The sequence below is a fragment of the Burkholderia crassaminum genome (assembly GCF_964265005.1).
In the GTDB taxonomy this organism is placed as follows: Bacteria; Pseudomonadota; Gammaproteobacteria; order Burkholderiales; family Burkholderiaceae; genus Burkholderia.
This window is the reverse complement of record NZ_OZ183799.1, coordinates 113395-1036140: the sequence shown is the minus strand read 5'-3', so window position 1 is coordinate 1036140 and position 922746 is coordinate 113395. Positions and strand designations below refer to the sequence as shown.

Here is a 922746-nt window from a genome sequence, read left to right as displayed (position 1 = left end):
GCAACAAGCTGATCATGCGCTGGCTCGCGCATCGCGGCGGCGCACTCGACTTCCGCGAATTCGCGCTGCAGAACCCCGGCAAGCCGTACCCGGTCGCGGTCGTGCTCGGCGCCGATCCGGCCACGACGCTCGGCGCGGTGACGCCCGTGCCCGATTCGCTGTCCGAGTACCAGTTCGCCGGCCTGCTGCGCGGCAGCCGCACGGAGCTCGCGAAGTGCCTGACGCCCGGCGTCGACACGCTGCAGGTGCCTGCGCGCGCGGAGATCGTGCTCGAAGGCTTCATTTATCCGCAGGAAGGCAGCCCCGCCCCCGCTCCGGCCGGCGCACCGCCGCGCCCGGCCGGCAACGCGTCCGCCACGTACGAGCATGCGCTCGAAGGCCCGTACGGCGACCACACCGGCTATTACAACGAGCAGGAGTGGTTCCCCGTGTTCACCGTCGAGCGCATCACGATGCGCCGCGACGCGATCTACCACTCGACCTACACGGGCAAGCCGCCCGACGAGCCCGCGGTGCTCGGCGTCGCGCTCAACGAGGTGTTCGTGCCGCTGCTGCAGAAACAGTTCACGGAGATCACCGACTTCTACCTGCCGCCAGAAGGCTGCAGCTACCGGATGGCCATCGTCCAGATGAAGAAGAGCTACGCGGGCCACGCGAAGCGCGTGATGTTCGGCGTGTGGAGCTTCCTGCGGCAGTTCATGTATACGAAGTTCATCGTGGTCGTCGACGAGGACGTGAACATCCGCGACTGGAAGGAAGTGATCTGGGCGATCACGACGCGCGTCGACCCCGTGCGCGACACGGTGATGGTCGACAGCACGCCGATCGATTATCTCGATTTCGCATCGCCGGTGGCCGGCCTCGGCTCGAAGATGGGGCTCGACGCGACCAACAAGTGGCCCGGCGAGACCAGCCGCGAATGGGGCCGCCCGATCGAGATGGATGCCGCCGTGAAGGCGCGCGTCGACCGGCTCTGGCAGGAGATCGGACTCTGATGCCATGCGGCCGGCGACCGCCGGCCCGTGGATTGCCCTCGCGACAAGAACAACGAAGATGACCTTTCCGCCCGCCTCCATGCTGTCCGACGGCTTCTTTCTGTCGCTGTCGCTCTGTCTCGACATCGGCCTCGTGAACGTCGCGATGCTGTCGCTGACGCTGTCGCACGGCTTCCGGCCAGGCTTCTGGCTCGGCATCGGATCGTGCGTCGGCGATCTCGTCTACGCGGCGCTCGCGCTCGCGGGGATGGCCGTCCTGCTGCAGTTCGAGCCGGTGCGCTGGATCGTGTGGATCGGCGGCGGCGCCGTGCTGCTGTTCCTCACGTGGAAGATGGCGCGGGAAGCGCTGGCGCCGGCCAGCGCGGCCGGCGACGATGCCGAGGATACGCCGCAGCCGCGCGCGAGCGCGCGGCGCAGTTTCCTGCGCGGCATGCTGCTCGCGATGTCGTCGCCGAGCGCGATCCTGTGGTTCGCGGCGGTCGGCGGCGCGCTGATCGCGAAAGCCGGCGCGACCACACCGGCCACCGCGTCGGTGTTCCTGTCAGGTTTTTTCCTCGGCGGCCTCGCGTGGACGCTCTTCATGTGCACGCTCGCGAGCCAGGGCCGCAAGCGCGCGGGCGCCGGGCTGATGCGCGCGTGCCACATCGCGTCGGCGCTGCTGTTCGCGTATTTCTCGTACAGCGTGATCGTCGGCGGCTACCGCGACCTGATCGTGCACGCGGTGTAGTCGAAGCCGGCCTGCACGGGCCGCTCACCGAGGTCGGGCGACGGCCCAAAAGAAAAACGGCGCAACGCCCCGCTCGGGACGTTGCGCCGTTTTGCCACGCGCGGTCAGGCCGCGCGGGACGAATCAGCGACGCCAGTAGCCGTGATGGCCCCAGCCGCCGTAACCATGGCGCCAGTACGGGCGACCGTAGTAGCCACCATAGCCGCCGACGACCACGGCGGGCGGCGGTGCGTAGTAGGCCGGCGCCGGCGCGTAATAGACGGGCGGAGGCGGCGGCGCGTAGTACACGGGCGGCGGCGGTGCATAGACGGGATACGCGGGCGCGACCGGGATACCGATGCCGACCCCGATCGACACGTGAGCCTGCGCAGCGCTTGCGGCACCCAGGCCCAGCGCGGCGGCGGCGATGAACGGAATGAGCTTTTTCACTTCGATTCTCCTGCTGGAGCGGTATTTTGTGCGCCCCTGTCGGCAACGGCGGGCATGCACGTCGCATGGAAGCAATGTAGCGAAAACCCGCCCCTCGCGTATCGCGCATTTGTTGCAAATTGCAATTGCACACGGCCGGAGCCGCCGTGCGGCGTGGCTCGCAGCGCCTGCGACGCCCCTTGCGGGCCGCGCGATTCCGTCCGACGAGTCGGGTCGCAACATCATGGCCGGTCAGTCTTACCGGATACGGCGCGCGTGGCGGGCACGCGACCGTAATCAACGATTACAAATTTGAGACAAGATGCCGACATTTCAAGCGGGATACGGGCGCGATATATTTCAGGGTCGGATTCCAGGATCGTGAATCGACCGCGATACCGCTCGCCGAACCACGCGTCGATCGCGCCGCCTACCGGTCGGCCAGGCACGTGTCCGAGCGGCCATTGCGCTGTCGCAGCCCCGTCGTCATTCCTGCGATACTGGCGATTGCTTCGTTTTCGCTTACGTCCGCTGCCATGTCCTTCCCCGACACACCCCGCCTCGGCTTCATCGGCGCCGGCCGTCTCGCACGCTGTGTCGCACAGCGCTTCGCGCAGGCCGGCTTTCCGGTCGTCGCGATCGCGAGCCGCACGCCCGCGTCGGCCGCGGCCCTCGCCGCACGCATCGACGGCTGCCACGCGGTCGACACGCCGCAGCAGGTCGCCGACGCCGCCGACCTGATCTTCCTGACGGTGCCCGACGACCATCTCGCGTCGACCGCCGCGGCGCTGCGCTTCGACGCCTCGCGCGCCGCTCGGCAGGCCGTCGTTCACTGCAGCGGCGCGTCGCCGGTCGCACTGCTCGATCCGGCGCAGCAGCAAGGCACGGCCACCGGCGGCTTCCATCCGCTCTACCTGTTCGGCGGCACCGACGCCGACCTCGCCCGCATCGACGGCTGCTCGGTCACGATCGAAGCCGACGGCGCGCTGCATGCGACGCTGATGCGACTTGCTGCCGCACTCGGCTGCCACCCGCTGTCGATTCCGGCCGGCGGCCGGATGCTCTATCACGCGGCTGCGCACTACGCGGCGAGCTTCGCACTGTGCGGGCTGGCGGAAGCGGTCGAGCTATGGCGCGGCCTCGGTTTCGACGAGGAAGCCGCGCTGCGCGCGCTGCTGCCGATGCTGGCAGGCACGATCGAGACCGCGCGCGACAAGGGGCTCGCGAACGCGCTCTCGGGCCCGGTGTCGCGCGGCGATACGGGCATCGTCGAACGCCAGTTGGCACTGCTTGAAACGCACGGCGGCGATCACGCGACGCTGTACGCGCTGCTGACGCGCCGCGCGGTCGCGCTCGCGGCGCAGCGCGTCACGCCGCCGGCATCGCTGCCGGCGCTCGCCGAAGCCGTCGAAACGTCACTCGCGCGCATGGCCGCGCACCCCTCCCCGTCGCAAGACGAGGCGTGATAAGGTGTCGGCCGATGCGCCGCCATCCGGCGTTGGCGGCCGCGCGCTACTGACTGTATAAAAAGGATGCCAACGATGTTCGGCGAGATCGCCCGTTTTCTGCTCAATACCGTCTTCACGCTGTTCGGCGCCGCGCTGATCCTGCGCGTCTGGATGCAGGCCGTCCGCGTGCCGCCGTACAACCCCGTCACGCAGGCCGTGCTGCAAGCGACCAACTGGCTCGTGCTGCCGCTGCGCCGCGTGATCCCGGGCGTACGCGGCATCGACTGGGCCAGCGTCGTCGCAGCCCTCCTCACCGCGCTCATCTACGTCGTGCTGATGGTCGTGATGGCCGGCTTCGACCCGGCCGCGGTGATCGCGACGCTCGTCGTGGTCGCGCTGCTCACCGTCCTGAAGTGGGCGCTCAATCTCGTGATCTGGATGACGATCCTGATGGCGCTGCTGTCGTGGCTCAACCCGCGCTCGCCGGCCATGCCGATCCTCTACCAGCTCACCGCGCCGTTCCTGAACCCGCTGCGCCGCATCATCCCGAACCTCGGCGGCATCGACCTGTCGCCGATCCTGCTGTTCGTGATCGTGCAGGTGCTGCTGATGGTCGTTACACGCGCCGCCGTGTCGCTGACGATGTTCGGCATCTGACGCCGTCGCACCCTACGCCGCCGGCCCCTGTGCCGGCGCTGCGCCGAGCGTGTCGATCACGCCGAAGCGCGCCGGCATCATCGCGTAGCACACGCGCACCTTTTCCTGCGACAGCCGATCGAGCAAGCGCTGCGCCTCGTCCTCGGTGACGATGAATTCGACCTCGATCGCGAGCGACCCCTGCAGTTCGAAGAAGCGGTCCTCGTGCAGCACGCGATGCTGGCCGAAACCCGCCATCGCGCGAAACGCGGAACCGCCGGCGACGCCCATCCGGCTCGCCTCCTCCAGCAGCCATTCCCACAGCGGCTTCCAGTGCAGCCGATGCTGCTCGTGCACATAGAAGCGCAAGAAGATCCTGTCCATCGCTCCCTCCGATGGCGGCACGCTCAGGCCGCCGCGAGCCACGCGCGCGCGGTCCACATGCCGAGCGCCGTCAGCGCGAACGATCCAGTCAAGTGTAGGGCAGCCACCGCAAACGCCCATCCGAATTCGCCCTGCAGCGCATGCGTCATCACTTCGGCCGAATAGGTCGAGAACGTCGTGAGGCCGCCGAGAAAGCCCGTGATCACGAACAGCCGCCACTCGGGCGGCAACCCGACGCGGGTCGTGAACACGACGGCGGCGATGCCGATCACGTAGCCGCCGATCAGGTTCGCGGCGAGCGTGCCGAGCGGCACGGCGGGAAAGAATTCGTTGAGCGCGAGACTCAGGAACCAGCGCAGCAACGCGCCGAGCCCGGCGCCGACGAAGATCGCGACGATCGAATAGAACAAGGGCGCTCCCGGTCGATGAGGCGGCTGGATTCAGCCGCCGGCCCCGGTCGCCCGGGGCGAAGTCCGTTGCCGCATGCGTGCGGCGCGTGTGCGGTCGGCACTGGCTGAACTGTATGCGGATTCGCCTCGCGCCTGCAACGGCGACCGCCGGCGGATGCCCGCCCGTTCACGTGGCGGGTACCCGCACGTTCACGCACGTTCACGCGCTTCGCCAGGCTGCGTCGAGCGCGCTCAGCGCCGCCAGCGCGCCGCCCTTCAAGCCGATCACGTCCGCACGACGCGCATGCGCCTCGCGCGCGTTGATGCGGATCACGTCGGCACCGAGCCGTTCACTCAGCATGCGCACGGTCGGGATCGCGGTGCCCGCGCCGATCTCGACCACGGCGACGCGCCCGGCCCGCGCAATCCAGTCTTCCAGCGCGCGTTCCTGCGCGTCGTAGCGCGCACCGAGCCAGCCGGTGTCGCCGAACATCAGGATGTTCGGCCGTGCGAGGCCGCCGCAGCGCGGGCAACGCGGCATTTCGCCGACGAGGCGACAGGTGGCTTCGTCGACGTCCGGCACGAACGACGCCGCATCCCAGGTGTCGTCCGAGCAGGGGCGCAGGCACTGCATTGCGTGAATCGAACCGTGGATCTCGACGATCCGCGCCGGATCGAAGCCGGCTTTCTGGAACTGGCCGTCGACGTTGCTCGTCAGCACGAAGCCGCCGTTCGGCATCGCGTCGATCCAGCGGCGCAGGATCGCGAAGCCCGCATGCGGCACCGTCGCACGGTAGAGCGCGAGACGGTGCCCGTAAAAGCCCCACGCGAGCTGAGTGTGTGCGCGGAACGCCTGTGGCGATGCGATCTCGTGGAATTCGAAACGCTCGTGGCGCAGCGCCGGGTACGCGCGCCAGAAGCCGTCCGTGCCGCGAAAATCGGGCAGCCCGGAATCGACGCCGATACCGGCGCCGGCCGTCACGAGCAATGCGTCGGCGCGCGCGAGCGCAGCAACGGCGGACGCGACAAGTTCGGCGGGCAGTTGCGCGGCGGTAGCAGCGGCAGTGAAATCGGCGGAATCGGAGAACGGCATGACGGGGCGGCGGTTGCGTCGGGCGATGCGCGGGTGGCGTCGCGATCATACGCCGGTTCGCGCGCAGCGCGGCATGCGCGATGCAACGGCATGACGTGATGCTCGCCCGGCCGCGGGCGGTTCGGGCGGTTCGGGCGGTTCGGACGGTTCGGGCAGTTCGGGCAGTTCGGGCGGTTCGGGCGGTTCGGGCGGTTCGGGCGGTTCGGGCGGTTCGGGCGGTTCGGGCGGTTCGGGCGGTTCGGGCAGTTCGGGCAGTTCGGGCGGTTCGGGCGGTTCGGGCAGTTCGGGCAGTTCGGGCGGTTCGGGCGGTTCGGGCGGTGCGGGCGGTGCGGGCGGTTCGGGCATTCGGGCATTCGGGCATTCGGGCATTCGGGCATTCGGGCATTCGGGCATTCGGGCATTCGGGCATTCGGGCATTCGGGCGTTCGGGCGTTCGGGCGTTCGGGCGTTCGGCCGGTGCAGGCGAGCAGTGCATGCAAGCGTGCGATGCGGGAAGCCACCCGCACCGCCATGACCGGGCCCCTCCCCGCCTGTTCAGCTATCCGAATCGTCCTGCGCGACCGGAATGTCGTCGACCGAGAAATAGACGGCCTTGCCGAGCTGCCGCGCGAGGGCGACATCCGCGTCGGCCCCGCGCGACGCACCGTCGATCCGCCATACCGCATCGCAGCGACGCAGCAGCCGGTGTGCGGCCGGATACAGGAACGCCTCGCTGATCGCGTCGCCGACCTGTCGCGACCCGGCCGCGACGGCGAGCGGCAGCGACACCCACTCGCCGATCATCGGCACGTGCCCGCGGCGATACACGGCGAGCGCGGCCTCCTCCAGCCGGTGCAGGTTCGCGGCGATGCGCGCGGGGTCGCCGTCCGTGCCGCTGCGATAAGGGCCGGCGACCAGCACGAGCAGCGGCGTCATGCCGTGCGCGCGCCGGCGGTTTCCCGCAGCGCGACGTACTGGAGCAGCATGATCGTCTTCCCGTCGACGATCTCGCCGCGTTCGATCGCGTCCAGCGCCGCCTGCAGCGGCATCTCGACGACCTCCAGATCCTCGCCCTCTTCCGCGACGCCGCCGCCGTCGCCCGTGCGCAGCGACGCATCGTATTCACCGACGAAGAAATGCAGCTTCTCCGTCACCGAGCCCGGGCTCATGAATGCCTCGAACACCTTGCGCACGCCGCGCACGCGATAGCCGGTCTCCTCCTCGGCCTCCGCGCGGATACGCGCTTCGGGCGTCGCGTCGTCGAGCAGGCCCGCAGCAGCCTCGAGCAGCATGCCGTCGTGCCCACTGACGAAGGCCGGCATCCGGAACTGCCGCGTCAGCAGCACGTCGCCGGTATCGGCATTGCGCAGCAAAATGGTCGCGCCGTTGCCGCGATCGTAGGTCTCGCGGCTCAGGCGCTGCCACGTTCCGTCGCGGCGCAGGAAATCGAACGTCACCTTCTTCAGCACATACCAGTCATCGGACAGCACCGTCGTATCGACGATGCGGACACGGTCCCGTGTTGCAGCCATCCCAGCCTCCGGTTCGACAAAAGACGGCGCTCATGGTAACGTGCATATTCGTGCAATTTCAAGAAAATTCGTGCAAACGCAATGCTGACGACACAACGCAAGAAAGCGATCCTCGACGCACTCGCGCGCGACGGCCAAGTGCTGGCGGTCGAGCTGAGTGCGCAATTCGGCGTATCCGAAGACACCGTCCGCCGCGACCTGCGCGAGCTCGCGGCCGAGGGCCTGCTGCAGCGCGTGCATGGCGGTGCGCTGCCTGCATCGCCGGCCGTTGCGCCGTTCGCGCAGCGCGAAGCGCTCGAGACGGCGGAAAAGCGGCGCATCGCGCGGTGCGCCGCCCAGATGATCGCGCCCGGGCAGGTCGCGATCGTCGACGGCGGCACGACCTCGGCGCTGCTCGTCAGCCAGTTGCCGACCGACCTGCGCGCGACGATCGTCACGCACAGCCCGAGTGTCGCGGTTGCGCTCGCCGCGCATCCGTCGATCGACGTGATCCTGATCGGCGGGCGGCTCTACAAGCATTCGATCGTCGCCGTCGGCGCGGCGGCAATGGAGGGCATTGCGCGCATCCATGCGGACCTTTACTTCATGGGCGTGACGGGCGTGCACCCGGTTGCGGGGCTCAGCACCGGCGATTTCGAGGAAGCGGCGATCAAGCGCGCGCTGGCCGAACGCGCGGCCGAGACGGTCGTGCTCGCGTCGCAGTCGAAGCTGCGCGCGGCCTCACAGTTCGTGATCGGCGAGCTCACGCTGGCGCACACGGTGGTGGTCGAAAAGGAAACCGATGCCGCGTTGACGAAGCCGATCGAAGCGGCGGGCGTGACGGTCGTGCGCGCGTAGCGTTGGTTGCAGCCGCGCGGGATGTGCCGGATGCGCCGCATGCGCCGGATGTACCGGATGTACCGGATGTACCGGATGTGCCGGATGTGCCGGATGTGCCGGATGTGCCGGATGTGCCGGATGCGCCGGATGTGCCGGATGTGCCGGATGTGCCGGATGTGCCGGATGTGCCGGATGTGCCGGATGTGCCGGATGTGCCGGATGTGCCGGATGTGCCGGATGCGCCGCATGCGCCGCATGCGCCGCATGCGCCGGATGTCCCCGTCGAACCGGCTTCGTGCTTTCACCGCGTCAACACCAAACCAATGTCAGCGTGCTGACAGCGTCCGCTTGCTAACATGGGCGCCCGCCCAATCGCCACGCGCCGCCCGCCCGATGCCCCCGCCCTCCGCCACCACCACGCCGGCACCGCCTGCTGGCGATGCGCCGCCGCCCGGCGTCCTCGCACTGTTCATTGCGTTCTCGCAGATCGGCCTGACCAGCTTCGGCGGCGGGCTCAGCGGCCGGATGATGCGCGACTTCGTGTACGAGCGCCGCTGGCTCGACGAGGAGGCGTTCCTCAACGGCCTCGCGCTGTCGCAGGCGCTGCCGGGCGTCAACGTGAAGAACCTCGCGATCTGGATCGGCTACCGGCTCGCCGGATGGCGCGGCGCCGTGGCCGGCTTCACCGGCATCATCGCGCCGCCGGCCGTGCTGATCGTGCTGTTCGGCATCGCGTTCTCGACCCTCACGCGCTTTCCGCTCACGCATGTCGCGCTCGCCGGCGCGGCGGCTGCGGCGATCGGGCTGTCGATCTCGATGGCGATCACCGCCGTGCGCCGCCTGCCGCGTCGCGCGCTGCCGTTCGCGGTGATGGCGCTCACCTTCGTGTCGGTTGCGGTGCTGCACTGGCCGCTCGTGTGGACCGTGCTGGTCGGCGGCACGCTGAGCGTCGCGCTCGAATACCGCCGCGCGGCCGCCCCCCCGGGCCGGGGTGACACACAATGACCGCACCGCAACGCTACGCCGCGCTGTTCGGTGTGTTCGCGCCGCTGTCGATCGCGACGATCGGCGGCGGGCAGGCGATCATCGCCGACATCCAGCGGCAGGTGGTCGACGTGCATCACTGGATGACCGCCACGCAATTCGTGAACGATTTCGCGATCGCACGGATGGCACCGGGCCCCGGCTCGCTGCTGGCGACGCTGATCGGCTGGCAGGTGGCCGGCTTCTGGGGCGCGGTGATCGCGACGCTCGCGCTGTTCGGCCCGACGGCGTTCCTGATCTACGGCGTCGCGCATCTGTGGCGGCGGCACCAGGGCGCGCGCTGGCAGATCGCGCTCGAGGCCGGCCTGCGCCCGGTCGCGGCCGGCATGATCCTCGCGTCGGTGTGGGTCCTGCTGCAGGTGCTCGACGGCGGCTGGGCCGCGCGCGCGATCGCGATCGCGTCGACGCTGTGCGTGATGTATACACGCGTCCATGCGCTGCTGCTGATCGCAATCGGCGCGCTGTTGCTCGTCGGCGTGCACGCGCTCGGCATGTGATGCGCGGCGACGCGGCAGGCGATGGTGGCCGCGAACGACGCAACCGATACCCGCGCAGCGACGCGAACGCGTCCGCGCGCTTTTCGCCGCTTGCGCCCCGCTCGCACCACACATCACCTAGACACCGCGAAACACCGGCGCGCGCCGCTCCGAGAACGCGCGCAGCCCTTCGTCGAAATCGCCTCCCTCGCAAGCCTGCCGGCGCAACTCGGCAATCCGCTCGAACGCGTCGGCCGGCAACGGCCGCGCGTCCTGCAGCACGCGCAACTGTTCCTTCACCGCGTGCACCGCGAGCGGCGCCTTCGCGGCGATCGTGCGTGCGACGTCGAGCGCCGCATCGTCGACCCCGCCCGCGTCGGCCAGCCGGTTCACGAGCCCGTGATGCGCGGCACGTTCCGCATCGAGCGGCTGCGCGCAGAAAAACATTTCCTTCAGCACGTGGATCGGCAGGTTGTCGTAGAAGCGCAGCAGGCCGCTCGTCGAATACGGCAGGCCGATGTTCGCGGGCGTCATCGCAAAACGCGCATCGCGTGCCGCGACCACCAGGTCGCAGCTCATCACGAGATCGACCGCCCCGCCCCACGCCGAACCCGACACCGCCGCGATCACCGCGCCCGGATAAGTCCGCACGCGCCGCAGCGCCCGTTCGAGCGGCTTGCCGTACGCAAGCGGATCGCGATCGTCGGCAAGTTCGCGCAGGTCGTGCCCCGCGCTCCACACGTCGCCGCTGCCGTCGTTCGACAGGATCACGACGGGTGGTGGACGGTGTTCGTCCAGCGCATCGAGGCGCGCGACGAGCGCATCGAGCAACGGCGCGTCGAGCGCATGCCGTCGCGCCGGATTCGCGAACCGCACGCGCGCGATCCGCTCGCCGACCATGTCGACCGTCACGCTCGACGCGCTATCGTGTTTCGTCGTGTCGCTCATTGCACGGCCTCCGCTACCGCGTCCGCCTGGAAGACCGCGCGCCCGGCCAGCAGCGCGTCGATCGCGTCGTCGCCGTAGCCCGCTTCGCGCAGCACGTCGACCGTATGCTCGCCGAGCAGCGGCGGCGCATGGCGAGTACGCGGCGCCGGCACCTCGTCGCCCATCCCGCCGAGCGGCGTGACGACCTGGCGCAGCGTGCCGAGCGTCGGATGCGCGACCGGCTCGACCAGCCCGCAATGCGCGAGCTGCGGATCGGCGAACACTTCGTCGAGCGTGTTGATCGGCCCGGCCGGCAGCCCGGCGTCGACAAAACGCTGCGTCCATTCGCGCTTGCCGCGCGTGCGCAACCGGCTTTCGAGCAACGCCTTCAGTTCGTCGCGGTGCGCGACACGCGCATCGTTGGTCGCGAAGCGCGGATCGCTCGGCAGGTCGGGCAGATCCAGCAACTGGCACAGCCGTAGCCACATGTCGGTCGTGATCGGCGCGAGGTTGAGCGGCCCGTCAGCCGTCTCGAACACACCGTACGGCGCGATCACCGCATGCGCGTTGCCGGTGCGGCGCGGCACGTCGCCAAGGCTCAGGTAGCGTTGCCCGTGCACGCTCAGCAGCGACACGAGGCTTTCGAGCAGCGACGTGCCGACATGCTGCCCGCGCCCCGTGCGCTCGCGCTCGAACAGCGCGGCCATCACGCCGGTCGCGACCCACATCCCCGAGCTGAGATCGCCGATCGCGGTGCCCGTGCGGGTCGGCTCGCCGTCCGGGAAGCCGGTGAGGCTCATCAGCCCCGCATAGCCCTGCGCGATCTGGTCGAAGCCCGGCCAGTCGCGCAACGGGCCGCGCGGGCCGAACGCGGTGACGCTGCCCATCACGAGCCGCGGATCGCGCGCGCTCAGCACGTCGTAGCCGAGCCCCATCGCGTCCATCGTGCCGGCCTTGAAATTCTCGATCACGACGTCGGCCTGCGCGATCAGCCCGCGCACGACGTCGAGGCCGGCCGGCTGCCGGAAATCCACGCAGATGCCGCGCTTGTTGCGGTTGCAGGACAGGTAGTACGTGCTCACGCCGCGATCGAACGGCCCCCATGCGCGGCTCATGTCGCCGTGCGGCCCCGACTCGACCTTGATCACGTCGGCGCCGAGATCGGCGAGCACCATCGAGCAGAACGGCCCCGACAGCGCGCGGCTCAGATCGACGACCCTGATTCCTTGTAATGCCTGCATTCCGGACTCCTGATATTGATGACTGGGTGTGGCTTGTTGCCGAACGATCGCGGCGCACCGCTCATTCGGGCAGCGTCTGGTGGCGTGTTTCAACCGCGAACGGCAGGATCAGGATGCCGAGCCCGAACACGGCCGCGGTCCATGCGACCGGCACGCCGAGCGATCCGTAGCCGTGAATCGCGGCGCCGAGCAGGAAGTTCACGCCTGCGCCGATGAAGCGGCCGACCGACGCGTTGAACGCGAACGCGGTGGCCCGCACACGTGTCGGGTACTGCTCGGGCAGCCACAACGAGAAGATCGCGAAATTGCCGCCGAAGAAACCGAGGAACGCGAGCGACACCATGAACGCCGCGAGCCCGTTCGGCTGATAGAACGCCCAGCCGAACGCGAACACGATCGATGCGGCCATGCCGGCGAAATACACGCCGAGCGCCGTGCGCCGGCCGAGCCGCTCCGAGAGCCACGGCGCAACCAGGCAGCCGGCGATCGTCGCGCACGACAGGATCGCCGCGCCGACCGACGCGAGCCGCAGCGCACCGATGTGGTCGATGCCCGCGCGCGCCGCCAGCGTGGTGACCGCGCTTGCCTCGTAGACGGAGCCGGCCCACAGCCCGACGATCGCGACGCCGACGAGGCTCGCGCTCGTCAGCGTGCGGCGCAGGAAGGCCGGCGCGAAGATTTCGCGCAGCGGATGCGCGCGCCGCGCGTCGGCCGCGTCGCCGTCGCGTGCGTCATGCCGGCGCCACTGGCCGGGCTCCTTCACGCGCATCACGGTGAACACCGCGAGCAGCGCGGGCGCGAGCCCGCACAGGAACATCGCGCGCCACCCGTAGGTCGCGCCGATCGTGTAGTTCAGGCACGCCGCGATGAAGAAACCGAAGTAGTAGCCCGTCTGCAGGTAGCCGGCGCCCATCTTGCGGCGGTCTTCCGGCCAGCTCTCGGCCACATAGGTGCCCGCGAGCGCCCATTCGCCGCCGACGCCGATCCCGGCAATCAGCCGGCACGCGGCCAGTGCCCACACGTCGTGCACGAACGCGGCCGCGCCTGTGAATACGGAATAGATCAGGATGCTCGCGGCGAGCGTACGGACGCGGCCGAAGCGGTCGGCGAGCGGCCCCCAGATGAACGACAGCCCCCAGCCGATCAGGAACAGCGCGAACAGGATCGAGCCGTACATGCCGAGATTCGCGGGCGTCGCCGCGATGCCGGACGCCGGCAGCAGTTCGGTCAGCGCGGGAATCAGCACGAGCGCGTAGATCACCGAATCCACGCCGTCGAGCACCCAGCCCGCATACACGGCCCAGAAGCCCTTGACCTGCTCGCGCGTGAGCAGCGTGCGCCGCGGCTTCGCGCCGGCCGCCGACGCGTCGATCGCCTTGAACATCTTCGTCTCCTTGCCGGCGGGGCCGGCGCTTTTGCCGCGTCCGGTCCGGGATGGCCGGCAGGCTGGCTCTTTTGTGTGACGAGTATAGAAACCCCAACGATCGGAGAAAAATATGATATTCATCTTGCTCGATCGGATTAGCTTATGGCTCGAATCGGGAGACGACGGCGATGGACTTGAGGCAGTTGCGCTATTTCGTGAAGGTCGTCGAATGCGGCAACGTCACGCACGCGAGCGAGGCGCTGCATGTCGCGCAGCCCGCGGTGAGCCAGCAGATGCGCAATCTCGAACAGGATCTCGGGATGCAGTTGCTGGAACGCAGCGTGCGCGGCGTCGCGCCGACCGCCGCCGGCCGCACGCTGTACGGGCATGCGCTCGAACTGCTGCGCCAGGCCGACGGCACGCGCGACCTGCTGCGCCGCGACGCAGAAACACCGCAGGGCCGCGTGACGGTCGGGATGCCGTCGAGCACCGCGCGCGTGCTGGCGATTCCGCTCGCCCGCGCGGTGCGCGACCGCTATCCGGGCATCATGCTGGAGCTGATCGAGGCGCCGAGCGCCGATCTCGACACGTTGCTCGAACGCGCGCGGCTCGATCTCGCGATCGTCGTCGACGCGGTCGACACGCGCGGCATCGCGATCCACCGGCTGCTGACCGAAACGCTGTACCTGATCACTTGGCCCGGGTTCGCGGTGCCGGACGATCCCGTGCCGCTCGACGCGATCGCGCGGATGCCGCTCGTGCTGCCGAGCGCGCCGAACACGATCCGCAACCGCGTCGACTGGGCGATGCGCGAGGCCGGGCTGTCGTACGAGATCAGCTTCGAGGCGAGTTCGACCGGGCTGCTGTTCGCGGCCGTGATGGCGCAGCTCGGCGTGACGATCCTGCCGTGGACGGCCGCGCACGTCGAGATCGAGGAGCGCAAGCTCAAGCTGTCGACGGTCGCGCACCGGCTGTTCGCGCGCGACCTGTCGCTGTGCTGGCACGATACGGCGCTCGTCAGCAACGCGGTGCAGAAGGTGAAAGCCGAGATCGTCCGGCTGCTCGACACGCTCGGGCAGCGGCCCGAATGGGCGGCCGGGCAGGCCGGCCAGGCGTGACGGGCGTGACGGGCGTGACGGGCGTGACGGGCGCGCAGCATGCCTTGTGCTGCCGCGCCACGCGGACTAAGCTCCTTTCATCCTGGGTACCGCTGACACCTCCTCTTCTCCTCGCCGCTCGGTATAAGCGTCGGGGGAAGGAGGCCGTTCGTGTCCCCGCTCCAGTCTGCCTGGCTTCTGCTGGGCGTCAGTGTCCTCGCCGAAGTACTCGGCTCCGTCGGCCTGAAATACTCGGCCGGCTTTTCCCGCCCGCTCCCGTCCGCGCTCACCGTCGTCTGTTATGCATGCGCCGTCTGGCTGATGGCGCTCGCGACGAAGCGGCTCGAAATGGGGCTCGCGTATGCGAGCTGGGCCGCCGCCAGCACCGCGGCCACGGCCGTGATCGGCATCGTCTGCTTCGACGAATCGGTGTCGTCGCTGAAGCTCGCCGGCATCGCGCTGACCGTCTGCGCGCTCGTCGCGCTCAACCTCGGCGAGGCGGCAACACGCTGAGCGCGGCCGGAACGGCCGGCGGCACGCGGGCGCCAGGCGGGGCATTGACAACGCCCCCCGGCGCCCCTTAACGTTTCGTTCATCGTAACCATCACCGGTTCAGCTTAAGAGGTTGTCGGCCCACTCGTGCTCGACACCTCTGCCTTCGTCGAAGGCCTGCTGCTTGGCGCCGCCCTGTTCACGTCGGTCGGCCCCAAGGACGCGTTCGTCATCAAGCGCTCGATCTCGAGCCCCCACCTGCTCTCCATTGCCCTCGTCTGCGCAGGCAGCGACGCGCTGCTGATCGTGCTCGGCGCGCACGGGTTGTCCGCGCTGCTGTCGCGGCATCCGGACGTGGTGTCGGCCGCGCTGTGGGCCGGCATCGCGTATCTCGCCGGGTATGGCCTGCTCGCGCTGCGCTCGGCGATCCGGCGGCGGCAGCCGGAGCACATCGGCGACTCACACGCGCGCCACGCACCCGCGTTGTCGCGCACGCTGCTCGCGACGGCCGCCGTGTCGCTGCTCAATCCGTATGCGTGGATCGACACCGTATTGCTGCTCGGCACCGTGATCGTGAGCCACCCGCCCGCCGCACGCGCGCCGTTCGCGCTCGGCGCGATGACGGCGTCGCTCGTGTGGTTCCTGACGCTTGCCTACGGCGCACGCGCGTGCCGCGCATGGTTCGCGCACACGCTCGCGTGGCGGGTGCTCGATTTTTTCGTCGCGGCGATGATGCTCGGCTTCGCGGTGCGTTTCGCGATCGACGCGCTTTGACGCGTCGGATGTCAGCGGCCCGCTAATGCACGAAACACGCGATGCGCGCCGGCATGCCGCTCGAAACCGATGCCCGGTGCCTGCGGCGTGCGTGCGAAGCCCGCGTCGACGGTTTCGCCATCGGCGAGCCCGCTGAACGGATCGAATGCGAACGGATTGACTTCCGCGCCGCCGAGCCCGAGCGCCGCGACGACGTGCAGCGAGAACAGGTGGCCGCCATGCGGCCAGAACGCGTCGCGCCGCCAGCCGCGCGATGCGAAGTGCTCGACGATCTGCAGGTAACCCGGCAGCCCGTAGCAATGCACCGGGTCGAATACGAGCACGTCGCGATCGGGACGCAGGCCGCCGTAGCGGTCGAGCAGCTTTGCTTCCGCGAGCGAGAACAGCGCTTCGCCGGCTGCGATCGGCGGGGCGTAGCGCGTGGCGATGTCCGCCTGAAGCGGCAGGTCGAGCGGATCGCAGATGTCCTCGAACCACCAGAGACCGAACGGCTCGAGCATCGCCGCGGCAACGTCGACGGTCGTCGCGTCGTACGTGTTCATCGCGTCGACCGCGAGATGCGAACTGTCGGCGAGGCACGCGGCGGCGGCTTCGATGCGCCGCCGGTCTCCGTCGAGATCCGCACCGCCGATCTTGATCTTCGCGTGCGTGTAGCCGAGATCGGCGATGCGGCGCATCTCGTCCGACAGGCGCGCGAGATCGTCGTGCGGATAGCGGTAGCCGCCGCCCGCGTACACACGGACGCGCGATGCCGGCGTGCGGGCGAGCCGGTCGGCAAGCAAGCGGTGAAGCGGCAGGTCCGCGATCTTCGCGGCGGCGTCCCAGATCGCCATGTCGAGCGTGCCGATCGCGACGCAACGTTCGCCGTGTCCGCCGGGCTTTTCGCCGGCCATCATCGCGCGCCAGGCGCGCAACGGGTCGAGGTTCGTGCCGGCTTCGTCGGAGAGCGTGTCGGCAGCGGCCAGCAGGCGCGGCGCGAACCGTTCGCGGATCAGGCCGCCCTGCGCGAAACGGCCGACCGATGCGTAGCCGTAGCCCGTCACCGGACGGCCGTCGCGCACGACGTCGGTGACCACCGCGACGACACTCGTCGTCAGGCCACCGGAGGGAATGGCCGGGTCGGCGTAGCGGGAAACGGGAATCGCCTGTTCATGGATCGCGGTGATGCGCATGGCCCAGCTCCTGGCAGCCCGCCCGGCACGACGGGCAAGCGGACAATCGGAAGAAACGGCCGCCCCACCGGCAGCGGCCGCACACGCGCTGCATCATAGACGCTCGAACGGGATTGCGCCGGCGGCCGCGACCGGCACGGCTTCGCGCAGCCTCGCCGGCGCCGCATCGCCATTCGGTCGATCGCAAGCTTCACGGTAAGCCAATGGAAATCGGCCGCGTGTAGAGTGGTCGACGACCCGACGATCCGATCCCCCCACGCTCGCCGACGTGCAACCGCCGTCCGCTCGCAACCGGATCACGGGAATCGTGCCTGCCGCCTCGACATCAGGCATGCGGAACCGCACCGCCCGGCGCGTCATATCAAGCGGAACACAGGGGAGATCCCGATGGATCTGTCGACCGAGCGCTACGAAGACATCATTCATCTGCTTTATGACGCCGTCGCCGACCCGTCCGGCTGGTCCGGCTTCTTTACCGCGCTCGGCAAGGCCATCGACGCGAGCGCCGTCCACATGCTGGCCATCGACAAGAAACAAGGCTCGCTTTCCTACAGCGACGGCTTCAACCTGCCCGTCGACGGCGAACTCGCGTATATCCAGAAATACGGCAGCATCGATCCGCGCATGGCTCTCATGCAGCAACGCGCGCCGGGAGAATGGATCCATTGCCACGAGTTGTTCGACGACGACTTCGTCGCGCGCGACCCGTTCTACCAGGAGTTCCTGATTCCGGTCGGCCGACGTTATGTGTCGGGCTGCAAGCTGGTCGACGACGAGAACGTGTGCGTGATCTTTTCCGCGCTGCGTGCCGTCGGCGAACAGCCGCTCGGGCCCGACGAGGTCCGCTTTCTCGACCGGCTCATTCCGCACCTGATACGTGCCGTGCGAATGCAGCTGCAGAACTACACGTTCTCGACCAAGGCGCTGGTCGGACACGCGCTCGTCAACAAGCTGAGGCAGCCCGTGATGCTGCTGACCACCGATGGCGGCGTCGTGCTCGCGAACGAAGCGGCGACGCGCCTGCTTGCATCGACGTCGCTCGTCGGTCTCGCCGACGGCAAGCTGCAACTGCCGGCGGGCTATCGCGAGTCGTTTCGCGCGGAGTGCGAACGGCTCGAAGGCCTGACGCGCGGCGGCGACGTGCCGGCCGAAGAAGTCTCCGCCTACCGTTCGCTGCCGATCACCGCGCCGGCCGCGCCGGGCCTCGTCGGCGAAACGCTGTACGCGTTCTTCACGCTGCTCGTGCCGCCGCGCGTGAGCGGTGCGTTCGGGCTGCGGCCGCTCGTGATGCTGCTGTTCTATCACCCCGATTCCGCGCCGCCCGTCGATTCGGACCTGCTCGGCGCGGCATTCAATCTGACGCCCGCTGAAGTGCGTGCGTGCCAGTTGCTCGGCGAAGGGCTGTCGACCAAGGAAATCGCGTCGCGCGCCGGCATCCAGCACGACACCGTGCGCAAGCAGCTGCAGGCGATCTACCGGAAAACGGCGACCAATCGCCAGTCCGAGCTGATGCGCCTGATGCTGAACCTGCCGCTGAACGCGTTCGACTGAACGCGTGCGCGGTGCACGCCGCGATGCACCGCCCGTACACAGCAAGCTCGATGAAACATCGTTGAGCCGTGCGCTCATACCCCCCGTTTGTGGAATGGACCGCCCTGGCGACGCTCGCTATATTTTGCTCGCACGTCGCATCCGGCGGCTGCGTCGTCCATTCTCACAAGATGAAGTTCGGGGGTTATTCCATGAAAAAGCATCTCGGCTATGCCGCCTCCTGCGCGTGCGGCCTCTCGGTCCTGCTCGCCGCCTGCGGCGGCGACGATTCATCGGGCCCATCCAGCGGCTCGAGCGGCTCGCCGTCGTCGTCGAGCCCGACGTCGACGCTCAGCGCCGACCAGACGACCTACGAAAGCTTCGCGCTCGCGCCGAACCTGTCGTTCCGCACGTCGATCGACCTGCCCGCATCGGGCGTGCCGGCCACCGGCACGAACTACTTCATCGCGGGCTCGTCATCGCTTGCCGCGTCGCCGTCCACCGGCACCCAGAAGACGACGATGTCCGCCCCGGCGTCGATCGCGAGCACGCTGGCGATCACGACCGCGTCGACCGCGCCGACCCGCTACCTCGTTGCGGGCAAGATCGTCGTCGACTCCGGGCCGCAGTTCATCACGAACATCAGCTACCAGGGCAGCGGCGTGCGCGCGGACACGCTCGCGACGGACGGCGTCACGATCGTCCAGAGCACGCTGCGCTCGAATTTCTCGAACGTGCCGCTGACGGGCACGGTGGCCGGCGCACCGACCGATCTCGCGCAGTGGTTCAATGCGCTGTACTACAACCCGAAGCTGCTGAACGGCACCGCGACGTGGTCTTCTGGCGCGGCCTATCTTAAGTACACCGAAACTGAAATCGGCGACGTGTACCAGGTGACCGACAACAAGACGCTGACAACCGGCACGTCGCCCGACCCGACCGCGACCGGCACGACGATCGCGGCGCTGATGGCCGCGGGCGGCATCCAGTCGAGCAGCGACCAGACGACCTATACGCTGAGCAACGGTGCGATGACGCAGGTGGGCGGCATCACGACCTACGTCGCGAACGCGCTGCGGCCGAACCGCACGACGCCGATGTATCACACCTATTACGAGATCAACGGCAACGTGTACACCGGCAACCTGATCAAGGACGGCACCGTCATCGGCGGCAGTGCATACCCGGTCGCGGCACCGGGCACGACGAACGGCTATACGGTGAACTACACGCAGAACTTCCAGGTGCGCGTGAATGCGGCGGCCATCGACAGCCTGAAGGCGGCGGTGACGTTCTGAAGCTCGTGCGAAACCGGGGCGCGCGGCGGGCGGGCTCCGGTTTCGCGACATGCCACCGGTCTGCTGGTTGCCGAGACCTGAAACGCCGGGCCGCACCGATGCGCAGTGCGTCGGCGCGGTTCGCCCGATCACGCCCTTTCGCTTTTGCGCGAATGCGTGCGTTCGTGCGTGCGAATTGAACCTGAAAGCGCACCTTTGCCTGAACCCGAAATCGCGGAAAACCACCGTTCCTGCGACTAGAATCGTCTGAACGACAATCGACGGGATTGAGTTCCATGAGACCACCTATCATCGCGGCCATGATGACCGTGCTCTGCCTGTCGGCCACCACGGCCCGGGGGCAGGATGCCGCATCCCGGACCGTAGCGGGCGGTCAGCCCTGCGCGGCGGCAGTCGGGCATCCCGTCCGCATCGTCGCATTCGGCGGAAGCAACACCTACGGCAAGAACCTGGCGCGCAGCGATGCCTATCCGGCACAGCTCGAAAAATTGCTCATTGCCGATGGTTATACGGTGACCGTGAAGAACGAAGGCGTAAACGGCATCACGACACGCGAGGAACTGGACAAGCTGGACAGTGCGGTTCCGAACGGCACCGATATCGTCATTTTCCAGCCGGGCGGCAACGATGCGAATTCGACACGCCGTCACTTCGCGCTGAGCCCCGAGGAGACGGAGAAGAACATCGGCGGAATCGTTCAGCGGCTGCAAGCCCGCAAGATCGGTGTCGTGCTGAGCGCGGGCGAGGAGAAGCGGGAGGCGCTGGCGCAACTCGACGTGCCGATGATCGACGAATGGAACCACCTGGTTCCGCCGGACGAACACCAGCCCGACGGGCAACACCTGACGCCTGCCGGATATGGCCGGGTTGCGCAGGCGGTGCGTCCGATGGTCGAACAGCTGATTTGCAAGCGTCTTGCCGCGAATTGATCGCGGATTCGATGCGCGCGGCAGGAAACGATCCCGCGTCGAAAGCAAAACCCCCGCTTCTTCATCCGGCGACGCCGGTTTTGCCGTTCTCGAAACCGCCCGCTTGCCACATCCCGGCAAATCCCTGTAGAATCACGCGTTCTGCGGGCGTCGTATAATGGCCATTACCTCAGCTTCCCAAGCTGATGACGTGGGTTCGATTCCCATCGCCCGCTCCACTTTCCGGCTGCATCGCAGCCTGCGCAAAAGCCGCCTCGTCGAAGGCGGCTTTTTTGTACCATGTGCCGGTTCACCCGGCGCACTGCTGCGCGCAACGGGCCCTCGCCCGCAACCGAGCCTTTCTCTGTACCGATGATGCACGACGATCCGAACGAAGCCGGCCTGCCGCCGCACGACGACGCCATTCCCGACGAAGCCGCCGAAGGCGCCGACGCAGTCAATCCGCTGCACCACCGCCGTATCCGCAGCTTCGTGACGCGTGCCGGCCGCGTGTCGACCGGCCAGCGCCGTGCGCTCGACGAATTCGGCCCGCGCTTCGTGGTGCCGTATGCGCCGGAGCTGCCCGACTGGAACGCGGTGTTCGGCCGCAGCGCGCCGCGCATCCTCGAGATCGGCTTCGGGATGGGCGCGTCGACCGCGGAAATCGCCGCGCACCGCCCCGGCGACGACTTCCTCGGCGTCGAAGTGCACGAGCCGGGCGTCGGCGCGCTGCTGAAACTGATCGGCGAGCAGGATCTGCCGAACATCCGCATCATCCAGCACGACGCGGTCGAGGTGCTCGAGCACATGCTCGCGCCGGAAAGTCTCGACGGCGTGCACATCTTCTTCCCCGACCCGTGGCACAAGGCGCGCCACCACAAGCGCCGGCTGATCCAGCCGCCGCTCGTCGCGCATCTCGCGTCGCGCCTGAAGCCCGGCGCATACATTCACTGCGCGACCGACTGGCAGAACTACGCGGAACAGATGCTGGAAGTGCTCGGCGCGGAGCCGACGCTCGAAAACACGGCCGCCGACTACGCGCCGCGCCCCGACTACCGCCCGGTGACGAAGTTCGAACGGCGCGGGCTGCGGCTCGGCCACGGCGTGTGGGACCTGGTGTTCCGCAAGCGCGCAGGCTGAACGACTCCCCCTGCCCCGAATGGAAAAAGGCCCGACCGGCATCTACCGAGCGGGCCTTTTTTATCGGTGGCGCATCGGCCGCCGTATCGGCATCACGCCCAGTTCAGCCAGCCGCTGTACCCGACCAGCAGCACGAACAGCCCGAACGCGATCCGGTACCACGCGAACACCGTGAAATCGTGCGTCGCAACGTAGCGCAGCAGCCAGCGCACGCACACGAACGCACTGACGAACGCCGCGACGAGGCCGAGCGCGAACAGGCCGAGCGAATCGACGGTGAACGCCTGCCAGTCCTTGACGGTTTCATAGAGCGTCGCGCCGAAGATGATCGGAATCGCGAGGAAGAACGAGAATTCGGTGGCCACGCGCCGGTCGAGACCGAACAGCATCCCGCCGATGATCGTCGAGCCCGAGCGCGACATGCCGGGCACCAGCGCGAAGCACTGCGCGATCCCGACCTTCAGCGCATCGAGCGGCGTCAGCGCATCGACCGACACCACGCGCGGCGGCTCGCTGCGTTCGCGCTGGCGCGCCTCAGCCCACAGGATGATCGCACCGCCCACGACGAGCGCGAACGCGACGGGCACCGGCGAGAACAGCACGGCCTTGATCTTCTTCTCGAACAGGAGGCCGAGCGCAACCGCGGGAATGGTCGCGATCACGACGTTCAACGTGAAGCGCCGCGCTTCAGGCCGGCTCGGCAGCCCGGACACGATGGACGCGATCCGCTGCCGGTATTCCCAGCAGACCGCGAGGATCGCGCCGAACTGGATCACGACGTCGAAGGTCTTCGCGTGCGAATCGTTGAAATTCAGGAAGCTGCCCGCGACGATCAGGTGCCCGGTACTCGACACCGGCAGGAATTCCGTCAGCCCCTCGACGACGCCGAGGATCAAAGCCTTGCAGATCAGGATCCAGTCCATCCGTGGCCCAACTCCGAAATGGTCGAATGAATGGGCCACTCTTCCACGCGCGGCCCCCCTCCGGCCGAGCGCGGTTCGTCGTCATTTTTCGACGATCGCCACGCGTATGCCGTTTGTAAGAATCGTAATTGTACCGGGTTCGTAGTTCACCCCGGCAAATTGCAGTTGTTCGGGCTTGAACGTGTAGATCGGATAGTTGGTCAGCAACTGCGTCGCGAGCAGGCCGGCGGCCGCGCCGACCTGCTGCGCGTACATCTGCGCGTCGCCGTCGAGCGCGAGGCTGTCGACGGCCGGCGACTTCAGCACGACCGAGCGGCTCGGCGCGTCGTAAGCAAGCTGGCCCGACACGGTGAACTTGCCGCTGACGGGCGCGCGCAGGAACGGGCTCGTGAAATGCGCGTCGAGCTGCACGGCGACGCGGTTCTGGTCGGGCAGCAGGTTGACGGCCGGGTTCGCGAGCGACACGTCGACGACCTGCGCGACCGTCTTCTGGTACGGGAACTTGCGCGCGACGGCTTTCTGCACGTCGCCGCGCGAGAACGTGTAGTGATCGGGGATGAACGGGAACGTCGACGCGCACGCGGCGAGCGACACGATCACGCCGACGGCGCCGACGCATGCGGCGAGAAAACTGCGCCGGCCGGGCGCGCGGGTTGCGGTCATGCTGAACAATCTCCTGTATCGGGCGCGGCGGCGCCGGCCCATGCCGGGCAATCGATCGAGGTTAGTGCGTCCACGCGCGCGGCGGGTTCCGTGCGCGGTCTGCGCATCGAGCGCAGCGGGCAGCCCGCTATCGCCGTGCGCCGCGCCGCGGTGACGGCTGCGTCGCGACTTCCAGGCGCGTGAGCCACGCGAGCGCGTCGTCGCGCGATGCGCCGCACATCTCCGCGGACGGCTGCAACCCGGAACAGCACGCGGGGCGCTCGGGCCGGCCGAAGATCCTGCATCGAAGATCGTCGCCGAGCTGCACGCAGCGCACGCCGGCCGGCTTGCCGTCGGGCATGCCCGGAATCGGGCTGGAAATCGACGGCGCGATGCAGCACGCGCCGCAGCCTTCGCGGCACGCATGCGGCGGCAGGACATCGGCAGGCGCCGGGCGGACAGGCATTTCGACGGACACTCGGCTCTCTCGAACGAACAACAAAAAACGGTGCGGCAACCGGACGCGGTGCCGGCAGCCGCACCCCGCATTGTGCCATCGCCGGCTGCGACGTTATTACACAATGCAGCTCAATCGCGCGTTTATATACTCGAAAGCATCTAAAAAGCGCGAGATCATCATGCGTTCCGGTTCTGCCGACACAGTGTTCCGTCCCGATTTGCTCGCGAAATACGGCGCGAACGGGCCGCGCTATACGTCGTACCCCACCGCGCTGCAATTCCGCGACGATTTCGACCCGGCCGACTATGTGCGCGCGGCGAGCGACCCGGGCGCCTCGTCGAGCGAGCTGTCGCTGTACTTCCACATCCCGTTCTGCAACACCGCGTGCTTCTACTGCGGCTGCAACAAGATCGCGACCAACAACCACCGCCGCGCACGCCCGTATCTCGACCAACTCAAGCGCGAGATGACGCTGCAGGCCGCCTTGTTCGATCCCGCGCGCCCGGTCACGCAGCTGCACTGGGGTGGCGGCACGCCCACCTTCCTGTCCGACGACGAAACGGCCGAGCTGATGGCGGCCACCCGCGAGCACTTTGCACTCGCGCCGGATGCCGACGCCGAATTCTCGATCGAGATCGACCCGCGCACGGTCACGCCCGCGACGCTCGTCCACCTGCGCACGATCGGCTTCAACCGGCTGAGCCTCGGCGTGCAGGACTTCGATCCGGTCGTGCAGCAGGCGATCAACCGCATCCAGCCGCTTGCGATGACGGCCGACCTGCTCTCCGCCGCGCGCACGACGGGCTTTCATTCGGTGAGCGTCGACCTGATCTACGGGCTGCCGCACCAGACCGTTTCCGTCTTCGCGCGCACACTGGAAACGATCATCGAACTCGCGCCCGACCGGCTGTCGGTGTTCGGCTACGCGCACATGCCGCACCTGTTCAAGATGCAGCGGCAGATCGACGATGCGACGCTGCCGCCGCCGGAAACGCGCATCGCGCTGCTCGGCCTCGCGATCGACATGCTGACGTCGGCCGGCTACGTGTACATCGGGATGGACCACTTCGCGCGGCCGTCCGACGAGCTCGTGCGCGCGCAGAAGAACGGCACGCTGCAGCGCAATTTCCAGGGCTACAGCACGCGCGCGGATACCGACCTCGTCGGCTTCGGCGTGTCATCGATCGGCAAGGTCGGCGATGTCTACGCGCAGAACGCGAAGGACCTGCCCGCCTACGGCGCCGCGCTCGACGCGGGCCGCCTGCCGATCGCGCGCGGCGTGCGGCTCACGCCCGACGACCGGCTGCGCCGCGACGTGATCACGCAACTGATGTGCAACCTCGACCTGCCGTTCTCGCATGTCGAGGCCGCACACGGCATCCGCTTCGCCGATCATTTCGCGCGCGAGCTCGACACGCTGCGCCCGTTCGAGCGCGACGGGCTGCTGACGATCGCGAGCGACCGCCTGACGATCCATCCGGCCGGCCGGATGGTCGTGCGCAACATCGCGATGGCATTCGACGCGTATCTCGGCCAGACCCAGCAGCAGCGCTATTCGCGCACGGTCTGAGCTCGACGGCCCCGGCCGGCCGCACGCGGGCGGCCGGTTTGATACAGTGTGGGGCTTACGCTCCGCCAGAATCCGCACGATGCGCACCACCAAAGCGACCCACGCGGTCGAACGCCTGAAGACCCGCTCCGGCAACCCGCAATTCGCGGCCGTCGCGATGGCGGGCGGCCTGTTCTATCTCGTCGACCGCTCGGGCGGCACCGCCGAGAAGCGCTGCGAGCCGCTGCCGCTCGACGAGTTCGTCAAGTTCGTCGACGAATTCGGCCCCCAAAAGCCGCGCAAGGCGAGCAAGCTCGACCTTGCATTCGAGGCGCAGATCAAGAAGAGCAAGGGGTAAAGGTCTGTTGCAGGCCGCCTGAAGGCTTCGCGGCCGCCCCGTTTGGTACAATCACGAAGTTTCTCTATCCCCGCTGATGGCCGACCAGGCTGCGTGACCACACCATGAATATCGAAAACGCGCGTTTCAACATGATCGAACAACAGATCCGGCCGTGGGACGTGCTGGATCTCGACGTCCTGGGCCTGCTGTCGATCGTCAAGCGTGAAAACTACGTTCCGGCCGCATACCGTGATCTCGCGTTCGCCGACCTCGAACTGCCGCTGCCCGGCGGCAACAGCAAGATGCTGTTCCCGCGCGTCGAAGCGCGCGTGCTGCAGGAGCTGACGGTCAAGAAGCACGAGAACGTGCTCATCATCGGCGCCGGCTCGGGCTACCTCGCCGCACTGTTCGCGCACCGTGCACAGCACGTGACGGCCGTCGAGATCGATCCGACCAACGCGAAATTCGCGGAAGACAACCTCCGCAACGACGGCGTGACCAACGCGGAAGTCGTCCTCGGCGACGGTTCGCGCGGCTGGGCCGGCAAGGCGCCGTATGACGTGATCTGCGTCGCGGGCGGCCTGCCCGTCGTGCCGCAGGAAATGCTCGAGCAGCTGAAGGTCGGCGGCCGCCTCGCGGCATTCGTCGGCGGCCGTCCGGTGATGAAGGCGCAGATCATCACGCGCATCGACGACAAGCAGTACCGCGTCGCCGACGTGTTCGAAACGTACATCGACCACCTCGTCAACGCGATCGAGCCGTCGCGCTTCAAGTTCTGAGCGGCGGAGCCTCCATGCAGATCCTGACCGCCGCGATGCTCGCGGCATGGCTCGGCGACAAGGCGCGCCCCGCGCCGGTCGTGCTCGACGTGCGCGAACCGTGGGAAATCGCGACCGCGCACATCGCCGGCAGCGTGTCGATTCCGATGCAGCAGATTCCCGCGCGCAGCGAAGAGCTCGACGACGAAGCGGAAATCGTCTGCGTATGCCATCACGGGATGCGCAGCGCGCAGGTCGCGATGTTCCTCGAATCGCGCGGCTTCACGAAGCTGTACAACCTGCAAGGCGGGATCGACGCGTGGTCGCGCGACGTCGATCCGTCCGTGCCGCGCTACTGATCCTGCCGGTGGCGCATCACGCGCCGCCGCACCGGCCGCCGGCACCCTGCCGCCGGTCACACTGATTCGCCGAACGGGCGCGCATGGCGCGCCCGTTTCTCTTTCCCGCTCCGGTTTGTTTCGGCGTCGTCTGACCTGCGGCACCGCGCTGCGCCCGCGCCGTGCGCGCGTGGTGCGAAGTCCTGGTGCGCGGCCGTTCCCGCACCGCGTGCAGGCGCCGGAACGGGGAACCCCGACCGTGCACCATTTGCGCCCGTGAACCTGCACCGCGACGGACCGCGCATGCTGCACGACGCGTCATGCGCACCGTCCCGACGCCACGCACCGCCCCGCGCAGGCACGCCGGACGTGCATCCGCACGACTGGCACATGCCTTGCGTTACCCCTTGGCCGACGCCGTCACGGCGCACGCATATCCAACACGTCAAGGGGAACCCGATGAAACGTCGCAGTCTGTTGAAGTTCGGTTCGATGGCCGGCGCACTCGCGCTCGCGGGCAAGAGCCCGTTCGCGCACGCGGCCGATGCGGGCACCGGCCCGATCAAGGTCGGCATCCTGCATTCGCTGTCGGGCACGATGGCGATCTCGGAGACGTCGCTGAAGGACACCGCGCTGATGACGATCGCCGACATCAACAAGAGCGGTGGCGTGATGGGCCGCAAGCTCGAGCCCGTGGTGGTCGATCCCGCGTCGAACTGGCCGCTGTTCGCCGAGAAGGCGCGTCAGCTGCTCACGCAGGACAAGGTCGCCTGCGTGTTCGGCTGCTGGACATCGGTGTCGCGCAAGTCGGTGCTGCCGGTGTTCGAGGAGCTGAACGGGCTGCTCTACTACCCGGTTCAGTACGAAGGCGAGGAAATGTCGCGCAACGTGTTCTATACGGGCGCAGCGCCGAACCAGCAGGCGATCCCGGCCGTCGAGTACCTGATGGGCGCGGAAGGCGGCGGCGCGAAGCGCTTCTTCCTGCTCGGCACCGACTACGTGTATCCGCGCACGACCAACAAGATCCTGCGCGCGTTCCTGAAATCGAAGGGCGTGAAGGACGCCGACATTCAGGAGGTCTACACGCCGTTCGGCCACAGCGATTACCAGACCATCGTCGCGAACATCAAGAACTTCTCGCAAGGCGGCAAGACGACCGTGATCTCGACGATCAACGGCGACTCGAACGTGCCGTTCTACAAGGAGCTCGGCAACCAGGGGATCAAGGCGACCGACGTGCCGGTCGTCGCGTTCTCGGTCGGCGAGGAAGAACTGCGCGGGATCGACACGAAGCCGCTCGTCGGCCACCTTGCCGCGTGGAATTACTTCATGTCGGTGAAGAACCCGACCAACACGAAGTTCAAGGACCAGTTCGCCGCGTGGGTGAAGGCGAACAACCTGCCGGGCGGCGCGAAGCGCGTGACCAACGATCCGATGGAGGCGACCTACGTCGGCATCCACATGTGGAAGCAGGCCGTCGAAAAGGCGAAGAGCACCGACGTCGACAAGGTGCGCGTCGCGATGATCGGCCAGACCGTGGCCGCGCCGTCGGGCTTCACGCTCGCGATGGACGGCAACCATCACCTGCACAAGCCGGTGATGATCGGCGAGATTCGCGGCGACGGGCAGTTCAACGTCGTGTGGAAGACCAAGACCGCAGTGCGCGCGCAACCGTGGAGCCCGTTCATCGCGGGCAACCAGGGCAAGCCGGACATCGTCACGTCGATCCCGGCGTTCCTGCGCCGGCAGCGCGCGGCGCTCGCCTGACGCGACGCGGGGCGTCGCGCTCCGGCGCGCTTGCCGACGCACCGCAAGCGCCCGCGCATCGCCGCCTGCATCCGCTTCCCCACGCCCGACAGGATTTCCCGATGCCTACACGCTTTCGCCGAGCCGCCGTCGCGATCGTCGCGTGCGCCGCCCTCGCGGGCGGGCTGCCGCGCGCCGCGTTCGCGCTGACGGCCACCGATACCGCCGCGCTCGCCGGCGACGACTTCGACGCGAAGACGGCCGCAATCGAACGGCTCGCCGCCGATCCCGACCCGCGCGCCGTCACGCTGCTCAACGCGCTGTCGAGCGGCGACGCGCTCGCGACCGGCGACGGCCGCCTGCTGATCCAGACCGGCGACACCGCTCACGATGCGCTCACGCAGGCCGCGACGCCGGCTGGCGACGCGCAGCCCGTGATGCTGAACAACCTGCTGCGCACGAAGATCGCGGGCGCGCTGTCGGGGCTCGCGCTCGCGTCGCCCGATGTCGCCGCGCGCCGCGACGCGATCGATGCGTTGCTGAAATCGCCCGATCCGGCGCTCAAGCCGATGATCGACCGCGCCCGTGCAAAGGAAACCGATCCCGCGCTGAAGCGCCGCCTCGATGCATTGTGGGCGATCGCCGCGCTGCACGACGCCGACCCGTCGAAGCGTCTCGAAGCCGTGCAGGTGGTGGCCGCGCGCCACGATCTCGACATGATCGAACAGTTGCGCCCGCTCGTCGCGAAGAACGCCGACGGCAGCTACGCGGAGCCCGATGCGCGCGTGCGTGACGCCGCGCAGCAGGGGCTCGACGCACTGCATTCGCTGCAGCGCCGCGGCGAGATCGTCGGCACGCTGTTCGCCGGCCTGTCGCTCGGCAGCGTGCTGCTGCTCGCCGCACTCGGCCTCGCGATCACGTACGGGCTGATCGGCGTGATCAACATGGCGCACGGCGAATTCCTGATGATCGGTGCGTACGCAACCTATGTCGTGCAGACGCTGATCCAGCGCTACGCGCCCGGCGCGTTCGACTGGTATCCGCTCGCCGCCGTGCCGGTGTCGTTCGTGACGGCCGCGCTCGTCGGCATCGTGCTCGAACGGCTCGTGCTGCGGCACCTGTACGGCCGCCCGCTGGAGACGCTGCTCGCGACCTTCGGCGTGAGCCTGATCCTGATCCAGGCGACGCGCATGCTGTTCGGCGCGCAGAACGTGCAGGTCGTGAACCCGTCGTGGATGAGCGGCGGCGTGAGCGTGATGCAGAACCTGATCCTGCCGTACAACCGGCTCGCGATCCTCGCGTTCGCGCTCGCGGTGGTATTCGTTGCGTGGGCCGTGCTGACGAAGACGCGGCTCGGCCTGTTCGTGCGCGCGGTCACGCAGAACCGCCGGATGGCCGCGTGCGTCGGCGTGAAGACCGCGCGTGTCGACGCGTACGCATTCGCGTTCGGCGCGGGCATCGCGGGCCTCGGCGGCTGCGCACTGTCGCAGATCGGCAACGTGGGCCCCGACCTCGGCCAGAACTACATCATCGATTCGTTCATGGCGGTCGTGCTCGGCGGTGTCGGGCAGATCGCCGGCACCGTGCTCGGCGGCTTCGGGCTCGGCCTCGCGAGCAAGGCGATCGAACCGTTCTGGGGCGCCGTGCTCGCGAAGATCGCGGTGCTCGTGATGATCGTGCTGTTCATCCAGAAACGTCCGCAGGGCATGTTCGCCCCGAAGGGCCGCAGTGCGGAGGCTTGACGTGACTTCATTCACCCATTCGCTGTCCAACCCGGTCGCCGATGCGCCGCAGCCGGCTGCCGACGCACGCGCGGCAGACGGTTTCGCGCTTGGCCTGCCGCCCCGCCCCGCGCTGCTGTCGCGACGCGCGTGGCTCGCGCTGATCGCGCTGTGCATCGCGATCGGCATCGGCGTGCCGCTCGCCTCGCTCGTCGTGCCCGAGTCGAGCGCGCTCCATCTGTCCGCCTACACGATGACGCTCGCCGGCAAGCTTATGTGCTACGCGATCGCCGCGCTCGCGCTCGATCTCGTGTGGGGCTACTGCGGCATCCTGAGCCTCGGCCACGGCCTCTTCTTCGCGCTCGGCGGCTATGCGATCGGCATGTACCTGATGCGCGAGATCGGCCGTGACGGCAAGTACGGCAGCGACCTGCCCGATTTCATGGTGTTTCTCGACTGGCATCAGTTGCCCTGGTACTGGAGCGGCACGCAGCACCTCGCGTGGGCGCTCGCGCTCGTCGTGCTCGTGCCGGCCGTGCTCGCCTGGGTGTTCGGCTTCTTCACGTTCCGCTCGCGCGTGAAAGGCGTGTACCTGTCGATCATCACGCAGGCGCTGACGTTCGCCGCGATGCTGCTGTTCTATCGCAACGAAACCGGCTTCGGCGGCAACAACGGCTTCACCGACTTCAAGCGCATCGCGGGCTTCGCGGTCACGTCGCCCGGCACGCGCACGGTGCTGTTGCTGCTCACGTTCGCGACACTCGTGCTCGCGTTCATCGCCGCGCGCGCGATCGTCACGAGCAAGCTCGGGCGCGTCGTCACCGCGGTGCGCGACGGCGAGACGCGGCTGATGTTCCTCGGCTACAGCCCGCTCGCGTACAAGCTGTTCGTGTGGACCGTATCCGCCGTGCTGTGCGGCATCGCGGGCGCGTTGTACGTGCCGCAGGTCGGCATCATCAACCCCGGCGAGATGTCGCCCGGCAACTCGATCGAGATGGCGATCTGGGTCGCGGTAGGCGGGCGCGGCACGCTGATCGGGCCGATCATCGGCGCGTTCGCGGTGAACGGCGCGAAGAGCTTCTTTACCGCTTACTTCGCCGAATACTGGCTGTTCTTCCTCGGCCTGATCTTCGTGCTCGTGCCGCTGCTGCTGCCGCGCGGGATCATGGGCCTCGTCGAAGCCGTGCTCGCAAAAGGAAAACGCGCATGAACGGAACGGCCCTCTATCAATTCACGCCACCGCCCGAGGACGAACTGCTGGCCGTCAGCGGCACCGCGTCGATGGGGCGCGTGGTGCCGCCCGGCATCGACACGTCGCACGGCACGATCCTCTACCTCGAGGATATCGAGGTGAGCTTCGACGGCTTCCGCGCCCTGAAGAAGCTGTCGCTCGCGATCGACGCGGGCGAGCTGCGCTGCGTGATCGGCCCGAACGGTGCGGGCAAGACGACGATGATGGACGTGATCACCGGCAAGACGCGCCCCGATGCGGGCAAGGTGTTTCTCGGCCAGACCATCGACCTCGCGCGCATGAACGAGCCGGAAATCGCGCGCGCGGGGATCGGTCGCAAGTTCCAGAAGCCGACCGTGTTCGAACAGCATCCGGTGTGGGAGAACCTCGAGCTCGCGATGCAGACCGACAAGGGCTGGCTCGCGTCGCTTCGCGCGCGGCTCGACCGCACCGCGCAGGCGAAGATCGAGGAGACGCTCGCGCTGATCGGCCTCGAAAGCGACGCGTATCGCGCGGCGGGCGAGCTGTCGCACGGGCAGAAGCAGCGGCTCGAGATCGGCATGCTGCTGATGCAGCGCCCTGCCCTCTTGCTGCTCGACGAGCCGGCGGCCGGGATGACCGATCACGAGACGATGGAACTCGCCGAACTGCTGAACACGCTGCGCGGCACCTGCTCGATGATGGTCGTCGAGCACGACATGGAATTCGTCGCGGCACTCGCGGGCGACACGGGCCGCGTGACGGTGATGGCCGAAGGCGCGGTGCTCGCGCAAGGCACGCTCGACCAGGTCAAGCGCGACGACGCGGTGATCGAGTCTTACCTCGGACGATGATGCGATGCTGAAGATCGATGCACTGAACCAGTACTACGGCGGCAGCCATATCCTGCGCAACGTGAGCCTCGCCGCCGACGACGGCAAGCTCACCGTGCTGCTGGGCCGCAACGGCGTCGGCAAGAGCACGTTGCTGCGCTGCCTGATGGGGGTCGTCGCCGCGAAAAGCGGCAGCGTGTCGTGGCGCGGCACGGCGCTCGGCGCACTGCCGCCGTATGCGCGCGTCGCCGCCGGGCTCGCGTACGTGCCGCAGGGCCGCGACATCTTTCCGCGGCTGACCGTCGAGGAAAACCTGCTGGTCGGCGCGGCAAGCCGGAAAGCGCCGTCGAAGGTGCCCGACCGCATCTACCACCTGTTCCCGGTGCTGAAAGACATGCGCGCGCGGCGCGGCGGCGACCTGTCGGGCGGCCAGCAGCAGCAGCTCGCGATCGGCCGCGCGCTGATGAGCGAGCCGCAGCTGCTGATCCTCGACGAGCCGACCGAAGGCATCCAGCCGTCGATCATCCAGGACATCGGCCGCACGCTGCGCCAGCTCGTCGACGAATCGAGGATGACCGTGCTGCTCGTCGAACAGTATTACGACTTCGCGCAATCGATCGCGGACAGCTACTGGGTGATGAGCCGCGGCGAGATCGTCGCGGGCGGCGACGCGCGGGACATGGAAGCGAACGGCGTGCGCGAGCTGATCGCGGTGTGACGCGCGGCACGGCGGTAGGCACGGCGGCAGGCACCGCGGTAGGCACGGCAACGGGTACCGGCGGCCGGTTCGCGACGCGCCCGCACGCGGCGCTTTCAACGAACGCGGCATCTGCATTATTGTTCCGGTAGTATCCACGTTCTTCGCGCCCGTTTCCTTCGTTTCCCGTTCGCTGCCGATGTCCGCCCCCGATTCGCACGCCCCGCTGTCCCGCCCCGCCGTCGCCAAGTCGTGGCGCGGCCGCCTCGAACTCGGCTTCGAGCGGCACGGCGCGCGCACGACGCTCGCGCACCGGCTGCACGACGGCCCGCTGCGCGTACAGCGGCCGCTGTACCCGGAAGGCGACGCGATCTGCCATGCGGTGATCGTCCATCCGCCGGGCGGCGTCGCGGGCGGCGACCGGCTCGACATCGACATCGCGCTCGGCGACGGCACGCATGCGGTTTTGACGACACCCGGCGCGACCAAGTGGTACAAGTCGAACGGCCTCGACGCGACGCAGCGCATCGGCATCACGGTCGGCCGTGACGCGAAGCTCGACTGGCTGCCGCAGAACAACCTGTTCTTCGACGCAGCGCATGCGTCGCTCGATTTCACGGTGACGCTCGGCACGGGCGCGAGCGCGATCGGCTGGGACGCGACGCAGCTCGGCCGGCAGGCGGCCGGCGAAACCTGGTCGGCAGGACGCATCGCGTCGACCTCGGCGCTCGTCGATGCCGACGGCCGGCCGCTGTGGACCGAACGCGCGCTGCTCGACGCACGCGATCCGCTGCGCGGCGCACTGCAGGGCCTCGCCGGTTTTCCCGCATACGGCACGCTGTGGGCCGCCGGCGCCGCGTGCGACGCCGCGCTGGCCGAATCGCTCGCAGCCCGGATGCCGTTCGACGACACGCTGCGCGCGGGCGCGACCTGCGTGACACCCGGCGTGGTGCTCGTGCGCGCGCTGTCGACATCGATGGAAGCGCTGCAACGCCACTTCACCGACTGCTGGCTGCATCTGCGGCCGATCGTGCACGGCGTCGACGCTCGGCCGCTGCGCCTCTGGCAAACCTGAGCGCGTTCGCGCCGCGCACCGTTTCAGCGCAACGCCTCATCAGGCGCTGCACGTTACCCATGCACGACGCACCACGAACGCGCATCGCGCACCATGCGACAGGCATGGCACGCGCCTTGCTCCTTACATAACCGATACGCAACGCACGCAAAACAGCGCGGTGCTACGATGACCCGCGCGTTCGCTCCGTTGCGCACGCACCGATAAAAATTACGTTTTCCTGAACGTTTGCCTTCATGAAACTGACTCCCCGAGAGAAGGACAAGCTGCTGATCTTCACGGCAGCGCTGCTGGCCGAGCGCCGTCGCGCGCGCGGCCTGAAGCTCAACTATCCGGAGGCGGTCGCCTTCATCACCGCCGCGCTGATGGAAGCCGCGCGCGACGGCAAGACGGTCGCCGAGGTGATGCATTACGGCACGACGCTGCTCACGCGCGACGACGTGATGGACGGCGTGCCGGAGATGATTCCCGACATCCAGGTCGAAGCGACCTTCCCCGACGGCACGAAGCTCGTGACCGTCCACCACCCGATTCCGTGAGGCCCCGCATGATCCCCGGCGAAATCCTCACCGACGACGGCGACCACGAACTGAACGTGGGCCGCGAAACGCTCACGCTCGTCGTCGCGAACACCGGCGACCGCCCGGTGCAGGTCGGCTCGCACTACCACTTCTTCGAAGTCAACGACGCGCTGTCGTTCGATCGCGCGGCCGCGCGCGGCTTTCGCCTGAACATCGCGGCCGGCACCGCCGTGCGTTTCGAGCCGGGCCAGACGCGCACGGTCGAGCTGGTCGCACTCGCGGGCGATCGCGCCGTCTACGGTTTTCAGGGCAAGGTGATGGGGCCGCTGTAAGCCGCGCCCCGCTCTTCAGGAACAGCACGACATGACACTACGCTTGAGCCGCCGCGCGTACGCGGAAATGTTCGGGCCGACGACGGGCGACCGCGTCCGGCTCGCCGATACCGAACTGCTGATCGAGATCGAACGCGATTACACGACCTACGGCGAGGAAGTGAAATTCGGCGGCGGGAAAGTAATCCGCGACGGGATGGGCCAGTCGCAGCGCGTGGCGGCCGACGTGCCCGACACGATCATCACGAACGCGGTGATCCTCGATCACTGGGGCATCGTGAAAGCCGACATCGCGATCAAGCACGGCCGCATCGCCGCGATCGGCAAGGCCGGCAATCCCGACATCCAGCCGGGCGTGACGATCGCGATCGGCGCGGCGACCGAAGTGATCGCCGGCGAAGGGTTGATCGTGACGGCCGGCGGCATCGACACGCACATCCACTTCATCAGCCCGCAGCAGATCGACGAGGCGCTCGCATCGGGCGTCACGACGATGGTCGGCGGCGGCACGGGGCCGGCCACCGGCACCAACGCGACGACCTGCACGCCGGGCCCGTGGCACATGGAGCGGATGCTGCAGGCCGCCGACGGCTGGCCGATCAACCTCGGCTTCCTCGGCAAGGGCAACGCGAGCCTGCCGGAACCGCTCGTCGAGCAGATCGCGGCCGGCGCAATCGGGCTGAAGCTGCACGAGGACTGGGGCACGACGCCCGCCGCCATCGACAACTGCCTGTCGGTCGCCGACGACACCGACACGCAGGTCGCGATCCACACCGACACGCTGAACGAAGGCGGTTTCGTCGAATCGACGGTCGCCGCGTTCAAGGGCCGCACGATCCACACGTACCACACCGAAGGCGCGGGCGGCGGCCATGCGCCCGACATCCTGAAGGTGTGCGGCGAGGCGAACGTGCTGCCGTCGTCGACCAACCCGACGCGCCCGTACACGATCAACACGCTCGACGAGCATCTCGACATGCTGATGGTGTGCCATCACCTCGATCCGTCGATCGCCGAGGATCTCGCGTTCGCCGAATCGCGGATCCGCCGCGAGACGATCGCGGCCGAGGACATCCTGCACGATCTCGGCGCGCTGTCGATGCTGTCGTCCGATTCGCAGGCGATGGGCCGCGTCGGTGAAGTGATCATCCGCACGTGGCAGACCGCGCACAAGATGAAGGTGCAGCGCGGCGCGCTGCCGGAGGACACCACACGCAACGACAACTTCCGCGCGAAGCGCTACGTCGCGAAGTACACGATCAACCCGGCGCTCACGCACGGCATCGCGCACGAAGTCGGCTCGATCGAACCCGGCAAGTGGGCCGACCTCGTGCTGTGGGAACCGGCGTTCTTCGGGATCAAGCCGTCGATGATCCTGAAGGGCGGGATGATCGCGATGGCGCAGATGGGCGACCCGAACGCATCGATCCCCACGCCGCAGCCGGTCCACTATCGCGAGATGTTCGCGACGCGCGGCGGTGCGCTCGCGCGCACGTCGCTGACCTTCGTGTCGCAGATGGCGGCCGATGCGGGCATCGCGGAACGCTACGGCCTCGCGAAGCGGATCGTGCCCGTGCGCAACTGCCGCAACGTGACGAAGGCCGACATGATCCACAACGCGTGGCGCCCGTCGATCAGCGTCGATCCCGAAACCTACGACGTGATCGCCGACGGCCAGTTGCTCACCTGCGAGCCGGCGACGGTGCTGCCGATGGCGCAGCGCTATTTCCTGTTCTGATTTCCGGTTCCCCGTTTCATGCGCACTCTCGACAAACGCATTGCCCCGAACGTGAAACTCGCCGCGTCGCTCGTCGCGCGCGCGCCGACGCTCACGCTCGCCTATGACGCCCGCTGCAAGAGCCGCCTCGCGGCGACGCTCGACACCGGCGAGGACGTCGCCGTCCTGCTGCCGCGCGGCACGATCCTGCGCGACGGTGACGTGCTCGTCGCCGACGACGGCGCGCTCGTGCGCATCGCCGCGGCGCCCGAAACCGTGCTGCGCGTGCGCGCGGCCGACCCGCTCACGCTGATGCGCGCCGCCTACCACCTCGGCAACCGTCACACGCCGGTCGAGATCGGCGACGGTTACCTGAAGCTCGAAGCCGACCCGGTACTCGCCGACATGCTGCGCCGGCTCGGCACGCAGGTCGAGGAGACACTCGCGCCGTTCCAGCCGGAAGCCGGCGCGTACGGCGGCGGCCACAAGCACGGGCATGACGCGACGTTCGCCGAGGACTACGCGCTTGCGCAGCAGGTGTTCGACGAACATCACGGGCACTCGCATTCGCACGATCACGATCACGATCACGATCACGATCACGATCACGATCACGATCACGATCATCAGCATGGTCCAGGCTGCACGCATGGCCATCACGGTCATGACCACCACTGAACTCGTCACGCTGCTGCACCTCGCGTCGCCGGCGCTGCCGATCGGCGCGTTCAGCTATTCGCAGGGGCTTGAAGCGGCGCTCGACGCAAACCTGATCCACGACGCGGATACCGCGCGCGACTGGATTGCGAGCGGCCTGACCGACGTGCTCGCGCACGGCGAGCTGCCGTTCCTCGCACACCAGCTCGCGCGCTGGCATGCGCACGACGCGGCGGCGCTCGTCGCCGAGAATGCGTGGTTCATCGCGAGCCGCGAATCGGCGGAACTGCGCCGCGAGACCGAACAGATGGGCTGGTCGCTCGCGCAATTGTGCGCGTCGCTCGAATGGGGCGATGCCGCACGCCGCGCGACGCTCGCGTCGATTTCGCCGATCGCGCTACCGACCGCGTTCGCATACGCAGCCGCCGCGCACGACGCGAGCGCCGACGCCGTACTCGCCGCGTACGCATTCAGCTGGGTCGAGAACCAGACGTCCGCCGCGCTGAAGGCCGTGCCGCTCGGCCAGCTCGCCGGACAACGCATCATCGTCGCGCTGCGCGGCGCGGTCGACGCGGCCGTACGCCGCGCGCTCGCAACGCCGCCCGACGCCGTCAACACGTTCGCGCCGCAGCTCGGCATCCTGTCCGCGCGGCACGAAACCCAGTATTCGCGGTTGTTCCGCTCCTGAACACACGACACACGCCATGAACGCACCCGCTCCCTCCTCCGCCCGCCGCACGAAGAAACTGCCGCCGCTGCGCGTCGGCATCGGCGGCCCCGTCGGCTCCGGCAAGACCACCCTGCTCGAAATGCTGTGCAAGGCGATGCGCGAGCGCTACGACCTCGTCGCGATCACCAACGACATCTATACGAAGGAAGACCAGCGGCTGCTGACGGTCGCGGGCGCGCTGCCCGAGGAGCGCATCATGGGCGTCGAGACGGGCGGCTGCCCGCACACGGCGATCCGCGAGGATGCGTCGATCAATCTCGAGGCCGTCGACCGGATGCTGTCGCGCTTTCCCGACGCCGACATCGTGTTCATCGAATCGGGCGGCGACAATCTCGCGGCAACCTTCAGCCCCGAGCTGTCGGACCTGACGATCTACGTGATCGACGTCGCGGGCGGCGAGAAGATTCCGCGCAAGGGCGGCCCCGGCATCACGAAGTCCGACCTGCTCGTGATCAACAAGACCGATCTCGCGCCGCTGGTCGGCGCGAACCTCGACGTGATGGCGTCCGACACGAAGAAGATGCGCGGCGAGCGGCCTTACGTGATGACGAACCTGAAGGCGCTCGAAGGCGTCGCGGACGTGATCGCATTCATCGAGAAGAAGGGCTTGCTGACGGTCTGAGCGGCGCGGCGGCGCCACACGGTGCCGCCACGCATGCACCCGGCGGCATTGCACCGCCTTCGCCTAGTCGTCGGACGTGTCCTGCGCGTCCTGCAGCGCGCGCGCGCCGCGTTCGGCGGGCGGCAACAGTGCCGCGAGCACGTCGACCGTGCGCGCGGTCGCGCCGCGGTGACGCGCCGCGAAGGCCGCGCCGGCCGCACCCATCGCGATGCGCCGCGCCTTGTCGGCAAACAGCGCGTCGAGCACGTGCGCGAGATCGAGCGGATCCTCGACCTGCAGCGCCGCGCCCGCCGCGACCGCGTCGGCAGTCGCCTGCGTGAAGTTGAATACGTGCTTCCCGATCAGCACCGGCACGCCGACCGCGCACGCTTCGATCAGGTTCTGGCCGCCGAGCGGCAGCAGGCTGCCGCCGATGAACGCGACGTCGGCGGCCGCGTAATACGCGCCGAGCTCGCCCATCGAATCGCCGAGCAGCACCGTCACGTCGTCCGGCAGCGGTTCGGCAGCCGGCCGGCCGGCTGCGAGCGCCGCCGCGTCGGCCACCCATGCGGAGCGTCGCACGCACTTGAGCCCGTTGCGCTCGACGAGCGCCTCGACCTCGGCGAAACGCTGCGGATGACGCGGCACGAGCACCAGCAGCGCGCCGGGCGTACGCATCGCGGCGAACGCCTGCAGCACCAGCGCCTCCTCGTTCTCGCGCGTGCTCGCGGCGACCCACACGGGCCGCGCGCCGATCGCGTCGCGCCACGCATGGCCGCGCGCCGCGAGTTCCGGCGGCGTCGTCATGTCGAACTTCAGGTTGCCGAGCACGGTCACGTTGCGCGCGCCGAGCGACGTCAGCCGCTCCGCATCGGCCGGGCTCTGCGCGAGCACACGCGAGAAGCCGCCGAACACGTCGTGCGTCGCCGCGCCGAATTTCCCCGCGCGACGGAACGAACGCGCGGACATGCGCGCATTGGTCAGCACCAGCGGCACGTCCGCGCGGCGGCATTCGTCGATCAGCGTGGGCCACACCTCGGTTTCCATCACGAGGCCGAGCGTCGGGCGCCATGCGTGCAGGAAACGCCGCACCGCACCGGGCATGTCGTACGGCAGGTAGCAGCGCAGCACGCGATCGCCGAAGATCTGTTCGCCGGTCGCACGGCCGCTCGGCGTCATGTGCGTGAGCAGGATGCGTGCATCGGGGCGCACGCGCATCAGCGCGTCGATCAGCGGCTGCGCCGCGCGCGTCTCGCCGACCGATACCGCATGCACCCAGATCAGCGGCGCGCGTTCGTCACGCGAGCGGCCCGTCACGTAGCCGAAACGTTCGCCGATGTGCTCGCGATAGCCACGCTCCTTGCGCGAGCGCACGTAGAGCCGGATGACAGCGACAGGAGCGACGAGCCACCACAGCGCGCGATAGATCGCCCTCAGCATGCGGCAGCCCTCGTATTGAATCGAAGCAGGTGTGCGCTCAAACCAGCGCCCTGCCCTGCAGGCGTTCGAGAATGCCGAGCGGCGCGCATTCGCGGCGAACCATCGCGTCGACCGGCAGGAAGAAGGTCTGCTCGAGCATGAACTGGCCGGACATCACAGCGTGCGAAGTCTGATCCGAGAAACATATCCACACGCAGCCCGGCGGAAACGGCATCGTCTCCTGCGGGCTCGTCTTCTGGTAGTCGAGATCGGCCTTCATGCTGTCGTGGAGGTTCAGCATCAGGTGGTCGTACGCGCTGCGCGGCGACTTCGTCACGTGCAGCAGGTTCAGCAGCCACGCAGCGCCCGGCAGTTGCGGCTTGATCGACGGCAGGAAGCGCTTCGCGACGTCCTCGAACGGCTCGCCGACGCGCCACACGCGCGGCACGCCGGCCGGGTTCACGTTCGTGAACACGCGCAGGATGCGCTCGCCGTAGTTGGGCCGCGACGGGAACGCGTCGACGTGCAGCCGGCTGTCGTCCTTGCGCCACGATGTCTGGCGCGTCTCGACCTGCATCAGCCGCAGGCTCGTCGGCGCGACGCGCAGCTTGCCGCGGTATTCGGGAAACAGGCCGTCGACGAGCGTGCCGGCCTGCTGCTGGAAGCGCGCGACGAGCGCGCGCACGGCCGACTGCGTGACGCTGTCGCCGAGCACGCCGGCGAGCGCGCCGCCGTTCGGCGCGAGGCTGATGTTCTTGCGTTTCGGGTCGGCGAGCGCCGGATCGAGCAGCGCTTCCTCGCCGCCTTCGATCGCGAAGCGCAGATGCGGGAAATACAGCACCTTGCCTTCCTCGACGGCGGCCAGCAGTTGCTCGCGCGGCGCCGACAGGTTGTGTCCGCTCCAGTCGGCGGACGGGACTTCGATGATCTGGGATTCGCTCATGATCGGTTCGCGTGGGTTCGTGCGTATGGCAGGCGTTACAGGAGGCCGAAGCCCGCGAGCGCCGACTTCACCTGCGCGATCGACGGGGGCTGCCCCGCCGTGCCGAGATTGACGACGTTCGGCGACCAGTAGCCGCCGGTCCGCCAGGCCGTCGCGAAATTGTACAGTTCGACCGTCGGACGCTTCAGCGCCGCCGCGATGTGAACCAGACCTGTATCAACCCCGACGGTGGCGGCCGCGCCGTCGATCAGGCCGACCACGGCCGGCAGCGACAGCCGCGGCGGCACGATCGCCGCCGCGCCGAACTCCTTCGCGAGCCGCTCGCTGGTCGCGCGTTCCGCGTCGTTGCCCCACGGCAGCACGAGCGACGCGCCGCGCCGCACGAGCGCCTGGCCGAGCTCGATCCACGCGGCGTCCGGCCACTGCTTGTCGGCGCGCGACGTCGCATGGACGAACACCACGTACGGCACCGGCAGGTTCAGGCCGAGCGCGGCCACCGCGAGTGCCGCCGCGCGCGTATCGAGGCCGAAGTCGACCGGATCGGCCGGCGTCGGCGCCGGGTCGCCCAGCGCGGCCGCGACGAGTTGCCGCGAGCGCTCGACGACGTGCGTGCGCGGTGCGATCGGCACGCGCTTGCGGTAGAAGAAACGCACGGGCCATTCGTAGCCGGCGCCGTCGGTACGGTTGCCGAGCCCGACGAGCGGGCCGCGCGCCCAGCTCGCGACCCAGGCCGTCTTGATGAGGCCCTGGCAGTCGATCACGAGGTCGTACTGCTCGGCCGCGAGGCGCTGGCGGAAGGCACGGATCTCGCGCCACGTGGCGCCCGAGAACGGCTTCTTGCGCCAGCGGCGCAGCGAGAACGGCAGCACGTCGCGCACGCCGTCGACGAGCTTCACGAGGTCGACGAAGCTTTCCTCGACGAGCCAGTCGATCTGCGCATCGGGGTGGCGGCGCCGGATATCGGCGATCACCGGCATGTTGTGCACGACGTCGCCCAGCGACGACACGCGCACGATCAGGATCTTTTGCACGCTGAAAAAACGCCGGCTGGCAGCCGGCGACAAGCATAAAGGGGGGATTTTATCGCGCCCGGGGGGCCAGACAGACAAAAAGCGGCCGCACGCCTTTGGCGTGCGCCGCTTTTCGGGGATGGCGCGACGATTGGACCCACCCTCGCGCCGTTGGCGGCCCGCCGGCCGCCGATGCTCAGAACGGCAGCTTGACGTCCGGCTTCGCGGCCGTCAGCACGCGGCGGAAGTCCTCCTGGATGCGCTCGAGCCCTTCCTGCGTCTCGGCTTCGAAGCGCATCACGACGACCGGCGTCGTGTTCGACGAACGCGCGAGGCCGAAGCCGTCCGGGTACTCGACACGCAGGCCGTCGATCGTCACGACTTCCTCGGCGCCGTCGAACTTCGCTTCTTTCTGCAGCTTGTCGATCAGGCGGAAGTTCTCGCCTTCGTCGAGCCAGAGCTGCAGTTCGGGCGTGCTCATCGCGTCCGGCAGCCCGTTCAGCAGCGCGCTCGGGTCGGCCGTCTTCGTGAGGATCTCGAGCAGGCGCGCGCCCGTGTAGAGACCGTCGTCGAAGCCGTACCAGCGATCCTTGAAGAACACGTGGCCGCTCATTTCACCGGCGAGCGGCGCACCCGTCTCGCGCAGCTTCGCCTTCACGAGCGAGTGGCCCGTCTTCCACATCAGCGGTTCGCCGCCCTTCGACTTGATCCACTGCGCGAGGTGACGCGTGCACTTCACGTCGTAGATGATCTGCGCGCCCGGGTTGCGCGACAGCACTTCTTCCGCGAACAGCATCAGCTGGCGGTCCGGATAGATGATCTGGCCGTCCTTCGTGACGACGCCGAGGCGGTCGCCGTCGCCGTCGAACGCGAAGCCGATTTCGGCGTCGGTGTCCTTCAGCGCCTGGATCACGTCCTGCAGGTTTTCCGGGTGGGCGGGATCGGGGTGGTGGTTCGGGAACGTGCCGTCGATGTCGGTGAAGCGCTCGACGAGTTCGCAGCCGAGCGCCTTGAACAGGCGCGTCGCAAGCGGGCCGGCCACGCCGTTGCCGGCGTCGACGACGAGCTTCATCGGGCGGGCCGGCTTGATGTCGCCGACGATGCGCGCGATGTATTGGTCGGCCACGTCGAACTGTTCGTACGAGCCGCTGCCCGTCTCGAAGCGCTCGTCGACGATGCGGCGGTACAGCGCCTGGATCTGCTCGCCGTAGATCGCGCCACCGCGCAGCACCATCTTGAAGCCGTTGTAGTCGGGCGGGTTGTGGCTGCCCGTGACGACGATGCACGAATCGACGCGGCGCTCGCCGCCCTTCAGCGCGAGCGGCACGTTCGCCGCGAAATAGCCGACCGGCGTTGGCACCATGCCGACGTCGACGACGTCGACGCCCGCCGCACGCAGGCCGTCGGCAAGCGCGCCGACGAGGTCCGGCCCGGACAGGCGGCCGTCGCGCGCGACGACGACCGCATCGCCGCCCTGCGCACGCACTTCGCTGCCGAATGCCCGGCCGATCGCGCGCGCGGTGTCGGTGTCGAGCGTCTTGCCGACCACGCCACGAATGTCATATGCCTTGAAGATGGATTGGGAGATCATCGATTCTCTTCTCTCAGTTGCGTGCATGGAAAATTGTCTGGCTTGCCTGGCCGCCGCTCGCCGGTGCCGCGCATGATACATGCTGGCCCGGCGCGGAGCGCAACCACTGGCGCGCAACGGCGGGAGCGACCCCGATCCCACTTATAATCGCGGGTTTTGATGACGCGCATGCCGCCCATTTTAATGCCTAGCCGTCCCGCCGCCGCCAACCCGCAGCCTCCGGGCGCCCTGCCGGCCGCCTTGCGCGTGCCCGGTCGCTCCGCATGCTGAAGCGCTTCGGCAACCCGGATGTCGCGAAGGCCGTCGCGAATCTCGTCTGGCTGGGGCTCGAACGGCTCACGCAGATCGGCGTCGCGATCGCGATCAGCGGCCTGCTGGCCCGTTATTTCGGGCCGGATGTGTTCGGCAAATGGCAGTATGCGAATACGCTCCTCCTGGTACTGGCGCCGCTCACCTGGGTGTGCGGCGCGGAAATCCTCGTCCCGACCATCGTCCAGCGCCCGCCCGCCCAGCTCGGCGCGGTACTCGGCAGCGCGTTCGCGCTGCGCATCGCCGTCTCCGCCGCCGCACTCGTCGCGACCTGGATCGCGATCGCCGCGGGCGCCTTCGATCCGCTGGTCGGCGCGATGCTCGCGGGCCTGACGGTCACGATGGTGTTCCGCGAGCCGTTCGTCGGCCTGATCAACGCGTGGCTGCAGAGCATGACCTACAGCAAGCCGCAGCTCGTCACCAGCATGGTCACCGCGCTGGCGAAGGCACTGCTCGTCTGGCTGCTGGTCCGCGCGGCCGCGGGCCCCGCCCGCTTCGCGTGGCTGTGGGCGCTCGAGGCCGCCGCAATCGGCTTCGCGCTGCTGCTGTACTACCGGCATCGTAACGGCGACGCGCTCGGCTGGACGTTCGACAAACCGCTGTTCAGGCACTTTGCGACAGCCGGCACCGTGTTCTGGCTCGGCCTCATCTGCATGTACCTGTTCCTGAAGCTCGACCGCCTGATGCTCGAGCGCCACGTGTCGTTCGCCGATCTCGGCCGTTACTCGGCCGCGCAGCAGCTCAACGAGAACTGGATCACACTCGCGCTGATGCTCGCGCAGACGATCGCGCCCGCCTTCGTCTACCGCGTGCAGGACGTCGCGCGGCTGCGCCGCAACATCGTCCGGCTGATCGCGATGACGGCCGGCCTGATGACGGCCGGCGCACTCGTGCTCGACGCCGCCGCCCCGCTGATCGTCGGCAAGGTGTTCGGCCACGGCTACGAGGCCTCGGTCGACATCTTCCGCTGGGCGGTCTGGCTGTCGGTGCCGGCCGGCATCGAGGCGATAGGCAATCTTATCGTTCTCAAATATCAAGCAAAATTCGTCTTGCTGGCGAAATGGCTGCTCGCGCTCGCGATCGCCGCGCTCGTCAACCTGTTCGCGATCCCGCGCCTCGGCCTGTACGGCGCGCTCGTCGGGCTGGCGGCCGGCTATCTGGCCGCCACCGCCGTCAATTTTTATTACATCCGTTTCAAGCTGCGACCATGACGTCCCCTGATTGCCCGCCCCCGCTCGACGACGTGGCCGTGCTGATGCCGGCCTACAACGGGCACGACGACGTCGTTCGGACCCTCGCGTCGTTTCGCGAGGACACGCCCGTGCACGTGCTGATCGTCGATGACGGCAGCACGCCGCCGATCGTCGCACCCGACCTGCCCGGCCTCACGATCGACGTGCTGCGCATGCCGGAGAACGGCGGCATCGAGCGCGCGCTCGCAGCCGGCATCGACGCGCTCGCCGCGCGCGGCTTCCGCTTTGCGGCGCGCATCGACGCGGGCGATCTCGCCGCGCCGCAGCGCCTCGCGAAGGAGCGCGCGTATCTCGGCGCCCACCCGCGCGTGGCCTGCGTCGGCATGTGGACGCAGGTCGTGTCGCGCGCCGGCGAACCCCGCTTCATGCTGACGCCGCCCGCCGATCCGCGCACGCTGCGCCGCACGCGCTTTCTGCGCTCGCCGCTCGTGCACCCGTCGGTCATGCTGCGCATCGACGCCGTGCGTGAAGTGGGGAACTATCGCGCCAAGTACCGTGCGGCCGAGGATCTCGATCTTTTTTTACGGTTAATGCAACGTTACGATTGCGCGAACCTGCCGGAACTCGGTCTCTATTACGAACTGAACGAGGGCGGGATCAGTGCGACCAAGCGCCGGCGCCAGCTGGTGTCGACGCTCACGCTGCTGCTGAGCCACTTCAACGCGCTGAACCCGTACGACTGGGCCGGCCTCGCCAAGAACCTGCTGCATTTCGTGACGCCGTACCGTACGTTGCAGCGGATCAAGCAGACGCTGTTCGCCGCCCGGCCGTCCGCCTGACGCGGATCCGGCGTTTTCGGCCATTTCGACGCTTTATTTTTTCTTTTTTTCATGTCCGCCACCTCCCCGCTGCGCATCGCGCTCGTCTGCAACACGGCCTGGGCGATCTACACGTATCGCCACGGGCTGATCCGCGCGCTCGTCGCGCGCGGCGCCGAGGTCGTCGTGATTGCGCCGCACGACCGCACGGTGCCCTTGCTCGAGCAGATGGGCTGCCGCTACGTGGCGCTCGCGGTCGCGTCGAAAGGCACGAGCCCGCGCGAGGATCTCGGCACGCTTGCCGCGCTGGTGCGTCACTACCGCGCGCTGCAGCCCGATCTCGTGTTCCACTACACGATCAAGCCGAACATCTACGGCTCGGTCGCCGCGTGGCTCGCGCGCGTGCCGTCGATCGCGGTGACGACGGGGCTCGGCTACGTCTTCATCCAGAAGAGCCGCGCGGCAAGCGTCGCGAAGCGCCTGTACCGGTTCGCGTTCCGCTTCCCGCGTGAAGTCTGGTTCCTGAACCGCGACGATCTCGCCACCTTCACCGACGAGCAGTTGCTCGCGCATCCCGACCGCGCACGGCTGCTGCACGGCGAAGGCGTCGACCTCGAACAGTTCGCGCCCGTGCCGCTGCCTGCCGGCGACGCCCCCGTCTTCATCCTGATCGGCCGCCTGCTGTGGGACAAGGGTGTGCGCGAGTACGTGGAGGCCGCGCGCATCGTGCGCGAAAGCTTCCCGAACGCGCGATTCCAGCTGCTCGGGCCGCTCGGCGTCGACAATCCGAGCGCGATCGGCCGCGCGGATGTCGATGCGTGGGTCGGCGAAGGCGTCGTCGAGTATCTCGGCGAAGCGCACGACGTACGCCCGCATATCGCGGCGGCCGACTGCGTCGTACTGCCGTCGTACCGCGAAGGCGTGCCGCGCACGCTGATGGAAGCGTCGGCGATGGGCCGCCCGATCGTCGCGACCGACGTGCCGGGCTGCCGCGACGTCGTCGCCGACGGCGAAACGGGTTTCCTGTGCCGCGTGCGCGACGGTGCGAGCCTCGCGGAGCAAATGATTCGCATGATCGCGCTCGGACCGGAAGGCCGGTCGGCGATGGGCGCCCGCGGCCGGCACAAGGTCGCGGCGGAGTTCGACGAGCAGCAGGTCGTCGAACGCTACCGGCGTACCATCCATTCGTTAACCGGTATCACCCTCTAAAGGAGCGCATCAGCAATGACCGCTAAAGGCACCATCCTCGTCACCGGCGGAGCGGGCTATATCGGCTCGCATACCGCCGTCGAGCTGCTCGGCAACGGCTACGACGTCGTGATCGTCGACAACCTCGTCAACAGCAAGTCCGAGTCTGTGCGCCGCATCGAGCGGATCACGGGCAAGACGCCCGCGTTTCATCAGGTCGACGTGTGCGACGAAGCCGCACTCGCCAAGGTGTTCGACGCGCATCCGATCACCGGCACGATCCATTTCGCGGCGCTCAAGGCCGTCGGCGAATCGGTCGAGAAGCCGCTCGAGTACTACCAGAACAACATCGGCGGCCTGCTCGCCGTGCTCAAGGTCATGCGCGAGCGCAACGTCAAGCAGTTCGTGTTCAGCTCGTCCGCGACCGTGTACGGCGTGCCCGAGCGCTCGCCGATCGACGAATCGTTCCCGCTGTCCGCGACGAACCCGTACGGCCAGTCGAAGCTGATCGCCGAGCAGATCCTGCGCGATCTCGAGGTGTCGGACCCGGCGTGGCGCATCGCGACGCTGCGCTACTTCAACCCGGTCGGCGCGCATGCGAGCGGGCTGATCGGCGAGGATCCGGCCGGCATCCCGAACAACCTGATGCCGTATGTCGCGCAGGTCGCGGTCGGCAAGCTGGAAAAGCTGCGCGTGTTCGGCTCCGACTACCCGACGCCGGACGGCACGGGCGTGCGCGACTACATCCACGTCGTCGATCTCGCGAAGGGGCACATCGCCGCGCTCGACGCGCTGGCGAAGCGCGACGCGAGCTTCGTCGTGAACCTCGGCACGGGCCAGGGCTACAGCGTGCTGGAAGTCGTGCGCGCGTTTGAAAAGGCGTCGGGCCGCCCGGTGCCGTACGAACTCGTCGCACGCCGCCCGGGCGACATCGCCGAGTGCTACGCGAACCCGCAGGCCGCGGCCGACATCATCGGCTGGCGCGCGACGCTCGGTATCGAAGAAATGTGTGCCGATCACTGGCGATGGCAGGAGGGGAACCCGCGCGGTTTTGTATAATCCGCTGTCTATTTTTCGAGCGATCCCATGCTCAGCTTCGCGTCCGGCTTCATCGTCTCCCTGCTCGTCACGCTGTTCATCGTGCGTTACGCGCACCTTCACGAGAGATTCTCGGTCGACAGCGACCTGGCCGGCGTGCAGAAATTCCACGTGCGGCCCGTGCCGCGGGTCGGGGGCATCGGGATCCTCGCGGGCGTCGTCGCGTCGGCGCTGATCCTGCTCGGGCGCTACCCGACGATCGCCGGCAGCATTCTCGGCATCGTCGCCTGCGGGCTGCCGGCCTTCCTGTCCGGCCTCGTCGAGGACCTGACCAAGCGCGTGTCGCCGCGCGCGCGGCTGCTGTGCACGATGGGCGCGGCCGCGCTCGCATTCTGGCTGATGAACATCGCGGTCACGCGCATCAGCGTGCCGCCGCTCGACTTCCTGCTCGGCTACGTTGCCATTTCGGCATTCGTCACGGTGCTCGCGGTCGCGGCGCTCGCGAACGCGGTCAACATCATCGACGGCTTCAACGGGCTCGCGTCGATGGTCAGTTTCATGATGTTCGCGTCTCTCGCATACGTGGCATTCCAGGTCGGCGACCCGGTCGTCATGTCCGCGTCGATCATCATGATGGGCGCCGTGCTCGGCTTCTTCCTGTGGAATTTCCCCGCCGGGCTGATCTTTCTCGGCGACGGCGGCGCGTATTTCATCGGCTTCATGCTCGCAGAGCTCGCGATCATGCTCGTGATGCGCAACCGCGAGGTATCCGCGTGGTACCCGGTGCTGCTGTTCATGTACCCGATCTTCGAAACCTGCTTCTCGATCTACCGGAAGAAATTCATCCGCGGCATGTCGCCCGGCATCCCGGACGGCGTGCACCTGCACATGCTCGTGTACAAGCGGCTGATGCGCTGGGCCGTCGGCACGAAGCACGCGCACGACCTCACGCGCCGCAATTCGCTGACGTCACCGTACCTGTGGCTGCTGTGCCTCGTCGCGGTGATACCGGCGACGCTGTTCTGGCGGCACACGGTGCACCTGTTCGTGTTCGTCGTGCTGTTCGCGCTAACTTATGTGTGGCTGTATCTCAGCATCGTGCGGTTCCGCGTGCCGCGGTGGATGGTGGTGAGGAAGACGCGGCATCGCTGATCATCCGTACTGCGACGCATCTGCGAATGGTGGATTTCCACAATCCCACAAATCCCTGACATCGTCTAACATGCAGTCCCACTGACACGACGCCCGAGGGCGCGGAGACACTATCGGGATGGATAGACGAGTAGACGCATTGCGCGTGGCTGCCTGCTTTCTGGTCGTGCTGTTGCACGTGTCCAGCGAAAGCTTCGTGAAATACAGCGCCGCGTGGAGTGCATCGAACTGCTACGAATCGCTGTCACGCGCGTGCGTGCCGATTTTCTTCATGATTTCCGGCGCCAACTTGTTGCGGAAATCCGAACCGCTCGGCATGTTCCTGTCGAAGCGGTTACTGCGCGTGATTCCCCCGCTCGTGTTCTGGTCCACGTTCTATCTATGGTGGCTCAGCTTCAACAACGTGCACACCGGGAACTGGATTCGCGCGATCGTCACCGGCCCGACGATGTTTCACCTGTGGTTCTTCTACGTGATCCTCGGCATCTACCTGGTCGTGCCGGCCGTGCGCCGCTTCTATCAGAACGCATCGCCATCCGAGCGACTGTGGCTGCTGGCCGTATGGTTCCTGACCGCATCGCTCTACCCGACCCTGCAGGCGCTGTTCGCCGGGCGTGAGAACGACCTGATCGCCAGGTGGGGGAGCGCGAGCGTATACGATGCGTCGCGCTACGGGATGTATGCAGGCTTCCTGGTTCTCGGTGCGTATCTTGCGGACCTGAAGGGGAATGTTGTCGTGGGCCTGTCGGTCTTCGCCGCCGCCGTGGTGGCCACCGTATTTGCCACTATCTGGGAATCACGCATCCACGGGGTACCCAACCCCTTCTTCCAGCTTTATCTGTCGCCGCTCGTCGTCGCCGCCGCATGCGGCCTGTTCCATGCGTTCATGGGCATGCCAGCGGGCCAGTCGTCGCCACTGCTGAATACCGTCTCCGGATGCACGCTCGGCATCTACGGTCTGCATCCGTTCCTGATCGATCCGATCGCAAAACGCTTCGGACTGCTCCAGTTGACCGGATGGCCGTTGATCGATCCGATGCTGGCCACGCTGCTGATCTTCGGCGCGGCGCTCGCGATCATTGCGCTCCTGCGCTGGATTCCGCCGCTCCGCCGGCCGCTTCGCGCCGTGATCTGAGCGCGCGCCGCCGCGGGCACCCGCAAAAGAAAAACGCGACCTGCACCGCGTTGCGTGCAGGTCGCGTCGTCATGTGCGATACGTGTTCGACAATGCGCCGCTGTCGGCGCGACACGACTTATCCGGTCGCTCGCCCATCAACCACGCGACATGGCACGCGTGGGTACGCTGTGCAGGAGCGGCGCGCTGGACGACTGGTATTCGGCCACCCATCGCCGCAAATCGCGCCGCACTTCGTCGTCGCTCAGCACACGATGCTGCATCAGCCATGGCAGCAGTTCGTCGAGCAGGTTGTCCGGCACCTCGCGCGCACGCGCGATCCGCAGCTTCGGATGCGGCGTGCGGGTGGTCGTCTCGTCGTCCGCGAGCAGTTCCTCGTAGAGCTTTTCGCCGGGGCGCAGTCCGGTAAACTCGATGCGGATCTGCTCTTCAGAGAAACCGTACAGGCGAATCAGGTCGCGGGCGAGATCCACGATCTTCACCGGCTGCCCCATGTCGAGGATGAAGATCTCGCCACCGCGCCCCATGCTCGATGCCTGCAGCACGAGTTGCGACGCCTCCGGGATCGTCATGAAGAATCGCGTGATCTCCGGGTGCGTGACCGTCACCGGGCCGCCCTTCGAGATCTGCTGCTGGAACTTCGGAATCACGCTGCCCGCGCTGCCGAGCACGTTGCCGAACCGCACGGTTTCGAACTGCGTGCGCTGGCTCGTCTGCTGAAGGGCCTGGCAGGCCATCTCGGCCAGACGCTTGCTTGCGCCCATCACGTTGGTCGGATTGACGGCCTTGTCCGTCGAGATCAGCACGAAGTGGCGCACGTCGTGGCGAATCGCCGCGCGCGCGACGCGATACGTGCCGAGCACGTTGTTGCGCAGCGCCTGCCACGCGTTGTACTCCTCCATCAGCGGCACGTGCTTGTACGCGGCCGCATGGAACACAATATGCGGCGCATGGCGCGACATCAACTGGTCAAGGAGCAGCGAATCCTTCGCATCGCCGATGATCGGCACGACCTGCTGATCGGGGAAGCGCTCGCGCAACTCCTCCGTCAGCCGGTACATCGCGTACTCGGACAGGTCGAATGCAATCAGTTGCGCGGGCGAGAAACGCAGGATCTGCCTGCACAGTTCCGAGCCGATCGAGCCACCGGCCCCCGTCACCATCACGACCCTGCCGTGCAGCAGCGCCTCGACGTGCGGCGTATCGATCGTCACCGCATCGCGGCCGAGCAAGTCTTCGAGATCGATGTTCCGGACCTGCGACAGAAAGCCTTGCCCCGGCATCAGTGCGGTCAGCGCCGGAAGCACCATCGCCTTCACGCCGGCGCGCACGCACTGCGTCGCAACCCGGCGCTGCACCTCGACCGGTGTGGAAGGCAGCGCGATGATCGCGTGCTCCGCCTTGGTGAACTGCGCCCAGTGATTCAATTCATCGATCGCGCCAAGCACCTTGTAGCCGTAGATTTCGCGGCCGCGCTTGGCCGGGTCGTCATCGAGCAGACCGACCAGCCGCCACTCGCCAGAGCGCGACAGTTCGCGCGCGAGGCTGGCACCGGCCGTCCCGGCGCCCAGCACGAGCACCGGCTTGCCTTTGCCGACGAGCCCGCCGTACAGGTAGAACTCCTTGCTCGCGCGATACAGTGCACGCGCGCCGCCCATGGCCAGGAACAGCAGCACAGGCGACAGCACGAGCGCGGAACGCGGAATGATGGGCGTCGGCTGCAGCATCACGGCGCCGATCATGACGATCAGGCCGCCGCCGATCACGGCTTTCGAAATGCGCAGGAGGTCCGGCAGGCTCGCGAATACCCACAGCCCGCGATACAGGCCGAAACAATGGAACATCAGCCCATAGATCGGCAGCACCCACGCGAGTGCGTCGAACGCACCCGTGAGAAAGTCGGTGGGGACGATTCCGTTGAATCGAACTACGTAAGCAGTCAGCCAAGCGCCTGCAACCGCAATCAGGTCGAACAGAAAAGCGCTCAACGACTGCCACGACGCCTTGAAACGAAACATCGACGAGACCTCGAAGAAATTTTGCGGCACTGCCTCGCCGACGCACGGGCCGCTCGGGCCCACGAGGTCGAACAGTGCCGAACAAATACCGGTCGATCGAAAAACCGCGCGCTACGCCAGCATGGCGGGCACGCCGAGGTGGTCACACGGCGACCATTATGCCGTCAACGACCCGGCACTCCAAGACACCGCCCCATACCACGGTACCGACCGAACCGCGCCTCGGCGCAAAACGCGACGAGACGCTTGAAACGCAATACGGGGCAGCATGTCGCGGCGCAATATTGCGCCGTCATACACGTTGCCCGGCATGGACACCGGCCCGCGGGAAGCACACGCAGGCGACGCCCGGAACGCAAACTCAAACGATCATCAGCTTCGAATCACTTCATGCAACGGTCGCTTCGACAGCAAACGCTTGACCGCACGTTTCATCCGGTGCGGGACCAACCGGGAGACCGCTTGCGTGCGCGGATCCGTATAAATGCCCCACAGTACCCGCAGGACACGCTCGCGCACGCCCTGGACGACAATTTCCTGCGCGGCCAGCAGCGCATCGAGTGCCGCGACCAGCTCCGTGCGATCCGCCTGCCCTCTGGCCGGTCCCGCGTCGTGCACGTACCGCTGCTCGTAGTGGTCCGCAGACGGCAGCTCACCGTCAAACCCCGGCGCGCGCGACGGCCCGCCTTGCTCGAGCGTGGTCAGCAGCGACTCGACGGCCGCCAAGAATGCGTCGGCCGTCGGCGGATGCGGAAACAGCGCCGTCTGCTCGCGCCCGGCCACGCGCTCGGGAAACGCGCCGATGCAGGGTGCGACGATCGGCAGCCCGCTGGCCAGCGCGGAGCTGAGCGTATAGCTGTAAGTCTCGGGCCACTGTGCCGGGAACGCGATCAGGTCGCACGACTCGCCGTCGATCAACTCGCCGATGCGCGCGCTGTCGTAGGGCCCGGTGGTCTTGACGCCCTGGAGCGGACGATACGCATAGCCGATCAACGTGAACGCGGCCTTCGACCGTCGGGACGCCGCCAGCGCGGCTGCGGCTTCGAGCAGATCGGCCCCCTTCTCGCGGCTCAGCGCGCCCAGCACCCCGATCGTGTACTTTTCCTTGCGGACGAAGGGCCGCTGCGGCCGGTCTTGCGGCGCCAGGTCCTCGGGATGGTAGGCCAGCAGCGGCTGGCGGACCTCGAAGAAGCGCCCGAACAGCGCGAACGTCGAATGCGACGGAAAGATCACCCGTTCGCACGCGGCCAGGAAGCCGCGATACCGGTCGCGCCACGCGTCGTGGGTGATGCCCTTCGGTAGCGGATACAGCGGGTTGTGCGCCTTGTCCAGTTCGGCGGGATCGAACATGCCACGCTCGTCCGTCAGCGTCGGATTGCCGTTGACCAGATAGAAGTCGTGCACCGTGAAAATCTGGCGGGCACCCAGCGACGCGCCGAGCGACAGGTAGTCGCCGGACAAGCCGAGTACATGGTGGTAATGAACCAGATCAACCCCGACCGCCTTCAGGAACGGCACCAGCAAGGCGAAACCCTGCTGCGCGTCGACGGAGATGCGCATCGACGAATCGGCATCCCACGCGCCAATCGAAACGAGCCGCCCGCCATCTTCCGGCCGGAGCACGAGCGACACGAGGCGCCCTTCGCTGCGCTGCGCCAGGTCCTTGATATGCTGCTCGACGCCGCCGCCCAGACCATGCGACACGTGCAGCACGACCGGGAGCCCCCGGACGCGCATCAGGTCGACGTAGCGTTGCAGCCGTGCGCCACGCAGTTCGTCCTTCGCCACGAAGGTCTGAACGTCGGCGTGGTAGTTCGGATAACGGCGATCGAGCGTCTGATCCGCATGGCGGATGCGCTCCGTGCGCTGATCGCCGAAACTGACGCCGCCGCGATGGTGAACGTAGAGATTCGGCGAGATATAGCTTTTCCAGCCCTTGCGCAGCGCGCGCTGGCAAAAGTCGTTCTCTTCGCCGTAGCCGGTGCCGAATGACTGCTCGTCCAGCTCGCCGACCTCATCCAGGCACCGGCGTTTGATGTACATGCAGAATCCGACGCCGGTCGGTGCGTCGACAGGGGTCAGGCGTTTGGTCCGGAAGGCTTCGTCGATGCCTTCGAGATCGAGCTGCAACGGGCTCGTATTGTCGGAGACAAAATTGGGGAACGACGAGATCGTCGTGTTGTTCGACAGCGGCGTCACGGTGCCCGCGTCGGTGAGCGCCTGCGCGTCCTCGACAATCCGCTCGAGCCACTGATCCGGCAGAATCACATCGTTGTTCAGCAGGATGACGTCTGCCCGGTCATCGTGACGAATGCCGCGATTGGCCGTCTTCACGAAACCCAGGTTGACTTCGTTACGCAGCACCACGAGTTTCTCGCCCCACCGCCGCGCCTCGCTCGCCAGCGTGTCGTCCATGTCGACGTCCGGCGATGCGTCGTTGATGGCGACAAGCCGGGCATCGGGATGGCGCATCACGGCCGGCATCGCGGAGGCCAGACACGCTCGCGTCAATTCACAATCCCGGTACACGGGCACGACGACCACGACCGCGGCCGACTGGGGTGCGGCATTTCGGGCCACAGGCGAGGTAGAAAGCGTGTCAGTCACGATTGGTAAGGCGTTCCAAGCTTGTAGTTCAGGCGCATCCCGGGCCGATGCTCGATCGGGCGCATGTGTCGTCGGCCAGCGGCCCCGTCATGGGTGCCGCGACGACGGCTCGGGAACGCAATGGTTGGCCTGTCGGGCCTCGACCCGCCCCGATTGCGCTGGGCGGTACGGCCGCCGGCAAGTTGGTGCGCGACCGCGTATTGCGACACGTATCGCAAAACGGAAGTCTCTCATCATTGGCGCCCCCCGGATGCTACAAAATGCAACACCGCGTGGGCACCGCAGTATAGGGGATAGCACCCCAATTTAAAACGCCGGCCGGCGCGTCATCACGCACGGTGTCGCAGCGGGCCAACACGTTGAAGAACGGTGTTCGCCCCCCGATTCAGGTCCCGCTGCCGCGCGCGGCACACCGCTTCGTCAAACGATATCCGGTGTGCGGCGCGGATCGTTGATCAGGATCAGGACCAGCCGTTGCGGTGGCGCTGCAGCACGACCTCTGCCGACGCGCCGACCGCGACGACATTGTCGAAACGGCGCAGGTAGTTTTCGAGCGCACCGAAGTTGATGATCGAGTTGCGCAGGATCTCGGGCGGCGTCAGGCTTTCTTCGGCGATCAGTTGAAGCGGCACGACGATCATGTTGCGCTTGGGCACGTAATTGATCTTCCAGCTCAGCTCCGAGAACATCACGTCCGCGATGATGACGTCACCATCCTGAAACTCGAAGTCGTTCGGCGCGCCGTCGGAAATCAGCACGAGCCGGGGTTGCCGCTCCACCGACGCATCGATGATCGAGTAGAACGCGCCGTACACCTTCGAACCCGACGAGTGATAGTTCTCGCACACCACATGCATCGCGTTGTCGAACTCGTGCGGCTCCCAGCCCGACCGGTGATTCTGCAGCTCCGAATGCGGAACGCCCTCCCACGACACGGATTCCGTGTAGTGCTGCGGCATGAAGCCCAGCGGCGTGAATATCACGACCTGCTTGCGCGCCACCCGCAGCGCCTGGTCCAGCAGTTTCTGGCCGTCTTCCTTTTCCAGGTGCTCGATCACGTCGAGCATGAAGACCGTGTCAGTGCTGTTGTCGAGCACGCCCTTGAAGTATTCGAGACCGTCGACGCAATACACGACCTTGTCGGGGTAGCTGGCAACGAGCTTCTCGGCATACGGGCGATGCGGTTCGACGAGCACGTGGACCGCGCAGTCGAGCATCCGTTGCGGGCGCACGCCCGGCCCGATGTCGAGGCAGACGTCCGCCGGCTTCAGCAGGCTGGTCGCCACGCGATGCAGCGCGTCATGACTGCAATGGAGCGTCTGCCCGTATTCGACATCGTTCACCGTCCGGACGTCGATCCGCGAGCCACCGAGGAAGTATCGAAGCTGGTTGGCCTGATTCTTCAGGATCTTGTTTTCTACAACCAGGGATTCCAGGGTCATGTTGCTCATACGTGTTGCACCAGAAAGTCACGAAATGGAACGAGTTCGGATGAATACGAGAACTGCTCGCCGAGGATCTTCCGCGCCGCTTCATGGCGCTGCCGCCGGTGCGCGGGCGTGGCCTCCATGATCGACCGGATGAAGGCGTCGGTCCCTTCCGCGACCGAGCCGTTGTGATAATGCGCGCCGTAATGCTCACGATAGAACACGTCCGGCGAAGCGCCTTCCCGGGCCCACGACATCATCGGCAGGCCGGCCGCGAGGTAGACGCGCGACTTCGACGGAAACGACAGCGTGGACGTCTCGATGAAGCGCTCTTCCGTCGGATACGGCAGCAACGCGAGATCCCATTTCGCGATTCGCGTGACGAGTTCGTCGCGCGGCAACGCGCCATGCGCGATCAGCTGATAGCCCGGATTCGTCGCGGACGGATTGCCGTAGCCGAAATAATGCAGCACCAGCGACTTGCCCATCGCGAGCAACGTGCGCGACAGCACGTTCAGCAACGCATCCAGTTCCGCGTTCGAATAGAACTGGCCGACGAATACCGCGTGGACCGCCTTCGGATCGGACAGCAGGACGAGATCCTGCGTGTCGTCGACGGGATCGTCGAAGAAGTTGTCGATACGGATGCTGTGCTTGCCTTCGCTAGTGAGCCGCGCTTTCCACGCGTCGCTCGGCACCAGGTTCAGGATTGCGCGCCGCTCGAGCCGATCCAGCAACCGGCGCATCAGGCCGTGAAGCTGCCGTGGATGGCCGCGGTGCGTCATCCACCACGCGAGCGGATCCCACTGGTGAACGATGAATTGCTTGCCGGACACCCACGCGGCGACCGTGTAGCACAGCACGGTCTTTTCGCCCTGCACGACGAACCACACCACGCGCGACGGCGAATTGCGGAGATTGAGGCCGAGCCGCACGCCGATCAGCGCCGTCTTGGTCATCCACATCATCATGCGCACGACGAGCCCGAGACGGTGCAGCAACGCCGAACGCTCGCCGATCCGCTTCGTCAGGCGGGCGATCCGCAGCCAGATGCCGCCCAGCTGAAAGCCGAACACGCGGGCGATCATGCAATTCTCCGGAAGCGCCATGTGCCCCGGAAGACCAGAGTGATTGACCCAGAAGAATTCGAATCGGGCGTCGGGTATCGACGACATGATCCGGTGCAGCACCTGCCCAGCCGTATAGCTGGAATCAGGAGGTACGTCGGACACTATGGGAATACTCAACTTCTTCATCGTAAATTCCGGAGAGTTCTTTGCAGAAAACATCCATGCTGTAATGGTCCCGCGCAAACTGCTGGCGGGCCGCACGTCCTTCGGCATTGCGATCCGCGCGAAGAACGGCTGTCTCGACGACATCCGCATACGCATCGTCCGAATGCTCGCTGCACAGGCCGTAGATCGGCGCACCAACCAGCGCAGGCAGCGCGGTGCCGACCGTCACGATCGGCGTCGCACCGGCAGCCATCGCCTCGATGGCCATCAGGCCGAACGCTTCCGCCTTCGACGGCATGAAGAAGTAGTCCATCGCGCTGTAATACGTGGCGATTTCCGCGTCCTTGATCCAGCCCGTGTCGATGATCTGATAACGGCTGGACAGGCCGCGACAACAGCCCGTCTCCTGGAAAGCAATGATTGTGATCGGCAAGCCCGGATAACGCGCCGACAACCGGCGCAGCGCGGCAAGGATCAGCGTCATCCCCTTGTATTCCGAATACACCGCCCGGAACCCGACCACGATATTGCCTTCCGGAATGCCCAACGCCCGCTTGGCGTCGGCCTGGCTGAGCCCCGAGCCCATTTCGACACCGAACGGCACCACGCGAACGCGGATCTGGTTTTCGTATACCGAGCGTGCTACCAGTTCGCGCATGTATTCCGAAGCCAGGATCACCATCGGATCGAGCTTCTTCACTGCCGCGAGCTTTTCCTCGAGATTGCGCGCGCTGCGGTCCCGCTTGATCGGGAAATGATAATTGAGATTCGGGCAGCGGATACAGCCGGATTCGAAGCCGTTGCAATCCAGTGAATAAATGCAGTGACCGCTTAACATATACGGGTCATGCCACGTCCAGACCAGCGGCTTGTCGGCAGCGATCTCGACCCAGTCGCGCACCGACAGGAATTCCTCGTGGACGATATGAAAGTGCAGCAGATCGGCCTCTCGATAGAAATCGAGATTCGTGATCGACGATGCGTTGCGGTAATAGCCGTTCAGGTTACCGGTTCGACGCCCCAGCTTCGACAGCAGCGGCGTCATGTTGCGGGTCAAGCTCGAACCTGCCTGCTGAACATATTCCTCTGACTCCGTGCGAGGGGTCCAGCAGGCAAACTTCGCGTCCCAATCATGCGCAAGAAAGCCCGGACGGGCATCCAGATTGTTGAATCTCCGTCCGGTTGCGTCATGTTTGGAAATGTTCAGAACAGTGCGCATGGATCAGGTGAAGTTGCGCGTCTTGTTACCGCGCTTGTCCAGGAGGTTCCGCTTCTTCCACAGCGCGCTGTGCGGCTCGTCCACGACGACCTGGCCGTCAGGGCGCGGTTCCATCGTGTAGTAATAGAGAATGATCGACCGGCGCGGCTCGTGCTCCGGGAAGTTGACCGGATCGGGCAGCCCGTGGAAGCTCTTGTCGTGCGAGTCGAAAATCACCAGGCGGTTGTACAGCGGCGCGACCTTCTTCACGCATACCTCGCCTTCGGCGTCGTACACGCCGAACTCGCCGCCCCACTCTTCCTGCCACGTCGGATTCAGATAGACGAGCGCATTCAGGCGCCGGTTCAACCCGGTTGCGTCGTGGTAGTTGCCGTCGACGTGCACGTCGAGCAGGCCGCCGCGCAGCGTGACGTTGAGGCCGCCGCCCGTGAAGTACGGATCCGGAATGATCTTCTGGATGCCCATCACCTTCGACATCGCCTGCAGGAACGGCGCGCTGTTCAGCACGCGCACGGACGGCAGCATGCCGTCCGGAATGTCGAATTCCGATTTCCAGTCAGTCCGGTATTTCACTTCGATATCCGGATCGTTCGAGTGCTCCCAGATCGGATCGGTGATGGCCGGAAACGCGTCGAGGCACGCTTTCGCGAAGTCGTCAGGGAAAAAGTTGTCGATGACGACGTGCTTGAAGGGCTCGTTGAAAAGCTCGACACCTTCCCGGGCAGCAAGCAGGCGAGCGCAGGAATATTCGGCAACCGACTTGAGTTGCGCTTGAGTAAATTGCGTCATTTCTCGACCCATGTGTCTAGAATTGGAACCACACGCGCTGATTGACGAATCGCGTGTAGCTCAGAACGATGCGAAGAATCTTTTGCGAGACGTTCTCGGCGACGTAGTCAGCGGGCGGCCGGTACGTATCGCCCGCTTCTGCCCACTGCGCCGTCACGATACCGACTGCATCGAGCACGTAGTCCGCCTGCAGCCCGCACATCACGAGCGTGCCCTGATCCATGCCTTCGGGCCGCTCGTGCGAATTCCGGATCGTGACCGCCGGGAAGTTCAGCAGCGCCGACTCCTCGGTGATCGTTCCGCTGTCCGACAGCACGCAGGTTGCCTTCTGCTGGAGCTTGACGTAATCGAAGAATCCGAACGGCTTCAGATACCGGACCAGCGGCGACGCCGGCTTCAGGTCGAGCGCCGCCATCCGCTTCTGCGTGCGCGGATGCGTCGACACGATGACCGGGAAGCCGTACTTGGCGGCCAGCGCATCAAGCGTCGCGACGAGGCTGCGCAGGTTCTCCTCGGAATCGACGTTCTCCTCGCGGTGCGCGCTGACCACGAAGTATTTGCGCTCCTCGAGCCCCAGCTTTTCCAGCGCGGTCGCCGCTTCGATTTCGTGCTTGAAGTGCTCGAGCACCTCGGCCATGTGCGACCCGGACTTGATGATCCGGTCCTGCGGAATGCCCTCCGCGATCAGGTAGCGTCGCGCATGTTCGGTCAGCACCAGGTTGATGTCGCTGAGGTGGTCGAGCACCTTCCGGTTCAGTTCCTCGGGCACACGCTGGTCAAAACAGCGATTCCCGGCTTCCATGTGGAACACCGGGATCTTGCGGCGCTTCGCCGAGATGACCGCGAGGCACGAATTCGTGTCGCCGTAGAGCAGCACCGCATCGGGCTTCTCCTGCTCCATCACCTTGTCCGACTTCTCGATCACGCGCGCAATCGTCTGCGCCGCGTTTTCGCCGACTGCCTCGAGGAAGTAGTCGGGCTTGCGAATGCCGAGCTCGTCGAAGAAGATCTGGTTCAGCTCGAAGTCGAAGTTCTGGCCGGTATGCACCAGCACGTGATTGGTATGCTTGTCGAACTCGGCAATCACCCGGGCCATCTTGATCAGCTCGGGACGCGTGCCGACGATCGTCATGACCTTAAGCATCGAGTTGCTCCCGGATGAAATCGAGCTTCATCAGCAGCGACTTGACGCCTTCGCGGTCGAGCCGCTCGGTGTTGTGGGACGTGTAGTCCTCGAAGGTCGAAATCTTCGCTTCGCCTTCGACGAAGAACTTCGCGTAGTTCAGGTCGCGCGCATCCGCCGGGATCCGGTAGTAGCCGCCGAGATCGTCGGCTCGCGCGAGTTCTTCGCGGCTCACGAGCGACTCGTACAGCTTCTCGCCGTGCCGCGTGCCGATCGCCTTGATCTCGTTGCCTGCCTTGAACAGGTCCCTCAGGGCTTCGGCAAGATCCTGGATCGTCGACGCGGGCGCCTTCTGCACGAAGATGTCACCCTGGTTGCCGTGCTCGAACGCGTACAGCACCAGATCGACCGAATCGTCGAGCGACATCAGGAAACGTGTCATCTCCGGATCGGTGATGGTCAGCGGCTTGCCTTCCTGGATCTGCGATACGAACAGCGGAATGACCGACCCACGGCTCGCCATCACGTTACCGTAACGCGTCGCGCAGAGAATCGTCTCGCCTTCGCGCCGCATCCGCGACTTGGCCACCATCAGCTTTTCCATCATCGCCTTCGACAACCCCATCGCGTTGATCGGGTAGACGGCCTTGTCGGTGCTCAGCACGATGACACGCTCGACACCTTCGTGAATCGCTGCCGCCATCACGTTTTCCGCGCCGATGATGTTGGTCTGGACAGCCTCCATCGGGTAGAACTCGCACGACGGCACCTGCTTGAGCGCCGCCGCATGGAACACGTAGTCCACACCGTGCATCGCCTGCCGCACGCTGTCGTAATCGCGAACGTCACCGATATAGAAACGCAGCTTCGGATTGTTGAACGCAATCCGCATGTCTTCCTGTTTCTTCTCGTCGCGGCTGAAAATCCGGATCTCGGAGATGTCGGTGTCGAGGAAGCGCTTGAGAACGGCGTTGCCGAAGGAGCCGGTGCCGCCCGTAATCATCAGGGTTTTGTTTGCAAACATTGCCGTACGTCTAACCTTTATCGTTCAGTCATTTGAAATCGCGCATGCGGCGGACGAGTTCCGGCCACGCAGGTGGCTGGTAACCCGTCTCGGCCCGGAAGCGCGTCGAATCGAGGGAGCGATCGATGACAAGTTCGTCCGACGGATCAATGCGGATATCCTTGCCATAGGCATCGGCCACGAGCCGCAACAATTCGTACTTGTCGATCGGGGCGGCAGATACGTGGTAAAGGCCGCGCATCTGCGGACGCGGAACCACGTAGTCTTTCATGACCGTCGCGAGCTCGACGGTCGGAAGGCCCGAGAAAACAGCCTTGGTGAAACCCTTCACCGACCCTTGCTGCGCCAGGAACCAGCCGACCAGGCTGCGGCTGCCTTCGAGCTCGTGGCCGATGATCGACGTGCGAAGCGTGATCGCGTTCGGGTAGTCGACTTCGCCGAGCAGCTTCGAGCGGCCGTAAATGTCGTAGGCATCGGGAAAATCGCTTTCCAGGTACCCGCCCTTCGCGCCGGAGAAAACGCAATCGGTACTGACCTGGATCAGACGCGCACCCGCCGCTTCGCAGAGCACGGCGAGACGGTGCGGAAGAATCGTATTGAGCGGGACGGCATCGAGGATCTGGTTGGCCGCGGACAATTGCTTGACCAGGCCAATACAGTTGACGACCACGTCCGGCTTGGTCGCGGCGAACAACCGCATCAACGCATCGGGGCTTTCCACGTCGAAGCCGACCAGAATGCGCTTCGCGAGACTCTCGTCGAAATGCCGCAACGCTGAGGCGCTACGTGCTGCGCCGAAAACTTCGAAGGCCGAATCGCCCGCAAATACTCGAAAGACTGCGTTTCCCAGCATGCCGGAAACGCCGAGGACCAATATGCGCATAAAGTTACCTTCTATCCGGCTTCATCGAGAAGATACCCGTCTGCCCGCCAGATCGTGGCGACAAACGGCTGTCGTCGTGACCGGGCCTGGCTAACATTCTCGAACCCAAGCCTTTCAAGAACTTGGACCATACCGCCCCAGAGATCACTCTCGTTAGGACGCCAACCCACCCACTGCACGGCAGGCACATGACGCTCTCGTTGGACGTCACGATCCCGGCAGCAGATGCGAATTACTTGTATTGAGACTCGCTCGCCCGCTCAGGGTATGCCTTGTATATCCGTAGCGGATTATATCCCACCCGTCTTTGCACACCCCGGCCTCGGCCAGGGGTGCGCTTGACGAATGTTATGAACTACGCACTAACCACGAGATCCGACATCGGCTTGTCCATCGGCACCTCGGTCAGCGTCCCTTTGTCGATGACGATCTTCCGGTTGCACACGCGCTCCACGAGTTGCGGCGAATGCGATGCCATCACGAGGATCGACGATCGCTCGACCAGCGAATTCAACCGGTCCGACGCTTTCTTGTTGAACGACTCGTCGCCGACCGACAGCCACTCGTCCATCAGCAGAATGTCCGGGTGGACAGCCGTCGAAACCGCGAACGCGAGCCGCAGCGCCATCCCGCTCGAATAGGTGCGGGTCGGCATGTTCAGGTAGTCGCCCAGTTCGCTGAACTCGGCGATCTCGTCGATCTTCGCTTCGATCTCGCTCGGCCGCAGCCCCATCACGACGCCGCGCAAAAAGATGTTTTCGTAGCCGGTCGCTTCCGGATCCATCCCGAGCGAGATGTCCAGCAGCGAGCCGATGCGCCCTTTCACGTCGAGCCGCCCCGAGACCGGCGCATACACGCCCGACAGCACGCGCAGCAGCGTGGTCTTGCCGGCGCCGTTGTGGCCGACCAGCGCAACGCGATCGCCCGGCTTGAACTCGAACGTCGCTTCGCTCACAGCGCGCACGACGACGTGCTTGCCGGCATCGTGTGCGACGCGCCCGCCGGTCGTGGCGCGCAACACCGCCTTCTTCAGCGAGCGGTGCGACGCGTTGAAAATCGGAAACTCGACGGTGATGCGTTCAGCACGAATATGCACAGATTCCATACAGCCACTCTCGATCAAAGCCAATACGCAACACGGTGGCGATACCGCGACAACATCAGCGATGCCACCCCGCCAGTTACTACAGTAATGCCGATTACCCAGGCCCACGATGCGAGCGACGGCATCTGCCCCAGCAGCGGGCTGCGCACGACGTCGAGCAGATGTGCGGCCGGGTTGAGGGCGACCATCCACTCGAACTTCGAGCCGAGCGTCTTCGGTTGCCACAGGATCGGCGTCAGGTAGAAGCCGATCATCGTCAGGTTCTGCACGACGGGCAGCAGGTCACGGAAACGGGTGCACGGAATGGCCACGCACAGCGAAATGAAGAAGATCGCGACCGATGCGAGCATCAGCCCCGGCACCGCCAGCAACGCGTACCACGACCAGCCGGGACCGATGAACGTGATGACCAGTGCGACCACCACGAAGTTGTGCGCGAAGATGATCAGATTTCGGACCACCAGCCGGAGCACGAACGACGGCAGCGGCAGACGCGTCTGCTTCATCAGCCCTTCGAACTGGGAAAACGCCGTGCACGACTCGTTGACCTGCGTTGAATAGAACGACCAGACGACCTGACCGATCGCGTAGAACGGCAGGTACTCGTGAATCTGCATCTTGAAGATCATCGACCAGACGACACCCAGCGTCGCGATCATGATCCCGGTGCTCAGCGTCATCCAGAACGGCCCCAGCACCGAGCGACGGTAGCGCTGCTTGATGTCGTACCACGCGAGCAAGCCCCACAGTTGCGGCGCCTTGACCGTGTCGAACAGCTCGTTCCTTCGGTAATCGATTTGACTCATACGTATCAGTTGTCCAGCTCCAATTTACCTTCGCACCCGCGTCGCCATCCGTCGACGCGGCTGCACGCTTCCCTCGGCCGCTCGACGCAGGGTGACGTCGAGACGACCAGCCGCTTCCGCGTCAGGCGGATTCCTGGCGCTCGAAGCGCTTCCAGGCCGCATCCAGCCTGTAGCACGCGACAAGCAACCCTAGATACCACAACACCACGATCGCGTACTGGGCGAACGCTGACAATTGCAGCATCCCGATGCCCAGCAGCGCCGCGGCCGCCATCAGGCCGTACCAGACCGCGGCAATCGGCCGATGCCCCATGCCCATCCGGACCAGACGCTGATAGTAATGCTCACGGTGCGCCTCCCAGATCTTCTCCTTCCGGATGATGCGCTTCGCGAGCGTCAGCGACGCATCCGCGATGAACGGCGAAAAGACAATCGCCGGATACCAGAGCGGCCAGGCCTCGTGCCGCCAGCCGTACAGTCCGAGCGCACCGGCCATGAAGCCCAGAGGAATCGAGCCGACGTCGCCGAGAAAGATCTTCGCCGGGTGAAAATTGAATACAAGAAAACCCAGCGCGGCGCCGGCCAGCGCCGCGGCAATGACGGCCAGTTCCGGTGCGTGGCCGGCGGCCGCCCACGCATAGGCCGCGAACCCGAACAGCGCCATGCCGCCGGCAAGCCCGTCGAGGCCGTCCATGAAGTTGTACAGGTTGGTCATCCAGACGATCGCCACGCCCAGCCCGATCATCACCCACAGGCCGTTGCCGCCCCCGAGCGACCAGACGAACAGCCCGGCCACGATGAAGTGGACGGCAAACCGGATGCTGGCCGGCAGCCCGCGCCGGTCGTCAATGAACGAGAGTACCGCCAACGCCACCATGCCTGCCAGCGCGTAGCCGATCCGCGACACGGCACCAAGCGACAGCGCTACCACCGCGGCCGCGGGCACGACGCCCCAGCCGCCGACGCGCGGCACGGGTATCGTATGAAGTGACCGCCAGTTGGGCGTATCGATCGCGAGCCGCCACGCAAGCCGCGTCTTCAGCAGCCCGGCCAGCACCGCCACGCACAGGACCGCGGCAAAGGCCGCGGCCACAGCGATTGAAGGAAGATCCTGCATGTTCAGCGCGCCTCCCCGCGAAGTTCACGACGCCCGCGGGCGGTTTGCGCCAGGCCCTCTTCACAGCTGAAGGGCGGCTGCCAGCCGAGATCCTGCCGGATTGCGGCGGTATCGAGCCGCAGCGGATCGACGAGCCGGCGCACCGTCTCGGTCCGCCCGGTCACGCGCGCCGCCAGTTGCAGCAGGCCGACGGGAACGTCGATGAGGCGCGCCGGCTGCCCGAGATGACGCCCCAGCGCCTCGATCAGCTCGCGCACGGTCAGGGTTTCGCGATCCGCCACGTGATAGACGGACCGGCATGCGCCCGTGTGTTCCGCCAGCGCCAGCAACGCATCGGCGAGGTTGCCGACGTAGACCAGGCTGCGCGGCGCAGATGCCCGTCCGAGCGGCAGCGGCGTACGACGCGCGACCGCCGACATCAGGCGTTCGAAGTTGCCTGCGACACCGGGGCCGTAGACGAGCGGGCAGCGCACGGACACGCCCTCCCGCTGATAAGAGGCGGCGAGCGCCGCCAGCGCCTCCTCGGTCTCGCGCTTCGACACGCCGTATGCATCGAGCGGCCGGGGCGTGTCGCTCTCGCACAGGGGCCGGCCGGCATCGCGCTCGGCCAGCGCCTTCACGCTGCTCATGCTCACGAACCGGCGGCAGCCGTGCCGATAGGCCGCCTCGGCCAGCCGCAGCGTGCCGTCGACGTTGGTGCGGCGATACGCGTCGAGCAGTTGCGCCTCGTGGCGCCCGAACTGATGCACGCGCGCCGCCGTGTGCACGACGGCATCGATCTCGCCGGCGGCCCATGCGTCACCGACCGATACGAAATCGGGCTCGGGCGACACCCATTCGCGCACGCCGGGCAGGCCGAGGCCCGCACGGCGGACGAGTGCCGTCACGTCATGACCGCGCGCCACCGCCGCGGCGCACACCACGCGCCCGACAAATCCATTCGCACCGGAAACCAGAATGCGCATCAGATCCACCGCCAGCCAAAACGGTTGTAGAACTGGATCGCCGACGCGACGAACAGCCGGATATGCAACCATCCCTTCCTGGCCGCCCCGCCTCCGAAATGAACGATCCGGACGCGCGGCGAATAGACGATCCGCGCCACCTCGGCCGTCCGGAGGCTGAGGTCGTAGTCCTCGAAGTAGAGAAAATAGCGCGGGTCGAAGCCGGCAAGCTTCCGCAACACGCTGCTTCGATAAAACATGAAGCAGCCGCTCACGATGGCGGGCCCCCAGACATCTTCGGCCGTGCCGCACTCTTCGCGCATTTCATAGCGCTCCAGGCGCCCCTTGAACAGGCGGCGGATCGATTGCGGCGCAAAGCCGCGCAACAACAGGTCAAGGACTTTCGGATAACGGCGGCACAGGTACTGGATCGACCCGTCCTCGCCGCGAACCTCGGGAACGACCAGGCCGATTTCCGGATGCGCGGCCATCAATTCGATCGCAGCCGTCAGCGTATCGCGCTGGCACAGCACGTCCGGGTTCAGGACGAGATGGAAAACACTGTCGCTGCGCTCGATGGCGAGATTGTGCCCCCGGCCGTAACCCACGTTTCCGTGACCGCGCAGCACTTCGAAGTCGACGCCGGCCTGCTCGAGGCGCTCCCGCCATGCTTGCGAAACCTCGCTGTCACCGTTGTCGACGAGATAGAACCTCGCCAGCCGCTCGCACTCAGCCGCCTGCGGGGTGTCACGCAACGCCAGCAGCGAATCGAGCAGGGTCGACAGCGTACGCTCGAGCAGCACCCGATCCGGTCGATACGCGACAACGGAAATCGAGAGCAGATAGCTGAGCGACGAAGATCGAGTCATTGAGCAGATTGTGGTTTCGCTGTTTACACCTTACTGCCACCACCTGTCATGCGAATCCGCTCGGGAAGACCTCGCCAGGTCACAGCAACTGAGAGATGGTACTGAAGGTGGGCAGGGAAATATTATCAAGTTGTAAAAATTGCCCGCGCCGCCGCCAACCAGGATGAACGCAACGGTCAGCCCCTTGCGGACGCGCTCGCCGGAGGAAAACCGGCACACCCGCGCGCAACCTTGGCCATGCCGCCTTTGCCGTGACAATCAGGCCCGGGCGCCGACTCGCCAGCGCAGCATTATAAATGAGCAGGCCTGTTACAGATTGTTGCGGCGGAACATATTGTGTCATCTGTATGATGCCACCCTGTTTCGGACAATAGCGGGTGGGCGCCGGTCAGGCGAAGCCGGGTTCCTGCAAGCAGCGCGCCAGCGAATCCTCCCACGACGGCGCGCGCAATCCGAACACGCGGGACAGCTTGTCGCCCGACAATCGCGAGTTGCGGGGACGCGCCGCAGGCGTCGGATATTGATCGCTCGTGATCGGATGCACGGCGACGCGGTCCAGGCCCGCGCGGGCGAAAATGGCCTTGGCAAAGCCATGCCACGACGTTTCGCCGCCATTCGTCAAATGATAGATCCCGGCGTGCTCGTGCCACCAGTCGCGCTGGCCGCCACGATCGGCGCAGTAGCGGGCCAGGACATGGCCGGTCAGTGCGGCAATCGTGCCACTCCACGTCGGCGCGCCGATCTGGTCCGCGACGACGTTCAGTTCGTCGCGTTCGCGCCCTAGCCTGAGCATCGTCCCGAGAAAATTCTTTCCCGTTGCCCCGTACACCCAGCTCGTGCGGAATACCAGGTGATCGCCGCCGACGGCCGCAATTGCCTGCTCGCCAGCAAGCTTGGTGCGGCCATAGACATTCAGCGGGCCGGTCGGGTCGTCCTCGCGGAACGGCTGATCGCCGTGCCCGTCGAACACGTAATCCGTCGAGTAATGAACCAGCAGCGCACCGGCACGCGCAGCCTCCTCGGCCAGTATGCCAGGCGCGTCGCCATTGATTTGCCGCGCCGCCGCTTCGTCGCTTTCCGCGCGGTCGACTGCGGTGTACGCCGCCGCGTTGACGATGACGGCTGGGCCGATGTCGCGCACGACGCGACGAATCTGGTCCGGATCGGCAAGATCGAGGCCGCTGCGGCCGAGCGCGACAACCGGCGCCAGCCCTTGCAGCGATCGCGTCAACTCGAAGCCGACCTGTCCATTGGCGCCGGTCACGAGAATCGGCTGCGTTACACGAAACGAATCATTCATGGCATTCAGAATTGAGTGGCGCCCCGGCGGGTGCACGTTGCCCGATCCGGCCGGCGAATCGGACTGCCGCCGCGGCAACCGGCCCCTGCACGCTCACGCGTAGACTTCCGCATCGGCGAGCCGCCGGCCCGCCGCGTCTTTCGCGGCGAGAACCGGCTCGCCGTCGAACGGCCATTCGATCCCGATGTCCGGATCGTTCCAGACAATGCTGCGCTCGTGCTCGGGAAACCAATAATCGGTCGTCTTGTAGAGGAACTGCGCGGACTCGGACACCACAAGGAAGCCATGCGCGAACCCCGGCGGCACCCAGAGCTGCCGATGATTGTCGGCGGACAGCGTCACGCCGACCCACTTGCCGAAGTTCGGCGAGCTGCGGCGCACGTCGACCGCGACGTCGAACACCTCGCCTTCGACCACGCGCACGAGCTTCCCCTGCGCATGCTGGAGCTGATAGTGCAGCCCGCGCAGCACCCCGCGCACCGAACGCGAGTGATTGTCCTGCACGAACTCGATGCCCGGTCCGACCTGTTCGGCGAACTCCTGGGCATTGAAGCTCTCGTAGAAGTAACCGCGTGCGTCGCCGAACACCTTCGGCTCGACGATCTTGACTTCCGGCAGTGCCGTTGCTGTTACCTGGATGGCCATGCGACTTGATCGGAAAGAATGTGTTGGAGATATCGCCCGTAGCTGTTTTTCGACAGCGGTGCGGCGAGCTTGCCCAGTTGCTCGGCGTCGATCCACTTCTTGCGGTAGGCGATCTCTTCCGGGCAGGCGACGACGAGGCCCTGGCGCTTCTGCAGCGTCGCGATGAACATCGCCGCATCGATCAGTGAGTCGTGCGTGCCGGTGTCGAGCCACGCATAGCCGCGCCCCATGATCTCGACGTCGAGTGCGCCGTCGGCGAGATAGCGCGAGTTCACGTCGGTGATCTCGAGCTCGCCGCGCGGCGACGGCTTGATCTCCGACGCAATATCGCACACGCGATTGTCGTAGAAGTACAGGCCCGTGACCGCGTAGTTCGAGCGCGGCTTGGCCGGCTTTTCCTCGATCGACAACGCGCGGAAATCCCGGTCGAATTCGACGACACCGTAACGCTCGGGATCCTGGACGTGATACGCGAACACCGTTGCGCCGTTCGTGTTTTCGTCGGCCCGCTCGAGCTGCTTCGCGAGATCGTGCCCGTAGAAGATGTTGTCGCCAAGGATCAGTGCCGACGGATCGTTGCCGATGAACGACTTGCCGATGATGAACGCCTGCGCGAGCCCGTCCGGCGACGGCTGCACCGCGAACTGGATATTCATCCCCCATTGACTGCCGTCGCCCAGCATCGCTTCGAAGCGCGGCGTATCGTGCGGCGTCGAGATGATCAGGACATCGCGGATACCCGCCACCATCAGCGTCGACAGCGGGTAGTAGATCATCGGCTTGTCGTACACCGGAAGGAGCTGTTTCGATACGACATGCGTAATCGGATACAGCCGCGTGCCCGAGCCGCCGGCGAGAATAATGCCTTTACGTGCCATCGATCAGACCCTCACGTGCGTTGCGCGTAATTGGTTTCGACCCACTTGCGGTAATCACCCGACGCGACTTCGTCCACCCATGCCTGGTTGTCGAGATACCAGCGCACGGTCTTCGCGAGCCCCGTCTCGAACGTTTCGGCAGGCTTCCACCCGAGCTCGCGCTCGAGCTTGCGTGCATCGATCGCATAGCGGCGGTCGTGACCCGGGCGATCCGTCACGTACGTGATCAGATCGCGGTACGAGCCCGTCGCCTTCGGCCGCTCCGCATCGAGCAGGTCGCACAGCGTATGTACGACGTCGAGGTTCTTCTTCTCGTTCCAGCCGCCGATGTTGTACGTCTCACCCGGCACGCCGCGCGCGAGCACTTCGCGGATCGCGCTGCAGTGGTCGCCGACGTACAGCCAGTCGCGCACGTTCTGGCCATCGCCGTAGACCGGCAGCGGCTTGCCCGCGAGCGCATTCGCGATCATCAGCGGAATCAGCTTCTCCGGGAACTGGTACGGTCCGTAGTTGTTCGAGCAGTTCGTCGTGAGTGTCGGCAGGCCGTACGTATGGTGATACGCACGCACCAGATGATCGGAGCCGGCCTTCGTCGCCGAATAGGGGCTGTTCGGCGCGTACGGCGTCGTCTCCGAGAATTGCGGATCGGTCGCGGACAGCGAGCCGAATACCTCGTCGGTCGACACGTGCAGGAAGCGGAATGCTGCCTTGTCGGCATTGTTCAGGCCGTTCCAGTGCGTACGTGCCGCTTCGAGCAGCGTAAACGTGCCGACGACGTTGGTTTGCACGAAATCGGCCGGCCCGTGAATCGAGCGGTCGACGTGGCTTTCGGCGGCAAAGTGGATCACGGCCCGCGGCTTGTGCTCGGCGAACAGCGCATCGAGGGCCGCGCGATCGCAGATGTCGACCCGGGCGAACACATGATCCGGATTCCCGTCCAGCGGTGCCAGCGTACGCAGGTTGCCCGCATAGGTCAGCTTGTCGATGTTGAGCACCGCCTCGCCCGAAGCGTCCATCCAGTCGAGTACGAAATTGGCACCGATAAAACCCGCGCCGCCGGTAACCAGGATCATGAAACTTCCTCTAGTAATAATGTGCGGTGCGCCTGGCAGACGCTCATCGCACTTCTTGTCATGTCACAGTGGCCAAGTCTCGGCCGATCAGGCCCGGCATTTTAACCGGTCGCCATGACCGGCAAAGTCACGTGATGTTAATTTCGGAGCGAAAATGTCAATTATAGGAATCCAGCCGGCGCCAACTCCATGCCGCTAACAACTTGATACAGCGACCGGGCCCCTTGCGCGGCGGCTCATCGGCGGTCCGGTGCCCAGCCCGATGCGGAACAATGATTGCGCCGCACCGGTGTCCAGCGGCCTTTCTCCCTTTTCACCCCGATTCGTCACGATCCGACCCTCATGCTTCCGACCCCCATCGCCATCGGCGACATCCAGGGCTGTCATTCCGCTTTCCAGGCGCTGATCAATAAGCTTTCAGCGCCTGCCGACACTCCACTGTGGATCGCCGGCGACGTCGTCAACCGCGGCCCGGACTCCCTTGCCGCACTGCGTGCGCTCGTCGACCTCGGCCCGCGCGCAACCGCCGTGCTCGGCAATCACGACCTCCACCTGCTCGCGGTCTCCGCCGGCCTGCGCACCGAACGCCCGGGCGACACCATCGGCGAGATCCTCGACGCACCCGACGCCGATGCCCTCCTCGACTGGGTCCGCCATCGTCCGTTCGTTCATGCGGAAAACGGGATGCTGCTCGTGCATGCGGGCGTGCTGCCGCAGTGGGATGCCGCGCTCGTGCTCGAACTCGCCGACGAACTCCAGCGCGCGCTGCGCGCGCCCGACTGGCGCGACACGCTGCAGAAGCTGTACGGCAACGAGCCGAATCAATGGAGCCCGGACCTGAAGAAACGCGACCGGATGCGTGTCGCGTTCAACGCATTCACGCGCGTGCGCTTCTGCACGCCCGACGGTGCGATGGAATTCAAGGCAAACGGCGGCCCCGACAGCGCGCCGCCCGGCTACCTGCCGTGGTTCGACGTACCGGGGCGCCGCACGGAGGACGTGACGGTCGTGTTCGGGCACTGGGCCGCGCTCGGCCTGATGCTGCGCGATAACGTGATCGCGCTCGATTCGGGATGTGTATGGGGTAACCAGCTGTCAGCCGTGCGGCTGACGGCCGATCCGGCGCAGCGCACGGTCACGCAGGTGCAGTGCGAAGCGTGCCGCGCGCCGGGCGGAGAGTGATGAGAGGCTGATTCGCGGGGCCGGGAGGTGCGTCGGCCCCAAACGCGTCAGCCCTCGCGCCCCGGCACGGGCTGGTCGGCCGCCCCGTCGCCTGCCGCACCGGCGCCGATTTCGGTCGCCGGATACGCATGCCTGGCCAGTTCCGCGAGCGATTCGGCCGTCGGCTTGTCGACATTTGCCTGCAGCGTCGCGAGCGCGGCCGCGATCGCGTCGCGCGCCGCGGCGGACGTCGTCCGCCGGTCGCCGCCCGGCGCGATCGGCTCGCACACGTAGAGATGCGCGACGATCGGGCCACCACGCAACACCATGTCGAGCGACTTGCCGAGCGCCAGCTCGCCCGTGTAGGCGGGCGCGACCGACTGCCGCCGCTGCGCGTCCTCGTACATCAGGCAGATCGGCTGCACCGCGCAGCCGGCCGATACCGCGGCCTGGAACAGGTTCGCATGGAACGGCAGCAGTTCCTGCCCGTCGGTCGTCGTGCCTTCCGGAAACACGCACATCAACCCGCCGTTGCGCAGGCGCTCGGCCATCTCGTGCATGACCCGCATTGCCTCGGTGCGCTTCTCGCGCTGCAGGAACACGGTGTCGAGCTTCTCGGCAAGCCAGCCGACGACCGGCCATTGTCGCACCTCGGCCTTCGACACGAACGGCGTCGGCCGCCACGCGTAGATCGTGTAGATGTCGAGCCAGGACACGTGATTGCCGACCACGAGCGCGCTCGCGTCGAGCCGCGCGTCGTCGTTATGGACGACGAGGCGCATCCCGCAGATCCGCAGCAGCTTGAGCGACCAGCGGCGCGTCATCTCGGCACGCCGCGCGGGCGTGACGTGCGAAAAACGCAGCGCGACGATCGCCATGCCGCGCAACAGGTGAAAGACGAGACGCAGCTTGCGAAGGGCAATCATGGCGAAGGTCCGGCGTGGTTCAGGGGCGCTCGAACGCGATCTGCCCGGCGACGAGCGTCGTGCGCACGCAGGCGGGCAGTTCGTAGCCGAGGAACGGCGAGTTGTGGCCCTGGCTCTTCAGCGCACGCGGCTCGACACGCCAATGCGCGCGCGGGTCGAACACGCACAGGTCGGCCGCGCCGCCTTCGGCGAGGCGACCGGCCGGCAGCTTCAGCACGTCGGCCGGCGCGGACGTGATGCGGCGCAGTGCCTGCGCCAGCGGCGTACGCGTCTCGTCCGCCCACTTCAGCGTGAGCGACAGCAGCAGTTCAAGCCCCGTCGCGCCCGGCGTCGCTTCGCCGAACGGCAGCAGCTTCTCGTCGTCGTCGACCGGCGTGTGGTCGGAGCAGATCGCGTCGATCGTGCCGTCGGCGAGCGCCGCGCGAATCGCTTCGCGATCGCGCTCGCTGCGCAGCGGCGGATCGAGCCGGAACTGCGAATCGAAGTAGCCGATGTCGACGTCGATCAGGTGCACGTGATTCACACCGACGTCGCAGGTCACGGGCAGCCCCTCGGCCTTCGCTTCGCGCACGAGCGCGAGGCCGGCAGCAGACGACAGCCGCGCGAGGTGCACGCGTGCGCCGGTCACGCGCATCAACTCGAAGATCGTGTGCAGCGCGATCGTCTCGGCCGCGACCGGTACGCCCGACAGCCCGAGCCGCGACGCGAGCGGGCCGCTCGCGGCGACGCCGCCGCGGCCGATGAACGCGTCGAGCGGGCGCAGCCACGTGGTGTAGTCGTAGGTGCTCGCGTACTGCAGCGCGCGCAGCAGTACCTGCGTGTCGCGCACCGGCACGTTGGCATGCGTGAAGCCGACGCAGCCGGACTCGGTCAGCGCGACCATCTCGGTGATCACCTCACCCTTGAGGCCGACCGTCAGCGCGCCGAGCGGATGCACGTTCGCCTGGTGCAGGTTGCGCACGCGGTACTTGAGCATCTCGACGAGGCCCGGCTCGTCGAGCACGGGATCGGTGTCCGGCGGGCACACGAGGGTCGTGACGCCGCCCGCGACAGCCGCGGCCATCTCGGACGCGAGCGTCGCCTTGTGCTCGTAGCCGGGCTCGCGCAGCCGCGCGCACAGGTCGACGAGGCCGGGCGCGACGATCTGGCCCGCTGCGTCGATGGTCTTCTCCGCGTTGAAACCGGCCGGCGCGGTGCCGAGCGCGGCGATCTTGCCCGCCGCAACGAAAACGTCGGCCTGCCGCTCGGTGCCGGCGACCGGGTCGATCAGCGTGCCGCCTTTGATATGAATCTTCATGCGCTGTCTGTGAATGCGTTGATTGCGTGAATAAGGATGCGCGAAAGCGGGCTCAGTCGCTGTTGCCGGCGACGATGCCCATCACCGCCATCCGCACGGCGATGCCGAACGTGACCTGGTTGAGGATCACCGACTGCGGGCCGTCGGCGACCTGCGAATCGATCTCGACGCCGCGGTTCATCGGGCCCGGGTGCATCACGATCGCGTCGGGCGCGGCGAGCGCGAGGCGCTCGGGCGTCAGGCCCCAGGTCTTGAAGTATTCCTGCGCCGACGGCAGCAGCGCGCCGCTCATCCGCTCGTTCTGCAAGCGCAGCATGATGATCACATCGACGCCCTTCAACCCTTCGTCGAGGTTGTGGAACACCTTCACGCCCATCTGCTCGAGACCGCCCGGCAGCAGCGTGCGCGGGCCGATCGCACGCACTTCCGGCACACCGAGCGTGGTGAGCGCGTGGATGTCGGAGCGCGCGACGCGCGAATGCAGGATGTCGCCGACGATCGCCACGCGCAGCTTCGTGAAGTCGCGCTTGTAGTGACGGATCGTGTACATGTCGAGCAGGCCCTGCGTCGGGTGCGCATGGCGGCCGTCGCCGGCGTTGATCACGTGCACGTGCGGTGCGCAGTGCTCGGCGATCAGGTACGGCGCGCCGCTCGACGCGTGGCGCACGACGAACAGGTCGGCATGCATCGCCGACAGGTTGTTGATCGTGTCGAGCAGCGATTCGCCCTTGCTCGTCGACGACGCATTGATGTTCAGGTTCAGCACGTCGGCCGACAGGCGCGTCGCGGCGATCTCGAAGGTCGTGCGCGTGCGCGTCGAGTTCTCGAAGAACAGGTTGAACACGGACTTGCCGCGCAGCAGCGGCACCTTCTTCACTTCACGGTCCGTCACGCTGACGAACTGCTCGGCCGTATCGAGGATGTGGTTGACGATCGAGCGCGGCAGGCCCTCGATCGACAGCAGGTGCTTCAGCTCGCCGTTTTTCGTGAGCTGCGGGTTGCCCTTCAGGAAGCCGTAGCGGAACCGGTCGGGGCTCGCGGCCGCAGCGGGATTGCCGGTGCGGCCAGTGGTGTCGGTGGTCATGGTATGCGTGATTCCAACTATGCAAACGGGCCGCGGTGCAAACCAGCGGCCCGGGATACGGTTCGCGTGTCGTTCAGGCGCCGTGCGCCTCGACGCGCAGCGTGAACTGCGCATCGTCGCGCGCGAGCACGAGCGTCGCGCCAGCCGGCACGTCGAGCGCGCCGCCCGCGAAGCGCGCGGCGACCGGCAGCTCGCGGCCGCCGCGATCGGCGAGCACCGCGAGTTCGACTGCAGCCGGACGGCCGTAGTCGAACAGCTCGTTGAGCGCCGCGCGCACGGTGCGCCCGGTGTACAGCACGTCGTCGACGAGCACGATGCGCGCGCTGTCGATCTCGAACGGCAGCGACGTCGGGCTGGCCTGGCTGTGCAGCCCCTTTTTCGCGTAATCGTCGCGGTGCAGCGCGACGTTCACGACGCCGAACGCCGGCGCACCGAGATCGCGCGCGAGGCGCTCGGCCAGCCATGCGCCGCCGCTGTGAATGCCGGCGAGCCGCGGGCCGCCCGGTTCGGCGAAAGCCGTGCCGTACGCGGCGCGAATCTGGTCGAGCAGGACGCGGTAAAGCGCCTCGGCGTCAATGGTGCTCATGGTCGGACAATTGATCGAGATACTGTTGAAGAATGACGCGTGCCGCCTCGGCATCGAGCATCTCGGCCCGTGCACGGCCACGCACGTTGCGCTCGCGCAGCCCGGCCTCGGCCTCGACCGACGAATAGCGCTCGTCGACCCACGTGACGGGCAGCCCGAAGCGGCCGTTCAGCTGGTTGCCGAAGCGCTTCGCCTGCTGAGTCATGTCATGCGGCGTGCCGTCCGGATGCATCGGCAGGCCGACGACGAGCGCGTCCGGCCGCCATTCGGCCAGCAGGTCGCCGACCGCCTTGAAACGGTGTTCGCGGTTCAGGTTCTGGATCACGACGAGCGCACGGGCCGAGCGCGTCAGCGCATTGCCGATCGCGACGCCGATACGTTTTTCGCCGTAGTCGAACGCGAGCAGTGTCGCATCGCGCACGCTCGTGCCACTCATGCGTGCCCTGCTTCGCCGGACAGCATCGACGAGCTGACGCCGAGCAGGCCGAGTGCGGCTTCGAAGCGCTCTTCGGCCGGCGTGTCGAACACGATGCGCGGATCGGCGGCCACGGTCAGCCAGCCGTTGCGGGAAATTTCTTCCTCGAGCTGCCCTGCCCCCCAGCCCGCATGGCCGAGCGTCAGCAGGAAGCGTTTCGGGCCGGTGCCCGTCGCGACCGCCTCGAGCACGTCCTTCGACGTGGTCATCTCCAGCCCGCCCTCGACGGACATCGACGAGTTGTAGCTCGCGCCCTCCACCGGTTCGTGCAGCACAAAACCGCGCTCGGTCTGGACCGGGCCGCCGAAGTACACGGGAATGTGCAGCAGCGGCTCGATGTCGAGCTTCAGGTCGATGCGGTTGAACAGCGATTCGAGGTCGATGTCGGTAGGACGATTGATGACGAGGCCGAGCGCACCGCGCTCGCTGTGATCGCAAAGATAGACCACCGTTCCCGAGAACGTCGGATCGGCCATGTTCGGCATGGCGATCAGGAACTGGTTGGTGAGATTGATGCGATCGGAAGGCTTTGACATGGTTTGAATTTTAGCAAAGACGCCGCGACCTGACCGGGCCGCGATCAACAAGCAACGCCGCGCCACGCTGGCAACGGCGCGCGCGGATCACACGGCACTCTAACACGCGCGCGGGCGCTGTCGAGAGCGTGTTGCAGGCCCGCGCGACAAGGGCCGCCGCCGCATGTTCGCCCCCTCGTTCGTCAGGCCCGGCCGAGCGCCGCGCCGAGCGCCCCGGACGCCGCGGTGAGGTCCGGCGGCGCCACGCCGGCCGCAATCTTCAGCAACGCCGCGCGCAGCATGTCGGACGCGTGGCCGTGCGCATCGAGGCCGCCGTCGCCGAGCGGCACGCCGTGCGCCGCACGCCGCCACGCCAGGCCCAGCGTGTCGGCCAGGAGCGCCGCATGACCGAGCCCGAGCGCGCACGCGGCCGTACCGACCCGGTAGGCGGCACCGGACGCATGCCATGCGGCCCCCGCGTCGGCCGCGGCCGGATCGGCCGCGAGGTCGGCCATCGACGCATCGGCCGTCTGCAGGAAATCCTCATAGGCATGCGCATTGACCGTCACGACGCCGAGCGCGCGGGTCGGCGCGGCGGAAACCGCTTCGTGCTCGGCCCGGGCGGCATCGGCCTCCCACAGCGCTTCGGATGCGGGCGTGCCGGCGACGTGCCAGTCGACCGTCAGCCCGTAGTCGTGCAGCACGTCGACGAGCGCGACATCCTCGGCCGCGGCGCCGAACAGCGCGAAATCGCGCCACAGCAGCGCCACCGTCTCGCGCACGAGTTCGGGCGGCGCACTGCGCCGGCCCTGCGCGTGCTCGCCGAGCAGCAGGTTCGTCCGCGCGAGAAAGCGCTTCAGCTCCGGCGCGCCGCTCGCACGCAGCGCGCGCACACACGCGGCCGCGAGCCGCCAGAAATCGTAAGGATCGTCGTCGGTGAGCGCGGCCAGCATCGCATCGAGTTCATCGAGTGCCGCATCGGGCGCGCCGCGTTCCGCGCGCAGTACGCCAAGCAGCGCCTGTTCGTAGCGGGCACGGATCCGGGTCGCGAACGCATCGGGCAGCGCGCGCAGCGTGGCCGGCGGCACCGCCCGGCCGACAAGCGCAAGCGCGTCGAACGGCGCACTCGCGCGCAGGTCGGCAGCGCTTTGTGCACGCAACGCACGGAAATGCCCGAGGAGAACGGGCGAGCAGGCGAGCTCGCGCAGGTTGTGGCGGCCGACGGCTGCACGGAAATCGTGCAGCGCGGCACGCCAGCCGGCCGAAGTCGGCTCGACGGCGACGAGCGGCACGGCGGCCGACAACTGCCCCGCGAAACGCGCGGCCGGCAGCCAGCCGGCTTCCGCCAGCACGGCCGCCGCAGCGGACAGCGGCGCGGCTGCGTCGTCGCGACGGCCGAACGCGTCGGCGGCCGCCGCAAGCCATGCGTCGGCCGCGCGCACGGCCCCGCCGCGCGGGTTGGGCAGTGCGTCAGGGTGGGGAACGTTCGCCGGTTCGGGCCTCATGGACACGCGCGCCTGTCATCGTCAAGTCGCTCGCGCAAGCCTCGACGCGCGAGCGCCGGGCCGGTGCGAGGCCTGAGCGGTGTGTCCGTGGGCCGACGGTCCGGTCAGATCTGGACCATCTCGAAGTCTTCCTTGCGGGCGCCGCATTCAGGGCACGTCCAGTTGATCGGGACGTCTTCCCAGCGCGTGCCCGGGGCAATGCCCTCTTCCGGCAGCCCGGCTTCTTCGTCGTAAATCCAGCCACAAATCAGGCACATCCAGCTCTTGTATTCCATCTTAAGCCGCGTCGGGAAAGTCGGTAAATTCGGGAGCCATGATGGTACCGTGTCGGGGCCGGACTGCCTAGCAATCGCGCTGGAGTAAGGCAACTACGTTGCGCTGCGCTAAAAAATCCGTCGTGCGGGCCGGATTCCGCCGCATAATGGCTGAAAAGTGCGGCCTGCCGGGCAACACAGGGCCGAAAACGCCCATTTCGCCTCGCCGCCCGCACGTCCGTCGCTTTTCCGTTTTTCTCTTGCCCCATTTTTACATGTCCAGCAACGCCCCTCCGATCGTCCTCACCTTCGGCCTGTCCGATCCCACCGGCGGCTCCGGCCTCCAAGCCGATCTGATGACCCTGGCGAGCATGGGCTGTCACGGCGTGTCCGTCCTGACGGGCTACACCGTGCGCGACTCGGCCGCCTGCGACGAAGTGACCGGCCTCGATCCCGACGTGGTCGCCGCCCAGGCGCGCATGCTGCTCGAAGACATGCCGGTTGCGGCGTTCAAGATCGGCGCGGCAACGCGCGCGGAAGTCGTGAGCGCGATCGCCGAGGTCGTCGCCGACTACGACGGCGTGCCGCTCGTGCTCGCGCCGGACTTCACGCTCGACGACGAACACGTGCTTGCAGCCGACGACCTGCGCGAATCGATCGCCGACCTGCTCGCGCCGCAAACCACGCTGCTGGTCGCCGACTACGCAACGCTGATCGCACTCGCGCAGCCGGACGGCGACGCCGAGGCGCCGAATCTCGACGCAGCCGTGTCGCACCTGCTGTCGCAGGGCTGCGAGTACATCCTGTCGTCCGAGGCGGGCTCGCACCGGCTCGTCAACACGCTGTACGGCGAGGAAGGCCAGCTCCGCGAAGATATGTGGGATCGCTCGCCGCACCGGCTGATGGGCATCACCGATACGCTGGGCGCGGCCATCGCGGCACTGCTCGCGAACGGCCAGGAACCGCCCGAAGCGGTTCGTGAGGCGCAGGAATATCTGTACCAGGCCGTGCGGGACGCGTTCCGGCCCGGCATGGGTGCGTACCTGCCCGACCGGTTCTTCTGGGCGCGCAGCAACGAGGACTCGGACACGCCGCCGGCAGTGAAGGCCGACCCGGTGCCGAGGACGTCGCACCGGCATTGAGTCACCTGGAGCGCGTCGGCGCTTGAGCATTTGAGCGCTCGAACGCCGGCCGCCCTTCTTGTCATCTCGGCAGTACACGTCCCGCATCGGCGAATCGACGCTGACGCACGCAACACACCGACAACGACCGTCGGCTCGCCCCCTCGCCTCCCAATCTTCGGTTTCCCGTGCGGCCCGAGAGCCGATCCATCGGCCCGCGCAATCCCGCCCAGTCAGTCGCCGCTGCCGAATCCGCGTTCGCGCCAGCCCGACTCGTATCGATTCTCGGCTGACCAATGAATTAACGTCGTACTTTTCAACGTCCAGGCTCGCCGAAAATCGAACTGATCCAATAGATTGGCCGCCACGCGCAATGCTAGGGTTCATTTCATTCAAAGTGACCGATGCAAAGGAGCAAGCGATGGCGCAGGACATTTTCCTGAAACTGACCGGCATCAGAGGCGAATCTCGAGACGCCACTCATCCAGACGAGATCGAGATATTGGCGTGGGATTGGTCGGCCGACCAACCACTTACCGCACGCTCGGGTACAGGCAACACTGGAGGCAAGTGCACGGCCAACGATCTGACCATCGAGCATTATGTCGATCGCGCATCGCCGATCCTCATGCTGCATTGCCTGAAAGGGAATCACATCGAGAACGCCGTGCTGATAGCGCGCAAGGCCGGCGGCATGCCGCTCGAATACCTGAAGATCACGCTGGATGACGTCCTGATCACGCGAATCCATTCGGTTGCCAATTTGAACATGGCTCGACCACGAGAAGAGATCCAACTCTCATTCGCCCGCATCCGGCAAGAGTATGTCGCTCAGAGCGCCCAAGGCGGCAACGGCGGAACGGTCACTGCGGGATACGACATCAAAACCGGCAACGCAGCCTGAGTATCGGAGGTAGTCATGCTTTTCGTTTCGAAGCAAGGCCATGTCGATGCCGAACGCGTGATTCTCAAAATATATTCATCCATCGAACGAGGGCCGATGGAGCACGTGAATGGAATCGTCGTCCATCAAACTGGAGGCGCCACCGCGTCGAGTACTTTCAATAGCTACGGCAACACCGCACATGTACCGAACGGCGCCCATTTCCTGATCGACAAGGATGGAACGATCTATCAAACCGCCTCCCTGAACAGAATCACCAATCACGTCGGCAAATTGCAGTCACGTTGCATCACCACCCTCAAGTGCTCTGCTGCGGACCTCAGGGCGGCAAGGCGCGCGTATCAGACCGGCCCCGCCGCATCCCATCGCCACGAATCCCGTAAAGCGTTTCCGGACCGCTATCCATCCAACTCGGACGCAATCGGAATCGAGCTTGTCGGCATGTACTATCCAGATGAAAAAACCGCAGAACCTGTCTACGAAAGCGTCACAACCGAACAAAATGCATCGCTCAAATGGCTGGTTCGTGAATTGTCCGAGACGCTGAAAGTCGAGATGAGAGAGGTCTATCGGCACCCGGAAGTCGGGCGCAAGAACGCGACCGAAGCAAGTACCGCACGGTGGGAGTGACGCCATGGATCTAGCGAGATGCGTCTTCGCCGTTGCGTTGTGCGCCCCGATCGCCATCAGCCAGGCCCGAGGGGTAAGCACCGTGACAGTCGAGCAATCCGGCCAGACGTCAGCCCCGGACGATCGACTGACCAGGGACGCATGCAGGAACTTCACGCCAACCGTCGACCAGTTGAAGCGGTTCTTTTCCAGAGCGGCGCCGATTGACGGCAAGTTTGTTGCCGAAGATTACTACTCGCCCTGCCATTCGAGCGGCACCGTATCGTTCCCGGACGGCAGTTCGGCGAGATGGCGCGTTTATTCCAGCGGCACCGCGTCACTGACATGGGCATCGAATGGCGCCACGGCCTATCTCTACAACGGCCGCCACAACGGCTGGCACGACCCATTCGCGTGCAGTTACGGTCTTCACGATGAAGACGACGACGCTTCGTGCTACCTGCCGGGCTTCTGATTCCGATCGCCCGGCGCACGCATAAAAAAAGACCCGCATCGCTGCGGGTCTTTTCTTTTGGCTGGAACGCGCATCGCTGCGCGCTCCGGACACCATCGACCGAAGTCGATTACATGTCCATGCCCATGCCGCCCATGCCGCCCGGCATGCCGCCAGCCATCGGTGCATCTTCCTTCGGCAGTTCTGCAACGGCTGCGTCCGTCGTCAGCAGCAGGCCTGCAACCGAAGCTGCGTTCTGCAGTGCGGTGCGCGTGACCTTGGTCGGGTCGACGACGCCGGCTTCGACCATGTCGACGTACTCGCCCGTCGCTGCGTTGTAGCCGTAGTTGCCCTTGCCTGCAGCAACTGCCGCCACCACGACGCTGGCTTCTTCGCCGCCGTTCGTGACGATCTGACGCAGCGGCTCTTCCATTGCACGCAGCACGATCTTGATGCCGGCGTTCTGGTCGGCGTTCAGGCCGGTCAGGCCTGCGATCGCGGTGCGAGCGCGGATCAGCGCAACGCCGCCGCCTGCCACGATGCCTTCTTCCACAGCTGCGCGCGTTGCGTGCAGTGCGTCTTCGACACGTGCCTTCTTTTCCTTCATTTCGACTTCGGTCGCAGCACCGACCTTGATCACTGCTACGCCGCCGGCCAGCTTGGCCACGCGCTCTTGCAGCTTTTCACGGTCGTAGTCCGACGTCGCTTCTTCGATTTGCGCGCGCACTTGCTTCACGCGTGCTTCGATGTTCACGGCTTCGCCTGCGCCGTCGATGATCGTCGTGTTTTCCTTGCCCACTTCGATGCGCTTCGCCTGGCCCAGTTCTGCCAGCGTTGCCTTCTCGAGCGTCAGGCCGGTTTCTTCCGCGACGACTTGACCGCCGGTCAGGATCGCGATGTCTTCCAGCATCGCCTTGCGACGATCGCCGAAGCCCGGTGCCTTGACCGCGACGGTCTTCAGGATGCCACGGATGTTGTTGACGACCAGCGTCGCGAGCGCTTCGCCTTCGACGTCTTCAGCGATGATCAGCAGCGGACGGCCAGCCTTTGCGACTTGCTCGAGTACCGGCAGCAGGTCACGGATGTTCGACACCTTCTTGTCGTGCAGCAGCACGAACGGGTTGTCGAGGACGGCGACTTGCTTGTCCGGGTTGTTGATGAAGTACGGCGACAGGTAGCCGCGGTCGAATTGCATGCCTTCGACGACGTCGAGTTCGTCAGCCAGCGACTTGCCGTCTTCGACGGTGATCACGCCTTCCTTGCCGACCTTGTCCATCGCTTCAGCGATGCGATCGCCGATCGACGAATCGCTGTTCGCCGAGATCGAGCCGACCTGTGCGATTTCCTTGTTCGTCGTGCACGGCTTGCTGATCTTCTTCAGCTCTTCGACAGCCGCTGCGACTGCCTTGTCGATGCCGCGCTTCAGGTCCATCGGGTTCATGCCCGATGCGACGTACTTCATGCCTTCGCGAACGATCGATTGCGCGAGGACGGTTGCCGTCGTCGTGCCGTCGCCTGCGTTGTCGCTGGTCTTGGAAGCAACTTCCTTGACCATTTGCGCGCCCATGTTCTGGAGCTTGTCCTTCAGCTCGATTTCCTTCGCGACCGACACACCGTCCTTGGTGACCGTCGGGCCGCCGAAGCTGCGCTCGAGCACCACGTTGCGGCCCTTCGGACCCAGCGTGACCTTGACTGCGTTGGCGAGAATGTTCACGCCTTCGACCATCTTCGAACGGGCGGAATCGCCGAATACGACGTCTTTAGCTGCCATCTTCTAACTCCTTGAATTCTTGGGAATATGTACCGTCGAGGAACGCTTAGTTAGCGTTGACCACGGCCATGATGTCTTCTTCGCGCATGACCAGCAGTTCCTGGCCGTCGACCTTCACGGTCTGGCCTGCGTACTTGCCGAACAGGACGCGATCGCCGACCTTCACGTCGAGCGCGATCGGTGCACCCTTGTCGTCACGCTTGCCCGGGCCAACCGCGAGGATCTCGCCTTGATCCGGCTTTTCAGCAGCGGCTTCGGGGATCACGATGCCCGAGGCGGTCTTGGTTTCCTGATCCAGGCGCTTGACGATCACGCGATCGTGCAAAGGACGAAGGTTCATATTCACTCCTCTCTTGACTGAGATTGAAGAACGCTTAGGGAATCTGCCCGGCAAATCGCCCGGCAGAGAATTGTTAGCACTCTCGTGCAGCGAGTGCTAATTATATGGACGGGTTTTGACAAATTCAAGAAGGGGCGCCGGAGGAATTTTCGGGGCGGCGAGGGGCGCCCGGCGCTGAGCTTCGATCGCTTGAAATTGAACGTGACGCGACGCGGAAGAGGCAGGATGCGCGAAAATATATCACGCAAAAACAATGACTTAGAAAAAACACGTGCGCCGGCGGCGGTATTCAGGAGGATACCGAGAGTCGCCTGTTCGGTCCGTCGCCGTGGCTATGCAGCACCGGCCGCGACACCTCGGGGATTCCCGTACATCCCCAGCGAGCCCTGTCAGAACAAATGGGGCGCAAGCGTGTGACGACGATCAAGGCGCGGAAGCTCGTCACGACGCCCTCGACGGAGGATTGGAGCAGTTTGTCGTCTTGTCACGCCGCAATCGACGGTTGACGGGCAGCCTTGTACTGCCCCATCGACCACACGTAGTCGGAAGGACGAGTGTCACCTCCCGAGCGACGTCGGCCGGTCAACCATGAGAAAGCCCCCCAAAAACCACCTGTAGGCAAGATGGTCAAAATGCGCTGCCGTGCGAGAGCCGTGCACCGGACCGGGTCGTGACATCGGGCACCTCCAACCGATCGCGCTCCGATTCGAACGTCCCGCGCCGACGCACGTCGCCCCCCTTTCATTTCGCCGAGCTTGCTGCGTCCACGATCAAACTTCTGCCCCGCAACATCGGGGCGCTCGCACCGATCCTTCGCCAGCCCGCCCCGAATCTTGGCGCCGTGCAAGATCCGAACGATCCGGTCGTCGACAGATCAACCATCAAGTTCGTCTTGTCGCAGGGTCAAGTCACGAGGATGTCGCTCGTCAAATCGTCACAAGGAGCCTCTCGAATCACTTTCACTCCCCCCCATTAGCCGGACGAATCACGCGGCATTTTTGAAGCAACTCGGAAGCGGCTCCTGCAGTTCAGCCATCGCACCCCGTGCGACCTGCCCAGGGGCCATGAAATTCCCCGCCATCGAGAAATCGTCGACCATATCGAGCCGATAACCGTGCGTATACACCGCGCTCAATTGAAAGCCGTTTTCCGGACGAAGCGCCAATTTCTGACGAAGTCGATAGATATGCGTGTCAAGGCTCCGCGACGTGCCATCCAGTGCCCGCCCCCATGCCAGCGTCGACAAGAAATCTCGGGAAACCACGCTTCCGAGATTATTGAACAGGCAATTCGCCAAGGAAAATTCCTTCGCAGTCAAATCAATGTTTTTACCGTGCAGGGTTATCGTGCGCATCAGCGGATTCACAACATACGCCCCAACCTCGACTCTATTATCGGCCTTTTTATTGCGACCATTTCGACGCAGCAGCGCATTGATTCGAGCTACCAACTCGATCTCACGAAATGGCTTACCTATGTACTCATCGGCCCCGGCATCCAGCGCAGCGGCAATATCCGCCTCAAGTGTTCTCGCCGCCAGAAATAACACGACGGGCGCGTCCCCAAGATTAGCTCGAATCCAGTGCAACAAATTCAGACCACTGGCATCCGGGATTCGCCAGTCAAGCACCACGAGCTCCACCATTTTCCTTCTCAGAAACTGAACGGCTCGCGCACTATCGCACGCCACTGAAATTTCCTGATTTGACCCTCGCAGCGCCTGTTCAAATGCTGACGCCTGACCTGGATCTCCTTCCACTAACAAGATGCTCATAAAACCCCCAGCCTTCATCGACACGATTAATTTTCAGACCACTCCAATCGATCGCCCGAATACACAAACACAAATATAATATTTTTTAACAACTGCCGAGCGATTGAAATCCTCCTCACTCAAACCTCAACATCAATTCAACTTACAACAAAACCAATTCAGCGCGACACAACAATACCCGAGCAGGCACCTGCACATTGTTGCGTGCATTCTCATATCGATAAAATCAAATCCGGCGCTCTTCGCTCTTTATTTCAAACAGCACGTGCTCGGCAACGAGCGCGGAAGTCTTCCTGCACCCATTGAAATTCTCCACGAGCAGATAGCCGGTCTTTTCGTCCCTATTTCGCGCATGATGCCGACTTTGCCCGTCGACAATTCCCCCGGAGCCCTGCGGCTGCAATCACGCAGGCGAACACCCATTCGCGAATGTTGCATGCGATTCCGATGAAGCAGCACTCACCAGTGCCAGCAGATGATCACGAGAATGCCAGGCACTCTGGCACTTATGTCAGCGACGCCCATGCCGACCTCGGTCACGGTCAGCGAGCCCGGCAGATCTATCGGCATCTGGCACGACGCCGCCTTGTCTTCAACCCCACTCATCCAGCAAGCATGTCACTCAGATGTTACTAACATATCAGTAGGATATCGACACGACTGCCGAAGGTCAAAACGGGTAAACCCGCTCGCCAACCTTGACCCCTTTAGCAGCGAGTTGAAAACGGGGGGTGACCGGACTAATATGTTAGTAATATTTTTTGCTGGATCACCGGACACATGAACGGACTGACGGGTAGCACCCTTGCCGAACAGGCTCATCAAAAACTCGAAGAACTCATCGTGACGCTGGAGCTTGCGCCCGGCAGTGTCTGGTCGGAGGCATCGCTCGCGGAGAAGCTGAATACTGGAAGAACGCCGGTTCGCGAGGCCGCACAACGATTGGCTGCTTCGCATCTGCTTCAAATCGTGCCGCGTCACGGCATCATGATCACTGTTCCGAACATTCATGATCAGTTGCTCGTGCTCGAAACGCGCCGTGAACTCGAGCGGCTTATCGCACGGCGCGCTGCACGGCGTGCATCGCCCGAGGAGCGCGAGCAGATCCGCAGCGTCGTTGAAAAACTCGACGCGGCAGGTGAATCACAAGACGTTGTCGCCTATTTGAGAAGCGTATATACGGCCAATCAGCTTATCGCGCAGTGTTCGCGAAATCGGTTCGCCGCCGAGGCTATCGCACCGTTACATGCGCTGTCCCGGCGCTTTTACTTCATGTATCACAAACGGTTGAATGATTTGCCGTCGGCAAGTCTGCAGCACACGAGGGTCGCGCGTGCAGTAGCTGATGGTGACGAGCGGGAAGCCGAACTCGCGTCAGACATGATGATGGACTACATTGATGCATTTACGCGGGACTGCTTTACCCTTGATTTTGAACCGCATCATTCGCGAGTTGCGGTCTGACATGCCTTCGATGAATTGAGCACACCCGCAGCCGGCTATATATCTTGCAAACTCGGTCGCGCGCGTAGCGATGTCGGCGCAACACCGTCAATCTCGATAAGACATCGTGGAAATCCTCTGGTCGTCGGTCCGCAGCGCCGAGCAAGACGCCGACAACCACGCCTCGTTCAACACGGAATGCCATGCTGCTCAATCAGCCCGTCTATCTGCTCCTCGCGGACTGGCTCGGATATGTAATATCCCTGGCATTCGATTTGCGTCATTTCCTTCAACCACGCGAACTGAGCCTCGGTTTCGACACCTTCGATCACGACACGCTTCTTCAAGCGGTGCCCGAGTTCAACGAGCATTTCCACCATAGCCCGTGATTCGATGTTCTCGTGAATATCGAGCATAAAGGATCGATCCAGCTTGAGCGTGTCTACTGCCAGGCGATGCAATTTTGTCAGTGACCAACACCCTGAACCAAAGTCGTCGATTGCAACACTCACCCCCATGTTCCGGATCGAGGTTATGGCCGTTGCCAGTGTCTCGATTGGACCTGGATCGATTGATTCCGTAAGCTCAATTTGAAAATTCTCGGCTCGAACCGCATAAGAATCGAGAATAAAAGACAAACTTTTTCCCACTCCCGGCCGCGTGATTTCACGAGCAGGCAAATTGACAGACAGCGACAAACCACCGTATCCGAGAGCCGCCCAACTAGCAAGCACCCGCGCAGACTCCGTCATGACGTAATCAGTGAACTGGCTCGTCAGGTACGACGCTTCGACAAGATCAATGAATACCGATGGCATCAACACGCCATGTTCCGGATGATGCCAGCGTATCAAGGACTCGAACCCGGACAGCAATCCGGTCTCAAGGCGGAGCTTTGGCTGATAAACAAAGAAGAACTCTTTCCGGGCCAGCCCAAGCTCCGCGTCGTCGACAAGATCATCATAGTTGCGGTGCATTGCCGTATTGTCCAAAGCGATCTCCAATGCACGCACATCAGATTTTCCAGTGCCTGCTGACACAACCGTCCTGTCGCCCGGGCTTTCCATCCGCCGGTGCAGGAACGCGCGACTACTTCCACTGATACAGCATGCCGGCACCGATCACCCTCTGGCCGCCGCTGAAGCCGCCGTTGATCGACGCCTTCAGGTTGTCGGTGATGCGCGCCTGCATGTTGACCGCCATCGCCTTCTGGCCGAGGAAGGTCGACGTGCCCACCCCCATCCCAAAGTTGGAATCGCGGTCGAGCTGCGGGATCGACGCCATCGCGCCGACAGCCGCGATACCCTGCTTCGCCATCTGGTCGGTCTGCTGCAGTTGCGAACCCAGCGAGTTGATCTGCGCCTGCTGGCCTGACAGCGCCGTCGACAGCGTCGACTGCACCGCATTGAGCTGGTTCACGTTGACCGCGTCGGTGCCCTGCGTACCGGGCGCCACGTTGATGATCTGGCGCTGCTGCGTGTCGCTGCCGACCGACACCACGTTCTGGCGGCCACCGTCCGTCGAATTCGCGCCGATCGCCACCGAGTTCGAGCCGGCGGTGACGGTCGGCTTGTCGGAGCCGGTGCCGTTCATGTCGGCGGCGACGCCGGCGGTGTTCGTCGTGTTCGTCGTCATCAACGTGGAAAGCTGACTCAACTGGTTGTTGATGTTCGTCACGCCGGTCGACAGCGAGGCCACGTTGTTGTTCGTCGTACTCAGGCCGGTGGACAGGGAACCGATGCCGGCCGCCGTCGATGTCGACAGCGCGTTGATCGCGGTCGACGTCGATGTGGACAGCGCAGACACGTTGCTGTTGGTCGAGCTCAGGCCCGTCGACAGCGAGTTGATACCCGTCGACAGCGATGCAACGTTCGTCGCGGTCGATGTCGACAGGTTGTTGACCGCCTGGTTCGTCGCGTTCAACTGGCTGCCATTGATCGCGTCCGTGCTGGTGGCCGAGACCTGACCGGCAGCGACGTTCGTGATCTGGCGTTCCGCGCCCGGCGAACCGATGCTCAGGACGCCCACGGGATTGGTGCCGGCGACCGAGTAAGCGACGCCGCCGACCGTGACGCTCGACACCCCGACCGCGTTGCCGGTAATCGAGTTCGCGCCGAGCGCGATCGAGTTGGCGACGTTCGCGGTGGCGTTCGAACCGAACGCGAGCGCGTTGGTGGCGCTGGCCGTGGCGCCTGAGCCGTAGGCCTGCGCACCGACAGCGCTGGCCGTGGCCTGGTTGCCGAGTGCGATCGTGTTGTCCGCGGTGGCCTGGCTCGAGCTGCCGAGTGCGAGCGCGCCGTTGCCGGTTGCCGTGTTCGCGTTGCCGAGCGCCACTGCGCCGGTGCCGGTTGCCGTGTCGTCCGCCCCCATCGCGACTGCGCCGGTGCCCGTCGCGACGCTCGGGTCGCCGATCGCGACCGCGCCGTCGCCGCTCGCGGTATTGCCGGAGCCGATCGACACGGCCTTGCCGCCTGTTGCCGATGCGTTCTGGCCGATTGCGACCGCGCCGGTCGACTGGCTGTTCGAGCCATCGCCGATCGCGACGCCGCTCGCGCCCGCCGCGCTCGCGTTGACGCCCACTGCGAGCGCGTTGACGCCCGTCGCGCCGTTATTGGCGTAGTTCCCCGCTTGCGTACCGCCGTCGTTGACGCTGAAGTAGTGCGTCTTCGCCGCGTCGATCGCGGTCGAGGTCGACGTGGACAGCGACGTGATCGAACTGTTGGTCGAGCTGAGGCCCGTGGACAGAGAGCCGATACCGGTCGACGTCGAGGTGGACAGCGACAGGATCGTGCTGTTGGTTGCGCTCAGGCCGGTGGACAGCGAGTTGATGCCGGTCGAGGTCGACGTGGACAGCGAGGAGATCGAGCTGTTCGCCGACGATAACCCGGTCGACGTCGACGTCGACAGCGACGACACCGTGCTATTGGTCGAGCTCAAGCCGGTCGACAGCGAGCTGATGCCCGTTGAAGTCGAGGTGGACAGTGACGAGATCGCGCTGTTGGCCGACGACAATCCAGTCGACGTCGACGTCGACAGCGACGACACCGAGCTATCGGTCGAGCTGAGGCCGGTCGACAACGAGCTGATGCCCGTCGAAGTCGAGGTGGACAGCGACGTGATCGAACTGTTCGCCGACGACAGGCCGGTCGAGGTGGAAGTCGACAGCGACGCCACCGAGCTATCGGTCGAACTCAGACCGGTCGACAGCGAGCTGAGGCCGGTCGAGGTCGACGTGGACAGCGACGTGATCGAACTGTTCGCCGACGATAAGCCAGTCGAAGTCGACGTGGACAGCGACGAGATCGAGCTGTTGGCCGACGACAGACCGGTCGAAGTCGAAGTCGACAGCGACGTGATCGAGCTGTTCGCCGACGAGAGACCGGTCGAGGTCGAGGTCGACAGCGACGTGATCGAGCTGTTCGCCGACGACAGACCGGTCGAAGTCGAAGTCGACAGCGACGTGATCGAGCTGTTCGCCGACGACAGGGCGGTCGAGGTCGACGTGGACAGCGAATCGATCGAGCTATTCGCCGACGAGAGGCCCGTCGAGGTCGACGTCGACAGCGACGTGATCGAGCTATTCGCCGACGACAGGCCGGTCGAGGTCGACGTGGACAGCGAATCGATCGAGCTATTCGCCGACGAGAGGCCCGTCGAAGTCGACGTCGACAGCGACGTGATGGAGCTATTCGCCGACGACAGACCGGTCGACGTCGACGTGGACAGCGAACCGATCGAGCTATTCGCCGATGACAGACCGGTCGACGTCGAAGTCGACAGCGACGTAATCGAGCTGCTGGCCGACGACAGCCCCGTCGACGTGGACGTCGACAGCGATGCCACCGAACTGACGGTCGAACTCAAGCCGGTCGACAGCGATGAAATCGCGCTCGATGACGACGCAACCGTCGTCGACAACGAATTGAGCGCGGTGTTGGTTGCATACAGCTGAGAACCATTGATCGCGTCGGTACTGGATGCGGAGATCCGACCGGCGGCAACATTAGTAATCTGCCGTTCGGCGCCCGACGCACCAACACTGACGACGCTTTGCGGATTCGTTCCCGCAAACGAATAGGTCGTTCCGCCGATCACGGCGCTCGGTGTCGGATTGGGCGCGGCAGTGACCGATCCGGCGCCGAGCGCGACGTCGCCAGCCGATGCGCCGGCCTGCGCATTCAGGCCCAAGGCAATCGCGGTACTCTGCGTTGCCGACGCCGAATTGCCCAGGGCAATCGTATCGCTCGCAGTGGTACCGCTACCCGCCTTTCGGCCGATGGCGATGTTATTGCTGCCGGTCACGCCCTGTCCGGCCTGAAAACCCAGCGCAACGTTGTTCGCGCCGATCACATTGGTTCCTGCCGTGCTCCCGGCGGCGAAATTGTTGTCGCCGCCCGAGACATTGGAGCCGCTGCTGTCCCCGATGGCAACGTTGTGATTGCTCGTTACATTGTTGCCCGCGCTCGTACCAACCGCCGTGTTGTAACTGGCCGTTGTGGTCGCACTACCTACGCTGTCGCCTGCACCCGCTCCAAGGGCACTATTGTTCTGCCCATAGACGTTGTTGCCCGCGTTGAAGCCGTATGCCGCGTTGATCGTGCCGGTCACATTCTGGCCGGCAAGCGTGCCGACCGCGGTATTGCCCGAGTTACCGGCCGCCGCGCCGCTTCCCGCACTCTGCCCCACGGCCACGCTGCCCGCACCAACAGCTTGCGCGCCACTTCCGGCCGCTATGCTGCCCGCCCCGCTGGCGGTGGCAGACTGGCCCAGCGCAAGCGATGCACCGCCGCTTGCCGTAGCGCCGTAGCCCACCGCGGTATCGCTGCTTCCTGTCGCCGACGCATTGATGCCGGCCGCGAGCGAGTTGACCCCGGTGGCGCCGTCGTTGTTGTAGTTGCCCTGTGGCGTACCGTTGTCGTTGACACTGTAATAGTGTGTCTTGGCCGCCTGAATAGCAGTCGAAGTCGACGTGGACAGCGACGTCACCGAACTGTTGGTCGCGCTCAAGCCCGTGGACAGCGAGCCGATGCCGGTCGAGGTCGAGGTGGACAGCGACAGGATCGCGCTGTTGGTTGAACTCAGGCCAGTGGACAACGAGCTGATGCCCGTCGACGTCGACGTGGACAGCGAAGAAATCGAGCTGTTGGCGGACGATAAACCGGTCGATGTGGAAGTCGACAGCGAGGAGATCGAGCTGCTGGCCGACGACAGGCCCGTCGAGGTCGAGGTCGACAGCGACGTGATCGAGCTATTAGCAGACGACAAGCCCGTCGACGTGGAAGTCGACAGCGACGTGATCGAGCTGTTCGCGGACGACAAGCCCGTCGAAGTCGACGTGGACAGCGAGGAAATCGAGCTGTTAGCCGACGACAAACCGGTCGACGTCGAAGTCGACAGCGACGTGATCGAGCTGTTCGCGGCCGACAGACCGGTCGAGGTCGACGTGGACAGCGAGGAAATCGAACTGTTGGCCGACGACAAGCCGGTCGACGTGGAGGTCGACAGCGACGTAATCGAGCTGTTCGCGGACGACAGGCCCGTCGAGGTCGACGTGGACAACGAGGAAATCGAGCTGTTGGCCGACGACAAACCGGTCGAAGTCGAAGTCGACAGCGACGACACCGAGCTATCGGTCGAGCTCAGGCCGGTCGACAGTGAGCTGATACCCGTAGAAGTTGACGTGGACAGCGAGGAAATCGAACTGTTGGCCGACGACAAGCCGGTCGACGTGGAAGTCGACAGCGACGTAATCGAGCTGTTCGCGGACGACAGGCCCGTCGAGGTCGACGTGGACAGCGAGGAAATCGAGCTGTTGGCCGACGACAAACCGGTCGAAGTCGAAGTCGACAGCGAAGACACCGAGCTGTCGGTCGAGCTCAGGCCGGTCGACAGCGAACTGATGCCCGTCGAAGTCGACGTGGACAGCGAGGAGATCGAGCTGTTAGCCGACGACAGGCCGGTCGATGTGGAAGTCGAAAGCGAAGTGATCGAGCTATTCGCAGACGACAAGCCGGTCGACGTGGAGGTCGACAGCGACGTAATCGAGCTGTTCGCGGACGACAGGCCCGTCGAGGTCGACGTGGACAACGAGGAAATCGAGCTGTTGGCCGACGACAAACCGGTCGAAGTCGAAGTCGACAGCGACGACACCGAGCTATCGGTCGAGCTCAGGCCGGTCGACAGTGAGCTGATACCCGTAGAAGTTGACGTGGACAGCGAGGAAATCGAACTGTTGGCCGACGACAAGCCGGTCGACGTGGAAGTCGACAGCGACGTAATCGAGCTGTTCGCGGACGACAGGCCCGTCGAGGTCGACGTGGACAGCGAGGAAATCGAACTGTTGGCCGACGACAAGCCGGTCGACGTGGAGGTCGACAGCGACGTAATCGAGCTATTCGCAGACGACAGCCCCGTCGACGTCGAAGTCGACAGCGACGACACCGAGCTATCGGTCGAACTCAGGCCGGTCGACAGTGAGCTGATGCCCGTCGAGGTCGACGTGGACAGCGAAGAGATCGAGCTGGTCGCCGACGACAAGCCCGTCGAGCTCGACGTAGACAACGAGGAGATCGAACTGTTGGCCGACGACAGACCAGTCGAGGTCGAGGTCGACAACGACGCGATCGAGCTGGTAGCCGACGAAAGGCCCGTCGAGGTCGAAGTCGACAGCGACGTGATCGAACTGGTCGCCGACGAGAGGCCCGTCGAGGTCGAAGTCGACAACGACGTGATCGAGCTGGTGGCCGACGACAGGCCCGTCGAGCTCGACGTAGACAACGAGGAGATCGAACTGTTGGCCGACGACAGACCAGTCGAGGTCGAGGTCGACAACGACGCGATCGAGCTGGTAGCCGACGACAGGCCCGTCGAGGTCGACGTGGACAGCGAAGAGATCGAGCTGGTCGCCGACGACAGGCCCGTCGAGGTTGAGGTCGACAACGACGTGATCGAACTATTCGCCGACGACAAGCCCGTCGAGGTCGACGTGGACAACGACGTGATCGAACTATTCGCCGACGAAAGACCAGTCGAGGTCGAAGTCGACAACGACGTGATCGAACTATTCGCCGACGACAGCCCCGTCGACGTCGAAGTCGACAGTGAAGTGATCGAACTATTAGCCGACGACAGGCCGGTCGAAGCCGAGGTCGACAGGCTCGTGATGCTCGACGTCGTGGTGCTTGCAACCGAATAGAGCTGACTGCCGTTGATGGCATCGGTGCTGGTCGCGCTGACGAGGCCCGCCGCGACGTTCTGGATGCGGCGTTCCGATCCCGGTTGGCCGACACTGACGACACCACCTGCCGATCCGGCGCCGGCGAAGTTACCGAACGTCAGGCCGCCAATCGACGTGGGGTTGACCGTGGTGGTACCCGCACTCGATGCTGACAACGCACTGGTCGTCACCGAACCGTTGCCGAGTGCGACCGAGTTCGTGACATTTGCCGTCGACGTCGCTCCTATCGCTACGGCGTTGCCGACAGAAGCAATGGCACCGCTCCCGAGAGCGACGCTAGTATTACCGCTAGCAGTGGAGCTCTGTCCTACTGCGGTAGCGCCTGTACCAGTGGCATTGGCCGCCCATCCGAGCGCAGTAGCGGAACTCCCGGTAGCAAGACTATATCCGCCAAGCGCCACTGAATATGTGTTGCCGGCAGTAGCGTAACCACCAATCGCGATTGCCCATTGCTGACCCGCCGACGCAGTTCCCCCCCCGGCGCTACCGATAGCGATCGCCGCGCCTTGTGTCGTAGCTGAGTTAGCATTTGCAGCGTACTGCGCATGAGCATCATGCACCTGCGCGCCCAAAGCCAATACCGCCACGGCGGCGGCCCGAGCCACTTTTGATTTCTTCGGCTTACCTCGGGCGGAGGCCAGCTCCGATACAGCAACCCAGGTTCCCAGTGATTCATTCCAGATCGAACGATACGCCCTATTCATCGCTCACTCCCCGCCCGATTTACTCACCCGGTCACTCATGAATTTCATGACCCGGCTCAATTGGTCAAATTTTGTTTAAATAAAAAGGAATGCGAATTAAATAATTCATCTCGCAATCCACTACGAAATTATTTTCCGGAAGATTTAATTCCAAACAGCCATGACTCTCACCAAGAGTCTATCGGTCGCCCGGGCCCACATTGCGAACCTTTGTGACACGACTCGACCTTTGGCATATCCCTCAAGCCATCGCAGCCCAATCTGTCTGACGACGACAAGAAAGAGGAAGCACACTCGCGCAGCCGAGACGCAAACCATTCGTCGACGAGCCCCCGGATATCCGGAATCTGCGCATTGGGAATGAAATGAAACGGAATCGAGTCAATTCGTCGAAATCGTTCTACTCTCGGCTCAAGAACTGGAAATCTCACTTCGGCCGGGAATATATCGACGCGTCAGCGTCGTTGCACACCACTCCGGTCACGAAGACGCGCTCCAACATAGCGAGTGACCGAGGCACCAGGTTCGCAACTGTACTCACGGACCCGCTCGTTCAGGATCCAGGGCGCACCTCTAAAAAAAGAGCCGTCAATAACTGCGCCCAGCCAGATACCGCTTACGACACCAATGACACGCCCGTGACCATCGCACTCGCATCTCCATCCTGCATGAACACGCTACGTCGCGACCGCAAGACCGTCTTCGGTAACACCGGCTTGCGCAAAAACCGCGTGATTCTCCGTGTCGATCCCAACAGCGATGCAAACACCTGGAGGCGCGGAATCCCCGACTTTCACTTCACTGCAAGAATCAAACGCCTCAATCCCCGCGATCAAAACTGGATATCTCGAACTGCTTGCGATCTTTGTCGCGAATCCACTCGGGCGCACGCCCTACCCCAGACCATGTCGCTCCGCTGACAGGATCAAAGTAGCGCGGCCGCCGCTTGGTCGCGTGACGCAGGACATCGACAGTAAAAATATCCTCCGGAGCAAAACCAAACTCTCGAACGCAATACTTGATCTCGAGCAGAATCGCTTCCATGGCAATTCGCCGCTCCTCGGCAATCCGAGACTCCAGCTTCGATTTTGTATCCAGATACTGTCGATACGACTCCAGTTTGCTCATTTAGATAATTACAAACCGCCATTCGTCATCAAAAAAGATGTCGATCGAATCGACAACCCGAAAACATCACGCAACCCACTCAATTTTTTCCTACTTGCCGCAGCCGAATCGCAACACTGGCGACCGCCAATGATTATTCGCGGCGCTGCCTACGCACAATCTCTGCCACAAGCACATCCGGAGCGGCCCCTACACCTGCTTCAACAATCCGTATGACGCATCGTATATCCGCGACGAGCAGCGATTGACAACATTTGTCACATATCAATCGCACCCCAATTGGTCGAATTCGTTCATAAAAGTTGACAAAAAGACTATCGATAAATGCCACTCTATTACGTAAATCAGACCTGCCTCCCGGCCACGAGGAAATCAATCGGATTATTGCAATCCCCTTTCAATTCATTTGAAAAAGTCAACCAGCTCCAATGCAAGCAGGCATGCGCGGATTCGAGCAACACGATGAAAAATAGTGCCAATGAAAATTCTTGCCGTTGACGACGAACCAGCGCAGGCGGCGCTTCTTCGCGACACATTGACCGCCGAGGGATTCGATGTCCGGAGCGCCACCGCGGGCGCAGAGGCCATCCGTTTCCTCGAAACCGACATCGTCGATCTGGTCGTGCTTGACTGGAACCTGCCGGATATTTCCGGACTGGAAGTCCTCGCCTGGATTCGCACACGCATCGGCAGAGATCTCCCCGTGCTGTTCCTGACGAATCGAGTGCGCGAGGACCAGCTTGTCGTCGCACTCGAGGCAGGTGCCGACGACTACATGGTCAAACCCATCCGTCGCCATGAATTGATCGCACGAGTGCGTGCTCTTCTGCGACGGGCCTATCCGATCAATTCAAAGCCGGCATCGATCAATATCGGTCGTTACCGTCTGGATCTCGCAACCGAGACCGCGTTCTTGAGCGACGAGCCGATCAAGCTGACCTCCAGAGAATTCACCGTTGCCGTCGCACTATTTCAAAATTGCGGTCGCGCAATGCCGCGAGATGCGCTGATCAAGTCGATATGGGGACGCCATAGCGACCACATTTCCCGGACGCTCGACACGCATATCTATCGCGTGCGGTCCAAGCTGCGTATCGGCCCCGAAAACGGTGTTCGACTTCGCGCTGTCTACAATCACGGCTACCGCCTGGAACTGGTCGATTCAATTCACACGAACGACGCCGAATAGCCGGATCGCCGCACTGTGCGGCATGCGATCGTGCAGCAGGCTGCCATCGCCCGGAACCGACCGCCACGCAAACCAGGCGCCGGTCGCACGATGCCGCGCTCGGCCTTGTCGTCTTCGCCTCCGGCGCGCCGTCGCAGGACCGGTTGGTCCAAAGCCGCAACGACAAGCCGCGCGACACGTTTATCGTGGCGAACCTTTGTCCGCGCATTCGTCAACCATGCGTGTGTGAACCCGTCTTTCAGATCCCGCATCCACGCGAGCGCGACCAACACCACAAGGTGCACGAACCGCGCGTTACCGCACCGGCTCGCGCTGCGGCCCGGCGATCGGCTTCATCGAGCGCTGAATCAGTCGAGCGGCAAGCGGCACGGGCTGGCCATGCATGGGCCGATCGGCAAGCCAGGCCACGCAGATGGTCAGTGCGATCGCACTCCCCCACAGCGTCAACAAAACACGCATCGTCACTTCACCTTCGTCGGTTTTGCCGCGACGGGTGTAGCCCTTTCCTGCGGTGTCGGTGTGGTTTCCAGAACTACCACCAGCGTCACAACGAGTCCGCCGATCAGCAGACCGAACATGCTCAACATCGCTTTATTCATTTCGGAGTCGCCACGACGTCGTCAGCCAGAGTGCGCCGATCGATCCACTTCGACGAGGAGGTACCCACTGGCAGGAGAAGGATGCCTGGAAAACCCGAGGCAACTGAATCGCTGAATAGCCGGCTACCGCACGCGTATTTGTCACTGCCGCGTCGAGCCCGGCTGCCGCCGATCGCAAGCACGTTGCCTCGGACACCGCATGACCGACCAGTCGCGAACCCTTTCGTGTCTCGATCGCACGCCATATCGATCTGTATTCCTTAAGGATGTGCGTGGTTTTCTCACTCGTTTCAAGAAAAAAAAGCCAGGTGCGAGCCTGGCGTCAAATCCGAGGGGATGTGCTCTACTGAAGGAGCAACGCGATGGTACCCGTCCAAATGGAACAGGATTTGAACGATTGTCACTTTTCGGGAATATCGCAAATTGCCGACTTTCGACATCCGTGAATTGACGCAACCTCCGTGAATTGACGCAACCTCCGTGGCCGCGATTCGTCGCACGAATGCGCAGGTTGGTCTTCCCCGCGTCCTTCCGGACACATCGGCCGAGCCGATGTCATTCATCAAGGACGAAATGAACGGAACAGCGACGCACATCGCCCCAGGGTCATATCGGAAAAATACGCGACAAGAGCTCCGCGCCCAGCGAGCCACTGTTCGCCGAAACGCTACAACCCTATCGCGCAGCGTTATGCACAAGCGACTTTCGACAACGCTGAGTACCCAAAAGTCACAAGAAATGCTTTCAACGCACGTCTCCATGAATTCTGACCCGGTGCGGCCGAGGGACCGGCGGCACCCATGGGAATCCTCTCGTTCGAATACCGGGTAAGCACCCAATTCCCGCCACACGCCATTGCGTGAAAATGCCTGCAAAGGAGTCGATTCCGCGTACCTGAAGCAGGCAAGTCAGCCACGTGCCACCCGACCCGGCGAGCGCATCGGCGCACATCGAATCATTCATTTTCATTACAGCAATATTTACGGTTATCTCCTTCGCTGAATACGTGCGAAGCCAGATCCGTAAGGTATTTCATTACATTCAGTAATTTAATGCGAATCATTCTCGTTTACATTGACTTTCCCATTTGAGGCTCCTACGATGCGCCGCGTTGCGCTTTTCTTCGCGCCCTGGCCAATCGGTGCCGAGTGTCCGGACAGCGACCGACAAGCAGGACTCCACACTAATTAGAACCAGGGATTTGATATGAAGTTTGCGTCGTTCCAGGGAGACAGCGTCCGCGCCCGGATGCGCCCCGCCGCCTGCGCGGCCGTCCTCGCATGCGCATCGTTCGCGAGCGGCGCCGCTTTCGCCGACGTGCCAGTCGACGCACAACCCGAAGCGCCCGAGGCCGACCTGGCGATCCAGGCGAAGCCGACCAACATGTGGACCGGTATCTGGACTCGCCAGAACCTGCTCGGCGACATGGGCGGCATCCGCCCGTGGCTCGGCAAGTACGGCGCGACGCTGCAGATCACCGAAACCAGCGAATACCTCGCGAACCTGCGCGGCGGCCTGAACCGCGGCGGCGCCTACGACGGGCTGACGACGGCCACGTTGACGGTCGACACGCAGAAGGCGATCGGCCTGCCAGGCGGCACGTTCAACGTCAGCGCGCTGCAGATCCACGGCACCAACCTGAGCGCGCGCAACCTCGGCACGCTCAACACCGCGAGCGGCATCGAGGCGCAGGGCACCACGCGCTTGTGGGAGCTGTGGTACCAGCAGTCGTTCCTCGACAAGCGCGTCGACGTGAAGATCGGCCAGCAGAGCCTGGACCAGGAATTCATGGTCAGCACGTATGCGAACACGTTCGTCAACACGATGTTCGGCTGGCCCGCGCTGCCTTCGTACGACATGCCCAACGGCGGCCCCGCCTATCCGCTCGCCGGCCTCGGCGTGCGCGTGCGCGCGCAGATCACGCCGAAGCTCACCGCACTCGCGGGCGTGTTCGACGGCGATCCGCTCGGCAATAACCCGAACAACCTCAGCGGCACCAACTTCAACCTGCACAACGGCGCGCTCTATATCGGCGAACTGCAGTACGCGCTGAACCAGCCGTCCGACGGCGAAATGGACACCGGTCGCTCGAACGGACTGCCGGGCACCTACAAGATCGGCGTCTGGTATCACAACGGCCGCTTCGCGGACCAGAACGTGGGCACCGACGGGCTGTCGCTCTCCGACCCCGCGTCGAACGGCACCGCGCAGCAGCACCACGGCGACTACAGCTTCTACGCGGTGGCCGACCAGATGATCTGGCGTCCCGATCCGACCGGCCCGCGCAGCCTCGGCGTGTTCGCACGCGTGATGGGCGCACCGGGCGACCGCAACCTGGTGAGCTTCTCCGCCAACGCGGGGATCGTGCTGAAGGCGCCGTTCGAAGGCCGCGACAACGACAGCGTCGGCCTCGGTGTCACGTATATCCAGGTCGGCAGCCACGTGAACGATCTCGACCAGACCGCGCAGTCGTTCGCGACCGGCCCGTACGGTGTGCGCACGCGCGAGACGACACTCGAAGCGACCTACCAGTACCAGGTCAACCCGTGGTGGATCGTCCAGGCCGACGCGCAATACACGTTCAATGCCGGCGCCGGCCAGAACCCGAGCGACGCGACCCAGCCGCTGCGCAACACGTTCGTGCTCGGCGCGCGTACGACCATCACGTTCTGATCGCCACGCCCACGCTACCCGTTTTTCGCGTGCCGCCCCGGCGGCACGCCCCCCAGGAGAGACCGAAATGATTCCATCCACCCCGCTTCGCCGCCTCGCGACGGGCGCGCTGGCCGCCGCCGCGCTGACGGCCGCCGCCGGCGCACTCGCCGAGCCGCAAGGTTTCCTCGAGACGCTGCATCGCCACACGACGCTCGTCAACACGGTGCCGGACAACGGCGACCAGAACCCGTACGCGATCGCGGTCGCGCCGGTGTCGGCCGGCACGATCCAGGCGGGCGACGTGCTCGTCGACAACTTCAACAACGCGGCGAACCTGCAGGGCACCGGCAGCACGATCGTCAACTACCGCCCGTCGACGAAGCAGATGAGCCTGTTCGCGTCGATCCCGCGCGACCTGAAGGCGTGCCCGGGCGGCGTCGGCCTGTCGACGGCGATGACGATGCTGAAATCCGGCTGGGTGATCGTCGGCAGCACGCCGAGCAACGACGGCACGACCAACACCAAGGGCGCCGGCTGCATGATCGTGCTCGATCCGCAGGGCAAGATCGCATCGACGTGGTCGACCCCGAACATCAACGACCCGTGGGGCAACATGGCCGTGGTCGACCGCGGCGACAGCGCGACGCTGTTCATCAGCATGGCCGGCTTCGGCGTGGGCGGCGCGGACGGCAACCCGCCCGTCTACAAGCAGGCGACGGTGCTGCGTCTCGACCTCGACGTGCCGGCCGGCAAGCCGCCGGTCATCAAGCAGGAAACGGTCGTCGCGAGCGGCCTCGGCGCGCAGGCCGACAAGGGCGTATTCCTGGTCGGGCCGACCGGCCTCGCGCTGTCCGGCGACCAGAAGAAGCTGTACGTGTCGGACGCGATCGGCAACCGGATCGTCGAGATCGACGACCCGCTCACGCGCGACACCAGCGCGGGCGTCGGCCGCCAGATCACCGCCGACGGCTTCCTGCGCCGCCCGCTCGCGCTCGCAACCGCACCGAACGGCCACCTGCTCGCGACCAACGCGCAGAACGGCCAGGTCGTCGAGATCGACCCGGTCGCCGGCAAGCAGATCTACGCGCGCTGGATCAATACCGACAAGGCGCAGACGCCCCCCGGCAACGGCAACCTGTTCGGCATCGCGATGACGCCTGAGGGCGACGGCTTCTACTACGTCGCGGACGACGTCAACACGCTGTTGCTCGCGAAGTAACGGAACCGACCATGGCAGACGATCACAACCAGCCACCGCGCCCCGCGCGGCGCGGCTTCCTGAAGGCGGGCGGTGCCGCGGTGGCCGCCGGCCTCGCGGCGGCGTCGATACCGGCCGCGAAGGCGGCGGATGCACCCGCCGCCGCCGCTTCCACGCACGACGGCGTCGAGCCGTTCTACGGCCAGCACCAGAGCGGCATCGCGACGCCGCAGCAGCGCCATGCGTATTTCGCGGCGCTCGACCTGACGACGGCGCAGCGCGCGGACGTCATCGCGCTGCTGAAGACCTGGACCGACGCCGCCGCGCGGATGACGCGCGGCGACACCGCGCAACCGCTCGCCGCGACGGGCAGCGACGAAGTCGCGCCGGCCGACGGGGGCGACGCGCTCGGCCTCGGCCCCGCGCGCCTGACGATCACGTTCGGCTTCGGGCCCGGCCTGTTCGCGCTCGCGGGCAAGGACCGCTACGGCCTCGCGAAGCATCGCCCCGCCGCGCTCGTCGACCTGCCGCGTTTCAACGGCGACCAGTTGCTGCCCGAGAAGACCGGCGGCGACCTGTTCATCCAGGCGTGCGCGGACGACGCACAGGTCGCGTTCCACGCCGTGCGCCAGCTCGTGCGCCTCGGCGCGAAGGCGACGCAGATGCGCTGGGGCCAGGCCGGCTTCACGTCGGGCAAGCCCGGCGAGACGCCGCGCAACCTGATGGGCTTCAAGGACGGCACGATGAATCCGCCGATGTCCGATCCGGCCGCGATGAATGAGTTCGTGTGGGCCGGCAGCGAAGGCCCGGCATGGATGAACGGCGGCACCTATACGGTCGTGCGCCGGATCCGCATCACGCTCGAGCACTGGGACAACACGGAGCTCGGCTTCCAGGAGCAGGTGGTCGGCCGCCAGAAATACAGCGGCGCGCCGCTCGGCCAGAAGCACGAGTTCGAGGCGCTCGACCTCGACGCGGCCGACAAGGACGGCAACCCGGTGATCCCCGACAACGCGCACGCGCGCCTCGCATCGCCGCAGCTCAACAACGGCGCGCAGATCCTGCGCCGCGCCTACTCGTACAACGACAGCACGAGCTTCTACATCGAGCGCTGGCCGCCGTGGCGCCAGCAGACCGAGTACGACGCGGGGCTGATGTTCGTCGCGCACCAGCGCGACCCGCGCAAGGGATTCATCCCGATCAACGAGAAGCTCTCGAAGCTGGACATCATGAACCAGTTCACCACGCACGTCGGCAGCGCGATCTTCGCGTGCCCGCCGGGCGCGCAACCTGGTTCGTACATCGGCGCCGCGCTGTTCGAGGCATGACGGCGCGCCACGCAAGCCAAGGCACTCCTTCCCGGCCCGGCCGGATGCAACCTGCTAAAAACGACATGAACACTTCACCCGTTAGCCGCCCGCTGCGGCACCTGATTTCCGCGGCGGCTGCCGCACTGATGCTGACCGGCGCGCTGCACGCCGCGCGCGCGCATGCCGCGACGCTCACGCTGTACAACGCGCAGCACGAGCAAGTCGTCAACCAGCTCGTCAAGGACTTCGAAGCGCAGAGCGGCATCACCGTGAAGGTGCGCTCGGGCGAGGGCCCCGCGCTCGCCGCGCAGATCGTCGCGGAAGGCGACCGCACGCCGGCCGACGTGTACTTCACCGAAAACTCGCCGGAGCTCGTGCTGCTCGACCGCAAGGGCCTGTTCGCGAAGACCGACGGCGCCACGCTGCAGTCGGTGCCGGCGCGCTTCAACCCGGCCGATGGCAACTGGGTCGGCGTGCTCGCGCGCGAGAACGTGCTCGTCTACAACACCGCGAAAATCCAGCCGCAGCAACTGCCCGCTTCGCTGCTCGATCTCGCGAAGCCCGAATGGAAGGGCAAGGTCGGCGTCGCGCCGAGCGACGCGGACTTCCTGCCGCTCGTGAGCGCGGTGCTCGCACTGCACGGCGAAGCCGCAACGCTGCAATGGCTGAAGGGCCTGAAGGCCAACGCGCAGATCTTCGACGACGACGAAGGCGTGACGGCGGCCGTCAACCGCGGCGGCGTGCTGACCGGCATCATCAACAACTATTACTGGGACCGCCTGCACGCCGAACTCGGCGACAAGTCGACCCGCAGCGCGATCCACCACTTCGGCCACGGCGACGTCGGCGGTGCCGTCAACGTGTCCGGCGCCGCGGTGCTGAAAGCATCGAAGCACCAGCCGGAAGCGCAGAAGTTCGTCGCGTATCTCGTCAGCGAGCGAGCGCAGAAGCTGATGGCGGGTGGCCATATCAGCTTCGAGTATCCGCTGCATCCGGGCGTCGCCCCCGATCCGATCCTGAAGCCGTTCAACGAACTGAGCCCGCCGGCACTGACGTTCGAACAGCTCGGCGACGACAGCCAGGCCGGCAAGCTGCTGCGCCAGGCCGGTCTCCTCTGACCATGAGCGACGCCGTGTCCCGCACGGCGCGCACCGCGCGCGACGGCGAGCGCACCGCGACACGGCGGCGCCCGTCGCGCGCGCTCGTCGCCGCGGCCGCGTGCGGGCCGCTCGCGATCCTGCTGCCGCTCGGCTTCACGCTGTACCGCGCGGCCACCTTCGGCGTCGACGATGCGATCGAGCTGCTGTGGCGACCGCTCGTCGGCGAACTGCTGGTCAACACGCTGTCGATCACGCTCGCCGCAACCCTCGCGTGTGCGCTGCTCGGCACGGCGCTCGCGTGGTTCATCGAGCGCACCGACCTGCCGGCCCGGCCGCTGTGGACCGCGCTGGCGGCCGCGCCGCTCGCGGTGCCGCCGTTCATCACGAGCTACGCGTGGGTGTCGCTGAGCCTCGACCTGCAGGATTTCCTCGGCGCGCTGATCGTGCTGACCTCCGCGTACTTCCCGCTCGTCTACCTGCCGGTGGCCGCCGCACTGCGCGAGCTCGACCCCGCGCTGGAGGAAAGCGCGCGCACGCTCGGCTGCTCGCCGTGGCATACCTTCTTCCGCGTTGTGCTGCCGCAGTTGCGCCCCGCGCTGTGCGGCGGGATGCTGCTCGTCGCGCTCGGCGTGCTGTCCGAGTTCGGCGCATTCCAGTTGCTGCGCTTTCGTACGTTCACGACCGAGATCTATGCGGAATACCGCACCGCGTTCGACGGCGGCGGCGCCTCGCTGCTCGGCTGCGTGCTGATCGCGCTATGCCTGCTGTGCCTCGCGATCGAGGCACGCGCACGCGGCCATGCGCGCTACGGTCATACGCACCGCGCCGCGCGCCGCGTCGCGATGCGTTATCCGCTCGGCTACCTGCGCGGCCCCGTCACCGTCGCATTCGCCGCAATCGCGGCCGCGACGCTCGGCGTGCCGCTCGCGATGATCGGCTACTGGCTCACGCAACAGGGCGCGGCCGCCGTCACGCCGGCCGACGTGTCGCCCGAGCTGCTGTGGCAGGCCACCCTCGCGTCGTCCGGCTACGGCCTGATGGCGGCGGCCGTCACGACGCTGCTCGCGCTGCCGCTCGCGTTCCTGCTGGTCCGTTTTCCGGGCCGCGTCGCCACCCTCCTCGAGCGCACGGCGATGACCGTGCAGGGCGTGCCCGGCATCGTCGTCGCGCTGGCGATCGTGTCGATCACGGTGCGGCTGCTGCAGCCGCTCTACCAGAGCGCACCGGCGCTCGTCGCCGCGTACGCGATCCTGTTCCTGCCGCTCGCGGTCGTCAGCGTGCGTGCCGCGCTGTCGCACGTGCAGGTCCGGCTCGAGGAAACCGCGCGCTCGCTCGGTCTCGGCTGGCGCGCGACGCTCACGCGCGTGGTGCTGCCGCTCGCGGCACCCGGCCTCGGCGCGGCCGCGACGATGGTGTTCATTTCGGTCGTAACGGAACTCAACGCGACGCTGCTGCTGTCGCCTATCGGCACCCGCACGCTCGCGACGCAGGTGTGGAGCGATACGGCAACGCTCGCGTTCGCCGCCGCGGCGCCCTATGCGGCGCTGCTCGTCGCGCTGTCGCTCGGCGCATCGGGACTGCTGTTCCTGCTGCTCGGCCGCGCGTCGGTGCGCGACTGAGCGCCGCCCTTTCTCCCCGGAACCGCCCATGAGCGAACTACGCATCCACGGCCTGTCCAAATCGTTCGGATCGCATACCGTCCTGCACGACATCGACCTGACGGTGCGGCGCGGCTCGCGCCTCGCGCTGCTCGGCCCGTCCGGCAGCGGCAAGACCACCCTGCTGCGCGTGCTGTGCGGCTTCGAGCGCGCCGAGCGCGGCACCGTCGAAATCGACGGGCGCCGCGTGGCCGCGCCCGACGTGCACCTGCCGCCCGAGGCGCGCCGGATCGGCTACGTGCCGCAGGAAGGCGCGCTGTTTCCGCATCTGTCGGTGGCCGACAACATCGCATTCGGGCTGCCGCGCGCGGCGCGGCGGCGCCATCATCGCGTCGACGAACTGCTCGAGATGGTCGGGCTGCCCGCGTCGTATGCGAGCCGCGCACCGCAGCAACTGTCCGGCGGGCAGCAGCAGCGCGTCGCGCTCGCACGCGCGCTCGCGCCGGAACCGTCGCTCGTGATCCTCGACGAACCGTTCTCCGCGCTCGACACGTCGCTGCGCCACGAAACGCGCAGCGCGGTCGCGGATGCGCTCGCCGCGGCGGGCGCGACATCGGTGCTCGTCACGCACGACCAGCCCGAGGCGATGACGCTCGGCGACGAAGTGGCGGTGATGTGGCACGGCCGGCTCGTCCAGACGGCCGCGCCGCAGATGCTGTACCGGCAGCCGGTCACGCGCGACGTCGCGTCGTTCGTCGGGCAGGCCGTGTTGCTCGCCGGCCGCGTGCGCAACATGCGCATCGCCTGCGCGCTCGGCGAACTGCCGCTCGTCGCGCCGCTGCCCGACGGGCCGGCCGACGCGATGCTGCGTCCCGAGCAGATCGGCATCGTGCCGGTCACGCAGGCTGACGCCGCGCGCGGCCATACGGCGCGCGTCGAAGCCGCGCAGTTCGCGGGCCAGGACGCCGATGTGGTCGTGCGCCTCGATGCCGATCCCGACGTGCTCGTGCGCGCACGCGTGCCGGGACACCGGTGTCCGGCCGTCGGCGAACGCGTCGCACTGGTGGTGGATGGCGCGGTGATGGCGTACGCGCGCTGAGCGGCGCGGCGGTTGGCGGTTGGCGGTTGGCGGTTGGCGGTTGGCGGTTGGCGGTTGGCGGTTGGCGGTCGGCGGTCGGCGGTCGGCGGTCGGCGGTCGGCGGTCGGCGGCCGGCGGCCGGCGGCCGGCGCTTTTACACGCGTTCACGCGCCTTCAGGCATCGGCGCAGTCCGCATCCGGCAGCGGCCGGAAAGTCCGGCCCTCCGTCTCGACGGCCGCGCCCAGCAGCCGAGCGAGCCCCTTCGCCCCTTCGCGCATCACGACGTCGTGATTCCATCGGAACAGCGGCCGACCGAGCGGCTCCAGCCGGTTCATCCAGCGCACGTGTGTGCGGATGTGCCAGTCGTAGCGCACGATCGTGCGGGCACCGTCGGCGGCGAACGACCAGCATCCGTCGCCTTCGATCGCGCCGCTCGCGCGGCCTTCGAGCGCATGCGGCGGCTCGACGCGTCGCACGCGCATGTCGAAGGTCAGCCGGTACGGCAGCGCACCCTTCCACGTATACCGGTGCAGCGCGCCGACACCGCGTGCGTCGCCCGGCTCGATCTCGACGGTGCGCACGGCGCCCTTCCACCAGTCGGGCCAGCGGTCGACCTGGTAGATCGCGTCCCACACTGCCGCGAGCGGCGCGTCCACGCGCCAGGTCGTCGAGAACCGGTATTCCGCCATGCAGCCTCCGGCATGCCCGTCGGGGGCATGAGTCAGCGCACCGCTCAGGGCGCGAAGAAGCGTTCGGGAAATGCGACGTCGATCTCGACGTCGTCGAGCGTCACGGTTTCGAGCGGCACGTCGTCATCGTCCGCGAAGCTGACGACCTTCAGCGGAAAACCGTCCTCGGTATCCAGCCACAGCCGGTAGCGATGCACACCGTCGACCGCGTGCGCGGGTGCGCCCGTGACCGACACGCGCAGCGCGGTGCGGCCACCGACGGCCTCCTCGCCTTCGGTCACCGTCGCACCGCCCTCCTGCAGCGCATGAACGTTGCGCAGCAGTTCGCCGACGTCCGACCGGTCGACCCGGTGGCCGCTGCGGTCGCGCACGAGCGGATTGGACGGGGACAGCGTCAGCGCGGGCAGCGCATGCGCGCCGAACGGGCGCAGCCGCACCTTGCCGTCGCCGGGATCGTACGCGAGCACCGCGCCGTGATGGGGCGACACGAAATCCATCCGGACGAAGCCCGGTTTCAGGTACGCGTAGCGGATTTCCGTACGTTCGCCGCTGCGCGCGGACGAGCGGATCGTCGCGCGGTACGAGCGGACATGGTCGAAGTGCGCCTGCGCGACAGTCACGGGATCGGCGGTCATGCTCGCTCCTATCAGGCTCGCGGCCAGCAACGCGGCGATCACGGCGCCGCCTCGACATCGAGCACGCCTTCCATCCCGCGCTCGCGATGGCTCCTGAAAAACAGCAGCCGATGCGTGCAATAGTAGGCGAACCGGCCCGGCTGCGCCGGCGTGAAGCGAAACGTCCTCGGCGTCGTGCCGAGCTCGGTGTGCACCGCGATGCCGGCCTGCGGCGCATCGATTTCGAAGCTGTGCGGCACCAGGCCGGGCTCGGCCGACACGGTCAGCTCGACCGGCACGTGTGCCCGCACGATCACGTGGTTCGGTCGGAAGAAATAACTGCCGCCGACGATCGCGACCCGCTGCACGCCGTCGGCGTCGACGGGCACGCGCACGGGTGCGTCACCCTCGGCCCGCGCAAGTGCGGCGCCCACGGCGAGCGCCGCCAGCAACGGTATCAGCACGAACCCCTTCATCGGCGTCATCTTCATCGCGTGCTCCGTCGCGGCGCCGCGCGCGTCATCCCTTCCACGCGTCGGTCTGGCCGCCGAGCTCGCCGCACGCTTCGATCGCGAGTTCGCGCAAGCGCCGTTCATCGCCCTGGCCGGACAAGGCGTAGCCCATCCCGCGATCCGACCAGAAATACGTGTAGCGGTCGCCCGCCGACATCGCCCGAGGCGCGAGGCGCCGTGCATCGTAGGCCGTCATGTACAGCGTCACGCGCTCGCCGTCCGCGCGCTGGTACATGAGTTGCGCGGCCGGCCCTGCCTCGCCGGGGAGCAGCCGGCCGCCGAGCAGCGCGTAGCCGTATTCGTCGAGCGACGGCGCACGCACGGGCCGCCCGAGGCGCTTGGACAACCACCCGACCAGCCGTTCCGGGTTGCCCGCACCGACTTCGACCGGATGTTCGCGGTCGGCCACGTACGTCGCGTACGCGATATCCGCGCGCGCGGCGAACACCGGTTCGCTGTCGAGCGCTACCCAGCCCGCATGCAGCGCGACGCCGATCAGCAGCCCGGCCGCGAGCCCCGCGAGCGCATAGGCGATCCCGCGCCGACGCGGCGCGCGGCGCTGCACGAACAGCGCGGGCGCGGCACCCGGCAGCGGGAACAGCGCCTGCAGTGCGTCACGCTGCGCACGGTAATGCGCGAATCGTTCGGCTTCCTCCGGATCGGCCTGCACGCGCTCGAGCACCTCGTTTCGCTCGTGCCCGGACAGCTCGCCGTCCAGCAACGCGGACAGCAGTTGCGCCGACGCATCGTCGTCCCGCTCGTTCGAAGGCTTGCGCGATTCATCCATCATGTCTTCCCGATTACCCGTAACGCGGCCGTGCCGTGCGCCGACGGCTCGTCCGACAGCAGCGCGCGCATCTGCCCGCGCGCCCGTGCGAGCCGCGACATCACCGTTCCCACCGGGACGCCGAGCACCTGTGCGGCATCGCGATAGCTCAACTCCTCGAGCGCGACCAGCAGCAGCACCTCGCGCTGTTCGACCGGCAGCCGGTACAGCGCACGCTGCACGTCGCGCAGCACCAGCCCGCCGATTTCGCCGGCCGGCGCGGCCATCGTCTGCCACGGTGCCGTCGCGTCGTCGACCGCGATCTCGTGCCGCGCGCGCAACTGGTCGATGAAGCGGTGCCGCAGCAGCGTCAGCAGCCACGCGCGCAGGTTGCCGCCATCGCGCGGCGGGCGGTTCAGCGCACGCTCGAGCGTGTCCTGCACGAGATCGTCCGCCCAGGCCCGGTCGCCCGTCAGCGCACGCGCATAGCGCGTGAGATGCGGCAACCACACCAGCAGATCCGATTCGTAGCTCATCAGGATGCCTCGTACACCCCCGTGCGGTCACGGACGCGCAACGTGCCACATGCCGCCGATCCCGTCGCCGCCCGCGTCGCCGGGCTTGCGATCCTGCTTCCAGCGATACAGCGGGCGCCCGCGATACGCCCATTGCTTGCGGCCGTCGTCGCGCGCGACGAGACTCAGCGCGCCGGCGGCCTTGTCGTACGCATCGGCGAGCGCGGGCGGCCAGTTGGCCGCACACGCGCTGTCGCACGCGCTCTTGCCGGGCGCATCGCGATCGAACACGTACAGCGTCATGCGATCTTCATCGACCAGTTTTCCGTCGCCGGCCCGGGGCGGTTCCGCGCCGGCCGGCCGCACGATTGCCGCCGTCAGCGCGGCGGCGACGAGTATCCGTTTCATGCCCTTTCTCCTTGGCACGGCATCGCGACACGGCGGAACCGGCCGGGACGATCGGCTTCGTCGCGACCATTATCCCGCCGGCCGGCGCTGCCGGGATTCGGTATGTAAACGGACGAAAGCGGCCGGTTATTCCACGCCGGCCGACGCGCGCCGGCAGCGGCCATTCATGCGACGAAAGAAAGCGGGCCCCAAAAGACAACGCGGCATGACATCCCTGTCATGCCGCGTTGCGCGACCCGTTGCGCACGGCGGCCGATCCGGCGGCGCCGTGCGTGTCCGGCCGGTTACTTCGGCAGTGCGCCCGTCAGCGACTGGAGCAGCGACGTCACCGGTGCGAGCGGGTTGCCCGGCGCGCTGTTGCCCGAATGCGGCGTGACCGACAGGCCCGGCGCGGAGCCGAGTGCCGTGCCCACCGTCGTGCCGACCGCATTGACGACCGTCGCCGTCGCGTTGGCGCCCGTCGTCAGCAGCGAGCCCACTGCACCCGCCGTGCCGCCGGCCGCGTTCGCGCCCGAACCAAGCAGGCTGCCGCCCGCCGCTGCCGTCGAACCGGCCGCGCCCGACAGCGCGCCGGCCGCCTGCCCGAGGGCCACCGGACCGTTCGCGAGTGCGCCCGTCACCGAACCGAGCGCACCGGTCAGTGCGCCGGCCGGGTTGCTGCCGCCCGTCAGGCCGCTCACGAGGTTCGTGATCGGTGCGATCGGGTTGTTGCCCGCCGCGCCCGACAACGTGCCGACGACCTGATTGACCACGCCTTGCACCGGTGCCAGCGGGTTCGAACCGCCGAGGTTGCCGAGCGTACCGACCATCTGGTTCACGACACCCTGCACCGGCGCCAGCGGGCTCGTGCCGCCGAGGTTGCCGAGTGCGCCCACGACGGAGCCGACCGCGTTACCCAGTGCATTCGTGGCCGTGCCGACCGCATTGCTGTTGCCCAGCGTGCCGACGACCTGGTTCACGACGCCCTGCACCGGTGCCAGCGGGTTCGAGCCGCCGAGGTTGCCGAGGCTGCCGAGCGCGCCCGTTACCGAGCCGAGCGCGCCGGTCAGCGCACCGGCCGCGTTGCCGCCCGTCGGCAGCGCGTTCTGCAGGCCGTTGACGAGGTTCGTGATCGGCGTGATCGGGCTGCCGCCACCGGCGCCAGACAGCGTGCCGACGACCTGGTTCACGACACCTTGCACCGGCGCCAGCGGATTCGAGCCGCCGAGCGCACCCGTCACCGAGTTCAGCGCGTTCGTCAGCCCACCGGCCGGATCGTTGCCGAGCGTGCCCGCGAGTTGCGTGACGACGCCTTGCACCGGCGCCAGCGGGCTCCCCGCGCCGCCAACGTTGCCGAGCGTGCCCGTGATCGTGTTGACCGCGTTGCCCAGCGCGCCGGCCGGGTTGCCGCTGCCGAGCGTACCCGTGACCTGGTCGACGACGCTCTGGATCGGTGCCAGCGGGTTCGAACCGCCGCCGATGCCGCCCAGTGCGCCCGTGACCGTGCCGAGGGCACCGGTCAGTGCGCCTGCCGGGTTGCCGCCGCCGAGCGCGCCTGTCACCTGATTCACCACGCCTTGGACCGGTGCCAGCGGGTTCGAGCCGCCGCCGATGCCGCCCAGTGCGCCCGTTACCGTGCCGAGGGCACCGGTCAGCGCGCCTGCGGGATTGCCGCCGCCGAGTGCGCCCGTGACCTGATTGACCACGCCTTGCACCGGTGCCAGCAGGTTCGAGCCGCCACCGATACCACCCAGTGCCCCCGTGACCGTGCCGAGGGCACCGGTCAGTGCGCCTGCCGGGTTGCCACTGCTCAGCGCCCCCGTCACCTGATTGACGACACCTTGAACCGGCGCCAGCGGGCTCGAGCCGCCACCGATACCGCCCAGCGCGCCCGTTGCGGTACCGAGTGCGTTGCTCAGCGTCCCGGTCGCCGTGTTCAGCGCGCCAGTCAGTGCACCTGCCGGATTGCCGCCGCTCAGGGCGCCCGTCACTTGATTCACGACGCCCTGGACCGGCGCCAGCGGATCCGCGCCGCCGCCGATAGCGCCCAATGCACCCAGTGCCCCCGTCACGTTGCCGATCGCACCAGTCACCGTGCCTGCCGGATTGCCAGCACCGAGCTCACCCGCCACCGTACCGAGTGCACCAGTCAATGCACTAGCCGGATTGCCGTTATTGAGCGCCGTCGTGACTTGATTGACGACACCTTGAACCGCCCCCAACGGGTACGAACCGCCGCCGACATTACCCAGCGCACCGGTCACCGTACCGAGGGCTCCCGTCAACGCGCCAGCCGGGTTGCCGCCACCGAGTGCGCCCGTCACTTGATTGACGACACCTTGAACAGGCGCCAGCGGATTCGACCCGCCGCCGACATTGCCCAGCGCACCGGTCACCGTGCCGAGTGCACCCGTCAACGCGCCAGCCGGGTTGCCACCACCGAGCGCACCCGTCACTTGATTGACGACGCCTTGAACCGGCGCCAGCGGATTCGACCCGCCGCCGACGTTACCCAGCGCACCGGTCACGGTACCGAGTGCCCCCGTCAACGCACCAGCCGGGTTGCCACCACCGAGCGCACCCGTCACTTGATTGACGACGCCTTGAACCGGCGCCAGCGGATTCGACCCGCCGCCGACATTGCCCAGCGCACCGGTCACCGTGCCGAGTGCACCGGTCAACGCGCCGGCCGGGTTGCCACCACCGAGCGCGCCCGTCACTTGATTAACGACACCTTGAACCGGCGCCAGCGGATTCGCGCCGCCGCCGACGTTACCCAGCGCACCGGTCACGGTACCGAGGGCTCCCGTCAACGCACCAGCCGGGTTGCCACCACCGAGCGCGCCCGTCACTTGATTGACGACGCCTTGAACCGGCGCCAGCGGATTCGACCCGCCGCCGACGTTACCCAGCGCACCGGTCACCGTGCCGAGTGCACCGGTCAACGCGCCGGCCGGGTTGCCACCACCGAGCGCGCCCGTCACTTGATTAACGACGCCTTGAACCGGCGCCAGCGGGTTCGACCCACCGCCGACATTGCCCAGTGCCCCCGTTACCGTGCCAACCGCATTGCTCAACGCACCCGTCGCCGTATTCAGCGCACCCGTCAGCGCACCAGCCGGGTTGCCGCCGCTCAGCGCGCCCGTCACCTGATTCACCACACCCTGGACCGGCGCGAGCGGCTGCACCGTGCCGCCGCCACCACCGAGTGCGCCCGTCACCGCCCCCACGGCGCCCGACAGCACCTGACCGGGATCGCCAAGGGACGTCTGGATCGCGCCCGCCCCGCCCGCCGCCACGGTGACCGAGCCCAGCGGCGACGTCCCCGTCGCGACCAGCCCGACCGAGACGCTGTTCGTCGGCGGGTTGACGATCACTTGCGGGATCGGCAGCACATCGAGGGCCCCCGCCACCGCGGAACCCGAAGCCAGTACCCCGAACACCGTCGCGACCGACAGCGCCACACCCGTCAATTTAAGATTGTGTCCCATCTTTGTTTTTCCCCATCTCGGTTGGCACAACGTTGATAAAGCATGGGGACGGATTGCACGAAGTGTGCCAATTCAAAGAACCAGATTGATTCGTCTGCCTATTGACTTGCAATAACGCTTTTTTAATCGATTTCCGACGAAATTCACGGCCCCGGCGCCGCAATCATCCGACGAAAAAGGTCGACGGAACACGGATGTAACGTAACGTTTGCGAGCCCCGTGGTAACGTGTTCCGGTACATTCCACGTAACACCGGAACATACCGTCGTGACCGGCTGCCGATTACGCATTTCAGAAAAATGAAAATGCATTGGTAAATCGCCGATTTGCTTATTTTCTTTATTTCGCGATTATCTTTCTTGCTGATTACGCAGATCATTTCCGATCGCGCGATCTCCGATAATTCGGATAGCAGAATGAAACATTGTAAAGGCCGCGTCGCAACCGGCGCGCGCGAGGCAGCGCGCGCCGCCGGATCAGCCGAAGCGCGCGGGCCGGTACGGATGGGGATCGATATAGGTCGGCGCGCCGGTCATCATTTCGGCGAGCAGGCGCCCGGTCGCGGGGCCGAGCGTGAGCCCGTGGTGACAATGGCCGAACGCGAACCACAGATGACGATGGCGCGGCGCGGGCCCGATCACCGGGCGCATGTCGGGCGTGCACGGCCGCATCCCGAGCCACGGCTCGGGATCGAGCCGCTCGCCGACGCCGAACGCGTCGCGCGCCAGCGGCTCCGCACGCGCGAGCTGCACGCCGGTCGGCGGTGCGCCGCGCAGCGCGATCTCGACGCCGGTCGTGAGCCGCAGGCGGCCCCCTTCCATCGGCGCGACGACGAAACCTTCCTCCGTATCGCACACGGGCACGTTCAACGGCGCGCGCGTCGGCCGGTAGTGCATGTGGTAGCCGCGCTTCGCGCGCAGCGGAATCCGGTAGCCGAGCGGCGCGAACACGTGATCGGACCACGGCCCGAGCGCGACCACGGCCGAGCGTGCCGAGATCGGCCCGTGTTCGGTGTCGACCTGCCAGCCGTCACCCACCTGCACGAGCGTCCTTGCATCGCCAAGCGCGAACGTGCCGCCGTCGCGCTCGAACAACCGTGCGTAGGCCTTGGTCAGCCCGCCCGGGCTCGACACGGTCTTCGGGTCCTGCCAATGGAATGCGCCGCAGAACGCGTCGCTGACGCCCGGCTCCCTCGCGCGCAACGCCCGTGCGTCGAGCACGGTCATCCGCAGCCCGTGCGCGTCGGCTACGCGCTGCTGCGCGCGCGTTTCCGCGTCGAACAGCGCGGGCGAACGGAACGCTTCGATCCATCCGCCGTCGTGCACGAGCGGCTGTGCATCGGTACGCGCGAGCAGCGCGTCATGCTCGACCACACTCGCCGCGACGAGCGGCAGCAGGTCGCGCGCGGCGGCCACGAGCCGCTGCGGCGACGATTCGCGCCAGAAGCGCGCGAGCCAGCCCGCGTAAGCGGGCAGCGCGCGGTAGTCCCAGTAGAGATCGACCGAGCGGTTGCGCGCATAACGCAGCAGCGTGCCGAGCCGGCGCGGAAATGCGTACGGCACGACCGACGAGCGTTCGATCAGCCCCGCATTGCCGTGGCTCGTTTCCTCGCCGGGCGCGCGCCGGTCGACGAGCGCAACGCGCAACCCGCGATCCTGCAGATGCAGCGCCGACGACACGCCGACGATGCCGGCCCCCAGAACGATGACGTCGAAATCCATGGTTCCCCGTACTGCGTCGAGATTCGATGCGACACGCGCCGGCCCGGTGGCCGGCGCACGACGAGATAGTTACTTCGCGACGATGTCGCGCTTGAAGTACTTCTGCGACAGCGCGCCGAGCGTGCCGTCCTTCTTCAGCGCGTCGAGCGCGCCGACGATCTTCGCCTGCAGCGCCTTGTCGTTCTTGCGCATCCCGAAGCCCGTGCCTTCGCCGAGCGTCGCAGGATCCTTCAGCGGCTCGCCGACGATCTGGTAGTCGCGGCCGGCCGGCTTGTCGAGGAAACCGTCCTGGGCGGTCTGCGCTTCCTGAACGGCCGCGTCGAGACGACCCGCGACGAGATCGGCGTAGATCTGGTCCTGATCCTGGTACGACACGACGGCCACGCCCGCATTGGCCCAGTGCGCCTTCAGGAAATCCTCCTGCGACGAGCCCTGCAGCACGCCGACGTGCTTGCCGCGCAGGCTCGCGACGTCAGGCCGCAACGGCGAGCCGTGCTTCGCGACCATCACGATCGGCACCACGTAGATCGCCGGCGTGAAATCGATGCTCTGCCGGCGCTTCGCGGTGATGTTCATTGCCGAGTTGATCGCGTCGAACTTGCGCGCCTGCAGCGCCGGGATCAGACCGTCGAACGAATTCTCGACCCACACGCATTTCATGTTCAGCTTCGCGCACACCGCGTTGCCGATGTCGACGTCGAAACCCTGCAACTGACCGGCCGGCGTCTTGCTCTCGAACGGCGGATAGGCGGCTTCGATCCCGAAGCGCAACGTGGTCTGTTCCGCGTGGGCCGTGACGGCCACGCAGGCGAGCGCCGCAGCGGCGCAAAGGGAAAGCTTCCAGTTCATGACGGTCCTTCCGTTCTGGATTGAGGCGATGAGGATCAGTACACGACGGCGCTCGGCCAGGCGCCGGATCGGCACTCGAAGCAGGCGGCCGCCACGCGGCGACACGTCGTGTCCTGCACGCGAAATATAGACTCAAAGTCTACTATAGACTATAGGGGATACGAGAATCGCGCCTCGAGACACGGCATCGAAAATTCGTCGACGATCCGGAATGCCTTTGATTTACCGATGTTTTTTCCGAACCAAGCCACGACACAAAGTCTCGAAAAGAAAAATTCTCCAGATTTTGTTTGTCTATATTAGACTTTTCGTCCATCACGAACACTGCCGGACACCGTCGATCGAGACCGTCCTGTCCGGCCCAGACCGGAGATGTCCCCATGACGCAAACCGCCCCGACCCTGCCGCTGACCGTCGACGAAGCCGCGGTGCGCGCGGCCCTGCCGTCGCTCGACGTGCTCGGCACGCTGCGCAGCATGTTCGCGTCGCTCGCCGCGGCGCGCGCGGTGCAGCCGCCGCAAACGCTCACGCTGTTTCCCGACCAGGCCGGCGACTTCATCACGTATCTCGGCGCGCTCGCCGACGCGCAGGTGTTCGGTGCGAAGCTGTCACCGTATGTCGTGACGGGCGGCAAGCCCATCGTCACCGCATGGACCGCGCTGATGTCGATGCGCACGGGCCAGCCGCTGATGTGGTGCGACGCGGGCCTGTTGACGGTCGAGCGCACGGCCGGCACGACCGCGCTCGCGGTCGACTGCCTCGCGCCGCGCGACGCGCGCCATCTCGCGATCGTCGGTGCGGGCGCGGTCGGCCTCGCGCACCTGCGGCACACGGCGGGCTTGCGCGACTGGCAGACGATCCGCGTGTACTCGCCCGCGCTCGCCGGCGACGCGGCGCAGCAGGCGGCGCTCGCGCAGCTCGATCCGCGCGCACGCGCCGCTGCGAGCGTCGAAGCCTGCGTGCGCGACGCGGACGTCGTGATGCTGTGCACGTCGTCGGGCACGCCCGTGCTCGGCGACGGGATGCTCACGCGCCCCGCGCTCGTCACGTCGATCAGCACGAACGTCGCGCGCGCGCACGAGATCCCGCCCGCCTGGCTGCCCGACATGGACGTGTACTGCGACTACCGGCATACGACGCCCGCGAGCGCGGGCGAGATGCAGATCGCGACGCCCGAGCACGGCTGGGAAGCCGCGCGGATCGTCGGCGACCTGTCCGCGCTCGTCGCCGGCACCTGCCCGGCACCGTCGTACACCCGTCACGCATTCTTCCGCTCGATCGGTCTCGGGCTCGAGGACATCGCGATCGCGCATGCGCTGTACACGCACCTGACGCACGCATGAGCGGCACGCGAGCGCGGGGCCGATACAATGGCGCAACCGCCGCGGCGGCCGCGCGCGGGCGCACGGGCATGCCGGCCAGCGGCGCGCCGCCACGCCGGCCCGATGGGCCGCCCGGCCCCCGCCCACCCGAGATGGCACCGATGCGCAAGAAGAAATCCCCCGTCAAAGAGTTGCTGCTCACCCGCTATGCGCCGATCGCCGACGGTGTCGCCGCGCTGTTCTTCCCGTACGCGGAAGTCGTGATCCACGACCTGCACGACCAGACCGTGCTGTATCTCGCGAACAACCTGTCGAAGCGCGAGGTCGGCGACGATTCCGCGCTCGAGGAAATCGACCATTCCGCGCGCGAGCGCGTGATCGGCCCGTACGAGAAGCTGAACTGGGACGGCCGGCGGATGCGCTGCGTGAGCAACGTGCTGTTCGACGACGAAGGCCACCCGGCCGGGATGATGTGCATCAACTTCAACATCGCGGTGTTCGACGAGGTGCGCGCGACGCTTGACCTGTTCATCAAGGGTGCGGGCGTCGTCGCGCAACCGGACGAGCTGTTCCGCGACGACTGGCAGGAGCGCATCAACACGTTCCTGCACGGCTGGCTGCGCGAGCGGCAGGTCGGGCTGAACGGGCTCACGCGCGAGCACCGGCGCGAGCTCGTCGAAGCGCTTTACGCGGAAGGTGCGTTCCGTGGCAAAAGCGCGGCGAACTACGTTGCGAATGTGCTCGGGATGGGCCGCGCGACGGTCTACAAGCACCTCAAGCACCTGAAGGAAACGCAGGGCGACGCGTAAGCAAATAAGCGAAACGCGCCGCGGGGCGGTTTGCCGGTTTGCCGGTTTGCCGGTTTGCCGGTTTGCCGGTTTGCCGGTTTGCCGCTTTGCCGATTTGCCGGGACGCCGAGACACCAGTTCGCCCGGACGCGCGGCGGCGACCGGTATCGGCAATCGCTATCGGTGCGCCGGTTCCGTGTCTATGCTTCGTGATACGCCGGGCGAGCGTTTCACACGGCCGCCCGGCCAAGACGAAGCGTCGAAGCACAAAATGATATAGTCCCGGTTACACTTTTTTGCTGCCCGGAACCGCCCATGACGACCGCTCCCGCCCTGACTGCCCGCCCGACCCTGACCGTCGAAATCTGGTCCGACCTGATCTGCCCGTGGTGCTGGATCGGCAAGCGCCGCTTCGACGAGGCGCTCGCCGCATTCGCGCACGCCGACCGCGTCGACGTCGCGCTGCGCGCGTACCGGCTGATGCCCGGCCAGCCCGTGGAGCCGGTCGAGGCGATGCTCGCCGGCAAGTACCGGATGTCGCCCGCACAGGTCGACCAGATGCTGCGCCAGGTGACCGATGCGGCCGCGAGCGTCGGGCTGCGCTACGACCTGCCCGGCACGCTCGTCGGCGACACGCTCGACGGCCACCGGCTCGTGAAGCTCGCGGAAGCGACGGGCCGCGCGCACGCGCTGACCGAGCGGCTGTACCGCGCGTATTTCTGCGAGCACGGCTCGCTGTTCGATCACGCGGAACTGGCCGAATTCGCGGTCGAAGCGGGGCTCGAGCGCGCGGCCGTCGAAGACGTGCTGCGCAGCGACCTGTACCGCGACGAAGTCGAAGCCGACATCGCACGCGCCGCGCAGATCGGCGGGCGCGGCGTGCCGCTGTTCGTGTTCGGCGGCCGCTACGCGGTGTCGGGCGCGCAGCCGGCCGACGCGTTCGCGCAGGCGCTCGACCAGGCCTGGCGCGACGGCATCGTCGAACTCGACGGCAACGACGCGGCCGCATGCGGCCCCGACGGCTGCGAACTGCCGGCGCGCTCGTAACGCCCGGCACGTCCGTCGCATCCGTCACGCGCGTCCCGCCCGGACGCGCGACTACGCATCGCTCCTGCCACAAACCGGCAGGAAGCCCGCGCCGATGGGGTCTAGAATGCATCCTTTCAAATAACTATCAGAAGGCTGCAGGCCCATGACCCACGGGATCCACGGCGAGAAGCGCTGGTACGCGCTGATCGTTCTCTGCCTCGGCGTGCTGATGATCGTGCTCGACAGCACGATCGTGAACGTTGCACTGCCGTCGATCAGCACCGACCTCCATTTCACCGAGACGGCCCTCGTGTGGGTCGTCAACGCGTACCTGCTGACGTTCGGCGGCTGCCTGCTGCTCGGCGGCCGGCTCGGCGACCTGTACGGCCAGCGGCGCATGTTCCTCGCCGGCCTCGTCGTCTTCACGCTCGCGTCGCTCGCGTGCGGTCTCGCCCAATCGCAGACGATGCTGATCGCCGCGCGTGCGGTGCAGGGGCTCGGCGGCGCGGTCGTGTCGGCCGTCTCGCTGTCGCTGATCATGAATCTCTTCACCGAGCCCGGCGAACGCGCGCGCGCGATGGGCGTGTACGGCTTCGTCTGCGCGGGCGGCGGCAGCATCGGCGTGCTGCTCGGCGGATTGCTGACGAGTTCGCTGTCGTGGCACTGGATCTTCCTCGTCAACCTGCCGATCGGCATCGCGGTCTATGCAATGTGCGCCACGCTGCTGCCGCGCCTGCGCGCGCCGGCCGGCACCGCGCGGCTCGACGTCGCGGGCGCGGTCACCGTGACCGCGTCGCTGATGCTGGCCGTCTACGGGATCGTCGGCGGCAACGAAGCCGGCTGGCTGTCGACGCAGACCGTCGTGCTGATCGGCGCGGCCGTCGCGCTGCTCGCGCTGTTCATCGCGATCGAGGCGCGCGCCGCGCATCCGCTGATGCCGCTCACGCTGTTCGCCGCGCGCAACGTCGCGCTCGCGAACGTGATCGGCGTGCTGTGGGCGGCCGCGATGTTCGCATGGTTCTTCCTGTCCGCGCTGTACATGCAGCGTGTGCTCGGCTACGGGCCGCTGCAGGTCGGTCTCGCGTTCCTGCCGGCGAACCTGATCATGGCCGCGTTCTCGCTCGGGCTGTCCGCGCGCATCGTGATGCGCTTCGGGATCCGCGGCCCGATCGCGGCCGGCCTGCTGATCGCGGCCTGCGGCCTTGCGCTGTTCTCGCGCGCGCCGGTGGACGGCGGTTTCGTCTGGCACGTGCTGCCCGGCATGACGCTGCTCGGCATCGGCGCGGGCGTCGCGTTCAACCCGATGCTGCTCGCCGCGATGAACGACGTCGATCCGGCCGATTCCGGGCTCGCGTCGGGGATCGTCAACACCGCGTTCATGATGGGCGGCGCACTCGGCCTCGCCGTGCTCGCGAGCCTCGCGGCCGCCCGCACCGACGCGCTCGCGGCCGCGAACGCCGCGCCGCTCGACGCACTGAACGGCGGCTATCACGCGGCATTCGCATTCGGCGCGGCGTTCGCCGCCGCGGCCGCGCTGATCGGCCTCGCGCTGCGCATCCGGCCGCAGAACGGCGTCGAAGGCGTCGGCCCCGCGATGCACTGACGGCTGCCGGACGAAGCCGGTTGCCGGCATCGAACCCGGGCGCGCATCGTCGCGCCTTTTTTTATGTGTGCCGGGTTCTGCGTACCGGGCACGGCACGCGCTTCGGGTTCGTCGTACCTTTGGGCCGATCGACGCCACCGGCCCCGCCCTCGTTCAAACACGCGTTTCGCACCCGCCCGCCCCACCTCCGCACGGCCCCTCCCGGCCGATTTTTAACGCAGTCGTACATTGACCGGCCACTTTTGCGACAATGGCGGACTTTGACGCGCGCGCCGCAGCCACGCGCCGCCGCCGAACGCCGCATAACCGCCTGCTTCCGATGTCGCTTCCCCATATCGATCTGCTGTACTCGTTGTCCGGCCTGTTCGTCGGCATCCTCGTCGGCCTGACGGGCGTCGGCGGCGGTTCACTGATGACGCCGATCCTCGTGCTGCTGTTCGGCGTCCATCCTGCGACGGCGGTCGGCACCGACCTGCTGTACGCGGCCGCCACCAAGGCGACCGGCACACTGGTCCACGGCATGAAGGGTTCGATCGACTGGCGCATTACGGGCCGGCTCGCGGCAGGCAGCGTGCCGGCCGCGGCGCTCACGCTGTGGTGGCTGCACACGCACGGGATGAATACGCCGGGCACCGCGCGGATGATTCAGCTCGTGCTCGGCGTCGCGCTGCTGCTCACGTCGCTCGCGCTGATCTTCCGTCCGCAGCTCACGGCGTTCGCCGCACGCAACCCGCTCGCGCCGAGCCCCGCGCGCACGCTGTGGTCGACCGTGCTGACGGGCGCCGTGCTCGGCGTGCTGGTGTCGATGACGTCGGTCGGCGCCGGCGCGATCGGCGTGACCGTGCTCCTGCTGCTGTATCCGATGCTCGCGACGACCCGCATCGTCGGCTCCGACATCGCGCACGCGGTGCCGCTCACGCTGGTCGCCGGCATGGGCCACTGGCTGCTCGGCTCGGTCGACTGGTCAATGCTGCTGTCGCTGCTGCTCGGCTCGCTGCCGGGCATCGTGCTCGGCAGCCTGCTGTCGGCACGCGCGCCCGAGCGGCTGCTGCGCAACCTGCTCGCCGCGACGCTCGTCGCGGTCGGCGTGCGGCTCGTGCTCGCGTAGGCGGCGCGACTGCCGCCCGCTACGGCAGGCATCGGCATCTTCCCGCCCCTGACGAGTGAGATCGGCTCGATTTGTCGGCGGGATTTTCTGGCAAATCCTCAATACAGGGACATGCATCCCCCTTTCGAGGATCAAGCCGCTGAGAATCTCACGCGGGCACGACAATGCCCCGTCAGTCGACGACTCACGGGCACCGTGGAAGATGACAGCATCGCGATCCGCATGCGCGACGTGATGCACGACCGGCCGGCGCACGATGCGCCGGCTTGCCCCACCGCAAAAAAAACAGCCCGACCGGCCTGCGCCGATCGGGCTGTCGTCCATCCGGGGCGGCGCAAGCCGCCCGCGGCGCTTACTGCCCCTGCTGCTGCAGTTTCTGCTGCTTGAGCTGCTGCGTGCGCGCCTGCAGCTTCAGCACCCGCTGCAGTGCGGTGCGGTTCGCGAGGATGCCGTCGTAGAAGTTGGCGAGATCGCCCTTCAGCGCGGTCCGCGACGCGTCGTTCAGGTAGATCATGTGGCCCGACGGGTAGTTCTTGATCGTCAGGTTCTGCGCCTTGATCGTCGGGTCGAGCGGCATCTGCGCGAGCGTCAGCTCCGTCTGGTGGAACGGCGTGACGGCGTCGAAATAGCCGTTTGCCGACAGCACCTTCAGGTCCGGGTTCACGCTCATCGTCGACGCCAGGTCGCCGGCGGTGTACAGCGTATTGCCGCCGCCCTTGTTCGCGCCGGTCGGGTCCGTGTGGCTGAAGTCCCAGTTGTTGAAGACCTGGTCGTTCAGGTCCACGAACGACGACGTCGACGTGTACTTGAGGTCGGTGTTGATGTAGCTGTTCCACAGCACCGTGTACGCGCCGCCGACGTTCGTGATCGACGGATCGTTGCTGCCCGAGTTCGGCAGGATGTACGGCGCGATGCCCTTGCCCGTGAAGTTCGCGCGACCGTCGTACTGGCCGATCTGCGTGCCCGGCACGAGCGTCAGGAAGAACGTGTACGGCGGGTTGTCGTCCGACGACGGCACGTTGCCGAGCGCGGCCGGGTTGCCGAACGTCTGGATCAGCGACGTCGGATCCGTGCCGATGTACGAGCCCATCTGCTGCGCGGTCTGCAGGTTCAGGTTCAGACGCACGTTCACGAAGCCGCCGTCCTGCGGGTTCGGCTTCTGCACCAGCGGCGAGAGCGTGTTGTCCGCGTAGTTGCGGGCCTGGACCATGTACGCGTCGAGATCGGTCGGCGTCGGGTTGAGCGTCGTCTTCTTCCAGTAGAACGCGTCGGCCGCGAGCGTCGGGAAGATGCCCGGCGCGGACAGCGCGTTCGCGTAGTCGAGGATCGACGACTGCAGCGTGATCCCGTTCAGGTCGATGCCGTCCTCATGCAGCACCCACGACACGACCGCGCTGCGGGCCGTGCCGTACGACTCGCCGTACAGGAACTTCGGCGAATTCCAGCGCGAGTACTTGGTCAGGTAGCGCTGGATGAAGCGGTCGATCGAGCGCGCGTCCTGGTCGGTGCCCCAGAAGTCCTTGTTCTTCGCCGGGGCGATCGCCGTCGAGTAACCGGTGCCGACCGGGTTGATGAACACGACGTCGGTGCGGTCGAGCAGGCTGTCCGGGTTGTCGAGCAGCTTGTACGGCGCGGGCGGCGTGAAGTTCGGGAACGACGACTGCAGGCGCTTCGGCCCGTACGAGCCGAGCAGCAGGTAGACCGACGACGAGCCGGGGCCGCCGTTGTAGAAGAACGTGACCGGGCGCGGCTTCGACGGGTCCGGGTTGTCCTGCGTGTACGCGACGTAGAACATCTTCGCGTTCGGCGCCGACGTGGTCGGGTCGATCGTCGTCAGGTGGCCGGTGGTGGCCGTGTACTTGATGGTCTTGCCGCCGATCGTGATCTGGCGGTGCACGACGGCCGCGCCTTCCGTCGAATCCGTGACCGCGTCGTTTGGCCCGGTGCCGTACACGTCGGTGTCGACGTACGGCTGGTCGGCCGCGGCGGCTGTTGCGTTGGTGTTGGCCGACGTGCTGGCACCGGCCGACGTCGCGGCCGCAGCGGCAGCCGAAGCAGCCGGGCTCGACCCGTCGTCGCCGCCGCACCCCGTGACGAGCAGCGCTGCAGCCGCGGCTGCGGCGAGCGGCACGCTCAGTGTCGTTCCGAATAGCGCGAAACTGTCTTTCAAGGACTTCCGTGTCGTCATTATTGCCTCTCGAACAGAACGATAAATACCGCCGGTCGCAAAGGATCATTTGCGCCGGCGCTCCGCACCGGGAATGCATTCGTTATGCGACGCACTCCGAGTTTTTTACCGGATCGGCAAATACCGACCGGCATGATTTACCCCACCCATATTTTTGCGACTGCACAATGGAATCAATTCCATTGCGAACGACAATTCAATAATCCGCAGCAATGCGAATTCATTTCACGATTTTTCGCATGCACAAAATCGACGGCAAAAACATACCCCGCCAGGCCCGCCCAACAAGGGCGCCTCGCTTCGAACAGACGAACAATCCCCCTCGGCGAGATGCCGATTAATCGCCGAACGGCGATCAATCACAACTCGAGCCGATTTAATAAAATCGAAAGGATCGATTAACTAAACGGAAAGAAATGTCTCGTATCTGGAATTTATTAAATTAAGTGAAAATACCGGCGCATATTAGGGTTCTGATTTACCGCCGTAAAGTAAGAATTTGTTACAGAGCTCGTCATTCGGACAAAAGCCAATCCGGGACCGATTCCATTCGACTCAAAAGAAAAAGCCGGACGGGTGTCCGGCTTCATGCGGGCGGTGCGGCGGGCGCCGTCAGAGCGGCACGTCAATCGTGCCGGCACCCGTCGTGATCGCGTTCGCACCCGGCGCGGCCGAGATCGGCGGCAGGTTCGCGCTCGTCAGCGCGGGCGCGGCGCCCGGCGTGCCGCCGCGCGGCACCGTGCGGATCACCTGCGACGGCGGCAGCGGCGCGCCGTTCTTCAGGTGCCGCCACATCAGGTTCAGCGCCTGCAGGTTGTAGTAGTGAACCGGCACGAAACGCGTGTCGAAGCCCGGCACCGGCAGGAACGCGTCGAAGTGCTGGCCGTTCGTCACCTCGTAGAACACCAGCTGGCTGCGCCCGCCTTCGCTGATGCCGTTCTGCGCGACGTACGCGCGCGAGGCGTGGTTCACCGGCACGAGCGCATCGCTACGGCCCTGCACGATGATCGCCGGCTTGCCCTGCAGGTTCGCGTTCACCCGCACGGCGTCGACGTTCGCGGGCATTCCGAGCATCCCGTTCGTCCAGAGCTGGCGCAGGCACAGCGCGCCCGCGAAGCTCGCATCGGGTGTCGCGAGCCGGTGGTCGACACCCGCGCCGTTGTTGAACACGAGGTCGATGCCGGCCGTCGGCGGCACGCCGTTGCCGACGCCGAACACGGCCGGCATCGGCGACGTGGCGGGCGCGGCGACGGCACCCGTCGCCGGGTTCGTCGTCGCAAAGCTGAAGTTGCACAGGTTGTCGGTGACGCGCGAGCGCGTGTACGCGTTCGCATACGTAACCGCGATCGCCGGAATCGCCTGCGAATCCCACATCGGTGCTTGCAGCAGGTCGGAATCGGCGAGGTAGCCGGCCGCATGGAGCTGCGCGAGCGCGTCGGCGGCCTGGCTTTGCGTATCGGCACCCGACACGAGCCCGGCCGCGGCGAGCGTCGCGCAGCGCTGCGTGCGGATCGACTGCGTGGTCGCCACCGGCAGCGCGCTCAGGTACGGCGCACCGGCGAGCGACGCCGACGCGGCCGCGCACGGCTGAAGCAGGTTCGCGAGTGTCGCGTAGTCGGCCAGCGGCCGGCCGAACGACGGCACGGGCTGGCCGCCCGAGCGCACGACCGCGTTCGGCGCCATCCGCACGTTGACCTGCGGTTCGCCGACCACGACCGCGGTGATCCAGCCGCGGCTGTCCTGCTCGGCCGCCGCGAGCGACGCGCCGCCGCCGTTGCTGACCGACGCGGCGATCGTCGTGATGTCGCCCGCGCGATAGCGCACGCCGTGATGCGAGCTGTCGATCAGCGGTCCGAACTGCTCGTTGAGCGCCCAGTACGCGAACTCGACCGACTGCAGCGTCACGCGCCCCCAGTCCTGCTCGGGATTCTGCTGCGAATGCGCGTGCTTGAACGCATAGCGGTTCGGGAAGCGGGAGTTGAACGTGGCGAGATCGCCGCTCGTCACGTTCGCGGTGAACAGGCTCGCGGTGCCGGCCAGCACCGCGTTGGCGAGCGTGCCGTCGATCAGCGTGACGGTATCCGACATGAGTTCGTGCGCGCCGTTGCCGCCGCCCTTGTCGTTGTAGGCCACCGCGCAGCCGCGCTTGAGCGCCCATTCGCCGGCCGCGGAAATCGCGCCGTACACGCCGCGCGAGCCCGACGACGTCGCGGTGACGATGCACGGCTGCGCGGGATTGAAGCTGGCGGGCACCTGCACGAGCAGCGTCACGTTCTTGCTGCCGCTGCCGTCGTCGGAGTACGCGAGATATTCGGTGCCGGGGATCTTGCCTTCGCCGAGCGTATCGTTGCCGTCGAGGTCGACGTTCGGCCCCCAGAAGCGGCCGTAGCCGCCGTTCGCGCTCATGTCGACGAGCGCGCGGTAGTTCGACCAGATCGCGAGGCGGCGCAGCTCGGCGCTCGTCGGCCGGGCGGCATTCGCAAAGCCGGGGGCGGTTGCCGAGCCCAGGCCCGTCTTGCCGAGGCCGGCTGTCAGCAGGTCGTCGCTCGCGCCGTCATAGGCCGTCGTGCGCACGCTGCCGGACACGAAACCGGGCAACCGGTTGCGCTCGGCCGAATCGTCGCCGTTGCAGGCGCCGAGTATCGCGACCGCGGCCAGCGCCGCGCCGAAAACCATCCGCCTGCCCCACCCGAGCCTCGTCATCGCCGCCCTCTCGATTTCGTTATCGGTCCGCCGCCGCGTCGCGCGCGGCTTGCGGCCTCTGAAGCGCAAACGGGCCCCGGCATGCCGGGGCCCGCCTGGAAACGGGCGCACGCGGCGCTCGCGCGCCGCCGCCCGGCATCACTGCTGCTGAACCGTCAGCTTGTTCGTGACCGACGTCACGCCCTTCACGCCCTTCGCCGCGGCTTCAGCCTTGTCGATCTGGTCCTGGGCCGGCATCGTGCCTTCCAGCGTGATCGCGCCGCCCTTCGAGCGCACGACGAGGTTCGACACGTTCTCGCCCGATTCCTTCGAAATCGCCTTGCGCACCGCGTAGCCGAGCTTGCGGTTCGCCTTCTTCGCGGTTTTCGCGGCGGCCTTCGGCGCGCTGGTCGCGGCCGCGGGCGCTTCCGTTGCCGCTGCGTCGCTCGACTGCGCATACACGCTGCCCGACAGACAGGCCGCCACGGCGGCGACGCCCAACGCTCTCAACACGATCGACTTCATGCTATCTCCTTATCACTCCGGAACGGCCGTGCACAGTACGGCCGGATACCCCCAAAAACAGCCGGCCCACGCGCGAACGGGCGGGACAGCCGGTGTTTTCCACGGCGATACGAGAGAGGCGAGACGGGCTGGCGGCCGGCGCACGCGAAAAGCGGGCCGGCCGGGCCGGACAGCCGCCGGCCGGACGCGCCCGGTCTGATTGCGTGCCGGGTCGCGCGCGAATCGGGCGCGGCTGCGTCGCACAATGTAATCCAGCGCCCGCGGAAGCGCAAAGCTTTTGACGCGGCGGCCCCCGCCGCTGTCGCCGCGCAGCCGCGCCCCACTCGCGCACGCACGACGAAACCGGGTACCATCGCCGCGAGCATCCACATCGTCCGCGCCGATACGTCACCGATACGTCACGCCAGCGTCATCCACCGCCCCCATGAAGCCAGACCGCCCTCGCCCGCCTCGCCGCATCCTCGCCCGCTTTGTCGCGGTGTCGTGGCGCGACCTCGCGCTGTCGATCGGCCCCACGGTGCTGCTCGCCGCCGCGGCCGTCTGGTTCGCGGTCAAGCTGATCCAGCCGGCCCCGCCGTCCACGCTCGTGATCTCGTCCGGGCCGCCCGGCAGCACGTACTGGAACGCCGCGCAGAAATACAAGACGATCCTCGCGAAGAACGGCGTCACGCTCGACGTCCAGTCGTCCGAAGGGTCCGCCCAGAACCTCGCGCGGCTGTCGAACCCGGACGCGCCGGTCGACGTCGGCTTCGTGCAGAGCGGCATCGGCCCGAAGGAGCGCGACGAACACCTCGTGTCGCTCGGCAGCATCGGCTACGTGCCGCTCGCGATCATGTATCGCGGCCCGGTCGTCGCGCGCCTGTCCGACTTCAAGGGCAAGCGGCTCGCGCTCGGCGCGGAAGGCAGCGGCGCACGCGAACTGAGCCTCGCGTTGCTGAAGATGAACGGCATCGTGCCGGGCGGTTCGACCGAGCTGCTGCCGACCGCCGGCGAGGATGCGGCCACCGCGCTGCTCGACGGCAAGATCGACGCGGCCTTCCTGTCCGGCGACTCGACGCAGATTCCGGTGATGGCGAAACTGTTCCGCGCACCGGGCGTGCACGTGTATTCGTTCACGCAGGCCGAGGCGTACGCGCGGCGCTTCCCGTACCTGACCGCAATCACGCTGCCGATGGGCGTCTACGATCTCGGCCAGAACCTGCCGCCCGCCGACATCCACACCGTCGCGCCGACCATCGAGCTGGTTGCACGCGACTCGCTGCACCCCGCGCTGTCCGACCTGCTGATCGAGGCCGCGCGCGAGGTGCACGGCCACGCGACGATCCTGCAGCACGCGGGCGAATTCCCGTCGCCCGTCACGCGCGGGTTCCAGCTGTCCGACGACGCCGCGCGCTACTACAAGTCGGGCAAGACCTTCCTGTACCGGCGGCTGCCGTTCTGGGTCGCGAGCCTGGTCGACCGGCTGCTCGTCGTGGTCGTGCCGCTGATCGTCGTGCTGATCCCCGGGCTGCGGCTCGTGCCGTCGCTGTACGGCTGGCGCGTGCGCTCGCGCATCTACCGCTGGTACGGCGCGCTGATCGCGCTCGAGCGCAGCGCGCTCGGCGAGCACACGGCCGAGGAGCGCGTGCAGTTGCTCGACGAACTCGACGACATCGAGGAAGCCGTGAACCGGATGAAGATGCCGCTCGCCTATGCCGGGCAGTTCTACGTGCTGCGCGAGCACATCGGCTTCGTGCGCGAACGGCTCACCGCGCACGACCAGGACACGCCGGCCAGCCCGCCGGGCGCCGGCGGCCCGCCGCAGGCACGTGCCGAAGCCGCGCCGCCGGCCGGCACGCCCCCTCGGGCGACTCCCGGTTCCGCGTAAGCGGACGATCCGCGATCATTGCTGCACGCGCGTGCCGCCGCGTAACATGGAGGCCGCCGCCAGGCGCCGCACGCCCCACCCTCTGGAGAACGACATGACAACCGGCCTCGATACCGCCCAGCCTGCCTGGTTCTTCGACTTCGTGTCGCCGTTCTCGTATCTGCTGCTCGAACAGCACGACAAATGGCCGGACGTGCCGTTCGAACCCGTCGCCGTGTCGCTGCTCGACCTGCAGCGCCACTGGGGGCAGCGCCCGAGCGCCGACGTGCCTGCCAAGCGCGTGTTCACGTACCGTCACGCGCTGTTCCGCGCCGAACAGCTCGGCATTCGCTTCAAGATGCCGCCCGCGCACCCATTCGAGTCCGACAAGGTGCTGCGCCTCGCGATCGCGCTGCGCGCCGATATCGCGACCGTGCTGGAAATGTTCCGCTTCATCTGGCGCGACGGCAACGATCCGTCGACGCCGGAAGGTTTCGCCGCGCTGTGCGAGCGTGTCGGCGTCGGTCACGGCGACGAGCTGATCGAATTCGAGGAGACCACCGCGCAACTGGCCCGCAACAACGCCGACGCGATCGCGCTCGGTGTGTTCGGCGTGCCGACGTTCTGGATGAACCAGCAGCTGTTCTGGGGCGAGGATGCGCTGCCGATGGTGCTGTACTGCGCGCGCACGCCGAACTGGCTCGAATCGCGCGAGGTCAAGCGGATCAGCGCGCTGTCGAAGGGCCGTGCGTGATGGCCGGTATCACGCACGCCAACGCGCGATTACGGTAACGTTACGCGTCACCCGAATCACCCCCCACCGATGGAAGACGACGACCGTACCGCCTCGCTCGATATCTGGCTCGTGCGCGTGCTGCGCACGCTGCTGCTCGAGCGCAGCGTCACGCAGGCCGCGCTGCGGCTGAACCAGACCCAGCCCGCGATCAGCACCGCGCTGCGCAAGCTGCGCGAGACGCTGAACGACCCGATCCTCGTGCGCGGCAAATCCGGCATGGTGCCGACCGAATACGGCGCATCGCTGCTCGAAGCCGCGCAGCGCGCGCTGCGCGAGGTCGACTTCATCGCGACGCCGCACGGCGACTTCGATCCGTCGTCCGCACGGCGTACGTTCCGCGTCGCCGCGCCCGATTACCTGAACGATTTCTTCATGCCGACGCTGATCGAGCGCTTTCGCGACGCGGCGCCGCATGCGCACCTGGAAATCGATTCGTTGAATCCCGCGCTCGATCACGCGGGTGCGCTCGAATCGGGCGCACTCGATCTCGTGATCGGCAACTGGCCGAAGCCCGACCCGCAGTTCGCGCGCCAGGACCTGTTCTCCGACACGATCGTGTGCCTGATGCGCGAGGCGCACCCGCTCGCGCGCGTGCCGCTCACGCGCGAAGCGTACGCGTCGGCCGCGCACGTCGCGCCGACGCCGTACACCGGCGACAAACGCAATGCGATCGAGATCGGCCTTGCCCGCGCACGCCTCACGCGGCGCATCGTGACGACGCTGCCTTACTTCGGAATCGTGCCGCAGGTGCTGCTGCAGTCGGACCTGATCTTCACGACGACGCGCCGCTTCGCGACGCACTATGCGCAGTTGCTGCCGCTCGTCGTCGTCACGCCGCCCGTGCCGTTCCCGCGCATCAAGAGCTACCTGCTCACGCATCCGCAGCCCGACCGCCCGACCGACATCGCGTGGCTGTGCGCGCTGATGCAGAGCGTGTCCGACGAGCTGACGGTGGCCCGCGGCCGCAAGCGCTGAGCCGCGGCGCAGCCGCTCAAATCGCTCAAGCCGCTCAAGCCGCTCAAGCCGCTCAAGCCGCTCAAGCCGCTCAAGCCGTGCAGAAAGTTTCCTGCAGATGGGTCCAGCGCACGACGCCCGCCGCGTCGCGTTCGAACACGGCGGTCGCGCGTCGCGCGGGCAGCTCGCCCGAGGCCGCGTGCTGCGCTTCGAGATAGGTGAGCGTCGCATGCGACGCGTCGGCCGTGAGCACGCGGGTTTCCGACAGCGTGATGCGCAGCCCCGGCTTCGCGCCGGCGAGCTTCGCGAACAGCGCGCGCGTACCGTCGTGGTCGACCTCGCGGCCGTCGGTCAGGATCATCGTGAAATCGGTGGAGAACGATGCGAGCAGCGCGTCGAGCGCCTCGGGCCCGGTATCGGCGCCGGACAGCCAGCGCTCGATGGCGACGAGGCTCGCCGCGAGCGTGTCGAGATAAACCTGGTGATCGGACATGGTGCGTGCACGGTAAGGCGCGGCCCGATGCCGCGCGTCGTCGTGCAGTGTATGCAAAAACGCGCGGCCATGCGCTGGCCGCGCGGTGCTACCGCGTGCAGGACACGTCGTCGCGCGCACGCCCCGATGCGGCTGCCTTCGCGTCGGCCACCGGCATGCCCGAGCGCGCCTGCAGCAGCTCCGCGCACACGGCCACCGCAATCGCGCCCGGCGCCTTGTCGACGATGCCCGCGACGCCGATCGGGCACACCATCTCCACGAGCCGTGCCGGATCGACGCCGCGTGCGGCAAGCCGGCGCTCGAACTTCACGCGCTTGGTGCGCGAGCCGATCATCCCGAAGTACGCATAGTCGCGCCGCCGCATGATCTGCGCGGCGAGCGAGAAGTCGAGCGCGTGGTTGTGCGTCATCACGAGGAAGTACGCGCCGGGCGGCGCCGCGTCGACGACGGCCTCCGGCGTGTCGGTCGGCTCCGGCTGCACGTTCGGCGGACATTCGTCCGGGAACAGCTCGTCGCGCGTGTCGACCCACTGCACGACGCACGGCAGCGCGCCGAGCAGCGTGACGAGCGCGTGGCCGACGTGCCCGGCGCCGAACAGCACGATGTGCATCGTCGGCGCCGGCGTGCCGGTCGCGCGATTGCGCTGGCCGGTGCCCTGCGCGAACGCCGGGGTCGACGCGGTGCGAAGCGAGCGTGCGGGCCCGTTCATGTCAGCCTCCGCCGGGCCGCCCCAAGGAGGCTGACCACCCCCACGGGGGGCAGCGAACGAAGCGAGCGTGGGGGTCGTTTCATGTCAGCCTCCACCGGATCGCCACCGGGAGCAGCGAACGAAGTGAGCGCGGGAGCCGTTTCATCTCAGCCTGCCTGACCGGCGCGGGCCGCACGCACCGCGCTCACCGCACGCAGGATCGACTCGCCGGTGGCCGGCGCGTCGAGCGGCGGGTTCACCTGGTAATCGCCCACTGCCGCGACTGCGTCGCGCACCGCGAAGAACACCGAGAACGGCAGCAACAGCGGCGGCTCGCCGACGGCCTTCGAACGGTGAATGCTGTCCTCGACGTTGCGGTTCTTGAACAGCTGCACGTTGAATTCGGGCGGCGTGTCGTTCACCGTCGGGATCTTGTACGTCGACGGCGCATGCGTCATCAGCTTGCCGCCCTTGTTCCACCACAGCTCCTCGGTCGTGAGCCAGCCCATCCCCTGGATGAACGCGCCTTCGACCTGGCCGATGTCGAGCGCCGGGTTCAGCGACGCGCCCACGTCGTGCAACGCATCGACGCGCAGCGTGCGCATCTCGCCCGTCAGCGTGTCGATCACGACTTCCGACACGGCCGCGCCGTACGAGTAGTAGTAGAACGGCCGGCCCTGCAGCTTCGACTGATCCCAGTACAGCTTCGGCGTCGCGTAGAAACCGTCGGACCACAACTGCACGCGCGCGAGGTACGCCTTCGCGATCACTTCGCCGAACGGCACGCCATTGCCGCCGACCCACACGAAGTCGTTGCCGAACTTCACGTCGGCCGCATCGACCTTGCCGTCGCCGTACTGTTTCGCCGCGAACACCGCGAGCCGCTCGCGCAGCTGGCGCGCCGCATCCTGCGCGGCCTTGCCGTTCAGGTCGGAGCCGGTCGACGCAGCCGTCGCGGACGTGTTCGCGACCTTGCTGGTGTCGGTCGCCGTCACGCGGATCCGGCCGAAGCGGATGCCGAGCTCGTGCGCGACGACCTGCGCGACCTTCGTGTTGAGCCCCTGCCCCATCTCCGTGCCGCCGTGGTTCACGAGCACCGAACCGTCGGTATAGATGTGCACCAGCGCGCCGGCCTGGTTGAAGTGCGTGACGTTGAACGCAATGCCGAACTTCACCGGCGTGATCGCGATGCCCTTCTTCAGCACCGTGTTGCGCGCGTTGAATTCGCGCACGCCCGCGCGCCGGGCGCGGTAGTCGCTCGTCGCCTCGAGTTCGCCGAGCAGTTCCTGCAGCACGTTGTCCTCGACGGTCTGCCCGTACGGCGTCACGTTGCGTTCGGTCTTGCCGTACAGGTTCGCGTAGCGGACGTCGAGCGGATCGCGGTCAAGCGAACGCGCGACGTCGTCGAGGATGTACTCGATCGCGAACGCGCCCTGCGGGCCGCCGAAGCCGCGGAACGCCGTGTTCGACTGCGTGTTGGTCTTGCCGCAGTAGCCGGCGATGTCGACGTCGCCGAGCCAATACGCGTTGTCGAAGTGGCACACCGCGCGCGTCATCACCGGGCCCGACAGGTCGGCCGAGAAACCGCAGCGCGACGTCATGTCGAGCGCCACGCCATCGATGCGGCCGTCATCGTCGTAGCCGACGTCGAAGCGGTAATGGAAGTCGTGCCGCTTGCCGGTGATCATCATGTCGTCGTCACGGTCCGGACGCAGCTTCACCGGGCACAGCAGCTTCCATGCGGCGAGCGCCGCGCAGCACGCGAACAGGCCCGACTGCGATTCCTTGCCGCCGAACCCGCCGCCCATCCGGCGGCATTCGACGAGCACGTTGTGCGACGCGACGCCGAGCACGTGCGCGACGAGGTGCTGCATCTCGCTCGGGTGCTGCGTCGAGCAGTACACGTGCATCCCGTCGTCGTCCTTCGGCACCGCGTACGAAATCTGTCCTTCGAGGTAGAACTGCTCCTGGCCGCCGAGCAGCATTTCGCCCGACTCGCGGTGCGGCGCGACGGCGAGCCGTGCGGCCGCGTCGCCGCGCGCAAGCTTCAGCGGCGGGATCACGTAGGTTTCGGCCGCACGCGCTTCCTGCGCGGTGAGGATCGCCGGCAATTCCTCGTAGTCGACCTGTGCGCGGCGCGCGGCGAGCCGCGCGGTTTCGTGCGACGTCGCGACGACGATGAACATCGGCTGGCCGACGAACTGCACGATGCCCTTCGCGAGCACCGGGTCGTCGTGGATGATCGGGCCGCAATCGTTGACGCCCGGGATGTCGTCGGCCGTGAACACGGCGACCACGCCCGGCGTCGCGCGCACCGCGTCGAAGTTCATCGACACGATCCTCGCGTGCGGCTTCGCCGACAGGCCGAGCGCCGCGTGCAGCGTGCCCGCGACGATCGGGATGTCGTCGGTGTAGGTGGCACGCCCGCTGACGTGCAGGTGCGCGGATTCGTGCGCGCGCGATACGTGGACCTGCGCGGCGTCGGCTTGCGGGTCGAGGGTGCTCAGGAACGGTTCTGCTTGCTGGTTCATGTTCGGGGTTCTCCGTCTTCAGACGCGCGCCGCGTCGGTGCCGAGTTCGGCGGCCACTTCACGCACATTCAGGGCTTGCGGCGGCAGCGGGTCGTGCGGGCGCGTCTCCAGCCAGAATCGGTACATCAGGTTCTTCGCGGTATCGAGGCGGTACGTACTCGTCGCGCGCATGTCGGACAGCGGCTGGTAGTCGCGCTCGAGTGCCTGCATCGCGGCCTGCGCGGTGGCTTCGTGCCACGTCGCGCCGTCGAGCACGGCTTCCGTCTGCGTCGCGCGCTTCGGTGTCGCGGCCATCCCGCCGAACGCGATGCGCGGCTCACGGATCGTGTCGCCGTCCGCGATGAACGCGAACGCCGCGCACACGGCCGAGATGTCGGAGTCGAACCGCTTCGACAGCTTGTACGTGCGGAACTGCAGCTTTTCGCGCGCGCCGGTGCGGGTCGGCACCTTCACGCCGACGACGAATTCGTGCGGCGCCATGTCCTTCTGCTGGTAGCCCGTGTACAGCGCCTCGAGCGGCAGCTCGCGCACCGTGTCACCGCCGCGCAGCACCACGCGTGCGCCGAGCGCGATCAGGCCCGGCATCGAATCGCCGATCGGCGAGCCGTTCGCGACGTTGCCGCCGATCGTGCCGGCGTTGCGGATCGGCAGCGACGCGAAACGCTTCCACATTTCGGTCAGTTCCGGATACGTGCCGGCCAGCGCCGCATACGCCTTCTCGACCGTCACGCCCGCACCGATCTCGATCCAGTCGCCGCGCTCGGCGAGGCGCTGCAGTTCGGCGATCTGGCCGACGTAGATCAGGTCGTCGAGACGGCGCATCTGCTTGGTGACCCACAGGCCGATGTCGGTGCTGCCAGCCAGAATGCGCGCGTCGGGCCGCTCGACCTTCAGCGCGGCCAGCGCGTCGAGCGTGCGCGGCGCCGCGAAGCGCGCGCCGTTGATCGTCGCGTAGTCGAATGTATCGTCGCGCTTGAGCGACGCGAGCGTGCGGGCCAGCGCGGCGGTGTCGACCGGTGCGGAAGGCGCCGGCGCATCGAACATCTGCACGGCCGCATCGACAATCGGACGATAACCGGTGCAGCGGCACAGGTTGCCCGTCAGCGCATCGGCGATCTCGGTACGCGTCGGCACGTCCTTCGCCTTCGCGCACGCGCTGCCGCAACCTTCGTGGCCGTGCTTCTCGTACAGCGCCCACATCGACATCACGAAGCCCGGCGTGCAGAACCCGCATTGCGAACCGTGGCAGTCGACCATCGCCTGCTGCACCGGGTGCAGCGCGCCGTCCGGCTGACGCAGGTCCTCGACCGTCAGCAGCGCCTTGCCGTCGAGCGTCGGCAGGAACTGGATGCATGCGTTGACGGCCTTGAACTCGACCGCGCCGGCGTCGGTCAGCTCGCCGACGACGACCGTGCACGCGCCACAGTCGCCTTCCGCGCAGCCTTCCTTGGTGCCGGTGCAATGCGCGTCCTCGCGCAGGTACTGCAGCACGGTGCGGGTAACGTCCGCGCCGCTGACTTCGCGGATCGCGTGACGATGGTAGAAGCGGATCGGCTCACTCATGTCTCGATGATTCTTCAAATGGGGGGCAAGGCGGCCTGCGCAGTGCGCTCGACCGACGTTTTTCTGACAGTTTGCACGCTATCACCATCAAATTCCGCAACCCATAGCCCATCACGCATGGGGCCCATATAACTGCCGCGATATGAGCGCCGGGGCCGCCCGGCGGCCTTTCCACACGGCGCCCCCCGGGCCCTACCGTGCGCCCCGCCATCGTTCGTCATCCTCGAAAACGGGTCGCGATTAACTAAATGGTACCTGCGTGAAAACCGGTTCCATGGGAAAATCCCGATTCCGTTTTTCGCCGTCGTCCGTTCCGTAACGTTCCGCTCTTTCGTTCCGACCCCATGTCCACCGATTCCGCCACACCGCCGCGCAGCGGGTTCGCGGTCACGCTGCAAATCGTGTCCGTCGTCTGCTTCACGTTCATCTGCTACCTGACCATCGGCCTGCCGCTCGCGGTGCTGCCGGGTTTCGTCCATGACGACCTCGGCTTTTCCGCGATCGTCGCGGGCGGCGCGATCAGCGTCCAGTATTTCGCGACGCTCGCGTCACGGCCGCTCGCCGGGCGCTTCGCCGATACGCTCGGGCCGAAGCAGACGGTGCTGCGCGGGCTGGTCGGCTGCGGGGTGTCGGGCGTGCTGCTGCTCGTCGCGCTGCTGCTCGCGCACTGGCCGGTCGCGAGCCTCGTGCTGCTGGTCGCGAGCCGGCTCGTGCTCGGCGTCGGTGAGAGCCTGTGCGGCACCGGCGCGATCCTGTGGGGTATCGGCAAGGTCGGCGTCACGCACAACGCGAAGGTGATCTCGTGGAACGGCATCGCAACCTACGGCGCGCTCGCGCTCGGCGCGCCGGTCGGCGTCGCGATCGCGCATACGCTGAATCCGGCGCTGATCGGCGTGATCGTGATCGCACTCGCCGCGACCGGCTTCTATCTCGCGCGCCTGATCGATTCCGTGCCGCTCGTGCACGGCGAACGGATGTCGTATGCGAGCGTGTTCACGCGCGTGCTGCCGCACGGCCTCGGCCTCGCGCTCGGCTCCGCCGGCTTCGGTTCGATCGCGACCTTCGTCACGCTGTACTACGCGGCGCGCCACTGGCCGAACGCCGCACTGTCGCTGACCGTGTTCGGCACGCTGTTCATCGGCGCGCGCCTGCTGTTCGCGAACACGATCAAGACCTACGGCGGCTTCCGCGTCGCGATCGTGTCGTTCGCGTTCGAATGCTCGGGCCTCGTGCTGCTGTGGCTCGCGCCCGTGCCGCACGTCGCGCTCGTCGGCGCCGCGCTGACGGGGTTCGGCTTCGCGCTGATCTTCCCGGCGCTCGGCGTCGAGGCCGTCGCGCTCGTGCCGCCCGCGAGCCGCGGCGCGGCGCTGTCCGCGTACTCGGTGTTCCTCGACCTGTCACTCGGCATCACGGGCCCGCTCGCCGGCTATGTCGCGGGTGCGTTCGGCTATCCGCAGGTGTTCCTGTTCGCGGCGGTGGCGGCCGCCGCGGGCGTCGCGCTGTCGATGGTGCTGTATCAGCGGCAGGCGCGGGTTGCGGGGAGCGGCGCGGCGGCCTGAACGCCCGGGCCGCGAGGAATCGTGCGTGCCCACTCTTCCGTCGGAGGGCCGCCCGTCGGGCGGCCGGCGCTACGCGGCTTAACGCGGCAAGATGTTGAAGTCCCGCAGCACGCGGGCAGCCTCGGCGTGGCGCCGAAACGGAACGGCGCGCTCGAGCTTGAGTTTGGGTTCGGCACGATCGAAGAGTACGAGCGCTTCCGACGTGTTGAGATGACGTGACATATACAGAAAACCGTCCACCCGACGACCATGTCCGTGCACGGCAAGCGACCATTGCTGCGGGATATCGTACGGTACGACGGTCGACAGCGCCCCGTCGCCGCCGAGGTTTTTCAGCGGCAGGCCGTGCAGGACGGCCACCGTCAGCGGCGAGCCGGTGAACGAAAGCACGAAGCGCTCAAGCTCGGTCGTCACGAGCGGGAAGCCACCGACAGCGAGATCCGCAACTTCGTCGTGCAGCACAGTCTCGGCGAACGCGCAGTGCAGGTCGAAACCGAAATAGCAGGTGCCGTACCGGCGCCGCTTGTGCGGGTCGTCGAAACGGTTGCCGCCCGACTTGCCGAAGTATGGCTCGCCCGTCTCGTATCGGGAAACGCGCACCAGCACCGCCGGCGAAATTTCCCGCGTGATCAGCGTCGCATTCGCGAAGTGTTTGCTCGGCTGCCTCAATGTCAAGCGCCCCTCCTAGCGTTCGGCGAACGCCGCTGCGGCACGCTCCACGTCTTCGAGCCGTCCTTGCGACAGCGCTTTCAGCGGCGTGACGTTGCCAAGGGACGCCTTGGGCGCCGTGAAGAATTGCCATTTGCTCCACCCCGGCAAACCACCGAGGCGTTGCGTCACCTTTCCCAGCGTCTTGCGATCGATATCGCCCGTCAGATAAAAGGCCGGGTAGTACTGCACCGCCCCCACGTCGACCGTGAAGATGCGCCCCGACACGACCGCCTTGCTGAGCGCCTGCCGCGTCATGCCGAGCCCTGACCAGAGCGCCGCAGCCGGCAGCAGCGCGCCCTCCGCGACGAGCGTCCGCCGTTCGGCCAGCGCGCGCCGTTCGAAGTCAGCGGCCGCGGCGTCCGCGCGTGGCGCCGGCTTCGGATGCTGCTTCGTGCGGCCGGAAGGTTGCCTGTCGCGGGTGGCAGCGGCGGCGATGCCGAACGTGATCGTGCCCGCCAGATCAACGATCTGGGCGATTCCGACCTTGAACAGATGCCCCAGTTGTTCGTCCGACAACCTCAGCAGCGCGCGGGCCCGCTCGGGGCCGAGCATGGTCGCAGCGCCGACGGCGCTGCGCAGCGCCTCTTCGGTCTCGACATCGAGAATTGCAGCCGCGCTTTCGAGCGCGTGAGCCCGCCTGATCATCATCGCCTCCTTGCACGACCGGAAGGCCAAGGGTAGACCCCATTCGAAACCGAGTCAACCATGACAACCATTTCTGTCAACCGGGCCGGCGGCACCGCACGGCCGTCCGTGCACCCGTCACGCCGTCCGGAGAAACAGCTTCCGCGTCAGGTCGAACGCGACCAGATTCCCGGCCACCACCAGCAGCAGCCCGATCACCGCGAGCGGCGACCACTGGTAGCCCTCGAACACCGTCGACACCGCCAGCGCGACGATCGGGAACAGCACCGTGCAGTACGCGGCACGCTCCGGCCCGATCCGGCCGACGAGGGTCAGGTAGGCGGTAAAAGCGATCACCGAGCCCGGCACGGCCAGGTAGACGAGCGCACCGAGATAGCGCGGGCTCGTGTCGAGCGTGAACGGCAATCCGGCCACTGCGCTGCCGACGGTCAGGATCGTCGCGCCGATCAGCATCGCCCAGCCGTTGGTCGCGAGCGGATGCAGCCCCATCGACTGCATCCGGCTCGACAGCAGGTTGCCGATCGAAAAGCACATCGTGCCCGCGAACGCGATCGCGAGCCCTGTCCAGGTCGCGTGGTCGTCGAGATGGCCGGCCATCTGCTGCCAGAACAGGCACGCGATGCCGGTCAGGCCGAGCAGCGCACCGGCGATCGCCGACGGCCGCAGCGGACGGCCCATGAACAGCCGGCCGTTGATCGAGTTCAACAGCGGCGCGGTCGAGAAGATCACCGCGACAAGGCCGCTCGGCACGACCTGCTCCGCGTAGTAGAAGCACAGGAAGTTCAGGCAGAACAGCGCGAAGCCCTGCGCCAGGAGAAAGCGCCACGCTTCGCGCGGCGGGCGCACCGGCCGGCGCATCACGCGCAGCAGCGCGAACAGCACGGCGGCCGCGAGCCAGAAACGCCATGCGATCGACACGGGCGGCGGCACCGAGCCGAGCTGCCACTTGATCGCGATCCAGGTGGTGCCCCAAATCAGCACGGTGACGAAATAAAGCGACAGGTTCATGGCGGCAACGATCCGGAAAAGCGGGTGAAACGGGATCCCGACTATGCCGCCGTCCGGCGCGCGCCGATTGTCCGGAATTGCGGTCTTTTTCGGGCCGCCGCACGCGGCGCCGCGCCCCCGCTTATACTCGGCCCATCATGAGCCTCTCCCTTTCCGCTCCCCCCGTCGACCACCCCGCCGCCCTGGCCGGAGGCGACCTGCCGTTCGGCCTGCAGTCGGTCTGCCGCACGCTCGCCGACGCGAACGCGACGCTCGAGCGCTTCGCGTGGCTCGGCGACCATCTCGCAATCGCCGAATGGACGCGGATCACCGACGAAAGCGAGACGGTCTACGAGCAGCCGGGCCACCACACGCTGTCGTGCTACCTCGACGGCGGCTACCGGACGGAGCGCCAGCGCGTGCCGCGCTACGGCGCGCCGAGCCTGCTGTGCGCGCTGCCCGGCGACCATGAATCGCGCTGGTGGGTGCGCGGCGAGATGCACTTCATCCACCTGTATTTCCTGCCCGAGCACTTCACGCAGCGCGCGATCCGCGAACTCGACCGCGAGCCGCGCGAGCTGAAGCTCGCCGATCGCACTTACTTCGAGGATGCGCGCGTCGCCTCACTGCTGCGCTCGCTCGCACTGGACGGCTGGGACGATGCCGACGAGCGGCTGCGCGTGAACGAGACCGCACACGAGGTGCTGAGCCTGCTGCTGCGCGGGCAGAGCACGACCCGCACCGACACGTCGTTCCGCGGCGGGCTCGCGCCGGCCGTGCGCCGCCGCGTGCGCGACTACATCGACACGTACCTGACACAGCCGCTGACGCTCGGCGAGCTTGCCGACGTCGCCGCGCTGTCGGAATACCACTTCTCGCGGATGTTCCGGCTGTCGTTCGGCCGGGCGCCGCACGCGTGGGTGGCCGAGCAGCGGCTTGCGCGGGCGCGCGAGCTGCTGCGCACGACGGCGCTGCCGCTCGCGCAGATTGCAGCCGACTGCGGCTACGCGAACGCCGGCCACTTCAGCCATCGCTTTCGCGACGCGCACGGCACGACGCCGAATACGTACCGGCGCGCGATGCAGGGCCGCTGAGCGCGGCCCCTTTCCTCGCTTTCCCGCTTACGCGCCGCGCCGCGACAGCTCCTGTTCAAGCGCCGCGACACCGGCCGGCAGGTCGACCGGCACCTTCAGGTCGACCATCGTGCGGCCGAACGCATGCAGCGTGCGGAACAGGTTGTGTTCGCGGCACTGCTCGCCCATCTGCCCGATCCGCACGATCGGTAACCCGAATGAGCCCGAGATCTCGACCTGGTACTGCTTCGAGATATGTCCGCAGACCATGCCGGGCGTCAGCCCTTCCGGCGTCTCGATCCCGACCACCGAATTCAGCCGGCAGTCTTTCGGCGCATAGAGCTTGAGCCCCATCGACTCGACGCCCGCCTGCAGCGCAAGGGAACAGCGCAGATGGCGCGCGAAGCGGCTTTCGAGCGTCTCCGCGCAGACGAGCCGCAGCGCCTCGTGCAGCGCGAGCACGCCCGACACCGGCGCCGTGTAGTGATAGCCCGCGTTGTGCCAGAAGTTTTCCGCCAGCGCCATATCGAGGCACCAGTGCGTGTTCGGTTCGGCGCGATGCTTCATCCGCTCCCACGCGGCGTCGGAGAACGCGATCAGCGACACGCCCGGGATCGACGACAGCCCCTTCTGGCCACCGGTGATCACCGCGTCGATGCCCCACGCGTCCATCTCGAGCGGCATCGTCGACAGCGTGCACACCGCGTCGACGACGACCAGCGCACCGGCCGCCTTCGCGAGCGCCGCGATGTCGCGCAAATCGCGGTTCCACACCGTGTTCGACGTCTCGCCCTGCACGATCGTGACGATCTCGGGACGCTCGCGCGCGATCGCGTCCGCGATCTCGTCGAGACTCGCGACCGCGCGGTCGGCGACTTCGAGCGTCGCGACGTCGGCGCCGACACGCGTGGCCATCTCGGCCATCCGCGCGCTGAAGAAGCCATTGCGGATCGACAGCACGCGCGTACCGCGCCACGCGAGGTTCGAGATCGCCATTTCCATCGCGGCCGAACCGGGGCCCGCGACGCCGAGCACCCACTTCGTGCGGGTCTGGAACACGTAGCGCGCCATCTCCTTCACCTGCTCGATGATCTTCGCCATCGTCGCGCCGAGGTGGTTGATCACGATCGTGTTCGCCTTCGCGACGGCGGCCGGGATCGGAACCGGGCCGGCCCCCATCATCAGCAGCGGTTCTTCGGGCAGGATCGCGTCGAGCGGCACGACGACGGGACAGGGAATCGGCGAGTAATCGATGGACATGGCTGGTAAAAGGTGAGGAAAGGAGGTGCACGGACGCCCGCCGCGCTGCATGGCGAACTGATCGATCATTCCGCGTTCCGCCGCCTCGCGCAAGAGGCACGCGCGGCCGGACAGCGCAACGGTGGCCCGGTCGCCTGACCGGGCCAGCCAGCGGTGCGCGGGCCGCACGCCAGTCATCCGGATTGGAAAACGATTGCGGTCCAGGTTGTGAAACGGTTCCATTCGTGCGTCAAGCGCACGATTTTCTCCGTCAATAACACCGCGATTCGTCGACACCGCCGGTTCAACCCGGCTTCTGCATCGAACGAAATAGACCGGATCGGCGATATAAATCACGGCATGGAATCCGGCACGCAATATTCGCGCGCCGTCAAAAAAACATCCATTATTTTTGCATGTATTAGGGTACGCTTCCTGCAAATACCGGAACAGGCTCGCTCGAATAGCTAACAACCTATTGATTAGTATAGGAAATACTCAAATCCACCATACTTGCCAGAATACCCTGCCGTCTTTGAACGGCAGGCATGCGAGACAACGTAGCGTTTAACGCGTTACTCCCGATTTCGATTTTCCGCAACCCGCCCCTTTTCTCAGGTTGACGGATATCGCTTCTGTATTGAACAATCATCTGCGGAATCGAAAAAAACGAATTTTCGATACGAGGGAAAACTGGGTGCCGCGTGATGCGCTTTCGGTGTTGCGCGGCGAAAAAACACAACCATAATCAATCAACCGGGCCAGAAATACGCAAGCCATGAACCAGATTCAGACCATGCGTGTATTCGTCTGCGTCGCCGAGCAGCAGAGCTTCCGGCGCGCGGCGCACCATCTCGGCGTGTCCAATGCACTCGTCACGCGTTCGATCGCGATGCTCGAGGGCCACCTGAACACACGGCTGATCCACCGCACCACGCGCAACCTGTCGCTCACCGAGGCCGGCGTACGCTACCTCGACGGGTGTCGCGCGCTGCTCGAGGAATTCGACCACCTCGAATCGTCCGTCGCGCATGCCGTGCGCGAACCGGCCGGCACACTGCGCGTCGTCGCGTCGGGCCTGCTGTCGCCGCTTGCGCTGACGCCGCTCGTCAGCAGCTTCCGGCACCGCTACCCCGAGTTGCGCGTGCAGCTGACCGTCGCCGAGGGGCCGATCGACGTGCTCGATTCCGGTTACGACGTCGGCATCGTCACGGGCAACCGGCTCGACGGCAACCCGGCACTGATCGGCCACGCGCTCGCGCCGAACCCGTTCGTCGCGTGCGCGGCGCCGGCCTATCTCGAGCGACGCGGCGAGCCGCGCGAGCCCGACGACCTGCCGGGCCACGACTGGGTCACGCTCGCCCCACACCAGCATGCGCCCGCGTGGCAACTGGTCGGCCACGACGGCGTCGCGCATTCCGTCACGGTGCGCCCGGCCTGCACGGTCAACCAGCTCGCGCTCGTCCAGGCGGCCGCCGTCTCCGGCGCCGGCATCGCGGTGCTGCCCGAGCCGTGCGTCGCCGACGCGCTCGCCCGAGGCACGCTCGTACGGCTGATGGCCGGCTACCGGATCGACGATTCCGACACGCAACTGTCGCTCGTCTACCCGAATCGCCAGTACGTGCCGGCCCGGACGCGCAGCTTCGTCGAGCACGCCCTCGACCACTTCAGTGCGCAGCCGGCCCGCGAACGGACCGACTACGGCTTCCTGCGGCCGTCGCGCGGGCCCGACCGCTCCGACATCGTCACGGGCCTGCAGTAAACTGCGCGCGTCAGCCTTCGGAGGTGCAGCGTGCGCGTGATCCTGTTCAGCAGCCGGCAGTACGACGACGATTCGTTTGCAGCCGCCAACCGGCAGTTCGGCTATCGGCTGCACTTCCAGCCATCGCACCTCGACGCGGAAACCGCGATCCTCGCGCATGGCTATGACGTCGTCTGCCCGTTCGTCAACGACACCGTCGATGCGGCGGTGCTCGAACGGCTGGCTGACGGCGGTACGCGCCTGATCGCGCTGCGCTCGGCGGGCTTCAACCACGTCGACCTCGCCGCCGCCGAACGGCTCGGCATCACGGTCGTGCGCGTGCCCGCGTATTCGCCGCACGCGGTCGCCGAGCACGCGGTCGCACTGATCCTCGCGCTCAATCGCCGGCTGCCGCGCGCCGTCGCGCGCACCCGCGAAGGCGACTTCTCGCTGAACGGCCTGCTCGGCTTCGACCTGCACGGCAAGACCGTCGGCGTGATCGGCACCGGCATCATCGGCAGCGTGTTCGCGAAGATCATGATGGGCTTCGGGATGCATGTGCTCGCGCACTCGCTGCCGCCGCACAACGACGAGCTGATCGCGTTCGGCGCACGCTATGTCGAGCTGGACGAGCTGCTGCACCACGCCGACATCGTCAGCCTGCACTGCCCGCTGCTGCCGTCGACGCACCATCTGATCAACGAACGGACGCTCGCGCGGATGAAGCACGGCGCGATGCTGATCAACACCGGGCGCGGCGGCCTCGTCGATGCGCAGGCGCTGGTCGATGCGCTCAAGAGCGGCCAGCTCGGCCATCTCGGGCTCGACGTGTACGAAGAGGAAAGCGGGCTCTTCTTCGAGGATCACTCCGACCTGCCGCTGCAGGACGACGTGCTCGCGCGCCTGCTGACGTTCCCGAACGTGATCGTCACGTCGCACCAGGCGTTCTTCACGCGCGAAGCGCTGGCCGAGATCGCGCACACGACGCTGCTGAACATCGAGGCATGGCATGCGGGCGCACCGCAGAACGTCGTGACGGCGAATCGCTGAAAAATCGACGAAAACGGCTCATTTGACGGTTTCCGACGCGACCGCAATCGTTTGCTTTTGGTGATCGCTGCCATTCGAGTCCGTTTAATCAACAATTTCGTTCTTTGTTTCGACTGATGTAACGATTCCCGCGCGCCGTCTGCTATCGTTGCGCCGACGTTACCCCGCCCCCTTCCGTTCATGCGTTTCGACGACTCCGACATCGCCGCCGTCTACCGTGCCATTTTCGAACGGCGCGACATGCGCCACTTCACGCCGGCGCCCGTCGATCCTGCCGTGCTCGCGCGCCTGCTGCGCGCGGCGCATCACGCGCCGAGCGTCGGCTTCATGCAGCCGTGGCGCTTCATCCGCATCACCGATCCCGCGCTGCGCACCGCGATCCACGCGCTGGTCGAGGCGGAGCGCCGCGCAACCGCCGACGCGCTTGGCGAGCGCCAGGACGAATTCATGCGGCTGAAGGTCGAAGGCGTACGCGAATGCGGTGAACTGCTGGTCGTGGCGCTCGCCGACGGCCGCGAGCGCCACGTGTTCGGCCGCCGCACGCTGCCGGAAATGGATCTCGCGTCCGCCGCGTGCGCGATCCAGAACATGTGGCTCGCGGCCCGCGCGGAAGGGCTCGGGATGGGCTGGGTATCGTTGTTCGACGTCGATGCGCTGCGCACGCTGCTGCGGATGCCCGACGGCGCGAAGCCGATCGCCGTGCTGTGCGTCGGGCACGTCGACGCGTTCTATGCGAAGCCGATGCTGGAGCAGGAGCGCTGGGCCGCGCGGATGCCGATCGAGGCATGCCTGTCCGAGAACGGCTGGGACGATCCGGCTTCGATCGATGCCGCCGGCGCGCCTTCGTCGCGCGCGGACGCGGCAGCGGACACCGGCGCTGATGCCGACGCGGCAAGCACGTCGACCACCGGCGTCGACGGCTCCCCCGAACGCATCGCCTGACGCTCACGCCGTCGCCGGCATCGTTCCGGCCCCGGTGAATTCACCCGCGCAAACCCCGCCGAATCCCACACTGTGAGCTTCACGCGCGCTGCCCCGTCGCACGCCGGCAACATCCGTTTTGGCCCCAAGCATAGGGGTTTTCACTGAAGTAGAATCGCGGCTGTCGTTCGCCTTACCGTCCGCCCGTCCCGCGCATCCTGCGCCAGCCCGAGCGGCGGCTTTTCCCGAGCCTACCGCGATGCCCTTACCTCTTTTCGCCCTCGCCGTCGCCGCATTTGGAATCGGTACCACCGAATTCGTGATCATGGGGCTGCTGCCCAATGTCGCGCGCGATCTCGGCGTGTCGATCCCGGCCGCCGGGATGCTCGTGTCGGGCTACGCGCTCGGCGTGACGATCGGTGCACCGATCCTCGCGATCGTCACCGCGAAGATGCCGCGCAAGCGCGCGCTGATGGGCCTGATCGGGTTGTTCATCGCGGGCAACCTGTTCTGCGCGATCGCACCGGGTTATGCGGTGCTGATGGCCGCGCGCGTCGTCACCGCGTTCTGCCACGGCGCGTTCTTCGGGATCGGCTCGGTGGTCGCGAGCAATCTCGTCGCGCCGAACCGTCGCGCGCAGGCGATCGCACTGATGTTCACCGGCCTCACCCTCGCGAATGTGCTCGGCGTACCGCTCGGCACCGCGCTCGGCCAGGCGTTCGGCTGGCGCGCGACGTTCTGGGCCGTCACCGGCATCGGCATCGCCGCGGCCGCCGCGCTCGCCGTCTGCCTGCCGAAGAATCTCGCGATGCCCGACACCAGCATCACGCGCGAATTCAGCGTGCTGAAGCACCCGCAGGTGCTGATGGTGCTCGGCATCAGCGTGCTCGCATCGGCCAGCCTGTTCAGCGTGTTCACGTACATCACGCCGATCCTCGAGGACGTAACCGGTTTCTCGCCGCGCCAGGTCACCTACGTGCTGCTGCTGTTCGGCCTCGGGCTGACGGTCGGCGGCACGCTCGGCGGCAAGCTCGCCGACTGGCGCCGGATGCCGTCGCTGATCGCGACGCTCGCGCTGATCGGCGTGGTCCTCGCGCTGTTCGCGGGCACGATGCACCTGCCGTTCGCCGCGCTCGCCACGATCTTCGTGTGGGGCATCCTCGCGTTCGCGATCGTGCCGCCGCTGCAGATCCTGATCGTCGACCGCGCAAGCGACGCGCCGAACCTCGCCTCGACGCTGAACCAGGGCGCGTTCAACCTCGGCAACGCGACCGGTGCGTGGCTCGGCGGGATGGCGATCGGCTCCGGCGTGTCGCTCGTGAACCTGCCGTGGGTCGGCGTCGCGATGGCCGTCGCAGCGCTCGCGCTCACGCTGTGGTCCGCGGCACTCGAACGCCGCCCGGTGGCCGCGCCGACCGAGTACGTGTAACGCCACCCCGCGCGCATTCGTTGCGCGCGCAACTCGAGCAACCCCACTCGGACCTGATGGCCTTCATGGACCTTTCAAGGTCCGCGGTGTAGCATCCCGGCCGATGAAAGCCATTCTCAATCGTGATTTCCTTGCGCTGATCCTGAGCGTCGCGGTCGTCGGCCTAGGCACCGGCGCCACGCTGCCGCTCACCGCGCTCGCGCTGACCGAGGCCGGCCACGGCACCAACGTCGTCGGCATGCTGACGGCCGCACAAGCCCTCGGCGGCCTCGCGATCGTCCCGTTCGTCACTGCGCTCGCGCGCCACATCGGCTCGCGCCGCGCGATCGTCGTATCGGTCGTGCTGCTCGCGGCGGCCACCGCACTGATGCAGTTCACGTCGAACCTGATCCTGTGGGGCGTGCTGCGCGTGCTGTGCGGCGCCGCGCTGATGCTGCTGTTCACGATCGGCGAGGCGTGGGTCAACCAGCTCGCCGACGATTCGACCCGCGGCCGCGTGGTCGCGATCTACGCGACCAATTTCACGCTGTTCCAGATGGCGGGGCCCGTGCTCGTGAGCCAGATCGCCGGTGCGACGAGCATCCGCTTCGCGCTGTGCGGCGCGTTGTTCCTGCTCGCGCTGCCGACGCTCGCGACGATCCGGCGCGCGCCGCTCGCCGGCGACGACGCGCATCACGAAGCGCACGGCCGCTGGCTCGATATCCTGCCGCGCATGCCTGCGCTGATCATCGGCACCGGATTCTTCGCGCTGTTCGATACGCTCGCGCTGTCGCTGCTGCCGCTCTACGCGATGGATCACGGCGTCGCGAGCGCGACCGCCGTGCTGCTCGCGTCGATCATGCTGTTCGGCGATACCGCGATGCAGTTCCCGATCGGCTGGCTCGCGGACAAGCTCGGCCGCGAACGCGTGCACCTCGGCGCGGGCTGGATCGTGCTGGCCGGCCTGCCGCTGCTGCCGTTCGTGATCGCGAACCCGTGGTTGTGCTGGCCGCTGCTGTTCGTGCTCGGCGCGGCGGCCGGCAGCATCTACACGCTGTCGCTCGTCGCGTGCGGCGAACGCTTCCGCGGTGCGGCGCTCGTCACCGCGAGCTCGCTCGTGTCGGCGTCGTGGAGCGCCGCGAGCTTCGGCGGCCCGCTGGTCGCCGGTGCGTTGATGGAGCAACTGGGCAGCAACGCGCTGGTCGGCGTGCTGGTCGTCTGTGTCGCCGCGTTCGTCGCGGCCGCGCTGTGGGAACGACGCGCCGCGTTGCAACGCGCGGTCTGACATCGACGCTGTCGATGTCGATGTCGATGTCGATGTCGATGTCGATGTCGATGTCGATGTCGATGTCGATGTCGATGTCGATGGCGATGGCGATGGCGATGGCGATAGCGATAGCGATAGCGCAGACGCAGTCGCAGTCGCAGACGCAGTCGCAGACGCAGTCGCAGTCGCAGACGCAGACGCAGACGCAGACGCAGACGCAGACGCAGACGCAGACATTAAAAATCGTACACCGCGTCACACATCTGCACACCCGCGCTGCCGCCCCCGGCCGGCCAAACAAAAACGGCCTGCGCAATGCGGGCCGCCCAGTCCTTCCAGACCACGTGTTACGCGTCGCGCTGCAATCCGTCACGCGCTCCGCGCCGGCAGGATCTTGCCGGCACACGCGCCGAAGCCGACACGATAGCCGTCGCCCTGGCACCAGCCCGCGAGGGTGAGCTCATCGCCGTCCTCGATGAACGTGCGGCTGCCGCCACCATTCAGCGCAACCGGTTCCTTGCCGTTCCACGTCAGTTCGAGCAGGCTGCCGAACGAATCCTTCGTCGGCCCGCTGATCGTGCCCGAACCCATCAGGTCGCCCACGCGCGTATTGCACCCGGCAACCGTGTGATGCGCGAGCTGCTGCGCCATCGTCCAGTACATGTGCTTGAAATTCGTGCGGCAGATCGACGTCGCCTGCTCCGCCCCTTCCTCGCGCAGCGTCACTTCGAGCGCGATGTCGAACGCATGCTTGCCCGCATGCTGCAGATACGCGAGCGGCTGCGGCGATTGCTCGGGCTGCGCGGTGCGGAACGGTTCGAGCGCGTCGAGCGTGACGATCCACGGCGAGATCGTCGTCGCGAAGGTCTTCGCGTTGAACGGGCCGAGCGGCACGTATTCCCACTGCTGGATGTCGCGCGCGCTCCAGTCGTTCAGCAGCACCATCCCGAAGATGTGCGCTTCGGCATCTTCGCACGCGATCGGCTCGCCGAGCGCGTTGCCGCGGCCGACGATGAAGCCCGTCTCCAGTTCGATGTCGAGCTTGCGGCACGCGCCGAACACCGGACGCTCCTGGTCGGGCAGCTTCAACTGGCCGTTCGGGCGCCGCACCGGCGTGCCGCTCACGACCACCGACGACGCGCGGCCGTTGTAGCCGATCGGCATCTCCGACCAGTTCGGCAGCAGTGCATTCTTCGGATCACGGAACATCGAACCGACGTTGGTCGCATGCTCCTTCGACGAATAGAAATCGGTGTAGCCGGGAATCTCGACCGGCAGGTGCAGCGTTGCGTCGCGCTGCGCGACGAGCACTTGCGCGCGCAGCGCCGCGTCATCGCGCAACCGTGCGTTGTCGCCCGAGAACAGGTTCGACAGCTGCACACGCACACTGCGCCATGCGTCGCGGCCGAGCTCGATGAACACGTTGAGCGTCGGCGCGGCGAACACGTCGGCGCCCGCCGGCAGCGTCACGAGGCCCGCGCGCGCGAGCGCCGCGAGATCGACGATCTGGTCGCCGAGCGCCACGCCTGCGCGGTGCGCCGTCTGCTTCGCATCGCTGAAGATCCCGAACGGCAGGTTCTGGATCGGGAAATCGCAGGCGGGATCGTTTGCCGTCTCGACCCAGCTCTTGCGGGCCGGGTCGAGCGTCGCGCGCCAGTCTTGGATGTCGCTCATTTTTGCTCCGGATTGAAGTGTTTCTTGATGCCTTGCCAGCATTCGAAGTAGTCCGCCTGCAGCTGCGCGGTGTCGAGCGCGTAGCGCGTCGGCCGGATCAGCGTGCGGGTTTCGAACATGAATGCCATCGTCGCGTCGACCTTGTGCGGCTTCGTCGTGTCGCTCGCGGACGCCTTCTCGAACGTGTCCGCGTCGGGCCCGTGGCCCGACATGCAGTTGTGCAGGCTCGCGCCGCCCGGCACGAAGCCTTCGGCCTTCGCGTCGTACGCGCCGTGCACGAGCCCCATGAACTCGCTCGCGACGTTACGGTGGAACCAGGGCGGGCGGAACGTGTCTTCGGCCGCGAGCCAGCGCGGCGGGAAGATCACGAAGTCGATCGTGTCGACGCCCGGCGTGTCGCTCTGCGACTGCAGCACGAGGAAAATCGACGGATCGGGATGGTCGTAGCTGATCGAGCCGATCGTGTTGAACAGGCGCAGGTCGTATTTGTACGGTGCGTAGTTGCCATGCCACGCGACGACGTCGAGCGGCGAATGGCCGATGTCCGCGCGCCACAGCCGGCCGTTCAGCTTCGCGATCAGCTCGAACGCGCCTTCGCGGTCTTCGTATGCGGCCTGAGGCGTCAGGAAGTCGCGCGGGTTCGCGAGACCGTTCGAGCCGATCGGGCCGAGATCCGGCAGGCGCAGCTGCGCGCCGAAGTTTTCGCAGATGTAGCCGCGCGCGTCGCCGTCCGGCAGCGCGACGGAAAAACGCACGCCGCGCGGGATTACCGCGATCTCGAACGGCTCGACGTCGAGCCGACCGAATTCGGTCGCGATGAACAGGCGCCCCTGCTGCGGCACGATCAGCAGTTCGCCGTCCGCGCTGTAGAAGAAGCGGTCCTGCATCGAGCGGTTCGCTGCGTACAGGTGGATCGCGCAGCCGTTCATCGCGGCGGCCGAGCCGTTGCCGGCCATCGTCACCAGCCCGTCGACGAAATCGGTCGGCTCGACCGGCATCGGCAGCGGATCCCAGCGCAACTGGTTCGGCGGCGTCGGCGGCACGTCGGCCGAGTCGCCGAATTCCGACACGAGCCGCTGCGGGCCCGCGTACGGTTCGAACGGCCGGTGCACCGCCGCCGGGCGGATGCGATACAGCCACGAGCGGCGGTTGTGGCCACGCGGTGCGGTAAACGCGGTGCCCGACAGTTGCTCCGCATACAGCCCGTACGGTGCGCGCTGTGGCGAGTTGCGACCGTGCGGCAGCGCGCCGGGCAGTGCCTCGGTCGCGAATTCGTTCGCGAAACCGCTCAGGTAGCCGGCGGTTGCCGGTTTCGACAGGTCAAGCGTCATCGTTTCCTTTCTCCATCAATTCAAGGCGGCGTTCGGCGCCTGCGCGCCGCTGCGTCGCGTTACGCCCGCCAGACCAAGGACGAACAGCGCCGAGCACAGCACCGGCACCGCGGCCGCGTGGAACAGCGCGCCGTTCGACCAGTTGAGCGCAATCAGCTGCCCGCCGACGAGCGGCCCGAGCACCGAGCCGATCCGGCCGATGCCGAGGCTCCAGCCGATGCCCGTCGAGCGCAGCGACGTCGGGTAATACTGGCCCGCCAGCGCGTTCACGGCCGGCTGCCCGCCGACCACGCAGAACCCGCCCGCGAACACGACCACCAGCAGCCACGGCAGCGCATGCGCAACCGAGCCGATCAGCCCCACCGACACGGCTGCGCACGCGAAGCACACGAACAGCACGCGCACGAAGCCGTAACGTTCGATGAACCAGCCGAGCGACAGCGTGCCGATCACGCCGCCCGTCTGCAGCACGGTGCCGACAATCACCGCCGTGCCAGGCGAATAGCCGGCATCGCGCATCACGGTCGGCAGCCAGTTCGACAGGAAGTACAGATCGATCAGGTTCATGAAGCTGATCGCCCACAGCAGCAGCGTGACCGGCAGGCGGCCATGGCTGAACAGCTCGGCGACCGGCGCGCCGGTCGCGGCCCGTTCGCGCACGACGAGCCGCGTGTTCGCATCGATGCCCGCCTGCGGCGCGAAGCGCACGAGCCAGTCGCGAGCCTGCGCGACGCGCCCTTTCAGCACCAGGAACTGCAGCGATTCGGGCAGCCGCGCGACCATCGCGATCGTGAGCACAAGCGGCACCGCGCCGCCGACGAAGAACACCGAACGCCAGCCGAGCGCCGGAATCAGCGCGGCACTGATGAAGCCGCCGAGCGCCGCGCCGAGCGTGAAGCCGCACGACACGATCATCATCCGCTTCACGCGATGCGTGGCCGGGCTGAACTCGCCGACCAGCGCCATCGCGTTCGGCATGATGCAGCCGAGGCCGAGGCCCGTGACGAAGCGCAGCGCCATCAGCACCGGGATCGAACCCGCGAACGGCGTCGCGAGCATCGTTACCGCGAAGAACAGCGTCGAGCCGATCAGCACCGGGCGCCGCCCGATCCGGTCGGCCAGCACCGACAGCCCGAGCGCGCCGAGCAGCATCCCGAACAGGCTCGCGCTGAACACCGGGCCGAGCGCCTGCTTCGGCACGCCCCATTCCGCGATCACGCTCGGCGCGACATAGCCCATCGCCTGCGCATCGAACCCGTCGATCACGAGGCACAGCCCGCACAACACGAGCAGCATCCAGTGAAAGCCCGGGTTGCGGGTCTCGTCGATCACGCGCTCGACTTCGAGCACGCGCGCGTCGGCCGGCGCCGCGCTCATTGCGCGCCCCCGGTGGCCGGATGCACGGGCGGCGTCACGCCCTGGCGCGCGAGCGCCATCGCGTCGCGCAGCACGTCGGCGTCGCCGATCTGGTTCGCGAGCAGCAGGATCAGCTTCGCGTTGACGAGCTGGCTGTCGGCGTCGGACAGGTCGCGATGCATGTCGATCAGCGCTTCGTAGAACGCGTCCGGGTCAGCCAGGCGCGGGCGGGTGTCGAGTGAGGGCATGACGGGGTCTCCGGTGTCTTTATCGTATTCAGCGTGCGCAGGTCGCGCGCGCCAGTGCATCGGCAAGCACCTGACGCTCGAGCGTGCGCGTGCGGGCGCAGACATGCTGGTCGGGGCGCAGCAGGTAGAACGTGCCGGGCTTCGCGTCGTAGCGTTGCGCGGCGAAGCCGTCGACGTCCTCCACGACGTCGACACCCGCGACCGGCTGCGCGTGCCCGGCCGGCACGACGAGCACGGGCCGCACCGGCAGCGCGAGGCCGTCGAGCGCCTGCGCGAGCGCGCCCGCATCGCCCGGCAGCCCGAACAGCACGCCGGTGAAGCCGCTGCCCAGATGCTGCAGCAGCCAGCCCGACGCGCCTTGCGCACGCACCGGCGCATCGGCCGCCGCGGCACCCGGGCGCATCGCGCCCGCGAATGCGTCGCCGTTGCGATCCGGCGTGTTCAGCGGCGAATCGGCCAGCACCGCCGGCACCGACAGGCGGCCACTATTCACGAGCTTGCGCGCGAACTCGCAGTCGCGCGCAAGCTTCAGCGTCGCGTCGCGGAACACGCGCGACACCGGGCTCTTCGGCGTGATGAAGTCGGTCGAGCGCGTCGAGTTGCGGATGTTCTCGTCGGCCGCGAACTCGCGCTCGCTCGCATACGTATCGAGCAGGCTGTCGGCCGAACGGCCGTCGAGCACGAGCTTCAGCTTCCATGCGAGGTTGTCGGCGTCCTGCACGCCGCTGTTCGCGCCGCGCGCGCCGAACGGCGACACGCCGTGCGCGGAGTCACCCGCGAACAGCACGCGGCCGTGACGGAACGACTCCATCCGCTGGCAGCGGAACGTATAGACGCTCACCCATTCGAGCTCGAACTCGACGTCCGGCCCGAGCAGCGCGCGCACGCGCGGGATCACGCGCTCCGGCTGCTTCTCGGCGACCGGATCGGCATCCCAGCCGAGCTGGAAGTCGATACGCCACACGTTGTCGGGCTGGCGATGCAGCAGCACCGACTGATTGGGGTGGAACGGCGGATCGAACCAGAACCAGCGCTCGGTCGGAAACTCCGCCTTCATCTTCACGTCGGCGATCAGGAAACGGTCCTTGAACGTCCGGCCGTGGCTTTCGAGGCCCATCATCGTGCGCATCGGGCTGCGCGAGCCGTCGGCTGCGACCACGTACTGCGCGCGCAGCGTCGCGATGCCTTCCGGCGTCTCGATCGTCAGCGCCGCGTGCTCGGCCGCCTGCTCGATGCCCGTCACCTTGTGCTTCCAGCGGATGTCGATGTTCGGCAGCTCGAGCGCGCGGTCGGCCAGATAGCCTTCGACGTAGTACTGCTGCAGGTTGATGAACGCCGGGCGCGCATGGCCTTCCTCGGGCAGCAGGTCGAATGCGTAGAGCTGCTCGTCCTGCAGGAACACCTTGCCGACGTGCCAGCTCACGCCCTTGTCGACGAAGCGCTCACCGCAGCCGAGCCGGTCGAAGATCTCGAGCGTGCGCTTCGCGAAGCAGATCGCGCGCGAGCCGGTCGACAGCGTGTCGTCGTCGTCGAGCAGCACGACGGGCACGCCCTGTTGCGCGAGGTCGATCGCGGCCGCGAGGCCCACCGGGCCCGCGCCGACGACGATCACCGGATGAACGGTCGCGTCCTGCGCACGCGGACGGTATTCGAACTTCAGCGTCTGGTAATCGATGCTCATGGTCGCCATCCGCCCCTCAATCCTGCCGGGCGCGCGCCGGCACGCCCGTCATCCCGCCCGTCGCCTGCCGGCGCGGCGCGCCGCTGTCCCGCGTGCAATGCCTGTCAACCGCCACGTCTCGCTCCTTGCTTCCTGTTGATTCGTGAACGGCGCCGTTTCGCGGCGCCCGCCTGCCGCATTTCTTGATCGGCGACAAATCCTGGATTTACGAATAGTAAAACCAATTACGAATAGTGAAATAAACGTAAACCCTAGGCGAAGCTGCGAGGACGGGATAAACATATGAGTGAAACGCCAAGCCGAGCTTGGCCGGCGCTGCTAATATCAAGCTACGAGGCGGCCCGTTCGGCCGCCGTTTTTCCTTCTTACGCCGATGATTCCGCCCACCATTCCCGAGCTGGTCGCCCGTGCCGGGCAACTGCCGTATCTGCGGGATCACCTCGCGCTTGCCGAAGGCGGCGTCGCGAGCGCGAATCTGCCGGAGCGCACGCTCGGCAGCGCCTACGAACCGATCTACGACGTGACGATGCCCGGCGCGCCGCAATCGACGTCGTTCGCCGATACGATCGAGCGCTACGGCGACGAACTCGGCTTCCAGGCCGTCACGCTCGTTACCGGTGCGGCGCACGATCCGGTCGACTCCGCCGTCGACGACCAGACGCTCGTCGCGATCGACCGCCTGTCGCGCGCGCTGCACGCGATCAACTTCTTCGGCGCACAGCGCCACGGGCTGTTGTTCCTGCGCGTGCACGAACGCCTGCTGAAGAGCGTGAAGTACGACCACGGCAAGCATTTCTCATCGGTGCTGCAGCGCTTCGGGCTGCCGACCGAGCGGATCGTGATCGAGCTGCCGGCGGTCGCGGTCGCGCACAAGACCTTCCTCGGCTACCTGACGCGCAGTTACCAGCATCACGGCTTCAAGGTCGCGGACAAGCTGCCCGACCCGGGCCGCATCCTCGCGGTCGAATCGGAGATGGCGCGCCCCGACTACATCAAGATGGATGCAGGCATCGCGTTGCGCGACGGGATGGTCAAGGCGCTGGTCGCGTATGCGCAGCGCGTGCGCATTCCGCTGATCTTCGACGGCGTCGTCGACGAAACGCAGTGCGAGCTGCTGCGCCAGCACGACGTGCGGTTCATGCAGGGGCCGGTGTTCGCGAAGGTCGTGACGGCCTGAGCGGATGAGAAAACCTTCGCGCGCGGGGTGGCGGGTGCCGGTCGCGGGTCTTTTGGTGCTTATGGGATGTGGGAGTCGGGTCGCCAGGCGTGACCCGCTGCTCGACACCTGCCCGTCAGTGCCGATGGTTACCGCTTATGCCCTTCCGCCTTCGTCATACTTGGGCAGCTCGTCGCCGATCTCGACGCCCGGGAAACGATCCCCGTACCAGACGTGCCACGCCGAACGTAGTCGCGACGGCTCGTCGAGCGTCGCGCTATTGATCTCGACCGTCTTCGGCGCGTCGATCAGCCGGTATTCGAGCTGCGCGCCGCAACGGCCGCAGAAGCGCCGCTCGCCCCACGCGCTCGACGCGTAGACGGTCGGCTCGCCCCGCAGGTATTCGAACGCGTCGATCGGCACCGATGCCGACGCGACGACCGCCGCGCCGGTCGTGCGCTGGCAGAGCCGGCAGTGGCAGAAACCGGCGTCGATCGGAACGTGGGCGATACGGTAGCGAATCGCGCCGCACGCGCATCCGCCTTCCATCGGCTCCGGATGAGACATCGCAAACCTCTTCGTTGTCGGGAAGCTGGCGAACGATGATGAGCGCGGTTCGCTCCGGTTGCAACAGACGACGGCGGCAACTCGCGCTCCTGTTCCCGTGAACGCCGGCGCCACACGGTCACAGCGGCGACCATTGCCGCGCGCCGTCTTGTTCAGGCCGTCTGCCCGAGCCGCTGCGCGAGCGCCTTCAGCTTCGGCCCGACCTGCATTCGGAACACGTCCTCGTCCATCGACGAGGCAGGACCGCTGCAGCTCAGGATCAGCCAGCGCCCCTCGCGCGGCTCGCGAAACGGCACGGCCGCCGCGTTCACGTCCATGTGCCACGCGCGGAACGAATAGCAGCAACCGCCGGCCGAGAACTCGGCCACCGCTTGCTGCGCGGCGGCGACGAGCGCATCGGCGTCGGCCGCACCGCCGGCCGCGCGATGCAGCTCCGCATAGAGCGCGCGGCGCACGTCCTCCGGCTGCACGGCCAGGTACGCGCGCCCCATCGAGCTCGTCAGCATCGACAGCCGCGAACCGGGCGCGAGCCCGAGCGTCAGCGCCGTCTCGCTGCGGATCGTCTCCAGATAGATCATGTCGAGCCCGTCGCGGCAACCGAGCGATACGGCCGCGCCGATCTCGCGCGCGAGCGCCTGCATGTGCGGCCGCGCGAGGTCGATCGTGCCCGATCCCGACAGCAGCGCGTAGCCGAGCGACAGCACGCCGGCGTCGAGCGCATACTTTCCGAGCGTCTCGTCGTAGCGCAGGTAGCCGAGCACGGTCAGCGTGTACGCGAGCCGGTTCACGGTCGCCTTCGGCAGCCCCGTGCGCTCCGCGAAGTCACGGTTACCGAGCATCGTCTCGCCGGGCCGGAACGCGCGCAGCAGGTCGAGCCCGCGCGCGAGCGCGACGACGAACTTGCGCTCGTCGATCGTGGTTTCGTCGATGGTTGAAAGTGTCATCTGGTGCTACACTGGGTTCGATTTGCAAAACATTGTTCCGCACAGCGGAACTTCAGTCAAGCAAACTTTTGGCATGGGGCCCGGCTGGAAGACCGGACCAACCGCAAAGCATGGGGCCAGAGTAAGCGCTGAAGCGCCAACTCTGCCCGACAGGAGATGAGACGATGAGTGCTGCAACTTTTCATTGGGACGATCCGCTGCTGCTCGACCAGCAACTGACCGAAGAAGAGCGGATGGTGCGCGACGCAGCGCAGGCGTACGCGCAGGACAAGCTCGCACCGCGCGTCACCGAGGCGTTCCGCCACGAGCGCACCGACGCCGAGATCTTCCGCGAGATGGGCGAAGTCGGCCTGCTCGGCCCGACGATTCCCGAGGAATACGGCGGCCCCGGCCTTAATTACGTGAGCTACGGGTTGATCGCGCGCGAAGTCGAACGCGTCGATTCGGGCTACCGGTCGATGATGTCCGTACAGTCGTCGCTCGTGATGGTGCCGATTTACGAGTTCGGCTCCGACGCGCAGAAGCAGAAATACCTGCCGAAGCTCGCAACCGGCGAATGGATCGGCTGCTTCGGGCTGACCGAGCCGAACCACGGCTCCGACCCGGGCAGCATGGTCACCCGTGCGAAGAAAGTGCCCGGCGGCTACTCGCTGTCCGGCGCGAAGATGTGGATCACGAACTCGCCGATCGCCGACGTGTTCGTCGTGTGGGCAAAGCTCGAGGAGAACGGCAAGGACGCGATCCGCGGCTTCATCCTCGAGAAGGGCTGGAAGGGCCTGTCGGCGCCCGCGATCCACGGCAAGGTCGGGCTGCGCGCATCGATCACCGGCGAGATCGTGCTCGACGAGGTGTTCGTTCCGGAAGAGAACCTGATGCCCAACGTGAGCGGCCTGCGCGGCCCGTTCACGTGCCTGAACTCGGCCCGCTACGGGATCGCGTGGGGTGCGCTCGGCGCCGCCGAATCGTGCTGGCACACCGCGCGCCAGTACGTGCTCGACCGCCAGCAGTTCGGCCGGCCGCTCGCCGCGAACCAGCTGATCCAGAAGAAGCTCGCCGACATGCAGACCGAAATCACGCTCGGCCTGCAAGGCGTGCTGCGCCTCGGCCGGATGAAGGATGAAGGCACGGCGGCCGTCGAGATCACGTCGATCATGAAGCGCAACTCGTGCGGCAAGGCGCTCGACATCGCCCGGCTCGCGCGCGACATGCTCGGCGGCAACGGCATCTCCGACGAATTCGGCGTCGCGCGCCACCTCGTGAACCTCGAAGTGGTCAACACGTACGAAGGCACGCACGACATCCACGCGCTGATCCTCGGTCGCGCGCAGACGGGCATCCAGGCGTTCTTCTGATCGTCCGGATGCGGCGCGCCCGGCAGCCACGCCGCACCGCGCACGCGCAAAAGACACGGCCCGCCCGGCATCACTGCCGGGCGGGCCGTTTTTCATCGGATCCGCGCTCCGGGCCGGCGGCCCGGTATTGCGTTCATGTGCCGCCGATGCTTACTTGTTCGGCTGCGGCGTGAGACGCAGATACGGACGCACTGCGTTGAAGCCCTTCGGGAAGCGCTTCTTCAGCTCTTCCGGATCCTGCAGCGACGGCACGATCACGACGTCGTCGCCATCCTTCCAGTTACCGGGCGTCGCGACCTTGTAGTTGTCGGTCAGTTGCAGCGAGTCGATCACGCGCAGCACTTCGTCGAAGTTGCGCCCCGTGCTGGCCGGGTACGTGATGGTGAGCCGCACCTTCTTGTTCGGGTCGATCACGAACAGCGAACGCACCGTCAGCGTTTCGTTCGCGTTCGGGTGGATCATGTCGTACAGCTGCGAAACCTTGCGGTCCGCATCGGCGATGATCGGGAAGCCGACGACCGTCGACTGCGTGTCGTTGATGTCGTTGATCCAGCCCTTGTGCGATTCGACACCGTCGACCGACAGCGCGATCACCTTCACGTTGCGCTTCTCGAATTCGCCCTTCAGCTTCGAGGTCAGCCCGAGTTCGGTCGTGCACACCGGCGTGTAGTCGGCCGGATGGGAGAACAGGACCCCCCAGCTGTCGCCCAGCCACTCGTGAAACTTGATCGGGCCCAGGCTCGATTCCTGCTCGAAATCCGGTGCGATGTCGCCAAGACGCAGACTCATGATGTTCCCTCCTCGAACGATGCTGGTTGAAACCGCGCCCGGGTCGGCGCGGGAAAGTCTGTCAGCTTACGGGAAGCAATGGGGCGTGCGAACGATTATTCCGTTTGATATTCATACTTTTTTGTCATTTTTGCCTGGTGTCGATGCAGCGCGGGCGGCCGCCCGGGAAACTTTTCACCCTGTTTGCCGCTCTGTTGATGATTACAAGTCGTTTACCATGCGGTCTTGCACTACCGTCGTGTGTCTTCCCGGCTCGCCAGCAGGCAGGCGTTTCGCTACGATGTGAACCTGCAGCATGACAGCATGAAGGGAGTTGCAATGTCGGAAATCAACAAGGAGAAACTGATGTCGGATATCAAAACCGTTCTGTCGGACGCCGAAGACCTGCTCAAGCAAGCTGCGAGCAGCACGGGCGACCGTGCGGCCGAGCTGCGCGAAAAAGCCATGTCGCGTCTGAAGCAGGCCAAGGAAAAGGCAGCCGACGTCCAGGTCGTGGTGGTCGAGAAGGGCAAGAAGGCCGCACGCGCAACCGACGATTACGTGCACGAGCATCCGTGGACGTCGATCGGCGTCGCCGCCGGCGTCGGCGTGCTGATCGGCCTGCTGATCAACCGCAAGTAACGCGCTCTGCGCCGTTTCGTCCCGTCGGCCGCGTCGCGCGGCCTGCGGGCGTCGAAGCCAGCCGGCGGTTTCCGCCGGCCGGCTTTGTTCTAGCTGCACACTGCACGCGCACGCACCTCACCCATGACGACAGACACCACCTCGCAGCCGTCCGGCCAAGGACCGCTGCGCCGCCTCGTCGGCTCCGCGATCGGCCTGCTGCAAACGCGCCTCGAACTCGTGAGCATCGAGCTTGCCGAGGAGAAGGAGCGCCTGATGGGCGTGCTGTTCCTCGGGCTCGCCGCGATGATGCTTGCGACGATGGCACTCATCAGCCTGACCGTACTCGTCGCGATCGCGTTCTGGGATACCTACCGCTGGCAGTCGCTCGCGGCGATCACCGCCCTGTATGCCGCAGGCGGGATCGTGTGCGCACTGAAGGCCCGCTCGGGCCTGCGAGACGCGCCGACCGTATTCGAGGCGACGCTCGCCGAACTCGAGAAAGACCGCGAACTGTTCCGCGGCAAGCCGTGAACGCAGTCGCGCTCACCCCTCCCACCTACTTCGCCGACGCGCCATGAGCCAGAACGTCACGGGCAATTCACCCCGCTCCCATTCGTCGCGATCGAACTGGAGCGCGTCGCAGCATCGCGCGCTCCGCAAGGAACTGCTGATCCTGCGATCCGAAGTCGAGCGGCTCGAACTCGCGGAAGCCGCCGGCGAAATGCGCCAGGCCGTCACGCGCTTCAGCTGGCTCAAGGTATTCGTCCCCGGCCTGTCCAGCAACAAGTTCAGCCAGTCCGCCAAGAACCTGAACGCGAGCCTCGGCAATCTCGTCAACCAGTATCCGATGCTGAGTTCGCTCGCCTCGCTCGTGCTCGCAAAGCCCGTTCGCTCGCTGCTGCGCGCGAGCGCGGGGCCCGCGCTGAAGTGGGGCACCCTCGGTTTCGCGGCATGGGAGGTCTACCGGATCTGGAAGCAGTCCCGCAACGAGCGCGGGCTCGACACGCACGACGACTGACCGTCGGCATCCTGCGCGCACGGCCATGCGCCGTGGCGCGCCTTCGATCCGAACTCAACGCACACCCCAGCACGCCGCGACCTGCCCGTCGGCGGCATCGCTTCGCACATTGCCTTTCGTCCCGTCCGAGCGCAGCGTGAATGCGCCGCATGCATCGTCATGCATCGGGCCCGTGTCGAGCGGGATTGCTTCCAGTTCATAGCTCACCGGTGAATCGTCGCCGTCCGGCCGCCTGAGCGCCAGTCGATAGACCGCGCGCCCGTCCGGCGGCGCTTGCGTGAGCGCCGTCGGCAATGCCGAAGGCGGCACACCCTCCAGCGTTTCGAGATATTGGGCCGCCCGGTACAGCGCAGCGACCGCCGACGCGCGATGAACGCGCACAACATGCTCGCGATATGAAGGGACGCCCCATCCGGCCAGCACCGCGACGATCGCGAGCACGATCATCAGCTCGATCAGCGTGAATCCCGCCGAGCGGTACATGGACGTGCGACCGTTCATCGAAGCACCGTCGCGACGCGACGCCAGCGCAAGGAGACGATGTGTCCGTCGCGGATCGCGACCTGATGCTGCAGCCAGACGGCGCTCGATGCATGCGCACCGACACCACGCGCGGTGACGACGTAAGCGCGACCGCCGGCCGGCCCTGCCCCGCGCCACGCTTCGATCAGGCATCGCGGCGGTTGCACGGCCATCGGCCATCCGGCGAACGGCGCAAAAGCTTCGGCAACCGCCAGTGCCGGCATGCGCCGCCACGCGTCGGGCTCCGCGTGCGACTCCCCTTCGCTCACATAGGGCGCCGAGCCCCGGCGCAATCGCGTCGTGCACGCAACAAGCGCAGCATCGGCCGCGTGGAATGCGACCAGCCGATCGGACAACGCGCGCGTGCGGCGCGATTCCGTCAGCGCAGCGTCGAACCACGTGCCTGTCAGCGCTGCAACCGCCGCGCCAACCGCGATCACCGCGGGCAATGCAACGCCCGCTTCGCGATGCCAATCGCGGCTGGCTGACCGCAAGCGTATGTACGGCGCTCGCCGGCCCGTTGCCAGGGCCTCCGCGCCTGCAGCCTGCCGCGGATCTTCGCCGCTTGTCGCGATACGCTCGTGCGTGTTGCCTGCCGCGACGCATCGTGAGCTCTCCGGCGCGTACGGCCCCGCTCCGTTCATCGCAGCACCTCGCGCTCGTTCGTTGCATCGCGCGACGTATCGTCGAATGCGCCCGCGGAATTCCTCAACGCGACGATGCGATCGAGCGTCATACGCGCGCGGCCGTCTTGCGCAACGACCGTGCGGCCGTCGCAGTCGACGTGCCGCGCCGGCTCGCCCGACGGTTCACCGCGCGCCCGCACGCAGACATGCACCGCCACGACATCGCGCCAGTCGTCGACGCGCATTGCATCGGCATCGACGAACTGCGTGCCGCCGCGCCGCAGATAGCGCACCCGCAACTGATCGATTCCCGACACGACCGGCTGTGGCGTGCCCGGACGGCCGTTTCCTTCGCAATACAGTTCGGGCTCGCCCGTCGACGGACTGACATGCACATCGAAGCGGTTCTCCAGCGGCGCACGTTCGCCGGACACGCCGACACCCTGCCCGAGGCAATCCGACACCTGGCCGCTCACGGTGGACCACGTCGACACGGCATCGCCGACATAACGAATCAGCAACGCGTCCGACGCAGCGCGCACGGGCTCGCACCGTACTTGCGCGCCATTTCCCCTCACGCGTGCCATCGAACAGCCGAACACGGGCGGCAACGACGACACGCCTTGCACATCGAGCGGCCGGAATCCTGCCATCTGGATCTGCTGGCCGATCAGCATCAGTGCGGTACCGGCCGCATCGCGCATCCGGAACCCGTCGTCCGCACGCCGCTGTGCAACGCGCTGCGCGTGGTACAGCGCACCGGCCGCCGCGAGCACGAGCAGACCGACGGTCATCGCGATCAACACTTCAAGCAACGTATGCGCGCGCATGCGGCGATCAGCGTTCATCGGCGTCAGTCTCCCGATACGGAATCCGGACGCACGACGGCGGCTGCGCCGACCTCCCCGCCGCTTCGCATCGCGGCCCGGTAGCCGCATTGCCGCCCCGCCAGCCGACAACCGCGTAGCGGACGCCACCCGGCCCGTCACCACGCGTCAGCGCGCCGCCAGGCAGCGACGCCGCGGCCCGCGCCGCGAGGCCATCGTCAGCCGCCGTGGCTACGTGCACGCGCTCGATACGTGCATCGGCCAGCCACAGCGCGCGCTCACGCCAGATCGTCGCGCGCTGTGCACGCGCCATCGCAAGCTGGCTGCCCGCCACAGCCAGCATCACGGCCGCGAGCAGCGCGACGGCCAGCATCGCTTCGATCAGCGACGTGCCGCGCATTGCGTTGCGCACCGCGCTCACGCCGCATCGCAGCGGCCGGCGACAACCCGCGCCCGGCCGCCTGCCGCGATCAGCACGCAACGCGATGCACGCGCGTCGTCAGCCCCCGACGCGACGCGTCGCGGACGCAATTCGAAACGCCGGATGCCACCGATTGCCTGACCGACCGGCGGTGCAAACGCGAGATCGTGCGCGGCACCCGCGACAGCCACTTCGGCATCGCGCGGATAGCGCCTCAGCACGCGTGACTGCCCGTCGACCTGCCCGCTGACGATCCAGTCGCACGACCATTCGGCCGGATCGCACCGCTCACCGGCACGCAAACAGGTGCTGCCGCTGCCTGCCCTGCACAGCGTGACGCGCACGCCGAGACGCGTCGCCTCGGACCGTGCAAACGACAGTGCGCCGAGCAACGCGCGCGAGCGTGCATCCACACGTTCGCGCGTGCGCCACTGGTCGAACGCGGGCGCCGCGTGGAGCGCGAGCCCGGCCGCCAGCGAGATGGCGACCATCAGCTCGACGAGCGTGAACCCGCCGGAGCGTCGCAACACATTATTCAGGGGTTGAGCGTGCAGTCCCATCGCAGCCGTCCTTCGCCAAGGTGATGCGACGACTGTAGCGACGCGTGCGGACGCGCGCCATTTGCCGAATGGCCGACTGGCGGCATGCGATAGCGGCCGACACAATCGGCACGAACTGACCCAACGGAGAAGACGATGAACGGACGCAGCGCGTCAGCGCTTACGCGGAGTCTTGGCGGGAGAGGCGCGACGGAACTCTTCGATCACGTCGGCAAATTCGGAAACGTCCTCGAACCGGCGATACACCGATGCGAAGCGGACATAAGCGATCGTATCGAGGCCGCGCAACTCGTTCATCACGAGTTCGCCGAGCTTCTCGCTACGCACTTCGCGCTCGCCTGTCGCGAGCAGTTGATACTCGATGCGGGCGACCGCCGCGTCGATCGCGTCGGCAGCAACCGGCCGCTTGCGCAGCGCGAGTTGCATGCTGGCGACGATCTTGCGACGGTCGAATTCCGTGCGGCTGCCGTCCTTCTTCACGACGAACGGCAGGGACAGCTCGACCCGCTCGTACGTCGTGAAGCGCTTGTCGCAAGCCGAGCAGCGACGGCGCCGCCGGATCGCGGCGCCATCTTCGGACACGCGCGAGTCCACGACCTGCGTGTCGTCATGCCGGCAGAACGGGCAGCGCATCGTCGATCAGCGATAGACCGGGAAACGCTTGGTCAGCTCGGCGACCTGCGCGCGCACGCGCTCGATCGTCGCCGCATCTTCCGGGTTGTCCAGCACGTCCGCGATCAGGTTGCCCACCTGTTCCGCTTCCGCCGGACCGAACCCACGCGTCGTCATCGCCGGCGAGCCCAGGCGCACGCCGCTCGTCACGAACGGCTTTTCCGGGTCGTTCGGGATCGCGTTCTTGTTCACCGTGATGTGCGCCGCGCCCAGCGCCGCTTCCGCTGCCTTGCCCGTGATGTTCTTCGCGCGCAGGTCCACCAGCATCACGTGGCTTTCCGTACGACCCGACACGATCCGCAGCCCGCGCTTCACCAGCGTTTCAGCCAGTACGCGTGCGTTCTCGACCACCTTCTCCTGGTACGACTTGAACTCCGGCGACAGCGCTTCCTTGAACGCCACCGCCTTGCCGGCGATCACGTGCATCAGCGGGCCGCCCTGGATCCCCGGGAAGATCGCCGAGTTGATCGGCTTCTCGTACTCTGCCTTCATCAGGATCACGCCGCCGCGCGGGCCGCGCAGGCTCTTGTGCGTCGTCGTCGTCACGAAGTCCGCGTGCGGCACCGGGTTCGGGTACACGCCCGCCGCGATCAGGCCCGCGTAGTGCGCCATGTCGACCATCAGGTACGCGCCCACCGACTTCGCGATCTTCGCCAGACGTTCGAAATCGATCTTCAGCGAGAACGCCGATGCGCCCGCGACGATCAGCTTCGGCTTGTGTTCCTGCGCGAGCTTCTCGGCCGCTTCGTAGTCGATGTCTTCGTTCTCGTTCAGGCCGTAGCTCACCACGTTGAACCACTTGCCCGACATGTTCACCGGCGAACCGTGCGTCAGGTGGCCGCCGTGCGCGAGGCTCATGCCCATGATCGTGTCGCCCGGCTTGAGCATCGCGAAGAACACGCCCTGGTTCGCCTGCGAACCCGAGTTCGGCTGCACGTTCGCGGCTTCCGCGCCGAACAGCTGCTTCACGCGGTCGATCGCCAGCTGCTCCACCACGTCCACGTATTCGCAGCCGCCGTAGTAGCGCTTGCCCGGATAACCTTCCGCGTACTTGTTCGTGAGCTGCGAGCCCTGCGCGGCCATCACGGCCGGGCTCGTGTAGTTTTCCGACGCGATCAGCTCGATGTGATCTTCCTGGCGGCGGTTTTCCTGCTCGATCGCGGCAAAGATTTCGGGATCGACGTTCGCAATGGTGCTTTGGGCTCTGTCAAACATACGGTTTCCGTTAAGTGTGTACAGGTTGACCGGAGCGGCCGAGTACGGTGCGCTGCTGGCGGGACCAGCTCGACGTGGCGGAAGAATCCGTATGACGCGAGGCAGGACAGCCACCGGCGATGCACGCGACGGCGCACAACGGCTGCCCAGGCGAACGGCAAAAACGGCGCCCCGCGCTTCACGGTGGGATGCTCCACCTTGAACCCGAAGGGTTCTATCGCCAGTCACGCAGGGGTGATGAGCGCGTTAGTGTATTGGATGCGTCATGAATAGGCAACCGCACGGCGGTGCGCCGGAAGCAATTGGGGCCAGACTCTACGCGCCCGTGCCGGAACGCTTTGCCGCCTTGCCGCGGTGCGGCAATCTCAGTAGGCTTGCGGGATACCACCCGCTATTTTGTCATCGACCAGGAGCAGCAATGATCGTGTTCGTCACAGGCGCGTCCGCCGGCTTCGGCGCCGCCATCGCCCGTGCCTTCGTCAACGGAGGCCACCGCGTCGTCGCGACCGCGCGCCGCAAGGATCGTCTCGATGCGCTCGCCGCCGAACTCGGCGACGCCCTTCTGCCGCTCGAACTCGACGTACGCGATCGCGCGGCCGTCGAGGCCGTACCGGCCGCCCTTCCCGCCGAATTCGCGGCACTCGACGTGCTCGTCAACAACGCCGGCCTCGCGCTCGGCGTCGAGCCGGCCCAAAAGGCCAGCCTCGACGAATGGCACACGATGATCGACACGAACTGCACGGGCCTCGTCACGGTCACTCACGCGCTGCTGCCCGGCATGATCGCGCGCGGCCGCGGCCATGTCTTCAATCTTGGCTCGGTCGCCGGTTCGTACCCTTATGCGGGCGGCAACGTCTACGGCGCAACCAAGGCTTTCGTCAGACAATTCAGCCTGAACCTGCGCGCTGACCTGCTCGGCACGCCGTTGCGCGTCACCGACATCGAGCCGGGCCTGTGCGGCGGCACCGAATTCTCGAACGTCCGCTATCGTGGCGACGACGCAAAGGCGGCGAACGTCTATAACAATGTCCAGCCGCTCATGCCCGAGGACATCGCCGACGCGATCTACTGGATCGCGACGCGCCCTGCGCATGTCAACGTCAACACGATCGAGCTGATGCCGATCGCGCAAGCACCCGGCGGCCCGACCGTCCACCGCGGCTGAAGCCCTGCGGGCCCGGCCCTTCCGGGCCGGCCCGCAGTGTGCTACGGCATACTACATTCCGTTACGAATCGGTTACGAATCAGGCTTCTGCCTTCCGGTAGAATGCGCGCCATGACCCAGCCTACCCGCTCCCCGGAAGCGCCCTCCGGCTTCATCTGGCCGGTGCGCGTGTACTACGAGGATACCGACGCAGGCGGCATCGTCTTCTATGCCAACTACCTGAAGTTCTTCGAACGCGCCCGCACCGAGTGGCTGCGCGCATGCGGCATCGACCAGCGTGGGCTCGCCGACGATACCGGCGCGATCTTCGTGGTCCGCAGCACGTCGCTCGACTACCGCGCGCCGGCGCGACTCGACGACACGCTGGCGATCACGAGCCGGCCAGGACGCATCGGTCGCGCATCGGTGGAATTCGCGCAGGAAGCCTGGTGTGGAGACACGCTGCTCGTGGCCGGACACATCCGTCTCGGCTGCGTCGACCGTACCGGCATCCGGCCCGCGGCCATCCCGCCGGCGGTGCTCGAAGCGCTGCAGCGCGGGCCCGTCATCGACGACGAGCAGACTGCACTGTCAACGAAGCTCGCATGAGCGCCGTTTAGACAAAGCCTATGAACTTGCCTTTCTGATTCGATACTAAGCAAGGTTCGGCGCCAGGCATGGCCGGCGCGCCGCGCCGCACGCATACCGGGCGCCCCGAAGGGACGTTACTCAAACCTCTATGAACACTTCTCAAGACCTGTCGATCATTTCCCTCGTCCTCAACGCGAGCGTGCTGGCCCAGGCCGTGATGGGGCTGCTGTTGCTGCTGTCGCTGATGTCGTGGACCTTCATCTTCCGCAAGTGGTTCGCGATCCGCCGCGCACGCGCGCAAACAGAACGCTTCGAGAAGGATTTCTGGTCGGGCGGCGACCTGCAGGCGCTGTACCAGAGCGCGGCCAACAACCGCCACACGATCGGCGCGCTCGAGCGGATCTTCGAATCGGGCATGCGCGAGTTCCTGAAGGCGAAGGAAAAGCGCATCAGCGATCCGGGCCTCGTGCTCGACGGTGCACGCCGCGCGATGCGCGCGTCGTTCCAGCGTGAAATGGACGTGCTCGAAGCGAACCTCGCGTTCCTCGCGTCGGTCGGCTCGGTCAGCCCGTACATCGGCCTGTTCGGCACGGTCTGGGGGATCATGAACTCGTTCCGCGGCCTCGCGAACGTGCAGCAGGCCACGCTCGCGAACGTCGCGCCAGGCATCGCCGAGGCGCTCGTCGCGACCGCGATCGGCCTGTTCGCCGCGATTCCGGCGGTGGTCGCGTACAACCGCTACGCGCACGACATCGACCGGCTCGCGATCCGCTTCGAGACCTTCATCGAAGAGTTCTCGAACATCCTGCAGCGTCAGGCCCAGTAAGGAGCGCGCCATGGCAGGAAGTCCCATCCGATCCAGCATGCGCGGCGGCCGTTCGCGCCGTGCGATGGCCGACATCAACGTCGTGCCGTACATCGACGTGATGCTGGTGCTGCTCGTGATCTTCATGGTCACCGCACCGCTCGTCGCCCCGTCGATCATCAACCTGCCGACCGTCGGCAATGCCGCGCCGCAGGAGCAGACGCCACCCGTCGTCGTCAACATCAAGGCCGACCGCACGATGAGCGTCAAGTACAAGGGCGACTCGGGCGCGACCCAGGAAGACACGATGACGAAGGCCGAGCTCGACAGCTTCATCGCGGCCCGGCAGGCCGATCACCCTGACCAGCCGGTCGTGATCGCGGCCGACAAGACCGTGCAGTACGATGCAGTCATGACCGTGATGTCCGATCTGAAGGCGCGCGGCGTCAAGCGCGTCGGTCTCCTCGTCAAATCGCAATGAACCCGCAGCAATCCACGCGCAGCACCGGCTACCCGCCTCAGCCTCCCCGCGAGCGCGGTACCTGGCGCGCATTCGCGCTCGCCGCGCTGATGCACGTGCTGCTCGCGCTGTTCCTCTATCACGGCGTACAGTGGCAGAACAGCACGCCGGCCGGCGCCGAAGCCGAGCTGTGGACCGAGGTGCCCGACGTGCCCGCGCCGCGGCCCGTCGTCACGCCCACGCCGCCCGTGAAGGTCGCGCCGCCCCCTCCCCCGGTACGCGATGAGCAGGCCGACATCGCGCTGCAGCAAAAGAAGCGGCAGCAGGAAGCGGCCGCGCGTGATGCGCTGCTCGAGCAGCAGCGCCGCGCGCAGCAACTGAAGGCCCAGCAGGAAGACGAAGCCCGGCGCGCCCAGCTTGCGGCGCAGCAGGCAGCCGCACTCGCTGCGCAAAAGGCCGCGGAACGCGACCGGCAGAAGCAGGCCGACAAACTCAAGCAACAGCAGCTCGCCGAGCAGCAGAAGCTCGAACAGCAGAAAATCCAGGAGCAGAAGCAGGCGCAGCTCGAAGCGCAGCAGGCGGCGAAAGCGAAGGCCGACGAGGCCGCGAAGGCAAAGGCGGAAGCCCAGGCCAAGGCGAAGGCCGAAGCCACGGCACGCGCAAAGGCCAATGCGGCAGCGAACGCGAAGCTCGACCGCGAGCGCAGCGCGCGTCTCGCGCAGATGCAGGGCCTGTCCGGCGCCGGTGAAGGCGGCGGCGAAGGCCTCGCGAAAAGCGGCACGGGCACGGGTTCCGGCGGCAATGCCGCGACGCCCGGCTATGCCGACAAGGTGCGCCGCCGCGTCAAACCGAACATCGTTTGGGGCGGCGAACGAGCAGGCCTGACCACCGTCGTCAAGATTCGGTGCACGCCGTCCGGTGACGTATTGAGCGCATCGGTCTCCCGCTCCAGCGGGAATTCGGGGTGGGATCAAGCCGTGGTCAATGCGATCCACGCATCGGTCCCGTTGCCGCCCGATTCTAACGGTCGTACCCCGTCGGACATTACGATTACCTTCAAGGCGGCGGAGTGAAAGGAAATACGCTTACACTCCGTGCGTCGCGATCAGACGGGAACGAATCGGGTATTTTTACTGTCTCTCTGCGGTTGCGCAGCGATCCAAGTCATACGGGAAGCAAGAAGCATGAGTTTGATGACAAAGCTAGGTTTCAGGGCACTCGTGGCCTCGTGTCTGATCACGGCGGGCAGCGCCGCTAACGCTCAGGTCAACGTGCTGATCACCGGTGTCGGGTCGACCCAGTTCCCCATCGCCACCGCGAATTTCGCGAACGAGGCGAACCTGCCGCAGCAGGTCACGTCGATCGTCCGCGCCGACCTCGCCCGCAGCGGCAAATTCACCAACATCGACGCAGGCAGCACGCCCGTGCCGGAGACCGCATCGGTCGATCTCGGCGCATGGAAGGCCAAGGGCGCCAATGCGTTCGTCGCCGGCAGCGTGAACCGCGAGGCGAACGGCCAGTACAAGGTCAACTTCATCCTGTACGACACCGTGAAGCAGCAAAGCCTCGGCGGCCTGTCGCTGACGGCCACCGACACCACGCTGCGCACGGCCGGCCACAAGATCGCCGACTACATCTACCAGAAGCTGCTCGGCGTGCGCGGCGTGTTCGCCACGCGCCTGTCGTACGTGATCAAGACCGGTAACCGCTACCAGTTGCAGATCTCGGATTCGGACGGCCAGAACGCGCGCATCGCGCTGTCGAGCACCGAGCCGATCATCTCGCCGTCGTGGTCGCCGAGCGGCACGAAGGTCGCGTACGTCTCGTTCGAGCGCAAGAAGCCGATCGTCTACATCCACGACCTGCCGACCGGCCGCCGCTACATCGTCTCCGACCAGAAGGGCAACAACAGCGCACCGGCATGGTCGCCGGACAGCAACACGCTGGCCGTCGCGCTGTCGCTGACGGGCAATACGCAAATCTATACGGTCAACTCGACGGGTGGCGGCCTGCGCCGCCTCACGCAGAGCAGCTCGATCGACACCGAGCCGTTCTACTCGCCGGATGGCCGCTGGATCTACTTCACGAGCGATCGCGGCGGTGCGCCGCAGATCTACCGGATGCCCGCACAGGGCGAAAGCGCCGGTGCCGCGCAGCGCGTGACCTTCACCGGCAGCTACAACACGAGCCCGCGTATCAGCCCGGACGGCAAGCTGCTCGCTTACATCTCCCGCACGGGTGGGGGCTTCAAGCTGTACGTTCAGGATCTGCAATCGGGCGCGGCGAACGCCATCACGAATACGAACCGCGACGAATCGCCGAGCTTCGCGGCAAACGGCCAGTACCTTCTGTACGCTACCCAGTCGGGTGGTCGCAATGTTCTGGCAGCAGTGCCCTCCGACGGCAGCGCGCCGCCGCAAATCCTGTCCGTCCAGGGCGGCTCCGTACGTGAGCCGTCGTGGGGGCCCTTCATGCAATGACCACAAGGAGAGTAACCATGATGTCGAATAAAGCTCGTCTGGCCCTGGCCGTGATGATGATCAGCGCGCTCGCAGCGTGCAAGTCGGGCGTGAAGCTCGACGACAAGGCCAACAACGCGGGTGCCGTCAGCACGCAGCCGAGCGCCGACAACGTCGCGCAAGTGAACGTCGATCCGCTGAACGACCCGAACAGCCCGCTCGCGAAGCGCAGCATCTACTTCGACTTCGACAGCTATTCGGTGAAGGACGACTACCAGTCGCTGATGCAGCAACACGCCCAGTACCTGAAGAGCCACCCGCAGCGCCACGTGCTGATCCAAGGCAACACCGACGAACGCGGCACGAGCGAGTACAACCTCGCGCTGGGCCAGAAGCGTGCGGAAGCCGTCCGCCGTGCGATGGCACTGCTCGGCGTGAACGATTCGCAAATGGAAGCCGTGAGCCTCGGCAAGGAAAAGCCGCAGGCGACGGGTCACGACGAAGCATCGTGGGCGCAGAACCGTCGCGCCGACCTCGTCTACCAACAGTAAGTAACGGAAGAATCGCCGTATGACGCACCGTGTATCCCTGCTGCGCGTTGCCGCAGCATTCTGCGTCGCGGGCGCGGCGTGGTCGGCCGCGCCGGCGCACGCCGGCGTGTTCGACGACAACGAAGCGCGCCGCGCTGTGCTCGACCTGCGCAGCAAGACCGACAACCTGGCCAGCCAGTTGTCGGCCGCCCAGCGTACGATCCTCGATCAATCCGGCCGTCTCGACCAGCTGAACCAGCAGGTCGCGACGCTGCGCGGCGAGAACGAGGATCTGACGAACCGGCTGACGACGCTCGAACGGCAGCAGAAGGAGTACTACCAGGACCTCGACACGCGGCTCAAGAAGTTCGAGCCGCAGCAGGCGACGATCGACGGCGTGGAAGGCACCGTGCAGCCGGGTGAAACGGATGCGCTCAGCGCGGCGCAGCAGCAGTTCCGCAACGGCAACTTCAAGGCGGCGGCGGCTTCGTTCCGCGCGTTCATCGCGAAGTATCCGCAGAGCCCCTACCAGCCGACCGCACAGTACTGGTACGGCAATGCGCAATACGCGCTGCGCGACTACCGCGGTTCGACTGCAACGTGGCAAGGGATCGTCAGCAAGTTCCCGCAGCACCCGCGCGCCGCCGACGCCCTCGTGGCAATCGGCACGAACCAGCTCGAGCAAGGCCAGAAGGCGGCCGCGAAGAAGACGTTCGAGCAGGTCGTTTCGCAGTACGCCGGTTCGAATGCTGCGCAGACGGCGCAGGGCAAGCTTGAAACGATCAAATAATTATCGCGGCGAGTTGTTGACAGCCTAACAAGCCGTCGCTATAATCTTTTGCTCTTTGGGTCGCTGCAGAAGTTGTTGAAGCAACGAACCAACAGGTTTCAAGAACGTGGGGTGGTAACTCAGTTGGTTAGAGTATCTGACTTTTAATCAGAGAGTCGAGGGTTCGAGTCCCTCCCACCCTACCAACTATCTTTGATAGTGCAATTAAAGCCTCCCCAGCGGAGGCTTTTTTGCGTCTGGCGCATCCGTGTCGAGCCCGGCATCCCGATGATGCCCGCCACACGCTCAGCCACGCCCTCCCCCTGACTTCGACAGAAGCGACTCCCCCGTCAAGCCCGCGTAAAGAAACGCAATCGTGAAAGCGATCGGGATGATCGAATCGAGCCACATGTTCGTGAACGTGTCGACTGTTGCGCTGGCTAGCGGCCTGGCCGGGTCATAGCGAACCGGCACCTTGTCGCCGACCTCCACCGTCACGAAGCTCCCCGGAAACGATACGCGCTCGCCGCTTTTCGTCGCGAACTCGATCAGCGGGTGATGCGCGCCGTGGGTCAACCGGACGACCGTTCCCTGCACGGCAACGGACGATCCGATAAAAGCGAGCCGTTCGTCGATCGTTTCCGCACTCCACACCGCCAGGATCGCGCCGAACACCAGCGCCACGTAATTGAACCTCGGAGTCTTGTCGGCCATCATGTTTTCCGGTGTCGATCCGTTCACGACTCCCGCACCGGACGGGGCAGGCAATACCCCGCCCGCGCGTCAGCGCACACTGACGTCGCGCAGCACGCCACCATATCCCGCGTACAAATTGCCGTCCGGCAGCAACTGCCGCTGCGCGAGCTGCCGATGCACGACCGGCAGGCTATGAAACGGCATCCGCGTAAACAGGTGATGTTCGATATGAAAATGAATCGCGTGCGGGCCGAACAGGAACGTCTGCCACGAACGCCTGACGATCGTGCGCGCGTTGCGGCTCTGGTCGGCACCTGCCGGCAGGCCCGCGTGTTCGAAGATCGCGCGCACCTGTCCGGCGAGCGGTAGCAGCGTGACGGACGGCACGATCCACAACGTGACGTACAGCAGCGGATGTCCGGCCCATGCGAGCGCGCCGAACAGCACACCGTTGGCAGCCAGCATCGACACGACTTCCCACGCGGCATACGCGCGCGACTTCCCGACCTTCGGCAACGCATGCGCAAACTCTCCGCGGGCGAGCTTCACGACACTCGTCACGTAGCCGATCCCGCACGCGTACGCGAGCAGACGGCCGATCAGCCGCCCGCGCGTCACCGGATAGTCGTGCACGCCGAACAGCAGCGCGACGGGATCGTCCGACTGCATCGGTGCGCGATGATGCTTCAGATGGCCTGCACGATACGTACGCAGCGACAGCCACAGCGGGCCGGCCGCGAACAGCTGGCCCAGCACGTCGTTGACGCGCCGGTTCCGCGCCAGCAATCCGTGCGCGCCTTCGTGCATCATGACCGCGAGCGCAAGCTGGCTGCGCGCGATCACGATCGCGGCCAACACGTACACGAGCGGATGCGCAAACGCGATCGCAACGGCGAACGCAGCGACGATCATCAGCCAGTCGCCTGCCAGCGCTGCACCGACGCGCGACGCACTCACGCGAAACAACGCGGGATCGGGCACGAACCGCGCAAGCTCGGCATTCGGCCCGGCAGGGTGAACACGGGCATCCGTCACGCGAGCCTCCTGCGCAGCGAACGCCGCTCGACCCACAGTGCACTGACCGTCGCGAGCACCACGCCGCCGAGCACATCGGCAACCGTATGCTGCTTGAGCGTCAGCGTCGACGTGCAGATCAGCAGGCCGACCACTACGGCCACGAGCCGCCGCCGGTCCGCCAGCATCCGGCAGGCAAGACACGTCACCGCGACATGCAGGCTCGGAAAGCCGTTGGCCGCGAGATCGAGCTGCCACATGCGCGCGAGACGGTGGCGCACGAATGTGTTGCCGATCTCCGCCACGTCGGGCCGCGGCACGGCTTCCGGAAACAGCAGGAAGCACACGACACCGAGCACGAACGCGATCAGCACGGCCTCCTTGAACGCGTCGAACGCGGATGGCCGCGCATACGCGGCAAGCGCAATCACGAACGGAAAGAAACCGACATAGACGAACCACGACCACGCGATGAACGGAATCCGCGCATCGATCGCGGTGGCAAACACGTAGCGCGGCGTGACGCTGCGCTCCAGCAGAAAGAAGATCGCGAGGCCGGCCACCATGCCGAACGTCGCGGCGAGCATCTGCCGGATCTCGGGCCGGCGAGCGTCACGAAACGACAGCGAATTCATCGTGGCGCCGGTGCCTCGCATCGCGTATCCGCATCAGCCACCTGCGCATGCGGACGCAGCGCGAGGAGGCGCGACGTCCATGCATCGACGCGCGCACGCGCTTGCTCGCGGCCGGCGATCGTCCCTGCCTGCGTGCCGGGATTGCGCATCAGCTCGGCTGCAGCCTGCCCGACTTCGCGCCGGAAGGCGACCGCATCGCCGCGCCAAGTGACGACGCGGTGCACGAGTTGCAGCCGTGCGGCGCGCGCGGCGTTGCTCGCCTGCTCGGGCTGATCCGACTGCACGAGCAGGATCGGGCGGCGATACACACGCGCGATCGACAGCGCGGCCATACCGGGCGCCGACACGATCAGCGGCGCATGGGCGGCGCGAGTCGCCCAGTCGGCGTCGACGCCGGTCCAGCCGTTGTGCCCGGCATAGCCCTCGCCCACACGGTGTGCGGCGAGCCCCGCGTCGCGCATGCCGGCCGACAACGCATCGGCGAGCGCGATATCGCGGAAATGCGGATTCAGATAGACGGCTGCGGCAGCTGGTTCCGAAGCCGGCCGTTCGGCGACGATCGGCACCGGCGTCGGCAGCCGGCAATGCGTACGCGATCGCCGGACTTCATCGGCGACATCGTATGCAAAATCGTGTTCGATGCAGCACCGCGCCGAATCGATCTGCCAGTCGACGATCCGTGCGAAAGCACGCGCCAGCACGCGCGGCAACCGCGCATCGAAATTCGCGGTCAACGCACGGCGCAGGCTGCCGCCGTACACGTGGACGACGCGGCGCCGCCAGCCCGGCACCGCGCCCATGAACAGCAGCGCGGGATGAAACGAATCGTTGATCACGAGATCGGCATCGCTGCCGATCGCACGCAGCCGCGCGATATCGCGCAGCATGCGCGTCGGCCGGAACACGTAGTGCGCGACATTGCGATCGGTCGCATCGCGCAGCATGTTCTGCCGTTCGTCGAACTGCACCGCGTAGTGGCGGGACAGCACGGCCGCGTCGATGTCGAACGCAGCCAGGAATGCCTGCCCCGCATCGGACGTCGTCAACACGTCGACCTGCGCGCCGGCCGCACGCAACGCATGCACGAGCAGTTGCGCCCGCATCAGGTGGCCGCGCGCGTCGGCCGTCGCGAGATAGACGATCCGCGGCATCATGCGCGTGGACGAAGCGACTGGAGCCAGCCGACCGCGACCATCGCCAGCGCGCCCGTCACGCCGAAACCGGCTTCGATCGCTCGGATCTCGTCCAGCAACGCGGCGAGCGGCGCGGCCTCGGACGGCGCGACGAGACGGCGCAGCGTGTCCGCGCAGAGCCGGACGTGCCGCGTCTCGTCCGAGAGCACGCGCGAGAGCAACGGATACAGCGGATGCGCAGCGCCGATCGTCGCGCAGTGGCGCGCGAGGACGCGCATCGCCATCTGTTCCGCGCACAGACCCGTCGCATAGGCCGGCACGAGCACCCCTTGCGCGAAATGCGGCGCATGGCGCTGCGCGAGCCGGCGCCATCGCATGATCTTGCGCCGGCTCAGCCAGTCGGGCTCGTACGGCGCGGCCGATGGCGCGACGCCGCGTGCGCGCAGCGCATCGGCAAACGCGGCCGCGTGGCGACGCTCGTCCGCGAGATGCTGCTCGATCCGCGGCGCGAGCCAGTCCGGCGGCTGCCCGGTCCAGTCCTCGTGCAACGCGCACTCGGTCGCTTCCTCGCCGATCAGGTACATGCGCAGCACCCAGCGCTCGCCATGCGTGCTGCGATGAAGCTGCCGGATCGCCGCCCGCTTGATGCGATCGACGAGGTACGCGCGCACCCGCGCCGCACCGCGCGGCACAGGCGCTTCGAGACAGTCGAAGCGTGCATCGTGCGCTGCCAGCGGTGGCGCCGGCAGCTCGCCTGCCGCGTTCATGCCGGCACGCCCCGTGCGGACGCGGATTTCGTCGCGGATGCCGCAGCGGCGGCCGGATCGCGACGCCATCCGAGGATCAGGCCGATGAAGCTTTCCTGCATGAACGCATGCGCGGACGCGGTCGCACCCGCAAACGCCTCCTCGCGGCCGTTCACGCGCAGATAGCCGCTGCCGTCGCGCGCGCCGAATTCGATCCGGTCGTTTTTCCGGAAACCGCGCTCGCGCACGTCTTTCAGCAGCGCGCTGCCGTCGAGGCCGAACAGGAACAACTCGCGCTGCGCGACCCACACCGGAATGTGATTGCTCAACGCATCGAAACGGATCGACCACGTGCCCGACGCCAGTGCACGATCGACGTCCGCATCGTGCGGTGCGCTCGACGTGAAGCTCGCACGCGCGACCGACTTCGTCAGGCCGCCAACACCGAGCGCGATCGTGATGTCGTCCGCGGACGGCTGCTTCGGATCGGTCGCGCTCACCTTCACGAGATGCCGTGCGAGCCGCGACGCCAGCGACGGATGCGCGAACAGCGCCAGCGTTTCGTCCGGCGTGAGCACGTCGCGCTCGCTATCGCCCTCCTTCACGCGCACGCGATACGGATCGATCCGGACCTCGGTGAACGTGCCGTGCACGGGCGCATGGACATACACGTCACGGTCCCATTTCGCGCCGTCGCGACGCAGCAGCACGTGCACGCTCAACGGCACGCGCTGGCCCTCGCCGTCGACGCCCGTGCCCTGCAGCAGCACGTCGCCGAGCACGTCCTTCGTGCGGCGCGTCGCATCGCTCGAGAAGACGATCGCGTGCGCATCGGTATCGATGCTCGCGTGAACGTCGGGCGCATCCAGCGCGACGCGATTGCAGTCCGCGGCGGCCGCGTTCGCGAACGGACAGCCGCTTTGCGACGCGAAGTGGTAGATTCCGCGCCCCGCGTGATCGACCGGCGCGGCATGGGCGCCGGCGCTGGCGGCAAACAGGGCGAGGCAGGCAACACGGGTGGCGAGAGAGGGCATGGTCGTTGTCGGTATGGATGCAGGATGTCGGCGTGTCGTGGCCGCGCGCGATGCACGGCGCCGGTTCAATGACGGTGATAAGACAGCGCGTCGAGATCGCGCCGGGCCGATGCGCGTCCGGCAAGACCGAAACCGCGCGCGAGCGCACCGAGCGTATCGACGGCGGACGCCGCGATCGTGACGCCGACGGCCGCGAGATAGCGGACCGCGCCAAGCTGCGGCAACTGCTGGCGATTGAGTGCGCGCAGGCTGTAGCCGAGTCGCATCGCCATCACGCAGAACGGGCCGAGCGGGCCGCTGCGTCCGAGCCACTGCCATCCGCGCGGGAGGTACGCGTTCACGAGATACGGCGTCAGCCCGACGCTGTCCTCGCCGCGCATCCAGCGCAGCTTCAGCGATTCGCGATGCGTGTCCGGCAGCCGATGTTCGGTGTGCGCGGCCGGCGCGAACTCGACGGCCACGCCGGCCGCCTGCATCCGCAGCCCCATCACCTGGCAATGCGCGCGATAGACGCCGTCGAGCGGCTCGTAGCGAAATTGCGCGAACACGTCGCGCCGGAACGCGACGTTGTTCGCGTAGAAATTGCGCGTCGCGCCATCGCGTAGCGGGCTCGGGAAATACATGAAATCGATCGACGTCAGCGCGATGCCGAGCACGTTCGGCGCATAGCTGGTGCGCCCCGCCACCGCGACGGGCGTATCGCCGGCTTCGCGCGCGAACGGTGCGAGCAGGTGCTCGAGCCAGTCGTCGGCCGGCCGGCAATCGGCATCGCCGAACACGACGATGTCGCAGCGGGCCGCGTCGACGCGATCGAACCCGTCGTTCTTCGCATCGTAGTAGCCGGTGCTCGCACCGATCTCGACGAAGTCGATCGGGCGGCCGGCCAGCGCGGCGATCTCCGCACACGCATCGGCCGGCAGGCCGTCGTGCGTGATGATCCATTGCGCGAGTGCTGCGGGCGGCACGGTCTGCTTCGACAGCGCCGATACGAGGCGCTTCAGGCTATCGACGGCCTGAGCGAGGCCGGCGCCGCCGCGCAGGTTGTTCGTCTCCAGCACGAGCGCGGCCTTCGCCGCCACGGCATGCGCCGCCGTGCGCGTGCGCGGTGAGGTTTCTGTAAGGTCTGGCATCCTGAATGTCTCCATCCTCATGCGCGACGGCATGGATGAAACGAACGGGCGGCAAGCCCGCGGCGCATCGGCGCGTCGATGAATGCACGGGTCGCCCGCGCCCGTCGTCGCGAGACGGGCGGCCCGGAAGGCGCCCGCGTCGCGTGCCGTCACTCCTGGACGGACGGCGCCGATTCGGCGTCGGTATAGCGCGGCTTCGCGTTCTGCAGGTCACGCGTGTTCTTCTGCACGGCCACCGCACCGAACAGCGCGAGCACGAACGACATCGCGTAGAAGCCCTTCTCGCTCAGTTGCAGCGTCGCGTTGAAAAGGCCGACGACCAGCAGCGCGATCGACAGCAGCAGCGCGATCCAGCTGAGGCCGTAGTAGATGCCGGTGACAGGAATGCCTTCCGCGCGGTCGCGCACGCTCTTCTGCAGCGAGATCGCCGCATAGAGGCCGAACACCAGCACGGTGAAGTAGTAGCCCTTCTCGTTGAGCTGCATGCCGGCGTTCCAGAGCCCGATCAGGAAGGCCGCGAAACCGGCGAGCAGCGCGGCCCACGACGCGGCCACGAACGCGAACGACGGCTGCTGGATGGTGGTCTGGTTCATTGCTTTGCCCTCTCTTTCTTCTTGTGCGAAATCGTTTTCGTTGAACTGCGTTTCGCGCATGGTAGCAGCTTTGGCACGCGGCAAGACGGCTTGCTTGCAGTCTTACAATTCGCGCTGCGCCCGTCGCCAGCGCCCCGGCGTCGTACCGAGCACCGCGCGAAACGCCTTGCCGAAGGCGGCCTCGGACTGGTAACCGACCGCCTGCCCGATCTCCGCCTGCCCGCGTTGCGTGTCCTGCAGCAGCGCGCACGCATGCATCATCCGGATCTGCGCGACGAACGCGCCGACACTCATTCCGGCCCGCTCGCGGAAATGCCGGGCGTACGTCGCACGCGACATCGCGGATGCGTCGCCGAGCGCCTCGACCGTCCACGGTTTCTCCGGCGCCTGCAGGACGGCCTGCACCGACGGGCCGAGCCGCGCATCCGCAGCCAGCGCAAGCCAGCCTGAAGGCACGCGCGCACCACGACCGTATGCGCGCAACGCATACGCGAGCAACGCCTGACCGAGCGCGTTCACGATCGCGCCGGCGCCCGGCTGCCCATTCGACGCCTCGGTACGCAGCACGCTCGTGAGCAGTTGCAGCGGCGCGAACCCCGATGCTTCGCGCAACCCGACATGGAGCACGGGCGGCAGCGTGCGCATCAGCAGTTCGCCCGCGTCGCGCGCATAGACGAACCGTCCGCACAGCAGGTCCACGCTCGCGCTACCCGGTTCGGCCGGATCGAGATTCGATTTGACCGGCAGCACCGCGCCGCCGCCGGCGCCCTGTTCGCGCAGCACCGCAACCGGCCCCGACCGGCCGGCCCCAGCGTCGAGCAGGTCGTGCGCGCCGCCCGCGGGCAGCAGCACGAAATCGCCGTCGGCGAGCTGCAGCGAGCGCCCGTCCGCGGTACGCAGCCGGCACGTTCCGGCCAGCACCAGGTGAAACGCCGCCTCGCCGCGCGGCAGCGGGTCGTGCGGCATCGCGAACGGCCCGTCGAGCAGGCAGCGCACGTCGAGCTCGACATGGCTGCGGCCCAGCGACAGCAGTTGACTCAGAGCATCCATGAGACGATTGCGCTAAAAATTGACACTCTAGCGTATCGAAACCCTCAGCGCGAACGATCAGAATAGCTCTGCATCGCCCGAGATCGCGGCGCCCGCCGCCCTCCTCACCTCTTCTCGAAAGGACGCATCATGCTGAACTGGAACGAATACCGGAAGGAACTCTCGACGCGCATCGGCGAGATCGCCAAGCTGTCGCCCGATACGCTGGCCGGCTACAAGGCACTGTCCGGCGCCGGCGCCAAGACGGGCCATCTCGACGCAAAGACGCGCGAGCTGATCGCGCTCGCGGTCGCGGTCACGACGCGCTGCGACGGTTGTATCGCCGTGCACACCGCGGAAGCCGCCAAGCATGGCGCGACGAAGGAGGAAGTGGCGGAAGCGCTCGGCGTCGCGGTTGCGCTGAACGCGGGTGCGGCGCTCGTCTATTCGGCGCGCGTGATGGACGCGCTCGGCGACTGAACCTGACGGCCGCGGCGCTGCCGTCGCATGGCGGCGCCCGGCCGCGTGGCCGCGTGGCCGCGTGGCCGCGTGGCCGCGTGGCCGCGTGGCCGCGTGGCTGCATGGCTGCATGCCCGCCCGGTTGAGCATCGCGCATCCGGGCCAAGCGAGGTATGAAGATTAGCCAGCGTACCTGCCTGAATGGCCGGCCGGGCGCACACGGGCACGGATGCGCCGCGAAGTCGGCTACCATGCGCAAACGATCCATCGTGAAGGAGCGCTCCATGTGCCGCTGGCTCGCCTATACGGGTAATCCGCTTCATCTCGAGACCGTACTGTTCCGCGCGAAGCATTCGCTGATCGACCAGAGCCTGCATTCGGAGCTGGGGGCGACGACCACCAACGGCGACGGTTTCGGTATCGGCTGGTACGGGCGCCCCGACGAACTCCCGTTCCGCTACCGCTCCGTGCATCCCGCGTGGAACGACCGCAACCTGCGTGAAGCCGCGCGCGCGATCCGCTCGCGGATGTTCATCGCGCATATCCGCGCGGCGACCGACACGCCGGTGCAGGAAACCAACTGCCACCCGTTCCGCCACGGCCGCTGGCTGTTCGCGCACAACGGGCTGATCCGCGACTTCCACAAGCTGCGCCGCGACCTGACGATGAAGGTCGATCCCGCGCTGTTCCCGACGCTCGAAGGCTCGACCGACTCCGAACTGATGTTCCGCCTCGCACTGACCTACGGCCTCGAGCAGATGCCGCTGCCCGCGCTCGAGCGGATGGTCGGCGTGGTCGAGGAAACCGCCGCGCGGCATCGCGTGGCCGAACCGCTCAACATGACGATCTGCGCGACCGACGGCGAACGGATCATCGCGGTACGTTATTCGAGCGAACGGCAATCGCGTTCGCTGTTCCACAGCACGTCGTTCAAGCACCTGCACGAGTTGTATCCGCACAACCCGCGCATCGCCGAAGCCGGCGACGACGCGTTCATGGTCGTGTCCGAGCCGCTCGTCGACCTGCGGGGCGCGTGGGAGGAAGTGCCGGAGAGCATGGCGATCGTCGCGCAGGGTGCCGATGTGCAGCAGCGACCGTTCAGCCCGCGGCGGAAGTAGCACATTGACACCGTTGACCGCATCGCGATGGTGGCGCCAAACGTATGCGGACGAAATAATTCGTTAAAAGAGGATGGGATTACATACTTTCCAGCGCGTTACAATTCGCCGCAGGAGTAAACGAAACTCAAACAAAACAACTGCACGATCGTCGCACCTCATATTGGACATGCCTGAAAATTTCAAGAATTTGCCACCCGCCACGTCGACGGATTGTCAATCCGCACGCCCTGGCGCGAAACAGGATCGAGCCTTCGTGGTGTGGCTGACCGGTATCTCCGGCGCAGGCAAGTCGACGCTGGCGACTCTGCTGCAGGAACAACTCGATGCCCGCGGACTGCGTACCTATCTGCTGGATGCCGACCGCCTGCGCGAAGGGCTGAACCGGGATCTCGGATTCAGCGATGCCGATCGCCATGAAAATATCCGGCGAACCGCCGAGGTGGCCAGGCTGCTGGTGGATGCCGGTTTCGTCGTCATCGCTGCGCTGATCTCGCCCTTTCAGGAGGCGCGCACCAAGGCACGCGCGCGCTTCACGGCCGGGACGTTTATCGAGGTCTTTGTCGACGCTGCCCTGGAAGTGGCCGAGGCACGCGATCCGAAGGGACTCTACGCGCTGGCGAGGCAAGGCAAGATTCGCCAATTTACCGGCATCGATTCCGTCTATGAGCGACCGCAGTCCCCTGACGTTCACGTCAGGACGGCCGAGACGAGTCCCTTGGAGTGTGTGGACGCGATCATCCGGAAACTGCCGCTGGACGGTTGACGTCGTCGTGATCGAACGTCATCCCGCGCGCGTCGGTACGCCACTCGCGCGAACGGCAAACGCGTTCACGCGATGCGCCGACGCGCAGCAGCGGCCGTTCAGCCCGCGGCGGAAGTAGCGCAGCAGGCTGCCATACGCGCCATCAGGCGCGGCGCGAAAAACGCATCCGGATCGAATCGAGTTCGGCGGGCAGCCGGCGCGAACGGGCGCGCGGCCGCGGCAGTGCGGTGAACCCGAGCCGTTCGTACAGCGCGCGCGCCCGCACATTACGGGTCAGCACGTCGAGGACGACGTCGCGGTTGCCGTCGGCGGGCAATGCGCCGGTGTCCAGCGCGTCACGGAACAGCGCGCTGAAGATGCCCGTGCCGCGCTGTCGCTCGTCCGTTGCGCAATGCGCGACGAGAATCTGCGAACGTTTCGGCGCCGGAATTTCCGTCTCGAGGATCAGCCCGCGCAACAACTGGCCGATCGTGTGGCGCACGCCGAAGAAGCGCGCCAGCGCCCACACGACATGCACGTCGTCGAACAGCGTCTGCTGCCCGTCGTGAATCGCCATCACGGCGAGCACCGCACCGTCGTCGGCGACCGCGACGCGATGCCGGCGCCACGAGAAGCGCCCATGACGCGACCGGAACGCCTGCTGCAGGAAGGCGATGCAGCGCGTGTCGTTTTCGCCGAGAAAGAACCCGAATTCAGCGACGCCCGACGCAAACACAAGCGGCGCGCACGCCGCCGCGTCACCCGCATCGGCCGCACGAAACCGCACATGCTCGCCGGCACGCGGAACCGCTTGCGCGAACGCACCGGTCAGCGTCATGCGCTGCGCCCAGCGAGTCGGGACAACACGGCGACCGTCCGGCTGATCTGCTCCGGCTCGTGCGTCGAGCAGATGAAGAAGCGCAGGCGCGCAGCCTTTTCTTCGACGGCCGGATAGAAGATCGGCTGCACGTTGATCCCTTCGTCGAACATCGCATTCGCCCACTGCGCGGCCTTCAGCGAACTCCCGGTAATCACCGGCACGACCGCATAACCCGCACTCGTGCCCGTATTCAGCCCGGCAGCACGCGCTTCGTTCAGGAACTGCCGCCCGCGCGCCTGCAATTGCGCGACGCGCGCCGGCTCGGCCTGCAGGCGCTCGAGCGCGGCCAGCGACGCTTCGGCGAGCGTCGGCGCCAGCCCGACGCTGTACAGGAAGCCCGGCGCCAGATGGCGCAGCATGTCGACCAGCGGCTGGCAACCGGCGATGAAGCCGCCGCAGCCGGCCAGCGTCTTGCTCATCGTGCCCATCCACATGTCGACCTGGTCGGACGCGACACCGCAATGCTCGCGGATGCCTTTGCCGGTCGCACCGAGCACGCCGAGCGAATGGGCCTCGTCGACCAGCAGGAATGCACCATGGCGGGTCTTCACGTCGACGAAGCGCTGCAGGTCGGGGAAATCGCCGTCCATGCTGTACAGCCCTTCGATCGCGATCAACACGTGCCGGTATTCGCGACGCACGCGCGACAGCAGCTCGTCGAGCGCCTGCCAGTCGTTGTGCGCGAAACTCAGCCGCTTCGCGCCGCTCAGCTGCGCGCCCTGCACGATGCTGTTGTGCGCGAGCGCATCGTGGACGATCAGGTCGCCCGGGCCGAACAGCGCGCCGATCACGGTCACGTTGGTCGCATGGCCGCTCACGAACGCGACGCAGTCGTCGGTTTCGTAGAACGTGGCCAGCGCGCGTTCGAGATCGCGCTGCACCGGGCGTTCGCCCGCGACCATCCGGCTCGCCGATGCCGACGTGCCGTACCGGTCGATCGCGGCTTTCGCGCGCGCGGACACGGCCGGATCGCCTGCCAGGCCGAGGTAGTTGTAGTTCGCGAAGTTCAGGTATTCGCGCCCGCCGATCTGCGTCGTCGCACCGGCGACGCCGTCGTGCACACGGAAAAACGGCGAGTCGACGCGCAGCTTCTCGCCCATCTCGCGCATGATCCGAACCTGCTGATACTGCGGCATCGATTCGAAGCGGCTGCGCGCCGATGCGGTCTGCGCTGCCGGCGTGCCAGGCACGCCCGGTGCTGCGGCAGCATCAGTCGCGCGCTCCAGTTGCCGTTTCAGCGCTTTCGCCGCCAGTTGCTGGCGAAGATGCTCTCCCAGTGCCATTGCTTCCTTCGCTGTATCTCGAAAAGGCGCTATGTTACGCCGCGAATTTTTAAAATGCTTGGTGTCACGCGTCGGAAAACTCGGCCCACTGCCACGCGTCGGGCGCGGCCAGCAGCGCTTCGACCAGCCGGAAATTCATCTCGTGGCTCGGCCGCAACGCGCTCACGCGCGCCAGCAGCGGCGCGCCGGCCAGCGCGAGATCGCCGACCAGGTCGAGCACGCGGTGCCGGACAAATTCCTCCGGCATGCGCATCCCGCCCAGCACGCGGCTGCCGACGATGGACGCGGTGCACGACGGCCGCGCGCCGCGCAGGATCGGTACCCCGCGCAGGTAGCCGGCGACGATCGCCGGTACAGCCCACTTCACGCGCCCGTACGAGCGCGACGGCGCGATTTCGGTAGCGAATGCGGCCGGCGTCAGCGTACCGTCCCAATGCATGTCGCCGAAGCCGCGCAGGTCGTTGCGCACGCTCAGTTCGTAACGCGGCGCCGGCTCGATCCGCATTTCGCGCCGCTGGTCGCCCTCGCCGTCCGCGACGACGACAGGCCGCAGCACGCGGATGAAGCGTTTCGGCGCATCGAGCGCGACGCGGCCGCACGCGCGGATGGCGTCCACCCACGGCGCGGCACTGCCGTCGAGAATCGGCACTTCCTCGGCGTCGATCTCGACGATCGCATGATCGATCTCGCATGCGATCAGCGACGCGAGCAGATGCTCGATCGTACGAACGCCGACGCCGTCGGCATTGCGCAGCATCGTGCACAGCGGCTGGGCGCGGCGCAACGCGGGATCGACCGGCAGCGTCGCGAGCGTGCGCCCCTGCGCGACGCGACGGAACACGATACCCGTCACGCCGTCCTCCGGACGCGCGGGCAGGATCCGCACGCCCACCCGGCGCCCCGTGTGCAGCCCGTGACCGTCGATCGCCAGCGGACCTGCCAGCGTGCCCTGACTCGTCGCCCAGCCGGACGGCGCACTCATCGCGCGACCTCCAGCGTCGGCGACGCCTGGCCCGCCACGGGCGCCGGCCGCGTATCGAGCATCGCACGCGCTTCGCCTTCGATCGCGTGCTTCGCGGCAAGCGCCGCGACGGCTTCCTGTGCGGCATCGGTCGCAGTATCGGAGTCGGCCTCGGCCGATGCGCCGATCGAATCGACAATGCGTCCGGCCAGCGTCGTCACGGACGCGCCCTCGGCGATCGCCATCACCGACAGCTTGACCTCGAACGCTTCCTCGACCGCAAGGCCGAGTTCCATCCCCATCAGCGAATCCATGCCCATGTCGAGCACCGACTTGTCGAGCGCGATGCGATCCGGTGTCATGTGCAGGATCCGCGCGATCTGCGCCTGCAGCGTCCGGGCAACCAGCGCGATCGCTTCGTCGCGCGGCAATGCCAGCACTTCTTCCCTCAGTTGCGTGCCGCCGTCGCGTGCATCGCCGCCTTTCGCATGCGATTGGAGCAGCGAATACCGACGTGCCTTTGCCGCAGGCATCCCGCGCGCCACGGCATGCCAGTCGAGTCGGACCACGGCTTCGCCTGCCGCGCCCGCAACCAGCGCGCGCTCGAGCGCGACCATCGCCTCGTCGGACGTGATCGATGCCCCGCCGATCCGCGACTGCAGCGCCTCGCGCGTATCCGCGTGGCGCGCGAGGAAACCGACGTCCTCGAGCGGGCCCCACGCCATGAACGTGCCGGGCAACCCGGCCGCGCGGCGATGTTCGACGAGCGCCTCGAGGAAGCTGTTGGCCGCGACGTAATTCGATTGCCCCGGGTTGCCGAGATAGGTCGTCGCCGACGAATAGACGACGAACAGGTCGAGCGGCAGCGCGCGTGTCGCACGATGCAGGTTCCACGCGCCGGCCACCTTCGGTGCGAGCACCGCGGCCATGCGCGCATCGTCGAGATTGCGCACGAGGCCATCGTCGATCGACATCGCGGAATGCAGCACACCCTTGAGCGGGCTGTCGCGCCGCACGATCGCGGCAATCATCGCATCGACCGCCGCCGCATCGGTCACATCACATGAGACGACATCGACCGTGACGCCGAGCGTCGCGCGCCAGCGCTCGACCTCCTCGCGCGCCGCATCGGCAAGCTCGCCGGAGCGGCTCGCCAGCGTCAGCCGGCGGGCGCCGCGCTCGACCATCCAGCGCGCGCTCGCGAACCCGAGCCCGCCCGTGCCGCCGACCACCAGGTACGTGCCATGCGGATCGAGCGCGAGCGAACCCGCGCGCACGACGCCGCGCGTCGGGGCCGGCGTGCCGGACGGATAGGTCACGAGTACCTTGCCGATCTGGCGCGCCTGCTGCATGTAGCGGAACGCATCCTCGGCCCGTTCGGCGGGAAACGCGCGATACGGCAGCGGGTGCAGCACGCCTGCGGCGAACAGCGTCATCACTTCGCCGAACAGGCGTTCGGTCAGATCCGGCAAGGCACCCATCAGCTGGTCGGCGTCGATGCCGAAATAGCTGATGTTGTTGCGGAACGGCCGCAGCCCGATATGGCTGTTTTCGTAGAAATCGCGCTTGCCGAGTTCGAGGAAACGACCGAACGGACGCAGCGTGTCGATGCTGCGCACCATGGCTTCGCCGGCCAGCGAGTTCAGCACGATGTCGATGCCCTGCCCGCCCGTCAGTGCGCGAATTTCGTCCGCGAACGCAAGGCTGCGCGAATCGAGCACGTGGTCGGCGCCGAGCAGGCGCACGAACTCGCGCTTCTCGTCGCTGCCGGCCGTCGCGAACACTTCCGCGCCGAAATGGCGCGCGAGCTGGATCGCGGCGATCCCGACACCGCCCGCGCCGCCATGCACCAGCACGCGCTCGCCGCGACGCAGCCGCGCGAGTTCGACGAGCGCGTAATACGCGGTGAAGAACGTGGTCGGCACGGTCGCCGCTTCCTCGAACGACAGGCGTTCGGGCTTCAGCGCGATCGCTTGCGCACGCGTCCTGACGCGCGTCGCGAACGAGGCCGGCGCGAAGCCAAGAATCGCATCGCCCGGCGCGAATTCCGTCACGGCGCCGCCCACCCGGACGACGCGGCCGGACAACTCCATGCCGATCGTCGCGCCCGCGAAGCCGGTCTCGACCGCTTCATCGGACAAGAGCCCCATCGCATACATCACGTCGCGGAAATTGAGGCCGGTTGCAACCGGCTCGATCTCCACCTCGTCCGCGCCCAGCGTGCTTTCCGGCAACGCGAACCATTCGAGATTGCGCAACGAGCCCGGCGCATCGAACGCGAGCACGGCCGCACGCGCAATCGCGCCATCGCTGCGGACCGCGGCCTGTGCGGCTGTCAGCATGCGCGGCACCAACCGCCCATGCGCCCCAAGGACGACTTCTTCCTCGACCGCCGAGCCGGTCAACTCGCGAATCAGCGCATCGGGAATCCCGTCCGCCGCGCGATCGATGTCGATCAGGCGGCACGCGAGTTCGGGATGCTCGTTCGCCAGCACGCGACCGAGGCCCCACAGCGTTGCCTGTTCCGGATGCGCGTTCGCGGTCCCGGCGAACGGCGCGCCGCCGCGCGTAACGACGGTCAATCGTGTGGCCGCGTTCGGCTGCGCGCCGAGCGCGCGGACGAGTGCCGCCAGCGCGATCGCGCCGTGACGCTGCGCGGCCATCAGGCCATCCCCCGTCGCCGATTCGGCGAGCGGTGCTTCCGGCGCGCAGAACACGACATGCGCCGGCTGCCCGGCCGGCAACGACGCGATCGCGTCGGCCGCATGCGTGATGTCGACGATATCGGCCGGATAGCCCGCGCGTGCCAGCGCATCGGCCAGCCGCCCGCCGAAACTGCTGGCGGCATCCGGTGCGTGCATCACGAGCCATTGCTCGCTGCGCGCCAGCGTATCGAGATCGCTCGGTTCCTCGCTGCGTTGCGCGGCAACGGCGCTCGCGGGGTTGCGCGCGATGACGAACGTCGGCGTACCGTCCAGATCGAGCGATTGCTCGACATGCCGCACGACGTCGACGTAGCCCGCGCGTTCGAGTGCCGCATCGAGATCCGCCGGCGCCAGCGGCACGGGCGCGTTGGCTTCCGTCGACGAAGCCTGCGCGCCGAACACGATGTCGGAGAAGCGGCCGCCGCGCGACTCGGCCAGCAGCAGCAATCCGCCCGGCGCCAGCCATGATCGCATCGCGTTCAGCGCGTCGGCCACATCGTGACGGCCGCTCAACGCGCGGTTCGCGACGATCAGGTCGTAAGGCCCGGCTTCGTCGGCCGCCAGCGACAACCGCTCGCCCGACTGCAGTGCAACCGTGCGCACCGCCGCTTCCGCATCCGTGTCGAATCCGGCCAGCTGGCCGGCCGTCGCCGCGATCGCGTGATCGCAGCGCGCGGCCGCGAGATGCATGCCGAGCGTCTGCAGCACGTCGCCGTCCGTCGCGCCCAGTTCGAGCACGCGCAATCGGCGCGCCGTTTGCCATCCGTCGACCGCCTGCTCGACGCTTGCGGTCAGCAACGCGTGCACGTGCTGCCACGTCGGCGATGCGGCAAGGAGCTGTTCAACCAGGCTGTGCCCGGTCGGAGACAGCAAGCGTGCGCCATCCTTCGCGCCGCCCAGCACGGCGGGCAACGCCGCGCCGCAATGCGCGAGCAGCGTCAGTTCTGCCACGTGCCCCGGCGATTCGGCCAGCAGCCCGCGCCACAGCTCGTCGAGTGGCGGAAGCGCCGCACACGCCGCGTCGTCGCGCACGAGCAGCGCGCCATCGCGATGAGCGAGACCATCCTCGACCAGCATGTCGGCGAGACGCGCGGCCAGCGCCGCACGCCCGGCCGCCGGCTGCCACGTGCCGGCGAATGCGCCGAGCGCATCGAACGCACGCAGCGCGTAGAGGCTCGCCAGCACGTCGAGCAGCGGCAGGATTTCGGTCAGATGCTGCGTCCGGCGGCCGTCGTGCCCGGTCGCATCGAGCCGCGCGACGGCCTGTGCGAGCAGCGCGTCGGGGGGCGGCAAACCGGCCGAGTCGACGTCGCCCGGCAGCGGCACTTCTTCAAGGCGGTAGACGAAGCGCGCGGGCAGGTTCTGCCGACGGCCGACGAGATCGACGCGCCGGAACCGGCAAGCGCCGAGCCGCGCGACGATCGCGCCCCGCGCGTCGAGGAATTCGAAATGCGCGACGATCGAATGCGGGCTGTGCCGGTCGATCTTCACGAGTACCCGCTCGACCGTGTCGCCGCGCAGATAGTCGACCCGGCCGATCTGCACCGGCACGTAAGCCGGATGCTCGCCTTCGCGCGCGTGCGCCGCCAACAATGCGAACAGCGGATGAAACCCGCTGTCCATCAGCGCCGGATGCAGCAGATAGGTGGACAATGCCTGCGCATCGCCACATGCGGCCGGCGCGGCGACGTCCGCCAGCGCCGCGCCGTCGCCCGCGGCGACCCGCACGGTGCGGACCCAGCGGAACGCCGGCCCGTAGCCGAGGCCGATGGCCGCCGTGTTTGCGTACAGCGTGTCGCCGTCGGCTGCGGGCAGCGCGAGCAGGCGCTCGAGCGCGTCGGACGGCACGACGCTCGTATCGCCGAGCGCATTGCCGCTTTCCAGCATCCGGCCCGTCACGTTCAGCGACCATGCGCTGTCGGACATCCGGTCGCGCGTCTCGATCGTGAAGGTCGCGGTGCGCGGCTCGATCACGAGCCGGAACAGTTTCGCCTGCTGCGGCTGGAATACGACCGGCGTGCGGATCTCGACGTTTTCGAGCGCCGCATCCGGCGTTTCGAAGAAGGTGCGTGCCGCGGCGAGGGCCATTTCAACGTAACCCGCGCCCGGGAACGCCACGCCGCCGTCGACGACGTGATCGGCCAGCATCGGCAGCTTCGCCGGATCGAGCTGGTTTTCCCACGCGAATGCGTGCTCGTGCAGGCGATAGCCGAGCAGCGGATGCACGCGGCGGCGATTGACGAGGCCGTAGCCTTCGACAGTCGGAGTCAGCCAGAAGCGGTCGCGCTGCCACGGATAGGACGGCAATGCAGCACGCGATTCGCCCGGCGCGAAGCGGTCGGGATCGACACTCGCTCCGTGCGCGATCGAAGCGAGAATCGCCTGCTGCAGCGTCGCCGCGCTGCCGTGATCGCGCTTGAGCGTCGGCAGCGCCACGCCGGTGGCGCCGGCGGCCGCGAGTGCCTGTTTCACGTACGTACGCAGAATCGAATGCGGCGAGACCTCGACGAACAGGCGGACGCCCTGCTCGACCAAGTGCGCGATGCCGTCGCCGAAGCGCACGGGCTCGCGAATATTGCGCCACCAGTAGCGCGCGTCGAGCTCGGTGCCGGCAAGCGCGCCGCCGGTCACGGTCGACACGAACGCGCCATTGCCCGGCTGCGGCCGCAGGCTCGCCAGTTCGGCCAGCACGACCGGCTCGATGCGGTCCATGTGACTGCTGTGAAACGCGTAGTCGAGATCCAGCATCTGGAAAAACTTGCCGCTGCCGCGCAGCGCCGCCTCCAGTGCCTGCAACCCCTGCAGCTCGCCCGCGAGCGTCACCGCATCGGGGCTGTTGATGCCGGCGATCTCGACACGGCGCGCCAGCCCGTGGCGTGCGATCAGTTCGCGTGCCGCCGCGTCGCCGATGCCGACGGCCGCCATCCGGCCGCTGCCGCGCGTCATCGCCTGCGCACGGCTGCGGATCTTGATCACGCGCACCGCGTCGGCGAGCGACAGCGCGCCTGTCACCCACGCCGCGGCAATTTCGCCGACGCTATGGCCGATCGCTGCGTCGTAACGCATCCCGCGTGCATCGATCACGCGGATCATGCCGACCTGGATCGCGAACAGCAGAGGCTGCGCGTTCTCCGTCGCGGCGAGCCATTCGGCACCCGCGCCGGCCAGCCATTCCGCGCTCGGGCCGCCGCGCATCACGTCGACCAGCGACGAACTGCCGTCGGCGCACCACAGTGCGTCGACTTCGTCGAGCGCGGCACGGAAGACGGCGTTCTCGGCATAGAGCTCGTTGCCCATCCCGACCCACTGGCAGCCGTTGCCCGAGAAGACGAGCGCGGTGCGTGGCGTGTCGGCCGGGGCGTGGCCGGTCGCCACGCATGCGGGCAACCCTTCCGGCGCCGCCTGGGCCAGCGCTGCAAGAGCCGTACGCCCTTCGGCCACGTCGGCCGGCGCGACGATTGCGCGATGCTCGAGCCATTGGCGGCGACGGGCGCCCGCCGCGGCAAGCGCCTGCCAGTCGCCGCCATTGTCGAGCGCCGCAAGATATCGACCCGCGAGCGCGCCGAGCGCGTTCGCGCTGCGCGCGCTCAGGACGAGCGGGGACAGCTGCGCGTGAACAGGCTCAGGCGCGGCCGGGAACGCCTCGTTTGCAGTCGGCGCCTCGGTCAATATGACGTGTGCGTTCGTTCCGCCGAAGCCGAACGAGTTGACACCGACTGACAGCGGCGCGCCGCCTGTGTCGAGCGGCATGTAGCGATCGACGACGCGCAGGCGCCCGCCGTCGAAATCGATGCCGGGATTGGGCGTGACGAAATGCAGCGAGCGCGGCACAGCGCGATGCTTCAGGCACAGCACGGCCTTCAGCAGCCCGGCCATGCCGGATGCCGTTTCGAGGTGGCCGATGTTGGTTTTTACCGAACCGATGAGCAGCGGACGATCCGCCGGGCGCTCGCCCGACACGACGTCGATCAGCGCACGCGCCTCGATCGGATCGCCGACCGCCGTGCCGGTGCCGTGCGCCTCGAGATACGCCAGGGACTGCGGATCGATGCCCGCGCGCGCGTAGACGCTGCGCAGCAGCGATGCCTGTGCGGCCGCGCCCGGCACGCTGATGCCGCCCGGTGAGTGGCCGACCGAGTTCACGCCGGAGCCGGCGATCACCGCATGGATCGTGTCGCCGTCGGCGAGCGCGCGATCGAGCGGCTTGAGCAGCACGAACGCGCCGCCTTCCGAGCGGACATAACCGTCGCCGGTCGCATCGAACGCGCGGCAACGGCCGCGCGGCGACAACATCGACGCCTTGGAGAAGCTGACGAAACCGAACGGGTGCAGCAGCAGGTTGACGCCGCCCGCTAGCGCCACGTCGGCTTCGCCGGACTGCAGTGCCTTGACGGCCTGGTGAAGCGCGACGAGCGACGACGAGCAGGCCGTGTCGACGGACATGCTCGGGCCGCGCAGGTCGAACAGGTAGGAGACGCGGTTCGACGCGATACTCAGTGTGTTGCCGGTCGCCGAATACGGATCGATCACGTTCAGATCGTCCATGTTGCGGTTACCGTAGTCCATGCTGGCGGCGCCGACGAAGACACCGCAGTTGCTGCCGCGCATGTCGGCCGGGCGCACGCCCGCGTCCTCGAACGCTTCCCACGCGAGTTCGAGAAGCAGACGCTGCTGGGGGTCCATCTGGGCCGCTTCGCGCGGGGAAATGCCGAAGAACGCGGCATCGAAGCCGGCGACGTTGTCGAGCACGCCGGCCGAGAACGTGTAGCTCTTGCCCGGTTCGCGCTTGGACGGGTGCTGGTAGAAATCGGTGCCGAAACGGTCGGCCGGGATTTCGGTCACTGCGTCGCGTTCGTCGCGCAGCAGCTGCCAGAAGTCGCCAAGATTGTTAGCGCTCCCGGGAAACCGACAAGCCACCCCAATTATTGCAATCTTACTGTTCATCTCTTATGTCGCTTTCTCGGATGCGCACGGCTGTTCCGTACGATTTCCGTCGTCTTGTACCACATGCAGCAGTGCCTCCCCCAGCCCTTCGGCGGCCAAATGCCGGCATTCGGGAGCAACTGTGCCGTAATTTCGCCAAATGAAGTAGTCGCTTTGCTGCGGAGAAACGCCCAGCTTCTGGAACACATGGGGCAAAGCGGGAACGTGGTCGCCGTAGAAACAAACGACCGTTTCACGATCGCTGGCGCGCAAATGATCGAGCAAGCGCCCGATCATTGCGTCCGCATTTTCGATATGCCGCAAGTAAGCTGTCAGGTCGCGCCAGGACGCGTCTTCGCCGAGAGTATGCCTTGAAGACGATTCGCCGGGTAAAACCTGCTCGAGGTGCAGCGGGCCGTGGTTCTCCATTGTCATCGCGAAGATGAACTGCGGGCGGTCACGGTCCGCCGCGCCTAGCTTCGAAACGATTGCCTCGGAAACAGCTGCATCCGCCACGTACGGGCCGGCACGCGATGCGGAGGCAAAATGCCCGATATCGAGGAATTGTGCAAAGCCGAGCAACGGAAATACCCGGTTGCGCCCGAAGAAATCCGCGTAATAGGGATGTATTGCAGTTGTATCGTAACCGCCACATCCCAGCCAGGATGCGAGTGACGCGACTCGACGTCTTACAAAGGCATACGGATAAAAGCGCGCATAGCCAAGCGCAAAAGATTCCGTGCCGGTCAGCACGGCAAATTCCGTGCGCATGGTATTCGCGCCCCAGGCAGGAACGGTCATCTCGCCATGCCAGACGGCCTCGCGACGCGCCTCGTCGAAGCGCCTGAAGAGGCCGGGCTCAATCGTGTCGCCAAGCCGGCGCGCGTCGAAGAATGATTCACTCTGGATCACGATCACGTCAGGACGCCGCCGCGGCTCGCCAATGGTGAACGGTCCGGCCGCCACAACTTCACGGAACCGCCGAAATGTCGCAGGACGCAGGCCATTGAGCAGATAGGCGACAAACACGGCAAAGAAACCGTGGCGCCGTTGGTCGACGTTCGGATCAAGCGTGAGCGGCAGGCGTGCGGAGACGGATACGGCAAGCGCGAACGGCAATACCACCGCAAGCCAGGTCATTGCGGGAGAACCTGACGATACGGGCCGCTCGACGACGAAGCCTGTGATCACAAGTACGATGCCTACTCCGATCGCGGCGACTTTGCCCACGCTCAAGAACGGCAGGTAGAGACGGGGATGCGAAAACAACTGGCTGAAGAGACTGAGATCGGTAAATACGAACGGCTCACGCAACGACTCGTACTTGGCATTGCTGACTGCAGCGACAAGACCGACGAGCGCGAGCGCCGCGCAGGCCGAAAATAGCGACCGTGACGTGATGGCGATCAGCAGGTCGAATAAAAAGAGTACAGAAAGAATGTGAAGTGCAGACGACAGCAACGGTCGCCGCAACGGCGCGCGGGGAATGGCGATCGCATCGAACGCGAACGACAATGCAACGGTGACTGCAGGCACCCACGTATGGCCCCCGCTCAATTGGCCCGGCCCTTCGACGGCAAGTAGGACAAGCGGCCGAGAATCGCATCGGCCAGCGCAGCGGGCAAAAACGACAGCAGGCGCATGCCGAGCGCGAGCAAGCCCGGGAATGCGATCTCGCTGCGCCCCGCGTCGAGCCGGCGGCGAATATAGGCCGCCGCACGCTCGGCACTCCACAGGAAAGGCTTGTCGCCGGGGAACACGTCGCTCATCGCCGTCTTCACGAAGCCGGGAAGGATCACCGTAACACCCACCCCGCGGCGGGCCAGCAGCGGCCGCACCGAGTCTCCATAGGCCTTGATGGCAGATTTGCTTGCGCAATAGGCAGGCGAGATCGCCATGCCGCGCAACGCGGCGAGCGAACTGACCATTGCAACGCGACCACGCCCGCGTGAGCCCATGCGTTCAATGACCGGCAAGACCGTGTTGAGCATGCCGTAAAGGTTGGTATCGATCACGTGCGCGGTGCGCTCCAACCCCTCCCAATCCGAGGCTGATGCGATCGTACTGGCGACACCGGCATTCGCGATTAACAGGTCGATTGGATGACGGGCGTCGAAATCGTCGAGCCAGGCCGCCACCGCCGTCGCTACACGCACGTCTATGACGCCGGTTTCAACCGTGGCACCGCGCGCACGGCATGCCTCAGCGGTCGCATCGATCCGCTCGCGATCGCGACCGATGAGACCGAGCACGGCCCCGGGCTGCGCGTAGGCAAATGCAATGGCTTGACCGAGGCCGGCACTGGCCCCGGTAACGACGACGTGGGCCGGCCCGTGACTACGCATTCGCGCGATCCAGGCGGTCGACCGATCCCTGCACCGCCATCTCAATGCCGGTACGCGTGTAGAAATCGCCGTTGATCTGCGTGTAATGCATGATGTAATCCAGGAAGGCCTGATAAAGATCCATGTCCGGCTCGCTCCCCTGCCCCCAGAATTCGTCCAGCGTTCCCTGCCAGGTCAACCCGGGAATTGCGTAGATGGCATCGCCTAGCGCGATCAGCGGCCGCCGATGATGTAGCGCCGACAAGCCCACGGTGCTGTTCACCACGACCACGCCCCTGGCATGATCGAGAAGCGTCGGCAAATGCCCGGCGTCGATAAAGCGAACCCTGTCGGCCACGCGCAACTCGTGAGCCAGCCTTTCGGAATAACGCCGGTATTCGATCAATCCCGTATCCAGAGGGTGATTCTTAATTACCAGCAATGAATCCGGTTGAGAGTATGCCGCAAACGATTGCATTACACGGTCGATTGCGTCACGGATCCCGTCAAATGGGGAATGGACGATAATTTGTGCGTCCGAATTCAATTGCAACGGGAAAACATAAAAATCCCGGCCTTTCGCCAGAAGTTCGGCGGTCACGCGCTCGGCTTCGCCCTGGTGAAGCCGCTGCAGCAGCGCCCGCGAAGTCAGCCCCGCGTATTCGAACAGGCCATTCTTCGGCCGGTGACTCCGATAGTGCGGGAACCGGACGCTGAGGAGCGCATTGGCTGCACGGTAGCGGATGTCATGAAATGTGCGCTCATACAGGTTATACCCCGTTGGGCGGCCAACCCCGGCGGCGGGCGTCGCCCCGCGCGCCGCGTAGTAAACAGCAGGATCCTTCGGCAGCGACGACCGGCCATTCACGCCGCCGCACTCGAGCGTCAGCCAATGAGGACGAACGTATCCCTCCTCGAACACATGGACCCGGAGGCCGCTCGCCTCGGCAATTGGATGGACGGGGCGATGAATTTCCCTACAATCGCCAAACATGACGATATCAGTAAAATTACCCGACTTTACAATGTCGCCATACCACTCCACCAAATGCTCAACCGGGTGCGAGTAGTTCCAGCTTCCCTTCGAGCCCGAGTAAATCAGATCCCCGCCACAAAAATTGACCCTACGAACCCAGTGCCCGCGCTCACGAAGCGCGGCAGCCAGCCTGCCAAAAAAAGGGGAAGCCGTACCCTGCAGGACAAGAAAGGAGCGTTGCATGTGAAAGCATCAAGGCCGCGCGAACCAGCCGAAGGACCCCCCCACGGCCAGGCCAGCAGCAGTTTTAAGCAGTAGTTTTAATAAGCAGACTGGTGCTCCAGAACCGGCGAAGAATACAGTACCTTTGTGAAAATATAAACATCAGCGATCTCGCAACATGCGCGCTCTCACAGCGAGCGATAGCGCGAGTCACTCCACGTAGCTATAATCGGCGGCTCGTTTTAAAAACCTACTGCGTGCGCCGCCGCGCTCACGCGAAAGCTGTCGTGGACGGCGCACGCCAGATGCGGCAGGCAACGCCTCCGACGTTTGCCGGCCGAGATGGGATGCACCGCCGCATCGGTCGTCGCGCTTCCCTGCCCCCGCTCGTCGGAATTCGCAAGCCCGTTGCTACGGGATGGGAAAAATATTTAGTCTGGGAATTGCGTTGGAAACCACATCTAGCAACGAAACGACCGTACCACCCAACAACGGCAAGAAGCCCCTGATGGAACGCATCAAGGGAATCAACCGCCTCTTCGCGTTCACCGTGATCGTCCCGACCACGATCGCGGTCGCCTACTTCGGTCTTGTCGCATCCGACGTTTACGTCTCGGAATCGCGCTTCGTTGTACGCAGCCCACAGCGGCAGATGCAAACGAGCGTCGTGGGCGCGTTGCTGCAAGGCTCCGGCTTCTCGCGCGCGCAGGACGACACCTACGCGGTAGTCGACTATATCCAGTCCCGTGATGCGCTAAGGGAGTTGAACAAGGCGGAGTACATTGCCAACGCTTACGGCGATCACGGCGACTTCGTCAGCCGGTTCTCGAAGTCGTTCGACAACAGCTTTGAAGCCCTGCTGAAATACTATCGCAAGCATGTTGTCTCGGTTGATTTCGACTCTGCATCCGCCATCACGACCCTGCAGATCCGCGCCTACTCCGCGCAGGACGCCGAAAAGATCAACGAATCGCTGCTCGAACTGAGCGAGCGCCTCGTCAATCGCATGAATGATCGTGCCGCGAACGATACCGTCCAATTCGCCCAGAAGCAGGTCGACCAGGCAACCACAAAGGCGAAGGATGCAGCCGCAGCGCTGGCCGCATACCGGAACACGCACACGGTTTTTGATCCCGACAAGCAATCCGCACTGGAACTGCAGCAAGTCAGCAGCCTGCAATCGCAGTTGCTGACAGCACAGAGCCAACTGATCCAGTTGCAGTCCACCGCGCCGGCAAACCCGCAGGTCGCGACGCTGAAAACGAACATTTCCACTCTTCAGCGTCAAATCGAGGCAGCCACCGGCGGTGTCGCCGGCCGATCCGGCTCCCTGTCGGACAAGGCCGCGCAATACGCACGCCTGCAACTGGAATCGCAGTTTGCTGACAAGCAGCTGGCTTCTGCGATGACCGGTATGGAAAATGCGCGTGCAGAATTGCAGCGCAAGCAGCTCTATCTCGAGCGTCTTGTTGAGCCCAACACCCCGGACATCGCGATCGAACCGCGACGCCTGAAATCAATTTTCGAGACTTTCGCGTTGAGCATGATCGTCTGGGGCATCTTGAGCCTGTTGCTGGCCGGCGTCCGAGAGCACTATGACTAATCGGCACGCCGTGCATCACGACACGCCCTTCTTTCGCTCGTTGCGCATTCAGATCCGCGTCGTCGGCGCGCTGCTGATGCGTGAAATCATCACGCGCTATGGCCGCCACAATGTGGGCTTCCTGTGGATCATGTGCGAACCGATGATGTTCACGCTCGGCGTCACGGCCCTATGGACCGTCACCAAGGCGACTCACGGCTCGACACTGCCGATCACGGCATTTGCCGTCACCGGCTATTCGACAGTGCTGCTGTGGCGCAATTGCGCAGGTCGGTGCTCGCTTGCCATTCAGCCGAATCAGAGTCTGCTCTACCATCGCAATGTCAGGGTGATTGATCTTCTGATGGCACGCCTGGTGCTCGAGATATCGGGCGCAACAATGTCGTTTTTCGTCCTGAGCGTGCTTTTCATCGGGATAGGCATGATGGCGCCACCGCACAACATCGCTCTGATCCTCGGCGGATGGATTCATATTGCAACGCTCGCTTGCGGCCTCGGATTCACACTTGGCGCGCTGAGCGAACGCAGCGAAACCGTCGAGCGGGTCTGGCACACGATCGCCTATCTGCTGTTTCCGCTGTCTGGCGCGGTATTCATGGTGGATTGGATGCCCCAGTATGCGCAGAAATTCGTTTTGCTTCTGCCAATGGTGCATGGCGTGGAAATGATCCGGTCCGGCTATTTTGGCCCTCTCGTCAAGGCACATTACGACATCGGTTACATGGTGACCTTCGACCTGGTTCTTCTACTCATCGGTCTGTGCCTTGTCCGGGAGGCCAGCAAGCACGTGGAGCCGGAATGATCTCTCTCAAAAACCTGAGCAAGGCTTATCACACACGGACTGGCCGGCGTACGGTACTCGATGACATTTCGTTGACCGTGAATAAAGGCGAACGTGTCGGCATTCTCGGACGGAACGGTGCCGGGAAATCGACCTTGATCCGGATGATCAGCGGCGCAGAACCTCCGACCGCCGGGCGAATTTCGCGCGACATGAGCGTCTCCTGGCCACTCGCCTTCGGCGGCGCCTTCCAGGGCAGCCTGACCGGAATGGACAACCTGCGCTTCGTATGCCGGGTGTACGGTGCGGATGCAAAGCGCGCGGAGCCGTTCGTGCAAGAGTTTTCAGAGCTGGGCAGCTACCTTCGGGAACCGGTAAAGACGTATTCTTCCGGCATGCGGGCACGGTTGGCATTCGCAATTTCGATGGCGATCGAATTCGATTGCTTCCTGATTGACGAGATTATCGCGGTTGGCGACAGTCGATTTCACGCGAAATGCCATCACGAGCTTTTCGAAAAACGACGGGATCGAGCACTCATTATCGTCAGCCACGATGTCGCCTATGTTCGTCAGCACTGTGACCGCGCAGCCGTGCTGGTGCAGGGAAAACTTCATAATTTCGCGGACGTAGGCCAAGCGTACGATTTTTATCAGGCCAGCACCGCTTGAGTCCGTATCGCCATGCGGCGCAGGCGAATAGTCCGATGTAAAGATACTCCGGAAAATCGGGCCGGAACTCGATCGGCCATCCAATTCAACTGGTCGATTATCAACAGAATAGAGCGACGCGCGTGAGCGCAAAGGTATTTGAGTGGCAACTTACCGTCAGAAACTGATCGTCGTTCTTGCGATGCATCGCAGCGGCTCAAGTGCGATCACCAATATGCTCCCCGTACTGGGCGTGCAGCTAGGTGACGCATTACTTCCCGGTATTGAAGGAAACAACGCAAAAGGGTTCTTCGAAGACGGTGACCTCAATGCGCTCAACATCGCCATGCTCGATGCCTTGGGAAATGATTGGCATCATCTGACGTCGCTCGAAGAAATCGATTTTGAAACATTGCGTCACAAGGGCTTTTTCGGACAAGCAGTCGATCTGCTGCAAAAAAAAATCCACGATGCGGATGTATTCGGATTCAAGGATCCGCGGGTATCCAAATTACTTCCCTTCTGGCAGCAGGTCTTCGCGCATTGCCAAGTCGAGACGCATTATTTGATCACCCTGCGCAATCCGGTCAGCGTCGCTCGTTCACTCAAGGAGCGCAACGGATTCATCCCCGGGAAAAGTTACCTCCTGTGGCTTCAGCACGTCTTGCCAGGACTCATTCAGACCGACGGCACATCCAGATGCATCGTAGATTACGATACCTTTCTGGAAACTCCTCAGCCCTATATTGATTTGTGCGCAACTCGCTTCGGCCTGACGATCGACCCCCGACGTTTGGCAGCTTACGAAACCGAGTTTCTGGACCATTCGCTACGGCACACGGTTTTCTCGAGCGCGGACTTCGATCACGAACCCATGTGTCCGACCATGGTTCGGGATGCATACATGTCACTCAGGGCATGCGCACTCCAGGAGCACGATCTCGACGATCCCGAATTGCGGCAGCGATGCGTCGAGTGGAGCAATGCCCTCATAGGCATGCAACCCACCCTCCGGTTGATTGACGCGCTTTCGACCCAGGTCGACCTCTATTACCAGACTGCGATGCAGCATGGCGGGGAACTCGTTCGCCAACGGGATCTGTGCCGTATACTCGAGGACAAAATTCCGGAGCTGGAACGGCAGTCGAGTGCGGATGCGCATACTGCAACGCTCCGAATCGACGAATTGTCGCAGGCGCTCCAATTGAGTGAAGCCGCCATGAAGCGCGCCACTGCCGAGCATGTCGCAAGCGAATTGGCATGGAACCAGGAAGCGCTGGTTCGCGAAACCACCCACAATCAGTTGGTACGGACGCTTGAAGCGGAATCTTCCCGTGAGCGAGAATCACTGATCGCAGCGATCGAAACCGCACAGCAAAATCTCAGTAGCCTGGTCGTCGAGAAGCACATCTCCGTCGAGGCTGACGCACGTCGAGAAATTCAGTGGCAAGAAGCGCTCAAGGAACAACGCGACGGACATCGCCTGCAATTGACCTGTCTTCAGGAAAAATCGGAAGCCGCCCTGGCTGCGGCCCTGCTGAAGACCCAGACGCTCACCGACCAGTTGGACGAGTCGCAAGCAGCGCTGCGTGGCGCCGATGACAGGCGCGTCGCGCGCGAAGCGCAGTTTCGCGATGACGTGAAAGCGCTTCAGACGGATGTTGAAGAGGCGCGACGCGAACTGCAGACTCGCGATCGGCAGCATCAGGCCGAAGCAACGGAATACAAGGCGCAGTCGAGCGCAACCGGCGCTCGGGTACACATGCTCGAACAGGACCTGCAAGCAACCCGCGACGAGCTGGAGCGGCTCAAGGCGAGTGCCTCATGGAAATTCACTTCGCCCTTACGACGAATTGGACGCTGGATCAGCCCTGCGAGATAGCAAGGCACGATGAATTGACTGAATGACAGGCGGCGGGAGAGCGCCAAGATTCCCTGTCACACCACCGAAGCAAAATACATCGCAAGAAAAATTGAGGTAGGTTTACCAATGACTGTCAGTTCCCCCCCTTATTCGCACAACGTTCCTCCGGCTACATTGGACGAGTTGCTCGGTCTGGATGACGAAGCATTCGTCCTTGCTGCATATCGAACAGTATTGGGCAGGGAAGCCGATCAGGAGGGCCAAGCATATTATCTGCGCCGTATCCGCAACGGCATCGGAAAGCTTCATATTCTCGGGCAGCTGAGAAACTCAAAGGAAGCCCGCGCACGCTCGGTCGACATGAGCGGACTGGACCGCGCCATCCGTGCGACCAGGCTCAAGCGAATTTTCAGCTTCACGGCGCCGTGGACGCGTCATCGCAAAGATCAGGACCGGAAGCTAAATGATCTGGAGAATTCGCTGCATGCGCTCGCGCGCGTCGCGGCGTCGACCAACGAGCAAGTCTCGAGCCTGCATGCGTCGCTGACCAGGCTGCCTCACGCCCTTGGCGAACATCACCTGCCCGTCGTGCGTGCGACGGCACATGCAGATACCCCGCTCTTTTCCGTGATCACGCCGATCTACAAGACGTCGGCCTATTACCTGGAACGGTTGGCGACGTCACTCTGGGCCGTACGTGATTCAATCGAATGGGTCATCGTCAACGACTCCCCGGCCGTCCCTCACGTCGAGTCGTTCATCGACAGGATGCAATCGTGCTTTCCGAACATCAGGTATGTCAGGCACGACGTCAACAAGGGGATCTTTGCGTCCTACACCAGCGGCATCAACGCCGCCACCACGCCGTACGTCGCCATTCTCGACCATGACGACGAGGTGGACCTTGCGCCGATCGTCGCGCACCTGAACGCGGACGGGGAGCGTCACGACCTCATCTATACCGACGAAGTCCGATTCGGGCAGGAGGTCAATGTCCATTTTGCCAAGCCGACATTCGATCCGCTGAGTTCGATGCATTACTTCTACATGCATCACATCACGCTGTTCCGCACGTCGATTTGCAAGGCACTGATCGAGAAGGAACCGGATGCCGTCAAAAAGTATCGCAGTTGCTTCGACATCTGGTTGGCGCTCGGTTACATCCGGCATTTCGGATCGCAACAGATTTCAAGCAAATACATGCCCTATCCCAGCTATGGCTGGCGGGTTCATGATGACAGTACTGCCAAGAGTCTGGGCCAGAAGCCGCTTGCTGACGGTGAACGGATAGAGATCGCCAAGAGCCTCTACCGCGACCTGGATCCGCTGGTGAACATCGAGCTCGACGACGAAGCACGCTATCTCGTTCGATACCGGTATCCCACTGCGTCCGCGCAAGACCGGAAGCAACTGGCAAAGCTGATTTGCTCGCGCTTCGACGTCTATACGCACCGCATGACCGTCATTTCGGAACATCAGATGGGTCGGGGAGACCATCCGTTACTTGATGCGTTGTCCAACGTCCCTCTGGCTTACCTGGACGACTTCATCACCGGAAAATGTCTCGTCGTGCCGAGACAAAAGCTTCCTCGCGACAGTCGGATCTACGACAGCGTCTCGCGACACCTGAACAACGTTCCGGTGCTGGAAACGATCGACGACAGACTCAGTCCAGCTGATTTCGCCAAGCTGACGGCGCAGAACATCGGCGTCCTGAGCTCCAAGCGAGCACCGAAAATGAACAAGAGCCGCTCGGCATCACATCTGCTGGTCGTTTGATGGAAACACGCTACAAATGAACAAGAAAAGTTCCAATCCGACAGTCAGCATCCTCTTGCCGGTCTATAACGGACAGGCCTACCTGCAGGAAATGCTGGAGTCCATTGCATCGCAGAACCTGACCGATTTCGAACTGATCATTGTCGACGACGGGTCGACCGACGGAAGCTGGGATCTATTGACGTCCTGGATGAGCAGCCACACCCTCTCCGTTCGGCGTTTGCGCAAGCCGGTCAATCTGGGGGTATGCGCCGCACTCGTTGACGCATCGCGGCTCGCACGTGGACGCTATATTGCGCAAATCGGCCAGGATGACGTCTGGTCGCCTGATCACCTGTCTGAGCTTTGCGCCGCGCTGGACAACAATCCGGACGCGAGCGCCGCCTTCGCCGGCGTCACCTATATCGATGCGCAAAGCAAGCCGATGGTCGCCACCGTGTTCAATCACGGCCGCATCGACGAAGATGGCTATGAGACGCTGCTCGCAAAACTGACGGCAGGGAATTTCCTCTGCGCACCCGCGTCCATGTTCCGCCGCGATTTCTTCGACATCTCGTACTGGGGCGCGTCGAACGAGCGGCTGCAGGATTACGAGCTATGGCTCAATTTGCTGTTGCACGGCCGTTTTGTGTCCACCAAGCAGATCACTTGCTCGTATCGATTGCACAACAACAATCTGAGCTCGGGCTCGCAGATGCGGCTGCAGAGCGAGTACGAGTTGCTCATGACGCTGATGCGGGTACTGATGAGCGGTCGTTTCGAGCACTTCTATGCAGGCCTGAACAACGATTCGGACCGGCGTATCGAGTTCGTTCGCGCGCTCGACCACAGCCTGACAACGGTCACGGCTTACTGTTCCGGCATCGCACTACTGCACGCTGCGGTCCTCGAGCGTATCAGCATGTGGGAAACAGAGCGTTTGCAAGAAGTCAACGCAATGCGGATCAAGACCGTACGGGCGCTCGGCCTGCTACGCAAGGGACTTGCATTGAGAAAGGTCAGTTCGGCCCATCTACTGCAAGACAACAGCGGCGTCCCGTATCTCGTCCCGGCTCATGACTCAATGTCGCCTCTCGTCACGGCACTGATCGAAGAGGGCTGCTTCCAGGACGGCGCGCATATCGACTTCTCGTCCGTCGATTTGCCCTACCTGTATGCGTGCTCGGAAACTCAGATTGAACAATTGAAGTCCTATGATTCATTCCTGTCCGCGACTCACGAACATCGAGTCGTGGTATTCGACACGGAAAAGACCGGCGACCATCCGTGCGGATTCGGCATTGCAGCCGATCAACACCTGGATCATGGCCTGATGGACAAATTGTTCAAGTTCATGGAAGAGAAGCATCGGTCGTTCTATCAAGCACGTCCGATGATTGGGTGAAGCGTTGTGAACGCAAAAGTCGATATGCCTACCAATATTCAGAAGTGCGTCCTTGTCACTGCCGCTGGTACCGCCACGGCAGTCAATGTCATCAAGAGCCTGTCGCAAACTCCCGGCGTCAGGGTCGTGACGACGGACAGCAACGAGCGCCACATGATTGCGGCCCCCGCTCGCTGGAACACCACGCACTATCAAGTACCGCTCGCGAGCGATACCGATGCCTTCGTCTCGGCGTTGGTGGCAATCTGCGAAAAGGAAGGCGTTGATGCGATCTATCCGATCCACGATGCTGAAATTCTTGCCGTCACCGCACATCGAGCCCGATTTCCGGCGCGTGTGCGGCTGCCGGCCCTGTCGGCCGACAGCGTGCGAAATTCAAACGACAAGCTGCTGAATTTCGAAATCTGTCGCGAGGCGGGCCTCCCCGTTCCCGATACGATTCCCGGGTCGAAGCTGCAGTCGAGCGATATCGAGCACTACCATGCATTGATTCGCAAGCCGCGATCAGGCGTAGGAAGCGTCGGCGTTCGCCGGGTGACGAACTTCGACGGGCTGGATCGTCAGGCGGACTTGACCGATTCCATCGTGTATCAACAGCCGTGCACCGGCGACGAATACACGATCGATGTTCTTCGTGTCGGCTCCGACCTGATTTCCGTCGCACGCGAACGTCTCGAAACCAAGGCTGGCGTATGCACGAAGGCGCGCGTCTTCGTGCACCCGAACACCGACGCGCTCGCGCGCCGCATTGCGGATGTGTTCGAACTCCAGGGCCTGTTTTGTTTCCAGGTAATCGGCGACATCGAAAGCGGTGACCTGAAGATCATCGACATCAATCCCCGTTGCGGTGGTGGTACGGCGCTTTCCGTCGCAGCAGGATTTCCGCTGCTTCAGTGGCATTTCGCCGCGCTCCTGGATCTCCAGGAAGCATCCGAATTCAAAAGCGCATGCCTGCGCCGGCTGGCACAGGGTGGTGAAGCGATCGTCTGCCGCCATTACGAAGAAATTGTGACCTTCTCGTCATGAAGCCACATCGCCCGCTAGTAGCCCTCGATTTCGACGGCACGCTCGTTTCGTGCAAAGAGAAACAGTTGTATGCGCTCGACGAGGCGTCGAAGCTGCATCACGTCACTTACGACGCCTTCGACACGTTCTGGAACCTGAAACGCAATGGATCTTCCACGCTCAAGGCGCTGATGGCGACGGGTGTGGATGAAGTGCCGGCGAGCAAGATCGCGACGACCTGGATCGACATCGTCGAGAGCGAACAGGCCAGCGAGCACGACAGACTGCTGCCGGACGTTGCCGACGCGCTACGCGGTCTGGCAGCATCGGCCGATCTGATGCTGCTGTCCGCGCGCCGCAACGCCGCTCTGCTCGAACGGCAACTCGTGTCGCTGGATCTACTGAAGTTCTTTCCGATCTGGGAAACGGTCTCGCCACTGGGCGGGGTCGGCAATTCCAAAGCACAGCGCCTCGTACATCACGGCGCCTGCTGCTACGTCGGCGACACCGAGAGTGACTGGTCGGCATCCGTAGCGGCAGCGCTGCCTTTTTACCTGCTTTCTACCGGGCAGCGCAGCAATTCTTTTTTTGAGACGCATTTTCGAGATCTTGAAAATGCACCGCCGGTCATCTACGGCAATTTTCAACACGTCGCCGACGCCATCAAACATGACCTACTCAGTTGACATGTGTCGATTCATCGACCTTCCGCAGTTCTCGGATCGCCGCGGGAACCTGTCGTTCATTGAAAATGGAGGCGCGCTGCCGTTCGACGTCAAGCGATTCTACTTTCTGTACGATGTGCCGTTCGGCGTCGAACGCGCGGGGCACGCGCACAAGAATCTGCATCAAGTGTTTTTCGCGTTCGCCGGCTGTTACGAGCTGCACCTCGACGACGGCACGAACAAGCGGACGGTCTTGATCAATCAACCGAACAAGCCATTCTACGTCTGCCCTCACATCTGGCGCGTCGTCGACAGTTTCACGTCCGGCGCCGTATGTGCCGTGCTCGCAAGTGAGCAATATAGCGAGTCGGACTATCTGAGAAACTATGACGACTTTCATCAATATCTCAAAACTGTCAAATCGCCGCGGGAGAACGTGCTGTGAATGTACCTTTTTTGGATCTGGGTCGCCTGAATGCGCCTTACAAGGCGGATTTTCTCGGCGCCGCATCGAAGCTTTTCGACGACGGCACGTTCATCGGCGGTGGACTCGTTAGCCAATTCGAACGGGAATTCGCTGAATATTGCGGCACCGAGCATTGCGTCGGAGTCGGCAACGGGCTCGACGCCATCACGCTGGCACTGAAGGCGCTCGGCATCGCGTCGGGTGACGAAGTCATCGTTCCGGCGCAGACGTTCGTTGCGACATGGCTTGCCGTGACGCACGTCGGCGCGATCAATGTCCCTGTCGATGTCGAGCCTCGAACGGCCAACCTCGATCCGGACCTGATCGAAGCTGCGATTACGCCGCGTACCAAGGCGATCATCGTCGTCCATCTGTATGGTGCGACCGCCGACATGGAGCGCATCAACGAGATCGCCAAGCGACACGGCCTGTACGTCATCGAGGATGCGGCACAGGCTCACGGCGATATCCGTTTCGACCGCAAGGTAGGAACGTTCGGTGACATTGCGACGTTCAGCTTCTACCCTTCCAAGAACCTCGGTGCAGTCGGGGATGCCGGATGCGTGGTAACCAACTCCAGCGCACTCGCACAGCGCGTGCGCGAGCTTGGCAACTACGGCAGCTCGGTCAAATATCGTCACGATTCCATCGGCTTCAACAGCCGCCTCGATCCGATCCAGGCCGCTTTCCTGTCCCTGAAGATCAAGGATCTGGATCGCATCATCGAAAGGCGACGCGCTATCGCCGCTCGCTACGATCAGGCCATCGGCAACGTCGACGAGTCCGCTCCGGTCTTCCGGTTGCTCGACTTCGGGCTGCAATCGGTTTGGCACAACTACGTCATCGTGTGCCGGGATCGCGACACCGTTCAGCGCCAACTGACGGAGGCCGGGGTAGGCGTCGGCATCCATTACCCGACGATTCCTACCGAGCAAACCTGCTACGCGGACATGCAGCACTACAGCCAGGCAACGCCCGTCGCGCACCGCCTCAGTCAATCCGTTCTGAGCTTGCCGATGGGTGAATACCTGAGCAACGCCGAAGTCGATCACGTCTGCGACGCGCTGCAGAAACTGGCGTAACCGACGTTTCATCGACGCAACCGGCATTACAGGACGCGATTCGATCTTCTGCTCCCTTCGCGAGATCGCTCCGCGTCTGTCGCGTCATGACGGGGACACATCGTCCCCGTCATGTGCATGCAGGACCCGAAATACGAGCCTGTCATCGATTCGGCAATCTGCCTTCCGTCATGACGTAGCGCATCACTTTGCCATTTATGATCGATCTGGAGTTCTTTCGCTTGAGCTGGAACATGTCGCACTTGCGGCGTCTTCCGGACGACACCGATCAGCCGAAGAACTCGCGGCCGTGCAAATCCTATGCGGTACGTGCTCGCGTGAAGGCGGGGTGGTACATGCTGGAGCTCCGGGCCAGTGCCGCCGCCCCCAGCGTCACGGTTCGTGTCGTCGCCGTCCTGGAAAGTGGCGAAATCGAATCGTTCTCGGTAACGACGAGCACGAGACACGTCAGCAAACGGCTCATTCGCCTGTCTTCGCCCGGAAGCGTCAGTTTGCAGATGGAATCTGCGCACCCGAGTGACGAGGTCACGCAATTCAGGTTGGCTCGCGTGACAGGCCGATTCGCACGCTCGCGCATGCATCGAAAGCTGAGCGCGCTGCATCCGATGTACAAACTCGAAACATCCGGCGCGTCATCGACTCGGCAAGCGAGCGCCGGGCCTGAACGAGATATGTGGCGCGACTACTGCCAGCTCTTCGAAAACCCGGATGCTCTCGTCGATTATTCGGACTGGGTCGAGTGTTTCGACACGCCGAACAGCGATGCACTTACCCGGATGAGCCGTCACATCGGTTCATTCCGTGATCGCCCCACCGTCGCACTGGCGATGGCGCTGTCCAGGCCGAATGCCGCCTGGCTGAACGCAACCATTCAGCATGTGAAGGCGCAGATCTACCCATACTGGGAGCTTCATATCGTCGCTCCCGACATGGTTGATCCAGAGATTCTGCGCTTGCTGGAACATCACGCACTGAGCGACAGCCGCGTGAAAATTCTGCCGATCGCCGATCACGCGACTCGCCGAGACGAGCTGACCCACGCCTTGATTCGATCCGGATCGTGGATCGCAATTCTTGGCCAGCACGATCTGCTGCCCCAGCACGCGCTGTTTGCCATTTGCGAGACCGTCGATGCAGTGCCGTACGCGGAGCTGATTTATTCCGACGAGGATCGCATTGATGAAGACGGATCACGCAAGGACCCGCACTTCAAATGCGACTGGAACGAAGATCTGTTCCTGGCTCGCGGCACGATCTCCCATTTGAGCGCCTCCCATTCTCGCCTGTTCGAAGCCGCGGGCGGCTGGGATCCGCGCCCGGGTTTCGCTTCGAATTACGATCTGGCGCTGCGGTGCATCGGAACAGCCCGACCGAATGGCATCGTGCATATTCCGAGAATCCTCTACCACATTCGCGCCGGCGCCCAGGATCAGTTCGATACGGCCACCGATGCTGACAAGCACGCTGGATACCTGGCACTCATGCACCATCTGCAGCGGACCGGAATCGCAGCGGATGCGAGCATGACGGCTCACGGCTACAGGGTCCGTTACCGGCTACCTGAGCCGGGCCCGATGGTAAGCATCATTATTCCCACCAGGAACGGGCTCTCGCTCCTGCGCCAATGCATCGAATCGATCCTGCACCGAACGACCTACTCGAACTACGAGATCATAGTGGTCGACAACGGCTCCGACGAGCGCGAGATGCTGGATTACCTCGCCACGCTGTCAACGCATGAACGCATCGAGATAGTTCGCGACGACCGGCCGTTCAACTATTCCGCGCTCAACAACCGCGCTTGCGCGCGGGCGCGCGGTGACTATATTGCTCTCGTCAACAACGACATTGAGGTCATCAGCCCGGACTGGCTGGAAGAAATGCTGGGGCAGGCAACGCGCCCCGAAGTCGGCGCAGTCGGCGCAAAACTCCTGTATTCGGACGACACCGTGCAGCACGCCGGTGTCATTCTCGGTCTCAGCGGCGCCGCGGATCATCTCCACCGGGGGCTGCGAAGGCACGATCCGGGCTATCAGGCTCGAGCTGCAGTCGTTCAATCCCTTTCTGCCGTCACGGCTGCCTGCCTCGTCGTCAGAAAATCGCTTTATGTCGAAATCGGCGGCCTCAACGAAGCGTCCCTGCCTGTTGCTTTCAACGACATCGACTTTTGCTTACGCATCAAGAGCGCAGGATATCGAATCATCTGGACACCGTTCGCTGAACTCTATCATCACGAATCGGCAACCCGCGGTGAAGACGATACGCCGGAAAAAAAACGGCGCTCCGACGGCGAGGTTGCGTACATGCGGCAACATTGGGCAGACTTCATGGCGGATGATCCGGCCTATAGCCGGAATCTGACGCTGGATCGAGCCCAGTGCCAGATCGCATGGCCGCCGAGAGCAGGTCTGGGCGCTACCAGGATGGCCCGCTCCGCATCGGAACATCCGCGTGCGATATTCGAAGATCGACCGTCTGCCGATCCGGTTGGCTACTCGAACAGAGAAGAAACCTGATCCCGTCATGACAAACAACCGAACTTTTAGCGTCCTTCTGGAAATGCGGCCCGCCCTCGATGGCCATGCCGGCATTCCGCAGGAAACGAGATTGCTGTTTCGAGGCTTGTGCGAGTGCCCGTCGATCGAGGTCGAAGGCCTGCTTCAGGCCTCACTCGCGTTTCTTGCGCCTGGCGCTGATGACAACTCGGCTCGCGAACCGGACATGACGCTTGCCGCCGTGCGTGAACGTACGCGGGTTGTCGTATCGATGGACAAACCGCGCGCCAAAGGCGTTTGGGCGACGGTTCGCACCTATGTCCGCTCTCGCCGAACCGCATACGCGCTGGCGCTGTTCGCGCTGTTGCGTCCCGCGCGTGCTCACGTGCGACTCACTCGCTTCACGCCTCACGGCTTCGAGGAATTCGTCTGGCGCCGCCTGTTCGAGAAGACCCTGCCGGCAGACGATTTCAAGATCGTCACTGCGCGCGATCTACGCGTCTGCACGGTTCCCTGGAACGTGTTGCAGAGTGCAGGACTTCTAACCTTGAAATTCGGGCGTGAGGCAATCTATCCGCGCCTCGCGCTGGATCGAGCCGGCGTGTTCATTGCACAGACTCCGTACCCCGGCAGAATCCCCGGTGATGTTGCGTTCGTCGTGCGCTATCACGACGCCTTTCCGATCATGATGCCCGACACGATCGCCAACAAGGTCCGCCATCAAGCCACGCACATGCATGCGTTGATCAGCAATGCAAAATCCGGTGCGTATTTTGCGTGCGTATCCGAAACGACACGACAGGGCCTGATCGCGTTGCTTCCCGAGCTGCGCGATCGCTCAGTCACGATTCACAACATGATCTCGACCGATTTCCGCGAAACCACCGCGCCTGCCGATCGGGTCAAGCAGATCGTAAGGCTTCACATCACCCCGGTCGGCCCGCTGAATCCTACCTTTTCAACGACCGAGTCGAGGGAGCGCTTTTACGCCAACGCGCTGGATCGGCAACCGTTCAAGTATCTATTGATGGTTTCCACGATCGAGCCCCGCAAGAATCACGCTCGGCTATTGGCAGCATGGTCGACGCTCATGACGGATCGCGATCCATCGATCAAGCTCGTTTTCGTCGGAAGCGCTGGCTGGGGGAGCGAGGTGCTGACCCAGGAAATGCGCGCGTGGATCGATACCGGAGCCTTGTTCGTCCTGTCCGGGGTTCCCGCTGCAGATTTGTGTACGTTGTATCGGCACGCCGTCGCGACCGTCTGCCCGAGCCTCGCGGAGGGCTTTGACTATTCCGGCCTGGAATCCATGGCCAGCGGCGGGATCGTGGTGTCATCCGACATCGCGGTCCACCGTGAAGTCTACGGCGACGCAACCGAGTACTTTGATCCACACTGCACGCGCAGCCTGGCGGATGCGATTGGTCGCGTTGCCTATGACGACGGCGCTGAAATGCGACGTTCCGAATTGAAAGCATTGGGACACGAAATGGCAACCCGGTATCAGCCAAAGAACATCCTGCCTCAGTGGGAACGCTTTCTCGGTGCGATATCAGCCGGGACGGCCGGAGTCGCGCGATAGATCCAGTCGCTCCGACCGCGCCGGATCAATGCGCATTTTCGAGTACGGTATTGTTTAAAATGGTGCCTGTTGAATTTCCGGCAAGCACTGATGTTTTTCGAACCAAACCGGGCATATTGAATGGCTCATCCTGCTACATGTCGCAATTCGCATGCGACGCAAAACCGGCCGCCCCCCCGCCGAACGCGGGCGCTTTGCAGTCGGCCCGGGCCGTCAGGCATGTACCCGGTCCTCGCGCCTCGTCCGACGCAGGTCGACTGGATACAACCCTCGAAACCGAAATACATCGCCGCCCTTTTTCCGTGACCGCTGCTGGTCTACCCAGAAGCAGCGATCTCAAACGATCAGCCTAAAATTTAAGATACTCGTAACATGCGTCGCATACACTCCCTGACCTATACGCTGCCGCTACTGTGCGGAATGGCCCTCACGGCCTGCTCGACAATCCCGACGTCCGGACCGAGCGCGTCGGCCGTCACGCAGGCACCCGCCAATCCGAGCTCGATCGGCATTCAGGTGGTCGACGTCAACGACGACGTCGCCCGGCGCCTGCTCTCCCTGCAAATGGCCGGCGACTTTTCCAAAACGCTCGGCGAACGCGCGACGACCTCACAGCAATTGGGCGCCGGCGACGTCATCGAGGTGTCGATTTGGGAGGCCCCGCCTGCTTTGCTGTTTGGCACGTCTTCGACGGACGGGCGGCCCAACACCACCTCCAATGCGCGCGTAACGGTGCTGCCGGATCAGACGATCGACAGCTACGGCAATGTGCGTATCCCGTTCGTCGGGCCGGTCAAGGCCGCCGGACGTACGCCCGAGGAACTCGGAGTGGCGATCACCGAGAGACTGAAGGGCAAGGCCAATCAGCCCCAGACGTTGGTCAGGCTGGTGCAGAACACGACCTCCTACGTCACGATCGTCGGCGACGTCAATTCCAGCAAACGCATGCCGCTGACGCCTAGCGGCGAGCGCATCCTCGACGCACTCGCCAGCGCGGGCGGCGTGCGGCAGCCGATCGAAAAAATGACGCTGCAGGTTACACGCGGCAAAACCGTACAGTCGCTGCCGCTGGAAACGATCATCCGGGATCCGCGCCAGAACGTTCCACTTCAGCCCGGCGACGTCGTTACGGCGCTGTATCAGCCGAATAGCTTCACGGCGCTCGGTGCGACCGGCAAAAACGAGGAAATCAACTTCGAAGCGCAGGGCATTACGCTGGCCCAGGCACTCGGTCGCATGGGCGGCCTGAACGACTCGCGCTCCGACGCACAGGGCGTCTTCATCTTCCGGTTCGAGAAGGCAAATGCGCTCCAATGGCCGCTTCAACCAGTCAAAACGGCACCCAACGGCCTGGTTCCGGTCGTTTATCGAATCAACTTGAAGGATCCCAACAGTTTCTTCGTTGCGCAAAGCTTCATGATGGACAACAAGGATGTGGTCTACGTATCAAATGCGCCAATTGCGGAACTGCAAAAATTCCTCAATGTGATCTTCTCCGTGGCTTACCCCGTCATGACAACAGTTACGACTTTCCGGTAATCCACACGTAAATATCCCGCCGCACGATTCGATTCGTGCGGCAAATCCTTCAATGTGCTTCGCCGCGGTAGAGCGGAAATCGAGTATGCGCCCCGACGCCTTTCCGATTTACGAAAGCGCATATGGGTATCGAATACCCAATTTCGTCGAAGCACACTGCCCAATTTACTCATATTTATTGTCGATACCATTATGTTGCTAATCACCGGCGGTGCGGGTTTCATTGGCGCAAACTTCGTTCTGGACTGGATTGCCAGCTCCGACGAGCCTGTCATCAACCTGGACAAACTGACCTATGCAGGCAATCTCGACACGCTTGCGTCACTTGCCGACAACCCTCGACACACGTTCGTCCGCGGTGACATCGGTGACCGAGAGCTGGTCGCCGATCTTCTGAAACAGCATCGCCCGCGCGCGGTCATCAATTTCGCCGCTGAATCCCATGTTGACCGGTCCATTTCCGGCCCGGGCGATTTCATTCAAACCAACGTGGTCGGTACCTTCAACCTGCTCGAATCCGTGCGAGGCTACTGGAGCGGGCTTCCGGACGAGAAGCGTGACGCTTTCCGCTTTCTTCACGTGTCGACCGACGAAGTCTACGGCACGCTCGGCCCCAACGATCCGGCCTTCGCGGAAACAAAGCGCTACGAGCCCAACAGCCCCTATTCCGCAAGCAAAGCTGCGTCGGATCATCTCGTCCGCGCGTGGCACCACACTTACGGCATGCCGGTACTGACCACCAACTGTTCCAACAACTACGGTCCCTACCATTTCCCGGAAAAGCTCATTCCGCTCGTCATTCTGAACGCGCTGGCAGGCAAGCCCCTGCCGATCTACGGCGACGGCCAGCAAGTCCGGGACTGGCTCTACGTGAAGGATCATTGCTCGGCCATTCGACGTGTTCTGCAACAAGGGAGCGTCGGCGAAACCTATAACGTGGGCGGCTGGAACGAATGCACGAATCTCGAAGTCGTTCGAACGATCTGCTCGATTCTTGACGAGCTTCAGCCTCGCAGCGACAAGCAGTCGTACGCAACCCAGATCAGTTTCGTTCAGGATCGCCCCGGGCATGATCGCCGATACGCAATCGATGCTCGCAAGCTGGAGCGGGAGCTGAACTGGAAACCCGAAGAGACGTTCGAAGGCGGCATCCGGAAAACGGTGCGCTGGTACCTCGACAACCAGGCGTGGGTACAGAACGTCACGTCCGGCAGCTATCGCGACTGGATCGACCTGCAATATGGAGCCGATGCATGCAGCGCATCCTGATCACGGGCTCCAGCGGCCAGATCGGCTTCGAACTCGAACGTGCATTGGCACCGCTCGGCGAACTGCTTGTGCCGAAACGCAAAGACCTGGATCTTTCCGACATCGGCACGCTTGCGGAGCGGCTCACCGCATTGCAACCGGATGTCATTGTCAATCCGGCCGCCTATACGGCAGTGGACCTCGCGGAAAGCCAGGCCGCGTTGGCACATGCGATCAACGCCGATGCTCCCGGCGTCATAGCCTCATGGGCGGCAAGCAGGAACGTCCCGTTCATTCACTACTCGACGGATTACGTATTCGACGGCACGAAAGCCGAACCGTATCTCGAAGACGACCCCACGCATCCTTTGTCGGTCTACGGGCAGAGCAAGCTGGCAGGTGAAGCTGCAGTTCGCGCAGCATGCAGCCGTCATTTGATTTTGCGTACAAGCTGGGTTGTCGGCGCACACGGGAAGAATTTTCTCAAGACGATTCTGAGGCTGGCACAAGAGCGTGAGCAGCTCAACGTCGTCGCCGATCAAGTCGGTGCGCCGACCACGGCCGCCTTCATCGCCGACGTGACCGCCCACGTGCTCGCCCGCGTGCTTTCCCCGTCGTTCAGCGACTGGGGCACGTATCACCTGGCCGCCGCAGGCGAAACGACGTGGTATGACTACGCGCGTCGTGTCGTTCACCTCGCCGAAGAATCCGGCATCGCATTGAAACTGAAGCAAGACGCCATTCAGGCCGTCCCCACCAGTGCATATCCGACAGCCGCGACACGCCCCGCGAATTCACGGCTGAATTGCAGCAAGCTCGCCAATACATTCGATCTGCACATGCAACCCTGGCAGTACGGCATCGATCATGTATTCGCCCAACTACAACATTGAAACCGAGAGAAGACCAACATCATGAAACGAAAGGGCATTATCCTCGCGGGTGGTTCGGGAACCCGTCTGTATCCTGCAACGCAGGCGGTGAGCAAGCAATTGCTGCCGATCTACGACAAGCCGATGATCTACTACCCGCTCAGCACGTTGATGTTGGCAGGCATCCGCGACATTCTGATCATCTCGACGCCTCAGGATACGCCGCGCTTCGAACAGTTGCTCGGTGATGGTCATCAGTGGGGCCTCAACCTTCAATACACGGTTCAACCGAGCCCCGACGGACTGGCTCAAGCGTTCATCCTTGCCGAATCGTTCCTCGCGGGAGATCGCTCCGCACTCGTGCTCGGCGACAATATTTTCCACGGCCATGAATTTGTGTCGCTCCTGCACGAGGCCGCGCGCAAGGAAACAGGCGCCAGCGTGTTTGCCTATCGCGTCAACGACCCTGAACGATATGGGGTAGTCGAATTCGATCAGGACGGCCGTGCGATCAGCATCGAGGAAAAACCTGCTCAACCGAAATCGCACTACGCGGTTACCGGTCTCTATTTCTACGACAGTATGGTCGTCGACATTGCCAAATCGATCAAACCGTCGGATCGCGGCGAACTCGAGATTACCGATGTCAATGCAACCTACCTGCGCGAAGGCCTGCTTGACGTCAAGACGATGGGACGCGGCTACGCGTGGCTCGATACCGGCACCCACGATTCGATGCTCGAGGCCAGCCACTTCATCGCCACGATGGAGCATCGCCAAGGATTGAAAGTGGCCTGCATCGAAGAAATTGCCTATCGCTTGGGCTACATCGATTCCGAGCAATTGCTCCGCCTTGCTGCACCGCTCAGCAAGAACGGCTACGGCCAGTACCTTAAAAATATTCTGAAAGAGCAAATCCGCTAGCCGGGATCCGCTGCAACCCCGGTGGCCATGCACCACAATTGTGCCACCCGGGGTATACGTCGCGTTTTTCTTTCGATTGCACGGAAGCCGATCCGGCTAAGATACCAACATTGTCGCCGGGTGCCGATCGTTGCAGCATGAGTGGAATCCGGCAGATTGCACACAATGGCGATCGTGCGGCCGAGGCCTCGATCGCTGATAACGACCGGCTAACTCTTCGAGGCAATATGCGCGTAGCCATCATTGGCGGATCCAATTCAGTCATCGCCAACGGATACATCGGCAGGTTCGCCAGCCACCTTTCTGCCATTTCGGGCAACGAGGTAACGCTCGACAACATTTCTGTAGGCGGCACCACGTCGCTCACTTCCATCGGCCGCCTTCAGGAAATTACCGAGGTACCCGATGTCGTCGTCCTCGAATATTCACTGAACGATACGGGGCACCTCAATCACCGCCCCGACGGAGCGGAACTGAAGCGTCTGTTCCTGGAGATTTTCTTCAACGCCGCTGCGGAGCGTTTCCCGAACGCGACCATCGTGCCGCTCATCCTGTCCGCCCAGCCGTTCTACAGGACTGACATTCACAACCAGATCTACGATGCCGAAATTGCATGGTATCGGGATCGCGAGATTTCGTTCGTCGACACTCGCTCGTGGTTCTTCGATACGTTCGGCTGGCCGATTCCGTCGTTCGTCTACTCGGACGAGGCGCACTACCACCGCGGCTGTACGGTCGCAATGATCGGCACGTTGTTGGCCGAACGCGTCAATGCACTATGGCAACGGGGCCCGAGGCTGGGTGAACTGGCTCGCCCCATTTCTCTCCCCGGCACGCAAGCGCGCCTGAAGCCCCGCTTTGCTTCCGCGAAAGAAATTGCGGCGCAAACCGGTACTGAAAGCAAGCTCGGGCGTATCGAGAATCGGCATGTAAAAGCGGATTGTCTGACGCTGATGACCGAGGAACGGCTCGCCATCCCCGTTTCCGGTATTCCGATCGCAGTGTCACTCGCATCGACCAACGCTCATTGGTACGCCGAACTGGAGCACGATGCGCAACGTGTCTCACTCTCGACCCGATATCAAGACATTCCTGACGGAAAATTCATCTACTCGAGCATCCCGCTTCTGATGGAGAACAATCCCAGTCGGCTGACCGCAATACCCGGAACGGGAACCATTGCGCTACAAACCAGGCTGACGCCTCCGTCCGGGCAGATTTTCACGTTCGACGGATTCCATGACGCATCTCGCGAATCACGCCTTGAAAACAGGCTCGATCTTACCGGCGTTCTGGTTCTGGAAGCCGCTCAATAACTGCACGCGGCGCAAAAAGCGGAGTGGCGCAGCACACAATCGTTCGTCGCCACTCCTTTGCCCCGGAAGACCGGGGCATGACCGGCCTTCAGAACAGATCGGCCGTTGCGAACGGAACGCCTTGCTGATCCTTGGCGGAAACGACGGGAGTGTCGCCCAGCGGCCAGTCGATATTCAGTTGCGGATCATTCCAAAGGATCGTCTTTTCGTACTCGGGATACCAGTAGTCCGTCGTTTTGTACAAGAATTCCGCCGAGCTGGAGGTCACCACGAATCCGTGGGCAAACCCCTCCGGAATCCAAAGCTGCCGATTATTTTCGGCAGAGAGCGTCACCCCCACCCATTGACCGAACGTAGGCGATGAACGCCGCAAATCGACTGCGACGTCGAATACCTCACCGGAAACCACACGAACGAGCTTTGCCTGAGTATGTTGTATCTGGTAGTGAAGGCCGCGCAACACATTCTTTGCCGATTTGGAATGGTTGTCTTGCACGAATGTCGCATCGCGACCAATTGCCTCGACAAATTTATTTTGATTGAAGCTCTCAAAGAAAAAACCACGCTCGTCACCGAAAACTCTTGGTTCGATAATCTTCAAGTCCGGAATATTCGTCTCAACGATATTCACTCGTTCTCCCCAGCTCAAATTCAAAGATCAGCATCGCGGCCAATCGCCGGATGTATATTCCACCGCCCTGACGCGGCACCGCTGTACGCTCGGGCCGCGCCAATCGGCCTTGCCCCGTCGCTTGGTGCAGCAACTAAGCCTTTGCAAGAATCGTTGCTCCCATCCGAAGACGGTCGTGGAGGCAGCCCCTCGCCCGAAGATAACAGCCGACGAGAATGCATCCTGTTCCACGACGTCCGCACATTCAAAATTTCACAGCACCGGCGAATCCGCAGCTTCGATTATCGCATGCAACGGTTAGAATATGAGGCCGCCCCGACACGGGCTCCAAGCGAATATTCCCGATCATCGAGCTGACCTGTGCAAAGAATATTATTAGACGTGACGCGTTTGCAGACCCGCCTCTGCAAACGCATGCTCCCTACCGGAGTGGACCGCGTCGGCCTCGAATACATTCGCCGCTACGCGCCACGAGCGCGTGCCGTACTGAGCGAACAGGGTTTTCACGCCGTGTTGTCGGAAAGCGATTCTGCCGTCGTGTTCCAGACCTTACTGGAGCAAGACTTCAGTAGAGCCGCCGCGATGCGGATGCTCGCTGCCAAGGCGCTCCTGACTGCGTGGAGAAAAACACCGCTTCCCGGAAGCATCCTGTTGCACACCAGTCACTCGGGAATGGAGTTCGCGCGATACCCGAAGGCAATGCGCAGACTCGGTGTCCGCACCGTCTTCATGGTGCATGACCTGATTCCCCTGACTCATGCCGAATATTGTCGAGAAGGGGTCCGTGAAACGCATCGACGACGCATCCATACCGTATTTGAGCATGCGTCTGGTGTCATAGCCAATTCCGGCTTCACACTGGATTCCCTTACCGAGGAGGCGCATCGCGCCGGCATGACGCTACCGCCCACCGTTGTCGCCCGGCTGGCTCCCGGAATCGATCGACCGGTGACGGATTCTCGCGCCCCGATCGATACGCCTTATTTCGTCATGCTTGGCACCATAGAACCGCGCAAGAATCATTGGTTCATGTTGCACGTGTGGCGTCGAATCGTCGAGGAGTCCGGCAACAATGCGCCAAAGCTCGTCGTCATCGGTCGGCGCGGCTGGGAATGCGAGAACGTCGTCGACATGCTCGAGCGGTGCGAGAACCTGAAGGGCGCAGTGGTGGAACAACCCAATTGCTCCGATCGCGATTTGCAGGTGTGGCTGCAACACGCGCGCGCCCTTTTGTTTCCCTCGTTCGTGGAAGGTTACGGTATGCCGCTCGTCGAAGCGCTGACGATGCAGGTTCCCGTCATCGCCAGCGACCTCGGTGTATTCCGGGAGGTGGCGGGTGACGTTCCCGACTACCTGGACCCGCTCGATGGCCCAGGCTGGATGGCCCGAATTCGCGCCTATTCACAGGCGTCAAGCCCCGAGCGTGATAACCAGCTGGTCCGAATCTCGCAGTTTCGCGCGCCCACTTGGGCCGAACATTTCGCCCGGGTCGACCGCTTTCTGGAAGAACTGGGTTGAATGTCCGCGCCACGATGAGCGATTCACCTCGAGAATCCGAACACCCCTGGACCTTGAAGCTGCATGAAATCATTCCAGGACAACGCACGCTGAGCTGGTTGCTCGGCAAGTCACCCTATCTGTGGGTCGACCGCAAAGGGGCCGGGCGGCCGGTGCAACGTCTGGCTCACACATTCTGGCCGGAAACCATGGCGGCATGGCCGGGCCCGATTGCATCCTGTCGAGACTGGGGCATTCCGCAACTCTCATGGTTTGCCGTTCCACTCACGGCGCACGATGCAATGCGGTCGCTGATCGAGAGCATGAACGACATGCTCACCGCGAAATCCGATTGCCATACGCCCGACATCCTGTCGCTGATGCAACGCGTACTCGAAACCGATGCATTGCACCCGGCGAATCGAATGACGGTCGCGCAACAGATCTTCGAATCTCGCCCACCTCGTTCACGTATCGTCCTCGTCGACGAACGATCGTATTCCGCAACCAATCCCGGCTCGTCTGTACGTGCTCGACGTCGCGAATTTCGCACCATGCTGCAAAATGCAAGGTCGGCCCATCCCGACGCCGAGTTCTGGCTCGCGCGCTCCAGCGACCCCGGTAGCGGCGCCTGGCTTTCGTCCGATATGGAGCTGCCCGGCGACATTCGCCGGCTTCACGAGCCGTATTCACTTAGACAGATACTAAGTGCAGCCAGTCATCTGTATGTCGTCGGCGCGTCGGAAGGCGTCGGCGGGCTGTTGGCCGATGTACCTACGCATGTGTTCGGCAAGCCGTACTACGCTGGATGGGGCCTCACGCACGATGCGCTCGAATTTCCGGAACGAACGGCCCGCCCGACACTTGCCGCATTTTTTGAGTCAGTGTTCCTTCGCCACGTCCGGTATCTGGATCCCGCAACGCATCAACCCGGGACACTGGCGTCAGTACTGGAAAGCGTGGAACTGCAACGATCCGTGGCCTCGCGCTATGCGTGGCTCAAATGCGTTGCCGCCGTGCGTTTCCAATGGTGGAAGCGGCCATTCGCCACCCCGTATGTAACAGCAGGCGGCGGCACATTGCGCTGGACCGATCAGCCCCGACTACTGCGATCGGACGAACAGGCCGTCGTATGGGGAGGGCGTGACGCAACAGAGGTTCCACCCGGTGTTCGAGTCGTCAGGATCGAGGACGGCTTTCTCCATTCGATCGGTCTCGGGTCCGACATGATTGCGCCGTGCAGTCAGGTAATCGATCAACAAGGCCTGTATTTCGATGCAAGTCGTCCGAACGATCTAACCGCAATACTGAACAAGACGACGTTTGATGCGGCTGAACTAACACGCGCAGCCGCGTTGCGCTCCCTCATCGCGGAACTCGGCCTCACGAAGTACAACCTTGGCCGCCGTGCACCGGCATGGCCGGTTCCGAGCAACAAGCGAGTCGTCCTCGTGCCGGGTCAAGTGGCCGACGACGCGTCCATCCGCCTCGGTACCCGGGCAATCAACACGGCCGAGATGCTGCTGCAGGAAGTTCGGCGGCTTCGGCCCGACGCCTTCATCGTATACAAGCCGCATCCCGATGTCCTGTCGGGCAATCGGAACGGCCTCATCGATGCAGCACGATTCGCCGACATTGTCGACGCCGATGCCGATCTGATTTCGCTGATCGAACGCGCCGACGAAGTCCATACGTTGTCGTCCCTGTCCGGCTTCGACGCACTCTTGCGTGGCAAGGCGGTATTTACTTACGGTCTGCCGTTCTACGCCGGCTGGGGACTCACGCATGACGCGCTCGCACCGGTGCCGTGGCGCGAGCGCACCTTGTCTCTTGACATGCTGACGGCCGGCGCGCTGTTGCGCTATCCGCTGTATTGGGATTGGCGCCTGCTCCGCTTCACGACTCCAGAGGCCATTTGCGGACAGATCGCCAGGGCAGCGGGCCGCCCGCTGGAACAGGTTCGAGGCAACCGCATACGCCCGTTACTCAAGGCGATTCGCTGGACCCGCAATGCACTGGTTCATTTCCACTGGCGCTGCCGACAACATTTCCACCGCATGTAGGGCGAAGACAGAGCAGTCGTCGCTTGGCGATCGCAATGCATCGACGCCGTATCGGATCCGCGAGATTCCTTCACCGGTGCGGCCGATAACACATCGATAGTCCCAAGTCCGATACATCCCGTGCGAATCGAATCGTGTGCCCCCTATGGATCTCCACGACAGACCGTACGTACACGCGTCCTGCCCGTTTTTCACTAGGGTAAGCTGCTTGCGTCAGAAATCTTGGGCCCAAGCAAGTATTAGTACTTCGGCGGCTTGAGCTCGGTCGTCTCGGACGACATCCCGCGCTAAGCTCGCCTGCTTTTCCGCCTGGAAACGCAGGCGCCTGTCAATGAAGTTGCCCTTCGGACCTGGAAGATCCTGCTCCGTCTCCAGTGGCGATATCGTTGTACTCCGTTTAGCGTTTCTTACGTCACACTCGTGGGCGAGCAAGCCAACACTTCACGTCATCCCGCTTTGCTAAAATGACTCGCCCTCTCGAATCGAACTGGCACCCAATCGCCCCGACCCAGGCATTCCCCCATGAGTATCCACCCGATCATCCTGTGCGGCGGTAACGGCAGTCGTCTGTGGCCGATGTCCCGCAGCAACTACCCGAAGCAATTTCTAAAGCTGGCGGGCGAACAGACCCTTATCCAGCAAACGGTCCTGCGCGCCAGCAAAATATCGGGAATCGCCTCTCCGGTCATTGTCGCGAATCACGCACATCGCTTCATGGTTGCCGAGCAACTTCAGCATACCGGTATCAAACCACGGGCCATCGTGCTGGAACCGCTCGGCCGGAACACCGCACCAGCGATTACCGTTGCAGCACATCTCGCATTACGCGATGATCCGGATGCCTTGCTTCTCGTGCTGCCGTCCGACCACGTTGTGCAAAATTTGCCGGCGTTTATTACGGCCGTCGACACCGCGGTCGCAGTCGCAAAGCAAGGACACCTCGTCACATTCGGGATTCCGCCGACCGAGCCCCACACCGGTTATGGGTACATTCGCCGCGGTGAAGCGATTGAGACCGGCATTGGCGCCCACGCTGTCGATGCATTCGTCGAAAAGCCCAACCGTGAGCGTGCTGCGGAATTCGTCCAGGACGACCGCTACTACTGGAACAGCGGCATGTTTCTGTTGAACGCGGCAGCTTATCTCGACGATATCGCACAACATTCACCCGATATCAGTCGACAAGCAGCAATGGCGCTTGAACACGCTCAGCAGGACTACGATTTTCTCCGCCTCGACAACGAAGCATTCGCCGCGTGTCCAGACGTCTCCATTGACTACGCTGTCATGGAGAAGACCGAGCGTGCAGCCGTGGTCGCGGCAGCTCAACTCGGCTGGAGCGATATCGGTTCGTGGAGCGCGCTAGCTGATATCTCTGCACGCGACGATCACGGCAATATAGTGTCTGGTGACGTCTATACGGACACGGTCGCAAACTCATACATCCGTGCGGAACACCGAATGGTCGCGGCGATCGGCGTCCAGGATGTCGTCATAGTCGAAACCGCAGATGCTGTCCTCGTCTCGCATCGCGACCATGTCCAGGACGTAAAGAAGGTCGTCGAAAGACTCAACGTGTCGGGACGGCTCGAATCAGTCACGCATCGCCGTGTCCCTCGCCCTTGGGGATCCTACGAAAGCATTGATGCCGGCGATCGCTTCCAAGTCAAACGGATCATTGTCGCACCCGGAGCGCAACTGAGCCTGCAGATGCATCACCACCGCGCCGAGCACTGGATCGTCGTAAAGGGCACCGCACTTGTGACGAACGGGGACGCGGAAATCATTCTTACCGAAAATCAATCCACATATATTCCCCTTGGCACCCCACATCGACTCAAAAACCCGGGGAAGATCCCGCTCGAGTTGATCGAAGTCCAGTCGGGCTCGTATCTCGGCGAGGACGACATCGTCCGCTTCGAAGACACTTACGGCCGTGCAGCGTCGTAAACACAGCAACTTCCTGGTCGTGCGCCGCAACCGGCGTCGATCCGATGCACCAGACGGGCAGTACGCACACGCGTCCTGCCCGTCTTTCATTTCGTCAAGCAACGTAAGACCGGTTGCCCGCCCCTCCCAGCTCAGGTTATAAAAGCGCCACCCACCCCGGTGCATGCGCCGCCCTTTTCACCCTTGACTTCGGAGAACGCATGATCGATCTCGCCACAGCCCAGCAATTCCTGATGACCCGCGGCCTCGACTTCGGCCTCAACCTTCTCGCCGCGATCGTCTTGTGGTTCGTCGGCCGCTGGGCGATCCGCATCGCCACGCGCCTGCTCGGCAAGGTCGTCCGCCGCAGCGGCAAGGTCGACCCGACGCTCACCGACTACCTGACCTCCGTCGTCGGCGTGCTGCTGACGATCCTGCTGATCCTCGCGATCCTGCAGATCTTCGGCGTGCAGACCACCTCGTTCGCCGCCCTGCTCGCCGGCCTCGGCCTCGCGATCGGCACGGCCTGGGGCGGCCTGCTCGCGCACTTCGCCGCCGGCGTGTTCATGCAGGTGCTGCGTCCGTTCAAGATCGGCGACGTGATCAACGCGGGTGGCGTCACCGGCACGGTGAAAGAACTCGGCCTGTTCGGCACGACGATCGTCACGCCCGACAACATCGTGACGATCGTCGGCAACAACAAGATCTTCTCGGACAACATCGCCAACTACAGCGCAACGTCGTATCGTCGCGTCGACCTGACCGCGAAGATCGCGAACGGCGTCGATGCGGTCGACGCGATCAACCGCCTGAAGACGTCGCTCCAGCAGATCCCGAACGTGCTGACCAACCCGGCGCCGGACGTCGGCGTGCTGCAGTTCACGCCGGAAGGCCCGCTACTGTTCGTGCGCCCGTCGACGGCACCGGAAAATTACTGGCAGGTGTACTGCGACACCAACCGCGTGATCCTCGAGACGTTCCGCGACGCGCAATACCCGACGCCCGAAACCCCGATCTCGCATCGCAACGCGTAACGGCGGCACCGGACGAAAAAAAAGCGTGGCACCCGCCACGCTTTTTTATTGACTGAAGACAAAGCCCCCGCCTCAACGCCCGCCCGTCTTCTGCGCGTTATCCGACTGCTTCCCGCGCACCAGCTTCCACACCGCACCAAGCGCGACCGGCACGATCGCCGCACCGATCCCGACCAGCACGATCACGTTCAGGTACTGGCGGATGAACGGAATATTGCCGAAGAAATACCCGAGCAGCACGAGCAGCAGCACCCACACCAGCGCACCGATCACGTTGAAGAGCTGAAAGCGCCCGACGCTCATCGACGACGCGCCCGCGACGAACGGCGCGAACGTACGCACGACCGGGATGAAGCGCGCGAGCACGATCGTCTTGCCGCCGTGCTTGTCGTAGAACGAGTGGGTCTTCTGCAGCGCTGCGCGATCGAGGAAGCGCTCGAGCACCGGGATATGGGTATTGAACACCTTCGGGCCGACCCAGCGGCCGATCAGGTAGTTCACGGTGTTGCCGGAGATCGCCGCGACGAGCAGCAGCACGATCAGCACGCCGACGTTCATTTCACCCGTCGCCGCGAACGCGCCGCCGATGAACAGCAGCGAATCGCCCGGCAGGAACGGGAACACGACGAGCCCCGTCTCGCAGAACACGATCAGGAACAGCACGAGATAGACCCACGCGCCATACTGCCGGATGAAATCGCCGAGGAAAGCGTCGATATGCAGGACAAGGTTGACGAAATGAAGCAGCGTATCCAAATGCGATTCCTCGAAGGCGATAGGGCCGGAACGGCCGAAACAGGCCAGGCATGGCGGAGGCGCCCGCCAGCCAAGGCGGCGCGCGGAACGGAGTCATGATACCGAAACTACCTTAAGGCTCCGTGAAAAAACGTAACGCTTGGCCGCCCCGGCACGCATTCGCCGCCTCGCTATAATTCGGCCATGTCCGATATCACCGAAACGGCCGCGGGCGACACGCCCGCCCCTGCTCCGCGCCCGCTGCGCGCGATCCAGCCCCTGCCCGACCAGCTGATCAGCCAGATCGCCGCCGGCGAGGTCGTCGAACGCCCGGCGTCGGTCGTCAAGGAGCTGCTCGAGAACGCGATGGACGCGGGCGCCAAAACGCTGCGCATCGTGCTGGAAGAAGGCGGCGTCAAGCGCATCTCGATCACCGACGACGGCTGCGGGATTCCGCCGGACGAGCTCGCGCTCGCGCTGATGCGCCACGCCACCAGCAAGATCCGCTCGCTCGAGGAGCTCGAGGCGGTCGCAACGCTCGGGTTCCGCGGCGAAGCGCTCGCGTCGATCGCGTCGGTCGCCGAGATGTCGATCACGAGCCGCACGGCCGATGCCGCGCACGCGATGAAGATCGATGCGCAGACGGGCGTGCTGTCGCCCGCCGCCGGTGCGACCGGCACGACGATCGAGGTCCGCGAGCTGTACTTCAACACGCCCGCACGACGCAAGTTCCTGAAGAGCGAGCAGACCGAGTTCGGCCACTGCCTGGAAATGATCCGCCGCGCGGCGCTCGCGCGGCCGGACGTCGCGATCTCGGTGCTGCACAACGGCAAGGCGGTCGAGCACTGGAATGCGACCGAGCCTGCGCAGCGCGTCGCGAAGATCCTCGGCGACAGCTTCGCGACCGCACACCTGCCGCTCGACGAACAGGCCGGCCCGCTGGCCGTCTACGGCTGCGCCGGGTTGCCGACCGCAAGCCGCGGGCGTGCCGACCAGCAGTATTTCTTCGTTAACGGCCGCTTCGTGCGCGACAAGCTGCTGACGCACGCGGTGCGCGCGGCCTACGAGGACGTGCTGCACGGCGACCGCTACCCGTCGTACGTGCTGTTTCTCGACTTGCCACCGGAAGCCGTCGACGTGAACGTGCATCCGTCGAAGATCGAGGTGCGCTTCCGCGATTCGCGCTCGATCCACCAGTACGTGTTCCATGCGGTCCAGCGCTCGCTGGCGCGCCATGCGGGTGCCTCTCCGGAAACCACGGCGGGCGGCCATGCCGCGCATATCGAACCGGCGCCGCGCGGGCCGTCGTCGTTCCTGGACACGCCGCTCGGGCAAAGCCCGGGCCACGCGACCGGCGGCATGGGTGGCATCGGCGGCGGCGGCTTCTCGTCGCCGTCGTCCTCGTCGACGGGCAACACCTGGATGCGCCAGGCGCGGATGACGCAGGGCACGCTGCCCGTCGCGCAGCCGCTCGCGCTCTACGACGCCATGTTCGGCCGCAAGGATAACGGCGCCGGCACGCCAGACGGCACGACCACCATCGCACGCGATTCGGCCGACACGCCGGTCGTGCCGCCGCCCGGCTTCACCGTATCGCCGATCGCCGCTACCGCATACGACGAGCAGCCGCTCGGCTTCGCGCTGGGCCAGATCCACGGCATCTACGTGCTCGCGCAGAACGCGCACGGACTCGTGATCGTCGACATGCACGCGGCACACGAACGGATCCTGTACGAACAGTTCAAGAACGCGCTCGCCGACCGCTCGGTCGCCGTGCAGGCGCTGCTGCTGCCGGTATCGATGACGGCCACGCCGATCGAGATCGGCACGGTCGAGGAGGAACGCGACACGCTCGAATCGCTCGGTTTCGACCTGGCGGTGCTGTCGCCGACGACGCTTGCGATCCGCGCGGTACCGGCGCTGCTGAAGGATGCCGACCTGCAGTCGCTCGCGCGCGCGGTGCTTGCCGACCTTCACGCGTTCGGCGGCTCGCGTGTGCTCACCGAGCGTCAACACGAACTGCTCGGTACGCTCGCCTGCCACCATGCGGTGCGCGCGAACCGGCGCCTGACGCTCGACGAGATGAACGCACTGCTGCGGCAGATGGAGGCCACCGAGCGCGCGGACCAATGCAATCACGGCCGGCCGACGTGGTATCAGCTCACGCTGAACGATCTCGACCGCCTCTTCATGCGCGGCCAATGAGCGCGGCACCGCAGTCCTCTCCGACGACGATCGCCTGCCTGCTCGGCCCCACCGCATCGGGCAAGACGGCCGCGGCGCTGGCGCTCGCCGCGCGCCGCCCGATCGAGATCGTCAGCGTCGATTCGGCGCTCGTCTACCGCGACATGGATATCGGCACCGCGAAGCCGTCGCGCGACGAGCGCGCGAGCGTGCCGCATCACCTGATCGACATCATCGATCCGGCCGACGCGTATTCGGCCGCGAGTTTCCGCGCGGACACGCTGCGCCTGATCGGCGAGATCGCCGCGCGCGGCTGCACGCCGCTGCTCGCGGGCGGCACGATGCTGTACTACAAGGCACTGACGCAGGGGCTCAACGACCTGCCCGGCGCCGATCCGGACGTGCGTGCGACGCTCGATGCCGAAGCCGCGCGCGATGGCTGGCCCGCGCTGCACGCGCGACTCGCGCAAGTCGATCCCGTTACGGCCGCGCGGCTCGCGCCGAACGATTCGCAACGGATCCAGCGGGCGCTCGAAGTGTTCATGCTGAGCGGGCAGCCGATGTCGGTGCTGCTCGCCGCCCCGCGACGCAGTGACGATGCCGCCGCCGCTTACCGCTTCGTGCCGGTCGCGCTCGAACCGTCCGATCGCGCGGTACTGCACGCACGGATCGCGCAGCGCTTCGATGCGATGCTCGACGCGGGTTTCATCGACGAAGTCGAGCGGCTGCGCCGTCGCGAGGACCTCCATCCCGACCTGCCGTCGATGCGCTGCGTCGGCTACCGGCAGGCGTGGGAATTCCTCGACGGCGACACCGACTACCGGACGATGCGCGACAAGGGCATCTTCGCGACGCGCCAGCTCTGCAAGCGCCAGATCACCTGGCTGCGCGCGATGCCGGAGCGGATCGTCGTCGACTGCATTGCGCCGGACGCCACGGCCCGCGCACTCGACGCACTGGAACGCGTGCTCGACGGCAGCACACCGGCCTGAGCGCGTCAGCCGCGCTCGCGCGCTGCCAGGTGCGCGCGGGCGCCGTCGACGATCAACGCGACGCCGCGCTCGAACGCTTCGTCGCCGCCGCGCGCGCGCAGCGCGGCCCAGCCCTTCGCGAGCAGCGGATACTCGGCCGCGTCCGGCAGCGACGCATCGGCCTCGCCGTCGGGTTCCGCCTGCTCCTCCAGCACCCATCCCACCACGAAGCGGCCAAGTGCATACATCACGTCGACCGCCTCGTCCGGCGCGAAACCCGCGTCGCCGAGCAACGCGACCTTGCGCTCGATCGAGCTGAAATGCAGCGTGCGCGGCCGCGTACCGGCATGCAGGCGCGCGCCGTCGCGATAGGCCAGCAGTGCGCGACGGAAACTGCGCGCGTTGTCGAAAAGCCACGCATCCCACGCCTCACCCGGCCGCGGCAGCGACGCATCGTGGCGCTCGAGCATGATCGCCTCGGCCATTGCGTCGAGCAGTTCGGCCTTGTTCCGGAAATGCCAGTAAAGCGTCGGCGACTGCACGCCGAGCCGCTCGGCAAGCCGCCGCGTCGACAACCCGTCGATGCCGACTTCATCGAGCAGTTCGAGCGCCGCGCGCAGTACCGTGTCGCGCGTCAGCCGCGCCCCTGTGTCCTTCATCTCTATCACCGATAGGGAGAGCTGTGGAATAATCACCACTCTATCACCGATAGAGTTACCCTCTTGAATCCGTCCCTGATTGCCATCCTGGCCACGGTCCTGCTCGACGCGATCGGCGTCGGGATCGTGATGCCGATCCTGCCCGGGCTCCTGCGCTCGCTCGCCAGCGCGAACAGCACCGACACCCACTACGGGATACTGCTCGCGCTGTACGCGTTCGCGCAGTTCCTGTGCGCACCGCTGCTCGGCGCGCTGAGCGACCGCTTCGGCCGCCGGCCCGTACTGCTCGTGTCGCTCGCGGGCGCCGCGCTCGACTACCTGCTGATGGCACTCGCGCCGACGCTCGCCTGGCTCTACGTCGGGCGGCTGATCGCGGGCATCACCGGCGCGAACGTCGCGGTCGCGACTGCGTACGTCACCGACGTCACGGCCGAACCCGACCGCGCACGACGCTTCGGCCAGCTCGGCGCGATGATGGGCATCGGCTTCATCGCGGGCCCGTTGATCGGCGGCCTGCTCGGCGCGCTGCATGTGCGCGCGCCGTTCGTTGCGGCCGCCGTGCTCAACGCGCTCAATCTCGTGCTCGTCTGGCGCGCACTGCCGGAGTCGCGGCCGCGTTCGGCCCGCGAAGGCCATACGGTCGGCGCGCTCAACCCGTTCGCCAGCCTGCGCCGACTGAGCGGCTCACCGGCGCTCGTGCCGCTGATCGGTATTTACGTGATCGTGGCGCTGGTGTCGCAGGCGCCCGCCACGCTGTGGATCCTGTACGGCCAGGAACATTTCGGGTGGTCGACACCGATCGCGGGGCTGTCGCTGGCGGGCTACGGCGCGTGTCACGCCCTCGCGCAGGCATTCGCGATCGGGCCGCTGATCGCACGGCTCGGCGAGCGCCGCGCGCTCGCACTGGGCCTCGCGGGCGATGCGCTCGGGCTCGCGGCGATTGCGTTCGCGACCGCCGCGTGGGTGCCGTTCGCGCTGCTGCCGCTGTTCGCAGCGGGCGGCATGACGCTGCCGGCACTGCAGGCGATGCTCGCGCGGCAGGTCGACGATGCGCGCCAGGGTGAACTGCAAGGCGCGCTCGCGAGCGTGGCGAGCCTGATCGGCGTCGCGGGGCCACTGGTCGTCACCACAACCTATGCGGCGACGCGCGCGACGTGGCCGGGGCTCGTGTGGGCCGTGGCTGCCCTGCTCTACCTGCTCGTGCCACCGTTGCTGGCCGGCGCGCGTCCGGCTAGCGCGCCGCGGCAGTCCGCATGAGCATCTGCGGGCGGGGGCGACGGCGCCCGCGCCACCGCGCTCAGTGCACGAGCGTCACGAGATTGGCGTCGCGCACGAGCTGCCAGCGGCCGTCGGTCTTGCGGAAGATCGTCAGCGTATGGCCCGAACGACGGATCGTGTCGCCGCCCGGCGGCGTCGCTTCGATTTCGAGGAAATTGCGCATGTACGCCCAGTCGCCCAACACGCGCAGTTCGTCGATCCGGTAGCGGCCGTCGATCGTCGGCGCGGGCCCGCCCCCGGCATTCGCGTCACGCGACGCGGCCGCAAACGCCGCCTTGTCGAACGGAGGCTTGCCCGCCACCATGAAGATCGCGTCGTCGGCGATCAGGTCGAGCACGGTCGCCAGGTCGCCGCGGCGGCTCGACACGAACCAGTTGTCCACGAGCGTGCGGATCGCATGTTCGTCTTCGGTCATCGTCGTCCCTCCTTCATCGGCGCGCGTCCGTACGCCACGCGGCGCCCGAAAAAAAGCCGCCCGGATCGACTCCGGGCGGCTTTCCTTGCTGCATCTGCTGCGGCAGTGCGTCAGACCACGACGGTCTGCGCCTCGCCTTCGCGGGTCGCACGCACGGTGCCGATCTTCCACACCTGTTCGCCGGCGGCGGTCAGGTCGGCGATCGCTGTGTCGGCATCGGCCGCCGAAACGATCACGGCCATGCCGATGCCGCAGTTGAACACGCGGTGCATTTCCGCATCGGCGACGCCGCCGTGCTCCTGCAGCCACTTGAACAGCGGCGGCAGCGGCCACGCGTTCTGGTCGAGCTCGGCGGTGAGGCCTTCGCGCAGCACGCGCGGAATGTTCTCGACGAGACCGCCGCCCGTGATGTGCGCCATGCCCTTCACCGACAGCTTCTGCATCAGCGCGAGCAGCGGCTTCACGTAGATGCGCGTGGGTGCCATCAGCGCGTCGGCGAGTGAGCGGCCATGGAAATCGGCGGAAAGGTCGGGGTTCGCGCGCTCGATGATCTTGCGCACGAGCGAGAAGCCGTTCGAGTGAATGCCGCTCGATGCGAGGCCCAGCACCACGTCGCCTTCGGCGATCGTGCTGCCGTCGATGATCTTGCTCTTCTCGACCGCGCCGACCGCGAAGCCGGCCAGGTCGTATTCGCCGTCCGGGTACATGCCCGGCATTTCGGCCGTTTCACCGCCGATCAGCGCGCAGCCCGACAGCTCGCAGCCCTGCGCGATGCCCTTGACGACCGTTGCGGCGGTATCGACGTCGAGCTTGCCGCACGCGAAGTAGTCGAGGAAGAACAGCGGCTCGGCGCCCTGCACGAGGATGTCGTTCACGCTCATCGCGACGAGATCCTGGCCGACCGTGTCGTGTTTGTTCAGATGAAACGCCAGCTTGAGCTTGGTGCCCACGCCGTCGGTGCCCGACACGAGCACGGGCTCGTTGTACTTCTTCGGCACTTCGAACAGCGCGCCGAACCCGCCGATGCCGCCGAGCACGCCGTCGCGCAGGGTTTTCTTCGCAAAAGGCTTGATCTTGTCGATGAGCGCGTCGCCCGCGTCGATGTCGACGCCTGCGTCGCGATAGGACAGACCCTGAGCGTCAGGAGCGGATTTCGGAGGATTCATGGGGGAATGCGAGAAGGTCGGTAAAATGCGATTTTACCCGAAGCCGGCCCGTTGGCCGGAATTCCCAGCACCGAATCGTCAGGGATTGCATCTTGGTCAACACGTCCCCGTTTTCATCGCCGAGCGAACCGCGCCGAAACCGGCGTGGCGCCGTGCGTGCGGTCGCGCGTGAAGCCCACGAAGGCGCAGCTCCCGGCGCGTGCCCGGCGTACGGCGCGCGTATTTTCAACCGACCCGCATTGTGACTGTTGTGTCCCGTCAACTGACGCTCGATCTCGGCACGCCGCCGCCCGCCACGTTCGACAACTTCATCATGAACGAGGAGAACGACGAGCTCATCTCGCGCCTGCAGAAGCTCGACCTCGCGCTCGCGGCGGGCCCCGTGCCGGACCGGTCGTTCTACATCTGGGGCGAGCCCGGCAGCGGCCGCACCCATCTGCTGCAGGCGCTCGTGAGCGATGCGTCGTACGGCTATGCGCGTTATCTCACACCGCAAAGCCCGCTCGGCGCGTTCACGTTCGACCCACGTATCGGCATCTACGCGATCGACGACTGCGACCGGATGAGCGACCCGCAGCAGGTCGCGCTGTTCAACCTGTTCAACGAAGTGCGCGCGCACCCGTCGAGCGCATTCGTCGCGGCGGGCCCCGCGGCGCCGCTCGCACTCGACGTGCGCGAGGATCTCCGCACGCGCCTCGGCTGGGGGCTCGTGTTCCACCTGTCGCCGCCGTCCGATGCCGGCAAGATCGCCGTGCTCAAGCTCGCGGCGAAGGAGCGCGGGATCGCGCTCACCGACGACATCGCCGCCTACCTGCTGACCCATTTCCGCCGCGACATGCCGAGCCTGATGGCGCTGCTCGACGCGCTCGACCGCTTCTCGCTCGAGCAAAAACGCGCCGTCACGCTGCCGTTGCTGCGTCGCATGCTGGCGCGTCCCGGCGACGACATCACACCTCCGGGCACCGGCCCGAACCGCTTCGAGTAAAATGCGCTTCCATGACTAATCTGGCACTCTTTGACCTCGATCACACGCTGATCACGACCGATAGCGACCACGAATGGGGCCGCTTCATGGTGAAGCTCGGCATCGTCGACGCAGAAAGCTTCTCGCGTCAGAACGATCAGTTCTTCGCCGACTACAAGGCCGGCAAGCTCGACATCCACGCGTACCTCACGGCGATGCTCACGCCGCTCGCGAAGTATTCGCGCGCGCAGCTCGCGCAATGGCACGAGCAGTACATGCACGAGGTGATCCGGCCCGCAATGACGCCCGCCGCGCTCGAGCTCGTGCGCAAGCACCTCGATGCGGGCGACCTGTGCTGCGTCGTGACGGCGACCAACGAATTCATCACGCGCCCGATCGCAACCGCGTTCGGCGTCGACACGCTGATCGCCTGCGAGGTCGAAACGACCGACGGGCATCCCGATTCGCCGTACACGGGCCGGCCGACCGGCACGCCGAGCTATCGCGAAGGCAAGATCGTGCGGACCGAAGCGTGGCTCGCGTCGCTCGGCAAGCAATGGAGCGACTTCACGCACACCTACTTCTACAGCGACTCGCACAACGACATCCCGTTGCTCGAGAAAGTCACCGACCCGATCGCGACCAACCCTGACGACACGCTGCGTGCGCATGCAAGCAACCGCGGCTGGCGCATCCTCGAGCTCTCCTGAACGTCGTGATCAAAAAATTCATCCGCAAGCTGCTCGGCCAGGACGAAACCGAGCAAACATCTCCCGCAGCGGCCCCGGCCGACGAAGCGGCCCCTGCTACCCCGCGTGCCCCGAAGGGCGCCCGCGGCAGCGCGAAGAAACCACGCAGCAACCATGAGCCGACCGTTGTGCCGGCCAGCGTGCACGGCATCAACCCGGCGCTGATCTCGAAGAATGCCGTGCGCGTGACCGACACGCTGCAGCAGGCGGGCTTCCGTGCCTTCATCGTCGGCGGCGCGGTACGCGACCTGCTGCTCGGCATCGCGCCGAAGGACTTCGACGTCGCGACCGATGCGACACCGACCGAGGTGCAGCGCCTGTTCCGCCGCGCGCGGCTGATCGGCCGTCGCTTCCAGATCGTCCACGTGCAGTTCGGCCAGGAACTGATCGAGGTGTCGACGTTCCGCGCGCTGGTCGATGCGCCGCCCGAGGCGGCCGCTGCCGAGCCGCCGAAGCGCCTGAAGCGCGACGAACTCGATCGCCGCACCCACGCGGTCGACGCGAGCGGCCGCGTGCTGCGCGACAACGTGTGGGGCGAGCAGCACGAAGACGCCGCACGCCGCGACTTCACGATCAACGCGATGTACTACGACCCGTCGACGCAGACGGTGCTCGACTACCACGACGGGATGGCCGACATGCGCGCCCGCCTGTTGCGGATGATCGGCGATCCGGCCACGCGCTTCCGCGAGGATCCGGTGCGGATGCTGCGCGTCGTGCGTTTCGCGGCGAAGCTCGGCTTCGAGATCGAGCCGCACACGCGCGAACCGATCAACGCGCTCGCCGACCTGATCAACAACGTGCCGGCCGCGCGCCTGTTCGACGAAATGCTGAAGCTGCTGCTGTCGGGCCACGCACTCGCGTGTCTGACGCGGTTGCGCAAGGAAGGCCTGCACCACGGGCTGCTGCCGCTCCTCGACGTCGTGCTCGAACAGCCGCAGGGCGAGAAGTTCATCACGCTCGCGCTGAACAACACCGACGCGCGCGTGCGGGCCGGCAAGCCGGTTTCCCCGGGCTTCCTGTTCGCGACACTCCTGTGGCACGACATGCGCCAGCGCTTCGAGCAATACACGGCCGAAGGCGAAATCCCGGTGCCGGCGCTCCATCGCGCGATGGACGACGTGCTCGACATGCAGACCGAGAAACTCGCGATCCACAAGCGTTATTCGGCCGACATGCGCGAAATCTGGGGCCTGCAGCTGCGCCTCGAGAAACGCTCGGGCCGCAGCGCGATGCGGCTGCTGGAACACCAAAGGTTTAGAGCGGGGTATGATTTCCTCCTGTTACGCTGCGAATCCGGCGAGCTCGATGCCGAAGTCGGACAGTGGTGGACGGATTTCATCGAAGGCGACGCGGCCGCTCGCGAGGCATTGCTCACGCAGGGCGGCTCGAAGGAAAAATCGCCCCGCAAGCGGCGCCGCCGCGGCGGTGCGCGAAACCGCAATCCGGGTGAAGGTGCCGCCGAGCAGGCACCGGATACCTCGGGCGGGTCCGACGACTGACGCGCTCGCCGGCGAACGACGTAGGAAGTGATGCCATGACGGTTGCATATATCGGACTGGGGGCGAATCTCGGCGATGCGCGCCAGACCCTGAAGGACGCGGTGGTGTGCCTCGCGCAGCAGCGCACCATCTCGATCCTCGGCAAATCGAGCCTGTATCGCACGGCGCCCTTCGAAGCGGGCGGCGACGACTACTACAACTGCGTCGTCAAGCTCGACACGACGCTGTCGGCCCGTGAGCTGCTCGCCCTCTGCCAGAAGATCGAACATCACTTCGGCCGTGAGCGCCCGTATCGCAACGCGCCGCGCACGCTCGATCTCGACATCCTGCTGTTCGGCGCCGACTCGATCGACGAACCCGACCTGATCGTCCCGCACCCTCGCCTCACCGACCGTGCGTTCGCACTTGTGCCGCTCGTCGAAATCGACCCGGCACTCGACATTCCCGCACGCGGCCGTGCCGATGCCTTCCTCGCCGCCGTCGCCAACCAGCGTGTCGAGAAGGTGCAGACCTGCCAGTGCCTGATGCAGAAGGCGCTCGCTGCCAGCGAAGACGCCGACAAGAACCGCTGCCGATGACCCCGACTCCCCTCACCGTCACTGCGCCCGACCTGCGCGCCCCGTACCGCTATCTCGTGATCGAAGGCCCGATCGGCGTCGGCAAGACGACGCTCGCGCGCCTGCTCGCCGAGCGCTGGTCGATGCAGACGCTGCTCGAGCGCCCGCAGGACAACCCGTTCCTCGAACGCTTCTATCGCGATACGGCGCGCTACGCGCTGCCCGTGCAGCTGTCGTTCGCGCTGCAGCGCGCGCAGCAGGCACGCGAGCTGATCGGTGCGCTCGAAACGGGCCGCCCGGTCATCGCCGATTTCATGCCGCAGAAGAACGACATTTTCGCGCGACTGAATCTGCCGGAAGACGAATGGCAGCTCTACCGCTCGGTCGCGACACACGTGGACGTGCCGCAGGCGCCGTCGCCCGACCTCGTCGTCTACCTGCAGGCGAGCCCCGAAGTGCTGTTCTCGCGCATCCAGAAGCGCGGACTGCCGATGGAGCTGCAGATCAGCGATGCGTACCTGCGCTCGCTCGTCGACGCGTACAACGAATTCTTCTACCACTACGACCGCACGCCGGTGCTGACGGTTGCCGCGGAACACCTGAATCCGCAGGATTCCCCCGAAGATCTCGCCCTGCTGATCGAGCGCATCGAGACGATGCGCGGCCGCAAGGAATTCTTCGTCAAGGGCGAGACGACGCGCTAAAGCGTCCTCGCCTGTCGTTCCTCACCCATTCGAACCGGATTTCCCATGACCTATCTCCAGGAATCGAGCCGGCCTGCCGTCACGGTGCCCAAGCTGCAGGCAATGCGCGACGCCGGCGAGAAGATCGCGATGCTCACCTGCTACGACGCGAGCTTTTCCGCATTGCTCGACCGTTCGGGCGTCGACGTGCTGCTGATCGGCGATTCGCTCGGCAACGTGCTGCAGGGCCACACGACCACGCTGCCCGTATCGCTCGACGACATCGCGTATCACACCGCCTGCGTCGCCCGCGCGCAGCCGCGAGCGCTGGTCGTCGCCGATCTGCCGTTCGGCACGTACGGTACGCCGGCCGAAGCATTCGCGAGTGCCGTCAAGCTGATGCGCGCGGGTGCGCAGATGGTCAAGCTCGAAGGCGGCGAATGGCTCGCCGAGACGATCCGGTTCCTCGTCGAGCGCGCGGTGCCCGTGTGCGCGCATGTGGGCCTCACGCCGCAATCGGTACACGCGTTCGGTGGCTTCAAGGTGCAAGGCAAGACCGAGGCCGGGGCCGCGCAGTTGCTGCGCGACGCGCGCGCGGTCGAGGATGCGGGCGCGCAGCTCGTCGTGCTCGAAGCGGTGCCGACGCTCGTTGCCTCCGAAGTCACGCACATGCTGAAGATCCCGACGATCGGCATCGGCGCCGGCGTCGACTGCTCGGGACAGGTGCTCGTGCTACACGACATGCTCGGCGTGTTCCCCGGCAAACGGCCGCGCTTCGTCAAGGATTTCATGCAGGGGCAGCCGAACATCCAGACGGCCGTCGAAGCCTATGTGGGTGCGGTAAAGGACGGTTCGTTCCCCGGCCCCGAGCATTCGTTCTGACATCCGTGACGGGGCCGGCGATGCGTTCCGCCGGTGCCTCGATAAAAAAGCGCGGCGCCCTTTGCAGGGCGTCGCGCTTTTTCTTTCATACGCTGCCGGCAGTGGTTGATGATCTGCCGGTTACTTCAATACCGCGTCGAGCGCACCGCGCAGCGCGTTGGTCAGCAGCAGCGCCTCCGCGCGCGCGAGATCATCGCGGGTCACGACCCGCTCCGTCGCGCCGAACGCGCGATCATCGAGCATCACGCCGCGCATCACGCCCGGCAGCACGCCTGACTCGAGCGGCGGCGTCACCCACTGGCCGTCGAGCTTCACGAACAGGTTCGAGCGCCCGCCCTCCGTCACCTCGCCGCGCTCGTTGACGAACAGCATGTCGAAACTCCCAAGCGCCTCCGCCGCCTGCCACGCGCGATCGTATTCGGCGCGGCGTGTCGTCTTGTGCAGCAGCAGCGCATCGCTCGCGAGGGTCGGTGCGAAGCCGTGCGCGGACGCCAGCAGCACGCCGACCGGCCCCGCCGGCAGCGGCTTGAGCGGCGCTGCGACGATCTCGATCGTGCCGTCCTTCGCGAGCGCGAGCTTCATCCGGTAAGCACCGTCGCCGTCGAGCGCCGCGCAGCGCGCGTCGATCTCGCGACGTATTGCATCGATGTCGACGCGGAAGCCGAGCGCGTCCGCGCTACGCTGCAGCCGCGCGAGATGGCGATCGAGATGCCGGATGCCGTCCGCACGTGTGGCGGCGGTCGTTTCGAACAGCTGGAAGCCGGGATCGGCGTCCGTCAGGAATCGCGCTTTCAATTCGCACTCCGCATATTCGTCGGCCGCGACGCTGTCGAGCACGATGCCCGCGCCGACACCCATCGTGCCGCGGCGCCGGCCGGCGATTGCCGTTGCCGGATTGCGTGCTGTGGCACCGGCTGCACCTTCGCGGCCAGCGCCTTCGCCGGTAGCGTCGAGCGTCAGCGTACGGATCGCGACCGACAGGCAAAAATCGCCGCAACCGGCTAGGCGCTCACCCGGCGCGTCGGAATCGGCACCTTGCTTCGCAGCGTCAAGCCAGCCGATCGCGCCCGTATAGAGTCCGCGCGGCGTCGACTCGATCGCATCGATCAACTGCATCGTCTTGTGCTTGGGCGCGCCCGTGATCGATCCGCACGGAAACAGCGCACGCAGCATCTGCGCGAACGTCGTCCCTTCGCGCCAGCCGGCCTCGACCGTCGACGTCATCTGCCACACCGACGCATATGGCTCGACGGAGAACAGCGCCGGCACGCGGACCGTCCCGGTGCGTGCGATCCGCGATACGTCGTTGCGCAGCAGGTCGACGATCATCACGTTTTCCGCACGGTTCTTCGGATCGTTCGCGAGGAACGCAGCAGCAGCCGCATCGTCGCGAGGGTCGGCCGAACGTGGCGCCGTGCCCTTCATCGGCCGCGCGCGCAGCACGTCGCCGCGCTTCTCGACGAACAGCTCGGGCGAACACGACGCGACCCACGTACCGTCGGGCAATGCGACCAGCGCGCCGTAACGCACGGGCTGGCGCGCACGCAGCCGCCGGTACAGCGCGAGCGGCGTACCGAACACGTCGAAGTTCAGGCGGTACGTGTAGTTGACCTGATATGAATCGCCCGCGCGCAGCGCGTCGTGCACCGCGGCGATCGCCGCGTCGAACGCGTCGCGCGACACGCTCTTCTCGACATGCGCGACGCCCGCGATCGACGGCGTGCCGCCGCCGTCCTGTTGCGCGAGCCACGCGTCGACTTCGTCGCGCGACAGGCGCTCGCAGCGCGCATACAGCAAAAAGCGCAGCGGGGCATGGCCGGGCTGCGCTCGTTGCAGGTTGCGTCCGAATTCGTAATCGCCGACGACGACCGCATGCAGCCCGTCGCGCAGATCCTGTGCGACCGCTGCATCGATTTCGTCGAGCCGCGCCGGATCCGTGCACACGCGTTCGCGCACGAATCCCGAATACAAACGACTCGACCGCGCGGACGCGGTCGAGTCGCAATCGTCCAAGAGCGCGAACGACGCGCTCTCGTTGCCTTCAGTCATGCTGTTACTCGAGTTACTCGAAGAAGCTCTTCACACGATCGAACCAGCTCTTGCTCTGCGGGCTGTGACGCGCGCCGCCCTCGGCCAGCGATTTCTCGAACTGCTTGAGCAGGTCGCGCTGGTTGTCGGTCAGCTTCACGGGCGTCTCGACCTGCACGTGGACGTACAGATCGCCCGCAATGCTCGAACGCAGCCCCTTGATGCCCTTGCCGCGCAGGCGGAACGTCTTGCCCGACTGCGTGCCTTCCGGCACCGGGAACGATGCACGGCCGGCCAGCGTCGGCACCTCGATCTCGCCGCCGAGCGCGGCGGTCGTGAACGGGATCGGCATCTGGCAGTGGAGATCGTCGCCGTCGCGCTCGAACACCGAGTGCGGCTTGATGTGGATCTCGACGTACAGGTCGCCCGGCGGCCCGCCGTTGATGCCCGGCTCGCCGTTGCCGGCCGAGCGGATCCGCATCCCGTCGTCGATCCCGGCCGGGATCTTCACTTCGAGCGTCTTGGTTTCCTTCACCTTGCCCGACCCGTGGCAATGCACGCACGGCTCCGGGATGTAGGTGCCCGTGCCGTGGCACTTCGGGCAGGTCTGCTGGATGCTGAAGAAGCCCTGCGACATGCGCACCGTGCCCTGGCCATGACAGGTCGGGCAGGTTTCCGGCTTCGTGCCGGGCTTCGCACCCGACCCGTGGCAGACCTCGCACGACACCCAGCTCGGCACGCGGATCTGCGTGTCGTAGCCGTGCGCGGCCTGCTCGAGCGTGATTTCCATGCTGTAGCGCAGGTCGGCACCGCGATACACCTGCGGGCCGCCGCGGCCACCGCGCGCGGCGCCGCCCGCGGCCTGGCCGAAGATGTCGCCGAAGATGTCGCCGAACGCATCCGCGAAGCCGCCGAAGCCCTGTGCACCCGCACCGCCCATGTTCGGATCGACGCCCGCGTGGCCGTACTGGTCGTACGCTGCCCGCTTCTGGCCATCCGACAGCATTTCATAGGCTTCCTTCACCTCCTTGAAATGCTCTTCCGCATCCTTGCTGTCCGGATTGCGGTCAGGGTGATACTTCATCGCAAGCTTGCGATATGCCTTCTTGATTTCGTCGTCGCCCGCATTCTTCGCGACGCCCAGAACCTCGTAGTAATCCCGTTTCGCCATATCGATTCACTGTGCCGCCACGCATCGCGCACGCGGCGGCTCCTTTCGCCTGCAGTAAAGTCTCTCGACTCGTCTGGCGCTGCACCGTCCGCGGACGGCTCGCGCAGCACCCGCCAAAAAACAAATGTGCCCGGAGGGCCGCGAAGCCCGCCAGGCGTGGAGTCGATCCGGCCATCCGGAAGGAAAGACAGACCGCTTTTCAGCCGCTGGTCAGTCGCGCCGCGCGCGTTTCCACGCGCGGCGTGCGGTGCCATTGCAACCCGGCTTAGTCCTTCTTCACTTCCTTGAACTCGGCGTCGACGACGTCGTCGGCAGCCTGCTGTGCGCCACCTGCGTGGGCCGCGCCTTCAGCTGCACCGGCCGCGCCGGCTGCACCTGCCTGCTGGGCCTGCATGTCGGCGTACATCTTTTCGCCGAGCTTCTGCGACACCTTGCCGAGTTCCTCGACCTTCGCGTCGATCGCAGCCTTGTCGGCCGACGTGTCCTTCAACACTTCCTCGAGCGACTTCAGCGACGCTTCGATCGCTTCCTTCTCGCCCGCGTCCAGCTTGTCGCCGTACTCGGTGAGCGCCTTCTTCGTGCTGTGGACCAGCGCGTCGCCCTGGTTGCGCGAATCGGCCAGCTCGCGCAGCTTGTGGTCTTCCGCTGCGTTCGCTTCCGCGTCCTTGATCATCTGGTCGATTTCAGCCTCGGACAGACCCGAGTTGGCCTTGATCGTGATCCTGTTTTCCTTGCCGGTCGCCTTGTCCTTCGCGCCGACGTGCAGGATGCCGTTCGCGTCGATGTCGAAGCTCACTTCGATCTGCGGCACGCCGCGCGGTGCGGGCGGGATGCCTTCCAGGTTGAACTCGCCGAGCAGCTTGTTGCCGGCCGCCATTTCGCGTTCGCCCTGGAACACCTTGATCGTCACGGCGCCCTGGTTGTCGTCGGCCGTCGAGTACACCTGCGCGTGCTTCGTCGGGATCGTCGTGTTCTTGCTGATCATCTTCGTCATCACGCCGCCGAGCGTCTCGATACCGAGCGACAGCGGGGTCACGTCGAGCAGCAGCACGTCCTTGCGGTCGCCCGACAGGACCTGGCCCTGGATCGCCGCGCCGACTGCGACGGCTTCGTCCGGGTTCACGTCACGACGCGGATCCTTGCCGAAGAACTCCTTCACCTTTTCCAGCACCTTCGGCATGCGCGTCTGGCCGCCGACCAGGATCACGTCGTCGATGTCCGACACCTTGACGCCTGCGTCCTTGATCGCGATGCGGCACGGTTCGATCGTGCGCTCGACGAGGTCTTCCACCAGCGCTTCCAGCTTCGCGCGGGTGATCTTCAGGTTCAAGTGCTTCGGGCCCGACGCGTCTGCCGTGATGTACGGCAGGTTGATTTCGGTCTGCTGGCTCGACGACAGCTCGATCTTCGCCTTTTCAGCGGCTTCCTTCAGGCGCTGCAGCGCGAGCACGTCCTTCGACAGGTCGACGCCCTGCTCCTTCTTGAACTCGCCGATGATGTAATCGATGATGCGCTGGTCGAAGTCCTCGCCGCCGAGGAACGTGTCGCCGTTGGTCGACAGCACTTCGAACTGCATTTCGCCGTCGACGTCCGCGATTTCGATGATCGACACGTCGAACGTGCCGCCGCCGAGGTCATACACGGCGATCTTGCGGTCGCCCTTCTCGACCTTGTCGAGGCCGAACGCGAGCGCGGCTGCGGTCGGCTCGTTGATGATCCGCTTGACTTCGAGGCCCGCGATGCGGCCGGCGTCCTTGGTCGCCTGACGCTGGCTGTCGTTGAAGTACGCCGGCACCGTGATCACGGCTTCCGTGACCGGCTCGCCGAGGTAGTCTTCGGCCGTCTTCTTCATCTTGCGCAGCACTTCCGCCGAAACCTGCGGCGGTGCGAGCTTTTCGCCGTGCGCTTCGACCCATGCATCGCCGTTGTCGGCCTTGACGATGCTGTACGGCATCAGGCCGATGTCCTTCTGGACTTCCTTCTCTTCGAAGCGGCGGCCGATCAGGCGCTTCACTGCGAACAGCGTGTTCTTCGGGTTGGTCACCGACTGCCGCTTGGCCGGCGCGCCGACCAGCACTTCGTTGTCGTCCATGTAGGCGATGATCGACGGCGTGGTGCGCGTGCCTTCCGAGTTCTCGATGACCTTGACCTGGTTGCCTTCCATGATGGCGACGCACGAGTTCGTGGTGCCGAGGTCAATACCGATGATCTTTCCCATTTTTTCCTAATCTCCAGAAATGCTTGTTTGCTGCGCAAAACCCCACGTTTTGGGGCAGTTTCGCGCGCCAGAATTCAACGCTGTTCCCGAAATGCGTCCGTCCGGTCCGTTTTCAAGACCCGACGAGCGATGCGGATATTAAATTTTTTCAATCGCCGCCGGCTAGCGGATCGCCCACCGCCGGCGCACGACCGGCCGCCGCCGCGATCTTCGCGCGCGCCGCCGACACGGCCGCCCCGAACTGCACGAGGCCATGCCAGCCGGTCGCCCGGCCGAGACGCTTGCCGCGGTGGAAAAAGAACCACGTCGGCACGCCATGAAGGCCGAAGCGGCGCCCCAGCTCGGCGTGTTCGTAAACGTTGCAATGGAACCACTTCAGATCCAGCGCGCGAATCGCGTCCGGCTGGGCGAGCATCGCCTTCTTCGCGATCTCGCAGTTGAAGCAGTCGACGCCCCAGAAGAACACCACCGCGAGCGCATCCCCCGCGCCGTCGATCGCCGCGTCGAACGTGCCGGCGTCCAGCGCCTGCATGTCGAACGCGTCAAACGCGGCCGGATCGACGCCGACGGGCACCATCCTGATCGCCTTACTTCGGCTGCGCGACGGTGACGAGCGCCGGACGCAGCACACGGTCGGCGATCGTATAGCCCTTCTGCAGCACGGTGACGACGGTGTTCGGCTCCTGCTCGGCCGGCACCATCGAAATCGCCTGGTGCTGGTGCGGATCGAACTTCTCGCCAACCGGGTTCAGCGCGACGACGCGGCCCTTTTCGAGTGCGCTCGTCAGCTGGCGCAGCGTCAGTTCGACGCCTTCGCGCACCTTCGCGATGTCGCCGGACGTGTCGCTGACAGCGGCTTCCAGGCTGTCCAGCACGGGCAGCAGGTGTTCCGCGAAGCCTTCGATCGCGAACTTGTGCGCCTTCGAGACGTCGTCCTGCGCGCGACGGCGGACGTTCTCGGTCTCGGCCTTCGCTCGCAGGTAGCTTTCCTGCAGCTCGGCGACCTTGGCTTGAGCCTCCGCGAGCGCCGCGTCGGCTGCTTCGGCGGCGGGAGCAGCGCCTTGCGCCGCCTGCTTCTCGCTGCCGATATCTTCGGCCGATTGGGTAGCCGGGTTCTCTTGCGTGTTTTCCATGTCGCTGAAAGTCGATTAGAGGTTGAAGCCAAATCGGCAACCGCCGGACCGTATACCCGGCGGTACCGCACATTGCTGGTGCAAATAAGGGTGAAAACTACGATTTCAAGAGGGTTATTCGCCGGCATTCTCCAATGCGGCGAAACAACCGCGCGTCGCCCCGGTGCATCGCCCGCATAGTCGGCCAGAGCGGGCGAAACGGGCTGTAACAACGCTTACCTGGCAAGTACTAGCTTGGCACAGTCCCGCTGCACTACACTCCACTCAAGCGTCGGAAAAGCGTGTTTACCCTTAGCTGACCGACGCCTTACAACCACCACCTGTCGCCGTCTTCACCCGTCTTCTCGAGGGGAGTACCGTGAAACTGACCTTTGCGATTTCGGTGGTCGCGCTGGTACTCATCGCCGGCACCACCACCATCTGCCTGTCGGGAGCCGTCACCGACCGCACGACCGAATACGGAAGCGCGCGGGCGACGTTCGACCAGATGTTCAGCTCCCACCAGAAAATCTGTCGATGATGCGCCGGTCGCGTTTCGTCGGCCGGCCGTGCAATTCGGCCGCCGGCTCGCGATACGTACGGCGCCGCTCCAGTTCGGCGAGCCGTGCGGCCCGCCCCGCTTCCGTTTCCTCGTAAAGCGTCTGCGCAACGCTCGCCGGCCCGCGCACGTCGCACACGCCGAGCACGGCAATGTGCCAGACGATGCCGTCGATCGCAATCTCGACCTCGTCGCCAACGCGCACATCCTTCGCCGGCTTGACCGCCGCGCCGCCGATCTTCACGTGCCCTTTGTCGACCGCATCGGTCGCGAGCGAGCGCGTCTTGAAGAACCGGGCCGCCCACAGCCATTTGTCGATGCGCAGCTTCGCGCCCGGTTCGGTCGAAATCTTGTAATTCATCGCACTTAACTCACCGTTTCGGGCTGCGCGGCCCTGACCGGCCAGCCCTGCAGATTCTCGGCCACGATCTCGCCGAGCGCGCCGATCCACGCCGGTGCGCCGTTCAGGCACGGAATGCGGTGGAATGCCTTGCCGCCACCGGCGAGGAACTCGTCGCGCACTTCCATGCCGATCTCCTCGATCGTCTCCAGGCAGTCGGCCGTGAAACCGGGACAGAACACGTCGGCCCGCCGTACGCCGGCCTCGCCGAACTCGCGCAGCGTCGGCGCGGTATAAGGCTGCAGCCATTCGGCCTTGCCGAAACGCGACTGGAACGTGACGCGACATTCGGTCGTCGACAGCCCGAGCGCGGCCATCAGCAGCGCGCCCGTCTGCTGGCACTGGTCGTGATAGGGATCGCCGAGGTCGAGCGTGCGCTTCGGCACGCCGTGAAAGCTCAGCACGAGCTTGTCGCCGGCCGCGAAGTCCGGCCGGCCGTGCTGCGCCCAATACTGGCGCACCTGCTCGGCCAGCGCGTGGATATAGGCCGGATGGTCGGCGTAGTGCCGCACCGTGCGCACTTCCGGCTGGTTGCGCATGCGCGCGAGCGCGTCGAATGCAGCGTCGAATGCGGTGGCCGTGGTCGACGCCGAGTATTGCGGATACATCGGCATCAGCAGCACGCGCTCGACGCCGGCGCGCTTGAACTGCGCGAGCGCGTGCGCAATGTTCGGACTGCCGTAGCGCATCGCGTAGTCGACCTGCACTTGATAACCGTTCGACGCGAGCAGGTACCGCACGCTGTCGGTCTGGCGCTCGGTGTGCACGCGCAGCGGCGAGCCCTCGGGCATCCAGACGGCCGCGTATTTTTTCGCGGACGCGCGGCCGCGCAGCGGCAGGATCAGCGTGCGCAGCAGCACCTGCCAGACGGCCTGTGGAATCTCGACGACCCGCGGATCCGACAGGAATTCGGCCAAATAGCGCCGCACGGCGCGCGGCGTGGGCGCGTCGGGCGTGCCGAGATTGATCAGCAGCACGCCGATGCGATGGGCGGCCGCGGTGGTCGAAGGCGGCTCAAGATCGAAACGCATGGGCAAGAACGTGCTCGGGGCACGGGACCGGACGGCTCTCAATTATAGCGGGCCGCCTCGCGCCGGTCGGCTGGCCGTTCGGCCGACTGTCGGCTCACGCGGTGCCGCGGCACGATGACGGGGCGGGATCGGGCTGGCGATTGCGGGCTACTGCTGGCTCAGCGTGAGCGACAGCAGGCGCGCGGTGATGTCGACGATCGGTATCACGCGGTTGTACGCCATGCGTGTCGGGCCGATCACGCCGAGCGTGCCGACGATCTGCCCGTTCACCTCGTAAGGCGCGGTAACCACGCTCATTTCCTCGATCGGCACGAGCGTCGATTCTCCGCCGATGAAGATCTGCACGCCCTGGGCGTGGCTCGACACGTCGAGCAGTTGCAGGAGGCCCGTCTTTTGGTCGAATACGTCGAACAGCTTGCGCAGCCGGGCCATGTCGGACGAGAGATCCGCCACCTCGAGCAGGTTGCGCTCGCCGGAAATCAGCACGGTGTCCTCGGTGTCAGGCACCTCGGTGCTGGCCGTCACCGCCAGATGCATCAGCGCGGTCATGTCGCCGCGCAACTGGTCGATCTCGTCGCGCAGGCGGCGGCGCACCTCGTCGAACGACAGGCCGGCGAAATGCGCGTTGATGTAGTTGGACGCCTCGGTCAGTTGCGACGGCGAGTAATCGCGCGGCGTCGCGAGCATCCGGTTCTGCACGTCGCCCTCGGGCGTGACGATGATCAGCAGGATGCGCTTGTCCGACAGGCGCATGAACTCGATCTGCTTGAACACGTGGCTGCGGCGCGGCGTCAGCACGACGCCCGCGAACTGCGACAGGTTCGACAGCACGCTCGCGGCGGCCGCCACGACCCGCTGCTGCGGCTCGCCGGCCTGCAGCGTGTTCTGCACCTGCCGCGCGACGGCCTCGGCGTCGATCGGCGTCTCGACCGTCAGCATCGTGTCGACGAACAGCCGGTAGCCGCGCGGCGTCGGCACGCGGCCGGCCGACGTGTGCGGGCTCGACACGAGGCCGAGCTCCTCCAGGTCGGACATCACGTTGCGGATCGTCGCCGGGCTCAGCTCGAGCCCGGAGTAACGGGACAACGTGCGCGATCCGACTGGCTGACCGTCGGCGATATACCGTTCGATCAGGGTTTTCAGGAGGGTTCGTGCGCGAGGATCTAGCATGGTGGAAAATTTTAGCGCAACCGCGCGACCGCGGCGAGTGGCGTCGGCCACCGATGCGCGGGCCGGCCCGATCCGGCCCCGCCAGCGCACAGCCGGTTCTTTTCGTCAACGAGCTATGGTGTAATGCCGGCATGAAAACCGGTAATCAGTTCAACACTGTCGCGCTCGTCGGCCGGAGCAACACGCCCAACATCGTCGAGCCGCTCGCCACGCTGGCCGCCTGCATCGCCAAGCGGGGCTTCGAGGTCGTCTTCGAAGCCGAGACCGCGCGCGAGATCGGCATCACCGGCTACCCGGCGCTGACACCGGCCGAAATCGGGGCGCGCGCCGACGTGGCGGTCGTGCTGGGCGGCGACGGGACAATGCTCGGCATCGGCCGTCAGCTCGCGCCGTACAAGACACCGCTGATCGGGATCAACCACGGGCGGCTCGGCTTCATCACCGATATCGCGGCGGCCGACATGCAGGCGCTCGTCCCGGTGATCCTGTCGGGCAAGTTCGAGCGCGAGGAGCGCTCGCTGCTCGAGGCCCGGATCATGCGCGACGGCGAACCGATCTACCACGCGCTCGCGTTCAACGACGTCGTCGTGAACCGCAGCGGCTTCTCCGGGATGGTCGAGCTGCGCGCATCGGTCGACGGCCGGTACATGTACAACCAGCGTTCGGACGGCCTGATCGTCGCCACGCCGACCGGCTCGACCGCCTACGCGCTGTCGTCGGCCGGCCCGATCCTCCATCCGCAGCTGCAGGGTATCGTGCTCGTGCCGATCGCGCCGCACGCGCTGTCGAACCGGCCGATCGTGCTGCCCGACGATTCGAAAATCGCGATCCAGATCGTCGGCGGGCGCGACGTCAACGTGAATTTCGACATGCAGTCGTTCACCGCACTCGAGCTGAACGACACGATCGAGGTGCGCCGCTCGAAGCACACGGTGCCGTTCCTGCACCCGGTCGGCTACAGCTATTTCTCGACGCTGCGCAAGAAGCTGCACTGGAACGAACACGCCTCGAACGAAGACGACAAGGCGTCCTGACGCCACTCCGCCCGACACCATGCTCCGCCACCTCTCGATCCGCGACTTCGTCATCGTCGCCGCGCTCGATCTCGAATTCGACAGCGGCTTTTCCGTCTTTTCCGGCGAAACCGGCGCCGGGAAATCGATCCTGATCGACGCCCTCGCCCTCGCCCTCGGCGAACGTTCCGACGCGAGCGTCGTGCGCACCGGCTGCGGCCGCGCCGACATCACCGCCGAATTCACGCCGCACGACCGTGTCGCGCGCTGGCTCGACGAACACGCGTTCGACACCGAGGACACCGTGATGCTGCGCCGCGTGATCGATGCGAACGGCCGGTCGCGCGCGTTCATCAACGGCACCAGCGCGACGCTCGCGCAGCTGCGTGAGCTCGGCGAAATGCTCGTCGACATCCACGGCCAGCACGCGCACCAGCTGCTGATGCGGCCCGACGCGCAGCGCGAGCTGTTCGACACGCACGCGGGGCTCGTCGCCGATGCGGCGAACGTCGCGCGCGCGTGGCGCGTGTGGCGCGACGCGACGCAGGCGATCGAGGCCGCGAAGGCGCACGAGCGCGAGCTGCAGCTCGAACGCGAAAAGCTCGCCTGGCAGCTCGCCGAGCTCGACAAGCTCGCGCCGCAGCCCGGCGAATGGGACGAAGTCAGCAACGAGCACAAGCGCCTGTCGCATTCGGCGAACCTGATCGAAGGCGTGCGTGGTGCACTCAACGCGTTGTCCGAGGCCGATGACGCGATGCTCGCGCAGCTCGGCGCGATCGTGTCGAAGCTGCGCAGCCTCGCCGACTACGACACCACGCTCGGCGACGCGCTCGCGTCGCTCGAACCGGCCGAGATCCAGTTGCAGGAAGCCGTCTACTCGCTGTCGCACTATGCGCAGCGCGTCGATCTCGACCCCGAGCGGCTCGCACAGGTCGAAACGCGCCTCGACGCGCTGCACTCGACCGCCCGCAAGTTCCGCTTGCCGCCCGACACGCTGCACGAAGAACACGCGGCACGCCGCGCGCAGCTCGCCGAGCTCGATGCGGCCGCCGATCTCGGCGCGCTCGAGGCGACGCAGGCCAAGGCGCGGGAAACCTATCTCGCCGACGCCAGGCATCTGTCGAAGGCGCGCACGCAGGCCGCCAAGGCGCTCGGCACGGCCGTCACGGCCGGCATGCAGGAACTGTCGATGGCGGGCGGAAGCTTCGAAGTCGCGCTCGTCCCGCTCGCCGACGGCGGCCCGCACGGGCTCGAGCAGGTCGAATTCCGGGTCGCCGGGCACACCGGCGTGCCGTTGCGGCCGCTCGCGAAGGTTGCGTCGGGCGGCGAGCTCGCGCGGATCAGCCTCGCGCTCGCGGTGATCGCCAGCGCGGCCAGCCCGACGCCAACGCTGATCTTCGACGAAGTCGATACGGGGATCGGCGGCGGCGTCGCCGAAGTGGTCGGCCGCCTGCTGCACCAGCTCGGGCGCGATCGCCAGGTGCTGTGCGTGACGCACCTGCCGCAGGTTGCCGCGCGTGGCGACCACCACTTCCAGGTTGCGAAGGGCGCCGACGACCGCGGCGGCACGGTGTCGACGGTCGTCGCGCTCGACCGCGCCAACCGGATCGAGGAAGTCGCGCGGATGCTCGGCGGGCTCGAGATCACGGCCACGACGCGCAAGCACGCGAAGGAAATGCTGGCGGCCTGACGCGGCTGCCCGTTACCCGTTTGTCGAATGCAAAAAGACCGGCGCGTGCGCCGGTCTTTTTTTCGCAGGAAGCGGTCACTTGCGCCCGCCGGCCCCGCCCCGTCGAATCGGATGTCCGATTCGAATGCCGGATCCGAACAGCGGATTCAAACGACAGATTCAAACGTCCGCTTCAACCGCCCCGAACACGCGCGTCCACAGCGCCGTCACGGCTGCCCGCTCGTCGGCCACCACGGCCGGATCGACCCGCGCCTTCTCCATCCCGTCGAGCCGCAGCTTGTGCTGCAGCTTCCGGTACTTCCGGTATGCCGCGCCGACGCGCTCGGCCTCGTCCTCGCCCATCAGCCCGAAGCGCGCGACCTCGCGCAGCAGCGCGATGTTGCCCGTGTTGCGGATCAGCTCGGCGTCGCTCGACGCGTGCAGCAGCACCCAGTACTGGACGATGAACTCGATGTCGACCATCCCGCCGCGATCGTGCTTCAGGTCGAACAGCTCGGTCTGGTTCGGATGGCCGGCAAACACCTTGCCACGCATGTCGACGATCTCCTTCGCGAGCACGCCGCCGTCGCGCGGCGTCGTCAGCACCTGCTGGCGGATCGCCTCGAAATCCTCGCCGATCTGCGCATCGCCCGCGCTGTAGCGGGCACGCGTCAGCGCCTGGTGCTCCCACACCCACGCCGTGTTCGCGGCATCGCCCTCACGCAGCTGGTAGCGACGGAACGCATCGAGATCGGTGACGAGCAGCCCGGCCTCGCCGTTCGGCCGCAGTCGCAGATCGATGTCAAACAGCGCGCCGGCACCGGTCGCCGTGGTGAGCCACGTGATGAGCCGCCGCGTGAAGGTCGTGTAGACGTCCGCCGAGCGCTCGTCGGGGTCGTCGTACAGGAAGATCAGGTCGAGATCCGACGCGTAGCCGAGCTCCTTGCCGCCCAGCTTGCCGTATGCGATCACCGCGAACTTCGGCACGTCGCGATGGCGCTTCGCAAGCTGCGACCAGACGACCTCGATCGTCACGTCGAGCACCGCGTCGGCCAGCTCGGACAGCCGGTCGCTCACATGCTCGACCGACAGTTGCCCGGCGAGGTCGATCAGCAGGATCCGGAACACCTCCGCGTGCTGTGCATGGCGCAGCAGGTCCATCTGCTGCTCGGGGCCGTCGGCTGCCGCTAGGCGCGCGCGCAGCGCGTCCTTGAACGCGGGCCAGTCGAACGGGCTCGCGATCGCCTCGTCGTCGAGCAGCTCGTCGAGCAGTTGCGGGTGGCGGATCAGGTAGCCGCCGCCCCAGCGCGTCGCGCCGAGCACCGACAGCACGCGGTCGAGCGCGGCCGGATATTCGGTCAGCAGCGCGAGATAGACGCCGCGCCGGCTGACCGTCTCGAGCAGGTCGAACAGGCGCACGATCGTGTCGTCGCGGCGCGCGGCATCGATCTTCGGCGCGGCGTCGAGCGCCCGCTGCGCGACGCTGTCGAAGCGCTGCCGGCTCTTTTCCGGCAGCCCCGTGTAGCGCGACGATTGCCAGATCGCGCGCAGCCGCGCGAGCACGGTGGCCGGATCGGCAAAGCCCAGGCCGTCGAGACGCGCGACCAGCGCGTCGTCCTCGCCGTCGTCGGCCAGCGCGCCGCTCCAGATCCACGCGGCTGCCGTGTCGTCGCCGGCCGCACACGGGGCACCGCTCACCTTGTCGGCGAAAATCTGGTGGAACTGCGCCTCGACGAAGGTCCGGTGGCCGTCCAGCACCGTCATCAGCGCCGCATAGTCGGCAAAACCGAGCGACGCAGCCAGCGCCGCGCGTTCATCCGGTTCGACCGGCATCGCGTGCGTCTGCGCGTCGTTGCGGTACTGCAGCCGGTGCTCGAGCGTGCGCAGGAAGTTGTAAGCATCGGACAGGCGTGCACGCACGTCCTCGCCGATCAGCCCGCGCGCCTGCGCATGGCGCAGCACCGCGAGCGTCGGCCGCACGCGGAATTCCGCATCCTGGCCGCCGCGGATCAGCTGGAATACCTGCGCGCTGAACTCGATCTCGCGAATCCCGCCGCGCCCGAGCTTGATGTCGTCGGCCTTGTCGGGGCGCATCGACGCGCGGCGCGCGGCTTCCTGCCGGATCTGCTGGTGCAACGAGCGGATCGCACCGATCACGCCGAAGTCGAGATAGCGGCGATACACGAACGGCTTGACGATCGACTCGAGCTCCGACTCCAGCCGTCGCGCCGCATCGCTGTCGCCTTCCGACACGAGCCGCCCCTTGATCCACGCATAGCGCTCCCACTCGCGCCCCTGCACGTAGAAATACTCCTCGAGCATCCCGAGGCTGCAGACGAGCGGCCCCGAATCGCCGTTCGGGCGCAGCCGCATGTCGACGCGAAACACGTAGCCGTCGGCCGTGACCTCGGACAGCACGCCGATCAGGCGCCGGCCGAGCCGCGTGAAGTATTCCTGCGTCGACAGCGGCGCGCGGGTGCCGCCGGTCGTCTCGCCGTCGTCCTCGTAGACGAAGATCAGGTCGATGTCCGACGACACGTTCAACTCGCGGCCGCCGAGCTTGCCCATCCCGACCACGCCGAGCACGACGCGCTGGCCGTCGGCACCGCGCGGCTCGCCGTACAGCGCCTCGAGCTCGGCCGACAACAGCGCGAGCGAGCGCTGCACGGCCACTTCGGCAAGATCGGTCATCGCGCCTGTCACCTCGGCGACGTCGGCCAGCCCGCGCAGGTCGCGCTCCGCGACCGCGCCGAACGCCTCGGCCCGCAGTTGCCGCAACGCGCGCTTCAGTTGCTCCTCGGTCGGCGCGGCCGTGCCGGCCGGCGTCGCGAGCAGTTCAGTGAGGCGCGCGTCGAGCTGCGCGCGACCGAGCGGCGCGGCAGCCCACGCGGCCACCTGGTCGGCGAGCGCGGGTCGCGCGGCGGCCGCTCGGGCCAGGTAACGGGAATAGGACGTGCAGATCAGGGCGGAAGCGTCGGTCATCGAGAAGCGGGCCTGGCGGAAAGGCCGGCCGGCGCGGGCCGGCGCGTGCGCGCCCCGCTGCCGACCGGCCTCATGAACTCGGCGCGGCATCGCGGGACGCACGTGCGTCCGTCGCGAAACCGCGCGCCGGAAAGCCCGTGCCGCGCTGCCGCAACGGCCGCCGGCACGAACCCGTGTGATACATTTCAACGTCAGTCTGCAAAACTACCATATCGCCGCCCGTCCGCCGCATGTCCGACCGTCAGGAATCCGCCGTAGCTGCGCCCGAAGCGGGACCTCCGAAGCACGATCATCCGGTCCTGCGTCGCGTGTTCAGGGTGACGCTGGCAGTCGGGATCGGCACCTACTTTGTCGCGTCCGGCGCGTTCCTCGGGCTGCGCTACGTACTGCTGCCCCGCATCGACGAATTCCGCCCGCGCATCGAGCGCGCGGTGTCCGACAAGCTCCACGCGCAGCTTTCGATCGGCAAGCTTTCCCCGAACTGGTCCGGCATGCAGCCGGGCGTCGAACTCACGAACCTGACGATCCGCGGCCGCGACGGCAAGGTCGCGCTGTCGGTGCCGCATGCGACCGCCGCGCTGTCGTGGATGTCGCTGCTGCGGCTGGCGCCCGCGCTGTCGAGCCTGGTCGTCGACCAGCCCGACCTCGTCGTCGCGCGCGCGGCCGACGGCTCGCTGAGCATCGCGGGCGTCGGCGTGGCAACCACCCACGGCGGCAACGATACGTTCGGCACGTGGCTGCTGAAGCAGGAAGCGATCGTGCTGCGCGGCGGCACGCTGCGCTGGCGCGACGCGCAGCACGACGCACCGGAGCTCGTGCTGTCGGGCATCCGGCTCGCGGTGCTCAACGACGGCCGCGTGCACAAGGCCGCTCTGCAGGCGCCCGCGAACGGCACGCTGCTGCTCGGCCCGCTCGATTTCCGCGCGCGCTTCACGCACAAGCCGCTCGCACCGGTCGGCAAGCCGTCGAACTGGACGGGCGACGCATACCTGTCGACGGGCCCGGTCGACCTGCAGACGCTGGGGCGCTACCTCGACATGCCGCTCACGATCCACGCGGGACGGATCGACAACGCGATCTGGGCAACCTTCAGCGACGGCCACCTGCATTCGGCGGGCGGTGACCTGCAGGGCGCGGACGTCGCGCTGCGCGTGCGCCCGACGCAGCCGCGGCTCGACGTGCCGACGGTCGGCTTCGGCTGGGACATGCAGCTCGATGCCGGCCACGACTACACGCTGCACCTGACGCGCTTCAACGCGGAGCTCGGCCAGCCGCCGCTACCCGACGGCACACCGCTCGCCCGCTCGCTCGCGCTATCGACGCTGACGGCCCGCTACCGTGTACCGACCGCCAGCCAGGGGCAGCTGTTGAGCATCGTCGGCGACCGCGTCGACCTCGGCATCCTCAGCGAGTTCATTCGCGGGCTGCCGCTGCCGGCGCGCCTGCGCAACGAGCTGATCAAGATCGACCCGCGCGGGATGGTGTCGAACTATCACATCGAGGTCGAACGCGCGAAGCCTGCGCGGGCCGAACTCGCCGACGAGGAGCGGCGCACGGGCGCCGCGCCGATCGTCCGCTACCGTTTCCTCGCCGATCTGCAGGGCATCAGCTTCGCCGCGCAGGAGCCGCCGCCCGGCCTGTCGCCGCGCGGCCACCCGCGGGCCGGCTGGCCGGGTGTCGAGAACCTGTGGGGCCGCGTCGATGCGAGCGAGACGGGCGGCAGCGCGCATTTCGACACGGTCAACGCGGCCGTCACGGTGCCCGGCGAGTTCGACGAGCCGCGCCTGACGTTCGACCGGCTGCGCGGCAACGTCAAATGGGCGATCACGCCCGCGCCCGGCGACAAGCACGCGCGCGTCGACGTGACGCTGCCCGACCTGCTCGTCTCGAACCCCGATGCCGAAATCGCGGTGTCCGGCTCGTACACGAACCCCGGCCACGGCCGCGGCACGCTCGACCTGCGCGCCGATTTCGCCCGCGCGTCGGTGGCACGCATTCCGCGCTACCTGCCGACCGGGATGTCCGAACACCTGCGCGACTATCTCGGCCACGCGCTGCAGGACGGCCAGGTGACCAAGGGCGCGTCGATCGTCGCCCACGGCCCGCTCGAGAAATTCCCGTTCGAACACGAGCCGGACGCCGGCGTGTTCCACATCGTCGCGCCGTTCACCGGCGGCCGCTTCGAACCGACGCCGTATCCGCCGCGCAAGCTCGCGAACGGCACGCCGAGCGTCTGGCCGGCGCTCGACGGAATCGACGGCGTGTTCGAGCTCACGCAGAACAAGCTGCGCTTCGACATCGACCGCGCGCACTACAAACGCGTCGCGCTGACGAAGGTCGCGGGCCGCATCGACGATCTCGGCAACCCGACCCACTCACCGCTCATCATCGACGGCCATGCACAGGGCCCGCTGGCCGACCTGATCGACTACGCGGACAACAGCTCGCTCGGCACGATGAGCGGGCATATCGGCCAGCGGATCGATGCGCAGGGGCCCGCGTCGCTCGCGCTCAAGATCACGATTCCGCAGCACGTCGCGCATCCGCACACGCACATCGAAGGCGCGCTCGCGTTCGGCGGCAACACGCTGACGACCAGCGGCGTGCCGCCGCTGTCCGCGCTGCGCGGCAGTGTCCGGTTCACCGAGGCCGGCGCGTCGCTGCACGATCTGTCGGGACGCTTCCTCGGCGGCCCGGTGCGCGCGAACGGCAACTTCCAGTCGCACGGCCCGTACACGGTGAACGTCGACGGCCGGCTCGCGCTCGACGCCGCGCGCGGCCTGAATCTGCACGGCCCGGCGGCCGCGCTGCTCGAGCACGTGGTCGGCGACGCCCCGTACAAGGTCGACGTGCGCGGCGCGCCGGGCCGCCTGCCCGATATCAGCGCGCATTCCGACCTGACCGGTGTCGCGCTGCACTTCCCCGCACCGTTCGCGAAGGCGGCCGGCACGCCGATGCCGTTCAGCTTCACGCTGCAGCCTGCGCCGCAGGCGGACGGCAAGCGCCTCGAGCACGCCGACCTGACGCTCGGCCCCGTATCCGCGACCTACCTGCTCGACGCCACGCGCGGCCAGCCGCTGCGCGCGGTGCGCGGCGCGATCGGCGTCCACCGGATGCCCGACATGCCGCAGGACGGCGTGAGCGCAGCCGTCGACGTCAACGAACTGGACGCCGATGCGTGGCTCGCGCTTGCCCATACGCTGAAACCGGACACGCCGCGCGCGCAGGAGCCGCAGGCCGCGCCGCGCGTCGATGTCGCGAGCTTCGCGCCGAAGCGCTTCGCGTTCCATTTCGGCACGCTGAAGCTGCTCAAGCGCAACTGGGAAAACGTGATCGTCGGCGCGTCGCACGTCGACGAGCTCTGGCAGGCGAACATCGCGTCGAACCAGGTGTCGGGCTACCTGTCGTGGGCGCCGGGTGGCGGCCACAATGGTGCGGGCGTGCTGAACGCGCGCCTCGCGAAGCTCGTGATTCCGGACAGCGCGCAGCACGACCTCGTCGGCCGCGCGATGAACCTGCCGACGCCGACCGACCGCCCGATGCCGTCGATCGACCTGATCGTCGACCAGGTCGTCGCACGCAACCACGACATCGGCCGCCTCGTCGTCAACGCGCGCAATATCGACGAAGCCGGCACGCCGGTCTGGCAGCTCGACAAGCTGGAGCTGTCGAACCCGGCCGCGAAGCTGACGGCGACCGGCAACTGGCGCACGTCGCGCCGTGCGCTCGCCCGCGGCACCGATGAAAACGATGCGCCGCGCCGCACCGTGTTCGACTTCAAGCTCGACATTGACAACGCGGGCGCACTGCTCGACCGTGTCGGCCTGCCGCGCACGCTCGCGGACGGCCACGGCACGGTCACCGGCAAGGTCGGCTGGCGCGGCGGCCCGACCGCGCTCGACTTCCCGTCGCTCGGCGGCCAGATCGCGCTCGACCTCGAACACGGCCAGATCCTGAAGGTCGATCCGGGCGCGGCGAAACTCCTCGGCGTGCTGAGCCTGCAGAGCCTCGCACGCTTCCTGACGCTGAATTTCCGCGACGTGATCGGCAAGGGGCTGCCGTTCGACAAGATCACGGGCACCGGCCAGATCTCGAACGGGATCGCCCGCACCGACGACTTCTCGATGATGACGGGGCCGGCGAACGTCACCGTGCGCGGCGCGGTCGATCTCGGCACCGAGACGCAGGACCTGCATGCACACGTCGCGCCGAAAATCAGCGCCGGCGCAGCCGCGATCGGGGCGGCCATCATCAACCCGCTGCTCGGCGTCGGCGTGCTGGCCGCGAACTACGCGCTGTCGGAGACGCTGTCGCGCGCGTTCGCGCTCGACTACACGATCACCGGCTCGTGGGCGCACCCGCACATCGAGCGGGTGCGGGGCGATCAGGGTAAGATGAATCACGGTCCGGCCGATGCGGCGAACCCGAATCATTGAGCCGCGCATGGCGCCGGGCCGCACCCCATTTATGATGCAACCGATCCCGCGATGACCGACCACACCCGTTCCGCCACACCCTTCCGGGTCGCCGCGCTGCAGATGGTGAGCACGCCGGACGTCACACGCAATCTCGCCGAAGCGCGCCGCCTGATCGCGGAAGCCGCCGGCGAAGGCGCACAGCTCGTGCTGCTGCCCGAGTATTTCTGCTTCATGGGCCATCGCGACACCGACAAGCTCGCGCTCGCCGAGCCGTATCAGGACGGCCCGATCCAGCGCTTCCTCGCGGACGCCGCGCGCCGCCACGGCATCTGGGTGATCGGCGGCACGCTGCCGCTGAAGGCGCCCGAGCCCGATCGCGTGCTGAACACGACGCTCGTGTTCGATCCGTCCGGCAACGAAGCCGCGCGCTACGACAAGATCCACCTGTTCAACTTCGAGAAAGGCGACGAGTCGTTCGACGAGGCGCGCACGATCCGCGCGGGCGAGTCGGTCGTCGCGTTCGACGCGCCGTTCGGGCGGGTCGGCCTGTCGGTCTGTTACGATCTGCGCTTTCCGGAGCTGTATCGCAGGATGGGCGACTGCGCGCTGATCGTCGTACCGTCAGCGTTTACGTATACGACGGGCCGCGCGCATTGGGAAATGCTGCTGCGCGCGCGGGCCGTCGAGAACCAGTGCTACGTGCTCGCGGCCGCGCAAGGCGGCAAGCACGAGAACGGCCGGCGCACCTGGGGCCACAGCATGCTGATCGACCCGTGGGGCGAGATCGTCGCGGTTCGCGACGTGGGCGCAAGCGTCGTGCTCGGCGCGATCGATCCGCAGCGCATCGCCGACGTTCGCCAGAGCCTGCCCGCGTGGCGGCACCGCGTGCTGACCTGAATTCGCCGCGCCGCTTGAAACGCCGCGCGGCCAACCCATCTGCCCAGAAGCACCCGACAACTTTTTGAGAAACCCCGATATCCGCATGAACATCATCGAACCCGGCATCCGCAACCTCGCGCTGGCGAAGGACATCCTGCTCACGCCGTACGGCCTCGACGAAAGCCTGCTCACGCGCACGATCGCCGACATCTTCACGCATCGCGTCGACTACGCGGACCTGTACTTCCAGGCGACCCGCAGCGAAGCGTGGAGCCTCGAGGAAGGCATCGTCAAATCGGGCAGCTTCAGCATCGACCAGGGCGTCGGCGTGCGTGCGGTCGCGGGCGACCGCACCGCGTTCGCGTACTCGGACGACCTGTCCCCGGAAGCGATCGCGCAGGCGGCCGCGGCCACCAAGGCGATCGCGGCGGCCGGCGGCGGCCGCCAGAAGATCAAGGCGGCCACGACGCTGAAGGGCATCTCGGGCCGCGACCTGTACCTGCCGTCCGATCCGCTCGCGTCGCTCGACGCGACGGCCAAGGTCAAGCTGCTCGAGCGCATCGAACAGATGGCGCGCGGCCGCGACCCGCGCGTCACGCAAGTGATGGCGGGCCTCGCCGGCGAATACGACGTCGTGCTGGTCGCGCGCAGCGACGGTGCGCTCGCGGCCGACATCCGCCCGCTCGTGCGCGTATCGGTCACGGTGATCGCCGAGCAGAACGGCCGCCGCGAGATCGGCTCCGGCGGCGGTGGCGGCCGCTTCGACTACGGCTACTTCACCGACGAAGTGCTGTCGCGCTACGTCGACGACGCCGTGCATGCGGCGCTCGTGAACCTCGACGCACGCCCCGCGCCGGCCGGTGCGATGACGGTCGTGCTCGGGCCGGGCTGGCCGGGCGTGCTGCTGCACGAGGCGATCGGCCACGGGCTCGAAGGCGACTTCAACCGCAAGGGTTCGTCCGCATTCGCGGGCCGGATCGGTGAGCGGGTTGCCGCGAAGGGCGTGACCGTCGTCGACGACGGCACGCTGCCGAACCGCCGCGGCTCGCTGAACATCGACGACGAAGGCAACCCGACGCAGTGCACGACGCTGATCGAGGACGGCATCCTGAAGGGCTACATCCAGGACACGCTGAACGCACGCCTGATGAAGATGCCGGTCACCGGCAACGCGCGGCGCGAGTCGTATGCGGCGCTGCCGATGCCGCGCATGACGAACACGTACATGCTGAACGGCGACAAGGATCCGCAGGAAATCATCGCGTCGGTGAAGAACGGCCTGTACGCGGTGAACTTCGGCGGCGGCCAGGTCGACATCACGAACGGCAAGTTCGTGTTCTCGGCATCCGAGGCGTACATGATCGAGAACGGCAAGATCACCTACCCGGTCAAGGGTGCGACGCTGATCGGCAGCGGTCCCGAATCGCTGAAATACGTGAGCATGATCGGCAACGACATGTCGCTCGACACGGGCGTCGGCGTGTGCGGCAAGGAAGGCCAGAGCGTGCCGGTCGGCGTCGGCCAGCCGACCCTTCGGATCGACAAGATGACGGTCGGCGGTACGGCATAACCGCATCGCAACGCAGACATTTCGCGCATTTTGAAGAAAACGCGCGGAATGTCCGCATTTTCGACGTTTCCCGGTTGCCAGCCGCCCGGCGACGGGGTATAAATTCCGAATCAACTTTTTTGACGAACCGAATCTCCGTCATGTCCGCCAAGTTTTATTTTTACTTTTTTTGGTATCTCAGACCGCTGGCGGATCGAGAGGGTTGATGGCGCGTAAAGCGCAACCGAAATTCCCGAAAAAACCGCCGGCGAACCCGGCGGTTTTTTTTCGCCCTTCGCCACCCGGTTGCCGCCGCAGCGGTCCCGCGGCCCCGACCGAAACCACTGAATCGCTTGAATTGATGAATCTGCCGCACGCCCACTGATCGAACGGCGCCCGGAACTCTAGGAGAAACAGCATGCCCCCGCACAACACCGACGACGTCCGCATTCGCGAACTCAAGGAACTGACGCCGCCCGCCCACCTGATCCGTGAATTCGCGTGCTCCGAAGCCGCGTCCGAGCTGATCTACAACTCGCGCCAGTCGATGCACCGCATCCTGCACGGGATGGACGACCGGCTGATCGTCGTCGTCGGGCCGTGCTCGATCCATGACACGAAGGCGGCGATCGAGTACGCGGGCCGGCTCGCGAAGGAGCGCGAGCGCTTCAAGGGCGAACTGGAAATCGTGATGCGCGTGTACTTCGAGAAGCCGCGCACGACGGTCGGCTGGAAGGGCCTCATCAACGATCCGCACCTCGACAACAGCTTCAAGATCAACGAAGGGCTGCGCACCGCGCGCGAGCTGCTGCTGCAGATCAACGAGATGGGGCTGCCGGCCGCGACCGAATACCTCGACATGATCAGCCCGCAATACATCGCCGACCTGATCTCGTGGGGCGCGATCGGCGCGCGCACGACGGAATCGCAGGTGCACCGCGAGCTCGCATCGGGGCTGTCGTGCCCGGTCGGCTTCAAGAACGGCACCGACGGCAACGTGAAGATCGCGGTCGACGCGATCAAGGCCGCGTCGCAGCCGCACCATTTCCTGTCGGTGACGAAGGGCGGCCATTCGGCGATCGTGTCGACGGCCGGCAACGAGGACTGCCACGTGATCCTGCGCGGCGGCAAGGCGCCGAACTACGACGCGGACAGCGTGAACGCCGCCTGCGCGGACATCGGCAAGGCCGGCCTCGCCGCACGCCTGATGATCGACGCGAGCCACGCGAACAGCTCGAAGAAGCACGAGAACCAGATCCCCGTCTGTGCCGACATCGGCCGCCAGATCGCGGCTGGTGACGCCCGCATCGTCGGCGTGATGATCGAGTCGCACCTCGTCGAGGGGCGCCAGGACCTGAAGGAAGGCTGCGAACTGACCTACGGCCAGAGCATCACCGACGCGTGCATCGCGTGGGACGACAGCGTGAAGGTGCTCGAAGGCCTCGCGGAATCGGTGAAGGCGCGCCGCGTCACGCGCGGCAGCGGCAACTGACGAACGCGAACCGGCTGGCCACATGGCCCCGCCCGGCGACGGGTTGGCCATGCGGCCAGCCTGCGGTCGTCGCGCCGCTCTGCTGGACTAGCTAACGTTACCTAGCTAACCAAGGGAACGCCCATGCCGACCGTCAACATGCACGATGCCAAGTCGCGGCTCTCAAGCCTCGTCGAAGCGCTTGAATTGGGGCGCGAATCCGAAGTCGTCATCGCCCGCAACGGTCATCCGGTCGCCCGGATCGTTCCTTATGCCGCGCCGAAGCGGATCGGTGCAGCCCGTCAGTTGCTTGCCGGGTTGAACATCCCCACGACCGTCGAGGCATTCAATGCCGGCGATGAATCGATCGCCGCCGACTTCGATGCCAGCTCGGAACAGGGACTCGCCCCGTGAAGCTGCTGCTCGACACGCACATCGCACTATGGGCGGCTGAAGGCGCGCCTCAACTTTCTGCGACTGCGGCCGCGTTAATCGAACATCCCGAAAGCACGCTGTACGTCAGCGCCGCGTCCATCTGGGAAATTACGATCAAATACCGCAAAGGCGATCTGCCGGTCCATCCGCGCGATGCACGTTCGGCATTCCGACTCGCAGGCTTTGCGGAGTTGCCGATCAGCAGCGATCACGTCGAAGGCGTCGCCGCACTGCCGGATTTTCCGGATCATGCCGATCCGTTCGACCGCGTGATGGTCGCTCAGGCACTCCATGAAGGCATGCCGCTCATCAGCGCCGATGCCAAAATATGGCGCTACCACGCCACGCTGATGCTGCGCGCATGACGCTCTGTGCGAAACAAAACCAAAGCCCGGCTCGCGCCGGGCTCTTTCATGAATCGCACGTCTTGCGTGCGGGCATCACTCGAGCGCGCCCGAACCGAAGATCTCGGTGTTGATGCGTTCCGGCGCGACGCCGAGCGCGGCCAGCGCATCGCGCTGTGCCTTCATGAACGCGATCGGACCGCAGACGTAGTAGTCGGCGTCCGGCACCAGCGCGTAGTGCTGCATGCGTTCCGACGTGAGGCGCCCTTCCAGGTCGTGGTCGATGCCGACGCGATCGTTCGGGCCGACCAGCTCGTACAGCACCGTCCGCTTGACGTTCGCATGCGTGCGCACCGTGTCGTTCAGCCAGTCGCGGAACGCATGCACCGCGCCCGAACGGCATGCATGGACGAACCGCACTTCACGCGGGCTGCCTTCCTCGACCAGCGTCGACGCCATCGACACCATCGGCGTCAGGCCAACGCCGCCGGAGATCAGCACGACCGGCGTCCCGACGCCACGCTTCAGCGAGAATTCGCCCATCGGCGCAGTCACCTCGACGATCGCGCCCTCTTCCACGCCGTCGTGCATCAGCGTCGACACCTTGCCGGCCGGAATGACTTCCGGCTTGCCGGCTTCGCGCTTCACCGAGATGCGCAGCCACTTGCCGTGCGGCGCATCGGACAGGCTGTACTGGCGCGGCTGGTCAACACCGAGATCGCCGACGAAACGCTTTACCGTGACGTACTGGCCCGGCTCGAAGGTCGGCGCCGCACCGCCGTCGGCGGGCGTCAGGTAGAACGACGTGATCTCGTCGCTCTCGCGCACCTTGCGCGCGACCTTGAACGGACGGAACCCGCTCCAGGCGGCGCCCGCGTACAGGTCGGCCTCGGCGCCGATCAGGATCTGCGCGAGCTGGCCGTACGCCACGCGCCATGCCTCGAGCGTGTCGGCGTCGACCGCGTCGCCAAGCACTTCGACGATCGATGCGAGCAGGTTCTCGCCGACGATCGGGTAATGCTCGGGGCGGATGTTCAGACTCGCGTGCTTGTGCGCGATGTGCGACACCGCCCCGCCCAGCGCACCGAGATTGTCGATGTTCGCCGCATACGCATAAACGGCCTTCGCGAGCGTTTCCGGCTGGCTGCCGGTCTTCTGGTGTGTCTGGTTGAACAGGTTCTTCAGTTCCGGATGGCGCGCGAACATGCGCTGGTAGAAGTGCTTCGTGATCGTCGCGCCGTGCACGGCGAGGACAGGGGCAGTGGCCTTCACGCGAGCCATCTGGTCAGCGGTGATGTGGGTCATGTTCGTTCTCCGTTAAACATGCACATACGATACATCTTTAAAAAATCGATGGCCCTCGGGCAAATTGTCGCAGTGCGATAAAGGGGGCGAAGCGTCAGCGGATACGGCCGCGTTCCCACAGCACGTCCGATCCGCCGTCGGTGCGGTTCAGCACGCGCGCCAGCACGAACAGCAGGTCCGACAGCCGGTTCACGTAGCGTCGCGGCGCATCATTGAGCGTTTCGGTGCGCCCGAGCGCGACGATCGAACGCTCGGCACGGCGGCACACGGTTCGACAGACGTGCGCGAGCGACGCCGCGCGCGAGCCGGCCGGCAGGATGAATTCCTTCAGCGGCGGCAGCGTCGCGTTGTAGTCGGCGAGCCAGCGGTCGAGACGCGCGAGATGCGTGTCGTCGAGCACGGTATGGCCGGGAATGCACAATTCGCCGCCGAGATCGAACAGGTCATGCTGGATCGTCACGAGCGCCGTGCGGATATCGTCCGCCAGCGTTTCGGCGAGCAGCACGCCGAGATTCGAGTTCAGCTCGTCGACGTCGCCGATCGCGGCAATCCGCGTATCGTCCTTGCCGATGCGCCGGCCGTCGCCGAGGCCAGTGGTGCCGTCGTCGCCCGTGCGTGTGGCGATCTTGCTCAAGCGGTTGCCCATGCGGATGTCCTCTCGTGCGCGGCCGCGACGCGGCCCGGTTGCGTTCGAACGCGATTATCGCAGCCCGCGGCGGCGGGCGCAGCGGGCGTTACAGCGTAGAATGGGCCGAAACCCTGCAGCACGGGAGCCGGGTGGGCGCCGACGCGCTCACCCGGATCGACAAGGAGACGTTCGTGAATCACCCAGCCGCGCCGGCCGCCACGCGCCGCCCCCTTCCACCCGCCATGCTCGATGCGCTGCGCGCCGCCTTCGGCGAGCGCGTGTCGACCGCCGACGCCGTCCGCGCGCACCACGGCCGCGACGAATCGCCGTTCGACCCGCAACTGCCCGACGCCGTCGTGTTCGCGCACAGCGCGGACGACGTGCGCGAGGTCGTGTCGCTGTGCTCGCTGTACAGCGTCCCGCTGATCCCGTACGGCGCCGGCTCGTCGCTCGAAGGCCACCTGCTCGCGGTGCGCGGCGGTGTATCGCTCGACCTGTCGGAAATGAACCGCGTACTGTCGATCAACGCCGAAGACCTGACCGTGACGGTCGAGCCGGGCATCACGCGCAAGGCGCTCAACGAAGCGCTGCGCGACACCGGCCTGTTCTTCCCGATCGACCCGGGCGCCGACGCGAGCATCGGCGGGATGACCGCCACACGCGCGTCGGGCACCAACGCCGTGCGCTACGGCACGATGCGCGAGAACGTGCTCGGCCTGACCGCCGTGCTCGCCGACGGCCGCGTGGTGAAAACCGGCTCGCGCGCCCGCAAGTCGTCGGCCGGCTACGACCTCACGCGCCTGTTCGTCGGCTCCGAAGGCACGCTCGGCGTGATCACCGAGATCACGCTGCGCCTGCATCCGCTACCCGAAGCCGTATCGGCCGCGATCTGCACGTTCCCGTCGATGGGCGACGCGGTGCGCACCGTGATCGAGACGATCCAGATCGGCGTGCCGATCGCGCGCGTCGAATTCGTCGATGCGCTCGCCGTGCGCTCGATCAACCGCCATTCGAACCTGACGCTCACCGAAGCGCCGACGCTGTTCTTCGAATTCCACGGCACCGAGGCCGGCGTGAAGGAACAGGCCGAACTCGTGCAGGCGCTCGCCGGCCAGAACAATGGCCAGGGCTTCGAATGGGCGACCCGGCCCGAAGACCGCACGCGCCTCTGGGCCGCGCGCCACAACGCGTATTTCGCGATGCTGCAGTTGAAACCCGGCTGCCGCGCGGTGACAACCGACGTCTGCGTGCCGATCTCGCAGCTCGCCGCGTGCGTCGAGGAAACCGAAGTCGACCTGCGCGCATCGTCGCTGCCCTGCCCGATCGTCGGCCACGTCGGCGACGGCAATTTCCACGTCGCGATCCTGATCGACCCCGACAAGCCCGAGGAAATCGCCGAAGCGGAACACATCAACGACCGGATCGTCGAGCGCGCGCTGCGCCTCGGCGGCACCTGCACGGGCGAGCACGGCGTCGGACTGCACAAGATGCGCTTCCTGCCGAAGGAGCACGGCGACAATGCGATCGACACGATGCGGGCGATCAAGCTCGCGCTCGATCCGCGCAACCTGATGAATCCGGGCAAGATTTTCACGTGCTGAGACGGCGGCGCGATGCCGCGCCGCCTGCTGCAGGAGACCCAATGAACGCTCCCGTCGAACTGTCGAGCGCGGCACGCGCGCAGCGCCAGCGTGAAGTCGTGCAGGCGCTGATGGCCGTGCTGCCGACGCACTGCTTGCTGTACCGCGACGAAGACACGGCGCCGTACGAATGCGACGGCCTGTCCGCGTACCGCCGCCTGCCGCTCGCGGTCGCGCTTCCCGAAACGGAATCGCAGGTGCAGCGGATCGTGCAGATCTGCCGCCGCATGGAGGTGCCGATCGTGCCGCGCGGCGCGGGCACGAGCCTGTCGGGCGGCGCGTTGCCGATCGCGCTCGGCGTCGTGCTGTCGCTTGCCCGCTTCACGCGCATCGTCGAAGTCGATCCTTACGCGCGCACGGCAACCGTGCAGCCCGGCGTGCGCAACCTCGCGATCTCGGAGGCCGCCGCGCCGTACGGCCTGTATTACGCGCCCGATCCGTCGTCACAGATCGCGTGCACGATCGGCGGCAACGTCGCGGAGAATTCCGGCGGCGTCCACTGCCTGAAATACGGGCTGACCGTGCACAACGTGATGCGCGTGCGCGCGGTGACGATCGACGGCGAAATCGTCGAGTTCGGCTCGCTCGCACTCGACATGCCGGGCCTCGACCTGCTCGCCGTGATGATCGGCAGCGAAGGGATGTTCGCGATCGTCACCGAGGTCACGGTGAAGCTGATCCCGAAGCCGCAAACGGCCCAGCTCGTGATGGCGAGCTTCGACGACGTCGTCAAGGGCGGCGAGGCCGTGGCGGCGATCATCGCGTCGGGCATCATCCCGGCCGGACTCGAAATGATGGACAAGCCGGCCACGCAGGCCGTCGAGGCGTTCACGCACGCGGGCTACGACCTCGATGCGAAAGCGATCCTGCTGTGCGAATCGGACGGTACGCCGGAAGAGGTCGCGGAAGAGATCGTGCGGATGACGGCCGTGCTGCGCGAGCATGGCGCGACGCGCATCCAGGTATCGCGCAACGAACACGAGCGGCTGCGCTTCTGGTCGGGCCGCAAGAATGCGTTCCCGGCCGCCGGCCGCATTTCGGCCGACTACTACTGCATGGACGGCACCGTGCCGCGCCGCGCGATCGGCCCGCTGCTCGCGCGCATCGAGCAGCTCGAGACGCGCTACGGGCTGCGCTGCATCAACGTGTTCCACGCGGGCGACGGCAACATGCATCCGCTGATCCTCTACAACGCGAACGATCCGGACGAACTGCACCGCGCCGAGCAGTTCGGCGCGGAAATCCTCGAATGCTGCGTGGAATTCGGCGGCAGTGTGACGGGCGAGCACGGCGTCGGCATCGAGAAGCTCAATTCGATGTGCGTACAGTTCTCGCCGCAGGAGCGCGATGCATTCTTCGCGGTCAAGCGCGCATTCGATCCGGCAGGGCTGCTGAACCCGGACAAGGGCATCCCGACCCGCGCGCGCTGCGCCGAGTACGGTCGCCAGCACGTGCGCGGCGGGCTGCTGCCGCACCCCGACCTCCCGCGCTTCTGAGCGCTGCGCGCGGTACCGCGGCCCGTGCCGGCAGCGGGCACGCGGCGGACGAACGCGCCCGCGCGCCCGTTCGTGCGGCGGCGCAGGCATGCGGCCTGCAATACTGGGCTTAGGGATAGTCGCGATGTGGAATCGCGCCACCCCGGTACAATCGACCGAACAACAAGTCGAGGCAGCAACACAACATGGAAGAGGACGACATCGTCGCCGGATGGGCCGAGCGCATCCGCGCCGCCAGTGCCGACGGCCACCCGCTGCGGATTCGCGGCGGCGGCACCAAGGACTGGTACGGCCAGGCGCTCGAGGGCGAAATTCTCGACACACGCGCGTTTCAGGGCGTCGTGTCGTACGACCCGGCCGAACTCGTCGTCACGGTCCGCGCGGGCACGCCGCTCGCGCAGCTTGAAACCGTCCTCGCCGAGTGCGGCCAGATGCTGCCGTTCGAGCCGCCGCACTTCGGCCGCGCGGCCACCGTCGGCGGCTGTGTCGCGGCCGGCCTCGCGGGCCCGCGGCGTGCCACCTGCGGTGCACCGCGCGATTTCATGCTCGGCGTCACGCTGATGAACGGCCGCGGCGAAATGCTGCGCTTTGGCGGCCAGGTCGTGAAGAACGTCGCCGGCTACGACGTGTCGCGGCTGATGGCCGGCGCGCTCGGCACGCTCGGGCTGATGCTCGACCTGTCGATCAAGGTGCTGCCGATGCCGGTGGCCGAAGTCACGCTGAAGTTCGAGATGACCGCGACCGACGCGGTGCGCAAGCTCAACGAATGGGGCGGCCATCCGCTGCCGGTCAGCGCGAGCGCGTGGCGCAACGGCACGCTCGTGCTGCGCCTGTCGGGCGCCGAAGCGGCCGTGAAATCCGCGAAGACGCTGCTCGGCGGCGAAGTCGTCGACGCGGTCGAGGCCGAGCGCTTCTGGGCCGGCCTGCGCGAGCATACCGACCCGTTCTTCCACGGTATCCCGCCCGGCTATGCGCTGTGGCGCCTCGCGCTGCCGTCGATCACCGAACCGATGCACCTGCCCGGCACCCAGTTGATGGAATGGGGCGGCGCGCAGCGCTGGTGGATCACCGACGCCGATGCGCAAACCGTGCGGATGAGCGCCAAGCAGGCCGGCGGCCACGCGACGCTGTTCCGTGCGGGCGACGCGTACGACCGCAGCGCGGGCGTGTTCACGCCGCTCCCCGCCCCGATGATGAAAATCCACCGCGGGTTGAAAGCCGCGTTCGATCCCGCGCGCATCTTCAACCGCGGCCGGCTCTACCCCGATCTCTGAGGGCTCGATGCAAACGAACCTCGCCGATTTCATCCGCAATACGCCCGACGGCGACGAGGCCGACGCGATCTTGCGCAAGTGCGTGCATTGCGGGTTCTGCACCGCGACCTGCCCGACCTACCAGTTGCTCGGCGACGAACTCGACGGCCCGCGCGGCCGCATCTACCTGATCAAGCAAATGGTCGAAGGCGCGCCCGTCACGCGCAGCACGCAGCAGCACCTCGACCGCTGCCTCACGTGCCGCAGCTGCGAGACGACCTGCCCGTCCGGCGTCCAGTACGGCCGGCTCGTCGAGATCGGCCGCAAGCACGTCGAGGCGCAGGTGAAGCGCCCCGTGCAGCAGCGTCTCGTGCGCCGCGTGCTCGCGAGCCTTGTGCCGAACGCCGCGCTGTTCTCGCCCGTGATGCGGCTCGGCCAGCACGTGCGTCCGCTGCTGCCGAAGCGGCTGCGCGACAAGGTGCCGCCGCGCACGCGGCTGCTCGAATGGCCGCACCTCACGCATACGCGCAAGATGCTGATGCTCGGCGGCTGCGTGCAGCCGTCGATGCTGCCGAACATCAACATCGCGACCGCGCGCGTGCTCGACGCGCTCGGCATCGAGACCGTCGTCGCACCCGATGCGGGCTGCTGCGGCGCGATCCGCCTGCACCTGAACTATCACGACGAAGCGCTCGACGACGCGCGCCGCAACATCGACGCGTGGTGGCCCCATGTCGAACAGGGCGTCGAGGCGATCGTGATGAACGCATCGGGCTGCGGCGCGACGGTGCTCGAATACGCGCACCTGCTGCGCGACGACCCGGCCTACGCGGAAAAGGCGCAGCGCATCGTGTCGCTGACGCGCGACATCTCCGACGTGCTGCTTGCGTTCGAGGCCGAGCTCGCGACGCTTGCGCGGCGCCGTGCGATCCATACGGTCGCGTACCACCCGCCATGCACGCTGCAGCACGGCCAGCAGTCGCGCGGCAAGGTCGAACGCCTGCTCGAGACGCTCGGCATCGACGTGCGGCTGCCGGCCGACAGCCATCTGTGCTGCGGCTCGGCCGGCACCTATTCGCTGACGCAGCCGTCGCTGTCGTACCGGTTGCGCAAGCAGAAGCTGCTGAAGCTGCAGGCGCTCGAACCCCAGATGATCGTCTCCGGCAACGTCGGCTGCATCGCGCACCTGCAGAGCGGCACGCAGATTCCGGTGGCCCACTGGATCCAGCTCGTCGAGCATCTGCTGTATGGCTAGGGCCTGTTCGCGCGAATGACGGGCGGGCCCCGGGTCTCGCGCGCGGCGTCCGTATAATGAGCGGATCGATGCGCCGCGTATCGCGGCGCATCGGCTTCATGCCTGCTTCCGTGCCTGCTTTCGTGCCCGTCATGTCCGATCTCGCCGCCCGCCTCGAATCCGTTCATCGCCGCATCGCCGACGCCGCCCGCGCGGCCGGCCGCGATCCCGCCACCGTATCGCTGCTCGCCGTCTCGAAGACGTTTCCCGCCACCGACGTGCGCGCCGCGCATGCGGCCGGGCAGCGTGCCTTCGGCGAAAACTACGTGCAGGAATCGATCGACAAGATCGACACGCTCGCCGACCTGCGCGCGGACCTCGAATGGCATTTCATCGGGCCGCTGCAATCGAACAAGACACGCCCCGTCGCCGAACGCTTCGACTGGGTCCATTCGGTCGACCGGCTGAAGATCGCGCAGCGCCTGTCGGAACAGCGCCCAGCGCACCTGCCGCCGCTCAACGTGTGCGTGCAGGTGAACATCAGCGGCGAGGCGTCGAAGAGCGGCGTCGCGCCGGCCGACGTGGCCGAGGTCGCGCGCGCGATCGCCGCGCTGCCGTCGCTGCGGCTGCGCGGCCTGATGGCGATTCCCGAACCGGCCGGCGACACCGAAGCGCAACGCACGCCGCATCGCGCACTGCGCGCGCTGTTCGACACGTTGCGCGCCGACGGCCTGCCGCTCGACACGCTGTCGATGGGCATGTCCGCCGATCTCGACGCCGCCGTGCTCGAAGGCGCGACGATCGTGCGCGTCGGCACCGCGATCTTCGGCGCGCGCGATTACTCGCACTGAACGCCGCGCCCTTTTCCGCCCTTTTCCGACTTCCCGTTCACTCACTTGCTCATTCGGACACCATGAAAATCGCATTCATCGGCGGCGGCAACATGGCCGCGGCCCTGATCGGCGGCCTGATCAAGCGCGGCGTCGCCGCTGACGGCCTGTATGCCATCGACGTCAACGAAGAGGTGCGCGCGCGCGCCGCGCAGCAGTTCGGCATCCGCACCGGCGCGGCCGTCGACGCGACGCTCGCCGACTACGACGCGGTCGTGCTCGCGGTGAAGCCGCAAGTGCTGAAGGACGTCGCACAGGCGCTCGCGCCGCACCTGAAGTCGCAGCTCGTGATCAGCATCGCGGCCGGCATCCGCGGCAGCGATCTCGCGCGCTGGCTCGGCGATTACGCACGCATCGTGCGCACGATGCCGAACACGCCCGCGCTGGTCGGCATGGGCGTGACGGGCCTCGCCGCGCTGCCGGGTGTCGATGCGGCGGGCCGCGAACTCGCGTCGAACGTGCTCGGCGCGGTCGGCGAGATCGTGTGGTTCGACGACGAGTCGAAGCTCGATGCCGTCACGGCCATTTCGGGCAGCGGCCCCGCGTACGTGTTCTATTTCATCGAAGCACTGCAGGAAGCCGCGCGCCAGCTCGGCATGAACGACGAACAGGGCCGCGCGCTCGCGGTCGCGACGTTCACGGGCGCCGCGCAACTCGCCGCGCAATCGGGCGAGCCGGCGAGCGTGCTGCGCGAGCGCGTGACGTCGAAAGGCGGCACGACGGCCGCCGCGCTCGCATCGTTCGACGCGCAAGGCGTGAAGGATGCGATCGTGCGCGGCGCGCTCGCAGCCGAAGCGCGTGCGAAGGAAATGGGCGACGAGCTCGGACGCGCGTAAGCGCCGCGACCGCCCGGGTTTCCCTTCCGGCACCGGCAACAAAAAAGCGGCCGAGGCCGCTTTTTTTTGGTTCATCGCAGGAAACCGTGGAGCCTTGGAGAGCGATTGCGTAACCTGATGCCTGACTTTATGGAGGTCAGGAGGAAGAATTGCTCGATCGCAAGGCACTTCAGGCACTGGGTTGCTGGACAGGCTATCGGCTGGAGCGGGTGGAGTGGCCGGCGGGTGAAAAGCGCACGCTGTCGCTGTACTTGAAGCCGGTCAGCAAGGTCATGTACTGCGAGCAATGCGGAGCGCGTTGCCAGCAGATTCATGAAACGACGGTGCGGCGCGTGCGCGATCTGCCGCTGTTCGAGTATCGGGTGGTACTGCATGTCCCCCGTCGCCGAGTCTGGTGCGAACGCTGCGGCGGGCCGAGGCTGGAGAAGCTGGACTGGCTGGGCCGCTACCAGCGAGTGACTGAGCGATTCGCCAAGGCCTGCGAGAAGCTGCTGCAAGCGGCCAGCGTGCAGGCGGTAGCCGCCTTCTACGACCTGGGCTGGCATACAGTCAAATCGATCGACAAGATGCGCTTGCGCGCACGCGTGGCCGAGCCGGACTGGTCGACGATCCGCTATCTGGCGATGGACGAGTTCGCGCTACATAAAGGCCATCGCTACGCCACGGTGGTGGTCGATCCGATCGGCCGGCAAGTGCTCTGGATCGGACAGGGGCGCTCTCGCGAGACGGCCAGGGCCTTCTTCGAACAACTTCCCGCGGGCGTCGCCGAGCGCATCGAAGCGGTCGCGATCGACATGACCACGGCCTACGAGTTGGAGATCAAGGCGCAGTGTCCACAAGCCGAGGTGGTCTACGACCTGTTCCACGTCGTCGCCAAGTACGGGCGCGAGGTCATCGATCGGGTGCGCGTTGATCAGGCCAATCAGTTGCGCCACGACCGGCCGGCCCGGAAGGTTCTGAAGTCCAGTCGCTGGCTGCTGCTGCGCAACCGCCGCAACCTGAAGCAGGAACAGGCCGTGCATCTGAAGGAACTGCTGGCCGCCAATCAGCCGTTGCTGTGCGTCTACGTGCTACGCGACGAACTCAAGCGGCTCTGGTTCTACCAGAAGCCAGCTTGGGCGCAAAAAGCCTGGGAGCAATGGATCGAGCAAGCCCGGCAAAGCGGGATTGCCGCGCTGCAACTGTTTGCGCAGCGTCTGCAGAGTTACTGGCACGGAATCCTCGCCCGCTGCCGCCATCCGCTCAATACCAGCGTCGTCGAAGGCATCAACAACACCATCAAGGTCATCAAACGCAGGGCCTACGGGTACCGCGACGAGGAATACTTCTTCCTTAAGATCCGCGCCGCGTTCCCCGGTAATCCTCGATGAACCTTTTTTTTGGGCATCGCGCGCCGGCGCGCGGGCGCTTCAGTTGCCCGCCAGCCCCGCCAGCAGGTAATGCGCGGCGATCCCCGCGAACAGCACGCCGCCGAGCCAGTTGTTGTGCCGGAACGCGGCGAAGCACGGCATCCGCTCGCGGCCCTTGATCAGCGTGTAGTGATACAGCGCGCAGCCGACCGCCGCCGCCCAGCCGGCCCAGTACGCGAGGCCGAAGCCGAGCGTCACGCCGATCCACACGTAGATGCCGAGCGTCGCCGCATAGCACGCCATCACGGCCGTGACGTCGAAGCGGCCGAACGTCAGCGCGGACGTGCGGATCCCGATCTTGATGTCGTCGTCGCGATCGACCATCGCGTATTCGGTGTCGTACGCGACCGACCAGAAAATGTTCGCGACCAGCATCACCCACGCGATCGTCGGTACCGTGTCCTGCACGGCCGCGAACGCCATCGGGATGCCGAAGCCGAACGCGATGCCGAGATACGCCTGCGGAATCGCGAAGAACCGCTTCATGAACGGATACGAGCCCGCGACGAACAGCGCGACGACGGACAGCTCCTTCGTCAGCGTGTTGAGCGGCAGGATCAGCAGGAACGAGATGAATGCGAGCCCGACCGCGATCGCAACGGCCTCCCACGCACGGATCTTGCCCGACGTCAGCGGCCGGTCGGCCGTGCGCTTCACGTGGCGGTCGAAATCGCGGTCGGCGTAGTCGTTCATCGCGCAGCCGGCCGAGCGCATCAGCAGCGTGCCGAGCGAGAAGATCACGAGCAGCGGCCAGCGCGGATGGCCGTCGGACGCGATCCACAGCGCGTTGAGCGTCGGCCACAGCAGCAGCAGGCTGCCGATCGGCTTGTCCATCCGGACGAGCCGCAGATACAGGGGAAAGCGGGCAAGCATGGCGAAGCACCGGGAAGATAACCCCGGCATTTTAGAGCCGAGCGGTGCTTCGCGTCATGTCGGGGCGGCCCATGGCCGGCGGCTGCCTGACGCCAGCGTGCCGCCAGCGCCCGCCACACCTGGCCGAGCCGCACCACACATCAATCAAGGGACAGAGCCAGCGCACCGGCCTCGTCACGGCCCGATGCGTGCGGATCAATCAGGGCCGGAGCGGTGTGCGCGGGCTTCCGCCAGCCAGTCGCGCGTTGCATGCCTACGCGAGCAGCGACCGCAACATCCACGCGGTTTTTTCATGAATTTGCAGGCGCTGCGTCAGCAGATCAGCGGTCGGCTCGTCGCTCGCCGCATCGGCAAGCGGAAAGATCGCGCGTGCGGTACGCACGACGGCCTCGTGCCCTTCGACGAGCTGGTGGATCATGTCTTCGGCCGCCGGCACGCCATTCGCTTCCGGCACCGACGACAGTTTCGCGAAATCGCCGAAGGTACCCGGCGCGACGACGCCGAGCGTACGAATGCGTTCGGCAACCGAATCGACCGCGAGCCACAATTCGTTGTACTGCGCCTCGAACATCAGGTGCAGCGATGTTGAACATCGGGCCCGTGACGTTCCAGTGGAAATTGTGGGTCTTCAGGTACAGCGTGAACGTGTCGGCGAGCAGGTGCGACAGGCCTTCAGCGATCTTCTTGCGGTCCTTGTCGCTGATGCCGATGTTGATCCGGGCAGCGTGATTCTTCCTGACCATGTTCCGGACTCCTTATTCAACGAATCAGAGCAACGAAAGCGAATCGGATTACCTGCCTATTGATACCGTACTACCGACACTGCACCACCCGCATGCATGGCTCGCCACTGCAACGTGGCGCGTGAAACGCCGCGCTCAGGCGGCCGCGATCGCGTGCAGCGCCTGCGACACCAGTTCGGCCGCACCGCCGATGACGATCGCGGATCCGACGACGTATCGCGCGATCTCGGCCGGCGCCCGCACCTTCGGCGCCAGTGCAGCGCGCATGTTCTGCATCATTTGCGTCATGATCACCACTCCTTCAACAAAACTCAGAATCTGAAAAAAACGGCCGGTCGGACGACCGGCCGTTTCCCGTTACTGCGTCGCCGCACTACTGCACGGCGATGCTCACGCGAGGTCGAAGCGGTCGAGGTTCATCACCTTGTTCCAGGCCGCGACGAAGTCGCGTGCGAACTTCTCCTTCGCGTCCCCGCTGCCGTACACCTCGGCCAGCGCACGCAGTTGCGCATGCGAGCCGAAGATCAGGTCGACACGCGTGCCCGTCCACTTGACCTTGCCCGTCGCACGATCGCGTCCTTCGAACACGTCGTTCGCGGCCGACACCGGCTTCCATTCCGTGCCCATGTCGAGCAGGTTCACGAAGAAGTCGTTCGTCAGCGCTTCCGGACGATCGGTGAACACGCCGTGCTTCGCGTCGCCCGCATTCGCACCGAGCACGCGCAGGCCACCGACCAGCACCGTCATCTCGGGCGCGCTCAGCGTCAGCAGTTGCGCCTTGTCGACCAGCAGCGCCTCGGCCGGCGTCTTGTACGCGTGCTTCAGGAAGTTGCGGAAGCCATCCGCGACCGGTTCGAGCACGGCCATCGCTTCGATATCAGTCTCTTCCTGCGTCGCATCCGCGCGGCCTGGTGCAAACGGCACCGTCACCGCGACGCCCGCGTTCTTCGCAGCCTGCTCGACGCCGGCCGCACCGGCCAGCACGATCAGGTCGGCGAGCGACACCTTCTTGCCGCCCGTCTGCGCGTCGTTGAACGCCTTCTGCACGCCTTCGAGCGTCGCGAGCACCTTCGCGAGTTCAGCCGGACGGTTCACTTCCCAGTCCTTCTGCGGGGCCAGGCGGATACGCGCACCGTTCGCGCCACCGCGCTTGTCCGAGCCGCGGAACGTTGCAGCCGACGCCCATGCGGTCGACACGAGCTGCGACACCGACAGGCCCGATGCGAGCACCTTCGCCTTCAGCGAGGTGATGTCGGCATCGTCGATCAGCTTGTGGTCGACGGCCGGGATCGGGTCCTGCCACAGCAGATGCTCGGCCGGCACTTCCGGGCCCAGATAGCGGGCACGCGGGCCCATGTCGCGGTGCGTGAGCTTGAACCATGCACGCGCGAACGCGTCTGCGAACTCGGCCGGGTTCTCGTAGAAGCGGCGCGAAATCTTCTCGTAGGCCGGATCGAAGCGCAGCGACAGGTCCGTCGTCAGCATCGTCGGGCGATGCTTCTTCGACGCGTCGAACGCATCCGGGATCACGTCGCCGGCATCCTTCGCGACCCACTGGTGCGCGCCGGCCGGGCTCTTCGTGAGCTCCCACTCGTAGCTGAACAGGTGCTTGAAGAAGTCGTTGCTCCACTGCGTCGGCGTCGACGTCCACGTGACTTCGAGGCCGCTCGTGATCGCATCCTTGCCCTTGCCCGTGCCGAACGTGCTCTTCCAGCCGAGACCCTGCTCTTCGAGGCCCGCGGCTTCCGGCTCGGCGCCGACGTTCGAGGCCGGACCGGCGCCGTGCGTCTTGCCGAACGTGTGGCCGCCCGCGATCAGCGCGACCGTTTCTTCGTCGTTCATCGCCATCCGCGCGAACGTCTCGCGGATGTCGTGCGCGGCGGCGACCGGGTCGGGGTTGCCGTCCGGGCCTTCCGGGTTCACGTAGATGAGGCCCATCTGCACGGCGGCGAGCGGGCTTTCGAGGTCGCGCTTGCCCGAGTAGCGGCTGTTCGGGCCGCCGCTCAGTTCCAGCCAGATCTTTTCCGAACCCCAGTAGACGTCGTCCGGTTCCCACGTATCGACGCGGCCGCCGGCATAACCGAAGGTCTTGAAGCCCATCGATTCGAGCGCGACGTTGCCGGTCAGGATCAGCAGGTCGGCCCACGAGATGTTGCGGCCGTACTTCTGCTTGATCGGCCACAGCAGCCGGCGTGCCTTGTCGAGGCTCACGTTGTCAGGCCAGCTGTTGAGCGGCGCGAAGCGCTGCTGCCCGCCGCCCGCGCCGCCGCGGCCGTCGGCCGTGCGGTACGTGCCGGCGCTGTGCCAGGCCATGCGAATGAACAGGCCGCCGTAATGGCCGAAGTCGGCCGGCCACCAGTCCTGCGACGTCGTCATCAGCGCGTGCAGGTCCTTCTTCACCGCCGCGAGGTCCAGCTTCCCGAACGCTTCCGCGTAGTCGAAATCCTTGTCCATCGGATCGGACAGCGCCGAATGCCGGTGGAGGATGTTCAGGTTCAGCTGATTCGGCCACCAGTCCTTGTTCGTCGTGCCGCCACCAGCGGTATGGTTGAACGGGCACTTCGTTTCGTTCGACATGCGATTTCTCCTTGGCTTGCTCGTATGACTCCACCGGTTCGCTCCGGCGGCATGCCGGGCGCGGCGGGTGGAGTGTCATTGCGGGGATGGGAAACGGAACAGGTTGGTCCTCCTGTCGTACTACGGGATGTCGTGCGTGGCCTGTAACGCGCGCTCCCGCTGCGGTGCGCCGCAGGCGGGACGCTCGGGGAACCGGCTGCCGGCAGGCGTCGTGCCGGCGCTGCGGGCGGTATTCCAGCTTTCGGACATGCGATGCTCCCTCATGGCTTGACGGCGGGTGAATCGGGGGAACACTGAACCGGCGCGCGGTGGCGTTCAGCCACCATACACACGATCCGCCAGGTACGCGAACGCAATCGGACGCAGGCTGCGAACCGCCGCCCTGGCGCGATGTACGACCGCGTCGCGCGACGGGATGTTCCGCTGCGCGTGCTGCAATACCGATCGCATCATGACATCCTCCCTTGGCGCTTGCACTCAACGTGCGGATCAGTCGTCGGCATGACGCCGACCCATGTAGAGGATTCTATATACGTCTATTGATTAATTGAATTTGATTAATTTCATCTATGCGATAGAGAAAAATAAACGGGGTCGCAAGACCCCGTTCATCGTGCTGCCACACGCGCATGCGCCAGCGTGCTCAGTTCATCGTCGCCGGCATGTCGAGCTTCGCGACGCCCGGCAGCACGCACGCGGAAATCGCGTCGCTGATCGCGTCGATCGCGGGCATCCGCGTGAAGCTCTTGCGCCACACGAGCACCACGCGGCGGTCGGGCACCGGCTCGTTGAACGGCACGTACGACAGCAGCTCGGCATCGGGGCCGTTCGCGCGCGGGCCGACTTCGGCGACCGACATCCGCGGCAGCACCGTGATGCCGACACCGCTCGCGACCATGTGGCGGATCGTCTCGAGCGACGAGCCCTCGAAGGTCTTCTGGATGCCGTCGGCCGTCTGCGAGAAGCGCATCAGCTCCGGGCACACGCCGAGCACGTGATCGCGGAAGCAGTGGCCGTTGCCGAGCAGCAGCATGGTTTCCTGCTTCAGGTCCTCGGCGTCGATCTCGTCGCGCTTCTCCCACGGATGGCCGGCCGGCAGCGCGACGACGAACGGTTCGTCGTACAGCGGGCGCACCATCAGGCCGGTTTCCGGAAACGGCAGCGCCATGATCGCGGCGTCGATCTCACCCTGCTTCAGCAGTTCGAGCAGCTTGAGCGTGTAGTTTTCCTGCAGCATCAGCGGCATCTGCGGGACACGCTGGATCATCTGCTTGACGAGCGTCGGCAGCAGGTACGGCCCGATCGTGTAGATCACGCCAAGGCGGAACGGACCGACCAGCGGATCCTTGCCCTGCTTCGCGATCTCCTTGATCGCGAAGGTCTGCTCGAGCACGCGCTGTGCCTGCGTGACGATCTGGTCACCGATCGGCGTTACGCTCACTTCGCTCGCGCCGCGCTCGAAAATCTGCACGTTGAGCTCGTCTTCGAGCTTCTTGATCGCCACCGACAGCGTCGGCTGGCTCACGAAGCATGCTTCGGCCGCGCGGCCGAAATGCCGTTCGCGCGCGACCGCGACGATGTATTTCAATTCAGTCAGCGTCATTGTGGGTCAATCAGAGATATACAGGCGATAGGTTTAATTTATACACCCTGTGGCACCGGTTCGCCAAGTTTCTCTGCATCGGAATGCGTCGAACGGCGGTTTTAAATCCGGCCCCAACCCGCGGATCAGGCCTTCAGATACTGCTCTCGCGCACCGAGCCAGCGCGCGAGATGCTGCGTAACGATCTCGGGATACGCGGCAATCAGCCGCGTCGCGGCGTCGCGGGCCGGGTCGATCAGCCAGCCGTCGGTCTCGAGGTTCGCAAAGCGCAGCATAGCCGCGCCCGACTGGCGTGCGCCGAGGAATTCGCCGGGGCCGCGGATCTCGAGGTCGCGCCGCGCGATCTCGAAGCCGTCGGTCGTCTCGCGCATCGTCTTCAGCCGCTCGCGGCCAGTCAGCGACAGCGGCCCCGTGTACAGCAGCACGCACACCGACGCGGCGGTGCCGCGCCCGACGCGGCCGCGCAGCTGGTGCAGCTGCGCGAGGCCGAAACGCTCCGCGTGCTCGATCACCATCAGCGACGCGTTCGGCACGTCGACGCCGACTTCGATCACGGTCGTCGCGACGAGCAGCTGCACGTCGTTGCGCGTGAACGCCTCCATCACGGCGGCCTTGTCGGCCGGCGACAGCCGGCCGTGCACGAGCCCGACTTTCAGCTCGGGCAGCGCGGTGGCCAGCGTCTCGTAGGTCTCGACGGCCGTCTGCAGTTGCAGCGTCTCGCTCTCCTCGATCAGCGGGCATACCCAATACACCTGACGCCCGGTCAGCGCGGCCTCGCGCACGCGGGCGATCACCTCCTCGCGCCGAGCATCGCCGACGAGGCGCGTCAGCACGGGCGTGCGGCCCGGCGGCAGCTCGTCGATCGTCGAGACCTCGAGATCCGCGTAATACGTCATCGCGAGCGTGCGCGGAATCGGCGTGGCCGACATCATCAACTGGTGCGGCTGGAAGTCGCGCGCGCCGTTGGCCGCGTTCGCAGCCTTCGCGCGCAGCGCGAGACGCTGCTCGACGCCGAAACGGTGCTGCTCGTCGACGATCACGAGGCCGAGCCGCGCGAATTCGACCGTGTCCTGGATGATCGCGTGCGTGCCAATCACGAGCTGCGCGGTGCCGAGCGCGGCCGCCTCGATCGCCGCGCGCTTCTCCTTCGCCTTCAGGCTGCCCGCGAGCCACGCCACCGTGACGCCGAGCGGCTCGAGCCATGCGCGCAGCTTGCGCGCGTGCTGTTCCGCGAGGATTTCGGTCGGCGCCATCAGCGCGGCCTGGTAGCCGGCGTCGATCGCCTGCGTGGCGGCCAGCGCCGCGACGACCGTCTTGCCGCTGCCGACGTCGCCCTGCAGCAGGCGCTGCATCGGGTGCGCGAGCGTGAGGTCGTGCGCGATCTCGTCGACGACGCGCGCCTGCGCGCCCGTCAGCGTGAACGGCAGCGCGGCATAGAGCCGGGTCGTCAGCGCATCGGCATCGCTCGCGGTGCGGCGCGGCATCGCGGGCGCCGCGCGCGTGCGGCGCTCCTCGTGCGCGCGCTTGAGCGACAGCTGCTGCGCGAGCAGCTCTTCGAACTTGATGCGCGTCCACGCCGGATGCGAGCCGTCCATCAGCGCGGCTTCGTCGGAATCGACGCGCGGGTGGTGCAGGATGCGCACGGCCTGCTCGAGCGTCGGCACGTCGAGCGGCTTCAGGTAATCACGCTGGATCTCGGGCGGCAGCAGCTCGGGCAGCGGCGTGCGCTCCACCGCGTTCTCGATCGCCTTGCGCAAGTACGCCTGCGACACGCCGGCCGTGCTCGGATAGACGGGCGTGAGCACCTGCGGCAGCGGCGCATCCGCTTCGACGACGCGCACCGCCGGATGCACCATCTCCATCCCGAAGAAGCCGCCGCGCACGTCGCCGCGCACGCGCAGCCGCTGGCCGACGGCCATCTGCTTGACCTGCGACCCGTAGAAATTCAGGAAGCGCAGCACGAGATGCTCGCCGTCGTCGTCCTGGATCTTCACGACCAGCTGGCGGCGCGGCCGGAATGCGACCTCGTTGTCGAACACGACGCCTTCGGCCTGCGCGATGCCGCCCGGCAGCAGCTCGCCGATCGGCGTGAGCGTGGTTTCGTCCTCGTAGCGCATCGGCAAATGCAGCACGAGATCGATCGAGCGCGTGAGGCCGAGTTTCGCGAGCTTGTCGACGGTCTTCACCGGCTTGTCGGCGGCAGGCTTCTTCTTGCGCTTCGCGCTGGCTGCACCGGCCGCGCCCGCTTCATCGCTCACCGCGGCGCCATCGGCATCGGCATCGGCATCGGGCGCGGCGGCCGCCGGCTGCGCGAGCCGGCCGTCGGCGCCGCGCTTCGGGCCGGCACGGCGCGGCACGGCGCGCGGCGCCGCATCTTGCACGGGCGGCGCGGCATCCTCCGCGTCGAACGGATCGGCGGAATCGGCAACGGCGGCGGGGGAACGGCGTGGTGACACAGGCATCGGATCGTCTGGGTGCTTCGCAAGGCAAGTACAATAGCGGCTTTCACGTCGTCCGAACGAACGACGCCGGCCAGGCCGCGCATCCCGTCATCATAGCGGCTCGCGCGCCCCATTTACGCGTTTCCGCCCTGCCGGCGACGCCCGCCGGCCGCTTCGAACCAGCCCGCATGTTCACGCTTTCCGATTTCGATTTCAATCTGCCGCCCGAGCTGATTGCACAAACCGCGCTGCCCGATCGCACCGCGAGCCGCCTGCTCGAGGTCGACGGCACCGTCGCGCCCGCGCGCCTCGTCGACCGCCATTTCGCCGAGCTGCCGTCGTGCATCGCGGCCGGCGACCTGCTCGTCTTCAACGATACCAAGGTGCTGAAGGCGCGTTTCTTCGGCCAGAAGGCCAGCGGCGGCAAGATCGAGGTGCTGATCGAGCGCGTGACCGGCACGCACACGGCGCTCGCGCAGATCCGCGCGAGCAAGTCGCCCGGTGCCGGCACGAAGCTGCGTCTCGCCGATGCGTTCGACGTGACCGTCGGCGAGCGCGTCGAACCGTTCTTCACGCTGAACTTCCCCGCGCCGTGCCTCGAGCTGATCGAGCAGTTCGGCCGCCTGCCGCTGCCGCCCTATATCGAGCACGATCCCGATTCGACCGACGAGACGCGCTACCAGACCGTCTACGCGAGCAATCCGGGTGCGGTCGCCGCGCCCACGGCCGGGCTGCACTTCGACCAGCCGATGCTCGACCGGCTCGACGCGATGGGTGTCGAACGCGCGACGCTGACGCTGCACGTCGGCGCCGGCACGTTCCAGCCGGTGCGCGTCGACAACATCGCCGAGCACAAGATGCACAGCGAGTGGTACGACCTGCCGCAGTCGCTCGTCGACAAGATCGCCGCGACCCGCGCGCGCGGCGGCAACGTGATCGCGGTCGGCACGACGTCGATGCGCGCGCTCGAAGCCGCCGCGCGCGCGGCCGACGAAGCGGGCCGCCCGCTCGCGGCCACGCAGGCCGAGACCGACATCTTCATCACGCCCGGCTATCGTTTCCGCGTGGTCGACCGGCTCGTCACGAACTTCCACCTGCCGAAGTCCACGCTGCTGATGCTCGTGTCCGCATTCGCGGGCGTCGAGACGATCCGCGCCGCGTACCGGCACGCGATCGAGCAACGCTACCGCTTCTTCAGCTACGGCGACGCGATGCTGCTCACGCGGCGCGACACGCCGGAGACGCCGCCCGCGTAAGCGCGGCAGGCGCGACGGCCCGCATGCAACGGGGCCGCCGTTCGTCCGTCGCGCGCTACGATGGCGCGTCCCCTTTTTCCCCGTCGCCGGACTGCCGGCGGCGTTTCCAACATGCGCCGGACTGTTTTCCGGTAGCGAGGAGAATAACGCGATGACCGAAGGTTCATCCCACGATACGCACGATACGCACGCCCCCGTGCAGGACCGCCCGGCCAACGGGCTCGAATTCGAACTGCTGACGACCGACGGCCATGCGCGCCGCGGCCGCGTGAAGCTCAACCACGGCGTGGTCGAAACGCCGATCTTCATGCCGGTCGGCACGTACGGCACCGTGAAGGCGATCCAGCCGCGCGAGCTGCACGAGATCAAGGCCCAGATCATCCTCGGCAACACGTTCCACCTGTGGCTGCGCCCGGGCCTCGACACGATCGACGCGCACGGCGGGCTGCACGCCTTCATGGGCTGGAACAAGCCGATCCTGACCGACTCGGGCGGCTTCCAGGTGTTCTCGCTCGGCGACCTGCGCAAGATCACCGAGGACGGCGTCACGTTCGCGTCGCCGATCAACGGCGACAAGCTGTTCCTGTCGCCGGAAGTGTCGATGCAGATCCAGAAGGTGCTGAACTCCGACGTCGTGATGCAGTTCGACGAATGCACGCCGTACGCAACCGACGGCGTGCCGACCACGCACAAGGAAGCGGCCGACTCGATGCGCATGTCGCTGCGCTGGGCGAAGCGCTCGCTCGACGAGTTCAACCGGCTCGGCAACCCGAACGCGCTGTTCGGGATCGTCCAGGGCGGGATGTTCGAGGACCTGCGCGACGAATCGCTCGCCGGCCTCGCGGAACTCGGCTTCCACGGCCTCGCGATCGGCGGGCTGTCGGTCGGCGAGCCGAAGGAAGACATGATGCGCGTGCTGCGCCACGTGGGCCCGAAGCTGCCGGCCAACAAGCCGCACTACCTGATGGGCGTCGGCACGCCGGAGGACCTGGTCGAGGGCGTCGCGAACGGCGTCGACATGTTCGACTGCGTGATGCCGACCCGCAATGCGCGCAACGGCTGGCTGTTCACGCGCTTCGGCGACGTGAAGATCCGCAACGCGACGCACAAGAACTCGCTGAAACCGCTCGACGCGAGCTGCACGTGCTACACGTGCCAGAACTTCTCGCGCGGCTACCTGCATCACCTGCACCGCGTCGGCGAAATTCTCGGCGCGCAGCTCAACACGATCCACAACCTGCACTACTACCTGCAACTGATGAGCGAGATCCGCGAGGCGATCGAGACGCACACGTTCGACGCGTTCCGCCAGCGCTTCGCGGAGGATCGCGCGAGAGGCGTCGACTGACGGGCCGGCCGCCCGCGCCGCGGCCCGTCACATGGGACGTGTACTAAATAATGCGTCCCAACTGTCGAATCCGACCGCCAAATATTACAATTGCCTTTCCAAACGAGTCGCAACGGTACCGGTTCGCGCTTTAACAGCTTGATCCGAAAGCGCATTTGCCAAGCCGTTTGCACATGGGGCCGGTGGTAGAATAACCGGCTTATTTTTCGATCTTCCCCTACGGAGAGACCAACGTGCCGTTCATTTCCAATGCCTTCGCGCAAGGTGCCGGTGGCGCCGAATCGAGCCTGATGAGCTTCCTGCCGCTCATTCTGATGTTCGCCGTGCTCTACTTCATCATGATCCGTCCGCAGATGAAGCGTCAGAAGGAGCACCGCAACATGCTCTCGGCCATGGCCAAGGGCGACGAAGTCGTCACGAGCGGCGGCCTCGTCGGCAAGGTGACGAAGGTCACCGAAGGCTACATCGGCGTCGAGATCGCCGAAGGCACCGAAATCACCGTGCAGAAGGCTGCGGTCACGACCATTCTGCCGAAGGGCACGATCAAGTCGCTGTAAGCCCTTCACCGAGCGTCCGGCTCCCCGCGCCGTGCCCGCCTGAGAGAGCGGGCCGCCGCGGCGCCGGACGCGACGCTTTCACGCCAACCACCCGTTCGGCTCCCTCATGAATCGTTATCCACTCTGGAAATATGTCGTGATGGTCGTGGCGCTCGCCATCGGCCTTCTGTACACATTGCCCAACTTCTTCGGCGAAGCGCCGGCGGTGCAGGTGTCGAGCGGCAAGGCCACGGTCAAGCTCGACTCGACCACGCTGACCCAGGTCGAATCGGCGCTCGCGTCCGCGCAGATCACGCCGGACGACGTCACCTTCGAGAACACGGCGACCAACGCGAACATCCGCGTGCGCCTGAAGGACACCGATACGCAGCTGCGCGTCAAGGACCTGCTGCAGAAGTCGCTGAATGCCGACCCGAACGATCCGCAGTACGTCGTCGCGCTGAACCTGCAGAGCGCGTCGCCGCGCTGGCTGACCTCGCTGCACGCGCTGCCGATGTATCTCGGCCTCGATCTGCGTGGCGGCGTCCACTTCCTGCTCCAGGTCGACATGACGGGCGCGCTCACGAAGAAGCTCGATTCCGACGCGTCCGACGCGCGCACGCTGCTGCGCGACAAGAACATCCGCGACGGCGGCGTGAGCCGCGTCGACCAGTCCGTGGTCGTCAATTTCAGCGATGCGCAGACGGCGGAAGACGCCCGCAAGGTGCTCGCGCTGTCGATCACCGAACTGCAATGGGCGACCCAGCCCGGCGGCGGCGGCACCCAGGTCGTCGGCACGTTTACGCCGGCCGTGCAGAAGTCCGTCGAGGACGCCGCGCTCAAGCAGAACCTGACGACGCTCCACAACCGCGTGAACGAACTCGGCGTGTCCGAGCCGATCCTCCAGCAGCAAGGTAGCGACCGCATCGTTGTCGAGCTGCCGGGCGTGCAGGACACCGCGAAGGCGAAGGACATCATCGGCCGCACCGCGACGCTCGAGGCGCGCCTCGCCGATCCGATCAACACGCACCCGAACCCGAACGACCCCGTTCCGCCGGGCGAGGAGCTGTTCACGCAGGGCATCCAGGCGCCCGTGCTGCTGAAGAAGGACGTGATCTTCACCGGCGACCGCATCATCGATGCATCGGCCGGCTTCGACGAACACCAGCGTCCGTCGGTCAACATCCGCCTCGATTCGGCGGGTGGCCGCTCGGTGCGTGCGGTGTCGCGCGAGAACATCGGCAAGCCGATGGCGATGGTGCTGTTCGAGAAGGGCAAGGGCGAAGTGCTGACGGTCGCGACGATCCAGTCGGAACTCGGCGACCGCTTCCAGATCACGGGCCAGCCGACGCCGCAGGCCGCAGCCGACCTCGCGCTGCTGCTGCGCGCCGGTTCGCTCGCCGCGCCGATGGACATCATCGAGGAACGCACGATCGGCCCGAGCCTCGGCGCCGACAACATCAAGATGGGCGTCCACTCGGTGATCTGGGGCTTCTGCGCGATCGCCGTGTTCATGATCGCGTACTACATGCTGTTCGGCGTGGTGTCGGTGATCGGCCTGTCGGTGAACCTGCTGCTGCTCGTCGCCGTGCTGTCGCTGATGCAGGCCACGCTGACGCTGCCCGGTATCGCCGCTATCGCGCTCGCGCTCGGTATGGCGATCGACTCGAACGTGCTGATCAACGAGCGCGTGCGTGAAGAACTGCGCGCCGGCCAGCCGCCGCAGACCGCGATCCAGGCCGGCTACGCGCATGCATGGGCGACGATTCTCGACTCGAACGTCACGACGCTGATCGCCGGCCTCGCGCTGCTCGCGTTCGGCTCGGGCCCGGTTCGCGCGTTCGCGATCGTGCACTGCCTCGGTATCCTGACGTCGATGTTCTCCGCGGTGTTCTTCTCGCGCGGGATCGTCAACCTCTGGTACGGCGGCCGCAAGAAGCTGAAGTCGCTCGCGATCGGCCAGGTGTGGAAGCCGGAAGGCGCCGCTGCCGCCGCATCGTTCACCGATGCGGACGATTCCACCGACACCGCGCGTGCCGCGAAGCTCGCCGCGCCCGCGAAGGGCAACGCGCCGCGCACCGGCAAGCCGCAGCTGCGCAACCGCGCGCAGCAAGGCGTGTCGCCGAAGAAACCGGGCTCGACCCAATAAGGCCCCGGAGAAGACCATGGAATTTTTCCGCATCCGTAAAGACATTCCGTTCATGCGGCACGCGCTGGTGTTCAACGTGATCTCGCTGGTCACGTTCCTCGCCGCCGTGTTCTTCCTGTTCCACCGCGGGCTGCACCTGTCCGTCGAATTCACCGGTGGTACGGTGATCGAGGTGCAGTACCAGCAGGCCGCCGAACTCGAACCCGTGCGCGCGACGCTCGGCAAGCTCGGTTACGCCGACGCGCAGGTGCAGAACTTCGGCACGTCGCGCAACGTGCTGATCCGCCTACAGCTGAAGGAAGGCCTCACGTCCGCGCAGCAGAGCGACCAGGTGATGGGCGCGCTGAAGGCACAGAGCCCGGATGTCACGCTGCAACGCGTCGAGTTCGTCGGCCCGCAGGTCGGCCGCGAGCTCGCGACCGACGGCCTGCTCGCGCTCGCGTGCGTCGTGATCGGCATCGTGATCTACCTGTCGTTCCGCTTCGAGTGGAAGTACGCAGTGGCGGGCATCATCGCCAACCTGCACGACGTCGTGATCATTCTCGGCTTCTTCGCGTTCTTCCAGTGGGAGTTCTCGCTGGCGGTGCTCGCGGCGATCCTCGCGGTGCTCGGCTACTCGGTCAACGAGTCGGTCGTCATCTTCGACCGGATCCGCGAAACGTTCCGCCGCGAACGCAAGATGAGCGTGCAGGAAGTGATCAACCACGCGATCACGACCACGATGTCGCGTACGATCATCACGCACACGTCGACCGAAATGATGGTGCTGTCGATGTTCTTCTTCGGCGGCCCGACGCTGCACTACTTCGCACTCGCGCTGACGGTCGGCATCATGTTCGGCATCTACTCGTCGGTGTTCGTCGCGGGTTCGCTCGCGATGTGGCTCGGCATCAAGCGCGAAGACCTGATCAAGGAAAAGAAGTCCGCGCACGATCCGGACGATCCCAACGCTGGCGCGCAGGTTTAAGCGCTACGCTGCTTCGGCACAGACGAAAAGCCGGCCCGGTTGGGCCGGCTTTTTTTTGCCCGCGCCGCCGGCGCGCATCGCGCAGCTCGCTCGCCCTGCCCCGTCACGCGCGTCGGCTACAATCGTGACCGTCCCGCCGCGCCGCACGCCGGCCGCGCGTCGGCGGGACAGCACCTTCGCCCTCCGTTCCAACGTGCGGTCCCGATGATGCCTCCCACGCGTGTCGTTGTTCGCCTTGCCGTTTGCGCAGCCGTCACGGCCGCGCTCCTGCCATGCGCGTCACCCGTCGGTGCGCAACAGCCGGCATCCGCCCCGCCCGCTTCCGCACCCGCCGCCTCATCCGCCTCATCCGCCTCATCCGCCTCGTCCGCCTCGTCCGCCTCGTCCGCCTCGCCCGCCACCGCCCGGCCGCCTTCGCCCTGCCCGCCCGACTGGGAGCCGCAGATCTGCGAGCTCAAGGCGGCGGTGGAAGTCCTGAAGCGGCAGCACCTGACCGACGTCGACATCGGCGCGCTGCTCGACGCAACGACCCACGCGGGAATCAAGACGCTGCCGTACGCGCGGTTCTTCGATACGAAAGAGGAGCAGGAGCGGCGAGAAGACGAACGGCGCGCGCGCGACGGCACGCCCGGCATCGGCATCGTCTTCGAGACGCGGCCCGACGGGCTGCACATCGTCGACGTAATTCCCGACGCGCCCGCGGAAAAGGCCGGCTTGCGCCCCGACGATCTCGTCGTCTCGATGAACGATACGAGCGTCGTCGGCATCGACGCCGGCGATCTGACCCGACTCGCCAAGGGCGACGCGGGTGTGCCGCTGAAACTCACGGTACAGCGCGGCCCGTCACACGCGATGCTGAGCTTCGCGCCCGTGCGGGCGATCATCAAGCCGCATCCGGCGACCGCGAAGCGGCTCGGCGGCGACATCCTGTACACGCGGCTGTCGAGCTTTCCGGAACCGGCGGTCGGCGACTACATCGACGCGGTGCAGGCCGCCCGCCGCGCGGGGCCGCCAGTGAACGGCCTGATTCTCGACCTGCGCATCAACGGCGGCGGTGCGCTCAACGCAGCGATCGGCATCACCGCGCTGTTCGCCGGCCGCGATCGCACCGCGATGGTGACGGTCGAGCGCGGCGACACACATCGCCGTCGCTATACGACCAACTGGCCCGACTATGAACTGCCCGTCATGCACGGGCAGGATCCGCTCGCGCCGCTGCAGGCCGACGACTGGTGGCGCACCGTGCCGCTCGTCGTGCTCGTCGACGGACAAAGCGCGTCGGCCGCCGAAGCGACCGCGGCCGCGCTGAAGGATCTCGGCCGCGCGAAGCTGCTCGGCATGCCGACCTACGGAAAGGGGCTCGCGCAGACGGGCGTCGACCTGATCGACGGCACGCGCCTGAATTTCACGTTCGCGCGCAACCTGCGGCCGAACGGTTGCCCGATGGACGGCTACGGCGTCGTGCCGGACTGGCTCGTGCCGCCGCGCCGCGACTCGGACGTCGATGGCGTGCTGCTGTGGTACCGGGAAGCCGATCTCGCCCGCGCGCCGTATGCGGACCGGCTGGCGCCCGATCCGTTCGCGAAGGTGCGCAAGGAGCGGCAGAAGCTGCGCGAGCAGCGCGCGCTTGCGAAGATCGATACGGCGAAGAGCGCGGCGCTGCCGCAGCGCGAGTTCGGTACGGCAACCGACTGGCAGCTCGAGCAGGCGCTTGCCGCGCTCGCGGGGCGGACGGTGCGCACCGTCGACGCGCCGACACGGCTGATGCCCGCGCAGCCCGTGTGCGAGCGCGCCGGCAGCTGACGCGCGCCGCCGGTCCTCTTACCGGAAACCGAACCGCCGGCGCAGCACGAACAGCGCCGCGAGGCTCAACACGGCCGCGAACATCAGGTAGAAGCTCGGCGCCGTCTTCATCCCGGTCGCCGTGATCAGCCACGCGATGATGAACGGCCCGAAGCCGCCGAAGATCGTCACCGCGACGTTATACGCGAGCGACATCCCGGTCGTGCGCGTCTGCACCGGAAACACCTCGGACAACAAGCCTGGCAGCGCCGCGAAGTAACCCGTCATCAGGAACGCGAGCAGCACCTGCAGGGCGATCAGCGTGCCGAAGCCCGGATGGGCGACCAGGTACGCGAATGCCGGATAGATCAGCACGAGGAAGCCGACGGCCGGCGCGATCATCACGCGCACGCGGCCGTAAGTGTCCGACCAGTGGCCGACGAGCGGTGAGAACACCATCTGGATCACGCCGACGACGAGGATCGCCGCGAACGCGGCCGACGGCGCGAGGCCGAGCTGCTTCACGCCGTAGGTCGGCATGAACAGCACGAGATAGGTGGCGACAGTGCCGAGCACGACCACGCCCATCGCGGCGACGAGACGCGCCTTGTGCGACGTGAACGTGTCGCGCAGCGGGTTCGCGGTGCCTTCCGCCGCGAGGAATTCGGGCGTCTCGTCGACCTTCGTGCGGATGTAGTACGCGACCGGCCCGAGCAGCAGGCCGAAGAAGAACGGCACGCGCCAGCCCCACGACGCCATCTGCGCGGCCGAGAGCTGCGCGTTCAGCACGGTGCCAAAGCCGGCGGCGAGCAGCGTCGTGAGCCCCTGGCTCGCGACCTGCCAGCTCGCGAAGAAGCCGCGCCGGCCCGGCACGTGTTCGGCGAGGAACGCAGTCGCGCTGCCGAACTCGCCGCCGGCCGAGAAACCCTGCATCAGCCGCGCGGCGACCAGGATCACCGGCGCCGCGACGCCGATCGTCCCGTAGGTCGGCAGCACCGCGATGATCAGCGTGCCGGCCATCATCAGCAGGATCGACAGCGTGAGCGCGGCCTTTCGCCCCACGCGGTCGGCATACGCGCCGAGCACGATCGCGCCGAGCGGGCGCATGAAAAACGACACGCCGAACGTGCCGAGCGTGAGCAGCAGCGACACGGTGTCGTTGCCGGCCGGGAAGAACAGCTTCGAGATCGTCACCGCGAAGAAGCCGTAGACGACGAGATCGAACCACTCGAGCGCATTGCCGATCGACGCGGCGACCACCGCGCGCCACACGCGCGGCGACGAGGCAATGGAACGGGACTGCGTGACGGCATGCATCGGCGATCTCCTTGTCGTTGTACGTTCTGTTCGAGGCGGCCGCGCGCGCCGTCGGCCTGCCCGGCGCCGCGCACGGCGCTCGGGCGATTATAGGCGCGCAAAAAAAACCGCCGCGCCCGTGGAACGGGAACGCGGCGGTTGGCGCGCGACGGGCCGGCGCGGCGGCCGGCCCGGCCGGCGGCGTTACTGCTGCTTGACGGCTTCGGCCGTGATCAGCAGCTTCGTCTTCATCTTGAAGCCGTACTGCTTGCCGTAGTCGAGGCCGAAATCGTCGCGGCTGAATTCGCCGACCGCGTCGACGCCGCACACTTCACGCTTGAGCATCGGATGCGGCATGCACTTGAACGAGTCGATCTTCAGCGTCACCGGCTTCGTGACGCCATGCAGCGTCAGGTTGCCGACCACCGACACCGGCTTGTCGCCGTCGAACTTGATCGTGCCCTTGTAGTTCGCTTGCGGGAACTTCGCGACGTCGAAGAATTCGTTCGTCTGCAGGTGCTCGTCGAGCTTCGCGCTGCCGGTGTGGATCGACGCGATGTCGGTCGTCACGTCGACCGTACCCGTCTTTGCCGCGCGGTCGAGCGTCACGGTGCCGCTCGACTTGTCGAACTTGCCGCGCCAGACCGACAGGCCGCCGAAGTGGTCGGCCTCGAAGCTCGGGTACGTGTGGGACGGATCGAACTGGTAGGTTGCGCTGTCGGCGAATGCCGAGAACGACAGCGTGGCAGCCAGTGCGCCCGCGGCGATCATCAGATGCTTTTTCAACTCTTTCTCCTTGGAACGGCGCCGCGCCCTCGCGCGGCATTCGGGTGATGCGATGGTCCGCCGCTTACTTCGTGGCGACGAGATGGAACTTGATCTGTACTTCGTCCGCGACGACCGACGTGTCCTTCCACTCGCCGGTGCCGACGCTGAACGTCGAACGCTTGATCGGCAGCACGCCGTCGAAGGTCTGCGTCGCGCCGCTCTGCGTGACCGTGACGGGCACCGTGACGGTTTCGGCCTTGCCCTTGATCGTCAGCTTGCCGGTCACGTTGTACTTGTTGCCGCCGGCCGGCGCGATCGCCGACGACACGAACGTCGCCTGCGGGTAAGTCTTCGCGTCGAACCAGTCCTTGCCGGCGACCTGGTCGTTGTACATCTTGTCGCCGAGGTCATAGCTCGCGACGTCGATCGTCATTTGCGCGCTGCCCTGCGCGGCTTTCGCCGGATCGAACTTCACCTGCGCGGAAAACTTCTTGAACGCGCCTTCGGTCGGCACATTCATCTGCTTCGACACGGCGGACACCTTGCTCTTCGCGAGATCGACATCGGCGAGCGCCGCGCCCGACGCGACAAGTGACACCGCGGCGAAGGCGGTCAGCATGGAGCGGGAGAAAGACACTTTCATGGGATCCTTCATTTGGCAAAGGGAAGCATCCGCGACAGCAGGCCGTCGCGGTCCAACAACTGGTGCTTGAGCGCCGCGACCACGTGCAGCGAGACGAGCGCAAGCAGAATGTAATTCAATGACACGTGAAGTGTCTTGAAGGTTTCTTTCAGCACCGGATCGGGGTCGATCAGGCGCGGGAGCGGCACGATGCCCAGGTAGACGACCGGGATGTTCGACGCCGAGCTGTACAGGTAGCCCGTCACCGGAATCACGATCATCAGCACGTACAGCAGGATGTGCACGCCGTGCGACGCCGCACGCTGCCACGCCGGCGTACCGCCCGGCAGCGCCGGCGGCACGTGGGTCGCACGCCACAGCACGCGCACGACGACCAGCGCGAATATCGTCACGCCCATCCACTTGTGCCACGAGAAGTACTTCAGCTTGGTCGGCGTGAAGCCGGGGATGTCGGTCATCACCCAGCCCATCGCGAACGCACAGACGATCAGCAGCGCGATCAGCCAGTGCAGCGCGATCGCCGTCTGCGTATAGCGTACCGGCTTGGCCGGCAGCGATTTCGATGCCATCTTGGATTCCTCAGTTCAGCGAACGGCCGCGCCGGAAGTTCGTCCGACGCTTGTCAAGGGCGCCATGCTACCGCAACCTTTTGACGCGCGCGGACTCTGAAGACAGGCACGCCAGCCGGCTGACGGTTTCCTGTCATGTTACCGACCAGTCACCGAATAAGCGATCGTTGACACGCCGAAAAAGGCCTTTTGGTAAGATTGGCGCGGGTTCCGGCCCCGTCGACGCGTCTCCCCAGCCGTCGCACAACTGCCTTTTCCATGCAACGAAACGACCTGATTGCCTGTCACGAGTGCGACGCACTGTTGCACAAACCGCGCCTGAGCGGACGTGAATCCGCGCGCTGTCCGCGCTGCGATGCGCTGCTCTATCGCAACAGCGCAGCGCAGATCGAGCGGATCTGCGCGCTCGCGCTCGCGGCGCTGATCACGTTCACGATCGCGCAAGTGTTCCCGATTCTCGAAATGGACGTGAACGGCAATCGCGTGCAAACGACGCTGATCGGCGCGATCGACTCGCTGTGGCATCAGGACATGGCGATCGTCGGCGTGATGGTGTTCTGTTCGACCGTGCTGTTCCCGCTCGTCGAGATGGCCGCGCTGCTGTACCTGCTGCTGCCGATACGGCGCGGCGTCGTGCCGCCCGGCTTCAACCTGGTGCTGCGCGCGATCGAGCTCGTGCGGCCCTGGGGGATGATCGAGGTATTCATGCTCGGGATCCTCGTCACGATCGTGAAGATGGTGAGCCTCGCGCGCGTCGTGCCCGACGCCGCGCTGTTCGCGTTCGCCGCGCTCACGCTGATGATCGCCGTCGTGCTGATGTTCGATCCGCGCACGCTGTGGGACATCGCCGACGACCTGCGCGCCGGGCGCTCGCCCGAGCAACCCGACGCCGCCCCGTTGCCGGAAGCCGTCCGCCGATGACGATCCCGACCGCCGCCCGCGAGGGCTACGCCAGCTGTCACACGTGCGGGCTCGTGCAGACGCTCGACCATCCGCACGCGCATTGCGCGCGCTGCGGCAGCGCGCTCCATTTCCGCACGCCGAACAGCCTGATGCGCACGTGGGCGCTGCTGCTCGCGGCCGCGATCCTGTACATTCCGGCGAACCTGCTGCCGATCATGCGCACCGCGTCGATCGTCGGCTCGCAGGAAGACACGATCATGAGCGGTGTGATCTATTTCTGGATATCGGGCGACTGGCCGCTCGCCGTCGTCGTGTTCGTCGCGAGCATCCTCGTGCCGATGCTCAAGCTCGGCGTGCTGCTGATCCTCGTGATCAGCGCGCAGCGCCGCACCGCCTGGCGGCCGCTGCAGCGCACGCGCCTGTTCCGGATCGTCGAGCGCATCGGCCGCTGGTCGATGCTCGACATCTTCGTCGTGACGCTGACCGTCGCGCTCGTCCATTTTCGTTCGCTCGCCACCATCACGGCCGGCCCCGGCGCGCTCGCGTTCGGTTCCGTCGTGATCCTGACGATGCTCGCGTCGATGCAGTTCGATCCCCGCCTGATCTGGGATCCAGTCGAAACCTCAGGGAATCACAATGAATAGTCCACAAGGCCCGCAGCACGACGCGCCCCGGCCGCCCGATCCGACGATCTCGACGAAAAGCGGCTGGCTGCCGTCGCTCGTCTGGCTCGTGCCGCTGATCGCCGCGCTGATCGGCATCGGCCTCGTGATCAAGTCCGTGCGCGAGCGCGGCCCGGAAATCGCGATCAGCTTCCACAGCGCCGAAGGGCTCGAGCCCGGCAAGACCCAGGTCAAGTACAAGGACGTCGAGATCGGCATGGTCAAGACGATCAAGCTGTCGAAAGACCTGTCACGCGTGCTCGTCCAGGTGCAGCTCAAGAAGGAAGCCGAGAACTTCGCGGTCAAGGGCTCGCGCTTCTGGATCGTGCGGCCGCGCGTCGGCGCGACCGGCGTGTCGGGGCTCGGCACGCTGCTGTCGGGCGCGTACATCGGCGTCGACGCCGGGCGCTCGGACGATACGCTGACCGATTTCACGGGCCTCGAGACGCCACCGGCCGTCACGGGCGACCAGAAGGGTACGCAATACGTGCTGCGCGGCGATTCGCTCGGCTCGGTCGACATCGGCTCGCCGGTGTACTACCGCCGCGTGCAGGTCGGCCAGGTGGTCGGCTTCTCGCTCGACAAGGACGGCACGGGCGTCACGTTCAACGTGTTCGTCAATGCACCGTACGACCAGTACGTCGGCGTGAACTCGCGCTGGTGGCAAGCAAGCGGCGTCGACCTGCGGCTGGACTCGAGCGGCCTGAAGCTGAACACGCAGTCGCTCGCGACGGTCATCCTCGGCGGCATCGCGTTCCAGACGCCGCCGAACCAGGGCTCCGGCACGACGGCGCCGAACAACACGACGTTCCGCCTCGCGTCCGACGAGGGCGACGCGATGCGCGACCCGGACGGCCAGCCGCTGCAGGTCGTGATGAACTTCAACCAGTCACTGCGCGGGCTCGCCGTCGGCGCGACGGTCGACTTCCGCGGCATCGTGCTCGGCGAAGTCACCAACATCGGCATCGACTTCGATCCGAAGACGAAGAACTTCCTGATGCCGGTGACGATGAACGTGTATCCGGAACGCCTCGGCCGGCGCTTCCGCGAAACGATCGAGAGCAAGGGCGAACCGGCCCGCCGCGAGATCGTCGAGCGGCTCGTCCAGCACGGGCTGCGCGGCCAGTTGCGCACCGGCAACCTGCTGACGAGCCAGCTGTACGTCGCGCTCGACTTCTTCCCGAAGGCCCCGGTCGTGAAAATCGACACCACGCGCCAGCCGCTCGAGCTGCCGACCGTGCCGAACACGCTCGACGAGCTGCAGCTGCAGGTCGCCGACATCGCGAAGAAGCTCGACAAGGTGCCGTTCGACCAGATCGGCGCGAACCTGAACAGCGCGCTGTCGAACGCCGACAAGCTGTTCAAGCAGCTCGACACGCAGGTTGCGCCGGAAGCGCGCGACACGCTGTCGGCCGCGAAGCAGACCTTCTCGACCGCCGAGGCGACGCTGCAGCAGGATTCGCCGCTGCAGTCCGACGTGCGCGGCGCGCTGAAGGAGCTCACGCGTACGCTGCAATCGCTGAACGCGCTCGCCGACTACCTCGAGCGTCACCCCGAATCGCTGCTCAAGGGCAAGCCAGGAGATCAACAATGACGACACGCGTGAACGGTTTCGCGAGCGGCGCGGCGGCGGCTGTCGCCGCCCTCGCGCTCGCCGCGTGCAGCTCGCCGCCCGCGCGGTTCTACACGCTCAGTCCGGCCGACGCCGCAACGCCGCTGCGCACCGCGCCGGCCAACCCGGCATTCCTGATCGAGGTGCCGTCCGTCGGCGTGCCCGAGCAGGTCGCGAAGAACCAGCTGGTCGTGCAGAAGAACGCCGCGCAGGTCGACGTGCTCGAGCAGGAACGCTGGGCGTCGCCGCCCGCCGACGAGATCCGCCGCGCGCTGTCGGACGATCTCGCCACGCGGCTCGGCACGATCGACGTCGCGAATTCCGCCTATCCGCCCGGCGTGCCCGTGTATCGCATCAGCGTGAACGTGCAGCGCTTCGAGTCGTGGCCGGCCAAGCGCGCGGCGATCGACGCCGTCTGGAGCGTGCGCTCGCTCGCCACGCAGGCCGTGATGACCTGCCGCACGAGCGTCGCGGAGCCGGTCGCCGACGGCTACGATGCGCTCGTCGCCGGCCACCGGCGCGCGCTCGACGTGATCGCCGCGCAAGCCGCGGCCGGCGTGCGCGCGATGGCCGCGCGCCGCGGCGCACCGGCTGCCACGGCGCCCGCGGCCGGCGCCAAGACGGCCGCCGCGACGGTCGTGCCGTGCCCGGCCAATCCGGCGCCGGGCGGCGACGCCGGCGCGACGGGCAAGTCCGGCGCGTAAGCGTGCGGCGCGCAGGCGAACGCTCCAGGGCGTGCCCGCTTGCGCGGCTTCGTCGGGCGCGGCGCGTCCGCTAGCGCGCGCCGGCCACCGCTGGCGTTGTCCTGCCGCAGCCGGCCTCGCATCGCGCGCCCCGGCCGAACGGCTATTTGCATTGTTTGTCAAAATCGGCCGGAACCGGCTTCGTGCAACGCGGTCGGCTTGCGTTTTCCGGCCCGATTGACGATCCTACGCACTTTCAGGCTCGCGCCGCTCGTCGTGCGCGCCAGCCAGCGGCGCCGGGCCGCGTTCGGCCCGACCGCCGTGCCTCCCGGCGCCCGCACGCATTCGGCGTGCACCGCAGCGGGGCAGCCGCATCGCGGGTCGCCGCGCATCGTCCGGCAAGCGGCCCCGTCTCACCCGTTCTCCCCGGCGCCGCGCCGTTTCCCCGGCCGGCATCCCGAACCCGCCCGCCGAGGGCTTTCGCTATTCCGTTTATGTTTCGTTCCCTGACGACCCTGATCAAGAAGTGGCGCGCGTCGCGCAATGCCGGTCACCAGCTCGATGCGCTGCTCGCGCACGCCGACGCCGATGCGTCATACGCCGAGCGCAGCGAATGGCTGATCGAGCTCGCGCACTGGCTGCGCCGCACCGGCACGATGCAGGCCGCGCAGGACACCCCTGCCGATCGAGACGCCGATGCGCGCGCGTATCCGGCCCATGCGCGGTTGCGCTACCTGTTCCACGTGCTCGATCGCAACCCCGCATGGAAAGCGCACGCCGCGCGCATCCTGCGCGGCATCCTGCGCGAGTGCGACGGCATCTCGCTCTTGTGCGACGCCGGCATGCCCGTGCACTCGGGCTTCTTCGGCGCGCTGTTCGAGCGGATCGACTCGTCGCTGATCCCGCCGGCGCCGAACCGCCGCGAGCTGTCGGCGCTCTTCACGCTGATGTTCCCGACTCCGGAAGACGCGCAATGGATCGACACGCTGCCCGACGATCTGCTCGCGCGCCTCGCCGACCTGTTCTCGTTCGACATCACCGACGAAGAGCGCCACGAGCCGGGCTCGTTCTCGCGCGACCTGCTGGCCGCGCTGCACAACCTGACCTGCCAGATCAGCTCGACCGGCCTGTCGCAGACGGTGCGCAGCCGGCTCTCCGACGACGATGCCCGCAAGCCGCTCGAAACGCAGCCGTTCTACCGCCTCACGCGCGCGATGCTCGCGGTCGAGACCGCGCACGCTGCCGTCGAGGACGGCGGCGACCCGAGCAAGCTGCTGCACGAGGTGAACTACCTGCGCGTGCTGCTCGACGAATGCCGGATCGCCGTCGACGAAGTGTTCTCGCACCTGTACCGCAACGGCGTGTCGGTCGACATCGTGTTCCAGGTCGAGCGGATGCGCATGCGCATCCTGCGCGCCGAGATGCTGCTCAACGCGTGGATGGCGCGCGACGACCTGCACGGGATGGCGCACCTGACGGCCGAGCTCATCGACGCGAACCACAACAGCCAGAGCGTGTCGCACCTCGTGCGCAGCAACTTCTCGCTGTTCGCGCGCAAGCTCGTCGAAACCAACGCGGACACCGGCGAGCACTACATCTCGCGCGGCCGAGCCGAGTACCTGAAGATGCTGCGAATGGCCGCGGGCGGCGGCCTCGTCACCGTCGTGACGGTGTGCGTGAAGTTCGCGATCACGGGCGCGCACCTGCAGTCGATGCTCGAAGGGCTGCTCGCGGGCGTCAACTACGCGGCCAGCTTCATGCTGATGCACTTCCTGCATTTCACGCTCGCGACCAAGCAGCCTGCGATGACCGCGCCGACGCTCGCGCGCGAGCTCGACGACACGGGCCACGAGGAAGGCGTGAAGGCGTTCGTTTCATCGGTGATCGCACTGATCCGCACGCAGGCCGCCGCGATTTCCGGCAACGTGCTCGTCGTGCTGCCCGTGTGCCTGCTGGTGCAGCTGTTCGCGGGCAACGTGCTGCATGCGAACCTGATCTCGCCGGAGAAGGCGCACGCGACGCTGCACTCGTTCTCGCTGCTCGGCCCGACACCGTTCTACGCGGCGCTGACCGGCGTGCTGCTGTGGGCATCGAGCCTGCTTGCGGGCTGGGCCGACAACTGGTTCGTGCTGCACCGGGTCGGCGACGCGCTCACGTACAACCGCCGGCTGCGCCTCACGCTCGGCGCGGCCGGCGCCGCGAAGCTTGCGCATTTCTGCCGATCGAACGTGGCCGGCGTGGTCGCGAACGTCGGCCTCGGCCTGATGCTCGGCCTCATTCCGGCGATCGTCACCGTGTTCATGTTCCCGTTCGAGGTCCGGCACGTGACGCTGTCGGCCGGCTCGATCGGGATCGCGCTCGGCGTGCTGGGCAAGGACGCGCTCGGCACGCCCGAACTGTGGTGGGCCGGCGCCGGCGTGCTCAGCATGGCGATCCTCAACGTGCTCGTGAGCTTCGCGCTCGCGTTCACGATGGCCGTGCGCTCGCGCAGCCTGCGCCCGACCAAGGTGCGCGCGCTCGTCGCCGCGATCGTCCGCACGGTGCTGTCGAACCCGCTCGCGCTATTCTGGCCGGGCAGCGGCCAGGCCGCGCGCGCCGGCCAGCCGGGCTCGCACTGAGCCCGCGGCGGCTTGGCGGTGCCCGCCCGGGCGCCGCCAAGCCGGCCTCCCGGCACGCACGCGCGGCGTCCGGGCCCGCCCCACGGCACCGAAACACGACGCAACGCCGGCCCCGGCCGCCCGCGCCGCGTACAATAGTGGACTTTTGCACGTCCTCCCCCGCCTTATGTCCTCGCCCACCCTGTACGAATTCTTCGCCCCCTGCCCGCGCGGCCTCGAAGCGGCGCTTGCCGCCGAGCTGGCCGAAATCGCCGGCCGCCACCTGAACGGCGCGCCGTTCACCGCGGGCGCGCAGGTGCCGGGCGGCGTCCACTTCAGCGGCGGCTGGGCCGCCGGCATGGCCGCGAACCTTCATTCGCGGATCGCGAGCCGGGTCCTGCTGAAGATCGCGCACCGCGCCTACCGCACCGAGCAGGACGTCTACGCACTCGCGCTCGAGCAGCCGTGGGAGCGCTGGTTCGCGGCCACGCAGACGCTGCGCGTCGACATCACCGCGATCAAGTCGCCGCTGAAGAGCCTCGAATTCGCGACGTTGCGCGTGAAGGACGCGATCTGCGACCGGATGCGCGACAAGACCGGCGCGCGCCCGAGCATCGATACCGGTGCGCCGGACGTACGCGTGTTCGCCTTCCTGACGGCCAACGAGTGCACGCTGTACCTCGACACGTCGGGCGAGCCGCTGTTCAAGCGCGGCTGGCGTCTCGACAAGGGCGCGGCACCGCTGCGCGAGAACCTCGCGGCCGGCATCCTGCGCCTGACGGGCTGGACGCCCGGCACGGCGCTGTACGACCCGATGTGCGGCAGCGGCACGTTTCTCGCGGAAGCCGCGCAGATCGCGCTCGGCGTGGCACCCGGCGTCGAGCGCCGGTTCGGCTTCGAGAAACTCAAGCAATACGACATCACCGCATGGCAGGGGCTGAAGGTCCCGGCGCTGGACGCGAAGCGCGCGGCGCGCGGCAAACGCGGTGAAGCGCTCGGCGTGTACGGCAGCGACATCTCCGGCGACATGCTCGAGAAGGCGCGCGCGAACCTCGAGCGCGCGGGCGTGCCGTCGGTATGGCTAAAGCAGGTCGACGCGCGCGGGATGACGCCGCCGTGCGACGGCCCGGGCATCATCCTCGCGAACCCGCCGTACGGCGAGCGGATCGAGGTGCGCGGCCGCAGCGCGCGCGGCGAGGTGCGCGAGACGGGCCGCAACCGCGGCAACGACGACGCCTTCCGCCGCACCCACACCGACGCACCGGACAGCGAGTTCTTCAACGCGCTCGGCGATGCGCTGAAGCAGCGCTTCACGGGCTGGCAAGCGTTCCTGCTGACGTCCGACCGTTCACTGCCGGGCCAGCTGCGGCTGCGCGAATCGGCGAAGACGCCGCTGTTCAACGGCGCGCTCGAATGCCGGCTGTTCCGCTTCGACCTGATCGCCGGCAGCGTGAAGGCGCGACCGGCCACGCCGGAAGGCGACGCGTAATTCGCATCATGGCCGCGCAGGGGCCGCCGATACGGCCGCTGCGCGGCAACCGGAACGCCGCCGTTACCGCACCCGCGGCAACGGCGGCGTTTCGTTTCAGTGCTTCGAGCACTCCCAGCGCCCCATCGTGAACGGCAGCGCCTGCCCCGTCTCGAGCAGCGTCTTGAGGCTCGACAGCACGACCGGCCACCCGCCGCGAATCCCGCGATCCATCTCCGAGCCCGGCACCAGCCCGTCGTGCGTGACGGTCAGCTTCACGACGCCCTCGTGCGGCTCGACGACGTAGGTCACGCGCGATTCCCCGCTCTCCCCCGACGGCGAGCGCCACGTGACGACCAGCCGATGCGGTGGATCGTTCTCCACCACTTCGCCGACGATGTCGACCCGCGACGGATCGTCGTAGTCCTGATGTTCCCAGCGCGAGCCCGGCCGCCAGTCGGGCGACGCGTTGCGGTGCCGCACCCAGTAGTCCTTCGTCAGCTCGGCGTTGGTCAGCGCGTCGAACACGCGCTCGGGCGTCGATGCAATGAACGTCACGTACACAAAGGCGGGATTACTCATCGTCGTCTCCAGAATCGCGGGCCGCTTCCAGCCCGCGCTTGAGATCCGCCAGCGCCTGCAGGCGCTGACGCTCGAACTTGCCGATCCAGCGTTCCGCGATGTCGTGGATCGGCACCGGATTCAGGTAATGCAGCTTCTCCCTGCCACGCCACGTCGTCGCGACGAGATTCGCGGCCTCGAGCAGCGCGAGATGCTTGCTCGCGGCCTGCCGGCTCATCGCGAGCCCGTCGCACAGCTCGGAGAGCGTCTGTCCGCTTTTCGCACGCAGCAGGTCGAGCAACTGACGGCGCGTGGCATCGGCCAGCGCCTTGAAAACGAGATCCATGCCGCTCCCGGGTCAATGGCCTTATTATGCAACCAAACAGTTGCATGTCAAGGGTGACAACTCTACTGACAATACGGTGTCAGCAGGCCGCGATCACACTGCAATCCCGGCGCAATGCAAGGCTGGTTTCCGCACCGAACCCGAACAACAACGCAACAAGGAGCTCGTCATGACGTCCGCAACTGCCACTGCCACCCTGGAGCGCGCGATCGCGTGGTTCGACATTCCGTCCCTCGATTTCGACCGGGCGATCCGCTTTTACGAAACCGTGCTGCAAACGACACTGCAGCGCGAAGTCATCGGCGGCGTGCCGATGGCCACGTTCGACCGCGACGCATCGAGCACGGGCGGCAGCATCGTGTTCGATCCTCAGCAGATCAAGCCGAGCGCGAACGGCGTGCTCGTCTACCTGAACGCCGGCGAATCGGTCGTCGCGGCGCTCGAACGCGCGAAGCGCGCGGGCGGCGTCGTGCAGGGCTCGGTCGTCGAGCTGCCGAACAACTACGGCTACGTCGGCTACCTGATCGACACCGAAGGCAACCGCGTCGGCCTGCACGCGCCGAAATGCCACTGAGCGCAGCGGCCATCGGACTCGCGCGGCGCTATCATCGCGAAGTCCCCACTGCCGTTGGAGCCGAGGTGCCGTCATGACGCGCCGTGCCGACCGCCTGTTCCAGATCGCCGAGCTCTTGCGCGGGCGTCGTCTCACGACCGCGCAGCAGCTGGCCGACTGGCTGTCGGTGTCGCCGCGCACGGTCTATCGCGACGTGCGCGACCTGCAACTGTCAGGGGTGCCGATCGAAGGCGAAGCCGGCATCGGCTACCGGCTGAACCGCAACGCGAGCCTGCCGCCGCTCACGTTTACGGCCGAGGAGCTCGCGGCGCTCGCCACCGGCGCGCGCATGCTCGAAACCTGGGGCGGTGCGCGCTTCGCGAGCGGCGTACGCTCGGCGCTCGCGAAGATCGCGTCGGCCATGCCGGCCGACAAGCGCGCCGCGCTCGACCGCCTGCCCGTGTTCGCGCCGTCGTTCCACATCGACGAGACGTTTTGCGCGAAGGTCGATGCGATCCACCAGGCCATCGACACGCGCCACGTCGTCAGCTTCGACTACCGCGACCGGCTCGGCGCGCATTCGCAACGCCGCGTGTGGCCGCTCGGGCTCGTCTACTGGGGCGGGCGCTGGACGATCGGCGCGTGGTGCGAGCTGCGCGGCGATTTCCGTACCTTCGACATCGCGCGGATGGGCGACATCATCGTGCACGAACAGTTTCCGGACATGGAAGGACGGCGGATCGCCGATTACATGCGGATCGCGGAAGCACCGATGCGCTGACGCGGTACGACGGCACGCGCACCGCGCGCGGCACGCCGTCGCCGATCACGTTCCGGGCCGCCGTGCGGCGCCCGGCCCTGCCTTTCCCTACGCGCCGAACACCACCGTCCGCTTCGGCCGCTCGTCGACGTGCAGCGAGAACACGTCGGGTCGCGCGTAATGCCCGACCACGTCGAAGTCGTAGCGCGCCCGCACGAGTTCGTCGGTATCGATACGCGCGGTCACGAGCCCGGCCGTGCCGATCAGCGGCTCCGTCAGCAGGTCGCCGAGCGGCCCGACGATCACGCTGCCGCCACGGATCAGCGGCCGCTCCGGATCCCAGCCCGGCACCTCGATGCCGAGCGCGCGCGGCGACGGCTGAACCTGGCACGCGCTGACGACGAAGCAGCGCCCCTCGTGCGCGATATGCCGCATCGAACTCTGCCAGACATCGCGCTCGTCGACGGTCGGCGCGCACCAGATCTGCACGCCCTTCGCGTACATCGCGCAACGCAGCAGCGGCATGTGATTCTCCCAGCAGATCGCGGCACCCGCGCGGCCCGCGGCCGTATCGACGACAGGCAGCGTCGAGCCGTCACCCTGGCCCCAGATCAGCCGCTCGGTGCCGGTCGGCATCAGCTTGCGGTGCTTCGCGACGAGCCCGTCGCGTGGATCGAAGAACAGCGCCGTGCAGTACAGCGTGCTGCCGCCGCGCTCGATCACGCCGACCACGAGGCTCGCGCCCGTGCGCTGCGACAGCGCGGCCAGCTCGTCGGTTTCCGGCCCCGGCACGTCGATCGCCTGCGCGGCGTAGCGCGCATACGCGTCGCGCCCTTCGGGCAGCCGGTAGCCGAGCCGCGTGCCGAAGATCTCGCCTTTCGGATAGCCGCCGAGCACGGCCTCGGGCAGCACGACGAGCGACGCGCCGCTGTCGCGGATCGCGGTTTCGTAGCCGAGGATCGTGTCGAGCGTGGCGCGCGTGCCGGCGGGCGATGCGCCGATCTGCAGCGCGGCGATGACTGACGTGGACATGAAGGCGTCTCCGGTGAATGGGGTAACGCCATCTTTATCGATATGATGTCATCGATCAAATCGATAGAACGATAAGTGTCATGAATGCGGATGATATCGCCAGCCTCGACCTGAACCTGCTGAAAGTGTTCGAGGCGCTGTACGAGGAAGGCGGCGCGAGCCGGGCGGCGCTGCGGCTCGGCCTCACGCAGTCGGCGGTGAGCGCGGCGCTCGCGCGGCTGCGCGTGATCTATGCCGATCCGCTGTTCGTGCGCACCGGCCGCGGGCTCGCGCCGACGCCGCGTGCGGACGAACTGAAACCGATCCTGTCCGACGCGCTCGACCGTTGCCGCGAAAGCCTCGCGATCGCGGCCGACGGCGGCGACCGCATCGGCCGCACGATCTCGATCGGGCTGTCGGACGACTTCGAGATCGCGCTCGGCCGCGCGCTGATCGACGCCGTCGCGCGGGAGGCCGCCGGCATCCGGCTGATCTTCCGGCAGACCCACAGCGGCATCGCCGGCGACGCGCTGCTGCGCCACGGCGTCGACCTTGCGATCGCATCGGGCGGCTTCTCGGCGAACGGACTCAGCCGGCGCGCAATTGCGACGGGCGGCTATGCGTGCCTGATCGACCCGGCCGCACGCCCACGGCCGCCGCGCACGCTCACGCTCGCCGATTTCCTGCGGCGCGACCACCTGCTCGTGTCGTCGGGCGGCGTGATCGGGATCGTCGACGAGGCGCTGGCCACGCTCGGCCACAAGCGGCGCGTCGCGGCGTCGACCACGCATTTCGCCGCGTTGCCGTACCTGCTCGCCGGCTCCGACGCGGTGGCGACGATTCCCGCGCACGCGGCGCGCGCGATCGCGCACTCCACCCCGCTGCGCGCGCTCGCCTGCCCGGTCGACTTGCCGCACTACCCGGTCGAAATCGGCTGGCGCACGAGCACGCAGCGCGACCCGGCGATCGTGCGCGTGCGCGACACGATCGCCGCGTGCATCGCGAACCTCGTCGCGCCATGAAAATGGCCCGGCCGGCTTGCGCCGGTCGGGCCTGCGCGGTAAGGCTGCCCGCGATTCGAAACAGGCAGCCACGTAGCCGGCGCGTGCGTCAGTCGACCGCCTTCACCATGTCCTCGATGACCTTCTTCGCATCGCCGAACACCATCATCGTCTTGTCCATGTAGAACAGGTCGTTGTCGAGGCCCGCGTAGCCGGCCGCCATCGAGCGCTTGTTGACGATCACCGTGCGCGCCTTGTACGCCTCGATGATCGGCATCCCCGCGATCGGCGATGCCGGGTCGTTCTTCGCGGCCGGGTTCACGACATCGTTCGCACCGAGCACGAGCACGACGTCGACCTGGCCGAATGCGCCGTTGATGTCGTCCATCTCGAATACGATCTCGTAGGGCACTTCCGCTTCCGCGAGCAGCACGTTCATGTGGCCCGGCATCCGCCCCGCGACAGGATGGATCGCATACTTCACGTCGATGCCCTTTTCGAGCAGCTTGTCGGTCAACTCCTTCAGCGCGTGCTGCGCACGGGCGACGGCCAACCCATAACCCGGCACGATCACGACCGTTTCCGCGTTGCCGAGCATGAACGCCGCGTCTTCGGCCGAGCCCGATTTCACCGGCCGCTGCTCCTTCGCACCTGCTGCGCCGCCCGCCGCCGCCTCGCCGCCGAAGCCGCCGAGGATCACGTTGAAGAACGAACGGTTCATCGCGTGGCACATGATGTACGACAGGATCGCGCCCGACGAGCCGACCAGCGAGCCCGCGATGATCAGCATCGCGTTGTTCAGCGAGAAGCCGATGCCGGCCGCTGCCCACCCCGAGTACGAGTTCAGCATCGATACGACCACCGGCATGTCCGCGCCGCCGATCGGGATGATGATCAGCACACCGAGCGCGAACGCGATCGCCGTCATGACGATGAACGGCAGCCACGACTGCGTGATGAAGAACAGGATGCCGAAGCCGAGCATCGCGAGCGCGAGCATCAGGTTGAGCAGGTGCTGGCCCGCATACACCACCGGGGCGCCCTGGAACAGCCGGAACGTGTACTTGCCCGACAGCTTGCCGAACGCGATCACCGAACCGGAGAACGTGATCGCACCGACGAACGTGCCGATGAACAGCTCGACGCGGTTGCCGTACGGGATGAAGTTCGCCGCGACGGCATCCTGCGGCACGAGCCCGAACGCTTCCGGCTCCGATACCACCGCGTACGCGATGCACACGGCCGCGAGACCGATCAGCGAGTGCATCGCCGCGACGAGCTCCGGCATCTTCGTCATCTCGACGCGCGCGGCGACGAACGCCCCTACGCCGCCGCCGACGATCAGCGCACCGAGCACCAGCGCGAGGCCGAGCGGCAGGTTCGCGTCGAGCCACGCCGCCTGCTTGACGATCAGCGCGATCGTCGTGAGGATCGCGATGGCCATCCCGGCCATCCCGAACAGGTTGCCGCGCCGCGCGTTCTTCGGGTTCGACAGGCCCTTCAGCGCCTGGATGAAGCACACCGACGCGACGAGGTACAGCAGCGTGACGACGTTCATGCTCATCGCGCGCCCTCCTTCGCCGGCTTCGGCGCCTTCTTGCGAAACATCTCGAGCATGCGCCTCGTCACGAGGAAGCCGCCGAACACGTTGACGGCCGCGAGCGCGACCGCGAGCGTCCCGAACACCTTGCCGGCCGTGCCGACGGTAAGCGCCGCCGCGAGCATCGCGCCGACGATCACGATCGCCGAGATCGCGTTGGTTACGGCCATCAGCGGCGTATGCAGCGCCGGCGTGACGTTCCACACCACGTGGTAACCGACGTACACCGCCAGCACGAAGATGATCACGTCGATCACCGTGTGATTGATGACTTCCATGGTCGCCTCCTCCCCCGGTTACTTGCGCGCGACTTCGCCGTCGCGGCACAAGAGCGTCGCGGCGACGATGTCGTCGGTCAGGTCGATGTTCAGCGTGCCTTCCTTCGTGACGATCAGCTTCATGAAGTCGAGCAGGTTGCGCGCATACAGCGCCGACGCGTCCGACGCGACCATCGCCGCGAGATTCGTGTAGCCGGCGATCGTCACGCCGTGGTGCACGATCACCTGGTCAGCGACCGTCAGCGGGCAGTTGCCGCTCTTGCGACCGTCGAATTCCGGGCCGCGTCCGGCCGCGAGATCGACCAGCACCGAGCCCGGCTTCATCGATTGCACGGTTTCGACCGAGATCAACGTCGGCGCCGGACGCCCGGGAATCAGCGCGGTGGTGATCACGATGTCGGCCTGCCTCGCGCGCTCGTGCACGAGCGCGGCCTGGCGGCCGAGCCACGACGGCGGCATCGGGCGCGCGTAACCGCCGACACCCTGCGCAGCCTCGCGCTCTGCGTCGGTTTCGTACGGGACGTCGAGGAATTTCGCGCCGAGCGACTCGATCTGCTCCTTCACGGCCGGCCGCACGTCGGACGCCTCGATCACCGCACCGAGGCGCTTCGCGGTCGCGATCGCCTGCAGGCCCGCGACGCCCGCGCCGAGAATCAGCACGCGCGCGGCCTTCACGGTGCCCGCGGCCGTCATCAGCATCGGAAAGAAGCGCGGATACAGCGCCGCGGCAACCAGCACGGCCTTGTAGCCCGCGATGTTCGCCTGCGACGACAGCACGTCGAGACTCTGCGCGCGCGTCGTGCGCGGCACGGCTTCGAGCGCGAAACCGGTCACGCCGGCCGTGGCGAGCTTCGCCGCCTGCTCGCCGTTGAACGGGTCGAGCATGCCGACCAGCACGGCGCCGCGCTTGAGCAACGGCAGCTCGGCGTCGGTGGGCGCCTGGACCTTCAGCACGATGTCGACGTCGAAAGCGGCCGACTGGCCGGTCAGTTCGGCACCGGCGGCCGCATAGGCTTCGTCGGGATAACTGGCTGCGATGCCGGCCCCTTTCGCGATACTGACCCGATGCCCGGCCGCCGCGTATTTCTTCACGGTTTCCGGCGTCGCGGCCACACGCGCCTCGTTCGCCCGCGTTTCGGCAGGCACGCCAATGTGCATCGCCAGTCCCTCCAGTCGTCGCCGGTATGTCGTTTCTTGCGATTTCTGCTGCGCAACGAGCCGGGCAGGCAGACGACCGGCTCACGAGCAACGGCATTCACGTTTCACTTTAGGCGAAAGCGACGGTCGCGCCAGCCTTTGCGCACGATCGTGCGAGATCGAGGCGTCAGCCCGGCCGGCGTTGCCGCGCATCGGCGGGACGGACGATTACGAGGGTCGGATTCGTCTGACCGAACGCCCGGCAGCGTTCGGGCGCAACCGGTAAAATGCCGAACCATGAAACCCGAAATCTGGACCCCGCATGTGACGGTCGCGGCGCTCGTCGAGCATGCCGGCCGCTTTCTCGTGATCGAGGAAGAAACCTCGTCGGGCCTGCGCATCAACCAGCCGGCAGGCCATCTCGAAGCCGGCGAAACGCTGGCCGACGCCGTGATTCGAGAGACGCTCGAGGAAACCGCGCACCCGTTCACGCCCGACGCGCTGGTCGGCGTCTATCTGGCGCACTACGACCGTCCCGGCACCGCCGGCGCGACCTACCTGCGCTTCACGTTCTGCGGCACGGCCGGCGAGCCGATCGCGGGCCACGCGCTCGACGACGGCATCGTCCGCACGCTGTGGATGACCGCCGACGAACTGCGCGCGTGCAGCGAGCGCCATCGCTCGCCCGCGGTGATGCGCTGCGTCGACGATTACCTCGCCGGGCGGCGCATTCCGCTCGATTTCGTGCACACGCATTCGGTCGCGCCGCGCCCCGAAGCACTCGAACGTCAGGCGGTCAACAAATGAGCAAGCGCCGTGTAGTGGTAGGCATGTCGGGCGGCGTCGATTCGTCGGTGACCGCGTGGCTGCTGAAGGAACAGGGTTACGACGTGGTCGGCCTGTTCATGAAGAACTGGGAAGACGACGACGACGGCGAGTACTGCTCGACGCGCCAGGACTGGATCGACGTCGTGTCGGTGGCCGACCTGATCGGCATCGACGTGGAAGCCGTCAACTTCGCCGCGGAATACAAGGATCGCGTGTTCGCCGAATTCCTGCGCGAATACTCGGCCGGCCGCACGCCGAACCCCGACGTGCTGTGCAACGCCGAAATCAAGTTCAAGGCGTTCCTCGATCACGCGATGTCGCTCGACGCGGAAATGATCGCGACGGGCCACTATGCGCGCGTGCGCGAGCGTGACGGACGTTTCGAGCTGCTGAAGGCCTTCGATCATACGAAAGACCAGTCGTATTTCCTGCACCGGCTGAACCAGGCGCAACTGTCGAAGACGATGTTCCCGCTCGGCGAGATCCCGAAGACCAAGGTGCGCGAGATCGCCGCGCAGATCGGGCTGCCGAACGCGAAGAAGAAGGATTCGACCGGCATCTGCTTCATCGGTGAACGGCCGTTCCGCGATTTCCTGAACCGCTATCTGCCGACCAAACCCGGCCCGATGAAGACGCCGGACGGCAAAGTCGTCGGCGAGCACATCGGCCTCGCGTTCTACACGTTCGGCCAGCGCAAGGGCATCGGCCTCGGCGGCAGCAAGAGCGGCAGCGGCGAGCCGTGGTTCGTCGCCGCGAAGGACATCGCGTCGAACACGCTGTACGTCGTGCAGGGCCACGATCATCCGTGGCTGCTGGCGCGCGAGCTCGTCGCCGGCAACGTGAGCTGGGTCGCCGGCGAGCCGCCGGCCGAAGGCTTCGCGTGCGGCGCGAAGACGCGCTACCGGCAGGCCGACGCCGCATGCGCATTCGGTGCCGCCTCACCCGGCCCGGCAGGCGAAGCGCGCTTCTCGCTCGCGTTCGACGACGCGCAGTGGGCGGTCACGCCCGGCCAGTCGGCCGTGCTGTACGACGGCGAGATCTGTCTCGGCGGCGGCATCATCGAAAGCGCGACGACCGGCGACCGGCAGGCGCTCGACGTGCCGGCGCTCGCGGCCGCACGCTAACGCGCTGCCGGTGCCGCGCGAGCGGCGCCGGCCGAAAGCGGCCGCGCCCGCGGCCGCCCGCCTTTTCAACGCATCTGCTGCACGGCCGCATCGTAGCGCTCGCGCGCCGCGTCGAGCACGGGGAAATGCCGCTCGGCCCACCGATCGAGCGCCACGAGCGTGTCCACCAGCGATTCCGCCACCGGCGTCAGCCGGTACTCGACATGCGCGCGCCGCGCGACGATCGCGATGCGCTCGATCAGCCCGTTGCGCTCCAGCTCGCGCAGTGTCTGCGTGAGCACCTTCTGCGAAATGCCGCCGATGCGCCGCAGCAGCTCGCCGTTGCGCAGCGGCCGCCCGGCCAGCGCCGGCAGGATCAGCAGCGTCCATTTGCCGGCGATCAGCGCGAGCGCGTCGCGCGCCGAACAGTCCGCCGCGTAGACGTCGCCGGGAAAAGCCATGGTTACCTCCGGGTGCGTGATTGCGCGGCCCCGCTGCCGCCGGCCATCATCGTCGCATACTCACGGAGCCCGCCATGCATGCGCTGATCGTCGTCGCCCATCCCGAACCGCAGTCGTTCAACGCAGCACTCTCCCATGCGGCGGCCGACGCATGGGAGAGTGCCGGCCATACCGCAACCATCGCGGACCTTTACGCCGACGCGTTCGACCCGAGCGAGGCGCCGCGCCATTACGCAGACCGGCTCGACACGACGCGTTTCGACGCGCAACGCGAGCAGCGCCACCACTGGGAACGCGGCACGCTCGCACCGGAGGTCGGGCATCACGTCGGGCTGCTGCAGCGGGCCGACGCGCTGATCCTGCAGTTCCCGCTGTGGTGGTTCGGCGCGCCGGCGATCCTGAAGGGCTGGATGGATCGCGTGTTCGTCTACGGCGGCCTCTACAGCAGCCGCCGGCGCCATGACAGCGGCGTGCTGCACGGGCGCCGCGCGCTGCTGAGCGTGACGACCGGATCGTCGGCTGACGCCTGCGCGCCCAACGGCCGCGAGGGCGACACGCGCCTGCTGCTGTGGCCGCTCATGTACGCGCTGCGCTACGTCGGCTTCGACGTGCTCGAACCGCACCTGATCCACGAGGTCCGTGGCGATCTGGCCGGCGACGCCGCACGGCACCGCGATGCGCGCCTCGCGCAAGCGCTCGCGGACTACCGCGCGCGACTGCGCGCCTGGCACACGTGGCCGCGGGTGCCGTTCAACCGCGACACGGACTTCGAAGCCGGCGTCACGCTGAAGCCCGACGCGCCCGCGTACGGCCCGTTCATCCGCCACGCCGGCACCGGACACTGAGCGCAAACTCGGCAACGCGAGCTTCACTGGACCCGTAGTAGACTCTCGACCATCGTGGGCGCCGGCGGCGGCCAGGCACGGCTCGGGCACCCCGCCCGCCGGCCCGGCGCGACGTAGCGGGCGCCGACCTGCCGGCCGCCGCGCGACCGCTCGCGAGCGGTGGCCATCCAGATAATTACGACGGAGTCCCCATGTTTTCCCGACGCTATCTCGCGATGTGGTGCGCGGTCGTGCTGTTCGTGGCCGTCGCGGCGCTCGCCGCGCGGCACACGATCGCGTGGCTGTGGATCCTGATTCCCGCCGCCCTCGTCGCACTCGGCCTGTACGACCTGAAGCAGGACCGCCACGCAATCCTGCGCAACTACCCGCTCTGGGGCCACTTCCGCTTCCTGTTCGAATTCATCCGACCTGAAATCCGCCAGTATTTCGTCGAGGACGACACCGACGAGAAGCCGTTCTCGCGCGCACAGCGCAGCCTCGTTTACCAGCGCGCGAAGAACGTCGCGGACAACCGCCCGTACGGCACCGAGCTGAACGTGAAGGCCGTCGCGCACGAATGGATCAGCCACTCGCTCGCGCCGACGAAGCTGCCGAACCACGATTTCCGCGTTCGCGTCGGCGCGAATCGCGCGCAACCGTACGACATTTCGATCTTCAACATCTCGGCGATGAGCTTCGGTTCACTGTCCGCGAACGCGATCCGCTCGCTGAACCTCGGTGCGAAGAAAGGCGGTTTCGCGCACGACACGGGCGAAGGCTCGCTGTCGAAGTACCACCGCGAGAACGGCGGCGACATCATCTGGGAAATCGCGTCCGGCTACTTCGGCTGCCGCAACGACGACGGTACCTTCAACCCCGACAAGTTCGCGAAGCAGGCCGCCGATCCTCAGGTCAAGATGATCGAGGTCAAGCTGTCGCAGGGGGCGAAGCCCGGCCACGGCGGCGTGCTGCCGGCCGCGAAGATCACGCCGGAAATCGCCGAGACGCGCGGTGTGCCGATGGGCAAGGATTGCATCTCGCCCGCGACGCACTCGGAATTCTCGACCCCGCGCGGGCTGCTCGAATTCGTCGAACGGCTGCGCACGCTGTCGGGCGGCAAGCCGACCGGCTTCAAGCTGTGCGTCGGCCATCCGTGGGAATTCTTTGGGATCGCGAAGGCGATGCTCGAGACCGGCATCGTGCCGGACTTCATCGTCGTCGACGGCGCGGAAGGCGGCACGGGCGCCGCGCCGCTCGAATTCACCGACCACGTCGGCGTGCCGCTGCAGGAAGGACTGCTGCTCGTGCACAACACGCTCGTGGGAATCGGCGTGCGCGATCGCGTGAAGATCGGCGCGAGCGGCAAGATCATCACCGCGTTCGACGTCGCCCGCACGCTCGCGATCGGCGCGGACTGGGTGAACTCGGCGCGCGGCTTCATGTTCGCGGTCGGCTGCATCCAGGCGCAGACCTGCCACACGGGCCGCTGCCCGACCGGCGTCGCGACGCAGGACCCGGTGCGCCAGCGCGCGCTCGTCGTGCCCGACAAGGCCGACCGCGTGTACAACTTCCACCGCAACACGCTGCACGCGCTGCAGGAGCTCGTGCAGGCGGCCGGCCTCGCGCATCCGTCGGAGCTGCGCGCGCATCACATCGTGCAGCGCATCGCGCCGCACGAGGTCCGGCTGATGTCGCAGTTGCTGAAGTACCTGAAGCCCGGCGCGCTGCTCGACGGCAACACCTGCGGCTTTACGCTGTACGACAAGTGGTGGCCGATTGCGCGCAGCGATTCGTTCACGCTGGGCGAGGCCGTGTACGCGTCGATCGAATGAAGCGAGCGCCCCCGCCGCGGGGCGGCCCGGCAAAAAGAAAAGCGCCCCGCGGGGCGCTTTTCTTTTGTCTGCCGAATGCGTAAATGCGTGTATGCGGCGTGGTGCGGCTCAGTTCTGCGGCAGCGTGTCGGCAAACGACGGCCGCTGCAGCAGCTTCACGAAGTGCTTGTCGAGGTTCGGGTGACGATCGCGCCAGTTGAGCTCGGGCATCCGGAAGTCGAGATAGCCGAGCGCGCAGCCGAGTGCGATGTCGGCGAGCGTGTAATGATTACCGACGCACCACGTCTTGCCGCCGAGCCCCTGCGACATCGCGACGAGAGCGTCGTCGATCTTGCGCTGCTGGCGCGCGATCCAGCTCGCGCTGCGCTGCGCTTCGTCACGCAGTGTGTATTCGAGACGAATCGCCACGGCCGCGTCGAGCACGCCGTCGCCCAGCGCTTCCCAGCAGCGTACTTCGACGCGCTCGCGCCCCGACGGCGGAATCAGTTTGCCGACCGGCGACAGCGTATCGACGTATTCACAGATCACGCGGGAATCGAACACCGCGGCACCATCCTCCATCACGAGGCACGGGACCTTGCCGAGCGGATTCGATGCATGAATATCCGTCTCCGGCGCCCACACGTTCTCGAGCTCCAGCTTGTAGTCGATCTTCTTTTCAGCAAGCACGATCCGCGCCTTGCGGACGTACGGGCTGCCGAGCGAACCGATTAATTTCATCATCTGCCTTTTTTGGGGAACCGCCGAGAGTATACGTTGTCGCCGATCATAACCGGCCAGCATCGCGTGATAGAAAATCGCCCGGCCGGCCTGTGGATGGTTTGCAACAGCCTCCGCGTGGGCCTCCCGGCGCGGCTTCCCGCCCCTCTCTCACGCGCGGCGTCCCGCGGCGCTACAATCGCACGAATGAACGCGCCCCTCGATACCGCCATCGCCGTCGACGTCTACCGCCAGCGCCGTGAACGCGTGCTTGCCGCACTGCGTGCCGCGGGCGGCGGCGTCGCCATCGTTCCCACCGCGCCGGAACTGCTGCGCAACCGCGATACGACGTACCCGTACCGGTTCGACAGCTACTTCCACTACCTGACGGGCTTCACCGAGCCGGATGCCGTGCTCGTGCTGAACGCGGCCGCGCCGCACGGCGCGCCGGAGTCGATCCTGTTCTGCCGCGGCAAGAATGCCGACCGCGAGATCTGGGAAGGCTTCCATTACGGGCCCGAAGCCGCGCGCGACGCGTTCGGCTTCGACGCGGCATTCGCGGTCGACGTGATCGATACCGAGATGCCGCGCCTGCTCGCCGACTCCGGCACCGTGCACTACCGGTTCGGCGCATCGGCCGACTTCGAGCGCCAGCTCGCGGGCTGGATCGACGCGGTGCGCGCGCTGGCGCGCACGGGCGTCGCCGCGCCGGACGCGATGCTCGACCTCACGCCGCTCGTCGACGACATGCGGCTCGTGAAGGACGAGCACGAACTGGCGATCATGATGCGCGCCGCGCACATTTCCGCGCTCGCACACCGCCGCGCGATGCAGGCGTGCCGCCCCGGCATCCGCGAATACGAACTCGAGGCCGAGCTGCTGTATGTATTCCGCAAGCACGGCGCGCAATCGCCCGCGTACGGCTCGATCGTCGCGGCCGGCGCGAATGCGTGCGTGCTGCACTACCCGGCCGGCAACGCAACCGCGAAGGACGGCGACCTGATCCTGATCGACGCCGCGTGCGAACTCGACGGCTACGCGTCGGACATCACGCGCACGTTCCCGGCCAACGGGCGCTTCTCGCCCGCGCAGCGCACGCTGTACGACATCGTGCTCGCCGCCCAGCAGGCCGCGATCGATGCGACGCGCGCCGGCGTGCCGTTCGAGGCGCCGCACGACGCCGCCGTGCGCGTGCTCGCGCAGGGGCTGCTCGACACCGGCATCATCCCGAAAACGCGCTTCTCGAACGTCGACGACGTGATCGCCGAGCGTGCGTACACGCGCTTCTACATGCACCGTACCGGCCACTGGATCGGCATGGACGTGCACGATTGCGGCGACTACCGCGAACGGCTCGCCGAGCGCGACGGCAACGGCGCGCTGCCGTGGCGCACGCTGAAGGCCGGCATGACGCTGACGGTCGAACCCGGCCTGTATGTGCGCGCAGCCGACGACGTGCCGCCCGAGTACTGGAACATCGGCATACGTATCGAGGACGACGCGATCGTGCGCGAGCAGGGCTGCGAGCTGATCACGCGCGGCGTGCCCGTCGCGGCCGACGAGATCGAAGCGCTGATGCGCTCGCTCGCATGACCGGCTGCCGCCGACCGTTACCTCCGTTTCACGAATCAAGATGACGACCGCTTCCTCCCCGGCCACGCCGGACTACGACCTCGCCATCGTCGGCGCGGGCCCCGTCGGGCTCGCGATCGCCGGCTGGCTCGCGCGCCGCAGCGCCACGCAACACGCATCGATCGCGCTGATCGATGCGTGTGAACCGGCCGCGAGCGCAAACGATCCGCGTGCGATCGCCGTATCGCACGGCAGCCGCGTGTTGCTCGACACACTCGCGTGGCCCGCCGACGCGACACCGATCGAACATATCCACGTATCGCAGCGCGGCCATTTCGGCCGCACACTGATCGACCGCGACGAGCACGACGTCGCCGCGCTCGGCTATGTCGTCCGCTACGGCTCGCTCGTGCAGGCGCTCGCGGGCGCCGTGCGCGGCACCCGCGTCGACTGGCTCACGTCGACCACCTCGCGCGCGCCGCAGCAGGATGCCGACGGCGTCACGCTGACACTCGATGGTCCGCAAGGCGAACGCACGCTGCGCGCACGCGTCGTCATCAATGCCGAAGGCGGGCTGTTCCACGAACAGCAGGACGATGCGGCCAAGCATCGCCGCGACTACGGACAGACCGCGCTCGTCGGCACGGTCACGGTATCGGCGCCTCGCCCGAACGTCGCATGGGAACGCTTCACGCACGAAGGCCCGCTCGCACTGCTGCCGCTCGGCGGGCCGCGCCAGGCCGAGTACGCGCTCGTCTGGTGCTGCACGCCCGACGAAGCGGCGCGCCGCGCCGCGCTGCCGGACGACGCGTTCCTGCGCGAGCTCGGCAGCGCGTTCGGCGAACGCATGGGCGACTTCGTCGCGATCGCGGGCCGCGCGTCTTTCCCGCTCGGCCTGAATGCCGCGCAGACGCTCGTCAACGGTCGCGTCGCGATCGTCGGCAATGCCGCGCAAACCCTGCACCCCGTCGCGGGCCAGGGGCTCAACCTCGGGCTGCGCGATGCGCACACGCTCGTCGACACGCTGTCCGCGCAAGGCTTCGAAGCGACCGCGCTCGCCACCTTCAACGCGCGCCGCGCACTCGACCGGCGCTTCACGATCGGCGCGACCGACACGCTGGCACGCCTCTTCACGATCGACTCGGGCCCGCTCCCGCTGCTGCGCGGCGCCGCGCTCACCGCGCTCGAGTTCGTTCCACCGCTCAAGAAGGCGATCGCGCGCCAGATGATGTTCGGCCAGCGCAACTGACGCGCGGCGCGCACAGTCGCGCCGCTCAAACCGGGTCAAATCGGCGGGGCATGGGAATACGGTAAAATGCGCGTTTCCGTCTGCCCTTTCCCTGCCCGCGCCCGTCGCGGGCGGTGCCATTGCGATGCCCGTTATCGGCCCTCACGTATTGCGTAACAACCTGTTCGTCGCCCCGATGGCCGGCGTGACGGATCGACCGTTCCGCCAGCTCTGCAAGCGGATGGGGGCCGGTTACGCCGTGTCCGAGATGGTCGCGTCCAACGCGCAGCTGTGGAAAAGCGCGAAGACGATGCGGCGCGCGAACCACGAAGGCGAGGTGGAGCCGATCGCGGTCCAGATCGCGGGCGCCGATCCGGCGATGATGGCCGAAGCGGCCCGCTACAACGTCGACAACGGCGCGCAGATCATCGACATCAACATGGGCTGCCCGGCGAAGAAGGTCTGCAACGTCGCGGCCGGCTCCGCGCTGCTGCAGAACGAGCCGCTCGTGCAGCGCATCGTCGAGGCGGTGGTCGCGGCGGTCGGCACGGGGCCCGATGCGGTGCCCGTCACGCTGAAGATCCGCACGGGCTGGGATCGCGAGCACAAGAACGCGATCACGGTCGCGCGCCTGGCCGAAGCCGCCGGCATTTCGATGCTCACCGTGCACGGCCGCACGCGCGCCGACCTGTACCGCGGCGACGCCGAATACGAAACCATCGCGGCCGTGAAGGCGGCGGTGCGGATTCCGGTGGTCGCGAACGGCGACATCACGTCGCCCGCGAAGGCGAAGGCCGTGCTCGACGCAACCGGCGCCGATGCACTGATGATCGGTCGTGCCGCGCAAGGTCGGCCGTGGCTGTTCCGCGAAATCGATCATTTCCTGCAAACCGGCGAGCTGCTGCCCCCGCCGTTGATCGACGAGATCCAGCACGTGATGAACGAACACCTGGAAGACCACTACGCCTTCTATGGTGAATTCACGGGAGTCCGTACTGCGCGCAAGCACATCGGCTGGTACACTCGCGGCCTTTCCGGTGCCAACGGGTTCCGGCACAGGATGAACACGCTCGATTCCTCCCGCGAGCAGCTCGCCGCCGTCAATGCATTCTTCGAGGCGCAAAAGGCGCTGTCGGACCACCTCGTCTACGTCGATGACGAAGAGGAAAACGGCCAGGGCGAGTCGGACGACCATAACCAGTTAGCAGCATGAGCAAGCACAACATCGAACAATGTGTCCGCGAGAGCCTGGACGTGTATTTCCGGGATCTAGACGGCTCCAATCCGCACGACGTCTATGAAATGGTGATGTCCTGCGTCGAAAAGCCGATGCTCGAGGTCGTGCTCGTACAGGCAGGCGGCAACCAGTCGCTCGCCGCGGAGTACCTCGGCATCAATCGCAATACGCTGCGCAAGAAGCTGCAGCAGCACGGCCTGCTGTAGGCGGCCGTCCCGTCCCCGTTTCCCTGGCTATTGGTGGTTCCATCATGATCAAGCAAGCGCTCATTTCCGTTTCCGACAAGACCGGCATCGTCGACTTCGCGAAGTCGCTGTCCGACCTCGGCGTCAAGCTGCTGTCGACGGGCGGCACCGCGAAACTGCTCGCCGACGCCGGCCTGCCCGTTACCGAAGTGGCCGATTACACGGGCTTCCCGGAAATGCTCGATGGGCGCGTGAAGACGCTCCACCCGAAGGTGCACGGCGGCATCCTGGCCCGCCGCGACCTGCCCGAGCACATGCAGGCGCTGGAACAGCACGGCATCCCGACGATCGACCTGCTCGTCGTGAACCTGTACCCGTTCGTCGCGACGATCGCGAAGGACGACTGCACGCTCGCCGACGCGATCGAGAACATCGACATCGGCGGCCCAACGATGCTGCGCTCGGCCGCGAAGAACCACCGCGACGTGACGGTGGTCGTCGATCCGGCCGACTACGCGGTCGTGCTCGATGAAATGAAGGCGAACGGCAATGCGGTGGGTTACGCGACCAACTTCCGCCTCGCGACGAAGGTGTTCGCACACACCGCGCAATACGACGGCGCGATCACGAACTACCTGACGAGCCTGACCGACGAGCTGAAGCACGCATCGCGCAGCGCGTACCCGGCCACGCTGAACATGGCGTTCGACAAGGTGCAGGACCTGCGCTACGGCGAGAACCCGCACCAGAGCGCTGCGTTCTACCGCGACCTCGCGACGCCGGCCGGCGCGCTGGCGAACTACCGCCAGCTGCAGGGCAAGGAACTGTCGTACAACAACATCGCGGATTCCGACGCGGCATGGGAATGCGTGAAGACGTTCGACGCCCCGGCCTGCGTGATCATCAAGCATGCGAACCCGTGCGGTGTCGCGGTCGGCAACGATTCGGCCGACGCGTACGCGAAGGCGTTCCAGACGGATCCGACGTCGGCCTTCGGCGGCATCATCGCGTTCAACCGCGAAGTCGACGAAGCGGCCGCGCAAGCGGTGGCGAAGCAGTTCGTCGAAGTGCTGATCGCACCGTCGTTCTCCGACGCCGCGAAGCAGGTGTTCGCCGCGAAGCAGAACGTGCGCCTGCTCGAGATCGCACTGGGCGACGGCCATAACGCATTCGACCTGAAGCGCGTGGGCGGCGGCCTGCTCGTGCAATCGCTCGATTCGAAGAACGTGCAGCCGAGCGAGCTGCGCGTCGTCACGAAGCGCCAGCCGACCGCGAAGGAAATGGACGACCTGCTGTTCGCGTGGCGCGTCGCGAAGTACGTGAAGTCGAACGCGATCGTGTTCTGCGGCAACGGCATGACGCTCGGCGTCGGCGCAGGCCAGATGAGCCGCGTCGATTCCGCGCGCATCGCGAGCATCAAGGCGCAGAACGCGGGCCTCACGCTGGCCGGTTCGGCCGTCGCGTCGGATGCGTTCTTCCCGTTCCGTGACGGCCTCGACGTCGTCGTGGCAGCCGGCGCGACCTGCGTGATCCATCCGGGCGGCTCGATGCGCGACGACGAAGTGATCGCGGCAGCCGACGAGCACGGCATCGCGATGATCCTGACGGGCGTGCGCCACTTCCGTCACTGATCGCATGCGGCCCGCGCGGCCGCGGCACGACAACCCGGCGGCGTCGCACCCGCCGGGTTTTTTATTGCGCGACGCCCTCGTACGCGACCGTGCGGCCGGCGCACCGCACCATTCGTTGTAGTATCGCTGCATCAGGTTTCTCTCCTCACTCATGCGAATTCTCGGCATCGACCCCGGCCTGCGCGTCACCGGCTTCGGCATCATCGACGTCAGCGGCCACCGGCTCGCCTATGTCGCGAGCGGCGTGATCCGCACGCCGACCGCCGACCTGGCCACCCGGCTCGGCACGATCTTCCAGGGCGTCTCGACCATCGTGCGCGAGCACGCACCCGATCAGGCCGCGATCGAAAAGGTATTCGTCAACGTGAACCCGCAGTCGACGCTGCTGCTCGGCCAGGCGCGCGGCGCCGCGATCTGCGGCCTCGTCGCGGGCGGCCTGCCCGTCGCCGAATACACGGCGCTGCAGCTCAAGCAGGCGGTGGTCGGCTACGGCCGCGCGACCAAGACGCAGATGCAGGAAATGGTCACGCGGCTGCTCAATCTCTCCGGCCAACCGGGCTCCGACGCGGCGGACGCGCTCGGCATGGCGATCTGCCACGCGCACGGCGGCAACACGCTCAGCACGCTCGGCGGCCTCGCGCCCGCGCTCGCGAAGAAAGGGCTGCGCGTGCGGCGCGGGCGGCTGGTCGGCTGACACCGCGCGTGCCGGTGTGCGGTGCACCGCATCGGGCGTGTTGACCGATTCGACCGCACGCGGCATACCCACCACACCCATTGCCCCGGCCTGACGGCCGATCCCGTCGGCATTGCGCCGCACGTGCGCTACACTCGCGCTTTATTCCTCGCATCCCGTCCTCCATGATCGGTCGCATCGCCGGCATCCTGCTCGAAAAGAACCCGCCTCACCTGCTCGTCGACTGCAACGGCGTCGGCTACGAAATCGACGTGCCGATGAGCACCTTCTACAACCTGCCGCAAACGGGTGAACGCGTCGTGCTGCTCACGCAGCAGATCGTCCGCGAGGACGCGCACCTGCTGTACGGCTTCCTCACGCCGCAGGAGCGCACGACCTTCCGCGAGCTGCTGAAGATCACCGGCATCGGTGCGCGCATGGCGCTCGCCGTGCTGTCCGGCATGAGCGTGCAGGAACTCGCGCAGGCCGTGACGATGCAGGACGCCGCGCGCCTCACGCGCCTGCCCGGCATCGGCAAGAAGACAGCCGAACGCCTGCTGCTCGAACTGAAGGGCAAACTCGGCGCCGATCTCGGTGCGCTCGCCGGCGCCGCGTCGCCGTCCGACCACGCGACCGACATCCTCAACGCGCTGCTTGCGCTCGGCTATTCCGAAAAGGAAGGCCTTGCCGCGATCAAGAACGTGCCGGCCGGCACCGGTGTATCCGAAGGCATCAAGCTCGCGCTGAAGGCGTTGTCGAAGGTGTAACGCGCGTTCAATCCGGCTGTTGAAACCAGTGTCGCGCGGCGCCGCACCGCGCGCCAGTCGGCCGTTCGGCCAGGTGGGCCGGAACGCGTCGCGCGGTACAATGGCCGCATGATTGAAACCGACAAACTCGCCACCGAGCAGCGGATCATCGCCGCCACGCCCACCTCGTCGCACGAGGAGGTGTTCGAACGTGCGCTGCGGCCGCGCCAGCTCGACGACTACGTCGGCCAGGAAAAGGTGCGCGGCCAGCTCGAGATCTTCATCGAAGCCGCCAAGCGCCGCTCCGAACCGCTCGACCACGTGCTGCTGTTCGGGCCGCCGGGCCTCGGCAAGACGACACTCGCGCACATCATCGCGCGGGAGATGGGCGTGAACCTGCGCCAGACGTCGGGCCCCGTGCTCGAGCGCGCGGGCGATCTCGCCGCGCTGCTGACGAACCTCGAGGCGAACGACGTGCTGTTCATCGACGAAATTCATCGGCTGTCGCCGGTCGTCGAGGAAATCCTGTATCCGGCACTCGAGGATTACCAGATCGACATCATGATCGGCGAAGGCCCGGCCGCGCGCAGCGTGAAGCTCGACCTGCAGCCGTTCACGCTGGTCGGCGCCACCACCCGCGCCGGGATGCTGACCAACCCGCTGCGCGATCGTTTCGGGATCGTCGCGCGCCTGGAGTTCTACGACGCCGAGCAGTTGTCGCGCATCGTGCGGCGCTCGGCGTCGTTGCTGAACGCGCAGATCGATCCGAACGGTGCGCTGGAAATCGCGAAGCGCGCGCGCGGCACGCCGCGGATTGCAAACCGGCTGCTGCGCCGCGTGCGCGACTTCGCGGAAGTGAAGGCCGATGGCCAGATCACCGCGGCCGTCGCCGATGCCGCGCTCGCGATGCTCGACGTCGATCCGGTCGGCTTCGACCTGATGGACCGCAAGCTGCTCGAGGCGATCCTGTACAAGTTCGACGGCGGCCCGGTCGGTATCGACAACCTCGCGGCGGCGATCGGCGAAGAGCGCGACACGATCGAGGACGTACTCGAACCGTACCTGATCCAGCAGGGCTTCCTGCAGCGCACGCCGCGCGGGCGCGTCGCGACGCTGCTCACGTATCGCCACTTCGGGCTTTCCGTGCCCGACACCGGCCGCCCCGAACGCGGCGAGTGGGATACCCCCGACGGGAAGTAACCCGTCGCCCGAGCCGCACCCGCCATGACGACGCCGCCCAGCCGCCACCCCGCCGCACCCGCACCGGGCCCGCGCTGGGCCGAGCCGATCCGCAAGCGGCTCGTGGCCGGCGTCACGCACCTGACGGCCGGCGGCGGCGGCCCGTCGCTCGACCTCTCCTCTCCGCCGGGAGACCCGGGGCTGTTCGGCCCCGACGCCGTCTGCTGGCGCGTGCATGCCGACTTCACGTCGATGATGACGGGCGGCATCGCCGCGCTGCTGCTGCAGGCGCTCCATCCGCTCGCCCTCGCGGGCGTCTGGGATCACTCGTCGTTTCGCACCGACATCCTGGGCCGCTTGCGGCGCACCGCCACGTTCATCACCGGTACGACGTTCGGTAGTCGCGCGGACGCGCTCGCGCTGATCGAGCGCGTGAAATCGATCCACGCGCACATATCGGGCACCGCGCCGGACGGCCGGCCGTACCGCGCCGACGATCCGGCGTTGCTGACCTGGGTGCATGTCGCGGAAGTGTCGAGTTTCCTCGCCGCGCATCTGCGCTACGTGAATCCGGCCCTGCCGGGCGAGTTGCAGGACCGCTACTACGCCGAAACGGCACTGGTCGCCGAACTGCTCGGCGCACACGAGGTTCCCCGTTCGCGTGCCGAGGTGGCCGCGTATCTCGCGCGCATGCAGCCCGAACTCGAGGCCGGGCCGCGTACGTTCGACGTGATGTCCATCCTGCTGAACGTGCCGGTCGCGAAGCCCGCGCTGCGGCCGGCCGCGTCGCTGGTGATGCATGCCGGGATCGACCTGCTGCCCCCGTGGGCGCAGCGCATGCTCGGCGTGTCGGCGTTCGCGCCGCTGCGACGCGCGGTGGTCCGGCCCGGAATATGGGTCGTCGCACCCGTGCTGCGCTGGGCGCTCGTAAACGGCGCGTCAAAGCGTGCGCGCCGCCGCGCCACGGCGACACCACCCGACGGCACCCCGCCAGCCTGACGATCCGCTTCCTCTTATCATTTCAATTTACTGTCAAATACCTGTGACAAGCTGACGGGCTTGCACCCGCGCACGGTCGCATGCGCCGTACGTCCCGCCTGCCCGTGACCCGCGCGGTGTCCCGCCAACCCGACCGACACCCGATGCCCGCGATGCCACGCCTGCCGATCCGTTTTGCCCTTGCCGCCAGCCTGTCCGCCGTCTTCGCCCTCAGCGCCTGCGGAGGCGACGATGTCGCCGCCGTCGCGCGTTCGGACGCGCAAACGCCGTCCGGCGGCACCCCGACCACGCCTGCCCCGACGCCGCCCGCCACCGTCACGCCGCAACCGGGCAAGTGGAAGGCCGCCCGTGCGGGCGACCTGATCGACGTGACGCTCGGCGACCTCCATCCGACGCAAGGTGCAATCGGCTATGACCAGATCTACTACAAGCTCGGCCGCTACGAACTGCAGCCCGACAAGAAATTCGACGACTTCTGCGCGGACGAAGGCCTGGGCGGCGTCGCGTCGGGCGGTTACACGGCCAAGTCGGTGCTGCGCGAGCCCGCGAGCTACGCGTGCACGACGACCGACGCGAACGCCCGCGACCGCTCGGTGCTGAACCCGGTCGTGATCGGCCCGAACGGCGATGCGCTGTACCTGACCGACGGCCACCACGGCCTGTCGACCTACTACGAGACCCCCGACGGCGGCCCGGCGCTGCACGTGCACGTCGTCGTCAAGGACAACCTCAGCGACTACTCGGGCGACGCGTTCTGGCAACAGATGCAGAACCGCGGTTATCTGCGCCTCAAGAACGGTGAAGGCAAGCCGATCACGAGCGCCCAACTGCCGACCGGGCTCGGCCTGAAACTCGGGATGACGAACGACCGCTACCGCTCGCTCGTCTATTTCACGCGTGACATCGCCTACAGCAAGCCCGCACAAGCCACCGACTACCTCGAGTTCTACTGGGCCGACTGGCTGCGCGCGCAACCGGGCACGTTCTCGCTGGCCGGCTATGACCTGACGCGCGCCGGCGCAACCGACCCCGATCCGGCGAAGGCCGACACGGGCTATCTGAATGCGGTCTGGAACGCATCGACGCGCATGGTCGCGGCCACGGACCCCGTGATCGACGGCAAGACGGGCGCCGACCTCGGGCGCGCGGACGCGATCAACGGCGGGAAGAAATACAACAAGGGGGAATTCGACAAGCTGCGCCAGCCGATCGCGGCGGACAAGCCCGGCAAGATCGCGTACGCGCTCGACTACAAGACGCGCCACGCGCTGCCGCAGTAAGCAGCCAGCACCGCACCGGAACGCAGGAAGGGAGCCCGGCCGGCCATGCCGGACGGGGCCCGCTGGCTCAGAGCACCTTTCGGTACCCGTCGTCGTCGCTTGCGGCATCCAGGTGCGACACGTCGGCCCACTGCACGACCTGCGCGCGGCCATCCACGTAGTCGACGACGTTGATGCTCGTGTTGAGCAGTTGATAATTGCGCGGCGCCGAGAGTTCGATGCCGTTCGCAAACCGGTACACGCTGTCGAGCACGCCGCCGTGCGCGACACACGCGATCCGGCCGCCCGGGTGCGCGGCCACGATCGGCTCGAGCGCATGCAGCACGCGATGATAGAACTCACGCTGAGACTCGCCGCCTTCCGGCGCGAAGCCCGGATCGCGCGTCTGCCACACCGCGTATGCGTCCGGAAACAGCGCCTCGATCTCGGTGCTGTCGTGCCCCTGGAATGCGCCGTACGAGCGTTCGCGCAGCCCTTCCCGCAGCAGCAGCGGCAACCCGAGCGCATCGGCGAAGGGCTGCGCGGTCTGTTGCGCGCGCATCAGGTCGCTCGAATAGACCGCGTCGATCCGCGCACCGTCACGCGCGTCGCGTACGAGCCGCGCAGCCAGCTTTTGCGCCTGCGCGAGCCCCGTGTCGGCCAGCGGAATGTCGATATGACCCTGGATGCGCTTGATGCGATTCCAGGCCGTCTCGCCATGGCGGATGAAAAGAATCTGCGTGGCGGCCATCGCGGCGCGTCTCCGGGGAAGAATCAGGGCCGCACTTGCAGCCAGAATGTCACGGGGCCGTCGTTGACGAGCGACACCTGCATGTCGGCGCCGAACTCGCCCGTCTCGACGACCGGATGGCGCGCACGCGCTGCCGCGACAAAATAGTCGAACAGCCGCGCGCCTTCGTCGGGCGGCGCGGCCGGCGTGAAGCTCGGACGCAGCCCGCTGTTGGTATCGGCCGCCAGCGTGAACTGCGACACGAGCAGCAGGCCGCCTGCGCGGCCTTCACCGTCGATATTCGACACCGGCAGGTTCATCTTGCCGGCGGCGTCGCTGAACACGCGGTAGCCGAGCATTTTCGCGACCAGTTTGTCGGCCGCCGCGTCGGTGTCGCCGCGCTCCGCGCAGACGAGCGCGAGCAGGCCCGCGCCGATCTCGCCCGTCGTGCGGTCGCCGACGCGCACGTCGGCGCGCTTCACACGCTGGATCAGCGCGATCATGCGGTCAGCGTGACGCGCGCGAAGCGGCGCTTGCCGACCTGCACGACGAACTCGCCGGCCTCGACCTTCAGGCCCTTGTCCGACACGATCGCACCATCGATCTTCACGCCGCCCTGCTCGATGTTGCGCAGCGCTTCGCTCGTCGACGGCACGAGGCCGGCCTGCTTCAGCAGCTGGCCGATCGCGAGCGGCGCGCCCGCGAGCGTGACCGACGGAATGTCGTCCGGCACGCCGCCCTTCGCTCGGTGGTTGAAATCCTCGAGCGCGCGCTCGGCGTCGGCCTGCGAGTGGAACCGCGCGACGATTTCCTGCGCGAGCAGCACCTTGAAGTCGCGCGGGTTGCGGCCGCCGTCGGCCTCGCGCTTGAAGCCGGCGATCTCGTCCATGCTGCGGAACGACAGCAACTCGAAGTAACGCCACATCAGCGTGTCCGAGATGCTCATCAGCTTGCCGAACATGTCGGTCGGCTGCTCGCTGATGCCGACGTAGTTGCCCTTCGACTTCGACATCTTCTCGACGCCGTCGAGGCCTTCGAGCAGCGGCATCGTGAGAATGCACTGCTGTTCCTGGCCGTACTGCTTCTGCAGTTCGCGGCCGACCAGCAGGTTGAACTTCTGGTCGGTGCCGCCGAGCTCGAGGTCGGCGTTCAGCGCGACCGAATCGTAGCCCTGCATCAGCGGGTACAGGAATTCGTGGATCGAGATCGGCACGCCGCCCTGGAAGCGCTTCGTGAAATCCTCGCGTTCGAGGATCCGCGCGACCGTGTAGCGCGACGCGAGCTTGATCATCCCGTCCGCGCCGAGCGGCATCGACCATTCGCTGTTGTAGCGGATTTCGGTCTTGTCGCGGTCGAGCACGAGCGCGGCCTGTTCGAAGTAGGTCTTCGCGTTCGACTCGATCTGCTCGCGCGTGAGCGGCGGGCGCGTCGCGTTGCGGCCCGACGGGTCGCCGATCAGCGACGTGAAATCGCCGATCAGGAAGATCACCGTGTGGCCAAGGTCCTGAAGCTGACGCATCTTGTTCAGCACGACCGTATGGCCGATGTGGATGTCGGGTGCGGTCGGGTCGAGGCCGAGCTTGATGCGAAGCGGCGTGCCCGTCGCCGCGCTGCGCGCGAGCTTCTGCGCGAACTCTTCCTCGACCAGCAGCTCGTCGACGCCGCGCTTCGTGACGGCGAGCGCATGCCGGACTTCGTCAGTGATCGGGAAAACGGGCTTGGAACTGGGTTCGGTGCTCATCGGTGCCAGGAAGAATGTCGCAAAAACAGGGATTTTCCCATAACTTGCGCGCCCATCGCTTAACGGCGCGTCGCGTTGCGCGGATAATCGGGCGCAAGGCGCGCGGCACCGGCCCGCGCCGCACGATCCAGGAGAACCCAACGTGCCGCAACGACAGCCGCAAAACGCCCATCCGGCCGACGGCATCTACTTCGGGCTGATGTCGGGAACCAGCATGGACGGCGTCGATGGCGTCGCCGTGCGTTTCGAGGCCGGCAAGGCGCCGGTCGTGCTCGCGGAAGCGTTCGTCGGCTTCGCACAATCACTGCGCGACGCATTGTTCGCGCTGCAACAGCCCGGTGACGACGAGATCGACCGCGAATCGCTCGCCGCGAACGCGCTGGTCGCGCGCTATGCGGTGTGCTGCCACGAATTGCAGCGCACGGCCGGGCTGTCGCGCGACGAGATTCGCGCGATCGGCGTGCACGGCCAGACCGTACGCCATCGCCCCGAGCGCGGCTATACGCGGCAGCTCAACAACCCGGCGCTGCTCGCCGAGCTGACCCAGGTCGACGTGATCGCCGATTTTCGCAGCCGCGATGTCGCGGCAGGCGGCCACGGGGCACCGCTCGCGCCGGCCTTCCACGCAACGGTGTTCGGCGCACCGGGCGAGACGCGCGTCGTCTGCAATCTCGGCGGGATCAGCAACATCACGATCCTGCCCGGCGAAGGCGGTGACGTGCGCGGCTTCGACTGCGGCCCCGCGAACGCGCTGCTCGACGAATGGGCGACCCGCCATCTGGGCAAGCCGTACGACGACGGCGGCAAGTTCGCCGCGCGCGGCACCGTCCACGCACCGCTGCTCGACGCGCTGCTCGACGAGCCGTATTTCGCCGCACTGCCGCCGAAAAGCACCGGGCGCGACCTGTTCAATCCCGCCTGGCTCGACGCGAAGCTCACGACGTTTGCACAAGTCGCGCCGCAGGATGTGCAGGCGACCCTCACCGCGCTCACCGCCGTTTCGGTCGCGCGCGAGATCGCACGACACGCAGCGGGCTGCAAGGCCGTGTTTGTATGCGGCGGCGGCGCCCGCAATCCGGTGCTGCTCGACGCGCTCCGGCACGCGCTGGCCGAGGCTGGCGTGCCGGCCACGGTCGATACGACAGCTGCGCTTGGCGTGCCGCCTCAGCAGGTCGAGGCACTCGCGTTCGCGTGGCTCGCGTACCGCTTCACCGCGCGCCAGCCCGGCAATCTCGCGACGGTCACCGGTGCGGCCGGCAACCGCGTGCTCGGCGCGCTCTATCCACGCTGACGCGATACCTGCCGCGCGGCGGGCGCCGCATCGCAAACGGGCATAAAAAACGGGGCATGAAGCCCCGTTTTTCTTTCCGGCGAACCGGTGTGGACCTGTCGTGCGCTCAGACCGAGAACGACGAGCCGCACCCGCAGGTGGTGCTCGCGTTCGGGTTCTTGATCACGAACTGGGCGCCGTTGAGGTCGTCCTTATAGTCGATCTCGGCGCCGACCAGGTACTGGTAGCTCATCGAGTCGATCAGGAGCTGGACACCGTTCTTGTTCATCACGGTGTCGTCCTCGTTGACTTCCTCGTCGAACGTGAAGCCGTACTGGAAGCCGGAGCAGCCGCCGCCCTGCACGAACACGCGCAGCTTCAGGTCGGGATTGCCCTCTTCGTCGATCAGTTGCTTGACCTTGTCGGCCGCGGCGTCGGTGAAGACGAACGGAACCGGCATTTCGGCCGTCGTTGCTGCGGATTCGGTAACAGCGTTCATTGCGAACTCTCCAAAAAGCTTTAGCCGCTATTGTAGGGCCGATCAGAAGATCGTGCTGAAGTCCATGAAATCAATAGGTTCTTGTCGAATTCATCAAGCACGCACGCGCGGGCCGCGGCAGCACGCGCCTGGAAACGGACATAAAAAAACCGCCAGCGCGAAAGCTGGCGGTTTTTCCGGCGGACGCCGCCCGGGAGCGGCGAGGCCATGAAGCGAAATTAACGCTTCGAGAACTGCTTTGCGCGACGTGCCTTGCGCAGACCAACCTTCTTACGCTCGACTTCACGCGCATCGCGCGTGACGAAACCAGCGCTCGACAGCGACGGCTTCAGCGTTGCGTCGTAGTCGATCAGTGCACGGGTGATGCCGTGGCGCACTGCGCCTGCCTGGCCCGTTTCACCGCCGCCATTGACGTTCACCTTGATGTCGAACGTCTGGCCGTGGTTCGTGAGTTCCAGCGGTTGACGCACGATCATCAGCGACGTTTCGCGCGAGAAGTAGTCAGCGATGGGCTTGCCGTTGACGATGATATCGCCCTTGCCAGCCTTGATGAAGACACGTGCGACTGCGCTCTTGCGGCGGCCCGTACCGTAGTTCCAGTTACCGATCATGTGGGTCCCCTTAGATCTCGAGCGCCTTCGGCTGTTGAGCCGAGTGCGGATGCGTCGCTTCTGCGTAGACCTTCAGCTTCTTGATCATCGCGTAGCCGAGCGGGCCCTTCGGCAGCATGCCCTTGACCGCCTTCTCGAGCGCACGGCCCGGGAAGCGTTCTTGCATCTTGCCGAACGTCGTTTCATAGATACCGCCCGGGTAGCCCGAGTGACGGTAGTACTTCTTGTCCAGCGTCTTGTTGCCCGTGACTTTCAACTTGCTCGCGTTGACGATGATGATGAAATCACCGGTGTCGACGTGCGGAGTGAACTCAGGCTTGTGCTTGCCGCGCAGACGGCGTGCCACTTCGCTGGCAACACGGCCGAGAACCTTATCCGTCGCGTCAATCACGTACCATTCGCGCGTCACCTCATGGGCTTTTGCGGAAAACGTCTTCATGATCGATCCAAAAAAAATGCTTTGCCCGAAGTATTCGTCCTGCTTGTCTATGTGCGCTTCGAGGCGCGGTGCAGGCTCTCCCTGTTCTTTTTCCGTGGGCATGAATGCGGAAAAGCCCTGAATTATAAAGGAAATACGGCAACGCGGTCAAAGGGAATCCACTTCCCCTGCGCACGGCGGCCGAAATGGGCCAAAATCCGGTCGTGCCCCGACAAGCCAGGCGAACCGAGCGCCCGGGGAGGCACCCATCGACGCGCGGCACGTGACCTTGCCGCGCCAGACCGGCCGAATACGGAAAACAACAAACTAGCATGATGAATCAACGACTTACGCCCATCCTTGCGGCCGCATTGCTGGCCGCCGCGGCGCCTGCCGTCGCCGCCCGCGCCGACTGCGAAGCCAAGCTCGACGCACTCGATACACGCCTTGCCGAAGCCCGCGCCGCCCATGCCGAGGATCGCGTCGCCCGCCTGCGCGCGGTGCGCGAACGCGTCCGCCACTTCTGCGCACGCGGGCACGGCCATGCGTCGGCCGTCCACGCGCCGGCGCCTGACGCGCGCTCGCGCGGCACACCGCTCGACGCGGCATCGCAGCCGGCCGCCAGGCAGCCCGCGTGACCCTGTCGGGGCGCGCAAACCGCGCGCCGATGTTTGCATGGGACGAAAAAAAGCCCGAACGGCTGGTTCGGGCTTAATCCACCATAGGAGGAGGTGGAGGAGACATTCGGAGGTTGCCGCAGCGCGACAACCAATGAGGCTCATTATACGAACGCGTCGCCGACTTCACAAGAAAATTTGCATTACGAAATCAAACACCATTATGTGAAATTTATGGTGGCGCGTTTGAATAGTCGGTTTTCTCTTTGAAATCAAGCACCTGATCCCGGCAAGCGCGATCGGGAACCGCCCTCGTCTAGAGTAAAACCCCTAAGTCCGGAGGGAAATTGGCCGTCCGGCGCGCCGCCCGGACGGCGCCTGCATTGCGCGTCGTGCACCGCATCAGCCGACCGTTGCGCTGCGGGCTACAATGCCGGATCGAATCCGAATCAGGCAACGCGGGAGTGCAAGCATGGAATGCAAAGTAAGCTGGATGGGTCAGGACGGCATGGCGTTTTCGGCCGAGACCGGCAGCGGCCACCTCGTCACGATGGATGGTGCGCCCGAAGGCGGCGGCCACAACCTCGCGCCGCGCCCGATGGAGATGGTGCTGCTCGGCACCGGCGGCTGCACGGCGTATGACGTCGTGCTGATCCTGAAGAAGAGCCGCCAGGAAGTCAGCGGCTGCTCGGTCACGCTGAAGGCCGAACGCGCGAGCGAAGACCCGAAGGTGTTCACGAAAGTGCACTTCCACTTCACCGTCACCGGCCGCAACCTGAACCCGGCCACCGTCGAGCGCGCGATCAACCTGTCGCACGACAAGTATTGCTCCGCGTCGATCATGATCGCGAAGACGGCCGAACTCACGCATTCGTTCGACATCGTCGCCGGCTGAACGCGCGGCAAGTGCACATGAAAAAAGGGCCGGCGCTCCGTTGGGAGCCGCCGGCCCTTTCGTATTCGTACCGCAAAGCAGGCCGATAAGCCGGATTCTGTGCACACTGCGCGCCGAAGCCCGCAACGCGTGGCAGCCATTCCTCTAGGCGCGCCATTGCTGACGCGCTCAAGCTTCCTACCCGCAGACGAGACGGGGGCCCCGTCCTGCATCCGAAAATGCGCGCCTGCCTACTTGGAATTGCTCCGGGTGGAGGTTACCGTGCCGGCGAACGTCGCCGTCGCCGCGGTGCGCTCTTACCGCACCGTTTCACCCTTACCTGATCCCGGCTTGCGCCGGGCCATCGGCGGTTTGCTTTCTGTTGCCCTGTTCCGCGTGTCGCCACGGATGGCCGTTAGCCATCACCCTGCCCTGTGGAGTCCGGACTTTCCTCGCCCCCGCGCGCCCGAAGGCGGCGAGGCCGCGACTGCCTAGCCTGCTTTGCGACGCGCATTCTAGCACTGCGCGCCGCTGTCGGCAGCACGCGAGCGGCGGCCGCTGCGAAACACGGCCGGATCGTCATAGAACGCGGCCTCGGCATTCGCATCGCACCAGCCCGGCACGCCGAGCACCGGGAGCGGCGCGAAATCGCGGCTCGTCAGCGCGCGCGTCGCGAGTTCCGCGGCCACACGTGCGTCGACATGCGCGGTGCGTTGCACGTCGGGCCATGAAAAATAGTCCGCGCTCACTTCGACGATCCACGTGTGCGCGGTGCAGGACTTGTAGGGCGCGACGAGCTTCTCGAGCAGCGCATGGCCGACGAGCCGCGCCTCGCAGCGCGTGCCCCACGCATCGCGCGCGGCGACCAGCAGCCGCGGCCAGTCGAATCGGCGCAGCGCGGCGGCGAGCACGCGGTCGGCCGTCACGAACAGCGCGGCGTTCTCGTCGAACAGCGTGAGCGCATCGCGCAACGTGCCGCGTACGGGGCCGACACCGCCCGCCTCGTCGATCGCCGCGGCCTGGCGCGCATTCAGTGCGCCCTTGATGCGCGGATACGCGAACCAGACGAGCGCGTTGAAGAAATCGTGCAGATTGTGGCGGGTCGGGACGCCGCCCGTCTCCGCGATATGGGTCTCGTACGCCACGCCGGGCGGCAACTCGGCCTGCGGCTCGAATCGCAGCGGCCGGCCGCGGCCGCTGATGTGCGGGCCGTCGGGCCCGGTGTCGCTCAACGCGCCGTTCAGCGCGCCAAGCAGCGCGGCCTCGCCCGCCCTTGCCGCCGCCTGTGCAACGCGGCCGGGCTCCGCGTAGGGCGCGAGCCACGGCACGGACCAGTCGATCCGCGCAAAATCCGCCGCCCCGCTGCCGGCCATATGGCCGGGTTCGCGAGGCGGCACGAAGGTCACGCCAGTTTCCAGCCGATCGTCTCGCCGCCGCGCAGCGGCACGACAGGCGTATCGCCCGCGAAGATCTCGCGCGGCAGCTCCCATGCCTCGCGACGCAGCGTGACCGTCTCGGCGCTGCGCGGCAGCCCGTAGAAATCGGCGCCGAAGAAGCTCGCGAAGCCTTCCAGCTTGTCGAGCGCACCGGCCGTGTCGAACGCTTCCGCGTACAGTTCGAGCGCGTGCAGCGCCGTGTAGCAGCCTGCGCAGCCGCACGCGGTTTCCTTCGCGTCGCGCGCATGCGGCGCGCTGTCGGTGCCGAGGAAGAAGCGCGGATTGCCCGACGTCGCAGCCTCGACCAGCGCCACGCGATGCGTCTCGCGCTTCAGCACGGGCAGGCAGTAGTAATGCGGGCGAATCCCGCCGACGAACAGCGCATTGCGGTTGTACAGCAGGTGATGCGCGGTGATGGTCGCGCCGAGCAGGCCGGGCGCCGCATCGGCTTCGCGCACGTAGTCGGCCGCGTCCTTCGTCGTGATGTGTTCGAACACGACCTTCAGGCCCGGGAAATCGCGGCGCAGCGGCGTCATCACGCGGTCGATGAAGACCTTCTCGCGGTCGAACAGGTCGATCGACGCATCGGTCACCTCGCCGTGCACGAGCAGCGGCATGCCGGTTTCCTGCATCGCCTCGAGCGTCTTCGCGCACTTCGCGAGATCGGTGACGCCGTGGTCGGAATTCGTCGTAGCGCCTGCCGGATACAGCTTCACGCCGTGCACGAAGCCGCTTTCGAGCGCGCGGCGGATCTCGTCGGGCGGCGTGTTGTCGGTCAGGTACAGCGTCATCAGCGGCTCGAACGTCATCCCGGCCGGCAGCGCGGCGAGGATCCGCTCGCGATAGGCCTGCGCCTGCGCGGTGGTCGTCACCGGCGGCTTCAGGTTCGGCATGACGATCGCGCGGCCGAACTGGCGCGCGGTGTGCGGCAGCACGGCGGCCAGCATGTCGCCGTCTCGCAGGTGCAGGTGCCAGTCGTCGGGACGGGCGAGCGAGAGCGTCGCCGGGGAGGAAGCGTTCGAGGCAGTCATAGGAGGCGTCGTGAGGAACGTGCTTGCCGTCGGCGGGGCCGGAACACGCGTGCGCGGGCCGACTGACGGCAAACCGCAACACGGGACCTTTGGCCAGCGGAATCCGCTTTTTACCGCTCAGGGCTCGGTGATATGCTAGAAGCCGCATTGTACCGGGGTTCGCCCGGTTCGTTACCCCCCGCTTCAGCCTGCCGCCCCAAGTAAAATGTGCCAACTCTTAGGAATGAACTGCGCCGCGCCGACGGACGTCACATTCTCCTTCACAGGTTTCGCGGCCCGGGGTGGGCTCACCGATCACCATGCCGACGGCTGGGGCATCGCGTTCTTCGAAGACAAGGCCTGCCGCCTGTTCATCGATCACCAGGCATCGGCCACGTCGCCGATCGCCGAAATGGTGAAGCGCTACCCGATCAAGTCCAAGAACACGATCGCGCACATCCGCAAGGCGACGCAAGGCCACATCCTGCTCGAGAACAGCCATCCGTTCATGCGCGAGCTGTGGGGCCGGCACTGGATCTTCGCGCATAACGGCGACCTCCAGGACTACGCACCGGACATGGACGGCAGTGTCTACCATCCGGTCGGCACGACCGACAGCGAACAGGCGTTCTGCGTGCTGATGCAGGGGCTGCGCGAAGCGTTCCCCGGCGCGCAGCCGCCGTTGCCCGAACTGTTCGAGCGCGTCGGCGAGTTGACGCGCGGCATCACCGATCACGGCGTATTCAACTTCCTGATGTCGAACGGCCAGGCGCTCTTCGCGCATTGCTCGACGCGGCTGCACTATCTCGTGCGGCGCTGGCCGTTCTCGACCGCACATCTCGTCGACGAAGACCTGTCGATCGATTTCGCGAAATATACGACGCCTGAAGATCGCGTCGCGGTGATCGCGACGCAACCGCTCACCGACAACGAAGTCTGGACCGCGTTCGAGCCGGGCGAACTGATCATGTTCCAGTGCGGCGACGTCGCTGCGCGGATGCGGATCCCGGTGCCTGAACGCGTGCTCGAGAAGCTGCGCAATCCGGCGCTCGACGCATCGGCGTCGGCGCCGCGCGACGCACGCGAGGCGCTTGCCGCCGCCGACGTCGATTCAGACGACGCGCTCGACTTCTGAGCCCACGCGCGCCAGCACCTGCTCCTCTCCGCTGCCAGTCACTGTTCGGCAGGCATGCCGCTGGCTCGCCACGCCCGGTCGCGGCGGGCTGTTTCGCGCACACGATACTGTGACGCTTGCCGCCGGGCCATATCGTTCGCCCCGTGCCAACCCAGTTTCATCCGGCCACATTCCGGTATATCGAAGCGACGCCTCTCAATACTCGCCCGACTCAATTCATTTCCAATGGAAAATGATTGAAACGAGAAGCGAATAAATCGCTCAATCAAAATGCAGACATTCCGGAAACCACATTCTAAAGCACCGGCCTGACGTAAACCGTGCGCCACCCCACCGATCCGGCGATCACGAGATCACACGCAAAAATCGACCAAACCCTTATCCACAAAGGTTTTCAGTTCGATTCATCGCACAATCATAAAATACCAAATGAAAGCGGCACTATTGCCGCATTTGTAAGCTTCCCGACAATCGATCCCCTTCCCGGTCAGTAGAGTCCGCTCATCCTCGGTGTAACGAATCGCGATTGGCGGAGAAACGGCCACGGCCGCCGCACACCCATTCACGCCATTCCCTCACCGCGGATCGAGATTTCACTGCACCGCGGTGAAAGCCACGTCAAAACAAATGAGAGGGGCTTGTCGTGAATCATTCATTTCGATCGATATGGAGCGAGACCACCGGCTGCTGGGTCGCTGCTGCGGAAACGGCGCGGGCGCGCGGCAAGCGTGCGGGCAGCCCGTCCGGCGCAGGCCGCTGTGCCGCACACGTGGCAGTGTGTGGAGCACCGCTTCGCGTCGCGGCACTCGGCGCCGCGCTGGCCGTGCTGTCGGCCGGCACCGCGTATGCATCGACGTGCGGCAACGGCGCGGCCGTCGCGAGCGGCGGCACCTGTGCGCTCGGCAGCTTCAGCCCGACCGTCAATGACGACCTCGCCGGCGCCACGACCGTGTCGGGCGGCGACCGGGTCAGCCTGACGGGCGCCTGGACCGGTGCGACCGGCGACATGGGCTACACGCCGATGCCGCTCGGCAACACGTCCATCATTTCGGGCAACCCGAATCAGCCGTTGGTGACGCTCGGCGGCAAGACGCAAAGTGTCGGCACCCCGGACTCGATCACGGGCGGCCGCACGTCGGTCGCCACCTACGATTCGTCCGCGTTCGTCTCGTCGAACGCAGGCTCGACTGTCGTGCAGGTCTACCACGACGTGAACGGTAACCAGTACGTGAACACGCGGATCGGTACGGTCGCGAACTCGGGTGGCACGCTCGACGTATCGATCGGCAACCCGGCGAACGCGCCCGCGGCGGCCGGCAATGTGATCACGATCGCGGCCAAGCAGACCGACCTCACCTACGCGGACGGCACCGGCTCGGCACCGAGCGTCATCAACTGGAATTCGCGCAACCAGATCTGGTTCATCACCGGCGACTATCTCGCGAGCGGCGGCCCCGTCGGCAGCGTCGAGCTCGACGTGCCGACCTACGCGGGCACCTTCACCGCGTTCGACGGCAGCAGGTGGACCGTCACCGACGCCGCGTCGCTGGCCGCGTACAACAACTTTCTCGTGCATTCGGTCCAGAACGGCGCACTCGGCTCGCAGGCAGCCTACGACAATGCGTTCGGCCAGGCCGTGACGTTCGCCACGCAAACCTTCGAGTATGCGAACAACGTGTCGCCGGACGACAAGAACGCGCTGCCCAGGAACTACCCGACCGCGATGCACGGCACGGGCGCAAACGCGACGCTGCACATCGGCAAGGACGGCCAGATCGACTTCCGCGGCTCCAACACGATCGACGCGAGCGCTGCCGTCGTCGCGGAGAACGGTGCGCACTTCATCAACGACGGGCGCCTGTCGGGCGACTTTACGCTGGTGCGCCTGCTGAGCGGCGCGAGCGGCGTCAACAACGGCGCGATTTCATCCGGCTATACGTCCGGCGACAACGTCAACACGAGCACCGCGCAGCCCGACAACTTCGGGCTCGACACGGTCGTCGAAGGCAGTGGCGTGTACGCAAACGGCGCAGGCACCACGTTCGTCAACAACGGCGTGATGAACGTCGGCGCGTGGGATCTCATCCGCAACCGGCTCGACCTGCAGAACTACGCGGTGGCCGCGACCGACGGCGCGAGCGCATCGAACGCCGGCACGATCAACGTCGGCGTCAACGCGACGACGCTCGACAGCCAGGTGATCGGCGGCCTCGTCGCCGGCGGCAGCTTCACGAACGAAGCCGGCGGCACGATCTACCTCGGCCGCGCGGCCCAGTACGATGCCGGCGCACCGGAAGCCGCGAACGACGTCGCGCTGTCCGCGCACGCGTACGGCATCCTGCTCGGCGCATCGGGCACCGCGAGCAACCTCGGCACGATCGTGATCGGCTCGCAGACGCAGAACGGCGCCGCGTTGGCGAGCATCGGCTCGTCGTCCGGCACGCTGACCAACGCGGGCGCGATCGTCGTCAACGGCGCGGCGTCCGGCACGCCGCTTGCCAACGTCGGCATGCTCGCGGCCAACTCGGCCGCGACCGTGACCAACACCGGCACCATCACGCTGAACGGCGTCAACGGCATCGGCATCATGGTCGTCGGGACCGGCACGACCGCGACGGCCGCGACCTCGACCGGCACGATCAACGTCGCCGGCGGCCTCGATCCTGCATCGGGCACGCGCAACTACGGCGTGTGGGCCGAGGGGCCGCTCGCGAAAGCCACCCTCGACGGCGCGCTCAACCTGACGGGCACCGGCGCGATCGGCGTGCACGCGCGCTCGGGCGCGACGATCGACGTCGGCGCCAATGCCGTGCCCGCCTTCATGTCGGGCACCAACCAGATCGGCTTCTACGCATATGGCGCGGGCTCGAAGATCAACGTCGCCGCGCAGCACCTCAGCGTCGACACCGACGAATCGACGCTGTTCCGAGTCGCAGGCGGCGCGACGTACACGGGCGCGTCGGCGGCCGGCACCCTGACGACCGACGTCAACGGCCAGCGCGCGCACGGCGTGCTCGCGACCGACACCGGCACCGTGCTGTCGACCGGCAACGCGATCTACAACGTCAACGGCGCGAACGGCATCGCGATCGCGGTCGAAGGCGGCGCGCAAGGCACGATCGACGCGGGCGCGACGATCAACCTGAACGCGGCCGGCGCGATCGCGGGTGTCGTCGACGGCCAGGCGCACGACCTCACCGGCGCGAATGCCGGCGTACCGGTCGCGACGACGCTCACCAACAACGCCGCCGTTACGTCATCGACTGGCGGCGTGACGGGCTTCGTCGCGCAAAACCTCGGCACGCTCGAGAACCGCGACACGGTGCTGCTGACGGGCGCCGGCTCGACAGGCGTCGTGGTCGGCACGCTCGGCACGGTGAACAACGCGTCGACGATCCGCGTATCCGACGGCACCGGCGCGCTCGTCCAGGGCGCGTCGGCAACGCTCGCCAACACGGGTTCGATCGAAGCCGACGACGGCATCGCGGGCGTCCACCTGACGGGCGCCGGCGCATCGGTCGCACTGTCGGGCACCGGCACCGTGATCGCGAACGGCAGCGCCGACGGTGTGCTGATCGACTCGACCGTGACGGGCGGCAGACTCGCGGCTGGTGCAACTTCTATCGCGGTCGGTGGCTCGGGCAAGGGGATCGACAACCAGGGGACGAACGCGACGATCGCACTGTCCGGCACGCAGATCGGCACGACCGGCGGCGGCGCCGACGGCCTGTCGTCGACGGGCGCCGGCGCGATGATCGGGATGGACGCGGCGACGACCATCCGGACAGCCGGCAGCAACGCGCGCGGCGTGTTCGTCTCCGGCACGGGCTCGACCTTGACGGCCAACGGCACGACCATCGCGACGAGCGGCGCGGGTTCGGCCGCGATCGTGACGAGCGGCGGTGCGACCGCGCTGCTGTCGGGCGCGAAGATCACCGCGGCCGGCGCAGCAGCCGACGGCCTCGTCGCTCAGAACGGCGGCCGCATCGGCGATACGGGCTCGACGATCGCCAGCGCCGCCGGCAACGGCGCAACCGCCGACAGCGGCAGCGTGCTCGCGTTGACCGGCACGATGCTCAAGGGCGCGACGGCCGGCGTGCTGACCTCCGATACGCTCGCAAACGGCGCGACGAGTTCGGTGCTCGTCGATGGCGGCAGCGTCACGTCCGCCACCGGCCCGGCCTTCGCCGCGCGCGGCGGCACGGCCGACATCGCCGTGCGCAACGGCACGGTCGTGACGGCCGGCAACGGCACGCTGCTCGACCTGTCGAACGGCAGCAACACCACCTTCACCGCATCGGCCGTGAACCTGGCCGGCGACATCGTCTCCGACGCATCGAGCACCGGCAACGTGCTCCTCGCGAACGGCACGACACTGACCGGCAAGATCGACCCGGTCGCACTGACCGTCGACCCCACCAGCACGTGGCGCATGACGGGCAGCTCCGTGCTGAGCAGCCTGAACAACGCGGGCCTGGTCGCATTCGCCGCACCGACCGGTTCGCCGACGCTCACGGGCAGCTACAAGACGCTCACGACCGGCAGCTACGTCGGCAACGGCGGCACGATCGCGCTCAACACGTTCCTCGGCGCCGACGCATCGCCGACCGATCGGGTGATCGTGAACGGCGGCACCGCGAGCGGCACGACGGGCCTGAAGATCGCCAACACGGCCGGCACCGGCGCGCAGACGAAGGGCGACGGGATTCCGGTGGTCGTCACGACCAACGGCGGCACGACCACCGCATCGGCGTTCCAGCTCGCGGGGCCCGTGCAGGCGGGCGCATACGAATACCGGCTCTATCGCGGCGGGCAAGGCGACGCGAACAGCTGGTACCTGCGCTCGCAACTCGATCCGTCGGACCCCGGCGACCCGATCCACCCGTCCGGTGGCGGCGACGGCGGCGGGAACGGCAACGGCAACGGCGGCACGCTCGCGTATCGCCCCGGTGTCGCCGGCTACACGCTCACGCCGCTGTTGAACGCCGACTACGGCTTCTCGACGCTCGGCAAGCTGCACGAGCGCGTCGGCGACATCTACAACGTCGAGAAGCAGCAGCCCGGCAATCGCGACGGCGTGTGGGGGCGCATCGGCGGGCAGAGCCTCGATGCAAACGCGGGCCGCTTCGCCGCCGACGAGCGCACCTTCTTCGCGCAGTTCGGCAAGGACTGGACGCTCGACCAGGCGCCGAACGGCGGCGGCAGCACGCATGCGGGCGTGACGGCCAGCATCGGCGTGTCGAACGCGAGCTTCAGCGACATGGCACGCGCCGATACGGCCAACCTGTCGACGTCGACGGGCTCGGTCGAGATGCACGCGCAGAGCGTCGGCGGCTACTGGACGAAGTACCTGTCCGACGGCACGTACTTCGACAGCGTCGGGCAGGTCACGCACTACGGCAACCGCTATCGCGACAGCTACGGCAACGAGGCATCGCAGAACGGCTTCGGTATCGCGCTGTCGCAGGAAGCCGGCAAGCCCTTCGCGATCGGCAGCCTGCCGGTCGCGGTCGAGCCGCAGGCGCAGCTGATGTATCAGTACCTGAAGCTGAACGGGTTCAACGACAACGTGTCGGCCGTATCGGGTACGACGACGAACGCGCTGCGCGGCCGCGTCGGCGTGCGCATCTTCCGGCCGAACCTCCAGTCGGATTCGGGCGGCGGTGCTGCCACGCCGTACTTCACGGCCGACGTGCTGCACGACTTCCTGTCGCCGGGCCAGACCGTCGTCGGCGGCACGCCGTTCGCGACGCATCTCGGCCGCACGTGGTACGAGCTCGGCGTCGGCGTGACCGCGGGTTTCGGCAAGTCGGGCGAGCTGTACGCGAACGCGAAGATCGCGCGCAACATCGGCGGCGACTATCGGCGCGGCATCGTCGGGCAGGTCGGCTACCGCTACAGCTGGTAACGTCCGCGGCCAACGGACGAAAAAAACCGCCCGGCGCTCGGCCGGGCGGTTTTTGCATCGACGCGCGTGAAACGCGCGAACGCTCAGTGCAGGATCTTCGCGAGGAAGTCCTTCGCGCGTTCCGATTTCGGATTCGAAAAGAAATCGTCCTTGCGGTCGTCCTCGACGATTGCGCCCTTGTCCATGAAGATCACGCGATGGGCCACCTTCTTCGCGAAGCCCATCTCGTGCGTGACGACCATCATCGTCATCCCTTCCTGCGCGAGCTCGACCATCACGTCGAGCACTTCGTTGATCATCTCGGGATCGAGCGCGGACGTCGGTTCGTCGAACAGCATCGCGATCGGGTCCATCGACAGCGCGCGCGCGATCGCGACACGCTGCTGCTGGCCGCCCGACAACTGGCCCGGGAACTTGTGCGCATGCGCCTTCAGGCCGACGCGGTCGAGCAGCTTCATGCCCTTCTCGTTCGCCTCGTCCTTGCCGCGGCCAAGCACCTTGACCTGCGCGAGCGTAAGGTTCTCGGTGATCGACAGGTGCGGGAACAGCTCAAAATGCTGGAACACCATCCCGACCTTCGAGCGCAGCTTCGACAGGTTCGTCTTCTTGTCGCCGACCGACTGGCCGTTCACGAGGATCTCGCCCTGCTGGAACGGCTCGAGGCCGTTCACGGTCTTGATCAGCGTCGACTTGCCCGAGCCCGACGGGCCGCACACGACGACCACTTCACCTTTCTTGACCTCGGTCGTGCAGTCGGTGAGGACCTGAAACTGGCCGTACCACTTCGAAACGTTCTTGATGGAAATCATCTTGTGACCTTTTTCTGGAGACCCTTGACGAGAGCAGACGCCAACGTGCAAATCACGAAATAGCATGCGCCGGCGAACAGGACCATCTCGACGGTCGTGCCGTCGCGATCGCCGATGTTGGCCGCCGTGCGGAAGAAGTCCGCGAGACTGATCACGTACACGAGCGACGTATCCTGGAACAGGACGATCGCCTGCGTGAGCAGCAGCGGCACCATCGCGCGGAACGCCTGCGGCAGGATCACGAGGCGCATCGCCTGCGCGTAGTTCATGCCGAGTGCGAACGCGGCATTCGCCTGCCCGCGCGGCACCGCCTGGATGCCGGCGCGGATGATCTCGGAATAATACGCGGCTTCGAACAGCGAGAACGCGACCATCGCCGACGCGAGACGAATGTCGATCGTCGGCGACAGACCGAGCACGCCCTGCAGCAACTGCGGCACGATCAGGAAGAACCACAGCAGCACCATCACGAGCGGGATCGAGCGGAACACCGTCACGTAGCCCTGCGCGAACCACGCGAGCGGCTTGACGCCCGACAGCCGCATCAGCGCCAGCAGCGTGCCCCAGACGATCCCGACCACGATCGCGATCAGCGTGATCTGGAACGTGACGACCGCCCCCGTCCACAGCGTCGGCAGCGCGCCGGGAATACTACTCCAGTCGAACTGATGCATCACTTGCCTCCGATATAGCCGGGCAGCCGCGTACGGCCTTCGATCCAGCGCATGAACGACATCACGACAAGGTTGATGATCACGTATGCGAGCGTGACCGCGATGAACGATTCATACGTCTGCGCGGTGTAGTCGACGAGCTGGCGCGCTTGCGCGGACAGGTCGAGCAGGCCGATCGTCGACGCGACGGCGGAGTTCTTGAAGATGTTCAGGAATTCCGACGTGAGCGGCGGCACGATGATCCGGTACGCGACGGGCAGCAGCACGTAGCGATACGTCTGCCATTGCGTGAAGCCCATCGCGAGACCGGCGGCGCGCTGACCCTTCGGCAGCGCGTTGATCCCCGAGCGCACCTGTTCGCACACGCGCGCGCCCGTGAACAGGCCGAGACAGATGATCGACGCGGTAAAGAACTGCGTAGTGGGCGGCAACTGCTTGATCCAGGTGCCGATCGATGCGGGCAGCAGCTCGGGTATCACGAGATACCAGACGAAGAACTGCACGATCAGCGGAATGTTCCGGAAGATCGACACGTACAGGGTGCCGATCGCGGACAGCCATTTGTTCGGCACGGTGCGCAGCACGCCGAACAGCGAACCGACGATCAGCGCGATGACCCAGGCGACGAGCGACACTTCGATCGTCACCCAGAAGCCGGACATCAGCCATCCGAAATAAGTCGTCGGCTCGCCGGTCGACACGGGGCTCAGGAAGATGCCCCAGTTCCAGTGGTAAGACATGGGCAAGACTCCAGCAAAAAGAGACGGAAGAAGCGTGGCCTCTTCCGTCTCATTAGCGTCATTTCTGCATCAACGGCCGTGCGGTCAGTCGAGCGCCTTGTCGTTCGGGTTCGCGTACAGCTTCTTCATCGAATCGGACAGCGGGAAGTTCAGGTTCAGCCCCTTCGGCGGGATCGGGTTCTCGAACCACTTCGCATAGATCTTCGCGGCTTCGCCCGACTTCTCGACTTGCGACACCGCGTCGTCGACGACCTTCTTGAAGTCCGCATCGCCCTTGCGCATCATGCAGCCGTACGCTTCTTCCGATTGCGGCGTGCCGACGATCACCCAGTCGCCCGGCTTCTTCGCCTTCGCGCGCTCGCCCGCGAGCAGCGCATCATCCATCATGAACGCGACCGCGCGGCCCGATTCCAGCGTATTGAACGAATCGCCGTGATCCTTCGCGCTGATGATGTTCATGCCCATCTGCTTTTCGTTGTTCATCTTGCGCAGCAGGCGCTCGGACGTCGTGCCGGCAGTGGTCACGACCGTCTTGCCCTTCAGGTCGGCGAAATCCTTGATGCCCGAATCGTTCTTCGTCATCAGGCGCGTGCCGATCACGAAGATCGTGTCGGAGAACGCGGCCTGCTGCTGGCGCTCGGCGTTGTTGGTCGTCGAGCCGCACTCGATGTCGACCGTGCCGTTCTGCACCAGTGGAATGCGGTTCTGCGACGTGACCGGGATGTTCTTCACCTGCAGGTTCGGCAGGTTCAGCTTCTTCTTCACCGCGTCGACCACCTTCATCTGGAATTCGCGCGAATAGCCGACCACCTGCTGCTTTTCGTCATAGTAGGAGAACGGAATCGACGATTCGCGGTGTCCCAGCGAGATCACGCCCGTGTCCTTGATCTTCTTCAGCGTGCCCGTCTCCTGAGCATGCGCGCCGCTTGCGAACGCGCAAAGCGCCGCGAACATCAGGACTGCCTTTTGGTATTTCATTTTGGTCATCTCCTTGGCTAAAACCCGCGCCAGTGTATCAAAGTAATATTTTTGAAAGTACTGTTGTTTACCGCACGTCGCAGCGCCTTCCGCGAAGCCTTCCTCCCGGCTCCAGGCGCCCCGAATGCGCGCGCGGGCGGTGCCGGATCCGGCACCGCCCGCGAGGGGTTCATATCCGCAATCGGGTGGATTGCGTCATGAATTGATCATAGTCAACGATCAGGGGTAGAGGCCACGCATTTCGCGCGCCATCAGGATGCGCTTGCACGCAACGATGAACGCTGCCGTACGCACCGTGACCTTGTGCTCTTCCGCGACTGCCCACACGCCGGAGAACGCTTCGCGCATCACGCGCTCGAGACGGTGGTTGATCTCGTCTTCCGTCCAGAAGAAGCTCGAGAAATCCTGCACCCACTCGAAGTACGACACGGTCACGCCACCTGCATTCGCGATCACGTCGGGGATCACGAGCACACCGTTTGCGCTCAGGATGTCGTCCGCTGCCGTCGTCGTCGGGCCGTTCGCGCCTTCGACGATGATCTTCGTACGGATCTTCGCTGCGTTCTTCTCGGTGATCTGGTTTTCCAGTGCCGCCGGGATCAGGATGTCGGTTTCGACCGTCCAGAACTCGTCGTTCGGCATCGGCTCCGCGCCTTCGAAGCCCGCGACGCCACCCGTGCGTGCGACGTGGTCGAGCAGCTTGTTCGAATCGAGGCCGGCCGGCTGGTAGATCGTGCCGGTGTGATCCTGCACCGCGATCACCTTCGAACCCGCTTCCTGGAACAGCTTCGCCGCGATGCCGCCGACGTTGCCGAAGCCCTGCACCGCGATGCGTGCACCTTCGATCTCGAGGCCCTTCTTCTTCGCCGCTTCGCAGCCGACGACGAACACGCCGCGGCCCGTTGCTTCCTTGCGGCCGAGCGAACCGCCGAGCGCGATCGGCTTGCCGGTCACGACGCCGGTCGACGTCTGGCCCTGGTTCATCGAGTAGGTGTCCATCATCCACGCCATCACCTGTTCGTTGGTGTTGACGTCCGGCGCCGGAATGTCGGTGTTCGGGCCGATGATGATGCCGATTTCGCTGGTGTAGCGGCGCGTCACGCGCTCGAGCTCACCGCGCGACAGCTTGCGCGGGTCGACGCGGATACCGCCCTTCGCACCGCCGTACGGCACGTTCACGGCCGCGTTCTTCACCGACATCCATGCGGACAGTGCCATCACTTCCGACAGCGTCACGTCCTGGTGGTAGCGCACGCCGCCCTTGCCCGGGCCGCGCGACACGTTGTGCTGCACACGATAGCCTTCGAAGTGCGCGACGGTGCCGTTGTCGAGCTCGATGGGGCAGTCGACGATCAGGATGCGCTTCGGACGCTTCAGCGTCTCGAGCCAGCGCGACAGCGAGCCGAGGTACGGCGCGACGCGATCGACTTGCTGAAGGTAGTTGCCCCACGGGCCGAGATCGTCGGCGTGCAGGTAGGACGGGATGGACTGCAATTGCGAAGACATGGATGCTCCAACGGTCAACAGGTGCGCACATTGTCGAAAAACCCGTTTTTTTTATCCAATGCCGTTTGCTTATTCGATTATGCGTTTCTTGCATGATCGCGATTTTTCGCAAATCTGCGGTCGATTTGCGCAAGAACGCACGCGATCGATCGTGCATCGCGTGCGTGAAAAATCGTGTTCCCCGGGCGCGGGCCGGCCGCCGGACAGGCGCCCGACAGGCGTCGCAAGCTCGACGACAGCCGGTCGGGCCGGCCGACGGTTAACCGCCCACGGTTAACCTGCGGGTTCGCGCAGTTCGTCGCGCACGACGTCCCACAGCCCACGCACGAGTTTCTGTCGCGGATCGTCGCCCTGCAGCGCGAGCTTGTCGCAGTACAGCCGGATTTCCATCGTCAGCGTGAACGGATGCGCACCGCCACGCACCGACCGGTCGAGCCGGATCAGGCGGCCGCCCGCAACCGCATCCTCGACCGCGCTGTGCGGCAGGAACGCGATGCCGTGGCCCGCGAGTGCCATCGCCTTCAGCCCTTCGGCCATGTCGGTTTCATAGACGCGATCGAGGAACAGCGGTGTCGACGCATTCGCGATGATGACCTCCGTCATCCGGCCGAGATACGCGTTCGGCGTATATGACAGGTACGGCACGCGCGCATCGGCCGTGCCGGGCAGCGTGTAGCGCGGCCGCCCTGCGCGGCCCGGCGCCGAGAACGGGCTGATCGGCTCGCTGCCGAGGATCAGCATGTCGTAACGCGCCGGATCGAGCGCGACGGGATGGCTCGGGTGGTGGTAGCCCATCACGAGATCGCAGCCGCCCTCGACGAGCGACAGCACCGCGTCGTGCACGTTCAGCGCGCGCAGCCGCGTGTGGACCTGGCCCATCTTCGCCTCGATCCGCTGCAGCCAGCGCGGGAAATACGTGAGCGACAGCGTGTGCGGCACCGCGAACTCGATCGTCGGCACCGGCGCGCCGACGTGGCCGCGCAGCAGCGTGCGCGCCTCGTGCGCCTGCGACAGCATCGTCAGCGCCTGCTCGTAGAAGATCTGCCCGGCCTGCGTGAGCCGCGTCGGATAGACCGAACGATCGATCAGTTCCGTCGCGAGCCATGCCTCGAGCGCCTGGATGCGCCGCGAAAATGCCGGTTGGGACACGTGCCGCAGTTCCGCGGACCGGCTAAAGCTGCGCGTTTCCGCGAGCGAGACGAAGTCTTCGAGCCATTTCAGTTCCATGCAGGCGGGCGCGGCGGGCGGCGGTCGGGAAGAAGCCTGCATTCTACCGGCGGGCGGGCCCGGCCGGCGGCGCGGCGAGCGGCCCGGCGCCCCGCCGGGAACGGGCGCCGGCTCGACATCCGCACGCGGTGGTGCCCGCCCGCCGCGCGCGACCGGGATCGTCCCGCGCCGATGGTAAAATGCCGGATTCTCCTTCCCCTCGCTCGACCCGGCCCCAAGGCCCGCCCGATCATGTCCGACACTCGTCCCGATACGCTTTTCGCCCTCACCGCGCTTTCGCCCATCGACGGCCGCTACGCCAGCAAGACCGAAGCGCTGCGCGACTGGCTCTCCGAAGCCGCCTTCATGCGCCACCGCGTCACCGTCGAGGTGCACTGGCTGATCGCGCTGTCGCGCGCCGGCTTCGCGGAAGTCCCGCGCTTCTCCGATGCGTCCGAACAATTCCTGCTGCAGCTCGCCGAGCGCTTCACCGCGCACGACGCCGCCCGCATCAAGGAAATCGAGCGCGTGACGAACCACGACGTGAAGGCCGTCGAATACTGGCTGAAGGAATCGGTGAAGGGCCAGGAAGAACTCGAAAAGGCCAGCGAATTCATCCACTTCGCGTGCACGTCGGAAGACATCAACAACACGTCGCACGGGATGATGCTCGCCGGCGCGCGCGAACACGTGATCCTGCCAGCGCTGCGCACCGTCTACCAGCGCCTCGTCGCGCTCTCGCACGCGCATGCCGAACAGCCGATGCTGTCGCGCACGCACGGCCAGCCGGCCAGCCCGACGACGCTCGGCAAGGAACTCGCGAACGTCGCCGCGCGTCTCGCCCGTGCGATCACCCGCATCGAGAAGGTCGAGATCCTCGGCAAGATGAACGGCGCGGTCGGCAACTTCAACGCCCACCTGTCCGCGTATCCGGAATTCGACTGGGAAGCGTTCTCGCGCGACGTGATCGAAACCCGCCTGAAGCTCACGTTCAACCCGTACACGATCCAGATCGAGCCGCACGACTACATGGCCGAGCTGTTCGACGCCGTGGCGCGCGCGAACACGATCCTGCTCGACCTCGACCGCGACGTGTGGGGCTACATCTCGGTCGGCTACTTCAAGCAGAAGACGAAGGCCGGTGAAATCGGCTCGTCGACGATGCCGCACAAGGTCAACCCGATCGACTTCGAGAACTCGGAAGGCAACCTCGGCCTCGCGAACGCGACGCTGCGCCACCTCGCCGACAAGCTGCCGGTGTCGCGCTGGCAGCGCGACCTGACCGACTCGACGGTGCTGCGCAACATGGGCGTCGCACTCGGCTACTCGCTGCTCGCGTACGACTCGCTGATCCGCGGCCTCGACAAGCTCGAAGTTAACCCGCAGCGCCTGAACGAAGACCTCGACAACTGCTGGGAAGTGCTGGCCGAGCCGGTGCAGACGGTGATGCGCCGCTACGGCATCGAGAACCCGTACGAGCAGCTGAAGGAATTGACGCGCGGCAAGGGCATCACGCGCGAAGCGCTGCAGCAGTTCGTCGGCACGCTCGCGATCCCGCAGGACGCGAAGGATCGCCTGCTCGCGATGACGCCTGCGTCGTACATCGGCAAGGCCGTCGAACTCGCGAAACGGATCGCGTAAGCACCGCCGTCGCCGGACGAAAAAAAAGCCCGATGCGAGTAATCGCATCGGGCTTTTTCATTGCGTGCCGCAATCCGCTCAGAACGAAATCATCCGCCCGGGGTTGAGCGCGCTCATCACGCTCATCGCGGCCTTCGCGGCCGGGATCGCGATCGGCGACAACTGGCGGCCAAGCGGAATCGCGCGATGGTCGATGCCGGTCAGCATCGAGAAATCGTCGTTGCGTCCGACGAAATCGTCGCAGATCGCCTTGCCGATTCTCACCGTCTGCGCGACGCCGTGGCCGCTCCAGCCCTGCACCATGTACATCGGCACGCGGCCGTCGGTCTTGCGGCTGTCGGTCGCGCCGTTCAGCGTGAAGTCGCTGACGCCGCTCCAGCAGTAGTCGAGCGCGAAGCTGCCGTCGACCTGCGGGAACACCGTGTTCAGCCGCGTCAGCAGATACGCATTGACGTCAGGCTGCGCCCAGCACGTGCCGGTGCCCTGCCCGCCGAACAGCAGGCGGTTGCCGCGTACCGGCCGGTAGTAGTCGATCTGAAACTGCGTGTCGTACACGGGCATGCCGGCCGGCATCAGCGTCGCGACGTCGACATCCAGCGGCTGCGTGACGCTCACGTACGTGAAGAACGGCACGGTCGTCGCCGCACCGTCGTCGAGCAGCCGGAACGTCGTGTTGTGCAGCGCAAGTACGACGCCCTTGCGCGCCGTGATCGTGCCGCCCGGCGTCGTCGCGACGACGCCTTCCGGCGTCTCGTCGAGCTCGAGCACCTCGGTACCCTCGAACAGCACGCCGCCGTTCAGCTGGAAGCCGTGCGCGAGGCCGCGCACGAGCGCGAGCGGATGGATCTGCCCGCCAACCGCATCGATCGCCGCGCCGTGGTACAGCCCCGAGCGCACGTATTCGTCATGCAGCTGATGACGGCCGACGAGCGTCACGCCGGCGTCGCCGAGATGGCGGCGCGCATCTGCGCCGTCCAGCAGCGCGCTCATGTGGCCGGGGTGGACGGCCGCCGTGATGTGGCCGCGCTTGCGGTCGAGTTCGAGCGCGTAACGCGCGCCGATCGCATCGATCAGGTCCATCGACTCGGCCGACGCGAAGCGCCACAGCCGCTTCGCGTCGTCGTGTGACAGGTGGTCGATCATGTCGGCGGCTTCCCAGCGCGCGAGGCCGGGCGTGAGCTGCCCGCCGTTGCGGCCCGACGCGGCCGAGCCGACGTGATGCTTGTCGACGAGGATCGTATCGACGCCCGCTTCCGCGAGATGCAGCGCGGCCGATGCGCCGAGCAGGCCCGCGCCGATCACGAGCACGTCGCATACGACGTCGTGCGCAAGCGGCGCGCCGTTCGCGTGGCGCGACAGCGATGCCTCGTACCAGTTCGCCGGGCGCTCGCCGTCGTAGCGGGCCGGGTCGCACCAGTTCCAGTTGTCTTTTTCGATGTTCAGTTGCGTTTGCTCGAAACGCGATTCGCCCTGGATCAGGGGTTGGCTGTTGAAAGTCATGATTGCACTTGCATGGTCTTGGGCCGCCTGTCGAAGAGCCTTCTGGCTTCGCGGGTGGGGCAGCCGGTTCCACATGGGTGTCAACGAAGAAAGGGGCGCGATGGCCCGTGTTGACGGCGGGCACGCTCGTGCCGCCTGAATCCCGGACTGTGCGAAAGCACGTATTGAAAGGTGCCGGGACACCCAATTTCTACACCGCAGAAATAATTCTACAGTGTAGAATTTACTTTCGTCAAGTTTACAGCCGGTACCGCACCGGCACGCCAGCCCGTATCGATGAAAGACAAACCCGCCCAGGGCCCGCGCGGCCTCGACAAGGATGCAATCGTCGCAGCCGCGCTCGCGCTGCTCGAAGACGTCGGCGAAGCCGCGTTCAGCGTGCGCAAGCTCGCGCAGTCGGTCGGCTGCGATCCGATGAGCGTGCTGTACCACTTCAAGTCGAAGGAGGGCCTGAGCCGCGCGATCGCGAACGCGCTGTCGCGCTCGCTCGTGCCGGTCGACGCCACACTGCCGTGGCGCGAACGGCTGCGCGACCTCGCGCGCCAGTACCGCTCGCTCGCGCTGCGCTATCCGGCCGCGTTCGCACTCCTGCAGCGGCACATGAGTACCGGGCCGGCCGATCTCGCGCACATCGAAGCCGTGCATCGCGCGCTGGCCGACGCCGGCATCCCGCGCGCGGCGCTGCCATCGGTATGCGTTGGCTGGTATGCGAGCGTGATCGGGCTTGCCGCCGCGGAGGCCGGCGGCCTCACGCGCGCCGCGAACGACGTTGAGCTGGCGGAAATGGAAGCGCTGTCGGACGCCGAGCATCCGCTCGTCAAAGCGGCCGCCCCGCTCTATGCGCAGCTCGATCCGGCAGCCGTGCACGACACGATGCTGGACGTGCTGCTCGACGGCATCGCGCTACGAGCACGCGGCACCCCTGTCGGTGGCAATAAGTAATCCACGCACGCGTGATGCCGATTGCGCGTGCAGGACCCGTCTTAAGGGAGGATTAGCTATTTCAGAATAGGCATACTTGATAAAGCGCACCGCCAACCTCCTAGATAAGCATTATCTTATCAGGCATGCCACCCAAAAATTAAATAAAAATACAGACAATCCCAATCTGAATTCGGCATTTCAACAATTTTTAACGCATTAACACTTCACAACAATCCCCTCATCAACAATAGGCATCTCAATAAAATTCATGGCAGTCTATACGCAATGATTTCCAGGATATTTCATGAGACGCCATTTCATTCGAATCGATGACAAAACAACAGCCGGCGGAACGGTAATACAGGGAGAAAATTCATTTAAGCATCACGGCAAAGCCGTTGCCTACGATGGCGCAGAAATCTATTGCAATGCATGCAAATCGGTAGGCCGAATTGCAAATGTTCAACCTTATCGCACCATGCTGCTGATGGGTAAACAGATTGCGCTCGAAAATGACATCTGCATCTGCAAGTGCGCCCCACCTCCAAGGCTGATTGCCTCGCAATCCACGGGTTCCATGTCGTTCGAAGGTCATGAGTTGGCGCAACTTGGTTTTCGTGCAGATCAGAACCTCACATCTCCGATCGGTTCAGCATGCTTCGACGACCGATTCAAGCTTTTTAATGCCACTTCGGGCATGCCACTGATAAATACGGAATACGCAATCTTGCGTGCAAACGGCAAGATTGAGCACGGTGTTACAGATGGCGACGGTCATACGCACTTGCTTTCGTCGACAGTCGATTCCGAAGACGTACATATTTACATTTAAAAAATGGATACGATCATATCAAGGACTGGCAAGCTGCTCATCAAGGCGGCGATGAAGACAACCACGCCCACCACAAACACCGGTGCAAAAGAGGTGTTCGCGCATACGAGCCGCGAAACCGTCGAAATCATCGTCAGCGATTCTCGGCTAATTTCCAGAGGATCACAGTTCGGTCATACGGCAATCATCGTAGATGGCCGAGAATATGGGCGCGCTCCGGCACGATGGGACATCGACACGAAGGAGCATTACTTGCACCGCCAGCAGGTTGACATGCAACGGGACTCATGGGGATATGTACTGAAGGTAACCGCCGCGGAAAAGCAAAAAATTCTTGCCGAGATTCACAAACGAATCGCCGCCAACGAGCCATATTCTTTGCTTGAAAACAGTTGCTCTTCAAATATTGCCGAGATACTTGAATCCGCAGGTATACAGGCATACGATCGTCGCTGGTCATTCGCGGACACCATTTCCCCTGCCGATCTCATGACAGGATTAAAGCACTCACGACGACTCGTTGCCGAGCATGTTTATCCGAAGAAATAGCATCATCCCGTTGCTGGCGACTCTAATGATCGGCTGTACCGCGCACCCTGATGAAACCTGGATTGCGGAAGATCGCATTCCTGTTTATGACAGTATCGACGGAAAGATCGCCTTTTTCCTTCAACCGTCAGATGGCTGTGAGCCCGGCATGGACATGGCTGGCAAAGTCGACATGTACACCAAGGTCAAGTGCCAGGCTGGCGAAGGTTGGGTGACGGGTGGGAAATTCAAAAAACTTCCCCGCAACAAAAACTGATTCTGCAGCGGGTAACGCGACGCGTCCGAGCCGTCACCCGCAGGAACGCACATCACCAAATGAAAAGGGCTGAGGCCCTGTAACACAGGACTCAGCCCTTGGGCTCGCAGTCTCTGAATCCCAATTCAATTGCAGGATCAGTTCATCGACGCCCTTGCTTGTCGGACTCCCGCGACCCGCGCTCAGTGCTGCTGCGCGATGCCGATCTTCAGCATGACCTGATCGACGATCTGTTCGGGCGTCAGCTCGATGCTGACCTCGATCGCTTCGTCCGGGCCCGGCTCCTCGAGCGTATCGAGCTGGCTCTTCAGCAGCGACGGATCGAAGAAATGGCCGGTGCGGCTCTTCAGGCGCTCGTGCAACACCTCGAACGAACCCTTCAGATACACGAACCGCACGTCGGTGTCGGTGCCGCGCAGCACGTCACGGTACGAGCGCTTCAGCGACGAGCACGTGAACACGGCCGTCTCGCCCGCGCGCTGCTTTTCCTCGATGGCCTCGCGGATCGTACGCAGCCACGGCCAGCGGTCGTCGTCGGTCAGCGGAATGCCCTGGTGCATCTTTTCCTTGTTCGCCGCGCTGTGAAACGCGTCGCCGTCGGTATAGGTGCACGACAGGCGTTCCGCCAGCATTTCGCCGATTCGCGACTTGCCCGCGCCCGACACGCCCATTGCGATCAGAATCATTGACTACCCCTTGTTACAGAACCATGCTCAGCAGCAACGTGAAACTGAGACCGAGCACCGAGATGATGGTTTCGAGCAACGACCAGGTCTTGAACGTCTGACCGACCGTCATCCCGAAGTATTCCTTGATCAGCCAGAAGCCGCCGTCGTTCACGTGCGAGAAGATCAGCGAGCCCGAGCCCGTGGCGAGCACCAGCAGCTCCGGGCTGACCGTCGTGCCGGCCGCCGCCGCGATCGGCGCGACGATGCCGCAGGCGGTCGTCATCGCGACCGTCGCCGAACCCGTCGCGAGACGCATCAGCGCCGCGACGAACCAGCCGAGCAGCAACGGCGACAGGTGCGCGTGCTTCGCGGTCTCGACGATCTGCTGCGAGATCCCGCTGTCACGCAGGACGCCGCCGAAGCCGCCGCCTGCGCCGACGATCAGCGTGATGCCGGCGATCGGTGCCAGGCACTCGCTGCAGAACTTCTGGATCTGGTCGCGGTTGAAGCCCTGCAGCTTGCCGAACGTGAAAAAGCTCACGAGCACGGCGATCAGCAGCGCGACGTCCGAGTTGCCGGCGAAGCGCAGCAGGTTGTTCGGCAGCGACTTCGGCGTGAACAGCAGGTCGGCCCAGCTGCCGACGAGCATCAGCACGACGGGCAGCAGGATCGTGAACAGCGTGATGCCGAAGCTCGGCAGTTCGCGCTTGCTGCCATCCGTGCGCGAATCGACGAATTGCGCGGCAAGCGGGTTGTTTTCCGGCAGCTTCACGAACTTCGAGATCGTCAGCGCGAACAGCGGGCCCGCGATGATCGCGGTCGGCACGCCGACGAGCAGGCCGAACGCGATCGTCTTGCCGATATCGGCGCCGTATTGCTGAACGGCCAGCAGCGCGGCCGGGTGCGGCGGGATCAGCCCGTGCACGACGGACAGGCCGGCCACCATCGGCAGGCCGACGACGAGCAGCGACTTGCCGGTGCGCTTCGCGACGTTGAACGCGATCGGGATCAGCAGCACGAAGCCGACTTCGAAGAACACCGGCAGGCCGACGATGATCGCGACGAACATCATCGCCCAGTGGATGTTCTTTTCACCGAACCAGTCGATCAGCGTGGTCGCGATCCGTTCGGCGCCGCCCGATTCGGCCATCATCTTGCCGAGCATCGTGCCGAGGCCGACGACGATCGCAATGTGGCCGAGCGTGCCGCCGGTGCCCGCCTCGAACGACTTGACGATCTTGTCCATCGGCATGCCGACGACGAGACCAAGGCCGAGCGAAACGATGATCAGCACCAGGAACGGGTAGATCTTGTAGCGCGCGATCATCAGGATCAGCGCGGCAATCGCGATCAGCGTGAATACGAGCAGCATGCTGCCTTGGACAGCCCCCATGTGGCACTCCTCCTAGAATTGTTCGAACCGGGCGAGTTGTTGCGAGTATGCCCGGCTATGCAGGTCTCCGGAACACGGGGGGTACCCACCCCGTCAGGACGCTGAATTTTACTTATCTTTACGGCCCGCGGATAGAACCGGTTCCATCAGCAAAAACCCTCGGTAAAACAAGCACTAAGCGCCTGATTTCCGAGGGTCAAATCGTCATTTCGTACAAGTCTTAACGGGGCAGCTGGCTCGCGGCTTGCGCGAGGCGCGTGACTTCGGCCCAGTCCTGCGCAGCGAGCGCGGCTTTCGGCGTGAGCCACGAGCCGCCGACGCACACGACGTTCGGCAGTTTCAGGAAATTCGGCGCAGTGTCGACCGTGATGCCGCCGGTCGGGCAGAACTTCAGCGCCGGGAACGGGCCGTGGAACGCCTGTAGCATCGGCACGCCGCCCGCTTGCTGGGCGGGGAAGAACTTCACGATCTCGTAGCCGAATTCGAGCGCCTGGATGATGTCGCTCGGCGTCATCACGCCCGGCAGCAGCGGCAGGCCCGCATCGAGCGACGCGAGGTGCAGCTCTTTCGTCAGGCCCGGCGACACACCGAACTTCGCGCCCGCGCGCTTCGCCTGCTCGCAATGCTCGGGCTTCGTGATCGTACCGACGCCGACGACGATGTCGTCCGCGAGTTGGCTCGCGCGCTGGATCGCTTCCAGGCCGGCCGGCGTGCGCAGCGTGATCTCGAGCACCTTCACGCCGCCCGCGTGCAACGCGCGCGACACGTGTTCGCCCTGCTCGACCGAGTCGAATGCGAGCACCGGGATGACCGGGCCCAGCTTCACGATTTCAGCAATCGTCTTCATTGAATTGGCTCCTTGAAATTCATGCGGCGACGTGGGCGGCCGTTTCGCCGACCAGCGTGCCGAAAACCGATGCGCCCTGCTCGGCCGGCGCGGCGGCCGCGCGGAACACGCCGAACAGTTCACGCCCGAAACCGACCTCGTTCTCGGCCTGGTGCAGCGGCTGCGCGACCGGACGCGCCTGCCACTCGGCGGCGTCGACCTCGATGTCGAGCACGCCGGCTTCCGCGTCGATCACGAGCGTATCGCCCGTCTTCACCTTGCCGAGCGGGCCGGCCAGCAGCGCTTCCGGCGACACGTGGATCACGGCCGGCACCTTGCCCGACGCGCCCGACATGCGGCCGTCGGTGACGAGCGCGACATGGAAGCCCTGATCCTGCAGCACGCCGAGCAGCGGCGTCAAACGGTGCAGCTCGGGCATCCCGTTCGCGCGCGCGCCCTGGAAGCGTACGACCGCGACGAAATCGCGCTTCAGCTCGCCGCGATCGAACGCTGCCTGCACGGCCTCCTGCGAATCGAACACGATCGCGGGTGCCGTCACCTTGCGGTGCTCGGGCGCGACCGCCGAAATCTTGATCACGCCGCGGCCGAGCCGGCCCTGCATCAGGCGCAGGCCGCCGTCCGGCTGGAACGGGTCGCGGATGCCGCGCAGCACCTTCGTGTCGTGGCTCTCGGCCGTGCCGTCGACCCACGTCAGCTTGCCGTCGATCAGCTTCGGTTCCTTCGTGTAGTGCGACAGCCCCTTGCCCGCGACCGTCGTCACGTCCTCGTGCAGCAGCCCGCCTTCGAGCAGGTTGCGCACCAGGAAGGCCACGCCGCCCGCCGCGTGGAAGTGGTTCACGTCGGCCTTGCCGTTCGGGTAGATCTTCGCGAGCAGCGGCACGACGGCCGACAGTTCGTCGAAGTCGTTCCAGTCGATCAGGATGCCGGCCGCGCGCGCGATCGCGACGAGGTGCAGCGTGTGGTTGGTCGAGCCGCCCGTCGCGAGCAGCGCGACGATCCCGTTGACGATCGCCTTCTCGTCGATCACATGGCCGATCGGCGTGTAGTGACCGCGCTCGACGGTCAGGTCGAGCACGCGGCGCGCGGCCTCGGCCGTCAGCGCGGTGCGCAGCGGTGTGTGCGGATGGACGAATGCCGAACCCGGCAGGTGCAGCCCCATCAGCTCCATCAGCATCTGGTTGCTGTTGGCGGTGCCGTAGAACGTGCAGGTGCCGTGGCCGTGATACGCGGCCGATTCGGCTTCGAGCAACGCGTCACGGCCGACCTGGCCGGTCGCGAATTGCTGGCGGATCTTCGCCTTGTCGTCGTTCGACAGGCCGCTCGTCATCGGGCCGGCCGGCACGAAGATCGTCGGCAGGTGGCCGAACTGCAGCGCGCCGATCAGGAGGCCCGGCACGATCTTGTCGCAGATGCCGAGGCAAAGCGCGGCGTCGAACATGTTGTGCGTGAGCGCGATTGCCGTGCCCATCGCGATCGCCTCGCGCGAGAACAGCGACAGCTCCATCCCCGGGTTGCCCTGCGTGACGCCGTCGCACATCGCCGGCACGCCGCCCGCGAACTGCGCGACACCGCCGTTCTCGCGCGCGGCCGCCTTGATGATCTCGGGGAAATCCTTGTACGGCGCATGCGCGGACAGCATCTCGTTGTACGAGGACACGATGCCGATGTTCGGCTCGCGGATCGCCTTGATCGAGAACTTGTCGTTGCCCTCGAGGCCCGCGAAGCCGTGCGCGAGGTTCGCGCACGACAGCGCCCCACGTGCCGGGAACTTGCCCTGCGCGCCGTCGATGCGCTGCAGATAGGCGGAACGGGTCGATTGGCTGCGGGCGATCACGCGTTCGGTGACCTTCGCCAGAGTGGGGTGCAGCGACGTCATGCTGGGCGCTCCTGTATGCCGGCCGACACCGGCGGTTGGAATCGTGGGGACGATCGAATGCGTCGAACGAACGAAGCCAGTCTAGTAGAAAAACTACACGCATGCAATGTCGAACAGCATGCGCGCAACCCTAATTCCCGCCACCAGTAAGGCTTTACCTAGTGAAAACCCTAATCACCGATACCCCGATCACCATGAATCGTCGATAATGAAGCTAGTAATTTCATGTAGATTTTCTACAATTCGATTGCGATACACTCGCTCATCCGAACCCGATTCCTGCCTGCCGTCCCATGCTGCCCCGCATTGAAGCGATCCGCGCCGAGTTGCGCCCGTCCGAGCGCAAGCTCGCCGACTACATCCTCGCCGCGCCGCGCGAGGTGCTCGACCTCGCGATGACCGAGTTGTCGACGCGCGCGGGCGTCAGCCAGCCGACGATTGCGCGCTTCTGCCAGGCGCTCGGCTGCAGCGGCTTTCGCGAGTTCAAGATCCGGCTCGCGCAGAGCGTCGCGCCGGGCGTGTCGTCGGTGTATCGCGACGTCGAGCCCGACGAGCCCGCGCCCGGCATTATCGGCAAGGTATTCGACCGCACGATCGGCGCGCTGATCGAGGTGCGCAACAGCCTGTCGGCCGGCAGCGTCGCCGATGCGATCGCACTGCTGTCGAACGCATCGCGGATCGAGTTCTACGGCGCCGGCGGCTCCGGCATCGCCGCGCAGGACATCCAGCACAAGTTCTTCCGGCTCGGCGTGCCGAGCGTCGCGTATTCGGATCCGCACACGTTCTCGATGTCGTCCGCGCTGCTTGGGCCCCACGACGTCGTCGTCGCGATCTCGAACACCGGCCGCACGCGCGACATCGTCGACGCCGCGCGCTCCGCGCTCGCGTGCGGCGCGAAAGTCGTCGCGATCACGCAGAGCCATTCGCCGCTCGCGAAGCTCGCGACGGTGAGTCTCGCGTCGAATGTTGCGGAGGAAACGGACGTGTTCTCGCCGATGACGTCGCGGATGTCGCATCTCGCGATCGGCGACATCCTAGCGGTCGGCGTCGCGCTGTCGCGCGGCCCCGCGCTGATGGAACGGGTCGGGCGCGCGAAGGAAGCAATCACGCGCCGCCGGATCGACGACGGCGCGAAGGATTGAGCAGGCACCGCGCGAAACGAAACAACGAAACAGCACGTAAACGAACAACGGCGCCCCGCGGGGCGCCGTTTTGCATGATTCCAACCGGTACGTGCCCGCCGGCCGCACCTGGCCGGCCGCGTCGCTCAAAACGGCTTGATCACGACCAGCGCGACCGCCGCGAGCATGCCGAGCACCGGCAGCTCGTTGAACACGCGATACCACTTGTCGGTGCGCTTGTTCTCGCCGCGCTCGAACACCCGCAGCAGGTGCCCGCAATACGCGTGATAGACGATGAGCAGCAGCACGACCGTCACCTTCGCATGGATCCAGCCCTGCCCCTGCCCGATGCCGATCGAGAGCCAGAGCCACAGCCCGCAGGCCAGCGCCGGCACCGCGATCATCGTCATGAAGCGGAACAGCTTGCGCGCCATCAGCAACAGGCGCCGCACGGCAGCCGGATCGGTTTCCATCGCCAGGTTCACGTAGATACGCGGCAGGTAGAACAGCCCCGCGAACCACGCGGCGATCAGAACGATATGGAACGTCTTGACCCAGAGCATCGCCATCGGTTGTGTGCCTCGCTTTTTACTGGCGGCCTTCGCCGTGTCCGAGCACGACGTACTTCAGCGACGTCAGCCCTTCCAGGCCGACGGGGCCGCGTGCGTGCAGCTTGTCGTTCGAGATGCCGATTTCCGCGCCGAGGCCGAATTCGAAACCGTCTGCAAAACGCGTCGACGCGTTGACCATCACGCTCGCCGAATCGACCTCGCGCAGGAACCGCATCGCGCGGTCGTGATCCTCGGTGACGATCGCGTCCGTGTGGTGCGAGCCGTAGTGGTTGATGTGCTCGATCGCGGCGTCGAGGCCGTCGACGACCTTGATCGCGAGCACCGGCGCGAGATACTCGGTGTGCCAGTCTTCCTCGGTTGCATCGACGAGCGGGCCGACGCCCGCGTCGGCGAGCACCGCGCGCGCGGCTGCGTCGACACGCAGTTCGACCTGCTTGTCGCGATACAGCTTGCCGAGCGGCGGCAGCAGCTTCGCCGCGACACCGCTCGCGACGAGCAGCGTCTCCATCGTGTTGCAGGTGCCGTAGCGGTGCGTCTTCGCGTTGTCGCAGACGGTCAGCGCCTTGGTGAGACCGGCGCGATCGTCGACGTACACGTGGCAGATGCCGTCGAGGTGCTTGATCATCGGCACGCGCGCCTCGTTGATCAGGCGCTCGATCAGGCTCTTGCCGCCGCGCGGCACGATCACGTCGACGTATTCGGTCATCGTGATCAGCTTGCCGACCGCCGCGCGATCGGCGGTTGCGACGACCTGCACCGCGTCCTGCGGCAGGCCGGCTGCCTCGAGCCCTTCGCCGATCAGCTTCGCAAGCGCCGCGTTCGATTCGAGCGCTTCGGAGCCGCCGCGCAGGATCGTCGCGTTGCCCGACTTCAGGCACAGCGCAGCCGCGTCGATCGTCACGTTCGGGCGCGATTCGTAGATGATGCCGATCACGCCGAGCGGCACACGCATCTGGCCCACCTGGATTCCGCTCGGGCGGTACTTGAGGTTGCTGATCTCGCCGATCGGATCGGCCAGCGACGCGACCTGGCGCAAGCCCTCGACCATCGTCTGCAGCGCCTTGTCCGACAGCGTCAGGCGATCGACGAACGCCGCATCGAGCCCCTTTTCACGGGCACGGGCGACATCGCGGGCATTCGCGTCCTTCAGCGCCTGCGCGTCGCGTTCGATTGCGCGCGCCACGGCGTCGAGCGCCGCGTTCTTCGCGGCCGTGCTGGCGCGCGCCATCGCGCGGGAGGCGTGCCGGGCGCGGCGGCCCAGGTCGGTCATGTACTGATCGATATCCATCGTGTGACTCGAGAAGCGCGCCGCGCTCGGCGGCATGAATTCGTGGGGAAGCGTGGGCGGCGGACGAAGCGCCGCGCCAGCGATCGAAATATTGTAAGCGGGTTGCGCAGCGCGCGCTGAAGGCCCGGACGGGACTTAGCGTCGCACGCGACCCGCGGTCGGCGGTCGCTCGCCACGGGCACCGGCCACCGTCATCGCGAGCTGGAACAGCCCGTCCCACGGATCGGGCGGCGGTTCGTCCTGCGTGCGGCGGCCGGGCACGACGGCCGTGAGCCCCTTGACCTGCCGGTCGAGCTTCGCGGCAAACGCCAGCGCCTTCTCGAGCACGGGTTCCGACACGCGGTTCAGCGCAGGGCCGATCAGCCGCTCGCGCGCCCCCCACACACGGTTCTCGCGCAGCAGCGTCGCCAGCGGCTTGCCGGCCGTCGTGCCGCGCTTGATCCGCAGCAGCGTGCGCAACTCCTCGACGACGGCCCACATCACGAGCACGATCGCCTCGCCCTCGCCCTTCAGCCCGTCGATCATCCGTGCGAGCCGCGCGGCGTCGCCGGCGAGCATCGCTTCGTTCAGCTTGAAGACGTCGTAACGCGCGACGTTCAGCACCGCGTCGTGCACCTGCTCGAACGACAGCGCGCCCTGCGGATACAGCAGCCCGAGCTTCTGGATTTCCTGGTGCGCGGCGAGCAGGTTGCCTTCGACGCGCTCGGCGATGAACTGCAGCGCGCGCCGCCCGTCCTCGCCGGGCGCGGCGCGCTGGCCCTGCATCGCGAGGCGCTGGCCGATCCAGTTCGGCAGCTGCGCGCGGTCGACCGGATCGATCTTCAGCGCGACGCCGCCGTTCTGCAGCGCGGTAAACCACGCGGATTTCTGCGTGGCCGCGTCGAGGCGCGGCAACGTGACGAGCATCAGCGCGTCGGGGTTGGGTGTGGCCGCGAGCGTCTTCAGTGCATCGGCGCCTTCCTTGCCGGGCTTGCCCGACGGAATGCGCAGCTCGATCAGCTGGCGCTCGCCGAACAGCGACATCGCCTGGGTCGCGCCGAGCAGCACACTCCAGTCGAAGCCCCGCTCGACCGTATGCACCGAACGCTCGGTGAAGCCGGCCGCACGAGCGGCCGCACGAATGCGGTCGCACGCTTCCTGCGCGAGCAGCGGCTCGTCGCCGTAGACGGTATAGAGCCCGGCCAACCCCTTCGCGAGGTGCGGCTCCAGCGCATCAAGTCGCAATTGCATCGGTGCGTGCGCCGTCGATCAGAGCGGCGGCGGCGGCAGCGGCGCGCGCGGCGCAACGCCCGGCACCACGTCTTCCGGCGCCGGCGTCAGCGAGTGGACGATCGCGAGACGCCGCATCAGCTGGTCGACCGCGTCGCTCTGCATGTCGGCGTACAGGAGGTCGGCTTCCTGCGCCTTCGCGTTCGTGTACTGATCGCTATACGTCATCGCGCGGTTCAGCGCGATCACGCTCGGCGGAATCAGCACGGTGCCGTCCTTGCTCGTCAGCGTGTAGTTCAGCGTGTAGAACAGTGCGTATTCCTGTGCCGAGCCATACTTGTTGAGCGTCAGCGTGTTCTGCCCGCGCGACTCCCACATGCGCAGCACGGCGTCGGCGTCGTCCGCCGACTTGACGATCTTCGTGTCGCTGCCGGCCTCGACGAGGCGCACGAACCGCGCCTCGACCGGCGCCGGCGCGCCGACGATCAGCAGGTGCTTGAACGCGTAGTCCTGCTGGCCGCGCAACTGGAAGCCGCATGCCGACAGCGCGACTGCGCTGCCGACGGCGAGCATCAAAAACGATCTGCGGATCACCTTCGCTCCTTCTGGGTACGTCCGACGGCCAGCGGCCGTCAAACGACGATGTTCACGAGGCGGCCCGGCACGACGACGATCTTCTTCGCCGGCTTGCCGTCGCTGAACTTCGCGAACGCGTCGTCGGCCACCGCCGCAGCTTCGATCGCCTCGCGGCTCGCGTCCTTCGCGACCTTCAGCGCGCCGCGCACCTTGCCGTTCACCTGCAGCACGAGTTCGATCTCGGCCTGCTCGAGCGCGGCCTCGTCGACCTTCGGCCACGGCGCGTCGAGCAGCGGGCCGAATTCGTCCGCATAGCCGAGCGCCTTCCACAGCTCGAACGTGACGTGCGGCACGACCGGGTACAGCACGCGCAGCAGCACGCCGTACGTCTCGCGCAGCACGCCGGGCGTCGCGCCCTTCGCGCCGTCGATCGCGTTCAGCATCTTCATCGCGGCCGACACGACCGTGTTGTACTGCAGGCGCTGGTAATCGAAATCGGCCTGCTTCAGCACGCTGTAGATCTCGCGGCGCAGCGTCTTGTCGGCTTCGCCGAGCGCGGCCGCATCGAAGCCCGCGCGCGCGGCGAGCGCTTCGCGGTTGGTCGCGCCGAAGCTCCACACGCGGCGCAGGAAGCGGCTCGCGCCCTCGACGCCCGCACCCGACCACTCGAGCTGCTGCTCGGGCGGCGCGGCGAACATCGTGAACAGGCGCGCGGTGTCCGCACCGTACTGGTCGATCAGCACTTGCGGATCGACGCCGTTGTTCTTCGACTTCGACATCTTCTCGATGCCGCCGAGCACGACCGGCTGGGCGTCCGTGTTCAGCGTCGCACCGACCGGGCGGCCCTTGTCGTCGAACGCGACGGTCACGTCGGCCGGGTTGTACCAGGTCTTCTTGCCGGAAGCGTCTTCACGGTAGAACGTCTCGTTCAGCACCATCCCCTGCGTGAGCAGGTTCTTCGCCGGCTCGCCGAACTTCACGAGGCCGAGGTCGCGCATCACCTTGGTCCAGAAGCGCGAATACAGCAGGTGCAGGATCGCGTGCTCGATGCCGCCGATGTATTGATCCATCGGCATCCAGTAATCGGTGCGCGCGTCGACCATCGTGTCGGCGTCCGGCGCCGTGTAGCGCGAGAAGTACCACGACGAATCGACGAAGGTGTCCATCGTGTCGGTTTCGCGCTTCGCGGCAGCGCCGCACTTCGGGCACGCGCAGTTCAGGAACGCTTCCGACTTCGCGAGCGGGTTGCCCGAGCCGTCCGGCACGAGGTCTTCCGGCAGCACGACGGGCAGATCCTGCTCGGGCACCGGAACGTCGCCGCACGACGGGCAGTGGATGATCGGGATCGGCGTGCCCCAGTAGCGCTGGCGCGACACGCCCCAGTCGCGCAGGCGCCACGTGACCTGCTTGTCGCCGAAGCCGCCGGCGTTCAGGTCGGCCGCGACCGCGTCGACGGCTTCCGCATAGCGCAGGCCGTCGTACTTGCCGCTGTTAACACAGACCGCGGTTTCCTTGTCGCCGTACCACTCCTGCCATGCGTCGAGCGAGTACGTCTGGCCTTCGGCCGAGATCACCTGCTTGATCGGCAGGTCGTATTTCTTCGCGAACGCGAAATCGCGCTCGTCATGTCCCGGCACGCCCATCACCGCGCCTTCGCCATAGCTCATCAGCACGTAGTTGCCGATCCACACCTCGACCGGCTCGCCGGTCAGCGGATGCGCGACCGAGAAGCCCGTCGCGACGCCCTTCTTCTCCATCGTCGCAACGTCGGCCTCGGCGACACCGCCGCGCTTGCATTCGTCGATAAACGTGAGCAGCTCGGGCTTGTCCTGCGCAAGGCGCGTGGCCAGCGGATGCTCGGCCGCGATCGCACAGAACGTGACGCCCATGATGGTGTCGGCACGCGTCGTGAACACGCGCAGCAGCTTCTTCTCGCCGTCGAGTTCGTACGGGAAGCCGAAGTTCACGCCAAAGCTCTTGCCGATCCAGTTCTGCTGCATGATCTTCACGCGCTCGGGCCAGCCGAGGCCGTCGAGGTCGTTCAGCAGCTCATCCGCGTACTGCGTGATGCGCAGGTAGTACATCGGGATCTCGCGCTTCTCGACGAGCGCGCCCGAACGCCAGCCGCGGCCGTCGATCACCTGCTCGTTCGCGAGCACGGTCTGGTCGACCGGATCCCAGTTCACGGTGCCCGTCTTCTTGTACGCGATGCCCTTCTCGAGCATCTTCAGGAACAGCCACTGGTTCCATTTGTAGTAATCGGGCTTGCACGTCGCGATTTCGCGCGACCAGTCGATCGCGAGGCCCATCGACTGCATCTGGCGCTTCATGTAGTCGATGTTGTCGTAAGTCCACTTCGCGGGCGGCACGCCGTTCGCCATCGCGGCGTTCTCGGCCGGCATCCCGAACGCGTCCCAGCCCATCGGCATCAGCGTGTTGTAGCCATTCATCCGCAGATAGCGGTACATCACGTCGTTGATCGTGTAGTTGCGCACGTGACCCATGTGCAGCTTGCCGGACGGGTACGGCAGCATCGACACGCAGTAGAACTTCGGCTTCTGCGAATCTTCCTTCGTCTTGTAGGCATCGGCTGCGCGCCAGTCGCCCTGGGCGGCGGCTTCGACGTCGGCGGGTACGTATCTCTCGTGCATGGTGTGGTTCGGACTAGGCTTTAAGCGGCGCGACGGCGCGCGCGCAGGAGTGGATCGAAAATCGTGCTTGCCCGGCGGACCTGCAGGTTCGCTGTTGCCGGACCTGTTCACGGTTTCCGGGAATTTTCCGGGTAACCCGCAGCATGCCCGGGTAGCCTGGAAAATTCCGGGTTACCTGAAAAAAGCCTGCCAACCGGGAAAAACGTTGATTATACCGCCCGCGCCGGCCCATTCGGCCGGTCTTGCGGCGTGCGGCCCGATCCCGTGGCAGGGGCGGGCCCGCCGGATCCGCTCAGCGGTTGGCCGGCACGGCAGGCGCCGCCGCGGAACCGCCCGCCTGCGGCGGCACGTCGGTCACGAAGCCGATCCGCGTGAGTCCGGCGGCCTGCGCGGCGCCCATCACCTGCGCAATCACGTCGTAACGGGTGGCGCGCGATGCGCGCAGCCGCAGCTCGGGCGGCGCGCCGCCCGCGGCGGCGGCCCGGAAGCGCGCGGGCAGCGCGTCGAGCGCCACCGGCGCGTCGTCCCAGTACAGCTTGCCCGCGTCGTCGATCGACAAGGTGACGGATTGCGGCGTGTCGCGCGCGACGCTGGCCGCGACCTTCGGCAGGTCGAGCCGGATCGCGTGCGTCATCAGCGGCGCGGTGATGATGAAGATGACGAGCAGTACCAGCATCACGTCGATCAGCGGCGTCATGTTGATCTCCGCCATCGGCGCGGACGTCTTGTGGTGCTCGAGTCCGCCGAATGCCATGGTCGCTCCTCCGGAATGGGCGCGTCAGGCTTCCTGCGCGCACACGAACACGTGCAGATCGCGCGCGAAGCCGTCGAGCTCCTCGGCGAGCTGCCGCACGAGCCGCCCGAGGATGTTGTAGGCCAGCACCGCGGGAATCGCGACCACGAGCCCGAACGCGGTCATGATCAGCGCCTCGCCAACCGGCCCCGCGACGTTCTCGATCTGCGCCTGCCCGCTCGCGGCGATGCTGCCGAGCGCGTGATAGATGCCCCACACGGTGCCGAGCAGCCCGACAAACGGCGCGGTGCTGCCGATCGACGCGAGCAGCACCTGGCCGAATTCGAGACGCCGCTGCGAACGCAGCATCGCGTGCCGCAACGCACGCAGCACGCGTTCGCTGCGCTCGACGCGCGCGGCCAGTGCGGCCGGGTCGTGGTCGTCGGCCGCATCGCGCGCGGCTTCAGCGAGCGGCACGAACACGCGCTCGCGATCGGCGCCGGCGAGCGCGGCAATGCCCGCGTCGAGCGACGGCGCGCGCCAGAACGCGGCGAGCGCGCGCGGCCCCTGCCGCTTCGCGCGGACCAGCAGCCAGGCTTTCATGAGGAGGAAGCACCAGCTGGCGACGGACATCGCCAGCAGTACATAAGCGACGGCATGCGTGATCGCATCGCCGCTTTCGAGGTAGTGGACAACGCCGGTGGGTATCGCCATCGGAGTTTCCCCGTGGTGTCAGCGCAGGCCGAGCACGTCCTGCATGTCGAACAGGCCGGCGCCGCGCGCCGACAGGAAGCGGACCGCGCGCAGCGCGCCCTGCGCATACGACACGCGGCTCGACGACTTGTGCGTGATCTCGATGCGCTCGCCGATCCCGGCGAACAGCACGGTGTGATCGCCGACGATGTCGCCGCCGCGCACCGCGGCGAAACCGATCGACGACGGATCGCGTTCGCCCGTCACGCCGTGGCGGCCGTACACCGCGCAATCGTCGAGCGAGCGCCCGAGCGCACCGGCGACGGCTTCGCCCATCATCAGCGCGGTGCCCGAAGGCGCGTCGACCTTGTGGCGGTGATGCGCCTCGATGATCTCGATGTCGTAGCCGTGCGAGAAATGCTTCGCCGCGAATTCGAGCAGCTTCAGCGTGACGTTCACGCCGACGCTCATGTTCGCCGCGAACACGATGCCGGTCTTGCCCGCCGCGGCCTGCAGCTCCGCCTTCTGCTCGGCGGTGAAGCCGGTCGTGCCGATCACGAGCTTCACGTCGTGGCGCAGCGCGGCCTCGATATGGGCCATCGTGCCTTCCGGGCGCGTGAAGTCGATCAGGTAGTCGGCCTGCGCGAACACGGCGTCGAGATCGGCGGTCAGCTTGACCCCGGTTTCCTTGCCGAGGAACGCGCCGGCGTCCTGGCCGAGGAACGGCGAATCGGCACGGTCGAGCGCGCCGACGAGCTGCGCGTCGGAATCGTTGAGAACGGCTTCGATCAGCATCCGGCCCATACGGCCCGATGCGCCGGCAATCGCAATCTTCATGGCTTTCTACACGACAGGTCTAAAGGCGGGCGGCGCATGCCGCCCTGTTTCCGCGCCCGAGCTTACTGCGCCGGCGCGGTGAGCGGCTGGTTCTGCAGGTTGTCCGAGCCTTGCGGTCCGACCGGCGGCGACGCCTCGTTCGACGCGTTCGGCGGCGGCGGACGATGGAACTGGAACTGCGGCTGGATCGCCGGCGCGGCGCCCGGCGGCTGGCCGCCCGGTACCGGCGCGCCGCCCGAAGCCTGCGCGGACGGCGTGAAACGGCGTGCGGCCGAACCCTGCCCCGACACCTGGTTGGTCGCGCGGTTCGCCGCGCGGGCAGCCTGCGCGTTCGCATCCTGGTCGACCACCGCGCCGGACTCCGGCACGGCGGACGGGGTGGCGACAGCCTCCGGCGCGCTCGCCGCTTGCGCGGCGGCGGCAGCCTCGGCGGCCTTCTTCGCCGCTGCGGCCGCCTTCGCCTTCTTGCCGCCACGGTCGCCGTCGATGTCGGCCAGCAGGTCGAGTTCCGAAGGCAGGTTGTCCGCCCCCGTCCAGCCCGCCAGGCGATCGCCCGAGAACGTCACGACGAGATCGCGCTGCTGGACGACTGCAGTCGAGCCGCGCTTGAAGTAGAAGAGGTAATCCCAGCGGTCGGCGTGGAACATGTCCGCCAGCAGCGGCGTGCCGAGCAGCGCGCGCACCTGCTCGCGCGACATGCCGATCTGCAGCTGCGCGGCCTTCTCCTGCGACACGAAGTTGCCTTGCACGACGGTAATCCGGTAGGGGGTGATGCTCTGCGCGATGCGCTGCGTCACGCTGTCGTACGACGAACAACCAGCCAGCGCGGCAACGGCGGCGGCAGCGATGATGACACTCCGCATGCGGCTCCTCTGAAAGTGCGAAAGAGATTCTGGAATCATTTCCCTCACCGTGCAGGCCCGCGTTGCAGGCCGCGCGTGTTTCTGGAACGGCGAAAAGCCGGTAACATTGAAGCCCTGCATTGTACTCTAGGGATGCCTAGCCATGACCAATCCGACGGATCTCAAGAATATCGGGCTAAAGGCCACCCTACCGCGCCTCAAGATTCTCGAGATCTTCCAGCAAAGCCCGGTGCGCCACCTGACCGCAGAAGACGTCTACCGGAACCTGCTCAACGAGCAGCTCGACATCGGGCTTGCCACCGTCTACCGCGTGCTGACGCAGTTCGAGCAGGCCGGCCTGCTGTCGCGCAGCAACTTCGAATCCGGCAAGGCCGTGTTCGAACTGAACGAAGGCTCGCACCACGATCACCTCGTGTGCCTCGATTGCGGCCGCGTCGAGGAATTCTTCGACGCCGAGATCGAAGGCCGCCAGCAGGCGATCGCGAAGGAGCGCGGCTTCCGGCTCCAGGAGCACTCGCTCGCGATGTACGGTTCCTGCACGACCGAGAACTGCCCGCACCGCAAGCACTGAAATCAATCCGCGCGCGGCGCATGCAAGACGGCCCGGACGGCGATTCGCCTTCCGGGCCGTATTCTTTTCGAGATACGAAAGAGACACCCGCCGGGGGAAACCGGCGGCGCACCGCCCCCGCACGGGCCGGCCCGCCCAGGCTTTCGAAAACCCTTCGCGTTGCCTGCCCGGGCGGCCCCGGGTGACCCCGGGTGACATCAGGCAGCCGGGGCGACCAGCCTGCCCGCCTTCGTCATGCCGCGCCCACGCAGGCCGGCTCGAACTCGAGCGCCCATGCCCGCTCGAGCGGGATCTCGTCGCAGTTCGGCTGCGGGCCACCGCGATCGACGATCACGAAATCACTGACCGCATCGAGTGCGAGCAGCGGATGGTGCCAGACGCCCTTCGCATAGTTCACGCCCTGCCAGCCTTCCGCGAGGAACGCGCGCATCGCGTCGGGCCGGAAATCACCGGCCGGCGCGACGACGATCGCGTAACGCGACACCGCCGCAAGCGGGATGAACGCCTGACTGCCGTGTGGATGGCGCTCCATCAGCGTGACCGCGACCGGCAGCGCACGCGGCTGCGCGCGGAACACGCTGACGAGCGGGCGGCCGCCGTCCGCGCACACGTCGATCGTCGCGAGATCGTGGAAGCGCTCGGTCGTGCCGCCGTTGATCGGGAAATGCCGCGCGCCCTCGAGCGCGATCACGTCGCCGAACGGCGCGAACGCTTCGCGGGTCAGGCGCTCGACGCGCAGGATGGGGGATCCGCTCATGTTGTCGCCCTCCTTCAAGCCGGCTCGCCCCACAGACGCAGGCGCGACACGCCGCCGTCCGGGAAGATGTTGAAACGCACGTGCGTGACGGGGCCGAGCGCGGCAAGCTGGTCGAACGTGTGGACGTGGTCCATCGACAGCGTCTGCTCGCCGAGCAGTTCGGCCCAGAACATCGCCTGCGTGACGAGCGAATCGTCGGTGCCGCCCGCGACCCGCGCAGCCTGCAGCGAGCAGCGGTCGGGGAAATTGCCCTTGAAGAATGCGGTATCGACCTCGACGCGCCGGATGATGCCCGGCCGCGCAAGCGCGACGATCGCCCAGTCGTTGCCGGGCTCGCGGCGGCGCCGCGTTTCCCAGCCGTCGCCCATGTTCACGCCGCGCCCCGGCATCAGCATCTGCGATGCCGGGCCGAAATGCTGGTTGTTCGCGGCCACCAGGTAGCCGCCGTTCTCGATCGCCGCGAGATCGACGAGCTCGCCGGCCGGCACCTGGCGCCAGTCGCGCTGCGGCTGGCCGTACACACGCAGCCGCGCGAGGCCGCCGTCCGGGTACAGGTTCACGCGCAGGTGCGTATAGGGTTGCGCATCGTCGACGCTCACGTAGTGATGCGAATTGCCCTGCAGCGTCGCCGCCGGGACGATCGGGCGCCATTCGGCGTTGTCGGGCGGCGTGTCGCCCTCGGCGACGCACGCGTCGATCGACGCGGCCGGCGGGAAGTTGCCGGTGAAATGGCTCGTGTCGAGGTCGACGCCGTGGATCACGCCCGGCCGCGCGAGCCGCACCACGCAGAAGTCGTGGCCGGTCGTGCGCTTGCGGCGCGTTTCCCAGCCGTCCATCCACTTGCCGTGGTCGTCGTACTTGCCGGGGATGAACACGGCCGGCTCGGGATTCAGCATGCGCTCCTTCGGCGCGAAGAACTCGTCGCTGGCGAAGAGCGCTTGCGCCCCGAGGCGCGGGTCGGCGAGGTTCATGTAACGCCGGGTAAACGCCGGCGCGTTCGGATCGAGGATGGGGGCTGCCATGTCGTCTCCTGAGGTTCGATGAAGTGCCGGCGCATCGAGGCGCCGGCCACATGATTCCAAGTGCGCGGGGCTTCCTGGGGCAAAGCCGCCGCGCGCGGGGTTGTGCTCAGAGCGCGTGAGCCTGGTCGCCGGCGACCGGCGCCGTGCGGTCTTCCTCTTCGGCCGGCACGTAGCGAAGCTCGCGGTTCAGCACGCGCTTCGCGCGGGCCCGGTCGATGTCGTTCTCCCATACCGCGACGACCACCGTCGCAACGCAGTTGCCGATCAGGTTGGTCAGCGCGCGGGCGATCCCGACGAACCAGTCGACCGGCAGGATCAGCACGAGGCCGAGCACCGGAATCGCGGGGATCGCCGACAGCGTCGCCGCGAGGATCACGATCGCCGAGCCCGGGATCCCGTGCGCGCCCTTCGACGTGACGAGCGATACGAGCAGCACGACGATCAGGTCATGCGTCGACAGCGGCGTGTTGGTGGCCTGCGCGATGAACAGCACCGCGAGCGTCAGGTAGATCGAGAAGCCGTCGAGGTTGAACGAATAACCGGTCGGGATCACGAGGCCGACCGTCGAGTCCTTGATGCCCATGTATTCGAGCTTGCTCATCACCTGCGGCAGCACCGCGTCCGACGAAGCCGTGCCGAGCACGATCGACAGCTCCTCGCGCAGGTAGCGGATCAGCTTGAATACCGAGAAGCCCGCGAGCCGCATCACCGTGCCGAGCACGACCGTGACGAACACGAAGCAGCTCAGGTAGAACACCGCGACCAGATAGCCGAGCTGCTTGAGCGACGCGACGCCGTACTTGCCGGTCGTGAACGCGATCGCGCCGAGCACGCCGAGCGGTGCGAGCTTGATGATGAAACCGATGATCCGGAAGAACACGTGCGACAGTTCCTCGATCAGCGAGTTGACGCGCTGCGCCTTGTCGCCGAGCAGCGACAGCGCGGAACCGAACAGCACCGCGAACACGAGGATCTGCAGGATGTCGCCCTTCGCGAACGCGTCGATCGCGGTCTCCGGGATGATCTTCATCAGGTAGCCGGCCGTGTCCTTCAGGCTTTCGGCGTTCTTCGCGTACGACGCGAGCGACGACGCATCGAGCGAGCGCAGGTCGATGTTCATCCCGACGCCCGGGCGCGTGAGCCACGCGAGCACGAGGCCGATGCCGAGCGCGAGTGTGGTCATGATCTCGAAGTAGACGACGGCCTTCAGGCCGACCCGGCCGACCTTCTTCAGGTCGCCCGCGTTCGCCATCCCGCTGACCACGACGCAGAACACGATCGGCCCGATCACCATCTTGATGAGCTTCAGGAAGCCGTCTCCGAGCGGTCGCAACGACTCGGCGAAATGCGGGAAGAACGCGCCTAGCGCGATCCCCAGGATCAATGCGACGACTACCCGGCCAAACAGCGAATTGAGGAATTTCGACACGGCGCTCTCCCGATCCAACGGTTGCAGTTTCGTCTGTTCATACTGGTAAGACCAGTGATGTTATGGTGGATAGTAGGAAGCCGATATAGTGGCGTCAAGGACGGACGAAATAGGGATTTCCCGCCCCTGCCCGCCCGGTTTCGATGCACCGGACAGGGGCAGATCGTGGCTTTCCCGTAGGCCGGCCATGCACCGCCTGCGTGCGGATTACAATGCCGGTCAGACCGGCCAAAGTTCACATCATGAAAAACGTTCCGCATACCGTGACCGACGCCGCCATCGCGACGATCCGCGAACGGATCGAGGCAGGCGTGTATCCGGTCGGCAGCCTGCTGCCGGCCCAGCGCCAGCTCTCCGAGGAGCTGGAGATCAGCCGCGCGTCGCTGCGCGAGGCGCTGTCGACGCTCGAGGCGCTCGGGATGCTGCGCATCCGCGCCGGCAAGGGCGTGTACGTCGAAAGCGCGCAGGCCACGGCTGCGCACGCGTGGCGGTTCGCCGAGCAGTCGTCACCGCCCGACACGTACCAGATGCGCTATGCGCTCGAAGGGTTCGCCGCGCGGATGGCCGCGCACGTCGTCACCGACGACGACATCGCGTGGTTCGAGGACAACCTCGCCCACCTGCACGTCGCGCTCACCGAAAGCGCGCTCGACGAGGCATCGCAGCTCGACTTCGACTTCCACATGCGGATCATCCATCTCGCCGGCAACGCGGCGATCGAATCGATCCTGCGCAGCAGCGCCGACATCATGAAGGAAAGCCAGCGCATGCCGTTCTACCGGCGCGAGCTGCTGCTGTCGACGTGGCATGAGCACCGCGCGATCGTCGACGCGCTGATCGCGCGCGATGCAGCTGCCGCCGGCACCGCGATCGAAACGCACATCGCGAACGCCGCGCAGCGCGCGGGCATCTTCTTCCCGACACCGCGCACCTGACGGCCCGGGCGGCCACCCGCCGCGCGCGCCGCCCGGTCGTACCGGTCAACCTCCCGACGGATCGCGATACGCGAGCGCGCGCTCGATGAACGCACGCGCCGCGACGCTGCGGTACGCGCCCTTGCGTGTCAGCAGCGCCGCCGTGCGCGCGGGCAGCGGCGGATCGATCTCCAGCGCGCACAGGTCGGCACTCTCGCGCGCGACCGCGTCGGGCAGCACCGTCGCGAGCCGGCCGCACCGCACGAGCTCCAGCACCGCGCTGACCGTATTCGTCTCGATCGCGATCTTCGGCTGCGCGTCGTGCTCGATGAAATACCGGTCGATGCTCTCGCGCGTCGCGAACGCGCGGCTCAGCAGCACCAGCGGCTCGCCGCCGAGCTCGGCCGGCGTCAGCGCGCGTCGGCGCCGCGCGAGACGGTGCGTGCGGCCCGTCACGAGCGCGAGCGGCTCGTCCCACAGCGGCAGTGCGTCGATGTCCGGCGCGCGCGGCGGCATGAACGCGAAGCCCGCGTCGAGCCGGTCGTCGGCGAGCAGCGCCTCGATGCGCTCCTGCGGCATCGCGTCGATCGTCAGCGCGACGTTCGGATGGTCGGCATGGAACGCGTCGATCAGCGAGCCGCTCAGGTAGGCCGCGAAGGTCGGCATCATCGCGAGCCGCAACGACCCGCTACCGAGACCGGCGACGTCGTGCAGCGCGCGCTGCCCCGTATCGAGCTCGTGCAGCGCGGCGCGCGCATGGCGCGCATAGACCTCGCCGAACTCGGTGAGCTGCACCGTGCGGCCCGAGCGGTCGAACAACTGCACGCCGAGCGTGTCCTCGAGCTGGCGGATCTGCTGCGACAGCGTCGGCTGCGATACGTGCAGCGCATCGGCCGCACGCGTGAAACTGCGCTGCTCGGCGACGGCCAGGAAATAGCGGATGTGGCGGAGTAGCATGGCGGCCAACGTATTGGTTTTACCAATGAGGACCATAACGATCCAGTCTTGGACGCTATGATTCAATTCCCGCATCATACGCACATCCGTTCCCGTGCATCGCACCTGTTCTCCGCACCGGAACGGCCCGCCCGGGCCCGCCCTGCCTGCGCCCGCCGCACGACGATCCGCCGCCCGCCCGATCCGGGCCCGGCTGCGATCCGCCCGGCGCGCATCGGTTCACCGCCGATCCGTTGACGCCGGCCCCGATTTCCGTCACCCCGCGCAGCCGACAGCCCCGTGCCGCCGGCCGGCGCCGCTGTTTTTCGCGACCATGGAACCGCATCACGACACCCATCCTCCCCTGACCCGCGGCATGACGCTGCTGTTCGCCTGCGCGTGCGGCATCGTCATCGGCAACATCTATTACGCGCAGCCGCTGCTCGCCGCGATCGCGCGCAGCTTCGGCCGCGCGCCGACCGAACTCGGCTATCTCGTCACGCTGACGCAGCTCGGTTATGCGGCGAGCCTGCTGCTGATCGTCCCGCTCGGCGACGCGGTCAACCGCCACACGCTGATCGTGCGGCTGCTGATGCTCAACGTCGTCGCGCTGGTCGCGGTCACGTTCAGCACGAACTTCACGATGTTCGTCATCGCGAACATCGCGGTCGGCTTCGTTACCTGTTCGACGCAGCTGCTGGTGCCGTTCGCGGCGTCGCTCGCCGACGCGCGCTCGCGCGGCCGCGCGGTCGGCACCGTGATGAGCGGGCTGCTGCTCGGCATCCTGCTCGCGCGCGTCGCGGCCGGTGCGATCGCCGACGGGTTCGGCTGGCGTGCGGTGTACGGCATCGCCGCGGTGATGGTGGCGGCGCTGACCGGCGTGCTCGCCGTGAAGCTGCCGAAGGATCGCCGCGACGCGCGCCTCGACTATGCGGCGCTGATGAAGTCGCTCGTCGCGCTGGTGCGCGCGCAACCGCTGATCGCGCTGCGCTCCATCTACGGCGCGCTCGTGTTCGCATGCTTCAGCCTGCTGTGGACGGGCCTCACGTTCCTGCTGAGCCAGCCGCCGTACAGCTATTCCGAGGGGCAGATCGGCCTGTTCGGAATCGTCGGCGCGGTGGGCGCGCTCGCGGCGACGTCGGCCGGCCGGCTGGTCGATCGCGGACACGGCAATGCGGCGACGGGACTGTTCGCGGCGGCCGTACTCGCGTCGTTTGCGCTGATCGCGACCGGCGCACACTCGCTCGCGGCGCTGATCGCGGGCATCCTGCTGCTCGACGTCGGCGTGCAGGGCATGCACATCTCGAACCAGAGCGTGATCTATGCGCTGGCCGGCAACGCGCGCAGCCGCGTGACGACGATCTACCTGACCAGCTACTTCATCGGCGGCGCCCTCGGCTCGTTAGCGGCGAGCGTCGCGTACGGCATCGACGGCTGGCGCGGCGTGTGCATCGCGGGCGCGGCGCTCGCGGGCGTGCTGATCGCGTTGTGGCTCGCGTCGCAGCGCGTCGGCGTGCGGCAGCTCACGCAGTAATGCTGCCAGTCATTTCCTCGTCACCATGAAAAAAGCACGCTCCGCGAACCGCGGGCGTGCCCTTTTCCTGATGGCGTCGAGACCGTCGCGCGTCAGCGCGTGACCGTTACGCCGCCTCGCTGGCGAAATCGATCAGCACCTTCATCGCGCGCTGCCGGTCGCCGGCCAGTTCGAACGCGAGGTTCGCGTCGCGCATCGGAAACACGCGCGTGACGGCCGGCCGCAGGTCGACCCGCCCCGCATTGATGAGCTGCACCGCGAGCGCGAATTCCGCGTGAAAGCGGAACGATCCGCAGATCGACAACTCCTTCGCGACCACGACGTTCTGCGGCAGGCTGACGTCGCCGCCCAGCCCGAGCTGCACGACGACCCCGCGCGGACGCATCACGTCCAGCCCGTCGCGCAGCGCACGTGCATTGCCCGAACACTCGATCATCACGTCGAACGTGCCCTTGTCCGCGCTGTAACGCTCGACCCATCCAGCATCGGCCGCCGCATTGATCGTGCGGTCGGCGCCGAGCGCGCTCGCCACTTCCAGCGGCGCCTCGACGACGTCGGTCGCGACGATCTCCGCGGCGCCGTGCACGCGCGCCGCCGCGACGGCCAGCACGCCGATCGGCCCGCAGCCCGACACGAGCACGCGCTTGCCGATCAGCGGGCCCGCGCGCGACACCGCATGCAGCCCGACCGCGAACGGTTCGGCGAGCGCCGCGAGCGACAGCGGTACGTGATCGGCGACCTTCACACACTGCACCGCGTCGCACACGAGCGCGTTGCGGAACGCGCCCTGCACGTGCGGCATGCGCATCGCGCTGCCGTAGAAGCGCATGTCGAGGCACTGGTTCGGCAGCCCTTCGAGGCAGTAGCGGCACGCACCGCACGGCCGGCTCGGATTGACCGCGACGCGATCGCCGACCTTCACCGACGTCACGTCCGGCGCGACTTCCGCGACCGTGCCAGCGACCTCGTGGCCGAGCACCATCGGCTGCTGCAGCCGGATCGCACCAAAGCCGCCGTGCCGGAAGTAATGAAGATCGGAGCCGCAGATGCCGCCCATCGCGACATCGACGCGCACCTGGCCCGGGCCGATCTCGCCCGCGTCCTGCTCTTCCACCCGCAGGTCGTTCGGCCCGTGGATCACGACACACATGCAACGCATACGCATGACAGCCTCCTCAGACGACCGGCGTGACCAGCGGCGTGCCGGCGAAGTGCGCGGCAAGGTTGTCGCGCACCAGCCAGCCCATCGCCTGGCGCGTCTCGATCGTGCCGCTCGCATGGTGTGGCTGCAGCAGCACGTTCGGCAACGCGAGGAAACGCGGATCGATATGCGGCTCGTTCCAGAACACGTCGAGTGCCGCGCCGGCGATCGCACCGCGCTCGAGCGCGTCGAGCAGCGCCGGTTCGTCGACGGTCGTGCCGCGCGACACGTTCACCAGATAGCCTTGCGGCCCGAGTGCGTCGAGCACGGCGGCGCCGACGAGGTGACGCGTCGCCGGCCCGCCCGCGAGCGTGACGATCAGCAGGTCGCACCAGCCGGCCAGCTCGGCGAGGTCGCCGAAGAAGCGGTGCGGGCTGTCCGCGCGCGGCGCGACGTCGAAATAGCCGAGCTCGACGTCGAAGCCGGACAGCCGGCGCGCGAGCGTCGAGCCGATCCGGCCGAAGCCGACCACGCCGACACGCTTGCCATAGAGCCGGGTGACGAGCGGCATGTCGCCGTCGCGCCAGGCGCCGGAGCGCACGTACGCGTCGCCGGCGCCGATGCGGCGCATCATCGCGAGCGCGAGCCCGACGCCGAGGTCGGCCACGTCGCCGGTCAGCACGTCGGGCGTGTTCGTCACGCGGATGCCGCGCTCGCGCGCGGCGGCGAGATCGATCGCATCGGTACCGACGCCGTAGCACGCGATGATCTCGAGCTTCGGCAGCGCGGCGATCAGTTCGGCGTTCGCGCCGAGATCGCCGCGTGTCGCGATCGCGCGCACGCCGTCGCCGTGTTCGGCGAGGAACGCCGCGCGGTCGGCGGCCTCCCACAGCCGGTGGACGTCATAGCCTGCCGACAGCCATGCGTCGTCCCACGGCTGGTAAGGGCCCATCATCAGCAGTTCGGGCCGCTGGGTCGATTCGTGCGCCATCTGCGCTTGCTCCTGTCGAGATAAGTGGAATACGAAAGCATGCCGGGCCGCATCGGCCGCCCGGCTCGCTCATGCGTGCCGCGCGAGCGCATCGGCGTCCGGCGCCGGTGCGGCCTGTGCGGCGTCGAGCGGATCGTCGAGATCGCGGTTCAGCGTTTCGGGCATCCGCGACGTCGTGAACAGCGTGATCAGCGTCAGCAGCACCAGGTACGCGGCGATCGGCACCCACGCGCGCACGCCGGCCGTGTGGTCGCCGCCGTGCAGCGCGATCACGGTCGCGATGATCGTTGCGCCGACGAGCGGCGCAATCCCGCCCGCGAGCACGGCCGACACTTCGCGCGAGAACGACACACCCATGTAGCGATGGCGCGCGCCGAACAGTTCGGGCAGCAGCGCGGCCTGCGCGCCGAGCATCCCCCAGTTCGCGAAGCCCTGCGCGACCGAGATCGCGATCACGCTCGCGACCACGTTCCCCTGGCTGAAGATCCACCACACCGGGAACGCGAGCGCGAGTTGCAGCCACGCGAACGTGCGGTACACGCGCACGCGTCCGAAACGGTCGCTGAGCCGGCCCGCCAGCGGCACCGTACACGCGCCGACGGTCGCCGCGCACACCAGCGCGAGCGCGCCGATCGGCCCCTTCATCCCGATCACGCCCGCGAGATAGCTGACGGCGAGCGCCTGGTAGATCGACGAGCCGCCGTTCTCGGCCATCCGCAGGCCGATGCCGATCAGCAACGAGCGCTTCGAATGCTGCACGGCGCTCTTCAGCGGATTCGCCAGCACCTGCGCGCGCTTCTCGAGCCGCACGAAGGTCGGCGACTCGTGCAACCGCACGCGCATGTAGATCCCGACCGCGACGATCACCGCGCTGAACAGGAACGGCACGCGCCAGCCCCAGCCGTCAGTCACGCGGTCGAGGTTCGCGAGCAGCAGGAAATAGACGGCGGCCGCGAGCACCGTGCCGAGCTGGATGCCGAGAAACGGCAGCGACGCATAGAAGCCGCGCTTGCCCGGCGGCGCGTATTCGGTCATCAGCACCGCGGCGCCGGCCTGCTCCGCGCCGGCGCCGAGGCCCTGCAGGATGCGCAGCAGGATCAGCAGCGCCGGGGCCCAGTAGCCTGCGGTTTCGAAGGTCGGCAGCACGCCGATCAGCGTGCTCGCGACGCCCATCAGCAGCACCGTCGCCGTCAGCACGAACTTGCGGCCGATCCGGTCGCCGAGCACGCCGAACACGACGCCGCCGAGCGGGCGCACCGCGAAGCCGACGAAGTAGGTGCCGAAGCTCGCGATCATCCGCATCTCGGCGGTCTGCGCGGGAAAGAACAGTGGCCCGAAGACCAGCGCCGAAGCGAGCGTGTACAACGCGAAATCGTAGTATTCGAGCGCGCTGCCGAGCGAGCAGGTCCATGCCGCTCGGTTGAGCTGCTTCGTGTCGACGCCGCGGCGCTCGACGGTCTCGCCCGGCGCACCGGACCCTGCATCGTGCCGCGCGGGCGGCGGGGAAATGCGATCCATCGTTGTCTCCTGTCTCCTGCCTTCCGTTCCGGAACCCGGCTGCGACTCGCGCGACCGGGACATCGGCCCGCTCGTGCGGCGGGCTCTTCTGGGAATTCGGATGCCGGCCGCAGCCGGCGCAACGGCGCGCTCGCGCCGCCGCTCAGACGGCGCTGGTCAGGCCGCCGTCGACGAACAGCGTCTGGCCGTTCACGAAATCGGACGCGGCCGACGCGAGGAAGATCGCCGCGCCGCACAGCTCGTCGACGCGCCCCCAGCGGCCGGCCGGCGTGCGCTTGCACAGCCAGTCCGAGAACGCTGCGTCGTCGACCAGCGCGCGGTTGAGTTCGGTTTCGAAATAGCCGGGCGCGAGGCCGTTCGCCTGGATGCCGTGGCGTGCCCAGTCGGCGCACATCCCTTTCGTCAGCATCCGCACCGCGCCCTTGGTCGCCGCATACGGCGCGATCGTCGGCCGCGCGAGCTCGCTCTGCACCGAGCAGATGTTGATGATCTTCCCGCGGCCGCGCGCGATCATGTGCCGCGCGACGGCCTGCGCGACGTTGAACACGCCGTCGAGGTTTACGCGCATCAGCGCCTGCCAGTCGTCCGGTTCGAATGTGTCGAGCGGCGCGCGGCGCTGGATGCCCGCGTTGTTCACGAGGATGTCGATCGCGCCGACGCGCGCCTCGAAATCGTCGATCGCCGCGCGCACCTGCGCGTGCTCGGCGACGTCGAATACCGCGTAGTCGGCTGTGAAACCTTCCTCGCGCAGGTGCCGCACGAGTGTCGCGGCCTTCTCCTCATTGCGATCGTTGATGACGATCGCCGCCCCGGCCTCGGCCAGCCCGCGGGCGAGCGTCAGCCCGATCCCGCGTCCGGAACCGGTAATCAGTGCGCGGCGGCCGTCGAGGCGGAACCGTTCAAGCGCGTTGGTCATGGATGTCTCCTCGTGCCAGTCGAGCCGGCGGCCCATCGCGGCCGGTCTCGCGTTGACGGTATCTTCGGCCGCCGGCCGGGCCCCACGCCAATGGTCTTTTTTGATCCGGTTATCATGAAACCTGATTACCGCCCACGGGTGCCCGCCGACCATGGAACTCAAGCAATTGCGCGCCTTCGTCACGCTCGCGGAAGAGCTGCATTTCGGGCGCGCCGCCCAGCGCCTGTTCATCGTGCAGCCCGCGCTGAGCATGCAGATCAAGGCGCTCGAGGAAGAACTCGGTGCGCGCCTGTTCGAGCGCGACCGGCACAAGGTCGAACTGAGCGATACGGGGCGCGTGTTCCTGCCCGAGGCACGCGCCACGCTGCAGCAGGCCGCGCGCGCGGAGCAGATGGCGCGGCTGTCGAGCCGCGGCGAGATCGGCACGCTGCGGATTGCGTTCGTGTCGTCGGTGCTGCCCGTGCTGCTGCCGGCCGTGCTGCGCACGATGCGCGAGCGCTATCCGCTGATCACGCTCGAACTGAAGGACATGCCGACGCCCGACCAGATCGCCGCGCTGCGCGACCGGCGAATCGATTTCGGGATGATCCGGCTGCCGGCCGCGTATGCGGGTATCGACACGCGCGTGGTGCTCGAGGAAGGCTTCGTCGTCGCGCTGCCGCTCGACCATCCGCTGGCCGCGCACGACGCAATTTCACCGGCCGCGCTGCGCGGCCAGCCGGCGTTCGTGCTCGCGCGCCGCTACGCGCCGGGCTTTCACGACGACATGCTGCTCGCGCTGAGCCGCGCGGGCACGACGCTCGAGATTGCGCAGGAGTTCGGGGAATTCACGACGATGCTCGCGCTCGTCGCGGCGGGAATGGGGATCGGGCTGATTCCGGCGGAAGCCGCGAGCGCGTTGCCGCCGAACGTGCTCGCGCGGCCGCTCGACCTGGCCGGGCACCGCACCGGCATCGGCCTCGCGTGGACCGATCTCGACAGCCCGCTGAAGCGCGCATTCGTCGCCGCGCTCGAACAGGTGACGGCAGCGTCAATGCAATAACAACAGGCAACAAAAAAGCCCGGCCGAAAAAACCGGCCGGGCTCGTTCGCTGCGCACGCCGCCTTGCGGCGGCCGCGCAACGTGCGGGATTACTTCGCGTTCGCGAATGCGACAGCCGTATCCAGCATGCGGTTCGAGAAACCCCACTCGTTGTCGTACCAGCTCGACACCTTCACGAGGCGGCCCGACACCTTGGTCAGCGTTGCGTCGAACGTCGACGAAGCCGGGTTGTGGTTGAAGTCGATCGACACCAGCGGTGCTTCGTTGTAGCCGAGGATGCCCTTCAGCGCGCCTTCCGATGCTTCCTTCATGATCGCGTTGACTTCCTCGACCGTCGTGTCGCGCTTGGCGATGAACGACAGGTCGACGATCGACACGTTGATCGTCGGGACGCGGATCGCGTAACCGTCGAGCTTGCCGTTCAGTTCCGGCAGCACGAGGCCGACGGCGGAAGCCGCGCCCGTCTTCGTCGGGATCTGGCTGTGCGTGGCCGAACGCGCGCGGCGCAGGTCTTCGTGATAGACGTCCGTCAGCACCTGGTCGTTCGTGTACGCGTGGATCGTCGTCATCAGGCCGGTTTCGAGGCCGATCTTGTCGTTCAGCGGCTTGACGAGCGGCGCGAGGCAGTTCGTCGTGCACGATGCGTTCGAGATGACGGTGTGCTCGGCCTTCAGCACGTCGTGGTTCACGCCGTAGACGATCGTCGCGTCGACGTCCTTGCCGCCCGGTGCCGAGATGATGACCTTCTTCGCGCCACCCTTCAGGTGCGCGCTCGCCTTTTCCTTCGTCGTGAAGAAGCCCGTGCATTCCATCACGACGTCGACGCCCAGCTCGCCCCACGGCAGTTCTGCCGGGTTGCGGTTCGCCAGCACGCGGATCTTGTCGCCGTTCACGACGAGGTAATCGCCGTCGACCGACACTTCGCCCGGGAACTTGCCGTGCGCGGTGTCGTACTGGGTCAGGTGCGCGTTGGTCTTCGCATCGCCCAGGTCGTTGATCGCGACGATCTCGAGATCGTGCTTCTTGCCGTTTTCATAAAACGCGCGCAGCGTGTTGCGGCCGATACGGCCGTAGCCGTTGATTGCGACGCGAATCGTCATGGTCTATCTCCTGATGGCTGAAAAAATTCGTTTCGTGCAGCTTCACGGTGCGACGCGCGCGAGGGGTGGCGCGCGTCGCGAATGCTTTTAGGCCAGCACGGCCTTGGCGGTCTCGACGACGTGCTCGACGGTGAAACCGAAGTACTTGAACAGCACGCCGGCCGGTGCCGATTCGCCGAACGTGTCGATCCCGACGACGCCGCCTTCGAGGCCGACGTACTTGTGCCAGAACGCGGTCACGCCCGCTTCGATCGCGACGCGGCGCACACCATGCGGCAGCACGCGTTCACGGTATTCGGCGTCCTGGCGGTCGAACACGTTGGTCGACGGCATCGACACGACGCGTGCCGCGATGCCTTGCTGCGCGAGCGGCTCGACGGCCTTCATCGCGAGTTCGACTTCCGAGCCCGTCGCGATCAGGATGATCTTGCGCGCGACGATCTCTTCGTCCCAGTCCTTCAGCACGTAACCGCCCTTCTCGATGTTCGCGATCTGCGAGTCGGTACGCGGGTTGAACGCGAGGTTCTGGCGGCTGAAGATCAGGCTCGACGGACGGTCGGCTGCGATCGCGTGGGTCCACGCGACGGCCGTCTCGACCGTATCGGCCGGACGCCACACGTCGTGGTTCGGGATCAGGCGCAGGCTCGACACGTGCTCGATCGACTGGTGCGTCGGACCGTCTTCGCCGAGGCCGATCGAATCGTGCGTGAACACGAAGATCGACGGCACCTTCATCAGCGCGGCCACGCGCAGCGCGTTGCGGCTGTAGTCGGAGAACGTCAGGAACGTGCCGCCGAACGGCTTGTGGCCACCGTGCAGCGCGAGGCCGTTGATCGCGGCGCTCATGCCGAATTCGCGCACGCCGTAGTTGATATGGTTGCCCAGCTGGACGCCCGGGCCTTCCGGATTCGCACGGACGGCCTTCGATGCCTTCCAGTTGGTCAGGTTCGAGCCGGTCAGGTCGGCCGAGCCGCCGAGCAGTTCCGGCAGTGCAGCGGCCAGGCCTTCGATCGCCTGCTGCGATGCCTTGCGGGTCGCCACCGTCTCGCCGCGCTCGTTCGCGCCGGCGATGATCGCCGCCGCCTTCTGCGCCCAGTCGGCCGGCAGCTGGTTAGCCATCCGGCGCTCGAATTCGTCGGCTTCTGCCGGGAACTTCGCGCGATATGCGGCGAACGTCGCGTCCCATTCGGTCTCGGCGCGCTTGCCCGCTTCCTTCGCATCCCATGCCGCGTAGACTTCCTGCGGAATCACGAACGGCGCCCAGGTCCAGCCGAGCGCTTCGCGCGTCTTCGCGATTTCTTCCGCGCCGAGCGCCGCGCCGTGCACGTCGTGGCCGCCGGCCTTGGTCGCCGCGCCCTGGCCGATCACCGTCTTGCAGCAGATCATCGTCGGCTTGTCCGACAGCTTCGCCTTCGCGATGGCCGCGTCGACCGCGTCGACGTCATGGCCGTTCACGTTCGGGATCACGTTCCAGCCGTAGGCTTCGAAACGCTTCGGGGTATCGTCGTGGAACCAGTTCACGACGTCGCCGTCGATCGAGATGCCGTTGTCGTCGTACAGCGCGATCAGCTTGTTCAGCTTCAGCGTGCCGGCGAGCGAGCAGGCTTCGTGCGAGATGCCTTCCATCAGGCAGCCGTCGCCGAGGAACACGTACGTGTGGTGATCGACGATCTTCGCGCCGTCACGGTTGAACTCGTCGGCCATCAGCGCTTCGCCGAGCGCCATGCCGACCGCGTTCGCGAGACCCTGGCCGAGCGGGCCGGTGGTCGTCTCGACGCCCGGCGTGATGCCGTATTCCGGGTGACCCGGCGTCTTCGAGTGCAGCTGGCGGAAGTTCTTCAGCTCTTCGATCGGCAGGTCGTAGCCGGTCAGGTGCAGCAGCGAGTACAGCAGCATCGAGCCATGGCCGTTCGACAGCACGAAGCGGTCGCGGTCTGCCCAGCGCGGGTTCGTCGGGTTGTGCTTCAGGTGGCGCGACCAGAGCGCGACGCCGATTTCGGCCATGCCCATCGGCATGCCGGGGTGGCCGGAGTTCGCTTGCTGGACGGCGTCCATTGCGAGCGCACGGATCGCGTTGGCCATCAGGGTGGTGGAGGCGGGAGACGAAGTCGTCATGTCGAGTCCGAAGAACGAGTCGAGGAAACGGGAGCACGGCGGCATCCGGAAGCTCGAGCGTCAATCGTTCCCGGCGCGCGGTGCGGCGCCTGACGGACGCGAAGCGGACGGAGCCTACGGACGGGGCTGCAAAGCTCGTCATTTTAACAGATGGGCTGACATTTCCCTTGTCGGCGAGTAGTGTTCCGGCACGGTTTTCCGTCAAACCGCCCGCCTCCTATAATTCAGACGTCGGAACTGCCAGCCCTGAGCGGCCCGCCCGTGAGCACAACACTTCTCTTTCACCCTACGCCCGACGCCGCCTACGGCTTCCCGAACGCCCGGCGGCTCGCGCGCGTCGCGTCCCCGCACCAGCAGATCGAAGTCTGGGAGACCCCGCAGCTCGGCCGCCTGTTCACGCTGGACGGCCGGCCGATGACGTCGGTCGGCGACGAGTACGTCTATCACGAGTGCATGACGCACCCGGCCGCGCTCGCGCACCCGTCGCCGAAGAAGGCGCTCGTGCTCGGCGGCGGCGACGGCGGCGCGGCACGCCAGTTGCTCAAGCACGCGTGCATCGAGCGGATCGTGATCGCGGAACTCGACGACGAAGTGGTCGGGATGGCGCGCCGCTATCTCGACGACGTGCATCAGGGCGCGCTCGACGATCCGCGCGTCGAGGTCGTGATCGGCGACGCCGCGCATTTCGTCGAGTCGACCGTCGAGCATTTCGACCTCGTCGTGTTCGACCTCACGCCGCCCGATTCGCCGGCGGCCGGCCTCTATACGCGTGCGTTCTACGCGCGGCTCAAGCGCATTCTCACGCCGTGCGGCGCAATCTCGATGCATCTCGGTTCGCCGGTGTTCCACTCGTCGCGCATCGCCGCGCTACTCGACGACCTGCGCGCGAGCTTCGCAGTCGTCGATCCGTTGTCCGCGCACGTGCCGCTGTACGGCTCGCAGTGGCTGATGGCAATCGCGAGCGACACGCTCGACGCGGCCGCGCTGTTCGCGCACGACATCGACGAACGGCTCGAGGCCCGCCGCGTCCACGGCCTGCGCTACTACGATGCGCGGCTGCATGCGTCCCTCTTTGCCCTGCCGTGCGCGCTGCGCGATACACTGGGCGTTCGCCGCTGAGCGTCAGGGCGGCCGCATCGCTCCGTTTTTCCATCGCGTCTTCGCAGGATTCGTGATGCGCAGCACCGGGGCGATACGCCCCGGACGCCGTACCCCCCCTGAATCAACGCCGAAGCATGGAATCAGCGCAAGCGCCGAAGCGCCAACACAGGAGATTTTCATGACCGATCCACGTCCGGCCAACGTGCCTTGGTTGACGCCCTACCTGGCCGTACGCAACGCGCGCACGACCATCGATTTCTTCAAGGCCGCATTCGGCTTCGAGCTGCGCGACGTGCACGACGAGGACGGCGCGATCATGCACGTCGAGATGGCCTACCGCGGCCAGCTGATCGTGATGTTCGCGCCCGAGGGCGCGTTCGGCTCGACCGCGCTCACGCCGAAGCGGGCGAACGCCACCGCGCCGCAATCGTTCTACCTGTATGTCGACGACGTCGACGCCACCTGGCAGCGCGCGCTCGACGCGGGCGCGAAATCGCTGAGCCCGCCGCAGGATCAGTTCTGGGGCGACCGGTTCGCGCAGATCGAGGATCTCGACGGCTACCGATGGGCGCTCGGGCGCCGCCTCGACGCATGACCCCAACCGCTACACGCATGAACGAAGCCACCACCACCGCGGCCGTGCCGCGCTTTTTCGTCGACGCGGCACTGCGCGCCGACGCCACCCTCGCGTTGCCGGCCGATGTCGCGCGCCACGTGCAGGTGCTGCGCCTGCAGCCCGGCGACGTGCTCGCGCTGTTCGACGGCACCGGCGGCCAGTACCGCGCGCGGCTCGTCGAGATCGACAAGCGCAGCGCGCTCGCGCAGATCGACACGTTCGAACCGGCCGAGGCCGAGCCGCCCTATCGCGTGACGCTCACGCAAGGCATCGCCGGCGGCGACAAGATGGACTGGGTGATCGAGAAGGCCGTCGAGCTCGGCGTTGCGGCGGTCGTGCCGCTGTCGACCGCGCGCGGCGTCGTGAAGCTGTCCGGCGAGCGCGCGGACAAGCGCGTCGCGCACTGGCGCGGCGTCGTGCGCGCGTCGTGCGAGCAATGCGGGCGCAACCGCGTGCCCGACGTCGCACCGGTAGCCGGCTTCAACGCGTGGCTCGATACGCTGCCGGCCGCACCGGCCGACGGCGAGCTGCGGCTGCTGCTGTCGCCGCGCGCGAGCATCCCGTTCGCGTCGCTGCCCGACGCGCCGCCGGCTGCCACCGTCACGCTGCTGATCGGGCCGGAAGGCGGGCTGTCGCCCGACGAGGAAAACGCGGCCCGCGCACGCGGGTTCACCGCGCTGTCGCTCGGGCCCCGCGTGCTGCGCACCGAGACAGCCGGCGCGGCCGTGCTCGCCGCGCTTGCGGCGCGCTGGGGCGGGTGGTGATCGCGATGCGCGGCCGGGCACGCGCCGCGGATTGACGTCGGCGCACGGCGACGCGTATCAGCGCGCCGCGTTCAACGGCTCGATGTCGATGACGGGGGAAGTCTGGAGCGCCGATGCCAGCGCGTCGAGGTTGTCCGCGTCGAGTGCGAGCGCCGGCGCGGAGATCCGCAGCTTCCGGGCCGGCGGCGTCGCCCGGATCGCCTTGATCAGCGGACCGCGATAGCGCAGGTTCATCATCATCTCCACCGCCTGCACGATGCTGATCGGCCGGCCGTCGTGCTGAAACGTGGCCGCGTCCACCGTGTCGTTCCAGCCCTGGATGAAGCCGCCGGCGTCGATCCGCGTGTTCAGGTCGATCCATCGCTGCTTCTTCGCGTCCGCGCTGTCGTCCGACGCCCGTAGCGCGTCGGACGCGCGGCTCACGTCGGCATCGTGCTTCGCGCGCCATGCCATGTAGCCGAGCGCGAACACCATGTTGTCCGGCAGGATGTCGTCTTCCTGAACGTCGTCGAACAGCCGTCGCGGCGCCTGGTTCGCGACGAACGCCGGCGTCAGGATCCACACGCTCCCGTTGCGCAACGCGCCGGTCGTCCTGCCGAGCGCGGGCTCGCCGCTATCGACCGCCACGCGCGTCAACAGACCGGCGTCGACCAGCTCGTCCAGTTGCGCCGCCAGCGCCGGCGACGTGTGAATCGCGCCGGCCACGGCTGCATACTGGCCTGGCGTCGAGCGCGTGCGCAGATCGGCCAGCAGCCGCTCGACGGCCGCTTGCGCGGCCGGCGAACCCGGCAGCGGAGTCGGTTCGGCGGCGCTCGCCCCCGCCACGGCCGCGCCGCACACCGAAACAACCACCGCGGCAACCCGCATCCCTCGTGTGAGGATCCTCATCGTTCACTCCCCGTTCGGATGCGCGGCACGCCGGCCAGGTGCAGCGGCCGCGATCGAGTCGCTTACTTGTCGGCTTCGCCGTCCGCCGAGCCAATCGGACCCAGCAGTGCGTCAACCAGCGGCGACAGCACATCACCCGGAGAACCCGTGAGCCAGCCCTTCTCGTTCGTGCCGTAAAGGTCGACCTGCCCCGTCACGGTGCGGCCCATCGGGGCCTCGTCGTAGACGCGCGCCATACCCGAGAGAAATGCGGCGAGGAAGGCCGTGCGGGCCTTGTCGGTCTTGAGGCTCGGGTTGCCCAGCTTCTCCTTCAGTGCCTTCACGCCGGGCTCCACGTCCACGACACGGCACGAAAAATCGACCGTCGCGATGGATTCGCCCTCCACATACTCGTTCGGCTTCTGCGTCGAACCGGTCGCCTTGCATTCGGAACGGGCCAGCACATGCTGATACGACGTGATCGACGCGCTGACCGGTGCGCGCAACGTCGCACGAGACCTGGCCGGCATCTTCGACAGCAGCGCAGCGATCATGTTGTCGCGCATCGTGTCGCCGAGCTTGGGGATGGCCGCCACGTCGAGCGCGTCCTTGCCCTCGTAGCGCGTGCGCATTGCGTCGTTGAACTGCACCGCCTTGGCGACGTCGCCGTTGACGAAGGTACCGAGATACAGATCGGTGGTCTGCTCGGGCGTCAGCACCGCCGCGTGCGCGGCACCGGCCGCGACGAGCACGGACAGCACGGCCGCACGCGTGGCGCGGAGCAACGGGAAACGCGCGCTGCCGCGCGCAGGAAGGGAAACGTTCATCGGTCGGGTCATGTCGGTGTCGAATCGATCGGGCCGGCGCGGCGGCCTCATTGCTGGCTGGCGGCGATCGCCGCGACAACCGGGCCGGACAGCGCGTCGACGACGAGCTTCATCAGGCTTTCGGGGTTGTCGGTCGTCCAGCCCTTGCTGTCCGAACCGACCATCTCCACCTGCCCCGTGATGCGCCGGCTGACCGGTGCGTCGTTGAACGCGCGCGCCAGGCCCGTGAACATCGTTTTGGCCGCCGCGAAGCGCTGCGGGTCGGTTTTCGCGGCCGCGCGCGCTTTCATGGCCTCGTCGCCCGGCGGCGTGACGTCGGCCACCTTGCACTCGAAACTGACCGTGGCGCGTTCCTGCCCCTTCCCGCCTGCGCCCGGCGTGCGCTTTACACCGGTGGCATTGCATTGCGAGCGCCGCAACGCGCCCGTGTACGCGACCAGCATCGAGTCGAGCGACGGCGCCAGCGCCTCGCGCCCGGATTCCGACATCGACGCCATCACCTGCCCGAGCATCTGTTCACGCATGTCGCCGTACATGTCGGCCGGCAGCATCATGTTCCCGGCATCCTTCGGATCGGCGGTCGCCCGCACCGAGTCGTTGAATTGCTCGACCTTGCCCGCGTCGTTGTTGACGATGGCGCCCAGATAAATGTCGACGGTCTGTTCGGGTGTGAGCGACGCGGCCTGCACGGCCAGCGGGATGCCGAACGACAGGGCGCACGTGGCCAGCGCGTGCACGAGCGGACGGCGCGCACGGGCGGGCGCCGCGAATCGGGTATCGGTCATGGGATTACGGCCCTCTCTCGAATGATTGGTGTTGTGCGCCCGGGGCGGCGGGCTGCGGCCGGGCTGACCGATTGTCGCGGAAAAAGGTGCGCGATGAAAGGCTTATGTCGGGCCGGACGCAGCGCGCGCATCGAGCGCGGACGCAAAAAAGCCCGCTTGAAGCGGGCTTTTGACGGGTGTTCGCCGGATCGGCCGCTGGCCGACGCGCGCTTACGCGAACGAGTAGAACACGCGGAACGCGACCTTGCGCTCGGCCCAGAACTCGGCCGCCTCGCGGAACACGTCGAGCAGCGTCTCGCGCCCTTCCTTGTCGAACTTCTGCGCGATCGGCAGCCCTTCGAGGACGATCACGAAACCGGGCTGCGCACCGGCCTTCGCGACGAGGTCGGTCAGGGAGTCGTACAGCGCATCGTAGTTCTTCCCGAAATGCTTCGGGAACAGAAACGACGTCGCGATCGTTTCCATCACTTCCTGCTTCGACTGCGCGGCGCCGCAATAGGCGTACAGGAAATGCTGGCCGAGCCGGCCGGCTTCGTCGGCAAGATCCTGCACGCGGAACGCGCGGATCGACTGCACGAGATTGGGTCGCACGGTCGTGAAAAGGCTCATAGGCTCCTCGTTCGATGAAAGCCCGGGCTCGGCTTCCTGTTGCACCGGCGCGCCGACAGCCTGCGCCGCCGCGTGAAGCTGGATCACGCGCTGAAACAGATTGCCGTCGCCGGCTGCGAACAGTTCCGCCGCCGCCGTTTCGTGCGCGTAGATGGAGTCGCTCATGCCATTCGTCCCGAAGTCATTCAACAATACGTTTAAAACTGTTGTAGTGGTCGCCCGTGTAATAACAGTTGTCGATCCGGCGCAATGGCCCGCCACAGACGATCCGGCGCGCGCCGCGATTGCGGGCACGCGGCGTCGGTACCGTGTACTCATGGTAGTAGCCGCGCTTCGCTTTTGGCAGGATCCGCTCGCGGTTGCCAAACACGACGCCGTCTTTCTCGTACGGGTAGGGGCCGCCGGCGCCGATCAGGCCCAGCGTGGTCACGGCCTCGCGCGGAAGACTGGCGGTCGGAATCGTATCGAGCCCGCTCGCCGCGACGTCGGCCGGAACGGCCTCCCGTGCGTAAGCGGCGGAAACCAGACTGCCCGTCGGCGTGCCGACGATACCCATCGCGAACATCGCGAAGACGGACGCGAGCGCGCCGTTGCGGAGCCACTTGCGTGCCATGAACCAGGGTTCCCGCTGTTAAATCAAGTAGTTGACGACCAACAAAGGCGTTAGCGTAGCGTTATTGGCCGCGCGAATCAATGTCCGTTTGGGAATCGAAAGCCCGACGATACGCGAATTTGCGTATTTCTTACCGAATTCACACTACATTTATCTTACATAGGATAAAATGCGAGCGGCATCTTTCGTATGGCAAGACCCTGCCTCCTTGCCACACTCGCTACTGGGAGTGGAAAGATGCTGCTGTTGCTTTGAGGGAAGCGCGTTTGCGCCCTGCCCGCGGCGTGCCCATGGCGGGCACGCCTCTTTTTGCTTTTGTTTACAATTTCGCCCGACGCGCCACGCCGGTTCGACCGGCCTGGCGCGTTCGTTTTGGCTCAGCGCGTGGCGTTCACGTCGGCGACCAGCAGCGCCGCCATGTTGACGATGCGGCGAACGGTCGCCGATTCGGTCAGCACGTGCACCGGCTGCGCAGCGCCCAGCAGGATCGGCCCGATCGCGATGTTGTTGCCCGCGGCCGTCTTCAGCAGGTTGTACGCGATGTTGGCGGCGTCGATGTTCGGCAGGATCAGCAGGTTCGCTTCGCCTTCCAGCGTCGATTCCGGCAGGATTTCCTTGCGCAGCGCCGCGTCGAGCGCGACATCGCCGTGCATCTCGCCGTCGACCTTCAGCTCCGGCGCGCGTTCCTGCAGGATCGTGAGCGTATCGCGCATCTTCTTCGCCGAAGGTGCGTTGCTCGTGCCGAAATTCGAGTGCGACAGCAGCGCGACCTTCGGCTCGATGCCGAAGCGGCGCACTTCTTCCGCCGCCATGATCGTGATCTCGGCCAGCTCCTCCGGGGTCGGATCGACGTTCACGTGCGTGTCGACGAGGAAAATCTGGCGGCCCGGCAGCACGAGGCCGTTCATCGCCGCGTACACGCTGCAGCCCGGGCGCTTGCCGATCACCTGGTCGATGAAGTGCAGGTGGCGGTGCGTGGTGCTGATCGTGCCGCAGATCATCCCGTCCGCTTCGCCCTTCTTCACCAGCATCGCGCCGATCAGCGTGGTGCGGCGGCGCATCTCGACGCGCGCGAGCTGTTCGCTGATGCCCTTGCGCGCCATCAGCTTGTAGTACGTCTGCCAGAAGTCGCGGTAGCGCTCGTCGTGCTCGGTGTTGACGACCGTGAAGTCGACACCCGGATTCAGGCGCAGGCCGTAGCGCTGGATACGGTGCTCGATCACCGACGGGCGGCCGATCAGGATCGGCGTCGCGAGTTTTTCGTCGACGATGATCTGAACGGCACGCAACACGCGCTCTTCTTCGCCTTCCGCGAATACCACGCGCTTCTTCTCTTCCGGCGCGGCGCGCGCGATCTGGAAGATCGGCTTCATCGTCGTGCCGCTGTGGTACACGAACTGCTGCAGGTGGACGCGGTACGCCTCCATGTCCTCGATCGGGCGCGTCGCGACGCCGCCGTCCATCGCGGCCTGCGCGACGGCCGGCGCGATCTTCACGATCAGGCGCGGATCGAACGGCTTCGGAATCAGGTATTCGGGCCCGAACGACAGGTCCTGGATGCCGTATGCGGTCGCGACGATGTCGCTCTGCTCGTGCTGCGCGAGCTCGGCGATCGCGTTGACGGCCGCGATCTCCATTTCACGCGTGATCGTGGTCGCGCCGACGTCGAGCGCGCCGCGGAAGATGAACGGGAAGCACAGGACGTTATTGACCTGGTTCGGGTAGTCGGTGCGGCCGGTCGCGAGAATCGCGTCGGGGCGCACTTCGAGTGCCGCTTCCGGCAGGATTTCCGGCGTCGGGTTCGCAAGCGCGAGGATCAGCGGGCGCTCGGCCATGCCCTTCACCATCTCCGGCTTCAGCACGCCGGCAGCCGACAGGCCGAGGAAGATGTCCGCGCCGTCGATCACTTCGGCCAGCGTGCGGGCTTCGGTTTCGCGGGCGAAACGCTCCTTGTCCGGATCCATCAGCTCGGTGCGGCCCTTGTAGACCACGCCAGCCAGGTCGGTCACCGTGATGTTCTCGAGCGGCAGGCCGATGTCGACCAGCAGGTCCAGGCACGCGAGCGCGGCAGCACCTGCGCCGGACGCCACGAGCTTGACCTTCTTGATGTCCTTGTTGACGACCTTCAGCCCGTTCGTGACGGCTGCGGCCACCACGATCGCGGTGCCGTGCTGGTCGTCGTGGAACACCGGAATCTTCATCCGCTTGCGGCACTCGCGCTCGACGATGAAGCAATCGGGCGCCTTGATGTCTTCCAGGTTGATCCCGCCGAAGGTCGGCTCCAGCGCGGCGATCACGTCGACGAGCTTGTGCGGGTCCGACTCGTTCAGCTCGATGTCGAACACGTCGATGCCCGCGAACTTCTTGAACAGCACGGCCTTGCCTTCCATCACCGGCTTCGACGCGAGCGGGCCGATGTTGCCGAGACCGAGCACCGCCGTGCCGTTCGTGACGACGCCGACCAGGTTGCTGCGCGCGGTGAAGCGCGCCGCGTTGAGCGGATTCTCGACGATCTCCTCGCACGCGTACGCCACACCCGGCGAATACGCGAGCGCGAGGTCGCGCTGGTTGATCATCTGCTTGGTCGGGGCGATCGCGATTTTCCCGGGGGTCGGGAATTCGTGATAGTCGAGCGCGGCTTCGCGGAGCTTGGCTTTGGAGGAGGCTTGAGTAGACATGTGTCTCGTGGCGGGCGGATTAGAATAACTCTTCGACGGCATTGTAGCGCCAATCATCGGCCGCCAGACCGGCGATTCGGGTGCAACAGCCGCGACAAAAATGGGCCGAACGGTGCAGGAACGCAGCCGCTCGCCTCGTACAATGCCGTTCCTTCAATCGTTTCGGATTACCCGCCGTGCCAGCCGCCCTTTCCGAGTTTTCGCTGATCGAACGCTTCTTCACGCGCCGTGCCGCGCAGGGCGCCCGCGCGTCGACACTCGGCATCGGCGACGATTGCGCGCTGATCACGCCTCGAACCGGGAAATTGCTGGCCATTTCGACGGACATGCTGGTGGAAGGCCGCCACTTCTTCCCCGATGTCGCGCCCGACGCGCTCGGCCACAAGACGCTCGCGGTCAATCTGTCCGACCTCGCGGCAATGGGCGCCGAGCCGCGCGCATTCACGCTCGCGTGCGCGCTGCCGCGCGCCGACGCGGCGTGGCTCGAGGCCTTCAGCAACGGCCTGTTCGCGCTCGCCGAGCGCTACGGTTGCGAGCTGATCGGCGGCGACACGACGAGCGGCCCGCTGAACCTGTGCGTGACCGTATTCGGCGAAGTCGCGCCCGACGCGGCGCTGCGCCGCGACGCCGCGCGCGACGGCGACGACGTGTGGGTGTCCGGCACGCTCGGCGATGCGCGCGCGGGCCTCGGCGTCGCGCGCGGCGAATGGGCGGCCGGCGCGGACGAAGCGGCCGCGTTCCGGCGTGCGCTCGAGCGGCCCGAACCGCGCATCGCGCTCGGCCTGGCGCTTGCCGGCGTCGCGCACGCGGCGCTCGACCTTTCCGACGGTCTCGCCGGAGATCTGCAGCACATCCTGACGCGCTCGAACGTGCGCGCCGAAATCGACGCCGACGCGGTGCCGCGCTCGGCCGCGCTCGCGACGCTGCCGCCCGACGTGCAGCGCCGCTGCACACTGGCGGGCGGCGACGACTACGAACTGTGCTTCACCGCGCCGGCCGTGGCCCGCGCGGCGGTCGAAGCGGCCGGCGCGACGGCCGGGGTGCCGGTCACGCGAATCGGTACAATACGCGCGTTGTCCGCGCCGTCGGCGCAACCCGCGATCACGTGGCGCGACGCCGCCGGCGCGCCCCTCGCTCTCACGTTGCACGGCTTCGACCACTTCCATGCAGACTGACCCGACGCCCGCGCACGCCGCGGCCGAGACCGGCGCCGCACACGATGCGCGGCAGCGCGCGACCGCGCGCTTCATGCTGTCGCACCCGGCGCATATCGTGTCGCTCGGCTTCGGCAGCGGGCTCGCGCCGATCATGCCCGGCACGTTCGGCTCACTGTTCGGCTGGCTCAGTTTCGTCTTGCTCAACCGCTACCTGACGGTGCCCGAATGGTGGGCGCTGATCGCCGTCGGCTTCGTGGCGGGCACGTGGATCACCGGTTTCACCGCGAAGAAGATGGGCACGTCCGATCCGGGCGCCGTCGTCTGGGACGAGATCGTCGCGATCTGGCTCGTGATGCTGTTCGTCACGCCCGCGACCTTCATCGGCCAGCTGTGGGCGTTCGTCGCGTTCCGCTGCTTCGACATGCTCAAGCCGCCGCCGATCCGCTATGTCGAGCGCCGCCTCAAAGGCGGGCTCGGCATCATGGTCGACGACCTGGTCGCCGCGTTCATGACGCTGCTCGTGATCGCCCTGTGGCGCTCCGTCGTCGGCTGACCGATTTCCCGACTCCCGTTTCCCGACGCGCATGCCAACCGATTCCGTCGTCCATCAGCTTGCGATCCGCGCAGGCAACAAGCTGCGTGACGAGCACCTCACGCTTGCCACCGCCGAATCCTGCACCGGCGGCATGATCGCCGCCGCGATCACCGACATTTCCGGCAGCAGCCAGTGGTTCGAGCGCGGCTTCGTCACGTACTCGAACCAGGCCAAGATCGAGATGATCGGCGTGCCGCCCGACCTGATCGACAAGCACGGCGCCGTCAGCGAGCCAGTCGCGCGCGCGATGGCCGAAGGCGCGCTGCGCAACAGCCGCGCGCAGGTCGCGCTGTCCGTCACGGGCATCGCGGGCCCGGCCGGCGGCAGCGAGAAGAAGCCGGTCGGCACCGTGTCGTTCGGCTGGAGCAACCGGCTGCATACCGACGTCGAGACGCTCGTGTTCAAGGGCGACCGCGACCAGATCCGCACGCAGGCAGCCGCGCATGCGCTGCGCGGGCTGCTGAAGCTGCTCGACGAACGCGAGGGCTGATCGGGCCGGGGCGCGTCACGCGCCCCGCTTACCCGCTTACTGAATCGCGTCGGGCTTCACGACGATCCAGTTCTTGTCCGCCGTCACCGGCAGGCCGAGCGACTTCTGCTGCGCGGCCGATTCATCCGACCACGCGCGGATCTGCGCCATCTGCTTGTCCTTCTTGTTCACCCACACGCGCACGCCGCCGCGCGCGACGTCGGTCGCGTTCAGCAGCATGTAGCCGTCGGACGTCGGCGTGTCACCCGCGACGAGCACCGGCTTCTTCCACTGGTCGATCCAGCCGACGATCGAGCCGAGCTTGCCTTCGTACCACGTCATCGGATTCATCAGGAACGGCGTGATCACCAGGCTGCGGTTCGCGGCCTCGTCGTACTTGCCGGCCTTGATCTGCAACCGGGACGTCGTCAGCGCGCCGGTGGCCGGGTTGCGCAGAAGCGTCGTCACGCCGATCACGTTCTGCGGCTTCACGTTGTAGCCGTACTTCGGGTCGGACAGCACGAGCCGCGCGAGCTCCTCGTGCGCGGCCGTCATCACGTAGACCTCGATGCCGTTCTCGCGCAGCGCGTTGTACAGCTCCTGCATCCCGCGGAAGAAGCGCGGCGGGTTCACCGTGCCGTCGACCACCTTGTCGCCCTGCCAGTAGCGGATCGGGATCGGCTTGCCGTCGGCGAGCATCGCGTCGACGTGGCGCTTCAGGTCGGCCAACGACTGCCCGGCGAACGCCTGCGCGATCCACGGGTAGCAGACCAGGTCGTCGATCTCGCACAGCCGGTAGTAATAGCTCGTCAGCGATTCCTTGTAGTCGGCGGAATCCTTGAACGGGATCAGCTTCAGCGACGGGTCGAGCGTGTCGCGCGTCAGCACGCCGCGGTTCTCGAGGTACGGCAGCAGCGACTCCTCGAGGTCGTAGCGGTAGGTCGTGTTGTCGGCGTCGAACACCGCGTATTCGCCGCGGTACGCATGCGCGGCGATCATCGCGTTCAGCGCCTTCGCGCTGTCCGCCGGCCAGTGCGAGAGGTCCGCCGCATGGGCGAAGCTCATGCACAGCGATGCGGCAAGCGCGCTCAGAAAACGTCGGGAAAGCTTGGGCATGGCGTCACTCCCTTTCTTGACAGTTTCGTTACAGATCGATGACAAGCGGGAGCATCGCGCGATTGGCGCGCGGGCATGCAGTACGGAAACGACGGGAAGTTGCCCGTGCGCGTCAGTGCGGCGAGGGAAACGGAGGGGGTAAAGCGGAGAAAGCGGCACCGGCCCGCGAACGCGGGCCTGCCGGAACCGGCCGCCCGCGCGGGCAGCCGTTACCAACCGCGATCAGCGATGCGCGTTGATCGTGTCGCGGGTCTTCTGCGCGGCGAGCGCCGCGGCTTCGGCGAAATCCTCGCCCTTGCTCGCGTACAGGATCGCGCGCGACGAGTTGATCATCATGCCGGTGCCGTCGGCCGTGCGGCCTGCGTTGACGGTCGCCTGCACGTCGCCGCCCTGCGCGCCGATGCCGGGAATCAGCAGCGGCATGTCGCCGACGATCCCGCGCACGATCTCGATTTCCTTCGGGAACGTCGCGCCGACCACGAGGCCGAGCTGGCCGTTCTTCGCGTTCCACTTGTTCGCCGCGAGGTCGGCGACGACCTGGTACAGCGGCCGGCCGTTCGTATCGAGGAACTGCAGGTCGGAACCGCCGGGGTTCGACGTGCGGCACAGCACGATCACGCCCTTGCCTTCGTGCTCGAAGTACGGCTCGACCGAGTCGTAACCCATGTACGGGTTCACCGTGACGGCGTCCGCGCGATAGCGCTCGAACGCTTCGCGCGCGTATTGCTCGGCCGTGCTGCCGATGTCGCCGCGCTTCGCGTCGAGGATCACGGGCAGGCCCGGATGCTGGAGGTGGATGTGCGCGATCAGCCGCTCGAGCTGGTCTTCCGCGCGATGCGCGGCGAAGTAGGCGATCTGCGGCTTGAACGCGCTCGCGTATTGCGCGGTCGCGTCGACGATCTGCCGGCAGAATTCGAAGATCGCGTCGGGCTGGCCGTCGAACTGCACGGGAAAGCGCGACGGCTCGGGATCGAGGCCGACGCACAGCAGCGAATTCGTGCGCTGCCACGCGGCGCGCAGCGATTCGATGAAAGTAAGCGGGGAAGACATGGCGGGTACTCGCGGCAAACCGTTGGTAGACCGCGTATTTTACCCGCGTCGCCGGCGCTCCTCGCGTGTCGCGGCATTGCTGCGCGCATCGGCGCGCTCGACGGTGAACGCGAAACGCCGCGTGAGCCGCTCGCCGGGCGCGAGCAGCGTCATCCCGTGCGCGGCCGCGCCGCCCGGCAGGTTCACCGCATTGATCGGATGATCGACCGGCTCGAAGCAGAAAAAATCCTCGCCGGGCGGTGTATAGAGCACGTACGCGTCGGCGTCGGCCGCCACCGTCAGCGACAGCCCGCGGCGCGGCCAGCTCACCGTCGCGTGCCCGCCCCAGCCGGTGAACGCGTGATTGACGAGCGCGGCCGGCAGCGGATACGCGACGCCGAACTGCCAGGCCGGCGGCACGCTCACGTGCCGCACCGGCAGGAAATCGGTGCCCGACAACCACAGCCCGCCGGCGGCCGCGGCCAGCTCGGTCGCGGCATCGCGCACGAGGAACGGATGTACGCCAAGCCCGAACGGCAGCCGCGCGCGCCCCGCGTTCTCGATCGTCAGCGCGATCGACAGCGTCGCATCGCCGAGTTCGAACGACTGGATCGCGCGGAACGCATACGGCGCGCCGGCGGTGCGATCGAGCGACAGTTGCAGCGACGTGCCGGTCGCATCATCCACCTGCCATGGCGCGAGCCAGCCGTCGCCGTGGATCGGCAGCGGCTCGTCGCGGCGGTTGCGCGGCACCGCGACGCTGCGCCCGTCGCATTCGAAGCGCGCGCCGCCGATCCGGTTCGAGTACGGCAGCAGCGGATAACACGCGAGCTCGTTCGGGTCCGTCGCCGTCTCCGGGTGTTCGCAGCGGCGGAACACCGGCATCAATGCCCCGTTGTCGCCGCGCCAGTCGAAGCGCGCGATGCCGCCGCCGAGATGCGGCAGCACGTCGAGCCGCAACGACGCGTTCGACAGCGTGACGGCCGCCGCATGCGCGGCGCCGACGCCCTGCGCGAACGCGGCCGTCTGCGGGCCGGGGCTGACCGGCTGCGCGGCGGCGGCCAGGCGCGCGCGGCGCGACTGGCTGGTGGACGATGATGCGCGCGAGGACGTGGCGGTCATGGTGAGCTCCTTTCCTTCGTCGAAGAAACGATGCGGGTCGTGCGAACGGTCAGGCCCAACCGCCGTCGACGATCACGTCCTGCGCGGTGATCATCCGGCTGTCGTCGGCCGCGAGGAACAACGCCATCCGCGCGAGATCGGCGGGCAGCAATTCGGCGTCGAGGCACTGGCCGGCCTTGATCGCCGCGCGGCCCGCGTCGTCGAGCCACAGCCGGCGCTGCTTGTCGGTCATCACCCAGCCGGGCACCAGCGAATTCACGCGGATGCCGAACGGACCGAGATCGCGCGCGAGGCCGCGCGTCAGGCCCTGCACGGCCGCCTTCGCCATCACGTAGACGGGATAGCCGCCGTTCTTCAGCATCCAGCTGATCGAGCCGAGATTGATGATCGCGCCGCCGCCGTTCTGCTTCATGTCGTCGATCACCGCCTGCGCGGCAAAGAACTGGTGGCGCAGGTTCACCGCGATGCCCGCGTCGAACGATTCCGGCGTCACGTCGCCGATCGCGTGGCGCGTATCGTTCGCCGCGTTGTTCACGAGCACCGCGATCGCGCCGATGCGCGCGCGGATCGCGTCGATCGCATGGCGCAGCGCGTCGATGTCGGTCAGGTCGCACTGGATGAACAGCGGCGCATGGCGCACGTGCGCGAGGCTGTCCGCCAGCGCGGCGCCAGCGGCCGCGTCGAGGTCAACGAACGCGACGCGCGCGCCCTGCGCGGCGAAGTGCTCGACGAACGCCGCGCCGATGCCGGTCGCGCCGCCCGTGATCAGCACCGCGCGATCCTCGAGGCTCGGATACCGTGCATAGCGCGCGTGGCTCGTGGTGTGCGCGTCGTGCGCGGAAGTGTCGATGGTCATGCGGTTCGTCTCCGTCAGAGCAGGCCGGGTCAGTCGCGGACGCCGCGGTTCTTCAACTGGTCGAGCAACACGGCCGCGAGCAGGATCGCGCCGCGCACGAGGTACTGGTAGAACGCGTCGATGTTCAGCAGGTTCATCACGTTCTCGACGGTGCCCATGATCAGCACGCCGATCACGACGCCCGAGATCGTCGCGCGACCGCCCATCAGCGACACGCCGCCGAGCACGCATGCGGAGATCACGTTCAGCTCGAAGCCCTGCGCGGCGTTCGGCTGGCCCGACGTGATGCGCGATGCGAGGATCACGCCCGCGAGCGCCGTCACCGCACCCTGGATCAGGAAGATGTACACGCGCGTGCGTTCGACGTTGATCCCCGCGAGTCGCGATGCCTCGGGATTGCCGCCGATCGCGAGCGTGTTGCGACCGTACACGGTCTGGTTCAGCAGCACGCCGAACGCGATGAAGCACAGCAGCGTGACCCAGATCGGCAGCGACACACCGAACATCGACAACCCGCCGAGCGCGATGAAAGTATCCGACGACACGCCGACCGCCTGCCCCTTCGACACGATGAAGCCGAGCCCGCGCACGATCTCCATCGTCGCGAGCGTCGTGATCAGCGCGTTGATGCGCAGGTACGCGATCACCGCACCGTTCACGAAGCCGATCGCGGCGCCGGCCGCGACCGCCGCGATGATCGCGACGAACGTGTTGTCGGTCGCGTTCAGCACCATCGCGCACAACACGCCGGAGAACGCGACGGTCGAGCCGATCGACAGGTCGAAGTCGCGCGACGCGAGACAGAACATCATCGTGCACGCGACCATGCCGATCTGCGAGATCGACAGCGCGAGTCCGAGCATGTTGTCGATCGAGAAGAAGTGATCGACGGTCAGCGACATCGTGATGAACATCACCGCGAAGATCGCGATCAGGCTGTATTCGGTCAGATGCTGCCACCACTTCTGGCGGTCGCTCTGCTGCGGAACCAGCGCGTCGGCCGTGGGCTTCACGGCGGCGCCGGCAAGATTTTCGTTGACTTGCATGATGGTGTCTCCTGCTCCTGCATCGCGCGGCCCGCGCCGCGCGTGTTCGATTCGAATGTCGTGTATCGCGTCAGGCCGCCTCGACCGCGCTCGTCTGCGGCAGCGCGAGGCTCAGCACCGCGTGTTCGTTCGCCTGCTCGCGCGGCAGCTCGCCCGCGATCCGGCCTTCACGCATCACGACGATGCGGTCGGACACGCCGAGCACTTCCGGCAGCTCCGACGACACCATCACGATCGCGCAGCCGCGCTCCGCGAGCCGGTAGATCACGTCGTAGATCTCGTGCTTCGCGCCGACGTCGATCCCGCGCGTCGGCTCGTCGAGAATCACGACCTTCAGGTCGGGCTCCGCCAGCCAGCGCGACAGGATCGCCTTCTGCTGGTTGCCGCCCGACAGGAAGCGGATCTTCTGGCGCCGGTTCGGCGTCTTGATCTTCAGCCGCTGGATGAAGCGGTCGGCCGTTTCGCTTTCGGTCTTGCGGTTGATGAACAGCCCCGCGCGCAGCGAATGGCGGCGGCAGCTGATGTTGATGTTCTCCGCGACCGACGCGATCGCGATGATCCCTTCTTCCTTGCGGTCCTCCGGGCACAGCACGATGCCGTGGCGGATCGCGTCGCCGGTGCGCTTCACGTCGATGCGCGCGCCGTCGAGCGTCAGTACGCCCGCGCGCCGGCGGTCCGCGCCGTACACGAGCCGCATCAGCTCGCTGCGGCCCGCGCCGACCAGCCCGAAGAAGCCGACGATCTCGCCCGCGCGCACCGAGAAGCTCGCCGGCTCGCGCAGGGCATGGCCGTCGACGCCTTCGGCGGAGAACCGCACGTCGCCGAGCGCACGCGGCGCGTAATGGTAGATGTCCGAAATCTCGCGCCCGACCATCTCGGCGACGAGCCGTTCGCGCGGCACGTCGGCGAGCGATTCGTGCGACGCGATCTTGCGCCCGTCGCGGAAAATCGTGCACGCATTGCAGAGCCGGTAGATCTCGTCCATCCGGTGCGAGATGTAGATCAGCGCACGGCCTTGCGCGCGCAGGTCGTCGACGAGCTTGAACAGCACCTCGGTCTCGCGATGCGACAGCGAGCTCGTCGGTTCGTCGAGCGCGATCACGCGCGCATTGCGCATCAGCGCCTTGCAGATCTCGACCATCTGCCGCTGCGCGATCGACAGCCGCCCGAGCTTCGCGTCGGGATCGAGATCGACGCCCATCGCGGCGAGCCGCTCGCGCACGTGGCGCTTCGCCTCGCGTTTCCTCACCCAGCCGAACGCGTTCGGCAGGCGGCCGAGCAGCAGGTTTTCCGCGACCGTCAGGTCGGGCACGTACTGCAGCTCCTGGTGAATCACCGCGATGCCGGCCGCGATCGACGCGGCCGCACTCGCGAACTGCACGGGCTGGCCGTCGACCAGCACGCTGCCCGCATCGGGCTGGTATTCGCCGCCGAGAATCTTCAGCAGCGTCGACTTGCCCGCGCCGTTCTCGCCCATCAGGCCATGCACCTCGCCCGCATGCACGTCGAACGAGATGCCGTCGAGTGCGCGCACGCCGGGAAAGACCTTGCCGATATTGTCAAAACGCAGTGCCGCTGACACGTCGCCTCTCCACTTCCGGAATCGATCGACCGCCGGCCGCCGCATCGCCGCGGCAGCCGGCGGGCCGCTTACTTCGACGCGAGGCCCATCTCGTCGCGCACCTTCGACACGTTGTCGCGCGTCGCGAGCATGCCCGTCGTCAGCGTCAGTGCCGGCGGTGCCTTGCCCTGCGTGATCCACGCGTACATCAGGTCCGACGTTTCCTCGCCGTGGCGCTTCGGGCTGATGATCACGGTGCCGTAGAAGCCCGTCGGCTGCGGCTTCTTGAACTCGTTCAGTGCCGAATCGGAGCCGCCGATGCCGATGCCGATCATGTTGTCCGCCTTGAAGCCGCGCCCTTCGGCTGCGCGCACCGCGCCGAGCACGGCCTCGTCGTTCAGGCCGTACGCGACCCAGTGCTTGAACTGCGGATTCTTCGTGAGTGCAATGTTGGCCGCGTTGAATGCGTTTTCCGTGTCGGTCTTCGCCTGCGGCGCCGCGATCACGTTCGCCTTCGGGAAGCCGGCGGCCACCAGCGCGTCGGTCGCGCCGCTCGTGCGGTCATGCGCGGTCGGCAGCTGCTCGTAGGTGATGTCGATCGCGCCGACATCCTTCATGTCCCAGCCGCGCTTCTTGATCTCGGCCGCGATGCCGTCGCCGACCTGCTTGCCGATGTTGTACGCGGAGATCCCCATGTGCGGCACCGACTCGATCGGCTTGCCTGCGCCGTCGACGAGGCGGTCGTCGACCGTCATCATCTTCAGGTTGTGCGACTTCGCCTTCGCGACGATGCCCGGCCCGAGCTTCACATCGGGCGTGCAGATGATGAAGCCCTGCGCCTTCTGCGCGGACAGGTTGTCGATCGCGCTCATCACTTTTTCACCGGACGGGGCGCCGATCTTCACGAGCGTGAAGCCTTTTTCTTTCGCCGCCATCTCGGCGAACTTCCACTCGTCCTGGAACCACGGCTCTTCCGGCTGCTTCACCAGGAAGCCGATCTTGACCGGGTCGGCCGCGTGCACGACCGGGCTCCCGATCACCACCGCGGCCGCGGCCGCCAGCGTTACGAACGTTCTGCGTTTCATCTCCAGTGTCTCCTTGTCTTCATCGAACAGGATGCAGCCGCTTGTTGGTTTCGACGCAGCGTGCGCGCGGCCGTCGCACGTGCGGTCTTTCGAATCGTTGCGTCAGTCGTGGTACAGCGCCGCACGCCCGCCGTCGACGGTGATGCACGCGGCATTGATGAACGGCGCCTCGTCGGACGCCAGGAACACAGCCGTCATCGCGACCTCCTCCGGCCGGCCGATCCGCTTCATCGGCTGCAGCGCGAGCGTTTCCGCGCGTGCGGCAGCAGGGTCGGGTTGCGCGTCCCACCAGTCGCGCGTGAGCTGGGTCTCGATGTAGCCGGGCGCGATCGCGTTCACGCGCACGTTGCGCGCCGCGTATTCGATGCCGAGGGCGCGCGTGAGACCGAGCACGCCGTGCTTCGCGACCGGGTACGGAAAGCAGCCCGGGATGATCCTGAATGCATGCGTCGACGCGATGTTCACGATGCTGCCGCGACCGCGTTCGACCATCCCTTCCAGCGCCGCGCGGCACCCGTGCCACACGCCGTCGAGATCGACCGCGAAGCAGCGGCGCCAGTCGTCGTCGGTCATCGTCAGCGGATCGGCGAACACGTTGATGCCCGCGTTGTTCACGAGCACGTCGAGCGGGCCGAATGCCGCCTCGGTCTGCGCCAGTGCATCGCGCACCGCATCCTGGCGCGCAACATCCGCCTGCAGCGGCAGTACGCGCGCGCCGGTGATCTCGTGCGCAATCCCGGCGGCCGTGCGCTGCGCCTGCGGGAAGTCGAGATCGACGAGCGCGACGGCCGCGCCCTCGCGAACGAACGCGCGGGCGATCGCGGCGCCGATGCCCCGGCCCGCGCCCGTCACCATCGCGACCTTGTCCGCGAGGCGGCCCATCATGCGGCTCCGCCGCGCGCCGCGCGCAAGCCGGCCTGGAACGCGCGCGCGTTCGCCGCGGTCGCGTCGGCCGGCTGGCCGGGCCGGTACAGCGCCGAGCCGAGCCCGAAGCCGTTCGCGCCGGCGGTGAGGAACGGCTGCATGTTGTCGGGCGAAATGCCGCCGACCGGAATCAGCGGCACCGCACGGTCGATCACCGCGCGCCACGCCTTTACGACGACCACGCCCAGTTGCTCGGCCGGGAACATCTTCAGGACGTCCGCGCCGTTCGCGAGCGCCGCGAACGCTTCGGTCGGCGTCGCGACGCCCGGTGCGCTCGCGAGGCCGCGCTCGCGTGCGCGCCGGATCACGGCCGCGTCGCTGTGCGGCATCACGATCAGTGAGCCGCCCGCGTCCTGCACGCGATCGACATACTCGGCGCGCAGCACGGTGCCCGCGCCGACGATCGCGTCGTCAGGCAGTGCGCGCCGCAGCGCCGCGATGCTGCCGAACGGATCCGGCGAATTGAGCGGCACCTCGACGATCCGGAAGCCGGCTTCGTAAAGCGCATGGCCGTGGTCGGCCGCTTCGGCGGGTGTGATCCCGCGCATGATCGCGATCAGCGGGCACGCGTCGAACGCGCGCATCAGCGCGGCGTGGGGCGCGTATGGCGCGGGCAATGTCAGGTCGGACGGCATCGAAGATTCCTCTGCAAACAGTTCATTGGTCGGCGCAGGCGGGCTCGCCATCCGCGCGCACGAGCCCGGCGCGCGATGCGATCCGCCACAGGCCGCGCTCGGTCGCATGCGCGACGATTCGTGCGTTCGGGTGGCCGAATTCCTGGAGCGCGTCGGCGTAGCGCGCACACAGGCCGTCGTCGCCGATCAACAGCAGCGGCTGGTCCGCGAGCGCGATGCCGCGCTCCGCGAGCATCGCGTCGAGCGCGTTGAGCTCATGGCCGATCAGCAGGCCGGACAGGTAGTCGCCCTGCGCATCGGGCGCGAGCCGGTCGGTCAGGCCGAGCGTGCGCGTGCTGAAGATCGTCGCGAGCAGCCCCGTGTGCTGCGCGCCGCGCGCGACCGATACGCCGCGCACGAACGCCGCGCGATCGGGCGACGCGCCGGCGCGCATCGTGCGGCCGAGGATCGTGTGGTCGCGCAGCACCGCGAACAGTTCGCCGGTCATGAAGGTCTGGAAGCGCTCGATCAGCCCGTCCCTCACCCACGCCCATTTCGCATGCGTGCCCGGCAAGCCGATCAGTACCCCTGAACGATCGGTGCCAAGCATGGGATCGCTCGCGAGTGCACCGACTATCTGCGTTTCTTCACCGCGCATCACGTCGGGCAATTCGCCCGTCGCAATCACGCCCGGCACGATCGAGATCGTCGCACCACGCGAGGTCGTCACCGTGATGAGGCCCGCGACGAGCGCGTCGGCACCGGCCGGCACCGCGACGTACGGCGCCTCGCGCCAGCCCTGCGCGCTGCCGACCATCCCGGCGGCGAGCACCGGCAGGCCCGGCGTGCGGTCGAGCCAGTCGCCGCAGGCTTCCTCGAACACCGCGTCGAACGCACGCGCGCCGCCGCCCGGCACCTGCATGACGCCCGCCGGGCGGCTGCGCGTGTCGATGAGCGCGCCGTGCGCGTCGTACAGATAGGCGCGCAGCGACGTCGTGCCCCAGTCGAGCGCGATCAGCGACGGAGTGGAGGAGCTGGCATCCGGAACGGGCCGGGTCGAAATCGTCATCGTTTGATCCTGCGGGTACCCTGCGGCGGGCTCCAGCCCAGTTCCGCGGAAATGGCTCGCGCTTCGCGCTGCACGAGCGGAATCAGTTCGTCCATCCGGTCGTGCGGCATGTACGGAATCGTGCTCGCCACCGACACCGCCGCGACGACCGCGCCCGATGCGTCACGGATCGGCGCGGCCACGCAGCGGATCGACGCCTCGTTCTCCTCGAGGTCGAACGTATAGCCGCCGGCCGCGTAATGGGCCATGCGCTGCAGGAACGCGCTCGTCTCGGGCCGGTTGTCGGGCTTGAAATTGACGCCGGCCAGCGCGCGCCGGGCGGCCTCGAACAGCGAGCGCCACAGGTCGGGATCGAGGTCGAGCATCATCGCCTTGCCGATGCCGGTCGACGCGAGCGGCATCCGGTGGCCGACGCGCGAGCGCATCTCGAGGCCGCGCGTACCGGGAATCTTGTCGATGTACAGCACGTCGTCGCCGTCGCGCACGCCGAGGTGGATCGTGTCGAGCGTCGCTTCCGCGAGCGCTTCGAGGTGCGGGCGCGCCACCGCGGTGAGCGGCATCTGCTCGAGCGCGATCGTGCCGAGTTCGATCAGCTTCGGGCCGAGCAGGTAACCGCCCTGCACCTGGCGCAGGTAGCGCGCCTGCACGAGGCTGCTGACGAGCCGGTGCGTCGTGCTGCGCGTTGTGCCGAGCGCGGCGCCGATCGCACGCATGTCGCGCGCGCCGTTCGCGATCGCCTCGAGGATCGCGAGACCGCGCAGCAGCGTCTGCGTACCGGCCTGCTGGGCCGCGAGATCGAGCGGCGTGCTGGTCGCGCCGATGCTGTCGGTCAGCGACGCATCGTCCGGCGTCGCGCGCCGGACGTCGAGGGCTAGGGATTCGGGCATCTTGGTCATGGGGCGGGCTTCTTCAACGGAACCGGTGAAGCCGTTCGCACGACACTGGAACTGGGTCCGGCATCGCGGCGAGGCGGCGGTCGATGCACCGAATAAAGCGCCCGGCGAACTTCATGGAAGGTGTCTCCGTGTGCGTCGGGCGCCGCGCGATGCGTGGGTCCGAAGCTGTCGATGTGCTTCGGATTGTAGGAGCGCACGCACTCGCCTCCAATATTTGAATGCGTTGCCCAGATAATGAGAATTCAGACGAAATCGGCCGCCCGCGCAACAAAACGGGCGCGCCATGCGCAAGGGGGCGGAACCCGCCGCTCAGCAGGTTCCGCCCCCGTTTGTTCATGCGCGCCGCGCTTACTGCTGGCTGGTGCTTCGCGCCTGCATGTAGCGCTGCACGTCGCCGAACGACACGCGCCCGTTGCCGGTCGAGTCGATCTGCCGGAAGTTGTTCGCGACGTAGCCGAGACCGGCCGCGCGTGCCTGCGCTTCGGTGATCGAACCCGTGTTCTGCGTATCGGCCGCGCTGAACTGCCGCGCGAGCTTGCGCACCACCTGCGCGTGCAGCGCGGCGCCCGTGGTCTGCGTGCCGGCGGTCGGCTTGCGTGCGGCCGGCGGCACGTATGGATCGCCGAGCTGCGCCTGGCGCGCGCGCACCGGTGCGGCGGCGGCGTCGCTCGCCTGCGCGTATGCGGATACGGATGCTGCGGCGCCGGCGCATGCGAGCGCCGCGGCAACGACGATGAAACGATTCTTCATATCGGGCTCCAGTCTGGAATGAGGTCGTCGACGGCCGGCGAGGCGGCGCCCTGGGCGCGCGTCGCCGGCCTCGCTCATGTCGTCAATGCGCGACCGCGTTGTAGAAGGTCACGAGGTCGGCTTTCTCCTGCGGACGCGACGTATCGTCGAGATAGACCATGTGTCCGCCCTGGTAGTCCTTGATCGTCAGGTTCGGTTGCGTCCCGAGCCGCGCGAGATCGAGCTCGGTCTGGTAGAACGGCGTCGCGATGTCGTGATACCCGTTCAGCGACAGCACCTTCAACTGCGGATTGAGCGTCAGCGCCGCGGACAGATCGGGGATCGTGTCCGGCATCGCGAGGCCGTCGTGCGTCCAGTCCCACGTGTTGATCGCATTGCTGCTCAGCGAATACGCCGACTGCGCGGTGTACTTCAGCTCGTTCGGCAGGTACTTGCCGATCGTGTCGGTGAACGGCTGCGTGATGTACGTGCTCGACGGGTCGCCGCCGGATGCAAGCGGGCTCGACACCGGCACGTTCACGCGCGCGTCGTAGCGGCCGATCAGCGTGCCCGGGATCAGCGACAGCTGGTAGCTGTTGTCGAAGAAGGTCGGGATCACGTTGAAGTTCGCATTCCACAGCGACTGCTTCACGCCAGTCGAATTCACCATCGTCGTGACGAGGGTCGGCGGCGGCGGCGTGTGGCTTGCCAGGTACGCGTTCACGGCAGGCGCATAGCTGCCGGCCGTCAGCAGGCGCATCTGGTCCGCATACTGCGGCAGGCTCGACGGGTTCGGGTTGTCGAGCTGGTAGTACGCGCCGACGGTGCCATAGGACGGCACGAAACCCGCGCAACTCACCGGGCTGGACCCGTTGTTCGAGTTGCCGATGTAGTCGCTCGCCATGTCGCAGTTCGTGTTGTAGTTAAGGATCGACGACTGCAACACGATGCCGTCGAGCTTCACGCCGGCCGTTTCGAGCAGGTTCGCGAGCACGTCGGTGCGCGGCGTGCCGTACGATTCGCCGAACAGGTATTTCGGCGAAGCACTGCGCTGGTTCACGGCCAGGTAGCGCGTCACGAAATCGCGGAACGCGCCGCCGTCCTGGTCGACGCCCCAGAACGTCTGGTTCGTGTTCGGTGCGATCGCTTCGGAGAAGCCGGTGCCGATCGCATCGACGAACACGAGGTCGGTCGTGTCGAGCAGGCTTTCCTGGTTGTCGACAAACGGGAACGTCGACGTGTTCGCGTTCGGGTCGCCCGTCTGGATCCGGCGCGGGCCGAACGAGCCGAGATGCAGCCACACCGACGCCGAGCCGGGGCCGCCGTTGTACAGGAACGTGACGGGCCGCTTCGCTGCGGGCTGGTTGTCGGCCGTATAGGCGACATAGAAGAACGATGCTTCGGGCGCGCCGGTCTGCGGATTGCGCGCGACGAGGTGGCCGGCTGTGGCGGTGTAGCGGATCGTCTTGCCGTTCAGCGTGATCTGGTGGTGCGTGACGGCGGCCTTTTCAACCGCGGCGGATGCGTCGAGCGACGCGTTCGCGCTCGACGAATAACTGTTCGGATCGTTGTACGCCCTGTCCACCTGACTGGCGGGATCGGCTGAACTGTCGGCGCTGCTGGCAGCGGACGATGTCACGTCGTCGTTGCAGGCCGTCAGAATCAGCGAAGAAAACACCACTCCCAACAACAGCTTCGCTTTGCTCGCTGGCATCGTTGCTTTCCTTCTCTCGGATGTTTTTTGTATCGAGCAGCCGGATAAGCCGCCCCCCGCCTCGATCGCGGCCGATAAGCCGAGGCGCTGGCCAATATACGCGAGCCCGTCAGCTTTGAAAAATTTTGAAATATTTGGCCGGCGGCCGGTGCGGCGCACACCTTTCAGGAATGCTTCGATTCGTGAAACGTTGCATTTCACGCGCCTTTCATGGGCTTTCGCGTTTACACGGGGATACTAAAAATCCCGGGATTTTCGTGCCATATCAGCTAACAAAATCGCATGATCGCAAGCATTGCTCAGCAAAGCGAAATAGACGAATTCGTCTAATGGATGTGACCCGAAATGCGCGCGACACGAATGCGCTGCAGCGCACAAACGACTCGCGGGCGGCGCACCAGTGGCGATACGGTCAATGCGACGGCGCGCTCGCGCCGGTCACTCCGATTGCGGCAGCGCGGCCGCACCCATCCGGCGGGCAATGACCGCCGCGCGCTGCGCCTGGTAGGCCGAGCCGCGGTGCGCGTCGAACCAGCGCGGCTTCGGCAGCATCACCGCTAGCCGCGCCGACTGCCACGCGCCGAGCCGGCTCGCGGGAATCCTGTAGTAATAGCGTGCGGCCGCCTCGGCGCCGTACACGCCGCGTCCCCACTCGACGGAATTCAGGTAGATCTCGAAGATCCGCTCCTTGTCGAGCACGGTTTCGAGCATCCACGTGATGATGAGCTCCTGCCCCTTGCGGATATAGCTCTTCTCGCGCGACAGGAACAGGTTGCGCGCGAGTTGCTGCGTGATCGTCGAGCCGCCCGCGACGATCTTGCCGCGCGCCTTGTTCTTCTCCCACGCCTGCAGGATCGCGTCGACGTCGTAGCCGTTGTTGGTTGCGAAGGTCGAGTCTTCCGACGCGATCAGTGCGCGCTTCAAGTTGCGCGAGATCTGGTCGTACGGCACCCACTGGTGCTGGATCTGCGCGGGCGGCTTGTCGCGCGACAACCACCACGCATCCGTGCGCATGAACGCGGTCGAGCCCGGGTTCACGAACGACCACAGCGCGATCTGCGCGAGATAGAACAGTTGCGTCGCGAGCCACGCACCCGCGAACACCGATCCCGCATAGACGATCCAGCGCGTCGGGCTCACCGTCCGCGTGTGCTGCGTGCCGCTCACCGCCGCCACGTGCCGCGCTCCGTTCAGCTCGCCGCGAGCGCCTGGCGCAGCGCGGCCAGCACCGGCGCGCCGTCCGGCCGCACGCCGCGCCAGATGAAGAACGATTCGGCCGCCTGCTCGACGAGCATCCCGAGCCCGTCGGCGGTGCGCGCGCCGAGCGACGCCGCATGCTGCATGAACACCGTCGGCTGCGCGCCGTACATCATGTCGTACGCGAGCGTGCCCGCGCCGAATGCGGCCGCGTCGCACTCCGGCAGCGCCGCATCGAGGCTGCCGGCTGTCGCGTTGATCACCACGTCGTACGACTCCGCGCGCACGACGTCCGGGCCGCCGCCCGCGAGCGTGCAGCCCGCATCGTGTGCGGCCTGCATGAACTGGCCGACGAGCGCCTCGGCCTTGCTCGCGGTGCGATTCACGATCGTGATCGACAGCGGCGCGCGGTCGAGCAGCGGCAGCACGACACCGCGCGCCGCCCCACCCGCGCCGAGCAACAGGATGCGCGCGCCCGCGAGCGACACGCCGAGATTCGCTTCGATGTCGCGCACGAGGCCGACACCGTCGGTGTTGTCGCCGTGGATCCGGCCGTCGGCGTCGATGCGCAGCGTATTCACCGCGCCTGCCGCCGCCGCGCGCGGCGACAGCGTGTCGGCGAGCGCATGCGCTTCGAGCTTGAACGGCACCGTCACGTTCGCGCCGCGACCGCCTTCGGCGACGAATGCCCGCACGGCCGCGTCGAAACCGTCGACCGGCGCGAGCCGGTGCGTGTATTCGACCGGCTCGCCCGTCTGCGCGGCGAACTGCGCATGGATGAACGGCGACTTGCTGTGCGCCACCGGGTTGCCGAACACGACATAGCGGTCGGCGCCGCTCGTCGACGCAGCCGTGGTCATGATGTGCGCCCCTCTTCTTCGACGTTGCCGCTCGCGGCTTCGCCGCCTTCACCGGCCGCTGCGCCGTCCGCTTCCGCCAGCGCTTCCGCCTCGGTTTCGGCCGTCGCGTCTTCGGCGTCGATCAGCGTGTCGTCGCCGCCTTCGGCGTCATCCTCTTCCTCGGCCGCGTCGCCGCTCGTCACGGTCGGCGCGTCGAGCACGTTCAGCAATCGCACCGACGCTTCGATCGTCAGCTCGTCGAGCGCCATCACGTCGAGCAGCACGCGCGTGCCGCGCGCATGCACGCCGAGGCCCGGCACGTGCAGCAGCAGCGGAATTTCCTCGAGGCGCACGAGATCACCCTTCACGACGCTCGCGACGACGTGCTTCTTCTGCTCCTGCGCGAGCCAGCGCAGGCACCAGAAGTACTCCATCCGGCGCTGGTAGTCGGCATAGGCCGTGTAGGTGTCGTCGAAGCCCTGCACGACCGCGTACAGGTCGGCGTCCTTCGGCTTGAACGGTGCGGCGAGCTTCGCGGTGACGCCATGCTGCACGCACGCGAGCAACTGCCACTGGTTCACGAGGTCGACGTAGCGGCGCAGCGGCGACGTGCTCCACGCGTACTGCGCGACACCGAGGCCTTCGTGCGGCGCGGCCGAAGTCTGCATCCGGGTGCGCTTCGGGCCCGGCGCGCCGAAGCCGCGCTGCGAGCGGTAGATGCCCGGTACCGTGTGGTCGTGCAGGAACGCGCCCCAGGTCGAGTTCGCGAGGATCGCGAGCTCGGACACGATCAGGTCGAGCGGCGACCCGCGGCGGCGCGGCGTGATCGACACGTGCTCGCCGTCGACGTAGAAGTTGTAGTCGGTGTTGCGCTGCACCTCGCGCTTCAGGCCGTAGCCCGCGCGCGCGACCTGGCGCTTCTCGAACAGCGCCTGCGCGAGCGGCCACAGCACGCCGATGTCGTCCTTGTGCGGATAGTCGCCGGTGCCGGCCGCGAGCGTCTCTTCGTTGACGAGCTCGTCGAGGTGGTTGTGTCGCAGGTTGCTCTTCACGAACACGAGCTCGGCGCGCGTCTCGTTCGCGACGATCTCCTGCGTTTCGCGGTTGACGATGATGTACAGCGACAGCGCCGGGCGGTAATCGCCCTCTTTCAGCGTGAACACGTCGACGACGTCGTCGGGCAGCATCGTGATCTTGTCGCCCGGCATGTAGACGGTCGACAGGCGCGTGCGCGCGATCGCGTCGACCGCGTCGCCGCGCACGATGCCGAGCGCCGGTGCCGCAATGTGCACGCCGATGCGCACACGGCCGTCGGACAGATGCTCGACCGAGAACGCGTCGTCGATTTCGGTCGTCGTGATGTCGTCGATCGAGAACGCCTCGACGTCCGCGCGCGGCAGGTCGTCCGGCAGCGCGCCGACCGTGACGGCCGGAAAGCCCGTGCCGTGCGGGAAGAATTCCGCGAGGAAGCGCGCCTCGTGCAGCGCACGCGGCGACGCGATGCCGCCGCAGTCAAGCATCAGCCGCGCCGGCGACACGCCGCGCGCACCGGCCGCCGCTTCCATCGCCTTGTATTCGATCGCGTTCTTGTCCGGCCGCGTCAGCAGCCCGAGCACCTTGCCCGCGAACGCTTCCGGCAGCTTGCCCGCCTTCAGCTCCTCTTCATACTGCGCCTGGACGAGCGCCTGCTGGCGCTTGCGCTCGAGCGACGCGAGCGCCATCTTGAGCTGCTCTTCCGGCGCGCGCTGGTACTGGCCGCGCCCCTTGCGGCGGAAGTAGACGGGCGATCCGTGCAGCCGCAACACCAGCGCCGCACGCTCCACCGGGCCATACGTCGCGCCGAAGTATTCCGCGGCCAGCGCGGTATACGCGAACTCGTCGGCCGGCGCGCATTCCCACAGGAAATCCAGGTCGATCTGCTGCGCGGCCGTGTCGGCTTCCTGCATCAGTTCGCCCGCGGCCGGCTTGTCGAATTCGATCAGTACGTCTTTCGCGCGCACCTTGGCACGCCGCCCGCCGGGCAACTCGACCTGAAATGCGTCGCCCTGGCGCGACAGCACGCTGCCCGCCTTGAAACTGCCCGATTCCTCGAAGAAAACGTTCACTCAGTACTCTCGTTCAGACTGCCGGGCGCCGCGTCGGCGGCGCCGCATGATGATGGGAATTCGATCGGCACAGGGCCGGTTTAAGACGTCTTTCCGTCGCAAAACGCGAGAACGTCGTCGACATAGTCGGCAAATTCACTGATCCCGTGATCGCTGCCTTCGATCACGCGCGTCTTCGCGCCCGGGTAATGCGCGAGCATCTCGCGATAATCGAGCACTTCGTCACCGGTCGCCGCGAACAGATAGTAGCGTTCGGCTCGCGTGATCGCCGGCACGCGCAGCGCATCGAGCTCATGCAGGTGACGGCGTTCGACGACGATCGTGCCGCCGCCGTGGTACAGCGGCTGTTCGCCCAGATGCTGCTCGAGATCGCGCTGCGGCACGATGGCCGGATTCAGCAGCACGGCCTTCCAGCCGTGCTTCTCGGCCAGCCAGGTGGCGTAATAGCCGCCGAGCGAGCTGCCGATGACGGTCACGTCGCGCGCGCCGGCCACCTCGGCTTCCGCGACCGCGATCGCTTCGAGCGGCGACACCGATAGCGACGGGCACCGCCACTCGTCGGTACGGCCGAGCTCGGCCATGCGCGCCGCGAGCTGGCGCGACTTCTGCGATTCCGGCGACGACCGGAAGCCGTGCAGATACAGGATCACGTGCGGCTCCCGAGCGCGTCGAGCAGCTTCTGGTGCACGCCGCCGAAGCCGCCGTTGCTCATCACGAGCACGTGGTCGCCCGGGCGGGCCGCCGCAACGACAGACTTCACCAGCAGGTGCAGATCGTCGAACGCGTGCGCGGTGTCGCCGAGCGGCGCCAGCGCCTCGGCCAGATTCCAGCCGAGCGCATCGCGCCCGGTCGGCGCGCCGTAACCGAACACGAGATCGGCTTCGGCCAGGCTCGCCGGCAATTGCGACTTCATCACGCCGAGCTTCATCGTGTTCGAGCGCGGCTCGAGCACGGCGAGGATACGGGCATTCTGGCGGCCGATGCGTGCACGAAGGCCGGCGATCGTGGTTTCGATCGCGGTCGGATGGTGCGCAAAGTCGTCGTAGACGGTCACGCCGTCCACGCTGCCGCGCACTTCCATGCGCCGCTTCACGTTGCGGAACGACGCGAGGGAGGCGGCGGCCTGCGCGGGCGGCACGCCGACGTGGCGCGCGGCCGCGATCGCCGCGAGCGCATTCATCCGGTTGTGATCGCCCTGCACCTGCCATGCGACTTCGCCGACGCGTTCCGCGTGCGAGTACACCGCGAAGCGCTCGTCGACCGGCACGCCGTCCTCGGCCGGCAGCGCCTGCCAGCCGCCGTCGACGCCGAACCGCTCGACCTCGCTCCAGCAACCGCGCGACAGCGCGCGCTCGAGCGCGTCCGAGCGGCCGTTCGTGACGATCCTGCCGACACCGGGCACGGTACGCACGAGATGGTGGAATTGCGTTTCGATCGCGGCGAGATCCGGGAAGATGTCGGCGTGATCGAATTCGAGGTTATTCAGCACCGCGGTACGCGGCCGGTAGTGGACGAACTTCGAGCGCTTGTCGAAGAACGCCGTATCGTATTCGTCGGCCTCGATCACGAAGAAGCTCGAATCGGTGAGCCGCGCCGACACGCCGAAGTTCAGCGGCACGCCGCCGATCAGGAAGCCCGGGTTCAGCCCCGAGTCTTCCAGCAGCCACGCGAGCATCGACGACGTGGTCGTCTTGCCGTGCGTGCCCGCGACCGCGAGCACCCATTTGCCGGCCAGCACGTGCTCGCCGAGCCATTGCGGGCCCGACACGTACGGCAGGCCGCGATCGAGGATCGCCTCCATCAGCGGATTGCCGCGCGTGACGACGTTGCCGATCACGAACAGGTCCGGCTTCAGGTCGATCTGCTCGGCGCCGTAGCCCTCGGTCAGCGTGATGCCCTGCGCCTCGAGCTGCGTGCTCATCGGCGGATAGACGCCCGCGTCGCAACCCGTCACCGTGTGGCCCGCCTCGCGCGCGAGTACGGCGAGACCGCCCATGAAGGTGCCGCAGATGCCAAGAATGTGGATGTGCATAGATGAATGCTTTCGCGCCGCCGGGCGCCGTCGATTCGGAAAGGATGCGTGTGCGGCGCGGCGGACGGGCCGTGCGGCCGGCGCCCGGCCAACGGCTTTTGCCGCGACACAAAGGACACTATTGTAACTGACGGCCTGCCGTGCCCGGCGGCCCGAACGATGTGCGCGAACGCCGCCGGCACACGGCGCGGCAGGCCACCGCACCCGCGCTCGGGCGCTGCGGCGATCGAGTATGATTGCCGGATCATGTCTCGCAAACCTCTTGTCGACCCGCGGCGCGTCCGCGAGGAAATTGCCCAGTCCGCCGCCCGCCTGATCGCGGAGGACGGCCTGGACTATGCCGGCGCGAAACGCAAGGCCGCGCGCCAGTTGCTGGGCGACTCGCGCGTTGCCGGCGAATGGCTGCCCGATAACGACCAGATCGAGGAAGAACTGCGCGAGTACCTCGCGCTGTTCCAGAGCGACACGCAGCCGGACGAACTGCGCCGCCTGCGTGAAATCGCGCTCGACTGGATGCACCGGCTCGCCGAGTTCCATCCTTATGTGACGGGTGCCGTGCTGAACGGCACCGCGAACGCACATTCGGATATCCATTTGCAGGCATTCACCGACAACCCGAAGGACGTCGCGATCTACCTGCTGAACCAGAACGTCCAGTACGACGTATCCGAGACACGGCACTTCGCGGGCCGCGCCGACGTCGAGACGCTCAGTTTCCTGTGGCGCCCGCGGCGCGACGTGGACGCGATCGGCATCCACCTCGCGCTCTATGCGAGCGACGACCTGCGCGGCGCGGTGAAGGCCGACGCGCGCGGCCGGGTCGCCCGTGCGGATGCCGCCGCGCTACGCGCGCTCGTCGAAGCAGGCAAGGCCCCTTCCGAACCGGAATGATTCAACGATGATGATGAAACGCATGTTGCCGCTCGCGGTCGTCGCGGCCGCCGCCGTTGCCGGCGGGCTCGCCGCCGGCCATTGGTTCCGCGGCACCGCCGATGACGGCGTCGCCGTCGCCGCGCCCGCCGCCCAGGGCAGCCCGGTCGAACAATTGTGGGCGGCATCGCTGACGGGCGTCGACGGCAAGCCGGCCACGCTATCCGCTTTCAAGGGCCACAAGGTCGTCGTCAATTTCTGGGCGTCATGGTGCGGCCCGTGCGTCGAGGAGATGCCGGAGCTCGTCGCGCTGTCGCACCAGTACAAACAGAAGGGCATCCGTTTCGTCGGGATCGGCGTCGATTCCGAACAGAACGTGAAGAACTTTCTGCAGAAAGTGAAGGTCGACTATCCGGTCTTCGTCAGCGGATATGCGGGCGCCGATCTGGCCCGTAATTTCGGGAATACCGCCGGCGCGTTGCCGTTTACGGTCGTCATCGACGAAACCGGCAAGATTCGCGAGACAAAATTGGGACAAATCCAACCGGCCGAGCTGAAAAAGACCCTCGACGCGCTGTAACCTGCCGGAACGGCGGCCCGCACGTTGGCGGCGATTTGCCTGTCGATCGCCGCAATTTCGCGTGAATTCGCCGATACTTTGCATGCACGCCGGTAATTCTTGCAGGTCGGGCGCACTCGACCGTTCGGCAAAACTAGACAAATTTCTCTAAATAGCGCTAAAGTTCGCGCAATTCCGCAGAAATAGAAGCGACCATGACACGATTGCTGGTGCTGCACGGCCCCAACCTGAACCTTCTCGGCACCCGGGAACCGGAGGTGTACGGCCACGTCACGCTGGCGCAGATCGATCAGGCGCTTGCCGCGCGCGCCCGGGAAGCCGGCGCCGAACTGTCGTCGTTCCAGAGCAACCATGAAGGCGCGCTGGTCGACCGCATCCAGGCCGCGCGGGAGGAACAGACCGATTTCATCCTGATCAATCCGGCCGCGTACACGCACACGAGCGTCGCGATCCGGGACGCGATCGCCGGCGTTGGCATCCCGTTCGTCGAGGTTCACTTGTCGAACGTGCATCGCCGCGAAGCGTTCAGGCACCACTCCTACTTTTCCGACCAGGCCGAAGGCGTGATCTGCGGGCTCGGCTGGAAAGGTTATCTGTACGCGCTCGAGTACGCGCTCGACAAGCTGCAAGGCACGTCGCGCGGCTGATTTCGCGATCTAGATTCAGCGCCGGCTCCTAACCGGCGCTTTCACGTATTGAAAGGGGAATTCCCGATGGATCTTCGTAAGCTGAAAACTCTGATCGACCTCGTTTCCGAATCCGGCATCTCCGAGCTGGAAGTGACGGAAGGCGAAGGCAAGGTGCGCATCGTCAAGAACGCACCGCCGGTCTACGTACAGCCGACGGCTGGGTATGCCCCGCAATTCAGCGCGCCCGCTCCGTCGGCCGCGCTGCCGACCGAAGGTGCTGCCGCGCCGGCCGCAGGCGGCGCAGCCGCACCGGCTGTCCCGCAGGGCCACGTCGTGACGTCGCCGATGGTCGGCACGTTCTACCGCGCGCCGTCGCCGGGCTCGGATCCGTTCGTCCAGGTGGGCGACACGGTCAAGGAAGGCCAGACGATCTGCATCATCGAAGCGATGAAGCTGCTCAACGAGATCGAGTCGGACAAGGCCGGCGTGATCAAGGAAATCCTCGTCGAGAACGGCCAGGCCGTCGAATACGGCCAGCCGCTTTTCGTGATCGGCTAAGTCCGCCGCGCGGCCTGCGGGCCGCGCGCCGCCGATGCCCGCCAGGCGCCGTTCGCGCGCCCCTCGAAGAGACGAATACTCGCTATGTTTGAAAAAATCCTCATTGCCAACCGCGGTGAAATCGCGCTGCGCATCCAGCGTGCGTGCCGCGAGCTCGGCGTCAAGACGGTGGTCGTCTACTCGGAAGCCGACAAGGAAGCCAAGTACGTGCGCCTCGCGGACGAAGCCGTCTGTATCGGCCCGGCCCCGTCGAACCTGAGCTACCTGAACATGCCGGCGCTGATCAGCGCCGCGGAAGTCACCGACGCCGAGGCGATCCACCCCGGCTACGGCTTCCTGTCGGAGAACGCCGATTTCGCGGAACGCGTCGAGCAGTCGGGCTTCACGTTCATCGGCCCGCGCCCGGAAACGATCCGCATGATGGGTGACAAGGTCACCGCCAAGCAGACGATGATCAAGACCGGCGTGCCGTGCGTGCCGGGCTCGGAAGGCGCGTTGCCGGACGATCCGAAGGAGATCGTCAAGATTGCGCGCACGATCGGCTATCCGGTCATCATCAAGGCAGCCGGCGGCGGTGGCGGGCGCGGAATGCGCGTCGTGCACACCGAGGCCGCGCTCGTCAACGCGGTCAACATGACCCGCGAGGAAGCCGGCCGTGCGTTCGGCAACCCGCAGGTGTACATGGAGAAGTTCCTCGAGAACCCGCGCCACATCGAAATCCAGGTGCTGTCCGACGCGTACAAGAACGCGATCTGGCTCGGCGAGCGCGATTGCTCGATGCAGCGCCGCCACCAGAAGGTGATCGAGGAAGCACCGGCACCCGGTATTCCGCGCCGCCTGATCGACCGCATCGGCGACCGCTGCGCGGACGCCTGCAAGAAGATGGGCTATCTCGGCGCGGGCACGTTCGAATTCCTGTACGAAAACGGCGAGTTCTACTTCATCGAGATGAACACGCGCGTGCAGGTGGAGCACCCGGTATCGGAGCTGATCACGGGCGTCGACATCGTGCAGGAACAGATCCGCATCGCGGCCGGCGAGAAGCTCGCGCTGCGCCAGCGCGACATCCAGTTCCGCGGACATGCGATCGAATGCCGGATCAACGCCGAAGATCCGTTCAAGTTCACGCCGTCGCCGGGCCGGATCACGTCGTGGCATACGCCGGGCGGCCCTGGCGTGCGCGTCGATTCGCATGCCTACAATGGCTATTTCGTGCCGCCGAACTATGATTCGATGATCGGCAAGCTGATCACCTACGGCGCAACGCGCGAGCAGGCGATCAGCCGGATGCGCATCGCGCTGTCCGAAATGGTGGTCGAAGGCATCCAGACCAACATCCCGCTGCACCGCGAGCTGATGATCGATTCGAAGTTCGTCGAAGGCGGCACCAGCATCCATTACCTCGAAAACCGGCTCGCCCAGAAGCAGCAGGTCGCACCGGAAGAAGCGTAAGCATGAGCTATCGCGAACTCGTCGTCGAACTGGCCCGTGAGCATGCGGAGGCGCTGTCCGACGCGCTGCTCGAACTCGGTGCGCTGTCGGTGTCCGTGGAAGACGCCGACGCCGACACGCCCGACGAACAGCCGCTCTTCGGCGAGCCGGGCCTCGTGCCCGATCGCACCGCGTGGCAGCACTCGCGCGTGGTTGCGCTGCTCGCAGCCGATCACGAGCCGGCCGTGCTGCTCGCGGCAGCCGCGAACGAGATCGGCGTCGCCGAGACGCCGGCCTTCACCGTCCGCGAAGTCGAGGAACAGGACTGGGTGCGGCTCACGCAATCGCAGTTCGAGCCGATCCCGATCGGCGAGCGGATCTGGGTCGTGCCGTCGTGGCACGATGCGCCCGATCCCGATGCGCTCGTCCTCGAACTCGATCCGGGCCTCGCATTCGGCACCGGCAGCCACCCGACCACGCGCCTGTGCATGGAATGGCTCGAGCAATCGGTGAAGCCCGGCCAATCGGTGCTCGACTACGGCTGCGGCTCGGGCATTCTCGCGATCCTCGCGAAGAAATGCGGGGCGAACCCCGTCATCGGCATCGACATCGATCCGCAGGCGGTTGAATCGGCGCGCCAGAACAGCGAACGCAACCGTGCGGAAGTCACGTACGGGCTGCCCGATGCGTGCCCGGACGGCGAATTCGACATCGTCGTCGCGAACATCCTGTCGAATCCGCTGAAGCTGATGGCGTCGATGCTCGCATCGAAGGTCAAGCCGGGCGGGCGCATCGCGCTGTCGGGCGTGCTCGCGCGCCAGGCGGACGAAGTCGCGGCCGTCTACGCACGCTATGTCGACATCTCGGTCTGGCGCGAACACGAAGGTTGGGTATGCCTCGCCGGAACCCGGCGCGAAAGCCATTAGAATAGCGCTGTCCTTCACTCTGGCCAGCAGGCCGCCCGGCTCGACATGCTTCTTGCGACGCGCTGCCCTCATTGCGAAACCGTCTTCCGGCTGCAGCAGGAACAGCTCTCGCTGCATCAAGGGCTCGTGCGCTGCGGGCACTGCCACGAAGTCTTCAACGCATCCGAGTCGCTCGTCCCCGAGCACGCGCAGCAGCCCGAGCCGGTCCTGACCGAACCGGCTGCCGCGCCGGACGACGGCAACGCGCACCATCAGGCCCCGCCTGCCCGGCTGTTCACTGCCGAAGCGCCGGCCGGGTCACCTTCCGACACCGATTACAAGCCTGAAGGTTGGGACATGTGGGCGCCGTGGCTCGATGCCGGCGTCGACCCGTCGCTGCAACACAGCGTGCAGACCGTGCGCACCGAGCCGCTGATACCGCTCGCACTTCCGTCCACCGAAGCCGGCGTCGTTCACCTGTCGGGTACGCCCGCACCGTTCGCGCCCTCCCCGGCCGAGCTGGACACCGCCGCAGCCGTCGCGCAACCAGCCGAATCGCTGCAGACGCAGACGCCGCAGGATACCGAATCACCGGCCGCGCCCGTCGAGCACGACCCGCGTGAGCCCCGCTTCGTCGCCCACCTTCCATCGGACGCAGATACCGCTCGCGATGCCGCCGAACCCGTCGGCACCGCGCACTTCGCCGTGCCGGACGACGACCGCGCGCCGCGCGAACCGCGTTTTGCGTTCGCACCGGCGCCGGCCATCGCAGCAGCAACCTCCGAGCACGACACCGACACGGGCACCACACCGCACGACGAAACGCCAGGCGCGGCCACCGGCACGCCAGCCGCACCGTTCCCCGCTGCGCTGACCGACGACGATCGCCCGCACTTCGCCGTCACGCGCGAGACACGCGCGCCGCAGCAGCGCGGAATGCTCGGCGGGTTCTTCGGCGGCCTCGTCGCCGCGGTGCTGGCGGTGCTCCTCGTCGCGCAACTCGCGTGGTGGCAACGCGAACCGCTGATGATCTACTGGCCCGTCACGCAAGGCTGGTTCCGGCAGGCCTGCGCGCCGCTCGGCTGCAAGGTCGCGCCGCCGCGCGCGATCGACGGCCTGCGGCTCGACGCGACCGACCTGCGCCAGCTCGACGGCCCGCGCGAGCTCGAGCTGAAGGTGCCGCTGACGAACCGCTACCGTGTCGCGCTCGCTTACCCGTCGCTCGAGCTGACGCTGCTCGACGACACCAATCACGTGACCGTGCGCCGCGTGCTCGCGCCGCGTGACTATGTGCGCCCAGGCACGCCGATCGACGCCGGGTTGCCGCCCGGCACGACGCAGACGATGGTCGTCCGCGTCGAAACGAACGGCACGCCTGCCTCGAATTTCCGCGTCCAGATCTTCTATCCGTGACGCGCCGCGGCGCGCGCATGCGCGCCCGTCTCAACCCGCGCGCCCGAGCGGCGCGCTATTTCGGAGCACGAACATGAGCAAAGTTACGCTGGGTGGCAACCCGATCGATCTCGCCGGCACGTTCCCGGCCGTCGGCGCGCAAGGCGCCGATTTCAAGCTGGTCGGCAAGGATCTCGCCGACCTGTCGCTCGCCAGTTTCGCCGGCAAGCGCAAGGTGCTGAACATCGTACCGAGCCTCGACACGCCGACCTGCGCGACGTCGACCCGCAAGTTCAACGAAGCCGCATCGTCGCTCGACAACACGGTGGTCGTTGTCGTGTCCGCCGACCTGCCGTTCGCCGCTACGCGCTTCTGCACGACCGAAGGCCTCGAGAATGTCGTGACGGCTTCGACGTTCCGCACCGGCCGCGCGTTCGCGAACGCGTACGGTGTCGACGTGACGAGCGGCCCGCTGAACGGCCTGACCGCACGTGCGGTTGTCGTGCTCGACGCGCAGGACAAGGTGATCCACGCGGAACTCGTCGGCGAAATCAAGGACGAGCCGAACTACGATGCAGCGCTCGCCGCACTGAAGTAAGCTTTCTTTCGCACTCCCCTGCCGCGCCGCGCCTTTCGCGCGGCGTTGTCGCGCAGGGTCCCTCATTTCTACAGGAACGCACACCTTGGCTACGTTGATTTGCGGCTCGATCGCCTACGACTCCATCATGACTTTCGAAGGGCGGTTCCGCGAGCACATCCTGCCCGACCAGGTGCACCTCATCAACCTGAGCTTCCTCGTGCCGACGATGCGCCGCGAATTCGGCGGCTGCGCGGGCAACATCGCGTACGCGCTGCACCTGCTCGGCGGCGATGCACGCATGATGGGAACGATGGGCGCGCTCGACGCGCAGCCGTATCTCGACCGGCTCGACCAGCTCGGCCTGCGTCGCGACCACGTTCTCGTGCTGCCCGACACGTATACGGCGCAGGCGATGATCACGACCGATCTCGACAACAACCAGATCGCGGCGTTCCACCCGGGCGCGATGATGCAATCGCACTTGAACCATGCGGGCGACGCGCCGGACATCAAGCTCGCGATCGTCGGCCCTGACGGCTTCGGAGGGATGGTGCAGCACGTGGAAGAGCTCGCCAGGGCCGGTGTGCCGTTCGTGTTCGATCCGGGCCAGGGCTTGCCGCTGTTCGACGGTGCGACGCTGCGCCGCAGCATTGAACTTGCGACCTATGTGGCGGTCAACGACTACGAGGCCAAGCTGGTGAGCGACAAGACGGGATGGTCCGAAGATGAAATCGCCAGCCGGGTCGACGCCCTCGTCATTACACGTGGCGAGCACGGCGCGACCATCCGCCACAAGCAGGGCACGGAGCAGATTCCTGTCGTACCGGCCGAGCGCATCGCCGATCCGACCGGCTGCGGCGACGCCTTCCGGGGCGGCCTGCTGTACGGCATCGAGCATGGCCTCGACTGGGCAACCACGGGCCGCCTCGCGAGCCTGATGGGCTCGCTCAAGATCGCCCATCAGGGGCCCCAGACTTACGTACTGACGCGCGCCGAGATCGACGCGCGCTTCGAGACTGCATTCGGTTACAGTCTCAAATGAATATTGTGGGAGAGCAAAGATGTTGACGAAAAAGACCCTCACGCTAGCAGCCATGCTGACGGCCTCGCTGACGCTCACCGGTTGCTTCACCGCACCTGGCTCGGCGGATGTCTATAGCGTCGGCCAGGCGCAGCGCGAACAGACGGTCCGCATGGGCACGGTCGAAAGCGTCCGTGCAGTGCGCATCCAGTCCGACGGTGCCGGCAGTGCGATCGGCACGCTCGGCGGCGGCGCACTCGGTGCAGTGGCAGGCAGCGCGATCGGCGGCGGCAAGGGGTCGATCCTGACCGCGATCGCCGGCGGTCTCGTCGGCGCGGTCGCGGGCAACGCGGTCGGCGAAAACCTCAGCACGGCGAACGGTGTCGAAATCACCGTGCGCCTCGACAACGGCGATCTGCGCTCGATCACGCAGGCAGCAAGCGGCGAAGCGTTCCGCGCCGGCGAGCGCGTGCGACTGCTGTCGAGCGGCGGCGTCACGCGCGTCACGCACTAACAGGTACCTCAGCTCGCGGCGCAAGCCGCGGTCGAACGCATGTGCGAAGCTGCACATGCGTTTTTTTTCGTCCGTATTCGCCGCATCCGGGCATCCGGCACACCGACAACGACGGACGAAAAAAATCCCGCCACCTGAGCCAGATGGCGGGACTGATTGAGTAGCGCTACTCAACCCACGGACACCACGTGAGTGTCCGGGTGGTGCAGGTCAGCCTCGATTACGGACGGCTGCCGGTCGGGAACGGCCATGCCGCTGCCGGGTTGAGCGCGGTCTTCACGCCCGATGCCGGCGCAACCGATGCGGTCGACGCGGTCGTTGCCGGTGCAGCCTTCTTCACGACGGCCTTCTTCGGAGCAGCAGCCTTCTTCGGAGCCGCAGCCTTCTTGGCCGGAGCGGCAGCCTTCGTCGCAGCAGGTGCGGCGGCCTTCTTCGCAGGGGCAGCCTTCTTCGCAGCAGGCGCAGCCTTCTTCGCGGCAGCCTTCTTGGCAGGCGCAGCCTTCTTAGCAGCAGCCTTCTTCGCCGGCGCAGCCTTCTTGGCAGCAGCCTTCTTCGCCGGTGCGGCCTTCTTGGCAGCAGCCTTCTTCGCCGGTGCGGCCTTCTTCGCAGCAACCTTCTTCACTGCGACTTTCTTGACTGCAACCTTCTTCGCTGCGGCCTTCTTCGCCGGTGCTGCCTTCTTCGCAGCAACCTTCTTCACTGCGACCTTCTTGGCTGCAACCTTCTTCGCTGCGGCCTTCTTCGCCGGCGCTGCCTTCTTCGCGGCAACCTTCTTCACCGCGACCTTCTTGGCAGCAACCTTCTTCACTGCAGCGGCCTTCTTCGCCGGAGCAGCAGCCTTCTTCGCAACGGTCTTCTTGGCAGCAACCTTCTTAGCAGCCGGTTTCTTCTTGGCGGTAGCCATGTTGTTCTCCTTCAGGTTCAGATGAGAGTCAGTTCAAACTACACCCTTCGTCAAAACCCGCTTCCCGCGGACGCTGTTCAGGACGTGCGCTTCGAAGCGGGCTATTCATCGGCGTACGCGGATACCACGCGCTTACGCTAATGAATACGGTATGGCGCGCGTGACCACCCGGCCTCGCGCGCCAAATCAAGTCGGTAGCCGGCGCACCTCGCGCCGCTACCCCTAATCGCTTGATCAAGCGGACCGCCACACGGCCGTCCGCTTTATCCGGAGGGAAGTTTGCCCATCCCACTGAAGGGTTCGCAAAGTGCCTGTCGTATCGTTGGGCCGTTAAGGCACCGGGCATGCTTTGCATCAGGCGTTCTTGCTCCTAAACCTTGGACCGGGGCCGAGAGGCCGCCGGCTGCTCACATCATGTGACGGGTTCGCTGCTGCGGGTTATTCCCAGGACAGCGCGCCCCCCGTCTGATACTCGATCACACGCGTCTCGAAGAAGTTGCGTTCCTTCTTCAGGTCGATCATCTCGCTCATCCACGGGAACGGGTTTTCCTCGTTCGGGTACAGCGGATCGAGGCCGATCTGCTGGCAACGGCGGTTGCTGATGAAGCGCAGATAGCTCTTGAACATCGACGCGTTCAAACCCAGCACGCCGCGCGGCATCGTGTCTTCGGCGTAGCGGTATTCGAGTTCGACAGCCTGCTTGAACAGCTCACGGATCTCGGCGCGGAATTCCGCGGTCCAGAGATGCGGATTCTCGAGCTTGATCTGGTTGATCAGGTCGATGCCGAAGTTGCAGTGCATCGACTCGTCGCGCAGGATGTACTGATATTGCTCTGCAGCACCCGTCATCTTGTTCTGGCGGCCGAGCGCGAGGATCTGCGTGAACCCGACATAGAAGAACAGCCCTTCCATGATGCAGGCGAACACGATCAGCGACTTCAGCAGCTTCTGATCCGCTTCGAGCGTGCCGGTCTTGAAGGCCGGATCCGTCAGCGTATGGATGAACGGGATCAGGAATTCGTCCTTCGCGCGGATCGACGAGACCTCGTGGTACGCGTTGAAGATCTCGCCTTCGTCGAGACCGAGCGATTCGACAATGTATTGGTACGCGTGCGTGTGGATCGCTTCCTCGAACGCCTGGCGCAGCAGGAACTGCCGGCACTCGGGCGCCGTGATGTGGCGGTACGTGCCGAGCACGATGTTGTTCGCCGCGAGCGAATCGGCCGTCACGAAGAAGCCGAGGTTGCGCTTCACGATGCGGCGCTCGTCCTCGGTCAGACCGTTCGGGTCCTTCCACAGTGCGATGTCGCGGGACATGTTGATTTCCTGCGGCATCCAGTGGTTCGCGCAACCGGCCAGATACTTTTCCCACGCCCACTTGTACTTGAACGGCACCAGCTGATTCACGTCAGTCTGGCCGTTGATGATGCGCTTGTCGGCGACATTGACCCGCGCTTCCGAACCGCCGGCGGGAACAGCCGATGCTTGCGGCGGCACCGCAAGATCGCCTTCGAAAATGTCACGGACCTGATGGGCGGCAGGCGTTGCAGCCTGCATTCCGACAGCCATCCCGGCGGAGGTGCGCATCGCGTTTTGCTGCGCTCCGCTCGCGGGGGTTACGGCAGTCTTCTCGTCATCCCAGTTGAGCATAAATTCTCACCATCAATTTAGAACGGTTTGTACCATCTTTTCCTGAGCGATAAAAGGGTTCGCTCACGAAAAATCCTTTTTTCGATTCGCGTTGCGACCTCGATACAACACTTTGAGCAACGCATCGTCGTTCATGCAGCGCGCGATGTGAGTCGCGCGTGTATCGCGAGGTGCGCTCGACGCATCGAACGCTGATCGAAACACGACGTCGTCGGGGATGTTTCGATCGCTTGTCACTGCCTGCAACGCAGGTGGTGCGTTACAGATTCCTTATCATTTTTTTAGTTGAGAGCGGCCCACACTTCAACCTCGATCGGTCGTCGTGTGCGCCGCCCTTGCCTGCTTCTCAGGTCAGGCGCACTGCGTTACTGGCACGCTTCGCACTCGTCGAAGCCAGGATCGCCCGGACGCATCGTGCACACCGGACCATCTGCCTCGACCGGCGCGAGTGCCGGCGCTGCGTCGACTGCGCCCGACGACGATGCTGCGTCGCCTGCCGCACCGAAGCCGCCCGCTGCGCCTTGCGCGCCGCCGCTGCTCGAACCGCCGCCCGTCGGCACGGCGTTCAGGGCGCCGTGTGCGACCGTCGATTTCTCGACGTGCGTCGCCGCCATCGTGCGGAGGTAGTAGGTCGTCTTCAGGCCGCGCAGCCATGCGAGCTTGTAGACCTCGTCGAGCTTCTTGCCCGACGCGCCGCCCATGTAGATGTTCAGCGACTGCGCCTGGTCGATCCACTTCTGGCGACGCGATGCCGCTTCGACCAGCCACGTCGGGTCCACTTCGAACGCGGTCGCGTAGATCGCACGCAGGTCGGCCGGGATGCGGTCGATGCGCGACAGCATGCCGTCGAAGTACTTCAGGTCGGCGACCATCACTTCGTCCCACAGGCCGCGTTCCTTCAGGTCGCGCACCAGGTACTCGTTCACCACCGTGAATTCGCCCGACAGGTTCGACTTCACGTACAGGTTCTGGAACGTCGGCTCGATACAGGCCGACACGCCGATGATGTTCGAGATCGTCGCCGTCGGTGCGATCGCGACGCAGTTCGAGTTGCGCATGCCGTGCGTGGCGATCCGCGAACGCAGCGTCGTCCAGTCGAGCGACTCCGACGTGTCGACCTCGACGTAGCCGCCGCGCGCTTCGGCCAGCAGCTTCAGCGTGTCCTGCGGGAGGATGCCGCGATCCCACAGCGAGCCGCGGTAGCTCGAGTAGCGGCCGCGCTCCTCGGCCAGCTCGGTCGACGCGTGGTACGCGTAGTAGCAGACCGCTTCCATCGAACGATCGGCGAACTCGACCGCTTCGGTCGACGCGTACGGCGTGCGCAGCAGGTGCAGGCAGTCCTGGAAGCCCATGATGCCCATGCCGACCGGACGGTGCTTCAGGTTCGAGTTACGCGCCTTCGGCACCGCGTAGTAGTTGATGTCGATCACGTTGTCGAGCATGCGCATCGCGACGCTGATCGTGCGCTTCAGCTTGTCGTGGTCGAGCGCGTAGCTGCCGTCGGCCTGCTTCACCAGGTGGGCGACGAGGTTTACCGAGCCGAGGTTGCACACCGCGATTTCGGTGTCGCTCGTGTTCAGCGTGATTTCCGTGCACAGGTTCGACGAGTGGACGACGCCGACGTGCTGCTGCGGCGAACGCACGTTGCACGGATCCTTGAACGTGATCCACGGGTGGCCCGTCTCGAACAGCATGCCGAGCATCTTGCGCCAGAGCTGCGCCGCCGGGATCTTCTTGAACAGCTTGATCTCGCCGCGCGCGACCTTCTCTTCGTAAGCCGTGTAAGCCTTCTCGAAATCGGCGCCGAACTTGTCGTGCAGGTCCGGGCAGGTCGACGGCGAGAACAGCGTCCAGTCGGCGCCTTCCATCACGCGCTTCATGAACAGGTCGGGGATCCAGTTCGCCGTGTTCATGTCGTGCGTGCGGCGGCGGTCGTCGCCGGTGTTCTTGCGCAGCTCCAGGAACTCCTCGATGTCGAGGTGCCACGATTCGAGGTACGCGCAGACCGCGCCCTTGCGCTTGCCGCCCTGGTTCACCGCGACGGCCGTGTCGTTGACGACCTTCAGGAACGGGACCACGCCTTGCGACTTGCCGTTCGTGCCCTTGATATGCGAGCCGAGTGCACGCACGCGCGTCCAGTCGTTGCCGAGGCCGCCGGCGAACTTCGACAGCAGCGCGTTTTCCTTCAGCGCTTCATAGATGCCGTCGAGATCATCCGCGACCGTCGTCAGGTAGCACGACGACAGCTGCGAGCGGTGCGTGCCCGAGTTGAACAGCGTCGGCGTCGAGCTCATGAAGTCGAAGCTCGACAGCACGTTATAGAACTCGATCGCGCGCGTTTCGCGATCGATCTCGTTCAGCGACAGGCCCATCGCGACGCGCATGAAGAATGCCTGCGGCATTTCGATGCGGCTGCCTTCGACGTGCAGGAAGTAGCGGTCGTACAGCGTCTGCAGGCCGAGGTAGCCGAACTGCAGGTCGCGGTTCGCGTCGAGCGCTTCGCCGAGACGCTTCAGGTCGAACTGCAGCAGCTTGTCGTCGAGCAGGCCGGCGTCGACGCCGCGCTTCAGGAACTGCGGGAAGTATTCCGCGTAGCGGGCCGACATCTCGGACTGCACCACTTCCTCGCCGAGGATCTCGCGACGGATCGTGTGCAGCAGGATGCGGGCCGTGACCTGGCTGTATGCCGGATCCTTCTCGATCATCGTGCGCGCTGCGAGGATCGCCGAGTCGTAGACCTGGCTCATCGGCACGCCGTCGTACAGGTTCTTCACCGTTTCGGCGACGATCGGGTCAGGGTTAACCGCAGCGCCGAGGCCGTCGCACGACGACACGATCAGCGCGCGCAGTGCGTTCAGGTCGAGCGGGCGCGTGACGCCGTTGTCGACGACGTTGATGCCGGTGCTCGACTCGCCGCCCGCTGCCGCCGCTTCCTCGCCCGCATGCTGGCGCTCGAGGTGACGCTTCTCGCGATACAGCACGTACGCACGCGCGACGTTGTGCTCGCCGCCGCGCATCAGCGCGAGTTCGACCTGGTCCTGGATGTCTTCGATATGGAACGTACCGCCGTTCGGGCGGCTGCGCACGAGCGCGCGCACGACGTTGTGCGTCAGTTGCTCGACCTGCTCGCGCACGCGCGCCGATGCCGCGCCCTGCCCGCCGTTGACGGCCAGGAAAGCCTTGGTCACCGCGATCGCGATCTTCGAAGGTTCGAACGACACTACGCTGCCGTTGCGGCGGATCACCTTGTAGTCGGCGAACGTGGCCTGCGGCGCGAGCGCCGTCGCGCCCCGTTCGGTCCCGCCGAGCGGACGGCTCGAGGCGCTCTCGTACTGGGACGTCGCGTTGTCGGTGGTTTGCATGTGCAAAGCTCCTGGTGTTGGGTGGTGCGGAGAGAACCGCGGATTAAAACGAACGCTGCGCAACGCGGTGCGCGAGCGGTAAGAGGCGAGCGATGCGCCGGGGAAGCCGGTTCGGTCGATGCGCGACAACCGATCCGGTCGTGTGCTTCGTCATGTGTACCCTGCCCCGCCGAAGTTCGCTGCGCTGATCGCGACGCCCGGACCGCCCGGCCTGACGCGCCGCCCTGAGAACCCTGTCCGCCGGCGTTGCCCGCCGGCCGGCGCCGCTCGGGTTTCCCCTGCGACACACACTATATCTAGTGCAGAATTGCTCAACTGGCACCAAGTATAGTGGACATTCGGACGAGGTCAAAACGGATAATTTGCGCTGAAGGTATTGACATCACCCCCGCCTCCCGGAGGGGTAGACGTGACAAGGCATTGGTCGGAAAAAAAAATTTCGCCGGTTCAAAAACCCTGCGCTCAGTGCTGACGGAAAGGAAAGTATTCGGCGGAAAAGCCGGCATCGCCTGCGAAGCGTTGCCAATCGAAGTGCGGGCCCGGGTCGGTCTTGCGGCCCGGCGCGACGTCCGAGTGCCCCGCGAATGCGTCGACCGGATAGCGCTCGGCGAGCGCGCGGGAGAGCGCGGCCAGGACCGCGTATTGCGCATCGTCGAACGGCACGTCGTCCGCGCCTTCGAGCTCGATGCCGATCGAGAAGTCGTTGCAGCGCACCCGGCCGAAGAACTCGGACGAGCCCGCGTGCCACGCGCGCTCGTCGCACGACACGAACTGCACCAGTTCGCCGCCGCGGCGGATCAGGAAGTGCGCGGACACGCGCACGCCGCGCAGGTGGCTCTGGTAATAGGGGTGCGCATCGCAGTCGAGGCGATTCAGGAACAGCGACTCGATCGCGTCGCCGCCGAACTCACCGGGCGGCAGGCTGATGTTGTGGACGATCACGAGCGTCGGCACCGCGCCCGCGGGCCGCGCCTCGAAGTTCGGCGACGGCGCATGGCGCGCTTCGCGCACCCAGCCGTTCGCGTCGACCGACAACAGCGGCGCGTCGCTCATCGCGCGTCGTGACCGCTCGTACGCGCGGCGTGGCGCTGGGCGTGCTCGGCACTGCAGAAGTAGTCGCCACCCGCCGCAATCGCATCGCCTTTCGGCGCATGCACGCCGCATTCGGCGCAGCGCACCATCGGCTCGGGCAGCGACCGCGCGTCGCCGTTCGGGCGCGCAGCGCCGGCGCCGCCGGCACCGGACGCGCCGTCGTAACCCGCGCCGCGGCCGGTGCGGGCCTGCGCTTGCTCCTGGGCCTGGCGCAGCTTGCGCGCAAGCCACGAACCCGCGAAGAAGAGAAGAATCAGGAGAAGAATCTGTCGCATCGGAAACCTGCGGTCAAACCACGGAACGGTGCAGCAGCACCTCGAAAACGAACCGGCTGCCGACATACGCGAGCAGCAGCGCGGCGAACGACACGAGCACCCAGCGCGCAGCACCACGGCCACGCCAGCCCGACGTCTTGCGGGCGACCAGCAGACCGCCGAACATCAGCCACGACAGGATCGCGAATACGGTCTTGTGGTCGAGCCGCAGCGCGCGCGCGTCGACCTGCTCGCTGAACAGGATGCCAGACGCGAGCGTCAGCGTGAGCAGCACGAAGCCGGCGCCGATCAGGCGAAACAGCAGCTTCTCGAGCGTGAGCAGCGGCGGCAACGTCTCGAGCCAGCTCGCGATCCAGCCCGTCGAGCCGTCGCGCCCGCCGCTTCTCAGCGACTGCAGGCGCCGCTCGACCATCAGCATCAGGATCGCGTGCAGCGCGGCGATCGCGAACAGCCCGTACGCGATGTTCGCGATCAGGAAATGCAGCTTGAACAGCGGCGCTGCGGCATAAGGAAGCACCCGCACGCCGCCGAACACGAGCGGCAGCAGCGATGCGCCGCACGCGAGCGGGAGCACGAGCAGCCGCAGGCTGTCGAGCGGGAAGAAGAAGCTCTCGATCCAGTAGATGCCGGCGCCGAGCCAGAACATCGCGGACAGCGCGAACGCGAAGCCGAACACCATCGCGTCGTTCGGGAAGATGGTCGTGTGGAGCAGCACGCCGTGCGCGACGAGCGCGGCAAACAGCAGCGCGCGGCCGGCCCCGCTCATCCCGGACGCGGCAGACGCGGGAACCGGCACGGCCGGCACGCTCGCGACGAGCGGCGTCGCGCCCTGACGGTGCGTGCGCCAGCCTGCGACGGCGAGGCCGCCGTACAGGAATGCGGTGAGGGCATACAGTACAATATCCATGTTCGAAGTTTACACTAGGCCCCCTTCCCGCGACGGCTCCCTTTGTTCGGTTCCGCCGCGCCTTCGGGCCCCACTGTCCATCGCTCCCCATGCTCGACAATCTCACTCAACGGATGGCGCGCGTCGTCAAGACGCTGCGCGGCGAGGCCCGGCTTACCGAGGCGAACACCCAGGAGATGCTCCGCGAGGTGCGTCTCGCGCTGCTGGAGGCCGACGTCTCGCTGCCCGTCGTCCGCGAATTCATCGCCAAGGTCAAGGAAAAGGCGCTCGGCGAAGAAGTGATCAGCAGCCTGTCGCCAGGCCAGGCGCTCGTCGGCGTGGTCCAGAAGGAACTGACCGCCGTGATCGGCGGCGACTACGAAGGCAAGGCCGCCGAGCTGAACCTCGCGGTCACGCCGCCCGCGGTGATCCTGATGGCCGGCCTGCAGGGCGCGGGCAAGACCACGACCGCCGGCAAGCTCGCGAAGCTGCTGCGCGAGAAGTACAAGAAGAAAGTGCTGACCGTGTCGTGCGACGTGTATCGCCCGGCCGCAATCATGCAGCTGAAAACGGTGAGCGAACAGGTCGGCGCCGACTTCTTCCCGTCCACACCGGACCAGAAGCCCGTCGACATCGCCATCGCGGCCGTCGACTGGGCGAAGCGCCACTATCATGACGTGCTGATCGTCGATACGGCCGGCCGCCTCGGCATCGACGAGGCGATGATGCAGGAAATCGCCGCGCTGCACGACACGCTGAAACCGGCCGAAACGCTGTTCGTTGTCGACGCGATGCTCGGCCAGGACGCGGTCAACACCGCGAAGGCGTTCAACGACACGCTGCCGCTCACCGGCGTCGTGCTGACCAAGCTCGACGGCGATTCGCGCGGCGGCGCGGCGCTGTCGGTGCGTCACGTCACGGGCAAGCCGATCAAGTTCGTCGGTGTCGCCGAGAAGCTCGACGGCCTCGAGGTGTTCCACCCCGACCGGATGGCGAACCGGATCCTCGGCATGGGCGACATCCTCGCGCTCGTCGAGGAGGCGCAGCGCGGCGTCGACGTGCAGGCCGCGCAGAAGCTCGCCGACAAGGTCAAGAAAGGCGGCGACTTCGACCTGAACGATTTCCGCGCGCAGATCTCGCAGATGAAGAACATGGGCGGCCTGTCGTCGCTGATGGATAAACTCCCCGCGCAATTCCAGCAGGCAGCCGCAGGCGCCGACATGGGCCAGGCCGAGAAGTCGATCCGCCGGATGGAAGGCATCATCAGCTCGATGACGCCCGCGGAGCGCGCGAAACCCGAGATCATCAAGGCGACGCGCAAGCGCCGCATTGCAGCCGGCGCGGGCGTGCCGGTGCAGGAAGTCAACCGGATGCTGAACCAGTACGACCAGATGCGTACGATGATGAAGAAGCTGAAGGGCGGCAACATGCAGAAGATGATGCGCGGCCTGAAGGGCATGATGCCCGGCATGCGCTGATTCCGCCCGTCGGCCGGCGCGCGGGTTTTTGCTGTAGCGCGCGCCCGCCGTTCTGCTTCATTCTTATTTGTATACCGACTGCCCGCCAGAACACATGAACCGCGAAGAAGCCCTCCACATTTTCAACCACTCCGAAGAGATCGTCTCGGCCGATGCCGTCAATGCGTCGATCTCCAAGATGGCCGACGCGATCCGCGCCGAGATCGGCGACGCGTTCCCGCTCGTTCTCTCGGTGATGGGCGGCGCCGCGGTGTTTACCGGGATGCTGCTGCCGCATCTCGATTTCCCGCTCGAATTCGACTACATCCACCTGACCCGCTACCGCAACACGACGCAGGGCAGCCCGGAAATGCACTGGCGCGTCGCGCCGCGCGAATCGGTGAAGGACCGGATCGTGCTCGTGCTCGACGACATCCTCGACGAAGGCGAGACGATGGCCGCGATCCGCGACCGCATCCTCGACATGGGCGCGCAACGTTTCATGTCGGCCGTGCTGTGCGAGAAGACGCTCGCGAAGGCGAAGCCGCTGCACCCCGACTTCTGCGGCTTTGCGGTGCCGGATCGCTACGTGTTCGGCTGCGGGATGGACGCCAAGGGCTACTGGCGCAACCTGCCGACGATCCGCGCGCTGACCACGAACGTCTGAACGCCCCGCTGCGCACTATATAAATGGAAAGCGGCGCTCCGGTCTCCCGGAGCGCCGCTTTTTTGTGGGCGCGCGCCGCTCGGCCCTACAGCTGGTGCACGAACGCGCGGATGCCGCCCAACATCATCTCGACCGAAATCGCGACGAGCACGAGGCCCATCAGCCGCTCGAACGCCGCGACGGTCCGTTCGCCGATCCATTGCTGGATCCGCTCGGCCAGCACCAGCGTCACCGCGCAGACGATCATCGTGACCGTCAGCGCGCCGACCCACTCGAGCATCTTGCCGGGCCCCTGCGACGTCAGCAGCATCACCGTCGCAAGCGCGGACGGCCCGGCGAGCGCCGGAATTGCGAGCGGCACGATGAACGGCTCGCCGCCCGCGCGCGGATCGCTGCCGAGTGCGCCGTCCGGATGCGGGAAGATCATCCGCAGCGCGATCAGGAACAGCACGATCCCGCCGCCGAGCCGCAGCGACAGGTCGGTGAGGCTCATCATCCGCAGGAAGCGGTCGCCGACCAGCATGAAGAACAGCAGGATCACGAACGCAATCCCTACTTCACGCAGGATCAGCTTCACGCGCCGCTCACGCGGCACATCCCGCATGGCCGAAATGAACAGCGGGATGTTGCCGAGCGGATCGGTGATCAGCACCAGGAGCACGGTGGCCGACAGGAAGGTGTATTCCACCGCGTTCCCCGGTCGGTGCGCTTAGCGCGCGAGCGCGGCGCGGATCTTCTCCGCGACCGTCGCCGCAGCCGCGTCGGCCGGCAGCAGCGTCGCCTCGGCGTCGCGGCGGCCCTGATACTCGATCTTGCCTTCCTTCAGGCCGCGCTCGCCGATCACGAGACGATGCGGCACGCCGATCAGCTCCCAGTCGGCGAACATCACGCCCGGGCGCTCGCCACGGTCGTCGAGGATCACGTCGATGCCGGCCGCGGCGAGTTCCGCGTACAGCTTGTCGGCGGTCTCGCGCACCATGTCGCTGCGGTCATAGCCCATCGGGCACAGCACGACTTCGAACGGCGCGATCGACTCGGGCCAGATGATGCCGCGCTCGTCGAAGTTCTGTTCGATCGCCGCGCCGAGAATGCGCGTGACGCCGACGCCGTAACAGCCCATCAGCATCGGCTGCGGCTTGCCCGACTCGTCGAGGAACGTCGCGCCCATCGCTTCCGAGTACTTGGTGCCGAGCTGGAACACGTGGCCGACTTCGATGCCGCGGCAGATGTCGATCACACCCTTGCCGTCCGGCGACGCGTCGCCCTTCTTCACGTTGCGCACGTCGGCGACGTCCGGTTCCGGCAGGTCGCGGCCCCAGTTCACGCCGGCGATGTGATAGTCGACCTCGTTCGCGCCGACGACGAAATCGCTCATGTTCGCGACCGTGCGGTCCGCGATGACCTTCACCGGCTTCTTCGTGCCGACCGGGCCGAGGTAGCCCGGCGGCGTGCCGAACCACTCGACGATTTCCTGCTCGGTCGCAAAGCGGTGGTTCTTCAGGCCCGGCAGCTTCGACACCTTGATCTCGTTCAGGTCGTGGTCGCCGCGCAGCATCACGAGCCAGATGGTCGGCTCGGCGCCTTCGTTGTCGGTCGCGAGCACGATCGACTTGATCGTGCGCTCGAGCGGGATCGCCAGCAATTCGGCGACGGCTTCGCACTTCGCCTTGCCCGGCGTCGCGACCTTCGCCATCGCCTCGGCCGGCGCCGCGCGTTCGGCGATCAGCGGCAGCGCTTCGGCCGCCTCGATGTTCGCCGCGAACTCGGACGTCGGGCAGTACGCGATCGCGTCCTCACCGGTGTCGGCAATCACGTGGAATTCGTGCGAGAAGTTGCCGCCGATCGAGCCGCTGTCGGCCGCGACCGCCCGGAACTCGAGGCCGAGGCGCGTGAAGATGCGCACGTACGCGTCGTACATCTTGCGATACGACTCGTTCAGGCCAGCCGCATCCTTGTCGAACGAGTACGCGTCCTTCATGATGAATTCGCGGCCGCGCATCACGCCGAAACGCGGACGGATCTCGTCGCGGAACTTCGTCTGGATCTGGTAGAAGTTCACCGGCATCTGCCGGTAGCTCTTGATCTGGTTGCGCGCGATGTCGGTGATGACCTCCTCGTGCGTCGGCCCGATCACGAAGTCGTTGTCCTTGCGATCCTTGAAGCGCAGCAGCTCGGGGCCGTACTGTTCCCAGCGGCCCGATTCCTGCCACAGTTCGGCTGGTTGCACGGCCGGCATCAGCAGCTCGATGGCGCCCGCCCGGTTCATTTCCTCGCGCACGATCGCCTCGACCTTGCGAATCGAACGCAGGCCGACCGGCAGGTAGTTATAGATGCCGCCGGCGACGCGACGGATCATGCCGGCGCGCACCATCAGCTTGTGGCTGACGATCTCTGCGTCGGCGGGTGCTTCTTTCAGGGTGCCGATAAAGAAACGGGAAGCTTTCATGCGGACGGTTCCAAAAACGGCGCCCCCAGGCGGGGCGCCCGAAAAAGTTTCAAGGTGAAAGAGCTGCGCGCGGCGAACAACAATGGACGACGATGGCGCAGACGACGTAGCAGACTAATCAGGGACAATTCAGCCGGTGTACCCCGCGCGGATTCGCTCCGTCACGGTGCGCAGCGCCCGTTATCTGTTTATAATCAAAGCAATTTTAAAGGATTCGAAGGTGGTTGTATGCTGGATCGTGAAGGCTTTCGCCCGAACGTCGGCATCATCCTCTTGAACGCGCGCAACGAGGTGTTTTGGGGCAAGCGGCTCCGCGAGCATTCCTGGCAGTTTCCTCAAGGTGGGATCAAGTACGGCGAGACCCCCATGCAGGCAATGTACCGGGAACTGCACGAGGAAACGGGCCTGCATCCGGAACACGTCAAGATAATCGGCCGCACTCGCGACTGGTTGCGTTACGAGGTGCCTGACAAGTTCATCAAACGCGAAGTACGCGGTCATTACCGCGGCCAGAAGCAGATCTGGTTCCTGCTGCGGATGGTTGGACGCGATTGCGACATTTGCTTGCGCGCGACCGACCACCCGGAGTTCGATGCGTGGCGCTGGAACGAGTACTGGGTGCCGCTCGATGCGGTGATCGAGTTCAAGCGGGATGTCTATCAGTTGGCGCTGACGGAACTGTCGCGCTTCCTGCGCCGCCCGGCGCAGCGAGCCGAGAAGCCGCGTGGGCCGCGTCTGTCGCGCTATCCGCGCGTCATTGGCGTACAGGCCCAGCAGACGCTGACGATTGTCGACACATCGGTAGTCTGTTCGGAGATCGAAGTGGAAGCGAGCATACTCGACGAGATGCCGCCCCACGTGATCGTCGGCAAATGACGAATCGAACTGCATGACCGGGCGCGACCTAGGTGTCGCGCCCTTTTTTTACGAGGAATGCATATTGAAAGCGATTGCTCTCGCGCTCGCATCGATTGCCGCGGCGGCCACGCTGGCAGGTTGCGCGAATTCGAAGACGCCGACCAACAAGGATGACAGCGAGTTCGTGTATCTGCTGGACCGCCAGGGCACCTGGAAGGAAAATGCGGTCGACTCGTTGCCGCCACTGCCACAGACGGGCGACCTGCTGCCGTTCAACGTATCGCAGAACACGCCGCTCAAGTTCTTCGTCGATGCGAAGTCGCTCGCGGTCGGCACCGACGGCGTCGTGCGCTACGCAGTCGTCGTCACGAGCCCGGCCGGCGCACGCAACGTGAACTACGAAGGCATCCGCTGCGACACCTACGAATGGCGCCAGTATGCCGGCCTGAATTCGGATCACGACGGCTGGGATCGCACGGTCGAGAACGATTGGCAGCGCATCGAGAATGGCGAGCTGAATGCCTACCACTCGGCGCTCTATCAGGACTACTTCTGCGCGAACAAGATGCCGCAGGGCTCGACCAAGCAGATCCTGGAGAACATCCGGTTTCACCGCACCGCGATGAGCCAGTTGCGCTGACGGCGCGCGGCACTTGCCGCCGGCCCGGTCCGTCAAATGAAAAAGCCCGCATCACGCGGGCTTTTTCATTTGACGGCCGGGCCGGCAACGCGAATGGTCACACCAGCACCAGGTTGTCGCGATGGATCAGCTCGGGCTCCAGCATATAGCCGAGCACCGATTCGATCTCGCCGCTCGGCTTGCGGTGAATCAGTTTCGTCTCAGCACTGCTGTAGTTCGTGAGCCCACGCGCTATTTCGCGCCCGTCGGGGCCAACACACGCGATGACTTCGCCACGCGCGAACGCGCCCTGCACGTCGATCACGCCAATCGGCAGCAGGCTCTTGCCGCCGGCCGTCAGTTTCTCGACCGCGCCCGCATCGATCACGACATGGCCGCGCACCTGCAGATGGTCGGCCATCCACTGCTTGCGCGCCGCCATCCGCGCGGTACGGGCGATCAGTTGCGTGCCGATCGCCTCGCCGGCCGCCAGACGCACGAGCACGTCGGACTCCCGGCCGCTCGCGATCACCGTATTCGCGCCGCTGTGCGCCGCGCGCTTCGCCGCGAGGATCTTCGTCAGCATCCCGCCGCGGCCGAGGCTCGAGCCCGCACCGCCCGCCATCGCCTCGAGTTCCGGCGCGCCCGCATTGGCTTCCGCAACGAGCGTCGCGTTCGGGTCCTTGCGCGGATCGGCCGTGAACAGGCCCGACTGGTCGGTCAGGATGATCAGCGCATCGCCTTCGATCAGGTTTGCAACGAGCGCGCCGAGCGTGTCGTTGTCGCCGAACTTGATTTCGTCGGTAACGACCGTGTCGTTCTCGTTGATGATCGGCACGACGCCAAGCCGCAACAGCGTCAGAAGCGTCGATCGCGCATTCAGGTAGCGCTCGCGGTCCGCCAGGTCGGCATGCGTCAGCAGGATCTGCGCAGTGCGGATGTCGTGCTCGGTGAAGCGGCTCTCGTAGACCTGCGCGAGCCCCATCTGGCCGACAGCGGCAGCGGCCTGCAGCTCGTCGATTTCGCGCGGCCGCTTGCTCCAGCCGAGCCGCTGCATCCCTTCGGCAATCGCGCCCGAGCTGACGAGCACGACTTCCTTGCCCTGGGCGCGCAGCGCGGCGATCTGAGCCGCCCAGCGGCCGATTGCAGCATGATCGAGCCCCTTGCCGTCGTTGGTCACGAGGCTAGAGCCCACCTTCACCACCAATCGCTTCGAATCCGCGATGATCGAACGCATCCTGCACTGTCTCCTGTATCTGATGCCTGCCCGGCCGGACGCGATTGAACGCGGACGCCGGGCAGCACGCCCGGCGCGTTCCGGAACAACTCAGGCGTCGTCGCCCGGCGCCGCGTCGCCCTTGGCAGGCGGTGCGTCGCGGAAACGCACGTCCGCCGCGAGATCTTCCGCCTCCGCCGCGCGATGCGCATCCGAATGTTCGGAGAGGTAGTCGTAGATCGCGTAGCACAGCGCTTCACAGCCCTGGCCCGTCAGTGCCGAGATCTCGAACACGGGGCCATTCCACTCGAAGCGCTCGATGAAATCCGCGACGCGCGCCTTGCGCTCGTCTTCCGGCACCATGTCGAGTTTGTTGAGCACGAGCCAGCGCGGCTTCTCGTAGAGTGCCTCGTCGTACTTGCGCAGTTCGCCGACGATCGCCGTCGCTTCCGCAACCGGATCGACGCTTTCGTCGAACGGCGCGAGATCGACGAGATGCAGCAGCACGCCAGTGCGCTGCAGGTGGCGCAGGAACTGATGGCCGAGGCCCGCGCCTTCGGCCGCGCCCTCGATCAGCCCGGGGATGTCGGCGATCACGAAGCTCTTGCTCGGGCCGACGCGCACCACGCCGAGATTCGGCGCAAGCGTCGTGAACGGGTAGTCGGCGATCTTCGGCCTCGCATTCGACACCGACGAAATGAACGTCGACTTGCCTGCGTTCGGCATGCCGAGCAGGCCGACATCCGCCAGCACCTTCAGCTCGAGCCTCAGCATGCGACGCTCACCGGGCTTGCCGTCCGTCTTCTGGCGCGGCGCACGGTTCGTGCTCGACTTGAAATGCAGGTTGCCGAGCCCGCCGGAGCCGCCCTGCGCAAGCATCACCTGCTGGTCGTGCTCGGTCAGGTCGGCGATCAACTCGCCGGTATCCATGTCGCTGATGATCGTACCGACCGGCATGCGCAGCGTGACGTCGTCGCCGCCCTTGCCGTAGCAATCCGAGCCGCGCCCGTTTTCGCCGTTGCGCGCCAGATGCTTTTTCGCGTAACGGTAGTCGATCAGCGTGTTGATGTTGCGGTCGGCGATCGCGTACACGCTACCGCCCCGGCCGCCATCGCCGCCGTCCGGCCCGCCGAACGGGACGAATTTCTCGCGGCGCATCGACGCACTGCCATCGCCTCCGTCACCGGCGATAACTTCGATTCGTGCTTCGTCAATGAACTTCATTCGTCACTCCGCCCAGTATTTCCGCTATTGTGCCGCGCGCCGGCGCGCTTGAACAATCTGCCGTTCGGCCGATCGTACGCCGGTCGCGCAACGGTCGCCGGGGCGCACATGCGCCCGGCGACCAAATAAAAAAGGCCCCGCGTAGACTGCGGGGCCTTTCGGCTACGAAGCCCTTGGGTGCCTGAACTTAGGCAGCCGCCGGGACAACGATGACCAGATGCTTCTTGTCCGCGCCCTTCGTCGCGAACTTGACGTGACCGTCGACCAGCGCGAACAGGGTGTGATCCTTGCCCATGCCGACGTTCTCGCCTGCGTGCATGCGCGTACCGCGCTGACGCACGATGATGCCGCCGGCATTGATTGCCTGACCGCCGTACACTTTCACGCCGAGACGTTTCGACTCGGAGTCGCGGCCGTTCCGGGAAGAGCCGCCTGCCTTTTTGTGTGCCATCTGATTGCTCCTTTACCGAGGCGCTTACGCGTTGATCGCGTCGATGCGCAGCTCAGTGTAGTTCTGGCGGTGGCCGCCGTGCTTTTGGTAGTGCTTCCGGCGACGCATCTTGAAGATGGTGACCTTGGCATGACGACCGTGCGACACAACGGTGGCCTTGACGGAAGCCCCACTGACCAGCGGCGTACCGAACTTAATCGATTCGCCTTCGCCCACTGCGAGAACCTGGTCGAGCGTGATTTCAGCGTCAATGTCAGCCGGTATCTGTTCTACTTTGAGTTTTTCGCCAACGGCAACCTTGTACTGCTTGCCGCCGGTTTTTATGACCGCGTACATTGAGAACCTCACTCTGGATCCAAATTTTCCGCACACCACGCGCGGAAAACACGTGATTATACATGGGGTTAGCACCGAAGTCAAAACCGATCGACGATTGCCGCGCGCGGGCCTCTGCCGAACGGCCAAATTCGCGGCCGCGGCACGTGTGACAGACCGGGATATCTTGGATTCGACTTATAATCCGGCGCATCACCCAATTCCATCATCATGTCGTCGTCCACCGCCTCCCCCACCCTCAGCGCCGCCCACCTGCTCGCTCCGATCACGAGTGACATGGAGCAGGTGAATCGCGTTATCCGGCAAAGCCTCGCGTCCGACGTGCTGTTGATCAACCAGATCGCCGAGTACATCATCGGCGCGGGCGGCAAGCGGCTGCGTCCGGCGTTGCTGCTGCTCGTCGCCGGCGCACTCGGCGAGACGTCGCACCAGCGGCACGTGCTGGCCGCCGTCGTCGAGTTCATCCACACGGCCACGCTGCTGCATGACGACGTCGTCGACGAATCCGAGCTGCGCCGCGGCCGCCAGACCGCCAATGCGCTGTTCGGCAACGCGGCGAGCGTGCTGGTAGGCGATTACCTCTATTCGCGCTCGTTCGAGATGATGGTCGGCGTCGGCAAGATGCGCGTGATGGAGATCCTGTCCGAAGCGACGACGATCATTTCCGAAGGCGAGGTGCTGCAGCTCCTCAACATGCACGACGCGGACGTCGACGAAACGCGCTATATGCAGGTGATCCGCTACAAGACGGCGAAACTGTTCGAGGCGTCGGCACGCCTGGGCGCAGTGCTCGCGGGCGCCGATGCCCCGACCGAGGCCGCGGCCGCCGAATACGGCCGCCGGATCGGCACCGCATTCCAGATCATGGACGACTGGCTCGACTACGCGGGCACCGTGGAGGCAATGGGCAAGAATGCCGGCGACGACCTCCGCGAAGGCAAGCCGACGCTGCCGCTCATCTATCTGATCGAACGCGGCACGCCCGAACAGGCAGCGCTGGCACGCGAGGCAATCGAACAGGGCGGCACCGATCGCTTCGACACGATTTTCGAAGCGATCACACGCTCGGGCGCACTGGATCACACGCTCGAATGCGCACGCCAGGAAGCGCAGGCGGCAGCGGCGGCAATCGCCGCGTTCCCCGATTCAATCTACAAGGAGAGCCTGCTCGCGTTGTGCTCTTACTCGACGTCGCGGCAGTCCTGATTGCATGTCGTGCGTCGCCGCCACGGCTGCGACGCACGTTCGACACGGGAAAATCACCTGTCTCGAAAAATTTTTTCTCCAAGGGCTTCCCTTCTTGAAGAAACGTCGTTATAGTTACGTTCTTGCTTGACGACGCAGCGGTCTTGAAGAAGACTGCGAAATCGGAAGAGTATAAATCGGGGTGTAGCTTAGCCTGGTAGAGCGCTACGTTCGGGACGTAGAGGCCGGAGGTTCGAATCCTCTCACCCCGACCAGATTTTGAAAAAACCGTGCACCATGTGCACGGTTTTTTTTCGTCCGTCCGCCGTGGGCCCCTCATGTCGCGCACGACACATCACGGTCGCCGGCCTCTGCTATATTCCCTCCATCCCTGTCCTTCACTGCCCCTTCCAACGCGTGGACCAAATTCCCCTATGGGCGCAAATCGGCGCCGTCTTCCTGCTTCTCCTCTGTTCCAGCTTCTTTTCCATTTCCGAGACCGCGATGATGGCGCTCAACCGCCATCGGCTGAAGCATCTCGCCGGCCAGGGCGCACTCGGCGCGAAAACGACGCAGGGGCTGCTGACGCGCACTGACCTGCTGCTCAGCGTGATCCTGATCGGCAACAACCTGTTCAACACGATCATCCCGGTCCTGACGACTTCGCTCGCGCTGCATACGTTCGGCCGCAACAATCTCGCGCTGTCGATCGCGACCGGCCTTGTCGCGTTCCTGATCATCGTGTTCGCCGAAATCGCGCCGAAGATCGTCGGCGCGACCTTCCCCGAACGCATCGCGCTGCCCGCGAGCCTCGTGATCGCGCCGCTGATGCGCGTGTTCAAGCCGCTCGTCTGGTTCGTCAACGCGCTCGCGAACGGCGTGCTGTGGGTGCTGCGTATCAACACGAAGAAGGGTCGCGACCAGCGAATGTCGGCTGATGAGCTGCGGGCCATCGTGCTCGAGTCCAGCAGTTTCATGCCGACCAAGCACCGCAGCATCCTGCTCAACCTGTTCGACCTCGAGAACATCACGGTCGACGACGTGATGGTGCCGCGCCGCCAGATCGAGTCGCTCAACTTCTACGCGCCGCTCGACGACGTCCTGCACCAGCTCGAAACCTGCTATCACAACCGGCTTGTCGTCTACGAAGGCGACATCGACAAGGTGCTCGGCGTGCTGCACGTACGCAAGACGCTGACCGCGCTGCACAACCAGGAATTCGACCGCGAGACGCTGCGCACGCTGCTCGCCGAACCGTACTACGTGCCGTCGGGCACGCCGGTGGTTCAGCAGCTCCAGTTTTTCCAGGAAACACGGCAGCGGACCGCGCTCGTCGTCAACGAATACGGCGAGCTCGAAGGGCTCGTCACGCCCGAAGACATCATCGAGGAGCTGATCGGCGAGTTCACGACATCGATGCCGCGCAGCGAACGCGCGGGCGGCTGGGACGAGAACGGCGAATGCATCGTCTCGGCGAGCATGCCGCTGCGCGAGCTGAATCGCTGGCTGCACCTGAAGCTGCCGACCGACGGGCCGAAGACGCTGAACGGACTGGTTCTCGAAATCCTCGAGGAAATTCCGGAAGACGACGTGTGCCTGAAAATCGGTGACGTGATGCTCGAGGTGATGCGCAGCGACGATCAGGCCGTGCGCACCGTCAAGCTCTTCAAGCCGCGCGGCTCGCGAGTCGCACGCGCCACCGCGCGCTAGCCGAACGGCCGACTGCCGGCGCCGCCCGCGACGCGCGACCATCTGCTGGTCACGGTCAACTGGCGGCCAGCGTGCCGGCTCACATGCAATTCATTCCTCCCGGGGCGCCGTTGCGCACGCAGCCGCCGCCCGCTCACTCCGATGCGTCGCCCGCCACCGCACCGCGCGCGCTCGACGCGGCCCAGCTCGACGATGCGCCCGCTGTGCGGCTGCTGACGGACACTCTTCACGCAGCACGCGTGCGCGACGCGTCCGACATCCACGTCGAACCGTTCGAAGCGGGCTGGCGCATCCGCCTGCGCATCGACGGCGTGCTGCACGAACATGCGCGGCCGCCCCTTCATCTGCGCGACGCGCTCGTCACACGGATCAAGGTGCTCGCGCGCATGGACATCGCCGAGCGGCGGCTCCCGCAGGATGGCAGGCTGCGCATCGCGATCGACGGCGGCACGCGCGGTGACTACCGGGTCAGTTCGCTGCCGACGTTGTTCGGCGAAAAGCTCGTGCTGCGGCGCCTCGAAACCCTGCCGACCGACCTCACGCTCGCCCGCCTCGGCTTCGACGCGCAACAGGCGGCCGCGATGGAGGCCGCGATACGCGCACCGCATGGCCTCGTGCTCGTCACGGGCCCGACCGGCAGCGGCAAGACGCTGTCGCTCTACTGCGCACTGCAGATGCTCGATCGCGACGCGCACAATGTCTGCACGGTGGAGGATCCCGCCGAGATCCAGCTCGACGGCATCAGCCAGGTCGGTGTCGCCGAAAAAGCGGGGCTCACGTTCGCGACTGCACTGCGCGCGCTGCTGCGGCAGGATCCGGACATCATCATGGTCGGCGAGATTCGCGATGCAGAGACGGCCGACGTCGCGATCAAGGCAGCGCAGACCGGCCATCTCGTGCTGTCGACGCTACACACGAACGATGCACCGGCCGCCGTCGCGCGGCTGCTCGACATCGGCGTCGCACCGTACAACCTCGCGGCCGCGCTGCACCTCGTCACCGCGCAGCGCCTCGTCCGGCGGCTGTGCACCGCCTGCCGCATGCACTCGGATGCACCGGTGCCCGTATTGCACGAAGCGGGCTGCGACCCGGCTGCGCTCGCCGCAGGATGGCGGCCGTTCGTCGCGCGCGGATGTTCGGCCTGTCACGGCATCGGCTATCGCGGCCGTGTCGGCCTGCATCAGACGATGCCGGTATCGCCCGGGCTGGCGGAACGCATCGTCGCCCGGTCGAGCGTCGGCGAACTCGCGCGGTGCGCGGCGGCCGAAGGCGTGCGCAGTCTGCGCGATGCGGCGTTCGCGCGCGTCCGGGACGGCACGACGAGCATTGCGGAAGCCATCGCTGCGACACCAGCGGCATGAGCATACGCACACCGCCGCGCGAAACCCGCTTCGCGTGGCGCGGCCGCCGCCGCGACGGCACGCCGCGCAGCGGGATCGTCATCGCGTTCGACGCTGCAAGTGCACGCGCCGCGCTCGCACGAGACGGCATCGCCGTGCTGTCGCTCGACGTCCGCGGTCCCGCTCGGCCGCCAACGGCCAGCGCGCGGGACATCACGCGCTTCACGCGCCAGCTCGCGAGCCTGCTGCAGGCCGGGTTGCCGCTCGCGCCGTCGCTTGAGATGCTCGCGCGTACGCGGCCATGCGACGGCCTGCCGCGCATCGCCGCGGGTCTCGCCCGCGAGATCGTCGGCGGCCGTCGCTTCGCCGATGCACTCGCACGCTATCCAGCGCAGTTCGGCACGCTGTATCGCCAGCTGATCGAGGTCGGCGAAGCGTCCGGCTCGCTCGGCGTCGTGCTGACACGGGTCGCGGAGCACCGCGAGCGCGCCGACGCGCAGTGGCGCAAGCTGCGGGCCGCGCTCGCCTATCCGGCGGCCGTCATCCTGTTCGGGCTCGCGATCTCGGCCGCGCTGATGGTGTGGGTGGTACCGACGTTCCGCCAGATCTTCGACGGCTTTGGCGCCGCACTGCCGGCCCCGACCCGGGCGCTGCTCGCGCTGTCCTCGGCGCTGTCGGCATGGGGCGGTGTGCTGGTTGCCGGTGCGGCGACAATCGGGCTGGCCGCACATCACGCGCTGCGGCGATCGGCACCGCTGCGCCACGCGGTCGCGCGGCGCCTGCTGCACGTCCCGCTCGCAGGGAGCGCGATGAGCCGGTTCGCGGCCGCACGCTGGTGCCGCTCGCTTGCGACGCTGCTCGGCGCCGGCGTGCCGCTCGCCGACGCCTTCGCCACGCTCGAGCGCACGGCCGGCCATCCTGTGTTCGAACACGCCACCGCGCACATCGCAGCCCACGTGCTGCGCGGCGCGCGCCTCGCCGACGCGATGCAGTCGGCCGGCTGCTTTCCGGACGACGTCGTGCAGCCGATCGCCGTCGCCGAGGAGACCGGGGCACTCGACACCATGCTCGCCGACATCGCCGCGCTGTGCGAGCACCAGCTGGACGCGCGTCTCGAAGCACTCGCCGCGCTCGGCGAACCGCTGATCGTGATCGTACTGGGCGCACTCGTCGGCGGCCTCGTGATCGCGATGTACCTGCCCATCCTTCAGCTCGGCAACGTGGTGTAGCATCGCAACCGATTCTGTCGCCTTTTAGTCCGAACCTAGAGCCTCATGACGCCAGCGCCCCTGTACGCCATTACCGATTCGCCCGAGAGCACGCTGCTCGCGCTGGCGATGCTGCCGCCCGCGATGCAGTATGCGTTCGCAGTCGTCATCGGCCTGTGCGTCGGCAGCTTCCTGAACGTGGTCGTGCATCGGCTGCCCGTGATGATGCAGCGCGCGTGGCAGGCCGAGATCGATGAAGCGACCGGCAACGCGAGCGCCGCCCCCGACGACGGCTACCCGCCGCGCTACGATCTGTGGCGCCCGCGCAGCGCCTGCCCGCATTGCGGCCACGTGCTGCGCGCATGGGAAAACATCCCGCTCGTCAGCTACCTGATACTGCGCGGGCGCTGCCGGCGCTGCGGCCACGCGATCGGCATCCGTTATCCGCTCGTCGAGCTCGCATGCGCGCTGCTCGCCGCCGGCTCGCTCGCGACATTCGGCCCGACCGTCGCCGCACTTGCCGCATTCGCGCTGTGCGCCGCGCTGCTCGCGATGAGCGCGATCGATATCCGGACCGGCTACCTGCCCGACTCGATGACGCTGCCGCTCCTCTGGGCGGGGCTCGTGCTGAACCTCGGCGGCACGTTCACGTCGCTGCGCTCAGCCGTGATCGGGGCGATGGCCGGCTACCTGTTCCTGTGGTCGATCTACTGGCTGTTCAAATGGCTGCGCGGCATCGAGGGCATCGGTTTCGGCGACTTGAAGCTACTCGCCGCGCTCGGCGCATGGATGGGCTGGGCCGCCCTGCCGCAGGTCGTGCTGTTCGCCGCGGTGACGGGAGCGATCGTCGGGCTCATCGCGACCTGGCGCGGCCGCATGCGCTTCGAGGAGCCGATTCCGTTCGGCCCGTTCCTCGCGGCAGGCGGCGTCGCGACGCTGTTTTTCGGCACCCCTTTCTATGCGGCGCTCGGAGGCTGACATGTTCTCAATTGGACTCACCGGCGGCATCGGCAGCGGCAAGACGACCGTCGCCGACCTGTTCGCCGCCCGAGGCGCGTCGCTGGTCGATACCGACCTGATCGCCCATCGCATCACCGCGCCGGGCGGCCTCGCGATGCCCGCGATCGAACAGGCATTCGGCCGCGGTTTCGTTGCCGCCGACGGCTCGCTCGACCGCGCGCAGATGCGCGCACTGATCTTCAGCGACGACGCCGCACGCCGGCGCCTCGAAGCGATCACGCACCCGCTGATCCGGGCGGAGACCGATCGCGAGGCACGCGAAGCGCAGGGCTCGTACGTGATGTTCGTGGTGCCGCTGCTCGTCGAATCCGGCAATTGGAAGGCGCGCAGCGATCGCGTGCTCGTCGTCGACTGCCCGGTCGAAACGCAGATCGCACGCGTGATGCGGCGCAACGGCTTCACGCGCGAGCAGGTCGAAGCGATCATCGCGCGGCAGGCGACGCGCGAGGCCCGTCTCGCGGCAGCCGACGATGTCATCGTCAACGACGCGGCGACGGCCGATGCGCTCGCCGCGCAGGTCGATGCACTGCACCAACGCTATCTCGGGTTTGCGGCCGCCGCGCGCTGAGTCGCGCGCGTAATCGTGATGGTGTACGAAATTGGCGCGTTGCTAGGGTAGAGAGTGGGCATTAGAATGTCCTGCATTGTTTCAATCCCTACCCAAGAGGCGAGCGCGCTTGATTCTTTACGAGTATCCGTTCAACGAGCGAATTCGCACGCTGTTGCGCCTCGAAGATCTCTTCGAGCGCTTCGCGTTCTTTTTGGCTCAGGAGGACCCGCGTGAACACCACGTCGCGCTGACGACGCTGTTCGAAATCGCCGAGGTAACGGGCCGCGCGGACCTGAAATCGGATCTGATGAAGGAGCTCGAACGTCAGCGCCAGACGCTCGCCCCCTTTCGCGGCAATCCGGGCATCGAGCAGAACGCGCTCGAAGCCGTGCTCGGTGAAATCGAGCAGACGCTCGCGAATCTCGCGCAGATGCAGGGCAAGACCGGGCAGCACCTCGTCGACAACGAGTGGCTCGCCAGCATCCGCAGCCGTGCGGTGATTCCCGGCGGCACGTGCAAGTTCGACCTGCCGTCGTACTACGCATGGCAGCAGTGGCCCGCCGAGCAGCGGCGCCAGGACATCACGAAATGGATCCTGCCGATGCTGCCGCTGCGCGACGCCGTGACGATCGTGCTGCGGCTCGCGCGCGAATCGGGTCAGGCATCGAAGGTCATGGCGATGCAGGGCAGCTACCAGCAGATGCTGTCCGGTCGCACCTACCAGTTGATGCAGGTGCGCGTGCCGCCGGAGCTGCGCGTGATTCCCGAAGCGAGCGCCAACAAATACATGCTGTGGGTACGGTTCACCATGCAGGACGGCGATGTGCGGCCGCGCGCGGTGGACATCGACGTGCCATTCCATCTGACACTGTGCAATCTGTAACGGCCGCGTGCCGGATCGCTTTCGTATGACTACCGTTGTGAAATGCCCGTCGTGCAGCGCTGAAGTGCGCTGGACGCCCGAAAATCAGTTCCGTCCGTTCTGCTCGGCCCGCTGCAAGCAGCTCGACCTCGGCGCCTGGGCCGCCGAAAAGTACCGGATCGGTGGATCCTCCGACGAGGGCCCCTCGTCGGAAGAAGACGGCACGGACGGCCGCCGCGACAGCTGAGCGGCGCACCGCCTGCTAGTGATATGGCCCGCCTTTCCGGCAGGCCATCGTGGCGTCAGTTCGACGCGGCTTCCTTCTCGAGCAGTTCGAGCACCGGCAGCGCTGCCGGCAGCAATGGCGCGACCTCGACCGGCAGTTGCTGCCACACGAATGCCTGCCCTTCCTTGCTGTGCGGCTCGCCGGTCCAGCCCGTCACCTTGCAGAAATAAAGCCGCACATAGGCATGCGGATAATCGTGCTCGAGCGTGTGCCAGCGCTGGCTGGCCGTGACTTCGATGCCGAGTTCCTCGTGCAGTTCGCGCGCAAGCGCGTCCTCGACGCTTTCGCCGGCCTCCAGCTTGCCGCCTGGAAATTCCCAGTAGCCTTCGTACGGCTTGCCTTGCAGGCGCTGCGCGAGCAGATAGCTGCCATCCGGCTGCACCATCACGCCAACCGCGACTTCCGTCACCTTCCGGCCATCGGGCGCGCGTACGGCGCCTTGTGCAACTTCCGCGCTCATGCCTGCTCCTTGCGTCCCGACCAGTCACGCGCAAACTGCCACGCGACGCGCCCCGACCGCGAGCCGCGCTCGAGCGCCCACACGAGCGCGTCGCCGCGTGCGGACTCGATCTCCGCATCCGGGCAGCCGAAATGACGCAGCCAGTGCCCGACGATGTCGAGGTAGTCGTCCTGCTTGAACGGATAGAAGCTGACCCACAGACCGAAACGCTCCGACAGCGAGATCTTCTCCTCGACGACTTCGCCGGGGTGAATCTCGCCATCCGGGAGATGCTTGTACGTCTCGTTGTCGCTCATGTACTCGGGCAGCAGATGGCGGCGGTTCGACGTCGCGTAGATCAGCACGTTGTCCGACTGCGCGGCGATCGAGCCGTCGAGCGCGACCTTCAGCGCCTTGTAGCCCGACTCGCCTTCCTCGAACGACAGGTCGTCGCAGAACACGATGAAGCGCTCGGGGCGCTGCGAGATCAGGTCGACGATGTCGCCGAGATCGTGCAGGTCGTCCTTGTCGACTTCGATCAGACGCAGCCCGTCCTTCGCATGCGCGTTCAGGCACGCCTTGATCAGCGACGACTTGCCGGTACCGCGCGCGCCGGTCAGCAGCACGTTGTTGGCCGGCTTCTGCTGTACGAACTGCCGCGTGTTCTGTTCGATCAGCCCTTTCTGGCGATCGATGTTGTGCAGGTCGTCGAGCGTGATCGACGACACAGCCGGCACCGGCTGCAGATAGCCGCGCCCCTGGCGCTTGCGCCAGCGGAACGCATGTGCGGCATTCCAGTCGATCGCTGCCGGCGCGGGCGGCAGCATCCCTTCGAGACGGCCGAGCAGCGCTTCCGCGCGCGTCAGAAACTGTTCAAGTTTATCCATGTCGTTCGGCCACTCCCGATCAGGAGCGGTAATCCGCGTTGATGCTCACGTAGTCGTGCGACAGGTCGCACGTCCAGATAGTGGCCTGCGCGTCGCCTCGGCCAAGCAGCACGCGAATCGTGATTTCGCTCTGCTTCATCACGCGCTGGCCGTCCTCTTCCTGGTAAGCCGGGTTGCGGCCGCCCGCCTTCGCGACGAGCACATCGTCGAGATAGAGGTCGATCTTGCCGACGTCGAGATCCGCGACGCCCGCGTAACCGATCGCCGCGAGAATCCGGCCAAGGTTGGGGTCGGATGCGTAGAAGGCCGTCTTCACGAGCGGCGAATGGCCGATCGCGTAGGCGATCTGGCGGCATTCGGCGACGTTCTTGCCACCCTCGACCTGCACCGTCATGAATTTCGTCGCGCCTTCGCCGTCGCGCACGATCAGTTGCGACAGCACCTGCGCGACCTCAGTCACCGCATCGCGCAGCGCCACATAGGCCGGCGAATCGGTCGACGTGATGGCCGGCAGCGTGCTCTTGCCCGATGCGATCAGGATGAACGAGTCGTTCGTCGACGTGTCGCCGTCGATCGTGATGCAGTTGAACGAGCGATCAGCGACTTCCTTCACGAGCGTGTCGAGCACCGGCTGCGCGACGTTCGCGTCGAACGCGAGGAAACCGAGCATCGTCGCCATGTTCGGCTTGATCATGCCCGCGCCCTTGCTGATGCCCGTCAGCGTGACCGTGTGACCGTCGATCGCCACCTGGCGCGACGTGGCCTTCGGCAGCGTGTCGGTCGTCATGATCGCCTGCGCGGCGTCGAACCAGTTCGCGGCCTTCCGGTTCGCGAGCGCGGCCGGCAGCCCGGCCTTCAGGCGGTCGATCGGCAGCGGCTCGAGGATCACGCCGGTCGAGAACGGCAGCACCTGCGCCGGCTCGATGCCCGCGAGGCGCGCAAGTTCCGTGCAGGTTTCGCGCGCGTTCACGAGGCCCGGCTCGCCGGTGCCGGCGTTCGCATTGCCCGTATTCACGACGAGCGCGCGAATGCCCGCGCCGCCCGCGCGCACCTTCGCCAGATGCTCGCGGCAAACGGTGACCGGCGCCGCGCAGAAACGGTTTTCGGTGAACACGCCCGCGACCGTCGCGCCTTCGTCGACGGAGATGACCAGCACGTCCTTGCGATTCGGCTTGCGGATGTTCGCTTCCGCCCAGCCGAGCGTGACGCCGGCGACGGGATGCAGTTGGGCGGGATCGATCGACGGAAAATTGACAGCCATGGGGCACACCTGCCGGATGGAAAATGCCGGCATGCGCCGGCATCGATTGGAAGAACCGGCGGCCGCACGCGCGGGCCGCCGCAACTCATATCACTCACTCGAAGCTGCGAACGAAGCGGCACGCGTGATGCGCGCCGCCGTCGATCATGACAGCTTCCCGTGACATTGCTTGTACTTCTTGCCGCTGCCGCACGGGCACGGGTCGTTGCGGCCGACCTTCGGCATTTCGCCGCCGGGGCCGCTGTGCGTCATCGCGCTGCCGACCATGTCGGCCGTCGCCGTGGCCGCCGCGGCAGCCGCGACGTTCGCCACCGGCGCACCGGCTTCCGCGTAATCGGCGTGCTGGTACTCGACGTTCTCGAGATGACCGCCGCGCTCCTCGATCTGCTCGGCGGCTTGCTCGAGCTGCTCCGGCGACTGGATCTGCACGTTCATCACGACGCGCGTGACTTCCTGCTTGATCGCCTCGAGCATCGCGGCAAACAGTTCGAACGCTTCGCGCTTGTATTCCTGCTTCGGATTCTTCTGCGCATAGCCGCGCAGGTGGATGCCCTGGCGCAGGTGGTCGAGCGCTGCGAGGTGTTCGCGCCACAGGCGGTCGACCGTTTGCAGCATCACCGAGCGTTCGAACGCGCTGAACGATTCGCGGCCGACCATCGCAACCTTGCTCTCGTACTGCTCGTCGGCGGCCGTCGTCACGGCGTCGAGAATTTCCTCGGCCGTGATCGACGACGACTCGTTCACCATTTCCTGAATCGCGAGGTCGAGCTGCCAGTCGTTGCGCAGCGCTTCCTCGAGCTCGGGCACGTCCCACTGCTCTTCGATGCTGCCTTCCGGCACGAACTGGCGGACGACTTCGGTGATCACGCCGTGACGCATCGCGGAGATCGTCTCGGTGATGTCGTGCGCTTCGAGCAGCTCGTTGCGCTGCTGGTAGATGACCTTGCGCTGGTCGTTCGACACGTCGTCGTATTCGAGCAGCTGCTTGCGAATGTCGAAGTTGCGCGCTTCGACCTTGCGCTGCGCGGACTCGATCGAGCGCGTGACGATCCCGGCCTCGATCGCCTCGCCTTCCGGCATCTTCAGGCGATCCATGATCGAACGCACGCGGTCACCCGCGAAGATGCGCAGCAGCGGATCGTCGAGCGACAGGTAGAAGCGCGACGAACCCGGATCGCCCTGGCGGCCCGCACGGCCGCGCAGCTGGTTGTCGATCCGGCGCGATTCGTGGCGCTCGGTGCCGATGATGTGCAGGCCGCCCGCGGCCTTCACCTGCTCGTGCAGCGTTTCCCACTCGTCGTGCAGCTGCTTGATACGGCGTGCCTTTTCGTCGGCCGGAATCGCTTCGTCGGCCTCGATGAACGCGGCCTGCTTCTCGGCATTGCCGCCGAGCACGATGTCGGTACCGCGGCCGGCCATGTTGGTCGCGATCGTGACGCGCTTCGGACGGCCGGCTTCCGCGACGATCGCGGCTTCACGCTCGTGCTGCTTCGCGTTCAGCACCTCGTGCGGCAGCCCGGCCTGCTTCAGCAGGTGCGACAGCAGTTCGGAGTTCTCGATCGACGTCGTGCCGACCAGCACCGGCTGACCGCGCTCGTAGCAGTCGCGGATATCGCGGATCACCGCGTCGTAGCGCTCCTTGGCCGTCTTGTAGATCTGGTCCTGCTTGTCGATCCGCTTCGGCGGGCGGTTGGTCGGGATCACGACCGTCTCGAGGCCGTAGATCTCGTTGAATTCGTACGCTTCGGTGTCCGCGGTACCGGTCATGCCGGCCAGCTTCGCGTACATCCGGAAGTAGTTCTGGAACGTGATCGATGCGAGCGTCTGGTTCTCGCTCTGGATCTTCACATGTTCCTTCGCCTCGACCGCCTGGTGCAGGCCGTCGGACCAGCGGCGGCCTGCCATCAGGCGGCCCGTGAATTCGTCGACGATGACCACTTCACCGTTCTGCACGACGTAGTGCTGATCCTTGTGGAACAGCGTGTGGCCGCGCAGCGCCGCGTACACGTGGTGCATCAGCGTGATGTTCTGCGGCGCGTACAGGCTCTCGCCCTCGCCGATCAGGCCCCATTCGGCGAGCAGGCGCTCGGCCTTCTCGTGGCCCGATTCCGTCAGGAACACCTGGCGGGCCTTCTCGTCGAGCGTGTAGTCGCCCGGCTTCTCGACACCCGTGCCGTCGGCCTTCTCTTCGCCGATCTGGCGCTCGAGCAGCGGCGGCAGCGCGTTCATCCGCACGTACAGCTCGGTGTGATCCTCGGCCTGGCCCGAAATGATCAGCGGCGTACGCGCTTCGTCGATCAGGATCGAGTCCACTTCGTCGACGACCGCGAAGTTCAGGGCCCGCTGCACACGCGCGTCGGTCTCATAGACCATGTTGTCGCGCAGGTAGTCGAAGCCGAACTCGTTGTTCGTGCCGTACGTGATGTCCGCCGCGTAAGCCTGCTGCTTCTGGTCGTGCTCCATGCCGGACAGGTTGATGCCGACCGACAGACCGAGGAAGTTGTAGAGGCGCGCCATCCATTCGGCGTCGCGCTGCGCGAGGTAATCGTTGACGGTCACCACGTGCACGCCGCGGCCGGCCAGCGCGTTCAGGTACACGGGCAGCGTCGCGACGAGCGTCTTGCCCTCGCCGGTGCGCATTTCCGCAATCTTGCCGTAGTGGAGCACCATGCCGCCGATCATCTGCACGTCGAAGTGCCGCATCTTCAGCACGCGACGGCTGGCCTCGCGACAGACCGCGAACGCCTCGGGCAGCAGCTTGTCGAGCGACTCGCCCGCCGCGACCCGCTGGCGGAATTCGTCCGTCTTGCCGCGCAACTGGTCGTCCGTCAGCTTCTCGATCTGCGTTTCGAGCGCATTGATCGTCGTGACGGTCTTTTGGTATTGCTTGACGAGCCGCTGGTTGCGGCTGCCAAAAATTTTCTGGAGAAAACCGGTTGTCATCGGATCGGATCCTGCGTCGCAGCACCGGCGCCCGGCGCGTGTTGCGCGCCCCGACGCCCGAGCCTCGGCGGCTTAGCGAATTAGTGGACTCAAACGGTGAATTTTAGCACGCGCGAACGCGTGCGCCCGTGTCTCGGCCGGACGGGCACTGCACGCCGACGGCCGGGCCGACGGGGCGAAAGCCGCCCGTGCACGGGCCCGCGCGGGTACAATCGGCGTCAACGTCCGCGCGCGTGCGCGCCCGAAGAATGTCTCGATGAACCGATTTTCCAAGCGTTTCGGCCCGCTCGCCGCATATCGCCCGCAACCCGTGTCCGAAGTGCTCGGCCGCACCGACGCGTTCGCGGCGCTGCGTGCCGGCGTCGAGCAAATCGCGTCGCTGCAGCGCGATCTTGCCGCGCTCCTGCCCGACTACCTGGCGAACCACGTCGAACCCGGCTTCGTGAAGGACGGCACCCTGACCCTCTTTGCAGCACACAATGCGCTGGCCGCGCGGCTGCGACAAGTCGAGCCGCGGCTGCTCGGCGATCTGCAAAAGCGCGGCTGGCCGGTCTCGACGCTGCGCGTGCGCGTGCGCCCGAAGGATGCACCGGAGCCGCCACACGTGAAGCAGGCGCGGATGACGTCGGTCGGCGCGGCCGCGTTGCGCGATCTGGCCAACCATCTCGAACCGTCGCCGCTGCAGGTCGCGCTCGCGCGGATGGCGGCCCGGCATGGGGCGAAGCCGCGCTGACGGCATGCGCCGCCGGCATCGCCCCGGCCAATAAAAAAGCAGCCCGAAGGCTGCTTTTTTATTGCTTGCGCCGGACGCAGGTCAGGCGAAGGCCGTCTGCGCGTCGAACGCGAAGCCCTTCGGCGCGGCTTGCGGATCGTCGAACGTGACGATCTCGTACGCATCTTCGTTCGCGAGCAGTTCGCGCAGCAGCGCGTTGTTCAGCCCGTGGCCCGATTTGTACGCCGTGTACGACGCCAGCAGCGGATGGCCGATCACGTACAGGTCGCCGATCGCGTCGAGCATCTTGTGCTTCACGAACTCGTCGTCGTAGCGAAGCCCGTCGTTGTTCAGGATGCGGTACTCGTCGAGCACGATCGCATTTTCCATGCTGCCGCCGCGGGCGAGGCCCATCTCGCGCAACATCTCGGCCTCATGCGCGAAGCCGAACGTGCGCGCGCGCGCGATCTCGCGCACATACGACGTATTCGCGAAATCGACCTCGAGCTCCTGGCCGGTCTTGTCGACGGCCGGGTGACGGAAGTCGATCGAGAATTTCAGCTTGAAGCCGAAGTACGGATCGAGACGCGCGAACTTGTCGCCATCGCGGATTTCGACCGTCTTCTTCACCTTGACGAAGCGCTTCGGCGCGTTCTGCTCCTCGATCCCGGCGGACTGGATCAGGAACACGAAGGTCGCCGCGCTGCCGTCCATAATCGGGATTTCCTCGGCCGTCACGTCGACATAGAGGTTGTCGATACCGAGGCCCGCACACGCCGACATCAGGTGCTCGACGGTCGACACGCGCACGCCATCCTTCTGCAGCACCGACGCGAGCCGCGTATCGCCGATCGACGTTGCCGCGGCGGGAATGTCGACGGGCGTGGGAAGGTCGACGCGGGAGAACACGATGCCCGTGCCCGGTGCGGCGGGACGGAGCGTCAGCTCGATCTTGCGGCCCGAGTGGACACCGATACCCACGGTCTTCACGATGGATTTGATGGTGCGCTGCTTCAGCATGATGTTCTTCGTCGTGATTGAAGATATCAATCAGGAGTTATATTCAATAGGGGAGATTATAGCGTAATTCCCTATTCAACGCAGTTTGAAACTGCGTATCAATCTGTTTCGACAGTTTACCCGCGCCGATACGGGACGGGCCGATGCCCGGAACGGAGGCGTTTCCGGTCATCAGCCCGTGTTACAACTGCCCTGAGGCCGGTGAGCAGCGTTGCCCGCAGGCAACGGCACACCGCACGATCAGGACGTCAACGTCGCGAGAACACTCGCCGCATCGCTCACTTCGAATTTGCCCGGCGCCTCGACGGCCAGCGTCTTGACCACACCGCCGTCAATCACCATCGCGTAACGCAGGGAACGAATCCCCATGCCACGCGCGGACAAATCCTGCGTCAGCCCCAGCGCATGAGTGAAAGCCGCGCTGCCGTCCGCCATCATGCGCACCTTGCCCGCGGTGTGCAGATCACGTCCCCATGCGCCCATCACGAATGCGTCGTTGACGGACACGCACCAGATCTCGTCGATACCCGCCGCGCGCAGTTGCTCGGCGTGTTCGACGTAGCCCGGCACATGCTGTGCCGAGCAGGTCGGCGTGAAAGCGCCCGGCAATCCGAAGATCACCACCCGCTTTCCCGCAACCTGGTCGCGCACGCTGCAGGCGTTCGGCCCCAGCGTGCACCCTTCGCGCGCGTCGTCGATGTACTCGAACAATTGCGCGTCGGGCAGCGCGTCGCCCACTTGAATCATGGCTGGTCCCTCATAGCGATACGGTTTTTCAGCGTGTCACGGACGGCACGGCCCATCCCGCCCCGCTTGTGCGGAGAGGGCACGTTTCCCGGCCCGGCGTCGCAGTCGACGCGGCCTGTCGTGGTCCGTAGCATCCGTCACGCCGGCGATACCGCGGCAGTTTCGCCGCGGCTTCGCCTGTGTTTGCGTCAGTCAGCCTGCTTGCGCAGGAAAGCCGGGATGTCGTACGTGTCGACACCCTTCTCCTGCAGCGCCTGCACGTGCGATGCCGCGGTTTCGCGCGAATTGCGCCACACTGCCGGCGTATCCAGCGCGCCGTAGTCTGCCGTGCTGACGTGATGGGCCGGTGCATAGCCGTGCGACACCGCGCTGACCGGCTGGTTGTCCGTACCCGTGCGCAGCAGCGTCATCGGTGCCGATTGCTGCTTCTTCGCCGCACGGCCCAGACCCGTTGCCACGACCGTCACGCGCAGTGCATCGCCCATTGCGTCGTCGTACACCGCACCGAAGATCACCGTCGCATCTTCCGCCGCGTAGCTCTTGATCGTGTTCATCACTTCGCGCGTTTCCGACAGGCGCAGCGAACGGCTCGACGTGATGTTGACCAGCACGCCGCGCGCGCCCGACAGATCGACGCCTTCGAGCAGCGGGCTCGCCACGGCCTGTTCCGCCGCGAGGCGCGCGCGATCGACGCCGGCGACCGTCGCCGTGCCCATCATCGCCTTGCCCTGCTCGCCCATCACCGTCTTCACGTCTTCGAAGTCGACGTTCACGAGGCCATCGACATTGATGATTTCAGCGATGCCTGCGACCGCGTTGTTCAACACGTCGTCCGCGCACTGGAAGCACTTGTCCATCTCGGCGTCGTCGCCCATCACGTCGAACAGCTTGTCGTTCAGCACGACGATCAGCGAGTCGACGTGATCCTCCAGTTGCTGCGAACCTGCTTCGGCGACGCGCATGCGCTTGCCGCCTTCGAACTCGAACGGCTTGCTGACGACACCAACCGTCAGAATGCCCATCTCCTTCGCGATCTGCGCGACCACCGGTGCCGCGCCCGTGCCCGTACCGCCGCCCATGCCGGCCGTAATGAACACCATGTGCGCGCCGCGCAGTGCGTCGGCGATGCGCTCACGCGCTTCTTCCGCTGCCGCACGGCCCATTTCCGGCTTCGCACCGGCGCCGAGGCCCGTGTTGCCGAGCTGGATCACCGACGATGCGCGCGAACGCGACAGCGCCTGTGCATCCGTGTTCATCACGATGAAGTCGACGCCTTGCACGCCGCGGTTGATCATGTGCTGGACGGCATTGCCGCCAGCGCCGCCAACGCCGACCACCTTGATGATGGTGCCGTTGGTCTCGGTTTCCAGCATTTCGAATTCCATGTTGCCTCCGTCAAGAGAATGACTGCTAATCGGCCGTTATTCGGCAGGAGATCGGGCAACCCCCTGTCGCGCGCCAGCCGCCGGCACCAGCGCGAATTTCGATTCAGTTCGTCAAAAGTTGCTCAGGAACCATTCCTTCATCCGCGAGAACACCTGCCCCGCGTTGCCGGACTGCACGGCGACCTTGCGGCCGCGCATGCGCTGAGCGCTGCCTTCGACGAGCAGCCCCATCGCCGTCGAGTAGCGCGGATTGCGCACGACGTCGGACAGGCCGCCTGCATACTCCGGCGCGCCGATGCGCACCGGTTTCAGGAAAATGTCTTCACCGAGCTCGACCATGCCGGGCATCATCGACGCACCGCCGGTAATGACCACGCCGGAGCTCAACAGTTCTTCGTAACCCGATTCGCGCACGACCTGCTGCACGAGCGAGAACAGTTCCTCGACGCGCGGCTCGATCACGGCCGCGAGCGCCTGGCGCGACAGCGTGCGCGGGCCGCGCTCGCCGAGGCCCGGCACTTCCACCATTTCGTCCGGATCAGCGAGCGCCTGCTTCGCGATCCCGTAGCCGACCTTGATGTCTTCCGCATCCGGCGTCGGCGTGCGCAGCGCCATCGCGATGTCGCTCGTGATCTGGTCGCCGGCGATCGGAATCACGGCCGTGTGGCGGATCGCGCCTTCGGCGAAGATCGCGATGTCCGTCGTGCCGCCGCCGATGTCGACCAGCACCACACCGAGATCCTTCTCGTCTTCCGTCAGCACGGCCAGCGACGATGCAAGCGGCTGCAGGATCAGGTCGTTCACTTCGAGCCCGCAGCGGCGCACGCACTTGACGATGTTCTGCGCGGCACTCACCGCGCCCGTCACGATGTGCACCTTCACCTCGAGGCGGATGCCGCTCATCCCGATCGGCTCGCGCACGTCTTCCTGGCCGTCGATGATGAATTCCTGCGTGAGGATATGCAGCACCTGCTGGTCGGTCGGGATGTTGATCGCCTTCGCGGTCTCGATCACGCGCGCGACATCCGTCTGCGTGACTTCCTTGTCCTTGATCGCGACCATCCCGCTCGAATTGAAGCTGCGGATGTGGCTGCCGGCGATCCCCGTGAACACGTTGGTGATCTTGCAGTCGGCCATCAGCTCGGCTTCCTCGAGCGCGCGCTGGATCGACTGCACAGTGGCCTCGATGTTGACCACCACACCTTTCTTCAGACCCTTCGACTCGCTCTGGCCGAGGCCGATCACCTCGTAGTGACCTTCGCCCTTCAGCTCGGCGACGATGGCCACCACCTTCGACGTGCCGATGTCGAGGGAAACCAGCAGATCCTTGTAGTCTTTGCTCATAAAGTGCTCTTGCGTGTGATCTCTCGTTACTTCTTGCGCTTGTCGGTATCGGTCAGGAACCGCATGCCTGCCGCGCGAATCGCGAATCCGTTCGGATAGCGCAGGTCCGCGTACTCGATGTCGTTGCCCCAGCGCTCCGTGACCGCCGGCCAGGCGGCAACCAGGCGCTGGCTCCGGTCATGCAGCGATTCGCTGTTGCGCTCCTTGCCCAGCTCGACCTGCATGCCGTTCGACAGCTTCACCGTCCACGCGTACCGCGCCGACAGCGTCACTTCTTCCGGCGCCGCCTTCAGCGGCGCAAACCATTTCCCGAAGTCGCGATACCGCGTGACGACTTCCTTCGCACTGCCCTCCGGGCCGTCGAACGCCGGCAGTTCCTGTTCCAGCTCGCCCTGGTTCGCGGTGAACAGCTCGCCGTCGACGCTCACGAGCTGGTCGCTGCCCCAGGTTCCGAGCGGTTTGTACTCCTCGAGCGTGACAGCCAGCGCATTCGGCCACACCCGGCGCACGCTCGCATGGCGCACCCAGGGCATCTGCTCGAACGCGGCGCGCGCTGCGTCGAGATCGACCGTGAAGAAATTGCCCTTCAGCCGGCCGACCACGCCTGCGCGTACCGTCGGCGAATTGATGTGCTCGGTGTCGCCATCGATCCGGATTTCCCGCAGCGCGAACGTCGGGCGCTGGATCAGCCAGTAGCAACCGGCCGCCGCCAACACGAGCAGCAGCAGCGCGTACAGCGCGCTGGCGGCAAGGTTGAGTTGGCGAACGTTGTTCCACATACGTCGTTCCGTTCCTGCGTCAGTCGTTGAGCGTGAGCGACAGCACCTTCACGACCAGCTCCGAATAGCTGATGCCGACCGCGCGCGCGGCCTTCGGCGGCAGCGAGTGGTCGGTCATGCCCGGCGCGGTGTTCACTTCCAGGAAGTACGCGTTGCCATCGGCGTCGAGCATGAAGTCGGCGCGGCCCCAGTCGGTGCAGCCGAGCACGTCGAACGCTCGGCGCGCGACGCGCTTGAGCTCCGCTTCCTTGTCGGCGGGCAACCCGCACGGAATCAGGTATTGCGTGTCGTTGGCGATGTACTTTGCGTGATAGTCGTAGAACTCGCCGGCCGGCACGATCTTGATCACCGGCAGGTCGAGATCGCCGGCGATGCATGCGGTGTATTCACCGCCGCCCTCGATGCTCTTCTCGACGATCACGATCGGGTCATGCTTCGCGGCTTCCTCGAGCGCAGCCGGCAGCGCATCGGCTGTCTTCACCTTCAGCACCGCGACGCTCGAGCCCTCGCTCGCCGGCTTCACGAACAGCGGCAGGCCGAGCTTCGCGACGATGTCCGTCGCGCGCGCCGCGAGGTCGTCGCCGCGCAGCACCGTCTCGAACGGCGGCGTCGGCACGCCCGTCTGCTGCCAGACGAGCTTCGTGCGGAACTTGTCGAGGCCGAGCGCCGACCCGAGCACGCCGCTGCCCGTGTAGCGGATCCCGTAGAAATCGAGCGCGCCCTGGATCTGGCCGTTCTCGCCGTAACCGCCGTGCAGCGCGTTGAACGCGCGCACGAACCCTTCATCCTTCAGCGCCGCCAGCGGGCGCTCGGCCGGGTCGAACAGGTGGGCGTCGATGCCCGCGTCGCGCAGGCCCTGCAGCACCAGCTGGCCAGACGTAAGCGATACCTCGCGCTCCGAGGACTCGCCGCCGAACAACACCGCCACCTTGCCGAAACGTTTCGGATCAATCCCGCTCATGTCATGCCTTCTGTTGAGTGTGCTGCGTGACCTTCGTCGGCACGCCGCCGATCGAACCCGCGCCCATCGTGATCACCACATCGCCGTTCTGCGCGACCTTCGCCAATGCGTCCGGCACGTCGTCGACCGTCGCGACGAACACCGGGTCAACCTTCCCGACCGCGCGCAACGCGCGCGACAGCGCTTCGCCATTAGCGGTCGAGATCGCAGCCTCGCCGGCCGCGTAGACTTCCGTCAGCACCAGCGCATCGACCGTCGACAGCACGTTGACGAAATCGTCGAAGCAATCGCGCGTACGCGTGTAGCGGTGCGGCTGGAACGCCAACACGAGGCGACGCCCCGGGAACGCACCGCGCGCGGCCGCGATCGTCGCGGCCATCTCGACCGGGTGATGGCCGTAGTCGTCGATCAGCGTGTACTGGCCGCCGTCTGCGGTCGGCACCTCGCCGTAACGCTGGAAACGCCGGCCGACGCCGTTGAATTCCGCCAGCGCCAGCTGGATCGCGTCATCCGTCACGCCGAGGTCGGTGGCAATCGCGATCGCCGCGAGTGCGTTCTGCACGTTGTGCAGGCCCGGCATGTTCAGTACGACCGAGAGCGGCGCGCGCCCTTCGCGGATCACCGTGAAATGCATGCGGCCATCGCGCGCGTCGATGTTCTCGGCACGCACCTGCGCGTCCGGCGACAGGCCGTAGCGCACGACCGGCTTCGAGATAAACGGGATGATCTGCCGCACGTTCGGATCGTCGACGCACACGACCGCGCTGCCGTAGAACGGCAGACGCTGCGTGAATTCGATGAACGCGTGCTTGAGCCGCGCGAAATCGTGGCCGTAGGTGTCCATGTGGTCGGCGTCGATGTTCGTGATGACTTCGATCACCGGGTACAGATTCAGGAACGACGCGTCCGACTCGTCGGCCTCGGCGACGATGAAGTCGCCCGTGCCGAGCCGCGCGTTCGCGCCAGCGCTGATCAGCCGCCCGCCGATCACGAAGGTCGGGTCCAGCCCGCCCGCCGCGAGCACGCTCGCGACGAGGCTCGTCGTCGTGGTCTTGCCGTGCGTGCCGGCAATCGCGATCCCCTGCTTCAGGCGCATCAGCTCCGCCAGCATCACCGCGCGCTGCACGATCGGCACGCGCTTCGCACGCGCGGCCAGCACTTCCGGGTTGTCCGAGCGCACGGCCGTCGATACGACGACCGCGTTCGCGCCCTCGATGTTCGCCGCGTCGTGGCCGATCGCGATCCGTGCGCCGAGCGCCTCCAGGCGATCGGTCACCGCGTTGCGCGACAGGTCCGAGCCGCTGACTTCGTAGCCGAGGTTGACGAGCACTTCAGCGATGCCGCTCATGCCCGCGCCGCCGATCCCGACGAAATGAATGTGTTTGACGATGTGTTTCATTGCAGTATTTCCAGGTTCGCGCCGGCCGCCTTCGCGCACACGCGCGCGACTTCCTCGGTGGCCTCGGGCTTCGCCAATGCACGCGAACGTTCCGCCATGTCGGCAAGCGATGCCCGCGACTGGCCGCGCAGCCAGTCGGCGAGCAGATCCGCCGACAGGTCGCGTTGTTGCACCAGTACGGCCGCGCCCGCATCGGCGAGGAACGCGGCGTTGGTCGTCTGGTGATCGTCGACCGCGTACGGGAACGGCACGAACAGCGCCGCCACGCCCACCGCCGCGATCTCCGACACCGTCATCGCACCCGACCGGCAGATCACAAGATCCGCCGCCGCATACGCGGCCGCCATGTCGTCGATGAACGGCACGAGCCGCACGTCTTCGCCGGCCGAGAAACCGGCCGCTTCGTAATTCGTCTTCAATGCTTCGATGTGCTTCACACCGGCCTGGTGCACGACGCGCGGGCGTTCGCCCGGCGTCAGCAGCGCCAGCGCGCGCGGCACGACTTCGTTCAGCGCGGTCGCACCAAGGCTGCCGCCGACGACCAGCACGTTCAGCGGGCCGCTGCGCGATGCATAGCGTGCTTTGGGCGCTTCCGTGCCGGCAAGTTCCGCGCGAATCGGGTTACCCGTCCATTCCGCGTGCGGCAGCGCGCCGGGGAATGCGACGAGCACGCGCTTCGCGAGTTTCGCAAGCACCTTGTTAGTCAGGCCCGCGATCGAATTCTGTTCATGCAGCACGAGCGGACGCCCCGACAGCGCGGCCATCACGCCCGCCGGGAACGTGATGTAGCCGCCCATCCCGAGCACGACGTCCGGCCGCACGCGGCGCAGCGCGCCGAGGCTCTGCCAGCATGCGCGCAGCAGGTTGACCGGCAGCGTCAGCTTGGTCTTCAGGCCCTTGCCGCGCAGCCCGCCGAACCGCACGTACTCCATCGGAATGCCGTGCTTCGGCACGAGCGTCGCTTCCATCCCGGCCGGATTGCCGAGCCACACGACGCGCCAGCCCGCCGCTTCCATCCGGTGCGCGACCGCGAGCCCCGGGAACACGTGGCCCCCGGTGCCGCCTGCCATCACCATCAGCGTGCGTTGCGACGCGGTCATACCTTCCCTCCGCGCATCAGCACCCGGTTTTCATAGTCGACCCGCAGCAGCACCGCGATCGCCACGCAGTTCAGCAGAATGCCGGAGCCGCCGTAGCTCACGAGCGGCAGCGTCAGGCCCTTGGTCGGCAGCAGCCCGAGGTTCACGCCCATGTTGATGAAGGTCTGCGCACCGAACCAGATGCCGATACCTTTGGCCATCAGGCCCGCGAACGTGCGATCGAGCGCGAGCGCCTGGCGGCCGATCTCGAACGCACGGCGCACGATCCAGTAGAACAACAGGATCACGACCAGCACGCCGACGAAGCCGAGTTCCTCGCCGATCACCGCGAGGATGAAGTCGGTATGGGCTTCCGGCAGGTAGTTCAGCTTCTCGACGCTGCCGCCGAGGCCGACCCCGAACCACTCGCCACGTCCGAACGCGATCAGCGAGTGCGTGAGCTGGTACGCCTTGCCCTGCGCGTAGCGCTCGTCCCACGGATCGAGGTACGCGAAGATCCGCTCGCGACGCCACGGCGACAGCCACACCAGCATCGTGAACGTGCCGACCGCCGTCGCGACGAGGCCGCCGAACAGCTTGCCGTTCACGCCGCCGAGGAACAGCACACCCATCGCGATCGCCGCGACCACCATGAACGCGCCCATGTCAGGCTCGAGCAGCAGCAGCGCACCGACCAGCCCGACCGCGAATGCCATCGGCAGGAAGCCCTTCGCGAAGCTCTGCATGTATTCCTGCTTGCGCACCGTGTAGTTCGCCGCGTAGATCGTCACCGCGAGCTTCATGATTTCCGACGGCTGCATGTTCGTGATGCCGAGCGGAATCCAGCGGCGGGCACCGTTCACGCCCTTGCCGACGTGCGGGATCAGCACGATCACGAGGCCGACGAGCGCGATCAGGAAGAGATGCGGCGCGTACTTGTCCCATGTCGACACCGGCACCCGGAACGCGATCACCGCCGCGATGAACGCGACGACGAGCGAGATGCAGTGGCGCATCAGGAACGCGTAATCGTGATACGACGCGTATTTCGGCGAATCGGGCATCGCGATCGACGCCGAGTACACCATCACGACGCCCAGCCCGAGCAGCGCGATCGCGACCCACAGCAGCGAGTAGTCGAAGTCGAGCATCCTCGAACGGCTCGGGCGCACGCCGTTGACGACGCTCGCGAGGCCGCCCGTCGCGGCGCGCGTGGCCGACGCGACGCGGCCGCCCGCGGCATTGCCGCCGGTGTCGCGCCGATCGTTGAAACGGGAGACGATGCGATCGGACCAGCTCATGGCGTCGCTCCTTTGTCGATGGCGATTTCGTCGACCGCCGCGCGGAACACATCCGCGCGATGGGCATAGTTCCTGAACATGTCGAGGCTCGCGCATGCGGGCGACAGCAGCACCGCATCGCCCGGTTCGGCGAGGTCGGCCGCCGCGTGCACCGCGCCTTCGAGCGTCGCGTGATCGGCAAGCGGTACGCCCGTTTCGGCGAGCGTGTCGCGGATCGCCGGCGCGTCACGGCCGATCAGCATCACCGCGCGGCACCAGCGCGCAACCGGCGCAACCAGCGGCGCGAAATCCTGACCCTTGCCGTCGCCGCCCGCGATCAGCACGATCTTCTGGGCGAGCCCGTCGAGCGCGGCAACCGTCGCACCGACGTTCGTGCCCTTGCTGTCGTCGACGTAGTCCACGTCGTCGATCGTCGCGATCACTTCGACGCGATGCGCTTCGCCGCGGTACTCGCGCAGCGCGTGCAGCAGTGGTGCGGCCGGCAGGTCGATCGCGCGTGCGAGCGCGAACGCAGCCAGCGCGTTCGCCGCGTTGTGCAGCCCGCGAATACGCAGTGCGTCGGCCGGCATCAAGCGCTTCTGCGCGATGTCGGGCGTATGCACGGCATCGCGCTTGCGCCGGCGGCTCGTCGTCGCCGCTTCGTCGGGTGCATCGCGATCGACGGCTTCCACCAGCCACGCGATGCCGTTGTCGCGCGACAGCCCGTAGTCGCCGTCCTGTACCGGCTCGTTCAGGCCGAACGTGACCGTACGCGGCGAGTCGGCCGCGCCGGCTGCCGGCGCGAACTTCATCACGGCCGCATCGTCGCGGTTCAGCACGCGCGTCGTCGTCGCGCCGAAGATCCGGCCCTTTGCCTGTGTGTACGCGTCGAAGCTGCCGTGCCAGTCGAGGTGGTCCTGCGTGATGTTGAGGATCGCGGCCGCATCGGGCGAGAACGTGCGCGCGGTCTCGAGCTGGAAGCTCGACAGTTCGAGCACCCATACATCGGGCAGCGCGGTTTCGTCGATCGCACCGGCGAGCCGGTCGAGCATCGCGGGGCTGATGTTGCCCGCGACGGCGACCTTCTTGCCCGAGCGCTGGCACAGCAGGCCCGTGAGGCTCGTCGTCGTGGTCTTGCCGTTGGTGCCCGTGATCGCGAGCACCTTCGGCTGGTAGCCGCTCGTGCCGAGCGCACGCAGCGCCTGCGCGAAGAATTCCAGCTCGCCCCACACCGCGACGCCGCGCTCGTTCGCGGCCGCAACCAACGCCGCGAGTGCCGGTTCGAGCGGCGACAGCCCGGGGCTCAGCCCGACGATCTCGACGCCGCCGTCGAGCAGCGCGGGCGTGAACGCCCCGCCGACGAATTCCGCATCGATGCCTTCGGCCTGCAGCGCGGCAAGGTTCGGCGGCGCCTCGCGGGTATCGGCAATACGCAGCCGGCACCCGTGCCTCGCGCACCATCGCGCGATCGCGAGACCCGATTCCCCGAGCCCCAGTACGAGCACCATCGGCCGTTGCCGATCTCCAAACATCTCGCCAGACATCCTTGTTACCTTTCCTTTACCGCAGCTTGAGGGTGGTCAGACCGAACAGGCACAGCATCAGCGTGATGATCCAGAAACGCACGACCACCTGCGTTTCTTTCCAGCCGGACAACTCGAAATGGTGATGCAGCGGCGCCATCTTGAGCAGGCGCCGCCCTTCGCCGTAACGCTTTTTCGTGTACTTGAACCATGAAACCTGCAGCATCACCGACAGCGTTTCCGCGACGAAGATGCCGCCCATGATGAACAGCACGATTTCCTGGCGCACGATCACCGCGACCGTGCCGAGCGCGCCGCCGAGCGCCAGCGCGCCGACGTCGCCCATGAACACCTGCGCGGGGTGCGTGTTGTACCAGAGGAACGCGAGCCCTGCCCCGCCCATCGCGGAACAGAAGATCAGCAGTTCGCCCGCGCCCGGAATGTGCGGAAACAGCAGGTATTTTGAATAGACCGCGCTGCCCATCACGTACGCGAACACACCCAGCGACGCACCGACCAGCACGACCGGCATGATCACGAGGCCGTCGAGGCCGTCGGTCAGGTTCACTGCGTTGCTCGCACCGACGATCACGAAGTACGTCAGCACGATGAAGCCCCAGACGCCGAGCGGATAGCTGATCGACTTCAGGAACGGCAGCATCAGGTCGGCGCGTGCCGGCAGCCCCATCGACAGGCCGCTCCTCACCCAAGCCATGAACAGGTCGAACACGCGCACGTTGTTCGCCTCGGACACGCTGAAAGCGAGATAGACGGCCGCAAACAGCCCGATCACCGATTGCCAGAAATACTTCTCGCGCGACGACATCCCGCGCGGATCCTTGTGGACGACCTTGCGGTAGTCGTCGACCCAGCCGATCACGCCGAAACCGAACGTGACAAGCATCACGATCCAGATGAAACGGTTCGTCAGGTCGCCCCACAACAGCGTCGCGACCGCGATGCCGATCAGGATCAGCACGCCGCCCATCGTCGGCGTGCCGGACTTGACGAGGTGGGTCTGCGGGCCGTCCTTGCGCACGGCCTGCCCGACCTTCATTTGCGTCAGCTTGCGGATCACCCACGGTCCGCACACGAGCCCGATCCCGAGCGCGGTGATGGTGGCCATCACCGCACGGAATGTGAGGTACGTGAACAAGCGCAAAAAGCTTGCGTCTCCTTGCAGCCATTGCGCCAGCGCCAGCAGCATGCTTCCTTCCTTCTACTCAGTGTGCAGCGGGCGCCGTGCCCGCCGCGGGTTGGTTCGTCAGCGCGTCGACCACGCGCTCCATCTTCATGTACCGCGAGCCCTTCACGAGCAGCGTCGCCTGCGCGCCGTAGCCCGCCGCGAGCAGCGCGTCGACCAGCGCGCCGACGTCGCCGAAATGGCGGGCCGTGTCGCCGTACGCCGCGCAGGCATCGCGCGATGCGTCGCCGAGCGCGAACAGCGCGTCGATCCCGCGCTCGCGCGCGTATGCACCGACCTCCCGGTGGAACGCTGGCCCTTCGTCGCCGACCTCGCCCATGTCACCGATCACCAGCACGCGCGGCGCCGGTTGCGTGGCGAGCACGTCGATCGCGGCACGCATCGAATCGGGATTCGCGTTGTACGTATCGTCGACGACCGTTGCACCCGCGAGGCTGCCTGCGATCGCCTGCTTCACCTGCAGCCGGCCCTTGACCGGCTCGAATGATTCGAGGCCCTGCTTGATCGCCGACAGCGCGACGCCGGCGCCCAGTGCCGCGGCCGTCGCGGCCAGCGCGTTGCGCGCGTTGTGCTCGCCGAGCGCGCGCAGCCGCACCGTGACGGCGCCCGCGGGCGTGTCGATCGCGAGTTCGCCGCCGTGCAGGCGGCCGATGACCTGCGCATCGTTCTGCCGTTCGGCATCGTGCAGCGCGAAATCGAGGATCCGGTTGCCGGTCGCCGCGACGCGCCAGATGCCCGCATACGCATCGTCGGCCGGGAACACCGCAACGCCGTCCGGCGGCAGCGCGTGAATCACGGCCGCGTGTTCGAGCGCGACAGCTTCCACCGTCGCCATGAATTCCTGGTGCTCGCGCTGCGCGTTGTTGACGAGCGCGACCGTCGGCGCCGTGAGGCGCGCGAGGACTTCGGTCTCGCCCGGGTGGTTCATCCCGATCTCGATCACCGCGAGACGATGCTGGGCCGACAGGCGCAGCAGCGTCAGCGGCAGGCCGACGTCGTTGTTCAGGTTGCCGGCCGTCGCGAGCCGCGCATTGGCGCCGACCGCCGCCGCGAAGATCGACGCGATCATTTCCTTGACGGTCGTCTTGCCGTTACTGCCCGTCACCGCGACGAGCGGCAACGCGAATCGTTTGCGCCAGCCATGCGCAAGTGTGCCGAGCGCGGCGCGTGTTTCGCCGCCTTCGATTGCCGGCATCGTGACGCCCGTCGGCACGTGCGCGACGAGCGCCGCGGCAGCACCGCGCGCAGCGACATCGCCAAGGAAGTCGTGCGCGTCGAAGCGCTCGCCTTTCAGTGCAACGAACAGGTCGCCGGGGCCGACCGTGCGGCTGTCCGTCGACACGCGATCGAACGTGACGCCCGCATCGCCGTGGACGGTTGCACCGGGAATCAGGCGGGCGGCTTCGCCGAGGCTCAGCATCGTCATTCGGCGCCTCCCTTGCCGTGCGTCGCGCGCGCTGCCAGCGCGAGCCGGGCGTGATCCTGGTCGGAGAACGTACGCTTCTTGCCCATGATTTCCTGCGTGGCCTCGTGGCCCTTGCCGGCCAGCACGACGACATCCTCGCGTGCGGCGCCGCGCACCGCCTGCAGGATCGCGCTCGCGCGATCCTCGATACGGCGTGCGCGATCGGGCGTGGTCATGCCTGCGACGATCTGGTCGATGATGCGCTGCGGATCCTCGCTGCGCGGGTTGTCGCTCGTGACGACGGTTTCATCGGCGAGCCGCTCCGCGATCGCGCCCATCAACGGGCGCTTCGTCGCATCGCGATCACCGCCGCAGCCGAACATGCAGACGAGCCGGCCGCCGCGCGCCGCGGCGATCGGGCGCAGCGCGTCGAGCGTCTTTTCGAGCGCGTCGGGCGTGTGTGCGTAGTCGATCACGACGAGCGGTTCGTCGTTCTGCAACCGGCCGCCGAGCCGCTGCATCCGGCCGTTGACGGACTCGAGCCGTGCGATCTCGGCGAGTGCGGCGTCGAACGGCACGTCGGCTGCGAGCAGCGAGCCAAGCACCGCGAGCAGGTTGCTGACGTTGAACGTGCCGAGCGTGCCGACCTCGACGTCCGCGTCGCCCCACGACGAGCGCAGGCGGAACGCCGTGCCGGTTGCAGTGGCGCGCACGTCGATCGCGACCAGTTCGCGATCGGCGTCGGGCGCCGGTGCGTCGCCGATCCCGTACGCGATCGTGCGCACGCGGCCGGCGAGCTTCTCGAGCAGGCGCCGGCCGGCTGCGTCGTCGCGGTTGACGACCGCCGCGCGCAGGCCGCGCCACGCGAACAGTTTCGCCTTCGCGGCTTCATACGCATCGAACGTGCCGTGATAGTCGAGGTGATCCTGCGTGAGGTTCGTAAATACCGCGATGTCGAAGGCCGTGCCGTTCACGCGCCCCTGGTGCAGCGCGTGCGACGACACTTCCATCGCCACGGCCTTCGCGCCCGCGTCGCGCAACTGCGCGAGACTGCGCTGCAGTTGCGGCGCGTCGGGGGTCGTGAAACCCGTCGGCACGAGCTGGCCGGGCATCCCGCTGCCGAGCGTGCCGATCACCGCGCACGGCTGGTGCAGCGCCGTCAGCGCGGCGGCGATCCATTGCGTGCACGAAGTTTTGCCGTTCGTGCCGGTTACGCCCACCGCGAGCAAGCTGTCGCTCGGATCGTCGTACCAGCCGCTGGCGATCTCGCCGGCGAGCTGATCGAGCGCCGGCACGGCCAGTGCAACAGGCACCGCCGGTGCCGCGGCCAGCCCTTCCGGCTGATACAGCACAGCGGCCGCACCGCGCGCGACGGCATCGACAACGAAAGCGCGGTTGTCGGCCCCGTCGACCGCATACGCAAGAAACACGTCGCCGGCCTTGAGGCTGCGCGTGTCGGCATGCAGTTGCGCTGCGGGGGCCACATGCTGACGCAGCCACGCAAGCGCGGCTGCGATCTGCTGATGCGCCGGATGGGAACTGCGAGCGGCGCTCATCGAACAACTCCTGGTGAATTACGCGTCGTGCTGGACACGATCATATGCTTCGCACCGCCACCCGCGGCCAGCTTTTGCGGCCCCGTTGCGGAAGGTGCTGCCGGCGAATCGTCAGACACGACAAGCTGCTTGATCGGCATGTTCGGCGGCACGTTCAGTGCACGCATCGTATCGCCGGCGATCGCCGAGAATACGGGGCCGGACACCTGTCCGCCGAAGTGGCTGCCGGCGGTCGGCTCGTCGACCGACACCGCGACGACGATGCGCGGATTCGGCATCGGCGCCATCCCGACGAACGACGCGCGGTACTTGCGCGTGTAGCCGTGACCTTCATGCTTGTACGCGGTACCGCTCTTGCCGCCGACGCGATAGCCCGGCACGGCCGCATCGGGCGACGTGCCGCCCGGCGCCACCACCGTTTCGAGCATCGCGCGCACTTCGCGCGCGGTGGTCGGGTTGAACACCTGCGTGCCCACGACCGGCTGGTTGGGGTCGGTCTTGAAAATGGTCACGGGCATCAGCTCGCCGTCATGCGCGATCGCCGTGTAAGCGCGTGCGAGCTGGAACAGCGACACCGACAGGCCGTAGCCGTACGACATCGTCGCCTGCTCGATGCGACGCCAGCTCTTCCACGGACGCAGGCGGCCGGCCACCGCGCCCGGGAACCCGACCTTCGGCGCCTGGCCGAGGCCGATGCTCGTATACATATTCCACATTTCCTCGGGCCGCATCGTCATCGCGATCTTCGTCGCGCCGATGTTGCTCGACTTCTGGATCACGCCGCCAACCGTCAGCGTGCCGAAACCCGCGTCGTCGGTGATCGGCGCGCCGTCGAGCACGAAATGCCCGTTGCCCGTTTCGACGAGCGTGTTCGGCGTCACGCGGTGCAGGTCGAGCGCGAGCGATACCGTGAACGGCTTCATGATCGAGCCCGGCTCGAACACGTCGGTCATGATCCGGTTGCGCAACTGCTCGCCCGTCATGCGCGAGCGGTCGTTCGGGTTGTACGTCGGGTAGTTGACGAGCGCGAGCACCTCGCCGGTACGCACATCGACGACCATCGCCGCGCCGGCCTTCGCCTTGAACTTCTCGACGGCGGCCTTCAGGTTCGCGTACGCGATGTACTGGATCTTGCTGTCGATCGACAGGTCGACGTCGGTCCCGTTGTGCGGCGGGATCTGCTCGGCGACGTCCTCGACGATGTGTCCCATCCGGTCCTTGATCACGCGACGCACGCCCGACGTGCCGGACAGCATCTTCTGGTCGCCGAGTTCGACGCCTTCCTGCCCTTCGTCCTCGACGTTCGTGAAGCCGATCAGGTGAGCGGTGATCTCGCCTTCCGGATAGAAGCGCTTGTATTCGTTGCGCTGGTAGATGCCGGGAATGTCGAGCGCGGCGACCTTGTCCGCAACGTCGAGCGGCACCTGGCGCTTCACGTAGACGAACCCCTTGTCTTCCGACAGCTTCACGCGCAGTTCCTTCGGCGTCATGCCGAGGAGCTTGCCGAGCTGGTTGACCTTGTCGGCATCGAGATCGTCCGGCACCGCGTCGGGAATCGCCCAGATCGCGCGCACGGGCAGGCTCGTCGCGAGCACGAGCCCGTTACGGTCGAGAATCTTGCCGCGCGTCGCCGGCAGCTCGAGTGTGCGCTGGTAGCGGCTTTCGCCCTGCTTCTGGTAGAACGCGTTGCCGGGCCCCTGGATCCAGAACGCGCGCGCGGCCAGCGCGACGAACGCCATGAACAGCAGGAACACGACGAGCTTCGAGCGCCACATCGGCAGATGCACGCCCAGCACCGGGCTGGACGAGAACTTCACGTTCTGGCGCTTCTGGGACGGCTTCATCGCGCGCCTCCCTTGCCCTTGCCTGCCGTGTCGGCCGAAGCCGGGATCGGCGCGTCGATCGCCTTCGCGGCGCCCGGCGGCAGCGTCAGGTATTGCGTGCGGCCGGTCGAGATCGGCTGCATCTTCAGCGAATCGTTCGCGAGCTGCTCGATGCGCGATGTCTTCGACAGCGCGCTCTGCTGATATTGAAGCTGCGCGTAGTCCTGCTGGAGCTGACGCTCCTGCGATTGCGCGCGCTGCAGCTGGATGAAGATCTGCCGCTGCTGGTTCGTCGAATTGACGACCGACAGCGCGCAACCCATCACGATGATCAGCAGGAAGATATTGAAGCGGCTCATGGCGTGACGCGCTCCGCAATGCGCATCACGGCCGAGCGGGCACGCGGATTCGCAGCGACTTCCGCTTCACTCGGAAACTGGCGGCTGATGATCTTGAGCGGCGGGCTCGGGAGGTCGACGGCACGGATCGGCAGGCGACGATCGACCGCAGGCGCACTCGCGTGCGCCTGCATGAATCGCTTGACGATCCGGTCCTCGAGTGAATGAAAGCTGATGACCACCAGCCGCCCCCCTTGCTCCAGCAACGACAGTGCCGCGTCTAGTACGACTTGCAGGTCCGCAAGCTCTTGATTGACGTGAATCCGTATAGCCTGAAAGGTGCGGGTTGCCGGATCCTTGCCCTTCTCACGGGTTTTGACGACGTGACCCACGATTTGGGCAAGCTCGCCCGTGGTGTCGAGAGGCCCAAGACGGTCGGACTCTGCCCGGCGAGCAACAAGCGCCTTTGCAATCTGAAAAGCAAACCGTTCTTCCCCATAATCTCGTATCACCTCCGTCAATTCCTGCACCGTTGCCCGTGCGAGCCATTCCGCCGCCGACTCGCCGCGCGTCGGATCCATTCGCATATCCAGCGGACCATCCGCGCGGAAACTGAAGCCGCGCGCCGGATCGTCCACCTGCGGCGAGGACACGCCCAGGTCAAGCAACACACCCGACACCTTCTCGATACCGCGCGCCGCAAGCGCGTCGCGCATCGATGCAAAGCTGTCATGCACGATCGAGAAGCGCGCATCCTCGATGCCCTGCGCCGTCTCGATCGCTCGCGGATCCTTGTCGAACGCGATCAGCCGCCCGGCCGTCGCCAGCCGCGCGAGCACCGCGCGGCTATGGCCGCCGCGCCCGAACGTGCCGTCGACATAAACGCCGTCCGGCCGCGTCACGAGCGACTCGACCGCTTCATCCAACAGCACCGTCCGATGCCGCAATTCGTTTCCCATCGCGGGAGTCTCCGTCACCGCAATCAGAACGTGAAATTCTTCAGCGCGTCGGGCATGCCCTGCGCCATCGCCGCCTGCTCCTTCGCGTTGTAGGTCTGCGAATCCCACAGCTCGAAGTGACTACCCATTCCCAACAACATGACTTCCTTTTCCAGCCCGGCTGCCATGCGCAGCTCGGGCGATACAAGAATCCGGCCTGCGCTGTCGAGATCGACATCCATCGCATTGCCGAGAAAAATGCGCCGCCACCAGTGCGCGTCCATCGGCAGCGCGGCGATCTTGGCGCGGAATACCTCCCATTCGGGGCGCGGAAACAGCAACAGGCAGCCGTCCGGGTGCTTGGTTACAGTCACCCGTCCTTCTGCCTGTCCTTGCAGCGCTTCGCGATAGCGAGCCGGCACCGACATCCGCCCTTTCGCATCGAGCGTCAGCGCCGACGCCCCTTGGAACACTTTCCGCTCTCCCGTTCAGGGCACCGAAGCACCCGCTCAATGCTCAGAATTTAGCCGGAATAGCCCGCCAAATCACACAAAAATACACTTTCTCACACTGTCTCCCACTTTAGAGGAAGGGTGTGACACGGTCAAGGGAGCGGCCCGCTTTTTTGACGAATTTTGTTAGTTAGAACAAGGACTTACGCGCACATGCTCATGCGACCCCTCATTCCAAAAACCGTTATAAATGAATGAGCTAGTGCAACTTGTGAAGGTGATACGTGAGAAAGACGGGCCAGACGGGTGTGCGGACGGGGCTTTCGGGGGCGGGAAAACGAGGAATAAACGGGCGGTATCAGCGGCGGGGAACCGGGGCGACGTCACGCATCGCCCCGGTGTGAATCTCACAGATAGTACGCAGTGCTCGTCATGACTTTCGACGCGGCGCGCATCAGCATCCGTGCGGGCAGCGGCAGTTCGATCCCGCCTGCATCGGCCGCGGCCTTGCCGTGCTTCACTTCGTCGATACGCATCTGGTCGACGATCGCGCGCGATGCGGTATCGGCCGCCGGCAACTCCGACATATGGCCTTCGAGATGACTCTCGACCTGCCGTTCGGTCTCGGCCATGAAGCCGAGGCTGACCTTGTCGCCGAGCGCGCCAGCCGCCACGCCGATCACGAGCGAACCCGCATACCAGAGCGGGTTCAACAGGCTCGGGCGCGAGTCGAGCTCTTTCAGGCGATGCGCGGTCCACGCGAGGTGGTCCTCCTCCTCGCGCGCGGCTTCCTCGAACATCGCCTTCGCGGATGCCGTGCGCGCAGTGAGTTTCTGCGCCTGGTACAGCGCCTGGGCGCAGACCTCGCCGACGTGGTTCACGCGCATCAGCCCTGCGGCATGCGTACGCTCCGCGGGTGTCAGTTCGACGGCCGGCGCCTCGGCCGGTGCGGGCACCGGCCGGCTCATCCGGCTAATGCCCGTCAGTGATCGCAGGCCGCGATCGAATTCGCTGATCAGTTCATCAAACACCATCTGTTCTCCTGGCTGCATGTGCTGCCGCGAGCGGCAAGGGCACGAGTCCGCTGCGTAACCGACTTGATTATTCAGCGGAAATTGCGGTTAACCCGTGATTTTAACCATTGTTGCATAAAGGAAACATGGCGACCTTGAGCTGCGGCATTTCGCTTTGTGGCAAAAAACGGTTTTGCTACATTACGTGCGACTTCTTGCGAAGTTGATGGGGCCCGTCAACAGAACATAACTATCCGCCCCGCCAGAAAAATTCAGTGATTTTTGGAGATCCGTTAATGAAAAAGTCGCTTCTCGCGCTCGTCGCGCTGGGCGCGTTCGCTGGCGCTGCCCATGCGCAAAGCAGCGTGACGCTTTACGGCATCATCGATGAAGGCCTGCTCTTCAACAACAACGCGGGCGGCAAGCACCTGTACAGCATGGCCAGCGGCGTGATGCAAGGCAGCCGCTTCGGCCTGCGCGGCACCGAAGACCTCGGTGGCGGCCTGAAGGCGATCTTCACCCTCGAAAACGGTTTCGACGTGAACAGCGGCAAGCTCGGCCAGGGCGGCCTGATGTTCGGTCGTCAAGCTTACGTCGGCCTGTCGAGCCAGTACGGTACGGTCACGCTGGGTCGTCAATACGACTCCGTCGTCGACTTCGTCGGCCCGCTCGAAGCAGGCGACCAGTGGGGCGGCTACATCGCCGCTCACCCGGGCGACCTCGACAACTTCAACAACGCCTATCGCGTGAACAACGCGGTCAAGTTCACGAGCAACACCTACGGTGGCTTCTCGTTCGGCGGCCTGTACAGCTTCGGCGGTCAGGCAGGCCAGTTCTCGAAGAACCAGGTCTGGTCGCTGGGCGCAGGCTACAACAACGGCCCGTTGGTCTTGGGCGTCGGCTACTTGAACGCACGCACGCCGAACCAGTTCGGTGGCATGTTCAACAACGGCTCCGCGTCCGCATCGGTCTCGTCGCCGGTCTACGGCACGTACGCGAACAATGCGAACACGTACCAGGTCATCGGTGCAGGCGGCGCATACACGTTCGGTGCAGCAACGATCGGCGCGACGTACTCGAACACGAAGTTCAAGGGCTTCTCGGCCGGTCCGTTCGTGAACCAGAGCGCGACGTTCAACAACGGCGAACTCAACTTCAAGTATCAGTTGACCCCGGCGCTGATTCTCGGCGCAGCGTACGACTACACGCAAGGCAGCAAGATCAACGGCAGCTCGGCAGCCAAGTACCACCAGGGCTCGCTGGGCGTCGACTACTTCCTGTCGAAGCGCACCGACGTCTACGCGATCGGCGTGTACCAGCACGCATCGGGCAGCGTGCTCGACGCGAACGGCAACGTCATTCAGGCAACTGCAGCGATCAACGGTCTCGCAGGTTCGAGCACCAGCAACCAGGTCGCAGCACGCGTCGGTATCCGTCACAAGTTCTAATCAGCTTGCCTGACAAGCCGCAGCATATTGAAGGCGCCTTCGGGCGCCTTTTTCTTTTCCGCCGCGGCGGCAGAGCCTGAGCGCAGCGCATTGCACCGGCCGTGACGCGCCTGTCGCTGGGCCTCATGCCGCCTGCTTCCGCCGCATCGAAACGCACGGCCCACCGCCGCAAGCCCATTCCGGAAGCAGCCCCGTTCGGAAACAGCCTCTTCGGGGGCCCAGCGCAAACAAAAAAAGCCCGGCACGAGCCGGGCTTTTCCATTCGATCGACCGCGCCGTTACGCGCGTCCGTCGCGCAGTTCGCGCCGCAGGATCTTGCCGACGTTCGTTTTCGGCAGCTCCGTACGGAACTCGACCAGCTTCGGCCGCTTGTAGCCAGTGAGCCGCTCCTTGCAGTAGGCGAGGATGTCCTTGTCGGTGAGCGCCGGGTCCTTCTTCACGACGAACAGCTTCACGGCTTCGCCGGAATGCTCGTCGGGCACGCCGACGGCCGCCACCTCGAACACGCCCGGATGCGACGCCACCACGTCCTCGACTTCGTTCGGATACACGTTGAAGCCCGATACGAGAATCATGTCCTTCTTCCGGTCGACGATCTTCACGTAACCTCGCGCATCCATCACGCCGACGTCGCCCGTCTTGAAGAAGCCGTCCGCGAACATGACCTTTGCGGTCTCGTCCGGCCGGTTCCAGTAGCCGGCCATCACCTGCGGCCCGCGGATGCAGATCTCGCCGGGTTCACCGAGCGCGACGTCGTTGCCCGCATCGTCGCGAATCGCCACTTCGGTCGACGGCAGCGGCAAGCCGATCGTGCCGCTGTATTCGGTCGCCGTCACGGGGTTGCAGGTCGCCACCGGCGACGTTTCGGACAGCCCGTATCCTTCGATGATCGCGGTATGGGTCTTTTCATACCAGCGTTTCGCGACGCCCTCCTGGATCGCCATGCCGCCGCCGTTGGCGATCACGAGCTTCGACAGGTCGAGCTGATTGAATTCGGGGTGGTTCAGCAGTGCGTTGTACAACGTGTTGACCGCCGGGATCGTCGAGATCTGGTAGCCCTTCAGCTCCTTGATCATGCCGGCGATGTCGCGCGGGTTCGGGATCAGGATGCCCATGCCCCCGGTACGCATCGTCAGGAAACCGCAGACGGTCAACGCGAACACGTGATACAGCGGCAGCGCGACGACCGTCACGAACTGTTTCACCTCCGGGAACTTCTCATGCGCCGGATGGTGCCAGGCGCCCGCCTGCAGCACGTTCGACACGATGTTCCGGTGCAGCAGCGTCGCCCCCTTCGCCACGCCCGTCGTACCGCCCGTGTATTGCAGGAACGCGACGTCATCGGGGCCGATCTTCTGCGCCTTGAATGCCTGCCGCGCGCCCTCGGACAGCGCGGCCTTGAAGCGCGTGAACGACGGCAGTTGCCAGGCGGGCACCATCTTCTTCACGTTGCGCACGACGTAGTTGACGAGCCATCCCTTGATGCCCAGCAAATCGCCCATCGATGCGACGACGACGTGCTTGACGCTCGTATTCGCGATGACAGCCTGCAGCGTCGACGCGAAATTCTCGAGGATGACGATCGCCTCCGCGCCGCTGTCTTTCAGCTGATGTTCGAGCTCGCGCGGCGTATAGAGCGGATTGACGTTGACGACGGTGTAGCCCGCGCGCAGTACCGCGGCGATCGCCACGGGATACTGCAGCACGTTCGGCATCATGATCGCAACGCGCGCCCCACGCGCAAGCCCACGCGATTGCAGCCAGGCGCCGAACTGGCGCGACAGCTTGTCGAGTTCGCCGTACGTGATGCCCTTGCCCATGCAGACGAACGCCGTGCGGTCGCGGTACTGCCGGAAGCTTTCGTCGAGCAGGTCTGGAACAGAGGGATAAGGAGACGCGTCAATTTCGGCTGGAACGCCGGGTGGGTACGATTTCAGCCAAATTTTGTCCATACTGCGCGTCTCCTCACAGATTTTCGAATGGTCGTGCTAAAACGCATCGTAACGGCTCGCCCGTCTCGAGACAACAGGGTTAGATGTCCACTTCGAACTTCCGTGGAAATTCGTCCGATCATACGGTGATATCCGATCAAATGCGTTCAACTTCCACAAGGCAATCGTAAAACGTCGCCGAATTGCCAAGATCGGTGAGCGCCTGGCTCGTCACCTCGTTTGCGTTCCTGCCGTCCGGTGACAGCTTCTTCCACCAGATCGACAGCCCGACGACGAGCCCTGCACGTGCGCGATCGGTAATTCTCGCGAGCGCCTGCATCGATCCGCGGTCGTTGAAGATGCGAACGAGGTCGCCTTCCGCGATGCCCCGTGCGTCGGCGTCTGACGGGTGAATGTCGAGATGCGGCTCGCCTTCGGTATGACGCAGGCTGTCGACATTCACGAACGTGCTGTTCAGGAAGTGGCGGGCCGGCGGCGAAATCATCGCGAGCGGATAGCGCGCGGCGAGCTCCGGCGCAGCCTCGGCCGATTCGAACGGCGGCAGGTAGTCGGGCACCGGGTCCAAGCCCATCTGCTCGAGCCGCGGGCTATAGAACTCGCACTTGCCGGACGGCGTACGGAAACCGCCGTTCGCGAACGGCGCCTCCGGAAGCTTGAGCTTCAGCCAGCCGGCATGCTTCAGCGTGTCCCAGTCGCTGTCGAGCGCCGGATCGTCCCAGCGGAGCGCCGCGCGCGCGACCTCTTCGTCGCTGTGATAGAGCGCGGGCTCGTCGAGCCCCATGCTGCGCGCGATACCGCGGAAGATCTCCGTATTCGGCCGCGCGTCTCCCACCGGAGGAATCGACGGCAAGTTCGCCATCACGTAGGTGTGGCCGTACGATTTGTGGATGTCCAGATGCTCGAGCTGCGTGGTTGCCGGCAATACAATGTCGGCAAAATCGACGGTATCTGTCTTGAAATGCTCGAGAACGACCGTGAACAGGTCGTCACGCGCGAACCCCGCGGCGACTTTCGAAGAATCCGGCGCAACGGCCACCGGATTCGAGTTGTACACGATCACCGCTTCGACCTTCGGCCCGAAGGTTGCATCGCCCGGGTGCAAGAGCGCGTCGCCGATCGCGTTCATGTTGATGATGCGCGGCAGCTTGTGCGGCCAACCCGGCATCAAGTCCGGGCGCAGCAGCGCCGCCTGGTTGACCGGTGCGGATTCCGACGACGAGAGCAACAGCCCGCCGGCCCGATCCCGCCATGCTCCCGTCAGCGCCGGCAGACTTGCGATCGCGCGTACGGCGTTACCACCGCCGCGAACACGCTGCATGCCGTAGTTGAGGCGGATCGATGCCTTGCGGGTAGCGCCGTAACGACGCGCAAGGTCGATCAGTTCCGACGCGTCGATACCGCAGATCTGCGCGACGCGTTCCGGCGGATAGGATATTGCCCGTTCCTTGAGTGCGTCGAAGCCGAGCGTATGGCTGGCGATGTAGTCGTGATCGAGCAGGTCTTCAGTGATCAGCACGTGCATCATGCCGAGTGCGAACGCGCCATCGGTACCTGGTTTCAACGCGATATGCTGATGACACTTCTCGGCTGTCAGCGAACGGTACGGATCGATGGCGACAAGACGAGCGCCTCGGCGCTTCGCTTCCTGCGCACGCGTCCAGAAGTGCAGGCTCGACGCGATCGGGTTCGCTCCCCAAATCAGAATCAGCTCGCTTTCCTCGAAATGCTCGAGGTGCATGCCGAGACTGCCACCATAGGTGTACCGCAACCCCGCTGCACCGGCCGCCGCGCAGATCGTGCGCTCGAGCCGCGAGGCGCCGAGCTTGTGGAAGAACCGCTGGGCGATGCCCTCCCCTTGCACGAGCCCCATCGTCCCCGCATAGCTGTACGGCACGATCGCTTCCGGTGCGCGCGCCGCGATTTCACCGAGACGACGGCCGATCTCATCGAACGCCTCGTCCCAGCTGATCGGTACGAAACGCCCTTCCCCTTTGGCGCCGATCCGCTTGAGCGGTACGGTGAGACGGTCGGGGTGATGAACGCGATCGGCGTATCGGCTGACTTTCGTGCACAGCACGCCTTGTGTCGGCGGATGGTCGGGATCGCCCGTGACCTTGATCGCCTTGCCGTTTTCGACAGTCACACGCATTGCACACGTGTCCGGACAATCATGCGGGCAGACGGCCCGGGCTACCTGAATGGCGGCGTTCATCGTTTCGAGTGCAGAGATGGGGATTCGCAAATTTTACGTGGACACGCTGAATAAAGCGTTCATTTCATACGGATTCTGCGGTATCTGACTGAAAAGCGATTGATGGAAGCGGTGGAGCTTCGATTGTTCGGTACGTCTTCTGCGGAGAGAGACTTGCATGGCCAACCCGACATTCGTTGTCGACGATGGAAAGCAGATCGCGCATGACGTCGCCAATCGATACGCGGAGCGGAAGGAATTACAGCTTTGATCGAAGATACGATCAGTAGACCAAGAAATCGCGAATGATATTGGCCATTTCGGAACACTGGGAGTTGCGATTGGTTGTACTTGGGAGGAGTGATGTGGAAACTCCAGCCAGGCCGCCCATCCCGATCTCCCGCGTATTTCCGTCGCCGAAATGCAAAAACCCCCGCCTTTCGGGCGGGGGTTTCTGGCTTAGGGAGCCTGACGATTACCTACTTTCACACGGGAATCCGCACTATCATCGGCGTAGAGTCGTTTCACGGTCCTGTTCGGGATGGGAAGGGGTGGGACCGACTCGCTATGGTCATCAGGCAAAGAGGGTTGTTGCGCTGCTTCGCAGCACAACCAATCTTGGAAGAAGCAGTAATTTAGGTTGTGTGTATCACACACGAGAATCCAACTTGTCGCTCTGGATCTTGCGGCCGGTGCTGTCGCACGGCGCCGATCTACAAGGCAGACTTGTTATAGGATCAAGCCTTACGGGCAATTAGTATCAGTTAGCTGAACGCATTACTGCGCTTACACACCTGACCTATCAACGTCCTGGTCTCGAACGACCCTTCAAGGGGATCTAGTCCCCAGGGATATCTCATCTTAAGGCGAGTTTCCCGCTTAGATGCTTTCAGCGGTTATCTCTTCCGAACATAGCTACCCGGCGATGCCACTGGCGTGACAACCGGTACACCAGAGGTTCGTCCACTCCGGTCCTCTCGTACTAGGAGCAGCCCCCTTCAAATATCCAACGCCCACGGCAGATAGGGACCAAACTGTCTCACGACGTTTTAAACCCAGCTCACGTACCTCTTTAAATGGCGAACAGCCATACCCTTGGGACCGGCTACAGCCCCAGGATGAGATGAGCCGACATCGAGGTGCCAAACACCGCCGTCGATATGAACTCTTGGGCGGTATCAGCCTGTTATCCCCAGAGTACCTTTTATCCGTTGAGCGATGGCCCTTCCATACAGAACCACCGGATCACTATGACCTGCTTTCGCACCTGCTCGACTTGTCGGTCTCGCAGTTAAGCACGCTTATGCCATTGCACTATCAGCACGATTTCCGACCGTACCTAGCGTACCTTCGTACTCCTCCGTTACGCTTTGGGAGGAGACCGCCCCAGTCAAACTGCCTACCATGCACTGTCCCCGACCCGGATCACGGGCCAAGGTTAGAACCTCAAACAAACCAGGGTGGTATTTCAAGGACGGCTCCACCGAAACTAGCGTTCCGGTTTCATAGCCTCCCACCTATCCTACACAGATCGGTTCAAAGTCCAATGCAAAGCTACAGTAAAGGTTCATGGGGTCTTTCCGTCTAGCCGCGGGTAGATTGCATCATCACAAACACTTCAACTTCGCTGAGTCTCGGGAGGAGACAGTGTGGCCATCGTTACGCCATTCGTGCAGGTCGGAACTTACCCGACAAGGAATTTCGCTACCTTAGGACCGTTATAGTTACGGCCGCCGTTTACCGGGACTTCAATCAAGAGCTTGCACCCCATCATTTAATCTTCCGGCACCGGGCAGGCGTCACACCCTATACGTCCACTTTCGTGTTTGCAGAGTGCTGTGTTTTTATTAAACAGTCGCAGCCACCAGTTTATTGCAACCCCTTCACCCTTTGCCCGCAGGGGCATCAAGCTACAAGGGCGTACCTTATCCCGAAGTTACGGTACCAATTTGCCGAGTTCCTTCTCCCGAGTTCTCTCAAGCGCCTTAGAATACTCATCTCGCCCACCTGTGTCGGTTTGCGGTACGGTCATCGTTAGACTGAAGCTTAGAGGCTTTTCTTGGAACCACTTCCAATTGCTTCGCTCCCTAAGGAGCTCGCGCCACACCCTTGAATTACGCACCCGGATTTGCCTAAGTGCCTTCTCCAATGCAGCGACCGGGACTTCCAACACCCGGACAACCTTCCGCGATCCGTCCCCCCATCGCATCTAACAATGGTGCAGGAATATTGACCTGCTTCCCATCAGCTACGCATTTCTGCCTCGCCTTAGGGGCCGACTCACCCTACGCCGATGAACGTTGCGTAGGAAACCTTGGGCTTACGGCGAGGGGGCCTTTCACCCCCTTTATCGCTACTCATGTCAGCATTCGCACTTCTGATACCTCCAGCATCCCTTCCGAGACACCTTCGCAGGCTTACAGAACGCTCTCCTACCATGCGTGCAAAGCACGCATCCGCAGCTTCGGTATATAGCTTAGCCCCGTTACATCTTCCGCGCAGGACGACTCGATCAGTGAGCTATTACGCTTTCTTTAAAGGGTGGCTGCTTCTAAGCCAACCTCCTGACTGTTTTAGCCTTCCCACTTCGTTTCCCACTTAGCTATATTTGGGGACCTTAGCTGGCGGTCTGGGTTGTTTCCCTCTTGACACCGGACGTTAGCACCCGATGTCTGTCTCCCGTGATTGCACTCTTCGGTATTCGGAGTTTGCTATGGCGGGGTAATCTGCAATAGACCCCCCAACCATGACAGTGCTCTACCCCCGAAGGTGAGACACGAGGCACTACCTAAATAGTTTTCGGAGAGAACCAGCTATTTCCAAGTTTGTTTAGCCTTTCACCCCTATCCACAGCTCATCCCCTAACTTTTCAACGTTAGTGGGTTCGGACCTCCAGTACGTGTTACCGCACCTTCATCCTGGCCATGGATAGATCACTTGGTTTCGGGTCTACGCCCAGCAACTGAACGCCCTATTCGGACTCGCTTTCGCTACGCCTGCCCTATACGGTTAAGCTTGCTACTGAACGTAAGTCGCTGACCCATTATACAAAAGGTACGCCGTCACCCCTTACGAGGCTCCGACTGTTTGTATGCATGCGGTTTCAGGATCTATTTCACTCCCCTCCCGGGGTTCTTTTCGCCTTTCCCTCACGGTACTGGTTCACTATCGGTCGATCACGAGTATTTAGCCTTGGAGGATGGTCCCCCCATCTTCAGACAGGATTTCACGTGTCCCGCCCTACTTGTCGTACACTTAGTTCTTTCATACTGTTTTCGCCTACGGGGCTATCACCCGCTATGGCCGCACTTTCCAGAGCGTTCGGCTAACAATACAAATAAAGAGTACAAGGCTCATCCCATTTCGCTCGCCACTACTTTGGGAATCTCGGTTGATTTCTTTTCCTGCGGTTACTTAGATGTTTCAGTTCACCGCGTTCGCTTCGCATGGCCTATGTATTCAGCCATGGATACTCCAAAAGGAGTGGGTTTCCCCATTCGGACATCTACGGATCAAAGCTTGTTTGCCAGCTCCCCGTAGCTTTTCGCAGGCTACCGCGTCCTTCATCGCCTGTGATCGCCAAGGCATCCACCACATGCACTTGTTCGCTTGACCCTATAACGAGTCTGTCTCATGTCGGTCATCGTTAGCGCTTTAGCGCTTACGAGGACCCCATCCCCGAGGGGACGACAGTCGCTACAGGTTGAGTTCTCGCGTTGTGCCGTATTCCAATTGAGTCAAACATAGAGTTCGAATCATCTTGAGATACATCGATACAATCACAACCCGGATAGTTTTCACGTCCATCTCAAGACGCTTCCGCTATCCAAATTACTTACTTCTTCCAGATTGTTAAAGAACGACAGCCGATATGGTGTTACTCATATCACTCTGACTGGCTCAATCGCCAATGCAAAATTCTCGGTTCATCGTATGAACCAAGCCCTTAGCGTTGGTGATTGGTGGAGGCAGACGGGATCGAACCGACGACCCCCTGCTTGCAAAGCAGGTGCTCTCCCAGCTGAGCTATGCCCCCATGTACAGAATATCCTCAGGTGTTAGCCGGTCGGCTTGAGGTACTCGTAAGCGCTAAAGCGCTAACGATCACCGACACGTCAGACAATGGTGGGTCTGGTTGGATTCGAACCAACGACCCCCGCCTTATCAAGACGGTGCTCTAACCGACTGAGCTACAGACCCCTGAGTCTGTCTTTAATTTACAGCCGATAAGCGTGAGCGCTCAATTTTGCGAGAAGCTCTGGAAAGGAGGTGATCCAGCCGCACCTTCCGATACGGCTACCTTGTTACGACTTCACCCCAGTCATGAATCCTACCGTGGTGACCGTCCTCCTTGCGGTTAGACTAGCCACTTCTGGTAAAACCCACTCCCATGGTGTGACGGGCGGTGTGTACAAGACCCGGGAACGTATTCACCGCGGCATGCTGATCCGCGATTACTAGCGATTCCAGCTTCATGCACTCGAGTTGCAGAGTGCAATCCGGACTACGATCGGTTTTCTGGGATTAGCTCCCCCTCGCGGGTTGGCAACCCTCTGTTCCGACCATTGTATGACGTGTGAAGCCCTACCCATAAGGGCCATGAGGACTTGACGTCATCCCCACCTTCCTCCGGTTTGTCACCGGCAGTCTCCTTAGAGTGCTCTTGCGTAGCAACTAAGGACAAGGGTTGCGCTCGTTGCGGGACTTAACCCAACATCTCACGACACGAGCTGACGACAGCCATGCAGCACCTGTGCGCCGGTTCTCTTTCGAGCACTCCCACCTCTCAGCAGGATTCCGACCATGTCAAGGGTAGGTAAGGTTTTTCGCGTTGCATCGAATTAATCCACATCATCCACCGCTTGTGCGGGTCCCCGTCAATTCCTTTGAGTTTTAATCTTGCGACCGTACTCCCCAGGCGGTCAACTTCACGCGTTAGCTACGTTACTAAGGAAATGAATCCCCAACAACTAGTTGACATCGTTTAGGGCGTGGACTACCAGGGTATCTAATCCTGTTTGCTCCCCACGCTTTCGTGCATGAGCGTCAGTATTGGCCCAGGGGGCTGCCTTCGCCATCGGTATTCCTCCACATCTCTACGCATTTCACTGCTACACGTGGAATTCTACCCCCCTCTGCCATACTCTAGCCTGCCAGTCACCAATGCAGTTCCCAGGTTGAGCCCGGGGATTTCACATCGGTCTTAGCAAACCGCCTGCGCACGCTTTACGCCCAGTAATTCCGATTAACGCTCGCACCCTACGTATTACCGCGGCTGCTGGCACGTAGTTAGCCGGTGCTTATTCTTCCGGTACCGTCATCCCCCGGCTGTATTAGAGCCAAGGATTTCTTTCCGGACAAAAGTGCTTTACAACCCGAAGGCCTTCTTCACACACGCGGCATTGCTGGATCAGGCTTTCGCCCATTGTCCAAAATTCCCCACTGCTGCCTCCCGTAGGAGTCTGGGCCGTGTCTCAGTCCCAGTGTGGCTGGTCGTCCTCTCAGACCAGCTACTGATCGTCGCCTTGGTAGGCCTTTACCCCACCAACTAGCTAATCAGCCATCGGCCAACCCTATAGCGCGAGGCCCGAAGGTCCCCCGCTTTCATCCGTAGATCGTATGCGGTATTAATCCGGCTTTCGCCGGGCTATCCCCCACTACAGGACATGTTCCGATGTATTACTCACCCGTTCGCCACTCGCCACCAGGTGCAAGCACCCGTGCTGCCGTTCGACTTGCATGTGTAAGGCATGCCGCCAGCGTTCAATCTGAGCCAGGATCAAACTCTTCAGTTTAAACCTGTTACTGTTTTCGGTTCAGTTAAGAACCGGTCGCTCACTCAAAGCTGACAGGAATATGAATCACTTCATAAACCTGACTTACTTTAGTGTGAGACTCTTGATACTTTCGCTATCTGATCCGAAGATCAGCTCGCTGCCATCAAGCGCCCACACTTATCGGCTGTTAATTTTTAAAGAACATTTCTGCGAGAAACTTCGTGTTTCTCAGCAGCACTGCGTTTTCAGCAGCAGAGAAGCGAGATTATGAACCGTGTTTCGCAGCTCGTCAACAACTTTTTGAACTACTTCGTTGCGACTGCGGGGCTCAACTTCCTGCACCACCGAGGCCCGTACCACTTGCCCCAACAGCACCGCTTCCCTTCTCTCCCGCGCCGTGTTTCCGTTAGCGCGAAAGAGGCGTGATTCTAAGCACCCGCCCTCATCTGCGCAAGCCCCTTTGTGAAAATATTTTGAAAAAACCCCCGTGCGCTCACGCGCACGGGGGCTTCGGGCTCGACGGGCAAGGCTGTCACACCGACAACCGATACCGACCTGGCACTAGCCGCCTACCCAGGGCAGTGCAATCAGCGGTGCTTGAACACCGGCTTCCGCTTTTCGACGAATGCCGCCATCCCCTCCTTCTGGTCTTCGGTCGCGAACAGCGAATGGAACAGCCGACGCTCGAAGTGGACGCCCTCGGCCAGCGTCGTCTCGTACGCACGGTTCACCGACTCCTTGACCATCATGACCGCCGGCAGAGAAAACTCGGCGATCGTCGCCGCGGCGGCAATCGCCTCGTCGAGCAGCGTATCGGCCGGCAGCACGCGCGACACGAGGCCCGCGCGCTCCGCTTCGGCAGCATCCATGAAGCGGGCCGTCAGGCACATGTCCATCGCCTTCGCCTTCGACACCGCGCGCGGCAAACGCTGCGTGCCGCCCGCACCCGGCATGACGCCCAGCTTGATTTCCGGCTGGCCGAACTTGGCCGTGTCCGCCGCGAAGATGATGTCGCACATCATGGCCAGCTCGCAGCCGCCGCCCAGCGCAAAGCCCGACACCGCTGCAATGATCGGCTTGCGGATTTCGCGAACCGTCTCCCAGTTGCGCGTGATGTAGTCGCCCCGATAGACATCCATATAGGAATAGGTCGCCATCATTCCGATGTCCGCGCCGGCCGCAAATGCCTTCTCGCTCCCGGTCACGACGATCGCGCCGATGCCATCGTCCGCATCGAACGCCTTCAGTGCGTCACCCAGCTCATCCATCAGCGCATCGTTCAGCGCATTCAGCGCCTTCGGACGGTTCAGCGTAACCAGCCCGACACGCCCCCGGGTCTCCACCAGGATGTTCTCGTAAGCCATCTATTTCTCCTCGATCAATGAAATGAGAAACGCCTCGCACATGCGAATAGTTTGATGCTACCATTCTCCGACCAACCGGTCGGTTAATTAATCGATCCAACCCCTCTCACCGTCCATCAGGCTGCCGCCATGACCCATGCACTGTTCACGAAGCACGAAGACACGCTGAAGCACGCACTCGCCGCCATCGAGAGCCGCGGGTACTGGAGCCCGTTCGCCGAAATGCCGAGCCCCAAAGTGTACGGGGAAAGCGCGAACGCAGATGGCGAGGCCGCGTTCAAGTCGCACCTCGACAAGACGTTCGCGCTCGACCAGCCGGCGTCTGGAGAAACGGTCGGCGCAGAGCGGTCGCCGTACGGCATTGCACTGGGCATCCGGTACCCGAAGTCGACGCCCGACGAACTGATCGCCGCCGCTGCTGCCGCGCAACGCTCATGGCGCGAAGCCGGCCCGAGCGCCTGGATCGGCGTCAGCCTCGAAATCCTCGCGCGCCTGAATCGTGCGAGCTTCGAGATCGCCTACAGCGTTATGCACACCACGGGGCAGGCATTCATGATGGCGTTCCAGGCCGGCGGCCCGCACGCGCAAGATCGCGCGCTCGAGGCAGTTGCCTATGCGTGGGACGAACTGCGCCGCATCCCGGCCGATGCGCACTGGGAAAAGCCGCAAGGCAAGAACCCGCCCCTCGCGATGCACAAGCGCTACACGATCGTCCCCCGCGGCACCGGGCTCGTCCTCGGCTGCTGCACGTTCCCGACCTGGAACGGCTATCCCGGCCTGTTCGCCGATCTGGCAACCGGCAACACCGTGATCGTCAAACCGCATCCGGGCGCGATCCTGCCCCTCGCAATCACCGTCCGGATCGCTCGTGACGTGCTGCGCGACGCCGGTTTCGATCCGAACGTCATTACGCTCCTCGCCACCGAACCCAACGACGGCGCGCTCGTTCAGGATCTCGCGCTGCGCCCCGAGATCAAGCTGATCGACTTCACCGGCAGCACGCAAAACGGCACGTGGCTCGAACGCCATGCCCACCAGGCACAGGTCTATACCGAGAAGGCCGGCGTCAACCAGATCGTGATCGACTCGACCGACGACCTGAAGGCCGCCGCCAAGAACATCGCGTTCTCGCTGGCGCTGTACTCCGGCCAGATGTGCACGGCACCGCAGAACATCTACGTGCCGCGCGACGGCATCCGGACGGCGGACGGCCATGCGAGCTTCGACGAAGTCGCACAGGCTGTCGCCGTTGCCGTACAAAAACTCACCGGCGACCCGGCACGCTCAGTCGAACTGATCGGCGCAATCCAGAACGAAGGCGTGGCCGCACGCATCGACGACGCCCGCCAGCTCGGCCGTGTGCTCGCGGACAGCCTTACCCTCCAGCACCCCGCGTTCCCCGATGCCCGCGTGCGCACGCCGCTCGTGCTGCAGCTCGACGTGGCCGATCGCGAGAAATTCACGCAGGAGTGGTTTGGCCCGATCTCGTTCGTGATCGCGACCGACTCGACCGCGCAGTCGCTCGATCTCGCCGGTGAAATCGCCGCGGAACATGGTGCGCTGACGCTCTCCGTCTACAGTACCGACGATGCCATCGTCGACGCCGCACACGACGCGGCGGTGCGCGGTGGCGTCGCGCTGTCGATCAACCTGACGGGCGGCGTATTCGTGAACCAGTCGGCAGCGTTCTCGGATTTCCACGGCACGGGCGCGAACCCGGCAGCCAACGCGGCGCTGGCCGACCCGGCATTCGTCGCCAACCGGTTTCGCGTGGTGCAAAGCCGCGTCCATGTTGCGCCGAAAGCGGCACCCGCGGAAGCCGGCCAACCTGCATAACCCGAATGGTCGACGTGCAAACGCAGCCACGTTCTCTACCATGAACGAATCCGCCACCCGGCGGGTTCGTTGTTCATCGATACGCCCATGACAGACGCCTATATCTGCGACGCGATTCGCACCCCCATCGGCCGCTACGGCGGCGCCCTGAAAGATGTCCGCGCCGACGACCTCGGCGCGGTACCGCTCAAGGCGCTCATCGAGCGCAACCGCGACGTCGACTGGACGGCGATCGACGACGTGATCTACGGCTGCGCGAACCAGGCCGGCGAGGACAACCGCAACGTCGCACGCATGTCGGCGCTGCTCGCGGGCCTGCCGACCGACGTGCCCGGCACGACGCTGAACCGCCTGTGCGGCTCCGGGATGGACGCGGTCGGCACTGCTGCGCGCGCAATCAAGGCGGGTGAGGCGCGCCTGATGATCGCGGGCGGCGTCGAGAGCATGACGCGCGCGCCGTTCGTGATGGGCAAGGCCACAAGCGCGTTCGCGCGCCAGGCCGACATCTACGATACGACGATCGGCTGGCGCTTCATCAATCCGCTGATGAAACAGCTGTACGGCGTCGATTCGATGCCGGAGACGGCCGAGAACGTCGCGGTCGACTACGACATCAGCCGCGCCGACCAGGACCTGTTCGCGCTGCGCAGCCAGCAAAAGGCCGCGCGCGCCCAGCAGGACGGCACGCTCGCCGACGAAATCGTCGCCGTCACGATTCCGCAGAAGAAAGGCGATCCGGTGGTCGTGTCGCGCGACGAGCATCCGCGCGAAACGTCGCTCGAAGCGCTCTCGAAGCTGAAAGGCGTCGTGCGCCCGGACGGCTCGGTGACCGCCGGCAATGCATCCGGCGTCAACGACGGTGCATGCGCACTGCTGCTCGCCAATGCACAGGCAGCCGACCAGTACGGCCTGCGCCGCCGCGCACGCGTCATCGGCATGGCGACAGCCGGCGTCGCGCCGCGCGTGATGGGCATCGGCCCGGCGCCGGCCACGCAGAAACTGCTGCGCCAGCTCGGCATGACCATCGACCAATTCGACGTGATCGAGCTGAACGAGGCGTTTGCGTCGCAAGGTCTCGCGGTCCTGCGCATGCTCGGTGTCGCCGACGACGATCCGCGCGTGAATCCGAACGGCGGCGCGATCGCACTGGGCCATCCGCTCGGCGCATCGGGCGCCCGGCTCGTGACCACGGCGCTCCACCAACTCGAGCGTACGGGCGGCCGCTTTGCGCTCTGTACGATGTGCATCGGCGTCGGCCAGGGTATCGCGCTCGCGATCGAACGCGTGTAAGCAACGCACCGCGCGCCTATAACGAAGTCATGAAGGAGACACTGCATGTCCTATCAGGCGATTCAGCTGGATATCGATCACGCGTCGAACGTGGCCACGATTACCCTCAACCGCCCCGACAAGCTGAACAGCTTTACGCGGGCAATGCATCGCGAGCTGCAGTCGGCACTCGATGATGTCGAGGCGGCCGGCGCGCGCGCGCTGATCCTGACAGGCGCGGGGCGCGGCTTCTGCGCGGGGCAGGATCTGGCCGATCTCGACTTCACGCCGGGCGCGTCCACCGACCTCGGCTCCCTGATCGACGAGCACTTCAATCCGCTGATCCGCCGCCTGCAGCGTCTGCCGATTCCGGTAATCGCCGCCGTCAACGGCACAGCCGCCGGCGCCGGCGCGAACCTCGCGCTCGCATGCGATCTCGTGTTCGCCGCCCGCTCGAGCAGTTTCATCCAGGCCTTCGTCAAGATCGGGCTCGTACCCGATTCGGGCGGCACATGGTTCCTGCCGCAACGCGTCGGCATGGCGCGCGCGCTGGGGCTCGCGCTGACCGGCGACAAGCTCGGCGCCGAACAGGCAGAGCAATGGGGCTTGATCTGGCGAGCGGTCGACGACGACGCACTCGCTGCGTCAGTCCGTCAGCTCGCCACCCAGCTCGCGCAGCAGCCGACGCTCGCGATCGCATCGATCAAGCAATCGATGCGCGACAGCGTCACGAATACCCTCGACCAGCAACTCGACCAGGAACGCGACCTGCAGCACAAGCTCGGCCAGTCGCACGACTATGCGGAAGGCGTGAAGGCATTCATCGAGAAGCGCGCACCGCGCTTCGAGGGGCGTTGACATGACCAACGCCACTGCCACGCTAGACCCCGATTCGCTCGCCCGTGCCACCGCGCGGGCCATGTACGACGCCGACGCATGCAGCCGTGCGTTCGGGATGGAAATCGCCGAAGTGCGCGCCGGCTACGCGCGCCTGCAAATGCGCGTGCGGCCCGAATTCCTGAACGGGCATCAAACCTGCCATGGCGGGATCATCTTCACGCTGGCCGATTCGACGTTCGCGTTCGCGTGCAACTCGTACAACGTGAACGCAGTCGCGGCCGGCTGCTCGATCGAATTCCTGCGCCCCGTGCACGGCGACGACGTGCTGACGGCCGAGGCGATCGAACAGGCGCGCGCCGGCCGCCAAGGCATCTACGACATCCGCGTCACGAACCAGACCGGCGAAACCGTCGCGATGTTTCGCGGCAAATCCGCCCAGATCAAGGGCACGGTCATCCCGGAAGACCGCTGACGTCGACGGCTCGCACATAACAAACACTGGAGACATGCATGACTACCCCGCTACCGCTCGAGCCGATCGAGACCGCCTCACGCGACGAGCTGACCGCGCTGCAGCTCGAACGCCTCAAGTGGTCGCTCCGGCATGCGTATGATCACTCCCCCGTCTATCGTCGCAAATTCGACGACGCGGGCGTCCATCCCGACGACCTGAAGACGCTCGCCGACCTGTCGCGCTTCCCGTTCACGACGAAGAGCGACCTGCGCGACAGTTACCCGTTCGGGATGTTCGCGGTGCCGCAGGACCAGATCTCGCGCATTCATGCGTCGTCGGGCACGACCGGCAAGCCGACGGTCGTCGGCTATACGGCCGGCGACATCGACACATGGGCGAATCTCGTCGCGCGCTCGATCCGCGCCGCCGGCGCGCGCCGCGGCGACAAGGTGCACGTCAGCTACGGCTACGGCTTGTTCACGGGCGGGCTCGGCGCGCACTACGGTGCCGAGCGCGCGGGGTTGACCGTGATCCCGTTCGGCGGCGGCCAGACCGAAAAGCAGGTGCAGCTGATCCAGGATTTCCGGCCCGACATCATCATGGTGACGCCGAGCTACATGCTGTCGATCGCCGACGAAATCGAGCGCCAGGGTCTCGATCCCGTGCAGAGTTCGCTGCGCATCGGCATCTTCGGCGCGGAACCCTGGACCAACGACATGCGTGTCGCGATCGAGCAGCGGATGGGCATCGACGCGGTCGACATTTACGGCCTGTCCGAAGTGATGGGCCCCGGCGTCGCGTCCGAATGCGTCGAGACGAAGGACGGCCCGACCATCTGGGAAGACCACTTCTATCCGGAAATCATCGATCCTGAAACCGGCGAAGTGCTTCCGGATGGCGAACTCGGCGAGCTCGTGTTCACGTCGCTGACGAAGGAGGCACTGCCGATCGTCCGCTACCGGACCCGCGACCTCACGCGGCTGTTGCCCGGCACTGCCCGCACGATGCGCCGGATGGAGAAGATCACGGGGCGTTCGGACGACATGATGATCGTGCGCGGCGTCAACGTGTTCCCGACGCAAATCGAGGAGCAGCTGCTCAAGCAGCGCGCGCTCGCTCCGCACTATCAGATCGTACTGACGAAGGAAGGCCCGCTCGACGTGCTGACGCTCAATGTCGAGCCCTGTCCGGAGACTGCGCCCGATACCGCGGCGATCCATGCGGCAAAACAGGCGCTCGCGTACGACATCAAGTCACTGATCGGCGTGACGGCCGTGATCAACGTGCTGCCCGTGAACGGAATCGAGCGTTCGGTCGGCAAGGCACGACGCGTCGTCGACAAGCGCAAGGGCTGACGGCAATCGCTGCCCGTGCATGACGCGCGGTGAATCCGCCGCCGCAAATGAAACAGCCCGATCGGCCAACGCCGATCGGGCTGTTTCATTCCGGGACGCCGTTGGGGCACCCGTCGGCGCGACAGGCGCATCACGAAAACCGACACCGCACTGGCGCCCTCGCGATCAGAGCGACGCACCCCACGCACGCCGTCGCGCCCACGAATACCGCGCCTGATGCATCGGCGGCGATCCGGGCAGCCCGTACCGCCTCAAGTCACGAATTCGGGAACAGCAGCCACATCCGGCCGACCTGCTTCATCCGACCGGCCTGATCGCCTGCGTCGTCGCCGAGCCCCCAGAAATAGTCGGCCCGCACGCCGCCCTTGATCGCGGACCCCGTATCCTGCGCGAACACGAGCCGGTTCATCGGCGTATTCGACAGCGGGCGCGTGGTCTGCAGGAATACGGGGGTGCCGAGCGGGATCGACGACGGGTCGACGGCGATCGAGCGCTCCGGCGTCAGCGGCACGCCCAGCGCGCCGATCGGGCCGTCCGCGCCGCCGTGCGGCGCATCTTCCTTGGTCGGCATGTCGCGGAAGAACACGAACCGCGGGTTCGTGTCGAGCAGCGCGTCGACGCGGTTCGGGTTCGCCTTCGCCCACGCCTTGATGCCCTGCATCGTCGCCTGAGCGGGTGTCAGTTCGCCGCGGTCGAGCAGCCACTTGCCGATCGAGCGGTACGGCTGGTTGTTGGTGCCGCCGAAGCCGACCCGCATCACCGAACCATCGTCGAGCAGCACGCGCCCCGAGCCCTGCACCTGCAGGAAGAACGCTTCGATCGGGTCATCGACCCACACGAGTTCATTGCCGTTCAGGATGCCCGCGCGTTCGAGCTGCGCGCGTACCGGCAACGCAGCGCCCGCGCGATAACCGGCCGGCCAGCGGTAGAGCGCGTACTGATACGGGCCGCGGCGCACACGCGAACCATGCAGCAGCGGCTCGTAATAGCCGGTCACCAGCCCGTCGAGCGTACCGTCGGTGTTCGCGAGCTGGAACGGCGTGAAATACGTTTCGAAGAACGCACGTGCACTGCTGACGTCAAGCTCGTCGAGCCGGTCGGCAGCCGCACAAGCACGTTGCCAGGCTGGCTGGCGAGCGAGCCGCACGCAGTTCTGCCGCAGCGCGGCCGTCGCGCCGATCAGCGAATCGTCCTGCCAGCCCGGCACCTGCTGCCATGCCACCGGCGTGAGCCGCTTCGCGGCGACCTGCCCAGGCACGATCGCCGCACCGGTCGGCGGCTTCAGCGACGACGTCCGCGTCGGTGCGCTGCCGCACGCGGCAAGCAGCGCCGCAGCAGCAGCCGCTGCCGCCCACCCGGCCAACCGGGGCCCAAACCACATACAATGTCCGTTCTTGATGGAAACCGCCATGTCAGATTTTCTCGACCAATATCCGATGCTCATCTTCGCGCTCGAAGCCTTCGTAGCGCTTGCCCTGCTGATCTTCATCGTCGTGTGGACGTCGTCGGGCAGAAAAAAGCACGCCCGCGGCAACAACGACCGCCAGCCGCGCTGACGCGCTTCGCACGCTCAATGCAGCGTGCGCGGCATGTGCAGTGCAAACTCGTCGACCGGCGCCTCGAAACGCTCGCCGTCTTCCGCCACGCAGAAGTACGCGCCCCGCATCGTGCCGACCGGCGTCGCGATCACGGCCCAGCTCGTGTATTCGAAGTGCTCGCCCGGCTGCAGCAGCGGCTGGTGCCCGACGACGCCGAGCCCCTTCACTTCCTGCACGTGGTTCTCGCTGTCCGTGATGATCCAGTGACGCGCGATCAGCTGCGCCGCGACCTGTCCCGTGTTGCGGATCGTCAGCGTGTACGCGAATGCGTATTGACGGCGATCGGGGTCGGATTGTTCCGGCAAGTAGCTGGTTTTCACCGAAACGGTGAACTGATACTGACTCATGGTGTTTCCGCTGGAAGATGACTGTCCGTGCCGGCATGGGCAACGGGGCCGCGGGCGCGCCGCATTGGTTCGGCATTCTATGCGCAATCGGGCCTCGGCCGCACGGCCCGCCGCCGCGCACCGGGTCGCCGGACGGTAGAATGGCGGTTTTGCGCCGCAACGTCCCCGCTCCCCTGCCATGACCCAATTCCGTATCGCTCCCAGCATCCTGTCGGCCGATTTCGCGCGGCTCGGCGAAGAAGTCCGCAACGTCGTCGCCGCCGGCGCCGACTGGATCCACTTCGACGTGATGGACAACCATTATGTGCCGAACCTGACCATCGGCCCGCTCGTGTGCGAAGCGATCCGCCCGCACGTGCAGGTGCCGATCGACGTGCACCTGATGGTGCGCCCGGTCGACCGGATCGTGCCCGATTTTGCGAAGGCCGGTGCAAACCTGATCAGCTTCCACCCGGAAGGCTCCGATCACATCGACCGCACGCTGTCGCTGATCCGTGACCACGGCTGCAAGGCCGGCCTCGTGTTCAATCCGGCCACGCCGCTGAACTACCTCGACCACGTGATGGATCGCCTCGACTTCGTGCTGCTGATGTCGGTCAACCCGGGCTTCGGCGGCCAGTCGTTCATTCCGGAAACGCTGAACAAGCTGCGCGAAGCACGCGCACGCATCGACGCGTACACCGAGCGCACCGGCCGGGAGATCCTGCTCGAAGTCGACGGCGGCGTGAAGACCGACAACATCGCGGAAATCGCGGCGGCAGGCGCCGACACGTTTGTCGCAGGCTCGGCGATCTTCGGCAAGCCCGACTACCGCAAGGTGATCGACGAGATGCGCGCCGCGCTCGCCACCGTCGAACGGAGCTGACGCCATGACCGAATCGTCGCTCGCCGGGCACGCACCGGCCGGGGCTGCAACGAACAACGCCCCGATCCGCTTCGCCGCGCCGCGCATCGACGCGGCGCTGATCGATCTCGACGGCACGATGGTCGACACGGCCGACGATTTCACGGCCGGCCTGAACGGGATGCTTGCTCAGCTCGACGCGCCGGCCACGTCGCGCGCCGAGGTGATCGGCTACATCGGCAAGGGCTCCGAACACCTGATCCAGAGCGTGCTGAAGCCGCGCTTCACGGTCGATGAAGCGCATGCACGCTTCGACGATGCGGTGGCGATCTACCAGACCGAATACGCGAAGATCAACGGCCGCAACACGCGCCTCTATCCGGACGTGGCGGCCGGTCTCGACGCGCTGCGCGCGGCCGGCATCCGGCTTGCGTGCGTGACGAACAAGCCGCATCGCTTCGCGGTCGAACTGCTCGAGCAATACGGGTTGGCCGATCGCTTCGGCATCGTGCTCGGCGGCGACAGCGTCGCGCGCAAGAAACCCGATCCGCTGCCGATGCTGACGGCCTGCAACGCGCTCGGCGTCGCACCGGACGCGGCGGTCGCGATCGGCGACTCGGAAAACGATGCGCTGGCAGGCCGCGCGGCCGGGATGGCGACGCTGACAGTGCCGTACGGCTACAACCACGGCAAAGCTATACAAACGATAAATTCGGATGGTATAGTCGATTCGTTGCTGGTCGCAGCTCGCGCAATCACCGCGCACAACACCGGCCGGCCAACCATCTGATTATTTCTTCCATCTGCATGTTTCTGAATAAAAAACGGAGTCTGAGCAGCATCGACCGGGGAGCCTGGCCCTGGCGTCGCTGGTCGCGCTAACCTCTTCGATGAGGTACGCTGAAGCACGTCTTCAGCGCCGTTTTTTATCTCGCTGCGCATCCGCGCGCCGATCGTCGCACCACCTCGAGTTCCACCGTGTCCGAACGCTTGCGTTCAGGATCGGCCGCAGGCTCGCGACGTTCACGCCCGGAGTGCCGGCCGGCAACAGGCACTTCTCGATCGACCGCCCTTTCGCCGACGGCAACCCGCGCAGCGTCAAGTGATCCCTGGCGCACGCGCCGCTCGTCCCGAACAGGACCGGAACATGACCGAACTCGAATTCCAATCGCTCGCGAACGAAGGCTACAACCGCATCCCGCTGATCGCGGAAGCCCTCGCCGATCTCGAAACGCCGCTGTCCCTCTACCTGAAGCTGGCCCAGCCCGAACGCTCGGGCGCCAACTCGTTTCTGCTCGAATCGGTGGTCGGCGGCGAACGTTTCGGCCGCTATTCGTTCATCGGCCTGCCTGCCCGCACGCTCGTGCGCACCCGCAACGGCGTGTCGGAAGTCGTGCGCGACGGCCAGGTCGTCGAAACGCACGACGGCGACCCGTTCCAGTTCATCGAATCGTTCCAGGCGCGCTTCAAGGTCGCGCAGCGCCCGGGCCTGCCGCGCTTCTGCGGTGGTCTCGCCGGCTACTTCGGCTACGACGCGGTGCGCTACATCGAGAAGAAGCTCGCGAACACCGCGCCGCACGACGATCTCGGCCTGCCCGACATCCAGTTGCTGCTGACCGAGGAAGTCGCGGTCATCGACAACCTCGCCGGCAAGCTGTACCTGATCATCTACGCGGACCCGAGCCAGGCCGAAGCCTACACGAAGGCGAAACAGCGCCTGCGCGAACTGAAGCAGCGCCTGCGCACGACCGTGCAGCCGCCCGTCACGTCGGCGAGCGTGCGTACCGAAACGTTCCGCGAGTTCAAGAAGGACGACTATCTGGCCGCCGTGCGCCAGGCGAAGGAATACATCGCGGCCGGCGAGCTGATGCAGATCCAGGTCGGCCAGCGCCTGACGAAACCGTACCGCGACAATCCGCTGTCGCTGTATCGCGCACTGCGTTCGCTGAACCCGTCGCCGTACATGTATTACTACAACTTCGGCGATTTCCACGTGGTCGGCGCGTCGCCGGAAATCCTCGTGCGCCAGGAAAAGCGCGGCGAAGACCAGATCGTCACGATCCGACCGCTCGCCGGCACGCGCCCGCGCGGCAACACGCCCGAGCGCGACGCGGAACTCGCGACCGAGCTGCTCAACGATCCGAAGGAGATCGCCGAGCACGTGATGCTGATCGACCTCGCGCGCAACGACGTGGGCCGCATCGCGGAGATCGGCTCGGTGCAGGTGACCGACAAGATGGTCATCGAGAAATATTCGCACGTGCAGCACATCGTCAGCTCGGTCGAAGGCAAGCTGAAGCCCGGCATGACGAACTACGACGTGCTGCGCGCGACGTTCCCGGCCGGCACGCTGTCCGGCGCGCCGAAGGTACGTGCGATGGAACTGATCGACGAGCTCGAGCCGGTCAAGCGCGGGCTGTACGGCGGCGCCGTCGGCTACCTGTCGTTCTCGGGCGAGATGGATCTCGCGATCGCGATCCGTACCGGCCTGATCCACAACGGCAACCTGTATGTGCAAGCGGCGGCCGGCGTCGTCGCGGATTCGGTGCCCGAATCCGAATGGCAAGAGACCGAGAACAAGGCGCGCGCGGTGCTGCGTGCGGCCGAACAGGTCCAGGACGGCCTCGATAGCGACTTCTGACCGGAGACTGACCATGCTGCTCATGATCGACAACTACGACTCGTTTACCTACAACCTGGTCCAGTACTTCGGTGAACTCGGCGAGGACGTGCGAACCTACCGCAACGACGAAATCACGCTCGACGAGATCGCGCAACTGAACCCCGACGCGATCTGCCTGTCGCCCGGCCCGAGCAATCCGCAGCACGCAGGCATCACGCTCGACGTGCTGCGCGAATTCACGGGCAAGAAGCCGATCCTCGGCGTCTGCCTCGGCCATCAGGCGATCGGCGAGGCATTCGGCGGCCGCGTCGTGCGCGCGAAGACCATCATGCACGGCAAGGTGAGCAAGATCGAAACCGACTGCCGCGGCGTGTTCGCCGACCTGCCGAAGCACTTCGAAGTCACGCGCTATCACTCGCTCGCGATCGAGCGCGAATCGCTGCCCGATTGCCTCGAGGTGTCCGCCTGGACCGACGACGGCGAAATCATGGGCGTGCGCCACAAGACGCTGCCGATCGAAGGCGTGCAGTTCCACCCGGAATCGATCCTGTCCGAGCATGGGCATGCGCTGCTCGAGAATTTCCTGAAACAGGCACGCGCCGCAACCGCGCAAGCCGCCTGACGGGAGCCTCACGATGACGATTACCCCGCAGGAAGCGCTGCAGCGCACGATCGAACACCGCGAGATCTTCCACGACGAGATGCTGCACCTGATGCGGCTCATCATGCGCGGCGACATGTCGCCCGTGATGGCGGCCGCGATCATCACCGGCCTGCGCGTGAAGAAGGAGACGATCGGCGAGATCGCCGCCGCCGCGACCGTGATGCGCGAATTCGCCAACCACGTCGAAGTGCAGGACAACTCGAACTTCGTCGATATCGTCGGCACCGGCGGCGACGGCTCGCACACGTTCAACATCTCGACCGCATCGATGTTCGTCACGGCCGCGGCCGGCGCGAAAGTCGCGAAGCATGGCAACCGCGGCGTATCGAGCAAGTCCGGCAGCGCCGACGTGCTCGAGGCGCTCGGCGTGAACATCGACCTGCAGTCCGACCAGGTGGCCGCGTCGATCGCCGAAACGGGCATGGGCTTCATGTTCGCGCCGAACCATCACCCGGCGATGAAGAACATCGCGGCCGTGCGCCGCGAGCTCGGCGTGCGCACGATCTTCAACATCCTCGGCCCGCTGACCAATCCGGCCGGCGCGCCGAACCAGTTGATGGGCGTATTCCACCCCGACCTCGTCGGCATCCAGGTGCGCGTGATGCAGCGTCTCGGCGCGCAGCACGTGCTCGTCGTGTACGGCAAGGACGGGATGGACGAGGTATCGCTCGGCGCGGCGACGCTCGTCGGCGAGTTGCGCGACGGCAAGGTGCACGAATACGAGATCCATCCGGAAGATTTCGGCCTGCAGATGGTGTCGAACCGCACGCTGAAGGTGGAAAATGCCGACGAATCGCGCACGATGCTGCTCGGCGCGCTGGACAACCAGCCGGGCGTCGCGCGCGAGATCGTCACGCTGAACGCGGGCACCGCGCTTTACGCGGCGAACGTCGCCGAATCGATCGCGGACGGCATCCAGCTCGCCCGCGAAGCGATCTCGAGCGGCAAGGCCCGCGCGAAGGTCGATGAACTCGTGCGCTTCACGCAGCAGTTCAAGCGCTGACTCCCCTTACGAATCAAGCAGGAATCCACATGAGCGACATTCTCGACCGAATCATCGCCGTCAAGCGCGAAGAAGTCGCGGCGGCCATGCGCAGCGCGCCGCTCGAGGCACTGAAACTGGAAGCATCCGCGCGCGACCTGCGCGACTTCGTCGGCGCACTGCGCGCGAAGCATACGGCCGGCCACGCGGCCGTGATTTCCGAAATCAAGAAGGCGAGCCCGTCGAAGGGCGTGCTGCGCGAGCATTTCGTGCCGGCCGACATCGCGCGTTCGTATGCGGAGCATGGCGCTGCGTGCCTGTCGGTGCTGACCGACGAGCAGTTCTTCCAGGGCAGCGTCCGCTATCTCGAGGAAGCGCGTGCGGCCTGCACGCTGCCGGTGCTGCGCAAGGACTTCATCGTCGACGCGTACCAGATCATCGAAGCGCGCGCGATGGGCGCGGACGCGATCCTGCTGATTGCCGCCGCGCTCGACACTCCGCTGATGCAGGATCTCGAAGCGTATGCACACTCGCTCGGCCTCGCGGTGCTGGTCGAAGTACACGACCGTAACGAGATGGAACAGGCGCTGACACTCAAGACGCCGCTGCTCGGCATCAACAACCGCAACCTGCGCACGTTCGAGACGTCGATCCAGACCACGCTCGACATGCTCGACATGATTCCGGCGGACCGGATCGTCGTGACCGAATCGGGCATCCTGTCGCGCACCGACGTCGACACGATGCGCGCGGCGAACGTGAACACGTTCCTCGTCGGCGAGGCGTTCATGCGCGCCGACCAGCCGGGCGAAGAGCTCGCACGGATGTTCTTCTGATGGCGATCGAAAAGGAAATCAAGCTCGCGCTGCCGGCCGGCCAGGCCGACGCCGCGCGGCACTTCTTCGAGACGCTGACCGGTGAACCCGGTCACGACATTACGCTCGCGAACGTCTATTACGACACGCCCGACCTCGCACTGGCCCGCTCGAAGAGCGCGGTGCGCGTGCGCCGTGCGCCGCACGGCTGGCTGCAGACGTTCAAGACGGTCGGCAGCGCGGAAGGCGGCCTGCATCGCCGCCACGAATGGGAACTGCCGGTCGCCGGCGACGCACTCGAGATCGATGCGCTCGTCGCGGCCTGCGACGTACCGGAAGCCGCTGCCGCGCTGAATGACGCGGCCGGCACACTGTCCGCGCTGTTCCGCACGGATTTTTCGCGTACGCTGTGGCGCATCGCAATCGGCGGCGCAACCGTCGAAGCCGCGGTGGACCTCGGCGAGATCGTCGTCCAGGCGGAACACGAAACGCGCCGCGAACCGATCAGCGAAATCGAACTCGAACTGATCGACGGCCCGGAAGCGGCGCTCGCAACGCTCGCCGCCGAACTGCAGCAAGCGCTGCCGGGCCTCGCTCCCGACAACATCAGCAAGGCGCAGCGCGGCTACCGGCTGCGCGCACAATAACACGCATCACGCATGGCAACCCGCAAGACTTCCCGCGCGCCGCAACAGGCGTCGCTGTTCGACGATCCCGTGCCGGAAACGGCACCGGCCGATATTCCGTCCGCGGCTTCCGAGCCGCCCGCGGCCGGGCGCAAACCCGCGAAGAAAACCGCTGCACCGGCTCCGGCACCGGCACCGGCACCGGCGGCACCGCAGCCTGTCGCCGCCAACGTTCCGCACCTCGCCGCGCAATTCGACGCGCTGCCGACTGTCTGGCGCGACGTGCTGAAACCGTTCACCGACAGCGACGCGTACGCGCCGCTGTGCCGCTTCGTCGACGACGAGCGCGCAGCCGGCAAGGCGGTCTATCCGACCGACGTGTTCCGCGCGCTGCGCCTGACGAGCCCGGACGACGTAAAAGTCGTGATCCTCGGCCAGGATCCGTATCACGGCGACGATCGCGGCACGCCGCAGGCGCACGGGCTCGCATTCTCGGTGCCGCCCGCCGTGCGCACGCCGCCGTCGCTGCGCAACATCTTCAAGGAAATCGCCGCGAACTTCGGTCATGACACGCCGCGCCACGGCTGCCTCGACACCTGGGCGCGTCAGGGCGTTCTGCTGCTCAACACGGTGCTGACGGTCGAGCGCGGTGCGGCCGCGAGCCATGCGAAGCGCGGCTGGGAGCAGTGCACGGACACGCTGATCCGCGAGCTCGCCGGCCGCCATCGCGGGCTCGTCTTCATGCTGTGGGGTGCACACGCGCAGGCGAAGCGCGCCCTGTTCGACGCAAGCGCGCATTGCGTGCTCGAGGCACCGCATCCGTCGCCACTGTCCGCGCACCGCGGCTTCCTCGGTTGCCGCCATTTCGCGCTCGCGAACGACTATCTGGTCGATGCAGGCCGCGAACCGATCGACTGGCGCCTGCCGGAAGTGGCAGAAACGCTCGCGTAATCGCGTTCCGCTTCCCGCTTTCGTCCTCACCACGCAAAAACGCCGCGCCCCTTTCGGGGACGCGGCGTTTTTTCGGGCGATGCAGCAGGTGCGTCGCACCCGCCCCGACCTTCCTTACGCTGCAGCGATCGCTTCGCGTGCGCCGGCCAGCGCGGCGCTCTGCGCATCCGGCCCGAGGTTCAGGCCTTCAGCATGGATGAAGTTCACGTCGGTCAAGCCGATGAAGCCGAGGAACGAGCGCAGGTACGGCGTATGGCTGTCGTTCGGCGTACCCAGGTACTTGCCGCCGCGGGCCGTCACCACGTGAACCTTCTTGCCCTTGATCAGGCCTTCCGGACCGTTTTCGGTGTAGCGGAACGTGACGCCTGCGCGGGCGATCCAGTCGAAATACGTCTTCAGTTGCGACGAGACGCCGAAGTTGTACATCGGTGCGCCGATCACGATGATGTCGGCGGCTTGCAGTTCAGCGATCAGTGCATCGCTCTTCGCGACGATCGCATTCTGTTCCGCGGTGCGGTTGTCGGCCGGCGTGAAGAACGCGCCGAGCACAGATTCGTCGAGGTGCGGCAGCGCATCGGCCAGCAGGTCGCGAACCACGACCTTCGCGCCGGGGTTCGATTGTTGCAGCTTTGCCGTCAGTTCGTTGGCCAGCAGCGTGGATTGCGCACCTTGCGAACGCGCCGCGGAATTGATTTGCAGAATGGTCGTCATGTCAGGCTCCAGTAGGGTTGCGCTTCGGTAGCGCGAGTGACGCCATTGTGCGTGGCCGCATGACTGCGAAAAAGCGGGTTCAAAGCGACGGATTGTTGCAACAACAGAACAATCCTAGATCGCGCCCCGATACCCGCCTTCGTACGATCAACCCTTCAGCCAGGCCTCCCGGGCCTTCGATACGGCAGCCGGCTTCGCGGCCGCCGTCAGCCGGTAGCGCGTGACTTCGGGGCCGTCGAGCTTCAGTTTCGCGGTGCGCAGTTCGTCGCGGCGGAATGCGTGAACCTCGACCTTGTCACCTGGCCGGTAGCGCGCAAGCAGCGCGTCGAGGTTGGTGCCCGTGACACGCAGCCCGTCGACCGCGATCAGCGTGTCGCCCGCCGACAGCCCCGCGCGATGTGCGGCGCCGCCTTCGTAGACAGCCGCGAACGTACAATCCGCGCCGCCGCGCAGGCGCGCACCGACCGTCGGCTTCGCGGCCGCGCCGTTCGCGACATCCGGCGTGAGCGTCACGCCGAACGGTGCGAGCAACTCGGCGAGCGGCAGGTCGCGCGTGCCGTTCACGGCATCGGCGAACAAACGGCCGAGTGCGACGCCCGTCGCCTCTTCGATCAGTGCCTCGACTTCGTTTTCCTCGACGCCCGCCTGCTTGCCGCGGTAGAAGTCGCGACCGTAGCGTTGCCACAGCAGGCGCATCACGTCGTCGAGCGACTTCCGGTTGCGCGTCTGCGCGCGGATCGCGAGATCGAAGGCGAGCGCGACGAGCGAACCCTTCGTGTAGTAGCTGACGATCGCGTTGGTCGCGTTCTCGTCCTGGCGGTAGTACTTGATCCACGCGTCGAACGAGCTTTCCGCGACGCTTTGCTTGAGCCGGCCCGTGCCGCGCAGCACACCGCCGACCGTGCGGCCGAGCGCCGCGAAATATTCGTCCTGCGACATCAACCCGCTGCGCACCAGCATCAGGTCGTCGTAATACGACGTGAAGCCCTCGAACAGCCACAGCAGCGACGTGTAGTTCTCGCGCGTCAGGTCGTACGGCACGAACGCCGCCGGCTTGATGCGCTTCACGTTCCACGTGTGGAAGTACTCGTGGCTGCAGAGACCGAGGTACGTGCGATAGCCTTCCGTCGTTTCGGGCCGCCCCTTCACCGGCAGGTCGGTGCGGTTGCAGATCAGCGCGGTCGACGCGCGATGCTCGAGGCCGCCGTAGCCGTCGCTGACCGCGAGCGTCATGAACACGTAGCGGTCCATCGGCGCTTTCTTCGACTTCGGCTCGAACAGCGCGATCTGCGCTTCGCATACGCGCTTCAAGTCGGTACGCAGCCGCTCCATGTCGAGCTGCGTCACGCGTCCCGCGATCACGATGTCGTGCGGCACGCCGTGCGCGTCGAACGTCGCAAGCGCGAATTCGCCGATCGTCACCGGATGGTCGGAGAGCTCGTCGTAGTTCGACGCGCGGTACGCGCCGAACCCGTAGCGCTTCGTGCCGCGCGCCTCGGGCAACGCGGTGCCGACGCGCCATGTGCGGAATGCCGTGCCGGCCGGCTTCACGATGTCGACTTCACACGGCGCGTCCTCGCGGCCGGCGACGCTCAGGAACACGGCCGTCGCGTTGAAGAAGCCGCCCGAGTCGTCGAGATACGCGGAGCGTACCGACAGGTCCCATGCATACACGTCGTAGCGCAGCGTCAGCGTGCCGTTCACGGGCGCGGCCTGCCACGTGTGCTTGTCCGTCTTCGCGATCCGTACCTTGCGGCCCGCGTCGTTGAACGCACCGAGCGTCACGATGTTGCGCGCGAACTCGCGCACGAGGTAGCTGCCCGGAATCCACACCGGCAGCGAGAAGCGCTGGCCTTCGGGGTCGGGATCGGTGACCGTCACCGACACTTCGAACAGGTGCGCGGCAAGATCTTTCGGGACAATCGAATAGCGGATCGGCTGGGTCATCGTGGCAATCGGTCGGTCGAATACGGCGGCGAAAACGAAGAGAGGCGCCGGCAGATCATGCGGGCGCCCCTCGCTGGCCGGGCCATGTGCCCGGCGTGTGGTCGGTTACTTGCTCGAGGCGAGCGCCTGGTTGAGCTGGTCGGCCGACACTGCGCCCGGCAGGCGACGGCCGTCCGGCAGGAAGATCGTCGGCGTGCCCGTCACGTTCATCCCGCGGCCGAGCGCGAGGTTCTTGTCGAGCGCGGTGGTATCGCAGGTGCCGGCGCCGGACGGTGCGCGATGGTCGAGCATCCAGCCCTCCCACGTTTTCGCGCGGTCGGTCGCACACCAGATCGCCTTCGACTTCGCGGTCGAATCCGGCGACAGCACCGGGTACAGGAACGTGTAGACGGTCACGTTGTCGACCGACTGCAGCGTCGTCTCGAGCTTCTTGCAGTACGGGCAGTTCGGATCGGAGAACACCGCGATCTTGCGGGCGCCGTTGCCCTTGACGACCTTGATCGCATTCGCGAACGGCAGGCTCGCGAAGTCGATCTTGTTGATTTCGGACAGGCGGGCGTCGGTCAGGTTCTTGTGCGTCTTGGTGTCGACGAGATCGCCGAGCAGTACGTAGTCGCCCGCCGCATCGCTATAGATGATCTGCGTGCCGAGGTTCACTTCGTAAAGACCCGCGACAGGCGATTTCGACACGCTCTTGATCGGCGCGTCGTTGCCGAGGCGGGCCTGCAGCGTGGCTTTCAGCTTGTCGGTGGTCTGGTCGGCCTGCGCGGTGCAGCCAAGCGTCGCCATCGTGACGGCCAGCGCCAGCGACGCGATGCGGATCGTTTTTTTCATCGAAATCTTCCTTCAGCTCAATCGGTGTGCACGGCACAGTGTACGCCGTAACGGAACCGTGTCCGACCGGTGAAGCGGCCGAAGGTTCGATCAGCCGAGCGCGGCCGACACGAGCCAGCGCTTCACGAGCGGCTGCGCGCCGACGAAGGCCATGCCCGCGTTGCGCACGGCCTTCGCGAGCGAGCCCGGCACGGCGAACAGCCGCTGCAGCCCATCGGTCGCGACCATCAGCGCGCGGATGTCCTCGCGGCGCGAACGCTCGTAGCGGCGCAGCAGCACCGTATCGCCGAGATTGCGGAAGCCTTCCTTGCCTGCGATCGCGTCGGCAAGCGCCGCCACATCGCGCAGCCCGAGGTTCATCCCCTGCCCCGCGAGCGGGTGGATCAGGTGCGCGGCATCGCCGACGAGCGCGACGCGCGGCGCAATCAGCTTGTCGACCGTCTGCAGCGCCAGCGGGAAGCCGGCGGCCGGCGTCACGCAGTCGAGCGTGCCGACCTGGCCATGAGACACGCGCTCGACCTCGGCCGCGAGCTGCGCCGGATCGAGTGCGAGCAATTCGTCCGCATGCGCGGTGTGCGCGGACCAGACAAGCGACACATGGCCGTCCGGCAGCGGCAGCAGCGCGACGATCTCGCCTTCGTGGAACCACTGGTAGGCGGTCTCGCGATGCGGCAGCGATGCCTTGAAGTTCGCGACGACACCGGTTTGCCGGTAATCGCGCCGTTCGACCTTGGCCCCCATTTGCGAGCGCACCCACGAATGCGCACCGTCCGCGCCGACGACGAGATCAGCTTCCAGCACCTGCCCCGACGACAGCGTGAGCACGGCCGCGTCGTCGCGCACGTCGAAGCCCTGCGCGCGCGCGTCGAACCACGTGAGGTTCGGCTGGAACCGCAGCGCGGCGTCGAGCGACGCCTCGACCAGCGACGACTCGGCGATCCACGCGAGCTGCGGCACGGATGCCTGGTACGCGGAGAAATGCAGTTCCGCGTGCGCATCGCCGTACACGCGCATGTCGTAGACCGGTGCGAGGCGGCCATGGTCGAGCGCCTGCCAGACCCGCAGCCGCTCGAGCAAGGCCTGCGAACTGGAGGACAGCGCGTACACGCGCGTGTCGAACGCGAGATCGGTGGGGCGCGGCGTGGCCGGCTGGGCGAGCAAGGCTGTCTTGTAGCCGGACTGGGTCAGCGCGAGCGCGGCAGTCTTGCCGACGAGCCCGCCGCCGACCACGGCGACGTCGAAGGAGTGGTGGGCAGTCATGCGGGGCATTATAGCCGCGGGGCCAAACCCTTACGCGGCCGGACTTTGCGGGAAATCAGCAGAATCGCAGGCCGATGCGGCGGCGCGGCGGCCCGCCGCATCGACCGTTCGGCGCCGGCCCGGAATCCAGGGCGTCGGCACGGTACAATAGCGCCTTTGACCGTCGGCCCGCCGCGTCCCAAGCGCCGGCCGCCCTTTTTTTCCCGCGCCGCCGTGCCCTGTCCGGCCGCGCCGCCTTACCCGTCCGAAGGATTCCATGAGTCTCAAATGCGGCATCGTCGGCTTGCCCAACGTCGGCAAGTCCACCCTGTTCAATGCGCTGACCAAGGCCGGCATCGCCGCCGAGAACTACCCGTTCTAACAGCGCGGCTCACTTCTTCCTTCGAATCAATCGGTTAGGCAACCGAGCAAAAAACCAGAGACAAAACTAGTACAAAATCTGGACGCACCTACCGCCCTCTGAGCGGCCTCCTGATGATAGCGAATTGAGATGCTTTCGGAGTCGGTGCGGGTTGAATTTTTTGGCTTCGCGGGTGGGCAGGAGCATCGAATCCTAAGTGTTCCACTAGAGGATTGCTGCCCTGTTACAAGCGGTTTTTCACTATACCCCAGGGGCTTATGCAAGGCCCCCACTCGTTGCTACCCTGAGCCTCTTACAGTCCATCGAAGAGGCACCGGTGCCGAGCATTCGACAACTCCCGAGCGGGCGATTTCAAGCCCGGCTATGGCTATCCGATGGGAAGTCAAAGTCAACGACCTTTGATACCCGCGAAGAAGCTGAACAATGGGCGCAAGGCCACCGCCAAGAGAGGCAAGCAACGGATGAGCGCTTGAGGCTCGCGTCTCCCCCATTCGAAGGGAACGAGAATGATGACCGCGATAAAGCGGCAGTACGAAACTTGATCAGCACCGCCATTGCCGTACTTCGGCTGGCAATTAAGCGATCATCCCATGCAGCTCTGCAAGAACTAGTTCAGGCCAGCGAGGACCCTGCGTACATCAGTGATGTCTTGCGGTTCTACTTGCACTCAAACCCAAACCGCTATAACCGGCGCTTTCGATACCACGCGACGCGATCATTCGATTACCTCATTGCCGTCGTGGGAGATATACCGGTCGGCCGCTTAAGACGCAGCGATGCCCGGACCTTCATTGAACGACTGGCCAAGGCCGGACTTCGGACCTCAAGTATCAGGCGTGTGCTGAATCAGATCACAGCGGCAATGTCACTCTACTTCACGGAGCATGAAATGGACCGCTCCAATCCGTTCCGCAAGGTGCGTATCCCAAACGAGGGGGAGGACACGAAGCAGCGCGAGCCCTTCACACCAGCAGAGCTGAGAAAACTGCTGTCACTCTGCCAAGCTGCGGACGATGACATCCGGTGGATTGTCGCATTGCTGGCGGATACGGGAGCGCGGCTTGCTGAGGTCGCGGGGCTGGCTTTGGACGACATCGTGCTCGATGCGGATGTCCCGCATATTGCCATTCGCCATCGGGATTGGCGTTCGGTAAAGGGCGGCGCGAAGGGAAACAGTCCGCGAGATGTCCCTCTCGTGGGATTCGCCCTGTGGGCAGCAAAACGCGTCAAGGAATCCGCTCAATCGGAACAGCGATTCGCCTTCCCCCGATACACATCGGCCCTCAAGTGCAACGCCAATGCAGCATCCGCCGCAATCGGGAAATGGATGCGTGATAGCGGCCTCAATCATTCGGCCCATGAACTCAGGCACACAATGGCCGACCGCCTACGGGAAGCCCGCTGTCCAGACGAGATCATCAAAGCGATTGGGGGCTGGTCGGCGGTCGGACAAGCCGCGAGCTACGGCAGGGGGCACTCGCTCAGCGTAACGCAGGAATGGCTCGACAAGGCCGCGTGCCCTTACGCCCCCTACTAAGGTGGCTGAGGGTGAACTATTGATATATAGACCAAGGGATGGTGACTGATGGTGGTGTCTGGATGCTGGTATATCTCCCCCACCTCATTCCACAACCTTACGGCTTGCCGTCAAGCAATGCTGACAGCCCCCTCCACGCCGGTATGCCGGTGGAACTCTTCCAGCATGATGGCCTTGGCGGTCTCAACCGCGCCAGCCGCCACGATAGCCGCATCATGGACCGGCAATGCAACAACGCCGGCAGCCATCATCCGGAGCAACGACGAGACCATGATCTGACTCTCCCGGAACATGACCGCTAAGCCTTCCTGCCGATGGAAGTGGCCTTCGATTGCAGCGTGATGTTTCAGGATGGCACCGCACACCTCCCCGGCCTTGGTCCCCTTGGGGAATAACTCCTTGGTCTTTTCCGGGAACCTTTCCAACGGCGCTCCAGCGTTCGTCATGGCCGCAAACATTTTCTTGATGCCGTCCCTGTTGCCTTCGAATCCGCGCACTGCATACGCATCACGGTCTAGCGTGACGCCAGCCAGTCCATAAAGAATGCGAGGACCCGCTTGGCTGAAGTCCAGTTCCACAGCCGGCTCCCCATCGATGAGCAAGTCCTTACGGCCCGCCTTACTCATGTCCTGCCAGAAGCCACCGAATAGTCGCCCTCCGCGATCAAACCTGCCAGCATTGAAGTAGCGTTTTAACTGCCGATTGCCGAGGTCAACATCCAGCCACGATGAGCGACTCCGCTCGATGTCCGCCCCGCGCAGCCACGCGTTAATCGCCTGCATCTGTTCGCGATACTTGATGGTCTCATCCGTGTCCTCATACTCAATCCGCTCCGGGTCGCTCCAGTGGTCCTCGCGCGGCTCTTTGAGGACAATGACTTCCCCGCCCTCCCGGCGGTCAAAATCATCCCAGCTCATGCTTAACCGGGACGCCTGCGCAAGCAGCTTGTCCGACGCTCTGAAGGTGGTCTGGGGACTTCGCGCGTGTTTTGACGGCGCGCCCTTACATTGTTCTAGCAGGCCCACTGAGGGGCTTGAGAGGCCGTCTAGAACATCTCGAATGCTCTCCCGCATGACCGGCGAACGATAACGGCTCTTCTTCCCGAGCTTACCCTTGGCTCGCGGGATGGTAGTCCACTGTTCCGGACATCCCCGCTCACGGTGAATGGCTTCGCAGACAAGCGACTCCACCTGCGCCTCGAACATCTGCTGATCCACTGCCTTTCGCGCACGCTGACGCTTCGGCATCGCTGCATCAACCTCGCTCGTGATTGCCTGCACAAGCTCACGCATCGGCCCACTTCCGGACACCATGAAGCCGCTAAAGTGTCGGTCTCTTGTCTCCGGCTCATCAAACAGTACGTCTGCCATACGTCTCGCCTCAAAAATGCAAAAGCCCCCACCGAAGTGAGGGCCAGAATCAAATTGATGCCATTCGTTGCGAATGCAACTTTCAGCGATTTTTGCTCAAATCATGACTGGCCTGCCGGTGCAGCCCCTTCGCAGCCGAAAACCGCCGCTCGCGAGCGGCAACGCGCCGCTCAATACATCCATCAATGGTCTGGTCAAGCTTGGCTAGGACAGCCGGCCGACTCATCGCCTGCGCCACCTTCTGCGCTTCTCGCTTCTCCCTAGCCACCTTCCGAGCCTTCTCCCGTTCCCTCTTCTGCCGGGGCGTGAGTGGTTGCTTAGTCAGCGCCTTGGTCAGCCTCCCGTCTTTCTTGAGTTGCTTGATGAGGTCCTGTCCATCAGGCGTGACGTACACCGCATGCCCCCGCCCCACCTTGACGCTACGGAACCACTCCACATCGCCAGTCTTGCGGGAGCGCTGCTGATATCGGCCAGTGCGGTGAACCATCAGGTCAGCGGCTACAAGGTCCTTGAAAATGGCCACGCTGTTGATCCCGCCGAGGGTGCGGACGAATGCGCCGATTTCCGGGAGGTCAGGCAGCACATGTACGCCGTTCGTTTCCCGTTGGTTACTGCTTGCGGGCTCGTGAGGCTCCCACTCGGGCCGCATTGCTGTCTCTACCGGCCGGCCACCGTTTGCGATGCACGCGAGTTGAGCGGCAAGCGCCTCAGCCTTCGCATCCTTCAGCTTGTCCTCACCCTCCCAAGGAAGCAGTCCGTCGATATTCACGCTTCCTCCTTCACGAGGCCACCGTGTTTTACGAAAGCGACATGCCCAAGGCCCTCAAGCAGTGCCAAAAGTCGCGCCATCTCTTCCCGGGCGAAACCTGCCAGCGCCAAGAATTCATCAGAGATACCCGCAGCCCCAGAAAAGCCCGACATCAATAGGGCGTCCTGATGCTTCTGCCAGCCGGGGAATCCCCACCCCCACTGAACATGCCCCTCGCGCTTCGCGATTGCCACGGGCTGACCGCTGCGAATCTTTAATGCGAGTTCAAATGGGCTTTGCGCCTGGATAGCTTTGCCGTCGTTGTAGAAGGCTACCGCTCCATCAGTGGCCGTAGCCACCACCGCCAGCAGCGGCGCCAGTGCCCCATCGAGAGCCAAAAGGGTTTCGTTACGTTGATTCATAGGGTTCTTGAAATAGAAAAAAGAAAAGCCGCCCTCACCATCACTGGCGGGGCGGCTCGGACAATCTCTTCGAATCTGACTGCTTCAGCGGACTGATCGGTACGCTTCCAGCAAGCCCTGATTCCAAGCAGAAATGCCATTGATCATTAGGGCTCGGAGGTTGTTTCGGCGTGTGTCCTCCCTACGGTTTCCGTCCTTGTCCAGGTAGGTCACTTTGAGAGCGTCTTGGAAACCCACCATATCCTCCCGCGCGAGTGCACCGAGGGCGCGGTGGAACTGAGCGACGTCGCCCACCTGATAGGCCACATCGGTGAGTGCAGCTCGCTGGGCCTTGTTAATCATCCACCAAAGGCGTGGCTTCACTGACTCCGCGGCTACCCGCGCTCGCTCTTCATATCGGGGGATGCTCAGCTCAAGCAACCTCGCAGCCTGCTCAGGGGTAATCTGAACCTTGCCGCTCTTGATGCCTTCGAGCGAGTCAGCAGGAATGCCTGCACGGCGGAAGTCTTCACCGATGGTCGCTGCGTTAGCGTTGAGGTTGTAGCCGTAGCCGATGTTCAGGCCAGCTTTCGGATTCGGATCAGGAGTCGCCTTTAGGACCAGCCCCTCGCCCATTGCAATGAGTGATGCCGTCCAGTTTGCCGAGCCGAGAAACTTCTCCGCTTGGGTGACCTGTAGCTTCGACCCAAGGCCGGTCAGGCGGGAGCCCGAGAGGCCAGCGAAGCTTGGGGTGGATACCGGAAGGTTGAATACGTTGCTCAGGGCACCATTGAACGCATCCTCGCGGACCTTAGCAATCTGGCCACGAGTGGCATCATTGATTTGCCCAAGATTCATTGCCTTCGCCAACACCTGATCGTTGTTGATAATGTCTTGCGAAGTTGCCGAGCCCGCGTTCAGTTTCCCCTTAAGGGCTGCCAGAGCTGACCGCTCATCCTGAGACAGAATCTTCGTCTCCGCCGTCTCTTTGATGATCTGACTGAACGTCACGTCAGCCAGCTTATGAATCGGCGCGCCGTTGATGAACGCAGAGAGGGAGTACTTGCCATCCCTGCCCCAGATGAGGCCGGGGTTCATATCCTCGCCATGCTTCAGCCGGGCTTTCTCAATGTAATTTCGAATAGCCTCCTGAGTCAGTTCGTTGGCTTGGTTTGGCGGAACCTGCACATCAATCTTGTTCACCTCGTCATAAACGAAGTTGCTCCGCACCTGCTGCTGAATCCACTCTGTGGCTTGGTCCGAACTCGCAGTCGGATTGCGTAAGTAATAGTCCCTTAGCTGGAGCCGAGCCCACGCGCTGGTTGCCTCTTCGTTTTGAGGTGTGCCACCGAAGAACCTCCCGACAATCCACATCCGCTGAAGCAGCCCCGTGGTCAGCCCAGCTACTTCCTTGGAGACCTTAGCCTTCCATTCCGGATTGCTGGTGAGTTCCTTGGCGAGCTTCTGGGACTCCGGGGAAATGGAGCGATAGGCCGAGTGGTACGCCTCACTGTCGTCTACGCCAGCGCCGCGCTGCTGCGTATAGGAGCCGAATACCGTGGAGGCTGTTTCGTCAAAGTACAGGGCGCGAATCTGGTCAGGAAGGCCAGCATAAAGCGCTGCCGCCAACTTAAACTGACTCGAAGCCTGCCCGTCTTTCGGGGGTACTGCATTCACTGTTCCGTCGATGAGGGCCTTCAGTCGGCTGTTCGCGATGTCGCTGCGTCCTGAGCGGCCCGTGATGTCCACGATGGACTTGAGCGCCTGTTGCACTTCCGGCATCTGCGAGGCGTCCCCGCTGACCTTGCCGGACGCAACCTGCATGAGGACATCCACATCGCGAGCCTGAGCGACATCAAGCGCTGCCTGAGCGTCCTTCTTGTCGAGTGCCCATGCGGTGCCGTTACCGACTGCCTGAACGGCCAGCACGCTCTGTTTCGCGGAGTCGGCCATGTTCTGGAGCCGACGGTACTCGCTCAGCGCTGCGGTGGATGTTTTGAACTGGTTCAGCGGGCCGATGCGGTTCACGAAGTCATTGATGTCCGGCTGTACGCCCTGACTCACAGCTTCCTCGTCGGCCACGCTGCGTTTGAAGAAGTCGGTCTGCTGCTCCTGCACGATGCGCTGGTTCTGGTCATTGACCGCACGCTCACGAGCACGCGTGACTTCCGCCTCAATCTTCGGGTTCATCTGCTGGAGCGTCAGGCCCGTGTGCGGGTCCTTGAACTGCGTGAACAGGTCGAACAGCTCCGGCCGGCCGCTGGCCTGCACGGAGATGGTGTTGAGCTTGTCCAGCAGCATGCTGGCCATCTCCGGCCGCGTCATCATGCCCATCTGCGAGCGCATCGGCTCCAGCGTCTCCTGAATCCCGTCCCACATCTGGTCGAGGTTCTTGTACGGGTCGATGACCCCATCCGCTGCGGCGGAGAAGTTGCCGAACGCGGTTTCCTTGAGGCGCTGGAACTGGACCTGAGCGAAGTCCTTGCGAACTTGGTCAGCCGTAGCGGCCACGCTCTTTGACACCTGCTGGACAATCACGGGGTCCGTGAGGCCAGCCGTGTGCTCCGCAACCTGCTCATGCAGGAAGCGTTCGGAATCGAAGTCGTCGGTGTTCTTGTTCTGCTGGTACGCGCTCAGGATGTCGTTCTGCACCTGATTGGCAATCTTCAGGCCGACCGAGTTGCGGTAGCCTTCAGCGAACGTTGCGTTGAACGCGGGTTCCACCTTCAGGTCATTCGGCATCGGCGGGACTTTGATGCCCCCGGTCTGCGCGTCGATCAGGCTCGCGTCCGCCAGCTCGCCAGCAGAGGTGCCCGCCTTGTGGGCCGTGAAAGCATCCTGCTGGTTCTGGAAGTCCGTGTACTGCTGGAGGGCGGGGTTGAACGCTTGGAGCCCCGTGATGAGGCCCTGAAGGTCCGCATCGCCCGATTGCGAGGGGGCGTGGTAGGTGTCCACCGGCCGCTCCTGCGGGGTGTAGAAGACCTGACGACCAGTTACGGGGACTTCAGGGCGGCTCGTGATGAGCTGAGGTGAATTGGGTGCTGGCATAGTTCATCGTCAATACGGGCAGTGGATAGGCGCACCCATGCCTACCCGAACGGGCATGGAAGCGGAAGAACAGGAGGTGGGAAAGGGCTCGCACGCAGAACACGCCGAACTCCAAAAAACAGGTGTGCTCACGCACACGCTAATGCGGTCATCGAAGGCAACGCTGGGGAGGGTTTAGATGCTCTGAATCTCTCTCCCGCTTATTGCACAAGGCGTTGCGAGGCGGCGCTTAGAGCGAGAGTGAGGGGATAGACGGCCGCAGCGGCGCGAGAGTCTTGCCCAGCTTGCCATCCAGCCGAATGGAAACAAAAAAGCGCCAGCCGTTTCCGGGAGGCGCTTCTGTGAGAACTGCTGGCTGACCTATCAGCCGCGTTTAGGATGCTCAGGCCGGGGAACTGGAGACCAGCCAACGGCGCATCACCAACGCCTCCCAGCTACGGGCCTCAGTGTCGCGGAAGGTTTCCAACAGACGGGGCTTACGGTTGCGCTCTACGTAGTCACGGAGCAGCAGGAATTCGCGGGAGCCGATGCGGAGGGACGTGGCGTGCTGGTCGATGCTGAGGGAGAAACGGCGAGTGTTGATGGTGATCCGGAACATGTTTAGACCTTGTCAGGTAACGGGGCTTGCTGGATTGCTCGCCACACGGGAATCGATTCTAATAACCCATTGGGTTACACGTCAATCAGTTTCTTGGTCGGATGCTTGCCCAGCTTGAGCAAAAGCAATTCCCAAGCCGCCAGCGGAATCCCCCGGTGGTTCTGGTTCTCCGCCGGTAAGACCCACTTGTGAATGGTCAGCTTCGAAACGTGGGCCAGCTCTGCAAATTGCTCGCGGCTCAGCCCTGACTCATCAAGGAGCTGCCGGACATCTGCGGGCGTCGGTTGTGTGATTTCGGTCATGGCGTTTCTATGGTCCGCGATATGGAACCGAAAGTTTACGCGCTGGGGTAAACCGGTGTCACGCTACATCACTGCTTCTGGCTGTCGAAATATTCGCGATACCGCTCAAGCACCTTGCAGAATGCGTCACGCAGCCATACTTCCTCATCCCCGATGTCTAAGATAAGGTGCTCATCGCCTAGTGAGTCCCCCGCCCTGGACACCCCAGCGAACGCCCCGACTCTCCGCTTCTTCGCGTAGGCAGGTCTGTAACTACCGTCAAGCTCCCGATGCTTTGCGTTATTTGCCGCGCTCACAACGGCGCGAAACTCAGGTAACTCATGAATCGCCAATACGGTGATCTCCTCCGACGTCCGGCCGCCCAGTTCCTTAGCCTCTATTGAGGTTTTCGCTCTGTGTGTTGTGCCGTCTTTAACTAGCCAGTCAAGCAGATGAAACAGCGTAACCGACACCAGATAAGCGTTGACTGTGGACTGGTCGCGATAAAAGCTCTCGTATTGACCGCACGCGAGCCTGAACAGGTCCGATGCGGTCAGGTCGAAGAATCCCTCTTTGGGAAACTGCTGTTCCATACTCAGCTCACCTCCGACGTGATCATCTTCTCACGCAGCCGCATGATGGTCTGACGGCTGGTCTTAAAGTCTCTCGCCAAGGCGGCCACTGCCTCACCCTGAGCCAGCCTCCGCGCAACCTCCACCTGCTGCTCATCAGTCAATGCAGCCGGCCTGCCGAATTGCTTGCCCTCCGTGCGAGCCCGCTGGATGCCTGCGTTGGTTCGCTCAATGAGTAGGTCCCTCTCAAACTCCGCCACGGCAGACAGCACCTGCATGGTCATCTTCCCTGCTGCGCTGGTCAGGTCCACCCCACCCAAAGCAAGGCAATGGACTTTCACCCCCAGACCCGCCAGCGCCTCCACGGTGGACCGCACGTCCATCGCATTGCGGCCCAGCCGGTCCATCTTGGTCACCACCAGTACATCACCTGACTCCATGCGGTCCATCAAGCGAGTAAAGCCGGGGCGCTCAGAGGCCGCCACGGAGCCGCTGATGAATTCCTCCACGATGCGCCGGCCGTCAATGGCGAACCCTGCCCGCTCAATCTCTAAGCGTTGGTTCTCAGTGGACTGGTCCAGAGTGGACACACGGCAGTAAGCAAAGACACGGGACATTGCGGACACCTGTACGAAATAGATGTCCGAATCATAAGGCATGTCCGAATAGTTTACAAGCATACTTTCGGACACCCCTATCAGCCCATGTCCGAAAGGGAACGGTTTTGGCCGTGATGCGTCCGTCAGAGTCGCTAGACGCGCGCGACCTGTTCGGCCAGAATCAAAATCCCATAACTCAGAAAAAACCGCGATGGCGACCTCCACATGTCCAAAGTGCGATAGCACTTCCTTTGAATCCAAAACCCTCTCACCATCTGGCTCTACTTTTAAAGTCGTTACGGTACAGTGCCGCTCATGCGGCGCGGTTGTCGGAGTGATGGACTTCTACAACACGGCACAATTGCTTGAGAAACTCGCGAAGAAATTGGGTATTTCCAACTTCCTTTGAGTCTGGTGCTCCTTATAGGTCGGAAGCTCTTTCACCATCACGGGCCACACGGCCCGTTCTCATTTCTATCCTCACGAATCGTGAGCCTCGACACCTGGGAGTGTGCCGCGCTGGCACCCCAACAGACCATCCCGCTGGAGAAACGCGCGCCCACGCGTCAGGAATCGCGCGCGTTACCCTGATGCACACCTGATGGCACGCTCGCGAGAATCGGGAGGGCCACCGGGGGGGAATTTCGCGGCTGACTGTCATCAGATACCCTCTCGGAAATTTCCGGAATTTTATTTGGCCCTTCCATAATCCATAGGGCAGCCCTTACCCCTGAGCTCTCGACAAAAAATCTTCGTGAGCTCTGTCCACAACCTCAATACGGCCCCATAGGTCGTCAAGAGCATCTATGACACCATCTGCACTGTCCCCCACCAGGTGCTCCAGATAGGCCGAGAGGGTCACCAAACTGACCTTAACAAGGGCCAGCAGAAGCTGAGGCTTAGGCATGTGCCACGTGAGCTCTGGGGAAAAACCTCCTTCATCATCATCTAGAAGGTGATATTCAAGGAGGTCATGCCACGAACCGTGAACATTATGTGAAAGCCCACCGAACATAGCTAAATAACTGTCTCCCCATCCTACCGAGCTTGATCGTTGGAACAGGTCTACATCGCTCCAAGGCTTCGCGGCCTGCTTCGTAACCTCATCAGGCTTCACACCCGATGTGTCAAATGCCCGCTTGATTGAATCCAGCATCCTGCCTTCAATAGGGAGCATCAGGCCACTTCGTTCGTTGATATTTGATTCGATGCGCTCCTTGAGTCTCTTCTCGTGCTTCAGAGAGTTAATAACGAAAGCTTGATACAGCTCAGCGGAATCCTCAGCCACGAGATACTGAACATTAATGAGGCTTTCGAAGAGAAGCCGCCCCAAGATGAAGGTAGTCTCGCGCCTATGCTGGCATGTCTGATCCAGCAGCGAGGACATGAGTTTGTAGGCCCTCACGATCAACCCGCCAAGAATGGCCTGATCACGGCTCCATTTACCTGTTTCGCCAGGAAGTAGGCTAGCCGCAATACAAGTCCAAGACCCGCACTCAATCATCAGTTCCACCGACAGCCCTACGAAGTCCTGTTCATCTGAGAGCTTCGATAAGGACTCTGGCGTTACTTCCACCCGCTTTACTTCCGGCAGCGCCTGCCCAGCAGATGCATTAGCCACTGTATCCCCGGTTGCTATCTTCCTGCACTCGATTGCTAGGGTGCCGGTCTAGCTGGCCGGCACGGCTTATCAGTTTGCTCTCAGTACTGCCTCAACAAATATTAAGACTTGCTTAGTGGCCCACTCTTCCGTGATCTGCTCAGGCTTGAAATCGGTCCCGTTCTGTGAACCACTGTAGCCCTCCCACGTGCTACCTGAGCGCGCAGTACTGATTTCCTTGCCCACATTAACTGCACCACCATCTCGGTGCATAAATGTGATCTTGGACGCGCCGATGTAGCCGCTGTAATGCTGCGGCGAAGTCTTCGGTACAGGAGTAAATTTCAGAATAATATGTGGATACGCGTAGCTTCCCTTTGTGTGGTCGAGTAGTTCAGCCTTGTGGCCTTTTTCGTTTATATCCCCGGAAAACTTTTGAACCACCGGCAGAATTACTGAGCTCAGCAACTCGCCGGAAGCAACGCGTTCCGCGCGTTCTCTCTCCTGCTTCTCTTCAGCGGCCTTTACTTCAGCCGCCTTCTTGTCCGCATATTCACCAAAAATATCATCCAGACTTTTCATCCTTGCCCCTTACGCGTACCCATTTGAAAAAAAACATCATACCAGCGCCTTTTGAATTCGCGTAAGGTCGCTGGCAGCGTCCACTTCTGATAGCTCCACATAATGCTTATTCAGTACGTCTCCGCGTTTGGGAGCGTGGCCCAATATCCGTCTTAGAACTGCATCTCCTATCCCCATCCGCGCCCCAACGCTTGCAACTAGCTTCCGTAGGTCATGCAACGTAAAGGCTGGCGCTCCAGCTCGTTCCGCCATCTCCGTCACATGGTCCACAGACACACCCTCAAACAGCCTTGAGCTCGACTCCAGCCCCTTGCAGCGCCTCTCCAGTATCTCCCGCATCATCTCCGTTATTGGCAACGTATGCGGCTTCCTGCCTTTGGTCTCTGGGATTGTGATGACCATTTGCTTCAGGTCCACATCCGCGCGCTTAATCTCTCCCCCCTCATTCTTGCGAAGCCCGGTCAGCAGAATTAGTTTCAGGTAGTCCCGCTGGAGTTCTGGCAGCGTACCGACCGCCCGACGCCAAGCAGGTAGATCACCCTCGGTCAACTTCCGCGCCCTCGCCTCCGGACGCCCTGGCAATAGCCCAGCGGCCCCAAGTCTGACAAACGGGCTCTCAATGGACACTCCATAAACCGCTCCGAGGTAGTTGGTGATTGACCCGACAACGGCCCGCCCAAGGTCCACCAGCGCCGCCCCCTTGCTCTGAGCGAACTTGTAGCAGTGATCCCCGAAGGCCGACTCACGGAGAGCTGAGACCGGCCTATCAAGCCATTCCAGGAAGTGGGTTTTAAGCAGCGACTCATATCGGGTCAAACTGGACGGCTTTACCCTCTTGGCCTTCGCGTATTCCCCCAGCGCGTGCCGTAGGGTCGGCAATTCGGCCCGCACCGTGGCCACCGAGTACTCGCCAGCACGGCACTTGCGAAGAATCGGAAGGGCCAACTCACGGGCCTGAGCAACGGAAATCAACGGCCACCGCCCCAGCGTCACCCTGACTTGCTTTCCGCGAACACTAGACGCCACGCAGAAGGTCTGCACGCGCCTCCCGATTCGAACACATAGGCCGCACAAAACCTTGTCCCTCAAGATGGTCCCCGGCTTACCCGCCCGCTTGCTTAGAAGCACGTCCGAAAGCGTTACAATTGGCATTTTCGTGGACAAAACTCGTACAAAATCGTTGGTCTAACGCCCCGATTTCTGTCCTTTGTCCCGTCCCCGGATTCGTCCAGCGGTTGCTGCGCATGCCCCTATCGGAGCGCTTGAGACAACTCACAGGACAGCCGTAACCTATTGAATTTCCGAAGGATTCCATGAGTCTCAAATGCGGCATCGTCGGCTTGCCCAACGTCGGCAAGTCCACCCTGTTCAATGCGCTGACCAAGGCCGGCATCGCCGCCGAGAACTACCCGTTCTGCACGATCGAGCCGAACGTCGGCATCGTCGAAGTGCCCGACACGCGCCTGAAGGCACTGACCGAAATCGTGAAGCCCGAGCGCGTCGTGCCGGCCGTCGTCGAATTCGTCGACATCGCGGGCCTCGTCGCGGGCGCGAGCAAGGGTGAAGGCCTCGGCAACCAGTTCCTCGCGAACATTCGCGAAACCGATGCGATCACGCACGTCGTGCGCTGCTTCGAGGACGAGAACGTCATTCACGTCGCCGGCAAGGTCAGCCCGATCGACGACATCGAAGTGATCAATACCGAACTCGCGCTCGCCGACCTCGGCACTGTCGAGAAGGCGCTCACGCGCTATTCGAAGGCTGCGAAGTCGGGTAACGACAAGGAAGCGGCGAAGCTCGTCGCGGTGCTCGAGAAGGTGCGCGCGCAGCTCGACCAGGGCAAGGCCGTGCGCGGCCTCGCGCTGTCGGACGACGAAGAGGCGCTGCTCAAGCCGTTCTGCCTGATCACTGCGAAGCCGGCGATGTACGTCGCCAACGTGAAGGACGACGGCTTCGAGAACAACCCGCACCTCGACGCGGTGCGCAAATACGCGGAAAGCGAGAATGCGCCGGTCGTTGCCGTGTGCGCGGCGATCGAGGCCGAAATCGCCGATCTCGACGATGCGGACAAGGAAGCGTTCCTCGCCGACATGGGCATGGAAGAGCCGGGCCTCGACCGCGTGATCCGCGCAGGCTTCAAGCTGCTCGGCCTGCAGACCTACTTCACCGCGGGTGTGAAGGAAGTGCGCGCGTGGACGATCCATATCGGCGACACGGCGCCGCAGGCTGCCGGCGTGATCCACACCGACTTCGAGCGCGGCTTCATCCGCGCGCAGACGATCGCCTTCGACGACTTCGTCTCGTACAAGGGCGAGCAAGGCGCGAAGGAAGCCGGCAAGATGCGCGCAGAAGGCAAGGAATATGTCGTGCACGACGGCGACGTAATGAACTTCCTGTTCAACGTCTGAGCGTTGTTACCGACGACCTTTCGTCCAGTCGTCCGATCCCCGGAAAACCGCGCAGTGAACTGAACCCCAAGAGTCGGACATGGATCCGACCCTTGGGGTTTTTCACGTTGATGCACGGCGAGCCGCTCCGCTGTATTCGAACATGCGCCAATCATGCGCCCGATACCGGCGGCCAGCGTGATTCACAACGCTCTGCATACGGGCCGGAGGCGTCTACGGTTCCTGGGGCACTCCGCCCACGGATCGGCGTACGCTGTCAGCCTTGCTCCAGCCCGACAGCACGAGTACGAGGCTTGCCGCCGCCATGAGGGCGCCGGCGACGGGTACCGCCGCATAACCAAGGCCGTGGCCGATGACGGCACCGCCAAGGACCGCGCCAAACGCGTTGCCGAGATTGAACGCGCCGGCGTTGATCGACGAGGCGAGACCGGGTGCCTCGGCGGCCGCCTGCATCACCCGCGTCTGCATCGGCGGTACGATCGCGAAGCTCGTCATGCCAAAGGCAAGAAATCCGGCAAGCGCGCCGACTTGACTCGTCAGTAAAAGAGGCATCATCGCCAGAACGAGGACAAGCGCGAGCAGGATGATGCGTGTTGCGCCAACGAGCGTCCGGTCCGCCAGCCGACCGCCGATGCCGTTGCCAAGGGTGAAGCCCAAGCCAACCACCACGAGAACGATAACGACGAAGTCTTGAGATGCGTCCGTCAGGTGTTCCAGCACTGGCGCCACGTAGGTATAGAGCGTGAACATGGCGGCCGAACCGATCGCGGACGTGGCGATCGAGACAAGCACGGCTGGCCTGGCCAACACACGCAGTTCCTGCCGTACGTTCAGCGCTTTGCCGACTTCGCCCGCAGGCAGGGCCAGTCGCAACGCCATCATCGCGACAACCCCCAGCGCTGCCATGCCGGCAAATGCCGCGCGCCAGTTGACGACTTGTCCTATCCAGGTCGCCGCCGGCACGCCGCCGATGTTGGCGACGGTGAGCCCCATGAACATGGCTGCGATGGCACGCGCCTTTCGCTCCTCCGATACCACGCTTGCCGCAACGATCGCCCCGAGCCCGATAAAGGCGCCATGGTTGAGACTGGTGACGACGCGGGCGACAAGCAACGTTTCGTAGTTCGGCGACAACGCTGACAGTAGATTGCCGAGAACGAACAGACTCATTGCCACGAGCAACGCGCTGCGCATCCGCAAACGAGCCAGAACCAGCGTCATGATCGGCGCGCTGAACACGACGCCGGCAGCGTAGGCGCTGACGATCTGGCCGGCTTTCGGAATCGATACGTGTACGCCATGTGCGATATCCGGTAGAAAACCCATCGGCCCGAACTCGGTCGAGCCGATGGCGAAAGTGCCGACGGCGAGCGCCAGTAGCGGCCAATTGGTCGTCGAAGCGGGTCTTGCTCGTATCTGCGTATTCACGGCGGTCGAATCCATCGGTTGTGTAGTCCGTTCGGTCAGGCAACCGAGGCGGCCGTCCGCATGCGAGGCGGAACGCCAGTGTGCGATTGTCCACACTGGTGAACAAGCCCAGAAAATCGAATATATTGTTCCCATGCACGAACGCTCACCGATTACCGATCTCAATCAGTTACGCGTATTCGCGGAAGTCGCCCGGACGTCCAGCATCACGGCCGCGGCGCACCGGCTGGACAAACCGAAATCGACCGTCAGCCGCGATGTCGCGCGGCTGGAGCAAAGCCTCGGAACAGCCCTGCTGTCCCGCAATGGCCGGCGTTTGGTCCTGACCGAGGCGGGCGCGCTGTTTGCGGAGCATGCAAGCCGCATCTTGGCGGGGATCGAGGAGGCGACCGATGCGGTCGCGGCGACAACCCCGATTGCGCGCGGCGTGCTCACGGTACAGGCAACTTATTGGCTGGGCCACGCGCTGCTCGTGCCGCACCTGCCGTTGTTCATGGAACGCTTTCCGCAAATCAACGTCGTGCTCGAGCTGAAGGATTTCGCCAATCTCTCGACCCACGACTGGGACGTGCAGCTCACGGCAGGGACGCTGGCCGACTCAAGCCATGCGGCACGGCGCATCACCGAGATATCGCTGCGCCTTTACGCCAGCACCGGGTATGTGTCCCGTCACGGCATACCAACGAAATTCGGCGATCTCGAGCAGCACCCTATCGTCGACAAGCATTGGGCAAACGGAACGTCACCATGGCCTGACGAAGCAGGCATTCGACCGGCGGGGATCAAACCCAGGCTGGTGGTGAACGACATGATCGCGATCGCCGAAGCGATCCGCGCAGGCGCCGGTATCGGCTGGATGCCTTCCTTCCTCGCCGAACGAACACTGCAGACCGACGCGCTCATGCACGTGCTGCCCGATCTCGAGCCGGCGCCCATGCCGGTATTCGCGATCTTTCCGCGCCGCCGCGCCGCAAGCCCGAAGATACGGGCCTTCGTCGATTTTCTGGCCGAAGCGTTCAAAGGCTGAGACAAGGGCCTGCGATTCGTGTTTCCGCCAGCCCCTTCAAGTCGGACCAGGCGTCATACACGCTGAGGAAAGCCGGACGGCGAAGCGCCGGTGCGCACGACCTGGCCGGGATCGGACTCTCGGCGGTCGCCGGACCCCGCCGCGGAAAGGAATACTCCGGCGATCGAACGTGAAATTCCGCGGATGCGGCTATGCGTGTTCGTCAATGAAAACGGCCCGACCGGTGAACGCCGATCGGGCCCAAACTCGTCCGGACTGGCCCCGGACCGCGACGGCGAGGGCAACCGCGCCGCTCACGTGCGTCAAGTCGCCGACACCCGCCGCCCCGCACTCGCCTGCGCATCGCGACCGCGCTTGTTCAGCCACGACGCAAACAGCACGATCAACGCCAGCACAGCCGTCGCACCCACTTCCATCCGGTGATCCTCGCTGACGAACATCACGGTCAGCGTGCCGCAGATGAACACGATCACCGCCCACGTGAGCCACGGGAACAGCCACATCCGCAGCGTCAGGTCCGCGCCGGTCGATTCGAGCGTCTTGCGCATCCGCAGCTGCGAGATCGCGATCACGAGATACACGAGCAGCGCGATCGCCCCCGACGTCGCCAGCAGGAAGCCAAACACCTGCTCCGGCATCAGGTAGTTCGCGATCACGGTCAGGAAGCCGAACGCGGTCGATGCGAGCACGGCCGCGCGCGGCGTGCCGGTCGAATCGGTGCGATGCAGGAATGCCGGTGCATCCTTGCGCCTGGACAGCGAGAACAGCATCCGTGACGCGGTGTACAACGCCGAATTCAGGCAGCTCGCGACCGACACGAGCACGATCACGTCGATGATCGCCTTCGCGTTCGGGATGCCGATCAGCTCCATCGCGCGCTGATACGAACCATGCTTCGGCAGCAGCGGATCGTTCCAAGGCACGATCGCCGCGACGACGAGAATCGAGCCGAGATAGAACAGCGTGATGCGCCAGATCACCGAGTTGGTCGCGCGCACGATCTGGCGTTGCGGGTTGTCCGATTCGGCGGCCGCGATCGTCACGATCTCGGTGCCGAGGAACGAGAACATCGTCGTCAGCATCGCCGCGAGCACCGCACCGGCGCCGTGCGGCATGAAGCCGTCATGCACGAACAGGTTCGATACGCCGGACACGGCGGGGGCAGGAATGATGCCGACGATCGCCGCGCCGCCGATGCACAGGAACACGACGATCGCGACGACCTTGATCAGCGCGAACCAGAATTCGAATTCGCCGTAGTTCTTGACGGAGAAGAGGTTGGTCACCGTCAGCACCAGCGTGATGCCGAGCGCGAAGACCCAGGTCGCAACGCCGGGGAACCATGCATTGAGGATGGTCGCGGCGGCGGTCGCCTCGATCGGGATCACGAGCACCCAGAACCACCAGTACAGCCAGCCGATCGAGAAACCGGCCCAGTGGCCGATCGCGCGATCGGCATAGGTGGAGAACGAACCGCTGTCCGGATGCGCGACGGCCATCTCGCCGAGCATGCGCATCACCAGCACGACCAGCACGCCCGCGATCGCATACGCGAGAATCGACGCCGGGCCGGCTTCCGCGATGGCGTGGCCGGAGCCGACGAACAGGCCCGCGCCGATCACGCCGGCAATCGACATCATCGTCACGTGCCGCTGCTTCAGGCCCGTACCGAGGCCTGTGTTGCTTCCACTCATCTGTCTCTCTCCAAAAAACGGTTCCGGTATGGCCGGGTGTCGCGTGAAGGCGGCGCGGGGAGTTGTCGTTCTTGAATCCGGCTGCGACCGCGCGTGCATCGCACGCGGGCATGGGGCCGGAGGGGCCGTTCGGATCGACGCGCCGCGCAGTCTGCGAAGCTGCGGTGCGATGCGGCGCGCAGCGCGCCGACGCATCGCGTGCGCCCTTTCCGTCGGCTTTCGTCAGCCGCCTTCGAAGCGAAGGAGTGTAAGCATCAAACGGTTCTTCACTAAGAACCAATTGAAGAATTTCGATGGAACCACTTGTTGCATCGACAGCGATCGATGCAACGCTTGTACCCGTTTGCGGCGGCTCGCGGGCGAGCCGAAAGCGCCCGGCGAGGCCAGGCAGCGAGCCACAACCGGCGCGTCAGCGCGGGCCGCGGGCCATCTCGTCGCGCCATTTCGCGGGGACGATGGCCTGCCATTCTCGCAGAAGCAGGTTTTTCACGGCGTCCGGACGCGCCGCCGACAGCCGCACCAGCACGATCGGCCAGCCGACGTAGTGATCCGTCACGTAATACACGTCGGGTTCCGATTCGATCAGCCACGCGCGCTCGTCGGGGCCGACACCCTTCACGACGAGCGTGTCGCCGTCCTCGCGCAGCCGCGCGAGCATCTTGCCCTTCACCTTGAGCGCGGGCGTGCCGTACGACGTACCTTCCTCGACACCGCGCCATGCGAGCGCGATCTGCCGGACTTCGTCGAATGTCATGAGGCCCCCCCCGACTGCACGTCTTCGGTTCGCGATCCGGCCACCCTAGCGGAATTCGCGAAGGCGCGCCGTGGGAAGTGCACCTATCCGCGCGCCGCACGTGTGGCCGTCGACGCACGCCCCGTCGTCGCGACGATGGCGAAGGCGATCGCATTCGCGGCGGCGCTGGCCAGGATCGGCACGAGATAGCCGCCGCCCGCATCGTAGATGAAGCCGGCCGCGGTAGGCCCGATCAGCGTGCCGAATGCGACGCTCGTATAAAGCACGCCGATGATCCCGCTCACGTTGCGGCCACCGAAGTAGTCCATCACGACCGCCGGCAGCACGGCAACCCAGCCGCCGTAGAACACGCCGAACACGAGTGCGAACGCAGCAAGCGTCGCGACAGTGCCGGCACCGGCCCACGCAACGAGCGCGACGGCCATGCCCGCGTACATCGCGAGCAGCGATGTGCGGCGGCCGAAGCGGTCGGCGAGGCCGCCGAGGAAGAAGCGGCCGGCCGTGCTGCCGACGCCGATCGCCCCAAGCAACAGCACGGCCGTCGAAGACGCGACGCCATGGTCGAGCGCGTACGGCACGAGGTGAACGAACGGGACGAACACGCCGAACGAGCAAAAGAGGCATGCCGCGTAGAGGCTCGCGAACGGACGCGACGTGACGGCTTCGCGCACCGTCGCGCCGGCAGGCGCCGACGCGGCGACCGGCTGGCGACCCGCGGCGGCGCCGGGCGCCGAAGCCCCCGCATCGTGGCCGGTGACTTTCGCTCCGCCGCCGGGCTCATGCGCAGCCTCCCCGTCCGGCAGCAGCCCGCGCCCGCGCGGATCGTTCTCGATCAGCAGCGACATCCCCGCGCCGATCACGACCGCGGTCACGGCCAGCGTGAAATACGCACCGCGCCAGCCGATGTGCGCAATCAGCGCGGACGCGAGCGGCGGCATCACCAGCGTGCCGACACCGATCCCCGCGACCGCGAGCCCCGACGCGAAGCCGCGCCGCCGCACGAACCAGCGCTGCACGGCGCCGACGGCCGGCACGTACGCGCAGCCGACGCCGAGACCGACGCCAAGCCCGTACGCGATATAGACCTGCAGCAGCGTGTGCGCGGCGCCGGCGGCCGCGAGCCCGGCGCCCGTCAGCAGCATGCCGACGACCGCGAGCCGCCGGGAGCCGAAGCGATCGGCCAACGGCCCGCTGACGATCCCGAAGCCGAAATACAGGAAGCCGGCGAGCGAGAACACGAGCGAGATCTGCCCGCGCGAGGCGGCGAAGTCCCGCTGCAGCGACTCGACGAACGCACTGAACGTATAGGCGCTGCCGAACCCGACGAACGTGACGGCGAACGCGGCCGCGACCACGTACCAGCCATAGAAAAGACGCGACGCGCCCGGGCGGTTCATGACGATGCTCCTCTCAGGTCCCGCCGGACGCCGCACGGTGTCCGGTTTGCCTCGTGGATATAGTTGATCTATGTTGATCGCATTGGCCGCTGCAACGCAGCCGCGAAGCATGCGATCGAATGCGACAACGGTACTCGCGCCCATGTACCGCCTCAAACGATATTTCATCGATCATTCGCTTTAGAAAAACTAATGAATCGTTCCCGCCTGCCGCCACTCAACGCGCTGCGTGCATTCGAAGCAGCCGCCCGCCACCTGTCGGTGAAGTCGGCGGCCGAGGAGCTGTCGGTCACGCCCGGCGCGGTGAGCCAGATGATCCGCACGCTCGAGACGCATCTCGGCGTGCAACTGTTCGAGCGCGTCAACCGCGGCATCCTGCTGACGGCCGCCGGCCGCGACTACCTGCCGCCTGTGCGCAACGCGTTCCGGCAGATTGCCGATGCGTCGCAGCGCGTGTCGGGCGCCGCCGACAGCGGCGTGCTGACGGTGAGCGTCACGCCGTTCTTCGCGTCCGCGTGGCTCGTACCGCGCCTCGCCCAGTTCCGGGCGGCTTGCCCGGACGTCGACCTGCAGGTCGTCACGAGCCACGCACTCGCGGATTTTTCGCGCGACGGAGTCGACGTCGCGATCCGTCATGGCCTCGGGCGCTACATCGGGCTGTGCAGCGAGCGCCTGCTGACGGTGGAAATCGTCGCGCTCGCGTCGCCCGAGCTCGTCGCACGGCTCGGCATGCCGGCGACGCCAGCCGACCTCGTCGGCTGGCCGCAGTTGCACGACGCCGAGCGCAAGGGCTGGCACATCTGGTTCGGCGCGCAGCGGATCGACGATTTCGGCCCGCCGCGCGGCCCCGCGTTCGACGACTCGGGCCTGTTGCTGCAGGCGATCGTCGCCGGACAGGGCGCCGGGCTGCTGCCGGCCGCAATGGTGCGCGGCGAGCTGGCAAGCGGCCGCCTCGTGCAGCTCGCCGACGTCGCGTGGCTCGACGATTTCGCGTACTACCTCGTCTATCCGCCGCATCACGCGGAACGGCCGAAGGTCGCCGCCTTTCGCCGGTGGATCCTCGACGCCGCGCAGGCCGACGGCGCGGCGTCGATGTCGGGCGCGGCGTAGCGTCGCTCCCCTGCGCGGCGCCGGCCCCCTGCCGATCGGCTAACATGCGGCCCGGCACCGATAACAACAGACCGAGAGAGACCATGCCTGACCTGCTCCGCCGCGCAACGCGCATCGCGACCCTGTCCGCCGCGTTCTTCGTCGCGTGCGCCGCGCTGCCCCATCCGGCGCACGCGTACCGCGCACCGCCCGGCTACGGCAACGAAGCCGATCTCGACCGTCACGACACGTATCGCAACCGCGACGGTGAAACCGTGCACGCACCCGCGCATTCGAAATCGGGCCGCGTACCCGACGGCGCGAGTGCACGCTGCCGCGACGGCACGTACAGCTTCAGCCGTCACCGGCGCGGCACGTGCTCGGGGCACGGCGGCGTCGCCGCGTGGCTGTGAGCACGGCCCTGGCCAAAAGGCATGCGTCGCGCCAGCGGCAGCCGGCGGCGAAGTACAATAGCCGCTCGCGCCGCGGACTCGCGGCGACGCCGCCGCGCCATGCGCGGCACGCTCCGTACCGAATCACCCGACGCCGCCACGCCCGCGCGCCGCGCGGCAGTCTCAACCACTTCTGACTTTCACACCCAAATGGCCCAATACGTTTTCACGATGAACCGGGTCGGCAAGATCGTGCCGCCCAAGCGCCAGATCCTGAAGGACATCTCGCTGTCGTTCTTTCCCGGCGCGAAGATCGGCGTGCTCGGCCTGAACGGCTCGGGCAAGTCGACGCTGATCCGCATCATGGCGGGCGTCGACAAGGACATCGAAGGCGAGGCAACGCCGATGCCGAACCTGAACATCGGCTACCTGCCGCAGGAACCGCAGCTCGACCCGACGAAGACGGTGCGCGAAGCCGTCGAGGACGGTCTCGGTGACCTGTTCCAGGCCAACAAGAAGCTCGAGGAAATCTACGCGGCGTACGCGGAGCCGGATGCCGATTTCGACGCGCTCGCGGCCGAGCAGGCGAAGTACGAGGCGATCCTCGCGTCGAGCGACGGCGGCAGCCCTGAGCAGCAGCTCGAAGTGGCGGCCGACGCACTGCGCCTGCCGCCGTGGGACGCAAAGATCGAACACCTGTCGGGCGGTGAAAAGCGCCGCGTCGCACTGTGCAAGCTGCTGCTCGAAAAACCCGACATGCTGCTGCTCGACGAACCGACCAACCACCTCGACGCGGAATCGGTCGACTGGCTCGAGCAGTTCCTGGTGCGCTTCCCGGGCACCGTCGTCGCGGTCACCCACGATCGCTACTTCCTCGACAACGCAGCCGAGTGGATTCTCGAACTCGACCGCGGCCACGGCATTCCGTGGAAGGGCAACTACAGCAGCTGGCTCGACCAGAAGGAAGAGCGCCTGAAGCAGGAAGAAGCGTCGGAGTCGGCACGCCAGAAGGCGATCAAGAAGGAACTGGAGTGGGTGCGCCAGAACCCGAAGGGCCGCCAGGCGAAGTCGAAGGCACGTATCGCGCGCTTCGAGGAGCTGAACAGCCAGGAATACCAGAAGCGCAACGAGACGCAGGAAATCTTCATCCCGGTCGGCGACCGCCTCGGCAATGAAGTGATCGAGTTCAAGAACGTCAGCAAGGCGTTCGGCGATCGCCTGCTGATCGACAACCTGAACCTGAAGATCCCGGCCGGTGCGATCGTCGGCATCATCGGCCCGAACGGCGCCGGCAAGTCGACGCTGTTCCGGATGCTGACGGGCAAGGAACAGCCGGATTCGGGCGAAGTCGTGATGGGGCCGACGGTGAAGCTCGCATACGTCGACCAGAGCCGCGACGCGCTCGACGGCACGAAGACGGTGTTCGAGGAAATCTCGGGCGGCGCCGACGTGCTGACGGTGGGCAAGTACGAAACGCCGTCGCGCGCGTACATCGGCCGCTTCAACTTCAAGGGCGGCGATCAGCAGAAGATCGTCGGCAACCTGTCCGGCGGTGAACGCGGCCGCCTGCACCTCGCGAAGACGCTGATCTCGGGCGGCAACGTGCTGCTGCTCGACGAACCGTCGAACGACCTCGACGTCGAAACGCTGCGCGCGCTGGAAGACGCGCTGCTCGAATTCGCAGGCTCGGTGATGGTGATCTCGCACGATCGCTGGTTCCTCGACCGGATCGCGACGCACATCCTCGCGTTCGAAGGCGATTCGCAGGTCACGTTCTTCGACGGCAACTACCAGGAGTACGAAGCCGACAAGCGTGCGCGCCTCGGCGAAGAAGCCGCGAAGCCGAAACGCCTGCGCTACAAGCCGATCAGCCGCTGACCGGCGCGGCCCGGATGTCCGGCACCGCGGTAACGCAAGGCCGGACACCGAGCGTGATCGCTTCAGGCGCAGCACAACAAAAAGCGGGCCACTGGCCCGCTTTTTTTATCTGACGGTTGGCTGCTTGCTCGCCGCTTACGCAAGCGCGCCCAGTTCGCGCAGCCGCGCCTCGGTCGCCGCCGCACTCGTGTGATGAATGCCGTGCCAGCCGAGCGCCGTCGCGGCCGCGGCGTTCTTCGCGTTGTCGTCGATGAACACGAGTTCGTGCGGTGCGATGCCCGGCAAGTGCGGCTCGATCCGCGCATGCATCTCGCGGTAGATCGCCGGATCGGGTTTCACGAGCTTCACACGGCCCGACACGACGATGTCCTTGAAACGCCGCAGGACCGGGAAGTTGTCCCACGCATACGGGAACGTCTCCGCTGACCAGTTCGTCAGCCCGAACAGCGGCATCCCCTGCGCGTCGAGCCGGTCGACGAGCGCGGCGCCTTCGTCGAGCACGCCGCCGATCATCTCGTGCCAGCGTGTGTAGAACGCACGGATCAGCGCCTCGTGCTCCGGAAATTTCGCGACGAGTTCGGCCGTGCCTTCCTCGATCGTCTGCCCGCCGTCCTGGCGAACCACCCAGTCCATCGCGCACACATGCGTGAAGAACCAGCGGCGCTCCGCGTCGTCGGGAATCAGTTCCCTGTAGAGGTACTCGGGGCTCCAGTCGATCAGCACGCCGCCGAAATCGAACACCACGGCCTTGATCGTCATGCGAACTCCGTTGTCAGCACGTCGGCGAGCGGACGCGGCGTGACCGCGTTGCCCGACAGCGAATTGTTTGACCAGATGAAGAGGTGATGCGCGACGATCTGCGCGGCCGACAGGTGCGCGCGCTCGTTCGTCGTGTGCAGGTCGGACACGACGGTCGTCCGGTAGCCGAGCAGCGCCGCGCGGCGCGCGGCCGAATCGACACAGAACTCGGTCGCATAACCGCAGATCAGCACCGAACGGATGCCATGGCGGTCGAGCTGCGCCGCGAGCGGCGTGTCGTGGAACGAATCGCTCATCTGCTTGCGCACGCGCCAGTCGTCGCTGCCGACGACCAGCCCCGCATGCAGCTCCCAGCCCGGCGTGCCGGGCACGATGTCGTCGTCCGCATCGCCGTCATGCTGCACGAAGCACACGGGCGCGTTCGCCGCACGCGCCGCCGCCGTCAACCGGTTGATGCCCGACACGACGTCGTCGAGCCGGTAAGCGGGCTGCGCCCGCTCCACCAGCCCGCGCTGCATGTCAATCACGATCACTGCTGTGTCCGCCATTGCTTGCCCTCGGTTTTGTCGTTCGGCCGTTGTCCGGCCGTTATCGCATGTTGTTGCGTCAGATCGGCTGCGTGCGTGCGTCGAGCCATGCCTTCGCATCGCCGCTCAGGTGCCGGCCGACGCGCTCGCGCACCGTCGCGTGATACGTGTTCAGCCACGCGCGCTCTTCGTCATGCAGCATCTCGATCAGCACGCAGCGCGTGTCGATCGGGCACAGCGTCAGCGTCTCGAACGCGAGGAAATCGCCGAACTCGGTCTGCCCGGCTGCGCGGTTCACGACCAGGTTCTCGATCCGGATGCCCCACTGGCCGGGGCGATACACGCCCGGCTCGATGGACGTGATCATGCCCTCTTCCATCGCCGTGTGCGGCTCGGCCGGCGCGTAGTGCGAGATCACCTGCGGGCCTTCGTGCACGTTCAGGAAGTAGCCGACGCCATGCCCCGTGCCGTGGCCGTAATCGAGTCCGGCCGCCCACATCGGCGCGCGCGCGATCGCGTCGAGCATCGGCGAGCGGATGCCGCGCGGGAAACGGGCGCGCGACAGCGCCATCATCGATTTCAGCACGATCGTGAAATCGCGCCGCTGCAGGTCGCTGACCGTGCCGACCGGCACGACGCGTGTGATGTCGGTCGTGCCCGTCACGTACTGGCCGCCCGAATCGATCAGCAGCAGCCCGTCGCCGGCGATCGTCGCGTGCGACTCCGGCGTCGCGCGGTAATGCGGCATCGCGCCGTTCGCGTTGAAGCCCGCGATCGTCGCGAAGCTCCGCGACACATAGCCGGGGCGCCGCGCGCGCGCGGCGGTGAGTTTCTCGTCGATCGTCAGCTCGGTGATCGTCTCGCGGCTCAAGGCCTGTTCGAGCCAGGTGAAGAATTCCGCGAGCGCGGCACCGTCGTGCTCCATCGTCACGCGCACGTGCTCGATCTCGGTGGACGTCTTGCGCGACTTCGCGAACGTCGACGGATTCACGGCCTCGACGAGCTTCACGCCGGCCGGCACGGCCTCGAGCGTGCCGAACGTCACGCGGCGCGGGTCGATCAGCAGCGTCGCGCCGTCGGGCAGCGCCGCGAGCGCGGCGCGCGCGGCGTCGTAGGCACGGACGTCGACGCCGTCCTGTGCGAGCGACGCGGCCAATGCCGGCGACACCTTGCCGTCGGCGACGAACAGCGTCGCGCGATCGGCGCCGATCATTGCGTGCGCAACGAATACGGGATTGAAGTTGACGTCGGCACCGCGAAGGTTGAACAGCCATGCGAGATCGTCGAGCGTCGAGACGAAATGCCACTGCGCGCCCAGCGCACGCATCGAGCGGCGCACTTCGGCCAGCTTGCTCGCGCGCGTCGTGTCGGCCTGCGGCGCCGCGTGCTCGAACACCGCGTCGCCGGGCAGCCCCGGCCGCTCGGGCCAGATCGCGTCGAGCAGGTCGAGGTCGGTGCGCAGCGCGATGCCGCGCGCGTTCAGTGCGCCCGTCAGCCCGCGTGCGGCCGCGACGCCGAGCACGGCGCCGTCGACGCCGACCGTCGCACCCGCCGCCACGTTCTGCGCGAGCCAGTCGACGTGCGGCGCGCTCTGCTGCCCGCCCGTCATCTTCATCAGTTGTACGCCCGTGCCGGCCAGTTCGGCGTCTGCCTGCACCCAGTAGCGGCTGTCGACCCACAACCCCGCGAAATCCGCGGTCACGACCAGCGTACCGACCGAGCCCGTGAAGCCGGACAGCCAGCGGCGGGCCTGCCAGCGCTCCGGCAGATACTCGGACAGATGGGGATCGGCGGACGGCACGAGATAGGCGGCCAGGTTCTCGCGGGCCATGGCACCACGCAGCAGCGCGAGGCGGGCCGGCACCGGCGAGACTTCGGGAAGACGGGCATTCATGATTTCACCTGAGAGCATTCAGCGACGGGCCGACAGCGCAACCGTCACGGCTACGGCGAGGAACGCGACGCCGGTGCAGACCGGCCATTCGAGCGTCTCGCCATCGTAAAACAGTCCTGAAAGATTGCCGGCCATGCGGGCCGCGGACGCGCCGACGATGCCGGCAAACACCGCGATCCACCATGCCGGCCGGCCCGTGCGCCGCATCGGATGCAGCCATCGGCCGAACAGCCCGACGGCCGCTCCCAGGACAAGGATTCCAAACCAGTTCATCCAACGCCTTCCATAAATTCGGATTCGTCCCATAGGCGTGAACGTTGCCAGCGGCTAGCATCGATTCATCCATCGAACCCGAGACCAGCCGGGTGCCGCGAACATTCGAGTGTAGGGGCCGACTCAACGTTATGGCAAGCGCACACCGGTTGCCGTATTGAAGAAATTCTCATGCGAATCGCTCTGATCGATCCGGACGCGCGCCATGCCGCGCTCCTGAACCGCCTGCTCTTTGCAGGCGGCCACGTGTGCCACGCGTTTCCGTCCAGTACGGCGTTCTTCGCGTGGCTCGCTACCGACACCTGCGACATGCTGATCACCGGCCACTGGGCCGGCGACCAGCCGGCCGAGGAAATCATTCCGCGTGCGCAGACGGTCCTGCCCGGGCTGCCGGCCATCGTCGTGATGCAATTGCCGCGCGAGAGCGAAATCGTATCGTGCCTGCACGCGGGCGCCGACGATTGCCTCGTGCGCCCGGTGAGCGGGCCCGAGCTGCTCGCGCGCGTCAACGCGCTGAGCCGGCGCGCCGGCGTGCGCCGGCCACCGACACGATCGCGCGAAAAGTATGGCGAATACGCGTTCGACGCCACGCACTGCCTCGTTCGCTTCGGCGGCGCAATCGTTTCACTCACGCCGAAGGAGTTCCGTTTCGCGCAGTTGCTGTTCGCGAACCTGTCGCGGCCCGTGTCGCGCGCCCATATCCTCGAAACGGTGTGGGCACGCCGCCGCGACATGAAGTCGCGCACGCTCGATACCCACGCGTCCCGGCTGCGCAGCAAGCTGCAGCTGCTTCCGGAGCGCGGCTACCGGCTGCTGCCGCTCTACGGCTACGGCTATCAGCTCGACCGCGTGCCGATCGAGCCCCCAAATTCGCGGCCCCGCCACGCTGATGCCCGGTATGCGGCGAGTGAGGAAATCGCTGAAACGCTATAATATGGGGCTAAACGATAGCCCTCGATATGCAACTCCTCACGATCGGAATCAATCACCACACTGCGCCTGTCGCCCTGCGCGAACGCGTGGCGTTTCCGCTCGAGCAGATCAAGCCGGCTCTCGTCACGTTCAAGAACCTGCTTCTCGGGCCCCAGGCGCCCAACACACCCGAAGCAGCGATCCTCTCCACCTGCAACCGCACCGAACTGTATTGCGCGACAGATGATCGCGCAGCACGCGAAGGCGCGGTCCGCTGGCTGTCGGAGTATCACCGGATTCCGGTCGACGAACTCGCCCCGCACGTCTATGCGCTGCCGCAGTCGGAAGCGGTTCGGCACGCGTTTCGCGTCGCATCCGGCCTCGATTCGATGGTGCTTGGCGAAACACAGATTCTGGGCCAGATGAAGGATGCCGTCCGAACCGCGACGGAAGCCGGCGCGCTCGGCACCTATCTGAACCAGCTGTTCCAGCGCACGTTTGCAGTGGCGAAGGAAGTGCGCGGCACGACCGAGATCGGCACGCAATCGGTGTCGATGGCCGCCGCCGCGGTTCGCCTCGCGCAACGGATCTTCGAGAAAGTGTCCGATCAGCGCGTGCTGTTCATCGGCGCCGGCGAGATGATCGAACTGTGCGCGACGCACTTCGCCGCACAAGGCCCGCGCGAACTCGTCGTTGCGAACCGCACGGCCGAACGCGGCCAGCGGCTCGCCGAACGCTTCAGCGGCCGCGCGATGCCGCTCGCGGATCTGCCGACCCGCATGCACGAATTCGACATCATCGTGTCGTGCACGGCGTCGACGCTGCCGATCATCGGCCTCGGCGCAGTCGAACGCGCGGTGAAGGCACGCCGTCACCGGCCGATCTTCATGGTCGACCTCGCGGTGCCGCGCGACATCGAGCCCGAAGTCGGCAAGCTGAAGGACGTGTTCCTCTACACCGTCGACGATCTCGGCGCAATCGTGCGCGAAGGCAATGCATCGCGCCAGGCGGCAGTCGCGCAGGCCGAAGCGATCATCGAGACGCGCGTGCAGAATTTCATGCAATGGCTCGACACGCGCAGCGTCGTGCCGGTGATCCGTCACATGCATACGCAGGCCGACGCGCTGCGCCGGGCCGAAGTCGACAAGGCGCAGAAGCTGCTCGCGCGCGGCGACGATCCGGCCGCCGTGCTCGAAGCGCTGTCGCAGGCGCTGACCAACAAGCTGATCCACGGCCCGACGAGCGCGCTCAACCGCGTGAACGGCGCCGATCGCGATTCGCTGATCGACCTGATGCGCGGCTTCTACCAGCACGCACCGCGCTCGAACGACCAGTCCGGCCACTAGCGCCGGCCGATCGCCCTGCCGCCGGCCGCACGCCGGCCTATCCTTTCCGAATACCCCTTTGCCCGGGAGCGCCGCTCCACACCATGAAGACGAGCATGCAACGCAAGCTCGACCAGCTGTCCACACGGCTGGCCGAACTGAACGACCTGCTGAGCCGCGAAAACGTCACGGCCGACCTCGACCAGTACCGCAAGCTGACGCGTGAACATGCGGAACTCGGCCCGGTGGTCGAACAGTACGCGCTGTGGCGCCAGTCGCGCAGCGACGAAACGGCCGCGCAGGAGCTGCTCGGCGATCTGTCGATGCGCGACTTCGCAGAAGACGAAATCCGCAGCGCGCGCGAGAGCATGACCCGCCTCGAGACCGAGCTGCAGAAGATGCTGCTGCCGAAGGATCCGAACGACGACCGCAACATCTTCCTCGAAATCCGTGCGGGCACGGGCGGCGACGAATCGGCGCTGTTTGCAGGCGACCTGCTGCGCATGTACCTGCGCTTCGCCGAGCGCCAGCGCTGGCAGGTCGAAATGATGTCGGAAAGCGCGTCGGATCTCGGCGGCTACAAGGAAGTGATCGTGCGGATCGCGGGCCAGGGCGCGTATTCGCGCCTGAAGTTCGAATCGGGCGGCCATCGCGTGCAGCGCGTGCCGGCAACCGAGACGCAGGGGCGCATCCACACTTCCGCGTGCACGGTCGCGGTGATGCCGGAAGCCGACGAAATCGGCGAGGTCGAGATCAATCCGGCCGACCTGCGGATCGACACGTTCCGTGCGTCCGGCGCGGGCGGCCAGCACATCAACAAGACCGATTCGGCGGTGCGTGTCACGCACATCCCGAGCGGGATCGTCGTCGAGTGCCAGGACGACCGTTCGCAGCACAAGAACAAGGATCGCGCGCTGAAGGTGCTCGCCGCGCGCATCAAGGACAAGCAGTATCACGAGCAGCACGCGAAGGAAGCAGCGACGCGCAAGAGCCTGATCGGCTCCGGCGACCGCTCGGAACGGATCCGCACGTACAACTTCCCGCAGGGCCGGATGACCGACCACCGGATCAACCTGACGCTGTACCGGCTCGAGGCGATCATGGACGGCGACCTCGACGAACTGATCGGCGTGCTGGCCAGCGAGCACCAGGCCGAACTGCTCGCGTCGCTCGGCGACACCGACTGAGGTCGCGATGCCCGACACTACCGCCGACGAACTGCTGCGCGCGTCTGCACTCGACGCGGTCGATGCACGGGTGCTGCTCGCGCACGCACTCGGCTGGACCCGCACGCAACTGATCACGCGCGGCGACGCGCCGCTCGACGCGGCCGCGGTCGAACGCTACCGCACGCTCGAGGCGCGCCGCATGGCCGGCGAGCCGGTCGCGCAGCTCGTCGGGATGCGCGAATTCTTCGGCCGGCCGTTCGACGTGACGCCGGACGTGCTGATCCCGCGCCCTGAGACCGAACTGCTCGTCGAAGCCGCACTCGATGCGATCGACGGGCTGCCGCATGCGGCCGTGCTCGATCTCGGCACCGGCAGCGGCGCGATTGCCGTGTCGATCGCCGCCGAGCGGCCCGATGCGCGCGTGTGGGCGCTCGACCGTTCGCCGGCCGCACTCGCGGTTGCGCAGCGCAATGCAGGCAAGCTGCTCGAGGCACACCGCCCCGGCGGCCCGCTGCACTGGTTGCAGAGCGACTGGTACGCGGCGCTCGACCCGGCGCTCGCATTCGACACGATCGTCAGCAATCCGCCGTACATCGCGCAGCACGATCCGCACCTCACGCAGGGCGACCTGCGTTTCGAGCCGCGCGGCGCACTCACCGACGATGCCGACGGCCTCAGCGCGATCCGCACGATCGTCGCGGGCGCCGGCACCTACCTGAAACCGGGCGGCACGCTCTGGATCGAGCACGGCTACGACCAGGCCGAGGCCGTGCGCGCGGTGCTCGCATCGCACGGCTTCGTCGCGGTCGAATCGCTCGCCGATCTGGCCGCGATCGAACGCACGACAGGCGGCCGCCTGCCGGGCTGATGCCCGGCCCACCCGGTCGAAATCCGCTATCATTTCGATCTAACGCCCCGCAAACGCAAGGTCAGTCATGGACACCCAACAACGTATCAAGCAAATCGTCGACGAAAACCAGGTCGTGCTCTTCATGAAGGGCAACGCACAATTCCCGATGTGCGGCTTTTCGGGCCGCGCCATCCAGGTGCTGAAGGCCTGCGGCGTCGACCAGATCAAGACGGTCAACGTGCTCGAAGACGACGAGATCCGCCAGGGGATCAAGGAATTCTCGAACTGGCCAACCATCCCGCAGCTCTACGTGAAGGGTGAATTCATCGGTGGCTCGGACATCATGATGGAGATGTACCAGTCGGGTGAACTGCAACAACTGTTCGCCGCCGCGTAATACGCCCCGCCCCCTTTCGATGGCATCTCCCAGCGCGCCGCCACGCCGGCTGATCGTCGCGATCACCGGCGCCACCGGCGCGATCTACGGCGTCCGGCTGCTCGACCTGCTGCGCGCCGCCGGCGGCGTCGAAACGCACCTGCTGATTTCGAACGCCGGCTGGCTCAACATCCAGCACGAACTGAAGCTGTCGAAGGCCGATGTCGAAAGCCGTGCGGACGTCGTGCATTCGGTGCGCGACGTCGGCGCGACGATCGCGTCGGGGTCGTTCGCGACCGACGGGATGGTGATCGCGCCATGCTCGATGAAGACGCTCGCGAGCGTCGCACACGGGCTGTCCGACAACCTGATCACGCGCGCAGCCGACGTCACGTTGAAGGAGCGCCGCCGCCTCGTGCTGATGGTGCGCGAAACGCCGTTCAACCTCGCGCATCTGCGCAACATGACGGCCGTCACCGAAATGGGCGGCATCGTCTTTCCGCCGCTGCCCGCGTTCTACGCGATGCCGAAGACGATCGAGGAACTCGTCGACCAGACCGTCACGCGCGTGCTCGACCTGTTCGCGCTCAGCGCACCGCAGACGACACCGTGGGCCGGCATCCGGCACGCTCAGTAAGCGCACCTCCGCAGATTCGTTCTGCGCGCATCTTCGCCGATTTCGGCGGAAATTCGTTCGATTTCACGAATACCGTGCCCACCTGCCGCGGAACGCGCGCCACCGCCCCGATTAACAACAAAAGAGCGTCAATCAAATTCCAAAACGCGGATTTATCAATACCCGGTGCACGCCTATAGTCACAGGCAAATCCCTTTGCAGGCCACCGCCATGAACCGCTTGCCTTCGCTCTACCTGTCCCACGGCGCCCCGACGCTGCCGATCGACCCGACGCTGCCGTCCGGCGCGTTCACCCACCTTGGCGCCGAATTGCCGCGTCCGCGCGCGGTGCTGATGCTGTCCGCGCACTGGGGCACGCAGCAGCCCGTCGCCAGCATCGCCGCGCATCCGGAAACGATCCACGACTTCTACGGCTTTCCACAGGCGCTGTACGACATCCGCTACCCGGCGCCCGGCGCGCCCGACGTCGCCGAGCGCGCGGCCGGGCTGCTGAACGCGGCCGGCATCGCGACCGCGATGACCGAGCACGGCCTCGACCACGGCGCATGGGTGCCGATGCTGCTGATGTTCCCGGAAGCCGACGTGCCGGTGGCGCAGTTGTCGATCCAGCCGCGTGCGGACGCAGCGCACCACTTCGCACTCGGCCGCGCGCTGCGGCCGCTGCGCGACGAAGGCGTGATGGTGATCGGCTCCGGCCAGATCACGCACAACCTGCGCGCCGCCGATTTCGGAGCGGCGCCGGAGGATGCGGACCCGCGCGTCGCGGAATTCACCGACTGGTTCGAGTCGAAGCTGGCCGCACGCGACGTCGACGCGCTGCTCGACTACCGCCGGCAGGCGCCGCATGCCGCGCTGATGCACCCGACCGACGAGCATCTGCTGCCGGTATTCACGGCGCTCGGCGCGGCGGACGACGACTACCAACTCGGCATCCAGTCGCTCGGCACGTACCAGCGCGTGCTCGCGATGACAAACTACGTGTTCGCGAGCACGGCCGCCTGAGCGTCACGCGACAACCGGCCAACAAAAAGCCCGCCCGAGCATCGCTCGGGCGGGCTTTTTCCGCTGCTTGCTGCCGCCGCCGAATCCGGCGACAGGTCACGCGTCAGGCACCGATCCCTTCGAGGATCTCGTCGTGCGATTCACGCTCGTCGAGATACTTGGTCCGGTAGCCGGTATTCACGCCCCAGAAGTAGAACACCAGCGCGATTGCCGCGACGACCAGCATGTCCCAGCCGTACGGCAGCACGCCGTGGCCGCCGAATTCCTTGCTGCCGATCAGCGACAGCACGGCCATCGTCGGCAGGTACGCGACCAGCCACCATGCGGCCTTCAGGTCGTCACCCCAGCCGGTCCAGCCCGACTTCGCCTGGAAGAAGAAGTACACCGGCAGCGCGACGATCATCAGCAGGATGATCTCGCCCGTCAGCGGCCACTTCGCCCAGTACAGGATCAGCGACGCGCAGACGAACGCGAACGGGGCGATCAGCTTCATCAGCGGAATCGACAGCGGACGCTCGATGTCGGTCGCCGCGCGGCGCAGCGCCATCAGGCTGATCGGGCCGGTCAGGTACGAAATCACCGTCGCGACCGAGATCACCGCCGCGAGCGAGCTCCAGCCGCGGAAGAAGAACAGGAAGATGAACGAAACCAGCAGGTTGAACCACATCGCCTGACGCGGCACGCCGTAGAGCGGGTGCACGTTGCCGAACATCTTCGGCATCGTGTTGTTGCGCTCCATCGCGTAGATCATGCGGGTGGTGGTCGCCATGTACGTCGTGCCGGTGCCGCTCGGGCTGATGAACGCATCGACATACAGCAGGATCGCCAGCCAGTTCAGGTTCAGCGCGATCGCCAGTTCGGCGAACGGCGACTTGAAGTTGAAGTGCGACCAGCCCTGCGCGACGTCAGCCGGATTCACCGAACCGATATACGCCATCTGCAGCAGCACGTAGATCACGAGCGCGATCAGGATCGACGTGATCACCGCGAACGGCACGCTGCGCGACGGGTTGCGCGCTTCGCCCGCAAGGTTCACCGGGCTCTGGAAGCCGTTGAACGCGAACACGATGCCGCTCGTCGCGACCGCGGTCAGCACCGCCGACCAGCCGTACGGCGCAAAGCTTGCATTGGATGCGGTGCCGAGGTTTTCCGGATGGTAGCTCGTCAGCATCAGGCCGAGGATCGTGAGGCCGGGGATCAGGAACTTGAAGATCGTGATCGTGGTGTTCGCACGGGCAAACGCCTTCACGCCCCAGTAGTTCAGCAAGAAGTAGATGACGACCAGCACGGCCGACAGCAGCAGGCCGGGTACCGTCAGCTCGCCGTTCACGAACAGCGCATGCGCCCACGGATACGGCCACGTGCTCATGTACTGAATCGACGCCTCAGCCTCGATCGGGATCACGGATACGATCGCGATCCAGTTCGCCCACGCGCTGATGAAGCCGACCAGCGAGCCATGCGAGTAGCGCGCGTAGCGCACCATGCCGCCCGACTCGGGGAACATCGCACCCAGTTCCGCGTACGTCAGGGCAATCGCGAGAATCACGACCGCGCCGATGATCCATGCGCAGATCGCCGCCGGACCAGCGATCTTCGCGGCCTTCCAGGCACCGAACAGCCAGCCCGAGCCGATAATCGAACCCAGCCCCGTCAGCATCAATGCAAACGGGCCGATGTTCCGTTGAATAGAACTCTTCACATCCTCTCCTGTGTCTCAAAAAGCATGGTCGGCCTGCGGTCCGGGATCGGCTCGGACTGCACCGCGCACGCATTCTTGGGGGGACGCGCCACCCGATCAGGGCAACCCGTCCACGCGGCGCGTAGTTTAACGGTTGCACCTGAACCGTGGCGCCAAAATCGTTCGGCCCCTACAAAAAATTCGCACCGTTTGCAAGCTTTGTAAACCTGATCTACGCAATAACCCTGAGTCCATGGAAATACGGTTGACCACTCGGTTGATTAGCCGTATAAAGGACTTCGCAGGATTTCAAGTGGCGAGTGAATTGGTTCTTTCGTAGTTCGCCCATCAACGGTACTCCGGTTGGTCCTATTACCCCTTCCTTGATTTTCCGCACCCCATGGGCCTCGGCCCCGTTTTATCTTTTTAGGAACAAGTAACATGGCAACCGGTACCGTCAAGTGGTTCAATGACGCAAAGGGCTTCGGCTTCATCACCCCGGAAGGCGGCGGCGACGATCTGTTCGCGCACTTCTCCGAAATCCGCGTCGAAGGCTTCAAGACGCTGCAAGAAAACCAGAAGGTTGAATTCGAAGTGAAGACGGGCCCGAAGGGTCTGCAAGCTGCGAACATCCGTCCGGTCTAAGCTTGGCGCGATAATTCGTGAAAAAAAGCCCCGCTTCGGCGGGGCTTTTTGTTATTCGGCGCCGGTCGTCCGGCATGGCGGCCTTTAAGCCGCCCGCATTCAACCGAACAATCGCTGCGCGTGAATGCCGAGACCCGTCGCGACACTCGCGAGGCGATCGCCGAACACCGGTTGCGCATCCGGGAACGCACCCGCGAGCGCGCCCGACAGGAACGCGAGCCCCGTCGAGCCGCCGGTGAAATACAGCGCGCCGACATCGCGCGGCGCAACACCCGCGAGCCGCACCGTCTCGCGCGCGGCGTCGACGATGCGCGCGGTGTCGTCGTGGCTCGCATCGACGAGGCGCTCGGCATCGAATGCGATCTGCAGATCCTCTTCCACGTCGTTCAGGTCGATCATCGTCTCCCCGCCCGCCGCGACGCCGATCTTCGCCTCCTCCGCGCGCGCCATCAGCCCGTGCCCGAGCCGCTGCTCGACCACGCTCGTGAGCCGGTCGTACTGCTGCACGTCGCGGTACAGGTGCTTCATCAGCTTCAGTTCGCCGAGCCGCTTCGGCGTATAGACCGTGTTGATCAGGTGCCAGGTCGCGAGATCGAAGTAGACCTTGTTCGGCAGCTCGCGCCCTTCGGGGTCGAGCGAACGGTAGCCGAATGCAGGCAGGATCGCTGCCAGCTCGACACGCCGGTCATAGTCGGTGCCCGCGACGTGCACGCCATGGTGGGCCAGCACGTCGTCCTTGCGCTCGAGCCGCGCCATCCGGTCGGGCCCCACACGTACCAGCGAGAAGTCGGACGTACCGCCGCCGATGTCGGCGACGAGCACGAGGCGCTCCGCCTGCTGGCGCGATTCGTAGTCGAACGCGGCTGCGATCGGTTCGTACTGAAAGTGAACGTCCGTGAAACCGACCGATCGCGCGGCAGCCTCGAGCTGGTCTTGGGCGAGGCGGTCGGCGCGCGGATCGTCGTCGACGAAGAACACGGGCCGGCCGAGCACTGCACGACCGATCGGTGCACCCGCGCGGGCTTCGGCCTTGCGCTTCAGGTGCGTCAGGAAGCGCGCGATGATTTCGGTGTACGCGATCGCGCTGCCATCGCCGAGATCGGTCGTCGTTTCCGCGAGCGGTGAGCCGAGGATGCTCTTCATCGAGCGCATCAGCCGCCCGTCGAAACCGTCGATGTAGGAAGCCAGCGCCGCACGGCCGTATTCGACCGTCTCTTCGTCGTTGTTGAAGAAGATCGCGGTGGGCAGCGTCAGGTGGTCGCCCTCGACGGGCGCGAGGCGCATGCCGTCGCCGTCGGGCAGCGCCACGGCGGAATTGGACGTGCCGAAATCGATCGCGCAGTAAGTCATGGGAAGTTGCCGCAGCAGGGCCGGCGCGAAAACGGAAAGGACGGGCTTTTTAACATGAAGCCCGCGGGATCACAACCGGGGCCGGCCACCAGTGCCGCGCAACGGGCCCCGGTGGCGACGGCGCGCAGGCTGGCGCGCCGGGGAAACAGGCGGGCGGGTGCGCGACGCAGCCCGCCCGCCAGGCAGGTCAGGCGGCCACGTCGAAGCCCTTCTTCCACGCGCCCGCATAGACGACCTCGCCGATCGCATGACGCGTGCGCGGCGCCTTCTCGCGATCGCGCAGCACGGGATCGAGCTTGTCGACGTTGCCGTAGTGACCGAGCGAGATGATCGCCGGAATCGCGACGTCGGCCGGAATCGCAAACGCGTCGCGAAACGCCTTCGCGTCGAAGCCGCTCATCTGGTGGGCGGCCAGGCCCAGCGCGTGCGCCTCCAGCACCAGCGACATCGCGGCGGCGCCCGCGTCGTACAGCGCGGTCGGCGCCGGTTCTCCCTTCGACGTGAGCGTGTGCGCGGTCACCGCGATCAGCACGGGCGCCGGCGCATTCCAGCCCTGGTTGAACGGCACCAGCGTCGCGAACGCGCGCTTGAATGCGTCTTCGTCCTGCGTGCGGTCGAATACGATGAAGCGCCACGGCTGCGCGTTGTAGGCAGACGGCGCCCAGCGGGCAGCTTCGAACACCGCATGCAGATCGCCAGCGCTGACGGGTTCATCCGAATACGCGCGCGGGCTCCAGCGGCCCGCGATCAGATCGTGAATCGAAACAGTGGTGGGAGCAGGTTTGACGGACATGCGGATCCTCGCTGACATCGATGAAGGGGCGCGAACGCGTGGCGAACTGCAAGCATACTCGCTTGAGCCGATGCGCGCCCGATCCTCCCGCGCTATGCAAATCTCCGTGGGTGCATTGGCCGGCCGCCTGCCGCGCGGCCGGCCGGACTGCCGGACTGCCGGACTGCCGGACTGCCGCGCTCAGGCCGCCTGCGCAGCCGCGCGCGACGGGCCGCGGTTGATCCGCAGCACGATCAGCGCGCCGACGATGCACAGCCCGCCCGAGATCATCGACGCGATCGTGTAGGTGCCGAGGCTCGCACGCAGCAGCCCCGCGCCGAGCGCCGCGAACGCCGCGCCAAGCTGGTGGCCGGCGACGATCCAGCCGAATACGACCGGCGCCGCGGCCTTGCCGAACACGTCGGTCGCGAGGCGCACGGTCGGCGGCACGGTCGCGATCCAGTCGAGCCCGTAGAACATCGCGAACAGCGGCAGCCCGAAGAAATCGATCCCGAACGCGTGCGGCAGGTAGATCAGCGACAGCCCGCGTAGCCCGTAGTACCAGAACAGCAGCACGCGATTGTCGTAGCGGTCGGACAGCCAGCCCGACAGCGTCGTGCCGAACAGGTCGAACACGCCCATCGCCGCGAGCAGCGATGCGCCCTGCACTTCCGTCATCCCGTAGTCACTGCACATCGCGATCAGGTGCGTGCCGACGTAACCGTTGGTGCTCGCGCCGCAAATGAAGAAGCTGAAGAACAGCAGCCAGAAATCGCGCGAACGGCTGGCCGTCAGCAGCGTGCGGAACGCGACCGCGAGCGGGTTCTCCTTCGTCGTGTCGGGCGCGGGCGGCGCATCCGCCGGCTCGCCGTACGGGCGCAGCTTCACGTCGGCCGGCCGTTCGGGCAACAGGAACGCGACCAGCGGAATCACGATCGCGGCCGCTATCGCGACGACCAGCACGACCGGCCGCCAGCCATGGTGCTGCGCGATCGCCGCAAGCATCGGCAGGAACACGAGCTGACCCGTGGCGGTGCTCGCGGTCAGGATACCCATGATCAGGCCGCGCCGCGCATGGAACCAGCGCGTGACGAAGGTCGCGGACAGCGTCAGCGCGACGACGCCCGACGAGCAGCCGACCATCAGGCCCCAGATCAGCACCATCTGCCAGCTATGCGTCATCATCGACGACAGCGCGACGCCCGCGCTCATCGTCACGAGCGCGGTGAGAATGGTCGGGCGCAGCCCGAAGCGCTGCATCGCGGCGGCCGCGAACGGGCCCGTCAGGCCGTACAACGCGATGTTCACCGAGATCGCCAGCGAAATCGTCGCGCGGCTCCAGCCGAGTTCGCGCTCGAGCGGCACCATCAGCACGCTCGGCGTCGCACGCGTGCCGGCTGCCGCCAGCAGGATCAGGAATACCACCGCCGCCGCGAGCCATCCGTAATGGAAGCGCCCGCCGATTCGTGTCACCGCCCAGTTCATCTTCGCGTTCTCCAGTTGGCGGCTCCGGCACCTCCGCGCCCGCTCCGCCCCACCCAGCCAGGCCACCTCCGCCGCACGCTGCATCGGCTGACCCGGGCCGACGCTTGGCATTTGTCTGTTGATCCGATCGGCGTTGTTACCGACCGGTCACAAGTGTGTTGCGATCGTAGTGACCAATCGGTAACATGTCAAGCAATCCAATATGCAGTCGAGGGTCATCATGTCGGGCATCGAGATCGCCAAACCGCCTGCGCGGCGCACGCGTCGACCGATCGACGGCGCCACCGCGCAGGAGCACCTGCTGCGCGCGGCCGAGGAGCTGTTTTACAAGGAAGGCGTTCGTACGGTGGGCGTCGAGGCGGTCGTGGAGCGTGCGGGCGTCAACAAGATGAGCCTGTATCGGCAGTTCTCGTCGAAGGACGAGCTGATCCTCGCGTATCTGGAGCGGATGGATGCGTGTTTCTTCGAGCGTCTCGATACAAGCGCCGCGAAGCATCCGGGCCAGCCGAAGGCCCAACTGATCCAGTATTTCGTCGATCTCGCCGAGCGCGCGACGCAGAAGGATTACCGCGGCTGCCCGTTCGTCAACGTCGCGGCGGAGTTTCCGGATGCGTCGCACCCGGCGCGCGAGCGCGTCGCGCAGAACAAGGAACAGCTGATGAAGCGGCTCGTCGCGCTATGCGAAGGTGCCGGCGCGCGGCAACCGAAGGCGCTCGCCGATGCACTCGCGCTGGTGGTCGAAGGTATCTACGCGGCCAGCCAGACCTATCGGCACGGCGAAACGCCGATCGGCACCGCGCCCGCGCTCGTCACGCAATTGATCGAAGCCGCGTGCGCGTGACGGGCCGCGCGCGTCCGCGCCCTGCGGGCCCGCTACAATGCGGCCCTCGCCGCCCTTCCGCCCGACTGGTATCACGATGACCGACACCCGCCCCGAATCGCACGACGACATCCTCGCCGCCACGCGGCACTGGCTCGCGCGCGCGGTGATCGGGCTCAATCTGTGCCCGTTCGCAAAAAGCGTCTACGTGAAGGAACAGGTGCGCTATGCGATCAGCGAAGCGACGACGCTCGAAGACGCGCTCGCCGAACTCGAGACGGAGCTGCGCGCGCTCGACGCGGCCGATCCGCAGCAGGTCGACACGACGCTCGTGATCTTCCCGCATGCGTTCGCCGATTTCATCGACTACAACGATGCGCTGTTCTTTGCCGACCGCCTGGTGCGGCAACTGCGGCTCGACGGTGTGCTGCAGATCGCGAGCTTCCATCCGCACTACCGGTTCGAAGGCAGCGAGCCCGACGACATCGAGAACTACACGAACCGCGCGCCGTATCCGATCCTGCACCTGCTGCGCGAGGACAGCATCGCGCGCGCGGTCGACGCGTTCCCGGACGCGTCCGCGATCTACGAAAGGAATCAGGAAATGCTGCGCCGCCTCGGCCACGACGGCTGGCGCGAATGGATGCGCCGGCCGGGCGACGACGTCTGACGCGGCGTACAACGTGCGGCGCGCGGCGCGCCGTCCGTCCGCGCATCAGCCTTCGGTCGGCTCCGCGACCTCGCCGCCCGCCGCCGCGGCTTCCGGCACGAAGAACCGCGCGTTCAGTTCGGCAAGCCCGAACATCCCCAGAATCTCGTTCAACCGCTCGCCGGGCCGCCGGCGCGGCAGGTTCTTGTATTGCGCGATGATCAGCTCGTTCTTCATCGAATGCTCCCAGCCGACCAGCTCGGTCACGCTGACCTGGTAGCCGTGCGCTTCGAGCTGCAGGCAGCGCAGCACGTTGGTGATCTGGCTGCCGAATTCGCGCGTATGCAGCGGATGCCGCCACACTTCCGTCAGCGCGCTCGCGAGCGACTTGCCCTTGTTCTTGCGCAGCACGCCCGCGACTTCCGCCTGGCAGCACGGCACGAGCACGATGTGCTGCGCGCGCTTCGCGAGCGCGAAGCGGATCGCGTCGTCGGTCGCCGTGTCGCACGCGTGCAGCGCGGTGACGACGTCGACCGTTTCAGGCAGTTTCGGCGACGTGATCGAATCGGCGACCGACAGGTTCAGGAACGACATGCCGCCGAACCCGAGCCGCGCGGCGAGCTCGGCTGAACGCGTGACCAGCTCCTCGCGGGTCTCGATCCCGTACACGTGCGACGCAAATGCCGGCGTGCCGTGCCCCGGCTGCTGCTTGAAGAACAGGTCGTACAGGATGAAGCCGAGATACGACTTGCCGGCGCCGTGATCGACGAGCGTCACGTTGCTTTTGTCGGCCTGCACGCCGGCGAGCAGCGGCTCGATGAACTGGAACAGGTGATAGACCTGCTTCAGCTTGCGGCGGCTGTCCTGGTTCAGCTTCCCGTCGCGGGTGAGGATGTGCAGTTCCTTCAGCAGCTCGACGGACTGCTCCGGGCGGATTTCGTGGGTCTTGTTCGACATCGTGATGCGGCGCCGGCCACGGTCGGTCGACCACGGCCCGGCGGCGGGAATTCGTGAGGAATGGCGACAGTTTACCGAAAATGCGCGGTCAGGCGCGTGCGCCGAGCCGCCAGAGCGACGTGACCTCGGCACTGCGTGCCGCGTGCAGCGGATCGTCGGCGTCCGTCGACTTCGGGTGCGCGGGGCGGATGTCGTCGCGGCCGAGCACGACGAGGCCCGCCTCGTCGATCCATTGCAGCAGCGTGTCGCGCGGCCGCAGGCCAAGATGCTCGGCGAAATCGGACAGGATCAGCCAGCCTTCGCCGCCCGGCTCGAGGTGCGCGGCGAGCCCCGCGAGGAAGCCGCGCAGCATGCGGCTGTCGGGATCGTAGACCGCGTATTCGATCGGTGCGCTCGGCCGGGCCGGCACCCACGGCGGGTTGCAGACGACGAGCGGCGCACGGCCGGCCGGAAACAGGTCGGCTTCGACGACGTCGACCTGGCTCGCATGACCGAGCCGCGCGATGTTCTCGTGCGCGCAGGCCAGTGCACGCGGATCCTGGTCGGTCGCGACGACGCGCGCGACGCCGCGCGACGCAAGCACGGCCGCCAGCACGCCGGTGCCGGTGCCGATGTCGAACGCGAGCGACGTCGCCGGCAGCGGCGCGCGCGCGACGAGTTCGACGTATTCGCCGCGCACCGGCGAGAACACGCCGTAGTGCGGGTGAATCGGCGCGCCGCCGAGTGCCGGGATCGGCACGCCCTTCTTGCGCCATTCATGCGCGCCGACGAGGCCGAGCAGTTCACGTAGCGACACGACCGACGGCGCACCGCCGGGGCCGTACGCCTCCTCGCATGCGGCTCGCACGTCGGGCGCGCGGCGCAGCGGGATCGTGTAGTCGGCATCGAGCGGGATCAGCAGCATCCCGAGCGTACGGGCGCGCTGCGACTGTGCGAGACGATGCAGGTTGAACGCGTCGACGCCGGCCGCGGCTTTCGCCTTCTTCGGCTTGCGCTCGACACGGCGCGCCATCGCCTGCACGAGCTGGCGCGCATTCTGGAAGTCGCCCTGCCAGACGAGCGCGGTGCCCTCGCAGGCGAGGCGGTAGGCCGCGTCGGCGGTGAGACGGTCGTCGACGGGCACCGCGCGCTTCGGCGGTTGCACGCCGGCTTCGGAGCGCCAGCGCACGGCATGATCGGCGCCATCGGCGTCGGTCCAGTGGAAAACAGGGAAATCGGTCACGCGAACTCGGTTACGGTTGGCTTCAACGGGCGGCGCGACTGTAATGCGGGCGCCGCGCGGCTCACACCATACCGCGCTTTGCCCGCGCGGCAAAGCGCGGGGGGCGGCCCGCGCCGCGCATTGCCACGGGCGCCGGGTTCAACCGCCCCACCCCGGCATCGCGGGCAGGCGCAGCGTGCCGGCGTCGTTGAAGTGCACGGTACCGAGCACGCCGCCCGCGAGCCGGCCGCGCAGCGCATACGGCAGCTCGCCGTTCGCGGCCGCGCCGGGCAGGTTCCACGCCTGCCGCGCGGCGGCGAAGGCCGACACGGAAACCGGCACGTCGAGCACGGCCTCGCCGAAGCGCGGCACGGTGCCCGAGCGATCGCTGACGCCGCTCGCGAACGGCGTGCCGTTCAGGTCGAGCGACACCGAGATGCCGTCGTATTCGATCGGCGCGTCGTTCGGGTTCTGCACGCGCAGCTTCAGGTTGAAACGCATCTCGAGACCCTGGCCGACCAGCGGATCGAGCCCGGCGACCGACACGCGCACGGAATCGCGCGTCAGTCCCGCGCAACCGCCGAGCAGGAATACGGCGGCGAACAGCAGCAGCAAGGTGCGCAGCGGCGCGATACGGAACAGGGCTCGTGGCATGGGAGGGCCTCCTCGCGGCAATCGGTGGGCAGAGCGTCGCTGCATTGTACCGAGCGCGCCCCGTACGCCGGGTTTCGTAGTTTTCGCAGCCGCGCCAGATCGTTAATAGATTAAAACTACGAAAATACCAGCCAAGCGGAAAGCGCATTAATGCTTTCCAGCATTCAATGAAGCACCGTGAATTCAATAGATGCAATTTCTAAATTTTTCGTTTCCTTTACCTAAAACCATCAAGTATATTTACGCATCCTTCGAGCAAGCCGACAAACCTTGAAGCCGCATGACGGTGATTTTACGGAATGGCGACACGCCTTCCTGCCATCCTGCGGCCCGGCCCGGCCAGCCCCGTAGGTCGTCGGTTCAAGGGGATTGCGCGCCCGCGCAGGGCGTGCGGCTCCGTGTCGTGCGCGCGAAATCAATTCAGTACAACACGCGCCCGGCCATTTTGAACCGGCAAGTTAACCGACATCCGGAAATCCAGAGGGGGCAGTAAACCATGATTACCTTCACGTAGTCGGCCACCGTCTTTTCGAATAATCCGTCACTGGCATTTTCATCGCTGTTGATTAACGGCGAGGGGATTGTTTTTGCCGGCGTTTTCGCAGCACTGAACGATTCTTTCAACAATCGAGGTTTCAGTCATGTCGATCGATATTCGCAAGATGCGTTATCTGCCGCTCGTCGCCGCGCTCGCACTCGCCGGGTGCGGCGGTGACGACGGCGGTGCAGGCTCCGCTTCCGCGCTCAGCTCCGCCGGCGCGCCGCACTCGGGCTCGTCGCCCACCGTCGCCGCGCCGCCGAGCGCATCCAACGTCGACAAGAGCGTGTCGCCTGTCGAGTTGCCGGACACCGTGGTACCCGTGAACTACCGGCTGTGGTTCCGCCCGAACGAAGCGCTGAACGCGTTCGACGGCCGCGCCGATGTCGAGATCAAGGTGCTGAAGCCGGTCAACAACATCGTGATCGCCGGCCACAGGATCAAGTTCACGAACGGCCGCATCACGCTGCAGCCGGGCAACATCCAGCTGATCGCGACGCCGCAGGACAAGGGCGACTACTACCAGCTGCGCCCCGTGAGCGGCTCGATCTCGCCGGGCAACTATTCGCTGCACATGGAATGGTCGGGCATCATCAACTTCAAGTCGTATGACGATCCGGTCGCGAAGACCGGCGGCAGCTGCGGCGACGATCCGTATCCGGGCTGCTCGGCCGCGGAGGGCATCTTCCGCGTCGACCTGAAGGGCACCGACGGCAAGACGAGCGGCGCGATCCTCACGCAAGGCGAAACCAACCTGTCGCGCCAGTGGTTCCCCGGCTGGGACGAGCCGGCGTTCCGCCCGACCTATGAAGTGACGGCCGAAGTGCCGCAGAGCTGGCGTGTCGTGTCGAACGCGGCCGAGAAGCCGTCGACCAACGTCGGCGGCGGCTACAAGCTCGTGCAGTTCGACAAGACTCCGCCGATGCCGTCGTACCTGCTGTTCTTCGGCGGCGGCCTGTTCGACACCTACGAGGACGACTTCACGAGCCCGCTGCCGGGCGGCAAGGGCGGCCTGCACCTGCGCGTGTTCACGCCGCCGGGCATGAGCGACTGGGCGAAGCCGGCGATGGACCGCACCAAGCAGGCGCTCGACTTCTACTACCGCTACACCGGCATTGCCCTGCCGCTCACGAAGTTCGACACGGTGGCCGCGAACGACGCGTTCAAGGCGCAGAAGGACCTGAACTTCGGCGGGATGGAGAACTGGGGGTCGATCCTCGAGTTCGCCGACGACATCCTGCCGCAGCCGGGCCAGCCGATGTCGCACTACGGCAACGAGGTGCTGACGCACGAAGTCGCGCACCAGTGGTTCGGCGATCTCGTCACGACCGACTGGTGGGACAACGTGTGGCTCAACGAGTCGTTCGCGACGTTCTTCGAGACGAAGACGACGATCCAGTTCTTCCCCAACGAGTTCAGCTGGCTCGACCAGGTGAAGAACAAGTACCGCGTGATCAATCGTGACATCGGCCCGAACGCGTTCCCGGTCGCGCCGAACTTCAACGGCTGGGCCTCGAACGACTTCGTGCTGAGCGCCAGCGCGTTCACGTACGACAAGGGCGGCCACGTGCTGAAGACGCTCGAGAACTATCTCGGCGAACAGACGCTGCGCAAGGGTCTGCAGCAATACCTGGTCGACTACTCGTTCGGCAACGGCACGCCGAAGCGCCTGTGGGATGCATTGTCGAAGGAAAGCGGCCAGGCGATCGGCGCGATCGGCGACAGCTACGTCCGCCAGACCGGCGTGCCGCTGATCTCGCTCGACACGCAGTGCGACCTGACCAAGAACCAGACGGTCATCACGCTGAAACAGCAGCCGTTCCCGAACAAGAACGCGTATCCGGGCCTGCAGTGGACGGTGCCGATCACGCTCGCGTACGGCCAGGGTCTCGCGAAACGCACGACGCTCGCGCTGAAGGATACGCAGACGCAAACGCGGATCGACGGCTGCACGGGCGTGGTGGCCGACCCGAGCGGGCTCGACTACTACGTCGTGAACTACAGCGACGCGGCCTGGAGCGGGCTGCTCACGCAGGTCAACGGCTCGACCGATCCGGTGCTGCTGGCGAACCTGAAGAGCGAGGCCGCGCTGCTCGTCGCGAACAACCTCGCGCCGGCGTCGCGCTCGACGTCGATCGGCTCGGTTGCCTCGCCGGCTGCAATGAAGCTGCGCCAGACGCCGACCTTCGACGGCATCGAGCCGGTGACGAAGGAACGCCCGGCACTGCAATACCAGGGCATCTTCAAGCCGCGCAAGGTAGTGACGCAGTAACGGTGCGCGCCCGGCCGGTGCCGCGCAGCCTGCGGCGACCGGCCGGCGTACCGGCTTCTCCGACCTTTGACGGGCCTCGCGAGCGAGGCCCTTTTTCATGCCCGGCGCTCGGCCGGCCCCGCCGCGCGGCGCCCGCCGTCGCCCGCCATCGTCATCACGCCCACGCGGCATCCCACGCCGGCTGCACGAACCAGGTCGCGAGGAACGCGACGAGCCGCGACGCGCGTGCGGTGCCGCGCGCCTGTTGGCGCAACACGTGGATCGTCGCCGGCTCGGGCGCGGCCGCGAACTGCGGCAGCACCGCGCGCAAGCGTCCGTCGCGTAGCGCGTCCCCCGCGAGCCAGGTCGGCAGGTGCGCGAGCCCGAGCCCGTCGATCGCGGCCTCGAGCAACGCTTCCGAATGATTGCTGCGAAACCGCGGCTGCGCCGGCACGTGGCGGCGCTCGCCGAAGCGCCACGCGCCCGGCGGCGGCGCACCGTGCCAGGCGAGGCAGTCGTGTCCGGCGAGCGCGTCGGGCGACTCGGGTTCGCCGCGCCGCGCGAGATACGCCGCGCTCGCGCACAGCACGCGCCGCTGCGGCGCCAGCACGGTCGCGACGAAGCGTGTGTCCTCGAGCGGGCCGATGCGCACCGCGAGATCGACGTCGGCGCCGAGCCGCGTGCCCTGCAGATCGACCATGCTGTCGGTTAGCACCAAGTCGACCTGCAGCGCCGGATGACGCTGCATGAACGCGGCCAGTGCGGCCATCAGGTGCCGCCGGCCGAACGGCGCCGGACAGTCGACGCGCAGCAGCCCGCTCGGCTCGTCGTGCTGACTGTGCAGGTCTTCCTGCAGGCCGCGCAGCTCGGCCAGCATCCGCGTCGCGCGTCCATACAGCAACTGCCCGGCTTCGGTCGGCCGCAGCGCATGCGTGGTGCGATGCAGGAGGCGGATGCCGAGCTGCGTCTCGAGCCGGTCGATGCGCCGCGTGACCGACGACGCGGCGACACCCAACTGGCGTGCGGCTGCCGAGAAGCTCTGCTGGTCGACCACGTCGACGAACAGCGCCAGGTGCGGGGAAAGAAAGTCGTCCATTCGGGGCCTTCGGATTTGGCTATGCGTTTATCGCAAAGCAATCATCCACCTTTGCATGTTTCCGCGTCAAACCGGGCCGACTAGACTGCGTTCATCCTTTTCACCCGCTGCACGCACCGCCCCACCGGGCCGCAGGGCAGCCAACCGCCACGGAGATCATCATGCGCAGCATCCGCTTCGACGCCCCCGCCGCCGACATCGAGTCACTCGACGCACAGGTCAGGGAAATCGACACGCCCGTACCGGCCGACGGCCAGATGCTGATCGAGGTGCGCGCGGCCGGCGTGAACCCGAGCGACGTGAAGGCCGCGCTCGGCCGCATGCCGCACGCGGTGTGGCCGCGCACGCCCGGGCGTGACTGGGCCGGCATCGTGCGCAGCGGCCCGGAAGGCTGGGTCGGCGCGCCGGTGTGGGGCTCGGGTGGTGATCTCGGCGTCGGGCGTAACGGCTCGCACGCGCAATGGCTCGTGCTCGACGCGGCGCAGGTGCGCCGCAAGCCCGCCGTGCTGACGCTCGACGAAGCGGCCGGCGTCGGTGTGCCGTTCGTCACCGCATACGAGGGCCTGCGCCGCGCCGGCATGCCGACAGCCGGTGACGTCGTGCTCGTGTTCGGTGCGAACGGCAAGGTCGGCCAGGCCGCGATCCAGCTCGCGACCGCGCACGGCGCAACCGTGATCGGCGTCGAGCGCAGCGCCGGCGGTTATCGCGGCCACGCATCGGGCGACGTGCACATGATCGACGCGTCGCAAGAATCGGTGGCCGACGCGGTGCGCGCGGCGACCGGCGGCCACGGCGCGGACATCGTCTACAACACGGTCGGCAGCCCGTACTTCGAAGCGGCGAACGCGTCGATGGCGATCGGTGCGCGGCAGATCTTCATCTCGACGATCGAGCGCAGCGTGCCGTTCGACATCTTCGCGTTCTATCGCGGCCAGCACACGTTCGTGGGCGTCGATTCACTGCAGCTCGGTGGCACCGCAGTCGCGCAGATCCTCGACACGCTCGCGCCCGGCTTCGGCAACGGCACGCTGCGCCCGTTCCCGATCGGCGACGATTACGTGTACCCGCTCGAGCGCGCCCACGACGCGTATCGCGCGGTGCTGGCGGGTGCGCGCGAGCGCGTCATCCTCAAACCCTGACGCCGGATCGAACGGGAGACCGCCATGACGGATTACGTGACTTCGCTCGCGGTGGGCCTCGGCGTCGGCGTGCTGTACGCGCTGCTGCACGTGCGCTCGCCGGCCCCGCCGCTCGTCGCGCTGGTCGGGCTACTCGGGATGGTGATCGGTGAACGCGCGATCGCGCTGCTGCGCTGACGAGCCGATGCGGCGCAGGTGGTGCCAGGGCCGGTTCCCGCTAATCACGGGCTTGCGCTGGCCCCCACGAATGAATTTTCCCAAACAGGGGAACGTGCCCTAGCGGTCGCCCCGCCGGCGAAATGCCCACCAGGCGGCGAGCGCCGTGAAGCCCGCCACGAGCAGCACCATCATCCAGAAGCCGTGCTTGTTCTCCGAGAACGGCACGCCGCCGACGTTCATCCCGAAGAAGCCGGCGACGATGTTGATCGGCAACGCGATCACGGTCACGAGCGTCAGCGTGAACAGCGTCCGGTTGTTCTGCTCGTCAAGACGCGAACCGATCTCTTCCTGAAGCAGCTTGATCCGCTCGCTGAGCCCGGCCAGATCGGCGAGCACCAGCGAGAACTCCTCGGTCGACTCGCGCAGTTCCTGCACGTCTTCCACGTGCAGCCAGGCGGGCGGTTTCGCGAGCAGCCGGAAGATCGACCCGGGCTCGGGCGCGAGCATGCGCTGCAGGCGCGTCAGCGTGCGGCGCATCGCGCCGAGCTCGATGCGGCTCGACGTGAGCCGCTGCGACAGGAAGCGATCCTCGATGCGATCGACGTCGACGCTCGTGCGCCGCATGATCTGGATCAGCAGGTCGGCCTGGTCGCGCAGCAGGTGCACGAGCAGCTCCGCCGGCGACCTGAACTGCTCGCCGTCGCGCACGCACGCGCGCAGCGTGTCGACCGAGCGCAGCGGCTTGAGCCGCGCGGTGACCATAATGCGCCGCTCGACGTGGACGAACAGCGTCGCGATCTCCGACGGCGTCAGTTCGAGGTTGAACATCACGTCGTTGACGATCGCGCGCAACGCACCGTCTTCCTGTTCGATGCGCGTCGAGCGCGACCCTTCGTGGAGGAATTCGAAGAAGCTGTCGGGCAATCCGAGGTGCGTGCGCATCCAGCGCTCGCTCGCGCCGTGTGCGAGATTGAAGTGCAGCCAGACGAAATCGTCCGACGCGGCATCGTGCTCGCGGCACGTGCGCAACCACGCGCCGGCCGCGTCCGCATCGAGCATCGTGCCGGATCCGCCCGGAACGAAGCGGAATCCACACACCATGCCGGACGTATCGGCGCCGTAAGTCTGTACGATCAGGTCCATCGTGTCGAAGGTCGTGCGGCGCGCGGCGCGCCACGCATAGCGGGTCGCGCGCCCGCGCCGGAAAAGGAAAGGAGACGTATGCCCGACGGGCGTGACGCGCCGGTGACAGCGTCACGCCGCATCATACCGGCCGTTTCCGCGCCCCAAAAACAACGCGCCGCCCAGTGGGCGGCGCAGGTGCGGCAGGCCGGCATGCGCAAGACGCGTTATTGCCGCGTCTCCGACTGCGCGGCGCTCGGGCACGCGGGATCCTTGCCCCAGTGACCCTCGCAGACGCGCCAGCGGCACAATTGATCCTCGAAGAAACCGCGCTCCGAACACTCCTTCACACGCGACGCCAGCGAGCCGGTCGTCGCGGCTGTCTTGGTCGGCACGGCCTGCGCCTTCTGCGCGGCGAGTTTCTTGTCGGCCGGCTTCGTGCGCGCAACGAGCGCCGCGAGCAGATCCGCATCCGGATCGTCCTTCCCGCCCGCCTTCGCGGTACGGGTCGACGTCGCATCGCGGCGCTTCTTGGCCTGCGCGAGCTCCGCCTCTTGTTCCTTGCGATGCTTGCGGGCCTCGGCCTTTGCATCGGCCTTCGTGTCGGCCTTGCCATGCGCCGCGACCTTCGTGCTCTTCGCTGCGTCAGCCTTCGCGGTCTTGGTCGTCGCGGCGGCGGCGGCCGTGGCGGCTGCGGCTGCACCCGATGCATCGTCGGCGCCATTGGCGAGCGCACGCGACAGGCGGCTGTTGTCCGCGGCGGACGCGGCCGATGCGGATGCAACGGTCTGGGAAGTCGAAGTGTCGTTGACGATCGTGGCCGGCTGGACGGCGGACGCAGCGGATGCACCATTCTGCGCGACGGCGGCATTGCTGGCCGGTGCGGCCTTGGCCGGCGCGGCTGCCGCGGGCTCGGCGGCGGCCGTTACAGCGGCGACCTGCTCACCCGAATGCTGCTGCATGCGCCATGCGCCCCAGCCACCGACAGCAACCACCAGGGCCACGACGGCGGCGATCGGCGCCTTCAGCGAACGGCGCGGCGGTTCGGCCGGCGGCGTGACACGTCCTTCCAGATTCGCGAGAATGCGCGACTGCTGAGCTCTTCCGTCGCCTGCCGGTTGGGTGTCGGACAGCAGGCTGGGCGGAGATTTCGAATTTGAATTTTCCGGCGCACTCATTCAGCGTCTCATTGAATCCTGGTTTAATTCACCGCGATAATATAGCCCGGCCTCTCGAAGCAGCCTGATTCTAAGAGCAAGCATTGCAAAACACAATCAATTCCAATTTCCGGGGATTTCTTTGATTGCCGTCGCACTCGTCGCCTATTTCGCCCTTGCCGTAGCAGTTGCGGCACTGTTGCTTTTACCGGGTATCCGCGCGACCGTTTTCGAATCCGTCGCCCAGTTTCACGGCCGTCTTACGCGCCGTGCGAACGATCGCGCCGCGCGTACGCGGAGTCAGATTGTTAAATCGGCAAGCGTTACGCGCGGCGCTTTAAACGACGTGCAAAATTTACTGATTCGGCGGCGCTTGATGATTATGGTATCGGCAGGTATTCTTGCGACGCCGCCATTGGTCGCCATTGCGTTACGCGGCCGGCAATTGTTCCAGTACGACGACACGGCGCGCGTGCCCGACGAGAAGATCGCCGCGCTGCTGCAGGGCGAACAACTCGTGCCGCCCCCGCCGCTGCCGCCGGAAGTCTTCGCCACCAAGGAAGTCGAACAGGTACGCCCGGCGCTGAAGGATGCGAGCCGCGACTGGAACCTGCTGGATCCGGATTTCCGTACGCGTTTGCTGCTGGTCTACAAGATCATGCACGAACAATATGGTTATGAAATGGCGTTGCTGGAAGGTTATCGGAGCCCGGAACGGCAGAACCGGCTGGCGGCGATGGGCGGCAACGTGACCAACGCGGCGGCCTTCCAGAGTTATCACCAATTCGGGCTGGCGGCCGACAACGCATTCCTGCGCGACGGCAAGCTGGTCATTTCCGAGAAAGATCCGTGGGCGATGCGCGGCTACCAGTTGTATGGCCAGGTCGCCGAACAGGTCGGCCTGACCTGGGGGGGCCGCTGGAAAATGATGGATCTTGGGCACGTGGAATACCATAAACCCGGTTTTAAACTGGGACGCGGCAGCTAGCCAGGGCTGCCGGACAGGAAATAATGAGGGCGGCATGGGGCTTTTTAATATCCCGGCAGGAAACGATACGGGCGATACAGGCGGCGCAAAAAATCATGCATTCCGGTGCGCGATTTTTTCCGGCCGCCGCTTCCGTTTTAAATCTCACAGCGTCCTTTCATTAATGCGCGCGCCTTCCCCGATGCCGCGGGCGCATTGATGCCAGCCCCCTTCATCCCGTTTGACAGCATGGCGACACATCGCGGCGCCACCCTTGCCGCTCGGCGCGCCTGCGTCGCCTCACCGAATCGCACCGGAACCTGAACGTCCTATGCAACGCATCCTCAACGTGCTGACTCATCCGCGTACGCTCTCGATCGTCGGGATCGTCGCGCTAGCGGCCATCCTCTTCATCGTCGCCGACATGCTGCAGCTGCCGCTCCTGTGGGCGGCGATCGCGTTCGCGGCGATCCTCGCGCTGTGGCTCGTCGTCGCGCTGTGGCGCCGCTGGCGCGTGAAGCGCGCGAACCAGGCGCTCGGCCAGGTGCTGGAAGAGCAGGCGGAAACCGGCAAGATCGCCGCGCCCGCCGCCGCCGCGCTCGCCCCCGACTCGAAGACGGCCGACCTCGACGTGCTGCGCACGCGCCTGTCGGACGCGGTGAAGACGATCAAGACGTCGAAGATCGGCCAGGTGTCAGGCGGCTCCGCGCTGTACGAACTGCCGTGGTACATCGTCATCGGCAACCCGGCCGCGGGCAAGAGCAGCGCCGTGCTCAATTCCGGCCTGCAGTTCCCGTTCGCGGACAAGAACAGCGCCGTGATCCACGGCATCGGCGGTACGCGTAACTGCGACTGGTTCTTCACCACCGAAGGGATCCTGCTCGACACGGCCGGCCGCTATTCGGTGCACGAGGAAGACCGCAGCGAATGGCTCGGCTTCCTCGGCCTGCTCAAGCGCTATCGCCCGAAGGCGCCGATCAACGGCATCATCGTCACCGCGAGCATCGCCGAACTCACCGGCAACCGCCCCGAATTTGCGATCAACCTCGCGAAAAACCTTCGTCAGCGCGTTCAGGAGCTGACGGAGAAGCTCGAAGTGTTCGCCCCGGTTTACGTGATGTTCACGAAGGCCGACCTGATCACCGGCTTCACCGAATTCTTCAGCAGCAACGACAAGCACGAGTACGACCGCGTGTGGGGCGCCACCCTGCCCTACGAGCCCGACGACAAACGCGACGTGGTCGCGCAGTTCGACACGCACTTCGAGCAACTCTACGAAGGGCTGAAGGAGATCAGCGTCGCGCAGCTGTCGCTGTCGCGCGGCAACCAGCTGTCGCCGGGCCAGTTGAGCTTCCCGCTCGAATTCTCGACGATCAAGCCGTCGCTGCGCGCGTTCCTCGCGACGCTGTTCGAGAACAACCCGTTCCAGTACAAGCCGATCTTCCGCGGCTTCTACTTCACCAGCGCGCTGCAGGAAGGCGAAACCAACAGCACGGCCGCGCAGCGCATCGCGCATCGCTTCGGCCTCGACGGCAACGCGCTGCCGAAGCCGCACAGTGCCTTCTCGAAGAACGGCTTCTTCCTGCGCGACCTGTTCTCGAAAGTGATCTTCGCGGACCGCCAGACGGTGCGGCAGTTCGCGAGCCCGACCAAGACACGGTTGCGCTACGCGACCTTCTTCGGCTTCGTCGCGGCGCTCGCGATCGCGCTGGGCGGCTGGACCTGGTCGACGATCGGCAACCAGCAGCTCGTCTCGAACGTACAGGCCGACCTCGACAACGTCACGCGCCTGCAGCAGGGCCGCAACGACCTGCAGTCGCGCCTGCAGGCGATGGACATCCTCGAAGACCGGATCGAGCAGCTCGAGCAGTTCCGCCGCGACAAGCCGCTGTCGGTGTCGCTCGGCCTGTACCAGGGCGACCGTCTCGAGCAGCACCTGCTGACCGAGTACTACAACGGCGTGCGCCAGATCCTGCTGGCCCCCGTGTCGCAGAACCTCGCGTCGTTCATGAAGGACGTGAACGCGCACCCCGAACAGCTCGTACCGATGACGCGCCCGCCCGAATCGGGCGCCGTGCAGGGTGGCGCGATGCCGGTCTCGACGAACGCGGCAGGCGCCGCGCCGCAGGCCGGTGCCGCACTGGCCGCGTCCGGCACCGCGCCGGCTGCAGCAGCGCAACAGCCGGCCGCACCGCAGGGCGGCCTCTACAGCGACGCGTCGCCGACCAACGTGCAGGACGCGTACAACGCGCTGAAGACGTACCTGATGCTGTCCGACAAGCGGCACGTCGAGCAGGCGCACCTGACCGACCAGCTCGCCCGCTTCTGGCGCGGCTGGCTCGAGACGAATCGCGGCAACATGCCGCGTGACGAGATGATCAAGAGCGCGGAGCGCATGATCTCGTTCTACCTGTCGCGCGTGAACGACGACGACTGGCCGATGATCGACGCGAACCTCGCGCTCGTCGACCAGACCCGCGAGAACCTGCGCCACGTCGTGCGCGGGATGCCGGCCCGCCAGCGCGTGTACGAGGAAATCAAGGCACGCGCGTCGACCCGCTTCGCGCCGATGACCATCGCGCGCATCGTCGGCGACGGCAACCAGGGGCTCGTGGCAGGCAGCTACGCGATTCCGGGCACGTTCACGCGCGAAGCGTGGTTCGACTACGTGCAGCCGGCGATCCGCGACGCGGCGACCAAGGAGTTGCAGGCGAAGGACTGGGTGCTGAACACGTCGACGCAGGACGACCTGACGCTCGAGGGCAGCCCCGAGCAGATCCAGAAGACGCTCGTCGGCATGTACAAGACCGAGTACGCGCAGCACTGGCAGAAGTTCATGCAGGGCATCGCGGTGCAGGGCTTCAGCAGCTTCGGCCAGGCCGTCGACGGGATGAACCGCCTCGGCGACCCGCAGGATTCGCCGATCCGCAAGATCCTCGAGACCGCGTACGACCAGACGTCGTGGGACAACCCGTCGCTCGCGAACGTGACGATCAAGAAGGCGCAGACCGGCGTCGTGAACTGGGTCAAGCAACTGTTCTCGCGCTCGCAGGCCGGCCAGGTGGCGGCCGCCAACATCGACATCAACGGCAATCCGGCCGAGGTGCCGATGGGTCCGATCGGCCAGGAGTTCATCGGGCTCGCGCGGATCGTCGCGACGCATGACGGTACGTCGATGCTCAAGGGCTACATGGATTCGCTGTCGAAGGTCCGCACGCGCTTCAACGTGATCAAGAACCAGGGCGACCCGGGTCCGGGCGCGCGCCAGCTGATGCAGCAGACGCTCGACGGCAACGGTTCGGAACTCGCCGATTCGCTGAAGCTCGTCGACGAGCAGATGCTGACGGGCCTCACCGATTCGCAACGCAAGTCGCTGCGTCCGCTGCTCGTGCGGCCGCTGATGCAGGCGTTCGCGGTCGTGATCCAGCCGGCCAGCGCCGAAGTCAACAAGGTGTGGAACGCGCAGGTCTACCAGCCGTTCCAGAACTCGCTCGCGACGAAGTACCCGTTCGCGGCGAGCGCGAAGGTCGAGGCCGGCGCCGGTGAAATCGCGCAGGTGTTCGGTCCGGACGGCTCGATCGCGAAGTTCGTCGGCACGACGCTCGGGCCGCTCGCGGTGCGCCGCGGCGACACCCTCGCCGCCCGCACGTGGGGCGACATGGGCATCGGCCTCACGCCGGACTTCACGAACGGCTTCGCGCGCTGGGTCGCGCCGCTCGCGGGCGGTGCGGCAGGCAGCGCAGCCGCGTCGTCCGAGCCGCAGACCGTGTTCCAGATCCTGCCGCAGCCGAGCACGGGCACGACGGAATACACGATCGCGATCGACGGCCAGCAGCTGCGCTACCGCAACACGCCGCCGCAGTGGACCAACTTCGTGTGGCCGAACCCGCAAGGTTCGCCGGGCGCGACGCTGTCCGCGACGACCTTCGACGGCCGCACAGTGCAGCTCGTCAACGAGCCGGGCCGCTACGGTCTCGAGAAGCTGATCAATTCGGCGCAACGCAAGCGCCGTCCGGACGGCACCTTCGACCTGACGTGGGCACAGGGCAGCGTGAACGTGTCGGTGACGATGCGCATCATCAGCACGTCGCAACCGTCCGGCGGTGGCGGCAGCGACCAGCCGCAGCAGCAGAGCCTGCGCGGCCTGCAGCTGCCGTCGTCGGTCGCCGACGCGAGCGCGGGCGCCGCGCAGAACGCGACGCAGTCCGGCACGGGCACGCCGGGCGCAGCGCCGGCCGTCGCGGCCGCCAACGCAACGAATGCACAGGGGGCGCAATGACGCAAACCGTACAGGCGCAGATCGCCTACTTCGGCAAGATTCCGTCGCGCGGCGACTTCGTAAAGAGCCAGCACAATCCGCAGTTGCTGCAGACGCTCGACCGCTGGATCGCGCAAGCGCTCGAACTGCTCGCGGAAGATCCGCGCTGGAAGCTCGTCTACGAGGATGCGAAGCCGATGCATTTCGCGTTCCTCGGCTCGCGCAGCAAGCTCGCGATCGCAGGCCACATGGTCGCGAGCCACGACGTGTCGATGCGCCGCTTCCCGTTCCTCGGCGCAACGGCGCTCGAGGTCGACCGGCCGCTCGCGTTCCTCGCGCGCAGCCCGCTCGCGTTCGCGCGGCTGTGGTCGCGCGTCGCCACGCAGATCCCGCCGCTGCTCGGCAAGGACGAGCCGCCCGGCGCGCTGCAGGCGCTCGGCGACACGCAGGTGCCGATCGACGTCGGCGGCCCCGGCACGTCGCATGACGGCACCTTCAACGATTTCGTCGAACACCAGTCGCTGTACGGCCTCCAGGAGATGCTGCTCGACAGTGGTCATCCCGTGCGGCTGCGCGGCGCGATGCTCGCGCTCGGCTCGCTGCTGCGGCCGGTGATGCAGAGCGGCTCGTCGCACATCGAGCGCGGCCTCACGCTGCCGCTGCCGGTCGATCCGTTCTACCGCAGCCTCGTCGCCGCGTTCTGGCTCGAACTGATCGCACCGTTCGTCGCGCAGGCCGACTTCGAGCTCGCGATCTTCATCGGCACGATCGCCGAGCGCGAACGGCTCATCATCGGCTTCAACGGCGCGTCGGCCAAGACGCTGCTGAGCGTCGTCGACCCGCAGACCTACGCCGCCCACAACATCGATATCGACGATCCCGAGTGGATCGACGCCCATGCGCAAAACGATCACCAGATCAGCAAGCTCGTCAGCTACCTCGACCAACCGCAACTCTCGCTGCGCGTCGCCATCGACGCGTTCCGCGAAGCGTTCATCGGAGGCTGACGGGATGCATCGCATGAATCACGCTCGGCGCGCGCGCTTTTCGGCCGCCCTCTCGCCGGCCGTCGCCGCCCTCCTCGCTGCCGGTCTCTTCGCCAGCGGCGCGGCGTTCGCGCAGAACACCGGCGCGACCGTCACGCCGGTCGGCAACGGCACGGTCGCGACGACCACGCTGCCCGCAAACACCGGCGCCGCGCCGGGGACAGCGTCCGGCGCCGTCGTGCACGGCACGGCCGGCACCGCGAATACCATCACACCGCCGCCCGCGACCGCGACTCCCGGCCAGGTGGTCGTCGGCGGCAAGGTGCCCGACGAGGCGACCAAGGCCGCCGTGCTGCAGAAGCTGCGCGATACCTACGGCGCGACGAACGTCGTCGACCAGATCGAGGTTGGTGACGTTGCAACGCCGCCGAACTGGAGCGCGAACGTGCAGAAGCTGCTCGGCGCGCAGCTCAAGCAGATCAGCAAGGGGCAGTTGAAGATCAACGGTACGCAGATCGAGATGAAGGGCGAGGTGCACAACGAAGCGCAGCGCCAGCAGCTCGCAAGCGACATGGCGAACACGCTGAACCCGACGTACACGATCAGGAACGGGCTGCGCGTGTCGGCGTCCGAACAGGGCGTGCTCGACCAGACGCTCGCGAACCGGACGATCGAGTTCGAGACGGGCAGCGCGACGCTCACGCCGCAGGGCAAGCTGATCCTCGACCAGATGGCGGCCGCGCTCTCGAAGATGCAGAACCGCACGGTCGACATCATCGGCCACACCGACAACTCGGGGAACCGGACGTCGAACATCGCGCTGAGCCAGGCGCGCGCGGATGCGGTGAAGGGCTACCTGATCACGAAGAGCATCCCGCCGCAGCAGATGACGACGACGGGCGTCGGGCCGGATCAGCCGATCGCGCCGAACGATACGGCGGATGGGCGGGCGAGGAATCGACGGATCGAGTTCCGGGTGGGGCAGTAAGCGGCGCGCGTTGCCGCTGCGCGGGGCGGTGCTCGCATCGCTTCGGCGAATGCGGTTCGCGCGGGGCTGTCGGCAGGCAGGCCCTCTATGCGCTCGCTGGCGGCCGTCGAATTGCGGCCGGCTGCCAGTCTCGCTGTTTCAATCGTCCATCAGCGTGACCGGCTTCCCGCGAATGCGTTCCAGCCGACGGGGCGTGACGATCATCAACAGGATGCCCTTGACGGCAAGTCCTGCAAAAAACAGCGAGCACGGGGTCAGCAACACCGTCGAGAACAACAACAAATCCGCTGACGCCGGCAAAGGTGCCCGTATCCGCACCGCCAGGATCACGGCCGGCGTGGCGAACAGGACGAGCCCCTGACCGATCCGGGCGATCGGGCCGCGATGGTTCGAAGACGTGCTCAACTGCTGCATTGCAGACAGGCTGTACTGAATCTCGCTGCCAGTATCTCTGAAGGCCTGCGCGATGAACCCGGGTTTCCCGAGAACGGCGGATACCTGGCGGGCCGTCATGACCATCCAGAGAAGGGCCCCCGTCACGGCCACAGCGATGCACATGGCGCGAAGCGTCGACGGCATCTGCACGGATGAAACATAGAGCATCCACGAGATACCCGCGATCCACACATAGACCGCCCCGATTGCGAGAACCGCAGCCACGCCGTACAGCCACAGGCGCCCTCGCCCGTCGTCGACTCGCCATGCGGCGGCCTGGCCGATGCTGGTGGCCAGCGCCACGCCAGCGGCGATCTTCCAGAGCAGCGAATCGTCGAGAAACAGCCGCGATCCGATCACATACGCACATCCGATCAGGAATGCGCTAGCGAGCAGATTCACTTTGAAAATTGCGAGATATCGATCGTGGATGGTGCTGGGTTCCATTGTTTTGAGTGGTTTAAGTGGGTTGAATGCCGTCATTTACTGTCACGACGTGCAAGCGACACGGATCTGGCATTGGCCTCACCAACCGCACCATGCATCGAAGTGGTTGAACACATCGGTGGTGAGTTGTTGCGCACCAGATCAACCCAATCGCCCCACTGCAATCAATCGTGCAATCACGCAACGAGAAGAACTTTTTTCCCAGTCTTTTTCTCAAGCTTCAGCGGTAAATACACTCTAAAAAAAATCGATCGCACACACGCGTTCCCAACAAGCCAAACGGACATCGGAAACCCAAGAACCGACAAGACAACACACGCCACATGAGGGCCGATGTTTTCCCCAAAAATATGATTCCCACTCATTCCGAATGCCGCAGCAAAAGGCATCAAATACCCAATCCCCGAAAGAAGCGACCCCTTTAACGGATTTCTCGACGTCAATTTATCGATATAGCCGATAAGCGAATTTCTGAAAATCAAATTCGAACCATCGTCATAATAAATTGTATTCACAACCGCATCCTTCCCGGCGGCCCGACGAAAGTCCGACAGAACCATGAAAGAGTGCCATCCGATTATCAAAAAACAAACAATAATCACCGACACCTTCAAATTACCCGACATCGGAATACTGGATATATAAAACAGCCACACAAACGCAATCATCGCCCATGGGGCCAATGCCAAAATAGAAACAACACCTTCAACCCAAAGCCTACGCGACCGCCGATTCATTACATAATGAAAATATATAACAATCGACACAAAAATCTGAGCCAATAATACTGATTTCCACAATGAGGCAGCCATCACACCCATTTTAGAAAGCACATAATACATGACAACCACGATCATGGAGACAGCCAATTCGAGCACGGCCAACTTTCCGTGCATATCTATCGGAGAACCATCACCCACGGAGTCATCGTCAACATTAGATTCCATCATTCTCGACTCTAAATTCCCAACGAAACCAAAAACAAATTCTCACGGAAGAAGCATCCATTGCGACCCAGAATAATAGCCATCGTAATCTTTCGGCAACTTCTCCTCGAGCACCTTTCCTGTCTTCCGCACCATAGCTTCAATTTCATCGACTATAGCCTTGGGATTGTGCAGCAACAATTTTACAAATTTCTTCCCACTTGCATCGAATAAATAGTCCACAACCCAACCAACACTAAAAACAAGAAAAAACCCGCCTATTGCCAGCGCACCAACCGTCACCCCTGTCATCGCCGCCAATGCCACGACAAGAGCATTAACAAGACTTATTGCCGCCCCGACCAGTGCCGCCTTGAATGCATCCACCAATAATATGGCAATCAAATCTCGAAAATCCTGATTTGGATCTGCAAACCAGACAAAAGTATCTATGCCAGCCCCAATAAAGAATGCGACTAGTGCATTTCCAGAAAAGGATCCCTTGGCTGCGTTCCACGCAGCCGCCCCTACAGATGACCATGACCCCGCCCCTCCGGCTATCATCGCAACCTTAGTGCCGGCCTGCACTTCACGCGCATAGCCGGACAGTAGGAGGCCTACGGCCTTCCAGTCTTCCGGTCCCGTGGAGAACATGAGCACCGTCTCACGACCACGCTTGGCAAGATGAAATGATCTATCCCAGAACTTTCGTGCCCACGCCTCTTTTCCCCAAAAAGCCTCTTTGCCATACATAAACTCATTACCCACCTGCATCAAGAGCCAATTTCTCGAAAGTATATCGCCCGGATTGGGAATAAACTTGAAAGGCTTATCACCTTCCTTAAAAAATTGAAGCACCCAATTTGGCTCTTCCAGCCCGGGATGCCGCTTTACACTAAACATGTGGACGGCGTGACTTATCTCTTTTCCATCTTTAGAAAAATTTAACGCTTCATTCGTATAAATATCTGGCGCCGCCACTGGCATTTTTCTGGATTGAAACGGACTAGCGCTCAACTGGCCGGACGAGCCGTTAGATTGCGCTTGACGCGCACGATCCAGAGCCGACATTAGAATTGGCGACGGAGGCATATCGTCTAGCACTCCGGCATCCGAAATCCGGACTAAATCCTTCGCCCATTCCTTGTCGTTGTGGAGTGTCACCAGAACGGGCGCCGGCTTGTCCTTCGGATCGTCCGAACAACCCTTCGTACAATCCATCTTGCTGATCGGGTAACGCCCCAGCACCTTTTGGCCCTGCTTGAGAATCAGGCTCCCCTCGAAATTGCGGCCGATCCAGATGTGACACGACTCCCCATCCTTGAACGTCGTCTCACCGGTATTCACCTTCCGCTTCGTGTCATAAAAGCGCCCGTTGGGTTGATCAGGATGCGTCGTCGTGACGGTATACGTCGCGCCGGCATGAAGCTTGATGTCGAACACCACGTCCCGATGCTTGCGCAACAGCACCGTCAGTTCCGTCTCGGCCCGGCAGCTAACTGCCTCCCCCGGCAAATCAATACAAACATTATGCTGAACAAGCGGCCTGCCCATTTCACTCTCCCGTCCGTTTGACCTGGCTGGCCACGAACTCGTCAAAATCGATGTTCTTCAATTCCGCCTTGCCTTCCGCGTCGAGCGCAACGCTATGCTCGGTTCCGTCCTCGGTCGCGAACTTGATCGGCTCCCCGTGCGGCACGTTCCCGTCGGCGTCGACATAGCGAATCCGCATGTCCGCCTTGCGGCCTTCCGTCTTGAACGTCTTGTGCATGCTCGTCGGCCCGCTGAACGCGTGCTGCCCGCCCTTCACGTCGATCTGGCCCGGTGCGTGGATCTCGATGTTGCCGTCCTTGATCCGGACATACGCGCCGCCCGACGTCAGCAGGATCTCCTGCTTCGCGACACCCTCGATCGAGGCCGTCGCCGACAACACCTTGATCGCCTTCTGCGCAATCATCTCGACGCTGTCGTTGTGGGCCTGTATCTCGACCGGCCCCTTGCCGGCAAAGAGCTTCATGCCCGCGTTCTGCACGAACAGGCTGAGCTTGTCCTTGACGCTCGCCACCAGCGACTTCCCGCTCGCGAGATGCGTGCTCTGACCGCTGACGAGGTTCACATGCCGGTCCGCTGCCACGTGCGCGCTTTGCTGCGACGACACCCCGATCCCCGCCGGGCTCGCAAACAGCATCACCGGCTCCTTGAACACATTCGCATCGCCTGTCCCGCCGCCCGACGTCCTGCCGCCCGACGACGCACCGGCCACGCTGTTCTTCGTCGCATCGGCGAACTGCTTCAGCGCGTCGTGACCGGCGCCGAGACTTTCGGCCTGATGCATTTCACTGGCCTGCGACATCGATTCGAGCAGCCCGTCGGCATCCGTGAGCTGCTGCCGCGCTTCGCTCGCATCGAGCGGCTGGCTGTTCGCCTCTTTCGGATGCGTCGTCATGTACAGCCCCTGCCCGGCACGCACGGCGCCATACGCATCCGTGCGCAGGTCGAAGCCCGAGCCGAGATAGGCGCCGCGCGTGTTGCCGTTCTGTTCGATCAAGTAGCCAAGATGCAGCAGCGAATTCGCGCTGCTGCTGAACAGGCGCGCACGGTTCTGCCCGGTCGCGTCGTCGAGCACCATCTCGTTGTGACCCGATCCTGCATACTCCTTCGACCGGAAGCCCGACAGGATCCCGTCGCTATGCCATTGGGGCTTGGTGGCCCCGTTGTAGACGCAATGCATCACGATCGGCCGGTCGCAGTCTCCGCCGATGTAGCCAATCAGCACTTCCTCGCCGATCCGCGGAATATGCACGCCGCCGTAGCCGCCGCCGGTATCCGACTGCATGACGCGCACCCAGCACGACGCGGTTTCGCGTCCGTCGCTCTGCCGGTCCCAGACGAACATGACCTTGATCCGGTTCAGTGCGTCCGTATAGACCTCCTCGCCCTTCGGCCCGACGACGACGGCCGTTTCGAGCTGCATCGCGGGCTTCCGGTGCTCGAACGGGCTGCGATACGGCACCGCCGCGCGTTGCGCTTCGACTTCGACGAGATAGAACCCGGCCGAACCGTCGTCATGCCCGACTTCGAACGCAGCCGCCGTACCGTGACCGGCCCTCGCCTGCGCCAGCTGCGCCTGCAGGCTATGCGGGAAGTTCGCTTCGTGGTCCGAGATCGGCAGGTTGTTCTCGATGTACCGCGACACCTTCAACGCCGCGAATTCCCGGTCTGGCGCCGAATCACGGTCGTGCTCGGGATGATCCGTCAGCGTGAAGCGCCGCCCGGCGTCGATCCCGCGCACACCGCCCACGCCGAAGAAGCGCTTCGCGCGCGACTCCCATTGCTCCAGGCGAATCTTCGACAGATGTTCGCCGCGATCCTGCCCCGCGTACGTGTATGCGCCGGTGTATTCGTAGATTTCCGTCTGGCCCGGCAGATCGCCCTGGCCGCCCTTCGTGGGCAACGTCGTGCCGTTCGGATTGCCGGCCGTCGACGGCGACTTGTAATCGAACGTGCGTGTGGTGTGCAGCGAACTCTGCAAGGTCCGCGACGCGGCCCATTGCGTGAAACCGGCGGTTTCGCCTCCCGTTCCCGAGCGGTCGAACCGCACGGTTTTCGGCGACAGTTCGTCGACCGCGTGCAGGTCGTCGGTGATGACGAGCGTGTGCGCGCTGCCGTCCTCCGCATGCCGCCAGAAGCCGAACAGCCCTTCGTCCTCCATCAGGCGATGCACGAAGTTCCAGTCGGTTTCGCTCTGGCGACAGTAGGACCGCGACGGCAGCGGCTTCGACAGCGCGAACTGATAGCGCCCCTTTGCCTGCGGATGCGTATCGAACACGTCGGCCAGGATCGCGTCCACCGGCTTGTCCTGCCAGTACCGCATGTCGCTGCGGAACTTGAGGAAGTGCATCCACGACGCGAAGGTCAGCTGGTAGCCCGACAGGCTGCCGTCCGTGCCGAGCCTGCGAGCCGTATGGACATGGCCGTTGATCGGGAGATACGACCGGTCCGCCTGCTGGATCCACAACGTCATCGGCTTCGCGATCAGCGTCTTGAGCTCGATGTCGCTGGCGGTCGACACGATGTCGAGCACCACGCTGAAGTCGCGACCCAGCTCGGAACAGATCACGGCCCGGCGCGGCACCAGCGCGTTGTTCGGCAGCGACGGGATGTCCGTCTTCAGCAGGCGATCCTGCTGAATCAGGCCACCGCGAATCGCCTGTGCCAGTTCGGTCAGGTTCATGCGTCAATCCACGTTCTTGTCTGCCACGGGCCCGCCGGGCCCGCGCTCTCAGGAAAAAGCCCTGCTCTCAGGTCGCGACGGCATCCCGGACCCGCATCGGATGTGCTGCGCCGGCACCGCCGTCACGACTGCTCGTCGGGCCTCACGCCCAGCAGCTCGCGAATGTGCGACAGCGAGCCGTCGTCCTTCACGACGCTCTCGAGCCACTTGTGCAGCGGCATGTCGGCCCATTCGGCGGCCTTGTCGGCGAGATACGCAACCGGGCTGTGCGGCTCGGTCTGGCGGAAATAGCGGGCGACCGCGCGCAACTGGTCGACGGCCTGCGCACGGTTCTGGATGCCGGCGATCATCTGCGTCACCGGGGCGCGCGGAACGGGCTGTGGCTGCACGTGGGTCTCCTCGGTCTGGATCGGATTGCCGAACACCGGCTCGATGCGCTCGGGTTGCGCCTGCGGTGCCGACTGTGTGTGCGGCGCGCTGCCGGTATAACCCTGCTCGCGCGCAAAGCGCTCGGCGAGCCGGTACACGGTCTCGAACGCGTCGCGCGCCTGCCGAAAGCTCGGCGCCGAATCGCCCGCACGCTCGACGAGCCGCTCCTCGAACGCATCGAGCGCGAATTCGAACGCCTTCAGGTTCGCGAGCAGCGCCGTGTAGAACGCGATCGACGTCACGCGCCGCGACGAATCGATCTGCTCGATCGACGGCTTGCCGCGTGCGATGTCGTCGGCGTGTTCGGGGTCGCGCTTGATGGCCTGCGCGACGTGCTGCGCCACTTCCCAGTCGAGCGTGCTGAACGCGTTCGACGCGCCGTCCGTCATCGGTACCGCACGCAGCAGCTCGGCCGTGCGGCCGGACAGCCACGCGACGTTGCCGAGCCGGTGCTCGGTGTCGTCGTCTTCGGGCAGCGGGTGCACGGTGTCCCAGAACTCGCGGCACAGGCCCTCGAGCAGCGCATAACCTTCGGTGAGGCCGGTGATGCCGTCCTCGAGCGCGAGCGCCTCGGTCAGCCACACGGCGAGCCGCAGGTCCTTCGTACGCGTGCGCAGCAGCTCGCCCGCGTGATCGACGACGAAGCCCCAGTCGGCCTCCTTGATCTCGGTCACCCATTCGCCCTGGTCGAGGGTCGGATCGTCGTAGCGCCGCGCGTCCTGGATCGCGTCGAATTCGTTCGAAAACAGCAGGTCGTCGCCGCTGGGCGACGCATCGCTGATCGGCGTCAGCAGCTCGGGGAGATTGATCGGCATGGTTCGGTCAGTTCATCAATGCGGGGTGTTGCACGGCCGCGCTCATTCGACGGTGTACGTGAATTCGCCGGCCTCGTCCGCGCGCACCGCGATGCGCGCGATGGCCTCGCCGTCGGCGATCCGGCCAAGCACGTGGCCCGCGATCTCCGGCAGCAGCGTGCCGTTCAGGATATGGTCGACGTTGCGGGCGCCCGAATCGACCTCGGTGCAGCGCGCGAGCACCGCATCGACGAGCGACTCGTCCCATTCGAACGCCGCCTTGTGGTTCGCCTCGATCCGGCGGCGGATGCGCTCGAGCTTCAGCTCGATGATCTCGGCCAGCACGTCGTCGGAAATCGGGTAGTACGGCACGACCTTCATGCGCCCGAGGAACGCGGGCTTGAACGTCTTGTACAGCTGCGGGCGCAGCGTCTCGGCGAGCGCGTCCGGATCGGGCAGTTCCTCGGCCGGCTTGTTCAGGCACGCCTGCATCACCGCGGTCGACCCGACGTTCGACGTCAGGATGATCAGCGTGTTGCGGAAGTCGATCTCGCGCCCTTCCGCATCGTCCATCGCGCCCTTGTCGAACACCTGGAAGAACATCTCGAGCACGTCGGGATGCGCCTTCTCGACCTCGTCGAGCAGCACGACGGAATACGGGTTGCGGCGCACGGCCTCGGTCAGCACGCCGCCTTCACCGTAGCCGACGTAGCCCGGCGGCGAGCCCTTCAGGCCCGACACGCTGTGCGCTTCCTGGTACTCGCTCATGTTGATCGTGACCATCTTGCGCTCGCCGCCGTACAGGATGTCGGCCAGCGCGAGCGCCGTCTCGGTCTTGCCGACGCCCGACGGCCCGACGAACATGAACACGCCGCGCGGCTTGTTCGGATCCTCGAGGTTCGCGGTCGCGGTGCGCACGCGCTGCGCGATCGCGTCGAGCGCGTGGTCCTGGCCGATCACGCGCGCGGCGAGCAGCGGCTGCAGGTTCAGCACGGTGTCGATCTCGTCCTTCACCATCCGGCCGAGCGGAATGCCCGTCCACGCGGCGACGATCTCGGCAACCACGTGGCCGTCGACCTGCAGCGGCACCATCGGCTCGCCGCCCTGCAGCGCATGCAGTGCCGCCACGCGTTCGGCGAGCTTGTCGCGGGTGGCCTGCACGTCGACCGGCTGGCCGTCTTCCGACGGGCCGCGCGCCTTGTCGAGCGTGTCGCGCAGTTCGGTGATCTCGGCGACGATCACGCGCTCGGCTTCGTAACGTGCTTCGTCCTTCGCGAGTTGTTCAAGCGCCGCGTCGCGCGCACCGCGCAGCTCGCCGAGCCGCTCGTCGTGCGCCGCGCCGCCGGCCGCCTCGCGCTCCAGCGACGCGATTTCCGCGTCGATCCGCTCGATGCGCTTCTTCGTATCGTCGATCGCCGCGGGCGTCGCGCTGTGCGCGAGCGCGACCTTCGCGCACGCGGTGTCGAGCACGCTGATCGCCTTGTCCGGCAGCTGGCGGCCGCTGATGTAGCGGTGCGACAGGCGCACAGCCTCGGTGATCGCATCGTCGAGGATCCGCACGTTGAAGTGCTTTTCCATCAGGCCGGACATGCCGCGCAGCATCGCGGCCGCGAGCGGCTCGCTCGGCTCCTCGACCTTCACGACCTGGAAGCGCCGCGCAAGCGCCGCGTCCTTCTCGAAGTACTTCTTGTATTCGCTCCACGTCGTCGCGGCGATCGTGCGCAGCTCGCCGCGCGCGAGCGCCGGCTTCAACAGGTTCGCCGCGTCGTTCTGGCCGGCCTGGCCGCCCGCGCCGATGATCGTGTGCGCCTCGTCGATAAACAGGATGATCGGATGCGCGCTCTTCTTCACCTCGTCGATCACGCTCTTCAGGCGATTCTCGAACTCGCCCTTCACGCTCGCGCCTGCCTGCAGCAGCCCCATGTCGAGCACGTGCAGCGCGACGCCGCGCAACGGCGGCGGCACGTCGTCGGCCGCGATGCGCAGCGCGAGGCCCTCGACAACGGCCGTTTTACCGACACCGGCCTCGCCGGTCATGATCGGGTTGTTCTGGCGGCGGCGCATCAGGATGTCGATCGCCTGGCGGATCTCGGCTTCGCGGCCGATCACCGGGTCGATCTTGCCGTCGCGTGCGCGTTGCGTGAGGTTGGTCGTGTACGTGTCGAGTGCGGGCGTCTTCGACGGGCCGGCCGCGGGTGCCGCGCCGTCGGCTGCCGGTGCCAGGCCGCCGTCGTCCGTATCGGCCTGGCGCGGCTCGGCCTCGCTCGACCCGGCCGTGATTTCGTCGAACTTGTGCTTCAGGTCCGTCACGTTCATTTCCGCGAACTGCGACGACATCCGCTGCGCGAACTGCGCGAGATCCGGCGCGGTCAGCAGCGCGAGCAGCAGGTGCCCGGAACGGATGCGGCCGAGCTGCGAATCGAGCGACGCGATCAGCCACGCCTGTTCGAACAGCGCGATCAGGTGCACGGAAAACACCGGCGTGCGCGTGTTGCCGGTCTTCAGGCGTGTCAGCTCGCGCTCCAGGTCGGCGCGCAGCGCATGCGGATCGACACGGCTCGCGCGCAGCGCGAGCGGCAGGTCACCCGCCGGCTCCTCGAGCAACGCGAGGAACAGGTGCTCCAGATCGACCTCGTAATGGCCGCGCGCCAGGCACGCGCTCGCCGCACGCTCGGTCGCGTGGCGGCACAGCGGGTTCAGTTTCGTGATCAGGGTCTTCAGAGGCGTGCTCATGGCGTCGATCTCAGGTTCGATTGCGTGTTGTTGTCGTTCGTAATCAATGAATCACGTGCAGTTCGTAGCGTGCGTCGGAGCGGTCCTCGATCGCGTCGCGCGTGCACAGGAACGCGTCCCAGCCGAGCCGCGAGCCGGCGCCGAGCACGCTCGCACCGACCTCGGTGCGCTTGAGCACGAGCTTCACCTCGTATTCGAGCGTGACGCCCGCGAGCAGCGTCAGCATCCGCTCCAGCGCGACGGCCTGCGCGCCGCCGGGCAGGAAGGCCTCGTAGTCGCGCTTGGACAGCGGACCGACGATGATCCGCGCACGCATGTCACGCTGCCATACCCGTTCGCCGACGAGCGCCGTCGCGCCGAGCACCGCGTTGACCTCGCCGAGCACGCTCAGCTGGTCGGGCGGCACGTCGTACCACTTGCCGACGAACTGGTCGATCTTCACCGGCACGCGGAAATAGTCGGACAGCGTGCGCTGCAGGTACGCGGCCGACATCGGCCGGTGCCGCGCGGCCAGCGCATAGCCGGCAACGGCCTCGTCGAGCACGCCACCCACGCCGGCCGCGAGGCTGTCGCGCACTTCGTCGCTCGGCACGCCCGCGATCGCGAGCAGCAGCGGTAGATAGCGCTCGTCGCGATCGAGCTCGTAATGGAACGGCAGCCGGTATTTCTTCCACGCGGCATAGAACAGCGCGGTCGCGCGGTTCGAGAACACGTCGAAGAATGCACGCGCCGCATGGTCGCGCTTCAGGTGCTCGCGCGCGACGATCTGCTCGGTGTAATGCAGCGGCAGCGCGCCCTGCCCGCCCAGCAGCCCGAAGAACGCGGGCGTCAGCTCGACGTGGCCGAGCTCGCCGGCCGCGAGTGCGGCGCCGCGCTGCTCGCCCGTCTTCAGTTGCGTGCCGTCTTCGTCGAACGAGCGCGCGCCTTCGATCTCGCTCGGCGGAAAGCCGAGCGACAGCGTGTTGCGGAATTCGATGCGCTGCGCGACGACGTCGCCCTGCCGCCATGCGCCGGGCGCATCCGACGCCTGCCGCGCGAACAGCCCTTCGAGCACGCGCACGGCCTGGAAGAACTCGAAGCGGTGCGGTTCGTCGAGCAGCGCGTCGACTACGCCAGGATCGATTCGCCGGTCCGGGGCTTGCATCGGATGATCTCCTCGCCGGTGCGCTTCGACACGACGACTAGTTGAACGAAACTGTTGAGGTGGACATACAGCCCGAAGAAGCTGTCGAGCACGCGCACGAACGAGGCAAGGCTCGCGCCGACGAAGTGCTCCTCGTCGATCGTCAGCCGGATCTCGATGCCGCGCACGAAGGTCGCGAACGGCTTGCCGGGCAGCCACTGCACGGCGCCGCGCTGCTCGACGCCGACGAGGCCATCGATCTGGCGCATCGACACCGCGGTGCGCCGCAGGTCGTACAGCGTCAGCATTTCCTTCAGCGGCGCGAGGCCGTGCGCGACCAGCGACACGTGATTGAGCGCGAGGTGCGACACGAGCCGCCAGTGCGCGGCGCGGCCGCGCTCGAAGCGCACGCTCTGCGTCGGGCGGCGCAGCAGCGAAATGCCGCTGGTTTGCGCGCCGCCTTCCTGGAACAGGTCGCCGCCTTCGAGCCCGAACGCGAGCATGGCCGGCAGGTCGCGGTTCGTGCAGGTGAGGTCAAGGCTCAGCGTGTCGGTCTGCGGCGACGTCGGCTCGAAGTCGATGTCGACGATCGAGATTTCGGTTTCATAGCCGGGGCTCTTCTGCGCGACCCAGTCGTTGCGGCGCGCGAACCAGTAGTGACCGATCCGCGCGGATTCGCCGTGATGCAGCGAATAGAACGGCCGGAACTCGATCACCGATTCCTCGTGCGCCTGCTGCCTGACGAGCTTCACCGAATCGATCGAGTACACCTCGTACGCGAACGCGCGCCGCGCCTCGGCGATCACCGGGTAGGACACTGCGCGATGCGTGATGCGGATCGGCTCGCCGTGCTGGCGGAACAGGTTGACGATCGGCGTGCAGAACAGCCGGAAGTGGCTTGCCGTCAGCAGTTCGAGCAGCCGCGCGACGTGCGAATCGCTGCGCACGTCCTGCAGCACGAGATGCAGCGTCGCGCGCTGGCAGCGGCCCGTCGCGCGCGCGATCGCCGCGATGTCGAAGTCGACGAAATCGAACTTGTCGGGGAACGCGAAGTATTCGGTGAGCAGGCGATACGCGGGATGCGATTTCGCCGGGTAGTCGATCAGCGCGTCGTCCTCGTCGAAGCCGGCGTGCGCGATCGGCAGCTTGCGCAGTGCGGTCCAGCGGCCGTCGCGTTCGGGCTCGACATACGCGCCGAGCACGTTGACGAACAGGCAATCGGTCAGCGCGGCGACGAACGACTGCTCGCCGTGCAGGTGCGCGCGCAGCGTCGGCAGCTTCAGCGCGCCGAGATCGAGCTGCGCGGCGAGCGATTCGAACGTGATCGAGATCACGCCCGTCGCGTTCGACGGCAGCACCGTCGCGCTCGGCGCGAGCGCGACCGGCGTGTAGCGTGCTTCCGAGATGCGGATCGGCGCGAGCGTCACGTCATAGGCGGTGCGGAACCGGCACTGCACGCCGCGGATCGGGCGGCTCTTCAGCTCGGTACCGCGACCGATCACGACCGGCTCGGTCTGCTGGCCGGGCGACGCCGGCGTGAACTGCGCGATCGAGCACGACGGAAACGGCCGCAGGTAGTGCGGATACAGCACTTCCAGCAGCGCTTCGGTGAATTCGGGGTAATCGTCGTCGAGCTTCTTGTTGATACGCGCGCCGAGCAGCGCGAACGACTCGATCATCCGCTCGACGTGCGGATCCTCGCAATGCTCGCCGGACAACGCGAGCCGCGCCGCGATCTTCGGATAACGTTCGGCGAAATCTCGCGAATAGCGCCGCAAAAACGATAATTCGCGCTCGTAATACGGCAGCAATTCTTCCATCGACGACCCCGAACCTCAATATTTCCTGCCGGACCCTGAACCATCACCGGGCGGTCCGGCCCGCTCGGCGGCTTGATTTACTGCATTCTTGCGGCGCGTGCGCGCGTGACCGAATACTGCAGCGTCGACGGTTGCAGCATCGCGTCGAAACTCACCGGCTCCTCGGCCGGGTGCACGACGAGCAGCGCCTGGATCGCGAAATAGAGCGCGTTGGTGGCCTGCTCGTTCAGCTCGAACGTCACCTGGACCTGCTGCAGGCGCGGCTCATGGCGCGCGATGGCCTGCTGGATCGACTTGCAGATGAACGCGCGATCGTAGTGGCTCGCGAGGCTCAGCCCCGCGAAATCGTTCAGCCCGTAGGTCAGCACCGACTTCTGGCACTCCGGCAACGCGGCCAGTTCGTTCTCGGTGTGGGCGATACGGGTGTTGAGGATCGCCTCGACGTCGCGGGCGACCGTGTTCTTGAGCTCGTCCAGCGACAATTGCCGCATCGCTGCCGAGGCCGGCAGGTGCGGTTCGTCGTCGAACAGCTTGTCGAGAAAACTGGGTTCGAATCGTTTCATAAGGGCCTGTTTCCGCTAATAACGGGCTTGCGAACGTGTGTTGCCGGTCGTAGTGCAAGGAGTGAGGAGCGCCGTTTGGCCGAGCCAAACGAGCGACGAACGACGCCGCAATACGGCCGGCAACGCACGTTCCCCTGTTTGGAAAAAATCATTCGTGGGGCTGGCCCCCAGAAGGGCCGATCGCCGCGTCACGCTCCTCGCGAATACGTCGAGTATTCGCTTCGTCGCAATCCTTGCGCTCGGCCCTTCTGGGGGCCAGCGCAAGCCCGTTATTAGCGGAAACAGGCCCTGATGCACAGCGAAAACGGCAACGGGACGCCGTGCGCCCCGTTGCCGCAACCGACCTTAGACCGCGTAGGTCTTGTCGTTCTTCGTCAGACTCCAGGCGCCTTGCGTGTTGCCGCCCTGGTTGCCGCCGATCTTCTGCTGGGTTTGCTTCCACTGCACAGCTGCGTACTTCAGCGAGAACGTCTCGAGCGGCAGACCTTCCTCGCGAACGCTCGGGGCGATGCTCGAGATGATCACGTACTTGAGCTTGACTTCCAGATACTGCACGCGCTTGCCTTCACCGTCAGCGCGCGAGAAATGGACCGTCACCTCGTCGAACGTGGTACCGCCCGAAGCGTGTTGGTACAGCAGCGGGCTCGACGAATCGATTTCCTTCGTGAAAATCATGTCGCCGTGCTCGCAACGCGTCATCGTGTGACCGCCAGCGGTCGATGCGGTTGCCGAACGCGGCTGAACGATCGAGTGATCCCATGATTTCAGTTCGATCCAGCCCTGGTGGTCCTTGTCCGCGGACTCGCCCTTCACCGCGGGACTACCAAACTGCAAGTGCATATGTAACATGGCCCTTCGACTCCCCAAAGAGGTGGTTTTAACGTCCTACCCAGGCGGCCCGCCCGGGCGATCTACTCGCTTATGAATTTGCCGGTTTGGGCAGATCAGCGACAAGTCGCAGAGAAATCGAGAGTTCGTCGAGCTGGAAGTGCGGGCGCAGGAACGCGACCGAACGATACGAGCCCGGCTTGCCCGGAATCTCCGACACTTGTATGGATGCCTCGCGCAGCGGGAATTGCGCCTTCTGTTCCTGCGACGCGTTGTCGTCGAGCAGGACGTACTGCGAAATCCACCGGTTGAGGAAAGTCTCCACGTTCTGCGCCGATGCAAAGCTGCCGATCTTGTCCCGCATCATCGCCTTCAGGTAGTGCGCGACGCGCGATACCGAGAAGATGTACTGAAGCTGGGCGGACAGGACGGCGTTCGCATTCGCGCTATCGGTGCTGTATTTTTTCGGTTTCTGCACCGATTGCGCGGCGAAAAACGCAGCGTAATCCGAGTTCTTGCAATGAACGAGCGGGATGAAGCCGAGGTCGCTCAGCTCCTTCTCGCGGCGATCGGTGATCGCGATTTCGGTCGGGCACTTCAGCGCGACTTCACCGTCGTCGGTCTTGAACGTGTGGGTCGGCAGGTCCTCGACTAGGCCGCCGCCTTCGACGCCGCGGATCGCCGCGCACCAGCCGAAGTCGTCGAATGCGGCCGTCAGGCGCGCAGCGAACGCCCACGCGGCATTGCACCACAGGTACTTGTCGTGGTCGGTGCCGTCGACGTCTTCGACGAAGTTGAAGTTCTCCGCGGTCTGGCCGTCCTTCGGATTGAACGGCAGGCGACCGAGGAAGCGCGGCAGCGTCAGGCCGACGTAGCGCGAATCTTCGGCGTCGCGGAACGACTTCCACTTCGCATATTCGACCGTATCGAACACCTTGCCGAGGTCACGCGGCTTGCCGAGGTCGGAGAACGACTCGAGGCCGAGCAGCTCGGGCGACGCCGACGCGATGAACGGCGCATGCGCGGCCGCCGCGACGTGCGACATCTGCTCGATGAAGTACATGTCTTCGGGCTGGCGCGAGATCTCGTAATCGCCGATCAGCGCACCGAACGGCGAGCCGCCGAACGTGCCGAATTCCTCTTCGTAGACCTTCTTGAACAGCGCGCTCTGGTCGAACTCGCTCGCGCCCTTGAAATCGCGCACGAGGTCGCGCTTCGGTGCGTGCAGCGCCTTGATCTTGATCGTCTGGCCGGTGTTGCTTTCCTTGACCAGATAGTCCATCCCGCGCCACGTGCTTTCGAGGCGCTGGAATTCCGGCGCGTGCATCACCGCGGAAAGCTGCGTGGAGATCAGGCGGTCGAGTTCCGCGACGCGCGCGTCGATCGTGGCCGACAGGTTGTCCGACACGATCACCGTGCCGTCGAGCACCTGGTGCACGAGTTCGCCGATCAGGTCCTTCGCACGCGCATGCTCGGAATCGGATTTCGCGACCTTGCTCTTCTCGACGATGTCGTCGAGCAGCGAGGTTCCCGCGGCGTATTCCGCGCCGCTCGCTTGGGCCGCAGCCGTTTGCTGGTTCATCTCAACACTCCGTCGTCATTCGCCGTCTTTGTCGCCGCCGGTGCCCTTTGCGAGCTCCTGCAGCTGCTGCGTGTTCTTCAGCACCTCGGACAGCAGATCCTCGAGCTTGTCGTTGCCGGCAAGCTTGTTGCGCAGGTCGGCGAGCTTCGAGCGCGCCTCGAGCAGGCGGCGCAGCGGCTCGACCTGTTCGACGACTTCGTCCGGGCTGAAATCCGACAGCGAGCGGAACTTCAGGTCGACCGCGAACTTGCCGCCGCCCTCGCTCAGGCGGTTTTCCACCTGGAACGCGGCACGCGGCTCGATCGCCTTCATCACGTCGTCGAAATTGTCGCGATCGATGTTGACGAATTTGCGGTCGCGCAGCTTCGGCTGCTCGATTTCGGACTGGCCCGCCAGATCGCCGACGACCCCGACGACGAACGGCAGTTCCTTCACCTCGATCGCATCGCCCTTCTCGACCTCGTAGGTCAGTTGGACGCGCGGCGGCCGTATTTTCTGCAAGCTTTTCTGAATGCTTTCTTTCTTGGCCATCTCGACGGCTCCCAGGTTAGTTGTGGTTATCGCGTCAGTTGCGCTCAGTTGCGGTCAGTTACGCAGTGCGCCGAACGGATCGCCGCCCTTCGGCGCGCCGCCCGACGACGTGTTCGGCGGCGGCACCGTGGCGGTGGTTTCAGCGGTCGGCGTCGTGACCTTCTTGTGCACGACCGTGCGGGTCTTCTTGATCCGGCCACCGGTGCGGGTAGTCGTCTCCGGCGGGAACAGCGCCGATTCGCCCAGCGTGTCGCGCAGTTGCTTCGCGAGCGCCTGTGCATCGGACTTCGCGTCGCCCGCGAGCGACGAATCCTGGCGCAGCTCGCCGAGCGACTGCGTCGCGATCCGCAGGCCGGCCACGGCCAGCACGCTCTTCGCCTGACGGTCGGTCGCGTCGCGCTGCAGTGCTTCCTGCGCGGCAACGATTGCCTGACCGTAGTGGTTCTGTGCGAACTGGATTTGCGCGATGCGCGACCACGGTTCCTCGCGCGTCGGATCCGACTTCGCGAGCTGCTGATACAGGCCGAGGGCCTTGTCCTGGTCCCCCGCCTTCGCAACTGCGTCCGCGTCAGCCAGCGACTTGTTGAATACCTCTGCAGTCGGCGGCGCGGGAGGCTGGCTCGCACAACCGGCGATTACGCCGCAAGCCACTACTACCCCAGACAGTTTTGCGAAGAGACGGTCTTTCATCGTTATATCCACCGGCGCGTGAGTTTTAAATCGTTGAGAATCTGGTTCTTTTGCTTTGCAAGAAGCGCGCGGGTATAGTACCGATCAATTTTTCATAATTCAATCGTCGTGTGAAGAGTAATTCCTTTTAAAACCGGGCGCTACCCCCTCCAATGGCCGCTCGCTGCAGGCTCGCAGCGATTTTTCTTTCGGCCGGAATGGGCAAGTTTTACTGGTTGCACGACGCACCGCCCGGATGGCGGAAAAATTTTCCGGACGCTTGCCACGACGCGAGCGTGCTTAATAGTTGAACAGTGCAATGCCGGGGATACGCAGCGAACGCGGAAATACCCGGCAGATTTGACAGGGATAAAGGCGGCACGCCGGAAATACGATGAGATCGTTGATGATTCGCTACGCGCTGCCACTGGTTGCCTGCGCCCTTCTGGCCGGATGCGCGGCCGCCCCGCTGCTCGGCTCGGCCGCGAGCGCCGTGATGTCCGCGGCCGGCATCGGCAAGCCCGAGTTGCCCGACGCGCAGAAGCCGCCGCGCAACCTCGGCATCACGCTCGCCGCGGCGCCGAACCTGAATGCCGCGACCGACAACAAGCCGCTCGCGCTCGTCGTGCGGCTCTATACGCTGAAGGACCCGACGTCGTTCCAGCAGGCGCCGTTCGACGCATTTACGGATCCGACCAAGGAAAAGGCCGCGCTGGGCGCGGACCTGCTGAACGTGCGTGAAATCACGCTGATTCCGGGCCAGCGCTATACGGCGACCGAGAAGGTTTCGCGCGAAGCGCAAGCGTTCGGCATCGTCGCGCTGTTCCGCGATCCCGCACTACAACGATGGAAACTGACGTTCGATCCGGTGAAGTCGGAGAAATCCGGCATAATCATCGGCCTGCATAATTGCGCGATGACGGTCACCGATGGCACGGTCATTGCACCGCAACAGGGTGCGCCTTCGCAACCGCTGAATTTGCTTTCTTCGGTCTCCTGCGGTTAAGCATGACGCACGAATGTCAATTAACAAGAGTTAACAATTGGCGATTTAATTCGGGCACGAACAAATCGATTACATCGCAACGCGACATTAACCGGATTTGACATGAGTTATTCGGCCAAGGTGCTGTGGGGGGAAGGGCTGTTCCTCCGGCCTCAACACTTTCAGCGACAGGACGCGTACCACGAAGCGCGCCTGTTCGAATCGATCCAGGCGATCCAGCCGTACAACTGGGGGGTGCGCTCGGTGCGCATCGACCGCGATGCACTCGGCAGCAACGTGCTGCGGGTGGCCGAGCTCGCGCTCGTGTTCCCGGACGGCGCGCTGTATGCCGCGCCGCAGGCCGACGACCTGCCGCCGCCGATCGCGCTGGACACGCTGCCTGACGGCATCAATGAATTCGTGTTCTATCTCGCGCTGCACCCGCAGCGCGAGAACGGCACCAACTACAGCGACGATCCGGCCGCCGGCTTCATGACGCGTTTCGTCAGCGAGCAGACGAGCGTCGCCGACAACTTCACCGACGCGGCCGAAGCCGACATCACGTTCCTGAAGACGCAGGTCAAGCTGATCGCGCACAGCGAACCGCGCGACCAGCTGCTGTCCGTGCCGCTCGTGCGCGTGCGCCGCACCGCGACCTCGGGTTTCGAGCTCGACGACAGCTTCGTGCCGCCATGCCTCGCGATCGACGCATCGCCGATCCTGCACCAGCGGCTGCGCCAGCTCGTCGATGCGCTGCAGGCGAAGGTGAACGCGCTGTATGGCTTTCACCGCGAGCCGTCGAAGAACATCATCGAATTCCGCTCGGGCGACATCGCATCGTTCTGGCTGCTGCACACCGCGAACGCCGCGTTCGCGACGCTCGCGCACCTGCACCAGCATTCGGCGCTGCATCCCGAGCGGCTGTTCCAGGAGCTGTTGCGCCTCGCGGGCCAGCTGATGACGTTCTCGAAGGGCTATACGCTCGCCGACCTGCCGGTGTACCGCCACGACGATCCGGGCCCGAGCTTTGCGCGTCTCGACCTGATGCTGCGCGAGCTGCTCGACACGGTGATCTCGACGCGCTACTTCGCGATCACGCTCGACGAAGTGCGCCCGTCGTTCCACCTTGGCCGCCTCGATTCCGGCAAGATCGACGACAAGACCGAGTTCTACCTCGCGGTGTCCGCGGACATGCCGAGCGTCGAGCTCGTCGATGCGGTGCCGGCCCGCTTCAAGGTCGGCGCGCCCGACGACGTCGACAAGCTCGTGCTGTCGGCCATGCCCGGCGTGCGGCTGTCGTACACGCCGCAGGTGCCGCCCGCGATTCCGGTGCGCCCCGGCGCCTGCTACTTCGCGCTCGATTCGCGCGGCGCGCTGTACGAGCGCATGCTGCAGGCCCAGTCCGCGATGATCTACGCGCCGACTGGCATCAATGACCTGAAGTTCGAACTGATCGCGGTCACATCATGAGCTACGCGCCTTCCCTGTTCGGCGACAACGCGCCGCCCCCCCTGCATACCCCGTCGTCGACGGACGCCTCGTTCCAGGCCCGTTCGCTGCTCGACCTGCTGTACGACGGGTTCTTCATGCTGTTCCTGCTCAAGAACGGGCGGGAGCCGGATAGCGCGAGCGAGTTCAGCACGCGGATCCAGGAATTTCTGTCGGACTTCGAGCGTGGCGCGAAGAAGCTGAATATCGCCGCTGAAGATGTGTACAGCGCGAAGTTCGCGTTCTGCGCGGCCATCGACGAAATGGTGCTGTCGTCGCAGTTCAAGATCCGCACGGACTGGGAACGCCGGCCGTTGCAGCTCGTGCTGTTCGGCGAGCAGTTGGCGGGCGAGAAGTTCTTCCAGTATCTCGAGGAGTGCCGCGCGCAGGGTGCGGCGCGGCTGCAATCGCTCGAGGTGTTTCATATGTGCCTGCTGCTCGGGTTCCAGGGCAAGTATCTGCTCGAAGGGCCGGAGAAGCTCGCTTACCTCACTGCGCGGCTGGGGGACGAGATCGCGCATATGAAGGGCAAGCGCGCGCCGTTCGCACCGCATTGGCCGCTGCCGGATCAGATCGCGCACCGGTTGAAGCGTGAAGTGCCGGTGTGGGCGATCGGGGCGGTGTTCGCGCTGGTGGCGCTGCTCGGGTATATCGGGCTCAACACGTATCTGAAGGACAAGACGCTGCAGGCGCTGGCGCCTTATTCGCAGGTCATCAAAGTCGGGCCGGAGTCGGCTAATTTGACGATTTCGTTGCCTTGAAGGGTGGAAGTTTCTCGAGCCTCGCCTCACGATGAAAAAGGACCGCCCCGGCGGTCCTTTTTTGTTGCGACGTACTATTCGTCGTGCTCGCGACTACTCGCCGTTCGAATCCAGATCGAGGAAGTCGTCGTGGCGATCGAAGTGGTTGAGGCAGCGGACGACGTCCTCGATCGATGCATCGTGTTTCTGACGATACGCCAGATCGACGACGTCCTGGAAGTGCTCGCACGAGTAGCGAAATACGTAACCGAGCTCGGTGACGCGTTCGGGGTAGCTCTCGCGATCCTCGTCGTCGACCTGTACCTTGTCGCCGATATAGATCGTCTGCCGCGGATACCAGTCTGCATCGCCGTCATTTCCGTACACATCGTATCGCCACGCCGGATCGTAGCCCTCCGGCCGTTCAGCCTTCGCTCGCACAACTGCGATGAAGTCGGCAAGCGCGAACGTCCTGTTCTTGAAATCTTCCGGGCCGCGAATCTGCAATCCGATCCGCTCGCATTCGATACGCGCCAGCAATTGTTCGGCCCTGTCGCGCTCGAACGCCAGCAGGCCGGCATCGGTGTCTCGTGCCGCCGCAAGCGCCCGCTCCAGGAACGGACGCGCCGATCCACTGCGTGACGTCTCACACATCAGATCGCCCAGCGCGACGAGCGACTGGGCGAGTGCAACGCGATCGCCCTCCTGCTCGGCCTCGGTCAGCGCAAGATGCAGCACGGCTTCGCCTCGATCCGTCATGCCATGATCGAGCAGCATCAGCGCCTTGCGAAAGGTCTGCCGCGCACTCACTGCGACACCTCGTTGCCGGGCAGATCCATCCAGACGTCTTCGTAGCCGGTGTCGTCGATGATGAAACGCGCGCCGGGCGGCAGCATCAGATAGGGCAAGACCAGCGGCAGGTAGGTGGGCAGATGTGTGGCGTGCAGCGGCTGGTAGAAATCGAGCGCGTCCGAATATTCGCCGCAGTGGAAAAACCAGCCGACATCATCGCCTTCCGACAGCGCGATGCGCGTGCCATAGACTGGCATCCGCCCGAGCGTCGATATCGCGACCGCAACCTTGTGCTCCGGTTCGGCAGCTCGCAGAGCGTATCGCGCACACACGGCCTCCTGGCGTGCACGCAACTCGGCCGGATCATCCGTCAGGTTCATTTCCCGCCACCCTCCCTGCAGCCCCGCATCGACAGAAAAGCCATGAAACTGTCGGCTACCGGCGTCGTCTCGCCCGTCTCGTGCGACCAAAGGACGACGGCCGGCTCGCACGATGCCCCTGTCCGGTCGTAGTCAAAGCAGTAGTAATCACCTGTCCCGAACTCGGCAAACGGCAACAAGTGCGAGAAATCGGCATCCGTATCGTCGAAATTGTCTCGCCACGCTCGCCAGCCCTCGCTGTAGTGCCGAACGATCGAATTCCAGGTCTTGCGCGGATTACGCGCATCGAAGACGGGGAACACGGACAATCCGCCAAGCGACCTGCCGTTGTTGAGCAGCAGCCATGTCGCGAACGAATGCGGCAACGCGCGGCCGAGTAATGCTTCGGCTGCTTCGATTTCGGTTACGGTCGTGCCGATGGTCGGTGTGCGGGTCATCGGTTGATCTTCCTGTCGGTATCTCCGACATACACGTGTTCGATTTTGCGCGTCACGGCTCGATCCACCAGTCGAGCAGCGTTTCGTCGTCCGGATCCTCGAAGTTCCGGTAGATGTTCGCGTAGTACCAGGCAAGGCCGGTTCTTGCCGTGAAGTCGTCGAAGACAGTACGGATTCGCTCGCCTCCAGCGCCGGACGGCACCGATAGCGCGAGCGAGCCGCCGTAACGGCCGTCGAGCGTACCGTTCAGTTCGGATTCGACCTCATCCGCAAGCCGGTCGATGTCGCGATCCGGAATCGCGTCGCCATAGATCTGGATGCAGTAGTTTCCGCCGCGCTTCAGCACCGTGGCCGGACGATCGGGATCGTCCATGCGGACAAGATCGCCTTTCGCGAGATTCAGCGCGAGGCCAGGCGATGCCAGCAGTTCATAGATGCCCGGCTCGACCGGACGCGCGGGAAGTTCTTCGTGAACCGGTGCATCTCCGGAGCTACCGGCGTAGACGTAGATCAGCTCGTAATCTTGGTCGGGGTCATGCATTTCGTTCTCGCCGCACGTAAGACCGTGTTCCAGTCAATAACTTGTGTCACCCGGGCTGCCGGCGTATTGGCCTCCACCTTGCTTGAGACCGCGCGCCTGCTCTCACCCACCAACCATCTCCATGAACACCGCCGCTTCCGGATCCGGCAGCGCATCGCCTATCCGCGAACGGACTTCAGCCAGGAATGCCGGCCGGATTTCATATGTATCGTCGAAGATATCGCGTGCGTACTTTCCGACGTACAGATCGCACCAGATACACAGTGCGTGGGCGAAGTGCGTAGGGGATGACGCAACGCGCAATGGTGCCCAGGAGCCCGCGCCGTGACGGTCGAACAGCACATCGCCTGCCGGCACGACGATAACCGGATCGCCGCCCATCTGACCCAGCACGATCCAGTCGTCGTGCCATCCGGACAGACGCCGGCCCGATGCGTCGACGCGATAGCCGGTCTGGCCGATCGCGAGACTCGCCGGGTTGCCGTACAACAGGAGATCGTCGGCAATCCAGGGAATCGACAGATCGACATCGTCGAGCGCGTTGAACCATGCGGCAATTTCAGCGCTCACGGAGAGGGATCCCGTGTGTGTTGCATGATCGGGCGCAGGTGCGCCGATGCTTGCGTGCGCGTCCACCATGTCGCGAATTGCGACGATGAACGGCTTCAGATCCCGATTGTGCATCGTGCCTCCCGGCGACATGGCGCCTTGTCGAATCGCTTGCGAACGATACCGGGCTCGCGCATCTCTGTCAGCCGCATGCCGACGCTTGAGTGAATCCTGAGTCTCGGAGATCGTGGATGCTGTCAGTCGAATTTCATGTGTCCGTCAAGCCACTTCTCGACCTCGCCCCGGCCGAGATCAGACGCGCATTTCTTCAAATGAAGAATCTCATCGCGGCTCACTTCAATCCCGCTGAGTAACAACAAATTCAGCCCTGATATCGCAGCGACTTCCCCGTCAAGACAATATGTCGCCTGCAGGATCGGCGTGAGACCGTTCGTCGCCATCGTCGACATATCGGCGCCGACGTCGATCAGCTTCTCCGCTCGCTCTATCAATCCAAATTTCAATGCTGCCGATAGTGCCGTGATACCACTGTGGCCCGACTCCTCGAGCAGATTCCGTGTCGCATACCACGCAACCACTTTCTCGAAGAGCGCCGAATCACGATCCAAAGTCGCACAATGCAGAAACGTATCTCCGGTGCGCTCGTCCCTCTGCAGGAAGTTCACATCGCGGCTGCCCAGGAAATCGAAGATCGCTCGACTTCTCGCGACCTGGAAGAGAATGGGGATTCCCTCAAGCACTTCTTGTCTTTCGATTTTAGGCAGCAGCCGTTGAATCGGCGCCAGGTCGCCTTTCGAGAACGCGTCAGCCGCCTCGAAAATATCAACAATGATTTCTGCGTTCATGCTCGGTCACCCCATGGCCCTCGCCCCGCGTGACATCGTATTCCAGTCGATGGTTGGCGTAGGTAGGGGCTCAGGCGCACTACATCGCATGACTGAATACCTGCCCTCAACCGCAGACCATCCCTATGACAACCGCGCCCTTCTAAATGAAGGGCCGCCGAGTGATCCCTTGTTGTTACCGATTGCGTTCGGGCTGCAGGCCTCTCCCGCTCCGGCTAGGCATTCGAAAAGACGACCAACCTCCCCTCGGGATGCCGACCATCCCAGCCACAAGGGAAACCACCGTCGAGATAAACATGCAGAATGCTGTTCCAGATCGGCGGGAAGCAATCATTGGCGTAACACTGTAACAGGATGCCGATATCCCTGATCATCAACTCGATCAGCGGACACGACACCGCATTCGTCCACTTGAGATCGGCCCCGTTGAAGTGCTTGCCTTCGATGCCCCAATGCCGATTCTTCCTCAACTGGTATTCAACCTGGTGGCTCCATTCGAAACCAGCGGGAAACACACCGTCACCGTCACTTACCGACTCCCATTCGTCGAAGTCGTCGAAGGAGTCATCGGTCGCGAAACGACGCGCGACCGCCGCATCCCGGACAACGTGATGCGCCGCTGGATCACCGAGATAGGCGGTGCCGAAAAATGCATCCTGCTCGAGAAACCGGACGAGCGGATTGGCTGCAATCAGGATGTCATGCCAAGATTTCATGCCGACTTGTGACAGGCCACGTCGTCAGAACAGGATGAATTCATCGTTCTCTACGTAAAAGACGAACGCATCGAGCAACTGCGCAACGCTCGGTTCGTCGACTTGGTCGTGAGCGTTGATCACGATGTCCTCGATCGTCGCACTGTTCAGGGTGACTTGCCATCCGGGCTGGATTGCGATCGCGGGTATCGCGTCGTCCGCGCCCTTGATGTAGTCGGAGAATACGCCCTCTGTATCGGGCATCCAAGGCACCGGTGGAAGATGAAGCCACCCGGAGAAATCGCCAGGATGCTCGAGGATGTGTTTCAGCGACACTGCGGTCACGAGGGTTGTCGACATGGATATTGCGGTTGTAACCAAGGTGATACATCGCGGCGGAGATGAGATCGCAGTACCTAGCACTATTCTCCGCCGCTGACTGCATAACAGTTGCACACGTGCTGGTTTGCTTTGGTGCTCGTGTGGGCGAACTGCAATTATGCCAATTCTGCGTCCACAAGATCGACCCGCAGTGGTTGTCGCCGATCTGCACGACGAGCATCAACCCAAACGCAGTTGGGTCGATCGGCCCGCAAAATTTTCATCCGCGCAGCCTCGAGGCATTCGAACCGGTCTGTCACACGCACGTAGACCGTCCATGCTTAAAGCGTGAGCGCACCGTAAACGCGGACTTCATCTCCCCCCTCTCGCTTGTGAGCGTGCAAAATCAGAGTCAAGTCGCTCTCAACACCATCGATTATCAAATTAATTTGAATTCGCTTATCACGATCCGATGGTGAACTTGGATTTATTTCATACACAATCGAATGATTCCGGACATAATTTTCATCCGGGACTCCGATTCGCACCAAGTCACTCTCGCGCGGAAAATCTCCTCCCAGGTACTCCAAAACCCCGGCCCTGATCTCGGATGGCGTGCTCACTTCGAAGTTTCCCTCTGCCTCCAAACGTACAAAATCATTCCTTGAAATCAGATCGCATATCCTGATGATTTGATGAATCATCGCCAGCGTAATCCATCCGTTCACGCTACCACCTCCTTGTCGAACTGTTTCGATTTCCCGGCATTCGGGTCGGCGTATCGCCGGTCACGCCCAAGTCGGCAAAGTGCGCATCGCTCCGCATGATATGGCAACGCGTTTCGCTCTCCGACAAACCTGCTCGCCGAAGAGCCCTGTATGCGACGCGACGCTCTGCTGCGTAATTCCCACCAACCCCTCTCTGGCGTTGCGACTGAGTAGCAATATAATGCTCGGTCCCAACCTTGTTTGGCGGGCCTTCCAATTGGACTGCAGGTGCGGCCTGCTCGTTGTAATCCGACACGGATCCCTTCATGGCAGCGTTCTGTATGACGTGATGCGAGTCCGCATCAACCTTGTCATATCTGCCGTAACCTCGACCGGCTTCCGCCAAAATCTTTTCGCAATCCTCGGGACACGGACGGCACTTTGCCAATCCGAGAGGATCAATCCATTCCGTTGGTGCAGGCACATACTGATACACATTTATCCCACCGGCCAACCCGATCGGATCCTTCGCGATGAATCGCCCGGAATACGGATCGTAATATCGATGCCGGTTGTAATGTAGCCCCGTCTCCTCATCAACCTGCTGCCCTTGAAACCGGAGCGAATTCCTCGATGCGATTCCTGCCGCTGTCGATACCCGCGCAATGATCTCTCGCACTTCGCCCCACGCCTTATACGACGCCTCCCACACGACCTCGCCGTTGTCATCCGTCAGCAACTGAGGCGTCCCGATCCGGTCGCAATGGTAATAGAACAGTACCGCGTCGCGTCGCCGCTCTGGCATCTTCTGCAGCGGATCTTCCTCTGGTACATAGCGGTCGGTACTCTTCCACTCCGGCGTTTCGATTCCCTCGACCGGTTCCGTCACATACTGCACTAGCGGCACAAACGTCCCCGGTTCGTAGATATAGTGCGTGCCGCGCGCGCCATCGCTCTCATACGCCAGCATATCGCCATCCCACCCGAATACCGTGCGCTCGCCGTTCACCTCCTTCGCGATTCGGCGGCCGAATGCGTCGTAGAAATACCGTGACTTACTGTGCCGCGACATCTCCGCAACCCGCGCCGACAACAAGCGATTGAACTCGTCCCACTCGTACGCGTGCTCACCCGCCGGCGTACGCTTACGCGCAAGATTCCCGCGTGCGTCGTATTCGAAGTGCATTCCCGCATACGTCTTCAACAGGTTACCCAGCACCTTCGGCACGTCGACCGGCAACGTGCTTTCCGGCCGCACTGGGCTCGGACGGGATGCAAGCGCCTCTGTAGATCGCACCGGATCAATAATGTTGCTCGCCGGATCGAACGCAAACCGCTCCTTCGCGACCGGACTGATCGCCTCAATCAATCGCCCGACCGGATCGTATCGATAATCGGTCGCGCCCTTGCGGCTGTCCTCGATCCGCGACAATTGCCCCGCCGCGTCATAGCGATACCGCCGTTCGGCAAGCGGCGCGGGCGATGTCGACCGCTGGACCGTCTGCTGCAGCACACGTCCCGCCGGATCGTAGTGCGTACGCTGCCCGACCTTGCTCGACAACATGCGTACCGTCTCGCGATGAAGATCATCACGCTCGAATTGCACGCGCTCCTCACCATCGAACTGCATCCCGTGCACATGCCCGGAGCCGTACATCAACCAGTCGACCACGTGGCCGTCCGGCCGCACGGTACGTCGCCGATTGCCGAGCTCGTCGTATTCGTGATGCCACAGGTAGCTGCGCCGTTCGCCGAACAGATTGTAGGCGTGATGTTCGCGCACGAGATTGCCAACCGGATCGAAGAAAAACTGCACGCGGCTGTATCGGTTCACCGCGTCGATCAACCTGCCGCTCGGGTCGTAGGCAAACCGTTCCTCGCTTCCCCCCGCGACACGCTTCATCATACGGCCCGCCACATCGACATCAATCGACGTCACGTGCCCCGCTTCGTCAACCGAAACAAGGTTGCCGCTTTCCTTGTCGTACTCGTAACGCGTCGACTTGCCGTCAAAACCGATTTCCTCGATCAGCCGCCCCGCCGGATCGTAGTGAAACTGGTACGTCGCAAAGTTCGCGTCGGTCAGCGTAGTCAAGCGACCGAGGCGGTCGTAGCGATACGCAAGCGTCCGATCGAGCGCATCCGCGCGGCTAGCAATACGACCAACCGCGTCATAGCCGTATCGCATCGATCGATTGAGTTGATCGATATGCCGCAACAAGCGGCCTTCTGCGTCGTATTGCATGTGCACGACACCCGCCGGCGAACGAATCGCCGTCAATTGGCCGTTCGTGCCGTAGTCGTATGCGACCACGCCACCCGATGCGTCCTTTGTCTCGATCACACGCCCCATATCGTCGTAGCGCCACTGCGTCTTCTTTCCGGAGCAGTCCGTGTAGCTTGCAAGCTGCCCTGCATCGTTGTATTCGAGCGCTTTCGAACCACCCTTCGCATCGGTAATCCGCGTCGGCAATCCCTTGTCGTTGTAACCGTACTTCGTTGCGTGCTCAAGCGGATCGATTTCCTCGACGAGGTTGCCCGCATCGTCGTACTTGCGCTGCCAGACTTGCCCGGTTGGATCGACGAGCCGGATCATCTGATCCTTGTCGTCGTACGCCATCTCGACGACGCTGCCGTCCGCCCGCTCCTGCTGAACCAGATTGCCACGTGCATCGTATTCACTCCGTTCGATGCTCCCGTCCCGCCGGATATGCAATACCAAATTGTGATGGGCATCACGCCGGAACCACTCCTGGTTACCGTCCGGATACACGATCCGGTACACATAACCATGGATGTTGAAGTAGTACCGTGTCATCTGACCGAGCGCATCGGTCACGTAGGTCAGACGGATATTCGGATTCCACGCGAGCCGGAGATCGAGGCTGCCGTCATCTGCATATTCGCGGATGCATTTCGCGTCCGCGTTGTCATCGGCATCCGCGCCGTCCCATTCGAGCGTCATCCCGCGTCCAGTGCGATCGGTATAGCGCGTCACGAGATGGCGACGATATTGATACGTCCGTGCGTTGCCATGACGATCGACCGCGCGCACGAGATCGCCTTCCGCATCGTATTCGTAGCTCGCCAACATGCGGCGCTCGCCATCCTTGAGCACGTGCTCGATCTGTACGATTCGGCCATGCCTGTCGTGCTCAAACCCAAGCACATTGCCGCTCGCATCGATCAGGCGTACAAGGCGATCAAGCGCATCGTAGTCGAGCGTGATCGTGTTCCCGGCGCGATCTTTCTGCATCGCGAGCCGGAAGGCATCTCCACGGCGCTCGTACACATGCAGCACGTCATGGCCGTAGGCGATCGTTACCCACGTTTCGTCAAGCCGCGACAGCGTCAGGTTCTCCGACAGATCGTCGTGCACCGCGCCGGCCGCGAGTGCCGGGTAGTCGATGCTGCGCCCCTCTGCATCGCGATAGATCCACTGACTATTCTTGATATCGATTCGCGTCGTATATGGCGTAATCCATCGCGCACCCAGCTCGCCGTTATCATACGCGGACAGTCGGGAGCGGTACGTACGCTCCCAAGCGAGCGGCAGCGCGCCCGGCAGGTCGAAATCCACATGCGAGAACGTCTCGTCACCGAACGCGAAATCGATCGATGCCGACGATGCCCCAAACCCGCATGCCTTGCAAACGCTCCTTCCCGGCCCCTCGGCCGGCGCCTGCTCTTCGATTTTCTCGAGCCCCTCCTGCTCCCGCGTCTTCTTCGCCTGACTCTTACCGCCTGCCTTGACGTCCGTACTCTGCTCATGAAGCTTCGCGCGTGCCTTGACGCGCCCGACAGCCTCGATCAGTTGCAAGACCAGCCACATCATCTTGCCTTCTTCGCTGCCGGCAAGCGAACGGATCGCAGTCGCAATCTTCGGCGCTTCGGTCCGAAGGAATGTCACCGCGCCGCGAAACGGCTCGAGCCAAGCATCGGGCGCGAGCTTCGCCATGGTGCCCGCCGTCTTGTTGGCAGCCTTCTTTCCGAGTGCCTTGGTGCCTTCGTACGCGAACTGGATGCCGTCACCGACCCGACTCGGGCTGTACCACGGCCGATCGTCCGCCATCTTCTTCGCGAGTTGTTGCTGGCGTTTCAGATTGGCGTTGGCATCGAAGAGCTGCCCGTGCAGCGCCTTGTCCATGCCAGTCGCCAGCGCAATCATGAGCTCCTCGGATTTCGCCGCGCATCCGTTGAGCAGTTCGACGAGGCCAGCCTTCAGCTTGTTGAGAAAATCCTCGATCTCGGTCGCGCAGGTAGCGTTGATATGCGTGACCAGCACGGAGATAATCGCCGCGCCGAGATTGTTGCGCGTCATCATCAGTTCGTGACGAACGAGGGCGAGCAGCGGGCGCGCCGACATCCGGAATGGCGCAAGCGTCGGCGGAATCGGAATGATGCCGAGCAGGTTGATCGCGAGGCTCATGTAATCGAGCACTTGACCACCGCGCTTTTCGACGATTTCGGCAATGTCGCCAAGCGCGTCGACCATCGCCATGATGTTACCGACGATCGGCACGGCACCGGCAAACGTCTTCACGTCCTCGAACGTGATGTGGTTGCCGCTGATCCGGCGCAACCATGCATCGAAGCGGTTACCAACTGCGACGACGTCCTTGGGGGAAACATCACTGAGCCAAGTAACCGCCTGTTCCTTCTCTGCGCCCGGTGGAAGTTGTTGTGCCATGTCGTTCTTCGTTCAAATCGCGATTTGTTGTTCTAGACGGCCGACAAGCCGCCCTCTCAGGATTTCAGCGGTCCGCCGAAGCCGCTCGTCGGCAGCTTCACGCCGGTCGCATCGGCAGCCGACGCCACCGTCGTAGCGCCCTTGCCAGCGATACCGGCAACACGCGGCAGTGCGCTCTGCAACGCCCCGGATGCCGCGTTCGCAACCGGTGCCACCATCGCCGCGAGCCCGCCTTGCCGTGCAGCCTGCACCATCCCGGCCACCTGCTTCGCGGCACCGCTCAGGCTCGAAGCCGTCTGCAATGATGAGGCCACGCCCGCACCACCAAGCGCACTCGCTGCAGCCGGCAACGCGGGACTCGCGAGCCCGCTCAACGCAGCGCCTGCGTTACCGCCGCTCGCCGGCCCCATTGCAGCCGTTGCCGCGGCAGGCGCCATCCCTTTCAATTGGCTGACAAGCTGCCCGGTCGCCGCCGACTGCGCGGCTTCCGGCGACGGCTCGACCGGCTCGGCCGGCCATTTCGCCTGCTTGAAATAGTTCGCCGGCTGATCCGACTCGCGCGGATCCTTCCCGAACTCGACACGCACCGCGCCGGGCGGCAACCCGCTCACAACGGTATAGCCGCTATTGTCGAGCGCCCCCTTCTTCAGCACGGCACCGTTCACGTCTCTCACCGTAAACAACCCGCCCTTCACCGCCTCGCCATTCACATACTTGTGAAACAACTCCAGCTGCCCCGGCTGATCCGGCCGCGGGCTTGGCAGCGGATACCCCATGCTCGCCGGCCCGTTAAACGTATGCGACGCACCCTTCACGTCCACCGCACCCGGCGTATGAATCTCGATGTTCCCGCCTTGAATGCGGACATACCCGCCGCCGCTCGTCAGCAGGATCCCCTGATCGGCCGCGATCTCGATCTGCCCCGTCGCCGACACCACCTTCACCGCCTTCTGCGCGGTCACTTCGATGTTGTCCGCCTGCGCCTGGATCTCCACCTTGCCCTTGCCCGCGAACAGCTTCATCCCCGCGTTCTGCGCGAACAGGCTCAGCTTCTGCCCGATACTCCCGATCAGCGACTTGCCCGCGACAACATGCACGCTCTGCCCGCTCGCCACGTTCACGTGATCGTTCGCGACCATGTGCACCGACTGCTGCGTCGACATCCCGATCCCCGACGGGCTGCCGAACAGCATCACCGGTTCCTTGAACGCGTTCGCGTTACCCGTGCCACCGCCGGCCGTACGCCCACCGGACGCGCTGCCCGGTGCACTGTCCTGCGTCGCATCGGTAAACGCGCGCATCGTGTCCTGCGCGTCGTTCAGGCTTTCCGCCTGATGCTGTTCGCTCGCACTCGACATCGCCTCGACGAGGCTCTCTCCTGACACGAGCTGCTGCTGCGCTTCCTTCACGTCGAGCGGCTGGCTGTTCGCCGCCTTCGGGTGCGTCGTCACGTACAGGCCCTGGCTGGCCCGCACCGCGCCATACGCATCGGAACGCAGGTCGAAGCCGCTGCCGAGATACGACCCGCGCGAATTGGCGTTGTGGTCGATGATGTAGCCGAGATGCAGCAGGCTGTTCGCGCTGCTGCTCATCAGCTGAACGCGGTTCTGCCCGGTTGCATCGTCCATCACGAGCTGGTTGTAGCCGCTGCCCGAATACTCTTTCGACCGATAGCCCGACAGGATCCCGTCGGTATGCCACTGCGGCTGGTTCGCGCCGTTGTACACGCGCCCGACCACGAGCGGCCGGTCGCAGTCGCCACCGACGTAGTCGATCAGCACTTCCTCACCGATGCGCGGCACATGCACGCCGCCGTAACCGCCACCGCTATCCGACTGCACGACGCGCACCCAGCACGATGCATTCTCGTTACCCGAATTGATCCGGTCCCACACGAACTGCACGCGAATCCGGTTCAGCGCGTCGGTATAGACCTCTTCGCCTTGCGGCCCGACGACGATCGCCGTCTCGAGGTGTATTTCCGGCTTGTGATGCTCGAACGGGCTGCGATACGGCACGTTCACGCGCTGCGTCTCGACTTCGACGAGATAGAAACCGACCGAACCGTCCTCGTGTGGCACGCGAAACGCGGGATCGGCGCCGTAGCCGTCCTGTGCCTGCGCCAACGCTTCGCGCAGACTGTATGGAAAGTCCGCGCTGTCGGCCGCGACGGGCAGGTTGTTCTCGATCCACCACGCGACCTCGATCGCGGCGAACTCGCGCTGTTCGGCGGGATCGCGAACGTGCTCGGGATGATCGGCCAGCGTGAAGCGCCGGCCCGCATCGATCGCGCGCACGCCGCCCGCCGCATGGAACCGCTTCGCCCGCGACTCCCACTCCTCCATCCTGACCTTCGTCAGATGGTCGCCGCGCGTCTGGTCGAGATACGTGTAGGCGCCCGTGTACTCGTAGACTTCGAGCTGATCCGGCAACTCGCCCTGGCCGCCCATCGTCGGCAGCGATGTGCCTTTCGGGTTCTCCGGCTGCGCAGGATTCTTGTAGTCGAACGTGCGCGTCGTGCGCGTGACGCTCTGCAGCGTGCGCGTGCCCGACCATTGCGTGAACGCGTCGGCTTCGCTGGCCGCGCCACCGCGATAAAAGCGCACGGTTTCCGGCGACAGCGGCGCGAACGCCTGCAGGTTGTCGGTGATGACGAGCGTATGCGACTTGCCGTCGTCGGCCTGCTGCCAGGCGCAGTAAAGCCCTTCGCTCTCCATCAACCGATGCACGAAATGCCAGTCGGTGTCGTGCTGGCGTGTGTACGAGCGGTTCGGCAGCGGCTTCGTCAGCGCAAAGCGGAAATGGCCCTGCGCCTGCGGATGCTGGTTCAGCACGTCGCTGATGATCTGGTCGACCGTCGTGTCGTTCCAGAACCGCTGATTGCGACGGAACTTCAGGAAGTGGGTGAAATCGGCGAACGCGAGCTGATAGGACGTGAGCCCGCCGTCGGCGCCCAGCCGGCGCGCGGTATGGACGTATCCGTTGATCGGCCGGTAGCCGAGATCGCCCTGCTGGATCCACAACGTCACGGGCTGGGCGATCAGCTTTTTAAGCTCCAGATCGCTCTCGGTCGACAGCACGTCGAGCGTGAACGTGTACGCGCGCCCGATACGCGAGCGGCCGACTGCCCGCTGGACAGTCAGGACGTTGGCCCCCAATGGCGTATCGAGCTTCAGCAACCGGTCCTGCTGAAGCAATCCGCCGCGCAATGCGGCAATTGTGTTCTGCATGTTCATGAACGGCCTTTTCTTCTTTTGGCGCGCCCTCGGATGGCGCGAGCGATCAACTTCGCCCGCGGGATTTTACAGACAAAATTTCGCGCGCTCCTGAACCTGACCTGATTTAAAAGAGCGTGATCCGATTGGTCCGCGAGCCGTGCATGGAAACGCCAATCACGCCGGCCGGCCGCCTCCCGCCCCGATGAAATCGATTGCAATCAGGGCCAATTCGACTTCCGGCACGGCGCGGTTGCGAGTAGTGTCTACGAGCCCGTATTGCGGTCCGCCGCGCCCGGCGCTCACCACACACGACACTGAACACTGGAGATCTGCGATGAAACGTTCGAAGTTCCTGCTGTCGGGCCTGCTGCTCGCGTCGGCCCTCGGCTTCACGGCGGTCGCCGCGCACGCGGACGACCTGCTCGACTCGGTCAAGAAGGCCGGCGTGTTGCGCGTCGGCCTCGAAGGTACCTACCCACCGTTCAACTCGCGCGGCACGTCCGGCCAGCTCGAGGGTTTCGACGTCGACGTCGCGAACGCGGTCGCCGGCAAGCTCGGCGTGAAGACGCAATTCGTGCCGACCGAATGGAGCGGCATCATCGCCGGCCTGCAGGCCGGCAAGTTCGACGTGATCGTCAACCAGGTCACGATCACGCCGCAGCGCAAGGAAGCGCTCGACTTCAGCGAGCCGTACACGTACTCTGCCGCGCAGCTGATCCAGCGCAAGGACGACACGCGCAACTTCAAGTCGCTCGACGATTTCAAGGGCAAGAAGCTCGGTGTGACGCTCGGCACCAACTACGACCAGATGGCGCGCACCGTGCCCGGCATCGAGGTGCAGACGTATCCCGGCGCGCCGGAGAAACTGCGCGACCTCGCCGCGGGCCGGATCGAAGCGACGCTCGACGATCGCCTGATGCTGCCGTACATGATCAAGACGTCGAACCTGCCGCTGCGCGCGGGCGCGATCGTGAACGGCGGCAAGCAGGAAATGGCGATCCCGTTCCGCAAGGGCAACCCGAAATTCGAGAAGGCGATCAACGACGCGCTCGATTCACTGCACAAGGACGGCACGCTGAAGAAGATCTCGATGCACTGGTTCGGCACCGACGTGACGGTGCCGGTCGCGCAATAAGCGGCACGTCGTTCAACGCGTCATGCGCTTCGTGTCGACGAACGCGTGACGCTTTCCCTCAAGCCGCTTCGTCGAAGCGCGCCAGCAGCAGCTGGCCGATCGGTGTCAGCGCCGGGCGCGCGGCCACGGCGTTGATGCGCATCTGCGTATCGTCGACCAGCCGCTTCTCCACCAGCACGGCGAAGGCCGGATTCGACGGATCGACGCTGTCCGGCGCACGTGCAACGCGCAACAGCATCGAGAATTCATGCGGACTCAGCATGGTCCCTGTCTCCTGATCGTCCGCGATCCGGTTCGAACCGGCGTCGATCGTATTTTCGAATGAAATGGCGCGATGGATGACCGCCGCGCCGCCGGGAGCGAGATCCCGGCAGGCCTGCCTGCGACGCGGGCACGTCGTCGCGAGCGGGTTGCGCACGTCCCGGATCCGGCGATGTCGCCGCGACGGGAACGTGCAACGTTATGGGCGCACCATGACGTGACCGTGACAGGAAAACGGGGCGCAAAACCGTGCTCGTTACATGCCGCTTCGATTCGATGCCGATCCAGTTGACGACAGCGGGCCGCGTCACATGCGTGGCCGTCGGTTACCTGCTCGCCGGCTGTCTCGCGCCCTTCATCGCGGATCGACCGAATACGGGAACCCGCCGCGCGCCGATCCGTTCGCATGGCGCATGCAGCGCACGACCACGTTCACCGCGCGCCCGAGCGTCATCCCGATGAGCACGCCCCATACCGCGAACGACAGCATCACGAAGCCGCTCGTCGCCGCCCACGGCGCGCGCACGGCGACCGCGTAATGGATGCCGGTTTCGGCGACGAACGTCAGCATCAGCGTGACGAGCAGGCTCGCGTCGCCGGGCAGGCGCACACGCAGGCCCGACGCGGCCGGACGGTACTCGAGCCGCCACCGGCTCGCGTGCAGCCAGCCCAGCGCCACACCGCCCAGGACAGCCGCCAGCGCAATCGCGTTCGCGTCGATGCCGGCACGCGGAAAAAGCCCGTTCAGGCTGACGATGCCGAGCATCCCGAACGCGATAGGCGAGATCAGCGGACGCGCCGCCGGCACCTCGCGCGGGAAACAGCGCTTGACGCCGATATAGAGCAGCACGCAGAACATTACGTACACGTAAGGCTTCAGATGAAGGAGCGTAGACATGGTCGGAGTCGCCTGATCGGAGTGAACACGACAACACCGTACTGCCCGATCCTGTCAGGCGGCGCAGCTTGCGACGGGAGGCGGGAATTCGCGGACGAGTTGCGCGTCGCGGCGATGATCGTCTGGCGAATCGGGACGACTGACGCGCCATCGAATCCGGCGGCCGGCGACATCAGAACCAGTCCGTGCTTCGTGCTCGACGCGCAACCGGCAACGCCCCGTGTCCTTCCGCAGCGCCTTCCACTACACTCGTGACGGAAACCGGCCAACCGTCGGCAGCCGCAGCGCTTCGTCGAAGCCGCGCGCCATTCGTCGCAACTCGCGCGCAATCGGCCCCTCCGGCAGTAAGGTCTAGCCATCAGCGCAACGCGCGCCCACCTTCACCCGACACCATGCGAGCCACATCCGACCCGTCGCCGATTCCGCAGCCACCCGCCGACGCCCCGCCGCGGCCGCTGCGCGATCCGGCCGCGCTGCTCGCGTTCGCGTGCTTCAACTCGGTCGTCGGCCTCGGTTTCTGGGCCCTTCATTTCAACGAACCGCTGCTGCCCTACCTCGTCGTCGCCAACGTGATCGGGTTCTGCGCGCTGCTGTTCAGCCATGCCGCCGACCGGCTGCTGCCGCGCAAGCCGGGGCTCGCGCTGAAGACCGTCGTGATCGCGCCGGCCAGCGTGCTCATCGGTTTCGAGATCTCGGCGACGATCGTCCGCGGGAATGTGCCGCACGTGTTCGGGCGCGCCCGCCTCGGCACGTGGGACAACTACGGGCCGTCGTTTCTCATCTCGGCGATCCTGTTCGTGTGCGTATCGCTGTTCCTGCAATCCATGCGCATGCGTGCGACGCTCGAGACCGAACGACGCGAAGCCGCCGAAGCGCGCCAGGCCGAGACGGCCGCGCGCCTCGCGCTGTTGCAGGCGCAGATCGAGCCGCACTTCCTGTTCAATACGCTCGCGAACGTGCAGAGCCTGATCGAGCGCGATCCGGCTCGCGCATCGACGATGCTCGACAGCCTGAACCGCTACCTGCGCGCGAGCCTGCGGCGCACGCGCGATGCGACGTCGACGCTCGGCGAGGAGCTCGAACTCGTCGAAGCATTGCTGAAGATCGCGTCGATCCGGCTCGCCGAGCGGCTTTCCTATACGATCGACGTGCCGGCGGATCTGCACGCGCTGCCATTCTCGCCGCTGCTGCTGCAACCGCTCGTCGAGAATGCACTGCTGCACGGGATCGAGCCGTCGATCGACGGCGGCGTGATCGTGATTCGCGGCAGGATGCGTGGCGATGCGCTGATGTTGAACGTGATCGACACGGGCGTCGGCCTCGGTAAGGGCGGCTCGAGCCTGCACGGCGGCGTCGGGCTCGCCAACGTCGCCGCGCGCATCCGGACGCTGCACGGCGAGCGCGGGCGCGTCTCCGTCGAGACGAACACCGCCGCCGCGCATGGCGTTACCGCTACGCTGCTGATTCCGATCGACTGACATGCCGACCGCCCTCATCGCTGACGACGAACCGAACCTGTCCGCCTCGCTTGCGCAGCGGCTGGGTCAGCTCTGGCCCGAACTGGAAATCGTTTCGATGCCGCGCAACGGTATCGAAACGCTGGCTGCGCTGAACGCGTCGCCGCGCCCGGACATCGCGTTTCTCGACATCCGGATGCCCGGCATCGACGGGTTGAAGCTCGCCGCGCTGGCTCCGGACGTGCATGTCGTGTTCGTCACGGCCTACGACGAATATGCGGTCGACGCGTTCGATCGCGCGGCAGTCGACTACCTGCTGAAACCGGTGACGGACGAGCGGCTGCTGCGCTGTATCGCGAAGCTTCAGCGCGGCGGGCCAGCGCTTGCGCAGGCCGATGCGCTCGCGCAGGCGGCGCAAGCGAGAGAAGCGGTGCCGATCCGCTGGCTGACGGTAGGCGTGAAGGATGCGACGCGGCTCGTATCGGTCGACGACGTGCTGTATTTCCAGGCATCGGAGAAATACACGGAAGTCGTCACGCCCGGCGAACGGCTCGTGATTCGCACGCCGCTGAAAGAACTGATGCAACGGCTCGATCCGGAGCGGTTCGCGCAGGTGCATCGCGGCGTGATCGTTGCGTATGCAGCGATCGATCGCGTCGAGCGCGACTTGCTGGGGAGATTGCGGATTCGCGTGCACGGGCAGCGGGAAATGCTGCCGGTCAGTCGGGCGTATGCGGGGTTGTTCAGGCAGATGTGATAGGTGTCTGCTTGCGGCGCGTGTAACAAGGTTACGTTCCGACAAAGCGTGAACGACACATTGGCAAACAGCGCCCCATCCAACACAATCGCGCGATCACGTTGCGCTCGACTGTATCGCCTCGAGTCGACACGACGTCCTCCCCACCGGCCGGCCCTGAAAACAATGAAAACACTGCGTGGATTGACGACATGCGTGGTTGCAGCGCTCGTAAGCGGCTGCGTCGCCACGCCCAACCTCATCGGCGAGAACACCGCGGGCATCGCGCCGACAGAAGCGACCGCGATCCTGGTCGTCGTGGACGGCAAGGCATTCGACGGGCCCGAGTTCGGCAGCGAAGGGCGCGCGTATCTCGCCGGACTGGGTGAAGGCATCCAGGCTGCACTGGCCGGTGTGCCGACGAAAGTCGTCGAGCTGGACGAGATGAAGTTCGTGAATCCGGTACCTGCGGCACTGCGGGCCATGAAGCCGAGTCATACGATCCGCCTGTTCACGGAGTCCGGGACGGCGCGTTACGGCACGCCCATCAGCGCGACGTGGCAAATGGAGGTATCGAATGTGACGACGACCTTCGTCCCGGCGACCGGTGACAAGATGGGCGGTACCCGCTACACGATCAAGCCGGTCTACAAGGCGCGCGCCGATGGGGAGACGTGTCTCGATTCGGACAGTCTCGCGAAGAAGTGCGGTGCGGCGATGGGAAAGATGTTTGGCGATACGCTGCGCGCCGCGCATGTGGTGCAGATGAGTGCGAGGGCGCCCGCTCAGCCGGCCAACTGAAGCGTGGCGTGGAAATGACGAAGGACTGCGCCATGCAGCGCGCAGCCCTTCGCCGGACAGCGTGACGGGTAACCGGGCCGAACCCTCTGTCACCTCGATGCGGCTGTCCCAGCGGTTCGAATCACGAGCGTCCCGAAGTCGGCAACGATGAAATCAGAACGGCGCCACATGAGGTCTTGTGACCTTCGAACGCCGCATGCGCCCCCTCGATTTCGAACTGCCCATCGCCCTCGACGACGACGCACGGCCCATGTAACGGGCAGGTGCAGCGGTCACCGACACGTGCGGGCGGGCGCCCCATGACATCGCTGTTCGACGCACCCGTCTCGACAAAGCCGCCGTGACTGTGGACGTCACCCACTCGAATGATTCCTCGCATGGTCGGTTGTCCGGTCAGTAGGAATAGCCCTGCATGCCGTAGTCGGTGTCGTGGCGACGGCCCCACCACGGCAGATATGCATTGTTCTCGCCTCGCGCGCGGAACCAGTCCTTGTCCGCATCGATCGGCACGACTTTCGACGGCGGCAACACCACCACCGCTGTCGGGTGCTGCGCATCCGTCGTCCCCGCCACCAGCACCTTCTCGCCAAGGTGATTCGCCCGACCGATCGCCAGCACCACGTCCGTCAGCGCCGTACCCGCTCCCATCGGGCCCAGCAGCGCCGGCGTATTGAACGTCTGCTTGCTGAAGTTGTAGTCCGGCAGCACTTCCGTCAACGTCTGCGACAACGCGCCGATCCGCTCCGACGCCGCTTCGCCGCCACGCCCCGCGTCATGCACCACGAAGTTCAGCGACGGCACCGTCACGCCCGCGTTGCGCGCCGCGCCGTCGATCGTGGCTTTCCATGCCTGCACTGCGCGCGTGGTGCCGGCCTTCGCCTCGTAGTCCTTGACGTTACTCGTCGCCGCGCGGCCGATCCAGGCCAGCGGTTCGCGTTCCATCTTGAAGTTCGGTCCGACGAGGAACAGCACCACCATGTTCTCGTTGATCTGCGCATCCTTCGGCGGGAAGCTCGGGGCGTCCCAGTTCATCACCCACGCGCTTTTGTCCGGGTTCGCCTGCAGGTAATCCAGTGCGCGGTTCAGCGACGTGAAACCGGCGTTTGCACCGCCTTGGTTGACGTGGACGTCGGGAGGGATGTCTTTGCTCCAAAGATCCAGGAAGTATTTGTTCCCGATGTTGAACTCCCTGGTAATGCTCTCCTGTAAATAAGCCTGAGCCTCGCCAGCGTCCAGTCTATTCGGCACGGCAAACTCAACATGGATGCCAGCCAGTTCACGCCAATCATCCTTATTCTTGGACTTGACCGTGTAGAAATACTTGGCGTTCATCACATAGCGATCGCCGAACAGTCCAAGCAATTTGCGAACGTACTTGTGATAGAAGCCTTTGAATGTTTCAGTGCCCTGATTGCCGTACGCAAACCCTGCAACCGACTGAAGCGTCGTGAACGACTTCGGATCCGTCCGAACCATGTCGTCGTTTTTATTGGGTTTAGCGAGCCCCATGGTCCACAAAACCTGCCATTCAGTTGGATAGTCGCGCCGCTGCAATGGGTTTATCCATTCCAATCCGACCACCTGCGCGACGAACGGTGCGGCACTTTCGCCGGCATTCAAAACGGCAGCATCTTTCTGCGACACGGTCGCCGCTTGCGCGGGCGTTGCCATCATGAGAGTCGATACCACAAACGTCAAAATCGCTGCCAGGGACGGCACCATCAACAATCGCTTCATCCAATCTCCCATGTTCAATTCGCCACGAGGCTTATGTCCATCGAAAATACTCAAGCTGTACATGATACCCATCGCGACAATCAACACTACGATGGCAACAACCAATCTACGGGGCTGGGTCGAAATGAGCTTACTCATACCCCCCCTCCGATTTTCAGATACAGCTCGTTCTCACGCTCATCGACAATTTTTTCGGGACGCTCGGCCTCTTTGGCATTCTTGACCCACTCGTGCACCGGCATGGCATCCTTTCCCGCCCCCAATACTCCACTTTCGAAATAATCCGCATAGTGCTTGCTTGGATGATTTTCCGGCAGCGCCTCCCCAAACCGCCAATCCGCTTCGATCCGCAGATCGGTAAAATCCTGGGGCGACAGGTAGCACAATCCGATTGCGACATCGTACGCCAGAGCCTTCTGAGCATGCTCCGGGTTCGTCATCGTGATCGAGTGATTGGTCGGGTTGTTCAGCTTGCCTGCATCGAGGATGTCCACCACCTGCTCGTTATGCCATTCCTGGTAGCCTTCCGGCGCGTCGCTCTTGCCGTCTTCCCCTATCACGTTGCCTGCGTCGTCCACCCACGCCTTGCGGCCGTCACGACGCGCGCGCATCCGCAGGATCGCGTGATCCTCGTAACGTTGCGACGCTTCGCTTTTGACGTCACCTTTGGCTACGTCGTCAGGCGATTGTGACTGGTAGGTATCGTACGGATCGTCGGATTTCCTATCCGTCTTAGCCGCGTTCCGGGCCGACGCAGGTGTATCGTAGCCGTCGTTGAAATCGCTCTTGGCGTCGCCATCCTGTATCTCTATCGGATTGCGACGCTCCGGATCATTGCTTCGATACGTCTTCGGCGTGAACGGTTCGTCGAGCGCCGGCGCGTCTGCGTTCACCGTCCAGAACTCCGGAGGGTTGGCATTAACGGGAAACAACTTGACGCTCGATGTGGCCAGCGTTATCAGGTAGAGAACCGGTGCAGAAAGCGTTGTAAATAACATGGCAAGCGGATTCTCGTTTCCGCTCAATGCTCGAACCAGTCCAAATTTTGCCGGCGGAGAAGGCGGAAACCAGAAGCCGGGAGTCGTGCCCGTTTTACCGTGCCGCCAGTCGTTGAGCCAATACCCATAGTCACCGACTTTACCCACCTCCCAGTGCGTCGCAAACACCCGCTGCGTCAACACGCCGTCAGCACCGACATCGATCAGCTCCTTCGACGGCCCGTCCTCTTTGCTGTCGTCCTTGACGCGCCCCAGCCCGCGCCATCCGATACCTTGAACCGTCACGGCGGAGATCACCTGATCATGCGGGCAGCAATACAGCGTCACGCGGCCGTGGGTATAACCGTTCAAGCCGTGCGCACCCCGATCGGCGGCAGCTGAATACGGCTTGCCTTTCTCGGACGTCCGGCAATTGCCCATCTCTTTGTCGAGTTTGTCCGCCGGCGGTTCGAATGCCGAACGGGCGCGGATGATGTCGAGAAATGCGCGGAGTGTCTGTGTACGGGCCTCATAAGTCTCGCGGCCACGCCCGTGTTTGGAATCCTTGACACGACGCTGGGACCAGGTATCCATTCCCGTGTCGGTATTGGCGACGCTATAGGGAGGATTCGCCAGCACATAGGCATCGGCGACGCAGCGCCCCGTATTGCCCCACGGGTCGGTCACCTCTGGCAACTGGTCGCCGAAGAATGCCGCCGTCAATCCAACCATGTTCCCCTGGCTGTGGCACACGATCGTGATCGGCACGTTCGCCTGCTTCCTGCGAATCGACTCCACCAGCTTCGCCAGACGCAATGCGGCGAGCACCCCGTAAGTACGGGGCGGAGTTCGATACAGCGGGCGCGTCGTCGGATTCATCGCCTGAACGGAGATCCAGCCGAAGATCCGGTCGTCGAGCCCCTCGTGCCACAAGTCCGGCAAGCTCGAACAACCGTTCGCGAACGGGCCGCCGCCCCAGTAGTTCTTCTCATTCAGGAAAATCTTGTCTCCGTATTCCTTCAACTCTTCCTTGTTGGCCTTGTAGCCCCAGCGGAAATGGATCACCGGAGAAAATGAAGGATCGGGCTTGATGTAACTTCCCGCCCACAGCTTGGGATTCAGGAATCCATCCTCTGTCAGGCTGTCTGTGTACCCGACGGGACTCATCTGACCGCCAATCACCCCCGTATGATCCAACTGATCATCGAGCCGTGCGAGTCGTCGGTTCAACCCCTTGCATAAGCCATCTTCGGCGTCCTTGTACCACTCCCCCTCCGAGTTCACACCGTGCACGAAGATGATCACGCCGGGCAATGGTTGCTGTTTGACGCAAATCAGTTCGCTATGCTGATTGAATAGCGTCGGTCCCTGGCCTTCTCCAACCACGACGCGCCGCTTGCGCGCGTGGACGCCGGCCTTGCCGCCCGTAGCGGGCGCCGCGCCGGGCGACGAGGAGCCCAGCGGATTCAGAAAAGAATCGGTCATGCGTTATTCCCCGGAATGCTCAGATATTTTTCTTGATGAACTGAACCGTCAGTTGCTCGAACTGGTTGCCGTTGATCGGCGACAGCTTGCCCGCCTCATCGGTCTGTTGGTCCAGCAAATCGCCGGACGCCTTCCTGACCTCGGCATCGAATCCCGGTGCAGGCTGCCCGTCCGTTGCGCGGACCAGCTTCGGCACCCGCCCGAGCGGCGAGTGGCTGAACGCCGGTAATTCGCCGCTCATGCTGGCGGGACCCTGCCACGAGTGGCCGGCCGACTTCACCGTGAATGTTCCCGGGCAACCCAGCTCGATATTCGCACCGTCGAGCTTCAGGTAGGCGCCGCCGGACGTCATCAGCACGACCTGGTCCTTGCCAAGCACCGATGCCTTGCCGCCCGCCGCCGTCACCTGGAAGTTCTTCGCGGAATCGATCTGCGTATCGTCGTTCTGGCTTTGCATCAGCAACTTGCCTTGATTGGCGATCGTCGTGATGCCCGCACTCTGCGCGAACAGCCACAGCCCGTTGCCGGCCTGCATGTTCAGCTTCTGGCCGCTCGTGAATTGCAGATGATTGGCGGCTACCTGATCGATGTTCTCGCCCGCATAGGTCACGTGCGTTTTCGGCGTGATGTTCAACGATCCGGCCTGCGCGCCGAATGCCATCAATGCCTGCGAGGCATCGTTGCCGCCGGCGCCCGGCCCCCAGTCCTTGAACGCAGCCGACAGCGTCGACTGCCCTGCCGTATCGGTCGCTTGTCCGCCGTGCTGCCCGGCATAATCGCCAAGCGACTTGAACAGGTCCGTGCACTGCTGAAGCAGCTGGATCAGTTCGTCACGATCGAGCTGGCCACCGCTCGCCTGGGTGCGCGCGTAGGTCGTCAACAACATCCCCTGCGCGGCGCGCAATGCCGCTGCGGCATCGGTCCGGAGTTCCGCGCCCTGGCCGCGATCAGCACCCTGGCCGTTGTCGCGCGGCTGGGTCAGATACCCGAGATTCAACTGGGAATGCGCATGCTCGGACGCCAGTTGCGCACTGATTTGCTTCGGCGTGTCGTCGAGTCGAAGCTGGTTATACCGTTGCCCGCTGATCTCCTTGGTCTTGATGCCGGTCAGGTAGCGGTTACCGGGCAGGCTGCCTGTGTGGCTGAATGCTGCCGGCATGTTGGCGCCGTTCGGCAAGACCCCGAGGATGATCAGGCGATCGGGATCGCCACCCAGGCAGCCCAGCAACACTTCCGTATTGACGCGTGGCAGGATGGTCTGGCCGAAGGTCGGCCCCGCCAGGCTCGATGCAACGCGAATCGGCGCGCTATCGCCCAGGTTCCCGTTCGTTCCCGCACCTTGCGCATGAGTGTGATCCGCTGCATCCTGGCCCAGGATCATCACGTACACGCAACCGGTCTCGTCGCACGTCACCTCGTCCGACCCGCTGCCGACCACGCGCCCCGTGATCAACGGCGTAAGCGGCAGATCGATCTTCGTGTCGTAGATCGGCGTCAGCGGCGTGCCGCGCGGCACACACGTGAACTGGTTCTCGTAGCGCGTATCCTGATCGTCCGGTTGCTGGCCGCCCGTCGTTGTCGGCTGCTCGAGCGAGTGGCTCGTCGAGAACAGCGTCTGCGCCCGCTCGCTCAGCTCCTTCGGCAAGTTGTTCCATACGTTGTGGTGCAGCGACGTGAGCACGAACTGCCGCTGCTCGGCGGGCCGCGCATTCCAGTCCGAATCGCCGGTAATCGTCACCCAGGTGCCGATCTGGAGATCGCGGATGCCACTCTTGCCGTCGTAGCGGACCGCGTGTGCTTCGCGCGCCAGAATCCGGTCTTCGGTGATCCGGTCGAGGTCCGACCACGAGTCCGCTACGTGCGGGCTCTCGATCACGATATCGGTCAACAGCTGGGCCAGGTCGTTGCCGGCCGCTCCCTGGTCGAGACCGGCCGGCCGGCTCGATTGGTCCACGCTCGCCTTCCGGTAGTCCCAGGTCGGCCGGCTTGCTTCGCCCGAGATCAGTTCCTGGCGCATCGTGAGCACCGTGATCGTGTCGCGCTCTTCGGTGCCCGCATCGCGCGGGTGCAGCCGCACCGTACCCGACGGCCCTTCGGACAGCTTGTGCGGGTCGTCGCAAAACACCATCGTATGCACCGGCGGCTCACCGTCTTGCGACTGGCCGCTCGCCCGTCCGGGGCGAACGAACATCGTGATGCCGTCGCGACGCAAGAGCCGCGACACGAAACGCGCGTCCGACTCGTTGACTTGACGCATGTACGAACGCTTCGGATACCGGGACGAATTCAGGCCCGACAGATCGAATTCGAATGCACGGGCAAGCGTCTGGCTCCGTTGCCGCCATTCGTTCAGCACGACGTTGAGCACGTCGATCACATTGACGTTGCGGAAGATACGGGAGTTGGTGCGCTTGTGGAGCAGATTCACCGCATCGGTCACGGTGAACTGATAAATCGTGAGTTCACCGTCGGAACGCCCGACCTGAACCGCACTGATGATCGCGTTGATTGCGTGCTTGCCGCCACGGTCGGTAACCAGCCCGACCGATACGGGCGCGCCGATAAAGAGCTTGGGCGAGAGATTTCCGTTTTGCGAAACGCAAGTCAGACGGCCATCGATGCCGGTCATCATGCTTTCGCGAATACTCACATGCTGCAGTGCAAGCTGCGCGCCCAGATCTTTTTGTGCAGCGCCCCAATTCAGTGTCACGGGGCGCCGATTCGTATCAATCCCCGATACGAAATTGCGAAACGCTTCTCGGATATTCACGACGGTCTCTCAGTTTGATTCGTTATGGCGCACGAACCTCGGGTGCGCTGTCGCTGTTTCGCGCGATTTTATCAAATTGTCATAAAAATAAGTTTTTCACCCCCTGGAATTGACAATATTCCACAGAGCACATGCTCTAACGCGAAAAGCGGGCAGCGATACATCCGCAAATCGCGCGTGGAATCAGGAAACCTCAATTTGTGACCGCGACGGGTTGCGTTGCCGTCCATTTCCCGACTTTCATCGGGGCTGCGTCGATCGAGCGTGCTCGAGGATGCATGGCCATACTCCTGGTCAGTAGGAATAGCCCTGCATGCCGTAGTCGGTGTCGTGGCGACGGCCCCACCACGGCAGATATGCATTGTTCTCGCCTCGCGCGCGGAACCAGTCCTTGTCCGCATCGATCGGCACGACTTTCGACGGCGGCAACACCACCACCGCTGTCGGGTGCTGCGCATCCGTCGTCCCCGCCACCAGCACCTTCTCGCCAAGGTGATTCGCCCGACCGATCGCCAGCACCACGTCCGTCAGCGCCGTACCCGCTCCCATCGGGCCCAGCAGCGCCGGCGTATTGAACGTCTGCTTGCTGAAGTTGTAGTCCGGCAACACTTCCGTCAACGTCTGCGACAACGCGCCGATCCGCTCCGACGCCGCTTCGCCGCCCCGGCCCGCGTCATGCACCACGAAGTTCAGCGACGGCACCGTCACGCCCGCGTTGCGCGCCGCGCCGTCGATCGTGGCTTTCCATGCCTGCACTGCGCGCGTGGTGCCGGCCTTCGCCTCGTAGTCCTTGACGTTACTCGTCGCCGCGCGGCCGATCCAGGCCAGCGGTTCGCGTTCCGTCTTGAAGTTCGGTCCGACGAGGAACAGCACCACCATGTTCTCGTTGATCTGCGCATCCTTCGGCGGGAAGCTCGGGGCGTCCCAGTTCATCACCCACGCGCTTTTGTCCGGGTTCGCCTGCAGGTAATCCAGCGCGCGGTTCAGCGACGTGAAACCGGCGTTTGCACCGCCTTGGTTGACGTGGACGTCGGGTGGGGTGTCTTTGCTCCAAAGATCCAGGAAGTATTTGTTCCCGATGTTGAACTCCCTAGTAATGCTCTCCTGTAAATAAGCCTGAGCCTCGCCAGCGTCCAGTCTATTCGGCACGGCAAACTCCACGCGGATGCCAGCCAGTTCACGCCAATCCTCCTTATTCTTGGACTTGACCGTGTAGAAATACTTGGCGTTCATCACATAGCGATCACCGAACAGTCCAAGCAGCTTACTGACGTACTTGTGATAGAAGCCCTTGAACGTTTCCGCCCCTTGGTTACCGTATACGAGTGCCCCAATTGACTGGAGCTTCGAAAATTTCTGCGGCATCGTCCGAACCATGTCGTCGTTCTTGTTCGGCTGAACAAGACCCATTGTCCAGAGAATCTGCCACTCAGTCGGATAATCTCGCCGCTGCGATGGATTCAGCCACTCCAACCCGACGACCTGCGCAACGAAAGGCGGAGCACTTCCGCTCGTATCCAACGCAGCAGCATCTTTCTGCGACACAGTAGCCGCTTGCACTGGCGCCACTATCATGATGGCCAATGCAACAAACGCCCGAAGCGCGACCAGGGACGACCCTATAGACAATCGATTCACCCAATCTCCCGCACTCAATTCATCACGAAACCCGTGTCCAGCGAAAACACTCGAGTTGCACATCATACCCATCGTGACAATCAATCAACGGAACGGGATCGAGATCGGCCGGAGTGTTACCCGCCCGATCATTGGAGGAATCTCACCGAAGTCAGGCAAAGAACTTGAAAACGGGCATCAGAAAACACCTCTGCCCACACACTCAATGCAAGTTGTCGGACACATCGCAAGCAAAGAGAGCCTGAATAAAACAAAGGGCCACGCGAACATCGCGTAGCCCTTTGTTTCGAGATGTCACGTAAGGATATAACAGTCGACACTCGCGAAGCCGGCCCCTTCCGCACGCAATCAACCGTTCCAGAGATCCGTCGACAGATACTTCAATCCCGAATCGCAAATCACTGCGGCAATCGTCTTGCCGCGCATCTCGCCGGCCAGCAACTGCAGCGCCGCCGCCACGTTCGCGCCTGACGAAAATCCGCCGAAGATCCCTTCCTTCTGCGCAAGCTCGCGTGCGACACGCAGCGCTTCGTCCCCCGCAACCTGCAGAAAACCGTCTGCGCGCATGTCGTTCAGAAACTGAAGATCGCCGATCGAATAGCCGCCGCCCTGGATCGGATGCTCGGGTCGCGACACGGGCTGCCCGGCGATCGGCGCCGCCCCAACCGGCTCGACGACATAACAGCGAATCGCGGAATTCCGTTCCTTGAGCGCCTTGCTGACGCCAGCAAAGGTACCGCCCGATCCGACAAAATCAACGAACCCGTCGATGCGGCCATCGGTCGCTTCCCAGATTTCCGGCCCGGTCGTCCGATAGTGCGCGAGCCAGTTGCCGTCGCGATGAAACTGATCGGCGCGAAACGCACCGCGCTCGGCTACGATGCGCTGCGCTTCGCGTTCGACGAGTTCGAGATCGCCGCCCGACACCTGTCCAGGAGCAGCGCCTGGCAACTGCTCGACCAGCACGACTTCCGCACCCAACGCGCGCATCATCCTGACGCGCTCCTCGGAGTTGCCCTTCGACATCACCGCGACGAACGGATAGCCCTTCACGCCGCAAATGATCGCGAGGCCGGTACCCATGTTGCCCGACGTCAGTTCGACGACGGTCTGCCCCGGCTGCAGCGCACCGCTACGTTCGGCTTCATCGACGATGCCCTGCGCCGCGCGATCCTTTTTCGAGAATCCGGGATTCAGGTAGTCGAGCTTCGCGAGAATGGCGCCTTCGAGGCCGTGCGCCTTCGTCAGCCGGTCGAGACGAACGAGCGGCGTCGCACCGATGGCGTCGACAATGGAATCGAGCACTTTGCTCATGATGGCCTCCTGGTTCGGGCGGGCGTTGATCGTGAGCGATGTACTGTAGCCAGTGCACCGAAGCGGAGCTTGTATGTTCTTGCTATGGAGATTCGCTCCGCAGATCGGGCGATGCCAAAGCGATTGACCGGGCTACATGTCGCTGAACGGAACAAACGACAACCCGCGGGCCGGGAAAGTGGACGCTGAAACGAAGAAGGGCCGGGAGAATCAATCTCCCGGCCCTTCGTTCAATTTGGTGCCGGCTGCAGGACTCGAACCCGCCACCTGATGATTACAAATCAACTGCTCTACCAGATGAGCTAAGCCGGCGTAGCGCGAGATTCTACCTCATTTCACGATCTTGAGGCGAGGTCTGTTGCCACCTTTCGAACCATCGCCATCGCCGTCGGTTTTCGGCGGTTCGTCGGCGCCTTCGGAGGGCTCCTCGTTCGCGCCGCTGTCGGCAACCGGCGTCAACGCAGCAGGCGCTTCGTTGCGCGACGCATCATCCGCCTGCGCGGCTTCTTCGTCGAACGTGCCCGAATCCTCGCCTTCACCCGCGACCGCATCGACCTGGAACGCCATCCCCTGCCCGTTCTCGCGCGCGTAGATCGCGAGCACGTTGGCAACCGGAATCTCGATCTTGTGCGCCTTCCCGGAGAACCGGGCCGTGAACTCGATCCACTCGTTACCCATCTGCAACTGGCTCGTCGCCTCGAAGCTGATGTTGAGCACGATCTCGCCGTCACGCACGAACTGACGCGGCACGCGCGTCGAGTTGTCGACCCTCACCGCGATATGCGGCGTGTAACCGTTATCGGTGCACCACTCGTACAGCGCGCGCAGCAAATAAGGCTTCGTTGAAATCTCTTGCATCACAATCCTCGAACCCGGAGCGGGCGCGCGGCACGCCGCGCCGCCCTCCCCGTCTTGCCTTCATTGCATCATCAACGACGCATGACCTTTTCGGACGGCGTCAGTGCTTCGATGTAGGCCGGGCGGCTGAAGATCCGCTCGGCGTACTTCATCAGCGGCGCGGCGTTCTTCGACAGTTCGATGCCGTAGTGATCCAGACGCCACAGCAGCGGCGCGATCGCGACGTCGAGCATCGAGAATTCCTCGCCGAGCATGTACTTGTTCTTCACGAAGATCGGCGCGAGCTGCGTCAGGCGATCGCGGATCGCGAGGCGTGCCTTCTCGTGATTCTTCTCCGCTGCCTTGCCCTTCTCGTTCTCGAGCGTGCTGACGTGGACGAACAGTTCCTTCTCGAAGTTGAGCAGGAACAGGCGTGCACGTGCGCGCTGCACGGGGTCGGCCGGCATCAGTTGCGGATGCGGGAAGCGCTCGTCGATGTACTCGTTGATGATGTTCGATTCGTACAGGATCAGGTCGCGCTCGACCAGGATCGGCACCTGACCGTACGGGTTCATCACCGAAATGTCTTCCGGCTTGTTGAACAGGTCGACGTCACGGATTTCGAAGTCCATGCCCTTCTCGAACAGCACCAGCCGGCAACGCTGGGAGAACGGGCAAGTTGTGCCGGAATACAGAACCATCATGTTTGCGTTTCCTCAAAAAAGCCGAGGGCCGGCACGCGGCGAACCCCCTCCAGGGTTCCACCTTGCGCCGGCCCCACGCCGGTCAGGCGTGATTACTTGATATCTTTCCAGTACGCGGCATTGAGCCGCCAGGCCAGGAAAGTCAGGACACCGAGAAAGATCAGCACCCATACGCCGAGGCGTTTGCGGGTCTGCTGAGCCGGCTCGGACATCCAGGTCATGTACGCCACCAGGTCGGCAACCGCAGCATCATAATCCACCGCGGACAGTGTCCCCGGCGTGACCTGCTGGAAGCCGACGAGCGTATGGGCCTTCTCGCCCGTCTCCTCGTCCGTCTTGTCTTCGAATTTGGCGGTGCGCTGCCCCTGCAGTTGCCACAATACATGGGGCATGCCGACGTTCTCGAACACCGCGTTGTTCCATCCGGTCGGCCGCGTATCGTCGCGGTAGAAGCTGCGCAGATACGTATACAGCCAGTCGCGGCTGCGCGCGCGCTCCTCGACCGACAGGTCGGGCGGCGAGGTGCCGAGCCAGTTCTTCGCGTCTTCAGGCCGCATCGCGACGGACATCGTGTTGCCGACCTTGTCGGTCGTGAACAGGAGATTCGCTTCGATCTCCTTCTGGGATATGCCCAGATCCGTCAGACGGTTGTAGCGCATCAGGTTCGCGCTGTGGCAGTTCAGGCAATAGTTTACAAACAATTGCGCGCCGTGCTGAAGCGAAACGAGATTTTCCGTGTTATCGGGCGCCCGGTCGAGCGGAAAATTACCTTCCGCCCGAACCGCCGGCGCCACCAGCAGCGCACACGCAGTCGCCCCGATCAGCGCGAGTGTCGAAAGCAGTTTCTTCATGTCGTTCTCTCCTCGCTCACGTTAATGGGGCTTGAAGCGCACCCGCTCCGGCGGCTGCTTGAACGTGCCAAGCGGCGTCCAGACGGGCATGCCGAGGAAGAACGCGAAGTAGATCAGCGCGCAACACTGCGCGATCAGCGTGGCTGCCGGCGATGGCGGCCGCGTGCCGAGGAACGCGAGGGTCAGGAACGCCACAACGAAGATCCCGAGGAACACCTTGTGGAACAGCGGCCGGTAGCGGATCGACTTCACCGGGCTGCGGTCGAGCCACGGCAGGAAGAACAGCGTGATCACCGCCGAACCCATCACGACGACGCCCCAGAACTTCGACTCCGTCAGGTACATGAACACGACGATCGCCGCGGCCAGCACCGGCAGCCCGGCCTTCCACTTGCCGCGCGCGCGGATCAGCGCGAGCACGCCGAGCAGCGCGATCACGATCATCAGGACAATCTTGAACGGGTCGGTGGTCGCGCGCAGCATCGCGTAGAACGCGGTGAAATACCAGACCGGCGCGATCTCGGGCGGCGTCTGCAGCGGGTTCGCCGGGACGAAGTTGTTCGCCTCGAGGAAGTAGCCGCCCATCTCCGGCGAGAAGAACACGATCAGCGCGAAGATCATCAGGAACACGCACACGCCGAGGAAATCGTGCACCGAGTAATACGGGTGGAACGGGATGCCGTCGAGCGGAATGCCGTTCTCGTCCTTCTTCGCCTTGATCTCGATGCCGTCCGGGTTGTTCGACCCCACTTCGTGCAGCGCGACGAGGTGCGCGATCACGAGGCCGACCAGCACGAGCGGAATCGCGATCACGTGGAATGCGAAGAAGCGGTTCAGCGTGACGTCCGACACGACGTAGTCGCCGCGAATCCACAGCGACAGGTCAGGGCCGACGAACGGGATCGCCGAGAACAGGTTCACGATCACCTGCGCGCCCCAGAACGACATCTGGCCCCACGGCAGCAGGTAACCGAAGAACGCCTCGGCCATCAGGCACAGGAAGATCGCGCAACCGAAGATCCACACGAGCTCGCGCGGCTTGCGGTACGACCCGTAGAGCAGCCCGCGGAACATGTGCAGGTAGACAACCACGAAGAACATCGACGCGCCCGTGGAATGCATGTAGCGGATCAGCCAGCCCCACGGCACCTCGCGCATGATGTACTCGACCGACGCGAATGCGAGCGTCGAGTCGGGCTTGTAGTTCATCGTCAGGAAGATGCCGGTGACGATCTGGTTGACGAGCACCAGCAGCGCGAGGGAGCCGAAGAAGTACCAGAAGTTGAAGTTCTTCGGCGCGTAGTACTCGGAAACGTGCTTCTTCCAGGTGGACGTGAGCGGGAAGCGCTGATCGATCCAGCCGGTGAGACCTGTCGTGGAGACTTCCTTGTTGTCGGCCATCACGCTTCTCCTTTCTCGTCCTTGCCGATCACGAGGGTCGTTGCCGACGTGAACATGTAGGGCGGGATGTCGAGATTCTGAGGCGCCGGCTTGTTCTTGAACACACGGCCAGCGAGGTCGTAGGTCGAACCATGGCACGGGCAGAGGAAGCCGCCCGGCCAGTCGTCCGGCAGGTTCGGCTGCGGACCCGGCGTGAAGCGTTGGCTTGGCGTGCAGCCGAGGTGCGTACACACGGCCATCACGACGAGGATGTTCTTGCGATCGGCCCGCGAGCGATATTCGTTCGCGCAATACGCGGGCAGCGGCATCGTATAGGGTTTTTCGGTGGTCGGATCGGCCACTTCCTTGTCGGCCTTGACCACGTCGGCCAGCATCGAATCGGTGCGGTTCAGGATCCACACCGGCTTGCCGCGCCATGGCACGGTGACCATTTCGCCGGGCTTCAGCCCGCTGATGTCGACCTCGACCGGTGCACCGGCCGCTTTCGCTTTCGCGGACGGCGCAAGCGACGCCGCGAAAGGTATGACGGTGGCTACGCCTCCTACGCCACCTGCTACGGATGTCGCAATCAGCCAGGTACGGCGGCCGCTGTCGACGCGTTTCTCTTCCTTGTCTCGCATCACACGCCCCACTTCTGAGTTGGATTTTCCGTCACGACTTTCCATTCCGCCGCTAGTTTGCTCGAATGGAGTCGCCATTTACAAGGCCCGGAGATGAAAATCCCTTCGAAGTGATTGATAGTTAAGGGTTTTCCCCCACTATCGGAGCGATTAAATCATTTCACTTTTAAGCATCTGCTACATTGAGAAATTTCGATGCGCTGCCGCAAATCCGGCATTCAGACCGGGTTATGGATATCGATAAAAAGGTGTTCGATATCGAATTCTTCGGACAAGTGGGCACCAAGTGCCTGGATTCCGTAGCGTTCGGTCGCATGGTGCCCTGCCGCAACGAACGCGACGCCGCTCTCGGCGGCCGTGTGCGTCACGTATTCGGACACCTCGCCGGTCAGGAACACGTCCGCGCCGGCATCGATCGCCGCGTCGAAATAGCTTTGCGCGGCGCCCGTGCACCACGCAATGCGGCGCAGCTGCATGTCGAGATCGCCGAGCACGAGCGGCGTGCGGCCGAGCGTGCGCTCGACCTTCGCGACAAAGTGCTCGAGCGTGACGGGCATCGGCAGCGTTGCCATCCAGCCGAGGTCGCCTTCACCGAAACGCTGCTCGCCGATCAGCCCGAGCCGCTCGCCGAGCTGCGCGTTGTTGCCGAATTCGGGATGTGCGTCGAGCGGCAGGTGGAATGCGAACAGGTTCAGGTCGTTCGCGAGCAGCAGCTTCAGGCGCTGGTACTTGCGGCCCGTGATCTGCTGCGGCTCGTTGCGCCAGAAATAGCCGTGATGGACGAGCACGGCATCTGCCCCCCATTCGAGCGCGGCTTCGAGAAACGCGACCGACGCCGTCACGCCGGTGGCGATCTTCTCGATCTTGCGGCGCCCCTCGACCTGCAGGCCATTCGGGCAATAGTCCTTGAAGCGCGCGGTTTCAAGGGTATTGTTCAAGTACAATTCAAGTTCGATCCGATCCATATAAACCTCTAATCCATTCAGATGCTTAGACGCTTCTGGCTGTTCTTCGCGCAGGCGGTTACCGTGCTGCTCGCGCTGATGTTCATCGTCGTGACGCTCAAGCCGCAATGGCTGCAACGGCAAGGACAGCTCGGCAAGCAGCTCGCCACGCCGATCGTTGCGCTGCGGGAAGTCGCGCCGGGCATCGGCGGCGCACCGGCGACCACGTCGTACGCCGAAGCCGCGCAGAAGGCGATGCCGGCCGTCGTCAACGTGTTCTCCAGCAAGGACGGCTCGCTGCCGCCCGACCCGCGCGCGAAAGATCCGCTGTTCCGCTACTTCTTCGGCGACCGCAACGCCCGCAAGCAGCAGGACGAACCGGCCGCCAACCTTGGCTCGGGCGTTATCGTGAGCCCTGAAGGTTACATTCTAACGAACCAGCACGTCGTGGACGGCGCCGACCAGATCGAAGTCGCGCTCGCCGACGGCCGCACGGCCACCGCGAAGGTAATCGGCAGCGATCCCGAAACCGATCTCGCCGTGCTGAAGATCAACATGACGAACCTGCCGACGATCACGCTCGGCCGCTCCGACCAGTCTCGGGTCGGCGACGTCGTGCTCGCGATCGGCAACCCGTTCGGCGTCGGCCAGACGGTCACGATGGGGATCATCAGCGCACTGGGCCGCAACCACCTCGGCATCAACACGTTCGAGAACTTCATCCAGACCGACGCGCCGATCAACCCCGGCAACTCGGGCGGCGCGCTGGTCGACGTGAACGGCAACCTGCTCGGCATCAACACCGCGATCTACTCGCGCTCGGGCGGCTCGCTCGGCATCGGTTTCGCGATTCCCGTGTCGACCGCGCGCACGGTGCTCGAAAGCATCATCACGTCAGGCTCGGTCACGCGCGGCTGGATCGGCGTCGAACCGCAGGACGTCACGCCCGAAATCGCCGAGTCGTTCGGGCTCTCGCAGAAATCGGGCGCGATCGTCGCCGGTGTGCTGCAGGGCGGCCCGGCCGACAAGGCCGGCATCAAGCCGGGCGATATCCTGGTCACGGTCAACGGCGAGGAAATCACCGATACGACCAAGCTGCTGAACACGGTCGCGCAGATCAAGCCGGGCACGCCGACCAAGGTGCACGTCGTGCGCAAGGGCAAGGAATTCGACGTGAGCGTCGTGATCGGCAAGCGCCCGCCGCCGCCGAAGCAGACGCTCGACGAGCAGGACAGCGATACCGAATGACGTCAGGCGAGCGGCGCGCAGCCGCGTGCCGAACCCCGCCGGGAACGAAAAAGGGCAGCCGCTTGGCTGCCCTTTTGCTTTGTATCGAAAGACCCTCGTTGCCGGAACGGTGCCCTCTTCTCCACACGCTTTCCGACCGACCACGCTGCCGGGCGCTCAGGTCTGGCCGGAAGCCCGGCCGCCGCGCACCGCTCGGCGCCCCATCATCAACTGGCGGCTTCGCCGTTCTCCGCCTCGCCTTCCTCGGCCGGCTTCTTCGGCACGAAGAACCGCGCAGCCAGCAGCCCGATCTCGAACAGCACGACCAGCGGCAACGCGAGCATCAGTTGCGAGAACACGTCCGGCGGCGTGACGACCGCCGCGATGACGAACGCGCCGACGATCACGTACGGGCGCATCTCCTTCAGCTTCTTCAGCGACAGCACGCCCATCCGGACGAGCAGCACGACGACGATCGGCACCTCGAACGTGACCCCGAACGCGATGAACATCCCGAGCACGAAGCTCAGGTAGTTGTCGATGTCGGTGGTCATTTCCGCCCCGAGCGGCGCGTTGTAGTGCGCCATCACGCGGAAGATCGTCGGGAACACGAGGAAGTACGCGAACGCCATCCCGCACAGGAACAGGACGTAGCTGCTGCCGACGAGCGGCACGACGAGCTTTTTCTCGTGCTGGTACAGCCCCGGCGCGACGAACGCCCAGATCTGGTACAGCACGATCGGCAGCGCGATCACGAGTGCGACGAGCATCGTGACCTTCATCGGTACGAAGAACGAGCCGGTGACGTCGGTGACGATCATCTTGCCGTCCTTCGGCAGGTTCTGCATCAGCGGCCGCGCGAGCAGCCGGAAGATGTCGGGTGCCCAGTAGACGAGCCCGAGGAACACGACGATCACGGCCGCGCCCGCGCGAATGATGCGGTCGCGAAGCTCGACGAGATGGGAAATGAAGGTTTCTTCCGGGGCGTCGCCCGGGTTCTGCTGGGGGTCGCTCACGCCGGCCCTCGGTAGGATTGACGAGCGAGCATGCGCTCGGCTCAGAAGAAGCGCGTCGGCCGGCGCAAGCTGGCCGGCTGGTGGCGCGCGACACGCGCGGCGCCCGACTGCACGTGCGTGCGGCGAGTGGTCGCGCGCTTGTACCAGGCAGGCGCAGCCGCCTGCTTGACGCGCCAGTTGCGGCGCTTCGGCGCGAGCGCGGCCGTACTGCCGCGCCACGACGGCGCCGTGGGTGTGCCGGAACCGTAAGAACCGGCGTCGCCCGCCGCCTCGTTAAGACCACCGACCGCGGAATGCCACGTGTCGTTCAGGTCCTTTTCGTGCTCGCGCAGGTTGTCGTGAATCGTCGTCTCGACATTGCGCGCGGCCGCCTCGAAATCGGTCTTCATCGTCCGCAGCGCGTCGAGTTCGATTTCGCGCGAGACCTCGGCCTTCACGTCGTTGATGTACCGCTGCGCACGGCCGAACAGCGCGCCTGCCGTACGCGCGACGCGCGGCAGGCGCTCGGGGCCGAGCACCACGAGCGCGACGACGCCGATCAGCGCCATCTTCGAAAGACCAAGATCCAGCATCGCGAATGCCTGTCAGCGTACCGGCGTTACGCCTTGTTCGAGTCGGAACGCGTCGTTTCCTTCGCGTTGACGTCGACCGAGCCCGAGCGCGGCAGTTGCTGCGCGTCAGCCGGTGCTTCGCCTTCCTTCATGCCGTCCTTGAAACCCTTGACGGCGCTGCCGAGGTCGTTGCCGATGTTGCGCAGCTTCTTCGTACCGAAAACCAGCGCGACGATCAGCAGCACGATCAGCCAGTGCCAAATGCTCAATCCACCCATGATGAAACCTCTCCTCAACCACGCCGCTACGCGGCGCAAATCGCCGGCAACGCGCCGGCTTCGACTATCGATGCGGGGAAACGCCCCGCGCCGTCAACCCATCCGCTGCCAGGGGCGCGGGCCGGCCAGGATATGCGCGTGCAGGTGGTAAACCTCCTGCCCGCCGCCCGGGCCCGTGTTGATCACCGTACGGAAACCGGTTTCGCCACCCGTGTACGCGACGCCGAGCTGGCCGGCGAGACGCGAGACGAGCAGCATCAGCCGGCCGAGCATCGGCGCATCGGCCTCGCTCGCCGCCGACAGCGTCGGCAGATGCTGGCGCGGAATCACGAGCACGTGCGTCTCGGCCGCCGGGCGGATGTCGCGGAACGCGACGAATTCGTCGTCCTCGTGCACCTTCGTGCTCGGGATCTCGCCTGCCGCGATCTTGCAGAACAGGCAATTCGGATCGTGACTCATGTTGCTCCTGCAGACGCCCGCGCGCGGCCGGTCAGAACCAGGCCTGCGGATCGAGCGGCTTGTTGTCGTTCAGGTACAGCCAACCCTTGATGATACGGTACAGCGTCCAGATCCATGTGACAAACATCACTGCGAATCCGACCACCACGAACATCAGCGCGAACCCGATCACGTACGCGATCAGCGCGCGCCAGAACGTGCGGATCTGCCACTCGAAGTGGGCGGCATACGGCGTGCCGGCCACGTCGTCGCGCTTCACGTAGTTGATGATGATCGCGATGATGCCCGTGACGCCGCCCGTGAGCCAATGAAACGCGTAGAGGCCGTAGAGCACGTGAGTCAACGTGCGCAGCCCGTTCAGGCGTTCGGCGTCCGCGGCCCCCGGCACCGACGGCGGCGGAAACTGGCTTGGCGTATCGGTCATGATGCTACCCCCGTTAGATGACAATTCTTACAGCTTACCGCACTGTGGCCATCCCGCGACAAGGGTCCGTCAACCGCCGTTTTCCTCGCGCTCGCGGCGCTTGCGCAGGGCCTTCTCCTCGATACCCGACAGCCCTTCGCGGCGTTCGAGCTCGGCGATCACGTCGGCCGGGCTCAGGTCGAAATGCGACAGCATCACGAGGCAGTGGAACCACAGGTCGGCCACTTCGCCGACGAGCGCGGTCGGCGCGCCGCCCTGGCGCACGTCCTTCGCGGCCAGCACGACTTCCGTCGCCTCTTCGCCGATCTTCTTCAGCACCGCGTCGTCGCCCTTGTGGAACAGGCGCGATACGTATGATTGATCGGGGTCGCCGCCCTTGCGGCTATCGATCACGGCCGCGAGGCGCAGCAGCGTGTCTTCGGTCGATTGCGTCATTTGTAGATGTGTTCGGGATCTTTCAGCACCGGCTCGACCGCGACCCAGTCGCCGCTGTCGACGGTGCCTTCGAATTTCTGGAAGAAGCACGAATGCCGGCCGGTGTGGCATGCGATGCCCGACACCTGCTCGACCTTCAGCAGCACGACGTCCTCGTCGCAATCGAGCCGCACCTCGTGCACGTGCTGCACGTGGCCCGACTCCTCGCCCTTGAACCACAGGCGCTTGCGCGAGCGCGAATAATAGACCGCGCGCTGCGTCTCGATCGTCTTCGCCAGCGCCTCGCGGTTCATCCACGCGAACATCAGCACGTCGTTCGTCGACGCTTCCTGCGCGATCACCGGCACGAGGCCGTTGTCGTCCCAGCGGACCTTGTCGAGCCACGCGGGCAATGCATTCGTTTCCGTATTCATCACAGCCTCACCGGGATGCCCTGGTCGGCCATGAAGCGCTTCGCCTCGCCGACCGTGTGCTCGCCGTAGTGGAAGATGCTCGCGGCCAGCACCGCATCGGCGCGGCCGTCCTTGATGCCGTCAGCCAGATGCTGCAGCGAGCCGACACCGCCCGACGCGATCACCGGCACCGGCACCGCGTCCGATACCCCGCGCGTGAGCGCGAGGTCGAAACCCGACTTGGTGCCGTCGCGGTCCATGCTCGTGAGCAGGATCTCGCCCGCGCCGAGCTCGGCCATCTTGCGCGCCCATTCGATCGCGTCGAGGCCCGTGTTCTTGCGGCCGCCGTGCGTGAAGACTTCCCAGCGCGGCGTCTCGCCGTCGGCCGACACGCGCTTCGCATCGATCGCGACGACGATGCACTGCGAGCCGTACTTGTCGGCCGCGTCGCGCACGAGCTGCGGGTTCGCGACCGCCGACGAATTCATGCTGACCTTGTCCGCGCCTGCGTTCAGCAGGCGCCGCACGTCCTCGACGGCGCGCACGCCGCCGCCGACGGTCAGCGGAATGAAGACCTGCGACGCGACCGCTTCGATGATCGGCAGGATCAGGTCGCGCTGGTCGGACGTCGCGGTGATGTCGAGGAACGTCAGTTCGTCGGCACCCTGGTCGTCGTAGCGGCGAGCGATTTCGACGGGGTCGCCCGCGTCGCGCAGCTCGACGAAGTTGACGCCCTTGACGACACGCCCGGCGGTCACGTCCAGGCAGGGGATGATGCGTTTAGCTAGAGCCATGATGGTGCGCCAGAGGCCGCGATGGGACGGCCGGTTGCGGAAGCCTCGCGCGAGGCTTCCGGTCGGGGCCGCCCGCAGGCAGCCCCGGCGAAGGGGACAACCGCGATCAGGCGTTGTCGAGTTCGCCGTTCAGTTCGTCCGCGCGCTTTTGCGCGGCCGCGAAGTCGAGATCGCCGGAGTAGATCGCACGGCCGCAGATCACGCCTTCGACGCCTTGCTCTTCCACTTCGCACAGGCTCTCGATGTCCGTGAGGTTCGACAGGCCGCCGCTGGCAATCACCGGGATGCCGACCGCCTGCGCAAGCTTCACGGTCGCCTCGATGTTGATGCCCTGCAGCATCCCGTCGCGGCCGATGTCCGTGTAGACGATCGATTCGACGCCGTAGTCCTCGAACTTCTTCGCGAGATCGATCACTTCGTGGCCCGTCAGCTTGCTCCAGCCGTCGGTCGCGACCTTGCCGTCCTTCGCGTCCAGCCCGACGATGATGCTGCCGGCGAACGCGGTGCACGCGTCCTGCAGGAAGCCCGGATCCTTCACGGCCGCGGTGCCGATGATCACGTAGGACAGGCCCGCATCGAGATACTTCTCGATCGTCTCGAGGCTGCGGATGCCGCCGCCGAGCTGCACGGGGATTTCATCGCCGACTTCGTCGAGGATCGCCTCGATCGCCTCGAGATTCCTCGGCTTGCCGGCGAAGGCGCCGTTCAGGTCGACCAGATGGAGCCGCCGGGCGCCGAGATCGACCCACTTGCGGGCCATCGCCGCCGGGTCCTCGGAGAAAATCGTAGCCTGGTCCATATCGCCCTGTTTGAGGCGTACACACTGACCGTCTTTTAGATCGATGGCCGGAATCAGCAACATAGCAATCGGGTGTCGTCGTGGAAAAAGAAAAGAATCCGGCGCGCACCGGCCAAACCGGTGCCGCGCCGTCTCGCTAGTTTAGTACAACTCTTTCGGCGTCTTGGCGGGCAAGCCCCGTGCGACAGGCCTTTCCGGCCCGCCGACTGTGGCACGCACGCGACGTTCACGGTTTCCAGTGTACGAAGTTGCGATACAGACGCAACCCGACCTCCGCGCTTTTCTCGGGGTGGAATTGGGTCGCGAAGAGGTTGTCCCGCGCGACCGCGGACGTAAACGGCGCGCCGTAGGCCGTTTCGCCAACCGTATGCGCCGGGTTGTCCGGGCTCACGTAATAGCTGTGCACGAAGTAGAAATACGCGTCGTCGGGCACGCCATCCCACAGCGGGTGCGGCTGCGACTGGCGCACGCGGTTCCAGCCCATCTGCGGCACCTTGAAGCGCGAGCCGTCGTCCTGCAGGCGGCCGTCGAGCTCGAAACGCACGACCTTGCCGGGCAACAGGCCGAGGCCCTTCGTGTCGCCTTCCGCGCTCCAGTCGAACAGCATCTGCTCGCCGACGCACACGCCGAGCAGCGGCTTCGTGCGCGACGCCTCGATCACGGCCTCCTGCAGGCCCGATTCGCCCAGGCAGCGCATGCAGTCGGGCATCGCGCCCTGGCCGGGCAGCACGACACGGTCGGCCGCACGGATCGCGGCCGGCGTGTCGACGATCGCCACGTCGGCGGCCGGTTCGGCCTTCTTGAGCGCCTGCGCGACCGAGCGCAGGTTGCCCATCCCATAATCCACAATCGCAATCGAAGTTTTCATCTCAGTGCAGGCAGTAGCGCCCTCAGTCCATTGACGATGAATTCCACCGCCAGCGCCGACAGCATCAGACCCATCAGCCGCGTGGCGATGTTGATGCCCGTGCGGCCGATCCAGTTCGCGATCGGCTCGGCGAGCCGCATCGCGACGAAACACAGAAAAGCCAGGACCGCGCCGATCGCGACCAGCCCGGCCCGCTCATACCAGTGATGCGAGTTCGCCGCATAGATGATCACCGTGCTGATCGAGCCGGGGCCCGTGAGCAGCGGAATCGCCAGCGGCACGACCGCGATGTTGTCCTTCAGCTCGGCCTCGTGGCGCTCCTCCGGCGTCGATCGCGTGTTGCCGATCTGCGCGTTCAGCATGTTGATCGCCATCAGCAGCATGATGATCCCGCCGCCCACCTCGAGCGACCCGACCGAAATGCCGAAGAAGTCGATGATCTGCTGCCCGAGCAGCGCCGTCACCGTCATCACGCAGAACACCGACACCGACGCGATCCGGATCGTACGCCGCCGCTCGATGTCCGTCTGCTGCGCCGTCAGGCTCAGGAAGAACGGCACCGCGCCGATCGGGTTGATCAGCGCCAGCAGCGAAATGAACGATTTGAGCAGATCCATCGCAAGCCGGCGCTGCGCGCCGAAGCCGTGAGGTTGTCCTTGACGCTCCGTCCGGTCAGTTCGGGTTAGAGGCTGCCCTTCGTCGACGGGATCTGCCCCGCCGCACGCTCGTCCAGCTCCACCGCCGCGCGCAGCGCACGGCCGAAGGCCTTGAACACGGTCTCGAGCTGATGGTGCGCGTTGATCCCGCGCAGGTTGTCGATGTGCAACGTGACGCCCGCGTGGTTCACGAAACCGCGGAAGAACTCGATCGACAGGTCGACGTCGAACGTGCCGATACGCGCACGCGTGAACGGCACGTGGAATTCGAGGCCCGGCCGGCCCGAGAAGTCGATCACGACGCGCGACAGCGCCTCGTCGAGCGGCACGTACGAATGGCCATAGCGGCGGATGCCCTTGCGGTCGCCGATCGCCTTCGCGACGGCCTGCCCGAGCGTGATGCCGACATCCTCGACCGTGTGGTGGTCGTCGATATGCGTATCGCCATGCGCTTCAACCTCGAGATCGACCAGACCGTGTCGAGCGATCTGGTCGAGCATATGGTCGAGGAACGGCACGCCGGTAGCCAGCTTCTGCTGGCCCGTGCCGTCGAGATTGAGCTTCACACGGATCTGCGTTTCGCTGGTATTGCGAACGACTTCCGCCACACGCATGGCAATTCCTTGACTGAGTCGATGTAAATGGGGATTGATCGTTTCGCGCTGCGGCGCCCGCAGGCTCACCCGGGCAGCGCGAGTTTCAAAGCGGCCAGCAGGCGTGCGTTTTCGTCGGGAGAGCCGACGGTCAGCCGCACGCATTCAGCCAGCAACGGATGCATTTTACTCACGTTTTTGACCAAAACCCGCTCGGTGAGCAGCGCGTCGAACACGGCGGCCGCGTCCGGCACGCGCACCAGCAGGAAATTGCCGGCACTCGGGAACACCGTCGCGCCCGGCAACGCGGCCACGGCCTGCGCGAGGCGCGTTCGTTCCGCACGCAGGTCGGCCGCCTGCGCGTCGAGCACGCCGAGGTGGTCGAGCAGGAAATCGGCGGTCGCCTGGGTCAGCACGTTGATGTTGTACGGCGGGCGCACCTTGTCGAATTCGGTCAGCCACGCGGGCGAACCGACGAGATAACCGAGGCGGATGCCCGCGAGGCCGAGCTTCGACACCGTGCGCATCACGACGACGTTGTCGAACTCGGCGGCGCGCGGCAGCCACGAGCGAACGGCGAACGGCTGGTACGCCTCGTCGATCACGATCAGGCTGTGCCGCGCGGCCGCGACGATCCGTTCGATGTCGGCATCGTCGTACAGCGTGCCGGTCGGGTTGTTCGGGTAAGCGAGATAGACGAGCGCCGGACGATGCTCGGCAATTGCCGCGAGCATCGCGTCGACGTCGAGCGTCAGGTCGGCCTTCAGCGGCACGCCGACGAATTCGAGCTGCGCGAGCTTCGCGGACAGTTCGTACATCACGAAGCCCGGCACCGGCGCGAGCACCTTCGCGCCCGGCTTCGCGCAGGCGACCGACATCATGCTGATGATTTCGTCCGAGCCGTTGCCGAGCAGCACGTCGCAGGCGGCCGGCACGCCCATCGCGTGGCGCAGCTTGTCGATCAGCGCGGCGGGGCGCGGCGCCGGGTAGCGGTTCAGCGCGACCTGCGCGAGACGCTCGCCGAGCGCCGCGGCGAGCGGTTCGGGCAGCGGGTACGGGTTCTCCATCGCGTCGAGCTTCACGAATCCGCTCGCGTCCGGCACCGGGTAGCTCGTCATCGCGAGCACGTCGCGGCGGATGATGTCTTGTGGCGTCGTCATGGTCTCAAGCCGGCGTGCGTCGCGCCGGCGTCAAATGATCGGCAAGGCGGCGGCCGCCGCCCTGCACAGGTGTCTCCGGCCCCGGCCTTCGGGGTGCAGGCCGGGCGGCCCATCAGCGCCTGCCCCGGCCCCGTGCTGCGTGCGCTCAGCTCTTCATCCGGAACTCGGCGCTCTTCGCGTGCGCCTGCAGCCCCTCGCCGTACGCGAGTTCGGATGCGATTTCGCCGAGTGTCTGCGCGCCTTCGGCGCTGACCTCGATCAGGCTCGAGCGCTTGATGAAGTCGTACACGCCGAGCGGCGACGAGAAACGCGCGGTGCGCGACGTCGGCAGCACGTGGTTCGGGCCCGCGCAGTAGTCGCCGAGGCTCTCGCTCGTGTAGCGGCCAAGGAAGATCGCGCCCGCGTGGCGGATCTGCTTGCCCCATTGCTGCGGCTCCAGCGCCGAGATTTCGAGATGCTCGGGCGCGATGTCATTCGCGATCCGGCATGCCTCGGCCATGTCGCGCACCTTGATCAGCGCGCCGCGGCCCTCGAGCGACGCACGGATCACATCCTGGCGCGGCATCGACGGCAGCAGCTCGTTGATCGCCTTCTCGACGCGCTCGAGGAACGCACCGTCCGGGCACAGCAGGATCGACTGCGCGAGCTCGTCGTGCTCGGCCTGCGAGAAGAGATCCATCGCAACCCAGTTCGGATCGGTCGTGCCGTCGCACAGCACGAGGATTTCCGACGGCCCGGCGATCATGTCGATGCCGACCGTGCCGAACACGCGGCGCTTCGCCGACGCGACATACGCATTGCCGGGGCCGCAGATCTTGTCGACGGCCGGCACCGTCGCCGTGCCGTACGCGAGCGCGCCGACTGCCTGCGCGCCGCCGATCGTGAACACGCGATCGACGCCGCCGAGCAGCGCCGCGGCGAGCACTAGGTCGTTCTTCACGCCGTCCGGCGTCGGCACGACCATCACGATCTCGCCGACGCCCGCGACGCGCGCGGGAATCGCGTTCATCAGCACCGACGACGGGTACGCGGCCTTGCCGCCCGGCACGTACAGGCCGACGCGATCGAGCGGCGTGACCTTCTGGCCGAGCACCGTGCCGTCGCTTTCCGTGTATTGCCAGCTATGCGTCCCGCACTCGATCTTCTGCTTCTCGTGGTACGCGCGCACCCGCGCAGCCGCCGCTTCCAGCGCCGCGCGCGCCTTCGGCGCGAGGCCGTCGAGCGCCGTCTGCAGCGCGTCCTGCGGCAGCTCCAGCGCGGCGACGCTGTTCGCGCTCAGCCGGTCGAAGCGGTTCGTGTACTCGAGCACCGCGGCGTCGCCGCGCGACTTCACGTCGGCGAGGATCTGCGTGACCGATTGCTCGATCGCCGCGTCTTCGCTCGCCTCGAATGCGAGCAGCGTGCGCAGCGCGGCGCCGAAGCCTTCGCTCGTCGAATCGAGCTTGCGGATGGTGATGGCCATGGGAGTTCCGTTACGGTGATGCGCTCAACCGCCATTCTGCGACGCGCGTTCGAACGCGTCGAGGATCGGCTTGAGTGCCGTGCGCTTCAACTTCAGCGCAGCCTGGTTCACGACGAGGCGCGACGAGATCGCCATGATCTCCTCGACCTCGACCAGATTGTTCGCCTTCAGCGTGCCGCCCGAGCTGACGAGGTCGACGATCGCGTCGGCCAGCCCGACCAGCGGCGCGAGTTCCATCGAGCCGTACAGCTTGATCAGGTCGACGTGCACGCCTTTCGCGGCAAAGTGTTCGCGCGCCGTTTCGACGTACTTCGTCGCGACGCGCAACCGCGCGCCCTGGCGCACGGCGCTCGCGTAGTCGAAGCCGGCCGACACGGCCACCGACATCCGGCAGCGTGCAATGTTCAGATCGATCGGCTGGTACAGGCCCGAGCCGCCGTGCTCGACCAGCACGTCCTTGCCGGCCACGCCGAAGTCGGCCGCGCCGTATTCGACATAGGTCGGCACGTCGCTCGCGCGCACGATGATCACGCGCAGGTCAGGGTTCGTCGTCGGCAGGATCAGCTTGCGCGACGTTTCCGGATCCTCGGTCACCTGCACGCCGGCCGCGGCCAGCAGCGGCAGGGTTTCCTCGAAAATCCGGCCCTTCGACAGGGCGAGGGTCAGCGGCGCGGTCATGCTTGGCTCCCGGAAAGGCGGCGCACGTTCGCGCCGACGGCGGTCAGTTTGGCTTCCATGCGGTCGTAGCCGCGGTCCAGGTGATAGATGCGGTCGACGAGCGTTTCGCCATCGGCACGCAACCCGGCGATCACGAGGCTCGCCGACGCACGCAGGTCGGTCGCCATCACGTTCGCGCCCGACAGCTTCTCGACGCCCGTCACGAGCGCGGTGTTGCCGTCGATCGTGATGTTCGCGCCGAGCCGGTTCAGCTCCTGCACGTGCATGAAACGGTTCTCGAAAATGGTTTCGACGACTTGCGCGGTGCCCGTCGCGACCGTATTGAGGGCCATGAACTGCGCCTGCATGTCGGTCGGGAACGCCGGGTATTCCGACGTGCGGATCGTGACCGCCGACGGCCGGCGGTCCATCTTCACGCGCAGCCAGCTGTCGCCTTCCTCGATCGACACGCCGGCTTCGCGCAGCTTGTCGATCACCGCGTCGAGGATGTACGGGCGCACGCCCGTCAGCCTCACGTCGCCGCCTGCCGCCGCGACCGCGCACAGGAACGTGCCGGCCTCGATACGGTCGGGGATCACCGAATGACGCGCGCCGTGCAGCCGCTCGACGCCCTGGATCACGAGGCGATCGGTGCCGATGCCGTCGATTTTCGCGCCCATCGCGACCAGCAAGTGTGCGAGATCGCTCACTTCCGGCTCGCGCGCGGCGTTTTCGATCACCGTCTCGCCGTCGGCGAGCGTTGCGGCCATCAGCAGGTTCTCCGTGCCCGTCACCGTGATCATGTCGGTCACGATGCGCGCGCCCTTCAGGCGCTTCGCGCGGGCTTCGATGAAGCCGTGCTCGATGCTGATCTCGGCACCCATCGCCTGCAGGCCCTTGATGTGCTGGTCGACCGGACGCGCGCCGATCGCGCAGCCGCCCGGCAACGACACCTTCGCCTCGCCGAAACGCGCGAGCAGCGGCCCGAGCACGAGGATCGATGCGCGCATCGTCTTCACGAGTTCGTACGGCGCCACGAGGTTGTCGACGCGCGACGCGTCGAGCTGCACGCGGCAGCCGTCGGTCTCGCTCTTCACGCCCATCTGGTTCAGCACCTTCAGCGTGGTGCGCACGTCCTTGAGATTCGGCACGTTGTCGAGATCGACCGGATCGGCGGTGAGCAGCCCCGCGCACAGGATCGGCAGCGCGGCATTCTTCGCACCCGACACGACGATCTCGCCCGACAGGCGATGGCCGCCTTCGATCACGAGCTTGTCCATCCCATGGCCATGCGATTCCCCGTTGGCGGCCGGGTGTGCCGTGGCGACGCTCTGGACGGCGTCGCGCTCGTTGACGGTGACTTGCACTCAGTGAGTTCCGGTTATGCGTTCTGCCATTCGGCGGGCGTCAGCGTCTTCATGCTGAGCGCGTGAATTTCTTGCTTCATGCGATCGCCGAGCGCCGCGTAGACGAGCTGGTGCCGCTGGATCGGGCGCTTGCCTTCGAAGGCCGCCGACACGATCGTCGCGAAGAAATGCTGGCCGTCGCCTTCGACTTCCAGATGCGTGCAGGCGAGACCGCCGGCGATGTATTGCTTGACCTGTTCGGGAGTCGGCAACATGGTGTAAGGCTCCTGTCGGCGCGCGCCGCCCGGATGGCGGCCGCTGCCTGTCGATATCAATGACGCAGTTTGTAGCCGGTCGCGAGCAGCCGCATCGCGATCAGCGCGAGCAGCACGAAGAAACCGGTGACGATCGCGAGGCTCGCGAACGGGTTGATGTCGGACGCGCCGAAGAACCCGAAACGGAAGCCGTCGATCATGTAGAAAAACGGATTGAGACGCGAGATCTCGCGCCACACGGGCGGCAGCGAGTGCGTCGAATAGAACACGCCGGACAGGAACGTCAGCGGCATGATCAGGAAGTTCTGGAACGCCGCGAGCTGGTCGAACTTCTCGGCCCAGATCCCGGCGATCAGGCCGAGCGTGCCGAGGATCGCCGAGCCGAGCAGCGCGAACGCAATGATGAACAGCGGCGCCGCGAAATGCATCGGGATAAACCAGATCGTCACGACGAACACGCCCGTGCCGACCGCGAGGCCGCGCACCACGGACGCGAGCACGTATGCGCCGAAGATGTCGCGGTACGACAGCGGCGGCAGCAGCATGAACACGAGGTTGCCGGTGATCTTCGACTGGATCAGCGACGACGAGCTGTTCGCGAACGCGTTCTGCAACACGCTCATCATCACGAGGCCCGGTACGAGAAAGCTCACGTACTCGACGCCCGGATAGACCTCGACGCGGCCCGACAGCGCGTGGCCGAAGATCGTCAGGTACAGCAGCGCCGTGACGATCGGTGCGCACACCGTCTGGAACGACACCTTCCAGAAACGCAGCAGTTCCTTGTAGAACAGTGTTTGAAAACCGCTTCCCGGCACTCGCCGGGCCGCCCCAAGAGTGCCGGGCGCCCCCTCGGGGGGCAGCGAACGAAGTTCGCGTGGGGGTTGTTGATTCATGCCAATCCCTCGATGACGTCTGCCCCGTTCATCACCTGGACGAACACATCTTCGAGGTCGGCCTTGCGGACCTCGATCTCGTCGAACGTGCAGCCCGCCGCGCGGCATTGCGCGAGGATCCGCTCGACATCGTCGTAGCTCGTCAGGCGCAGCAGGTGCTCGCCCGGCGCGCGGGCGGCCGGATCGGACTCCAGCCCGCGCAGCTCGGACGGCAGCGCGCCGGTCGCGAGCCGCAGGTACAGCTGCAGCCCCGCGAAGCGGCGCAACAGCGCGTCGGTGCGGTCGAGCGCGACCACTTCGCCACGGCGCAGCATCGCGATGCGGTCGCACAGCGATTCGGCTTCTTCGAGGTAGTGGGTGGTCAGCACGATCGTGTGGCCTTCGCGGTTCAGGCGCGAGATGAATTTCCACAGCGTCTGGCGCAATTCGACGTCGACGCCGGCGGTCGGTTCGTCGAGCACGATAACGGGCGGCCGGTGCACGAGCGCCTGCGCGACCAGCACGCGGCGCTTCATCCCGCCCGACAGCGCACGCATGTTCGCGTCGGCCTTCTCGGTGAGGTCGAGATTGGCCATCACTTCGTCGATCCAGTCGTCGTTGCGGCGCAGCCCGAAATAGCCGGACTGGATCCGCAGCGTCTCGCGGACGGTGAAGAACGGATCGAACACGAGTTCCTGCGGCACGACGCCGAGCGCGCGGCGCGCACCACGGAAGTCCTTGACGACATCGTGGCCGCGCACCGAGATACTGCCTTCGTCGGCCCGGGCGAGCCCGGCGAGGATACTGATGAGCGTGGTCTTGCCTGCGCCGTTGGGGCCGAGCAGACCGAAAAACTCGCCTTCCTCGACCGACAGGCTGACGCCCTTGAGCGCCTGAAGCGATTTGTAGCGCTTCTTGACGTGACGGATTTCTATGGCTGACATGACTGTGCGCGACGCAAGGGCCGCGACGCCTATTCTGTGCTTGCTGCGAATGAAAATGGGGGCCGGACGCCGATTGGCTGCCCCGCAAAACGCTTGATTATAGGGCAAACCGGCTGGTGGAGCCGGTGCCGGAGGCACGCGGCCTGAAGCGTGCGCGCGCCGGCTGGCGCGGCAGGCTCCGGTCGGACAGGGTCAATGTCGCCCGGTGCCTTCGATGAGCGCGTCGACGCCGTAGGCGCGCGCGAGGCTGGCGAGCTTCGGGGGGAGATTGAGGATGTCGAGGGTCGCGCCGCGCGTTTTGGCGGCACGTTGCCATGCGAGCAGCACGGCGAGCGCGGACGAGTCGAACTGCGTCAGCGCCGCGCAATCGACGGCGGTCGCGCCCGCGCCGATGCGCGCAAGACCGTCCGCGAGCGCGGACTTCGCGCTCGCGACGGTCAGCGAGGAGCCGGCTTCGAAGCCGCTCACGACGCTTGCTTGCCGGCGGCAAGTTGCTGGTTGCGCTGCGTGAGGAACTGGATCAGGCCGTCCACGCCGCTTTGCTGGATCTTCTCGTTGAACTGCTGCTGGTACGTCTGGATCAGCCATGCGCCGAGCACGTTCAGGTCATACACCTTCCAGCCGCTTGCCGACTTGTACAGGCGGTAATCGATCTGGACCGGCTGGCCGTTGTTCATCGCGACCGTCTTGACCACGACATCGGTATCGGCCGGATCGGCACGGAACGGCGGGTACTGGATCTGCTGGTCCGGCTTCAGCTGCGCCAGCGCGCCCGAATACGTGCGGATCAGCAGCAGCTTGAACTGCTCCTGAACCTGCTGCTGCTGCTCGGCCGTTGCCGCGCGCCAGTTGCGGCCCATCGCGAGCTGCGTGGTGCGGCGGAAATCGGTGTACGGCAGGATGTCCTTGTTGACGATCGTGATGATGCGGTTGGTATCACCCTGCTTGATCGTCTGTGCCTTGACTTCGTCGAGCACCTGCTGCGTCGCCGTCTTGATCAGCGCCTGCGGGTTCGACTGGTCGACTTGCGCGTGGGCTGCGCTGCCGAACGAGAACAGCGCCGCGAAAACGGGGATCAGGAACAGTTTTTTCATCATAGTGACCTGCATGAATGAGTCGATGCGGAGGTTGGAGCAGGTAGCTTACGCGCAAGTTCGCGCACGCTACCCACTGAATCGTTTCCGGCTGTAACGAATGTAAATCCGTCAGTGCAGACGAATGCTCGGGAAGCGGAACCCGCCCGGCGACGGCGGTGCCACCTGCATCGGCGGCACGGTCGTTTCGCTGGCCGGGTTCGGCGATCCGGCCGTGCCCGAAGCCGGTGCGGCCACCGCCGCGCCCGATGCGCCTGCCGGCGCCGTCGCACCGCCCACCGCTGCCGCGCCCGCCGTACCGGCTGCCGCCGGTGCCGCGCCGTCATCCGGCAGGTCGTACTTCGGCAGCGCGTCGTTGCTCGACGTCGCGGCCGCCTCGCCGCGCGCATTGCTGATCAGCATCTGGCGACGCTGCAGGTACGCGTTACGCACGAACGAATACTTGTCGAGTGCGGCGGCATCCAGCACGTCGCCCGCGCCGAGCAGGTTCGAACGCGTGTTGACGAGGTTGACGCCGAACAGGCCCCAGCTCACGCCATCCGGCTTCACGTAGGTGAGCGGGTTGCCGACGTAGTCGACGCCCAGGCCGGCCGTGTCGCGCAGCGTGCTCGGGCCGAGCAGCGGCAGCACGAGATACGGGCCCGACGGCATGCCGTAGCGGCCCATCGTGATCCCGAAGTCGGCCGTGTGCTTCGGCAGCTTCGCGATCGTCGCGACGTCGAACAGGCCGCCGACGCCGAACACCGTGTTGATCACGACACGCATGATGTCGCCGACGCCGTCTGCGATCCGCAGCTGCACGATGTTGTTCGCCGCGATGTAGACGTCGCCGATGTTCGAGAAGAAGTTCGTCACGCTGTCGCGCACCGGCTGCGGCACCACATACTGGTAGCCCTTCGCGACCGGCTTCAGCGCATACGTGTCGACCGTGTCGTTGAACTTGTACATCGTCCGGTTGAAGCCTTCGAGCGGATCGCCCTTGGTCGGCGTCTGCACGGTCGCGCAGCCGCTCAACGCGGCGACTGCCGCTACCGCCAGCGCGGCGTGCCTGATGCGGATCGTCTGCATGGTCATTACCCTCTTCTTTTCTCTCGTCTGGTTATTGGGCCGCCGAACCGGATGCGGCGGACACCGCCGACGCCGGAACCGCCACCGGTGCCGGCGCGGCCGGTGCACCGGCTGCCGGCTTCGCACCGCCCGCATCGGCGGCCTTGCTGTACAGGAACTGGCCGATCAGGTTCTCGAGCACGATCGCCGATTGCGTCATCGTGATCGTATCGCCCGTCTTCAGCATTTCGGTGTCACCGCCCGGATCGACGCCGATATATTGCTCGCCGAGCAGGCCCGACGTCAGGATCTTCGCCGACGAATCCTTCGGGAATTGATACTGGCCGTCGATATCGATCGTGACAAGTGCCTGGTACGTATTCGTGTCGAAACCGATCGTCTTTACGCGGCCAACCACGACGCCCGCACTCTTCACGGCCGCGCGCGGCTTCAGCCCGCCGATATTGTCGAATTTCATCTTCACCGAATAGGTCGGCTGAAACGACAGCGAGCTCATGTTGCCGACCTTCAGCGCCAGGAACAGCACCGCAAGGAAGCCCACCACCACGAACAGGCCGACCCAGAAGTCGAGAGCAGTCTTTTTCATCGTCATTCCAAAATTTGGCTTGGCTGAGGCTTAGCTGAACATCAGCGCGGTCAGCAGGAAATCGAGGCCGAGTACGGCGAGCGACGCGAACACGACCGTCTTGGTGGTCGCGCGCGACACGCCTTCGGGCGTGGGCTTCGCTTCATACCCCTGATACAGCGCAATGAAGGTCACGGCGAACCCGAACACGATGCTCTTGATCACGCCGTTGCCGACGTCGGCCCAGACCTGGACCCCGCCCTGCATCTGCGACCAGAACGCACCCGGGTCGACGCCGATCAGCACGACGCCGACGAAGTAACCGCCGAGCACGCCGACCGCGTTGAAGATTGCTGCCAGGAGCGGCATCGCGATGATGCCCGCCCACATGCGCGGCGCGATCACGTTCTTGATCGGGTCCACCGCCATCATTTCGAGCGCGGTGAGCTGCTCGCCGGCTTTCATCAGACCGATCTCGGCCGTGAGCGACGTGCCCGCGCGGCCCGCGAACAGCAGCGCGGTGACGACCGGCCCCAGCTCGCGCACGAGCGACAGCGCGACCAGCAGGCCGAGCGCCTGCTCGGAACCGTAGCGGTTCAGCGTGTAATACCCCTGCAGGCCGAGCACGAAGCCGACGAACAGCCCCGACACGGCGATGATCACGAACGAATAGTTGCCGAGGAAGTGGATCTGCTTCGTGACCAGCCGCGGCCGGCGCAGCAGCGGGAAGAATTCCAGCACGAGGCGCACGAACAGCCGCGTGCCGTAGCCCGCGCGCTCGAGGCCGCCGATGACGTAACGTCCGATCGCGCTGATCATGCGCGCCCTCCGCCGAGCCCGAAATCCGCTGCGAGCGGCGGGCTCGTGTAATGAAATTTGAACGGGCCGTCCGGTGCGCCGTCGATGAACTGCCGCACGCTCGGATCGGTCGACGCACGCAGCTCGTCGGGCGTACCCTGCGCGAGCACGCCGCCGTTGGCCAGGAAATACACGTAATCGGCGATCGCGAACGATTCGGGCACGTCGTGCGTGACGAGGATCGACGTCGCGCCCAGCGCCTGGTTCAGCGTGCGGATCAGGTTCGCGGTGATGCCGAGCGAGATCGGGTCGAGGCCCGCGAACGGCTCGTCGTACATGATGAGCTGCGGATCGAGCGCGATCGCACGCGCCAGCGCGATGCGGCGCGCCATCCCGCCCGACACCTCGGACGGCATCAGGTCGCGTGCGCCGCGCAGCCCGACCGCATTGAGCTTCATCAGCACGAGGTCGCGGATCAGGTCTTCGGGCAGGTCGGTATGCTCGCGCAGCGCGAACGCGACGTTCTCGAACACCGACATGTCGGTGAACAGCGCGCCGAACTGGAACAGCATGCCCATCTTGCGGCGCAGCGCGTACAGGCCGTCGCGCGTTTGCGCGCCGACATCGGCGCCGTCGAACAGCACCTGGCCGCGGCGCGCGCGCACGAGGCCGCCGATCAGGCGCAGCACGGTCGTCTTGCCGCAACCCGACCCGCCCATGACCGCAACAACCTGCCCACGCCCGAAGCGCAAGTTCAGGTTGGACAGGACGAGGCGGTCGCCGTAGCCAAAGTCGACGTCGCGAAGTTCCAGCAGTGTCTCGGTAGGAGTGGGGCTCACGGAGCTGACAGTCCTTATACGCAGAACGCCGAATTATAGGGCCTGCATTGGAATGATGTCGTGACGCCGTTCCGGGCCCTGCGGTCAATGATTGTCAAATTGTCCGCGAAAACATTGCTGCAATGCAACAACGGCGGCCCGGTAGTCAGGTGCACCCGTCACCGCACTGACCACCGCGACACTGCCGACGCCCGTCGCCAGCACGGCCGGCAGCGCGTCGAGCCCCACCCCGCCGATCGCGACGAGCGGCGCCCGCGCGCCCGCGAAGCGCGCATAACGGGCAATCCGCGCAAGGCCCTGCGGCGGCGCGGCAACGGCTTTGGTCGCGGTCGCGTACACGGGGCCGAGTGCGAGGTAGCTCGGGCGCTCGTGCAGCGCCCGCAACATTTCGTAATAACCATGGCTCGAAAGTCCGAGCCGCAGGCCCGCGCGTGCGATCGCGGCCAGATCGGCCGTTTCGAGGTCTTCCTGGCCCAGATGCGCGCCGTACGCCCCCTCTTCTGCAGCGATCTGCCAGTGATCGTTGATGAACACGCGCGCATCGGGATGACGGCGCCCGGCCGCAACCGCGCGCGCGATTTCCCGCCGCAACGTGTCCGGCGTCGCGCCTTTGACGCGCAGCTGCACGGTCCGCACACCGCAATCGAGCACGCGCTCGACCCATTCGGCGTCCGGCACGACCGGATAAAGGCCGAGTTGCGCGGGACACGGCGCGAACGCAGGTTCGGGCGCGGCCGGCAGCCCTGCGACACGCGGGAACCGCGCGGCGTCGACCGGCCACGCATCGGCGGCGCGCGTTTCGTCACCGTCCCGCCAGGCCAGCGCCAGCACCAGCGCGTCGACCGGTGCAAAGCCGCAATCGAGGAACGCGGCGAGCGCGGCAATCCAGTCGTCCGCGAGCGGATGCGCGGCGTCGAGCGCGTAGCGCGCGCCCGCCGCGTGCAGCACCGCGCCCTGCTCGTCGAATTCGATCGCAACCGCGCCCGGCGCCGCCGGCCGCGACGCGGCCGACGCGCGCGCCTGCGCGGCGCGGTCGCCGGCCGATACGATCAGCACGTCGCCGTCGGCCGGTGTGTCGGGTACCGCGACACAAAGCCGCCATAGCGCCGTGCCGCCCGGCCATTCGCCCAGGCGAGCGCGAATCCGTTCGGCCGCTTCGGCCAGCTCGTCGGCCGGCGGCCAGAATGCATCGGCGAAACGCGCGCTCATGCGCCGCCCCCGTCCTGATGCCAGAACGGCATCCCGACGACCGGCGTGCTCGCATGCGCGGTCTCGCGCGCGTCCATCGGCCCGGCGAGATACGCGGCGCGGCCGGCCTCGACGCCCTGCGCAAACGCGCGAGCCATGATCTCGGGGTGTGTGGCCTGCGACACGGCGGTGTTCAGCAACACGCCGTCGAAGCCCCACTCCATCACCTGGCACGCGTGTGACGGCACGCCGAGCCCCGCGTCGACGATCAGCGGCACGTCGGGCAGCCGCTCGCGCAGCACGCGCAGGCCGTACGGGTTCACGACCCCCTTGCCCGTACCGATCGGCGCGCCCCACGGCATCAGCGCCTCGCAGCCGACGTCGAGCAGGCGCCGGCCGATCACCAGATCCTCGGTGCAGTACGGCAGCACCTTGAAACCGTCCTTGACCAGTTGCGCGGCCGCTTCGATCAGGCCGACCGGGTCGGGCTGCAGCGTGTAGTCGTCGCCGATCAGTTCGAGCTTGATCCAGTCGGTGCCGAACACCTCTCGCGCCATGTGCGCGGTCGTCACGGCTTCGGCAACGGTCTGGCAGCCGGCCGTGTTCGGCAGCAGCGGCACCGCGTGGCGCTTGAGCAGGTCGAAGAAGCCGGCTTCGGCCGTGCCGCCCGTCATCTGGCGGCGCAGCGCGACCGTCACCATCCCCGGGCGCGACGCGGCGATCGAATCGGAAAGCGACTGCAGCGACGGATAGCGCGACGTGCCGATCAGCACGCGGCTTGCGAAAGTTTCGCCGTACAGCGTCAACGCGTCGGCGGAGGTGAGGGACGTCATGTCGTTTTCCTGAAAGAGCGGGGACGAACCGGCGGCGCTCAGCCGCCCGCGACGGGGTGCACGACGTCGAGCTTGTCGCCCGCCGCGAGTGCGCGCGCCGCGTGCTGCGTGCGCGCGACGAAGTTGCCGTTCAGCGCGACCGCGTACGGCGGACGTGCGCCGTACGCGGCGAGCGCATCGGCCACCGTTGCGCCGTCGGGCAACGTCAGGTTCTGTTGGTTGATCTGGATATCCATGAGGCTTCGTCGAATTCGGTCGGCGGTGCGCGTCAGGCCGGCTGGCGCACGTCGTTACGGTGATGAAGGAGCGTCGGCCAGCGTGCGGCGTCGCGCCACGCGGCGAACGCGTCGACATCGCCGAACGCGCCGTCGAGCGCGGCTTCGGCGAGCGCGACCGCCGCATGCGCGACTTCCGGCGCGATCATGAAGCCGTGCCGGTACAGGCCGTTGACGGCGAGCGTCGACGCGCCGTCCCAGATCACCGCCGGGCGATGATCGGGCAGCGTCGGCCGGCACTGCGCATTGAGCTCGAGGATGCGCGCCTCGCCGAACGCCGGATGCACGGAGAACGCCGCGCTCAGCAGTTCGAGCGCGGAGCGCACGCTGACGGGCGACATGTCCTCCCCTTCCACCTCGGTCGCGCCGATCACATAGAGATCGTCCTGCTTCGGCGCGATGTACAACGGATAGCGCGGATGCAGCAGCCGCACGGGCCGGGTGAGCCCGATGCCGGGCGCGCGCACGCGCGCGACTTCGCCACGGATGCCGCGCAACGCGGGCAGCGCGGATTTCGCGCCGAGCCCGCGGCAATCAATCGTGAAATGCGCGGCGGGCAGGTTCGCATCGTCGATCGTGACGTGCCAGTGCAGGTCGACGCCGCGCTCGGCGAGCCCGGTCGCGAGCGCGCGCAGCGCCTGGCGATTGTCGAGCTGGCCTTCGTTCGGCAGCAGCAGGCCGCGCGCGAAGCGGCCCGCGAGCACCGGCTCGGCCGCGTCGACCTGCGCGCCGGCGAGCGTCACGAAACCGCTGTCGAACAGGTCGGCCGGCGCGTTCGCGCGCACGCGCCGCTCGAACAACGGCGCCTCCGCGCGATCCGCGTGATGCCAGACGACGAGCGTGCCGTGATGCTGGAAGAAGACGGGTTCGGGCAGTTCCGCGAGCCACTGCGGCCAGCGCGCGAGCGACGCGGCGCCGAGCTCGGTGATCAGCAGCTCGGCGCTCGCCGCTTCCGCGAGCGGCGCGAGCATCGCGGCCGCGATCCATGCGGCCGACTGCTCGCCGTCCGGGCCGCCGCGCTCGTAAAGCGCGACGCGATGCCCGTCGCCCGCGAGCCGCCATGCGATCAGGCGGCCGACGAGGCCGCCGCCGAGCACTGCGAAATCGGGTCGAGTATCCCGGGCGTTCATCGCGCACCCTCCGCGCGGGCACGCTCGACGAGCGTCGACGCAAACGCGCCGCCGCGTGCGAACGCACGCGACGTCGGGCCGGGAACCATGCAAAAGACTGAAGATTGTGCGGTCATCATTCCTTCCGTAACGCGCAAAAGCGCGTACCCAAAAGGACGAAACCGGCAGCAAAGGCCGGCCGGGCGGGACTTGGGCGCTGACCATGTGGGATGGCAGCCAGCGCGACCCGGCGGGATCAGAAACTTCCCTCGCCGGTATTACCCGGATCGGGTGCGAAGGGTCTTTCTCAGCCTCATCGCGCTGCCCGGAACATCTGCCGGCCGCGCCACAAAGCACCCCTGTTTCGTCGTCGGCCATTAGACCATAAAAGCGGAAAGCGCCGCAAACTGTCCCCCTTGCGGCAAATTCGCCGTCGTGCCGCGCCGCTCTGGCACAATGCCCGCAGGCCGGCCGCGCGAGCGGCCGGTTGCCGCGTCACCGCCGGCCTTAAGTGCCGTTTAAGACGCGCGGGCGACCATCCGGACGCCCGCCGTCAGTCGGCGCCGCGTCCCGGCATGCCGTATCGCGGCGCGCGCCCGGCTTCGCCCGGCCCGCGCGCCGGCTACTCATCAGGAAGCACATGACCCAATCGATCGATCCCGTCCGCTCCGCCTCCGACGCGCCGCAGGACGAGCGCCCGGTATCCGCATGGAGCCTCATCAAGCCCTACTGGGTATCGTCCGAATGGAAATTCGCGTGGGGTCTGCTGGTCGCGATCATCGCGATCAACCTCTGTGTGGTCTGGATCAACGTCCGGCTGAACAAGTGGAACGCCGAGTTCTACAACGCGCTGCAGTCGAAGGACGTCCACGACTTCCCGAACCTGCTGATGCAGTTCTCCGCGCTCGCGTTCGCATTCATCATCCTCGCCGTGTACGGCCGCTACTTGCGGCAGATGCTCGGTTTCCGCTGGCGCCAGTGGCTCACCGACCGCTTTCTCGGCCAGTGGCTCGGCGATCGCGCGTTCTACCGGATCGAGCGTGACCGTCTCGCCGACAACCCCGACCAGCGGATCACCGACGACCTCCAGTCGTTCGCGACCACGACGCTCGCGCTGTCGCTCGACCTGCTGTCGACGGTCGTCACGCTCGTGTCGTTCATCACGATCCTGTGGTCGCTCGCCGGCGCACTGACGTTCACGCTCGGCGCGACGCCGATCTCGATTCCCGGCTATATGGTGTGGGCAGCCGCGCTGTACGCGGTGATCGGCTCGCTGATCATCCAGAAGGTCGGCCATCCGCTCGTGTCGATCAACTACCAGCAGCAGCGCGTCGAGGCCGACTTCCGCTTCGGGCTGATCCGGGTGCGCGAGAACGCCGAGCAGATCGCGTTCTACGAAGGCGAGAAGACCGAGACCGGCAACGCGCAAACCCTCTTCATGCGCATCCGCGACAACTGGTGGCGCGTGATGAAGTACACGAAGCGGCTCACGTTCGTGCTGAGCTTCTACGGGCAGATCGCGATCATCTTCCCGCTCGTCGTCGCCGCGCCGCGCTATTTCGCGGGCGCGTTCTCGTTCGGCGTGCTGATGCAGATCTCGTCCGCGTTCGGCACCGTCAGCGATTCGTTCTCGTGGTTCATCAACAGTTACTCGACCCTCGTCGAATGGCGCGCCACCGTCAACCGTCTGCGCGAATTCAAGCGCGTGATGGGCACGTCGCACCTGAAGGAAAGCCTGTCGCCCGCGACCGAGCATGGCGGCATCAACCTGCACTATGTCGATGCGGCGAAGCTGTCGACGTCGTCGCTCAAGCTCGCGCTGCCGAACGGCAACGCGCTCGCGAACATCGGCAGCATCACGATCGAGCCCGGCTCGCGCTGGCTCGTGATCGGCAAGTCGGGTTCCGGCAAGAGCACGTTCATGCGCGCGCTCGCGGGCCTGTGGCCGTTCGGCGACGGTGCGATCGATGCGCCGGTCGGCGCGCGGATGATGTTCGTGCCGCAAACGAGCTATCTGCCGATCGGCACGCTGAAGGCCGCGCTCACCTATCCGGCGACACCCGACGCGTTCAGCGACGAGGCCTGCCGCGATGCGCTGCGCGCATGCCGCCTCGAGGATTACGTCGAGCGCCTCGACGAGAACGCGCACTGGACCCGCGTGCTGTCGCCGGGCGAACAGCAGCGCCTGGCTGGCGCGCGCGTGCTGCTGCACAAGCCCGACTTCCTGTTCCTCGACGAAGCGACGAGCGCGCTCGACGCCGACAACGAGGCACGCCTGTACCACCTGTTCGCCGAACGGTTGCCGAAGGCCGCGATCGTCAGCATCGCGCACCGCGAATCGCTGGCCGCGTTCCACGTCGGCACGATCAACGTCGAGCGCGTGAACGCCGGCGACAAGGTCGCGGCGTGAACAAACGCGCCGCGCACATCGCGCGGGTCGCGCTGATCACCGGCGCCGGTTCGGGGATCGGTGCGGCACTCGCGCGGCGGCTCGCGGCGCCCGGCATCGCATTGGCGCTGCACGCGCGCGGCGCGGACGAAGCGGCACGCGCCCGGCTCGCCGAAGTCGCCCATGCGTGCACGGCGGCCGGCGCGGAGTGCGTCATGCTCACCGGCGATCTCGGTGAGCCAGGCGTCGCCGCCTCGCTCGTCGATGCGGCCGCCACGCGCTTCGGCGGGCTCGATCATCTCGTCGCCAACGCCGGCTTCGCCGCACGGCAATCCTTTTCCGGTCTTTCCGCGGACGCGCTCGCGTCCGCCTTCGCGGCGATGCCCGGCGCATTCTCGGCGCTCGCGGGCCGCGCGCGGCCGCTGCTCGAGGCGTCGGCCGCGCCGCGGATCGTCGCGGTCAGTTCATTCGTCGCGCACCGCTACCGCGCCGACGCGCCCTTCGCGGCCACCGCTGCGGCGAAGGCCGCGCTCGAATCGCTCGTGCGCACCGCCGCCGCCGAATTCGCCGCGCGCGGCATCACCGTCAACGCGGTCGCGCCGGGCTTCACGCGCAAGGACCATGGGCCAAGCGCGGGCAACGCCGCCGCGTGGGCGCAGGCCGAACAGGCGACACCGCTCGGCCGGATCGCCGAACCCGACGACGTTGCCGCGCTGATCGCGTTCCTGCTGTCGGATGCGGCGCGACAGATTACCGGCCAGGTCGTTCACGTCGACGGTGGCCTGATGCTCTGAATCGAGCGCCTACGCGCCGTGCAGGCGTGCGGGACGTCGCTGCCACCGACGTTTGCGTGGCGCTCGAGCGCGATCGGCGCTCACACGTTCCCGGAACACCCGCCGTTCCACGCCCCCTCATCAACCTCATCACCCCCATCACCCTCGTCACCCTCGTCACCCTCATCACCCTCATCACCCTCATCACCCTCATCACCCTCATCACCCTCATCACCCTCATCACCCTCATCACCCTCATCACCCTCGTCACCCTCGCCGCCCTCGCCGCCCTCGTCGCCCTCGTCGCCCTCGTCGCCCTCGTCGCCCTCGTCGCCCTCGTCGCCCTCGTCGCCCTCGTCGCCCTCGTCGCCCTCGTCGCCCGCCGCGCCATCACACCCTCGTTCCCGTCTTTTTGGCGCCCCGCTCCCCGCCCGTAAAATAACCGCCACGCGGCAGCGCGATACGAGACAACAGGGGCGGCAAGCATGCAGGCATTCCAGTGGTTCGACGAACTGTCGACGCGCGAGCGCAGGACGCTGTACGCCGGATTCGGCGGCTACGCGGTCGACGCATTCGACTTCATGATCTACACGTTCCTGATCCCGACGCTGATCGCCACGTGGGGCATGACGAAGAGCGAGGCCGGGATGATCGCGACGAGCTCGCTGATCTCGTCGGCCATCGGCGGCTGGGTCGCCGGGATCCTCGCCGACCGCTACGGCCGCGTGCGCGTGCTGCAGTGGACGATCGCGACGTTCGCACTGTTCACGTGCCTGTCCGGCTTCACCCATTCGTTCTGGCAGCTGCTCGCGACGCGCACGCTGCAGGGTTTCGGCTTCGGCGGTGAATGGTCGGTCGTGACGATCATGATGGCCGAGACGATCCGCTCGCCCGAGCACCGCGCGAAAGCCGTCGGCACCGTGCAGAGCAGCTGGTCGTTCGGCTGGGGCGCGGCCGCGATCCTCTACTGGGCGTTCTTCGCGCTGCTGCCCGAGCAGGTCGCGTGGCGCGCATGCTTCTGGATCGGCATCGTGCCCGCGCTGTGGATCCTGTACATCCGCCGCAACGTCAGCGATCCGGACATCTACACGGCCACCCGCCGCGCGCGCGACGAAGGCCGCGTGTCGGGCCACTTCCTCGAGATCTTCGCGCCGCGGCACCTGCGCGCGACGCTGTTCGGCAGCGCGCTGTGCACCGGGATGCTCGGCGGCTACTACGCGATCACGACCTGGCTGCCCACTTACCTGAAAACGGTTCGCCACCTGTCCGTGTTCAACACGAGCAGCTATCTCGTCGTGCTGATCGTCGGCTCGTTCGTCGGTTACGTAGTCGGCGCGATCCTGTCCGACCGGCTCGGCCGCCGCGCGTCGTTCATCCTGTTCGCGATCGGCTCATTCTCGCTCGGCATGGCGTACACGATGCTGCCGATCACCGATACCGCGATGCTGCTGCTCGGCTTCCCGCTCGGCATCGTCGTGCAGGGGATCTTCGCGGGCGTCGGCGCGTATCTGTCGGAGCTGTATCCGGGCACGATCCGCGGCTCGGGCCAGGGCTTCTGCTACAACCTCGGACGCGGGCTCGGCTCGTTCTTCCCGATCCTCGTCGGCTCGCTGTCGCAGTCGATGTCGCTCGTGAAGGCGATCGGCCTCGTCGCGGGCGGCGGCTACCTGCTCGTGATCGTCGCCGCGCTGGTCCTGCCGGAAACGCGCGGCAAGTCGCTCGTCGACGAGCCGGCCGTCGCGTCGTGAGCCACCGCTTCGTTCCGGAAACCACATGCACGTGATCGTTCTCGGCGCCGGCGTGATCGGCGTCACCACGGCCTGGCACCTGCGTGAAGCAGGTTGCGACGTCACCGTGATCGAACGCGAGGCCGATGTCGCGCAGGCGACGAGCCTCGGCAACGCGGGCGTGATCGCGCCCGGTTACGTGACGCCGTGGGCCGCGCCCGGGATGCCCGGCAAGATCCTCAAGTACCTGTTCAAGCCCGCGTCGCCGCTGATCTTCCGGCCGACGCTCGATGCCGCGCAGTGGCGCTGGATCGCGCGCTGGCTGCGCGAATGCGAATTCGATCGGTTCCGCGTGAACAAGCAGCGGATGCAGCGCATCGCGTATTACAGCCGTGCATGCCTGCATGCGTTTCGCGACCGTCACCCGTTCGACTACGGCGCGAGCCGCGGCTACCTGCAACTGCTGCGCGGCGCGTTCGACGTCGAAATGGTGCAGCCCGCGCTGAAGGTGCTGCGCGACGCCGGCATCGCGTTTCGCGAGCTCGACGCGGCCGGCTGCACGGCGATCGAACCGGGCTTGCGCTGGGCGCGGCAGGCGCCGGTCGGCGGCATCTACCTGCCCGACGACGAAGCGGGCGATTGCGCACGCTTTACGCATGAACTGCGGGCGCTGTGCGAAGCGAACGGCGTGACGTTCCGCTTTCGCACGGAAGTGCAGGCGCTCGACGTTGAAGCGGGCCAGGTGCGCGGCGTGCGAATCGTCGGTCACGGCAATGAGGATGGCGATACGCCGGATCGGGCACGACCGAAACCGCGCGCATCGAACGGAGACGGCAAGTATCGCGACACGCGGCTCGCCGCCGACGCGATCGTCGTCGCGCTCGGCGTCGACAGCGCGGGCCTGCTGCGGCCGCACGGCATCGACGTGCCGCTGTATCCGGTGAAAGGTTATTCGGCGACGCTCTCCGTCGTCGACGACGAAAAAGCCCCGCGCGCCGCGCTGATGGACGAATCGCTGAAGACGGCGATCACGCGATTCGGCCCGACGTTGCGCGTCGCGGGTACCGCGGAACTCGGTAACCGGCACGCAGCACTGCGCCAGCAGGCACTCGATACGCTGATGAAAGTGCTCGACGACTGGTTCCCGCACGCGGCCGATCGCGCATCGGCGCGCTTCTGGGTCGGCCGCCGGCCGATGACGCCGGACGGGCCGCCGCTGCTCGGCGCGAGCGGGATCGACGGGCTCTGGCTCAACGTCGGCCACGGCTCGACGGGTTGGGCGATGTCGATGGGGTCGGGGAAGGTGGTGGCGGATCTCGTCACGGGGCGAGAACCGGAGATCGACCTGTCGGGCCTGACGCTCGCGCGTTACGGCCGGTAGGCCTGGTGGCCCGCTACGCCCGGCAAGCTTGGTAGGCCCGGCAGGCCCGGCAGGCCCGGCAGGCCCGGCAGGCCGGATCATATCGTCGACGGGATGCGCGGGCGCGATACGCGTGGCGCCCGGCAATCGCTACGCGGCGCGCTAGCCGCTCATTGCACCGCCTGATCGTCCGCCTCACCGTCCGCCCATGCGATCGGCGCGGACACGATCGGCCGATGCGACACGCCCTCGTGCGACAGCCGGCTTTCGAATAACGTCAGCGCTTCGACACGCACCGCGACCGCCCGCCCGGGCGCACCACCGTGCGCGGGCTGGCCGACCGCATCGCGCGGCAGCCGCGCGAGCGTCACGTGCGGCCGAAACGGCCGACGATCGGCCGGCACGCCCAGTTCGTCGAGCAGCGCCTCCAGCCCAGCATTCAGCGCCACACAGGCAGGATCGGCCTCGAGCTCCGCGACGATCAGCCTCGCGCGCGGCAGGCTCGGCCACCACGCGATCCGCTCGACCGGCAGCAACGGCAGCGCATGGGCTGTCGCGAGCGCGGGCAGATGGGCGGCCAGCACCTCGCAGCGTTCCCGTTCGATCGCGCCGATGAACGCGAGCGTCATGTGCAGTTGCGCGGGCAGCGTGCGCCGCGCGCCACGGGTGACCGGCAACGCGTGCAGCGCGTCGCGCGAAGCCGCATCGGGCATCAGCGCGACGAACGCACGGAGCCGGTCGCCGTTCATGACTCGCTCACCGCGGCACGCGGCGCGCGTGCCGTTTCGGCCGCAGCGGGGCGCTGCGGCAGCGGGCCATGCTCGCCCCACACGTCGGCCGGCAGCACGCGCGCGAGCTCGGGAATCGTGTTGCGCGTGAACACCGGATCGGCGATGCCCGCCGCGCGCTGGCGGCGATAGTCGGCCCACGCGGCATGCGCATACTTGCCCAGCGCGAGGATCGCGATCAGGTTGATGATCGCCATCAGGCCCATGCTCGTATCGGCCATCGCCCACACGAGCGGCAGTTGGCCGACGCTGCCGAACATCACCATGCCGAGCACCGCGACACGGAACAGCGGCAGCACGCCGCGCCGCTTCGTGATGAATTCGACGTTGCCTTCCGCGTACGCGTAGTTGCCGATCACCGACGAGAACGCAAGGAAGAAAATCGCGACGGCCATGTAGATGCCGCCCCAGTCGCCGACGTGGCTCGAGATCGCGCGCTGCGTGAGCGCCGCGCCTTCCATCCCGGTGCCGACCTCGTACTGGCCCGACAGCAGGATCACGAACGCGGTCGCGCTGCAGATCACGATCGTATCGACGAACACGCCGAGCATCTGGATCAGCCCCTGCGTGACGGGGTGCCGCGTGCTCGCGGTCGCGGCCGCATTCGGCGCGCTGCCCATCCCCGCTTCGTTCGAGAACAGCCCGCGCTTCACGCCGATCGCGATCGCCTGGCTGACCGCATAGCCGGTCAGGCCACCTGCCGCCTGCTCGAGACCGAATGCGCTCTTCACGATCAGCGCGATCACGTCCGGCACGAGCGCGATGTGTGTCGCGACCGCATAGACCGCGAGCGCGAGATAGCCGATCGCCATCAGCGGCACGATCACCTGCGCGACCGTCGCGATGCGGCGGATGCCGCCGAAGATGATCGGGGCGGAGAGCAGCACGAGGCCGAGGCCGACCGTCTCGCGGCTCCAGCCGAACGACGTATGGAACGCGTCGGCGATCGCATTCGCCTGCACCGCGTTGAACACGAAACCGAACGCGAGGATCAGCGACAACGAGAACAGCACGCCGAAGCCGCGCGACCGCAGGCCGGTCTGAATGTAGTAAGCGGGGCCGCCGCGATAGCTGCCGTCCGGGTGCGACACCTTGAAGATCTGTGCGAGCGTCGCCTCGACGAACGCGGACGACATCCCGACCAGCGCCGTCATCCACATCCAGAAGATCGCGCCCGGCCCGCCGACCGTCAGCGCGACCGCGACGCCGGCGATGTTGCCGGTGCCGACACGGCTCGCGAGCCCGGTCGCGAACGCCTGGAACGACGAGATGCTGCCCGGCTCGCCCTTGCTGCCGACCAGTTTCATGCTGAGGAACAGCGCCTTCAGCTGGATCATCCGGAACCGCAACGTGAACCACGCACCGACACCGAGCAGCAGCGCGATCAGCACGTAGTTCCACAACACGCCGTTGACGGCGTCGATCAGCCCATGCACGAATGCTTCCATCCAGAGTCCTTGTAAATAGGGTCAGTCACATGCAACCGCCGCAAACACGGCCGAGGGACGACATGATATGACAGTTCGCAAGGAACATTACAAAACGAAAGAAATAGAGATGCCGAGAAATTGCAGCGGAATGTCATCAGGTTAGACGACGCTTCGCGAAAATGCGGGGCGCTGACGCGGCGATCCTGCCGGCCGGGGCACCCGGCTCACGACCACTCGGCTGGACAATCGGGACGTCGAAATCTCTTTCGGATGCCGCTCGCCCGACACCAGACCGGACACTGCCCGGAATGCCCGAACAGGACGCGAGGGGATACGACGTCACCAACCAGGGAAGTATCCGTACGCGCTCATGATCCCAACCGTCATTCGCTACGCGAGTCGTCTCGCGCTGGGTCTCGTCGCGGCAGCCATCGTGCTTGCCGTGTTGCTTCTTGCCATCGTCGTGATTGCGCGATACGAGCCCGCGAGCGGCTATTGCCCCGACGCGCCGCTCGCAGAGCTAGAAGCGAGCATTCTCGCGTTCGCCGAAGCGCAAGACATGCGTCCCGACGAAATCGAGTTCGTCGGCATGCCTCTTTACGATGCAGACAAGTTCGGCCGGTGGGGATTCGACCTGAAGTCGGGCGAAACGCGCTATGTGGCCACGATCGATTGCGCGCGTCGCGTCATCGGCTTCGGGACGATTCAAATGCTGCCGCTCGAACCCGCGACGCCATTGCAACGAGGCCATTCGCCTGCCGGCATCGAACCGAGCGCAGTCGATCCCGGCCGAAGCTACCGGTGATCCCCCACTACGCGTTCAACACGTCAGGGAAGCCGCCATTCGACCGGGATGTCGAACACCAGCCCGGACAAGCCGCTTGCGAGCAAGACGCGCGCAAAATGCGCCCAGGCGGGTTCGATGGACGCGAATCGCTCGTACTGCAGGATCTGCTTGGCGATCAGCTCGAGCCGCAGCCCGGCATCCGGCAACACATCGAATTTCAGCAGCGGCGGGTTCAGCGGGCCCAGGCTATCGACCCGAACGCCCATCGACATGCTGATCCGCGGCACGTCCGACAGCGGACTGCCGCGGCTGCCCCAGTGCAGCACGGCCTGGCTCCACATCATCAGGTCGCCGGCGAGCCCGGGAAGCGCGCGGATGTCCCGCACATCGAATTCGGCCTGCGAAACGCGATCCGTTCCATAGTCGGGATCGCGATGCTTCGGCAGCAGCATCACGCAACCGGTGGTCGAATCGACGGGCGTCAGCGGGATCCACAGCGACAGCGCACCGGCGCGACCGTCCGGCAGCAGCGATCTCGCCCCCGCATCGCGGTGCATGCTCCAGCCGGCCTGCCCCGCGTCCGCGCGGACGTGCCATACCCAGAAATCCGGCATCAACTGGTAGGTGTCGGCGCCCAGCGCCGCCTGGACGATCCGGTGCAACCGCCAGTACGTGAGCCAGAATTCGTCGCACACGAACGCGAACACCGGCGGAATGCCGGCCTGCACGAGGCCCGTCACCATGTCGCGCATCGCCGCGAGCGGAAGGGTGCTCCGCACGTCGTCGCCCGGGGTGAACTGGGCGAAGCCCTCCAGCGCCACCCGGGCCTGGATGACGTCGGCAATGTCTTGCGCGACTTCGACCGGCCGCTGCCGTCCGACGAATGCGTGATCCTCGACGTGAAGACCTGGCCCGAACGGAAGCAGCAGCGCAACGACCTCGTCCAGCCGGACGCGCTGGCCGTCGTCGGTAAAGCACGGTCGGGTGATTTCCGGGGCGTTTTCTCGGGACATAAACTGCGCGACGCGTTCGTGGCTGAAACAAGCTTCGACCGTCGATCGGTGAAGGCCTGCACCCTGTTTCGCGCATGTTAAGGGGCAACCGCCATCCGGTGCACGCATAAAAAAACGGGCGCCCTTCCGGACGCCCGTCTTCCATCGAAACCCGCTCGCGATATTCGGCTCAGCGCGGCAGGTTCGAATGCCCCATCAGGTACGCATCGACCGAGCGCGCGCACTGGCGGCCCTCGCGGATCGCCCACACCACGAGCGACTGGCCGCGACGCATGTCGCCTGCCGCGAACACCTTGTCGACCGACGTGTAGTACGAGCGATCGCCTTCGGTCGCCGCACGCGCATTGCCGCGCGCGTCCTTCGCGACGCCGAACGCTTCGAGCACCGGCGCCGCCGGTTGCGTGAAGCCCATCGCGAGCAGCACGAGATCGGCCTTCAGTTCGAACTCGGAGCCCGGCACTTCCTGCATCTTGCCGTCCTTCCACTCGACGCGCGCAGCGATCAGCTTCTCGACCTTGCCGTTCTTGCCTTCGAGACGCTTCGTCGCGACCGCCCAGTCGCGCTCGCAGCCTTCCTCGTGCGACGACGACGTGCGCAGCTTGATCGGCCAGTACGGCCACACGAGCGGCTTGTTTTCCTCTTCCGGCGGCTGCGGCAGCAGCTCGAACTGCGTGACCTGCTTCGCGCCGTGACGGTTCGACGTGCCGACGCAGTCCGAACCCGTATCGCCGCCGCCGATCACGATCACGTGCTTGCCCTTCGCGAGCAGCTGGTCGACGAGCTTGTCGCCCGCGTTCACACGGTTCTGCTGCGGCAGGAAGTCCATCGCGTAATGCACGCCCGCGAGCTCACGGCCCGGCACTGGCAGGTCGCGCGGCGTTTCCGAGCCGCCGGCGATCACGACCGCGTCGAATTCTTCCTTCAGCGTGTCCGGCGAGATGGTTTCCTTCGCGAGGCTGCCGATCGACTCGGGCAGCGAATCCTTGCCGATGAACACGCTGGTGCGGAACGTTACGCCTTCCGCTTCCATCTGGCGCATGCGGCGGTCGATCAGCCACTTCTCGAGCTTGAAGTCGGGAATCCCGTAACGCAACAGGCCGCCGACGCGGTCGTTCTTCTCGAACACCGTCACGTCGTGGCCCGCGCGCGCGAGCTGCTGCGCGGCGGCGAGGCCCGCGGGGCCCGAACCGACGACCGCCACCTTCTTGCCCGTCTTGTGCTCGGCCGGCAGCGGCTTCACCCAGCCCTCCGCCCAGGCCTTGTCGATGATCGCGTGCTCGATCGACTTGATGCCGACCGGGTCGTCGTTGATCCCGAGCGTGCACGCCGCTTCACACGGCGCCGGGCAGATGCGGCCCGTGAACTCCGGGAAGTTGTTGGTCGAATGCAGGACTTCGATCGCCTGCTGCCAGTCCTGGCGGTAAACGAGATCGTTGAAGTCCGGAATGATGTTGTTGACCGGGCAGCCGTTGTTGCAGAACGGGATGCCGCAATCCATGCAGCGTGCGCCCTGGACCTTCGCGTCCGCGTCGGTCAGTGCCGCGACAAATTCCTTGTAGTGCTTCACGCGCGTGAGCGGTGCTTCGTACGCCTCGTGGCGGCGTTCGAACTCCAGAAAACCGGTTGCCTTGCCCATAAGGTGCTCTTCTGTTCGGTGTATCGGGTGGGGGAGCCGCGCGCGGCAGTCATGCGCGCGCGGCAGTCGCTATGTCGTTCGTCGCTCAGGCGGCCAGTTCTTCCTTCGCCGCCTTCTTCGCACCGATCTCGCCCAGCGCGCGCTTGTATTCGTGCGGGAACACCTTCACGAACTGGCGGCGCGCGGCGTCCCAGTTTTCCAGCAGCGACTTCGCGCGCGGCGAACCCGTGAACTGGAAATGACGCTCGATGAGCCCCTTGAGCAGCGCTTCGTCCGTCGTGCCTGCGTGCCAGAGTGCGCGGTCGACCGTGCGCTCCTGCTCGGCCTGCTGCAGCACCGGCTCGAGCGCGACCATCGACTTGTTGCACTTCGCCGCGAACGTGCCTTCCGGATCGTAGATGTACGCGAGACCGCCCGACATGCCGGCCGCGAAGTTGCGCCCGGTCTCGCCGAGCACGACGACCGTGCCGCCCGTCATGTATTCGCAACCGTGGTCGCCCGTGCCTTCGACGACCGCCGTCGCGCCCGAGTTGCGCACGCAGAAGCGCTCGCCCGCGACGCCGCGGAAGAACGATTCGCCTTCGATCGCGCCGTACATCACCGTGTTGCCGCAGATGATGTTTTCCTCGGACTTGCCGCGGAAGTCGTTGGTCGGACGGATGATGATCCGGCCGCCCGACAGGCCCTTGCCGACGTAGTCGTTGCCGTCGCCGACGAGGTCGAGCGTCACGCCCTTCGCGAGGAACGCGCCGAAGCTCTGGCCGGCCGTGCCCTTCAGCTGGATGTGCACCGCGTCGTCGGCCAGGCCGTCGTGGCCGTGCTTCTTCGCGATCACGCCCGACAGCATCGCGCCGACCGTGCGGTTCACGTTGCGCACCGGCTGGATGAACGACACATGCTCGCCGTTCTCGATCGCGGCCTTCGCCTTCTCGATCAGCACGTGGTCGAGCGCGCGCTCGAGGCCGTGATCCTGCACGTCGACGTGACGCGGCGCGACGTCCTCGCATTCTTCCGGCTGGTAGAACACGCGCGAGAAGTCGAGGCCCTTCGCCTTCCAGTGCTCGACGCCCTTGCGCGTATCGAGCAGGTCGGCGCGGCCGATCAGGTCGTCGAACTTCGCGATGCCGAGCTGCGCCATGATCTCGCGCACTTCCTCGGCAACGAAGAAGAAGTAGTTCACGACGTGCTCGGGCTGGCCCTGGAACTTCGCACGCAGCACCGGATCCTGCGTCGCGACGCCGACCGGGCAGGTGTTCAGGTGGCACTTGCGCATCATGATGCAGCCTTCGACGACGAGCGGTGCCGTCGCGAAGCCGAATTCGTCCGCACCGAGCAGCGCGCCGATCACGACGTCGCGGCCCGTCTTCATCTGGCCGTCGGCCTGCACGCGGATCCGGCCACGCAGGCGGTTCAGCACCAGCGTCTGCTGCGTTTCCGCCAGGCCGAGTTCCCACGGCGTGCCCGCATGCTTGACCGACGACAGCGGCGACGCACCCGTGCCGCCGTCATGGCCGGCGATCACGACGTGATCGGCCTTCGCCTTCGCGACACCGGCCGCGACCGTGCCGACGCCCACTTCCGACACCAGCTTCACCGAGATGCTCGAGCTCGGGTTCACGTTCTTCAGGTCGTGGATCAGCTGCGCCAGATCCTCGATCGAGTAGATGTCGTGGTGCGGCGGCGGCGAGATCAGGCCGACGCCCGGCACCGAGTAACGCAGCTTGCCGATGTACTCGGACACCTTGTGGCCCGGCAGCTGGCCGCCTTCGCCCGGCTTCGCGCCCTGCGCCATCTTGATCTGGATCTGGTCGGCCGACGCGAGGTACTCGGCGGTGACGCCGAAGCGGCCCGACGCGACCTGCTTGATCTTCGAGCGCAGCGAATCGCCGTCCTTCAGCGTAATGTCGCTGACGATTTCATCGCCGATCACCGACTTCAGCGTCTCGCCGGCCTTGATCGGAATGCCGCGCAGCTCGTTGCGGTAGCGCTTCTGGTCCTCGCCGCCTTCGCCGGTATTCGACTTGCCGCCAATCCGGTTCATCGCGATCGCGAGCGTCGCGTGCGCTTCGGTGCTGATCGAACCGAGCGACATCGCGCCCGTCGCGAAGCGCTTGACGATGTCCTTCGCCGATTCGACGTCGTCGATCGGGATCGCCTTGGTCGGCTCGACCTTGAACTCGAACAGGCCGCGGAACGTCATGTGACGCTTGGTCTGGTCGTTGATCAGGTGCGCGTATTCCTTGTACGTCTGGTACGAGTTGCTGCGCGTGGCGTGCTGGAGCTTCGCGATCGAATCCGGCGTCCACATGTGGTCTTCGCCGCGCACGCGGTATGCGTACTCGCCGCCCGCGTCGAGCATGTCGCGCAGCACCGGGTTGTCGCCGAACGCGTCGCGGTGCAGGCGGATCGCCTCTTCCGCGACTTCGAACAGGCCAATGCCACCGACCTTCGATGCCGTGCCCTTGAAATACTTCTCGACGAGGTCGCTCGACAGGCCGAGCGCTTCGAAGATCTGCGCGCCCGTGTACGACATGTACGTCGAGATGCCCATCTTCGACATCACTTTCTGCAGGCCCTTGCCGACCGCCTTCGTGAAGTTGTAGACGGCCTTCTCCGGCGACAGGTCGCCCGGCAGCCCTTCGGCCATCTTCGCGAGCGTTTCCATCGCGAGGTACGGGTGCACGGCTTCCGCGCCGTAGCCTGCGAGCAGCGCGAAGTGGTGCGTTTCACGCGCGGAGCCCGTCTCGACGACGAGGCCCGTGCTCGTGCGCAGCCCTTGCTGGACGAGGTGCGTGTGGATCGCCGACGTAGCGAGCAGCGCGGGAATCGCGACGTGCTCGGCGTCCGTCTTGCGGTCCGACACGATCAGCATGTTGTAGCCCGACTTCACCGCGTCGACGGCTTCCGCGCACAGCGACGCGAGGCGCGCCTCGATGCCTTCCTTGCCCCAGGCGACCGGGTAGCAGATGTTCAGTTCGTATGCGCTGAACTTGCCGCCCGTGTACTGGTCGATCGCGCGGATCTTCGCGATGTCCTTGAAGTCGAGCACCGGCTGCGACACTTCGAGGCGCATCGGCGGGTTGATGTTGTTCGTGTCGAGCAGGTTCGGCTTCGGGCCGATGAACGACACGAGCGACATCACCATGTTCTCGCGGATCGGGTCGATCGGCGGGTTCGTGACCTGCGCGAACAGCTGCTTGAAGTAGTGATAGAGCGTCTTGTTCTTGTTCGACATCACCGCGAGCGGCGAGTCGTTGCCCATCGAACCGACGGCCTCTTCACCCTGCTGGGCCATCGGCGCCATCAGGAACTTCAGGTCTTCCTGCGTATAGCCGAACGCCTGCTGGCGGTCGAGCAGCGCGGCGCCCTGCGTACGGCCGGCCGCGACTTCCTCGGCCTTCGGCTCGATCTCGTCGAGCTTGATGCGCACGGCGTCGATCCAGCTCTTGTACGGCTTCGCGTTCGCGAGGTTGTCCTTCAGTTCCTTGTCGTCGATGATGCGGCCGTGTTCCATGTCGATCAGGAACATCTTGCCCGGCTGCAGGCGCCACTTCTTGACGATCTTCGATTCGGGGATCGGCAGCGTGCCGGCTTCCGACGCCATGATGACGAGGTCGTCGTCGGTCACGATGTAGCGCGCCGGGCGCAGGCCGTTACGGTCGAGCGTCGCGCCAATCTGGCGACCGTCGGTGAACGCGATCGCCGCCGGGCCGTCCCACGGCTCCATCATCGCGGCGTGGTATTCGTAGAACGCGCGGCGGTTCTCGTCCATCAGCGTGTGCTGTTCCCACGCTTCCGGGATCATCATCATCACCGCGTGCACGAGCGGGTAGCCGGCCATCACCAGCAGTTCGAGACAGTTGTCGAACGAGGCGGTATCCGACTGGCCCGGGTAGATCAGCGGCCACAGTTTCGGCAGATCGTCGGCGAGCACGTGCGACGCGATCGCGCCGGTACGCGCGTTCAGCCAGTTCACGTTGCCCTTCACGGTGTTGATCTCGCCGTTGTGCGCGATCATCCGGTACGGGTGAGCCAGTTCCCACGCCGGGAACGTGTTGGTCGAGAAGCGCTGGTGCACGAGCGCGAGCGCCGACACGACGCGCGCATCTTGCAGGTCGCGGTAGTACACGCCGACCTGGCCCGCGAGCAACAGCCCCTTGTAGACGATCGTGCGCGCCGACATCGACGGCACGAAGTATTCCTTGCCGTGCTTGAGCTTCAGCGCCTGGATGCGGTGGCTCGCTGTCTTGCGGATCACGTACAGCTTCCGCTCGAGCGCGTCCGTCACCATGATGTCCTTGCCGCGGCCGATGAAGATCTGGCGGATCAGCGGCTCGCTCGCCTTCACGGTCGGCGAAATCGGCATCGCATGGTCGACCGGCACGTCGCGCCAGCCGAGCACGACCTGGCCTTCCGCCTTCACCGTGCGCTCGAGCTCCTGCTCGCACGCGAGACGCGATGCGTTTTCCTTCGGCAGGAAGATCATGCCGACCCCATATTCGCCGGCCGGCGGCAGGTTCACGCCCTGCTTCGCCATTTCCTCGCGGTAGAACGCGTCCGGAATCTGGATCAGGATGCCCGCGCCGTCGCCCATCAGCGGATCGGCGCCGACCGCGCCACGGTGATCGAGGTTCTCGAGGATCTTCAGACCCTGCTGAATGATCTCGTGGCTCTTCTTGCCCTTGATGTGAGCGACGAAGCCGACGCCACAGGCGTCATGTTCGTTTTGCGGGTCATACAGACCTTGTGCGGCGGGCACCGCGGCGAGCGGCTGCTGGTGGTCGTTCATGGGGACACCGTCGTAAAGGGGGCCTGGAGGCCGTTGAACCATTTTCTTGTTGCCGTCGATCCCGCTCCCGACGGGAGACGGCGCGGCCGACAGTGGATGGGCATGCTTCGCCCGGGCCACCGGAATTCGGAATATACGCGACGAATCAAAGGAATAGCAACAAAAACCAGTTGATCGAACCCCAATTAAACGGATGCCTCGATCTGGTGCTGTTTTATTGGGGCCGTATCGTTTTGGTGCAAAAAGAAGCGGCGCCCGCAGCGCCGCCTCCCGAACCGCCGTTCCGGCATTACTGCTGGATCGGCGGCGTATTTTCACGCACCTTTCTGGGGCGTCCGCGCGGCAGCGGCGACACACGCCGGTTCGCCGTGCGCGCCGCCCACTCGCGATAATTCTCGCCGCCGAGCACCCAGCCCTTCAACGTCGCCTGCTGCAACTGGTCGGCCTGCCGCTCGTCGAGCGGCTGCTCGCACAGCTCCTTGTAAGCGCGCTGGCGGTCGAACGGCGTATTGCCGAGCGCCCAGTAGAGCGGATGGTCGGTGATCAGGCTGTCGACGGTGAGGCCGACGTGGTGCCGGTAGCTCGACCAGCGATAGGCCTCTGGCGTCGCGACCAGCTGCGCGCGCACCGGGCTCATCTCGACCACGCGGCTCGCGAGCAGGAAATAGCGCTCGCCTTCGATCACGGTCGCGCGATAGCGGCCTTCCCATAGGGTGCCGCGCCGCGAATAGCGCCGGTTGAAATGCGCGACGTAGCGGCGGCCGACAGCCTGCATCGCTTTCGGCAAGCTTGCTTCGTCGCTCGGCGTCACGAGCAGTTGCACCTGGCGCGGCAGCAGCACATAGGCGTGCACCGACAGGTGATGATCGCGTGCGGCGGCCTTCAGGCAATCGATGAAGAGTTCGTAGTCCTGGTCGTCGACGAACGCGGGTTGCTGATCCAGGCCGCGCAGTATCACGTGCTGCGGCTGGTCGGGAACGTAGAGTCGTGCTAACCGTGCCATGCTGAATGTCCGTTTGAACGCGTTAGGAAATACCCGGAGGTCCGAAAATGCGCACCTGCGTAGAATGCCTGTCCCCGCGGGGCGCGAAAGCGTACGGTCGTACGAATCCTAGGGAGAAAACTCTAACTTACGAGCTTGTTTGGTTTTAAACGCAGTCGTCATAATGAGCACGCCTTTGATCGGAGGAGACACAATGAAACGAAAACTGGCCATTACGGGGGCCGCAGCGCTCGCATTCACATTCGCGGGCGGTACGGCACATGCACAATCCGCAGGTGATTTCTACGTCAGCACCGGCTGGCTGCACCTTGCGCCGCAGGACAGCAGCGACCCGCTGTTCCTCTACGGCGTCGGCGGCACGCCCATCAACCAATCGGTTCCCAACACGGGCGCCGGCATCAGCGACGCCGACACGCTCGCACTGGCGACCGGTTACTTCGTGACCGACCACATCGCCACCGAGTTCATCGCCGGCATTCCGCCGAAGTTCGACATCACCGGCAAGGGCCAGTTCTCGAATTTTGGTACGCTTGGCCGCGCGTACCAGTGGAGCCCCGCGCTCCTCCTCAAGTACTACTTCAACGACGCCAACGCGAAGTTCCGTCCGTATGTCGGCGTTGGCGCGACGTATATCTGGTTCACCGGCGCGAAGATCACGAACAGCGCGTTCGAGAACGGCGTGCTCGGCGGCCCGACCAGTGCGCAGACCAGCAACCAGTGGGCGCCCGTGTTCAACGCCGGCTTCACGTACAACTTCACGAAACACTGGTTCGCCGGCTTCTCGATGTCGTACATCCCGGTCAGCGTGACCGCGACCTTCACGACGGCACGCCGGACGCCGGTCGGTACGCTGACGGAAACGTCGAAGGCCCACATCTCGCTGAACCCGATCGTCACGTACCTGAACGTCGGCTACCGCTTCTAAGCGTAGTCGAATATTTGGGGAATGGTTAATCCTGCTGCAATTTGTAGCGGATTTTTCCAGACGTAACGTCTCCACGATGCAAAACGCCCCGGCGAATTCCCGCCGGGGCGTCGTTTTTTTGTCTCAGGGTCTTCCCGCACCCACGGTCGCGCGGGACCCGCGCGCTACGCGATATCGTTCAGCGCGTCGGGGCCGATCAGGTCGATCCGGTCCGTGCAGACCGCGTCGACACCCCAGCGCACGAGTTCGCGCGCCCGGTCGAGATCGTTGACCGTGTACACCAGGATGCGCAGCCCGGCCGCCTTGATCGCGCGCACGAGCGGCTCGTCGAGCCGTTTGTGGTCGGCATGCAACGATACGCAATCGAGCGCGCCGACGACCTGCGCATGCCAGTCGTCCGGAACGGTCTCGTAGAGCATCCCGCGCGGCAGCGCCGGCGTGGTCGCGCGCGCCTGTTGCAGCGCGTCGAACGAGAACGACGACAGGAGCGGCGCGACCGCGGCATCGCGCCAATACGCGGCCGCGTCGGCCGCCACGCGCTGCCCGGTCTCGCGCTCGCGCCCCGGGCACGGCTTGATCTCGACGTTGGCAGCCAGGCCGTGCGCGATGCAGCGCGCCGCCGCCGCCTCGAGCGTCGGCATCCGCTCACCCGCGAAGCGCGCGTCGCGCCACGTGCCCGCGTCGAGCGCGGCCAGCGCCGCATACCGCATGCCCGCCGCCGGCCCGTGACCGTTCGACGTCCGGTCGACCGTGTCGTCGTGCAACAGGAACGTCACGTCGTCGGCCGACAGCTTCGCGTCGAATTCGACCATCCGGTGGCCACGGCGCGCGCCCTCGTCGAGCGCGGCGAGCGTGTTCTCCGGCGCGAGCGTGCCGCCGCCGCGATGGGCGACGACGCGCGGATAGGGCCAGTCGGTACGGGTTGTCATCGTCGGTCTCTCGGCAGGTGCAGCAGGTTCAGCCGGCACGCCTGCCGGTCTCGGGATCGAAGAAATGCAGCCGGTGCGCGGGCAGTGCGGCCGCCAGCGCCGTGCCGCGCGCGGGACGGTCCGCATGCGGCAGGCGCACCGCGACGTCGTGATTGCCCCAGCGGCCGTGCGCGAGATTGTCCGCACCGAGCAGCTCGCACGAGTCGACCGGCAGCGTCGCCTGCGCGACGCCCGGCTGCGGCGTCATGTGTTCGGGACGCACGCCGAGCACCCAGTCGCGCCCGGTGGCGATCTCCGCACCGATCCCGGGCGCGCCGGCAACCGGCAGCGCGGGGCCGCCGCCCGCGACCGCGAAGGTCGCGCCGTCTTCCGACAGCCGGCCGTGCATCAGGTTCATCGCCGGCGAGCCGATGAAGCCCGCGACGAACACCGTTGCCGGCTTCTCGTACACGTCGACCGGCGCGCCGATCTGCTCCGCGTAGCCGCGGTTCATCACGATCACGCGCTGCGCGAGCGTCATCGCCTCGATCTGGTCGTGCGTCACGTAAACGCTCGTCGTCGCGAGCCGCGCATGCAGCCGCTGGATCTCGAGCCGCATCTGCACGCGCAGTTTCGCGTCGAGGTTCGACAACGGTTCGTCGAACAGGAACACCGACGGCTCGCGCACGATCGCGCGCCCCATCGCGACGCGCTGCCGCTGGCCGCCCGACAGCTCGCGCGGGCGCCGCGCGAGCAGCGGTTCGAGTTCGAGGATCTTCGCGGCCGCGGCCACTCGCGAATCGATCGTCGCGCGCTCGATCCCGCGGATCTTCAGCCCATAGCCCATGTTCTGCGCAACCGTCATGTGCGGATACAGCGCATAGTTCTGGAACACCATCGCGATGTCGCGATCCTTCGGCTCCAGCGTGTTGACGACGCGCTCGCCGATCGCGATCTCGCCGTCCGTCACCGTCTCGAGCCCTGCGATCATCCGCAGCAACGTCGACTTGCCGCAGCCCGACGGGCCGACCAGCACGATGAATTCGCCGTCGGCGATCTCCACGTCGATGCCATGCAGCACGTGCTGCTTGCCGTCGTAGGATTTCCTGACGCCCTTCAAGCTCAGCGCAGCCATACTTGGTCTTTCTCCCGGTTGCCGTCCGTCATTTATTTCTCGGAATCGACGAGGCCGCGCACGAACCAGCGCTGCATCGCCAGCACGACGACGAGCGGCGGGATCATCCCCAGCAGCGTCGCCGCCATCACGTATTGCCATTCGGTTGCGGCGTCGCCGCTCGCGATCATCGTCTTGATGCCCACCACCGCCGTCGACAGCGATGCCTCCGTCGTGATCAGGATCGGCCACAGATACTGGTTCCAGCCGTAGATGAACGTGATCACGAACAGCGCCGCGATGCTCGTCTTCGACAGCGGCAGCACGACGTCCCAGAAGAACCGCAGCGGCCCCGCGCCGTCGATGCGCGCGGCGTCCATCAGTTCGTCGGGCAGCGTCATGAAGAACTGGCGGAACAGGAACGTCGCGGTCGCCGATGCGATCAGCGGCAGCGTGAGCCCCGCATAGGTGTTCGTCAGGTGCAGCGTCGACACGACCTGCACGGTCGGGAAGATCCGCACCTCGACCGGCAGCATCAGCGTGACGAAGATCAGCCAGAACGCGGTGTTGCGGAACGGGAAGCGGAAATAGACGATCGCGTACGCGGACAGGATCGACACCGCGATCTTGCCGACCGCGATGCCGAGCGCCATCGCGAAACTGTTCACGAGCAGGCGGCCGAACGGCGCCGTCGTGCCGCCGCTGCCGTGCCCCCAGATGTACGCGATGTTCTCGAACAGGTGCGTGCTCGGCACAAGCGACAGCGGCACCGTGAACACTTCCTGCGCGTTCATCGTCGCCGCGCAGAACGCGACGTAGACGGGAAACACGATCAGCACGACGCCCGCGATCAGCACCGCGTGGCAGAACAGGTCGAAACCCTTGCGATTTTCGATCATGCGTATTGCACCCTGCGTTCGACGAAGCGGAACTGGATCACCGTGAGCCCGACGACGACGATCATCAGCACGACCGACTGCGCGCCCGAGCTGCCGATGTCGAGCCCCTGGAAGCCTTCCGCGAAGATCTTGTAGATCAGCGTCTTCGTGCTCTGCGCCGGGCCGCCGCCGGTGGCCGCGTCGATCACCGGGAACGTGTCGAAGAACGCGTAGACGAGGTTCACCACCAGCAGGAAGAAACTGGTGGGCGACAGCAGCGGCAGCACGATGTTGAAGAAGCGCCGCACCGGCCCGGCGCCATCGATCGACGCCGCCTCGATCAGCGAGCGCGGGATCGCCTGCAGGCCCGCGTAGAAGAACAGGAAGTTGTAGCTCACCTGCTTCCACACCGATGCCAGCACGACGAGGAACATCGCCTGGCCGCCGTTCAGCGCGTGGTTCCACACGATGCCGCTCTTCGCGAGCGCATAGGTAATCAGGCCGATACTCGGATTGAACAGGAACGCCCACAGCACGGCGGCGATCGTCGGGGCGACCGCGTACGGCCAGATCAGCAGCGTGCGGTACACACGCGCGCCGCGGATCACGCGATCGGCGCACGCGGCGAGAACCAGCGACACGACGAGCCCGCTCACCGTGACGAGCGAACTGAACACGAGTGTCGTGCGAAACGAATCGAGATACAGCGGATCGGCGAACAGGTGCGTGAAGTTCGCGAAGCCGACGAATTCGCTCGACGTGCCGAACGCGTCCTGCATCTGGGTCGACTGCCACAGCGCGACGCCGGCCGGCCACAGGAAGAACACGGCGGTGATCGCGAGCTGCGGCGCAATCAGCAGGTACGGCACTAGGCTCGTACCGAAACGGGAACGGGATTGCATCGCGGATATCCGGTCAGGCGCAACGGAAAGGAAACCGCGCCGCCGGCCGGCACGCGCACGAGCGCGGCGCGACCGGCGGCGCGAAGCGATGCGGGATCAGCCGCCCGACTTTTCGAAGCGGCGCAGCAGTTCGTCGCCGCGCGAAGCCGCGGAATCGAGCGCGTCCTTCGGCGACTTCTTCTGCGCCCAGACCTGTTCGAACTCCTCGTCGACCACCGTGCGGATCTGCGGCATGTTGCCCAGGCGCAGCCCCTTCGTGTACGGCAGCGGCGGCTTGTTCAGCATCTGCTTGATCGCGGTTTCGGCGCTCGGGTTCTTCGCATAGAAGCCCTGTTGGCGCGTGAGGTCGTATGCGGCAGTAGTAACCGGCAGGTAGCCCGTGTCCTGGTGCCACTTCGCGGCAACGGCCGGCGAGGCCAGGTACGCGAGGAATTTCGCGACGCCCTTGTAGGTCGCCGGATCCTTGCCGGCCAGCACCCACAGGCTCGCGCCGCCGATGATCGCGTTCTGCGGCGCGCCCTTCACGTTCGCGTCGTACGGCATCATGCCCGTGCCATAGCTGAACTTCGCGAACTTCTGCACGTTCGCGAGCGCGCCCGACGACGTCGTCATGATCCCGCAGTCGCCGCTGTAGAACTTCGCCGACGCTTCATCCTTGCGCCCCGCGTACGTGAACGTGCCGTCCTTCGCCATCTGCTGCAGGAACGAGATGTGCGCGATCTGCTGCGGCTTGTTGAATTCGAGCACCGCATCCGTACCGTCGAAGCCGTTGTTGCGGCTCGCGAACGGCAGCCCGTGCCAGGCGCTGTAGTTCTCGAGCTGGATCCAGCCCTGCCAGCCGGTCGTGAAGCCGCATGCCATCCCCGACTTGCGCAGCTTCTCGGCATCGGCCTGCACGTCGGCCCACGTCTTCGGCGGCTGGTTCGGATCGAGCCCGGCCTTCTTGAACGCGTCCTTGTTGTAGTACAGCACCGGCGTCGAACTGTTGAACGGCATCGACACGAGATGGCCCGTCTTCGCGTCGCTGTAGTAGCTCGAGATGGTCGGCACGAACGCCTTCTCGTCGAGCGGCACGCCGGCCTGCTTGAACACGTCGTAGACGGGCACGACGGCCTTCTTCGCCTGAATCATCGTGGCCGTGCCGACTTCGTACACCTGGAGGATCGCCGGCGCGTTGCCGCTGCGATACGCGGCGATGCCCGCCGCGAGCGCCTGGTCGTAAGTGCCCTTGAAGACCGGCACGATCTTGTAGTCGCTCTGCGACGCATTGAACTGGTCGGCGATCGCGTTAACCCGCTCGCCGAGCGCGGACTCCATCGCATGCCAGAACTGAATTTCCGTCGCGGCGAGCGCCGCGTGCTGCACGCCGAACAACAGCGCGCCGCCGAGCGCGATCGAACGCACCATGGTCCCCGCAGGCTTCTTCTTCATCGACCTCTCTCCTATGAAAACGTTACCAACAGCGTGTGCAACATTCCCGTCGCCATTGAACCGGCGAAGTCTAGTGATCGTTTGTGACAGTCAGTTGTCGCTGATGACGAACAGGCGCTGATACTCCTTCAGCGCGAAGCGGTCGGTCATGCCGGCGATGTAGTGCGCGACGAGGCGCGGCTGCTGCGCGGCGTCGTCGGACTGGTACGGCGGCGGCAGCAGGCGCGGATCGTCGATGAACGCATCGAAGAGCCCGGTGACGACACGCTGCGCCTTGCTCGCCATGCGCATCACCTTGTAGTGGCGATAGAGGTTCTTGAAGAGGAAACGCTTGAGGGCGGCCGCCTGGGCGGCAACAGATTCGCTGTGCGACACGAGCGGCGGCGCGGCGCGCACGTCGTCGAGCGACGCGGGCGCGACGCGCGCGAGATTGCGCGTCGTCTCGTCGATCAGGTCGACGATCAGCGTGTTGATGATGCGGCGCACCGTCTCGTGCACGAGACGGCGGCCGTCGAGTTGCGGGAATTCGGCGAGCGCGGCCTCGTAGTGGCGCTGCCACAGCTCGACTTCCGCGAGCTGTTCGATCGTGATCAGGCCGGAACGCAGGCCGTCGTCGACGTCGTGGTTGTTGTACGCGATCTCGTCCGCGATGTTTGCAAGCTGCGCTTCGAGCGACGGCTGGCGGCCCTGCAGGAAGCGCTCGCCAAGCGCGCCGAGCTTGCGCGCATTCTCGCGCGAGCAGTGCTTCAGGATGCCTTCGCGTGTCTCGAAGCACAGGTTCAGCCCGTTGAACGCGCCGTAGTGCTCCTCGAGCTCGTCGACGACCGCCAGGCTCTGCAGGTTGTGCTCGAAGCCGCCATGCTCGCGCATGCAGGCATTCAGCGCGTCCTGCCCGGCATGGCCGAACGGCGTATGGCCGAGATCGTGCGCGAGCGAGATCGCCTCGACGAGATCCTCGTTCAGGCGCAGGTTGCGCGCGACCGAGCGTGCGATCTGCGCGACTTCGAGGCTGTGCGTGAGACGCGTGCGGAACAGGTCGCCTTCATGATTGACGAACACTTGCGTCTTGTATTCGAGCCGGCGAAATGCGGTCGAATGGACGATGCGGTCGCGGTCGCGCTGGAATTCGGTGCGCGCCGCCGGCGGTGTTTCCGGATGGCGGCGGCCGCGCGACTGCGACGCGTGTGCGGCATACGGAGCGAGATGGGCTTCCAGCGCCGCCAGTGTCGGCGGCTCGGCCACCGGCGCAGCGGATACGCGGCCGGCTTCGGGCAGTGTGCTGCTGGATGTCTCGCTCACGTCTCCTCCATGTCAGGGGCGCCGGGGCATCCGGGCCGCCGTTAGCGGGTTGTCTGTGCCAGTGTAGCGAACACGGCTTCGTCGGGCGCCTGCGTGATCAAGGTATCGCCGAATCGCTTCAGCAGGATGAACTTGATCTCGCCCGCCTCCGCCTTCTTGTCGACACGCATCAGGTCCATGTAGCGCGCGTCGCCGAGCGCGGGCCCGCGGGTCGGCAGGTGCGCGGCCGAAATCACTGCATCGAGGCGCTGGCGCGACGCTTCGTCGAGCAGGCCGAGCCGCACCGACAGGTCGCCCGCCATCACCATCCCGCAGCCGACCGCCTCGCCGTGCAGCCACTCGCCATAACCGAGCCCGGCCTCGATCGCATGACCGAATGTGTGGCCGAAGTTCAGGATCGCGCGCAGGCCGCCTTCGCGTTCGTCGGCCGCCACCACGCTCGCCTTGATCTCGCACGAGCGCTTCACCGCGTGCGTGAGCGCAACCGGGTCGCGACGGTTCAGCGCGCCGACGTTCGCCTCGATCCAGTCGAAGAATTCCGCATCGACGATCACGCCGGTCTTGATGATCTCGGCGACGCCTGCCGCCAGTTCCCGGTCAGGCAGGGTCGTCAGCGCGCCGATGTCCGCGATCACGGCCTGCGGCTGGTAGAACGCGCCGATCATGTTCTTGCCGAGCGGGTGGTTGATGCCCGTCTTGCCGCCGACCGACGAGTCGACCTGCGACAGCAACGTGGTCGGCACCTGGATGAACGGCACGCCGCGCATGTAACATGCGGCCGCAAAGCCCGTCATGTCGCCGATCACGCCGCCGCCGAGCGCGACGAGCGTCGTCTTGCGGTCGGCGCGCTCGGTCAGCAGGCCATCGAAGATCAGGTTCAGCGTTTCCCAGTTCTTGTACGCCTCGCCATCCGGCAGCACGACCGTCGATACGCGCTTGCCGAGCGGCGCGAGCGTCGCGCGCAGCGCGTCGCCGTAGAGCGGATCGACCGTCGTGTTAGTGACGATCGTGACGGACGACCCCTTGATGTGAGGCGCGAACAGCTCGGCGCGGCCGATCAGGCCGGCGCCAATGTGAATCGGATAGGCGCGATCGCCCAGGTCGACGTTGACAGTAATCATGCTTGTAGCGGCTTGGCGATGACGCCCGCCAGTTCGAGTTGCATCAGCACCATGTTGACGAGACCATTGACCGACGGGCGGCCGGTCTCGATGACGAAATCCGCGCATTCGCGGTACAACGGGTCGCGCGCTTCGTACAGCGCTTCGAGACGCCCCTTCGGATCCTCGGTCTGCAGCAGCGGGCGGTTCTTGTCCTTGCGCGTGCGCAGCCACAGATCGTGCGGGTTGGCGCGCAGGTAGATGACGATGCCGCTGCTTTTCAGGCAGTCGCGATTTTCCTGGCGGAGCACCGCGCCGCCGCCCGTCGCGAGCACGATGTTCTCGCGCTGCGTGAGATCGGCGATCACCTGCGTTTCACGATCGCGAAACCCGGCCTCGCCTTCCATCTCGAAGATCACCGGAATGCGCGCGCCCGTGCGGGCTTCGATTTCGTGGTCGGAGTCGAAGAACGTCCTGTCGAGACGACGCGCGACTGCACGGCCCACGGTGGTCTTACCCGCTCCCATAAGGCCGACGAAAAATACGTTTGCATGTGGGTCCCGCGCTTGCAACGGCTTCCTCTGCTTGAATCTTGCTGGTGTGGCGCAGCTTACTGGCAAAGCGGCTGCCTTGTCGAGCCTGCGCCGGCGGCTTCCGGCCCCGTTTTTTCGGCTTCCGCACTGCTCGCGCCGCGTGCATCGCAGCGCGCATCGACGACGGTCGGCGTGATGAAGACGACCAGTTCGCTGCGCTGGTCGCGTTGCGCGCGGTGCCGGAAAAGCGCGCCCAGAATCGGTATTTTGCCCAAGAGCGGCACGCGCGTCACATCGTTCCGGTTCAGTTGCTCATAGATCCCGCCGATCGCGACCGTCCCGCCGTTCTCGACCTCGACGCGCGTCTGTACGTGCTTCGTATGAATCGCCGGGCCGGCCGCCGTCGGCTCGCCGATGCTGTCCTTCGTCACGTCCAGGTCGAGCACGACGCGCCCGTCCGGCGTGATCTGCGGCTCGACCTCGAGCTTGAGCGTCGCACGGCGGAACTGCACGCCGCTCACGCCATTGCCGACCTTCGCCTGGTACGGCAGCTCCGACCCCTGTTCGACGATGGCCTTGACGCGATCTGCGGTCACCACGCGCGGACTCGAAACGATCTGGCCCCGCCCTTGCGCCTCGAGCGCGCTCAGTTCGACGTCGAGCACACGGCTGAGCGGCGCGGCAAACAGCGTGAAGCCGGCAGTCGCCGCCTCGAAGCCGCCGAGCGGCCGCGCAGCAAGGTCGAGCGCGTTGCGCGCGCCGGCCGCGAACGTGGCGCTCTCGCCCGCAGGCGGCCGCGCCTGTGCCCGCAGCGCGACGCGTGCGCCGAGATTGCGCGAAAAACCCTGCTCGCCCTCGACGATGCGGGCCTCGATCCGGACCTGCCGCGACGGCCGGTCGATCGCATCGATCAGGCTCGCGATCTGGTCGAGACGCGGCGCGAGATCGGTGACGAACAGCAGGTTCGTGCGCGGATCCGCGGCCGCGGCGCCGCGCTTCGACAGCAGGCGCTGGCCGGTCGCGCCGGCCAGCAACCGTTGCACGTCCTGCGCGCGCGGGTAGTGCAGTGCGAACGTCCGGCTCGCAAGCGGCTCCAGATCGGCGGCCCGCGCGTGCATTTCGAAGCGCTCGCGTTCGCGCGCGGCCAGCTCGGACGCCGGCGTGACCCATATCACGTTACCCCGCCGGGACATCGCGAGCCCGTGCGTGTCGAGCAGCGTATCGAAGGCATCGCGCCAGCGGACATTGTTCAGACGTAACGTGACGGTGCCGCGCACCTGCTCGCCGACAACGATGTTGAGTCCGGTGAACCGCGCGAACGCGTCGAACGCGGCGGCGAGCCCTGCTCCCTGCAGATTCAGCGAGATCCGCCGTGCGTCGTCCGCATCGCCCGGTTGCCGTGCCGCGGCGTCGCCCATCCGGGCCGGCGGCGCCAACGGGATCGGCGGCCCCTCCAGCGCGGGTGCCGGGGCGGCGGCCTCCACCTGAAGCCCCGTGCGAGCTGCCTGGTCGAACGGCGGCGGGCCGGCCTCCGCCGAGACGGTGTGATCCGCACCGTCCAGCGTGCCTTGGGGCAACGGCAGGCCCGGCACCGGCATCTCCATCGATGCGGCAGGCCAGACGGCCGGCAGCGGCGGCAACGAGGCGCTTGCGCCGGCCGCCGTCAATCCGGCCCAGACGGCGAGTGCCCGACATCCATGCTTCGTCATGGCCGCCTCCCGTCGTCCAGGGTGACTCGGTACGCGCCATCCGCCGTCGCGAGCATCACCGCGACGGGATCGACTCGCACCACCCGTGCGGCCCCGAGGGCTTCGCCGGGCACCACGGCCGTGAACGCGCCGTCACCGTCATCGAACAGCGCGAGACCGGCACGCCCGTCGCGGATCGTGCCGGCCAGGCGGGCAGCCGCCCCCTGCACTTCAGACGAGCCGGCCTCGCCGAACGGATCGGCGCCGGGCGCGTCGGCCAGAACCGGCGTCTCCCCGCCCTTAGACGTTGTCGCCGGTAATCCCGGAAACACGTCGACCGACATCTCCACGCGCGCGGCCTCCCTTCCTCGTTCGACACGCAGCGCGGTCGGCACCGCCAACACCGGGAATCGCGCCAGCCAGCCGACCATCTGCAGCAACGCACGAAACCCGCCATCGGCGACGATACGCACCGTGCGCCGGCCGTCCGGCATCGCGCCATCGGCGCGCAGCGGCTCGATCGATACGCCGCGCAGCCCGCTCGACGCGGCGCGATCAGCCAGTTCCAGCATCAACGCGGCCCATTCCGGCGCACGCGACACGGGGTCGCCGGCTGCCGCCGCCGGATGCCCGTCGCGCTGCCGTGCAGCGGCTGCCAGGACACGCTGCGCGTCGGCCTCTCGCTGCTGCGCCGCTGCCAGCAATGTGCGGCTGTGCGCGAGCCCGCTCCAGTCGACGGCATTCGCCAGATGAATGCCGCCAGCCAGCACGGCCGCGAACGCGAGCATGCAGCCCGCGATGTGTGCAGCCGCCGGCGACACGCGCCGCACGCCGCGCCGCCATCCGTCGCCACGCGGTGCGTGCCGATGCGCGAGCGCCGTCATGCGCCACCTCCCGACGCTTTCCGGGACGGCATCGCGTCGTGCCAGCGCAACTGGACCGAGAACCGGAACGGCATCCCGCCCGTAGAGACCGGAGCATCCGGGGCCGGCTTCAACGCATCGATATCGATTCGCCAGCCACGCTGCTCGCGCGCCATCCCCGCGAGCCATCGCGCGGCCGCCCGATAGCTCGCCGCGCGGGCATCGAGCACGGCACCGGCCGATGTCGTGCGCAGCGCGTCGAGCCGAACGGTGCCATCGCGCACCTGCGCCAGGGTCGCCAGCAGCGCTGCGACGTGCCGGTAAGGCAACGCACTCACGGCCGCCTGCGCGTCACGCTGCGCGACGACGGCCGCTGCATTGGCGGCTCGCGTCGCGGCGCCGACCTGCGGCTGCAACTGTCGCAGCCGCGCCTCCACTATTGCGCGCTCCGCATCCACACGCCACCGCGCCCCGGTGGCGACGCCCGTCCACAGGCCTGCGCCGAGCACACCGAACAGAATCGCCGCACCGCACTGCGCGATCCGGCGACGTCGCAGCGCCTGCGCCAGCCGCTCCCGGTACGGCAACAGGTTGAAGCCGCGCAGCTCTATACGACAGGCCGTCATTCCCACACCCCGCGCAAGGCCAGCCCGAATGCGACAGCCCATGCCGGGCCGCCCGGCATGCCGGCGGGCAGGCTCGGTTGCCCGCTCCAGCCCGTGCAGTCGAACGACACCGCAACCGCGCCGACCAGATCGCCAATCTCGGCGACGGACGTATCGAAGCGGGCGATACACCGCTCGTCGCCGGCCACGAGGACGCAACACACGGCCCCGAGCGCGCTCCGGCGCAATGCATCGGAAAACGCTCCCGGCTCGGCGCCGGACAGCGTCAGCACCGGTGCGGCCAACGGGCCGTCGATTCGCCAGCCGTGCACGCCAGAGTCATGGAACCAGAGCGCCGCGTAGGGGCCCTCCTGCGTGTCGAGTTCGAATTGCGCGGCATAGCGCAACGCACGCAGCGCTGCAGCCGATTCGCCGTCGACCACCGTCAGATCGACACCGGCCTGGGCGGCCACGTCGACTCGCCGTTCGAGCAGCGCCAGCGGAGCCGCGGCCACCTCGATCTCGCCTGACGCCGCGCGGCCATCCTGCCGCCAGTCGAACGCGAGACTGTCCGGCGCCAGCCCCGAGATGCGTTCGGCCGCCTGCCGCGCGGCGTCCTCGATGTCGGCCCGCCCGGCCAGGTCCAGCGTCGCGGTGCGCATCTCGTCATCGGGCAACGCCATCACGCCGCGCGCGTCGCACCGCACGTCGGCCGCCGACAGCCTCGACACGGCCGCGGCCAGCGCACGCGCGACCGCCGCCCAACGCGCATCCTCCGGCCCGCCCGCCAACCCGACCGGTTCCCGCTCCAGCCCCTCGACGCACACCTCGGCGCTCCGGCCGCGCCGGCTCAGCACGACCACCCTCACCTCGTCCGCACCGACGTCGATTCCCGTCGACCGGTACCCGCCTTGCGCAAACCGCGCTCCCCATCGTCCCGCCATCCCAGCCTCCCGATATCGTCGCGGCCCACGCCGCGTTTCCGAGACTGATTCTGCAAAGCCGCGCGTATTGCCGACAGTCGGCCTAACGGCCAGCATCCGCTCGCGGCGGCCGTGCGCGGGCTATGCTGGAGGTACGCCGGCCCACTGCTTCACGGCGGGCGGCTCCCGCGTCAGGACCGGTCTTACCGGGCAGCTATAATCGCGGGACTGTTTTCCGGTATGCCTATGCAATCCACGACTCCTACGTCCCCGCCTCCTGCCCCGGAGCCGAAGAAGCGGCCCTGGTGGCAAAAAGTCCTGCTCGGATTCGCCACGATGTGCGTGGCGCTCGTCGTGGCCGGCGGCCTCGTGCTCGGCTACGCGCTCGTCGTCGCGTGGCCGAACATGCCGTCGCTCGACGCGCTGACCGACTATCGCCCGAAGGTGCCGCTGCGCATCTATACGTCCGATCACGTGCTGATCGGTGAATTCGGCGAAGAGCGCCGCGACGTCGTCCATTTCAAGGACGTGCCCGACTCGCTGAAGAAGGCGATCCTCGCGATCGAGGACGCGCGGTTCTACGATCACGGCGGGGTCGACCTCACCGGCATCGTCCGCGCCGGCTTCGTCGCGCTGACGAACGGCCATGCGTCGCAGGGCGCGAGCACGATCACGATGCAGGTCGCGCGCAACTTCTTCCTGTCGAGCGAGAAGACCTACACGCGCAAGATCTACGAGATGCTGCTCGCGTACCGGATCGAGCGTGCGCTGACGAAGGATCAGATTCTCGAGGTCTACATGAATCAGATCTATCTCGGCCAGCGCGCGTACGGCTTCGCGAGCGCCGCGCGGGTCTACTTCGGCAAGGACCTCAAGGACATCACGCTCTCCGAAGCGGCGATGCTCGCCGGGCTGCCGAAGGCGCCGTCCGCGTACAACCCGGTCGTGAATCCGAAGCGCGCGAAGGTGCGCCAGGAATACATCCTGCAACGGATGCTCGAGCTGAACTTCATCTCGCGCGAGCAATACGACGAGGCCGTCGCACAGCCGCTCGTCGTCAAGGGTCCGGGCCGCGATTTCAGCGTGCACGCCGAGTACGTCGCGGAAATGGTCCGACAAATGATGTACGCGCAGTACCGTGAGGAAACCTACACGCGCGGCTTCAACGTCGTCACGACGATCGACTCCGCGGACCAGCAGGTCGCGTATACCGCGCTGCGCAAGGGCATCATGGATTACGAACGCCGGCACGGCTATCGGGGGCCGGAAGGCTTCATCGAGCTGCCGGCCGGTGCCGACGACCGCGAACAGGCGATCGACGATGCGCTGCTCGAACACCCCGACAACGGCGAGCTGATTGCCGCGGTCGTCACGGCCGCAAACCCGCGCCAGATCACGGTTGCGTTCATCGACGGCAGCAATGCGACGATCGAAGGCGACAACCTGCGCTTCGCGTCGGGCGCACTGTCGGCCAATGCGCAGCCGAATCGCCGCATCCGCCCGGGCGCGATCGTCCGCGTCGTGAAGAACGACACCGGCAAATGGTCGATCACGCAGTTGCCGCAGGTCGAGGGGGCGTTCCTCTCGATCATTCCGCAGGACGGCGCGATCCGCTCGCTCGTTGGCGGCTTCGACTACAACAAGAACAAGTTCAACCACGTCACGCAGGCGTGGCGGCAGCCGGGCTCGTCGTTCAAGCCGTTCATCTATTCGGCGTCGCTCGACAAGGGCCTCGGGCCGGCAACCGTGATCAACGACGGCCCGCTGTATTTCAGCGCGGCCGAAACGGGCGGCCAGCCGTGGGAGCCGAAGAACTACGGTGGCGGCTTTGAAGGCCCGATGTCGATGCGCACCGCGCTGCAGCGTTCGCGCAACCTCGTGTCGATCCGGATCCTGAACCACATCGGCACGAAGTACGCGCAGCAGTACATCACGCGCTTCGGTTTCGACGCCGAACGCCATCCTGCCTACCTGCCGATGGCACTCGGCGCGGGCCAGGTCACGCCGCTGCAGATGGCGGGCGCGTACTCGGTATTCGCGAACGGCGGCTACCGCGTCAATCCGTACCTGATCGCGGAAGTCACCGATCCGAACGGCGCGATCGTCGTGCGCGCGCAGCCGCTCGTCGCCGAACAGAATGCGCCGCGCGCCATCGACGCGCGCAACGCGTACGTGATGAACAGCCTGCTGCAGAGCGTCGCGCAGCGCGGCACGGGCGCACGGACCAACGTGCTGAAGCGCACCGACCTTGCGGGCAAGACCGGCACGACGAACGACTCGCACGACGCATGGTTCGCCGGCTACCAGCACACGCTCGCCGCGATCGCGTGGATCGGCTACGACAATCCGCGCAGCCTCGGCGATCGGGAAACGGGCGGCGGCCTGTCGCTGCCCGTCTGGATCGACTACATGGGCGCCGCGCTGAAGGGCGTGCCGGAGTTCAAGCCGACAGTGCCGGACGGCGTCGAATCACTCGGCGGCGAGCTGTACTTCACCGAGTTCGCGCCGGGTCACGGCTTCGTGTCGACGGTCGGCGTGCCGCAGGCGCCGGCCGCGCAGAACGTCGACGCAACCGTGCCACACGTCGACGAGCAGGAAAAGCAGGACATCATGAACCTGTTCCAGGCGCACTGACCATCGCCCCGGACACGAAAAAAGCGCCCCGCTGGGGCGCTTTTTCTTTGGATCACGCGTCGGGGCCGGGCCCCGATCGTCACGCGCTGAACGTGATCGGCAGGCCGGCCTGCTGCGTCGCGTATTCGGTGAGCGCCGAGAAAAACTCGGTGCCGGTGCGCGTATCGCGCCATGCACCGTCGATGAATCGGTAGTGGAAACCGCCCGCCTTCGCGGCGATCCACACTTCCTTCATCGGCGGCTGCAGGTTGACGATGATCTTCGAGCCGTTCTCGAACGTCAGCGTCAGGACGCTGCCGTTGCGCTCCAGATCGATGTCGTGATCGCCGTCGTTGGCGTCGTCGACGGTACGCTCGACGGCCACCAGCACGGCCTCGGCACGGGTCAGGTATTCGGTATCGGACATGCTAAACTCTATCGGTTCAATTGTTCAGGGACGATCATGCGAGTCGTTTTCCGGATGAGCGCGATTGTAGCGGCTTTGGCGATTCTTGCCGGCTGCGGTCAAAGCGGCGCGCTCTATCTGCCCACCGTGCCTCCGTTGCCCAAGCCACTCCAGCAGCAGGACACGCCGCCGTCGGACGTGACGCCGACCGATGAAAACGCGTCGTCCGACAGTGTGCCCGATTCGTCCGGCACGCCGCTCATGCTGTCGCCCGAATTGTCGAGCGGGGCATCCGCCACGCCCGCACCGGCGTCGAGCCCGGCCGTCGCGAAGTAACGACGCGCCGCCCCGGCACGGGCTCGCGAAACAAGGCGATGACTTCCCGGTCATCGCCTTTTGTTTATTTGGCTGCGCCGTCACACGCGCACGCGCCGCCATCCCCATGCAACCAGCCGCCAGCCGAGCAGCGCGGCGACGATTGCCGCATAAAGCCTCGGCTGCGCGAGATTGTGCTTGCCGGCCCGCATCCACCAGAAGTGCAGCACGCCGAACAGTGCGATCGCGTAGATCGCGCTGTGCAGCGTCGCCCAGTGGCGGCCGAGCCGGCGCACCATCGCGCGCGGCGACGTTGCCGCGAGCGGAATCAGCAGCACGAACGCGGCGAAACCGACCGTGATGAACGGGCGCTTGCCGACGTCCTTCAGGATCGCGACGACGTCGAACCACTTGTCGAACCACAGGTAGGTCGTGAAGTGCAGCGTCGCGTAGAAGAACGCGAACAGCCCGATCATGCGGCGAAAGCGCAGCAGCGTGGCGAACCCCGTCATGCGCCTAAGCGGCGTGACGGCAAGCGTCACGCACAGCATCACGAGCGTCCAGAGGCCCGTCGAGCGCGTGATGAACTCGATCGGATTTGCGCCGAGCCGGTCGGTCAGGCCGAACAGCATGAGACGCGTGAGCGGATAAAGGCCTGCGGCGAATACCAGCACCTTGGCCGGCGCGAGCCAGCGCGGCGCGGCAGGGCGAACCGCGCCGGCCCGCGCGGTGCGTGCAGCCGGGCCAGTGCCCGTTGCAGGCGCGGGTGTCAGCGTCGAAGGAGGCATGTCGTTTCTCACCGTCGCCCTCAGAAATTCTTCTTCAGGTCCATGCCCTGATACATCGACGCGACGAGATCGCCGTAGCCGTTGAACATCAGCGTCTTGCGCTTCGGCGTGAAAAAGCCGTCCTCGCCGATGCGCCGCTCGGTCGCCTGGCTCCAGCGCGGATGATCAACGTTCGGGTTCACGTTCGAATAAAAGCCGTACTCGTTCGATGCGTACGTGTTCCAGCTCGTCTTCGGCTGCTTGTCGACGAAGCGAATCTTCACGAGCGACTTCGCGCTCTTGAAGCCGTACTTCCACGGCACGACGATACGCACCGGCGCGCCGTTCTGGTTCGGCAGCACCTGCCCGTAGACGCCCATCGTCAGCAGTGTCAGCGGATTCATCGCCTCGTCCATCCTCAGCCCTTCCGAGTACGGCCAGTCGAGCACGGGTGTCGACAAGCCGGGCATCTGCGACGGATCGGCCAGCGTGATGAACTGCACGTATTTCGCGTTGCCGGTCGGCTGCACCCGCTTGATCAGCTCGGACAGCGGCACGCCGATCCAAGGGATCACCATCGACCATCCCTCGACGCAGCGCAACCGGTACACGCGCTCCTCGAGCGGCGCGAGCTTCAGCAGTTCGTCGAGATCGAACACCTTCGGATGCAGCACCTCGCCCTCGACGCTCACGCGCCACGGGCGCGGCCGCAGCGTGCCTGCGTTCTGCGCGGGGTCACTCTTGTCGGTGCCGAATTCGTAGAAGTTGTTGTAGGACGTGATGTCCTTGAACGGCGTCACCTTGTCGGCCGCGACGAATTTCGGGTTCGTTTTCGCCGCGAGCTTCGCGGCCCGCGCGTCGGGTGACGCATAGGCGGCAAATGCTGCACCGCTGCCGCCGAGCAGCCCGCCCGCCGCCGCGACGCCGGCCGCCTGTAACACACGCCGCCGGTTCTCGAAGACCGTGCGCGGCGTAATTTCGCCTGGCGCAATATCGCCGCCGGTCAGTACGTTTAGCAAAGGGCGTTTGATCCACATCGTGCTGCTCCTCCTGCCTGCGCCGCGCGCAGCTTCATGAGCGTTCGACCCGACCCGTCTTGCGCCGTTCGACGCCCGGACCGCCCGCCCGTTCCAAAAGAAAACCGCCGGGCACACAGTGCACCGGCGGTCTCATAGTCGGACGAGCAGCGGAAATCTTACAGCTTGCCGTAGCTGTGCAGCCCGGACAGGAACATGTTGACACCGAGGAACGCGAAGGTCGTCACAAGCAGACCCGTGAGCGCCCACCATGCGGCCACCGTGCCGCGCAGGCCCTTCATCAGGCGCATGTGCAGCCACGCCGCGTAGTTGAGCCACACGATCAGCGCCCAGGTTTCCTTCGGGTCCCAGCTCCAGTAGCCGCCCCATGCCTCGGCCGCCCACAGCGCGCCGAGGATCGTCGCGATCGTGAAGAACGCGAAACCGACCGCGATCGACTTGTACATCACGTCGTCGAGCACTTCGAGCGTCGGCAGGCGATCAGCGAGCACGCCGCGCTCTTTCATCAGGTACGCGACCGACACCATCGCCGACAGCGCGAAGCTGCCGTAGCCGATGAAGTTCGCCGGCACGTGGATCTTCATCCACCAGCTCTGCAGCGCCGGCACGAGCGGCTGGATCTGCTGTGCATCGCGCGCGACCGAGTACCACATCAGGAAGCCCACCGCCGCGCTGATCACCAGCAGCACGAACGCGCCGAGCGAACGCGTACCGTAATGGCCTTCGTAATACAGATACAGCAGCGCGGTGATCAGGCTGAACAGCACGAACACTTCATACAGGTTCGACACCGGAATGTGCCCGACGTCCGCGCCGATCAGGTAGGACTCGTACCAGCGCACCATCAGGCCGGTGAAGCCCATCAGCACGGCGACCCACGTGAGCTTCTGGCCGATCGCGGAGCCCGATTCCGAGCGCGCGAGCAAGCCGATCCAGTAGAAGATCGTCGCGAGCACGAACAGCGCGCTCATCCACAGGATCGCCGACTGGCTCGACAGGAAGTACTTGAGGAAGAACGCCGAATCGGCCCGCGCGAGATCGCCCTGGTAGATCTGGATCGACAGCAGCGCCAGCACGGCGATCGACGCCATCATCAGCCGCGCGGGCTTCCAGCGCCAGCCGAGCGTGATGAGCGCCGGCACGGTGCCGATCATCACCGCCTTGTCGTAGTAATCCATGTGCGCGTTGTAGTGCACGAGCGCATAGCCCGCGCCCGCCACGAGCGCCAGTGCGAACAGCCAGTCGAGCAACGACAGCCGCGCGAGAAACGGACGTTCGTCGAACAGCGGCGCCGTAACCGGAACCTGGGCCGACGCCCGATGGGAAGAGGAAACTTGCGTGAGATCCATGATGTTACCGGGTGGAATTCTCGGAATCGGAACCGCCGCCGGCAGGCGGACGGGCCGTCGATGCTGCACCGGCCGGTGCGGCATCGCGAGGTGCTGCGCGCAGGGCGGCACCGGCCGCGTCGCGCGTCTGCACGTATTCTTTCTCGAAATCGAAGGTCTTGCGGGCCGTGGACATTGCCATCACCACATCGACGCCCGAACCGGCGTCCTTCAGCCAGAACCAGAGGCGCCGCTCGCGCACGTAGAACATCGAGAAGATGCCGGCGACCAGCAGCAGGCTGCCAAGATACACCAGATTCTTGCCGGGTGCGCGCGTCAACTGAAATACCGAAGCTTGCACCTGCTTGAATGAGTCAAGCTGCAAATAGACGGGCGATCCATACAAAAAGCTGTCGGATAGCGCATTGATCGCGTTCTGCACGAAGCGGATCGTGTCGGTGCCCTGCTGGGCGGCCGGCTCGCCGGCGCGCTCGCGCGCGATCTGCCAGACCTCCCACATCGAGCCTTCGAGCATCCGCAGCAGCAGGCTCGCGGCCTTCTCCTGCTCGGCCTTGGGCACCGAGCGGTCGATGAACGTCGCCACGGCCTGGAAGCCGCCGATCGGCTGGCCGTCGGCACCGCGGCCGATGCTGTCGTCGCTCGCCGCAAAAAGGGTCAACACCTTCAATGCACTGTCCTGCAGGCGGCTGCGCAGCGATGCGTCAGTGCCCGGCAGCGAACGCTGCGCGAAGCGCGAGGCGGCTTCGGCGCGCACCGACGGATCCTCGAGCGCGGCGCGCAGGTGCATCCATTCGCCGATCGAATCCTGGCTGTCGGCCGGAATCCGCATGTAGCGGAACGGGTCGTTCGGGCTCGCACGCACGCCGGCGAGAAACACGCGCTCGCCGTTCATGTCGACGGGCAGCATGTAGTTGTTGAATTCGCGCGCCTGACCGTCCTTGCCGCGGATCTTGTACTGCACGGACGGGCCGATGTTGTGGAGCTGCGTCGGCTTCGACGTCTTCGCGCCGGAGCCGAGCCGTTCGTCGAACGCTTCCTTCAGCGAGTTCGTCGTCGCCACACCACGCACGTCCGGCTTGCCGTTCGCGTCGGCCATGTTCTCGACGTTGATCGCGCGGAAATCGGAGAACTCGATCGTGTCACCGTCGTTGCCCGGCATCTGCAGCGGCGCCGAACTGCCGATCGTGCCCTGCACGGGGAAGGTCTTCGCGTTGCCGCCCGTCATCGGGTAGGCCGTCATCTGCATCTGCGAGCCGCCGTCCTGGAAGCTCGACTGGTAGATCGACACGCCCTTGTACGTGAACGGCTTGTTGACCTCGACACGCGCCGGGATCTTCTGGCCGGTCTCGCGATCGATCACGACGATGTCGCTCGCGAACAGCTTCGGCATGCCCGTCGTGTAGTAGTCGACGATGAACTTGTTGAGCTGGATCGAGAACGGCAGGTCCTGGATCAGCGAGCCGCTCGGCTGGTTCAGGATCGCGGTCGACACGAACTGGCCCTCGGGCACCCACGCATAGCCGCGGAACGTCGGGTTCGACGCGGACAGGCGATGGTCGGGCGAGATCTCGCTGATCGTCGCGCTCGTATTGACCGGGCTCTTGCCGAACATCCACATCTGGAATTTGATCGGCAGGTTGCTGTCGAGCAGGCCGCCGATACAGATCACGACGATCGCGAGGTGCGCGGAGATGTAGCCCCACTTGGTCATCGCGCCGCGCTTCGCGGAGATCAGCGTCGCGCCGTCGTTTTCACGCACGACGTGCTTGTAGCCGGCCTTGGTGACGAACGTGGCGAGCGTCGCCGTGACGGTCGCGCGCGTGCCGGAAGCCGTGTACTCGGCCTTGTGGTGGAAAGCCCGCAGGCTGCCTTCGCGAACCTTGTCCTTCCAGCTCTTCGCATCGGCGAGCATCTTCGGTGCGTTGCGGATCACGCACAGCGAGATCGACGTGACGAGGAAGATCAGGATCAGCATGAACCACCACGCGCTGTACACGTTGTACAGGCCGAGCGAGCGGAAGATGTCCGCCCAGAACGGCCCGAACTGGTTCACGTAATTCGGATACGGATCGTCCTGGGTCAGGACCGTGCCGATGATGCTCGCAATCGACAGCACCACCAGCAGCGCGATCGCGAAGCGCATCGAGCTCAACAGCTCGACCGCGCGCTTCGACGCACCCTGACCCGACTTCGACTGCAACCCCGACGTGGTAACGCTCATTCAAACTCCGACTGACAACAAAAAAGGGCAAGGCGGCCGCACTAGCGCGGCGCCCCACCCTTTTCTTGTTCTGACTCCGGCCGCCCTTCGGGCGACCGGTCATTCCGTTCGCGGCTGACCGCTCAACGCAGGCCCGCGATGTAATCCGCGACGGCCTTGATCTCGTTGTCCGACAGCCGCGTCGCGATCTGATGCATCGCCTCGTTGTTGTTGCGCGCGCCGGCACCCTGCTGGAACGCGGTCAACTGCGCGACCGTGTAATCGGCCCATTGCCCCGACAGACGCGGGTACTGGACCGGGATCCCCTGCCCCGTCGGCCCGTGGCAGCTCGCGCAGGCGGGTACGCCCTTCTCCGCGATGCCGCCGCGATAGATCTTCTGGCCGACCGGCACGGTCGCCGCATCGCGTGCGGTGCCGAGCTTCGTCGTCTGCGACCCGTAGTACGCGGCGACGTTACGCATGTCGTCCGCGCTCAGCGCGCTCGCGAATCCGACCATCACCGCGTTGGTACGGACCGGCCCTTTCGCGCCCGGCTGCGCCTTGAAATCGTTCAACTGCTTGACCAGATATTCGGGATGCTGGCCGGCAAGCTTCGGGAAACTGCCCGACGCGCTGTTGCCGTCGGCGCCGTGACACGACGCGCAGACCTGCCCGGCAATCGCCTTGCCACGGTCGAGATCCGGCTTTGCCGCATCCGCCGCGTTTGCCTCCGCTACGAAACCTACGAACCCTGCTGCAACCTGAAGCACCATCAGAGACTTGCACAGTCGATTCATTCGCACACCCTGTTTCGTCTTGTGGGAATTTGAGGTTCTGCAAAAAACGACGGCGTTCAGTCTACCGCAGAAGCCACATAAAAGCGCGAGGCAGGCGCCCGGTGGCCTTCGGTAAAACCGCCGTATTGTACAATATCGTGTTGAAAGCTCCCGCGCCTATCGGGGCTACCCCGCCTCCACCAAGCGGCTTGCGCCGCCCGTCCTTCCGGTTCCCATGGCCTTTTTGCTCCATCAAGCCCGCTTCTACACGACCGTCAACCATCTGCGCGACCTGCCGCCGACGGTTCAGCCGGAAATCGCGTTCGCGGGCCGCTCGAATGCCGGCAAGTCGACGGCGATCAACGTGCTGTGCAACCAGAAGCGGCTGGCCTTCGCGTCGAAGACGCCCGGCCGCACGCAGCATATCAACTACTTTTCCGTCGGCCCGGCCGCCGAGCCCGTCGCGAATCTCGTCGACCTGCCCGGCTACGGCTACGCGGAAGTGCCCGGTGCCGCCAAGGCCCACTGGGAAATGCTGCTGTCGTCCTACCTCGCGACCCGCTCGCAGCTTTGCGGTCTGATCCTGATGATGGATTCGCGCCGTCCGCTGACCGACCTCGATCGCCGCATGATCGAGTGGTTCACGCCGACCGGCAAGCCGATCCACACGCTGCTGACGAAGTGCGACAAATTGACGCGGCAGGAAAGCATCAACGCGCTGCGGACCACGCAAAAGGGGCTCGATGCGTATCGTGACCAGGGCGTCCAGGGCAAGCTGACGGTCCAGCTGTTCTCCGCGCTGAAGCGCACGGGGCTCGACGAGGCGCACGAGCTGATCGAGAGCTGGCTGCGGCCGTCCGTCGCCGACGAAGAAAGCGCGCCTGTAGCACAATGATCGGGCAACGCGCGGCCGGGATCGGCGGCGCGCACCTGACGGCGCCTGCGGATTCGGCCGGCTCATAAAAAAACCCGCCGTTGAACGGCGGGTCAAACAGCCTAATCGAAAAACGACAGGCACCCGCTCAGGGAGGAGAAGCGGGGAGCTGCACGCGACGCGTGCCGCTCGATCGCTATCATATACCAACGCTCCCAAAAATGACCGAAGGGTTCCGTAAGGTCCTTCTTGCCCTGATTTCTACCCAATCGCCATGAGCTTCCATCCGCTTCATCGTCCGCGCCGGATGCGCCGCGACGACTTCTCCCGGCGCCTGATGCGCGAAAACCGCCTGACCACCGACGACCTGATCTATCCGGTATTCGTCGTCGAAGGCACCAACGAACGGCAGCCGGTGCCGTCGATGCCGGGCGTCGAGCGCGTGTCCGTCGATCTGCTGATGCATGTCGCCGAGCAATGCGTCGAACTCGGCGTGCCCGTGCTGTCGCTGTTCCCGGCGATCGAGCCGTCGGTGAAAACGCCTGACGGCCGCGAGGCAGCCAATCCGGAAGGCCTGATCCCGCGCGCGGTGCGCGAGCTGAAGAAGCGCTTCCCCGAACTCGGCGTGCTGACCGACGTCGCACTCGATCCGTACACGAGCCACGGCCAGGACGGCGTGCTCGACGAAAACGGCTACGTAATCAACGACGACACGATCGAGATCCTGATCGATCAGGCGCGCGCGCAGGCGGAAGCCGGCGTCGACATCGTCGCGCCGTCGGACATGATGGACGGCCGTATCGGCGCAATCCGCGAGATGCTGGAAAGCGACGGCCATATCCATACGCGAATCATGGCCTATTCGGCCAAGTTCGCATCGGCGTTCTACGGCCCGTTCCGTGACGCGGTCGGCTCGGCGTCCAATCTGGGCAAGGGCAACAAGATGACCTACCAGATGGATCCGGCGAACAGCGACGAAGCGCTGCGCGAAGTGCGCCTCGACATCGACGAAGGCGCCGACATGGTGATGGTCAAGCCCGGCATGCCGTACCTCGACATCGTGCGCCGCGTGAAGGACGAGTTCCGCTTCCCGACCTACGTGTACCAGGTGAGCGGCGAATACGCGATGCTGAAGGCTGCCGCGATGAACGGCTGGCTCGACCACGACAAGGTCGTGCTCGAATCGCTGCTCGCGTTCAAGCGTGCGGGCGCCGACGGCGTGCTCACGTACTTCGCACTCGACGCCGCGCGTCTGCTGAAAGCGCAACGCTAAGCCGCGCGCCGGCAGGCACCAGGAAAAACGGCGGGACACTTCGGTGTCCCGCCGTTTTTTGTTTACCGTCGATCAGGGCCGCCTGCCCTTGTCGATTGTCGGCTCATGCCACGCGAGCGTGCCTGCTCGCCACCGGCACGCCCCCGACACGCAGGGTCATACCGTCGGTACCGCCGCGCGATCGAGGCTGCGCAGGAACGTCTCGGCCGCCTGATAACCGACCACACGACCGATTTCGTTACCGTTGCGATCGAAAAAGATGATGCCCGGTGGCCCGAACAGGTTGAAGCGCTTGAGCAGCGCCTGGTCGTCCGGATTGTTCGCGGTGACGTCCGCACGTACCAGGTGAAGCTGCGCGAGCCGCGCCTGCACGCGAGAATCGGTAAACGTCAGGTGCTCCATCTCCTTGCAACTCACGCACCAGTCCGCGTAGAAGTCGAGCATCACGGGCTGGCCCGACGTCTTCAGCAGTGCGTCGAGTTCGCCGCTCGAGCGCACCGAAGCGAATGCGGGCCCCTGCTGCCCGGCAGCCGCACCGGCTGCCGACACATCGCCCGACGCAACGGTACGCGCCGCGAGGATGGCCAGCGGCTTCACGGGGTCGTTGGAGCCCGCCGCGAGACCGACGAGCAGCGTCGCCGCCCAGATTGCGAGCGCGGCACCGAGGCCACGGCCGAGGCGGCGCCAGATCGACGCGGCGCCGGCATTCGGCGTGAACAGGCCGAGCGCCGCGGCCGCGATGAGCAGCCACAAGGCAGCGAGCACCATTTTCAGGCCACCGGCAAGCACCGGCCACACGATCCACAGCGCGGCCGCGAGCAGCACGATGCCGAAGAACACCTTCACGCCATCCATCCACGCACCGGCGCGCGGCAGCACCGTGCCGGCACCGACGCCGACGACCAGCAGCGGCACGCCAAGCCCCAGCCCCATCGCGAACAGCGCGGCACCGCCGAGCAGCGCATTGCCCGTGTGGGCGATGAAAGCGAGTACCGCGAACAGCGGCGCCGTCATGCATGCGCCCACGACCAGCGCGGACAGCGCGCCCATCGCCGCGACCGCGACGAAATGGCCACCCTGGCGCGCGCCCGATGCCTCGGCTGCGCCGTTCTGCCAGCGCGCGGGCAGCGCGATATCCTTACCCGAAATCAGCGATACGGCAAACGCGGTGAGCAGCATGCCGAACGCGCCGAGCACCCACGGGTTCTGCAGCCATGCACCGAGGCTCTGGCCGACCAGCGCCGCGGCGATGCCGAGCACCGTATAAACCAGCGCCATGCCGACCACATAGGTCAGCGACAGCGCGAAGCCGCGCGCATGCGTCGCGCGCGTGCCCTGGCCGATGATGATCGCCGACACGATCGGGATCATCGGGTACGAACACGGCAGGAGGCTCAGCACGACGCCGGCGACGAAATACAGTGCGACGATCGTGAAGAAGCCATGCCCTTCGAGCAGCGACTGCGCAAAATCGGCGCTCGTGACCTTGTCGAACCAACTGCCCGCGGCAGCCGCATCGCCGGACGACGAGGCGGGACCCAGCGCGGCGCCGTCGACCTTCACGAGGTGCTCGGCCGGCGGATAGCAGATGCCCTCATCAGCACACCCCTGCGACGTCACCGCAAGCTCGAACGGCCCCGACGCCTGCTTGACGGGCACGCGAACGACAACTTCATCACGGTAGGTCTCGACGTTCTTCTGGAACGTCTGGTCGAACTTCACGTGGCCGGCCGGGAATTGCGGCTCGCCGAGCGTCGCCTGCCCGCTCTTCACCGCGAACGCGAACCGCTCACGGTACAGGTAATACCCGTTGGCAACCTTGAAGCGGACGTCCACCTGCCCCGGCGATTCGCTCGCACTGAACTTGAACGCGACCGACGGATCGAGGAAATCGTCGGCCGCGCGCGCGACCGACAGGCCGCCCAGCACGAGCATGAACGACAACAGGACTGCGAGGAACCGCAGCGCGCGCACGCGCACGGGAAGCGCCATACCGTTAAACATGAAATAGACGTTGAGTTTCGCTGGTCACCCATTGGCCGTACGCGGCCGATGCCGTCGCCTGCCACGAGACGATTTCGGGCGTCTCGTAAGGATGATGCGCAAGGATAAATCGCTCCAGTTCGAGCGCCCGCACGGGGCTCGTCTTGAACAACAACTGGATCTCGTCGGCCGTTTCGACCTTGCCCTGCCAGTGGTAGCGCGACTTGATCGCACCGAGCTCCGACACACACGCGGCAAGCCGCGCGTCGAGCGCACCGTCGGAGAGCGCTTTGGCAGTCGCGGTATCGGGCACCGTCGTCAGCATCAGCACCACTATCATCCGCGCCCTCCTGGCTGGTCTATCGGCACCTGGCGGCACGGATTGCCCACCTGGGCGCGCGCCGGCTGCCCCGTATCGTAGCGCAGCCCGCGCAACCCTGCCGACGCCGCCCTGCGACAATCGATCGCAGCCGACGCTTCAAAAACAAAAAGGGCCAAGCAATTGCTCGGCCCCTTTCAGATACTGCTGCGTACCGGAAGCTTACTCAGCTTCTTGCACGTTTTCCGTTTCGTCGACTTCCGGACGATCGAGCAGCTCGACCAGTGCCATCGGTGCGTTGTCGCCTACGCGGAAGCCGAACTTCAGCACGCGCAGGTAGCCGCCCGGACGGTTCGCGAAACGCGGACCGAGCACGTCGAACAGCTTCGCCACCGAGTCACGATCGCGCAGGCGGTTGAACGCCAGGCGACGGTTTGCCAGCGACGGCTTCTTGCCGAGCGTGATCAGCGGCTCGACGACTTTACGGAGTTCCTTCGCCTTCGGCAGCGTCGTCTTGATGACTTCGTGCTCGATCAGCGAGTTGGACATGTTACGGAGCATAGCCAGACGGTGGCTGCTCGTGCGGTTCAGTTTCCGCAGACCATGACGATGGCGCATTTCAGTTTCCTTGATTCAAAGTTTTGGTCCAGCTCTTCTATCGCACCTCGAAGGGTGCACGGGCCGGTAACGAAAAAAAGCAAGATGCGGATTTTAAAGGAAAATCCGCATCTTTGCCAACTACAGCAACAGCCGGGCTACAAGCGGGCTTACTTGTCGAGACCAGCCGGCGGCCAGTTCTCGAGCTTCATGCCCAGCGTGAGACCGCGCGAAGCGAGCACTTCCTTGATCTCGTTGAGCGACTTGCGACCGAGGTTCGGCGTCTTCAGCAGCTCGTTTTCCGTGCGCTGGATCAGGTCGCCGATGTAGTAGATGTTCTCGGCCTTCAGGCAGTTCGCCGAACGAACCGTCAGCTCGAGATCGTCCACCGGACGCAGCAGGATCGGATCGATCTGCGGTGCACGCGACGGCGCTTCGGCTGCCGTTTCCGTGCCTTCCAGCGCCGCGAACACGGACAGCTGGTCGACCAGGATGCGGGCCGATTGACGGATCGCTTCTTCCGGCGTGATCACACCGCTCGTCTCGATGTTCATGACAAGCTTGTCGAGGTCGGTACGCTGCTCGACACGTGCGCTTTCGACAGCGTAGCTCACACGGCGAACCGGCGAGAACGATGCGTCGAGGACGATGCGGCCGATGATCTTGGCCGTGTCTTCGCCGTAGCGACGGACGTTGCCGGGCACATAGCCGCGACCCTTTTCGATCTTGATCTGAACGTCGAGCTTGCCGCCCTTCGACAGGTGCGCAATCACGTGATTCGGATTGATGACTTCGCAGTCGTGAGCCAGCTCGATATCGCCGGCCGTGACAACGCCTTCACCTTCCTTGCGCAGCGTAACCGTCACTTCGTCACGGTTATGCAGCTTGAACACCACGCCCTTCAGGTTCAGCAGCAGGTTGACGACGTCTTCCTGCACGCCATCCAGCGTCGAGTACTCGTGCACCACGCCCGCGATCGTCACTTCGGTCGGCGCGTAGCCAACCATCGACGACAGCAGCACGCGGCGAAGCGCATTGCCCAAGGTATGGCCGTAACCGCGTTCGAACGGCTCCATGACCACCCTCGCGTGGTTCTCGCCCAGCGATTCCACGGCGATGATCTTGGGTTTCAGCAAACTGGTTTGCATGGGCTTTCCTTTTCAATACCCTCGGCTCGTTACACCGATAAGGCTGACCGGTAACAACCAGAAAATAAACAGCCGAGGCCCCTCCTTGCGCAACGCAATCGGGGTACCTCGGCCGTCAATCGGATTAACGCGAATACAATTCGACGATCAGGCTTTCGTTGATGTCGCCTGCGATGTCAGCGCGTTCCGGCATTTGCTTGAACGTGCCTTCGAACTTCTTCGCATCGACTGCAACCCAGCTCGGCATGCCGCCTTGCTCGGCCAGCGACAGCGCTTCGACGATACGCGCTTGCTTCTTCGCCTTTTCGCGGATCGCGACGACGTCACCCGACTTCACTTGCTGCGACGGGACGTTCGCGACGACGCCGTTCACGGTGATCGACTTGTGGCTCACCAGCTGACGCGCTTCAGCGCGGGTCGAGCCGAAGCCCATGCGATACACGACGTTGTCGAGGCGCGACTCGAGCAGTTGCAGCAGGTTTTCACCCGTGTTGCCCTTGCGGCGGTCGGCTTCAGCGAAGTAGCGGCGGAACTGACGCTCCAGCACGCCGTAGATGCGCTTGACCTTCTGCTTTTCACGCAGCTGCGTACCGTAGTCGGACGTACGTGCGCCCGAGGTACGGCCGTGCTGACCCGGCTTGCTGTCGAGCTTGCACTTGTCGGCGAGCGAGCGGCGCGCGCTCTTCAGGAACAGGTCGGTGCCTTCACGGCGGGACAGCTTGGCTTTGGGGCCGATATAACGTGCCACTTTGCATTCCTTTATCAATCAGTCACGCGGATCGAAATCCGCGCTAGTCCGCTCCCTTTGGGGCGAACGGTGGGCTTAGTCAATCAAAAAAGCAACGCCCGTCGACGCTAAGCGGCGACAGGCAATGTGCTAGCACGAACGTGCCAGCACATCTTTAGATACGACGACGCTTCGGCGGACGGCAGCCGTTGTGCGGAATCGGGGTGACGTCCGAAATCGCGGTGATCTTGATGCCGAGGCCGTGCAGTGCGCGCACTGCCGACTCACGACCCGGGCCCGGGCCCTTGATCCGCACTTCCAGATTCTTCACGCCGTATTCCATCGCGACGCGGCCAGCCGACTCGGCTGCGACCTGGGCAGCGAACGGCGTCGATTTGCGCGAGCCCTTGAAGCCCTGACCGCCCGACGTCGCCCATGCCAGTGCGTTGCCTTGGCGATCGGTGATCGTGATGATCGTGTTGTTGAACGACGCGTGAACGTGAACCACGCCTTCAGCGACGTTCTTCTTAACCTTCTTGCGAACGCGTTGCGCCGCGGTGTTCGAAGCCTTAGCCATTACGTTTTCCTGTAACTGTCAGTTCCGCTTACTTCTTCAGCGCTTGCGCTGCACGACGCGGACCCTTACGGGTACGTGCGTTCGTACGCGTACGCTGACCGCGCATCGGCAGGCCCTTGCGATGACGGACGCCACGGTAGCAACCGAGGTCCATCAGGCGCTTGATGTTCATCGTCACTTCACGGCGCAGATCGCCTTCGACGACAAACTTGCCCACTTCTTCACGCAGCTTTTCCAGGTCTGCGTCGGTCAGATCCTTGACCTTCTTCGAAAAATCGACGCCAGCTGCCACGCAGATGCTGCGCGAACGGGTGCGGCCGACACCAAAGATAGCCGTCAGGCCAATCTCGGTGTGCTGGTGATTCGGGATGTTAACCCCTGCGATACGAGCCATTGTTTTTCCTCAAACAAAAAGCGCAAACAAACGCGCGGTCAGCCTTGGCGCTGCTTGTGGCGCGGATCCGAGCTGCAGATCACGCGAACGACGCCCTTGCGCTTGATGATCTTGCAATTGCGGCAAATGCGCTTAACCGATGCCATCACTTTCATGATAATACCCTTTTTTCAAATCACTTCGCCCGGAACACGATCCGCGCACGAGACAGATCGTAAGGCGTCAACTCAACCGTCACCTTGTCGCCCGGGAGAATGCGGATGTAGTGCATCCGCATCTTTCCGGAAATATGCCCCAATACGACATGGCCGTTTTCCAGCTTCACACGGAAGGTCGCATTCGGGAGGTTTTCGATCACCTCACCCTGCATCTGGATTACATCGTCTTTGGCCATAGTCCTATTTAACGCATCGGGATGTTGCCGCCCTTGAAGTTCGCCTTCTTGAGCAGTGACTCATACTGTTGCGACATAACGTACGACTGCACCTGCGCCATAAAGTCCATCGTGACGACGACAATGATCAGCAGCGACGTTCCACCAAAATAAAACGGCACGTTCCAGCGCAGCACCAGGAATTCCGGCAGCAGACACACGAAGACGATGTAGATCGCACCGGCCAGCGTCAGACGCGTGAGGATGCGGTCGATATATCGTGCGGTCTGATCGCCCGGACGGATGCCCGGAACAAACGCGCCGCTCTTCTTCAGGTTGTCTGCGGTTTCCCTGCTGTTGAACACCAGCGCGGTGTAAAAGAAGCAGAAAAACACGATCGCCAGCGTGTACAGCAGCACATAGACCGGCTGGCCCGGCTTCAGCGCTTCCGCTACGTTATGCAACGTATTGGAAATCCAGCTTCCCGTCGGCTGACCGGTACTGAACCAGCCGAGAATCGTTGCCGGGAACAGAATGATCGACGATGCGAAGATCGGCGGAATCACACCCGACATGTTCAACTTCAGCGGCAGATGCGACGACTGCCCACCGTAGATCTTGTTGCCGACCTGGCGTTTCGCGTAGTTCACGAGGATCTTGCGCTGACCGCGTTCGATGAACACGACCAGGTAAGTCACCGCGGCAATCAGAACGACGATGATGATCGCCGAAATGATGCTCATCGAACCCGTACGCACCAGCTCGAACAACCCACCCACGGCATTCGGGAATCCTGCTGCGATCCCGCCGAAGATGATGATCGAGATACCGTTGCCCAGACCACGCTCGGTAATCTGCTCGCCGAGCCACATCAGGAACATCGTGCCGGTAACCAGCGTCACGACCGTCGTCAGACGGAACAGCATGCCGGGATCAGTGACGAGGCCTGGCTGGTTTTCCAGCGCAGCCGCGATACCGAAAGCCTGGAAGGTCGCGAGCACCACGGTGAAATACCGCGTGTACTGCGTGATCTTCCGTTGCCCTGCCTGCCCTTCCTTCTTCAGCGCCTCGAGCTGCGGCGATACGATTGCCAGCAACTGCATGATGATCGACGCCGAGATGTACGGCATGATCCCCAGCGCAAAGATCGTGAAGCGGGAAAGTGCGCCACCCGAGAACATGTTGAACATGCCCAGGATGCCACCCGCCTGGCTCTGGAACAGCTTAGCCAGTTGATCCGGATCGATGCCCGGCACGGGAATGTGCGCGCCGATGCGATAGACGATCAGCGCCAGGAGCAGGAACATCGCTCGCCGACGCAGATCGCCGAATTTCGCCGTGCTTCGACCGGGTTTTGCAAGACTCGGGCTGTTAGCCAAGTACCTTCTCCGATGAATGCAAGTGACGACGCGCTACGCGTGTCACTCGGCGAACGAACCGCCAGCCGCTTCGATCGCAGCGCGCGCACCCTTGGTGGCACCGAGACCCTTCACGACGATCTTGCGCTTCAGTTCGCCCGTCGCGATGATCTTTGCGCTCTTCGTCAGCTCGCCGACCAGGCCGGCTTGCTTCAGTGCGAGCAGATCGATCTCATCGACCGGCAGCTTCTCGAGGTCGCCCAGACGCACTTCACCGACGAATTCCTTCGTCAGCGACGTGAAGCCGCGCTTCGGCAGACGACGTTGCAGCGGCATCTGACCGCCTTCGAAACCGACTTTGTGGAAGCCGCCCGAACGCGATTTCTGACCCTTGTGACCACGGCCAGCCGTCTTGCCGAGGCCCGAACCGATGCCACGGCCGACGCGACGCTTGGCGTGCTTGGCGCCAGCTGCCGGCTTCAGGTTATTCAATTCCATATCAACTCCTTGATCCGTAGGGCCGCTTACGCGATGACCTTAACGAGGTACGAGACCTTGTTGATCATGCCGCGGACCGCCGGCGTGTCCTGAAGCTCGCTGACCGAGTTGAGTCGGCGCAGGCCCAGGCCACGCACGGTCGCGCGGTGCGATTCGCGGGTCCCGATCAGGCTCTTAACGAGCTGAACCTTGACAGTTTTTTCAGACATGGTGACCACCCGGGCTTAGCCCAAAATATCTTCGACGGACTTGCCGCGCTTCGCCGCGATGTCTGCCGGGGTGGACTGCTTACGCAGGCCGTCCAGCGTGGCGCGAACGAGGTTGTACGGGTTCGTCGAACCGTGGCTCTTCGCCACGACGTTCTGAACGCCCATCACGTCGAACACTGCGCGCATCGGGCCGCCAGCGATCACGCCCGTACCTGCCTTCGCCGGGGCGAGGAGGACAGCCGATGCGCCGTGCTTGCCGTGCACTTCGTGTTGCAGCGTGCCGTTCTTGAGCGGCACCTTGAACATGTTGCGGCGAGCTTGTTCCATTGCCTTCTGGACAGCGACCGGCACTTCCTTCGCCTTGCCCTTGCCCATACCGATGCGGCCATCACCATCGCCGACCACGGTCAGTGCGGCGAAGCCGAGAATACGGCCACCCTTCACGACCTTGGTCACGCGGTTGACCGAAATCATCTTTTCACGAAGGCCGTCGTCGCGCTCGTCAGCCTGAACTTTCGCTTGCATCTTTGCCATGACGAATTCCTTCCTTAGAACTTGAGCCCAGCTTCGCGAGCTGCCTCAGCCAGCGCTTTCACGCGGCCGTGGTAGCGGAAGCCCGAGCGGTCGAAGGCGACGGATTCGATGCCGGCGGCCTTTGCCTTCTCGGCAATACGCTTGCCGATCAGCGTCGCGGCGTTAACGTTGCCGCCCTTGCCCGACTTGTCGGCGAGCTCGGCGCGCACTTCTGCCTCGAGCGTCGACGCGCTGGCGAGCACCTTGGTGCCGCACGGCGAGAACACTTGAGCGTAGATGTGCGTGTTCGTGCGATGCACGGCGAGACGCGCGACCTGCAGCTCAGCGATCTTGATACGCGTCTGGCGAGCGCGGCGCAGGCGAGATTGAGTCTTATCCATGATTGCGCACCCTTACTTCTTCTTCGTTTCTTTGAGGATCACAACCTCGTCGGCATAGCGCACGCCCTTGCCCTTGTAGGGCTCCGGCGGACGGTAACCGCGAACTTCCGCAGCTACTTGACCGACTTGTTGCTTGTTGATCCCCTTGATCACGATTTCGGTTTGCGTCGGGGTTTCTGCCTTGACGCCTTCCGGCATCTGGTGCACCACCGGGTGCGAGAAACCCAGCGACAGGTTCAGCTTGTCGCCTTGCGCTTGCGCACGATAACCGACGCCAACCAGCGTCAGCTTGCGCTCGAAACCCTTGGTCACGCCGTGCACGGCATTCGCGATAATCGCGCGCATCGTGCCCGACAGTGCATTTGCTTCGCGGCTTTCGTCCACCGGCGACAGGTTCAGCGTGCCGTCGTTGTTCGCCACGTTCACGAGCGGATTGATCGCTTGCGTGATGGTGCCCAGCGGGCCCTTGACGGTGATTGCACCGTCGGCCAGCTTGACTTCCGCGCCTTGCAGCGCGATCGGGCTCTTACCTACTCGAGACATGTTTCTCTCTCCTCGGCTTTAAGCGACGTAGCAGATGACTTCGCCGCCGACGCCGGTAGCGCGCGCCTTGCGGTCGGTCATCACGCCCTTGGGCGTCGACACGATTGCCACGCCGAGGCCATTCATGACCTGCGGAATGTCGTTACGACCGCGGTAGACGCGCAGGCCAGGCTTCGACACGCGCTCGAGGCGTTCGATGACCGGACGGCCAGCGTAGTACTTCAGCGCGATATTCAGTTCGGACTTCGCACCTTCCGCCTTCACGGCGAAATCGTCGATATAACCTTCGTCCTTCAGGACTTGCGCGATTGCAACCTTGACCTTCGACGAGGGCATCGCGACCGATACCTTCTCGACCATCTGCGCGTTGCGGATGCGAGTCAGCATATCGGCGATAGGATCACTCATGCTCATTTACGTTTCTCCTATTACCAGCTCGCCTTGGTCAGGCCAGGAATCTCGCCACGGAATGCGATTTCACGAATCTTGTTACGCGCGAGGCCGAATTTACGGAACGTGCCACGCGGGCGGCCCGTGATCGCGCAGCGGTTACGCTGGCGGGTCGGGTTTGCGTTGCGGGGCAGTTGCTGCAGCTCCAGGCGTGCTTCGTAGCGCTCTTCTTCCGACTTGCTTTGGTCTTCGACGATCGCCTTCAGCGCATCGCGCTTTGCTGCGAACTTCGCGACCAGGCGGGCGCGCTTCTTTTCACGTTCGATCAGTGCCAGTTTAGCCACGGTAACCTCAGTTTCTGAACGGGAACTTGAAGCTGGCGAGCAGAGCCTTTGCTTCGTCGTCGGTCTTCGCAGTGGTCGTGATGCTGATGTTCAGCCCACGCAGTGCGTCGATCTTGTCGTAGTCGATTTCGGGGAAAATGATCTGCTCTTTCACACCGATGTTGTAGTTGCCGCGGCCATCGAAGGCACGACCCGACACACCGCGGAAGTCACGCACGCGGGGCAGGGCAACGGTCACGAAACGGTCGAGGAATTCATACATCGCTTGGCCGCGCAGCGTCACCATCGCGCCGATCGGGTAACCCTGGCGGATCTTGAAGCCTGCGATTGCCTTGCGTGCCTTCGTCACGACCGGCTTCTGACCAGCGATCTTCGTGAGGTCGCCAACGGCGTTCTCGATGATCTTCTTGTCAGCGATCGCTTCGCCAAGACCCATGTTCAACGTGATCTTGGTGATACGCGGCACTTCCATGACCGACTTGTAACCGAACTTCTCGATCAGGCCGGGCACAACCTTTTCTTTGTAAAACTCTTGAAAACGAGCCATTTTTTACTCCGCTGCGTCAGGCGCTCAGTACGGCACCGGTCGTCTTCAGGAAGCGAACCTTCTTGCCTTCCTCGACCTTGATGCCAACACGCGACGCCTTGCCATTCGCGTCGACCAGTGCGACGTTCGAAATATGCAGGGGCATCGTCTTCGCTTCCACGCCGCCCGTCGTACCCTTCATCGGGTTCGGCTTCACATGCTTCTTGACGAGGTTGATACCTTCAACCGTCACATGTTCAGCACCGACAGCCAGCACGACGCCGCGCTTGCCCTTGTCCTTGCCGGTGACGACGATCACTTCGTCACCCTTGCGAATCTTGTTCATCGCGACTCCTTACAGCACTTCCGGCGCCAGCGAAACGATCTTCATGAATCGTTCGCTACGCAGCTCACGCGTCACCGGCCCGAAGATACGGGTGCCGATCGGCTCGAGCTTGTTATTCAAAAGCACAGCGGCGTTGCCGTCGAACTTGATCAGCGAGCCGTCTTGACGGCGCACGCCCTTGGCGGTGCGGACCACCACGGCGTTGTAAATTTCGCCTTTCTTCACGCGCCCGCGCGGCGTTGCCTCTTTGACGCTCACCTTGATGATGTCGCCAATGCCGGCATAACGACGCTTCGAGCCGCCGAGCACCTTGATGCACAGGACTTCACGTGCACCCGTGTTGTCGGCTACTTCGAGCCGAGATTCGGTCTGGATCATGGTTTGTCTTTCCCAACTTAATCCGGATGCACCACCATGATGCATTCGGTCAGTCTTGGTCCCGTCAGCCAATCGGCTGCTTGGGTTGGAACAGCAGCGACGGCAAACGAAACCCGCCATCGCAATTCGGTGAATCTTTCGGACAGGCTGGCGCCAGTCCGCTTCCCCCACCAACTTCGCCCGCGACGGGGCTCCCATAAAGAGGGAAGACCAGGATTATAACAAATAATCCTGGTCACGCAAGCAAAAACTTTGCGATTTCAAGCACTTCGTGGAGGAGTGCCTGTTGCTGCCTACTGCACGGCCCCGCTTAGATCACGCGAGCCGCTTCGACGAGGCGCGACACCGTCCAGGCCTTCGTCTTCGAAACAGGACGAGTTTCCTGGATTTCGACGAGATCGCCTTCGTTGTAGGTGTTCGCTTCATCGTGCGCGTGGTACTTCTTCGAGCGCACGACATACTTGCCGTAGATCGGGTGCTTGACGCGGTGCTCGATCAGCACGGTGACGGTCTTGTCCATCTTGTTGCTGACGACCCGACCGACCAGCGTCCGCTTCAGCGAGGTTTTCACGCTATCGTTCATTTCTGGTTCGCCTTCTGAGTCATGACGGTCCGCACACGTGCGATGTCGCGACGAACCTTCTTCAGCTGGCTCGTGTTCGTGAGCTGCTGGGTCGCGAGTTGCATGCGCAGGCCGAATTGCGCCTTCAGCAGGTCCGCCAGCTCCTTGTTGAGCGCGGCCTGGTCTTTCTGGAGAAGTTCGGAAGCCTTCATGTTTTCTCCTTAGGCGCCGAGCTGGCGCACGATGAATGCCGTCTTGAGCGGCAGCTTGGCTGCAGCCAGACGGAACGCTTCGCGTGCCAGTTCTTCGGTTACGCCGTCCATTTCATAGAGCATCTTGCCCGGCTGAATCTCGGCGACGTAGTACTCCGGGTTACCCTTACCGTTACCCATACGCACTTCGGCCGGCTTCTGCGAAATCGGCTTGTCCGGGAAGATCCGGATCCAGATGCGGCCGCCACGCTTGATGTGACGCGTCATTGCACGACGCGCCGCTTCAATCTGGCGTGCGGTCAAACGACCGCGACCGATAGCCTTCAGGCCGAAGTCACCGAACGACACTGCGTTGCCGCGCGTCGCCTTGCCGGTGTTACGACCCTTCTGCTCTTTACGATACTTTCTGCGTTTCGGTTGCAGCATCGTTATTCTCCAGTCTTGCCGTCTTCGGGCTTGCCGGCGCCACGGCGCGGTGCGCCACGGCGAGCACCCGGAGCGCCGCCTTCGCCATCACGGCGCGGACGACGATCGCCCGGACGCGCATTGCGACGCGGACGCTTGTCTTCGGCTACTTCTTCCACCACCGGTGCGTCGTTGCGGCCGAGCGTATCGCCCTTGTAGACCCACACCTTGACGCCGATGATCCCGTAAGTCGTCTTCGCTTCCGAAGTCGCGTAGTCGATGTCGGCACGCAGCGTGTGAAGGGGCACGCGACCTTCGCGATACCACTCCGTACGAGCGATTTCGATACCGTTCAGACGGCCCGCGCTCATGATCTTGATGCCTTGAGCACCCAGACGCATCGCGTTCTGCATCGCACGCTTCATCGCGCGACGGAACATGATCCGGCGCTCGAGCTGTTGCGTGATCGAGTCAGCGATCAGCTGAGCATCGGTTTCCGGCTTGCGGATTTCTTCGATGTTGACGTGAACCGGAACGCCCATGCGGCGTTGCAGTTCCGTCTTCAGCTGCTCGATATCCTCGCCCTTCTTGCCGATGACCACGCCCGGACGCGAGCTGTAAATCGTGATGCGCGCGTTCTTCGCCGGACGCTCGATGACGACCCGACCGACCGAAGCGTTCTTCAGCTTCTTCTTCAGGTATTCACGAACACCGATGTCTTCCTGCAGCATCGCCGCGAAATTGTTGTTGTTCGCGTACCAACGCGAAGCCCAATTACGGCTGACAGCCAGGCGGAAGCCAGTCGGATGAATTTTCTGTCCCATCGTATGGCTCCTTAATTCCCGACCGTCACAGTGATGTGACAGGATTGCTTCTCGATGCGGTTACCGCGGCCCTTGGCGCGCGCGGTGAAACGCTTGAGCGATGCAGCCTTGTCGACGTAGATGCTCTTGATCTTGAGCTCGTCGATATCGGCGCCTTCGTTGTGCTCCGCATTCGCGATTGCCGACAGCACAACCTTCTTCACGATGCCAGCCGCTTTCTTCGGCGAGAACGTCAGAACGTTCAGCGCCTTGTCGACCGGCAAACCGCGGATCTGGTCAGCCACAAGGCGCGTTTTTTGCGCCGAGATGCGGGCACCGCGATGAATTGCTTTCACTTCCATCTTGATTGCCCCTTATTTCTTGGCCTTCTTGTCGGCTGCGTGACCCTTGAACGTACGGGTCAGTGCGAACTCGCCAAGCTTGTGGCCGACCATGTTTTCCGAGATGTACACCGGAACGTGTTGACGGCCGTTGTGAACAGCGATCGTCAGGCCGATGAAATCCGGCAGAATCGTCGAGCGACGCGACCAGGTCTTGATCGGCTTTTTGTCGCGCGAAGCTGCAGCCGCCTCAACTTTCTTCAGCAAATGGGCGTCGCAGAACGGACCTTTTTTAACAGAACGTGCCATTGCCTACTCCTTAACGCTTGTGACGGCGCTGGACGATCATCGTCGTCGTGCGCTTGTTGCTACGGGTGCGATAACCCTTAGCCGGAGTACCCCACGGGCTAACCGGATCGCGACCTGCAGCCGTCTTGCCCTCACCACCACCGTGCGGGTGATCAACCGGGTTCATCGCAACGCCACGCACCGTCGGGCGGATACCGCGCCAGCGGTTCGCGCCAGCCTTGCCGATCTGGCGCAGGCTATGCTCTTCGTTGCCGACTTCACCGATCGTTGCACGGCACTCGATGTGCACGCGACGGATTTCGCCCGAACGCAGACGAACCTGCGCGTAGACGCCTTCACGTGCGAGCAGCATGGCCGACGTACCAGCCGAACGCGCCATTTGCGCGCCCTTGCCCGGCAGCATCTCGATGCAGTGGATCGTCGTACCGACCGGAATGTTGCGGATCGGCAGCGTGTTGCCTGCACGGATCGGCGCTTCCGAACCCGACATCAGCTGTTGGCCGACCGTCAGGCCCTTCGGGGCGATGATGTAGCGACGCTCGCCGTCTGCGTAGAGCACCAGCGCGATGTTCGCGCTACGGTTCGGGTCGTACTCGAGACGCTCGACCTTTGCCGGGATGCCATCCTTCGTGCGACGGAAATCGACGATACGGTAGTGTTGCTTGTGACCACCACCCTTGTGACGCGTGGTGATACGACCGTTGTTGTTACGGCCGGCGGTCGAGCTCTGCGAGTCGAGCAGTGCCGCGAACGGCTTGCCCTGGTGCAGGTTCTTGTTGACCACCTTGACCATCGCGCGGCGACCCGGCGATGTCGGCTTAACTTTAACGATTGCCATGATTACTTGGCCTCCGCTTCAAAGTTGATTTCCTGGCCGGGCTTCAGGCAAACGTACGCCTTCTTCACGTCCTTGCGGCGGCCCATCGAACGGCCAAAGCGCTTCTGCTTGCCCTTCTGAACCAGCACGTTGACGGAATCAACTTCAACCTTGAACAGCAGCTCGACAGCCGCCTTCACTTCCTGCTTCGTGGCATCCGGTGCGACTTCGAACACGACTTGCTCGTTCTTGTCGGCAACCAGCGTCGCCTTTTCCGAGATCACCGGTGCGAGCAGGACCTGCATCAAACGATGATCGTTCTTGCGAATCTCGCTCATGACAGCAACTCCTCGATCTGGGCGACCGCAGCCTTCGTGACCAGCACTTTCTTGAAGTAGATCAGCGACAGCGGGTCAGCGTAGCGCGGCTCGACAATTGCCACGTGCGGCAGGTTGCGCGATGCCAGGTACAGGTTTTCGTCAACCGTGTCGGTGATGATCAGCACGGAGTCGAGACCCATGGTCTTGAATTTTTCGGCCAGCAGCTTGGTCTTCGGCGCTTCGAGGATGATGTCCTCGACAACCGACAGACGGCCTTCACGGGCCAGCTGCGAGAAGATCGAGCAGAGGCCTGCGCGATGCATCTTCTTGTTGACCTTGTGCGAGAAGTTTTCTTCCGGCGAATTCGGGAAGATACGACCACCGCCACGCCACAGCGGGCTGGACGACATACCGGCACGAGCACGGCCCGTACCCTTCTGGCGCCACGGCTTCTTGGTCGTGTGCTTGACTTGCTCACGGTCCTTCTGTGCGCGGTTACCTTGGCGAGCATTCGCCTGGTAAGCGACGACGACCTGGTGGATCAGCGCTTCGTTGTAGTCACGACCGAACACGACGTCCGATGCGTTGACCACTGCACCTTCCTGACCATTTTCGTTCAGGAGCTTGAGTTCCATTATTTCGCCCCCTTGGTCTTGACGGCCGGCGTCACGAAGACCTTGCCGCCCTTCGCGCCCGGAATCGCACCCTTCACGAGCAGCAGCTTGCGCTCTGCGTCGATACGAGCGATTTCGAGGTTCTGCACCGTCACCGTCACGTCACCCATGTGACCCGTCATGCGTTTACCCGGGAAAACACGACCCGGATCCTGCGCCATACCGATCGAGCCCGGCACGTTGTGCGAGCGCGAGTTACCGTGCGTGGCACGGCCGGAGGAGAAGTTGTAACGCTTGATCGTACCGGCGTAGCCCTTACCGATCGACACGCCTTGCACGTCGACCTTCTGGCCCACTTCGAAAAGATCTGCACCGACCACGGCGCCATTCGACAGCTCAGCTGCCTTGGCCGCGTCAATGCGGAATTCCTTGAGGATTTCACCGGCTTCGACACCGGCTTTGGCGAGATGACCTGCCAGCGGCTTCGTCACGCGCGATGCGCGGCGGGAGCCGAATGCAACCTGCACGGCCGTGTAGCCGTCGGTTTCAACAGTCTTGATCTGCGTCACGCGGTTGTCCGACACGTCCAGCACGGTGACGGGAATCGAATCCCCTTCCGCCGTGAAGATACGGGTCATGCCAACCTTGCGACCTACGAGTCCAAGGCTCATCATTTTCTCCATTCCCGACTGCGATTGGTCGGGGCTGATTTACAAAATGCCGGGCACGCAAGGCCCAACTTTTTTACGCGAATACGCGAAAAGCCAAGCAGTATAGCCCGACCTCGCGATTTCCGCAAGCAATACAAAGACTTAGCACCGACCGGCAAGCCGATTGGCGTCGAAAGCCTTACTGCAGCTTGATTTCCACGTCGACGCCAGCCGGCAGGTCGAGCTTCATCAGCGCGTCAACCGTCTTGTCGGTCGGATCGACGATGTCCATCAGGCGCTGGTGGGTGCGGATTTCGAGCTGATCGCGCGACGTCTTGTTGACGTGCGGCGAACGCAGGATGTCAAAACGCTGAATGCGCGTCGGCAGCGGCACCGGGCCACGGACGATTGCGCCAGTCCGCTTCGCGGTATCGACGATCTCGGCAGCCGATTGATCGATCAGACGATAGTCGAAAGCCTTCAGGCGAATGCGGATTTTCTGTTGCTGCATGACGATTCCTTGAAAAGAGCGAGGCGATCTTGCATCGCCGGACACCAAAAGAACGTGAAACATGACGCCTGCGGGGAGCGAGACATCAGGTTCCGAACGGTACTTCCACTGCTAAGCCCGCGATTCTACACGAAATTCTGGAGCGATGGTGCGAGTTTGTCGTTCCACGCGATGCACCAGAAAAACAAAACCGGGCGCCAGCGCAAGCTGGACACCCGGTTTCGACGGTACGACTTGCATACCGCGGAATCGCGGACCCCGTCGGGATCCGCGGATCGTCGATATTACTCGATGATCTTGGCGACGACGCCAGCGCCGACCGTACGGCCGCCTTCGCGGATTGCGAAGCGCAGACCTTCTTCCATCGCGATCGGAGCAATCAGCTTCACCGTGATCGACACGTTGTCGCCCGGCATCACCATTTCCTTGTCCTTCGGCAGCTCGATCGAGCCCGTCACGTCCGTCGTACGGAAGTAGAACTGCGGACGGTAGTTGTTGAAGAACGGCGTGTGACGGCCGCCTTCGTCCTTGCTCAGCACGTACACTTCAGCCGTGAAGTGCGTGTGCGGCGTGATCGAACCCGGCTTCGCCAGAACCTGGCCACGCTCCACGTCTTCACGCTTCGTGCCGCGCAGCAGGATACCAACGTTGTCGCCTGCCTGACCTTGGTCCAGCAGCTTGCGGAACATTTCAACGCCCGTGCAGGTCGTCTTCACCGTCGGCTTGATACCGACGATTTCGATTTCTTCGCCGACCTTCACGATGCCGCGCTCGACACGACCCGTCACAACCGTACCACGGCCCGAGATCGAGAACACGTCTTCCACCGGCATCAGGAACGCGCCGTCAACTGCACGCTCCGGCGTCGGGATGTACGTGTCCAGCGCGTCGGCCAGGCTCATGATCGCCACTTCGCCCAGCTCGCCCGTGTCGCCTTCCAGCGCCAGCTTCGCCGAACCCTTCACGATCGGCGTGTCGTCGCCCGGGAAGTCGTACTTCGACAGGAGTTCGCGAACTTCCATCTCGACCAGCTCGAGCAGTTCAGCGTCGTCCACCATGTCGCACTTGTTCAGGAACACGATGATGTACGGAACGCCAACCTGACGCGCCAGCAGGATGTGCTCACGCGTTTGCGGCATCGGGCCGTCTGCTGCCGAGCAAACCAGGATCGCGCCGTCCATCTGCGCTGCGCCCGTGATCATGTTCTTCACATAGTCAGCGTGGCCCGGGCAGTCGACGTGTGCGTAGTGGCGGTTAGCCGTTTCGTACTCGACGTGTGCCGTGTTGATCGTGATGCCGCGCGCCTTTTCTTCCGGTGCCGCGTCGATCTGGTCGTATGCCTTCGCTTCGCCGCCGAACTTCTTCGTCAGAACCGTCGTGATCGCTGCCGTCAGCGTCGTCTTGCCGTGGTCAACGTGACCAATCGTACCAACGTTCACGTGCGGCTTGGTCCGCTCGAATTTACCTTTTGCCATGATTCTCTTCTTTCAAAAATAATCGATTGTGATAGCGAATTACTTCGACTTCGCGCTGATGATCGCTTCTGCAACGTTCTTCGGAGCTTCAGCGTAGTGCTTGAACTCCATCGTGTACGTTGCGCGACCCTGCGTGAGCGACCGCAGCGACGTGGAATAGCCGAACATTTCCGACAGCGGCACTTCGGCGCGCACGATCTTGCCGCCGCCCACCATGTCGTCCATGCCCTGGATAATGCCGCGACGACCCGACAGGTCGCCCATCACGTTACCCATGAAGTCTTCCGGCGTTTCCACTTCCACGGCCATCATCGGCTCGAGCAGAACCGGATCCGCGCGGCGCATTGCTTCCTTGAACGCCATCGAACCAGCCATGCGGAACGCATTTTCGTTCGAGTCGACGTCGTGGTACGAACCGAACGTCAGCGTGACCTTCACGTCGACGACCGGGAAGCCTGCCAGCACGCCGCTCTTCAGCGTTTCCTGGATACCCTTGTCAACCGACGGAATGTATTCACGCGGAATCACGCCGCCCTTGATCGCGTCGATGAACTCGTAGCCCTTGCCCAGTTCGCTGCGCTCGAGCGTGATGACCGCATGGCCGTACTGACCGCGACCGCCCGACTGCTTGACGAACTTGCCTTCGACGTCCGCGGCCGACTTGCGGATGGTTTCGCGGTAAGCAACCTGCGGCTTGCCGACGGTCGCTTCCACGCCGAATTCACGCTTCATCCGGTCAACCAGAATTTCGAGGTGGAGCTCGCCCATACCCGAAATGATCGTTTGACCCGATTCTTCGTCGGTCTGCACGCGGAACGACGGATCTTCCTGAGCCAGACGGTTCAGCGCCAGGCCCATCTTTTCCTGGTCAGCCTTCGTCTTCGGCTCGACGGCCTGCGAAATCACCGGCTCCGGGAAGATCATGCGTTCGAGCACGATCGGATGTGCCGGATCGCACAGCGTGTCGCCCGTGGTCGCTTCCTTCAGGCCCACCGCTGCAGCGATGTCACCTGCGCGCACTTCCTTGATTTCTTCGCGCTGGTTCGCGTGCATCTGCAGAATACGGCCGAGACGTTCCTTCTTGCCCTTGGTCGCATTGAGCAGCGTGTCGCCCGAATTGACGACGCCCGAGTAGACGCGGAAGAAGATCAGCTGGCCGACGAACGGGTCGGTCATGATCTTGAACGCGAGCGACGAGAACTTCTCGTCGTCGGAAGCACGACGCTCCGTCTTCTCGCCGTTTTCGAGTTCGCCCGTAACCGGCGGAATGTCGACCGGCGACGGCAGGAAGTCGATCACGGCGTCGAGCATACGCTGCACGCCCTTGTTCTTGAACGCGGTACCGCACAGCATCGGCTGGATTTCGCACGCGATCGTACGGTCACGCAGACCCTTCACGATCTCGTCTTCCGACAGCGAACCTGCTTCCAGGTACTTGTTCATCAAGTCTTCGCTCGACTCGGCGGCAGCTTCGACCATCTTTTCACGCCACTCGTTGCACGTGTCGGCGAGTTCCGCCGGGATGTCGACGTAGTCGAACTTCGTGCCTTGCGACGCTTCGTCCCAAATGATCGCCTTCATCTTGATCAGATCGACGACGCCCTTGAAGCCTTCTTCCGCACCGATCGGCACCACGACCGGAACCGGGTTCGCCTTCAGGCGCAGACGGAGCTGGTCGTAGACCTTGAAGAAGTTCGCGCCGGTACGGTCCATCTTGTTGACGAACGCGAGACGGGGCACCTTGTACTTGTTAGCCTGGCGCCACACCGTTTCCGACTGCGGCTGCACGCCGCCCACTGCGCAGTACACCATGCACGCGCCGTCGAGCACGCGCATCGAACGCTCCACTTCGATCGTGAAGTCGACGTGGCCCGGGGTGTCGATGATGTTGATGCGGTGTTCCGGATAGTTGCCGCCCATGCCCTTCCAGAAGGCCGTGGTAGCAGCGGACGTGATCGTGATGCCACGCTCCTGTTCCTGCTCCATCCAGTCCATCGTGGCTGCGCCGTCGTGGACTTCACCGATCTTGTGGTTCACACCGGTGTAAAACAGAATGCGCTCGGTCGTCGTCGTTTTGCCGGCGTCGATGTGAGCGCTAATACCGATATTGCGGTAGCGCTCGATAGGAGTCTTGCGAGCCACTTTGATCCTCTACTGGGATGACGTGATGCAGCCCTGCTGCATCACGCTTCAACACAAACGGGCGAGGCGCCTGAAAAGCGCACCCGCCCGGAATTTATTTCCGCTAACAGCCCAGCCAGGCGCTTAGAAACGGAAATGCGAGAACGCGCGGTTGGCTTCTGCCATGCGGTGAACTTCGTCGCGCTTCTTCATCGCGCCGCCACGGCCTTCGGCCGCTTCGGAGAGTTCACCTGCCAGGCGCAGGGCCATCGACTTCTCGCTACGCTTCTTCGCAGCCTCACGCAGCCAGCGCATCGCCAATGCCATACGACGCGACGGGCGCACTTCGACCGGAACTTGATAGTTGGCACCACCAACGCGACGGCTCTTCACTTCGACCACCGGCTTCACGTTGTTGAGCGCAACCGTGAACACTTCCAGCGGGTCCTTGCCACCCTTGGTCTGGATTTGTTCGAATGCGCCATAAACGATGCGCTCTGCGACCGACTTCTTGCCGGACAGCATCAGCATGTTCATGAACTTGGCAACATCAACGTTACCGAACTTCGGATCCGGCAACACTTCCCGCTTGGGGACTTCGCGACGACGCGGCATGATTCTTCCTTTACTTGTTCAGTTGGAGCTGGTTCCAGCTCCGCGGCCACCAACAAACCCGATCACATCTTCACGACTAACCAGCTTGGCCGGGTGACCACTTACTCGACAGCACCGGCAATCCGGCACTCCCGCCTTGACCGCCCTGCGGCGATCCCTGATCAAAAACTGCTTACTTGGCAGCCTTTGCACGCTTCGCGCCGTACTTCGAGCGCGCTTGCTTACGGTCCTTGACGCCCTGGGTATCCAGCGAGCCGCGAACCATGTGGTAACGCACACCCGGCAAGTCCTTCACACGGCCGCCGCGGATCAGCACAACCGAGTGTTCCTGCAGGTTGTGGCCTTCACCGCCGATGTACGAAATCACTTCGAAGCCGTTCGTCAGACGAACCTTGGCGACCTTACGGAGTGCCGAGTTCGGCTTCTTCGGCGTCGTCGTGTACACACGGGTGCACACGCCGCGACGCTGGGGGCAGTCCTGCAGGGCCGGGCTCTTGCTCTTCGTCGTTTCCGACTGACGGCCTTTGCGAACCAGTTGGTTGATGGTTGGCATTGTTTATTCCTGAAATTGAACAAAATCTGCGCATCGATTTCGGGCAAAGCGAGAATCGGCGCACAGTTGACTTCCGAACCGGCGAATCGGGTGCGAGCTTTCGAACGCAACACGGCCCACCGAATACCGGAACCCAGCATCATATTCCGGAAATACCAACTAAGTCAACGGCTTGCGTGATTCGCCGGCCGGACACGTGGTTTACCGGAAGGGTCGGAACGCCTGTGTCAGGCCGACTCGACGACGTCGATGATCTCGTCGCCGAAGCGCTCCAGCTTGCGCACACCCATGCCGGGGATATGGCGGAGGTCGTCGATCGTCTCCGGCGCGTTGCGTGCGATCTCGGCGAGCGTCGCGTCGTGGAAGATCACGTAGGCCGGCACGCCGTCCGTCTTCGCCGTTTCCGCGCGCCATGCGCGCAGCGCATCCCACCGTGCGCGCTCACGCGTGCCCATGCCGGCCGTCGGATCGACGCGCGTACCGCTGCGGCTCGACGACTGGCGCGTGCGCTGCGGCTTCACGTAACGGCGCAGCGTGACCTTCTCCTCGTTCTTCAGCACCGGCTTCGCGGCCTCGGTCAGCACGAGCGCGCCGAAGCCGCCATGATCGACGGCCAGGTAGCCGTACGCGACGAGCTGCCGGAATATCGCGCGCCACTCGGGTTCCGACAGCGACGCGCCGATCCCGAACGTCGTCAGCTGGTCGTGCCCCCGCTGCAACACCTTCTCGGTGCGCCCGCCGCGCAGGATTTCGATCAGGTGGCTCGAGCCGAAATTGAAGCCGCTTGCCCGCTGCGCACGGAACACGCAAGACAGCGCCATCTGCGCCTCACGCGTCGCGTCCCACGAGGCGGGCGGCTCGAGGCACGTATCGCAGTTGCCGCACGGCTTGCTCTCCTCGCCGAAGTAGTTCAGCAGCCGCACGCGGCGGCACGAGATCGTCTCGCACAGCCCGAGCAGCGCGTCGAGCTTCGATGTCTGGACGCGCTTGTGTGCGTCGTCCGCATCGGACTCGTCGATCATCTTGCGCTGCTGGACGACGTCGCCGAGACCGTACGCCATCCACGCATTCGCGGGCATCCCGTCGCGGCCCGCTCGGCCCGTTTCCTGGTAGTAACCTTCGACGCTCTTCGGCAGATCCAGGTGCGCGACGAAGCGCACGTCCGGCTTGTCGATGCCCATGCCGAACGCGATCGTCGCGCACATCACGATGCCCTCCTCGCGCTGGAACATTTCCTGGTGCTTCTGCCGCACCTCAAACTCCATCCCCGCGTGATACGGCAGTGCACGCACACCCTGCGCCTTCAGCCATTCGGCCGTTTCCTCGACCTTGCGACGCGACAGGCAATAGACGACCCCCGCATCCGTCGTACCGTCCGCATTCGTGTGTTCGGCGCGGATGAAATCGAGCAGCTGCGATCGCGCGTTGTCCTTTTCGACGATCCGGTAGCGGATGTTCGGGCGGTCGAAGCTCGACACGAACACGCGCGCGTCGTCGAGCGCGAGACGGTGGATGATCTCGTCGCGCGTGATCGCGTCGGCCGTGGCGGTCAACGCGATGCGCGGCACCGACGGGAATCGCTCGTGCAGCACCGACAGCTGGATATATTCCGGGCGGAAATCGTGCCCCCATTGCGACACGCAGTGCGCTTCGTCGATCGCGAACAGACCGATCTTCGCGCGCTCGAGCAGGTCGAGGAAGCGCCCCGTCATCAGCCGTTCGGGCGCGACGTACAGCAGGTCGATTTCGCCTTCGCGCAGCGCACGCTCGGTCGCGGCGGCCTCGGCGCCCGACAGTGTCGAATTCAGGTAGGCCGCACGCACGCCCACTTCTCGCAGTGCGGCGACCTGGTCCTGCATCAGCGCGATCAGCGGCGACACGACGATTCCGGCACCCTGTCCGGCCTCGCGACGCAGCAGCGCGGGAATCTGGTAGCACAGCGACTTGCCGCCGCCGGTCGGCATCAGCACGAGACAATCGCCGCCGCCGGCGACGTGCTCGACGATTTCGCCCTGCTGGCCGCGAAAGGCGGGATAACCAAATACTTCGTCGAGGATTTCGAGGGCGCGGGACATGAAAGAGGACAGGGACGGCTAAACGATGACCGCGATTTTAACAACCCGCTCGCGCGACGCGTGGCGAATCGTGCGGTTTTGGCCGATCGGCCAGGGTTCGTTCGCGCGCATGACGGGCCTGCCACGGCCGCGCCGCAGGTGATTGCGATGCTTCGGCGGCGCTTGCAGTCAGGCCGGACATCGCCCGCAAGCAAGCTCGGCCGGCACGGCGCAGGCGCGTCATGCGCGCGAACGACAGATGAAAAAAAACCGCCCGGCAGAACCGGGCGGTTTCGGTGACAGCGTCGTGAGGCCAGGCGGCTCGCGCCGCCCGCGCTTACTCGGCTGCCGGGTGCTGTTGCGGCTCTTCCGCGGCAGGCGCGCTCGGCGTGCCGAAGTCGAATGCTTCTTCCGCTGCGATCTGGTCGAAACGCTCGCGATCCGACGATTCCTTCGCCTTGCGTGCCTTGTGGAACGCGAGACCCGTACCGGCCGGAATCAGACGGCCGACGATCACGTTTTCCTTCAGGCCACGCAGATCGTCGCGCTTGCCCATGATCGCCGCTTCGGTCAGCACGCGGGTCGTTTCCTGGAACGATGCCGCGGAGATGAACGAGTCGGTCGACAGCGATGCCTTCGTGATACCGAGCAGCACGTTGTCGTACGAAGCCGGACGCTTGTCCTCGGCGATCATGCGATCGTTCTCGTCCAGCATGTCGGAACGTTCGACCTGTTCGCCCGGGATGAAGCGCGTATCGCCGTTGTCGGTGATCTGCACACGACGCAGCATCTGGCGAACGATCACCTCGATGTGCTTGTCGTTGATCTTCACGCCCTGCAGACGATACACGTCCTGCACTTCGTCGACGATGTAGCGCGACAGCGCCTCGATACCCTGCAGACGCAGGATGTCGTGCGGATCGGCCGGACCGTCCACGATCATTTCGCCCTTGTTGACCACCTGGGCATCGTGAACCAGAACCTGCTTTTCCTTCGCGATCAGGAACTCGTGCTGGTTGCCCTCGAGATCCGTGATGACGAGACGCTGCTTGCCCTTCGTGTCCTTACCGAACGACGTCGTACCGGTGACTTCCGCGAGAATGCCGGCATCCTTCGGCGAACGCGCTTCGAACAGTTCCGCCACCCGCGGCAGACCGCCGGTAATGTCACGCGTCTTCTGCGCTTCCGTCGGGATACGTGCGAGCACTTCACCGACCTGCACCTGCTGGCCATCCTTCACGGTGATCAGTGCGCCGACCTGGAAGCCGATCTGCACTGCGTGCTCCGTGCCCGGAATCTTCACTTCTTCGCCGTTCGCGTCGAGCAGCTTCACCTGCGGACGCACGCTCTTCGAAGCCTGCGAACCGCGACGCTTCACGTCGATCACGACCAGCGTCGACAGGCCGGTCACGTCGTCGATCTGCTTCGCGACGGTCACGCCTTCCTCGACGTTCTCGAACTTCACCGTACCACCGTACTCGGTGATGATCGGACGCGTCAGCGGATCCCACGTGGCGAGCTGCGTGCCTGCCTTGATCGTCACGCCGTCGAGCTGCAGCAGCGTCGCGCCGTACGGCACTTTGTGACGCTCGCGCTCGCGACCGAAGTCGTCGGTGATCATCGCTTCGCCCGAACGGGAAATGACGATCTGCTCGCCCTTCGCGTTCGTGACGTAACGCATCGTCGCCGTGAAGCGCACGATACCGTTGCTCTTCGCTTCGACCGACGAAGCCACTGCCGCACGCGATGCCGCACCACCGATGTGGAACGTACGCATCGTCAGCTGCGTGCCCGGTTCACCGATCGACTGTGCCGCGATCACGCCGACTGCTTCGCCGACGTTCACGAGCGAGCCGCGGCCGAGGTCACGGCCGTAGCAGGCTGCGCACAGGCCGTAGCGCGTTTCGCAGGTCAGCGGCGTGCGCACGCGCACTTCGTCGATGCCGAGGCGTTCGATTTCCTCGACCGCCGTCTCATCGAGCAGCGTGCCCGATTCGTACACCGTTTCCTGCGTTTCCGGATTCACGACGTCCGCAACCGCAACGCGGCCGAGGATACGGTCGCGCAGCGCTTCGACGACTTCACCGCCTTCGACCAGTGCCTTCATCGCCACGCCGTTCGACGTGCCGCAATCGTCTTCGACCACGACCAGATCCTGCGTGACGTCGACGAGACGACGCGTCAGGTAACCCGAGTTCGCGGTCTTCAGTGCCGTATCAGCCAGACCCTTACGTGCACCGTGGGTCGAGATGAAGTACTGCAACACGTTCAGACCTTCGCGGAAGTTCGCGGTAATCGGCGTCTCGATAATCGAGCCGTCCGGCTTCGCCATCAGGCCCCGCATACCGGCCAGCTGACGAATCTGAACCGCCGAACCCCGGGCGCCCGAGTCGGCCATCATGTAGATCGAGTTGAACGACTCCTGGCGCGTCTCGTTGCCGTCGCGGTCCGTCACCGGCTCCGTCGACAGCTGCTCCATCATCGCCTTGCCGACCGCTTCCGACGTTGCCGACCAGATGTCGACCACGTTGTTGTAGCGTTCCTGCGCGGTGACGAGACCCGACATGTACTGGCGGTCGTATTCCTTCACCTTCTTCGCGGCGTCGCCGACGATCGTTTCCTTCTGCGGCGGCACGAGCATGTCGTCCACGCAGATCGAAATACCGGCGCGCGTCGCGAGACGGAAACCCGACTGCATCAGCTGGTCGGCAAACACCACCGTCGCGCGCAGACCGCACTTGCGGAACGCCGTGTTGATCAGGCGCGAGATTTCCTTCTTCTTCAGCGGCTTGTTCAGCACCGAGAACGGCAGGCCGTGCGGCAGGATCTCCGACAGGATCGCGCGGCCGACGGTCGTCGCGTACAGCGAGATCTTCGGCACGAACTGCGGCGCGCCTTCCGACGTGTCCTCGTTGCGGACCATTTCGGTGATCCGCACGTTGACGCGCGATGCGAGCTCGACTTCCTTGTTCTCGTACGCACGGATCGCTTCCGACACGCCCGTGAACGACAGGCCTTCGCCCTTGCCGTTGATCGCTTCGCGGGTCGCGTAGTACAGACCCAGCACGATATCCTGCGACGGCACGATCGACGGATCGCCGTTGGCCGGGAACAGCACGTTGTTCGACGCCAGCATCAGCGTACGCGCTTCCATCTGCGCTTCGAGCGACAGCGGCACGTGAACGGCCATCTGGTCACCGTCGAAGTCGGCGTTGAACGCCGCGCAGACGAGCGGGTGCAGCTGGATCGCCTTGCCTTCGATCAGCACGGGCTCGAACGCCTGGATACCGAGACGGTGCAGCGTCGGCGCACGGTTCAGCATCACCGGATGCTCGCGGATCACCTCTTCGAGGATGTCCCACACCACCGGCGTCTGGTTCTCGACTTCCTTCTTCGCAGCCTTGATGGTCGTCGCGACGCCCATCACTTCCAGCTTGTTGAAGATGAACGGCTTGAACAGCTCGAGCGCCATCAGCTTCGGCAGACCGCACTGGTGCAGCTTCAGCGTCGGGCCGACCACGATGACCGAACGGCCCGAGTAGTCGACGCGCTTGCCCAGCAGGTTCTGACGGAAACGACCGCCCTTGCCCTTGATCATGTCGGCGAGCGACTTCAGCGGACGCTTGTTCGCGCCCGTCATCGCCTTGCCGCGACGACCGTTGTCGAGCAGCGAGTCGACGGCTTCCTGCAGCATCCGCTTTTCGTTGCGGACGATGATTTCAGGCGCCTTCAGCTCGAGCAGGCGCTTCAACCGGTTGTTACGGTTGATCACGCGGCGGTACAGGTCGTTCAGGTCCGACGTCGCAAAACGGCCGCCGTCCAGCGGCACGAGCGGACGCAGTTCCGGCGGCAGCACCGGCAGCACTTCGAGGATCATCCACTCGGGCTTGATGCCCGAGCGCTGGAATGCCTCGAGGACCTTCAGGCGCTTCGCGTACTTCTTGATCTTCGCTTCCGAACCGGTGTTCTTCAGCTCGGTACGCAGCGTCTCGACCTGCTCGTCGATGTTGATCGCGCGCAGCAGTTCACGCACGCCTTCCGCGCCCATTTCGGCACGGAATTCGTCGCCGTATTCCTCGACCTTGTTGTAGTAATCCTCTTCGGTCATGATCTGCCGCGCCTTCAGCGGCGTCATGCCCGGTTCGATCACCACATAGGCTTCGAAGTACAGCACGCGTTCGATGTCGCGCAGCGTCATGTCGAGCACCATGCCCAGACGCGACGGCAGCGACTTCAGGAACCAGATGTGCGCGACCGGCGAGGCCAGCTCGATGTGGCCCATCCGTTCACGACGCACCTTCGCCAGCGTCACTTCGACGCCGCACTTCTCGCAGATCACGCCGCGGTGCTTCAGACGCTTGTACTTGCCGCACAGGCACTCGTAGTCCTTGATCGGCCCGAAGATCTTCGCGCAGAAGAGACCATCGCGTTCCGGCTTGAACGTACGGTAGTTGATGGTCTCCGGCTTCTTCACTTCGCCGAACGACCACGAACGGATCTTGTCAGGCGAAGCCAGACCGATCTTGATCGCGTCGAAAACTTCTTCCTGTTGGACTTGCTTGAATAGATCGAGCAGAGCTTTCATTGCTTTCTCTCCGTAGTCCGATTAATTGCGGTCGAGATCGATATCGATACCGAGCGAGCGGATTTCCTTCACGAGCACGTTGAAGGATTCCGGCATGCCTGCATCGATGACGTGATCACCCTTGACCAGGTTTTCGTACACCTTGGTCCGGCCGTTCACGTCGTCCGACTTCACCGTCAGCATTTCCTGCAGCACGTACGACGCGCCGTACGCTTCGAGCGCCCACACTTCCATTTCACCGAAACGCTGGCCACCGAACTGCGCCTTACCACCCAGCGGCTGCTGCGTGACGAGCGAGTACGGGCCGGTCGAACGCGCGTGCATCTTGTCGTCGACCAAGTGGTGCAGCTTCAGGTAGTGCATGTAGCCGAGCGTCACGCGACGTTCGAACATTTCACCCGTGCGGCCGTCGTACAGACGGACCTGGTTCTTCGACGGGTTCATGCCGAGCTGTTCAGCGATGTCGTCCGGGAACGCGAGGTTGAGCATCTTGCCCATTTCTTCCTCGGTCGCACCGTCGAACACCGGCGTTGCGAACGGCACGCCTTCGCGCAGGTTCTTCGCGAGTTCGAGGATCTCTTCGTCGGTGAAGCTTTCCAGATCTTCCTGGCGGCCCGAGTCGTTGTAGATCTTCGTCAGGAACACGCGCATTTCCTCGATCTTCGCCTGACGCTGCAGCATTTCGCCGATACGCCAGCCGAGGCCCTTCGCGGCCCAGCCGAGGTGCACTTCCAGAACCTGACCCACGTTCATCCGCGACGGAACGCCCAGCGGGTTCAGCACGACGTCAGCCGGACGGCCATCGGCCATGTACGGCATGTCTTCGATCGGGACGATCTTCGACACGACACCCTTGTTACCGTGACGGCCTGCCATCTTGTCGCCAGGCTGCAGACGACGCTTCACCGCAAGGTACACCTTGACCATCTTCAGCACGCCCGGCGGCAGTTCGTCGCCTTGCGTGAGCTTCTTGCGCTTCTCTTCGAACGCGAGGTCGAACTGGTGACGCTTTTCTTCGATCGAGTTCTTGATCGCTTCGAGCTGCGCCGCTGCTTCGTCGTCCGCCAGGCGGATGTCGAACCAGTGGTAGTGGTCGAGGTCTTCCAGGTAAGCCTGGTCGATCTTCGTGCCCTTCGCGAGCTTCTTCGGACCGCCGTTCGCGACCTTGCCCACGAGCATGCGTGCGAGACGCTGGAACGCGTCGCCTTCCACGATGCGCAGCTGGTCGTTCAGGTCGAGACGATAGCGCTTCAGTTCGTCGTCGATGATCTGTTGCGCACGCTTGTCGCGCTGGATGCCTTCACGCGTGAATACCTGGACGTCGATCACGGTGCCGCTCATGCCCGACGGCACGCGCAGCGACGTGTCCTTCACGTCCGAAGCCTTCTCGCCGAAGATCGCGCGCAGCAGCTTCTCTTCCGGCGTCAGCTGGGTTTCACCCTTCGGCGTGACCTTGCCGACCATCACGTCGCCCGCTTCGACTTCGGCACCGATGTACACGATGCCCGATTCGTCGAGACGGCCGAGCTGGACTTCCGCCAGGTTCGAGATGTCGCGCGTGATTTCTTCCGGCCCGAGCTTCGTGTCGCGTGCAACGACGTTCAGCTCTTCGATGTGGATCGACGTGTAGCGATCGTCCGCAACCACCTTCTCCGAGATCAGGATCGAATCTTCGAAGTTGTAGCCGTTCCACGGCATGAACGCGATCAGCATGTTCTGGCCGAGCGCGAGCTCACCCAGGTCCGTCGAGGCGCCGTCGGCCAGCACGTCGCCGCGCGAGACCTTGTCGCCCATCTTCACGATCGGACGCTGGTTGATGTTCGTGTTCTGGTTCGAACGCGTGTACTTGATCAGGTTGTAGATGTCGACACCGACTTCACCTGCGACCGCTTCGTCGTCGTTCACGCGAATCACGATACGGCCTGCGTCGACATAGTCGACGACGCCGCCGCGGAACGCCTGAACCGTCGTACCCGAGTCGACCGCGCAGGTGCGCTCGATGCCCGTACCGACGACCGGCTTTTCCGGACGCAGACACGGCACGGCCTGACGCTGCATGTTCGAACCCATCAATGCACGGTTCGCATCGTCGTGCTCGAGGAACGGGATCAGCGAGGCTGCAACCGACACGATCTGCGACGGCGCGACGTCCATGTACTGGATACGATCCGGCGTGACCATCATCGTTTCGCCGGCTTCACGCGACGACACGAGTTCGTCGATCAGCGTGCCGTTCTCGTCGATCGCGGCGTTCGCCTGCGCGATCATGTAACGGCCTTCCTCGATCGCCGACAGGTAATCGATCTGGTCGGTCACCTTGCTGTCCACGACCTTGCGGTACGGCGTCTCGAGGAAGCCGTACTCGTTCAGGTGCGCGTACAGTGCGAGCGAGTTGATCAGGCCGATGTTCGGACCTTCCGGCGTTTCGATCGGGCACACGCGGCCATAGTGGGTCGGGTGCACGTCGCGGACTTCAAAGCCTGCGCGCTCGCGCGTCAGACCGCCCGGGCCCAGTGCGGAAACACGGCGCTTGTGCGTGATTTCCGACAGCGGGTTGGTCTGGTCCATGAACTGCGACAGCTGCGACGAACCGAAGAACTCGCGGATCGCCGACGAAATCGGCTTCGAGTTGATCAGGTCGTGCGGCATCAGGTTTTCGCTTTCGGCCTGGCCGAGGCGTTCCTTGACCGCGCGCTCGACACGCACGAGACCTGCGCGGAACTGGTTTTCCGCCAATTCGCCGACGCAACGCACGCGACGGTTGCCGAGGTGGTCGATGTCGTCCACTTCGCCCTTGCCGTTGCGCAGCTCGACGAGGATCTTGATCGTCGCGAGGATGTCGTCGTCCTGCAGCGTCATCGGGCCGGTGATCTCGTCACGGCTGACGCGGCGGTTGAACTTCATGCGGCCGACCTTCGACAAGTCGTACGCTTCTTCGCTGTAGAACAGACGGTTGAACAGTGCCTCGACCGCTTCTTCGGTCGGCGGCTCGCCCGGACGCATCATGCGGTAGATCGCGATGCGCGCGGCGGTCCGGTCGGTCGTTTCGTCGACACGCAGCGTCGACGAGATGTACGGGCCCTGGTCCAGATCGTTCGTGTAGAGCGTCTGGATGTCCTTGATGCCCGCTTCGCGCAGCTTCTCGAGCACGCTTTCCGTGACTTCTTCGTTCGCGCTCGCGATCACTTCGCCGGTGTCGCCGTCGACGACGTTCTTCGCCAGCACGCGGCCGAGCAGATAGTCTTCCGGCACCGAGATGAACTTGGTCTTCGCGGCTTCGAGGTCGCGAATGTGCTTCGCGTTGATCCGCTTGTCCTTCTGGACAATGACCTTGCCGTCGCGATCCGTGATGTCGAAACGCGCGACTTCACCGCGCAGGCGCTCGGGCACGAACTCGAGTTGCGCGCCTTCGTCCATCAGCGTGAAGTTGTCGAACACGAAGAAGTTCGCGAGGATCTGTTCCGGCGTGAGGCCGATGGCCTTCAGCAGGATCGTAACCGGCATCTTGCGGCGGCGGTCGACGCGGAAGTACAGGATGTCCTTCGGATCGAATTCGAAGTCGAGCCACGAACCGCGGTACGGAATGATCCGCGCCGAGAACAGCAGCTTGCCCGAGCTGTGGGTCTTGCCCTTGTCGTGCTCGAAGAACACGCCCGGCGAACGGTGCAGCTGCGAGACGATGACACGCTCGGTGCCGTTGATGACGAACGAGCCCGTCGGCGTCATGAGCGGAATTTCGCCCATGTACACTTCCTGCTCCTTCACTTCCTTGACGACCGGCTTGTTCGGCGATTCCTTGTCGAGGATGACAAGGCGCACCTTCGCGCGCAGCGCGGAACAGTACGTCAGGCCTCGTTGCTGGCATTCCTTGATGTTGAATGCCGGCGAGGACAGCGCATAGCTCACGAACTCGAGGCGCGCGAAGCCGTTGTGCGAAACAATGGGAAATACCGATGTGAACGCAGCCTGCAAACCTTCAGGCTTGCGTTGCGTCGCGAGCACATCGGCTTGCAGAAACGTGCTGAATGATTCAAGCTGGGTAGCCAGCAAGAAAGGAACTTGGTGAACGATGGGGCGCTTCGCGAAACTCTTGCGAATGCGCTTCTTCTCGGTGAAGGAATATTGCATACGATCTCCGAATCACGGCGGGTGCTATCGAGGCGGAATACCTGGACGTTTCAAACCCGAGTGTTCACCGACTGAGACCCGATGGCCGTCCGACGGCTTGAACGAGCCGAGAAGCTTGGTGGTTGGCCGCTACCAACCGCTGGCTGACGGCAGCGGATGCCTGTGTTGCCCGCTACCCGACCAAACTTGCCTTCTGCAGTCGCTTCAGAAGACAAAGAGAAACGCCAATCGTGACCAACGACACCGATTAGGCGGTTTTCTTTGGCCTCTGGGGCCGATTATTCGGGCTCCCGAATGAGTGCCAGAATAACGTCCCCACAAAGCACAAAAAGGCTGGCGGTGAAAATACCGCCAGCCTTCGCACAGCGCGCCGAAACTTACTTGATTTCGGCCTTCGCGCCTGCGTCTTCCAGCTTCTTCTTCGCTTCTTCAGCAGCAGCCTTAGCGACGCCTTCCTTGACAGCCTTCGGTGCGCCGTCAACCAGGTCCTTCGCTTCCTTCAGGCCCAGGCCCGTCAGTTCACGAACGGCCTTGATGACCGAAACCTTGTTGGCGCCTGCTTCAGCCAGAACGACCGTGAATTCGGTCTGTTCTTCAGCAGCAGCAGCAGCGCCGCCGCCTGCCGGGCCAGCGACTGCCACTGCAGCTGCCGACACGCCAAACTTCTCTTCGAACGCCTTGACCAGTTCGTTCAGTTCCAGAACGGTCATCCCTTCGACTGCTGCCAGGATGTCTTCTTTTGCGATTGCCATTTGAAATACTCCTAAATTGAATTCGGATACAGCCAGCGATCAATGACGCTGATGCACGCTCGATTACGCAGCTTCCGCTTGCTTCTTCTCGGCCAGCGCGGCCAGAGCACGCGCGAAGCCCGAAACAGGCGATTGCATAACGAACAGCAGCTTCGAGAGCAGTTCTTCGCGGCTCGGGATGCTTGCCAGCGCTTGCACGCCAGCCTTGTCCATCACCTTGCCATCGAACGAACCAGCCTTGATGACCAACTTGTCATTGCTCTTGCTGAAGTCGTTGACGACCTTAGCAGCAGCAATTGCATCTTCCGAGATGCCGTAGATCAGCGGACCAGTCATCTGCTCTGCCAGCGGAGCAAACGGCGTACCTTCGACAGCGCGACGCGCCAGCGTGTTCTTCAACACGCGCAGGTAAACCTGTTGCTCACGCGCTTTCGCGCGCAGCTTGGTCAGATCGCCAACCGCAATTCCACGATACTCAGCCAGCACAACGGTCTGGGCCTTCGCGACTTGCGCGGAAACCTCAGCGACGACGGCTTGCTTGTCTTCTCTATTAAGCGGCACGGTTAGCCTCCAGAAACGATACGTTCGGCACGAAACCTCACGTACCTCGTTCAACAACGGCGTCCGACCTCGTTAGGAGTATTTCCACCTCATGCCACGAATCGCTTCATGACCTGCGGCTTCACCACTGCAAAACTTTTTCGGGTTCGCCATCTGCGTTGGCTTGAATTAAGGGATCACCTGACTGCTGCGCCCCACCAACGGTCTTTGATAACCGGTTGCCCGCCTTGCTGCACGAACAACCGCCCAAAGCCCATGTAGGCCGCTTCGCGAACGAAGCGACCCGAATACTTGCTTACTGTGCTGCCAGCGTAGCCTGGTCGACACGCACGCCAACGCCCATCGTGCTCGACAGTGCGATCTTGCGCAGGTAGACGCCCTTGCTCGTTGCCGGCTTGGCCTTCTGCAGCGCTTCGATCAGTGCCGACAGGTTCGAACGCAGTGCGGTCGGCTCGAACGATGCACGGCCGATGGTCGCGTGGATGATACCGGCCTTGTCGACACGGAATTGCACCTGACCAGCCTTCGCGTTCTTGACGGCGGTTGCGACGTCCGGCGTGACCGTGCCGACCTTCGGGTTCGGCATCAGGCCGCGCGGGCCGAGGATCTGGCCGAGCGTACCGACGATACGCATCGTGTCCGGCGAAGCGATCACGATGTCGAAGTCCATCTGGCCAGCCTTGATCTGCTCGGCCAGGTCTTCCATACCGACGATTTCCGCGCCCGCTGCACGTGCCTGTTCAGCCTTCTCGCCTTGCGCGAACACCGCAACGCGAACCGACTTGCCCGTACCTGCCGGCAGAACGACCGAACCACGAACGACCTGGTCCGACTTCTTCGCATCGATGCCGAGCTGGACTGCGACGTCGATGGACTCGTCGAACTTCGCGCTCGCGCATTCCTTCACGAGGCTCAGTGCGTCTTCGATCGCGTACAGCTTCTGACGATCAACCTTGGCGGCAAATGCCTGACGGCGCTTGGAGATCTTAGCCATTTACACGCCCTCCACAGTGATGCCCATCGAGCGTGCGCTACCAGCGATGGTGCGAACGGCTGCGTCCAGATCAGCTGCCGTAAGGTCCGGCATCTTGGTCTTTGCGATTTCTTCAGCTTGAGCGCGCGTGATCGAACCGACCTTGTCGGTGTGCGGCTTGCTCGAGCCCTTGTCCACCTTCGCCGCCTTCTTGATCAGGACGGTCGCCGGCGGCGTCTTCATCACGAACGTGAAGCTCTTGTCAGCGAATGCCGTGATGACCACCGGCACCGGCAGACCCGGCTCCATACCTTGAGTCTGCGCGTTGAACGCCTTGCAGAACTCCATGATGTTCAGGCCGCGCTGGCCCAGTGCCGGACCGACCGGCGGCGACGGGTTGGCTTTACCTGCAGGGATCTGCAGCTTGATAAAGCCGATAATCTTCTTTGCCATTTGTGAACCTCATTGGAACGCCGGAAGGGCGTTCGGTGAGTAATAACGCGCGTTCGCCGCTGGCTACTGACGCTCCTCAACGGCCATGACGCGGGCCGTAAGCGCGAAGGTGGGCAGCCGAGGCTGCCCACCGAATCGGGATCAAACTTTTTCGACCTGGCCGAACTCGAGTTCAACCGGAGTGGATCGGCCAAAGATGGTGACCGACACACGCACGCGCGATTTTTCGTAGTTGACTTCTTCGACGGTGCCGTTGAAGTCCGTGAACGGGCCTTCCTTGACACGCACCATCTCGCCGACTTCGAACAGGGTCTTCGGGCGCGGCTTTTCGACGCCTTCCTGCATCTGCGACATGATCTTCTCGACTTCCTTCGGGGAAATCGGGGTCGGGCGATTACGCGCACCGCCAACGAAACCGGTCACCTTCGCGGTGTTCTTCACGAGGTGCCACGTTTCGTCCGTCATTTCCATTTCCACCAGCACGTAGCCGGGGAAGAATCGACGCTCGGTTACTGCCTTGTGGCCGCCTTTGACTTCGACCACTTCTTCGGTCGGAACCAGGATCTGACCGAATTTGTCCTGCATGCCAGCACGTTCGATGCGCTCCTGAAGCGCACGTTGCACGCTCTTCTCCATACCGGAGTAGGCGTGCACGACGTACCATCGCTTTCCGCTCGGGGATGCCGGAGTATCGCTCATATCATTTCCAACCCAGAATCGCCGAGAAAATCACCCATTCGATCGATTTGTCACTCAACCAGAGGAAAATCGCCATTACGAGCACGAAACCGAACACGACGAGTGTGGTTTGCGTTGCTTCCTTGCGGGTGGGCCAAACGACCTTCCGGACTTCCTTGTACGAATCCTTGGCAAAGGCGATGAGGCTCTTGCCAGGGGCGGACATCAGCCCGACGGCCACGCCGGCGATGATACCTACCGCCAACGCGGCACCGCGGACATACCACTGCTGATTGGCCAGCCAGAAGAAGCCCACGAATCCGGCCAAGACCAACAATACGCCCAGGGCCAGCATCAGCTTATCGCCGGAGGTATTTACAGTTTCGACGGATGGATTCGCCATAACACCTTAAAACAAATGCCACGTAGGACACGTGGCTATTTTTTGGCAGGGGCAGAGGGAATCGAACCCCCAACCTTCGGTTTTGGAGACCGACGCTCTGCCAGTTGAGCTATACCCCTAAACCATGTTGGGGCTGGCTGCTACCAGCCCCAAAACTGTCGATCAACGAATAACTGGCTTACTCGATGATCTTGGCGACGACGCCGGCGCCGACCGTACGGCCGCCTTCGCGGATTGCGAAGCGCAGACCTTCTTCCATCGCGATCGGAGCGATCAGCTTCACCGTGATCGACACGTTGTCGCCCGGCATCACCATTTCCTTGTCCTTCGGCAGCTCGATCGAGCCCGTCACGTCCGTCGTACGGAAGTAGAACTGCGGACGGTAGTTGTTGAAGAACGGCGTGTGACGGCCGCCTTCGTCCTTGCTCAGCACGTACACTTCAGCCGTGAAGTGCGTGTGCGGCGTGATCGAACCCGGCTTCGCCAGAACCTGGCCACGCTCCACGTCTTCACGCTTCGTGCCGCGCAGCAGGATACCAACGTTGTCGCCTGCCTGACCTTGGTCCAGCAGCTTGCGGAACATTTCAACGCCCGTGCAGGTCGTCTTCACCGTCGGCTTGATACCGACGATTTCGATTTCTTCGCCGACCTTCACGATGCCGCGCTCGACACGACCCGTCACAACCGTACCACGGCCCGAGATCGAGAACACGTCTTCCACCGGCATCAGGAACGCGCCGTCAACTGCACGCTCCGGCGTCGGGATGTACGTGTCCAGCGCGTCGGCCAGGCTCATGATCGCCACTTCGCCCAGCTCGCCCGTGTCGCCTTCCAGCGCCAGCTTCGCCGAACCCTTCACGATCGGCGTGTCGTCGCCCGGGAAGTCGTACTTCGACAGGAGTTCGCGAACTTCCATCTCGACCAGCTCGAGCAGTTCAGCGTCGTCCACCATGTCGCACTTGTTCAGGAACACGATGATGTACGGAACGCCAACCTGACGCGCCAGCAGGATGTGCTCACGCGTTTGCGGCATCGGGCCGTCTGCTGCCGAGCAAACCAGGATCGCGCCGTCCATCTGCGCTGCGCCCGTGATCATGTTCTTCACATAGTCAGCGTGGCCCGGGCAGTCGACGTGTGCGTAGTGGCGGTTAGCCGTTTCGTACTCGACGTGTGCCGTGTTGATCGTGATGCCGCGCGCCTTTTCTTCCGGTGCCGCGTCGATCTGGTCGTATGCCTTCGCTTCGCCGCCGAACTTCTTCGTCAGAACCGTCGTGATCGCTGCCGTCAGCGTCGTCTTGCCGTGGTCAACGTGACCAATCGTACCAACGTTCACGTGCGGCTTGGTCCGCTCGAATTTACCCTTGGCCATTTTCGACTCCCAAAAGGAATTTCACAGGTTGCGCCGCGCGCAAACAAGACACTGACTTTGTACTGCTGGTGCCCATGGGCAGGATCGAACTGCCGACCTCTCCCTTACCAAGGGAGTGCTCTACCACTGAGCCACATGGGCGCTTTACGCTTCAACTTCGCGGTCTGGAGCGGGTGAAGGGAATCGAACCCTCGTCGTAAGCTTGGAAGGCTTCTGCTCTACCATTGAGCTACACCCGCACGGGCCACAAACGATTCCTTACCGCTCACTGCGCTGATATCTTGGTGGAGGAGGTTGGATTCGAACCAACGTAGGCGTAAGCCAACAGATTTACAGTCTGCCCCCTTTAGCCACTCGGGCACCCCTCCGTAGAGAACTGACGATTATGGGGGTGCATCGCACCTCTGTCAAGCACATCCGGAAGATTATTTTCACTCTCTTCCCGACACCTACCTAACCACCGATCTCCCGCCCTTGCCCGGCTAAGGCAAGCATGGGTGCTACCGATCAGTGCCACATCTTCGTCAGACTCCGCCCTCAACGTCGATCTGCATCTACGCTGAAAACGAAAGACCGCCATCATACGACCTCTTGAGCACTCTGCCAAGCGGGTAGACGCAAATTTTCGCAAATTTCGTGCCGGGCGACTTCAATGATCTGTTTCAGATATCTCGCGGGACTTCACTGCCGATTTCACGGGTCACCTGGCCAGACTCGCCGCGCTATACGCGACAAGGCTTTCGAGCGGTTCGCAGCAGTCGCACCAGGAGTTCGCGCCGAGGCATCCAACGAGAAATCTTGGTCGCGGCGCTAGCCTTGGCCAACTTCAGCGACAGGCGGGATACGATCCCGTGTCTCCTGCTCGCCCCTCGCGACTCGGATCCTCATGCGTCTGTCCGCCCTTTTTATGGTCTTCATGGTTTTGACCGGATATGCCACCGGCCCGGCAAGCGCCTGGTGTCGCTTGAGCATGATCGCCCAGTTCTGTCAGCAGGCCCTGACTTACCGGCGCACACCAAAGACGACCGCCAGCAACTGCGGCGCTCGCCGCATATGGCAGGTTCAAGCCCGCGCTCACTGCCGAGTGCCTCGATTCGATTGACGCGCCCTCGTGGACTGAGGATGCGATCGCCCATGCGTGGTTGAGCAACAGTGCGTCGACGGACCTCAACGCCTCCGGCGCCTGTGATGGCGCGTCGCCAAATGAATTGGGCAGCCCAGCCTGGATCGACGCATAGCAGCCGTTACTTGGCGACGGCATAAGGCCGCGCCAACGGCTGCCGCCCAGGCTTGTTGCAGCAATCTCGACGAACATTCTGCCGTGCGCTGCCCAATGCGTTTTGGCGTCGCGCAAACCGGCCAACGCCAGCATCTGGTCAACCTATCGCGGCGAATCCGCGACACATCCCGCATGCCCGTACGATGCCCGCCCCGTGCAGCTAAACGCCAATACCTGCGTGCGACTCGACACCGGCGCGCTCTCCGCGCCGCATTCATCCGAAAACACGGGAAAGCTGGCGTGCGACATCCGGTCGTCAACGACCACCGCTCGCTGCCCAGCTCTGCCCTCGCTGACTCGAGATCAAGGTCGGAACACGACGCCTCGGTTTTCGCCGGGCGATGACTCCGCACTCAGCGATCCGGGTACCGCATGCGCAGGGCGATCGACCAGCGTCGACGCGGGCGGCACGCCCTTCGCGCAAATGGGCGATGGGCGATGGGCGATGGGCGAGACTGCCTTGGTGGCGCCGCCTATTCACTCGTCAAAGAAATCTACATGTTGAGAGACATGCAGCCCGCGCTCACCAAAAAAGGAACAGCGCGGATTTCCGACGCCATCCGATTGAGGAACTCGCGTACGTTCGGTTCGCGCTACGCGTCGAGGGTTTCCGTGCGTCGGGCCGCACGCGGCCGTTTCTTCGCGCGAGTCAGCTTGAGAGAGGATGCGACAAGTTGAGACACAAAAGACTCATAATGACTACACGATGTCGTTTTGGGTGCAATCCGACTTCGCGCTCTCGAGTGGCAACAGTCGCTCCGCGCTTACGCGCCAAAACACGCCAAAACACGCCAAACGCCAGGAATACACGACTCGTTACCCGGATCACGCCGACCGCTCACGGGCGTGCCGGGGACCGCCAGCCCCGCCCTTTGGGTACGAAATCGCAAAGTTGATTTTTGGCTGAGGATGAACTCAATACATCGATAAACGGCGCACGATAACCGGTAATCGAGCAGTTGGCGATGCCGCTCCAGGCCGCAACCAGCAACACTCAAATCTGCGGCAAGAGGCAGTCAGGTATGTGCTGAGGTCGCCGCTCGAGCTGATCAGCATTGTCGTGGACAGCGGGTGGCTGGATGTTTGAATGGTGGTCCCGGCCAGCGCCGGATAGCGGTGCGAGGCCAGGCCGATCGAGTCGACCACCTCCTGCGGCGAGAGGCAGTCGGGTACGCGCTGAGGTCGCCGCTCGACCTGATCACCATTGTCGTGAACAGCGGGTGGCTGGATGTTTGAATGGTGGTCTCGGCCCGCGCCGGCTAGCGGTGCGAGGCCAGGCCGATCGGCCCGCCCACCTTTTGCGCCATCCAGTGGATGGCAATCCTGGAGAATCGGCACCTCGGCCCCAGCTCGAGCTGCAGCCTAGCCGCCCGTCCCACTCCCCCGCGCATTTCCGCCGCCGAAATGCAAAAACCCCCGCCTTTCGGGCGGGGGTTTCTGGCTTAGGGAGCCTGACGATTACCTACTTTCACACGGGAATCCGCACTATCATCGGCGTAGAGTCGTTTCACGGTCCTGTTCGGGATGGGAAGGGGTGGGACCGACTCGCTATGGTCATCAGGCAAAGAGGGTTGTTGCGCTGCTTCGCAGCACAACCAATCTTGGAAGAAGCAGTAATTTAGGTTGTGTGTATCACACACGAGAATCCAACTTGTCGCTCTGGATCTTGCGGCCGGTGCTGTCGCACGGCGCCGATCTACAAGGCAGACTTGTTATAGGATCAAGCCTTACGGGCAATTAGTATCAGTTAGCTGAACGCATTACTGCGCTTACACACCTGACCTATCAACGTCCTGGTCTCGAACGACCCTTCAAGGGGATCTAGTCCCCAGGGATATCTCATCTTAAGGCGAGTTTCCCGCTTAGATGCTTTCAGCGGTTATCTCTTCCGAACATAGCTACCCGGCGATGCCACTGGCGTGACAACCGGTACACCAGAGGTTCGTCCACTCCGGTCCTCTCGTACTAGGAGCAGCCCCCTTCAAATATCCAACGCCCACGGCAGATAGGGACCAAACTGTCTCACGACGTTTTAAACCCAGCTCACGTACCTCTTTAAATGGCGAACAGCCATACCCTTGGGACCGGCTACAGCCCCAGGATGAGATGAGCCGACATCGAGGTGCCAAACACCGCCGTCGATATGAACTCTTGGGCGGTATCAGCCTGTTATCCCCAGAGTACCTTTTATCCGTTGAGCGATGGCCCTTCCATACAGAACCACCGGATCACTATGACCTGCTTTCGCACCTGCTCGACTTGTCGGTCTCGCAGTTAAGCACGCTTATGCCATTGCACTATCAGCACGATTTCCGACCGTACCTAGCGTACCTTCGTACTCCTCCGTTACGCTTTGGGAGGAGACCGCCCCAGTCAAACTGCCTACCATGCACTGTCCCCGACCCGGATCACGGGCCAAGGTTAGAACCTCAAACAAACCAGGGTGGTATTTCAAGGACGGCTCCACCGAAACTAGCGTTCCGGTTTCATAGCCTCCCACCTATCCTACACAGATCGGTTCAAAGTCCAATGCAAAGCTACAGTAAAGGTTCATGGGGTCTTTCCGTCTAGCCGCGGGTAGATTGCATCATCACAAACACTTCAACTTCGCTGAGTCTCGGGAGGAGACAGTGTGGCCATCGTTACGCCATTCGTGCAGGTCGGAACTTACCCGACAAGGAATTTCGCTACCTTAGGACCGTTATAGTTACGGCCGCCGTTTACCGGGACTTCAATCAAGAGCTTGCACCCCATCATTTAATCTTCCGGCACCGGGCAGGCGTCACACCCTATACGTCCACTTTCGTGTTTGCAGAGTGCTGTGTTTTTATTAAACAGTCGCAGCCACCAGTTTATTGCAACCCCTTCACCCTTTGCCCGCAGGGGCATCAAGCTACAAGGGCGTACCTTATCCCGAAGTTACGGTACCAATTTGCCGAGTTCCTTCTCCCGAGTTCTCTCAAGCGCCTTAGAATACTCATCTCGCCCACCTGTGTCGGTTTGCGGTACGGTCATCGTTAGACTGAAGCTTAGAGGCTTTTCTTGGAACCACTTCCAATTGCTTCGCTCCCTAAGGAGCTCGCGCCACACCCTTGAATTACGCACCCGGATTTGCCTAAGTGCCTTCTCCAATGCAGCGACCGGGACTTCCAACACCCGGACAACCTTCCGCGATCCGTCCCCCCATCGCATCTAACAATGGTGCAGGAATATTGACCTGCTTCCCATCAGCTACGCATTTCTGCCTCGCCTTAGGGGCCGACTCACCCTACGCCGATGAACGTTGCGTAGGAAACCTTGGGCTTACGGCGAGGGGGCCTTTCACCCCCTTTATCGCTACTCATGTCAGCATTCGCACTTCTGATACCTCCAGCATCCCTTCCGAGACACCTTCGCAGGCTTACAGAACGCTCTCCTACCATGCGTGCAAAGCACGCATCCGCAGCTTCGGTATATAGCTTAGCCCCGTTACATCTTCCGCGCAGGACGACTCGATCAGTGAGCTATTACGCTTTCTTTAAAGGGTGGCTGCTTCTAAGCCAACCTCCTGACTGTTTTAGCCTTCCCACTTCGTTTCCCACTTAGCTATATTTGGGGACCTTAGCTGGCGGTCTGGGTTGTTTCCCTCTTGACACCGGACGTTAGCACCCGATGTCTGTCTCCCGTGATTGCACTCTTCGGTATTCGGAGTTTGCTATGGCGGGGTAATCTGCAATAGACCCCCCAACCATGACAGTGCTCTACCCCCGAAGGTGAGACACGAGGCACTACCTAAATAGTTTTCGGAGAGAACCAGCTATTTCCAAGTTTGTTTAGCCTTTCACCCCTATCCACAGCTCATCCCCTAACTTTTCAACGTTAGTGGGTTCGGACCTCCAGTACGTGTTACCGCACCTTCATCCTGGCCATGGATAGATCACTTGGTTTCGGGTCTACGCCCAGCAACTGAACGCCCTATTCGGACTCGCTTTCGCTACGCCTGCCCTATACGGTTAAGCTTGCTACTGAACGTAAGTCGCTGACCCATTATACAAAAGGTACGCCGTCACCCCTTACGAGGCTCCGACTGTTTGTATGCATGCGGTTTCAGGATCTATTTCACTCCCCTCCCGGGGTTCTTTTCGCCTTTCCCTCACGGTACTGGTTCACTATCGGTCGATCACGAGTATTTAGCCTTGGAGGATGGTCCCCCCATCTTCAGACAGGATTTCACGTGTCCCGCCCTACTTGTCGTACACTTAGTTCTTTCATACTGTTTTCGCCTACGGGGCTATCACCCGCTATGGCCGCACTTTCCAGAGCGTTCGGCTAACAATACAAATAAAGAGTACAAGGCTCATCCCATTTCGCTCGCCACTACTTTGGGAATCTCGGTTGATTTCTTTTCCTGCGGTTACTTAGATGTTTCAGTTCACCGCGTTCGCTTCGCATGGCCTATGTATTCAGCCATGGATACTCCAAAAGGAGTGGGTTTCCCCATTCGGACATCTACGGATCAAAGCTTGTTTGCCAGCTCCCCGTAGCTTTTCGCAGGCTACCGCGTCCTTCATCGCCTGTGATCGCCAAGGCATCCACCACATGCACTTGTTCGCTTGACCCTATAACGAGTCTGTCTCATGTCGGTCATCGTTAGCGCTTTAGCGCTTACGAGGACCCCATCCCCGAGGGGACGACAGTCGCTACAGGTTGAGTTCTCGCGTTGTGCCGTATTCCAATTGAGTCAAACATAGAGTTCGAATCATCTTGAGATACATCGATACAATCACAACCCGGATAGTTTTCACGTCCATCTCAAGACGCTTCCGCTATCCAAATTACTTACTTCTTCCAGATTGTTAAAGAACGACAGCCGATATGGTGTTACTCATATCACTCTGACTGGCTCAATCGCCAATGCAAAATTCTCGGTTCATCGTATGAACCAAGCCCTTAGCGTTGGTGATTGGTGGAGGCAGACGGGATCGAACCGACGACCCCCTGCTTGCAAAGCAGGTGCTCTCCCAGCTGAGCTATGCCCCCATGTACAGAATATCCTCAGGTGTTAGCCGGTCGGCTTGAGGTACTCGTAAGCGCTAAAGCGCTAACGATCACCGACACGTCAGACAATGGTGGGTCTGGTTGGATTCGAACCAACGACCCCCGCCTTATCAAGACGGTGCTCTAACCGACTGAGCTACAGACCCCTGAGTCTGTCTTTAATTTACAGCCGATAAGCGTGAGCGCTCAATTTTGCGAGAAGCTCTGGAAAGGAGGTGATCCAGCCGCACCTTCCGATACGGCTACCTTGTTACGACTTCACCCCAGTCATGAATCCTACCGTGGTGACCGTCCTCCTTGCGGTTAGACTAGCCACTTCTGGTAAAACCCACTCCCATGGTGTGACGGGCGGTGTGTACAAGACCCGGGAACGTATTCACCGCGGCATGCTGATCCGCGATTACTAGCGATTCCAGCTTCATGCACTCGAGTTGCAGAGTGCAATCCGGACTACGATCGGTTTTCTGGGATTAGCTCCCCCTCGCGGGTTGGCAACCCTCTGTTCCGACCATTGTATGACGTGTGAAGCCCTACCCATAAGGGCCATGAGGACTTGACGTCATCCCCACCTTCCTCCGGTTTGTCACCGGCAGTCTCCTTAGAGTGCTCTTGCGTAGCAACTAAGGACAAGGGTTGCGCTCGTTGCGGGACTTAACCCAACATCTCACGACACGAGCTGACGACAGCCATGCAGCACCTGTGCGCCGGTTCTCTTTCGAGCACTCCCACCTCTCAGCAGGATTCCGACCATGTCAAGGGTAGGTAAGGTTTTTCGCGTTGCATCGAATTAATCCACATCATCCACCGCTTGTGCGGGTCCCCGTCAATTCCTTTGAGTTTTAATCTTGCGACCGTACTCCCCAGGCGGTCAACTTCACGCGTTAGCTACGTTACTAAGGAAATGAATCCCCAACAACTAGTTGACATCGTTTAGGGCGTGGACTACCAGGGTATCTAATCCTGTTTGCTCCCCACGCTTTCGTGCATGAGCGTCAGTATTGGCCCAGGGGGCTGCCTTCGCCATCGGTATTCCTCCACATCTCTACGCATTTCACTGCTACACGTGGAATTCTACCCCCCTCTGCCATACTCTAGCCTGCCAGTCACCAATGCAGTTCCCAGGTTGAGCCCGGGGATTTCACATCGGTCTTAGCAAACCGCCTGCGCACGCTTTACGCCCAGTAATTCCGATTAACGCTCGCACCCTACGTATTACCGCGGCTGCTGGCACGTAGTTAGCCGGTGCTTATTCTTCCGGTACCGTCATCCCCCGGCTGTATTAGAGCCAAGGATTTCTTTCCGGACAAAAGTGCTTTACAACCCGAAGGCCTTCTTCACACACGCGGCATTGCTGGATCAGGCTTTCGCCCATTGTCCAAAATTCCCCACTGCTGCCTCCCGTAGGAGTCTGGGCCGTGTCTCAGTCCCAGTGTGGCTGGTCGTCCTCTCAGACCAGCTACTGATCGTCGCCTTGGTAGGCCTTTACCCCACCAACTAGCTAATCAGCCATCGGCCAACCCTATAGCGCGAGGCCCGAAGGTCCCCCGCTTTCATCCGTAGATCGTATGCGGTATTAATCCGGCTTTCGCCGGGCTATCCCCCACTACAGGACATGTTCCGATGTATTACTCACCCGTTCGCCACTCGCCACCAGGTGCAAGCACCCGTGCTGCCGTTCGACTTGCATGTGTAAGGCATGCCGCCAGCGTTCAATCTGAGCCAGGATCAAACTCTTCAGTTTAAACCTGTTACTGTTTTCGGTTCAGTTAAGAACCGGTCGCTCACTCAAAGCTGACAGGAATATGAATCACTTCATAAACCTGACTTACTTTAGTGTGAGACTCTTGATACTTTCGCTATCTGATCCGAAGATCAGCTCGCTGCCATCAAGCGCCCACACTTATCGGCTGTTAATTTTTAAAGAACATTTCTGCGAGAAACTTCGTGTTTCTCAGCAGCACTGCGTTTTCAGCAGCAGAGAAGCGAGATTATGAACCGTGTTTCGCAGCTCGTCAACAACTTTTTAAACTACATCGTTGCGACTGCGGGGTTCAACTTCCAGGCCAGTTGCGCGCCCCAGACTGCAGCACACCGCCAACCCTGCTTCCCTCTTCCGCGCCGCGTTTCCGTTAGCGCGAAAGAGGCGTGATTCTAAGCACCCGCCCCCATCTACGCAAGCCCCTTTGTGAAAATATTTTGAAAAAGCCCCCGTGCGCTCACGCGCACGGGGGCTTCGGGCTCGACGGGCCAGGCGACGCCGCTGACTTCCAGGTCGCCGGCCACACTTTCCTCTATATATAGAGGCCATGGAGGCGCATCACTTGCCGCCCACTGCAGCCTGCAGTTGCTCGATCGACACCGCGTCGGCCATCGCCGTGTACCCCGCGTCGCTCGGATGAATGCCGTCGCCGCTGTCGTAGCGACGCTGCAGCACACTCGGGCGTGCCGGATCGCGCAGCACCGCATCGAAGTCGACCACACCGTCGAACCCGCTACCACTCCGGATCCACCGGTTCACCTCGAGCCGGATCGCCTCACGCCCCGCCGGCAGCCCGGCCGGTGTGAGCGTCGCGCCGAAGACCTTCACACCCTGAAGGTGCGCCGCGGCAATCAGCCGGCGGTAGCCGTCGATCAGCAACGCGGCAGTGACCTGTGTATGCGGGCTGTCGCAATCGAGCCCCGCGCGCGGCGGCATCGCCGCAAAGTTGATGTCGTTGATCCCGATCAGCACGATCGCCGCCTTTACGCCCGAGCGCGACAGCGCATCGCGCTCGAACCGCGACGCCAGCGACGTGCCATAGCACGCCGAATCGCTGAGCAGCCGGTTCCCGCTGATACCAAGATTCGCGACGCCAATCGATTCCACGCCGGAGGTGGTCAGCCGACGCGCCAGTGCGTCCGGCCAGCGGCGGTTCCGGTTCATGCTCGAGCGCAGCCCGTCGGTAATCGAATCGCCTATCGCGGCTACGCTGGCGCGCGTGGAACCAGTCTCGACCGCGAGCTCGGTCACCCATGCAAACTGGGTAAAGCGGGTGCGGAACGCTGCAGCACCCGGATCACTCACGTGGTCGCCCGGGACAGACACATAGTTGAACTGGTTCGACACGCGGTGCCAGACCGTCATTCGCTGGTTCGGCCCCATCTGGAGGCTGATCGCATACGGCCGCCCGGCCGCGACCTCGATCGCTACCGGATCGCTTTCGAGTTCCTGGCCCGGCGCAAGCGTCACCGACGCCTTGCCGCCGAACCGGATCGGCACCGCCGCGCCGCCGGAGAGCGCCGCGCCTTCGCCAGCGCGCGCGAGGCTCGCCGCCTCGACGACCAGCGGGGAACGTCCGTATGCGTTGCTGACACGGATCCGTGCGGCACGCCCCGACACCGTCGGATAGACGATCTGGCGCACCGCCCGCCCGGCGACGTCGGGCGCGCGATAGAGCGGCGGCGGTGCGGCAAGATCGGGGATCGGCTGCAACGCGGTCGCCCACGCGGCAACCCATCCGGCAGGCGCGGCCGAAGCCGACGCCACGAGCGGCGATACAAAAACGGCCGCACCCAGCACGGCCGCGGCGATACTGCTTCGGAATGACATCGGCAAAATCCTCGTCGGAAAGCGGGCATTGTGCCGCAGAAGACGTGGGCCCCGCGTGCCGGACGACCATCACGCCGCACGATCGCGCCCCGACCTCCCTCGTTTACCCGAGTCTCGCCGCAAATCTGCAAGAAATTTATTAACCGACCGGTCGGTTGGTTTATACTTCGCACACATTCAACCGGACGAGAGCCCCGCCATGTACACGCAATCCCTCGACATCCCCGGCAACGTCGCGCCGCTCGACGCCGCCGCCGAGTCGCCCGAGCAGGCGCGGTTCGATGCGGTCATGGCCGCCGACGGCAAGATCGAGCCGCAGGACTGGATGCCCGACGCCTATCGCAAGACGCTGGTTCGCCAGATCTCGCAGCACGCGCACTCGGAAGTCGTCGGCATGCTGCCCGAAGGCAACTGGATCTCGCGCGCGCCGAGCCTGAAGCGCAAGGCGATCCTGCTCGCAAAGGTCCAGGACGAAGCCGGCCACGGCCTCTATCTATATAGCGCGGCCGAAACGCTCGGCGTATCGCGCGAATCGCTGATCGACGCGCTGCACGCCGGCAAGGCGAAATACTCGAGCATCTTCAACTACCCGACGCCGACCTGGGCCGACGTCGGCGTGATCGGCTGGCTCGTCGACGGCGCCGCGATCATGAACCAGATCCCGCTGTGCCGCTGCACCTACGGCCCGTACGCGCGCGCAATGATCCGTGTGTGCAAGGAAGAGTCGTTCCACCAGCGCCAGGGTTTCGACGCACTGCTGTCGATGATGAAGGGCACCGACGCGCAGCGCGCGATGGTCCAGCAGGCCGTGGACCGCTGGTGGTGGCCGGTACTGATGATGTTCGGCCCGAGCGACGCCGATTCGGTCCACAGCAGCCAGTCCGCGAAATGGGGCATCAAGCGGATCTCGAACGACGACCTGCGCCAGAAATTCGTCGACGCGACGGTCGACCAGGCGAAGGTGCTCGGCGTGACGCTGCCCGACCCCGACCTGAAGTGGAACGAGGCGCGCGGCCATCACGACTACGGCACGATCGACTGGGACGAATTCTGGCGCGTGGTGAACGGCGACGGCCCGTGCAACAAGGAACGCCTCGCGACCCGCGTGAAAGCGCACGACGACGGCGCCTGGGTGCGTGAAGCCGCGCTCGCGCACGAAGCGAAGCGCCAAGCCCGCACCGAACAGCACGCCGCCTGAGCGGCAACACTCGAATTCAGGAATCAGGAGAAAGTGATGAACAAGGAATGGCCAATCTGGGAAGTGTTCGTGCGCAGCAAGCAGGGCCTCGACCACAAGCATTGCGGCAGCCTGCACGCCGCCGATGCGACGATGGCGCTGCGCATGGCACGCGACGTGTACACGCGCCGCCAGGAAGGTGTGAGCATCTGGGTGGTGCCGTCGTCGGCGATCACCGCGTCGGATCCGAACGAGAAGGCCGAGCTGTTCGAACCGGCGGGCGACAAGATCTACCGTCACCCGACGTTCTACACGCTGCCCGACGAAGTCAACCACATGTAACGCCCGCGCCATGACGATCACGCCCGAACACCTCTCCTACGTGCTGCGCCTCGCGGACAACACGCTGATCCTCGGTCAGCGCAACGCCGAATGGTGCGGCCACGGCCCGATCCTCGAGGAAGACATCGCGCTCACCAACATGAGCCTCGACCTCATCGGCCAGGCGCGCATGCTGTATACGCATGCGGCCGAACTCGAGCGCCAGCTCACCGGCGCCACCAAGACCGAGGACGACTACGCGTACTTCCGCACCGAGCGCGAGTTCGCGAACTTCACGCTCGCCGAGCTGCCGCACTACGGCCCGGTCGCCGGTACCGCGCACGCCGACAAGGACTACGCGGTGACGATCGTGCGCAACTTCCTGTACTCGGCGCTGATGCTTCAGGTGTGGTCCGCACTGGAAACGTCGGCCGACACGCAGCTCGCCGCGATCGCCGCGAAATCGGTGAAGGAAACCCGCTATCACGTGCAGCACGCACGCGAGTGGCTCGTTCGCCTCGGCGACGGCACGGACGAATCGCACCGTCGCGCACAGGACGCGCTCGACTACCTGACGCCGTATACGCGCGAATTCTTCGCCGCCGATGCGATCGACGACGCAGTCGCCGCCGAAGGCATCGCCCCCGCACCGGCCACACTCGAAGCGGCGTGGCGCGCGGACGTGGACGACGCGCTCGCGGAGGCGACGCTCACGCTGCCGGCACCGGTGCAGCATGTGACGACCGGCAAGCAGGGCGAGCACTCGGAACACATGGGCTACCTGCTCGCGGAACTGCAAAGCCTCGCACGCCAGCACCCCGGCGCGACCTGGTAACCCCGACGCCACGGAGCCCGACGATGTCCGTCCAGACCATCGCCCCCACCAACGCCGTGCCCGCCGCGCACCGCGACGATCCGCTGCTCGCCCGCGCATGGGACGTGCTCGAAGCCGTGCCCGATCCGGAGATCCCGGTCGTGTCGATCCGCGAGCTCGGCATCCTGCGCGACGTCCGCCGCGCGGACGACGGCCAGCTCGAGGTCGTGATCACGCCGACCTACTCGGGCTGCCCGGCCATGTCGCAGATCGCCGAGGACATCGCCGCCGCGCTGCAGGCCGCCGACCTGCCGCCGCACCGGATCGAGACGGTGCTCGCACCCGCGTGGACGACCGACTGGATCACGCAGGAAGCGCGCGACAAGCTGCGCGCGTACGGCATCGCGCCGCCGGTCGGCCAGTGCGGCACCGCCGCGCCGCGTGAAAACGTCGTGCGCTTCGTGCCGCGGCCCGTCGCGGCGCCCGCGTGCCCGCGCTGCGGCTCCGCCCTCACCGAGCGTCTCGCGCAATTCGCGTCCACGGCCTGCAAGGCGCTGTATCGCTGCGTCGACTGCCGCGAACCCTTCGACTACTTCAAACCTTATTAATCGATATGGCGACCCCGCAATTTCATCCGCTGCGTATCCGCGACGTGCGGCCCGAGACCGCCGACGCCGTGACCGTCTCCTTCGACGTACCGCCCGAGTTGCGCGACGCGTACCGCTTCACGCAGGGCCAGTTCGTCACGCTGAAGACCCACATCGACGGCGAGGAAACGCGCCGCTCGTATTCGATCTGCGTCGGCACGACGGACTACGACCGTGACGGCGAACTGCGCATCGGCATCAAGCGCGTACGCGGCGGCCGCTTCTCGAACTTCGCGTTCGATTCGCTGAAGCCGGGCCATACGATCGACGTGATGACGCCGGACGGCCGCTTCTTCACGCACCTGAATGCCGACCACGGCAAGCAGTACGTCGCGTTTTCCGGCGGCTCGGGGATCACGCCCGTGCTTGCGATCGTGAAGACGACGCTCGAACTCGAGCCGCGCAGCACGTTCACGCTGATCTACGGCAACCGCAGCGTCGACGCGATCATGTTCGCGGAGGAGCTCGAGGACCTGAAGAACCGCTACATGAACCGCTTCGTCCTGTATCACGTGCTGTCGGACGACCTGCAGGACGTCGAGCTGTTCAACGGCGTGCTCGACCAGGCGAAATGCGCGGAATTCCTCGGCTCGCTGACGCCGGCCGACGCGATCGACGAGGCGTTCATCTGCGGCCCCGCACCGATGATGGATGCAGCGGAAGCCGCGCTGAAGATCGCCGGCGTGCCGCAGGCGAAGGTGCACGTCGAGCGCTTCGGCACGCCGCTGCCGCAGGCCGGTGCGCCGGTCGTCGAAATCACCGACCAGACGCCGGCCGCCGAACTCGAAATCGTGCTCGACGGCAAGAAGCGCAAGCTGCGCCTGCCGTACCAAGGCGTGAGCCTGCTCGACGTCGGCCTGCGCGCGGGCCTCGCGCTTCCTTATGCGTGCAAGGGCGGCGTGTGCTGCACGTGCCGCGCGAAGGTGCTCGAGGGCGAAGTGCGGATGGAGAAGAACTACACGCTCGAGGAGCATGAAGTGAAGGACGGCTTCGTGCTCACGTGCCAGTGCCACCCGATCAGCGACAAGGTCGTCGTGAGCTACGACGAGCGTTGAGCGACGTCGCGTCGCGGCACCGGGCGGTTTCTCGCCGTCACACATCTCGCTTACACTAGGGGCCGCCGGCCGGCTGGACATCGCAACGTCCGCCCGGCCGGCGGTTTTCTTTTGTTGACGACAGGCCGATGAGTACCATTCATGTGATTCAGGGCGGCACCGCTGCCGCGTCGCTGCGCGAGGCACTCGCGCAAGCCGGGCGCGACGAGCACGTCGTCGGATTGCTCGACGATCTCGGTGTCGGGCCGCTCAAGGGCGCCGACGAGACGCCCGACACGCGCGCCGCCTTCTGGCAGCGCGTGCTCGGCGACCAGATTCCCGACTGGAACGCAGAGATCGAAGGCGAGTTCGCACGCCTCGACCAGCTCGCGATGGAGTCGGGCCAGGTGGTCGTCTGGCATGCGCCGAGCGTCGGCGACAAGCTGCTGCTGCGGCGCGTCGCCTATCACCTGCGCAACGTGCCGCAACGCCTGAACGAAGTGCGGCTGTCGGCCGCCGACCTCGACCCGGCGCAGCGCGCGTCGCTGTCGCGCACCGACCAGGCGTGCGCGACCGGCATGTTCTCGCCCGCCGAGCTGGCGCGCAAGCGCCCGGTGGCCGCGCCGATCTCGGTGCTGCGCATCGGCCGCCTCGCGCTCGAATGGCAGGAGGCGAAGCACCTGAACGCCGAGCTGCGCTACTGGGTCAGCAACACGATCAAGAGCGGCCACTATGGGGATCTCGACGCGCTGATCGTCGCGCGCGCGGAAACCGACTGGCTGCCCGCGCGGCGCCTCGTCGGCAGCATCATGGCCGACGCCGACCGCGGCGGGCTGTTCGTCAGCGACTCGATCGCCTGGTGGCGCTGCCGCGAACTCGCGGCGGCCGGCCGGCTCGAGCTGCAGGACGACGCGCCTGACGCCCTCTCCTCCACGCAGGTGCGCGCGGCCCGTGCGGCCACCACGCACCGCTAATCTTCCGCATTCGACCATGGCCCGTACCCGAGCGCCCGACCACGAATCCCAGCGCGAGCAGATCCTCGATCTGGCCGCCGACAAATTCGCGCAGACGAGCTACCCGAGCACGTCGATGTCCGATCTCGCGACCGCGAGCGGCACGTCGAAGGCACGCCTCTATCACTATTACGAGAGCAAGGAAGCGATCCTGTTCGACCTGCTCGACCGCTACACGAAACGGCTGATGCTGATCATTGCCGAGGTCGAAGGGGCGAGCCAGCGGCGTGGCCTCAGCGAACGCGACGCGTTCGCCGAGCTCGTACGCGCGTTCCTCGCCGAATACGAGACATCGCACAGCCGCCACGTCGCGCTGCTCAACGACGTGAAGTATCTCGAGGACGCGCAGCGCGAAATCGTGCTCGACCGCCAGCGCGACATCGTCGCAGCGTTCACGCGACAGCTCGCACGTGCGTACCCGGACCGCATCTCGAAGGAAAACCAGACCTCCGTGACGATGATGGTGTTCGGGATGATCAACTGGACGTTCACCTGGCTGAAGCCCGGCGGCCGCCTCGGCTACCGCGACTTCGCCGAGCAGGTGATCGACCTGATCGAACGCGGGCTGTCGACGGCCGCCTGATTGATGCGCAGCAGCAAGCGTTGCGCGACGGGCACACTGCGACCGCCCGCCGCGCATTTCATATGATGAATTTTAAATCCGTTAAAAATCAGATAGATACACATTTAACTAAGCAGATTTAGAATTCATCCTCCAGCTTAAACATCGTTAAATACGGGTTTTCCCCAATCCGGGGGCTGACGGTCGGGTAAAATGCTGTTGCATTGCACAACCCGCTTGTGCGGCCACACACTGAGGAACCCACGATGAACACGCAATTCAACGGCCCTGCCGAAGTCGTCGGCACGGTCGGTACTGCGCCGGTTCTCGTCAGGGAACTGGCTTCCAAAGACCGTGAGCAAATGCTCACCCACTTTCTCTCGCTCGACGAAGAGGACCGCCTGCTGCGCTTCGGCCAGATGGTGCCCGACCACGTGATCGAGAACTATGTCCGCACGATCGACTTCGGTCGCGACACCGTGTTCGGCGTGTTCGACCACGACCTCGAACTGATCGGCGTCGGCCACCTGGCCTACCTGCCGGCCGAAGGCGACAAGCGCACGGCCGAATTCGGCGTGTCGGTGCTCGAAAGCGCGCGCGGCCGCGGCGTCGGCTCGAAGCTGTTCGAGCGCGCGGCGATCCGCAGCCGCAACACGCGCGTGACGATGCTGTACATGCATTGCCTGTCGCGTAACGCGACGATGATGCACATCGCGAAGAAATCCGGGATGCGGATCGAGTACGCGTACGGCGAAGCCGATGCGTACCTGTCGCTGCCGCCGGCCGACCACTCGACGATCATCGCCGAGATGCTGCAGGAGCAGGCCGCCGTGTTCGACTACGCGATGAAGCGCCAGGCGCGCCGCACCACGAAGTTCATCGAATCGCTGATGCCCGCCGCCCTGACGGCGTAACGTCAGCCAGCCGGGCCCGCCCTCGAGGCGCGTCCGGCTTCCCCCTCTCCTGTCTCGCGCACTAGCGCACCGTACGAATCGGCAACGCCGTCGTCTCCTTGAAGCATTCGAGCGAAAAGCTCGTCTTCACGTCGATCACCGACGGGTGATGCAGCAAATGCTCCTGCACGAAGCGGGAGAAATGCGCCATGTCCTCGACCTGCACGCGCAGCAGGTAATCCATGTCCCCCGTCATCGCGTGGCACGCGACCACTTCCGGCCAGGCCTGCACGGCCGCGCGAAACAGCTCCGCATGGGTCGCGCCCGCACGCGCCGACGTTTCGTCGACCCGCACCGGCGCCAGGCCGCCGCGCTTCTCGAGCCGCACGCTCACGTACGCGAGCAGGTCGAGCCCGAGCTTCTGCGGATTCAGCAGCGCGACATAGCCGGTGATCACGCCGATCTCCTCGAGCCGCCGGATCCGCCGCAGGCACGGGCTCGGCGACAGGTTCACGCGCTCCGCGATCTCCTGGTTCGACAGGCGCCCGTTCTCCTGAAGAATCGCGAGAATTCGCCGGTCGATGGCATCCAATTCGGCTTGCGCCATCTTCTGCCCTCCATTGAATATTTTGAGACTGGAAATTGCGCCATCGTAGATTCGGGCAATCAAGTTCGCAAGTTTACGCTCGCGGCTGCCCGCTACACTCTGTCGCACGTACCGATTCGTCGCGCACGCCGCCGCGTGTGCCACGTTAGACATCGAACCAGGCCGGACATGCGTACGCCGCCCCGGCCGATCGCCCCCACAGGAGACACGCCATGCAGATCCCGAACTGGGACAACCCCGTCGGCACCGACGGCTTCGAATTCATCGAATACACGGCACCGGACCCGAAAGCGCTCGGACAACTGTTCGAACGGATGGGTTTCACCGCGATCGCGCGCCACCGCCACAAGGACGTGACGGTGTACCGCCAGGGCGACATCAACTTCATCATCAACGCCGAACCCGATTCATTCGCACAACGCTTCGCGCGCCTGCACGGCCCGTCGATCTGCGCGATCGCGTTCCGCGTGGAGGATGCCGCGAAGGCGTACAAGCACGCGCTGGAACTGGGCGCATGGGGCTTCGACAACAAGACGGGCCCGATGGAGCTGAACATCCCGGCGATCAAGGGCATCGGCGATTCGCTGATCTACTTCGTCGACCGCTGGCGCGGCAAGAACGGCGCGCAACCGGGCGCAATCGGCGACATCAGCATCTACGACGTCGACTTCGAGCCGATCGCCGGCGCAAACCCGAACCCGGTCGGCCACGGCCTCACCTACATCGACCACCTGACGCACAACGTGCATCGCGGCCGCATGCAGGAATGGGCCGAGTTCTACGAGCGCCTGTTCAACTTCCGCGAAGTGCGCTACTTCGACATCGAAGGCAAGGTGACGGGCGTGAAGTCGAAGGCGATGACGTCGCCGTGCGGCAAGATCCGCATCCCGATCAACGAGGAAGGCTCGGATACGGCCGGCCAGATCCAGGAATACCTCGACGCGTACCACGGCGAAGGCATCCAGCACATCGCACTCGGCGCGAGCGACATCTACCAGGCGGTCGACGGCCTGCGCAGCAAGGAAGTGAAGCTGCTCGACACGATCGACACGTATTACGAACTGGTCGACCGCCGCGTGCCGGACCACGGCGAATCGCTGGACGAACTGAAGAAGCGCAAGATCCTGATCGACGGCGCGCGCGACGACCTGCTGCTGCAGATCTTCACGGAGAACCAGATCGGGCCGATCTTCTTCGAGATCATCCAGCGCAAGGGCAACCAGGGCTTCGGCGAAGGCAACTTCAAGGCGCTGTTCGAATCGATCGAACTCGACCAGATCCGGCGCGGCGTCGTGCAGGACAAGGCCTGACGCATCCGGCAGGCGGCTGCCGGGGCAACCCGGCACCCCGCCCGATCCGGCGGCACAAAAAAAGGGCGGGAATCCGAGGATTCCCGCCCTTTTTGCATTCCGGCGCGGCCTGCTGGCCGCGCGACCGGATCAACGCGCGTTCGCCTTCGACGCGACGGCACGCTCGGCCGACGGCTGCGCGACGGCGTCCTGGGCCGGCGCGATCTGTTGCATCTGCGCGCCGGCTGCCGCCAGTGCGCTCGCGCCTCGCGCGTGCACCGGGCCGGTCATCGAGAAAAACGCGGCGGACACGATCAGGAAACTCTGGATATGACGTGTGTTCATTGCACCTCCTGTAAAACTGCCGGCGCCTCCCCGATTGCGTCGCAACCAGCCAACGCGACCGGGCACCTCCGGCAGGCCGACAAGATTAACGGCATTTGCCCGCAGATGAACCCTGCCTTACATGCTTTTACATGATGCAACGCATGATTCCGCCCTTTTTTCATGATGCTCCGCGGCAATCTCCCCGCATTCCAACCGATGGGCGGCGGGTTTGCCCCAGTGCTACCATCGCTTAAAACCGGCCAATATGCCGGCCACTGCCGACGCGTCCACAAGACGCCCGAAGCAGTCGAGTTTTGGTGATCCCAAACTGGGTGGAGGAGACAGTTAATGAATGCCCCGCTAGACGCAGGCCAACGCGCGTCCCTGGAAGCCGCGCTGAAGTCCGTCACGCTTGATGACAAATACACACTGGAACGCGGTCGCGCGTACATGAGCGGCATCCAGGCCCTCGTGCGCCTGCCGATGCTCCAGCAGGAACGCGATCGCGCCGCCGGTCTCAATACGGCCGGCTTCATCTCCGGCTATCGCGGTTCGCCGCTCGGCGGCCTCGACCTCTCGCTCTGGAAGGCCAAGCAGCACCTGGCGGCCCACCAGATCGTCTTCCAGCCCGGCCTCAACGAAGATCTCGCCGCCACCGCCGTGTGGGGCTCGCAGCAGGTGAACCTGTACCCCGGCGCGAAGCACGACGGCGTGTTCGGCATGTGGTACGGCAAAGGCCCGGGCGTGGACCGCACCGGCGACGTCTTCAAGCACGCGAACTCGGCCGGCTCGTCGCAGCACGGCGGCGTGCTGGTGCTCGCCGGCGACGACCACGCGGCGAAATCGTCGACGCTCGCGCACCAGTCCGAACACATCTTCAAGGCCTGCGGGCTGCCGGTGCTGTTCCCGTCCAACGTGCAGGAATATCTCGATTTCGGCCTGCACGGCTGGGCGATGAGCCGCTACTCGGGCCTGTGGGTCGCGCTCAAGTGCGTGACGGACGTCGTCGAATCGTCGGCGTCGGTCGACATCGACCCGCATCGCACCGAGATCGTGCTGCCAACCGACTTCATCGTGCCGGAAGGCGGCCTGAACATCCGCTGGCCCGACCCGCCGCTCGTGCAGGAAGCGCGGCTGCTCGACTACAAGTGGTACGCGGCGCTCGCGTATGTGCGTGCGAACAAGCTCGACCGGATCGAGATCGATTCGCCGAGCGCGCGCTTCGGGATCATGACCGGCGGCAAGGCGTACCTCGACGTGCGTCAGGCGCTGACCGATCTCGGCCTCGATGACGAAACCTGCGCGCGGATCGGCATCCGGCTCTACAAGGTCGGCTGCGTGTGGCCGCTCGAAGCGCAGGGCGCACAGGCATTCGCACGCGGCCTCGACGAAATCCTCGTCGTCGAGGAAAAGCGCCAGATCCTCGAATACGCGATCAAGGAAGAGCTGTACAACTGGCCCGACGGCCAGCGGCCGCGCGTGTTCGGCAAGTTCGACGAGAAGGACGGCGCCGGTGGCGAATGGTCGGTGCCGATGGGCAACTGGCTGCTGCCCGCGCACTACGAGCTGTCGCCCGCGATCATCGCAAAGGCGATCGCGACGCGCCTCGAGAAGTTCGAGCTGCCGTCCGACGTGCGCGCGCGCATCGCCGCGCGGCTCGCCGTGATCAACGCGAAGGAAATGGCGCTCGCGAAGCCGCACGTGCAGACCGAGCGCAAGCCGTGGTTCTGCTCGGGCTGCCCGCACAACACGTCGACCAACGTGCCGGAAGGCTCGCGCGCGATCGCCGGCATCGGCTGCCACTACATGACCGTGTGGATGGACCGCAGCACGAGCACCTTCAGCCAGATGGGCGGTGAAGGCGTGCCGTGGATCGGCCAGGCGCCGTTCACGGACGAGAAGCACGTGTTCGCGAACCTCGGCGACGGCACCTACTTCCACTCGGGCCTGCTGGCCGTGCGCGCGGCGATCTCGTCGAAAGCGAACATCACCTACAAGATCCTCTACAACGATGCAGTGGCGATGACGGGCGGCCAGCCGGTCGACGGCGTGCTGACGGTGCCGCAGATCACGCACCAGCTCGCGTCCGAAGGCGCGAAGAAGATCGTGATCGTCACCGACGAGCCGGAGAAGTACGACAGCCAGAAGGCGCTGCTCGCGCCGGGCGTGCCGATCCATCACCGCGACCAGCTCGACGACGTGCAGCGCGAGCTGCGCGAGATCGAAGGCACGACGATCCTGATCTACGACCAGACCTGCGCGACCGAGAAACGCCGCCGCCGCAAGCGCGGCACGTATCCGGATCCGGCCAAGCGCGTCGTGATCAACGACGCGGTGTGCGAAGGCTGCGGCGACTGCTCGGTGCAGTCGAACTGCCTGTCGGTCGAGCCGCTGGAAACCGAATTCGGCACGAAGCGCCAGATCAACCAGTCGAGCTGCAACAAGGACTTCTCGTGCGTGAAGGGCTTCTGCCCGAGCTTCGTCACGGTCGAGGGCGGCCAGTTGAAGAAGCCGAAGGCCGTGTCGGTCGACGGCAACGCACTGCCGCCGATCCCTGAACCGACGCTGCCGGACATCGACCGCGCATACGGCGTGCTCGTCACGGGCGTGGGCGGCACGGGCGTCGTCACGATCGGCGCGCTGCTCGGCATGGCCGCACACCTGGAAAACAAGGGCGTGACCGTGCTCGACGTCACCGGCCTCGCGCAGAAGGGCGGCGCCGTGATGAGCCACGTGCAGATCTCGCACGCACCGACCGACATCCATGCGACGCGGATCGCGATGGGCGAAGCCGATCTCGTGATCGGCTGCGACTCGATCGTCACGGCCGGCGACGAGTGCACGTCGCGGATGCGGCACGACACGACACGCGTGGTCGTCAACAGCGCGCAGACGCCGACCGCCGAGTTCATCAAGAACCCGAACTGGGCGTTCCCGGGCCTGTCCGCCGAGAACGACATCCGCGCGGCGGCGGGTGAAGCCGTCGATTTCATCGACGCGAACCGCTTCGCGGTCGCGCTGCTCGGCGACGCGATCTACACGAACCCGTTCGTGCTCGGCTACGCGTGGCAAAAAGGCTGGCTGCCGCTCACGCTCGCGTCGCTCGTCCGCGCGATCGAGCTGAATGCGGTATCGGTCGAGAAGAACCGTGCGGCATTCGACTGGGGTCGCCGCGCCGCGTACGACCTGGCGAGCGTGAAGCAGGCCGCGGCCGGCGACGCGCGCCCCGTGCAAGGCGCCACGGTGATCGCACTGCACACGAAGAAGGCGGTCGACGCACTGATCGCGAAGCGCGTGGAATTCCTCACCGCGTACCAGAACGCCGCGTATGCAGCGCGCTATGCGGCGTTCGTCGACAAGGTGCGCGCGGCCGAGCGTGCACTCGCAGACGGCGACACGATGCAGGAGCAGCTGACTGAAGCAGTCGCACGCAACCTGTTCAAGCTGATGGCGTACAAGGACGAATACGAGGTCGCTCGGCTGCAGTCCGATCCCGCGTTCCTCGCGCGCCTGTCCGCGCAGTTTGAAGGCGACTGGAAGCTGAAATTCCACCTCGCGCCGCCGCTGTTCGCGAAGACGGATGCACACGGCCATCTCGTGAAGAAGGCGTACGGCCCGTGGATGATGACGGCGTTCCGCTGGCTCGCGAAGGCGAAGTTCCTGCGCGGCACGGGGCTCGACCCGTTCGGCCGCACCGAGGAACGCCGCTCCGAGCGCGCGCTGATCGGCGAGTACGAAGCGCTGATCGGCGAGGTGATGGCCAAGCTGAACGCGGCCAACCGTCCGCTCGCCCTCGAGCTGGCGGCGCTGCCGGACGGCATTCGCGGCTACGGCCACGTGAAGGAGAACAACCTGCGCGCGGTACGCCAGAAGTGGAACACGCTGCTCGCGAAGTGGCGGGCGCCGGCAGGCGGCCAGTCGCACCAGCAGGTCGCGTAACGGTACACGGCGGGCAACGCGGCGGGCATTCGCGGTTCGAACGCCCGCCACACGCTGCCAACGGCTCACCTCACGGCAATAAAAAAACGCCACGGAACGCAGGTTCCGTGGCGTTTTTCATTGCGCCGCGCCTGAAGCGCGGCACACGCGGGCGTGGACTTACTTCGTGTTCACGTTCGCGGCGGCAACGGCCGTCATGTTGATGATCCGGCGCACGGTCGCAGCCGGCGTCAGGATGTGGACCGGCTTCGCCGCGCCGAGCAGGAACGGGCCGACCGTCACGCCTTCGCCGCCGACCATCTTCAGCAGGTTGTACGCAATGTTCGCCGCTTCGACGTTCGGCATGATCAGCAGGTTCGCTTCGCCCGACAGCGTCGTGCCGGGGAAGGCTTGCTTGCGGATCATTTCCGACAGCGCCGCGTCGCCGTGCATTTCGCCGTCGACTTCGAGGTTCGGCGCACGTTCGACGATCAGCTTGCGAGCCTCGGCCATCCGACGCGACGAAGCAGACGGCGCGCTGCCGAAGTTCGAGTTCGACAGCAGTGCGGCCTTCGGCGCGATGCCGAAGCGCTCGATCTCGGCCGCAGCCTGAATCGTCATGTCGGCGAGCTGTTCGGCGCTCGGCAGCTCGTTCACGTACGTGTCGCACACGAACAGGTTGCGGCCCGGCAGCATCAGCAGGTTCATCGCGGCGAAGTGCTCGGCGCCCTTCGCGCGGCCCAGCACCTGCTCGATGAACTTCAGGTGGCTGTGGAACGTGTCGATCATCCCGCAGATCATCCCGTCCGCATCGCCCAGGTGCACGAGCATCGCGCCGATCAGCGTGTTGAACTTGCGCATCGCGGCCTTCGCGACTTCCGGCGTCACGCCGTCGCGCGCGCCAATCTCCTGATACGCCTGCCAGTAGCGGTGGTAGCGCGCATCGTCTTCCGGATCGACGATTTCGAAATCGGTGCCGGCCTTCAGCTTCGAGCCGATCTTCGCGAGGCGCATGTCGACGACCGACGGACGGCCGACGATGATCGGCTTCGCGATCTTTTCCTGCAGCACGAACTGCGCGGCGCGCAGCACGCGCTCGTCCTCGCCCTCGGCGAACACGATGCGCGCCTGCTTCTGCTTCGCGGTCGCGAACACCGGGCGCATCACCATGCCGGTGCGGTAGACGGTCGCGCCGAGTTGCTCGCGGTAGGCGTCCATGTCCTGGATCGGACGCGTGGCGACGCCCGAATCCATCGCGGCTTGCGCGACGGCCGGCGCGATCTTGATGATCAGGCGCGGATCGAACGGCTTCGGAATCAGGTAGTCCGGCCCGAATTCGAGCGAGTGGCCTTCATACGCCTTCGCGACTTCTTCGCTCTGGTCGGTTTCTTCCGCCAGCTCGGCGATCGCGCGCACGCACGCGAGCTTCATTTCTTCCGTGATCGTCGTCGCGCCGACATCGAGCGCGCCGCGGAAGATGAACGGGAAGCACAGCACGTTGTTGACCTGGTTCGGGTAGTCCGAACGGCCGGTCGCGACGATCGCGTCCGGGCGCACGGCCTTCGCGTCTTCCGGGCGGATTTCCGGTTCCGGGTTCGCGAGCGCCAGGATCAGCGGGCGGTCGCCCATCGTCTTGACCATGTCCTGCTTCAGCACGCCCGCGCTCGAGCAGCCGAGGAACACGTCCGCACCGACGATCGCGTCGGCGAGCGTGCGTGCGTCGGTGGTCGCCGCATAGCGCTGCTTCGACGGATCGAGATTGCCGCGCCCTTCGTAGATCACGCCCTTCGAATCGGCGACGAGGATGTTCGACTTCGTCAGGCCGAGGTTCACCAGCAGGTCCAGGCAAGCGATGGCCGCGGCACCCGCGCCCGAGCACACGAGCTTCACTTCGGACAGCTTCTTGCCGACGACCTTCAGGCCGTTCAGGATTGCAGCCGACGCGATGATCGCCGTGCCGTGCTGGTCATCGTGGAAGACGGGGATCTTCATGCGCTCGCGCAGCTTCTGCTCGATGTAGAAGCACTCCGGCGCCTTGATGTCCTCGAGGTTGATGCCGCCGAGCGTCGGCTCGAGCATCGCGATCGCTTCGACGAGCTTGTCGGGGTCGGACTCCGACAGTTCGATGTCGAACACGTCGATGCCCGCGAATTTCTTGAAGAGGCAACCCTTGCCTTCCATCACCGGCTTCGCGGCGAGCGGGCCGATGTTGCCCAGGCCGAGCACGGCCGTACCGTTCGTGATGACCCCGACCAGGTTGCCGCGCGATGTGTACTTCTGCGCGTCGAGCGGATCGGCGTGGATCGCCTCGCACGCGGCGGCGACGCCCGGCGAATACGCGAGCGACAGGTCGAGCTGGTTCGACAGCGGCTTGGTGGGGGTGACCGAAATCTTGCCGGGTTTCGGGTTCTGGTGATAAGCGAGAGCGGCCTGCTTCAGTTGTTCGTCCATGATTGACCTGCGAGAGACATGCGAAATATTGACGGTTCAGTACACAGCACCTTGGGCCGCGTCTGCCTGAATCGAGGGGGTAGTCGACTGCGAGACGGCACGCGACGCGCCGGATCGGCACGCCATCGAACCTTGGCGGGTGGCAAGAGAAAAGTACAAAGTACTGAACGATTTCTAAGGGTCGCCTAGTGTACACCCCCTAAATGACCTCCGTTGGTGCAGCGCCGCATCCTCTGCATCAGCGCGCGAGCGGTCCGGCCCCGCTTGTTTCGCCGGTGGTGAGCCGCACGGCGAACCTGCGCGAATTCCGCCGAAAACCACCCTGAATCGGGTAAAATCGCGGGCTACGCGCGCAGCGATGCGATCGGTCTCCCGATTGCCCCCCGGTCTCCGGCCGGGTTCCCGTGCTGCGCCACCGGGCCCGCGCCCGCTCTTCGCTCATCACCCAAGGAATGCCCATGACAGGCTACGATCGTCAGTCGATCTCGGATACGACCGCCAAAATCCTGCTCGAAGTGCAGGCAGTGCACTTCAATGCAGAAAAACCGTTCATCTTCACGTCCGGCTGGGCAAGCCCCGTCTATATCGATTGCCGCAAGCTGATTTCGTATCCGCGCGTGCGCCGCGCGCTGATGGAAATGGCTGAAACGACGATCACGCGCGACATCGGCTTCGAGCAGATCGACGCGGTGGCGGGCGGCGAAACGGCCGGCATCCCGTTCGCGGCATGGATCGCGGACCGGATGATGGTGCCGATGCAGTACGTGCGCAAGAAGCCGAAGGGTTTCGGCCGCAACGCGCAGATCGAAGGCCATCTGGAAGAAGGCTCGCGCGTGCTGCTCGTGGAAGACCTGACGACCGACAGCCGCAGCAAGATCAACTTCGTCAATGCGCTGCGCACCGCTGGCGCGACGGTGAACCACTGCTTCGTGCTGTTCCACTACGACATCTTCAAGGAAAGCGTGTCGGTCCTGAAGGACATCGACGTCGATCTGCACGCGCTCGCCACGTGGTGGGACGTGCTGCGCGTCGCGAAGGCATCGGGCTACTTCGAGACGAAGACGCTCGACGAAGTCGAGAAATTCCTGCACGCACCGGCCGAGTGGTCGGCTGCGCACGGCGGCGCGACGTCCCCGAAGGACTGACGCCGCGCCGGCCTGCTGGCCGGCGTCCAGGCTGAACAAGCCGCCCGCTTCATCGCGGGCGGCTTTTTTTCGTCCGTCGATTCGCGCAGGAAACGATCGCGACCACCGGTCGCGGCGTGCGTCGCTCATCGAACCCTAATGCTAGACTTGATCCATCGCTGCCATCAGCTGCGCAGGCAACGCACTACGCCAACAACGCCGGGCGCATCAGTCCGGCCCTCGTGACGGGAGAAGCGCCATATGCGTGTGGATCGCCGGATCACTCCGCCTGTGCCATCGGGTCGCCCGTCGCCGTTCCTCGCCGCCCTCCTCGTCCTCCTCGCCCTCCTTTATGCCGCCGCCCTCACGGCCCTGCCCGCGCATGCGGACGGCGCTTTCACCGTAACGAGCGACGACCTGACGCCGGGCGGGCGCGTCCGCGCCGCGAACGTGTTCGACCGCGGCGACTGCAAGGGCGGTAACCACTCGCCGCAGCTCACCTGGCACAACCCGCCGCCCGGCACGCGCGGCTACGCGGTCACGATCTTCGATCCCGACGCACCGGGGCACGGCTGGTGGCACTGGGCCGTGGCGGGCATTCCCGCGACGGTCACGAGCCTGCCTGCCGACGCGAGCGCGTCCGGCTTCCTGCGGCGCATCGGCGCGAGCGAAGCGCGCAACGACTTCGGGATCGACGGCTACGGCGGCCCCTGCCCACCGCCCGGCAAGCCGCACCGCTACGTGGTCACCGTCTACGCGCTGAAAGGCGACGACCTGCGCGTCGCACAGGGCCGCCCCGCGCCGATGTTCGAGCACGAGATCGGCACGCTGGCGATCGGCACCGCGCAATTCACGGTCAACTACGGTCAATAACCGGTGCGGGGCGCCGGGCATCGCGCGCCGCCGTGCCGCGATTGCCTGCCGACGCGAAACGGCGTACTCCGCGCCCCCGCGTATTCCCGTCATTTCGGCTTGCTAGACTCGTCGTCACCGGTCGCGGCGCCACGCCGCGCATCCGTCGCGCCGCCAGCCGGCGACGCGTGACGCGGCGTGCCTGCGGTCCGCCGTTCCCGTTCCTTCCCGGAGAACGCCCCATGTCGAACATCGTCATCGTCTATCACAGCGGCTACGGCCATACGCAGAAACTGGCCGAGGCCGTTCACGCGGGCGCACAGGACGCCGGCGCGACCGCGCGCCTGCTCGCCGTCGGCGACGTCGACGACGCGGGCTGGGCCGCGCTCGACGCAGCCGACGCGATCGTCTTCGGCGCGCCGACCTACATGGGCGGCCCGTCGGCGCAGTTCAAGCAATTCGCCGATGCAACGTCGAAAGCGTGGTTCACGCAGAAATGGAAAGACAAGATCGCCGCGGGCTTCACGAACTCAGCGACCATGAACGGCGACAAGTTCTCGACGATTCAATATTTCGTCACGCTGTCGATGCAGCATGGGATGGTGTGGGTCGGCACGAGCCTGATGCCGGCCAACTCGAAGTCGGCCACGCGCAACGACATCAACTACCTGGGCGGCTCGACGGGCCTGCTCGCGCAGTCGCCGGCGGATGCGACGCCCGACGAAGGCCCGCTGCCGGGCGACCTCGAAACCGGGAAGGCATTCGGCCGCCGGGTTGCCGAAGCGACTGCGCGCTGGGTCGCCGGCCGCGGCTGAGCACGCGCCGGCGGGCGCCAAAGGGACACAAGACGGCCCGTCGGCCGTCTTTTTTCGCCCCGCGCGATGCAGGCCCGCCGGATGACGTCTTAAAATGGCGGCTTCAGGGCGCGGGCCCCCGTTTCATTCAGTGAGAGCGAAATGAGCACCAAAGTTTTTGTCGACGGCCAGGAAGGCACGACCGGCCTCAAGATCTTCGAATACCTGTCGGCACGCAACGACATCGAGATCCTGCGGATCGATGAAGCGAAGCGCAAGGATGTCGAAGAGCGCCGCCGCCTGATCAACGCGTCGGATGTCACGTTCCTGTGCCTGCCGGATGTCGCGTCGCGCGAATCGGCCTCGCTCGTCGAGAACCCGAACACGACGCTGATCGACGCGAGCACCGCGTTCCGCACCAGCGCCGACTGGGCCTACGGCCTGCCGGAACTGACCCGCGCGCAGCGCGAGAAGATTCGCACGTCGAAGCGCATCGCGGTGCCGGGCTGCCATGCATCGGCCTTCGTGCTCGCGATGCGTCCGCTCGTCGATGCAGGCATCGTCGCACCGACGTTCGCCGCGCACAGCTACTCGATTACCGGCTACAGCGGCGGCGGCAAGTCGATGATCGCCGACTACGAAAACGCGGCGCCGGGCGGCAAGCTCGCGAGCCCGCGCCCGTACGCGCTCGGCCTCACGCACAAGCACCTGCCGGAAATGGCCGCGCACACGGGCCTCGCGAGCCCGCCGATCTTCACGCCGATCGTCGGCCCGTTCCTGAAGGGTCTCGCGGTGACGACCTACTTCACGCCCGAGCAGCTCGCGAAGCGCGCGACGCCGCAGGACGTGCAACGCGTGTTCGCCGAGTACTACGCGGACGAAGCATTCGTGCGCGTCGCGCCGTTCGATGCGGACGCGAACCTCGACGGCGGCTTCTTCGACGTGCAGGCGAACAACGACACGAACCGTGTCGACCTGTTCGTGTTCGGCAACGAAGAGCGCTTCGTCACGGTGGCGCGCCTCGACAACCTCGGCAAGGGCGCATCGGGCGCCGCGATCCAGTGCATGAACCTGAGCATCGGCGCGGCCGAGGACGCGGGTCTCAAACGCTGATTCAGCATCGCATGCAATGCAAAGCCGGCCACTGGCCGGCTTTTTATTTACCCGTATCAGGCAATATATAAAAAATTCCGGATCGCGCATTTACAAATATTTACAAGCTTTCGATTGCGCGATTACCAGTGAATTAATTCCACCCCCTCTTTATCCAGTCAATCCCGAATAGGGATAAACCGGATACCGGCCACTTTAAACGCTGCCGTTATACGCGGGAAGGCTCTTCGCCGGCCTGTCCGGCGTCGCACATCCCCCACTCCGGCAGCTTCAGGCAGCCTGTCGCGCGTTTAAATTCTTACTGAATGCCGTGTCAGACAAGGATTCAAAACGCGATACCCGTTTCAATCGCCTTTTTTAGACGGGTTCATCAATTGACAGCAAAAATCAAGGCGGCGACATTAGCTCGCACAATTAAACGATTGGAGACAGCGGCATGTCGCACACCTTATCGAAGGGGGTGGCAACGGCCTTTGCCATTGCCCCTTTCCTGGTTGCATGTGGTGGGGGGGACGGCGGCGCACCCGCGCCGATCAATGCGCCCCAATGTTCCGGATCGAGCTGCGGCACGCAAGGGCCGCCGCCTTCGCAGCCCGTCAACGCCGCGCTGTGCCCGGCCAACGCGGACATCGTGAAGAGCACGTACCTCGGCGGCGCCGGTAGCGGCGAGATCGTCAGCGTCAACATCGACGCCGTGGCGATGACCTACACGCTCAAGTGGCTCGAATCGCCGATTCCGCTCGCGACCGGCACGGTCACGCCGAGCCGCGCCGGCACGACGATCACCGGTGCGGTCATGCACCCGCCGACCGGCACGCTGCCGACCGCCGAGCAGACGCGCTGCGCATTCGTCCTGACGCCGGGCACGGGCAAGGCGCCGAGCGGCGCCACGTACTCGACGGCCGCCGACTTCAACCAGGCGAACCCGCCGATGCTGCTGGTCGGCATGGGCGTCGCGGGTGGCGGCATTCCCGGTGCGACGATCCAGTACGACGGCCTGACGATCATCCCGGGCCTCGTGCAAAACGTCGGCCAGGTGCCGAACCGCCACTTCGATTTCTATCCGTTCCTCGGCTTCGCGAACACGACGACCGACATCACGAAGCTGCCGGGCACGTACAACGCGCTGATCTACCACCTCGTGCCGTCGGGCAACTATGCGACGAAGGGCACGAATTCGAGCGAGACGTTCGACGGGAACGGCGCGTGCACGTCGACGAGCACGGGCGGCTGCCAGACGACCGGCAACCCGTGGGCCGTGAACACCGCGAACGGCGGCTACTTCGACAGCACGAAGGCCCCGCAGACGCTGCCGCAAACGCAGTTGCCGATCGTCGGCGCGACCGGCAAGTCGGCGACCGCGCACATGGTGATCGGCCAGCTCAACGGCGCGACGGTGCCGGTGATCGTGCGTACGGGCAACGTGAACCTCGGCACGGCGCCGCTGCACACCGACGCGCAGGTCGACGACGAATCGGGCATCGCGGTGCTCGGCGCGGCAACGGCAATCTCGTCGGGCGCAATCGACGGCGGCTACGCGGGCGCGGACTCGAACTTCAAGTACACGGCGGCCCTGATCCGCGGCAGCAACGCGTCGTTCATCAATCCGAGTACGCAGGCCGAGGAAGACGGCTTCACGCTCGACTACGGCCAGGCGACGCCGGGCCTGCTGAACGCGAAGACGACGCCGCCGAGCGGTGCGACCTACCCGTCCGCATCGGGTGTGGTGATCGCGACGGGCGGGCTGTACGCGGCGCTGATCCAGGGCACGGTGAACGGCGGCGTCACGTCGACGTCGGCGAATTCGACGACTTCGTCGACCCCGTACTTCGGCGTGGGCGCGCAGATCAGCAAATAGCGGACGAGGACGCGACGGCGGGCTGGCCGCCGTCGCGTGACGCACGAGCGCGCGGCACGGCGCAGGCAGGACGAGCACAAGCAACAGAAGCGGCCGACAGGGAGCTGGCCGCCGCACAAGACAAATCTGGAGGAGCAACATGAAGCGCAACCTCATTCTGGCGGCGGCCCTTGCCGCCCCCCTTCTTTCTGCCTGCGGCGGCGGCGACGACAATCCGCCCCCGCTCGTCGAAGACCGGCTCTGTCCTGCCTCGCTCGACTACACCACCGTGTTTACGGGTGGCGCGGGCAGCGGTGAACTCGCCAAGGTCCAGCTCGACACGACCAAGATGACCTGGCAGGTCACCTATGTCGAATCACCGGTTCCGCAAACGACCGGCACCGTGGTACCGACCCGCGCGGGCACCGTCGACAGCGGCACGCTCACGCAGGAAACGCTGCTGCCGACCAACAAGCTGAACCAGTGCGCATTCCGCCTGAACGGCGCGAGCCTCGATCCGTCGCGCCCGGCGCGCATCTTCGTCGGCATGGGCGTCGCGGGCGGCACGATTCCCGGCAAGGAGATCCAGTTCAACGGCGTGCTCGGCCAGGCCGCGGTGCCCGACACGAAATTCCCGTACTACCCGTTCATCGGCTTCTCGTCGATCGAAACCGACATCACGAAGGTTGCGGGCACATACAGCCACGTGGGCTTCGGTGAAGTGCCGTCGCAGAACTTCGCGCCGGCATCGATCGACGCGAAGGTGACGATCAACGCCGACGGCACCTGGACCAAGTGCGACTCGACCGGCCAGTTCGCCGGCGGCGCGTGCACGCAGCAAGGCACGAACTTCGTGCTGTCGGCGGACGGCAGCGGCGCGTTCCAGTCGAACAACTACGCGAGCCAGCTGAAACCGACGCTGTCGACGACGCCGCAGGGCAAGGGCTTCATGATCGTCGGCAAGCTGCGCAACCAGCTCGTGCCGATCCTCGTGCGCACGGGGGTGGCGAACCCGAACCCGACGCCCGACAGCAACGGTGTGCCGGGCCTCACCGCCGACGACGAATCGAGCATCTCGATCCTCGCCCCGCAAACGACGATCACGGTCGGCTCGCAGAACGGCGAGTACATCGGCGTCGACAGCCAGTTCGACTACCGCACCACGGCGCTGACGAACAACCAGGCGACGCTGCTCGATCCGTTCAACGCGTCGCAGGCCTCGCTCGCGACCGCGCTCGATCTCGACTACACGCAGAAGGTGCCGGGCACGGTCACGACGATCCACACGGGCGCAAGCAGCACGACGCCGACCGGCAAGTTCATCTTCACGGGTGGCGTGTTCGGTTTCCTCGACAACGCTGGATCGGTGCCGTATTTCACGATCGGCGCATTCGTCCAGTAAGCGGAGGGGGAAACCGTGATGAAGAGAACCCTTCTGGGCGCGGCGGCCGGCGCCGCCGTGCTGGCGCCGCTCGCGGCGCACGCGCAGAGCGCCGGCAGCAACGTCGTCACGCTGGGCTGGTTCCACGTGATGCCGCAGCAGAGCAGCACGCCGATGACGACCAACGTCGCGCCGACGCCGATCAACACGCCGCTGCGGCTGCCGCCGTCGTTCACATCGCCGGGCACCGGGCTGCGTACGAGCGGCGCCGACACCGTCGGCCTGACGGTCAGCCACTTCCTGACCGACCACATCGCGGTCACGTCGGTGGCCGGCGTGCCGCCGGTGTTCAAGGTGTCGGGCCAGGGCACCATCAAGCCGCCAGGACCTGCCGGCGCGCTCGGCACGCAGAACATCGGGCTCGGGTCGGTCAACCCGATCGTGAAGAGCGTGCGGCAGTGGAGCCCCGCGGTGATCCTGCAGTACTACTTCGGGCAGGCCACCGCGAAGTTCCGGCCGTTCCTCGGCCTCGGCGTGTCGTACAACTGGTTCAGCGACCTGCAGCTCAACACGAACTTCATCAAGCAGACGCAGGACAACCTCGGCGCGATCCTCGCGGCGGGCGCGGGCAAGCCGGGTACGACATCGGTGGAAGCGAAGGCGTCGTCGTCATGGCAGCCGGTGTTCAACGCGGGCCTGCAATACAACATGACGGAGCATTTCGGGCTGGTCGCGTCGGTGACGTACATCCCGCTGAAGACGACGTCGACAGTGACGATCAAGGCAGCCGACGGCTCGGTGCTCTCGGAGTCGAAATCGGACCTGAAGGCCGACCCGATCATCAGCTACGTCGGGATGACGTACAAGTTCTGAGCGCAGCGACGGACGACGAACGACGAACGACGAATGGCATGCCGCGGCAAAATCGCAGGCAAAAAAAAGCCCGCCTAAGAGGCGGGCTGAATCCATATCAGAGGAGACATGGAGGAGACAGGTGCAATTCTAGCGAATCGATTTCCGCAATGCAACATTTCCGTAGAGAAAATAAGGATTTTCCCTCGAATGCCGGCTCTAAATCGCTTCACTGGCTTCTGACCCCTTCCTGATTTCCCCGTCCAGCACCTCGGCCAGCGCGTCGCGCAGCAGCGCGACGGGCCGCGCCAGGCGGCCCGGCAGCGCGCCGTGCACGATCCATACGTTGATCCGCGTCTCCAGCCCCGCCGTTTCCACCACCCTCAGCGCATCGCGATGCGCGCTGCGCGCCACCGCGTTCGGCGGCGCGATCCCGATGCCCGCGCCGCGCGCGACGAGCGACAGCTGCAGCTCCGAGCCGAATGCCTCGACCGCGACGTCGAACGGCAGCCCGGCCGCGCCGAGCGCGCGGCTCAGCGCCGAACGCATCCCGCAACCGTCCTGGCTTAGTACCCACGGAAAACGCGACAGCGTGTCGATCGACAACGGACCGTCCGGCAGCGGAAAGTCGCGTGCCGCGACCAGCACCGTCGGCTGCGTGCCGAGCAACGTCGACGTGAACGCGTCGGGCAATACCGAACTTGCCGGCACCATCACGGCCGCGACGTCGAGCGTGCCGCGCTCAATGCCCTGCATCAGCGCCGGCGACCAGCCGGCCGTCACCCGCAGCGTGAGGCGCGGAAACGCGTCGCGCAGCCGGTCGATCGGCTGCTCGAGCGCCAGCTCGGACAGGAACGGCGGCACGCCGATGCGCAGCTCGCCAGACGGCTCGCTGTCCGGCGCGCCCGCCGCCATCAGCTCGTCGACCGCGCCCAGCACGTTGCGCGCGAGCGCGTAGACGTCGCGCCCGGCGGCGGTCGGCTTCAGCGGCTTGCTTTGCCGTTCGAGCAGCGGCATGCCAAGCAGCGTTTCGAGGTTCTGCACGCGCCGCGTCAGGCCCGGCTGCGTCAGGTGGAGCTTAGCGGCCGCGGCGACCATCGACCCACTGTCGACCACCGCGACGAACGCCTGGAGATCACGCGTATTCAAAACAAACTCGCATAATCATGTTAGAGATATTTCAATTGTCGCATAAACATCGGGCACCTACGATGGGTACTCCTTCGACCCACTCGCCAGGCCTCCGATGAACTGCCCCGCCAACCCTTGTCCCGCCGCCGTTCGCCCGCCCGTCAGCACGCCCGCCGGGACGCCGCCCGCGCTGAGCGCGGGCATGACGCTGTTCTTCGCCGCGACGGTCGGCGTGATCGTGATGGACCTGTTCGCCGCGCAACCGCTGACGGGCCCGATCAGCGCCGACCTGCACCTGCCGCCCGGCCTTGCCGGCCTCGTCGCGATGCTGCCGCAGCTCGGCTACGCGGCCGGGCTGGTGCTGCTCGTGCCGCTCGTCGACCTGCTCGAGAACCGCCGCCTGATCGTCGCGACGCTGGCCGCATGCGCGGCGGCGCTCGCGCTGCCCGCATTCACGCGGTCGGGCACCGTGTTCCTGCTGGCGACACTCGCGGCCGGCGCCGCATCGAGCGTGATCCAGATGCTCGTGCCGATGGCCGCGTCGATGGCACCCGACGCGCAGCGCGGCCGTGCGGTCGGCAACGTGATGAGCGGGCTGATGCTCGGCATCCTGCTGTCGCGCCCGCTCGCGAGCCTGATCGCAGGCACGGCCGGCTGGCGCGGCTTCTATGGACTGGCGGCGCTTGCGAATGCCGCGATCGCCGTCGTACTGGCACTGCGCCTGCCGTCGCGCAAGCCGTCGATCACGGCCGGCTACCGCGCGCTGCTCGCGTCGATGGGGCGCCTGCTGGCCGACGAGCCGGTGCTGCGCCGGCATGCACTGTCGGCCGCGCTCGCGATGGCCGCGTTCAGCGCATTCTGGACCGCGGTCGGGCTGCGGCTCGCGCAGCCGCCGTTCGGCCTCGACCTGCACGGGATCGCGCTGTTCGCGTTCGCCGGTGCCAGCGGCGCGATCGTCACGCCGCTCGCGGGCCGCGCGGGCGACCGCGGCCACGGGCCGGCCGCGCAGCGGATCGCGCACGGCACGATGCTCGTGGCGCTTGTCGTGCTCGGGATCGCGGGCGCCGGCTGGTTCGGCTTCGACGCACACGCGCATCGCGGCCTCGCGCTCGCACTGCTGGCCGGCGGCGCGGCGCTGCTCGACGCGGGCGTCATCGTCGACCAGACGATCGGCCGCCGCGAGATCAACCTGCTGAACCCGGCCGCTCGCGGCCGCCTGAACGGGCTGTTCGTCGGGCTGTTCTTCATCGGCGGCGCGCTTGGCGCGGTGCTCGCGGGCAGTGCGTGGGCCTGGGGCGGGTGGAGCGCGGTGTGCGGCGTCGGCTTCGCGTTCGCGGGCGCGGCCGCCGCTTTCGGGCTCTCGGCCGGACGCGGGGCCGGCGCAGCGGCACTCACTCGCCCGCGTGCGTGAAGCAGGCCCGAAAAGCCGAACGCCCCGCCCTCTTGCGAGGGACGGGGCGTTCGGCGCACCGGCGTCGATTCGAAATCAGTGACGGACCAGCGCCATCATCGCACCGAAGCCGACGAACAGCCCGCCCGTCAGCCGGTTGAAGATCTTCGCAACGCTCTGGCTCTTCAGCGTCGCGCCGATGCGCGTGCCGAACGACGCATAGACGAGATACCAGCTCACCTCGATCACCGCGAACGTGACGACGAGCACGCCGAATTGCGGCAGCGTCGGCTCGGCCGCGTTGATGAACTGCGGCAGCAGCGCGGCCGCGAACAGGATCGCCTTCGGGTTGCTGCCCGCGACCAGGAAACCGTTGCGGAACAGCGTCCCGCGCGATGCCGGCGCGGCCTGGCGTGACACGGTTTCGACGTCGGCGGCAGGTTGCTCGTCGTCGACGCGCGCGCGCCACGCTTTCACACCGAGGTAGATCAGGTAAGCGGCGCCCGCGAAGCGCAACGTGTTGAACATCGCAGGCCACGCCTCGAGCACGGCACCGAGGCCCGCCGCCGACACCGACAGCATCAGCACCAGCGCGGTGAGACAGCCGGCCATCGTCCACGCCGAACGCCGCAGCCCGTGCCGCGCACCGTGCGTCATCACCAGCAGCATGTTCGGGCCCGGAATCGCCGACACGACGAACACCGTCGCCACGAAAAGCCACCACGTATGCAAGTTCATGCCCGCCTCTGCCTGGATGTAAGGGAAAACGAAACGTCGATTATGCCGGTGCGCCGGACTTCTGTCGCGCGGCGGCTCAGCGGCCCGCGCGGCGCAGCGCGACTTCGCCGAGCACCGCGAAATCCTGGTCGCCGCCGCCGTGCGCGAGCGCGTCGAGCAGGTTGTCGCGCACGACGCTCGCCACCGGCAGCGGCACCGACACGGCGTCGCCGGCTTCCAGCGCCAGGCGAACGTCCTTCAGCCCGAGGCGCGCCTTGAAGCGCGCGGGCTCGTAGCGCCGCTCGGCGATCATCGAGCCGTAGCCCTCGTAGACAGGCCCCGGAAACACGCTGCCGGTGATCACGTCGAGGAAGTCGCGCATCGCGACGCCGTGCGCGCCCAACAGCGCGGACGCCTCGCCGAGCGTCTCGATCGCCGACGCGAGCGTGAAGTTCGCGGCGATCTTCGCGACGTTCGCGTGCTGCGGCAGCGAACCGAACCGCCAGGTCTTCTGGCCGATCGCGTCGAACAGCGGCTGCACGCGGTCGATCGCCTCCGCCGGGCCGCCCGCCATGATCGTCAGGCGCGCGGCGGCCGCGACATCGGGCCGCCCCATCACCGGCGCGGCGACGTAATGGATGCCGCGCGACGCATGCGCGTGCGCGAGCGATTCGGCCAGCGCGACCGACACCGTCGCCATGTTGACGTGGATCAGGCCGCGCGGCGCCTGCGCGAGCAGCGCATCGTCGAAGATCGCGCGCGCGGCGGCGTCGTCGGCCAGCATCGAGAACACCGCGTCGCCGCTAAACGCGTCGGCCGGCGTGTCGACGATTTGCGCGCCGAGCGCGGCGAGCGGCTCGGCGCGCTCGCGCGACCGGTTCCAGACCCGCACCGTGTGCCCGGCCTTCAGCAGGTTCGTCGCGATTGCCTGCCCCATCTCACCCAGCCCGATAAATCCGAGATCCATTTCCCGCTCCTTCGCTCCGTGAAGCGGGGAGTTAAACACAGATGCGTGGCGTCTGCAGGGCACGCGGCCGGCCATGCGCGGTGCCATACTGCGCGCATGGCGACCGCGACCTTCCGCTTCCACGACGAACTGAACGCGTTTCTCCCGCGCGCGCAGCGCGACCGCGCGTTCGGGCACGCATGCGCGCGCGATGCGACGGTGAAGCACGCGATCGAGGCGCTTGGCGTCCCGCATACCGAAATCGGCCGGCTGTGCGTGAACGACGTGCCGGCCGGGCTCGACCGGCTGCTCGACGACGGCGACCGGGTCGAAGCCTTTCCGGAGCGCGCGCAGCCGGCGGCCTGCAGGGCCGCCGCGCCGCCACCGGCGCAATGGCGCTTCATCGCCGACGCGCATCTCGGCGGCCTCGCGCAACTGCTGCGCCTCGCGGGCTTCGACACCTGCTACGACAACCACTACCGCGACGACGAGCTCGTGGCGCTCGCCGCACGAGAGGGCCGGATCGTGCTGACCCGCGACCGCGAGCTGCTCAAGCGGCGCGCGGTCGAGCGCGGCTGCTACCTGCATGCGCTGCAGCCGGCCGACCAGCTGCGCGAACTGTTCGAGCGGCTCGATCTCGCGCCGCACATGCGCCCGTTCCGACTGTGCCTGCGCTGCAACGCGCCGCTGCATCCGCTCGACGCGGCCGCTGCCGCACCGCGCGTGCCGGCCGGCGTCCGGCAGCGGCAGCGGCGCTTCGCCGCGTGCGACATCTGCCGGCGCGTGTTCTGGGAAGGCTCGCACTGGCGGCGCATGCGCACGGTGGTCGACGCGATGCGCGCGCCGCCGCCAGCGGGCGTTTCCGGCGCCTGAAAAAACAAAACCCCGCATGCCGGAACATGCGGGGTTTCTCGACTGGCGGCCGGCGGTGCCGGCCCCGGGCGAAGCGCTTAGTTTGCTGCGCCTGCGTCGTTCGTGCCGGCTGCCGATGCGGCGGCGGCCTTCGCCTTGCCCTTGGCCGAACCGTGTTGCTTCAGCTGGTGCTTCGGCTTGCTGTGATCCTTCTTCATCGGTGCGGCAGCGGGAGCCATCGCGCCTGCCGGCGACGACGCGGCTTCCTGTGCGAATGCCGAAACCGATGCGAGTGCGAATGCTGCGGCGATGATCGAAGCGAGCGTCTTCTTCATTGTTCTTCCTTTAGCGGAGAAAAAATCAAACGTACCGGTAAGTAAAGATGCGAGGCATTCGCATCGGAGCCCCAGGCCGCGAGGCCGGCTTTCGCCGTTCCGTCGAGACAAAACCTGACGCACTGGTTCCATAACGCATCGTGTTCGCGGCAAGTTGACACGTTGCTTGCGTCCCTCGGGTTTCCCCGGGGGCGAGCGTGTGTCCCGGTCCCGGCGAGCGGTCCGGCCGCCGCCGTGGCGGCGCGGCAAACCCGCTCGCGCGCCATCGGGGCGACGCTTATACTGGCGTCCATCCGTCCCTTTCCCGGGGAAACCGGATCGCGGCCGGTCGCCAGACCGCCGCCGTCTCGAGGCGCTCAAATTGCCCGATCACAATCTGGACAAACTGAAGATCGACCGGCGTCCGCTCGCACCGGCGCCCCGCCAGCGCCGGTGGCTCCGCTATGCGGTCGCCGCCGCGATCGTCATCGTCGCGATCGCCGCCGGCCTCGCGCTGACCGGCCGACCGGCCGTCGACACCACCACCGTCACGTCCGCCTACCCGTACCAGAACGACACGCAGCTCAATGCGACCGGCTACGTCGTGCCGCAGCGCAAGGCCGCGGTCGCGTCGAAGGGCCAGGGGCGGGTCGAATGGCTCGGTGTGCTGGAAGGCACGCGCGTGAAGAAGGACGAAATCATCGCGCGACTCGAAAGCCGCGACGTCGAGGCATCGCGGGCGCAGGCGCTCGCCCAGGTGAAGGTCAGCCGCGCGAACCTCGGCGTCGAACAGGCCGAACTGAAGGACGCCGAGATCGCGTTGCGCCGCACCTCGGCACTCGCGCCGCGCGGCGCCGTGCCGGCCGCGCAGCTCGACACCGACACGGCCCGCGTGAACAAGGCGCGCGCGTCGGTCGCGAGCGACCAGGCCGCGATCGCGTCCGCCGAGGCCAACGCGCAGGCCGCGCAGGTGGCGGTCGACCAGACGGTGATCCGCGCGCCGTTCGACGGCATCGTGCTCGCGAAGCATGCGAACGTCGGCGACAACATCACGCCGTTCTCGTCCGCGTCGGACAGCAAGGGGGCGGTCGTGACGATCGCCGACATGGACACGCTCGAGGTCGAGGCCGACGTCGCCGAATCGAACATCGCGAAGATCCGCGCCGAGCAGCCGTGCGAGATCCAGCTCGACGCGCTGCCCGACACGCGCTTCGCGGGCCGCGTGTCGCGCATCGTCCCGACCGTCGACCGCTCGAAGGCCACCGTGCTCGTGAAGGTGCGCTTCGTCGACCGCGACGACCGCGTGCTGCCCGACATGAGCGCGAAGATCGCGTTCCTGTCGAAGCCGGTATCGGCGCAGGACCGGCAGCCCGTGACGGCCGTGCAGGCGAGCGCGGTCGTCGAGCGCGACGGCCGGCCGGTCGTGTTCGTCGTGAAGGACGACGTCGTGCACGCGACGGCCGTGACCGCCGGCATGCGGATCGGCGAACTCGTCGCGATCCGCGGCGCGAAGCCCGGCGACACGGTCGTGCTCGCGCCGGGCACGAAGCTGAAGGACGGCGCGAAAGTGACCGTCGCGAAGAAGTAGCGCACGCGTGAACGATGCCCCGCCGCCCCTCGTCGAGCTCAGCCACGTCGCGAAGTCGTACCGGCGCGGCAACCAGATCGTGCCCGTGCTGACCGACATCACGCTCGATATCGGCGAAGGCGACTTCGTCGCGCTGATGGGGCCGTCCGGCTCCGGCAAGAGCACGCTGCTGAACCTCGTGGCCGGCATCGACCGGCCCGACAGCGGCGAGCTGCGCGTGGGCGGGCTCGACATCTCGCTGCTCGCGGAGGCGCAACTGGCCGAATGGCGCGCAGCGAACGTCGGCTTCATCTTCCAGTTCTACAACCTGATGCCGGTGCTCACGGCGTTCGAGAACGTCGAGCTACCGCTGATGCTCACGCACCTGTCGCGCCGCGAGCGGCGCGAGCGCGTCGAGCTCGTGCTCGACATGGTGAACCTCGGCGACCGCACGAGCCACTACCCGTCCGAGCTGTCAGGCGGCCAGCAGCAGCGCGTCGCGATCGCGCGCGCGCTGATCACCGACCCCGTGCTGATCGTCGCCGACGAGCCGACCGGCGACCTCGACCGCGCGTCGGCCACCGACGTGCTCGCGATGCTGCAACGGATGAACGCCGAGCTCGGCAAGACGATCATCATGGTGACCCACGACGCGCACGCGGCCGGCGCCGCGCGCTCGCTCGTGCATCTGGAAAAAGGGGAGCTGATCGATGGGCACGCCGGCTGACCGGCTGCGGGAGCGCGCGCGATGTACGTGCTGAAGCTGATCGCGCGCAATGCGCTGCGGCACCGGCTGCGCACGCTGCTGACCGTGCTCGGGCTGACCATCGCGGTGCTCGCGTTCGGGCTGCTGCATACGGTGGTCGACGCGTGGTACGCGGGCGCGGCCGCCGCGTCCAGCGGGCGGCTCGTCACGCGCAACGCGATCTCGCTGGTGTTTCCGCTGCCCGTGAGCTACGAGAACCGGATCCGCGGCGTCGAAGGCGTGACGGCCTTGGTCCGCTCGAACTGGTTCGGCGGCATCTACCGCGACCCGAAGAATTTCTTCGCGAGCTTCGCCGTATCGGACAACTATCTCGACCTGTATCCGGAATTCATCGTGCCCGAGCAGCAGCGCGCCGACTACAACCGCGACCGCCGCGGCTGCCTGGTCGGGCGCCAGCTCGCGGATCAGTTCGGCTTCAAGGTCGGCGACGTGATTCCGCTGAAGGGCACGATCTACCCGGGCACCTGGGATTTCGTCGTGCGCGGCATTCTCGACGGCCGCGACGAGTCGACGATCACGCGCCAGCTGGTGTTCCACTGGGACTACCTGAACGAGACGGTGCGCCAGCGCACGCCGAAGCAGGCCGACCAGGTCGGCCTGTTCGTGCTCGGCGTCGCGAATCCGGACGACGGCGCGTCGATCGCGCGCAACGTCGACGCCGTGTTCAAGAACTCGCTCGCCGAGACGCTGACCGAAACCGAGCAGGCGTTCCAGCTCGGCTTCGTCGCGATGTCGAACCAGATCATCGCGGCGATCCGCGTCGTGTCATACGTGGTGATCCTGATCATCATGGCCGTGATGGCCAACGCGATGGCGATGAGCGCGCGCGAACGCACCGCCGAATACGCGACGCTGAAGGCGCTCGGCTTCGGCCCCGGGTTCCTCGCGCTGATCGTGTTCGGCGAATCGGTCGTGATCGCGGTGGCCGGCGGCGGGCTCGGGATCCTCGCGACCCCGCCCGCCGCGAGCCTGTTCAAGCAGGCGGCAGGCGGCATCTTCCCGGTGTTCAAGGTGTCGACCGAGACGGTCGTGCTGCAGGCCGCGTGCTCGATCGCGGTCGGCTTCGCGGCCGCGATCGTGCCGGCGTGGCAGGCGGCGCGCGTGCGCGTGGTCGAAGGCCTGCGGGCGATCGGATAAGCGCATGGCGATCCCGCTCAACTACATCGCGCGCAACCTGTGGACCCGGCGGCTCACCACCGCGCTGACCGCCGGCGGGATGGCACTCGTGATCTTCGTGTTCGCGACGGTGCAGATGCTCGACGCCGGGCTCACGAAGACGCTCGTTTCAACCGGCGAACCCGACAACGCCGTGGTGATCCGCAAGGGCGCCGAAACCGAGATCCAGAGTTCGATCGACCATCAGCAGGCCAATGCGCTCGAGATGCACCCGGCCGTCGCGCTCGGCCCCGACGGCCGGCCGCTCGTGTCGAAGGAAGCGGTCGTGCTGATCTCGCTCGTGAAGACGTCGACCGGCAAGCCGTCGAACGTCGTGATCCGCGGCGTGTCGCCCGCCGGGCTCGCGCTGCGCCCGCACGTGACGCTCACGGCCGGCCGGATGTTCACGCCCGGCTCGTCGGAAATCATCGTCGGCAGCGCGATCGCGAAAGGGTTCAGCGGCACGCAGCTCGGCGACAGCCTGCATTTCGCACAGCGCGACTGGACCATCGTCGGCATCTTCGACGCGGGCGGCAGCGGCTTCGATTCGGAGATCTGGGGCGACGTCGACCAGCTGATGCAGTCGTTCCGGCGCACCAGCTATTCGTCGATGGTGCTGCGCATCCCGAGCGCCGACGGCTTCGCGCGCTTCAAGGCCGACATCGACGTCGACCCGCGGCTGACCGACGAGGCGAAACGCGAGCAGACCTTCTATGGCGACCAGTCGAAGGCGCTGTCGAAGTTCATCAACATTCTCGGCATCACGCTGTCGACGATCTTCTCGATCGCCGCGATGATCGGCGCGATGATCACGATGTACGCGTCGGTCGCGAACCGCGTCGCCGAGATCGGCACGCTGCGCGCGCTCGGCTTCAAGCGCACGAACGTGCTCGCCGCGTTCCTGCTGGAAGCGCTGCTGCTCGGCTTCGTCGGCGGCGTCGCGGGGCTCGCGTGCGCATCGCTGATGCAGCTCGCGTCGTTCTCGACGACCAACTTCCAGACCTTCGCGGACCTGTCGTTCCGCTTCGTGCTGACGCCCGCGATCGTCGTGAAGACGCTGCTGTTCTCGCTCGTGATGGGGCTCGTCGGCGGGTTCCTGCCGGCGATGCGCGCCGCGCGGCTGAAGATCGTCGATGCGCTTCGCGCGCAGTGACGCGCGCCGCCGCTCAACGCTCGCGCGGCACCCACGCGCCGTGGAACCCGGCCGGCACGCGGCGCGGCAGGTGCACGGTCGCGACCGGCCCCGCGTCGATCGCGCGCGCATCGAGGATCACGACGTCGCTCGTGTCCGTCTCCGCGCGGTAGACCATCACCAGCAGCCAGCCGTCGTCCTCGTCGACACCACCCGGGCGCGGCACGAACACCGGCTCGCTGTTCTGGTCGCCGGGCGGCACCGCGTAGCGCGTCGTCGTGCCGCTCGCGTGGTCGAAGCGCATCACGCCGCGCATTTCCGCATGGTTCGGCTGCTCGACCGCATACAGGTAGCGGTAGCCGCGCCCCGTGCGGCTTTCGTTGATGCGCGGCATCTCGATGCCGCCGTCGGCGAGCGGCCCTTCGTCGATCAGACCGTTCGCCGTATCGATCACGTAGCGCCACAGCTCGCCGACCGGGTTGTCGGCGAAGCGGCCCGTGCGCGCGTCGAGCCGCAGGAACCACGGATAACGCACCGCATCGAGCACGATGCACGATTCGTCGCAGTCGTACGCGTTCACGACGTGCAGGATGAAGCACGGCTCGACGCCGAACCAGCGCACCGCGCCGCCGTGGCGCGGGATCACGCCGATACGCGCGGGCCGATCGTCGTGCCAGCGCAGCGGCATCCGGTGGCCCTGCTTCAGCAGCGAGAAGTCGTAGCCGACGTTCAGGTCGAGCAGCAGGCTGCGGGTTTCGGTAATCGCGAGGTCGTGCATCATCGACGGCGCGTTCAGGTCGATCTCGACGTCGACACGCTGCACGCCGTGCGCGTCGATCACGCCGTAGCGCAGCCACGGCGCGCGCCAGTCCGCGCGGAACGTCATCAGCTCGCCGGTCACCGGATCGACCTTCGGGTGCGCGGTCATGCCGCCGTCGAAGCCCGCATGCCGCGCCGGCACGCCGAACGAATCGAGTTCGGCCGTGATCGCGAGCGGCGCGCCGCCCTCGGCCAGCGCGAGCAATTCGCCCGCATGCTGCAGCACGTTCACGTTCGGATTGGTGTCCGGCAGATGCGGCGCCTGCTCGGGTGCATGCACGGCGGCCCAGCGCTGCGTGCGCGCCCAGCGGTTCCAGTAGCCGGTCGCGCGGCCGTCGTCGAACGCGATCGCGTGCAGCATCGCGGCTTCCGGCCACCACGACAGCATGTCGCTGCCTTCGAAGCGGCCGCCCGGCGGATTCGGGCCGTTGCGCAGCAACGCGCCGCAGAGTTCGCGCGGGATGACGCCCGTCACGCGCAGGTCGACGAGATCGACTTCGTCGGCGACCGGCGCGATCGCGCCTCGGTTCAGATCGAATACGGTCATTGCATCGGTGCTCCGTCAACAGTCTTCGGCGGACGGCGGCAGGTCGCCGCACGCCAGGGCGAGCGCATGGTCGCGCACGTCGTCCGGCCAGCCGGCGGCCAGCTCGGCCAGCCGCGCCGGGTCATTCGCATACAGCGCCCGTGCGGCTTCCTCGAAACCGGGCAGATTGCCCGCCATCGCCGACATGAAGTGGTAGGCGCGGGTTTGCGCGTCGCGGTGCCGGTCGGCCGCCGCATGCGTGCGCCGCGCGTCCTCGACGAGCTTGCGCAGCGCAACCGACGCGCCGCCCGGCTGCGCGCCGAGCCATTCCCAGTGACGCGGCAGCAGCGTGACCTCACGCGACACGACGCCGAGCTTCGGCCGGCCGCGGCCGCGCTGTTCGCCGGCGCCTGCGGGCTCGCCGGCAGCCCCGGACGTGTCGCCTGACGGCGGCGCATAGCGCGCGCGGATGTCGTCCTCGGTGCCGCGCAGGTCGAGGTCGATCGAGCGGCCCGTCGCGTCATCGAAGATCAGGATCGTGCCGGGCATTGCGTCGCCGGCTGCCTGCCGGACCGCGAGCGCGACCGTCGCGAGCGGGCCCGACGCAAGCCGCCGGTGGCCTTCGAAGGCCGTGTATGAAGGGAGGAGCGTGGAGGTTGTCATCGTGGTCACCCGGAGGCAGGAATCAGAATGACGCTATTTTTATCCGGGTATTAATTGGATGTCAATATTATCCGGGTAAAAAAAACATCCATCACGGATTCCCCCTTCGGACAACCGCGTTGCCGGTCAGGCCGCCCGGGCCGCAGCCGCGATGCCGCGTGCGCTTGCCAGCGCGTCGTCGAGCGACACATGCCCTTCGAACGCCGGCGACGCCGGCAACGGCAGGTTTTCCTCGATTGCGTGCGCGAACTGCACGCCCGCATCGTCGGCAAGCCGCGCACGCAGCGCGGCGATGCGCGGGAACGCGTCGCGCTCGAATACCGCGTGATAGTCGGCCCAGCGCGCGATCCCGGAGAAGTACGCGTCGGCCAGCGTGCGCCGCGCACCCAGCAGCCACGGGCCATCGCCACGCTCGAGCAGCGCCTCGAGCTGCCGGTGCGCCTTCAGCACCTTGCCGCTGCCATAAGCCTGCAGCGCCGCTTTCTCCGCGCCCTCGGTGTCGTGTTCGTACACGTACCAAAGTGCGCCGAACGCGTTGAAGAACGTCGTGTTCAGCCACGCGAGCATCCGGTTCAGCCGGTCAAAATCCGCGCTGCCCTGGCGAAACGCGAGGCCGCTGTCGAGCACTTGCGCGCCGACATGACCGAGGATCGCGAGGCTTTCGGTCAGCACCTCGCCGTTCGCGGTCACGAATGCCGGCGTTTCGGCGACCGGGTTCAGCGCGAGATACGCGTCGCTCGTCGCGACGCTCGGCATCGCGATGCGCGACAGCCGGTACGGGCGGCCAGCCCATTCAAGCGCGACGATCGAGCCGAACGAACAGCCAGCGGGAATGCCGTAGAGGAGGATCGGGGACATCGGGAGGTTCCGCAGAAGTTGAACGAGCAGTCATGCTCCCATGGCGAACGATGGCGCAGTAGCCGCTAAAATTGAAACCCGTCGTTTCTTCATGTGGACGCTGAAAGTGAACCTGAACGATCTCTATCTGTTCGTGCAGGCGGTCGATGCGGGGAGCATGTCGGCGGCCGCGCGCCGGCTCGGCCTGCCGAAATCGACGGTCAGCAAACGCGTGGCCGAGCTCGAGCGCACGCTCGGCGCGCGGCTCGTGCATCGCACGTCGCGCAGCTTCCGGCTGACGCCGGTCGGCACCGAATTCTTCGAGCATGCACGCGCGGCCGTGATCGAGGCCGACAGCGCGCGCGACGCGGTACTGCGGCAGGCCGCCGAACCGGCCGGCGTCGTGCGGATCACGAGCTCGGTGCCGGTTGCGCAACACATCCTCGCGCCCTGCCTGCCGGCGCTGGCCGTCGCGCATCCGAAGCTGCTGCTGCAGGTTCATGCGAGCGACCGTCTCGTCGACATCGCGCAGGAAGGCTTCGATATCGCGGTACGCAGCCATTTCGCGCCGCTGCCCGATTCCGCGCTCGTGCAGCGGCCGCTCGCGACGTCGCCGATCATCGCCGTGGCGTCGCCGGCCTATCTCGCGCGTGCCGGCATCCCGGACGAACCCGCCGATCTCGCACGGCACGACGGCCTCCACCCGGGCCATCAGCCGTGGCGGCTGCAGCGTGGCGACGACGCCATCGACGTGGCGCCACGCATCCGGCTGCAGGCCGACGAATCGACGTTGTTGCTGCAAGCCGCGACGGCCGGCCTCGGCATCGCATGCCTGCCCGACTGGATCGCCGGCGCCGCGCTCGCGTCGGGCGCGCTCGAGCGGGTGCTGCCCGGCTGGCGGGCCGGCACCGTCACGACGACACTGCTGATGCCGCATCGGCGCGGCCAGTTGCCCGGCGTACGCGCCACCGTCGAGTTTCTTGCGGCACACGTCGCGGCCCACCACGGCATTGGGCCGGACGACGCGCGCGCGTGAGCGAATCTTGCCGCGACCCGCGCGTCGCGGCCGATCGATTCAAATGCTGAATCGATCAAGTCAGTAATTGGCATGAAAGCGCAAATTTCGCCATGACAGAATGATCCGGACGCCCTGCCCACCGGCATCGGCGTCCGGCCTCCGGCCGGCAGCACCCACACGAATAGCGCGCACCCGACGCGCCTGCCGCACGACGGCACCTTCCGCCCTTCGGAGGAGACAGTCATGAATCCGCTTCACGCGCTGCCGGCGTCCGCGTCGGCAACGGCCCGGCGCACTCGCGTGCGCTGGCTGGTGCTGGCCGTCCTGTTCGCGGTCACGACGATCAACTACGCGGATCGCGCCGCAATCGCGATCGCGGGCCCGAGCCTCGCCCGCGCGCTGCACCTGAGCCACGTGCAGATCGGCTTCATCTTTTCCGCGTTCGGCTGGTCGTACGTGGTCGCGCAACTGCCCGGCGGCTGGCTGCTCGACCGCTACGGATCGCGCATTGTCTATGCGTTCAGCATCTTCTTCTGGTCGCTGTTCACGCTGCTGCAGGGCGGAATCGGCTTCTTCGGCGGCGCGGCCGCGTTCGCACTGCTGTTCGGGCTGCGTTTCCTGGTCGGCGCGGCCGAGGCGCCGTCGTTCCCGGCCAACAGCCGGATCGTGTCCGCGTGGTTCCCGGCCGCCGAGCGCGGCACCGCGTCGGCGATCTTCAATGCCGCGCAGTACGCGGCGACCGTCGTGTTCGCGCCGCTGATGGGCTGGCTCGTGCACGCGTTCGGCTGGCAGTCGGTGTTCGCGGTGATGGGCGTGCTCGGCTTCGCGTTCGTCCTGGTGTGGAACCGCACGATGTACGACCCGAAGGACCACCCGAGCATCAACCGCGCGGAACTCGACTATCTCGCCGAAGGCGGTGCGCTCGTCAACATCGACCAGGCGACGGGCGGACGCGACGGCGGCCCGTCGATGCGCCACGTGAAGGCGCTGCTGAGAAACCGGATGCTGATCGGCGTGTACGTCGCGCAGTACTGCATCAACGCGCTCACCTATTTCTTCATCACGTGGTTTCCCGTCTATCTCGTGCAGGCGCGCGGGATGTCGATCCTCAACGCGGGGCTCGTCGCGTCGATCCCGGCCGTGTGCGGGTTCCTCGGCGGGATTCTCGGCGGCATCGTGTCCGACGCGCTGCTCAAGCAGGGCCGCTCGCTGTCGGTCGCGCGCAAGGTGCCGATCGTGTTCGGCATGCTGCTGTCGATGTCGATGATCGTCTGCAACTACACCGATTCGCACGTGCTCGTCGTGCTGTTCATGGCGCTGTCGTTCTTCGGCAAGGGGCTCGGCGCGCTCGGCTGGGCCGTCAACGCCGACACCGCGCCGCGCCAGATCGCGGGGCTGAGCGGCGCGCTGCTCAACACCTGCGGCAACCTCTCCAGCATCACGACGCCGATCGCGATCGGCTACATCGTCGACCGCAGCGGCTCGTTCAACGGCGCGCTCGTCTATGTCGTCGCGCACGCGCTCGTCGCGGTGATCTGCTACCTGTTCGTCGTCGGCGAGATCCGCCGCGTCGAGCTTCATTGAACGGCGCGGGCCGCGCCGGCGCAGCCGGCGGCCCATGCACCACCGGAACCAGGAGCGAACCGATGTCCGAACCCAGCCGTGCCGGCACGCCGCGCGTCACGCGCATGCAGGTGATTCCCGTCGCCGGCCGCGACAGCATGCTGCTCAACCTGTGCGGTGCGCATGCGCCGTACTTCACGCGCAACCTCGTGATCCTCGACGACAGCAGCGGGCATACGGGCGTCGGCGAAGTACCGGGCGGGGAAGGCATTCGTCACGCACTCGAGCGCATGACGGACCTCGTGGTCGGCCAGTCGATCGGGCGCTATCAGGCCACCCTCAACGCGGTACGCGCGGCGCTGTCCGGCGCGGGCGCGGGTGCGGGCCGCACGATCCGGCACGAGGTGACATCGGCCGGCGAGGCGGCGGTGCTGCGCCAGCCGCACGAGATCAACCTGCGGCTCGACAACGTGATCACCGCGATCGAGGCGGCGCTGCTCGACCTGCTCGGGCAGCATCTCGACGTGCCCGTCGCCGCGCTGCTCGGCGAAGGCCAGCAACGCGACGCGGTGCCGATGCTCGCCTATCTGTTCTATATCGGTGATCGCGGCCGCACCGACCTGCCGTATCGCGACGAGGCGCAGGCGCGCTCCCCGTGGTTCCGGCTGCGCAACGAGGAAGCGCTCACGCCGGCCGCGATCGCACGGCAGGCGGAAGCCGCCGTCGAGCGCTACGGCTTCGCCGACTTCAAGCTGAAGGGCGGCGTGATGGCCGGCGCCGACGAGATGGAAGCGATCGCCGCGATCAAGGCGCGCTTTCCGGAGGCCCGCGCGACGCTCGACCCGAACGGCGCGTGGTCGCTCGACGAGGCGGTCGCGCTGTGCCGCGGGCAAGGCCATCTGCTCGCGTATGCGGAAGATCCGTGCGGGCCGGAAGGCGGCTATTCGGGCCGCGAGGTGATGGCCGAATTCCGCCGCGCGACGGGGATCCCGACCGCAACCAACATGATCGCGACCGACTGGCGGCAAATGGATCACGCGGTGCGGCTGCAGGCGGTCGACATCCCGCTGGCCGACCCGCATTTCTGGACGATGCAGGGCTCGGTGCGGCTCGCGCAGTTGTGCCGCGACTGGGGGCTCACGTGGGGTTCGCACTCGAACAACCATTTCGACGTGTCGCTCGCGATGTTCACGCATGCGGCCGCCGCCGCGCCCGGCACGATCACCGCGATCGACACGCACTGGATCTGGCAGGAAGGCGACGCGCGGCTCACGCGCGAGCCGCTCGAGATCGTCGGTGGCAAGGTGGCCGTGCCGGAGCGGCCGGGGCTCGGGATCGAGCTCGACATGGCGCAGGTCGAGGCCGCAAATGCGTTGTACAAGGAGGTCGGCGGTACGGCGCGCGACGACGCGGTCGCGATGCGGTATCTCGTGCCGGGGTGGACTTACGATCCGAAGCGGCCGAGTTTCGGGCGGGGGTGACGGGAACGGGCGACGGCGCTGCCGGTTCGTCATCACGCCCGGACGCAGCCGCGCGAGGGCCCTGCCCCGCCCGGCCACGGCTTCATCCGCGCCGAGCCGGCGCGGCGGCGGCGCATCGCCCGATACTACGCGCGATGCGATCCGCATAGGCGAGACCCGGATCGAGCCCGGGGTCGTAGATGGTGAAGTCGATCCCCGCCACACGGCCCGATGCGACAAGCGGGCCGACCAGCGCGTCGAGCCCGTCGAAATCCAGCCCCGGTGAACCGGGCGAATCCACGGCCGGCAGTTGCGACTGATCGAGTACGTCGAGATCCACGTGCAGCCATGCCTGCCCAAGCGCGCGCGCACCCAGCCAACCGACCAGTTCGGCCGCGACGGCCGCGGGCCCCCGCGCCAGCAACTGCCCGATCGTGATGCGTGTGATCGCCGTGCGGGCAATGTCGCCGTAGGTAGTCTCGAAGTCGCCGGATTCGGATTCGCGTTCTCCCACCTGACAGGCGTCGAGATCGTCGACGAGCGGGCCGTCCAGATCCGGCCAGTCAGTCAGCAGCGACTCCCCTCGCCCGGTCGACAGCGCGAGATCCATTCCCGCCACGGAACCGAGCCGCTTCGCCGTGTCGTAGTTGCCGGGATGGAAGAAATCGCTGTGGCCGTCGACATGCACGAGCCCGTTGCCGCCCGCGCGACGGTTTCCCAGCAGGCACCCGAGCAGGACGCTGCAATCGCCGCCGAGCACGATCGGAAACGCGTGCCGCCGGCGCGCGTCGGCGACGCGCCCGGCCAGCTCGAGCGAGAAATCGCGGATCGCCATGCCGTTGCCGATGCGGGTACCGGACTGCGGCACGAATGCATAGGCGGGATGGGCGAGCCGCGTCACACCCGCCCCGACGTGCTCGGCAAGACCGGTCGCCAGCAGCACGTCCGGGGCGCGCCAGGTCTCGGGTTCGAGACCGGCCGCGTTCGGCCGAAGGCCGAGGCTGCTGGGCGCGACGATGAATTCGACCGGCCGGGCGCCGCCGGTTTGCGAAGGTCCGGCCTGCAAGCCGGGTGATGCGGTCTGCGTCGCCATGCGTTCTCCTCGCGCAAGCATCCGTTGCCGAATATACTAACCTTTCAAATAACGATCAAAGGTTAGCATCAATTTAACCCATGTCCAACATTTCACCGGTTATGGAAGCGCATCCGTTCGAGGCCCGCGATTTCATCGGCGGCCACCCCGTCCTCGACTTCATCAATACGGTGACCGGCCGCGACCAGGCGCCCCGCGACTGGCTGCCGGATTACAACGCCTATCTCGCGTGGCTGACGCGATCGGCGCTCTTTCCCGCCCCCGACCTGGCCCGGCTCGCGGCCCACGCGGCCGAAGCGCCGGCCGTGGCCGAGCAGGCGCTGCGCGACGCGAAGCGCTTGCGCGAAGCCCTGTTCGGCATCGCCGGTGCGCTCTCGCACGGCACGCCGGTGGCTGCGGCGGATCTCGAGACGCTGGAGCGCGCATGGAAGCGCGCGATGAGCGGCCGCCGGCTGATCGCGACAGCCGCACGGATCGAATTCGGCGGCCCGGCCGATCCGGCGGACCTGCATCTGCCGGCCCATCGGCTCGCGCTCGATGCCGTGAAGCTGCTCGAGGCGTTACCCGACGGACGGCTGCGGATGTGTGCGGGTTCGAATTGTGCGTGGCTGTTCATCGACAGCTCGAAGACGGGACGCCGCAAGTGGTGCGACATGACGACTTGCGGCAACGTGGCAAAGGCACGGCGGCACTATCGCGCGGTCAGGCACGCGTTGGCCGGATCGGGCAGCCACGACGAGCCCGAGTGACGGCGACACGCCGCTCGCGCCGCCCACGATGCGTGCGGCTTGCGGTGGAATCCCGGTTGCCAAACACCGGAAACGCACGCATCCTGCCGGCTGCCTGAACCTGCGCGCGCGGCGAGCGGTTCGGCACCTCCGTCCACTCAAGAAGAAGCGCCCATCATGACGTCTCCCGACCCAACACCGCGACAGGTCGTCCTCTTCGTCCTGTATTCGGTGCTGTGCCTGCCCGCGAGCATGACAGTCGCCGGCTATGTCGCGACCCGGATGGCAAACAATGCATCGAGCTTCGAAGGCGGCACGGGGTATGCGACGTTCTGGTGGATCATCCTGCTGACCTGCGCGTGCTACGCGCTGTCGCTCGTCATCTTCGCGCTGCTGCGCAAGAGAACCGCGATTCTCGCGGCCGTCACGGTGGGGTTCGCCGTGCTGTCGGTGCCGGCGTTCAGGTTCATTTACGAGTTGGCGACCTAGGCGCGGCGAGCTTGCGCGTCACGTCGAAAGCGGCGCACCCGACGGTGCCGCCCACGATCGCCGCGGAACCCAAAAACAAAAAGGCCCGATCTTGCGATCGAGCCTTTCGAATTCCGTTGGTGGAGCGGAGGAGGATCGAACTCCCGACCTTCGCATTGCGAACGCGACGCTCTCCCAGCTGAGCTACCGCCCCAACAGTCAACCATCATACACACGCATTTCTGCGCTTGGCAATAGGGGTTGGGTCACCCCCGAAGCGTTACTTTGACGGCGCGCCAGCCAGCACCCATTCGACCACCGAACGCACGTCGGCGTCGCTCATGCGCGGATGCGCGGGCATCGGAATCGCGCCCCAGACGCCGGCGCCGCCCTCCTTCACCTTCTTCGACAGCTTGGCCACGGCCTGCGGATCGGCCTTGTAGCGGGCAGCGATATCCTTGAACGACGGGCCGACGAGCTTGCGGTCGACCGCGTGGCAGCCCATGCATGCGTTGCCGCGCGCCACCTTCAGGCCATCGCCGACATCTGCGTGCGCGGCACCCTGCGTGCCCGCCACGAGCGCTGCGGCCGTGGCGCCCTGCACCATCCACTGTTTCAACTGCTTCATCTGCATGTTCTTCATTGCGAAGGCGCCTTCGGGTTGCCCGGGTGCACGCTGGACGAATTCGAGATCGGTGCGGGCGACTGCAGCGGCGTGGACTGCACCGACGTATCGGGCACGGCGCCCACCGTCGCGGCATCCGCCGGCGCGGCGGCCTGCACGCCGGACGCGCCGCTCGCGGGCGACGCCGCCTGCAGCGCCTGCGCGTCCTGCGGCTTCACGTACTGGAACACCTTCACGACCTTCTCGACACCGGGCACCTGGCTGGCGGCTTCCGCGCCGCGATTGCCCTCGTCAACCGTCACGAGCCCCATCAGGTAAAGGTTGCCGCGCTCGCTGACGACCTTGTAGTAGTTCGCCGAGATGCCCTTCGTCGCGATCAGCTCGGACTTCACGCGCCCTTCGAGGTACGAGTCGTTCGCGCGCGACGACAGCGACGACGCCGGCTCGACCGACAGCTCGTTGACGATGCCGTTCACGTTGTTGATGGCGCGCACAATTTCCTCGGCGCGCTGCTTCGATGCATCGTTCGGGACTTCGCCCGTCAGCAGCACGCGGCGGTTGAACACCGTCACGTTCACGTGCGACTGGTCGGGCAGCCCGTTGTTGATCTGCGTGAGCGACTTGACCTGGATCTCGCGATCCTCAGTCTGCGCGCCAAGCGTACGGCGGTCGGTCGCGACCAGCGCGCCGCCGCCGGCCGCTGCGCCCACGATCCCGAGCACACAACCCTGCAGCGACACGGCGAGGCCCGCCGTCAGCGCAGCGAGCAGCGTGGTTCTGACGAGCGTCTGTTTGACGCGGCTTTGATTCATCGACGGCTCTCCTTCGTTCAATCCTCACCCAGCAGCATCGCGTCGATGCCGTCGCACAGGCAGTGGATAGTCAGCAGATGGACTTCATGGATACGCGCCGCGCGAACGGCGGGCACGCTGATCGGAATATCGGTATCGGACAGCGCAGCGGCGACCGCATGGCCGTCGCCGCCCGTCAGCGCAACGACGGTCATCTCGCGCTCGTGCGCTTCGTCGATCGCCGCCAGCACGCGCGGCGACGCGCCGCCCGGATCGAGCACCAGCAGGATGTCGCCGGTCTGGCCGAGCACGCGCACCTGCTGGGCGAACAGTTGCTCGGCGGACACCGCCCCCGCGAGGCCGCCCTGCGACGCGTCGGTGGCCAGCGCGATCGCGGGCAGGCCCGGACGCTCGCGCTCGAAGCCGCCGACGAGCGACACGGCGAGATAGTGCGCGGCGGCAGCCGACGGGCCGTCACCGCAGGCGACGATCTTGTTGCCGTTCGCCAGCGCGGCGAACATCGCATCGACCGCGGCTGCGATCGGCAGCGACAGTGCGTCGGCCGCTTCGGCGTGAAGCGCGGCGCTGTCGTGGAAATGTTGCTGAATACGTTCGACTGACATCGATTCCTGGTGAACTGGGCGCGTGGCACGCAGCGCGCGACATCGTGGGTGCGGCGAGTTTACCGTACTCCGGCACGCTCTCCGGGGGTCCGGCAAGAACTCTTTACATCTCGTCACAGCTCGCCGCTACGCATCGTCGGCACGAAATGCGTCGCGCAGCCACGCGAGCTGCCCGGCCTCGAACGCGACGACGTCGAAGCGGCACGCGGCACCGGCGCCGTGCCGTGCCCAGAACTGGAGCGCGGCCGCCACCAGACGCCGCCGCTTGCGCAAGCCGACGCTCGCGGCCGCGCCGCCATGCCGGACGCTGCGCCGCGCGCGCACCTCGACGAACACGAGCATGCCGTCGGGCTCGCGCATCACGAGATCGAGCTCGCCGCCGCGCATCGTCACGTTCGCCGCGACGAACACGAGGCCGCGGCGTTCGAGGAACTGCCGTGCACGCAGTTCGAACGCCGCGCCGACCGGCTTGGATCGCGCCGCGCCGGAAAAGTTGTCGCCCGCGCGCGGCAAACCGCGCCCGTCGCCCGGCCGGGCCGGCGCCGCGTGGCACAATGCCGTCCTTGTTCCGCTTGCGCTGCGATTGCGCGCATTGCCTGCCATGACTGCCCTCCTCGAACTCGCGCAAAACCAGCACTACCCGGACGCCGCGCTCTACGTGGTCGCCACGCCGATCGGCAACACCGCCGACATCACGCTGCGCGCGCTGCACGTGCTCGGCCTCGCCGACCGCATCGCGGCCGAAGACACCCGCAACACGGGCCAGCTGCTCGCCCGCTACGGGATTTCGAAGCCGCTGGTCGCCGTGCACGAGCACAACGAACGCGAAGCCGCGCAGCGCGTGATCGAACTGCTGCGCGGCGGCGAACGCGTGGCCTACGTATCGGACGCCGGCACGCCCGGCATCTCGGACCCCGGCGCGCGGCTCGTCGACGCGGTGCGCGCCGCCGGCTTCGCGGTGATCCCGCTGCCGGGCGCGAGCGCGGCCGTGACCGCGCTGAGCGTGGCCGGCGACTGGGCCGGTGCGTTCACGTTCGCGGGGTTCCTGCCGCCAAAGACCAAGCAGCGCGCGACCGCGCTGCAGGCGCTCGTATCGCACCCGTATGCGCTGGTGTTCTACGAGGCACCGCACCGGATCGCCGAAACCGTCACCGCGCTCGCCGATGCGTTCGGCCCCGCGCGCCGGCTGCTGATTGCGCGCGAGCTCACCAAGCTACACGAGCAGTTGTTCCAGGGCACCCTGGCTGAAGGACAGACCTGGCTCGCCGGCGATGCGAACCGCTTGCGCGGCGAATTCGTGCTGGTCGTCGAGGGCGCGCCGGCGACGAGCGGCGAAGCCGACGACACCGCGCACGACGCACTGCTCAGGCTGCTGCTGGAAGAGGTGCAGGTGAAGAGCGCGGCCAAGCTCGCGGCCGCGCTGACAGGCGCATCGCGCAACACGCTGTATGCGCGTGCGCTTGTGCTGAAGGATGAAAGCTGACACGCGAGCCGGCCGGTGCCGGGAAGCCGGCGCCGGCATCGCGCCGTGCAGGAAAGACAAAGGGCTGCCCGAGGGCAGCCCTTTTGCATGAGCGGTCGATCCGCCGCGTTATTTCGTCGAGATCGACGCGTACATTTCGTCGCGTGCCTCGCGCGCTTCCTGCGGCGACAGCCCTTCGATCTTCACGCGGCCCGTGCCGGCGTGCACGAGGCCGATCATCTTGGCCGCGGCATACGACAGGTCGAGCACCCGGCCGCGCTTGAACGGCCCGCGGTCGTTGACCTTCACGACGACCCACTTGCCGCTCGACGCATTCGTCACCTTGATGTACGACGACAGCGGCAGCGTGCGGTGCGCGGCGGTGAGCGCGTTCATGTTGAAGCGTTCGCCGTTCGCGGTGCGGCGGCCGTGGAAATCCCGCCCGTACCACGATGCGCGGCCCGTCTGACGGAAGTCGGACACATCCTTGCCGTCGATCGGCTCGGCGTCCGCCAGCGACGACTTCTTCGCGTCCTTGGCGTCGGCAGCCGGCATCGACGCCAGTGCGGAATCGAAATTCAGTTGCTTGTCGTTGTCCGCCTTCGCGGCAGCGGCCGTCTTGTCGACCGCGTTCTTCTGGTTCGCGCTTCCGGTGGTCTGGCTGGGTGGCACCGCACAGCCCGTCAACGCAAAAAATAATGCAATGGTCCCGAATCGACTCGGAAATCGTACGTTCATCGACGTGTCGCCTTCTGGTTCGGGCCGCTCCTACATCACGCTGCTTCACAGCGCAGACACGCGGCCCGGACGGCAAATGCGTGCACGCCCCGCTCGGATGCGAGCAGGCGGCTAGCATGGGCGCGGCTTTCGTCTATGCCGCAACCGTCCTGATTAGCTTTCACGTCTGGCGCAACCTGTCCCCAACAGCCTGACCAGACCCCACATGCCGCCAATCGAACATGGCTTTCACGTTCGCGCGCGTCGAAACGACCAACGCACGGGAACGGCGGCACAGGCCTCATCCGGCGGCGCGGCAGCAAGGCCGCAGGCGGGCGCGCAGCACCCGGCCGGACAAGACGTGAGCACCGAATGCTCGGTGCTGGATACACCGCCGGACTCCCCGGCGGCTGATGCTTGACGGTGCTTCCGACGCCCTTTTTTTAACGGGGCCGAAACACCAGCGAATGGCGTGAAACTCACGCTCAATGGGGCGCATTATACATAAATCAAAACGCTGTCCCGAAAAGCACCCCCGGCGGACCATTGATTCTCACTATGGCTGTAACAATCGACATGCTGCGGGAATGCCCGGACGCGTCCGACGCGACGCGCGTCGCACGGCCGGCAAGCGGCACGCGCGACCGGTACAATCGCTCCTTTTAGCCGCCGGTGCCTCCATGAAAGTCACGCTCATTCCGGTCACGCCGTTCCAGCAGAACTGCTCGCTGCTCGTCTGCGAGAAGACGGGCCGCGCCGCCGTTGTCGATCCGGGCGGCGATCTCGACCGGATCGAACAGGAAGTCGCGCGGCAGAACGTGCAGGTCGAGAAGGTGCTGCTCACGCACGGGCACATCGACCACTGCGCGGGCGCGAAGACGCTCGCGACGCACTACGGCGTGCCGATCGAGGGGCCGCAGGAAGAAGAGCGCTTCTGGATCGAGAAGCTGCCGATGCAGAGCGAGCGCTTCGGCTTTCCGGCCGCCGAAACCTTCGAGCCGGACCACTGGCTGAACGACGGCGACACCGTGCAATTCGGCGACGAGACGCTCGAGGTCTATCACTGCCCGGGCCACACGCCCGGCCACGTCGTGTTCTTCAGCCGCGCGCATCGCGTCGCGATCGTCGGCGACGTGCTGTTCGCCGGCTCGATCGGCCGTACCGATTTTCCGCGCGGCAATCACGCGGATCTCGTCCGGTCGATCAAGGAGAAGCTGTGGCCGCTCGGCGACGACGTGACGTTCGTGCCGGGCCACGGCCCGGTGTCGACGTTCGGCGACGAGCGCCGCACGAACCCGTTCGTGTCCGACAAGGTATTCGGATGAACCAGACCGCCATCCCGGAAATCTACGTCAGCACCGACGTCGAGGCCGACGGCCCGATTCCCGGCCCGCACTCGATGCTGAGCTTCGCGTCGGCCGCCTATACCGAGGACAAGCAGCTGATCGCGACGTTCTCGGCCAACCTCGAAACGCTGCCCGGCGCGCAAGCGCACCCGGTGCAGGAAGCGTGGTGGAAGACCGAACCCGAAGCGTGGGCCGCGTGCCGGCGCGACCTGCAGGCGCCCGAGGCGGCACTGCTCGCGTACGTCGACTGGGTCGAGGCGCTGCCCGGCAAGCCGGTGTTCGTCGCGATGCCGGCCGGCTTCGACTTCACGTTCATGTTCTGGTACATGATGCGCTTTGCCGGGCGCTGCCCGTTCTCGTGGTCGGCGCTCGACATCAAGACGCTCGCGTTCGCGATGACGGGCCTGCCGTACCGCAAGGCGATCAAGCCGCGCTTTCCGAAGCACTGGTTCGACGACCATCCGCACACGCACGTCGCGCTCGACGACGCGATCGAGCAAGGCGCACTGTTCTGCAACATGCTCGCCGACCTGCGCCGCCAGCAGGCCGCGCTTGCGGGCCTCGCCGTGGCGGACACCGATCGGTCGGAAAACGCGGGGGCGGGACAAAACCCCACGGATCCGCGCGCAAATTAGCGAATCTCGCTCAGCAACGCGACGCCAGATTGCCTTTCCTTTCCCGGCCCTCTAACATTCAGCATGTTGTTGCTGCCGCATGGAGGCGCAGGTGACGCTCGATTCCTTTTCGCAAAAAATCCTTCGCCTGTTGCAGCTCGACGCGCGCCGTTCCGTTCAGGAAATCTCCGACCAGGTCGGCCTGTCGAGCACGCCGTGCTGGCGCCGCATCAAGGACATGGAACAGTCGGGCGTGATCCAGCGCTACACGGCGCTGCTCGATCGCGAGAAGCTCGGCCTGCACGTCTGCGCGCTCGCGCACGTGCACCTGACCCGCCACAACGAAGGCGGCGTCGAGCAGTTCGAGCGCGAGATCGCGACCTGCCCGGAAGTCACCGAGTGCTACAGCACGACCGGCGAAGCCGATTACATCCTCAAGATCGTCGCGCCGGACATCAAGGCCTACGACGTGTTCCTGCACGAACGCATCTTCAAGATCCCCGCCGTGTCGCAAGTGCGCACGAGTGTCGTGCTGCGCGAGATCAAGTTCGACACGCAACTGCCGCTGTAACGACGCGCAGCCACGCACGCACGGCCCGCCGCCGCCGGCTCACGCCTGCGCGGGCATCGTGCGCGTGAAGCCGATCCGGCGCGCGCCGAACTCGCGCTTCAGTGCGTCGGCGTCGAGCCGGCCGGCCAGCGCCGCATCGGTATCGTGCGGGTCGCACGCAAGCGTCACGTCGATCTCGAGCCCCGTACTCAGGTAATGCAGGTTGATCGCCGCCGCACGCAGCCCGCGCTGCGCGAGCGCGGCCTCGAGCCGCGCCGCGATCTCGCCGCGTGGCGGCAGCGCGAGCGCCGGACGACGCGCCGCGTCGTTCTCGGGGTCGACGTGGATCAGCGCATCGAGCACGCGCGGGTCGGTCAGTACGCGTGCACGCGCGGTCTCGGCGATGTAGTGCCCTTCGGAGACGGAGATTTTCGGATCGACGAGGATGTGTGCGTCGACGAGCGCCGCATCACCCATCTTGCGCGTGCGCAGGTCGTGCACGTCGCGCACGCCGGGCGTTGCCGCCAGCAGCGCGCGGATCTCGGCCGTATCGGTCGTATCGAGCGCGCGGTCGGAGAGGTCCTGCAACGCGTCATAGCCGAACGTCCAGCCCATGCGCGCAACCATGAAGCCGACAATCGCCGCCGCGATCGGATCGAGCAGCCGCACGCCGGCCAGGCTGCCGACGATACCGATCGCGACGACGAGCGACGAAGCGGCATCCGAACGCGCATGCCATGCGTTCGCGACGAGCATCGCCGAGCGAACGCGCCGCGCTTCGCGCAGCATGTAGCGAAACAGCGCCTCTTTCGACACGAGCACCGTCAGCGCGACGATCAGCGCGGAAAAATGTACCGCCGGGATGTTTTCGAGATTAACGAGACGGTCGCCGGCCCGCCAGAGCATACCGACGCCGACTGCAATCAGGATCGCACCGAGAAACAGCGATGCGACGGTTTCGTAGCGGCTGTGTCCGTAATTGTGGTCGGCGTCAGGCGATGCGCCGCTATGCCGATTCGCAACCAGCACGACAAAATCCGAGATCAAATCGGAAATCGAATGCACCCCGTCAGCAATCAATGCTTGCGAATGCGCAATCGTGCCGACGGCGATCTGAAATGTCGCGAGCACGACATTCAGCACAATACTGACGAACGTGCTCTTGCGTGCAACCGCGTGCTTATCTGCGCTCTGCGCGTCGCCGGAAAACGTGGACATGAAATATGGGATATCGGTGTGTGATACCCGATTCTATCAAGAGCGCCCCGTGAATCCTGCCAATACCCACAAATTTCTTATTTAAATCAATCGCTTATGCGAACAGGTCGTATTTCGATTCACACCCTTTTATTACATTTTCATGACGGCGCCATGCGCGTGGCGACCGCTGAAAACAAAAAAGCCGCGCTCCTTAACGGACACGCGGCTCTTTTGAAGAGCAGGCGACTTAAACAAACGTTTAAATCGCAAACTGTTCGCGGTTCTTGCCCGCGATCCAGCGCGGCGGCTTGCCGCGGCCCGACCACGTCGCGCCCGTTTCCGGATCGCGATATTTCGCGGCAACGCCTGCGCGCGGACGGCCAACCTTACCTGCCTTCGCGCGGCTGAGACCGAGTTCGGCGAGCGAAAAGCCGTAGTCGGCAATTTTCTGCTTCACGTCATTCAGCACTTCAGCGTATTCACGCGACTTCGCTTCTTCGATTTGCTTCTCCAGCTTCTCCCGCTGGGCCAGCAGGTCCTTGTAAGAAGACATAGTTTCCCTTTCTATCTGACCAATGGCGCCAGTCTGTAGCCAGCTCACCATTCATGAAATATATGTGCCTCGGATTTTCGAAGGCAGAGATTAGCACAAAAAAGATTTGATAGAAGCGAGATTCATGAAAATCCCGAGATCAATTGAAATTCACTCGTGTCATTTTGACCGGCTGCGGCCTTTTCTCAAATTTTTACGTTCCTACACAGAGATTAGGACATTAGCCATTTCCTATTAGGTCTATCAACATACGCAATTACCCTGCATTCTCAAAAATAGAAGCTTTCATCGGACGACAACTTCACGAAAATCGGACAGCGCGGCACGCTAAACGGACAAACCGCGGACAAGCCGGCACCGCGACGTCACGTCACATCCCGCGCGCACGCAATCAGGCGTTCTTGCATTGCGCGCGCATCGGTCAATGGCGTATCAAACGGCGTGCGCACGCGACGGCCGTCATATCGCCAGTCGGCGCCGTGGCGATCGACACCGAGCAATTCGAGCCCGTCGCGGCGCGCAGCGCCGCCATCGTAGGCGTCCCACAACGCCTGTTCCTCGTCGAAGGCGAGCGGCGGCAGCGCATCGAGATGCGTGCCGTCGACCCAGCCCATGCGCCCGAAACCGCCGATATAGCGCAGCCGCTCGACATCGAGCGCCCAGAACGTGAAATCGCCGAGCGCGAGATAGCGCGCGGCGTCCGGCTCGTAGCGCCGGTAGCGCGCGGTGATGTGCGGATCGTCGCCGAGCGGCGCGAACCGGCCGAGCAGCGTCGCGCGCTCGGCGTTCAGCACGTCGCCGCCGGGCGCGTCGACGATGAGGAAGCCCGCGCGCGGATCGGCGGCCAGATTGCGCGTGTGCTCCGCGAGGCCGCTCACGAGGATCACGGGACGATGGCTTGCATCGGGTGCAAACGGGACGACCGTCGGATACGGGAAGCCCTGCGGATCGCGCGCATGGGTGGCGAGCGTGCCGAGCGCGCAGCGGTGCAGCAGATGCAGGGCGAGAGCGGGATCGATGTTCAAGAGGACTCCTGCGGTCGAAGGGCGGCGCGCCGGGCACGCCATGCGCTTCGATGTTACCCGCGGGCGCGGTGTGCCGCGCATCGGTCGAACGGCCAATGCGGCCGAATACGGGGCACCGGGTCGCACAATCGCCGGATCATCGGCCAAACGGCCATCGCCCGGCAGGATCGTAAGCGGTTCGATAGAATCGGACAGGTCCGACGGGCGCCGCGTGCGTCCGCGCATTTCTTTTGACGAGCCTTTCCGTGTCCGAATCCTCCTCCCCCGAATCGTCGTCCCCGTTCGCCGCGCCGCCCGACGCGCATCGCGTGCTGTCACTGCCGGCCCGCCAGCGCGCGCGCACGGCGTCGATGGCGCTGTTCTTCGTCGCCGGCATGATGTTCGCGTCGTGGGGCGTGCATGTGCCGACCGTGCGCGACAAGTTCGCGCTGAGCCCCGGGCTGCTGTCGATCGCGCTGTTCGCGGTCGCCGTCGGCTCGATCGCCGCAATGCTGACCATCGCGCGCTGGATCGCGCGCGTCGGCTCGCGCACCGCGTGCCTGGCGGGCGGGCTCGTGATGTCGGCCTGTGCGGCACTGATCCTCGTCGTACCCGACTACGCGATGCTGCTCGCCGTGCTCGCGCTGTTCGGCTTCTCGATGGCGACGCTCGATGTCGCGATGAACGCCGAGGCCAGCGCGGTCGAGATCGCCATCGGCAGACCGATCATGTCGTCGCTGCACGGCATGTTCAGCATCGGCGGCATGGCAGGCGCGGCCGCCGGCGGCGCGCTGCTGTCGGCCGGCATGGCGCCGGCCGTGCATCTCGCGCTCGCGGCGGCGACGAGCGCGACGGTGCTCGTGATCGCAAGCCCGGCCGTGCTGCCGCATGTGCCGCACCACGAACACGCGCACGGCGGCGGCAACCGCTGGCGCTCGCCCGCCCTGTGGATGCTCGGCGGCATCGCGCTCGTCGCGCTGATCGCCGAAGGCGCGATGTACGACTGGGCGACGGTCTACATGCGCGACGTCGTCGTGGCGAGCCCCGCGCTCGCGAGCGCCGCCTATGCCGCGTTCTCGGGCGGGATGGCCGTCGCGCGCTTCGCGGGCGACGCCGTGCGCGCCCGCTTCGGCGCGCCGCAGCTCGTGTTCGCGAGTGCGTCGCTCGCCTGTGCAGGGATGATCGGCGCGCTGCTGCTGCCGTATCCGGCCACGGTGCTGACCGGCTTCACGCTGATGGGCCTCGGCCTCGCGAACATGATGCCGGTGCTGTTCGCGGCCGCCGCGCGCGTGAAAGGCATCCACGCGGCGGAAGGGCTCGCGCATGTGGCCGGGCTCGCGTATTTCGGCATGTTGTTCGGTCCGGTCGTGATCGGCGCGGTCGCGCAGGCCGCGAACCTGACGATCGGCCTGTCCGTGGTCGCGCTGTGCGCGGCGCTCGTCGCGGCCGTTGCGCCGAAGGTACTCGCGCGGCTGAAGATCTGACGGCGCGTCAGGCGCCGGCCCAAAAGAAAGCGCGCATGCGTTGCCGCATGCGCGCTTTCACCCCTTCTGTTGACCGCTTGTTGCGTTACATCTTCACTTCGTCGAGCAGCGACTTCTTGCCGTTCTTGTAGTTGTACAGCGAGATCACGCCGTGCTGCAGGTCGCCCTTCGAGTCGAAGGTCGTCGTACCGATCACGCCCGAGTAGTTCGTCGACGGCATCGCCGCGAGGATCTTCGCCGGATCCGTCGAGTTCGCGCGCTTCATCGCATCGGCGATGATGTACACGGCGTCATACGTGAACGGTGCGTAGATCTGGATCGGCTGGCCGAAGCGCTTCTCGTACTTCGCCTTGAACGCTGCGCCGCCCGCCATCTTCTCGAGCGAAGCACCGGCTTCCGAGCACACCACGTTGTCGGTCGCATCGCCGGCCAGGTCGGCCAGCTTTTCCGTGCACACGCCGTCGCCCGCGAAGATCTTCGCGCGCAGGCCGAGCTGCTTCGCCTGTTTCGCGAACGGGCCGCCGGTGGCATCCATGCCGCCGTACATGATCGCGTCCGGATTCTCGCCCTTGATCTTGGTCAGAATCGCGCGGAAGTCGACCGCCTTGTCGTTCGTCGCGTCATGCGACACCACCTTCAGGCCGAGCGCCTTGGCCTTCTTCTCGAACTCGTTCGCGAGACCCTGGCCGTAGGCGGTCGAATCGTCGACCACGGCCACGCTCTTGATACCCTTCGAGTGCGCGTAGTTCGCGAGTGCCGGGCCCTGCTGCGCATCGGTGGCCACCACGCGGTACGTGGTCTTGAAGCCTTGCTGCGTGTAGGCCGGGTTGGTCGCCGACGGCGAGATCTGCACGATGCCCGCATCGCTGTAGATCTTCGAGGCCGGGATCGACGTGCCCGAGTTCAGGTGGCCGACCACCGCGACGACCTTGTCGTCGACGAGCTTCTGCGCAACCTGCGTGGCCTGCCGCGGGTCGGCCGCGTCATCCTGCGGATCGAGTTGCAGCGTGATTTTCTGGCCGCCGACCGTGAGACCCTTGGCGTTGATCTCCTCGACTGCGAGACGCGCACCGTTTTCGTTGTCCTTGCCCAGGTGTGCGATGCCGCCCGTCAAGGGCGCGACGTGGCCGATCTTGACGACTTGATCGGCGGCCGCGTTGCTTGCAGCTGCAACGCACAGCATCGCCGCAGCGGTGATCGGCAACAGCTTCTGCATTTTGATATTCATGTAAGTCTCCAGTTTCGGTCCCAATAAACGCCATCGCCCGGTGCCCCGCTGCCATCCTTGTGTTTGCAATCACTGGACGATTCGCCGGTTGCATCGTTCATGCACTTGGCCTCAAGCACGCGAAAACAACCGCTTTTAGCAGCCGCCTGCCCGTACTTGCGCGCAAGTGTAGGTGATCAAATTAATTTGTGGGACTTTTTTGGGGTAGTGGTATCACTACTGATATGCGCACTTTGGAATCGTTACTCGAATATCGCCGCAAGCCCCACTGGATAAGGGTTTCCGCTAATTCCTGGCGACTTGCTGAAAGGTCGTTTTAAAGCCTTCCCGGGGCATTTCGATTCGGTATTTTGTGCCCGGGATCGTTGAATGAAACGCGCGTGACAACGCGCGTTTCGTCGTCCGATATGAACGATTCAGGCAGCCGCCGCATGCCATTCGGCATCGAGCGCGGCAACGAGCTGCGACGTCGTCAGCGCATCGCCGCGCCGCCGCGCGAGCGGCGCGCCCTGCCCGGCCCACAGCGACAGGTAGTCGCCGTCGTTCGCGCGCGCGGCGGCCTGGCGCAGCGGCTGCGTCAGCGCGTTCTGCACCGGGTACGGCGCGGCGTCGGCCACGCGTTCGCCGAGCCGCGCCATCAGCGTATTGCGCAGCCCGCGCGCGTGGCGGCCGGTAATCGCGCGCGTGACCTGCGTCGACGTATCGGTGCTCGCGAGCAGGCGCGCCTTCCAGTCCGCCGCAATCGCGCTTTCCGTGCAGGTGAGGAACGCCGTGCCGAGCTGCGCGCCCTGTGCGCCAAGCGCAAGCGCGGCCGCGATCCCGCGGCCATCCATGATGCCGCCCGCGGCGAGCACGGGCAGGCCCGTCGCGTCGACCAGTTGCGGTACGAGCGCGAACGTGCCGATCAGTGCGTCATCGGCGGAACCGATGAACGTGCCGCGGTGGCCGCCCGCCTCGGCGCCCTGCGCGGACAGCGCATCCGCGCCGGCCGCCTGCCAGGCGAGCCCCTCGGCCACGTGCGTCGCCGTGCCGATCACGTAGGTGCCGGCGGCCTTCAGGCGCGCGACGTCGGCCGCATCGAGCACGCCGAACGTGAAGCTTGCAACGGGCACGCGCAGCGCCACCAGCGCATCGAGTTGCGCACGGAAATCAGGCGCGTAGCGCGCGGGCGCGGTGCCCGGCGGCAATCCGAGCGCCGCATGCAGCGGGTCGATCGCGGCCAGCGCGCGCGCGACGGTCGCCGTGTCGGGTGCCGCGTCCGGCAGCACGAACAGGTTGATCGCGAACGGGCGGTCGGTCGCCGCGCGGATGGCTTCGACTTCGGTCGCGAGGCGCTCGGGCGCGAACGCGGCGGCGCCGAGACTGCCGAGCGCGCCGGCATTCGATGCGGCAGCGACCATCGCGGTCGTGGTCGCGCCGACCATCGGCGCCTGCACGAGCGGCAGTCGCAGGCCGAAGCGTTCGGAAAAGGGGGTGGAAAACAGGCGGGCAGACATGGCGAATCCTTCGATGACGATGCGCGAAAGCGCTTTGTAAAGGCTGGCACATCGACTCTATCGAAGCGGCACGGCGCCGAAAAATGAATAATCGAGATCGAAACGATCGCTGCACGAGAAGCGGGCGCGTGCCCTGCAACGACACGGGATCAGTGGCACACTAGGGCCTGTTCCCGCTAATAACGGGCTTGCGCTGGCCCCCAGAAGGGCCGAGCGCAAGGAATGCGACGAAGCGAATACTCGACGTATTCGCAAGGAGCATGACGCCGCGATCGGCCCTTCTGGGGGCCAGCCCCACGAATGAATTTTCCCAAACAGGGGAACGTGCCTTTCCGCCCGCATTGCCGCGTCGTTCGTCGTTGCAATAGCTACAGCTATTGCGCCTCCTCTCTCCTTGCCCTGCGGGCGGAAAGGCACGTTCGCAAGCCCGTTATTAGCGGGAACAGGCCCTAGGCCGCCCTCTTTCACCCCGGGGCGCGCATCGCGCACCCCGTTCGCCAGGAGTTCAGAACGTGACTGCCCAATGGATCGACATCCCGACCGGTAACGACAGCTTCGGCGGCTATCTCGCGCTGCCCAAGCGCGGCACAGGCCCCGCCGTCATCATCATCCAGGAGATCTTCGGCGTGAACTCGCACATCCGCGCGGTCGCCGACCAGTACGCGTCCGACGGCTTCGTCGCGCTCGCGCCGGACGTGTTCTGGCGCACGCAGCCGCGCGTCGAGCTGACCTATGAAGGCGCGGATCGCGACAAGGGCATCGAGCTGATGAAAAAGACCGACGTGGGTCTCGCGGTCGCGGACATCGGCGCGGCAGCCGATGCATTGCGCGCACGCCCCGAAGTGGCCGGCAAGATCGCCGCGATCGGCTACTGCTTCGGCGGCCAGCTCGCGTACCGCGCGGCCGCGACCGGCAAGATCGACGCGGCAGTGGCGTACTACGGCGGCGGCATCCAGAACGCGCTCGACCTCGCCGGCCAGGTCACGCAGCCGATCCTGTTCCACTACGCGGAGAACGACCACGGGATCCCGCTCACGGCCGTCGACCAGGTGAAGGCCGCGTTCGCCGGCCACGGCGATGCGTCGTTCCACGTGTATCCGGGCGCCGAGCACGGCTTCAACTGCACGGACCGCGCGTCGTACAACCAGCGCGCATCGGCGCTCGCGCACGGCCGCACGTTGACCTTCCTCGCCGAACACCTCTAAAAGCGGCCGGCCGCGGGCCCCTCTCGCCGGGCCCGCGTTATGCTCCTGACATCGCCACGAGTCACAACGGGGGTGACTGCGATGCACTCGGACTATCTCGCGCACGACGCGATCGGCCTCGCCGCACTGGTGCGCGAACGCAAGGTGAGCCCGCGCGAACTGCTCGACGCCGCGATCGGCCAGGCCGAAGCGGTCAACAGCGCGATCAACGCGATCGTGCTGCAGGACTACGAAGCCGCACGCCAGCGTGCGGCCGCCACACCCGACGGCGGCACCGACGCGCCGTTCGCCGGCGTGCCGTATCTCGTCAAGGATCTCGGTGCGGCCGTCGCCGGGCTGCCGCTGTCGATGGGCAGCCGGCACTACCGGTATTTCGTGCCCGACGACGATTCGCCAGTGATCGCGCGAAGCCGCGCGGCCGGTCTCAACGTGTTCGGCAAGACCAACACGTCGGAAATCGGCCAGATGCCGTACACGGAACCCGAACTGTTCGGCGCGTGCCGCAATCCGTGGAATCTCGACCACACGCCCGGCGGCTCGAGCGGCGGCGCAGCCGCGGCCGTCGCGGCCGGCATCGTGCCGCTCGCGCATGCGTCCGACGGCGGCGGCTCGATCCGCATTCCGGCATCGTGTTGCGGGCTGTTCGGCCTGAAGCCGAGCCGCAACCCGATACTCGTCGACCTGCCGTCGAACGGCGAGCTGGTGGTCCAGCATGCGGTCACGCGCAGCGTGCGCGACAGCGCGCTGCTGCTCGACGTGACGACCGGCCAGACCTTGCCGGCCGGTGCGCCCGGCACATTCCTCGGCGAGCTCGACACGCCGCCCGGCCCGCTGCGGATCGGCCTCGTGCTCGACCCGATGCTCGCACCGGCCCTCGCCGACGACACGCGCGCGGCGCTCGACGACGCTGCCGCGCTGCTCGAATCGCTCGGCCACCATGTCGAGCCGGCGACGCTGCACATCAACTACGCGCGCGCGGCCGAAACCTTCCTCACGCTGTGGGCGACGATCGCCGAGGAAATGGTGCTCGGCGCACGCGCGCTGACCGGTCGCACGCCCAAGCGCGGCGAATTCGAAGCCGCGACGTGGGCGATGGCCGTGGTCGGCCGGCGCCTCGCGCGCACGCGCCTGCCGGACGTGCTCGAATGGCAGCGCCAGCTCACCGTGCAGGTGGCCGGTCTCGTGTCGCGCTACGACGCGATCCTGTGCGCATCGCTCGCGGGGCCGCCGGTGAAGATCGGCGAATTGCAGCCGACGCCGTTCGAATCGGCGCAGATGAAAGTGCTCGCCGCGCTGCCGATCAAGCCGCTGCTGAAGGAAATGCTGGCGAAGTCGTCGGAAAAGGCGTTCACGTGGGCCGGCTGCACCGAGCTGTTCAACCTGACCGGCCAGCCGGCGATGTCGGTGCCGCTCTACTGGAACGCGCGCGGGCTGCCGATCGGCGTGCAGTTCGCCGCGCGTCACACCGACGACGGGCTGCTGCTCAGGCTCGCCCGCCAGCTCGAACAGGCGCGGCCATGGTTCGACCGCCGCCCGCCGCTGATGCAGGCGCAGCGCTGACGCACGCGGCGCCGCACCGCAGGCATCGAAAAAAAGCCCCGCCGGCAAAACCGGCGGGGCTTTTACACATGCAATCGCGTGACGCGCTTACACGTCGAGCCGTTCACAGATCGTCCGCGTCGCGGCCGCCGTGTTCAGCGTATAGAAGTGCAGCCCGGGCACGCCCGCGTCGACCAGACGCTGGCACAGGCCCGTGACGACGTCCGCGCCGAACGCGCGGATCGACTCGCGATCGTCGCCGAAGCTCTCGAGCCGGCGCGCCACCCAGCGCGGCACTTCGGCGCCGCACATCTCGGAGAAGCGCATCAGCTGCGAGAAGTTCGTGATCGGCATGATGCCCGGCACGATCGGCACGTCCACACCCAGCTTGCGCGCATCGTCGACGAAGCGGAAATACGCGTCGGCGTTGAAGAAGTACTGCGTGATCGCGGAATTCGCGCCGGCTTTCACCTTCCGCGCGAAATTCTCGAGATCGGCCTTCGGCGAGCGCGATTGCGGGTGGTACTCCGGGTAGCCTGCGACCTCGATGTGGAACCAGTCGCCATGCTCGGCGCGGATGAAGCTGACGAGCTCGGACGCATAGCGCAGCTCGCCGACCGCGCCCATCCCGGACGGCAGGTCGCCGCGCAGCGCGACGATATGGCGAATGCCGTACGAGCGGTACTGGTCGAGGATCGCGCGCAGGCTGTCGCGCGACGAGCCGATGCACGACAGGTGCGGCGCGGCCTCGAGGCCGTCCTTCTGCATGTCGAGCACGGTATCGAGCGTGCCCTGCTGCGTCGAGCCGCCGGCGCCGAACGTCACGGAGACGAATTTCGGCTTCAGCGGCATCAGTTGCGCACGCGTGGCACGCAGCTTCTCGACGCCTTCCGCCGTCTTCGGCGGGAAGAATTCAAACGAGAGTTCGATCGGTTTCATGATTCGGTAGAAACAGGCTCAGGCCTCAGCCGATGTCGCGCTGACCGAAGATCAGTGCGGACAGCAGCCACGACACGATGCTGTATAGGATCGAACCGAAGAACGCGGACCAGAACCCCGACACCTCGAAGCCCTTCAGCAGCGACGACGCGAACCAGAAGCACAACGCGTTCACGACGAGGATGAACACCCCGAGCGTGACGATCGTGACGGGCAGCGTCAGCAGGATCAGCACCGGGCGGATCACCGTGTTGATCAGGCCGAGCACGACCGCGATGATCAGCGCCGTGCCGAAGCTCTTGATGTGGATCGACGGCACGAGGTACGTGATGATCAGCAGCGCGAGCGCATTGATGACCCAGGTGAGGATGACGCTCATGGAGTGCTCCGGTTCGGTTGTCGATCGGTACGATCAGTGGCCGCCGCCGGCCGCCGCGGGTGCCCGAAGGCGCGCCGCGGCAGCCGGCGATCCGCGCCGTGCCGCCGTACCGTGTGCGCGTCGGCGACGCGAGCACGGCACCGCGGCGGCGGCGCATCGGATCAGTAGCGGTAGTGGTTCGGCTTGAACGGGCCGTCCTTCTGCACGCCGATGTACGAAGCCTGCTCGTCCGACAGCACGGACAGGTTCGCGCCGATGCGCGCGAGGTGCAGGCGCGCGACCTTTTCATCGAGATGCTTCGGCAGCACGTACACCTTGTTTTCGTACTCGTTGCCGCGCACGAACAGCTCGATCTGCGCGAGCGTCTGGTTCGCGAACGAGTTCGACATCACGAACGACGGGTGGCCGGTCGCGCAGCCGAGGTTCACCAGGCGGCCTTCCGCCAGCAGGATCACGCGCTTGCCGTCCGGGAAGATGATGTGGTCGACCTGCGGCTTGATGTTTTCCCACTGGTACTGGCGGGTCGACGCGACGTCGATTTCCGAGTCGAAGTGGCCGATGTTGCAGACGATCGCGTTGTGGCGCATCGCCTTCATGTGGTCGTGGCCGATCACGTGGAAGTTGCCGGTGGCCGTCACGAAGATGTCCGCCTTGTCGGCCGCGTATTCCATCGTCACGACGCGGTAGCCTTCCATCGCCGCCTGCAGTGCGCAGATCGGATCGATTTCGGTGACCCACACGGTCGCGCCCAGGCCGCGCAGCGATTGCGCGCAGCCCTTGCCCACATCGCCGTAGCCCGCAACGACCGCGACCTTGCCCGCGATCATCACGTCGGTCGCGCGCTTGATGCCGTCGACCAGCGATTCACGGCAGCCGTACAGGTTGTCGAACTTCGACTTCGTGACCGAATCGTTCACGTTGAACGCCGGGAACGGCAGGCGGCCGTCCTTTTCCATCTGGTACAGGCGGTGCACGCCGGTCGTGGTTTCTTCGGTCACGCCCTTGATGTGCGCGAGGCGCTTCGAGTACCAGGTCGGGTCGATGTCGAGGTGCGCCGCGATCGACTTGTACAGCGCGACTTCTTCCTCGTTGGTCGGCTTCGCGATCACCGAACGGTCCTTCTCGGCCTTCGAGCCGAGGATCAGCAGCAACGTTGCGTCGCCGCCGTCGTCCAGGATCATGTTCGCGAATTCGCCGTTCGGCCATTCGAAGATGCGGTGCGAGAACTCCCAGTATTCGTCGAGCGATTCGCCCTTGAACGCGAACACCGGCGTGCCGGCTTCGACGATCGCGGCAGCCGCGTGGTCCTGGGTCGAGAAGATGTTGCACGACGCCCAGCGGACGTCCGCGCCGAGCGCCTTCAGCGTCTCGATCAGCACGCCCGTCTGGATCGTCATGTGCAGCGAACCGGCGATGCGCGCGCCCTTCAGCGGCTGCTGTGCCTTGTATTCGTCGCGGATCTGCACGAGGCCCGGCATTTCGGTCTCGGCAATGTTCAGTTCCTTGCGGCCCCAGCCGGCCAGCGCCATGTCGGCGACGACGAAATCGTTGGAAGCTTTGGAATCGATAATGGCGTTCATCACGCCCTCCTTTCTAAAAAGTTTCTAGATTGGTGACGTGAGCGCCGTTCAGGAAGCGGGGCCGGCGCGACAACACGCTAAACGCGCGCCGCACGGCTGCTTGGTGAAGCCTTCCGAGCCTGGCGGGCCCAGACTGGCCCGTCGCAACGCTCCTCGGAAAACGGGAAGGATTGTAGCAAATCGGCGCGCAAAATGCGCACACCGATGCCAGGCGCGCGGCGTCGGCGCGCGCGGCCGTCAGGAAAGGGTCAGGATTCCGCGCCGACCCACGCCTGTTCGCGCAGCCGTGCGCGCAGGCGCGCGACGGCCTGGCTGTGCAACTGGCATACGCGCGACTCGCTCACTTCGAGCACCGCGCCGATCTCGCGCAGATTCAGACCCCGTTCGTAGTACAGCGACATCAGCAGCTTCTCGCGCTCCGGCAGCCGCTCGATCGCCTCGACGAGCGCTTCGCGCAGGTGCTCGTCGAGCAGCGCCGACAGCGGATCGGCGTGATCGACGCGATAGCGGTCGAGGAACGGCTCGTCGTCGGCCGCGCGGTCGAAATCCTCGTAGTAGATCAGCTGGCTGCCGTGCAGGTCCTGCAACATCCCCTGGTATTCGTCGAGCGGCATCTTCAGGTGCTCCGCGATCTCGGTCTCGCTCGCCGAGCGACCGAGATGCTGCTCGACCTGGTGCACCGCGTGCTCGACCTCGCGCGACGTCTTGCGCAGGCTGCGCGGCAGCCAGTCGTTGCTGCGCAGCTCGTCGAGCATCGCGCCGCGAATGCGCTGCGTCGCGTAGGTCTCGAACTGCGCGCCCTGGTCTTCCTTGTAGCGGCCGGCCGCGTCCATCAGGCCGATCATGCCGGCCTGGATCAGGTCGTCGAGGTCGACGCTCGCCGGCATCTTCGCGACGAGCTGCAGCCCGAGGCGGCGCACGAGCGGCGCATATTGCGCGAGCACGTCGGCCTGGGACATCTTTCCTTGAGCGTTGTACATCATGGCCCCCTCCTTCCGGTGGCACTCACGCGGCGTGTGCCGCGCCCGCCTCATACGACGGCTTGCCGCCCGCGTGCACGGCGCGGCCCGCGCCCGTTCGCGGGCGCATCGGCCAGTACAGCAGGTCGGCGGCAATCTGCCGGTAGTCGCGCGCGGCGGCCGACGACGGGAACGCGTCGACCGCCGCGCGCATCAGCTCGCGCGCATGCTCGACGAGCGGATCGGCGCTCACGCACCCCGCGTCGGCGATCGACACCGTCAGGTAGCGGCTCGCGACGCCCGCGAGGTTGTCGAACGCGACCTTCGCGTCCGCGTGGCTGCCGACGTGATTGGTCAGCACGCGGAACTGCGCGAACGCATGCGCGAAATGCAGCCGCTTCATGCACGCGTACGCTTCGGTGATCGCCTGCGCGGCGACCCGCGTCACGACCAGCACGTCGTGCGCTTCACGTGCGAGCGCCGAAAACGAACCGTCGGCGCCGAGCTGCGCGTCGACGAGGACGATGTCGGCCGGCCCGTCGATGAAATCGCTCAGCTGCGCGTCGGTGTAGCCGGCGCGCGCGAGCCGTGCGGCGCCGCACAGGCCGAAGCCGGCCGCGACCCGCGTGCGCTCGCCGTCGCGCAGCCACGCGCCCGCGAGCGTCGCGCTGGCCGAATGCACGTCGGCGCGCTCGTCGACGACGAGCACATCCTTGCCGAGCGACGCGAGCGCCGCCGCCAGGTTCACGACGGTGGACGTGCAGCCGACACCCGCCGGCCCGCCCGCCACCGCGACGATGCGCGACGCGCGCCCGGCCAGCAGGCGCCGCAGCCCTTCGGCCTGGTCGATGATCCGTTTATCCAAATCGCACCTCGTGCAGCTCGGCGGTGGAACGTGCGGTCAGTGCGGAAAGCAGCGTCGGCATGTCCTCGTCTTGCGGCACGAAGGGCGAGCCGTCGCGCGGTACACAGAACGCGCTCTTCAGCAGGAATTTGGTCGACGCGACGTACAGGTTCTCCGGCACCTTCTGGCCGGTCGACACGTAATGGATCGGCAGCTTGTAGCGGATCACCGTGTCGAGCACGCCGCCGAGGTGGGTCGCCTCGTCGAGCTTCGTGAGGATGCAGCCGGCCAGGTCCGGATGCTCGCCCGCGCTGCGGTACGCCTGCACGACTTCGTTGAGCGTGTCGCCGTGGCTCGTCGCGTTGAGCAGCAGCAGGCGCTGCACCGGCGCGTTCGCGCCGTGCAGCATCGCGATCTGGTCGGACACCGCGCGGTCGCGCTGGCTCATGCCGATCGTGTCGATCAGCACAATGTGCTTGTTGCGCAGTTCGGACAGCGCGAGCGCGAGGTCGCCGGCATCCTTCACCGCGTGCACGGGCACGCCGAGGATCTTGCCGAAGATGCGCAGTTGCTCGTGGCCGCCGATCCGGTAGCTGTCGGTGGTCAGCAGCGCGACCTTGCTCGCGCCGAAGCGCATCACGCAGCGTGCGGCCAGCTTCGCGGTGGTGGTCGTCTTGCCGACGCCCGTCGGCCCCATCAGCGCGAACACGCCGCCGCGCTCCATCAGCGCGTCCTCGCTGTCGAGCACCGGCAGGTTCGCCGCGAGCACCGACTGCGCCCATTCGGCGGCCTGCTCGAAGGTCTGCGCGCCGTCGCCGGACGGCATGTTGTCGACCAGCATCCGCACGAGCTGCGCGGAGAAACCGGCCGCGAACAGGTGCTTCGTCAACGCGCCATGCACGGCGCTGCGACGCTGGCGGTCGTGCCACATCAGGCTGTCGAACTGCTCTTCCATCATCCCGCGCAGCTCGCCGAGCTCCTGCATCACCGTATCGTTGACGATCCGCTCGATGCGCGACTTCACCGCATCGGCCACCGCGGCAGCGGCGTCGGGGGACAGGCGCGTGCGCTCGGCCGCCTTCGCGGCATGCGCCGCGCTCGTGTCGGGCACGCGGGGGGCGGCGGCCGGCATCCGGCGTTCGGCGTCGCGCACGATGTCGCGCGCCCAGTCGGGCGGCGTCGTGCTCGCGGCGGCCTGCGGGGCCGGCGCGCTCGCCTGCGGCGCGGCGGGCGGCGCCTGCGTGCGCGCCATCAGCGCATCGCGCTGCTGTGTCAGGCGCTTCGCGTGCTCGACCAGCCACGGTGCGGGTTCGGAAGCCGTGGCCGGCACTCCGGCGGCCGGCGCACCAGTGGCGTGCGCGGCTGCCGACGGCGCTGCCGCCGGAATGACGGCCGGCGCGTCCGCATCGATCGTCGAACCTTGCGCCGCCGTGTCGTCCGCTTCGGCGCTGGCGCCGAACACCGACGAGAACACGTCCGGCAACCCGCCTTCGCCTGCGGCATACGGATTGACGGCCGGGCGGGCGAGCGCCGGGCCCGGGCGCGACACGATACCGGGCACCGCGGCGGCCGGTACGGATTCCAGCGCGCGCGGTGCGGCAATGCGTGCGCGCGCCGCGGCCGGCGGCGTCACGGCGGCCAGGTCCGAATCGGCGAGTGCGACGATTTCCACGCTGCCGTCATCGAGCGTGCGGTTCGACAGCACGACCGCGTCGGCGCCGAGCGCCTCGCGCACGAGACGAAGTGCGTCGCGGCTCGTTGCGCCGGTGAATTTGCGAATGTTCAAGCGGAACCCCCGATGACGTTAACGACTTTGATCGTGCGTGTGTCCGGCACTTCGGCGTACGACAGCACTTTCAATTGCGGCAGGCTGCGGCGCAGGAAACGCGCGAGCATTGCGCGCAGCGCGTGCTGCACGAGCAGCACGGGCGGCAGCCCGAGATTCTGTTGACGCAGCATCGCTTGCTGCGTGCCGGTCAGAAGGTTGTGTGCGAGGCCGGGCTCGAGGCCCGGGTTCGCGCCGGTGGCGAGCGCCTGAGACAGCACGCGCTCGAGATTCGAGTCGAGGCCCATCACCTGCATCTCGCCCGCGCCCGGATACCACTGCTGCGTGATCGCGCGGCCGAGCGCGAGCCGCACCGCGGCCGTGATCTCGAACGCGTCGCCGCGGCCCGCGTGTTCGGACACGGCCTCGAGGATCGTGCGCATGTCGCGGATCGGCACGCCTTCCTCGAGCAGGTTCTGCAGCACCTTCTGCAGCGTCGTCAGCGAGATCGTCTTCGGTACGAGGTCCTCGACGAGCGACGGCGCGTCCTTGCCGGTGCGCTCGACGAGCGCCTGCACTTCCTGGCGGCCGAGCAGCTCGGCCGCGTGCTGGACGACCAGATGGTTCAGGTGCGTCGCGACGACCGTGCTCGCGTCGACCACCGTGTAGCCGTACACCTGCGCCTGTTCGCGCAGCGCGACGTCGATCCACACGGCCGGCAGCCCGAACGCGGGATCCTGCGTGACGGCGCCCGGCAGCGCGGCCGTCACCTGGCCGGGGTTGATCGCGAGCCACTGGCCCGGGAACACTTCGCCGACGCCGATCTCGACGCCCTTCAGCGCGATCCGGTAGGCGTTCGGCCGCAGTTCGAGGTTGTCGCGAATATGGATCACGGGCGGCAGGAAGCCGATTTCCTGCGCGAATTTCTTGCGGATGCTCTTGATGCGCTTGAGCAGTTCGCCGTCGCTGTTCTTGTCGACGAGCGGGATCAGGCGGTAGCCGACTTCGAGGCCGAGCGGGTCGATCAGCTGCACGTCGTCCCAGGTCGCCTCGTGGCTGTCGGACGGCAGCACGGCGGGCGGCGCGATGTCGGTCACGTCGCCGGCCGCCTTGCGGGCCGCCGCGCGCTTGGTCTGCGTGCGGGCCAGCCAGATCGCGCCGCCGCCGAGCCCGAGGAACGCGAAGTGCGGCATGCCGGGGATCAGCCCCATGATCACGATGATCACGCCGGTGATCGTCAGCACGCGCGGGTTCGTGAACAGCTGGCCGGTGATCTGCGTGCCGATGTCCTCGTCGGTCGCGACGCGCGACACGATCACGCCGGCCGCGGTCGAGATCACGAGCGACGGGATCTGCGCGACGAGGCCGTCGCCGATCGTCAGCAGCGTGTAGTTCGTGCCGGCCGCCGCGAAGCTCATGTCGTGCTGGACCATCCCGACGATCAGCCCGCCGATCACGTTGATCGCCATGATGATCAGGCCGGCGATCGCGTCGCCGCGCACGAACTTCGACGCGCCGTCCATCGACCCGTAGAACTCGGCTTCCTGCGAGACGGACAGGCGGCGCTTGCGCGCCTGTTCCTCGTTGATGAGGCCGGCGTTCAGATCGGCATCGATCGCCATCTGCTTGCCGGGCATCGCGTCGAGCGTGAAGCGCGCGGACACTTCCGCGATCCGCCCCGCGCCCTTCGTGATCACCATGAAGTTGATGATCATCAGGATCACGAACACGACGATGCCGACCGCGAAGTTGCCGCCGACGAGGAAGTGGCCGAACGCCTCGATCACCTGGCCGGCCGCGTCCGGCCCGGTGTGGCCCTCGAGCAGCACGACACGCGTCGATGCGACGTTCAGCGACAGGCGCAGGAGCGTCGAGAACAGCAGCACGCTCGGGAACGCCGCGAAGTCGAGCGGCTTCATCGTGTACATGCTGACGAGCAGCACCATCACGGACAGCGCGATGTTGAAGGTGAACAGCAGATCCAGCAGCAGCGGAGGCAGCGGCAGGATCATCATCCCCAGGATCATGCAGATGAGGATCGGGCCCGCGAGCGCGCGCAGGTTGGTGCCTGCGAACGGATTCTGGCGCTTCGCGAACAGGCCGGTCGGGGTGCTCATGCCGCCCCTCCGTTACCGAGCGTGTCGTCGGCTTCCTCGCGCTCGTCGTCGGCGGAGACCGACGCGCCCTTGTCGAGGTCGGCCGGCACCGCCAGATCGACCGGCATCGCCGGGAACGCACCGCCTTCCGAACGGAAGCGCTTGAGCTGGTAGACCCACGCGAGCACCTCGGCGACGGCCGAGTACAGCGAGCCGGGAATCTCGCGTTCGAGTTCGACGTTGTGATACAGCGCACGTGCGAGCGGCGGCGCCTCGAGCAGCGGCACGTTGTGTTCCGCCGCGAGTTCGCGGATGCGCGCGGCGACGAGGTTCACGCCCTTCGCGACGACCTTCGGCGCGCGCATCTCGCCGTCCGTGTATTGCAGCGCGACGGCGAAGTGCGTCGGGTTCGTCACGACCACGTCGGCCTTCGGCACGGCGGCCATCATCCGGCGGCGCGCGATCGCGCGCTGCTGCTGGCGGATCCGCCCCTTCACGTGCGGATCGCCTTCGTTCTCGCGATGCTCGCGCTTCACTTCTTCCTTCGTCATGCGCAACTTCTTGTTGTACTGCCAGATTTGGTAAGGCACATCGAGCGCGGCGACCACCAGCATGCCGGCGACCGTCGTGCCGCAGCACACGGCGACGAGGTGCAGCGCATCGGGCAGTGCCACGCCGAGCGGCTGCGTCGCGAGGCCGAGCAACTCGTCCTTGCTGCGCCAGATCGCAACGCCGCCGATTCCGCCGACGACCAGCGTCTTCGCGAGCGACATCCCGAGCTGGATCGGCCCCTGGATCGAGAAGATCCGGCCGAGGCCCGAGATCGGGTTCAGGCGGTCGAACTTCAGCTCGAACGTCTTCTGCGAGATCAGCCAGCCGCCGAGCGCCATCGGCGCGAGCAGCGCGGCGACGCCGGTGAGCGCGAGGAGCGGCAGCAGCGCGGCGAAGCCTTCGAGGCTCGCACTGCCGGCCGCCGACAGCATCCGGTTCGTGTCGAACGCGGTCGCACGATCGAACGTGAACGCGCCGCGCAGCATCGCCTGCAGATGCCCGCCCGACGGGCCCGCAAGCAGCCACGCGCCGTAGAACCCGGCCGCGAGCAGCGCGAACGAAGCCAGTTCGCGCGAACGCGCGACCTGCCCCTCCTCGCGCGCCTTCTCGCGGCGCCTGGGAGTGGCGGCTTCGGTCTTGTCGAGATCGCTCTCGTCTGCCACGGGGCCTCCAGTCGGGTACGGCGGAATGCCGCTTTCCAGTGACACCGATTATTCATGGAGGCGTCAAACGCCGATCGGTCGAGCAAAGCCGGGAAAGGGGGGTATTTCAGGGAATCGGGCGAGCCGGTGCAAACGGGGCCGGACGGCGCCGGACGGGGGGACGGAACGGTGTGCGACGCGGCGGAAAAAACGTGCCGGCCGGTGCGATGGCGGGTGTCGGGTGTCGGCCCCGGACGGAGCGGCGACGGCGTGAAGCGTGAAAATGGTGAAGCGGTGAAACGGCGTAGCGGGTGCGTCGAAGAATCAGGCCCCGACGCGACGGCGTCGCGCGTCGGGGCAGGCGCCGGTCAGGCCGCCACGATCGGGTCCGCACCGAAGCGATTCGGGCCCTCGGTGCCGCGCGAGCACATCCACACGAGCAGCAGGATGCCGCCGACGATCGGAATCAGCGCGATCAGCAGGAACCAGCCCGAACGGCCCGTATCGTGCAGCCGGCGCACGCTGACCGCGATGCTCGGAATGATCAGCGCCAGCGAAATCAGGCCGAGCACGACGAGCAGCAGCAGCGTGATCAGGCCCGCGTCTCGGCCCGCCGCGCCGATGACCTGCGCGACGATCGACAGCGCACAGGTCAGCAGCGCGAAATACCAGTATTCGGCACGGCGCGCACGGCCTTCGAATGTCGCGTATTTATTGAGTACGGCACGAACGGCTTCTGAAAAATTCATCTTATTACCCTCCTGTTTTATATTGACGACCCCGGAAACAACGCCGGAATTATATGTTTGAATTTCGACGGGCTCCATCAATTTTTCACATGCCGGGTGGTGCGCGCACCCGGCCGCATCGCCCGCCCGTACGGCACGGGAATGGCTGCAGCAGTGTAACGCGGGCCGCAGGCTTGCACGCCGCGTCATTTAAATAATCTTGAAGACCTGACAGAATCTACAGCCTGAGATAATCCAGCACTTGATTACACCCAAATGAAATCGGGTGCGATCGATAATCGGCGCACGTGTGCCGCATTCGATTAACCGGCCGTCATTACGCAGGCGTGCAAAGCGCGCTACCCTTCGCCATTCCCGAATCCGGTGAACCGCACCATGCTCCGTCATCCGTTCGTTCCGTCACTGTCGCTCGCCTGCGCGCTGGCAGCCGGCTGCGCGGGCACGCCGGCCCTGCCGCCCGGCGCGCAGGCGCCTGACGCGCCGCACCCCGGCACGATCGCGCTGCACCACGTGTGGAACGGGTCGACGCAAACCCTGCGCGCGCAGGATCTCCCCGCGCGCTTCATTTTCCGCTGCGTCGACGCGCGCGGCGAACCGTCGGAACGCGCCCGCGCGGCCTGGTGCGTGCCGGTCGTCGAGATCGAATCGGTGTCGGCCGATGCCGCCGGGCACCTGGTCGCGCCGGCCGACGCCGTCCAGATCGAAAGCACCACGTACGGGCCCGGCCACCTCTTCCTCGACCATACGCTCCTGATGCGCGACGGCCATCCGCCGTTCTAGCGCCCGTACGCGCCGATCACGTGCCTTCGCGGCCCCTGCCGGCCCGTAGCCTTGTTCGCTGCCAATAACGGGCCGGCGAACGTGCCTAGCCCGCCGCCGCCCGCTGCAGCGCGGCGAGATCGAGCTTCTTCATCGTCATCACCTGCGCCATCACGCGCTCGGCGCGCGCCGGATCGCCCGTCATCAGCGTGGACATCTGCACGGGCACGACCTGCCACGACACGCCGAAGCGGTCGCGCAGCCAGCCGCATTGCTGCGCGCGTTCGTCGCCCCCTTCGGACAGGCGCGACCAGTAGCGGTCGATTTCGTCCTGGTCCCGGCAGTTGACGACGAACGACACGGCCGGCGTGATCTGGAACACGGGGCCGCCGTTCAGCGCGAGAAACGCCTGCCCGTCGAGTTCGAACGCGACCGTCATCACCGCGCCCTCCGCGCTGCCGGATGCGTGTGCGCCGGCCTTGCCGTAGCGCGCGACGTGCACGATGCGGGCATCGTCGAACACCGACACGTAGAAGTTGGCGGCCGCTTCGGCGTCGCGGTCGAACCACAGGAAAGGCGTGATGCGTTGGATGCGCGGATTCATGGCGCTGCCTCCTCGATGTCGTGCCGGCACGGGTGCCGGTACTACATCGTAGGCGCTGTGCCCGCGCGCGGCGGCGCTCCGGTCCGCCCGGTCGTGCCACACGCGGCCGTCCAATAAAAAAAGGGGGCGATCTCTCGCCCCCTCTCGGTTCAGCGTACGGCCGTGGGGCCGTGCAGCGTCAGAACGCGACGAACGGCGCTGCGCCGCCGCTCGCGGTCTTGTCCATCCCGAAGTAGATCGTCCGGCCGTAGAACTGCGGCATGCCGAGGTCGAGCCATGCGGACGAGCCGAACGGGCCCGCGATGTCGTTGAACGCGAACGTCGACGAGTTCGAGAACAGCGAATCGGCGTTCATGAACGTGATCGGCACGGTGCCGGACGCACCGTTCTGGCCGGTCAGTGTCGCCGTGTAATTGACCGTGGCCGGCGGGCAGTAGAACTGCGTGTTCCGCGTGCACTGCGTTCCGTTCTTCGACGAATCGTTGAAGAAATACGCGTTCGAACCCGTATCGAAGAACGCGGTCACGTTGCTCCCGAGGAACGTCGCGTTGACGTCGCCCGTCGTGGTCGACGTCATCACGGTCTTCCCGGTCAGATCGGGCAGGCCGAACGTCAGCGTCCCGGTCGCGCTCGCCTGCCCGTTGCTCGAGATGCTCTGCATCGTCACGCTCACGCCGCTGCTGTCGGCGAAATGATGAACCGGGTTGGCCACCTGCTGCGCCACCGGCACGAGCGCGACCGTGCAGTTCGCGTTGTTGCCGTTCGGGCACGCGTAGTAGTTGTTGCTCGTCGAGGTCGACGTCGCGCAGGTCGTGCCGCAGTCGACCGGCGCCGGCCCGATGCCGAGAATCCCGTTCGCGCCGAGCGCGCTCGCCGAGTTGGCCGACGCACCGCCGTTCGTGCACGAACTCGGCACGTTCGTCGTGCCGAGGTCGCCGATGATCTGCACGGGCAGCGAACTCGCCTGCTCGGAGCCGATCGACAGGTCGACCGTGCGCACCGAGCCCCACGTGTAGCTCGATACGAACTTGCCGCACTCGGCGACCGGCGCGCCGCCGCTCGTCACCTGCGGCAGGCTGCCGAGCACGCCCGACACGGCGCTGCCGACGAGCCGCAGCCCGTAGGACGCGGTATCGACGAGCACGTTGTTGACCACCTGGCAGTTCGACGTGCCCGGCGCGCAGACCTGCACGCTGACGGTCGGGATGTTGATCACGTTCGCGACGCCGGTGCCGACCGTGATGGTGGCCGTGCTCCCGTTGTTGCCGCCGCCGCCGCCCGATCCACCCGAACCATTGCCGTTACCGGCGTTGTTGCCGCCGCCGCCGCCGTCGCCGCCGCCGCATGCCGTCACGAGTACGGCCGTCGCGGCCGCGAGGCCCAGCACGCCGAGCCAGCGCTTGAATGTACGATGAATGCTCAAGATCGCTCTCCCGCTGTCACTGGATGTCGTTGCCGGTCAGGCCGGCGGGCAGTGCGCTCGGCAGCCACGCCTGGCCCGAGAAGGCGCCCATGTGGCCGCCCGTCCGGATCACGAGGGCGCTCGTGTCGACGGATACCGGCGCGCGCCAGCCGCGCGCCTGGTGGGCCGCCTGAACGCCTGCGGTGTACTGCGGGAAATAGCTGCCGAGCAGCGACGCGAGATCCGGCATCGTCGGCCCGCGCCATGCGAGGCCGAACACGCTGCCTGCAGCCGACGTGTATTCGTGAATGACGGTGCCCGATCCGAGCGTGATTTCGCGGACGGTATAGGCGGCGGTACTCACCTGCACGCCGTCGGCCGAACGCATCGCGCGCTGCAATGCGCGCACGGTCGCGGCCTGATCGTCCGCCGGCGGCGACATCGGCGCACCGCCCAGTTCGGCGTGTGCGTGGACGGCCCACAGCACACCCGTTGCAGCCGTCGCGTGCGCGACGGCCCGGCCCAAGCGTTTCAGCTTCACATTCCCTCCCACGGGACTGGCTTCGTGGCAGGGTGTGCGGCCATCGTGCCCGCGCCGCCTGCCAACATATGAGTCGTATGAATGGCGCTTCGTTGCTGCTGACGCGTAGTATGCCTGCTGCCTGTGTCGACGTGTCAATTCGCCGCAGCCCGACCCGGCCGCGCGTAGGCGGCGGGCACGGGTAAACGTTGTGGAAACGGCGCGACGCATGCACCGCGCAGCCCCGCGAAACGGGGGCGCGCCGATGCAGGCGGCAGGGTCAGAAGCCCAGGCTGGCGAGCAGGTCGTCGACCTGCCCCTGATCCTGGACCACGTCGGATTTGCCTTCCGGCGCGATCTGCGGGCCGTTCAGCAGCGACACGGGGCTGCCGGTCGAGCTCATCTGCTCGGCGGCGAGCGCGGCCGCGGTCGCCGCGAACTGCTCGCGCCGCTCGGGCGCGATGTTCTCGACGAGCACCGTGAGGAGCTGCTGCTCGATCAGGTAGACCATGTCCATGATCTTCTTGATCACCTGCCCGGTCAGGTCCTGGAAATCCTGCGCGAGCATGATCTCGAGCAGTTGTGCGCTGGTCGCCGACGTCGATTCGGGCAGCGTGCGCAGGAACGTGCGCGTGTCGTCCATCAGCTCGCGCACTTCCGCGTGCTCGATCGGCGCCGCGTACCATTTTGCCCAGCGCGCATCGAGCGCCTCGGCCTCGTTCTGCATGCGCTCCTGCATCGGCTTCGCGAGCTCGATCGCATTCAGCACGCGCACGGCGGCCTGCTCGGTCATCGTCGCGACGTAGCGCAGCCGGTCGCGCGCATCGGGCACGGCTTCGGCCGCCTGCTCGACATGCTTGTCGAGCCCGAGCTCGCGCATCGAATCGCGCAGCGTGCGCGTGACATGGCCGATGCGCGCGAGGATGCGGTCGCTCGCGAAATCAGCGCCTTCTGGATGGCTGTCGGCGCTGAACCCCGCGCCGGCGAGCGCCGCATGGATCGGCTCGTTCACGTCAGCTCCCGGCCTTCGCCATCTTGTCGATGATCTTGTTCAGCTTCTCGTCGAGCGTCGCCGCCGTGAACGGTTTCACGACGTAGCCGCTCGCACCGGCCTGCGCCGCCGCGATGATGTTCTCCTTCTTCGACTCGGCCGTGACCATCAGCACCGGCAGGTGCGTGAGCGTCGCATCCGCGCGGATTTCCTTCAGCATCGCGAGGCCGTCGAGGTTCGGCATGTTCCAGTCCGAGATCACGAAGTCGTAGCCGCCGCCGCGCAGACGTGCGAGGCCGGCCAGGCCGTCCTCGGCCTCGTCGACGTTCGAGTAGCCCAGTTCCTTGAGCAGGTTGCGGACGATCCGGCGCATCGTCGGGAAATCGTCCACCACCAGGATTTTCATGCTCTTGTCCATCGTCGTTCCTTTCCAGATTCGTTTCCGTCGGGACGCGTATCGTGGCACGCGCCCCGTGACATTCCATTCAAACGCGCTGCACGCGGTCGCCCATCGTCGCCAGGCGCGCCATCACACGGCGGCTCATCTCGGCGAGCGGCACGATCTCGTCCGCGCCGCCGAGCGCGATCGCCTCGCGCGGCATCCCGAACACGATGCAGCTTGCTTCATCCTGCGCGAACGTGTGGGCGCCCGCGCGTTTCATTTCCAGCAGGCCGGCCGCGCCGTCGCGGCCCATCCCGGTCAGGATCACCCCGATCGCGTTCTTGCCCGCATGCGTCGCCGCCGAGCGGAACAGCACGTCGACCGACGGGCGGTGCCGGTTGACCGGCGGCTCGTCCGACAGTTGCGCAATATAGTTCGCTCCGCTTCTCGCAAGCAACAGGTGCGCGTGGCCCGGCGCGATATAGGCGTGGCCAGGCAGCACGCGCTCGCCGTGCTCGGCTTCCTTCACCGCGATCCGGCACAGGCCGTTCAGCCGTTGCGCGAACGATTTCGTGAAGCCCGGCGGCATGTGCTGCGCGATCAGCACGGCCGGCGCATCCGGCGGCAGCGGCGTCAGCACTTCGCGGATCGCCTCGGTGCCGCCCGTCGATGCGCCGATGATGATCAGCTTCTCGGTACTGACGAGCGGGTTGTTGAGCATCGGCGCGGCCGGCTGGCTGTCCGCCGCGCGTGCGACGGCCTGCGGCTGCGGCGCCTGGCGCACGCGCGCGCGCGACGCCGCGCGGATCTTGTCGGCGAGCTTTTCCGCGTAGTCGAGCATCCCGTCGCGAATCCCGACGCGCGGCTTGGTGACGAAGTCGACCGCACCGAGTTCGAGCGCGCGCAGCGTGATTTCCGAGCCGCGCTCGGTCAGCGACGACACCATCACGACCGGCATCGGCCGCAGGCGCATCAGCTTCTCGAGGAAGTCGAGCCCGTCCATGCGCGGCATTTCGACGTCGAGCGTGAGCACGTCGGGGTTGTGCTGCTTGATGAGCTCGCGCGCGACGAGCGGATCGGGCGCGGTCGCGCACACCGTCATGTCGGGCTGGCTGTTGATGATCTCGGTCATCAGGCTGCGGATCAGCGCCGAATCGTCGACGCACAATACTTTGATCTTCTGCACTGCGGTCATGCCTCCTGCTTTCTTGATAGGTTCGCCGCATACGGGCTGCCGGCCTGCGGGTTCGCTGCCCGTACGCCACCGGCGCCGCCCGGCGTCGCGCCGCGCGCGCCGAACAGCTCGATGCGCGGGCGTGCCGGCTGCGGCGCGGCCGGCCGTTTCGCCGCGAACAGCTCGACGTGCGGGCGCGGACGAGCTGCGCGCAGGCGGTCGGCCTCGCGCGCGAGCGCGGCTTCGCGCTCGGTCACACCCGGCACCTGCAGCCGCAGCTTTTTGACCATCGCACGGCCCGTGCGCGGCATGAACGCGACCTTGCGCGGATGAACGTCCTGCAAGTCTTCTGCGGTAATGCGGATGCGTTCGAGCGCCAGATAGCGGCGCACGAAATCGGCGTTGCGATCGCCGATGTTGATCGTCGTCATCCCGGCCAGCACGGCCGCGCCGCCAAACACCTTCGCCTCGAAGCGCTCGCGGCGCCCGCCGGCCTTGATCAGCTCGTTGATCAGCACTTCCATCGCGTACGCGCCGTAGCGCATCGAGTCGGACGCGGCTGCGCCCGCATCGGCGCCGTCGTCGGGCAGCATGAAGTGGTTCATCCCGCCGATGCCCGCGTACGGATCGTGAATGCACGCGGCGACGCACGAGCCGAGCACGGTCATCAGCACCATGTCCTCGGACGTCGTGTAGAACTCGTTCGGCAGCAGCTTCACGCCGGGAAGGCCGAAGTGGTTGTCGAAGTAGCGATTGGTCGCGATCGGCAGTGCGCTCATCCGCGCTCTCCAATGGCGGGCGCAGCGCCCGCAGCCCGCGCACGCACCGGCGACGGCATCGCGGCCGCCGCAGGCGCCTGCGCGCCACGCGGCCGCGTGCCCTGTGCGGCATCGCGGGTCAGTTCGTACACCGTCTGCCCGCGCAGCCGGAACGCCTGCGTAACGTACGTGAAGTTCTCCGAATGGCCGGCGAACAGCAGCCCGCCCGGCTTCACGAGCGGCTCGAAGCGCGACAGCACCTGCCCCTGCGTCGGCTTGTCGAAATAGATCATCACGTTGCGGCAGAAGATCGCGTCGAACGGCTTCGCGATCCCGTAATCCGCATCGGTCAGGTTCAGCTGCTCGAAGCGGATCATCGCGCGCAGCTCGGGGCGCACCTTCACGCGGCCGGCCTGCGCGCCCGTACCCTTCAGGAAGAAGCGCTTCAGCCGCTCCGGTGCCAGGTGCTTGACCTGGTCATACGTGTAGATGCCGGCCTCTGCCTTCGCGAGCACCTGCGTGTCGAGGTCGGTCGCGAGGATCGACGCGCCGCGCGCGGCCGATTCGCCGAGCGCCTCGATCAGCGTGATCGCGATCGAGTAAGGCTCCTCGCCGGTCGACGCCGCCGAACACCAGACCGATACCGGCGCCGGCCGCCCCTTCACGAAATCCGACAGGATCGGGAAATGGTGCGACTCGCGGAAGAACGCGGTCAGGTTCGTCGTCAGCGCATTGGTGAACGCTTCCCACTCGAGCGGATCGTCTTCCTGCTCGAGCAGGTCGAGGTAGTCGCGAAACGTGTCGAGGCCACGCGCCCGCAAGCGGCGCGCGAGACGGCTGTACGCCATGTCGCGCTTGTGCTCGGACAGCGAGATCCCCGCGCGTTGATGGATCAGCGCGCGAATGCGTGCGAAATCCGCGCCCGTGAACGCGAAGTCGCGCCCCGGCTCGCCCGCGCGAGGCGAGGCATCCGGTGCATCGGGTCGAAACGGCGCGCGCGCGTGCGGCATGGTTTAGAAGGTCTCCCAGTCGTCATCGGACGTGCCGGCCGTGGCCGGCGCCGGCTTCTCGCCGTTCAGCGCCGGGCGCACGAGTGCGGGCTTCGCGGCCGGCTTGTCGGCCGGTGCGGCGGTTTTCGCGAGACGCGGCCCGTAGCCACCCGCGGCGGTGCCGCGGGAAGCCGGCGCGTCCTTGTGCGCTTGCGCACCGGCATTGGCCGCGCGCTTCGGTTCGTGACCCGCGCCTGACACAGCTGCAGCCGCGGCACGCGGCGCCGGCGCCGCGCGCCGTGCCGGTTGGGCAGCGGCCTGCGGGGCCGGCAGCGCGGCGACCGGCGACGCGTCGAAACGCGGCTCCGACGTCAGCGCCGGCACGGCCGCCGATTCATGCGCGACCGGCCGCGCAACCCCGCGCGACGGCGCGAGCACGATGCCGCCCGACACGCGCCAGGCCGACACGACCGTCTTCATCTGGCGCGTCTGCTCCTCGAGCGACGCAGCCGCAGCGGCCGCCTGCTCGACGAGCGCCGCGTTCTGCTGCGTGACCGAATCCATCTGGCCGACCGCGCGGTTGACCTGCTCGATGCCGGTCGATTGTTCGTCCGACGCGGCGCTGATCTCGCCCATGATGTCGGTCACGCGGCGCACGGCCTGCACGATCTCGTCCATCGTCGAGCCCGCGCGTGCGACGAGCGCCGACCCGCTCTCGACCTTTTCGGACGAATCGCCGATCAGCTGCTTGATTTCCTTCGCGGCGCTCGCGCTGCGCTGCGCGAGCGAGCGCACCTCGCCCGCGACCACCGCGAAGCCGCGGCCCTGTTCGCCCGCGCGCGCGGCTTCGACCGCCGCGTTCAGCGCAAGGATGTTGGTCTGGAACGCGATGCCTTCGATCGTGCCGATGATGTCGACGACCTTGCCCGAGCTCGCCGCGATGTCATGCATCGTCGACACGACCTGGCCGACCACGTCGCCGCCCTGCGTCGCGATGTCCGACGCGTTCACCGCGAGCTGGCTGGCCTGCCGCGCGTTCTCCGCGTTCTGCCGCACGGTGCCCGTCAGCTGCTCCATGCTCGACGCGGTTTCCTGCAGCGACGCGGCCTGCTCTTCGGTCCGCTGCGACAGGTCGATGTTGCCGGTCGCGATCTCGCGCGCGCCGACGTCGATCGATTCGGTGCCGCGATGCACGGCCTGCACCATCGTCGTGACGGCGTCCTGCATCCGCTTGATGCCGCCGAACAGGCGGCCGATCTCGTTCGTGCTGAACACGTTCACCGGCTGCGTGAGGTCGCCGCCGGCAATGCGCTCGAAGTGCGCGATCGCGTCCTCGAGCGGCTGCACGATCAGCCCGCGCAGCACGAAGCGGATCGCGATCACGACGACGAACGCGATCGCGATGCCGGCCGCGATCAGCCCGATCATCAGCGAGATCTGCGATTGCGTCGTGGCCTGGCGATCTTCCGCGCGCTTCTGCAGCGACGCGACCACGGCCGACGCGGCCTGGTCGTACGCGACGAACATCGGGCTGATCTTGGTATCGGCGATCGCGTGGTACGCGGCCATGTCGCCCGCACGCGCGGCCGCGAACTCGGGCTCGACGCCTTCCTTCACGATCGTCGTGTAGCGCGCGGTCAGGTCGTCGACGAGCGCCTGCTCGACACCGAGCTTCGGCGTCGACTGGAACGCCTGCCAGTTCTGGTTCGACTTCGCGTACAGCTCCTGCGCGCGGTCGAGCACCTTGGCCGCGTCGGCCGTGTTGCCGGCTTCCGTCAGCGAACGGAAGCGGTCGAGCGACACGCGCGCGCGCAGCAGGTACGACGACGTGTCGTCGAGCGTATGAATCGCCGGCAGGTCGACGTGCGCGATCTCGTCGAGCGAGCGGCTCGCGTGATTCAGCGCGTACAGGCCGAGCCCGCCGACGGCTGCGGCCAGCGCCACGAGGATGAGTCCGACCGCCGTGAGGGTCGTGCGGATCGACCAGTTATGCAACATTGCAGATTCTCCCGAAATTCCTGCGCACGCGGCGCACTTACCCGCCGAGCGACTCGATCAGCGCCATTTCACGGCTCGACATCAGCTTCTCGATGTCCATCAGGATCAGCATCCGGCCGTCGACCGTGCCGAGCCCCGTCAGGTACTCGGTCGTCAGCGTCGCGCCGAATTCCGGCGCCGGCATGATCTGGTCGGTCTGCAGCGTCAGCACGTCCGACACGCCGTCGACCACCATCCCGACCACGCGATGCGCGACGTTCAGGATGATCACGACCGTCTGGTGGTCGTACTCGACGCGGCCGAGATGGAACTTGATCCGCATGTCGACGATCGGCACGATGATCCCGCGCAGGTTGATCACGCCCTTGATGAACTCCGGCGCGTTCGCGATGCGCGTGACGCTGTCGTAGCCGCGGATTTCCTGCACCTTCAGGATGTCGATCCCGTATTCCTCGTCGCCGAGCGTGAACACGAGGAATTCCTGGCCCGTCGCGTCGCCCTGCGCCGCGTCGCGGCGGCTCGTTGCCGCGTTCGCCGCGGCCGGATTGATCATTTGGACTTCAGCAGACACGTTTGCCCCCAATCAGTTGAATGGCGAGAGTCATCAGAACATCGCGAGCTCGGCGCCGGCACGGGCGCCGTGCGTCGCACGGGTTTCACGGTTCAGCGCCGCGACGTCGACGATCAGCGCGACACTGCCGTCGCCGAGGATGGTCGCTGCCGAGATGCCGTGCACCTTGCGGTAATTGGTTTCGAGGTTCTTCACGACCACCTGCTGCTGGCCGACCAGTTCGTCGATCAGCATCGCGAAGCGGCGCCCCTCGGTTTCCATGATCGTGACGATCCCCTGCGTCGGGTCGGTGCGCGCGTCGTCGACCGAGAACACCTCGTGCAGCGCGACGAGCGGCAGGTATTCGCCGCGCACGCGCACCACGCGCTCGCCGTTGCCGACCGTGTAGATATCGTCGTTCGACGGCTGCAGCGACTCCATCACGAAGTTCAGCGGCAGGATGAAGATCTCGTTGCCGACCTTCACCGACATCCCGTCGAGGATCGCGAGCGTGAGCGGCAGCACGATCCGCGTGGTCGTGCCGCGCCCGGCCTGCGACGAGATCTCGACGTGGCCGCCCATCGACTGGATGTTGCGCTTCACGACGTCCATCCCGACACCGCGGCCCGACACGTCGGTCACCGTCTCGGCGGTCGAGAAGCCCGGCGCGAAGATCAGCTGCCAGACTTCGTCGTCGCTGATGTTGTCGGACACCTGCATGCCCTGTTTCGCGGCCTTCGCGAGAATGCGTTCGCGGTTCAGGCCCGCGCCGTCGTCGCTCACCTCGATCACGATGTTGCCGCCGTGATGCGCGGCCGACAGCACGAGCTGGCCGACCGCGTCCTTGCCGGCGGCGACGCGCTTGTCGACGGTCTCGATCCCGTGGTCGAGGCTGTTGCGCACGAGGTGGGTGAGCGGATCGATGATCCGTTCGATCAGGCTCTTGTCGAGCTCGGTCGCCTGGCCGAACGTGACGAGCTCGACCTGTTTGCCGAGCTTGCCGGCGAGGTCGCGCACGAGCCGCGGGAAGCGGCTGAACACGTAGTCCATCGGCATCATGCGGATCGACATCACGGCTTCCTGCAGGTCGCGCGCGTTGCGCTCGAGCTGCGCCATCCCGTTGAACAGGCGGTCGTGCAGCGCCGGATCGAACGCGCTCGCCGTTTCCGCGAGCATCGCCTGCGTGATCACGAGTTCGCCGACCAGGTTGATCAGCTGATCGACCTTCTCGACGCCCACGCGGATCGAGCTGCCTTCGGCGCCCGATGCGGCCGCGGCGGCCGGGCGCGCACGCTTGTCGTCATGATGCGCGGCGGCCTGCGGTGCGTGGTCGGCGTGCGCAGGCTGGGGCGGCTGCTGCGCTTGCGCGACGGCGGCGGCCGGCTCGGCGGGCGCCGGTGCCGGTGCCGGTGCGGCCGGTTGCGGTGCCGCGGCCTGCGGCGCGAATACCTCGACGCGCGCCGGTTGCGCGGCGGCGGCCGGTTCTGCAGCCGGTGCCGCGGCTTCTTGCGCGGCAGCCGGGGCGGCCGGCGCCGTGCCGTGCGCGACGCGGATCTGGCTTTCGTCGATCACGAAGCAGCACACGGCGACGATGTCGTCGGACGGCACGTCCGATTCGACCCACAGCGTCAGGTCCGCGCCCGCTTGCTCGCGGCCCACGATCCGGCCGAGGTTGCCGAGTTCTTCGGTCAGCAGTTCCTGGTCCTTCGCGTCGACGCCCACGAGCGTGATCTTCAGGTGCGGGCCGCCTTCGTCCGCGCCGGCATCGCCCGCCGGATGCGCAGCCGCGACGGCCTGCTCGATCACGTGGTCGGGCGCACGATCGTCGCCGGCGGCCGGTTCCGCGACCGGAGCGGCTGCCGCCGCGACCGGCGCCGCAGGCGCAGCCGCTGCCGGCGCACCCGCGCCGCTCTCGGCCTTCAGCCGTTCGAGCTTCGCGCAGATCGTCGCGGCGGCTGCCGCGTCCGGTTCGGCGCTTGCGCGGTAGTCGACGAGCTGGTCGGACAACACGTCCTTGGTCTCGAGGAACGCGTCGACCATTTCCTTGGTCAGCGTCAGCTCATGGTTGCGCGCGCGGTCGAGCAGCGATTCGAGGATGTGCGTCGTATCGGTCAGCGCGGAAAAGCCGAACGTCGCGGCGCCGCCCTTGATCGAATGCGCGGCACGGAAGATCGCGGCCAGATCCTCGGGGTCGGGCGAGCCGACGTCGAGGTTCAGCAGCAACTGCTCCATCTGCGCGAGCAGCTCGTCCGCTTCGTCGAAAAATGTCTGGTAGAACTGAGTGATGTCGAGAGTCATGCCCGGTCCCGGGTTGAATGCGTCGCGTGAATGTCAGGAGGCGGCCGGCTCGGACAGCGTCGCGACCAGGTCGACCAGCACGGCGGGGTCGATCGGCTTCTCGATCCAGCCGGTCGCACCCGCGTCGCGCGCGGCGTCCTTGAACGCGTCGCTGCCTTCCGTCGTCAGCACGAGGATCGGTGTTTCGGTATAGGCGGTGAGCTTGCGCAGCGCGGCGATCACTTCGAGCCCGCTCTTGCGCGGCATGTTCTGGTCGGTCAGCACCAGGTCGTACGGCACGGTGGCCGCCAGGTCGAAGCCGGCCTCGCCGTCCGGCGCCACCGTCACGTCGTAGCCGGCCTGCACCAGCGTTGCCTGGAGCAGCGCACGCATGGTCGCGGAGTCGTCGATGGCGAGAATGGTTCGGATCATGTCTGTCTCGGAATCTTGTAAACGTCAGGGTTTCGGCACGGCGACGGCGGACGCCGCGAGCGCCGGACGCGCGGCCGGCGCCGGGCCGGCCAGCTGCTGCGCGAGCTGCTGCGAGCCGGCCGCATCGGCCGACAGCGTCGTGGTCGTCGCATCGTCGCGCATCAGCGCCTCTTCGGATTTGCGGTTCAGCACGATCACGCTGATCCGGCGGTTTTCCGGATCGAGCGGGTCGGCCTTGTTCAGGTTCTGCGTCGACGCGAGGCCGAGCACGCGCAGCACTTTCGCCTCGTCCATGCCGCCGGAGATCAGCTCGCGGCGCGACGCGTTCGCGCGGTCGGCCGACAGTTCCCAGTTGCTGTAGCCGCCCTCGCCGCCCGCGTACGGCACGGCGTCGGTGTGGCCCTGGACGATGATCCGGTTCGGCACGTCGTTCAGCGTCTTGCCGATCTCGCGCAGGATGTCGCGCATGTACGGCTCGACGTTGTCGCTCGACATCGCGAACATCGGCCGCTTCTGCGTATCGACGATCTCGATGCGCAGCCCCATCAGCGTGGAATCGATGCGGATTTGCTGCTTGAACTGGCGCAGCGTCGGGTTGGCCTCGATCGCGGCCATCAGCTTGATCTGCAGGTCGTGCAGGCGCGCCTGCTCGAGCCGGTCCTGCGCGCCCTGCGCCTGCGACCGGGAATTCTCGTCGCCCATTTTCGCGAGGCGTTCGGCGAGCTGCGTCGTGCCGTCGGTGCGGCGCAGCGTGCCGGCGTCGACGCTCGACAGGTCGCGGCCGCCGCCGTTGATGATGCTGGAATCCTGCGAGCTGCGGTCGCCGCTGCCGAACAGCGCGGCCTTCAGCGGCGTGTTGAAGTATTCGGCGATCCCCTTCAGCTGCACCGGCGTGACCGAGCTCAGCAGCCACATCAGCAGGAAGAACGCCATCATCGCGGTCATGAAGTCCGCGTACGCGAGTTTCCATGCGCCGCCGTGGTGGCCCTTCTTCGCCGGGGCCACCCGCTTGACGACGATTGCGCGATCCTTGCTCTTGCTCATCGGGCGCTCCGCGTCACTTCGCCTTCACGCGGCGCACGTGCTCTTCGAGCTCCGAAAACGACGGGCGCTCGGTCGAGAACAGCACCTTGCGGCCGAACTCGACCGCAATCGCCGGCGCATAGCCGTTCAGCGTCGCGAGGATCGTCACCTTGATGCACTGGAACATCTTGGTCGACTCGGCGACGCGCTGCTCCGCGAGGCTCGCGAGCGGCCCGATCAGCCCGTACGACAGCAGGATCCCGAGGAACGTGCCGACCAGCGCCTGCGCGATCATCGCGCCGAGCACCGCGGGCGGCTTGTCGGCGGACGCCATCGTGTGCACGACGCCCATCACGGCCGCGACGATGCCGAACGCCGGCATCGCGTCGCCGACGCGCATCAATGCGTGCGCCGGGCCTTCGCCTTCCGCGTGGTGCGTCTCGATCTCCTCGTCCATCAGGCTCTCGATCTCGAACGCGTTCATGTTGCCGCCCACCATCAGGCGCAGGTAGTCGGTCAGGAATTCGACGATGTGGTGATCGGCGAGGATCTTCGGGTATTGCGTGAAGATCGGGCTCTTTTCCGGATCGTCGATGTCGGCCTCGAGCGTGAGCGTGCCTTCCTTGCGTGCCTTCGCGAGCAGCACGTAAAGAAGCGCCATCAGCTCCATGTAGACATCCTTCGTGTATTTCGAGCCCTTGAAGAGCGTCGGCAGCACGCGCAGCGTGGCCTTGATGGTCTTGCCGCCGTTGCCGAGGATGAACGCGCCGACGCCGGCGCCCACGATCATCAGGATCTCGACGGGCTGGATCAAGGCGCCCAGATGCCCGCCTGCCAGCGCATAACCGCCGAAGACGGACAACAGCGTCACGAGAGTTCCCACGATAATCAGCACTGCCTGTCCCTCACGAATGACCGGCGGGGAGACCGCCGTTAAACAGGTTTACGGCAGTCGGCAGGAAAACTTTCGCGGCCGCCCGGCGGCGGCCCGACGGTGTTTACCAGCAATTCATAGACGATTCGCGCCGCCCGGCGCGACCGCCCGCGCCCCGCCCAGCCCTGCCCGGCCCGGCGCTCAGGCCGCGACGGCGGCCAGTTCGGCGCGCGCGGCGGCGGCCTTGCGAGTCTTGCCCGCACGCGACGGCGGCTGGCAGAGGCCGCAGACGAAACCTTGATGCGGATCATGCGCATGCGCGACGAAATGGCCGCCGCAGCGCGTGCACGGGGTCATCTGCAGCATCCCCGAATCGAAGAAGCGCACGAGCGTCCACGCGCGCGTGAGGCTCAGCGCGGCCTCGTCGCCGGACAGGTTCACGTGCTCCTGGTAGAGCCGGTATGCCTTCACGATCGACTGGATCGGCTCGCAACGGCCGTGGTCCTGCATGAACCGGTAGATGTTGTAGAACAGCGACGAGTGGATGTTCGGCTGCCACGTCATGAACCAGTCGGTCGAGAACGGCAGCATCCCCTTCGGCGGCGACACGCCCTTCAGTTCCTTGTACAGCTTGATCAGACGGTCCCGCGACAGGCTCGTCTCCGCTTCCAGCAACTGCAGCCGGGCGCCCAGTTCGATCAGTTCGATGGCGAGGGTGATTTCCTTCACCTCGATCACGACGCTTTTGCTTGCCATGGTGATAACCGTCCGCTTGACGTTATTCGGATGGATGGCCAATACGCTGCCCACCGGCGCGGTACGCCGGGACTCAACGCAAGGCGGATGATGGATTAGCGGACGCCTTCGACTTGCTGCCCGGCCATCAGGATGGCCGAGTGGGCGTGCGCGACGACGTCGCTGCGGCCCTTGTCGGCAAGCGACGACAGCAGCGCGTGATCATCGAAGCGGAAGCGGCACAGCATCTGGTTCGACGCGGCGAGTTTCACGGTCTGCGCGAGCGTGAGGTTCCCCAGCACATCGGCCAGTTCCTGGGAAATTCCCATGCGGAACATGCCCATCGCCTTGTCTTCCCGCAGCAGGCGTTGCGCGAGGAGGAGGTACGACAGGTTGACCTCTTTGATCTCACTGAGCATTTCGCTGGTAGCGCTCATGATTCCCCCGTTAAAGAGCTTTGCTTTGGCCATTCGTGTTATGAAAACGTTTGCTCGGTCAGGGCGCTCTTGGCGCTCAGCCGGCTCGTTTATAGTCTTACAGGGCGAATTTTGGCCAAACGGCATTTATGCCGGTATCAGCGAAGTGGCGTATGCCGCGCAGGATTTATCTGTAAACCGTGTAGGAATTTTTCCGACAAGGCGAATTGAAAGGGAGAGCGGTAAAGCGAGGAGTACAGCGCGGATCCGCGGCAATGAAGCCAATCGCCATTGCACACTGGCAAAAAGCTCGCCGGCAAGGCTGCCGACAATCGGATCGGTAAAAATTATAGTGCTTTTTCACAATGACGCAACAATAGTTGCGTCTATCACCATTCCTGTTTCCATGCCCTTTTTCTCGGGGTATTCGCGTATTTCATCGTGTAACAAGCCTTAAGTGTTTGAAAAAACACTCGAACCCCTCATGGCGATATCGATAATGGACTGCAATGGGCGGCGGCGCGAGCCGTGCCGGCCCGCCCCGCAGCTTGCCGTCCGGCGCCCCGCGCACCCCGCCCAGGGCACGGCCACGTACCGCCAACCGCGTACGTCGGCGAGTTCCGCAACCTTGCACGGGATCCGCATCGGCACCACCGTGCCCCCGGATCAAACAGGAGAACACCCATGCGAATTGCCCAGATCGCGCCGCTTTACGAAGCCGTTCCGCCGAAACTCTACGGCGGCACCGAGCGTGTCGTGTCCTACCTCACCGAGGCGCTCGTCGAACTCGGCCACGACGTGACGCTGTTCGCCAGCGGCGACTCCGTCACGTCGGCGCGTCTCGAGGCGGCGTGGCCGCGCGCGCTGCGGCTCGATCCGTCGATCCGCGATTCGATGGCACCCCATATGCGTCTCCTCGAGCAGGTCGCCCGGGTCGCGCACGAATTCGACGTGCTGCACTTCCACCTCGACTACCTGCCGTTCTCGCTGATGTCGCGCCTCGATACGCCGTACGTGACGACGTTGCACGGCCGCCTCGACCTGCCGGAACTGCAGCCGGTGTTCGACGCGTTCCCCGACGCGCCGGTCGTGTCGATCTCGAACAACCAGCGCAAGCCGCTGCCGCAGGCCGCGTGGGCCGGCACCGTGTACCACGGGCTGCCCGACACGCTGCTCACGCCGCAGCCGGGCGTGAAGCCCGAATACCTCGCGTTCCTCGGCCGGATCTGCCCGGAAAAGCGCGTCGACACCGCCATCCGGATCGCCGCGCAAAGCGGGCTGCCGCTGAAGATCGCCGCGAAGGTCGACAAGGCCGACGCCGACTATTTCAAGGAAGTGATCGAGCCGCTGCTCGGCGAGGCGCACGTCGAGTTCATCGGCGAGATCAACGAGGCGCAGAAGCCCGCGTTCCTGTCCGGCGCGAAGGCGCTGCTGTTCCCGATCGACTGGCCGGAGCCGTTCGGCCTCGTGATGATCGAGGCGATGGCCTGCGGCACGCCGGTCGTCGCATTCAACCGGGGCTCGGTGCCGGAAGTGATCGAGGACGGCGTAACGGGCTTCATCGTCGAGGACGTGCAGGGTGCGGTCGGCGCGCTGCACCGGATCGACAGCCTGTCGCGCACCGCCATCCGCGAACGTTTCGACACGCGCTTCAGCTCGAAGGCAATGGCGCAGCGTTATGTCGAAACTTACGAATCGCTTTGCACCGGAACCCGGCAACCGGCATTGCGCCGGGTCGCCGGCGCCTGACACGGAAATCCGCGAGGAAATATTCCGTAATCAAATCCGCGCCGAAATCGGCGCACCAAACAAAAGAGCCGCATCGAGATGCGGCTCTTTTGTTTGGGTTTTCGGTCATTCGATCTGGAAACGATCGCGGTTTTTACCGACGATCCAATTCGGCGGCTTGCCACGCCCGCTCCACGTCGCGCCCGACTTCGGGTCGCGGTATTTCGGCGGCAGCGGCGCCTTCTTCGGCGGGCGCCCGCGCTTCGCTCGCTCCGCGAAGCCCAGATCCTGGGCAGTCAGTCCATATTCGGCAATCTTTTGCTGGACTTCGGCGATCACCGCCGCCACTTCCTGGCGGCGCACATCATCCGCCTGGGCCTGCAGATCTGCGATCTGCGCCTTGAGTTTCGCGTATTGAGACATTTTTCGACTCCCCTTTTGATGATGCGGCCCCGGCGAATCCGGCCGGGACACCAACATCCGTTACGCCATCCGCACTGCCGCCCTGCCCTTCGAAATTAATGCTGTCATCTTTAACCGATTCGGCTATATCGAGAATGCGGACTTATTCTAATAAAAGGCATTCGTCAGCCATTCAAATTTAACAATCGTTGACCCTCCCCCACCCGATTCATTTCCTATAATCCAGACCAAATCCCGGTGACGGTTTAAATCCGTCGTGTCGTCCGGTCGTCTCCATTCCACTTGAACTTGAACGAGGTCCTTACATGAATCTTTCTCAGCGTCTCGCTGCAGAGGCATTCGGCACGTTCTGGCTGGTGCTCGGCGGGTGCGGAAGCGCCGTGCTGGCTGCCGCCTTTCCGGGCCTCGGCATCGGCTTTGCCGGCGTCGCACTTGCCTTCGGCCTGACTGTGCTGACGATGGCATTCGCAATTGGCCACATTTCGGGCTGCCACCTGAACCCCGCGGTGAGCGTCGGCCTGACGGTCGCCGGCCGCTTCCCCGCCCGCGATCTCGTGCCGTACATCGTCGCGCAGGTTGTCGGCGCGACGCTCGGCGCATTCGTGCTGTACCTGATCGCGACCGGCAAGCCGGGCTTCGACGTCGTCGGCAGCGGCTTCGCGACGAACGGTTTCGGCGAACGCTCGCCCGGCCACTACGCACTCGGCGCGGCGTTCATTTGCGAAGTCGTGATGACGGGCTTCTTCCTGTTCGTGATCCTGGGCGCCACCGACAAGCGCGCACCGGCCGGCTTTGCGCCGATCGCGATCGGCCTTTGCCTGACGCTGATTCACCTGGTCTCGATTCCGGTCACCAACACGTCGGTGAATCCGGCCCGCTCGACCGGCCCCGCCCTGTTCGTGGGCGGCGAAGCGATCGGTCAGCTCTGGCTGTTCTGGGTGGCGCCGATCATCGGCGCGGTACTCGCCGGGATCATCTACCCGCTGGTCGCGGGGCGTGACAACGCCGTCGACCTGCTGCCGGCATCCGCTCGCACAAGCGAATAAATCACTACGGGGTCAAGCGAGCAGAGCAGCGAGCCTCACGCTGTCCAAGAAGATCGAGGCAGGCAATTTCGACGGGCGCCACTGGCGCCCGTTTTTCATTTCCGTCCGGGCTGGACGCTCAGGATGCGGCGGCGCTGCCTTCGAGCGAGAACAGCGTGCGCAGGTGGCGGGCGACGCCCGCGTCGAAGTTGTTGCCGATCCGCGGGATGTGCGGCAACCGCGCGACCAGATCGGGGTTCGCGTTGTTCATCATGAACGCGTGGCCGGCGGTTTCGAGCAGGTCGATATCGTTCATGTTGTCGCCGAACGCGATGCAGTGGCCGGTGTCGACGCCGAGCCGCGCGAGCACCGAGCGCAGCGCGCGGCCCTTCGACACGTTCGCGGTCATCACTTCGAGGCAGTCGGGCAACGAATACGTGACGTACAGTGCATCGCCGAAACGCACGCGCATCTGCTCGGCGACGACCGCCAGATCGGCCGGATCGCCGATGTACAGCACCTTCGCGATATCCGTGCCGTCGTGCGCGGCCATGTCGATCACGTCGTAACGGAAGCCCGAATCCTGGTGGAATTCGAGCAGGTGCGGCGCATCGCGGTCGATCAGCCAGCCCTGGTCGGTGAACAGGTTGACGATCACGCGTCCGTGCGCGCCGACGATGTCCGGCTGCACGAGGCCACGGACGATTGCCGGATCGATGTCCTGCGCGTGGATCGTCGTGTCGTCCGGCGCATGCACGCGTGCGCCGTTCGACGTGATCAGGTACGGCCGGATGCCGAGCACGTCGCGAATGCCGGCGACGTCCGCGTAATGGCGCCCGGTGGCGATCACGAACTGCAGGCCGTCACGGTCGAGCCGGCGGACGGTGTCGATCGTGTACGGGTCGAGCTGGTGGTCGCTGTTCAGCAAGGTACCGTCGAGATCGGTGGCGATGACTTTGTACATGGGACGGAAGAAGGGCGCTCAGGGCTCTGTGGAACGACCATTTTAACGTCGTGCCCGGTTGCCCGCCGGACGGTTCCCGGTCGATCGCCGCCGTCGGTCCGGTTTCGCTGCGCCTTCGACCGCCCTCAAACACCCTCAAGCGCCCTCAAGCGCCTTCAAGCCCCCTCAAACACCCTCAAGCGCCTTCAGTTGCCTTCAGTTGCCTTCCGCCGCGCGCAGCGCCTGCAGCGCGAGCCGCAGCGCGCCGTGCGCCGAATCGTCGAGCGGCGCACGCAGCCGGGCGGCATGGCGCGCCGGCACGGCCGGGGCAAGAGCGTCCGCCAATCCGCCGCACAGCGCAACCGGCAGCGCCTGCTGCGGATCGAGCGCGTCGATCATCTTGCCGATCTCGTCGCCCGCCTGCGCGATCAGCGCGCCCGCGACCGGATGCGAACGGTGCGCGAACACGATCGGCGCGAGGCGCGCGTAGATCGTCTGGTTCGCATCGCACGACCACTGGACGAGCGCGTCGCGATCCTGTGCGCCCGTCTCCGCGAGCAACGCGTTGGCGAACGCATCGCGCGGTACGCGGCCGTCGAGCGCCTGCTGTGCATATGCGAGTGCGCGCACGCCGAGCCATGCACCGCTCGCCTCGTCGCCGGACGGAAAGCCGAAGCCACCCGCGATCCGGCAGGCGCCGGCCGCATCGAGCGCCGCCGCGATGCTGCCGGTGCCGAGCGCGACGATGAGCCCCGGCGCGCCGCCGTGCGCGCCGACGACAGTCGTATACGCGTCGCTCTCGACCGCGAGCGCGCCGAGCGGGGCCTGCGCGCGGAACGCGGCGAGCCACGCCGCATTGTTGACGCCAGCGAGCCCGCAGCCGAGCGCGCACTGCGGCCAGTCGAATGCAAGACCTGCCTGGTTGAACGCGTCCGCGCAGGCCGAGCCGATCGATGCCCACGCGCGCTCGATGCCGAGCCCGAGCCCCGACGGGCCGCCGCGCCCCTGCGCAAGCTCGCGCCCGTGCCGGTCGGCCAGCACCGCGCGTGTGCCCGTGCCGCCACCGTCGATGCCGATCGCAAAAAGTAATGCCGCCATGCCTTCATCCCGCTGATTCGAACAGGGGCCAAGCTTAACCGGATCGGCGCCGCACGCCCATCTGCCGTTCGGCCTGCTGTTCCGTGGAAAAGGCTTCCGCTATGCTGACGCGATCGAATCGACACTGAAAACGAGGCAGACGATGTCGCAGCGGTGCAACTGGGTGAAGACTGAAGCGGATGCTCACTATCACGATACCGAGTGGGGCGTGCCGTCGCACGACGATCGCCACCTGTTCGAAATGCTGATCCTGGAAGGGGCGCAGGCCGGGCTGTCGTGGTCGACGATCCTGAACAAGCGCGCAGGCTATCGCGACGCCTTTGCGGATTTCGACGTCGATGCCGTCGCGCGTTTCACGCCGAAGCGCATCGAGAAGTTGCTGGAGAATCCCGGCATCGTGCGCAATCGCGCCAAGGTCGAATCGGCGGTCACCAATGCGCGCGCCGTTCAGCGCATCCGCGACGAGCACGGGTCGCTCGCCGCGTTCCTGTGGTCGTTCGTCGGCGGCACACCGGTCCAGAACGCGTGGGAATCGTATCGCGACGCGCCCGCGTCGACCGAACAGTCCGACGCGCTCAGCAAGGCGCTGAAGGCGTACGGCTGCAAGTTCGTCGGCTCGACGATCTGCTATGCGCTGATGCAGGCCACCGGCATGGTCAACGATCACGAGGTCGGCTGCCCGTGCCACGCACAATGCGCGGCACTCGGCGGCAAACAGCCGGCACGCCGGCGCAAGGCGGGCTGACAGCGCGGGCATCCGCCACCCGCCCATCGTTCGCCACGGCCCTCCGCCGGTTACGCTGACCGCTGTTCGTTGCTCGTTGCTCGTTGCTCGTTGCCCGTTGCCCGCTCGCCGGTCGCCGGTCGCCGGTCGCCGGTCGCCGCTCACCGCTCACGAAACGATACGCGACGCGCAACCGCTCACCTGGCGGCGCGCGACGACACCGGCGCAACCGCCCGCGCGCTGCGTGAGGCCCGCATGCGCGCGCTGCGCTTCTTCACCCAGATGCAGATGCCCGTCACGCTCAGCATTGCGATGACGATACCGAGCACGCTCACCGCAGCGCGGCCCGCGACGCCGGCAATCCGCCCCGAGTGCAGCGGAAACTGCGCCTGCATGAACAGGTCGCCGGCCGAGCCGCGGCCCGGCACCTGGGCGGCGACGGGCTTGCCGGTCACGGCGTCCCAGTAGAGCCATGCGTTGCCGAGCCCGACGTCGCCGTGATCGTTGCCGGGCGTGAAGAACCCGACCGCATAAGCATTCATTGCCGGCGCGAACAGCAGCGCGCCGGGCGGCGCGGCGATCCCCGCGTCGCGCCCGGCCGTTCGCGCGATCTCGACGATCCGCTCGCGCGACAGCATCTTGCTGCCCGGCGGCGCAGGCGGGAAGTGTTCGGGATTCGTGTACGGCGTCTCGGCGAGCGGCGACACCAGCGCTACCAGCGGCCGCACGACAGGCACGGCGAGGTTCATCGAGATCGACGTGACCGCGACGACCAGCAGCAGCCCCCACACCCACACGCCGCCCGACCGGTGCAGGTCGAACACCAGCGGATAGCCGCCGCGCCGCACGCGGAACGCGAACGACTTGCGCCAGCTTTTCAGGTTCGGAAATGCGAGCACGAGCGCGATCAGGCTGTCGATCGCCCACACGATGCCGACGACGCCCATCACCCAGAACCCGAAGTTGATCCCGCCGTACTCGGGCAGGAACAGCGAGTAGTGCAGCCGGTAGATGAACGGCATCAGGTCGAGCCGCGCGAGCGACAGCGCGCCCCATTCGCGGCGGCCCTGCACCGCGCCGGTTGCGGGATCGACGGCAATCTGGCTGAAGTCGAGCGCGTACGGCTGGCCGGTTGCCGGATCGGTGCGCGGCATCACGCCCGCCTGCAGCGTGTGCCCCGGTTCGATCGCGAGCGGCAGATAGGTCACCTGCACGCGCGGGTCGGCGGCCTCGATGCGCGCCGCGAGCGCGAGCGGATCAAGCGGCGCCGCATCGCTGCGTGCGGTGTAGAAGCCCGGGTTCAGTGCCGCGTCGAGCTCGTGATCCCATGCAATCAGCGCGCCGGTGAGGCCCGCGACGAACAGGAACAGCGCGATCGCGAGGCCGAACCAGCGATGCAGGCGGACGAGAAACGGTCGCAGGAACGCATTCATCGCGCACCCGGCAAAGGGAAAGCGAGCCGGCAAGAGCGGCCCCGGTTCAACGGGATGCAGGTCATTTGAGGTCGGGCGCCGCGTACGAGCAAGCCGGCCGCCGCTGGCGAGGCCGGATGCCCTTTCACACGGCATGGAATTGTTGCGCGTTCGACGGGTTTTGATACGATGCGCGACATTTTATCGCAATGCGAATGATTCTTACTCGCATTTTTACATACCCGCCATGACCGTCAACCTCGCCCGTCCTCCCGTCCGTCCACGTCGCGTGGCCGCCGCCCTCGCCTGCGTTGCCGCGTCGCTCGCGCACGCGGACGATTCTCCTGGCGGCGCCACGGTGCTGCCGGCCGTCAACGTCACGGCCGCGCACGATTCGCCGCAGCACCTGACCGACACGATCTCCACCGGCGCGCTCGGCACGCGCCGCCAGCTCGACACGCCGTTCTCGACGACGATCGTCACGTCGGAAGAGCTCGAGGCACGCCAGCCGTACAAGCTCGGCGATGTATTCGCGAACGACGCATCGGTGTCCGACAACAGCGGCGCGTACAGCGCGTGGGCCAGCTACATGACCGTGCGCGGCATGCAGCTCGACTGGCAGAACGGCTACAAGATCGACGGGCTGCCGTTCGTCACGTACGGGATCACGATGCCGTACGAACAGCTCGATCGCGTCGAGTTGCTGAAGGGGCTCGGCGGTTTCCTGTACGGCTTCGTGACACCCGGCGGTGTCGTCAACTACGTGACGAAGCAGCCTGGCACCGAACCCGTGCGCAGCCTCGACGTCGGCTACCGGAGCACCAACGTATGGACCGAGCACGTCGATCTCGGCCAGCGCTTCGGGCCGAACGGCATGTTCGGCGCGCGGCTGAACGCGACGCACGAGGAAGGCAAGACCTACAACGACGGCAACATCCGCCGCGACAGCGTATCGCTCGCACTGCAGGCGAACCTGACGCGCGACCTGTCGGTGACGTTCGGCGCGCTGTACCAGGAGCGCCGCACGACGGGCCAGACGCCGTCGATCTTCACCGGCAGCTATCCAGGCGGCGCGCTGCCCGCGACGATCAGTGGCGGCACGACGAACCTCGGCGGCAAGGACCAGTACCTGAACACGAACCTGCAGCTTTATACGGCCGGGCTGCAATACCAGCTCGCGCCCGACTGGCAGCTCGACGTCGCCTACAGCTACAGCAAGGCGACGCGCCGCCGCAACGAAAGCACGCTGTACCTGCAGGATCAGGCCGGCAACTACAGCGACAGCCGCTACGTCGGCATGGAGGATCACCGCTTCAGCCAGTGGCGCGCGATGGTCGAGGGCAAGGTGCGCACGGGGCCGCTCAGCCACCAGATCGTGATCGGCGCATCGTGGCAGAAGCAGGCGAACGACTATTCGGCGAACAGCGTGTTCGTGCCGCTCGGCGCCGGCAACCTCTATGCGCCGAACCCGTACCGCTACGACAGCCCGCACGGCTTCATCCAGTACCGCACGAGCGAGATCGTGCAGAAATCGCTGTTCGCGAGCGACACCGTGCAGCTCACCGAGCGCTGGTCGGTGCTCGCCGGCGTGCGCTACATGAACTACGAGCAGCGCTCATTCCAGGCCAGCGGCGCCGAGGATCCCGGCTATCGCCAGAATGGCGTGGTGACGCCGACGTTCGCGGTGATGTTCAAGCTCGCGCCGACGACCACCGCGTACGCGAGCTACGCCGAATCGCTCGAGCCCGGCAGCCGCGTGAACGACGTCTACGCGAACGCCGGCCAGGTGCTCAAGCCGCTGCGCAGCAAGCAGTACGAACTGGGGATCAAGAGCGAGCACGCGCGCTGGAGCGCGACGGCCGCGCTGTTCCGCATCGAGCGCAGCGCCGAATATGCGAACGCGGCGAACGTCTACGTACAGGATGGCGAATCGATCATTCAGGGGATCGAGTTCGGTGCGCGCGCGAAATTCGGCGCGCGCTGGAACGCGGGCGTCGACGCAATGCTGCTCGACGCGTGGTATGCGAACGGGATCGGCAACAACGGCAACCGTGTCGCGGGCGCGCCACGTTTCGTGCTCGCCGGCGACATCGGCTATGCGGTGCCAGGCGTGCCGGGGCTGACGCTCGGCGTCGATGCGAAATTCACCGGCGCGACGCCGCTGCGCGCGGCCGGCGGCCTCGACGCCCCGGGCTTTCTCGTCGTCAATGCGGGCGCGCGTTACCTGACGCGGATCGGCCGCCACGACGTGACGCTGCGCGCATCGATCGACAACGTACTGAACCGCCGTTACTGGGAATACCAGTACGCGGACTACGTGAAGCCAGGCGACCCGCGCACGGTGAGCCTGAGCGCGAAGATCGACTTCTGAACGCTGCGCCGGCGGCTGCAAGCCGCCCGCCGTCGGCCGGCGTGGCCGCACCGCAACGGCTTCGGGATTTTCCCCGACCGCAAAAGCAAAACGGCGGAGCGGCTTCTTTCGAAGCACGCTCCGCCGTTTCGCGGCGAACCGTAAGACGCTCTTAGTGGAGCTTCTTCGGCAGCATCTGGCTGCGCAGGCGCTTGTGCAGGCGCTTGACGGCTGCTGCCTTCTTGCGCTTGCGGACTGCGGTCGGCTTTTCGTAGGACTGGCGTTCGCGCAGCTCAGCGATCAGGCCATTTTTTTCGATAGCACGGCGAAAGCGGCGAATCGCCACTTCGAACGGCTCGTTTTCTTTCAGAAGAATCGTCGTCATGTCGTTCCTAAATTGCTTAAACGGTCAAAAACGTAGCGGCCAAGCGCCACGCACCGGCCATCCGAGCGTCCCCACAAACAGGCGAAACGAGCGGAAATACGGCCTCGGAGGCCGGAAAAGAGAGGCGGAAAGCACCGCGGGTACGCTTCACAAGCCGCGTGCAGCGCCGCGTTTGACTGCCAGCAGACATGCCGAAAACGGCAGAGGCGTGACAGAAATCTCAATTCAGCCCGCCATCATAGCAGGGAATCACAGACAAAACCACCCTTTTGTCGGTCGCGTGTGCACAGGTGAACGACTGCGTGGCGAGGCCGCTCTCTGGCCCCACCCATTCGACATCGCGCCGAGCCCGTCCGAAATGACAAAGAAGGATAAAAAATCGGGCCGAATCTCAACGCACCCCTCAAGTTTTGTTTTGGTGCGCCGAAATCCTGCTCTGAGGCGGCCAGCAATGAACGAGTGCTTCCGCCGACGCCAAAAACGGCTTTCCAGGGCTTTCGGCTTAAACAGGAGATTTTCCATGCTCGGAATTAACAGCAACATCAACTCGCTGGTTGCACAGCAGAACCTCAACGGCTCGCAAAACGCCCTGTCGCAGGCAATCACGCGCCTGTCGTCGGGCAAGCGCATCAACAGCGCGGCAGACGACGCAGCAGGCCTCGCGATCTCGACCCGGATGCAGACCCAGATCAACGGTCTGAACCAGGGCGTGTCGAACGCGAACGACGGCGTGTCGATGATTCAAACGGCATCGAGCGCACTGTCGTCGCTGACGAACAGCCTGCAACGTATCCGCCAGCTGGCCGTCCAGGCGTCGACGGGCACGATGTCCACGACCGACCAGGCAGCACTGCAACAGGAAGTTGCACAGCAGATCCAGGAAGTGAACCGTATCGCGTCGCAAACGACGTACAACGGCACGAACATCCTGAACGGCAACGCAGGCATCGTGTCGTTCCAGGTTGGCGCGAACGTCGGCCAGACGATCTCGCTGGACCTGAGCCAAAGCATGTCGGCTGCACAGATCGGCGGTGGCCTGGTGCAGAAGGGTCAGACGGTCGGCACGGTGACGGGCCTGAGCCTCGACAACACCGGCGCGTACACGTCGGCGTCGGCGGCCGTAACGGTTACCGCGATCAACGTGCTGTCGGACGGTAAGGGTGGTTACACGTTCACCGACCAGAACGGCGGCGCCATCACGCAAGCCTATGCCCAGTCCGTGTTCGGCGCAAACGCAACGTCCGGCGCGGGCGCGGCAGTCGGCAATCTGACGCTCCAGGCGGGCGCAACCAGCTCCGGCGGCGGCAGCATGTCGGCAGCGGCGCTCACCGCGGCCACGAACGCAGTTGCGCAGATCAACGCCGTCAACAAGCCGGCAACCGTGTCGGGCCTCGACATCAGCACCGTCAGCGGTGCGAACGTCGCGATGGTGTCGATCGACAACGCGCTGCAGACGGTGAACAACGTTCAGGCGCAGCTCGGCGCGGCACAAAACCGCTTCACGGCAATCGCCACGTCGCAGCAAGCTGAATCGACCGACCTGTCGTCGGCACAGTCGCAGATCACCGACGCGAACTTCGCGCAGGAAACGGCGAACATGTCGAAGAACCAGGTGCTGCAACAAGCTGGCATCTCGGTGCTCGCGCAGGCAAACTCGCTGCCGCAGCAGGTCCTGAAGCTCCTGCAGTAATCGGGTAGCAACCCACGGCCGGGCCCCGCGTAACGCGCGGCCCGGCCGCAGTCACTTGGCGCGCGGGGCCTTGCCCCGCCGCCAGGTCTTCAGCCAGATTTTCACGCTTCATCCGCCGCACGGAGCATTACGATGTCGACGATCAATTCCGCCGTCACCGCCGCCAACAGCTCGGCCAACAGCGCGCTGCAACAGGCTGCCCAATCGATCATCAGCGGGTCGACCGGCAACTCGTCGATGGACGTCAACTCGCTCGTGACGGCGCTCGTCAATGCGAAGACCGCCGGTCAAGCCGCCGCGCTCAGCGCGCAGCAGGCCAGCGACAACACCCAGATTTCCGCGTACGGCGCCCTTTCGGCCGCACTGAGCGCACTCCAGGCCGGCGTCACGACCCTGTCGAACGGCTCGCTGCAAAACACCTTCACCGCCACCACGAGCGGCACCGGCCTGACCGCGACCGCGGGCGCTGGCGCCGTCGCCGGCAGCTATTCGGTCGGCGTCACGCAGATCGCGACGTCGCAGTCGCTGTCGTCGGCCGCGTTCGGCGCGTCGACAGCCCTCGGCACCGGCACGATGACGCTGTCGCTCGGCAGCCAGCGGTTCACGGTCAACGTGGGCAGCAACAACAACACGCTGTCCGGCATCGCCGCCGCGATCAATAACACGACCGGCAACCCGGGCATCGTCGCGTCGGTCGTCAACGGCAGCGACGGCGCTCACCTCGTACTCAGCTCGACACCGACCGGCGCGGCGAACGCGATCAGCGTCGCAGTCAGCAACGTGACCGGCGACAACGGCCTGTCCAGCCTCGGCGTCACGTCGACGGCCAGCACGACGGGCGGCCAGTCGACCTTCACGTCCGCGAACAGCAGCGCCGCCTGGAAACAGAGCACGGCCGCGCAGGACGCCACGTTCACGATCAACGGCATCGCCGCGACGAGCGCAAGCAACACCGTGACGAGCGCGATCACCGGCGTCACGGTGAACCTGACCTCGGCCGCCGCCGGCTCGACGCAGACGCTGTCGATCGCCACCAACACGCAATCGCAGGCGTCCACGATCAACAACTTCGTGACGCTCTACAACACGCTCGTCACGACGATGAACACGCTGTCGAGCTTCTCGTCCGGCTCGTCGTCGCAAGGCCCGCTGCTCGGCGACTCGACGCTGAACACGATCCGCAACGCACTCGCGTCGGTCGTCGCGGGCGGCGTGACCAGCAACGGCTCGACGGTCAACCTCGCGTCGATCGGCGTCACGCTGCAGGCCGACGGCACGCTGCAGGTCGACAGCACGGCGCTCAACTCCGCGCTGCAGAACAACCCGACGGGCGTCGCGGCGCTGTTCAACTCGACGAACGGGATCGGCCAGCAACTCACGTCGGACATCACGAACTACACGCAGACGGGCGGGCTGATCGCCGCGCGCACGACCGCGCTCAACAACGACCTGACCAGCGTTTCCACGCAGCAGACGAACCTGTCGAACTACACCGCACAGCTGACCAGCCAGTACCAGGCGCAGTTCACCGCGCTCAACACGCTGATGGCGACGATGAACAGCAACTCGCAATACCTGACGCAGCTGTTCGGCGGCACGAACAGCGCCGGCGCGCTGTCGAGCAACAAGAGCTGACCGCTAGCCAGACCGGAGAGCCACGATGGAACAGACCGAACTGATCGCCCAGCTCGACGCGCTCACCGACGCGATCGAACATGCGGCCGCGATGGCCGACTGGGTCGAGACGGCCCGCCTCGTCGACATGCGCGATCCGCTCGTCGCGTCGCTCGCGGCCGATCAACCGCCGGCCGGCCTCGCCGCAGTCCGCCGGATTCAGGCCAGCAACGAACGCATCTTCGCCGACGCACAACGCGCGCAGCAGGAACTGACCGACGAATACCGGACGGCGATGAGCCGCGTGCAGGCCGTCGGCCAGTACCAGAGCATCGCGAGCCGCTGATACGCACCTGACGCCGCATCATTGCCGGCGCACCAACCTGACAACAAGAACTACACGCTGATGTGAGGGCGTGCTCGTTCGCCTCCGCCCGCCTCGTGCGGGCGTTTTTTTTGGGGCACCGTCAACCGCATCGCCCCGGCCTCGGCCGACCAGTCAATCGACCAAACTGACCGGGCTTTTCCTGTCACCTCGCGGCATCGGCGCGACGGCGCGCTACCCATAATGGTATCGACCGACTCTCCGCAGATTTCATCATGTTCTCGACCGAACTGCCCGCCTCCGCCGCGCGCACGCCTGAACAGCAGCTTGCGCAGGACATTGCACTCGTCATGGACAACGCGCTCGAGCGCCAGCGCAGCGGCGCGTTCGACGACGCCCGGGCGCTGTACGAGGCCATCCTCGACGCGGTGCCCACGCATGGAGATGCACATTACAACCTCGCGGTGCTGCTGGCCGATACGGGCCATCCGGCTGACGCGGTGCCGCATTTCGAAGCCGCCATCGGCGTGAGCCCGGACAACGGCTACTACTGGGTCAGCTACATTCATGCGCTGCATCGCAGCGGGCAAGCGGCCGCCGCATGGATCGCGGTCGAAATCGCGCAGCAGCGCGGTGTACACGGCCCCGCGCTGAACGGCCTGATCGCGCAATTGGCGTCACCCGACATCATGTTCGCGACTGCAGCGGTCGCTGCGGCCCCGAGCGGCATCGACGCGGCGATCGCCCTGGAAACCGCGGCCGGCACAGCCGTGAAGAGCGACTCCGGCAAGCCTGCCCGCCGCGCCAATCAGACGCTGCTGCAAAAGCATGCGGCGCTGTTCGCGAAGAACAAGCACGCGGAAGCCACCGCGCTTGCGCAGAAACTGGTCGCCGACTACCCGGAAGACGGCGCATGCTGGCGCGCGCTGTCCGCATCGCTTCACCGGGCGGGCCGCTTCGCGGAGATGATCGACGCCGGCTTTCGCACGGTCGACTTGCTGCCGGATGAAGTACTCGTGCGCATCCTGCTCGCAGATACGCTGCGAGCGCGGAACCGTCTCGCGGAAGCCGACGAGCAGTGCAAGCGCCTGCTCCAGCTTCAGCCCGATCACGCGGAGGCAATGCGGATTCGCGGTCTCGTGCTGTTCGCGCTGCGCCACAGGGATGAAGCGCTCGCGGCCTGCCGGCGCGCCGTCGAGCTCACGCCCGGCGCCGCCGCGCCATGCGGCACGCTCGGCTTCGTGCTGCTCGAACTGGGCGCAACGCAGGAAGCGATAGGCTGGCTGAAGCGCTCGATCGAAATCAACCCGACCGACAGCGTCACCTACAGCAGCATGCTGTTCTGTATCGCACACAGCAGCGACTTCGGTCCGCAGGCGCTCGTTGCGGAACATCGCAAGTTCGGCGAGCGCTACGACAATCAAAAGCGCAAGCGCGCAGCCGTGTTCTCGAACCTGCGCGACCCGGCGCGCAAGCTGCAGGTCGGCTTCGTGTCGGGCGACCTGTTCAGCCACGCGGTTGCCTCCTACGCGGTGCCTGTGATCGAGCATCTCGCGGCCGACCCCGGCATTGCGATGCACTTCTATCACAATCACTTCGAGGAAGATCACACGTCCGAACGCTTCAAGGCCCACGCCACGACCTGGCGCAACGTCGCCGACATGAGCGACCAGGCCTTCCTTGAGCGCGTGCGCAACGACGGCATCGACATCGTGATCGACCTGTCGGGCCATACCGGCCGCAATCGGCTCGTTGCGCTGGCGCAGCGCGCGGCGCCGGTTCAGGCGTCGTGGATCGGCTATCCGGCCACGACCGGCCTCAGCAAGATGGACTATTACCTGACGGATCGCTTCGTCGCGCCGCACGGCGCATTCGACGATCAGTTCGTCGAACAAATCGTGCGTCTGCCCGCGATCGCGCCGTTCATGCCGCCGCCGAATTGCCCGCCCGTCAACGTGCTGCCGGCGCTGCACAACGGCTATACGACGTACGCCAGCTTCAACCGCCTGAACAAGCTGAGCCCGCACGTGATCGAGGTCTGGGCGCGCGTGCTGCACGCGGATCCAACCGCGCGCATGGCAATCGGCGCAATCGACAACGACGGCGACCAGCAGACGCTGACCGAATGGTTCGCAGCCTCCGGCATCGATGTCGGCCGCCTGACGTTCCACCGGCGCTCGAGCACCGCCGTTTACATGCAGCAGCATCACGGCGTCGACCTGTGTCTCGATGCGTTCCCGTACACCGGTTCGACGACCACGCTGAACGCGCTTTGGATGGGCGTGCCGACCGTGACGATCCCCGGCGCGACGATGGCCGGGCGCGGGAGCGCGGGCTGGCTGCAGCACGTCGGGCTCGACGCGTACATCGCGACAGACGAGGACGACTTCGTCACGAGGGCGCTGGCGCTCAGCCGCGACACCGCCGCGCTGCAGGCGCTTCGCGCCGGACTGCGCGCGCGCTGCGGGGAATCCGCCGCGTTCCGGCCGGCGGTCGTCGCGGCCGGGCTGTCGTCGGCGCTGCGCACGATGTGGACCCGCTGGTGCGCGGGAGAACCTGCCATCGCATTCGACACGCCGCTGTTCGACGACACGGCTACCGCACAGGCCGCGGCAGAGGCCTGAACCTCACGTCAAGATCGAGAGAGACCATCATGACCGCCAGCCTGCCCGCGTCGTCCGTCGCGCAACTGCCGCACGAACGCATCTACGTCACGCAGCCGCACCTGCCGCCGCTCGACGAATTCCTGCCGTACCTCGAGAAGATCTGGGAAAGCCGCACGCTGACCAACGGCGGCCCGTTCCACCAGCAATTCGAGCGCGCGCTTTGCGAGTATCTCGGCGTGCCGCACCTGTCGCTGTTCGCAAACGGCACGCTCGCGCTCGTCACCGCGCTGCAGGCGCTGCGCATCAACGGCGAGGTGATCACGACGCCGTATTCGTTCGTCGCCACCGCGCATTCGCTGCTGTGGAACGGCATCAAGCCGGTATTTGTCGACGTCACGCCCGGCACGCTCAACCTGGACCCCGCCCGCATCGAGGCGGCGATCACGCCGCAGACCACCGCGATCATGCCCGTCCACTGCTACGGCAATCCGTGCGACGTCGAAGCCATCCAGAAGATCGCCGACAACTACAACCTGCGCGTGATCTATGACGCCGCGCATGCGTTCGGCGTGCAGAATGCCTCCGGCAGCGTGCTCACGCACGGCGACCTGTCGGTGCTGAGCTTCCACGCGACGAAGGTGTTCAACACCTTCGAAGGCGGCGCGATCATCTGCCCCGACGCGAAGACCAAGCAACGGATCGACCACCTGAAGAATTTTGGTTTCGTCGACGAAGTCACGGTCGTCGCGCCCGGCATCAACGGCAAGATGAGCGAGATCAACGCCGCATTCGGGATGCTGCAGTTGCAGCACATCGACGGCGCACTCGTGCGCCGCCGCGAAATCGATACGCTGTACCGCACGCTGCTCGCCGACGTGCGCGGCATCCGCTGCGTGCCGCACGGCGACCAGACCGTCGCGAACCACGCGTATTTCGCGATCCTCGTCGACGAAGACTACCCACTCGATCGCGATGCGCTGTACCAGAAGCTGCGCGACTACGACGTGTACGCGCGCCGCTACTTCCATCCGCTGATTTCGGAATTTCCGATGTACCGCGGGCTGCCGTCCGCCAACCGCGACAACCTGCCCGTCGCGACCGAGGCCGCGCGCAAGGTGCTGTGCCTGCCGATCTACCCGTCGCTCACCGACGACATGGTCCGCCGTATCGTCGAGCTGATCGCGCGCTGACGCGCGGCGCCTACAGGTAACGCTCGCCAGCCGCGCGCGCGCGGATCCGGCGAGCCGGATTGCCGTACGCGACCGTGTACGGCTCGACGTCGTGCAATACGACCGAGCCTGCCCCGACGACGCCGTGCTCGCCCACCGCGATCCGGTGCCGCAGCATGGCGCCGAGGCCGATCGCCGCGCCGTGGCCGATCCGGCAGTTGCCGCCGGTGACGACCCCCGGCGCGAGACTCGAGAAATCCGCCATCACGCCATCGTGATCGAGCGACGCATTCGTGTTGACGATGCACCCGCTGCCGATCGTGCAGCACGGGTTGATCACCGCGCCGGCCATCACGACCGTGCCCGCGCCGATCGTCGACGCCTTGCCGATGCGTGCTGCCGGATGCACCGCCGACACACACGGCAGGCCCGGCGCGAGCGCCGCGAGAGCGGCCGTCACGTTCTCGCGCGCGTGGTTGTCGCCGATGGCGACCAGCAGCCCGGCGATTCCGTGTGCATCGATCAGATCCGGCAAATCGCGTTCGGCGCCCAGCACCGCGTAGCCGAGCGTCTCCTCGCCGCGGGGCCGGAACGAATCGATCAGCCCGGCGATCCGGTAGCGGCGGGCCTGTTCGACGATGTCGATCACGACCTTGGCGTGACCGGACGAGCCGACGATGACGATGTTTTCCACGAGGGCCTCGATTGATCTGAAAGCAGAGGCGGCATTGCCGCGTTCCCCGCAGTATGCCGCGTCGCCGCACCCGCGCGGTGCGCGCCGTCACGTCAGACAGTACGCGCCGGTTCGTCCGCCGTCACGCGACCCGCTGCAAAATGCGCGGCAAACGCCTCGCGCAAGCGCTCGGCCATCTGGATCCAGGTGTGGTCGCGCCCTCGGCGAAACAACCGTACCGTGCCCGGATACCACGGCGAATCGTCGCGGTCGTGCATCCAGCGCCAGTCCACGTCCTGATTCGGCAGCAGCACCCAGCAAGGCTTGCCGAGCGAGGCGGCCAGGTGCGCGGTGGAGGTGTCGACACACACCACGAGATCGAGTTGCGCGACGATCGCGGCCGTATCCGCGAAATCGTCGATCTCCGAACCCAGGTGCAGCAACGGCAGGCCGCCCGGCGGCTGACGCGCCTCGTCCTCGCCCTGCCCCTTCTGCAAGCTCACGAAATGCACGCCCGGCACGCTCCACAGCGGCGTCAGCAATGCGAGCGACGGCAGCGAGCGGTGCGCATCGTTGTGATGCTTCGGGTTGCCCTTCCACACGAGGCCGACGCGCGGGCCGGCCGGTAGCGCGTCGAGGCGCGCACGCCAGCGCACGACGCGGGCCGGATCGGGCGCGAGCCGCACCGGCGGCGGAATCGTGTCGAGCGTCGTGCCCGCGTGCATCGGCGCGCTCAGCAGGCTCGTCCAGAAGTCGAACTGCGCCGCCTGCGCCGTCGCCGTCTCGTGATCGAGCACCGCGTCGACACCGTCGACCGTCTCCATCAGACGATGCAGCGCGGGCTGGCAAGCGAACACCACGCGCGCCGCATGCCGCGCCCGAAACGCCGCGAAATAGCGGCTGAACTGCAGCATGTCGCCGAGGCCGTCTTCCTGCCAGACGAGCAGCGTCTTGCCGGTGAGCGGCTCGCCTTGCCATTGCGCACACGGCAGCACCTCGCGGGTCCGGCGGTGCACGAACGCCGTTTGTTCGTAGCGCGATTCGTAGCGCCGCCAGCCTTCGTCGAACCGGCCGAGGCCGAGCAACAGCGTCGCCAGGCCGAAACGCGCATCCCCATAGTCCGCACGCAGTTCGAGCGCGCGGCGGTACGCGTGTTCGGCATCGTCGTGGCGGCCGGCATGCGCGAACGTGGTGCCGAGGTTGTAGTGCACTTCCGCCATGTCCGGTGCGAGCGCCAGCGCATCGGCGAAGACGGCCATCGCTTCGTCGTGACGACCCTGCGCGCGCAGGACGCAGCCGAGATTGTTGTGCGGCTGCGGCAGGCCGGGACGGTAACGGATCGCGTCGCGATAAGCCGCTTCGGCTTCCGGCAGGCGATCGAGATTCTGCAGCGCGACGCCGAGGTTGTAGTGCGCCTCCGGGTGATCCGGGCACAGCGCAAGCGTCTGGCGGCTGGCTGCCTCCGCTTCCGGCAGCCGCTGCATGTCGACGAGGATCGCGCCGAGATTGGCGTGCGCGAGCACGTGGTCGGCGCGCACGGCAATCGCGAGCCGGTAGGCGAGTTCCGCTTCGGCATGCCGGCCGAGCACACGCAACAGGTTGCCGAGATCGGTCAGCACGTCGGCCGACTGCGGCTCGATCAGCAGCGCCTGCCCGAGTGCCTGCTCGGCTTCATCGAGCCGGCCGAGCGCTTCGAGCACCTTGCCGAACCGGTGATGGTGCGACGCCCGCAACGGCGTGACGGACGCGAGTTGCCGGCGCAGGAGCGCCTCGGCATCGGGCAAGCGCCCTTGCGACACGAGCAGCGCGCCGAGGCCGTCGTACGGCGGCTCGAACGTCGGCATCGCATCGATCACGCGCCGCCACCATGCTTCCGCGTCGGCCGGCCGGTTCAGGCCGAGCGCGCAGACAGCCGCGATGTGCAGCGCAACGACGGCCGGCGCCGGCCGGTCGAGCAGCGGCGCGACGAGCTGCAGTGCGGCGGCGAACTGTCCGTTCTGGCACAGGGTCGCCGCGTGTTGAACCAGCGCGGATTCGTCGGAAGCAGGTGTCATGTCATGCGGCGCCGCGCGGCGCGCAGCGCGAACGGACGGTCAGACGGCCGTCGGCACCGCGGCCGGTTGGCCGGACTGGCTGACGGCTCGGTCCTTGGCTTCCTGAAGCGCCGCAAGCGTGTCGAGCGCCCGACCTTCGTCGGCGGTGAGATCGACCAGAAATGCGTCGTTGTTCTGCTTGATCCAGTCGAGCGGCATGTCCCACCACGCGAGCTGCAGCAGTCGTTCGCGCACTTTTTCCGTGAAGCGGAAGCGCACCAGACGGGCAGGTGAACCGGCATAGATGCCGTACGCCTCGGTGCGGAAATTGGGCGGAATGACGGCTCGCGCGCCGATCACGCATCCGCTCTCAATCTGGCTGCCACCGAGAAACAGCGCTTCGTCGCCGATCCAGACGTCGTTGTGAATCACGGTGTCCGCGTATTGCGGCATCGGCGCATTCTCGAGGCCGTTACCGTAGATGCTGAACAGGCTCGTGGAAATGGTCCGGGTCTCGTGCTGGCCATTCAACAGGAATCGCAGACGCATTCCGGCAGCCACGTGCTTGCCGATCACGAGTTTCTGAACGCCCTGATCGTACTTTGCGATCGAGCCCACACCGATCGCCGAGCACCGGCCGATATGAAACGTACCGACCTGCGCCTCTTCATCGACCCAGTTGCGGAAAAAGTCGTTCGGAATCGCCGAAAAGGCGCCATCCCGGTAGCCGAGCACGATGAAATGCTTCGCCCACGGATGGTCAGGCAGCACGCCAATACAATCGTCGGAGGTCGTAACGTTCATTCGCAGTCGCAAGTGTGCCGGTGCGGCGGCTCGATGCCGGGCCGCTCGATACGGCGGTGGAAAACGTCGCGGCATTTCGGCCACGAGCATGGACGATGCAGTATAGAAAGCCGGCGACTGCAACCGACAACGAATAAGAACGGCGTTCTGGCTTCTGTTCCGGCGATGGGGCCCTGGTGCGGTGCCGCGTTTGCTGCCTGGATGCGCCGCGCGGCGTTGTGGCATTGCCGTCAAGGCCGCTGGCGGGTGCGCGAATCATTCGGCGCTCGAGCGTTGGCGTCCGATTTTCCTTCGTGATGCTCCGGCGTCGGCAGAATCGTCGCGTCGACCCGGCCGGCCCGTTCCGTCACGGAAGACGGCCGCCGTGGCGATGTGTTGCCGGAGCCTTCACCAACGACGCGCGCCACCTGCCCCGCGCTCAGTTACTCGACGAACACCCGCCGCAACTGCTCGAACTGCACGAGCTGGAACTGCACGAACTCGACGAACTGCAACTCGACGACGAGCAACTGCTGTCCGATGCATCGAACGAACTGCCGCTGCCCGCTTTCACGGCGGCGAGCGACGACATCCGCGACGCGGCCTGCACGGTTTGCGAATACATCGACCATGCGGTGCCGGCCAGTGCGCCCGCGCCGAACAGCGCGGCAGTCCACAACAGCGGGTCCGGATCGTCGCGTTCGCGATCCTGCGCCTGCTGCGTTGTGTGCGTATTGGGTTGCGGAGGTTGCGGGCGCTGCGAATTTCGCGCGGCCCGCGGATCGTGCGAGATCCGGCGCGCGAGCAGCGCGGCCCGCCCGGCAGCCGTCGCCCCGCCCCGCCCGAAGCCGGTCAGCCGCCGCGCGACGAGCCGGTACGCGACCGCGAACACCGCCATGCAGACGGCGAGCAGCAGCACGGGCCGCCCGCGGCTCAGGCCGACCGCGAGTTTCGCGGCACCCGTGCCCAGCACGAGCAGCACGATCGCGCGCGCAGCCAGGCGCGACGCACGCATCTCGCCGGGCGCCCACATCCAGCCTTGCGCGCGCATCCCGTCGACGACCTCCTGCGCATACCCCGCGAGCCGCTCGCGAAACACGTCGTAGCGCACGGTGCCGGACGGCTGCTCCTTGAGCCACGCGCAGTGGTCGTCATGGCGACCCGCGCGGTCCACGTCGGCGATCTGCACGTAGCCACCCTGCCCGGGAACGGTCCACAGGTCGACCGCGCCCGCCTGCGCGAGCGACATCGTCACGACTTGGGCGACCCGTGCTTCGCCGCCGGTGAGATAGGCGACTTCGTCGGTGCTCAGGTCGGCCGACGCCTTGCGCGTGCGCCCACCCCAGCGGCGGCGGCGGAATTCGATCGCCTGAAGCACCAGGATCAGCAACAACGCGACCACGCATACCGGCACATAGAACGCGAGAAACTGCGGCCCCGCGTAGTTCAGCACGTTGAAGTCCTGCGCCGATGCACAGGTCGCGGCGACGCTCGCGACGGCAGCCGGCCATGCGAGTTTCGGCAGCCGGTCACGCCAACGCCGGCCTGCCGATGGAGCGGCCGGCGCATCTGCGCGTCCCGCCGCGTTCACGGCCGACGGTTCCGGCCGCGGCGATCCGGATGCGCCGCGCAAGCCGGGCCGCGGCCAGATCGACTCGGGCGGCTCGCAGCCGAACAGCCGGCGATAGCTGTCCAGCGTGTCGCGATAACGCTGCGCGTACACGGCGGCCTCGTCCGGCGTGCCCGTGCCGGGCATGTGATGCAGCCGCGCGCGCAGCACGCCGGCGCAGAAGACGTCCCAGTATTCGAGCGTGTATTGCAGGTGGAAATGCCACGCGGCATCGACCGCGACTGGCGGCGTGACCGGGTGTCCGGCCGCCTGCGCGAGAAACGCGAAGCGCTTGTATTCGTCGATCACCGCCAGCGCGTGCGCATGCGACCAGCCTTCGGCTTCGGCAAGGCGCCGGCTGTACGGCAGCGGCGCGTTCGGGTCGTCAGGGGAATAGGCGTGCAGACGCGCGAGCAGCACCTGCTGCGCATCGGTGAGCGCGCGGGCATCGACTGCGGTCGAGGTAGACGGGATGGCAGCCATCGGGAGTCGGCGCGATGCGCGGACGGCCGCCGCGATCGACGCTTGGAGTTGTCGTTGCGGGGGATTCTCGCACAACGGCGACGCGGCGTGACGGCGGCCGGCCGGCTGCATCCGGGGCCGCTCGCCGCGCTGCGCCGTGGGTCAGAAATCGAGCTGCGCCAGCGTGATGTCGAGCGCGGCCGCGACTTTCTTGCGCATCGACTTGCGCAGCTTCTCGCGCTTTTCCTGTTTCGCATAGTCGGATCGGCTGATGCCGATCCGCCGCGCGACTTCGGCCCGCGTCAGGCCGAGATACTCGCGCCACGCGCGCGCCGGCGAGCTTCCGTCGAACACGGCGCGCGTCACGAGCGCGTGCGGAATCGGGTCGCGTGTGCCGGACTGCTGCGCGACATAGTCCGCGTACGGAATCACGGCGAAGGCCGGCGTGCCGTCCGGGCCGTTGATGAACTGAACAGGGAGGGATTTGCTCATGCGGTGATCGCCGCTCCCGCTTCGGTGCGGCTGTTCCTCGTTTCGGTCGACAGGTTCAATCGGCGTTTCAAGCGGGCTTCGAACGCGTCGAACCGCACCGGCGCAAGGTTTCGCCGGGTCGGATGTGCACGCGATCGGAAACCGCCACGCTGATAGCCGGCCGGAATATTACTGCAAGCGGGGAAAGGGGGATGCGGGTGGTGCCGATGATGCGGTGAAACCGCCGAGTGCCTGGACACGCATGTTTTGGCGCCCGGCCGGGATCGAACGGGCACCTCCTGCCTTCAGTAGCTTTACCGGCGCGCAACACATCCTTTTAAATCAAAATCTTATGCACCTCGCAATCCACAAAACCAAGGTGAATCAAGGGCGCCCGAGCCCGTCCAAACTGCAATCCACTGTATTAATTCACCGCGCCTCGCCCAAGCAAACTTCTACGCCATATCTGGCAAGGCCTCCTTTTCGATTGCAAACGCGGCCTACCTGGCCGATCGGTACCGGCGATCGGGCTTGCGCAGAGAATTCGTAAGATAATGTGATCGAATTGAAAGGCGAGCCAGGGCCGGCTCGACAAACGAAAAAGAAGCGGACCACAAGTTTTGAACAGACGGAATTTCTTGATGGCGGCGGCGCTGATGCCGCTGCTCGGGGCATGCGGCCGCGATCAGGCAGCCGCGAAATTCGAACCACGACAGATTCTTGCCGGACCAAAACCGAACGACGGGCAACGTCACGCGCTCACCTTCGGCGATGACGGAATTACGTTCCTGCTCGACGGTACTCCATTCCAGATTCGCAGCGGCGAAATGCACCCCGCGCGGATCCCGCGCGAATACTGGCGGCACCGAATCCAGATGGCGAAGGCGATGGGCATGAACGCCATCGCCGTGTACGTCATGTGGAATTTTCACGAGACGGCCGACGGCCAGTTCGACTTCGAAACGGACGAGCGCGATGTCGAGGCGTTCATTCGGCTCTGCCAAGACGAAGGCATGTGGGTGCTGCTGCGCCCTGGTCCGTACATCTGCGGCGAGTGGGATCTCGGTGGTATCCCGGCACGCCTGCTCGCGCACGACGACATTCAGCTTCGCGTGGGATCGCACCGCGACCCGCGCTTCATGTCTGCGGCAAGCGCGTATATCGCCGCGCTCGCACCGCGTGTCCGTCCGCTCATGTCGGCGAGCGGCGGCCCGATCCTGATGCTCCAGATTGAGAACGAGTATGCGAGCTATGGCGACGACGTCGCATACCTCAACGAGATCCGTCGCGTGTGGGTCGACGGTGGTATTGCCGGCCCGTTCTTCACCGACGACGGCGTCAAGCAACTGCAGGAAAACCGCACGGCGCTCGATGGCTGCGTGATCGGTCTGAGCGGACCAAAGGCGCACGACATCGCGCAGATCCGGGACCAGTTCCCCGGCTCGACTGTCATGGGCGGGGAGGTCTATCCCGGCTTCTTCACGCATTGGGGTGACCAGAAATTCCAGGGCACCGACGCCGACATTTCGCGCGAGTTGGCCGACTTCATGAAGTACGGCCTGTCGTTCAGCATCTACGTGATCCACGGCGGAACGAGCTTCGGCTTCACGGCCGGCGCGAATCTCGACCACGAGACGGCCGAATATCAGCCAGATATCACGAGCTACGACTACTTCGCGCCAATCGACGAGCAAGGCCGCGCAACGGAAAACTTCACGCGGTACCGCGGACTGATCCAGGCGCACCTCCCAGATCCGCTGCCGGCCGTGCCGGCCGCGCCATCGACACTTGAGCTTGCTGGCGACTACGCGCTGAATCCGTACCTTTACGCGTCATTGTGGGACAACCTGCCTCCCGCAATCACGACCGCCGATGCACCCAGGCCTATGGAGGCGCACGGGCAGCAAAGCGGTTTCGTGCTCTACCGGCACGACGAGCTGGGCCGCGCGGGTGGGTCGCTGGCCGCGCGGGGGGTGCACGACTACGCGACAGTGTTTGTCGACGGCTCGTACGTTGGCGCAATCGCACGGCCGAAGATGCCGCGCTATCTCGCCGACGGGCTGCGCGTCGTGCGCGACGGCGACGACGTCACGCTGCCGACCGGCGGGAAATCGCTCGAGCTGCTCGTCGAAGGAATGGGCCGGGTCAACTACGGCGACGACCTGATCGACCGCAAGGGCATCACGGCGACTGTTCGCCTGGGTGAACACCCGCTCCGCGGCTGGGAAACTTATGCGCTCCCAATGGACGCAAAGTACATAGCGACCCTGCAGCCGCGCTGCACGGATCCCGTGCGCCCCGGCCTGTTCTACAAGGCGACGCTGATGCTTGATGCGGCCGGAGATACATTCCTGGACATGCGCGATTGGATCAAGGGCGTCGTATGGGTCAACGGGCACAACCTCGGGCGGTATTGGAACGTAGGGCCGCAATTCCGGCTCTTCTGCCCTGCCCCGTGGCTGCGGAGGGGTTACAACGAAGTGGTGATTTTCGACCTGCATCAGACGTCACCGGCGCCGATCGCCCTTCGATCAACGTTGATCGGATAGGGGTGCACTACCGCACGGTTGCTCACACGGACGATGGAGATCCCCATCCGCCGCTCACGCGGTCGGCTCGCACTCGGGCGGGCTCTTACTGCACGACGCCGGCGCCATGTGAGCAGCCCATTCTGGCCGGGCAGGTGACGGCGAGCCACGAAAACGCCGAGACTGCATAACCAGGGCGCATAAAAGTGCATGGAAGAATCGCCCCGCCGATCGCCGCGCGGCCCGTGATGGCCCGCCCGGTGCGGCCAGTGCATGCGGGCGTAAAAACTACTCGTTTTTGCGGGCAGGTAGGGCGGGGCTATAACTGCGCGCCGGCCCCTGGACGGCCTTGGCACGCGTCAGCTGCCCCGCCACGGGCCAGCCGCATGAGCGGCATGTGCATCGTGGCACGCGCTTACAAGTGTTGAAGGCGCTGGGCGAATGGGAAACGTTTGAAGATGGTGCAGCGCTATGCGTACCTGTCGGCCGATCATCTGGCGCAATGGGTCGCGCCGCCGACGGTCGAAGCGACGACGGCGACAGCTGCAATTCAGCTGCAACGGTATTGCACGACGAACGGGGGAAACTGCGGAGAACCTGACTAGACTTGGCGCGCCCGGCTGGGATCGAACCAGCAACCCCTGCCTTCGGAGGGCAGTACTCTATCCATTGAGCTACGGGCGCGTGTGACAGTGAAGCGACCCCAATATACAGGCCGCCCACAATTGGCAAGACGGCAAGGATACCCGGTTTCCCATGACGCGTCCACCTTGCCCACAGAATCGCCGCCGCACCACGCTGCGTGCGGGTAAACACGCGCCATCGCGCCGCTCGCCGTGATGTAAACGTTCCGTCTATAATCGACCGGGCTTCATTGGACTGCCATTTTGCCGTTGCACCGCGCTCACAATTCCTATTCACGGAGACGAGGCAAGCATGAGCGAAGCACCCCACGAATCTCCCGTCAAAACTCCCGGGCAGCTGATTGCCGTCATCATCGCGTCGTTCGCGATTCCGATCATCCTGATCGTCCTGTTCGCCAATTATGCGAACCATGCGTTCCGCGCCGGCGCCGGCACGGATGCACTATCCGACGAACAGGTCGCCGCGCGTGTCGCCCCGCTCGCGCAGGTCGAAGTGAAGGACGCCAACGCGCCCCGCACGTACAAGACCGGCGAGGAAGTCTACAAGGCCGTGTGCGTGACCTGCCACGGCACGGGCGCCGCCGGCGCACCGAAGTTCGGCAACAAGGACGATTGGGCGCCGCGCATTTCGCAAGGCTTCGACACGCTGCTGAAGACGGCCCTCGCCGGCAAGGGTGCGATGCCGCCGCGCGGCGGCACGAGCCCCGACGACGTCAGCGACTATGAAATCGCCCGCGCGATCGTCTACATGGCGAACAACGACGGCGCGAACTTCCCCGAACCGGCAGCACCGGCCGCCAACGCGGCGCAGCCCGCCAGCGGCGCGGCAGGCGCATCGGGCCCGGCCGACGCCGCGAGCGCGCAGATCGCCGCCGCACAGGCCGCGATCGCCGCAATCCCGAAGGCCGGCGAAGCACCCGCGGCCGCACCGGCCAGCGCCGATGCGGCAACGGCCGGCAAGGCGCTGTACTCGTCGACCTGCGTGGCCTGCCACGGAGCAGGCGTACTCGGCGCACCGAAGTTCGGCAGCAAGGAAGACTGGGCGCCGCGCCTGAAGGACTCGATGGACACGGTCTACAACTACGCGCTGCACGGCAAGGGCGCGATGCCGCCGAAGGGCGGGTCGAGCGCGTCGGACGCTGACGTGAAGGCAGCCGTCGACTACATGGTCAACTCGGCGAAGTAATACTTCCGCCGACCAGAAAAAACCCCCGCGGCGCACGCGCACCGCGGGGGTTTGTTTTTGCCCGGCCGCCTGATCGTCGGATCGTCGGAACACCGCGCGCCCGACGGCGCCACCGCCTCACTTCTGCAGCAACGCCTTCAGGCTCGCGAGCCGGTCTTTCGGCGACATCGGCGCCTCTTCCGGCGTGGGCGGCGGCGCGTCGTCGAGCCCCATCTCCGGGATGAAGCGAGACGGCTCGCACACGACCGTCTCGCGCGCCCGCTTGCGCTTCTTGCACCAGTTCAGGTGCAGGCTGCGCTGCGCACGCGTGATCGCGACGTACATCAGCCGGCGCTCCTCCTCGATCCGCTCGTTGTCGATCGGGCCGTCGTCCTCGCTGCCGCCGCGGTGCGGCATGATGCCCTCCTCGACGCCGACCAGGAACACATGCGGATACTCGAGCCCCTTCGACGCATGGACGGTCGACAGCCGCACGGCGTCCGGATCCTCGTCCTTGCCCTCGAGCATCGACATCAGCGCGACGGTCTGGATCAGGCCGAGCAGGTTCTTGCCGGTATCGGCGAGCCCGTCCGCGTTGTGGAAGCCTTCGGCCTCACCATCGACAGCCGCCGTCTCGGGCTTCGTGCCCTTGCGCTTCAGCCATTCGAGGAATTCGAGCACGTTCTGCCACTTCGACTGCGCCTGGCGCTCGTCGAACGCGTCGTACAGGTACGCCTCGTAGTGGATCGCCTCCATCATGTCGTCGAGCACGACGGTTGCGGGTTCCTTGTCCGCGCGGTCGGTCAGGCGCTGGATGAAGTCGCAGAACATCCTGAGCGGCTCGACCTGCCGCGCGGACAGCCGCGCCTCGATGCCGCCCATGTACACGGCCTCGAACAGCGACACCTTCGCCTGGCCCGCGAACGAGCCGAGCGCCTCGAGCGTCGTGTTGCCGATCCCGCGGCGCGGCGTCGTGACCGCGCGGATGAACGCGGGATCGTCGTCGGCGTTCGCGATCAGCCGCAGGTAGGCGCACAGGTCCTTGATCTCGGCCTTGTCGAAGAACGACTGGCCGCCCGACAGCACGTACGGAATCCGCTCGCGCCGCAGCACCTGCTCGAAGATGCGCGCCTGGAAGTTGCCGCGATACAGGATCGCGTAGTCGCGGAACTGCGCGCGCCGCTCGAACTTGTGCGCGGACAGCCGGAACACGACCGATTCGGCCTCGTGCTCCTCGTCGTTGCACGGCGTGACGGTGATCGAATCGCCCATCCCGTGCTCGGACCACAGCTTCTTCTCGAACAGCTTCGGGTTGTTCGCGATCACGTTGTTCGCGGCGGTGAGGATTCGCACCGTCGACCGGTAGTTCTGCTCGAGCTTGACCAGGTGCAGCTTCGGGAAATCCTTGCCGAGCTGCGCGAGGTTCTCGAGCGTCGCTCCTCGCCAGCCGTAGATCGCCTGGTCGTCGTCGCCGACCGCCGTGAACGCGGCGCGCGGGCCCGCGAGCTGCTTCAGCAGCTCGTACTGGCACGCGTTGGTGTCCTGGTACTCGTCGATCAGCAGGTAGCGCAGCTTGTTCTGCCAGCGGTCGCGCACCTGCTCGTTCTTCGCGAACAGCTCGGCGGGCAGGCGGATCAGGTCGTCGAAGTCGACCGCCTGGTACGCGTGCAGCGTCGCGACGTAGTTGCGGTAGACCAGCGCGGCCTGGTGCTCGTCCTCGTTGGCCGCGATCGCCATCGCCTCGTCGGGCATGATCAGGCCGTTCTTCCACAGCGAAATGATGCTCTGGACCTTGCGGATCAGGCCCTTGTCGGTCGTGCCGAGCTGCTCCTGGATCATCCCGAAGCAGTCGTCCGAATCCATGATCGAGAACTGCGGCTTCAGGCCGACGTGCTCGGCCTCCTGGCGCAGGATCTGCACACCCAGCGAGTGGAACGTGCAAACGGTGAGCTGGTTGACGGGCACCTTGCGGCCTTCCTTGCCGGGCGTGGTGAGCGTCTTGCCCTCGAGCAGCTTCCCCACGCGCTCGCGCATTTCGGCGGCCGCCTTGTTCGTGAACGTGACGGCGGCGATGTGGCGCGGCTCGAAGCCTTTCGCTTCGATCAAGTGCGCGATCTTCTGCGTGATCACGCGGGTCTTGCCGCTGCCCGCGCCGGCGAGCACGAGACAGGGACCGTCGAGGTAGCGCACCGCTTCGTTCTGGGCGGGATTGAGGCCTGCGGACATGATGGCGGATGGTGTTGCGGTTGACGGCGGAACGCCGGGAGGATGCCGTGCGCGACGGGCTGGCGAAGCAGGCGGACACGCGGGGCAGGACGCGCATGTTAACACGTCGGCGGCGCGCTTTTCGGGAGCGCCACCGGGCGGGGCTGCGCGGGCGGATCCCGCGGGCGCCCCCTGTCCGTCCGGCCAATCCGGCCCCGTTCGCGCACCGATCGACCACAATATGCGCACCCGGCGCCGCTCCGCGCGAGCCCGCCTGAACCGCCACCGGATCAACATCATGGGATACCCGTTCGCCACCGCCGCCCTTGGCCCGCTGCTGTTCGCGCAGGGACGCTACGTACGCCGCGTCACGCCGCGGCTGCCCGAGGCGGCCGGCCCGCGCGACGGCGTGGCGGGAGACGGCCCGCCGCTGCGCGTGCTGGTGGTCGGCGATTCGGCCGCCGCGGGCGTCGGCGTCGCGACGCAGCGCGACGCGCTGTCCGGCCAGCTGGCGAATGCGCTCGCGGCCACCCACCGCGTGAGCTGGAAGCTGCTCGCGCGCACGGGCCTCACTACACAGGAGCTCGTCGACTGGCTCGCCGCCGAGCCGGCCGAGCCGTTCGACGTGGCCGTCACGTCGCTCGGCGTCAACGACGTGACGGGCGGCGTGCCGCCGGCCCGCTGGCAGGCGCAGCAGGCCGAGCTCGTCCGGCTGCTCGCCGCGCGCTTCCGGGTCGGGCACGCGATCCTGTCGGCGGTGCCGCCGATGGAACGCTTTCCGGCACTGCCGCAGCCGCTCGCGTGGTACCTCGGGCTGCGTGCAAAGCGGCTCAACACGGTGCTCGCCGGGTGGGCCGCCGCGCAGCCGCACTGCACGTTCCTGCGCGTCGAGCTGCCGCTCGAGCGCCACCTGATGGCCACCGACGGCTTCCATCCCGGTGCAGCCGCCTGCGCCGTGTGGGCCGCGCAGGTCGCCGCCGCCGTGCTGCAGCGGGCAGCCGCATGACGCGGCACGGCGCCCTGCACCGGACGTTCGCCGCACGGGCAGCCGGGCGGGCCCGCACGTACGGCACGCGGGCCCGCGCAAAATGCCGGCTTTCCTTGCGCAAGCGCCGCGTCGCGCCGCGCGTTTCGCCGGAACGCGCCAGTACAAGCGGCGGCGCCATGCCAAAATAGCCGGTCGTCTTCGCGCCGTCTCGGCGCACCATCCTTTAGTTTCCTTCGCAGCCAGGGATTGCCATGTCGTCATTGCTCAGGATTGGTTTGATGGGTTTCGGATTCGCCGGCGCGACGTTCCACGCGCCCGTGATCGCCACGAGCGGCCGCACTGAAGTCGCCGCGATCGCGACGGGGCAGCCCGATCGCGCGCAGGCTGCGTATCCGGGCGCGCGCGTCGTCCCCGATCTCGACACGCTGCTCGGCCTCGACGACATCGAATGCGTGGTGATCGCCACGCCGAACGACACGCACTTCGCGCTCGCGCGCCAGGTGCTCGAAGCCGGCCGCCACGTGGTCGTCGACAAGCCCGTCACGCTCACCGCCGACGAGGCGCTCGCGCTCGCCCGGCTCGCGAACGCACGCAGCCGGCTGTTCGCGCCGTTCCACAATCGCCGCTGGGACGGCGATTTCCTCACCGTGCGCGACATCGTCAAATCGGGCGAACTCGGCCGCCTCACCTATTTCGCGTCGCACTTCGACCGCTTCCGCCCGACGCCGCGCACACGCTGGCGCGAGGAGCCGGCCCGCGGCGGCGGCCTGCTGCTCGACCTCGGCCCGCACCTGATTGACCAGGCGCTCGCGCTGTTCGGCCTGCCGGATACGGTGAGCGCGACCGTCAAGACGCGCCGAGACCATGGCACGGCGCCCGATTTCGTGCATCTGCAGCTCGGCTATCCGGACAAGGACGTCGCGCTGCATGCGAGCGCGCTCTCGGCGATCGAACCCGCGCGCTTCACGCTGCACGGCACAGGCGGCAGCTACCAGAAGTTCGGGCTCGACACGCAGGAGGACCAGCTCAAGGCCGGCCTCACCGCGGACGACGTCGAATTCGGCGGCGGCAACCCGCCCGGCCTGCTGCGCGTACTCGACGGCGAGGTCGAGGTCGAGCGCCCGGTGCCGACACTCGACGGCCAGTACGCGGAGTTCTACCGCGCGCTCGCCGCGTCGATCCGCGACGGTGCGCCGTTCCCCGTCACCGCGCAGGACGCCGTCGACGTGATGACGATCATCGAGCTCGCCGCGCAGAGCGAGCACGACGGCCGCCGGCTGCCGTTCGTGCGCCGCGCGATCTGACACCGCACGCGTACCGGTCGCGGCCGGCCGGCACGCGCGCGGCTGGCCCGGCGGATTCGATTACAGGAACATTCGGTTACAAATGCCGGGGGAACGAAAGTCAGCGTCCGACCGGTCTGATGCGTTTCTCAAAAAAGTCGATCCGACACCAATCCGTCTGGAGAATGTTGATGCAACGGTTGATTCGCGCAGCTGCGTGCTGCGTCCTGGTTTCCTCGCTTGCGGCCTGTATCGTGCAGCCGCAGCAGCCGGTCCGCCCGGCCCCCCCGCCGCGGCCGAACCCGCAGGTCGTCGCGAACGAGCGGATGCAGCAGATCCAGGGCCGGATCGACAACCTGCACCGCCGCATCGATGCACGCGTGAACGGCGGCTACTACCCGCCGCCGTACGGCGCGCAGCTTCACCACCGGCTCGACGTGATCCGCCAGGAAGCGAACGACATGTCCGCGCAACATAGCGGCGGTCTGTCCGGCGACGAGCAGCGCGTGCTGAACCAGGAACTCGACACAGCCGCGCGCGCGATCGGCGAGTAACGCACCGGCGCCCGCCGGAGCGGAAAAAGCGGCGGCACCGGCTGCCGCCGCTTGTAGTCGCTTGTCGCGAAGCGACATTCTTTTGCTCAAATTGACAAGGCCCACCCGCTCGCGTACAGTCGCCCGCACGCGTCGGGAGAGCGTGTAACCGTGCTGTTTCAGCCCGGTTGCGCCGCCGAAGGGGCACACCCGCAAACTCTCAGGCAAAAGGACCGACCGCGTCGGGGAATCCCGTCCGCGCATCGCGCGGGCCACACTCTCCCCGCACTCTGGAGAGCGGCAGTAGCCCGCAGCGCATAGGCTGCGCGGGCAAGCTGCCCACCGAAGGGGCGCGCGTTCGCCAGGCTTTGCCGGCAGCGCAATCTCTCAGGTATCGAGGACAGAGGGGCATGTACCGGATCGCTCGCAGGCCGTCGGCCGCGGTGGTCGGCACATGGCCGTTCTGATCCGCGCGCAAGCGCCTTGCCTGAGGCCTCGATGACTGCACTGAATCACACCCCGCTCAACGCCGCGCACCGCGCGCTCAATGCCCGCATGGTCGACTTCGGCGGCTGGGACATGCCCGTCAACTACGGCTCGCAGATCGAAGAACATGAAGCCGTGCGCACCGACGCCGGCATGTTCGACGTGTCGCACATGTGCGTGGTCGATTTCACCGGCAGCCGCGTGCGCGCGTTCTTCGAGCATGCGATCGCGAACAACGTCGGCAAGCTCAAGACGCCCGGCAAGGCACTCTACTCGTGCCTGCTCAATCCGCAGGGCGGCGTCATCGACGACCTGATCGTCTACTACTTCACCGAAGAATTCTTCCGCGTCGTCGTCAACGCCGGCACGGCCGAGAAAGACATCGCGTGGTTCAACCAGCTGAACGAGCAAGGCGGCTACGGCGTCACGATCACGCCGCGCCGCGATTTCGCGATCGTCGCCGTTCAAGGCCCGAACGCCCGCGAAAAGGCCTGGACGACGGTGCCCGCCGCGCGCGCCGCCACCAGCGAGCTGAAGCCGTTCAACGCCGCGCAGGTCGCCGGCACGCCGTTCGGCGATCTCACCGTCGCACGCACCGGCTATACCGGTGAAGACGGCTTCGAAATCATCGTCCCGGCCGTGCACGTCGAAGCGCTGTGGAACGCGCTGCAGCAAAACGGCGTGCGCCCGTGCGGGCTCGGCGCGCGCGACACGCTGCGCCTCGAGGCCGGCATGAACCTGTACGGCCAGGACATGGACGACACCGTCTCCCCGCTCGACGCGGGCCTCGCATGGACGGTCGACCTCGCCGCGCCGCGCGAGTTCGTCGGCCGCGCCGCACTGGAAGCAAACGGCACCCGCGCCGCGTTCGTCGGCCTGATCCTGCAGAAGGAAAACGGCAAGGCGGGCGGCGTGCTGCGCGCGCACCAGAAGGTCGTCACGCCGCACGGCGAAGGCGAGATCACGAGCGGCACGTTCTCGCCGTCGATGCAGGAATCGATCGCGTTCGCACGCGTGCCGGCGGCCGTCCAGATCGGCGACATGGTCCAGGTGCAAATTCGAGACAAGAATCTTCCCGCGCGCGTGGTAAAACTGCCGTTCGTGCGCAACGGCAAGGTCCTCGCTGCGTAACGGCCGGGAGGCCCGCCTCCCGGGAAGCCGGGAGATGGCGCCCGGCGCAACACCACACCCGGCGCGCCCCGGCGGCGCGCCAACAGAACGAACAAACCCTTTTATCAGGAGCATCCGATGAGCAACGTCCCGGCCGATCTGAAGTACACCGACGAACACGAGTGGATCCGCACTGAAGCCGACGGCACGCTGACGATCGGCATCACCGATCACGCGCAGAACACGCTCGGCGACATCGTCTTCCTCGAACTGCCGCCCGTCGGCAAGCAGGTGAAGGCAGGCGACGCGATCGGCGTCGTCGAATCCGTGAAAGCCGCGTCGGACATCTATTCGCCGGTGTCGGGCGAGGTGGTCGCGATCAACGCGGACGCAGTCGACACGCCGGAAGAGGTGAACAGCGACGCGTACGACACGTGGCTGTTCAAGATCAAGCTGGCGGCCGGTGCATCGACCGACAGCCTGCTCGACGCTGCCGCCTACAGCAAGCTGATCGACTAATTCCCTTACCCGAACTGCGCGCGGCCGGCCAGCCAGCCGGCTCGCGCGGGACCAGAGTCACGCCATGAAGCTCGAACACCCGGACCGCCTGATGAACCGCACGCCCCTCTCGCTCGCCGCGCTCGAAACGCACGACGCGTTCGCCGAACGCCACATCGGCCCCGACGCCGCCAGCCAGCAGGCCATGCTCGACACGCTCGGCTTCGCGTCGCGCGCCGCCCTGATGGACGCCGTGATCCCGGCCTCGATCCGCCGCGCCGAAACGCTGCCGCTCGGCCCGTTCGCGCAGCCGAAGAGCGAGGCCGAAGCCCTCGCCGCGCTGCGGGTTCTCGCGGACAAGAACCAGGTGTTCCGCTCGTATATCGGTCAGGGTTACCACGACACGCACACGCCGGCCGTCATCCTGCGCAACGTGCTCGAAAACCCGGCGTGGTACACGGCCTACACGCCGTACCAGCCCGAAATTTCCCAGGGCCGCCTCGAGGCGCTCCTGAACTTCCAGCAGATGGTCGCCGACCTCACGGGCCTCGCGATCTCGAACGCGTCGCTGCTCGATGAAGCCACCGCCGCGGCCGAAGCGATGACGCTGCTGCAGCGCACCGGCAAGCCGGCGTCGAACGTGTTCTACGTCGCCGACGACGTGCTGCCGCAAACGCTCGAAGTGATCCGCACGCGCGCGCTGCCGGTCGGCATCGAGGTCAAGACGGGCCCGGCCGCCGACGCCGCCCAATCGAATGCATTCGGCGTGCTGCTGCAGTACCCGGGCGTAAACGGCGACGTGCGCGACTACCGCGCGCTCACCGAAGCGATCCACGCGGCCGGCGGCCACGTGGTCGTCGCGGCCGACCTGCTCGCGCTGACCGTGCTGACGCCGCCCGGCGACTGGGGCGCGGACGTCGCGATCGGCAACACGCAGCGCTTCGGCGTGCCGATGGGCTTCGGCGGCCCGCACGCCGCGTATCTCGCGGTGCGTGACGAATTCAAGCGCCAGATGCCGGGCCGCCTCGTCGGCGTGACGGTCGACGCGCAGGGCAAGCCCGCGCTGCGCCTCGCGCTGCAGACGCGCGAACAGCACATCCGCCGCGAAAAGGCGACGTCGAACGTGTGTACCGCACAGGCGCTGCTCGCGATCATGGCCAGCATGTACGCGGTCTACCACGGCCCGCACGGCCTGAAGACGATCGCGCTGCGCGTGAATCGCATCGCGGCGCTGCTGGCCGCCGGCGTGAAGCAGCTCGGCTTCGCGACCGTCAACGACACGTTCTTCGACACGCTGACGATCGACACCGGCGCGCGCACCGCGCAGGTTCACGAATACGCGAAAGCCAAGCGCATCAACCTGCGCCGCGTGAGCGACACGCAAGTCGGCGTGTCGGTCGACGAAACGACGACGCGCGACGATCTCGCCGATCTCCTCGCCGTGTTCGCGCAAGCCGCGGGCGGCACCGCGCCGGCCGTCGAAGCCCTCGACGCAGGCCTCGCCGGCGTTGCCGCGCTGCCGGCCGGCCTCGAGCGCACGAGCGCGTACCTGACGCACCACGTGTTCAACCGCCACCATTCCGAAACCGAAATGCTGCGCTACCTGCGCAGCCTGTCGGACAAGGATCTCGCGCTCGACCGCTCGATGATCCCGCTCGGCTCGTGCACGATGAAGCTGAACGCGACGTCGGAAATGCTGCCGGTCACGTGGCCCGAGTTCGGCGGCATCCACCCGTTCGCACCGGCCGAGCAGACCGTCGGCTACCGCGAGATGATCGACCAGCTCGAGCAGATGCTCGTCGCGGCCACCGGCTACGCGGCCGTGTCGCTGCAGCCGAACGCGGGCTCGCAGGGCGAGTACGCGGGCCTGCTGATCATCCACGCGTACCACGCCTCGCGCGGCGAAGCCCACCGCGACGTGTGCCTGATCCCGGCATCGGCACACGGCACGAACCCGGCATCCGCACACATGGCCGGCATGAAGGTCGTGGTCGTTGCATGCGACGCGCAGGGCAACGTCGACATCGCCGACCTCAAGGCGAAGGCCGACGAGCACGCGAAGGACCTCGCGGCGATCATGATCACGTATCCGTCGACGCACGGCGTGTTCGAGCAGAACGTCCGCGAGATCTGCGAGATCGTCCATGCGCACGGCGGCCAGGTGTACGTCGACGGCGCGAACATGAACGCGATGGTCGGCCTGACCGCGCCGGGCCAGTTCGGCGGCGACGTGTCGCACCTGAACCTGCACAAGACCTTCTGCATCCCGCACGGCGGCGGCGGCCCGGGCGTCGGCCCGGTCGCCGTCGGTGCGCACCTCGCGAAGTTCCTGCCTAACCAGCGTTCGACCGGCTACGCGCGCGACGAAAGCGGCATCGGCGCGGTATCGGCTGCCCCGTACGGCTCGGCGTCGATCCTGCCGATCTCGTGGATGTACATCGCGATGATGGGCGCGAAGAACCTGACCGCCGCGACGGAAACCGCGATCCTCAACGCGAACTACATCGCGAAGCGCCTCGCGCCGCACTACCCGGTGCTGTATTCGGGCCCGGGCGGGCTGGTGGCGCACGAGTGCATTCTCGACCTGCGTCCGATCAAGGAATCGAGCGGCATCAGCGTCGACGACGTCGCGAAGCGCCTGATGGACTACGGCTTCCACGCGCCGACGATGAGCTTCCCGGTGCCGGGCACGCTGATGGTCGAGCCGACCGAATCGGAATCGCAGGAAGAACTCGACCGCTTCATCGCCGCGATGATCGCGATCCGCGACGAAATCCGTGCGGTCGAGGAAGGCCGCGCCGACCGCGAGGACAACCCGCTGCGTCACGCACCGCACACGGCGGCCGTCGTCACCGCGAACGAATGGCCGCACGCGTACTCGCGCGAGCAGGCCGCGTACCCGGTCGCGTCGCTCGGCACGAACAAGTACTGGCCGCCGGTCGGCCGCGCGGACAACGTCTACGGCGACCGCAACCTGTTCTGCTCGTGCGTACCGATGTCGGAATACGCATAACGCGCGCCAGGCCAGGAGCCGCCCGATGGTGACCGCACCGCACGCAACTCCGTGTTGCGTGCGGTTTTTTTGTTCGCCGCTCGAACCGGTTCACGTTCGTCCGCCAATCCGGCTAACATCACACGCGATCCAGCCAATGAAGGAGTTCCGCATGGTGCGTCCGATGTTTCCGGGCCATGGTGCAATGCAAAGGCGGCCGCGCACGCGCCGCTTCGTGCCGATGCTCGTCGCGTCGCTGTCGTTGGCCGCTGCCGGCCTCGGCGCGTCCGGCAGCGCGCGCGCGGCGATGAATTTCTGCGCGGCGCCGGCACTGCAGGCGAGCGAGACGACGCAGGCCGAGCCGGGCGTGCAGGCGCTGATCCGCAGCGTCGACGCACGCATCGGCGAGCAGCCGAAGGCGATGGCGCGCGTGCATACCGAGGGCACGCTGCCGCACGAAGGCATCTACGACCAGAGTGCCGCCGCGCTGAAGGATCTCGACCTGATGCGCGATGCCGCGCTCGCGTGGCGCGTGACGAACGCACCGCGCTACCTGCAGCTCGTCGACCGCTTCCTGTCCGCGTGGGTCGCGACCTACCAGCCGAGCTTCAACCCGATCGACGAAACGCGCTTCGAGAGCCTGATCGTCGCGTACGACATGACGGCAAGCGCGCTGCCGGTGAAGACCCGCAACGCGACGTCCGCGTTCATCGCGAAGCTCGGCGCCGGCTATGTCGCGCAGATCGACGCGCAGAAGCGCCCGCTTACCGGTACGTGGCGCAACAACTGGCAGAGCCACCGGATCAAGCTGATCGCGCTGTCCGCGTTCACGCTCGGCGATCGCAGGATGATGAACGCCGCGCAGCGGCTGTTCGTCGAGCATCTCGCCGACAACATCGGCCCGGACGGCAAGACGTGGGACTTCGAGGAACGCGATGCGCTGCACTACGCGGTCTACGACCTGCAGCCGCTGGTGACGGCCGCGCTCGCCGCGCGCCGCTTCAACCGCAACTGGCTGCGCGAGCGCGGCGCGAACGGCGCGACGCTCGCCGCCGCGCTCGACTGGCTCGTGCCGTACGCGCTCGGCGAGAAAACGCACGAGGAATTCGTGAATTCGCCGGTGCCGTTCGACGCGAAGCGCCGCGAAGCCGGCCTGCCGGGCTACACGGGGCAGTGGGACCCGAAAAACGCCACCGAACTCTTTCATCTGGCCGCGCGGCTCGACGGGCGCTATGCCCGCGTCGCGCAGCAACTATCCCCAACGCCGCCCGCATGGCTCGCCGCGTGCCTGCCATTGCAGGCGCGCTAGCACTACTCTTAAAGCAAGGCAGGAATCGAAATGGCAGTCAGCGTCTTTGACCTCTTCAAGATCGGCATCGGCCCGTCCAGTTCGCATACGGTCGGACCGATGCGCGCGGCGCTGATGTTCGTCCAGGGCCTCGAGCGCGACGGGATGCTCGATGCAACCGCCCACGTGAAGGTCGAGCTGTACGGCTCGCTCGGCGCCACCGGCAAGGGCCACGGCACCGACCGCGGCGTGATGCTCGGCCTGCTCGGCGACGCGCCCGACACCGTCGATCCCGAAACCATCGACGCGCGCCTGGAAGACATCCGCAAATCGAAGAAGCTCGCGCTGCTCGGCACGCATCCGGTGCCGTTCGTGCTGAAAGAGAACATCGCGTTCTACCGCCAGGCGCTGCCCGAGCATCCGAACGGGATGAAACTGCGCGCATCCGACGCGAACGGCGCGGTACTGGTCGAGCGCACCTACCTGTCGGTCGGCGGCGGCTTCGTCGTGACGGCCGGCGCGCCGAATACGAAGGTGCTGAGCGCGGCCGAGCAGATGACGCACCCGTTCCGCAGCGGCGCCGAGCTGCTCGCGCTGACCGAGTCGACCGGCAAGTCGATCGCGCAGCTGATGTGGGAAAACGAGCGCGCGTGGCACACCGAGGAACAGACGCGCGACGGGCTGCTGAAGATCTGGGCCGTGATGCAGTCGTGCGTGTCGCGCGGCTGCGGGATCGGCAACCCCGATGCCGACGGCAACCTGCCCGGCCCGTTCCAGGTCAAGCGCCGCGCGCCGCAGCTGTACCGCACGCTGACGGGCAGCCCGGAGCGCGCGCTGCAGGATCCGCTGTCGATGATCGACTGGATCAACCTGTACGCGATCGCGGTCAACGAGGAAAACGCGGCCGGCGGCCGCGTCGTCACCGCGCCGACCAACGGTGCGGCCGGCATCATCCCGGCCGTGCTGCACTACTACACGCGCTTCACGCCGGGCGCGAACGAGCAAGGCGTGATCGACTTCCTGCTCACGGCCGCCGCGATCGGCATTCTTTACAAGCTGAATGCGTCGATCTCGGGCGCAGAAGTCGGCTGCCAGGGCGAAGTGGGCGTCGCATGCTCGATGGCGGCCGGCGCGCTCGCGGCCGTGCTCGGCGGCACGCCGCACCAGGTCGAAAACGCGGCCGAAATCGGGATGGAACACAACCTCGGCCTGACCTGCGACCCGGTCGGCGGGATGGTGCAGATTCCGTGCATCGAGCGCAACGCGATGGCATCGGTGAAGGCCGTCAACGCGGCGCGCATGGCGCTGCGCGGCGACGGCTCACACTACGTGTCGCTCGACTCTGTGATCAAGACGATGCGCGAGACGGGTGCCGACATGAAGACGAAGTACAAGGAAACGTCGCGCGGCGGGCTCGCGGTGAATATCGTCGAGTGTTGAGGTAATGATGGCGGGCGGGCGGGCGCAGCTTCAAAGAGGCTCGCGCTCGCCCTGCCCGTGTTCGTCGAGTCTTTCCACCGTCATCCCTGCGTCGAATTGCGCGAATTTTGCCAGCACGCCGGATAACGGTCGTCTTGCCGGTCGAATACGAAGCTCGTCGCCGACACGCTCGATTTCGAGTGCGATATCGTCGCATTCATAGGCCAGTTCGTCGGGAATCGACACGGCCCAGGAATCGCCGATTCTGAATGGATGAATGGTATGCATGCGTATCGGACCCGAAATGTTCGATCCATGTTCCCTGCCGCCCGCCCACCCCGTTCCGACACTTTTCACCGGCCGGCGCACCGGCGCCCCGCCGACAGGCGTAAGCTGTACGTCCCGCTACCCAGGGAGACGGCAGCCCATGTCGCATTCCAAGGATCTCGAGCAGCCCGCCACCACCGGCGCGCGACTGCTCGTCGATGCGTTGCTCGCCAATCACGTCGAACGCGTGTTCTGCGTGCCGGGCGAGAGCTTCCTCGCCGTACTCGATGCGCTGGCGGACGACACCGCGCGTATCCAGACGGTCGTCTGCCGCCACGAGGCGGCCGCCGCGAACATGGCCGAGGCGGTCGGCAAGCTGACCGGCCACCCCGGCATCGCGTTCGTCACGCGCGGGCCCGGCGCGACCCATGCGTCGATCGGCGTGCACACCGCGTTCCAGGATTCGACGCCGATGATCCTGTTCGTCGGCCAGTGCGCGCGCGAGCACCTCGACCGCGAAGCCTTCCAGGAAATCGACTACCGGCGGATGTTCGGCCAGATGGCGAAATGGGTCGCGCAGATCGACGACCCGCGCCGCATTCCCGAATACCTGAGCCATGCATTCCACGTCGCGACGTCCGGCCGGCCCGGCCCGGTCGTGCTCGCGCTGCCGGAGGACGTGCTGTCCGAAGCATGCGCGCCGCAGCCCGTCGTGCCGGCCGCGAAACGCGTCGCGGCCGCGCCGTCGGCCGCGCAGATCGACGAGCTGCGCGAGCGGCTCGCGCGTGCGGAGCGACCGTTCGCGATCGTCGGCGGCAGCGGCTGGACGCCCGAAGCGTGCGCGAACCTGCGCACCTTCGTCGAGCGCTGGCAGTTGCCGGTGGCCTGTGCGTTCCGCTACCAGGACACGATCGACAACGCACACCCGAACTACGCGGGCGACGTCGGGCTCGGGATCAACCCCGCGCTCGCGAAGCGCATCCGCGACGCCGACCTGCTGCTCGTGATCGGGCCGCGCCTCGGCGAAGCGACGACCGGCGGCTACACGCTGCTCGACATCCCGAAGACACGCCAGACGCTGGTCCACGTGCACCAGGGCGCGGACGAGCTCGGCCGTGTGTATGCGGCCGACCTGCCGATCGTGTCCGGGATGCCCGAGATCGCCGCGCCGCTCGCCGCGCTCGAGCCGCCCGAACGTCCGGCATGGGCCGGCGCAGCTGCCGATGCGCATCGCGCGTATCGCGAATGGCATGCGCCGCTGCCGATGCCCGGCGACGTCCAGCTCGGCGACGTGATGGTGCAGTTGCGCGAGCGCCTGCCGCACGACGCGATCCTCACCAACGGCGCCGGCAACTATGCGATCTGGCTGCATCGCCACTTCGCGTACCGGCATTTCCGCTCGCAGCTCGCACCGACCAGCGGCGCGATGGGCTACGGGCTGCCGGCCGCGCTCGCCGCGAAGTCGCTGTATCCGTCGCGCGCCGTCGTCGCGCTTGCGGGCGACGGCTGCTTCATGATGGCCGGCAACGAGCTCGCGACCGCGATGCAGTACGGGCTGAACATCGTCGCGATCGTCGTCAACAACGGGCATTTCGGCACGATCCGCATGCATCAGGAGCGCAACTACCCGGGCCGCGTGCACGGCACGGGGCTCACGAATCCCGATTTCGCCGCGTATGCGCGCGCGTTCGGCGCGCATGGCGAGACCGTCGAGCGCACCGCCGATTTCGCGCCCGCGCTCGAACGCGCACTGACCTGCGGGCTGCCCGCGCTGATCGAGATCCGCATTCCGCAGGACGCCAGCACGCCGGCCGCGACCCTCGAACAGATCCGCGAACAGGGCCGCCGCGCGCGCGGCGGATGACAGTGGACACGCATGCCGCGCCGCCTGCCGTCGCGCTGTCGCACGACGACGCGCTCGCGCTCCCCGGCACGCTGCTCGCACCGGACGGCACGCTCGTCGCGCCTTACGACCTCGAGCACGGCGGCGCGCGTGCCGCCGGCCACGTGCCGGCCGCGCCCGCGCGCGGCCTGCTGCACGCCGCGCACCGGCCGTTCCGGCTCGACTATGGCGGCGCACGGCAGGTGCACGTGATCAACGGGATGGGTGTCACGCTCGGCGATTCGGTGATCGGGCTCACCGCCCTCGCCGCGCTGCGCGCCGCGCACCCGGGCCTGCGCTTCACGCTGTACCGGCCGGCCCGCGCGCCGCGCTACGTCGACACGCTGTATGCGCTCGCGGCCGACATCGTCGCGCCGTCGCGCGCGCTGCCCTACCCCGCCGACGCGCTGCCGGTGGATGCACCGTGCATCGACGTCGGCAATCACCTGTACTGGCCCGCGTTCGCGCGGCTGCCGATGATCGATTTCTTCCTGGATGCGCTCGGCGTGGAACCCGCATCGGTGCCGGCATCGGCCAAGCGCAACCGCTGGCTCGCGCGGCTGCCGTTGCCGGCATTGCCTGCGCAATGGCAGCGTCCGTATGTGCTGTTCTGCCCGAATGCGAGCACCGCCTTGCGCAGCGTGCCGCCTGCGCTCCGGGCAACGTTCGTCGAACAGCTCGCCCTGCGCTACGGATTGCCGGTGGCCGGGTTCGGGCCCGTCGCGCATCCCGCGTATGTCGACGTGAGCGCCGATGCGGCCGGCGATACGGCCCGGTTCATCGCATGGGTCAAGGGCGCCAGCCTGCTGTTCGCGCCCGACACGGCCGCGCTGCATCTCGCCGACGGTTTCGACGTGCCGACGCTCGGGTGCTTCACGACGATCGGGCCGGCGCTGCGTGTGCGCGACTATCCGCATTGCGTGCCGGTCGCGCTCGACGTGCCGGCCGAATTGCGCGGGCTGCATCGCAGCGAGCGACCGGCCGATCTCGCGGCGGTCGAAGCCGCTTACCGGGCAATCGACTGGAACGCGCTGGCCTGGCCCGCGCCGCGCAAAGTCGCGGCGACCGCCGCATAGGAAAACCGGACGCGAGCACCCACCGCGTGGCCGAAGGCGCAGTAGCGTGACCGCACCGCCTGAGCCTGAGCCTGAGCCTGAGCCTGAGCCTACGCCTGCGCCGAGGCCCGCACCTGAGCCGGACTCGCTCCGACTGCAGCCCGCGCGCTCACCCCACCGCCACCATCACCGCGCGCTCGCGCAGCGTCTCCGACGGCCGCTTGCCGAACAGCCGCCGGTAATCGGTCGCGAACTGGCTGAGATGCCAGAAGCCCCACGCCTCCGCCACGTCCTGCACCGACCCGGCCGCGCGACCGCACAGGTCGCGCCGCGCCCCGTTCAGCCGCAGCGTGCGCAGGTAGGTGGCGGGCGCCATGCCGAGCACGTCCTGGAAGCAGTACTGCAGCGTGCGGCGGCTCACGTGCAACTGCTCGCACAGCTCGGGCACGCCGACCGGGCGCGTGCGGTGCGCGAGCACGTAGTCACGTGCCTGTTCGACGATCCAGCGGCGCATCGACGGCGCCCGGCCGGTATCGTCGTCGGCCGGTTGCGCGCACACATCGAACAGCGCGGCCAGCACCTCGGCCTGCAGGTCGTCGCGCTGCGTGTCCGCCAGCGGGCCGGCCATCGCCACCGCCCCGTCGAGCCGGCGGCCGAGCAGCGCACACAGGTGCCCGAGCCGCGCATCGCCGACCTGCATCACGCGCTGCGTGAACAGCCGCTCGTCGAGCGCACGGCGTTCGACCTCCTCTGCATAGCGGCGCAGCACGTCGCCGCGCACGACGACGCCGTAGATCGAGAATTGCGCGGGCGTCACCAGTTCAAATTCGACGTTGCCGGGCCGGAACGCGAGCGCGCCGGGCCCGATGCGGCACGCATCGACACGCGCGGTGCCGTCGCTCACGACCGGGATGCCGAACCAGTACGCATCGCCGCGCACCTCGCACGCCTGGCGCAGCAGGTGGCTCGTCGATTCCCGGAACAGCTTCATCGTGTCGAGCGGCAGCTCGGTCAGCGTGCCGACGAAGCGGCCGGCCGCGAGCTGGTCGTAGGTCTGCCGCCAGCCGATCAGGTTGCGCGCCTGCTCGTCGGCGTCATGCGCGACGCTGACGACCGCCTGCCCGGCCAGCGCATCGTCGCCCTGCGCGTTGCGCCGCGTGTCCTCGGCCGTCGGTTCTTCGCTACACGCCACGTGTTGGTCCATCGTGTCCTCCCTCACCTGCCCGGAACCGCGCGTGTCACGCAAGTCCCGTGCCGAACCGCATGGCCCGGCGAACAACCCGTCATTCCACGCTATCCGGCCGGCGCGCGCGATACGGGCGCACCCGAAGGCGGCGTGCCGCGCACGCCGCCGGTGCGATCCGCGCTGCGACCGCGCATATCAACCGCTGCCGGCCACCGAATACCGCTACCAGGCCGGCTTCAGCCGTACGACCCGCGTGCCGCAATTGCCATACGCCTGAGCGACCGCCAGCTCGACGATCGCGCTTCCTGCCGGCCACGGTGCCGCGTCCGCTTCGGGCAAATCGGCACGCAGCGTGGCGCGGCCGTTGATCCGGTACCGGATGCCGCGCACGAAGTCGACGAACAGCAACCCGACACCGCTGCCGTCGCACAATGCGGCGTCGATCCGGCCGCCGTCGCCGAGAGCGGGCAACGCGAACCGCAGCGTCTTCGTGTCGATCACGCGGACGACCGGCAGCAGATCGCCGTCCGCATCACGCATGCTCGGCACGATGTCGCAGGTCACGGATGTGCGCGAGCCACATGCGGTGCCGACGAACATGAACGGCTGCGATTCGACGAACTGCCGCACGCCGATGCTCACGCGCGTCGTGACGACATCGCTCATCCGCTCGGCTTCGTCGGCGACGCCGAAGCGGTGCTGCGCGTCGAGTTCACCCGCGTGGAACACGGGGTGACGCGGAAAGGATCGGGGCGGTTCGGCCATGCTGGTTTTCGTTGCACGCATCGGCACACCGTGCCGCCGCGAGCGCGCGACTGCCGGTATCGTTTCCGGCGCCGACCGCGACGATGCACGGCCGGCGCCAGAGATCGGTTGTCGAAGTCGAAAATGGCGAAGTACCGGGAGAACGGATGGGCCGATGGCCGGCGCATCGCACCTGCATGCGCACCGCTCGACGGACGGGCAAACGTCACCCGGCCATCAAACGTTGAACGCAACCCGCGCGCGACGCACACCACCATCGAACCCCGGCTGTCGTACCGGCCGGCGCTGCTCCGCCGACCGGCCGCTCCCGGCGCTTTGCCACTGCGTTGACGACCCGGTCAGAAGAACCCGAGCGCCTCGGCCTGGTAGCTGACCAGCAGGCACTTCGTCTGCTGATAGTTCGACAGCGCCATCTTGTGCGTCTCGCGGCCGATCCCCGACTGCTTGTAGCCGCCGAACGCCGCATGCGCGGGATACAGGTGGTAGCAGTTGGTCCACACGCGACCGGCCTCGACCTCGCGGCCCATCCGGTACGCACGCGTGCCGTTGCGCGTCCACACACCCGCGCCGAGCCCGTAGAACGTGTCGTTCGCGAGTTCGATCGCGTCCGCCTCGTCCTTGAACGTCATCACCGACGCGACCGGCCCGAAGATCTCTTCCTGGAACACGCGCATCTTGTTGTTGCCGAGCAGCATCGTCGGCTTCACGTAGTAGCCCGTGCCGAGTTCCGCCGCCGGCGCCGTGCGCTCGCCGCCCGTCAGGCATTGCGCGCCTTCGCCGCGGCCGATGTCGATGTACGACAGGATCTTGTCGAGCTGCTGCTGCGACGCCTGCGCGCCGATCATCGTCTGCAGGTCGAGCGGGTGGCCGGCCTTGATGCGCTCGACGCGCGCGACGGCCTTCTCGATGAATTTCTCGTAGATCGATTCCTGGATCAGGATGCGCGACGGGCACGTGCACACTTCGCCCTGGTTCAGCGCGAACATCGCGAGCCCTTCGAGCGCCTTGTCGAGGAACGCATCGTCCTGGTCGAGCACGTCGGCGAAGAAGATGTTCGGGCTCTTGCCGCCCAGTTCGACCGTCGACGGGATCAGGCTGTCGGCCGCCGCGCGCAGGATGTGCTTGCCGACCGGCGTCGAGCCGGTGAACGCGATCTTCGCGATCCGCTTGCTGGTCGCGAGCGCCTCGCCCGCTTCCTTGCCGAAGCCGTTCACGATGTTGATCGTGCCGGCCGGGAACAGGTCGCCGATCAGCTCCATCAGCACGAGCACCGACGCGGGCGTCTGCTCGGCCGGCTTCATCACGACGCAGCAGCCGGCCGCGAGCGCCGGCGCGAGCTTCCATGCGGCCATCAGCAGCGGGAAGTTCCACGGGATGATCTGGCCGACGACGCCGAGCGGCTCGTGGAAGTGATACGCGACGGTGTTGTCGTCGATCTCGGAAATGCCGCCTTCCTGCGCGCGGATGCAGCCCGCGAAATAGCGGAAGTGGTCGACCGCGAGCGGCAGGTCGGCCGCCATCGTCTCGCGCAGCGGCTTGCCGTTGTCGATGGTTTCGGCCACGGCCAGCAGCTTCAGGTTCTTTTCCATCCGGTCGGCGGCGGCGAGCAGCAGGTTCGCACGCTCCGCGACGGACGTCTTGCCCCACTTGCGGCGCGCGGCATGCGCGGCGTCGAGCGCCAGCTCGATATCGTCGGCGCCCGAGCGCGGCACGCGACAGAACGGCTGGCCGTTGATCGGTGATACGTTCTCGAAGTACTCACCCTTCACCGGCGGGACCCACTTGCCGCCGATGTAGTTGTCGTATTGCTGACGGTACGGGTATTCGACGTCGAGGCCCAGTTGCTTCAGGTCAAACGGGTTCATGCATGTCTCCTGTTCATCGTGCTTGTGTGAGTACAGCGCCGGTTGGAATGCGCTGCCCCCGTTTACGCAACATGCGTGCCAAAGAGGACGGAAACACGGCGACCACGGCCGGCCCGCGTGCGTACCGTGCCGTGTTCACTCGCGCAGCACGACGGGTGTGCCGATTCTGAACAGCGCGATTGCGCAGCAGCCGGGCCGGTGTTCGACATTTCCACAGTGCGCACGCGCGCCGGTGTTCTGATGCCGGCCGCGACACGTGGCATGTCGCTTGCGTGCGCATCACGCATTCCCACGCAACGGCGCGTGCGCCGACCGACACCATGAGCGACCGCGGCCCCCTGACCGACGACGCCATCGCGTTCATCCGCGAGCAGGCGTTCCTGATCGTCGCGACCGCCGACGAAGGTGGCAACAGCGACTGCTCGTACCGCGGCCGCCAGCCACGCGCAGACGGCTCGTTCGAGCCGCTCGTCGACATGCCCGACCGCCGCACGCTCGTGCTGCCCGACTTCGCGGGCAACAACCTGTTCAACACGATCGGCAACCTGCTCGTGAATCCGGCCGTCGCGCTGCTGTTCGTCGATTTCGTGCGCCAGACGACCTGGCTCGTGCAGGGCCGCGCGACGATCGACGAAGATGCGGAAAGCCACGCTCACGTGTGGCCGGACGCGCGGCGCTATGTGGTGGTTGAAGTGGAACAGGCGCAGGCACGCGCGGATGCGGCGCTGCCGCCGCTGGTGCTGGCGTGATGCGCGTGATGTGCGTGATGTGCGTGATGTGCGTGATGCGCATTGAGGATTTTCGGCGTGCGGATGCGGCGATGACGCATTGAGGCGGCGCTCCGGCTGCCGCGACCGAAGCGCACACGCCCGTGCGCGGCGACGCGACGCTCAACGCCCGTGCGCCTCCGTACAAGCCACGTCGATCCGGCTGCGCACCGGCACGTCGGCATGTGCGTGCCCGTCGGTGTCGTCGCCCCCTTCGGCAGCCGCTCGCCGCCCGCCGAGGAACACGAACACCACCACCGCACACAGCACGGTGACGACCGCCAGCCCGATCAGCAACCGGTCGAACGCATGCGTGTAACTCGCCAGCAGCGCCGCGTGCCCGACACCCGGCAGCGCAGCCGCCGCGCCCGCGAGATCGCCGGTCGCGAGCCGCGCGGCCGCACGCAGCGTCGCGTCGGGCGTGCCGGCGGCGCCGGCCGCCTGTCGCAGCCCCGTCTGCGCGAGCGCGGCCAAGATGGCGCCGACGATCGCGAGCGCGATCCCCTCGCCGGCCACGCGCGTCGTGCTGAAGATTCCCGTCGCCATCCCCGCGCGCTCCTTCGGCACGACGCTCACCGACAACCCGTCCATCAGCCCCCAAGGCATGCCTGCGCCGACGCCGATCGCAAGCATCGGCGCGATCGCCGCCGGCCCCGCGCCGCCGCGCAGCGCGACGCCCAGCCACACGAGCCCGGCCGCCGCGATCAGCAGCCCGAGCCCCGAGATCACGCCGGCCGACAGCCAGCGCGTGAGCGTCGCCGCGACGAGCGGCACGACCAGCATCGGCGCGGAAATCGCGAGCATCAGCCAGCCGGCGTCGATCTCGCTGAAGCCGTCGATGCCGATGAAGCGCAGCGGCAGCACGACGAGCAGCACGATGTAGCAGCAGCAGGTCGACACCGGCAACACCTGCACGCCGACGAAGCGCGCGATCCGGAACAGCGACAGGTCGAGCATCGGCCGCGCAACCCGCGTCTCGATCGCCACGAACGCGCAGGCGCCGAGCGCCGCGCCGGCCAGCAGCGCGATCACGAGCGCGTCCGACCAGCCGCGCGCGGGCGCCTCGATCACGCCGAACGTGAACAGCGTCAGCGCGGTGGTAAACGCCACCGTGCCGGGCCAGTCGAGCCCCGTCGCATGCGGGTCGCGCGACTCGTGCATGCGCGGCAGCCCGAAGCCGAGCGACAGGCCGCCGGCCACCGCGCTCGTCGCAAAGATCGCGCGCCAGCCGGCATGCCCGATCAGCGCGCCGGCCAGCACGGGCCCGAACGCGAGCCCGATGCCGAAGGTCGTGCCGAGCAGACTGAATGCACGCGTGCGCGCCGCGCCGTCGAACTCCTGCGCGAGCGCGGCCGTGCCGCCCGCGAGCGCCGCGGCTGCCGCGAGACCCTGTGCGGCGCGCAGCAGGTCGACCGCGAGCATCGACGGCGCGAACGCGAGCGCGACCGACATCAGCGTGAAGCCGCCGACGCCGATCGCGAACACGCGCTTGCGGCCGAACTGGTCGGCCAGCGCGCCCGCCGCCATCAGGAAGCTGCCGAACGCGAGCATGAACGCGTTGGTGATCCAGTTCATCGCGACCGTGCCGCCGTGCAGGTCGCGGCCGATCGCGGGCGTCGCGACCGCGCCGCCCGAAAACGACAGCGGCAGCGCGACGGCGGCCATGCAGACGGCGGCCAGCACCCACGCGCGCCGGCGTGCCGACTGCGTTGAAGCGGCTGAAACAGGCTGATCCATCATCGCTCCTCGAAAAGCCGGCGCGGATGCGCCGTCAGAGCGACAGAAGATAAATCCGATTCAATTCGCGAAAAACCACGCGAAGCTCCACATATAACGGACTAAAATTCCGCAATTCACGTCACTGCGTGCATCGTCGCGCGCACTTCGATTCGATGGAAAACCTGACCGGCATCGTCGCGTTCGTCCGCACCGCCGAAGCGCTGAGCTTCGTCGCGGCGGGCCGCGCGCTCGGCATCTCGGCGTCGGCGGTCGGCAAGACGATCGCGAAACTCGAGCAGTCGCTCGGCGTGCGCCTGTTCAACCGCACGACCCGGCGCGTCACGCTCACCGAGGAGGGGCGGCACTTCCACGAACGCTGCCAGCGGATCCTCGAGGATTTCCGCGACGCGGAAGCGACCGTCACAGCCTCCGCGCAGCGCCCGCGCGGCAAGCTGCGCGTAAGCCTGCCGGTGATCGGCTACCGGTTCCTGCTGCCGGTGCTGCCCGAATTCCGGCAGCGCTACCCGGACGTCGAGCTCGATCTCGATTTCAACGACCGGATGGTGGATGTCGTCGAAGGCGGGTTCGACGCGGTGATCCGCAGCGGGCCGCTGTCCGATTCGAGCCTGATGTCGCGGCGGCTCGGCCCGTTCGCGTTCGTGCTGTGCGCGACGCCCGCGTATCTCGCGCAGGCCGGCACGCCGCGCACGCCGCGCGACCTCGAAGCGCACGACTGCGTGCGCTACTGCTTCCCGACCACCGGCAAGCTGCAGGACTGGGCGCTCGCGGCCGACGACGGCACGCCGCTGAAGCTGCGCACCGCGATGACCTGCAACAACATGGAAGCGCTGCGCGGCACCGTGCTCGCGGGGCTCGGCATCGGCTACATGCCCGACTTCCTCGCGCGCGACGCGCTCGAACACGGCACACTCGTCACCGTGCTCGACGACTACCGGATCGCACCGGGGCAATTCTCGATCGTGTGGCCGTCGAGCCGGCAGCTGTCGCCGAAGCTGCGCGTGTTCGTCGATTTTCTGTGCGAGCGGCTGTTCAGGTAGCCGGGTAGCGGGCACCTCGACGGCCGCCCTCGTGCCGCGCGAACGACACGCAACCCGCCACGCGGCAGCGGCCCGCGTGCGCCTCTTTTTCAGTCCGCCCCGATCCGCTCCGCTTCCGCCTGCGGCAGCAACGCATCGCTGTCGTCCTTCAGCCCGACGCCCGTCAGCTGGAGCCTGCGCGCATGCGTCATCAGGTAATGCAGCTTGTGCGCGGCCCCCGCGTACGGCAGCCCTTCGGGCCGCACGTTCGAGATGCAGTTGCGCAGCGCGTCGTGGCAGCCGACCTTCGGCGCCCAGGTCAGGTACACGCCGAGGCTGTCCGGCGAGCTGAGCCCCGGCCGTTCGCCGATCAGCATCGCCACGACCTTCGCGCGCAGCAGTTCGCCGATCTCGTCCCCGAGGGCGACGCGCGCCTGCGTCGCGACCACCACGGGGCCGATCCGCCAGCCGTCCGCGTCGAGCCGCGGCCGCACGGCCTGCAGCAGCGGCAGCGCCTGCTTCGCGGCCGCGAACGCCGATAGCCCGTCGCCGACCACGAACACGACATCGGGCGCCTCGTCGAGCGCCGTGCCGTGGCCGGCGAGCAGCGCGCGCCCTTCGTCGGACAGCTTGCGGCCGAGGTCGGGCCGGCGCAGGTAATGCTGGCGATCGGGCGCGGCGCTTTGCACGCCGAGCGTCGCGAAGCCGGCCGCTTCCAGCTCGCGACGCAACACGTCCGAATCGAGCGGCTGGTGCACCGCGTCGCGCGCCTGCGCGTGCGACAGGTTGAAGGCCAACAGCGGCGCGGTCGGCAGGCTGTTGCCCGCGCGGCCGAGCGCGATCCGCGCGTTCGTGAACGACTTCAGCTGGCCCCACGGATTCTTTTCGACGGCGTCGCTCATGCCGAAATCCCCATCCAGTCGTTCGCGCCGGCCAGAAGCGGCACGCGCGACGTCGCGGCGCGCAATGCACCGTGCGCGTCGGCGATCTCCATCGTCTCCAGCCACTCCTCGAATTCCGGCGCGCGGCGCAGGCCGAGCACCTCGCGCACGTAGAGCTGGTCGTGGAACGACGTGCTCTGGTAGTTCAGCATCACGTCGTCCGCGCCCGGAATCCCCATGATGAAGTTGATGCCGGCCGCGCCCAGCAGCGTCAGCAGCGTGTCCATGTCGTCCTGGTCGGCTTCCGCGTGGTTCGTGTAGCAGATGTCGCAGCCCATCGGCACACCGAGCAGCTTCCCGCAGAAGTGATCCTCGAGCCCCGCGCGGATGATCTGCTTGCCGTCGTACAGGTATTCGGGCCCGATGAAGCCGACCACCGTGTTCACGAGGAACGGCTCGAACTTGCGCGCCACCGCATATGCGCGCACCTCGCAGGTCTGCTGGTCGACGCCGAAGTGCGCGTTCGCCGACAATGCGCTGCCCTGGCCCGTCTCGAAGTACATGAGATTGTTGCCGACGGTGCCGCGCTTGAGCGATAACGCGGCCTCGCGCGCCTCGCCGAGCAGCGCGAGCGAGATGCCGAAGCTCGCGTTCGCCTTCTCGGTACCCGCGATCGACTGGAACACGAGATCGACCGGCGCGCCCTTCTCGACCGCCGCGATCGTGTTGGTCACGTGCGTGAGCACACACGACTGCGTCGGCACGCCGTAGCGTTCGCGGAACCCGTCGATCATCGCCAGCAGCTTCACGATCGCCGCGAGGCTGTCGGTCGCCGGGTTGATGCCGATCATCGCGTCGCCGCAGCCGTACATCAGCCCGTCGAGCATCGACGCGGCGATGCCCTTCACGTCGTCGGTCGGGTGGTTCGGCTGCAGCCGAACCGACATCCGGCCGGCGAGCCCGACCGTGTTGCGGAAACGGGTGACGACGCGGCGCTTTCTCGCCGCCGCGATCAGGTCCTGGTTGCGCATCAGTTTCGACACGGCCGCGACCATCTCGGGCGTGAGGCCCGGCGCGATGCGTTCGAGCGCCGCGCCGTCGGCCGCGGGCGACAGCAGCCAGTTGCGGAAATCGCCGACGGTGAGATGCGAAATTTCCGCGAACGCGGCAGCGTCGTGATCGTCGACGATGAGGCGCGTGACCTCGTCGTCTTCGTATGGAATCACCGCTTCGTTCAGGAATGCCTTCAGCGGCACGCCCGCGAGCGCGATCTTCGCGGCGACGCGCTCCTCCTCGCTCGCCGCCGCGACACCGGCGAGCTGGTCGCCGGAACGCAGCGGGCTCGCCTTGGCGAGCAGCGTCTTCAGGTCCGCGAAACGGTACGTGCGCGGACCGATCGTCTCCGTGTAGGACATCGTGCGAGTCTCCTTGCCAAAAGCCGACGGCGCGCCCGTTCGACGGGGCGCGCCGGATGCCGTCAAGAACGGCCGTTCACCTGCACCTGCTCACTCCTCCAGCAGCGCGTCGCCCGGCGCACTCTCGCGCTGCGAACGCGTCGCGAGGAAGTACGCGTAGCCGACCGCGAGAAAGCCCAGGAACACCAGCGCGACCAGCCCGTTGAAGTACACCATCGTACCGAGGCAGACGAGCGCCGCCAGGATCGCGAAGGCCGGGAAAATCGGGTACAGCGGCGCGCGGAACGGCCGCGCCATGTTCGGCTGCGAGCGGCGCAGCTTGAACAGCGACGCCATGCTCACGATATACATCACGATCGCACCGAATACCGACATCGTCACGATATTCGCGGTGAGCGTCTGCCCGCCGAACTGGATCAGCTCGTCGCTGTAGATCGCCGCGATGCCGACCACGCCGCCCGCGAGGATCGCGCGGTGCGGGGTCTTGAAGCGCGGATGCACCTTGCCGAGCCATTCCGGCAGGTAGCCTTCGCGGGCCAGCGCGAAGATCTGGCGCGAATAGCCGAGGATGATCCCGTGGAACGACGCGACGAGGCCGAACAGCCCGAGCCACACGAGCATGTGCATCCAGCCGCTGTTCGCGCCGACGATGTACTTCATCGCCTGCGGCAGCGGATCGTTGATGTTCGCGAGCTTGGTCCAGTCGCCCGCGCCGCCGGCGAACACCATCACGCCGATCGCGAGCGCAACGAGGGTCAGGATCCCGGCCACGTAGGCGATCGGAATCGAGCGTTTCGGGTTCTTCGCTTCCTCGGCGGCCATCGCGACGCCTTCGATCGCGAGGAAGAACCAGATCGCGAACGGGATCGCCGCGAACATCCCGTGGAATGCGCCGACGCTGAAATGATCGGCGCCCGACCAGCCGCCTTTCATGAAGTTGCTCCACGCGAAGCCCGGCGACACGACGCCCATGAACACCAGCAGCTCGAAGATCGCCAGCAGCGTGACGACCAGCTCGAAGGTCGCGGCGATCTGCACGCCGACGATGTTCAGCGCCATGAACACGAGATACGCGCCCATCGCCGCATGCTTGGGCTCGAGGCCCGGGAACTGCACATGCAGGTACGCGCCGATCGCGAGCGCGATCGCGGGCGGCGCGAACACGAACTCGACGAGCGTAGCCGCGCCGGCGATATAGCCGCCCGTCGGGCCGAATGCGCGGCGCGCATACGCGAACGGGCCGCCCGCATGCGGGATCGACGTCGTCAGCTCGGTGAAACTGAAGATGAAGGTCGTGTACATCGCCGCGACGAACAGCGCGGTGACGACGAAGCCCAGCGTGCCGGCGCTCGCCCAGCCGTAACTCCAGCCGAAGTATTCGCCGGAGATCACGAGGCCGACCGCGATGCCCCACAGTTGCCAGGTCCCGAGCGTCTGCTGCAGCGCGGGCTGGCCGGACGACTTGGCGCCGGCAACGGGCCGGCCATTCGACTCTGCTTTCATCGGACTCTCTCCTCAAAGGCGCCGGGCCTGGCGGCCTGCGCGACTGAGAATCGATGCTAGAGAGTCATTAAACGACGTGTTATCGAAATTCGGCAAAGATCGTGGGTTACGTTTCGCTTGCGGAAATGCCGGCGCGCGCCGGGTGACGAAGCCACCCGGCGATAAGCCGGATACGCCGCTGCGGCCTGTGCCGGCTCGGGCGCGGCGGTCGCACGCATGCGGCGACGCCAGAACGGGCGCTGCCGCGTGCCGTTCGCGCGCCACGCGATACAACGATGGAAGGTGCAATACCGTCCGGCCAGGCGACGCGACCGGACGGGATGTGCGCGCGTGGCGTTACTGCCCGCCGCCGCGCTGGTTGAACCAGCGGTCGAGCAGCTTGCCGGCCGCTTCGCGGCCGCCGAGGCCGAACGACAGCGCCACCGCCACCGCGATCGCGCCGAGCACCAGGCCGAACGCCAACTGCACGATCTCGTTCGCGATGCCCATCGCGCGCAGCCCCATCGCGAACACGAGGCCGAGGATCGCGAATTGCGCGATGCGTGCGAACAGCACGCTGTGCTCGCGGTCGGCCTGCTCGATCACGCGGCGCGCGAGGCCCGCGAGCCACACGCCGATCACGAGGATCACGCCGCCCATCAGCACGTGGCCGCCGAATTCGATGAACAGCGTGACGACGTCGCGCACCTGCGAGAAGCCGAGCCGGTTCGCCGCTTCGACCGACGCGAACAGCATCGCGAAAAACACGATCAGCCGGCCCACCAGCACCGACGGCTGCAGGATGCCCGAGAACACGCGCTCGACGCCGAGCACGGCCGGCAGCCCGTCGACGCCGGCGGCTTCCAGCAGCTTCTGCGCAAGCGATGCGACGAAGCGCGCGAAGTAGAACGTGACGAGCACGATCACGATCGCCGCGACGATGTCCGGCACCGCGCCGAGGAACTGGTTCAGCATGTTGGTGGCCGGCACCGAGATCGCGTCGATCTTCAGCGCGTCGAGCGCGGAGATCAGCGTCGGCACGAACACGAACACGTAGACGATCGTACCGATCAGGCTCGACACGCGCACGGGCGTCGGGCTGTCGAGACGCTGCGTGAGGCGGTCGGCGCCGGCGGCCACGAGCAGGTTCGTCACGAGGCCGCGCAGCACGCGCGCGACGATCCAGCCGACGATGCCGATCACCGCGGCCGCGAACAGGTTCGGCACGATCGCGAGCAGCTTGTCGACCATCCCCTGCACCGGCGACAGCAGCCCCGACAGCGCGAACGACGCGAGGATCGCCGGCAGGAACATCAGGATCACGAGCCAGAACAGCACGTCGCCGAGATAGCCGCTCATCGGCTGCATGCCGGCGCCTTCGGACAATTTGTCGTCGATCTTGCTCGCCTTCAGCGCGCGGTTCGCGAGGCTGCGCAGCAACGACGCGATCAGCCACGCGATCAGCGTCAGCGCCGCGCCGCCGATCAGGTTCGGCAGGTAGTTGACGATGTGCGTGACGAGCAGCGAGAACGGGTTGGAGACCGCATACAGGTTGAGCACGTTGAAGATGCCCACCGCGGTGACGAGCAGCACGAGCCAGAACAGGCCGCCCGCGATGATGCGCTCGACGCACGCGCCCTGGCCGGTGCTGTCGGTGATCCGCTGATCGACCTTCAGCGCGCCGAGCAGGCGCATCGCGCCGGCCCGCACCACGACGGCGATCAGCCAGCCGATCACCAGGATGCCGATCGCGCCGGCGATCTTTGGCAGATACCCCCCTAGCGTGGCCTGCAGCGACGTGATGAAGCTGGAAGCATCCATTTCTTCTTCTCCCGAAAACGTGGTGTTGCGATTGAACATCGACGAACTACCTGCGTACTTCGAAAAGCGTGCTGCCCCGACGGAGCAACTTACCCGAGAAAAATGACGCGATCACCCGATTTCACCGTCTTTAACTTTAGTCGTAGATCGCAGGGGGGCAAGACCCCATTTCGTCACAATAAAAAAGGGCCTGATTTGTCGGCCTCCTACGCAATTCCGCAAGATTGACCCATTCGGGCCGTGCTACCGTGGCGTCGGTTCCAGCGCGGACACGCCGATGACCGTCGAAACGAAACCCGACCAGCCTGCCTGGATCCGCTACGCGGCCAGCGTGGCGCGCGTTCACGAAACCATTCGCGCGCATCTCGACGGCCCGCTCGACCTGAACCGGCTCGCCGAAGTCGCGTGCCTGTCGCCGTGTCACCGGCAACGCGTGTACCGCGCGCGGTACGGCGAGTCGATCGTGCTGACGATGCCGACGGTGCGGCGGATGCGGATCGTGCACGGCGCGGCCGATCGACGAAATTGCGCGGCGCGCGGGCTACGGTTCGACGCACGCGTTCGCGCGGGCGTTTCGCGACGCGCATGGCGTGCCGTCCGCGCAGCACCGGCGCACCGGCAGCCACCGGCCCATCTATCCGCTACAGCGAGGAGGAGAAGACATGTTCAAGCATGAAGTCGAGATCCGGCGGTTGCCGGAATTGCACGGCTTTGCGGTGGCACACACCGGTTCGTACCTGAAGGTGAGCGAAGCGTTCATGCGGATCGGCGCGTGGGTCGGGCAGCACGGGCTGATCGGCCCGGGTGCGAAGATGATCGGGATCTTCTACGACGATCCGGACACGACACCCGAAGCGCAGTTGCGTGCGAAGGCGTGCTTCATGCCGGCCGACGGCACGCCGGACGTCGAGCCCGTGCCGCCGGTGGAGCGCGCGACGGTGACGGGCGGCGAATACGCGGTGCTGTTGCATACGGGGCCGTATGCGGACCTGAAGACGGCCTACCAGTGGCTCTACGGCGACTGGCTGCGTCATTCGGGCCGCGAAGCCGCCGACGCGCCGCCGTTCGAGCTGTACCTCAATACGCCGATGGATGCGGCGCCGGCCAACCTGCGCACCGAGATCTACCTGCCGCTGCGCTGATCGAAGAGCCGGTGCGCTGATCGAAAGGCCGGTGCGCCGGCACCGGCCGTGAAACGAACCGCGCCGGCCGGCGCTCATGCGCCGCCGGTACGAATGGTCGACATGCTTACGCGGCCTGCGTCCCGCACCCGGGACAGAACCGGGCGTCGTCCGCCAGTGCCGAGTGGCAGCGGCTGCAGGACTTGCCGCGTTGCGCGGCACCGCACTGCGCGCAAAAGCGCGCATCCGTCGCGTTGAGTGCGCCGCAGCCCGCACAGGCGAGCTGGCTCAGCGGCACATTGCCGCCCTGGCCGCCTCGACTGTCGGCCGGCGCCTGCCAACCCCAGCCGTGGCGATCGCGGCCGCGCGCATCGTGGCTGCCATGCCCGTCCTGGCGCTGCCCGCCGTGATGCCCGCCACCGTGGCCGCTGTTGCCGCCGTTGCCGTGCCCACCGCCGTGGCCGCCCAGGATTCGTTTCAGAAAGCTCATCGCGTGCTCCTCAACGCTTGGCCTGCGCGCCACCGAACGCCCCCGAGGACGACAGCAGCCGCAAACCGTTGGCCACGACGATCAGGCTTGCGCCCGCGTCGGCGAAGACTGCCATCCACATCGTGCCGAGCCCCGCGACCGTGAGGCCGAGGAACACGATCTTCACGCCGAGCGCGAAGCCGATGTTCTGCACCAGTACGCGATGCGTCGCACGCGACAGCCGCACGAACGCGGGAATCTTCCGCAGGTCGTCGTCCATCAGCGCGACGTCGGCCGTCTCGATCGCCGTGTCGGTGCCCATCGCACCCATCGCGAAGCCGATGTCGGCACGTGCGAGCGCGGGCGCATCGTTGATCCCGTCGCCGACCATCCCGACCGCACCCGCGCCGCCGGCGGACAGTTCCTCGACCGCCGCGAGCTTGTCTTCCGGCAACTGGTTGCCGCGCGCGTCGTCGATGCCGGCCTGCTTCGCAATCGCCTGCGCGGTATGCGGGTTGTCGCCCGTCAGCATCGCGGTGCGGATGCCGAGCGCGTGCAGATCGGCGATCGCTTCACGGCTCGTGTCCTTGATCGTGTCGGCCACCGCAAAGATGCCGAGCACGCGCGCTTCGTCGACCAGCACCACGACGCTCTTGCCCTGCCGCTCGAGCGCATCGAGCTTCGCTTCGAGGGCCGTCGAACAGCGCTCGAGCTCCTCGACGAGCCGGTGGTTGCCGAGCCAGTAGCGCGTGCCGTCGATCGTGCCGCGCACGCCACGCCCGACGATCGCTTCGAACTCCTGCACATTAGCGAACGCCGTCGTGCCGGCGTCACGGGCCGCGGCAGCAATCGCCTGCGACACCGGGTGATCGGAACGCGCCGCGAGGCTCGCACCGAGGTACTGCACACGCACCGTATCGGCATCGGTCGCATGCAGGTCGAAGTCGGTCTGCACCGGCTTGCCGTGCGTGATCGTGCCGGTCTTGTCGAGCGCGAGCCAGGCGAGCTTGCGCCCTTCTTCCAGGTAGACGCCGCCCTTCACGAGAATCCCGCGTCGCGCCGCGGCCGCGAGCCCCGACACGATCGTCACCGGCGTCGAGATCACCAGTGCGCACGGGCACGCGATCACGAGCAGCACCAGCGCCCGGTAGATCCAGTCGTGCCACGCACCGCCCATGACGATCGGCGGCACCACCGCCACCAGCAGCGCGACCGCGAACACGATCGGCGTATAGACGCGCGCGAACTGGTCGACGAAGCGCTGCGTCGGCGCCTTCGCGCCCTGTGCTTCCTCGACCGCGTGGATGATCCGCGCGAGCGTCGAGTTCGCCGCGACGGCCGTCACGCGGTATTCGAACGAACCCGATTCGTTGATCGTGCCCGCGTACACGGCGTCGCCGGTCGTCTTCTCGACGGGCAGGCTCTCACCGGTGATCGGCGCCTGGTTCACCGTCGAGCGGCCCGCGACGACTTCGCCGTCCAGCCCGATCCGCTCGCCCGGCTTCACGCGCACGACCGCGCCGAGTGCCACTTGCGCGGCCTCGATCGTGCGCCACGAACCGTCGGCCTGCTGCACGGTCGCCGTGTCCGGCGCGAGCTGCATCAGGCCCTGGATCGCATTGCGCGCGCGGTCGAGCGACTTCGCCTCGATCAGCTCGGCGATCGTGAACAGCACCATCACCATCGCGGCTTCGGGCCACTGGCCGATCGCCATCGCACCCGTCACCGCGATGCTCATCAACGCGTTGATGTTCAGGTTGCCGTTGCGGATCGCGATCCAGCCCTTCTTGTACGTGGTGAGCCCGCACGCGAGCACCGCCGCGAGCGCGAGCGCCGCCGCGAGCCACACGGGCAGCCCGGCCCAGGTCGCGCCTTCGGACGCGATCGCGGCGACGCCGGCCAGCGCCAGCGGCCACCACGGCTTCGCGGGTGCGTCGACGACGCGCGACGCCGGCGCGCCGGCCGCGGCTGCCTCGGGCGTCATCCCGAGCGTGCGAATCGCGCTTTCGATCGCCGGCTGGGCGCCCGGCACGTGGTCGACGGTCAGCATCCGCTGCATCAGGTTGAATTCGAGCGCCGACACCTCGTTCATTCCGCCGAGCTTCTTGCGGATGAGCGTTTCCTCGGTCGGGCAGTCCATCTGCATGATCCGGAACGCGGAGCGCACGTGGCCCGACGCGGTCGCCTGTGCGACCGGCAGCGGCGCGAGCGTCAGCGCGGCAGGCGCGCAGCAGTCGCCGGCCGCGTGGTCGTGGTCGTGGTCGTGGTCGTGGTCGTGGTCGTGGTCGTGGTCGTGGTCGTGGTCGTGGTCGTGACCGGCATGGTCGTGCGCTGCGTGATCATGCGAGCACGCCGCACCGTGCACATGCGTGTCGTCGTGTGCATGGTCGTGATCGTGGCCAGCTTCGCCATGCTTGGCATGCCCGTGCGAGCACGACGCACCGTGCGCATGCGTATCACCGCGTGCATGGTCGTGATCGTGGCCAGCTTCGCCATGCTCGGCATGCCCGTGCGAGCACGACGCACCATGCACATGCGTATCGCCGCGTGCGTGATCGTGATCGTGGCCAGCTTCGCCATGCTTGGCATGCCCGTGCGAGCACGACGCACCATGCACATGCGTATCGCCGCGTGCGTGATCGTGATCGTGGCCAGCTTCGCCATGCTTGGCATGCCCGTGCGAGCACGCCGCACCGTGCACATGCGTATCGCCGCGTGCATGGTCGTGATCGTGGCCAGCTTCGCCATGCTCGGCATGCCCGTGCGAGCACGACGCACCATGCACATGCGTATCGCCGCGTGCGTGATCGTGATCGTGGCCAGCTTCGCCATGCTTGGCATGCCCGTGCGAGCACGACGCACCATGCACATGCGTATCGCCGCGTGCGTGATCGTGATCGTGGCCAGCTTCGCCATGCTTGGCGTGCCCGTGCGAGCACGACGCACCGTGCGCATGCGTATCACCGTGTGCATGGTCGTGATCGTGGCCAGCTTCGCCATGCTCGGCATGCCCGTGCGAGCACGACGCACCATGCACATGCGTATCGCTGCGTGCGTGATCGTGGTCATGGTCGTGGCGGTGCGAGTCGGCCTCGCCGTGCGCGTGCTCGCCGGCCGCCGGCGCCGCATCGGCAACGGTCGCCAGCTGCGTGTCGCGCGGATCGGCGCAGCACGTATCGGCGCCGCCGGCATGGCGGTGTCGTGGGTCGTGGGTACGCTTGGCGTCGGTCATGACAACCTCCTTTGTGGCTTGACGGTGTAGAGTTAACACCCTGAAGCCACTACAAGGTCAACCCTTACACGGGAGAAAGGCATGAAGATCGGCGAACTGGCCAAAGCGGCCCGCTGCACACCCGAGACGATCCGTTTCTACGAGAAAGAGGGTCTGATGCCGGATGCGGAGCGCACCGACTCGAACTACCGCAACTACACCGACGTGCATGTCGAACGGCTGCGCTTCATCCGCAACTGCCGCGCGCTCGATATGGCGCATGACGAAATCCGCGCGCTGCTGCAGCTCACCGACACACCGGCCGATCCCTGCGATTCGATCAATTCGCTGCTCGACGAACACATCGGGCACGTCGATGCGCGCCTCGCGGAACTCACGCATCTGCGCGACCAGCTCACCGAATTGCGCCGCCAGTGCGTCGGCGAGCATTCGGTCGAGGATTGCGGCATCGTGCATGGTCTCGCGACGATGGAAACCGTCGCGCCGGCCGCGAAGCGCTCGCACCTCGGCTGAAACCCTTGTGAAATAAGATAGTCTCGACGAGAATAGTTATATTCTTACTAGATACTTAATAACTATTCATGTCCACGAGTCGCCCATCCCCGCTCGCGCTGGCCGTCCTCGCGACGCTCACCGAAACGCCGATGCATCCATACGGGATGCTGCAGCAACTGAAGGCCCGTGGGTACGACGAAGTCGTCAACGTACGGCAGCGCACGAGCCTCTACCAGACGATCGACCGGCTGCTGCGCGACGGGCTGATCGCGGTGCACGACACCGAGCGCGATGGCGCGTTTCCGGAGCGCACGCTGTATGCGCTGACCGAGGCCGGGCACACGGCCGGGCAGGCATGGCTGCATGCGCTGCTCGCGGAGCCCGCGCGTGAATTCCCGGCGTTCGGCGCGGGCCTCGCGTTCCTGCCGCTGCTCGACGCCGAAAATGCCCGCCATCAACTCGAACTGCGGATTGCGCGGCTCGACGCCGAACGCGAACGGCTGGAAGCGCTGCGCGCCACCGCGCAGGCCGACCAGGTGCCGCGCCTGTTCCTGCTGCAGAACGAACATGCGCTGGTGCTGCTCAATGCGGAGCTTGATTGGGCACGCAGCGTCGTCGAACACCTGAAGATCGGCGCGCTGCGCTGGGTGGACGGCTGACCTATCACGCAGGTCGATTCCCGTTCGTCACGGGAATCGACCCCGTCAAAGTACCTTGCCGGGATTGAGGATGCCGTGCGGGTCCAGCGCGGCCTTCAGGCGTCGCATCAGCCCGATTTCCGCATCGCTGCGCGTGTGCGCGAGATAAGGGCGCTTGAGCGCGCCGATCCCGTGCTCGGCCGACACCGAGCCGCCCATGTCGCGCACGACCGCGTACACGCAGTGATCGAGCGCATCGAGGTCCGCGTCGGTCATCCCGGCCAGCGATACGCCGATATGCACGTTGCCATCGCCGACATGGCCGAAGAACAGGCACGTGACCTCCGGCCAGCGCGCCCGCAACGCCGCCTCGCAGCGTTCGGCGAACGCGCCGAGTTCACCCGTCGGCAAACTCACGTCGAAATTCACGAGATGCGGCAGCGCATCGATCGCGAGGCCTTCGCGCAGCGTCCACAGGTCGCGCGCCTGCCGCTCCGACGTCGCGAGCACCGCGTCGTCCACCAGCCCTGCATCGAACCCGGCCGCGAGGCTCGTTTCCAGCGCCTGGTGCGCATCACCGACCGGTGCACTCGTCGCGCATTCGATCAGCACCGCGAAGCCATCGTCGCCGACAAACGGCGCCGAGACACCCGGCGTATGACGCGCGACGTAATCGTAGAACGCCGGCCACATCGCTTCGAAACTGACGACCTCCGGCAACGTGCGCACGCGGTTCCACAACTCGACCACCGCGTCGTAATCGCGCACACGGCAAAGCGCGGTAGCCGGCGCGGCGAGCAGCGGATGCAGCCGCAACACCGCGCGCGTGACGACGCCGAGCGTCCCCTCGCTGCCGATGAACAGCTGCTTCAGGTCGTAGCCCGCGTTGTTCTTCAGCATCCGGTTCATCGACGACACGACCGTGCCGTCCGCGAGCACGGCCTCGAGCCCGAGCACCTGCTCGCGCATCATTCCGTAGCGGATCGCGCGCGTGCCGCCCGCGTTGGTCGCGAGCATCCCGCCGATCTGGCATGAGCCGCGTGCACCGAGATCGACACCGAACGTGAAGCCCGCCGCTTCCGCGGCTTCCTGCACCGTCTGCAGCGGCGTCCCCGCGCGCACGGTCATCGTGCCGGCCGCCACATCGATCGCCTCGATACCGGCAAAGCGCTCCATCGACAGCACAACCTCGCCGCCGAGCGCGACCGCGCCACGCGCGAGCCCGGTCAGCCCGCCCTGCGGCACGATCGGCTGCCCGAGTCGCGCACACAGTGCGAGCGTGCGCGACACGTCGTCGACGCTGCGCGGGCGTACCAGCGCGCGCGGCCGCACGCCGGCCGGCTCGTTGTACGCGGTGAAGTAGCGCGGATCGATGTCGACAGAACGCGTGACGAGCGCGCCGCCCAGTTCGGCGACGAGCACGGCGTCGAGCGCCTCGCCCGACAGCAGCACGTCGCGCGGTTCGCCGCCCGCGCCAACCGTATCCCGGTTCTGCATCACGCGGCCCCGCTTACTTGGTCGAGATGTCGATATCGCCGAAATACTTCAGGCCGAGCGACTTCACCGTGCCGTCCGTCTTCAGCTTGTCGATCGCCGCGTCGAGCTTCGCCTTCAGCGCGCTGTCGCCCTTGCGCAGCCCGAATGCGATACCGCTGCCGAGGATCTTGTCGTCGTGCACGGGCTGGCCGACGAACGAGAAACCCTTGCCGTCCGGACGCGACAGGAAGCCGCGCTGGCCGGACGGTGCGAGCACGAGCGTCGCATCGAGACGGCCCGACACGAGATCCGTGTACGCCTGGTTCTGGTCCTGGTACGCGACGATCGCGACGCCGGCCGGCTCCCAGTGCGCCTTCGCGAAGGTTTCCTGGATCGACGCCTGCAGCACGCCGACCCGCTTGCCCTTCAGCGATTCCGGCGTCGGCAGCAGGCCGCTGCCGGTGCGCGCGATCAGCTGGGTCGGCACGCGATAGATGATCGTCGTGAAGTCGATCGCCTGGCGCCGCTGCTCGGTCGCATTCATCGCCGAGTTGATCGCGTCGAACTTGCGGCCCTTCAGCGCGGGAATCAGGCCATCGAACGACGTCTCGACCCATTTGCACGACAGCTTCGCCGTCTGGCAGACGGCATTGCCGACGTCGATGTCGAAGCCCTGCAGGTCGCCGTTCGGCGCTTTCGATTCGAACGGCGGGTATTGCGCCTCGAGGCCGAAGCGCAGCGTCTGCGCATCGGCGAGCGCCGCGCCGGAGCCGATCGCGCACGCGAGTGCGAACGCGAGTTTCAGGGTGGCCGTGTGCTTCATCGTGATCTCCTGTGACTGGTCGATGCGACGCGCCCGTCGCCGGGTGTCCGTCGCCGGTTTCTTACAGCGAACGCAGCCGCCGCGCGCCTTCGACCAGCGTCGCGTCGTCCTTCGAAAAGCTGAGCCGGATCACGCCGGCGTCGGTGCCGTCGGTATAGAACGCCGACAGCGGAATCGTCGCGACCCGCGCGTCGCGAATCAGGCGCAGCACGAAATCGCTGTCGCTTTCGTCCGAGAAGTGCCGGAAGCGCGCGAGCATGAAGAACGAGCCTTCGCTCGGCAGCAGCTCGAAACGCGAATCGGCCAGCTCGCGCGCGAGCAGGTCGCGCTTGGCCTGGTAGAACGCCGACAGGCCGAGATAGCTGTCCGGCCGCGCGAGGATCTCCGCGAACGCGATCTGCATCGGCGTATCGGCCGAGAACACCATGAACTGGTGCACCTTGCGGATCTCGTCCATCAGTTCGGCCGGCGCGAGGCAATGGCCGACCCGCCAGCCCGTCACGTGGAACGACTTGCCGAACGACGACACGATCACGCTGCGCTCGGCCAGCTCGCGGTGGCGCGCGACGCTCTGGTGCTGCGCGCCGTCGAACACGACGTGCTCGTAGACTTCGTCGGACAGCACGACGATGCCCGTGTCGCGCGTGAGCTGCGCGAGCCGCTCGAGATCGTCGGCCGAGAACACGGTCGCGGTCGGGTTGTGCGGCGTGTTGACGATGATCATCCGCGTGCGCGCCGTGATCGCGGCCGCCACTTCATCCCAGTTCACGCGGAAATGCTCGGGCGACAGCTTGATCGCGACGGGCGTCGCGCCCTGCAGCCGCACGATCGGCGCATAGCTGTCGAACGACGGCTCGAAGTAGATCACCTCGTCGCCCGGGTGCACGAGCGCGCTGATCGCCGCGTACAGCCCTTCGCTCGCGCTCGCGATCACCGTGATCTCGGTGGCCGGGTCGTAGCGTGCGCCGTACAGCGCCTCGGTCTTTTCCGCGAGCCGCTCGCGCAGCGCCATCACACCGGCCATCGGCGCGTACTGGTTGTGACCGTCGCGCATCGCGCGGGAAACGCCTTCGACGAGCGCCGGATCGGGCGCGAAATTCGGCGCACCCTGCGACAGGTTCAACGCATCGTGCTGAGCGGCCAGCTGGCCGATCACCGTGAAGATCGTCGTCCCGACGTCGGGCAGCTTCGACCGGGGCGCGGTGGCGCTTCGCATGACTCCTCCTTCTGATGTCCTTCGGGCGGCCCGCGCGACGCGCGCGGCCTGCCTCTGCCGCATGATTTAGCCCGAGCCAATATCGGCGGACAAACGAAAGTTCGTCATGGCGGCCATGCATTTTTCTCATGACCTATGGAAAGAAGCACTCAGCGGCAAGGCTCACCTGCCAGTCCGACATGCGAATCAGGCATTTCCCCTAGGGAACGCTACCGGCCGGCCGCCGCCAGATACGCGAGCAGCACGGCCCGCAGTTCGTCGCGCAGCGCGGCGATGTCGAACGCGGGCCCGAGCGTCAGCAACGCCTGCGAGAGACCGCCATAGCAGATCGTATGCGCCATCCGCGCGAGCCCGTCGAGCCGCGCGGCCGGCGGCGGATCGGCCGCGTGCGCGAGCGCGTCGCGCCACAGCGCAACGTACGCGTCGTAATGCCGGCGGTAGGCGTCGAGCGGCGACACCTGCCGCTCCAGCGCGAAGAGTGCGCCCCACAGCGCCGCGTCGGCGCCGATCGCATCGACCTGCAGGTCGACGAGCGCGGCGGCGAGTTCGGCCCGCGGCGCGCCGCGCAGCCGCGCCACGGCGTCGCGCAGCCGGTCGGCCAGCGTCAGCACGTGCCGATGGATGCAGAGCGCCGCGAGGCTCTGCTTGTCGCCGAAATACTCGTAGAAGGTGCCGATGCTGACGCCCGCGACGGCCGCGATCTCGCGGATCGTCGCTTTCGCGTAGCCGCGTTCGAGCAAAAGCTGAACGAACGCCTGCTGCAGCGCGTCGGAACTCGCCTGGGCACGCGACTGGCGCGGCCGGCGACGCAATGCGGGCGCGGGTTGCGCCGCCGGCTGGCCGGGCGGCGCCGGAACCTGAACATGTCGCGGCGGCATATTTGCTACTCTGGAAATCAGCAGGGAATGCGTTTTACCGGGGGCCGGAACCGGCGCCGAAGCGTCATCCGTGCGGCATGACGCCGGCCGCCCGCGCAGCATGAGACCGGAGACAACCTCGATGACCGAATCGACTCACGCCGTCACGAACCAGTTCGACGAACTGGTCGACTATAACCTCTTCGCGACGGACATCGCGCTGCGCGACGCGCTCGCCCGCGCGGGCGCCGACTGGGCCGTGCCGCAGCTCGACGCATACGGCGCGCGGCTCGGTAGTGCCGACACCGCACGGCTTGCCGACGAAGCGAACCGCCACACACCGGAACTGAACACGTTCGACCGGCGTGGCCGACGCATCGACCGCGTCGACTTCCACCCGGCGTGGCACGCGCTGCTCGGTCAATACCGCCGCGAAGGCTTCGTGTCGCTCGCGTTCCGCGAGTCGCGCCGCGGCCGCTGGGCCGCGACCGCGGCCGGCTTCTACCTGCATGGCCAGATCGAAGCCGGCACGCTGTGCCCGGCGACGATGACGCAGGCCGCGATCCCCGTGCTGCAGAAGGAGCCCGCGCTGTGGGCGCTGCTGCGCGACAAGCTCTACAGCAACGACTACGATCCGCGCGACCTGCCGGTCGCCGACAAGCGCTCGATCTGGTTCGGCATGGGCATGACCGAAAAACAGGGCGGCTCCGACGTGCGTGCGAACACGACGCTCGCGACCGCCGTCAGCGCGGGCGGACGCGGCGGCGAATACCGGCTGCGCGGCCACAAGTGGTTTTTCTCCGCGCCGATGTGCGACGCACACCTCATCGTCGCGCACACCGAGGGCGGCAGCCCGTCGTGCTTCTACGTGCCGCGCTGGCGGCCGGACGGCACGAAGAACGCGGTCGAGATCCAGCGGCTGAAGGACAAGGTCGGCAACCGCAGCAACTCGAGCAGCGAGATCGAGCTGAACGACGCGTGGGGCATCATGCTCGGCGACGAAGGCCGCGGCATTCCGACCATCATCGAGATGGCCACCTACACGCGGCTGAATTGCGTGGTCGGCAGTGCGGCGATGCTGCGCCAGGGCGTCGTGCAGGCGATCGCGTACACGCGCCAGCGCCATGCGTTCGGCCGCGCGCTCGCCGAGCAGCCGCTGATGCGCACCGTGCTCGCCGATCTCGCGCTCGAAAGCGAAGCCGCGCTCGTGCTTGCGATGCGTCTCGCCGACGCGTTCGAGCGCGACGACTCGCCACGCGAACGCGCGTGGAAGCGCATCGTCACGCCCGCCGCGAAATTCTGGGTGTGCAAGCGCGCGGTCGAGCTGACCGGCGAGGTGATGGAAGTGTTCGGTGGCAACGGCTACGTCGACGACGGCCCGATCGCGCGGCTGTTCCGCGAAGCGCCCGTCAACTCGATCTGGGAAGGCTCGGGCAACGTGATGTGCCTCGACGTGCTGCGTGCGGTATCGCGCGAGCCCGACGCGGCGGCCGCGCTGTTCACCGAGCTCGCCGATCTCGGCGCGGGCGAACCGCGCATCCGCGCGGCGCTCGACGCGCTGCGCGCGATGCTCGACGCGCCGGCCGACACGCTCGAGGCGTCGGGCCGCGTGTTCGCGCAGCGCCTCGCGGTCGTCGCGCAGGCGTGCCTGCTACGCCGCGATGCGCCGGCGGCCGTCGCCGACGCGTTCGTCGCGACGCGGCTCGCCGCGCCCGACTGGGGCCGCATCGCGGGCGGCTTCGCCCCGCACGCGATCGACGTCGCCGCGCTGCTGCAGCGCGCGTACCCGGCCTGACGCCCGTTCGCCCGGCCCGGTAACCCATTTCGCCTTCGTTCGCCCGCCCGGAGCCCCGATGAACCTCGTCGCCGCCCTCGACCGCGCCGCCCGTGCGACGCCCGACAAGCCGTTCCTCGTCAGCGAATCCGCGACGATCACCTATGCCGCCGCGCGCGAGCGCTCGCACCGCGCGGCAGCCGTGCTGAGCGCGCTCGGCATTGCGGCCGGCGACCGCGTCGCCGCGATGTGCTTCAACACGCCGGCCTTCGTCGACCTGATGTTCGGCGCGTGGCGGCTCGGCGCCACGTTCGTGCCGATCAACCACAAGCTGCAGGCACCGGAAGTCGACTACGTGCTCGAACACAGCCGCAGCAAGGCGCTGCTGTTCGACGTGGCGCTCGCGCCGGTGGTCGAGCACCTCGTGCATCCCGCACGGCGGCTCGTGACCGAAGGCGAGCTCGACGGCGTGCCGTGCTTCGACACGCTGTGCGCAACGATGGACGGCCTCGCGGGCATCGATCCGGCCGACGGCGACATCGCGCAGATCCTCTATACGTCCGGCACGACCGGCCACCCGAAAGGCTGCGTGCACAGCCATCGCACCGTGACGCTCGCGGCGATGCAGGCGGCACTCGCGACCGGCATCGGCCGCAACGAGCGCACGCTGATGGCGATGCCGATCTGGCATTCGTCGCCGCTGAACAACTGGTTCGGCGGCACGCTGGTTGCGGGCGGCACTGTCGTGCTGCTGCGCGAATACCATCCGCTGCGGTTCCTGCAAGCCATCGAGCGCGAGCGCGTGACGCTGTATTTCGGCGCGCCGGTGTCGTACCTGCTGCCGCTCGACACGATCGACGGTTTCGCGGCGTTCGACCTGTCGAGCGTGCGCGCATGGCTGTACGGCGGCGGCCCGATCGGCACCGCGCAGGCCGAACGGCTCGCGCGCGCGTATCGCAGCGACGCGTTCTTCCACGTGTACGGCATGACGGAAGCGGGCCCGGCCGGCACGACGCTGTATCCGGACGAGCAGATCGCGAAGGCCGGTTCGATCGGCCGCCACGGCGGCCCGGGCGTGGACCTGCGCGTCGTGCGGATGGACGGCATCGATGCGCAACCGGGCGAAACCGGCGAGATCTGGCTGAAGACCGACAGCATGATGCTCGGCTATCTCGACGATGCGGCCGCGACACGCGCCGCGTTCGCGCCGGACGGCTGGTATCGCACCGGCGACATCGTGCGGATCGATCAGGATGGCTACCTGTTCATCGTCGACCGGCTGAAGGACATGATCGTGACGGGCGGCGAGAACGTCTATTCGAAGGAGGTGGAGGACGTGCTCGGCGCGCACCCGGACATCGCCGAGGCGGCCGTCGTCGGGGTCCCGCATCCCGACTGGGGCGAGACGGTCGTGGCGCACGTCGTGATGCGCGCGGGCACCGTGCCCGACGCGGACGCACTGCGCGCGTTCTGCGGTGCCCGGCTCGCCGCGTACAAGATTCCGCGCGAATTCACGTTCGCGCAGGCGCTGCCGCGCACGCCCACGGGCAAGCTGCAGAAATTCCTGCTGCGCGTGCGCAGGGATTAAGCACCCGGGATTGGGTCAGCGCACTTACCATTCGCTCACTCGTATTCCCCTTGCAGACATCGTCTTTCATCAAGGTCGGAAACGGCACCATTCCCTGTCCGTGACATCCGTTGGCTACGGTCCGCGTTTCTCCAACTCCCTCCGACTATCAAGTGATCGAAGCGCGCGTAACGCGCTCCAGGAAATCACTCAACCGCGCCACCTGACCGACGCATTCCCGCACGCGTGGTCGATGCAATAGGTAAAACAAAACAAGTAATGGAAGTTATGGATGTCGAATCATACTCGTCCGATTGAGCATCGGTTCTTATCTGGAATAGCGTCTCTAGGCAGGTCATTCCACTTACCGAGACAGGGACGCACGATGAAAAACGAACACGAAGCACCGACCCATCTTTTCGCCACCGTTGGCGCACTCACGGAACGCGGTGGACGCGTCACCAACGCAACGAGCGGCCTGACCCTGGCTGGATTGGAAGTCGCCTGCGTCGGCGACGTAGTGACCTATGACGACGGCAGCGAGGCCGCGATTATCGATGGCGCGGGAAACACCCATAGCGGAGGCAAGCCGTTCGCATTGGTCGGCAGCCAACTGAGTAACGGTGACCGCATTACCGAAACGCTGCGCACCTCATGGGGCATTCACGTGCGGGACGGGCAAAGCGTTGCGGGCCTGTTCGATCCGACCTATGTGCCGCCACCCGCGCCGCCCGCCTACAGATTGGCGGTATGTGGCGCGACAACAGCGCGCGGCGGGACATTGCGCGAGCCGTCCGGCACATGGGAAGTAGCGCCGCACTTGGGCAAGGCTGCCACGGTGGGCGACCTGATCCACTATCCGGACGGTTCAACCGCGCGCGTTATAAGCGGTCTGGGTTTAGCCGACGGGCCCGACTTCGCGCCGCTCGCGTTCGTTGGCAGCGAACTCGATAACGGCGACACGATCACCGACAGTCCCGAGCGACAAGGCGTAGCGTCATCCGGTGTATTCAGCGTCGTCACCCGCTCGTCCATGCCCCGCTGAGGTAGCGTCCATGATTCGCTACTTTCTTGCCAAAGGCGACCGCGCCGGGGAAGCGGTGATTGTCGAAGGCCTTGACACCGTGACCTGTTCCGATCCGCCGCCGAGGGTTCATATCGCCACGCTGGATATGAAGACCTACTGTTCGGCCTGCAAGCGTGAAGGGTACATCGCACCGCAAGGGCCGCGCTGGCCAGGTACCGGCCCGAACGGCAAACAGTGGGCATTGAGCGGCGATATCAATGTCTGCGGATGCAACCCACCGCCGGTCTTCTACGCTGAGCGCGGCATGCGGATGACTTTTACTGCGGGAGAGGCTGCGACGCTGAATGGGCGCCAACCGGATGCAGCCAAGCGGTCATTTGCTCGATCGGCTGTCGTACACGACGAGCAATTCACCTTGCTCGATGACTCCCGCCGCCCGCTCGCGAGCATCCGCTACCGAATCGTTTCCGACACCGGGCAGATCTTCACGGGCACCACGGACGCGGCCGGGCAAACACATCGAATCGCCACCGATGCTTCGGCAACGCTAAAAATCTATACGACGGAACATTGAAGCGATGAAAAATTTTGATGTGAATGACGGCGGAGAATGGTTCCTCGTACACTCAGGCGCAGTCACCAATACCAATCCTGGCTCGATGGTGGAAGTAACGATCAATACCGAAAAAATATGTCATAACATGACAAACAAGGAATTCCGGGAAATGGTATTGAGTAAACGCGATCGAGCCGTTTCTCTCGTCGAAAAAAGAATCAAGGATCTGCAGCGCTGGTCCAATGCCGATAAGGCACGCGTATTACAGTGGTTCGGTAGAACTGACGAAGGCACCCGCACAACGCTATTAACAGGCCTGACTGCAATCGCCCGCGTACTAAAGGCACTCACAGGATACAATTTCACGCGATGGGATAGCGAGCGATTCAAACATATTGGATGCGTTCCAAATCCGAACAAATCAGGAGTCGCGGCATCGGTGTGTTCGCCGGATACTGCAACTCATACGATCGCAATACATCCTGATTTTTGTACAATGCGAGACTTCTCATGGGAAAAAGATTCCATAGTTTCCACTCTGATTCATGAAGCGAGTCATTTTGACGACACAATGGGAACCAGGGATCATAGATATTACATGGAGGAGTGTTTGACGTTTGGAGCCGAAAATCCGAATCAAGCAATCAACAATGCCGACAGTATCGCAGGATACGTCGTTTACAATGCTTAAATTCATTTTTTGCCTAAGCCTTCTCATCTCCAATCCGGCATTCGCATGTGTCGCCAGCGAGAACTTCGACATCTATTTTTCGAGAGATAGCGCGTATATACCGAATGCTGAGATCGTCCGCCTTGCAGAATGGGTAGCCGACCAAAAGCTCAATTACGCAAATCACCTAACCAAGGAGACAACACTGATCAGCGGCCATGCCGAGGAAAGTGAACCGGGTGCACTGGGCCTTGCGCAATCAAGATTGCAAACAGCGTATGCGCTGTTGGAGCAACTCGGTTTTTTACGCGGGACCATCAAGAAGAGCGCCCGCGTCTATTCGCATGGCGACGTGGACAATGGGCGGCGTGTGGAAATTTCCTTCCTGCCCGATTGCCCCAACAAGTGCTGCGACGGCAAGTAACGTCGTACTGCCGTCGATCACGGCGATGCGGTTTCGACGTACACATGCGGCGCCCCTGCTGCACCGCTGCCTGCAAGATCCCTATGCGCGGTCGGCCGTGTCCCGCCAAAGAAAAAGCCACCGGACCCGACGGGCCCGGTGGCTTTGTCGCATGAGGTGCGGGTAGCGTTGCAACGCCGCCCGTTCGTCACGTCACTGGCTGCTTACTTGCCGCCGATGCTCTTCAGCGGCTTCCACTCGCCCTTTTCGACCTTGTACATCGTGATGCCGCCGTTCTTCAGGTCGCCCTTCGCGTCATACGCGACGTGCGTCGACGTCACGCCGGCCATGTCGGACTTCGCGAGCACCGGCAGGTACTTCGCCGGATCGGTCGAATCGGCCTTCTTCATCGCGTTCAGCATCGCCATCGCGCCGTCGTACGCGTACGGCGAGTACGTTTGCACGTCTTCGCCGAAACGCTTCTTGTACTTGTCGGCGTAGGTCTTGCCGCCCGGCATTTCTTCCAGCGGGAGGCCGGCCAGCGAAGCGATCGTGCCGTCGGCCGCGTTGCCCGCGATCTTCAGGAACGTCGGCGTCTTCACCATTTCGCCGCTCATCAGCGGTGCGGCGATGCCGAGCGTCTTCATCTGCTTGACCATCGGCGCTGCCTGCGAATCCGCGCCGCCGTAGTAGACGAGGTCCGGCTTCGTCGACTTGATCTTGGTCAGAATCGCCTTGAAGTCGACTGCCTTGTCGTTCGTGAATTCACGGTCGACGATCGTCGCGCCGCCGGCCTTCGCGGCCTTCTCGAACTGGTCGGCGAGACCCTGGCCGTAGGCCGTGCGGTCGTCGACGATCGCGATCTTCTTCATGCCGAGATCCTTCGACGCGAACGTGCCGGCCACCGAGCCCTGCTGCGTGTCGGACGTCATCATGCGGAAGGTCGTCTTGTAACCCTGCTGCGTGTATTCCGGCGCCGTCGCCATCGCGATTTCCGGAATGCCCGCGTTCGCGTAGATGCGCGAGGCGGGAATCGTCGTGCCCGAGTTGAAGTGGCCGAGCATGCCCTTGATGCCGTCGTCGACGAGCTTCTGCGCGACCGTCGTACCCGTGCGCGGGTCAGCCTGGTCGTCCTGCGTGTTCAGCACGAACTTCACCGGCTTGCCGCCGATCTTCGGGTTCGTCGCGTTGAAGTCTTCCAGCGCGAGCACGATCCCGTTCTGCATATCCTTGCCGTAGTGCGCCTGCGCGCCCGTCATCGGCCCTGCGTAACCGATCTTCACGTCATCCGCATGGGCCGTCCCCGCCAGCGACATGACCGCGACAAACGTCGCGCCTGCCACCTTTTTCATCGTGTGTTGCATAGCATCTCCTTGGTACCAGGGTAAATGGAGCGGCTTCGGGATCGCCTTGCCGCTTCCTTTGTTTGATCCGAACGGCAAGGATGATCAGCCGATCGTCATCAAATTCGCATTGCCGCCGGCCGCCGCCGTGTTCACGCTCACCGAGCGCTCCGTCAGCAGCCGTTCCAGCGCGTAATCTTCCGCATCGCCGTTCTCGAACGCGCCCACCGACACGCCCTGCACCGACACGATCGGGCCCGGCCGCTGCGCGACGTCCTTCACGAGCGTCTGCAGTTCGTCGCTGTCGCCTTCGAACAGCACCGCGTCGAACGGCACGTCGGCCTGCTTGCGCACGCTCGCATGCGCCTTCAGCGACGCCGGCAGCGCGGCGACCAGCGCCTCGCCGGCCGCGCCGGCGAACAGCGCACGGTTACCGGTCGCCAGCACTGCCGCGAACTGCGCGCGTGCACCGCCCGGTGTCGCCGCGACACACAGCACCGTGCCGCGCGGGCCGAGTGTATACGTGTTTCGCTCACCCGTCGGCCCGGTCAGCACGGCGGTCGCGCCGGCCGGCACCTGTGCCAGATAACCGTCGCAACGTGCGGCCAGTACCGGCTCGCGCTGCTCGATCAACCAGTCACGCAGCGTCGTGAGTGCTGCCGCCGGGTTGCCGCGCGCATCGCCTTCGACCGCGCCGTCCGCGATCAGCGACCGCGCGAGCGAGCGCGGCAGGCCCGACGGACGCGTCGCGAGCAGGCGCTGCAGGTACAGCGCGCCGCCGGCCTTCGGGCCCGTGCCCGACAGCCCTTCGCCGCCGAACGGCTGCACGCCGACCACCGCGCCGATCACGTTGCGGTTCACGTAGATGTTGCCGACGTGCGCATTCGAGATCACGTGCGCGATCGTCTCGTCGATCCGCGTGTGGATGCCGAGCGTCAGGCCGTAGCCGGTCGCGCGGATCTGCTCCAGCAGCTTGTCGAGCTGGCTGCGGCGGTAGCGCACCACGTGCAGCACCGGGCCGAACACCTCGCGCTTCAGCTCGTCGATGGTGCCGATCTCGATCAGCGTCGGCGGCACGAACGTGCCGTGCGCGCAGGCTTCCGGTGACGGCAGCTGCGTGACCGCGTGGCCCTTGTCCTTCATCGCCGCGACGTGCGTGTCGATCGTCTGCTTCGCTTCGCCGTCGATCACCGGGCCGACGTCCGTCGACAGCCGGTCGGGGTTGCCGAGCGCCAGCTCGTGCATCGCGCCCTTGAGCATCGTCAGCGTGCGGTCCGCGACATCGTCCTGCAGACACAGAACGCGCAGCGCCGAACACCGTTGACCGGCCGAGTCGAACGACGACTGCATCACGTCCGCGACGACCTGCTCCGCGAGCGCCGACGAGTCGACGATCATCGCGTTCTGGCCGCCCGTTTCGGCGATCAGCGGAATCGGCTTGCCGTCCGGGTCGAGGCGCGCGGCGAGCGTCTTGTTGATCAGGCGCGCGACTTCGGTCGAACCGGTGAACATCACCGCACGCGTGCGCGGATCGGCGACCAGTGCCGCGCCGACGGTCTCGCCGTCGCCCGGCAGCAGTTGCACCGCGCCGGCCGGCACGCCGGCCTCGCGCAGCAGGCGCACGGCCTGGGCTGCGATCAGCGGCGTCTGTTCGGCCGGCTTCGCGAGCACCGTGTTGCCGGCGGCGAGTGCCGCGGCCACCTGGCCCATGAAGATCGCGAGCGGGAAGTTCCACGGGCTGATGCAGACCACGGGCCCGAGCGGACGGTGCGTGTCGTTCGAGAATTCGTCGCGGATCTGCGCCGCGTAGTAGCGCAGGAAGTCGACCGCTTCGCGGATTTCGGCGATCGCGTTCGGCAGCGACTTGCCTGCTTCGCGCACGATCAGGCCCATCAACGTGTGCATCTGCGCTTCGAGCAGGTCGGCCGCACGCACCAGGCAGTCGGCGCGCGCATCGACCGGCGTCGCCTGCCAGATCGGCGCGGCGGCCACCGCATGCGCGAGCGCCGCGCTCACGTGTTCGGCCGTCGCTTCGCTGACCGTGCCGACCAGGTCGCGCTGATCGGCCGGGTTGCGCACGTCGCGGGCCGGTGCGTCGACGAGCGTGTCGTCGTCGAGCATCGGCGCCGCGCGCCACGGGAAATGCGCGCTCGCGAGCAGCGCGGACGACAGCGATGCGAGACGGTGTTCGTTCGACAGGTCGAGACCCATCGAGTTGGGACGCTCGTCACCGTACAGGTTGCGCGGCAGCGGGATCTTCGCGTGCGGTGCGCCGAGCGGCACGACCTTCGACGCTTCGTCGACCGGATCGGCGACCAGTTCCTTCACCGGCACGGCTTTATCGGCGATGCGGTTCACGAACGACGTGTTCGCGCCGTTTTCCAGCAGGCGGCGCACCAGGTACGCGAGCAGCGTCTCGTGCGTGCCGACCGGCGCGTAGACGCGGCACGGACGGTTCAGCTTGTCGCGGCCCGTGACTTCCTCGTACAGCGGCTCGCCCATCCCGTGCAGGCACTGGAATTCGTACTGGCCCGGGTAGTAGTTCTGGCCCGCGAGCTGGTAGATCGCGGCCAGCGTGTGCGCGTTGTGCGTCGCGAACTGCGGATAGACGGCATCCGGCGCCGCGAGCAGCTTCTTCGCGCACGCGAGGTACGACACGTCGGTGTAGATCTTGCGCGTATAGACCGGGTAGCCTTCGAGGCCGTCGACCTGCGCACGCTTGATTTCGCTATCCCAGTACGCGCCCTTCACGAGGCGGATCATCAGGCGGTGACGGCTGCGGCGCGCGAGATCGATCAGGTAGTCGATCACGAACGGGCAACGCTTCTGGTAGCCCTGCACCACGAAACCGATGCCGTTCCAGCCGGCGAGATCCGGGTCGAAGCACAGCGCCTCGAGCAGGTCGAGCGACAGTTCGAGACGGTCGGCTTCTTCCGCGTCGATGTTCAGGCCGATGTCGTAGCGGCGCGCGAGCAGCGCGAGTGCGCGCACGCGCGGCAGCAGCTCGCTCATCGTGCGGTCCTGCTGCGAGCGCGAGTAGCGTGCGTGCAGCGCCGACAGCTTGATCGAGATGCCCGGGCCTTCGTAGATGCCGCGGCCGCCGGCCGCCTTGCCGATCGCGTGGATCGCCTGTTCGTACGACGCGTAGTAGCGCTGCGCGTCCTCTTCGGTCGTCGCCGCTTCGCCGAGCATGTCGTACGAGTAGCGGAAGCCGCGCGCTTCGTACTTGCGGCTGTTCGCGAGCGCTTCGGAAATCGTCTCGCCGGTGACGAACTGTTCGCCCATCAGGCGCATCGCCATGTCGACGCCCTTGCGGATCAGCGGCTCGCCGCCGCGGCCGATCAGGCGCGTGAGCGCCGACGACAGGCCCGCTTCGCTGTTGGTCGTCACGAGCTTGCCGGTGATCATCAGCCCCCAGGTCGCCGCGTTCACGAACAGCGACGGCGCGTGGCCGACGTGCGAACGCCAGTCGCCCTTGCTGATCTTGTCGCGGATCAGCGCATCGCGCGTCGCGCGATCTGGGATGCGCAGCAGCGCTTCGGCGAGGCACATCAGCGCGACGCCTTCCTGGCTCGACAGCGAAAATTCGTGGATCAGCCCTTCGACGCCGCCACCCGAGCTCTTCTCGCGCAGCGCCTCGACGAGCTTCGTCGCGAGCGCCTGCACGTCCGCCTGCAGGTTCGCGGGCAGGCGCGCCTGGCCGAGCAGGAACGGCACGCATTCCGGCTCGGGGCGGCGGTACGCAGCCGTGATCGCCGCGCGCAGCACCGATTGCGGCTGCACGTTCTGCGCGAACTCGAGGAACGGATGCGGCGAGTTGTCGTCGTCGCCGTCCGCGACCTGACCGTCGGCGAGCTCCGTCACGCCGCTGTTGCCCGACAGCTCGGGCGGCAGCTGGCCGTGCTCGATCCGCTCGAGATACGCGAAGATCGCCTGCTTGATCAGCCAGTGGGGAGTGCGCTCGAGACGCGCGGCTGCGTCCTTGAGGCGCGAGCGGAGAAGGTCGTCGACCTTGACGCCGAGAGTCGTGCTTGCCATGGTGGGTTCGTGCGCCGGTGCGAGCCCGGCAATGTGGTGTGAGAGGATGCGCGAAATCCTACGGCACGCAATAAAAAGGTGCAACCAAATTGCGAGATAGGTTGCACCCGCAAGTTAGCCAATATAATCAGCCACTTATGCGGTTGCAACCTAGGAGTTGCCCGTGGTCGGAGGATCGGTGTTTTCCCTGAGCGGGCCGGTTTGACACGCGTGCGCAACCTTCGCCGCGCGCGGCGGCGGGGGAAAACGGGTTGCACTGGGTGTGACGGCGGATATGGCACCCGGGCGCGACCGGGCGGCAAGAGACGCTTCGGGGTGCCCGGTGGCCCTGGCTTCAACGCAGCGGCACGCGGCACGACGGCCGCATGGCGCGCCGCTCAGATATCCAGCGGATCGACCTCGACGCTCCACCGCAGCACGCCCTTCAGCGCGCGCAGCTCCGGCTGCCATGCGCGCAGCGCATGCTGCAGCGCCGCCCGCGACGCGCTTTCGAGCAGCAACTGCGCGCGATGGACGTTCGCGACCTTGACGATCGTCATCGGCACCGCGTCGTACACGGTCACGCGATCGGCGCCGGGCAACCCCGGCAACGCGGCCGCGGCTTGCAGCAGGAACCCGAGCGCCGCGTCGAGCGTGCGCCCTTCAGCGCGCAGCAGCGCCTGGTAGACGAACGGCGGCAGGTGCGCGTCCCGGCGCTCGCCAAGCGTCGAATTCGCGAAGCCGACGTAATCCTGCCGCCCGAGCGCGTGATACAGCGCGTGACGCGGGTAGCGCGTCTGCACCATCACCTCGCCCGGCAGCCCGGCACGCCCCGCGCGGCCGCTCACCTGCATCAGCTGCGCGAACAGCCGTTCGCTCGCGCGGAAGTCGTGCGAGAACAGCGCCGTGTCGGCATTGAGCACACCGACGAGCGACACGCGCTGGAAGTCATGCCCCTTCGCGATCATCTGCGTGCCGACGAGAATATCGACCTCGCCCGCATGTACATCGGAAAAGAGCGCCTGCGCACTGCCCTTGCGGCGTGTGCTGTCCGCGTCGATCCGCAGCACGCGCGCGCCCGGCACGGCCTCGGCGAGCGCCTCCTCGATGCGTTGCGTGCCGCGCCCGAGCGGCGCGATGTCGACATTCCCGCACTCGGGACACGACCGCGGAATGCGCGCTTCCCAGCCGCAGTGATGGCAGCGCAGCGCATGCTCGGGCTTGTGCAGCACAACGTACGCGCTGCAGCGCGGGCAGCCGGCGACCCAGCCGCACGCATCGCACGCGAGCTGCGGCGCGTAGCCGCGCCGGTTCAGGAACACGAGGCTCTGCTCGCCCCGCTCGAGCCGTGCCTTCAGCGCCGCGACGAGCGGCCCCGACAGCCCGCCCATCGACGCGCGGCCGCGCCGCCGCTCCTCTTCGAGATCGATCAGCCGCACGGTCGGCAGCGTCGCGTCGGCCACCGCGCGGCGCGACAGCGTGAGCCGCGTGTAGCGGCCCTGCTCCGCCTGCCACCAGGTTTCGAGCGACGGCGTCGCCGAGCCGAGCACGACCGTGAGGCCGAGCTGCTTTGCGCGCCACACGGCGAGATCGCGCGCCGAATAGCGCAGCCCTTCTTGCTGCTTGTACGCGGGCTCGTGCTCCTCGTCGACGACGATCAGCGCAAGCGTCGGCATCGATGCGAGCACCGCGAGGCGCGTGCCGAGCACGATCCGCGCACGGCCCGTATGCGCGGCGAGCCAGTTGCGCGCACGTTCGCCCTCGGCGAGCCCGCTGTGCAGCGTGACGATCGCGTCGTCGGCGAGCGCGCCCGCGAAGCGCGCGCGAAACGCGGCCTCGAACTGCGGCGTCAGGTTGATTTCGGGGACGAGCACGAGCGCCTGCGCGTCCGGCCGGGCGTCGAGCAGCGATGCGAGCGCATGCAGGTAGACCTCGGTCTTGCCGCTGCCCGTCACGCCGTGCAGCAGGAACGGCGCAAAGCCCTGCGCGGCGCGGATCGCGTCGAGCGCCTCGGCCTGCTGGTCCGTGAGCGCCGGCGGCACAGTTCGTCCACCGGCTGCCAACAGGTTATCCACAGCTTTGGGCACAGGCGCATCGGCCCAGCCGATCTCCTCGACGTCGACCCAGCCGCGCACCGCCCAGTCATCCAGCGTCGCGACCGCCTTCGGGTGCAGCGCGCGCGCATCGGGCAGCGCCAGCGAGCCGGTGTCGACCAGCGCCTGCGCGAGCCGCCGCAGCGCGGCCCCGCGAGCGGGCAAGGCATCGGGCAGCGCCGCGCGGCCGGCCTCCGTCGGCCGGTAGCGCACCTCGGGCGCGAGCAGCCGCCCCCAGCGCCCCGCATCGCGCAGCGCCTGCGGCAGCGCCGGCAGCGCGACCTCGCCACGCCCGCGCTGGTAGTAATCGGCGGCGAACGACACGAGCGCGAGCCAATCCGGCGACAACGGCGGCAGGTCGGTGCAGATCGCGTCGATCGCGCGCAGCCGGGACGGCGGCACGTCGGTGTGAGTCGTCACTTCGCAGACGAGCCCGACGGCCTGCCGCTTGCCGAACGGCACCTGCACGAGCGTGCCGGGCACGGGTGTCGGCTGCGCGTCGCAGCGGTAGTCGAACAGGGTGGCGAGCGGATGGTCGAGCGCGACGCGCAGGTAGGTACCGCTCATCGCGGCGCTCCGGCGGCGGCATGCACCGCATGGACAGCCGGCATCCGCGTCCGCATCGGGGCGACGGACTTAAAGAAAAACTTCAGATTCGGCGCTAAGTTTTGGATTCGCATTAGGAATCGCCGTATACCCTGCCCAGCCTGTGGATAACTTTGTTGAGAACTCGCCGCTCACGGGCCGCAACGCACGCGGGGCCGCGCTTTCCGCTGATTTTGACCGCTTGTCGCGGCGCCCCGCGGAGCCTTATTCCATAAGGCTGCTATTCAAATTACCGAACCATAGCGAGACAATTTGACCGATACAGGGCTCTACCGCGCTGCAACGTGGAAAATGTGTATAAGTCAAGTCTTGACAAGCACTGAATCGGCAACCGGTGCGGGGTTGCGCCCTGTTTAGTTTCAATAACGAAACACTGTCACCCCGCGGTGCAGCATGACAGCGCTTGCGTTCAGCCAGCGGCTCCGCTACGGATCGCGCGGCTGTGGCGATGCACCTCGTCGACGAGTTCGGCGACGTGATCGGGCGACGTGAATTGCGAAATGCCGTGCCCGAGGTTGAATACATGGCCCGGATGGTTGCCATAGCTGTCGAGCACCGCGCGCGCCTGTTCGCGCACCGCGGCCGGCGGCGCAAACAGGATCGTCGGGTCGAGGTTGCCTTGCAGCGCGACCTGGCCCCCGACGCGCTCGCGCGCCTTGCCGAGGTTGACCGTCCAGTCGAGCCCGACCGCGTCGACGCCGGTCGCCGCGATCTCCTCGAGCCACAGCCCGCCGCCCTTCGTGAACGTGATCACCGGCACGCGCTCGCCGTCGTGCTCGCGCTTGAGTTGCGACACCACGCGGCGGATGTAGTCGAGCGAGAAGCGTTGGTATGCGCCGTCGGCCAGCGCGCCGCCCCACGTATCGAAGATCATCACGGCCTGTGCGCCCGCTTCGATCTGCGCGTTCAGGTACGCGGCCACCGCCTGCGCGTTCACGTCGAGGATCCGGTGCATCAGGTCGGGGCGCGAATACGCCATCGACTTCACCGTGCGGAAATCGTCCGACCCGCCGCCTTCGACCATGTAGCACGCGAGCGTCCACGGGCTGCCCGAAAAGCCGATCAGCGGCACGCGCTGGCGGCCCTGGCCGTCGGTGAGCGCGCGGCGAATCTCGCGCACCGCGCCCGTTACGTAGCCGAGCGTCTCCTCGATATCCGGCACCGCGAGCTTCGCGACGTCGGCCTCGGTACGCACCGGATGCGCGAACTTCGGCCCCTCGCCGGCCTGGAAATCGAGGCCGAGCCCCATTGCATCAGGAATCGTCAGGATGTCCGAGAACAGGATCGCGGCGTCGAGCGGAAAGCGCTCGAGCGGCTGCAGCGTCACTTCGGTCGCGTAGTCGGGATTCTTCGCCAGACCGAGGAAGCTGCCGGCGCGCGCGCGCGTCGCGTTGTATTCGGGCAGGTAGCGGCCGGCCTGGCGCATCAGCCAGATCGGCGTGTAGTCGGTCGGCTCGCGCAGAAGCGCACGCAGGAAGGTGTCGTTGAGCAGGGTATGGGCCACGGTAGGAGCGACGATGCGAAGGCAAAGCGGCATTTTACCGGACAGCCGCCGCCAGGCTGCACATGCCGACGCGATGGCGGCCATATGACGCGCGCGATGGCTCCGTTATGATCGGACGCTCATATCGAACGAAACGACGGAGGAGACCGATGAAACCATTCGCCACGCTCGCCGCGGCCGCGTTGCTGTGCTGCGCCGCCGCGCACGCGCAGACCGCCGCGGGCGCAGCTTCGGCCACACCGGGCGCCGGCTCGCGGCTCGACGACGTGCTCGCGCGCGGCACGCTGCGCGTCTGCACGACGGGCGACTACAAGCCGTATTCGTATTACCGCGCGGACGGCCGCTTCGAGGGCATCGACATCGACATGGCCGAATCGCTCGCGAAATCGCTCGGCGTGAAGACCGACTATGTGAAGACGAGCTGGCCGAACCTGACCGGCGACTTCGTCGCGAAATGCGACGTCGCGGTGGGCGGCGTCTCGACGACGCTCGAGCGCCAGAAGCGCGTGTTCTTCACGCAGCCGTACGTCGTGGACGGCAAGACGCCGATCGCACGCTGCGCGGACGCCGACAAATACCAGACCATCGCGCAGATCGACCGGCCGGAAACGCGCGTGATCGTGAACCCGGGCGGCACCAACGAGCGATTCGCGAAGCAGTATTTCACGCACGCGAACCTGACCGTCTATCCGGACAACGTAACGATCTTCAAGCAGATCCTCGCGGGCAAGGCGGACGTGATGGTGACGGATGCGTCCGAGACGCTGCTGCAGCAAAAGCTGAATCCGGGCCTGTGCTCGGTGCATCCGGACAAGCCGTTCCAGTTCGGCGAGAAGGCATACATGGTGCCGCGCGGCGACGTCGCGTTCCAGCAGTACGTCGATCAGTGGCTGCATCTCGCGCTGTCGACCGGCGAATACCAGGCGATTTCCGACAAATGGCTGAAGTAAGCGGGTTCGCACGCGGCTGCCCGCAGCGACTTTAGCGCGCACCGACCCCGCGGCCAGCGCCCGCGAAAGTGGCTGTGCGGCGGCGGCCGAATCGCCGCCGTTACACTTCGACGCAGCGTGTCGGCGCCGGCAAAATCGGCCCGAAGCCGGTGAACTGGCCGAACGGCCGACTTCCATGCATGCCAATCACGTTTCAAAATCTTTCTGACGAATGAATCGTCATGCGCGGTATCGGCCGAACCGCGCATTTTCTCGCGTGAAAATCGGCAATTCGTCGCGCCTGATACGCATGAAAAACGCATCGTGCGCATGCGCTGAAAACGCTGCGGAAAATATGGGTAAAAATGACCTTTTCCCGGCCCTCAAAAACAGCAAAAAATCCCGGAAAGCCTTATCTGGCGGGCGTTACAACCTGAAACACTTTGTTACCGCGAGGGGTCATTAATTCGCCCACAATGGCCTCAACGGTTTCAACACGGATGCGGTCTCGTGTGCCAAGTGTGAGCGGACGCGAAGCGCTGCGAGCCAGTCGGTCACGTACCGAAGCCCTTCCGAGGGGCATCCCTGTTGGAGTCGTTTCCGGCCCCCCGCCGGACTCGGTTTCATCTTTGGTCTCCTCGCGCTAACCCCGTAGCGTGTGGTTTTTAGCGGGCTAATAAGCCCGCTTTTTTTCGTCCATCGAAAGCGTAACGGCCCGCAGGCCGCCACGTCTTTTCCCGCCTTCATGCCGCGCTACGCGGTCTTTTGCACGTCGAGCTTCAGCTCCTCGATCATCCGGTCGCGCATCACAAACTTCTGCACCTTGCCCGTCACCGTCATCGGCAGCTCGTCGACGAAGCGGATATAGCGCGGGATCTTGTAGTGCGCGATCTGCCCGTTGCAGAACGCACGCACGTCGTCCTCGGTCATCTGCTCGTCCGCGCGCAGCACGATCCACGCGCACAGCTCCTCACCGTACTTCGCATCGGGCACGCCGAATACCTGCGCACTCTGGATCTTCGGATGCCGAAACAGGAATTCCTCGATCTCGCGCGGATAGACGTTCTCGCCGCCGCGAATCACCATGTCCTTCAGCCGGCCGACGATGTTGCAGTAGCCGTCCGCGTCGAGCGTGGCGAGGTCGCCCGTATGCATCCAGCCGTCCACGAGCACCTCGCGCGTCTTCGCGTCGTCGTCCCAGTAGCCGAGCATCACCGAATAACCCTTCGTGCACAGCTCGCCCGTCGCGCCGACCGGCACGATATCGCCGCCCGGATCGACGACCTTCACCTCCAGATGCGGCTGGATGCGGCCGACCGTCGTCGTGCGCTTCTCGAGCGGATCGTCGGTCGAGCTCTGGAACGACACCGGGCTCGTCTCCGTCATCCCGTACGCGATCGTGATCTCCGACAGGTGCATCTGCGACACGACGCGCTTCATCGTCTCGATCGGGCACGGTGAGCCAGCCATGATCCCGGTGCGCAGCGTCGACAGGTCAAATTGCGCGAACGCCGGATGATCGAGCTCCGCGATGAACATCGTCGGCACGCCGTGCAGCGCGGTGCAGCGCTCGTCCGCCACCGCCGCGAGCGTCGCGACCGGGTCGAACGCTTCGCCCGGGAACACCATCGCCGCGCCCTTCGACACGCACGCGAGCACCGCGAGCACCATCCCGAAGCAGTGGTACAGCGGCACGGGAATGCACAGCGTGTCCTGCTCGGTGAAACGCATCGCGGTCGCGATCGAGCGCCCGTTGTTGACGACGTTGCGATGCGTGAGCGTCGCGCCCTTCGGGCTGCCCGTCGTGCCGCTCGTGAACTGGATGTTGATGGGCTCATGGGCCGCGAGCGTCGCGCCGATCGCATCGAGCAACGCGGGATCGACGGCCTGGCGGCCGCGCGCCATCACGTCCGCGAAGCGGAACATACCGGCCGGCGCGACGTCGCCCATCGACACGACCGTGCGCAGGCTCGGCACGCGCGCCGCATGCAGGTCGCCCGGCGTCGCGGTCGCGAGCTCCGGTGCGATGGTCTGCAGCATCTCGACGTAGGCGGACGTCTTGAAACGCTCGGCGGCGATCACGGCTTTGCAGCCGACCTTGTTCAGCGCGTATTCGAGCTCCGACAGCCGGTAGGCCGGATTGATGTTGACGAGCACCGCTCCGATCCGCGCGGTCGCGAACTGCGTGAGCAGCCATTCGCTGCGGTTCGGCGACCAGATGCCGACGCGATCGCCCTTCACGATGCCGAGCGAGGCCAGCCCGGACGCCAGCACATCGACCTCGTTCGCGAACTCGCGCCAGGTCCAGCGCACCTGCTGCTCGCGGAACACGACGGCCGGACGATCGGGAAAGCGGCCGGCCGTGTCGAGCAGGAACCGGCCGATCGTCGCTTCGGAGAGCGGCACGTCGGTCGTGCCGCGCACGTACGACAAGCCGTTTTCGGGCGCGATCAGCGCGCCCACGCCAAGGTCTGCTGCCATGAATGTCTCCGTCCGTTTTTGTCTGATCGGCCCGGCACGCGGCTCACGCGCGCCTGCTCCGCCGCCATCGCGGCGGACAGCCTCTCCGCGGATGATGCCGCGCTCCGCTGACGACACTCTGACATCGAATCGCGGCAGGCGGGTGAAATAGCACGACCGGACGAAATGATCCGACCCGCAAAAAACAGACGAAAACGACAGGCGAAAAAAAAGCAGCCCGAAGGCTGCTTTCTTTCGCGGGATACGCGGCGCGGCTTAGTGCCGGCTGCGGATCTTCGCCAGACGCTGGATCGCTTCGAGCTGCGCCATCGCGGTCGCGAGCTCGGATTGCGCCTTCGCGAGGTCGAGATCCGACTTCGCGTTCTGCAGCGTTTCCTCGGCACGCTTGCGCGCTTCCTCGGCTTTCGCCGCATCGAGGTCCTTGCCGCGGATCGCGGTATCGGCGAGCACCGTCACGGCGCCCGGCTGCACTTCGAGAATGCCGCCCGCGACGAACACGAATTCGTCGTTGCCGCCCTCGACTTCGATGCGCACCGCACCCGGACGAATCCGCGTGATCAGCGGCGTGTGGCCCGGCAGAATACCCAGCTCACCCGTTTCGCCCGGCAGCGCGACGAATTTCGCCTCGCCCGAGAAGATCTGCTCTTCCGCGCTGACGACGTCTACTTTGATGGTTGCCATATCGACTCCTGTCAACGAGTGCGAACGCCTCGCGGCGCCCGCCCTCGTCCCATGCACGGCGGATTGAGCGTGTTGCGGTCGGCGCGACCGGCCAGGGTTATCAGTCCGACTGTTAATCCCGACTGGCACGCGCCGTGCGACTCACTCGAATCCTTACGAGATCTTCTTGGCCTTTTCGAAGGCTTCGTCGATCGTGCCGACCATGTAGAACGCCTGTTCCGGCAGGTGGTCGCACTCGCCGTCGACGATCATCTTGAAGCCGCGGATCGTTTCCTTCAGCGGCACGTACTTGCCCGGCGAGCCCGTGAACACTTCAGCAACGTGGAACGGCTGCGACAGGAAACGCTGGATCTTACGAGCGCGCGCGACCGACAGCTTGTCTTCCGGCGACAGTTCGTCCATACCCAGAATCGCGATGATGTCGCGCAGTTCCTTGTAGCGCTGCAGCGTCTGCTGAACACGACGGGTGATCGAGTAGTGCTCTTCACCGATCACGTTCGGGTCGATCTGGCGCGACGTCGAGTCGAGCGGGTCGACCGCCGGGTAGATACCCAGCGAAGCGATGTCACGCGACAGAACGACGGTTGCGTCCAAGTGGCCGAAGGTCGTAGCCGGCGACGGGTCGGTCAAGTCATCCGCAGGGACGTACACGGCCTGGACCGACGTAATCGAGCCCTTCTTGGTCGACGTGATGCGCTCTTGCAGCTTGCCCATTTCTTCAGCCAGCGTCGGCTGATAGCCCACTGCCGACGGCATACGGCCGAGCAGTGCCGACACTTCGGTACCGGCCAGCGTGAAACGGTAGATGTTGTCGACGAAGAACAGCACGTCGAGGCCTTCGTCACGGAAGTGCTCGGCCATCGTCAGGCCGGTCAGCGCGACGCGCAGACGGTTGCCCGGCGGCTCGTTCATCTGGCCGTACACCAGCGCGACCTTGTCGAGAACGTTCGAGTCCTTCATTTCGTGGTAGAAGTCGTTCCCTTCACGGGTACGCTCGCCCACGCCTGCGAACACGGAGTAACCGCCGTGTTCCTTCGCGATGTTGTTGATGAGCTCCATCATGTTGACGGTCTTGCCCACGCCAGCACCGCCGAACAGGCCAACCTTGCCGCCCTTTGCGAACGGGCAGATCAGGTCGATGACCTTGATACCCGTTTCGAGCAGTTCGGTCGACGGCGACAGTTCGTCGAACGCCGGAGCCTTCTGGTGGATCGAACGCGTCGTTGCGCTTTCGATCGGGCCAGCTTCATCGATCGGACGGCCGAGGACGTCCATGATCCGGCCGAGGGTCGGCTTGCCGACCGGCACCGAGATCGGCTTGCGCGTGTTCTTCACCACCAGACCGCGGCGCAGGCCGTCGGATGCACCCAGACAGATGGTCCGGACCACGCCGTCACCCAGCTGCTGCTGGACTTCGAGCGTCAGTTCCGAGCCATCGAGAATGAGCGCGTCGTAGATCTTCGGCATGCTGTCGCGCGGGAATTCCACGTCGATAACGGCGCCGATGCACTGTACGATCTTGCCTTCTACCAAAGCAGCAGTACTCATCGCTTTTCCTTTAAATACCTGATTCTTTACTCGCGCAAAGGCGCAGTTGTCGTCCGTGGCGCGCGCTTAAACAGCGGCTGCGCCGCCGACGATCTCCGACAGTTCTTTCGTAATCGCGGCCTGACGGCTCTTGTTGTACACGAGCTGCAGTTCGCTGATCACCGTCTTCGCGTTGTCGGACGCGGCCTTCATCGCGACCATGCGCGCCGATTGCTCGGACGCCATGTTTTCCGCGACGGCCTGGTACACCAGCGCCTCGACGTAACGCACGAGCAGTTCGTCGACGACTGCCTGCGCGTCCGGCTCGTAGATGTAATCCCACGACGTGGCCGGCGTACCGTCATCGGCTTCGAAGTGTTCCGACGACAGCGGCAGCAGCTGCTCGATCACGGCTTCCTGCTTCATCGTGTTGACGAAGCGCGTGTAAGCGATATAAACCGCCGACAGCTTGCCTTCCGAGTACAGATCGAGCTGCGTCTTCACGGCGCCGATCAGCTTGTCCAGATGCGGGGTGTCGCCGAGGTGCACGACCTGCGACATCACCTTCGCGCCGAAGCGGTTCAGGAAACCGAGGCCCTTGCTGCCGATCGCCGTGGCTTCGACCTTCTGGCCCTTCTCTTCCAGCTCCTTGAACTTCTGAACCGTCGCACGCAGCACGTTGGTGTTCAAACCGCCGCACAGACCCTTGTCCGTCGTGACGAGGATGATGCCGGCCGTGTTCGTGCCTTCGTTCGCCACCATGAACGGGTGGCGGTACTCCGGGTTCGCGCGGCTCATGTGCGCGGCGATGGCACGGACCTTGTCCGCATACGGACGAGCGGCGCGCATGCGTTCCTGCGCGCGACGCATCTTCGATGCGGCCACCATCTCCATCGCCTTCGTGATCTTGCGCGTGTTCTGCACGCTCTTGATCTTGCCGCGAATTTCCTTCATTCCAGCCATAGCTTGCTCCTTGACCGAAGCGGCGCGGGCGCATCAGCACCCGCGCGGCCTCAGTGTGTCACTCGCGGATCAATAGGCACCGGACTTCTTGAAGGATTCGATCGCCGAGCGCAGTGCGCCTTCGTCGTCCTTCGAGAGATCCTTGGTGTCTTCGATGCGCTTGATGAGGTCAGCGTGGCTGGTCTTCAGGTTTTCGCGCAGGCCCTTCTCGAACGACAGCACTTGCTTGACGTCGAGGTCGTCGAGGTAGCCGTTGTTCGCGGCGTACAGCGACACGGCCAGTTCCCACACCTGCAGCGGCTGGTACTGCGGCTGCTTCAGCAGTTCCGTCACGCGGCGGCCGCGCTCGAGCTGCTTGCGGGTCGCTTCGTCGAGGTCCGATGCGAACTGTGCGAATGCAGCCAGTTCACGGTACTGCGCGAGGTCGGTACGGATACCGCCCGACAGCTTCTTCACGACCTTCGTCTGAGCGGCGCCACCGACTCGCGACACCGACACGCCGGCGTTGATTGCCGGGCGGATGCCTGCGTTGAACAGGTCGGTTTCCAGGAAGATCTGGCCGTCGGTAATCGAGATCACGTTCGTCGGAACGAACGCGGTCACGTCGCCAGCCTGCGTTTCGATGACCGGCAGTGCCGTCAGCGAACCGCTCTTGCCCTTCACTTCGCCGTTCGTGAACTTCTCGACGTACTCTTCCGACACGCGAGCCGCACGCTCGAGCAGACGCGAGTGCAGATAGAACACGTCGCCCGGGTACGCTTCACGGCCCGGCGGGCGGCGCAGCAGCAGCGAGATCTGACGGTATGCCCAGGCTTGCTTGGTCAAGTCGTCATAGATGATCAGCGCGTCTTGGCCACGATCGCGGAAGTATTCGCCCATCGTGCAGCCGGCGTACGGTGCGAGGTACTGCATCGCTGCCGAATCCGAAGCCGAAGCGGCGACGACGATCGTGTATTCCATCGCGCCCGTTTCTTCGAGCTTGCGAACCACGTTCATGATCGACGAAGCCTTCTGGCCGATCGCGACGTAGATACAGATCAGGTCCTTGCCCTTCTGGTTGATGATCGCGTCGAGCGCCACTGCGGTCTTGCCGCACTGACGGTCGCCGATGATCAGCTCACGCTGGCCACGGCCGATCGGCACCATCGCGTCGATCGACTTGATGCCCGTCTGCACCGGCTGCGACACCGACTTACGCCAGATCACGCCCGGGGCGATCTTTTCGATCGCGTCGGTCAGCTTGGCGTTGACCGGGCCCTTGCCGTCGATCGGGTTGCCGAGCGCATCGACCACGCGGCCGACGAGTTCCGGACCAACCGGGACTTCGAGAATGCGGCCCGTCGTCTTGACGATGTCGCCTTCCGAGATGTGTTCGTATTCGCCGAGAATCACCGCGCCGACCGAGTCGCGCTCGAGGTTCAGCGCGAGGCCGAACGTGTTGCCCGGAAACTCGAGCATTTCGCCCTGCATCACGTCCGACAGGCCGTGGATACGCACGATACCGTCGGTCACGGAGATCACGGTGCCCTGGTTGCGAACGTCTGCGCTCGCTTCAAGGCCCTGGATCCGGCTCTTGATCAGCTCGCTGATCTCAGAGGGATTGAGTTGCATTATTCGCTCCTGATAGTCAATTCTGTTGCGTGCCGGCGTGGCGCTCAGGCGGTCAAGGCAGCCTGCATCGATGCGAGGCGCGCGCGAACCGAGGTGTCGAGCACTTCGTCGCCGACCGTCACGCGCACGCCGCCGATCAGCGACGAATCGACTTCGACCGTCGGTTTCAGCTTGCGCTTGAACTTGCGTTCGAGGCCCGAGACGAGACTGTCGAGATCCGCGCCGTTCAGCGGGAACGCGCTTACGATCTCGGCGTCGGCGGCACCTTCACGTTCGTTCTTGAGCGCCTCGAACTGCACGGCGATTTCCGGCAGCAGCGCGATGCGATGATTGTCGACCAGCATCTGCACGAAGTTCTTTGCTTCGGCGCCGGCCGCGAGCGGCGACTTCACCGCAGCAAGCAGCAACTCGGCTACTTGCGTGCGCGTCACCTTCGGGCTCGACGCGACCGACAGTACTTCCGGCAGACGCGCAACCTGGGCCAGCTCTTGCACGAGCGTGGACCAGGCGGCGATGTCACCGCCCTCGGCCACGCGGAACAGCGCTTCTGCGTAAGGGCGGGCGATGGTTGCAAGTTCGGCCATGATCAGAGCTCGGCTTTCAGTTGATTCAGCAGTTGGGCGTGGGCCGTTTGATCGACTTCGCGCTTCAGGATCTGCTCGGCGCCCTTCACGGCCAGCGTAGCGACTTCGCCACGCAGCGCTTCGCGCGCCTTCACGATTTGCTGTTCTGCTTCCGCCTTCGCCTGGGCGACGATGCGGGCGGCTTCAGCCTGGGCGTTGGCCTTGATTTCCTCGGCGACCGCCTGGGCACGCTTTTCAGCGTCGGCGATGCGCTGCTGGCCGTCATTGCGGGCCTGCGCGAGTTCCTGGTCCACGCGCTTGTGCGCTGCGTCGAGTTCCGCCTTGCCCTTTTCGGCGGCGGCGAGGCCGTCGGCGATCTTCTTCGAACGTTCGTCGAGGGCGTTGATCAACGGCGGCCACACGAATTTCATCGTGAACCACGCGAGGACCAGGAACACGACCATTTGCGCAAACAGAGTTGCGTTGAGATTCACGGTGTTTCCTTATCTGCTATTCCGGAAAAATGAAACGGTAAGGCGCTCATCGAGTTGCATTCGATCAGCGCCCCAAGTCTCCGTTCCGCCCTGCGCCGGCTTGCGCCGGACGCATATTTCCGAGGAACCTTAGCCTGCGAGCTTCGACAGGAGCGGGTTCGCGAACGCGAACAGCATTGCAACACCCACGCCGATCAGGAATGCCGCGTCGATCAGACCAGCCAGCAGGAACATCTTCGTTTGCAGCGGGTTGATGAGTTCCGGCTGACGTGCGCAGGCTTCGATGTACTTACCACCCATCAGCGCGATACCGATACAGGCGCCGATTGCACCCAGGCCGATGATGATGCCGATACCGATGGCGGTCAGACCCTGGATGTTGGCGATGTAAGCTTGCATGATCACTCCTTTGTGAAAAGACTTGGAACTGAGATTTAAAAAACTAAAACGGAAACTCTTTTTTGCACGCCGCGCTTAGTGCTTGTCGTGCGCCTGGCCGAGATACACCAGCGTCAGCATCATGAAAATGAATGCCTGCAACAGAACAATCAGGATGTGGAAGATTGCCCAGACGCTGCCCGCGATCACGTGGCCAACGAAGCCGAGGAACGTTGCGTCGCCACCGAAGCTCCACATGCTGCCGAGCAGGGCGATCAACAGGAACAACAGCTCACCCGCGTACATGTTGCCGAACAGCCGCATACCGAGGGAGACGGTCTTGGCGAGATATTCGACGATGTTGAGCGCGAGGTTAGGGATCCACAGCAGCGGGTGGGCACCGAACGGGGCCGACAGCAGCTCATGCACAAAGCCGCCCGCGCCCTTGATCTTGATGCTGTAGTAGATCATCAGGACGAACACGCCGAGCGCAATGCCGAGCGTGCCGTTCAGGTCGGCCGTCGGGACGATGCGATGGTGGGAAATCACGTCCGACAGACCGAGCAGGCCGATCACGCGGCCCGGCAGGTCAACCGGGAGAAAGTCGAGGGAGTTCATCAGCGCGACCCACACGAACACCGTGAGGGCGAGCGGAGCGATGAAGGTACGATTGCCGTGGACGATGGCCTTCGACTGGTCTTCGACCATTTCGACAAGCATCTCGATTGCGCACTGGAAACGGCCCGGCACGCCCGACGTCGCCTTGCGGGCAGCCAGACGCAGCAGGACGAACGTCACGATGCCGCAAACGATCGACCAGAACAGCGTGTCGATGTTCCAGACGTGAATGTCGAAAATCGACGTCTGATGCGAGGTGGAGAAATTCTGCAAGTGGTGCGCAATGTACTCGGACGGATCCGGACCGCGCGTGCCTTCGCTAGCTGCCATATCGTTAATGCCACCCAAATTGTCGAAAATCGTTTTGCCAGTTCCGCAACACGCTATTGCGGGAACGGGCCGGTGCGGTTCATTGTCGAAACCGCACGCTGCTTGTTCCTTACCGCCAGGCCAGCGCGATCCAGTACGTCTTCAGCACGACGAGGTACGTGACGAGGAACGGCACCCAGTGCACGCCGGCCCAGCCGAACGCCACTGCAGTGAACATCCCGACCGTCAGAGCGAGCTTCAGGGCTTCGCCCATCACCCAGCTCATCACGGTGGCCGAACCACCTGCCTTCAGTCGTGCCACGAATACCGCACTGGGCACCCAGCCAATCGCTCCGCCCAGAAACGCGGATTGCGCAGCGGCGCCCGGCGACTTTGAAAACAGCCACCACGCCAGCGTTGCAACCAGGGACAGAGCCACTTGCGCGAATACCACCTTATAGGGGGTCACGCGCGAGGGCTTGCTCACGTCCGGGCCGAACAGCTTCTCGGCTTCTACCCGTGTGAGCGGAACGATGTTGTTATCCTGCTGCTCGGCATCCCAGTCATCATCGGATTCGCGCCGCTCGCCGGCCGCCGAAGCGGTGCGTTGCGTGCGCTGATCATCGTGCCTGTCGTTCGGCGCCTGACCCGCCATCGCAATCTTCCGCAAAATCCTTGAACCCGACCCCAAGCTTTCTGAAAGCTTTCAGGGGTGCCTAGCTAACAAATCCGGGCGATTGTAAGCGATAGTTGCAAGTGATTCAAGGCTTTAGACGCGACAAAAACCTGCGTAAAACGACGCCTCATCATGTGAAAAAACACGTGATTCGACGACGTACGATGACAGTTGTAAGGTCGCTTTTTGGCACCGGTATTTCTTGCCCGAAAAAATCCGGCGACGATGAAATGGCGGGGAAACGATGCCTGGTGCGGGCGCTGGCGGGACGGCACGCACGCCACCCGGAATCCACGCTGTGACGCGGCCCCGGGCCCACACCCGGAGCGACGCTCCGGACAGGTGAAACACGGCGGTCACCCAGCCGCATCGGATGCGTGAAATCCGGACCGACGCCGGCGCATCGAATCATCCAATCAGTTGTCATGCCACCACAGGTAATTGACTGTGGATTGCGGCACTTATCAACAAGCCCGCAACCAGCACGAATACTGTGCACCCTCCCCACCACCCGAACGGCACGCCTGTGCCATGCGCACCCGCATGGCTCAACCGTGAACGAGCAGCCACGCGCCGAGTGCCGCGCTTGCGAGCGCGAACGGGATTGAAACCAGGTGGAACGGCAGCCACATGCCCGGCTCCTTCGCGAGACGCACCGCGATCAGGTTCGCAAGCGAGCCGATCGCGAAACCGAAACCGCCGACCGATACGCCGAACGCGAGCGCACGCCAGTCATGCGTGAACTCCGACAGCAGGATCGCGGCCGGCACGTTGCTGATTACCTGTGACAGCAGCGCGCCGGCCGCATAGACGCGCAGCGGCGAATCGAGTTGCGCATTCGCAATCGTGTCGTGCACGACGGGCAGCGCAGCCGCCGTACGCAGCACGACGAACATCAGTACGAAGATCAGCAGCAGAAGCCAGTCGATCTTCAGGACTGCGTCACGTTTGACGGCAAGCAGTACGATCGCGACACCGACGAGACCGGGCAGCGGATGATGCGCATCGGCGAGCAGCACGAACGCGGCGAACAGCACCGCCGCGATCAGCGCGTGCATGCGTTGTACGGGCAACGCAGTAGCATCGCCGGACAGGTCGAGCGGCTTCGCGCGAAACACGCATGCGGTCAGCACGAGCAGCAGCGCCATCAGCGCGATCGCGAGCGGCCCGAGCGTGACCACGAAGCGGCCGAACGATACGCCGCTCAATTGCCACAGGAAAAGATTCTGGGGATTGCCGAGCGGCGTCGCGACGGACCCCGCGTTGACGGCCAGCGCGACGACGATCACGAGCCGCCGGAACGGCAGTGGCGTCAGCGCACGCAGCGACACCATCAACGGCACGACGACGAACAGCGCGACGTCGTTGGTGAGCCACATCGACAGCAACGCGGCGAACCCGACGAGCAGCATCGCGAGCCCGCGTTCGGAATGCACGTGATGCACGATGCGGTGCGCGAGCCACATCAGGCAGCCGGACAACTCGAGTGCCTTGGTCAGCATCAGCAGGCCTGCGAGCGTCGCGACCGTCTGCCAGTCGACGCGATCGGCCAATACGGAAAATGGTTGCGGACGCACCCATTGCAGCACGATCAGGCCAAGCACAAGGACCGACAGCACCGGCTCCTGCGCAAACCATCCGAGCCACCGGCGCGGCGCCGGTGCGCCCGTCTCCTCCATCGGCACCGCGTTACTCTTCGGTCGCGACGTTGCCGCGCAGCCGCGCGAGAATGCCCTCGAGCGCGTCGAGGCTACCGAAGTCGACCGTGATCTGCCCTCGCCCGCGGCGGCCGAGCTTGATCTTCACCGTCGACGCGAGCAGGTCGGACAACTCCTCCTCGAGACGGCGCGTATCGCGGCCGCCGTCGTCCTTCGCACGCGCCTTCACGGCCGGCACTTCCTTCGTCGTGTGCGCGACGAGCTTCTCGGTCTCACGCACCGACATGCGCTTGTTGACGACCTGATGGGCGAGCGTGATCTGCGTGGCCGCATCGACGGCGAGCAGCGCGCGCGCGTGCCCCATGTCGAGATCGCCCGCCAGCAGCATCGTCTGCACCGGCGAAGCCAGGTTCAGCAGGCGCAGCAGGTTCGACACCGCGCTGCGCGAACGGCCGACCGATTCGGCTGCCTGTTCGTGCGTGAAATCGAACTCGTCGAGCAGGCGCTGGATACCGTGCGCTTCTTCAAGCGGGTTCAGATCCTCGCGCTGGATGTTCTCGATCAGCGCCATCGCCGCGGCGGCCTGGTCGGACACATCCTTCACGAGCACCGGCACTTCATCGAGGCCCGCCAGGCGCGCCGCGCGGAAACGGCGCTCGCCTGCGATGATCTCGTATTTGTCTGATGAAATGGGCCGTACCAGGATCGGCTGCATCACGCCCTGTGCGCGAATGCTCGCCGCGAGCTCCTGCAGGCTGCCTTCGTCCATCCGCGTCCGCGGCTGGTACTTGCCGGCCTGCAGCTTGCCGAGCGCGAGCGTGTTCGGTGCCCCTTCGATCTTCACCGCTTCGGTGATATCGGCACTGCCGCCGAGCAGCGCTTCGAGGCCACGTCCCAAGCCCTTCTTCTTTGGTACCGCGTTCATGTCTTTCTTCCTCGCTTCGCTCATGTCCGGATCACGACACCTCGAACGCGCGAACGCGGTCGATCATCTCGGCACCGAACTGGAGATACGCTTGCGCACCGCGCGAACTGCGGTCGAACACGACGCCCGGCAGCCCGTAACTCGGCGCTTCCGCCAGGCGCACGTTGCGCGGAATCACCGCGTCGAACACCTTGTCGCCGAAGTGCGCTTTCAGTTGATCGGAGACTTGCTGCTGCAGCGTGATGCGCGGATCGAACATCACGCGCAGCAAGCCGATGATCTTCAGGTCGCGGTTCATGTTCGCGTGAACCTGCTTGATCGTGTTGACGAGGTCCGACAACCCCTCCAGGGCGAAGTACTCGCACTGCATCGGGATCACGACGCCATGCGCCGCGCACAGCCCGTTCAGCGTCAGCAGCGACAGCGTCGGCGGGCAATCGATCAGCACGAAATCGTAGTCGTCGGCCACGTGCTCGAGCGCGGCCTTCAGCCGGCGCTCGCGGTTGTCGATGCTGATCAGTTCGATCTCGGCACCGGACAGCTCGCGGTTCGCGGGCAGCACGTCGTAAGTGACGCCGTCCGGCCGGATGCGTGCATCGGTCACCGACACGCCGTCGACCAGCACCTCGTACACGGTCGCTTCGCAAGCAGACTTGTCGATCCCGCTGCCCATCGTCGCGTTACCCTGCGGGTCGAGATCGATCAGCAGGACTCGTTGCTCCTGCGCTGCAAGGCTTGCGGCGAGATTGACCGATGTCGTCGTCTTGCCGACGCCCCCCTTCTGGTTCGCAACGCAGAAGATCTTTGCCATCGTTGGTGTGTTCCCTTTACCTTCAAACAAAGGCGCGCTATCACGCGCCTGCCCTTCAATTCGCCTCGTCGACGGCCACTTCGATCAGATGCCGTTCGGCATCGAGCATTGGCACCGCCAGCCGTATCGTCTGCTTCACGCGGCTGCCTTCGGGCAACCGCGCAATCTCGTCCTCCGGATGAACGCCCTTCATTGCCCAGATCGATCCGCTCGGCGCGACCAGATGTCGAGCAAGTTTAACGAAGTCGGACAGATCCGCGAAAGCGCGGGATACGATCATGTCGAATTTATCCGGCACTTCGACACCCGGCTGCAGCGATTCGACCCGCCCCGTGACCACCGACAGGTTCGCGAGCTTCAGCTCCGCGCGCATCTGCGTCTGGAATGCAGACTTCTTCTGCACGATATCGTTCAGCGTGATCTGCCAATCCGGCTCGACGATCGCCAGCACGATACCGGGTAACCCGCCGCCCGAGCCGACGTCGAGCACGCGGGCCGATGCACGGCCACGCAGATGCGAGACGATGGAAAGCGAATCGAGGATGTGCTGGATCAGCATCTGCTTCGGGTCGCGGATCGCAGTCAGGTTGTAGACCGCGTTCCACTTGCCGAGCAGCGCGACGTAGTCGAGCAACTGGTTGCGTTGTGCATCCGTCAGCGTGAGGTCGAGCGCCGTCATGCCTTCGACGAGCATCTGTTCCAGTACGTCCCGATTAACCGCCGGCGCGCGACGCGCCGTCATTGTTGCGTCGGGACGGCGCCGTCCCCCTGCTCCGTTGCCGCTTCGGCAGTACCATTCCGGCGACCCAGGCCGCGGCGCTTCAGGTGCACCATCAGCAGCGAGATCGCCGCCGGCGTGACACCCGAGATACGCGACGCCTGCCCGATCGTTTCCGGCCGGAACTCGTTGAGCTTCTGGCTCACCTCGAACGACAGGCCGCGGACTTCTCGGTAATCGATACCGTCGGGCAGACGCGTGTTCTCGTTCGCATCGTTGCGTTCGATCTCCGATGCCTGGCGCTCGATATAGCCCTGATACTTGATGCCGATCTCGACCTGCTCCTTGATCTGCTCGAGCAGCACCGGATCGTCGGCCAGCGGCTCCGCGGGGCCGCATTCGCCGCCCTTCAGTCCGCACACGCCGTCGTAGCTGATACCCGGACGGCGCAGCAGCTCGGCGAGGCTGTATTCGTGGTCGATCGCCTTGCCGAGGAGCGCGGTCGCTTCTTCCGGCGGCAACGTCTTCGGCGTGACCCACGTCGACTTCAGGCGTTCGGTTTCACGTGAAACAGCGTCGCGTTTCCGGCCGAACGCATCCCAGCGCGCGTCGTCGACGAGCCCCAGTTCGCGGCCAACCTCGGTCAGGCGCATGTCGGCATTGTCTTCACGCAGGCTGAGGCGATACTCGGCGCGGCTCGTGAACATCCGGTACGGCTCGGCCACCCCACGCGTCACGAGATCGTCGACCAGCACGCCAAGGTAGGCCTGGTCACGGCGCGGGCACCATGCGTCCTTCTCCTGCACGTAGCGGCCAGCATTGAGACCGGCCAGCAGACCCTGAGCGGCCGCTTCTTCATAGCCGGTCGTCCCGTTGATCTGGCCCGCAAAAAACAGCCCGTTGATCGCCTTCGTTTCGAGCGACGCCTTCAGCGCGCGCGGGTCGAAGTAGTCGTACTCGATCGCATAGCCGGGACGCAGGATATGCGCGTTCTCGAGGCCGAGCATCGAGTGCACGAGCTCGAGCTGGACGTCGAACGGCAGGCTCGTCGAGATCCCGTTCGGGTAGAACTCGTTGGTCGTCAGCCCTTCCGGCTCCAGGAAGATCTGGTGCGATTCCTTCGACGCGAACCGGTGAATCTTGTCCTCGATCGACGGGCAATAGCGCGGCCCGACGCCTTCGATCACGCCTGTATACATAGGCGAACGGTCGAGGCCGCCGCGAATGATGTCGTGCGTGCGCTCGTTCGTGTGCGTGACCCAGCACGGCAGCTGCTGCGGATGCTGCTCAGCGCGACCGAGGAACGAGAAGACGGGGATCGGATCGAGATCGCCCGGCTGTTCGGCCAGTTTCGAGAAATCGATCGAACGGCCATCGATACGCGGCGGCGTACCGGTCTTCAGGCGCCCCTGCGGTAGCTTCAGCTCCTTCAGGCGCGACGACAGCGACACGGCCGCCGGATCGCCCGCACGGCCGCCCGTGTAGTTGTTCAGGCCGACGTGGATCTTGCCGTCGAGGAACGTCCCGGCGGTCAGCACGACCGCACGAGCGCGGAAGCGGATGCCGATCTGCGTGACGGCGCCCACCACGCGATCGCCTTCGACCATCAGGTCGTCGACGGCCTGCTGGAACAGCCAGAGGTTCGGCTGATTCTCGAGCCGGTGGCGGATCGCAGCCTTGTACAGGATGCGATCGGCCTGCGCACGCGTCGCGCGCACGGCCGGGCCCTTCGACGAATTGAGGATCCGGAACTGAATACCGCTCTCGTCGGTCGCGGCTGCCATTGCGCCACCCAGCGCATCGACTTCCTTGACCAGATGGCCCTTGCCAATGCCGCCGATCGACGGATTGCAGCTCATCTGCCCAAGCGTTTCGATGTTGTGGGTCAGCAGCAGTGTCTTTGCGCCCATGCGGGCGGACGCCAGCGCGGCTTCCGTGCCGGCATGACCGCCACCGACGACGATGACGTCAAATTCTGTGGGAAAAAGCATGGTGGATTCCGTACGCAGGACTGCGCACGAACCTATCTGAGAAATGTATGGGGCGAATTATAGCGGGTTCGCTTTTCACCCGAAGGCCGTCCGAATGGTAGGGTCTGTGCATTTCGACGATTTTTCTGTGATCGGCCGATGAATCCATGGCGCAGAGCCTGCTCCAGCAATGCTTTCGGCCTGCCGGCAGCACATCGTTGCGCCTGTGCAAAGATTCGCTTGCCGGGAAGTTCCACGTGGAACAGATACCCATTCGATGCCTGGGCCCCGCACGACAACACGAACGAGACACTCTGTGTAACCGCGCCCACCCTCTTCCCCACAGATTTTCCGACGGTTCGCCCGACACTTATCCCCTGTGACCTGGCGCATCCTCGTTCTGTGGAACAAGCGGCAGCCCTCCGTGAACGATGCTTCGAGCCGTCATCCGCACCGAGGACGCCTCGAATAGCGTTATTACACAGAACTTCCGACTGTTTCTCTGGCACTTATCCCCCGGTCACTACAATGCCCGAGCCCCGCACGACAACCCGGACGGGACATCCTGTGCAACCGTGCCCACTCTCTTCTCCACAGAATTTCCGCCGGTTAGCCCGCCACTTATCCCCTGTGACCCAGCACATCCTCGGCCTGTGGAACAAGCGGCACCCCTCCGCGAACGATGCGCCGGGCCGTCATCCGCGCCGAGGGCGCCTCGACCAGCGCTATTACACAGAACTTCCGACTGTTTCTCTGGCACTTATCCCCCGGTCACTACAATGCCTGTGCACCGCACGACAACCCGGACGGAACATCCTGTGCAACCGTGCCCGCCCTCTTCCCCACAGATTTTCCGACGGTTCGCCCGACACTTACCCCCTGTGACCTGGCGCATCCTCGTTCTGTGGAGCAAGCGGCAGCCCTCCGTGAACGATGCGTCGGGCCGTCATCCGAGCCGAGGGCGCCTCGACCAGCGCTATTACACAGAACATCCGACCGTTTCTCTGGCACTTATCCCCCGGTCACTACAATGCCCGTGCCCCGCACGACAACCCGGACGGAACATCCTGTGCAACGGTGCCCCCCCTCTTCCCCGCAGATTTTCCGACGGCTCACCCGGCACTTCTCCCGTGTGACCCGGCACATCCTCGTTCTGCGGAACAAGTGGCAGCCCTCCACGAACGATGCTTCGAACCGTCATCCGCGCTGTGAGCGCCCCGCCCATCGCTATTGCACAGAACTTCAGACTGCTTCCCTGGCACTTATCCCCTAGCCACCAGCCGTCGTGTATCGGCACCCCAAAAACAAAAACGGCGTGTTTCACGTGAAACACGCCGCCCGTTCCCCGCCAACCGCGCACCGATCAGGCCGTTTTCTTCGCCAACCCAAGGTACGTTTCGATCACGCGCGGATTCTGCGCGAGTTCGACCGCCGGCCCTTCCAGCGCAAACTCGCCTGTCTCCAGCACATAGCCGTAGTCGGAGATCTGCAGTGCAGCCCGTGCGTTCTGCTCGATCAGCAGCGTCGCCACGCCGGTCCCGCGCAACGCGCTGATGATATGAAAGATCTCCTTCACGATCAGTGGCGCCAGCCCGAGGCTCGGCTCGTCGAGCATCAGCAGGTCAGGCTTGCCCATCAGCGCTCGGCCAACTGCAAGCATCTGCCGTTCGCCGCCGGATAGCGTGCCAGCCGCCTGCTTGCGGCGCTCCTTCAGTCGCGGAAACAGTGCAAACACATGATCGAGCTGGTCGAGGAAGTTCGCTTCACCGGCCTGCTTGCGCCGATACGCACCCAATACGAGGTTGTCTTCGACGGTCATCGTGCTGAACAGCTCTCGCTTTTCCGGTACGAGGCACATCCCACGCGCGACGCGCTGCTCGACCGGCAATGCACCGACGTCGTGGCCGCGGTACACGACCGCGCCCGACGCATGCCCGGTTACCGGCAACGCGCCCATGATCGCGTTCAGCAGCGTCGATTTTCCGGCTCCATTCGGGCCGATCACGCTGACGATCTGTCCCGCACCAACCTTGATCGCCGCGCCGTGCAGCGCCTCCACCTTCCCGTACCGGACTGCCAGCCCGCGTACTTCGAGAATCGGCATCGTCGTGTCCGTCATCACTCCACCCCGCCCAGATACGCTTCCAGCACCGCCGGATCCTGCTGCACGTCCTGCGGCAGCCCTTCCGCGATCCGTGTGCCGAACTCCATCACCACCAAACGGTCGGTGAGATTCATCACGAAATCCATGTCGTGTTCCACGAGCAACACGCTCATGCCTTCCGCCTTCAGCCGCCTCAGCAGGTCGGCGAGTTGCTGCTTCTCCTGGTAACGCAGCCCGGCGGCCGGTTCGTCGA

General features: G+C 65.7%; 827 protein-coding genes, 14 tRNA genes, 6 rRNA genes, 1 other RNA gene, 6 pseudogenes and 5 riboswitches (2 of these 859 cut by a window edge). Of the genes and pseudogenes, 333 read left to right on the top strand and 521 right to left on the bottom strand.

Annotated elements, in window-relative coordinates; genetic code table 11:
- On the top strand, positions 1-995 hold the 3' portion of the coding sequence (locus tag ACPTTF_RS04740; protein WP_423370432.1) for a UbiD family decarboxylase. The gene continues 562 nt to the left of window position 1, outside the view; 995 of the gene's 1557 nt are visible here — the last part of the coding sequence; its start codon lies off the left edge, out of view; its stop codon occupies positions 993-995.
- A 58-nt stretch (positions 996-1053) separates the two neighbouring features.
- Positions 1054-1722, top strand: a complete 669-nt coding sequence (locus tag ACPTTF_RS04735) for a LysE family translocator (protein ID WP_166957260.1) — start codon at positions 1054-1056, stop codon at positions 1720-1722.
- Positions 1723-1845: 123 nt separating this feature from the next.
- Here ACPTTF_RS04735 and ACPTTF_RS04730 read toward each other — a convergent pair whose 3' ends face one another.
- Positions 1846-2151, bottom strand: coding sequence for a hypothetical protein (locus tag ACPTTF_RS04730; protein ID WP_027783774.1), 306 nt, complete (start codon positions 2149-2151; stop codon positions 1846-1848).
- A gap of 515 nt (positions 2152-2666) precedes the next feature.
- On the opposite strand from ACPTTF_RS04730, the gene ACPTTF_RS04725 reads away from it, so the two are divergent.
- Together ACPTTF_RS04725 and ACPTTF_RS04720 are read left to right on the top strand one after the other, a co-directional pair.
- A complete protein-coding gene (locus ACPTTF_RS04725) occupies positions 2667-3596 on the top strand; it encodes a Rossmann-like and DUF2520 domain-containing protein (RefSeq protein WP_423370431.1) in 930 nt (309 codons plus the stop codon).
- A 75-nt stretch (positions 3597-3671) separates the two neighbouring features.
- Positions 3672-4235 carry a YggT family protein gene (locus ACPTTF_RS04720; protein WP_166957256.1) on the top strand — a complete coding sequence of 188 codons (564 nt, stop codon included), beginning with the start codon at positions 3672-3674 and terminating at the stop codon, positions 4233-4235.
- 12 nt (positions 4236-4247) lie between these two features.
- Here the strand turns inward: ACPTTF_RS04720 and ACPTTF_RS04715 are convergent, their stop codons facing one another.
- The 6 genes from ACPTTF_RS04715 to ACPTTF_RS04690 all read right to left on the bottom strand — a co-directional run bounded on the left by ACPTTF_RS04715 (position 4248) and on the right by ACPTTF_RS04690 (position 7591).
- A complete protein-coding gene (locus tag ACPTTF_RS04715; protein WP_423370430.1) occupies positions 4248-4598 on the bottom strand; it encodes a DUF190 domain-containing protein in 351 nt (116 codons plus the stop codon).
- A gap of 23 nt (positions 4599-4621) precedes the next feature.
- Entirely contained in the window at positions 4622-5008 is a 387-nt protein-coding gene (gene crcB / locus ACPTTF_RS04710; protein ID WP_166957252.1) for a fluoride efflux transporter CrcB, read from the bottom strand.
- Positions 5009-5207: 199 nt separating this feature from the next.
- Positions 5208-6080 carry an SIR2 family NAD-dependent protein deacylase gene (locus tag ACPTTF_RS04705; protein WP_423370429.1) on the bottom strand — a complete coding sequence of 291 codons (873 nt, stop codon included), beginning with the start codon at positions 6078-6080 and terminating at the stop codon, positions 5208-5210.
- Positions 6081-6125: 45 nt separating this feature from the next.
- A complete protein-coding gene (locus ACPTTF_RS04700) occupies positions 6126-6425 on the bottom strand; it encodes a hypothetical protein (RefSeq protein WP_423391152.1) in 300 nt (99 codons plus the stop codon).
- A gap of 189 nt (positions 6426-6614) precedes the next feature.
- Positions 6615-6995, bottom strand: coding sequence for a DUF4406 domain-containing protein (locus tag ACPTTF_RS04695; protein ID WP_166957248.1), 381 nt, complete (start codon positions 6993-6995; stop codon positions 6615-6617).
- Positions 6992-7591, bottom strand: coding sequence for an NUDIX domain-containing protein (locus tag ACPTTF_RS04690; protein WP_423370427.1), 600 nt, complete (start codon positions 7589-7591; stop codon positions 6992-6994). Before ACPTTF_RS04690 ends, ACPTTF_RS04695 begins: the two co-directional genes overlap by 4 nt.
- An 81-nt stretch (positions 7592-7672) precedes the next feature.
- On the opposite strand from ACPTTF_RS04690, the gene ACPTTF_RS04685 reads away from it, so the two are divergent.
- The 4 genes from ACPTTF_RS04685 to ACPTTF_RS04670 are packed head-to-tail and all read left to right on the top strand — an operon-like array spanning position 7673 to position 9951.
- Positions 7673-8428 (top strand): DeoR/GlpR family DNA-binding transcription regulator, encoded by a 756-nt coding sequence (locus ACPTTF_RS04685; protein WP_423370426.1) that lies wholly within the window; start codon positions 7673-7675, stop codon positions 8426-8428.
- Positions 8429-8430: 2 nt separating this feature from the next.
- Positions 8431-8748, top strand: a complete 318-nt coding sequence (locus ACPTTF_RS04680; RefSeq protein ID WP_423370425.1) for a hypothetical protein — start codon at positions 8431-8433, stop codon at positions 8746-8748.
- Positions 8749-8803: 55 nt separating this feature from the next.
- A complete protein-coding gene (locus ACPTTF_RS04675) occupies positions 8804-9415 on the top strand; it encodes a chromate transporter (RefSeq protein ID WP_423370424.1) in 612 nt (203 codons plus the stop codon).
- A complete protein-coding gene (locus ACPTTF_RS04670) occupies positions 9412-9951 on the top strand; it encodes a chromate transporter (protein ID WP_423370423.1) in 540 nt (179 codons plus the stop codon). Before ACPTTF_RS04675 ends, ACPTTF_RS04670 begins: the two co-directional genes overlap by 4 nt.
- Before the next feature lie 117 nt (positions 9952-10068).
- Here the strand turns inward: ACPTTF_RS04670 and scpB are convergent, their stop codons facing one another.
- The 3 genes from scpB to ACPTTF_RS04655 form a co-directional block, all read right to left on the bottom strand.
- On the bottom strand, positions 10069-10878 hold the full coding sequence (scpB, locus tag ACPTTF_RS04665) for a methylmalonyl-CoA decarboxylase (protein ID WP_423370422.1): 810 nt from the start codon (positions 10876-10878) through the stop codon (positions 10069-10071).
- Positions 10875-12098, bottom strand: a complete 1224-nt coding sequence (locus ACPTTF_RS04660; protein ID WP_423370421.1) for a CaiB/BaiF CoA transferase family protein — start codon at positions 12096-12098, stop codon at positions 10875-10877. The genes scpB and ACPTTF_RS04660 overlap by 4 nt, the downstream gene beginning before the upstream one ends.
- A 61-nt stretch (positions 12099-12159) precedes the next feature.
- Complete coding sequence (locus tag ACPTTF_RS04655; protein WP_423370420.1) at positions 12160-13482, bottom strand: MFS transporter; 1323 nt, start codon at positions 13480-13482, stop codon at positions 12160-12162.
- Between the two features lie 170 nt (positions 13483-13652).
- On the opposite strand from ACPTTF_RS04655, the gene ACPTTF_RS04650 reads away from it, so the two are divergent.
- The 3 genes from ACPTTF_RS04650 (at position 13653) to ACPTTF_RS04640 (ending at position 15827) form a co-directional block, all read left to right on the top strand.
- Positions 13653-14582, top strand: a complete 930-nt coding sequence (locus tag ACPTTF_RS04650; protein WP_423370419.1) for a LysR substrate-binding domain-containing protein — start codon at positions 13653-13655, stop codon at positions 14580-14582.
- 150 nt (positions 14583-14732) lie between these two features.
- On the top strand, positions 14733-15074 hold the full coding sequence (locus ACPTTF_RS04645; RefSeq protein WP_059709748.1) for a DMT family transporter: 342 nt from the start codon (positions 14733-14735) through the stop codon (positions 15072-15074).
- 126 nt (positions 15075-15200) lie between these two features.
- On the top strand, positions 15201-15827 hold the full coding sequence (locus ACPTTF_RS04640; RefSeq protein WP_423370418.1) for a LysE/ArgO family amino acid transporter: 627 nt from the start codon (positions 15201-15203) through the stop codon (positions 15825-15827).
- Positions 15828-15838: 11 nt separating this feature from the next.
- Here ACPTTF_RS04640 and ACPTTF_RS04635 read toward each other — a convergent pair whose 3' ends face one another.
- Entirely contained in the window at positions 15839-16999 is a 1161-nt protein-coding gene (locus ACPTTF_RS04635; RefSeq protein ID WP_423370417.1) for an enolase C-terminal domain-like protein, read from the bottom strand.
- 387 nt (positions 17000-17386) lie between these two features.
- Here ACPTTF_RS04635 and ACPTTF_RS04630 point away from each other — a divergent pair, with 387 nt between their 5' ends.
- From ACPTTF_RS04630 to trmB, 5 genes are all read left to right on the top strand, one after another.
- The gene (locus tag ACPTTF_RS04630) at positions 17387-18550 is read left to right on the top strand and encodes a helix-turn-helix transcriptional regulator (RefSeq protein WP_423370416.1); all 1164 of its coding nucleotides are present in this window, start codon (positions 17387-17389) and stop codon (positions 18548-18550) included.
- 191 nt (positions 18551-18741) lie between these two features.
- Positions 18742-19827 carry a hypothetical protein gene (locus tag ACPTTF_RS04625; protein ID WP_423370415.1) on the top strand — a complete coding sequence of 362 codons (1086 nt, stop codon included), beginning with the start codon at positions 18742-18744 and terminating at the stop codon, positions 19825-19827.
- 299 nt (positions 19828-20126) lie between these two features.
- Positions 20127-20756 (top strand): SGNH/GDSL hydrolase family protein, encoded by a 630-nt coding sequence (locus ACPTTF_RS04620; protein ID WP_423370414.1) that lies wholly within the window; start codon positions 20127-20129, stop codon positions 20754-20756.
- 143 nt (positions 20757-20899) lie between these two features.
- Positions 20900-20974 (top strand) — tRNA-Gly (locus ACPTTF_RS04615).
- Between the two features lie 133 nt (positions 20975-21107).
- Positions 21108-21875, top strand: coding sequence for a tRNA (guanosine(46)-N7)-methyltransferase TrmB (gene trmB, locus ACPTTF_RS04610; protein ID WP_423370413.1), 768 nt, complete (start codon positions 21108-21110; stop codon positions 21873-21875).
- Positions 21876-21967: 92 nt separating this feature from the next.
- On the opposite strand, the gene ACPTTF_RS04605 is transcribed toward trmB, so the two are convergent.
- From ACPTTF_RS04605 to ACPTTF_RS04595, 3 genes are all read right to left on the bottom strand, one after another.
- Positions 21968-22798, bottom strand: coding sequence for an undecaprenyl-diphosphate phosphatase (locus tag ACPTTF_RS04605; RefSeq protein WP_423370412.1), 831 nt, complete (start codon positions 22796-22798; stop codon positions 21968-21970).
- Positions 22799-22879: 81 nt separating this feature from the next.
- On the bottom strand, positions 22880-23461 hold the full coding sequence (locus ACPTTF_RS04600) for a DUF1439 domain-containing protein (RefSeq protein ID WP_166957198.1): 582 nt from the start codon (positions 23459-23461) through the stop codon (positions 22880-22882).
- 127 nt (positions 23462-23588) lie between these two features.
- Complete coding sequence (locus ACPTTF_RS04595) at positions 23589-23906, bottom strand: YkgJ family cysteine cluster protein (protein WP_423370411.1); 318 nt, start codon at positions 23904-23906, stop codon at positions 23589-23591.
- 172 nt (positions 23907-24078) lie between these two features.
- Between ACPTTF_RS04595 and hemN the strand changes: the two genes are divergently transcribed.
- The 16 genes from hemN (at position 24079) to ureG (ending at position 38746) form a co-directional block, all read left to right on the top strand.
- Positions 24079-25470: an oxygen-independent coproporphyrinogen III oxidase gene (gene hemN, locus ACPTTF_RS04590; RefSeq protein ID WP_423370410.1), complete on the top strand. Its 1392-nt coding sequence runs from the start codon at positions 24079-24081 to the stop codon at positions 25468-25470.
- 79 nt (positions 25471-25549) lie between these two features.
- Entirely contained in the window at positions 25550-25807 is a 258-nt protein-coding gene (locus tag ACPTTF_RS04585; RefSeq protein WP_049033582.1) for a hypothetical protein, read from the top strand.
- A gap of 104 nt (positions 25808-25911) precedes the next feature.
- Positions 25912-26568, top strand: a complete 657-nt coding sequence (locus ACPTTF_RS04580) for a protein-L-isoaspartate O-methyltransferase family protein (protein ID WP_166957192.1) — start codon at positions 25912-25914, stop codon at positions 26566-26568.
- A gap of 14 nt (positions 26569-26582) precedes the next feature.
- A complete protein-coding gene (locus tag ACPTTF_RS04575; protein ID WP_166957190.1) occupies positions 26583-26906 on the top strand; it encodes a rhodanese-like domain-containing protein in 324 nt (107 codons plus the stop codon).
- Positions 26907-27344: 438 nt separating this feature from the next.
- On the top strand, positions 27345-28652 hold the full coding sequence (gene urtA / locus ACPTTF_RS04570) for an urea ABC transporter substrate-binding protein (protein WP_166957188.1): 1308 nt from the start codon (positions 27345-27347) through the stop codon (positions 28650-28652).
- Between the two features lie 101 nt (positions 28653-28753).
- Positions 28754-30373, top strand: coding sequence for an urea ABC transporter permease subunit UrtB (gene urtB / locus ACPTTF_RS04565; protein ID WP_423370409.1), 1620 nt, complete (start codon positions 28754-28756; stop codon positions 30371-30373).
- Between the two features lies 1 nt (position 30374).
- Positions 30375-31562, top strand: coding sequence for an urea ABC transporter permease subunit UrtC (gene urtC / locus ACPTTF_RS04560; protein WP_423370408.1), 1188 nt, complete (start codon positions 30375-30377; stop codon positions 31560-31562).
- Complete coding sequence (gene urtD / locus ACPTTF_RS04555; protein WP_027788161.1) at positions 31559-32416, top strand: urea ABC transporter ATP-binding protein UrtD; 858 nt, start codon at positions 31559-31561, stop codon at positions 32414-32416. The genes urtC and urtD overlap by 4 nt, the downstream gene beginning before the upstream one ends.
- 4 nt (positions 32417-32420) lie before the next feature.
- Positions 32421-33113, top strand: a complete 693-nt coding sequence (urtE, locus tag ACPTTF_RS04550; RefSeq protein WP_423370407.1) for an urea ABC transporter ATP-binding subunit UrtE — start codon at positions 32421-32423, stop codon at positions 33111-33113.
- 178 nt (positions 33114-33291) lie between these two features.
- Entirely contained in the window at positions 33292-34167 is an 876-nt protein-coding gene (locus tag ACPTTF_RS04545) for an urease accessory protein UreD (RefSeq protein WP_423370406.1), read from the top strand.
- A gap of 236 nt (positions 34168-34403) precedes the next feature.
- On the top strand, positions 34404-34706 hold the full coding sequence (gene ureA, locus ACPTTF_RS04540; RefSeq protein WP_006406310.1) for an urease subunit gamma: 303 nt from the start codon (positions 34404-34406) through the stop codon (positions 34704-34706).
- An 8-nt stretch (positions 34707-34714) separates the two neighbouring features.
- Positions 34715-35020 (top strand): urease subunit beta, encoded by a 306-nt coding sequence (locus ACPTTF_RS04535; RefSeq protein WP_048251499.1) that lies wholly within the window; start codon positions 34715-34717, stop codon positions 35018-35020.
- 31 nt (positions 35021-35051) lie between these two features.
- Positions 35052-36758 carry an urease subunit alpha gene (ureC, locus tag ACPTTF_RS04530; RefSeq protein WP_423370405.1) on the top strand — a complete coding sequence of 569 codons (1707 nt, stop codon included), beginning with the start codon at positions 35052-35054 and terminating at the stop codon, positions 36756-36758.
- Positions 36759-36776: 18 nt separating this feature from the next.
- The gene (gene ureE / locus ACPTTF_RS04525; protein ID WP_423370404.1) at positions 36777-37415 is read left to right on the top strand and encodes an urease accessory protein UreE; all 639 of its coding nucleotides are present in this window, start codon (positions 36777-36779) and stop codon (positions 37413-37415) included.
- Entirely contained in the window at positions 37402-38082 is a 681-nt protein-coding gene (locus ACPTTF_RS04520) for an urease accessory protein UreF (RefSeq protein ID WP_423370403.1), read from the top strand. Before ureE ends, ACPTTF_RS04520 begins: the two co-directional genes overlap by 14 nt.
- A 16-nt stretch (positions 38083-38098) precedes the next feature.
- Positions 38099-38746 carry an urease accessory protein UreG gene (gene ureG / locus ACPTTF_RS04515; protein WP_069746001.1) on the top strand — a complete coding sequence of 216 codons (648 nt, stop codon included), beginning with the start codon at positions 38099-38101 and terminating at the stop codon, positions 38744-38746.
- A gap of 63 nt (positions 38747-38809) precedes the next feature.
- Here ureG and waaA read toward each other — a convergent pair whose 3' ends face one another.
- The 4 genes from waaA to ACPTTF_RS04495 all read right to left on the bottom strand — a co-directional run bounded on the left by waaA (position 38810) and on the right by ACPTTF_RS04495 (position 43688).
- Positions 38810-40165: a lipid IV(A) 3-deoxy-D-manno-octulosonic acid transferase gene (gene waaA, locus ACPTTF_RS04510; protein ID WP_423370402.1), complete on the bottom strand. Its 1356-nt coding sequence runs from the start codon at positions 40163-40165 to the stop codon at positions 38810-38812.
- A 37-nt stretch (positions 40166-40202) separates the two neighbouring features.
- A complete protein-coding gene (locus ACPTTF_RS04505) occupies positions 40203-41087 on the bottom strand; it encodes a Kdo hydroxylase family protein (protein ID WP_166957162.1) in 885 nt (294 codons plus the stop codon).
- A 35-nt stretch (positions 41088-41122) separates the two neighbouring features.
- A complete protein-coding gene (gene waaC / locus ACPTTF_RS04500) occupies positions 41123-42118 on the bottom strand; it encodes a lipopolysaccharide heptosyltransferase I (protein WP_423370401.1) in 996 nt (331 codons plus the stop codon).
- A gap of 175 nt (positions 42119-42293) precedes the next feature.
- Positions 42294-43688: a phosphomannomutase/phosphoglucomutase gene (locus ACPTTF_RS04495; RefSeq protein ID WP_423370400.1), complete on the bottom strand. Its 1395-nt coding sequence runs from the start codon at positions 43686-43688 to the stop codon at positions 42294-42296.
- A gap of 263 nt (positions 43689-43951) precedes the next feature.
- On the opposite strand from ACPTTF_RS04495, the gene ACPTTF_RS04490 reads away from it, so the two are divergent.
- The 6 genes from ACPTTF_RS04490 to ACPTTF_RS04465 all read left to right on the top strand — a co-directional run bounded on the left by ACPTTF_RS04490 (position 43952) and on the right by ACPTTF_RS04465 (position 50521).
- Entirely contained in the window at positions 43952-45208 is a 1257-nt protein-coding gene (locus ACPTTF_RS04490) for a lipopolysaccharide biosynthesis protein (RefSeq protein WP_423370399.1), read from the top strand.
- Positions 45205-46029, top strand: a complete 825-nt coding sequence (locus ACPTTF_RS04485; RefSeq protein WP_423370398.1) for a glycosyltransferase — start codon at positions 45205-45207, stop codon at positions 46027-46029. The genes ACPTTF_RS04490 and ACPTTF_RS04485 overlap by 4 nt, the downstream gene beginning before the upstream one ends.
- Positions 46030-46080: 51 nt before the next feature.
- Positions 46081-47217 carry a glycosyltransferase family 4 protein gene (locus ACPTTF_RS04480; RefSeq protein WP_423370397.1) on the top strand — a complete coding sequence of 379 codons (1137 nt, stop codon included), beginning with the start codon at positions 46081-46083 and terminating at the stop codon, positions 47215-47217.
- A 15-nt stretch (positions 47218-47232) separates the two neighbouring features.
- Positions 47233-48255, top strand: coding sequence for a UDP-glucose 4-epimerase GalE (galE, locus tag ACPTTF_RS04475; RefSeq protein WP_423370396.1), 1023 nt, complete (start codon positions 47233-47235; stop codon positions 48253-48255).
- A gap of 27 nt (positions 48256-48282) precedes the next feature.
- Positions 48283-49386 (top strand): MraY family glycosyltransferase, encoded by a 1104-nt coding sequence (locus ACPTTF_RS04470; protein WP_423370395.1) that lies wholly within the window; start codon positions 48283-48285, stop codon positions 49384-49386.
- A gap of 118 nt (positions 49387-49504) precedes the next feature.
- Positions 49505-50521 (top strand): acyltransferase, encoded by a 1017-nt coding sequence (locus tag ACPTTF_RS04465; protein ID WP_423370394.1) that lies wholly within the window; start codon positions 49505-49507, stop codon positions 50519-50521.
- Between the two features lie 137 nt (positions 50522-50658).
- Here ACPTTF_RS04465 and ACPTTF_RS04460 read toward each other — a convergent pair whose 3' ends face one another.
- The 18 genes from ACPTTF_RS04460 to rfbB (ACPTTF_RS04375) form a co-directional block, all read right to left on the bottom strand.
- Positions 50659-52539, bottom strand: coding sequence for a polysaccharide biosynthesis protein (locus tag ACPTTF_RS04460; RefSeq protein ID WP_423370393.1), 1881 nt, complete (start codon positions 52537-52539; stop codon positions 50659-50661).
- A 372-nt stretch (positions 52540-52911) separates the two neighbouring features.
- Positions 52912-55146: a glycosyltransferase gene (locus ACPTTF_RS04455; RefSeq protein ID WP_423370392.1), complete on the bottom strand. Its 2235-nt coding sequence runs from the start codon at positions 55144-55146 to the stop codon at positions 52912-52914.
- A gap of 461 nt (positions 55147-55607) precedes the next feature.
- Positions 55608-56588, bottom strand: a complete 981-nt coding sequence (locus tag ACPTTF_RS04450) for a hypothetical protein (RefSeq protein WP_423370391.1) — start codon at positions 56586-56588, stop codon at positions 55608-55610.
- Between the two features lie 5 nt (positions 56589-56593).
- The gene (locus ACPTTF_RS04445) at positions 56594-57661 is read right to left on the bottom strand and encodes a hypothetical protein (protein ID WP_423370390.1); all 1068 of its coding nucleotides are present in this window, start codon (positions 57659-57661) and stop codon (positions 56594-56596) included.
- Positions 57662-57785: 124 nt separating this feature from the next.
- Positions 57786-59027, bottom strand: coding sequence for a glycosyltransferase (locus ACPTTF_RS04440; protein WP_423391151.1), 1242 nt, complete (start codon positions 59025-59027; stop codon positions 57786-57788).
- A 3-nt stretch (positions 59028-59030) separates the two neighbouring features.
- Positions 59031-59816, bottom strand: coding sequence for a 2OG-Fe(II) oxygenase (locus tag ACPTTF_RS04435; RefSeq protein WP_423370388.1), 786 nt, complete (start codon positions 59814-59816; stop codon positions 59031-59033).
- A 16-nt stretch (positions 59817-59832) separates the two neighbouring features.
- A complete protein-coding gene (gene wecB, locus ACPTTF_RS04430) occupies positions 59833-60960 on the bottom strand; it encodes a non-hydrolyzing UDP-N-acetylglucosamine 2-epimerase (RefSeq protein ID WP_423370387.1) in 1128 nt (375 codons plus the stop codon).
- Complete coding sequence (locus ACPTTF_RS04425; RefSeq protein ID WP_423370386.1) at positions 60953-61963, bottom strand: polysaccharide biosynthesis protein; 1011 nt, start codon at positions 61961-61963, stop codon at positions 60953-60955. The genes wecB and ACPTTF_RS04425 overlap by 8 nt, the downstream gene beginning before the upstream one ends.
- 28 nt (positions 61964-61991) lie before the next feature.
- Positions 61992-62846: a dTDP-4-dehydrorhamnose reductase family protein gene (locus tag ACPTTF_RS04420; RefSeq protein ID WP_423370385.1), complete on the bottom strand. Its 855-nt coding sequence runs from the start codon at positions 62844-62846 to the stop codon at positions 61992-61994.
- 355 nt (positions 62847-63201) lie between these two features.
- The gene (locus ACPTTF_RS04415; RefSeq protein WP_423370384.1) at positions 63202-63951 is read right to left on the bottom strand and encodes an ABC transporter ATP-binding protein; all 750 of its coding nucleotides are present in this window, start codon (positions 63949-63951) and stop codon (positions 63202-63204) included.
- 14 nt (positions 63952-63965) lie between these two features.
- Positions 63966-64757: an ABC transporter permease gene (locus ACPTTF_RS04410; RefSeq protein WP_423370383.1), complete on the bottom strand. Its 792-nt coding sequence runs from the start codon at positions 64755-64757 to the stop codon at positions 63966-63968.
- Between the two features lie 121 nt (positions 64758-64878).
- Positions 64879-65874, bottom strand: a complete 996-nt coding sequence (locus ACPTTF_RS04405; protein ID WP_423370382.1) for an MraY family glycosyltransferase — start codon at positions 65872-65874, stop codon at positions 64879-64881.
- A 2-nt stretch (positions 65875-65876) separates the two neighbouring features.
- Complete coding sequence (locus tag ACPTTF_RS04400) at positions 65877-66842, bottom strand: NAD-dependent epimerase/dehydratase family protein (protein WP_423371845.1); 966 nt, start codon at positions 66840-66842, stop codon at positions 65877-65879.
- Positions 66839-67687: a glycosyltransferase gene (locus ACPTTF_RS04395; RefSeq protein WP_423370381.1), complete on the bottom strand. Its 849-nt coding sequence runs from the start codon at positions 67685-67687 to the stop codon at positions 66839-66841. The genes ACPTTF_RS04400 and ACPTTF_RS04395 overlap by 4 nt, the downstream gene beginning before the upstream one ends.
- Before the next feature lie 388 nt (positions 67688-68075).
- Entirely contained in the window at positions 68076-68987 is a 912-nt protein-coding gene (rfbD, locus tag ACPTTF_RS04390; protein ID WP_423370380.1) for a dTDP-4-dehydrorhamnose reductase, read from the bottom strand.
- A gap of 93 nt (positions 68988-69080) precedes the next feature.
- On the bottom strand, positions 69081-69632 hold the full coding sequence (gene rfbC, locus ACPTTF_RS04385) for a dTDP-4-dehydrorhamnose 3,5-epimerase (RefSeq protein WP_423370379.1): 552 nt from the start codon (positions 69630-69632) through the stop codon (positions 69081-69083).
- Positions 69617-70510 (bottom strand): glucose-1-phosphate thymidylyltransferase RfbA, encoded by an 894-nt coding sequence (gene rfbA, locus ACPTTF_RS04380; RefSeq protein WP_423370378.1) that lies wholly within the window; start codon positions 70508-70510, stop codon positions 69617-69619. The genes rfbC (ACPTTF_RS04385) and rfbA (ACPTTF_RS04380) overlap by 16 nt, the downstream gene beginning before the upstream one ends.
- Positions 70511-70521: 11 nt before the next feature.
- Positions 70522-71583 (bottom strand): dTDP-glucose 4,6-dehydratase, encoded by a 1062-nt coding sequence (gene rfbB, locus ACPTTF_RS04375; protein ID WP_423370377.1) that lies wholly within the window; start codon positions 71581-71583, stop codon positions 70522-70524.
- Positions 71584-71925: 342 nt separating this feature from the next.
- Between rfbB (ACPTTF_RS04375) and ACPTTF_RS04370 the strand changes: the two genes are divergently transcribed.
- Positions 71926-72765 carry a symmetrical bis(5'-nucleosyl)-tetraphosphatase gene (locus ACPTTF_RS04370; protein WP_423370376.1) on the top strand — a complete coding sequence of 280 codons (840 nt, stop codon included), beginning with the start codon at positions 71926-71928 and terminating at the stop codon, positions 72763-72765.
- A gap of 47 nt (positions 72766-72812) precedes the next feature.
- Here the strand turns inward: ACPTTF_RS04370 and ACPTTF_RS04365 are convergent, their stop codons facing one another.
- The 8 genes from ACPTTF_RS04365 to ACPTTF_RS04330 all read right to left on the bottom strand — a co-directional run bounded on the left by ACPTTF_RS04365 (position 72813) and on the right by ACPTTF_RS04330 (position 79407).
- Complete coding sequence (locus ACPTTF_RS04365) at positions 72813-73670, bottom strand: lysophospholipid acyltransferase family protein (protein WP_423370375.1); 858 nt, start codon at positions 73668-73670, stop codon at positions 72813-72815.
- A 19-nt stretch (positions 73671-73689) separates the two neighbouring features.
- Positions 73690-74967, bottom strand: coding sequence for a dihydroorotase (locus ACPTTF_RS04360; RefSeq protein WP_423370374.1), 1278 nt, complete (start codon positions 74965-74967; stop codon positions 73690-73692).
- A gap of 52 nt (positions 74968-75019) precedes the next feature.
- On the bottom strand, positions 75020-76051 hold the full coding sequence (locus tag ACPTTF_RS04355; protein ID WP_006476735.1) for an aspartate carbamoyltransferase catalytic subunit: 1032 nt from the start codon (positions 76049-76051) through the stop codon (positions 75020-75022).
- Between the two features lie 73 nt (positions 76052-76124).
- Positions 76125-76637: a bifunctional pyr operon transcriptional regulator/uracil phosphoribosyltransferase PyrR gene (gene pyrR, locus ACPTTF_RS04350; protein WP_423370373.1), complete on the bottom strand. Its 513-nt coding sequence runs from the start codon at positions 76635-76637 to the stop codon at positions 76125-76127.
- Positions 76624-77073, bottom strand: a complete 450-nt coding sequence (ruvX, locus tag ACPTTF_RS04345; protein ID WP_423370372.1) for a Holliday junction resolvase RuvX — start codon at positions 77071-77073, stop codon at positions 76624-76626. Before ruvX ends, pyrR begins: the two co-directional genes overlap by 14 nt.
- A complete protein-coding gene (locus ACPTTF_RS04340; protein WP_011351143.1) occupies positions 77070-77648 on the bottom strand; it encodes a YqgE/AlgH family protein in 579 nt (192 codons plus the stop codon). The genes ruvX and ACPTTF_RS04340 overlap by 4 nt, the downstream gene beginning before the upstream one ends.
- Before the next feature lie 182 nt (positions 77649-77830).
- Positions 77831-79132 (bottom strand): hypothetical protein, encoded by a 1302-nt coding sequence (locus ACPTTF_RS04335; RefSeq protein WP_423370371.1) that lies wholly within the window; start codon positions 79130-79132, stop codon positions 77831-77833.
- 104 nt (positions 79133-79236) lie between these two features.
- Complete coding sequence (locus tag ACPTTF_RS04330) at positions 79237-79407, bottom strand: rubredoxin (RefSeq protein WP_004186709.1); 171 nt, start codon at positions 79405-79407, stop codon at positions 79237-79239.
- Between the two features lie 254 nt (positions 79408-79661).
- Between ACPTTF_RS04330 and ACPTTF_RS04325 the strand changes: the two genes are divergently transcribed.
- The 4 genes from ACPTTF_RS04325 (at position 79662) to ACPTTF_RS04310 (ending at position 82495) form a co-directional block, all read left to right on the top strand.
- Positions 79662-80528, top strand: coding sequence for a hydroxymethylpyrimidine/phosphomethylpyrimidine kinase (locus ACPTTF_RS04325; protein ID WP_166957093.1), 867 nt, complete (start codon positions 79662-79664; stop codon positions 80526-80528).
- A gap of 400 nt (positions 80529-80928) precedes the next feature.
- A complete protein-coding gene (locus ACPTTF_RS04320) occupies positions 80929-81411 on the top strand; it encodes an Hcp family type VI secretion system effector (protein WP_423370370.1) in 483 nt (160 codons plus the stop codon).
- A gap of 15 nt (positions 81412-81426) precedes the next feature.
- On the top strand, positions 81427-82041 hold the full coding sequence (locus tag ACPTTF_RS04315; RefSeq protein WP_423370369.1) for a peptidoglycan recognition protein family protein: 615 nt from the start codon (positions 81427-81429) through the stop codon (positions 82039-82041).
- 4 nt (positions 82042-82045) lie between these two features.
- Positions 82046-82495: a hypothetical protein gene (locus tag ACPTTF_RS04310; RefSeq protein WP_423391150.1), complete on the top strand. Its 450-nt coding sequence runs from the start codon at positions 82046-82048 to the stop codon at positions 82493-82495.
- 109 nt (positions 82496-82604) lie between these two features.
- Here the strand turns inward: ACPTTF_RS04310 and groL are convergent, their stop codons facing one another.
- From groL to ACPTTF_RS04295, 3 genes are all read right to left on the bottom strand, one after another.
- Entirely contained in the window at positions 82605-84245 is a 1641-nt protein-coding gene (gene groL, locus ACPTTF_RS04305; protein ID WP_096472611.1) for a chaperonin GroEL, read from the bottom strand.
- Between the two features lie 46 nt (positions 84246-84291).
- A complete protein-coding gene (locus tag ACPTTF_RS04300) occupies positions 84292-84585 on the bottom strand; it encodes a co-chaperone GroES (protein WP_026044985.1) in 294 nt (97 codons plus the stop codon).
- 985 nt (positions 84586-85570) lie between these two features.
- Complete coding sequence (locus tag ACPTTF_RS04295) at positions 85571-86377, bottom strand: response regulator transcription factor (RefSeq protein ID WP_423371844.1); 807 nt, start codon at positions 86375-86377, stop codon at positions 85571-85573.
- Positions 86378-87139: 762 nt separating this feature from the next.
- Here ACPTTF_RS04295 and ACPTTF_RS04290 point away from each other — a divergent pair.
- On the top strand, positions 87140-87823 hold the full coding sequence (locus ACPTTF_RS04290; protein ID WP_166957085.1) for a GntR family transcriptional regulator: 684 nt from the start codon (positions 87140-87142) through the stop codon (positions 87821-87823).
- A gap of 167 nt (positions 87824-87990) precedes the next feature.
- Here the strand turns inward: ACPTTF_RS04290 and ACPTTF_RS04285 are convergent, their stop codons facing one another.
- From ACPTTF_RS04285 to ACPTTF_RS04275, 3 genes are all read right to left on the bottom strand, one after another.
- The gene (locus ACPTTF_RS04285; RefSeq protein ID WP_423370367.1) at positions 87991-88869 is read right to left on the bottom strand and encodes an EAL domain-containing protein; all 879 of its coding nucleotides are present in this window, start codon (positions 88867-88869) and stop codon (positions 87991-87993) included.
- Between the two features lie 22 nt (positions 88870-88891).
- Positions 88892-95743, bottom strand: a complete 6852-nt coding sequence (locus ACPTTF_RS04280; protein ID WP_423371843.1) for an ESPR-type extended signal peptide-containing protein — start codon at positions 95741-95743, stop codon at positions 88892-88894.
- Between the two features lie 819 nt (positions 95744-96562).
- The gene (locus ACPTTF_RS04275; RefSeq protein WP_423370366.1) at positions 96563-96871 is read right to left on the bottom strand and encodes an H-NS family nucleoid-associated regulatory protein; all 309 of its coding nucleotides are present in this window, start codon (positions 96869-96871) and stop codon (positions 96563-96565) included.
- 478 nt (positions 96872-97349) lie between these two features.
- Between ACPTTF_RS04275 and ACPTTF_RS04270 the strand changes: the two genes are divergently transcribed.
- Positions 97350-98060, top strand: a complete 711-nt coding sequence (locus ACPTTF_RS04270) for a response regulator transcription factor (protein ID WP_423370365.1) — start codon at positions 97350-97352, stop codon at positions 98058-98060.
- A gap of 294 nt (positions 98061-98354) precedes the next feature.
- Here the strand turns inward: ACPTTF_RS04270 and ACPTTF_RS04265 are convergent, their stop codons facing one another.
- Together ACPTTF_RS04265 and ACPTTF_RS04260 are read right to left on the bottom strand one after the other, a co-directional pair.
- The gene (locus tag ACPTTF_RS04265; RefSeq protein WP_166957077.1) at positions 98355-98519 is read right to left on the bottom strand and encodes a hypothetical protein; all 165 of its coding nucleotides are present in this window, start codon (positions 98517-98519) and stop codon (positions 98355-98357) included.
- Between the two features lie 2 nt (positions 98520-98521).
- On the bottom strand, positions 98522-98659 hold the full coding sequence (locus tag ACPTTF_RS04260) for a hypothetical protein (protein WP_423370364.1): 138 nt from the start codon (positions 98657-98659) through the stop codon (positions 98522-98524).
- Positions 98660-99865: 1206 nt separating this feature from the next.
- On the opposite strand from ACPTTF_RS04260, the gene ACPTTF_RS04255 reads away from it, so the two are divergent.
- The 6 genes from ACPTTF_RS04255 (at position 99866) to ACPTTF_RS04230 (ending at position 107619) form a co-directional block, all read left to right on the top strand.
- Positions 99866-101332 (top strand): carbohydrate porin, encoded by a 1467-nt coding sequence (locus ACPTTF_RS04255; RefSeq protein WP_423370363.1) that lies wholly within the window; start codon positions 99866-99868, stop codon positions 101330-101332.
- A 67-nt stretch (positions 101333-101399) separates the two neighbouring features.
- On the top strand, positions 101400-102533 hold the full coding sequence (locus ACPTTF_RS04250; RefSeq protein ID WP_423370362.1) for a hypothetical protein: 1134 nt from the start codon (positions 101400-101402) through the stop codon (positions 102531-102533).
- 11 nt (positions 102534-102544) lie between these two features.
- Positions 102545-103840 carry an iron uptake transporter deferrochelatase/peroxidase subunit gene (gene efeB, locus ACPTTF_RS04245; protein ID WP_423370361.1) on the top strand — a complete coding sequence of 432 codons (1296 nt, stop codon included), beginning with the start codon at positions 102545-102547 and terminating at the stop codon, positions 103838-103840.
- Between the two features lie 65 nt (positions 103841-103905).
- Complete coding sequence (locus ACPTTF_RS04240) at positions 103906-104940, top strand: iron ABC transporter substrate-binding protein (RefSeq protein ID WP_166957067.1); 1035 nt, start codon at positions 103906-103908, stop codon at positions 104938-104940.
- 2 nt (positions 104941-104942) lie between these two features.
- Entirely contained in the window at positions 104943-106541 is a 1599-nt protein-coding gene (locus ACPTTF_RS04235) for an ABC transporter permease (protein WP_423370360.1), read from the top strand.
- A 28-nt stretch (positions 106542-106569) separates the two neighbouring features.
- Positions 106570-107619 (top strand): ABC transporter ATP-binding protein, encoded by a 1050-nt coding sequence (locus ACPTTF_RS04230; RefSeq protein ID WP_423370359.1) that lies wholly within the window; start codon positions 106570-106572, stop codon positions 107617-107619.
- 153 nt (positions 107620-107772) lie between these two features.
- On the opposite strand, the gene ACPTTF_RS04225 is transcribed toward ACPTTF_RS04230, so the two are convergent.
- The 9 genes from ACPTTF_RS04225 to ACPTTF_RS04185 all read right to left on the bottom strand — a co-directional run bounded on the left by ACPTTF_RS04225 (position 107773) and on the right by ACPTTF_RS04185 (position 117143).
- Complete coding sequence (locus tag ACPTTF_RS04225) at positions 107773-108288, bottom strand: SRPBCC family protein (protein WP_166957061.1); 516 nt, start codon at positions 108286-108288, stop codon at positions 107773-107775.
- Positions 108289-108332: 44 nt separating this feature from the next.
- Positions 108333-108965, bottom strand: a complete 633-nt coding sequence (locus ACPTTF_RS04220) for a LolA family protein (protein WP_423370358.1) — start codon at positions 108963-108965, stop codon at positions 108333-108335.
- Complete coding sequence (locus ACPTTF_RS04215) at positions 108962-109393, bottom strand: quinol oxidase (RefSeq protein WP_423370357.1); 432 nt, start codon at positions 109391-109393, stop codon at positions 108962-108964. The genes ACPTTF_RS04220 and ACPTTF_RS04215 overlap by 4 nt, the downstream gene beginning before the upstream one ends.
- Positions 109394-109421: 28 nt before the next feature.
- Positions 109422-110204 carry an anti-sigma factor family protein gene (locus ACPTTF_RS04210; protein ID WP_423370356.1) on the bottom strand — a complete coding sequence of 261 codons (783 nt, stop codon included), beginning with the start codon at positions 110202-110204 and terminating at the stop codon, positions 109422-109424.
- Complete coding sequence (locus ACPTTF_RS04205; RefSeq protein ID WP_048242823.1) at positions 110201-110716, bottom strand: sigma-70 family RNA polymerase sigma factor; 516 nt, start codon at positions 110714-110716, stop codon at positions 110201-110203. The genes ACPTTF_RS04210 and ACPTTF_RS04205 overlap by 4 nt, the downstream gene beginning before the upstream one ends.
- Positions 110717-110743: 27 nt before the next feature.
- Complete coding sequence (locus ACPTTF_RS04200; RefSeq protein ID WP_166957053.1) at positions 110744-111103, bottom strand: COG4315 family predicted lipoprotein; 360 nt, start codon at positions 111101-111103, stop codon at positions 110744-110746.
- Positions 111104-111387: 284 nt separating this feature from the next.
- Positions 111388-114573, bottom strand: a complete 3186-nt coding sequence (locus tag ACPTTF_RS04195) for a beta strand repeat-containing protein (RefSeq protein WP_423370355.1) — start codon at positions 114571-114573, stop codon at positions 111388-111390.
- Positions 114574-115049: 476 nt separating this feature from the next.
- A complete protein-coding gene (locus ACPTTF_RS04190) occupies positions 115050-116294 on the bottom strand; it encodes an NAD(P)/FAD-dependent oxidoreductase (RefSeq protein ID WP_423370354.1) in 1245 nt (414 codons plus the stop codon).
- A 69-nt stretch (positions 116295-116363) separates the two neighbouring features.
- Positions 116364-117143 (bottom strand): ABC transporter substrate-binding protein, encoded by a 780-nt coding sequence (locus ACPTTF_RS04185; RefSeq protein WP_423370353.1) that lies wholly within the window; start codon positions 117141-117143, stop codon positions 116364-116366.
- A gap of 380 nt (positions 117144-117523) precedes the next feature.
- On the opposite strand from ACPTTF_RS04185, the gene ACPTTF_RS04180 reads away from it, so the two are divergent.
- The 5 genes from ACPTTF_RS04180 to ACPTTF_RS04160 all read left to right on the top strand — a co-directional run bounded on the left by ACPTTF_RS04180 (position 117524) and on the right by ACPTTF_RS04160 (position 122993).
- Positions 117524-118486, top strand: coding sequence for an ornithine cyclodeaminase family protein (locus tag ACPTTF_RS04180; protein ID WP_423370352.1), 963 nt, complete (start codon positions 117524-117526; stop codon positions 118484-118486).
- Complete coding sequence (locus tag ACPTTF_RS04175) at positions 118483-119274, top strand: helix-turn-helix transcriptional regulator (RefSeq protein ID WP_423370351.1); 792 nt, start codon at positions 118483-118485, stop codon at positions 119272-119274. The genes ACPTTF_RS04180 and ACPTTF_RS04175 overlap by 4 nt, the downstream gene beginning before the upstream one ends.
- A 294-nt stretch (positions 119275-119568) precedes the next feature.
- Positions 119569-120300: a DsbA family oxidoreductase gene (locus ACPTTF_RS04170; protein WP_166957041.1), complete on the top strand. Its 732-nt coding sequence runs from the start codon at positions 119569-119571 to the stop codon at positions 120298-120300.
- A 145-nt stretch (positions 120301-120445) separates the two neighbouring features.
- A complete protein-coding gene (locus tag ACPTTF_RS04165; protein ID WP_166957039.1) occupies positions 120446-121885 on the top strand; it encodes a DHA2 family efflux MFS transporter permease subunit in 1440 nt (479 codons plus the stop codon).
- Between the two features lie 319 nt (positions 121886-122204).
- Positions 122205-122993, top strand: coding sequence for a sulfite exporter TauE/SafE family protein (locus ACPTTF_RS04160; protein WP_423370350.1), 789 nt, complete (start codon positions 122205-122207; stop codon positions 122991-122993).
- 352 nt (positions 122994-123345) lie between these two features.
- Here the strand turns inward: ACPTTF_RS04160 and ACPTTF_RS04155 are convergent, their stop codons facing one another.
- The 3 genes from ACPTTF_RS04155 to ACPTTF_RS04145 form a co-directional block, all read right to left on the bottom strand.
- Complete coding sequence (locus ACPTTF_RS04155) at positions 123346-125181, bottom strand: S10 family peptidase (protein WP_423370349.1); 1836 nt, start codon at positions 125179-125181, stop codon at positions 123346-123348.
- A gap of 612 nt (positions 125182-125793) precedes the next feature.
- Positions 125794-127884 (bottom strand): D-(-)-3-hydroxybutyrate oligomer hydrolase, encoded by a 2091-nt coding sequence (locus ACPTTF_RS04150; RefSeq protein WP_423370348.1) that lies wholly within the window; start codon positions 127882-127884, stop codon positions 125794-125796.
- A 138-nt stretch (positions 127885-128022) separates the two neighbouring features.
- Entirely contained in the window at positions 128023-128388 is a 366-nt protein-coding gene (locus ACPTTF_RS04145; RefSeq protein ID WP_011351113.1) for a BON domain-containing protein, read from the bottom strand.
- Between the two features lie 424 nt (positions 128389-128812).
- On the opposite strand from ACPTTF_RS04145, the gene ACPTTF_RS04140 reads away from it, so the two are divergent.
- From ACPTTF_RS04140 to ACPTTF_RS04130, 3 genes are all read left to right on the top strand, one after another.
- Positions 128813-130255, top strand: coding sequence for a TAXI family TRAP transporter solute-binding subunit (locus ACPTTF_RS04140; protein WP_166957031.1), 1443 nt, complete (start codon positions 128813-128815; stop codon positions 130253-130255).
- Between the two features lie 94 nt (positions 130256-130349).
- Entirely contained in the window at positions 130350-130988 is a 639-nt protein-coding gene (locus tag ACPTTF_RS04135; RefSeq protein WP_423370347.1) for a DsbA family protein, read from the top strand.
- A gap of 69 nt (positions 130989-131057) precedes the next feature.
- Positions 131058-132005: a LysR family transcriptional regulator gene (locus tag ACPTTF_RS04130; protein ID WP_166957027.1), complete on the top strand. Its 948-nt coding sequence runs from the start codon at positions 131058-131060 to the stop codon at positions 132003-132005.
- A gap of 70 nt (positions 132006-132075) precedes the next feature.
- Here ACPTTF_RS04130 and ACPTTF_RS04125 read toward each other — a convergent pair whose 3' ends face one another.
- The 4 genes from ACPTTF_RS04125 to xdhA form a co-directional block, all read right to left on the bottom strand.
- Positions 132076-132477: a nuclear transport factor 2 family protein gene (locus ACPTTF_RS04125; RefSeq protein ID WP_423370346.1), complete on the bottom strand. Its 402-nt coding sequence runs from the start codon at positions 132475-132477 to the stop codon at positions 132076-132078.
- Positions 132478-132565: 88 nt separating this feature from the next.
- The gene (gene xdhC / locus ACPTTF_RS04120; RefSeq protein WP_423370345.1) at positions 132566-133186 is read right to left on the bottom strand and encodes a xanthine dehydrogenase accessory protein XdhC; all 621 of its coding nucleotides are present in this window, start codon (positions 133184-133186) and stop codon (positions 132566-132568) included.
- A gap of 146 nt (positions 133187-133332) precedes the next feature.
- Positions 133333-135696, bottom strand: a complete 2364-nt coding sequence (gene xdhB, locus ACPTTF_RS04115; protein ID WP_166957021.1) for a xanthine dehydrogenase molybdopterin binding subunit — start codon at positions 135694-135696, stop codon at positions 133333-133335.
- Between the two features lie 18 nt (positions 135697-135714).
- Complete coding sequence (gene xdhA, locus ACPTTF_RS04110; protein WP_423370344.1) at positions 135715-137259, bottom strand: xanthine dehydrogenase small subunit; 1545 nt, start codon at positions 137257-137259, stop codon at positions 135715-135717.
- 344 nt (positions 137260-137603) lie between these two features.
- On the opposite strand from xdhA, the gene ACPTTF_RS04105 reads away from it, so the two are divergent.
- Positions 137604-138818, top strand: coding sequence for an MFS transporter (locus ACPTTF_RS04105; RefSeq protein WP_059529154.1), 1215 nt, complete (start codon positions 137604-137606; stop codon positions 138816-138818).
- 78 nt (positions 138819-138896) lie between these two features.
- Here ACPTTF_RS04105 and ACPTTF_RS04100 read toward each other — a convergent pair whose 3' ends face one another.
- The 3 genes from ACPTTF_RS04100 to ACPTTF_RS04090 all read right to left on the bottom strand — a co-directional run bounded on the left by ACPTTF_RS04100 (position 138897) and on the right by ACPTTF_RS04090 (position 141182).
- Positions 138897-139487, bottom strand: coding sequence for an RES family NAD+ phosphorylase (locus ACPTTF_RS04100; protein WP_423370343.1), 591 nt, complete (start codon positions 139485-139487; stop codon positions 138897-138899).
- A gap of 15 nt (positions 139488-139502) precedes the next feature.
- Complete coding sequence (locus ACPTTF_RS04095; protein WP_423370342.1) at positions 139503-140174, bottom strand: hypothetical protein; 672 nt, start codon at positions 140172-140174, stop codon at positions 139503-139505.
- A gap of 117 nt (positions 140175-140291) precedes the next feature.
- The gene (locus ACPTTF_RS04090) at positions 140292-141182 is read right to left on the bottom strand and encodes a DMT family transporter (RefSeq protein WP_423370341.1); all 891 of its coding nucleotides are present in this window, start codon (positions 141180-141182) and stop codon (positions 140292-140294) included.
- A 137-nt stretch (positions 141183-141319) separates the two neighbouring features.
- On the opposite strand from ACPTTF_RS04090, the gene ACPTTF_RS04085 reads away from it, so the two are divergent.
- Positions 141320-142255 carry a helix-turn-helix domain-containing protein gene (locus tag ACPTTF_RS04085; protein ID WP_423370340.1) on the top strand — a complete coding sequence of 312 codons (936 nt, stop codon included), beginning with the start codon at positions 141320-141322 and terminating at the stop codon, positions 142253-142255.
- A gap of 27 nt (positions 142256-142282) precedes the next feature.
- Here the strand turns inward: ACPTTF_RS04085 and ACPTTF_RS04080 are convergent, their stop codons facing one another.
- Positions 142283-143494, bottom strand: a complete 1212-nt coding sequence (locus ACPTTF_RS04080; protein ID WP_423370339.1) for a pyridoxal-phosphate-dependent aminotransferase family protein — start codon at positions 143492-143494, stop codon at positions 142283-142285.
- A 757-nt stretch (positions 143495-144251) separates the two neighbouring features.
- On the opposite strand from ACPTTF_RS04080, the gene ACPTTF_RS04075 reads away from it, so the two are divergent.
- From ACPTTF_RS04075 to ACPTTF_RS04055, 5 genes are all read left to right on the top strand, one after another.
- Positions 144252-145235 (top strand): LysR family transcriptional regulator, encoded by a 984-nt coding sequence (locus ACPTTF_RS04075; protein WP_423370338.1) that lies wholly within the window; start codon positions 144252-144254, stop codon positions 145233-145235.
- A 30-nt stretch (positions 145236-145265) separates the two neighbouring features.
- Positions 145266-146264, top strand: coding sequence for an NAD(P)-dependent oxidoreductase (locus ACPTTF_RS04070; RefSeq protein ID WP_166957010.1), 999 nt, complete (start codon positions 145266-145268; stop codon positions 146262-146264).
- 180 nt (positions 146265-146444) lie between these two features.
- Positions 146445-147206 (top strand): 5,6-dimethylbenzimidazole synthase, encoded by a 762-nt coding sequence (gene bluB, locus ACPTTF_RS04065; RefSeq protein WP_166957008.1) that lies wholly within the window; start codon positions 146445-146447, stop codon positions 147204-147206.
- A gap of 238 nt (positions 147207-147444) precedes the next feature.
- Complete coding sequence (locus ACPTTF_RS04060; protein WP_423370337.1) at positions 147445-148614, top strand: MFS transporter; 1170 nt, start codon at positions 147445-147447, stop codon at positions 148612-148614.
- A 103-nt stretch (positions 148615-148717) separates the two neighbouring features.
- A complete protein-coding gene (locus tag ACPTTF_RS04055) occupies positions 148718-149878 on the top strand; it encodes an MFS transporter (RefSeq protein WP_175012663.1) in 1161 nt (386 codons plus the stop codon).
- Between the two features lie 351 nt (positions 149879-150229).
- On the opposite strand, the gene fahA is transcribed toward ACPTTF_RS04055, so the two are convergent.
- The 5 genes from fahA to ACPTTF_RS04030 are packed head-to-tail and all read right to left on the bottom strand — an operon-like array spanning position 150230 to position 156159.
- The gene (fahA, locus tag ACPTTF_RS04050) at positions 150230-151534 is read right to left on the bottom strand and encodes a fumarylacetoacetase (protein ID WP_423370336.1); all 1305 of its coding nucleotides are present in this window, start codon (positions 151532-151534) and stop codon (positions 150230-150232) included.
- Positions 151531-152865: a homogentisate 1,2-dioxygenase gene (hmgA, locus tag ACPTTF_RS04045; protein ID WP_423370335.1), complete on the bottom strand. Its 1335-nt coding sequence runs from the start codon at positions 152863-152865 to the stop codon at positions 151531-151533. The genes fahA and hmgA overlap by 4 nt, the downstream gene beginning before the upstream one ends.
- Positions 152866-152880: 15 nt before the next feature.
- Positions 152881-154242: an MFS transporter gene (locus tag ACPTTF_RS04040; RefSeq protein ID WP_423370334.1), complete on the bottom strand. Its 1362-nt coding sequence runs from the start codon at positions 154240-154242 to the stop codon at positions 152881-152883.
- Positions 154239-154469, bottom strand: a complete 231-nt coding sequence (locus ACPTTF_RS04035) for a DUF2783 domain-containing protein (protein WP_166956994.1) — start codon at positions 154467-154469, stop codon at positions 154239-154241. Before ACPTTF_RS04035 ends, ACPTTF_RS04040 begins: the two co-directional genes overlap by 4 nt.
- A gap of 28 nt (positions 154470-154497) precedes the next feature.
- Positions 154498-156159 carry an FAD-dependent oxidoreductase gene (locus ACPTTF_RS04030; RefSeq protein WP_423370333.1) on the bottom strand — a complete coding sequence of 554 codons (1662 nt, stop codon included), beginning with the start codon at positions 156157-156159 and terminating at the stop codon, positions 154498-154500.
- 364 nt (positions 156160-156523) lie between these two features.
- Between ACPTTF_RS04030 and ACPTTF_RS04025 the strand changes: the two genes are divergently transcribed.
- Complete coding sequence (locus ACPTTF_RS04025; protein WP_321787485.1) at positions 156524-157327, top strand: EAL domain-containing protein; 804 nt, start codon at positions 156524-156526, stop codon at positions 157325-157327.
- Between the two features lie 135 nt (positions 157328-157462).
- Here the strand turns inward: ACPTTF_RS04025 and ACPTTF_RS04020 are convergent, their stop codons facing one another.
- Positions 157463-157873 (bottom strand): GFA family protein, encoded by a 411-nt coding sequence (locus tag ACPTTF_RS04020; RefSeq protein ID WP_166956988.1) that lies wholly within the window; start codon positions 157871-157873, stop codon positions 157463-157465.
- Between the two features lie 152 nt (positions 157874-158025).
- Entirely contained in the window at positions 158026-158817 is a 792-nt protein-coding gene (locus ACPTTF_RS04015) for an IclR family transcriptional regulator (RefSeq protein ID WP_423370332.1), read from the bottom strand.
- Positions 158818-158981: 164 nt separating this feature from the next.
- Between ACPTTF_RS04015 and ACPTTF_RS04010 the strand changes: the two genes are divergently transcribed.
- Positions 158982-160169 (top strand): acyl-CoA dehydrogenase, encoded by a 1188-nt coding sequence (locus ACPTTF_RS04010; protein WP_021157157.1) that lies wholly within the window; start codon positions 158982-158984, stop codon positions 160167-160169.
- A gap of 150 nt (positions 160170-160319) precedes the next feature.
- Here the strand turns inward: ACPTTF_RS04010 and ACPTTF_RS04005 are convergent, their stop codons facing one another.
- Positions 160320-160958 carry a peroxiredoxin gene (locus ACPTTF_RS04005; protein ID WP_166956984.1) on the bottom strand — a complete coding sequence of 213 codons (639 nt, stop codon included), beginning with the start codon at positions 160956-160958 and terminating at the stop codon, positions 160320-160322.
- 318 nt (positions 160959-161276) lie between these two features.
- Between ACPTTF_RS04005 and ACPTTF_RS04000 the strand changes: the two genes are divergently transcribed.
- The 3 genes from ACPTTF_RS04000 to ACPTTF_RS03990 all read left to right on the top strand — a co-directional run bounded on the left by ACPTTF_RS04000 (position 161277) and on the right by ACPTTF_RS03990 (position 162579).
- Positions 161277-161579, top strand: coding sequence for a DUF883 family protein (locus tag ACPTTF_RS04000; protein WP_006494044.1), 303 nt, complete (start codon positions 161277-161279; stop codon positions 161577-161579).
- A gap of 123 nt (positions 161580-161702) precedes the next feature.
- Positions 161703-162092, top strand: a complete 390-nt coding sequence (locus tag ACPTTF_RS03995) for a phage holin family protein (RefSeq protein WP_423370331.1) — start codon at positions 161703-161705, stop codon at positions 162090-162092.
- 43 nt (positions 162093-162135) lie between these two features.
- Positions 162136-162579: a DUF3318 domain-containing protein gene (locus tag ACPTTF_RS03990; protein WP_166956980.1), complete on the top strand. Its 444-nt coding sequence runs from the start codon at positions 162136-162138 to the stop codon at positions 162577-162579.
- Positions 162580-162633: 54 nt separating this feature from the next.
- Here ACPTTF_RS03990 and ACPTTF_RS03985 read toward each other — a convergent pair whose 3' ends face one another.
- The 7 genes from ACPTTF_RS03985 to glyA all read right to left on the bottom strand — a co-directional run bounded on the left by ACPTTF_RS03985 (position 162634) and on the right by glyA (position 167422).
- Entirely contained in the window at positions 162634-163080 is a 447-nt protein-coding gene (locus tag ACPTTF_RS03985) for a type IV pilin protein (RefSeq protein ID WP_423370330.1), read from the bottom strand.
- The gene (locus tag ACPTTF_RS03980; protein WP_166957867.1) at positions 163077-163538 is read right to left on the bottom strand and encodes a hypothetical protein; all 462 of its coding nucleotides are present in this window, start codon (positions 163536-163538) and stop codon (positions 163077-163079) included. Before ACPTTF_RS03980 ends, ACPTTF_RS03985 begins: the two co-directional genes overlap by 4 nt.
- 203 nt (positions 163539-163741) lie before the next feature.
- Complete coding sequence (locus tag ACPTTF_RS03975; RefSeq protein ID WP_423370329.1) at positions 163742-164575, bottom strand: PilW family protein; 834 nt, start codon at positions 164573-164575, stop codon at positions 163742-163744.
- The gene (locus ACPTTF_RS03970; protein ID WP_423370328.1) at positions 164565-164975 is read right to left on the bottom strand and encodes a hypothetical protein; all 411 of its coding nucleotides are present in this window, start codon (positions 164973-164975) and stop codon (positions 164565-164567) included. Before ACPTTF_RS03970 ends, ACPTTF_RS03975 begins: the two co-directional genes overlap by 11 nt.
- The gene (locus ACPTTF_RS03965; protein WP_423370327.1) at positions 164972-165535 is read right to left on the bottom strand and encodes a GspH/FimT family pseudopilin; all 564 of its coding nucleotides are present in this window, start codon (positions 165533-165535) and stop codon (positions 164972-164974) included. Before ACPTTF_RS03965 ends, ACPTTF_RS03970 begins: the two co-directional genes overlap by 4 nt.
- Before the next feature lie 153 nt (positions 165536-165688).
- Positions 165689-166168, bottom strand: a complete 480-nt coding sequence (gene nrdR / locus ACPTTF_RS03960; RefSeq protein ID WP_006476792.1) for a transcriptional regulator NrdR — start codon at positions 166166-166168, stop codon at positions 165689-165691.
- A 6-nt stretch (positions 166169-166174) separates the two neighbouring features.
- Positions 166175-167422, bottom strand: a complete 1248-nt coding sequence (gene glyA / locus ACPTTF_RS03955; protein ID WP_166956970.1) for a serine hydroxymethyltransferase — start codon at positions 167420-167422, stop codon at positions 166175-166177.
- A gap of 137 nt (positions 167423-167559) precedes the next feature.
- A riboswitch (ZMP/ZTP riboswitch) is annotated at positions 167560-167660 on the bottom strand.
- A gap of 180 nt (positions 167661-167840) precedes the next feature.
- Between glyA and ACPTTF_RS03950 the strand changes: the two genes are divergently transcribed.
- From ACPTTF_RS03950 to ACPTTF_RS03910, 9 genes are all read left to right on the top strand, one after another.
- Positions 167841-168587 (top strand): SDR family NAD(P)-dependent oxidoreductase, encoded by a 747-nt coding sequence (locus tag ACPTTF_RS03950; protein ID WP_423371842.1) that lies wholly within the window; start codon positions 167841-167843, stop codon positions 168585-168587.
- 102 nt (positions 168588-168689) lie between these two features.
- On the top strand, positions 168690-169175 hold the full coding sequence (gene ybgC, locus ACPTTF_RS03945) for a tol-pal system-associated acyl-CoA thioesterase (RefSeq protein WP_423370326.1): 486 nt from the start codon (positions 168690-168692) through the stop codon (positions 169173-169175).
- Positions 169176-169305: 130 nt separating this feature from the next.
- Entirely contained in the window at positions 169306-169983 is a 678-nt protein-coding gene (gene tolQ, locus ACPTTF_RS03940) for a protein TolQ (protein ID WP_021157170.1), read from the top strand.
- Between the two features lie 10 nt (positions 169984-169993).
- Entirely contained in the window at positions 169994-170443 is a 450-nt protein-coding gene (gene tolR, locus ACPTTF_RS03935) for a protein TolR (RefSeq protein ID WP_031399575.1), read from the top strand.
- Entirely contained in the window at positions 170440-171495 is a 1056-nt protein-coding gene (gene tolA, locus ACPTTF_RS03930; protein ID WP_423370325.1) for a cell envelope integrity protein TolA, read from the top strand. Before tolR ends, tolA begins: the two co-directional genes overlap by 4 nt.
- Positions 171496-171606: 111 nt before the next feature.
- Positions 171607-172902 carry a Tol-Pal system beta propeller repeat protein TolB gene (tolB, locus tag ACPTTF_RS03925; protein ID WP_059685118.1) on the top strand — a complete coding sequence of 432 codons (1296 nt, stop codon included), beginning with the start codon at positions 171607-171609 and terminating at the stop codon, positions 172900-172902.
- 17 nt (positions 172903-172919) lie between these two features.
- Positions 172920-173432: a peptidoglycan-associated lipoprotein Pal gene (gene pal, locus ACPTTF_RS03920; protein ID WP_021157174.1), complete on the top strand. Its 513-nt coding sequence runs from the start codon at positions 172920-172922 to the stop codon at positions 173430-173432.
- Positions 173433-173451: 19 nt separating this feature from the next.
- Positions 173452-174201, top strand: coding sequence for a tol-pal system protein YbgF (gene ybgF, locus ACPTTF_RS03915; RefSeq protein ID WP_011351071.1), 750 nt, complete (start codon positions 173452-173454; stop codon positions 174199-174201).
- A gap of 108 nt (positions 174202-174309) precedes the next feature.
- Positions 174310-174386, top strand: a tRNA-Lys gene (locus ACPTTF_RS03910).
- A gap of 100 nt (positions 174387-174486) precedes the next feature.
- Here the strand turns inward: ACPTTF_RS03910 and ACPTTF_RS03905 are convergent.
- From ACPTTF_RS03905 to ACPTTF_RS03865, 9 genes are all read right to left on the bottom strand, one after another.
- The gene (locus ACPTTF_RS03905) at positions 174487-174894 is read right to left on the bottom strand and encodes a DUF3592 domain-containing protein (protein WP_423370324.1); all 408 of its coding nucleotides are present in this window, start codon (positions 174892-174894) and stop codon (positions 174487-174489) included.
- A gap of 69 nt (positions 174895-174963) precedes the next feature.
- Positions 174964-175911 (bottom strand): fatty acid desaturase family protein, encoded by a 948-nt coding sequence (locus ACPTTF_RS03900; protein WP_423370323.1) that lies wholly within the window; start codon positions 175909-175911, stop codon positions 174964-174966.
- A complete protein-coding gene (locus tag ACPTTF_RS03895) occupies positions 175908-176546 on the bottom strand; it encodes a phosphatase PAP2 family protein (RefSeq protein ID WP_423370322.1) in 639 nt (212 codons plus the stop codon). Before ACPTTF_RS03895 ends, ACPTTF_RS03900 begins: the two co-directional genes overlap by 4 nt.
- Entirely contained in the window at positions 176522-177679 is a 1158-nt protein-coding gene (locus ACPTTF_RS03890) for a hypothetical protein (RefSeq protein WP_423370321.1), read from the bottom strand. Before ACPTTF_RS03890 ends, ACPTTF_RS03895 begins: the two co-directional genes overlap by 25 nt.
- Positions 177676-178425, bottom strand: coding sequence for a hypothetical protein (locus tag ACPTTF_RS03885; RefSeq protein ID WP_423370320.1), 750 nt, complete (start codon positions 178423-178425; stop codon positions 177676-177678). The genes ACPTTF_RS03890 and ACPTTF_RS03885 overlap by 4 nt, the downstream gene beginning before the upstream one ends.
- The gene (locus ACPTTF_RS03880) at positions 178422-179438 is read right to left on the bottom strand and encodes a hypothetical protein (RefSeq protein WP_423370319.1); all 1017 of its coding nucleotides are present in this window, start codon (positions 179436-179438) and stop codon (positions 178422-178424) included. The genes ACPTTF_RS03885 and ACPTTF_RS03880 overlap by 4 nt, the downstream gene beginning before the upstream one ends.
- A gap of 65 nt (positions 179439-179503) precedes the next feature.
- Complete coding sequence (locus tag ACPTTF_RS03875; RefSeq protein ID WP_166956952.1) at positions 179504-180568, bottom strand: glycosyltransferase; 1065 nt, start codon at positions 180566-180568, stop codon at positions 179504-179506.
- A gap of 149 nt (positions 180569-180717) precedes the next feature.
- Positions 180718-181161, bottom strand: coding sequence for an inner membrane protein YiaA (gene yiaA, locus ACPTTF_RS03870; protein ID WP_011351064.1), 444 nt, complete (start codon positions 181159-181161; stop codon positions 180718-180720).
- 102 nt (positions 181162-181263) lie between these two features.
- Positions 181264-182211, bottom strand: a complete 948-nt coding sequence (locus ACPTTF_RS03865) for a cupin domain-containing protein (RefSeq protein WP_423370318.1) — start codon at positions 182209-182211, stop codon at positions 181264-181266.
- A 129-nt stretch (positions 182212-182340) separates the two neighbouring features.
- Between ACPTTF_RS03865 and ACPTTF_RS03860 the strand changes: the two genes are divergently transcribed.
- The 3 genes from ACPTTF_RS03860 (at position 182341) to cysC (ending at position 184533) form a co-directional block, all read left to right on the top strand.
- Positions 182341-182670: a carboxymuconolactone decarboxylase family protein gene (locus ACPTTF_RS03860; RefSeq protein WP_014897972.1), complete on the top strand. Its 330-nt coding sequence runs from the start codon at positions 182341-182343 to the stop codon at positions 182668-182670.
- Between the two features lie 263 nt (positions 182671-182933).
- Positions 182934-183767 (top strand): class II glutamine amidotransferase, encoded by an 834-nt coding sequence (locus ACPTTF_RS03855; RefSeq protein WP_423371841.1) that lies wholly within the window; start codon positions 182934-182936, stop codon positions 183765-183767.
- A 169-nt stretch (positions 183768-183936) separates the two neighbouring features.
- Positions 183937-184533 carry an adenylyl-sulfate kinase gene (gene cysC / locus ACPTTF_RS03850; protein ID WP_166956948.1) on the top strand — a complete coding sequence of 199 codons (597 nt, stop codon included), beginning with the start codon at positions 183937-183939 and terminating at the stop codon, positions 184531-184533.
- A 142-nt stretch (positions 184534-184675) separates the two neighbouring features.
- Here cysC and ACPTTF_RS03845 read toward each other — a convergent pair whose 3' ends face one another.
- The 7 genes from ACPTTF_RS03845 to ACPTTF_RS03815 all read right to left on the bottom strand — a co-directional run bounded on the left by ACPTTF_RS03845 (position 184676) and on the right by ACPTTF_RS03815 (position 198807).
- Positions 184676-185350 carry a GNAT family N-acetyltransferase gene (locus ACPTTF_RS03845; protein ID WP_423370317.1) on the bottom strand — a complete coding sequence of 225 codons (675 nt, stop codon included), beginning with the start codon at positions 185348-185350 and terminating at the stop codon, positions 184676-184678.
- Positions 185347-186675, bottom strand: a complete 1329-nt coding sequence (locus tag ACPTTF_RS03840; protein WP_423370316.1) for an aminotransferase class I/II-fold pyridoxal phosphate-dependent enzyme — start codon at positions 186673-186675, stop codon at positions 185347-185349. The genes ACPTTF_RS03845 and ACPTTF_RS03840 overlap by 4 nt, the downstream gene beginning before the upstream one ends.
- Positions 186676-186739: 64 nt before the next feature.
- Positions 186740-187657: a UDP-3-O-acyl N-acetylglycosamine deacetylase gene (locus ACPTTF_RS03835; RefSeq protein WP_423370315.1), complete on the bottom strand. Its 918-nt coding sequence runs from the start codon at positions 187655-187657 to the stop codon at positions 186740-186742.
- Positions 187654-195285 (bottom strand): SDR family NAD(P)-dependent oxidoreductase, encoded by a 7632-nt coding sequence (locus ACPTTF_RS03830; RefSeq protein ID WP_423370314.1) that lies wholly within the window; start codon positions 195283-195285, stop codon positions 187654-187656. Before ACPTTF_RS03830 ends, ACPTTF_RS03835 begins: the two co-directional genes overlap by 4 nt.
- Positions 195286-195288: 3 nt before the next feature.
- Positions 195289-196800, bottom strand: a complete 1512-nt coding sequence (locus ACPTTF_RS03825) for an LTA synthase family protein (protein ID WP_423370313.1) — start codon at positions 196798-196800, stop codon at positions 195289-195291.
- Positions 196801-196817: 17 nt separating this feature from the next.
- Positions 196818-197609 (bottom strand): SDR family NAD(P)-dependent oxidoreductase, encoded by a 792-nt coding sequence (locus tag ACPTTF_RS03820; RefSeq protein ID WP_423370312.1) that lies wholly within the window; start codon positions 197607-197609, stop codon positions 196818-196820.
- Entirely contained in the window at positions 197602-198807 is a 1206-nt protein-coding gene (locus ACPTTF_RS03815; protein WP_423370311.1) for a capsule biosynthesis protein, read from the bottom strand. The genes ACPTTF_RS03820 and ACPTTF_RS03815 overlap by 8 nt, the downstream gene beginning before the upstream one ends.
- Positions 198808-199294: 487 nt before the next feature.
- On the opposite strand from ACPTTF_RS03815, the gene ACPTTF_RS03810 reads away from it, so the two are divergent.
- From ACPTTF_RS03810 to ACPTTF_RS03730, 17 genes are all read left to right on the top strand, one after another.
- Positions 199295-200389: a hypothetical protein gene (locus tag ACPTTF_RS03810; protein WP_423370310.1), complete on the top strand. Its 1095-nt coding sequence runs from the start codon at positions 199295-199297 to the stop codon at positions 200387-200389.
- Positions 200382-201191, top strand: coding sequence for an ABC transporter permease (locus ACPTTF_RS03805; RefSeq protein WP_423370309.1), 810 nt, complete (start codon positions 200382-200384; stop codon positions 201189-201191). The genes ACPTTF_RS03810 and ACPTTF_RS03805 overlap by 8 nt, the downstream gene beginning before the upstream one ends.
- Complete coding sequence (locus ACPTTF_RS03800) at positions 201188-201841, top strand: ABC transporter ATP-binding protein (protein WP_166956929.1); 654 nt, start codon at positions 201188-201190, stop codon at positions 201839-201841. Before ACPTTF_RS03805 ends, ACPTTF_RS03800 begins: the two co-directional genes overlap by 4 nt.
- A gap of 142 nt (positions 201842-201983) precedes the next feature.
- Positions 201984-203702: a hypothetical protein gene (locus ACPTTF_RS03795; protein WP_423370308.1), complete on the top strand. Its 1719-nt coding sequence runs from the start codon at positions 201984-201986 to the stop codon at positions 203700-203702.
- 108 nt (positions 203703-203810) lie between these two features.
- Positions 203811-205463, top strand: a complete 1653-nt coding sequence (locus ACPTTF_RS03790) for a glycosyltransferase (RefSeq protein ID WP_423370307.1) — start codon at positions 203811-203813, stop codon at positions 205461-205463.
- Positions 205464-205479: 16 nt separating this feature from the next.
- Positions 205480-206847, top strand: a complete 1368-nt coding sequence (locus ACPTTF_RS03785) for a glycosyltransferase family 2 protein (RefSeq protein WP_423370306.1) — start codon at positions 205480-205482, stop codon at positions 206845-206847.
- A 6-nt stretch (positions 206848-206853) separates the two neighbouring features.
- Complete coding sequence (locus ACPTTF_RS03780) at positions 206854-207873, top strand: ATP-grasp domain-containing protein (RefSeq protein WP_423370305.1); 1020 nt, start codon at positions 206854-206856, stop codon at positions 207871-207873.
- A complete protein-coding gene (locus ACPTTF_RS03775) occupies positions 207870-208538 on the top strand; it encodes an HAD family hydrolase (protein ID WP_423370304.1) in 669 nt (222 codons plus the stop codon). The genes ACPTTF_RS03780 and ACPTTF_RS03775 overlap by 4 nt, the downstream gene beginning before the upstream one ends.
- Positions 208522-208962 carry a sugar 3,4-ketoisomerase gene (locus ACPTTF_RS03770; protein ID WP_059590831.1) on the top strand — a complete coding sequence of 147 codons (441 nt, stop codon included), beginning with the start codon at positions 208522-208524 and terminating at the stop codon, positions 208960-208962. The genes ACPTTF_RS03775 and ACPTTF_RS03770 overlap by 17 nt, the downstream gene beginning before the upstream one ends.
- Positions 208959-210065 (top strand): DegT/DnrJ/EryC1/StrS family aminotransferase, encoded by a 1107-nt coding sequence (locus tag ACPTTF_RS03765; protein WP_423370303.1) that lies wholly within the window; start codon positions 208959-208961, stop codon positions 210063-210065. Before ACPTTF_RS03770 ends, ACPTTF_RS03765 begins: the two co-directional genes overlap by 4 nt.
- Positions 210066-210286: 221 nt before the next feature.
- Complete coding sequence (locus tag ACPTTF_RS03760; RefSeq protein ID WP_423370302.1) at positions 210287-212581, top strand: glycosyltransferase family 2 protein; 2295 nt, start codon at positions 210287-210289, stop codon at positions 212579-212581.
- Positions 212517-214142 (top strand): glycosyltransferase family 4 protein, encoded by a 1626-nt coding sequence (locus tag ACPTTF_RS03755; protein WP_423370301.1) that lies wholly within the window; start codon positions 212517-212519, stop codon positions 214140-214142. Before ACPTTF_RS03760 ends, ACPTTF_RS03755 begins: the two co-directional genes overlap by 65 nt.
- A 372-nt stretch (positions 214143-214514) precedes the next feature.
- Positions 214515-215681 (top strand): polysaccharide biosynthesis/export family protein, encoded by a 1167-nt coding sequence (locus ACPTTF_RS03750; protein ID WP_166956911.1) that lies wholly within the window; start codon positions 214515-214517, stop codon positions 215679-215681.
- A gap of 192 nt (positions 215682-215873) precedes the next feature.
- Entirely contained in the window at positions 215874-216950 is a 1077-nt protein-coding gene (gene rfbB, locus ACPTTF_RS03745) for a dTDP-glucose 4,6-dehydratase (protein WP_423370300.1), read from the top strand.
- Positions 216935-217822: a dTDP-4-dehydrorhamnose reductase gene (gene rfbD / locus ACPTTF_RS03740; protein WP_423370299.1), complete on the top strand. Its 888-nt coding sequence runs from the start codon at positions 216935-216937 to the stop codon at positions 217820-217822. The genes rfbB (ACPTTF_RS03745) and rfbD (ACPTTF_RS03740) overlap by 16 nt, the downstream gene beginning before the upstream one ends.
- Positions 217823-217843: 21 nt before the next feature.
- Positions 217844-218725 (top strand): glucose-1-phosphate thymidylyltransferase RfbA, encoded by an 882-nt coding sequence (rfbA, locus tag ACPTTF_RS03735; RefSeq protein ID WP_166956905.1) that lies wholly within the window; start codon positions 217844-217846, stop codon positions 218723-218725.
- A gap of 137 nt (positions 218726-218862) precedes the next feature.
- The gene (locus ACPTTF_RS03730) at positions 218863-220041 is read left to right on the top strand and encodes an SGNH/GDSL hydrolase family protein (RefSeq protein WP_423370298.1); all 1179 of its coding nucleotides are present in this window, start codon (positions 218863-218865) and stop codon (positions 220039-220041) included.
- A gap of 88 nt (positions 220042-220129) precedes the next feature.
- Here the strand turns inward: ACPTTF_RS03730 and rfbC (ACPTTF_RS03725) are convergent, their stop codons facing one another.
- Complete coding sequence (gene rfbC, locus ACPTTF_RS03725; RefSeq protein WP_423370297.1) at positions 220130-220672, bottom strand: dTDP-4-dehydrorhamnose 3,5-epimerase; 543 nt, start codon at positions 220670-220672, stop codon at positions 220130-220132.
- A gap of 414 nt (positions 220673-221086) precedes the next feature.
- Between rfbC (ACPTTF_RS03725) and ACPTTF_RS03720 the strand changes: the two genes are divergently transcribed.
- The 4 genes from ACPTTF_RS03720 (at position 221087) to ACPTTF_RS03705 (ending at position 227195) form a co-directional block, all read left to right on the top strand.
- Positions 221087-222190 carry a glycosyltransferase family 4 protein gene (locus tag ACPTTF_RS03720; RefSeq protein ID WP_423371840.1) on the top strand — a complete coding sequence of 368 codons (1104 nt, stop codon included), beginning with the start codon at positions 221087-221089 and terminating at the stop codon, positions 222188-222190.
- A gap of 14 nt (positions 222191-222204) precedes the next feature.
- Positions 222205-224232, top strand: a complete 2028-nt coding sequence (locus ACPTTF_RS03715) for a capsular biosynthesis protein (RefSeq protein WP_423370296.1) — start codon at positions 222205-222207, stop codon at positions 224230-224232.
- Between the two features lie 522 nt (positions 224233-224754).
- On the top strand, positions 224755-226182 hold the full coding sequence (locus tag ACPTTF_RS03710; protein ID WP_423370295.1) for a mannose-1-phosphate guanylyltransferase/mannose-6-phosphate isomerase: 1428 nt from the start codon (positions 224755-224757) through the stop codon (positions 226180-226182).
- Between the two features lie 200 nt (positions 226183-226382).
- Positions 226383-227195, top strand: coding sequence for a mechanosensitive ion channel family protein (locus ACPTTF_RS03705; protein WP_423370294.1), 813 nt, complete (start codon positions 226383-226385; stop codon positions 227193-227195).
- A 72-nt stretch (positions 227196-227267) separates the two neighbouring features.
- Here ACPTTF_RS03705 and ACPTTF_RS03700 read toward each other — a convergent pair whose 3' ends face one another.
- Entirely contained in the window at positions 227268-227951 is a 684-nt protein-coding gene (locus tag ACPTTF_RS03700; protein ID WP_166956892.1) for a DedA family protein, read from the bottom strand.
- Positions 227952-228134: 183 nt separating this feature from the next.
- On the opposite strand from ACPTTF_RS03700, the gene mutL reads away from it, so the two are divergent.
- Both mutL and miaA read left to right on the top strand, forming a co-directional pair.
- Positions 228135-230135, top strand: coding sequence for a DNA mismatch repair endonuclease MutL (gene mutL / locus ACPTTF_RS03695; protein ID WP_423370293.1), 2001 nt, complete (start codon positions 228135-228137; stop codon positions 230133-230135).
- Positions 230132-231106, top strand: coding sequence for a tRNA (adenosine(37)-N6)-dimethylallyltransferase MiaA (gene miaA / locus ACPTTF_RS03690; RefSeq protein WP_423370292.1), 975 nt, complete (start codon positions 230132-230134; stop codon positions 231104-231106). Before mutL ends, miaA begins: the two co-directional genes overlap by 4 nt.
- Positions 231107-231111: 5 nt before the next feature.
- Here miaA and tetR read toward each other — a convergent pair whose 3' ends face one another.
- Positions 231112-231744, bottom strand: coding sequence for a tetracycline resistance transcriptional repressor TetR (gene tetR, locus ACPTTF_RS03685; RefSeq protein WP_423370291.1), 633 nt, complete (start codon positions 231742-231744; stop codon positions 231112-231114).
- 63 nt (positions 231745-231807) lie between these two features.
- Here tetR and tet point away from each other — a divergent pair, with 63 nt between their 5' ends.
- Entirely contained in the window at positions 231808-233001 is a 1194-nt protein-coding gene (gene tet / locus ACPTTF_RS03680) for a Tet(A)/Tet(B)/Tet(C) family tetracycline efflux MFS transporter (protein WP_423370290.1), read from the top strand.
- Positions 233002-233041: 40 nt separating this feature from the next.
- On the opposite strand, the gene ACPTTF_RS03675 is transcribed toward tet, so the two are convergent.
- Together ACPTTF_RS03675 and purM are read right to left on the bottom strand one after the other, a co-directional pair.
- Positions 233042-233437: a YybH family protein gene (locus ACPTTF_RS03675; RefSeq protein ID WP_423370289.1), complete on the bottom strand. Its 396-nt coding sequence runs from the start codon at positions 233435-233437 to the stop codon at positions 233042-233044.
- Positions 233438-233547: 110 nt separating this feature from the next.
- Entirely contained in the window at positions 233548-234603 is a 1056-nt protein-coding gene (gene purM, locus ACPTTF_RS03670) for a phosphoribosylformylglycinamidine cyclo-ligase (protein WP_423370288.1), read from the bottom strand.
- 250 nt (positions 234604-234853) lie between these two features.
- Between purM and hda the strand changes: the two genes are divergently transcribed.
- Genes hda through panB form a run of 6 tightly spaced genes read left to right on the top strand, consistent with a single transcriptional unit; the run spans position 234854 to position 239940 of the window.
- Entirely contained in the window at positions 234854-235588 is a 735-nt protein-coding gene (gene hda / locus ACPTTF_RS03665; RefSeq protein WP_347814756.1) for a DnaA regulatory inactivator Hda, read from the top strand.
- Between the two features lie 11 nt (positions 235589-235599).
- A complete protein-coding gene (locus tag ACPTTF_RS03660) occupies positions 235600-236277 on the top strand; it encodes an HAD family hydrolase (RefSeq protein ID WP_166956872.1) in 678 nt (225 codons plus the stop codon).
- Between the two features lie 5 nt (positions 236278-236282).
- Positions 236283-237818, top strand: a complete 1536-nt coding sequence (pcnB, locus tag ACPTTF_RS03655; RefSeq protein ID WP_423370287.1) for a polynucleotide adenylyltransferase PcnB — start codon at positions 236283-236285, stop codon at positions 237816-237818.
- Between the two features lie 35 nt (positions 237819-237853).
- Entirely contained in the window at positions 237854-238396 is a 543-nt protein-coding gene (gene folK, locus ACPTTF_RS03650; protein WP_166956868.1) for a 2-amino-4-hydroxy-6-hydroxymethyldihydropteridine diphosphokinase, read from the top strand.
- A complete protein-coding gene (locus ACPTTF_RS03645) occupies positions 238393-239079 on the top strand; it encodes a deoxynucleoside kinase (RefSeq protein WP_423370286.1) in 687 nt (228 codons plus the stop codon). Before folK ends, ACPTTF_RS03645 begins: the two co-directional genes overlap by 4 nt.
- A gap of 45 nt (positions 239080-239124) precedes the next feature.
- Positions 239125-239940, top strand: a complete 816-nt coding sequence (gene panB / locus ACPTTF_RS03640) for a 3-methyl-2-oxobutanoate hydroxymethyltransferase (protein ID WP_423370285.1) — start codon at positions 239125-239127, stop codon at positions 239938-239940.
- A 120-nt stretch (positions 239941-240060) separates the two neighbouring features.
- Here the strand turns inward: panB and ACPTTF_RS03635 are convergent, their stop codons facing one another.
- The 5 genes from ACPTTF_RS03635 to grpE form a co-directional block, all read right to left on the bottom strand.
- A complete protein-coding gene (locus ACPTTF_RS03635; protein ID WP_423370284.1) occupies positions 240061-241989 on the bottom strand; it encodes a chorismate-binding protein in 1929 nt (642 codons plus the stop codon).
- Between the two features lie 13 nt (positions 241990-242002).
- Positions 242003-243139, bottom strand: coding sequence for a molecular chaperone DnaJ (dnaJ, locus tag ACPTTF_RS03630; RefSeq protein WP_166956860.1), 1137 nt, complete (start codon positions 243137-243139; stop codon positions 242003-242005).
- A 265-nt stretch (positions 243140-243404) separates the two neighbouring features.
- On the bottom strand, positions 243405-245357 hold the full coding sequence (gene dnaK / locus ACPTTF_RS03625) for a molecular chaperone DnaK (RefSeq protein ID WP_166956858.1): 1953 nt from the start codon (positions 245355-245357) through the stop codon (positions 243405-243407).
- A 148-nt stretch (positions 245358-245505) separates the two neighbouring features.
- Positions 245506-245934 (bottom strand): thioredoxin family protein, encoded by a 429-nt coding sequence (locus tag ACPTTF_RS03620; protein WP_423370283.1) that lies wholly within the window; start codon positions 245932-245934, stop codon positions 245506-245508.
- Positions 245935-245944: 10 nt separating this feature from the next.
- Complete coding sequence (gene grpE, locus ACPTTF_RS03615; RefSeq protein WP_166956854.1) at positions 245945-246490, bottom strand: nucleotide exchange factor GrpE; 546 nt, start codon at positions 246488-246490, stop codon at positions 245945-245947.
- Positions 246491-246848: 358 nt separating this feature from the next.
- Between grpE and ACPTTF_RS03610 the strand changes: the two genes are divergently transcribed.
- Positions 246849-247010, top strand: a complete 162-nt coding sequence (locus ACPTTF_RS03610; RefSeq protein WP_006476841.1) for a hypothetical protein — start codon at positions 246849-246851, stop codon at positions 247008-247010.
- Here the strand turns inward: ACPTTF_RS03610 and ACPTTF_RS03605 are convergent.
- The 3 genes from ACPTTF_RS03605 to hrcA form a co-directional block, all read right to left on the bottom strand.
- Complete coding sequence (locus ACPTTF_RS03605; RefSeq protein ID WP_006484997.1) at positions 246982-247389, bottom strand: RNA-binding S4 domain-containing protein; 408 nt, start codon at positions 247387-247389, stop codon at positions 246982-246984. The genes ACPTTF_RS03610 and ACPTTF_RS03605 overlap by 29 nt on opposite strands.
- Positions 247390-247394: 5 nt before the next feature.
- Positions 247395-248459: a ferrochelatase gene (gene hemH / locus ACPTTF_RS03600; protein WP_423370282.1), complete on the bottom strand. Its 1065-nt coding sequence runs from the start codon at positions 248457-248459 to the stop codon at positions 247395-247397.
- A 147-nt stretch (positions 248460-248606) separates the two neighbouring features.
- Positions 248607-249629, bottom strand: coding sequence for a heat-inducible transcriptional repressor HrcA (hrcA, locus tag ACPTTF_RS03595; RefSeq protein WP_048242933.1), 1023 nt, complete (start codon positions 249627-249629; stop codon positions 248607-248609).
- Between the two features lie 131 nt (positions 249630-249760).
- Between hrcA and ACPTTF_RS03590 the strand changes: the two genes are divergently transcribed.
- Both ACPTTF_RS03590 and recN read left to right on the top strand, forming a co-directional pair.
- A complete protein-coding gene (locus ACPTTF_RS03590; RefSeq protein ID WP_423370281.1) occupies positions 249761-250663 on the top strand; it encodes an NAD kinase in 903 nt (300 codons plus the stop codon).
- Between the two features lie 19 nt (positions 250664-250682).
- Entirely contained in the window at positions 250683-252332 is a 1650-nt protein-coding gene (gene recN, locus ACPTTF_RS03585; protein ID WP_423370280.1) for a DNA repair protein RecN, read from the top strand.
- A gap of 159 nt (positions 252333-252491) precedes the next feature.
- Here the strand turns inward: recN and glnE are convergent, their stop codons facing one another.
- Positions 252492-255293: a bifunctional [glutamate--ammonia ligase]-adenylyl-L-tyrosine phosphorylase/[glutamate--ammonia-ligase] adenylyltransferase gene (glnE, locus tag ACPTTF_RS03580; RefSeq protein WP_423370279.1), complete on the bottom strand. Its 2802-nt coding sequence runs from the start codon at positions 255291-255293 to the stop codon at positions 252492-252494.
- Between the two features lie 230 nt (positions 255294-255523).
- Here glnE and ACPTTF_RS03575 point away from each other — a divergent pair, with 230 nt between their 5' ends.
- From ACPTTF_RS03575 to ACPTTF_RS03550, 6 genes are all read left to right on the top strand, one after another.
- Positions 255524-259729 carry a YhdP family protein gene (locus tag ACPTTF_RS03575; RefSeq protein WP_423370278.1) on the top strand — a complete coding sequence of 1402 codons (4206 nt, stop codon included), beginning with the start codon at positions 255524-255526 and terminating at the stop codon, positions 259727-259729.
- Positions 259730-259780: 51 nt separating this feature from the next.
- Positions 259781-260608, top strand: a complete 828-nt coding sequence (locus ACPTTF_RS03570; protein WP_166956842.1) for a carbon-nitrogen hydrolase family protein — start codon at positions 259781-259783, stop codon at positions 260606-260608.
- A gap of 85 nt (positions 260609-260693) precedes the next feature.
- A complete protein-coding gene (gene tldD / locus ACPTTF_RS03565) occupies positions 260694-262160 on the top strand; it encodes a metalloprotease TldD (protein WP_166956840.1) in 1467 nt (488 codons plus the stop codon).
- A 397-nt stretch (positions 262161-262557) separates the two neighbouring features.
- Positions 262558-263631, top strand: a complete 1074-nt coding sequence (gene aroG, locus ACPTTF_RS03560) for a 3-deoxy-7-phosphoheptulonate synthase AroG (protein ID WP_423370277.1) — start codon at positions 262558-262560, stop codon at positions 263629-263631.
- A gap of 123 nt (positions 263632-263754) precedes the next feature.
- On the top strand, positions 263755-264024 hold the full coding sequence (locus tag ACPTTF_RS03555; RefSeq protein WP_089483465.1) for a type II toxin-antitoxin system Phd/YefM family antitoxin: 270 nt from the start codon (positions 263755-263757) through the stop codon (positions 264022-264024).
- Positions 264021-264410, top strand: coding sequence for a type II toxin-antitoxin system VapC family toxin (locus ACPTTF_RS03550; protein ID WP_423370276.1), 390 nt, complete (start codon positions 264021-264023; stop codon positions 264408-264410). Before ACPTTF_RS03555 ends, ACPTTF_RS03550 begins: the two co-directional genes overlap by 4 nt.
- 75 nt (positions 264411-264485) lie before the next feature.
- On the opposite strand, the gene hmpA is transcribed toward ACPTTF_RS03550, so the two are convergent.
- On the bottom strand, positions 264486-265694 hold the full coding sequence (gene hmpA, locus ACPTTF_RS03545) for an NO-inducible flavohemoprotein (protein ID WP_423370275.1): 1209 nt from the start codon (positions 265692-265694) through the stop codon (positions 264486-264488).
- 94 nt (positions 265695-265788) lie between these two features.
- Positions 265789-266340, bottom strand: a complete 552-nt coding sequence (locus ACPTTF_RS03540; RefSeq protein WP_423370274.1) for a cob(I)yrinic acid a,c-diamide adenosyltransferase — start codon at positions 266338-266340, stop codon at positions 265789-265791.
- Here ACPTTF_RS03540 and ACPTTF_RS03535 point away from each other — a divergent pair.
- The 7 genes and pseudogenes from ACPTTF_RS03535 (at position 266264) to ACPTTF_RS03505 (ending at position 275041) form a co-directional block, all read left to right on the top strand.
- Positions 266264-267923 (top strand): annotated as a pseudogene (locus ACPTTF_RS03535) (FAD-binding oxidoreductase). The gene ACPTTF_RS03540 and the pseudogene ACPTTF_RS03535 sit on opposite strands and share 77 nt — an antisense overlap.
- A gap of 41 nt (positions 267924-267964) precedes the next feature.
- Complete coding sequence (locus tag ACPTTF_RS03530) at positions 267965-269458, top strand: FAD-linked oxidase C-terminal domain-containing protein (RefSeq protein WP_021163857.1); 1494 nt, start codon at positions 267965-267967, stop codon at positions 269456-269458.
- Positions 269459-269643: 185 nt separating this feature from the next.
- A complete protein-coding gene (glcE, locus tag ACPTTF_RS03525; protein WP_166956828.1) occupies positions 269644-270732 on the top strand; it encodes a glycolate oxidase subunit GlcE in 1089 nt (362 codons plus the stop codon).
- Between the two features lie 7 nt (positions 270733-270739).
- Positions 270740-271966, top strand: a complete 1227-nt coding sequence (gene glcF / locus ACPTTF_RS03520) for a glycolate oxidase subunit GlcF (RefSeq protein ID WP_166956826.1) — start codon at positions 270740-270742, stop codon at positions 271964-271966.
- A gap of 131 nt (positions 271967-272097) precedes the next feature.
- Positions 272098-272796: a YggS family pyridoxal phosphate-dependent enzyme gene (locus ACPTTF_RS03515; RefSeq protein WP_423371839.1), complete on the top strand. Its 699-nt coding sequence runs from the start codon at positions 272098-272100 to the stop codon at positions 272794-272796.
- Positions 272797-272858: 62 nt separating this feature from the next.
- Positions 272859-273671: a pyrroline-5-carboxylate reductase gene (gene proC, locus ACPTTF_RS03510; protein WP_166956822.1), complete on the top strand. Its 813-nt coding sequence runs from the start codon at positions 272859-272861 to the stop codon at positions 273669-273671.
- Between the two features lie 149 nt (positions 273672-273820).
- Positions 273821-275041 (top strand): ISL3 family transposase, encoded by a 1221-nt coding sequence (locus ACPTTF_RS03505; RefSeq protein ID WP_423369110.1) that lies wholly within the window; start codon positions 273821-273823, stop codon positions 275039-275041.
- A 39-nt stretch (positions 275042-275080) separates the two neighbouring features.
- Here the strand turns inward: ACPTTF_RS03505 and ubiA are convergent, their stop codons facing one another.
- Positions 275081-275953: a 4-hydroxybenzoate octaprenyltransferase gene (ubiA, locus tag ACPTTF_RS03500; RefSeq protein ID WP_166956820.1), complete on the bottom strand. Its 873-nt coding sequence runs from the start codon at positions 275951-275953 to the stop codon at positions 275081-275083.
- A gap of 253 nt (positions 275954-276206) precedes the next feature.
- Positions 276207-276633, bottom strand: a pseudogene (locus tag ACPTTF_RS03495) (Dps family protein).
- On the opposite strand from ACPTTF_RS03495, the gene ACPTTF_RS03490 reads away from it, so the two are divergent.
- Positions 276565-276759: a hypothetical protein gene (locus ACPTTF_RS03490; protein ID WP_423371901.1), complete on the top strand. Its 195-nt coding sequence runs from the start codon at positions 276565-276567 to the stop codon at positions 276757-276759. The pseudogene ACPTTF_RS03495 and the gene ACPTTF_RS03490 sit on opposite strands and share 69 nt — an antisense overlap.
- A 72-nt stretch (positions 276760-276831) precedes the next feature.
- Here ACPTTF_RS03490 and ACPTTF_RS03485 read toward each other — a convergent pair whose 3' ends face one another.
- The 5 genes from ACPTTF_RS03485 to recG all read right to left on the bottom strand — a co-directional run bounded on the left by ACPTTF_RS03485 (position 276832) and on the right by recG (position 283338).
- A complete protein-coding gene (locus tag ACPTTF_RS03485) occupies positions 276832-276984 on the bottom strand; it encodes a hypothetical protein (RefSeq protein WP_164462530.1) in 153 nt (50 codons plus the stop codon).
- Positions 276985-277086: 102 nt separating this feature from the next.
- Positions 277087-279273 carry a catalase/peroxidase HPI gene (katG, locus tag ACPTTF_RS03480; protein WP_423370273.1) on the bottom strand — a complete coding sequence of 729 codons (2187 nt, stop codon included), beginning with the start codon at positions 279271-279273 and terminating at the stop codon, positions 277087-277089.
- Positions 279274-279393: 120 nt separating this feature from the next.
- Complete coding sequence (locus tag ACPTTF_RS03475) at positions 279394-279522, bottom strand: hypothetical protein (RefSeq protein WP_279573914.1); 129 nt, start codon at positions 279520-279522, stop codon at positions 279394-279396.
- A 394-nt stretch (positions 279523-279916) separates the two neighbouring features.
- Positions 279917-280876: a LysR substrate-binding domain-containing protein gene (locus ACPTTF_RS03470; protein ID WP_193094719.1), complete on the bottom strand. Its 960-nt coding sequence runs from the start codon at positions 280874-280876 to the stop codon at positions 279917-279919.
- A gap of 125 nt (positions 280877-281001) precedes the next feature.
- Positions 281002-283338, bottom strand: a complete 2337-nt coding sequence (gene recG / locus ACPTTF_RS03465) for an ATP-dependent DNA helicase RecG (RefSeq protein WP_423370272.1) — start codon at positions 283336-283338, stop codon at positions 281002-281004.
- Positions 283339-283505: 167 nt separating this feature from the next.
- On the opposite strand from recG, the gene queA reads away from it, so the two are divergent.
- The 6 genes from queA to ACPTTF_RS03435 all read left to right on the top strand — a co-directional run bounded on the left by queA (position 283506) and on the right by ACPTTF_RS03435 (position 291376).
- Positions 283506-284573, top strand: a complete 1068-nt coding sequence (gene queA / locus ACPTTF_RS03460) for a tRNA preQ1(34) S-adenosylmethionine ribosyltransferase-isomerase QueA (protein WP_423370271.1) — start codon at positions 283506-283508, stop codon at positions 284571-284573.
- Between the two features lie 151 nt (positions 284574-284724).
- A complete protein-coding gene (gene tgt, locus ACPTTF_RS03455; protein ID WP_166956810.1) occupies positions 284725-285921 on the top strand; it encodes a tRNA guanosine(34) transglycosylase Tgt in 1197 nt (398 codons plus the stop codon).
- Between the two features lie 233 nt (positions 285922-286154).
- Positions 286155-286478 (top strand): preprotein translocase subunit YajC, encoded by a 324-nt coding sequence (gene yajC, locus ACPTTF_RS03450; RefSeq protein WP_048250795.1) that lies wholly within the window; start codon positions 286155-286157, stop codon positions 286476-286478.
- Positions 286479-286584: 106 nt separating this feature from the next.
- Positions 286585-288606 (top strand): protein translocase subunit SecD, encoded by a 2022-nt coding sequence (gene secD / locus ACPTTF_RS03445; RefSeq protein ID WP_166956808.1) that lies wholly within the window; start codon positions 286585-286587, stop codon positions 288604-288606.
- A 16-nt stretch (positions 288607-288622) separates the two neighbouring features.
- Positions 288623-289573, top strand: coding sequence for a protein translocase subunit SecF (secF, locus tag ACPTTF_RS03440; protein ID WP_069247171.1), 951 nt, complete (start codon positions 288623-288625; stop codon positions 289571-289573).
- 204 nt (positions 289574-289777) lie between these two features.
- Positions 289778-291376: a S41 family peptidase gene (locus ACPTTF_RS03435; protein WP_423370270.1), complete on the top strand. Its 1599-nt coding sequence runs from the start codon at positions 289778-289780 to the stop codon at positions 291374-291376.
- A gap of 18 nt (positions 291377-291394) precedes the next feature.
- Here ACPTTF_RS03435 and ACPTTF_RS03430 read toward each other — a convergent pair whose 3' ends face one another.
- From ACPTTF_RS03430 to ACPTTF_RS03415, 4 genes are all read right to left on the bottom strand, one after another.
- The gene (locus tag ACPTTF_RS03430; RefSeq protein ID WP_423370269.1) at positions 291395-292672 is read right to left on the bottom strand and encodes an MFS transporter; all 1278 of its coding nucleotides are present in this window, start codon (positions 292670-292672) and stop codon (positions 291395-291397) included.
- A gap of 183 nt (positions 292673-292855) precedes the next feature.
- Positions 292856-293437, bottom strand: a complete 582-nt coding sequence (locus ACPTTF_RS03425; protein WP_021156367.1) for a YceI family protein — start codon at positions 293435-293437, stop codon at positions 292856-292858.
- A 64-nt stretch (positions 293438-293501) separates the two neighbouring features.
- Positions 293502-294062 carry a YceI family protein gene (locus ACPTTF_RS03420; RefSeq protein WP_166964729.1) on the bottom strand — a complete coding sequence of 187 codons (561 nt, stop codon included), beginning with the start codon at positions 294060-294062 and terminating at the stop codon, positions 293502-293504.
- 8 nt (positions 294063-294070) lie between these two features.
- Complete coding sequence (locus tag ACPTTF_RS03415) at positions 294071-294631, bottom strand: cytochrome b (protein WP_423370268.1); 561 nt, start codon at positions 294629-294631, stop codon at positions 294071-294073.
- Between the two features lie 258 nt (positions 294632-294889).
- Here ACPTTF_RS03415 and ACPTTF_RS03410 point away from each other — a divergent pair, with 258 nt between their 5' ends.
- The 6 genes from ACPTTF_RS03410 (at position 294890) to ACPTTF_RS03385 (ending at position 302577) form a co-directional block, all read left to right on the top strand.
- Entirely contained in the window at positions 294890-295552 is a 663-nt protein-coding gene (locus ACPTTF_RS03410) for a paraquat-inducible protein A (protein ID WP_423370267.1), read from the top strand.
- Positions 295549-296178 carry a paraquat-inducible protein A gene (locus ACPTTF_RS03405; protein WP_423370266.1) on the top strand — a complete coding sequence of 210 codons (630 nt, stop codon included), beginning with the start codon at positions 295549-295551 and terminating at the stop codon, positions 296176-296178. Before ACPTTF_RS03410 ends, ACPTTF_RS03405 begins: the two co-directional genes overlap by 4 nt.
- Positions 296171-297790, top strand: coding sequence for an intermembrane transport protein PqiB (locus ACPTTF_RS03400; protein WP_423370265.1), 1620 nt, complete (start codon positions 296171-296173; stop codon positions 297788-297790). The genes ACPTTF_RS03405 and ACPTTF_RS03400 overlap by 8 nt, the downstream gene beginning before the upstream one ends.
- A complete protein-coding gene (locus ACPTTF_RS03395) occupies positions 297787-298512 on the top strand; it encodes a PqiC family protein (protein WP_423370264.1) in 726 nt (241 codons plus the stop codon). The genes ACPTTF_RS03400 and ACPTTF_RS03395 overlap by 4 nt, the downstream gene beginning before the upstream one ends.
- A 473-nt stretch (positions 298513-298985) precedes the next feature.
- Entirely contained in the window at positions 298986-301109 is a 2124-nt protein-coding gene (locus ACPTTF_RS03390; protein WP_166964740.1) for a site-specific recombinase, read from the top strand.
- 166 nt (positions 301110-301275) lie between these two features.
- On the top strand, positions 301276-302577 hold the full coding sequence (locus tag ACPTTF_RS03385) for a THUMP domain-containing class I SAM-dependent RNA methyltransferase (RefSeq protein WP_166964742.1): 1302 nt from the start codon (positions 301276-301278) through the stop codon (positions 302575-302577).
- A gap of 96 nt (positions 302578-302673) precedes the next feature.
- Here the strand turns inward: ACPTTF_RS03385 and ACPTTF_RS03380 are convergent, their stop codons facing one another.
- Positions 302674-303138: an SRPBCC family protein gene (locus ACPTTF_RS03380; RefSeq protein WP_423370263.1), complete on the bottom strand. Its 465-nt coding sequence runs from the start codon at positions 303136-303138 to the stop codon at positions 302674-302676.
- Positions 303131-303463, bottom strand: coding sequence for an ArsR/SmtB family transcription factor (locus tag ACPTTF_RS03375; RefSeq protein ID WP_166964746.1), 333 nt, complete (start codon positions 303461-303463; stop codon positions 303131-303133). Before ACPTTF_RS03375 ends, ACPTTF_RS03380 begins: the two co-directional genes overlap by 8 nt.
- Before the next feature lie 169 nt (positions 303464-303632).
- Here ACPTTF_RS03375 and ACPTTF_RS03370 point away from each other — a divergent pair, with 169 nt between their 5' ends.
- Entirely contained in the window at positions 303633-304037 is a 405-nt protein-coding gene (locus ACPTTF_RS03370; protein ID WP_166964748.1) for a VOC family protein, read from the top strand.
- A gap of 73 nt (positions 304038-304110) precedes the next feature.
- Positions 304111-304797 (top strand): helix-turn-helix transcriptional regulator, encoded by a 687-nt coding sequence (locus tag ACPTTF_RS03365; protein ID WP_166964750.1) that lies wholly within the window; start codon positions 304111-304113, stop codon positions 304795-304797.
- Between the two features lie 87 nt (positions 304798-304884).
- On the opposite strand, the gene ACPTTF_RS03360 is transcribed toward ACPTTF_RS03365, so the two are convergent.
- On the bottom strand, positions 304885-305808 hold the full coding sequence (locus ACPTTF_RS03360) for a carbon-nitrogen hydrolase family protein (protein WP_423370262.1): 924 nt from the start codon (positions 305806-305808) through the stop codon (positions 304885-304887).
- Positions 305809-305888: 80 nt separating this feature from the next.
- Between ACPTTF_RS03360 and ACPTTF_RS03355 the strand changes: the two genes are divergently transcribed.
- Positions 305889-306809: a LysR family transcriptional regulator gene (locus ACPTTF_RS03355; RefSeq protein ID WP_423370261.1), complete on the top strand. Its 921-nt coding sequence runs from the start codon at positions 305889-305891 to the stop codon at positions 306807-306809.
- A gap of 88 nt (positions 306810-306897) precedes the next feature.
- Here the strand turns inward: ACPTTF_RS03355 and ACPTTF_RS03350 are convergent, their stop codons facing one another.
- From ACPTTF_RS03350 to ACPTTF_RS03340, 3 genes are read right to left on the bottom strand one after another with little or no spacing between them, the layout of a single operon-like run.
- Entirely contained in the window at positions 306898-308352 is a 1455-nt protein-coding gene (locus tag ACPTTF_RS03350; RefSeq protein ID WP_423370260.1) for an NAD(P)(+) transhydrogenase (Re/Si-specific) subunit beta, read from the bottom strand.
- Entirely contained in the window at positions 308349-308666 is a 318-nt protein-coding gene (locus ACPTTF_RS03345) for an NAD(P) transhydrogenase subunit alpha (protein ID WP_208102235.1), read from the bottom strand. The genes ACPTTF_RS03350 and ACPTTF_RS03345 overlap by 4 nt, the downstream gene beginning before the upstream one ends.
- An 18-nt stretch (positions 308667-308684) precedes the next feature.
- On the bottom strand, positions 308685-309824 hold the full coding sequence (locus ACPTTF_RS03340; RefSeq protein ID WP_423370259.1) for a Re/Si-specific NAD(P)(+) transhydrogenase subunit alpha: 1140 nt from the start codon (positions 309822-309824) through the stop codon (positions 308685-308687).
- A 276-nt stretch (positions 309825-310100) separates the two neighbouring features.
- Between ACPTTF_RS03340 and ACPTTF_RS03335 the strand changes: the two genes are divergently transcribed.
- Complete coding sequence (locus ACPTTF_RS03335) at positions 310101-310610, top strand: NUDIX hydrolase (protein ID WP_423370258.1); 510 nt, start codon at positions 310101-310103, stop codon at positions 310608-310610.
- Positions 310607-311755, top strand: a complete 1149-nt coding sequence (mnmA, locus tag ACPTTF_RS03330) for a tRNA 2-thiouridine(34) synthase MnmA (protein ID WP_423370257.1) — start codon at positions 310607-310609, stop codon at positions 311753-311755. The genes ACPTTF_RS03335 and mnmA overlap by 4 nt, the downstream gene beginning before the upstream one ends.
- 65 nt (positions 311756-311820) lie before the next feature.
- Here the strand turns inward: mnmA and ACPTTF_RS03325 are convergent, their stop codons facing one another.
- Entirely contained in the window at positions 311821-312195 is a 375-nt protein-coding gene (locus ACPTTF_RS03325) for a winged helix-turn-helix transcriptional regulator (protein WP_423370256.1), read from the bottom strand.
- A 74-nt stretch (positions 312196-312269) separates the two neighbouring features.
- On the opposite strand from ACPTTF_RS03325, the gene ACPTTF_RS03320 reads away from it, so the two are divergent.
- Positions 312270-313040, top strand: a complete 771-nt coding sequence (locus ACPTTF_RS03320; RefSeq protein WP_423370255.1) for an NAD(P)H-dependent oxidoreductase — start codon at positions 312270-312272, stop codon at positions 313038-313040.
- A gap of 191 nt (positions 313041-313231) precedes the next feature.
- Positions 313232-314851 (top strand): FMN-binding glutamate synthase family protein, encoded by a 1620-nt coding sequence (locus tag ACPTTF_RS03315; protein ID WP_166964763.1) that lies wholly within the window; start codon positions 313232-313234, stop codon positions 314849-314851.
- Between the two features lie 108 nt (positions 314852-314959).
- On the opposite strand, the gene ACPTTF_RS03310 is transcribed toward ACPTTF_RS03315, so the two are convergent.
- Positions 314960-315571 carry a glutathione S-transferase family protein gene (locus tag ACPTTF_RS03310; protein WP_166964995.1) on the bottom strand — a complete coding sequence of 204 codons (612 nt, stop codon included), beginning with the start codon at positions 315569-315571 and terminating at the stop codon, positions 314960-314962.
- A gap of 186 nt (positions 315572-315757) precedes the next feature.
- Here ACPTTF_RS03310 and ACPTTF_RS03305 point away from each other — a divergent pair, with 186 nt between their 5' ends.
- The 10 genes from ACPTTF_RS03305 (at position 315758) to ACPTTF_RS03260 (ending at position 326280) form a co-directional block, all read left to right on the top strand.
- Positions 315758-317143 carry an aminopeptidase P N-terminal domain-containing protein gene (locus ACPTTF_RS03305; protein ID WP_423370254.1) on the top strand — a complete coding sequence of 462 codons (1386 nt, stop codon included), beginning with the start codon at positions 315758-315760 and terminating at the stop codon, positions 317141-317143.
- Between the two features lie 40 nt (positions 317144-317183).
- The gene (locus ACPTTF_RS03300; protein ID WP_423370253.1) at positions 317184-318371 is read left to right on the top strand and encodes a UbiH/UbiF/VisC/COQ6 family ubiquinone biosynthesis hydroxylase; all 1188 of its coding nucleotides are present in this window, start codon (positions 317184-317186) and stop codon (positions 318369-318371) included.
- Between the two features lie 124 nt (positions 318372-318495).
- A complete protein-coding gene (gene dusB, locus ACPTTF_RS03295; RefSeq protein WP_166964768.1) occupies positions 318496-319563 on the top strand; it encodes a tRNA dihydrouridine synthase DusB in 1068 nt (355 codons plus the stop codon).
- Positions 319560-319793 carry a Fis family transcriptional regulator gene (locus ACPTTF_RS03290; protein ID WP_006476892.1) on the top strand — a complete coding sequence of 78 codons (234 nt, stop codon included), beginning with the start codon at positions 319560-319562 and terminating at the stop codon, positions 319791-319793. The genes dusB and ACPTTF_RS03290 overlap by 4 nt, the downstream gene beginning before the upstream one ends.
- A 44-nt stretch (positions 319794-319837) precedes the next feature.
- A complete protein-coding gene (gene purH / locus ACPTTF_RS03285; RefSeq protein ID WP_423370252.1) occupies positions 319838-321403 on the top strand; it encodes a bifunctional phosphoribosylaminoimidazolecarboxamide formyltransferase/IMP cyclohydrolase in 1566 nt (521 codons plus the stop codon).
- 151 nt (positions 321404-321554) lie between these two features.
- Positions 321555-322097 carry a crossover junction endodeoxyribonuclease RuvC gene (ruvC, locus tag ACPTTF_RS03280; RefSeq protein ID WP_085041738.1) on the top strand — a complete coding sequence of 181 codons (543 nt, stop codon included), beginning with the start codon at positions 321555-321557 and terminating at the stop codon, positions 322095-322097.
- A 164-nt stretch (positions 322098-322261) separates the two neighbouring features.
- The gene (gene ruvA, locus ACPTTF_RS03275; protein ID WP_014898064.1) at positions 322262-322843 is read left to right on the top strand and encodes a Holliday junction branch migration protein RuvA; all 582 of its coding nucleotides are present in this window, start codon (positions 322262-322264) and stop codon (positions 322841-322843) included.
- Positions 322844-322951: 108 nt separating this feature from the next.
- On the top strand, positions 322952-324022 hold the full coding sequence (gene ruvB / locus ACPTTF_RS03270; protein WP_423370251.1) for a Holliday junction branch migration DNA helicase RuvB: 1071 nt from the start codon (positions 322952-322954) through the stop codon (positions 324020-324022).
- A 24-nt stretch (positions 324023-324046) separates the two neighbouring features.
- On the top strand, positions 324047-325000 hold the full coding sequence (locus ACPTTF_RS03265) for an oxygenase MpaB family protein (RefSeq protein ID WP_423370250.1): 954 nt from the start codon (positions 324047-324049) through the stop codon (positions 324998-325000).
- Positions 325001-325152: 152 nt separating this feature from the next.
- Positions 325153-326280, top strand: coding sequence for a ParB/Srx family N-terminal domain-containing protein (locus ACPTTF_RS03260; protein ID WP_423370249.1), 1128 nt, complete (start codon positions 325153-325155; stop codon positions 326278-326280).
- Positions 326281-326347: 67 nt separating this feature from the next.
- Here ACPTTF_RS03260 and ACPTTF_RS03255 read toward each other — a convergent pair whose 3' ends face one another.
- The 3 genes from ACPTTF_RS03255 to tyrS are packed head-to-tail and all read right to left on the bottom strand — an operon-like array spanning position 326348 to position 328730.
- A complete protein-coding gene (locus ACPTTF_RS03255) occupies positions 326348-327010 on the bottom strand; it encodes a histidine phosphatase family protein (protein WP_423370248.1) in 663 nt (220 codons plus the stop codon).
- Positions 327011-327033: 23 nt separating this feature from the next.
- Positions 327034-327492 carry a D-aminoacyl-tRNA deacylase gene (gene dtd, locus ACPTTF_RS03250; RefSeq protein WP_166964782.1) on the bottom strand — a complete coding sequence of 153 codons (459 nt, stop codon included), beginning with the start codon at positions 327490-327492 and terminating at the stop codon, positions 327034-327036.
- A complete protein-coding gene (gene tyrS / locus ACPTTF_RS03245) occupies positions 327489-328730 on the bottom strand; it encodes a tyrosine--tRNA ligase (protein ID WP_423370247.1) in 1242 nt (413 codons plus the stop codon). The genes dtd and tyrS overlap by 4 nt, the downstream gene beginning before the upstream one ends.
- 142 nt (positions 328731-328872) lie before the next feature.
- On the opposite strand from tyrS, the gene ACPTTF_RS03240 reads away from it, so the two are divergent.
- Positions 328873-330021 carry an anhydro-N-acetylmuramic acid kinase gene (locus ACPTTF_RS03240; RefSeq protein ID WP_423370246.1) on the top strand — a complete coding sequence of 383 codons (1149 nt, stop codon included), beginning with the start codon at positions 328873-328875 and terminating at the stop codon, positions 330019-330021.
- 106 nt (positions 330022-330127) lie between these two features.
- On the opposite strand, the gene erpA is transcribed toward ACPTTF_RS03240, so the two are convergent.
- The 3 genes from erpA to rplM all read right to left on the bottom strand — a co-directional run bounded on the left by erpA (position 330128) and on the right by rplM (position 331549).
- Entirely contained in the window at positions 330128-330499 is a 372-nt protein-coding gene (gene erpA, locus ACPTTF_RS03235) for an iron-sulfur cluster insertion protein ErpA (RefSeq protein ID WP_011350956.1), read from the bottom strand.
- A 218-nt stretch (positions 330500-330717) separates the two neighbouring features.
- Positions 330718-331110 carry a 30S ribosomal protein S9 gene (gene rpsI / locus ACPTTF_RS03230; RefSeq protein ID WP_006476904.1) on the bottom strand — a complete coding sequence of 131 codons (393 nt, stop codon included), beginning with the start codon at positions 331108-331110 and terminating at the stop codon, positions 330718-330720.
- A gap of 10 nt (positions 331111-331120) precedes the next feature.
- Positions 331121-331549 (bottom strand): 50S ribosomal protein L13, encoded by a 429-nt coding sequence (gene rplM, locus ACPTTF_RS03225; RefSeq protein WP_041490553.1) that lies wholly within the window; start codon positions 331547-331549, stop codon positions 331121-331123.
- A 311-nt stretch (positions 331550-331860) separates the two neighbouring features.
- Here rplM and ACPTTF_RS03220 point away from each other — a divergent pair, with 311 nt between their 5' ends.
- Positions 331861-332166, top strand: a complete 306-nt coding sequence (locus ACPTTF_RS03220; RefSeq protein WP_166964788.1) for a DUF1090 family protein — start codon at positions 331861-331863, stop codon at positions 332164-332166.
- Between the two features lie 409 nt (positions 332167-332575).
- Positions 332576-333040, top strand: a complete 465-nt coding sequence (locus ACPTTF_RS03215) for an OsmC family protein (RefSeq protein ID WP_166964790.1) — start codon at positions 332576-332578, stop codon at positions 333038-333040.
- Between the two features lie 70 nt (positions 333041-333110).
- Here ACPTTF_RS03215 and rnpB read toward each other — a convergent pair.
- The 3 genes from rnpB to pyrC all read right to left on the bottom strand — a co-directional run bounded on the left by rnpB (position 333111) and on the right by pyrC (position 335486).
- Positions 333111-333522, bottom strand: an RNA gene (gene rnpB, locus ACPTTF_RS03210) — RNase P RNA component class A.
- A 12-nt stretch (positions 333523-333534) separates the two neighbouring features.
- On the bottom strand, positions 333535-334425 hold the full coding sequence (locus tag ACPTTF_RS03205) for a DUF3025 domain-containing protein (RefSeq protein WP_423370245.1): 891 nt from the start codon (positions 334423-334425) through the stop codon (positions 333535-333537).
- Complete coding sequence (gene pyrC / locus ACPTTF_RS03200; protein ID WP_423370244.1) at positions 334422-335486, bottom strand: dihydroorotase; 1065 nt, start codon at positions 335484-335486, stop codon at positions 334422-334424. Before pyrC ends, ACPTTF_RS03205 begins: the two co-directional genes overlap by 4 nt.
- Positions 335487-335691: 205 nt before the next feature.
- Between pyrC and ACPTTF_RS03195 the strand changes: the two genes are divergently transcribed.
- Together ACPTTF_RS03195 and ACPTTF_RS03190 are read left to right on the top strand one after the other, a co-directional pair.
- A complete protein-coding gene (locus ACPTTF_RS03195) occupies positions 335692-336600 on the top strand; it encodes a class II glutamine amidotransferase (protein WP_166964794.1) in 909 nt (302 codons plus the stop codon).
- 643 nt (positions 336601-337243) lie between these two features.
- Positions 337244-342508 carry an autotransporter outer membrane beta-barrel domain-containing protein gene (locus ACPTTF_RS03190; RefSeq protein WP_423370243.1) on the top strand — a complete coding sequence of 1755 codons (5265 nt, stop codon included), beginning with the start codon at positions 337244-337246 and terminating at the stop codon, positions 342506-342508.
- 83 nt (positions 342509-342591) lie between these two features.
- On the opposite strand, the gene ACPTTF_RS03185 is transcribed toward ACPTTF_RS03190, so the two are convergent.
- The 6 genes from ACPTTF_RS03185 to ACPTTF_RS03160 form a co-directional block, all read right to left on the bottom strand.
- Positions 342592-343317: an amino acid ABC transporter ATP-binding protein gene (locus tag ACPTTF_RS03185; RefSeq protein ID WP_011350949.1), complete on the bottom strand. Its 726-nt coding sequence runs from the start codon at positions 343315-343317 to the stop codon at positions 342592-342594.
- Positions 343314-343991 (bottom strand): glutamate/aspartate ABC transporter permease GltK, encoded by a 678-nt coding sequence (gene gltK, locus ACPTTF_RS03180; RefSeq protein WP_423370242.1) that lies wholly within the window; start codon positions 343989-343991, stop codon positions 343314-343316. Before gltK ends, ACPTTF_RS03185 begins: the two co-directional genes overlap by 4 nt.
- A complete protein-coding gene (locus ACPTTF_RS03175) occupies positions 343991-344731 on the bottom strand; it encodes an amino acid ABC transporter permease (protein ID WP_011350947.1) in 741 nt (246 codons plus the stop codon). Before ACPTTF_RS03175 ends, gltK begins: the two co-directional genes overlap by 1 nt.
- A gap of 84 nt (positions 344732-344815) precedes the next feature.
- Positions 344816-345709: a glutamate/aspartate ABC transporter substrate-binding protein gene (locus tag ACPTTF_RS03170; RefSeq protein WP_423370241.1), complete on the bottom strand. Its 894-nt coding sequence runs from the start codon at positions 345707-345709 to the stop codon at positions 344816-344818.
- 219 nt (positions 345710-345928) lie between these two features.
- Positions 345929-347215 carry a Glu/Leu/Phe/Val family dehydrogenase gene (locus ACPTTF_RS03165; protein WP_423370240.1) on the bottom strand — a complete coding sequence of 429 codons (1287 nt, stop codon included), beginning with the start codon at positions 347213-347215 and terminating at the stop codon, positions 345929-345931.
- Between the two features lie 273 nt (positions 347216-347488).
- Entirely contained in the window at positions 347489-348442 is a 954-nt protein-coding gene (locus ACPTTF_RS03160) for a LysR substrate-binding domain-containing protein (protein ID WP_423370239.1), read from the bottom strand.
- Positions 348443-348673: 231 nt separating this feature from the next.
- Between ACPTTF_RS03160 and purB the strand changes: the two genes are divergently transcribed.
- Positions 348674-350062, top strand: a complete 1389-nt coding sequence (purB, locus tag ACPTTF_RS03155) for an adenylosuccinate lyase (RefSeq protein ID WP_423370238.1) — start codon at positions 348674-348676, stop codon at positions 350060-350062.
- A 78-nt stretch (positions 350063-350140) separates the two neighbouring features.
- Here purB and ACPTTF_RS03150 read toward each other — a convergent pair whose 3' ends face one another.
- Positions 350141-351562 (bottom strand): NAD(P)/FAD-dependent oxidoreductase, encoded by a 1422-nt coding sequence (locus ACPTTF_RS03150; RefSeq protein ID WP_423370237.1) that lies wholly within the window; start codon positions 351560-351562, stop codon positions 350141-350143.
- A gap of 276 nt (positions 351563-351838) precedes the next feature.
- Between ACPTTF_RS03150 and ACPTTF_RS03145 the strand changes: the two genes are divergently transcribed.
- The 4 genes from ACPTTF_RS03145 to ACPTTF_RS03130 all read left to right on the top strand — a co-directional run bounded on the left by ACPTTF_RS03145 (position 351839) and on the right by ACPTTF_RS03130 (position 354123).
- On the top strand, positions 351839-352504 hold the full coding sequence (locus tag ACPTTF_RS03145; RefSeq protein WP_423370236.1) for a TetR/AcrR family transcriptional regulator: 666 nt from the start codon (positions 351839-351841) through the stop codon (positions 352502-352504).
- 286 nt (positions 352505-352790) lie between these two features.
- Positions 352791-353318, top strand: coding sequence for a PAAR domain-containing protein (locus ACPTTF_RS03140; protein WP_423370235.1), 528 nt, complete (start codon positions 352791-352793; stop codon positions 353316-353318).
- A gap of 3 nt (positions 353319-353321) precedes the next feature.
- Complete coding sequence (locus ACPTTF_RS03135; RefSeq protein WP_166964814.1) at positions 353322-353867, top strand: DUF4105 domain-containing protein; 546 nt, start codon at positions 353322-353324, stop codon at positions 353865-353867.
- Positions 353868-353892: 25 nt separating this feature from the next.
- A complete protein-coding gene (locus ACPTTF_RS03130) occupies positions 353893-354123 on the top strand; it encodes a hypothetical protein (protein ID WP_243771822.1) in 231 nt (76 codons plus the stop codon).
- A 182-nt stretch (positions 354124-354305) separates the two neighbouring features.
- Here ACPTTF_RS03130 and ACPTTF_RS03125 read toward each other — a convergent pair whose 3' ends face one another.
- The 4 genes from ACPTTF_RS03125 to edd all read right to left on the bottom strand — a co-directional run bounded on the left by ACPTTF_RS03125 (position 354306) and on the right by edd (position 358907).
- Positions 354306-354809 carry a gluconokinase gene (locus tag ACPTTF_RS03125; protein WP_166964818.1) on the bottom strand — a complete coding sequence of 168 codons (504 nt, stop codon included), beginning with the start codon at positions 354807-354809 and terminating at the stop codon, positions 354306-354308.
- Between the two features lie 13 nt (positions 354810-354822).
- Positions 354823-356184 carry a GntP family permease gene (locus tag ACPTTF_RS03120; RefSeq protein WP_166964819.1) on the bottom strand — a complete coding sequence of 454 codons (1362 nt, stop codon included), beginning with the start codon at positions 356182-356184 and terminating at the stop codon, positions 354823-354825.
- 220 nt (positions 356185-356404) lie between these two features.
- Positions 356405-357031: a bifunctional 4-hydroxy-2-oxoglutarate aldolase/2-dehydro-3-deoxy-phosphogluconate aldolase gene (gene eda, locus ACPTTF_RS03115; RefSeq protein ID WP_069247127.1), complete on the bottom strand. Its 627-nt coding sequence runs from the start codon at positions 357029-357031 to the stop codon at positions 356405-356407.
- 19 nt (positions 357032-357050) lie between these two features.
- On the bottom strand, positions 357051-358907 hold the full coding sequence (gene edd / locus ACPTTF_RS03110) for a phosphogluconate dehydratase (RefSeq protein ID WP_423370234.1): 1857 nt from the start codon (positions 358905-358907) through the stop codon (positions 357051-357053).
- A gap of 293 nt (positions 358908-359200) precedes the next feature.
- Here edd and ACPTTF_RS03105 point away from each other — a divergent pair, with 293 nt between their 5' ends.
- Positions 359201-360049: a MurR/RpiR family transcriptional regulator gene (locus tag ACPTTF_RS03105; protein ID WP_011350936.1), complete on the top strand. Its 849-nt coding sequence runs from the start codon at positions 359201-359203 to the stop codon at positions 360047-360049.
- Between the two features lie 125 nt (positions 360050-360174).
- Here the strand turns inward: ACPTTF_RS03105 and ACPTTF_RS03100 are convergent, their stop codons facing one another.
- The 9 genes from ACPTTF_RS03100 to bamE all read right to left on the bottom strand — a co-directional run bounded on the left by ACPTTF_RS03100 (position 360175) and on the right by bamE (position 369450).
- On the bottom strand, positions 360175-360597 hold the full coding sequence (locus ACPTTF_RS03100; RefSeq protein ID WP_208102237.1) for a CopD family protein: 423 nt from the start codon (positions 360595-360597) through the stop codon (positions 360175-360177).
- Positions 360598-360616: 19 nt separating this feature from the next.
- Positions 360617-361888 (bottom strand): glutamate-5-semialdehyde dehydrogenase, encoded by a 1272-nt coding sequence (locus ACPTTF_RS03095; RefSeq protein WP_423370233.1) that lies wholly within the window; start codon positions 361886-361888, stop codon positions 360617-360619.
- 135 nt (positions 361889-362023) lie between these two features.
- Positions 362024-363118: a DNA polymerase III subunit delta gene (gene holA / locus ACPTTF_RS03090; protein WP_423370232.1), complete on the bottom strand. Its 1095-nt coding sequence runs from the start codon at positions 363116-363118 to the stop codon at positions 362024-362026.
- A gap of 18 nt (positions 363119-363136) precedes the next feature.
- Positions 363137-363691, bottom strand: coding sequence for an LPS assembly lipoprotein LptE (gene lptE / locus ACPTTF_RS03085; RefSeq protein ID WP_166964826.1), 555 nt, complete (start codon positions 363689-363691; stop codon positions 363137-363139).
- A 38-nt stretch (positions 363692-363729) separates the two neighbouring features.
- Complete coding sequence (leuS, locus tag ACPTTF_RS03080; RefSeq protein WP_423370231.1) at positions 363730-366324, bottom strand: leucine--tRNA ligase; 2595 nt, start codon at positions 366322-366324, stop codon at positions 363730-363732.
- A gap of 292 nt (positions 366325-366616) precedes the next feature.
- Positions 366617-367078, bottom strand: a complete 462-nt coding sequence (locus ACPTTF_RS03075) for an ExbD/TolR family protein (RefSeq protein WP_059706681.1) — start codon at positions 367076-367078, stop codon at positions 366617-366619.
- A gap of 24 nt (positions 367079-367102) precedes the next feature.
- Positions 367103-367771, bottom strand: coding sequence for a MotA/TolQ/ExbB proton channel family protein (locus ACPTTF_RS03070; protein WP_059528793.1), 669 nt, complete (start codon positions 367769-367771; stop codon positions 367103-367105).
- Between the two features lie 18 nt (positions 367772-367789).
- Entirely contained in the window at positions 367790-368587 is a 798-nt protein-coding gene (dapB, locus tag ACPTTF_RS03065; RefSeq protein WP_166964831.1) for a 4-hydroxy-tetrahydrodipicolinate reductase, read from the bottom strand.
- A gap of 62 nt (positions 368588-368649) precedes the next feature.
- Complete coding sequence (gene bamE, locus ACPTTF_RS03060) at positions 368650-369450, bottom strand: outer membrane protein assembly factor BamE domain-containing protein (RefSeq protein ID WP_423370230.1); 801 nt, start codon at positions 369448-369450, stop codon at positions 368650-368652.
- A gap of 142 nt (positions 369451-369592) precedes the next feature.
- On the opposite strand from bamE, the gene fur reads away from it, so the two are divergent.
- On the top strand, positions 369593-370021 hold the full coding sequence (gene fur / locus ACPTTF_RS03055; RefSeq protein WP_034182711.1) for a ferric iron uptake transcriptional regulator: 429 nt from the start codon (positions 369593-369595) through the stop codon (positions 370019-370021).
- Between the two features lie 232 nt (positions 370022-370253).
- On the opposite strand, the gene ACPTTF_RS03050 is transcribed toward fur, so the two are convergent.
- The 3 genes from ACPTTF_RS03050 to ACPTTF_RS03040 all read right to left on the bottom strand — a co-directional run bounded on the left by ACPTTF_RS03050 (position 370254) and on the right by ACPTTF_RS03040 (position 373229).
- Positions 370254-370778, bottom strand: coding sequence for an ureidoglycolate lyase (locus ACPTTF_RS03050; protein ID WP_423370229.1), 525 nt, complete (start codon positions 370776-370778; stop codon positions 370254-370256).
- 14 nt (positions 370779-370792) lie between these two features.
- The gene (gene alc / locus ACPTTF_RS03045) at positions 370793-371800 is read right to left on the bottom strand and encodes an allantoicase (protein ID WP_423370228.1); all 1008 of its coding nucleotides are present in this window, start codon (positions 371798-371800) and stop codon (positions 370793-370795) included.
- A gap of 106 nt (positions 371801-371906) precedes the next feature.
- Complete coding sequence (locus tag ACPTTF_RS03040; protein WP_166964835.1) at positions 371907-373229, bottom strand: C4-dicarboxylate transporter DctA; 1323 nt, start codon at positions 373227-373229, stop codon at positions 371907-371909.
- A 212-nt stretch (positions 373230-373441) separates the two neighbouring features.
- On the opposite strand from ACPTTF_RS03040, the gene ACPTTF_RS03035 reads away from it, so the two are divergent.
- Complete coding sequence (locus ACPTTF_RS03035; protein ID WP_423370227.1) at positions 373442-374164, top strand: FadR/GntR family transcriptional regulator; 723 nt, start codon at positions 373442-373444, stop codon at positions 374162-374164.
- A gap of 45 nt (positions 374165-374209) precedes the next feature.
- On the opposite strand, the gene cynR is transcribed toward ACPTTF_RS03035, so the two are convergent.
- Positions 374210-375100, bottom strand: coding sequence for a transcriptional regulator CynR (cynR, locus tag ACPTTF_RS03030; RefSeq protein ID WP_423370226.1), 891 nt, complete (start codon positions 375098-375100; stop codon positions 374210-374212).
- 313 nt (positions 375101-375413) lie between these two features.
- Here cynR and ACPTTF_RS03025 point away from each other — a divergent pair, with 313 nt between their 5' ends.
- Complete coding sequence (locus tag ACPTTF_RS03025) at positions 375414-376613, top strand: MFS transporter (protein WP_423370225.1); 1200 nt, start codon at positions 375414-375416, stop codon at positions 376611-376613.
- A gap of 106 nt (positions 376614-376719) precedes the next feature.
- On the opposite strand, the gene ACPTTF_RS03020 is transcribed toward ACPTTF_RS03025, so the two are convergent.
- From ACPTTF_RS03020 to ACPTTF_RS03005, 4 genes are all read right to left on the bottom strand, one after another.
- Positions 376720-377778: an L-idonate 5-dehydrogenase gene (locus ACPTTF_RS03020; RefSeq protein WP_423370224.1), complete on the bottom strand. Its 1059-nt coding sequence runs from the start codon at positions 377776-377778 to the stop codon at positions 376720-376722.
- 10 nt (positions 377779-377788) lie between these two features.
- Positions 377789-378745: a 2-hydroxyacid dehydrogenase gene (locus tag ACPTTF_RS03015; protein ID WP_423370223.1), complete on the bottom strand. Its 957-nt coding sequence runs from the start codon at positions 378743-378745 to the stop codon at positions 377789-377791.
- A 69-nt stretch (positions 378746-378814) separates the two neighbouring features.
- Positions 378815-380263: an MFS transporter gene (locus ACPTTF_RS03010; protein ID WP_423370222.1), complete on the bottom strand. Its 1449-nt coding sequence runs from the start codon at positions 380261-380263 to the stop codon at positions 378815-378817.
- Between the two features lie 142 nt (positions 380264-380405).
- On the bottom strand, positions 380406-381179 hold the full coding sequence (locus ACPTTF_RS03005) for an SDR family NAD(P)-dependent oxidoreductase (RefSeq protein WP_166964845.1): 774 nt from the start codon (positions 381177-381179) through the stop codon (positions 380406-380408).
- A gap of 151 nt (positions 381180-381330) precedes the next feature.
- Between ACPTTF_RS03005 and ACPTTF_RS03000 the strand changes: the two genes are divergently transcribed.
- Positions 381331-382221: a LysR substrate-binding domain-containing protein gene (locus ACPTTF_RS03000; protein ID WP_423370221.1), complete on the top strand. Its 891-nt coding sequence runs from the start codon at positions 381331-381333 to the stop codon at positions 382219-382221.
- An 89-nt stretch (positions 382222-382310) separates the two neighbouring features.
- Here ACPTTF_RS03000 and gap read toward each other — a convergent pair whose 3' ends face one another.
- Together gap and tkt are read right to left on the bottom strand one after the other, a co-directional pair.
- Entirely contained in the window at positions 382311-383321 is a 1011-nt protein-coding gene (gene gap, locus ACPTTF_RS02995; protein ID WP_423370220.1) for a type I glyceraldehyde-3-phosphate dehydrogenase, read from the bottom strand.
- An 87-nt stretch (positions 383322-383408) separates the two neighbouring features.
- Positions 383409-385481: a transketolase gene (tkt, locus tag ACPTTF_RS02990; protein ID WP_423370219.1), complete on the bottom strand. Its 2073-nt coding sequence runs from the start codon at positions 385479-385481 to the stop codon at positions 383409-383411.
- A gap of 216 nt (positions 385482-385697) precedes the next feature.
- Between tkt and speE the strand changes: the two genes are divergently transcribed.
- The 3 genes from speE (at position 385698) to ACPTTF_RS02975 (ending at position 387917) form a co-directional block, all read left to right on the top strand.
- Positions 385698-386555, top strand: a complete 858-nt coding sequence (gene speE, locus ACPTTF_RS02985; protein WP_423370218.1) for a polyamine aminopropyltransferase — start codon at positions 385698-385700, stop codon at positions 386553-386555.
- 160 nt (positions 386556-386715) lie between these two features.
- Complete coding sequence (locus ACPTTF_RS02980) at positions 386716-387132, top strand: VOC family protein (RefSeq protein WP_423370217.1); 417 nt, start codon at positions 386716-386718, stop codon at positions 387130-387132.
- A gap of 17 nt (positions 387133-387149) precedes the next feature.
- A complete protein-coding gene (locus tag ACPTTF_RS02975; RefSeq protein ID WP_423370216.1) occupies positions 387150-387917 on the top strand; it encodes a 16S rRNA (uracil(1498)-N(3))-methyltransferase in 768 nt (255 codons plus the stop codon).
- A gap of 57 nt (positions 387918-387974) precedes the next feature.
- On the opposite strand, the gene ACPTTF_RS02970 is transcribed toward ACPTTF_RS02975, so the two are convergent.
- From ACPTTF_RS02970 to ACPTTF_RS02945, 6 genes are all read right to left on the bottom strand, one after another.
- Positions 387975-388805 (bottom strand): hypothetical protein, encoded by an 831-nt coding sequence (locus ACPTTF_RS02970; RefSeq protein WP_423370215.1) that lies wholly within the window; start codon positions 388803-388805, stop codon positions 387975-387977.
- A gap of 62 nt (positions 388806-388867) precedes the next feature.
- Entirely contained in the window at positions 388868-389623 is a 756-nt protein-coding gene (locus tag ACPTTF_RS02965) for a hypothetical protein (RefSeq protein WP_423370214.1), read from the bottom strand.
- Positions 389624-389658: 35 nt separating this feature from the next.
- Positions 389659-390396, bottom strand: coding sequence for a hypothetical protein (locus ACPTTF_RS02960; protein ID WP_423370213.1), 738 nt, complete (start codon positions 390394-390396; stop codon positions 389659-389661).
- Positions 390397-390606: 210 nt separating this feature from the next.
- Positions 390607-391170 (bottom strand): barstar family protein, encoded by a 564-nt coding sequence (locus ACPTTF_RS02955; RefSeq protein WP_423370212.1) that lies wholly within the window; start codon positions 391168-391170, stop codon positions 390607-390609.
- 16 nt (positions 391171-391186) lie between these two features.
- Complete coding sequence (locus tag ACPTTF_RS02950) at positions 391187-391618, bottom strand: ribonuclease domain-containing protein (RefSeq protein WP_006476946.1); 432 nt, start codon at positions 391616-391618, stop codon at positions 391187-391189.
- 377 nt (positions 391619-391995) lie between these two features.
- Positions 391996-394338, bottom strand: coding sequence for an NADP-dependent malic enzyme (locus ACPTTF_RS02945; RefSeq protein WP_423370211.1), 2343 nt, complete (start codon positions 394336-394338; stop codon positions 391996-391998).
- Positions 394339-394472: 134 nt separating this feature from the next.
- On the opposite strand from ACPTTF_RS02945, the gene thiL reads away from it, so the two are divergent.
- The 3 genes from thiL to ACPTTF_RS02930 are packed head-to-tail and all read left to right on the top strand — an operon-like array spanning position 394473 to position 396538.
- Complete coding sequence (thiL, locus tag ACPTTF_RS02940) at positions 394473-395471, top strand: thiamine-phosphate kinase (RefSeq protein ID WP_423370210.1); 999 nt, start codon at positions 394473-394475, stop codon at positions 395469-395471.
- Positions 395461-396006: a phosphatidylglycerophosphatase A gene (locus ACPTTF_RS02935; protein ID WP_423370209.1), complete on the top strand. Its 546-nt coding sequence runs from the start codon at positions 395461-395463 to the stop codon at positions 396004-396006. Before thiL ends, ACPTTF_RS02935 begins: the two co-directional genes overlap by 11 nt.
- A gap of 31 nt (positions 396007-396037) precedes the next feature.
- Complete coding sequence (locus ACPTTF_RS02930; RefSeq protein WP_039352991.1) at positions 396038-396538, top strand: CinA family protein; 501 nt, start codon at positions 396038-396040, stop codon at positions 396536-396538.
- A gap of 36 nt (positions 396539-396574) precedes the next feature.
- On the opposite strand, the gene ACPTTF_RS02925 is transcribed toward ACPTTF_RS02930, so the two are convergent.
- The 18 genes from ACPTTF_RS02925 to mpl form a co-directional block, all read right to left on the bottom strand.
- Positions 396575-397633 carry a haloacid dehalogenase-like hydrolase gene (locus tag ACPTTF_RS02925; RefSeq protein ID WP_423370208.1) on the bottom strand — a complete coding sequence of 353 codons (1059 nt, stop codon included), beginning with the start codon at positions 397631-397633 and terminating at the stop codon, positions 396575-396577.
- Between the two features lie 222 nt (positions 397634-397855).
- Complete coding sequence (pyrF, locus tag ACPTTF_RS02920; protein WP_011350899.1) at positions 397856-398683, bottom strand: orotidine-5'-phosphate decarboxylase; 828 nt, start codon at positions 398681-398683, stop codon at positions 397856-397858.
- 39 nt (positions 398684-398722) lie between these two features.
- On the bottom strand, positions 398723-399784 hold the full coding sequence (locus ACPTTF_RS02915; RefSeq protein ID WP_423370207.1) for an aldose 1-epimerase: 1062 nt from the start codon (positions 399782-399784) through the stop codon (positions 398723-398725).
- Between the two features lie 49 nt (positions 399785-399833).
- A complete protein-coding gene (locus ACPTTF_RS02910) occupies positions 399834-400640 on the bottom strand; it encodes an SDR family NAD(P)-dependent oxidoreductase (protein ID WP_423370206.1) in 807 nt (268 codons plus the stop codon).
- 29 nt (positions 400641-400669) lie between these two features.
- Positions 400670-401686: an L-arabinose ABC transporter permease AraH gene (gene araH / locus ACPTTF_RS02905; RefSeq protein ID WP_423370205.1), complete on the bottom strand. Its 1017-nt coding sequence runs from the start codon at positions 401684-401686 to the stop codon at positions 400670-400672.
- 70 nt (positions 401687-401756) lie between these two features.
- Positions 401757-403268 (bottom strand): L-arabinose ABC transporter ATP-binding protein AraG, encoded by a 1512-nt coding sequence (araG, locus tag ACPTTF_RS02900; protein WP_423370204.1) that lies wholly within the window; start codon positions 403266-403268, stop codon positions 401757-401759.
- Between the two features lie 68 nt (positions 403269-403336).
- A complete protein-coding gene (locus ACPTTF_RS02895) occupies positions 403337-404332 on the bottom strand; it encodes an arabinose ABC transporter substrate-binding protein (protein WP_166964881.1) in 996 nt (331 codons plus the stop codon).
- A gap of 102 nt (positions 404333-404434) precedes the next feature.
- Positions 404435-405214: an SDR family oxidoreductase gene (locus ACPTTF_RS02890; protein WP_423371838.1), complete on the bottom strand. Its 780-nt coding sequence runs from the start codon at positions 405212-405214 to the stop codon at positions 404435-404437.
- Entirely contained in the window at positions 405214-405891 is a 678-nt protein-coding gene (locus ACPTTF_RS02885) for a 2-dehydro-3-deoxy-6-phosphogalactonate aldolase (RefSeq protein WP_423370203.1), read from the bottom strand. The genes ACPTTF_RS02890 and ACPTTF_RS02885 overlap by 1 nt, the downstream gene beginning before the upstream one ends.
- 22 nt (positions 405892-405913) lie before the next feature.
- On the bottom strand, positions 405914-406939 hold the full coding sequence (locus ACPTTF_RS02880) for a 2-dehydro-3-deoxygalactonokinase (RefSeq protein WP_423370202.1): 1026 nt from the start codon (positions 406937-406939) through the stop codon (positions 405914-405916).
- A complete protein-coding gene (locus ACPTTF_RS02875) occupies positions 406936-407835 on the bottom strand; it encodes an IclR family transcriptional regulator (protein ID WP_166964887.1) in 900 nt (299 codons plus the stop codon). The genes ACPTTF_RS02880 and ACPTTF_RS02875 overlap by 4 nt, the downstream gene beginning before the upstream one ends.
- A gap of 348 nt (positions 407836-408183) precedes the next feature.
- Positions 408184-408585 carry an EF-hand domain-containing protein gene (locus ACPTTF_RS02870; protein WP_423370201.1) on the bottom strand — a complete coding sequence of 134 codons (402 nt, stop codon included), beginning with the start codon at positions 408583-408585 and terminating at the stop codon, positions 408184-408186.
- A gap of 82 nt (positions 408586-408667) precedes the next feature.
- On the bottom strand, positions 408668-410278 hold the full coding sequence (locus tag ACPTTF_RS02865) for a S10 family peptidase (protein WP_423370200.1): 1611 nt from the start codon (positions 410276-410278) through the stop codon (positions 408668-408670).
- A 438-nt stretch (positions 410279-410716) separates the two neighbouring features.
- Positions 410717-411454 (bottom strand): monofunctional biosynthetic peptidoglycan transglycosylase, encoded by a 738-nt coding sequence (gene mtgA, locus ACPTTF_RS02860; protein WP_166964893.1) that lies wholly within the window; start codon positions 411452-411454, stop codon positions 410717-410719.
- Positions 411455-411468: 14 nt separating this feature from the next.
- Positions 411469-412335, bottom strand: coding sequence for a shikimate dehydrogenase (gene aroE / locus ACPTTF_RS02855; protein ID WP_423370199.1), 867 nt, complete (start codon positions 412333-412335; stop codon positions 411469-411471).
- Positions 412332-414419, bottom strand: coding sequence for an RNB domain-containing ribonuclease (locus tag ACPTTF_RS02850; protein WP_166964897.1), 2088 nt, complete (start codon positions 414417-414419; stop codon positions 412332-412334). Before ACPTTF_RS02850 ends, aroE begins: the two co-directional genes overlap by 4 nt.
- An 80-nt stretch (positions 414420-414499) precedes the next feature.
- Complete coding sequence (locus ACPTTF_RS02845; protein WP_011350884.1) at positions 414500-415069, bottom strand: YqiA/YcfP family alpha/beta fold hydrolase; 570 nt, start codon at positions 415067-415069, stop codon at positions 414500-414502.
- Complete coding sequence (gene mpl / locus ACPTTF_RS02840) at positions 415066-416655, bottom strand: UDP-N-acetylmuramate:L-alanyl-gamma-D-glutamyl-meso-diaminopimelate ligase (RefSeq protein ID WP_423370198.1); 1590 nt, start codon at positions 416653-416655, stop codon at positions 415066-415068. Before mpl ends, ACPTTF_RS02845 begins: the two co-directional genes overlap by 4 nt.
- 42 nt (positions 416656-416697) lie before the next feature.
- On the opposite strand from mpl, the gene ACPTTF_RS02835 reads away from it, so the two are divergent.
- The 10 genes from ACPTTF_RS02835 (at position 416698) to ACPTTF_RS02790 (ending at position 424931) form a co-directional block, all read left to right on the top strand.
- Entirely contained in the window at positions 416698-417342 is a 645-nt protein-coding gene (locus ACPTTF_RS02835; RefSeq protein ID WP_166964901.1) for a UDP-N-acetylmuramate--alanine ligase, read from the top strand.
- 7 nt (positions 417343-417349) lie between these two features.
- The gene (locus ACPTTF_RS02830; RefSeq protein ID WP_423370197.1) at positions 417350-417901 is read left to right on the top strand and encodes a TlpA family protein disulfide reductase; all 552 of its coding nucleotides are present in this window, start codon (positions 417350-417352) and stop codon (positions 417899-417901) included.
- Positions 417902-418095: 194 nt separating this feature from the next.
- Complete coding sequence (aroQ, locus tag ACPTTF_RS02825) at positions 418096-418548, top strand: type II 3-dehydroquinate dehydratase (RefSeq protein WP_111015348.1); 453 nt, start codon at positions 418096-418098, stop codon at positions 418546-418548.
- 66 nt (positions 418549-418614) lie between these two features.
- Positions 418615-419088: an acetyl-CoA carboxylase biotin carboxyl carrier protein gene (accB, locus tag ACPTTF_RS02820; RefSeq protein ID WP_166964905.1), complete on the top strand. Its 474-nt coding sequence runs from the start codon at positions 418615-418617 to the stop codon at positions 419086-419088.
- Between the two features lie 84 nt (positions 419089-419172).
- Positions 419173-420540, top strand: a complete 1368-nt coding sequence (accC, locus tag ACPTTF_RS02815; RefSeq protein WP_072436365.1) for an acetyl-CoA carboxylase biotin carboxylase subunit — start codon at positions 419173-419175, stop codon at positions 420538-420540.
- A gap of 2 nt (positions 420541-420542) precedes the next feature.
- Positions 420543-421445 carry a 50S ribosomal protein L11 methyltransferase gene (prmA, locus tag ACPTTF_RS02810; protein WP_166964907.1) on the top strand — a complete coding sequence of 301 codons (903 nt, stop codon included), beginning with the start codon at positions 420543-420545 and terminating at the stop codon, positions 421443-421445.
- A 45-nt stretch (positions 421446-421490) separates the two neighbouring features.
- Complete coding sequence (locus tag ACPTTF_RS02805) at positions 421491-422837, top strand: zinc-ribbon and DUF3426 domain-containing protein (protein WP_423370196.1); 1347 nt, start codon at positions 421491-421493, stop codon at positions 422835-422837.
- Positions 422838-422910: 73 nt separating this feature from the next.
- Entirely contained in the window at positions 422911-423414 is a 504-nt protein-coding gene (gene tpx, locus ACPTTF_RS02800; protein ID WP_011350875.1) for a thiol peroxidase, read from the top strand.
- 85 nt (positions 423415-423499) lie between these two features.
- Positions 423500-424438, top strand: coding sequence for a carbohydrate kinase family protein (locus ACPTTF_RS02795; protein WP_423370195.1), 939 nt, complete (start codon positions 423500-423502; stop codon positions 424436-424438).
- A gap of 19 nt (positions 424439-424457) precedes the next feature.
- Positions 424458-424931 carry a glycine zipper 2TM domain-containing protein gene (locus ACPTTF_RS02790; protein WP_166964917.1) on the top strand — a complete coding sequence of 158 codons (474 nt, stop codon included), beginning with the start codon at positions 424458-424460 and terminating at the stop codon, positions 424929-424931.
- 220 nt (positions 424932-425151) lie between these two features.
- Here the strand turns inward: ACPTTF_RS02790 and ACPTTF_RS02785 are convergent, their stop codons facing one another.
- The 7 genes from ACPTTF_RS02785 to ACPTTF_RS02755 form a co-directional block, all read right to left on the bottom strand.
- On the bottom strand, positions 425152-425835 hold the full coding sequence (locus ACPTTF_RS02785) for a histone H1-like DNA-binding protein (RefSeq protein ID WP_166964919.1): 684 nt from the start codon (positions 425833-425835) through the stop codon (positions 425152-425154).
- Positions 425836-425863: 28 nt separating this feature from the next.
- Positions 425864-426190, bottom strand: coding sequence for a hypothetical protein (locus tag ACPTTF_RS02780; protein ID WP_080971037.1), 327 nt, complete (start codon positions 426188-426190; stop codon positions 425864-425866).
- 83 nt (positions 426191-426273) lie between these two features.
- Entirely contained in the window at positions 426274-427485 is a 1212-nt protein-coding gene (locus ACPTTF_RS02775) for a ribonucleotide-diphosphate reductase subunit beta (RefSeq protein WP_166964921.1), read from the bottom strand.
- A 365-nt stretch (positions 427486-427850) separates the two neighbouring features.
- The gene (locus tag ACPTTF_RS02770) at positions 427851-430847 is read right to left on the bottom strand and encodes a ribonucleoside-diphosphate reductase subunit alpha (RefSeq protein WP_423370194.1); all 2997 of its coding nucleotides are present in this window, start codon (positions 430845-430847) and stop codon (positions 427851-427853) included.
- Positions 430848-431309: 462 nt separating this feature from the next.
- Positions 431310-431900 (bottom strand): 1,6-anhydro-N-acetylmuramyl-L-alanine amidase AmpD, encoded by a 591-nt coding sequence (gene ampD, locus ACPTTF_RS02765; RefSeq protein WP_423370193.1) that lies wholly within the window; start codon positions 431898-431900, stop codon positions 431310-431312.
- Positions 431897-432214: a PP0621 family protein gene (locus tag ACPTTF_RS02760; protein WP_423370192.1), complete on the bottom strand. Its 318-nt coding sequence runs from the start codon at positions 432212-432214 to the stop codon at positions 431897-431899. Before ACPTTF_RS02760 ends, ampD begins: the two co-directional genes overlap by 4 nt.
- Positions 432215-432227: 13 nt before the next feature.
- A complete protein-coding gene (locus ACPTTF_RS02755; protein WP_011350867.1) occupies positions 432228-433121 on the bottom strand; it encodes a cytochrome C assembly family protein in 894 nt (297 codons plus the stop codon).
- An 89-nt stretch (positions 433122-433210) separates the two neighbouring features.
- On the opposite strand from ACPTTF_RS02755, the gene ffh reads away from it, so the two are divergent.
- On the top strand, positions 433211-434578 hold the full coding sequence (gene ffh / locus ACPTTF_RS02750; RefSeq protein WP_174939063.1) for a signal recognition particle protein: 1368 nt from the start codon (positions 433211-433213) through the stop codon (positions 434576-434578).
- 94 nt (positions 434579-434672) lie between these two features.
- Positions 434673-435224: a hypoxanthine-guanine phosphoribosyltransferase gene (locus ACPTTF_RS02745; RefSeq protein ID WP_069247073.1), complete on the top strand. Its 552-nt coding sequence runs from the start codon at positions 434673-434675 to the stop codon at positions 435222-435224.
- Positions 435225-435309: 85 nt separating this feature from the next.
- On the opposite strand, the gene ACPTTF_RS02740 is transcribed toward ACPTTF_RS02745, so the two are convergent.
- A complete protein-coding gene (locus tag ACPTTF_RS02740; protein ID WP_059697879.1) occupies positions 435310-435912 on the bottom strand; it encodes a MarC family protein in 603 nt (200 codons plus the stop codon).
- 21 nt (positions 435913-435933) lie between these two features.
- Positions 435934-437670, bottom strand: a complete 1737-nt coding sequence (locus ACPTTF_RS02735; RefSeq protein WP_166964934.1) for a proline--tRNA ligase — start codon at positions 437668-437670, stop codon at positions 435934-435936.
- Between the two features lie 228 nt (positions 437671-437898).
- On the opposite strand from ACPTTF_RS02735, the gene ACPTTF_RS02730 reads away from it, so the two are divergent.
- A complete protein-coding gene (locus ACPTTF_RS02730; RefSeq protein ID WP_423370191.1) occupies positions 437899-438546 on the top strand; it encodes an RNA pyrophosphohydrolase in 648 nt (215 codons plus the stop codon).
- Between the two features lie 13 nt (positions 438547-438559).
- Positions 438560-439168, top strand: a complete 609-nt coding sequence (locus ACPTTF_RS02725; RefSeq protein WP_166964938.1) for a CNP1-like family protein — start codon at positions 438560-438562, stop codon at positions 439166-439168.
- A 97-nt stretch (positions 439169-439265) separates the two neighbouring features.
- On the opposite strand, the gene proB is transcribed toward ACPTTF_RS02725, so the two are convergent.
- The 4 genes from proB to rplU all read right to left on the bottom strand — a co-directional run bounded on the left by proB (position 439266) and on the right by rplU (position 442374).
- Entirely contained in the window at positions 439266-440384 is a 1119-nt protein-coding gene (gene proB / locus ACPTTF_RS02720) for a glutamate 5-kinase (RefSeq protein WP_166964940.1), read from the bottom strand.
- 90 nt (positions 440385-440474) lie between these two features.
- Positions 440475-441587, bottom strand: a complete 1113-nt coding sequence (gene obgE, locus ACPTTF_RS02715) for a GTPase ObgE (protein ID WP_423370190.1) — start codon at positions 441585-441587, stop codon at positions 440475-440477.
- A gap of 187 nt (positions 441588-441774) precedes the next feature.
- Entirely contained in the window at positions 441775-442038 is a 264-nt protein-coding gene (gene rpmA / locus ACPTTF_RS02710) for a 50S ribosomal protein L27 (protein WP_006476999.1), read from the bottom strand.
- Between the two features lie 24 nt (positions 442039-442062).
- Positions 442063-442374 (bottom strand): 50S ribosomal protein L21, encoded by a 312-nt coding sequence (gene rplU / locus ACPTTF_RS02705; protein ID WP_006025184.1) that lies wholly within the window; start codon positions 442372-442374, stop codon positions 442063-442065.
- Positions 442375-442584: 210 nt separating this feature from the next.
- Here rplU and ACPTTF_RS02700 point away from each other — a divergent pair, with 210 nt between their 5' ends.
- The 9 genes from ACPTTF_RS02700 to ACPTTF_RS02660 all read left to right on the top strand — a co-directional run bounded on the left by ACPTTF_RS02700 (position 442585) and on the right by ACPTTF_RS02660 (position 450496).
- Positions 442585-443580, top strand: coding sequence for a polyprenyl synthetase family protein (locus tag ACPTTF_RS02700; RefSeq protein ID WP_059236288.1), 996 nt, complete (start codon positions 442585-442587; stop codon positions 443578-443580).
- Between the two features lie 177 nt (positions 443581-443757).
- A tRNA-Pro gene (locus ACPTTF_RS02695) sits at positions 443758-443834 on the top strand.
- Between the two features lie 142 nt (positions 443835-443976).
- Positions 443977-445269 (top strand): HlyC/CorC family transporter, encoded by a 1293-nt coding sequence (locus tag ACPTTF_RS02690; protein ID WP_423370189.1) that lies wholly within the window; start codon positions 443977-443979, stop codon positions 445267-445269.
- An 83-nt stretch (positions 445270-445352) separates the two neighbouring features.
- Positions 445353-446630 (top strand): GspE/PulE family protein, encoded by a 1278-nt coding sequence (locus ACPTTF_RS02685; protein WP_423370188.1) that lies wholly within the window; start codon positions 445353-445355, stop codon positions 446628-446630.
- Entirely contained in the window at positions 446627-447838 is a 1212-nt protein-coding gene (locus ACPTTF_RS02680) for a type II secretion system F family protein (protein WP_423370187.1), read from the top strand. Before ACPTTF_RS02685 ends, ACPTTF_RS02680 begins: the two co-directional genes overlap by 4 nt.
- 45 nt (positions 447839-447883) lie before the next feature.
- Positions 447884-448795 carry a prepilin peptidase gene (locus ACPTTF_RS02675; RefSeq protein ID WP_423370186.1) on the top strand — a complete coding sequence of 304 codons (912 nt, stop codon included), beginning with the start codon at positions 447884-447886 and terminating at the stop codon, positions 448793-448795.
- 1 nt (position 448796) lies between these two features.
- Positions 448797-449405 (top strand): dephospho-CoA kinase, encoded by a 609-nt coding sequence (coaE, locus tag ACPTTF_RS02670; protein ID WP_423370185.1) that lies wholly within the window; start codon positions 448797-448799, stop codon positions 449403-449405.
- 109 nt (positions 449406-449514) lie between these two features.
- On the top strand, positions 449515-450270 hold the full coding sequence (gene zapD / locus ACPTTF_RS02665; protein WP_166964954.1) for a cell division protein ZapD: 756 nt from the start codon (positions 449515-449517) through the stop codon (positions 450268-450270).
- Positions 450271-450295: 25 nt separating this feature from the next.
- Positions 450296-450496, top strand: a complete 201-nt coding sequence (locus tag ACPTTF_RS02660; RefSeq protein WP_166964956.1) for a DNA gyrase inhibitor YacG — start codon at positions 450296-450298, stop codon at positions 450494-450496.
- 55 nt (positions 450497-450551) lie between these two features.
- On the opposite strand, the gene ACPTTF_RS02655 is transcribed toward ACPTTF_RS02660, so the two are convergent.
- The 4 genes from ACPTTF_RS02655 to secA all read right to left on the bottom strand — a co-directional run bounded on the left by ACPTTF_RS02655 (position 450552) and on the right by secA (position 456065).
- Positions 450552-450995 (bottom strand): NUDIX domain-containing protein, encoded by a 444-nt coding sequence (locus ACPTTF_RS02655; protein WP_423370184.1) that lies wholly within the window; start codon positions 450993-450995, stop codon positions 450552-450554.
- Positions 450992-451861 (bottom strand): ATP-binding protein, encoded by an 870-nt coding sequence (locus ACPTTF_RS02650; protein ID WP_166964960.1) that lies wholly within the window; start codon positions 451859-451861, stop codon positions 450992-450994. Before ACPTTF_RS02650 ends, ACPTTF_RS02655 begins: the two co-directional genes overlap by 4 nt.
- 19 nt (positions 451862-451880) lie before the next feature.
- Positions 451881-453122, bottom strand: coding sequence for a bifunctional glutamate N-acetyltransferase/amino-acid acetyltransferase ArgJ (argJ, locus tag ACPTTF_RS02645; protein WP_423370183.1), 1242 nt, complete (start codon positions 453120-453122; stop codon positions 451881-451883).
- A 144-nt stretch (positions 453123-453266) separates the two neighbouring features.
- Positions 453267-456065, bottom strand: a complete 2799-nt coding sequence (gene secA / locus ACPTTF_RS02640) for a preprotein translocase subunit SecA (RefSeq protein ID WP_423370182.1) — start codon at positions 456063-456065, stop codon at positions 453267-453269.
- Positions 456066-456321: 256 nt separating this feature from the next.
- Between secA and ACPTTF_RS02635 the strand changes: the two genes are divergently transcribed.
- Complete coding sequence (locus ACPTTF_RS02635) at positions 456322-456798, top strand: DUF721 domain-containing protein (RefSeq protein ID WP_166964967.1); 477 nt, start codon at positions 456322-456324, stop codon at positions 456796-456798.
- 81 nt (positions 456799-456879) lie between these two features.
- Here ACPTTF_RS02635 and lpxC read toward each other — a convergent pair whose 3' ends face one another.
- From lpxC to coq7, 18 genes are all read right to left on the bottom strand, one after another.
- On the bottom strand, positions 456880-457797 hold the full coding sequence (gene lpxC, locus ACPTTF_RS02630) for a UDP-3-O-acyl-N-acetylglucosamine deacetylase (protein ID WP_027788449.1): 918 nt from the start codon (positions 457795-457797) through the stop codon (positions 456880-456882).
- A gap of 240 nt (positions 457798-458037) precedes the next feature.
- Positions 458038-458544: a peroxiredoxin gene (locus ACPTTF_RS02625; protein ID WP_027788450.1), complete on the bottom strand. Its 507-nt coding sequence runs from the start codon at positions 458542-458544 to the stop codon at positions 458038-458040.
- Between the two features lie 188 nt (positions 458545-458732).
- Positions 458733-459929, bottom strand: coding sequence for a cell division protein FtsZ (gene ftsZ, locus ACPTTF_RS02620; RefSeq protein ID WP_021159911.1), 1197 nt, complete (start codon positions 459927-459929; stop codon positions 458733-458735).
- A gap of 111 nt (positions 459930-460040) precedes the next feature.
- Positions 460041-461273 (bottom strand): cell division protein FtsA, encoded by a 1233-nt coding sequence (ftsA, locus tag ACPTTF_RS02615; protein ID WP_006487138.1) that lies wholly within the window; start codon positions 461271-461273, stop codon positions 460041-460043.
- 26 nt (positions 461274-461299) lie between these two features.
- Positions 461300-462052 carry a cell division protein FtsQ/DivIB gene (locus tag ACPTTF_RS02610; RefSeq protein WP_011350842.1) on the bottom strand — a complete coding sequence of 251 codons (753 nt, stop codon included), beginning with the start codon at positions 462050-462052 and terminating at the stop codon, positions 461300-461302.
- 19 nt (positions 462053-462071) lie between these two features.
- Positions 462072-463013 (bottom strand): D-alanine--D-alanine ligase, encoded by a 942-nt coding sequence (locus tag ACPTTF_RS02605; RefSeq protein ID WP_021159913.1) that lies wholly within the window; start codon positions 463011-463013, stop codon positions 462072-462074.
- Between the two features lies 1 nt (position 463014).
- Positions 463015-464412, bottom strand: a complete 1398-nt coding sequence (gene murC / locus ACPTTF_RS02600) for a UDP-N-acetylmuramate--L-alanine ligase (protein WP_423370181.1) — start codon at positions 464410-464412, stop codon at positions 463015-463017.
- Positions 464409-465512, bottom strand: coding sequence for an undecaprenyldiphospho-muramoylpentapeptide beta-N-acetylglucosaminyltransferase (gene murG, locus ACPTTF_RS02595; protein WP_423370180.1), 1104 nt, complete (start codon positions 465510-465512; stop codon positions 464409-464411). The genes murC and murG overlap by 4 nt, the downstream gene beginning before the upstream one ends.
- Positions 465509-466792 (bottom strand): putative lipid II flippase FtsW, encoded by a 1284-nt coding sequence (gene ftsW / locus ACPTTF_RS02590; protein WP_166964973.1) that lies wholly within the window; start codon positions 466790-466792, stop codon positions 465509-465511. Before ftsW ends, murG begins: the two co-directional genes overlap by 4 nt.
- On the bottom strand, positions 466789-468303 hold the full coding sequence (murD, locus tag ACPTTF_RS02585) for a UDP-N-acetylmuramoyl-L-alanine--D-glutamate ligase (RefSeq protein WP_423370179.1): 1515 nt from the start codon (positions 468301-468303) through the stop codon (positions 466789-466791). The genes ftsW and murD overlap by 4 nt, the downstream gene beginning before the upstream one ends.
- Positions 468304-468331: 28 nt before the next feature.
- Positions 468332-469501: a phospho-N-acetylmuramoyl-pentapeptide-transferase gene (mraY, locus tag ACPTTF_RS02580; protein ID WP_006477019.1), complete on the bottom strand. Its 1170-nt coding sequence runs from the start codon at positions 469499-469501 to the stop codon at positions 468332-468334.
- A gap of 16 nt (positions 469502-469517) precedes the next feature.
- Positions 469518-470924 carry a UDP-N-acetylmuramoyl-tripeptide--D-alanyl-D-alanine ligase gene (locus tag ACPTTF_RS02575; protein WP_423370178.1) on the bottom strand — a complete coding sequence of 469 codons (1407 nt, stop codon included), beginning with the start codon at positions 470922-470924 and terminating at the stop codon, positions 469518-469520.
- Positions 470921-472459 carry a UDP-N-acetylmuramoyl-L-alanyl-D-glutamate--2,6-diaminopimelate ligase gene (locus ACPTTF_RS02570; protein WP_423370177.1) on the bottom strand — a complete coding sequence of 513 codons (1539 nt, stop codon included), beginning with the start codon at positions 472457-472459 and terminating at the stop codon, positions 470921-470923. Before ACPTTF_RS02570 ends, ACPTTF_RS02575 begins: the two co-directional genes overlap by 4 nt.
- Positions 472456-474303, bottom strand: coding sequence for a peptidoglycan D,D-transpeptidase FtsI family protein (locus tag ACPTTF_RS02565; protein ID WP_166964981.1), 1848 nt, complete (start codon positions 474301-474303; stop codon positions 472456-472458). Before ACPTTF_RS02565 ends, ACPTTF_RS02570 begins: the two co-directional genes overlap by 4 nt.
- The gene (ftsL, locus tag ACPTTF_RS02560; protein ID WP_021159919.1) at positions 474300-474641 is read right to left on the bottom strand and encodes a cell division protein FtsL; all 342 of its coding nucleotides are present in this window, start codon (positions 474639-474641) and stop codon (positions 474300-474302) included. The genes ACPTTF_RS02565 and ftsL overlap by 4 nt, the downstream gene beginning before the upstream one ends.
- Entirely contained in the window at positions 474638-475579 is a 942-nt protein-coding gene (gene rsmH / locus ACPTTF_RS02555; protein ID WP_166964983.1) for a 16S rRNA (cytosine(1402)-N(4))-methyltransferase RsmH, read from the bottom strand. The genes ftsL and rsmH overlap by 4 nt, the downstream gene beginning before the upstream one ends.
- Positions 475580-475602: 23 nt before the next feature.
- Positions 475603-476031, bottom strand: a complete 429-nt coding sequence (gene mraZ / locus ACPTTF_RS02550) for a division/cell wall cluster transcriptional repressor MraZ (protein WP_006487094.1) — start codon at positions 476029-476031, stop codon at positions 475603-475605.
- 386 nt (positions 476032-476417) lie between these two features.
- On the bottom strand, positions 476418-477044 hold the full coding sequence (gene coq7 / locus ACPTTF_RS02545; protein ID WP_423370176.1) for a 2-polyprenyl-3-methyl-6-methoxy-1,4-benzoquinone monooxygenase: 627 nt from the start codon (positions 477042-477044) through the stop codon (positions 476418-476420).
- A 275-nt stretch (positions 477045-477319) separates the two neighbouring features.
- Here coq7 and ACPTTF_RS02540 point away from each other — a divergent pair, with 275 nt between their 5' ends.
- Positions 477320-478471: a porin gene (locus tag ACPTTF_RS02540; RefSeq protein WP_423370175.1), complete on the top strand. Its 1152-nt coding sequence runs from the start codon at positions 477320-477322 to the stop codon at positions 478469-478471.
- A gap of 278 nt (positions 478472-478749) precedes the next feature.
- On the opposite strand, the gene ACPTTF_RS02535 is transcribed toward ACPTTF_RS02540, so the two are convergent.
- The 8 genes from ACPTTF_RS02535 to ACPTTF_RS02500 form a co-directional block, all read right to left on the bottom strand.
- A complete protein-coding gene (locus tag ACPTTF_RS02535) occupies positions 478750-480423 on the bottom strand; it encodes a long-chain fatty acid--CoA ligase (protein ID WP_166964989.1) in 1674 nt (557 codons plus the stop codon).
- A 136-nt stretch (positions 480424-480559) separates the two neighbouring features.
- Complete coding sequence (locus ACPTTF_RS02530; protein ID WP_423370174.1) at positions 480560-482635, bottom strand: molybdopterin-containing oxidoreductase family protein; 2076 nt, start codon at positions 482633-482635, stop codon at positions 480560-480562.
- Between the two features lie 445 nt (positions 482636-483080).
- Positions 483081-483193: ribosomal RNA gene (gene rrf, locus ACPTTF_RS02525) — 5S ribosomal RNA — on the bottom strand.
- 154 nt (positions 483194-483347) lie between these two features.
- Positions 483348-486229, bottom strand: a 23S ribosomal RNA gene (locus ACPTTF_RS02520).
- A gap of 345 nt (positions 486230-486574) precedes the next feature.
- A tRNA-Ala gene (locus tag ACPTTF_RS02515) sits at positions 486575-486650 on the bottom strand.
- Between the two features lie 87 nt (positions 486651-486737).
- Positions 486738-486814 (bottom strand) — tRNA-Ile (locus tag ACPTTF_RS02510).
- Between the two features lie 62 nt (positions 486815-486876).
- Positions 486877-488409 (bottom strand): 16S ribosomal RNA (locus tag ACPTTF_RS02505).
- Together the 16S, 23S and 5S rRNA genes with 2 tRNA genes alongside form the textbook arrangement of a ribosomal RNA operon.
- A 569-nt stretch (positions 488410-488978) precedes the next feature.
- Positions 488979-489755, bottom strand: coding sequence for an enoyl-CoA hydratase (locus ACPTTF_RS02500; RefSeq protein ID WP_059688475.1), 777 nt, complete (start codon positions 489753-489755; stop codon positions 488979-488981).
- 129 nt (positions 489756-489884) lie between these two features.
- Here ACPTTF_RS02500 and paaN point away from each other — a divergent pair, with 129 nt between their 5' ends.
- From paaN to paaK, 5 genes are all read left to right on the top strand, one after another.
- Complete coding sequence (gene paaN, locus ACPTTF_RS02495; RefSeq protein WP_423370173.1) at positions 489885-491591, top strand: phenylacetic acid degradation protein PaaN; 1707 nt, start codon at positions 489885-489887, stop codon at positions 491589-491591.
- 87 nt (positions 491592-491678) lie between these two features.
- On the top strand, positions 491679-492881 hold the full coding sequence (gene pcaF / locus ACPTTF_RS02490) for a 3-oxoadipyl-CoA thiolase (RefSeq protein ID WP_423370172.1): 1203 nt from the start codon (positions 491679-491681) through the stop codon (positions 492879-492881).
- Positions 492882-492926: 45 nt separating this feature from the next.
- Positions 492927-493718, top strand: coding sequence for a 2-(1,2-epoxy-1,2-dihydrophenyl)acetyl-CoA isomerase PaaG (paaG, locus tag ACPTTF_RS02485; protein ID WP_423370171.1), 792 nt, complete (start codon positions 492927-492929; stop codon positions 493716-493718).
- A gap of 1 nt (position 493719) precedes the next feature.
- Entirely contained in the window at positions 493720-494172 is a 453-nt protein-coding gene (gene paaI, locus ACPTTF_RS02480) for a hydroxyphenylacetyl-CoA thioesterase PaaI (protein ID WP_166965490.1), read from the top strand.
- Between the two features lie 38 nt (positions 494173-494210).
- Complete coding sequence (paaK, locus tag ACPTTF_RS02475; protein ID WP_175031927.1) at positions 494211-495509, top strand: phenylacetate--CoA ligase PaaK; 1299 nt, start codon at positions 494211-494213, stop codon at positions 495507-495509.
- 256 nt (positions 495510-495765) lie between these two features.
- Here the strand turns inward: paaK and ACPTTF_RS02470 are convergent, their stop codons facing one another.
- A complete protein-coding gene (locus ACPTTF_RS02470; protein WP_166965494.1) occupies positions 495766-496998 on the bottom strand; it encodes a murein transglycosylase A in 1233 nt (410 codons plus the stop codon).
- A gap of 81 nt (positions 496999-497079) precedes the next feature.
- Positions 497080-497454: a Co2+/Mg2+ efflux protein ApaG gene (gene apaG / locus ACPTTF_RS02465; protein WP_011350820.1), complete on the bottom strand. Its 375-nt coding sequence runs from the start codon at positions 497452-497454 to the stop codon at positions 497080-497082.
- 178 nt (positions 497455-497632) lie between these two features.
- Here apaG and rpe point away from each other — a divergent pair, with 178 nt between their 5' ends.
- The 8 genes from rpe to ACPTTF_RS02425 all read left to right on the top strand — a co-directional run bounded on the left by rpe (position 497633) and on the right by ACPTTF_RS02425 (position 504959).
- Complete coding sequence (rpe, locus tag ACPTTF_RS02460; protein ID WP_011883156.1) at positions 497633-498319, top strand: ribulose-phosphate 3-epimerase; 687 nt, start codon at positions 497633-497635, stop codon at positions 498317-498319.
- A gap of 4 nt (positions 498320-498323) precedes the next feature.
- Positions 498324-499088: a phosphoglycolate phosphatase gene (locus ACPTTF_RS02455; RefSeq protein WP_423370170.1), complete on the top strand. Its 765-nt coding sequence runs from the start codon at positions 498324-498326 to the stop codon at positions 499086-499088.
- Between the two features lie 357 nt (positions 499089-499445).
- Complete coding sequence (trpE, locus tag ACPTTF_RS02450) at positions 499446-500939, top strand: anthranilate synthase component I (protein ID WP_423370169.1); 1494 nt, start codon at positions 499446-499448, stop codon at positions 500937-500939.
- A gap of 13 nt (positions 500940-500952) precedes the next feature.
- Positions 500953-501543 carry an aminodeoxychorismate/anthranilate synthase component II gene (locus tag ACPTTF_RS02445; RefSeq protein WP_166965499.1) on the top strand — a complete coding sequence of 197 codons (591 nt, stop codon included), beginning with the start codon at positions 500953-500955 and terminating at the stop codon, positions 501541-501543.
- Between the two features lie 13 nt (positions 501544-501556).
- On the top strand, positions 501557-502588 hold the full coding sequence (trpD, locus tag ACPTTF_RS02440) for an anthranilate phosphoribosyltransferase (protein WP_166965500.1): 1032 nt from the start codon (positions 501557-501559) through the stop codon (positions 502586-502588).
- 29 nt (positions 502589-502617) lie between these two features.
- Positions 502618-503403 carry an indole-3-glycerol phosphate synthase TrpC gene (gene trpC, locus ACPTTF_RS02435; protein WP_423370168.1) on the top strand — a complete coding sequence of 262 codons (786 nt, stop codon included), beginning with the start codon at positions 502618-502620 and terminating at the stop codon, positions 503401-503403.
- Positions 503403-504029 (top strand): CYTH domain-containing protein, encoded by a 627-nt coding sequence (locus ACPTTF_RS02430; protein WP_423370167.1) that lies wholly within the window; start codon positions 503403-503405, stop codon positions 504027-504029. The genes trpC and ACPTTF_RS02430 overlap by 1 nt, the downstream gene beginning before the upstream one ends.
- A gap of 12 nt (positions 504030-504041) precedes the next feature.
- Positions 504042-504959 carry a uracil-DNA glycosylase gene (locus ACPTTF_RS02425; protein ID WP_423370166.1) on the top strand — a complete coding sequence of 306 codons (918 nt, stop codon included), beginning with the start codon at positions 504042-504044 and terminating at the stop codon, positions 504957-504959.
- A 114-nt stretch (positions 504960-505073) separates the two neighbouring features.
- Here ACPTTF_RS02425 and ACPTTF_RS02420 read toward each other — a convergent pair whose 3' ends face one another.
- The 4 genes from ACPTTF_RS02420 to ACPTTF_RS02405 all read right to left on the bottom strand — a co-directional run bounded on the left by ACPTTF_RS02420 (position 505074) and on the right by ACPTTF_RS02405 (position 509720).
- On the bottom strand, positions 505074-505670 hold the full coding sequence (locus ACPTTF_RS02420) for an FMN-dependent NADH-azoreductase (RefSeq protein ID WP_423370165.1): 597 nt from the start codon (positions 505668-505670) through the stop codon (positions 505074-505076).
- A gap of 147 nt (positions 505671-505817) precedes the next feature.
- Positions 505818-507617 carry a M61 family metallopeptidase gene (locus ACPTTF_RS02415; protein WP_423370164.1) on the bottom strand — a complete coding sequence of 600 codons (1800 nt, stop codon included), beginning with the start codon at positions 507615-507617 and terminating at the stop codon, positions 505818-505820.
- A gap of 105 nt (positions 507618-507722) precedes the next feature.
- A complete protein-coding gene (locus tag ACPTTF_RS02410; protein ID WP_166965506.1) occupies positions 507723-508451 on the bottom strand; it encodes a DsbC family protein in 729 nt (242 codons plus the stop codon).
- Between the two features lie 90 nt (positions 508452-508541).
- Positions 508542-509720 (bottom strand): UbiH/UbiF family hydroxylase, encoded by a 1179-nt coding sequence (locus ACPTTF_RS02405; RefSeq protein WP_423370163.1) that lies wholly within the window; start codon positions 509718-509720, stop codon positions 508542-508544.
- A gap of 247 nt (positions 509721-509967) precedes the next feature.
- On the opposite strand from ACPTTF_RS02405, the pseudogene ACPTTF_RS02400 reads away from it, so the two are divergent.
- A pseudogene (locus ACPTTF_RS02400) lies at positions 509968-510069 on the top strand (GTPase); the annotation flags it as partial.
- A gap of 541 nt (positions 510070-510610) precedes the next feature.
- A complete protein-coding gene (locus ACPTTF_RS02395) occupies positions 510611-511609 on the top strand; it encodes a site-specific integrase (protein ID WP_423370162.1) in 999 nt (332 codons plus the stop codon).
- 110 nt (positions 511610-511719) lie between these two features.
- On the opposite strand, the gene ACPTTF_RS02390 is transcribed toward ACPTTF_RS02395, so the two are convergent.
- The 11 genes from ACPTTF_RS02390 to ACPTTF_RS02340 form a co-directional block, all read right to left on the bottom strand.
- Positions 511720-512979 (bottom strand): hypothetical protein, encoded by a 1260-nt coding sequence (locus ACPTTF_RS02390; RefSeq protein WP_423370161.1) that lies wholly within the window; start codon positions 512977-512979, stop codon positions 511720-511722.
- 82 nt (positions 512980-513061) lie between these two features.
- The gene (locus tag ACPTTF_RS02385; RefSeq protein WP_423370160.1) at positions 513062-513748 is read right to left on the bottom strand and encodes a hypothetical protein; all 687 of its coding nucleotides are present in this window, start codon (positions 513746-513748) and stop codon (positions 513062-513064) included.
- Positions 513745-514149 carry a hypothetical protein gene (locus ACPTTF_RS02380; RefSeq protein WP_423370159.1) on the bottom strand — a complete coding sequence of 135 codons (405 nt, stop codon included), beginning with the start codon at positions 514147-514149 and terminating at the stop codon, positions 513745-513747. The genes ACPTTF_RS02385 and ACPTTF_RS02380 overlap by 4 nt, the downstream gene beginning before the upstream one ends.
- An 84-nt stretch (positions 514150-514233) precedes the next feature.
- Positions 514234-517083, bottom strand: coding sequence for a hypothetical protein (locus ACPTTF_RS02375; protein WP_423370158.1), 2850 nt, complete (start codon positions 517081-517083; stop codon positions 514234-514236).
- A 475-nt stretch (positions 517084-517558) separates the two neighbouring features.
- Complete coding sequence (locus ACPTTF_RS02370) at positions 517559-517774, bottom strand: hypothetical protein (protein WP_423370157.1); 216 nt, start codon at positions 517772-517774, stop codon at positions 517559-517561.
- A 74-nt stretch (positions 517775-517848) separates the two neighbouring features.
- A complete protein-coding gene (locus ACPTTF_RS02365) occupies positions 517849-518076 on the bottom strand; it encodes a helix-turn-helix domain-containing protein (RefSeq protein ID WP_423370156.1) in 228 nt (75 codons plus the stop codon).
- 68 nt (positions 518077-518144) lie between these two features.
- A complete protein-coding gene (locus ACPTTF_RS02360; protein WP_423370155.1) occupies positions 518145-518648 on the bottom strand; it encodes a hypothetical protein in 504 nt (167 codons plus the stop codon).
- A 2-nt stretch (positions 518649-518650) separates the two neighbouring features.
- On the bottom strand, positions 518651-519244 hold the full coding sequence (locus ACPTTF_RS02355) for a recombinase family protein (protein ID WP_423371837.1): 594 nt from the start codon (positions 519242-519244) through the stop codon (positions 518651-518653).
- A 706-nt stretch (positions 519245-519950) separates the two neighbouring features.
- Entirely contained in the window at positions 519951-520847 is an 897-nt protein-coding gene (locus ACPTTF_RS02350; protein WP_423370154.1) for a DUF5677 domain-containing protein, read from the bottom strand.
- A gap of 69 nt (positions 520848-520916) precedes the next feature.
- A complete protein-coding gene (locus ACPTTF_RS02345; protein ID WP_423370153.1) occupies positions 520917-521408 on the bottom strand; it encodes a hypothetical protein in 492 nt (163 codons plus the stop codon).
- A 36-nt stretch (positions 521409-521444) separates the two neighbouring features.
- Positions 521445-522449, bottom strand: a complete 1005-nt coding sequence (locus ACPTTF_RS02340) for a site-specific integrase (protein WP_423370152.1) — start codon at positions 522447-522449, stop codon at positions 521445-521447.
- 272 nt (positions 522450-522721) lie between these two features.
- Between ACPTTF_RS02340 and ychF the strand changes: the two genes are divergently transcribed.
- The gene (gene ychF / locus ACPTTF_RS02335) at positions 522722-523816 is read left to right on the top strand and encodes a redox-regulated ATPase YchF (protein WP_166965531.1); all 1095 of its coding nucleotides are present in this window, start codon (positions 522722-522724) and stop codon (positions 523814-523816) included.
- Positions 523817-524029: 213 nt separating this feature from the next.
- Here the strand turns inward: ychF and ACPTTF_RS02330 are convergent, their stop codons facing one another.
- Positions 524030-525259, bottom strand: a complete 1230-nt coding sequence (locus ACPTTF_RS02330; RefSeq protein WP_423370151.1) for an MFS transporter — start codon at positions 525257-525259, stop codon at positions 524030-524032.
- A 118-nt stretch (positions 525260-525377) separates the two neighbouring features.
- Here ACPTTF_RS02330 and ACPTTF_RS02325 point away from each other — a divergent pair, with 118 nt between their 5' ends.
- Complete coding sequence (locus ACPTTF_RS02325) at positions 525378-526271, top strand: LysR family transcriptional regulator (RefSeq protein ID WP_423370150.1); 894 nt, start codon at positions 525378-525380, stop codon at positions 526269-526271.
- Between the two features lie 302 nt (positions 526272-526573).
- On the opposite strand, the gene gabP is transcribed toward ACPTTF_RS02325, so the two are convergent.
- The 3 genes from gabP to ACPTTF_RS02310 all read right to left on the bottom strand — a co-directional run bounded on the left by gabP (position 526574) and on the right by ACPTTF_RS02310 (position 530116).
- Positions 526574-527965: a GABA permease gene (gabP, locus tag ACPTTF_RS02320; RefSeq protein ID WP_423370149.1), complete on the bottom strand. Its 1392-nt coding sequence runs from the start codon at positions 527963-527965 to the stop codon at positions 526574-526576.
- Positions 527966-528374: 409 nt separating this feature from the next.
- A complete protein-coding gene (locus ACPTTF_RS02315; RefSeq protein WP_166965539.1) occupies positions 528375-528719 on the bottom strand; it encodes an MmcQ/YjbR family DNA-binding protein in 345 nt (114 codons plus the stop codon).
- A gap of 83 nt (positions 528720-528802) precedes the next feature.
- Positions 528803-530116 carry an MFS transporter gene (locus tag ACPTTF_RS02310; RefSeq protein WP_423370148.1) on the bottom strand — a complete coding sequence of 438 codons (1314 nt, stop codon included), beginning with the start codon at positions 530114-530116 and terminating at the stop codon, positions 528803-528805.
- Between the two features lie 192 nt (positions 530117-530308).
- Here ACPTTF_RS02310 and gcvA point away from each other — a divergent pair, with 192 nt between their 5' ends.
- The 3 genes from gcvA to ettA all read left to right on the top strand — a co-directional run bounded on the left by gcvA (position 530309) and on the right by ettA (position 533475).
- Entirely contained in the window at positions 530309-531226 is a 918-nt protein-coding gene (gene gcvA / locus ACPTTF_RS02305) for a transcriptional regulator GcvA (protein WP_166965544.1), read from the top strand.
- Positions 531227-531309: 83 nt separating this feature from the next.
- The gene (locus tag ACPTTF_RS02300; RefSeq protein WP_423370147.1) at positions 531310-531618 is read left to right on the top strand and encodes a DUF3761 domain-containing protein; all 309 of its coding nucleotides are present in this window, start codon (positions 531310-531312) and stop codon (positions 531616-531618) included.
- A gap of 189 nt (positions 531619-531807) precedes the next feature.
- Positions 531808-533475, top strand: a complete 1668-nt coding sequence (gene ettA / locus ACPTTF_RS02295) for an energy-dependent translational throttle protein EttA (protein WP_011350800.1) — start codon at positions 531808-531810, stop codon at positions 533473-533475.
- 135 nt (positions 533476-533610) lie between these two features.
- Here ettA and ACPTTF_RS02290 read toward each other — a convergent pair whose 3' ends face one another.
- The 4 genes from ACPTTF_RS02290 to ACPTTF_RS02275 are packed head-to-tail and all read right to left on the bottom strand — an operon-like array spanning position 533611 to position 536928.
- Positions 533611-534234 carry an HAD family hydrolase gene (locus ACPTTF_RS02290; protein WP_423370146.1) on the bottom strand — a complete coding sequence of 208 codons (624 nt, stop codon included), beginning with the start codon at positions 534232-534234 and terminating at the stop codon, positions 533611-533613.
- Positions 534231-534782, bottom strand: a complete 552-nt coding sequence (locus ACPTTF_RS02285) for a cysteine hydrolase family protein (protein WP_423370145.1) — start codon at positions 534780-534782, stop codon at positions 534231-534233. The genes ACPTTF_RS02290 and ACPTTF_RS02285 overlap by 4 nt, the downstream gene beginning before the upstream one ends.
- 58 nt (positions 534783-534840) lie before the next feature.
- On the bottom strand, positions 534841-536655 hold the full coding sequence (locus tag ACPTTF_RS02280; protein WP_423370144.1) for an aminopeptidase P family protein: 1815 nt from the start codon (positions 536653-536655) through the stop codon (positions 534841-534843).
- A gap of 18 nt (positions 536656-536673) precedes the next feature.
- Positions 536674-536928 carry a hypothetical protein gene (locus ACPTTF_RS02275; RefSeq protein WP_423370143.1) on the bottom strand — a complete coding sequence of 85 codons (255 nt, stop codon included), beginning with the start codon at positions 536926-536928 and terminating at the stop codon, positions 536674-536676.
- Between the two features lie 171 nt (positions 536929-537099).
- Here ACPTTF_RS02275 and ACPTTF_RS02270 point away from each other — a divergent pair, with 171 nt between their 5' ends.
- The 7 genes from ACPTTF_RS02270 (at position 537100) to ACPTTF_RS02240 (ending at position 543199) form a co-directional block, all read left to right on the top strand.
- Positions 537100-537861, top strand: coding sequence for a response regulator transcription factor (locus tag ACPTTF_RS02270; protein WP_166965556.1), 762 nt, complete (start codon positions 537100-537102; stop codon positions 537859-537861).
- Positions 537862-537887: 26 nt separating this feature from the next.
- The gene (gene hemA, locus ACPTTF_RS02265) at positions 537888-539186 is read left to right on the top strand and encodes a glutamyl-tRNA reductase (RefSeq protein WP_423370142.1); all 1299 of its coding nucleotides are present in this window, start codon (positions 537888-537890) and stop codon (positions 539184-539186) included.
- Positions 539187-539269: 83 nt separating this feature from the next.
- Positions 539270-540352: a peptide chain release factor 1 gene (gene prfA / locus ACPTTF_RS02260; RefSeq protein ID WP_423370141.1), complete on the top strand. Its 1083-nt coding sequence runs from the start codon at positions 539270-539272 to the stop codon at positions 540350-540352.
- 7 nt (positions 540353-540359) lie between these two features.
- Positions 540360-541202 (top strand): peptide chain release factor N(5)-glutamine methyltransferase, encoded by an 843-nt coding sequence (prmC, locus tag ACPTTF_RS02255; protein ID WP_423370140.1) that lies wholly within the window; start codon positions 540360-540362, stop codon positions 541200-541202.
- A 67-nt stretch (positions 541203-541269) separates the two neighbouring features.
- On the top strand, positions 541270-541581 hold the full coding sequence (gene grxD, locus ACPTTF_RS02250) for a Grx4 family monothiol glutaredoxin (RefSeq protein ID WP_166965564.1): 312 nt from the start codon (positions 541270-541272) through the stop codon (positions 541579-541581).
- A gap of 19 nt (positions 541582-541600) precedes the next feature.
- Entirely contained in the window at positions 541601-542197 is a 597-nt protein-coding gene (locus tag ACPTTF_RS02245) for a UbiX family flavin prenyltransferase (RefSeq protein ID WP_047851571.1), read from the top strand.
- A gap of 210 nt (positions 542198-542407) precedes the next feature.
- Positions 542408-543199, top strand: a complete 792-nt coding sequence (locus tag ACPTTF_RS02240; protein WP_423370139.1) for a DODA-type extradiol aromatic ring-opening family dioxygenase — start codon at positions 542408-542410, stop codon at positions 543197-543199.
- 103 nt (positions 543200-543302) lie between these two features.
- On the opposite strand, the gene ACPTTF_RS02235 is transcribed toward ACPTTF_RS02240, so the two are convergent.
- The gene (locus ACPTTF_RS02235; RefSeq protein ID WP_423370138.1) at positions 543303-544901 is read right to left on the bottom strand and encodes an APC family permease; all 1599 of its coding nucleotides are present in this window, start codon (positions 544899-544901) and stop codon (positions 543303-543305) included.
- 420 nt (positions 544902-545321) lie between these two features.
- Here ACPTTF_RS02235 and ACPTTF_RS02230 point away from each other — a divergent pair, with 420 nt between their 5' ends.
- Positions 545322-545525: a cold-shock protein gene (locus ACPTTF_RS02230; RefSeq protein ID WP_006477070.1), complete on the top strand. Its 204-nt coding sequence runs from the start codon at positions 545322-545324 to the stop codon at positions 545523-545525.
- A gap of 99 nt (positions 545526-545624) precedes the next feature.
- Here ACPTTF_RS02230 and ACPTTF_RS02225 read toward each other — a convergent pair whose 3' ends face one another.
- The 3 genes from ACPTTF_RS02225 to ACPTTF_RS02215 all read right to left on the bottom strand — a co-directional run bounded on the left by ACPTTF_RS02225 (position 545625) and on the right by ACPTTF_RS02215 (position 549132).
- Positions 545625-546875, bottom strand: a complete 1251-nt coding sequence (locus tag ACPTTF_RS02225) for an Hsp70 family protein (protein ID WP_423370137.1) — start codon at positions 546873-546875, stop codon at positions 545625-545627.
- 187 nt (positions 546876-547062) lie between these two features.
- Positions 547063-547668: a nitroreductase family protein gene (locus ACPTTF_RS02220; protein ID WP_423370136.1), complete on the bottom strand. Its 606-nt coding sequence runs from the start codon at positions 547666-547668 to the stop codon at positions 547063-547065.
- A 180-nt stretch (positions 547669-547848) separates the two neighbouring features.
- Complete coding sequence (locus tag ACPTTF_RS02215; RefSeq protein WP_166965576.1) at positions 547849-549132, bottom strand: MFS transporter; 1284 nt, start codon at positions 549130-549132, stop codon at positions 547849-547851.
- A gap of 220 nt (positions 549133-549352) precedes the next feature.
- Between ACPTTF_RS02215 and ACPTTF_RS02210 the strand changes: the two genes are divergently transcribed.
- Both ACPTTF_RS02210 and ACPTTF_RS02205 read left to right on the top strand, forming a co-directional pair.
- Positions 549353-549973: a TetR/AcrR family transcriptional regulator gene (locus tag ACPTTF_RS02210; protein WP_166965703.1), complete on the top strand. Its 621-nt coding sequence runs from the start codon at positions 549353-549355 to the stop codon at positions 549971-549973.
- Between the two features lie 76 nt (positions 549974-550049).
- Positions 550050-550622: a DUF1415 domain-containing protein gene (locus ACPTTF_RS02205; protein ID WP_423370135.1), complete on the top strand. Its 573-nt coding sequence runs from the start codon at positions 550050-550052 to the stop codon at positions 550620-550622.
- Positions 550623-550667: 45 nt separating this feature from the next.
- Here the strand turns inward: ACPTTF_RS02205 and ACPTTF_RS02200 are convergent, their stop codons facing one another.
- The 3 genes from ACPTTF_RS02200 to ACPTTF_RS02190 form a co-directional block, all read right to left on the bottom strand.
- Positions 550668-551558 carry a class I SAM-dependent methyltransferase gene (locus ACPTTF_RS02200; RefSeq protein WP_166965580.1) on the bottom strand — a complete coding sequence of 297 codons (891 nt, stop codon included), beginning with the start codon at positions 551556-551558 and terminating at the stop codon, positions 550668-550670.
- Between the two features lie 88 nt (positions 551559-551646).
- Positions 551647-552780, bottom strand: coding sequence for a methyltransferase (locus ACPTTF_RS02195; RefSeq protein ID WP_423370134.1), 1134 nt, complete (start codon positions 552778-552780; stop codon positions 551647-551649).
- Positions 552781-552918: 138 nt separating this feature from the next.
- A complete protein-coding gene (locus tag ACPTTF_RS02190; RefSeq protein ID WP_423370133.1) occupies positions 552919-553413 on the bottom strand; it encodes an LEA type 2 family protein in 495 nt (164 codons plus the stop codon).
- Positions 553414-554054: 641 nt separating this feature from the next.
- On the opposite strand from ACPTTF_RS02190, the gene ACPTTF_RS02185 reads away from it, so the two are divergent.
- Complete coding sequence (locus ACPTTF_RS02185; protein WP_423370132.1) at positions 554055-556223, top strand: M1 family metallopeptidase; 2169 nt, start codon at positions 554055-554057, stop codon at positions 556221-556223.
- Between the two features lie 154 nt (positions 556224-556377).
- Here the strand turns inward: ACPTTF_RS02185 and ACPTTF_RS02180 are convergent, their stop codons facing one another.
- On the bottom strand, positions 556378-557298 hold the full coding sequence (locus tag ACPTTF_RS02180) for a LysR family transcriptional regulator (RefSeq protein WP_423370131.1): 921 nt from the start codon (positions 557296-557298) through the stop codon (positions 556378-556380).
- A 161-nt stretch (positions 557299-557459) separates the two neighbouring features.
- Here ACPTTF_RS02180 and ACPTTF_RS02175 point away from each other — a divergent pair, with 161 nt between their 5' ends.
- Both ACPTTF_RS02175 and ACPTTF_RS02170 read left to right on the top strand, forming a co-directional pair.
- Positions 557460-558437, top strand: coding sequence for a quinone oxidoreductase family protein (locus tag ACPTTF_RS02175; RefSeq protein WP_166965590.1), 978 nt, complete (start codon positions 557460-557462; stop codon positions 558435-558437).
- 24 nt (positions 558438-558461) lie between these two features.
- Positions 558462-558611, top strand: a pseudogene (locus tag ACPTTF_RS02170) (DUF1427 family protein); the annotation flags it as partial.
- Positions 558612-558713: 102 nt separating this feature from the next.
- Here ACPTTF_RS02170 and ACPTTF_RS02165 read toward each other — a convergent pair.
- Positions 558714-559739, bottom strand: coding sequence for a transporter (locus ACPTTF_RS02165; RefSeq protein WP_166965592.1), 1026 nt, complete (start codon positions 559737-559739; stop codon positions 558714-558716).
- A 206-nt stretch (positions 559740-559945) separates the two neighbouring features.
- Entirely contained in the window at positions 559946-560896 is a 951-nt protein-coding gene (locus ACPTTF_RS02160) for a phage tail protein (RefSeq protein ID WP_423370130.1), read from the bottom strand.
- Between the two features lie 121 nt (positions 560897-561017).
- Here ACPTTF_RS02160 and ACPTTF_RS02155 point away from each other — a divergent pair, with 121 nt between their 5' ends.
- The 4 genes from ACPTTF_RS02155 (at position 561018) to ACPTTF_RS02140 (ending at position 568074) form a co-directional block, all read left to right on the top strand.
- On the top strand, positions 561018-561863 hold the full coding sequence (locus ACPTTF_RS02155) for a M15 family metallopeptidase (protein WP_166965596.1): 846 nt from the start codon (positions 561018-561020) through the stop codon (positions 561861-561863).
- Between the two features lie 310 nt (positions 561864-562173).
- Positions 562174-566121 (top strand): type VI secretion system membrane subunit TssM, encoded by a 3948-nt coding sequence (gene tssM, locus ACPTTF_RS02150; RefSeq protein ID WP_166965598.1) that lies wholly within the window; start codon positions 562174-562176, stop codon positions 566119-566121.
- Positions 566118-567107 carry a type VI secretion system-associated protein TagF gene (gene tagF / locus ACPTTF_RS02145; protein WP_166965600.1) on the top strand — a complete coding sequence of 330 codons (990 nt, stop codon included), beginning with the start codon at positions 566118-566120 and terminating at the stop codon, positions 567105-567107. Before tssM ends, tagF begins: the two co-directional genes overlap by 4 nt.
- 4 nt (positions 567108-567111) lie before the next feature.
- A complete protein-coding gene (locus tag ACPTTF_RS02140) occupies positions 567112-568074 on the top strand; it encodes an OmpA family protein (RefSeq protein WP_423370129.1) in 963 nt (320 codons plus the stop codon).
- Positions 568075-568212: 138 nt separating this feature from the next.
- On the opposite strand, the gene ACPTTF_RS02135 is transcribed toward ACPTTF_RS02140, so the two are convergent.
- The 13 genes from ACPTTF_RS02135 to ACPTTF_RS02075 all read right to left on the bottom strand — a co-directional run bounded on the left by ACPTTF_RS02135 (position 568213) and on the right by ACPTTF_RS02075 (position 585209).
- The gene (locus ACPTTF_RS02135; RefSeq protein ID WP_423370128.1) at positions 568213-568992 is read right to left on the bottom strand and encodes a hypothetical protein; all 780 of its coding nucleotides are present in this window, start codon (positions 568990-568992) and stop codon (positions 568213-568215) included.
- Positions 568993-569132: 140 nt separating this feature from the next.
- Complete coding sequence (locus ACPTTF_RS02130; RefSeq protein WP_166965606.1) at positions 569133-569906, bottom strand: hypothetical protein; 774 nt, start codon at positions 569904-569906, stop codon at positions 569133-569135.
- A 39-nt stretch (positions 569907-569945) separates the two neighbouring features.
- Positions 569946-571436: a hypothetical protein gene (locus ACPTTF_RS02125; RefSeq protein ID WP_166965608.1), complete on the bottom strand. Its 1491-nt coding sequence runs from the start codon at positions 571434-571436 to the stop codon at positions 569946-569948.
- Position 571437: 1 nt separating this feature from the next.
- The gene (locus tag ACPTTF_RS02120) at positions 571438-574116 is read right to left on the bottom strand and encodes a type VI secretion system Vgr family protein (protein WP_423370127.1); all 2679 of its coding nucleotides are present in this window, start codon (positions 574114-574116) and stop codon (positions 571438-571440) included.
- A gap of 122 nt (positions 574117-574238) precedes the next feature.
- Complete coding sequence (gene tssA / locus ACPTTF_RS02115; protein WP_166965611.1) at positions 574239-575360, bottom strand: type VI secretion system protein TssA; 1122 nt, start codon at positions 575358-575360, stop codon at positions 574239-574241.
- Between the two features lie 42 nt (positions 575361-575402).
- A complete protein-coding gene (gene tssH / locus ACPTTF_RS02110; protein ID WP_423370126.1) occupies positions 575403-578072 on the bottom strand; it encodes a type VI secretion system ATPase TssH in 2670 nt (889 codons plus the stop codon).
- A 43-nt stretch (positions 578073-578115) separates the two neighbouring features.
- Entirely contained in the window at positions 578116-579216 is a 1101-nt protein-coding gene (gene tssG / locus ACPTTF_RS02105) for a type VI secretion system baseplate subunit TssG (protein WP_166965615.1), read from the bottom strand.
- Positions 579180-581015, bottom strand: coding sequence for a type VI secretion system baseplate subunit TssF (gene tssF, locus ACPTTF_RS02100; RefSeq protein ID WP_423370125.1), 1836 nt, complete (start codon positions 581013-581015; stop codon positions 579180-579182). Before tssF ends, tssG begins: the two co-directional genes overlap by 37 nt.
- A 77-nt stretch (positions 581016-581092) precedes the next feature.
- The gene (tssE, locus tag ACPTTF_RS02095; protein WP_006477092.1) at positions 581093-581578 is read right to left on the bottom strand and encodes a type VI secretion system baseplate subunit TssE; all 486 of its coding nucleotides are present in this window, start codon (positions 581576-581578) and stop codon (positions 581093-581095) included.
- 345 nt (positions 581579-581923) lie between these two features.
- A complete protein-coding gene (locus tag ACPTTF_RS02090; RefSeq protein ID WP_006477093.1) occupies positions 581924-582427 on the bottom strand; it encodes an Hcp family type VI secretion system effector in 504 nt (167 codons plus the stop codon).
- 70 nt (positions 582428-582497) lie between these two features.
- Positions 582498-583988 (bottom strand): type VI secretion system contractile sheath large subunit, encoded by a 1491-nt coding sequence (gene tssC / locus ACPTTF_RS02085; protein ID WP_006477094.1) that lies wholly within the window; start codon positions 583986-583988, stop codon positions 582498-582500.
- A 15-nt stretch (positions 583989-584003) separates the two neighbouring features.
- The gene (gene tssB / locus ACPTTF_RS02080; protein ID WP_027788514.1) at positions 584004-584519 is read right to left on the bottom strand and encodes a type VI secretion system contractile sheath small subunit; all 516 of its coding nucleotides are present in this window, start codon (positions 584517-584519) and stop codon (positions 584004-584006) included.
- A gap of 54 nt (positions 584520-584573) precedes the next feature.
- Complete coding sequence (locus tag ACPTTF_RS02075; protein ID WP_423370124.1) at positions 584574-585209, bottom strand: tetratricopeptide repeat protein; 636 nt, start codon at positions 585207-585209, stop codon at positions 584574-584576.
- Between the two features lie 373 nt (positions 585210-585582).
- Here ACPTTF_RS02075 and tssJ point away from each other — a divergent pair, with 373 nt between their 5' ends.
- The 3 genes from tssJ (at position 585583) to icmH (ending at position 588422) form a co-directional block, all read left to right on the top strand.
- Positions 585583-586194: a type VI secretion system lipoprotein TssJ gene (gene tssJ / locus ACPTTF_RS02070; RefSeq protein WP_039352027.1), complete on the top strand. Its 612-nt coding sequence runs from the start codon at positions 585583-585585 to the stop codon at positions 586192-586194.
- 102 nt (positions 586195-586296) lie between these two features.
- Positions 586297-587643, top strand: coding sequence for a type VI secretion system baseplate subunit TssK (tssK, locus tag ACPTTF_RS02065; protein ID WP_166965623.1), 1347 nt, complete (start codon positions 586297-586299; stop codon positions 587641-587643).
- Entirely contained in the window at positions 587640-588422 is a 783-nt protein-coding gene (gene icmH, locus ACPTTF_RS02060; RefSeq protein WP_423370123.1) for a type IVB secretion system protein IcmH/DotU, read from the top strand. Before tssK ends, icmH begins: the two co-directional genes overlap by 4 nt.
- A 93-nt stretch (positions 588423-588515) precedes the next feature.
- Here icmH and ACPTTF_RS02055 read toward each other — a convergent pair whose 3' ends face one another.
- The 11 genes from ACPTTF_RS02055 to tssI all read right to left on the bottom strand — a co-directional run bounded on the left by ACPTTF_RS02055 (position 588516) and on the right by tssI (position 601615).
- A complete protein-coding gene (locus ACPTTF_RS02055; protein WP_423370122.1) occupies positions 588516-589211 on the bottom strand; it encodes a DUF7716 domain-containing protein in 696 nt (231 codons plus the stop codon).
- Positions 589208-589573, bottom strand: a complete 366-nt coding sequence (locus tag ACPTTF_RS02050; protein ID WP_423370121.1) for an immunity protein Imm33 domain-containing protein — start codon at positions 589571-589573, stop codon at positions 589208-589210. Before ACPTTF_RS02050 ends, ACPTTF_RS02055 begins: the two co-directional genes overlap by 4 nt.
- Positions 589570-590010: an SMI1/KNR4 family protein gene (locus ACPTTF_RS02045; RefSeq protein ID WP_423370120.1), complete on the bottom strand. Its 441-nt coding sequence runs from the start codon at positions 590008-590010 to the stop codon at positions 589570-589572. Before ACPTTF_RS02045 ends, ACPTTF_RS02050 begins: the two co-directional genes overlap by 4 nt.
- A 52-nt stretch (positions 590011-590062) precedes the next feature.
- The gene (locus tag ACPTTF_RS02040; RefSeq protein WP_423370119.1) at positions 590063-590551 is read right to left on the bottom strand and encodes a DUF4265 domain-containing protein; all 489 of its coding nucleotides are present in this window, start codon (positions 590549-590551) and stop codon (positions 590063-590065) included.
- Positions 590552-590653: 102 nt separating this feature from the next.
- Entirely contained in the window at positions 590654-591253 is a 600-nt protein-coding gene (locus ACPTTF_RS02035) for a hypothetical protein (protein ID WP_423370118.1), read from the bottom strand.
- A gap of 104 nt (positions 591254-591357) precedes the next feature.
- Positions 591358-591966, bottom strand: coding sequence for a hypothetical protein (locus tag ACPTTF_RS02030; RefSeq protein ID WP_423370117.1), 609 nt, complete (start codon positions 591964-591966; stop codon positions 591358-591360).
- Positions 591967-592181: 215 nt separating this feature from the next.
- Entirely contained in the window at positions 592182-592682 is a 501-nt protein-coding gene (locus ACPTTF_RS02025; protein ID WP_423370116.1) for a hypothetical protein, read from the bottom strand.
- Positions 592683-592706: 24 nt separating this feature from the next.
- Positions 592707-593021, bottom strand: a complete 315-nt coding sequence (locus ACPTTF_RS02020) for a DUF7716 domain-containing protein (protein ID WP_423370115.1) — start codon at positions 593019-593021, stop codon at positions 592707-592709.
- A 302-nt stretch (positions 593022-593323) separates the two neighbouring features.
- Positions 593324-593710 carry a hypothetical protein gene (locus tag ACPTTF_RS02015; RefSeq protein ID WP_423370114.1) on the bottom strand — a complete coding sequence of 129 codons (387 nt, stop codon included), beginning with the start codon at positions 593708-593710 and terminating at the stop codon, positions 593324-593326.
- 1 nt (position 593711) lies between these two features.
- Positions 593712-598379, bottom strand: a complete 4668-nt coding sequence (locus ACPTTF_RS02010) for an RHS repeat-associated core domain-containing protein (RefSeq protein WP_423370113.1) — start codon at positions 598377-598379, stop codon at positions 593712-593714.
- 56 nt (positions 598380-598435) lie between these two features.
- Positions 598436-601615 carry a type VI secretion system tip protein TssI/VgrG gene (gene tssI / locus ACPTTF_RS02005; protein ID WP_423370112.1) on the bottom strand — a complete coding sequence of 1060 codons (3180 nt, stop codon included), beginning with the start codon at positions 601613-601615 and terminating at the stop codon, positions 598436-598438.
- Positions 601616-601931: 316 nt separating this feature from the next.
- Between tssI and ACPTTF_RS02000 the strand changes: the two genes are divergently transcribed.
- Positions 601932-602732 (top strand): transporter substrate-binding domain-containing protein, encoded by an 801-nt coding sequence (locus ACPTTF_RS02000; RefSeq protein ID WP_423370111.1) that lies wholly within the window; start codon positions 601932-601934, stop codon positions 602730-602732.
- A gap of 58 nt (positions 602733-602790) precedes the next feature.
- Here the strand turns inward: ACPTTF_RS02000 and ACPTTF_RS01995 are convergent, their stop codons facing one another.
- Together ACPTTF_RS01995 and ACPTTF_RS01990 are read right to left on the bottom strand one after the other, a co-directional pair.
- A complete protein-coding gene (locus ACPTTF_RS01995; protein WP_166965650.1) occupies positions 602791-602994 on the bottom strand; it encodes a hypothetical protein in 204 nt (67 codons plus the stop codon).
- 354 nt (positions 602995-603348) lie between these two features.
- Positions 603349-603891, bottom strand: coding sequence for a hypothetical protein (locus ACPTTF_RS01990; protein WP_423370110.1), 543 nt, complete (start codon positions 603889-603891; stop codon positions 603349-603351).
- A gap of 392 nt (positions 603892-604283) precedes the next feature.
- Between ACPTTF_RS01990 and ACPTTF_RS01985 the strand changes: the two genes are divergently transcribed.
- The 3 genes from ACPTTF_RS01985 to ACPTTF_RS01975 all read left to right on the top strand — a co-directional run bounded on the left by ACPTTF_RS01985 (position 604284) and on the right by ACPTTF_RS01975 (position 606885).
- Entirely contained in the window at positions 604284-605369 is a 1086-nt protein-coding gene (locus ACPTTF_RS01985) for a sensor histidine kinase (protein ID WP_423370109.1), read from the top strand.
- Between the two features lies 1 nt (position 605370).
- Positions 605371-606105 (top strand): LytR/AlgR family response regulator transcription factor, encoded by a 735-nt coding sequence (locus ACPTTF_RS01980; RefSeq protein ID WP_423370108.1) that lies wholly within the window; start codon positions 605371-605373, stop codon positions 606103-606105.
- Between the two features lie 165 nt (positions 606106-606270).
- The gene (locus tag ACPTTF_RS01975; RefSeq protein ID WP_423370107.1) at positions 606271-606885 is read left to right on the top strand and encodes a hypothetical protein; all 615 of its coding nucleotides are present in this window, start codon (positions 606271-606273) and stop codon (positions 606883-606885) included.
- A 121-nt stretch (positions 606886-607006) separates the two neighbouring features.
- On the opposite strand, the gene ACPTTF_RS01970 is transcribed toward ACPTTF_RS01975, so the two are convergent.
- The 13 genes from ACPTTF_RS01970 to ACPTTF_RS01910 all read right to left on the bottom strand — a co-directional run bounded on the left by ACPTTF_RS01970 (position 607007) and on the right by ACPTTF_RS01910 (position 622184).
- Entirely contained in the window at positions 607007-607264 is a 258-nt protein-coding gene (locus ACPTTF_RS01970; protein ID WP_423370106.1) for a PAAR domain-containing protein, read from the bottom strand.
- Between the two features lie 14 nt (positions 607265-607278).
- Positions 607279-608760, bottom strand: a complete 1482-nt coding sequence (locus ACPTTF_RS01965; protein WP_423370105.1) for a virulence factor — start codon at positions 608758-608760, stop codon at positions 607279-607281.
- Positions 608757-611084, bottom strand: coding sequence for a T6SS effector phospholipase Tle3 domain-containing protein (locus ACPTTF_RS01960; RefSeq protein ID WP_423370104.1), 2328 nt, complete (start codon positions 611082-611084; stop codon positions 608757-608759). The genes ACPTTF_RS01965 and ACPTTF_RS01960 overlap by 4 nt, the downstream gene beginning before the upstream one ends.
- Before the next feature lie 19 nt (positions 611085-611103).
- Positions 611104-613854, bottom strand: a complete 2751-nt coding sequence (locus ACPTTF_RS01955) for a type VI secretion system Vgr family protein (RefSeq protein ID WP_423370103.1) — start codon at positions 613852-613854, stop codon at positions 611104-611106.
- Between the two features lie 294 nt (positions 613855-614148).
- Positions 614149-615492, bottom strand: a complete 1344-nt coding sequence (locus tag ACPTTF_RS01950) for a virulence factor (protein ID WP_423370102.1) — start codon at positions 615490-615492, stop codon at positions 614149-614151.
- Positions 615493-615840: 348 nt separating this feature from the next.
- Entirely contained in the window at positions 615841-616806 is a 966-nt protein-coding gene (locus tag ACPTTF_RS01945; protein WP_423370101.1) for a PLP-dependent cysteine synthase family protein, read from the bottom strand.
- Positions 616807-617042: 236 nt separating this feature from the next.
- Positions 617043-617118, bottom strand: a tRNA-Thr gene (locus ACPTTF_RS01940).
- Between the two features lie 18 nt (positions 617119-617136).
- Positions 617137-617664, bottom strand: coding sequence for a ClpXP protease specificity-enhancing factor (locus ACPTTF_RS01935; RefSeq protein ID WP_423370100.1), 528 nt, complete (start codon positions 617662-617664; stop codon positions 617137-617139).
- A gap of 71 nt (positions 617665-617735) precedes the next feature.
- Positions 617736-618347, bottom strand: a complete 612-nt coding sequence (locus tag ACPTTF_RS01930; RefSeq protein WP_006400565.1) for a glutathione S-transferase N-terminal domain-containing protein — start codon at positions 618345-618347, stop codon at positions 617736-617738.
- 92 nt (positions 618348-618439) lie between these two features.
- Positions 618440-619198 (bottom strand): cytochrome c1, encoded by a 759-nt coding sequence (locus ACPTTF_RS01925; RefSeq protein ID WP_166965669.1) that lies wholly within the window; start codon positions 619196-619198, stop codon positions 618440-618442.
- A 21-nt stretch (positions 619199-619219) separates the two neighbouring features.
- Positions 619220-620602, bottom strand: a complete 1383-nt coding sequence (locus ACPTTF_RS01920; RefSeq protein WP_423370099.1) for a cytochrome b — start codon at positions 620600-620602, stop codon at positions 619220-619222.
- Entirely contained in the window at positions 620599-621219 is a 621-nt protein-coding gene (petA, locus tag ACPTTF_RS01915) for a ubiquinol-cytochrome c reductase iron-sulfur subunit (RefSeq protein WP_021161845.1), read from the bottom strand. The genes ACPTTF_RS01920 and petA overlap by 4 nt, the downstream gene beginning before the upstream one ends.
- Before the next feature lie 218 nt (positions 621220-621437).
- Positions 621438-622184, bottom strand: a complete 747-nt coding sequence (locus tag ACPTTF_RS01910; RefSeq protein WP_166965673.1) for a Nif3-like dinuclear metal center hexameric protein — start codon at positions 622182-622184, stop codon at positions 621438-621440.
- Between the two features lie 21 nt (positions 622185-622205).
- Here ACPTTF_RS01910 and ACPTTF_RS01905 point away from each other — a divergent pair, with 21 nt between their 5' ends.
- On the top strand, positions 622206-623411 hold the full coding sequence (locus ACPTTF_RS01905) for a Do family serine endopeptidase (RefSeq protein WP_166965675.1): 1206 nt from the start codon (positions 622206-622208) through the stop codon (positions 623409-623411).
- 206 nt (positions 623412-623617) lie between these two features.
- On the opposite strand, the gene tatC is transcribed toward ACPTTF_RS01905, so the two are convergent.
- The 29 genes from tatC to ACPTTF_RS01760 all read right to left on the bottom strand — a co-directional run bounded on the left by tatC (position 623618) and on the right by ACPTTF_RS01760 (position 645164).
- Positions 623618-624406, bottom strand: coding sequence for a twin-arginine translocase subunit TatC (gene tatC / locus ACPTTF_RS01900; protein ID WP_423370098.1), 789 nt, complete (start codon positions 624404-624406; stop codon positions 623618-623620).
- Between the two features lie 41 nt (positions 624407-624447).
- The gene (gene tatB, locus ACPTTF_RS01895) at positions 624448-624978 is read right to left on the bottom strand and encodes a Sec-independent protein translocase protein TatB (RefSeq protein WP_423370097.1); all 531 of its coding nucleotides are present in this window, start codon (positions 624976-624978) and stop codon (positions 624448-624450) included.
- Between the two features lie 26 nt (positions 624979-625004).
- Positions 625005-625235: a Sec-independent protein translocase subunit TatA gene (gene tatA, locus ACPTTF_RS01890; protein ID WP_011350736.1), complete on the bottom strand. Its 231-nt coding sequence runs from the start codon at positions 625233-625235 to the stop codon at positions 625005-625007.
- Between the two features lie 93 nt (positions 625236-625328).
- Positions 625329-625694 (bottom strand): histidine triad nucleotide-binding protein, encoded by a 366-nt coding sequence (locus ACPTTF_RS01885; protein ID WP_021161851.1) that lies wholly within the window; start codon positions 625692-625694, stop codon positions 625329-625331.
- A 31-nt stretch (positions 625695-625725) separates the two neighbouring features.
- Entirely contained in the window at positions 625726-626118 is a 393-nt protein-coding gene (locus tag ACPTTF_RS01880) for a DUF4870 family protein (RefSeq protein WP_046544796.1), read from the bottom strand.
- A 69-nt stretch (positions 626119-626187) separates the two neighbouring features.
- On the bottom strand, positions 626188-626553 hold the full coding sequence (locus ACPTTF_RS01875; protein WP_006485344.1) for a phosphoribosyl-ATP diphosphatase: 366 nt from the start codon (positions 626551-626553) through the stop codon (positions 626188-626190).
- Positions 626550-626966: a phosphoribosyl-AMP cyclohydrolase gene (gene hisI, locus ACPTTF_RS01870; RefSeq protein ID WP_039366640.1), complete on the bottom strand. Its 417-nt coding sequence runs from the start codon at positions 626964-626966 to the stop codon at positions 626550-626552. The genes ACPTTF_RS01875 and hisI overlap by 4 nt, the downstream gene beginning before the upstream one ends.
- Positions 626966-627739 (bottom strand): imidazole glycerol phosphate synthase subunit HisF, encoded by a 774-nt coding sequence (gene hisF / locus ACPTTF_RS01865; protein ID WP_011350732.1) that lies wholly within the window; start codon positions 627737-627739, stop codon positions 626966-626968. The genes hisI and hisF overlap by 1 nt, the downstream gene beginning before the upstream one ends.
- 106 nt (positions 627740-627845) lie before the next feature.
- The gene (hisA, locus tag ACPTTF_RS01860; protein WP_166965683.1) at positions 627846-628601 is read right to left on the bottom strand and encodes a 1-(5-phosphoribosyl)-5-[(5-phosphoribosylamino)methylideneamino]imidazole-4-carboxamide isomerase; all 756 of its coding nucleotides are present in this window, start codon (positions 628599-628601) and stop codon (positions 627846-627848) included.
- 163 nt (positions 628602-628764) lie between these two features.
- Entirely contained in the window at positions 628765-629406 is a 642-nt protein-coding gene (hisH, locus tag ACPTTF_RS01855; RefSeq protein ID WP_044845955.1) for an imidazole glycerol phosphate synthase subunit HisH, read from the bottom strand.
- Positions 629403-630023 (bottom strand): YchE family NAAT transporter, encoded by a 621-nt coding sequence (locus tag ACPTTF_RS01850; protein WP_059522287.1) that lies wholly within the window; start codon positions 630021-630023, stop codon positions 629403-629405. Before ACPTTF_RS01850 ends, hisH begins: the two co-directional genes overlap by 4 nt.
- A gap of 65 nt (positions 630024-630088) precedes the next feature.
- A complete protein-coding gene (gene hisB / locus ACPTTF_RS01845; RefSeq protein ID WP_011350728.1) occupies positions 630089-630676 on the bottom strand; it encodes an imidazoleglycerol-phosphate dehydratase HisB in 588 nt (195 codons plus the stop codon).
- A gap of 65 nt (positions 630677-630741) precedes the next feature.
- On the bottom strand, positions 630742-631815 hold the full coding sequence (gene hisC / locus ACPTTF_RS01840; protein ID WP_423370096.1) for a histidinol-phosphate transaminase: 1074 nt from the start codon (positions 631813-631815) through the stop codon (positions 630742-630744).
- A gap of 145 nt (positions 631816-631960) precedes the next feature.
- Positions 631961-633277 carry a histidinol dehydrogenase gene (hisD, locus tag ACPTTF_RS01835; RefSeq protein ID WP_423370095.1) on the bottom strand — a complete coding sequence of 439 codons (1317 nt, stop codon included), beginning with the start codon at positions 633275-633277 and terminating at the stop codon, positions 631961-631963.
- A gap of 24 nt (positions 633278-633301) precedes the next feature.
- Positions 633302-633955 carry an ATP phosphoribosyltransferase gene (gene hisG, locus ACPTTF_RS01830; RefSeq protein ID WP_011350725.1) on the bottom strand — a complete coding sequence of 218 codons (654 nt, stop codon included), beginning with the start codon at positions 633953-633955 and terminating at the stop codon, positions 633302-633304.
- Entirely contained in the window at positions 633952-635301 is a 1350-nt protein-coding gene (murA, locus tag ACPTTF_RS01825; RefSeq protein WP_423370094.1) for a UDP-N-acetylglucosamine 1-carboxyvinyltransferase, read from the bottom strand. The genes hisG and murA overlap by 4 nt, the downstream gene beginning before the upstream one ends.
- A gap of 14 nt (positions 635302-635315) precedes the next feature.
- Positions 635316-635555 (bottom strand): BolA family protein, encoded by a 240-nt coding sequence (locus tag ACPTTF_RS01820; protein ID WP_006477131.1) that lies wholly within the window; start codon positions 635553-635555, stop codon positions 635316-635318.
- 56 nt (positions 635556-635611) lie between these two features.
- Positions 635612-636451: an ABC transporter permease gene (locus ACPTTF_RS01815; protein ID WP_243771842.1), complete on the bottom strand. Its 840-nt coding sequence runs from the start codon at positions 636449-636451 to the stop codon at positions 635612-635614.
- Positions 636448-637374 carry an ABC transporter ATP-binding protein gene (locus tag ACPTTF_RS01810; protein WP_011350722.1) on the bottom strand — a complete coding sequence of 309 codons (927 nt, stop codon included), beginning with the start codon at positions 637372-637374 and terminating at the stop codon, positions 636448-636450. Before ACPTTF_RS01810 ends, ACPTTF_RS01815 begins: the two co-directional genes overlap by 4 nt.
- 192 nt (positions 637375-637566) lie before the next feature.
- A complete protein-coding gene (locus ACPTTF_RS01805; RefSeq protein ID WP_085042787.1) occupies positions 637567-637842 on the bottom strand; it encodes an STAS domain-containing protein in 276 nt (91 codons plus the stop codon).
- Entirely contained in the window at positions 637839-638468 is a 630-nt protein-coding gene (locus ACPTTF_RS01800; protein WP_166965691.1) for an MlaC/ttg2D family ABC transporter substrate-binding protein, read from the bottom strand. Before ACPTTF_RS01800 ends, ACPTTF_RS01805 begins: the two co-directional genes overlap by 4 nt.
- A 111-nt stretch (positions 638469-638579) precedes the next feature.
- A complete protein-coding gene (locus ACPTTF_RS01795; RefSeq protein WP_166965711.1) occupies positions 638580-639536 on the bottom strand; it encodes an MlaA family lipoprotein in 957 nt (318 codons plus the stop codon).
- A 31-nt stretch (positions 639537-639567) separates the two neighbouring features.
- The gene (mlaD, locus tag ACPTTF_RS01790) at positions 639568-640128 is read right to left on the bottom strand and encodes an outer membrane lipid asymmetry maintenance protein MlaD (protein WP_166965693.1); all 561 of its coding nucleotides are present in this window, start codon (positions 640126-640128) and stop codon (positions 639568-639570) included.
- 24 nt (positions 640129-640152) lie between these two features.
- The gene (gene mlaE / locus ACPTTF_RS01785; RefSeq protein ID WP_006486220.1) at positions 640153-640920 is read right to left on the bottom strand and encodes a lipid asymmetry maintenance ABC transporter permease subunit MlaE; all 768 of its coding nucleotides are present in this window, start codon (positions 640918-640920) and stop codon (positions 640153-640155) included.
- On the bottom strand, positions 640917-641738 hold the full coding sequence (locus ACPTTF_RS01780) for an ABC transporter ATP-binding protein (RefSeq protein ID WP_006477138.1): 822 nt from the start codon (positions 641736-641738) through the stop codon (positions 640917-640919). The genes mlaE and ACPTTF_RS01780 overlap by 4 nt, the downstream gene beginning before the upstream one ends.
- 84 nt (positions 641739-641822) lie before the next feature.
- A complete protein-coding gene (gene thiE, locus ACPTTF_RS01775) occupies positions 641823-642947 on the bottom strand; it encodes a thiamine phosphate synthase (protein ID WP_423370093.1) in 1125 nt (374 codons plus the stop codon).
- Complete coding sequence (locus tag ACPTTF_RS01770; RefSeq protein ID WP_011350714.1) at positions 642944-643759, bottom strand: thiazole synthase; 816 nt, start codon at positions 643757-643759, stop codon at positions 642944-642946. The genes thiE and ACPTTF_RS01770 overlap by 4 nt, the downstream gene beginning before the upstream one ends.
- Positions 643760-643797: 38 nt before the next feature.
- Positions 643798-643995 carry a sulfur carrier protein ThiS gene (gene thiS, locus ACPTTF_RS01765; protein ID WP_011350713.1) on the bottom strand — a complete coding sequence of 66 codons (198 nt, stop codon included), beginning with the start codon at positions 643993-643995 and terminating at the stop codon, positions 643798-643800.
- A gap of 32 nt (positions 643996-644027) precedes the next feature.
- Complete coding sequence (locus ACPTTF_RS01760; protein ID WP_423370092.1) at positions 644028-645164, bottom strand: FAD-dependent oxidoreductase; 1137 nt, start codon at positions 645162-645164, stop codon at positions 644028-644030.
- A 226-nt stretch (positions 645165-645390) separates the two neighbouring features.
- Positions 645391-645514: riboswitch (TPP riboswitch) on the bottom strand.
- A 269-nt stretch (positions 645515-645783) separates the two neighbouring features.
- Here ACPTTF_RS01760 and ACPTTF_RS01755 point away from each other — a divergent pair.
- Genes ACPTTF_RS01755 through ACPTTF_RS01735 form a run of 5 tightly spaced genes read left to right on the top strand, consistent with a single transcriptional unit; the run spans position 645784 to position 651413 of the window.
- Complete coding sequence (locus ACPTTF_RS01755) at positions 645784-647553, top strand: ABC transporter ATP-binding protein/permease (protein WP_423370091.1); 1770 nt, start codon at positions 645784-645786, stop codon at positions 647551-647553.
- On the top strand, positions 647550-648326 hold the full coding sequence (locus ACPTTF_RS01750; RefSeq protein ID WP_423370090.1) for an SDR family NAD(P)-dependent oxidoreductase: 777 nt from the start codon (positions 647550-647552) through the stop codon (positions 648324-648326). Before ACPTTF_RS01755 ends, ACPTTF_RS01750 begins: the two co-directional genes overlap by 4 nt.
- A gap of 56 nt (positions 648327-648382) precedes the next feature.
- The gene (locus tag ACPTTF_RS01745) at positions 648383-648742 is read left to right on the top strand and encodes a hypothetical protein (protein WP_423370089.1); all 360 of its coding nucleotides are present in this window, start codon (positions 648383-648385) and stop codon (positions 648740-648742) included.
- A gap of 48 nt (positions 648743-648790) precedes the next feature.
- Positions 648791-650053 carry an MFS transporter gene (locus ACPTTF_RS01740; RefSeq protein WP_423370088.1) on the top strand — a complete coding sequence of 421 codons (1263 nt, stop codon included), beginning with the start codon at positions 648791-648793 and terminating at the stop codon, positions 650051-650053.
- 25 nt (positions 650054-650078) lie between these two features.
- Positions 650079-651413 carry a D-amino acid dehydrogenase gene (locus tag ACPTTF_RS01735; RefSeq protein ID WP_423370087.1) on the top strand — a complete coding sequence of 445 codons (1335 nt, stop codon included), beginning with the start codon at positions 650079-650081 and terminating at the stop codon, positions 651411-651413.
- 149 nt (positions 651414-651562) lie between these two features.
- Here the strand turns inward: ACPTTF_RS01735 and thpR are convergent, their stop codons facing one another.
- Complete coding sequence (thpR, locus tag ACPTTF_RS01730) at positions 651563-652141, bottom strand: RNA 2',3'-cyclic phosphodiesterase (RefSeq protein ID WP_423370086.1); 579 nt, start codon at positions 652139-652141, stop codon at positions 651563-651565.
- Positions 652138-653628: an alanine/glycine:cation symporter family protein gene (locus ACPTTF_RS01725; RefSeq protein ID WP_423370085.1), complete on the bottom strand. Its 1491-nt coding sequence runs from the start codon at positions 653626-653628 to the stop codon at positions 652138-652140. The genes thpR and ACPTTF_RS01725 overlap by 4 nt, the downstream gene beginning before the upstream one ends.
- A 352-nt stretch (positions 653629-653980) precedes the next feature.
- On the opposite strand from ACPTTF_RS01725, the gene ACPTTF_RS01720 reads away from it, so the two are divergent.
- A complete protein-coding gene (locus ACPTTF_RS01720; protein WP_208102293.1) occupies positions 653981-654415 on the top strand; it encodes a hypothetical protein in 435 nt (144 codons plus the stop codon).
- A gap of 23 nt (positions 654416-654438) precedes the next feature.
- Here the strand turns inward: ACPTTF_RS01720 and ACPTTF_RS01715 are convergent, their stop codons facing one another.
- The 4 genes from ACPTTF_RS01715 to ACPTTF_RS01700 all read right to left on the bottom strand — a co-directional run bounded on the left by ACPTTF_RS01715 (position 654439) and on the right by ACPTTF_RS01700 (position 662838).
- The gene (locus ACPTTF_RS01715; protein WP_423370083.1) at positions 654439-655518 is read right to left on the bottom strand and encodes a phytanoyl-CoA dioxygenase family protein; all 1080 of its coding nucleotides are present in this window, start codon (positions 655516-655518) and stop codon (positions 654439-654441) included.
- A gap of 61 nt (positions 655519-655579) precedes the next feature.
- Complete coding sequence (locus ACPTTF_RS01710) at positions 655580-657046, bottom strand: glutamate synthase subunit beta (RefSeq protein WP_423370082.1); 1467 nt, start codon at positions 657044-657046, stop codon at positions 655580-655582.
- Between the two features lie 85 nt (positions 657047-657131).
- The gene (locus ACPTTF_RS01705; RefSeq protein WP_423370081.1) at positions 657132-661835 is read right to left on the bottom strand and encodes a glutamate synthase-related protein; all 4704 of its coding nucleotides are present in this window, start codon (positions 661833-661835) and stop codon (positions 657132-657134) included.
- A gap of 289 nt (positions 661836-662124) precedes the next feature.
- Positions 662125-662838, bottom strand: coding sequence for a transposase (locus ACPTTF_RS01700; protein ID WP_006477151.1), 714 nt, complete (start codon positions 662836-662838; stop codon positions 662125-662127).
- A gap of 193 nt (positions 662839-663031) precedes the next feature.
- Here ACPTTF_RS01700 and ACPTTF_RS01695 point away from each other — a divergent pair, with 193 nt between their 5' ends.
- On the top strand, positions 663032-663763 hold the full coding sequence (locus ACPTTF_RS01695) for an OmpW/AlkL family protein (RefSeq protein ID WP_166966084.1): 732 nt from the start codon (positions 663032-663034) through the stop codon (positions 663761-663763).
- Between the two features lie 164 nt (positions 663764-663927).
- On the opposite strand, the gene ugpQ is transcribed toward ACPTTF_RS01695, so the two are convergent.
- The 12 genes from ugpQ to ACPTTF_RS01635 all read right to left on the bottom strand — a co-directional run bounded on the left by ugpQ (position 663928) and on the right by ACPTTF_RS01635 (position 676028).
- On the bottom strand, positions 663928-664692 hold the full coding sequence (ugpQ, locus tag ACPTTF_RS01690; RefSeq protein WP_423370080.1) for a glycerophosphodiester phosphodiesterase: 765 nt from the start codon (positions 664690-664692) through the stop codon (positions 663928-663930).
- Between the two features lie 28 nt (positions 664693-664720).
- On the bottom strand, positions 664721-665806 hold the full coding sequence (locus tag ACPTTF_RS01685; protein ID WP_423370079.1) for a sn-glycerol-3-phosphate import ATP-binding protein UgpC: 1086 nt from the start codon (positions 665804-665806) through the stop codon (positions 664721-664723).
- Positions 665807-665838: 32 nt separating this feature from the next.
- Positions 665839-666684, bottom strand: a complete 846-nt coding sequence (gene ugpE / locus ACPTTF_RS01680) for a sn-glycerol-3-phosphate ABC transporter permease UgpE (protein WP_166966078.1) — start codon at positions 666682-666684, stop codon at positions 665839-665841.
- Positions 666681-667565, bottom strand: coding sequence for a sn-glycerol-3-phosphate ABC transporter permease UgpA (gene ugpA, locus ACPTTF_RS01675; RefSeq protein WP_166966076.1), 885 nt, complete (start codon positions 667563-667565; stop codon positions 666681-666683). Before ugpA ends, ugpE begins: the two co-directional genes overlap by 4 nt.
- A gap of 96 nt (positions 667566-667661) precedes the next feature.
- A complete protein-coding gene (ugpB, locus tag ACPTTF_RS01670) occupies positions 667662-668996 on the bottom strand; it encodes a sn-glycerol-3-phosphate ABC transporter substrate-binding protein UgpB (RefSeq protein ID WP_166966075.1) in 1335 nt (444 codons plus the stop codon).
- 90 nt (positions 668997-669086) lie between these two features.
- On the bottom strand, positions 669087-670295 hold the full coding sequence (locus ACPTTF_RS01665; RefSeq protein WP_166966073.1) for a deoxyguanosinetriphosphate triphosphohydrolase: 1209 nt from the start codon (positions 670293-670295) through the stop codon (positions 669087-669089).
- Positions 670296-670336: 41 nt separating this feature from the next.
- Positions 670337-671416, bottom strand: coding sequence for a 3-dehydroquinate synthase (gene aroB / locus ACPTTF_RS01660; RefSeq protein ID WP_166966071.1), 1080 nt, complete (start codon positions 671414-671416; stop codon positions 670337-670339).
- Positions 671413-671967 carry a shikimate kinase AroK gene (gene aroK / locus ACPTTF_RS01655; protein ID WP_166966100.1) on the bottom strand — a complete coding sequence of 185 codons (555 nt, stop codon included), beginning with the start codon at positions 671965-671967 and terminating at the stop codon, positions 671413-671415. Before aroK ends, aroB begins: the two co-directional genes overlap by 4 nt.
- 38 nt (positions 671968-672005) lie before the next feature.
- Positions 672006-673637, bottom strand: coding sequence for a type IV pilus secretin PilQ (locus ACPTTF_RS01650; RefSeq protein WP_423370078.1), 1632 nt, complete (start codon positions 673635-673637; stop codon positions 672006-672008).
- Entirely contained in the window at positions 673634-674500 is an 867-nt protein-coding gene (locus ACPTTF_RS01645) for a pilus assembly protein (RefSeq protein WP_423370077.1), read from the bottom strand. Before ACPTTF_RS01645 ends, ACPTTF_RS01650 begins: the two co-directional genes overlap by 4 nt.
- Positions 674497-675105 carry a fimbrial protein gene (locus ACPTTF_RS01640; RefSeq protein WP_423371836.1) on the bottom strand — a complete coding sequence of 203 codons (609 nt, stop codon included), beginning with the start codon at positions 675103-675105 and terminating at the stop codon, positions 674497-674499. The genes ACPTTF_RS01645 and ACPTTF_RS01640 overlap by 4 nt, the downstream gene beginning before the upstream one ends.
- Positions 675102-676028 carry a competence protein ComA gene (locus ACPTTF_RS01635; protein WP_423370076.1) on the bottom strand — a complete coding sequence of 309 codons (927 nt, stop codon included), beginning with the start codon at positions 676026-676028 and terminating at the stop codon, positions 675102-675104. The genes ACPTTF_RS01640 and ACPTTF_RS01635 overlap by 4 nt, the downstream gene beginning before the upstream one ends.
- 219 nt (positions 676029-676247) lie before the next feature.
- Here ACPTTF_RS01635 and ACPTTF_RS01630 point away from each other — a divergent pair, with 219 nt between their 5' ends.
- Complete coding sequence (locus ACPTTF_RS01630; RefSeq protein ID WP_423370075.1) at positions 676248-678641, top strand: penicillin-binding protein 1A; 2394 nt, start codon at positions 676248-676250, stop codon at positions 678639-678641.
- Positions 678642-678720: 79 nt separating this feature from the next.
- On the opposite strand, the gene cyaY is transcribed toward ACPTTF_RS01630, so the two are convergent.
- The gene (gene cyaY / locus ACPTTF_RS01625; protein ID WP_166966060.1) at positions 678721-679047 is read right to left on the bottom strand and encodes an iron donor protein CyaY; all 327 of its coding nucleotides are present in this window, start codon (positions 679045-679047) and stop codon (positions 678721-678723) included.
- Positions 679048-679083: 36 nt separating this feature from the next.
- On the opposite strand from cyaY, the gene lptM reads away from it, so the two are divergent.
- On the top strand, positions 679084-679362 hold the full coding sequence (gene lptM / locus ACPTTF_RS01620; RefSeq protein WP_166966058.1) for an LPS translocon maturation chaperone LptM: 279 nt from the start codon (positions 679084-679086) through the stop codon (positions 679360-679362).
- A gap of 80 nt (positions 679363-679442) precedes the next feature.
- On the opposite strand, the gene msrQ is transcribed toward lptM, so the two are convergent.
- From msrQ to ACPTTF_RS01595, 5 genes are all read right to left on the bottom strand, one after another.
- Entirely contained in the window at positions 679443-680129 is a 687-nt protein-coding gene (gene msrQ, locus ACPTTF_RS01615) for a protein-methionine-sulfoxide reductase heme-binding subunit MsrQ (RefSeq protein WP_423370074.1), read from the bottom strand.
- A 20-nt stretch (positions 680130-680149) separates the two neighbouring features.
- A complete protein-coding gene (gene msrP, locus ACPTTF_RS01610; protein WP_423370073.1) occupies positions 680150-681145 on the bottom strand; it encodes a protein-methionine-sulfoxide reductase catalytic subunit MsrP in 996 nt (331 codons plus the stop codon).
- A gap of 158 nt (positions 681146-681303) precedes the next feature.
- Positions 681304-682494, bottom strand: a complete 1191-nt coding sequence (gene ccsB, locus ACPTTF_RS01605; protein ID WP_166966053.1) for a c-type cytochrome biogenesis protein CcsB — start codon at positions 682492-682494, stop codon at positions 681304-681306.
- 4 nt (positions 682495-682498) lie between these two features.
- On the bottom strand, positions 682499-684715 hold the full coding sequence (locus tag ACPTTF_RS01600) for a cytochrome c biogenesis protein ResB (RefSeq protein WP_423370072.1): 2217 nt from the start codon (positions 684713-684715) through the stop codon (positions 682499-682501).
- A 122-nt stretch (positions 684716-684837) separates the two neighbouring features.
- Entirely contained in the window at positions 684838-685491 is a 654-nt protein-coding gene (locus ACPTTF_RS01595) for a c-type cytochrome (RefSeq protein ID WP_166966098.1), read from the bottom strand.
- 214 nt (positions 685492-685705) lie between these two features.
- On the opposite strand from ACPTTF_RS01595, the gene yihA reads away from it, so the two are divergent.
- Complete coding sequence (yihA, locus tag ACPTTF_RS01590; RefSeq protein ID WP_166966049.1) at positions 685706-686365, top strand: ribosome biogenesis GTP-binding protein YihA/YsxC; 660 nt, start codon at positions 685706-685708, stop codon at positions 686363-686365.
- Positions 686366-686618: 253 nt separating this feature from the next.
- Positions 686619-687617: a porphobilinogen synthase gene (gene hemB / locus ACPTTF_RS01585; RefSeq protein ID WP_021161736.1), complete on the top strand. Its 999-nt coding sequence runs from the start codon at positions 686619-686621 to the stop codon at positions 687615-687617.
- 156 nt (positions 687618-687773) lie between these two features.
- On the opposite strand, the gene dsbD is transcribed toward hemB, so the two are convergent.
- From dsbD to ACPTTF_RS01310, 55 genes are all read right to left on the bottom strand, one after another.
- On the bottom strand, positions 687774-689621 hold the full coding sequence (gene dsbD / locus ACPTTF_RS01580) for a protein-disulfide reductase DsbD (RefSeq protein ID WP_423370071.1): 1848 nt from the start codon (positions 689619-689621) through the stop codon (positions 687774-687776).
- The gene (gene cutA, locus ACPTTF_RS01575; RefSeq protein WP_423370070.1) at positions 689614-689940 is read right to left on the bottom strand and encodes a divalent-cation tolerance protein CutA; all 327 of its coding nucleotides are present in this window, start codon (positions 689938-689940) and stop codon (positions 689614-689616) included. Before cutA ends, dsbD begins: the two co-directional genes overlap by 8 nt.
- A 201-nt stretch (positions 689941-690141) precedes the next feature.
- Positions 690142-690537 carry a 50S ribosomal protein L17 gene (gene rplQ, locus ACPTTF_RS01570; RefSeq protein ID WP_006477175.1) on the bottom strand — a complete coding sequence of 132 codons (396 nt, stop codon included), beginning with the start codon at positions 690535-690537 and terminating at the stop codon, positions 690142-690144.
- Positions 690538-690686: 149 nt separating this feature from the next.
- Positions 690687-691664, bottom strand: a complete 978-nt coding sequence (locus tag ACPTTF_RS01565) for a DNA-directed RNA polymerase subunit alpha (protein ID WP_006477176.1) — start codon at positions 691662-691664, stop codon at positions 690687-690689.
- Between the two features lie 124 nt (positions 691665-691788).
- Positions 691789-692412, bottom strand: coding sequence for a 30S ribosomal protein S4 (gene rpsD, locus ACPTTF_RS01560; RefSeq protein WP_166966043.1), 624 nt, complete (start codon positions 692410-692412; stop codon positions 691789-691791).
- A 154-nt stretch (positions 692413-692566) separates the two neighbouring features.
- Positions 692567-692968, bottom strand: a complete 402-nt coding sequence (gene rpsK / locus ACPTTF_RS01555; protein ID WP_004197937.1) for a 30S ribosomal protein S11 — start codon at positions 692966-692968, stop codon at positions 692567-692569.
- Between the two features lie 28 nt (positions 692969-692996).
- Complete coding sequence (rpsM, locus tag ACPTTF_RS01550) at positions 692997-693362, bottom strand: 30S ribosomal protein S13 (protein WP_006477178.1); 366 nt, start codon at positions 693360-693362, stop codon at positions 692997-692999.
- A 38-nt stretch (positions 693363-693400) separates the two neighbouring features.
- Positions 693401-693517 (bottom strand): 50S ribosomal protein L36, encoded by a 117-nt coding sequence (gene rpmJ / locus ACPTTF_RS01545; RefSeq protein ID WP_004199844.1) that lies wholly within the window; start codon positions 693515-693517, stop codon positions 693401-693403.
- Between the two features lie 20 nt (positions 693518-693537).
- Entirely contained in the window at positions 693538-693756 is a 219-nt protein-coding gene (gene infA / locus ACPTTF_RS01540) for a translation initiation factor IF-1 (protein WP_004521905.1), read from the bottom strand.
- An 8-nt stretch (positions 693757-693764) separates the two neighbouring features.
- Positions 693765-695114, bottom strand: coding sequence for a preprotein translocase subunit SecY (gene secY / locus ACPTTF_RS01535; RefSeq protein ID WP_006482915.1), 1350 nt, complete (start codon positions 695112-695114; stop codon positions 693765-693767).
- 42 nt (positions 695115-695156) lie between these two features.
- Positions 695157-695591 (bottom strand): 50S ribosomal protein L15, encoded by a 435-nt coding sequence (gene rplO, locus ACPTTF_RS01530; RefSeq protein WP_006482880.1) that lies wholly within the window; start codon positions 695589-695591, stop codon positions 695157-695159.
- A 26-nt stretch (positions 695592-695617) separates the two neighbouring features.
- Entirely contained in the window at positions 695618-695800 is a 183-nt protein-coding gene (rpmD, locus tag ACPTTF_RS01525; RefSeq protein WP_006400644.1) for a 50S ribosomal protein L30, read from the bottom strand.
- A 15-nt stretch (positions 695801-695815) separates the two neighbouring features.
- On the bottom strand, positions 695816-696334 hold the full coding sequence (gene rpsE, locus ACPTTF_RS01520) for a 30S ribosomal protein S5 (protein ID WP_006752931.1): 519 nt from the start codon (positions 696332-696334) through the stop codon (positions 695816-695818).
- Between the two features lie 14 nt (positions 696335-696348).
- A complete protein-coding gene (rplR, locus tag ACPTTF_RS01515) occupies positions 696349-696714 on the bottom strand; it encodes a 50S ribosomal protein L18 (RefSeq protein WP_006477183.1) in 366 nt (121 codons plus the stop codon).
- Between the two features lie 12 nt (positions 696715-696726).
- Entirely contained in the window at positions 696727-697257 is a 531-nt protein-coding gene (rplF, locus tag ACPTTF_RS01510) for a 50S ribosomal protein L6 (RefSeq protein WP_006477184.1), read from the bottom strand.
- Positions 697258-697275: 18 nt separating this feature from the next.
- Positions 697276-697671: a 30S ribosomal protein S8 gene (gene rpsH / locus ACPTTF_RS01505; RefSeq protein ID WP_006477185.1), complete on the bottom strand. Its 396-nt coding sequence runs from the start codon at positions 697669-697671 to the stop codon at positions 697276-697278.
- Positions 697672-697685: 14 nt separating this feature from the next.
- Positions 697686-697991 carry a 30S ribosomal protein S14 gene (gene rpsN, locus ACPTTF_RS01500; RefSeq protein WP_011350676.1) on the bottom strand — a complete coding sequence of 102 codons (306 nt, stop codon included), beginning with the start codon at positions 697989-697991 and terminating at the stop codon, positions 697686-697688.
- Between the two features lie 7 nt (positions 697992-697998).
- Positions 697999-698538 carry a 50S ribosomal protein L5 gene (gene rplE / locus ACPTTF_RS01495; protein ID WP_006477186.1) on the bottom strand — a complete coding sequence of 180 codons (540 nt, stop codon included), beginning with the start codon at positions 698536-698538 and terminating at the stop codon, positions 697999-698001.
- Between the two features lie 16 nt (positions 698539-698554).
- Positions 698555-698863 carry a 50S ribosomal protein L24 gene (rplX, locus tag ACPTTF_RS01490; RefSeq protein WP_006477187.1) on the bottom strand — a complete coding sequence of 103 codons (309 nt, stop codon included), beginning with the start codon at positions 698861-698863 and terminating at the stop codon, positions 698555-698557.
- Between the two features lie 9 nt (positions 698864-698872).
- Positions 698873-699241: a 50S ribosomal protein L14 gene (rplN, locus tag ACPTTF_RS01485; RefSeq protein WP_006482918.1), complete on the bottom strand. Its 369-nt coding sequence runs from the start codon at positions 699239-699241 to the stop codon at positions 698873-698875.
- A gap of 310 nt (positions 699242-699551) precedes the next feature.
- Entirely contained in the window at positions 699552-699824 is a 273-nt protein-coding gene (gene rpsQ / locus ACPTTF_RS01480) for a 30S ribosomal protein S17 (protein WP_006477189.1), read from the bottom strand.
- Positions 699821-700015, bottom strand: coding sequence for a 50S ribosomal protein L29 (gene rpmC, locus ACPTTF_RS01475; RefSeq protein WP_006400652.1), 195 nt, complete (start codon positions 700013-700015; stop codon positions 699821-699823). Before rpmC ends, rpsQ begins: the two co-directional genes overlap by 4 nt.
- A 9-nt stretch (positions 700016-700024) precedes the next feature.
- Positions 700025-700441, bottom strand: a complete 417-nt coding sequence (gene rplP / locus ACPTTF_RS01470; protein ID WP_006752927.1) for a 50S ribosomal protein L16 — start codon at positions 700439-700441, stop codon at positions 700025-700027.
- Between the two features lie 2 nt (positions 700442-700443).
- Positions 700444-701244: a 30S ribosomal protein S3 gene (gene rpsC, locus ACPTTF_RS01465; RefSeq protein ID WP_006482899.1), complete on the bottom strand. Its 801-nt coding sequence runs from the start codon at positions 701242-701244 to the stop codon at positions 700444-700446.
- 11 nt (positions 701245-701255) lie between these two features.
- A complete protein-coding gene (gene rplV / locus ACPTTF_RS01460) occupies positions 701256-701585 on the bottom strand; it encodes a 50S ribosomal protein L22 (protein ID WP_004199272.1) in 330 nt (109 codons plus the stop codon).
- 12 nt (positions 701586-701597) lie between these two features.
- Positions 701598-701873, bottom strand: a complete 276-nt coding sequence (gene rpsS, locus ACPTTF_RS01455) for a 30S ribosomal protein S19 (RefSeq protein ID WP_004199273.1) — start codon at positions 701871-701873, stop codon at positions 701598-701600.
- A gap of 10 nt (positions 701874-701883) precedes the next feature.
- Complete coding sequence (rplB, locus tag ACPTTF_RS01450) at positions 701884-702711, bottom strand: 50S ribosomal protein L2 (RefSeq protein ID WP_006482900.1); 828 nt, start codon at positions 702709-702711, stop codon at positions 701884-701886.
- A 2-nt stretch (positions 702712-702713) separates the two neighbouring features.
- A complete protein-coding gene (gene rplW, locus ACPTTF_RS01445; RefSeq protein WP_004199275.1) occupies positions 702714-703028 on the bottom strand; it encodes a 50S ribosomal protein L23 in 315 nt (104 codons plus the stop codon).
- Positions 703025-703645 carry a 50S ribosomal protein L4 gene (rplD, locus tag ACPTTF_RS01440; protein ID WP_011350675.1) on the bottom strand — a complete coding sequence of 207 codons (621 nt, stop codon included), beginning with the start codon at positions 703643-703645 and terminating at the stop codon, positions 703025-703027. The genes rplW and rplD overlap by 4 nt, the downstream gene beginning before the upstream one ends.
- The gene (rplC, locus tag ACPTTF_RS01435) at positions 703645-704295 is read right to left on the bottom strand and encodes a 50S ribosomal protein L3 (RefSeq protein ID WP_006482922.1); all 651 of its coding nucleotides are present in this window, start codon (positions 704293-704295) and stop codon (positions 703645-703647) included. The genes rplD and rplC overlap by 1 nt, the downstream gene beginning before the upstream one ends.
- A 178-nt stretch (positions 704296-704473) precedes the next feature.
- Complete coding sequence (gene rpsJ, locus ACPTTF_RS01430; RefSeq protein ID WP_004199280.1) at positions 704474-704785, bottom strand: 30S ribosomal protein S10; 312 nt, start codon at positions 704783-704785, stop codon at positions 704474-704476.
- A gap of 284 nt (positions 704786-705069) precedes the next feature.
- Entirely contained in the window at positions 705070-706260 is a 1191-nt protein-coding gene (gene tuf, locus ACPTTF_RS01425; RefSeq protein WP_011350666.1) for an elongation factor Tu, read from the bottom strand.
- Between the two features lie 39 nt (positions 706261-706299).
- Positions 706300-708402: an elongation factor G gene (gene fusA / locus ACPTTF_RS01420; protein ID WP_166966039.1), complete on the bottom strand. Its 2103-nt coding sequence runs from the start codon at positions 708400-708402 to the stop codon at positions 706300-706302.
- A gap of 123 nt (positions 708403-708525) precedes the next feature.
- Positions 708526-708996: a 30S ribosomal protein S7 gene (gene rpsG / locus ACPTTF_RS01415; protein ID WP_006477195.1), complete on the bottom strand. Its 471-nt coding sequence runs from the start codon at positions 708994-708996 to the stop codon at positions 708526-708528.
- A 172-nt stretch (positions 708997-709168) separates the two neighbouring features.
- Positions 709169-709549 (bottom strand): 30S ribosomal protein S12, encoded by a 381-nt coding sequence (gene rpsL / locus ACPTTF_RS01410; protein WP_006400662.1) that lies wholly within the window; start codon positions 709547-709549, stop codon positions 709169-709171.
- A 227-nt stretch (positions 709550-709776) separates the two neighbouring features.
- Complete coding sequence (gene recQ, locus ACPTTF_RS01405; protein WP_166966035.1) at positions 709777-711624, bottom strand: DNA helicase RecQ; 1848 nt, start codon at positions 711622-711624, stop codon at positions 709777-709779.
- Positions 711625-711940: 316 nt separating this feature from the next.
- Positions 711941-716188 carry a DNA-directed RNA polymerase subunit beta' gene (gene rpoC, locus ACPTTF_RS01400; protein ID WP_166966033.1) on the bottom strand — a complete coding sequence of 1416 codons (4248 nt, stop codon included), beginning with the start codon at positions 716186-716188 and terminating at the stop codon, positions 711941-711943.
- A 21-nt stretch (positions 716189-716209) separates the two neighbouring features.
- Positions 716210-720316: a DNA-directed RNA polymerase subunit beta gene (gene rpoB, locus ACPTTF_RS01395; RefSeq protein ID WP_423370068.1), complete on the bottom strand. Its 4107-nt coding sequence runs from the start codon at positions 720314-720316 to the stop codon at positions 716210-716212.
- Between the two features lie 377 nt (positions 720317-720693).
- Positions 720694-721068, bottom strand: a complete 375-nt coding sequence (gene rplL, locus ACPTTF_RS01390) for a 50S ribosomal protein L7/L12 (RefSeq protein ID WP_047899578.1) — start codon at positions 721066-721068, stop codon at positions 720694-720696.
- Between the two features lie 63 nt (positions 721069-721131).
- Complete coding sequence (rplJ, locus tag ACPTTF_RS01385; protein WP_021161756.1) at positions 721132-721629, bottom strand: 50S ribosomal protein L10; 498 nt, start codon at positions 721627-721629, stop codon at positions 721132-721134.
- A gap of 295 nt (positions 721630-721924) precedes the next feature.
- Complete coding sequence (rplA, locus tag ACPTTF_RS01380; protein WP_006482906.1) at positions 721925-722623, bottom strand: 50S ribosomal protein L1; 699 nt, start codon at positions 722621-722623, stop codon at positions 721925-721927.
- Positions 722624-723055, bottom strand: coding sequence for a 50S ribosomal protein L11 (gene rplK / locus ACPTTF_RS01375; protein WP_006477201.1), 432 nt, complete (start codon positions 723053-723055; stop codon positions 722624-722626).
- A 141-nt stretch (positions 723056-723196) separates the two neighbouring features.
- Positions 723197-723754, bottom strand: a complete 558-nt coding sequence (gene nusG, locus ACPTTF_RS01370; protein ID WP_006400672.1) for a transcription termination/antitermination protein NusG — start codon at positions 723752-723754, stop codon at positions 723197-723199.
- Between the two features lies 1 nt (position 723755).
- A complete protein-coding gene (gene secE / locus ACPTTF_RS01365) occupies positions 723756-724136 on the bottom strand; it encodes a preprotein translocase subunit SecE (RefSeq protein WP_006482892.1) in 381 nt (126 codons plus the stop codon).
- Positions 724137-724179: 43 nt separating this feature from the next.
- Positions 724180-724255 (bottom strand) — tRNA-Trp (locus ACPTTF_RS01360).
- Between the two features lie 59 nt (positions 724256-724314).
- Positions 724315-725505, bottom strand: a complete 1191-nt coding sequence (gene tuf / locus ACPTTF_RS01355) for an elongation factor Tu (protein ID WP_011350666.1) — start codon at positions 725503-725505, stop codon at positions 724315-724317.
- Positions 725506-725571: 66 nt separating this feature from the next.
- Positions 725572-725646: transfer RNA gene (locus tag ACPTTF_RS01350), tRNA-Thr, on the bottom strand.
- A 24-nt stretch (positions 725647-725670) separates the two neighbouring features.
- Positions 725671-725744, bottom strand: a tRNA-Gly gene (locus ACPTTF_RS01345).
- A gap of 43 nt (positions 725745-725787) precedes the next feature.
- Positions 725788-725873 (bottom strand) — tRNA-Tyr (locus ACPTTF_RS01340).
- 2360 nt (positions 725874-728233) lie between these two features.
- Positions 728234-728346 (bottom strand): 5S ribosomal RNA (gene rrf, locus ACPTTF_RS01335).
- 154 nt (positions 728347-728500) lie between these two features.
- A 23S ribosomal RNA gene (locus ACPTTF_RS01330) occupies positions 728501-731382 on the bottom strand.
- 345 nt (positions 731383-731727) lie between these two features.
- Positions 731728-731803, bottom strand: a tRNA-Ala gene (locus ACPTTF_RS01325).
- Between the two features lie 87 nt (positions 731804-731890).
- Positions 731891-731967, bottom strand: a tRNA-Ile gene (locus tag ACPTTF_RS01320).
- Positions 731968-732029: 62 nt separating this feature from the next.
- Positions 732030-733562: ribosomal RNA gene (locus ACPTTF_RS01315) — 16S ribosomal RNA — on the bottom strand.
- 576 nt (positions 733563-734138) lie between these two features.
- Positions 734139-735410, bottom strand: a complete 1272-nt coding sequence (locus ACPTTF_RS01310) for an SGNH/GDSL hydrolase family protein (RefSeq protein ID WP_423370067.1) — start codon at positions 735408-735410, stop codon at positions 734139-734141.
- Positions 735411-735609: 199 nt separating this feature from the next.
- On the opposite strand from ACPTTF_RS01310, the gene paaA reads away from it, so the two are divergent.
- From paaA to ACPTTF_RS01270, 8 genes are all read left to right on the top strand, one after another.
- Entirely contained in the window at positions 735610-736608 is a 999-nt protein-coding gene (gene paaA, locus ACPTTF_RS01305) for a 1,2-phenylacetyl-CoA epoxidase subunit PaaA (protein WP_423370066.1), read from the top strand.
- 36 nt (positions 736609-736644) lie between these two features.
- Entirely contained in the window at positions 736645-736929 is a 285-nt protein-coding gene (gene paaB / locus ACPTTF_RS01300; protein ID WP_034188015.1) for a 1,2-phenylacetyl-CoA epoxidase subunit PaaB, read from the top strand.
- A gap of 10 nt (positions 736930-736939) precedes the next feature.
- Positions 736940-737743, top strand: coding sequence for a 1,2-phenylacetyl-CoA epoxidase subunit PaaC (gene paaC, locus ACPTTF_RS01295; RefSeq protein WP_166963664.1), 804 nt, complete (start codon positions 736940-736942; stop codon positions 737741-737743).
- A gap of 23 nt (positions 737744-737766) precedes the next feature.
- On the top strand, positions 737767-738330 hold the full coding sequence (paaD, locus tag ACPTTF_RS01290) for a 1,2-phenylacetyl-CoA epoxidase subunit PaaD (RefSeq protein ID WP_423370065.1): 564 nt from the start codon (positions 737767-737769) through the stop codon (positions 738328-738330).
- Positions 738331-738335: 5 nt separating this feature from the next.
- Positions 738336-739424 (top strand): 1,2-phenylacetyl-CoA epoxidase subunit PaaE, encoded by a 1089-nt coding sequence (gene paaE, locus ACPTTF_RS01285; RefSeq protein WP_423370064.1) that lies wholly within the window; start codon positions 738336-738338, stop codon positions 739422-739424.
- A gap of 128 nt (positions 739425-739552) precedes the next feature.
- The gene (locus ACPTTF_RS01280; protein ID WP_423370063.1) at positions 739553-740377 is read left to right on the top strand and encodes a DUF1835 domain-containing protein; all 825 of its coding nucleotides are present in this window, start codon (positions 739553-739555) and stop codon (positions 740375-740377) included.
- A gap of 16 nt (positions 740378-740393) precedes the next feature.
- Positions 740394-740999, top strand: coding sequence for a TetR/AcrR family transcriptional regulator (locus ACPTTF_RS01275; protein ID WP_011350658.1), 606 nt, complete (start codon positions 740394-740396; stop codon positions 740997-740999).
- 245 nt (positions 741000-741244) lie between these two features.
- Positions 741245-741892, top strand: a complete 648-nt coding sequence (locus ACPTTF_RS01270) for a GNAT family N-acetyltransferase (protein WP_166963672.1) — start codon at positions 741245-741247, stop codon at positions 741890-741892.
- A gap of 61 nt (positions 741893-741953) precedes the next feature.
- Here ACPTTF_RS01270 and ACPTTF_RS01265 read toward each other — a convergent pair whose 3' ends face one another.
- A complete protein-coding gene (locus ACPTTF_RS01265) occupies positions 741954-742478 on the bottom strand; it encodes an Lrp/AsnC family transcriptional regulator (protein WP_423370062.1) in 525 nt (174 codons plus the stop codon).
- 212 nt (positions 742479-742690) lie between these two features.
- Between ACPTTF_RS01265 and hppD the strand changes: the two genes are divergently transcribed.
- On the top strand, positions 742691-743788 hold the full coding sequence (gene hppD / locus ACPTTF_RS01260) for a 4-hydroxyphenylpyruvate dioxygenase (protein WP_166963676.1): 1098 nt from the start codon (positions 742691-742693) through the stop codon (positions 743786-743788).
- 129 nt (positions 743789-743917) lie between these two features.
- Here the strand turns inward: hppD and ACPTTF_RS01255 are convergent, their stop codons facing one another.
- On the bottom strand, positions 743918-744112 hold the full coding sequence (locus ACPTTF_RS01255) for a hypothetical protein (protein ID WP_027788593.1): 195 nt from the start codon (positions 744110-744112) through the stop codon (positions 743918-743920).
- Positions 744113-744442: 330 nt separating this feature from the next.
- Here ACPTTF_RS01255 and ACPTTF_RS01250 point away from each other — a divergent pair, with 330 nt between their 5' ends.
- Complete coding sequence (locus ACPTTF_RS01250) at positions 744443-748033, top strand: indolepyruvate ferredoxin oxidoreductase family protein (RefSeq protein ID WP_423370061.1); 3591 nt, start codon at positions 744443-744445, stop codon at positions 748031-748033.
- Between the two features lie 159 nt (positions 748034-748192).
- On the opposite strand, the gene ACPTTF_RS01245 is transcribed toward ACPTTF_RS01250, so the two are convergent.
- Entirely contained in the window at positions 748193-750463 is a 2271-nt protein-coding gene (locus ACPTTF_RS01245; RefSeq protein WP_166963680.1) for an NADP-dependent malic enzyme, read from the bottom strand.
- Positions 750464-750921: 458 nt separating this feature from the next.
- On the opposite strand from ACPTTF_RS01245, the gene ACPTTF_RS01240 reads away from it, so the two are divergent.
- The 7 genes from ACPTTF_RS01240 to ACPTTF_RS01210 all read left to right on the top strand — a co-directional run bounded on the left by ACPTTF_RS01240 (position 750922) and on the right by ACPTTF_RS01210 (position 758437).
- Positions 750922-751608 carry an orotate phosphoribosyltransferase gene (locus tag ACPTTF_RS01240; RefSeq protein ID WP_059232636.1) on the top strand — a complete coding sequence of 229 codons (687 nt, stop codon included), beginning with the start codon at positions 750922-750924 and terminating at the stop codon, positions 751606-751608.
- Positions 751609-751848: 240 nt separating this feature from the next.
- Positions 751849-752460: a YbhB/YbcL family Raf kinase inhibitor-like protein gene (locus ACPTTF_RS01235; protein ID WP_423370060.1), complete on the top strand. Its 612-nt coding sequence runs from the start codon at positions 751849-751851 to the stop codon at positions 752458-752460.
- A gap of 221 nt (positions 752461-752681) precedes the next feature.
- Positions 752682-753254: a flavodoxin family protein gene (locus tag ACPTTF_RS01230; protein ID WP_423370059.1), complete on the top strand. Its 573-nt coding sequence runs from the start codon at positions 752682-752684 to the stop codon at positions 753252-753254.
- A 141-nt stretch (positions 753255-753395) separates the two neighbouring features.
- A complete protein-coding gene (argC, locus tag ACPTTF_RS01225; protein ID WP_423370058.1) occupies positions 753396-754346 on the top strand; it encodes an N-acetyl-gamma-glutamyl-phosphate reductase in 951 nt (316 codons plus the stop codon).
- A 436-nt stretch (positions 754347-754782) separates the two neighbouring features.
- Entirely contained in the window at positions 754783-756204 is a 1422-nt protein-coding gene (locus ACPTTF_RS01220; protein WP_423370057.1) for a DUF2957 domain-containing protein, read from the top strand.
- Positions 756205-756343: 139 nt separating this feature from the next.
- Complete coding sequence (locus ACPTTF_RS01215) at positions 756344-757585, top strand: DUF2957 domain-containing protein (protein ID WP_166963691.1); 1242 nt, start codon at positions 756344-756346, stop codon at positions 757583-757585.
- An 18-nt stretch (positions 757586-757603) separates the two neighbouring features.
- Positions 757604-758437 (top strand): OmpW/AlkL family protein, encoded by an 834-nt coding sequence (locus tag ACPTTF_RS01210; RefSeq protein WP_423370056.1) that lies wholly within the window; start codon positions 757604-757606, stop codon positions 758435-758437.
- 198 nt (positions 758438-758635) lie between these two features.
- Here the strand turns inward: ACPTTF_RS01210 and ACPTTF_RS01205 are convergent, their stop codons facing one another.
- On the bottom strand, positions 758636-759565 hold the full coding sequence (locus tag ACPTTF_RS01205; protein WP_166963695.1) for a LysR family transcriptional regulator: 930 nt from the start codon (positions 759563-759565) through the stop codon (positions 758636-758638).
- A 97-nt stretch (positions 759566-759662) separates the two neighbouring features.
- On the opposite strand from ACPTTF_RS01205, the gene ACPTTF_RS01200 reads away from it, so the two are divergent.
- On the top strand, positions 759663-760958 hold the full coding sequence (locus tag ACPTTF_RS01200) for an MFS transporter (RefSeq protein ID WP_423370055.1): 1296 nt from the start codon (positions 759663-759665) through the stop codon (positions 760956-760958).
- A 75-nt stretch (positions 760959-761033) separates the two neighbouring features.
- Here the strand turns inward: ACPTTF_RS01200 and ACPTTF_RS01195 are convergent, their stop codons facing one another.
- Both ACPTTF_RS01195 and ACPTTF_RS01190 read right to left on the bottom strand, forming a co-directional pair.
- Positions 761034-761675, bottom strand: coding sequence for a LysE family translocator (locus ACPTTF_RS01195; RefSeq protein ID WP_423370054.1), 642 nt, complete (start codon positions 761673-761675; stop codon positions 761034-761036).
- Positions 761676-761751: 76 nt separating this feature from the next.
- Complete coding sequence (locus ACPTTF_RS01190; protein WP_279573961.1) at positions 761752-762696, bottom strand: NAD(P)-dependent oxidoreductase; 945 nt, start codon at positions 762694-762696, stop codon at positions 761752-761754.
- A gap of 21 nt (positions 762697-762717) precedes the next feature.
- Between ACPTTF_RS01190 and ACPTTF_RS01185 the strand changes: the two genes are divergently transcribed.
- On the top strand, positions 762718-763473 hold the full coding sequence (locus ACPTTF_RS01185) for a Mut7-C RNAse domain-containing protein (protein WP_423370053.1): 756 nt from the start codon (positions 762718-762720) through the stop codon (positions 763471-763473).
- A gap of 77 nt (positions 763474-763550) precedes the next feature.
- Here ACPTTF_RS01185 and ACPTTF_RS01180 read toward each other — a convergent pair whose 3' ends face one another.
- The gene (locus tag ACPTTF_RS01180) at positions 763551-763787 is read right to left on the bottom strand and encodes a hypothetical protein (RefSeq protein ID WP_166963705.1); all 237 of its coding nucleotides are present in this window, start codon (positions 763785-763787) and stop codon (positions 763551-763553) included.
- A gap of 361 nt (positions 763788-764148) precedes the next feature.
- Here ACPTTF_RS01180 and ACPTTF_RS01175 point away from each other — a divergent pair, with 361 nt between their 5' ends.
- Genes ACPTTF_RS01175 through ACPTTF_RS01160 form a run of 4 tightly spaced genes read left to right on the top strand, consistent with a single transcriptional unit; the run spans position 764149 to position 768407 of the window.
- Entirely contained in the window at positions 764149-765354 is a 1206-nt protein-coding gene (locus ACPTTF_RS01175; protein ID WP_423370052.1) for an efflux RND transporter periplasmic adaptor subunit, read from the top strand.
- A 7-nt stretch (positions 765355-765361) separates the two neighbouring features.
- Positions 765362-766060 (top strand): ABC transporter ATP-binding protein, encoded by a 699-nt coding sequence (locus tag ACPTTF_RS01170; protein WP_027788609.1) that lies wholly within the window; start codon positions 765362-765364, stop codon positions 766058-766060.
- Between the two features lie 21 nt (positions 766061-766081).
- Positions 766082-767236: an ABC transporter permease gene (locus ACPTTF_RS01165; RefSeq protein ID WP_423370051.1), complete on the top strand. Its 1155-nt coding sequence runs from the start codon at positions 766082-766084 to the stop codon at positions 767234-767236.
- Positions 767237-767240: 4 nt separating this feature from the next.
- On the top strand, positions 767241-768407 hold the full coding sequence (locus tag ACPTTF_RS01160; RefSeq protein ID WP_423370050.1) for an ABC transporter permease: 1167 nt from the start codon (positions 767241-767243) through the stop codon (positions 768405-768407).
- 13 nt (positions 768408-768420) lie between these two features.
- Here the strand turns inward: ACPTTF_RS01160 and ACPTTF_RS01155 are convergent, their stop codons facing one another.
- The 3 genes from ACPTTF_RS01155 to ACPTTF_RS01145 form a co-directional block, all read right to left on the bottom strand.
- Positions 768421-769752, bottom strand: a complete 1332-nt coding sequence (locus tag ACPTTF_RS01155) for a carotenoid oxygenase family protein (protein ID WP_423370049.1) — start codon at positions 769750-769752, stop codon at positions 768421-768423.
- A gap of 15 nt (positions 769753-769767) precedes the next feature.
- On the bottom strand, positions 769768-770394 hold the full coding sequence (locus ACPTTF_RS01150; protein ID WP_423370048.1) for a DUF2239 family protein: 627 nt from the start codon (positions 770392-770394) through the stop codon (positions 769768-769770).
- A gap of 126 nt (positions 770395-770520) precedes the next feature.
- Positions 770521-771252 carry a glutathione S-transferase family protein gene (locus ACPTTF_RS01145; protein WP_423370047.1) on the bottom strand — a complete coding sequence of 244 codons (732 nt, stop codon included), beginning with the start codon at positions 771250-771252 and terminating at the stop codon, positions 770521-770523.
- Between the two features lie 40 nt (positions 771253-771292).
- Here ACPTTF_RS01145 and ACPTTF_RS01140 point away from each other — a divergent pair, with 40 nt between their 5' ends.
- From ACPTTF_RS01140 to ACPTTF_RS01130, 3 genes are all read left to right on the top strand, one after another.
- On the top strand, positions 771293-772267 hold the full coding sequence (locus ACPTTF_RS01140; protein ID WP_423370046.1) for a LysR family transcriptional regulator: 975 nt from the start codon (positions 771293-771295) through the stop codon (positions 772265-772267).
- Between the two features lie 225 nt (positions 772268-772492).
- Positions 772493-773833, top strand: coding sequence for an MFS transporter (locus ACPTTF_RS01135; protein WP_423370045.1), 1341 nt, complete (start codon positions 772493-772495; stop codon positions 773831-773833).
- Between the two features lie 62 nt (positions 773834-773895).
- A complete protein-coding gene (locus tag ACPTTF_RS01130) occupies positions 773896-775293 on the top strand; it encodes an enolase C-terminal domain-like protein (RefSeq protein WP_423370044.1) in 1398 nt (465 codons plus the stop codon).
- Positions 775294-775375: 82 nt separating this feature from the next.
- Here the strand turns inward: ACPTTF_RS01130 and ACPTTF_RS01125 are convergent, their stop codons facing one another.
- A complete protein-coding gene (locus tag ACPTTF_RS01125; protein WP_423370043.1) occupies positions 775376-776365 on the bottom strand; it encodes an arginase family protein in 990 nt (329 codons plus the stop codon).
- An 80-nt stretch (positions 776366-776445) separates the two neighbouring features.
- Here ACPTTF_RS01125 and ACPTTF_RS01120 point away from each other — a divergent pair, with 80 nt between their 5' ends.
- Both ACPTTF_RS01120 and ACPTTF_RS01115 read left to right on the top strand, forming a co-directional pair.
- Positions 776446-777114: a CGNR zinc finger domain-containing protein gene (locus ACPTTF_RS01120; RefSeq protein WP_423370042.1), complete on the top strand. Its 669-nt coding sequence runs from the start codon at positions 776446-776448 to the stop codon at positions 777112-777114.
- Between the two features lie 156 nt (positions 777115-777270).
- Positions 777271-777582 carry a hypothetical protein gene (locus ACPTTF_RS01115; protein WP_423370041.1) on the top strand — a complete coding sequence of 104 codons (312 nt, stop codon included), beginning with the start codon at positions 777271-777273 and terminating at the stop codon, positions 777580-777582.
- Positions 777583-777699: 117 nt separating this feature from the next.
- On the opposite strand, the gene ACPTTF_RS01110 is transcribed toward ACPTTF_RS01115, so the two are convergent.
- The 5 genes from ACPTTF_RS01110 to ACPTTF_RS01090 all read right to left on the bottom strand — a co-directional run bounded on the left by ACPTTF_RS01110 (position 777700) and on the right by ACPTTF_RS01090 (position 780155).
- Positions 777700-777775: transfer RNA gene (locus ACPTTF_RS01110), tRNA-Ala, on the bottom strand.
- Positions 777776-777841: 66 nt separating this feature from the next.
- Positions 777842-778204, bottom strand: coding sequence for a c-type cytochrome (locus ACPTTF_RS01105; RefSeq protein WP_423370040.1), 363 nt, complete (start codon positions 778202-778204; stop codon positions 777842-777844).
- Complete coding sequence (locus ACPTTF_RS01100; RefSeq protein WP_423370039.1) at positions 778201-778998, bottom strand: BON domain-containing protein; 798 nt, start codon at positions 778996-778998, stop codon at positions 778201-778203. Before ACPTTF_RS01100 ends, ACPTTF_RS01105 begins: the two co-directional genes overlap by 4 nt.
- A gap of 17 nt (positions 778999-779015) precedes the next feature.
- On the bottom strand, positions 779016-779600 hold the full coding sequence (locus ACPTTF_RS01095) for an SIS domain-containing protein (protein ID WP_059528243.1): 585 nt from the start codon (positions 779598-779600) through the stop codon (positions 779016-779018).
- A gap of 126 nt (positions 779601-779726) precedes the next feature.
- Positions 779727-780155: a YraN family protein gene (locus tag ACPTTF_RS01090; RefSeq protein ID WP_423371835.1), complete on the bottom strand. Its 429-nt coding sequence runs from the start codon at positions 780153-780155 to the stop codon at positions 779727-779729.
- Positions 780156-780201: 46 nt separating this feature from the next.
- Between ACPTTF_RS01090 and rsmI the strand changes: the two genes are divergently transcribed.
- Positions 780202-781083 carry a 16S rRNA (cytidine(1402)-2'-O)-methyltransferase gene (gene rsmI / locus ACPTTF_RS01085; protein WP_423370038.1) on the top strand — a complete coding sequence of 294 codons (882 nt, stop codon included), beginning with the start codon at positions 780202-780204 and terminating at the stop codon, positions 781081-781083.
- A 108-nt stretch (positions 781084-781191) separates the two neighbouring features.
- Here rsmI and ACPTTF_RS01080 read toward each other — a convergent pair whose 3' ends face one another.
- Positions 781192-781800 (bottom strand): septal ring lytic transglycosylase RlpA family protein, encoded by a 609-nt coding sequence (locus ACPTTF_RS01080; protein ID WP_166963736.1) that lies wholly within the window; start codon positions 781798-781800, stop codon positions 781192-781194.
- A 659-nt stretch (positions 781801-782459) separates the two neighbouring features.
- On the opposite strand from ACPTTF_RS01080, the gene ACPTTF_RS01075 reads away from it, so the two are divergent.
- The 3 genes from ACPTTF_RS01075 to ACPTTF_RS01065 all read left to right on the top strand — a co-directional run bounded on the left by ACPTTF_RS01075 (position 782460) and on the right by ACPTTF_RS01065 (position 784310).
- A complete protein-coding gene (locus ACPTTF_RS01075; protein WP_048248141.1) occupies positions 782460-783104 on the top strand; it encodes an MBL fold metallo-hydrolase in 645 nt (214 codons plus the stop codon).
- Positions 783101-783760, top strand: coding sequence for an exonuclease (locus ACPTTF_RS01070; protein ID WP_166963738.1), 660 nt, complete (start codon positions 783101-783103; stop codon positions 783758-783760). Before ACPTTF_RS01075 ends, ACPTTF_RS01070 begins: the two co-directional genes overlap by 4 nt.
- 79 nt (positions 783761-783839) lie before the next feature.
- Positions 783840-784310, top strand: coding sequence for an Lrp/AsnC family transcriptional regulator (locus tag ACPTTF_RS01065; RefSeq protein ID WP_006477376.1), 471 nt, complete (start codon positions 783840-783842; stop codon positions 784308-784310).
- A gap of 39 nt (positions 784311-784349) precedes the next feature.
- On the opposite strand, the gene ACPTTF_RS01060 is transcribed toward ACPTTF_RS01065, so the two are convergent.
- From ACPTTF_RS01060 to ACPTTF_RS01050, 3 genes are all read right to left on the bottom strand, one after another.
- Positions 784350-785507 carry a cation diffusion facilitator family transporter gene (locus ACPTTF_RS01060; RefSeq protein WP_423370037.1) on the bottom strand — a complete coding sequence of 386 codons (1158 nt, stop codon included), beginning with the start codon at positions 785505-785507 and terminating at the stop codon, positions 784350-784352.
- A gap of 241 nt (positions 785508-785748) precedes the next feature.
- Positions 785749-786042, bottom strand: a complete 294-nt coding sequence (locus tag ACPTTF_RS01055; RefSeq protein WP_006491875.1) for an H-NS family nucleoid-associated regulatory protein — start codon at positions 786040-786042, stop codon at positions 785749-785751.
- Between the two features lie 365 nt (positions 786043-786407).
- The gene (locus ACPTTF_RS01050) at positions 786408-787067 is read right to left on the bottom strand and encodes a HugZ family protein (RefSeq protein WP_423370036.1); all 660 of its coding nucleotides are present in this window, start codon (positions 787065-787067) and stop codon (positions 786408-786410) included.
- A 245-nt stretch (positions 787068-787312) separates the two neighbouring features.
- On the opposite strand from ACPTTF_RS01050, the gene ACPTTF_RS01045 reads away from it, so the two are divergent.
- Positions 787313-788530 (top strand): MFS transporter, encoded by a 1218-nt coding sequence (locus ACPTTF_RS01045; RefSeq protein WP_423370035.1) that lies wholly within the window; start codon positions 787313-787315, stop codon positions 788528-788530.
- Between the two features lie 85 nt (positions 788531-788615).
- Here the strand turns inward: ACPTTF_RS01045 and ACPTTF_RS01040 are convergent, their stop codons facing one another.
- Positions 788616-789758 (bottom strand): branched-chain amino acid ABC transporter substrate-binding protein, encoded by a 1143-nt coding sequence (locus ACPTTF_RS01040; RefSeq protein ID WP_166963746.1) that lies wholly within the window; start codon positions 789756-789758, stop codon positions 788616-788618.
- A gap of 416 nt (positions 789759-790174) precedes the next feature.
- Positions 790175-791254, bottom strand: coding sequence for an NAD(P)H-dependent flavin oxidoreductase (locus tag ACPTTF_RS01035; RefSeq protein ID WP_423370034.1), 1080 nt, complete (start codon positions 791252-791254; stop codon positions 790175-790177).
- 512 nt (positions 791255-791766) lie between these two features.
- Between ACPTTF_RS01035 and ACPTTF_RS01030 the strand changes: the two genes are divergently transcribed.
- Together ACPTTF_RS01030 and ACPTTF_RS01025 are read left to right on the top strand one after the other, a co-directional pair.
- The gene (locus ACPTTF_RS01030; RefSeq protein ID WP_166963750.1) at positions 791767-792459 is read left to right on the top strand and encodes a dienelactone hydrolase family protein; all 693 of its coding nucleotides are present in this window, start codon (positions 791767-791769) and stop codon (positions 792457-792459) included.
- 81 nt (positions 792460-792540) lie between these two features.
- Positions 792541-794019 (top strand): amidase, encoded by a 1479-nt coding sequence (locus tag ACPTTF_RS01025; RefSeq protein WP_423371834.1) that lies wholly within the window; start codon positions 792541-792543, stop codon positions 794017-794019.
- Between the two features lie 87 nt (positions 794020-794106).
- Here ACPTTF_RS01025 and metF read toward each other — a convergent pair whose 3' ends face one another.
- The 9 genes from metF to ACPTTF_RS00980 all read right to left on the bottom strand — a co-directional run bounded on the left by metF (position 794107) and on the right by ACPTTF_RS00980 (position 804502).
- A complete protein-coding gene (metF, locus tag ACPTTF_RS01020; RefSeq protein WP_021164275.1) occupies positions 794107-794937 on the bottom strand; it encodes a methylenetetrahydrofolate reductase [NAD(P)H] in 831 nt (276 codons plus the stop codon).
- 25 nt (positions 794938-794962) lie between these two features.
- Entirely contained in the window at positions 794963-795316 is a 354-nt protein-coding gene (locus ACPTTF_RS01015) for a phage holin family protein (protein ID WP_006477367.1), read from the bottom strand.
- A gap of 161 nt (positions 795317-795477) precedes the next feature.
- Positions 795478-796896, bottom strand: coding sequence for an adenosylhomocysteinase (ahcY, locus tag ACPTTF_RS01010; RefSeq protein WP_166963752.1), 1419 nt, complete (start codon positions 796894-796896; stop codon positions 795478-795480).
- 32 nt (positions 796897-796928) lie between these two features.
- A riboswitch (S-adenosyl-L-homocysteine riboswitch) is annotated at positions 796929-797057 on the bottom strand.
- Between the two features lie 87 nt (positions 797058-797144).
- Entirely contained in the window at positions 797145-797879 is a 735-nt protein-coding gene (locus ACPTTF_RS01005) for an RNA polymerase sigma factor FliA (RefSeq protein ID WP_034188070.1), read from the bottom strand.
- A gap of 22 nt (positions 797880-797901) precedes the next feature.
- Positions 797902-798720: a MinD/ParA family protein gene (locus tag ACPTTF_RS01000; RefSeq protein WP_166963754.1), complete on the bottom strand. Its 819-nt coding sequence runs from the start codon at positions 798718-798720 to the stop codon at positions 797902-797904.
- Positions 798713-800485, bottom strand: a complete 1773-nt coding sequence (flhF, locus tag ACPTTF_RS00995) for a flagellar biosynthesis protein FlhF (protein WP_423370033.1) — start codon at positions 800483-800485, stop codon at positions 798713-798715. Before flhF ends, ACPTTF_RS01000 begins: the two co-directional genes overlap by 8 nt.
- Entirely contained in the window at positions 800482-802581 is a 2100-nt protein-coding gene (gene flhA / locus ACPTTF_RS00990) for a flagellar biosynthesis protein FlhA (RefSeq protein WP_423370032.1), read from the bottom strand. The genes flhF and flhA overlap by 4 nt, the downstream gene beginning before the upstream one ends.
- Positions 802578-803774, bottom strand: a complete 1197-nt coding sequence (flhB, locus tag ACPTTF_RS00985) for a flagellar biosynthesis protein FlhB (RefSeq protein ID WP_166963760.1) — start codon at positions 803772-803774, stop codon at positions 802578-802580. The genes flhA and flhB overlap by 4 nt, the downstream gene beginning before the upstream one ends.
- A 347-nt stretch (positions 803775-804121) precedes the next feature.
- Positions 804122-804502: a DUF805 domain-containing protein gene (locus tag ACPTTF_RS00980; protein WP_166963762.1), complete on the bottom strand. Its 381-nt coding sequence runs from the start codon at positions 804500-804502 to the stop codon at positions 804122-804124.
- Positions 804503-804877: 375 nt separating this feature from the next.
- On the opposite strand from ACPTTF_RS00980, the gene ACPTTF_RS00975 reads away from it, so the two are divergent.
- The gene (locus tag ACPTTF_RS00975; protein WP_423370031.1) at positions 804878-805282 is read left to right on the top strand and encodes a hypothetical protein; all 405 of its coding nucleotides are present in this window, start codon (positions 804878-804880) and stop codon (positions 805280-805282) included.
- A gap of 85 nt (positions 805283-805367) precedes the next feature.
- Here ACPTTF_RS00975 and ACPTTF_RS00970 read toward each other — a convergent pair whose 3' ends face one another.
- The 16 genes from ACPTTF_RS00970 to flhD form a co-directional block, all read right to left on the bottom strand.
- Positions 805368-805865 carry a VOC family protein gene (locus ACPTTF_RS00970; protein WP_166963766.1) on the bottom strand — a complete coding sequence of 166 codons (498 nt, stop codon included), beginning with the start codon at positions 805863-805865 and terminating at the stop codon, positions 805368-805370.
- A 178-nt stretch (positions 805866-806043) separates the two neighbouring features.
- The gene (locus ACPTTF_RS00965; RefSeq protein WP_423370030.1) at positions 806044-807288 is read right to left on the bottom strand and encodes a DUF3443 family protein; all 1245 of its coding nucleotides are present in this window, start codon (positions 807286-807288) and stop codon (positions 806044-806046) included.
- A gap of 16 nt (positions 807289-807304) precedes the next feature.
- Complete coding sequence (locus ACPTTF_RS00960) at positions 807305-807808, bottom strand: DUF2844 domain-containing protein (protein ID WP_423370029.1); 504 nt, start codon at positions 807806-807808, stop codon at positions 807305-807307.
- Between the two features lie 259 nt (positions 807809-808067).
- On the bottom strand, positions 808068-808799 hold the full coding sequence (gene cheZ, locus ACPTTF_RS00955) for a protein phosphatase CheZ (protein WP_423370028.1): 732 nt from the start codon (positions 808797-808799) through the stop codon (positions 808068-808070).
- 1 nt (position 808800) lies between these two features.
- Positions 808801-809196, bottom strand: a complete 396-nt coding sequence (gene cheY / locus ACPTTF_RS00950) for a chemotaxis response regulator CheY (protein WP_006485893.1) — start codon at positions 809194-809196, stop codon at positions 808801-808803.
- A 67-nt stretch (positions 809197-809263) separates the two neighbouring features.
- Positions 809264-810355, bottom strand: coding sequence for a protein-glutamate methylesterase/protein-glutamine glutaminase (locus ACPTTF_RS00945; protein ID WP_166963774.1), 1092 nt, complete (start codon positions 810353-810355; stop codon positions 809264-809266).
- On the bottom strand, positions 810352-811113 hold the full coding sequence (gene cheD / locus ACPTTF_RS00940) for a chemoreceptor glutamine deamidase CheD (RefSeq protein WP_166963776.1): 762 nt from the start codon (positions 811111-811113) through the stop codon (positions 810352-810354). The genes ACPTTF_RS00945 and cheD overlap by 4 nt, the downstream gene beginning before the upstream one ends.
- The gene (locus tag ACPTTF_RS00935) at positions 811110-812102 is read right to left on the bottom strand and encodes a CheR family methyltransferase (protein WP_166963778.1); all 993 of its coding nucleotides are present in this window, start codon (positions 812100-812102) and stop codon (positions 811110-811112) included. The genes cheD and ACPTTF_RS00935 overlap by 4 nt, the downstream gene beginning before the upstream one ends.
- A 3-nt stretch (positions 812103-812105) precedes the next feature.
- A complete protein-coding gene (locus ACPTTF_RS00930) occupies positions 812106-814079 on the bottom strand; it encodes a methyl-accepting chemotaxis protein (RefSeq protein WP_166963780.1) in 1974 nt (657 codons plus the stop codon).
- 37 nt (positions 814080-814116) lie between these two features.
- Positions 814117-814632, bottom strand: coding sequence for a chemotaxis protein CheW (gene cheW / locus ACPTTF_RS00925; RefSeq protein WP_166963782.1), 516 nt, complete (start codon positions 814630-814632; stop codon positions 814117-814119).
- Between the two features lie 51 nt (positions 814633-814683).
- Positions 814684-816927: a chemotaxis protein CheA gene (cheA, locus tag ACPTTF_RS00920; protein WP_423370027.1), complete on the bottom strand. Its 2244-nt coding sequence runs from the start codon at positions 816925-816927 to the stop codon at positions 814684-814686.
- 33 nt (positions 816928-816960) lie between these two features.
- A complete protein-coding gene (locus ACPTTF_RS00915; RefSeq protein ID WP_166963786.1) occupies positions 816961-817338 on the bottom strand; it encodes a response regulator in 378 nt (125 codons plus the stop codon).
- Positions 817339-817362: 24 nt separating this feature from the next.
- Entirely contained in the window at positions 817363-818382 is a 1020-nt protein-coding gene (gene motB / locus ACPTTF_RS00910) for a flagellar motor protein MotB (RefSeq protein ID WP_166963788.1), read from the bottom strand.
- 13 nt (positions 818383-818395) lie between these two features.
- A complete protein-coding gene (gene motA / locus ACPTTF_RS00905) occupies positions 818396-819256 on the bottom strand; it encodes a flagellar motor stator protein MotA (RefSeq protein ID WP_011350592.1) in 861 nt (286 codons plus the stop codon).
- Between the two features lie 180 nt (positions 819257-819436).
- Positions 819437-819991 carry a flagellar transcriptional regulator FlhC gene (gene flhC / locus ACPTTF_RS00900; protein WP_423370026.1) on the bottom strand — a complete coding sequence of 185 codons (555 nt, stop codon included), beginning with the start codon at positions 819989-819991 and terminating at the stop codon, positions 819437-819439.
- Between the two features lie 95 nt (positions 819992-820086).
- Positions 820087-820407, bottom strand: coding sequence for a flagellar transcriptional regulator FlhD (flhD, locus tag ACPTTF_RS00895; RefSeq protein ID WP_027788649.1), 321 nt, complete (start codon positions 820405-820407; stop codon positions 820087-820089).
- Positions 820408-821070: 663 nt separating this feature from the next.
- Between flhD and ACPTTF_RS00890 the strand changes: the two genes are divergently transcribed.
- Complete coding sequence (locus tag ACPTTF_RS00890) at positions 821071-822135, top strand: glycosyltransferase family 4 protein (RefSeq protein WP_166963793.1); 1065 nt, start codon at positions 821071-821073, stop codon at positions 822133-822135.
- Between the two features lie 105 nt (positions 822136-822240).
- Here the strand turns inward: ACPTTF_RS00890 and ACPTTF_RS00885 are convergent, their stop codons facing one another.
- Entirely contained in the window at positions 822241-822537 is a 297-nt protein-coding gene (locus ACPTTF_RS00885; RefSeq protein ID WP_166963795.1) for an H-NS histone family protein, read from the bottom strand.
- A 305-nt stretch (positions 822538-822842) separates the two neighbouring features.
- Between ACPTTF_RS00885 and aqpZ the strand changes: the two genes are divergently transcribed.
- On the top strand, positions 822843-823583 hold the full coding sequence (gene aqpZ / locus ACPTTF_RS00880; protein ID WP_166963797.1) for an aquaporin Z: 741 nt from the start codon (positions 822843-822845) through the stop codon (positions 823581-823583).
- Between the two features lie 118 nt (positions 823584-823701).
- Here the strand turns inward: aqpZ and ACPTTF_RS00875 are convergent, their stop codons facing one another.
- Both ACPTTF_RS00875 and ACPTTF_RS00870 read right to left on the bottom strand, forming a co-directional pair.
- The gene (locus ACPTTF_RS00875; protein ID WP_166963799.1) at positions 823702-824526 is read right to left on the bottom strand and encodes a Cof-type HAD-IIB family hydrolase; all 825 of its coding nucleotides are present in this window, start codon (positions 824524-824526) and stop codon (positions 823702-823704) included.
- A gap of 195 nt (positions 824527-824721) precedes the next feature.
- On the bottom strand, positions 824722-825603 hold the full coding sequence (locus ACPTTF_RS00870; RefSeq protein ID WP_423370025.1) for a BadF/BadG/BcrA/BcrD ATPase family protein: 882 nt from the start codon (positions 825601-825603) through the stop codon (positions 824722-824724).
- Between the two features lie 142 nt (positions 825604-825745).
- Between ACPTTF_RS00870 and ACPTTF_RS00865 the strand changes: the two genes are divergently transcribed.
- On the top strand, positions 825746-826348 hold the full coding sequence (locus ACPTTF_RS00865) for a DNA-3-methyladenine glycosylase I (RefSeq protein WP_166963803.1): 603 nt from the start codon (positions 825746-825748) through the stop codon (positions 826346-826348).
- A 176-nt stretch (positions 826349-826524) separates the two neighbouring features.
- Here the strand turns inward: ACPTTF_RS00865 and ACPTTF_RS00860 are convergent, their stop codons facing one another.
- Positions 826525-827760, bottom strand: a complete 1236-nt coding sequence (locus tag ACPTTF_RS00860) for a PepSY-associated TM helix domain-containing protein (protein ID WP_423370024.1) — start codon at positions 827758-827760, stop codon at positions 826525-826527.
- A 226-nt stretch (positions 827761-827986) separates the two neighbouring features.
- Here ACPTTF_RS00860 and ACPTTF_RS00855 point away from each other — a divergent pair, with 226 nt between their 5' ends.
- Positions 827987-830110 (top strand): TonB-dependent siderophore receptor, encoded by a 2124-nt coding sequence (locus tag ACPTTF_RS00855; RefSeq protein WP_423370023.1) that lies wholly within the window; start codon positions 827987-827989, stop codon positions 830108-830110.
- A 151-nt stretch (positions 830111-830261) separates the two neighbouring features.
- Here the strand turns inward: ACPTTF_RS00855 and rpsU are convergent, their stop codons facing one another.
- Positions 830262-830474: a 30S ribosomal protein S21 gene (gene rpsU, locus ACPTTF_RS00850; protein ID WP_006401410.1), complete on the bottom strand. Its 213-nt coding sequence runs from the start codon at positions 830472-830474 to the stop codon at positions 830262-830264.
- Positions 830475-830994: 520 nt separating this feature from the next.
- Between rpsU and ACPTTF_RS00845 the strand changes: the two genes are divergently transcribed.
- The 5 genes from ACPTTF_RS00845 to vioA all read left to right on the top strand — a co-directional run bounded on the left by ACPTTF_RS00845 (position 830995) and on the right by vioA (position 837899).
- Positions 830995-832164 (top strand): flagellin, encoded by a 1170-nt coding sequence (locus tag ACPTTF_RS00845; protein ID WP_423370022.1) that lies wholly within the window; start codon positions 830995-830997, stop codon positions 832162-832164.
- 132 nt (positions 832165-832296) lie between these two features.
- Positions 832297-833799 (top strand): flagellar filament capping protein FliD, encoded by a 1503-nt coding sequence (fliD, locus tag ACPTTF_RS00840; protein WP_423370021.1) that lies wholly within the window; start codon positions 832297-832299, stop codon positions 833797-833799.
- Between the two features lie 25 nt (positions 833800-833824).
- Positions 833825-834124, top strand: coding sequence for a flagellar protein FliT (locus tag ACPTTF_RS00835; RefSeq protein WP_423370020.1), 300 nt, complete (start codon positions 833825-833827; stop codon positions 834122-834124).
- 254 nt (positions 834125-834378) lie between these two features.
- The gene (locus ACPTTF_RS00830) at positions 834379-836727 is read left to right on the top strand and encodes a tetratricopeptide repeat protein (RefSeq protein WP_423370019.1); all 2349 of its coding nucleotides are present in this window, start codon (positions 834379-834381) and stop codon (positions 836725-836727) included.
- Between the two features lie 29 nt (positions 836728-836756).
- Positions 836757-837899 (top strand): dTDP-4-amino-4,6-dideoxy-D-glucose aminotransferase VioA, encoded by a 1143-nt coding sequence (gene vioA / locus ACPTTF_RS00825; protein ID WP_423370018.1) that lies wholly within the window; start codon positions 836757-836759, stop codon positions 837897-837899.
- A gap of 10 nt (positions 837900-837909) precedes the next feature.
- Here the strand turns inward: vioA and ACPTTF_RS00820 are convergent, their stop codons facing one another.
- The 5 genes from ACPTTF_RS00820 to ACPTTF_RS00800 all read right to left on the bottom strand — a co-directional run bounded on the left by ACPTTF_RS00820 (position 837910) and on the right by ACPTTF_RS00800 (position 843930).
- The gene (locus ACPTTF_RS00820; RefSeq protein WP_423370017.1) at positions 837910-838572 is read right to left on the bottom strand and encodes an acetyltransferase; all 663 of its coding nucleotides are present in this window, start codon (positions 838570-838572) and stop codon (positions 837910-837912) included.
- Positions 838573-838664: 92 nt separating this feature from the next.
- Positions 838665-840605: a tetratricopeptide repeat protein gene (locus tag ACPTTF_RS00815; protein WP_423370016.1), complete on the bottom strand. Its 1941-nt coding sequence runs from the start codon at positions 840603-840605 to the stop codon at positions 838665-838667.
- A 39-nt stretch (positions 840606-840644) separates the two neighbouring features.
- The gene (locus ACPTTF_RS00810) at positions 840645-841388 is read right to left on the bottom strand and encodes an acetyltransferase (protein WP_423371833.1); all 744 of its coding nucleotides are present in this window, start codon (positions 841386-841388) and stop codon (positions 840645-840647) included.
- 418 nt (positions 841389-841806) lie between these two features.
- Positions 841807-843459: a TIGR04222 domain-containing membrane protein gene (locus ACPTTF_RS00805; protein WP_423370015.1), complete on the bottom strand. Its 1653-nt coding sequence runs from the start codon at positions 843457-843459 to the stop codon at positions 841807-841809.
- Positions 843460-843600: 141 nt separating this feature from the next.
- Positions 843601-843930, bottom strand: a complete 330-nt coding sequence (locus ACPTTF_RS00800) for a helix-turn-helix domain-containing protein (protein WP_166963821.1) — start codon at positions 843928-843930, stop codon at positions 843601-843603.
- A gap of 620 nt (positions 843931-844550) precedes the next feature.
- Here ACPTTF_RS00800 and ACPTTF_RS00795 point away from each other — a divergent pair.
- On the top strand, positions 844551-846458 hold the full coding sequence (locus ACPTTF_RS00795) for a beta-galactosidase (protein ID WP_423370014.1): 1908 nt from the start codon (positions 844551-844553) through the stop codon (positions 846456-846458).
- Positions 846459-846831: 373 nt separating this feature from the next.
- A pseudogene (locus ACPTTF_RS00790) lies at positions 846832-847042 on the top strand (hypothetical protein); the annotation flags it as partial.
- A gap of 3 nt (positions 847043-847045) precedes the next feature.
- Here the strand turns inward: ACPTTF_RS00790 and ACPTTF_RS00785 are convergent.
- A tRNA-Arg gene (locus ACPTTF_RS00785) sits at positions 847046-847121 on the bottom strand.
- Positions 847122-847373: 252 nt separating this feature from the next.
- Here ACPTTF_RS00785 and ACPTTF_RS00780 point away from each other — a divergent pair.
- Positions 847374-848267: a c-type cytochrome gene (locus ACPTTF_RS00780; protein WP_423370013.1), complete on the top strand. Its 894-nt coding sequence runs from the start codon at positions 847374-847376 to the stop codon at positions 848265-848267.
- A gap of 117 nt (positions 848268-848384) precedes the next feature.
- On the opposite strand, the gene ACPTTF_RS00775 is transcribed toward ACPTTF_RS00780, so the two are convergent.
- The gene (locus ACPTTF_RS00775; protein ID WP_166963824.1) at positions 848385-850472 is read right to left on the bottom strand and encodes a UvrD-helicase domain-containing protein; all 2088 of its coding nucleotides are present in this window, start codon (positions 850470-850472) and stop codon (positions 848385-848387) included.
- Between the two features lie 277 nt (positions 850473-850749).
- On the opposite strand from ACPTTF_RS00775, the gene ACPTTF_RS00770 reads away from it, so the two are divergent.
- From ACPTTF_RS00770 to ACPTTF_RS00735, 8 genes are all read left to right on the top strand, one after another.
- The gene (locus ACPTTF_RS00770) at positions 850750-851457 is read left to right on the top strand and encodes an SGNH/GDSL hydrolase family protein (RefSeq protein ID WP_423370012.1); all 708 of its coding nucleotides are present in this window, start codon (positions 850750-850752) and stop codon (positions 851455-851457) included.
- Between the two features lie 233 nt (positions 851458-851690).
- Positions 851691-852743, top strand: a complete 1053-nt coding sequence (locus ACPTTF_RS00765; protein WP_166963827.1) for an oxidoreductase — start codon at positions 851691-851693, stop codon at positions 852741-852743.
- Between the two features lie 170 nt (positions 852744-852913).
- Positions 852914-853276 (top strand): hypothetical protein, encoded by a 363-nt coding sequence (locus tag ACPTTF_RS00760; RefSeq protein WP_027788671.1) that lies wholly within the window; start codon positions 852914-852916, stop codon positions 853274-853276.
- A gap of 123 nt (positions 853277-853399) precedes the next feature.
- Positions 853400-853501, top strand: a riboswitch (glycine riboswitch).
- A 34-nt stretch (positions 853502-853535) separates the two neighbouring features.
- A riboswitch (glycine riboswitch) is annotated at positions 853536-853669 on the top strand.
- An 84-nt stretch (positions 853670-853753) separates the two neighbouring features.
- Entirely contained in the window at positions 853754-854872 is a 1119-nt protein-coding gene (gcvT, locus tag ACPTTF_RS00755; RefSeq protein ID WP_423370011.1) for a glycine cleavage system aminomethyltransferase GcvT, read from the top strand.
- 117 nt (positions 854873-854989) lie between these two features.
- Positions 854990-855370, top strand: coding sequence for a glycine cleavage system protein GcvH (gene gcvH / locus ACPTTF_RS00750; protein WP_059232767.1), 381 nt, complete (start codon positions 854990-854992; stop codon positions 855368-855370).
- 64 nt (positions 855371-855434) lie between these two features.
- Positions 855435-858362, top strand: coding sequence for an aminomethyl-transferring glycine dehydrogenase (gene gcvP, locus ACPTTF_RS00745; RefSeq protein ID WP_423370010.1), 2928 nt, complete (start codon positions 855435-855437; stop codon positions 858360-858362).
- A 151-nt stretch (positions 858363-858513) separates the two neighbouring features.
- Complete coding sequence (locus ACPTTF_RS00740; RefSeq protein WP_423370009.1) at positions 858514-859650, top strand: alginate lyase family protein; 1137 nt, start codon at positions 858514-858516, stop codon at positions 859648-859650.
- 30 nt (positions 859651-859680) lie between these two features.
- Positions 859681-861069: an L-serine ammonia-lyase gene (locus tag ACPTTF_RS00735; RefSeq protein ID WP_423370008.1), complete on the top strand. Its 1389-nt coding sequence runs from the start codon at positions 859681-859683 to the stop codon at positions 861067-861069.
- A 30-nt stretch (positions 861070-861099) separates the two neighbouring features.
- Here ACPTTF_RS00735 and ACPTTF_RS00730 read toward each other — a convergent pair whose 3' ends face one another.
- On the bottom strand, positions 861100-861336 hold the full coding sequence (locus tag ACPTTF_RS00730) for an AbrB family transcriptional regulator (RefSeq protein ID WP_243771799.1): 237 nt from the start codon (positions 861334-861336) through the stop codon (positions 861100-861102).
- Positions 861337-861475: 139 nt separating this feature from the next.
- On the opposite strand from ACPTTF_RS00730, the gene ACPTTF_RS00725 reads away from it, so the two are divergent.
- Both ACPTTF_RS00725 and ACPTTF_RS00720 read left to right on the top strand, forming a co-directional pair.
- Complete coding sequence (locus ACPTTF_RS00725) at positions 861476-863179, top strand: thiamine pyrophosphate-binding protein (RefSeq protein WP_423370007.1); 1704 nt, start codon at positions 861476-861478, stop codon at positions 863177-863179.
- Positions 863176-864273: an ADP-heptose--LPS heptosyltransferase gene (locus ACPTTF_RS00720; protein WP_423370006.1), complete on the top strand. Its 1098-nt coding sequence runs from the start codon at positions 863176-863178 to the stop codon at positions 864271-864273. Before ACPTTF_RS00725 ends, ACPTTF_RS00720 begins: the two co-directional genes overlap by 4 nt.
- A gap of 148 nt (positions 864274-864421) precedes the next feature.
- On the opposite strand, the gene ACPTTF_RS00715 is transcribed toward ACPTTF_RS00720, so the two are convergent.
- From ACPTTF_RS00715 to ACPTTF_RS00705, 3 genes are all read right to left on the bottom strand, one after another.
- Positions 864422-865456 (bottom strand): helix-turn-helix domain-containing protein, encoded by a 1035-nt coding sequence (locus tag ACPTTF_RS00715; protein ID WP_423370005.1) that lies wholly within the window; start codon positions 865454-865456, stop codon positions 864422-864424.
- Positions 865457-865660: 204 nt separating this feature from the next.
- Positions 865661-866203, bottom strand: coding sequence for a hypothetical protein (locus ACPTTF_RS00710; protein ID WP_423370004.1), 543 nt, complete (start codon positions 866201-866203; stop codon positions 865661-865663).
- A 338-nt stretch (positions 866204-866541) separates the two neighbouring features.
- Complete coding sequence (locus tag ACPTTF_RS00705; protein ID WP_166963843.1) at positions 866542-868068, bottom strand: acetaldehyde dehydrogenase ExaC; 1527 nt, start codon at positions 868066-868068, stop codon at positions 866542-866544.
- A gap of 320 nt (positions 868069-868388) precedes the next feature.
- Between ACPTTF_RS00705 and ACPTTF_RS00700 the strand changes: the two genes are divergently transcribed.
- Positions 868389-868817 carry a pyridoxamine 5'-phosphate oxidase family protein gene (locus ACPTTF_RS00700; protein WP_423370003.1) on the top strand — a complete coding sequence of 143 codons (429 nt, stop codon included), beginning with the start codon at positions 868389-868391 and terminating at the stop codon, positions 868815-868817.
- 141 nt (positions 868818-868958) lie between these two features.
- On the opposite strand, the gene ACPTTF_RS00695 is transcribed toward ACPTTF_RS00700, so the two are convergent.
- Positions 868959-870572 carry an MFS transporter gene (locus tag ACPTTF_RS00695; RefSeq protein WP_423370002.1) on the bottom strand — a complete coding sequence of 538 codons (1614 nt, stop codon included), beginning with the start codon at positions 870570-870572 and terminating at the stop codon, positions 868959-868961.
- Positions 870573-870727: 155 nt separating this feature from the next.
- Here ACPTTF_RS00695 and ACPTTF_RS00690 point away from each other — a divergent pair, with 155 nt between their 5' ends.
- Positions 870728-871612 carry a LysR family transcriptional regulator gene (locus ACPTTF_RS00690; RefSeq protein ID WP_423370001.1) on the top strand — a complete coding sequence of 295 codons (885 nt, stop codon included), beginning with the start codon at positions 870728-870730 and terminating at the stop codon, positions 871610-871612.
- Positions 871613-871701: 89 nt separating this feature from the next.
- On the opposite strand, the gene eutC is transcribed toward ACPTTF_RS00690, so the two are convergent.
- The 4 genes from eutC to ACPTTF_RS00670 form a co-directional block, all read right to left on the bottom strand.
- The gene (gene eutC / locus ACPTTF_RS00685; protein ID WP_423370000.1) at positions 871702-872493 is read right to left on the bottom strand and encodes an ethanolamine ammonia-lyase subunit EutC; all 792 of its coding nucleotides are present in this window, start codon (positions 872491-872493) and stop codon (positions 871702-871704) included.
- On the bottom strand, positions 872490-873887 hold the full coding sequence (locus ACPTTF_RS00680) for an ethanolamine ammonia-lyase subunit EutB (RefSeq protein ID WP_166963853.1): 1398 nt from the start codon (positions 873885-873887) through the stop codon (positions 872490-872492). The genes eutC and ACPTTF_RS00680 overlap by 4 nt, the downstream gene beginning before the upstream one ends.
- Before the next feature lie 90 nt (positions 873888-873977).
- Entirely contained in the window at positions 873978-875390 is a 1413-nt protein-coding gene (gene eat / locus ACPTTF_RS00675; protein ID WP_423369999.1) for an ethanolamine permease, read from the bottom strand.
- A 336-nt stretch (positions 875391-875726) separates the two neighbouring features.
- A complete protein-coding gene (locus ACPTTF_RS00670; protein ID WP_423369998.1) occupies positions 875727-877190 on the bottom strand; it encodes a mechanosensitive ion channel in 1464 nt (487 codons plus the stop codon).
- Positions 877191-877467: 277 nt separating this feature from the next.
- Between ACPTTF_RS00670 and ACPTTF_RS00665 the strand changes: the two are divergent.
- Positions 877468-878332: pseudogene (locus ACPTTF_RS00665) on the top strand (AraC family transcriptional regulator).
- A 106-nt stretch (positions 878333-878438) separates the two neighbouring features.
- On the opposite strand, the gene ACPTTF_RS00660 reads toward ACPTTF_RS00665, so the two are convergent.
- Complete coding sequence (locus tag ACPTTF_RS00660; protein WP_166963863.1) at positions 878439-878801, bottom strand: zinc ribbon domain-containing protein; 363 nt, start codon at positions 878799-878801, stop codon at positions 878439-878441.
- A gap of 10 nt (positions 878802-878811) precedes the next feature.
- Positions 878812-880920, bottom strand: a complete 2109-nt coding sequence (locus ACPTTF_RS00655; RefSeq protein WP_423369997.1) for a heavy metal translocating P-type ATPase — start codon at positions 880918-880920, stop codon at positions 878812-878814.
- Positions 880921-880924: 4 nt separating this feature from the next.
- On the opposite strand from ACPTTF_RS00655, the gene ACPTTF_RS00650 reads away from it, so the two are divergent.
- The 4 genes from ACPTTF_RS00650 (at position 880925) to ACPTTF_RS00635 (ending at position 883166) form a co-directional block, all read left to right on the top strand.
- Positions 880925-881095, top strand: a complete 171-nt coding sequence (locus ACPTTF_RS00650; RefSeq protein ID WP_423391149.1) for a hypothetical protein — start codon at positions 880925-880927, stop codon at positions 881093-881095.
- Positions 881026-882042, top strand: a complete 1017-nt coding sequence (locus tag ACPTTF_RS00645; protein WP_423391148.1) for a hypothetical protein — start codon at positions 881026-881028, stop codon at positions 882040-882042. Before ACPTTF_RS00650 ends, ACPTTF_RS00645 begins: the two co-directional genes overlap by 70 nt.
- A 51-nt stretch (positions 882043-882093) precedes the next feature.
- A complete protein-coding gene (gene cadR, locus ACPTTF_RS00640; RefSeq protein WP_011350541.1) occupies positions 882094-882525 on the top strand; it encodes a Cd(II)/Pb(II)-responsive transcriptional regulator in 432 nt (143 codons plus the stop codon).
- Positions 882526-882593: 68 nt separating this feature from the next.
- Positions 882594-883166, top strand: coding sequence for a PadR family transcriptional regulator (locus tag ACPTTF_RS00635; protein WP_166963867.1), 573 nt, complete (start codon positions 882594-882596; stop codon positions 883164-883166).
- A gap of 45 nt (positions 883167-883211) precedes the next feature.
- Here the strand turns inward: ACPTTF_RS00635 and ACPTTF_RS00630 are convergent, their stop codons facing one another.
- From ACPTTF_RS00630 to ACPTTF_RS00615, 4 genes are all read right to left on the bottom strand, one after another.
- On the bottom strand, positions 883212-884642 hold the full coding sequence (locus ACPTTF_RS00630) for an FAD-binding oxidoreductase (RefSeq protein ID WP_423369995.1): 1431 nt from the start codon (positions 884640-884642) through the stop codon (positions 883212-883214).
- 13 nt (positions 884643-884655) lie between these two features.
- A complete protein-coding gene (locus tag ACPTTF_RS00625; RefSeq protein ID WP_166963871.1) occupies positions 884656-885444 on the bottom strand; it encodes an ABC transporter substrate-binding protein in 789 nt (262 codons plus the stop codon).
- Between the two features lie 61 nt (positions 885445-885505).
- A complete protein-coding gene (locus ACPTTF_RS00620; protein WP_423369994.1) occupies positions 885506-886660 on the bottom strand; it encodes a pyridoxal phosphate-dependent aminotransferase in 1155 nt (384 codons plus the stop codon).
- A gap of 209 nt (positions 886661-886869) precedes the next feature.
- Entirely contained in the window at positions 886870-887538 is a 669-nt protein-coding gene (locus tag ACPTTF_RS00615) for a TetR/AcrR family transcriptional regulator (RefSeq protein WP_423369993.1), read from the bottom strand.
- A gap of 121 nt (positions 887539-887659) precedes the next feature.
- Here ACPTTF_RS00615 and ACPTTF_RS00610 point away from each other — a divergent pair, with 121 nt between their 5' ends.
- From ACPTTF_RS00610 to ACPTTF_RS00585, 6 genes are all read left to right on the top strand, one after another.
- Positions 887660-889312, top strand: a complete 1653-nt coding sequence (locus ACPTTF_RS00610; RefSeq protein WP_423369992.1) for an acyl-CoA dehydrogenase family protein — start codon at positions 887660-887662, stop codon at positions 889310-889312.
- A gap of 58 nt (positions 889313-889370) precedes the next feature.
- A complete protein-coding gene (locus ACPTTF_RS00605; RefSeq protein WP_423369991.1) occupies positions 889371-890879 on the top strand; it encodes a class I adenylate-forming enzyme family protein in 1509 nt (502 codons plus the stop codon).
- Positions 890880-891243: 364 nt separating this feature from the next.
- Positions 891244-891903, top strand: a complete 660-nt coding sequence (locus tag ACPTTF_RS00600; protein ID WP_423369990.1) for a PAAR domain-containing protein — start codon at positions 891244-891246, stop codon at positions 891901-891903.
- A 10-nt stretch (positions 891904-891913) separates the two neighbouring features.
- Complete coding sequence (locus tag ACPTTF_RS00595; RefSeq protein ID WP_423369989.1) at positions 891914-892459, top strand: hypothetical protein; 546 nt, start codon at positions 891914-891916, stop codon at positions 892457-892459.
- Positions 892460-892463: 4 nt separating this feature from the next.
- Positions 892464-893132: a M35 family metallo-endopeptidase gene (locus ACPTTF_RS00590; protein ID WP_423369988.1), complete on the top strand. Its 669-nt coding sequence runs from the start codon at positions 892464-892466 to the stop codon at positions 893130-893132.
- Entirely contained in the window at positions 893125-893535 is a 411-nt protein-coding gene (locus ACPTTF_RS00585; RefSeq protein ID WP_423369987.1) for a hypothetical protein, read from the top strand. The genes ACPTTF_RS00590 and ACPTTF_RS00585 overlap by 8 nt, the downstream gene beginning before the upstream one ends.
- A 203-nt stretch (positions 893536-893738) precedes the next feature.
- Here ACPTTF_RS00585 and ACPTTF_RS00580 read toward each other — a convergent pair whose 3' ends face one another.
- From ACPTTF_RS00580 to hemE, 4 genes are all read right to left on the bottom strand, one after another.
- Positions 893739-894878, bottom strand: coding sequence for a branched-chain amino acid ABC transporter substrate-binding protein (locus ACPTTF_RS00580; protein ID WP_423369986.1), 1140 nt, complete (start codon positions 894876-894878; stop codon positions 893739-893741).
- Between the two features lie 84 nt (positions 894879-894962).
- Complete coding sequence (gene putA, locus ACPTTF_RS00575; RefSeq protein WP_423369985.1) at positions 894963-898895, bottom strand: trifunctional transcriptional regulator/proline dehydrogenase/L-glutamate gamma-semialdehyde dehydrogenase; 3933 nt, start codon at positions 898893-898895, stop codon at positions 894963-894965.
- A 377-nt stretch (positions 898896-899272) separates the two neighbouring features.
- On the bottom strand, positions 899273-901534 hold the full coding sequence (locus ACPTTF_RS00570) for a primosomal protein N' (RefSeq protein WP_423369984.1): 2262 nt from the start codon (positions 901532-901534) through the stop codon (positions 899273-899275).
- A gap of 448 nt (positions 901535-901982) precedes the next feature.
- A complete protein-coding gene (gene hemE / locus ACPTTF_RS00565; protein ID WP_423369983.1) occupies positions 901983-903077 on the bottom strand; it encodes a uroporphyrinogen decarboxylase in 1095 nt (364 codons plus the stop codon).
- A 149-nt stretch (positions 903078-903226) separates the two neighbouring features.
- On the opposite strand from hemE, the gene ACPTTF_RS00560 reads away from it, so the two are divergent.
- On the top strand, positions 903227-904027 hold the full coding sequence (locus tag ACPTTF_RS00560) for a transporter substrate-binding domain-containing protein (RefSeq protein WP_423369982.1): 801 nt from the start codon (positions 903227-903229) through the stop codon (positions 904025-904027).
- Positions 904028-904759: 732 nt separating this feature from the next.
- Here the strand turns inward: ACPTTF_RS00560 and ACPTTF_RS00555 are convergent.
- The 17 genes from ACPTTF_RS00555 to ACPTTF_RS00475 all read right to left on the bottom strand — a co-directional run.
- A complete protein-coding gene (locus tag ACPTTF_RS00555; RefSeq protein WP_423369981.1) occupies positions 904760-906487 on the bottom strand; it encodes an AMP-binding protein in 1728 nt (575 codons plus the stop codon).
- A gap of 255 nt (positions 906488-906742) precedes the next feature.
- The gene (locus tag ACPTTF_RS00550) at positions 906743-907168 is read right to left on the bottom strand and encodes a F0F1 ATP synthase subunit epsilon (protein ID WP_006477288.1); all 426 of its coding nucleotides are present in this window, start codon (positions 907166-907168) and stop codon (positions 906743-906745) included.
- A 153-nt stretch (positions 907169-907321) separates the two neighbouring features.
- Positions 907322-908716 (bottom strand): F0F1 ATP synthase subunit beta, encoded by a 1395-nt coding sequence (atpD, locus tag ACPTTF_RS00545; RefSeq protein WP_166963893.1) that lies wholly within the window; start codon positions 908714-908716, stop codon positions 907322-907324.
- A 66-nt stretch (positions 908717-908782) separates the two neighbouring features.
- Entirely contained in the window at positions 908783-909658 is an 876-nt protein-coding gene (gene atpG / locus ACPTTF_RS00540; RefSeq protein WP_166963895.1) for a F0F1 ATP synthase subunit gamma, read from the bottom strand.
- Between the two features lie 69 nt (positions 909659-909727).
- Positions 909728-911269 (bottom strand): F0F1 ATP synthase subunit alpha, encoded by a 1542-nt coding sequence (atpA, locus tag ACPTTF_RS00535; protein ID WP_021160444.1) that lies wholly within the window; start codon positions 911267-911269, stop codon positions 909728-909730.
- A 44-nt stretch (positions 911270-911313) separates the two neighbouring features.
- A complete protein-coding gene (locus tag ACPTTF_RS00530) occupies positions 911314-911853 on the bottom strand; it encodes a F0F1 ATP synthase subunit delta (protein ID WP_166963897.1) in 540 nt (179 codons plus the stop codon).
- Between the two features lie 2 nt (positions 911854-911855).
- Entirely contained in the window at positions 911856-912326 is a 471-nt protein-coding gene (locus tag ACPTTF_RS00525) for a F0F1 ATP synthase subunit B (protein ID WP_021160443.1), read from the bottom strand.
- 129 nt (positions 912327-912455) lie between these two features.
- Complete coding sequence (atpE, locus tag ACPTTF_RS00520; protein ID WP_006482730.1) at positions 912456-912725, bottom strand: F0F1 ATP synthase subunit C; 270 nt, start codon at positions 912723-912725, stop codon at positions 912456-912458.
- A 75-nt stretch (positions 912726-912800) separates the two neighbouring features.
- Positions 912801-913652, bottom strand: coding sequence for a F0F1 ATP synthase subunit A (gene atpB, locus ACPTTF_RS00515; RefSeq protein ID WP_166963899.1), 852 nt, complete (start codon positions 913650-913652; stop codon positions 912801-912803).
- Positions 913653-913761: 109 nt separating this feature from the next.
- Entirely contained in the window at positions 913762-914286 is a 525-nt protein-coding gene (locus tag ACPTTF_RS00510; protein ID WP_423369980.1) for an ATP synthase subunit I, read from the bottom strand.
- A gap of 569 nt (positions 914287-914855) precedes the next feature.
- The gene (locus ACPTTF_RS00505) at positions 914856-915986 is read right to left on the bottom strand and encodes an SLC13 family permease (protein ID WP_423371832.1); all 1131 of its coding nucleotides are present in this window, start codon (positions 915984-915986) and stop codon (positions 914856-914858) included.
- 10 nt (positions 915987-915996) lie between these two features.
- Complete coding sequence (locus ACPTTF_RS00500) at positions 915997-916890, bottom strand: ParB/RepB/Spo0J family partition protein (RefSeq protein WP_423369979.1); 894 nt, start codon at positions 916888-916890, stop codon at positions 915997-915999.
- A gap of 31 nt (positions 916891-916921) precedes the next feature.
- Positions 916922-917701 carry a ParA family protein gene (locus tag ACPTTF_RS00495; RefSeq protein WP_166963905.1) on the bottom strand — a complete coding sequence of 260 codons (780 nt, stop codon included), beginning with the start codon at positions 917699-917701 and terminating at the stop codon, positions 916922-916924.
- 55 nt (positions 917702-917756) lie between these two features.
- Positions 917757-918443: a 16S rRNA (guanine(527)-N(7))-methyltransferase RsmG gene (gene rsmG / locus ACPTTF_RS00490; RefSeq protein WP_423369978.1), complete on the bottom strand. Its 687-nt coding sequence runs from the start codon at positions 918441-918443 to the stop codon at positions 917757-917759.
- On the bottom strand, positions 918440-920410 hold the full coding sequence (mnmG, locus tag ACPTTF_RS00485; protein ID WP_423369977.1) for a tRNA uridine-5-carboxymethylaminomethyl(34) synthesis enzyme MnmG: 1971 nt from the start codon (positions 920408-920410) through the stop codon (positions 918440-918442). Before mnmG ends, rsmG begins: the two co-directional genes overlap by 4 nt.
- Positions 920411-921752: 1342 nt before the next feature.
- Complete coding sequence (locus tag ACPTTF_RS00480; RefSeq protein WP_423369976.1) at positions 921753-922508, bottom strand: ABC transporter ATP-binding protein; 756 nt, start codon at positions 922506-922508, stop codon at positions 921753-921755.
- Positions 922508-922746 carry the end of an ABC transporter permease subunit gene (locus tag ACPTTF_RS00475; RefSeq protein ID WP_423369975.1) on the bottom strand. Its footprint extends 1546 nt past the window's final position, so only the last 239 of its 1785 coding nucleotides appear in the window; its start codon lies beyond the right edge, outside the window; the stop codon is at positions 922508-922510. Before ACPTTF_RS00475 ends, ACPTTF_RS00480 begins: the two co-directional genes overlap by 1 nt.

Excerpts from the sequence above, each read along its gene's own strand:
- mutL (WP_423370293.1), top strand. The coding sequence starts at position 228,135 with ATGTCCGATATCACCGAAACGGCCGCGGGCGACACGCCCGCCCCTGCT.
- ACPTTF_RS01935 (WP_423370100.1), bottom strand. The coding sequence starts at position 617,664 with ATGCAAGAGATTTCAACGAAGCCTTATTTGCTGCGCGCGCTGTACGAG.
- ACPTTF_RS02140 (WP_423370129.1), top strand. The coding sequence starts at position 567,112 with ATGCATCGCATGAATCACGCTCGGCGCGCGCGCTTTTCGGCCGCCCTC.
- ACPTTF_RS04175 (WP_423370351.1), top strand. The coding sequence starts at position 118,483 with ATGAGCGGCACGCGAGCGCGGGGCCGATACAATGGCGCAACCGCCGCG.
- ffh (WP_174939063.1), top strand. The coding sequence starts at position 433,211 with ATGCTCGACAATCTCACTCAACGGATGGCGCGCGTCGTCAAGACGCTG.
- ACPTTF_RS03175 (WP_011350947.1), bottom strand. The coding sequence starts at position 344,731 with ATGTCTTACCACTGGAACTGGGGCATCTTCCTGAGCCCCGTGTCGACC.
- ACPTTF_RS04330 (WP_004186709.1), bottom strand. The coding sequence starts at position 79,407 with ATGGAATACAAGAGCTGGATGTGCCTGATTTGTGGCTGGATTTACGAC.
- ACPTTF_RS03300 (WP_423370253.1), top strand. The coding sequence starts at position 317,184 with ATGACGACCGCTTCCTCCCCGGCCACGCCGGACTACGACCTCGCCATC.
- rpmJ (WP_004199844.1), bottom strand. The coding sequence starts at position 693,517 with ATGAAAGTGATGGCATCGGTTAAGCGCATTTGCCGCAATTGCAAGATC.
- ACPTTF_RS01190 (WP_279573961.1), bottom strand. The coding sequence starts at position 762,696 with ATGGCCGGCCGCGTGCCCTGCAGACGCCACGCATCTGTGTTTAACTCC.
- ACPTTF_RS01645 (WP_423370077.1), bottom strand. The coding sequence starts at position 674,500 with ATGACGGCGCTCGCGCATCGGCACGCACCGCGTGGCGACGGATGGCGG.
- ftsL (WP_021159919.1), bottom strand. The coding sequence starts at position 474,641 with ATGAGCCGCTTCAATATCTTCCTGCTGATCATCGTGATGGGTTGCGCG.
- ACPTTF_RS02605 (WP_021159913.1), bottom strand. The coding sequence starts at position 463,013 with ATGAGCGGGATTGATCCGAAACGTTTCGGCAAGGTGGCGGTGTTGTTC.
- ACPTTF_RS03185 (WP_011350949.1), bottom strand. The coding sequence starts at position 343,317 with ATGATTTCCATCAAGAACGTTTCGAAGTGGTACGGCCAGTTTCAGGTC.
- pcaF (WP_423370172.1), top strand. The coding sequence starts at position 491,679 with ATGACAGACGCCTATATCTGCGACGCGATTCGCACCCCCATCGGCCGC.
- bamE (WP_423370230.1), bottom strand. The coding sequence starts at position 369,450 with ATGCGGAGTGTCATCATCGCTGCCGCCGCCGTTGCCGCGCTGGCTGGT.
- ACPTTF_RS02565 (WP_166964981.1), bottom strand. The coding sequence starts at position 474,303 with ATGAAGCCGTCCCAGAAGCGCCAGAACGTGAAGTTCTCGTCCAGCCCG.
- ACPTTF_RS02775 (WP_166964921.1), bottom strand. The coding sequence starts at position 427,485 with ATGCTCAACTGGGATGACGAGAAGACTGCCGTAACCCCCGCGAGCGGA.
- ACPTTF_RS03305 (WP_423370254.1), top strand. The coding sequence starts at position 315,758 with ATGAACGCGCCCCTCGATACCGCCATCGCCGTCGACGTCTACCGCCAG.
- ACPTTF_RS01735 (WP_423370087.1), top strand. The coding sequence starts at position 650,079 with ATGCACGTGATCGTTCTCGGCGCCGGCGTGATCGGCGTCACCACGGCC.
- secD (WP_166956808.1), top strand. The coding sequence starts at position 286,585 with ATGAATCGTTATCCACTCTGGAAATATGTCGTGATGGTCGTGGCGCTC.
- paaK (WP_175031927.1), top strand. The coding sequence starts at position 494,211 with ATGACTACCCCGCTACCGCTCGAGCCGATCGAGACCGCCTCACGCGAC.
- ACPTTF_RS01960 (WP_423370104.1), bottom strand. The coding sequence starts at position 611,084 with ATGACCGATTCTTTTCTGAATCCGCTGGGCTCCTCGTCGCCCGGCGCG.
- ACPTTF_RS03345 (WP_208102235.1), bottom strand. The coding sequence starts at position 308,666 with ATGGAAGTCATCAATCACACGGTGATCGACGTGATCATCTTCGTGCTG.
- tssE (WP_006477092.1), bottom strand. The coding sequence starts at position 581,578 with ATGAAACGATTCGAACCCAGTTTTCTCGACAAGCTGTTCGACGACGAA.
- ACPTTF_RS02135 (WP_423370128.1), bottom strand. The coding sequence starts at position 568,992 with ATGACGGCATTCAACCCACTTAAACCACTCAAAACAATGGAACCCAGC.
- ACPTTF_RS03410 (WP_423370267.1), top strand. The coding sequence starts at position 294,890 with ATGCAACGAAACGACCTGATTGCCTGTCACGAGTGCGACGCACTGTTG.
- ACPTTF_RS02240 (WP_423370139.1), top strand. The coding sequence starts at position 542,408 with ATGAACCGCTTGCCTTCGCTCTACCTGTCCCACGGCGCCCCGACGCTG.
- xdhB (WP_166957021.1), bottom strand. The coding sequence starts at position 135,696 with ATGAACCAGCAAGCAGAACCGTTCCTGAGCACCCTCGACCCGCAAGCC.
- dsbD (WP_423370071.1), bottom strand. The coding sequence starts at position 689,621 with ATGTTTAACGGTATGGCGCTTCCCGTGCGCGTGCGCGCGCTGCGGTTC.
- ACPTTF_RS04535 (WP_048251499.1), top strand. The coding sequence starts at position 34,715 with ATGATCCCCGGCGAAATCCTCACCGACGACGGCGACCACGAACTGAAC.
- ACPTTF_RS00890 (WP_166963793.1), top strand. The coding sequence starts at position 821,071 with ATGCGAATTGCCCAGATCGCGCCGCTTTACGAAGCCGTTCCGCCGAAA.
- ACPTTF_RS03880 (WP_423370319.1), bottom strand. The coding sequence starts at position 179,438 with ATGCCCTCTCTCGCCACCCGTGTTGCCTGCCTCGCCCTGTTTGCCGCC.
- ACPTTF_RS00590 (WP_423369988.1), top strand. The coding sequence starts at position 892,464 with ATGAAAAATTTTGATGTGAATGACGGCGGAGAATGGTTCCTCGTACAC.
- ACPTTF_RS02955 (WP_423370212.1), bottom strand. The coding sequence starts at position 391,170 with ATGAGCGACTCCATCTACGCGCACGAAACGGCGGCGGCGGAACTGTTC.
- ACPTTF_RS01065 (WP_006477376.1), top strand. The coding sequence starts at position 783,840 with ATGGAGGCGCAGGTGACGCTCGATTCCTTTTCGCAAAAAATCCTTCGC.
- ACPTTF_RS01740 (WP_423370088.1), top strand. The coding sequence starts at position 648,791 with ATGCAGGCATTCCAGTGGTTCGACGAACTGTCGACGCGCGAGCGCAGG.
- glcE (WP_166956828.1), top strand. The coding sequence starts at position 269,644 with ATGGAAGAGGACGACATCGTCGCCGGATGGGCCGAGCGCATCCGCGCC.
- rfbB (WP_423370300.1), top strand. The coding sequence starts at position 215,874 with ATGTTGCTAATCACCGGCGGTGCGGGTTTCATTGGCGCAAACTTCGTT.
- ACPTTF_RS01815 (WP_243771842.1), bottom strand. The coding sequence starts at position 636,451 with ATGAATCAACAACCCCCACGCGAACTTCGTTCGCTGCCCCCCGAGGGG.
- ACPTTF_RS03130 (WP_243771822.1), top strand. The coding sequence starts at position 353,893 with ATGATCGGCTGTACCGCGCACCCTGATGAAACCTGGATTGCGGAAGAT.
- ACPTTF_RS04055 (WP_175012663.1), top strand. The coding sequence starts at position 148,718 with ATGAAAGCCATTCTCAATCGTGATTTCCTTGCGCTGATCCTGAGCGTC.
- urtD (WP_027788161.1), top strand. The coding sequence starts at position 31,559 with ATGAACGGAACGGCCCTCTATCAATTCACGCCACCGCCCGAGGACGAA.
- murG (WP_423370180.1), bottom strand. The coding sequence starts at position 465,512 with ATGACCGCGTCGCAACGCACGCTGATGGTGATGGCAGGCGGCACCGGG.
- trpC (WP_423370168.1), top strand. The coding sequence starts at position 502,618 with ATGAGCGACATTCTCGACCGAATCATCGCCGTCAAGCGCGAAGAAGTC.
- ACPTTF_RS02210 (WP_166965703.1), top strand. The coding sequence starts at position 549,353 with ATGTCGGGCATCGAGATCGCCAAACCGCCTGCGCGGCGCACGCGTCGA.
- ACPTTF_RS02950 (WP_006476946.1), bottom strand. The coding sequence starts at position 391,618 with ATGGCACGCAAGTGGCTCCGCAACGGCGCGCTCGCGTCCGTCTTCGCG.
- ACPTTF_RS03430 (WP_423370269.1), bottom strand. The coding sequence starts at position 292,672 with ATGCATGCCGTCACGCAGTCCCGTTCCATTGCCTCGTCGCCGCGCGTG.
- ACPTTF_RS02470 (WP_166965494.1), bottom strand. The coding sequence starts at position 496,998 with ATGAAGATCAGCAGGGCAAGCGCTACGAAGGCTTCGAGCGCGAAGATG.
- ACPTTF_RS04660 (WP_423370421.1), bottom strand. The coding sequence starts at position 12,098 with ATGCAGGCATTACAAGGAATCAGGGTCGTCGATCTGAGCCGCGCGCTG.
- rplM (WP_041490553.1), bottom strand. The coding sequence starts at position 331,549 with ATGAAGACGTTTTCCGCAAAAGCCCATGAGGTGACGCGCGAATGGTAC.
- rfbC (WP_423370379.1), bottom strand. The coding sequence starts at position 69,632 with ATGGCCATCCAGGTAACAGCAACGGCACTGCCGGAAGTCAAGATCGTC.
- paaE (WP_423370064.1), top strand. The coding sequence starts at position 738,336 with ATGGCGACCCCGCAATTTCATCCGCTGCGTATCCGCGACGTGCGGCCC.
- ACPTTF_RS02790 (WP_166964917.1), top strand. The coding sequence starts at position 424,458 with ATGTTGACGAAAAAGACCCTCACGCTAGCAGCCATGCTGACGGCCTCG.
- ACPTTF_RS03975 (WP_423370329.1), bottom strand. The coding sequence starts at position 164,575 with ATGAACGCTGATCGCCGCATGCGCGCGCATACGTTGCTTGAAGTGTTG.
- ACPTTF_RS01015 (WP_006477367.1), bottom strand. The coding sequence starts at position 795,316 with ATGAGCGTCATCCTCACCTGGGTCATCAATGCGCTCGCGCTGCTGATC.
- ACPTTF_RS03730 (WP_423370298.1), top strand. The coding sequence starts at position 218,863 with ATGAGTGGAATCCGGCAGATTGCACACAATGGCGATCGTGCGGCCGAG.
- tolA (WP_423370325.1), top strand. The coding sequence starts at position 170,440 with ATGAACCCGCAGCAATCCACGCGCAGCACCGGCTACCCGCCTCAGCCT.
- flhC (WP_423370026.1), bottom strand. The coding sequence starts at position 819,991 with ATGGCAAGCAAAAGCGTCGTGATCGAGGTGAAGGAAATCACCCTCGCC.
- katG (WP_423370273.1), bottom strand. The coding sequence starts at position 279,273 with ATGTCGAACGAAACGAAGTGCCCGTTCAACCATACCGCTGGTGGCGGC.
- ACPTTF_RS03035 (WP_423370227.1), top strand. The coding sequence starts at position 373,442 with ATGCCGGTCAGACCGGCCAAAGTTCACATCATGAAAAACGTTCCGCAT.
- ACPTTF_RS00670 (WP_423369998.1), bottom strand. The coding sequence starts at position 877,190 with ATGGATGCTTCCAGCTTCATCACGTCGCTGCAGGCCACGCTAGGGGGG.
- hemA (WP_423370142.1), top strand. The coding sequence starts at position 537,888 with ATGCAACTCCTCACGATCGGAATCAATCACCACACTGCGCCTGTCGCC.
- ACPTTF_RS02770 (WP_423370194.1), bottom strand. The coding sequence starts at position 430,847 with ATGCAAACCACCGACAACGCGACGTCCCAGTACGAGAGCGCCTCGAGC.
- ACPTTF_RS00695 (WP_423370002.1), bottom strand. The coding sequence starts at position 870,572 with ATGGATCAGCCTGTTTCAGCCGCTTCAACGCAGTCGGCACGCCGGCGC.
- ACPTTF_RS02685 (WP_423370188.1), top strand. The coding sequence starts at position 445,353 with ATGCAATTCATTCCTCCCGGGGCGCCGTTGCGCACGCAGCCGCCGCCC.
- paaC (WP_166963664.1), top strand. The coding sequence starts at position 736,940 with ATGACGATCACGCCCGAACACCTCTCCTACGTGCTGCGCCTCGCGGAC.
- ACPTTF_RS04605 (WP_423370412.1), bottom strand. The coding sequence starts at position 22,798 with ATGGACTGGATCCTGATCTGCAAGGCTTTGATCCTCGGCGTCGTCGAG.
- lptM (WP_166966058.1), top strand. The coding sequence starts at position 679,084 with ATGCGAGTCGTTTTCCGGATGAGCGCGATTGTAGCGGCTTTGGCGATT.
- lpxC (WP_027788449.1), bottom strand. The coding sequence starts at position 457,797 with ATGCTGAAGCAGCGCACCATCAAATCCATCGTGAAGACCGTGGGTATC.
- ACPTTF_RS04235 (WP_423370360.1), top strand. The coding sequence starts at position 104,943 with ATGAGCGACGCCGTGTCCCGCACGGCGCGCACCGCGCGCGACGGCGAG.
- rpsE (WP_006752931.1), bottom strand. The coding sequence starts at position 696,334 with ATGGCAAAGATGCAAGCGAAAGTTCAGGCTGACGAGCGCGACGACGGC.
- ACPTTF_RS02330 (WP_423370151.1), bottom strand. The coding sequence starts at position 525,259 with ATGGATTCGACCGCCGTGAATACGCAGATACGAGCAAGACCCGCTTCG.
- proB (WP_166964940.1), bottom strand. The coding sequence starts at position 440,384 with ATGCGTTCGATCATCGCGGATTCGAAGCGATTGGTGGTGAAGGTGGGC.
- ACPTTF_RS04290 (WP_166957085.1), top strand. The coding sequence starts at position 87,140 with ATGAACGGACTGACGGGTAGCACCCTTGCCGAACAGGCTCATCAAAAA.
- atpE (WP_006482730.1), bottom strand. The coding sequence starts at position 912,725 with ATGCAAGCTTACATCGCCAACATCCAGGGTCTGACCGCCATCGGTATC.
- ACPTTF_RS03720 (WP_423371840.1), top strand. The coding sequence starts at position 221,087 with ATGCTCCCTACCGGAGTGGACCGCGTCGGCCTCGAATACATTCGCCGC.
- ettA (WP_011350800.1), top strand. The coding sequence starts at position 531,808 with ATGGCCCAATACGTTTTCACGATGAACCGGGTCGGCAAGATCGTGCCG.
- ACPTTF_RS03590 (WP_423370281.1), top strand. The coding sequence starts at position 249,761 with ATGAAAACCGGTAATCAGTTCAACACTGTCGCGCTCGTCGGCCGGAGC.
- ACPTTF_RS03070 (WP_059528793.1), bottom strand. The coding sequence starts at position 367,771 with ATGGCGATACCCACCGGCGTTGTCCACTACCTCGAAAGCGGCGATGCG.
- ACPTTF_RS02935 (WP_423370209.1), top strand. The coding sequence starts at position 395,461 with ATGCAGACTGACCCGACGCCCGCGCACGCCGCGGCCGAGACCGGCGCC.
- ACPTTF_RS03395 (WP_423370264.1), top strand. The coding sequence starts at position 297,787 with ATGACGACACGCGTGAACGGTTTCGCGAGCGGCGCGGCGGCGGCTGTC.
- gcvH (WP_059232767.1), top strand. The coding sequence starts at position 854,990 with ATGAGCAACGTCCCGGCCGATCTGAAGTACACCGACGAACACGAGTGG.
- ACPTTF_RS00690 (WP_423370001.1), top strand. The coding sequence starts at position 870,728 with ATGGAAAACCTGACCGGCATCGTCGCGTTCGTCCGCACCGCCGAAGCG.
- ACPTTF_RS03800 (WP_166956929.1), top strand. The coding sequence starts at position 201,188 with ATGATCTCTCTCAAAAACCTGAGCAAGGCTTATCACACACGGACTGGC.
- glcF (WP_166956826.1), top strand. The coding sequence starts at position 270,740 with ATGCAAACGAACCTCGCCGATTTCATCCGCAATACGCCCGACGGCGAC.
- mnmG (WP_423369977.1), bottom strand. The coding sequence starts at position 920,410 with ATGCTTTTTCCCACAGAATTTGACGTCATCGTCGTCGGTGGCGGTCAT.
- ACPTTF_RS02215 (WP_166965576.1), bottom strand. The coding sequence starts at position 549,132 with ATGAACTGGGCGGTGACACGAATCGGCGGGCGCTTCCATTACGGATGG.
- ACPTTF_RS04370 (WP_423370376.1), top strand. The coding sequence starts at position 71,926 with ATGCTTCCGACCCCCATCGCCATCGGCGACATCCAGGGCTGTCATTCC.
- ACPTTF_RS01705 (WP_423370081.1), bottom strand. The coding sequence starts at position 661,835 with ATGAACGACCACCAGCAGCCGCTCGCCGCGGTGCCCGCCGCACAAGGT.
- ACPTTF_RS00620 (WP_423369994.1), bottom strand. The coding sequence starts at position 886,660 with ATGCGAAGCGCCACCGCGCCCCGGTCGAAGCTGCCCGACGTCGGGACG.
- ACPTTF_RS04135 (WP_423370347.1), top strand. The coding sequence starts at position 130,350 with ATGACAACCGGCCTCGATACCGCCCAGCCTGCCTGGTTCTTCGACTTC.
- ACPTTF_RS03125 (WP_166964818.1), bottom strand. The coding sequence starts at position 354,809 with ATGATTCTGATCGCAATGGGCGTGTCGGGCGCGGGCAAGTCGCGAATC.
- rplL (WP_047899578.1), bottom strand. The coding sequence starts at position 721,068 with ATGGCAATCGCAAAAGAAGACATCCTGGCAGCAGTCGAAGGGATGACC.
- ACPTTF_RS02655 (WP_423370184.1), bottom strand. The coding sequence starts at position 450,995 with ATGAGCGCGGAAGTTGCACAAGGCGCCGTACGCGCGCCCGATGGCCGG.
- ACPTTF_RS03355 (WP_423370261.1), top strand. The coding sequence starts at position 305,889 with ATGAATGCGGATGATATCGCCAGCCTCGACCTGAACCTGCTGAAAGTG.
- rplK (WP_006477201.1), bottom strand. The coding sequence starts at position 723,055 with ATGGCAAAGAAGATTATCGGCTTTATCAAGCTGCAGATCCCTGCAGGT.
- rpe (WP_011883156.1), top strand. The coding sequence starts at position 497,633 with ATGACCCAATTCCGTATCGCTCCCAGCATCCTGTCGGCCGATTTCGCG.
- ACPTTF_RS04460 (WP_423370393.1), bottom strand. The coding sequence starts at position 52,539 with ATGTTTCGTTTCAAGGCGTCGTGGCAGTCGTTGAGCGCTTTTCTGTTC.
- ACPTTF_RS01695 (WP_166966084.1), top strand. The coding sequence starts at position 663,032 with ATGAAACGAAAACTGGCCATTACGGGGGCCGCAGCGCTCGCATTCACA.
- ugpE (WP_166966078.1), bottom strand. The coding sequence starts at position 666,684 with ATGATCGAAAATCGCAAGGGTTTCGACCTGTTCTGCCACGCGGTGCTG.
- ftsA (WP_006487138.1), bottom strand. The coding sequence starts at position 461,273 with ATGAGCAAAGACTACAAGGATCTGCTGGTTTCCCTCGACATCGGCACG.
- ACPTTF_RS01270 (WP_166963672.1), top strand. The coding sequence starts at position 741,245 with ATGAACACGCAATTCAACGGCCCTGCCGAAGTCGTCGGCACGGTCGGT.
- ACPTTF_RS04435 (WP_423370388.1), bottom strand. The coding sequence starts at position 59,816 with ATGACGCAATTTACTCAAGCGCAACTCAAGTCGGTTGCCGAATATTCC.
- ACPTTF_RS03950 (WP_423371842.1), top strand. The coding sequence starts at position 167,841 with ATGATCGTGTTCGTCACAGGCGCGTCCGCCGGCTTCGGCGCCGCCATC.
- ACPTTF_RS02345 (WP_423370153.1), bottom strand. The coding sequence starts at position 521,408 with ATGAAAAGTCTGGATGATATTTTTGGTGAATATGCGGACAAGAAGGCG.
- grxD (WP_166965564.1), top strand. The coding sequence starts at position 541,270 with ATGGACACCCAACAACGTATCAAGCAAATCGTCGACGAAAACCAGGTC.
- ACPTTF_RS02880 (WP_423370202.1), bottom strand. The coding sequence starts at position 406,939 with ATGACGATTTCGACCCGGCCCGTTCCGGATGCCAGCTCCTCCACTCCG.
- ACPTTF_RS03805 (WP_423370309.1), top strand. The coding sequence starts at position 200,382 with ATGACTAATCGGCACGCCGTGCATCACGACACGCCCTTCTTTCGCTCG.
- ACPTTF_RS03360 (WP_423370262.1), bottom strand. The coding sequence starts at position 305,808 with ATGTCCACGTCAGTCATCGCCGCGCTGCAGATCGGCGCATCGCCCGCC.
- ACPTTF_RS02190 (WP_423370133.1), bottom strand. The coding sequence starts at position 553,413 with ATGCCACGAGCCCTGTTCCGTATCGCGCCGCTGCGCACCTTGCTGCTG.
- ybgC (WP_423370326.1), top strand. The coding sequence starts at position 168,690 with ATGCGCGCCATGACCCAGCCTACCCGCTCCCCGGAAGCGCCCTCCGGC.
- ACPTTF_RS03075 (WP_059706681.1), bottom strand. The coding sequence starts at position 367,078 with ATGGCATTCGGCGGACTCGAGCACCACAAGACGTCCGCGCCGATGGCG.
- rplP (WP_006752927.1), bottom strand. The coding sequence starts at position 700,441 with ATGCTGCAACCGAAACGCAGAAAGTATCGTAAAGAGCAGAAGGGTCGT.
- ACPTTF_RS01025 (WP_423371834.1), top strand. The coding sequence starts at position 792,541 with ATGCACTCGGACTATCTCGCGCACGACGCGATCGGCCTCGCCGCACTG.
- ACPTTF_RS01245 (WP_166963680.1), bottom strand. The coding sequence starts at position 750,463 with ATGGACGAACAACTGAAGCAGGCCGCTCTCGCTTATCACCAGAACCCG.
- ureC (WP_423370405.1), top strand. The coding sequence starts at position 35,052 with ATGACACTACGCTTGAGCCGCCGCGCGTACGCGGAAATGTTCGGGCCG.
- ACPTTF_RS03255 (WP_423370248.1), bottom strand. The coding sequence starts at position 327,010 with ATGGCCGCCACGCAGATTCTTTTCATCCGCCATGGCGAGACGGCCTGG.
- ACPTTF_RS00700 (WP_423370003.1), top strand. The coding sequence starts at position 868,389 with ATGAGCGACCGCGGCCCCCTGACCGACGACGCCATCGCGTTCATCCGC.
- ACPTTF_RS02300 (WP_423370147.1), top strand. The coding sequence starts at position 531,310 with ATGCCTGACCTGCTCCGCCGCGCAACGCGCATCGCGACCCTGTCCGCC.
- ACPTTF_RS02965 (WP_423370214.1), bottom strand. The coding sequence starts at position 389,623 with ATGACCCGACCGATGAACGTTTCCCTTCCTGCGCGCGGCAGCGCGCGT.
- urtA (WP_166957188.1), top strand. The coding sequence starts at position 27,345 with ATGAAACGTCGCAGTCTGTTGAAGTTCGGTTCGATGGCCGGCGCACTC.
- hisA (WP_166965683.1), bottom strand. The coding sequence starts at position 628,601 with ATGTTGCTGATTCCGGCCATCGATCTAAAAGACGGTCAGTGTGTACGC.
- ACPTTF_RS02355 (WP_423371837.1), bottom strand. The coding sequence starts at position 519,244 with ATGTCCCGTGTCTTTGCTTACTGCCGTGTGTCCACTCTGGACCAGTCC.
- putA (WP_423369985.1), bottom strand. The coding sequence starts at position 898,895 with ATGGCAAGCACGACTCTCGGCGTCAAGGTCGACGACCTTCTCCGCTCG.
- ACPTTF_RS03010 (WP_423370222.1), bottom strand. The coding sequence starts at position 380,263 with ATGGATCGCATTTCCCCGCCGCCCGCGCGGCACGATGCAGGGTCCGGT.
- ugpA (WP_166966076.1), bottom strand. The coding sequence starts at position 667,565 with ATGCAATCCCGTTCCCGTTTCGGTACGAGCCTAGTGCCGTACCTGCTG.
- ACPTTF_RS01240 (WP_059232636.1), top strand. The coding sequence starts at position 750,922 with ATGACAGGCTACGATCGTCAGTCGATCTCGGATACGACCGCCAAAATC.
- ACPTTF_RS01760 (WP_423370092.1), bottom strand. The coding sequence starts at position 645,164 with ATGAACGCCCGGGATACTCGACCCGATTTCGCAGTGCTCGGCGGCGGC.
- glyA (WP_166956970.1), bottom strand. The coding sequence starts at position 167,422 with ATGTTTGACAGAGCCCAAAGCACCATTGCGAACGTCGATCCCGAAATC.
- ACPTTF_RS00480 (WP_423369976.1), bottom strand. The coding sequence starts at position 922,508 with ATGACGGACACGACGATGCCGATTCTCGAAGTACGCGGGCTGGCAGTC.
- ACPTTF_RS00560 (WP_423369982.1), top strand. The coding sequence starts at position 903,227 with ATGAAACCATTCGCCACGCTCGCCGCGGCCGCGTTGCTGTGCTGCGCC.
- waaA (WP_423370402.1), bottom strand. The coding sequence starts at position 40,165 with ATGCTGAGGGCGATCTATCGCGCGCTGTGGTGGCTCGTCGCTCCTGTC.
- ACPTTF_RS01875 (WP_006485344.1), bottom strand. The coding sequence starts at position 626,553 with ATGACGCAATCGACCGAAGACACGCTGCTGCGCCTCGCGGCCGTGATC.
- ACPTTF_RS02455 (WP_423370170.1), top strand. The coding sequence starts at position 498,324 with ATGACCGAATCGTCGCTCGCCGGGCACGCACCGGCCGGGGCTGCAACG.
- ACPTTF_RS02675 (WP_423370186.1), top strand. The coding sequence starts at position 447,884 with ATGACGCCAGCGCCCCTGTACGCCATTACCGATTCGCCCGAGAGCACG.
- ACPTTF_RS00495 (WP_166963905.1), bottom strand. The coding sequence starts at position 917,701 with ATGGCAAAGATCTTCTGCGTTGCGAACCAGAAGGGGGGCGTCGGCAAG.
- rpsC (WP_006482899.1), bottom strand. The coding sequence starts at position 701,244 with ATGGGACAGAAAATTCATCCGACTGGCTTCCGCCTGGCTGTCAGCCGT.
- ACPTTF_RS04695 (WP_166957248.1), bottom strand. The coding sequence starts at position 6,995 with ATGACGCCGCTGCTCGTGCTGGTCGCCGGCCCTTATCGCAGCGGCACG.
- erpA (WP_011350956.1), bottom strand. The coding sequence starts at position 330,499 with ATGAACGCTGTTACCGAATCCGCAGCAACGACGGCCGAAATGCCGGTT.
- pal (WP_021157174.1), top strand. The coding sequence starts at position 172,920 with ATGATGTCGAATAAAGCTCGTCTGGCCCTGGCCGTGATGATGATCAGC.
- rplE (WP_006477186.1), bottom strand. The coding sequence starts at position 698,538 with ATGGCTCGTTTTCAAGAGTTTTACAAAGAAAAGGTTGTGCCCGGCCTG.
- ACPTTF_RS04125 (WP_423370346.1), bottom strand. The coding sequence starts at position 132,477 with ATGTCCGATCACCAGGTTTATCTCGACACGCTCGCGGCGAGCCTCGTC.
- ACPTTF_RS04715 (WP_423370430.1), bottom strand. The coding sequence starts at position 4,598 with ATGGACAGGATCTTCTTGCGCTTCTATGTGCACGAGCAGCATCGGCTG.
- ACPTTF_RS04155 (WP_423370349.1), bottom strand. The coding sequence starts at position 125,181 with ATGACGACACGGAAGTCCTTGAAAGACAGTTTCGCGCTATTCGGAACG.
- ACPTTF_RS04395 (WP_423370381.1), bottom strand. The coding sequence starts at position 67,687 with ATGACTCGATCTTCGTCGCTCAGCTATCTGCTCTCGATTTCCGTTGTC.
- ACPTTF_RS03715 (WP_423370296.1), top strand. The coding sequence starts at position 222,205 with ATGAGCGATTCACCTCGAGAATCCGAACACCCCTGGACCTTGAAGCTG.
- ACPTTF_RS03470 (WP_193094719.1), bottom strand. The coding sequence starts at position 280,876 with ATGACGCTGACTGAATTGAAATACATCGTCGCGGTCGCGCGCGAACGG.
- ACPTTF_RS02430 (WP_423370167.1), top strand. The coding sequence starts at position 503,403 with ATGGCGATCGAAAAGGAAATCAAGCTCGCGCTGCCGGCCGGCCAGGCC.
- ACPTTF_RS03605 (WP_006484997.1), bottom strand. The coding sequence starts at position 247,389 with ATGAATTACAAGATTTCGACCGAACCGGGCGCGAAGCTGCGCATCGAC.
- atpB (WP_166963899.1), bottom strand. The coding sequence starts at position 913,652 with ATGGCAGCTAGCGAAGGCACGCGCGGTCCGGATCCGTCCGAGTACATT.
- ACPTTF_RS00935 (WP_166963778.1), bottom strand. The coding sequence starts at position 812,102 with ATGCCGCACGCGCGCGCGCCGTTTCGACCCGATGCACCGGATGCCTCG.
- ACPTTF_RS02020 (WP_423370115.1), bottom strand. The coding sequence starts at position 593,021 with ATGTCGACAACCCTCGTGACCGCAGTGTCGCTGAAACACATCCTCGAG.
- rplQ (WP_006477175.1), bottom strand. The coding sequence starts at position 690,537 with ATGCGCCATCGTCATGGTCTGCGGAAACTGAACCGCACGAGCAGCCAC.
- ACPTTF_RS03810 (WP_423370310.1), top strand. The coding sequence starts at position 199,295 with ATGGAACGCATCAAGGGAATCAACCGCCTCTTCGCGTTCACCGTGATC.
- ACPTTF_RS02830 (WP_423370197.1), top strand. The coding sequence starts at position 417,350 with ATGATGATGAAACGCATGTTGCCGCTCGCGGTCGTCGCGGCCGCCGCC.
- coaE (WP_423370185.1), top strand. The coding sequence starts at position 448,797 with ATGTTCTCAATTGGACTCACCGGCGGCATCGGCAGCGGCAAGACGACC.
- ACPTTF_RS01130 (WP_423370044.1), top strand. The coding sequence starts at position 773,896 with ATGTCCGAACCCAGCCGTGCCGGCACGCCGCGCGTCACGCGCATGCAG.
- petA (WP_021161845.1), bottom strand. The coding sequence starts at position 621,219 with ATGCGAGACAAGGAAGAGAAACGCGTCGACAGCGGCCGCCGTACCTGG.
- ACPTTF_RS03265 (WP_423370250.1), top strand. The coding sequence starts at position 324,047 with ATGACGACGCCGCCCAGCCGCCACCCCGCCGCACCCGCACCGGGCCCG.
- apaG (WP_011350820.1), bottom strand. The coding sequence starts at position 497,454 with ATGAGTCAGTATCAGTTCACCGTTTCGGTGAAAACCAGCTACTTGCCG.
- ACPTTF_RS00595 (WP_423369989.1), top strand. The coding sequence starts at position 891,914 with ATGATTCGCTACTTTCTTGCCAAAGGCGACCGCGCCGGGGAAGCGGTG.
- aroB (WP_166966071.1), bottom strand. The coding sequence starts at position 671,416 with ATGATTACTGTCAACGTCGACCTGGGCGATCGCGCCTATCCGATTCAC.
- ACPTTF_RS02075 (WP_423370124.1), bottom strand. The coding sequence starts at position 585,209 with ATGAAAGACCGTCTCTTCGCAAAACTGTCTGGGGTAGTAGTGGCTTGC.
- ACPTTF_RS02125 (WP_166965608.1), bottom strand. The coding sequence starts at position 571,436 with ATGGGCAGGCCGCTTGTTCAGCATAATGTTTGTATTGATTTGCCGGGG.
- ACPTTF_RS03710 (WP_423370295.1), top strand. The coding sequence starts at position 224,755 with ATGAGTATCCACCCGATCATCCTGTGCGGCGGTAACGGCAGTCGTCTG.
- ACPTTF_RS04360 (WP_423370374.1), bottom strand. The coding sequence starts at position 74,967 with ATGAAGATTCATATCAAAGGCGGCACGCTGATCGACCCGGTCGCCGGC.
- ACPTTF_RS01145 (WP_423370047.1), bottom strand. The coding sequence starts at position 771,252 with ATGTCCCCGATCCTCCTCTACGGCATTCCCGCTGGCTGTTCGTTCGGC.
- hisG (WP_011350725.1), bottom strand. The coding sequence starts at position 633,955 with ATGACCGCGCCGCTGACCCTCGCCCTGTCGAAGGGCCGGATTTTCGAG.
- leuS (WP_423370231.1), bottom strand. The coding sequence starts at position 366,324 with ATGCACGAGAGATACGTACCCGCCGACGTCGAAGCCGCCGCCCAGGGC.
- ACPTTF_RS02425 (WP_423370166.1), top strand. The coding sequence starts at position 504,042 with ATGGCAACCCGCAAGACTTCCCGCGCGCCGCAACAGGCGTCGCTGTTC.
- ACPTTF_RS04275 (WP_423370366.1), bottom strand. The coding sequence starts at position 96,871 with ATGAGCAAACTGGAGTCGTATCGACAGTATCTGGATACAAAATCGAAG.
- ACPTTF_RS00660 (WP_166963863.1), bottom strand. The coding sequence starts at position 878,801 with ATGAGCTTTCTGAAACGAATCCTGGGCGGCCACGGCGGTGGGCACGGC.
- ACPTTF_RS04720 (WP_166957256.1), top strand. The coding sequence starts at position 3,672 with ATGTTCGGCGAGATCGCCCGTTTTCTGCTCAATACCGTCTTCACGCTG.
- ACPTTF_RS04620 (WP_423370414.1), top strand. The coding sequence starts at position 20,127 with ATGATGACCGTGCTCTGCCTGTCGGCCACCACGGCCCGGGGGCAGGAT.
- ACPTTF_RS02275 (WP_423370143.1), bottom strand. The coding sequence starts at position 536,928 with ATGAACTGGTTTGGAATCCTTGTCCTGGGAGCGGCCGTCGGGCTGTTC.
- ACPTTF_RS01280 (WP_423370063.1), top strand. The coding sequence starts at position 739,553 with ATGAGTACCATTCATGTGATTCAGGGCGGCACCGCTGCCGCGTCGCTG.
- ruvA (WP_014898064.1), top strand. The coding sequence starts at position 322,262 with ATGATCGGTCGCATCGCCGGCATCCTGCTCGAAAAGAACCCGCCTCAC.
- icmH (WP_423370123.1), top strand. The coding sequence starts at position 587,640 with ATGAGCTACGCGCCTTCCCTGTTCGGCGACAACGCGCCGCCCCCCCTG.
- ACPTTF_RS04725 (WP_423370431.1), top strand. The coding sequence starts at position 2,667 with ATGTCCTTCCCCGACACACCCCGCCTCGGCTTCATCGGCGCCGGCCGT.
- ugpB (WP_166966075.1), bottom strand. The coding sequence starts at position 668,996 with ATGAAGAAGAAGCCTGCGGGGACCATGGTGCGTTCGATCGCGCTCGGC.
- ACPTTF_RS04315 (WP_423370369.1), top strand. The coding sequence starts at position 81,427 with ATGCTTTTCGTTTCGAAGCAAGGCCATGTCGATGCCGAACGCGTGATT.
- ACPTTF_RS00780 (WP_423370013.1), top strand. The coding sequence starts at position 847,374 with ATGAGCGAAGCACCCCACGAATCTCCCGTCAAAACTCCCGGGCAGCTG.
- ACPTTF_RS00830 (WP_423370019.1), top strand. The coding sequence starts at position 834,379 with ATGTTCTCGACCGAACTGCCCGCCTCCGCCGCGCGCACGCCTGAACAG.
- rfbD (WP_423370299.1), top strand. The coding sequence starts at position 216,935 with ATGCAGCGCATCCTGATCACGGGCTCCAGCGGCCAGATCGGCTTCGAA.
- dnaJ (WP_166956860.1), bottom strand. The coding sequence starts at position 243,139 with ATGGCGAAACGGGATTACTACGAGGTTCTGGGCGTCGCGAAGAATGCG.
- ACPTTF_RS00605 (WP_423369991.1), top strand. The coding sequence starts at position 889,371 with ATGAACCTCGTCGCCGCCCTCGACCGCGCCGCCCGTGCGACGCCCGAC.
- ACPTTF_RS03025 (WP_423370225.1), top strand. The coding sequence starts at position 375,414 with ATGGAACCGCATCACGACACCCATCCTCCCCTGACCCGCGGCATGACG.
- ACPTTF_RS04440 (WP_423391151.1), bottom strand. The coding sequence starts at position 59,027 with ATGCGCACTGTTCTGAACATTTCCAAACATGACGCAACCGGACGGAGA.
- ACPTTF_RS01700 (WP_006477151.1), bottom strand. The coding sequence starts at position 662,838 with ATGGCACGGTTAGCACGACTCTACGTTCCCGACCAGCCGCAGCACGTG.
- ACPTTF_RS01640 (WP_423371836.1), bottom strand. The coding sequence starts at position 675,105 with ATGACGGCCTGTCGTATAGAGCTGCGCGGCTTCAACCTGTTGCCGTAC.
- ACPTTF_RS01155 (WP_423370049.1), bottom strand. The coding sequence starts at position 769,752 with ATGACCGTATTCGATCTGAACCGAGGCGCGATCGCGCCGGTCGCCGAC.
- ACPTTF_RS01595 (WP_166966098.1), bottom strand. The coding sequence starts at position 685,491 with ATGAATCGACTGTGCAAGTCTCTGATGGTGCTTCAGGTTGCAGCAGGG.
- tgt (WP_166956810.1), top strand. The coding sequence starts at position 284,725 with ATGACCGAAGGTTCATCCCACGATACGCACGATACGCACGCCCCCGTG.
- nusG (WP_006400672.1), bottom strand. The coding sequence starts at position 723,754 with ATGAGCGATACTCCGGCATCCCCGAGCGGAAAGCGATGGTACGTCGTG.
- xdhA (WP_423370344.1), bottom strand. The coding sequence starts at position 137,259 with ATGAGTGAGCCGATCCGCTTCTACCATCGTCACGCGATCCGCGAAGTC.
- ACPTTF_RS03310 (WP_166964995.1), bottom strand. The coding sequence starts at position 315,571 with ATGAAATTAATCGGTTCGCTCGGCAGCCCGTACGTCCGCAAGGCGCGG.
- rpoC (WP_166966033.1), bottom strand. The coding sequence starts at position 716,188 with ATGAAAGCTCTGCTCGATCTATTCAAGCAAGTCCAACAGGAAGAAGTT.
- rsmI (WP_423370038.1), top strand. The coding sequence starts at position 780,202 with ATGACTGCCCTCCTCGAACTCGCGCAAAACCAGCACTACCCGGACGCC.
- ACPTTF_RS01600 (WP_423370072.1), bottom strand. The coding sequence starts at position 684,715 with ATGAGCGTTACCACGTCGGGGTTGCAGTCGAAGTCGGGTCAGGGTGCG.
- infA (WP_004521905.1), bottom strand. The coding sequence starts at position 693,756 with ATGGCCAAAGACGATGTAATCCAGATGCAGGGTGAGGTGATCGAAAAC.
- rplR (WP_006477183.1), bottom strand. The coding sequence starts at position 696,714 with ATGGATAAGACTCAATCTCGCCTGCGCCGCGCTCGCCAGACGCGTATC.
- ACPTTF_RS04595 (WP_423370411.1), bottom strand. The coding sequence starts at position 23,906 with ATGCCTGTCCGCCCGGCGCCTGCCGATGTCCTGCCGCCGCATGCGTGC.
- ACPTTF_RS04325 (WP_166957093.1), top strand. The coding sequence starts at position 79,662 with ATGTCCAGCAACGCCCCTCCGATCGTCCTCACCTTCGGCCTGTCCGAT.
- rfbD (WP_423370380.1), bottom strand. The coding sequence starts at position 68,987 with ATGAATGATTCGTTTCGTGTAACGCAGCCGATTCTCGTGACCGGCGCC.
- ACPTTF_RS04255 (WP_423370363.1), top strand. The coding sequence starts at position 99,866 with ATGAAGTTTGCGTCGTTCCAGGGAGACAGCGTCCGCGCCCGGATGCGC.
- ACPTTF_RS03835 (WP_423370315.1), bottom strand. The coding sequence starts at position 187,657 with ATGAGTGCGCCGTCCGGCTGGGCGACGAGTCAGGGCACGCTGGCAGGT.
- ACPTTF_RS03350 (WP_423370260.1), bottom strand. The coding sequence starts at position 308,352 with ATGAGCATGAACGTCGTCACGCTGCTGTACCTCGTCGCGTCGGTGTGC.
- ACPTTF_RS04420 (WP_423370385.1), bottom strand. The coding sequence starts at position 62,846 with ATGCGCATATTGGTCCTCGGCGTTTCCGGCATGCTGGGAAACGCAGTC.
- ACPTTF_RS04410 (WP_423370383.1), bottom strand. The coding sequence starts at position 64,757 with ATGAGTCAAATCGATTACCGAAGGAACGAGCTGTTCGACACGGTCAAG.
- cadR (WP_011350541.1), top strand. The coding sequence starts at position 882,094 with ATGAAGATCGGCGAACTGGCCAAAGCGGCCCGCTGCACACCCGAGACG.
- ACPTTF_RS01095 (WP_059528243.1), bottom strand. The coding sequence starts at position 779,600 with ATGTCAGTCGAACGTATTCAGCAACATTTCCACGACAGCGCCGCGCTT.
- ampD (WP_423370193.1), bottom strand. The coding sequence starts at position 431,900 with ATGAGCGACGCGCCGCTGTTGTCGGTCGACGCGAACGGCTGGGTGCGC.
- ACPTTF_RS01630 (WP_423370075.1), top strand. The coding sequence starts at position 676,248 with ATGCCTATGCAATCCACGACTCCTACGTCCCCGCCTCCTGCCCCGGAG.
- ACPTTF_RS04355 (WP_006476735.1), bottom strand. The coding sequence starts at position 76,051 with ATGACCACCGACACCACTGGCCGCACCGGCAATCCCGCTGCGGCCGCG.
- ACPTTF_RS04075 (WP_423370338.1), top strand. The coding sequence starts at position 144,252 with ATGAACCAGATTCAGACCATGCGTGTATTCGTCTGCGTCGCCGAGCAG.
- ACPTTF_RS00730 (WP_243771799.1), bottom strand. The coding sequence starts at position 861,336 with ATGCATACCATTCATCCATTCAGAATCGGCGATTCCTGGGCCGTGTCG.
- ACPTTF_RS01150 (WP_423370048.1), bottom strand. The coding sequence starts at position 770,394 with ATGACAACCTCCACGCTCCTCCCTTCATACACGGCCTTCGAAGGCCAC.
- paaN (WP_423370173.1), top strand. The coding sequence starts at position 489,885 with ATGACCCATGCACTGTTCACGAAGCACGAAGACACGCTGAAGCACGCA.
- fahA (WP_423370336.1), bottom strand. The coding sequence starts at position 151,534 with ATGAGCGACATCCAAGACTGGCGCGCGACGCTCGACCCGGCCCGCAAG.
- ACPTTF_RS01080 (WP_166963736.1), bottom strand. The coding sequence starts at position 781,800 with ATGAACGTACGATTTCCGAGTCGATTCGGGACCATTGCATTATTTTTT.
- flhA (WP_423370032.1), bottom strand. The coding sequence starts at position 802,581 with ATGAGCACCCCGACCGGCCTGTTCGCGAAGCGCCAGAATCCGTTCGCA.
- ACPTTF_RS03515 (WP_423371839.1), top strand. The coding sequence starts at position 272,098 with ATGTCCGATCTCGCCGCCCGCCTCGAATCCGTTCATCGCCGCATCGCC.
- ACPTTF_RS02315 (WP_166965539.1), bottom strand. The coding sequence starts at position 528,719 with ATGACATTCGACGAAGTCCGGCAGATCGCGCTCGCATGGCGCGGTGTC.
- ACPTTF_RS04095 (WP_423370342.1), bottom strand. The coding sequence starts at position 140,174 with ATGATCAGGCGGGCTCACGCGCTCGAAAGCGCGGCTGCAATTCTCGAT.
- ACPTTF_RS04575 (WP_166957190.1), top strand. The coding sequence starts at position 26,583 with ATGCAGATCCTGACCGCCGCGATGCTCGCGGCATGGCTCGGCGACAAG.
- tssK (WP_166965623.1), top strand. The coding sequence starts at position 586,297 with ATGAGTTATTCGGCCAAGGTGCTGTGGGGGGAAGGGCTGTTCCTCCGG.
- ACPTTF_RS02625 (WP_027788450.1), bottom strand. The coding sequence starts at position 458,544 with ATGATTCAAGTGGGCGACGCGCTGCCCGACGCGCAATTGTTCGAGTAC.
- ACPTTF_RS03380 (WP_423370263.1), bottom strand. The coding sequence starts at position 303,138 with ATGAGTAATCCCGCCTTTGTGTACGTGACGTTCATTGCATCGACGCCC.
- ACPTTF_RS03860 (WP_014897972.1), top strand. The coding sequence starts at position 182,341 with ATGCTGAACTGGAACGAATACCGGAAGGAACTCTCGACGCGCATCGGC.
- ACPTTF_RS02045 (WP_423370120.1), bottom strand. The coding sequence starts at position 590,010 with ATGACCCGCACACCGACCATCGGCACGACCGTAACCGAAATCGAAGCA.
- ACPTTF_RS04520 (WP_423370403.1), top strand. The coding sequence starts at position 37,402 with ATGACCACCACTGAACTCGTCACGCTGCTGCACCTCGCGTCGCCGGCG.
- paaD (WP_423370065.1), top strand. The coding sequence starts at position 737,767 with ATGTCCGTCCAGACCATCGCCCCCACCAACGCCGTGCCCGCCGCGCAC.
- hisF (WP_011350732.1), bottom strand. The coding sequence starts at position 627,739 with ATGGCTCTAGCTAAACGCATCATCCCCTGCCTGGACGTGACCGCCGGG.
- ACPTTF_RS04150 (WP_423370348.1), bottom strand. The coding sequence starts at position 127,884 with ATGACGAGGCTCGGGTGGGGCAGGCGGATGGTTTTCGGCGCGGCGCTG.
- ACPTTF_RS04165 (WP_166957039.1), top strand. The coding sequence starts at position 120,446 with ATGACCCACGGGATCCACGGCGAGAAGCGCTGGTACGCGCTGATCGTT.
- cheD (WP_166963776.1), bottom strand. The coding sequence starts at position 811,113 with ATGAGCGCACTGCCGATCGCGACCAATCGCTACTTCGACAACCACTTC.
- ftsZ (WP_021159911.1), bottom strand. The coding sequence starts at position 459,929 with ATGGAATTCGAAATGCTGGAAACCGAGACCAACGGCACCATCATCAAG.
- ACPTTF_RS04265 (WP_166957077.1), bottom strand. The coding sequence starts at position 98,519 with ATGCGTGTTTTGTTGACGCTGTGGGGGAGTGCGATCGCACTGACCATC.
- folK (WP_166956868.1), top strand. The coding sequence starts at position 237,854 with ATGACGGTTGCATATATCGGACTGGGGGCGAATCTCGGCGATGCGCGC.
- ACPTTF_RS00875 (WP_166963799.1), bottom strand. The coding sequence starts at position 824,526 with ATGTACAAAGTCATCGCCACCGATCTCGACGGTACCTTGCTGAACAGC.
- ACPTTF_RS03195 (WP_166964794.1), top strand. The coding sequence starts at position 335,692 with ATGTGCCAACTCTTAGGAATGAACTGCGCCGCGCCGACGGACGTCACA.
- hmgA (WP_423370335.1), bottom strand. The coding sequence starts at position 152,865 with ATGACGCTTGACCTGTCGAAACCGGCAACCGCCGGCTACCTGAGCGGT.
- ACPTTF_RS03990 (WP_166956980.1), top strand. The coding sequence starts at position 162,136 with ATGAGCCAGAACGTCACGGGCAATTCACCCCGCTCCCATTCGTCGCGA.
- ACPTTF_RS04205 (WP_048242823.1), bottom strand. The coding sequence starts at position 110,716 with ATGAGCTACGAATCGGATCTGCTGGTGTGGTTGCCGCATCTCACGCGC.
- ACPTTF_RS03815 (WP_423370311.1), bottom strand. The coding sequence starts at position 198,807 with ATGCAACGCTCCTTTCTTGTCCTGCAGGGTACGGCTTCCCCTTTTTTT.
- rpmA (WP_006476999.1), bottom strand. The coding sequence starts at position 442,038 with ATGGCACACAAAAAGGCAGGCGGCTCTTCCCGGAACGGCCGCGACTCC.
- ACPTTF_RS04685 (WP_423370426.1), top strand. The coding sequence starts at position 7,673 with ATGCTGACGACACAACGCAAGAAAGCGATCCTCGACGCACTCGCGCGC.
- rpsJ (WP_004199280.1), bottom strand. The coding sequence starts at position 704,785 with ATGCAGCAACAGAAAATCCGCATTCGCCTGAAGGCTTTCGACTATCGT.
- ACPTTF_RS03120 (WP_166964819.1), bottom strand. The coding sequence starts at position 356,184 with ATGGGGGCTGTCCAAGGCAGCATGCTGCTCGTATTCACGCTGATCGCG.
- argC (WP_423370058.1), top strand. The coding sequence starts at position 753,396 with ATGAGCACCAAAGTTTTTGTCGACGGCCAGGAAGGCACGACCGGCCTC.
- ACPTTF_RS01925 (WP_166965669.1), bottom strand. The coding sequence starts at position 619,198 with ATGAAGAAACTGCTTTCGACACTCGCGCTGATCGGGGCGACTGCGTGT.
- ACPTTF_RS04225 (WP_166957061.1), bottom strand. The coding sequence starts at position 108,288 with ATGGCGGAATACCGGTTCTCGACGACCTGGCGCGTGGACGCGCCGCTC.
- tssF (WP_423370125.1), bottom strand. The coding sequence starts at position 581,015 with ATGGAAGAATTGCTGCCGTATTACGAGCGCGAATTATCGTTTTTGCGG.
- ACPTTF_RS02420 (WP_423370165.1), bottom strand. The coding sequence starts at position 505,670 with ATGACGACCATTCTGCAAATCAATTCCGCGGCGCGTTCGCAAGGTGCG.
- rfbA (WP_166956905.1), top strand. The coding sequence starts at position 217,844 with ATGAAACGAAAGGGCATTATCCTCGCGGGTGGTTCGGGAACCCGTCTG.
- tssH (WP_423370126.1), bottom strand. The coding sequence starts at position 578,072 with ATGAGCACGCCTCTGAAGACCCTGATCACGAAACTGAACCCGCTGTGC.
- fur (WP_034182711.1), top strand. The coding sequence starts at position 369,593 with ATGACCAATCCGACGGATCTCAAGAATATCGGGCTAAAGGCCACCCTA.
- ACPTTF_RS04625 (WP_423370415.1), top strand. The coding sequence starts at position 18,742 with ATGAAAAAGCATCTCGGCTATGCCGCCTCCTGCGCGTGCGGCCTCTCG.
- ACPTTF_RS03675 (WP_423370289.1), bottom strand. The coding sequence starts at position 233,437 with ATGACCGAAGACGAACATGCGATCCGCACGCTCGTGGACAACTGGTTC.
- ACPTTF_RS04145 (WP_011351113.1), bottom strand. The coding sequence starts at position 128,388 with ATGAAGTCGATCGTGTTGAGAGCGTTGGGCGTCGCCGCCGTGGCGGCC.
- pyrC (WP_423370244.1), bottom strand. The coding sequence starts at position 335,486 with ATGACTGCCTCGAACGCTTCCTCCCCGGCGACGCTCTCGCTCGCCCGT.
- ACPTTF_RS03775 (WP_423370304.1), top strand. The coding sequence starts at position 207,870 with ATGAAGCCACATCGCCCGCTAGTAGCCCTCGATTTCGACGGCACGCTC.
- hppD (WP_166963676.1), top strand. The coding sequence starts at position 742,691 with ATGCAGATCCCGAACTGGGACAACCCCGTCGGCACCGACGGCTTCGAA.
- ureG (WP_069746001.1), top strand. The coding sequence starts at position 38,099 with ATGAACGCACCCGCTCCCTCCTCCGCCCGCCGCACGAAGAAACTGCCG.
- ACPTTF_RS00570 (WP_423369984.1), bottom strand. The coding sequence starts at position 901,534 with ATGAGCGGTACCTACCTGCGCGTCGCGCTCGACCATCCGCTCGCCACC.
- rpsG (WP_006477195.1), bottom strand. The coding sequence starts at position 708,996 with ATGCCGCGTCGTCGCGAAGTCCCCAAGCGGGAAGTGTTGCCGGATCCG.
- ACPTTF_RS02680 (WP_423370187.1), top strand. The coding sequence starts at position 446,627 with ATGAGCATACGCACACCGCCGCGCGAAACCCGCTTCGCGTGGCGCGGC.
- ACPTTF_RS01060 (WP_423370037.1), bottom strand. The coding sequence starts at position 785,507 with ATGTCCACGTTTTCCGGCGACGCGCAGAGCGCAGATAAGCACGCGGTT.
- ACPTTF_RS00530 (WP_166963897.1), bottom strand. The coding sequence starts at position 911,853 with ATGGCCGAACTTGCAACCATCGCCCGCCCTTACGCAGAAGCGCTGTTC.
- ACPTTF_RS01995 (WP_166965650.1), bottom strand. The coding sequence starts at position 602,994 with ATGCTGAGTCCGCATGAATTCTCGATGCTGTTGCGCGTTGCACGTGCG.
- rpsL (WP_006400662.1), bottom strand. The coding sequence starts at position 709,549 with ATGCCAACCATCAACCAACTGGTTCGCAAAGGCCGTCAGTCGGAAACG.
- ACPTTF_RS04270 (WP_423370365.1), top strand. The coding sequence starts at position 97,350 with ATGAAAATTCTTGCCGTTGACGACGAACCAGCGCAGGCGGCGCTTCTT.
- ACPTTF_RS02380 (WP_423370159.1), bottom strand. The coding sequence starts at position 514,149 with ATGAATCAACGTAACGAAACCCTTTTGGCTCTCGATGGGGCACTGGCG.
- ACPTTF_RS03855 (WP_423371841.1), top strand. The coding sequence starts at position 182,934 with ATGTGCCGCTGGCTCGCCTATACGGGTAATCCGCTTCATCTCGAGACC.
- ACPTTF_RS01040 (WP_166963746.1), bottom strand. The coding sequence starts at position 789,758 with ATGAATATCAAAATGCAGAAGCTGTTGCCGATCACCGCTGCGGCGATG.
- ACPTTF_RS01710 (WP_423370082.1), bottom strand. The coding sequence starts at position 657,046 with ATGGGCAAGGCAACCGGTTTTCTGGAGTTCGAACGCCGCCACGAGGCG.
- ACPTTF_RS00970 (WP_166963766.1), bottom strand. The coding sequence starts at position 805,865 with ATGAATCCGCGCATCCAACGCATCACGCCTTTCCTGTGGTTCGACCGC.
- ACPTTF_RS04170 (WP_166957041.1), top strand. The coding sequence starts at position 119,569 with ATGACGACCGCTCCCGCCCTGACTGCCCGCCCGACCCTGACCGTCGAA.
- ACPTTF_RS00770 (WP_423370012.1), top strand. The coding sequence starts at position 850,750 with ATGGGATACCCGTTCGCCACCGCCGCCCTTGGCCCGCTGCTGTTCGCG.
- ACPTTF_RS03135 (WP_166964814.1), top strand. The coding sequence starts at position 353,322 with ATGGATACGATCATATCAAGGACTGGCAAGCTGCTCATCAAGGCGGCG.
- tssG (WP_166965615.1), bottom strand. The coding sequence starts at position 579,216 with ATGCAAGCCCCGGACCGGCGAATCGATCCTGGCGTAGTCGACGCGCTG.
- ACPTTF_RS03840 (WP_423370316.1), bottom strand. The coding sequence starts at position 186,675 with ATGGCACTGGGAGAGCATCTTCGCCAGCAACTGGCGGCGAAAGCGCTG.
- ACPTTF_RS02895 (WP_166964881.1), bottom strand. The coding sequence starts at position 404,332 with ATGAAACGCAGAACGTTCGTAACGCTGGCGGCCGCGGCCGCGGTGGTG.
- urtB (WP_423370409.1), top strand. The coding sequence starts at position 28,754 with ATGCCTACACGCTTTCGCCGAGCCGCCGTCGCGATCGTCGCGTGCGCC.
- ACPTTF_RS00870 (WP_423370025.1), bottom strand. The coding sequence starts at position 825,603 with ATGGCGGCATTACTTTTTGCGATCGGCATCGACGGTGGCGGCACGGGC.
- ACPTTF_RS03220 (WP_166964788.1), top strand. The coding sequence starts at position 331,861 with ATGATGAATCAACGACTTACGCCCATCCTTGCGGCCGCATTGCTGGCC.
- rsmH (WP_166964983.1), bottom strand. The coding sequence starts at position 475,579 with ATGGGAAACGAATTGCGGCATCGGACGGTGCTGTTGGATGAAGCGGTC.
- ACPTTF_RS00500 (WP_423369979.1), bottom strand. The coding sequence starts at position 916,890 with ATGAACGCGGTACCAAAGAAGAAGGGCTTGGGACGTGGCCTCGAAGCG.
- ACPTTF_RS03865 (WP_423370318.1), bottom strand. The coding sequence starts at position 182,211 with ATGGATGCTCTGAGTCAACTGCTGTCGCTGGGCCGCAGCCATGTCGAG.
- trpD (WP_166965500.1), top strand. The coding sequence starts at position 501,557 with ATGACGATTACCCCGCAGGAAGCGCTGCAGCGCACGATCGAACACCGC.
- ACPTTF_RS04600 (WP_166957198.1), bottom strand. The coding sequence starts at position 23,461 with ATGACCGCAACCCGCGCGCCCGGCCGGCGCAGTTTTCTCGCCGCATGC.
- ACPTTF_RS02280 (WP_423370144.1), bottom strand. The coding sequence starts at position 536,655 with ATGAATGCCCGTCTTCCCGAAGTCTCGCCGGTGCCGGCCCGCCTCGCG.
- ACPTTF_RS01970 (WP_423370106.1), bottom strand. The coding sequence starts at position 607,264 with ATGCGAGGAATCATTCGAGTGGGTGACGTCCACAGTCACGGCGGCTTT.
- ACPTTF_RS01005 (WP_034188070.1), bottom strand. The coding sequence starts at position 797,879 with ATGATGTACAACGCTCAAGGAAAGATGTCCCAGGCCGACGTGCTCGCG.
- nrdR (WP_006476792.1), bottom strand. The coding sequence starts at position 166,168 with ATGCGCTGCCCGTTCTGCCGGCATGACGACACGCAGGTCGTGGACTCG.
- ACPTTF_RS01105 (WP_423370040.1), bottom strand. The coding sequence starts at position 778,204 with ATGAAGAACATGCAGATGAAGCAGTTGAAACAGTGGATGGTGCAGGGC.
- ACPTTF_RS01820 (WP_006477131.1), bottom strand. The coding sequence starts at position 635,555 with ATGTTGCCGACTCCCGAACAGGTCAAGCAATACATCGCCGGCGGTCTC.
- recQ (WP_166966035.1), bottom strand. The coding sequence starts at position 711,624 with ATGTCCCGCGCCCTCGAAATCCTCGACGAAGTATTTGGTTATCCCGCC.
- prmA (WP_166964907.1), top strand. The coding sequence starts at position 420,543 with ATGAGCTATCGCGAACTCGTCGTCGAACTGGCCCGTGAGCATGCGGAG.
- glnE (WP_423370279.1), bottom strand. The coding sequence starts at position 255,293 with ATGACCGACGCTTCCGCCCTGATCTGCACGTCCTATTCCCGTTACCTG.
- rpsS (WP_004199273.1), bottom strand. The coding sequence starts at position 701,873 with ATGGCACGTTCTGTTAAAAAAGGTCCGTTCTGCGACGCCCATTTGCTG.
- araH (WP_423370205.1), bottom strand. The coding sequence starts at position 401,686 with ATGCAAGTCAACGAAAATCTTGCCGGCGCCGCCGTGAAGCCCACGGCC.
- ACPTTF_RS04230 (WP_423370359.1), top strand. The coding sequence starts at position 106,570 with ATGAGCGAACTACGCATCCACGGCCTGTCCAAATCGTTCGGATCGCAT.
- grpE (WP_166956854.1), bottom strand. The coding sequence starts at position 246,490 with ATGGAAAACACGCAAGAGAACCCGGCTACCCAATCGGCCGAAGATATC.
- ACPTTF_RS04210 (WP_423370356.1), bottom strand. The coding sequence starts at position 110,204 with ATGATGGATGAATCGCGCAAGCCTTCGAACGAGCGGGACGACGATGCG.
- dapB (WP_166964831.1), bottom strand. The coding sequence starts at position 368,587 with ATGAAGATTGCGATTGCCGGCGCATCGGGCCGTATGGGCCGGATGCTG.
- ACPTTF_RS04655 (WP_423370420.1), bottom strand. The coding sequence starts at position 13,482 with ATGTTCAAGGCGATCGACGCGTCGGCGGCCGGCGCGAAGCCGCGGCGC.
- purM (WP_423370288.1), bottom strand. The coding sequence starts at position 234,603 with ATGAATCCTCCGAAATCCGCTCCTGACGCTCAGGGTCTGTCCTATCGC.
- ACPTTF_RS02890 (WP_423371838.1), bottom strand. The coding sequence starts at position 405,214 with ATGGGCCGCCTCGCGGACAAGGTCGCGATGGTGACGGGCGCGGGCCGG.
- ACPTTF_RS02035 (WP_423370118.1), bottom strand. The coding sequence starts at position 591,253 with ATGTCGCCGGGAGGCACGATGCACAATCGGGATCTGAAGCCGTTCATC.
- eutC (WP_423370000.1), bottom strand. The coding sequence starts at position 872,493 with ATGAGCGACGCCGTCGAAAAGAATCCGTGGGGCCAGCTGAAGTCGTTC.
- tuf (WP_011350666.1), bottom strand. The coding sequence starts at position 706,260 with ATGGCAAAAGGTAAATTCGAGCGGACCAAGCCGCACGTGAACGTTGGT.
- ACPTTF_RS03215 (WP_166964790.1), top strand. The coding sequence starts at position 332,576 with ATGCCGGATCGAATCCGAATCAGGCAACGCGGGAGTGCAAGCATGGAA.
- ACPTTF_RS03645 (WP_423370286.1), top strand. The coding sequence starts at position 238,393 with ATGACCCCGACTCCCCTCACCGTCACTGCGCCCGACCTGCGCGCCCCG.
- ACPTTF_RS00915 (WP_166963786.1), bottom strand. The coding sequence starts at position 817,338 with ATGATCCGAACCATTCTCGCCATCGACGACTCCGCGACCATGCGTGCG.
- ACPTTF_RS00845 (WP_423370022.1), top strand. The coding sequence starts at position 830,995 with ATGCTCGGAATTAACAGCAACATCAACTCGCTGGTTGCACAGCAGAAC.
- gltK (WP_423370242.1), bottom strand. The coding sequence starts at position 343,991 with ATGCATCAGTTCGACTGGAGTAGTATTCCCGGCGCGCTGCCGACGCTG.
- ruvX (WP_423370372.1), bottom strand. The coding sequence starts at position 77,073 with ATGAGTGGCACGAGCGTGCGCGATGCGACACTGCTCGCGTTCGACTAC.
- ruvC (WP_085041738.1), top strand. The coding sequence starts at position 321,555 with ATGCGAATTCTCGGCATCGACCCCGGCCTGCGCGTCACCGGCTTCGGC.
- ACPTTF_RS01255 (WP_027788593.1), bottom strand. The coding sequence starts at position 744,112 with ATGAACACACGTCATATCCAGAGTTTCCTGATCGTGTCCGCCGCGTTT.
- rplO (WP_006482880.1), bottom strand. The coding sequence starts at position 695,591 with ATGGAATTGAATAACCTGAAGCCGGCAGCTGGCGCCAAGCACGCCAAG.
- rfbA (WP_423370378.1), bottom strand. The coding sequence starts at position 70,510 with ATGGCACGTAAAGGCATTATTCTCGCCGGCGGCTCGGGCACGCGGCTG.
- ACPTTF_RS00740 (WP_423370009.1), top strand. The coding sequence starts at position 858,514 with ATGGTGCGTCCGATGTTTCCGGGCCATGGTGCAATGCAAAGGCGGCCG.
- ACPTTF_RS02325 (WP_423370150.1), top strand. The coding sequence starts at position 525,378 with ATGCACGAACGCTCACCGATTACCGATCTCAATCAGTTACGCGTATTC.
- ACPTTF_RS02970 (WP_423370215.1), bottom strand. The coding sequence starts at position 388,805 with ATGAGGATCCTCACACGAGGGATGCGGGTTGCCGCGGTGGTTGTTTCG.
- mlaE (WP_006486220.1), bottom strand. The coding sequence starts at position 640,920 with ATGATCAGCGCGATCGGACGTTACGTCATCGGCGGCCTCGAGCGCGCG.
- ACPTTF_RS02915 (WP_423370207.1), bottom strand. The coding sequence starts at position 399,784 with ATGACCGCCACGTCCTCGCGCGCATCATCGTCCACCAGCCAGTCGCGC.
- ACPTTF_RS03015 (WP_423370223.1), bottom strand. The coding sequence starts at position 378,745 with ATGGCGCACGAATCGACCCAGCGGCCCGAACTGCTGATGATGGGCCCT.
- ACPTTF_RS04260 (WP_423370364.1), bottom strand. The coding sequence starts at position 98,659 with ATGAATAAAGCGATGTTGAGCATGTTCGGTCTGCTGATCGGCGGACTC.
- tkt (WP_423370219.1), bottom strand. The coding sequence starts at position 385,481 with ATGCCGCCGTGCTCCCGTTTCCTCGACTCGTTCTTCGGACTCGACATG.
- paaG (WP_423370171.1), top strand. The coding sequence starts at position 492,927 with ATGTCCTATCAGGCGATTCAGCTGGATATCGATCACGCGTCGAACGTG.
- tssI (WP_423370112.1), bottom strand. The coding sequence starts at position 601,615 with ATGAACATGCAGAACACAATTGCCGCATTGCGCGGCGGATTGCTTCAG.
- ACPTTF_RS04080 (WP_423370339.1), bottom strand. The coding sequence starts at position 143,494 with ATGTCCATCGATTACTCGCCGATTCCCTGTCCCGTCGTCGTGCCGCTC.
- ACPTTF_RS00615 (WP_423369993.1), bottom strand. The coding sequence starts at position 887,538 with ATGCCGCCGCGACATGTTCAGGTTCCGGCGCCGCCCGGCCAGCCGGCG.
- tpx (WP_011350875.1), top strand. The coding sequence starts at position 422,911 with ATGAGCAAAGTTACGCTGGGTGGCAACCCGATCGATCTCGCCGGCACG.
- ACPTTF_RS03385 (WP_166964742.1), top strand. The coding sequence starts at position 301,276 with ATGTCCTCGCCCACCCTGTACGAATTCTTCGCCCCCTGCCCGCGCGGC.
- ACPTTF_RS02205 (WP_423370135.1), top strand. The coding sequence starts at position 550,050 with ATGACCGACACCCGCCCCGAATCGCACGACGACATCCTCGCCGCCACG.
- ACPTTF_RS02010 (WP_423370113.1), bottom strand. The coding sequence starts at position 598,379 with ATGGCACAACAACTTCCACCGGGCGCAGAGAAGGAACAGGCGGTTACT.
- ACPTTF_RS02445 (WP_166965499.1), top strand. The coding sequence starts at position 500,953 with ATGCTGCTCATGATCGACAACTACGACTCGTTTACCTACAACCTGGTC.
- ACPTTF_RS00580 (WP_423369986.1), bottom strand. The coding sequence starts at position 894,878 with ATGCAACACACGATGAAAAAGGTGGCAGGCGCGACGTTTGTCGCGGTC.
- panB (WP_423370285.1), top strand. The coding sequence starts at position 239,125 with ATGACCTATCTCCAGGAATCGAGCCGGCCTGCCGTCACGGTGCCCAAG.
- ACPTTF_RS00835 (WP_423370020.1), top strand. The coding sequence starts at position 833,825 with ATGGAACAGACCGAACTGATCGCCCAGCTCGACGCGCTCACCGACGCG.
- ACPTTF_RS00600 (WP_423369990.1), top strand. The coding sequence starts at position 891,244 with ATGAAAAACGAACACGAAGCACCGACCCATCTTTTCGCCACCGTTGGC.
- ACPTTF_RS04405 (WP_423370382.1), bottom strand. The coding sequence starts at position 65,874 with ATGCAGGATCTTCCTTCAATCGCTGTGGCCGCGGCCTTTGCCGCGGTC.
- hisH (WP_044845955.1), bottom strand. The coding sequence starts at position 629,406 with ATGAAAACTTCGATTGCGATTGTGGATTATGGGATGGGCAACCTGCGC.
- tatA (WP_011350736.1), bottom strand. The coding sequence starts at position 625,235 with ATGGGTGGATTGAGCATTTGGCACTGGCTGATCGTGCTGCTGATCGTC.
- hisB (WP_011350728.1), bottom strand. The coding sequence starts at position 630,676 with ATGCGTGTGGCGGAAGTCGTTCGCAATACCAGCGAAACGCAGATCCGT.
- ACPTTF_RS02925 (WP_423370208.1), bottom strand. The coding sequence starts at position 397,633 with ATGCCCAAGCTTTCCCGACGTTTTCTGAGCGCGCTTGCCGCATCGCTG.
- tssJ (WP_039352027.1), top strand. The coding sequence starts at position 585,583 with ATGAGATCGTTGATGATTCGCTACGCGCTGCCACTGGTTGCCTGCGCC.
- ACPTTF_RS02540 (WP_423370175.1), top strand. The coding sequence starts at position 477,320 with ATGAAAAAGTCGCTTCTCGCGCTCGTCGCGCTGGGCGCGTTCGCTGGC.
- ACPTTF_RS02865 (WP_423370200.1), bottom strand. The coding sequence starts at position 410,278 with ATGCCAGCGAGCAAAGCGAAGCTGTTGTTGGGAGTGGTGTTTTCTTCG.
- ACPTTF_RS00775 (WP_166963824.1), bottom strand. The coding sequence starts at position 850,472 with ATGTCCGCAGGCCTCAATCCCGCCCAGAACGAAGCGGTGCGCTACCTC.
- ACPTTF_RS04635 (WP_423370417.1), bottom strand. The coding sequence starts at position 16,999 with ATGCGCATCACCGCGATCCATGAACAGGCGATTCCCGTTTCCCGCTAC.
- ACPTTF_RS02130 (WP_166965606.1), bottom strand. The coding sequence starts at position 569,906 with ATGATGGAATCTAATGTTGACGATGACTCCGTGGGTGATGGTTCTCCG.
- ACPTTF_RS04040 (WP_423370334.1), bottom strand. The coding sequence starts at position 154,242 with ATGAGCGCGGCGCCGGCCGACGCGCGCGTGCTCGAAGTCGAGCGCGTG.
- ACPTTF_RS03170 (WP_423370241.1), bottom strand. The coding sequence starts at position 345,709 with ATGAAATACCAAAAGGCAGTCCTGATGTTCGCGGCGCTTTGCGCGTTC.
- ACPTTF_RS02185 (WP_423370132.1), top strand. The coding sequence starts at position 554,055 with ATGTCGATCGATATTCGCAAGATGCGTTATCTGCCGCTCGTCGCCGCG.
- ACPTTF_RS02030 (WP_423370117.1), bottom strand. The coding sequence starts at position 591,966 with ATGAACGCAGAAATCATTGTTGATATTTTCGAGGCGGCTGACGCGTTC.
- ACPTTF_RS04000 (WP_006494044.1), top strand. The coding sequence starts at position 161,277 with ATGTCGGAAATCAACAAGGAGAAACTGATGTCGGATATCAAAACCGTT.
- atpG (WP_166963895.1), bottom strand. The coding sequence starts at position 909,658 with ATGGCTGGAATGAAGGAAATTCGCGGCAAGATCAAGAGCGTGCAGAAC.
- ACPTTF_RS02415 (WP_423370164.1), bottom strand. The coding sequence starts at position 507,617 with ATGACCCAGCCGATCCGCTATTCGATTGTCCCGAAAGATCTTGCCGCG.
- rpoB (WP_423370068.1), bottom strand. The coding sequence starts at position 720,316 with ATGCAATATTCCTTCACCGAGAAGAAGCGCATTCGCAAGAGTTTCGCG.
- ACPTTF_RS01975 (WP_423370107.1), top strand. The coding sequence starts at position 606,271 with ATGAAAACACTGCGTGGATTGACGACATGCGTGGTTGCAGCGCTCGTA.
- msrP (WP_423370073.1), bottom strand. The coding sequence starts at position 681,145 with ATGTGGATCAAACGCCCTTTGCTAAACGTACTGACCGGCGGCGATATT.
- ACPTTF_RS02885 (WP_423370203.1), bottom strand. The coding sequence starts at position 405,891 with ATGCCGTCCGACCTGACATTGCCCGCGCCATACGCGCCCCACGCCGCG.
- rpsM (WP_006477178.1), bottom strand. The coding sequence starts at position 693,362 with ATGGCTCGTATCGCAGGGGTTAACATCCCGAATCACCAGCACACCGAG.
- ACPTTF_RS02535 (WP_166964989.1), bottom strand. The coding sequence starts at position 480,423 with ATGGACAAAATTTGGCTGAAATCGTACCCACCCGGCGTTCCAGCCGAA.
- murD (WP_423370179.1), bottom strand. The coding sequence starts at position 468,303 with ATGTTTGGAGATCGGCAACGGCCGATGGTGCTCGTACTGGGGCTCGGG.
- aroQ (WP_111015348.1), top strand. The coding sequence starts at position 418,096 with ATGACACGATTGCTGGTGCTGCACGGCCCCAACCTGAACCTTCTCGGC.
- ACPTTF_RS01070 (WP_166963738.1), top strand. The coding sequence starts at position 783,101 with ATGAACCAGACCGCCATCCCGGAAATCTACGTCAGCACCGACGTCGAG.
- ACPTTF_RS00865 (WP_166963803.1), top strand. The coding sequence starts at position 825,746 with ATGTCGCAGCGGTGCAACTGGGTGAAGACTGAAGCGGATGCTCACTAT.
- tagF (WP_166965600.1), top strand. The coding sequence starts at position 566,118 with ATGACGCAAACCGTACAGGCGCAGATCGCCTACTTCGGCAAGATTCCG.
- trpE (WP_423370169.1), top strand. The coding sequence starts at position 499,446 with ATGACCGAACTCGAATTCCAATCGCTCGCGAACGAAGGCTACAACCGC.
- purB (WP_423370238.1), top strand. The coding sequence starts at position 348,674 with ATGTCCGACACTCGTCCCGATACGCTTTTCGCCCTCACCGCGCTTTCG.
- ACPTTF_RS04030 (WP_423370333.1), bottom strand. The coding sequence starts at position 156,159 with ATGGCGACCATGAGCATCGATTACCAGACGCTGAAGTTCGAATACCGT.
- ACPTTF_RS04505 (WP_166957162.1), bottom strand. The coding sequence starts at position 41,087 with ATGAGCGAATCCCAGATCATCGAAGTCCCGTCCGCCGACTGGAGCGGA.
- ACPTTF_RS00720 (WP_423370006.1), top strand. The coding sequence starts at position 863,176 with ATGACAGTGGACACGCATGCCGCGCCGCCTGCCGTCGCGCTGTCGCAC.
- ACPTTF_RS00885 (WP_166963795.1), bottom strand. The coding sequence starts at position 822,537 with ATGTCTCAATACGCGAAACTCAAGGCGCAGATCGCAGATCTGCAGGCC.
- ACPTTF_RS03435 (WP_423370270.1), top strand. The coding sequence starts at position 289,778 with ATGATGCCTCCCACGCGTGTCGTTGTTCGCCTTGCCGTTTGCGCAGCC.
- ACPTTF_RS01885 (WP_021161851.1), bottom strand. The coding sequence starts at position 625,694 with ATGAGTCACGATCCGAATTGCCTGTTCTGCAAGATCGCGGCAGGCGAG.
- ugpQ (WP_423370080.1), bottom strand. The coding sequence starts at position 664,692 with ATGACAACCCGTACCGACTGGCCCTATCCGCGCGTCGTCGCCCATCGC.
- ACPTTF_RS02960 (WP_423370213.1), bottom strand. The coding sequence starts at position 390,396 with ATGACCGATACCCGATTCGCGGCGCCCGCCCGTGCGCGCCGTCCGCTC.
- ACPTTF_RS01140 (WP_423370046.1), top strand. The coding sequence starts at position 771,293 with ATGGCGAACGATGGCGCAGTAGCCGCTAAAATTGAAACCCGTCGTTTC.
- ACPTTF_RS03995 (WP_423370331.1), top strand. The coding sequence starts at position 161,703 with ATGACGACAGACACCACCTCGCAGCCGTCCGGCCAAGGACCGCTGCGC.
- ACPTTF_RS04025 (WP_321787485.1), top strand. The coding sequence starts at position 156,524 with ATGATTCCGCCCACCATTCCCGAGCTGGTCGCCCGTGCCGGGCAACTG.
- ACPTTF_RS00805 (WP_423370015.1), bottom strand. The coding sequence starts at position 843,459 with ATGGCTGCCATCCCGTCTACCTCGACCGCAGTCGATGCCCGCGCGCTC.
- ubiA (WP_166956820.1), bottom strand. The coding sequence starts at position 275,953 with ATGCTTGCCCGCTTTCCCCTGTATCTGCGGCTCGTCCGGATGGACAAG.
- ACPTTF_RS02745 (WP_069247073.1), top strand. The coding sequence starts at position 434,673 with ATGAACCGCGAAGAAGCCCTCCACATTTTCAACCACTCCGAAGAGATC.
- ACPTTF_RS03140 (WP_423370235.1), top strand. The coding sequence starts at position 352,791 with ATGAGACGCCATTTCATTCGAATCGATGACAAAACAACAGCCGGCGGA.
- ACPTTF_RS02290 (WP_423370146.1), bottom strand. The coding sequence starts at position 534,234 with ATGACGATCAAGGCCGTGGTGTTCGATTTCGGCGGCGTGCTGATCGAC.
- ACPTTF_RS00735 (WP_423370008.1), top strand. The coding sequence starts at position 859,681 with ATGGCAGTCAGCGTCTTTGACCTCTTCAAGATCGGCATCGGCCCGTCC.
- ACPTTF_RS00930 (WP_166963780.1), bottom strand. The coding sequence starts at position 814,079 with ATGTTGCATAACTGGTCGATCCGCACGACCCTCACGGCGGTCGGACTC.
- ACPTTF_RS04580 (WP_166957192.1), top strand. The coding sequence starts at position 25,912 with ATGAATATCGAAAACGCGCGTTTCAACATGATCGAACAACAGATCCGG.
- paaA (WP_423370066.1), top strand. The coding sequence starts at position 735,610 with ATGTACACGCAATCCCTCGACATCCCCGGCAACGTCGCGCCGCTCGAC.
- queA (WP_423370271.1), top strand. The coding sequence starts at position 283,506 with ATGTTCACGCTTTCCGATTTCGATTTCAATCTGCCGCCCGAGCTGATT.
- tetR (WP_423370291.1), bottom strand. The coding sequence starts at position 231,744 with ATGAAGGACACAGGGGCGCGGCTGACGCGCGACACGGTACTGCGCGCG.
- thiE (WP_423370093.1), bottom strand. The coding sequence starts at position 642,947 with ATGAGCGCGCGTTTCGCCGATGCATTCTGGCCGCCGGCCGACGAGCTG.
- ACPTTF_RS03485 (WP_164462530.1), bottom strand. The coding sequence starts at position 276,984 with ATGACGCAAATGATGCAGAACATGCGCGCTGCACTGGCGCCGAAGGTG.
- ACPTTF_RS02975 (WP_423370216.1), top strand. The coding sequence starts at position 387,150 with ATGAACGAAGCCACCACCACCGCGGCCGTGCCGCGCTTTTTCGTCGAC.
- mlaD (WP_166965693.1), bottom strand. The coding sequence starts at position 640,128 with ATGACGATGAAAAAGACTGCTCTCGACTTCTGGGTCGGCCTGTTCGTG.
- ACPTTF_RS03145 (WP_423370236.1), top strand. The coding sequence starts at position 351,839 with ATGAAAGACAAACCCGCCCAGGGCCCGCGCGGCCTCGACAAGGATGCA.
- ACPTTF_RS04130 (WP_166957027.1), top strand. The coding sequence starts at position 131,058 with ATGGAAGACGACGACCGTACCGCCTCGCTCGATATCTGGCTCGTGCGC.
- holA (WP_423370232.1), bottom strand. The coding sequence starts at position 363,118 with ATGCAATTGCGACTTGATGCGCTGGAGCCGCACCTCGCGAAGGGGTTG.
- ACPTTF_RS04160 (WP_423370350.1), top strand. The coding sequence starts at position 122,205 with ATGTCGCTTCCCCATATCGATCTGCTGTACTCGTTGTCCGGCCTGTTC.
- ACPTTF_RS02875 (WP_166964887.1), bottom strand. The coding sequence starts at position 407,835 with ATGACCAAGATGCCCGAATCCCTAGCCCTCGACGTCCGGCGCGCGACG.
- ACPTTF_RS02575 (WP_423370178.1), bottom strand. The coding sequence starts at position 470,924 with ATGACGATGCTGAGCCTCGGCGAAGCCGCCCGCCTGATTCCCGGTGCA.
- ACPTTF_RS04650 (WP_423370419.1), top strand. The coding sequence starts at position 13,653 with ATGGACTTGAGGCAGTTGCGCTATTTCGTGAAGGTCGTCGAATGCGGC.
- ACPTTF_RS01115 (WP_423370041.1), top strand. The coding sequence starts at position 777,271 with ATGACGTCTCCCGACCCAACACCGCGACAGGTCGTCCTCTTCGTCCTG.
- murC (WP_423370181.1), bottom strand. The coding sequence starts at position 464,412 with ATGAAACACATCGTCAAACACATTCATTTCGTCGGGATCGGCGGCGCG.
- ACPTTF_RS02610 (WP_011350842.1), bottom strand. The coding sequence starts at position 462,052 with ATGTGGAACAACGTTCGCCAACTCAACCTTGCCGCCAGCGCGCTGTAC.
- ACPTTF_RS03985 (WP_423370330.1), bottom strand. The coding sequence starts at position 163,080 with ATGAACGGTCGCACGTCCATGTACCGCTCGGCGGGATTCACGCTGATC.
- ACPTTF_RS00680 (WP_166963853.1), bottom strand. The coding sequence starts at position 873,887 with ATGTCCTACACGGAGACGATCGGTCCGCGCACGTACCGTTTCGCGGAC.
- ACPTTF_RS04250 (WP_423370362.1), top strand. The coding sequence starts at position 101,400 with ATGATTCCATCCACCCCGCTTCGCCGCCTCGCGACGGGCGCGCTGGCC.
- ACPTTF_RS02500 (WP_059688475.1), bottom strand. The coding sequence starts at position 489,755 with ATGGCTTACGAGAACATCCTGGTGGAGACCCGGGGGCGTGTCGGGCTG.
- ACPTTF_RS03375 (WP_166964746.1), bottom strand. The coding sequence starts at position 303,463 with ATGGATCTCGTTTTCAAGGCGCTGGCCGATGCCACGCGCCGTCAGTTG.
- ACPTTF_RS02000 (WP_423370111.1), top strand. The coding sequence starts at position 601,932 with ATGAAACGTTCGAAGTTCCTGCTGTCGGGCCTGCTGCTCGCGTCGGCC.
- rplB (WP_006482900.1), bottom strand. The coding sequence starts at position 702,711 with ATGGCAATCGTTAAAGTTAAGCCGACATCGCCGGGTCGCCGCGCGATG.
- ACPTTF_RS01220 (WP_423370057.1), top strand. The coding sequence starts at position 754,783 with ATGTCGCACACCTTATCGAAGGGGGTGGCAACGGCCTTTGCCATTGCC.
- ACPTTF_RS02930 (WP_039352991.1), top strand. The coding sequence starts at position 396,038 with ATGCCAACCGATTCCGTCGTCCATCAGCTTGCGATCCGCGCAGGCAAC.
- ACPTTF_RS00860 (WP_423370024.1), bottom strand. The coding sequence starts at position 827,760 with ATGAATGCGTTCCTGCGACCGTTTCTCGTCCGCCTGCATCGCTGGTTC.
- ACPTTF_RS03885 (WP_423370320.1), bottom strand. The coding sequence starts at position 178,425 with ATGAACGCGGCAGGCGAGCTGCCGGCGCCACCGCTGGCAGCGCACGAT.
- secF (WP_069247171.1), top strand. The coding sequence starts at position 288,623 with ATGGAATTTTTCCGCATCCGTAAAGACATTCCGTTCATGCGGCACGCG.
- ACPTTF_RS04015 (WP_423370332.1), bottom strand. The coding sequence starts at position 158,817 with ATGACACTTTCAACCATCGACGAAACCACGATCGACGAGCGCAAGTTC.
- ACPTTF_RS03290 (WP_006476892.1), top strand. The coding sequence starts at position 319,560 with ATGAGCAAGCACAACATCGAACAATGTGTCCGCGAGAGCCTGGACGTG.
- ACPTTF_RS00765 (WP_166963827.1), top strand. The coding sequence starts at position 851,691 with ATGTCGTCATTGCTCAGGATTGGTTTGATGGGTTTCGGATTCGCCGGC.
- ACPTTF_RS03370 (WP_166964748.1), top strand. The coding sequence starts at position 303,633 with ATGACGTCCGCAACTGCCACTGCCACCCTGGAGCGCGCGATCGCGTGG.
- ACPTTF_RS02365 (WP_423370156.1), bottom strand. The coding sequence starts at position 518,076 with ATGACCGAAATCACACAACCGACGCCCGCAGATGTCCGGCAGCTCCTT.
- ACPTTF_RS04090 (WP_423370341.1), bottom strand. The coding sequence starts at position 141,182 with ATGAACCTGTCGCTTTATTTCGTCACCGTGCTGATTTGGGGCACCACC.
- ACPTTF_RS03390 (WP_166964740.1), top strand. The coding sequence starts at position 298,986 with ATGTTTCGTTCCCTGACGACCCTGATCAAGAAGTGGCGCGCGTCGCGC.
- ACPTTF_RS04280 (WP_423371843.1), bottom strand. The coding sequence starts at position 95,743 with ATGAATAGGGCGTATCGTTCGATCTGGAATGAATCACTGGGAACCTGG.
- accC (WP_072436365.1), top strand. The coding sequence starts at position 419,173 with ATGTTTGAAAAAATCCTCATTGCCAACCGCGGTGAAATCGCGCTGCGC.
- hisD (WP_423370095.1), bottom strand. The coding sequence starts at position 633,277 with ATGGCCATCACCATCCGCAAGCTCGATTCGACGAGCGAAGGCTTCGGC.
- prmC (WP_423370140.1), top strand. The coding sequence starts at position 540,360 with ATGCCCGACACTACCGCCGACGAACTGCTGCGCGCGTCTGCACTCGAC.
- ACPTTF_RS04700 (WP_423391152.1), bottom strand. The coding sequence starts at position 6,425 with ATGCCCGAACCGCCCGCACCGCCCGCACCGCCCGAACCGCCCGAACCG.
- ACPTTF_RS04705 (WP_423370429.1), bottom strand. The coding sequence starts at position 6,080 with ATGCCGTTCTCCGATTCCGCCGATTTCACTGCCGCTGCTACCGCCGCG.
- ACPTTF_RS02980 (WP_423370217.1), top strand. The coding sequence starts at position 386,716 with ATGACCGATCCACGTCCGGCCAACGTGCCTTGGTTGACGCCCTACCTG.
- ACPTTF_RS02120 (WP_423370127.1), bottom strand. The coding sequence starts at position 574,116 with ATGAACCTGACCGAACTGGCACAGGCGATTCGCGGTGGCCTGATTCAG.
- tatB (WP_423370097.1), bottom strand. The coding sequence starts at position 624,978 with ATGCTGGATCTTGGTCTTTCGAAGATGGCGCTGATCGGCGTCGTCGCG.
- ACPTTF_RS03260 (WP_423370249.1), top strand. The coding sequence starts at position 325,153 with ATGCCACGCCTGCCGATCCGTTTTGCCCTTGCCGCCAGCCTGTCCGCC.
- ACPTTF_RS00655 (WP_423369997.1), bottom strand. The coding sequence starts at position 880,920 with ATGGACTGCCCGACCGAGGAAACGCTCATCCGCAAGAAGCTCGGCGGA.
- ACPTTF_RS04425 (WP_423370386.1), bottom strand. The coding sequence starts at position 61,963 with ATGTTTGCAAACAAAACCCTGATGATTACGGGCGGCACCGGCTCCTTC.
- ACPTTF_RS02635 (WP_166964967.1), top strand. The coding sequence starts at position 456,322 with ATGAACCGATTTTCCAAGCGTTTCGGCCCGCTCGCCGCATATCGCCCG.
- urtE (WP_423370407.1), top strand. The coding sequence starts at position 32,421 with ATGCTGAAGATCGATGCACTGAACCAGTACTACGGCGGCAGCCATATC.
- hemN (WP_423370410.1), top strand. The coding sequence starts at position 24,079 with ATGCGTTCCGGTTCTGCCGACACAGTGTTCCGTCCCGATTTGCTCGCG.
- ACPTTF_RS00625 (WP_166963871.1), bottom strand. The coding sequence starts at position 885,444 with ATGAAGCACACGGCCACCCTGAAACTCGCGTTCGCACTCGCGTGCGCG.
- hrcA (WP_048242933.1), bottom strand. The coding sequence starts at position 249,629 with ATGCTAGATCCTCGCGCACGAACCCTCCTGAAAACCCTGATCGAACGG.
- ACPTTF_RS03575 (WP_423370278.1), top strand. The coding sequence starts at position 255,524 with ATGTCCGACCGTCAGGAATCCGCCGTAGCTGCGCCCGAAGCGGGACCT.
- rplA (WP_006482906.1), bottom strand. The coding sequence starts at position 722,623 with ATGGCTAAGATCTCCAAGCGCCGTCAGGCATTTGCCGCCAAGGTTGAT.
- ACPTTF_RS01215 (WP_166963691.1), top strand. The coding sequence starts at position 756,344 with ATGAAGCGCAACCTCATTCTGGCGGCGGCCCTTGCCGCCCCCCTTCTT.
- gcvA (WP_166965544.1), top strand. The coding sequence starts at position 530,309 with ATGAATCGTTCCCGCCTGCCGCCACTCAACGCGCTGCGTGCATTCGAA.
- ACPTTF_RS00760 (WP_027788671.1), top strand. The coding sequence starts at position 852,914 with ATGCAACGGTTGATTCGCGCAGCTGCGTGCTGCGTCCTGGTTTCCTCG.
- ACPTTF_RS00715 (WP_423370005.1), bottom strand. The coding sequence starts at position 865,456 with ATGGACCAACACGTGGCGTGTAGCGAAGAACCGACGGCCGAGGACACG.
- ychF (WP_166965531.1), top strand. The coding sequence starts at position 522,722 with ATGAGTCTCAAATGCGGCATCGTCGGCTTGCCCAACGTCGGCAAGTCC.
- tssA (WP_166965611.1), bottom strand. The coding sequence starts at position 575,360 with ATGCCGATCAATCTCCCCGAGCTGCTGACGCCGATCAGCGATGCGTCG.
- gabP (WP_423370149.1), bottom strand. The coding sequence starts at position 527,965 with ATGAGTGGAAGCAACACAGGCCTCGGTACGGGCCTGAAGCAGCGGCAC.
- ACPTTF_RS03325 (WP_423370256.1), bottom strand. The coding sequence starts at position 312,195 with ATGGCTTTTCCCGGCGACGTCTACGCGGCGGACTGTTCGGCGCGCGAC.
- ACPTTF_RS02040 (WP_423370119.1), bottom strand. The coding sequence starts at position 590,551 with ATGCATGACCCCGACCAAGATTACGAGCTGATCTACGTCTACGCCGGT.
- ACPTTF_RS02700 (WP_059236288.1), top strand. The coding sequence starts at position 442,585 with ATGTCGTCGTCCACCGCCTCCCCCACCCTCAGCGCCGCCCACCTGCTC.
- ACPTTF_RS02180 (WP_423370131.1), bottom strand. The coding sequence starts at position 557,298 with ATGGACGACTTTCTTTCCCCGCACCTGGCGCTGTTCGTCGACGTGGTC.
- ACPTTF_RS03965 (WP_423370327.1), bottom strand. The coding sequence starts at position 165,535 with ATGGGACTGCACGCTCAACCCCTGAATAATGTGTTGCGACGCTCCGGC.
- rplC (WP_006482922.1), bottom strand. The coding sequence starts at position 704,295 with ATGAGCCTTGGACTCGTAGGTCGCAAGGTTGGCATGACCCGTATCTTC.
- ACPTTF_RS01265 (WP_423370062.1), bottom strand. The coding sequence starts at position 742,478 with ATGGCGCAAGCCGAATTGGATGCCATCGACCGGCGAATTCTCGCGATT.
- ACPTTF_RS03150 (WP_423370237.1), bottom strand. The coding sequence starts at position 351,562 with ATGACTTTCAACAGCCAACCCCTGATCCAGGGCGAATCGCGTTTCGAG.
- rplU (WP_006025184.1), bottom strand. The coding sequence starts at position 442,374 with ATGTACGCGGTCATAAAAACCGGCGGCAAGCAGTACAAGGTTGCCGTT.
- ACPTTF_RS03830 (WP_423370314.1), bottom strand. The coding sequence starts at position 195,285 with ATGAACAGTAAGATTGCAATAATTGGGGTGGCTTGTCGGTTTCCCGGG.
- ACPTTF_RS04335 (WP_423370371.1), bottom strand. The coding sequence starts at position 79,132 with ATGAGGCCCGAACCGGCGAACGTTCCCCACCCTGACGCACTGCCCAAC.
- ACPTTF_RS03770 (WP_059590831.1), top strand. The coding sequence starts at position 208,522 with ATGACCTACTCAGTTGACATGTGTCGATTCATCGACCTTCCGCAGTTC.
- ACPTTF_RS02370 (WP_423370157.1), bottom strand. The coding sequence starts at position 517,774 with ATGTTCCGGATCACCATCAACACTCGCCGTTTCTCCCTCAGCATCGAC.
- paaB (WP_034188015.1), top strand. The coding sequence starts at position 736,645 with ATGAACAAGGAATGGCCAATCTGGGAAGTGTTCGTGCGCAGCAAGCAG.
- ACPTTF_RS04035 (WP_166956994.1), bottom strand. The coding sequence starts at position 154,469 with ATGCCCTCACTCGACACCCGCCCGCGCCTGGCTGACCCGGACGCGTTC.
- ACPTTF_RS04180 (WP_423370352.1), top strand. The coding sequence starts at position 117,524 with ATGACGCAAACCGCCCCGACCCTGCCGCTGACCGTCGACGAAGCCGCG.
- tyrS (WP_423370247.1), bottom strand. The coding sequence starts at position 328,730 with ATGAGCACCGAACCCAGTTCCAAGCCCGTTTTCCCGATCACTGACGAA.
- miaA (WP_423370292.1), top strand. The coding sequence starts at position 230,132 with ATGAGCGCGGCACCGCAGTCCTCTCCGACGACGATCGCCTGCCTGCTC.
- tssB (WP_027788514.1), bottom strand. The coding sequence starts at position 584,519 with ATGGCCAAGAAAGAAAGCATTCAGAAAAGCTTGCAGAAAATACGGCCG.
- ACPTTF_RS01055 (WP_006491875.1), bottom strand. The coding sequence starts at position 786,042 with ATGTCTTCTTACAAGGACCTGCTGGCCCAGCGGGAGAAGCTGGAGAAG.
- ACPTTF_RS04485 (WP_423370398.1), top strand. The coding sequence starts at position 45,205 with ATGACGTCCCCTGATTGCCCGCCCCCGCTCGACGACGTGGCCGTGCTG.
- ACPTTF_RS03620 (WP_423370283.1), bottom strand. The coding sequence starts at position 245,934 with ATGGTGCCCGTCGGCGTCGATCCGGCCGCGTTTGACGCGTTCGACATG.
- ACPTTF_RS03415 (WP_423370268.1), bottom strand. The coding sequence starts at position 294,631 with ATGGCATCGAAATCGCTGCCGGCCAAGCCGGTACGCTATACGCAGACG.
- ACPTTF_RS04445 (WP_423370390.1), bottom strand. The coding sequence starts at position 57,661 with ATGATCGCCCGCGTGTTCGGCTTTCAGCTGGGCGGCATCTGGCTGCGG.
- ACPTTF_RS01160 (WP_423370050.1), top strand. The coding sequence starts at position 767,241 with ATGGCGATCCCGCTCAACTACATCGCGCGCAACCTGTGGACCCGGCGG.
- ACPTTF_RS04340 (WP_011351143.1), bottom strand. The coding sequence starts at position 77,648 with ATGTCAAAGCCTTCCGATCGCATCAATCTCACCAACCAGTTCCTGATC.
- recG (WP_423370272.1), bottom strand. The coding sequence starts at position 283,338 with ATGCCTGTGTCACCACGCCGTTCCCCCGCCGCCGTTGCCGATTCCGCC.
- ACPTTF_RS01850 (WP_059522287.1), bottom strand. The coding sequence starts at position 630,023 with ATGGATCTGCTCAAATCGTTCATTTCGCTGCTGGCGCTGATCAACCCG.
- ACPTTF_RS03405 (WP_423370266.1), top strand. The coding sequence starts at position 295,549 with ATGACGATCCCGACCGCCGCCCGCGAGGGCTACGCCAGCTGTCACACG.
- groL (WP_096472611.1), bottom strand. The coding sequence starts at position 84,245 with ATGGCAGCTAAAGACGTCGTATTCGGCGATTCCGCCCGTTCGAAGATG.
- ACPTTF_RS03105 (WP_011350936.1), top strand. The coding sequence starts at position 359,201 with ATGCTGCCCCGCATTGAAGCGATCCGCGCCGAGTTGCGCCCGTCCGAG.
- ACPTTF_RS01135 (WP_423370045.1), top strand. The coding sequence starts at position 772,493 with ATGAATCCGCTTCACGCGCTGCCGGCGTCCGCGTCGGCAACGGCCCGG.
- rplW (WP_004199275.1), bottom strand. The coding sequence starts at position 703,028 with ATGAGCGAGATTCGCAAGAACGATCATCGTTTGATGCAGGTCCTGCTC.
- ACPTTF_RS04320 (WP_423370370.1), top strand. The coding sequence starts at position 80,929 with ATGGCGCAGGACATTTTCCTGAAACTGACCGGCATCAGAGGCGAATCT.
- tssM (WP_166965598.1), top strand. The coding sequence starts at position 562,174 with ATGCAACGCATCCTCAACGTGCTGACTCATCCGCGTACGCTCTCGATC.
- vioA (WP_423370018.1), top strand. The coding sequence starts at position 836,757 with ATGACCGCCAGCCTGCCCGCGTCGTCCGTCGCGCAACTGCCGCACGAA.
- ftsW (WP_166964973.1), bottom strand. The coding sequence starts at position 466,792 with ATGAGCTGGTCCGATCGCATCGTCTCCCGTTTCAACGATCGGCGCGAC.
- ACPTTF_RS03790 (WP_423370307.1), top strand. The coding sequence starts at position 203,811 with ATGACTGTCAGTTCCCCCCCTTATTCGCACAACGTTCCTCCGGCTACA.
- ACPTTF_RS04690 (WP_423370427.1), bottom strand. The coding sequence starts at position 7,591 with ATGGCTGCAACACGGGACCGTGTCCGCATCGTCGATACGACGGTGCTG.
- aroG (WP_423370277.1), top strand. The coding sequence starts at position 262,558 with ATGCCCCCGCACAACACCGACGACGTCCGCATTCGCGAACTCAAGGAA.
- proC (WP_166956822.1), top strand. The coding sequence starts at position 272,859 with ATGAAAATCGCATTCATCGGCGGCGGCAACATGGCCGCGGCCCTGATC.
- ACPTTF_RS00510 (WP_423369980.1), bottom strand. The coding sequence starts at position 914,286 with ATGGCGGGTCAGGCGCCGAACGACAGGCACGATGATCAGCGCACGCAA.
- ACPTTF_RS04450 (WP_423370391.1), bottom strand. The coding sequence starts at position 56,588 with ATGACCCTGGAATCCCTGGTTGTAGAAAACAAGATCCTGAAGAATCAG.
- prfA (WP_423370141.1), top strand. The coding sequence starts at position 539,270 with ATGAAGACGAGCATGCAACGCAAGCTCGACCAGCTGTCCACACGGCTG.
- gcvP (WP_423370010.1), top strand. The coding sequence starts at position 855,435 with ATGAAGCTCGAACACCCGGACCGCCTGATGAACCGCACGCCCCTCTCG.
- ACPTTF_RS02755 (WP_011350867.1), bottom strand. The coding sequence starts at position 433,121 with ATGGATATTGTACTGTATGCCCTCACCGCATTCCTGTACGGCGGCCTC.
- fliD (WP_423370021.1), top strand. The coding sequence starts at position 832,297 with ATGTCGACGATCAATTCCGCCGTCACCGCCGCCAACAGCTCGGCCAAC.
- ACPTTF_RS01180 (WP_166963705.1), bottom strand. The coding sequence starts at position 763,787 with ATGAAGAAGACGCTCGCTTCGATCATCGCCGCAGCATTCGCACTCGCA.
- ACPTTF_RS01165 (WP_423370051.1), top strand. The coding sequence starts at position 766,082 with ATGTACGTGCTGAAGCTGATCGCGCGCAATGCGCTGCGGCACCGGCTG.
- ACPTTF_RS01120 (WP_423370042.1), top strand. The coding sequence starts at position 776,446 with ATGTCCAACATTTCACCGGTTATGGAAGCGCATCCGTTCGAGGCCCGC.
- ACPTTF_RS03005 (WP_166964845.1), bottom strand. The coding sequence starts at position 381,179 with ATGACCAACGCGCTTGAACGGTTCCGCCTCGACGGCCGCCGCGCACTG.
- mnmA (WP_423370257.1), top strand. The coding sequence starts at position 310,607 with ATGAGCAAGCGCCGTGTAGTGGTAGGCATGTCGGGCGGCGTCGATTCG.
- rplV (WP_004199272.1), bottom strand. The coding sequence starts at position 701,585 with ATGGAAGTGAAAGCAATTCATCGCGGTGCCCGCATCTCGGCGCAAAAA.
- rpmC (WP_006400652.1), bottom strand. The coding sequence starts at position 700,015 with ATGAAGGCTTCCGAACTTCTCCAGAAAGACCAGGCCGCGCTCAACAAG.
- rplN (WP_006482918.1), bottom strand. The coding sequence starts at position 699,241 with ATGATCCAGACCGAATCTCGGCTCGAAGTAGCCGACAACACGGGTGCA.
- xdhC (WP_423370345.1), bottom strand. The coding sequence starts at position 133,186 with ATGAACGGGCCCGCACGCTCGCTTCGCACCGCGTCGACCCCGGCGTTC.
- ACPTTF_RS01770 (WP_011350714.1), bottom strand. The coding sequence starts at position 643,759 with ATGACGTCCCTCACCTCCGCCGACGCGTTGACGCTGTACGGCGAAACT.
- ACPTTF_RS00555 (WP_423369981.1), bottom strand. The coding sequence starts at position 906,487 with ATGGCAGCAGACCTTGGCGTGGGCGCGCTGATCGCGCCCGAAAACGGC.
- ccsB (WP_166966053.1), bottom strand. The coding sequence starts at position 682,494 with ATGGATCTCACGCAAGTTTCCTCTTCCCATCGGGCGTCGGCCCAGGTT.
- ACPTTF_RS02835 (WP_166964901.1), top strand. The coding sequence starts at position 416,698 with ATGTCTCGCAAACCTCTTGTCGACCCGCGGCGCGTCCGCGAGGAAATT.
- rplD (WP_011350675.1), bottom strand. The coding sequence starts at position 703,645 with ATGGAACTCAAGCTCCTGAACGAAAATGGTCAGGAAGGTGCAGTGGTC.
- ACPTTF_RS04415 (WP_423370384.1), bottom strand. The coding sequence starts at position 63,951 with ATGGAATCTGTGCATATTCGTGCTGAACGCATCACCGTCGAGTTTCCG.
- ACPTTF_RS01800 (WP_166965691.1), bottom strand. The coding sequence starts at position 638,468 with ATGAAAAAACTGTTCCTGATCCCCGTTTTCGCGGCGCTGTTCTCGTTC.
- ACPTTF_RS02870 (WP_423370201.1), bottom strand. The coding sequence starts at position 408,585 with ATGAAGAATCGTTTCATCGTCGTTGCCGCGGCGCTCGCATGCGCCGGC.
- ACPTTF_RS03340 (WP_423370259.1), bottom strand. The coding sequence starts at position 309,824 with ATGCACATTGGCGTGCCTGCCGAAACGCGGGCGAACGAGGCGCGTGTG.
- ACPTTF_RS00710 (WP_423370004.1), bottom strand. The coding sequence starts at position 866,203 with ATGGCCGAACCGCCCCGATCCTTTCCGCGTCACCCCGTGTTCCACGCG.
- scpB (WP_423370422.1), bottom strand. The coding sequence starts at position 10,878 with ATGAGCGACACGACGAAACACGATAGCGCGTCGAGCGTGACGGTCGAC.
- ACPTTF_RS01905 (WP_166965675.1), top strand. The coding sequence starts at position 622,206 with ATGCTTAGACGCTTCTGGCTGTTCTTCGCGCAGGCGGTTACCGTGCTG.
- ACPTTF_RS02570 (WP_423370177.1), bottom strand. The coding sequence starts at position 472,459 with ATGAGCGCCGCTCGCAGTTCCCATCCGGCGCATCAGCAGATCGCAGCC.
- ACPTTF_RS02270 (WP_166965556.1), top strand. The coding sequence starts at position 537,100 with ATGCGAATCGCTCTGATCGATCCGGACGCGCGCCATGCCGCGCTCCTG.
- ACPTTF_RS01195 (WP_423370054.1), bottom strand. The coding sequence starts at position 761,675 with ATGAACTTGCATACGTGGTGGCTTTTCGTGGCGACGGTGTTCGTCGTG.
- rplX (WP_006477187.1), bottom strand. The coding sequence starts at position 698,863 with ATGAACAAGATTCGCAAGGGTGACGAAGTGATCGTCGTCACCGGCAAG.
- ACPTTF_RS04190 (WP_423370354.1), bottom strand. The coding sequence starts at position 116,294 with ATGGATTTCGACGTCATCGTTCTGGGGGCCGGCATCGTCGGCGTGTCG.
- ACPTTF_RS04365 (WP_423370375.1), bottom strand. The coding sequence starts at position 73,670 with ATGATTGCCCTTCGCAAGCTGCGTCTCGTCTTTCACCTGTTGCGCGGC.
- ACPTTF_RS03890 (WP_423370321.1), bottom strand. The coding sequence starts at position 177,679 with ATGATGCCGCGGATCGTCTATCTCGCGACGGCCGACGCGCGCGGCCAC.
- ACPTTF_RS01910 (WP_166965673.1), bottom strand. The coding sequence starts at position 622,184 with ATGGATCGGATCGAACTTGAATTGTACTTGAACAATACCCTTGAAACC.
- accB (WP_166964905.1), top strand. The coding sequence starts at position 418,615 with ATGGATCTTCGTAAGCTGAAAACTCTGATCGACCTCGTTTCCGAATCC.
- ACPTTF_RS02530 (WP_423370174.1), bottom strand. The coding sequence starts at position 482,635 with ATGAACGCCGCCATTCAGGTAGCCCGGGCCGTCTGCCCGCATGATTGT.
- ACPTTF_RS03095 (WP_423370233.1), bottom strand. The coding sequence starts at position 361,888 with ATGGATATCGATCAGTACATGACCGACCTGGGCCGCCGCGCCCGGCAC.
- ACPTTF_RS03705 (WP_423370294.1), top strand. The coding sequence starts at position 226,383 with ATGATCGATCTCGCCACAGCCCAGCAATTCCTGATGACCCGCGGCCTC.
- ACPTTF_RS03635 (WP_423370284.1), bottom strand. The coding sequence starts at position 241,989 with ATGACTGAAGGCAACGAGAGCGCGTCGTTCGCGCTCTTGGACGATTGC.
- rpsK (WP_004197937.1), bottom strand. The coding sequence starts at position 692,968 with ATGGCTAAGGCTTCGAACACCGCGGCGCAACGCGTTCGCAAGAAGGTT.
- ACPTTF_RS02805 (WP_423370196.1), top strand. The coding sequence starts at position 421,491 with ATGCTTCTTGCGACGCGCTGCCCTCATTGCGAAACCGTCTTCCGGCTG.
- ACPTTF_RS01650 (WP_423370078.1), bottom strand. The coding sequence starts at position 673,637 with ATGACGAAGCATGGATGTCGGGCACTCGCCGTCTGGGCCGGATTGACG.
- mraY (WP_006477019.1), bottom strand. The coding sequence starts at position 469,501 with ATGCTGCTGGCGCTGGCGCAATGGCTGCAAGGAGACGCAAGCTTTTTG.
- ACPTTF_RS04585 (WP_049033582.1), top strand. The coding sequence starts at position 25,550 with ATGCGCACCACCAAAGCGACCCACGCGGTCGAACGCCTGAAGACCCGC.
- ACPTTF_RS02090 (WP_006477093.1), bottom strand. The coding sequence starts at position 582,427 with ATGTTACATATGCACTTGCAGTTTGGTAGTCCCGCGGTGAAGGGCGAG.
- ACPTTF_RS03570 (WP_166956842.1), top strand. The coding sequence starts at position 259,781 with ATGACCGACCACACCCGTTCCGCCACACCCTTCCGGGTCGCCGCGCTG.
- ACPTTF_RS01720 (WP_208102293.1), top strand. The coding sequence starts at position 653,981 with ATGATCCCAACCGTCATTCGCTACGCGAGTCGTCTCGCGCTGGGTCTC.
- tolQ (WP_021157170.1), top strand. The coding sequence starts at position 169,306 with ATGAACACTTCTCAAGACCTGTCGATCATTTCCCTCGTCCTCAACGCG.
- ACPTTF_RS01715 (WP_423370083.1), bottom strand. The coding sequence starts at position 655,518 with ATGCGTGCACCGGATGGCGGTTGCCCCTTAACATGCGCGAAACAGGGT.
- ACPTTF_RS02945 (WP_423370211.1), bottom strand. The coding sequence starts at position 394,338 with ATGCCGTCGAAGAGTTATTCTAATCCGCCCGCCACGAGACACATGTCT.
- ACPTTF_RS02285 (WP_423370145.1), bottom strand. The coding sequence starts at position 534,782 with ATGGCGGACACAGCAGTGATCGTGATTGACATGCAGCGCGGGCTGGTG.
- ACPTTF_RS03845 (WP_423370317.1), bottom strand. The coding sequence starts at position 185,350 with ATGACGCTGACCGGTGCGTTCGCGCAAGCGGTTCCGCGTGCCGGCGAG.
- pyrF (WP_011350899.1), bottom strand. The coding sequence starts at position 398,683 with ATGTCTTCCCCGCTTACTTTCATCGAATCGCTGCGCGCCGCGTGGCAG.
- cyaY (WP_166966060.1), bottom strand. The coding sequence starts at position 679,047 with ATGTCCGATACCGAATACCTGACCCGTGCCGAGGCCGTGCTGGTGGCC.
- ACPTTF_RS04010 (WP_021157157.1), top strand. The coding sequence starts at position 158,982 with ATGAGTGCTGCAACTTTTCATTGGGACGATCCGCTGCTGCTCGACCAG.
- purH (WP_423370252.1), top strand. The coding sequence starts at position 319,838 with ATGATCAAGCAAGCGCTCATTTCCGTTTCCGACAAGACCGGCATCGTC.
- ACPTTF_RS01985 (WP_423370109.1), top strand. The coding sequence starts at position 604,284 with ATGCGAGCCACATCCGACCCGTCGCCGATTCCGCAGCCACCCGCCGAC.
- ACPTTF_RS02410 (WP_166965506.1), bottom strand. The coding sequence starts at position 508,451 with ATGAAAAAAACGATCCGCATCGCGTCGCTGGCGCTGGCCGTCACGATG.
- ACPTTF_RS04465 (WP_423370394.1), top strand. The coding sequence starts at position 49,505 with ATGGATAGACGAGTAGACGCATTGCGCGTGGCTGCCTGCTTTCTGGTC.
- ahcY (WP_166963752.1), bottom strand. The coding sequence starts at position 796,896 with ATGAACGCCATTATCGATTCCAAAGCTTCCAACGATTTCGTCGTCGCC.
- ACPTTF_RS03785 (WP_423370306.1), top strand. The coding sequence starts at position 205,480 with ATGAACAAGAAAAGTTCCAATCCGACAGTCAGCATCCTCTTGCCGGTC.
- ACPTTF_RS03660 (WP_166956872.1), top strand. The coding sequence starts at position 235,600 with ATGACTAATCTGGCACTCTTTGACCTCGATCACACGCTGATCACGACC.
- atpD (WP_166963893.1), bottom strand. The coding sequence starts at position 908,716 with ATGAGTACTGCTGCTTTGGTAGAAGGCAAGATCGTACAGTGCATCGGC.
- ACPTTF_RS04200 (WP_166957053.1), bottom strand. The coding sequence starts at position 111,103 with ATGAAACGGATACTCGTCGCCGCCGCGCTGACGGCGGCAATCGTGCGG.
- tldD (WP_166956840.1), top strand. The coding sequence starts at position 260,694 with ATGAACATCATCGAACCCGGCATCCGCAACCTCGCGCTGGCGAAGGAC.
- pyrR (WP_423370373.1), bottom strand. The coding sequence starts at position 76,637 with ATGAGCACCATTGACGCCGAGGCGCTTTACCGCGTCCTGCTCGACCAG.
- thiS (WP_011350713.1), bottom strand. The coding sequence starts at position 643,995 with ATGGATATCCAGATCAACCAACAGAACCTGACGTTGCCCGACGGCGCA.
- rpsH (WP_006477185.1), bottom strand. The coding sequence starts at position 697,671 with ATGAGCATGAGTGATCCTATCGCCGATATGCTGACTCGCATCCGCAAC.
- paaI (WP_166965490.1), top strand. The coding sequence starts at position 493,720 with ATGACCAACGCCACTGCCACGCTAGACCCCGATTCGCTCGCCCGTGCC.
- secA (WP_423370182.1), bottom strand. The coding sequence starts at position 456,065 with ATGACAACCGGTTTTCTCCAGAAAATTTTTGGCAGCCGCAACCAGCGG.
- eda (WP_069247127.1), bottom strand. The coding sequence starts at position 357,031 with ATGAAGACGATTGCTGAAATCGTGAAGCTGGGCCCGGTCATCCCGGTG.
- ACPTTF_RS03400 (WP_423370265.1), top strand. The coding sequence starts at position 296,171 with ATGAATAGTCCACAAGGCCCGCAGCACGACGCGCCCCGGCCGCCCGAT.
- ACPTTF_RS04140 (WP_166957031.1), top strand. The coding sequence starts at position 128,813 with ATGAAGCCAGACCGCCCTCGCCCGCCTCGCCGCATCCTCGCCCGCTTT.
- ACPTTF_RS03165 (WP_423370240.1), bottom strand. The coding sequence starts at position 347,215 with ATGTCTTCGCAATTGCAGTCCATCCCGTCCTACCTGCACGCCGACGAT.
- tolB (WP_059685118.1), top strand. The coding sequence starts at position 171,607 with ATGAGTTTGATGACAAAGCTAGGTTTCAGGGCACTCGTGGCCTCGTGT.
- ACPTTF_RS01565 (WP_006477176.1), bottom strand. The coding sequence starts at position 691,664 with ATGCAAACCAGTTTGCTGAAACCCAAGATCATCGCCGTGGAATCGCTG.
- edd (WP_423370234.1), bottom strand. The coding sequence starts at position 358,907 with ATGACGTCGCTGCACCCCACTCTGGCGAAGGTCACCGAACGCGTGATC.
- dusB (WP_166964768.1), top strand. The coding sequence starts at position 318,496 with ATGCCCGTTATCGGCCCTCACGTATTGCGTAACAACCTGTTCGTCGCC.
- obgE (WP_423370190.1), bottom strand. The coding sequence starts at position 441,587 with ATGAAGTTCATTGACGAAGCACGAATCGAAGTTATCGCCGGTGACGGA.
- ACPTTF_RS02780 (WP_080971037.1), bottom strand. The coding sequence starts at position 426,190 with ATGCAAAGCATGCCCGGTGCCTTAACGGCCCAACGATACGACAGGCAC.
- atpA (WP_021160444.1), bottom strand. The coding sequence starts at position 911,269 with ATGCAACTCAATCCCTCTGAGATCAGCGAGCTGATCAAGAGCCGGATC.
- ACPTTF_RS04060 (WP_423370337.1), top strand. The coding sequence starts at position 147,445 with ATGCCCTTACCTCTTTTCGCCCTCGCCGTCGCCGCATTTGGAATCGGT.
- wecB (WP_423370387.1), bottom strand. The coding sequence starts at position 60,960 with ATGCTTAAGGTCATGACGATCGTCGGCACGCGTCCCGAGCTGATCAAG.
- ACPTTF_RS01210 (WP_423370056.1), top strand. The coding sequence starts at position 757,604 with ATGAAGAGAACCCTTCTGGGCGCGGCGGCCGGCGCCGCCGTGCTGGCG.
- ACPTTF_RS04470 (WP_423370395.1), top strand. The coding sequence starts at position 48,283 with ATGCTCAGCTTCGCGTCCGGCTTCATCGTCTCCCTGCTCGTCACGCTG.
- ACPTTF_RS00610 (WP_423369992.1), top strand. The coding sequence starts at position 887,660 with ATGACCGAATCGACTCACGCCGTCACGAACCAGTTCGACGAACTGGTC.
- ACPTTF_RS01235 (WP_423370060.1), top strand. The coding sequence starts at position 751,849 with ATGCGTGTGGATCGCCGGATCACTCCGCCTGTGCCATCGGGTCGCCCG.
- ACPTTF_RS03540 (WP_423370274.1), bottom strand. The coding sequence starts at position 266,340 with ATGGGCAACCGCTTGAGCAAGATCGCCACACGCACGGGCGACGACGGC.
- ACPTTF_RS03555 (WP_089483465.1), top strand. The coding sequence starts at position 263,755 with ATGCCGACCGTCAACATGCACGATGCCAAGTCGCGGCTCTCAAGCCTC.
- gcvT (WP_423370011.1), top strand. The coding sequence starts at position 853,754 with ATGACTGCACTGAATCACACCCCGCTCAACGCCGCGCACCGCGCGCTC.
- ACPTTF_RS03100 (WP_208102237.1), bottom strand. The coding sequence starts at position 360,597 with ATGGCGATGCTCTGGGTCAAGACGTTCCATATCGTTCTGATCGCCGCG.
- ACPTTF_RS02725 (WP_166964938.1), top strand. The coding sequence starts at position 438,560 with ATGACCGGGCGCGACCTAGGTGTCGCGCCCTTTTTTTACGAGGAATGC.
- ACPTTF_RS02650 (WP_166964960.1), bottom strand. The coding sequence starts at position 451,861 with ATGGATAAACTTGAACAGTTTCTGACGCGCGCGGAAGCGCTGCTCGGC.
- ACPTTF_RS02050 (WP_423370121.1), bottom strand. The coding sequence starts at position 589,573 with ATGAACCTGACGGATGATCCGGCCGAGTTGCGTGCACGCCAGGAGGCC.
- ACPTTF_RS04215 (WP_423370357.1), bottom strand. The coding sequence starts at position 109,393 with ATGAAGATGACGCCGATGAAGGGGTTCGTGCTGATACCGTTGCTGGCG.
- ACPTTF_RS02405 (WP_423370163.1), bottom strand. The coding sequence starts at position 509,720 with ATGCCCCGCATGACTGCCCACCACTCCTTCGACGTCGCCGTGGTCGGC.
- ACPTTF_RS02310 (WP_423370148.1), bottom strand. The coding sequence starts at position 530,116 with ATGAACCGCCCGGGCGCGTCGCGTCTTTTCTATGGCTGGTACGTGGTC.
- ACPTTF_RS01035 (WP_423370034.1), bottom strand. The coding sequence starts at position 791,254 with ATGTCTGCCCGCCTGTTTTCCACCCCCTTTTCCGAACGCTTCGGCCTG.
- tolR (WP_031399575.1), top strand. The coding sequence starts at position 169,994 with ATGGCAGGAAGTCCCATCCGATCCAGCATGCGCGGCGGCCGTTCGCGC.
- yihA (WP_166966049.1), top strand. The coding sequence starts at position 685,706 with ATGGCCTTTTTGCTCCATCAAGCCCGCTTCTACACGACCGTCAACCAT.
- ACPTTF_RS01100 (WP_423370039.1), bottom strand. The coding sequence starts at position 778,998 with ATGAATCAAAGCCGCGTCAAACAGACGCTCGTCAGAACCACGCTGCTC.
- rfbB (WP_423370377.1), bottom strand. The coding sequence starts at position 71,583 with ATGATCCTGGTTACCGGCGGCGCGGGTTTTATCGGTGCCAATTTCGTA.
- tssC (WP_006477094.1), bottom strand. The coding sequence starts at position 583,988 with ATGAACCAGCAAACGGCTGCGGCCCAAGCGAGCGGCGCGGAATACGCC.
- hmpA (WP_423370275.1), bottom strand. The coding sequence starts at position 265,694 with ATGACCCACATCACCGCTGACCAGATGGCTCGCGTGAAGGCCACTGCC.
- ACPTTF_RS03530 (WP_021163857.1), top strand. The coding sequence starts at position 267,965 with ATGAACGCTCCCGTCGAACTGTCGAGCGCGGCACGCGCGCAGCGCCAG.
- ACPTTF_RS03160 (WP_423370239.1), bottom strand. The coding sequence starts at position 348,442 with ATGGAACTGAAATGGCTCGAAGACTTCGTCTCGCTCGCGGAAACGCGC.
- ACPTTF_RS01945 (WP_423370101.1), bottom strand. The coding sequence starts at position 616,806 with ATGAGCAAAGTGCTCGATTCCATTGTCGACGCCATCGGTGCGACGCCG.
- coq7 (WP_423370176.1), bottom strand. The coding sequence starts at position 477,044 with ATGGTGTTTGATGAACTGATCAGCGAATTCGATCGCGGCCTGCGATCA.
- msrQ (WP_423370074.1), bottom strand. The coding sequence starts at position 680,129 with ATGCCTCCTTCGACGCTGACACCCGCGCCTGCAACGGGCACTGGCCCG.
- ACPTTF_RS02245 (WP_047851571.1), top strand. The coding sequence starts at position 541,601 with ATGGCATCTCCCAGCGCGCCGCCACGCCGGCTGATCGTCGCGATCACC.
- ACPTTF_RS01185 (WP_423370053.1), top strand. The coding sequence starts at position 762,718 with ATGGCGACCGCGACCTTCCGCTTCCACGACGAACTGAACGCGTTTCTC.
- hemH (WP_423370282.1), bottom strand. The coding sequence starts at position 248,459 with ATGCGTTTCGATCTTGAGCCGCCTTCGACCACCGCGGCCGCCCATCGC.
- aroE (WP_423370199.1), bottom strand. The coding sequence starts at position 412,335 with ATGACCACGGCTGCGTCGACGAGCGGCGCCGACCGCTATGTCGTGTTC.
- ACPTTF_RS00980 (WP_166963762.1), bottom strand. The coding sequence starts at position 804,502 with ATGAATTTTTCAGAAGCCGTTCGTGCCGTACTCAATAAATACGCGACA.
- ACPTTF_RS03820 (WP_423370312.1), bottom strand. The coding sequence starts at position 197,609 with ATGCGTAGTCACGGGCCGGCCCACGTCGTCGTTACCGGGGCCAGTGCC.
- ACPTTF_RS03475 (WP_279573914.1), bottom strand. The coding sequence starts at position 279,522 with ATGTCCGAAAGCTGGAATACCGCCCGCAGCGCCGGCACGACGCCTGCC.
- ACPTTF_RS01075 (WP_048248141.1), top strand. The coding sequence starts at position 782,460 with ATGAAAGTCACGCTCATTCCGGTCACGCCGTTCCAGCAGAACTGCTCG.
- cutA (WP_423370070.1), bottom strand. The coding sequence starts at position 689,940 with ATGATAGTGGTGCTGATGCTGACGACGGTGCCCGATACCGCGACTGCC.
- ACPTTF_RS01725 (WP_423370085.1), bottom strand. The coding sequence starts at position 653,628 with ATGGAAGCATTCGTGCATGGGCTGATCGACGCCGTCAACGGCGTGTTG.
- ACPTTF_RS02390 (WP_423370161.1), bottom strand. The coding sequence starts at position 512,979 with ATGGCAGACGTACTGTTTGATGAGCCGGAGACAAGAGACCGACACTTT.
- ACPTTF_RS03320 (WP_423370255.1), top strand. The coding sequence starts at position 312,270 with ATGCATGCGCTGATCGTCGTCGCCCATCCCGAACCGCAGTCGTTCAAC.
- ACPTTF_RS02735 (WP_166964934.1), bottom strand. The coding sequence starts at position 437,670 with ATGAAAGCTTCCCGTTTCTTTATCGGCACCCTGAAAGAAGCACCCGCC.
- ACPTTF_RS02165 (WP_166965592.1), bottom strand. The coding sequence starts at position 559,739 with ATGGACCTGATCGTACAGACTTACGGCGCCGATACGTCCGGCATGGTG.
- ACPTTF_RS00855 (WP_423370023.1), top strand. The coding sequence starts at position 827,987 with ATGACCGTCAACCTCGCCCGTCCTCCCGTCCGTCCACGTCGCGTGGCC.
- ACPTTF_RS04495 (WP_423370400.1), bottom strand. The coding sequence starts at position 43,688 with ATGATCTCCCAATCCATCTTCAAGGCATATGACATTCGTGGCGTGGTC.
- ACPTTF_RS03020 (WP_423370224.1), bottom strand. The coding sequence starts at position 377,778 with ATGCGTATGCGTTGCATGTGTGTCGTGATCCACGGGCCGAACGACCTG.
- rpmD (WP_006400644.1), bottom strand. The coding sequence starts at position 695,800 with ATGTCTGAAAAAACTGTCAAGGTTCAGCTCGTTAAGAGCCTGATCGGG.
- flhD (WP_027788649.1), bottom strand. The coding sequence starts at position 820,407 with ATGAGCGCTACCAGCGAAATGCTCAGTGAGATCAAAGAGGTCAACCTG.
- galE (WP_423370396.1), top strand. The coding sequence starts at position 47,233 with ATGACCGCTAAAGGCACCATCCTCGTCACCGGCGGAGCGGGCTATATC.
- cheA (WP_423370027.1), bottom strand. The coding sequence starts at position 816,927 with ATGACTCTCGACATCACTCAGTTCTACCAGACATTTTTCGACGAAGCG.
- ybgF (WP_011351071.1), top strand. The coding sequence starts at position 173,452 with ATGACGCACCGTGTATCCCTGCTGCGCGTTGCCGCAGCATTCTGCGTC.
- ACPTTF_RS00800 (WP_166963821.1), bottom strand. The coding sequence starts at position 843,930 with ATGAGCAAATCCCTCCCTGTTCAGTTCATCAACGGCCCGGACGGCACG.
- ACPTTF_RS04490 (WP_423370399.1), top strand. The coding sequence starts at position 43,952 with ATGCTGAAGCGCTTCGGCAACCCGGATGTCGCGAAGGCCGTCGCGAAT.
- ACPTTF_RS02175 (WP_166965590.1), top strand. The coding sequence starts at position 557,460 with ATGCGCAGCATCCGCTTCGACGCCCCCGCCGCCGACATCGAGTCACTC.
- ACPTTF_RS01965 (WP_423370105.1), bottom strand. The coding sequence starts at position 608,760 with ATGAGTAAGCTCATTTCGACCCAGCCCCGTAGATTGGTTGTTGCCATC.
- aqpZ (WP_166963797.1), top strand. The coding sequence starts at position 822,843 with ATGAATCTTTCTCAGCGTCTCGCTGCAGAGGCATTCGGCACGTTCTGG.
- ACPTTF_RS01125 (WP_423370043.1), bottom strand. The coding sequence starts at position 776,365 with ATGGCGACGCAGACCGCATCACCCGGCTTGCAGGCCGGACCTTCGCAA.
- argJ (WP_423370183.1), bottom strand. The coding sequence starts at position 453,122 with ATGGCTGTCAATTTTCCGTCGATCGATCCCGCCCAACTGCATCCCGTC.
- ACPTTF_RS02160 (WP_423370130.1), bottom strand. The coding sequence starts at position 560,896 with ATGAGTGCGCCGGAAAATTCAAATTCGAAATCTCCGCCCAGCCTGCTG.
- ureE (WP_423370404.1), top strand. The coding sequence starts at position 36,777 with ATGCGCACTCTCGACAAACGCATTGCCCCGAACGTGAAACTCGCCGCG.
- ACPTTF_RS03315 (WP_166964763.1), top strand. The coding sequence starts at position 313,232 with ATGTTTTCCCGACGCTATCTCGCGATGTGGTGCGCGGTCGTGCTGTTC.
- ACPTTF_RS04105 (WP_059529154.1), top strand. The coding sequence starts at position 137,604 with ATGTCCACCGATTCCGCCACACCGCCGCGCAGCGGGTTCGCGGTCACG.
- ACPTTF_RS04195 (WP_423370355.1), bottom strand. The coding sequence starts at position 114,573 with ATGGGACACAATCTTAAATTGACGGGTGTGGCGCTGTCGGTCGCGACG.
- rsmG (WP_423369978.1), bottom strand. The coding sequence starts at position 918,443 with ATGACGGCGCGTCGCGCGCCGGCGGTTAATCGGGACGTACTGGAACAG.
- ACPTTF_RS00705 (WP_166963843.1), bottom strand. The coding sequence starts at position 868,068 with ATGAACCCGTTTGACCTGAAGCAACTGGGCCTCGACGTCGAATACCCG.
- ACPTTF_RS03050 (WP_423370229.1), bottom strand. The coding sequence starts at position 370,778 with ATGAGCGGATCCCCCATCCTGCGCGTCGAGCGCCTGACCCGCGAAGCG.
- ACPTTF_RS00975 (WP_423370031.1), top strand. The coding sequence starts at position 804,878 with ATGCTCCGTCATCCGTTCGTTCCGTCACTGTCGCTCGCCTGCGCGCTG.
- ACPTTF_RS01200 (WP_423370055.1), top strand. The coding sequence starts at position 759,663 with ATGAACTGCCCCGCCAACCCTTGTCCCGCCGCCGTTCGCCCGCCCGTC.
- recN (WP_423370280.1), top strand. The coding sequence starts at position 250,683 with ATGCTCCGCCACCTCTCGATCCGCGACTTCGTCATCGTCGCCGCGCTC.
- hemB (WP_021161736.1), top strand. The coding sequence starts at position 686,619 with ATGAGCTTCCATCCGCTTCATCGTCCGCGCCGGATGCGCCGCGACGAC.
- ACPTTF_RS04545 (WP_423370406.1), top strand. The coding sequence starts at position 33,292 with ATGTCCGCCCCCGATTCGCACGCCCCGCTGTCCCGCCCCGCCGTCGCC.
- hisI (WP_039366640.1), bottom strand. The coding sequence starts at position 626,966 with ATGAATACGGAAACGAATGCATTGCCCGCGTGGCTCGACAAGGTCCGC.
- ACPTTF_RS01795 (WP_166965711.1), bottom strand. The coding sequence starts at position 639,536 with ATGCAGACGATCCGCATCAGGCACGCCGCGCTGGCGGTAGCGGCAGTC.
- ACPTTF_RS03875 (WP_166956952.1), bottom strand. The coding sequence starts at position 180,568 with ATGCCAGACCTTACAGAAACCTCACCGCGCACGCGCACGGCGGCGCAT.
- ACPTTF_RS02760 (WP_423370192.1), bottom strand. The coding sequence starts at position 432,214 with ATGCGACAGATTCTTCTCCTGATTCTTCTCTTCTTCGCGGGTTCGTGG.
- ACPTTF_RS01685 (WP_423370079.1), bottom strand. The coding sequence starts at position 665,806 with ATGGCTGCGCTGAGCTTGAAGGGCGTCAGGAAATCCTACGACGGCAAG.
- ACPTTF_RS01930 (WP_006400565.1), bottom strand. The coding sequence starts at position 618,347 with ATGATGGTTCTGTATTCCGGCACAACTTGCCCGTTCTCCCAGCGTTGC.
- ACPTTF_RS02785 (WP_166964919.1), bottom strand. The coding sequence starts at position 425,835 with ATGGCTACCGCCAAGAAGAAACCGGCTGCTAAGAAGGTTGCTGCCAAG.
- ACPTTF_RS04735 (WP_166957260.1), top strand. The coding sequence starts at position 1,054 with ATGACCTTTCCGCCCGCCTCCATGCTGTCCGACGGCTTCTTTCTGTCG.
- ACPTTF_RS03750 (WP_166956911.1), top strand. The coding sequence starts at position 214,515 with ATGCGTCGCATACACTCCCTGACCTATACGCTGCCGCTACTGTGCGGA.
- ACPTTF_RS04240 (WP_166957067.1), top strand. The coding sequence starts at position 103,906 with ATGAACACTTCACCCGTTAGCCGCCCGCTGCGGCACCTGATTTCCGCG.
- secE (WP_006482892.1), bottom strand. The coding sequence starts at position 724,136 with ATGGCGAATCCATCCGTCGAAACTGTAAATACCTCCGGCGATAAGCTG.
- ACPTTF_RS04085 (WP_423370340.1), top strand. The coding sequence starts at position 141,320 with ATGAGCCTCTCCCTTTCCGCTCCCCCCGTCGACCACCCCGCCGCCCTG.
- rplF (WP_006477184.1), bottom strand. The coding sequence starts at position 697,257 with ATGTCTCGAGTAGGTAAGAGCCCGATCGCGCTGCAAGGCGCGGAAGTC.
- ACPTTF_RS02200 (WP_166965580.1), bottom strand. The coding sequence starts at position 551,558 with ATGTCGAACAAGACCCACGAAATCCGCCCGGAGCAGTCCGTCGAGCTG.
- ACPTTF_RS04005 (WP_166956984.1), bottom strand. The coding sequence starts at position 160,958 with ATGAGTCTGCGTCTTGGCGACATCGCACCGGATTTCGAGCAGGAATCG.
- ACPTTF_RS00550 (WP_006477288.1), bottom strand. The coding sequence starts at position 907,168 with ATGGCAACCATCAAAGTAGACGTCGTCAGCGCGGAAGAGCAGATCTTC.
- metF (WP_021164275.1), bottom strand. The coding sequence starts at position 794,937 with ATGAAACCGATCGAACTCTCGTTTGAATTCTTCCCGCCGAAGACGGCG.
- ACPTTF_RS01880 (WP_046544796.1), bottom strand. The coding sequence starts at position 626,118 with ATGACCGATACGCCAAGCCAGTTTCCGCCGCCGTCGGTGCCGGGGGCC.
- ureA (WP_006406310.1), top strand. The coding sequence starts at position 34,404 with ATGAAACTGACTCCCCGAGAGAAGGACAAGCTGCTGATCTTCACGGCA.
- trmB (WP_423370413.1), top strand. The coding sequence starts at position 21,108 with ATGATGCACGACGATCCGAACGAAGCCGGCCTGCCGCCGCACGACGAC.
- ACPTTF_RS02910 (WP_423370206.1), bottom strand. The coding sequence starts at position 400,640 with ATGACCATCGACACTTCCGCGCACGACGCGCACACCACGAGCCACGCG.
- ACPTTF_RS00815 (WP_423370016.1), bottom strand. The coding sequence starts at position 840,605 with ATGACACCTGCTTCCGACGAATCCGCGCTGGTTCAACACGCGGCGACC.
- ruvB (WP_423370251.1), top strand. The coding sequence starts at position 322,952 with ATGATTGAAACCGACAAACTCGCCACCGAGCAGCGGATCATCGCCGCC.
- ACPTTF_RS01275 (WP_011350658.1), top strand. The coding sequence starts at position 740,394 with ATGGCCCGTACCCGAGCGCCCGACCACGAATCCCAGCGCGAGCAGATC.
- ACPTTF_RS04630 (WP_423370416.1), top strand. The coding sequence starts at position 17,387 with ATGGATCTGTCGACCGAGCGCTACGAAGACATCATTCATCTGCTTTAT.
- efeB (WP_423370361.1), top strand. The coding sequence starts at position 102,545 with ATGGCAGACGATCACAACCAGCCACCGCGCCCCGCGCGGCGCGGCTTC.
- dnaK (WP_166956858.1), bottom strand. The coding sequence starts at position 245,357 with ATGGGAAAGATCATCGGTATTGACCTCGGCACCACGAACTCGTGCGTC.
- ACPTTF_RS00795 (WP_423370014.1), top strand. The coding sequence starts at position 844,551 with ATGGCGGCGGCGCTGATGCCGCTGCTCGGGGCATGCGGCCGCGATCAG.
- ACPTTF_RS01250 (WP_423370061.1), top strand. The coding sequence starts at position 744,443 with ATGAATGCCCCGCTAGACGCAGGCCAACGCGCGTCCCTGGAAGCCGCG.
- ACPTTF_RS04675 (WP_423370424.1), top strand. The coding sequence starts at position 8,804 with ATGCCCCCGCCCTCCGCCACCACCACGCCGGCACCGCCTGCTGGCGAT.
- ACPTTF_RS03335 (WP_423370258.1), top strand. The coding sequence starts at position 310,101 with ATGAAACCCGAAATCTGGACCCCGCATGTGACGGTCGCGGCGCTCGTC.
- ACPTTF_RS00585 (WP_423369987.1), top strand. The coding sequence starts at position 893,125 with ATGCTTAAATTCATTTTTTGCCTAAGCCTTCTCATCTCCAATCCGGCA.
- ACPTTF_RS02660 (WP_166964956.1), top strand. The coding sequence starts at position 450,296 with ATGACTACCGTTGTGAAATGCCCGTCGTGCAGCGCTGAAGTGCGCTGG.
- ACPTTF_RS00505 (WP_423371832.1), bottom strand. The coding sequence starts at position 915,986 with ATGGAGGAGACGGGCGCACCGGCGCCGCGCCGGTGGCTCGGATGGTTT.
- ACPTTF_RS04670 (WP_423370423.1), top strand. The coding sequence starts at position 9,412 with ATGACCGCACCGCAACGCTACGCCGCGCTGTTCGGTGTGTTCGCGCCG.
- gap (WP_423370220.1), bottom strand. The coding sequence starts at position 383,321 with ATGACGATTCGCGTCGCAATCAACGGCTACGGCCGTATCGGCCGCAAC.
- rpsU (WP_006401410.1), bottom strand. The coding sequence starts at position 830,474 with ATGACGACGATTCTTCTGAAAGAAAACGAGCCGTTCGAAGTGGCGATT.
- ACPTTF_RS01980 (WP_423370108.1), top strand. The coding sequence starts at position 605,371 with ATGCCGACCGCCCTCATCGCTGACGACGAACCGAACCTGTCCGCCTCG.
- rpsI (WP_006476904.1), bottom strand. The coding sequence starts at position 331,110 with ATGATCGGTAACTGGAACTACGGTACGGGCCGCCGCAAGAGCGCAGTC.
- ACPTTF_RS03895 (WP_423370322.1), bottom strand. The coding sequence starts at position 176,546 with ATGCGAGGCACCGGCGCCACGATGAATTCGCTGTCGTTTCGTGACGCT.
- ACPTTF_RS01635 (WP_423370076.1), bottom strand. The coding sequence starts at position 676,028 with ATGGCGGGACGATGGGGAGCGCGGTTTGCGCAAGGCGGGTACCGGTCG.
- ACPTTF_RS00630 (WP_423369995.1), bottom strand. The coding sequence starts at position 884,642 with ATGCAGAACCGGGATACGGTTGGCGCGGGCGGCGAACCGCGCGACGTG.
- ACPTTF_RS02225 (WP_423370137.1), bottom strand. The coding sequence starts at position 546,875 with ATGACTTACTGCGCGATCGATTTCGGCACGTCCAATTCCGCCGTGGCG.
- ACPTTF_RS02220 (WP_423370136.1), bottom strand. The coding sequence starts at position 547,668 with ATGTCCGTCAAACCTGCTCCCACCACTGTTTCGATTCACGATCTGATC.
- ACPTTF_RS02360 (WP_423370155.1), bottom strand. The coding sequence starts at position 518,648 with ATGGAACAGCAGTTTCCCAAAGAGGGATTCTTCGACCTGACCGCATCG.
- ACPTTF_RS01230 (WP_423370059.1), top strand. The coding sequence starts at position 752,682 with ATGTCGAACATCGTCATCGTCTATCACAGCGGCTACGGCCATACGCAG.
- ACPTTF_RS04310 (WP_423391150.1), top strand. The coding sequence starts at position 82,046 with ATGGATCTAGCGAGATGCGTCTTCGCCGTTGCGTTGTGCGCCCCGATC.
- ACPTTF_RS00635 (WP_166963867.1), top strand. The coding sequence starts at position 882,594 with ATGTCCACGAGTCGCCCATCCCCGCTCGCGCTGGCCGTCCTCGCGACG.
- dtd (WP_166964782.1), bottom strand. The coding sequence starts at position 327,492 with ATGATCGCGCTGATCCAGCGTGTGAAGCGCGCCGACGTGCGCGTCGGC.
- ACPTTF_RS00810 (WP_423371833.1), bottom strand. The coding sequence starts at position 841,388 with ATGAACGTTACGACCTCCGACGATTGTATTGGCGTGCTGCCTGACCAT.
- ACPTTF_RS04480 (WP_423370397.1), top strand. The coding sequence starts at position 46,081 with ATGTCCGCCACCTCCCCGCTGCGCATCGCGCTCGTCTGCAACACGGCC.
- thpR (WP_423370086.1), bottom strand. The coding sequence starts at position 652,141 with ATGAACGGCGACCGGCTCCGTGCGTTCGTCGCGCTGATGCCCGATGCG.
- ACPTTF_RS04285 (WP_423370367.1), bottom strand. The coding sequence starts at position 88,869 with ATGGAAAGCCCGGGCGACAGGACGGTTGTGTCAGCAGGCACTGGAAAA.
- ACPTTF_RS04185 (WP_423370353.1), bottom strand. The coding sequence starts at position 117,143 with ATGAACTGGAAGCTTTCCCTTTGCGCCGCTGCGGCGCTCGCCTGCGTG.
- ACPTTF_RS01310 (WP_423370067.1), bottom strand. The coding sequence starts at position 735,410 with ATGTCATTCCGAAGCAGTATCGCCGCGGCCGTGCTGGGTGCGGCCGTT.
- tuf (WP_011350666.1), bottom strand. The coding sequence starts at position 725,505 with ATGGCCAAGGGTAAATTCGAGCGGACCAAGCCGCACGTGAACGTTGGT.
- eat (WP_423369999.1), bottom strand. The coding sequence starts at position 875,390 with ATGAAAGCAGAGTCGAATGGCCGGCCCGTTGCCGGCGCCAAGTCGTCC.
- ACPTTF_RS03420 (WP_166964729.1), bottom strand. The coding sequence starts at position 294,062 with ATGAAAGTGTCTTTCTCCCGCTCCATGCTGACCGCCTTCGCCGCGGTG.
- ACPTTF_RS01990 (WP_423370110.1), bottom strand. The coding sequence starts at position 603,891 with ATGTCTACGCTCCTTCATCTGAAGCCTTACGTGTACGTAATGTTCTGC.
- ACPTTF_RS01755 (WP_423370091.1), top strand. The coding sequence starts at position 645,784 with ATGACCCAATCGATCGATCCCGTCCGCTCCGCCTCCGACGCGCCGCAG.
- ACPTTF_RS03000 (WP_423370221.1), top strand. The coding sequence starts at position 381,331 with ATGGAACTCAAGCAATTGCGCGCCTTCGTCACGCTCGCGGAAGAGCTG.
- cynR (WP_423370226.1), bottom strand. The coding sequence starts at position 375,100 with ATGCTACTCCGCCACATCCGCTATTTCCTGGCCGTCGCCGAGCAGCGC.
- ACPTTF_RS00650 (WP_423391149.1), top strand. The coding sequence starts at position 880,925 with ATGATCCGGAACGCGGAGCGCACGTGGCCCGACGCGGTCGCCTGTGCG.
- rpsQ (WP_006477189.1), bottom strand. The coding sequence starts at position 699,824 with ATGAACGATAGCGTGAAAACCTCGCTGAAGCGGACGCTGGTCGGTCGG.
- ACPTTF_RS04020 (WP_166956988.1), bottom strand. The coding sequence starts at position 157,873 with ATGTCTCATCCGGAGCCGATGGAAGGCGGATGCGCGTGCGGCGCGATT.
- yiaA (WP_011351064.1), bottom strand. The coding sequence starts at position 181,161 with ATGAACCAGACCACCATCCAGCAGCCGTCGTTCGCGTTCGTGGCCGCG.
- ACPTTF_RS01810 (WP_011350722.1), bottom strand. The coding sequence starts at position 637,374 with ATGTCAGCCATAGAAATCCGTCACGTCAAGAAGCGCTACAAATCGCTT.
- ACPTTF_RS03365 (WP_166964750.1), top strand. The coding sequence starts at position 304,111 with ATGACGCGCCGTGCCGACCGCCTGTTCCAGATCGCCGAGCTCTTGCGC.
- ACPTTF_RS03905 (WP_423370324.1), bottom strand. The coding sequence starts at position 174,894 with ATGGCCGACAAGACTCCGAGGTTCAATTACGTGGCGCTGGTGTTCGGC.
- ACPTTF_RS00725 (WP_423370007.1), top strand. The coding sequence starts at position 861,476 with ATGTCGCATTCCAAGGATCTCGAGCAGCCCGCCACCACCGGCGCGCGA.
- ACPTTF_RS02230 (WP_006477070.1), top strand. The coding sequence starts at position 545,322 with ATGGCAACCGGTACCGTCAAGTGGTTCAATGACGCAAAGGGCTTCGGC.
- cysC (WP_166956948.1), top strand. The coding sequence starts at position 183,937 with ATGCCTGAAAATTTCAAGAATTTGCCACCCGCCACGTCGACGGATTGT.
- cheY (WP_006485893.1), bottom strand. The coding sequence starts at position 809,196 with ATGGACAAGAGCATGAAAATCCTGGTGGTGGACGATTTCCCGACGATG.
- ACPTTF_RS02730 (WP_423370191.1), top strand. The coding sequence starts at position 437,899 with ATGCTGGATCGTGAAGGCTTTCGCCCGAACGTCGGCATCATCCTCTTG.
- motB (WP_166963788.1), bottom strand. The coding sequence starts at position 818,382 with ATGAGCAAGAGCAAGGATCGCGCAATCGTCGTCAAGCGGGTGGCCCCG.
- ACPTTF_RS00945 (WP_166963774.1), bottom strand. The coding sequence starts at position 810,355 with ATGACCGCAGTGCAGAAGATCAAAGTATTGTGCGTCGACGATTCGGCG.
- cheW (WP_166963782.1), bottom strand. The coding sequence starts at position 814,632 with ATGATCAATCCGGCCGCGGCGAACGCGGCAACGAGCCGCCGCGACGCG.
- bluB (WP_166957008.1), top strand. The coding sequence starts at position 146,445 with ATGCGTTTCGACGACTCCGACATCGCCGCCGTCTACCGTGCCATTTTC.
- ACPTTF_RS04295 (WP_423371844.1), bottom strand. The coding sequence starts at position 86,377 with ATGAAGGCTGGGGGTTTTATGAGCATCTTGTTAGTGGAAGGAGATCCA.
- alc (WP_423370228.1), bottom strand. The coding sequence starts at position 371,800 with ATGGCAGCCCCCATCCTCGATCCGAACGCGCCGGCGTTTACCCGGCGT.
- hisC (WP_423370096.1), bottom strand. The coding sequence starts at position 631,815 with ATGACGACGCCACAAGACATCATCCGCCGCGACGTGCTCGCGATGACG.
- ACPTTF_RS02025 (WP_423370116.1), bottom strand. The coding sequence starts at position 592,682 with ATGAAATCTTGGCATGACATCCTGATTGCAGCCAATCCGCTCGTCCGG.
- ACPTTF_RS04300 (WP_026044985.1), bottom strand. The coding sequence starts at position 84,585 with ATGAACCTTCGTCCTTTGCACGATCGCGTGATCGTCAAGCGCCTGGAT.